The sequence below is a fragment of the Sphingomonas sp. Leaf32 genome, from assembly GCF_001421765.1.
In the GTDB taxonomy this organism is placed as follows: domain Bacteria; phylum Pseudomonadota; class Alphaproteobacteria; order Sphingomonadales; family Sphingomonadaceae; genus Sphingomonas.
The window spans coordinates 339,837-1,131,958 of the sequence record NZ_LMLA01000001.1 but is presented as its reverse complement, the minus strand read 5'-3'; the positions used below and the strand labels follow the sequence as shown (position 1 = coordinate 1,131,958).

Annotated in this window: 741 protein-coding genes, 17 tRNA genes, 1 other RNA gene, 7 pseudogenes and 1 riboswitch (1 of these 767 only partly in view); of the genes and pseudogenes, 340 read left to right on the top strand and 426 right to left on the bottom strand. The window is 66.8% G+C overall.

Translation table 11 applies throughout. The features are described from left to right. Window positions 1–18: 18 nt before the first annotated feature. The 8 genes from ASE83_RS05340 to ASE83_RS05315 all read right to left on the bottom strand — a co-directional run bounded on the left by ASE83_RS05340 (window position 19) and on the right by ASE83_RS05315 (window position 7,591). Window positions 19–1,184, bottom strand: a protein-coding gene (locus tag ASE83_RS05340; protein WP_156347626.1) for an IS3 family transposase whose coding sequence is annotated in 2 segments (ribosomal slippage) — window positions 19–932 and window positions 932–1,184 — 1,167 coding nt in all. Because the reading frame shifts where the segments join, the coding sequence is not laid out codon by codon here. A gap of 247 nt (window positions 1,185–1,431) precedes the next feature. Beyond that, on the bottom strand, window positions 1,432–2,520 hold the full coding sequence (locus ASE83_RS18400) for a hypothetical protein (protein WP_156352657.1): 1,089 nt from the start codon (window positions 2,518–2,520) through the stop codon (window positions 1,432–1,434). Window positions 2,521–2,703: 183 nt separating this feature from the next. Beyond that, window positions 2,704–3,627 carry a hypothetical protein gene (locus ASE83_RS05330; RefSeq protein WP_055784415.1) on the bottom strand — a complete coding sequence of 308 codons (924 nt, stop codon included), beginning with the start codon at window positions 3,625–3,627 and terminating at the stop codon, window positions 2,704–2,706. After that, a complete protein-coding gene (locus tag ASE83_RS19090; protein WP_443024306.1) occupies window positions 3,617–3,787 on the bottom strand; it encodes a helix-turn-helix domain-containing protein in 171 nt (56 codons plus the stop codon). Before ASE83_RS19090 ends, ASE83_RS05330 begins: the two co-directional genes overlap by 11 nt. 141 nt (window positions 3,788–3,928) lie before the next feature. Further along, complete coding sequence (locus ASE83_RS18870) at window positions 3,929–4,834, bottom strand: hypothetical protein (RefSeq protein ID WP_235513002.1); 906 nt, start codon at window positions 4,832–4,834, stop codon at window positions 3,929–3,931. Window positions 4,835–5,280: 446 nt separating this feature from the next. Further along, a complete protein-coding gene (locus ASE83_RS18385) occupies window positions 5,281–6,078 on the bottom strand; it encodes a hypothetical protein (RefSeq protein ID WP_156352651.1) in 798 nt (265 codons plus the stop codon). Window positions 6,079–6,111: 33 nt separating this feature from the next. Continuing rightward, the gene (locus tag ASE83_RS05320; RefSeq protein WP_055784413.1) at window positions 6,112–7,314 is read right to left on the bottom strand and encodes a tyrosine-type recombinase/integrase; all 1,203 of its coding nucleotides are present in this window, start codon (window positions 7,312–7,314) and stop codon (window positions 6,112–6,114) included. Window positions 7,315–7,501: 187 nt separating this feature from the next. Next, window positions 7,502–7,591 (bottom strand) — tRNA-Ser (locus ASE83_RS05315). A 114-nt stretch (window positions 7,592–7,705) separates the two neighbouring features. Between ASE83_RS05315 and ASE83_RS05310 the strand changes: the two genes are divergently transcribed. From ASE83_RS05310 to mazG, 10 genes are all read left to right on the top strand, one after another. Next, window positions 7,706–8,728 (top strand): lytic murein transglycosylase, encoded by a 1,023-nt coding sequence (locus ASE83_RS05310; protein ID WP_055784411.1) that lies wholly within the window; start codon window positions 7,706–7,708, stop codon window positions 8,726–8,728. Further along, window positions 8,725–9,510 (top strand): SPOR domain-containing protein, encoded by a 786-nt coding sequence (locus tag ASE83_RS05305; protein ID WP_156352649.1) that lies wholly within the window; start codon window positions 8,725–8,727, stop codon window positions 9,508–9,510. Before ASE83_RS05310 ends, ASE83_RS05305 begins: the two co-directional genes overlap by 4 nt. A 17-nt stretch (window positions 9,511–9,527) precedes the next feature. Then, window positions 9,528–10,694: a D-alanyl-D-alanine carboxypeptidase family protein gene (locus ASE83_RS05300; RefSeq protein ID WP_055784407.1), complete on the top strand. Its 1,167-nt coding sequence runs from the start codon at window positions 9,528–9,530 to the stop codon at window positions 10,692–10,694. Then, the gene (gene tmk / locus ASE83_RS05295) at window positions 10,691–11,323 is read left to right on the top strand and encodes a dTMP kinase (protein ID WP_055784405.1); all 633 of its coding nucleotides are present in this window, start codon (window positions 10,691–10,693) and stop codon (window positions 11,321–11,323) included. Before ASE83_RS05300 ends, tmk begins: the two co-directional genes overlap by 4 nt. After that, complete coding sequence (locus ASE83_RS05290; RefSeq protein WP_055784403.1) at window positions 11,314–12,300, top strand: AAA family ATPase; 987 nt, start codon at window positions 11,314–11,316, stop codon at window positions 12,298–12,300. The genes tmk and ASE83_RS05290 overlap by 10 nt, the downstream gene beginning before the upstream one ends. A gap of 11 nt (window positions 12,301–12,311) precedes the next feature. Further along, entirely contained in the window at window positions 12,312–13,859 is a 1,548-nt protein-coding gene (gene metG, locus ASE83_RS05285; protein ID WP_055784401.1) for a methionine--tRNA ligase, read from the top strand. Next, a complete protein-coding gene (locus ASE83_RS05280) occupies window positions 13,856–14,635 on the top strand; it encodes a TatD family hydrolase (RefSeq protein WP_055784399.1) in 780 nt (259 codons plus the stop codon). Before metG ends, ASE83_RS05280 begins: the two co-directional genes overlap by 4 nt. Then, complete coding sequence (locus tag ASE83_RS05275) at window positions 14,632–15,396, top strand: MBL fold metallo-hydrolase (protein WP_055784398.1); 765 nt, start codon at window positions 14,632–14,634, stop codon at window positions 15,394–15,396. Before ASE83_RS05280 ends, ASE83_RS05275 begins: the two co-directional genes overlap by 4 nt. Further along, entirely contained in the window at window positions 15,393–15,998 is a 606-nt protein-coding gene (locus ASE83_RS05270; protein WP_235513000.1) for a retropepsin-like aspartic protease family protein, read from the top strand. Before ASE83_RS05275 ends, ASE83_RS05270 begins: the two co-directional genes overlap by 4 nt. 107 nt (window positions 15,999–16,105) lie before the next feature. After that, a complete protein-coding gene (gene mazG / locus ASE83_RS05265) occupies window positions 16,106–16,849 on the top strand; it encodes a nucleoside triphosphate pyrophosphohydrolase (RefSeq protein WP_268794961.1) in 744 nt (247 codons plus the stop codon). A 186-nt stretch (window positions 16,850–17,035) separates the two neighbouring features. Here mazG and hflX read toward each other — a convergent pair whose 3' ends face one another. The 7 genes and pseudogenes from hflX to dusB all read right to left on the bottom strand — a co-directional run bounded on the left by hflX (window position 17,036) and on the right by dusB (window position 26,149). Beyond that, window positions 17,036–18,322, bottom strand: coding sequence for a GTPase HflX (gene hflX / locus ASE83_RS05260; RefSeq protein WP_055784396.1), 1,287 nt, complete (start codon window positions 18,320–18,322; stop codon window positions 17,036–17,038). Then, a pseudogene (gene hfq, locus ASE83_RS05255) lies at window positions 18,319–18,825 on the bottom strand (RNA chaperone Hfq); the annotation flags it as partial. The gene hflX and the pseudogene hfq, both read right to left, overlap by 4 nt. Window positions 18,826–18,941: 116 nt before the next feature. Then, window positions 18,942–20,324, bottom strand: a complete 1,383-nt coding sequence (ntrX, locus tag ASE83_RS05250; RefSeq protein WP_055784392.1) for a nitrogen assimilation response regulator NtrX — start codon at window positions 20,322–20,324, stop codon at window positions 18,942–18,944. Next, window positions 20,321–22,588, bottom strand: a complete 2,268-nt coding sequence (locus ASE83_RS05245; RefSeq protein WP_055784390.1) for a sensor histidine kinase — start codon at window positions 22,586–22,588, stop codon at window positions 20,321–20,323. Before ASE83_RS05245 ends, ntrX begins: the two co-directional genes overlap by 4 nt. Before the next feature lie 68 nt (window positions 22,589–22,656). Then, window positions 22,657–24,111 (bottom strand): nitrogen regulation protein NR(I), encoded by a 1,455-nt coding sequence (ntrC, locus tag ASE83_RS05240; RefSeq protein ID WP_055784388.1) that lies wholly within the window; start codon window positions 24,109–24,111, stop codon window positions 22,657–22,659. Then, on the bottom strand, window positions 24,108–25,139 hold the full coding sequence (locus ASE83_RS05235) for a two-component system sensor histidine kinase NtrB (protein ID WP_235512998.1): 1,032 nt from the start codon (window positions 25,137–25,139) through the stop codon (window positions 24,108–24,110). Before ASE83_RS05235 ends, ntrC begins: the two co-directional genes overlap by 4 nt. Before the next feature lie 14 nt (window positions 25,140–25,153). Continuing rightward, window positions 25,154–26,149: a tRNA dihydrouridine synthase DusB gene (gene dusB, locus ASE83_RS05230; protein WP_055784594.1), complete on the bottom strand. Its 996-nt coding sequence runs from the start codon at window positions 26,147–26,149 to the stop codon at window positions 25,154–25,156. A gap of 91 nt (window positions 26,150–26,240) precedes the next feature. Here dusB and ASE83_RS05225 point away from each other — a divergent pair, with 91 nt between their 5' ends. From ASE83_RS05225 to ASE83_RS05215, 3 genes are read left to right on the top strand one after another with little or no spacing between them, the layout of a single operon-like run. Continuing rightward, on the top strand, window positions 26,241–27,383 hold the full coding sequence (locus tag ASE83_RS05225; RefSeq protein WP_055784385.1) for a bifunctional 2-C-methyl-D-erythritol 4-phosphate cytidylyltransferase/2-C-methyl-D-erythritol 2,4-cyclodiphosphate synthase: 1,143 nt from the start codon (window positions 26,241–26,243) through the stop codon (window positions 27,381–27,383). After that, entirely contained in the window at window positions 27,380–27,895 is a 516-nt protein-coding gene (locus ASE83_RS05220; RefSeq protein WP_055784382.1) for a hypothetical protein, read from the top strand. The genes ASE83_RS05225 and ASE83_RS05220 overlap by 4 nt, the downstream gene beginning before the upstream one ends. A 4-nt stretch (window positions 27,896–27,899) precedes the next feature. Next, the gene (locus ASE83_RS05215) at window positions 27,900–28,439 is read left to right on the top strand and encodes a CinA family protein (protein WP_055784380.1); all 540 of its coding nucleotides are present in this window, start codon (window positions 27,900–27,902) and stop codon (window positions 28,437–28,439) included. On the opposite strand, the gene ASE83_RS05210 is transcribed toward ASE83_RS05215, so the two are convergent. Further along, a complete protein-coding gene (locus tag ASE83_RS05210; RefSeq protein WP_055784378.1) occupies window positions 28,361–28,861 on the bottom strand; it encodes a type II toxin-antitoxin system RatA family toxin in 501 nt (166 codons plus the stop codon). The genes ASE83_RS05215 and ASE83_RS05210 overlap by 79 nt on opposite strands. After that, window positions 28,861–29,787 carry a lipoyl synthase gene (gene lipA / locus ASE83_RS05205; protein ID WP_055784591.1) on the bottom strand — a complete coding sequence of 309 codons (927 nt, stop codon included), beginning with the start codon at window positions 29,785–29,787 and terminating at the stop codon, window positions 28,861–28,863. The genes ASE83_RS05210 and lipA overlap by 1 nt, the downstream gene beginning before the upstream one ends. Window positions 29,788–29,894: 107 nt before the next feature. Here lipA and ASE83_RS05200 point away from each other — a divergent pair, with 107 nt between their 5' ends. Next, a complete protein-coding gene (locus ASE83_RS05200) occupies window positions 29,895–30,521 on the top strand; it encodes a carbonic anhydrase (protein ID WP_156352647.1) in 627 nt (208 codons plus the stop codon). Between the two features lie 44 nt (window positions 30,522–30,565). Here the strand turns inward: ASE83_RS05200 and aspS are convergent, their stop codons facing one another. Next, the gene (aspS, locus tag ASE83_RS05195; RefSeq protein ID WP_055784588.1) at window positions 30,566–32,362 is read right to left on the bottom strand and encodes an aspartate--tRNA ligase; all 1,797 of its coding nucleotides are present in this window, start codon (window positions 32,360–32,362) and stop codon (window positions 30,566–30,568) included. Window positions 32,363–32,634: 272 nt separating this feature from the next. On the opposite strand from aspS, the gene rnd reads away from it, so the two are divergent. Beyond that, complete coding sequence (rnd, locus tag ASE83_RS05190; protein WP_055784586.1) at window positions 32,635–33,810, top strand: ribonuclease D; 1,176 nt, start codon at window positions 32,635–32,637, stop codon at window positions 33,808–33,810. After that, on the top strand, window positions 33,807–34,100 hold the full coding sequence (locus ASE83_RS05185; protein WP_055784373.1) for an I78 family peptidase inhibitor: 294 nt from the start codon (window positions 33,807–33,809) through the stop codon (window positions 34,098–34,100). Before rnd ends, ASE83_RS05185 begins: the two co-directional genes overlap by 4 nt. 208 nt (window positions 34,101–34,308) lie before the next feature. Here the strand turns inward: ASE83_RS05185 and ASE83_RS05180 are convergent, their stop codons facing one another. From ASE83_RS05180 to ASE83_RS05165, 4 genes are read right to left on the bottom strand one after another with little or no spacing between them, the layout of a single operon-like run. Then, window positions 34,309–35,805, bottom strand: coding sequence for a Ppx/GppA family phosphatase (locus ASE83_RS05180; protein WP_235512995.1), 1,497 nt, complete (start codon window positions 35,803–35,805; stop codon window positions 34,309–34,311). Then, the gene (locus ASE83_RS05175) at window positions 35,802–37,976 is read right to left on the bottom strand and encodes an RNA degradosome polyphosphate kinase (protein WP_055784371.1); all 2,175 of its coding nucleotides are present in this window, start codon (window positions 37,974–37,976) and stop codon (window positions 35,802–35,804) included. The genes ASE83_RS05180 and ASE83_RS05175 overlap by 4 nt, the downstream gene beginning before the upstream one ends. Continuing rightward, window positions 37,973–38,611, bottom strand: coding sequence for a hypothetical protein (locus tag ASE83_RS18380; RefSeq protein ID WP_055784368.1), 639 nt, complete (start codon window positions 38,609–38,611; stop codon window positions 37,973–37,975). The genes ASE83_RS05175 and ASE83_RS18380 overlap by 4 nt, the downstream gene beginning before the upstream one ends. Further along, entirely contained in the window at window positions 38,608–39,849 is a 1,242-nt protein-coding gene (locus ASE83_RS05165) for a hypothetical protein (RefSeq protein ID WP_055784366.1), read from the bottom strand. Before ASE83_RS05165 ends, ASE83_RS18380 begins: the two co-directional genes overlap by 4 nt. 59 nt (window positions 39,850–39,908) lie before the next feature. Between ASE83_RS05165 and purM the strand changes: the two genes are divergently transcribed. Genes purM through ASE83_RS05145 form a run of 4 tightly spaced genes read left to right on the top strand, consistent with a single transcriptional unit; the run spans window position 39,909 to window position 42,532 of the window. Beyond that, entirely contained in the window at window positions 39,909–41,015 is a 1,107-nt protein-coding gene (gene purM, locus ASE83_RS05160) for a phosphoribosylformylglycinamidine cyclo-ligase (RefSeq protein ID WP_055784364.1), read from the top strand. 40 nt (window positions 41,016–41,055) lie between these two features. Then, the gene (gene purN, locus ASE83_RS05155; RefSeq protein ID WP_055784363.1) at window positions 41,056–41,577 is read left to right on the top strand and encodes a phosphoribosylglycinamide formyltransferase; all 522 of its coding nucleotides are present in this window, start codon (window positions 41,056–41,058) and stop codon (window positions 41,575–41,577) included. Next, window positions 41,574–41,933 (top strand): MmcQ/YjbR family DNA-binding protein, encoded by a 360-nt coding sequence (locus tag ASE83_RS05150; protein ID WP_055784362.1) that lies wholly within the window; start codon window positions 41,574–41,576, stop codon window positions 41,931–41,933. The genes purN and ASE83_RS05150 overlap by 4 nt, the downstream gene beginning before the upstream one ends. Then, entirely contained in the window at window positions 41,930–42,532 is a 603-nt protein-coding gene (locus ASE83_RS05145; protein WP_055784360.1) for a hypothetical protein, read from the top strand. The genes ASE83_RS05150 and ASE83_RS05145 overlap by 4 nt, the downstream gene beginning before the upstream one ends. Before the next feature lie 270 nt (window positions 42,533–42,802). Here the strand turns inward: ASE83_RS05145 and ndk are convergent, their stop codons facing one another. The 3 genes from ndk to ASE83_RS05130 form a co-directional block, all read right to left on the bottom strand. Continuing rightward, on the bottom strand, window positions 42,803–43,225 hold the full coding sequence (gene ndk, locus ASE83_RS05140; protein WP_055784358.1) for a nucleoside-diphosphate kinase: 423 nt from the start codon (window positions 43,223–43,225) through the stop codon (window positions 42,803–42,805). Window positions 43,226–43,305: 80 nt separating this feature from the next. Beyond that, the gene (locus ASE83_RS05135) at window positions 43,306–43,743 is read right to left on the bottom strand and encodes a DNA polymerase III subunit chi (RefSeq protein ID WP_055784356.1); all 438 of its coding nucleotides are present in this window, start codon (window positions 43,741–43,743) and stop codon (window positions 43,306–43,308) included. A 115-nt stretch (window positions 43,744–43,858) separates the two neighbouring features. Then, complete coding sequence (locus ASE83_RS05130) at window positions 43,859–45,328, bottom strand: leucyl aminopeptidase (RefSeq protein WP_055784579.1); 1,470 nt, start codon at window positions 45,326–45,328, stop codon at window positions 43,859–43,861. Window positions 45,329–45,498: 170 nt separating this feature from the next. Here ASE83_RS05130 and ASE83_RS05125 point away from each other — a divergent pair, with 170 nt between their 5' ends. The 4 genes from ASE83_RS05125 to rsmA are packed head-to-tail and all read left to right on the top strand — an operon-like array spanning window position 45,499 to window position 51,029. Then, the gene (locus tag ASE83_RS05125; protein WP_055784355.1) at window positions 45,499–47,736 is read left to right on the top strand and encodes an LPS-assembly protein LptD; all 2,238 of its coding nucleotides are present in this window, start codon (window positions 45,499–45,501) and stop codon (window positions 47,734–47,736) included. Between the two features lie 41 nt (window positions 47,737–47,777). Further along, on the top strand, window positions 47,778–49,184 hold the full coding sequence (locus ASE83_RS05120; protein WP_235512993.1) for a peptidylprolyl isomerase: 1,407 nt from the start codon (window positions 47,778–47,780) through the stop codon (window positions 49,182–49,184). A gap of 13 nt (window positions 49,185–49,197) precedes the next feature. Further along, window positions 49,198–50,196 (top strand): 4-hydroxythreonine-4-phosphate dehydrogenase PdxA, encoded by a 999-nt coding sequence (gene pdxA / locus ASE83_RS05115; RefSeq protein WP_235512991.1) that lies wholly within the window; start codon window positions 49,198–49,200, stop codon window positions 50,194–50,196. After that, the gene (gene rsmA, locus ASE83_RS05110) at window positions 50,193–51,029 is read left to right on the top strand and encodes a 16S rRNA (adenine(1518)-N(6)/adenine(1519)-N(6))-dimethyltransferase RsmA (protein ID WP_235512990.1); all 837 of its coding nucleotides are present in this window, start codon (window positions 50,193–50,195) and stop codon (window positions 51,027–51,029) included. Before pdxA ends, rsmA begins: the two co-directional genes overlap by 4 nt. Before the next feature lie 255 nt (window positions 51,030–51,284). On the opposite strand, the gene ASE83_RS05105 is transcribed toward rsmA, so the two are convergent. The 5 genes from ASE83_RS05105 to ASE83_RS05085 all read right to left on the bottom strand — a co-directional run bounded on the left by ASE83_RS05105 (window position 51,285) and on the right by ASE83_RS05085 (window position 56,946). Further along, entirely contained in the window at window positions 51,285–51,806 is a 522-nt protein-coding gene (locus ASE83_RS05105; RefSeq protein WP_055784351.1) for a tetratricopeptide repeat protein, read from the bottom strand. A gap of 29 nt (window positions 51,807–51,835) precedes the next feature. Beyond that, window positions 51,836–53,017 (bottom strand): RsmB/NOP family class I SAM-dependent RNA methyltransferase, encoded by a 1,182-nt coding sequence (locus ASE83_RS05100; RefSeq protein ID WP_055784349.1) that lies wholly within the window; start codon window positions 53,015–53,017, stop codon window positions 51,836–51,838. Between the two features lie 163 nt (window positions 53,018–53,180). Continuing rightward, complete coding sequence (gene guaB / locus ASE83_RS05095; RefSeq protein WP_055784347.1) at window positions 53,181–54,638, bottom strand: IMP dehydrogenase; 1,458 nt, start codon at window positions 54,636–54,638, stop codon at window positions 53,181–53,183. Window positions 54,639–54,656: 18 nt separating this feature from the next. Next, the gene (locus ASE83_RS05090) at window positions 54,657–56,108 is read right to left on the bottom strand and encodes a M28 family peptidase (protein ID WP_055784346.1); all 1,452 of its coding nucleotides are present in this window, start codon (window positions 56,106–56,108) and stop codon (window positions 54,657–54,659) included. Between the two features lie 37 nt (window positions 56,109–56,145). Then, window positions 56,146–56,946, bottom strand: coding sequence for an HpcH/HpaI aldolase/citrate lyase family protein (locus ASE83_RS05085; RefSeq protein WP_055784344.1), 801 nt, complete (start codon window positions 56,944–56,946; stop codon window positions 56,146–56,148). A 52-nt stretch (window positions 56,947–56,998) separates the two neighbouring features. Between ASE83_RS05085 and ASE83_RS05080 the strand changes: the two genes are divergently transcribed. The 3 genes from ASE83_RS05080 to ASE83_RS05070 are packed head-to-tail and all read left to right on the top strand — an operon-like array spanning window position 56,999 to window position 60,284. Beyond that, window positions 56,999–57,976 (top strand): SPFH domain-containing protein, encoded by a 978-nt coding sequence (locus tag ASE83_RS05080; RefSeq protein WP_055784342.1) that lies wholly within the window; start codon window positions 56,999–57,001, stop codon window positions 57,974–57,976. Then, the gene (locus ASE83_RS05075) at window positions 57,973–58,407 is read left to right on the top strand and encodes an NfeD family protein (RefSeq protein WP_055784340.1); all 435 of its coding nucleotides are present in this window, start codon (window positions 57,973–57,975) and stop codon (window positions 58,405–58,407) included. The genes ASE83_RS05080 and ASE83_RS05075 overlap by 4 nt, the downstream gene beginning before the upstream one ends. A 56-nt stretch (window positions 58,408–58,463) precedes the next feature. Further along, on the top strand, window positions 58,464–60,284 hold the full coding sequence (locus ASE83_RS05070) for a DUF885 domain-containing protein (protein WP_055784339.1): 1,821 nt from the start codon (window positions 58,464–58,466) through the stop codon (window positions 60,282–60,284). 107 nt (window positions 60,285–60,391) lie between these two features. Here ASE83_RS05070 and ASE83_RS05065 read toward each other — a convergent pair whose 3' ends face one another. Beyond that, entirely contained in the window at window positions 60,392–61,468 is a 1,077-nt protein-coding gene (locus ASE83_RS05065) for a mechanosensitive ion channel family protein (RefSeq protein WP_055784573.1), read from the bottom strand. 128 nt (window positions 61,469–61,596) lie between these two features. On the opposite strand from ASE83_RS05065, the gene gyrA reads away from it, so the two are divergent. Then, on the top strand, window positions 61,597–64,380 hold the full coding sequence (gene gyrA / locus ASE83_RS05060; protein ID WP_055784337.1) for a DNA gyrase subunit A: 2,784 nt from the start codon (window positions 61,597–61,599) through the stop codon (window positions 64,378–64,380). Next, complete coding sequence (locus tag ASE83_RS05055; protein WP_055784336.1) at window positions 64,377–64,724, top strand: DUF952 domain-containing protein; 348 nt, start codon at window positions 64,377–64,379, stop codon at window positions 64,722–64,724. The genes gyrA and ASE83_RS05055 overlap by 4 nt, the downstream gene beginning before the upstream one ends. A gap of 25 nt (window positions 64,725–64,749) precedes the next feature. On the opposite strand, the gene ASE83_RS05050 is transcribed toward ASE83_RS05055, so the two are convergent. Then, complete coding sequence (locus tag ASE83_RS05050; RefSeq protein ID WP_055784335.1) at window positions 64,750–65,181, bottom strand: DUF488 domain-containing protein; 432 nt, start codon at window positions 65,179–65,181, stop codon at window positions 64,750–64,752. Between the two features lie 106 nt (window positions 65,182–65,287). Here ASE83_RS05050 and trmFO point away from each other — a divergent pair, with 106 nt between their 5' ends. Further along, complete coding sequence (gene trmFO, locus ASE83_RS05045) at window positions 65,288–66,607, top strand: methylenetetrahydrofolate--tRNA-(uracil(54)-C(5))-methyltransferase (FADH(2)-oxidizing) TrmFO (RefSeq protein ID WP_055784333.1); 1,320 nt, start codon at window positions 65,288–65,290, stop codon at window positions 66,605–66,607. On the opposite strand, the gene ASE83_RS05040 is transcribed toward trmFO, so the two are convergent. The 4 genes from ASE83_RS05040 to ASE83_RS05025 are packed head-to-tail and all read right to left on the bottom strand — an operon-like array spanning window position 66,604 to window position 70,971. Next, entirely contained in the window at window positions 66,604–66,855 is a 252-nt protein-coding gene (locus ASE83_RS05040) for a DUF3325 family protein (RefSeq protein ID WP_055784331.1), read from the bottom strand. The genes trmFO and ASE83_RS05040 overlap by 4 nt on opposite strands. Next, window positions 66,852–68,438 (bottom strand): PepSY-associated TM helix domain-containing protein, encoded by a 1,587-nt coding sequence (locus ASE83_RS05035; RefSeq protein WP_055784329.1) that lies wholly within the window; start codon window positions 68,436–68,438, stop codon window positions 66,852–66,854. The genes ASE83_RS05040 and ASE83_RS05035 overlap by 4 nt, the downstream gene beginning before the upstream one ends. Continuing rightward, window positions 68,435–68,749: a hypothetical protein gene (locus ASE83_RS05030; protein WP_055784328.1), complete on the bottom strand. Its 315-nt coding sequence runs from the start codon at window positions 68,747–68,749 to the stop codon at window positions 68,435–68,437. Before ASE83_RS05030 ends, ASE83_RS05035 begins: the two co-directional genes overlap by 4 nt. Beyond that, window positions 68,746–70,971 carry a TonB-dependent siderophore receptor gene (locus ASE83_RS05025; protein ID WP_235512987.1) on the bottom strand — a complete coding sequence of 742 codons (2,226 nt, stop codon included), beginning with the start codon at window positions 70,969–70,971 and terminating at the stop codon, window positions 68,746–68,748. Before ASE83_RS05025 ends, ASE83_RS05030 begins: the two co-directional genes overlap by 4 nt. 145 nt (window positions 70,972–71,116) lie before the next feature. Here ASE83_RS05025 and ASE83_RS05020 point away from each other — a divergent pair, with 145 nt between their 5' ends. Then, window positions 71,117–71,743 (top strand): hypothetical protein, encoded by a 627-nt coding sequence (locus ASE83_RS05020; RefSeq protein ID WP_055784327.1) that lies wholly within the window; start codon window positions 71,117–71,119, stop codon window positions 71,741–71,743. Window positions 71,744–71,782: 39 nt separating this feature from the next. On the opposite strand, the gene ASE83_RS05015 is transcribed toward ASE83_RS05020, so the two are convergent. After that, on the bottom strand, window positions 71,783–73,741 hold the full coding sequence (locus ASE83_RS05015; RefSeq protein ID WP_055784325.1) for a sialate O-acetylesterase: 1,959 nt from the start codon (window positions 73,739–73,741) through the stop codon (window positions 71,783–71,785). Between the two features lie 88 nt (window positions 73,742–73,829). After that, window positions 73,830–74,564, bottom strand: coding sequence for a FadR/GntR family transcriptional regulator (locus ASE83_RS05010; RefSeq protein WP_235513024.1), 735 nt, complete (start codon window positions 74,562–74,564; stop codon window positions 73,830–73,832). 329 nt (window positions 74,565–74,893) lie between these two features. On the opposite strand from ASE83_RS05010, the gene ASE83_RS05005 reads away from it, so the two are divergent. From ASE83_RS05005 to ASE83_RS04995, 3 genes are read left to right on the top strand one after another with little or no spacing between them, the layout of a single operon-like run. Continuing rightward, entirely contained in the window at window positions 74,894–76,486 is a 1,593-nt protein-coding gene (locus tag ASE83_RS05005) for a glycoside hydrolase family 43 protein (RefSeq protein ID WP_055784323.1), read from the top strand. A 1-nt stretch (window position 76,487) separates the two neighbouring features. Further along, window positions 76,488–77,834 (top strand): glycoside hydrolase family 27 protein, encoded by a 1,347-nt coding sequence (locus tag ASE83_RS05000; protein WP_055784321.1) that lies wholly within the window; start codon window positions 76,488–76,490, stop codon window positions 77,832–77,834. A gap of 32 nt (window positions 77,835–77,866) precedes the next feature. Next, complete coding sequence (locus tag ASE83_RS04995) at window positions 77,867–79,612, top strand: glycoside hydrolase family 43 protein (RefSeq protein ID WP_082443091.1); 1,746 nt, start codon at window positions 77,867–77,869, stop codon at window positions 79,610–79,612. Here the strand turns inward: ASE83_RS04995 and ASE83_RS04990 are convergent. Both ASE83_RS04990 and ASE83_RS04985 read right to left on the bottom strand, forming a co-directional pair. Next, window positions 79,568–79,644 (bottom strand) — tRNA-Arg (locus ASE83_RS04990). The genes ASE83_RS04995 and ASE83_RS04990 overlap by 45 nt on opposite strands. A gap of 135 nt (window positions 79,645–79,779) precedes the next feature. Beyond that, window positions 79,780–79,856: transfer RNA gene (locus ASE83_RS04985), tRNA-Arg, on the bottom strand. A gap of 83 nt (window positions 79,857–79,939) precedes the next feature. Between ASE83_RS04985 and ASE83_RS04980 the strand changes: the two genes are divergently transcribed. Next, window positions 79,940–80,434, top strand: a complete 495-nt coding sequence (locus ASE83_RS04980; protein WP_055784320.1) for a hypothetical protein — start codon at window positions 79,940–79,942, stop codon at window positions 80,432–80,434. Between the two features lie 3 nt (window positions 80,435–80,437). Here the strand turns inward: ASE83_RS04980 and ASE83_RS04975 are convergent, their stop codons facing one another. The 3 genes from ASE83_RS04975 to hemB are packed head-to-tail and all read right to left on the bottom strand — an operon-like array spanning window position 80,438 to window position 84,143. Further along, window positions 80,438–82,633, bottom strand: a complete 2,196-nt coding sequence (locus ASE83_RS04975) for a spermidine synthase (protein ID WP_235512986.1) — start codon at window positions 82,631–82,633, stop codon at window positions 80,438–80,440. Beyond that, a complete protein-coding gene (locus tag ASE83_RS04970; protein WP_055784316.1) occupies window positions 82,630–83,160 on the bottom strand; it encodes a GNAT family N-acetyltransferase in 531 nt (176 codons plus the stop codon). Before ASE83_RS04970 ends, ASE83_RS04975 begins: the two co-directional genes overlap by 4 nt. Then, complete coding sequence (gene hemB, locus ASE83_RS04965; RefSeq protein WP_055784314.1) at window positions 83,157–84,143, bottom strand: porphobilinogen synthase; 987 nt, start codon at window positions 84,141–84,143, stop codon at window positions 83,157–83,159. The genes ASE83_RS04970 and hemB overlap by 4 nt, the downstream gene beginning before the upstream one ends. An 83-nt stretch (window positions 84,144–84,226) precedes the next feature. Here hemB and ASE83_RS04960 point away from each other — a divergent pair, with 83 nt between their 5' ends. Beyond that, a complete protein-coding gene (locus tag ASE83_RS04960) occupies window positions 84,227–85,111 on the top strand; it encodes a diacylglycerol/lipid kinase family protein (RefSeq protein WP_055784312.1) in 885 nt (294 codons plus the stop codon). A gap of 23 nt (window positions 85,112–85,134) precedes the next feature. Here ASE83_RS04960 and ASE83_RS04955 read toward each other — a convergent pair whose 3' ends face one another. Together ASE83_RS04955 and ASE83_RS04950 are read right to left on the bottom strand one after the other, a co-directional pair. Next, complete coding sequence (locus ASE83_RS04955) at window positions 85,135–86,184, bottom strand: Glu/Leu/Phe/Val family dehydrogenase (RefSeq protein WP_055784310.1); 1,050 nt, start codon at window positions 86,182–86,184, stop codon at window positions 85,135–85,137. Window positions 86,185–86,210: 26 nt separating this feature from the next. Continuing rightward, window positions 86,211–86,287: transfer RNA gene (locus ASE83_RS04950), tRNA-His, on the bottom strand. A gap of 156 nt (window positions 86,288–86,443) precedes the next feature. On the opposite strand from ASE83_RS04950, the gene ASE83_RS04945 reads away from it, so the two are divergent. Then, complete coding sequence (locus ASE83_RS04945; RefSeq protein WP_162236586.1) at window positions 86,444–87,040, top strand: prolyl hydroxylase family protein; 597 nt, start codon at window positions 86,444–86,446, stop codon at window positions 87,038–87,040. A gap of 54 nt (window positions 87,041–87,094) precedes the next feature. Here the strand turns inward: ASE83_RS04945 and ASE83_RS04940 are convergent, their stop codons facing one another. The 5 genes from ASE83_RS04940 to lon form a co-directional block, all read right to left on the bottom strand. Then, a complete protein-coding gene (locus tag ASE83_RS04940; RefSeq protein WP_055784306.1) occupies window positions 87,095–89,902 on the bottom strand; it encodes a TonB-dependent receptor domain-containing protein in 2,808 nt (935 codons plus the stop codon). A gap of 103 nt (window positions 89,903–90,005) precedes the next feature. Then, window positions 90,006–91,637: a hypothetical protein gene (locus tag ASE83_RS04935; RefSeq protein WP_055784304.1), complete on the bottom strand. Its 1,632-nt coding sequence runs from the start codon at window positions 91,635–91,637 to the stop codon at window positions 90,006–90,008. A 264-nt stretch (window positions 91,638–91,901) separates the two neighbouring features. After that, a tRNA-Val gene (locus ASE83_RS04930) sits at window positions 91,902–91,976 on the bottom strand. Window positions 91,977–92,027: 51 nt separating this feature from the next. Beyond that, window positions 92,028–92,300 (bottom strand): HU family DNA-binding protein, encoded by a 273-nt coding sequence (locus tag ASE83_RS04925; protein WP_055756411.1) that lies wholly within the window; start codon window positions 92,298–92,300, stop codon window positions 92,028–92,030. Between the two features lie 183 nt (window positions 92,301–92,483). After that, window positions 92,484–94,967, bottom strand: coding sequence for an endopeptidase La (lon, locus tag ASE83_RS04920; protein WP_055784302.1), 2,484 nt, complete (start codon window positions 94,965–94,967; stop codon window positions 92,484–92,486). A 94-nt stretch (window positions 94,968–95,061) separates the two neighbouring features. Between lon and ASE83_RS04915 the strand changes: the two genes are divergently transcribed. Together ASE83_RS04915 and ASE83_RS04910 are read left to right on the top strand one after the other, a co-directional pair. Further along, window positions 95,062–96,741 carry a M1 family metallopeptidase gene (locus tag ASE83_RS04915; protein ID WP_055784299.1) on the top strand — a complete coding sequence of 560 codons (1,680 nt, stop codon included), beginning with the start codon at window positions 95,062–95,064 and terminating at the stop codon, window positions 96,739–96,741. Beyond that, window positions 96,738–96,980, top strand: a complete 243-nt coding sequence (locus ASE83_RS04910; protein WP_055784297.1) for a hypothetical protein — start codon at window positions 96,738–96,740, stop codon at window positions 96,978–96,980. Before ASE83_RS04915 ends, ASE83_RS04910 begins: the two co-directional genes overlap by 4 nt. Here the strand turns inward: ASE83_RS04910 and ASE83_RS04905 are convergent. From ASE83_RS04905 to ASE83_RS04875, 7 genes are all read right to left on the bottom strand, one after another. Continuing rightward, the gene (locus tag ASE83_RS04905; protein WP_235512985.1) at window positions 96,964–98,130 is read right to left on the bottom strand and encodes a calcium:proton antiporter; all 1,167 of its coding nucleotides are present in this window, start codon (window positions 98,128–98,130) and stop codon (window positions 96,964–96,966) included. The two genes, ASE83_RS04910 and ASE83_RS04905, sit on opposite strands and share 17 nt — an antisense overlap. A gap of 267 nt (window positions 98,131–98,397) precedes the next feature. Beyond that, a complete protein-coding gene (locus ASE83_RS04900) occupies window positions 98,398–99,096 on the bottom strand; it encodes an HAD family hydrolase (protein WP_055784296.1) in 699 nt (232 codons plus the stop codon). Window positions 99,097–99,320: 224 nt separating this feature from the next. Next, entirely contained in the window at window positions 99,321–100,586 is a 1,266-nt protein-coding gene (gene clpX, locus ASE83_RS04895) for an ATP-dependent Clp protease ATP-binding subunit ClpX (protein WP_055784293.1), read from the bottom strand. Window positions 100,587–100,713: 127 nt separating this feature from the next. After that, entirely contained in the window at window positions 100,714–101,343 is a 630-nt protein-coding gene (locus tag ASE83_RS04890) for an ATP-dependent Clp protease proteolytic subunit (RefSeq protein ID WP_055784292.1), read from the bottom strand. A gap of 94 nt (window positions 101,344–101,437) precedes the next feature. After that, on the bottom strand, window positions 101,438–102,376 hold the full coding sequence (locus ASE83_RS04885; RefSeq protein WP_055784290.1) for a glycosyltransferase family 2 protein: 939 nt from the start codon (window positions 102,374–102,376) through the stop codon (window positions 101,438–101,440). Between the two features lie 106 nt (window positions 102,377–102,482). After that, window positions 102,483–104,084 (bottom strand): trigger factor, encoded by a 1,602-nt coding sequence (tig, locus tag ASE83_RS04880; RefSeq protein ID WP_055784288.1) that lies wholly within the window; start codon window positions 104,082–104,084, stop codon window positions 102,483–102,485. 67 nt (window positions 104,085–104,151) lie between these two features. Then, window positions 104,152–104,236 (bottom strand) — tRNA-Leu (locus ASE83_RS04875). A 137-nt stretch (window positions 104,237–104,373) separates the two neighbouring features. Between ASE83_RS04875 and ASE83_RS04870 the strand changes: the two genes are divergently transcribed. Continuing rightward, window positions 104,374–104,604, top strand: a complete 231-nt coding sequence (locus tag ASE83_RS04870; protein ID WP_055784286.1) for a hypothetical protein — start codon at window positions 104,374–104,376, stop codon at window positions 104,602–104,604. A 1-nt stretch (window position 104,605) separates the two neighbouring features. Further along, complete coding sequence (locus ASE83_RS04865; RefSeq protein ID WP_055784284.1) at window positions 104,606–104,824, top strand: hypothetical protein; 219 nt, start codon at window positions 104,606–104,608, stop codon at window positions 104,822–104,824. A gap of 145 nt (window positions 104,825–104,969) precedes the next feature. Here ASE83_RS04865 and ASE83_RS04860 read toward each other — a convergent pair whose 3' ends face one another. Genes ASE83_RS04860 through gatC form a run of 5 tightly spaced genes read right to left on the bottom strand, consistent with a single transcriptional unit; the run spans window position 104,970 to window position 109,020 of the window. Next, entirely contained in the window at window positions 104,970–105,596 is a 627-nt protein-coding gene (locus ASE83_RS04860) for a peptidylprolyl isomerase (RefSeq protein ID WP_156352718.1), read from the bottom strand. Further along, a complete protein-coding gene (gatB, locus tag ASE83_RS04855; RefSeq protein ID WP_055784282.1) occupies window positions 105,596–107,080 on the bottom strand; it encodes an Asp-tRNA(Asn)/Glu-tRNA(Gln) amidotransferase subunit GatB in 1,485 nt (494 codons plus the stop codon). Before gatB ends, ASE83_RS04860 begins: the two co-directional genes overlap by 1 nt. Next, window positions 107,073–107,255 carry a hypothetical protein gene (locus tag ASE83_RS18375; RefSeq protein WP_156352643.1) on the bottom strand — a complete coding sequence of 61 codons (183 nt, stop codon included), beginning with the start codon at window positions 107,253–107,255 and terminating at the stop codon, window positions 107,073–107,075. The genes gatB and ASE83_RS18375 overlap by 8 nt, the downstream gene beginning before the upstream one ends. After that, window positions 107,252–108,733, bottom strand: a complete 1,482-nt coding sequence (gatA, locus tag ASE83_RS04850; RefSeq protein ID WP_055784280.1) for an Asp-tRNA(Asn)/Glu-tRNA(Gln) amidotransferase subunit GatA — start codon at window positions 108,731–108,733, stop codon at window positions 107,252–107,254. Before gatA ends, ASE83_RS18375 begins: the two co-directional genes overlap by 4 nt. Beyond that, window positions 108,733–109,020 (bottom strand): Asp-tRNA(Asn)/Glu-tRNA(Gln) amidotransferase subunit GatC, encoded by a 288-nt coding sequence (gatC, locus tag ASE83_RS04845; protein WP_055784278.1) that lies wholly within the window; start codon window positions 109,018–109,020, stop codon window positions 108,733–108,735. The genes gatA and gatC overlap by 1 nt, the downstream gene beginning before the upstream one ends. A 108-nt stretch (window positions 109,021–109,128) precedes the next feature. Between gatC and ASE83_RS04840 the strand changes: the two genes are divergently transcribed. The 4 genes from ASE83_RS04840 to ASE83_RS04825 are packed head-to-tail and all read left to right on the top strand — an operon-like array spanning window position 109,129 to window position 112,934. Continuing rightward, a complete protein-coding gene (locus ASE83_RS04840) occupies window positions 109,129–110,238 on the top strand; it encodes a DUF3089 domain-containing protein (RefSeq protein ID WP_055784275.1) in 1,110 nt (369 codons plus the stop codon). Then, window positions 110,235–110,705: a Holliday junction resolvase RuvX gene (ruvX, locus tag ASE83_RS04835; RefSeq protein WP_055784273.1), complete on the top strand. Its 471-nt coding sequence runs from the start codon at window positions 110,235–110,237 to the stop codon at window positions 110,703–110,705. Before ASE83_RS04840 ends, ruvX begins: the two co-directional genes overlap by 4 nt. A 40-nt stretch (window positions 110,706–110,745) precedes the next feature. Further along, a complete protein-coding gene (locus tag ASE83_RS04830) occupies window positions 110,746–111,735 on the top strand; it encodes an aspartate carbamoyltransferase catalytic subunit (RefSeq protein ID WP_055784271.1) in 990 nt (329 codons plus the stop codon). Further along, the gene (locus ASE83_RS04825; protein ID WP_055784269.1) at window positions 111,732–112,934 is read left to right on the top strand and encodes a dihydroorotase; all 1,203 of its coding nucleotides are present in this window, start codon (window positions 111,732–111,734) and stop codon (window positions 112,932–112,934) included. The genes ASE83_RS04830 and ASE83_RS04825 overlap by 4 nt, the downstream gene beginning before the upstream one ends. A 42-nt stretch (window positions 112,935–112,976) precedes the next feature. On the opposite strand, the gene ASE83_RS04820 is transcribed toward ASE83_RS04825, so the two are convergent. From ASE83_RS04820 to ASE83_RS04810, 3 genes are read right to left on the bottom strand one after another with little or no spacing between them, the layout of a single operon-like run. After that, window positions 112,977–114,284: an SPOR domain-containing protein gene (locus ASE83_RS04820; protein WP_055784267.1), complete on the bottom strand. Its 1,308-nt coding sequence runs from the start codon at window positions 114,282–114,284 to the stop codon at window positions 112,977–112,979. Then, entirely contained in the window at window positions 114,281–114,676 is a 396-nt protein-coding gene (locus tag ASE83_RS04815) for a hypothetical protein (protein WP_055784266.1), read from the bottom strand. Before ASE83_RS04815 ends, ASE83_RS04820 begins: the two co-directional genes overlap by 4 nt. Window positions 114,677–114,680: 4 nt before the next feature. Further along, on the bottom strand, window positions 114,681–115,388 hold the full coding sequence (locus ASE83_RS04810; RefSeq protein ID WP_055784265.1) for a ParA family protein: 708 nt from the start codon (window positions 115,386–115,388) through the stop codon (window positions 114,681–114,683). 154 nt (window positions 115,389–115,542) lie between these two features. On the opposite strand from ASE83_RS04810, the gene ASE83_RS04805 reads away from it, so the two are divergent. Beyond that, window positions 115,543–116,472 carry an SPOR domain-containing protein gene (locus tag ASE83_RS04805; RefSeq protein WP_055784263.1) on the top strand — a complete coding sequence of 310 codons (930 nt, stop codon included), beginning with the start codon at window positions 115,543–115,545 and terminating at the stop codon, window positions 116,470–116,472. 4 nt (window positions 116,473–116,476) lie between these two features. Here ASE83_RS04805 and serB read toward each other — a convergent pair whose 3' ends face one another. Then, complete coding sequence (gene serB / locus ASE83_RS04800; RefSeq protein ID WP_055784261.1) at window positions 116,477–117,358, bottom strand: phosphoserine phosphatase SerB; 882 nt, start codon at window positions 117,356–117,358, stop codon at window positions 116,477–116,479. On the opposite strand from serB, the gene miaA reads away from it, so the two are divergent. The 5 genes from miaA (at window position 117,357) to ASE83_RS04775 (ending at window position 122,811) form a co-directional block, all read left to right on the top strand. Continuing rightward, on the top strand, window positions 117,357–118,289 hold the full coding sequence (miaA, locus tag ASE83_RS04795; RefSeq protein WP_156352641.1) for a tRNA (adenosine(37)-N6)-dimethylallyltransferase MiaA: 933 nt from the start codon (window positions 117,357–117,359) through the stop codon (window positions 118,287–118,289). The genes serB and miaA overlap by 2 nt on opposite strands. Before the next feature lie 85 nt (window positions 118,290–118,374). Then, window positions 118,375–120,120, top strand: coding sequence for an acetolactate synthase 3 large subunit (locus ASE83_RS04790; protein WP_055784258.1), 1,746 nt, complete (start codon window positions 118,375–118,377; stop codon window positions 120,118–120,120). A gap of 141 nt (window positions 120,121–120,261) precedes the next feature. Beyond that, window positions 120,262–120,777, top strand: coding sequence for an acetolactate synthase small subunit (gene ilvN, locus ASE83_RS04785; protein ID WP_055784255.1), 516 nt, complete (start codon window positions 120,262–120,264; stop codon window positions 120,775–120,777). A 56-nt stretch (window positions 120,778–120,833) separates the two neighbouring features. After that, window positions 120,834–121,853, top strand: a complete 1,020-nt coding sequence (ilvC, locus tag ASE83_RS04780; protein ID WP_055784254.1) for a ketol-acid reductoisomerase — start codon at window positions 120,834–120,836, stop codon at window positions 121,851–121,853. A gap of 352 nt (window positions 121,854–122,205) precedes the next feature. Then, window positions 122,206–122,811 (top strand): YceI family protein, encoded by a 606-nt coding sequence (locus ASE83_RS04775; protein ID WP_055784252.1) that lies wholly within the window; start codon window positions 122,206–122,208, stop codon window positions 122,809–122,811. 17 nt (window positions 122,812–122,828) lie between these two features. Here the strand turns inward: ASE83_RS04775 and ASE83_RS04770 are convergent, their stop codons facing one another. Next, window positions 122,829–123,323 carry a BLUF domain-containing protein gene (locus ASE83_RS04770; RefSeq protein ID WP_235512981.1) on the bottom strand — a complete coding sequence of 165 codons (495 nt, stop codon included), beginning with the start codon at window positions 123,321–123,323 and terminating at the stop codon, window positions 122,829–122,831. A 151-nt stretch (window positions 123,324–123,474) separates the two neighbouring features. Between ASE83_RS04770 and leuA the strand changes: the two genes are divergently transcribed. Continuing rightward, the gene (gene leuA / locus ASE83_RS04765) at window positions 123,475–125,151 is read left to right on the top strand and encodes a 2-isopropylmalate synthase (protein ID WP_055784250.1); all 1,677 of its coding nucleotides are present in this window, start codon (window positions 123,475–123,477) and stop codon (window positions 125,149–125,151) included. 232 nt (window positions 125,152–125,383) lie between these two features. On the opposite strand, the gene ASE83_RS04760 is transcribed toward leuA, so the two are convergent. Genes ASE83_RS04760 through ASE83_RS04745 form a run of 4 tightly spaced genes read right to left on the bottom strand, consistent with a single transcriptional unit; the run spans window position 125,384 to window position 130,900 of the window. Beyond that, complete coding sequence (locus ASE83_RS04760; RefSeq protein ID WP_055784248.1) at window positions 125,384–128,029, bottom strand: valine--tRNA ligase; 2,646 nt, start codon at window positions 128,027–128,029, stop codon at window positions 125,384–125,386. Between the two features lie 60 nt (window positions 128,030–128,089). Next, complete coding sequence (locus ASE83_RS04755) at window positions 128,090–128,617, bottom strand: DUF2497 domain-containing protein (RefSeq protein WP_082443072.1); 528 nt, start codon at window positions 128,615–128,617, stop codon at window positions 128,090–128,092. 32 nt (window positions 128,618–128,649) lie between these two features. Continuing rightward, window positions 128,650–130,221, bottom strand: coding sequence for a TolC family outer membrane protein (locus ASE83_RS04750; RefSeq protein ID WP_055784550.1), 1,572 nt, complete (start codon window positions 130,219–130,221; stop codon window positions 128,650–128,652). Window positions 130,222–130,228: 7 nt separating this feature from the next. Then, window positions 130,229–130,900, bottom strand: coding sequence for a protein-L-isoaspartate O-methyltransferase family protein (locus ASE83_RS04745; RefSeq protein WP_055784246.1), 672 nt, complete (start codon window positions 130,898–130,900; stop codon window positions 130,229–130,231). Window positions 130,901–131,069: 169 nt separating this feature from the next. Between ASE83_RS04745 and ASE83_RS04740 the strand changes: the two genes are divergently transcribed. Beyond that, window positions 131,070–131,143 (top strand) — tRNA-Cys (locus ASE83_RS04740). A gap of 86 nt (window positions 131,144–131,229) precedes the next feature. Here ASE83_RS04740 and ASE83_RS04735 read toward each other — a convergent pair. Then, entirely contained in the window at window positions 131,230–132,825 is a 1,596-nt protein-coding gene (locus tag ASE83_RS04735; protein WP_055784243.1) for an isocitrate lyase, read from the bottom strand. A 126-nt stretch (window positions 132,826–132,951) separates the two neighbouring features. Beyond that, window positions 132,952–133,107: a hypothetical protein gene (locus ASE83_RS18765; protein ID WP_200921811.1), complete on the bottom strand. Its 156-nt coding sequence runs from the start codon at window positions 133,105–133,107 to the stop codon at window positions 132,952–132,954. 253 nt (window positions 133,108–133,360) lie between these two features. Here ASE83_RS18765 and cysS point away from each other — a divergent pair, with 253 nt between their 5' ends. The 3 genes from cysS (at window position 133,361) to ASE83_RS04720 (ending at window position 136,904) form a co-directional block, all read left to right on the top strand. Further along, a complete protein-coding gene (gene cysS, locus ASE83_RS04730) occupies window positions 133,361–134,800 on the top strand; it encodes a cysteine--tRNA ligase (protein WP_055784241.1) in 1,440 nt (479 codons plus the stop codon). Window positions 134,801–134,991: 191 nt separating this feature from the next. Further along, entirely contained in the window at window positions 134,992–135,432 is a 441-nt protein-coding gene (locus ASE83_RS04725) for a TM2 domain-containing protein (protein WP_055784240.1), read from the top strand. Between the two features lie 98 nt (window positions 135,433–135,530). Then, window positions 135,531–136,904 (top strand): class II 3-deoxy-7-phosphoheptulonate synthase, encoded by a 1,374-nt coding sequence (locus ASE83_RS04720; RefSeq protein WP_055784547.1) that lies wholly within the window; start codon window positions 135,531–135,533, stop codon window positions 136,902–136,904. A 34-nt stretch (window positions 136,905–136,938) separates the two neighbouring features. Here the strand turns inward: ASE83_RS04720 and ASE83_RS18370 are convergent, their stop codons facing one another. The 3 genes from ASE83_RS18370 to mutL are packed head-to-tail and all read right to left on the bottom strand — an operon-like array spanning window position 136,939 to window position 141,098. Next, window positions 136,939–137,106 carry a hypothetical protein gene (locus ASE83_RS18370; RefSeq protein WP_156352639.1) on the bottom strand — a complete coding sequence of 56 codons (168 nt, stop codon included), beginning with the start codon at window positions 137,104–137,106 and terminating at the stop codon, window positions 136,939–136,941. A gap of 26 nt (window positions 137,107–137,132) precedes the next feature. Then, a complete protein-coding gene (locus ASE83_RS04715; RefSeq protein ID WP_055784237.1) occupies window positions 137,133–139,310 on the bottom strand; it encodes a xanthine dehydrogenase family protein molybdopterin-binding subunit in 2,178 nt (725 codons plus the stop codon). A gap of 12 nt (window positions 139,311–139,322) precedes the next feature. Then, entirely contained in the window at window positions 139,323–141,098 is a 1,776-nt protein-coding gene (gene mutL / locus ASE83_RS04710) for a DNA mismatch repair endonuclease MutL (RefSeq protein ID WP_055784236.1), read from the bottom strand. A 140-nt stretch (window positions 141,099–141,238) separates the two neighbouring features. Between mutL and ASE83_RS04705 the strand changes: the two genes are divergently transcribed. From ASE83_RS04705 to ASE83_RS04675, 7 genes are all read left to right on the top strand, one after another. Continuing rightward, entirely contained in the window at window positions 141,239–142,279 is a 1,041-nt protein-coding gene (locus tag ASE83_RS04705) for a rod shape-determining protein (protein ID WP_055756338.1), read from the top strand. A 286-nt stretch (window positions 142,280–142,565) separates the two neighbouring features. Next, on the top strand, window positions 142,566–143,465 hold the full coding sequence (gene mreC / locus ASE83_RS04700) for a rod shape-determining protein MreC (protein WP_055784233.1): 900 nt from the start codon (window positions 142,566–142,568) through the stop codon (window positions 143,463–143,465). Continuing rightward, window positions 143,462–143,962 carry a rod shape-determining protein MreD gene (gene mreD / locus ASE83_RS04695; protein WP_055784231.1) on the top strand — a complete coding sequence of 167 codons (501 nt, stop codon included), beginning with the start codon at window positions 143,462–143,464 and terminating at the stop codon, window positions 143,960–143,962. The genes mreC and mreD overlap by 4 nt, the downstream gene beginning before the upstream one ends. Then, the gene (gene mrdA, locus ASE83_RS04690) at window positions 143,959–145,995 is read left to right on the top strand and encodes a penicillin-binding protein 2 (RefSeq protein ID WP_055784229.1); all 2,037 of its coding nucleotides are present in this window, start codon (window positions 143,959–143,961) and stop codon (window positions 145,993–145,995) included. The genes mreD and mrdA overlap by 4 nt, the downstream gene beginning before the upstream one ends. After that, on the top strand, window positions 145,992–147,128 hold the full coding sequence (rodA, locus tag ASE83_RS04685; RefSeq protein ID WP_055784228.1) for a rod shape-determining protein RodA: 1,137 nt from the start codon (window positions 145,992–145,994) through the stop codon (window positions 147,126–147,128). Before mrdA ends, rodA begins: the two co-directional genes overlap by 4 nt. 113 nt (window positions 147,129–147,241) lie before the next feature. Next, a tRNA-Lys gene (locus ASE83_RS04680) sits at window positions 147,242–147,317 on the top strand. Window positions 147,318–147,331: 14 nt separating this feature from the next. Further along, window positions 147,332–147,407 (top strand) — tRNA-Lys (locus tag ASE83_RS04675). 162 nt (window positions 147,408–147,569) lie between these two features. Here ASE83_RS04675 and ASE83_RS04670 read toward each other — a convergent pair. Next, window positions 147,570–150,899 (bottom strand): autotransporter domain-containing protein, encoded by a 3,330-nt coding sequence (locus ASE83_RS04670; protein WP_235513023.1) that lies wholly within the window; start codon window positions 150,897–150,899, stop codon window positions 147,570–147,572. 329 nt (window positions 150,900–151,228) lie between these two features. Here ASE83_RS04670 and ASE83_RS04665 point away from each other — a divergent pair, with 329 nt between their 5' ends. Then, window positions 151,229–154,528: a glycosyltransferase gene (locus tag ASE83_RS04665; protein WP_055784226.1), complete on the top strand. Its 3,300-nt coding sequence runs from the start codon at window positions 151,229–151,231 to the stop codon at window positions 154,526–154,528. 29 nt (window positions 154,529–154,557) lie between these two features. Here the strand turns inward: ASE83_RS04665 and ASE83_RS04660 are convergent, their stop codons facing one another. Genes ASE83_RS04660 through ASE83_RS18365 form a run of 4 tightly spaced genes read right to left on the bottom strand, consistent with a single transcriptional unit; the run spans window position 154,558 to window position 157,338 of the window. Then, a complete protein-coding gene (locus ASE83_RS04660) occupies window positions 154,558–154,911 on the bottom strand; it encodes a hypothetical protein (RefSeq protein WP_055784224.1) in 354 nt (117 codons plus the stop codon). A 9-nt stretch (window positions 154,912–154,920) separates the two neighbouring features. After that, on the bottom strand, window positions 154,921–156,255 hold the full coding sequence (locus ASE83_RS04655; RefSeq protein ID WP_235512977.1) for a sensor histidine kinase: 1,335 nt from the start codon (window positions 156,253–156,255) through the stop codon (window positions 154,921–154,923). 23 nt (window positions 156,256–156,278) lie between these two features. Further along, window positions 156,279–156,962, bottom strand: a complete 684-nt coding sequence (locus tag ASE83_RS04650; RefSeq protein ID WP_055784222.1) for a response regulator transcription factor — start codon at window positions 156,960–156,962, stop codon at window positions 156,279–156,281. Beyond that, entirely contained in the window at window positions 156,934–157,338 is a 405-nt protein-coding gene (locus ASE83_RS18365) for a PDZ domain-containing protein (RefSeq protein ID WP_156352637.1), read from the bottom strand. Before ASE83_RS18365 ends, ASE83_RS04650 begins: the two co-directional genes overlap by 29 nt. 128 nt (window positions 157,339–157,466) lie before the next feature. Between ASE83_RS18365 and ASE83_RS04640 the strand changes: the two genes are divergently transcribed. The 5 genes from ASE83_RS04640 (at window position 157,467) to ASE83_RS04620 (ending at window position 163,152) form a co-directional block, all read left to right on the top strand. Next, window positions 157,467–158,510 (top strand): LacI family DNA-binding transcriptional regulator, encoded by a 1,044-nt coding sequence (locus tag ASE83_RS04640; RefSeq protein WP_082443069.1) that lies wholly within the window; start codon window positions 157,467–157,469, stop codon window positions 158,508–158,510. 133 nt (window positions 158,511–158,643) lie between these two features. Then, window positions 158,644–159,651, top strand: a complete 1,008-nt coding sequence (locus ASE83_RS04635) for a ferritin-like domain-containing protein (protein WP_055784218.1) — start codon at window positions 158,644–158,646, stop codon at window positions 159,649–159,651. Window positions 159,652–159,671: 20 nt separating this feature from the next. Further along, a complete protein-coding gene (locus ASE83_RS04630) occupies window positions 159,672–160,679 on the top strand; it encodes a ferritin-like domain-containing protein (RefSeq protein ID WP_055784216.1) in 1,008 nt (335 codons plus the stop codon). A 25-nt stretch (window positions 160,680–160,704) separates the two neighbouring features. Then, on the top strand, window positions 160,705–162,033 hold the full coding sequence (locus ASE83_RS04625; RefSeq protein WP_055784214.1) for an Nramp family divalent metal transporter: 1,329 nt from the start codon (window positions 160,705–160,707) through the stop codon (window positions 162,031–162,033). 171 nt (window positions 162,034–162,204) lie between these two features. Further along, complete coding sequence (locus ASE83_RS04620; protein WP_055784212.1) at window positions 162,205–163,152, top strand: NAD(P)H-dependent flavin oxidoreductase; 948 nt, start codon at window positions 162,205–162,207, stop codon at window positions 163,150–163,152. Between the two features lie 9 nt (window positions 163,153–163,161). Here ASE83_RS04620 and ASE83_RS04615 read toward each other — a convergent pair whose 3' ends face one another. Next, window positions 163,162–163,620, bottom strand: a complete 459-nt coding sequence (locus ASE83_RS04615; RefSeq protein ID WP_055784210.1) for a DUF1465 family protein — start codon at window positions 163,618–163,620, stop codon at window positions 163,162–163,164. Window positions 163,621–163,702: 82 nt separating this feature from the next. Beyond that, a complete protein-coding gene (locus ASE83_RS04610; RefSeq protein ID WP_055784209.1) occupies window positions 163,703–163,900 on the bottom strand; it encodes a DUF465 domain-containing protein in 198 nt (65 codons plus the stop codon). A 20-nt stretch (window positions 163,901–163,920) separates the two neighbouring features. Here ASE83_RS04610 and ASE83_RS19055 point away from each other — a divergent pair, with 20 nt between their 5' ends. Then, window positions 163,921–164,208, top strand: a complete 288-nt coding sequence (locus ASE83_RS19055; protein ID WP_055899496.1) for a YdcH family protein — start codon at window positions 163,921–163,923, stop codon at window positions 164,206–164,208. A 46-nt stretch (window positions 164,209–164,254) separates the two neighbouring features. On the opposite strand, the gene dksA is transcribed toward ASE83_RS19055, so the two are convergent. The 3 genes from dksA to ASE83_RS04590 all read right to left on the bottom strand — a co-directional run bounded on the left by dksA (window position 164,255) and on the right by ASE83_RS04590 (window position 166,478). Further along, a complete protein-coding gene (dksA, locus tag ASE83_RS04600) occupies window positions 164,255–164,722 on the bottom strand; it encodes an RNA polymerase-binding protein DksA (protein ID WP_055784205.1) in 468 nt (155 codons plus the stop codon). A gap of 67 nt (window positions 164,723–164,789) precedes the next feature. Beyond that, on the bottom strand, window positions 164,790–165,944 hold the full coding sequence (locus tag ASE83_RS18865; RefSeq protein ID WP_055784203.1) for a hypothetical protein: 1,155 nt from the start codon (window positions 165,942–165,944) through the stop codon (window positions 164,790–164,792). Between the two features lie 102 nt (window positions 165,945–166,046). Then, window positions 166,047–166,478 (bottom strand): host attachment family protein, encoded by a 432-nt coding sequence (locus ASE83_RS04590; RefSeq protein WP_055784201.1) that lies wholly within the window; start codon window positions 166,476–166,478, stop codon window positions 166,047–166,049. A gap of 97 nt (window positions 166,479–166,575) precedes the next feature. Between ASE83_RS04590 and serS the strand changes: the two genes are divergently transcribed. The 5 genes from serS (at window position 166,576) to ASE83_RS04565 (ending at window position 172,998) form a co-directional block, all read left to right on the top strand. Beyond that, entirely contained in the window at window positions 166,576–167,853 is a 1,278-nt protein-coding gene (gene serS, locus ASE83_RS04585) for a serine--tRNA ligase (protein ID WP_055784200.1), read from the top strand. Window positions 167,854–167,917: 64 nt separating this feature from the next. Beyond that, window positions 167,918–168,994: a M23 family metallopeptidase gene (locus ASE83_RS04580; protein WP_055784536.1), complete on the top strand. Its 1,077-nt coding sequence runs from the start codon at window positions 167,918–167,920 to the stop codon at window positions 168,992–168,994. Beyond that, on the top strand, window positions 168,991–170,001 hold the full coding sequence (locus tag ASE83_RS04575) for a potassium channel family protein (protein ID WP_055784198.1): 1,011 nt from the start codon (window positions 168,991–168,993) through the stop codon (window positions 169,999–170,001). The genes ASE83_RS04580 and ASE83_RS04575 overlap by 4 nt, the downstream gene beginning before the upstream one ends. Before the next feature lie 107 nt (window positions 170,002–170,108). After that, a complete protein-coding gene (gene rimO, locus ASE83_RS04570) occupies window positions 170,109–171,440 on the top strand; it encodes a 30S ribosomal protein S12 methylthiotransferase RimO (protein ID WP_055784533.1) in 1,332 nt (443 codons plus the stop codon). A gap of 175 nt (window positions 171,441–171,615) precedes the next feature. Then, complete coding sequence (locus ASE83_RS04565) at window positions 171,616–172,998, top strand: leucyl aminopeptidase family protein (RefSeq protein WP_055784196.1); 1,383 nt, start codon at window positions 171,616–171,618, stop codon at window positions 172,996–172,998. 143 nt (window positions 172,999–173,141) lie between these two features. On the opposite strand, the gene ASE83_RS04560 is transcribed toward ASE83_RS04565, so the two are convergent. Then, window positions 173,142–174,593, bottom strand: a complete 1,452-nt coding sequence (locus tag ASE83_RS04560; protein ID WP_055784194.1) for an ATP-binding protein — start codon at window positions 174,591–174,593, stop codon at window positions 173,142–173,144. Between the two features lie 93 nt (window positions 174,594–174,686). Here ASE83_RS04560 and ASE83_RS04555 point away from each other — a divergent pair, with 93 nt between their 5' ends. After that, a complete protein-coding gene (locus ASE83_RS04555) occupies window positions 174,687–175,112 on the top strand; it encodes a ribosomal maturation YjgA family protein (protein ID WP_082443085.1) in 426 nt (141 codons plus the stop codon). Here ASE83_RS04555 and ASE83_RS04550 read toward each other — a convergent pair. Genes ASE83_RS04550 through ASE83_RS04540 form a run of 3 tightly spaced genes read right to left on the bottom strand, consistent with a single transcriptional unit; the run spans window position 175,037 to window position 177,425 of the window. Then, window positions 175,037–175,363, bottom strand: coding sequence for a 2Fe-2S iron-sulfur cluster-binding protein (locus ASE83_RS04550; RefSeq protein WP_055784192.1), 327 nt, complete (start codon window positions 175,361–175,363; stop codon window positions 175,037–175,039). The two genes, ASE83_RS04555 and ASE83_RS04550, sit on opposite strands and share 76 nt — an antisense overlap. Continuing rightward, complete coding sequence (locus ASE83_RS04545) at window positions 175,360–176,466, bottom strand: cysteine desulfurase family protein (protein ID WP_055784530.1); 1,107 nt, start codon at window positions 176,464–176,466, stop codon at window positions 175,360–175,362. The genes ASE83_RS04550 and ASE83_RS04545 overlap by 4 nt, the downstream gene beginning before the upstream one ends. Then, a complete protein-coding gene (locus ASE83_RS04540; protein WP_055784527.1) occupies window positions 176,463–177,425 on the bottom strand; it encodes a cysteine desulfurase family protein in 963 nt (320 codons plus the stop codon). The genes ASE83_RS04545 and ASE83_RS04540 overlap by 4 nt, the downstream gene beginning before the upstream one ends. Window positions 177,426–177,553: 128 nt before the next feature. Between ASE83_RS04540 and ASE83_RS04535 the strand changes: the two genes are divergently transcribed. Continuing rightward, a complete protein-coding gene (locus tag ASE83_RS04535) occupies window positions 177,554–178,210 on the top strand; it encodes an alpha/beta hydrolase (protein WP_055784189.1) in 657 nt (218 codons plus the stop codon). 178 nt (window positions 178,211–178,388) lie between these two features. Then, window positions 178,389–178,637, top strand: coding sequence for a hypothetical protein (locus tag ASE83_RS04530; RefSeq protein ID WP_055784187.1), 249 nt, complete (start codon window positions 178,389–178,391; stop codon window positions 178,635–178,637). Window positions 178,638–178,941: 304 nt separating this feature from the next. On the opposite strand, the gene ASE83_RS04525 is transcribed toward ASE83_RS04530, so the two are convergent. Genes ASE83_RS04525 through ASE83_RS04520 form a run of 3 tightly spaced genes read right to left on the bottom strand, consistent with a single transcriptional unit; the run spans window position 178,942 to window position 180,307 of the window. After that, window positions 178,942–179,175: a hypothetical protein gene (locus ASE83_RS04525; protein WP_235512976.1), complete on the bottom strand. Its 234-nt coding sequence runs from the start codon at window positions 179,173–179,175 to the stop codon at window positions 178,942–178,944. Between the two features lie 5 nt (window positions 179,176–179,180). Then, window positions 179,181–179,348: a hypothetical protein gene (locus ASE83_RS18760; RefSeq protein ID WP_200921809.1), complete on the bottom strand. Its 168-nt coding sequence runs from the start codon at window positions 179,346–179,348 to the stop codon at window positions 179,181–179,183. After that, window positions 179,345–180,307, bottom strand: a complete 963-nt coding sequence (locus tag ASE83_RS04520) for a threonine ammonia-lyase (RefSeq protein WP_200921808.1) — start codon at window positions 180,305–180,307, stop codon at window positions 179,345–179,347. The genes ASE83_RS18760 and ASE83_RS04520 overlap by 4 nt, the downstream gene beginning before the upstream one ends. A gap of 139 nt (window positions 180,308–180,446) precedes the next feature. Here ASE83_RS04520 and ASE83_RS04515 point away from each other — a divergent pair, with 139 nt between their 5' ends. Next, window positions 180,447–181,688, top strand: a complete 1,242-nt coding sequence (locus tag ASE83_RS04515) for a type III PLP-dependent enzyme (RefSeq protein WP_082443068.1) — start codon at window positions 180,447–180,449, stop codon at window positions 181,686–181,688. A 185-nt stretch (window positions 181,689–181,873) separates the two neighbouring features. Then, a complete protein-coding gene (locus ASE83_RS04510; protein WP_055756247.1) occupies window positions 181,874–182,926 on the top strand; it encodes a 1,9-bis(guanidino)-5-aza-nonane synthase in 1,053 nt (350 codons plus the stop codon). Window positions 182,927–183,122: 196 nt separating this feature from the next. Here ASE83_RS04510 and ASE83_RS04505 read toward each other — a convergent pair whose 3' ends face one another. Then, window positions 183,123–185,930: a DUF3857 domain-containing protein gene (locus tag ASE83_RS04505; protein WP_235512973.1), complete on the bottom strand. Its 2,808-nt coding sequence runs from the start codon at window positions 185,928–185,930 to the stop codon at window positions 183,123–183,125. Window positions 185,931–186,079: 149 nt separating this feature from the next. Between ASE83_RS04505 and ASE83_RS04500 the strand changes: the two genes are divergently transcribed. Next, window positions 186,080–187,048, top strand: coding sequence for an alpha/beta hydrolase (locus ASE83_RS04500; RefSeq protein WP_055784182.1), 969 nt, complete (start codon window positions 186,080–186,082; stop codon window positions 187,046–187,048). A 162-nt stretch (window positions 187,049–187,210) separates the two neighbouring features. Here the strand turns inward: ASE83_RS04500 and ASE83_RS04495 are convergent, their stop codons facing one another. From ASE83_RS04495 to ASE83_RS04440, 12 genes are all read right to left on the bottom strand, one after another. Beyond that, window positions 187,211–189,097, bottom strand: a complete 1,887-nt coding sequence (locus ASE83_RS04495; RefSeq protein WP_055784181.1) for an XrtA/PEP-CTERM system amidotransferase — start codon at window positions 189,095–189,097, stop codon at window positions 187,211–187,213. Window position 189,098: 1 nt separating this feature from the next. Further along, window positions 189,099–190,619: an exosortase A gene (gene xrtA, locus ASE83_RS04490; RefSeq protein ID WP_055784179.1), complete on the bottom strand. Its 1,521-nt coding sequence runs from the start codon at window positions 190,617–190,619 to the stop codon at window positions 189,099–189,101. Continuing rightward, complete coding sequence (locus tag ASE83_RS04485; protein ID WP_055784177.1) at window positions 190,616–191,773, bottom strand: TIGR03087 family PEP-CTERM/XrtA system glycosyltransferase; 1,158 nt, start codon at window positions 191,771–191,773, stop codon at window positions 190,616–190,618. The genes xrtA and ASE83_RS04485 overlap by 4 nt, the downstream gene beginning before the upstream one ends. Next, the gene (locus ASE83_RS04480) at window positions 191,770–192,819 is read right to left on the bottom strand and encodes a FemAB family XrtA/PEP-CTERM system-associated protein (RefSeq protein ID WP_055784175.1); all 1,050 of its coding nucleotides are present in this window, start codon (window positions 192,817–192,819) and stop codon (window positions 191,770–191,772) included. The genes ASE83_RS04485 and ASE83_RS04480 overlap by 4 nt, the downstream gene beginning before the upstream one ends. Then, complete coding sequence (locus tag ASE83_RS04475) at window positions 192,816–193,655, bottom strand: XrtA system polysaccharide deacetylase (RefSeq protein WP_082443066.1); 840 nt, start codon at window positions 193,653–193,655, stop codon at window positions 192,816–192,818. Before ASE83_RS04475 ends, ASE83_RS04480 begins: the two co-directional genes overlap by 4 nt. Window positions 193,656–193,674: 19 nt before the next feature. Then, a complete protein-coding gene (locus tag ASE83_RS04470) occupies window positions 193,675–194,853 on the bottom strand; it encodes an ExeA family protein (RefSeq protein ID WP_055784171.1) in 1,179 nt (392 codons plus the stop codon). Window positions 194,854–194,993: 140 nt separating this feature from the next. After that, the gene (locus ASE83_RS04465) at window positions 194,994–196,601 is read right to left on the bottom strand and encodes a hypothetical protein (protein ID WP_055784169.1); all 1,608 of its coding nucleotides are present in this window, start codon (window positions 196,599–196,601) and stop codon (window positions 194,994–194,996) included. Next, a complete protein-coding gene (locus ASE83_RS04460) occupies window positions 196,598–197,491 on the bottom strand; it encodes an AAA family ATPase (protein ID WP_055784167.1) in 894 nt (297 codons plus the stop codon). Before ASE83_RS04460 ends, ASE83_RS04465 begins: the two co-directional genes overlap by 4 nt. A gap of 38 nt (window positions 197,492–197,529) precedes the next feature. Then, complete coding sequence (locus ASE83_RS04455; protein ID WP_055784164.1) at window positions 197,530–199,053, bottom strand: XrtA system polysaccharide chain length determinant; 1,524 nt, start codon at window positions 199,051–199,053, stop codon at window positions 197,530–197,532. 1 nt (window position 199,054) lies between these two features. Next, a complete protein-coding gene (locus tag ASE83_RS04450) occupies window positions 199,055–199,690 on the bottom strand; it encodes an XrtA/PEP-CTERM system exopolysaccharide export protein (RefSeq protein ID WP_055784162.1) in 636 nt (211 codons plus the stop codon). Between the two features lie 138 nt (window positions 199,691–199,828). Next, window positions 199,829–201,061 (bottom strand): pyridoxal-dependent decarboxylase, exosortase A system-associated, encoded by a 1,233-nt coding sequence (locus ASE83_RS04445; protein WP_055784161.1) that lies wholly within the window; start codon window positions 201,059–201,061, stop codon window positions 199,829–199,831. Next, window positions 201,058–202,560, bottom strand: a complete 1,503-nt coding sequence (locus ASE83_RS04440; RefSeq protein ID WP_055784159.1) for an acyl-CoA ligase (AMP-forming), exosortase A system-associated — start codon at window positions 202,558–202,560, stop codon at window positions 201,058–201,060. Before ASE83_RS04440 ends, ASE83_RS04445 begins: the two co-directional genes overlap by 4 nt. Before the next feature lie 182 nt (window positions 202,561–202,742). Here ASE83_RS04440 and ASE83_RS04435 point away from each other — a divergent pair, with 182 nt between their 5' ends. Genes ASE83_RS04435 through ASE83_RS04425 form a run of 3 tightly spaced genes read left to right on the top strand, consistent with a single transcriptional unit; the run spans window position 202,743 to window position 204,438 of the window. Then, on the top strand, window positions 202,743–203,015 hold the full coding sequence (locus ASE83_RS04435) for an acyl carrier protein (RefSeq protein ID WP_055784158.1): 273 nt from the start codon (window positions 202,743–202,745) through the stop codon (window positions 203,013–203,015). Beyond that, window positions 203,012–203,683: an alpha/beta hydrolase gene (locus tag ASE83_RS04430; RefSeq protein WP_055784156.1), complete on the top strand. Its 672-nt coding sequence runs from the start codon at window positions 203,012–203,014 to the stop codon at window positions 203,681–203,683. Before ASE83_RS04435 ends, ASE83_RS04430 begins: the two co-directional genes overlap by 4 nt. Continuing rightward, complete coding sequence (locus ASE83_RS04425) at window positions 203,668–204,438, top strand: hydrolase 1, exosortase A system-associated (RefSeq protein ID WP_055784518.1); 771 nt, start codon at window positions 203,668–203,670, stop codon at window positions 204,436–204,438. Before ASE83_RS04430 ends, ASE83_RS04425 begins: the two co-directional genes overlap by 16 nt. On the opposite strand, the gene metH is transcribed toward ASE83_RS04425, so the two are convergent. From metH to ASE83_RS04405, 4 genes are all read right to left on the bottom strand, one after another. Further along, a complete protein-coding gene (gene metH, locus ASE83_RS04420) occupies window positions 204,425–207,115 on the bottom strand; it encodes a methionine synthase (protein WP_055784154.1) in 2,691 nt (896 codons plus the stop codon). The genes ASE83_RS04425 and metH overlap by 14 nt on opposite strands. A gap of 163 nt (window positions 207,116–207,278) precedes the next feature. Further along, entirely contained in the window at window positions 207,279–208,328 is a 1,050-nt protein-coding gene (locus ASE83_RS04415; protein WP_156352633.1) for a homocysteine S-methyltransferase family protein, read from the bottom strand. 11 nt (window positions 208,329–208,339) lie between these two features. Then, the gene (gene metF / locus ASE83_RS04410) at window positions 208,340–209,281 is read right to left on the bottom strand and encodes a methylenetetrahydrofolate reductase [NAD(P)H] (RefSeq protein ID WP_055784150.1); all 942 of its coding nucleotides are present in this window, start codon (window positions 209,279–209,281) and stop codon (window positions 208,340–208,342) included. Continuing rightward, window positions 209,278–210,231 carry an ArsR/SmtB family transcription factor gene (locus ASE83_RS04405; protein WP_055784148.1) on the bottom strand — a complete coding sequence of 318 codons (954 nt, stop codon included), beginning with the start codon at window positions 210,229–210,231 and terminating at the stop codon, window positions 209,278–209,280. Before ASE83_RS04405 ends, metF begins: the two co-directional genes overlap by 4 nt. Before the next feature lie 129 nt (window positions 210,232–210,360). Here ASE83_RS04405 and ASE83_RS04400 point away from each other — a divergent pair, with 129 nt between their 5' ends. The 3 genes from ASE83_RS04400 (at window position 210,361) to ASE83_RS04395 (ending at window position 211,910) form a co-directional block, all read left to right on the top strand. Further along, on the top strand, window positions 210,361–210,702 hold the full coding sequence (locus ASE83_RS04400) for a hypothetical protein (protein WP_082443065.1): 342 nt from the start codon (window positions 210,361–210,363) through the stop codon (window positions 210,700–210,702). A 72-nt stretch (window positions 210,703–210,774) separates the two neighbouring features. Then, window positions 210,775–210,957: a hypothetical protein gene (locus ASE83_RS18040; RefSeq protein ID WP_082443064.1), complete on the top strand. Its 183-nt coding sequence runs from the start codon at window positions 210,775–210,777 to the stop codon at window positions 210,955–210,957. Beyond that, window positions 210,954–211,910 carry an aldo/keto reductase gene (locus tag ASE83_RS04395; RefSeq protein ID WP_055784146.1) on the top strand — a complete coding sequence of 319 codons (957 nt, stop codon included), beginning with the start codon at window positions 210,954–210,956 and terminating at the stop codon, window positions 211,908–211,910. Before ASE83_RS18040 ends, ASE83_RS04395 begins: the two co-directional genes overlap by 4 nt. A gap of 33 nt (window positions 211,911–211,943) precedes the next feature. Here ASE83_RS04395 and trxB read toward each other — a convergent pair whose 3' ends face one another. The 5 genes from trxB to alaS form a co-directional block, all read right to left on the bottom strand. After that, on the bottom strand, window positions 211,944–212,915 hold the full coding sequence (gene trxB, locus ASE83_RS04390; protein WP_235512971.1) for a thioredoxin-disulfide reductase: 972 nt from the start codon (window positions 212,913–212,915) through the stop codon (window positions 211,944–211,946). Between the two features lie 380 nt (window positions 212,916–213,295). After that, window positions 213,296–213,372, bottom strand: a tRNA-Met gene (locus ASE83_RS04385). 53 nt (window positions 213,373–213,425) lie between these two features. Continuing rightward, window positions 213,426–213,941: a 2'-5' RNA ligase family protein gene (locus tag ASE83_RS04380; RefSeq protein WP_055784142.1), complete on the bottom strand. Its 516-nt coding sequence runs from the start codon at window positions 213,939–213,941 to the stop codon at window positions 213,426–213,428. Then, complete coding sequence (locus ASE83_RS04375) at window positions 213,938–215,863, bottom strand: potassium transporter Kup (protein ID WP_443024305.1); 1,926 nt, start codon at window positions 215,861–215,863, stop codon at window positions 213,938–213,940. The genes ASE83_RS04380 and ASE83_RS04375 overlap by 4 nt, the downstream gene beginning before the upstream one ends. A 599-nt stretch (window positions 215,864–216,462) precedes the next feature. Continuing rightward, the gene (gene alaS / locus ASE83_RS04370) at window positions 216,463–219,108 is read right to left on the bottom strand and encodes an alanine--tRNA ligase (protein WP_055784140.1); all 2,646 of its coding nucleotides are present in this window, start codon (window positions 219,106–219,108) and stop codon (window positions 216,463–216,465) included. Window positions 219,109–219,219: 111 nt separating this feature from the next. On the opposite strand from alaS, the gene ASE83_RS04365 reads away from it, so the two are divergent. From ASE83_RS04365 to ASE83_RS04350, 4 genes are read left to right on the top strand one after another with little or no spacing between them, the layout of a single operon-like run. Further along, complete coding sequence (locus tag ASE83_RS04365; protein ID WP_055784138.1) at window positions 219,220–220,554, top strand: dicarboxylate/amino acid:cation symporter; 1,335 nt, start codon at window positions 219,220–219,222, stop codon at window positions 220,552–220,554. After that, entirely contained in the window at window positions 220,554–221,378 is an 825-nt protein-coding gene (locus ASE83_RS04360; protein ID WP_055784136.1) for a tryptophan 2,3-dioxygenase, read from the top strand. Before ASE83_RS04365 ends, ASE83_RS04360 begins: the two co-directional genes overlap by 1 nt. A gap of 5 nt (window positions 221,379–221,383) precedes the next feature. After that, window positions 221,384–222,607, top strand: coding sequence for a kynureninase (gene kynU, locus ASE83_RS04355; RefSeq protein ID WP_055784510.1), 1,224 nt, complete (start codon window positions 221,384–221,386; stop codon window positions 222,605–222,607). Window positions 222,608–222,657: 50 nt separating this feature from the next. Then, on the top strand, window positions 222,658–222,876 hold the full coding sequence (locus ASE83_RS04350; protein ID WP_055784134.1) for a DUF3072 domain-containing protein: 219 nt from the start codon (window positions 222,658–222,660) through the stop codon (window positions 222,874–222,876). Window positions 222,877–222,907: 31 nt separating this feature from the next. Here the strand turns inward: ASE83_RS04350 and ASE83_RS04345 are convergent, their stop codons facing one another. The 7 genes from ASE83_RS04345 to ccmC are packed head-to-tail and all read right to left on the bottom strand — an operon-like array spanning window position 222,908 to window position 227,644. After that, window positions 222,908–223,552, bottom strand: coding sequence for a hypothetical protein (locus tag ASE83_RS04345; RefSeq protein WP_055784132.1), 645 nt, complete (start codon window positions 223,550–223,552; stop codon window positions 222,908–222,910). Next, window positions 223,549–223,953 carry a cytochrome c-type biogenesis protein gene (locus ASE83_RS04340; RefSeq protein ID WP_055784129.1) on the bottom strand — a complete coding sequence of 135 codons (405 nt, stop codon included), beginning with the start codon at window positions 223,951–223,953 and terminating at the stop codon, window positions 223,549–223,551. The genes ASE83_RS04345 and ASE83_RS04340 overlap by 4 nt, the downstream gene beginning before the upstream one ends. Continuing rightward, window positions 223,950–224,477 carry a DsbE family thiol:disulfide interchange protein gene (locus ASE83_RS04335; RefSeq protein ID WP_055784128.1) on the bottom strand — a complete coding sequence of 176 codons (528 nt, stop codon included), beginning with the start codon at window positions 224,475–224,477 and terminating at the stop codon, window positions 223,950–223,952. The genes ASE83_RS04340 and ASE83_RS04335 overlap by 4 nt, the downstream gene beginning before the upstream one ends. Continuing rightward, on the bottom strand, window positions 224,474–226,393 hold the full coding sequence (locus ASE83_RS04330) for a heme lyase CcmF/NrfE family subunit (protein WP_055784126.1): 1,920 nt from the start codon (window positions 226,391–226,393) through the stop codon (window positions 224,474–224,476). Before ASE83_RS04330 ends, ASE83_RS04335 begins: the two co-directional genes overlap by 4 nt. Then, complete coding sequence (ccmE, locus tag ASE83_RS04325) at window positions 226,390–226,818, bottom strand: cytochrome c maturation protein CcmE (RefSeq protein ID WP_055784124.1); 429 nt, start codon at window positions 226,816–226,818, stop codon at window positions 226,390–226,392. Before ccmE ends, ASE83_RS04330 begins: the two co-directional genes overlap by 4 nt. Beyond that, window positions 226,815–226,922: a heme exporter protein CcmD gene (gene ccmD, locus ASE83_RS18360; protein WP_156352631.1), complete on the bottom strand. Its 108-nt coding sequence runs from the start codon at window positions 226,920–226,922 to the stop codon at window positions 226,815–226,817. The genes ccmE and ccmD overlap by 4 nt, the downstream gene beginning before the upstream one ends. Continuing rightward, entirely contained in the window at window positions 226,919–227,644 is a 726-nt protein-coding gene (gene ccmC / locus ASE83_RS04320; protein WP_055784123.1) for a heme ABC transporter permease CcmC, read from the bottom strand. Before ccmC ends, ccmD begins: the two co-directional genes overlap by 4 nt. A gap of 128 nt (window positions 227,645–227,772) precedes the next feature. Between ccmC and ASE83_RS04315 the strand changes: the two genes are divergently transcribed. After that, the gene (locus tag ASE83_RS04315; RefSeq protein WP_162236585.1) at window positions 227,773–228,528 is read left to right on the top strand and encodes a Crp/Fnr family transcriptional regulator; all 756 of its coding nucleotides are present in this window, start codon (window positions 227,773–227,775) and stop codon (window positions 228,526–228,528) included. A 41-nt stretch (window positions 228,529–228,569) separates the two neighbouring features. On the opposite strand, the gene ASE83_RS04310 is transcribed toward ASE83_RS04315, so the two are convergent. Together ASE83_RS04310 and ASE83_RS04305 are read right to left on the bottom strand one after the other, a co-directional pair. Further along, entirely contained in the window at window positions 228,570–229,574 is a 1,005-nt protein-coding gene (locus tag ASE83_RS04310) for a ferritin-like domain-containing protein (RefSeq protein WP_055784119.1), read from the bottom strand. A gap of 17 nt (window positions 229,575–229,591) precedes the next feature. Beyond that, window positions 229,592–230,557, bottom strand: a complete 966-nt coding sequence (locus ASE83_RS04305; protein WP_055784117.1) for a ferritin-like domain-containing protein — start codon at window positions 230,555–230,557, stop codon at window positions 229,592–229,594. A gap of 141 nt (window positions 230,558–230,698) precedes the next feature. On the opposite strand from ASE83_RS04305, the gene ASE83_RS04300 reads away from it, so the two are divergent. Further along, a complete protein-coding gene (locus ASE83_RS04300; RefSeq protein WP_055784115.1) occupies window positions 230,699–231,424 on the top strand; it encodes a Crp/Fnr family transcriptional regulator in 726 nt (241 codons plus the stop codon). Window positions 231,425–231,431: 7 nt separating this feature from the next. Here the strand turns inward: ASE83_RS04300 and ASE83_RS04295 are convergent, their stop codons facing one another. Together ASE83_RS04295 and ASE83_RS04290 are read right to left on the bottom strand one after the other, a co-directional pair. Continuing rightward, entirely contained in the window at window positions 231,432–232,733 is a 1,302-nt protein-coding gene (locus tag ASE83_RS04295) for a sigma-54-dependent transcriptional regulator (protein ID WP_055784113.1), read from the bottom strand. Next, entirely contained in the window at window positions 232,730–234,448 is a 1,719-nt protein-coding gene (locus tag ASE83_RS04290) for a sensor histidine kinase (RefSeq protein WP_055934290.1), read from the bottom strand. The genes ASE83_RS04295 and ASE83_RS04290 overlap by 4 nt, the downstream gene beginning before the upstream one ends. A 237-nt stretch (window positions 234,449–234,685) precedes the next feature. Here ASE83_RS04290 and ASE83_RS04285 point away from each other — a divergent pair, with 237 nt between their 5' ends. The 4 genes from ASE83_RS04285 to ASE83_RS18755 all read left to right on the top strand — a co-directional run bounded on the left by ASE83_RS04285 (window position 234,686) and on the right by ASE83_RS18755 (window position 239,800). Beyond that, window positions 234,686–236,026 carry a dicarboxylate/amino acid:cation symporter gene (locus ASE83_RS04285; RefSeq protein ID WP_055784109.1) on the top strand — a complete coding sequence of 447 codons (1,341 nt, stop codon included), beginning with the start codon at window positions 234,686–234,688 and terminating at the stop codon, window positions 236,024–236,026. Between the two features lie 77 nt (window positions 236,027–236,103). Beyond that, entirely contained in the window at window positions 236,104–237,591 is a 1,488-nt protein-coding gene (locus ASE83_RS04280) for an alginate export family protein (protein WP_055784107.1), read from the top strand. 74 nt (window positions 237,592–237,665) lie between these two features. Further along, entirely contained in the window at window positions 237,666–239,279 is a 1,614-nt protein-coding gene (locus ASE83_RS04275) for an NAD-dependent malic enzyme (RefSeq protein ID WP_082443061.1), read from the top strand. A 116-nt stretch (window positions 239,280–239,395) separates the two neighbouring features. After that, complete coding sequence (locus tag ASE83_RS18755; RefSeq protein ID WP_055784103.1) at window positions 239,396–239,800, top strand: hypothetical protein; 405 nt, start codon at window positions 239,396–239,398, stop codon at window positions 239,798–239,800. A 37-nt stretch (window positions 239,801–239,837) separates the two neighbouring features. Here the strand turns inward: ASE83_RS18755 and ASE83_RS04265 are convergent, their stop codons facing one another. Both ASE83_RS04265 and ASE83_RS04260 read right to left on the bottom strand, forming a co-directional pair. Next, window positions 239,838–240,038, bottom strand: coding sequence for a hypothetical protein (locus ASE83_RS04265; RefSeq protein WP_082443060.1), 201 nt, complete (start codon window positions 240,036–240,038; stop codon window positions 239,838–239,840). A gap of 43 nt (window positions 240,039–240,081) precedes the next feature. Continuing rightward, complete coding sequence (locus ASE83_RS04260; RefSeq protein ID WP_055784100.1) at window positions 240,082–242,289, bottom strand: TonB-dependent receptor; 2,208 nt, start codon at window positions 242,287–242,289, stop codon at window positions 240,082–240,084. An 88-nt stretch (window positions 242,290–242,377) separates the two neighbouring features. On the opposite strand from ASE83_RS04260, the gene ASE83_RS04255 reads away from it, so the two are divergent. Beyond that, window positions 242,378–244,828, top strand: a complete 2,451-nt coding sequence (locus ASE83_RS04255; RefSeq protein ID WP_055784098.1) for a PepSY domain-containing protein — start codon at window positions 242,378–242,380, stop codon at window positions 244,826–244,828. A gap of 13 nt (window positions 244,829–244,841) precedes the next feature. Here ASE83_RS04255 and hspQ read toward each other — a convergent pair whose 3' ends face one another. Then, on the bottom strand, window positions 244,842–245,216 hold the full coding sequence (gene hspQ / locus ASE83_RS04250; protein ID WP_055784096.1) for a heat shock protein HspQ: 375 nt from the start codon (window positions 245,214–245,216) through the stop codon (window positions 244,842–244,844). Window positions 245,217–245,348: 132 nt separating this feature from the next. Here hspQ and ASE83_RS04245 point away from each other — a divergent pair. Next, a tRNA-Ser gene (locus ASE83_RS04245) sits at window positions 245,349–245,438 on the top strand. 80 nt (window positions 245,439–245,518) lie between these two features. After that, window positions 245,519–245,971, top strand: a complete 453-nt coding sequence (locus ASE83_RS04240; protein ID WP_055784094.1) for a tRNA (cytidine(34)-2'-O)-methyltransferase — start codon at window positions 245,519–245,521, stop codon at window positions 245,969–245,971. A 38-nt stretch (window positions 245,972–246,009) separates the two neighbouring features. Here the strand turns inward: ASE83_RS04240 and ASE83_RS04235 are convergent, their stop codons facing one another. Continuing rightward, complete coding sequence (locus tag ASE83_RS04235; protein WP_055784093.1) at window positions 246,010–246,864, bottom strand: fumarylacetoacetate hydrolase family protein; 855 nt, start codon at window positions 246,862–246,864, stop codon at window positions 246,010–246,012. Between the two features lie 160 nt (window positions 246,865–247,024). Between ASE83_RS04235 and ASE83_RS04230 the strand changes: the two genes are divergently transcribed. From ASE83_RS04230 to glgX, 6 genes are all read left to right on the top strand, one after another. Beyond that, window positions 247,025–247,987, top strand: a complete 963-nt coding sequence (locus ASE83_RS04230; protein ID WP_055784507.1) for an alpha/beta hydrolase — start codon at window positions 247,025–247,027, stop codon at window positions 247,985–247,987. Window positions 247,988–248,091: 104 nt separating this feature from the next. Continuing rightward, entirely contained in the window at window positions 248,092–250,521 is a 2,430-nt protein-coding gene (locus ASE83_RS04225; protein WP_055784091.1) for a glycogen/starch/alpha-glucan phosphorylase, read from the top strand. After that, complete coding sequence (glgB, locus tag ASE83_RS04220) at window positions 250,518–252,668, top strand: 1,4-alpha-glucan branching protein GlgB (protein WP_055784089.1); 2,151 nt, start codon at window positions 250,518–250,520, stop codon at window positions 252,666–252,668. The genes ASE83_RS04225 and glgB overlap by 4 nt, the downstream gene beginning before the upstream one ends. A gap of 56 nt (window positions 252,669–252,724) precedes the next feature. After that, window positions 252,725–253,948: a glucose-1-phosphate adenylyltransferase gene (gene glgC / locus ASE83_RS04215; RefSeq protein WP_055784087.1), complete on the top strand. Its 1,224-nt coding sequence runs from the start codon at window positions 252,725–252,727 to the stop codon at window positions 253,946–253,948. Then, a complete protein-coding gene (glgA, locus tag ASE83_RS04210) occupies window positions 253,948–255,363 on the top strand; it encodes a glycogen synthase GlgA (RefSeq protein ID WP_055784085.1) in 1,416 nt (471 codons plus the stop codon). Before glgC ends, glgA begins: the two co-directional genes overlap by 1 nt. Continuing rightward, window positions 255,360–257,129: a glycogen debranching protein GlgX gene (gene glgX / locus ASE83_RS04205; protein WP_055784083.1), complete on the top strand. Its 1,770-nt coding sequence runs from the start codon at window positions 255,360–255,362 to the stop codon at window positions 257,127–257,129. The genes glgA and glgX overlap by 4 nt, the downstream gene beginning before the upstream one ends. Here the strand turns inward: glgX and ASE83_RS04200 are convergent. The 6 genes from ASE83_RS04200 to ASE83_RS04175 all read right to left on the bottom strand — a co-directional run bounded on the left by ASE83_RS04200 (window position 257,116) and on the right by ASE83_RS04175 (window position 268,567). Continuing rightward, entirely contained in the window at window positions 257,116–258,615 is a 1,500-nt protein-coding gene (locus ASE83_RS04200) for an MFS transporter (RefSeq protein WP_055784081.1), read from the bottom strand. The genes glgX and ASE83_RS04200 overlap by 14 nt on opposite strands. A 145-nt stretch (window positions 258,616–258,760) precedes the next feature. After that, a complete protein-coding gene (locus tag ASE83_RS04195) occupies window positions 258,761–260,803 on the bottom strand; it encodes a glycoside hydrolase family 97 protein (RefSeq protein ID WP_055784079.1) in 2,043 nt (680 codons plus the stop codon). A 28-nt stretch (window positions 260,804–260,831) separates the two neighbouring features. Further along, window positions 260,832–262,454: an alpha-glucosidase family protein gene (locus tag ASE83_RS04190; RefSeq protein WP_055784077.1), complete on the bottom strand. Its 1,623-nt coding sequence runs from the start codon at window positions 262,452–262,454 to the stop codon at window positions 260,832–260,834. Further along, window positions 262,454–264,244, bottom strand: coding sequence for an alpha-amylase family glycosyl hydrolase (locus ASE83_RS04185; protein WP_055784075.1), 1,791 nt, complete (start codon window positions 264,242–264,244; stop codon window positions 262,454–262,456). The genes ASE83_RS04190 and ASE83_RS04185 overlap by 1 nt, the downstream gene beginning before the upstream one ends. Then, entirely contained in the window at window positions 264,241–265,761 is a 1,521-nt protein-coding gene (locus ASE83_RS04180; RefSeq protein WP_055784505.1) for a tryptophan halogenase family protein, read from the bottom strand. Before ASE83_RS04180 ends, ASE83_RS04185 begins: the two co-directional genes overlap by 4 nt. Before the next feature lie 58 nt (window positions 265,762–265,819). Then, window positions 265,820–268,567 carry a TonB-dependent receptor gene (locus ASE83_RS04175; protein WP_235512969.1) on the bottom strand — a complete coding sequence of 916 codons (2,748 nt, stop codon included), beginning with the start codon at window positions 268,565–268,567 and terminating at the stop codon, window positions 265,820–265,822. A 188-nt stretch (window positions 268,568–268,755) separates the two neighbouring features. Between ASE83_RS04175 and ASE83_RS04170 the strand changes: the two genes are divergently transcribed. Beyond that, complete coding sequence (locus tag ASE83_RS04170; protein WP_055784070.1) at window positions 268,756–269,778, top strand: LacI family DNA-binding transcriptional regulator; 1,023 nt, start codon at window positions 268,756–268,758, stop codon at window positions 269,776–269,778. Window positions 269,779–270,065: 287 nt separating this feature from the next. Here ASE83_RS04170 and ASE83_RS04165 read toward each other — a convergent pair whose 3' ends face one another. The 6 genes from ASE83_RS04165 to ASE83_RS04140 form a co-directional block, all read right to left on the bottom strand. Then, window positions 270,066–270,956 carry an SMP-30/gluconolactonase/LRE family protein gene (locus ASE83_RS04165; RefSeq protein WP_055784068.1) on the bottom strand — a complete coding sequence of 297 codons (891 nt, stop codon included), beginning with the start codon at window positions 270,954–270,956 and terminating at the stop codon, window positions 270,066–270,068. Between the two features lies 1 nt (window position 270,957). Further along, window positions 270,958–271,752, bottom strand: a complete 795-nt coding sequence (locus tag ASE83_RS04160; protein WP_055784066.1) for an SDR family NAD(P)-dependent oxidoreductase — start codon at window positions 271,750–271,752, stop codon at window positions 270,958–270,960. 21 nt (window positions 271,753–271,773) lie between these two features. After that, window positions 271,774–272,913 carry a fumarylacetoacetate hydrolase family protein gene (locus tag ASE83_RS04155; protein WP_055784064.1) on the bottom strand — a complete coding sequence of 380 codons (1,140 nt, stop codon included), beginning with the start codon at window positions 272,911–272,913 and terminating at the stop codon, window positions 271,774–271,776. A 12-nt stretch (window positions 272,914–272,925) separates the two neighbouring features. Next, window positions 272,926–274,707, bottom strand: coding sequence for an IlvD/Edd family dehydratase (locus ASE83_RS04150; protein WP_268794957.1), 1,782 nt, complete (start codon window positions 274,705–274,707; stop codon window positions 272,926–272,928). A 57-nt stretch (window positions 274,708–274,764) separates the two neighbouring features. Then, a complete protein-coding gene (locus tag ASE83_RS04145; protein ID WP_082443057.1) occupies window positions 274,765–276,174 on the bottom strand; it encodes a sugar porter family MFS transporter in 1,410 nt (469 codons plus the stop codon). A 775-nt stretch (window positions 276,175–276,949) separates the two neighbouring features. Beyond that, on the bottom strand, window positions 276,950–278,005 hold the full coding sequence (locus tag ASE83_RS04140; protein WP_055784060.1) for a LacI family DNA-binding transcriptional regulator: 1,056 nt from the start codon (window positions 278,003–278,005) through the stop codon (window positions 276,950–276,952). A 270-nt stretch (window positions 278,006–278,275) separates the two neighbouring features. On the opposite strand from ASE83_RS04140, the gene ASE83_RS04135 reads away from it, so the two are divergent. Beyond that, a complete protein-coding gene (locus tag ASE83_RS04135) occupies window positions 278,276–280,570 on the top strand; it encodes a glycoside hydrolase family 3 N-terminal domain-containing protein (RefSeq protein WP_082443083.1) in 2,295 nt (764 codons plus the stop codon). A 140-nt stretch (window positions 280,571–280,710) separates the two neighbouring features. Here ASE83_RS04135 and ASE83_RS04130 read toward each other — a convergent pair. From ASE83_RS04130 to ASE83_RS04105, 6 genes and pseudogenes are all read right to left on the bottom strand, one after another. Further along, window positions 280,711–281,705: pseudogene (locus tag ASE83_RS04130) on the bottom strand (IS3 family transposase); the annotation flags it as partial. A 231-nt stretch (window positions 281,706–281,936) separates the two neighbouring features. Then, the gene (locus ASE83_RS04125) at window positions 281,937–282,308 is read right to left on the bottom strand and encodes a tetratricopeptide repeat protein (protein WP_235512968.1); all 372 of its coding nucleotides are present in this window, start codon (window positions 282,306–282,308) and stop codon (window positions 281,937–281,939) included. Between the two features lie 151 nt (window positions 282,309–282,459). After that, entirely contained in the window at window positions 282,460–282,888 is a 429-nt protein-coding gene (locus tag ASE83_RS04120; protein ID WP_055784058.1) for an ExbD/TolR family protein, read from the bottom strand. A gap of 12 nt (window positions 282,889–282,900) precedes the next feature. Next, window positions 282,901–283,386 carry an ExbD/TolR family protein gene (locus ASE83_RS04115; RefSeq protein WP_055784057.1) on the bottom strand — a complete coding sequence of 162 codons (486 nt, stop codon included), beginning with the start codon at window positions 283,384–283,386 and terminating at the stop codon, window positions 282,901–282,903. A gap of 75 nt (window positions 283,387–283,461) precedes the next feature. After that, window positions 283,462–284,259 carry a MotA/TolQ/ExbB proton channel family protein gene (locus ASE83_RS04110; RefSeq protein ID WP_055784055.1) on the bottom strand — a complete coding sequence of 266 codons (798 nt, stop codon included), beginning with the start codon at window positions 284,257–284,259 and terminating at the stop codon, window positions 283,462–283,464. An 86-nt stretch (window positions 284,260–284,345) separates the two neighbouring features. Further along, window positions 284,346–285,038, bottom strand: coding sequence for a TonB family protein (locus ASE83_RS04105; protein WP_055784053.1), 693 nt, complete (start codon window positions 285,036–285,038; stop codon window positions 284,346–284,348). A gap of 223 nt (window positions 285,039–285,261) precedes the next feature. Here ASE83_RS04105 and ASE83_RS04100 point away from each other — a divergent pair, with 223 nt between their 5' ends. Beyond that, on the top strand, window positions 285,262–286,122 hold the full coding sequence (locus tag ASE83_RS04100; protein ID WP_055784051.1) for a hypothetical protein: 861 nt from the start codon (window positions 285,262–285,264) through the stop codon (window positions 286,120–286,122). A gap of 167 nt (window positions 286,123–286,289) precedes the next feature. Here ASE83_RS04100 and ASE83_RS04095 read toward each other — a convergent pair whose 3' ends face one another. Both ASE83_RS04095 and ASE83_RS04090 read right to left on the bottom strand, forming a co-directional pair. Continuing rightward, window positions 286,290–287,039, bottom strand: coding sequence for an SDR family oxidoreductase (locus tag ASE83_RS04095; RefSeq protein ID WP_055784049.1), 750 nt, complete (start codon window positions 287,037–287,039; stop codon window positions 286,290–286,292). Further along, on the bottom strand, window positions 287,036–287,407 hold the full coding sequence (locus ASE83_RS04090; protein ID WP_055784047.1) for a dihydroneopterin aldolase: 372 nt from the start codon (window positions 287,405–287,407) through the stop codon (window positions 287,036–287,038). The genes ASE83_RS04095 and ASE83_RS04090 overlap by 4 nt, the downstream gene beginning before the upstream one ends. 139 nt (window positions 287,408–287,546) lie before the next feature. Here ASE83_RS04090 and ASE83_RS04085 point away from each other — a divergent pair, with 139 nt between their 5' ends. Genes ASE83_RS04085 through ASE83_RS04070 form a run of 4 tightly spaced genes read left to right on the top strand, consistent with a single transcriptional unit; the run spans window position 287,547 to window position 290,434 of the window. Next, window positions 287,547–288,044 carry a GNAT family N-acetyltransferase gene (locus ASE83_RS04085; RefSeq protein ID WP_055784045.1) on the top strand — a complete coding sequence of 166 codons (498 nt, stop codon included), beginning with the start codon at window positions 287,547–287,549 and terminating at the stop codon, window positions 288,042–288,044. Between the two features lie 40 nt (window positions 288,045–288,084). After that, on the top strand, window positions 288,085–288,648 hold the full coding sequence (locus ASE83_RS04080) for a DUF1285 domain-containing protein (RefSeq protein ID WP_055784043.1): 564 nt from the start codon (window positions 288,085–288,087) through the stop codon (window positions 288,646–288,648). Continuing rightward, window positions 288,645–289,235, top strand: a complete 591-nt coding sequence (locus ASE83_RS04075; RefSeq protein WP_055784041.1) for a CoA pyrophosphatase — start codon at window positions 288,645–288,647, stop codon at window positions 289,233–289,235. Before ASE83_RS04080 ends, ASE83_RS04075 begins: the two co-directional genes overlap by 4 nt. Before the next feature lie 32 nt (window positions 289,236–289,267). Continuing rightward, window positions 289,268–290,434, top strand: coding sequence for a CCA tRNA nucleotidyltransferase (locus tag ASE83_RS04070; protein ID WP_235513018.1), 1,167 nt, complete (start codon window positions 289,268–289,270; stop codon window positions 290,432–290,434). Here the strand turns inward: ASE83_RS04070 and ASE83_RS04065 are convergent. The 3 genes from ASE83_RS04065 to ASE83_RS04055 all read right to left on the bottom strand — a co-directional run bounded on the left by ASE83_RS04065 (window position 290,404) and on the right by ASE83_RS04055 (window position 295,103). Then, window positions 290,404–292,056 (bottom strand): putative bifunctional diguanylate cyclase/phosphodiesterase, encoded by a 1,653-nt coding sequence (locus tag ASE83_RS04065; protein WP_235515970.1) that lies wholly within the window; start codon window positions 292,054–292,056, stop codon window positions 290,404–290,406. The two genes, ASE83_RS04070 and ASE83_RS04065, sit on opposite strands and share 31 nt — an antisense overlap. A 152-nt stretch (window positions 292,057–292,208) precedes the next feature. Next, complete coding sequence (gene parC, locus ASE83_RS04060) at window positions 292,209–294,461, bottom strand: DNA topoisomerase IV subunit A (RefSeq protein ID WP_055784037.1); 2,253 nt, start codon at window positions 294,459–294,461, stop codon at window positions 292,209–292,211. A gap of 60 nt (window positions 294,462–294,521) precedes the next feature. Further along, the gene (locus ASE83_RS04055) at window positions 294,522–295,103 is read right to left on the bottom strand and encodes a TetR/AcrR family transcriptional regulator (RefSeq protein ID WP_082443053.1); all 582 of its coding nucleotides are present in this window, start codon (window positions 295,101–295,103) and stop codon (window positions 294,522–294,524) included. Window positions 295,104–295,286: 183 nt separating this feature from the next. On the opposite strand from ASE83_RS04055, the gene ASE83_RS04050 reads away from it, so the two are divergent. The 3 genes from ASE83_RS04050 (at window position 295,287) to purC (ending at window position 297,860) form a co-directional block, all read left to right on the top strand. Further along, window positions 295,287–296,111, top strand: a complete 825-nt coding sequence (locus ASE83_RS04050) for an alpha/beta hydrolase family protein (protein ID WP_055784033.1) — start codon at window positions 295,287–295,289, stop codon at window positions 296,109–296,111. A 68-nt stretch (window positions 296,112–296,179) separates the two neighbouring features. Then, window positions 296,180–296,986, top strand: a complete 807-nt coding sequence (locus ASE83_RS04045) for a hypothetical protein (protein WP_055784031.1) — start codon at window positions 296,180–296,182, stop codon at window positions 296,984–296,986. Between the two features lie 94 nt (window positions 296,987–297,080). Next, a complete protein-coding gene (gene purC / locus ASE83_RS04040) occupies window positions 297,081–297,860 on the top strand; it encodes a phosphoribosylaminoimidazolesuccinocarboxamide synthase (protein WP_055784029.1) in 780 nt (259 codons plus the stop codon). 270 nt (window positions 297,861–298,130) lie between these two features. Here the strand turns inward: purC and ASE83_RS04035 are convergent, their stop codons facing one another. From ASE83_RS04035 to ASE83_RS04020, 4 genes are read right to left on the bottom strand one after another with little or no spacing between them, the layout of a single operon-like run. Beyond that, window positions 298,131–299,933, bottom strand: coding sequence for an acyl-CoA dehydrogenase C-terminal domain-containing protein (locus tag ASE83_RS04035; RefSeq protein WP_055784027.1), 1,803 nt, complete (start codon window positions 299,931–299,933; stop codon window positions 298,131–298,133). A gap of 4 nt (window positions 299,934–299,937) precedes the next feature. After that, window positions 299,938–300,381, bottom strand: a complete 444-nt coding sequence (locus tag ASE83_RS04030; RefSeq protein WP_055784025.1) for a MerR family transcriptional regulator — start codon at window positions 300,379–300,381, stop codon at window positions 299,938–299,940. 32 nt (window positions 300,382–300,413) lie between these two features. After that, window positions 300,414–300,878: an EF-hand domain-containing protein gene (locus ASE83_RS04025; RefSeq protein ID WP_055784023.1), complete on the bottom strand. Its 465-nt coding sequence runs from the start codon at window positions 300,876–300,878 to the stop codon at window positions 300,414–300,416. A 38-nt stretch (window positions 300,879–300,916) separates the two neighbouring features. Then, window positions 300,917–301,555 (bottom strand): squalene/phytoene synthase family protein, encoded by a 639-nt coding sequence (locus tag ASE83_RS04020; RefSeq protein ID WP_055784021.1) that lies wholly within the window; start codon window positions 301,553–301,555, stop codon window positions 300,917–300,919. 109 nt (window positions 301,556–301,664) lie between these two features. Here ASE83_RS04020 and ASE83_RS04015 point away from each other — a divergent pair, with 109 nt between their 5' ends. From ASE83_RS04015 to ASE83_RS04005, 3 genes are all read left to right on the top strand, one after another. Further along, the gene (locus tag ASE83_RS04015) at window positions 301,665–303,638 is read left to right on the top strand and encodes a TadE/TadG family type IV pilus assembly protein (RefSeq protein WP_162236583.1); all 1,974 of its coding nucleotides are present in this window, start codon (window positions 301,665–301,667) and stop codon (window positions 303,636–303,638) included. Further along, entirely contained in the window at window positions 303,635–304,219 is a 585-nt protein-coding gene (locus tag ASE83_RS04010) for a TadE/TadG family type IV pilus assembly protein (protein WP_055784017.1), read from the top strand. The genes ASE83_RS04015 and ASE83_RS04010 overlap by 4 nt, the downstream gene beginning before the upstream one ends. Before the next feature lie 71 nt (window positions 304,220–304,290). After that, on the top strand, window positions 304,291–304,908 hold the full coding sequence (locus tag ASE83_RS04005) for a hypothetical protein (protein ID WP_055784014.1): 618 nt from the start codon (window positions 304,291–304,293) through the stop codon (window positions 304,906–304,908). A 45-nt stretch (window positions 304,909–304,953) separates the two neighbouring features. On the opposite strand, the gene ASE83_RS04000 is transcribed toward ASE83_RS04005, so the two are convergent. The 3 genes from ASE83_RS04000 to ASE83_RS03990 all read right to left on the bottom strand — a co-directional run bounded on the left by ASE83_RS04000 (window position 304,954) and on the right by ASE83_RS03990 (window position 307,903). Then, the gene (locus ASE83_RS04000; RefSeq protein ID WP_055784013.1) at window positions 304,954–306,393 is read right to left on the bottom strand and encodes a pyruvate dehydrogenase complex E1 component subunit beta; all 1,440 of its coding nucleotides are present in this window, start codon (window positions 306,391–306,393) and stop codon (window positions 304,954–304,956) included. A gap of 1 nt (window position 306,394) precedes the next feature. Continuing rightward, entirely contained in the window at window positions 306,395–307,444 is a 1,050-nt protein-coding gene (gene pdhA, locus ASE83_RS03995) for a pyruvate dehydrogenase (acetyl-transferring) E1 component subunit alpha (RefSeq protein ID WP_055784011.1), read from the bottom strand. Window positions 307,445–307,546: 102 nt separating this feature from the next. Beyond that, window positions 307,547–307,903: an FtsB family cell division protein gene (locus ASE83_RS03990; RefSeq protein ID WP_055784009.1), complete on the bottom strand. Its 357-nt coding sequence runs from the start codon at window positions 307,901–307,903 to the stop codon at window positions 307,547–307,549. A 62-nt stretch (window positions 307,904–307,965) separates the two neighbouring features. Between ASE83_RS03990 and ASE83_RS03985 the strand changes: the two genes are divergently transcribed. Further along, a complete protein-coding gene (locus ASE83_RS03985) occupies window positions 307,966–308,334 on the top strand; it encodes a tRNA-binding protein (protein WP_055784007.1) in 369 nt (122 codons plus the stop codon). Here ASE83_RS03985 and ASE83_RS03980 read toward each other — a convergent pair. After that, window positions 308,326–309,609: a hypothetical protein gene (locus ASE83_RS03980; protein WP_055784005.1), complete on the bottom strand. Its 1,284-nt coding sequence runs from the start codon at window positions 309,607–309,609 to the stop codon at window positions 308,326–308,328. The two genes, ASE83_RS03985 and ASE83_RS03980, sit on opposite strands and share 9 nt — an antisense overlap. A gap of 191 nt (window positions 309,610–309,800) precedes the next feature. On the opposite strand from ASE83_RS03980, the gene ASE83_RS03975 reads away from it, so the two are divergent. Beyond that, the gene (locus ASE83_RS03975; protein WP_156352625.1) at window positions 309,801–310,526 is read left to right on the top strand and encodes a hypothetical protein; all 726 of its coding nucleotides are present in this window, start codon (window positions 309,801–309,803) and stop codon (window positions 310,524–310,526) included. Between the two features lie 73 nt (window positions 310,527–310,599). Here the strand turns inward: ASE83_RS03975 and eno are convergent, their stop codons facing one another. Further along, entirely contained in the window at window positions 310,600–311,874 is a 1,275-nt protein-coding gene (eno, locus tag ASE83_RS03970) for a phosphopyruvate hydratase (protein WP_055784001.1), read from the bottom strand. 144 nt (window positions 311,875–312,018) lie between these two features. Between eno and ASE83_RS03965 the strand changes: the two genes are divergently transcribed. From ASE83_RS03965 to ASE83_RS03945, 5 genes are all read left to right on the top strand, one after another. Continuing rightward, complete coding sequence (locus tag ASE83_RS03965; RefSeq protein ID WP_156352623.1) at window positions 312,019–312,519, top strand: hypothetical protein; 501 nt, start codon at window positions 312,019–312,021, stop codon at window positions 312,517–312,519. Between the two features lie 8 nt (window positions 312,520–312,527). Then, window positions 312,528–312,863, top strand: coding sequence for a phage holin family protein (locus tag ASE83_RS03960; protein WP_055783998.1), 336 nt, complete (start codon window positions 312,528–312,530; stop codon window positions 312,861–312,863). Continuing rightward, window positions 312,860–313,153, top strand: coding sequence for a hypothetical protein (locus ASE83_RS03955; RefSeq protein WP_156352621.1), 294 nt, complete (start codon window positions 312,860–312,862; stop codon window positions 313,151–313,153). Before ASE83_RS03960 ends, ASE83_RS03955 begins: the two co-directional genes overlap by 4 nt. Window positions 313,154–313,157: 4 nt before the next feature. After that, window positions 313,158–313,607 carry a DUF883 family protein gene (locus ASE83_RS03950; RefSeq protein WP_055783994.1) on the top strand — a complete coding sequence of 150 codons (450 nt, stop codon included), beginning with the start codon at window positions 313,158–313,160 and terminating at the stop codon, window positions 313,605–313,607. A gap of 91 nt (window positions 313,608–313,698) precedes the next feature. Further along, entirely contained in the window at window positions 313,699–313,920 is a 222-nt protein-coding gene (locus ASE83_RS03945) for a DUF4170 domain-containing protein (protein ID WP_055783992.1), read from the top strand. Between the two features lie 140 nt (window positions 313,921–314,060). Here the strand turns inward: ASE83_RS03945 and ASE83_RS03940 are convergent, their stop codons facing one another. The 5 genes from ASE83_RS03940 to carA all read right to left on the bottom strand — a co-directional run bounded on the left by ASE83_RS03940 (window position 314,061) and on the right by carA (window position 320,306). Then, entirely contained in the window at window positions 314,061–314,735 is a 675-nt protein-coding gene (locus ASE83_RS03940; RefSeq protein WP_055783990.1) for a rhomboid family intramembrane serine protease, read from the bottom strand. 6 nt (window positions 314,736–314,741) lie between these two features. Continuing rightward, window positions 314,742–315,218: a transcription elongation factor GreA gene (greA, locus tag ASE83_RS03935; RefSeq protein WP_055783989.1), complete on the bottom strand. Its 477-nt coding sequence runs from the start codon at window positions 315,216–315,218 to the stop codon at window positions 314,742–314,744. A gap of 89 nt (window positions 315,219–315,307) precedes the next feature. Further along, on the bottom strand, window positions 315,308–318,640 hold the full coding sequence (carB, locus tag ASE83_RS03930) for a carbamoyl-phosphate synthase large subunit (protein WP_055783986.1): 3,333 nt from the start codon (window positions 318,638–318,640) through the stop codon (window positions 315,308–315,310). Continuing rightward, window positions 318,640–319,116: a hypothetical protein gene (locus tag ASE83_RS03925; RefSeq protein WP_055783984.1), complete on the bottom strand. Its 477-nt coding sequence runs from the start codon at window positions 319,114–319,116 to the stop codon at window positions 318,640–318,642. The genes carB and ASE83_RS03925 overlap by 1 nt, the downstream gene beginning before the upstream one ends. Then, window positions 319,113–320,306, bottom strand: coding sequence for a glutamine-hydrolyzing carbamoyl-phosphate synthase small subunit (gene carA, locus ASE83_RS03920; protein WP_055783982.1), 1,194 nt, complete (start codon window positions 320,304–320,306; stop codon window positions 319,113–319,115). The genes ASE83_RS03925 and carA overlap by 4 nt, the downstream gene beginning before the upstream one ends. 145 nt (window positions 320,307–320,451) lie before the next feature. Here carA and ASE83_RS03915 point away from each other — a divergent pair, with 145 nt between their 5' ends. From ASE83_RS03915 to ASE83_RS03880, 8 genes are all read left to right on the top strand, one after another. Next, window positions 320,452–320,904, top strand: a complete 453-nt coding sequence (locus tag ASE83_RS03915) for a GatB/YqeY domain-containing protein (protein ID WP_055784487.1) — start codon at window positions 320,452–320,454, stop codon at window positions 320,902–320,904. A 39-nt stretch (window positions 320,905–320,943) separates the two neighbouring features. Next, window positions 320,944–322,749 carry a DNA primase gene (dnaG, locus tag ASE83_RS03910; protein WP_055783980.1) on the top strand — a complete coding sequence of 602 codons (1,806 nt, stop codon included), beginning with the start codon at window positions 320,944–320,946 and terminating at the stop codon, window positions 322,747–322,749. A gap of 164 nt (window positions 322,750–322,913) precedes the next feature. Beyond that, a complete protein-coding gene (gene rpoD / locus ASE83_RS03905) occupies window positions 322,914–324,953 on the top strand; it encodes an RNA polymerase sigma factor RpoD (protein ID WP_055783979.1) in 2,040 nt (679 codons plus the stop codon). Between the two features lie 174 nt (window positions 324,954–325,127). Further along, complete coding sequence (locus ASE83_RS03900; protein WP_235512966.1) at window positions 325,128–325,778, top strand: DUF6975 family protein; 651 nt, start codon at window positions 325,128–325,130, stop codon at window positions 325,776–325,778. A 48-nt stretch (window positions 325,779–325,826) separates the two neighbouring features. Further along, window positions 325,827–326,672 carry an AAA family ATPase gene (locus tag ASE83_RS03895; protein ID WP_055784484.1) on the top strand — a complete coding sequence of 282 codons (846 nt, stop codon included), beginning with the start codon at window positions 325,827–325,829 and terminating at the stop codon, window positions 326,670–326,672. 103 nt (window positions 326,673–326,775) lie between these two features. Continuing rightward, complete coding sequence (locus tag ASE83_RS03890) at window positions 326,776–327,318, top strand: CHAP domain-containing protein (RefSeq protein ID WP_055783975.1); 543 nt, start codon at window positions 326,776–326,778, stop codon at window positions 327,316–327,318. Window positions 327,319–327,359: 41 nt separating this feature from the next. Next, window positions 327,360–328,727 (top strand): hypothetical protein, encoded by a 1,368-nt coding sequence (locus ASE83_RS03885; RefSeq protein ID WP_055783973.1) that lies wholly within the window; start codon window positions 327,360–327,362, stop codon window positions 328,725–328,727. A gap of 9 nt (window positions 328,728–328,736) precedes the next feature. After that, entirely contained in the window at window positions 328,737–329,915 is a 1,179-nt protein-coding gene (locus ASE83_RS03880) for a vWA domain-containing protein (protein ID WP_055783971.1), read from the top strand. A gap of 137 nt (window positions 329,916–330,052) precedes the next feature. Here ASE83_RS03880 and ASE83_RS03875 read toward each other — a convergent pair whose 3' ends face one another. Next, entirely contained in the window at window positions 330,053–330,343 is a 291-nt protein-coding gene (locus ASE83_RS03875; RefSeq protein WP_055783969.1) for an Hpt domain-containing protein, read from the bottom strand. A gap of 80 nt (window positions 330,344–330,423) precedes the next feature. Between ASE83_RS03875 and ASE83_RS03870 the strand changes: the two genes are divergently transcribed. Beyond that, the gene (locus ASE83_RS03870; protein ID WP_156352619.1) at window positions 330,424–332,709 is read left to right on the top strand and encodes a hypothetical protein; all 2,286 of its coding nucleotides are present in this window, start codon (window positions 330,424–330,426) and stop codon (window positions 332,707–332,709) included. A gap of 15 nt (window positions 332,710–332,724) precedes the next feature. Beyond that, the gene (locus ASE83_RS03865) at window positions 332,725–333,483 is read left to right on the top strand and encodes an AAA family ATPase (RefSeq protein ID WP_055783967.1); all 759 of its coding nucleotides are present in this window, start codon (window positions 332,725–332,727) and stop codon (window positions 333,481–333,483) included. 2 nt (window positions 333,484–333,485) lie between these two features. On the opposite strand, the gene ASE83_RS03860 is transcribed toward ASE83_RS03865, so the two are convergent. From ASE83_RS03860 to ndhC, 20 genes are all read right to left on the bottom strand, one after another. Then, the gene (locus tag ASE83_RS03860; RefSeq protein ID WP_055783965.1) at window positions 333,486–333,746 is read right to left on the bottom strand and encodes a DUF1467 family protein; all 261 of its coding nucleotides are present in this window, start codon (window positions 333,744–333,746) and stop codon (window positions 333,486–333,488) included. Window positions 333,747–333,751: 5 nt separating this feature from the next. Continuing rightward, the gene (locus ASE83_RS03855; protein WP_055783963.1) at window positions 333,752–335,392 is read right to left on the bottom strand and encodes a ribonuclease J; all 1,641 of its coding nucleotides are present in this window, start codon (window positions 335,390–335,392) and stop codon (window positions 333,752–333,754) included. Window positions 335,393–335,440: 48 nt separating this feature from the next. Beyond that, the gene (locus ASE83_RS03850) at window positions 335,441–336,229 is read right to left on the bottom strand and encodes a type III pantothenate kinase (RefSeq protein WP_055783961.1); all 789 of its coding nucleotides are present in this window, start codon (window positions 336,227–336,229) and stop codon (window positions 335,441–335,443) included. A 111-nt stretch (window positions 336,230–336,340) separates the two neighbouring features. Further along, complete coding sequence (locus ASE83_RS03845; protein ID WP_327196407.1) at window positions 336,341–337,072, bottom strand: biotin--[acetyl-CoA-carboxylase] ligase; 732 nt, start codon at window positions 337,070–337,072, stop codon at window positions 336,341–336,343. Next, on the bottom strand, window positions 337,039–338,484 hold the full coding sequence (gene nuoN / locus ASE83_RS03840; RefSeq protein WP_055783959.1) for an NADH-quinone oxidoreductase subunit NuoN: 1,446 nt from the start codon (window positions 338,482–338,484) through the stop codon (window positions 337,039–337,041). The genes ASE83_RS03845 and nuoN overlap by 34 nt, the downstream gene beginning before the upstream one ends. Further along, window positions 338,484–340,049, bottom strand: coding sequence for an NADH-quinone oxidoreductase subunit M (locus ASE83_RS03835; RefSeq protein WP_055783957.1), 1,566 nt, complete (start codon window positions 340,047–340,049; stop codon window positions 338,484–338,486). Before ASE83_RS03835 ends, nuoN begins: the two co-directional genes overlap by 1 nt. 37 nt (window positions 340,050–340,086) lie before the next feature. Further along, window positions 340,087–342,174 (bottom strand): NADH-quinone oxidoreductase subunit L, encoded by a 2,088-nt coding sequence (nuoL, locus tag ASE83_RS03830; protein WP_055783955.1) that lies wholly within the window; start codon window positions 342,172–342,174, stop codon window positions 340,087–340,089. A 34-nt stretch (window positions 342,175–342,208) separates the two neighbouring features. After that, the gene (gene nuoK / locus ASE83_RS03825; RefSeq protein ID WP_055755914.1) at window positions 342,209–342,514 is read right to left on the bottom strand and encodes an NADH-quinone oxidoreductase subunit NuoK; all 306 of its coding nucleotides are present in this window, start codon (window positions 342,512–342,514) and stop codon (window positions 342,209–342,211) included. Further along, complete coding sequence (locus ASE83_RS03820) at window positions 342,511–343,122, bottom strand: NADH-quinone oxidoreductase subunit J (protein WP_055783953.1); 612 nt, start codon at window positions 343,120–343,122, stop codon at window positions 342,511–342,513. Before ASE83_RS03820 ends, nuoK begins: the two co-directional genes overlap by 4 nt. Window positions 343,123–343,234: 112 nt before the next feature. Then, window positions 343,235–343,720 (bottom strand): NADH-quinone oxidoreductase subunit NuoI, encoded by a 486-nt coding sequence (gene nuoI, locus ASE83_RS03815; RefSeq protein ID WP_055783951.1) that lies wholly within the window; start codon window positions 343,718–343,720, stop codon window positions 343,235–343,237. Continuing rightward, window positions 343,717–344,772, bottom strand: coding sequence for an NADH-quinone oxidoreductase subunit NuoH (gene nuoH / locus ASE83_RS03810; protein ID WP_055783949.1), 1,056 nt, complete (start codon window positions 344,770–344,772; stop codon window positions 343,717–343,719). Before nuoH ends, nuoI begins: the two co-directional genes overlap by 4 nt. Next, window positions 344,769–346,784 carry an NADH-quinone oxidoreductase subunit NuoG gene (gene nuoG, locus ASE83_RS03805; protein WP_055783947.1) on the bottom strand — a complete coding sequence of 672 codons (2,016 nt, stop codon included), beginning with the start codon at window positions 346,782–346,784 and terminating at the stop codon, window positions 344,769–344,771. The genes nuoH and nuoG overlap by 4 nt, the downstream gene beginning before the upstream one ends. Then, window positions 346,784–348,088: an NADH-quinone oxidoreductase subunit NuoF gene (gene nuoF / locus ASE83_RS03800; protein WP_055783945.1), complete on the bottom strand. Its 1,305-nt coding sequence runs from the start codon at window positions 348,086–348,088 to the stop codon at window positions 346,784–346,786. Before nuoF ends, nuoG begins: the two co-directional genes overlap by 1 nt. Before the next feature lie 2 nt (window positions 348,089–348,090). Further along, entirely contained in the window at window positions 348,091–348,261 is a 171-nt protein-coding gene (locus tag ASE83_RS03795) for a hypothetical protein (protein ID WP_156352617.1), read from the bottom strand. After that, on the bottom strand, window positions 348,258–348,938 hold the full coding sequence (locus ASE83_RS03790) for a complex I 24 kDa subunit family protein (protein WP_055783941.1): 681 nt from the start codon (window positions 348,936–348,938) through the stop codon (window positions 348,258–348,260). The genes ASE83_RS03795 and ASE83_RS03790 overlap by 4 nt, the downstream gene beginning before the upstream one ends. Further along, the gene (locus ASE83_RS03785) at window positions 348,938–349,243 is read right to left on the bottom strand and encodes a nuclear transport factor 2 family protein (RefSeq protein WP_055784475.1); all 306 of its coding nucleotides are present in this window, start codon (window positions 349,241–349,243) and stop codon (window positions 348,938–348,940) included. The genes ASE83_RS03790 and ASE83_RS03785 overlap by 1 nt, the downstream gene beginning before the upstream one ends. A gap of 23 nt (window positions 349,244–349,266) precedes the next feature. Continuing rightward, entirely contained in the window at window positions 349,267–350,490 is a 1,224-nt protein-coding gene (locus ASE83_RS03780) for an NADH-quinone oxidoreductase subunit D (protein WP_055783939.1), read from the bottom strand. Beyond that, window positions 350,490–351,347: an NADH-quinone oxidoreductase subunit C gene (locus ASE83_RS03775; protein WP_055783936.1), complete on the bottom strand. Its 858-nt coding sequence runs from the start codon at window positions 351,345–351,347 to the stop codon at window positions 350,490–350,492. The genes ASE83_RS03780 and ASE83_RS03775 overlap by 1 nt, the downstream gene beginning before the upstream one ends. Continuing rightward, window positions 351,344–351,913 carry a NuoB/complex I 20 kDa subunit family protein gene (locus ASE83_RS03770; RefSeq protein ID WP_055755925.1) on the bottom strand — a complete coding sequence of 190 codons (570 nt, stop codon included), beginning with the start codon at window positions 351,911–351,913 and terminating at the stop codon, window positions 351,344–351,346. Before ASE83_RS03770 ends, ASE83_RS03775 begins: the two co-directional genes overlap by 4 nt. Beyond that, complete coding sequence (gene ndhC, locus ASE83_RS03765; RefSeq protein ID WP_055755895.1) at window positions 351,904–352,278, bottom strand: NADH-quinone oxidoreductase subunit A; 375 nt, start codon at window positions 352,276–352,278, stop codon at window positions 351,904–351,906. The genes ASE83_RS03770 and ndhC overlap by 10 nt, the downstream gene beginning before the upstream one ends. Window positions 352,279–352,451: 173 nt before the next feature. Between ndhC and ASE83_RS03760 the strand changes: the two genes are divergently transcribed. Continuing rightward, complete coding sequence (locus ASE83_RS03760; protein WP_156352615.1) at window positions 352,452–352,919, top strand: YbjN domain-containing protein; 468 nt, start codon at window positions 352,452–352,454, stop codon at window positions 352,917–352,919. A gap of 39 nt (window positions 352,920–352,958) precedes the next feature. Here the strand turns inward: ASE83_RS03760 and ASE83_RS03755 are convergent, their stop codons facing one another. The 12 genes from ASE83_RS03755 to tkt form a co-directional block, all read right to left on the bottom strand. Then, window positions 352,959–353,774: an inositol monophosphatase family protein gene (locus ASE83_RS03755; protein ID WP_055783933.1), complete on the bottom strand. Its 816-nt coding sequence runs from the start codon at window positions 353,772–353,774 to the stop codon at window positions 352,959–352,961. 128 nt (window positions 353,775–353,902) lie between these two features. Then, window positions 353,903–354,466, bottom strand: coding sequence for an elongation factor P (gene efp / locus ASE83_RS03750; RefSeq protein WP_055783931.1), 564 nt, complete (start codon window positions 354,464–354,466; stop codon window positions 353,903–353,905). Between the two features lie 38 nt (window positions 354,467–354,504). After that, window positions 354,505–355,098 carry a peptidoglycan DD-metalloendopeptidase family protein gene (locus ASE83_RS18860; RefSeq protein ID WP_055783929.1) on the bottom strand — a complete coding sequence of 198 codons (594 nt, stop codon included), beginning with the start codon at window positions 355,096–355,098 and terminating at the stop codon, window positions 354,505–354,507. Between the two features lie 10 nt (window positions 355,099–355,108). After that, window positions 355,109–356,101, bottom strand: a complete 993-nt coding sequence (locus ASE83_RS03740; protein ID WP_055784471.1) for a L,D-transpeptidase family protein — start codon at window positions 356,099–356,101, stop codon at window positions 355,109–355,111. Between the two features lie 55 nt (window positions 356,102–356,156). Next, window positions 356,157–356,843: a thiamine phosphate synthase gene (thiE, locus tag ASE83_RS03735; protein WP_055783927.1), complete on the bottom strand. Its 687-nt coding sequence runs from the start codon at window positions 356,841–356,843 to the stop codon at window positions 356,157–356,159. 288 nt (window positions 356,844–357,131) lie between these two features. Further along, the gene (locus tag ASE83_RS03730) at window positions 357,132–358,037 is read right to left on the bottom strand and encodes a fructose bisphosphate aldolase (RefSeq protein WP_055783926.1); all 906 of its coding nucleotides are present in this window, start codon (window positions 358,035–358,037) and stop codon (window positions 357,132–357,134) included. A gap of 30 nt (window positions 358,038–358,067) precedes the next feature. Further along, entirely contained in the window at window positions 358,068–358,382 is a 315-nt protein-coding gene (locus ASE83_RS03725; RefSeq protein WP_055783924.1) for a type II toxin-antitoxin system PemK/MazF family toxin, read from the bottom strand. A gap of 8 nt (window positions 358,383–358,390) precedes the next feature. Next, complete coding sequence (locus tag ASE83_RS03720) at window positions 358,391–358,627, bottom strand: ribbon-helix-helix protein, CopG family (protein ID WP_055755878.1); 237 nt, start codon at window positions 358,625–358,627, stop codon at window positions 358,391–358,393. A 193-nt stretch (window positions 358,628–358,820) separates the two neighbouring features. Continuing rightward, window positions 358,821–360,011 carry a phosphoglycerate kinase gene (locus ASE83_RS03715; protein WP_055783922.1) on the bottom strand — a complete coding sequence of 397 codons (1,191 nt, stop codon included), beginning with the start codon at window positions 360,009–360,011 and terminating at the stop codon, window positions 358,821–358,823. A gap of 103 nt (window positions 360,012–360,114) precedes the next feature. After that, on the bottom strand, window positions 360,115–360,588 hold the full coding sequence (locus tag ASE83_RS03710; RefSeq protein WP_055783920.1) for an MOSC domain-containing protein: 474 nt from the start codon (window positions 360,586–360,588) through the stop codon (window positions 360,115–360,117). Window positions 360,589–360,593: 5 nt separating this feature from the next. Then, on the bottom strand, window positions 360,594–361,601 hold the full coding sequence (gene gap, locus ASE83_RS03705; protein ID WP_055783919.1) for a type I glyceraldehyde-3-phosphate dehydrogenase: 1,008 nt from the start codon (window positions 361,599–361,601) through the stop codon (window positions 360,594–360,596). A 13-nt stretch (window positions 361,602–361,614) separates the two neighbouring features. Beyond that, on the bottom strand, window positions 361,615–363,594 hold the full coding sequence (gene tkt, locus ASE83_RS03700; RefSeq protein WP_055784469.1) for a transketolase: 1,980 nt from the start codon (window positions 363,592–363,594) through the stop codon (window positions 361,615–361,617). A 116-nt stretch (window positions 363,595–363,710) separates the two neighbouring features. Between tkt and ASE83_RS03695 the strand changes: the two genes are divergently transcribed. From ASE83_RS03695 to ASE83_RS03680, 4 genes are all read left to right on the top strand, one after another. Then, window positions 363,711–363,902, top strand: a complete 192-nt coding sequence (locus ASE83_RS03695) for a hypothetical protein (RefSeq protein WP_055783918.1) — start codon at window positions 363,711–363,713, stop codon at window positions 363,900–363,902. Next, window positions 363,902–364,201 carry a cell division protein ZapA gene (locus tag ASE83_RS03690; RefSeq protein WP_055783917.1) on the top strand — a complete coding sequence of 100 codons (300 nt, stop codon included), beginning with the start codon at window positions 363,902–363,904 and terminating at the stop codon, window positions 364,199–364,201. Before ASE83_RS03695 ends, ASE83_RS03690 begins: the two co-directional genes overlap by 1 nt. A gap of 180 nt (window positions 364,202–364,381) precedes the next feature. Next, window positions 364,382–364,927 (top strand): 5-formyltetrahydrofolate cyclo-ligase, encoded by a 546-nt coding sequence (locus tag ASE83_RS03685; protein WP_055783916.1) that lies wholly within the window; start codon window positions 364,382–364,384, stop codon window positions 364,925–364,927. After that, complete coding sequence (locus tag ASE83_RS03680; RefSeq protein ID WP_235512964.1) at window positions 364,924–365,139, top strand: DUF2842 domain-containing protein; 216 nt, start codon at window positions 364,924–364,926, stop codon at window positions 365,137–365,139. The genes ASE83_RS03685 and ASE83_RS03680 overlap by 4 nt, the downstream gene beginning before the upstream one ends. Before the next feature lie 17 nt (window positions 365,140–365,156). On the opposite strand, the gene ASE83_RS03675 is transcribed toward ASE83_RS03680, so the two are convergent. The 4 genes from ASE83_RS03675 to ASE83_RS03660 form a co-directional block, all read right to left on the bottom strand. Continuing rightward, window positions 365,157–365,233, bottom strand: a tRNA-Asp gene (locus tag ASE83_RS03675). Between the two features lie 283 nt (window positions 365,234–365,516). Next, on the bottom strand, window positions 365,517–366,842 hold the full coding sequence (locus tag ASE83_RS03670) for an NAD(P)/FAD-dependent oxidoreductase (RefSeq protein WP_055783915.1): 1,326 nt from the start codon (window positions 366,840–366,842) through the stop codon (window positions 365,517–365,519). A gap of 29 nt (window positions 366,843–366,871) precedes the next feature. Beyond that, window positions 366,872–368,314 (bottom strand): aldehyde dehydrogenase family protein, encoded by a 1,443-nt coding sequence (locus ASE83_RS03665; RefSeq protein ID WP_082443051.1) that lies wholly within the window; start codon window positions 368,312–368,314, stop codon window positions 366,872–366,874. 127 nt (window positions 368,315–368,441) lie between these two features. Beyond that, entirely contained in the window at window positions 368,442–369,725 is a 1,284-nt protein-coding gene (locus ASE83_RS03660) for a carbohydrate porin (protein WP_055783914.1), read from the bottom strand. Between the two features lie 232 nt (window positions 369,726–369,957). Here ASE83_RS03660 and ASE83_RS03655 point away from each other — a divergent pair, with 232 nt between their 5' ends. From ASE83_RS03655 to ASE83_RS03645, 3 genes are all read left to right on the top strand, one after another. Further along, a complete protein-coding gene (locus ASE83_RS03655; RefSeq protein ID WP_055783913.1) occupies window positions 369,958–371,124 on the top strand; it encodes an amidohydrolase in 1,167 nt (388 codons plus the stop codon). A gap of 129 nt (window positions 371,125–371,253) precedes the next feature. Then, the gene (locus ASE83_RS03650; RefSeq protein ID WP_055783912.1) at window positions 371,254–371,922 is read left to right on the top strand and encodes a haloacid dehalogenase type II; all 669 of its coding nucleotides are present in this window, start codon (window positions 371,254–371,256) and stop codon (window positions 371,920–371,922) included. Window positions 371,923–371,924: 2 nt separating this feature from the next. Further along, window positions 371,925–372,650: a cupin domain-containing protein gene (locus ASE83_RS03645; protein ID WP_055783911.1), complete on the top strand. Its 726-nt coding sequence runs from the start codon at window positions 371,925–371,927 to the stop codon at window positions 372,648–372,650. A gap of 66 nt (window positions 372,651–372,716) precedes the next feature. On the opposite strand, the gene ASE83_RS03640 is transcribed toward ASE83_RS03645, so the two are convergent. Then, entirely contained in the window at window positions 372,717–373,916 is a 1,200-nt protein-coding gene (locus ASE83_RS03640; protein ID WP_055783910.1) for a DUF1624 domain-containing protein, read from the bottom strand. Between the two features lie 363 nt (window positions 373,917–374,279). Here ASE83_RS03640 and ASE83_RS03635 point away from each other — a divergent pair, with 363 nt between their 5' ends. From ASE83_RS03635 to ASE83_RS03610, 6 genes are all read left to right on the top strand, one after another. Next, complete coding sequence (locus ASE83_RS03635) at window positions 374,280–375,101, top strand: GNAT family N-acetyltransferase (protein ID WP_235515969.1); 822 nt, start codon at window positions 374,280–374,282, stop codon at window positions 375,099–375,101. Continuing rightward, window positions 375,101–376,570, top strand: coding sequence for an NAD-dependent succinate-semialdehyde dehydrogenase (locus ASE83_RS03630; RefSeq protein WP_055783908.1), 1,470 nt, complete (start codon window positions 375,101–375,103; stop codon window positions 376,568–376,570). Before ASE83_RS03635 ends, ASE83_RS03630 begins: the two co-directional genes overlap by 1 nt. Window positions 376,571–376,590: 20 nt before the next feature. Further along, a complete protein-coding gene (locus tag ASE83_RS03625; protein ID WP_055784463.1) occupies window positions 376,591–377,667 on the top strand; it encodes a tartrate dehydrogenase in 1,077 nt (358 codons plus the stop codon). Window positions 377,668–377,808: 141 nt separating this feature from the next. Further along, window positions 377,809–379,188 (top strand): aminotransferase class III-fold pyridoxal phosphate-dependent enzyme, encoded by a 1,380-nt coding sequence (locus ASE83_RS03620; protein ID WP_055784461.1) that lies wholly within the window; start codon window positions 377,809–377,811, stop codon window positions 379,186–379,188. 26 nt (window positions 379,189–379,214) lie between these two features. Next, complete coding sequence (locus ASE83_RS03615; RefSeq protein WP_055783907.1) at window positions 379,215–379,712, top strand: Lrp/AsnC family transcriptional regulator; 498 nt, start codon at window positions 379,215–379,217, stop codon at window positions 379,710–379,712. Then, window positions 379,712–380,638 carry a 2-hydroxyacid dehydrogenase gene (locus tag ASE83_RS03610; RefSeq protein WP_055783906.1) on the top strand — a complete coding sequence of 309 codons (927 nt, stop codon included), beginning with the start codon at window positions 379,712–379,714 and terminating at the stop codon, window positions 380,636–380,638. The genes ASE83_RS03615 and ASE83_RS03610 overlap by 1 nt, the downstream gene beginning before the upstream one ends. Before the next feature lie 392 nt (window positions 380,639–381,030). On the opposite strand, the gene ASE83_RS03605 is transcribed toward ASE83_RS03610, so the two are convergent. The 9 genes from ASE83_RS03605 to ASE83_RS03565 all read right to left on the bottom strand — a co-directional run bounded on the left by ASE83_RS03605 (window position 381,031) and on the right by ASE83_RS03565 (window position 392,438). Continuing rightward, a complete protein-coding gene (locus ASE83_RS03605; RefSeq protein WP_055783905.1) occupies window positions 381,031–381,777 on the bottom strand; it encodes a DUF4198 domain-containing protein in 747 nt (248 codons plus the stop codon). A gap of 52 nt (window positions 381,778–381,829) precedes the next feature. After that, window positions 381,830–384,082 (bottom strand): TonB-dependent siderophore receptor, encoded by a 2,253-nt coding sequence (locus ASE83_RS03600; RefSeq protein WP_055783904.1) that lies wholly within the window; start codon window positions 384,080–384,082, stop codon window positions 381,830–381,832. Window positions 384,083–384,330: 248 nt separating this feature from the next. After that, window positions 384,331–386,130 (bottom strand): ABC transporter ATP-binding protein, encoded by a 1,800-nt coding sequence (locus ASE83_RS03595; protein ID WP_055783903.1) that lies wholly within the window; start codon window positions 386,128–386,130, stop codon window positions 384,331–384,333. After that, window positions 386,127–386,954, bottom strand: a complete 828-nt coding sequence (locus tag ASE83_RS03590) for an ABC transporter permease (protein WP_055783902.1) — start codon at window positions 386,952–386,954, stop codon at window positions 386,127–386,129. The genes ASE83_RS03595 and ASE83_RS03590 overlap by 4 nt, the downstream gene beginning before the upstream one ends. Continuing rightward, window positions 386,951–387,934 carry an ABC transporter permease gene (locus tag ASE83_RS03585; RefSeq protein WP_200921805.1) on the bottom strand — a complete coding sequence of 328 codons (984 nt, stop codon included), beginning with the start codon at window positions 387,932–387,934 and terminating at the stop codon, window positions 386,951–386,953. Before ASE83_RS03585 ends, ASE83_RS03590 begins: the two co-directional genes overlap by 4 nt. Then, on the bottom strand, window positions 387,931–389,520 hold the full coding sequence (locus ASE83_RS03580; protein WP_327196406.1) for an ABC transporter substrate-binding protein: 1,590 nt from the start codon (window positions 389,518–389,520) through the stop codon (window positions 387,931–387,933). The genes ASE83_RS03585 and ASE83_RS03580 overlap by 4 nt, the downstream gene beginning before the upstream one ends. A gap of 110 nt (window positions 389,521–389,630) precedes the next feature. Next, window positions 389,631–390,908, bottom strand: a complete 1,278-nt coding sequence (locus tag ASE83_RS03575; RefSeq protein ID WP_055783900.1) for an NAD(P)/FAD-dependent oxidoreductase — start codon at window positions 390,906–390,908, stop codon at window positions 389,631–389,633. Window positions 390,909–391,074: 166 nt separating this feature from the next. Then, a tRNA-Asp gene (locus ASE83_RS03570) sits at window positions 391,075–391,151 on the bottom strand. Window positions 391,152–391,172: 21 nt separating this feature from the next. Further along, complete coding sequence (locus tag ASE83_RS03565) at window positions 391,173–392,438, bottom strand: AI-2E family transporter (protein ID WP_082443050.1); 1,266 nt, start codon at window positions 392,436–392,438, stop codon at window positions 391,173–391,175. Between the two features lie 125 nt (window positions 392,439–392,563). Between ASE83_RS03565 and ASE83_RS03560 the strand changes: the two genes are divergently transcribed. The 3 genes from ASE83_RS03560 to ASE83_RS03550 are packed head-to-tail and all read left to right on the top strand — an operon-like array spanning window position 392,564 to window position 395,576. Further along, a complete protein-coding gene (locus ASE83_RS03560; RefSeq protein WP_055783899.1) occupies window positions 392,564–393,718 on the top strand; it encodes an 8-amino-7-oxononanoate synthase in 1,155 nt (384 codons plus the stop codon). Next, entirely contained in the window at window positions 393,715–394,338 is a 624-nt protein-coding gene (bioD, locus tag ASE83_RS03555) for a dethiobiotin synthase (RefSeq protein ID WP_055783898.1), read from the top strand. Before ASE83_RS03560 ends, bioD begins: the two co-directional genes overlap by 4 nt. Then, entirely contained in the window at window positions 394,335–395,576 is a 1,242-nt protein-coding gene (locus tag ASE83_RS03550) for an adenosylmethionine--8-amino-7-oxononanoate transaminase (RefSeq protein ID WP_055783897.1), read from the top strand. The genes bioD and ASE83_RS03550 overlap by 4 nt, the downstream gene beginning before the upstream one ends. Here the strand turns inward: ASE83_RS03550 and ASE83_RS03545 are convergent, their stop codons facing one another. The 10 genes from ASE83_RS03545 to ASE83_RS03500 all read right to left on the bottom strand — a co-directional run bounded on the left by ASE83_RS03545 (window position 395,577) and on the right by ASE83_RS03500 (window position 406,754). Continuing rightward, a complete protein-coding gene (locus tag ASE83_RS03545; protein WP_055783896.1) occupies window positions 395,577–395,867 on the bottom strand; it encodes a hypothetical protein in 291 nt (96 codons plus the stop codon). A gap of 56 nt (window positions 395,868–395,923) precedes the next feature. After that, window positions 395,924–396,934: a glycosyltransferase family 4 protein gene (locus ASE83_RS03540; RefSeq protein WP_055783895.1), complete on the bottom strand. Its 1,011-nt coding sequence runs from the start codon at window positions 396,932–396,934 to the stop codon at window positions 395,924–395,926. Next, entirely contained in the window at window positions 396,934–398,490 is a 1,557-nt protein-coding gene (locus ASE83_RS03535) for an alpha-amylase family glycosyl hydrolase (RefSeq protein WP_235512962.1), read from the bottom strand. Before ASE83_RS03535 ends, ASE83_RS03540 begins: the two co-directional genes overlap by 1 nt. Window positions 398,491–398,525: 35 nt before the next feature. Beyond that, entirely contained in the window at window positions 398,526–400,589 is a 2,064-nt protein-coding gene (locus ASE83_RS03530) for an acetyl-CoA carboxylase biotin carboxylase subunit (RefSeq protein ID WP_055783894.1), read from the bottom strand. A gap of 39 nt (window positions 400,590–400,628) precedes the next feature. Next, window positions 400,629–401,015, bottom strand: a complete 387-nt coding sequence (locus ASE83_RS03525; protein ID WP_055783893.1) for a lysozyme inhibitor LprI family protein — start codon at window positions 401,013–401,015, stop codon at window positions 400,629–400,631. Next, the gene (gene bioB / locus ASE83_RS03520) at window positions 401,006–402,046 is read right to left on the bottom strand and encodes a biotin synthase BioB (protein ID WP_055783892.1); all 1,041 of its coding nucleotides are present in this window, start codon (window positions 402,044–402,046) and stop codon (window positions 401,006–401,008) included. The genes ASE83_RS03525 and bioB overlap by 10 nt, the downstream gene beginning before the upstream one ends. After that, window positions 402,043–404,172, bottom strand: a complete 2,130-nt coding sequence (gene scpA, locus ASE83_RS03515) for a methylmalonyl-CoA mutase (protein WP_055783891.1) — start codon at window positions 404,170–404,172, stop codon at window positions 402,043–402,045. The genes bioB and scpA overlap by 4 nt, the downstream gene beginning before the upstream one ends. Before the next feature lie 48 nt (window positions 404,173–404,220). Then, the gene (locus ASE83_RS03510; protein WP_055784452.1) at window positions 404,221–404,997 is read right to left on the bottom strand and encodes an enoyl-CoA hydratase-related protein; all 777 of its coding nucleotides are present in this window, start codon (window positions 404,995–404,997) and stop codon (window positions 404,221–404,223) included. Between the two features lie 118 nt (window positions 404,998–405,115). Continuing rightward, a complete protein-coding gene (locus tag ASE83_RS03505; protein WP_055783890.1) occupies window positions 405,116–406,105 on the bottom strand; it encodes an RcnB family protein in 990 nt (329 codons plus the stop codon). A gap of 106 nt (window positions 406,106–406,211) precedes the next feature. Continuing rightward, window positions 406,212–406,754: a (2Fe-2S)-binding protein gene (locus ASE83_RS03500; RefSeq protein WP_055784450.1), complete on the bottom strand. Its 543-nt coding sequence runs from the start codon at window positions 406,752–406,754 to the stop codon at window positions 406,212–406,214. 103 nt (window positions 406,755–406,857) lie between these two features. Between ASE83_RS03500 and ASE83_RS03495 the strand changes: the two genes are divergently transcribed. From ASE83_RS03495 to ASE83_RS03480, 4 genes are all read left to right on the top strand, one after another. Next, a complete protein-coding gene (locus ASE83_RS03495) occupies window positions 406,858–407,655 on the top strand; it encodes a DODA-type extradiol aromatic ring-opening family dioxygenase (protein WP_055783889.1) in 798 nt (265 codons plus the stop codon). A 76-nt stretch (window positions 407,656–407,731) separates the two neighbouring features. Then, window positions 407,732–409,258: an acyl-CoA carboxylase subunit beta gene (locus ASE83_RS03490; RefSeq protein WP_055783888.1), complete on the top strand. Its 1,527-nt coding sequence runs from the start codon at window positions 407,732–407,734 to the stop codon at window positions 409,256–409,258. Between the two features lie 135 nt (window positions 409,259–409,393). Beyond that, entirely contained in the window at window positions 409,394–409,807 is a 414-nt protein-coding gene (gene mce, locus ASE83_RS03485) for a methylmalonyl-CoA epimerase (protein WP_055783887.1), read from the top strand. A 147-nt stretch (window positions 409,808–409,954) separates the two neighbouring features. Beyond that, window positions 409,955–410,647: a prolyl hydroxylase family protein gene (locus ASE83_RS03480; protein WP_055783886.1), complete on the top strand. Its 693-nt coding sequence runs from the start codon at window positions 409,955–409,957 to the stop codon at window positions 410,645–410,647. A gap of 174 nt (window positions 410,648–410,821) precedes the next feature. On the opposite strand, the gene ASE83_RS03475 is transcribed toward ASE83_RS03480, so the two are convergent. The 3 genes from ASE83_RS03475 to purF form a co-directional block, all read right to left on the bottom strand. Further along, window positions 410,822–411,202, bottom strand: coding sequence for a hypothetical protein (locus tag ASE83_RS03475; protein WP_200921804.1), 381 nt, complete (start codon window positions 411,200–411,202; stop codon window positions 410,822–410,824). Between the two features lie 256 nt (window positions 411,203–411,458). Further along, window positions 411,459–412,166 (bottom strand): SDR family NAD(P)-dependent oxidoreductase, encoded by a 708-nt coding sequence (locus ASE83_RS03470; RefSeq protein ID WP_055783885.1) that lies wholly within the window; start codon window positions 412,164–412,166, stop codon window positions 411,459–411,461. Continuing rightward, window positions 412,163–413,620 (bottom strand): amidophosphoribosyltransferase, encoded by a 1,458-nt coding sequence (purF, locus tag ASE83_RS03465; RefSeq protein ID WP_055783884.1) that lies wholly within the window; start codon window positions 413,618–413,620, stop codon window positions 412,163–412,165. Before purF ends, ASE83_RS03470 begins: the two co-directional genes overlap by 4 nt. Window positions 413,621–413,734: 114 nt before the next feature. Between purF and hisI the strand changes: the two genes are divergently transcribed. Both hisI and ASE83_RS03455 read left to right on the top strand, forming a co-directional pair. Next, the gene (gene hisI / locus ASE83_RS03460; protein WP_055783883.1) at window positions 413,735–414,094 is read left to right on the top strand and encodes a phosphoribosyl-AMP cyclohydrolase; all 360 of its coding nucleotides are present in this window, start codon (window positions 413,735–413,737) and stop codon (window positions 414,092–414,094) included. Beyond that, complete coding sequence (locus ASE83_RS03455) at window positions 414,091–414,564, top strand: hypothetical protein (RefSeq protein ID WP_055783882.1); 474 nt, start codon at window positions 414,091–414,093, stop codon at window positions 414,562–414,564. Before hisI ends, ASE83_RS03455 begins: the two co-directional genes overlap by 4 nt. 55 nt (window positions 414,565–414,619) lie before the next feature. Here the strand turns inward: ASE83_RS03455 and ASE83_RS03450 are convergent, their stop codons facing one another. Together ASE83_RS03450 and ASE83_RS03445 are read right to left on the bottom strand one after the other, a co-directional pair. Next, window positions 414,620–415,984 (bottom strand): cryptochrome/photolyase family protein, encoded by a 1,365-nt coding sequence (locus tag ASE83_RS03450; RefSeq protein ID WP_055783881.1) that lies wholly within the window; start codon window positions 415,982–415,984, stop codon window positions 414,620–414,622. Window positions 415,985–415,993: 9 nt separating this feature from the next. Further along, window positions 415,994–416,902, bottom strand: coding sequence for a histone deacetylase family protein (locus tag ASE83_RS03445; protein ID WP_055783880.1), 909 nt, complete (start codon window positions 416,900–416,902; stop codon window positions 415,994–415,996). A gap of 62 nt (window positions 416,903–416,964) precedes the next feature. Here ASE83_RS03445 and ASE83_RS03440 point away from each other — a divergent pair, with 62 nt between their 5' ends. The 8 genes from ASE83_RS03440 (at window position 416,965) to ASE83_RS03405 (ending at window position 424,181) form a co-directional block, all read left to right on the top strand. Further along, window positions 416,965–417,444: an RNA pyrophosphohydrolase gene (locus tag ASE83_RS03440; RefSeq protein WP_055783879.1), complete on the top strand. Its 480-nt coding sequence runs from the start codon at window positions 416,965–416,967 to the stop codon at window positions 417,442–417,444. Between the two features lie 64 nt (window positions 417,445–417,508). Beyond that, the gene (locus ASE83_RS03435; protein ID WP_055783878.1) at window positions 417,509–418,405 is read left to right on the top strand and encodes a DUF481 domain-containing protein; all 897 of its coding nucleotides are present in this window, start codon (window positions 417,509–417,511) and stop codon (window positions 418,403–418,405) included. 232 nt (window positions 418,406–418,637) lie between these two features. Further along, entirely contained in the window at window positions 418,638–419,846 is a 1,209-nt protein-coding gene (locus ASE83_RS03430; RefSeq protein WP_200921803.1) for a hydrolase, read from the top strand. After that, window positions 419,843–420,853 carry an arginine N-succinyltransferase gene (locus tag ASE83_RS03425; RefSeq protein ID WP_055783876.1) on the top strand — a complete coding sequence of 337 codons (1,011 nt, stop codon included), beginning with the start codon at window positions 419,843–419,845 and terminating at the stop codon, window positions 420,851–420,853. Before ASE83_RS03430 ends, ASE83_RS03425 begins: the two co-directional genes overlap by 4 nt. Continuing rightward, on the top strand, window positions 420,850–422,109 hold the full coding sequence (locus ASE83_RS03420; protein ID WP_055783875.1) for an N-succinylarginine dihydrolase: 1,260 nt from the start codon (window positions 420,850–420,852) through the stop codon (window positions 422,107–422,109). The genes ASE83_RS03425 and ASE83_RS03420 overlap by 4 nt, the downstream gene beginning before the upstream one ends. A gap of 66 nt (window positions 422,110–422,175) precedes the next feature. Next, window positions 422,176–422,397, top strand: a complete 222-nt coding sequence (locus ASE83_RS03415; protein ID WP_055783874.1) for a hypothetical protein — start codon at window positions 422,176–422,178, stop codon at window positions 422,395–422,397. A gap of 8 nt (window positions 422,398–422,405) precedes the next feature. Further along, window positions 422,406–423,203, top strand: coding sequence for a TrmH family RNA methyltransferase (locus tag ASE83_RS03410; protein ID WP_055783873.1), 798 nt, complete (start codon window positions 422,406–422,408; stop codon window positions 423,201–423,203). A 30-nt stretch (window positions 423,204–423,233) separates the two neighbouring features. Beyond that, the gene (locus ASE83_RS03405) at window positions 423,234–424,181 is read left to right on the top strand and encodes an arginase family protein (protein ID WP_055783872.1); all 948 of its coding nucleotides are present in this window, start codon (window positions 423,234–423,236) and stop codon (window positions 424,179–424,181) included. Window positions 424,182–424,638: 457 nt separating this feature from the next. Here ASE83_RS03405 and rmuC read toward each other — a convergent pair whose 3' ends face one another. The 3 genes from rmuC to recR form a co-directional block, all read right to left on the bottom strand. Next, a complete protein-coding gene (rmuC, locus tag ASE83_RS03400; RefSeq protein ID WP_055783871.1) occupies window positions 424,639–426,069 on the bottom strand; it encodes a DNA recombination protein RmuC in 1,431 nt (476 codons plus the stop codon). Between the two features lie 79 nt (window positions 426,070–426,148). After that, window positions 426,149–426,673 carry a peptide deformylase gene (gene def / locus ASE83_RS03395; protein WP_055783870.1) on the bottom strand — a complete coding sequence of 175 codons (525 nt, stop codon included), beginning with the start codon at window positions 426,671–426,673 and terminating at the stop codon, window positions 426,149–426,151. 31 nt (window positions 426,674–426,704) lie between these two features. Then, window positions 426,705–427,301, bottom strand: coding sequence for a recombination mediator RecR (gene recR, locus ASE83_RS03390; protein WP_055783869.1), 597 nt, complete (start codon window positions 427,299–427,301; stop codon window positions 426,705–426,707). A gap of 53 nt (window positions 427,302–427,354) precedes the next feature. Here recR and fmt point away from each other — a divergent pair, with 53 nt between their 5' ends. Beyond that, window positions 427,355–428,266: a methionyl-tRNA formyltransferase gene (gene fmt / locus ASE83_RS03385; protein ID WP_055783868.1), complete on the top strand. Its 912-nt coding sequence runs from the start codon at window positions 427,355–427,357 to the stop codon at window positions 428,264–428,266. Then, a complete protein-coding gene (gene truA / locus ASE83_RS03380) occupies window positions 428,263–429,009 on the top strand; it encodes a tRNA pseudouridine(38-40) synthase TruA (RefSeq protein WP_055783867.1) in 747 nt (248 codons plus the stop codon). Before fmt ends, truA begins: the two co-directional genes overlap by 4 nt. A gap of 26 nt (window positions 429,010–429,035) precedes the next feature. On the opposite strand, the gene ASE83_RS03375 is transcribed toward truA, so the two are convergent. The 9 genes from ASE83_RS03375 to ASE83_RS03335 form a co-directional block, all read right to left on the bottom strand. Continuing rightward, window positions 429,036–430,247, bottom strand: a complete 1,212-nt coding sequence (locus ASE83_RS03375) for a class I SAM-dependent RNA methyltransferase (RefSeq protein WP_055783866.1) — start codon at window positions 430,245–430,247, stop codon at window positions 429,036–429,038. Then, window positions 430,238–431,632: an NAD(P)H-hydrate dehydratase gene (locus tag ASE83_RS03370; RefSeq protein WP_082443049.1), complete on the bottom strand. Its 1,395-nt coding sequence runs from the start codon at window positions 431,630–431,632 to the stop codon at window positions 430,238–430,240. Before ASE83_RS03370 ends, ASE83_RS03375 begins: the two co-directional genes overlap by 10 nt. Continuing rightward, entirely contained in the window at window positions 431,629–432,027 is a 399-nt protein-coding gene (locus ASE83_RS03365) for a hypothetical protein (protein ID WP_055784445.1), read from the bottom strand. Before ASE83_RS03365 ends, ASE83_RS03370 begins: the two co-directional genes overlap by 4 nt. A gap of 78 nt (window positions 432,028–432,105) precedes the next feature. Next, on the bottom strand, window positions 432,106–433,827 hold the full coding sequence (gene ilvD / locus ASE83_RS03360; protein WP_055783865.1) for a dihydroxy-acid dehydratase: 1,722 nt from the start codon (window positions 433,825–433,827) through the stop codon (window positions 432,106–432,108). Between the two features lie 9 nt (window positions 433,828–433,836). Further along, complete coding sequence (locus ASE83_RS03355; protein ID WP_055783864.1) at window positions 433,837–434,562, bottom strand: N-formylglutamate amidohydrolase; 726 nt, start codon at window positions 434,560–434,562, stop codon at window positions 433,837–433,839. Then, on the bottom strand, window positions 434,563–435,294 hold the full coding sequence (locus ASE83_RS03350) for an enoyl-CoA hydratase/isomerase family protein (RefSeq protein ID WP_055783863.1): 732 nt from the start codon (window positions 435,292–435,294) through the stop codon (window positions 434,563–434,565). It lies immediately after the preceding gene. A 149-nt stretch (window positions 435,295–435,443) separates the two neighbouring features. Then, window positions 435,444–436,271: a 4-(cytidine 5'-diphospho)-2-C-methyl-D-erythritol kinase gene (locus ASE83_RS03345; RefSeq protein ID WP_055783862.1), complete on the bottom strand. Its 828-nt coding sequence runs from the start codon at window positions 436,269–436,271 to the stop codon at window positions 435,444–435,446. 5 nt (window positions 436,272–436,276) lie between these two features. Further along, entirely contained in the window at window positions 436,277–437,845 is a 1,569-nt protein-coding gene (locus ASE83_RS03340) for a tetratricopeptide repeat protein (protein WP_235512959.1), read from the bottom strand. A gap of 13 nt (window positions 437,846–437,858) precedes the next feature. Further along, on the bottom strand, window positions 437,859–439,520 hold the full coding sequence (locus tag ASE83_RS03335; RefSeq protein WP_055784442.1) for an electron transfer flavoprotein-ubiquinone oxidoreductase: 1,662 nt from the start codon (window positions 439,518–439,520) through the stop codon (window positions 437,859–437,861). 115 nt (window positions 439,521–439,635) lie between these two features. On the opposite strand from ASE83_RS03335, the gene ASE83_RS03330 reads away from it, so the two are divergent. The 3 genes from ASE83_RS03330 to moaB are packed head-to-tail and all read left to right on the top strand — an operon-like array spanning window position 439,636 to window position 442,641. Continuing rightward, window positions 439,636–440,352, top strand: coding sequence for a uracil-DNA glycosylase family protein (locus ASE83_RS03330; protein ID WP_055783861.1), 717 nt, complete (start codon window positions 439,636–439,638; stop codon window positions 440,350–440,352). A gap of 32 nt (window positions 440,353–440,384) precedes the next feature. After that, the gene (locus ASE83_RS03325) at window positions 440,385–442,124 is read left to right on the top strand and encodes a lytic transglycosylase domain-containing protein (protein ID WP_156352702.1); all 1,740 of its coding nucleotides are present in this window, start codon (window positions 440,385–440,387) and stop codon (window positions 442,122–442,124) included. Then, on the top strand, window positions 442,114–442,641 hold the full coding sequence (gene moaB, locus ASE83_RS03320) for a molybdenum cofactor biosynthesis protein B (RefSeq protein ID WP_055783859.1): 528 nt from the start codon (window positions 442,114–442,116) through the stop codon (window positions 442,639–442,641). The genes ASE83_RS03325 and moaB overlap by 11 nt, the downstream gene beginning before the upstream one ends. Before the next feature lie 9 nt (window positions 442,642–442,650). Here moaB and ASE83_RS03315 read toward each other — a convergent pair whose 3' ends face one another. Further along, the gene (locus ASE83_RS03315; RefSeq protein WP_055783858.1) at window positions 442,651–443,136 is read right to left on the bottom strand and encodes a YbjN domain-containing protein; all 486 of its coding nucleotides are present in this window, start codon (window positions 443,134–443,136) and stop codon (window positions 442,651–442,653) included. A 61-nt stretch (window positions 443,137–443,197) separates the two neighbouring features. Then, a complete protein-coding gene (locus tag ASE83_RS03310) occupies window positions 443,198–443,527 on the bottom strand; it encodes a VOC family protein (protein WP_055783857.1) in 330 nt (109 codons plus the stop codon). 50 nt (window positions 443,528–443,577) lie between these two features. Between ASE83_RS03310 and ASE83_RS03305 the strand changes: the two genes are divergently transcribed. Genes ASE83_RS03305 through ASE83_RS03290 form a run of 4 tightly spaced genes read left to right on the top strand, consistent with a single transcriptional unit; the run spans window position 443,578 to window position 447,833 of the window. After that, window positions 443,578–444,648 (top strand): PA0069 family radical SAM protein, encoded by a 1,071-nt coding sequence (locus tag ASE83_RS03305; protein WP_055783856.1) that lies wholly within the window; start codon window positions 443,578–443,580, stop codon window positions 444,646–444,648. A 36-nt stretch (window positions 444,649–444,684) separates the two neighbouring features. Then, window positions 444,685–446,130: a M48 family metalloprotease gene (locus ASE83_RS03300; protein WP_235512956.1), complete on the top strand. Its 1,446-nt coding sequence runs from the start codon at window positions 444,685–444,687 to the stop codon at window positions 446,128–446,130. Window positions 446,131–446,169: 39 nt separating this feature from the next. Next, window positions 446,170–447,348, top strand: coding sequence for an NAD(P)/FAD-dependent oxidoreductase (locus ASE83_RS03295; RefSeq protein ID WP_055783855.1), 1,179 nt, complete (start codon window positions 446,170–446,172; stop codon window positions 447,346–447,348). Then, entirely contained in the window at window positions 447,345–447,833 is a 489-nt protein-coding gene (locus tag ASE83_RS03290; RefSeq protein ID WP_268794956.1) for a DNA-deoxyinosine glycosylase, read from the top strand. Before ASE83_RS03295 ends, ASE83_RS03290 begins: the two co-directional genes overlap by 4 nt. Window positions 447,834–447,887: 54 nt before the next feature. Here the strand turns inward: ASE83_RS03290 and ASE83_RS03285 are convergent, their stop codons facing one another. Continuing rightward, window positions 447,888–448,343 (bottom strand): hypothetical protein, encoded by a 456-nt coding sequence (locus ASE83_RS03285; RefSeq protein WP_055783853.1) that lies wholly within the window; start codon window positions 448,341–448,343, stop codon window positions 447,888–447,890. Between the two features lie 190 nt (window positions 448,344–448,533). Here ASE83_RS03285 and ASE83_RS03280 point away from each other — a divergent pair, with 190 nt between their 5' ends. The 3 genes from ASE83_RS03280 to coaD are packed head-to-tail and all read left to right on the top strand — an operon-like array spanning window position 448,534 to window position 450,178. Further along, window positions 448,534–448,776: an exodeoxyribonuclease VII small subunit gene (locus ASE83_RS03280; RefSeq protein ID WP_055755721.1), complete on the top strand. Its 243-nt coding sequence runs from the start codon at window positions 448,534–448,536 to the stop codon at window positions 448,774–448,776. After that, window positions 448,776–449,681, top strand: coding sequence for a polyprenyl synthetase family protein (locus ASE83_RS03275; RefSeq protein WP_055783852.1), 906 nt, complete (start codon window positions 448,776–448,778; stop codon window positions 449,679–449,681). The genes ASE83_RS03280 and ASE83_RS03275 overlap by 1 nt, the downstream gene beginning before the upstream one ends. Then, window positions 449,678–450,178: a pantetheine-phosphate adenylyltransferase gene (gene coaD, locus ASE83_RS03270; protein WP_082443047.1), complete on the top strand. Its 501-nt coding sequence runs from the start codon at window positions 449,678–449,680 to the stop codon at window positions 450,176–450,178. The genes ASE83_RS03275 and coaD overlap by 4 nt, the downstream gene beginning before the upstream one ends. Before the next feature lie 128 nt (window positions 450,179–450,306). On the opposite strand, the gene ASE83_RS03265 is transcribed toward coaD, so the two are convergent. Then, window positions 450,307–450,861 carry a DedA family protein gene (locus ASE83_RS03265; protein WP_055783851.1) on the bottom strand — a complete coding sequence of 185 codons (555 nt, stop codon included), beginning with the start codon at window positions 450,859–450,861 and terminating at the stop codon, window positions 450,307–450,309. A 100-nt stretch (window positions 450,862–450,961) separates the two neighbouring features. On the opposite strand from ASE83_RS03265, the gene ASE83_RS03260 reads away from it, so the two are divergent. From ASE83_RS03260 to ASE83_RS03240, 5 genes are all read left to right on the top strand, one after another. Beyond that, complete coding sequence (locus ASE83_RS03260) at window positions 450,962–451,990, top strand: COX15/CtaA family protein (protein ID WP_055783850.1); 1,029 nt, start codon at window positions 450,962–450,964, stop codon at window positions 451,988–451,990. Then, window positions 451,960–452,778, top strand: a complete 819-nt coding sequence (locus ASE83_RS03255) for a hypothetical protein (RefSeq protein ID WP_055783849.1) — start codon at window positions 451,960–451,962, stop codon at window positions 452,776–452,778. Before ASE83_RS03260 ends, ASE83_RS03255 begins: the two co-directional genes overlap by 31 nt. 128 nt (window positions 452,779–452,906) lie before the next feature. Next, window positions 452,907–453,386, top strand: coding sequence for a 50S ribosomal protein L13 (gene rplM, locus ASE83_RS03250; protein ID WP_055783848.1), 480 nt, complete (start codon window positions 452,907–452,909; stop codon window positions 453,384–453,386). Next, window positions 453,386–453,946: a 30S ribosomal protein S9 gene (gene rpsI, locus ASE83_RS03245; RefSeq protein WP_055899487.1), complete on the top strand. Its 561-nt coding sequence runs from the start codon at window positions 453,386–453,388 to the stop codon at window positions 453,944–453,946. Before rplM ends, rpsI begins: the two co-directional genes overlap by 1 nt. Before the next feature lie 278 nt (window positions 453,947–454,224). Continuing rightward, window positions 454,225–454,974 (top strand): class I SAM-dependent methyltransferase, encoded by a 750-nt coding sequence (locus ASE83_RS03240; RefSeq protein WP_055783847.1) that lies wholly within the window; start codon window positions 454,225–454,227, stop codon window positions 454,972–454,974. A gap of 140 nt (window positions 454,975–455,114) precedes the next feature. On the opposite strand, the gene ASE83_RS03235 is transcribed toward ASE83_RS03240, so the two are convergent. The 6 genes from ASE83_RS03235 to kduI are packed head-to-tail and all read right to left on the bottom strand — an operon-like array spanning window position 455,115 to window position 462,363. Next, complete coding sequence (locus ASE83_RS03235; protein WP_055783846.1) at window positions 455,115–455,873, bottom strand: metallophosphoesterase family protein; 759 nt, start codon at window positions 455,871–455,873, stop codon at window positions 455,115–455,117. A 47-nt stretch (window positions 455,874–455,920) separates the two neighbouring features. Beyond that, entirely contained in the window at window positions 455,921–457,081 is a 1,161-nt protein-coding gene (locus ASE83_RS03230) for an MFS transporter (protein WP_156352609.1), read from the bottom strand. Window positions 457,082–457,113: 32 nt separating this feature from the next. Then, entirely contained in the window at window positions 457,114–459,702 is a 2,589-nt protein-coding gene (locus ASE83_RS03225) for a PAS domain-containing protein (protein WP_055783844.1), read from the bottom strand. Window positions 459,703–459,756: 54 nt separating this feature from the next. Continuing rightward, a complete protein-coding gene (locus ASE83_RS03220) occupies window positions 459,757–460,758 on the bottom strand; it encodes a sugar kinase (RefSeq protein WP_055783843.1) in 1,002 nt (333 codons plus the stop codon). Then, a complete protein-coding gene (gene kduD, locus ASE83_RS03215; RefSeq protein WP_055783842.1) occupies window positions 460,755–461,510 on the bottom strand; it encodes a 2-dehydro-3-deoxy-D-gluconate 5-dehydrogenase KduD in 756 nt (251 codons plus the stop codon). Before kduD ends, ASE83_RS03220 begins: the two co-directional genes overlap by 4 nt. 13 nt (window positions 461,511–461,523) lie before the next feature. Further along, window positions 461,524–462,363, bottom strand: coding sequence for a 5-dehydro-4-deoxy-D-glucuronate isomerase (gene kduI / locus ASE83_RS03210; RefSeq protein WP_055783841.1), 840 nt, complete (start codon window positions 462,361–462,363; stop codon window positions 461,524–461,526). Window positions 462,364–462,545: 182 nt separating this feature from the next. Here kduI and hemF point away from each other — a divergent pair, with 182 nt between their 5' ends. Next, window positions 462,546–463,388: an oxygen-dependent coproporphyrinogen oxidase gene (gene hemF, locus ASE83_RS03205; RefSeq protein ID WP_055783840.1), complete on the top strand. Its 843-nt coding sequence runs from the start codon at window positions 462,546–462,548 to the stop codon at window positions 463,386–463,388. A gap of 4 nt (window positions 463,389–463,392) precedes the next feature. Next, window positions 463,393–463,986, top strand: a complete 594-nt coding sequence (locus ASE83_RS03200) for a GNAT family N-acetyltransferase (RefSeq protein WP_055783839.1) — start codon at window positions 463,393–463,395, stop codon at window positions 463,984–463,986. Here the strand turns inward: ASE83_RS03200 and ASE83_RS03195 are convergent. Together ASE83_RS03195 and ASE83_RS03190 are read right to left on the bottom strand one after the other, a co-directional pair. Then, window positions 463,959–464,693, bottom strand: coding sequence for a hypothetical protein (locus ASE83_RS03195; protein WP_055783838.1), 735 nt, complete (start codon window positions 464,691–464,693; stop codon window positions 463,959–463,961). The genes ASE83_RS03200 and ASE83_RS03195 overlap by 28 nt on opposite strands. Continuing rightward, window positions 464,690–465,526 carry a hypothetical protein gene (locus ASE83_RS03190; RefSeq protein ID WP_055783837.1) on the bottom strand — a complete coding sequence of 279 codons (837 nt, stop codon included), beginning with the start codon at window positions 465,524–465,526 and terminating at the stop codon, window positions 464,690–464,692. The genes ASE83_RS03195 and ASE83_RS03190 overlap by 4 nt, the downstream gene beginning before the upstream one ends. A gap of 60 nt (window positions 465,527–465,586) precedes the next feature. On the opposite strand from ASE83_RS03190, the gene lipB reads away from it, so the two are divergent. The 4 genes from lipB (at window position 465,587) to ASE83_RS03170 (ending at window position 467,951) form a co-directional block, all read left to right on the top strand. Next, entirely contained in the window at window positions 465,587–466,273 is a 687-nt protein-coding gene (gene lipB / locus ASE83_RS03185; protein ID WP_055783836.1) for a lipoyl(octanoyl) transferase LipB, read from the top strand. Window positions 466,274–466,361: 88 nt separating this feature from the next. Next, window positions 466,362–466,631: a hypothetical protein gene (locus ASE83_RS03180; RefSeq protein WP_055783835.1), complete on the top strand. Its 270-nt coding sequence runs from the start codon at window positions 466,362–466,364 to the stop codon at window positions 466,629–466,631. 205 nt (window positions 466,632–466,836) lie between these two features. Next, a complete protein-coding gene (locus ASE83_RS03175; RefSeq protein ID WP_055783834.1) occupies window positions 466,837–467,508 on the top strand; it encodes a hypothetical protein in 672 nt (223 codons plus the stop codon). 308 nt (window positions 467,509–467,816) lie between these two features. Next, window positions 467,817–467,951 (top strand): entericidin A/B family lipoprotein, encoded by a 135-nt coding sequence (locus ASE83_RS03170; RefSeq protein ID WP_055784436.1) that lies wholly within the window; start codon window positions 467,817–467,819, stop codon window positions 467,949–467,951. A gap of 291 nt (window positions 467,952–468,242) precedes the next feature. Here ASE83_RS03170 and tatC read toward each other — a convergent pair whose 3' ends face one another. The 36 genes from tatC to ASE83_RS02990 all read right to left on the bottom strand — a co-directional run bounded on the left by tatC (window position 468,243) and on the right by ASE83_RS02990 (window position 504,608). Further along, window positions 468,243–469,031 carry a twin-arginine translocase subunit TatC gene (gene tatC / locus ASE83_RS03165; RefSeq protein WP_055783833.1) on the bottom strand — a complete coding sequence of 263 codons (789 nt, stop codon included), beginning with the start codon at window positions 469,029–469,031 and terminating at the stop codon, window positions 468,243–468,245. Further along, window positions 469,028–469,471, bottom strand: a complete 444-nt coding sequence (gene tatB, locus ASE83_RS03160; protein WP_055783832.1) for a Sec-independent protein translocase protein TatB — start codon at window positions 469,469–469,471, stop codon at window positions 469,028–469,030. The genes tatC and tatB overlap by 4 nt, the downstream gene beginning before the upstream one ends. A 47-nt stretch (window positions 469,472–469,518) precedes the next feature. Continuing rightward, the gene (locus ASE83_RS03155) at window positions 469,519–469,800 is read right to left on the bottom strand and encodes a twin-arginine translocase TatA/TatE family subunit (protein WP_055783831.1); all 282 of its coding nucleotides are present in this window, start codon (window positions 469,798–469,800) and stop codon (window positions 469,519–469,521) included. A gap of 37 nt (window positions 469,801–469,837) precedes the next feature. Beyond that, window positions 469,838–470,404 (bottom strand): SMC-Scp complex subunit ScpB, encoded by a 567-nt coding sequence (scpB, locus tag ASE83_RS03150; protein WP_055783830.1) that lies wholly within the window; start codon window positions 470,402–470,404, stop codon window positions 469,838–469,840. Next, window positions 470,401–471,132 carry a segregation and condensation protein A gene (locus tag ASE83_RS03145; protein WP_055783829.1) on the bottom strand — a complete coding sequence of 244 codons (732 nt, stop codon included), beginning with the start codon at window positions 471,130–471,132 and terminating at the stop codon, window positions 470,401–470,403. The genes scpB and ASE83_RS03145 overlap by 4 nt, the downstream gene beginning before the upstream one ends. A 32-nt stretch (window positions 471,133–471,164) precedes the next feature. Beyond that, entirely contained in the window at window positions 471,165–471,599 is a 435-nt protein-coding gene (locus tag ASE83_RS03140; protein ID WP_055783828.1) for a hypothetical protein, read from the bottom strand. Window positions 471,600–471,661: 62 nt separating this feature from the next. Continuing rightward, window positions 471,662–472,666 (bottom strand): beta-N-acetylhexosaminidase, encoded by a 1,005-nt coding sequence (gene nagZ / locus ASE83_RS03135; RefSeq protein WP_055783827.1) that lies wholly within the window; start codon window positions 472,664–472,666, stop codon window positions 471,662–471,664. Window positions 472,667–472,723: 57 nt separating this feature from the next. Then, entirely contained in the window at window positions 472,724–473,455 is a 732-nt protein-coding gene (locus ASE83_RS03130) for an SPOR domain-containing protein (protein ID WP_235512950.1), read from the bottom strand. Continuing rightward, window positions 473,455–475,182, bottom strand: a complete 1,728-nt coding sequence (gene argS, locus ASE83_RS03125) for an arginine--tRNA ligase (RefSeq protein ID WP_055784432.1) — start codon at window positions 475,180–475,182, stop codon at window positions 473,455–473,457. Before argS ends, ASE83_RS03130 begins: the two co-directional genes overlap by 1 nt. Window positions 475,183–475,244: 62 nt before the next feature. Beyond that, entirely contained in the window at window positions 475,245–476,390 is a 1,146-nt protein-coding gene (locus tag ASE83_RS03120) for a DUF1501 domain-containing protein (RefSeq protein WP_055783826.1), read from the bottom strand. A gap of 3 nt (window positions 476,391–476,393) precedes the next feature. Then, complete coding sequence (locus ASE83_RS03115; protein ID WP_327196405.1) at window positions 476,394–477,833, bottom strand: DUF1800 domain-containing protein; 1,440 nt, start codon at window positions 477,831–477,833, stop codon at window positions 476,394–476,396. Window positions 477,834–477,889: 56 nt separating this feature from the next. Further along, window positions 477,890–479,050, bottom strand: coding sequence for a deoxyguanosinetriphosphate triphosphohydrolase (locus ASE83_RS03110; protein ID WP_055783825.1), 1,161 nt, complete (start codon window positions 479,048–479,050; stop codon window positions 477,890–477,892). After that, entirely contained in the window at window positions 479,047–480,987 is a 1,941-nt protein-coding gene (locus ASE83_RS18855; protein WP_055783824.1) for a tetratricopeptide repeat protein, read from the bottom strand. The genes ASE83_RS03110 and ASE83_RS18855 overlap by 4 nt, the downstream gene beginning before the upstream one ends. 276 nt (window positions 480,988–481,263) lie before the next feature. Beyond that, entirely contained in the window at window positions 481,264–481,668 is a 405-nt protein-coding gene (locus ASE83_RS03100; RefSeq protein ID WP_055783823.1) for a hypothetical protein, read from the bottom strand. Window positions 481,669–481,680: 12 nt separating this feature from the next. Next, window positions 481,681–483,180, bottom strand: coding sequence for a cell division protein FtsZ (gene ftsZ / locus ASE83_RS03095; protein ID WP_055783822.1), 1,500 nt, complete (start codon window positions 483,178–483,180; stop codon window positions 481,681–481,683). 109 nt (window positions 483,181–483,289) lie between these two features. After that, entirely contained in the window at window positions 483,290–484,549 is a 1,260-nt protein-coding gene (ftsA, locus tag ASE83_RS03090; protein WP_055783821.1) for a cell division protein FtsA, read from the bottom strand. Between the two features lie 14 nt (window positions 484,550–484,563). Continuing rightward, on the bottom strand, window positions 484,564–485,502 hold the full coding sequence (locus tag ASE83_RS03085) for a cell division protein FtsQ/DivIB (protein ID WP_055783820.1): 939 nt from the start codon (window positions 485,500–485,502) through the stop codon (window positions 484,564–484,566). Beyond that, window positions 485,499–486,422 carry a D-alanine--D-alanine ligase gene (locus ASE83_RS03080; protein WP_235512948.1) on the bottom strand — a complete coding sequence of 308 codons (924 nt, stop codon included), beginning with the start codon at window positions 486,420–486,422 and terminating at the stop codon, window positions 485,499–485,501. Before ASE83_RS03080 ends, ASE83_RS03085 begins: the two co-directional genes overlap by 4 nt. A 160-nt stretch (window positions 486,423–486,582) precedes the next feature. Beyond that, window positions 486,583–487,458 carry a UDP-N-acetylmuramate dehydrogenase gene (gene murB, locus ASE83_RS03075; RefSeq protein WP_055784426.1) on the bottom strand — a complete coding sequence of 292 codons (876 nt, stop codon included), beginning with the start codon at window positions 487,456–487,458 and terminating at the stop codon, window positions 486,583–486,585. Between the two features lie 2 nt (window positions 487,459–487,460). Further along, the gene (locus tag ASE83_RS03070; protein WP_055783819.1) at window positions 487,461–487,655 is read right to left on the bottom strand and encodes a hypothetical protein; all 195 of its coding nucleotides are present in this window, start codon (window positions 487,653–487,655) and stop codon (window positions 487,461–487,463) included. Further along, window positions 487,652–489,058, bottom strand: a complete 1,407-nt coding sequence (murC, locus tag ASE83_RS03065) for a UDP-N-acetylmuramate--L-alanine ligase (RefSeq protein WP_055783818.1) — start codon at window positions 489,056–489,058, stop codon at window positions 487,652–487,654. Before murC ends, ASE83_RS03070 begins: the two co-directional genes overlap by 4 nt. Next, window positions 489,055–490,200, bottom strand: a complete 1,146-nt coding sequence (gene murG / locus ASE83_RS03060; RefSeq protein WP_055783817.1) for an undecaprenyldiphospho-muramoylpentapeptide beta-N-acetylglucosaminyltransferase — start codon at window positions 490,198–490,200, stop codon at window positions 489,055–489,057. Before murG ends, murC begins: the two co-directional genes overlap by 4 nt. Continuing rightward, window positions 490,197–491,420, bottom strand: coding sequence for an FtsW/RodA/SpoVE family cell cycle protein (locus tag ASE83_RS03055; protein WP_156352691.1), 1,224 nt, complete (start codon window positions 491,418–491,420; stop codon window positions 490,197–490,199). Before ASE83_RS03055 ends, murG begins: the two co-directional genes overlap by 4 nt. A 5-nt stretch (window positions 491,421–491,425) precedes the next feature. Next, window positions 491,426–492,703: a UDP-N-acetylmuramoyl-L-alanine--D-glutamate ligase gene (murD, locus tag ASE83_RS03050; RefSeq protein ID WP_055783815.1), complete on the bottom strand. Its 1,278-nt coding sequence runs from the start codon at window positions 492,701–492,703 to the stop codon at window positions 491,426–491,428. Then, a complete protein-coding gene (gene mraY / locus ASE83_RS03045; protein WP_055784425.1) occupies window positions 492,700–493,770 on the bottom strand; it encodes a phospho-N-acetylmuramoyl-pentapeptide-transferase in 1,071 nt (356 codons plus the stop codon). The genes murD and mraY overlap by 4 nt, the downstream gene beginning before the upstream one ends. Beyond that, window positions 493,770–495,158, bottom strand: coding sequence for a UDP-N-acetylmuramoyl-tripeptide--D-alanyl-D-alanine ligase (locus tag ASE83_RS03040; protein ID WP_443024304.1), 1,389 nt, complete (start codon window positions 495,156–495,158; stop codon window positions 493,770–493,772). The genes mraY and ASE83_RS03040 overlap by 1 nt, the downstream gene beginning before the upstream one ends. Next, the gene (locus tag ASE83_RS03035; protein WP_055783813.1) at window positions 495,142–496,557 is read right to left on the bottom strand and encodes a UDP-N-acetylmuramoyl-L-alanyl-D-glutamate--2,6-diaminopimelate ligase; all 1,416 of its coding nucleotides are present in this window, start codon (window positions 496,555–496,557) and stop codon (window positions 495,142–495,144) included. Before ASE83_RS03035 ends, ASE83_RS03040 begins: the two co-directional genes overlap by 17 nt. Further along, window positions 496,554–498,269: a peptidoglycan D,D-transpeptidase FtsI family protein gene (locus ASE83_RS03030; protein ID WP_055783812.1), complete on the bottom strand. Its 1,716-nt coding sequence runs from the start codon at window positions 498,267–498,269 to the stop codon at window positions 496,554–496,556. Before ASE83_RS03030 ends, ASE83_RS03035 begins: the two co-directional genes overlap by 4 nt. Then, on the bottom strand, window positions 498,266–498,841 hold the full coding sequence (locus ASE83_RS03025) for a hypothetical protein (RefSeq protein ID WP_055783811.1): 576 nt from the start codon (window positions 498,839–498,841) through the stop codon (window positions 498,266–498,268). The genes ASE83_RS03030 and ASE83_RS03025 overlap by 4 nt, the downstream gene beginning before the upstream one ends. Further along, complete coding sequence (gene rsmH, locus ASE83_RS03020; protein ID WP_055783810.1) at window positions 498,841–499,791, bottom strand: 16S rRNA (cytosine(1402)-N(4))-methyltransferase RsmH; 951 nt, start codon at window positions 499,789–499,791, stop codon at window positions 498,841–498,843. The genes ASE83_RS03025 and rsmH overlap by 1 nt, the downstream gene beginning before the upstream one ends. Continuing rightward, on the bottom strand, window positions 499,788–500,192 hold the full coding sequence (locus ASE83_RS03015) for a division/cell wall cluster transcriptional repressor MraZ (RefSeq protein WP_162236581.1): 405 nt from the start codon (window positions 500,190–500,192) through the stop codon (window positions 499,788–499,790). Before ASE83_RS03015 ends, rsmH begins: the two co-directional genes overlap by 4 nt. Window positions 500,193–500,844: 652 nt before the next feature. Beyond that, a complete protein-coding gene (locus tag ASE83_RS03010) occupies window positions 500,845–501,096 on the bottom strand; it encodes a hypothetical protein (protein ID WP_055783808.1) in 252 nt (83 codons plus the stop codon). Between the two features lie 42 nt (window positions 501,097–501,138). Then, window positions 501,139–502,131 (bottom strand): cysteine synthase A, encoded by a 993-nt coding sequence (locus ASE83_RS03005; RefSeq protein ID WP_055783807.1) that lies wholly within the window; start codon window positions 502,129–502,131, stop codon window positions 501,139–501,141. 85 nt (window positions 502,132–502,216) lie between these two features. Then, complete coding sequence (locus ASE83_RS03000; protein ID WP_055783806.1) at window positions 502,217–503,008, bottom strand: LysR family transcriptional regulator; 792 nt, start codon at window positions 503,006–503,008, stop codon at window positions 502,217–502,219. After that, the gene (gene apaG, locus ASE83_RS02995) at window positions 503,005–503,403 is read right to left on the bottom strand and encodes a Co2+/Mg2+ efflux protein ApaG (protein ID WP_055783805.1); all 399 of its coding nucleotides are present in this window, start codon (window positions 503,401–503,403) and stop codon (window positions 503,005–503,007) included. Before apaG ends, ASE83_RS03000 begins: the two co-directional genes overlap by 4 nt. Further along, entirely contained in the window at window positions 503,400–504,608 is a 1,209-nt protein-coding gene (locus ASE83_RS02990) for a trans-sulfuration enzyme family protein (RefSeq protein WP_055783804.1), read from the bottom strand. Before ASE83_RS02990 ends, apaG begins: the two co-directional genes overlap by 4 nt. An 88-nt stretch (window positions 504,609–504,696) precedes the next feature. Here ASE83_RS02990 and recJ point away from each other — a divergent pair, with 88 nt between their 5' ends. Both recJ and ASE83_RS02980 read left to right on the top strand, forming a co-directional pair. After that, window positions 504,697–506,460, top strand: a complete 1,764-nt coding sequence (recJ, locus tag ASE83_RS02985) for a single-stranded-DNA-specific exonuclease RecJ (RefSeq protein WP_055784422.1) — start codon at window positions 504,697–504,699, stop codon at window positions 506,458–506,460. 66 nt (window positions 506,461–506,526) lie between these two features. Then, window positions 506,527–506,601, top strand: a tRNA-Glu gene (locus tag ASE83_RS02980). Between the two features lie 351 nt (window positions 506,602–506,952). Here the strand turns inward: ASE83_RS02980 and ASE83_RS02975 are convergent. The 12 genes from ASE83_RS02975 to ASE83_RS02920 all read right to left on the bottom strand — a co-directional run bounded on the left by ASE83_RS02975 (window position 506,953) and on the right by ASE83_RS02920 (window position 522,459). After that, a complete protein-coding gene (locus tag ASE83_RS02975; RefSeq protein WP_055783803.1) occupies window positions 506,953–508,017 on the bottom strand; it encodes a LacI family DNA-binding transcriptional regulator in 1,065 nt (354 codons plus the stop codon). Further along, window positions 508,017–509,498, bottom strand: coding sequence for a tryptophan halogenase family protein (locus ASE83_RS02970; protein WP_055783802.1), 1,482 nt, complete (start codon window positions 509,496–509,498; stop codon window positions 508,017–508,019). The genes ASE83_RS02975 and ASE83_RS02970 overlap by 1 nt, the downstream gene beginning before the upstream one ends. Continuing rightward, window positions 509,495–510,502: a cupin-like domain-containing protein gene (locus tag ASE83_RS02965; protein WP_055783801.1), complete on the bottom strand. Its 1,008-nt coding sequence runs from the start codon at window positions 510,500–510,502 to the stop codon at window positions 509,495–509,497. Before ASE83_RS02965 ends, ASE83_RS02970 begins: the two co-directional genes overlap by 4 nt. After that, window positions 510,495–511,202, bottom strand: coding sequence for a SapC family protein (locus ASE83_RS02960; protein ID WP_055783800.1), 708 nt, complete (start codon window positions 511,200–511,202; stop codon window positions 510,495–510,497). Before ASE83_RS02960 ends, ASE83_RS02965 begins: the two co-directional genes overlap by 8 nt. Further along, the gene (locus ASE83_RS02955) at window positions 511,195–512,730 is read right to left on the bottom strand and encodes a tryptophan halogenase family protein (RefSeq protein WP_055783799.1); all 1,536 of its coding nucleotides are present in this window, start codon (window positions 512,728–512,730) and stop codon (window positions 511,195–511,197) included. Before ASE83_RS02955 ends, ASE83_RS02960 begins: the two co-directional genes overlap by 8 nt. Before the next feature lie 64 nt (window positions 512,731–512,794). Then, the gene (locus ASE83_RS02950) at window positions 512,795–515,800 is read right to left on the bottom strand and encodes a TonB-dependent receptor (RefSeq protein ID WP_055783798.1); all 3,006 of its coding nucleotides are present in this window, start codon (window positions 515,798–515,800) and stop codon (window positions 512,795–512,797) included. Window positions 515,801–516,306: 506 nt separating this feature from the next. Continuing rightward, window positions 516,307–517,158 (bottom strand): archaetidylserine decarboxylase, encoded by an 852-nt coding sequence (gene asd / locus ASE83_RS02945; RefSeq protein WP_055783797.1) that lies wholly within the window; start codon window positions 517,156–517,158, stop codon window positions 516,307–516,309. Between the two features lie 67 nt (window positions 517,159–517,225). Beyond that, window positions 517,226–517,888, bottom strand: coding sequence for an alpha/beta fold hydrolase (locus ASE83_RS02940; protein WP_082443038.1), 663 nt, complete (start codon window positions 517,886–517,888; stop codon window positions 517,226–517,228). Window positions 517,889–517,918: 30 nt separating this feature from the next. Continuing rightward, window positions 517,919–518,566 (bottom strand): YjbE family putative metal transport protein, encoded by a 648-nt coding sequence (locus tag ASE83_RS02935; RefSeq protein WP_055783795.1) that lies wholly within the window; start codon window positions 518,564–518,566, stop codon window positions 517,919–517,921. Between the two features lie 4 nt (window positions 518,567–518,570). Beyond that, window positions 518,571–519,872, bottom strand: a complete 1,302-nt coding sequence (locus ASE83_RS02930) for a CitMHS family transporter (RefSeq protein ID WP_055783794.1) — start codon at window positions 519,870–519,872, stop codon at window positions 518,571–518,573. A 26-nt stretch (window positions 519,873–519,898) separates the two neighbouring features. After that, complete coding sequence (locus ASE83_RS02925; RefSeq protein WP_235512946.1) at window positions 519,899–521,389, bottom strand: OprO/OprP family phosphate-selective porin; 1,491 nt, start codon at window positions 521,387–521,389, stop codon at window positions 519,899–519,901. Further along, the gene (locus ASE83_RS02920; RefSeq protein ID WP_055783793.1) at window positions 521,386–522,459 is read right to left on the bottom strand and encodes an ABC transporter substrate-binding protein; all 1,074 of its coding nucleotides are present in this window, start codon (window positions 522,457–522,459) and stop codon (window positions 521,386–521,388) included. The genes ASE83_RS02925 and ASE83_RS02920 overlap by 4 nt, the downstream gene beginning before the upstream one ends. Before the next feature lie 96 nt (window positions 522,460–522,555). Here ASE83_RS02920 and ASE83_RS02915 point away from each other — a divergent pair, with 96 nt between their 5' ends. Beyond that, the gene (locus tag ASE83_RS02915) at window positions 522,556–523,221 is read left to right on the top strand and encodes a response regulator (RefSeq protein WP_055783792.1); all 666 of its coding nucleotides are present in this window, start codon (window positions 522,556–522,558) and stop codon (window positions 523,219–523,221) included. After that, on the top strand, window positions 523,211–524,587 hold the full coding sequence (locus ASE83_RS02910) for a sensor histidine kinase (protein WP_055783791.1): 1,377 nt from the start codon (window positions 523,211–523,213) through the stop codon (window positions 524,585–524,587). Before ASE83_RS02915 ends, ASE83_RS02910 begins: the two co-directional genes overlap by 11 nt. Before the next feature lie 6 nt (window positions 524,588–524,593). Here ASE83_RS02910 and ASE83_RS02905 read toward each other — a convergent pair whose 3' ends face one another. The 10 genes and pseudogenes from ASE83_RS02905 to ASE83_RS02860 form a co-directional block, all read right to left on the bottom strand. Next, window positions 524,594–525,013 carry a hypothetical protein gene (locus tag ASE83_RS02905; protein WP_055783790.1) on the bottom strand — a complete coding sequence of 140 codons (420 nt, stop codon included), beginning with the start codon at window positions 525,011–525,013 and terminating at the stop codon, window positions 524,594–524,596. 327 nt (window positions 525,014–525,340) lie between these two features. Next, the gene (locus ASE83_RS02900) at window positions 525,341–525,952 is read right to left on the bottom strand and encodes a TetR/AcrR family transcriptional regulator (protein ID WP_055783789.1); all 612 of its coding nucleotides are present in this window, start codon (window positions 525,950–525,952) and stop codon (window positions 525,341–525,343) included. 44 nt (window positions 525,953–525,996) lie between these two features. Beyond that, window positions 525,997–526,760 (bottom strand): annotated as a pseudogene (locus ASE83_RS18750) (glycoside hydrolase family 125 protein); the annotation flags it as partial. A 1-nt stretch (window position 526,761) separates the two neighbouring features. Beyond that, a pseudogene (locus tag ASE83_RS18020) lies at window positions 526,762–527,473 on the bottom strand (glycoside hydrolase family 125 protein); the annotation flags it as partial. Window positions 527,474–527,777: 304 nt separating this feature from the next. Then, window positions 527,778–529,286: a tryptophan halogenase family protein gene (locus ASE83_RS02885; protein WP_055785341.1), complete on the bottom strand. Its 1,509-nt coding sequence runs from the start codon at window positions 529,284–529,286 to the stop codon at window positions 527,778–527,780. A gap of 111 nt (window positions 529,287–529,397) precedes the next feature. Beyond that, window positions 529,398–532,460 (bottom strand): TonB-dependent receptor, encoded by a 3,063-nt coding sequence (locus ASE83_RS02880; protein WP_055785344.1) that lies wholly within the window; start codon window positions 532,458–532,460, stop codon window positions 529,398–529,400. A gap of 142 nt (window positions 532,461–532,602) precedes the next feature. Then, complete coding sequence (locus tag ASE83_RS02875; protein ID WP_055785347.1) at window positions 532,603–534,240, bottom strand: endo-beta-N-acetylglucosaminidase; 1,638 nt, start codon at window positions 534,238–534,240, stop codon at window positions 532,603–532,605. Then, window positions 534,237–536,642 carry a beta-mannosidase gene (locus ASE83_RS02870; RefSeq protein ID WP_055785350.1) on the bottom strand — a complete coding sequence of 802 codons (2,406 nt, stop codon included), beginning with the start codon at window positions 536,640–536,642 and terminating at the stop codon, window positions 534,237–534,239. The genes ASE83_RS02875 and ASE83_RS02870 overlap by 4 nt, the downstream gene beginning before the upstream one ends. After that, window positions 536,639–539,638: a GH92 family glycosyl hydrolase gene (locus ASE83_RS02865; RefSeq protein WP_082443036.1), complete on the bottom strand. Its 3,000-nt coding sequence runs from the start codon at window positions 539,636–539,638 to the stop codon at window positions 536,639–536,641. Before ASE83_RS02865 ends, ASE83_RS02870 begins: the two co-directional genes overlap by 4 nt. After that, window positions 539,635–541,521, bottom strand: coding sequence for a sodium:solute symporter family protein (locus ASE83_RS02860; protein ID WP_055785355.1), 1,887 nt, complete (start codon window positions 541,519–541,521; stop codon window positions 539,635–539,637). Before ASE83_RS02860 ends, ASE83_RS02865 begins: the two co-directional genes overlap by 4 nt. A gap of 200 nt (window positions 541,522–541,721) precedes the next feature. Between ASE83_RS02860 and ASE83_RS02855 the strand changes: the two genes are divergently transcribed. From ASE83_RS02855 to ASE83_RS02845, 3 genes are all read left to right on the top strand, one after another. Beyond that, window positions 541,722–542,714 carry a LacI family DNA-binding transcriptional regulator gene (locus ASE83_RS02855; RefSeq protein ID WP_055785358.1) on the top strand — a complete coding sequence of 331 codons (993 nt, stop codon included), beginning with the start codon at window positions 541,722–541,724 and terminating at the stop codon, window positions 542,712–542,714. A 79-nt stretch (window positions 542,715–542,793) separates the two neighbouring features. After that, complete coding sequence (locus ASE83_RS02850; protein WP_055785361.1) at window positions 542,794–543,708, top strand: ROK family protein; 915 nt, start codon at window positions 542,794–542,796, stop codon at window positions 543,706–543,708. Between the two features lie 17 nt (window positions 543,709–543,725). Further along, the gene (locus ASE83_RS02845; RefSeq protein ID WP_055785363.1) at window positions 543,726–546,059 is read left to right on the top strand and encodes a GH92 family glycosyl hydrolase; all 2,334 of its coding nucleotides are present in this window, start codon (window positions 543,726–543,728) and stop codon (window positions 546,057–546,059) included. Between the two features lie 10 nt (window positions 546,060–546,069). Here ASE83_RS02845 and ASE83_RS02840 read toward each other — a convergent pair whose 3' ends face one another. From ASE83_RS02840 to glmM, 7 genes and pseudogenes are all read right to left on the bottom strand, one after another. Next, the gene (locus ASE83_RS02840; RefSeq protein ID WP_055785366.1) at window positions 546,070–548,409 is read right to left on the bottom strand and encodes a hypothetical protein; all 2,340 of its coding nucleotides are present in this window, start codon (window positions 548,407–548,409) and stop codon (window positions 546,070–546,072) included. A 253-nt stretch (window positions 548,410–548,662) separates the two neighbouring features. Beyond that, window positions 548,663–549,739 (bottom strand): dihydropteroate synthase, encoded by a 1,077-nt coding sequence (gene folP / locus ASE83_RS02835; protein ID WP_055785368.1) that lies wholly within the window; start codon window positions 549,737–549,739, stop codon window positions 548,663–548,665. Next, window positions 549,739–550,869 (bottom strand): site-specific DNA-methyltransferase, encoded by a 1,131-nt coding sequence (locus ASE83_RS02830; protein WP_055785371.1) that lies wholly within the window; start codon window positions 550,867–550,869, stop codon window positions 549,739–549,741. Before ASE83_RS02830 ends, folP begins: the two co-directional genes overlap by 1 nt. 185 nt (window positions 550,870–551,054) lie before the next feature. Continuing rightward, complete coding sequence (locus ASE83_RS02825; RefSeq protein WP_055785373.1) at window positions 551,055–551,651, bottom strand: ribonuclease HII; 597 nt, start codon at window positions 551,649–551,651, stop codon at window positions 551,055–551,057. Next, on the bottom strand, window positions 551,644–552,798 hold the full coding sequence (gene thiD, locus ASE83_RS02820) for a bifunctional hydroxymethylpyrimidine kinase/phosphomethylpyrimidine kinase (protein ID WP_055785377.1): 1,155 nt from the start codon (window positions 552,796–552,798) through the stop codon (window positions 551,644–551,646). The genes ASE83_RS02825 and thiD overlap by 8 nt, the downstream gene beginning before the upstream one ends. A 124-nt stretch (window positions 552,799–552,922) precedes the next feature. Further along, window positions 552,923–553,090: pseudogene (locus tag ASE83_RS18015) on the bottom strand (DUF1272 domain-containing protein); the annotation flags it as partial. Between the two features lie 25 nt (window positions 553,091–553,115). After that, window positions 553,116–554,456, bottom strand: coding sequence for a phosphoglucosamine mutase (glmM, locus tag ASE83_RS02815; RefSeq protein WP_055785380.1), 1,341 nt, complete (start codon window positions 554,454–554,456; stop codon window positions 553,116–553,118). A gap of 71 nt (window positions 554,457–554,527) precedes the next feature. On the opposite strand from glmM, the gene ASE83_RS02810 reads away from it, so the two are divergent. After that, window positions 554,528–555,793, top strand: coding sequence for a dicarboxylate/amino acid:cation symporter (locus tag ASE83_RS02810; protein ID WP_055785383.1), 1,266 nt, complete (start codon window positions 554,528–554,530; stop codon window positions 555,791–555,793). Between the two features lie 147 nt (window positions 555,794–555,940). Here the strand turns inward: ASE83_RS02810 and gorA are convergent, their stop codons facing one another. Continuing rightward, entirely contained in the window at window positions 555,941–557,290 is a 1,350-nt protein-coding gene (gene gorA, locus ASE83_RS02805; RefSeq protein ID WP_055785385.1) for a glutathione-disulfide reductase, read from the bottom strand. Further along, the gene (pgi, locus tag ASE83_RS02800) at window positions 557,287–558,798 is read right to left on the bottom strand and encodes a glucose-6-phosphate isomerase (protein ID WP_443024303.1); all 1,512 of its coding nucleotides are present in this window, start codon (window positions 558,796–558,798) and stop codon (window positions 557,287–557,289) included. Before pgi ends, gorA begins: the two co-directional genes overlap by 4 nt. Before the next feature lie 111 nt (window positions 558,799–558,909). Here pgi and lepB point away from each other — a divergent pair, with 111 nt between their 5' ends. From lepB to ASE83_RS02785, 3 genes are all read left to right on the top strand, one after another. After that, the gene (gene lepB / locus ASE83_RS02795; RefSeq protein ID WP_156352605.1) at window positions 558,910–559,749 is read left to right on the top strand and encodes a signal peptidase I; all 840 of its coding nucleotides are present in this window, start codon (window positions 558,910–558,912) and stop codon (window positions 559,747–559,749) included. Then, window positions 559,746–560,414, top strand: a complete 669-nt coding sequence (gene rnc, locus ASE83_RS02790) for a ribonuclease III (RefSeq protein WP_055785644.1) — start codon at window positions 559,746–559,748, stop codon at window positions 560,412–560,414. The genes lepB and rnc overlap by 4 nt, the downstream gene beginning before the upstream one ends. 121 nt (window positions 560,415–560,535) lie before the next feature. Next, window positions 560,536–561,090, top strand: a complete 555-nt coding sequence (locus ASE83_RS02785; RefSeq protein ID WP_055785390.1) for a DUF922 domain-containing protein — start codon at window positions 560,536–560,538, stop codon at window positions 561,088–561,090. Window positions 561,091–561,236: 146 nt separating this feature from the next. On the opposite strand, the gene ASE83_RS02780 is transcribed toward ASE83_RS02785, so the two are convergent. Together ASE83_RS02780 and ASE83_RS02775 are read right to left on the bottom strand one after the other, a co-directional pair. After that, the gene (locus ASE83_RS02780; protein WP_055785393.1) at window positions 561,237–561,662 is read right to left on the bottom strand and encodes a hypothetical protein; all 426 of its coding nucleotides are present in this window, start codon (window positions 561,660–561,662) and stop codon (window positions 561,237–561,239) included. 98 nt (window positions 561,663–561,760) lie between these two features. Further along, window positions 561,761–562,444, bottom strand: coding sequence for a phosphatase PAP2 family protein (locus ASE83_RS02775; protein WP_055785394.1), 684 nt, complete (start codon window positions 562,442–562,444; stop codon window positions 561,761–561,763). A 64-nt stretch (window positions 562,445–562,508) separates the two neighbouring features. Here ASE83_RS02775 and ASE83_RS02770 point away from each other — a divergent pair, with 64 nt between their 5' ends. Beyond that, on the top strand, window positions 562,509–563,042 hold the full coding sequence (locus tag ASE83_RS02770; RefSeq protein ID WP_055899481.1) for a DUF3617 domain-containing protein: 534 nt from the start codon (window positions 562,509–562,511) through the stop codon (window positions 563,040–563,042). 34 nt (window positions 563,043–563,076) lie between these two features. Here the strand turns inward: ASE83_RS02770 and ASE83_RS02765 are convergent. Then, window positions 563,077–563,152 (bottom strand) — tRNA-Lys (locus ASE83_RS02765). 14 nt (window positions 563,153–563,166) lie between these two features. Beyond that, window positions 563,167–563,643: a 2-amino-4-hydroxy-6-hydroxymethyldihydropteridine diphosphokinase gene (folK, locus tag ASE83_RS02760; RefSeq protein WP_055785400.1), complete on the bottom strand. Its 477-nt coding sequence runs from the start codon at window positions 563,641–563,643 to the stop codon at window positions 563,167–563,169. Between the two features lie 22 nt (window positions 563,644–563,665). Here folK and ASE83_RS02755 point away from each other — a divergent pair, with 22 nt between their 5' ends. Further along, complete coding sequence (locus ASE83_RS02755; RefSeq protein WP_055785404.1) at window positions 563,666–564,328, top strand: uracil-DNA glycosylase; 663 nt, start codon at window positions 563,666–563,668, stop codon at window positions 564,326–564,328. Window positions 564,329–564,392: 64 nt separating this feature from the next. Continuing rightward, window positions 564,393–566,162 (top strand): DUF885 domain-containing protein, encoded by a 1,770-nt coding sequence (locus ASE83_RS02750; protein ID WP_055785406.1) that lies wholly within the window; start codon window positions 564,393–564,395, stop codon window positions 566,160–566,162. Between the two features lie 141 nt (window positions 566,163–566,303). On the opposite strand, the gene ASE83_RS02745 is transcribed toward ASE83_RS02750, so the two are convergent. The 5 genes from ASE83_RS02745 to ASE83_RS18345 all read right to left on the bottom strand — a co-directional run bounded on the left by ASE83_RS02745 (window position 566,304) and on the right by ASE83_RS18345 (window position 571,042). Continuing rightward, on the bottom strand, window positions 566,304–567,008 hold the full coding sequence (locus ASE83_RS02745) for a DUF4163 domain-containing protein (RefSeq protein ID WP_055785409.1): 705 nt from the start codon (window positions 567,006–567,008) through the stop codon (window positions 566,304–566,306). Window positions 567,009–567,052: 44 nt separating this feature from the next. Next, on the bottom strand, window positions 567,053–568,375 hold the full coding sequence (locus ASE83_RS02740; protein ID WP_055785413.1) for a dihydrolipoamide acetyltransferase family protein: 1,323 nt from the start codon (window positions 568,373–568,375) through the stop codon (window positions 567,053–567,055). Window positions 568,376–568,381: 6 nt separating this feature from the next. Then, the gene (locus tag ASE83_RS02735) at window positions 568,382–569,386 is read right to left on the bottom strand and encodes an alpha-ketoacid dehydrogenase subunit beta (RefSeq protein ID WP_055785647.1); all 1,005 of its coding nucleotides are present in this window, start codon (window positions 569,384–569,386) and stop codon (window positions 568,382–568,384) included. Window positions 569,387–569,396: 10 nt separating this feature from the next. Further along, window positions 569,397–570,689: a 3-methyl-2-oxobutanoate dehydrogenase (2-methylpropanoyl-transferring) subunit alpha gene (locus ASE83_RS02730; RefSeq protein ID WP_055785416.1), complete on the bottom strand. Its 1,293-nt coding sequence runs from the start codon at window positions 570,687–570,689 to the stop codon at window positions 569,397–569,399. A gap of 179 nt (window positions 570,690–570,868) precedes the next feature. Then, a complete protein-coding gene (locus ASE83_RS18345) occupies window positions 570,869–571,042 on the bottom strand; it encodes a hypothetical protein (protein ID WP_200921829.1) in 174 nt (57 codons plus the stop codon). A 271-nt stretch (window positions 571,043–571,313) separates the two neighbouring features. Between ASE83_RS18345 and ASE83_RS02725 the strand changes: the two genes are divergently transcribed. Beyond that, window positions 571,314–571,775, top strand: a complete 462-nt coding sequence (locus ASE83_RS02725) for a hypothetical protein (RefSeq protein WP_055785419.1) — start codon at window positions 571,314–571,316, stop codon at window positions 571,773–571,775. A 271-nt stretch (window positions 571,776–572,046) separates the two neighbouring features. On the opposite strand, the gene ASE83_RS02720 is transcribed toward ASE83_RS02725, so the two are convergent. The 3 genes from ASE83_RS02720 to ASE83_RS02710 are packed head-to-tail and all read right to left on the bottom strand — an operon-like array spanning window position 572,047 to window position 574,651. Further along, on the bottom strand, window positions 572,047–572,724 hold the full coding sequence (locus ASE83_RS02720) for a DUF4893 domain-containing protein (RefSeq protein ID WP_235515968.1): 678 nt from the start codon (window positions 572,722–572,724) through the stop codon (window positions 572,047–572,049). Beyond that, a complete protein-coding gene (locus ASE83_RS02715; RefSeq protein ID WP_055785421.1) occupies window positions 572,702–573,487 on the bottom strand; it encodes a 3-hydroxybutyrate dehydrogenase in 786 nt (261 codons plus the stop codon). The genes ASE83_RS02720 and ASE83_RS02715 overlap by 23 nt, the downstream gene beginning before the upstream one ends. A gap of 3 nt (window positions 573,488–573,490) precedes the next feature. Then, window positions 573,491–574,651 (bottom strand): DUF3734 domain-containing protein, encoded by a 1,161-nt coding sequence (locus tag ASE83_RS02710; RefSeq protein ID WP_055785423.1) that lies wholly within the window; start codon window positions 574,649–574,651, stop codon window positions 573,491–573,493. Between the two features lie 128 nt (window positions 574,652–574,779). Between ASE83_RS02710 and ypfJ the strand changes: the two genes are divergently transcribed. Genes ypfJ through ASE83_RS02690 form a run of 4 tightly spaced genes read left to right on the top strand, consistent with a single transcriptional unit; the run spans window position 574,780 to window position 576,764 of the window. After that, a complete protein-coding gene (gene ypfJ, locus ASE83_RS02705; protein ID WP_055785426.1) occupies window positions 574,780–575,658 on the top strand; it encodes a KPN_02809 family neutral zinc metallopeptidase in 879 nt (292 codons plus the stop codon). Continuing rightward, a complete protein-coding gene (locus tag ASE83_RS02700) occupies window positions 575,658–576,125 on the top strand; it encodes a GreA/GreB family elongation factor (RefSeq protein ID WP_055785429.1) in 468 nt (155 codons plus the stop codon). The genes ypfJ and ASE83_RS02700 overlap by 1 nt, the downstream gene beginning before the upstream one ends. Beyond that, window positions 576,122–576,574 (top strand): YaiI/YqxD family protein, encoded by a 453-nt coding sequence (locus ASE83_RS02695; protein WP_055785434.1) that lies wholly within the window; start codon window positions 576,122–576,124, stop codon window positions 576,572–576,574. Before ASE83_RS02700 ends, ASE83_RS02695 begins: the two co-directional genes overlap by 4 nt. Before the next feature lie 10 nt (window positions 576,575–576,584). Then, a complete protein-coding gene (locus ASE83_RS02690; protein WP_055785436.1) occupies window positions 576,585–576,764 on the top strand; it encodes a hypothetical protein in 180 nt (59 codons plus the stop codon). 144 nt (window positions 576,765–576,908) lie between these two features. On the opposite strand, the gene ASE83_RS02685 is transcribed toward ASE83_RS02690, so the two are convergent. Next, on the bottom strand, window positions 576,909–577,898 hold the full coding sequence (locus tag ASE83_RS02685; RefSeq protein WP_082443033.1) for an NADP-dependent oxidoreductase: 990 nt from the start codon (window positions 577,896–577,898) through the stop codon (window positions 576,909–576,911). Between the two features lie 107 nt (window positions 577,899–578,005). Next, the gene (locus ASE83_RS02680; protein WP_055785442.1) at window positions 578,006–579,166 is read right to left on the bottom strand and encodes a DUF2171 domain-containing protein; all 1,161 of its coding nucleotides are present in this window, start codon (window positions 579,164–579,166) and stop codon (window positions 578,006–578,008) included. A 217-nt stretch (window positions 579,167–579,383) separates the two neighbouring features. Between ASE83_RS02680 and ASE83_RS02675 the strand changes: the two genes are divergently transcribed. The 15 genes from ASE83_RS02675 to ASE83_RS02605 all read left to right on the top strand — a co-directional run bounded on the left by ASE83_RS02675 (window position 579,384) and on the right by ASE83_RS02605 (window position 593,260). After that, window positions 579,384–579,459: transfer RNA gene (locus ASE83_RS02675), tRNA-Ala, on the top strand. Between the two features lie 177 nt (window positions 579,460–579,636). After that, a complete protein-coding gene (locus tag ASE83_RS02670; RefSeq protein WP_156352603.1) occupies window positions 579,637–579,885 on the top strand; it encodes a hypothetical protein in 249 nt (82 codons plus the stop codon). A gap of 112 nt (window positions 579,886–579,997) precedes the next feature. Further along, window positions 579,998–580,915, top strand: a complete 918-nt coding sequence (epsC, locus tag ASE83_RS02665; RefSeq protein WP_055785445.1) for a serine O-acetyltransferase EpsC — start codon at window positions 579,998–580,000, stop codon at window positions 580,913–580,915. A gap of 66 nt (window positions 580,916–580,981) precedes the next feature. Then, window positions 580,982–581,677 (top strand): endonuclease/exonuclease/phosphatase family protein, encoded by a 696-nt coding sequence (locus ASE83_RS02660; RefSeq protein ID WP_055785448.1) that lies wholly within the window; start codon window positions 580,982–580,984, stop codon window positions 581,675–581,677. Further along, window positions 581,674–583,968: a patatin-like protein gene (locus ASE83_RS02655; RefSeq protein ID WP_055785451.1), complete on the top strand. Its 2,295-nt coding sequence runs from the start codon at window positions 581,674–581,676 to the stop codon at window positions 583,966–583,968. The genes ASE83_RS02660 and ASE83_RS02655 overlap by 4 nt, the downstream gene beginning before the upstream one ends. 426 nt (window positions 583,969–584,394) lie before the next feature. Next, complete coding sequence (locus ASE83_RS02650) at window positions 584,395–584,715, top strand: LapA family protein (protein ID WP_055785455.1); 321 nt, start codon at window positions 584,395–584,397, stop codon at window positions 584,713–584,715. Further along, a complete protein-coding gene (pyrF, locus tag ASE83_RS02645) occupies window positions 584,712–585,389 on the top strand; it encodes an orotidine-5'-phosphate decarboxylase (RefSeq protein WP_055785457.1) in 678 nt (225 codons plus the stop codon). The genes ASE83_RS02650 and pyrF overlap by 4 nt, the downstream gene beginning before the upstream one ends. Before the next feature lie 512 nt (window positions 585,390–585,901). Continuing rightward, on the top strand, window positions 585,902–586,669 hold the full coding sequence (locus ASE83_RS02640) for an SDR family oxidoreductase (RefSeq protein WP_055785459.1): 768 nt from the start codon (window positions 585,902–585,904) through the stop codon (window positions 586,667–586,669). Further along, complete coding sequence (locus tag ASE83_RS02635; protein ID WP_156352601.1) at window positions 586,666–587,622, top strand: glycosidase; 957 nt, start codon at window positions 586,666–586,668, stop codon at window positions 587,620–587,622. Before ASE83_RS02640 ends, ASE83_RS02635 begins: the two co-directional genes overlap by 4 nt. Window positions 587,623–587,776: 154 nt before the next feature. Then, window positions 587,777–588,412, top strand: coding sequence for a phosphoribosylanthranilate isomerase (locus ASE83_RS02630; RefSeq protein WP_055785462.1), 636 nt, complete (start codon window positions 587,777–587,779; stop codon window positions 588,410–588,412). Between the two features lie 40 nt (window positions 588,413–588,452). Continuing rightward, window positions 588,453–589,682 (top strand): tryptophan synthase subunit beta, encoded by a 1,230-nt coding sequence (trpB, locus tag ASE83_RS02625; RefSeq protein WP_055785464.1) that lies wholly within the window; start codon window positions 588,453–588,455, stop codon window positions 589,680–589,682. A gap of 42 nt (window positions 589,683–589,724) precedes the next feature. Further along, window positions 589,725–590,105 (top strand): endonuclease domain-containing protein, encoded by a 381-nt coding sequence (locus ASE83_RS02620; RefSeq protein ID WP_055785466.1) that lies wholly within the window; start codon window positions 589,725–589,727, stop codon window positions 590,103–590,105. Beyond that, on the top strand, window positions 590,102–590,902 hold the full coding sequence (gene trpA / locus ASE83_RS02615; RefSeq protein WP_055785469.1) for a tryptophan synthase subunit alpha: 801 nt from the start codon (window positions 590,102–590,104) through the stop codon (window positions 590,900–590,902). Before ASE83_RS02620 ends, trpA begins: the two co-directional genes overlap by 4 nt. Continuing rightward, a complete protein-coding gene (gene accD / locus ASE83_RS02610; protein WP_055785472.1) occupies window positions 590,899–591,750 on the top strand; it encodes an acetyl-CoA carboxylase, carboxyltransferase subunit beta in 852 nt (283 codons plus the stop codon). Before trpA ends, accD begins: the two co-directional genes overlap by 4 nt. A gap of 205 nt (window positions 591,751–591,955) precedes the next feature. Continuing rightward, window positions 591,956–593,260: a bifunctional folylpolyglutamate synthase/dihydrofolate synthase gene (locus ASE83_RS02605; protein WP_055785475.1), complete on the top strand. Its 1,305-nt coding sequence runs from the start codon at window positions 591,956–591,958 to the stop codon at window positions 593,258–593,260. A gap of 228 nt (window positions 593,261–593,488) precedes the next feature. Here ASE83_RS02605 and ASE83_RS02600 read toward each other — a convergent pair whose 3' ends face one another. Next, entirely contained in the window at window positions 593,489–595,132 is a 1,644-nt protein-coding gene (locus tag ASE83_RS02600) for an AmpG family muropeptide MFS transporter (RefSeq protein WP_055785478.1), read from the bottom strand. A gap of 368 nt (window positions 595,133–595,500) precedes the next feature. Then, a complete protein-coding gene (locus ASE83_RS02595; protein ID WP_055785481.1) occupies window positions 595,501–595,935 on the bottom strand; it encodes a response regulator in 435 nt (144 codons plus the stop codon). A 185-nt stretch (window positions 595,936–596,120) separates the two neighbouring features. Between ASE83_RS02595 and ASE83_RS18745 the strand changes: the two genes are divergently transcribed. From ASE83_RS18745 to ASE83_RS02580, 3 genes are all read left to right on the top strand, one after another. Beyond that, window positions 596,121–597,815 (top strand): pseudouridine synthase, encoded by a 1,695-nt coding sequence (locus tag ASE83_RS18745; protein ID WP_235512943.1) that lies wholly within the window; start codon window positions 596,121–596,123, stop codon window positions 597,813–597,815. Then, on the top strand, window positions 597,815–598,354 hold the full coding sequence (rsmD, locus tag ASE83_RS02585) for a 16S rRNA (guanine(966)-N(2))-methyltransferase RsmD (RefSeq protein ID WP_055785484.1): 540 nt from the start codon (window positions 597,815–597,817) through the stop codon (window positions 598,352–598,354). The genes ASE83_RS18745 and rsmD overlap by 1 nt, the downstream gene beginning before the upstream one ends. Window positions 598,355–598,436: 82 nt before the next feature. After that, complete coding sequence (locus tag ASE83_RS02580) at window positions 598,437–599,618, top strand: GGDEF domain-containing protein (protein WP_055785486.1); 1,182 nt, start codon at window positions 598,437–598,439, stop codon at window positions 599,616–599,618. A 199-nt stretch (window positions 599,619–599,817) separates the two neighbouring features. On the opposite strand, the gene ASE83_RS02575 is transcribed toward ASE83_RS02580, so the two are convergent. Both ASE83_RS02575 and ASE83_RS02570 read right to left on the bottom strand, forming a co-directional pair. Then, window positions 599,818–601,083, bottom strand: coding sequence for an MFS transporter (locus ASE83_RS02575; protein WP_200921830.1), 1,266 nt, complete (start codon window positions 601,081–601,083; stop codon window positions 599,818–599,820). 218 nt (window positions 601,084–601,301) lie between these two features. Further along, window positions 601,302–601,604, bottom strand: coding sequence for a UrcA family protein (locus ASE83_RS02570; RefSeq protein ID WP_055785490.1), 303 nt, complete (start codon window positions 601,602–601,604; stop codon window positions 601,302–601,304). 187 nt (window positions 601,605–601,791) lie between these two features. Here ASE83_RS02570 and ASE83_RS02565 point away from each other — a divergent pair, with 187 nt between their 5' ends. Then, window positions 601,792–604,080 carry an ATP-dependent helicase gene (locus ASE83_RS02565; protein ID WP_055785492.1) on the top strand — a complete coding sequence of 763 codons (2,289 nt, stop codon included), beginning with the start codon at window positions 601,792–601,794 and terminating at the stop codon, window positions 604,078–604,080. 97 nt (window positions 604,081–604,177) lie between these two features. Beyond that, complete coding sequence (locus ASE83_RS02560) at window positions 604,178–604,363, top strand: hypothetical protein (protein ID WP_156352600.1); 186 nt, start codon at window positions 604,178–604,180, stop codon at window positions 604,361–604,363. 45 nt (window positions 604,364–604,408) lie between these two features. On the opposite strand, the gene ASE83_RS02555 is transcribed toward ASE83_RS02560, so the two are convergent. Next, the gene (locus ASE83_RS02555; RefSeq protein WP_082443031.1) at window positions 604,409–606,490 is read right to left on the bottom strand and encodes a LamG-like jellyroll fold domain-containing protein; all 2,082 of its coding nucleotides are present in this window, start codon (window positions 606,488–606,490) and stop codon (window positions 604,409–604,411) included. A 188-nt stretch (window positions 606,491–606,678) separates the two neighbouring features. Here ASE83_RS02555 and ASE83_RS02550 point away from each other — a divergent pair, with 188 nt between their 5' ends. From ASE83_RS02550 to ASE83_RS02535, 4 genes are all read left to right on the top strand, one after another. Further along, entirely contained in the window at window positions 606,679–607,503 is an 825-nt protein-coding gene (locus ASE83_RS02550) for an alpha/beta fold hydrolase (protein WP_055785498.1), read from the top strand. A 187-nt stretch (window positions 607,504–607,690) separates the two neighbouring features. Then, complete coding sequence (locus ASE83_RS02545) at window positions 607,691–609,019, top strand: MFS transporter (protein ID WP_055785499.1); 1,329 nt, start codon at window positions 607,691–607,693, stop codon at window positions 609,017–609,019. Next, entirely contained in the window at window positions 609,016–609,936 is a 921-nt protein-coding gene (gene cysK / locus ASE83_RS02540) for a cysteine synthase A (protein WP_055785501.1), read from the top strand. Before ASE83_RS02545 ends, cysK begins: the two co-directional genes overlap by 4 nt. Before the next feature lie 153 nt (window positions 609,937–610,089). Next, complete coding sequence (locus ASE83_RS02535; RefSeq protein ID WP_200921831.1) at window positions 610,090–611,400, top strand: cell wall hydrolase; 1,311 nt, start codon at window positions 610,090–610,092, stop codon at window positions 611,398–611,400. Window positions 611,401–611,571: 171 nt separating this feature from the next. On the opposite strand, the gene ASE83_RS02530 is transcribed toward ASE83_RS02535, so the two are convergent. Together ASE83_RS02530 and ASE83_RS02525 are read right to left on the bottom strand one after the other, a co-directional pair. Then, entirely contained in the window at window positions 611,572–613,047 is a 1,476-nt protein-coding gene (locus ASE83_RS02530) for a PH domain-containing protein (protein WP_055785503.1), read from the bottom strand. Then, window positions 613,041–613,517 carry a PH domain-containing protein gene (locus ASE83_RS02525; protein ID WP_055785505.1) on the bottom strand — a complete coding sequence of 159 codons (477 nt, stop codon included), beginning with the start codon at window positions 613,515–613,517 and terminating at the stop codon, window positions 613,041–613,043. The genes ASE83_RS02530 and ASE83_RS02525 overlap by 7 nt, the downstream gene beginning before the upstream one ends. 128 nt (window positions 613,518–613,645) lie before the next feature. Between ASE83_RS02525 and purS the strand changes: the two genes are divergently transcribed. Both purS and purQ read left to right on the top strand, forming a co-directional pair. Continuing rightward, entirely contained in the window at window positions 613,646–613,876 is a 231-nt protein-coding gene (purS, locus tag ASE83_RS02520; RefSeq protein ID WP_055785507.1) for a phosphoribosylformylglycinamidine synthase subunit PurS, read from the top strand. Beyond that, entirely contained in the window at window positions 613,873–614,541 is a 669-nt protein-coding gene (purQ, locus tag ASE83_RS02515; RefSeq protein WP_055785509.1) for a phosphoribosylformylglycinamidine synthase subunit PurQ, read from the top strand. Before purS ends, purQ begins: the two co-directional genes overlap by 4 nt. Window positions 614,542–614,547: 6 nt before the next feature. Here the strand turns inward: purQ and ASE83_RS02510 are convergent, their stop codons facing one another. After that, the gene (locus tag ASE83_RS02510) at window positions 614,548–615,297 is read right to left on the bottom strand and encodes a queuosine precursor transporter (protein ID WP_055785512.1); all 750 of its coding nucleotides are present in this window, start codon (window positions 615,295–615,297) and stop codon (window positions 614,548–614,550) included. A 56-nt stretch (window positions 615,298–615,353) separates the two neighbouring features. On the opposite strand from ASE83_RS02510, the gene ASE83_RS02505 reads away from it, so the two are divergent. Next, window positions 615,354–615,430: transfer RNA gene (locus tag ASE83_RS02505), tRNA-Arg, on the top strand. 141 nt (window positions 615,431–615,571) lie between these two features. Next, window positions 615,572–617,683 (top strand): TonB-dependent siderophore receptor, encoded by a 2,112-nt coding sequence (locus ASE83_RS02500; protein WP_055785515.1) that lies wholly within the window; start codon window positions 615,572–615,574, stop codon window positions 617,681–617,683. Window positions 617,684–617,717: 34 nt separating this feature from the next. Here ASE83_RS02500 and ASE83_RS02495 read toward each other — a convergent pair whose 3' ends face one another. The 3 genes from ASE83_RS02495 to ASE83_RS02485 are packed head-to-tail and all read right to left on the bottom strand — an operon-like array spanning window position 617,718 to window position 622,093. Beyond that, window positions 617,718–618,104 (bottom strand): response regulator, encoded by a 387-nt coding sequence (locus ASE83_RS02495; RefSeq protein WP_055785517.1) that lies wholly within the window; start codon window positions 618,102–618,104, stop codon window positions 617,718–617,720. Continuing rightward, window positions 618,097–621,543: a CheR family methyltransferase gene (locus tag ASE83_RS02490; protein ID WP_055785520.1), complete on the bottom strand. Its 3,447-nt coding sequence runs from the start codon at window positions 621,541–621,543 to the stop codon at window positions 618,097–618,099. Before ASE83_RS02490 ends, ASE83_RS02495 begins: the two co-directional genes overlap by 8 nt. After that, entirely contained in the window at window positions 621,536–622,093 is a 558-nt protein-coding gene (locus ASE83_RS02485; protein ID WP_055785522.1) for a PAS domain-containing protein, read from the bottom strand. The genes ASE83_RS02490 and ASE83_RS02485 overlap by 8 nt, the downstream gene beginning before the upstream one ends. A gap of 359 nt (window positions 622,094–622,452) precedes the next feature. Between ASE83_RS02485 and ASE83_RS02480 the strand changes: the two genes are divergently transcribed. Then, entirely contained in the window at window positions 622,453–625,035 is a 2,583-nt protein-coding gene (locus ASE83_RS02480; RefSeq protein ID WP_055785657.1) for a GAF domain-containing hybrid sensor histidine kinase/response regulator, read from the top strand. On the opposite strand, the gene ASE83_RS02475 is transcribed toward ASE83_RS02480, so the two are convergent. After that, entirely contained in the window at window positions 625,002–625,403 is a 402-nt protein-coding gene (locus ASE83_RS02475) for a YbaN family protein (protein ID WP_055785526.1), read from the bottom strand. The genes ASE83_RS02480 and ASE83_RS02475 overlap by 34 nt on opposite strands. A gap of 215 nt (window positions 625,404–625,618) precedes the next feature. Here ASE83_RS02475 and ASE83_RS02470 point away from each other — a divergent pair, with 215 nt between their 5' ends. Then, complete coding sequence (locus ASE83_RS02470) at window positions 625,619–626,119, top strand: GNAT family N-acetyltransferase (protein ID WP_055785529.1); 501 nt, start codon at window positions 625,619–625,621, stop codon at window positions 626,117–626,119. Here ASE83_RS02470 and bla read toward each other — a convergent pair. Beyond that, window positions 626,116–626,976, bottom strand: a complete 861-nt coding sequence (bla, locus tag ASE83_RS02465; protein WP_055785532.1) for a subclass B3 metallo-beta-lactamase — start codon at window positions 626,974–626,976, stop codon at window positions 626,116–626,118. The two genes, ASE83_RS02470 and bla, sit on opposite strands and share 4 nt — an antisense overlap. 106 nt (window positions 626,977–627,082) lie before the next feature. Between bla and ASE83_RS02460 the strand changes: the two genes are divergently transcribed. Both ASE83_RS02460 and ASE83_RS02455 read left to right on the top strand, forming a co-directional pair. Continuing rightward, window positions 627,083–627,973, top strand: coding sequence for a LysR substrate-binding domain-containing protein (locus tag ASE83_RS02460; RefSeq protein WP_055785536.1), 891 nt, complete (start codon window positions 627,083–627,085; stop codon window positions 627,971–627,973). 337 nt (window positions 627,974–628,310) lie between these two features. Beyond that, window positions 628,311–628,901, top strand: coding sequence for a cell wall hydrolase (locus tag ASE83_RS02455; protein ID WP_082443030.1), 591 nt, complete (start codon window positions 628,311–628,313; stop codon window positions 628,899–628,901). A gap of 230 nt (window positions 628,902–629,131) precedes the next feature. Here ASE83_RS02455 and ASE83_RS02450 read toward each other — a convergent pair whose 3' ends face one another. From ASE83_RS02450 to ASE83_RS02435, 4 genes are read right to left on the bottom strand one after another with little or no spacing between them, the layout of a single operon-like run. Then, entirely contained in the window at window positions 629,132–629,476 is a 345-nt protein-coding gene (locus tag ASE83_RS02450) for a hypothetical protein (RefSeq protein ID WP_055785541.1), read from the bottom strand. A 13-nt stretch (window positions 629,477–629,489) separates the two neighbouring features. Continuing rightward, the gene (locus tag ASE83_RS02445) at window positions 629,490–630,896 is read right to left on the bottom strand and encodes an MBOAT family O-acyltransferase (protein ID WP_055785545.1); all 1,407 of its coding nucleotides are present in this window, start codon (window positions 630,894–630,896) and stop codon (window positions 629,490–629,492) included. Next, window positions 630,897–632,165, bottom strand: coding sequence for a GDSL-type esterase/lipase family protein (locus tag ASE83_RS02440; protein WP_055785548.1), 1,269 nt, complete (start codon window positions 632,163–632,165; stop codon window positions 630,897–630,899). Next, window positions 632,165–633,145, bottom strand: coding sequence for an SGNH/GDSL hydrolase family protein (locus ASE83_RS02435; protein ID WP_235515967.1), 981 nt, complete (start codon window positions 633,143–633,145; stop codon window positions 632,165–632,167). The genes ASE83_RS02440 and ASE83_RS02435 overlap by 1 nt, the downstream gene beginning before the upstream one ends. 455 nt (window positions 633,146–633,600) lie before the next feature. Here ASE83_RS02435 and ASE83_RS02430 point away from each other — a divergent pair, with 455 nt between their 5' ends. Next, window positions 633,601–633,969 carry a TadE/TadG family type IV pilus assembly protein gene (locus ASE83_RS02430; protein WP_162236580.1) on the top strand — a complete coding sequence of 123 codons (369 nt, stop codon included), beginning with the start codon at window positions 633,601–633,603 and terminating at the stop codon, window positions 633,967–633,969. 2 nt (window positions 633,970–633,971) lie between these two features. Further along, window positions 633,972–635,612 (top strand): pilus assembly protein TadG-related protein, encoded by a 1,641-nt coding sequence (locus ASE83_RS02425; RefSeq protein WP_055785558.1) that lies wholly within the window; start codon window positions 633,972–633,974, stop codon window positions 635,610–635,612. Between the two features lie 4 nt (window positions 635,613–635,616). Here ASE83_RS02425 and ASE83_RS02420 read toward each other — a convergent pair whose 3' ends face one another. Beyond that, a complete protein-coding gene (locus ASE83_RS02420; RefSeq protein WP_055785561.1) occupies window positions 635,617–636,504 on the bottom strand; it encodes a PAS domain-containing protein in 888 nt (295 codons plus the stop codon). A 237-nt stretch (window positions 636,505–636,741) separates the two neighbouring features. Here ASE83_RS02420 and ASE83_RS02415 point away from each other — a divergent pair, with 237 nt between their 5' ends. The 5 genes from ASE83_RS02415 to ASE83_RS02395 all read left to right on the top strand — a co-directional run bounded on the left by ASE83_RS02415 (window position 636,742) and on the right by ASE83_RS02395 (window position 641,467). Beyond that, complete coding sequence (locus ASE83_RS02415; RefSeq protein ID WP_055785564.1) at window positions 636,742–637,968, top strand: SGNH/GDSL hydrolase family protein; 1,227 nt, start codon at window positions 636,742–636,744, stop codon at window positions 637,966–637,968. Between the two features lie 62 nt (window positions 637,969–638,030). After that, window positions 638,031–638,723 carry a glutathione binding-like protein gene (locus ASE83_RS02410; RefSeq protein ID WP_055785567.1) on the top strand — a complete coding sequence of 231 codons (693 nt, stop codon included), beginning with the start codon at window positions 638,031–638,033 and terminating at the stop codon, window positions 638,721–638,723. Between the two features lie 112 nt (window positions 638,724–638,835). Next, window positions 638,836–639,291 carry an EF-hand domain-containing protein gene (locus tag ASE83_RS02405; RefSeq protein WP_055785570.1) on the top strand — a complete coding sequence of 152 codons (456 nt, stop codon included), beginning with the start codon at window positions 638,836–638,838 and terminating at the stop codon, window positions 639,289–639,291. Window positions 639,292–639,363: 72 nt separating this feature from the next. Beyond that, window positions 639,364–640,083, top strand: coding sequence for a response regulator (locus ASE83_RS02400; protein ID WP_055785573.1), 720 nt, complete (start codon window positions 639,364–639,366; stop codon window positions 640,081–640,083). A 25-nt stretch (window positions 640,084–640,108) separates the two neighbouring features. Next, window positions 640,109–641,467: a sensor histidine kinase gene (locus ASE83_RS02395; protein ID WP_055785576.1), complete on the top strand. Its 1,359-nt coding sequence runs from the start codon at window positions 640,109–640,111 to the stop codon at window positions 641,465–641,467. 956 nt (window positions 641,468–642,423) lie between these two features. On the opposite strand, the gene ASE83_RS02390 is transcribed toward ASE83_RS02395, so the two are convergent. The 8 genes from ASE83_RS02390 to ASE83_RS18005 form a co-directional block, all read right to left on the bottom strand. Then, complete coding sequence (locus ASE83_RS02390) at window positions 642,424–643,503, bottom strand: helix-turn-helix domain-containing protein (RefSeq protein WP_055785579.1); 1,080 nt, start codon at window positions 643,501–643,503, stop codon at window positions 642,424–642,426. An 8-nt stretch (window positions 643,504–643,511) separates the two neighbouring features. Then, window positions 643,512–643,703 carry a hypothetical protein gene (locus ASE83_RS18335; RefSeq protein ID WP_156352597.1) on the bottom strand — a complete coding sequence of 64 codons (192 nt, stop codon included), beginning with the start codon at window positions 643,701–643,703 and terminating at the stop codon, window positions 643,512–643,514. A gap of 482 nt (window positions 643,704–644,185) precedes the next feature. Then, the gene (locus tag ASE83_RS02375; protein WP_055785588.1) at window positions 644,186–645,178 is read right to left on the bottom strand and encodes a hypothetical protein; all 993 of its coding nucleotides are present in this window, start codon (window positions 645,176–645,178) and stop codon (window positions 644,186–644,188) included. A 56-nt stretch (window positions 645,179–645,234) separates the two neighbouring features. Continuing rightward, the gene (locus ASE83_RS02370) at window positions 645,235–646,191 is read right to left on the bottom strand and encodes a UvrD-helicase domain-containing protein (RefSeq protein ID WP_055785591.1); all 957 of its coding nucleotides are present in this window, start codon (window positions 646,189–646,191) and stop codon (window positions 645,235–645,237) included. 4 nt (window positions 646,192–646,195) lie between these two features. After that, window positions 646,196–648,154, bottom strand: a complete 1,959-nt coding sequence (locus ASE83_RS02365) for an ATP-dependent nuclease (protein ID WP_055785594.1) — start codon at window positions 648,152–648,154, stop codon at window positions 646,196–646,198. Window positions 648,155–648,177: 23 nt separating this feature from the next. Then, the gene (locus ASE83_RS02360; protein WP_055785597.1) at window positions 648,178–649,194 is read right to left on the bottom strand and encodes a nucleotidyl transferase AbiEii/AbiGii toxin family protein; all 1,017 of its coding nucleotides are present in this window, start codon (window positions 649,192–649,194) and stop codon (window positions 648,178–648,180) included. Beyond that, window positions 649,187–649,780: a DUF6088 family protein gene (locus ASE83_RS02355; RefSeq protein ID WP_055785660.1), complete on the bottom strand. Its 594-nt coding sequence runs from the start codon at window positions 649,778–649,780 to the stop codon at window positions 649,187–649,189. Before ASE83_RS02355 ends, ASE83_RS02360 begins: the two co-directional genes overlap by 8 nt. Window positions 649,781–649,850: 70 nt before the next feature. Next, window positions 649,851–650,144 (bottom strand): hypothetical protein, encoded by a 294-nt coding sequence (locus ASE83_RS18005; RefSeq protein ID WP_200921835.1) that lies wholly within the window; start codon window positions 650,142–650,144, stop codon window positions 649,851–649,853. Here ASE83_RS18005 and ASE83_RS02350 point away from each other — a divergent pair. The 7 genes and pseudogenes from ASE83_RS02350 to ASE83_RS02320 form a co-directional block, all read left to right on the top strand. Next, window positions 650,119–650,457, top strand: a pseudogene (locus ASE83_RS02350) (P-type conjugative transfer protein TrbJ); the annotation flags it as partial. The gene ASE83_RS18005 and the pseudogene ASE83_RS02350 sit on opposite strands and share 26 nt — an antisense overlap. 10 nt (window positions 650,458–650,467) lie before the next feature. Beyond that, window positions 650,468–650,830 (top strand): putative entry exclusion protein TrbK-alt, encoded by a 363-nt coding sequence (gene trbK-alt, locus ASE83_RS02345; protein ID WP_055785600.1) that lies wholly within the window; start codon window positions 650,468–650,470, stop codon window positions 650,828–650,830. 4 nt (window positions 650,831–650,834) lie between these two features. After that, window positions 650,835–652,193 carry a P-type conjugative transfer protein TrbL gene (gene trbL / locus ASE83_RS02340; RefSeq protein ID WP_055785603.1) on the top strand — a complete coding sequence of 453 codons (1,359 nt, stop codon included), beginning with the start codon at window positions 650,835–650,837 and terminating at the stop codon, window positions 652,191–652,193. Next, window positions 652,193–652,876 carry a conjugal transfer protein TrbF gene (trbF, locus tag ASE83_RS02335; protein ID WP_055785606.1) on the top strand — a complete coding sequence of 228 codons (684 nt, stop codon included), beginning with the start codon at window positions 652,193–652,195 and terminating at the stop codon, window positions 652,874–652,876. The genes trbL and trbF overlap by 1 nt, the downstream gene beginning before the upstream one ends. Continuing rightward, the gene (gene trbG / locus ASE83_RS02330; RefSeq protein ID WP_055785608.1) at window positions 652,873–653,922 is read left to right on the top strand and encodes a P-type conjugative transfer protein TrbG; all 1,050 of its coding nucleotides are present in this window, start codon (window positions 652,873–652,875) and stop codon (window positions 653,920–653,922) included. Before trbF ends, trbG begins: the two co-directional genes overlap by 4 nt. Window positions 653,923–654,002: 80 nt before the next feature. Then, complete coding sequence (locus ASE83_RS02325; protein WP_200921834.1) at window positions 654,003–655,145, top strand: TrbI/VirB10 family protein; 1,143 nt, start codon at window positions 654,003–654,005, stop codon at window positions 655,143–655,145. Next, complete coding sequence (locus ASE83_RS02320) at window positions 655,145–655,360, top strand: DUF2274 domain-containing protein (RefSeq protein ID WP_055785614.1); 216 nt, start codon at window positions 655,145–655,147, stop codon at window positions 655,358–655,360. The genes ASE83_RS02325 and ASE83_RS02320 overlap by 1 nt, the downstream gene beginning before the upstream one ends. 87 nt (window positions 655,361–655,447) lie before the next feature. Here the strand turns inward: ASE83_RS02320 and ASE83_RS02315 are convergent, their stop codons facing one another. Next, window positions 655,448–655,840, bottom strand: a complete 393-nt coding sequence (locus ASE83_RS02315; protein ID WP_055785616.1) for a winged helix-turn-helix transcriptional regulator — start codon at window positions 655,838–655,840, stop codon at window positions 655,448–655,450. A gap of 122 nt (window positions 655,841–655,962) precedes the next feature. Between ASE83_RS02315 and ASE83_RS02310 the strand changes: the two genes are divergently transcribed. Both ASE83_RS02310 and ASE83_RS02305 read left to right on the top strand, forming a co-directional pair. Continuing rightward, on the top strand, window positions 655,963–656,820 hold the full coding sequence (locus ASE83_RS02310; RefSeq protein WP_055785619.1) for an NAD(P)H-binding protein: 858 nt from the start codon (window positions 655,963–655,965) through the stop codon (window positions 656,818–656,820). Window positions 656,821–656,852: 32 nt separating this feature from the next. Beyond that, window positions 656,853–657,257 (top strand): DoxX family protein, encoded by a 405-nt coding sequence (locus ASE83_RS02305; RefSeq protein ID WP_055785622.1) that lies wholly within the window; start codon window positions 656,853–656,855, stop codon window positions 657,255–657,257. A gap of 6 nt (window positions 657,258–657,263) precedes the next feature. On the opposite strand, the gene ASE83_RS02300 is transcribed toward ASE83_RS02305, so the two are convergent. Further along, window positions 657,264–657,674 (bottom strand): winged helix-turn-helix transcriptional regulator, encoded by a 411-nt coding sequence (locus ASE83_RS02300; RefSeq protein WP_055785624.1) that lies wholly within the window; start codon window positions 657,672–657,674, stop codon window positions 657,264–657,266. 163 nt (window positions 657,675–657,837) lie between these two features. Between ASE83_RS02300 and ASE83_RS02295 the strand changes: the two genes are divergently transcribed. From ASE83_RS02295 to ASE83_RS02275, 5 genes are all read left to right on the top strand, one after another. Then, window positions 657,838–658,257 carry a DoxX family protein gene (locus tag ASE83_RS02295; protein ID WP_055785627.1) on the top strand — a complete coding sequence of 140 codons (420 nt, stop codon included), beginning with the start codon at window positions 657,838–657,840 and terminating at the stop codon, window positions 658,255–658,257. 2 nt (window positions 658,258–658,259) lie between these two features. Further along, a complete protein-coding gene (locus ASE83_RS02290) occupies window positions 658,260–659,006 on the top strand; it encodes an SDR family NAD(P)-dependent oxidoreductase (RefSeq protein ID WP_055785630.1) in 747 nt (248 codons plus the stop codon). A gap of 123 nt (window positions 659,007–659,129) precedes the next feature. Continuing rightward, on the top strand, window positions 659,130–659,468 hold the full coding sequence (locus ASE83_RS02285; RefSeq protein ID WP_055785633.1) for a VOC family protein: 339 nt from the start codon (window positions 659,130–659,132) through the stop codon (window positions 659,466–659,468). Between the two features lie 127 nt (window positions 659,469–659,595). Further along, window positions 659,596–659,976 carry an MAPEG family protein gene (locus ASE83_RS02280; RefSeq protein ID WP_082443023.1) on the top strand — a complete coding sequence of 127 codons (381 nt, stop codon included), beginning with the start codon at window positions 659,596–659,598 and terminating at the stop codon, window positions 659,974–659,976. An 18-nt stretch (window positions 659,977–659,994) separates the two neighbouring features. Then, the gene (locus ASE83_RS02275) at window positions 659,995–660,822 is read left to right on the top strand and encodes a LysR family transcriptional regulator (RefSeq protein WP_055785638.1); all 828 of its coding nucleotides are present in this window, start codon (window positions 659,995–659,997) and stop codon (window positions 660,820–660,822) included. On the opposite strand, the pseudogene ASE83_RS18000 reads toward ASE83_RS02275, so the two are convergent. After that, window positions 660,748–661,528, bottom strand: a pseudogene (locus ASE83_RS18000) (IS5 family transposase). The gene ASE83_RS02275 and the pseudogene ASE83_RS18000 overlap by 75 nt on opposite strands. 330 nt (window positions 661,529–661,858) lie before the next feature. Between ASE83_RS18000 and tnpA the strand changes: the two are divergent. From tnpA to ASE83_RS18330, 5 genes are all read left to right on the top strand, one after another. Next, entirely contained in the window at window positions 661,859–662,191 is a 333-nt protein-coding gene (gene tnpA / locus ASE83_RS02260; protein WP_055786531.1) for an IS66-like element accessory protein TnpA, read from the top strand. Next, on the top strand, window positions 662,188–662,535 hold the full coding sequence (gene tnpB, locus ASE83_RS02255; protein ID WP_055786534.1) for an IS66 family insertion sequence element accessory protein TnpB: 348 nt from the start codon (window positions 662,188–662,190) through the stop codon (window positions 662,533–662,535). Before tnpA ends, tnpB begins: the two co-directional genes overlap by 4 nt. A 59-nt stretch (window positions 662,536–662,594) precedes the next feature. Further along, a complete protein-coding gene (gene tnpC, locus ASE83_RS02250) occupies window positions 662,595–664,208 on the top strand; it encodes an IS66 family transposase (RefSeq protein WP_055786537.1) in 1,614 nt (537 codons plus the stop codon). Then, window positions 664,208–664,453, top strand: a complete 246-nt coding sequence (locus ASE83_RS02245) for a hypothetical protein (RefSeq protein WP_055786539.1) — start codon at window positions 664,208–664,210, stop codon at window positions 664,451–664,453. Before tnpC ends, ASE83_RS02245 begins: the two co-directional genes overlap by 1 nt. A gap of 399 nt (window positions 664,454–664,852) precedes the next feature. Further along, a complete protein-coding gene (locus ASE83_RS18330) occupies window positions 664,853–665,182 on the top strand; it encodes a DUF7668 domain-containing protein (RefSeq protein ID WP_443024307.1) in 330 nt (109 codons plus the stop codon). Between the two features lie 137 nt (window positions 665,183–665,319). On the opposite strand, the gene ASE83_RS02240 is transcribed toward ASE83_RS18330, so the two are convergent. From ASE83_RS02240 to ASE83_RS02190, 11 genes are all read right to left on the bottom strand, one after another. Then, the gene (locus ASE83_RS02240; protein ID WP_055786542.1) at window positions 665,320–665,817 is read right to left on the bottom strand and encodes an MmcB family DNA repair protein; all 498 of its coding nucleotides are present in this window, start codon (window positions 665,815–665,817) and stop codon (window positions 665,320–665,322) included. Window positions 665,818–665,863: 46 nt separating this feature from the next. Further along, window positions 665,864–666,481 (bottom strand): cell wall hydrolase, encoded by a 618-nt coding sequence (locus ASE83_RS02235; protein WP_235513158.1) that lies wholly within the window; start codon window positions 666,479–666,481, stop codon window positions 665,864–665,866. Between the two features lie 170 nt (window positions 666,482–666,651). Continuing rightward, entirely contained in the window at window positions 666,652–666,987 is a 336-nt protein-coding gene (locus ASE83_RS02230; RefSeq protein ID WP_055786548.1) for a DUF1491 family protein, read from the bottom strand. Continuing rightward, window positions 666,984–667,475 carry a PaaI family thioesterase gene (locus tag ASE83_RS02225; RefSeq protein WP_055786549.1) on the bottom strand — a complete coding sequence of 164 codons (492 nt, stop codon included), beginning with the start codon at window positions 667,473–667,475 and terminating at the stop codon, window positions 666,984–666,986. Before ASE83_RS02225 ends, ASE83_RS02230 begins: the two co-directional genes overlap by 4 nt. Then, window positions 667,435–667,902, bottom strand: coding sequence for a PTS sugar transporter subunit IIA (locus ASE83_RS02220; protein WP_055786552.1), 468 nt, complete (start codon window positions 667,900–667,902; stop codon window positions 667,435–667,437). Before ASE83_RS02220 ends, ASE83_RS02225 begins: the two co-directional genes overlap by 41 nt. A gap of 1 nt (window position 667,903) precedes the next feature. Then, window positions 667,904–668,503 carry a ribosome hibernation-promoting factor, HPF/YfiA family gene (hpf, locus tag ASE83_RS02215; protein WP_055787677.1) on the bottom strand — a complete coding sequence of 200 codons (600 nt, stop codon included), beginning with the start codon at window positions 668,501–668,503 and terminating at the stop codon, window positions 667,904–667,906. Window positions 668,504–668,561: 58 nt separating this feature from the next. Beyond that, a complete protein-coding gene (gene dnaQ / locus ASE83_RS02210; protein ID WP_055786554.1) occupies window positions 668,562–669,248 on the bottom strand; it encodes a DNA polymerase III subunit epsilon in 687 nt (228 codons plus the stop codon). Window positions 669,249–669,255: 7 nt separating this feature from the next. Continuing rightward, window positions 669,256–669,852: a dephospho-CoA kinase gene (gene coaE / locus ASE83_RS02205; RefSeq protein ID WP_055786557.1), complete on the bottom strand. Its 597-nt coding sequence runs from the start codon at window positions 669,850–669,852 to the stop codon at window positions 669,256–669,258. Between the two features lie 139 nt (window positions 669,853–669,991). Then, window positions 669,992–670,801 carry a shikimate dehydrogenase family protein gene (locus ASE83_RS02200; protein WP_055786559.1) on the bottom strand — a complete coding sequence of 270 codons (810 nt, stop codon included), beginning with the start codon at window positions 670,799–670,801 and terminating at the stop codon, window positions 669,992–669,994. After that, window positions 670,798–671,394 (bottom strand): Maf family protein, encoded by a 597-nt coding sequence (locus tag ASE83_RS02195; RefSeq protein WP_082443206.1) that lies wholly within the window; start codon window positions 671,392–671,394, stop codon window positions 670,798–670,800. The genes ASE83_RS02200 and ASE83_RS02195 overlap by 4 nt, the downstream gene beginning before the upstream one ends. Then, window positions 671,391–672,209 carry a pyruvate, water dikinase regulatory protein gene (locus tag ASE83_RS02190; protein WP_055786562.1) on the bottom strand — a complete coding sequence of 273 codons (819 nt, stop codon included), beginning with the start codon at window positions 672,207–672,209 and terminating at the stop codon, window positions 671,391–671,393. Before ASE83_RS02190 ends, ASE83_RS02195 begins: the two co-directional genes overlap by 4 nt. A 311-nt stretch (window positions 672,210–672,520) precedes the next feature. On the opposite strand from ASE83_RS02190, the gene hemE reads away from it, so the two are divergent. The 11 genes from hemE (at window position 672,521) to ASE83_RS02135 (ending at window position 683,378) form a co-directional block, all read left to right on the top strand. Then, window positions 672,521–673,555, top strand: a complete 1,035-nt coding sequence (hemE, locus tag ASE83_RS02185) for a uroporphyrinogen decarboxylase (protein WP_055786565.1) — start codon at window positions 672,521–672,523, stop codon at window positions 673,553–673,555. Further along, window positions 673,552–674,007: a CopD family protein gene (locus ASE83_RS02180; RefSeq protein ID WP_055786569.1), complete on the top strand. Its 456-nt coding sequence runs from the start codon at window positions 673,552–673,554 to the stop codon at window positions 674,005–674,007. Before hemE ends, ASE83_RS02180 begins: the two co-directional genes overlap by 4 nt. A 14-nt stretch (window positions 674,008–674,021) precedes the next feature. Continuing rightward, the gene (locus tag ASE83_RS02175) at window positions 674,022–674,360 is read left to right on the top strand and encodes a hypothetical protein (RefSeq protein ID WP_055786571.1); all 339 of its coding nucleotides are present in this window, start codon (window positions 674,022–674,024) and stop codon (window positions 674,358–674,360) included. A 144-nt stretch (window positions 674,361–674,504) separates the two neighbouring features. Continuing rightward, on the top strand, window positions 674,505–675,761 hold the full coding sequence (rho, locus tag ASE83_RS02170; protein ID WP_055786574.1) for a transcription termination factor Rho: 1,257 nt from the start codon (window positions 674,505–674,507) through the stop codon (window positions 675,759–675,761). Window positions 675,762–676,025: 264 nt separating this feature from the next. Further along, window positions 676,026–676,256, top strand: a complete 231-nt coding sequence (locus tag ASE83_RS02165) for a DUF6489 family protein (RefSeq protein WP_055786577.1) — start codon at window positions 676,026–676,028, stop codon at window positions 676,254–676,256. Then, on the top strand, window positions 676,246–677,535 hold the full coding sequence (gene mnmE / locus ASE83_RS02160; RefSeq protein WP_055786579.1) for a tRNA uridine-5-carboxymethylaminomethyl(34) synthesis GTPase MnmE: 1,290 nt from the start codon (window positions 676,246–676,248) through the stop codon (window positions 677,533–677,535). The genes ASE83_RS02165 and mnmE overlap by 11 nt, the downstream gene beginning before the upstream one ends. A 25-nt stretch (window positions 677,536–677,560) precedes the next feature. Next, complete coding sequence (gene mnmG / locus ASE83_RS02155; protein ID WP_055786582.1) at window positions 677,561–679,387, top strand: tRNA uridine-5-carboxymethylaminomethyl(34) synthesis enzyme MnmG; 1,827 nt, start codon at window positions 677,561–677,563, stop codon at window positions 679,385–679,387. Then, window positions 679,384–680,004 (top strand): 16S rRNA (guanine(527)-N(7))-methyltransferase RsmG, encoded by a 621-nt coding sequence (rsmG, locus tag ASE83_RS02150; RefSeq protein WP_055786585.1) that lies wholly within the window; start codon window positions 679,384–679,386, stop codon window positions 680,002–680,004. Before mnmG ends, rsmG begins: the two co-directional genes overlap by 4 nt. Next, window positions 680,001–680,780, top strand: coding sequence for a ParA family protein (locus tag ASE83_RS02145; protein WP_055786588.1), 780 nt, complete (start codon window positions 680,001–680,003; stop codon window positions 680,778–680,780). Before rsmG ends, ASE83_RS02145 begins: the two co-directional genes overlap by 4 nt. Next, window positions 680,777–681,703 carry a ParB/RepB/Spo0J family partition protein gene (locus tag ASE83_RS02140; protein ID WP_055786591.1) on the top strand — a complete coding sequence of 309 codons (927 nt, stop codon included), beginning with the start codon at window positions 680,777–680,779 and terminating at the stop codon, window positions 681,701–681,703. The genes ASE83_RS02145 and ASE83_RS02140 overlap by 4 nt, the downstream gene beginning before the upstream one ends. 43 nt (window positions 681,704–681,746) lie before the next feature. Then, window positions 681,747–683,378: an ATP-binding protein gene (locus tag ASE83_RS02135; RefSeq protein ID WP_082443234.1), complete on the top strand. Its 1,632-nt coding sequence runs from the start codon at window positions 681,747–681,749 to the stop codon at window positions 683,376–683,378. Window positions 683,379–683,438: 60 nt separating this feature from the next. Here the strand turns inward: ASE83_RS02135 and ASE83_RS02130 are convergent, their stop codons facing one another. Beyond that, window positions 683,439–684,896, bottom strand: coding sequence for a M23 family metallopeptidase (locus ASE83_RS02130; RefSeq protein WP_055786594.1), 1,458 nt, complete (start codon window positions 684,894–684,896; stop codon window positions 683,439–683,441). Window positions 684,897–685,093: 197 nt separating this feature from the next. On the opposite strand from ASE83_RS02130, the gene ASE83_RS02125 reads away from it, so the two are divergent. The 6 genes from ASE83_RS02125 (at window position 685,094) to ASE83_RS02100 (ending at window position 690,638) form a co-directional block, all read left to right on the top strand. Continuing rightward, window positions 685,094–687,601 (top strand): helicase-related protein, encoded by a 2,508-nt coding sequence (locus ASE83_RS02125; protein ID WP_055786597.1) that lies wholly within the window; start codon window positions 685,094–685,096, stop codon window positions 687,599–687,601. Further along, a complete protein-coding gene (locus tag ASE83_RS02120) occupies window positions 687,601–687,924 on the top strand; it encodes an RNA-binding S4 domain-containing protein (protein ID WP_055786600.1) in 324 nt (107 codons plus the stop codon). The genes ASE83_RS02125 and ASE83_RS02120 overlap by 1 nt, the downstream gene beginning before the upstream one ends. A gap of 39 nt (window positions 687,925–687,963) precedes the next feature. Then, window positions 687,964–688,302: a ferredoxin FdxA gene (gene fdxA, locus ASE83_RS02115; protein ID WP_055757295.1), complete on the top strand. Its 339-nt coding sequence runs from the start codon at window positions 687,964–687,966 to the stop codon at window positions 688,300–688,302. 238 nt (window positions 688,303–688,540) lie between these two features. Continuing rightward, window positions 688,541–689,074 (top strand): CarD family transcriptional regulator, encoded by a 534-nt coding sequence (locus ASE83_RS02110; protein ID WP_055757298.1) that lies wholly within the window; start codon window positions 688,541–688,543, stop codon window positions 689,072–689,074. Window positions 689,075–689,194: 120 nt separating this feature from the next. Beyond that, on the top strand, window positions 689,195–689,899 hold the full coding sequence (locus ASE83_RS02105; RefSeq protein ID WP_162236600.1) for a head GIN domain-containing protein: 705 nt from the start codon (window positions 689,195–689,197) through the stop codon (window positions 689,897–689,899). A gap of 40 nt (window positions 689,900–689,939) precedes the next feature. After that, window positions 689,940–690,638 (top strand): GIN domain-containing protein, encoded by a 699-nt coding sequence (locus ASE83_RS02100; RefSeq protein ID WP_055786606.1) that lies wholly within the window; start codon window positions 689,940–689,942, stop codon window positions 690,636–690,638. A gap of 27 nt (window positions 690,639–690,665) precedes the next feature. Here the strand turns inward: ASE83_RS02100 and ASE83_RS02095 are convergent, their stop codons facing one another. Then, window positions 690,666–691,754, bottom strand: coding sequence for an alkene reductase (locus tag ASE83_RS02095; protein ID WP_055786610.1), 1,089 nt, complete (start codon window positions 691,752–691,754; stop codon window positions 690,666–690,668). 97 nt (window positions 691,755–691,851) lie between these two features. On the opposite strand from ASE83_RS02095, the gene ASE83_RS02090 reads away from it, so the two are divergent. Next, window positions 691,852–692,724: a DMT family transporter gene (locus tag ASE83_RS02090; RefSeq protein ID WP_200921846.1), complete on the top strand. Its 873-nt coding sequence runs from the start codon at window positions 691,852–691,854 to the stop codon at window positions 692,722–692,724. A gap of 3 nt (window positions 692,725–692,727) precedes the next feature. Here the strand turns inward: ASE83_RS02090 and ASE83_RS02085 are convergent, their stop codons facing one another. Both ASE83_RS02085 and ASE83_RS02080 read right to left on the bottom strand, forming a co-directional pair. After that, entirely contained in the window at window positions 692,728–693,918 is a 1,191-nt protein-coding gene (locus tag ASE83_RS02085) for an amino acid aminotransferase (RefSeq protein WP_055786616.1), read from the bottom strand. 110 nt (window positions 693,919–694,028) lie between these two features. Continuing rightward, complete coding sequence (locus tag ASE83_RS02080) at window positions 694,029–694,277, bottom strand: glutaredoxin domain-containing protein (RefSeq protein WP_055786619.1); 249 nt, start codon at window positions 694,275–694,277, stop codon at window positions 694,029–694,031. Between the two features lie 98 nt (window positions 694,278–694,375). Here ASE83_RS02080 and ASE83_RS02075 point away from each other — a divergent pair, with 98 nt between their 5' ends. From ASE83_RS02075 to feoB, 3 genes are all read left to right on the top strand, one after another. Continuing rightward, window positions 694,376–695,062 carry a COQ9 family protein gene (locus ASE83_RS02075; protein WP_055786622.1) on the top strand — a complete coding sequence of 229 codons (687 nt, stop codon included), beginning with the start codon at window positions 694,376–694,378 and terminating at the stop codon, window positions 695,060–695,062. Window positions 695,063–695,434: 372 nt separating this feature from the next. Continuing rightward, the gene (locus ASE83_RS02070) at window positions 695,435–695,692 is read left to right on the top strand and encodes a FeoA family protein (protein ID WP_055786625.1); all 258 of its coding nucleotides are present in this window, start codon (window positions 695,435–695,437) and stop codon (window positions 695,690–695,692) included. Between the two features lie 12 nt (window positions 695,693–695,704). After that, entirely contained in the window at window positions 695,705–697,558 is a 1,854-nt protein-coding gene (gene feoB, locus ASE83_RS02065) for a ferrous iron transporter B (protein WP_055786628.1), read from the top strand. Here the strand turns inward: feoB and ASE83_RS02060 are convergent. Both ASE83_RS02060 and ASE83_RS02055 read right to left on the bottom strand, forming a co-directional pair. Further along, window positions 697,525–698,469, bottom strand: coding sequence for a Gfo/Idh/MocA family protein (locus ASE83_RS02060; protein WP_082443236.1), 945 nt, complete (start codon window positions 698,467–698,469; stop codon window positions 697,525–697,527). The genes feoB and ASE83_RS02060 overlap by 34 nt on opposite strands. Window positions 698,470–698,536: 67 nt before the next feature. After that, entirely contained in the window at window positions 698,537–698,872 is a 336-nt protein-coding gene (locus ASE83_RS02055) for a hypothetical protein (RefSeq protein WP_055786631.1), read from the bottom strand. A gap of 110 nt (window positions 698,873–698,982) precedes the next feature. On the opposite strand from ASE83_RS02055, the gene ASE83_RS02050 reads away from it, so the two are divergent. Beyond that, on the top strand, window positions 698,983–699,342 hold the full coding sequence (locus ASE83_RS02050) for a hypothetical protein (RefSeq protein WP_200921847.1): 360 nt from the start codon (window positions 698,983–698,985) through the stop codon (window positions 699,340–699,342). 83 nt (window positions 699,343–699,425) lie between these two features. Here the strand turns inward: ASE83_RS02050 and ASE83_RS02045 are convergent, their stop codons facing one another. Then, window positions 699,426–699,617: a DUF4169 family protein gene (locus ASE83_RS02045; protein ID WP_055899589.1), complete on the bottom strand. Its 192-nt coding sequence runs from the start codon at window positions 699,615–699,617 to the stop codon at window positions 699,426–699,428. 102 nt (window positions 699,618–699,719) lie between these two features. On the opposite strand from ASE83_RS02045, the gene ssb reads away from it, so the two are divergent. Further along, window positions 699,720–700,295: a single-stranded DNA-binding protein gene (gene ssb, locus ASE83_RS02040; protein ID WP_055786634.1), complete on the top strand. Its 576-nt coding sequence runs from the start codon at window positions 699,720–699,722 to the stop codon at window positions 700,293–700,295. A 129-nt stretch (window positions 700,296–700,424) separates the two neighbouring features. On the opposite strand, the gene ASE83_RS02035 is transcribed toward ssb, so the two are convergent. Next, window positions 700,425–701,021, bottom strand: coding sequence for an ankyrin repeat domain-containing protein (locus tag ASE83_RS02035; RefSeq protein ID WP_055786636.1), 597 nt, complete (start codon window positions 701,019–701,021; stop codon window positions 700,425–700,427). A gap of 54 nt (window positions 701,022–701,075) precedes the next feature. Between ASE83_RS02035 and ASE83_RS02030 the strand changes: the two genes are divergently transcribed. From ASE83_RS02030 to ASE83_RS02020, 3 genes are read left to right on the top strand one after another with little or no spacing between them, the layout of a single operon-like run. Then, window positions 701,076–701,684, top strand: coding sequence for an SCO family protein (locus ASE83_RS02030; RefSeq protein WP_055787688.1), 609 nt, complete (start codon window positions 701,076–701,078; stop codon window positions 701,682–701,684). Then, a complete protein-coding gene (locus ASE83_RS02025) occupies window positions 701,681–702,115 on the top strand; it encodes a YcgN family cysteine cluster protein (RefSeq protein WP_443024302.1) in 435 nt (144 codons plus the stop codon). The genes ASE83_RS02030 and ASE83_RS02025 overlap by 4 nt, the downstream gene beginning before the upstream one ends. Further along, window positions 702,112–702,906, top strand: a complete 795-nt coding sequence (locus ASE83_RS02020; RefSeq protein ID WP_055786642.1) for a M48 family metallopeptidase — start codon at window positions 702,112–702,114, stop codon at window positions 702,904–702,906. Before ASE83_RS02025 ends, ASE83_RS02020 begins: the two co-directional genes overlap by 4 nt. On the opposite strand, the gene ASE83_RS02015 is transcribed toward ASE83_RS02020, so the two are convergent. From ASE83_RS02015 to ASE83_RS01990, 6 genes are all read right to left on the bottom strand, one after another. Then, entirely contained in the window at window positions 702,873–705,026 is a 2,154-nt protein-coding gene (locus tag ASE83_RS02015; RefSeq protein ID WP_082443208.1) for a transglycosylase domain-containing protein, read from the bottom strand. The two genes, ASE83_RS02020 and ASE83_RS02015, sit on opposite strands and share 34 nt — an antisense overlap. A gap of 76 nt (window positions 705,027–705,102) precedes the next feature. Further along, entirely contained in the window at window positions 705,103–706,218 is a 1,116-nt protein-coding gene (locus tag ASE83_RS02010) for an NAD(P)/FAD-dependent oxidoreductase (RefSeq protein WP_055786644.1), read from the bottom strand. Beyond that, a complete protein-coding gene (locus ASE83_RS02005) occupies window positions 706,197–706,883 on the bottom strand; it encodes a methyltransferase domain-containing protein (protein ID WP_055786647.1) in 687 nt (228 codons plus the stop codon). The genes ASE83_RS02010 and ASE83_RS02005 overlap by 22 nt, the downstream gene beginning before the upstream one ends. Further along, window positions 706,880–707,959, bottom strand: coding sequence for a type III polyketide synthase (locus ASE83_RS02000; protein WP_055786650.1), 1,080 nt, complete (start codon window positions 707,957–707,959; stop codon window positions 706,880–706,882). Before ASE83_RS02000 ends, ASE83_RS02005 begins: the two co-directional genes overlap by 4 nt. A gap of 38 nt (window positions 707,960–707,997) precedes the next feature. Beyond that, on the bottom strand, window positions 707,998–708,606 hold the full coding sequence (locus tag ASE83_RS01995) for a class I SAM-dependent methyltransferase (protein WP_055786653.1): 609 nt from the start codon (window positions 708,604–708,606) through the stop codon (window positions 707,998–708,000). 198 nt (window positions 708,607–708,804) lie between these two features. Next, window positions 708,805–711,093 (bottom strand): CDC48 family AAA ATPase, encoded by a 2,289-nt coding sequence (locus ASE83_RS01990; protein WP_055786656.1) that lies wholly within the window; start codon window positions 711,091–711,093, stop codon window positions 708,805–708,807. A gap of 278 nt (window positions 711,094–711,371) precedes the next feature. On the opposite strand from ASE83_RS01990, the gene ASE83_RS01985 reads away from it, so the two are divergent. Then, on the top strand, window positions 711,372–712,259 hold the full coding sequence (locus ASE83_RS01985) for a LysR substrate-binding domain-containing protein (RefSeq protein WP_055786659.1): 888 nt from the start codon (window positions 711,372–711,374) through the stop codon (window positions 712,257–712,259). Between the two features lie 177 nt (window positions 712,260–712,436). Here ASE83_RS01985 and ASE83_RS01980 read toward each other — a convergent pair whose 3' ends face one another. Then, on the bottom strand, window positions 712,437–712,898 hold the full coding sequence (locus tag ASE83_RS01980; protein WP_055786662.1) for a peptidylprolyl isomerase: 462 nt from the start codon (window positions 712,896–712,898) through the stop codon (window positions 712,437–712,439). A gap of 126 nt (window positions 712,899–713,024) precedes the next feature. Between ASE83_RS01980 and mgtE the strand changes: the two genes are divergently transcribed. Further along, a complete protein-coding gene (gene mgtE, locus ASE83_RS01975; RefSeq protein WP_055786667.1) occupies window positions 713,025–714,416 on the top strand; it encodes a magnesium transporter in 1,392 nt (463 codons plus the stop codon). A gap of 45 nt (window positions 714,417–714,461) precedes the next feature. After that, window positions 714,462–714,860: a DUF1489 family protein gene (locus tag ASE83_RS01970; RefSeq protein WP_055786670.1), complete on the top strand. Its 399-nt coding sequence runs from the start codon at window positions 714,462–714,464 to the stop codon at window positions 714,858–714,860. Between the two features lie 186 nt (window positions 714,861–715,046). Here the strand turns inward: ASE83_RS01970 and msrA are convergent, their stop codons facing one another. The 5 genes from msrA to pabB form a co-directional block, all read right to left on the bottom strand. Further along, on the bottom strand, window positions 715,047–715,700 hold the full coding sequence (gene msrA, locus ASE83_RS01965) for a peptide-methionine (S)-S-oxide reductase MsrA (protein WP_055786672.1): 654 nt from the start codon (window positions 715,698–715,700) through the stop codon (window positions 715,047–715,049). Between the two features lie 61 nt (window positions 715,701–715,761). Further along, on the bottom strand, window positions 715,762–715,908 hold the full coding sequence (locus tag ASE83_RS18325; protein ID WP_156352589.1) for a hypothetical protein: 147 nt from the start codon (window positions 715,906–715,908) through the stop codon (window positions 715,762–715,764). Between the two features lie 150 nt (window positions 715,909–716,058). Next, a complete protein-coding gene (locus ASE83_RS01960; RefSeq protein ID WP_055786675.1) occupies window positions 716,059–717,240 on the bottom strand; it encodes a GGDEF domain-containing protein in 1,182 nt (393 codons plus the stop codon). A 66-nt stretch (window positions 717,241–717,306) separates the two neighbouring features. Further along, window positions 717,307–718,506: a pyridoxal phosphate-dependent aminotransferase gene (locus ASE83_RS01955; RefSeq protein WP_055786678.1), complete on the bottom strand. Its 1,200-nt coding sequence runs from the start codon at window positions 718,504–718,506 to the stop codon at window positions 717,307–717,309. A 44-nt stretch (window positions 718,507–718,550) separates the two neighbouring features. Continuing rightward, complete coding sequence (gene pabB, locus ASE83_RS01950; RefSeq protein WP_055786680.1) at window positions 718,551–720,299, bottom strand: aminodeoxychorismate synthase component I; 1,749 nt, start codon at window positions 720,297–720,299, stop codon at window positions 718,551–718,553. 85 nt (window positions 720,300–720,384) lie between these two features. Here pabB and ASE83_RS01945 point away from each other — a divergent pair, with 85 nt between their 5' ends. From ASE83_RS01945 to ASE83_RS01905, 9 genes are all read left to right on the top strand, one after another. Continuing rightward, window positions 720,385–721,044 carry an MBL fold metallo-hydrolase gene (locus tag ASE83_RS01945; RefSeq protein ID WP_055787694.1) on the top strand — a complete coding sequence of 220 codons (660 nt, stop codon included), beginning with the start codon at window positions 720,385–720,387 and terminating at the stop codon, window positions 721,042–721,044. 323 nt (window positions 721,045–721,367) lie between these two features. Next, window positions 721,368–721,547 (top strand): 50S ribosomal protein L32, encoded by a 180-nt coding sequence (gene rpmF, locus ASE83_RS01940; protein WP_055757350.1) that lies wholly within the window; start codon window positions 721,368–721,370, stop codon window positions 721,545–721,547. A 27-nt stretch (window positions 721,548–721,574) separates the two neighbouring features. Further along, complete coding sequence (gene plsX / locus ASE83_RS01935; protein WP_055786684.1) at window positions 721,575–722,606, top strand: phosphate acyltransferase PlsX; 1,032 nt, start codon at window positions 721,575–721,577, stop codon at window positions 722,604–722,606. Further along, the gene (locus ASE83_RS01930; protein WP_055786687.1) at window positions 722,603–723,574 is read left to right on the top strand and encodes a beta-ketoacyl-ACP synthase III; all 972 of its coding nucleotides are present in this window, start codon (window positions 722,603–722,605) and stop codon (window positions 723,572–723,574) included. The genes plsX and ASE83_RS01930 overlap by 4 nt, the downstream gene beginning before the upstream one ends. A gap of 73 nt (window positions 723,575–723,647) precedes the next feature. Beyond that, entirely contained in the window at window positions 723,648–723,947 is a 300-nt protein-coding gene (locus tag ASE83_RS01925) for an integration host factor subunit alpha (RefSeq protein WP_055786690.1), read from the top strand. A 10-nt stretch (window positions 723,948–723,957) separates the two neighbouring features. Then, window positions 723,958–724,314, top strand: a complete 357-nt coding sequence (locus ASE83_RS01920) for a MerR family transcriptional regulator (RefSeq protein WP_055786693.1) — start codon at window positions 723,958–723,960, stop codon at window positions 724,312–724,314. A gap of 265 nt (window positions 724,315–724,579) precedes the next feature. Continuing rightward, a complete protein-coding gene (locus ASE83_RS01915; protein WP_055786696.1) occupies window positions 724,580–727,099 on the top strand; it encodes a penicillin-binding protein 1A in 2,520 nt (839 codons plus the stop codon). Between the two features lie 262 nt (window positions 727,100–727,361). Beyond that, complete coding sequence (prfB, locus tag ASE83_RS01910) at window positions 727,362–728,489, top strand: peptide chain release factor 2 (protein ID WP_055786698.1); 1,128 nt, start codon at window positions 727,362–727,364, stop codon at window positions 728,487–728,489. Between the two features lies 1 nt (window position 728,490). Further along, window positions 728,491–729,237, top strand: a complete 747-nt coding sequence (locus tag ASE83_RS01905) for a class I SAM-dependent methyltransferase (protein WP_082443209.1) — start codon at window positions 728,491–728,493, stop codon at window positions 729,235–729,237. A gap of 274 nt (window positions 729,238–729,511) precedes the next feature. On the opposite strand, the gene ASE83_RS01900 is transcribed toward ASE83_RS01905, so the two are convergent. The 4 genes from ASE83_RS01900 to ASE83_RS01885 are packed head-to-tail and all read right to left on the bottom strand — an operon-like array spanning window position 729,512 to window position 732,182. Next, on the bottom strand, window positions 729,512–730,006 hold the full coding sequence (locus ASE83_RS01900) for an NUDIX hydrolase (RefSeq protein ID WP_055787697.1): 495 nt from the start codon (window positions 730,004–730,006) through the stop codon (window positions 729,512–729,514). 26 nt (window positions 730,007–730,032) lie between these two features. Further along, entirely contained in the window at window positions 730,033–730,701 is a 669-nt protein-coding gene (locus ASE83_RS01895) for a TPM domain-containing protein (protein WP_055786704.1), read from the bottom strand. After that, window positions 730,701–731,540, bottom strand: coding sequence for a TPM domain-containing protein (locus ASE83_RS01890; RefSeq protein WP_082443210.1), 840 nt, complete (start codon window positions 731,538–731,540; stop codon window positions 730,701–730,703). Before ASE83_RS01890 ends, ASE83_RS01895 begins: the two co-directional genes overlap by 1 nt. 51 nt (window positions 731,541–731,591) lie before the next feature. Then, window positions 731,592–732,182, bottom strand: coding sequence for a LemA family protein (locus tag ASE83_RS01885; protein WP_055786710.1), 591 nt, complete (start codon window positions 732,180–732,182; stop codon window positions 731,592–731,594). An 81-nt stretch (window positions 732,183–732,263) separates the two neighbouring features. Between ASE83_RS01885 and mscL the strand changes: the two genes are divergently transcribed. Then, window positions 732,264–732,728, top strand: a complete 465-nt coding sequence (gene mscL / locus ASE83_RS01880) for a large conductance mechanosensitive channel protein MscL (RefSeq protein WP_055786713.1) — start codon at window positions 732,264–732,266, stop codon at window positions 732,726–732,728. A gap of 117 nt (window positions 732,729–732,845) precedes the next feature. Here mscL and ASE83_RS01875 read toward each other — a convergent pair whose 3' ends face one another. Next, window positions 732,846–733,277 (bottom strand): RrF2 family transcriptional regulator, encoded by a 432-nt coding sequence (locus ASE83_RS01875; RefSeq protein WP_055759141.1) that lies wholly within the window; start codon window positions 733,275–733,277, stop codon window positions 732,846–732,848. A gap of 44 nt (window positions 733,278–733,321) precedes the next feature. On the opposite strand from ASE83_RS01875, the gene ssrA reads away from it, so the two are divergent. Continuing rightward, window positions 733,322–733,668: a transfer-messenger RNA gene (gene ssrA / locus ASE83_RS17990) on the top strand. A gap of 225 nt (window positions 733,669–733,893) precedes the next feature. Further along, window positions 733,894–734,667, top strand: coding sequence for a TSUP family transporter (locus ASE83_RS01870; protein WP_055786716.1), 774 nt, complete (start codon window positions 733,894–733,896; stop codon window positions 734,665–734,667). Between the two features lie 211 nt (window positions 734,668–734,878). Here ASE83_RS01870 and ASE83_RS01865 read toward each other — a convergent pair whose 3' ends face one another. After that, window positions 734,879–735,988 (bottom strand): glycosidase, encoded by a 1,110-nt coding sequence (locus tag ASE83_RS01865; protein ID WP_055786717.1) that lies wholly within the window; start codon window positions 735,986–735,988, stop codon window positions 734,879–734,881. Further along, entirely contained in the window at window positions 735,985–736,278 is a 294-nt protein-coding gene (locus ASE83_RS01860) for a chorismate mutase (protein WP_055786720.1), read from the bottom strand. Before ASE83_RS01860 ends, ASE83_RS01865 begins: the two co-directional genes overlap by 4 nt. Before the next feature lie 133 nt (window positions 736,279–736,411). Here ASE83_RS01860 and ASE83_RS01855 point away from each other — a divergent pair, with 133 nt between their 5' ends. Beyond that, window positions 736,412–737,425 carry a polyprenyl synthetase family protein gene (locus tag ASE83_RS01855; RefSeq protein WP_055757384.1) on the top strand — a complete coding sequence of 338 codons (1,014 nt, stop codon included), beginning with the start codon at window positions 736,412–736,414 and terminating at the stop codon, window positions 737,423–737,425. A gap of 95 nt (window positions 737,426–737,520) precedes the next feature. Beyond that, window positions 737,521–737,913 carry a hypothetical protein gene (locus ASE83_RS01850; protein ID WP_055786723.1) on the top strand — a complete coding sequence of 131 codons (393 nt, stop codon included), beginning with the start codon at window positions 737,521–737,523 and terminating at the stop codon, window positions 737,911–737,913. Between the two features lie 539 nt (window positions 737,914–738,452). On the opposite strand, the gene ASE83_RS01845 is transcribed toward ASE83_RS01850, so the two are convergent. Further along, window positions 738,453–739,481, bottom strand: a complete 1,029-nt coding sequence (locus ASE83_RS01845) for an NAD(P)H-dependent flavin oxidoreductase (protein WP_055786726.1) — start codon at window positions 739,479–739,481, stop codon at window positions 738,453–738,455. Between the two features lie 47 nt (window positions 739,482–739,528). On the opposite strand from ASE83_RS01845, the gene ASE83_RS01840 reads away from it, so the two are divergent. Continuing rightward, complete coding sequence (locus ASE83_RS01840; RefSeq protein WP_055787701.1) at window positions 739,529–739,945, top strand: secondary thiamine-phosphate synthase enzyme YjbQ; 417 nt, start codon at window positions 739,529–739,531, stop codon at window positions 739,943–739,945. Between the two features lie 141 nt (window positions 739,946–740,086). Here the strand turns inward: ASE83_RS01840 and ASE83_RS01835 are convergent, their stop codons facing one another. Continuing rightward, the gene (locus tag ASE83_RS01835) at window positions 740,087–741,334 is read right to left on the bottom strand and encodes an aspartate kinase (protein WP_055786730.1); all 1,248 of its coding nucleotides are present in this window, start codon (window positions 741,332–741,334) and stop codon (window positions 740,087–740,089) included. A 53-nt stretch (window positions 741,335–741,387) separates the two neighbouring features. Between ASE83_RS01835 and ubiG the strand changes: the two genes are divergently transcribed. Continuing rightward, window positions 741,388–742,155: a bifunctional 2-polyprenyl-6-hydroxyphenol methylase/3-demethylubiquinol 3-O-methyltransferase UbiG gene (gene ubiG / locus ASE83_RS01830; RefSeq protein WP_082443211.1), complete on the top strand. Its 768-nt coding sequence runs from the start codon at window positions 741,388–741,390 to the stop codon at window positions 742,153–742,155. A gap of 204 nt (window positions 742,156–742,359) precedes the next feature. On the opposite strand, the gene ASE83_RS01825 is transcribed toward ubiG, so the two are convergent. Then, window positions 742,360–742,905: a hypothetical protein gene (locus ASE83_RS01825; protein ID WP_055786733.1), complete on the bottom strand. Its 546-nt coding sequence runs from the start codon at window positions 742,903–742,905 to the stop codon at window positions 742,360–742,362. A 113-nt stretch (window positions 742,906–743,018) separates the two neighbouring features. Between ASE83_RS01825 and ASE83_RS01820 the strand changes: the two genes are divergently transcribed. Further along, window positions 743,019–743,435 carry a DUF1810 domain-containing protein gene (locus ASE83_RS01820; protein ID WP_055786736.1) on the top strand — a complete coding sequence of 139 codons (417 nt, stop codon included), beginning with the start codon at window positions 743,019–743,021 and terminating at the stop codon, window positions 743,433–743,435. Between the two features lies 1 nt (window position 743,436). On the opposite strand, the gene ASE83_RS01815 is transcribed toward ASE83_RS01820, so the two are convergent. After that, window positions 743,437–744,597 (bottom strand): PQQ-dependent sugar dehydrogenase, encoded by a 1,161-nt coding sequence (locus ASE83_RS01815; protein WP_200921848.1) that lies wholly within the window; start codon window positions 744,595–744,597, stop codon window positions 743,437–743,439. Window positions 744,598–744,784: 187 nt separating this feature from the next. Here ASE83_RS01815 and rimP point away from each other — a divergent pair, with 187 nt between their 5' ends. The 11 genes from rimP to pnp all read left to right on the top strand — a co-directional run bounded on the left by rimP (window position 744,785) and on the right by pnp (window position 756,632). Next, window positions 744,785–745,345: a ribosome maturation protein RimP gene (rimP, locus tag ASE83_RS01810; RefSeq protein WP_055786739.1), complete on the top strand. Its 561-nt coding sequence runs from the start codon at window positions 744,785–744,787 to the stop codon at window positions 745,343–745,345. Between the two features lies 1 nt (window position 745,346). Then, window positions 745,347–746,969 carry a transcription termination factor NusA gene (nusA, locus tag ASE83_RS01805; RefSeq protein ID WP_055786742.1) on the top strand — a complete coding sequence of 541 codons (1,623 nt, stop codon included), beginning with the start codon at window positions 745,347–745,349 and terminating at the stop codon, window positions 746,967–746,969. After that, the gene (locus ASE83_RS01800; RefSeq protein ID WP_200921849.1) at window positions 746,914–747,705 is read left to right on the top strand and encodes a DUF448 domain-containing protein; all 792 of its coding nucleotides are present in this window, start codon (window positions 746,914–746,916) and stop codon (window positions 747,703–747,705) included. Before nusA ends, ASE83_RS01800 begins: the two co-directional genes overlap by 56 nt. A gap of 4 nt (window positions 747,706–747,709) precedes the next feature. Next, window positions 747,710–750,574, top strand: a complete 2,865-nt coding sequence (gene infB, locus ASE83_RS01795; RefSeq protein WP_055786743.1) for a translation initiation factor IF-2 — start codon at window positions 747,710–747,712, stop codon at window positions 750,572–750,574. A gap of 56 nt (window positions 750,575–750,630) precedes the next feature. After that, window positions 750,631–751,176, top strand: a complete 546-nt coding sequence (locus ASE83_RS01790) for a hypothetical protein (RefSeq protein ID WP_055786746.1) — start codon at window positions 750,631–750,633, stop codon at window positions 751,174–751,176. A gap of 3 nt (window positions 751,177–751,179) precedes the next feature. Next, window positions 751,180–751,593: a 30S ribosome-binding factor RbfA gene (gene rbfA, locus ASE83_RS01785; protein ID WP_055786748.1), complete on the top strand. Its 414-nt coding sequence runs from the start codon at window positions 751,180–751,182 to the stop codon at window positions 751,591–751,593. Beyond that, a complete protein-coding gene (locus ASE83_RS01780) occupies window positions 751,594–752,169 on the top strand; it encodes a thymidine kinase (RefSeq protein WP_055786752.1) in 576 nt (191 codons plus the stop codon). Further along, on the top strand, window positions 752,169–752,774 hold the full coding sequence (locus ASE83_RS01775; RefSeq protein ID WP_055786755.1) for a hypothetical protein: 606 nt from the start codon (window positions 752,169–752,171) through the stop codon (window positions 752,772–752,774). Before ASE83_RS01780 ends, ASE83_RS01775 begins: the two co-directional genes overlap by 1 nt. Further along, complete coding sequence (gene truB, locus ASE83_RS01770) at window positions 752,774–753,775, top strand: tRNA pseudouridine(55) synthase TruB (RefSeq protein ID WP_055786758.1); 1,002 nt, start codon at window positions 752,774–752,776, stop codon at window positions 753,773–753,775. Before ASE83_RS01775 ends, truB begins: the two co-directional genes overlap by 1 nt. An 11-nt stretch (window positions 753,776–753,786) precedes the next feature. After that, window positions 753,787–754,056: a 30S ribosomal protein S15 gene (gene rpsO / locus ASE83_RS01765; RefSeq protein ID WP_055786761.1), complete on the top strand. Its 270-nt coding sequence runs from the start codon at window positions 753,787–753,789 to the stop codon at window positions 754,054–754,056. 230 nt (window positions 754,057–754,286) lie between these two features. After that, complete coding sequence (gene pnp / locus ASE83_RS01760) at window positions 754,287–756,632, top strand: polyribonucleotide nucleotidyltransferase (protein WP_055786764.1); 2,346 nt, start codon at window positions 754,287–754,289, stop codon at window positions 756,630–756,632. A gap of 401 nt (window positions 756,633–757,033) precedes the next feature. Here the strand turns inward: pnp and ASE83_RS01755 are convergent, their stop codons facing one another. Together ASE83_RS01755 and ASE83_RS01750 are read right to left on the bottom strand one after the other, a co-directional pair. Further along, the gene (locus ASE83_RS01755; protein WP_055786766.1) at window positions 757,034–757,786 is read right to left on the bottom strand and encodes a molybdopterin-dependent oxidoreductase; all 753 of its coding nucleotides are present in this window, start codon (window positions 757,784–757,786) and stop codon (window positions 757,034–757,036) included. Beyond that, a complete protein-coding gene (locus ASE83_RS01750; RefSeq protein ID WP_055786769.1) occupies window positions 757,783–758,475 on the bottom strand; it encodes a cytochrome b/b6 domain-containing protein in 693 nt (230 codons plus the stop codon). Before ASE83_RS01750 ends, ASE83_RS01755 begins: the two co-directional genes overlap by 4 nt. A 78-nt stretch (window positions 758,476–758,553) precedes the next feature. On the opposite strand from ASE83_RS01750, the gene ASE83_RS01745 reads away from it, so the two are divergent. Continuing rightward, window positions 758,554–759,159, top strand: coding sequence for a flavin reductase family protein (locus tag ASE83_RS01745; protein WP_055786772.1), 606 nt, complete (start codon window positions 758,554–758,556; stop codon window positions 759,157–759,159). Here ASE83_RS01745 and ASE83_RS01740 read toward each other — a convergent pair. Beyond that, a complete protein-coding gene (locus tag ASE83_RS01740) occupies window positions 759,156–759,980 on the bottom strand; it encodes a sulfite exporter TauE/SafE family protein (RefSeq protein WP_235513159.1) in 825 nt (274 codons plus the stop codon). The genes ASE83_RS01745 and ASE83_RS01740 overlap by 4 nt on opposite strands. A gap of 13 nt (window positions 759,981–759,993) precedes the next feature. Here ASE83_RS01740 and ASE83_RS01735 point away from each other — a divergent pair, with 13 nt between their 5' ends. Next, complete coding sequence (locus ASE83_RS01735) at window positions 759,994–760,542, top strand: hypothetical protein (protein WP_055786778.1); 549 nt, start codon at window positions 759,994–759,996, stop codon at window positions 760,540–760,542. Window positions 760,543–760,599: 57 nt separating this feature from the next. Here ASE83_RS01735 and rlmN read toward each other — a convergent pair whose 3' ends face one another. From rlmN to ASE83_RS01720, 3 genes are all read right to left on the bottom strand, one after another. Then, entirely contained in the window at window positions 760,600–761,799 is a 1,200-nt protein-coding gene (gene rlmN, locus ASE83_RS01730; protein WP_055787713.1) for a 23S rRNA (adenine(2503)-C(2))-methyltransferase RlmN, read from the bottom strand. Window positions 761,800–761,959: 160 nt separating this feature from the next. Further along, entirely contained in the window at window positions 761,960–762,403 is a 444-nt protein-coding gene (locus ASE83_RS01725; protein ID WP_055786781.1) for a hypothetical protein, read from the bottom strand. Continuing rightward, window positions 762,400–763,065 carry a histidine phosphatase family protein gene (locus ASE83_RS01720; protein WP_055786785.1) on the bottom strand — a complete coding sequence of 222 codons (666 nt, stop codon included), beginning with the start codon at window positions 763,063–763,065 and terminating at the stop codon, window positions 762,400–762,402. Before ASE83_RS01720 ends, ASE83_RS01725 begins: the two co-directional genes overlap by 4 nt. A 136-nt stretch (window positions 763,066–763,201) precedes the next feature. Here ASE83_RS01720 and ASE83_RS01715 point away from each other — a divergent pair, with 136 nt between their 5' ends. The 4 genes from ASE83_RS01715 to ASE83_RS01700 all read left to right on the top strand — a co-directional run bounded on the left by ASE83_RS01715 (window position 763,202) and on the right by ASE83_RS01700 (window position 767,818). Next, a complete protein-coding gene (locus ASE83_RS01715) occupies window positions 763,202–763,858 on the top strand; it encodes an outer membrane protein (protein ID WP_055786787.1) in 657 nt (218 codons plus the stop codon). 173 nt (window positions 763,859–764,031) lie between these two features. Next, a complete protein-coding gene (gene dnaN / locus ASE83_RS01710; protein ID WP_055786788.1) occupies window positions 764,032–765,144 on the top strand; it encodes a DNA polymerase III subunit beta in 1,113 nt (370 codons plus the stop codon). 227 nt (window positions 765,145–765,371) lie between these two features. Then, window positions 765,372–767,258: a signal peptide peptidase SppA gene (gene sppA / locus ASE83_RS01705; protein ID WP_055786790.1), complete on the top strand. Its 1,887-nt coding sequence runs from the start codon at window positions 765,372–765,374 to the stop codon at window positions 767,256–767,258. Further along, window positions 767,255–767,818, top strand: coding sequence for a GNAT family N-acetyltransferase (locus ASE83_RS01700; RefSeq protein WP_055786792.1), 564 nt, complete (start codon window positions 767,255–767,257; stop codon window positions 767,816–767,818). The genes sppA and ASE83_RS01700 overlap by 4 nt, the downstream gene beginning before the upstream one ends. A 210-nt stretch (window positions 767,819–768,028) precedes the next feature. On the opposite strand, the gene ASE83_RS01695 is transcribed toward ASE83_RS01700, so the two are convergent. Then, window positions 768,029–768,658 (bottom strand): trimeric intracellular cation channel family protein, encoded by a 630-nt coding sequence (locus ASE83_RS01695; protein ID WP_055786794.1) that lies wholly within the window; start codon window positions 768,656–768,658, stop codon window positions 768,029–768,031. A gap of 79 nt (window positions 768,659–768,737) precedes the next feature. Here ASE83_RS01695 and ASE83_RS01690 point away from each other — a divergent pair, with 79 nt between their 5' ends. Then, entirely contained in the window at window positions 768,738–769,394 is a 657-nt protein-coding gene (locus ASE83_RS01690) for a YoaK family protein (RefSeq protein ID WP_055786798.1), read from the top strand. A 252-nt stretch (window positions 769,395–769,646) separates the two neighbouring features. Here ASE83_RS01690 and ASE83_RS01685 read toward each other — a convergent pair whose 3' ends face one another. Continuing rightward, entirely contained in the window at window positions 769,647–770,072 is a 426-nt protein-coding gene (locus tag ASE83_RS01685) for a response regulator (protein ID WP_082443213.1), read from the bottom strand. 42 nt (window positions 770,073–770,114) lie between these two features. On the opposite strand from ASE83_RS01685, the gene ASE83_RS01680 reads away from it, so the two are divergent. From ASE83_RS01680 to ASE83_RS01665, 4 genes are all read left to right on the top strand, one after another. Next, window positions 770,115–770,387, top strand: coding sequence for a DUF3572 domain-containing protein (locus tag ASE83_RS01680; protein ID WP_055786800.1), 273 nt, complete (start codon window positions 770,115–770,117; stop codon window positions 770,385–770,387). Beyond that, window positions 770,384–771,007, top strand: coding sequence for a hypothetical protein (locus ASE83_RS01675; RefSeq protein WP_055786803.1), 624 nt, complete (start codon window positions 770,384–770,386; stop codon window positions 771,005–771,007). The genes ASE83_RS01680 and ASE83_RS01675 overlap by 4 nt, the downstream gene beginning before the upstream one ends. 31 nt (window positions 771,008–771,038) lie before the next feature. After that, window positions 771,039–771,503 (top strand): RidA family protein, encoded by a 465-nt coding sequence (locus tag ASE83_RS01670; RefSeq protein WP_055786807.1) that lies wholly within the window; start codon window positions 771,039–771,041, stop codon window positions 771,501–771,503. Between the two features lie 209 nt (window positions 771,504–771,712). Beyond that, on the top strand, window positions 771,713–772,543 hold the full coding sequence (locus ASE83_RS01665) for a TorF family putative porin (protein WP_055786809.1): 831 nt from the start codon (window positions 771,713–771,715) through the stop codon (window positions 772,541–772,543). A 636-nt stretch (window positions 772,544–773,179) separates the two neighbouring features. On the opposite strand, the gene ASE83_RS01660 is transcribed toward ASE83_RS01665, so the two are convergent. The 11 genes from ASE83_RS01660 to tldD all read right to left on the bottom strand — a co-directional run bounded on the left by ASE83_RS01660 (window position 773,180) and on the right by tldD (window position 784,562). Next, complete coding sequence (locus tag ASE83_RS01660) at window positions 773,180–773,584, bottom strand: DUF3035 domain-containing protein (protein WP_055786813.1); 405 nt, start codon at window positions 773,582–773,584, stop codon at window positions 773,180–773,182. Further along, on the bottom strand, window positions 773,577–774,086 hold the full coding sequence (gene lspA, locus ASE83_RS01655; protein WP_055786816.1) for a signal peptidase II: 510 nt from the start codon (window positions 774,084–774,086) through the stop codon (window positions 773,577–773,579). The genes ASE83_RS01660 and lspA overlap by 8 nt, the downstream gene beginning before the upstream one ends. Next, the gene (ileS, locus tag ASE83_RS01650) at window positions 774,083–776,947 is read right to left on the bottom strand and encodes an isoleucine--tRNA ligase (protein WP_055786819.1); all 2,865 of its coding nucleotides are present in this window, start codon (window positions 776,945–776,947) and stop codon (window positions 774,083–774,085) included. The genes lspA and ileS overlap by 4 nt, the downstream gene beginning before the upstream one ends. A 278-nt stretch (window positions 776,948–777,225) precedes the next feature. Beyond that, window positions 777,226–778,152 (bottom strand): bifunctional riboflavin kinase/FAD synthetase, encoded by a 927-nt coding sequence (locus tag ASE83_RS01645; protein ID WP_055786821.1) that lies wholly within the window; start codon window positions 778,150–778,152, stop codon window positions 777,226–777,228. Between the two features lie 9 nt (window positions 778,153–778,161). Next, complete coding sequence (locus ASE83_RS01640) at window positions 778,162–779,421, bottom strand: dipeptidase (RefSeq protein ID WP_055786825.1); 1,260 nt, start codon at window positions 779,419–779,421, stop codon at window positions 778,162–778,164. Between the two features lie 42 nt (window positions 779,422–779,463). Continuing rightward, window positions 779,464–779,943: a dihydrofolate reductase gene (locus tag ASE83_RS01635; protein ID WP_055786828.1), complete on the bottom strand. Its 480-nt coding sequence runs from the start codon at window positions 779,941–779,943 to the stop codon at window positions 779,464–779,466. Then, the gene (locus tag ASE83_RS01630) at window positions 779,940–780,734 is read right to left on the bottom strand and encodes a thymidylate synthase (protein ID WP_055786829.1); all 795 of its coding nucleotides are present in this window, start codon (window positions 780,732–780,734) and stop codon (window positions 779,940–779,942) included. The genes ASE83_RS01635 and ASE83_RS01630 overlap by 4 nt, the downstream gene beginning before the upstream one ends. Window positions 780,735–781,066: 332 nt before the next feature. Beyond that, window positions 781,067–782,431: an ammonium transporter gene (locus ASE83_RS01625; RefSeq protein WP_055787716.1), complete on the bottom strand. Its 1,365-nt coding sequence runs from the start codon at window positions 782,429–782,431 to the stop codon at window positions 781,067–781,069. 11 nt (window positions 782,432–782,442) lie between these two features. Next, window positions 782,443–782,781, bottom strand: coding sequence for a P-II family nitrogen regulator (locus ASE83_RS01620; RefSeq protein WP_055787719.1), 339 nt, complete (start codon window positions 782,779–782,781; stop codon window positions 782,443–782,445). Between the two features lie 147 nt (window positions 782,782–782,928). Then, window positions 782,929–783,141, bottom strand: a complete 213-nt coding sequence (locus ASE83_RS01615; RefSeq protein ID WP_055786832.1) for a putative signal transducing protein — start codon at window positions 783,139–783,141, stop codon at window positions 782,929–782,931. Beyond that, window positions 783,141–784,562, bottom strand: coding sequence for a metalloprotease TldD (gene tldD / locus ASE83_RS01610; protein ID WP_055786835.1), 1,422 nt, complete (start codon window positions 784,560–784,562; stop codon window positions 783,141–783,143). The genes ASE83_RS01615 and tldD overlap by 1 nt, the downstream gene beginning before the upstream one ends. A gap of 177 nt (window positions 784,563–784,739) precedes the next feature. Between tldD and ASE83_RS01605 the strand changes: the two genes are divergently transcribed. Next, window positions 784,740–784,967, top strand: a complete 228-nt coding sequence (locus ASE83_RS01605) for a hypothetical protein (RefSeq protein WP_235513160.1) — start codon at window positions 784,740–784,742, stop codon at window positions 784,965–784,967. Between the two features lie 653 nt (window positions 784,968–785,620). Here the strand turns inward: ASE83_RS01605 and ASE83_RS01600 are convergent. Continuing rightward, window positions 785,621–785,812 carry a zinc-finger domain-containing protein gene (locus ASE83_RS01600; protein WP_055786842.1) on the bottom strand — a complete coding sequence of 64 codons (192 nt, stop codon included), beginning with the start codon at window positions 785,810–785,812 and terminating at the stop codon, window positions 785,621–785,623. 82 nt (window positions 785,813–785,894) lie between these two features. Here ASE83_RS01600 and ASE83_RS01595 point away from each other — a divergent pair, with 82 nt between their 5' ends. The 3 genes from ASE83_RS01595 to thiC all read left to right on the top strand — a co-directional run bounded on the left by ASE83_RS01595 (window position 785,895) and on the right by thiC (window position 790,470). Then, window positions 785,895–786,830 carry an ABC transporter ATP-binding protein gene (locus ASE83_RS01595; protein ID WP_055786846.1) on the top strand — a complete coding sequence of 312 codons (936 nt, stop codon included), beginning with the start codon at window positions 785,895–785,897 and terminating at the stop codon, window positions 786,828–786,830. A gap of 395 nt (window positions 786,831–787,225) precedes the next feature. Then, complete coding sequence (gene dinB / locus ASE83_RS01590; protein ID WP_055786850.1) at window positions 787,226–788,296, top strand: DNA polymerase IV; 1,071 nt, start codon at window positions 787,226–787,228, stop codon at window positions 788,294–788,296. Between the two features lie 145 nt (window positions 788,297–788,441). After that, a riboswitch (TPP riboswitch) is annotated at window positions 788,442–788,550 on the top strand. Between the two features lie 24 nt (window positions 788,551–788,574). Further along, entirely contained in the window at window positions 788,575–790,470 is a 1,896-nt protein-coding gene (gene thiC, locus ASE83_RS01585; protein WP_055786853.1) for a phosphomethylpyrimidine synthase ThiC, read from the top strand. Window positions 790,471–791,362: 892 nt separating this feature from the next. Here the strand turns inward: thiC and ASE83_RS18320 are convergent. Next, on the bottom strand, window positions 791,363–791,539 hold the full coding sequence (locus tag ASE83_RS18320) for a hypothetical protein (protein ID WP_156352585.1): 177 nt from the start codon (window positions 791,537–791,539) through the stop codon (window positions 791,363–791,365). Between the two features lie 89 nt (window positions 791,540–791,628). Here ASE83_RS18320 and ASE83_RS01580 point away from each other — a divergent pair, with 89 nt between their 5' ends. Beyond that, window positions 791,629–792,122 carry the 5' portion of a helix-turn-helix domain-containing protein gene (locus tag ASE83_RS01580; RefSeq protein WP_055786856.1) on the top strand. Its footprint extends 403 nt past the window's final position, so 494 of the gene's 897 nt are visible here — the first part of the coding sequence; it begins with the start codon at window positions 791,629–791,631; its stop codon lies off the right edge, out of view.

Genomic DNA, 792,122 nt, shown 5'->3' with positions numbered 1-792,122 from the left:
TGACGTGACCCCCGCCTTTCATCCAGCTGCGACCAGAGACCGACCGTTGTTGTCGCGCAGGAGCGCGGGTGAAGCAACGGTCAGGTTTAAACCCGACCGTTGCTTTTCGAGTTCTGCGGCGAAGGCGGCCGGTGTGGCGTAGCCGAGCGAGGAGTGTGGCCGCTCTGTGTTGTAGTCCTCGACCCAGCGGGCGAGGATCGTGCGCGCCTGGCGGACCGTAAAGAACAGCGTCTCATTGAGTAGCTCGTCGCGCATGCGACCGTTGAAGCTCTCGACGAACCCGTTCTGCGTCGGTTTGCCCGGAGCGATATAGTGCCACTCGACGTCGGCATCGCCCGACCACGCCAGCACCGCGTTTGAGGTCAACTCGGTGCCATTGTCGCTGACGATCATCTTGGGCGCGCCACGCTCGGCGATCAGGTCGCCCAGCTCGCGCACCACCCGCTTGCCCGAGATTGACGTGTCGAGCACCGCCCGCAAACACTCCCGGGTCACGTCGTCGACGATGTTGAGGATACGGAACCGCCGCCCCGTGGCCATCTGATCATGAACGAAGTCCAGGCTCCAGCGCTGGTTGGGTAGCGCCAGCACCGGCGCAGGTGCCCGCGCGCCGACGGCGCGCTTTCGTCCCTTCCGGCGACGGACTGTCAGACCTTCCTCGCGGTAAAGCCGCTGTGTCTTCTTGCGGTTGATCGTGATGCCCTCCCGCCGCAGCAGGATGTGCAACCGCCGATAGCCGAACCGTCGGCGCTGCTGCGCCAGCTCGCGCAGACGCGACCGAAGGTCGCCATCATCTGCCCGGCTTGAGCGATACCGCATGCTCGTGCGATCCGCCCCGACGACAGCACACGCCCGCCGCTCGCTCATCCCCAGCGCCGTCTGGAGATGCGCGACCGCTTCCCGCTTCGCGGCGGGCGTCACCATTTTTTTGCCAGCAGGTCCTTCAGACCTGCGTTGTCCAGCATCGTGTCCGCGAGCAGTCGCTTGAGCCGGGCGTTCTCCTCCTCGAGCGCCCGCAGCCGCTTCGCATCGGACACCTCCAAGCCGCCGAACTTGGCTTTCCAGGCGTAATAGGTCGCGCTCGACATCCCGTGCCGCCGGCACAGATCCGTCACCACCGCACCAGCCTCGGCCTCCTTCAGGATGCCGATGATCTGCTCTTCCGAAAACTGCTTCCGCTTCATCTGTCCGTCCCTTTCCGGGGTCGGACTCTAGCTCCAACTGGAGGAAAAAACGGGGGTCACGTCACTGATCTGCTCTTCCGAAAACTGCTTCCGCTTCATCTGTCCGTCCCTTTCCGGGGTCGGACTCTAGCTCCAACTGGAGGAAAAAACGGGGGTCACGTCAGTCACGTCAACCTTTCCCCGTTTATGTCATGGGGCCCAGCTTTAGCTTGTAGAAACCGGGCTCACACCCGGCTTCCAGTTTGCACTATTTGGCTGAAGCTACATTCGCCAACGTATGCCGTCGTTGACGAATGATGCACGGTGAGAGGCCCAGGTTTGCGTGTCTGATAAAGTACCTGATCCACGCTGCCTTCAATTCGCGTTCGTTGCAAGGCTCCCCGCTCTCGCGGTTGCGACGTTCCCATGCACGAATGCGCGCGCTGTAATCGGCCGTAACGAGGCTCGCCTCGGCACCAACACCGAACACCGCATCGAATGGAGAAATTTCTGAAAAAATCTCCGCAAAACGCAGCGCGATTTTGAACGTAAAGCGGCGCGCTTCGGGACGCATCCGCATGTTGCCGTCGCGGCCTTTGTAGCGGTTTTTGGAGACGGCAGTGTCTTTTGACATATATTGTGCGAGGTTCGCGATCGACAACGCGGTTTGATCACGGCGTGAACGATCGCGTGCGATGTTTGGGGAGGCCGTGACTGGTTTGGCACGAACGCGCTTCCGACACGCACGTTCGAACGCCGCAAACTGCGCAGCCGATTCAGCGCGGGAACGGAACTTGACGCTGGGTGCCCCAATCCGGTTGGGAAACGCTCGGCCCTCCCGCAGCTTCGCAGCCGTTGTATGAGGTTGAAAGGTCGGGTCGCGCGTCCAGCATAGCGCGTGCACATGCATATGAAGATGGCGAACTTCTTCGCCGTCGTTGGGCTTGCTAAACACATCGAGGTCAAAGGCGCAAACGGCATTCAATCCAAGCCGTTCTAGTTGGCGGCGCACCAAGCGCTCCATAGCTTCCATGTCCAGCACGGGTTCCGTGATGGGGGTCAACCCCGCATCCCATGCGAAGGTCACTAAGAAGGTCCGTACGCTACGGTCCTGATAAACCCGGGAATAATGCGCGAGTACCGCGTCGATCAGCGCGGTGGCTGCAGCGCGGCGCACACGCGCGTTTGCCAACGGCAAAAAACCGTACGGTGCGAGGGTGTCCCAAAACCACAGGGTTTCGGCATCACGGTGGTTTGGCGGGTAGTACGCCAATGCTTGGCGAAGTTTCAGATGGAACGCAGCCGATTTTGCGTGGGCGCTGCGGCGCGCTGCACGACGGGCTCTTGGGTATGACATGTGGTACGGGTTCCATGAGCTGTATCACGAACACAGCCGTGCAGTCGCCACCAACGCTTAGTTGATAGCCTGTTTGGGGCGTATTACTGTGATAGTAGGGGGGTTACAGGCCGACTGGCCTACTAGCCGTAATGATCGACATGGCGCTGTCGCCGGGCAGCAAGCCACCCGGCGACCCGGCCTTTACATGATGATCAGGGGCGGCTTCTTGCGACCGTTGTCCAGTGCGTCCGACCATACCAGGTGGAGCAGCTCATCACGCGTCATTGCATTTTCGCGGCGCTTGTTTTCGCGTGCGGCAGCAGCGGGCGCCGCCATTGCTATTTTCAGGATCGTATCGCCAATCCCTGCGCCGAGGAACGCCTTGACGAATGGAATGAGGGCATCGGCCTGAAGATGCATAAACCGCCGCGCAACCCACTCCTTTTTGAACGCCAACAAATTTGCATCCTTTGCCATTGCAACGGATGCGTCGCGCACGAAAGCCTGCGCACTCACGAATTCTCCGACAACTTTCTCCACGTCATCCACCGTCGGATTGTCGACGGAAATGGTCTTTAATGTGGGCCGCAGGCCAGATCCCGAAGCTGCTCCTTGCGGAATACGATGGGAGTTCGCCGGGGCGAGACCGGTAACGTTGTCGATCTTGAGGGCAAGCGTTACGACGTAGTTTGCCAACGCAAAGCTCTCGCCCTCAACCTCCGATCCCCCGCACGCCGTGACAATTTGGGAGATGCAGTGCGGCGATGCCTTCTTCGCGATGCCGTGAAATTTCGCCAACTGCTTCAAATCAATTTTGGGATGGGCCGAACGACTGTCGAACTTCGAATCGTAGCGAACTTCCATCGAGATATTATCCAAGCGTCCGTTTCGTACCAGTTCGCTGAGCCGGCTAACGATTTCCGATGCAACCATTTGGACGACGCGCCTGTCCCCAACGGGAACATGGGTGAGGCTCAGAACTTCACGCCCCTCCAGGCCGCGGCTGATCGCAGCTAGCGTAGGGCAAACGGCAAGAGCGTCCTGGAAAGCGTCGCGCTTGCTGGGCTTGTCAACCTGGACAGGACTGTCCTCACTCGGTGTAGGAATGTAGCGGTCAGTCATCATCGCCTCCGAACAAGGCTTCGAGTTCGGAAACGGCGAGATACGTTTTGCGGCCAACTTTGAACCGGCGCAGACGGTTCTGCGCAATCAACCCGTACATGGTCGTTTTGGATAGCTGCGTTGCAGCGCACGCATCCAGAAGTGGAATATACCTTCTTCGCATTACTCTCATCCCCATTTTGGTGATCGCTCGGCCCACTGTCGGTCGAGCTGGGGAGATTCATCTACGCAGATTCGCGGCCTCTAATAGCACCCCAAAAGTTGACCCCCAATTGGATATGCTGAGCTGGCCGCCAAATTGACCTCAAATGGTTTCGCCCTTGTGTAAGAATGAGGCATGTGACTGAGCATACGACCAAGCGTCACAATGACGGCGAGGTCCTATCCGGGGTTCGGCGCGAGAGGCGGTGGCCGCCGAGAGACGGTCGGTATCGTTGAGCAGAGGTACCTGCCGGGCAAGAGCGTGTCGTTGGTCGCCCGCCGCCGCGGCATCGGCGCTGGCCAGCTCTTCATCTGGCGGTGGTTGATGGCGCAGGGTACGCTGACTAAGACCGGTGCCGACGAGGCGGTGGTGCTCCCATCCGATGGCTGAGTGACAACGCCTGCACAGCAAAAAAACATGGAAGCCGAGATCCTGCGCCAGGCTGCTCCCTGGGCCGCACGCCAAAAAAACTGCTATTACGCTCGACATCGGCATCAGCCGCCAGCATCTGTACGCCATGCGCGACCGATCACCGCCCCGGCCACGCGGGCGATCACCGTTTCGCGACGCTACGGCCTGCCGCTCCAGCCCCATTGCGGCACGGGCGAGGAACGGCGTCATGACGGTCGCGTCGCCGTCGATCGGCGCAACACCCGCTGGTGCTCTGACGCGCTGTAGATTGCTTGCGACAACGGCGAGAAGGTACGCGTCGTCTTTGCACTTGAATGCTGCGACAGGGAGTCCACGGAGCACGTTGCTAACACCGGCGGCATCACTGCCGAAGATGTCTGCGACCTGATGATCGCCACCGTCAACCATTGCTTCGAACTCGTGAAGCGCCTCGCAGGGCCGATCGAGTGACTCACCGACAACTGCAGCCTTTATGCCGCTGGCGATACCAGGTGCTTCGCGCGCAACATCGGCCTCGTCCCGCGTGCCATACCGGTCAGCAGCCTGCAGTCGAACGGAACGGCTGAAGCCTTCGTCCGCACGCTCAAGCGCGACCATTCCCGCGTGAACCCTACGCCTGATACTCGCACCGTCTTCGAGCAGCTGCCAGGTTGGCTTAAGCACTACAAGGCAGAGAGCTATTGCCCGCCCCGTGAGTACGTCACCCAAACCCGCGACGCCCCGCCAGGCATTTAGTGGGCAACGACACACACCATGCCAGCTCACACCTCAGTCCAGCCGGGAGGCCAAAAATCACGAGCAAACATTGCGCCGTAACATTGCAAACAAACGCATAAAACGCAATGTACTTCTAAGAAAATATTTTCAAAGAAGCAATTTTACTCAATAATATATAGGCCAAATATCCATGATATTCCCCTAAAATAAGATCAATCTAATTCCAGCACATAAAATAACATTATTAACTCACATACACTATAATATTTTCTAGCTAATAATAAATGCGAACTTCAATAAGCCTGCATTACAAAACATCTTATATATTATCTTTTAATCTTAGACTGATTATACACCCTCGTAACTTTTAGAGCCTGCCTCAATAATTTTATTTCTTCAGTGACTGTATGGTCAGAAATATCAAGTACGCTACGGGAGGATATTATTGATGCTAAATCCTCATCAATTTTATCACGGTTTTCCTTCCAGAAATCCGACTCTGCTGCCATATCATTCCGTATTTTATCTATGACTTTTCCTTCTGAGGTAAGTGACGCTAGAGTTGACTGCGCTGCAAGTTCACCATCGTTAGTTGCCAGCATAAACATCTCATGCCAAAATATCCGCCATTGGTCGAGTTTTCTTAATTTTTCGAACGAACCCTTCACGAGTTTCAACGAGCCGGGCACCAATATCTTTTTTATATCGCCGCTATGAAACCTTGCATCGAAAAGCATTATGCGTTTCAAAGGGTTGAGAGAAACGGTAATGTACATCCGTCCTTGGCTGAAGTCCCAGCCAGCTACGTCGTCCAGCCAGCAGACAGACCGCCACCAAAACGATCTCTTGAGGTAATGCTTGTTTATATTTTGTAGATCTTTTGGATTTATTTCCGGTTTTGGGTTCGCTTTCCAGGATTCAAGTATAGACTCTTTGCTAGATACCCATTTCTTTGACACTCTACACCGCAATCGGCCTTCTCGAAGGCAAAGTGCTAATATTTGTCGCGTATGAACAGGTCCGCCGTTCATGCTGCCATACAGAGAAATAACACGTTTCGGGCGAAGCGCACGTGCAACTGATAAATTCTTTTTGTGTTTTTCTTCACTTCCCAATTCACTCATACCGTCCCCTCGCAAGTCATCGCTACATTCTACTTATTTATTGCGATCTTTATCCGAGCTAGCAAGATAGTTCGACCATTCTTCCATCAGCGTTCGTCGCCGATCTACGGCGGTCCCGCGTCGATAGGCACGTTCTGCTTTGTTTTGAATGGTATGCGCCAGCGCCTGCTCAACGATCTCGCGCGGGTAGCTGGTGGCATCACCTGCCCAGTCACGAAACGTGCTGCGGAAACCGTGGGTCGTTATGTGGCCGTAGTTCATTCGGCGCAACAGCATGGCCATCGCCATATTCGACCGCGCCGCACCGCCGATGCCAAACACCGGGGTTGTCGCGATGAACCTATCTGGCTTCACCTGGGCCAGTGCCGCCATGGCCGCATCAGACAGTGGCACAACGTGTTCGGCACCTGCCTTCATGCGCGCAGCAGGGACGGTCCATAGCTTTGCGTCAACGTCGATCTCGCCCCAGGTAGCGCCTAGCGCCTCACCGCTGCGGGCGGCCGTCAATATGACAAACTCCAGGCACCGAGCTGCCAACGCCGGACGCTGCTTTAGCTGCTGGAAGAACGCAGGCGCATCACGCCAAGGCAGTGCAGCATGATGACCACGTTCGACCTTTGACTGATTTGGCAGCAGCAGCGCCAGATGCCCGCGATACGTGGCCGGGTTCATGCTATCGCGTGCACGAAGACCGCGCGCCTTTGCCGCGTCGAGGATCTTCTCGATGCGCCCGCGCACCCGCTTTGCGGTCTCGGCCTTTGTTAGCCAGATTGGCTGCAATACTGCCAACACATCTTCGGTGCCGACGTCGGCGACAGGCACGTTCTGTATCGTCGCGGCGTGGTCGCGCAGACTGCTGCGCCATTGCTGCCGATGCACGGGGTTGCGCCAGCCGTCTTCGACGCTGGAGATGTACTGATCGGCAAAGGCCCCGAACGTCAGCACCGCAGGTTCTTCCACCGGCGTTTCGGTCCCCAAAATCCCACGCGGGTCCAGTCCGACCGCTACTGCCTCCCGCATTTCACCGGCGATGCGGCGTGCTGTGGCTAGGCTAACCGACGATGCGGGACCGATGCCAATCTCGGCCCGCTTGCCGTTCGACACGGTCATGAACACCCACGACCGTGCGCCTGCCGTCGTGATCCGCAGATACAGGCCACCGCCGTCCGCGTGCCGCCCGGGCACCTTCAACGCCGCGACTCCGCGGACCGTCAGCTTGTTCAGTGCACGCGCCATAAGCCTCTCGGGGGTTCGAATTCCACCGGTTTCATGCCCACTTTCATGCCCACTTTCAACTTGGCTTCAGGCGCATCTCGACGAACCGTCGCGAACACTCGGCAATGCTAGCGCCGAAATAAATGCAACATCTTCAGTACTCTAAGGATCTTCTGAGAACGATCGCGAACGTCGGCGAAATCAGCTCTGGCGGAAGAGGTGGGATTCGAACCCACGGAACGGTTGCCCGCTCGCCGGTTTTCAAGACCGGTTCCTTAAACCACTCGGACACTCTTCCTGCGCGATGCCGCGACTAGAGCGGGTGGGCCGCTTTGTGCAAGCCTTTGTCGCGCGGGGGGTTCATCCACGTGGCGCGCTGTGCCAATACCATAGGGTAGCGGGAGGCCGGTGTATGCGTTTGGCGAAGGCGGGGTTGGCGATCATGCTCAGCCTGATGGCAGGGGCTTCGGCGTCGGCCCAGGATGCGGAGGGGTTTCAGTCCTATCTGCGCGAGGTCGCGGTGCGGGCGAGGGCGCAGGGGGTCCAGCAATCGACCCTCAATGCCGTGCTGCCGACGCTGACCTACAATCCGCGTGTCGTCGAACTGGACCGGCAACAGCCCGGATCGTCGAACACGACGACCGTGTCGCGGTTCGCACCCTATCGGATGCGGCACGTCGATGCGGCCCGGATCAGCCGCGGGCGGACCGCCTATGCCGCACAGCGGTCGCGGCTGGTGTCGATCGAGCGACAGACCGGTGTTCCCGAGGAGATCATGGTCGCTATCTGGGGCCATGAAACCAACTATGGCAGCTATACTGGCGACTTCGACCTGCCGCGCAGCCTGGCCACGCTGGCGTATGAAGGCCGTCGCCGGTCGCTGTTCGAACCCGAATTCATCGCGACGCTCAAGATGATCGACCGGGGCGTACCGCGCGATCGGCTTAAGGGAAGCTGGGCCGGCGCCTTCGGCTATCCACAGTTCCTGCCGTCCATCTATCTACGACTGGCGCGCGACGGCGATGGTGACGGGGTCCCCAACATCTGGTCGAACGAAGCCGATACGCTGGCATCGATCGCCAATTACTTCGTCGATGCCGGGTGGCGGCCGGGGCAGCCATGGGGGTTCGCCGTCCGCGTGCCGGCCGGTTTCGACCGGTCGATCCTGACGCCCCGGTCGCTGTCGCCCCGTTGCCCGCGCGTGTTCGAACGGCACAGCCAGTGGCGCACGCTCGCCGAGTGGCAGGCGCTGGGCGTCGTGCCGAGCGACGGTCGGCAGCTGGACCCGACGATCCAAGCGACGCTGATCGAACCCGATGGTCCGGGCGAGACGGCCTATCTGCTGACCGGTAATTACCGGGTGATCCTCGATTATAATTGTTCGAACTATTATGCGCTGTCGGTCGGCCTGCTTGCCGATGCGGTCGCCCGGTGAGCGTGGGCCTGATCGTCCTGCTGCTCGCCGGGTTGGGGCAGGGCCGAGCGGACATGCCGCCGCCGGTCGCGCACGAACAGCGCCTTGACGACGTTGGACCGGTATCGATCGCGGGTTCGGCGTCCGTAGCCAGCATGACGGCATCGCACCGAGGCCTGGCGGCGGGCACCTTCGCAGAGGTTACCGACCTGGCGAGCGGCCGAACGATCATCGTGCTGGTCGAACCCGACAGGACGTCGCCCGGCAGCGTGACCGGCAGCATCTCCCCCGGCACCGCCGCCGCATTGGGGCTGACGGCCGGCACGGCGGCGGTCCGTATCCGACCCGCCGTTCCGTCGCCCGCAGAACAAGCGGCAGTGCGTGCCGGGACCGTGGTCAATCGCCTCGACGCTCCGGCACCATTGCTGGCCGCGCTACGTCGCAGGTTGCCGCAGGCTCCGCCGGTCCCCGTGGCTGTCGCGACAGCGTCGACTGCGGCGCCCTCGGTGAAGCCGACGCTTCGGCCGATCCCTGCCGCGCCCAAGCCCACACCCGCCAAGGCTGCGCCTGCCAAGCCAGCACCCGTCGCTGCCAGCGGACGGTGGGTCGTACAGGTCGCCGCGCTGTCCGACGCCGCGCGTGCCGCTGCGCTCGCAAAATCGGTCGACGGCGTTGTGCGTTCGGCGGGCAGGCTGTACCGGGTGCAGGCAGGCCCATTCGCCACCCGAGCCGCTGCCGAAACCGCCCGTGCGTCGATCGCCCGTCGCGGGTTCGGCGACGCCCGGATCATCGCCCAGGACTGAACGGAACCACGTGCCCCATGCGTAAGATCGCCCTTTCGAGCATCGCCGCCATCGCCATTGCCACCCCCGGCATCGCCGCCGCGCCGCCGTTCGAGACGCCGGCACCGGTCGCGTTCATGACAGACCTGTCGTCGGGCGCGACGCTCTTTGCCAAGGACGCCGACCGGCGGATGCCGCCGGCATCGATGGCGAAGATGATGACCGCCTATGTCGCGTTCGACCTGATTAAGAAGGGCGAACTGAAGCTCGGCGACACGGCGACCGTCTCGCCCGAGACGTGGAAGAAATGGCACGGCCCGCAGGCCGGTTCGACCATGTTCCTGTCGGTGAATGAAAACGTCAGCGTCGAGAACCTACTCTACGGCATCATCGTTCTGTCGGGGAACGATGCCTGCGTCGTGCTGGCCGAAAAGATCGCCGGGTCGGAAGAAGCCTTCACCAACCTGATGAACCAGCGGGCCAAGGAACTGGGCCTCAGCAACAGCCATTTCGGCACCTCGAACGGATGGCCGGACGAAGGGCGGACCTATGTGACCGCGCGCGATCTGGCGAAGCTGGCGAGCGCAACGATCCAGAATCATCCGCAGCTGTACAAGAAATTCTATTCGAAGACCGATTTTACCTGGGGCAAGACGCTGGGCGAAGGTGCCGCCATCACCCAGGCGAACCGCGACCCGCTGCTCGGCCGCGTTCGTGGGGCCGACGGGCTGAAGACCGGCCATACCGAGGAAGCGGGCTATGGCTTCACCGGATCGGCCGAACAGGATGGTCGCCGACTGGTGATGGTGCTGGCCGGGCTGACAAGCGCGAATCAGCGGATCGCGGAATCGGTCAAGTTCATGAACTGGGGCTTCGGTGCCTGGCGTGCACGTCCGATCGTCGCGGCGGGCAAGCGGGTCGAAACGGCTGAGGTGCAACTGGGCGATTCGGCCACGGTCGGACTGGTCGCGCCGCGCGCGCTGACCGTCACCATGCCGGCGGGGACCAACAGCCCTATCACGGCGAAGGTCGTCTATAACGGCCCGATCAAGGCGCCGATCGCCAAGGGCCAGCATATCGCCGACCTGGTGATCGCATCGCCCGATACCGGGGAACAGCGTATGCCGCTGGTCGCCGAAAATGACGTGGCCGAGGCCGGGTTCTTCGGTCGCGTCTGGGCAAGCCTGACCTCGCTGTTCGCTTGAGCGCCGGCCGGTTCCTGACGCTGGAGGGCGGGGAAGGGGTCGGCAAATCGACCCAGGCCCGTGCCCTCGTGGCAGCGCTGGAGGCGCGGGGCATCCATGCGGTGCTGACGCGGGAGCCGGGCGGTAGCGAGGGTGCGGAGGCGATCCGTGCCCTGCTGATGCAGGGCGACGTTCGCCGGTGGAGCGCCCATGCCGAGGCTTTGCTGTTCGCGGCGGCCCGGGCGGACCATGTCGAAAAGACGATCCGGCCGCTGGTCGATGCAGGCAGCTGGGTCATCTGCGACCGCTTCATCGACAGCACCCGCGCCTATCAGGGGGCGCAGGGGATCGACGATGCCGCGATCCTGGCGCTGCACGGTTTCGGGTCGCGCGGGTTGCTGCCTGATCGCACCCTGTTGCTGACCCTGCCCGACGGTGAGGGGAATGTGCGGGCACAGGCGCGGGACGGCGCGGCAGCGGATCGGTTCGCCGCGCGCGACGATGATTTCCACCGGTCGGTCGCCGCGACCTTCGATCGGATCGCGCAGGCCGAACCCGACCGGGTGCGGCGGATCGACGTCTCGGGTGCGGTCGGACAGGTGACCATGCGGTTGATCGACGCGATCGCCGACCTCCTGCCGTGCCCCTGATCGGCAACGACGCCGCGCGTGAAGCCTTTGTCGCGGCGGCGGAGAGTGTCGCGCTGCATCACGCATGGCTGCTGACCGGACCGGAAGGCATCGGCAAGGGCGGTTTCGCGCGGGAAATGGCGCAACGTCTGCTCGCAACCGCACTCGACGGTCGTAGCCGGATGCGCGGGGAGATCGGGGAAGATCACCGCGTCATGCAACTGATGGCGTCGGGCGCGCATCCCGACTATCGCGAACTGGTCCGCCTGCCCAAGGATCCGGACAAGCCCGACCAGGACATCGCGCGCAGCATCAAGATCGATCAGGTCCGGACCTTGCAGCCGATGTTCGCGACCAAGCCGGCGCTCTCCACCCGCCGGGTCGTGGTCATCGACGCGATCGACGATCTGGAACGGCCCGGCGCGAACGCCCTGCTGAAGAATCTGGAGGAGCCGCCGGTCGGAACGATCTTTCTGTTGGTCAGCCATTCGCCGGGCCGGCTGCTCCCGACGATCCGCTCGCGGTGCCGCCAGCTGCGCTTCGATCCGCTGCGGGACGAGGAAGTAGCGCGGGTCCTGCGGGACGCGCTGCCGGAACTGGACGGGTCGGACGTCGACGCGCTTGTCACGGCGGCCGAGGGCGCGCCGGGCCGGGCGCTGGCCTATGCCGGCCTGTCGGTCGCGGCACTCGACCGCGACCTGTCGGCGATCGCCGAAACCGGCGACGCCGACAACCGCATTCGTTCCCGTCTGGCAAAGGCGTTGGCCGGCAAGACCGCGCAGCCGCGCTATGCCGTGTTCCTCGACCGCGCACCGGCATTGATCGCCGCCGCGGCGCGGACGCGAAGCGGACCGCCGTTGCGCGACGCGCTGGATGCCTATGAGAAGGCGCGGGCGCTGGCCGCCATGGCGCCTGCGCTGTCGCTGGTCGCGGAGACGACAGTGTTCGAGATGGCGGGCCTTGTCGCGCGACTGGCGCCCGCGCGCGGGATCGCCTAGAGGCTCGGCCCATGTCCGATCCATTCTACATCACCACCGCGATCCATTACCCGAACGGCCGGCCGCATATCGGCCACGCCTATGAAATGATCGCCGCCGACGCGATCGCCCGCTTTCAGCGGCAGGCCGGGCGCGACGTCTTCTTCCAGACCGGCACCGACGAACACGGGCTGAAGATGGTCAAGACCGCGCGTGACCGGGGCGTAGAGGTGCGGGATCTAGCCGATGAAATGTCCGGCTATTTTAGAGACATGGCCAGCATTCTGAATATTTCGTGCGATCGGTTCATCCGTACCGTCGAGCCGCAGCATTATGCGGCGTCGCAGGCGATCTGGACCGCGATGCGCGATGCCGGCGACCTGTATCTCGATCGCTATGAGGGCTGGTATTCGGTCCGCGACGAAGCCTTCTACGAGGAAAAGGAACTGACCGATGGCGAGGGCGGGGTGCGCCTGTCGCCGCAGGGCACGCCGGTGGAATGGACTGCCGAGGAAACCTGGTTCTTCCGCCTCTCGAAATATCAGCAGCCCTTGCTCGATTTCTATGCCGCCAACCCGGACTTCATCCAGCCCGACAGCCGCCGCAACGAAGTGTTGCGCTTCGTCGAGGGCGGGCTGACCGACCTGTCGGTGTCGCGGACCAGCTTCGACTGGGGCGTGCCGGTGCCGGACAGCCCCGGCCATGTCATGTATGTCTGGGTCGATGCGCTGACGAACTATCTGACCGGTGCGGGTTATCCCGAAGCGCCGAACCGATACTGGCCGGCGGCGCTCCACCTCATCGGCAAGGACATCGTCCGGTTCCACGCCGTATATTGGCCAGCCTTCCTGATGTCGGCCAAGCTGCCGCTGCCGCAGAAGGTATTCGGCCACGGCTTCCTGCTCAATCGCGGGGAAAAGATGTCGAAGTCGACCGGCAACGTGGTCGATCCGATCAAGCTGGCCGAACTCTATGGTGTCGACGCCCTGCGCTATTTCCTGTTGCGCGACATCAGCTTCGGTCAGGACGGAACGTTTTCGGACGAAGCGATCGTCACCCGCGCGAACAGCGACCTTGCCAACAGCTTCGGTAATCTTGCGCAGCGGACATTGTCGTTCATTGCCAAGAACCTCGACGGCGTATTGCCCGACGATGGGCGAAGCGATCCGGCCGACGCCACGCTGCTGGCGGCGGTTGGCGAGGCGATCGAGGGCTATCGCATGGCGTTCGCCGACCTCTCGCTGGGGCAGGCGCTGGAGGCGTGGATGCGCGGCGTCTTCGCCTGCAACCAGTATATCGATGTCCAGGCCCCCTGGGCGCTGCGCAAGACCGATCCCGAACGGATGCACGCGGTGCTGGGAACCCTTGTCCGCGCCATTCGCGATCTTGCCATAGCGATCGAACCGGTCGTTCCGGCATCTGCCGCGACGTTGCTGGGGCAGTTGGGGCAGGCGGGGCAGGGCCATGATGCGCTCGGCGATGATGGCTGGTATGTCGAACAGCGTGGCGCAGGATTCCGGATCGCCCCGCCGACCCCGATCTTCCCGCGCCTGACCATCGCGGAGGTCGAACCCGCATGAGGCTGGCCGACAGTCACTGCCACCTGAACTACAAGGGCGTAGCCGAGGCATCGGACGCGGTGTTGTCGCGCGCCCGGGCGACGGGGGTCGTCGCGATGCTCAACATCTCGACCAGCGAAAGCGAATGGGACGCGGTGGTCGGCACCGCCGAACGCGAGGCCGATGTGTGGGCGACGGTCGGCATCCATCCGCACGAGGCGGATGAGCACGCCCATGTCGACACCGCACGCCTGATCGAAGCCGCAGCCCATCCTCGGGTCGTCGGCATCGGCGAAAGCGGCCTCGATTACTATTACGACCACAGCGACCGCGCCGCGCAGCAACGCAGCTTTCGCGCGCATCTGGCGGCGTGCCGGAAAACCGGGCTGCCAATCGTCGTGCACACACGCGATGCCGAGGACGATACCGCCGCGATCCTGCGCGACGAACTGGGGAAGGGGGCCTTTCCGGGCGTCCTGCACTGCTTCACCGGGTCGGCCGAACTGGCGCGGATCGCGCTCGATCTCGGATTCTACATCTCCATTTCGGGGATCGTGACGTTCAAGAGCGCGCAGAACTTACAGGCCGTCGCCCGCGACCTGCCGCTCGACCGGCTGCTGATCGAAACCGATGCGCCGTTCCTCGCGCCGGTCCCGCATCGCGGCAAACAGGGCGAACCGGCATTCGTCGCCGACACCTGCCGGTTCCTGGCGCAACTGCGCGGTGAAAACCCCGAAGCGCTGGCCGACGCCACGCACGAAAACTTTCACCGCCTGTTTACCAAGACGCTGGCATGAAGATCCGCATCCTCGGCTCGGGTACGTCGTCCGGCGTGCCGCGGATCGGAAATGACTGGGGTGCCTGCGACCCGGCCGAGCCGCGAAACCGGCGGACGCGGGTATCGGCGCTGATCGAATATGACGGAACGCGCATCCTGATCGATACCGGTCCGGACATGCGGGAGCAGTTGCTGGCCGCCGATGTCGCGACGGTCGATGCGGTGCTGTGGACCCACGATCATGCCGATCACTGCCACGGCATCGACGACCTGCGGCAGCTGTTCCATAATGCGCGGGTGCCGGTAGCCGGGTTCGCCCGTGCTGCAACGCTGAAGAGCCTCCAATCGCGGTTCGAATATGTGTTTGCAGGGCGGGCAGGGTATCGCGCGACCGTTTCCGGGGCGTTGCTGCCCGACAGCCTGACGATCGGCCCGGTCACGATCCGTTGCACCGATCAACCACATGGATCGATCGAGTCCGCCGGGTTGCGGTTCGACACCGAACGGGGCTCGATCGGCTACGCCACCGATTTCAGCGCGGTTACGCCCGGGATGCTCGACCTCTACAACGGCGTCGATATTCTGGTCGTCGACGCGCTGCGGGTCGCACCGCATCCGACGCATCCTTCGCTCGATGAAGCGATCGCATTCGCGCGGAACTGTCGGGCGGGTCGGACCGTCCTGATCCATATGGATCATTCGATGGACTATGCGACGCTGCGCGACAACCTGCCGGCGGGTATCGAACCCGGATATGACGGGATGGAACTGGGTCTGTGACCGACGACCGGGCGATCTACGTCCTGCTCGGGCTGTTGATGCTTGTGTTGCCGTTGTCTTCGCTCATCGCCCGGCGGCCGTCCGGCGGCAGCGTGATCCGGGCGTTGCTGGGTTGGGCGATCATCGTGGCGATCCTGTACGTCGCCTTCAGCAATCGTGGCCGGATCGGCGAAGTCGCTGGAGCGATTGGAGAACGATTGGGCGTAGCGGAACAGAGTGTCGAAGGCGATACCGTGCGCATCCGTCAGTCAGTCGACGGGCATTTTTGGGCAGTTGCGAAGCTGAATGGCATTGAGCGGCGGATGCTGATCGACAGTGGCGCGACGTCGACCGCGATTTCCGAAGCGACCGCTAAGGCGATCGGCGTCACGCCGCGTCGGGTTCCACCGGTGTTGCTTACGACGGCGAACGGAACGGTCGAAGCCGCACGCGGCCGGATCGAAACGGTGCGGATCGGATCGCTGGAGACGCGCGATCTGCCGGTCGTGATTTCGCCGGCGTTCGGTGAGATGGACGTGGTCGGCATGAACTTCCTGTCGCGGTTGGGAAGCTGGCGGGTGGAACGCGGCACGTTGGTTCTGCAAGCCGACAACGTGCCTTGATTTTACATAATGTTTATTATCGGAATATAAGCATGGCCCAAGATCAGGAGCTTCCCGGCGATCGTTTCCACGGCGTTGAGCACCGTTCGGCGACATCCTCCGGCAACATCGTCGGACGCATCGTCGCGATCATGGCGCGGTTGCGCGACCCGGCGGATGGCTGCGAATGGGATAGCGTCCAGACATTTGCGACGATCGCTCCGTACACGATCGAGGAAGCCTATGAAGTGGCCGATGCCATCGCGCGCGGTGATATGGCGGACCTCAAGGACGAACTGGGCGACCTGCTGCTGCAAGTCGTGTTCCACAGTCGGATCGCCGAAGAGGCCGGGCTGTTCGACCTGCACGACGTCGTCAATGCGATCAGCGATAAGATGGAACGGCGCCATCCGCACATCTTCGGGGATGCCGACGATGGCGGCCATCATCTGTGGGAACAGGTCAAGGCCGCCGAACGCCGTGCCAAGCCGGGGCAGACGGGCGCGCTCGCGGGCGTCGCGCTAGGGTTGCCGGCACTGGCGCGGGCGGAAAAATTGCAGAAGCGGGCCGCGCGGGTTGGATTCGACTGGCCGGACGCGACGGGGCCGAGGGCCAAGATCGACGAGGAACTGGGCGAAGTGGAAGCGGCGAGCGAGACGGAACGATTGGAGGAGGTCGGCGACCTGCTGTTCTCCGTCGTGAACTGGGCGCGGCACTTGGGCATCGATCCCGAAGCGGCACTCCGCGCGGCCAATGCCAAATTCGAACAACGATTTGCCACGATGGAAGCCGAAGACCCGAGCTTCGCCGACCGGTCGCTTGCCGACAAGGAAACCGCCTGGAGCCGAGCGAAGAACAGCCCCCTTCCCTGACGATTTTGTCAAGAATCTGCGAAAACCGTCCATGGAGTCGCTTGGGGACTCGCCGATAGCTAGCATCGGGAAAACGCCCGCGGAGTCCTAAGGGCCGTTTCCGGACTCTGGCGGACTCCTGCCCGTCCCGCCGGTGGTGGATCGGGATGCGCCGAGCGCCCCTCCCCAGCCCGGCCGGAATGGACTTCACCGGGTTAGGAATCGATCATAGTCGGCCGGCGCCATGCGGACATCGTAAAGCGCGCGATCGTCATCGATCCAGTGATCGGTGACCTCGCCATGGGCGTGGAGCCATGCCGCACTGGCGCCATCCTCCGGCGCCAATGCGATGCGATAGCGGCGATGCCCCTCCGTCAGCCGGTCGCCGATGGTGCGAATGAAGCGGTCGACCCCCTCCCCGGTCAGCGCGGACAAGGCGACGATATCCTCTCGGTGCGCCGCCTCCCCCAGCATCTCGATGCGGTCGTCATCACCCAACAGGTCGAGCTTGTTCCACGCCTCGATCCGCGGGGTCGTGTCGTCGACGCCGATTTCCTTCAGCACCGCTTCCACGTCGGACGCCTGCGCCGCCGTGTCGGGATGCGCGACGTCGCGGACATGGATCAGCAGGTCCGCCGACACCACTTCCTCCAGCGTCGCCTTGAACGCCGCCACCAGCTGCGTCGGCAGGTCGGAGACGAAGCCCACCGTGTCCGACAGGATCGCCTTGTCGATCCCCGGCAACGACACCTGCCGCAGCGTAGGGTCGAGAGTCGCGAACAGCAGGTTTTCGGCCATGACCTCCGCGCCGGTCAGGCGATTGAACAGCGTGGACTTGCCGGCATTGGTGTAGCCGACCAGCGCGACCACCGGCCATGGCGCACGCTGCCGCCGATCGCGGTGCAGCGTCCGCGTGCGCGATACGCCGTCCAGCTCGCGACGCAGGCGAGCCATGCGATCGCGGATCAAGCGGCGATCGGCCTCGATCTGCGTTTCACCGGGGCCGCCGAGAAAGCCGAAGCCGCCGCGCTGCCGTTCGAGATGGGTCCAGCTGCGCACCAGTCGACCGGCCTGATAGTCGAGGTGGGCGAGTTCGACCTGCAACCTACCCTCGGCCGTCCGCGCACGTTCGCCGAAGATTTCGAGGATAAGCCCGGTCCGGTCGATCACCTTGCAGCCAAGCGCGGTTTCGAGGTTGCGCTGCTGCACCGGCGTCAGTGCGGCATCGAACACCGCCAGTTGTAGGTCCTCGTCGCGCACCATCTGCACGAGCTGGTCCACCTGCCCGCTGCCGATCAGCGTGGCCGGCTTCGGTGTGCGTACGCGGAAGGGAATGCGATGCCGCACATCCACGCCGATCGCCAGCGCAAGGCCGGCGGTTTCCTCGAGCCGGGCATCGGCATCGCGCGCCGACCCGCCCATATCGGGCAGGACGACGATCGCGGATGCGCCGCGCGTGAATTCCTGCGCGTCGCGGTCGAAACCGGTGCTCAAGCCTCGTCCGCCCCCGACGCCTGTTCTTCGGCAAGGTTCAGCGGATTGGCCGGCTGAATGGTGGAAACCGCGTGCTTGTACACCAGCTGCGACATGCCTTCGCGCTGAAGCAACATGCAGAACAGGTCGAACGCGGCGATCTGCCCCTGCAGCATCACGCCGTTCACCAGAAACATGGTGACGTTTTCCTGCGCCTTGCGCACGGCGTTCAGGAAGATTTCCTGCAGCGGCGCGTGCTTCGAGGTATTTTCTGCAGCCGCCTCGATCACCGATGACAGGTCGGTCGGACCCGCCGGCATGATCGTCGAGATGGCGTGCTTGTAGATCAGCTGCGACTGTCCATCACGACGCAGCAGCACCGAAAAATTGTCGAACCATGTCACGATGCCCTGAAGCTTCACGCCCTTGACGAGGAACATCGTTACCGGCGTCTTCGACCGGCGCAACGAGTTGAGAAACAGGTCCTGAAGCGACCCCTGCCGTTCGGCCATGACTTGCCCTTGTTCTTGGCGGGAATTTCCCGCTGAGTGTCTTTAACCGTCACCCGGTTGCCGCGCCCCTGTGGCGCGGAACCGCCAATCTAGGTCCGACGCCGCGCTGCCGCAATGGTCCGTTCCGGCTATTCGTCGCCGCGCGTTTCGGTGATGCCCAGCAGCTTCAGTTTGCGGTGCAGCGCCGAGCGCTCCATTCCGATGAACGTCGCGGTACGCGAGATATTGCCGGAAAAACGCCGAATCTGGACACGCAGATACTCGCGTTCGAACGACTCGCGCGCCTCGCGCAGCGGCGATCCCATGATCGCGCTAGCGGTGGCACCCCCTGCCCCGTCGCCGGACGATCCCAGCACCTCGGGCGGGAGCAGGTCGATGTCGATCCGCGCGATCCGGTTGCCCGGTGCGAGAATGACGGTGCGTTCGACGACGTTGCGCAGCTGGCGGACATTGCCCGGCCATTCATAGCTTTGCAGCGCAATCATCGCATCGGGTGCAACCTCCGGCGTCTGGACCCGGCGTTCGTTGGCGTAGTGCGCGACGAAATGTTCGACCAGCGGCGGAATGTCCTCACGCCGTTCCGCCAGCGAAGGAATCTGTACCGGCACGACATTCAAGCGGTAATAGAGGTCCTCGCGGAAATGGCCGTCGATGATCTCCTGCTGCAGATCGCGCGCGGTCGCCGATACGACCCGGACATCGACCTTCACCACACGGGTACCACCGACGCGGGTAAAGCTCTGATCGGTCAGCACGCGCAGGATGCGCGCCTGCGTCGCGATCGGCATGTCGGCGATTTCGTCGAGAAACAACGTACCGCCATGCGCTTGTTCGAGCAGGCCGGGCCGGACGAGGTTGCCGCCCTCCTCCACGCCGAACAGTTCCTCATCGACCCGTTCTGGCGTCATGCGCGCAGCGCTGACGATGACGAACGGCGCCTGAGCACGCTGGCTCCAGCCATGCAGCAGGCGTGCCGCCACTTCCTTGCCGACGCCCGCGCCGCCGGTGATGAGGACACGGCTGCCGGTGCCGGCCACGCGCTTCAATGTCGCACGGACGCTGTTGATCGCGGTCGAGCTGCCGGTCAGGTCGTCCTCGCGTCCCGCCGAGGCGCGCAGCGACGCGACCTCGCGTCGAAGGCGTTCGGTTTCGGTCGCGCGCTGGACCAGGAACAGCAGCCGTTCCGCCTCGAACGGCTTTTCGATGAAATCGACCGCGCCCCGCCGAATGGCAGCAACGGCGGTGTCGATGTTGCCATGGCCGGAGATCACCAGCACCGGCAGCGACGGATCGCGTGCCTTCAGTTCATCGAGCAGTTCCAGCCCGTCGAGGCGAGATCCCTGCAACCAGACGTCGAGCAGCACCAGCGACGGCCGCCGTTGCGCGACCGCCTCGAGTGCGGCGTCACTATCGGCCGCGCCGCGCGTCTCGTATCCCTCGTCCTCCAGCACGCCGGCGACGAGTTCACGGATATCGGTTTCGTCGTCGACGACGAGAATATCGAGCTTCATGCGGGCGTTCCGGTCCGGGTAAGCATGGGGTGGCGCGTTGTAACCTCCTGTGAATCGTCATCTTCCGACGTCCCCGTTCCCGCCAGCGCGGCAAGGATGGAGGGATCGAAGATGATCGACACGATCGTCCCTCCTCCGGGACGGTCGGCGAACGATATGGTTCCGAAATGTTCCTCGACGATCTTGCGGACGATGGCGAGGCCAAGGCCGGTGCCGCCCTTGCGCGTGGTCATATAGGGTTCGGCGATGCGGTCACGTTCGACCGGCAGGCCGATGCCGTTGTCGCTGGTGTCGATATGCATCCGCCCCTGCGCATCGTAGCGGACGTCCATCTCGATCCGACCGCGCGGTGCACCCTCGGGGCGGGCGGCGACGGCCTCGGTCGCGTTCTTGACGATGTTGGTCAACGCCTGGCCCAGCTGGCGCCGGTCGCACACCAGCGGCGCGGCGCCGGCGGATTCCAGCACGAAGTCGATGTCGGGATGCGCGACTTCGTGCAGGAACAGGCTCTGTCGCCCCAGTTCGGCAAGCGATTCATGCCGGAACACGGGCTTGGGCATCCGCGCGAAAGAGGAAAACTCATCGACCATGCGGCGCAGGTCGCCGACTTGGCGAACGATCGTCTCGGTCAGGCGGGCGAAAGTGCCGTCGTCCTCGATCAGCTTGGTCCCATAGCGGCGCTGCAACCGCTCGGCGGCGAGCTGGATCGGGGTCAACGGATTCTTGATCTCGTGCGCAATGCGACGGGCGACGTCGGACCATGCCGCGCGACGCTGGTCGAGCAATTGCTGCGTGATGTCGTCGAAGGTCAGGATATGCTGGCCATCGTCACGCGTAATACGCACCGCCAGCGTCTTTGCCTCGCCCCCCGACGCCAGTTGGATGATCGCGTCCTGCGTCTCGCCGCCCAGCAGATCGTCCAGTTCCGGCGCGACATCGGCGAGCGGCCGCCCCACCAGCGGCGTACTGCCGGTCTTCAGCAGCGCGGTCGCCGAACTGTTGGCGAGCTGGATCGTACGGTCGCGCCCGACCGAGACGACGCCGGCGCTGACGCCCGACATCACCGCCTCGATCAGCGCGCGGCGGCTGTCGATCTGGGCGTTGGCGGCGACCAGTTCGCCGGTCTGTTCCTGCAATCGCTCGGTCATGCTGTTGAACGCGCTGGCGAGCGTGCCGATTTCGTCCTTCTGGCGTGTGCCGTTCGGTTCAGGAACCCTCGCCGACAGGTCGCCGCCAGCAACCCGGCGTGCCGCACCGACCAGCGCGCCGACCGGACGAACCAGACGGTCGGCGACCGCGAGCGCGACGAACACCGCGAGGCCGACGATGATGAGCGAGACGACGAACAGCGCTATGTTCAGTTGCAGCTGCACATTGCGCGAGCGTTTGAGCAGCGCAACATAATCAGACAGGATAGCCTGCGTGCGGTTGCGCCGTTCGGTGTACGTCGCCAGATCGATGTCACGCGCGGAATAGACGTAATAGGGCGTGTCGAGGACGCGGGTCACCGATTGCACTTGTCGGTCACGTACGCTGACGTAGCTGGGCTTACCCGCTCGCAAGGCAGCGATCGACTGCGGGTCGATGCTCCAGCGCAGCGGCCCTTCGTAGATCGATGCCGAGGCCAGAGACCGGGGACGGCCGTCCGGGGGAATGTCGAACACAACCGAATCACTCAAACCCCGGAACACGATGCTGTTCTGGTAAACCAGACGGAATTCGTCGCTCTCAAGGGAGTAGCGATTGTTGAGCAGCATCCGGCGGATATCCGATGCGACCGCAATATTCTGGCCATCCACGGTATTGAGGAATTCGTTATAGGATGACTGTGCCAGTACCTGCGCGTTTTCGAAGATGCCTCGCGCGCGATCCGAGGACCAGAATTCGACGCCATATTGAAACAGGAACGACGCGACGATCGTCACCAGCAACATCGGGACGCTGGCAAGGATCGAGAACAGCGCGACCAGCCGTACGTGCAACAGGCCGGAGCCACCGATTACCGACTGCGCCGCGCGTCGCTTTGCGATCCGCCGACCGATCAGAACCAGCAGCGCCATCGCGGGGATAAGATTGGCAACCAGCACCACCGCCATCAGCGACGGAGAAGGCAGTTGGCCTCGCGCGCTTTGCGATCGATCGAACAGCACGTAGCTGCCGACACCGATGGCGATCACCGCCAGCAGCACGACGACCTCGATCGCCGGAAACCATCGCGCCGGGATCGATGTGGCGCGCTTCGGTTCCGTTAACGCTGCAACCATAGTTGCCGTTTTACAACATTCCCGCCCCAACGCACGTCAAATCGCACCGCAATCGTCCGGTAACAGGATTAGCGTTCCTTTTCCGCATGATAGGCACGGACCGCCGGGTCGATCCCCAGTTCATCGAGCCGCTTGCGCAAGGTGTTGCGGTTCAGGCCCATCGCTTTTGCAGCACGCAACTGGTTGCTGGCGTGGCGATCGAGCATCGCTTCGATCAGCGGGCGTTCGACGTCGGAAATAAGACGGTCGTACAGGGTTCCATTCTCCAGCGTCGCCGGCTCCTCGCGGGCGACACGGCGCAGCCACGCCCGCACCGCATCGCCGAGATCGGCATCGGGCTGCACCGCAGGTCGTCCGCCGGTATCGCCCAATGCCCCGCGCAACTCGCTCGCCTCGATCGCGGTATCCCGGCCCAGCACGGCGACGCGGCGCATCAGGTTTTCGAGTTCGCGGACATTGCCGGGCCAGTCATGCCCCTCGAGCAGTTCCTGCGCGTCCGCCGTCAGCGTCTTGCGCGGCAGGCCATCGCGCACCGCCTGGTCGAGAAAGTGACGGGCGAGCAGCGCCACGTCCTGCCGACGTTCGCGCAAGGGGGGCAGCGCGATGGGGACGACGTTCAGGCGGTAGAACAGATCCTCGCGGAACTGGCCCGACTGGACCTGCGCGGCCAGCGTCTTGTTGGTCGCAGCGACGATGCGGACATCGGCGCGGATGAGGCGGGCGCCGCCGACGCTGGTGAACTCCCCCGACTGCAGCACGCGCAGCAGCCGGGTTTGCGCCTCCATCGGCATGTCGCCGATCTCGTCGAGGAACAGCGTGCCGCCCGCCGCCTGCTCGAACTTGCCGGCCGACCGCTGCGCCGCGCCGGTGAACGCCCCGCGTTCATGGCCGAACAGCTCCGCCTCGATCAGCTCGCGCGGGATCGCCGCCATGTTGAGCGCAATGAACGGCGCGCGGCTACGGCGGCCCAGGTCGTGGATCGCGCGGGCGACCAGTTCCTTGCCGGTGCCGGATTCGCCGGTGACCAGCACGGTCAGGTCGGTCGCGACGACCCGCGCGATCACGCGGTACACATCCTGCATCGCCGGCGACCGCCCGATCAGCGGCAGCGACGAATCGATCGCGTCGACCGGCTGCTCCTCCGCACCGCGCGACCGTCGCGCCAGCGCCCCGCGTACGGCCAGCGCCAGCGTGTCGAGGTCGAACGGCTTGGGAAGATAGTCGAACGCCCCGGCTTCGGTCGCCCGAACGGCGGTGGTCAGCGTGTTGCGCGCCGACAGGACGATGATCGGCAGGTCGGGAAATTCGGCGTTGAGGGTCGCCGCCATTTCCAGCCCATCGCCATCGGGCAGCACGACGTCGGTGACCAGTACCCCCGGCAGGCCGGCGCGCAGCTCCGCGCGCAATTGCCCCAGCGTGCCGACGCTGTGCACCTCATGCCCCTCCCGGCGCAGCGCCTGCGCCACGACGGTCCGGATCGCCGCGTCGTCATCGACCAGCAGGATGCGCGAGGAAGCCGTCATGCGCGCGGCAGGTGAAGGCGGAATACGGTCATCGGCGGATATCCTTCGCGGGCATAGCGGACGAAGCCATTCATCTCGCCGACCAGTTTCTCGACCATCGGCAGGCCGAAGCCCCGCCCCTCCCGCTTGCCCGAAACAAACGGTTCGAACAGGTGCCCGGCGATGTCGGCGGGCGCGCCGGGGCCATTGTCGGTCACGGTCAGTTCGATCGGCACCGCCCGGCGCTCGCCCCCGCCGATGCCGTGCGACATGCCGTGGCGATAGGCGGTGCCGAGGATGATGCGCGGCTGCTCGACCTCCTCCAGCGCCTCGGCGGCATTCTTCAGGAGGTTCACCAGCACCTGGACGAACGCATCGCGGTCGATCCGGACGGGTGGCAGCGAGGGGTCGAAGCGCTCCTCGATCACGATCCCCCGCGCGAAGCCGGCGGACGCCAGCTGCACCGCATGGGCGAGGACGGGGTAGATGTTCTGCACCTGCAACGCGCGCGGACGGTCGTCGGTGAATTCCTGCATCCGATCGATCAGCGCGGCGATGCGATCGACCTCTGCGATGATGAGGTCGGTCAGCACGCTGCGGTCGTCCACGTCGCCCGCCAGCAGCTGCGCCGCGCCGCGAATGCCGGACAAGGGGTTCTTGATCTCGTGCCCCAGCATCGCCGCCGCACCGATCGCGGCACGGGCACCCGCCGCACGCGACCCGATATGACCGTCGCGAATGCCATTGAGCATGACGACCCGCCACGCCGACCCGTGGGTCGCCGGGCTGTCGTGGAAGTCGACCCGCAGCCGCCCGCCGCGTCGCAACTGCAATTCGCAATCGTAGCTGACGAAGGTCCGCCCATCGCGCGGATCGCCATAGCCCGGCGGCAGCGAGACGATCTGTTCAAGCGACAGCCCGCGCATCGCCCGGTCCGACTGGTTCAGCAGCAGTTCCGCCGCCCCATTGGCATGGGCGATACAGCCAGCCTCGTCGAGCACCAGCGCCGCCACCGGCAGGCCGGTGAACAGCTCGGCGAACGAAGGCATCCCTTCGCCCGCGCTCACGCCGCCGCGCGCGTACACCATGGCGCATAGAAATCGGCGAGCATCGCCAGCACCGTGGCGGATTCCGGCTGCTGGTTCACCTTGTTGCGGAACTCGGCCGATCCGTGCAGCCCCTTGGTGTACCAACCGATATGCTTGCGCATCATGTTGACGCCGGTTTCCTCGCCATAATGGTCGAGCATCATGTGATAATGTTCGACGATCAGGCGATATTGTTCCTCGACCGACGGATCGGCGGGCGCGGTGCCGCCCGACAGCGCCGCCATGACCTGCGCGAGCAGCCACGGCCGGCCATAGGCACCACGACCGATCATCACGCCGTCGGCTCCCGACTGGTCGAGTGCGGTCCGCGCGTCATCGACCGAGCAGATATCGCCGTTGACGATCACCGGTACCCTCACCGCGTCCTTCACCCGGCGGACGAACGCCCAGTCGGCATGGTCGCGATACATCTGGTTCCGCGTACGGCCATGGACCGTCACCATCTGCGCGCCCAGATCCTCGGCGATATGGGCGAGTTCGGGGGCGTTGAGGCTGGCATGATCCCAGCCCATCCGCATCTTGACGGTCACCGGCACCTCCACCGCCTTCACCACCGCCGCGATCAGATCGGCGGCGAGCGGCAGGTCGCGCATCAGCGCCGACCCGGCGTCGCCGTTCGTCACCTTGCGCACCGGACAGCCCATGTTGATGTCGATGATCGCCGCGCCCTTGTCCTCGGCGAGCTTGGCGGCCTCCCCCATCTCGACCGGCGTGCAGCCGACGAGCTGCATCGACACCGGCTCTTCCGCCGGGTCCCACATCGCCTTCTGGATCGACTGGCGCGTCTCGCGGATCGCGGCCTGGCTGGCGATCATCTCGGTGACGTTCAGCCCCGACCCGTGCCGCCGCACCATCTTGCGGAACGGCAGGTCGGTGACACCGGTCATCGGCGCGAGGATAACCGGCATGTCGATGACGACATCGCCGATGCGAATGGGAGCTATGGTCATGGATTGTGCCTGAAAATCGGGCAGCATCTACGCCATCCGCCGGTCGAGGGCAAGGCTGGCGGGCGCGCACGGCTTACGCTAGGCGGGCGCCATGCAGACCGGTCCCACAGTCGCCCTGATCGTCGCCGCCGGAACCGGCGTCCGGTCGGGCAGCAGCCTGCCCAAGCAATTTGCCCCCGTCGCCGGACGGGCGATGATCGCCCATGCCCATGCCGCGCTGGCCGGCCATCCCGGCATCGACCGGGTGCTGGTGGTGATCGGCGCGGGACAGGACGCGCTGCTGCATTCGGCAGTCGGTGAGGTCGAGTTCGTGATCGGCGGAGCGACACGGCGCGAGAGCGTGGCCGCCGGGCTGGCCGCGATCGGCGATGCCGCACGGGTGCTGATCCATGACGCCGCGCGGCCGTTTCTGCCCGCCATCGCCATCGACCGCCTGCTCGCCGCGCTGGACCAAGCACCGGGCGCGGTACCGGTCCTGCCCGTGGCCGATACGCTGGCGTTCAGCGGTGCGGCGCTGGGCGATGTCGTACCGCGCGACCGGCTGGTCCGCGTACAGACGCCGCAGGCTTTTGCGGTCGACGCCATTCGCGACGCTCATGCCGCATGGGATGCGACCGCCGAGGCGACCGACGACGCGCAGATGCTGCGCGCGATCGGTCTGGACGTGGCAATGGTCGAAGGGGACGTCATGCTCGAAAAGATCACCTATCCGGCCGACTTCGCCGTCGCCGAGTCCCGCGCGCTGCCCGCGCTCGTGTCGCGCAGCGCTACCGGGTACGACGTCCACCGGCTGGAGGCGGGCGAGGAGTTGTGGCTGGGCGGCGTGCTGATCCCGCACGACCGGGGCCTGTCGGGGCATAGCGATGCCGACGTCGCGCTTCATGCCATCACCGATGCCCTGCTCGGCACAATCGGCGCGGGCGACATCGGCACCCATTTTCCTCCGAGCGATCCGCAATGGCGCGGCGCCGAATCGGGACAGTTCCTCCAACATGCCGCATCGCTGGTCCGCGCCGAGGGCGGCATCATCGATTTCGTCGACCTGACGCTGATCTGCGAGGCGCCCAAGATCGGCCCGCACCGCGCCGCGATGCGGAGCCGGATATCCGACCTGCTCGACATTGCCGAACGGCATGTGAGCATCAAGGCGACGACCAGCGAGCGTCTGGGCTTCACCGGCCGGCAGGAAGGTATCGCCGCACAGGCGATCGCGACGATCCGGGTGCCAGCATGAAGCGGCTGGCCGCACTGCTGGCGCTGGCTGCCTGTGCCAATGCCCCGGCGCAGGCAGCCCAGCCCTGCGTCACTCCGGCCGAAGCGGAGGCGCTGGTCCTGTTCGTCGCGCCCGAGCTGATCCGGCAGGCGGGCGCCCGCTGCGCCAATGCCCTACCGCCCACCGCGTTGCTGCGGCGGAGCGGCGGGCCGTTCCTGTCGCGCTACGAAGCCGAAACCGACGCGGCCTGGCCGCAGGCCAAGGCGGCCCTGTCGCGCCTGACCGCGCCGCAGGCGATCCAGCTCCTCGATTCGGCGTTTGCGGCACCGATCGTCGCGTCGCTCATCGCACCGATGGTCGTCGGCAATATCGATGCGGCCGATTGCCCCCGGATCGAACGCGCCGCGACCCTCGTCCAGGCGCTGCCGCCCCGCAACGTCGCCGGGCTGATCGTGCTCTTCGCGCAGGTCGATGCCGACCGCCCCAACCCCCAGATGCGGCTGCCGCTGTGCCGGCAGACCGCCCGGAATTGATGTGATGGACAGCATACTTCCCCCCGAACTGATCGAAGCCGCGCGCCGGGTGATCGACGCGAATCGTGCCGTCGGTCGCCGCATCGCGCTCGCGGAAAGCTGCACCGGCGGGCTGGTCGCCGCCGCGATCACCGAAATCCCCGGCTGTTCGGACGTGTTCGAAGCAGGCTTCGTGACCTATTCGAACGAGGCCAAGATCGGGCTGGTCAAGGTCAGCTCGGACGTGATCGAAACTTTCGGCGCGGTGTCGATCGCAACGGCATGGAGCATGGCGCAGGGCGCGCTGGAGGTGACGCAGGCCGATGTCGCGGTGGCGATCACCGGCGTCGCGGGGCCGGGCGGGGGTAGCGAGAAGAAGCCGGTCGGCACCGTCGTCTTCGCCCGCGCGGAAAAGGGTGGCGATCCGGCGAAGGTCGTCGCCGACCTGCGCCAGTTCGGCGATCTGGGGCGCGGGGCGATCCGCCTTCAGGCGGCGTTGTGCGCGCTCGAACTGCTGCTGCCGCCGGAAGCGGCGTCCGACGAACCCGTCGCCGAATCCCCGTAAAGCCGGGCGGCGCGATCCTCGAACGCGCCGATCATCTTGCGCAATGCCCGGTCGAATACCTGACCTGCGAGCATTTCGAACACGCGGTTCTTGAACTGGAAATCGACGCAGAACTCAACCAGCGTCCCGCCCTGCCCGTCCGGCTTGAACCGCCAGTCGTTGTTCAGATATTTCAGCGGCCCGTCGAGATAGTCGACGCGGATATGGCCGGGCCGTTCCTTCTGCACCTTCGACGTGAAGCTCTCGCGCAGGCCCTTGAAGCCGACGATCATGTCGGCGACCATCTCCGTCTCGCTGTTCGATCGCACCCGGATCGCGCTGACCCACGGCAGGAACTCGCCATAGCGACTGACATCGGCGACAAGGTCGAACATCTGCTCCGGCGTGTAGGGCAGATGACGGGTTTCGGTATGCTTCGGCATCAGGCGCGAACGACGCCCAGCTTGGCATCACGGTTCGCCCGCATCCGTTCGAAATCGTCGCCGGCGTGGTAGCTCGACCGGGTGAGCGGCGACGATGCGACCAGCAGGAACCCCTTGGCGCGGGCGATCGCGGCGAACCCGTCGAATGCCTTGGGCGTCACGAAATCGATGACCTTGGCGTGTTTCGGCGTCGGCTGCAGATACTGGCCCATCGTCAGGAAATCGATATCGGCCGAACGCATGTCGTCCATCACCTGATGCACCTCCAGTCGCTCCTCGCCCAGCCCCAGCATGATGCCGGACTTGGTGAAGATCGACGGGTCGAGCTTCTTGACGCTCTCCAGCAGGCGCAGCGACGCATAATAGCGCGCACCCGGACGGATCGTCGGGTAGAGCCGCGGCACGGTTTCGAGATTGTGGTTGTAGACATCGGGGCGCGCCGCCACGATCATCTCGACCGCCGCCTCGTGCTTGTTGCGGAAATCGGGCGTCAGGATCTCGATCGTCGTGGTCGGGTTCGCGGCGCGGATCGCCTCGATCACCTTCACGAACTGCTTCGCGCCACCATCGGGCAGGTCGTCGCGATCGACCGAGGTAATGACGATATGGTTCAGACCCATCGCCGCCGCCGCTTCGGCGACATGCTGCGGTTCCATCGGATCAACCGCGCGCGGCATACCCGTCTTTACGTTGCAGAACGCGCAGGCGCGGGTGCAGGTGTCGCCCAGGATCATGACGGTCGCGTGCTTTTTCGACCAGCATTCGCCGATATTCGGACAGGCCGCTTCCTCGCACACCGTCGTCAGGCTCTTCGACCGCATCAGCGCGCGGGTTTCGGCCACGACTTTTCCGGTCGGAGCCTTTACGCGAATCCAGTCGGGCTTGCGTTCGCGCTGCGGGCGGGGGAGCGGCGTCATTTCGTTCATGTCGCCCAGATAGCGATGCACGGGCAAACGAACAACCGCCTGCAACATTCCGTCGCGTCATGCGTCGTAGCGCGCGAGGGAAGAGCACAATTCATGATGGAGATTATTTGATGCACTTCAGCGACCTCAAGGAAGGTTATTACCGTTTCCGTGGCACCGAATGGCAGCAGGAACGCGAACGCTGGAGCGAACTGGCCACCGGGCAGAGTCCGAAGGTGATGGTGATCGCCTGTTCGGACAGCCGCGTCGATCCGGCGACCATCTTCGGTGCGCGGCCGGGTGAGATTTTCGTGGTGCGCAACGTCGCCAACCTCGTGCCGCCGTTCGAGGACGATGGCGGTCGCCACGGCGTGTCGGCGGCGCTGGAATTCGCCGTCACCAAGCTGGAAGTCGAGGAAGTTCTGGTCCTGGGCCACGGGGCCTGTGGCGGCGTGAACGCCAGCCTGACCCAGGCGCTGGCCAATACCAAGCCGGGCGAAGGCGGCTTCGTCGCCCACTGGATCGATCTGCTCGACGAAGCGCGTGAAAACGTCGCCGCCGAACACGGCACCGGGCCGGAAGGTCAGAAGGCACTGGAGCAGGAGGGCGTGAAGGTTTCACTCAGGAACCTGATGACCTTCCCGTTCGTCAAGGAACGGGTCGATGCCGGCACGCTTAAGCTCCACGGCGCGGTGTTCGCTATCGACGACGGGCGCTTGCGCGTACTCGAAGGCGAAACGTTCGAAAACGCGTAACCTGTCGGCGGGGGCGGGGTTGATCCCCCGCCCCGCAATACGAGTCAGCCTTCCTTCGGGCCGTCCACCGTCACGCGAATGTTCAGTTCCCGCAACTGCTTGGGCGTTGCGTAATTGGGCGCGCCCATCATCAGGTCCTCGGCCTTCTGCGTCATCGGGAAGGTGATGACCTCGCGGATGTTAGGCTCGTCGGCCAGCAGCATGACGATGCGGTCCACGCCCGGAGCCGAGCCGCCGTGCGGGGGGGCGCCGAACTTGAACGCGTTGATCATGCCCGCGAAGTTCGTGTCGACGTCGGCCTGCGAGTAGCCGGCGATCTCGAACGCCTTGTACATGATTTCCGGACGATGATTCCGGATCGCGCCCGACGACAACTCCACGCCGTTGCAGACGATGTCATACTGGTAGGCGAGGATGTCGAGCGGGTTCATCGTTTCCAGCGCCGCCATCTCCCCCTGCGGCATCGAGAAGGGGTTGTGGCTGAAGTCGACCTTCTTCGCGTCCTCGTCATATTCGAACATCGGGAAGTCGACGATCCAGCAGAACTCGAACCGCTTGTCGTCGATCAGGCCCAGCGTTTCCGCGACGCGGGTGCGAGCAAGGCCGGCGAGCTTGGCCGCCTGCGCTTCCTTGCCTGCGGCGAAGAACACGCCGTCGTCGGGACCGAGGCCGAGCGCTTCGGCGATCTTCGCCATGCCTTCGTCGCCATGGTTCTTGGCGATCGGGCCGCCCCATTCGCCGCCCTTGCGCGTGGCATAGCCGAGGCCGGCAAACCCTTCGCCTTGCGCCCAGGCGTTCATGTCGTCGAAGAACTTGCGGCTCTTGTCGGCGGTCTTGGGCGCCGCTACCGCGCGGACCACGTCGCCCGCCTCGACGATCGAGGCGAAGCGGCCGAAGCCCGAGCCGACGAACAGATCGGACACGTCGGTGATAATGAGCGGGTTGCGCAGGTCGGGCTTGTCGTTGCCGTATTTCAGCATCGATTCGCGATAGGGGATCCGCTGGAACGGCAGCGGGCTGACGGTGCGGCCCTTGCCCTGCCAGTTGGCATATTCCTCGAACACGCCGTGCAGGACGGGTTCGATCGCGGCGAACACGTCCTCCTGCGTGACGAAGCTCATTTCGAAATCGAGCTGGTAGAACTCGCCCGGCGAACGGTCGGCGCGGGCGTCTTCGTCGCGGAAACAGGGTGCGATCTGGAAATACCGATCGAAGCCCGCGACCATCAGCAGCTGCTTGAACATCTGCGGCGCCTGCGGCAGCGCATAGAACTTACCCGGATGCACGCGGCTGGGGACCAGATAGTCGCGGGCGCCCTCGGGCGACGACGCGGTCAGGATCGGCGTCTGGAATTCGGTGAAGCCCTGATCGATCATCCGGCGGCGCAGCGACGCGATGACGTTCGAGCGCAGCAGGATGTTCGCGTGCAGCCGTTCGCGACGCAGGTCGAGGAAGCGATAGCGCAGGCGAATGTCTTCGGGATATTCGGCCTCGCCCGCCACCGGCATTGGCAGTTCCTGCGCCGCCGACTGCATCGTCGCGGCGCGGGCGTAGATTTCGATCGCGCCGGTGGCGAGGTTCGGGTTCTTGGTTGCCTCACTGCGCAGCTTTACATTGCCGTCAATCGTCAGCACCGATTCGGTCCGGGCGGATTCGAGCAGCGCGAGGGCCGGCGAATCGCTGTCGGCGACGATCTGGGTGATGCCGTAATGGTCGCGCAGATCGATGAACAGCACGCCGCCATGGTCGCGCTTGCGATGTACCCAGCCCGACAGGCGGACGGTATCGCCGTCGTTCGCGTCCGTGAGCTGGCCGCAGTTATGGGTACGATAGGCGTGCATCATTCAAACCTTATTTGCCGCGTCGATCCCCGCAGGTGCGGGGGAGCGGGTGCTTGACCGCGCAGTACGCTATCCCAATAGGGTCGCAACGCGATGTGCGACAAAACGCCGAAGCGGTCCCCGCGGGTGCGGGGGAGACCTATTGGCGTTCCACGCCAAATCATTCTGCATCGCCCCCCGCGGGTGCGGGGATGACGGATTAATCCGTAGCCGCGCGCTTCCCCCTCCCACCCCCTTTTGTCAAGGCGCGGAACCCTTGCTATGCGGGCATGATGCACATCCATCCGTTGATCGAGGACAGCGCGACCCTCGCCGCCCTCTGTACCCGCCTCGCCCAGTCCGACTTCGTAGCCGTCGACACCGAGTTCATGCGCGAGAACAGCTATTGGCCCGAGCTGTGCCTCATCCAGATTGCCAATACCGAGGAAGCCGCCGCGATCGATCCGATGGCGCCGGGGATTGACCTCACCCCGCTGCTGAACCTGCTGACCGATAACGAGGACGTGCTGAAGGTCTTCCATGCCGGCGGGCAGGATATCGAGATCGTCTATAACCTGACCGGCAAGACCCCCTTTCCCCTGTTCGATACGCAGGTGGCGGCGATGGCGCTGGGGCAAGGCGAGCAGGTGGGATATTCCAACCTTGTCGACGCCTATCTGGGGATCACCGTCGACAAGGGCGCGCGGTTCACCGATTGGTCGCGGCGGCCACTGGACGACCGGCAGATCGATTACGCCATCGCCGATGTGACTCACCTGTCGGTGATCTTTCCCAAGATGCTGGGCAAGCTGCGCAAGACCGGGCGCGGGCTGTGGCTGGACGAGGAGATGGAACGGATCGCCGATCCGGCCAACTACTTCAACGATCCCGAAGAGGTCTGGCAGCGCATCCGCGTCAACAGCCGCAAGCCCGAGGCGCTGGGACGCCTGAAGGCGCTGGGCAAGTGGCGCGAGCTGGAGGCGCAGGGCAAGAACCTGCCGCGCGGACGGATCGTCAAGGATGAGACGATCGCCGATCTGGCGGGCAACCCGCCGCGCAAGCAGGGCGATCTGGCGAAGGTGCGCGGGCTGTCGGCGGCATGGGCGCATAACGACATCGGCGGACGGATGATGGACGCGCTGGCGAATGCCAAGCCACTGCCCGCCGACCAGATGCCGGGTCGCGACGAGCGCAAGCCGGCGCTGGGCAAGGAAGGCGCGTTGGTCGCCGACTTGCTGAAACTGTTGCTCAAGATCCGGGCGAACGAGATCAAGGTCGCATCGCGGTTGCTGGCACGGTCGGACGATCTGGAGGCATTGGCCGCCGGGCAACGCGAGGGGCTGTCGATCCTGAGCGGCTGGCGGTTCGAACAGTTCGGGCGGGATGCGCTGGCACTGGTCGAAGGTCAGCTGGGGTTCACCGTGCTGGGTGGAAAGCTGAAGATGACCCGAGCGGAGGTAGTCGAATGAAGCCCATGATCCTGATCGCCCTGGTGCTGGGCGCCTGTACGACCACGCATCAGGCCGGGGGCGAGCGGGTGCCCGCCCTTGCCGGCGACACGTGCAATTCCAGCAGTCTGGCATCGCTGGTCGGCAAGCCGTTCTCGGCCGCGCTCGAAGCCGAGGCGAAGAAGCAGTCGGGGCTGACGACCGTCCGCGTGATCCGGCCGGGCATGGCGGTCACGATGGATTTCCGTCCCGACCGGCTGAATATCGACCTCGACGAGAAGAATGTCGTGACCGGATTCCGCTGCGGCTGAACCCCAAAGTTCACTAAGTTCACACTTGCGCGCTGTTTGTGCGTTGTCGCTTCAGGCCCGGTATCTGTTCTCCAATAACCGTCGCCCCAGCGTAGGCTGGGGCCTCCAGCGGCTCCTGCGGCGCGTCATGACAGGGAGATCTGGGATGACGATCGCGGCGACGCGGATAAAACCGTACCGGCGGCTTCGGAATTAGGAAAGTACCGGCTTAGCGCGTGACCAGCGCCGCGCTCATGCCAAGTGCGGCCGCCAGCGCGCGGTGGCGCTTCTGCACCGCTTCGCCATATAGCCCGGCGTCGGCGGCAGGGACGACCAGTTCCACCTGCCCCCGCCTACGGCCGACATCGGTGCGTTGCAGCGGGGTAGCGACGCCGCCGCTCAACCGCTGACCCAGCCGCATGGCAAGGCCCCAGCGATGCGCCGCCTCCAGCGCGGCGATGGGGGCGAGGCGACCCAGCGGTGCCGGCGGACCATCCGCGCTGCCGCCGCCCAAACAGCTATGCAGCGCCTGCGCGACGATGGCGCGGCCGGCGGCGTCGATCGCCACCCAATTGCCGTGCAGCGCGATCTCCACGCCGCGTTCGGCGCGAAACTCCGGGTTCGCGTGCCAGCCCACATCCGCCAGCAGGCAGGCGGCATGGCGTAGGCGGACGGCGGCGGGGGCGTCGTCGGGAAAGAGGGGGGCGATCCATTTGTGGAGCAGATCACCATGTTCGACGAAACGCCCCTGCCGCGCCCCTTCGTCATGGGCGGCGACCAGCAACGGGTCCTGCTTGCGCACCGCCGGCGAGAGCGCGGCGTAGAGCAGCCCTTCGCGCAGGCCATAGGCGGAGATCATCGTCGTGGCACTGCCCAGTTGCCGCGCCATCGCCGCCAGTACCGCTGTCGCATTGTCTAGCGTCGGCACGCGCCCGCCCGAAAGATTCGGCACCGATTTCAGATCGGCGCGCGGCGTTTCGGCGATGATCCGCTCCAGCTCGGCGATACGGTCGAGCGACATGGTATAGCCGTGCGCGATCGGTAGCGGATAGTCGGTCAGGTGCATGTCGAAGCGCGCCAGCGCCCGCCACGACCCGCCGACCAGATAGAAGGGCAATCCCTTCCCCCGCCCGGTCCAGCCGGCATCGGCGACCAGCCGCTGGACGACGCGGTCGAGTTCGCCCGGACGGCGCTCCCGGATCGCCCCGATGCGCAGGACGCCGAGCGGGAACGACACGCGCTCACCGACCCTGCCGTTCTTGATCCGCACCAGTTCGAGGCTGCCGCCGCCCAGATCGCCGACGATCCCATCGGCATCGGGAATGGCGGAAAGCACGCCGTTGCCGGCGGCCTGTGCCTCCTCTTCGCCAGTCAGCGTCTCTACCGTCAGGCCGAGTGATTCGGCGAGCGTGACCAGTTCGTGACCATTGGCCGCGTCGCGTACGGCGGCGGTGGCGACGGTGCGCACCACCTCCACCTGCATCTCGCCGGTCAGCCACGCGAAGCGGCGCAGTGCCGTGGCGGCGAGCTTCATCGGCTCCGGTTCGATCGTACCCGTTTCGGCGAGCGAGCGGCCGAGACCGGCCAGGACCTTCTCGTTGAACAGCGTCGCCGGAATGCGGTCCGGCCCGCCATAGACGACCAGCCGGATCGAGTTCGAACCGATGTCGATAATCGCACTATGCGCCGGGCTGACCGGACGATTGATCCACGGCAGGCGGATCAAGACGCGCCGTCCCGGGCCGCCCGCCAGGCGCGCAGCGACAGCTTCTGCGGCACGGTCGCCGAACCGCTCTCGATCGCCGCACCCCGCCCAGACAGCGAGGGGTTGGTCATGAAATAGCGGTGGAGGTTGAACGGCCGGTCGCCCTTCGGCACGCGACGATAGCTGCCGTCCGGCCCCAGTTCCCAGGTCTGTTCGGTGTCGAGCAGGTTGGCGACCATGACCTGATCGAGCACCTGGTCGTGGACGGTCGGGTTGTTGATCGGCATCAGATATTCCACGCGGCGATCGAAGTTGCGCGGCATCCAGTCGGCCGAGGAGACATAGACCAGCGCATCGTCATTCGGCAGCGCCTGTCCGTTGCCGAAGCAATAGATACGGCTGTGTTCGAGGAAGCGACCGACGACCGATTTCACCCGGATGTTGTCGGACATGCCCGGCACGCCCGGCCGCAGACAGCAGATGCCCCGCACGATCAGGTCGATCTGCGCGCCCGCCGCCGATGCCTCGTAGAGCTTGTCGATCAGTGCCGGGTCGACCAGCGAGTTCATCTTCAGCCAGATCGAGCCTTCGCCACCCGACCGCGCGGTCTGGATCTCACCCTCGATCAGCGCCTCCAGCCGGTTGCGCAGGTCACGTGGCGAAATGGCGAGCTGTTGCAGCGACTGCGGTTCGACATAGCCGGTGATGTAGTTGAACACCTGCGCCGCATCGCGCCCGATCACCGGATCGGCGGTGAAGAAGCTGAGGTCGGTATAAATGCGCGCCGTTACGGGATGGTAGTTGCCAGTCCCGAAGTGGCAATAGGTGCGATAGCCCTGTTCCTCCCGCCGGACGACCATCGAGATTTTCGCATGGGTCTTCCACTCGATAAAGCCGTAGACGACCTGCACGCCGGCACGTTCGAGGACCGAGGCGAGGTTGAGGTTCTGCTCCTCGTCGAAACGGGCCTTGAGTTCGACGACGGCGGTCACCGACTTGCCGGCCTCCGCCGCTGCGACCAGCGCGGCGACGACGGCGGATTGCTTGCCGGCGCGGTACAGCGTTTGCTTGATCGCGACGACATCGGGATCGGCGGCGGCTTGCTTCAGGAAGGCCAGCACCACGTCGAAGGTTTCGTAGGGGTGATGGACGACGATGTCCTTCGCCCGGATCGCCGCGAAACAATCGCCGCCATATTCGCGGATGCGTTCGGGGAAGCGCGGGGAGAAGGGCGGGAACTTCAGGTCCGGCCGGTCTTCGGCGACCAGCATCGACAGGTCGCCGATGCCGAGGAACCCGCCGGTTTCGGTGATGAGCGCATCGCTGCCGCCCATTTCGTCGCGCAGCAGCTGGACCAGCTCGTCCGAAATGCCCGATTCGATTTCGAGGCGGATGATCCGGCCCCGCCGGCGACGCTTGATGGCGGTGCGGAAGTAGAGGACGAGGTCCTCGGCCTCTTCCTCCAGTTCGATGTCGCTGTCGCGGATTACGCGGAAGGCGGCCGACGCGCGCACGGTGTAGCCGGGGAAGAACAGGCCGGAGAAATGGCGCAGCACGGTCTCGATCGCGACATAGCGGGCGTTCTTGCCCGGCAGGCGGACGAAGCGCGGCATGGCCGGGGGTAGCAGCACCACTTCGCGCACCTCGACCTCGTCCGAGCGGCGGATCAGGTCGAACAGCATCGCCGAGCCGAGGTTCGGGATGAACGGGAACGGGTGCGCCGGGTCCAGTGCCTGCGGGGTCAGGACCGGAAAGACCTGTTCGCGGAAATGGCGTTCCAGCCACGTCTCCGTTTCGCCATGGATCGCATCGGCGCCCAGCACGAAGATGTCGGCCTGCGCCAGACTGGCGGCGATGTCGCGCCAGATGCGCTGCTGGCTGTCGACCAGCCCGGCGGCGTCGACGGTGATGGCGGCAAGCTGTTGCGATGGCGTGAGGCCATCGACCGATTCATGGCCGACGCCCTGGTTCTGCTGCCCCTTCAGCCCCGCCACGCGGACCATGAAGAATTCGTCGATGTTGGTCGCCGAGATCGACAGGAAACGCAGGCGTTCGAGCAGCGGGTGGTCGGGGTTGCACGCTTCGTCCAGCACGCGGCGGTTGAACGCCAGCCAGGACAGTTCGCGGTTGAAATAGCGGGCCTCGGGCGCGGCGGCGACCGTGGTGCGGGCGGAGGGGACCGGATCGTTCACAGCAGGCGGTCCAACAGCAACGGGCTGTCGGACAGCGCGGCGCGCGCGGTCGGGATCGTCAAACGGCGCGTCGAGCGCAACATCGCATCTTCCTCCAAAGCCTCGACGATCCGAAGCACCGCAAGGTGGCTCCGTTCGACCCGGCGGGCAAGCCAGCGCACGACATCCGGCGCGGCGACAAGCTCTTTCCTGTCGAACAGATATTGCAGCAATGTTTCGATCAGCAGTTCGTCGGGCGCTTCCAGCCGCAATACCGGCGTTGCCCCCATCCGCGAACGTAGGTCGGGCAGGCCGATACGCCAGATCGGCGGTGGTGCATCGGCGACGATCAGCAGCGGCTGCCCCTCGCTCTGCGCCCGGTTCCATGCGTGGAAGAGGTCCGTTTCGTTCCACCGTTCCGCATCGTCGGCGATATTGCCGCCGCTGCGCGCCACGAACGACCGGGCGAGCAGCGTCCGGCCCGATTTGCGCGGGCCGACCAGCAGCGCCGCCTTGACCGGCCACGTCTCCCAATGATCGAGGTGGTGGACGGCAGCTTCGTTCGATGGTCCCACGAGGAACAGGTCCTGCCGGGCGCCGGCGGGAAGTTCGAGGGAGAAGGAAAGCTGTGCCGAACCGCTACGCGACTGGGTCATCCCTGCGGCGTACTCGGCGGCGGGGGCGGGGCGGCGGCGGCACGGCGGCGAATGCGCAGTGCCCCCTCCCCCTGCTGCACCTGCCAGCCGCGCGCCTCCAGCGCGGCGGTGAGGATCGCGACGTCGCCGTCGAAGGTCACGCGCAGCACCGATACGCCGCCCAGCGCGAGGCTGGAGGTCGCGGCCGAGCGGACGCCGGGAACGGCACGCAGCGCCGCTTCGGTCGATTCGACGGCGGCGGCATTGGGGGTGTCGGCCTGGACCGACAAGGTGACGGCTTCGGTGGCGGGCGCGGGCGTCGGCGTGGCGGCCGGGTCGATCAGTGTCGGATCGGCGATCGCTTCGTCGTTCGGCGCGGCCGGCGTGCCCGGCGGCGGTGCGGCCAGCACTACGTCGGGGCGCAGCGTGCCGGCCTGCAACGCCTGCTGATATATCGTGTCGATCCGGCGGACGCCTTCGTCGAGGAGCGCGGGTACGGCGTCCCCCTGCTCCACGCGGAGCGAGAAGCTGCCGAGCAGGCGGTTGTCGGGGCCATAGCCGGCGGTGAAGGTGCCAATCACCGGGCCGCCCGGCCATTGGCGATAGAGCCGGACCTGCGGGATCAGCACATCGGATGCGCCATATTGGTTGAGGACGGTGCGCCACCAGCCGCGTCCGCGTCGCGTCACCTGGCCCGCGTTGAGCAACAGGCCATCGGCGCCGGTGCCGCTGGGGCGGACATAGTCCATGACGCTGCCCCCGGTGCGAAAGCGCGCCCACGCCGCCTGCCACGGGGTCGCGCGTTCGAAGACCGTGCCGGTGCCGCCGTCCCAGATCAGCGGCAGTACCAGCATCGCCGGGCTGCGCTCGGACACGCCGGCGATGCCGAGGATCGAGGCGGCACGCCCGCGATTGAACAGCACGCCGAGGCGGGCGATGTAGCGTTTCGGGCCGATCTGTTCGCTCTCGACGACGATGCCGCTGACCAGCGAATCGAGCGTGCCGTCGGGCAGCGAGCGGGCTTGCCCCGTCAGCCGCTGCGACAGCATCTGCCAGCCCTTGCGCTGTGCGATGCGCCATCCGGCGGTGCGCGCGGCGTCGGCGGAGGGACCGGCGACGTCGACGCGGACGCCGTTCACCTCGAAACTGCCCGAATTGTCGACCGCGGCGACACCGCCCTGTTGCGCCACGACCGCGCCCGTGGCGACGACGCCCAAGGCGACGGCGGCAAGGATGCGGCGGGGCTGATACAAAGTCATGGCCGCCTTTTGACGAAGCAGGCGTGGAAATCCAAGCGCGATGTGGCTAACCGGGCGACATGAGCAACGAAGCGGACCGCGGCGGCGGCTATACCTACGCACAGGCAGGCGTATCGATCGCGGCGGGCAATGCCCTGGTCCGTGCCATCGGGCCGTTGGCGAAATCGACGCGGCGTCCCGGTGCCGATGCGGAACTGGGCGGGTTCGGCGGGGTGTTCGATCCCAAGGCCGCCGGGTTCAAGGACCCGTTGCTGGTCGCGGCGAACGACGGCGTCGGCACCAAGCTGAAGCTGGCGATCGAGCATGACGCCCATGACGGGGTAGGCATCGACCTGGTCGCGATGTGCGCCAACGACCTGATCGTGCAGGGTGCGGAGCCGCTGTTCTTCCTCGATTACTATGCCAGCGGAAAGCTGGTCGCCGACACTGCCGAGCGGGTGGTCGCATCGATCGCGGAAGGGTGTCGTCAGGCCGGCTGCGCGCTGATCGGGGGCGAGACGGCGGAAATGCCGGGCATGTATGCCGATGGCGATTATGACCTTGCCGGTTTCTGCGTCGGTGCGGTCGAGCGCGAACAGTTGCTGACGGGCGACAAGGTTGCCGTGGGCGACGTGATCCTCGGCCTCGCATCTTCCGGGGTGCATTCGAACGGATTTTCGCTCGTTCGGCGGCTGGCGGCGGACAAGGGCTGGAAGCTCGACCGCCCTGCCCTGTTCGATCAGGACGTGCTGCTGATCGATGCGCTGATGGCACCCACCAAAATTTACGTGAAGTCGTTGCTGCCGCTGCTGCGCGAGGGGCGCATCCACGGGCTGGCGCATATCACCGGCGGTGGCTTGCTGGAGAATATCCCGCGCGTCCTGCCCGACGGTGCCCATGCCATGGTCGACGCCGATGCGTGGGAGCAGTCACGGCTGATGGCGTTCCTGCAAGGACAGGGCAATATCGAGCCGGAGGAAATGGCGCGCACCTTCAACTGCGGCATCGGCATGGCGGTGCTGGTCGCAGCCGACGATGCGGAGGCGGTTGCTGCGGCATTGGCGGAAGCGGGCGAGACGGTCGTTCGGATCGGTACGGTCGAGGCGGGCGACAAGGGCTGTACGGTGAAGGGCAACGCCGGCACGTGGAGCGCCCGTGCCGACTGGAGTGCGACGCATCTTGGCTAGGCACCGGGTCGGCGTCCTGATTTCGGGGCGGGGGTCGAACATGGCGGCGCTGGTCGCGGCGGCGAAGGCGGCGGACTGCCCCTACGAGGTCGTGCTGGTGGCGTCGGACAAGCCCGATGCAGCCGGCCTCGCCCATGCCGCCGAACAGGGGATCGCTACCTTCGCGCAATCGCCCAAGGGTATTCCCAAGGCGGAATATGAGGCGGCAATCGACGCGGCGCTGCGCCAGGCGGGCGTCGAGACGATCGCGCTGGCCGGCTATATGCGGCTGTTGTCGGGCGACTTCGTGGCGAAGTGGCGCGACCGGATCGTCAATATCCACCCGTCGCTGTTGCCCGCCTACAAGGGCCTCGACACCCATGCGCGGGCGATCGCGGCGGGCGATGCCGAGGCGGGCTGTTCGGTGCATGTCGTCACCGAAGAGTTGGACGCCGGGAGCGTATTAGCCCAGGCGCGCGTTCCGATCCTGCCCGACGATACCGCCGATACATTGGCGGCGCGGGTGCTGGTGGAGGAGCACCGCCTCTATCCGCAAACACTGGCGGAGTTTGTGACGCGATGACCGAGATGCTCGACCGTATCCGTGAAGCTGTGGGCATATTGCCCGATGTGGAGGAGCGGATCAGCCACGGACAGCCGACCTGGTTCGTGGGGGACAAGCAGTTCGCGCAGTTCCGTGACGATCATCATGGCGAAGGCCGAACGGTCGTCTGTGTCCGGACGGGCGGCGACGACGAACAGGCGATGCTGATCGAGGCGGCACCCGATGTGTATTCGCGACCGGCCTATCTGGCGTCGAAAGGCTGGGTCGCGATCATGCTGATCGGCGATATCGACTGGGTGCTGGTCGACGATCGCATTTCGCGCAGCTGGGAACTGGCCGCCCCGCGCGCGCTGCTGGAGGCCGGCGGGCGGTGAGCGACGCCGAAGACGCGCGGGCCGAACGGCGGCGCTGGATCACGCTGGCCGAGGGCGTGGCGGTGGCCGGGGTCGTGATCGGCGGGCTGACGCTATGGAACAACGTGTCCGAGCGGCGCAGCGCCGAGGCGGAACGGATCGCCGAGCGGGCGTCTTCGGCGAAGGCCAAGGCAGCACTGGCGATCGTAGCGACGCCGGAGAGTGATGGCGAACGGCTGGTACTAAGTGCATCCGACCGGCGGATCGAGCGGATCGAGGTCATATTTCCCCCGGTGCTGAAGGTCTCGCCCAAGTCGGCGGTCGGCGATGTGGCGATCGCGGCGGACTGGATACGCGCGCCGGTACTGGCGATCACCGATGGCGGGGCGGACGCGCTCGAAGGGCGCTTGCCGGTGGCGATCACCGCGACATGGTGGGACGGCGACAGGCAGCTGCGGTCAAGCGCGATCTACGACCTGGTTTTCACGACGCATGGCCGCCTGGTCGGCGGTCGGTCGCTGGGGCTGAAAGCGCTGGCGCGGCGGGAAGCGGCTACCGGCGGTATCGGGCGGCGGCTGGATACGTTGTGGGGGCAGGAATTGGGGCGGTTGGCGGGATAGCAAGGCTTTCCGTTCGTGCTGAGTAGGGGCTGAGCTTGCCGAAGACCCGTATCGAAGCATTCGACCCAGGCGTTCCTTCGATACGCCATTTCGACAGGCTCAATGGCTACTCAGGACAAACGAGGGGAGCATTTTGACGGACGCTCTCGACGGACGCTTCTCGATAAGCTCGAAGCTGCTCGAACCGAACGGAGTTGGAATGGCTTGAGAGCAAAAAGAAAGGCCCGCTTCCTCATCGGAAACGGGCCTTTCTCACATCGGGCTATTCGATCAGCCGACGATTTCTTCGGGCTTGAAGAAGAAGTCGATTTCGATCTTCGCATTCTCTTCCGAATCCGACCCGTGGACCGAATTCGCTTCGATCGATTCGGCCAGTTCCTTGCGGATCGTGCCGGCGTCGGCGTTCGCCGGGTTGGTCGCGCCCATGATGTCGCGGTTCTTCTGCACGGCGTCTTCGCCTTCCAGAACCTGCACGACCACCGGGCCGGAGATCATGAATTCGACCAGATCGTTGAAGAACGGACGCTCGCGGTGCACGCCGTAAAAGCCTTCGGCCTGTTCGCGGCTCATCTGGATGCGCTTCGAAGCGACGACGCGCAGGCCTGCTTCCTCCAGCATCTTGGTGACGGCACCGGTCAGGTTGCGGCGGGTCGCGTCGGGCTTGATGATCGAAAAGGTACGGGTAGCGGCCATGGCGGTCGCGGCTCCTGCGTTTTTGTTGTGGGAAGGGTTTCGCCGGTCCCCCTAGTCGGGTGGCGGGCGACAGGCAAGCGTTACGCCGCCTGTTCCCAGCCGCCATCGCCCTGCCGCCAGTATCGGCGTTCGACGCCCTCGCGCTCGGCCAGCCCCTTCCATGCCGCGCGGGCGGCGGCGATGTGATCCTCGCCGAAGAAGTGGAAGGCGCGGTCGAACGTCAGCGCCGCATCCCGCCAGCGGCCGTCGACGATCGCTACGTTGCGCGCGGCGTTGGCGTCGGTCGGTTCGGGCGCGATCAGCACCGCCTGCAACGTGTCGTCGCCAGCGCCCGCTTCGGCATGGGGCAGGAAGCTGTCCGGCGCGTAGGTCCAGAGCAGCATGTCGAGGTGACGGCGCTGGTCGGCATCATCGGACAACAGCAACAGCCGTTCACCATCGTCGTGCAGCCGCTGGGCGATGCGCGGCAGCACCCGGTCGAGCGGGCTGCGGGTCAGGTGGTAGAAGTCGACTTTCATGTGTTAGCTTCCGTCATTCCGGCGCAGGCCGGAATCCATGGATACAGATGTTATCGATGAAGCCGTAAACGCCCGTAACCATGGGTCCCGGCCTTCGCCGGGACGACGGCCAGCCTTACCCCTCGAAATTATCCGCCACGAACCGGTCGAGCAGGCGCACGCCAAAGCCGGTCGCGCCCTTGTCGTGATGGTTGCCCGGCTTGTCGGCCCATACCATCCCTGCGATGTCGAGATGTGCCCAGCGCACGCCATCGTCGATATAGCGCTTCAGGAACTGGGCGGCGGTGATCGATCCGGCGCCGCGCGGGCCGATATTTTTCATGTCGGCGATCGGGCTGTCGAGCAGCTTGTCATAGGCCGGCGACAACGGGAAGCGCCACAACAGGTCGCCCGATTCGCGCGAAGCGGCCAGCAATTCGTCGGCAAGCGAATCGTCGTTGGCAAACAGGCCGCCATGCTCGCTGCCGAGCGAGACAATCATCGCGCCGGTCAGCGTGGCGAGATCGACGATCGTCCTGGGGCTGTGCGTCTTCTGTACCCAAGTCAGCACGTCGCACAGGACGAGGCGGCCTTCGGCGTCGGTGTTCAGCACCTCGATCGTCTGGCCCGACATCGACGTAACGACGTCACCCGGGCGCTGCGCCTTGCCATCGGGCATGTTCTCGACCAGCCCGACCACGCCGACCACGTTGGCCTTCGCCTTGCGGGTGGCAAGTGCCTTCATTGCGCCGGCGACCGCGCCCGCGCCACCCATGTCCCACTTCATGTCCTCCATACCGGGTCCGGGCTTCAGCGAGATGCCGCCGGTGTCGAAGGTCACGCCCTTGCCGACCAAGGCCAGGTCGACATCGCCTTCACCCTTGCCGGTCCAGCGGATGGCAAGCAGGCGCGCCTCCTTTTCGGAGCCGAGGCTGACGCCCAGCAGCGCGCCCATGCCCAGTTCGGCCATCTGGCGTTCGTCGAGAATGGTCAGTTCGACGCCCAGCGCCTCAAGTTCGCGGCACTTCTCGACGAAGCTGACCGGATAGAGGATGTTGGGCGGATCGGTGACGAGGGTGCGGGTAAGGTCCAGCCCCTTGGTGATCGCATCGGCCGCGACGAAGGCGTCGTCGATCCCGTCAGGCGCGCCGACGATGGTCAGGCCGGTCAGGGTCGGCTTCGACTTTTCGGGCATCTTGGTACGATAGGCGTCCTGTCGCCAGCCGCGCTGTGCCGCCGTGGCAGCGAAGCGGGCAACACCCTTTGCAGAGGCGTCGGTGCCGGTGAAGTCGACGGTCAGGTCGGTCAGGCCCGACAGGAGGAAGCGACCGGTGAGCGCGCCGCCGGCCTTTTCCAGCGACGCCCCCTCGCCATCACCAATGCCGAGCAGTATGAGACGACCGGCGCTCTCGCCCTCACCGGGAACGAAGATTTCGGCCATCGATCCGGCCTCGCCATCGAAGCGTCCGGCGCGGGCGGCGCCGGCCACGAGGGTCGCGACCTGCGGCTCCAGACCCGCCGCGTCGATCCGGTCCAGTCCGCCGGTGGCGATGGGCAGGACGAGGGCGGTGGCGGTTCCCCGCTGGGAAGCGAACTGGATCGAAATCGACATGGGTTTCCTCTGGACAGTGGCGCACAGGGCGCGGGCACCTTCTAGGCCCCTCGCGATGCGGAGGTAAAGCGGGCCAAGGGCGATTGCGGTTCCGGCCGCACGATGCAATAGCGCGGAACGAACGTCCGCATGTCGGGCGGCAACGGTTTGGGGAAGCGAGACTAGTGAAGCGTTCGTTGGGGTCGCTTGCCCTTGGCCTGACGCTGGCGATCGCCGGCCCTGCGGTCGCACAGGACCTGCAGGATCGTAGCCTTCCGCCCCCGCCGCCCGAAAGCGCGCTGCCGACGCCGGCGAGCGAGGACCAGATCGATTTTTCGTCCGACCTGCTGCAATATGACAGCAACGCCGACGTCGTGACCGCGACCGGGGAAGTGCGGCTGTTGCGCGACGGCAACCGGCTGCGCGCCGACCGGGTGACGTGGAACCGCAAGACCGGACAGGTCGTCGCCGACGGCAACATCGCGATCACCAACCCGCAGGGCGACATCGCCTATGGCGACCGGATCGAACTGACCGACAGCCTGAAGGACGGGGCGGTCGACAATATGCTGGTCGTCCTCGACGAAGGCGGCCGGATCGCGGCGAAGCGCGGTACCCGGTCGGAAAATGGCGTCGTGACGGTGGAAAGCGCCGCCTATACGCCCTGTTCGGTGACCAACTCAGCCGGGTGTCCCAAGGAACCGTCGTGGAAGATCACCGCGCTGAAGGTCCGCTACGACCCGACGCGCAAGCGCATCCGCTATACCGGCGCGGGGCTGACCATCTTCGGCCTGCCGACGATCCCGCTGCCGTCCTTTTCGCATTCAATCGGTGACGGCAGCGATTCGGGGCTGCTGGCGCCGTCGATCCGGCTCGACCGGGTCAACGGGCTGGAAGTCGCGGTCCCCTATTATTTCAACCTCGCGCCCAACCGCGACCTGACGATCACCCCGCACGTCTTTACCGCCGTGCTGCCGATGCTGCAGGCCGACTATCGCTCGCTGACCACCAAGGGCGCATATCGCGTGCAGGGCTATGGCACGGTCAGCCGGCGCAGCGACGATCTGGTGCTGGGCGCATCGCCGACCGGGACCGAGCGGTCGTTCCGCGGCTATGTCGATGCGGTCGGACGGTTCCAGCTGGACCCGAACTGGGGCGTGTCGGGGTCGCTGCGCTACGCGACCGACCAGACCTTCCTGCGCCGCTATGACATTTCGCGCGACGACCGGCTGCGCAACAACGTGACGGTCGAGCGGATCGACCGCGATTCGATGCTGACGATTAGCGGCTGGGCGGTGCAGACTTTGCGGGTCGGCGACGATCAGGGGATGCAGCCGGTCGCGCTGCCCGAGATCGATTATCGCCGCCGCTTCAACGGGTTGCTGGGCGGCATCGCGCAGGTGCAGTTGAACACGCTGGCGATCAGCCGCAGCGAGGGGCAGGAGACGCAGCGCGCCTTTGCCGCCGCGCGCTGGGACCTGACGCGCTATACGCCGCTGGGGCAGGAGGTGACGTTCACCGCCTATGCCCGCGCCGATGCCTATAATGCGCGCGACACCATCGATACGGCGGTGCTGAGCTATCGCGGGGACGAAGGCTTCACCCCGCGCGGAATCGCGGCGGTGGCGGTCGACGTGCGGTGGCCGTTCATCGGCGCGATCGGCCGCGGCACCCAGCGGATCAGCCCGCGCGTGCAGCTGGTGGCGTCGCCGAAGATCGCCAACCTCGCCGTGCCGAACGAGGATGCCCGCGCGGTCGATCTGGAGGATTCGAACCTCTTCGCGCTCAACCGCTTCGCCGGATATGATCGGTTCGAGGATTCGTCGCGCGTCACCTATGGCCTCGACTATGCGCTCGACCTGCCAGGCGTCGCGGTGTCGGCTACGATCGGGCAAAGCTATCGCGCGAGCCAGCGGGCCAGCATCCTGCCGAGCGGGACGGGGCTGGACGATCGGTTTTCGGATTTCGTCGGGCGCACCGACATCCGCTTTCGCGAGCTTGTCACCTTCACCCACCGCTACCGGCTGGACAAGGACGGATTAAAAATCCGCCGAAACGAACTGGATGCCACAGTGGGCAGCCGACGGACCTATGTGCAGGTCGGCTATCTGCGCCTGAACCGCGACATTGACGAGCTGGAGGATTTGCAGGACCGCGAGGAAGTGCGCGTCGCCGGGCGCGCCGCGTTCGGGCCGTTCTGGTCCGCCTTTGCCTCCGCAACGATCGACCTGACCGACAAGTCGGAGGATTCGCTGTCGATTTCCGATGGCTTCGATCCGATCCGCCACCGCGTGGGTGTCCAGTATGAGGACGACTGCCTGCGGCTGGGCCTGACGTGGAAGCGGGACTATCAGCGGATCGGCGATGCGCGGAACGGTAGCAGCTATCTCGTAACGCTGGCATTGAAGAACCTGGGACGATAAGGCTCTGTTCAGGCGCGGCGGGTCATGAATTTGCCCGAATGATGCGGCACCGCCCTGACCATCCGCGCATGGGATATGACGACCAAGTGACCAAGAACATCGTGAATGCCGGCCGTATCGGCCGTTCGATCGCCGGTTTCGTCGCGATCGCCGCCGCCGCAACGCTGGCCGCCCAGACGGTCAGCGATGGTCAGGACGTGCCCGGCGCGAACCTGAACCTGCCTGGCAACCCGACGATCTTCGGCAAGCTGGACCCCAATATCCGCAAGCCGACCGCGATCGTGAACGACACCGTGCTGACCGGCACCGACGTCGACCAGCGGATGGCGCTGATCGTCGCGCTCAACGATTACAAGCTGAGCGCCGAGGATCGCGAAGTGCTGCGCGCGCAGGTCGTGCGCCAGCTGATCGACGAAACGCTGCAGATCCAGCAGGCCAAGGCCAAGGACATCACCGTCACGCCGGCGGAGCTGGAGCAGAGCTTCACGCGCCTGGCCAAGCAGCGCTTCAATCAGACGCCGGAGGGCCTGCGGACCTATCTGCGCACGGTCGGATCGTCGGACCGCTCGCTGCGTCGCCAGATCGAAGGCGAGCTGGCGTGGAGCCGGCTGCTGCGGCGGCAGGTCGAGCCGTTCGTGAACGTCGGCGAGGAGGAAGTCGCCGCCGTCATCAAACGCATGGAAGAATCGAAGGGTACCGAAGAGTATAGTCTTCGTGAAATCTACATGGCGGCAACGCCCGATCGCGCCGCCGAGGTGCAGGGCGCGATGCAGAAGATGATCGAGCAGATCCGCCAAGGCGCACCGTTCGAATATTTCGCGCGCAACTTCTCCGAAGCGTCGACCCGCGCGGTCGGCGGCGACCTGGGCTTCGTACGCCTCAACATGCTGCCCGACCAGTTGCAGCGCGCCGCCACGCAGATGCAGGTCGGCCAGATCGCCGGTCCGATCGAGGTGCCCGGCGGCTATTCGATCCTGTACCTTGCCGACAAGCGGCAGGTGCTGATGGCCGATCCGCGCGACGCGAAGCTGGCGCTGCGCCAGCTGTTCCTGCCCTTCCCCGCCGGCACGACCGAGGCGCAGGCGAGCGCGAAGGTCGCCGCCTTCACCACAGCGACGCAGGCGATCCGGGGCTGCGGCGACGCGACCAAGATCGCGCAGGCACAGAAGGCCGAAGTGGTCGACAACGATGCGGTCGTGCTGCGTAGCCTGCCGCCGGCATTGCAGGACATCATCCTGAAGCTGAACGTCGGACAGGCGACCCCGCCGTTCGGTTCGCCCAAGGACGGCGTGCGCGTGCTGATCCTGTGCGGTCGCGAAGACCCGCGCACCGCCGGCATTCCTTCTGCGGCGCAGATCCAGCAGGGGCTGGAGCAGGAGCGCGTCAACCTGCGCGCCCAGCGCATGATGCGCGATCTGCGGCGCGATGCGGTGATCGAGTATCGCTGAGGGAACGGGCCGGATGCCGATGGTCGCTCCGCTCGCCATTTCGATGGGCGACCCGGCCGGCATCGGTCCGGAGGTGATCGCCAAGGCATGGGCGCGCCGCGACAGCGAGGCGTTGCCCTGCTTCTTCGCGGTCGGTGACGTTCGCGCGATCTCCCAGGTCTGGGCGGGACCGGTCGAGCGGATCGACGATCCACTCGACGCGCCGGCAGTATTCCGTCGCGCGCTGCCCGTCGTGTCGGTAGTCGATGGCGGCTTCATCGTACCTGGTCGACCAGACGTCGAGGGTGCGCGGTGTGCGCTCCAGTCGCTCGAAATGGCGGCGGGACTGGCGCGATCGGACGCCGCGTCAGGGCTGGTGACCGCGCCCATTTCCAAGGCCGAACTGTACCGGATCGGCTTCAACTATCCCGGGCAGACCGAATTCGTCGCCGAACGTTGCGGCGTGGCGCGCGAGAATGCGGTGATGATGCTGGCCGGTCCGACGCTGCGGGTGGTGCCGATCACGATCCACGAACCGCTGGCCGCCGTGCCGACGGCGCTGACGGTCGAGCTGATCGTCGCGCGGGCACGGGCGACGGCACGCGGGCTGGTGCGCGATTTCGGGATCGAGAACCCCCGGCTGGCACTGGCGGGGTTGAATCCCCATGCCGGCGAGGGGGGCGCGATCGGTCGTGAGGAGATCGAGGTGATGCAGCCCGCCGTCGCCCGGCTGCAGGCCGAGGGGATCGACATCGTCGGGCCGCTGGCCGCAGACACGATGTTCCATCCGCGCGCGCGGGCCAGATACGATGCGGCCCTGTGCGCCTATCACGATCAGGCGCTGATCCCGATCAAGACGCTGCATTTCGACGATGGCGTGAACATCACGCTGGGCCTGCCGATCGTACGCACGTCACCCGACCATGGCACGGCGTTCGACATCGCCGGCCAGGACCGGGCCGAACCGGGTGCGATGATCGCCGCGATCCGCATGGCGGGCGAAGCCGCCGCCCGGCGCGCCGCCGCCCTGTGACCGTCGCACCGCTTACCACGCTGCCGCCGCTGCGCGACGTTATCCAGCGTCATGGCCTGTCGGCGAACAAGGCGCTGGGGCAGAATTTCCTGTTCGACCAGCAACTGCTCGACCGGATCGCGCGCGTGCCGGGCGACCTGCACGATCAGGAAGTGCTGGAGGTCGGCCCCGGTCCAGGGGGACTTACCCGTGCGCTGCTACTGGCCGGGGCCAGGGTCACCGCGATCGAGCGCGACCGTCGTTGTATTCCCGCGCTGGAGGAGTTGGGCGCAGCCTTTCCCGGCCGGTTGCGTGTGATCGAAGGCGACGCGCTGGAAGTCGATGCCCCGTCACTGTTCGAGGGGCGGCCGCATATCGCGTCGAACCTGCCCTATAATGTCGGCACCGCGCTGTTCGTGGGTTGGCTGTCGAGCGACTGGCGGCCCTGGTGGCAGAGCCTGACGCTGATGTTCCAGCGCGAGGTCGCCGACCGGATCGTGGCGAGCGCGAACAACGACGCCTATGGCCGGTTGGCCGTGCTGGCCCAGTGGCGCAGCACGGCGCGGATCGCGATGCCGGTCCATCGCAGCGCCTTCACGCCGCCGCCCAAGGTCATGTCGGCCGTGGTCCATGTCGTGCCGACCGATGCGCCGGAGGGCGTGTCATTGAGGGTGCTGGAACGACTGACGGCGGCGGCGTTCGGGCAGCGGCGCAAGATGCTGCGGCAGAGCCTGAAGGCGGTGCCGGGCGCGACCGAGGCGGCGGAAACGGTGGGGATCGATATTACGCGGCGGGCGGAAACGGTTTCGGTGGTCGAGTTCGTGACGTTGGCGCGGGTCTTATCCGGCTCGTAAGAAAGAAGTCTGGGGTTCACGCGGAGGCGCGGAGACGCGGAGGTGTTTCGTCCGCGACAATCGGCGCGCGAACGGGAGACCTTGCCGTTGGTGGTAGCGGATGATGAAGCCGCTGGCGCGGGAAACGGTCGCAGCAAACGCAACCCCTCCGCGTCTCCGCGCCTTCGCGTGAAACATTCTTTCTTGCTACGCGCCGGGTCGGCGAAGCGCCCCACAACCGCGAAACCCCAGCCTTCGCTGGGGTGACAACAGGGCTTATTGCGGCGTCGCAGGCACCGGGGCACCCGGAACAGCCGCCGGGGTCTGCTGCGCGGTCGCCGTAACCGGCGGTCCCTGGGCGATGACGGCGGCGAGTTCGTTCGCGGCGGGACAGGTTGCGCCGCAGACGGTCTTCAGCTTGGCCAGCGTGTCGCGCGCCTTGGTCACGGCGCCCTTCTGCACCAACGCCTCGCCCTCACCCTTCAGCGCGGCGACGTCGTTCGGCTCGAGGCTCAGCGCCTCGCGGTAGAGGCGGATCGACTTGCCCGGCAGCCCCTGCACCCGCGCGATGTCGGCGAGCGTGATGTAGGCGGCGCGATTGCGCGGATCGATCACCAGCGCGCTTTCGATCAGGCCGGTAGCGCCGCTGGTATCGCCCGCCGCCTGTGCCGCGCGCCCTTGTTGCAGCAGCGCCATCGATTGCGGATCGACCTGATTGTCGGGACGTTGACCGCTGAGCGACGCCGATGCGCATACCAGCACGAGCGCGCCGGCGACCGAAACCGAGGTGAACCGCATCAACATCTCCGACCGGGGGACTGGCACCCTCAGGCCCGGCCGAGCCGTGCGACGAAGAAGCCGTCGGTTGAATCGGATGCCGGGGTCAGGCGCATTCCCCGACCGTGGACGCGGCCGCGCGGCAATGCAAGCGGCAGCGCGTGCCAATCGGGGTGGCGCGACAGAAACGCATCGACCTGCCCCGCACCCTCGGCATCCAGCAGCGAGCAGACGACATAGGTGATCGTACCGGTGGGTGCGGTCAGCCCGGCGGCGACGTCGAGCAGCCGCGCCTGCGTCGCGACCACCCGGTCGAGCCGGTCGGGAGTCAGCCGCCAGCGTGCCTCCGGATTGCGCCGCCAAGTGCCGGTGCCCGAGCAGGGCGCATCGACCATCACCCAATCCGCCTGTCCGGCGACGTCGGACAGCATCACCGCCTCCTTGCCCGGATCGAGCAGTCGCGGTTCGGCGATGGTGACGCCGGCACGCGCCGCCCGCGGGGCAAGGCGCGACAGGCGTGCGCGGTCGGTATCGGTGGCGAGGATACGTCCCCGCCCCGCCATCTGCGCGGCGATGGCCAGTGTCTTGCCGCCGCCGCCGGCGCACAGGTCGATGGCGAAGCCGTCCGGCATCGCGCCGACCGCCAGCGAGACGATCTGGCTGCCGTAATCCTGCACTTCCGCCCGGCCGTCGTGCAGCGCCTCGCCTTGGTCGAGCGGGGTATCGGCCGGCAGCCGGATCGCGTCGGACAAATCCGCCGCCGGATCACCGCCCAATTCGGACAGGACCGCATCCCGATCCGCGCGCAGGCGATTCACGCGGATGTCGAGCGGCGCACGCTCCAGCAAGGCGGCAAGATCACTGTCGTCCAGCCCCGATGCCCGGAAGGCGTCGACCAGCCATGCCGGAGCGTAACCCGGTTCGGCGCGTGCTTCGTCGACGGCGATCAGCGACGGGCCATAGGATGATCCGTCGAACGTCGCCGCCAGATCGGCGTCGCTGTCGGCCATGGCGACGATGGCGGCGCGCGCGGTCACAGGAACCGCCCCGAAGCGACGGACGGCATCATAAGCGAGCGTCCGGATCGCGCGACGGTCCTTCGATCCGGCATAGCGCCGTGCAGCGAAGAACCGCTTGGTGATCTGATCTGCCGCCGCCCCGCCGCCGCGTGCCGCGTCGATGATCGCATCGACGAGATCGATCGCCGCCTGCGTACGCGCAGCGGGGTTCATGCGAGAAGGTCCTGAAATTCCATACCAACGGCTACCAAAATAACCTGGATCAATCCAGCAGGATACGCGGATCGATCCGTATCTCGACGTATCTCATATGCAAAACTGCGCCCGCCGGCATTGGCCGAGAGCGCAGTTTCACAGTCTGTCGGCGCGGGGACGATCAGCGCGTCGGGTAGTTCGGCGCCTCGCGGGTGATCGTCACGTCATGGACATGGCTTTCGCGCAGGCCGGCATTGGTGATCCGAACGAAGCGGGCGCGCCCCTGCAGTTCGGTGATGGTGTGCGATCCGGTATAGCCCATCGCCGCCTTCACGCCGCCGACGAGCTGGTGGATGACGTCCTTGGCCGGCCCCTTGAACGCGACCTGCCCCTCAATGCCTTCGGGCACGAGCTTCAACTGGTCCTTAATGTCCTGCTGGAAATAGCGGTCGGCCGAGCCCTTCGCCATGGCGCCCACGGACCCCATGCCGCGATAGCTCTTATAGGCCCGCCCCTGATACAGGAAGGTTTCGCCGGGTGCTTCCTCGGTCCCCGCCAGCAGCGAACCGATCATCACTGCCGATGCGCCGGCGGCAAGCGCCTTCGCCACGTCGCCCGAGGTGCGGATGCCGCCATCGGCGATGACCGGCACGCCGGTCCCCGCCGCCGCCTTGGCCGCGTCCATGACGGCGGTCAGCTGCGGGACGCCGACGCCAGCAACGACGCGGGTCGTGCAGATCGATCCGGGTCCGATGCCGACCTTGATGCCGTCCGCACCCGCATCGATCAGCGCGCGGGTGGCATCGCCGGTCGCGACGTTGCCGGCGATGACCTGCACATGGGGGGCGATCGCCTTCACGCGCTTTACCGCTTCGGCGACCTGACGGTTATGGCCGTGTGCGGTGTCGATGACGATCAGGTCGCACTCCGCGTCGATCAGCGCCTCGGTCCGTTCATAGCCCTTGTCGCCGACCGTGGTCGCAGCGGCCACGCGCAGACGGCCGGTCCCGTCCTTGGTCGCGTTCGGATAGGTCACCGCTTTTTCGATGTCCTTGACGGTGATGAGGCCGACGCAATGATAGGCATCGTCGACCACCAGCAGCTTTTCGATCCGGCGCTGGTGAAGCTGGCGACGCGCTTCCTCCTGGCTGACGCCGATGCGGACGGTCGACAGGTTTTCGTGCGTCATCAGCTCGGCGACGGGCTGGTTCGGGTTTTCGGCGAAGCGGACGTCGCGGTTGGTCAGGATGCCGACCAGCTTGCCCGATGCCTTGACCACCGGGATGCCACTGATCCGGTGGCGTTCCATCAGCGCGCGCGCGGCGGACAGCGGGGCGTCGGCGGTGATGGTGATCGGATTGACGACCATGCCGCTTTCGAAGCGCTTGACCGCGCGCACCGCCGCGCACTGTTCCTCGACAGTCAGGTTGCGGTGGAGCACGCCGATGCCGCCGAGCTGCGCCATGACGATCGCCATGTCCGCTTCGGTCACGGTGTCCATCGCCGACGACAGGAACGGGATGTTGAGTGCCAGGTTGCGGGCGACGCGGGTGCGCGGGTCGGCCTGGCTGGGCAGCACGTCCGATTCCTGCGGAACCAGCAGCACGTCGTCGAAGGTCAGGCCGAGGGTAATATCCATGGGAAGCGTCGTCTCGTATCAGTTGGCGGGGTAGCGGGCGGGATCGGCAAGGGCACGGGCAAGCGCCACGTGCAGGTCGGCATCCTCGGCGGCACCCGACAGGTCGATGTGCGCGAGGTCGTCGTTCGGTTTGTGGTACGGGCCGTCGAGATAGGCGAACAACCGCTTCATGTCGCTGACCGAGCCGGTTGCCATGACGGCGGGAATGCCGCGCTTGCCGAACGCCCAGCCGTCCTGCCGCTGCACCATGATGTTCGCTTCGGTGTCGGTATCGACCTTGCGGCCGATCGACCGGGCGGTGGCATCGACGATCGCATCGATCTTCGGATAATTGCCGCGCCCGACCATTGCCACCGGCATACTGGTCGGCACGATCGCGGCGGTATCGATATTCAGGTTCGCGACGACCTTCAGCGGGGTGTCGGCAATGGCGGCGGCATAGGCGTCGGCGCCGATCAGGCCCTTTTCCTCCGCGGTGGTCGCGACAAAATAAATGCTGCGAGCCGGGCGCGGTCCTTTGGCGAGGACCCTTGCCACTTCGATCAGGATCGCGGTGCCGCTGGCATTGTCGGCAGCGCCATTGCAGATTCGGTCGGCGACGCCTTCGGGACGGCAGATGCCGATGTGATCCCAATGCGCCGACAGCAGGACGGCTTCGTTGGGCATGACGGTGCCCGGGATCATGCCGACGATATTCGCGGTCGTGTAGCGACGCACGGTGCCGGTTGCAGCTATATCAATCGTCGCCTTCCCGCGAAACGGGCGGAAGTCCGGCGCGATCGCGGCCTTGCGCAGATCGGCAGCGGAACGGCCGAACAGGGTGTCGGAAAGGCTGGCCGGTACGACACCGCTGAAATCAGGGCGGTGCGGCGTACCGGCGATGGTCGCGGTCGAAAAACTATGCGCGACGTCGGTCCATGGTGCCTTCGGCGGCGCGATGAGGAGAACGCCGACCGCTCCGGCCGCCAGCAGCGCCGCATTCCGATCGGCGGTGGGCACTTGCGGGGCATCCGGCGCGGTCCCGCCCATGACGACCGCAACCGCCCCGGCCAGCTTCGCGCCCTTCATCTGGTCGGGCGCGCCGCGGCCGACAAAGACCAGCGGCGCGCGCCGGATCACGGTGGTCGGCGACAGGCCAAGGCCGGCAATCTGTTCGGTGGTCAGCGTCGTGCCGCGCGATCCCTGCCGCACGACGGCGCTGAGCGCCCCGGCCTGATGCTCGGCCATCGCGACTTCCTGCCGCCAGCGACCATCGGGTGCGCCGGGCTTCAGTCCGGCAGCGGCGAACGCCTGCAGCACATAGGCTTCGGCACGATCGCCGCCCGGCGTTCCGGGTTCGCGGCCCTCATAGGCATCGCCGGCAAGGACGGCGACATGGTCGCGCAGCATCTGCGGCGTGATCGACTGGGCAAGGACCGACGTCGTGCTGCACAGCAGGGCGGCGAGTCCGAGGATCGGGCGGAGCGTCATGCGCCCCACTATCGACCCGAACCGTTACGGGCAAGCGTCAACGCGCGCGTTGCAGCAGCCGGCGTGCCATTTCGACGTGCATGTCCTCGATCATACGATCCTGAAAGCGTTCGGCCCCGCCCCGTGCGGCAGCGACGATCGCATTCGCCTCGTCCAGTTCGGCCGTGCTGGGCGAAAAGGCGGTGTTGGCGATGGCGATCTGGTCGGGGTGGATCAGCGACTTGCCATCGAACCCGGTTGCGCGTCCTTCCGCGCATTCGCGGGCCAGTCCATCGGCGTCGTTCAAGGCATTGAACACGCCGTCGATCGCCCAGCCGTCAGCGGCGCGAGCAGCCAGGACGATCGCCTGCAACGCATGGGACAGCGGCGTGCGGCCGGCACCGGGCGGCAAGCGCAACGACGCGGCCAGATCGTTCGTGCCGACCATCAGTCCGACGACTCCGGGCGTCGCTGCAATCCGCGCCGCCGCCAGCACACCCTTCGGCGTCTCGATCATCGCCAATACCGGACGGCCATCAAGCGGGGTCAGGTCGTCGGGCGACTCAACTTTCGGCACGACGGTAAGCGCCACTCCGACCGAGCCGATCGCGGCCAGATCGTCGGCAAAACCGGCCGTATCGGGCGCGTTGATCCGCACGGCGGCGCTTCGCCCATGGAGCAGTTCGAGCGACACCGGCAGCGCCTCTCGCGCCGCCGCCTTGTCCCCGTCCCGCACCGAATCCTCCAGATCGAGGACGATCAGGTCGGCGGACAACCCCGCCGCCTTTGCGATCATGCTGGGCCGGACCGCAGGCACGAACAAAACGCTACGCGGCGCTAGGGTTATCGCTGGTTCCATGGTCGCGCCATGCTAGACAGCGTAGGACGAAACACAAGCAGGGTGAAGACCGATGCTCCTGGGCCTGATCGCAGCGATCGTATTGATGGTCGTGCTATACCTGTTCGCCAGCGTGAAGATCGTGACGCAGGGGCACCAATATACCATCGAGCATTTCGGTCGCTTCACCGCCGTCGCCAAGCCGGGGTTCAATTTCTACCCGGCGTTCTTCTATCGCGTCGGCCGGAAGGTGAACATGATGGAACAGGTGATCGACATTCCGGGGCAGGAGATCATCACCCGCGACAATGCGATGGTATCGACCGATGGCGTCGTGTTCTTTCAGGTGCTGGACCCGGCCAAGGCGGCCTATGAGGTGTCCGACCTGTACGTGGCGCTGCAACAGATCACGACGACGAACCTGCGCACTGTGATGGGGTCGATGGACCTCGACGAAACGCTGTCGAAGCGCGACGAGATCAATGCGCGCCTGCTGGGCGTGGTCGATCATGCGACGAACCCGTGGGGGGTGAAGATCACCCGCGTCGAGATCAAGGACATCCGCCCGCCCGCCGACATCGTCAACGCCATGGGCCGGCAGATGAAGGCGGAGCGCGAGAAGCGGGCCAACATCCTGGAGGCGGAAGGCACCCGCGCCTCCGAAATCCTGCGGGCCGAAGGGCAGAAACAGGCCCGCATCCTCGAAGCCGAAGGCCGGCGCGAGTCCGCTTTCCGCGACTCCGAGGCACGCGAACGCGCGGCGGAAGCGGAAGCCAAGGCAACACAGGTGGTCAGCGACGCGATCGAGGCCGGGGGCACGCAGGCGATCAACTATTTCATCGCGCAGAAATATGTCGAGGCGGTCGGCAAGTTTGCCACCAGCCCCAATGCCAAGACGATCCTGTTCCCGGTCGAGGCGACGCAGCTGATCGGGACGCTGGGCGGCATCGGCCAGCTGGCCAGGGAGGCGCTAAGCGAGAGCAAGGCGGCGGCCTCTTCCCCGCCGGCGCGCGAACGCCCGATCGGTCCGTTCGAGCCGCCCGCGCGATGATCGACAGCGGCTATGCCTGGCTGCTGCTGGCAGTCGCGCTGGGCGTAGCGGAGCTGGCGGTGCCGGGCGTATTCCTGGTGTTCATCGCGATCGCGGCGGGGATTACCGGACTGCTCGCGCTGCTGTTCCCGGCACTGACGCTTACCGCCGAGCTGGCAGTGTTCGGCGCGTGGAGCGTGGTGACGGTGCTGATCGGGCGGCGCTGGTATAGCGACTATCCGGTCGAGAGCGACGATCCGCTGCTCAACGACCGGGGGGCGCGACTGATCGGTCAGTCGGTGACCGTGGTCGAGGCGATTGCCGACGGCAGCGGGCGGGTGCGGGTCGGCGACAGCGAGTGGATCGCGCGCGGCCCCGATCAGGCCGTCGGCACGCGGGTACGCATCGTCGGCGTGTCCGGCGCGGTGTTAAGCGTCGTCGCCGACGATTGACGCGCCGGTCGCGGCGCGGGACACAGGGGCGACAACGCCGCTTCAAGGAAAGCCCCATGGACATCACCCGCCGCGACTGGATCGCCGGTGCCGCCGCCTCGACCCTGACCGTTGCACTGCCGGTCCGGGCGCAGGGTGGCGGGACGGCACCCGACAAGGCGGCGGAGGCGGCGTTGTCGAAAATCGCCGACGCGATGCTGCTCGACTCGCCGGAAACCGCAAGCAGCCTCGGCATCGATACGGGCGCGCGCGCCGCACTGAAGTCGCGGCTGGGCGATCGCTCGGCGGCGGGGCAGCGGAGGGTCGCCGATCACCTGCGGGCGCATGTCGCGACGCTGAAGCGGATCGACACCGCGCCGCTGTCTCCCGCGACGCGGACCGACATCGACGTGGTCAAGACCGCGTTCGAAACCGCGCTGGACGGCTTCGCCCTGCCCTATGGCGACGTCGCCGTCGGCGGGTGGCGCAACACGCCGTATGTCGTGATCCAGAATGTCGGCGCGTATCTCGACGTGCCGCGCTTCCTCGATAGCGATCACAGCATCTCCGAGCGCACCGATGCCGAAGCGTATCTCGCCCGGCTCGACAGCTATGCCCGCCAACTCGATGACGAGACGCAGCGGGTGCGCGCCGCATCCGCGCGCGGCGTGGTGCCGCCCGACTTCCTGCTGGACAAGACGATCCGCCAGTTGGAGCAATCGGTGTCGGGCGATCCGGCGGGATGGGACATCGTGACGTCGCTTGGTCGGCGTACCAGGGACATTCCCGGCGACTGGACCGCCAGTGCCACCGCCGTCGCCCGCGACCGGGTCAAGCCGGCGCTGGAACGACAATTGGCTGCCATCCGCGCCGATCGCGCGCGCGCGACGTCCGACGCGGGCATGTGGGCGCGGCCCGATGGCGATGCGTGGTATGCCTGGGGCCTGCGCGCCTCGACCACCACGACGATGACCCCGGACGAGGTCCATGCACGCGGCAAGGAGGAACTGGCCGCGTTGCAGGGGCAGATGGACGTCATCCTGAAGTCGCTTGGGCTTACCAAGGGCAGCGTGGGCGAACGGATGACGGCGCTGGGTAAGGACCCGCGCTACACCTTTCCCAATGACGATGCCGGGCGGGCGCAGATCATGGCGCTGGTCCAGAACCGCCTGACCGACATCCGCGCCCGGATGCCCCGCGCGTTCAACACGCTGGCGCCGGGCAATGTCGAGGTCCGCCGCATCCCGGTGGTCGAGGAAGCGGGCGCGCCGGGCGCCTATGGCGGTCCGGGGTCGATCGACGGCAAGGTGCCGGGCAAGATGTGGATCAACCTGCGCACGACCGAGCTATGGACCCGCTATTCGCTGCCGACTTTGGTCTATCACGAGGCGATCCCGGGCCATGTGTGGCAGGGCGAATATACGTTCCGCCTACCGCTGATCCGCTCGTTGTTGCAGTTCAACGCCTTTTCGGAGGGCTGGGCGCTCTATTCCGAACAGCTGGGCGACGAGCTGGGGGCGTATGACGGCGATCCGGTCGGGCGGCTCGGCTATCTCCAGTCGATCGCGTTCCGCGCCTGCCGGATGGTGGTCGATACCGGGCTGCACGCCAAACGCTGGACCCGCGAACAGGCGGTGCAGTGGTTCGCCAGCACCAACGGGTCGAGCGTCGAAGAGGTGTCGGGCGAGGTCGATCGCTATTGTTCGTGGCCGGGCCAGGCGTGCGGCTACAAGGTCGGCCACTCGGAGATCAACCGCCTGCGCGACCGGGCGAAGACGGCGCTCGGGCCGCGCTATGATTTCAAGGCGTTCAACGATGCCGTCGTGCAGGGTGGCGGGGTGCCGATGACGGTGCTGGGCCGCAACATTGATGCGTTTGTGGCTGGGCGTAACGCTTAGTACTGCCCCCGTCATTCCGGCGAAGGCCGGAATCCATGGTTACGAGGCATCTCGGAAGAAACGCAACGTTGCCCGTCCGTAGATTCCGGCCTTCGCCGGAATGACGCTTAACCGGGCGACAGCGGCTGCCCATCGACCGCGACCCGACGACGCGGCAGCGCCTCGGGCATCTCATCCCTGATATACGCCAACACCCCCTCGCGCAGCGAACAGCGCAGGTCGAAGGCCCGCGCCGCGTCGGACGCGGTGGCGAGGATACGGACCTCGATCGCATCGGGCTTGGTGTCGGTCACCTGCAGGACATAGGCGCGCCCGTCCCATAGCGGATCGGCCTTCACCAGTTCCTCGAACTTCTCGCGCAGCCGGGGGATGTTGGTGATCGGATCGAGCCAGAAGAACGCCGACCCCAGCAGGCCGCTGGTCGTGCGGGTCCAGTTCTGGAAGCTTGATTCGAGGAATTTCGATACCGGCACGACCAGACGGCGCTCGTCCCACAGCCGGACGACGACGTAGGTCAGGCGGATCTCCTCGATCCGGCCCCATTCATTCTCGATAATAACCACGTCGTCGATGCGGATCGGTTCGGTGAATGCCATCTGCACGCCGGCGATGATGTTCTTGAGCGCCGGCTGCGCCGCCGCGCCGACCGCGAGGCCGGCCAGCCCCGCGGACGCCATCAGGGTTACGCCGATCGAGCGGATGCTGGGGATCGACAACAGCATCAGACAGACCGTGACGAACCCGATCGCGATGATCGCGATACGGCCGAGGATCGCACTGCGCGTGCGGCGGCGGCGGGCGCGCAGATTGTCGGCGACGGTGATGTCGGTCGCGACCTCGATCGCCTTGACCGACGCGCGGATCATGGCGATGGCGAACCATCCCATCAACAGCGGCACTACCAGTCCTGCCATCTGGGTCCACAAATCGTCCCAGCGGTCCGGCAGGCGCAGGGGACGTCGGACGCTGGCCAATGCCATCGCGACCAGAATCCACCGCATCGGTCTCCAGGCATGGTCGACGTAGACATCGTCGACCGACCCCGGCGTCCGCGCGGCGAAGCGACGCAACACCCGGAACGTGGCGGCGTGTAGCAGCAGTGCGGCGAGAACCGACAGGGCCACAGTACCCACGTCGACCGCCGCCGGCGGCAGGGTGTTCAGGAAACGTTGCAGGTCGTGCATCACAAAGGCCAACACGCTGCGCCGCAGCATGTTCCGAAACGGGCGCGATACGGTCGCGAGACTTGGCTTTCGCCCCCCGACCGGCTAGTCTGCCACGCAACCGAAACATTCCCCGAAAGCATCGAACTTTGACAGACGCGACGCTGATCGCCGACCCATCCGACATCGCCCCCATCTCGATCGTGGACGAGATGCGGTCGAGCTATCTTGACTATGCCATGAGCGTCATCGTCTCCCGCGCGCTGCCCGACGTGCGCGACGGGTTGAAGCCGGTGCATCGCCGCATTCTCTATTCGGCGCAGGAAAGCGGCTTCGTACCGGGCAAGGCGTATCGCAAGTCGGCGCGCATCGTCGGCGACGTCATGGGTAAATATCACCCGCATGGCGACACCGCGATCTATGACGCGCTGGCGCGTATGGCGCAGCCATGGTCGATGCGGCTGCCGCTGATCGATGGTCAGGGGAACTTCGGGTCGATGGACCCCGATCCGCCCGCCGCGATGCGCTATACCGAGGCGCGGCTCGCCAAGTCGGCGATGGCGCTGCTCGACGATCTCGACAAGGATACCGTCGATTTCGTGCCGAACTATGACGGTTCGGAGCGCGAACCGGCGGTGCTGCCGGCACGCTTCCCGAACCTGCTGGTCAACGGCGCGGGCGGGATCGCGGTCGGCATGGCGACCAACGTGCCGCCGCACAATCTGGGCGAAGTGGTCGATGCCTGCCTCGCCACCATCGACCGCCGGGTCGAGGGCAGCGAGCCGCTGACCCACGAGGAACTGTGCGAGATCGTGCCCGGACCGGATTTTCCGACCGGCGCGCTGATGCTGGGCCGGGCCGGCGCGCGCGCCGCCTATGCCGGCGGGCGCGGGTCGATCATCCTGCGGTCGCGCCACATCGTAGAGGCGCGCGGTGAACGCCGCTCGATCGTGCTGACCGAAATCCCGTTTCAGGTCGGCAAATCGGGGCTGGTCGAAAAGATCGCCGAAGCCGCCAAGGACAAAAGGATCGAAGGCGTCAGCGACATTCGCGACGAATCGAACCGCGAAGGCGTGCGCATCGTTATCGACCTGAAGCGCGATGCGACGCCCGACGTGGTGCTCAACCAGCTGTGGCGGCACACCCCGGCGCAGTCGAGCTTCGCCGCCAACATGCTGGCGATCCGGGGCGGCCGCCCCGAACTGCTGAACCTGTCGCAGATCATCGACGCGTTCGTCGGCTTCCGCGAAGAGGTCATCACCCGCCGGTCGAAATACGAACTGGCGAAGGCGCGCGAGCGGGCGCATCTGTTGCTCGGCCTCGTCATCGCGGTCACCAATCTCGATGAGGTGGTGCGCATCATCCGCGGGTCGGAAAGCCCCGCCGCCGCCCGTGCCGCGCTGCTGGCGCGCGAATGGCCGATCGCCGAGATCGCGTCCTATCTCAAGCTGGTCGAGGCGGTTGAATCGGACACGACCGGCGATTTCTATCGCCTGTCCGACCTGCAGGTCCGCGCGATCCTCGACCTGCGCCTCCACCGCTTGACCGCGCTCGGCCGTGACGAGATCGGCGAGGAGCTGAAGGAACTGGCCGGATCAATCGGCCATCTGCTCGAAATCCTCGGCAACCGTGCCAAGCTCTACGCCGTGATGCGGCAGGAACTGGTCGATGTCCGCGCCGAATTCGCGACGCCGCGCCGGACCGAGATCGCCGGTGCCGCCGATGGCATCGACGACGAGGACCTGATCGAGCGCGAGGACATGGTCGTCACCGTGACGGTGCAGGGCTATATCAAGCGTACCCCGCTCGACGCGTTCCGCGCGCAGAAGCGCGGCGGCAAGGGCCGCGCCGGCATGGCGACCAAGGACGAAGATGCGATCACGAACCTGTTCGTGACCAGCACCCATACCCCGGTGCTGTTCTTCTCGACCGCCGGCAAGGTGTACCGCATGAAGGTGTGGCGCCTGCCCGAAGGCGGCCCGGCCACGCGCGGACGGCCGATGGTAAATCTGCTGCCGCTGGCCGCCGGAGAGACGATCTCGACAGTCCTGCCGCTGCCCGAGGACGAGGAACGCTGGAGCGACCTACACGTCATGTTCGCGACCGGCAACGGGACGGTGCGCCGCAATTCGATGGACGCCTTCGCCAATATCCCGACGGCGGGCAAGATCGCCATGCGGTTCGACGATGATAGCGACGATCGCCTGATCGGCGTCGCGCTGCTGACCGGAACCGACGACGTGCTGCTGGCGACCAAGGCGGGCAAGGCGATCCGCTTTGCCGCAACCGATGTGCGCGAGTTCCAGAGCCGTACGTCGACCGGGGTGCGCGGTATCTCGTTGGGGACGGGCGATGAGGTGATCTCGCTGTCGATCCTGGGCGGCTTCCAGGCGACGGCCGAGGAGCGCGAAGCGTACCTCAAGGCCGCGCCGTGGAAGGAAGGCGAGCGTGAGGTCACGCTGTCCCCCGACCGCATGGCGGAGTTCGAGGCGGCGGAGGAGTTCATCCTGACCGTCACCGCCAACGGCTTCGGCAAGCGCACCTCGGCCTATGAATATCGCCGCACCAATCGTGGTGGTCAGGGCATCACCAACATCGTCACCTCCGACCGCAACGGGCCGGTCGTGGCGAGCTTCCCGGCGCATAACGGCGAACAGCTGATGCTGGTCACCGATCAGGCGAAGCTGATCCGCACCACCGTCGGCGACATCCGCGTGGCGGGCCGCAATACGCAGGGGATCACGATCTTCCGCGTCGGCTTCGGCGAACAGGTCGTATCGGCCGCGAAGATCGACGAGGACGAGAACCCCGAAAACGATGCCGAGGCGATCGTCGCCGAGGAACGCGCGGCGACCCCGGCGTCCGACGGCGACATCGTGCTGGACGACGGCACCGGCCCCGACACGATCAGCGAATCGGACCCCGAGGAATGAGGCCCGCGACCGCCTTCAAGGTGCTGACCGGCGAACAGATGGCAGTGCTGGAACGCGATGGCAGCTTTGCCGGCGCGCCGGTGGACCTGGCCGATGGCTATGTCCATCTGTCGACGTTCGAGCAGTTGACCGAGACGGTCGACAAGCATTTCGCCGGGCAGGACGACCTGCACGTGGCGGAAGTCGACCTCGAAGCGCTCGGTGATGTGGTGAAGTGGGAAGAGTCGCGCGGCGGGCAGTTGTTTCCGCATATCTATGCGCCGTTGCCGCTGGACGCCGTGGTAGCGTACGGGCCGTTGCACCGCGACGAGGCTGGCCGGGTGAGGCGGCCGATTACGGGGTAACGGTCCTCCCCGTGCCGGGGAGGATTTAGGGGTACAGTTCCACCACCTCGGCGCCCTGCCCGACCGCTTCGAGTAACAGCGTTCGGTGGCAATGCTGCGGTTCCCGTTCGAAGCATAGCAATGCCGACGGCATCTCCGCCGCCAGCCCCAGCATGATCGCCGCCTGTGCCTGCGCCTCGGGCAGTTCGAGCTGTTCGTCATAGACCGCGCGGAGCGTCGCCACGTCCCCCTTCTTCGCGGCATCCCGCCCGCGCTTCGGTGTGCCCAGCGCCTTGAGATGGACATAGTCGATGCCGTGCCCTGCCAGTTCGGCGGCAAGCGATGTCTTAGAGAAGCCCGGCCGTCGCGACAGGGGCAGCGCGCGGACGTCGATCACCCGGCGGACCCCCGCCCGGGTCAGCGCCGCGACGAATTCCGCCATGGTTACCGCTTCATAGCCGATGGTGAAAATCTTCATCGTCCGCTTCCTCCCATCGTGATCGTCCCGCGCCCTGCCCGTTTTAAACGACGGTACGCGACGGACGTTCATTGCCCGTTTCGCTTCGCCGGCCTAGACGCCTGCCATGCAATACGACGTTCATATCATCGGCGGCGGCCTCGCCGGGTCCGAAGCAGCATGGCAATTGGCCGAGGCCGGCGCAAAGGTGCGCCTGTCCGAAATGCGCGGCGGTGGCGACACTACGCCGGCACATCAGGGCGACGATCTGGCGGAACTCGTCTGCTCGAACAGCTTCCGATCGGACGATGCCGAATCGAACGCGGTCGGGCTGCTCCATGCAGAGATGCGCGCGCTCGGATCGCTCATCATGACGAAAGGCGACGAACATAAGGTGCCGGCCGGATCGGCGCTGGCGGTCGATCGCGACGGCTTTTCAGCCGGGGTCACCGCCGCGCTGGAGGCGCACCCGAACATCACCATCGTCCGCGAACGGGTCGACGCGCTGCCCGACAGCGGCATGACGATCGTCGCCACCGGCCCGCTGACTGCGCCCGCGCTGGCCGGGGACATCGGGGGGGCGACGGGGGCCGAAGCGCTCGCCTTCTTCGACGCCATCGCCCCCATCGTCCATTTCGAGTCCATCGATATGGAGCAGGCATGGTTCCAGAGCCGCTGGAACAAGGGCGAGGGCAAGGATTACATCAACTGCGCGATGAACCGCGAACAGTATGAAGCCTTCCACGCCGGGCTGATGGCCGGCGAAAAGGCAGAGTTTCGCGAGTGGGAGAATGTCCCCTATTTCGAAGGCTGTATGCCGATCGAAGTAATGGCGGAACGCGGGCTGGACACGTTGCGCTTCGGGCCGATGAAGCCGGTCGGGCTGGACGATCCGCGCACCGGACGCTGGCCGCACGCCGTCGTGCAACTCCGACAGGACAACGCCACCGGCACGCTGTGGAACATCGTCGGATTCCAGACCAAGCTGAAACACGGCGAACAGGTTCGGCTGTTCCGCACCATTCCGGGGCTGGAGAATGCCGAGTTCGCGCGGCTGGGCGGGTTACATCGCAACACCTTCATCCGCTCGCCCGAACTGCTCGACCCCATGCTGCGGCTGAAGGCCCGGCCGCACCTGCGCTTCGCCGGGCAGATGACCGGATGCGAGGGCTATGTAGAGAGCGCGGCGGTCGGGTTGATGGCCGGACGCTTCGCCGCTGCTGAACTGGCAGGCAAGGAACTGGCCCCGCCGCCGGTCGAAACCGCGCTGGGGGCGCTGCTGCACCACATCACCGGGGCGGCCGTGGCGGAAACCTATCAGCCGATGAACGTCAATTTCGGACTGATGCCACCGATTCCGGGGCGGACCAAGAAGGCAGATCGCAAGAAGATGTACACCGCGCGCGCGCGCGACGCGTTCGGCGAATGGACGGCGGTGGCGCTTTAACGCTGGGTGAGGTTGAGGGCGAGGAAGCTGACCCCCGCCCCCAACATCAACAACCCAAGCGCACCGATCGCGCCATAGACCGGCCCCCAGGCCGCAAAGGCGGCGACGAAGGTCGAGACAACCAACGCCCATCCGCCGCGCCGCCGCCATGGAATGGCGACGCCGTTCCAGCGATGGCGATGCCGGTCGCTGGCAAGCGCCAATAGCCCGAATGCCCCTAGGGCGGTCAGGAGGGCGAACGCGATCATTCTGCTGGTGCCAGATTGGAGGGAACAGTCGAGGCACTGCGGGCGGACCGCCGTGCCTTCGGGCGGAAGCGATGGACCCGCCAAGCCGCGAAGCCGAACCCCGCTCCGAGCGCCAGAAAGGTCAGGTCGGCCCCCGCCAATACCCAGTCGCCTGCACCGATGGTCGAGAGCAATCCGCTGGGCAGCGCGACGATGTTGTACAGCGGCAGGGCGATCAGCAGCACCGCCTGTACGGTCAGCAACTCGACCCACGCCCGCGCCGGGCGACGGACGAGCGCATAGAGGAAGATCGCGGCCCAGCCGGCGAACATCGCGTTGACCTCGGCATCGGACCGCGCGACCAGCCCCGTTGGCAGCAGGCGATTGGCCCACAGATATACCGTCATCGCCAGGGGAAAGCCCGCGACGAACCCGACATTGAGCCGTTCGACCACGCGGAACCCGAAAGGCGGTCGTGCGGGGTCCGGCAGGCGCTCGCGCCGCTTGACGGTCCACAACACCAGCCCGCTGGCCACCATCAGCGACCCTGCGATGCCGCACAGGAAATAGAGCCAGCGCATCGAATAGTCGCCGAACCGCCCGGCGTGCAGCCCGACCATCACCCCCTGCGTTTCGACCGCGCCGCCCGGCGGCGGGGCCTGCCACAGCATCCGGCCCGTAACCCCGTCATAGGCGATGCTGGGGCTGCGGGCCGACAGCATCGACGTGCCCGACCGGGTGAGCGTGATCCGCGCCGCCGCATCACCGGGGTTGAAGACGGTGATATATCCGACCGTCCCGCCGATGCGGCGCTCCGCATCGTGGATGACCGCGACCAGATCGGTCAACGGCGCGGGGCGTTCGGTGCGCTCGACGACAGGCGCTTCGGGAAAGACGGCGGCGTACAGCTTCGATCCGTCGCTGTAATTGGCGACGATCGCCCATGGCATCAGCATCGCGATCAGCGTCACGAGGCCGGTATAGGTAATCATCAGGTGGAACGGCAGCGCCAGCACCGCGGTCGCATTATGCCCGTCGAGCCAGGATCGTTGTCCCTTGCCACGGCGCAGCGTGAAGAAGTCGCGAAAGATCTTCTTGTGCGTCACGATCCCGGTAAAGATCGCCACCAGCATGAACATCGCGGCGATGCCGACGATCCAGCGCGCCCAGAAGACGGGCATGTAATGCAGGTCGAAATGAAAGCGGTAGAAGAAGTCGCCGCCCCGTGTTTCGCGTGCCGTGCCCTCCTGTCCATCGCTGCCGATGAAGGCGCGGGTGTCGCGCCGCCCCCGTCGACCGCGCCGTTCCTCGCCGGGTTTGGCCTGTGGCACCCAGAAGAGGTCCGCCCCGGCGCTCTGCGTCGTCGGCACGGTGATGAACCAGCTCTGCGCATCGGGCGCCTTGCGCGAGAGGAACGCGACCGCCCCTTCGACGACGCGATCGGTGCTGTCGATCCGGGCCAGTTCGGGACGCGCCCAGCGGTTCAGCGCCTCGCGCCAATAGGCCGATGTGCCGGCGACGAACACCGCGAATAACAGCCAGCCGAGCAACAGGCCCGACCAGGTGTGCAGCGTCGATTGCGACTGGCGAAACCCCTTGCTCATAGCCGACCCCAAATCGCCACCGATCCCCAAGAGATACCGCCGGCAATCGCGCCCGCGACGACCAGTGTCCACAGCGCCCGCCAGCCGCTGCGCGCGGCATAGGCCCACATCGCGGCCGCAGCGCACAGGACCAGCGCGATCAGCGCGGCGGCGATCGTCGCCTGTACCCGGTCACCGGGCAGGATACGCGCCAGCGCCATCGACCACAGGCTGGCCACGGCATAGCCCACCGGCAACGCTGCGATCAGCCGCAGGGCATTGTCGCCGACGCGTCGCCACAGCACATGGCGCACCTGCCCGGTCGCAGTCATGGCAGGGTTGCCCGTATGCTGGCGAACACGGTGCGCGGCACCCCGTAATAATTGCCGCGACCAGTCGAGGAGAGGCGGGCGTAGTAGCTGCGGTCGAACAGGTTGTTGATGTTCAACGCCAGCGAGAGCCGATCGGACAGCCGGTATCCCGCGCGCAGGTCGGCCACGGCATAGGCGCCCTGCCGCACGATGGTCGAGCGGGTGCGCAGCGTGTCGTTGGCGTTGTAGAAGGCGGGGTTGCCGCTCCACGTCGCATCGAACCAGGTCACGCCCGCACCGATACTGGCACCCGCCAACGGTCCACCGACCGGTTCGTAGTTGGAGAAAAGCTTGACCATATGTTCCGGAATTGCCGGCAACAGGCTCAGCCCCTCCAGCACCGGATTGGCGTCGGCGAGATATTCGGTGCGGGTGAAGCTGTAGCCGCCATTGATCCGCCAGCCGGGCAAAATCTGGCCGCTCGCCTCCGCCTCGATACCGCGCGCGCGGACCTTGCCGGTCTGGAACACCAGGGTTGGGGTGTTGGGATCGTTGATGACCCGGTTGTTCTGCGTGATCTGATACACCGCCGCCGACAATAGCAGGCGTTTGTCCATCAGCGACAGCTTGCTGCCCGCCTCATACTGGTCGCCGATCAGCGGTTCGAGCGCGCGTCCGTCGGGACGGACCCGCCCCGGCGCTGATTGCGGCGTGAAGCTGTCGGCATAGCTGGCATAGACGTTCAGGTCGCCGGTCACGTCCCACACCAGCCCGGCATAGGGGGTGAAGCGCTCGTCGAAGCCATAGCGGGTCGGCAGCGGGATCGTGCCGCTGGCGACGCGGGTGGTGGTGACAGTCGTGTCCCACCACGTCATGCGCCCGCCCCCGACCAGCGTCACCCCGGCAAGCGGGCTGAGCCGAAGCTGGCCGTACAGGCCATATTGCTCGACCTCCGTCGCCGAGCCGCCATAGACCTGCGTCACCGGACCGTTCGGTCCCTGATAGGGCGGAAGCGGACCATAGGGGTTCAGCGGAGGCTCGGCAGGGGAGACGGGATTGAAGACGTCGATCTGGGCATAGTTGGACATGCGGGTGAAATCGGACGTCGCCGAACTCGCCTGATAATCCGCGCCCAGGATCAGCGTCTGTTCACGCCCGAAGGCAGGAAAGCTCCCTACCCCGTTGAAATCGAACGAACGGGTCTGCATCGCACTGTCGCCGCGGTAGGCGATATGGCTAGTGCGGCCGTTGGTCGGGGTGATCGGCTGGTTGCCGATATAGCTGTAGATGTCGATGCGATCGATGTCGGTCAACATGCCTGTCGCGCGCAGCGTCCAGCGATCGCTGATGCGGTGTGCCAGTTCGACAAACCCCGACCAGCTTTCCGAACGGAACCGGTTCCAGTCGGCACCGAGATAGGTCGAGCGCGCGACGTCGAGCAGTCGTCCGTCGCTGCCGTCCGCCCCGCCGATAAACCCGGGCAGGCCCGACTGGATCGCCGGTTTGAAGAGGTCGTAATTGCCGCCGACGGTCAGGGTCGTGTTGTCGCCGATCGCGGTATCCGCCACGCCGAACGCCGCGAAGCGATAGCGGTGCGCTACATCGAAGAACTGGTCCTGATCCTGCACCATCGCACCCAGCCGGACGCCCGAATGGTCGTCGAGTGGTGTCGACACGTCGACCTCGCCACGAACATTCTGGTAGCTGCCATAGCCGGCCAGTGCGCTGATACGGCGTTCGTCCAGCGGCCGCTTGCGGACCAAGTTGATGCTGCCGGCCGGGTTGCCGGCGCCGCTGAACAACCCCGCTGGCCCGCGCAGAACCTCCACCCGGTCGTACAGGAACAGGTCCGGCACCACGGCGGGAAAGGCGAAGGCAAAGGTCGGCACGCCGTCGACAAGGTAGTTGTTGATGGTGAAGCCGCGCGACAGATAGGACGGGTCCTCGCTGCCGATACCGGTGATCGTGACGCCGTTGGTGACGCTCAGCGCATCCTCCAGCGTGAACAGGTTGCGCTGTTGCAGCTGTTCCTGATCGATGACGGTGATAGTGTTGGGAACATCCTTGAGCGGGGTGACGGTCTTGCCGACCGCCTGGCCATAGCTCTTGCCGACGACGACGATTTCTTCGGCGCGCTGGTTCTCCGTCTCTTCTTCCGTCACCGGTTCGGCCATTGCCGGCATCGCGGGCAGGAACCATGCCGCCATACCGATCAGCGCCGTCGATCGTACCGAATGCTTCACTCCGCCCCCTTTTGCGAATCTGTATCAATACGTCCGCACCTATAACCACCTCGTCCAGAATGCAACGCTATTGCGACCTACTCTCATTATTACTATGCGGGATGGAGACAGATGGCGGAATGCGCCATCCAGCAGGAGAGTTTCGATGCGACGCTTGGCCATGATGATCGCGGTTGCAGTACCGGTGACCGCGAATGCGCATGAAGTGTGGGTGGAACGCGACGGCAACGGTCCGGCCCGCATCTATCTGGGCGAACCGGCGGAACCGATGCCGGTCGGTGGCGATCCGGAGTTCAAAAACCTGACGGCGCCGAATATCGTCGGACAGGCTGCGGTCCGCCAGGTTCGTCGATCGGGCTATATCGAAGCGCAGGTGGCACCCGGCGACGTCCGCGTGACCGACGATTCGGTGTTCAAGCCATGGGGTGAGGCCGGCGCGAAGGAAGGCGTCGTCTATTATGCCCGCGCCGGGCGCAGCGAGACGGGATCGCGCATGGCGTATGAGATCACGCCGCTGACCGCCGATGCCGACCGCTTTGCGTTGCGGTACAATGGCAAGCCGGTCGGGGGCGCGAAGGTGACGCTGGTCACGCCCGAGCGTCGCAGCATCGAACTGACGGCTGCAGCGGACGGTACGATCACCGTTCCGGCCGAGAGCAAGGGGCGGTATCTGTTGAGCGCGGCGCAGGTCGAAACCGGGCGTTTGCGCGTGGCCGGCGGTCCGGTCGAAAAGCTGCACCATATCGCCACCACGACCTTTACGGTGCGGTGACCGAACAGGCGGCGGGGCGCAAACCCCGCCGCCCGCGTATCAGCGAACCGGCAAGGTGAACGGCGCGGCGGGCAGATCGGCACCGTCGAACAGGTTCACGAACGGCGCGTCCGCCCAAGCGTAGCGGACCGTCGTCACCTCCGGCCGGTTGGCGCCGGGCAGGACGATCGTGTCCCCCTGCACCATCCCGTCGACGAAGCTGCACGTCGTGCCGGCGCAGCGTTCGAACCCGATCGCCGCTGCGCCGCCATAGCGTTGCAGCCCGCCCGTCACGTTGCGGAAGCGGACGACGATGTCGCTCCCCTGCCGCACCGCTTCTGCCACCTCCGGACCGCTGCGCAGTCCCGGCTGGCGATAGGCGACGACGCGCGCCAGCCGGGCGAGGCGTTCGCCGACGATCTTTTTCTGTGCCGGATGAATGTCGAACCGGTCGCCGACATCGATTGTGACGGCCAGGCCGGCGTTCGCATCGGCGGCGACCGCGTCTGCCTCCGCCTGCCGCAGCGCGGCCCAGCCCGAATCGGTCGGCACGGTCTGCGGCTTGCCATACGCGGTCAACTGTACGACGAAGAATGGCAGATCGGGCTGGGCGAAGGTCCGCCGCCAGTCCGCCATCAGGTTCGACAGCAGCCCGCGATAGGCGCCCGGTTCTCCGGTGTTCGATTCCCCCTGATACCATGCCGCCAGTTTCAGGCCGTAGCCCGACAGCGGTGCGATCATGCCGTTATAGAGCGTCACCAAGCTGTTCGGCACCTCCCACGGCGCAGGCGCGATCTGCGCATTCCTGATCGGGCTGCCGATCCGATAGCGCCATGGGCCGTTGAGCGCGACGGTGCCGCCGTCGCTCAGAGCGATCATGCGGTTGGCCGTGTTGGTGAAGGCCATCTGGCCCTTTGCACCGACCGCGCGAATGGCGATGACGTTACGCCCGGCGCGCAGCGTCCCGGCGAGCAAGTCATAGTTGCGCCACACCCAGTCGACGCTGCCACCGCCGACATAGCGGCCGTTGATGTAGGTTTCGTCGAACTTGCCGATCGGGCCAAGCTGGATGCGCCTGGCGGCAGTCGCCTGTTCCGCCGTCAAGTCGACGGTGGTGCGCAGCCACACCACCCCGTCCAGCCCGGTGCGATCGGCGGCGGGCAACTGCCCGTCGTCGGACGGCAGCGTCGCCCAGGTGCGATCGTCGAACGCCGCCTCGCGAAAGGCGCGCTCCTTGCTAGCCGCCGGATCGAACGCTTCCCATGCCTTCTCCCGCCGGGCACCTTCGCCAGCGATGGCGGCGGACGGGTTGGAGCCAAAGGTCGCAACGGTGGCCAGCCGGTCGGCAAAGCCCGGCAGCTTGCCGAGCGACGGCGCGCTGATCCAGCTTTCGATCCGGGTCCCGCCCCATTCGGACGCGATGAACCCCATCGGCACCTGCTCGGTCGACCGCAGCGAACGCGCCATGAAATAGCAGACCGCCGAGGCATCGCCGACCGTTTCGGGCGATACCGCCTTCCACTGGACCCGTGCCGGCAGATCGGCCGCCGGAGCAGGGACGCTGGTATCGGGGATGGTGACGAAACGAAGCTGCGCGTCGTTCGACGACGGTACGACCTCCAGCCCGGTCGCGCTGCGGACCCGGAACTCCATGTTCGACTGCCCGCCGCACAGGAACACATCGCCGACCAGCACGTCGGATACCTGCTGCGCAGGCGCACCCGACGCTCCGCCGACCGACAGCGTGTAGGGACCGCCCGCCGCCATCGTTGGCAGGATCGCCCGCCATTTGCCGTCGCGCCCCGCGACCGCCGTTACGCTGCGCTCGCCAAGCTTCACCGTTACCTTCTCGCCCGGTGCGGCGGTGCCCCAGACCGTGATCGGCCGGTCGCGCTGCAACACGGCATGATCCGCAAAGATATTGGCAAAACTGGGCGCGGTCGCCTGCGCCAAGGCCGGCGCGCTTCCCGCCAGCAGCGCAGCCGTCAGACCAGCCGCCCATCCCGTGAACGAACGCATACCCTCTCCCCGATTCGTTGTGAGCGATACCATGGCAAAGGCCGCGCAGCAGCGCCAGCCATGGTACGTCCGAACGGGGATCAGGCGATCAACCCATTGCCGAGCGGGTATCCTCCAGCGCCAGCGACACCAGGGCGTTCATCGCGTCCTCGGCACCGCGCGCGTCGCCCGCCACAACCGCATCGAACACGCGGGCATGGTCGGGCACCGGGTCCCGCGGCAGGGCGCGTTGCCGCTGCTTGAACTGGGTGGTCCAGTTGACCGCCGCGCCGATGCTGGCGCTGAGCGCGACGAAGGTTTCGTTATGCGTGGCGTAGATCAGCGCATCGTGGAAGTCGCGATCCGCCGACCGCCCCGCTTCGGTCGCCAGCGTATGCCGACGCATCCCCGCCAGCGCCGTCTTCAACGCCTTGATGTCTTCCTTGTCGCGTCGTTCGGCCGCCAGCCGCGCGACCGCCGGTTCGACCACCGACCGCAATTCGAACAGGCCGCGCACGAACGCGATATTCGGCTCCCCCTCGAACGCCCAGGCGAGAACCATCGGGTCGAGGAAGTTCCAGCGCCGACGCGGCAGGACACGGGTGCCGATCTTCGGACGGCTTTCGACCAGTCCCTTTGCGGTCAGCACCTGCACCGCTTCGCGATACGCGCTGCGCGATACGTCCAGCGCTTCGGCATTGGCGACTTCGCCCGTCAGCAGTTCGCCGGGCGCGATCCGTCCGGACACGATCGCCGTACCCAGAAAATGCGCCACCGCCCCGCGCAGGCGGCGGCCTGACCCCTTGCGCGAGGTGCCCGCCTGCTCGCCCAGCGCGCCGGCCACATCCGCTGAGGCACCATCGCCCAGTGCATCATCCGTATCCACGCGGTTTCCTTCGTCCTCGGCATCGATACAAATCGGCGGCGCGACGGTTCGCGGTCGATTTGTATAACTAATATACGCCCGTTATTCGCACGAACGGGATGATGAATACGCTAGGCACGGGAAAGGCCGCCGTCAAACCGTCGTGGACACACCAGCCGATACTGCGAAGGCAGCACCCGGTCCTACGGTCGACCAGCCGTATGGGCCCACAAAAGACGTTGACCGGCAATTGCCCACTCAATACCCAGACTAATAGCGGACGTCAGATACCGCGTTCGGGAGGGACGATGCGGGCATCGACGACGACAGGTGCGGCCATGCTGGCGATCGCGCTGCTGACCGGCAGCGCGGGATCGGCACAGATTTGGCAGTCGGACCAGGGGGACGGCACCTATCGCAATCCAGTGCTGTTCGCCGATTATCCCGACCCCGACATCATCTGCGTCGGCAGCGATTATTTCGTCACCACGACCTTCGCCAACGCCCCGGGACTGACCCTGCTGCATTCGAAGGACCTGGTGAACTGGCGCATTTTCAGCCATGTCGTGCCACATCTCGACGATCGGCCCGAGTATCGGCTGGCGGACGGCAAGGACGCTTATCGCCGGGGACTGTTCGCCGCCAGCCTGCGCTTCCATGACGGCATCTTCTATGTCGCCGTGACTCCGGTCGGCCGGAATACGCGCATCTATCGGTCGCGCGATCCGCGTGGCCCTTGGCAAATGAACGAGCTGGACCGGTCCGCGTTCGATCCGGGCCTGTTCATCGAACCCGACGGCAGCGCCTATATCGCGACATCGATCGGGTCCGACGGCACCATCCGCCTGCTGAAGCTCGATGCCGGATTGCGAAGGGTCGTCGACGACCGCAAGGTACATTATGTCGCCGGTGCGGAAGGGTCGAAGATCGTCCGACGGGGCGACTATCATTACCTGTTCAACGCGATTCCCCGGCGACTTGGCCTGACGGTCTCGCGGGCGCGCAGCCTGTACGGGCCATGGGAGACCCGCCCCCAGATCGACGACCGCAGCGGCGGGCATCAGGGCGCGCTGGTCGATACCGCCGACGGCACATGGGTCGGGTTCGTCATGCTCGATGCCGGGGCGATCGGCCGGACGACGAACCTCAGCCCGATCTTCTGGCAGGACGACTGGCCGGTCTGGGGCACGCCCGACATGCCGGGACGCGTGCCCGCGCGGGCGACGAAGCCGGTCACGGGCTTTCCGCTGGCCGAACCGGCGACGTCCGACGATTTTTCCGCGCGGCAACTGGGCCGGCAATGGCAATGGAATCATAATCCGGACGACAGCCGCTGGTCGCTGAGCGCACGGCCAGGCTTCCTCCGGCTGCACCCGACGCAGGCCGATGGGCTTTGGCACGCGCGCAACACGCTGACGCAAAAGGCGCAGGGGCCGCGCAGCCGGGCGGAAGTGAAGCTCGACATCCGCCACATCGCGTCCGGCGACCGCTGCGGCTTCTGCACGTTCGGCCAGTATAGCGCGACGCTCGCCGTCACGCGCGACAACAGGGGTGCGGCCAGCCTGGCGATGGATGTCATCGAGAGCACCGAAAAGGGGCCGGCAGTCGACACCCGGATGAAGGCGGCGCCCTTTACCGGAAACACCCTGTGGATCGGCCTCGACCTCGACTTCACCACCGATCGCGGCCGATTGTCGTACAGCCGGGACGGCGTGCGCTGGCAGGCGGCGGGCGGCGACTTTCCCCTCGCCTTCGCGTGGCGGACCGGCACGTTTCAAGGGCAGCAGATGGCGCTGTCCTGCTACAATCCGACGCCCGGCAAAGGCCATCTCGACGTCGACAGCTTCACGCTGCGCGCGCCTCGATCGACAACGCCGCCGCACACCGTACGGAGCAAATGACGTGACATTAGAGATTAGCCGACGCACCCTGATCGCCAGTGCCGCGATCGCCCCGGCCGTCACCGGCCCGACCGCCGCCGCTGCCAGAAAGCGTGCCCTCGCGCCGACGCCGCCGATGGGCTGGAACAGCTGGAACAGCTTTGCGACCACCATTACCGAGGCACAGGCGCTGGAGACGGCGACGATCATGCGCGACCGGTTGTTGCCGGCGGGCTATTCGATCTTCACCATCGACATTCAGTGGTATGAACCCGGCGCGACCGGCTATGCCTATCGCAGCGACGCGGTGCCCGTGCTGGACGAGTATGGCCGGCTGCAACCCGATCCGAAGCGCTTTCCCTCCGCCGCCGATGGCAAGGGCTTTCGCGCCATCGCCGACCGGGTCCACGCAATGGGACTGCAATTCGGCATCCACCTGATGCGCGGCATTCCCCGCGAAGCGGTACGCCGCAACCTGCCGATCCTGGGTACCCGGTATCGCGCGCAGGACATCGCGGATCGCGCAAGCATCTGTTCGTGGAACAGCGACATGTACGGCGTGGACATGCGCCACCCCGCCGCGCAGGCCTATTACGACAGCGTGTTCGCGCAATATGCCGACTGGGGCGTCGATCTGGTCAAGATGGACGATATGAGCCGCCCCTATGACGCCCATGCGCCGGAGATCGAGGCGGCGAGCAAGGCGATCGCCCGGTCGGGCCGTCCGATCCTGCTGAGCCTGTCGCCCGGCGAAACCCCGCTTTCCAGCGCCGACCATGTCCGGGCGCACGCGCAGATGTGGCGGATCAGCGACGATTTCTGGGACGAATGGCCACTGCTCGACGCGCAGTTCGTCCGGCTGGAAAACTGGCAGCGTTTCGCCGGTCCGGGCGGGTGGCCCGACGCCGATATGCTGCCGCTCGGCCGACTGGCGCTGGGCCAGCGCGATACGAAGTTCACGCCCGCCGAACAGCGGACGCTGATGACGCTCTGGTCGATCGCGCGGTCGCCGCTCATCATGGGTGGCGACCTGCGTCACCTCGATACGGCCACGCTCGATCTGCTGACCAATCCGGAGGTGATCGCGGTGAACCAGGCCAGCTCGGCCAACCGGCCCCTGCATGTGCAGGACGGGATGCGGGCATGGACCGCGCGCAGCCCGACCGGGTCGACCTATCTCGCGCTGTTCAATCCGGGTGACAAGCCGTCGCGCCCCGGCGTCGATCTGCGCTGGCTGAACCTGCATGGTCGGGTTCGGGTACGCGACCTGTGGGCGCGCCGCGACGTGGGGACCGCGGCCAGCCGGATCGAGGCCGATGTGCCGTCGCACGGTGCCGCGCTGTTCCGGCTGGACGGGACCAGCGCCTGACCTTGTTTGCGATTCAATCGAAAGACTTGCCGATGCTGCGGGCCCTGATGACCGGCCTGCTCCTGATTGCCAGCATGGGGGCGGCATCGGCCGAGCCTGCGCGGTTCAGCCGCTTCAACTATGACGGCCGCAGCGTCGAACGGGCGACGCCGGGTCCCGACCAGTATCGCAACCCGATCCTGTCGGGCTATTATCCCGATCCGTCGGTCGTCCGGGTCGGTCAGGACTATTACCTCGCTTTGTCGTCCTTCGCCCATTATCCGGGGCTGCCGATCTTTCATTCGCGCGATCTGGTGAACTGGACGCAGATCGCAAACGCGATCGACCGGCCCGAGCAGCTGGATTTCAGCGGCCGGCGCGTATCGGAGGCGGTATTCGCCCCCGACATCAGCTTTCATGACGGCACCTTCTACATCGTCAATACCTGCGTCCAGTGTCGCGGCAATTTCGTCATCACCGCGAAGGACCCCAAAGGCCCCTGGTCGAACCCGATCTGGTTGCCGTTCGAGGGGATCGACCCGTCGATCTATTGGGAGGGCAACCGGGCCTATATCGTCAACAACCGCGCGCCGGACGAACCGCCGCGCTATGACGGCCACCGCGCGATCTGGGTGCAGGAATATGACTGGCGCGCCGGCAAGATGGTCGGCGAATCGACCCAGCTCATCAACGGCGGCGTCGACCTTTCCAGGGAGCCGGTGTGGATCGAAGGGCCGCATATCTTCCGCAAGGACGGCTGGTATTATCTGACCGCCGCCGAAGGGGGCACCAGCGTCAACCATTCGCAGGTGGTGTTCCGGTCGAAGACATTGCGTGGTCCGTTCGTGCCGTGGGGCGGCAACCCGATCCTGACGCAGCGCGACCTGCCGAACGACCGGACCAATCCGGTATCGGCGGCGGGTCATGCCGAACTGGTGCAGACCCAGGATGGCGACTGGTGGGCGACGTTCCTGGCGGTCCGCCCCTATTGCGACGACTATTACAATATCGGGCGGGAGACGTTCCTGCTGCCGGTCACCTGGAAGGACGGCTGGCCGACGATCCTGCCCGCCGGACAGCGTGTGCCGTTCGTCGCAAACCGGCTCAGGCTGCCCCGGCAAGCGGCCGCGAAACTGCCGACCAGCGGCGACTTCGGCTATATCGACGAGTTTGACGGCACCAGGCTGGCGATGCAGTGGATCGGCGTTCGCACACCGCAAGCACCGGTCTATCGGTTGGCGAAGGGCGAACTGCTGATCGATGGCGGTGCCGCGATCGGCCACCAGACCGGCGTGCCGGGTTTTGTCGGGCGGCGGCAGCAGCATCAAATAGCGACCACGGGAACGACGGTCCGCTTCACTCCGCGTCAGGATGGCGACCGCGCCGGGCTGGTCGCGATGCAGAGCGACGAGAGCTATCTGTTCTTCGGCGTCACGCGCATCGCGGGCAAGCCGGTGGTCGCGCTTTATACCCGCGCGAAAGGCGCAGAGCAGTTGATCGCCAGCGCGCCGATCGATGGCAATGCCCCCGTCACGCTGACGCTACGGGCCGACCGGGGCACGATGGCGTTGGACTACGCCATCGGCGGCAGTCGCAGGACGCTGGCCAAGGATGTCGACATCCGCTTCCTCAGCACGCGGATGGCGGGTGGATTCACCGGCACCATCGTCGGCCCCTACGCCTATCAACGCCAGGCGGCGGAGCGCCAGGCAAAGAAAACCCCGCCGGGTCGATCGACCTGGCGGGGTTTTCCATGGCGCACCCGGAACGATTCGAACGTCCGACCCTCAGATTCGTAGTCTGATGCTCTATCCAGCTGAGCTACGGGTGCCCGGTGGAGGCCGCCTGTTAAAGAGGCTCTTCCGATCTGGCAAGTCGTTACGGCAGCAAATTTTGCTGGTCCGACCGCCCAATCATTCCGACAAAGAAAACCCCGCCAGATCGATTGACCTGGCGGGGCTTTCCATGGCGCACCCGGAGCGATTCGAACGCCCGACCCTCAGATTCGTAGTCTGATGCTCTATCCAGCTGAGCTACGGGTGCCCGGTGGAGGTCGCCTGCTACAGTCCACCCTTCCTGCTGGCAACCCCGTTGTATCAATTTTTTTGCATGGGTATCGGTGGGTCATGACCCGCTCCGCGATCCCGTTCGTCCTGCCCGCCGCCCTGTTGTCGGCCTGTGCCGCGCCGGCAGGGGATTATCCGTCGCTGCTGCCGCGGCCGATCGAAAAGATCAGCCTGGCCGAACCGGTGCGCCCGGTGCCGGTGGCTCCGGCCGATGCGGCGCTCGACGCCAGGATCGCGACGCTGTCCCGCGACGCAGCGGGAGCCAAGGCTGGATTCGACACCGCGGCTGCGCGCGCCGGAAAGACGGTCGGCGCGGCGGCAGGCAGCGGCGAAGGGAGCGAGCGCTGGCTGGGCGCGCAGGTGGCGCTCGCCGAACTCGACGTCGCGCGGACGGCGATCGATGTGCCACTGGCGGAACTCGAACGGCTTGCGGTCGATCGTGCGGCGGCGGGCGCACCGCCCTATCCGGCGCTCGACGCCGCGCTAGCAACGGCGAACGCCGCCGCGAGTGCGCAGCGCGCGACGATCGCGACCTTGGGCGCCCGGCTGAAATAGCCCTTATTGCAGCGCGCGCAGCACCGGCAGGATCGACGCATAATCGTCGGTCCACGGCGCAGTGTCGGTGACCGGCAGCGGCTCCCAGTGTCCGCCCGATGCCAGCAATTCGCCCAGCACTTCAGGATCGCGGGTCAGCGCGATCCACAGCGACCCGGTTTCCGCCGGATCGTTCGTCCTAGGTTGATAGGGGAGCTGCGCCGCCATCCATCCCCCCGCCGTCCGCGCCACGACCGGTCCCAGGTCGAGATACCGGTTCGACACATGCACCAGCAGCAGCCCGCGTCGTCCCAGCACCCGGCCATAGGTGTCGAACGCCTCGCGCGTCATCAGGTGCATCGGTACCGCATCCGACGAAAAGGCGTCGAGCGCGAGCAGGTCGAGACTGCCGGCAGGCTCGTTCGACAGCGTCAGCCGCGCATCGCCGACCGCGATCTGCGCATCGGGGGCACAGCGGCGCAGGAAGGTGAAGGCACCCGAATCGCGTGCGATCCGCACCACGACCGGATCGATTTCATAGAAGCGCCAATGCTGCCCCGGCCGGGCGTAGCAGGCGAGCGTCCCCGTCCCCAGCCCGACGATCCCGATCCGTGCCGACGGGCCGTAGAGCGACGGCGCGGCGCGCAACGCCTCTCCCACGCCCGAGTGCGGGACATAATAGGTCGTCGGCGTCCGCTCCCGCTCGGGCATGCCGGTTAGCTGGATGCCGTGCAGCGTCGTGCCGTGCTGCAGTTCGTTGACCCCCTGCCCCCGCATGATCGTGTATACGCCGAAATAGCTGCGCGTGCGGGCACCCGGTTCCAGCGACAGGCTGATCGCGCGATAGCCGCCGAACAGGAACAGCGCTGCGGCCAGCGCGAACACGAACGGCGCACGGGCACCGATCGCGATCAGGCCGACCGCGACGATACCGAAGAATGCGACGGCGTCGGGCTTCGCGCCGAGTATCCCGCCCGGATTGAGCATCCCGACAGCGACCAGCGCACCGATCGCCAGGATCGTCGCCAGCCGCAGCTTCACGCCGCCCGCCGTCCATAGCCGCTGCGTCGCGGGGAGCAGGAAGGGCAATGGCGCGAGCAGCCCGGCGGCAAGGATCAGCAGCGGATATTCATACGTCCAGTCGAACAGCACCGGCGCGATCAACCCCGCGAACGCACCGCCCAGCGCGCCGCCGACCGACATGGCCAGATAGAAGCCGGTCAGCCGCCCCGGCGCCGGACGCAGCGCATACATGCGCGCGTGCAGCGTGACCGACACCGCGAACAGCAGCATCAACGCCGCCAGCGCGCTCAGCAACGGGAAGTCGTGATTGCCGCCGATCATCATCCCGCCAAAGACGAGGATGGTGATCGGCGCATAGCGGGTGATCGCATCGGCGACCCCACGTCGCGCCGCGAATGCCACGGTGAAGCTCAGCAGATACAGCCCGAGCGGCAGCACCCACAGCAGCGGAACGGCGACGATGTCGGTCGTCAGGAAGGTCGACGTCGCGAGCATCAGCCCCGACGGCACCAGCGCCAGTACGATCCAGTGCAGCACCCGGCGCGTACCCGGCGCGCCGCCCTTCTCCAGCGGAACCGACTGTTCGCGACGATGCGGCAGCAGCCAGCCACAGCCGATGACCAGCACGAACAGCAGCGCGTAGCCGATGCTCCAGCCCCAGCTCTGCGCGCGCAGCGGCAGCAATGGTTCGACGAGCAGCGGATAGGCGAGCAGCCCGGCAAAGCTGCCGACGTTCGACGCCGCATAGAGCGCATAGGGATCGCGCCCCGGACAGATGAACGCGAACCAGCGCTGGAGCAGCGGCGCCTGCGCCGACACCGCAAAGAACAGCGGCCCGATCGATGCGGCGAGCAGCCAAGGGGTCCACAGCGCCGGCTCGGTCCCAACGGGGGTCGGCGTCGAATTGACCCCGATCGGCAACCACACCGCCGCGCACAGCAGCAACAGGATATGCACCGCCGCCTGCGCCTTCGGCATCAGCTTGCCCAGCAGATGGGCATAGGCATAGCCGCCCAGCAACAACGCCTGATACACCAGCATCGCCGAGTTCCACACCGCCGGCGCGCCGCCCAGTTGCGGCAATGCCATGCGAGCGACCATCGGCTGCACGAGGAACAGCAGGAACGATCCGGCGAGGATCGTCGTCACGAAGATCCAGCGGATCGGCCAGCCGGCAGTCCGATCGGACGCCGTCACGAACGCGTTGCCCAATAGGTGATGTGGCGCTTGAGCGGGCTATCGTCGGGAACGGCGGGATGATCGAAATCCTCCCCGGCCGATCGGATCATGCCGATCCGCTCCATCAACCCCCAGCTGCGGGTATTGGCAAGGACGGTGATCGCGCCGATCTGCTCGACCGGCAGGTTCGCAAAGCCCCATGCCAGCGAGGCCTCTGCCGCCTCGCGGGCGAACCCTTGCCCCCAATGCGCTTGGCCGAAGCGCCAGCCGATCTCGACCCCGCCCTCCAGCGGCGTACCCTCGGCACCGGGCTTCAATCCGCAAAATCCCAGCATCCGGCCGCTCGCGCGTTCCTCGGCGACCCAGAAGCAATAGCCATGCGTCGCCATATATCCGTCCTGCCGCGCGATCGCCGCGTCGACTTCGGCGGGCGTCATCAGCGCCGGAAAATAGCGCATCACCTGAGGATCGGCACAATGCGCGTAGAAGGTTTCGCGGTCGCGATCCTCCCACCGGCGCAGGATCAGCCGCTGCGTATCGATCATGCGCCGAGCAGCCGGGCCGCATGGGCGGCGTGATAGGTCAGCACGCCCGAACATCCCGCCCGCTTGAACGCCAGCAGCGTTTCCAGCACCATCGCATCGCGATCGGCCACGCCCGCCGCCACGCCCGCCTCGATCAGCGCATATTCGCCCGACACCTGATAGGCGAAGACCGGAACCTCGAACGCCGCCTTCACCCGGGTGATGATGTCGAGATACGGCATCCCCGGCTTGACCATCACACTGTCCGCACCCTCGGCGATGTCGAGCGCGACCTCGCGCAGTGCTTCCTCGCTATTGGCCGGGTCCATCTGATAGGTCTTCTTGTCGCCTTTCAGCAGCCCGTGCGTGCCGACCGCATCGCGGAACGGACCGTAGAAGGCGCTGGCGTATTTGGCGGCGTAGGCCATGATCTGCACGTTGGGATGGCCGCCGGTTTCCAGTGCGTCGCGGATCGCCGCGACCCGGCCGTCCATCATGTCCGAAGGGGCGACGATGTCGCTGCCCGCTTCCGCCTGCACCAATGCCTGCCGCACCAGCGCCTCCGACGTAACGTCGTTCAGCACATAGCCCGCCGCGTCGACGATGCCGTCATGCCCATGCGCGGTATAGGGGTCGAGCGCGACGTCGGTCAGCACGCCGATCTCGGGCACCGCATTCTTGATCGCGCGGATTGCGCGGCACATCAGATTGTCGGGATTGAACGCCTCTTCGCCGCCCTCGCTCCGCAATTCCCGCGGCGTATTGGGGAACAGCGCGACCACCGGAATGCCCAGGTCGCGTGCCTCGCGCGCGCGATCGACGATGCCAGCCAGATTCCAGCGCGATACGCCCGGCAACGCCTTGACCGGCTCTCCCTCCCCCTCGGTCACGAACAGCGGCCAGATCAGGTCGGCAGGGGTCAGGATGGTTTCGGCGTGGAGCCGGCGGCTCCAGGCGGTGGCGCGGGTACGGCGCAGACGCAGCGCGGGATAAGCAGCGGACATGGCGCGACTTGTGGGCCATGCGGTTCGGACGATCAACCGAAAGTCGCTTGCGTCGATTTTCGTTACGGGGCGTTACCGATGCCATGAACCGCATCCGCACCGCCGCCATGATCGTCAACGCTCGGTCGCGCAGCGGGCAGGACCAGTTCGCGCAGGCGTGCAGCGCATTGAAGGGCGCCTCGTTCACGGTCGACGCCCATGCCGTCGAGGACCCCGACCAACTGGTCCCGACGCTGAAGCGCGCGCTGGAACAACGGCCCGATCTGGTGATCCTGGGGGGTGGTGACGGGACGATCAGCAGCCTGGTCGACTATCTGCTCGGGCACGACGTCATCCTCGGCGTGCTGCCGTTCGGTACCGCCAACAGCTTCTGCCGGACGCTCGGCATTCCGCTCGACATTCCCGGTGCGATCGAGGTGTTGAAGACCGGACAGCCGCGTCGCATCGACCTCGGCATGATCGACGGCGATTATTTCGCGAATTGCGCCGCGATCGGCCTGTCGCCACAGATCGCCAAGACCGTGCCGCATGGCATCAAGAAGCTGTTCGGACGGGTCGGCTATCTCGCTTGGGCATCCATCCAGTTCGCGAAGTTCCACCCGTTCGAGCTGATCGTCGGACAGGGCAGCACCGCGAAGCGGATGATGGCGACCGAGGTCCGCATCTCGAACGGCCGCTTCCACGGCGGCACCGAACTTGTCGAGGAAGCGCGGCTCGATAGCGGCGAGATCATCGTTCAGGTCGTTGCCGGCAAGGGCAAGCGCAGCCTGGTCCGCAACTGGGCGGCGGGGTTCTTTCGCTTGGAATCGCGCCGCGTCGATACCGTGACATTCCACGGACAGGCGCTGCGGATCGAGACCAACCCGCCGCTGCCGATCTCGATCGATGGCGAGGTGCTGGCGAAGACGCCGGTCATGGCGAAGATCGCCGCCGGGATCATCGAAGTGATGGCCCCGGTCGAGCAGTGACCCTTACGACCCCGTAGGAACGGTTACCCGCGACCGATCAGGCGGCGGGCGATGGCGTCGGCGACGTCGGAATGCGGCTTGCCGCTGACATCGCTCTCATCCCATACCTGCACCAGCCGGTCAGGGATGCGGGCAATCCGCGCCTCGACCTCGGCACGATCGCCCTGGCCCAGATATTCGAGCGCCACGTTGATGATGCCACCGGCGTTGATGACGTAATCGGGGGCATAGAGGATGCCGCGATGCTGCAGCCGCGCACCGTCCGCCGCCGTCGCCAGCTGGTTGTTGGCACCACCGGCAACGGCCTTGCACTTCAGCGCCGCGATCGTCGCTTCGTCCAGCACCGCGCCCAGCGCATTGGGGCTGACGATGTCGGCCTCCAGCGTCAGCACCGATACCGGATCGGCGGTCGTCGCGCCCAGTTCGCTCGCCAGCGCTTCGGCGCGGGCTTCGTTGACATCGGCCAGCGTCAGGACCGCGCCGTCCTTCGCCAGCAGGCGGGCAAGGCCGCCGCCGACCGAACCGACGCCCTGCACCGCGACGCGCACGCCGCGCATGTCGTCGCTGCCCAGCGCCCGCTTCGCCGCCGCGCGGACGCCCAGATACACGCCCATCGCGGTGAACGGCCCCGGATCGCCGCCGGCATTGCCCGCCGCGACCGGCAGGCCCGACACATATCGGGTCGAACCGGAAATGGTAATCATGTCGGCTTCGGACATGCCGACATCTTCGGCGGTAACATAGCGGCCACCAAGCGATTCGACCGCGCGACCAAAGGCCGCCAGCAGTTCCGGCGCCTTGGCGCCACCCTCGGGAGCCAGCACGACGCCCTTGCCGCCGCCCATCGGCAGCCCTGCCATCGCGTTCTTGAAACTCATGCCGCGCGACAGGCGCAGCGCGTCGGTCACCGCCGCGTCGCTGGTCGCATAGCGCCAGAAACGAACACCACCGGCCGCCGGGCCGAGCGTGGTCGAATGCATCGCGATGACGCAGCGCAGGCCGGTCTGATGATCGGAAAAGAGGTGGATGCCCTCGTGATCGTCGAAGTCGGGATAACCCCAATCGGTCTGCACGGCGGCGGCTCCAGCGCTGTAAGGGATGGGGCGACCGACGGGACTTGAACCCGCAACTTCCGGCATCACAAGCCGGCGCTCTAACCAATTGAACTACGGTCGCCGTGGAGTGGCGCGCTTAGCGGTGCACCGCGCATCGGTCAAGCAGTGGCGTAACGATAATCGTTCTGGCAGGAAAATCGCCATGCAAACGCCAACTGCCCCCGCCCGCGCGACGCTTGGATCCGGTCATCCGTCGGAACCCGTCGTCGAACATATCATGGTTCAGCCCGGCGTCCAGCGCGTGCCGAGCGCGAAGCTGTCGCTGTTCATCCGCCGCGCGCTGATCCCCGCCGACCTCTGTACCGCCTTGATCGAGCGGATCGACGCGAAGCGACGCCCGTCGACCATCGCCGATGCCAACGGCGATCCCACCTTCCGCACCAGCGAAACCTGCGACCTCGATTCGAGCGATCCGGTAGTGGCAGCGGCAGAGACGCTGATCTTCGATTTCTGCGGCCTCGATCCCACGCATGGCGAGCCATTGCAGGGGCAGCGCTATGCCGTCGGGCAGGAGTTCAAGGCGCATACCGACTATTTCGATCCCCACGGCGGCGACTTCGCGAAATATTGTTCGGTGGCCGGCAACCGGACCTGGACGGTGATGCTGTACCTGAACGAGCCGGGCGCGGGCGGTGCGACCCGGTTCAAGGCGATCGACAAGATCGTGAAACCCGAAACCGGCAAGCTGCTCGCCTGGAACAACCTGCGCGCCGACGGCACCCCGAACCCTGCCACGCTGCACCATGGCATGAAGGTCCGCGACGGCACCAAATATGTGCTGACCAAATGGTTTCGCGAACGGCCGTGGGGATAAGCGAACGGGCCGCCGACATCGCTGCCGACGGCCCGTCCTTTCATCAGGTCCGGATCAGAACTGGGCGGTGACGCCCAGCGAGAACATCCGGCCCAGGTCGTAGCGGTTGATATAGACCGTGTTACGGCCGAAATCCTGACCTTCGGAGAAACGCGTGCCGGTCAGGTTGCGTGCCTCGGCCTTCACCTCCAGGTTCGCACCGGCCACTTCGAAGCCCTGCCGCGCGACGAGGTCGAGACGAATGCCCGGACGCTCGACGATATCGGGCTGGAACCCCTGCCCCGACAGGTTCGACGGACCGCGGTTGGTCACGCGGTCGCTGGCATAGTTGAACAGCAACGTGACCTGCGACAGGTTCGCCGTATCCTCCAGACCGACCTGCACGTTGACCAGATGGTCCGACTGGCCGGTCAGCGGTGCGCCGTCACGGAACAGCTGGTTCGCCCGGCCAAAGCCGTTACCGCACCCGCCGATCCCCTGCGAACCGAGTGCCGCCGCCGGGTTCGGCACGCAGCTATTGTCCGCCGTGATCGCCGACTGGGTGTAGGTATAGTTGGCGAGCAGCAGCAGGCGACGGGTCGCGAAGAAGTTACCCAGTCCTTCGAGCGGGACGTACTTCTGCGCCTCGACCTCGGCACCCCACAGCGTCGCCTTGGGCAGATAGGTGAAACCGGTCTGCAGCGTCGCGTCGGGGCTGGGGTAGAAGCCGGCCTGTTCGATCGGGCGATCGATCCGCTTGTAGAAGCCGGCGGCCGTCACCCGCTGATCGCGACCGAAGAACCATTCGTAGCGCGCCTCGAGGTTCCACAGCTCGCTGTCACGCAGGTTCGGGTTACCGAAGAACAGGCGATCCGAGTCGGGATCGCGGAACTGCTGCGGGGCCAGTTCGCGGAACTGCGGGCGCGAAATGGTCTTCGCACCGCTCAGCCGCAGCTGCATGTCGGAGGCGAAGTTCCACGTCAGCGTGCCGGCGGGCAGCCAGTAGCTGTTGTCGAGCACCGTAGCGTTGCTACGGATCGGCGTCACCTGTTCCTTGGCGGTTTCGAACCGGACACCGGCGACCGCGCGCAGACCGTCCGATACCTCCGCCTCGGCCTGGGCATAGCCGGCATGGATTTCCAGCGACGCATCATAGGCATAGTCGCCATTCTGGTTGCTGAACTGCATTTCGATCGTGCACAGATTCTGCCCGCGGAGCGGACAGGCGTTGAACAGCGAATCCGGTCCCAGCAGATAATCGGGCCGCAGCAGGTTGTTGGGGAAGCCTGGCGCGGTGCCCGCCCCGTCGTTCGTCTGGTAGTTGAACTGCAGCCGGCGCGAGGTACGATCGGTGTTCGAATAGAAATAGCCGGTCGACAGGGTAATCGGACGATCGGTCGGCAGCTTGTACGACAGATCGGCCTGCCCGGTGTAGAGGTCCTCGTTCAGTTCGCTGAACACGACGCTCGAAAAGGGCGAGAAGCGCTGGGTGACCTGATAGGCACCGTCGCAGTTGAAGCGGGTCGACACCGGCGCGCCGATAGTGGTGATCGGATAGCCGTTGGTCGTGCGGTTCGAGCAGAGGTAGTCGAACTGCCGTTCATAGGGTGCGTTGCGCTTCGAATTCGCGAAGGCGCCGCGTGCATCGAACTTCAGCGCGTCGGTCAGCTTGAATTCGCCGACCAGCTGCGTTTCGACCAGCTGGCGTTCGAACCAATTGGTGTTCTGCTGGACGCGCAGGCCGCTAAAATTGTTGTACTTGTCCGACGCGGCCAGACGACCCTGCTTCAGCGTGTCGTGGACATAGACGTTGGTCCAGCGGACGGTGTTATCGGCGAACTCATACCCCAGTCCGACCAGCGCGTTCGCGACAATGCGGTTGTCGGTCAGGATGGTCCGGAAATCGTTGCGGACCGTGCCGTCCTCGCTGACGGTATCCTGCTGGGTCGCGTCGCGGGTCCGGAACGTGTTCGACAGGCCGAGCGAGGCGATGACGCCCAGCCGGTCGCTGCCGATATCGAACACCGAACCGCCCGAGATTTCGCCGGACAGGTTGGCCGGCAGCTGGTTGTTGACCTGCAACAGCGTGGTGCGGGCATTGCTCAGCTGCGCGACCTGCGCCGCCGGAATGATGCCCGATCCCTTGTCGGCGTTGCGGATGAAGTCGGGGACGCCGCGCGTACCATCGTCATAGCCGAGCCAATCGGTCTTGCCGCCGGCATAGACATAGCCCAGCTCGCTGGTCGTCGCCGTGTCGGCGGCGATCGATCCGCCGATCGACAGGAAGTTCTTCTTCGGGATCGCCTTCGACGTCAGGTTGATGATGCCGCCGCCGAATTCACCGGGGAAGTTGACCGAATAGGTCTTCTGCACCAGCGCCGATCCGACGATCGAGGTCGGGAAGATGTCGAGCGGGACCGAGCGGCGCAGCGGTTCGGGGCTGGGCAGCGGCGATCCGTTGAGCAGCGACGACGAATAGCGGTCGCCAAGGCCGCGCACATAGACGAAGCCGCCGCCGACGACCGACAGGCCGGTCACGCGCGTCAGTGCACCGGCGATGTCGCCGTCGCCGGTGCGGGCGATGTCCGCTTCCGACAGGACCGACACGATCTGCGGCGTGGCACGCACGACGTTCGGGATGTTGCGTCCGACGACGACGATTTCCTCGCCCGCCGATTCGTCGAAACCGGGCGAGGAGACCTCGGCCGGCGCGTCGGTCGTCGTGCCGGCCTGCGGCGTTGTCGCCGTATCGGGCTGGGTCCCGGTCTGCACGACGGGCGGGGTTGCCGCCGTCGGCGCGGGTGCGGTCTGGGCCAGCACGGCCGGCGCGACCAGTTGCGATGTCAGAAGAAGGAGCGTTGCATAGGCGCGGCGGTGCTGCATGACCGGGGGTCCACCTGTTAAATCGTAAAGAGCGAATGCCGGGACGGGCGTATCGGCCCGCCCCGGCATCGGCGTGTCATCGCTTGGGTTGCGACGGGTCGGATCAGCGGCCGTTGCAGGCGAAGTAGACCGAGCTGAACACCGGCGGGCCGGCATCCTGCTTGCTGCTGTCCGCCGCGCGGATGGTCGAGCGGTCCGACGCGCTGGTTTCACCGGCGATCAGGTTGAGGCAGGTGACGCCCGACACCGACTTCACCACGCCGTTGACGTAGCGCATGTCCGAACCGCCACGCTGGCGGATGGTCGACGGTGCCAGCGCGGTCTGGATGAAGGTGAAGTTGGCATAGGTGCTGAAGGTGCGCGGCAGCAGGTCTTCGGCGTTGTTCGAGTCGATCTCGGTCGAGAAGGAGTCGGCGGTCGCGCCGATCGTACGCTGCGCCGCAATCATGAACTGCATGAAACCGCGATAGCCATTGTCGATGTCGAAGCCGTCGTCGTCGGCACCGGTGATGGCGACGTACTTCAGGTTGGTGGTGCCACCGAAGATCTCGATGCCGTCATCGGCCGAGTTGTGGCTCTGAATGTGATCCAGAACGGTGCCGCTGCCGGTGCCGCCCAGCGTCAGGCCCTGCAGTTCGTTGCCGTCGCTGATCGCGATGCCCGAATAACGGATCTGGACATAGGACATCTGGCCCGAGCTGTCGGCCGCGTTCGGGCCGCCGTAGAAGCGGCCGGTGACGCCTTCGATCGCCTGCTGGCAGGTGGTCGAAGTGCCGCCCGCCGTGTTCGGGCCGGTGCCGGTGGCGCAGACGGCGGTCGGCGCGCGACCGAGCAGGATGATGCCGCCCCACTGACCCTGGCTCGCATCCGACACGCCATTGTTCACGGTATTCTGCTGCGAGGTGAACACGATCGGCGCATCACGGGTGCCGATCGCCGAAATCTTCGAACCGCGGTTCACGATCAGCAGGTCGTTGGTCGCTTCGGTCGAATCGGCTGCGATGACGACACCCGCAGCGATGGTCAGCGTCGGGCCGGTGCCGCCGGTGGTGCCAAGGTCGGTGCCAACTTCAGTCTGGCCAGTCAGGCGGTACACAACGCCCGCGATCTTCGGCAGCGTCAGGTCGGTAGTGATATTCTGCGGCAGGCGGCAATAACGCAGCGTCGGGCTGCTCGAACTGTTGGTGCCGGCATCGGTCGTACCGGTCGGGCAGACCGAGGTCGCAGCGGCATAGGTACCGATCGACGGGACCGCGGTGCAACGCGCGCCCGAGCCGCCGAATTCGGCCGAGGTCGAGTTGCAGGTCCAGCCTTGGAACGCGGTGTCGGTCGGGCCGTTGAGCGCGCCGACATAGTTGGTGCTGGTGAAGAAGCTGTTGATCGTCGACGGATCGGTCGCGGTGGCCAGCGACGCGCTGCCGACCGGATACACGCCGTTCATCGTCGACCCGACGCCGCTCACATTGTTGTTGGTACCTGCATTCACGATGGCCAGCTGCTCGTCGGCCGTGATGGAAATGCCGTTGACCGTGGTCGAGGTCGCGAACTGCGCCGCTGTGATCGCGCTCGGCGTCGCCGAGGGGGTCGGGGTCGGCGTGGGGGCCGGCGCAGGGACCGTCACGTTGATCGTGCCGGCACCCGGCGAAGCAACGCCATCGGCACCGCTGCAACCGGCAAGGGCGGCACAGGCCGTCGACGCCATGAGAATAAAGCCGATGCGCTTGCTGCTGGCCATCACCGAAGAACTCCCGAACCTTGTTGTCGTTATGCGGGCGCGATGGCCCGGCGATCGTCCGGGGTTCCCCCCTTCGGCCGATCCACAGCCGCTCCGTTAGGCGCGCTGGATGACGGGAACGTGCGATTTCGGTGAAGTTTCGGAGACGTTATGGTTTCGTATTTGTGACACCCGTCAAAATGAAACGCCAAGCGCCGGAATCAAAAACGGCCGCCCGGCACCGCGCCTCTGGTCAGAGGTCGAGGTGCCGGACGGCCGTTGATCTGGTGGGCGCGACAGGGATTGAACCTGTGACCCCACCCGTGTGAAGGGTGTGCTCTACCGCTGAGCTACGCGCCCGGAAACCCGGAGGCCGGCTCCCTAGATGGGTCCGGCGATCCTGTCCAGAGGTTAATTCACCGAATCCTTCAGGCCCTTGCCGGCCTTGAACTTCGGCTGCGACGACGCCTTGATCGTCATCGGTTCGCCGGTGCGCGGGTTGCGGCCGGTCGATGCCTTGCGCTTCGACACCGAGAAGGTGCCGAACCCGACCAGGCGGACTTCGTCACCCTTCTTAAGCGCCGCCGAGATGACGTCGAATACCGCCTCGACCGCCTTCATCGCATCGCCGCGGGTGAGCCCCGAATGGTCGGCGACCTGCCCGATCAGCTCCTGCTTGTTCATCCCGTGGAACCCCCTTCATCCGTATGACAATATGGAAAACTCAAGCGCGGCACTAAGGCCGCGCGAACGCGCGCTGTCAAAGCAAATTGGTCGCGGCTGTGCAATCCAATGGTTTGCACTCCACCGTCTGCGTCAGTCGCCCTGACGAAAGACGGGACGGCGATCGGCCGCCCCGCCCCCGGATCAATGCGGTCGCGACTCGCCGATTCCCGGTACCGGCACCGGCGGTTGCGCCGCCAGATCGTCGGCCTCGGTCCAATCGATCGCGGTCAGCGGCTCGGTCAGCGCCAAGCGCAGCACTTCGTCGACGTGCGCGACCGGAATGATCTCCAGTCCCGACAGGATATTCGCCGGAATTTCCGCCAGATCCTTTTCGTTCTCGACCGGGATCAGCACCGTCTTGATCCCGCCGCGCAGCGCCGCGAGCAGCTTTTCCTTCAGGCCGCCGATCGGCAGCACTCGCCCGCGCAGCGTCACCTCACCGGTCATCGCCACCTCGCGCCGTACCGGCACCCCGGTCAGTGTGGAGACGATCGACGTCACCAGCCCGATGCCGGCCGACGGCCCATCCTTCGGCACCGCGCCTTCGGGCAGGTGGATATGGACGTCCTTGCGGTGGAACAGGCTGGGCTTGATGCCATAGCCGGGCGAGCGCGCCCGGACATAGCTCCACGCCGCCTCGACCGACTCCTTCATCACGTCGCCGAGCTTGCCGGTCGTCTTTACCGATCCCTTGCCCGGCACCGTCACGCTCTCGATCGTCAGCAATTCGCCTCCGACCTCGGTCCAGGCGAGGCCCGTCACCGCACCGATCTGATGCTCCTCCTCGCCCACGCCGAAGCGATATTTCCGCACCCCGGCGAACTCGGACAGGTTGTCCGGCGTCACGGTGACCGACGTCGCCTTGCCCTCCAATATGCGGCGCAGCGCCTTGCGAGCAAGCTTCGCGATCTCACGTTCGAGCGTCCGGACACCGGCTTCGCGGGTGTAGAAGCGGATCAGGTCGCGCAGGCCCGCCTGGGTCAGTTCGAACTCGCCGGGCTTCAGCCCATGCGCGTCGACCTGCTTGGCGACCAGATGCCGTTCGGCGATTTCGACCTTCTCGTCCTCGGTGTAACCCTCCAGCCGGATGATCTCCATCCGGTCGAGCAGAGGCTGCGGCAGGTTCAGCGTGTTCGCGGTGCAGACGAACATGACGTCCGACAGATCGATGTCGATCTCCAGATAGTGATCGTTGAACTTGGCATTCTGTTCGGGGTCGAGCACTTCCAGCAGCGCCGACGCCGGATCTCCGCGAAAATCCTGCCCCAGCTTATCGATTTCATCGAGCAGGAACAGCGGGTTCGATGCACCAGCCTTTTTCAGGTTGGTGACGATCTTGCCCGGCAGCGATCCAATATAGGTCCGGCGATGGCCGCGGATCTCGGCCTCGTCGCGCACGCCGCCCAGCGACTGACGGATGAACTCGCGCCCCGTCGCCTTCGCGATCGACTTGCCGAGGCTGGTCTTGCCGACGCCCGGCGGGCCGACAAGGCACAGGATCGGCCCCTTCAGCTTGTTGGTCCGCGCCTGCACCGCCAGATACTCGACGATCCGGTCCTTGACCTTCTCCAGCGCGTAATGGTCTTCATCGAGCACGCCCTGCGCGACGGCGATGTCCTTCTTGAGCTTCGACTTCTTGCCCCATGGCAGGCCCAGCAACACGTCGAGATAATTGCGCACGACGGTCGCCTCGGCGCTCATCGGCGCCATGGTCTTGAGCTTCTTCAGCTCCGACGTCGCCTTGGTCCGCGCTTCCTTGCTCAGCTTCAGCGTCGCGATCTTCTGCGTCAGCTCGGCGACCTCGTCGCCATCGCCATCCTCGCCCTCGTTGCCGAGTTCGCGCTGGATAGCCTTCAGCTGCTCGTTCAGATAATATTCGCGCTGCGTCTTTTCCATCTGACGCTTCACGCGGCTGCGGATCTTCTTCTCGACCTGCAACACGCCCAGCTCGCCCTCCATGAAGGCGAACACCATTTCCAGCCGCTTGTGCGGATCGGCCTCGACCAGCAGCGCCTGCTTGTCGGCGACCTTCACCGCGATATTGCCCGCGACCGCATCGGCGAGGCGCGAGGGATCGTCCAGTTCGGACAGTTGCACGGCAGTTTCGGCCGGCAGCTTCTTGTTGAGCTTGGCGTAATTCTCGAACTGATCGACGACCGAGCGCATCAGCGCCTTCAGCTCGGCGCTCGGCTGGGCGACGGCCGCAGCGACGCGCTCTTCCATGCCTTCGTCGGCGTCTTCCAACGTCGTATCATCGGCTTCCGACGGAGCCACCGTCGCGACCAGATAATTATCGACCGTTTCCAGGTCGGTCAGCGTCGCGCGCGCCTTGCCTGACACCAGTACCCGAACGGTGCCGTCCGGCAGCTTCAGCATCTGCATGACCTCGGCCGACACGCCGACATCGTACAGGTCGTCGCGCGCCGGATCGTCCTCACCCGGATCGAGCTGCGCCACGAGGAAGATTTCCTTCGATCCGGCCATCGCGGCTTCCAGTGCCGCGACCGACTTGTCGCGCCCGACGAACAGGGGCACGATCATGTGCGGAAACACGACAATATCGCGCAACGGCAATACCGGCAGCTTCAGCGGCTCGGACGAAACGGAATTGGTAATCTCGGACATGGACACTCCACGACCCGGCCGAACTGCCGGACCCACGACCTTATATGGTGGCAATTGCCGCGCCATCAATCTCCGTTCGACGGCACGCTGACCCATGATGGTATCCCTGGTGCTGGCCATGGCCGTCGCGATGCAGGCGTCGCCCGCCGTACCGCCCTCTCCGGTGCATCCGATGACCCTGCGGTCGGGCGGGCCGATCGCCGCCGATCGCGCGGCATTGCGGCTCGTCCATGCCGATCTCGCGATCGAGGTGCTGCCGGCGCGGCGGATGCTGTCGGCGCGCGCGACACTCACCTTGACCGCCCGTACAGCGACACCGCGCATTCCGATCGATCTGGACGATGCGCTGATGGTGCGGTCGATCCGGGTCGATGCAAAGCCGCTCGATCGCGCCGCCTGGCGGCAGGCGGACGGGCAGGTCGTCCTCGACATTCCACTCGCCGCCGGGCAGCGCGCAGCGGTGGAGATAATCTATGCGGGCAGCCCGCATGTCGCCAAGCGCGCGCCGTGGGACGACGGCTTCGTGTGGAGCGAATGGCAGGGCAAGCCGTGGTTCGGCACCACTGCGCAGGATAGCGGCTGCGACCTGTGGTGGCCGTGCCTCGACTTTCCCGCAGGCGAACCGGCATCGGTCGACCTGCACCTGACCGTACCGGCCGGACTGTCCGCACCCGCCAACGGCGTGCTGCGCGGCATCGACACCCTGCCCGACGGCCGCACGACCTGGCATTGGCGGGCCGGGTCTACCAACCCCTATGCGCTGGCCATCAGCGTCGGGCCGTATCGCGAGATCAAGGGCGAATATCGCAGCCGCTTCGGCAACGTCATTCCGCTGCGCTTCTGGCATCTGGAGGGGAAAGAGGCACAGGCGCAGCAGTTCTTCGCCGAATTTGCGCCCACGCTCGATTTTTTCGAATCAACCATCGGCCCCTACCCCTTCGGCAAGGAAAAGGTCGGCGTGGTCGAAACGCCGTACCTCGGCATGGAGCATCAGACGATCAACGCCTATGGCAATGGCTACAAGGCCGCGCCCGAAGGGTTCGACTGGCTGTTCCAGCACGAATTCAGCCACGAATGGTTCGGCAACCAGGTGACCGCCGCCGACTGGGACGATTTCTGGCTGCACGAAGCGTTCGCGTCGTACATGCAGCCGCTCTACGGCAAATGGCGGGAGGGCGACGCGCGCTACCTCTCGATGCTGCTGATCCAGCGGCAGCGGGTGGCGAACCGCGTGCCGGTCGTGTCGGACAAGTCGTTGACGACGCGCGAAGTGAATGGCGACACCGGCCCAGGCACCGATGTATACTTCAAGGGCGCATGGATGCTGCACAGCCTGCGCCACCTGATCGGCGACCGTGCGTTCTTCGCCGCGACCCGGCGACTGATCTACGGCCGGCCCGACCCGAAGCCGGGCAACTTCACGCCACGCTTCGCCACGACCCGCGATTTCGAGACGGCGGTGACGCAGGAGACGGGCAAGGATTTCGGCTGGTTCTTCGACGTCTATCTGCGACAGGCGGCGTTGCCCGACCTCATCGAACAGCGCAGCGATACCATGCTGACGCTTCGCTGGCAGGTTCCGGGCGACGGCCCCTTTCCGTTACCGGTCGAGGTCGAAATCGATGGCGTGCGCCAGACGCTGCCGATGACGGGTGGCACTGGCAGCCTCTTCGTCACTCGCGACACGCATGTCGTGATCGATCCGATGGCGTGGCTGCTACGCCGTTCGCCCGCGATCGAACGGATGCAGGCGCCGCGCGTTACGACGCCATGACCCTACTTTCCCGGCGCGCCGCCGAAATGGCGGCAACCTTCATGATCGGCGACGGGCTACTGGGCCTGCTTCAGCCCGGTCGCCACGTCGCGTTGTGGCAGGACCGCGCGGGAGGGGCGGAGTGGCTGGTCCGCCCCTTCGTCGATCGTCCGACGCTGCGCCGTGCCTATGCCGTCGCACAGATCGCCGCCGGGCTGGCGCTGGCCGCCCGGCAGCGTTCAATTACGGAACGACCGTGATGAACAGATAGGCGGCGAAGATCGTCAGGTGTACGATGCCTGACAACACCGTCGTCCGTCCATTGCCCAGCGTCAGCGTCGACACCAGCATCGACAATGCGAACAGCACCATCGACTTGGCATCGATCCCCAGCGAGAGCGGCCATTCCATCACCAGCGAAACGATCGCCACGCTCGGGATCGTCAGCCCGATCGTCGCCAGCGCCGATCCCATCGCGAGGTTCAGGCTGGTCTGGAGCCGATCCTTCCGCGCCGCCTTGACCGCCGCCAGGCTCTCGGGTGCCAGCACCAGACCGGCGATAAGAATACCGACCACCGCGAGCGGCAGCCCCGCCCCGCGCACCGCAGCCTCGATCGACGGCGACAAGTCCTTCGCCAGCAGCACGACACCCACCAGCGCAACCAGCAGCACACCGAACGCGATCCAGGCGGTTCCGGCACTTGGCGGCTCGGCATGGGCATCCTTCGGCAGCGAGCCGTCGACGGCCGGCAGAAAATAGTCGCGGTGCCGCACCGTCTGGACCATCACGAACGTCGCATAGAGAATGACCGAGATTATGGCGACGAAGGTCAGCTGCGACGACGACAATGTCGGCCCGGCGACCGTCGAGGTATAGTTCGGCAGGACCAGCGACAGCACCGCCATCGCGGCCAGTACCGACAGCGCGGCGCTGACCCCACGCAACACGAACCGCTGTTCGTGATGGCGGATGCCGCCGACCAGCAGACAGATGCCGACGATGAAGTTCAGGATAATCATGATCGCCGCGAACACCGTATCGCGCGCCAGTGTCGCGACGTCGCCCGATCCGGACAGCATCAGCGACACGATCAGCGAGACTTCGATCACCGTCACCGCGACCGCCAGCACCAGCGTCCCGAACGGTTCGCCGACCTTGTGCGCAACCACCTCGGCATGGTGGACCGCGGCGATTACGCAGCCGATCATCACCGCCGCCGCCAACCCGGCGCCCACGCCGCTCGCCTTCGCCAGATTGAGCAGGATCGCCACGACACCCAGCAGCGGTACGATCAACGACCACCATGGCAGCGCCGTACGGTCGAGCAATGCCCGTTTCGTTGCCGGAGTCACGACGGTTTCACCCTGTTCCGCCGCCATCATCGCTTCATGGTCCTGCGCCGCCGACATCTTCGCTCCCTGATCGTTACGCAAAGCCAATGCTTGGGGCCGGCGATGTTTCCGTCGTGATGGCGGATTTGCGAGGTTTCCGATGAGCAACGACACCGGAAGTAGCTGAATGTCGATCGGCCATGAGATCAGCGGCCAGCGCCGCTGTCGGGTCGGGGCAAACGGTGAAGAGGAAACGATTCCGAAGCATCGTGCCTGACGGACAACGCTGCCCGGTTTCGACATCACGCCGCCGCGACGACCCCCTCGACAGAGAGATGACCCTGATTAACGCCCGATCGTATCGATCCAGTCTGGCAACGCGGAGAGATCGGGCAATTGGCGAAACCGGGGATGGCCGACCGGCGCGTCGCCCGCCTCATGCGCCCAGGCCAGCGCCTGCGGGACATACGCAGCCCATGCCCCGGCGGCCAACGCGGGCAGGACGTCCGACCGCATCGAATCACCTGCCATCACCGCACGGTCGGGCGCGACGCCGTAGCGCTCGAACAACCGTGCGAAGGTCTCGGTCGTCTTGTCGCTGACGATCTCGATCCCCGCGAACCGATCGCCCAGCCCCGACGCGGCGAGCTTCGCCTCCTGATGCAGCAGGTCGCCCTTGGTCACCAGCACGAGCCGCCCGCGCTCGGCCAGCGCATCGAGCGTTTCCTCTATGCCGTGAAGCAGTTCGACCGGATGTGCCAGCAGGCGCCGACCGGCGGCCAGCAGGTCGGCGATCACTCCCTTCGGTAACCGTTCCCCGGCGAGTTCGAGCGCGGTCTCGATCATCGAGAGGGTGAACCCCTTGGCACCATAGCCGTAGAGCTTCAGATTGCGCGCCTCGCAGGCATCCAGTGTTTCCCGCGCGACGTCGGCGGCGGCAAAGGGCTGCAACATCGCGATGAACGCGTCATGTGCTTCCTCGAAATGGCGCATGTTGTGCCAGAGCGTGTCGTCGGCATCGAGGCAGATAAGATCGATCGGCATGGCCGCTGGATAGCGTGCGGCAACTGGCAACGAAAGCCACCGCCCCCTTCGTCATTCCGGAGAAAGCCGGAATCCATGGATGGGTGACGTCGCGTTTCTTTCGAGCCCATCCGACACAATGGATTCCGGCCTTCGCCGGAATGACGACCCTCGGCGAGAACCGGAACGCAGAACGGGCGCCGGTTACCCGACGCCCGTTCATTGTCCATCAGTGAAACCGCAGCTTACGCCGCGTCACCCGCCTTCTTCTTTTCGGCATAGACGCGGACCGGTTCCTTGCGGCCCTCGATCACGTCCTTGTCGACGACGACCTCGTCCACGCCGTCCATCGACGGCAGATCGAACATCGTGTCGAGCAGGATGCCTTCGAGGATCGAACGGAGTCCCCGCGCGCCGGTCTTGCGTTCGATCGCCCGCTTCGACACCGACACCAACGCCTCGTCGTTGAAGCCCAGCTTCACGCCCTCCATGTCGAACAGCTTCTGATACTGCTTGACCAGTGCGTTCTTCGGCTCCGTCAGGATCTTGATGAGCGCCGGGACATCGAGGTCCTCGAGCGTCGCGATCACCGGCAGACGACCGACGAATTCCGGAATCAGCCCGAACTTCAGCAGATCTTCCGGCTCGGTCTGGCGCAGCACCTCGCCGGTGCGGCGTTCCTCCGGCGCGGCGACATAGGCGCCGAAGCCGATCGACTTGCCCTGCAATCGGTCGGCGATGATCTTCTCCAGACCCGCGAACGCCCCGCCGCAGATGAACAGGATGTTCGTCGTGTCGACCTGCAGGAACTCCTGCTGCGGATGCTTGCGCCCGCCCTGCGGCGGCACCGACGCAGTCGTGCCTTCCATCAGCTTCAGCAGCGCCTGCTGCACGCCTTCCCCCGACACGTCGCGCGTAATCGACGGATTCTCGGCCTTGCGGCTGATCTTGTCGATTTCGTCGATATAGACGATCCCGCGCTGCGCGCGCTCGACATTGTAGTCCGATGCCTGGAGCAGCTTGAGGATGATGTTCTCGACATCCTCGCCGACATAGCCGGCTTCGGTCAGCGTCGTCGCATCGGCCATGGTGAACGGCACGTCGAGGATACGCGCCAGCGTCTGCGCCAGCAGCGTCTTGCCGCAACCGGTCGGGCCGACCAGCAGGATGTTCGACTTCGCCAGTTCGACGTCGGCACCCTTCTGCCCGTGGTTCAACCGCTTGTAATGGTTGTGCACCGCGACCGACAATACGCGCTTGGCCTGCTTCTGCCCGATGACATAATCGTCGAGGACATTGCAGATTTCCTGCGGCGTCGGGACCCCGCCGTCCTTCTTGGCGACCAGTGCCGACTTCGTTTCCTCACGGATGATGTCGTTGCACAGTTCGACGCATTCGTCGCAGATGAACACGGTCGGACCCGCGATCAGCTTGCGCACCTCATGCTGCGACTTGCCGCAGAACGAGCAGTACAGGGTGCTCTTGGAGTCGCCGCCGCTGAGCTTCGTCATTCAAATCATCTCCCGCGCCATCGTGGCGCGTCTTTCCGCCTGTCAGGATACACACAGGCTTGTATCCGGCAATCCATTAATAGTTTACCCGCCCGAACCGCCGGATGGGTGTCGGGCGGGCAACCGCTTATGCGGCCGACGTCGCCTCTTCCGGCGCGCCCGGACGCTTGTCGAACACCTGGTCGACCAGGCCGAACGCCTTGGCTTCGTCCGCCTCGAGGAAGGTGTCGCGGTCCATCGCGCGCTCGATCACGTCCAGCGGCTTGCCGGTATATTTCGCGTACAGGTCGTTCATCCGGCGACGGATGCGCAGGATTTCCTTGGCCTGGATTTCGATGTCCGATGCCATGCCCTGTGCGCCGCCCGAGGGCTGGTGGATCATGATGCGGGCGTTGGTCAGCGCCACGCGCATCCCCGGCTCGCCCGACGCCAGCAGGAAGCTGCCCATCGACGCCGCCTGCCCGATGCACACCGTGCCGACGCGCGGACGGATATACTGCATGGTATCGTGGATCGCCATGCCGGCCGTCACCACCCCGCCCGGCGAGTTGATGTACATCCAGATGTCCTTCTTCGGATTTTCCGATTCGAGGAACAGCAGCTGCGCGGTGATGAGCGAGGCCATATGGTCCTCGACGCCGCCGGTCACGAACACGATGCGTTCGCGCAGCAGGCGCGAATAGATGTCGAAGCTGCGCTCGCCGCGGCTCGACTGTTCGATGACGATGGGGACGAGGCCGTCGTGAATATCTAGCATTGGGTTCCCGCTGAGTAGGTTTCGCCGCCTTACATCGGCGCTCGCGACAAACCGCGCAAGGGGCCAGCGCATCGCTACGCCCCCGGAATGATGGTTATCGCCCGGTCGACGCGCGGCCCGGCGCCGGATAGGCGAGATAGGCCAGCCGCCGCACCTCGCGTCGCCCACGGACGACGGTGTCGAGGATCAGGCCGGAAAACAGGCAGAGCGACGCAAGGATGACCAGCCCCGTCGCCAGGATTGCGGTCGGAAACCGCGGCACCAGCCCGGTATGCAGGTAGGTGATGGCCAGCGGCACCGCGAGAATGAGCGCGATGAGCGCAAGCAGCAGGCCGATCGCGCCGAAGAACCACAGCGGTCGCTCGATCCGGTACAGGGTCGCGATGGTCCGCGCGATGCGGAAACCGTCGCCATAGGTCGACAGCTTCGACGTCGATCCTTCCGGCCGTGCGAAGTAGCGAGTCGTGACCTCCGCCACCGGCATCCGCAGTTCGAGGGCGTGGACGCTGATCTCGGTCTCGATCTCGAACCCGGCCGACAAGGAGGGAAAGCTCTTCACGAACCGCCGGGAAAACACCCGGTAACCCGACAGGATGTCGGAAAAGCTGCGTCCGAACAGCCGCGCCAACATGCCCGTCAACATGGCATTGCCGAAACGATGTCCCCGCCGATAGGCAAGTGCCGCGTCGCTCACCCGCTGCCCGACCACCATGTCGAGCTGTTCGTCGATCAACCGCGCGACCAGTTCGGGCGCGGCGGCGGCGTCATAGGTCGCGTCGCCATCGGCCATGATATAGATGTCGGCATCGACATCGGCGAACATACGCCGGACGACCGCGCCCTTGCCCTGGATGCGCTCGCTGCGCACCACGGCGCCGGCTGCCCGCGCGACCTCGATCGTGCGATCCGAAGAATTGTTGTCGTACACATAGATCGTCGCATCGGGCAGCGCCGCGCGAAACCCCGCGATGGTCGCGCCGATCGCGGCTTCTTCATTGTAGCAGGGCAGCAGGACAGCGACGGTCGTGGACATGGCTCCGCGTACAACACCGGATGCGACCGAAAGCAAGCGCCGGACATGCAAAGGCCGCCCGCTTCGCCAAGGAAGCGGACGGCCCTGTGCCATCGGGATCGAACGATCAGCCCTCGCTGGCTTCGGTCTCGACCTTCTTCTTGGCGCGCGGCTTCTTCGCAGGCGCCGGAGCAGCCTCACCCTCGGCGGCTTCCGCCGGAGCGGCCTCCGCCTTCTTGGCGGGTGCCTTGCGGGTGGCGGCCTTCTTCTTCGGCGCTTCGGCTTCGGCCGGGGCGTCGGCGGCGGCAGGCTCGACGTCCTTCGCGGTCACCGGCTTCGCGTCATGGCCATGGTCGTGATCGTGGTTGCAATCCGGACCATGAACGTGCGGCACGGCGCCTTCCTCGCTCTCGATCGCGGCTTCCAGTTCCTCGCGCGTCACTTCGCGGTCGGTGATCTCGGCCTTGCCGAACAGGAAGTCGACGACCTTGTCCTCATACAGCGGGGCACGTAGCTGCGCGGCCGCCATCGGCTCCTGCTGCACATACTGGATGAAGCGCTGGCGATCTTCCGGGCCGTACTGCTGCGCGGCCTGCATGATGAGGCGCTGCATTTCCTGCTGGCTGACCTCGATGCCGTTCTTCTGGCCGATTTCCGACAGAAGCAGGCCGAGGCGAACGCGGCGCACCGCGATCTGGCGATAGTCGTCACGCTCGGCTTCCAGCTCGGCACGCGCCGCTTCCGGATCGGCTTCGTGGCCCGCTTCGTGCTGCAGCTGCGCCCAGATCTGGTCGAACTCGGCCTCCACCATCGACGGCGGCACGTCGAAATCGTGACCGGCGGCCAGCTGGTCCAGCAGCTTGCGCTTCATATGGGTGCGGGTCAGGCCGTTCAGCTCCTGCTCGATCTGCCCCTTGATGAGACCGCGCAGCTGCTCGAGGCTCTCGAGCCCCAGCGACTTGGCGAACTCGTCGTCCGGACCGCCTTCGGCCGGAACCTTCACCTCGGTGATCTTCAGGTCGAAGGTCGCGGCCTTGCCCTTCAGGTTCTCGGCCTGATAATCATCGGGGAAGGTGACGTTGATCGTCTTCTCGTCGCCCTTCTTCACGCCGACCAGCTGGTCTTCGAAGCCGGGGATCAGACGGCCCGAGCCGATCTCGATCGCCATGCCCTCGCCGGTGCCGCCGTCGAACGCGACGTCATCGACCTTGCCGACGAAATCCATCACGACCAGATCGCCGGTGGCCGCTTCATGGCCTTCCTCGGCGTCGTCGTGGCGCTTGTTGTTGCTGGCGAGCTGATCGAGCTGCTGGTCGACGACCGCTTCGTCGGCGGGGACCGTCAGCCGCTCCAGCTTCAGATCGTCGATCGCCGGGGCGGGCACGTCCGGCAGCACTTCGAGCGACACGGTGACGGCCGCATCCTTGCCCGGCGCATAATCACCTTCCAGCGACACCTGCGGCGCGGTGGCCGGGCGCAGCTTCTGCTCGGCGATCAGCGTCTGGATGCCGTCCTGGATCGAGCTGTTCAGCGCGTCCTGCGACAGCGCTTCGCCGTGCATCTTGCGGATCAGGTTCGCGGGCACCTTGCCGGGGCGGAAGCCGGGCATCTTGATCGTCGGCGCAACCCGCTTCACTTCCGCATCGACCTTCGCGTCGACCTCGGCAGCGGTGATGGTCAGCGTGTAGGCGCGCTTCAGGCCCTCGTTCAACGTCTCGACAGTCTGCATTCTCACGGCTTTCGTCAAAAGAATCGAATGGAGCGGCTCCAGCTTCGACAGGCGCTGGCGGCGTCACTGGTGCGGGCGAAGGGAGTCGAACCCCCACATCTTTCGATACTGGAACCTAAATCCAGCGCGTCTACCAGTTCCGCCACGCCCGCCGAGCGGACGCCGCCGGCACGGGCGCGTCTATAGCAGTCATGTGCGCCGGGGCAAGTCGCCACGCTTCGCAGAGTTGCATCGCCGCCGCAACCCGTCCGCGCGGCGGACGTTGGGGAGCGGAAGGAGAGACTGAATCATGCCCGTCGAACCGCCAATCCCCGCCGAGACGCCCGCCCCCGATCCGGGCGTCGCCCCGACCACCCCGCCCCCGGAACATCCCGTGCCGCAGACCGAACCGGGCCAGCCGACCGCGCCCCCGCCGGAAATCGACGTACCCGGACCGGACATCGACATTCCCAGCCCGATGCCAGGCAGTGATCCGGGCGTGACGCCCGTACCCGGCCAGCCGGTGATGGAAGGAAACTGACATGAGCGACCGCGATCGCAGCGCGCATCCCGACAGCGCACCGCAGGACGACACCGAACGCCGCAGCGACATCGAAAAGGCCGTCGACGCGGTCAACGGCGATGTAGAGCGCGGCGGCACCGGTAACGGCGCGACGCCGCCGACCGAACCGACCGTTTCACCGGACACCGCCGGCGGTTCCGGCGGAGTCGTCCGCAATCAGGAGGCTGACGGACAGTAAGCTCGTACTGCAAGCCTATCCACGAACGTCATTCCAGTGCATGCTGGAATCTTCCGGTTGCAGGCCCCCCAGGAGCCGCAGGAGACCCCAGCCTTTGCTGAGGTGACGTGTATGGCGGGATTGAAGCGTCAGCGCTCTGGCCCTGTTATCCCCGTACCCGCCGCGCGGTGATGATCTTCACCGGCGCGGCGGGCATTTCGCCCTTGAATGCGCCGTTGCTCGCCTTGGCCGGATCGACCGGCGTATCGAGAATCTTCACCAGCACGTCGCGACCATCGACGATCCGGGCAAAGGCGGCATAGCCCTGCCCGTCCGCCGGCACGCCCGGCGCGGCATCCAGCGCCCGACGCTGATCCCCGACCGAAATCGTGAACTCGCCGCGGGCGGTACCCAGCCCCAACCGCGCGACCGACAGCGTGCCGTCAGTATGCGATAACCCCGTCTGGGTGGTCGGTTCATGCTTGATCGGCGCTAAGTTCCGCTTCGGATCGCCCTGCGGTCCGAACTGGACGAAGCCGAACTCCGGCCCGACCTTCACGATACGGTAGAAACTCGTGCCATCGAGCCGCTTCTGGTCGACATAGCGCAGGAAATTCGCGGCGGTGATCGGCGCGCGCTTCACCTCGACCTCGACGGTCAGGGTGCCGGCATTGGTGACGATCGCGACGCGCGGCAGCGGCGGTTCAGCGGCCGGTTGCGGTGCCGGGGCCTGCGCCCATGCCGGTCCGGCCAGTGCCAGCGCCACCAAGAGCGCGCGTCGCGTCGCCTTCATCATCCCAGCGCCTTCTTCAGCAGGTCGTTGACCACGCCCGGATTGGCCTTGCCGCCCATCGCCTTCATCGTCTGTCCGACGAAGAACCCGAACAGCTTGTCCTTGCCGCCGCGATAGTCGGCGACCTTGTCGGCATTCTTCTCCATGACCTCGGCGATCACCGCCTCGATCGCACCGGTGTCGCTGGTCTGCTTGAGGCCGCGCTCCTCGACGATGGCGTTCGCGCCCTGCCCGGTTTCGAGCATGATCTCGAACACCTGCTTCGACAACGTGCCCGACAGCGTGCCATCGGCGACGAGCTTGAGCAGTTCCGCGCCCTGCGCTGGCGATACCGGGCTATCGACGATACCCTTGCCCAATCGGTTGAGCGCACCATAGAGGTCGGAAATCAACCAGTTGGCGGCCGACTTTGCCGGCACGTCTGAACCGCATTCGGCCAGCAGCGCCTCGAACCAGCGGGCCGTCTCGACCTCGGCGGTCAGCACTGCGGCATTGTACGCCGACAGGCCCAGTTCGCCTTCATACCGCCGACGCTTGGCATCGGGCAGTTCCGGCAGGGACGCGCGGCATTCGTCGAGGAACGCGTCGTCCAGTTCGAGCGGGAGAAGATCCGGGTCGGGAAAGTACCGATAGTCGTGCGCGTCTTCCTTCGACCGCATCGACCGGGTCACGCCCTTGTCCGGATCGAACAGGCGGGTTTCCTGCACGATGCGCCCGCCATCTTCCAGCACCGCGACCTGCCGGTTCGCCTCATATTCGATCGCCGCCATCACGAAGCGGACCGAATTGACGTTCTTCGTCTCGGTCCGGGTCCCCAGCTCCTCGCCCGGGCGGCGGACCGAGACGTTGACGTCGGCGCGCATCGACCCCTGGTCCATGTTACCGTCGCACGACCCGACATAGCGAAGAATCGACCGCAGCTTCGACAGGTAAGCCCCTGCTTCGGCAGGCGAAGTCATGTCCGGTCGGCTGACGATTTCCATCAGCGCCACGCCCGATCGGTTGAGATCGACGTAGGAGCGCGTCGGATGCTGGTCGTGCATCAGCTTACCGGCATCCTGTTCGACATGGATGCGCTCGACCCCGATCGTCTTGGGGCGGCTGTTCGGGTCCTTCTCATCGAGAACGACCGTAACCGAACCCTCGCCGACCAGCGGGTGATAGAGCTGGCTGATCTGATAGCCCTGCGGCAGATCGGCATAGAAATAATTCTTACGGTCGAAGCGCGACCATTTGTTGATGACCGCGTCGATCGCCATGCCGGTGCGCACCGCCTGCCGAATGCACTCGCGGTTCGGCGTCGGTAACGTGCCCGGCATCGCGGCATCGACCAGCGATACTTGCGTATTCGGCTCGGCACCAAAGGCGGTCGCCGCGCCCGAGAATAGCTTGGCGTTCGACGTGACCTGCGCATGGACTTCGAGGCCGATCACGACCTCCCAGTCACCGGTCGCGCCACGGATGCGGTAGGTGGACTCAGTCATTCTCATTCAATCCACGTTCTGGGCGTCGGAACAGTCGATGCCGTTCGCGCCGTTCCGTTTTCGCCTGCCGATCGATCGCTCGTCGGCGGGCAGGACGATCATCCTTTCGCTTGCTCAACCAGTCGAAGATGCCGGGCACGTCGCCCAGTACCTCCAACCAGTCGAACAGGCTCACCACCACTTATCCGCGCGAGCGACGAACCCCGCGCGCTGCTCGATCGCCAGACCGGCATTCAGCACGCCCTGCTCGTCCAGCGGCTTGCCGATGATCTGAAGCCCCAGCGGCAGCCCGTCCTTGTCGACGCCGCCCGGCACGCTCATTGCCGGCAGGCCGGCCAGCGACGACGGCACGGTGAACACGTCGTTCAGGTACATTGCGATCGGATCGGCGCTCTTCTCGCCCAGCGCGAACGCCGCCGATGGCGCGGTCGGGGTCAGTAGCACGTCGCACTGTTCCCACGCCCGTTCGAAATCGCGCGCGATCAGCGTCCGCACCTTCTGTGCCTGCGTGTAATAGGCGTCGTAGAAGCCGGCCGAGAGCACATAGGTGCCGATCATGATCCGGCGCTTCACTTCGTCGCCGAAACCGGCGGCGCGGGTCGCGGCGTACATGTCCTGCAGGCCCGCGCCATCGGGCAGCACGCGCTGGCCAAAGCGCACGCCGTCATAGCGGGCGAGGTTCGACGACGCTTCGGCGGGTGCGATGATGTAATAGGCCGGCAGCGCATATTTGGTGTGCGGCAGCGAGACCTCGACGATCTCCGCGCCGGCATCCTTCAGCCACTCGATCCCCTGCTGCCACAGCGCCTCGATCTCGGCCGGCATCCCGTCGACGCGATATTCCTTGGGGATTCCGACGCGCTTGCCCGCCATGCTGGCGTTCAGCCCCGCTTCCCATGCCGGGACGGGCAGGTCGAGCGAGGTCGAATCCTTCGGATCGAACCCAGCCATCGCCTCCAGCATGATCGCGCAGTCGCGCACGTCGCGCGCCATCGGCCCCGCCTGGTCGAGTGAGGAGGCGAAGGCGACGACACCGTAGCGCGAGCAGCGGCCATAGGTCGGCTTGATGCCGGTGATGCCGACGAAGGCGGCCGGCTGGCGGATCGAACCGCCGGTGTCGGTGCCGGTCGCCGCCGGGCACAACCGCGCCGCGATCGCCGCCGACGATCCGCCCGACGACCCGCCCGGCGCCATCGGCGCGGTGTCGTTCGGACGCCGCCACGGCGAGATGACGTTGCCGAATGCGCTGGTTTCGTTGGACGAACCCATGGCGAACTGGTCGAGGTTCAGCTTGCCCAACATCCCCGCGCCGGCATTCCACAAATTGCCGGACACCGTAGACTCATACTGCGGCACGAACCCCTTCAGGATGCCGCTCGCCGCCGTCGTCTCGACGCCCTGCGTGCAGAATAGGTCCTTCATGCCGATCGGCACGCCGGCCAGCGGCTTGAGCGTCTCGCCCGCCGCCCGCGCATCGTCGGCGACCTTGGCGGCGGCCAACGCGTGGTCGGGCGTTTCGACCAGGAAGGCATTTAGCGGCTTCGCAGCGGCGACGGCGGTGATGAACGCATCCGCCACGTCGCGCGCCGAAAACGTACCGGCACGCACGCCGTCGCGGATCGCGGCGACGCCAAGATCGGTCAGGTTCGACACTATTCGATCACTTTCGGAACGGTGAAAAAGCCATGCTCGCCCTGCGGCGCATTGGCGAGCACCCGGTCGCGTACATCGCCATCGGTGACGACGTCCTCGCGCAGGCGCAGATGATTGGGGATGACGGCCGTCATCGGCTCGACGCCTTGGGTATCGACCTCTCCCAGCTGTTCGATCCAGCCAAGGATGTTGCCGAGTTCAGGTGCCAGCTTTTCGGCTTCGGCATCGGTGATCGCGATACGGGCAAGGCCGGCCACGCGCTTTACGGTTGCAGGTTCGACGGACATGGAAAGGGCGGCTAGCATCCTCGCCCGCCCCCCACAAGCACCCGCAAAGCGGTTGCGCGCGCCCGCGCCATCCCGCATCGAGTGGCCGCAACAGCGGTGGAGTTCCGATTGGCGCGCAAATTCCTGTATATCGTGGCGACGCTGATCGTCCTCGTCATCCTCGGCGCGGTCGCCTATCGTCTGTTCGGCAACGACCTGTTGCGCCGCGCGATGGTGCCGAGCGTCGCGTTCCGCACCGAAGCGACCATCCCGTCGCGGTTATATGCCGACAAGGCGATGTGGTTCGCGCGGCCGGGGCTGACGAACACACCGGTCGACTGGTTGCCGCCGGGCGTCGCGCCCACGCCCGCCGGTCGGGCCGAAATCTTCTTTGTCCACCCGACATCGTTCGTCGGCACCGACCGCTGGAACGCGGCGCTGGACGATGCCGAGACGAATGATCGTGCGCGCATCTTCCTGCGCGGACAGGCCAGCGCGTTCAGTGCGGCGGGACGGGTATGGGCACCGCACTATCGGCAGGCGACGTTCGGCGCATTCCTGACCAGCGAGGCCGCTGCGGGCCAGGCGCTGGACCTCGCCTATCACGACATCGAATCGGCATTCGATCGGTTCTTGCGTGAAGTCGACCCGAAGCGCCCGATCATCCTCGCCGGGCATAGCCAGGGGGCGCTGCACCTGACCCGGTTGCTGCGCGAGAAAGTCGCGGGCACGTCGCTCGCCCGGCGGGTCGTCGCCGCTTACGTCGTCGGATGGCCGGTATCGAAGGCGACCGACATTCCCGCACTCGGCCTGCCCGAATGCGCCACCCCCGATCAAGCAGGATGTTTGTTGTCGTGGCAGAGCTTCGCCGAACCCGCCGATCCTTCGCTGATCGTCGAACAATATGATGCATCCACCGGGTTCGACGGCCGTCCCCGTGCCAATACCCCAATGGTCTGCACCAATCCGCTGACCGGCACGCCCGGCGCTCAAGCCCCGGCGACCGCCAATCTCGGCACGCTGATCCCCGACAAGTCGCTGGAGAACGCGACGATGACGCCCGGGCTGGTTCCCGCCGCCTGCGGCCCGCGCGGCTTCCTGTCGATCGGTGACAACCCGCCCGACCTCGGCCCCTATGTGCTGCCGGGCAACAACTGGCACGTCTATGACTACAGCCTGTTCTGGGCGAATGTCCGCGCCGATGCGCTGCGTAGGCTGGCGACGTGGGAGAAACGATGATTACCGAAGACCGCGCCGTCTTTCGCGACGCGCTGCCCGAAGGCGGTCGGCTGATCGGCCTCGACGTCGGGACGAAGACGATCGGCACCGCGCTGTGCGATGCCGGGTGGAGCTTCGCCAGCCCCGCCCTGCTGGTCAACCGGACGAAGTTCACCGCCGACAAGGCGCAATTGGCAACGTTGATCCGCCAGCAATCGGTGCGTGGCATCGTCATCGGCCTGCCGCTCAACATGGACGGCACCGATTCGCCGCGAACCCAGTCGGTGCGTGCCTTTGCCCGCAACCTCGATGACCTGAACCTGCCCATCTTCCTGTGGGACGAACGCTGGTCGACGGTCGCGGTCGAGCGACAGATGATCGCCGAGGATCTGAGCCGCGCCAAACGCGCCGAACGCGTCGACAAGCTCGCCGCCGCCTATATCCTGCAAGGGGCGATCGACGCGTTGGTGAACGTCCCGCTCGCCTGAGCTTGCGCATGGGGCCGCTGCGGCCTAACCGGTCGCCTCGATGCCTATTTCAGACCACCGCCCCGCCGCCATGATCGATGGCGGCGCCGTTTTCCCGCATCGGCACCTGACCGGGATCGAGGGCTTGCAGCCCCACGAAATCCTGTTCCTGCTCGACGAGGCGGAACAATGGATCGACGCCAACCGCAGCCGGGCGCCCGGCGACCAGCGGCTGAAGGGCGTGACGCAGATCAACGCGTTCTTCGAAAACAGCACGCGCACGCTGCTGTCCTTCGAGATCGCCGGCAAGCGGCTGGGCGCGGACGTGGTCAACATGCACGCCGGCCAGTCAAGCGTGAAGAAAGGCGAGACGCTGATCGATACCGCCGTCACGCTGAACGCGATGCGCGCCGACGTGATCGTCATCCGTCACAGCTCGTCGGGCGCGGTGCAACTGATCGCGGACAAGGTCGACTGCCCCGTGCTGAACGCGGGCGATGGTTGGCACGAACACCCGACGCAGGCGCTGCTCGACGCCCTGACCATCCGTCGTAGGCTGGGAGGGATCGCCCACAAGCGGGTCGTGATCTGCGGCGACATCCTGCACAGCCGGGTGGCGCGGTCGAACATTCTGGCGCTCACCACGCTGGCCGCCGAGGTTCGCGTCGTCGCCCCGGCAACATTGACGCCGCACGCGATCGAATCGATGGGCGTGACGCCGTTCACCGACTTCGATGCCGCATTGGAAGGGGCCGACGTCGTGATGATGCTTAGGTTGCAGAACGAACGGATGAACGGCGGCTTCATCCCTTCCACCCGCGAATATCACCTGCGCTACGGACTGACTCGCGAACGGCTGAAGCGCGCCGAACCGCACGCGATCGTCATGCACCCCGGCCCGATGAATCGAGGGATCGAGATCACCAGCGACGTAGCGGACGATCCCGAACGCTCGACGATCACCGAACAGGTGGAAATGGGCGTGGCGGTTCGCATGGCCTGCCTCGACGTGCTGACCCGGCGCAGCCGCGGCGTGGAGGGCTGGGCATGAGCAAGCGGTTCACCGGCGGCACGCTGGTCTGTCCGGTCGGCGGCGTCGTTCCGCGCGACCTGTCGATTGATGGCGACGTCATCGCCGCCGATGTGGCGGAGGCCGAGACGATCGACGCCTCGGGCAAGCTGATCGCGCCGGCCATCGTCGATCTGGGCGTGTTCGGCATCGATGCCGCCGCCTGCCGCGCCGGCGGGATCGTCCGTGTCGGGCTGATGCCCGATCAGGCCCCGGTACTCGACGATCCGGGCATCGTCGCGCGGGCGGCGCATATGGGCAAGCCCGACATCTGGATTCACCCGATCGCCGCCGCGACGCAGGGGCTGCGCGGTACCGATCTCGCCGAAATGGCGATCAATGCCGAAGCGGGCGCGGCGGCGGTCTCGACCGGCCGGCGCTGGATCGCCGACAGCGGTGTTATGCGCAAGGTGCTGGCCTATGCCCGCGACTGCGGCCTGGTCGTCATCGCCCATGCCGAGGATGGCGGACTGGCCGGAGACGCGGTCGCAACGGCGGGCGAGACGGCAACCCGCCTCGGCCTGCCCGCCGCCCCGGCAATGGCCGAAGCGCTGGCGATCGCGCGCGACGTGATGCTGGCGGAGGACACCGGCGCGCGCCTTCATTTCCGGCAAGTGACGACCGCCGCCGGGTTCGACCTAATCCGCGCGGCAAAGCGGCGCGGGGTGCGCGTCACCTGCGGCATTACGCCGGCGCACCTCTATCTGTCGGACATCGCGATGAGCGATTTCCGCACCTTCGCCCATCTGTCGCCGCCCTTGCGCAATGAGAGCGACCGGCAGGCGGCACGGGCCGCAATCGCCGACGGAACGATCGACGTGCTGTGTTCGGGCCACGACCCGCGCGGTCCGGAGGCCAAGCGCCTGCCCTTCGCCGATTCGGAACCCGGCATGGCCGGTGCGGAGACGTTGTTGCCGCTGGGGCTGGGGCTGGTGCGCGACGGATTGATCGGCCTCGACCGGCTGTTCGCGCTGCTGTCGCGCAACCCGGCGATGCTGCTCGGCCTCGAATCGGGCACGCTCGACGTCGGTGCGCCGGCGGACCTGATCGTGATCGATCAGGACGCGCCGTGGCAGGTCCGCGCCGATGCGCTGGCGGGCAAGGCCGCGAACACCCCGTTCGACGGCCTGCCGGTACAAGGCCGCGCGGTGCGTGTAATGAAAGGCGGCGCGTTCCTGTAAGGGAACGCGCCGCCACCCCCTGGGAGAGGACCGGGTAAGGCGTTAGCGCGAAGCGAGACGGTCGGGACGGGCCCAGCTGGCGAGCTGCTCGCCGGCATGGGTACGCACGAAGCACCGGTCGCCCTTCGCACGAATACTGCCACACAGCGACGTCGCGTCGGTACGGGCGAGCCCTCCGACCGAGAGACGGTAGAAGCTGGCCCCGCGAACGCTGGCCTGCATTCCCTGCGGCGACAACGCGGCAAGACGGGGCACGGCGCGGCTCATACGCCGCCATGCGTTGCGCGCGACGCCGGCATTGTCGAACGCGCCGAGCTGCACATAATAATCGCCCTTCGCCGTCGTGACGGTGGCGATCCGCACGGGCTGCGCGGTCGGGCGGACGCGGGCCGCCATGCGGACCACCTGCTGCTCACGATAGTTGCCGGGCAGCGCCTGCACGATTTCGCGACGCGGGGCGAAGGTGATGGCCGGGCGTGCGACTGCCGCCAGTTCGACGGGCGCGGGCACGGCGGGAACGACCGGTGTATTGCCGACCGGCGCGACGGCGACGACTGCGGCCGGGACCTCCGGAACCGGATCGGCCCGCGCCAGTGCGACCGTCGCGCCGGTAACAGGCTCGACCAGTGCCAGCTGGACCGGCTGGCCGCGATCCGCCGCGGACGGCGTTACGCCCAGCAGCGCCGCGACCTGCTGCGCGGCATGTTCGGGGCGAGCGAACGACGCCCATTCCATCAATCGCTGATCGACCTGCGCCGGGGCCATGTCGACCGACGCGACCGTGCGCGCATCGACCCAGCGCCCGTCGAGCGCCAGCGCGAGCGCGAGGTTCTGACGTACCGTCGCGGTCGCCGCCGGATCGCGCGCGGCTTCGCTCAGCAGCGCAATGCCCCCCGCCGGATCACCGGCCAGCGCCAGCGCCAGCCCGCGATCCGCCGGCGAAATGCGGGCGGCATGGGCGGTCAGGGTCTCACGCGCCGCGACCCATTCGCCCGTGGCGGTCTGCGCCAGCGCGAGGTTGAGCGCGGCCCGCGCGTCCGCCGGGTTCAGCGCCAGGACGTCGGTGAATGCCTGCGCCGCCGATGCGAACCGACCGGCGGCCAGATAGGCCCGGCCGAGCAGCGTGCGATAGGCGGCATCGCGCGGCGACAGTGCGACTGCCTGTTCGGCCAGCATCACTGCCTCCGTCGCCCGCTGCTTCCCTAGGGCCTTGAGCGCCTTCGTCGCGAACTTGCGTGCCGCGCCGTCCTCGGCAGAGGCGACCGCCACGGTGCCGCTGCCCACCAGCACCAGCGAACCGCCCAGCATGGCGGTCGCAAGGCCGATCGATATGAGCAGGTGCGTCTTCATGATGTGCCCTTTGCTGCCCCATCGGGGTCAAGGCGCTGAACGAGCGCCGCGATGTCGGAAGCCGACGGGAGGGAGCGATCAAGCGCATCGCGCACAAAGGCTTCCGGGGTAAGGTTGCGGACCGTCGCTGCCAGCTTCAGCCGCAGCATCCGGTCCGGGTCGAGATCGAGGACGATCGATTCACCGGCCGACGACGGCGTGGCCGACACCGCCTGCAACTTCGCACGATCACGCAGGACGGCAGGCTTGCTATCGCCCAGATCGTTCCAGCCGAGATCGTCACCGTCGACGCTGTCGGGTCCGGTGCCGTGCGGGCGCATGGCGGGGCGTGCCTCGCCCTTGCGGGCCAGCAGGGCCGGATGGATCTGTGCCGGGGGGCGCGGCGTGGTCATGCCGTCACCCCTGCCCCCGGCGCCCGAACCCGCCTGCCGTCACGCGCATCGTGCTCGGCAGGGTCGGCACCGCAAAGACCGTCCGGCGGAAATTCTTCTCCATGCGATCCTGCAGATAGAGCCACAGCGCCTCGATCTCGGCACTCGACCGGGAGGTCGGATCGACTTCCATGACCGTCCGGCCATCGACCATCGACGATGCGAAGTCGACGCGGTGATGCACCGTCACCGGCGCAACCGTGCCGTGTTGAGACAAGGCCATCGTCGCCTCGGTCGTGATGCGCGCGCCGGGCGTGGCGGCGTTCACGACGAACACCAACGGCTTGCCTGCCCGGTCGCACAGATCAACGGTGGCGCCGACGGCACGCAGGTCGTGCGGGCTGGGCCGGGTCGGCACGACGATCAGCTCGGCGACCGCGATGACGCTCTGGATCGCCATGGTGATCGCCGGCGGGGTGTCGATCACCGCCAGCTTGAACCCGTGTGCCCGCAGGGTTTCGAGATCAGCGGCAAGGCGCGCGACCATCGTCTGCGCGAACGCCGGTTCATCGGTGACTCGTGCGTTCCACCATTCGGACAGCGACCCCTGCGGATCGATGTCGATCATCACGACCGGCCCGGCGCCCGCGCGTTCGGCCTGCACGGCCAGATGTCCGGACAAGGTCGTCTTGCCCGAACCACCCTTTTGCGAAGCCACCGCCAGAACGCGCATTGCGCCACCATCTCCTGTAATCTCCCCTCTCCGATGGCACGGGTCCGGATAAGAACCGGTTAACGGCGCGCTTCCCACGGCAGAGGCGCGAAAGGCTTTCCGAAGATGGTGAACCGCTGATAGGGAATGGCGTGAGGACGCAGAGGGGATCGTGATGCGCGTTTTGGTTGGACTGGCGTTGGCGGGCGCGATGTTGTCGACGGCGGCGGGGGCGGATGTGAAGGCCGGGGTCGACGCCTGGGCACGCGGCGACTGGGCGACCGCGGTCCGCGAATGGCAGCAACCCGGAGCCGCCGGCGATGCCGATGCGCAATTCAACCTGGGCCAGGCGTACAAGCTCGGGCGCGGCGTGCCGATGGACATGGCGCAGGCCGAACGCTGGTATGCGCTCGCGGCGCAGCAGGGCCATCGCCAGGCCGAGGATAATTATGGCCTGATCCTGTTCCAGAACGGCAAGCGTGCGGATGCGGTCAAATGGCTGGAAAAGTCGTCGCTGCGGGGCGAAGCGCGTAGTCAGTTCGTGCTGGGCACCATGTTGTTCAACGGCGATTCGGTGCCCAAGGACTGGCGGCGGGCCTATGCGCTGATGACGCGGGCATCGTCGGCGGGACTGCCGCAGGCATCGTCGACGCTGGCGGAGATGGATCGCTACGTCCCACTACCCGATCGGCAGGCGGCGCTGGTGATGGCCCGCGACCTTGAGCGGAACGCCGGGCGGCCGGTACTGGCCGCCGTCCCGCCCAAGGTGGCGACACCCCGCCCCGCCCCGGTTGCGACCGCTACGCCCAAAGCGACCCCCGCACCGCGCCCGACGCCGGTCGCCAAGGCCGCACCGTCCCCCGCCACAAAGCCCACGCCGGTCCGCGACGGCGGCTGGCGGGTACAACTCGGCGCGTTCAAGGATGGCGGCAACGCCCGCCGGTTGTGGAGCAGCGTCGCGGGCAAGTTCGCCGGCCGCCAGCCCTATTACGAGCAGGCCGGAGCCAATACCCGACTGCTGGTCGGCCCGTTCGCCAGCAGCCAGGAGGCAACCCGCGCCTGCGCCGCAATCCGCCCGACCCCCTGCGTGCCGATGAAGCGCTGACCGATCAGCCCGCCGTCCATTCGGCGGGCGCGATCCCCTGAATATAGAGCAGCGCGGTCAGGTCGTTGTGGTCGATCCGTACACCGGCTTCGGCGGCAACGATCGGCTTGGCGTGATAAGCGACGCCCAGCCCGGCGCGGCGGATCATCGGCAGGTCGTTGGCCCCGTCGCCGACCGCCAGCGTCGCCGCCGGATCGATGCGGAGTTCATCGATGGCTGCGAGCAAGGTGACTTCCTTCGTCGTCGCATCGACGATCGGCTTGCGCACCTTGCCGGTCAGCTTGCCATCCTCGATCAGCAGCCGGTTGGCGATCATGCGGTGGAAGCCCAGTTCGTGGCCGACCGGCTCCGCGAAGCGGGTAAAGCCGCCCGACACCAGGATCGTCGTCGCGCCCCGCGCCCGCATCGTCCGGATCAGCGTTTTGGCACCGGGCATCAGCTTGACGCGTTCGTCGAGGCAACGCTGGATCGCCGCTTCCTCCAGCCCCTCAAGCAGCGCCACCCGCGCGTCGAGTGCCGAGGCGAAGTCGAGTTCGCCGCGCATCGCTCGTTCGGTCACCTCGGCGATCTGCGGCTTGATCCCGGCATAGTCGGCCAGTTCGTCGATGCATTCGACGGTAATCATCGTCGAGTCCATGTCGGCTACCAGCAGCGCCTTTTCCCGGTTCGCCCCCGGCTGCACCGCAATATCGATGCGATCGAAGACGCCTTCCAATGCCGGTCGCGCCGCCGCGACGTCGCTGGCGAAGCGGATGTCGGCCGCCCGGCCTTCATCGATCCATGTCCAGCCCTCGACCTGGCACCCGGCAGTGTCGAGCCGGTCGGCAGCGGCGGAAATTTCGCCTGCGGTAATCGATTCGGCTGCTATCAGCGTGGCGATGAACATGGCGAATTCTCCTGACCGTCCAAGGGTCGCGCTCATCGCAGGCCCGACCGCCAGCGGCAAGTCCGCGCTGGCGATCGAGATCGCACGGCGTCACGACGGCGTGGTCATCAATGCCGATAGCGCACAGGTCTATCGCGACCTGCGTGTGCTGTCGGCCCGACCCTCGGCCGAGGATGAAGCGGGGGCACCCCACCGGCTGTTCGGCCACGTCGACGGGGCAGAGCAATATTCCGCCGCGCTGTGGGCGCAGCAGGCGAGCGCGGAGATCGACGCCGCCCATGCCGCGGGAAAGCTCCCGGTGCTGGTCGGCGGAACCGGCCTGTACCTGCGCACGCTGATCGACGGGATCGCACCGGTCCCCGAAATCGATCCGGACGTCCGTGCCGGCGTCCGCGCCCTTCCGCTGGAACAGGCAGTCGCCGAATTGGCAGCACTAGATCCGGACGCTGCCGCCCGGCTGCGTCCTACCGACACGACCCGGATCACGCGCGCATTGGAGGTCGTGACCGCGACCGGCCGTACCCTGACTGACTGGCAGCGCGACCGTACCGGCGGCATTGGTAACCGTATCGCGCTATCCGCCATGCTCCTGCTGCCCGACCGGGCATGGCTGACCGAACGCTGCGACCGCCGATTGGCGCAGATGTTCGACGGCGGGGCGATCGAGGAGGTCCGCGCGCTGCTCGACCGGGGCGACGTCGCGCCGGACGCGCCGGTTCGCCGCGCCATCGGCGTTTCGGAGATCGCGCGGTGGCAGCAAGGTCTGCTCACCCGTGACGAAGCCCTCGCCAATGCCCGTTTTGCGACGCGGCAATATGCAAAACGGCAGTATACTTGGTTCCGCAACCAGCCACCGGCCGATTGGCTTCGCACCAGCGAAACTGATAAATGCGCATTATCCGATCAATTGGAAACTTTATTACGCAATTGATGGTTGACACGCATGTTTCATGCGACTAGCGACGCCGCTCCAACGGTGCTATCGCGCCTGCGAAATATTGAAGGAGTGAAGACCCATGCCAGAGAAGAGCGGAGCCGCCATTTTGGTCGAGGCCCTCGTCGACCTCGGCGTGGAAGTCGTGTTCGGCTATCCCGGCGGCGCGGTCCTGCCGATCTACGATGCGCTGTTCGAACATAGCCGGATCAAGCACATTCTCGTCCGCCACGAACAGGCGGCAACCCATGCGGCCGAAGGCTATGCGCGTTCGACCGGCAAGTCGGGCGTCGTGCTGGTGACGTCCGGTCCGGGCGCGACCAACGCCATAACCGGTATCACCGACGCGCTGCTCGACTCGATTCCGATGGTCGTCATCACCGGACAGGTTCCGACCGCGCTGATCGGCACCGACGCGTTTCAGGAGGCCGACACGGTCGGCATCACGCGTCATTGCTGCAAGCACAATTATCTGGTGAAGGACCCGGCCAAGCTCGGTCATGTCATTCATGAGGCGTTTCATATCGCCACCGCCGGCCGCCCCGGCCCGGTCGTGGTCGACATTCCGAAGGACGTGCAGGTCGCGACCGCGCGCTACACCAAGCCCGGCCCGATCCAGCACAAGACCTATCGCCCCAAGGTGAAGGCCGACCGCGCCCAGATCGAGCAGGTCGTCGACATGCTGGCGGCGGCAGAACGTCCGGTGCTCTACACCGGCGGCGGCATCATCAATTCGGGTCCGGCCGCGTCGCAACTGTTGCGCGAACTGGCGCGGATCACCGGCGCGCCCGTGACTTCGACGCTGATGGGCCTTGGCACCCTGCCCGCTTCCAGCCCGCAATGGCTGGGGATGCTGGGGATGCACGGCACCTACGAAGCGAATCTGGCGATGAACGAGGCCGATCTGGTCGTCGCCATCGGCGCGCGCTTCGACGATCGCGTGACGGGGCGGCTCGACGCCTTCTCCCCGCGCAGCCGCAAGGTTCATATCGATATCGACCGGTCGAGCGTGAACAAGATCGTGCGCGTCGACCTCGGCATCATCGCCGATGCCGGCCACGCGATGGAAGACATGATCCGCGTCTGGAAATCGCGCCAGCACCCCAAGCCCGACCTGTCGGCGTGGTGGGTGAGGATCGACGGCTGGCGGGCCAAGCGCTGCCTCGATTTCCCGGAAAGCGGAACCGAGATCATGCCGCAACGTGCGATCCGTGCTCTGTACGAGGCGACCAAGCATCGCGCGCCGATCATCTCGACCGAGGTCGGTCAGCATCAGATGTGGGCCGCGCAGCATTTCGGGTTCGAAGCGCCGAACAAGTGGCTGACCAGCGGTGGCCTTGGCACGATGGGCTATGGCCTGCCCGCCGCGATCGGCGCGCAGCTCGGCAATCCGGGCGCGCTGTGCATCGACATCGCCGGCGAAGCGTCGATCCAGATGAATATTCAGGAACTGGCGACCGCGACCCAGTATCGCCTGCCGGTCAAAATCTTCATCCTGAACAATGAATATATGGGCATGGTCCGCCAGTGGCAGGAGCTGACCTATAGCTCACGCTACTCGAACAGCTATTCGGACTCGCTGCCCGACTTCGTGAAGCTGGGCGAAGCCTATGGCTGGAAGGGTATCCGCATCGAACATCCGGACGAACTGGATGCCGGGATTCAGGCGATGCTCGACCATGACGGCCCGGTGATCGTCGACTGCATGGTGGCAAAGCTCGCCAACTGCTTCCCGATGATCCCGAGCGGCGCGGCGCATACCGACATGATCCTGCAGGCCAACGAAGTCTCGGGCGAGATGGACGACGAGGCGAAGGCGCTGGTGTAACCGAACTATCCTCCCCGAAACGGGGAGGGGGACGGCTCGAAGAGTGGTGGAGGGGGATAGCCTCATACGTATCGCCGGTGGAGGTCCCCTCCACCAGCCTGCGGCTAGTCCCCCTCCCCGTGCCGGGGAGGAATTTTCAGAATGCACATCAAGACCGAACAGACCGAACGGCACACGCTCGCCGTCCTCGTCGACAACGAACCCGGCATCCTGGCGCGCATCGCCGGGCTGTTCTCGGGACGCGGCTATAATATCGAAAGCCTGACCGTGTCGGAGATCACGGTAGACAAGGCGGTCAGCCGGATCACCATCGTCACCAGCGCGTCGCCGTCGGTCATGGAGCAGATCATCGCCCAGCTCGACCGGCTGGTGCCGGTGCACAAGGTCGTCGACCTGACCGTGCAGGGCGCGCATGTCGAACGCGAGCTGGCGCTGGTGAAGGTCGCCGGCACCGGCGAGCAGCGGATCGAGGCGTTGCGCCTCGCCGAAGTCTATCGCGCGCGCGTGGTCGACGCGACCGTATCGAGTTTCGTGTTCGAAGTGACGGGATCGATCGAAAAGATCGACAAGTTCACCGAATTGATGGCCGAAGTGGGCCTGGTCGAGGTTGCTCGCACCGGCATCGCCGCCATCGCCCGCGGACGAGAGGCCGCCTGAACCATCCATCGCGTGCCGCCGCTGTCGGCCGCGCCAATTTTCGAAAGGGAATCCACATGCGTGTCTATTATGATCGCGACGCCGATCTGAACCTTATCAGCGACAAGAAGATCGCGATCCTCGGCTATGGGTCGCAGGGCCATGCCCATGCGCAGAACCTGCGCGATTCGGGCGTCAAGAACGTCGCCATCGCGCTGCGCCCCGGTTCGGCCAGCGCCGCCAAGGCCGAGGGCGCGGGTTTCAAGGTCATGCCTAATGCCGAAGCCGCCGCATGGGCCGACATCCTCATGATCCTCGCGCCTGACGAGCATCAGGCCGCGATCTATGCCGACGACATCCATGCGAACCTGCGTGCCGGTTCGGCGCTGGCGTTCGCACACGGCCTGAACGTCCATTTCGGCCTGATCGAGCCGCGCGCCGATGTCGATGTCATCATGATCGCGCCCAAGGGCCCGGGTCACACCGTCCGCAGCGAATATGTGAAGGGCGGCGGCGTGCCGTGCCTCGTCGCGATCCATCAGGACGCATCGGGCAATGCGCACGACATCGCGCTCGCCTATGCCAGCGGCGTTGGCGGCGGCCGGTCGGGCATCATCGAAACCAACTTCCGCGAGGAATGCGAAACCGACCTGTTCGGCGAGCAGGCCGTGCTGTGCGGCGGCGTGACCCACCTGATCCAGGCCGGGTTCGAAACGCTGGTCGAGGCCGGCTATGCCCCCGAAATGGCCTATTTCGAGTGCCTCCACGAAACCAAGCTGATCGTCGACCTGCTGTATGAGGGCGGTATCGCCAACATGCGCTATTCGATCTCGAACACTGCCGAATATGGCGACATCGTGACCGGCCCGCGCATCATCACCGAAGAGACGAAGAAGGAAATGAAGCGCGTGCTGGCCGACATTCAGTCGGGCCGCTTCGTGAAGAACTTCGTGCTCGACAACCGTGCAGGCCAGCCCGAACTGAAGGCGGCGCGCAAGCAGGCGGCGGCGCATCCGATCGAGAAGACCGGTGCGGAACTCCGCGCGATGATGCCTTGGATCGGCGCGAACAAGCTTGTGGATCAGTCCAAAAACTGACGGAGCGCAGTGGCCAAGCCGCTGCACTCGACAGCTTTTGGACCGGCCGGCGCGACAAAGCCCGCCCTTCGGGGCGCGGCTTTGTCGCGACCGACGGGCGGGCGGGCCGCACCTACCCCGTCATCCCGGCAAAGGCCGGGATCCACGGACACGGCACCGACGCGATTCCATCGATACCACCCGACACAATGGATCCCGGCCTTCGCCGGGATGACGGCAGCAAGCGTACCCTTAGCCAACACCACGGCACCGAAACCGAAACCGATCGTTTCGCATCCGGCATTTGACCCGAAGCGCGGCACCTCCGACAACGGCGGCATCCCGACTTCGCCCCAACCGGAGAGCTTTTCCCATGCGCACCCCCCTGATCCTCGCCGCCGCGCTGTTCGCGGTCGCTGCCCCGACCGTTGCCCAGATGCCGGGCACGGCCGACAAGGCGCGCGTCACCGCCGGCAACTACACGGTCGACACCGCCCACACCCAGGTGGCGTGGCAGGTAAATCATATGGGCTTCACCATGCTCGACGGCCTGTTCGGCGCGACCGGCGGCACCGCTACCTTCGATCCGAAGAACCCGGCCGCGACCAAGGTCGCGATCGACTTCGACATCGCCAAGTCGCTGACCGTCACCAGCCCGCAATTCGCGCAGCATCTCCAGTCGAAGGACTTCTTCGACGTGGCGAACCATCCGACCGCGAAGTTCGTGTCGACCCGGATACAGCCGATGGGCGATCACTGGATGCTGGCCGGCAACCTGACGATCAAGGGACAGACCAAGCCGGTGCAGCTCACCGTCCGTTTCATGGGCGCTGGTGAAAACCCGATGAACAAGAAGAAGAATGTCGGCTTCACCGCGACGGGCTCGATCAAGCGCAGCGACTTCGGTCTCGGCATGGCCGCGCCGGTCGTGTCGGACAAGGTCGACCTGACGATCAACGCGGCCTTCGTCGCCGCTTGATCCGGCCTGCGCGCGGTTCAGGCCGCGCGTATCGCCGCAAATCCTTCGAACGTGCCGCGCACCGCCGGGGCGGCATGTTGGACGAGCGCAGCGACCCGCGCCACCATGCCGGCCGGGTCGCTGCCATCGTCGACCGCCATCGACCAGTCGCCGAACTCCCGATCAACAACGTCGCGTCGGGACAGAATGACGATCGCAAAATGGCGTGGATCCGCTGCGATCCGCGCATAGGTCACCTCGACCCGATCGGCCGGCCCTTCCAACGCCTGCAGGAACCGCCGGCCCCGGTGATGCAACAGCCCTGTGATCGCATCGCGTCGATTGTTGCGCCGCGACCGGTCGAGAATATCGTCCAGATCGATGACTGCGCCGGGTCGGGACGTACTCACATAGATCAACTGCAACATCACGCCCTCATCGACGACATCATAAGTATCTGGCGATAAGGCGTAATGCATTACCGAACCGTATCGCCGGTCGGGACTATGGACTTTTGCGCCACTTTTCCCCACAGACGCGCCATGGACCGTGCGAACCTCCGCATCCTGCGACTTAGCCGCCCTTAGGGCAGGATCGCACGCGCGTGCGCCTTCCCTGAGGGAGTATCGAACCTTTCGGCAGATACCGGCGCACCAACCGCGCCCAGAACAGGCTAGAGACGACATGTTGCGCCATCCTTCGACTAAATACCGCCCCTTCCCGACCGTCGACTTGCAAGATCGGCAGTGGCCGTCACGCACGATCACTACGGCCCCCCGCTGGCTGTCGACCGATTTGCGGGACGGGAACCAGGCGCTGATCGACCCGATGGGCGCGGAAAAGAAGAACCGGTTCTTCGACCTGTTGCTGAAAGTCGGGCTGAAGGAAATCGAGGTCGGCTTTCCATCGGCCGGCGCGACCGAGTTCGACTTCATCTCGGGTCTCGTCCAACAGGACCGTATTCCCGACGATGTCTGGGTTCAGGTGCTGACCCAGTCGCGCCGCGACCTGATCGAACGCAGTTTCGAAAGCCTCGATGGCGCGAAACAGGCGATCGTGCACCTCTACAACGCGGTCAGCCCGGCATGGCGCCGGATCGTGTTCGGGATGGAACGCTCGGAAGTCCGCGAGATCGCAGTGAACGGCGCGAAGGTGCTGCGCGACGAAGCCGCCAAGCGGCCGAACACCGACTGGCGCTTCGAATACAGCCCGGAAACCTTCTCGACCGCCGAACTGGATTTCTCGGTCGATGTTTGCGCGGCGGTCATGGACGTGCTGCAACCCACGCCGGACAAGCCGCTGATCCTAAACCTGCCGGCCACGGTCGAGGCGGCGACGCCCAACGTCTATGCCGACCAGATCGAATGGTTCTGCCGCAACGTGCCGAACCGCGATAGCGTCGTCATCTCGCTGCACACGCATAACGACCGGGGCACCGGGGTCGCCGCCGCCGAACTGGGCCTGATGGCCGGGGCCGATCGGGTCGAAGGCTGCCTGCTTGGCAATGGCGAGCGGACCGGCAACTGCGATCTCGTGACCGTCGCGCTGAACCTCTACACGCAAGGCGTAGACCCGGAGCTTGACCTGTCAGACATCGACGAGGTCGTGAACACGGTCAATTACTGCACGCAACTGCCGGTCCATCCGCGCACGCCCTATGCCGGCGATCTGGTGTTCACCGCCTTTTCGGGCAGCCACCAGGACGCGATCAAGAAGGGCATGGCGGCGCAGGCAGTACGCAATGACGGGCTGTGGGAAGTCCCCTACCTCCCGATCGATCCCGCCGATCTTGGCCGCAGCTACGAAGCGGTCATCCGCGTCAATTCGCAGTCGGGCAAGGGTGGCGTCGCCTGGGTGCTGGAACAGGACAAGGGCCTGAAGCTGCCCAAGCGGTTGCAGGCCGATCTCAGCCGCCATGTGCAGGCGATGGCCGACCGGCTGGGTCGCGAACTGAACGCCGCCGACATTTGGTCGGCGTTCCACGATGCGTATCTGCCGCAGGGCAAGGACCGGTACGCGTTGATCGACTATGCCGAGACGCATGCGCCCGGCGGCGGCCCGCCGCGCACCTTCGTCGGCCGCGTCCGGCTGGACGGCGAGGAACGTTCGATCTCGGGCAAGGGTAACGGCTTGCTCTCGGGCCTGCTCGCGGCACTGCGCGAAGAAGGCGGCATCGACATGGACGTGGTCGATTATAGTGAGCACGCGATCGGCCACGGCGCCGATGCGCAGGCCGCTGCCTATCTCGAATGCAGCCTGCCCGATGGCCGACGGGTTTTCGGGGTGGGGATCGACGGTGACGTCGCCACGGCAACGGTGCGGGCTGCGCTCAGCGCCGCCAACGCGACCACGCGGGGCTGAAGAAGCGGAGCAGACGGCGCAATGTTTGCGCAGTCTGCTCGTCGCCCCTGCGGACTGCGGCTCTTGTCCTGCGCCATCGCGAGGAGATTCCAGCCGGCACTGAAATGCCGCAGCTTGGCGACCGAACTGCCCTGTTCGCGACGAAGACGATCTAAAAACCGACCGAAATGCATCGCCGAGCGACCGTCATCCCGACACAAGCCGGAATGACGGTGCGTTAAGCTGCCGGCCTTTAGCCCAACCGTCCCAGTGCCGCGTGTAGCCGTGCGGCTTCCGCCATCTTGTCGGCATGATCCGCTCGCGCCTTTTCGACCGCCTCGGGCTTGGCACGCTCGACGAAGCTCGCATTGCCCAGCCGCCCGGCCAGCGCATCGCGTTCTTTCTCCGCCGCCGCGATCGCCTTGGTCAGGCGGCTGCGTTCGGCGTCGAGGTCGATGACCTCGCCCAGCGGCAGGACGAACGTCGCTTCGTCCACGACGATCTGCAACGCGCCACCCGCCGGTGCATCGCCCGCTACCCGGTCGACCCGTGCCAAGCGCGCCAGCACCGCTTCCTGCCGCGCGAGGCGCTCGCCCGTTTCCACCGACGCGTCACGAACATGCAGCGGCAGTCGCGCGCCCGGCGGCACGTTCAATTCGGTGCGCGCCGCGCGGGTTTCGCTGACCAGACGGATCAGCCAGTCGATCTCCGTCCGCGCCGCCGGGTCGATCGCCCGCGCATCCGCCATCGGCCAGCGCGCGACGATCAGGTCGCTCTCTCGCTGCCCAAACGCGTGCCACAGTTCCTCGGTGATGAACGGCATGAACGGGTGGAGCATCACCAGAATCTGGTCGAGCACCCAGCCCGCGACCGCGCGCGTTTCGTCACCGCCCTCGGCCCCGCCCTGCAGCACCGGCTTGATGAGTTCGAGATACCAGTCGCAGAACCGGCTCCACGTAAACTGGTATATGGTGTTCGCCGCGCCGTCGAAGCGCAGATCGGCCAGCGCCAGATCGAGTGCCTGCACCGTCTCGATCGTCTCGGCGATGATCCAGCGGTTGACAGCCAGTTCGGCCTTGGGCGGCTCCAGCGTGGTCGACGCCTCGATGCCGTTGGCCTGCGCGAAGCGGGTCGCGTTCCACAGTTTGGTCGCGAAGTTGCGATAGCCCTCGACCCGCTTCTCATCCATCTTGATGTCGCGACCCTGGCTCTCCATCGCCGCCATGAAGAAGCGCAGCGCATCGGCGCCGTAGCGGTCGATCAGCCCCAGCGGATCGACGGTATTGCCCTTCGACTTCGACATCTTCGCACCATCGGCGGCGCGGACGAGGCCGTGGAGGTACAGCGTCTTGAACGGCACCTCCTTCATGAAGTGGATGCCCTGCATCAGCATCCGCGCGTCCCAGAAGAACAGGATGTCGAAGCCCGAAATCAGGACGTCGTTGCTGTAGCGCCCGCCGAGCGTCGGGTCGGTATCGTCCGGCCAGCCGAGCGTCGCGAACGGCCAGAGCGCCGAGGAGAACCACGTGTCGAGGACGTCTTCGTCCTGCTTCAACGCAACGTCCTCGCCCGCCTCGGCCTGTGCCTCTTCGTAGGTTTCGGCAACGAAGACACGGCCATCGTCCGCAAACCAAGCCGGGATGCGATGCCCCCACCACAGCTGGCGCGACACGCACCATGGCTGGATGTTTTCCATCCAGTTGAAGTACGTCTTTTCCCACGACTTCGGCACAATCTTTACCGTGCCTGAGCGTACCGCATCGATCGCCGGTCGGGCGAGCGTCGCGGCGTCGACATACCATTGGTCAGTCAACCACGGTTCGATCACCACGCCCGAACGGTCGCCATAGGGCGTCTGGATCGTGCGTGCCTCGACGCGCTCCAGCAGATCCTCCGCCTCCAGCGCGGCGACCACCGCCTTGCGCGCCTCGAACCGATCCAGGCCGAGGTAAGCGTCGGGGATCAGCCCATCCGCCGTCTGGCACACCCGCGCCTGCGCATCGAGCATGTTGAGCATGTCCGACGCCTTGAACCCGGCGCGCTTGCCGACCTCGAAGTCGTTGAAGTCGTGGCCCGGCGTGATCTTGACTGCACCCGACCCCAGTTCGGGATCGGCATGGTCGTCGGCGACGATCGGGATCAGGCGACCGGTGATCGGCAGGCGAACCTGCTTGCCGATCAGCGCGGTGTAGCGCTCGTCCGCACCGTTCACCGCCACCGCCATGTCGGCCAGCATCGTTTCCGGCCGCGTCGTCGCGACCTGGATGAAGCCGCTGCCATCGGCCAGCGGATAACGCAGGTGCCAGAAGCTGCCATTGATTTCCCGCGTCTCGACCTCAAGGTCGCTGATCGCGGTGCCGAGGCCCGGGTCCCAGTTCACCAGTCGCTTGTCGCGGTAGAGCAGCTTTTCACGATAGAGTTGCACGAACACCTTCAGCACGGCAGCCGAAAAGCCCTCGTCCATCGTGAAGCGTTCGTTGGCCCAGTCCATCGAACAGCCCAGCCGCCGGAGCTGGCCGGTGATCTGCCCGCCGCTTTCGGCCTTCCATTCCCAGACCTTGGCGACGAAGTCGTCGCGAGTGAAGTCGGTGCGCTTCTGCTGGTGCTGCGCCATCTGCCGTTCGACGACCATCTGCGTCGCGATGCCGGCATGATCGGTGCCGACGACCCAGCGCGCGTCCTTGCCCTGCAACCGGGCATGGCGGACGAGGATGTCCTGCAACGTATTGTCGAGCGCGTGGCCGATGTGCAGGCTGCCCGTCACATTGGGCGGCGGGTTGACGATGGTCCACGGCGTCGCGTTCGGCCGCTCCGGCCGGAACAGGCCGTCCTGTTCCCAATGGGCATACCAGCGCGCTTCGATGGCGGCGGGGTCGAAAGTCTTGGGCAGTTCGCTCATACACCGCCGCATGGCGCGGATGCGGCGGCGTTGCAAGAGAGTGGGGGCAAGAGAGCGGCGTTACTCGCGCCCGCTGATCCGCGCGATCTCGCGCGCGACCATCGATTCGACGATCCCGGGCAGCTGCGCATCGAGCCATTCGCGCAGCATTGGGCGGAGCAGTTCGCGCACCAGCCCTTCGAGCGAATCGGCACCCGGCGTTTCCGGCTTCACCAGCATCCGCGACAATTGGTCGAGCGCGCCCCGGCTGGCCTCGGCGGCACGGTCCGACACGATCGACGGATCGACCTTGGGAGCAGGCGCGGCGGCAACCGGTTCCGGTTCGGGCTGCGGTTCGGGCGCGCGCACCCGCTCGGCACGCGGCGGATCAGCGCGCGGCGCCTCGACCCGCGGCGGCGGGGGCGGCGCCGCGACGCTCTGGTTCAGTTCCAGCACCTCGTCGCGATCGTCGAGGTCGCGAACCTGCGCCGTACGAATCGATTTGCGTCCGCGCAACGCCTGGGCCGATCCCTCGCCCTCTTCGGCGATGATCCGCTTGATCGAGGACAGTATGTCCTCCATCGACGTTTCGTTGCTGATATCCCCCATCGCAACCCTCATCTTTATCGCCTCTCGAACGCTTAGCTGTCGGGGTTGGCGCGCGGCGTGTCAACGCCCTGCGTGGCGCGCGGGGCGCCGCCCTGCCGATTGGGAGCGTCGATGCCCTGTGTCGGGGTGTAGGGATTGGGGCTGCGTTGCAGCGACGGATCGAGTTCGCGGGTGACGACCGGGGTCTGCGCCGGGCTGTTCACCGTGCTGGGCGCGATCGGGACCGGTGCGGGATCGCCGCTCCAGTCCCAGATGTTGTTGCGCACGCGGCTGTAATTGACCGTCGGATCGTACAGCGCACCGCCGTCCAGCCCAAGATCGCGCGCCTCGGCCTTGCCCATCGCCGCCAGCAGCGCGAAGCCCGCGACATAGGCGTCGCGACGGGCCGACACCAACTGCACCTGCGAATTGAGCAGTTCCTGTTCGGCGTTCAGGATGTCGAGGATCGTGCGGGTGCCGACGCTGTTTTCGGCGCGGACGCCCTCCAGCGACAGACGGTTGGCCGCGACCTGCACTTCCGACGACTGGATCACGCGCAGCGCCGACTGCCATGCGGCGAAGGCGGAACGCGCATCGGACACGACCGAGCGTTCGACCTGCGTCACCTGCTCGATCGCGGCCCCTTCCAGCGCCTGTGCACGGCGGATCTGGGCGCTCGGGCGACCGCTCTGCCACAGCGGCAGGCTCATCTGCAGACCGACCTGCGCCTGCCCGCCATCCTGCTGCAACACGGTGCCGTTGACCGACTGCGCCGATCCGAGGAAGCTGGTATAACCACCGCTGCCGACCGCGCTGATCGTCGGCAGGCGGCTGGCGCGGGCGACACCGACGTCGAAACCGGCCGCGTCGCTGGTACGCCGTGCGGCGATCAGCGACGGATTGTTGGCCACCGCCACGCCCACCGCTGCGTTGGGATCGAGCGGCAGGTTCGGCAGCACCGGCGGCGTATCGAGCGTCGCGGCCGGCGCGCCGGTCGTCGCTACATAATTTTCGCGGCTGCGGATCAGCGAAGCCTCCGCGTTGCGCAGTTGTGCCTGCGCCGAGGCCAGCCGCGCTTCCGATTGGGCGACGTCGGTGCGGGTCAGGTCGCCGACCTGGAACCGGTCCTTCGAAGCCTGAAGGTTCACTTCGAGCACACGGACATTCTGCTGGTTCAGCCGCACGATCGCTTCGTCGCGGATGACGTCGTTATAGGCGGCGACGACCAGCGTGAAGACATTCGCCTCGGAGCTGCGCAGATTGGCGCGGCCGGCATCGACCCGCGCATCGGCGGCGCGGACATTGTTGCGCACCGCACCGCCGGCGTACAGCGACTGCGACACGCTCACCTGCACGCTGCCCTGGCGCGGTGCCTGGGTGAAACCACGGCTCGACGGGTTCAGGACGTTCTCGATCACCGAGCTTTGCGTCGTCACCTGCGGCAGGCCCTGCGACCGCGCCAGCGGCACGCCCTCATCGGTCGCGCGCTGGTTCGCGCGCGCGCCGGTCAGCTGCGGATTGGTGGCATAGGCTCGCGCCAGTGCCTCGCGCAGCGTCTCGGCACCGGCCGGTCCGGCCAGCAGCGCCAGCGCCGCCACACTCCCGATGAACTTCCCCCCCCGCATCATCTTCTTACCTTGCGAACTGGAATGTCTTGGGCTTGGCGAAGCCCGGCAGCTCGATGCAGCCGAGATCGGCGAACTCGACCAGTCCGAACCCGCCCTCGGTCCGGCGCCCCAGCGCCAGCCGGGTAACGCCGCGATCGACGATGCCGGTGGTCAGCCGCCCGCCGGGGGCCAGTTGCTCGACGATCGCGTCGGGCACCGATTCGACCGCGCCATCGATCACGATCACGTCATAGGGCGCGCCCTGCGCCCAGCCGGCGTTCAGCGGTCCTTCGACCAGTTCGACCGGCTCGTCAGCCAGCGCATCGCGCGCGGCAGTCGCCAGCGTGGCATCTTCCTCCAGAGCAACGACCGAATCGACCAGTCGCGACAGGACCGCCGCGCCATAGCCCATCGCGGCTCCTACCAGCAGCACGCGGTCGGTCGACTGCAATTCGGCAGCGGTAAGCAGGCGACCGGTAATCAGCGGCGGGTTGATCGCACGACCACCGGGCAGCGGCAGCGGCGCATCGCGATAGGCAATTTCGGCCTGTGCCGGCGGCACGAAGGCTTCACGCGGCACTCTGCCCATCGCAGCGACGACGGCCGGGTCGCTGACGGCGCTGGTGCGCAACTGGCTGACGACCATCGCATGGCGCATCGCATTGAGATCGGGACGGGTCGGGATCGAATCGGTCATGGTGCAATCCTGTCGCACAACTGTTTTAGCCGCGCAACACACATCGCGCGCCAGCCGCTGTCTATCGCGACGGATGCCCGCCGCCAAGGATGCCGACACGTATAATTTACGCGACCACAGTTGACACCGACGCGCGCGCCTCGCAAATGGCCGCCTCTCACCGTAGCGAGGCGCGATGGCGGAGTGGTGACGCAGAGGACTGCAAATCCTTGCACCCGGGTTCGATTCCCGGTCGCGCCTCCAACGGTAGAGATTTTCGCGACATCGCCGGAAAGCAGAACGGGGCCACGGCATCGCCGCAGCCCCGCGTCAGATGGACCACTGCCGGGTCAGGCGGCGAACTGGTTCATCGTATTGTGCGCGCCGCCGGCCTTCAGCGCCGCTTCGCCTGCGAAATATTCCTTATGGTCGTCGCCAATGTCCGACCCGCTCATATTCTGATGCTTCACACAGGCGATGCCCTGCCGGATCTCCTGCCGCTGGACGCCCTTCACATAGCCAAGCATCCCCGCATCACCGAAATATTCGCGCGCCAGATTGTCGGTGCTGAGCGCGGCGGTGTGGTAGGTCGGCAGGGTGATGAGGTGGTGGAAGATGCCCGCCCGCGCGCTGGCGTCGCGCTGGAACGTCCGGATGCGGTCGTCCGCTTCCCTGCCCAGTTCCGACGCATCATACTCGGCGCTCATCAGCTTCGCGCGGTCATAGGCCGACACGTCGCGCCCGTCCTCGACCCAGCGATCGAACACCTGCTGCCGAAAGTTCAGCGTCCAGTTGAAGCTGGGTGAATTGTTATAGACCAGCTTGGCATTGGGGACGACAGCACGGATACGATCGACCATCGATGCGATCTGTTCGATGTGCGGCTTTTCCGTCTCGATCCACAGCAGGTCGGCACCGTTCTGCAACGAGGTGATGCAGTCCAGCACGCAGCGGTCGGCACCGGTGCCTTCGCGAAACCGGAACAGGTTCGACGCCAGCCGCCTGGGCCGCATCAGCCGCCCGTCGCGTTCGATCACAACATCGCCGCGCAGCGCCGCAATGTCCTCCACCGCTTCGCAATCGAGGAAGGCGTTATACTGGTCGCCCAGATCGCCCCTGGCCGTCGAATAAGCGATCTGCTTGGTCAGCCCCGCGCCCAGCGAGTCGGTGCGCGTGACGATGATCCCGTCATCGACCCCCAGTTCGAGGAAGGCGTAGCGGCAGGCGCGCACCTTCGCGAGGAAGTCCTCGTGCGGCACGGTGACCTTGCCGTCCTGATGGCCGCACTGCTTTTCGTCGCTGACCTGATTCTCGATCTGGAGCGCGCAGGCACCGGCCTCGATCATCTTCTTCGCCAGCAGATAGGTCGCTTCGGCATTGCCGAACCCGGCATCGATGTCGGCGATGATCGGCACCACATGGGTTTCGAACGTATCGATCGCGTTGCTCAGCCGCTGCGCCTCCAGCGCGTTGCCGCCCGCCCGCGCCGCGTCCAGATCGCGGAAAAGCATTCCCAGTTCGCGGGCATCGGCTTGCTTCAGGAACGTGTAGAGTTCGGAGATCAGCGCAGGCACGCTCGTCTTCTCGTGCATCGACTGGTCGGGCAGCGGCCCGAACTCGCTGCGCAGGGCGGCGACCATCCAGCCGGACAGGTACAGATACCGTCCTTTGGTCGTACCGAAATGCTTCTTGATCGAGATGATCTTCTGCTGCCCGATGAACCCGTGCCAGCACCCCAGCGACTGAGTGTAGGCTGCGGGGTCGGCGTCATAGGCCGCCATGTCGCGGCGCATCACGGAGGCGGTATGGCGCGCAATGTCGATGCCGGTCAGGAAGCGGTTCTGCAGCCGCATCCGCGCCACCGCGTCCGCATCGATGCCATCCCAGGTGCCACGATGCTGCTGGATCAGGGACGCGGCACGGGCCGCCTGTTCTTGGTATGCCATGGTCGGTCCTTTGGGTGTCGGCGTCGAGCGGACGGCCGGAGGCGACCGCCGGCACGATGGGGAACCGCGCCGGCGATGTGCCGCTAATGCTGGTGGAAGATGCGCGGCTCGTTCCCGCGCGAGCCTTTAGCCGAGGCGGCCGAGGCGGTGGTACAGGTTCGAGAATTTCGACGAGCGCGGCTGCTCGGCGATCTGCCGGACATAGGCGCCGACGGCTTCCTTCAGCAGACCGAAATCTTCGGTGGAAAAAACGGCGCGGCTGCGTGGCGGCTCATTGGTCATGCTTCACACCCCTTCGCGAGTGGCGAACTATCCGCCACCGATGCAGTGGTATGAACATGACAGAACGGGCCAGGTAAACGTCTCAACTGCCCTGTGCAGTGTCGTGGCGTCGGCCCGCAGCCGATGATTGGTTGTCGTATTGTCATGAACTGACAAATAACTGGCCGCTTCCTCTGGCCAGGCGACCGGTCGTCGCAGCCGCGACCGACGCCCCGGATTTGCAGATGGACCACATCGCGCTACATGCCCCGCCATGCACGGCCTTCCCCTGACGCTCCACAATTCGCTGACGCGCAGCACGCAGCGTTTCGAACCGCTCGATCCGGCAAAGGGCGTCCGCGTCTATTCGTGCGGGCCGACGGTCTATAACTACGCCCATATCGGCAATCTGCGCGCCTATGTGTTCACCGACACGCTCAGCCGGGTGCTGCGGTGGAAGGGCTATCCGCTCACCCATGTCATCAACATCACCGATGTCGGCCACCTGACGTCCGATGCCGATGCCGGTGACGACAAGATGGAGGCTGCGGCCAAGGCACGCGCCCAGTCGATCTGGGACATCGCCGCGCATTATACGCAGGCGTTCAAGGGCAATCTGCGCGACCTGAACATCGACGATCCGACCCGCTGGTCGGTCGCGACCGACCACATTGCCGAAATGATCGCCTTCGCCGCACGCATCGCCCCGCAGCATTGCTACGAGATCGACAGCGGCCTCTATTTCGACAGCAGCACCGTGCCCCACTACGGCGCGCTGGCGGGTGGACAGGACGATGCCGGCGAAGGCCGCATCGATCCGGTGGCGGGCAAGCGCCATCCGCAGGACTTCGCGATCTGGCGCAAGACCCCGGCGGGCGAGAGCCGGCAGATGGAATGGGATTCTCCATGGGGCAAAGGCGCGCCCGGCTGGCACCTCGAATGCTCGGTGATGAGCATCAAGTATCTCGGCGCGCCGTTCGACATCCATACCGGCGGCATCGACCATCGCGAAATCCACCACCCGAACGAAATCGCCCAGAATCAGGCATATTGCGACTGCGCCGACAGCGGTGCCGCCTTCTGGATGCACAACAACTTCCTGGTCGAACGGTCGGGTAAGATGTCAAAGTCGAAGGGCGAATTCACCACGCTCCAGACGCTGATCGACGGTGGCGTGCACCCCCTCGCCTATCGCCTGATGTGCCTGTCGGCGCAGTACCGGTCCGAACTGGAGTTTTCGGCCGACAATCTGCTGGCGGCGCTGACCCGGCTGAAGCGGCTGGTGATGACCGTCGCGGGGTTGCGCGCACGTGCCAGCGGTGAAGGCGACGCGACGAAGGCCGCCGCCTATCGTGAACGCCTGGACGCTGCCGTGTCAGACGATCTGAACACGCCGCGCGCGCTGCCCGTGCTTGACGAACTGTTGGCCGACAAGAAGCTGACGCCGGCCGACCGGCTCGCCGCGCTGGCGGATTTCGACGCGGTGCTGGGCTTGCGGCTCGCTACCGTCGAGCGTGCCGACCTGCGCGTCCGCCCGGCGGATGCGACGATCGATGCGGTGACGGTCGACGCACGGCTGGCCGATCGCAAGGAAGCGCGCGCTGCCAAGGATTTCGCCGCCAGCGACGCGATCCGCGACGAACTGACCACGGCGGGCGTCGAGGTGATGGACGGCGATCCGCTCGGCTGGGACTGGCGCCCGACGCTGTCGTAATCGATCCGCTTAAACCACCGTCGCCAGGATCGTCATCCCGGCGCCGGCCGGAATCTCTCGGTAAAGGAGCGTCACGCCTCGCCGCCGGAGGCCCCAGCCTGCGCTGGGACGACGATCTTCCGGCGCCCTAACCCCTTGCTCCCGCCCCCGGTTCGCCTTCATACCCTGCCCGCGAATCATCGGGGGACGATATGCGAGGACAGGTGCTGGGCGTCGATCGGAACGGACGCGAGGGGCGGATCGCCGGCGACGATGGACAGCGTTACTGGTTCGAACCCGATGACTGGTCCGATCGGGTCGGCCCGGCAGTCGGCGCGCAGGTCGATTTCGAAGTGTCGAACGGCCGGGCGCTGCGCATCTATCACGTCCCCGGCACCGTCGCGCCGCGTCCCGCCGCCGATCCCGCCCGCCGCCGCCCGCGCAAGGACAAGGTTGCCGCCGCCCTCCTCGCCTTCTTCCTCGGCATTTTCGGCGTGCATCGCTTCTATCTGGGCAAGGTCGGCTCGGGTATCGCCATGCTTGCGCTCACCTGCACGCTGGTCGGCATCTTCGTCACCAGCATCTGGTCGCTGATCGATTTCATCCGCTACCTCGTCATGGACAATGAGGAGTTCCAGCACCGCTATGGCTGATCGAAGCGGTCGATCGGGGCGATGAACCTTTCCTTCATTGCGTGAACGGTCCGTTTCGCGCATGGGAATTGCCCTAACCGACTTGGATGGAACCTGACATGGCCGCAATCTGGGCCCCCGACAGCTGGAAGAAAGCCGAAGCGCGCCAGCTCCCGACCTATCCCGACGCGCAGGCGCTCGACGCAACCACCGCGCAGCTGGCCAGCTATCCGCCGCTCGTCTTTGCCGGCGAAGCGCGCAACCTGACCGCCGAACTGGCACAGGTCGCGGAGGGCAAGGCGTTCCTGTTGCAGGGTGGCGATTGCGCCGAGAGCTTTGCCGAGTTCCATCCCAACTATATCCGCGACACCTTCCGCGTCATCCTCCAGATGGCGGTCGTGCTGACCTTCGCGTCGAAGCTGCCGACAGTGAAGCTCGGGCGCATGGCCGGTCAGTTCGCCAAGCCCCGCTCGGCCGATACCGAGACGATCGATGGCGTCGAGCTGCCCAGCTATCGCGGCGACAACATCAACGACATCGCCTTCACCGCCGAGGGTCGCGTGCCCGATCCGCAGCGGATGATCCGCGCCTATTCGCAGGCGGCGGCGACGCTCAACCTGCTGCGCGCGTTCGCGACCGGTGGCTATGCGAACCTGCATCAGGTGCATCGCTGGACCCACGACTTCATGGGCCGCAGCCCGTGGGCGAAGAAATATGCCGACGTCGCCGACCGGATCGGCGAGGCGCTCGACTTCATGGCGGCCTGCGGCATCGACGCCGACAGCGTGCCGCAGTTGAAGGCGACCAGCTTCTACACCAGCCACGAAGCGTTGCTGCTCCCCTACGAGCAGGCGCTGACCCGGCAGGATTCACTGACCGGTGACTGGTACGACACCTCGGCCCATTTCCTGTGGATCGGCGACCGCACCCGCTTCGATGGGTCGGCGCATGTCGAGTTCCTGCGCGGCATCGGCAACCCGATCGGCATCAAATGCGGGCCGACGCTGGAACCCGACGCGCTGCTGCGGATGCTCGACACACTCAACCCGAACCGCGTCGCGGGTCGGATGACGCTCATCACCCGCTATGGTCATGACAAGATCGAGGCTGGCCTGCCCAAGCTGATCCGCGCGGTTCAGCGTGAGGGGCATCCGGTGGTGTGGTCGTGCGATCCGATGCACGGCAACACGGTGAAGGCGACGACCGGCTACAAGACCCGGCCGTTCGACCGCATCCTGGCCGAAGTGCGCGGCTTCTTCGCGGTCCATCGTGCCGAGGGCAGCCATGCCGGCGGCATCCATGCCGAAATGACCGGCCAGAACGTCACCGAATGCACCGGCGGCGCGATCGCGGTCACCGAACAGGCGCTAGCCGACCGCTATCACACCCATTGCGACCCGCGCCTGAACGCCGGGCAGAGCCTGGAACTGGCGTTCCTGCTGGCCGAGATGCTGAACACCGAGATGGCGGAGCGCCGCAGGATCGCAGCCTGACCACCGTCATCCCGGCGCAGGCCGGGATCCATGGTTACGGGACGATCGGCAAAAGCCGCCAGGTCGCCTGTACGTGAATCCCGGCCTGCGCCGGGATGACGGTCGAGGCCATCAGGGCCGATCGACATTCAGATACTGTTTCGTCACCCCGTACTTGTTCCGGGGTGACGAAAAGGCTGGCGGCGTCGATCAGGATCGACACCGGGAGTAGCCGAATGTCGATCGGCCCTAGATCAAACCGGCCAATATCTTGTCGAGCGTGATCGGATACTCCCGCACCCGCACCCCACAAGCATTATATAACGCGTTGGCGATTGCCGCGCCGACGCCGCAAATGCCCAATTCGCCGACGCCCTTCGCCTTCATCGGTGACGAATAGGGGTCTTCCTCGTCGAGGAAGACGACCTCCTGGTGCGGAATGTCGGCATGGGTCGGCACGTGATATTCGGCCAGGTCGTGGTTGATGAACCCGCCCAGGCGTGGATCGACCACCAGTTCCTCGGTCAGCGCCGCGCCGACGCCCATCGTCATCGCGCCCAATATCTGGCTGCGGGCGGCCTTCGGGTTCAGGATCCGCCCGGCGGCAAAGACGCCCAGCATCCGCCGGACGCGAACCTCGGCGGTATCGGCGTCGACACCGACCTCGACGAAATGCGCGCCGAACGTCGCCTGTACGAACTTCTTGGTCAGATCGCCGAACTCGATCCGGTCCTCGACCTCGATCCCGTCCGCGCCCGCCGCCTCGCCCAGGGCAACCGACTTGTTGCCCGACCATATCCGGCCGTCGGCAAAGCGTGCGGTCGCCGGATCGAACCCGACGGCCTGCGCCACCTTGTCGCGCAGGCCGACACAGGCGGCATAGACGCCTGCGGTCGAGCTGTTCGCGCCGAACTGCCCTCCCGATCCGGCGGACACGGGGAAGCCCGACTCGCCCAGCCGCACCGCCACCCGTCCCAGTTCGACGCCCAGCATCTCGGCCGCCGTCTGCGCCAAGATCGTGTAGCTGCCGGTGCCGATATCGGTCATGTCGGTCGTCACCGTCACCCGGCCATCACCGGCGATCCCGACCCGCGCGGCCGACTTCAGCACCATGTTGCCGCGATACGCCGCCGCCATCCCCATTCCGATACGCCAGCGCCCTTCGCGCCGCTGGCCGGGCATCGAGGCGCGGTCTCTCCAGCCGAAGCGTTCGGCGCCCTCGCGCAGGCACCCGATAAGGTCGCGATGCGAAAAGCGCCGTTCCGGCTTTTCCGGATCGACCTGCGTATCGTTCAGCACGCGGAGTTCGACCGGATCGATCTCCAGCTTCTCCGCCAGTTCGTCCATCGCCGCTTCGATCGCCATCATACCGACCGCTTCCCCCGGCGCACGCATGGCGCTGGATTCAGGCAGGTTCAGCTCGGCCAGCCATTCGACCACCCGCCGGTTGGATGCGGCATAGAGTTGGCGGGTCTGCGCGCCTGCCCCCTCGGGACTGCCGCCGGGCAGGTCGCCGGACCAGCTTTCATGCGCGATCGCCTGCAACCGCCCGTCGCTCGTCGCACCCAGCCGCAGCCGCTGGATCGTCGCCGACCGATGGGTCGTATTGTTGAAGATCTGGGCGCGGCTCAAAACGACTTTCACCGGCCGCCCGACCTGCCGCGCGGCGACGGCTGCCAGCACCGCATCGGCCCGGACCCACAGCTTCCCACCGAACCCGCCACCGACATGGTGCGCGACGATGCGCACCTTGTCCTTTGGCATGTTCAAGATCTTCGCCATGTCGCGCGCGGCCCAGTCGACCATCTGGTTCGCGGTCCACAGCGTCAGCGCGTCGCCTTCCCACGCGGCGATCGACGCGTAAGGCTCCATCATCGCATGGGCATGGTCGGGGGTCGTGTAGGTCGCGTCGATCCGCACCGGCGCGGCGGCAAAGGCGCGGTCGAAATCGCCATGTCCGTTCGATCGGAACGGCTTTTCCGTCCCGTGTTCGGCCGCCTTCGCCAGATCGAACGCCCCTTCCCCTGCGTCATAGGCGATCCGGATCAGACGCGCGGCTGCACGAGCCGTCTCGAAGGTCTCCGCGACGACCAGCGCCGCCGCCTGCCCCAATTGATCGACCTGCGGCCCGGCGAGCATCGGCACCTTGTGATCGTCGCCGATGCCCAGCGGCCCAGCATTCTCATGCGTCACCACCGCCAGCACCCCCGGCGCGGCCAACGCGTCCGCCACGTCGATCGCCACGATCCGCCCGGTGGCGATGGTCGTGCCGACGACGACGCCATGGACCTGCCCCGGCACGGCGAACTCGGCGGCGTAGGTCGCCTGTCCGCTGACCTTCAACGGTCCCTCGATCCGGTCCGTCGGATGGCCCAGCACGCGCAGCGCATCGGTCGGGTTGGCTCCGGCGGCTTCGGTGAACTTCATCGGACTACTTCCTCATTTCCGGCCGAACAGCTTTTCGATGTCGCCATGCGCCAGCTTGATCCAGGTCGGGCGGCCATGATTGCACTGGCCCGAATGCGGCGTCACTTCCATCTCGCGCAGCAGGGCGTTCATCTCGACGACCGACAACACCCGGCCGGCACGAACCGATCCATGGCAGGCCATGGTCGCGGCGACATGATCGATCCGTTCCTTCAGCGACAGCGCGGCGTCATGCGCACGGATTTCGTCAGCGAGGTCGGTGACCAGGCCGATGACGTCACCTTGCCCCAGCATCGCCGGCGTTGCGCGCACCAGCATCGCACGGGGGCCGAAGCGTTCGAGTTCCAGCCCGAACTCCGCCAGTTCCCCCGACTTGTCTTCCAGCGCGTCGCAGGCGACCTCGTCCAGCTCGACCACTTCGGGGATCAGCAACGCTTGCCGCGCCACCCCGCCGGTCGCCATCGCGGCCCGCATCCGTTCGAGCACCAGTCGTTCGTGCGCCGCGTGCTGATCCACCAGTACCAGCCCATCCTCCGCCTCCGCGACGATATAGGTCCGCGCGACCTGCCCTCGCGCGGCGCCCAGCGGAAACCGGGTGGAAGCGGGCGGCGGTTCGACCGCCACTTCGGCGCGCGCCTGCGGCGGCGGGGCGAAGAAGGTCGGTTGACGATCGTGGAAGGCAAAGCCCGGCGACACGGTCGGTTCGGCCAGCGGCGGCAGGGGCACGGCGGGACCCGCCACCGGCCCGACCGGCTCGGTCGTCCACGCCGCCATCGCATCGGCGGCGGGACGTTGCACGGCGCGAAAGCCCGCTTCGTCCAGCGCACGGCGCAGGCCCCCGACGATCAAACCGCGCGCCGCCGCCGGATCACGAAACCGCACCTCGGTCTTGGCCGGATGGACGTTGACGTCGATCAGATCGGGATCGACGTCGAGGAACAGCGCGACGACCGCATGACGATCGCGCGCGAGCATCTCGGCATAGGCCCCCCGCACCGCGCCCGACAGTAACCGGTCCCTCACCGGCCGGCCGTTGACGAACAGATATTGATGATCGGCCACCCCGCGATGGAAGGTCGGCAGCCCGGCGACTCCGCCAAGCCGCATTCCCTCACGCTCCCAGTCCAGCCCGACCGAGTTCATCGCCAGCGCCCGATCGGTCAACGCCGCGACTCGCTCCGGCCGCGACTCGCCCGCCTGTACCCCCAGCACGCGGCGGCCGTCATGTTCGAGGGTGAAGGCGATGTCCGGCCGCGCCATCGCCAGCCGCCGCACCTGGTCGACACAGGCGGCGAATTCCGACCGGGCCGAGCGCAGGAACTTCCGGCGTGCCGGGACGCGCGCGAACAGCCCCTCGACCCGGATGCGCGTACCCGGAGGCACCGCAGCCGGGCGATCCTCGACCACGTCGCCATTGTCGACGGTGCGCAGCCAGCCCTCGGCACCCGCCGGCCGGCTCTCGATCGACAGGCGCGCGACGCTGGCGATCGACGGCAACGCTTCGCCGCGAAATCCCAACGTCGTGACGGCTTCGATGCGGTCGTCGGGCAGCTTGGAGGTCGCATGGCGCTCCAGCGCCAACGCCATATCGGCCGGCCCCATGCCGCACCCGTCGTCGCTGACCTCGATCAAATCGATGCCACCGCCGGCCAGACGGACGAGCACGCGGGCGGCACCGGCGTCGATCGCGTTCTCGACCAGTTCTTTCAGCCCGGAAGCGGGGCGTTCCACCACTTCCCCCGCGGCGATGCGGTTGACTAGATGCTCGGGGAGACGGCGTATTGACATGGGGATCGCTCTAGCCCAAGCGGCCTCATCCCGCGACCTGGAACTGCCTTCGTGCAACCGATCGGATAGCCGACCGGACGGGTCGAGGTACAAGCTGCGAACCGCCGCGTCGGGACACGCGGACAAGGACGGAAGTATCGATGGCCTTCTCGCGTTTCTTCAAGTTCATGTCGCATGATATGGCGATCGACCTCGGCACCGCCAATACGGTGGTGTACCTGCGGGGGCGCGGTGTCGTGCTGAACGAACCGTCGGTCGTGGCCGTCGAAACGCTGAACGGCGTGAAGCGGGTCAAGGCGGTCGGCGACGACGCCAAGCTGATGATGGGCAAGACGCCCGGTTCGATCGAGGCGATTCGCCCGATGCGCGACGGGGTCATCGCCGACCTCGACGTCGCCGAACAGATGATAAAGCATTTCATCCAGAAGGTGCACGGCCAACGCCGTTTCATCCGCTGGCCGCAGATCGTGATCTGCGTGCCGTCGGGGTCGACCAGCGTCGAACGCCGCGCCATCCGCGATGCCGCATCCAATGCCGGTGCGTCGCAGGTGTGGCTGATCGAGGAGCCGATGGCCGCCGCGATCGGTGCCGACATGCCGGTCACCGAACCGATCGGCAGCATGGTCGTCGACATCGGCGGTGGCACGACCGAAGTCGCGGTGCTGTCGCTGCGCGGTCTCGCTTATTCGACGTCGGTCCGCGTCGGCGGCGACAAGATGGACGAAGCGATCGTCAGCTATGTCCGCCGCAACCACAATCTGCTGATCGGTGAAGCGACCGCCGAGCGGATCAAGCAGGAAGTCGGCACCGCCAAGCCGCCGGCCGACGGCATCGGCACGCTGATCTACGTCAAGGGTCGCGACCTCGTGAACGGGGTGCCGAAAGAAATCCAGATCAACCAGGGCCAGATCGCCGAGGCGCTGTCCGAGCCGGTCGCCGCCATCGTCGAGGGCGTACGCATCGCGCTGGAAAATACCGCGCCCGAACTGGCCGCCGACATCGTCGATCAGGGGATCGTGCTGACCGGCGGCGGCGCGCTGCTGCAGGGAATCGACGAAGTGCTGCGCGACGAAACCGGCCTGCCGGTGACCGTTGCCGAAGACCCGCTGACCTGCGTCGCGCTCGGCACCGGGCGCGCGCTGGAGGATCCGATCTACAAGGGCGTCCTGCTCGCCGTCTGACATAGAGCCTGATGACATGGTCTTGACCCATCGTGATTGCCCTGCGCCGTTTGCCGGTGAGGAGCGCCGCGCAGCGCGGGCGCATCGCCCGGGCAAGCGGGGCGACGATGTCCGGCGGGCGGCGCAGGGCAACCGCGAAGCGGCGGGCCGATGCAGGTCTGTGGCGGCGTCGTTCGTCCGTCACGGGGGGAAGGCCCCGTTCCGTCCTCTCTCCTATCCACAGACCCGCATCGGCTCCGTCCCGACGGGTCAAAACCATGTCATCAGGCTCTAGGGGTCCGGGGGCATGGCGCCGCCACGCAACCACCGTTCGGGATTTTCCCGGCGGGCGCAATATACGGTGTTCGCCGGCTATGTGCTGGCGGCGAGCGGCGCGCTTGTCGGTGCGATCCTGCTCCTCATCTCGATCATCGACCCCCGCGCCTTCGCCGCCCTGCGCGGCGCGGTCCGGGAGGCGACGACCCCTGTTTCGTCCGGTCTCGACTGGGCGTGGGACGGTGTCGCGTCGGTGCCGAGCGGTATCGGTGACTATTTCGGTGCGGTTTCGGAAAACCGCCGTTTGCGTGCGCGGGAGGAGGCGACCCGTCGTTACTTGATGCAGGCGCGGCTGCTGAACCGGGAAAACGCCCGGTTGCGCACGTTGCTGAACCTGCGCGACCGGTCCGCCGCCCCCGTCGTTACCGCCCGGCTGGTCAACAGCTCAGCCAGCAGCACCCGCCGCTTCGCCACGCTCAATGCCGGATCGGGACAAGGCGTGCTGCGCGGCCAGCCCGTGCGCGGACCCAACGGCCTGATCGGGCGGGTCATCGAAACCAGCCCCAACACCGCCAGCGTCCTGCTCATCATCGATCCCGAAAGCATCGTGCCGGTACGCCGCACCCGTGACGGGCTGTCGGCGATCGTCGTCGGCTTGGGCAACGGCATGGTCGAGGTCCGCGCCGCCGGGATCGCCAACGCCCCGCTGCTGGCGGGCGACGTGTTCGTCACGTCGGGCACCGGCGGCATCTACCCGCCGGGCGTGCCGGTGGCGCGGGTGTCGCGCAGCCAGCGCGACGTGGCGCCCGCGCGCGTCTTCGCCGAACCCGACGGGCTGGACTTCGCCTTGGTCGAGCGCGCCTTCCTGTCCGCACCGGTTCCCCGCCCGACCCCCAGCGCGACACCGACGCCCAAGCCCGCCGCCGAATGAAGCTGCTCGGTCCCGACGACGACCGGTCCGAGCGCATCGTTACGCGCAAGGCGGTCGCGAGCATCCTGGGTGGATCGCTGGTCACGCTGTTGCCGGTCGTGGCGACGGTGCCGTTCCTGCCGCCCTTCGGCCTGCTGATGTTCCTCGGCTGGCGCTTGCTTCGTCCCGGCGCGCTGCCCGTCTGGGCTGCGGCACCGCTTGGCCTGTTCGACGATCTGGTGAGCGGCCAACCGCTGGGCAGCGCGGTGCTGTTGTGGCAGCTTTGTTCGCTGATGCTCGATCTGGTCGATACCCGCCTCGTCACCCGCGATTTCTGGCAGGACTGGTTGCTCGCCGGCGGCTCGATCGCCGTTTGCCTGATCGTCGGGCGTGCCTTTGCCACCAGCCTTTCGGCGCATGTCGATACCGTGCTGTTATTTCAGATCATCGTATCGGTGGCGTTGTTCCCTGCTGCAACACGGCTATGTACGGCACTTGGTGGTAGCGAGGATGAATGAGCAGGATCGTCACCGAGGCGGCGCAGGCGTTCAGCTTTTCCCGGCGTGCGATGGTGCTGGGCGGGGCGCAGGTGGCGGTCGGCGTCGTGCTCGCCAGTCGCATGGCCTGGCTGTCGGTCGCGGAGAACGAGCGCTATAACGTCCTGTCCGAAAAAAACCGGGTCAACCAGACCAAGATTCCGCCACGGCGCGGCTGGATCATCGATCGGCACGGGGCGCCGATCGCCAACAATCGCACCGATTTCCGCGTCGACCTGATCCCGGACCGAATGGAAGACGGCGATCGGGTGCTGGGCGAACTGCGCAGCCTGCTGGCGCTGACGCCGGAGGATATGGCGCGCATCCAGACCGACCTGAAGCGCGCCGGCAAGTCGACGCCGGTCCAGGTCGCCGAAAATCTCGACTGGGAACGCTTCGCCGCGGTCAGTGTCCGCCTGCCCGAACTGCCCGGTGTCCAACCGACGCGCGGGTTTTCGCGCAGCTACCCACCGGGCGCCGCCGTCGCGCATCTGACCGGCTATGTCGGGCCGGCCACCGCCGAACAGTTCAAGGAAACCCGTGACCCGCTGATGGTCACGCCGGGCTTCAAGCTCGGCAAGGACGGCCTTGAGAAAAATCTCGAATCCGAATTGCGCGGTGTCGCCGGGGAAAAGCGGGTCGAGGTGACCGCACGTGGCCAGATCGTGCGCGAACTGGAAACCCGGCCCGACAAGCAGGGGCGCAACGTCCGCCTGACCATCGACCTCGGGCTGCAGGAATTTGCCGCCCGCCGCCTCGGTCCCAATTCCGGTTCGGCGGTGGTGATGGACGCGGTCACCGGCGACGTGCTGGCGATGGTGTCGATGCCTGCCTACGACCCGAACAGCTTTTCGGACGGCATCGGCCGGCTGGAATGGAAGATGCTGTCGGGCGACGACCACATCCCGCTGATGAACAAGACGCTGCAAGGGCTGTATCCGCCGGGATCGACGGTGAAGCCGATGCACGGCCTCGCCATCCTGAAGGCCGGCATCGACCCACATCGCCGGGTCAACTGCTCCGGCGTGCTGCAGGTCGGCACCGGCCGGTTCCACTGCCACAAGCGCGGCGGCCATGGGCCGCTCGACATGGTCGGGGCCGTGGCACAGAGCTGCGACATCTATTTCTACACCATGGCTCGCGAGCTGGGGTACGACGCGTTCGCGAAGACGGTGCGCGAGATGGGGCTGGGGCAGAAATTCGACCTTCCCTTCCAATCGCAGCGGTACGGCACCGTGCCGGATAGTGCATGGAAGCTACGGAAATACAAACAGAAATGGACCGTCGCGGATTCGGTCAACGCGTCGATCGGCCAGGGCTATGTCTTGACCAATCCGTTGCAGCTCGCGGTCATGGCCGCACGGCTGGCGCAGGGGCGCGCGGTGGTGCCGCGCCTCCTGCTCGACACCGCGCACACACCAGCGCCATCAATGGGCATCGATCCCGAGATGCTGGCGACCGTCCACAAGGCGACCTGGGCCGTGGTAAATGGCGGCGGCACCGGCGGGCGCTCGCGCTTTCAGGGGCTGCCGGCGGGCATCGAACTGGCCGGCAAGACCGGCACCGCGCAGGTTCGTCGCATCACCATGGCGGAGCGCCGAACCGGCGTGCTGGGCGACAGCGCGGTGCCGTTCCGGATGCGCGATCACTCGCTCTTCATCGGCTACGCCCCCGCCGCCGCGCCGCGCTATGCAGTGTCGGTCGTGCTGGAGCATTCCGGGCACATCTACACCGCCGCGCCGATCGCCAGCGACATCCTGTCGTGGCTGTTCGACCGCGACAAGGCGATGGCCCGCCTCGAACCGCTCGAACGCGAATGGGGCGGCGACGTCCAGACGCGCATGGCCGCGCAGTGGAAGGCGTTCGAGGCCGAACAGGCCGCACCCATCGCCACCGTACCCGCCACGCCCGCCGACGTCGAAGGCGCGACCAGCAACGTGGTGGACTCCGCCGCCAACCAGAGCGAACCCGACACGGCGGTCGCCCAATCCAACGTGACTGAACGCACCGAATGAAGCGCATCAACCAGACGACCTCGCACGGGCTAGGTTTCGTTCCGGCACCGCTGGCGAGGCTGCCGTGGCGCGTCCTGTTCCTGCTGATCGCGATCGGCGGGTTCGGGCTGGTGGTGCTGTTCTCCGCCGCCGGCGGCAGCGTGCAGCCCTGGGCCTCGCGACAGGGGCTGGCGTTCGCCATCTTCCTGCTCGCCGCCATCGGTATTTCGCGCATCCGCATGAGTTTCTGGCAGGGGATCGCCCTGCCCGCCTATGCCGTCATCACCGTCATGCTGGTGCTGGTCGAACTGGTCGGCGCGGTGAAGGGCGGGTCGCAGCGCTGGCTCGACCTCGGCTTCATCCGGGTACAGCCGTCCGAATTCATGAAGCCGGCGATCGTGCTGGCGCTGGCGCGCTTCTACGACCTGCTGCCAGCGGGCGAGATACGGCGTTTCGGCGCGGTGTGGCCGGCGGCGGCGATGCTGGGTGTGCCCGTCGCGCTGGTCATGCTGCAGCCCGACCTCGGCACCGCGCTGATGATTACCGCAGGCGGCCTGACGGTCATGTTCCTCGCGGGCCTTCCCCTGCGCCTGTTCATCGGTGGCGCGCTGGGCGTCGCCATCGCCGCGCCGCTCGCGTTCAACTTCGTGCTGCACGACTATCAGAAGAACCGCGTGCTGATCTTCCTCAACCCCGAAAGCGATCCGCTGGGCACCGGCTATCACATCAGCCAGTCGAAGATCGCGATCGGATCGGGCGGCATCTTTGGCAAGGGGTTCCTGAACGGCACGCAGAGCCATCTCGACTATCTGCCCGAGGGGCATACCGACTTCGTGTTCGCGACCATGGCGGAGGAATGGGGCCTGGTCGGCGGCGTGTTCCTGATTACCGCCTTCATCCTGCTCGTCCGCTGGGGCGTGGGGGTCGGCGTGCGGGCGGAAGGACGCTTCTCGAAGCTCGTGGCGGGCGGCCTTGCCACCACCATCTTCTTCTACGTCGCGATCAATCTCGCCATGGTCATGGGGCTGGCGCCGGTGGTGGGCATCCCCCTGCCGCTGGTCAGCTATGGCGGATCGGCGCAGATGACGGTGCTGGGCTGTATCGGCATCCTGATGGCGATCGACCGCGAAAACCGCGACCGGGTCCGGTTCTGACGCTGTTTTTTCGGAGATTTGAAAAATAGGGTTTGCGTGAGGGCAAAGGTTCGCTAAAGGCGCCGCTCCAACGGCGGATCGGCCAGCCCGGCCCGCCCCATCGCCCAGGCGACGGACGCATAGCTCAGTTGGTAGAGCAGCTGACTCTTAATCAGCGGGTCCTTGGTTCGAGCCCAAGTGCGTCCACCACCTGTCCAGCGCATGGACGCATAGCTCAGTTGGTAGAGCAGCTGACTCTTAATCAGCGGGTCCTTGGTTCGAGCCCAAGTGCGTCCACCATGCTGTTCACAGCGACATCGATAATCCGCCCGAACCGCGTCTACCGGCTCGGGTTTTGCGCGTCCGGCTGACAGGAAAAAGGCGGTGGCCCGGTTGGGGGCCACCGCCTTTTCGCATTTCACCGGATCGACCGGCGCGCCTGCCCGCGCCGGTCGGGTCGGATCAGAACCGCACCTTCACCGTGCCGCGATACGACTGGTTGCGGATGTCGCGTTCGATCGTGGTGTCGGCCGCGATCGAGAATTCCACCTTGTCGCTGCCGAACGCGAAGCCACCGCCGACTTCGCCCCATTCGTCGTCCCGGCTGGGCAGCGCGAAGGCGACGCTCGGTCCGATGCCGTTCGCGAAATTGGCGGTGAAGAACGCCGCGCGATCCTCGAACTCGCGGACATAATAGGCCGAGGCGAACGGGCGGAAGCCGCCGAACGCACCGTCCAGCACCGCGCCCGCGCGGCCCTGCAGGCTGGTGTAATTGTCGGCATCGTAGCGCAGGGCCGGGCCGCCACCGGTCTCGACCGTCGGCGTGAAGCCTAGCTGGCTGGCGCGGACCGCGACGCGCGGACCGATGTGCAACCGGTCGGTGCCGAACAGGTAGCCCGCGCCAACCTCTGCCGAGAGCGCAAGCGCATTGTCGCGGGCGCGCAGGGTGAACGGGGTGGTGCCCAGCGTCACGCTGCGGCTGGTGCGTGCCTGATACACGCCTGCGCCGAACTGTGCGTCGATGGTAGCGCCCATCGGTCCCTGCACCTTGCCGTACAGCGTGCCCTGGATCAACTCGCCGCGTGCGGTCTGGCCGAAGCGCTGCTGGCCATCTACATCGCTGTACGACAGGCCGAAACCGAGCACGGCGGTATCAGACAGCGCCTTTTCGACGCCGCCCGCGATGTAGAAGCCGTCGAATTCGTCGCGGCCACCCATCGGATTGGCGGTCGGCATCCCCGGCGCGCTGCCACGGATATAGCCACCCGCCAGAAACGCGCTGGCATCATCGGGCAGCACGCCTTCGCGGATCGACGTGACCGAGGCATCGGTCTGCGCCGCGACGCCCATGGTCGGCGCCATCACCGCCCCGACGACCACATCGCTCGGCCGACCCATGACGGCCAGGGTGCCGCCCAGCGGCTGTGCCGGATCGATCGCCGCCAGCCGCTCGCGATAGAAGCGGGCGACATTGTCCATCGCCGCCGTACCGATGGCGCGCTTGGTCGTCTCGGTACGCGGGGCCAGCCCTTCCAGCGATGCCTGGATACCGGCCTGCGTCTGCAGATCGAGAATGCCGTACGCTTCGGACAGCGCCGAATAATTGCCGCGATTCTGGTCGAGCAACTGGGCATAGGCGGTCTGGATCGGCGTCTGTGCGACGACATTGGCATAGCTGCCCGCATCGATCCGCGCGGTCACGCTGTTCGCGCTATAGCTCAGCACCGGCCGCAGGATGGCGCTCAGCGCGCCCGGCTGGGCAAAGCGGCCGCGGATTTCGCCGGCGGCGGTCAGGATCGTGTAGCTGTCGTTATAGCGGATGGTGCTGCCGGCGACCGGATTGAACAGAACCGAACCGCCGATGCTGGCCAGACCGTCGGTCGTGCCGTTGCGGACGACCGCGATCTTGTCCGACGCGCCACCGGTGCCGATGTCAATCGCCAGCTGGGTTCCCGATGCCAGGATCAGGTTGCCACCGACGGTCAGCGTGCCGATCGTCCCGATCGTGCCCGGCGCGACTGTACCGCTGACGCTGGTCAGGAAGCGCGAGTCGACCCGGCCCGACCCGCTGAGCAGGCCGCCCAGCAGGAAATAGTCGCCACCGGTGCGTACCCGCCCGTCGACGACCGTCTGGCCGTTCAGCTGGTTGATCTCGATCAGGCTGGTCAGCGAACCCGTGCTGGTGACGTTCAGTCGCGCCGCGCTGTTTGCGATCGACAGGCGGTCGATAGTGGCGGTGGTGTCGAGCGTCGTGGTTCCGGCGGCACCCAGCGTGACGTCGAAATAGCGCGCCACGATACCCGATGCCTTCACCGGATCGCTGTTGTTCGGCACGAAGTTCGACGCACCGGGCAGGCCATTGGCGAGCGTCGCGGCGGCACGCGCCACGGCGGCCGGGCCGGCGTCGACCGGATCGCGCGAAACCGCCACACCGTCCTGATAATAGATGCCGGTCGACAGGTCCTTGCAGATCGAGCTGGCCGCGCTTTCGAAGCACAATTGCCCGAAATCACCGCCCGATCCGGCCTCACCCTGCCCGGCGGTGGTCGGCACACCGTTCACTAGCTTGCCGTTCTGGAGTATCTGGTAGCTGGGGTCGAGTTCGGTCTGCCAATGGGTGGCGTCGGTCCACTTCGCGTCGCCCGCCTTCGCGCTGACATAGCGATAGGGGTTCGAGGCGACGATATAGTCCCAATAGAGATAGAGCGGCTGATAGAAGGACGTCGTGCCATAGGACGAGGACGGCTGTGCGTTATAGTAGCGCGTGCCGCCCGACAGCACGCCCAGCACGACCGGCTTGCCCAGCGCCTTGTCGAGGATCAGCGGACCACCCGAATCGCCGCCGGCGGTGATGCCTTCGTTGGGAAGCGCATTGTCTTTGAACAGGTTGAAGTCGAACCGGCTGGCCGACGCCGTACCGCGACGGGGGTCGTCGAGGTCGGTCATGTACAGGTTCTGGTTCAGCGTACGCGACGTGTCGCCATACAGGAACATGTCGACATCGCTGAGCGAGGTCAGCGCGCCGAGATAATTCTCCGCCACGCGACGACGATAATCGATGCCGCCGGTATCGCCGTTCAGCCCGGTGCCGTTACGGCCATAGCCGGTGATGACGACGTGATAGCCGGTGCCGGTCGCATTGTTGATCGACGACGGTGCCGGTAGTGCCGAGAACAGCAGCGCCCATGCCGGGATGCCGACCGCCGGGGTATCCAGCGTCGCGATGGCGACATCGGCCTGAAGGAACCCACGATTTTCAGGCTTCAGCGAGTCGGTCAGGTAGGACACCTGATTGACGTTGAACATGGCATTGGCCGGGGTCGACCGAAAGGCGGTGACACCGGTCGTCGCATTGCCGAACAGCCAATCACGCACGCCCTGCAGGTTATCGGCCTTGAACCCGAACGCCATCTGCTTGTTGCCGGTTTCGGTGCCATAGGCGCTGGCCGGGCTGGTGTTCATGCAGTGCGCGGCCAGGATGACCATGCGCGGATTGACCAGCGTGCCGGTGCATAGGCTCAGACTGCCGCCGCCCTGGTTGATGAACATCTGGCCGACGCCGGTGATGTCGTTCGGGTCGCGCGCGGTCGTCGGCGTGCCGGGCGGGTTGATGACCACCTGCGGCTCGTGCACCGACGATCCGCCCGGCATCACGCCACCCGGCGCGACACCGAAGGGCGCGACGCCGACCGGGGCGCTGCTGATCGGAGCGGTCGAGATCGTCCCGACATGCGGTGCGTCGAAGGACTCGACCGGACGCTCCTGTGCCTGTGCCTGCATCGCGAACGGCATCACCGATGTGAGCAACGCGCAACGAGCTACCCGACGAAAAGCCGCCGAACGACGCTGTACCATGTAACTTCCCCTGTACTTCGAACGGCCCGAAATCGCCGTTATCCCCGCATCCTATGCTTTGCCGGGGGGCTGTCAATTCGGGCGGCATAGTATCGATCATCAATAAACCGGGAAGTCCGCACCTGTTGCAAACCGGCATCACCGGCTGCGACGGCACGGGTGACCAAAAGTTCATGTGGCGCTCACCGCCCTGCCCGGTTCCATCTCCTAACGCGGCAGGACGGGGGCGCATCGTGCGCCCGGCACAGCCTTGAGGTCGTCGCTACGTGAGCAAGCCCATCTTCTTCGATCCCACCGGCCGGCGCGGCGTCTGGGCGCGGCGCGGGGTCGCGCTGCTGATCCTCGCGGTCGTGCTGGCGGCGATCGCCTTTGCCACGACGCTGGTGCTCACCCCGCGTACGCTGGGGATGCCGCTGCCGTTCACCCGCCGCCATGGCGAGACGTTCGCGCCGCGCGGCGACGGCCTTGCCAAACATGGCCGCTGGCTGCCGCGTGCCTCCGCCCCTTCGCCCGGATCGCCGCTGACCATCGGCTTCTACGTGCCGGACACCGCCGGCGGCCTGTCATCGTTGCAGCGGCACATGGCCGGGCTGGACTGGGTCGTTCCCGCCTTCGTATCGGTGGTCGGGCAACAGGTGCACGCGATCGACGATCCGCGTCTGGCCCAGCTGCTGGCCGGCGTGCGCCATGCGCCGAAGGTCCTGCCGATGGTGCAGAACCTGACCGATGCGGCATGGGACGGTGCCGGTGCCGACCGGATGCTCGCCGATCCGAAGGCCCGCGCCGCGCTGGTCGCGCAGCTTGCCGGCTATGTGCAGGCGCATCGCGCCGCCGGGCTGGTAATAGATTATGAAAGCCTGCCAGACGCCGCCGTCGCCCGCTATCCGGCGTTCCTGGCCCAGCTCCATGCGGCGCTGCCCAAGGGCGCGACCCTGGCCGTCACCGCCCCGGCGGGCGACCCCGACTGGCGGCTGGGCGACATCGCGCGCGCCACCGACCGGGTGATCCTGATGGCCTATGACGAACATTGGGAAAGCGGCACGCCGGGTCCGATCGCGTCGCAGCCCTGGTTCGTCGGACAGGTCGAACAGGCGATGCGCCAGGTCGGCCGCGACAAGCTGGTCGTGGCGCTGGGCAGCTATGCCTATGACTGGCACGACGGCGGCGCCGATGCGCTGTCGATCGAGGAAGCGTGGTTGGCCGCGCATGATTCGTCGGCACAAATCGGGTTCGACCGGTCGAGCGGCAATGCCGGCTTCACCTATGACGACGAACGCGGCAGCCGGCATCAGGTTTGGATGCTGGACGCCGCGACCAGCTGGAACGAACTGGCGGCGCTGCGCCGCATGGGCCTCGACGACGTGGCGCTGTGGCGACTGGGCAGCGAGGATGCCGGCATCTGGAACGATCTGGCCGCGTTCCGCACCGCCGACCGCGTTCCCCGGATCAACCAGTTGCAGAGCGCGGTGAATGTCGACGTCGAGGGGTCGGGCGAGGTGCTGCGGATCACCAACCGGCCGACCGACGGGCGGCGCGCGCTGCAATTCGATCGCGACGGCATGATCGCCGACGAACGCTATGCCGCGCTCCCCACGCCCTATGTCGTGCAGCGCACCGGCGCCGCCGATCCGAAGGCGATCGCGCTGACGTTCGATGACGGCCCTGACGCGACCTGGACGCCCCCGATCCTCAATGCGCTGGAAAAGGCCGGCGTGCCTGCGACCTTCTTCGTCGTCGGCGAGAATGCGCTGGAACATCCCGGCCTGTTGCAGCGGATGGTCCGCGACGGGGACGAGATCGGCAACCACAGCTATACCCACCCGAACCTCGCCACCACCGGCGAACGCACGACAAGGCTGGAGCTGAACGCCACGCAGCGGCTGATCCAGGCCTATACCGGACGGTCTACCACGCTGTTCCGCGCACCCTATTTCGGGGACGCCGAACCGACCACGATGGACGAAATCGCGCCGGCGCTGCTGGCGCAGGACCTGGGCTATACCGTCGTCGGGCTGCATGTCGATCCGAACGACTGGCAACGCCCCGGCACCGACGCCATCGTGCGCCAGGTCGTCGAACAGGTGGACGACGCCAGCGCCGACAGCTCGCGCAACATCGTGCTGCTGCACGATGGCGGCGGCGATCGACAGCAGACGGTCGAGGCACTGCCGCGCATCATCGCGATCCTGAAGGCCAAAGGCTATCATTTCGTCACCGCATCGCAGCTAGTCGGCGTCCCGCGCGCCGTCGCAATGCCTGCGGTCACCGGGCGCGATCTGATGGCAGTGCGCACCGACGTCGCGATCTTCATCGTGCTGGCGGCGATCTCCGTCGGCCTGGCGTGGCTGTTCTACCTCGCCATCGGCCTCGGCATGGCGCGCGCGGTGTTGATGGCGGCGCTGGCGTGGTTCCAGTCGCTGCGCAAGCGGCCGACCCCGCCCGACTATCACCCAAGCGTTTCGGTCATCATCCCGGCCTATAACGAAGAGCGCGTGATCGCCGATTCGGTCGCGCGGGTGCTGGCCAGCGACTATCCGGGGTTGCAGGTGATCGTCGCCGATGACGGGTCGAAGGATGCGACGAGCGCCGTCGTCCGCGACCGCTTCGCCGACGATCCGCGCGTCACGCTGCTGACGTTGGTCAATGGCGGCAAGGCGGCGGCGCTCAACCGCGCGCTGTTGCAGGCGGAGGGCGAGGTCATCATCGCGCTCGACGCCGATACGCAGTTCGAACCGACGACCATCGCCCGGCTGGCGCGCTGGTTCGCCGATCCGGCGCTGGGCGCGGTCGCGGGCGATGCGCGGGTCGGCAACCGGGTGAACCTCGTCACCCGCTGGCAGGCGGTCGAATATATCACCGCGCAGAACCTCGAACGCCGCGCGCTGGCCGGGTTCGATGCGATGACCGTCGTGCCGGGCGCGGTCGGCGCATGGCGACGCACGGCGCTGGACGCGGTGGGCGGCTATCCCGAGGATACGCTGGCCGAGGATCAGGACCTCACCATCGCCATCCAGCGCGCCGGCTGGCGCGTCACCTACGACCCGCGGGCGGTCGCATGGACCGAAGCGCCCGAGAGCTTCAAGGCGCTGGCCAAGCAGCGCTATCGCTGGGCATTCGGCACGCTGCAATGCCTGTGGAAGCATCGCCGCGTCCTGCTGACCGGCAAACCCGCCGGCCTCGCCCGGATCGGCCTGCCCCAGGCTTGGCTGTTCCAGATCTTCTTCGCCGCGATCTCGCCGTTGATCGACCTCGCGCTCATCCTGTCGATCGTCGGCACGGCGGTCCGCGTGGCGCAGCACGGCTGGGCGCAGACGAGTGGCGACGTGTCGCAGATGGGGCTGTATTGGCTGTGCTTCACCGCAATCGATGTCGCCTGCGGCTGGGTCGCGTACCGGCTGGATGGGAACAAGGCGCGTTACCCTGCGCACCTGCTGGTCGCGCAGCGGCTGGTGTACCGGCAGATCATGTACTGGGTCGTGCTGCGCGCCATCGCATCGGCGATCGGCGGGTTCGTCGTCGGCTGGGGCAAGCTGGAGCGCAGCGGCCGGGTCGACGCTGCGGCCTGACCATGGCGGGGGCGGTCGGCCGGCCGCCCCTATCCTGCCGCGCCGTCCTCCGCCGCCAACTGGTCGAGCCACGCCTGCGCCTGCCGGGGTTCGCCCATCGCCTGCGGACCGACCGGCCCGCGCGCCTTCAGGAATCGCTGGCGAAGGTCGAACGGCTCCAGCCCGAGTTGATCCCGCGCCTCGTCGATCGCCTCACCCAGTTCCTCCAGATGATCGATGACCGGCGCGATCGCGGCCCGTGTGCGGCGATCGGCCTGATGGTCGAACAGCCCCCACTTCCCCGACGCGGTGCGGCGAAGCGCCTCGATCAGCGCCGTACGATATTCCGCTTCCTGTTCCAGCCGGAGGTCGTCCAGCCGGGCGAGACGATCTGCCTTTGCCATAAGACCGCTTTAAGGCAGCGGGACCTGCCGCGCCACCGTCATCCGCACCGCCAGCCCCGGTGCATTGTCGCCAAGTTCCAGCGTGCCCCCATGCAGATGCGCGACGGCGGCGACCAGCGACAGGCCCAGCCCCGCCCCGCTTTTGGTGCGCGCCGCGTCCAGCCGGCCGAAACGACGCAGGGCATCGGCACGGCGGTCGGGCGGAATGCCGGGACCGTTATCGGCGACGGTGATCGTTACCGCATCCCCGGCTTCCGCAACGCCAAGCCGAATGACGCCTGCGCCGTATTTCAATGCGTTATCGACGAGATTTGCCACCGCCTGTCCGATCATCTCTCGATTGGCCGGCACGGTGATCGTATCGCCCTCCGCAACGACGATCGCCAGCCCGCGATCCTCTGCCACCGGTTCGAACATATCCGCCACATCGGCCACCAGCGCCGACAGGTCGACCGGCTGGAACGCCTCGCGCCCGATCCCCGCCTCGGCACGGGTGATGCGCAGCGCGGTGTCGAGCATACCGAGCAGCCGATCGCCCTCCTCCATCGCCCGCAGCACCGCGACGCGCCCTTCCTCGCTGTCCGCCGCCGCCAGCGCGCGTTCCAGCGTGGCGCGTAGCCGGGTAAGCGGCGAGCGCAGGTCGTGTGCCAGCCCGTCGGTCGCCAGCTTCAATTCGCCCACCAGCGTCGCGATCCGGTCGAGCATCGCATTGACCGATCGGCCCAGCGCCTCGAACGCGTCGTTGCCACCGTCCAGCGCGACCCGCCGGTCGAGGTCCCCCGCCGTCACCGCCGCCACCGTCTGCGCCGTCCGCCCCAGCCGCGCGGCGATCAGCCGGGCGGCCGCCCATCCGGCCAGCCCGGCGAGCAGCAGCGCGACGATCATCGCCGCGACCATCGCCACTTCCATCGCGCCCACGAACGCCAGTTCGCCCTCGATCACATGGCCGGTCAGCAGTCGCGTGCCATCGGGCAGGACGGTGCCGATCACCCGCATCGCTTCGGGTTGCGCGCGCGCCACGCGGAAGATCGCGATCGTCGTCGGCGGCCCGACGACGATATTGGGCGGCCACGCCGCGACGTTGCCGGCCAGCACCCGGCCGTCGCGACGCATCACCAGCACGACCGATTGCGGCCGGTCGCTGCGGTCCAGCCGCGCGTCCGCCGCGCGCACCACCCCATCGACGCCACCCGACGCCCAGCCGTCGAGCAGCAACGCCCGCAACCGGGTCGCGTGATCGGTGGCACTGGCGGTCAGCCGGTTCTCGGTGATCGTCCGGACGGTCAGCAGCACCACCGCCGACCCGGCGATCTGCAAGGCGAAGACCAGAACGGCGAAGCGCAACGTCGCCGACCGGCTCCACCGGATCAGGACTCGGTTCCCAGCTTGTAGCCCGATCCGCGTACCGTGTGCAGCAGGCGGCGCTCCTCGCCCTCGTCGATCTTGCGCCGCAACCGGCTGACATGCACGTCGGTCACGTTGCTGCCCGGGTCGAAATGATAGTCCCATACGCCTTCGAGCAGCATGGTGCGGGTCACCACCTGCCCGGAATGGCGGAGCAGATATTCGAGCAGCCGGAACTCGCGCGGTTGCAGGTCGATCGTCCGCTGACCGCGCCGCACCCGGCGGGCGAGCAGGTCCATTTCCAGGTCATCGCAGACCAGCTTCGTTTCAACCGCCGGACCGCCCGGCTGTTGCCGCCGCGTCAGCAGCCGGACGCGGGCCAGCAGTTCGGCGAAGACGAACGGCTTGGTCAGATAATCGTCGGCCCCTTGCGTCAACCCGGCCACCCGGTCGTCGGGCGATCCCATCGCCGACAGGATCAGGACGGGTGTCGCGATCCCGGCGGCGCGCATCGCCGCCACCGCCGCCATGCCGTCCATCTGCGGCAGCATCCGGTCCATGACGATGCAGTCGTACCCGCCATCGATGGCGTGGAACAGACCGTCGCGGCCATTGCCGGCGCGATCGACGTTGAAGCCGGCCTCGGTCAGTCCCTTCGCGATATAGCTCGCGGTTTGTTCATCGTCCTCGACGATCAGAATCTTCACCTTGGCCCTCCTGCGGACGCCGCAATAACAGCGTCCGGGCGGCGGCGTCACCCCTTGCCGCGACATGCAGCGTCGCGACATCGCCGGCCTCGGCGCGCAGCAGCACGGCGGGGGTCGGGGCGTCCCGTCCGTCGACCCGGTCGATCACGTCGCCGACCCGCAATCCGATCGCTTGCGATCGCCCGCCAGTCTCCAGGCTGGTGACGAGCAGTCCGTCAGGCGCATCGGTCATGGTCAGCGTAGCACCCCCTGCGGTGACGTCGACCGGATCGGCCTCGACCATCCCGAGGCCGGCCAGGGCGATGGCGCACGCGACGATGCCGGTGAGCGCGACGCCGCGCACGGGTATCCGGAATCCGCGCTGGCTCCTGTCCATCGGCCTGTCCTTTCGACGCCATCGTACCGGATGCCGCCGGTACGCAGCATGGGCGGCGGATGAAGACCGCGTCATGTTGGGCCAACGGACCGGTTGACATGTGCGCGGCGGCGTGGAGGAGATGCCCCATGAAGTCCCCCCGATCGCGTCCGTCGCGGCGCATCACCATCGTCGACGTCGCACGCCACGCGGCGGTATCGACAAAGACCGTTTCCCGCGTCCTGAACGGCGAACCGCATGTCACCGACGCGGTGCGCGACCGGGTGCGCGAGGCGGTCTCCGCGCTCGACTATCATCCGAACATCATGGCGCAGGGGCTCGCACGGCAGCGATCGTACCTGATCGGGCTGGTCTATGAAAATCCGTCGCCCAGCTACGGCGTCGACCTGCAGATGGGCGTGCTCGACCGGTTGCGCGGAGAACGCTACCGGCTGGTCGTGCTGCCGGTCCGGTCGGTCAACGACCATGCGGACGAGGTCGTCGGGCTGCTGCGCTCGGCGGCGATCGACGGGGTGGTGCTGGCGCCGCCGGCATCGGACAGCCGCCGCATCCTCGACGAACTGGTCGGGATCGGGATGCCCTTCGCGCGCATCTCGCCCACCCGCTTCGACGACATCGTGCCGGGGGTCGTGGTCGACGACGTCGTCGCCGCCGCCGAAGTCGCCGCTGCGGTACTGGCGCAGGGCCATCGCCGGATCGGCATCATCAAGGGCGACCCAACCCACGCCGCCAGTGCCGCGCGCATGACCGGATATGCCGATGCCTTTGCCGCCGCCGGAGTCGAAATCGATCCGGGGCGGGTGATCGACGGGCTGTTCACCTTCGATTCGGGCTTCGCCGCCGCGCGGAGGCTGCTCGACCGGTCCGACCGGCCGACCGCGATCCTGGCGCAGAACGACGACATGGCGGTCGGCGCGCTGATGGCCGCGCGCGAGGCCGGGATCGATGTGCCAGGCGAATTGTCGATCGTCGGGTTCGACGATTCGGAGATCGCCCGCATCACTTGGCCCCGCATCACCACCATGCGGCAACCGGTGTTCGACATGGCGGTCAGCGCGACGTCGCTGCTGCTCGACCAGCTGGCCGGTACGCCCGTTCCCGCCACCATCGCGCACGAACATCGCCTGATCCTGCGCGAATCGATCGCACCCGCGCCCGACCTTGGGGGGTAGCGTCGCGCCGCGACAGACAATACAGCACGCACAATCGGTATGCCGGTCGGCCTCGGCCGCGTACCACGGAGAGGTCCGGGTCGTTCCGCCATTCAGGGGGAGCGGGGCCGCCAGGGTTTAAGGGAACCGGTAGATGACCGACGAGACACAGATGGTTGCAGCCCTCGACACGCGGGCGCGCCGACGCGAGGAGCGCCGGGACTTCTTCCGCGCCTTCGGTGCGGTGGCGGCGGTTAGCGGTGGCCTCGCGCTGACCTCATGCGGCGGCGGGAACGGCACCTCGCTGACCCCGTCGCCGACGCCCACCCCGACGCCCACGCCGACAGCGACCAATTCCAGCGGGTTCACCGACCTCGACGTGCTGAACTTCGCGTTGAACCTCGAATATCTCGAAGCGCAATTCTATGCCTTCGCCGCCAACGGCACGGGGCTCGCCTCGACGCTGCTGACCGGCACGGGCACCGCCGGTGCGGTAACCGGCGGGCGCAAGGCCAATCTGAACGATCCGATCGTCGCCAACTACGCCCGCGAAATCGCGCAGGACGAACTGGCCCATGTCGAATTCCTGCGCAACGCGCTGGGTTCGGGGGCAGTCGCCATGCCCGCGCTGGACATCAGCGCGACCGCGACCAGCGCCTTTTCGAACGCCGCGCGTGCCGCCGGCCTGATCGGTCAGGGTGCCACGTTCGATCCGTACGAGAATGACGACAATTTCCTGCTCGCGGCGTTCCTGTTCGAAGACGTCGGCGTCACGGCCTATCGCGGCGCGATCGGCGGCCTGGCCAACGTGCTGATCCGCCAGACGGCGTCGGGCATCCTTGCCGCCGAAGCCTATCATGCGGCGATGATCCGCTCGGCACTGTACATGCGTGGCCTGACCACCCCGACGCTGATCGATTCGACGGAAGCGATCTCCACCGCCCGCGACGGGCTGGACGGCGCTGCCGACATCGACCAGGGCGTCCGCCCGATCGGGGATCAGTCGAACATCATGCCGTTCGATTCCACCACCGGCCTGCCCTATGGCCGCACCGCCGGACAGGTGCTCAACATCGCCTATCTGAACCGTAACGCGGTGACGGCGGGCGGGTTCTTCCCCGCCGGCGTCAACGGCGCCATCAAGTCCAGCGCGGCGAACTGAGCCTTTCGGGAGCGACCCAGATGACCAACGAATCGATCCTGTCGGTGCTCGACACCAACGATAGCCCCCGCGCACATCGCCGCGATTTCCTGCGCAACGCCGGCAGCGTGTCGGCCGTGGTGGCCGGTGCCTCGCTGCTGGCGGCCTGTGGCGGCAACAACAGCAACCCTGCGCCGACCCCCACGCCGACCGCGACGGCTTCGGCCACGCCGACGCCGACCGCCAGCCCGCTGACCGATGCCGATGTGCTGAACTTCGCGCTGAACCTCGCTTATATTGAAGCGCAGTATTTCAGCGTCGTCACCACCGGCGCAGGCCTGCCCGCCAACCTGCTGACCGGAACCGGCACTGCCGGTGCCGCCAGCGGGGGGCGCCAGCGGACCTTCGCCGATCCGGTGTTCGGCCAGTTCGCGCGCGAAATCGCCGCCGACACCCGCGCCCATGTCTCGCTGCTGCGCGGCGTGATCGGTTCGGCCGTCGTCGCCCAGCCTGCGATCGACCTGGGTGTCACCGCGACCAGCGCCTTTTCGAACCTCGCCCGCGCGGCGCAGCTCATTACCACCGCATCGGCGACCTATGACGTCTATGCCAGCGACGAACAGGTCATGCTCGGCGCGTTCGTGTTCGCCGACGTCGCCGTCACCGCCTATCGCGGGATCGCCGCGTCGGTGACCGGTGCCGCGTTCGTCGATGCGATCGCGGGCATGGTCGCCGCCAAATCCTATCATGCCGGCCTCATCCGCGCGGCGCTGTATCGCAAGGGGATCGCCACCGCGTCGATCATCGATGCGACCGAAGCGCTGTCGAACGCGCGCGACAGCCTCGATGGCGTTACCGACATCGATCAGGGGGTGAAGCCAGTCAACAACGCCTCGAACATCGTGCCGACCGACGGCAGCGGCCTGGCCTTTGCACGGTCGCCCGCGCAGGTGCTCAACATCCACTATCTTACCCGCGCCTCGGTCACCGCCGGCGGCTTCTTCCCGGCGGGCGTCAACGGCGCGCTGAAGACCAGCAACGCCTCTTAAGGCCTGACATTCGGGAGCGTATCGCATGGCCCCTCCGACCAGCGCCGACGCTCCCGAACGGCGCCCCAGCCTGCCGGGATCGTTCCGCACGATCCCGGTGCCGGCGGGTGCGGGGCAATTCTGGCGCAAGCTCGGCGCGTTCGCCGGTCCCGGCTATCTGGTCGCGGTCGGCTATATGGACCCCGGCAACTGGGCGACCGACATCGCCGGTGGATCGGCGTTCGGCTATACGCTGCTGTCTGTCATCCTGTTGTCGAACATGATGGCGATGGTGCTGCAATCGCTGTCGGCGAAGCTGGGCATCGTCACCGGCCTCGATCTCGCGCAGGCGTGCCGCGAATATTATCCGGCCCCCATCCGCTGGGTGCTATGGGTCCTGTGCGAACTGGCGATCATCGCCTGCGATCTGGCGGAGGTAATCGGCACCGCCATCGCCCTGCAACTCTTGTTCGGCATTCCGCTGGTCTGGGGCGTCTGCATCACCGCGGTCGACGTAATGCTGATCCTGCTGCTCCAGCAATATGGCTTTCGCAAGCTGGAAGCGTTCATCGTCGCCTTGCTGGTGGTGATCGCGGGCTGTTTCGCGGTCGAGCTGTTCCTGGCGCAGCCGTCGCTCGCCGCCATCGCCGGCGGGATGATCCCCACGACCGAGATCGTCACCAATCCGGCGATGCTCTACATCGCGATCGGCATCCTCGGCGCGACGGTGATGCCGCACAATCTCTACCTCCATTCCTCGATCGTGCAGACGCGCAGCTTCGATCGCAGCGTGGAGGGGCGGCGCGAAGCGGTGAAGCTCGCGACGATCGACAGTTCGATCGCGCTGATGCTCGCGCTGTTCATCAACGGATCGATCCTGATCCTTGCCGCCGCGACCTTCCACACCGCCGGGCGCACCGACGTCGCGGAGATTCAGGACGCCTATCAGCTGCTGACCCCGATGCTGGGTGCCGGGGCCGCCAGCATCCTGTTCGCGGTGGCGCTGCTCGCCTCCGGCCAGAACTCGACGATCACCGGCACGCTCGCCGGGCAGATCGTGATGGAAGGCTTCCTCAACATCCGTCTGCCCGCCTGGTTGCGCCGCATCGTCACCCGCCTGCTCGCCATCATCCCCGCCGTCGTCGTCGCCAGCCTGTATGGCGAGAGCGGGACCGCGCAGTTGCTGATCGCCAGCCAGGTCGTGCTGAGCCTCCAGCTGCCGTTCGCCGTCTATCCGCTCGTCCGCTTCACCGGCGACCGGGGAAAGATGGGCGACTTCGCCAACCGCCCGGTGCTGGCCTTGGCCGCCTGGACGATCTGTGCGGCGGTGATCGTGCTGAACTCGGTGCTGCTCTATCAGGTCGTCTCCGGATAAGCCGCTTGGTCGATCGGCCCGTCGCATGTGCAGCGGCCTGTCCGATGCGCCGAAGGTCGGCATCGTGCCCGATTGCTTCTAGGCATCGACGCCGGTGAACGGATCGATCCCGGCACGGCACCTGTCGGCCTGACCACTGGACAGCGAACATGGTTGCGCTATGAAACTCATATGGCGCTTCCTCCCTTGTTCGACAGGCTGACGATCCCGGTCATCGGGTCGCCGCTGTTCATCATCTCCGGTCCCGATCTGGTGATCGCGCAATGCAAGGCGGGGATCGTCGGCTCCTTTCCGGCGCTGAACGCGCGACCCCAGGCGCAGCTCGACGAATGGCTGCACCGGATTACCGAGGAACTGGCGGCGCACGACCGTGCCCATCCCGATCGTCCCGCCGCGCCCTTTGCCGTCAACCAGATCGTGCATCGCTCGAACGACCGACTGGAAGCGGACCTGACCACCTGCGCCAAATGGAAGGTGCCGATCGTCATCACCTCGCTCGGCGCGCGCGAGGATCTGAACACCGCCGTCCATGGCTGGGGCGGGATCACGCTGCACGATGTCATCGACGATCGCTTCGCACACAAGGCGGTGGAAAAGGGCGCCGACGGGCTGATCCTCGTCTGCACCGGTGCCGGCGGCCATGCCGGGCGGCTGAACCCGTTCGCCTTCACACAGGAGGTGCGCCAATGGTTCGACGGCCTGCTGGCCCTGTCGGGCGCGATCGCTAATGGCGGCGCGGTGCTGGCGGCGCAGGCGGCGGGGGCCGATCTGGCCTATATCGGCTCGCCCTTCATCGCTACCGCAGAAGCCAATGCGGTGAACGCGTACAAGCAGGCGGTGGTAGATGGCCGCGCAGGCGACATCGTCTACAGCAATTTGTTCACCGGAGTGCACGGCAATTATCTGCGCGCGTCGATCGTGGCGGCAGGGCTCGACCCAGATGCCCTGCCCGACAGCGACGCCTCCGCCATGAACTTCAGTTCGGGGGCCAAGGCGTGGAAGGACATCTGGGGTGCGGGCCAGGGGATCGGCGCGGTCGATGCCGTCGCCCCCGCCGCCGACCGGATCGCGCAACTGACCGAGGAATATCGCGCCACCCGCAGCCGACTGCTGGGATAAAGGCTACCGCTACAACTGCATCGCCAGACGTTCGAACATCGCCCGCGCCGGACTGGCCGGCGGCGGGCTGGTCTTCGACCGTTCGATCCGTTCGGCACGGCGATACAGGTCGATGCTGGCACGGATCAGCGCCTGCGTGGCCGACGGCATCGTCGCCAGCACCGCGTCCTCGGTCACCGGCGACGTCGCCAGCGCCCGCAGCGGATCGTCGTCCAGATCGGCGGCAAGCTCGCCCGCATCGATCGCACGCTGCGTCAGCAGCCAGGCGATGACATGCATCAACCGGGTGGTGATCTTCAGCGACTCGCACGACAGCACAACCCGCGCCATCGGGTCGAGCAGCGCCCGATCGCCCTGCCCCGCATCGTTGAAATAGGATCGCGCCTCGTCGGCCAGCAGCATGGCTTCGACATAGAGGGAGTCGATCAGTCGGCGATGAACGACCGCCCCGGTTCCGGATGCTTCCATAACCCCGTCGATGCCATGCGGGCCGGCGGGACGACAAGAGCGTGATCGCCGGCAACCGTCCCTGAACGCGACGGTTTGGACCTCACGCGATGATGTCGGGGATCAACTGGTCCTCGATCGCCGCGATCTCGTCGCGCAGGCGCAGCTTTCGCCGCTTCAGCCGGGCGAGTTGCAGCTGGTCGGCCTGCGCCGCCGTGGCCAACGCGGCGATGGCGTCGTCGAGGTCGCGATGCTCGATCCTGAGCAGCCCCAGTCGATGTTCGAGATCCGATTCGTCCATGGGCCGGCACTTTCGCTTGGGTGCAGGTCGCTGGCAACGGCCTGTCGGTCATTTTCGCACGTCGCGTCGAAAATGACCCAACGGGCATGGCGACAATCGGGGCCGGCTGTGTTCTATTCATTCCCCCAACAGCCAAGCAGGAGGATGCAACGATGCAGTCTGCCCACCTCAACGCCCTCGAAGCGAAACATGCGACGCTCGATCGTCAGATCGCAGCGGAAGCGCAGCGCCCCTCGCCCGACCAGTCGCTGCTGTCCTCGCTCAAGAAACGCAAGCTGATGGTTAAGCAGGAGATGACAGCAATCTGACGCTCCCCGCGCGCGGGGTCGGCGCCGGCCCCGCGCATCCCTATCCTCAATCTTCGCGCGAAACCTTTTCCTGCCGTTCGTGTCGGCTCTGCGCCTCGACCGTCATCGTCGCGATCGGACGTGCTTCCAGACGGCCCAGCGCGATCGGTTCGCCGGTCACTTCACAATAGCCATATTCGCCATCGTCGATCCGACGCAGCGCCGCCTCGATCTTCGCGATCAGCTTGCGCTGCCGATCGCGGGTGCGCAGTTCGATCGAGAAATCGGTTTCGCTCGACGCGCGGTCGGTCAGGTCGGCCTCACGCAGCGATTCATTCTGCAGATGCGACAGCGTATCCTGCGCCTCGCGGTGGATGGCGTCTTTCCAGGCAAGCAGCTTTGCGCGGAAGTAGGCCTGCTGCCGGGGGTTCATGAACGGTTCGTCCGCATGGGGACGATATCCGGTGCCATCGTCGTTCGCCGGCGGCGGTGGCATATCGAGAGGTTGTTTCGTGTCGCTCAAAACCGTGGCCATCCCCATGTCTCCGCCCGGGGGCATCCCTCTACGAAACCGTGGGGTCGCCCTCTCTAGTCCCGCGCGCCTATATCGAGCGGGGGGCGGCTCCACAAGCGCTGCGAAGCGAAGGACCATCCGTATGCCACGCAAATCGCAGCATTCGATCGATGGCAGTGTCGTCTCTCGTCCCTTTACGGCACGTTAACCGTATCGAACCGCTGGCGCGAAACGCGTTTCGGAAATATGACCCCGCTATTAGGGTCGTCATGGCGTGAACTTTACGGTTTCTTTCGCCTTGGTGATGCAGGACACACCGATACGTTGTCTTCGGATGCGCGTTCGGGGTCTTTTGGGAAGAGTGGTGCGGAATGTCGGTAAAGATGGCATTGGCGAAACTGTGCGCATGTGCCTGCGGCGGCGCCGTCATCGGCGGCGGGGCGGTCCATGTTGCCGAATCGTCGCATAACCGCGAAATCACCAAACGGGCGATCACCAAGCGCGCCATCACAAAGCGGGTCGCCGCCCGCCCGGCACCCAAGCGAGTCGTCAAGCGCATCGTCACCCGCACGAAGACGGTGTGCGCGCCGACGGTAGTGACCGTCGCCAGCCAGGCGGACCCCGTGCCGTTGCCCCCCGCCTTTATCGGTGCGGAAATGCCGCAACTGTCGGGTGGGGGCTTTGGTCCCGGCCCGGTGCTTGTCGGTGGTACCGGCGGTGGCGGCATCGGCGGCGGCTTCTTCGCCGGGGGTTTCTTCGGCGGGGGCGGCTCGGGCGGCGGGTCGAGCGGGATCGTCGTGTCGTCGACCTCCAGCACCAGCGGCTCCACCTCCACCTCGGCCGGCGGGTCGTCGACCAGCACCGGTGGCGTGTCGAGCACCAGCAGCACGTCCTCCGCATCGGGTGGCAGCAGCGGGAACGTCTCCACGTCGACCTCGGCGGGCGGCAGCAGCGGCAACGTCTCCAGCTCGTCCAGCGGCAATGTCTCGACCTCGTCGAGTGGCAACGTGTCGACGTCTACCTCGTCGAGCGGCAATGTCTCGACCTCGACCTCTTCGAGCGGCAACGTGTCGACCAGCACCTCGTCGGCTTCCTCGGCATCGACCAGTGCGTCCACGTCCTCGGCGTCGTCTTCCTCCACGTCGTCGTCGTCGAACGGCGATACACCTCCGGGTCCGCCGACGCCGGTGCCCGCACCACCGATGCTGCTGCTGTTCGGCGGGGCCGCCGCCGCGCTGGTCATGCGCAAGCGGTTCGCACGCAAGGCGACCGGCGAAGCCGCCTGATCCGATCCGACCGACACCAGAACGGACCGCGGGGAGACATCCCCGCGGTCCGTTCTCGTTCAGGCGTTCGCGATCAGCTTTTCGATCTGGTCGACCGGATGGCCGGTCAGGTCCTTGTCGAGTTCACCCGTCAGCTTGTCGCTGACAGCCTTGTGATAATGCTTGCGCATCTCGCCCAACGTCTTGGGCGGGGCGACGATGATGAGCGATTCGAACTCGTTGGCCAGCGCGCGCTTGCGTAGCAGGTCCGCTGCCTCCGCCGCGAACCGGTCCTCGGCCTGCTGGTGGAAATCGACCTCGCCCATGGTGCCGCCGGTGGTTGACGATGCCTGACCCGCCGCATCGGTCTTCTGGTGGCGATCCGCCGGGTTCGCCTGCAGCTTCTGATCCTCGACGATCAGGTTCGGGTTTTCCGCATCGCCTTCGTTACGGAAGAACAGCATCTTCCGACCGTCCGCGACCAATATGCAGGCGTCATGGGGAATCCGCATTGTCCATCTCCTTATGGCTTTGTGGGCGACTGAACGCGTCATTGGGCGCGGCGGTTGCGGGCTTGCATGGCTTCGCGTGCCTCGCCATAGCCCGGCCATGCACGATATCCGCCTGATCCGCGACGATCCCGCCGCCTTCGACGCCGCCCTCGCCCGCCGGGGCCTCGACCCGCAATCGACCGAGATCGTGGCACTGGACGAGCGCCGTCGCGCACTGCTGACCGAGGTGCAGGTGGCGCAGGCCCGCCGCAACGAAGCGTCGAAGGCGATCGGCGCGGCCAAGGCGAGCCGCGACGAAGCCACCGCCACCGCGCTGATGGCCGAGGTCGCCGCGCTCAAGGAACGGATGCCTGCGATCGAGGCAGAGGAAGCACAGCTGGGCGAGGAACTGAACGCCACGCTGGCGTCGATCCCCAACCTGCCGCTGGGCGACGTGCCGCAGGGCGCGGGCGAGGAGGAGAATGTCGTCGAAAAGACGGTAGGCGATCCGACCGCCTTCGGTTTCGATCCCGCCGAACACGACACGATCGGCCCCGCCATCGGCCTCGACTTCGAAACCGGGGTCAAGCTGTCGGGCGCGCGCTTCACGCTGGTCCGGGGGGCCGCCGCCAAGCTGCACCGGGCGCTCGGCCAGTTCATGCTCGACACGCTGACCGGCATCCATGGCTATGAGGAAGTGGTGCCGCCGGTGCTGGTGCGCGGCGACGCGCTGTACGGCACCGGACAGCTGCCGAAGTTCGCCGAAGACCTGTTCAGGACGACCGGCGACCATTGGCTGATCCCGACCGCCGAGGTGTCGCTGACGAACATCGTCGCAGGCGAAATCCTCGCCGAACGCGAACTGCCGCTGCGCTTCACGGCGCTGACCATGTGCTTCCGTTCCGAGGCGGGAGCGGCCGGGCGCGACACACGCGGCTTCATCCGCCAGCACCAGTTCGAAAAGGCGGAAATGGTGTCGATCACCACCCCCGACCAGTCGGACGCGGAGCATGAGCGCATGACGCAGGCGGCGGAGGATATTCTGAACCGCCTCGTCCTCCCCTTCCGTCGGATGAAGCTGTGCACCGGCGACATGGGCTTTTCGGCGGCGCGCACCTACGACCTCGAAGTATGGCTGCCGGGGCAGCAGCGCTATCGCGAGATCTCGAGCTGCTCGACCTGCACCGATTTCCAGGCGCGCCGCATGAACGCACGGTATCGACCGGAGGGGGAGAAGGCGACGCGCTTCGTCCATACCCTCAACGGATCGGGACTGGCGGTCGGACGGACGTTGGTCGCGGTGCTGGAAAACTATCAGCAGACCGACGGGTCGGTCGTCGTTCCCGACGTCCTGCGCCGCTATGTCGGGCAGGATGTGCTCACCCCCAGGGGCTGACGGCTTTTCCACGGCCGCCGGGATGATTAAGGTCGCGTTCGGGATGGGACGCAAGGGGGCGGCAATGGGGTTGAGAATCCGGGGCGCGGTGGCGCTGATCGTCATGGGCGCGGCTGGCGGGTGCATCCCCGCCTCGCCCGGCTACGACCCCGCCCCCGCCTTGCCGCAGGCACCACCCGTCGCCGCGCCCGGCACGCCGCCGGCGACCAAGCCGCAGGGGGATGGCGTCACCGCGCTCCCTTCCCCGCCGCCGGCATGGGAGGCGCGGCGCGTCAACGCCAACGCCCGCACCATTGCCGAAAGCGCCTATGTCGTGCGTCCGGGCGACACATTACGCGGCGTGGCCAATGCCACCGGTGCCGGATCGGAAGCGATCGCCCGCGCCAATCTCCTGCCCGCCCCCTTCACCATCCGCACCGGACAGCGGCTGACCATTCCCGGCGGCCGCTATCACACGGTGCATGAGGGCGAGACCGGGATCGCCATCGCCCGCGCCTACGGCGTCGACTGGTCGCGGATCGTCACCGCCAATGCGCTGAGCGAACCCTATATCCTGCGCACCGGGCAGCGTGTCCTGATCCCCGGCGACGCATCGCCGCGTTCGGCCGCCGAGCGGGCCGCCGCGTTCCGGCTCGACATCGACGACATCCTGACCGGCGGCGAACCCGCGATCCGGCCGAACGAGCGGCCGGCGGTCGCCGTCACTTCCCCGCGTCGGGTCCTGCCGTCGACCGCTGCCATCGCCGCGCCGACCACCACGCCCGGCACCTTCGCCTGGCCGGTCGACGGCCGCCTGTACAAGCGCTTCGGCGCCGGCGCGAGCGGGGAGCGGAACGACGGGATCAAGATCGCCGTACCGATGGACACGCCGATCGGCGCGGCGGCGGACGGCACCGTCGCCTATGTCGGGACCGGCGTACCGGGGCTGGGCGGCGTCGTCATCGTCCGCCATGGCGGCGGCCTTACCACCGTATACGGCCATGCCAGCCAGTTGCTGGTCCAGCGCGGGCAGGCGGTGAAGAAGGGGCAGAAGATCGCCCTGTCCGGCGATTCCGGCTTTGCCGACCGGCCGATGGTGCATTTCGAAATGCGATCGGGCCGCACCCCGATCGATCCGCTCGCCCGGCTGCCGCGGCGGTGAAGGCGCCCGCCCGGCGGGCGATTCTGCGCCAGTCGTCGCCCTTGCCGGTCTGGGCGTCGATCCTATGGCGGGTGGTCGCGGTGCTGGGGCTGGTCGGCATCGCGATCGGCGTGCACTGGTTCGACCGCGACGGGCTGCGCGACAATTATGACGGCGCGGTCAGCTTCATCGACGTCATCTATTTCACGATGATCTCGATCACCACGACCGGCTATGGCGATATCGCGCCGGTCACCGAACGCGCCCGGCTATTCGATGCGTTGATCGTTTCGCCGATCCGGGTGTTCGTCGTGCTGCTGTTCATCGGCACGACCTATCAATTCGTCCTTCGGCGCAGTTGGGAGCGTTGGCGCATGGCGTTGTTACAGGAAAAGCTGACCGGCCATATCGTCGTCGCCGGGTTCGGCAAGACCGGGTCGGAGGCGGTCGACGAACTGATCGCTCGGGGCGAGGATGCCCGCGCTATCGTCGTGATCGATCCGCTCGCCGCCAATATCGACGCCGCGCAGAAGCTCGGCTGCATCGTGCTGCAGGCCGACGCCACCCGCGACGCGACGCTGAACGATGTCTGCGTCACAAGGGCACGGGCGATGATCGTCGCGACCGGCCGCGACGATACGTCGATACTGGTGACGCTCACCGCCCGCCACCTCGCGCCCGACCTGACGATCAGCGTGATCGTGAAGGCGGAGGACAACGAATTTCCCGCCCGTGCCGCCGGGGCGACGACGGTCATCAACCCGGTCAGCTTTGCCGGCCTGTTGCTCGCCGGGTCGTGCAAGGGGCCGCACATCGCCGACTACCTGCTCGACCTCGCCTCGATCGGCGGACCGGTGGCCCTTGCCGAACGCCCGGTCGCCCCGCACGAGGTCGGCCAGCCGCTGTCGTCGATCACGACCGGGCTGGGGCTGCGCGTCTATCGCGGCGACGGCAAGCTGCGCTTCGACAGCCCCGAAGCGCAATGCCTCCAGCGCGGCGACATGATCGTGGAAGTGGTCACCCGCTGACAGGCGCGCGGGGTGCTACGCCGGCCATCGGCGCGGCGCGCCCGTAATCGCCACAAGGTCCGCTGCCCCTATCATTTTTCACTAAAATCGCTATGTCCGCCGCGATCATGGCAACTCGTCTTCCCTCGCCCCCCCGTGTCGGGATGGTTTCGCTCGGCTGTCCCAAGAACCTTGTCGACAGCGAACGCATCCTGACCAAGCTGCGCAGCGACGGCTATCAGATGTCGCCCGACTATGCCGGGGCCGATGTCGTGCTGGTCAACACCTGCGGCTTTCTCGATTCCGCCAAGGAGGAATCGCTGGAGGCGATTGGCGAGGCGATTGCCGAAAACGGCCGCGTCATCGTCACCGGCTGCATGGGGCAAGAGGCGGATACGATCCGCGCCCGCTTCCCGCAGGTACTGGCCGTCACCGGCGCGCATCAATACGAACAGGTGGTCGAGGCGGTCCACGAAGCCGCCCCGCCGATCCCCTCGCCGTTCGTCGATCTGGTCCCCGAAAGCGGGCTGAAGCTGACCCCACGCCACTACAGCTATCTGAAGATTTCCGAGGGCTGCAACCACCGCTGCTCCTTCTGCATCATCCCGTCGATCCGGGGCGACCTGATTAGCCGCCGCCCCGATGCAATCCTGCGCGAAGCGGAAAAGCTGGTCGCGGCGGGTACGAAGGAACTGCTGGTCATCAGCCAGGACACCTCGGCCTACGGCATCGACATCCGCCGCGAGCCTCGGACGTGGAAGGGGCGCGAGGTCGTGCCCCACATGACCGATCTGGCGCGCGAACTGGGCCGGATCGCGCCATGGGTGCGGCTGCACTATGTCTATCCCTACCCCCATGTCGACAGCGTCATCCCGCTGATGGCCGAGGGGCTGGTGCTGCCCTATCTCGACATTCCGTTCCAGCACGCCTCGCCCAATGTGCTGAAGGCGATGAAGCGCCCGGCGAACGACGCGAAGGTGCTGGAGCGCCTGCGCGGCTGGCGGGAAATCTGCCCGGACATCGCGATCCGCTCGTCCTTCGTCGTCGGTTTCCCGGGCGAGACCGAAGCCGATTTCCAGTATCTGCTCGACTGGCTCGACGAAGCGCAGCTCGACCGCGTCGGCGCGTTCCGCTTCGAACCTGTCGAAGGCGCCGCCGCCAACGCGCTGCCCGATCCGGTGCCGGAAGCGGTCAAGGAAGAGCGCTACGCGCGGATCATGGAAAAGACCGCCGCGATCTCCGCCGCCAAGCTCGCCGCGAAGATCGGGCGGACGATCGACGTCATCATCGACGAAGTGGGCGACGAAGGCGGCGCGACCGGCCGCAGCACCGCCGATGCGCCGGGGATCGACGGCGAAGTCTTCCTGCGCGATGCCGGCCATCTGGCCCAGGGCGACATCGTGAAGGTCGAGGTCGAGGACGCCGACGAACACGATTTGTACGGCGTGCCGCTGATCTAAAAATCCTCCCCGGCACGGGGAGGGGAACCAGCCGAAGGCTGGTGGAGGGGGGTGTCCCTGCAACGCAACCGTGGTGGATGCCGACACCCCCCTCCACCATCCGCTGCGCGGACGGTCCCCCTCCCCGTGCCGGGGAGGATTGCACTTCCCGATAGGACAGTCATACACCCACCCCATGACACCGACGATTACCGCCGACCGGGGGCAGGACGCCCACACCCTCCACCTGATCGACCCCGCCGGCTTCGACGGCTGGCTTACCCGGCAGCCGCCGCGCATCCGCGCCGCCGTCACGGCCCAGCGCCTGACCGCGAAGCCGGGCAAGACCGCGACCCTGCCCGGCGAACAACCCGATGACTGGTCGGTCATCACCATCGTCGCCGACACCGCTGCGTTGTCCCCCTGGTGCCTCGCCCATCTCCCGGCACAGCTTCCGCCCGGCAGCTACCGCCTCGCCGCCGGCACGCCGGGCGCGGCCAAGCTCGGCTGGGCGACCGCGCAATATCGCTTCACCCGCTATCGCAAGGCGGAGGACGACGCCCCGCGCATCCTGCTGTCGCGCGATCCGGCGCAGATCGACGAGGCGCTGCGCCAGGCGGCCGCCACCGCCCGGGTCCGCGATCTGGTCAACACCGCCGCCGCCGATCTCGGCCCCGCCGAACTCGCCGCCGAAGCGAAGGCGCTGGGCGAGGCGCATGGCGCAACCGTCACCGCCACCGCCGGTCGCGACCTCGAAACCGGCTATCCGATGATCCATGCGGTCGGAAAGGCCGCCGCCAAGGGTCGCGAACCGCGCCTGATCGAACTTGGCTGGGGCAACCCGGCGCACCCGAAGGTCGCGCTGGTCGGCAAGGGCGTCTGCTTCGACAGCGGCGGGCTGGACATCAAGCCGTCGGCGGGGATGCGGCTGATGAAGAAGGACATGGGCGGCGCGGCCCATGCCTTGGCGCTGGCCGGACTGGTGATGGAAACCCACCTGCCCGTCCGCCTCCACCTGCTGATCCCGGCGGTCGAGAACAGCGTGTCGGGCGACGCCTTTCGCCCCGGCGACGTGCTGAACAGCCGCAAGGGGCTGACCGTCGAGAACACCAATACCGATGCGGAAGGACGCCTGATCTTGGGCGATGCGCTGACCCGCGCCTGCGAGGAAGCGCCCGAACTGCTGATCGACTTCGCGACCCTGACCGGCGCCGCGCGCGTCGCGCTGGGACCCGACCTGCCTGCGACCTTCACCGATGACGAAGCGCTCGCCGCCGACCTGCTCCGGGCCGGAATGGCGGAAGGCGACCCGCTGTGGCGGATGCCGCTCTGGGACGGCTATGACGACATGCTCAAGTCCGACATCGCCGACATGGTCAACGCACCCGAGGGCGGCATGGCCGGCGCGGTCACCGCCGCGCTGTTCCTGCGCCGCTTCGTGACGCCCGGCACGGTCTGGGCGCATCTCGACACCTTCGCATGGCGGGCAAGCGCGAAGCCCGGCCGGGCGAAGGGCGGCGAGGCGTACGGGCTACGCGCGGCATGGCGGTTGCTGAAGGACCGATACACGCGGCCCTAAGCTCCTCCCCGCTGCGCGGGGAGGGGGACCAGCCGCAGGCTGGTGGAGGGGGCTGGCCACGCAACGCAACCGTCGTGGATGCCGACACCCCCCTCCACCACCGCTTCGCGGCGGTCCCCCTCCCCGTACCGGGGAGGACTTCGCTACGCCGCCTCCGCCGCCTCCGTCGTCCACCCCAGATGCGGCAGCGCGATCGACCGCTTGCCCGCCAGATCGATGCGACACACCATCAGGTCGCGCCCCTCGATATAGGCCAGCATCCGCTTCACCCGGCCGAGCGAGCTGGTGCCGTAGGTCCGCGCGATCTCCGCGTCGCTCGGGCACGGCCGTCCCTCCCGCGCCGCGCGCGCGATCAGCATGAACGCGCCCAGCATGTCGTCGGGCAGGACGTCGGCGATCGCCAGCGCCTGCGCCCATTCCGCGTCCGGCGCGTCATAGATCCCGGCGCGCGCGCAGGCCAGCCGCCGGGTGAACGCCGGCAGGTCCAGCGGCGGGCGGGCCAAGCCGACCATGCGGCAGCGCACGTCGAAATCCTGATACAGCACCGCCGCCGCGCGCTGCTGCTCGCCCTCATCCTCGACCAGCGCGCGCAGCACGTCGGCGACGATGCTGTCGGTTTCATCCGCCGACCGTTCGGGCAGGTCGGGCGCGACGTTGGGCCGCGGCGGCGCGGCGATCGCCGCCTCCACCGCCTCGGGCGGCGCGACGTGGCGGATCGGCGGTCCCAGCGGCAACATCGCCTCGACCGGGGCCAGCAACAGCCCTTTGATATCAGCGACCGGCGCGGTCGGCAGCGGGGTCAGCTTGGGACTGCCGCTGCGCGCCGACGTCTGCACCGGCCCGATCTTGATCGACAGCGGCCGCCGCGACACCGCCGGCCCCAGCGCGAGGAAATGGCCACGCTGCAGGTCGCGGATCGCCTCCGCCTGACGCCGCTCCATGCCCAGCAAGTCGGCGGCGCGCGCCATGTCGATGTCGAGGAAGGTGCGCCCCATCAGGAAGTTCGACGCTTCCGCCGCGACGTTCTTCGCGAGCTTCGCCAGCCGCTGCGTCGCGATCACGCCGGCAAGGCCGCGCTTGCGTCCGCGACACATCAGGTTGGTCATCGCCGACAGCGATGCGCGGCGCACTTCCTCGACCACCTCGCCGCCACCCGCCGGCGCGAACAACTGTGCCTCGTCGACCACGACCAGCGCCGGATACCAATGCTCGCGCGGCGCATCGAACAACGCGTTGAGGAACGACGCCGCGCATTTCATCTGCCCCTCGGCCTCCAGCCCCTCAAGGCTCAGCACCACCGACGCGCGATGTTCCCGCGCGCGGGTGGCGAACTTGGCCACTTCGCGCTCGCTATGGTCTGCCGCCTCGATCACCACATGGCCGTACGCGCCGGCCAGCGTCACGAAATCGCCCTCCGGATCGATCACCACCTGCTGCACATGGCCCGCGCTGCGCTCCAGCAACCGGCGCAGCAGATGCGACTTTCCCGACCCGGAATTACCCTGCACCAGCAGGCGGGTGGCCAATAATTCTTCGAGATCAAGGGGAACGGTCTTGCCCGCCGGGTCCGTCCCCATATCGACGTTCACGGTCATCGCGGGTCTTTAGGGCGTAGGGCCATGTCGGGGCAAGCGGTTGCATCGCGGCCCATCGCACGCCATGGCACGGTCGGGTTCGGGGGAAACACGATGCGGTTCGACACGCGCTATGCCGCGCTGACGCTGGCGCTGTTGCTGACGGAGATCGCCATCGCGCTGTTCGTCCGCGACGCGATCGTCCGCCCCTATGTCGGCGATGCGCTGGCGGTGGTGCTGGTCTATGCCGGGCTGCGCACCATCACCCGGCTGGACGTGCTCCCCGCCGTGCTGCTGGCGCTGGCCACCGCGATCGTGATCGAGTTCGGCCAGTATTTTCACCTGCTCGATCACATCGGCCTGGCGGGCAATCGCTGGGCGCGGATCATCCTCGGCAGCGGGTTCGACCGCCGTGACTTCGTCGCCTATGCCGCCGGGGCGCTGATCGTTCTGCTGGCCGAACGCTACCGCCGCGCATCCCGCGCCGCTGCGGGCACACGTACCGTCAGGTCGCCAAACGATTCGTCCAGCACGATCTGACACGCCAGCCGGCTGGTCGCGACCGCGCCCTCGGCGAAATCCAGCATGTCCTCTTCCTCCTCGCTGGCGGCGGGCAGCCGCGCGAAATCGGCCGGATCGACGATGATGTGACAGGTCGAGCACGCCATCTGCCCCCCGCATGTTCCCTCCAGCGGCAGATCATACGCCTGTGCCAGATCGAGCAGCCGGTCGCCCGCCGCCCCCCGTGCCTCCTCCACCCGGCCATCGGCACGCACGAAGCGGACGATCATCGCCGCTGCCCCCGCGCGGCCCGGTCGATCGCCTGCAATGCCTGCACCAGTTCCTCCTCGGTGGTATAGCGTCCAAAGCCGATCCGCACCGACGACCGCGCCTCGCGCTCGGTCAGGCCCAGCGCGCGCAGCACATGGCTGCTGCGTCCCGATCCGCTGGAACAGGCCGATCCGGCGGAAAAGGCGATGTCGCGGCATTCGCTCATCAACCGGGCGACATCCAGTCCATCCATCCGGACGTTCAGGTTGCCGTGCCAACGCCGATCCTCGCTTCCGTTCAGCACCCAGTCCGCACCCGACAGGATCGCCCGCGCCGCCGCCCACAGCCGCCCGGCCTGCGCGCGATCCTCCTCGCACAGCAGCGTTGCCGCCACCCCGAACCCAACGCACAACGCGGGGCTGAGCGTGCCGGATCGCAGGCCGCCCTCCTGCCCGCCGCCATGCAGGATCGCCGCTGGCTCGCGACCGTCGCGCACCCACAGCGCCCCGATCCCCTTGGGGCCATAGACCTTGTGCGCCGACACCGCGATCAGGTCGTAGGCATCGACCGGCAGGTCGACCCGCCCGAACCCCTGCACCGCGTCGCAGAACATGACCGCACCCGCCGCCCGCGCCAGCTCGCCCAGCCACGCGATCGGTTGCACCACGCCGATCTCGTTATTGACCAGCATCGCCGCGACGATCGCCGTGCGGCCGTCGATCGCGGCCATGGCGGCGTCCCGATCGACCAGCCCGTCGCGTGCCACCGGCAGGACCACCACCTCCGCCCCCCGCGCCGCCAGTGCCTGCACCGTGTCGAGGACGCAGGCATGTTCGGTGGCGATCGTCACCACCTTCGGCCGCTGTGCGCGCAGCCGCTCGAAGGTGCCGGCGATCGCCCAGTTCGCCGCCTCGGTCGCGCCGCTGGTGAAGAACAGCCGCCCGCCGGTCGCGCCCAGCGCCGCCGCCACCTGATCGCGCGCGACCTCGACCACCGCCTTGGCGCGCCGGCCCTCGCGATGCGGCGAATGGGGGTTGGCATGGCTGTCGCGCAGCCACGGCACCATCGCCTCGAACGCCTGGGGCGCAAGCGGGGTCGTCGCCTGATAGTCGAGATAGGTCACGCCATCGCCCTCCATGCGGCGGCGAAGGCGTCGACCTCTTCGGCCGTCGTGGTCCAGCCGAAACTGACCCGGATCACCTCGCTCGCCGCCTTGGTATCCATGCCCATGGCGGACAGCACATGGCTGGTCTTCAGCGTTCCCGACGAACACGCACTCCCCGCCGACACCGCGAAGCCCGCCGAATCGAGCCGCATCAATTGCGCCGCCGCCGACCGTCCGGGCAGGCGATAGGCGGCAATGGTCGCGATCCGGGGCGACGCATCGGCCACCACCTCGCCCCCGCCCGCACGGATCGCCGCATCGAGCCTTGCCCGCAACAGTGCCGCCGCCTCGAACCAGTCGCGCGGCGCCTCCAGTGCAGCGGCGAAGCCCAGCGCGCCGGGCAGGTTCTCCGTTCCGCCGCGATACCCCTGCTCCTGCCCCCCGGTCGGCGTCAGCAGCGCAAGGTCGCGCACCAGCAGCGCGCCGATCCCCGGCGGCCCGCCCAGCTTGTGCGCCGACACCACGATCAGGTCGGCGGACGGCAGCGGCAGTTTGCCCGCGCTCTGCGAACAATCGGCCACCAGCACACCCGCACACGCCGCCACCGCCGCAAGCGGTTGCATCACGCCGGTTTCGCTATTGGCCGATTGCACCGCCACGCGCCGCGCCGGAGGCAGCGCAGCAAGGTCGATCAATCCGTCCGCCCCCACCGGCACCCGCTGCTCGCCGGCGATGCGCAGCACCGCATCATGCTCGACGCTCGCCGCAGCCGCATCACGCCCGCGCAGCGCGATCGACAGCGCCTCGCTCGCCCCGCTGGTCAGGATCACCTCGCCGTCCCAGTCCAGTGCCGCCGCGATCCGCGCACGCGCATCCTCAAGCACCCGCCGCGCGGCGCGACCCTCGGCATGGGGGCTGGACGGATTGGCCCAGCGCGCCATGCCCTCGGCCATGGCGGCGATCGCTTCGGGCCGCATCGGGGTGGTCGCGGCATGGTCCAGATAGATGCGGGTCGTCAAAACACTTCCGTTCCGATTGCGTGCGCCTATATAGCCGCGAACGCCATTTGCGCCATCAGCGCGCCCAGATCATAGCAGGACGTCCCATGCCCGAAGTCATCTTCCCCGGTCCCGAAGGTCGACTGGAGGGCCGTTTCGCGCCCGCGCCGCGCCCGCGCGCGCCCGTCGCGATGATCCTGCACCCCCATCCGTCGTCGGGCGGCACGATGAACAACCGCATCGTGCAGGAACTCTACAAGACGTTCCAGCGTCGCGGTTTCGCCACGCTGCGCTTTAACTTCCGCGGCGTGGGCAAGAGCCAGGGGACGTTCGACAACGGCGTCGGCGAACTGTCGGACGCCGCCTCCGCGCTCGACTGGGTGCAGAGCTTCCACCCCGAAGCGCAGACGACCTGGATCGCGGGCGTCAGCTTCGGCGCGTGGATCGGGATGCAGTTGCTGATGCGCCGCCCGGAAATCCGCGGCTTCATCTCGATCGCGCCGCCCGCGAACATGTACGACTTCACCTTCCTCGCGCCCTGCCCGTCGTCGGGCATCATCATCCAGGGCGATGCGGACGAGGTGGTGACGCCTGCCGCTACCCAGAAGCTGGTCGACAAGCTGCGCACCCAGCGCCACATCACGATCCATCACGACACGATCCCCGGCGCCAACCACTTCTTCCAGAACGAAATGCCCGAACTGATGGGCAGCGTGGACAAATATCTGGACATGCGCCTGGACCCGAACTCGCCGATCAAGTGAGGCTGGCGCGAGCGGATCAGCAAGGCTAATCCGCGCCTCGCACGCCAGCCCGGCCGGCGGCGCAATCGCGCCGACCGACGACGCGGCTTCGCCGCGTCGCGCGAGCACAGAATAAGATGCTTGCCCTATTGCAAACCCGGCATAGACTGGCGGCATCTCCTCCATCCGGATGTCCACCATGCTGACCCTGTTCCTGCTCGCCGCCACGCTGCAAGCCCCCGCCCAGCCCGCCGCCGAAAAGCCCAAGCCCGAAAAGAAGATCTGCCGTCGCGATGCCGCGACCGGATCGATCATGACGATGCGCACCTGCCGCACCGCGGCCGATTGGGCGAAGGTCGACGCGGATGCGGCCGACGCCACCGCCGAGGCGCTGCGCCAGCGCTCGAACGCCGGAACGTCGATGAATTCTACCCGCGACGGTTCCTGATTAGCCTATCAATCTAGCGACATTCCACTGCCAGCGCGGATTGCGGCGCAGGCGACCAGCGCTTGTGTAATCTGCTTTATGACGGCTGGTAGAATCTCGGGCGCAACCAAGGGCGGACCGACATTCATCGGCCTATCGTCACCCCGGACTTGTTCCGGGGTACACCGAGTCCCAGTCGCGGACGATAGAGGCTCACACCGCACCTATTGCCGCGCCGTGGACCCCGGAACTAGTCCGGGGTGACGAAGGGGCTGTAGGCGTAGGTCAGGAACGACACCGGGAGTAGCTGCAAGGTCGATTGGCCTTAGCGCCCCGCCGAAAACGGCGGCCCATCCCCAACCACGATCCCGACCTTACTGCTCAGGTGCAGCGGGAGGGCCATGGCCAGCGCACCCAGTCGGTCACCCGGAAGCAGCGGAAAGACCAGCGCAGCATCGCCATCGCCATATTCGACCCTGCACGGCGCGAAACCCCGCTCGCCGAGCCACGCGATCGCAGCATCCACATCCGCCGCCGCAACACTGAACCGCGTTTCCATCGCCCCTAAACCGTCCATATCGCGACATTGCCCATCATCACGACGGCACACAACAGCATCAGGCTGCCATTGCGCCGCTCGCCCCGCGCGATCATCCGTACACCGAACACGATCAGCAGCACCGCGACCAGCATCAGGATCGCGAGCAAGGTGCCTGCCGGTCCCGCCGTCATGCCGCCACCACCCGGGCATAGTCGGCGGCATCGACATTGCCGCCGGACACCAGCACAAGCGTCCCCGGCACGATCGCCACGCGTTTCGACAGCATCGCCGCCAATGCGACCGCGCCGCCTGGCTCGACGACGGTGCGCAGATGCCGCATCGCCCAGCGCTGCGCATCCGCGATCTCCGCCTCGCTGACGGCCACCCCCGTCGCCCCGCGCCGCGACAGGACATCGAACGTCCGTTCGGCCACGCGCATCGTCTGGAGCGCGTCACAGGCGGTCGGGGGCGGTGCATCGCCCACCGGCTCGATCCACCCGGTCTCCAGGCTGCGGCGCATATCGTCCCAGCCTTCCGGTTCGACCGTCACTACCTCCGCATCGGGCAGCGCCAGCGCCAGTCCGGCGGCAAGGCCACCGCCGCCGCACGGGACCACGACCCGTGCCACGGCGGGCAATCCGGCCGCTGCCATCTGCGCTGCCGCCTCGATCCCGGCCGATCCCTGCCCCTCGATCACCCATGCGTCGTCGAAACTCGGCACCAATGTCGCGCCGCGCGCATGGGCCAGATGCGCCGCAATCTTCTCCCGACTCTCGGTCGCGCGGTCGTAGCGGACCACCTCCGCGCCCAGCGCCATCGTCGCCGCCAGCTTCGCCTGCGGGGCGTCGGCCGGCATCACGATCGTCGCCGCGATCCCCAGCCGCTTCGCCGCCCATGCGACCCCCTGCGCATGATTGCCGGACGAGAATGCCACGACGCCCCGCCCCCGCGATTCGTCGCAAAGGGCGGTCAAACGGTGCAACGCCCCGCGTAGTTTGAACGCACCGACAGGCTGCAACGCCTCCATCTTGAAAGCGACGGCCAAGCCATTGATTTCACGTATCATAAGCGGTGACGGCGGCAGGATTTCCGCCACCTTTGCCGCTGCATCGCGCACCCCGGCGCGGGTCGGTTGTCGCATAATCGTCATAAATTGCACTTTCCGCCGCACAAACACTTTACATCAAGGTTTGTGGGTCATAGATCGCGCCTCCGCTGCCCCATGGGACTTCCAACCGCAAGGCAGCTTTTGTCACCGTATGCCGAAAGGCAATTGGAGGTCCCTTGAATTGGCCAAGCACTATAGCGCGCTGGGGCTAGCTGCCCCCTTTATCGCCCGTAGCTCCTCCTTCGAGCGCGGGATCGACATTGCAGAGCGCCGACCGGTCGAACCGGTCACGCTCGTTCGCCCGCACGCCGCCGCGCGCGCCGCCCGATTCTTCGTGGAGAAGTTTCCGGGGCGCTCGATGTATGCGGTGAAGGCGAATCCGTCGCCCGACCTGCTGCATGTCCTGTGGGACAACGGCATCGTCCACTACGACACCGCGTCGATCGGCGAGGTTCGTCTGGTGAAGGCGACGCTGCCGGACGCGACCTGCCACTTCATGCACCCGATCAAGGCGCCGGAGGCGATTGCCGAAGCCTATTTCGAGCATGGCGTGCGTACCTTCTCGCTCGACAGCATGGACGAACTGCACAAGATCGTCGCCGCGACCGATGGCGCGACCGACCTGACGCTGTGTGTCCGGATGCGGGTGTCGTCGGAATATGCGAAGCTGTCGCTCGGATCGAAGTTCGGCGTGGGCCACGCGGACGCCAGGGAACTGCTGATGGCGACCCGCCAGGTCGCCGACGCGCTGGGCATCTGCTTCCATGTCGGCAGCCAGACCATGTCGCCCGACGCCTATAGCAATGCGATGGAGCGCGTCCGCGCCGCCATCGTCGACGCAGGCGTCACCGTCGACGTGATCGATGTCGGCGGCGGCTTCCCGTCGCGCTATCCCGGCATGACCCCGCCGCCGCTGGAGCGTTTCTTCGAAACCATCCACCGCGCGTTCGAAAGCCTGCCGGTCAGCTATTCGGCCGAACTGTGGGCGGAGCCGGGCCGGGCGTTGTGCGCCGAATATGCTTCGGTCGTCGTCCGCGTCGAGCATCGCCGCGGGGCCGAGCTGTTCATCAACGACGGTGCTTATGGCTCGCTGTTCGATGCGGCGCATATTGGCTGGAAATATCCGGTGCAGCTGCTGCGGCAGCCTGAGTCGGACGCCCGCGACATGGACTTCAGCTTCTGGGGTCCGACCTGCGACGATATCGACCAGATGAAGGGTCCGTTCCCGCTTCCGGCCGATACCCGCAGCGGCGATTATTTTGAAATCGGAATGCTCGGTGCCTATGGCTCGGCCATGCGCACCGCGTTCAACGGCTTCGGCAATGGCGAAACCGTGCTGACCGACGACGAACCGATGGAGTCGATGTACGTCGAACTCGATCCCGTTCCGGCGTTCGTGTCGAACAACGTCGTCAAGCTGTAACCAGCCTCCATTAACCGACCACCTCCCCCTTCCCGCAGCGATGCGGGAGGGGCCGGGGGTGGGCTTTGCATGGCTTTGCCGCTATGCGACCGCCATCGGCTCCTCCCGCACCTGTGGGCAGGAGGCCAAACCGGGTTTCCGCGTCCCCATAACGACGACGGCTTATCGATGATGATGGGACCATCATGACCGACACGACGATCAACGACACCCGCAAGGCCGAACTGCTTTCGACCACCGTCGAGCATGTCGACATCACCAAGTTCGACGCCCGCCCGATCATCGACGCCATGGGCAAGATGAGCTTCACCAGCCGCGACCTCGCGCGCGCCACCCGCATCTACAACCAGATGCTGGAGGACAAGGACTGCTCGATCTTCCTCGTGATCGCGGGTTCGACCTCGGCCGGCGGCTGCATGGACCTCTATGCCGAACTGCTGCGCTCGAACATGATCGACGGCGTGGTCGCGACCGGCGCGTCGATCGTCGACATGGATTTCTTCGAAGGGCTGGGCCACAAGCACTATCAGGCGCTGGAAATCCCCGACGACAACGTGCTGCGTTCGCTCTACATCGACCGCATCTACGACACCTATATCGACGAAGAACAGCTGCAGGATTGCGACCACACCATCGGTGAGATCGCCAATTCGCTCGAGCCGAAGGCCTATTCGTCGCGCGCCTTCATCCGCGAGATGGGCAAATATCTGTCGGAGCACGGCAAGAAGGAAAACAGCCTCGTCAAGCTGGCGTACGAGCATGACGTGCCGATCTTCTGCCCGGCGTTCGTCGACAGCTCGGCCGGCTTCGGTCTGGTCAAGCACCAGGTCGACCGCGCAAAGGAAGGCAAGCCTTACATGGTGCTCGACGCCATCGCCGACTTCCGCGAACTGACCGATATCAAGATCAAGGCGGGCACCACCGGCCTGCTGATGATCGGCGGCGGCGTGCCGAAGAACTTCATCCAGGACACCGTCGTCTGCGCCGAAATCCTCGGTCACGACGATGTCGAGATGCACAAATACGCCGTGCAGATCACCGTCGCCGACGTGCGTGACGGCGCCTGTTCGTCCTCGACGCTGAAGGAAGCGGCGAGCTGGGGCAAGGTCGACACCGCGCTCGAACAGATGGTCTTCGCCGAAGCCGGCTCGGTCATGCCGCTGCTGGCGTCGGACGCCTATCATCGCGGCGCGTGGAAGAACCGTGCGAAGCGCGCCTTCGGCAAGATGTTCGACTGATCGTCGGCACATCGTCGAAACAGGAAACGGCGGGGGAGCGATCCCCCGCCGTTTTGTCTGGGCAGGTCACCGGCCCCACCTTCCCTTCGGCCCGTCACCCCGGACCTGATCCGGGGTCCCGTTTCTTCTTCCGCCCGGAGCCACATCCGCCCCGTACCTCCGCGAAGGCCGGGGTACGGATCGTCGAACGCCGCCCCTACATCTTGAACCCATAGCGGGCATATTGCCGGTCGATCATCGGATAGATCCGCCGCGCCAGCGCGAGGTCGCTCGCCGCCTCCGGATCGCGCTTGGTTGCCTTGTAGATCGCCGCACGCAGATAGCGGCTGCCGGCCATGTCCGGATTGGCCGCCAGCACGGTGTCGAGATCGTCCAGCGCCTCGGGATAGCGGCCCATCCGGTACCAGACCATCGCCCGGCTATCGAGCGCGGCCAGCGTGTCGTCGCTCAGTTCGATCGCCTTGGTACAGTCCTTCAGCGCGGTATCGAGCATGACGTTGCGGGTCCCCTTCGCCCAGCAGCGCCCGTTGAGGAGCGTCGGCGACCCCGGCTTCTCACCGATCAGCGTGTCGAACAACGCCACCGATTGCGCCGGATCACCGAACTCGCCCAGCACGCTGGCCTTCATCTGGCGCAGCGAGGACCGGGTTTCCCCGCCCAGCGCGATCCGTTCATCGAGCAGCGTCATCGCACTCTTCAGATCGCCGGTTTCCGCCCGCGTCTGCACGACCTGCCCGATCGCGTTATACGCCGCCGGATCGAGCGCGCGTGCGCGTTCGGCATCGGCCAGCGCCTTTGCCGGATCGCCCAGATTGAACTGGGCGTAGGATCGCTGGAGATACAGGTCGACCGTCGGTTCCTTGGCGATGACCTTGTCCAGATCGACCAGCGCCGCCCGGTGGTCACCGATTCCCGCCTCGAACGCGGCGCGGCTTTGATAGCCGCTCATCTCGTCCGGATCGGCGGCGATCGCCTTGCCATAAATCGCACGGATCGCCTGCACCTGACTCGACTTGCCCAGGGTCACGGCGTCCAGCGTCCAGCGGCGCGGAGTGTCGACCGGAGCGACGACCCGCGGGACATTGGCCTTGGCCGTCGCCACCGCGTCGCGCTCGACCGCGATCCGCGCCGCCGGCACCTCCACGCCCGCCGCGTCGAAGCGTTCGTCCATGCTGAGCGTCCCGCCCGACAGCCGGGTCGTCCGCTTGACGACATGGCCGGCCAGGCGCTGGTCGGCGTCCGCCGTCCCCTCCATCGTGAAGCCGCGTCCGCCATCGGGCAGCTTCACCCGCACATGGCGCTCCACACCAAAGGGCGGGGGCGCGGCGACCGGGATCGCGCTCCAGTCCGGTCGGCTGCGGTCGGGAGAAAAGGTCCACTCGCCCAGCGCCCCGCCCAGCGACCGCTTGCGCCGCCGATCCTCCACGCTCCAGCTGGTGTTGACGACCCCTTTTGCGCGCACCACGACGTCGCCGGTCGCCGGATCGGGCGTGATCGTTCCATCGGCGAACTGCCCTTCCCCCACCGCCTGTTGCAGGATGGTGGAGATCAGCTCGCGCTGTTCCTTCGGGCCGATCTGGCTCTTCGCCGCGCGCAGCTGCGCCGCCATCTGGCCATGCGTCACCATCGTCACCTCGACCGGGCTGGGCAGGTCGACCGCGCCGCTCTCATCCGCCTCGACCGTCACGCTGGCGATCGCGCGGGCATTAGGATGCGTTTCGATCCGGATCGGCGCGGCACCCTCCGCCCGGATCGGCAGGACATAGCCGACGCCCGGCGTATCGCGAATGTCGGGCAGGCGCGCATTGCTGCCTGTCCCGTCCAGCCACAGCACCTGCCCATCGATCGTCGCGCGGACGAACACATGGTTGAACGCGGCCGCACTCGGCAAACGCTCGGGCACCGCATCGCCCAGCCCGACATTGGCGACGACCGGCTCGGCCTCGATCCCCATGGCGTGCAGCATCGCCAACAGCATCAACGTCTTCGCCTTGCAGTCGCCGTAACGAACTTCCCACGTCTTTGCAGGGGTTTGTGGCACATAGTTGCCACCATCCATCCCGACCGCGAGATAACGAATCTTGTCCTGCACCAGCTCCAGCGCGCGCTGCGCCCGACCGATCGGAGTCGCCTCCGCCTTTTGGATCGCCGCGACTTCGTTCGCCAGCGCACTGTTCGGCGCGATCAGGCCATCGGTCCCGTACAGCGGCACGAACGTCCGCGACACATCGGCCCAGTCGGTAAAGCTCGCCACCTCGATCAACGGCGGACGGCGATAGCGTGCCGGCGAATCGTCTGGCATGTCCTTGGGCTTGGGCGCGGGCAGCGCGAAGCTCAATTCGGTCATGTCGCCCTTGCGTACCGGCGTCGCTGCCACGCCATCGACCAGCAGCTTGTACTTGGGGGCGCTGTCGTTCGACCACAGATACCGCACCCGGCCGGCCCCGATGCGCAGCGGCAGCGCGGGCAGCGGGACGACATCCTGCACCCGCCCGCCCAGCGCCGGATCGCGCCCGGTGACCGAGAAGCGGAGGTCGAGCAGGTCGCCGACCTCCAGCCCCTCGACCGCCAGCGTCGCGGTCAGGATGCCGGTCAGCTCGCGCTGTTCCAGCGACTGTTCACGGCGCAGCACGGTGAACTTCTGCCCCTTGGCCAACAGATCGATCCGCTGATCGCCGCGCAGGATGGTCAGGCCATGGACGATCAGGTCACCCTTGTCCGGCGCCCAGGGCAGCGTCAGCGTCGCTGCCTGCGACAGCATCTCCGCACTCGCGATCCGGGTGCGCTGATGGACATAGGAGGTCAGGCGGTCACCATTGATGCGCTTCTGGAAATCGAGCAGCACCAGCGGCGGCAGTTCGTCGGCAGGACCGGCCGGTACGGCGGGCGGCGCAGTGACCCAGGCGGGGGCCGGTTGATAGAGCGGCGTTTCGCTCGCCCAGGCAAGCGCCGGCAACCCCGCCGCCGCCAACGCGACCGCTTTCACCACGACGAAACGCTTCACTCGAAATCCCCCTGTATCCGGTCGGCCCCCGCCGACATGGCCAAAGGTCTATCGCCCCGCCGGGGATTGTCGAGCGCTTTGGCCGATCGCCGGCTATCCCGAAGCGCGGCCGGACGTTAGGCTGACCGAAACAACAGGGAGTGGAGCGGATGATCGACCGGCGGACCATCTTGGGGGCGGCCATGGCATTGCCCGTGGCGACAAAGGCGGCGGCACAGCCTGCCCTGCCGGCACAGGACGGCGAACGACTCACCCCCTGGCCCCCGCGCGAACGTTTTCGCCTGTGGCCCGGCCGCGCCCCCGGTGCGCGCACGACGCTGCCGACCTATGCCCCGTCGATGAACGGACGGCCCGACCTGCGAGAATTGTGGCTGCGCGGCGTGTCCGATCCGGTGGTCGGCGTATTCCGCCCGGCAAAGCCCAACGGCACCGCCGTCCTGTCGATCCCTGGTGGCGGCTATGGCTTCGTATCGATCGAGAATGAAGGGATCGACGTCGCCAAGGCATTGAACCCCGCCGGGATCACCGTCTTCGCGCTCGCCTATCGCCTGCCCGGCGAAGGGTGGAACGACCGGCAGGATGTGCCGCTACAGGATGCCCAGCGGGCGATGCGGCTGATCCGCGCCAATGCCGCGCGCTACGGCATCGATCCGGCAAAGCTCGGCATTTGCGGCTTTTCCGCCGGCGGGCACCTCGCCGGGTCGCTGACCATCGCCCATGACGATCCGGTCTATCGACCGATCGATGCCGCCGACCGCCAGTCGGCCCGCCCGGCCTTCAGCGGTCTCGTCTATCCGGTCACGAACATCGCCGCGATGGACCGGGGTGGGCCCGGCCAGCCCGACGGCCCGATGACCGTCTATCGCCGCTACAACGTCCCGGCGCGGGTGACGCCGCAGACTCCGCCGGTCTTCCTTGCCCATTCGGTCGACGATCCGGTCGTTCCGCTCGATCAGTCGCTGGAGATGCTAGCTGCCTGCCGCCGGGCGAAGGTCCCGGTCGAGGCGCATCTGTTCGAAAAGGGCGGCCATGGCTGGGGGGCGCTGCACGCGCCGGTCGACAGCCCGCAACGCGTCTGGACCGACCTGTTCCGCCGATGGATCGGGGAGCGGGGATAGGGCTTTCCTACAGAACCCATATCCCATTACGTTACCCCGGCGAAGACTGGAGTCTCCTGCGGTTCTGGCACCGCCTCTTCGCCAGGGTAACGTTTTTTCTTTGAAGGGTGAGAACGCACGACACGCAAATAGCGCACGAGTGTGAACTTCGTGAACTTTGGCCTAGCCGAACAGCCGCCGGGCGCTACGCTCCAGCATCACCAGCTGCCACAAGGTCCGGCCATGCTCCGCCTTGCCCGACCGATGATCGGCCGCCAGCCGCTCGATTGCATGGGGGTCGAACCACGTCGCCAGCACCGGTGATCGCGCCAGTCCCGCCGCCTCGTCGGCCAGTGCCCCCCGGAACCATGCGCTGATCGGGGTCACGAACCCCATTTTCGGTCGATACAGAATTTCGCGCGGCAGCCACGGCTCCAGCGCCTTCTTCATCAGCCATTTGCCCTCGCCCCCGCGCAGGCGGAGCTTCGCCGGCAGGGTGGCGCAGAACTCGATCAGCCGGTGGTCGAGCAACGGCTCGCGCGCCTCCAGCGCCACCGCCATGCTCATCCGGTCGACCTTGGTCAGAATATCGCCCGGCAGCCAGTGGCGGAAATCGGCATATTGCGCCCGGTCCAGCGCATCGCGTCCCGGCGCCTGCCGCATTGCCGCGACATAGCGTTCCTCGCCGCGATAGCTCCCCAACTGCCGCGCCATCGCCTGCCCGTACAGCCCCTGCCGCACCGCCGGTGTCGTCACCCCCACCGCCTGCGCATAGGCCTCGTCACCATCCTGCGCGAGCGCCAGGAGCGTCGTCTTGGCGCGAAACGGGCGCGGTGCCCAGTCGGCTTTGGGATAGACATCGCCCAGCGCGCCGAACACCGGCTCCCGCAGCCCCGGCGGCAGCAGCGACCGCACCCGCTCCTCCGCCGCATGGAATTTGTACCGGCGATAGCCGGCCAGCGCTTCGTCCGCGCCATCGCCCGACAGCGCCACCGTCACCCGCTCGCGAGCCAGCGCGCACACCTGATAGGTCGCCAGCGCCGACGCATCGGCAAAGGGTTCGTCGAACGCCCCGACCAGCGTGTCGATCAGCCCAAAGTCGTCCGAGCGTACCGTCCGTACCGCATGGTCGGTCGCGAAGCGCTGCGCCACCAGCCCGGCGGGACCCCGCTCGTCATGGCCCGCTTCCTCGAACCCGATGGTGCAGGTCTGGACCGGCGACCGGCTCGCCTCCGCCATCAGTGCGACGACCGCCGACGAATCGACCCCGCCCGACAGGAACGCGCCCAGCGGCACGTCGGCGACCATCCGTGATCGCACGCCCTCGCGCATCCGCTCGACCAGCTCCGCCGCCAAGTCGCGCGTGCTGCCCTTCGCACGCTTCGAAAAGTCGATCTCCCACCACCGGACCGGCTGCGGCACGCCCCGCCCGCGCTCGATCAGCAGGAAATGGCCGGCGGGCAGCTTCTTCACCCCCGCGACGATACAGGCGTCGTCGGGTACATAGCCCAAAGCCATGTAATCCTCGATCGCCGCGACATCGGGCGTCCGCCGCACCAGCGGATGGGCGAGTAGCCCTTTCAGCTCCGACGCGAACGCCACCGCCCCGTCGCCCAGCTCGACATAGTGGAGCGGCTTCACCCCCATCCGGTCGCGGGCGAGGAACAACGCCTGCCGCCCCGCATCATGGATGGCGAAGGCGAACATGCCATTCAACCGCGCCAGCATGTCCGGCCCCCATGCCGCCCAGGCATGGAGCAGTACTTCGGTATCGCCCTGCGTCCGGAACGCCGCGCCCTTGGCCTGCAACTCGGCGCGCAGCTCCGCGAAATTGTAGATTTCGCCATTGAAGCTGATGACGACCTGTTCGCCCGGCAACGCCATCGGCTGCGGGCTGCCCGCCACGTCGATGATCGACAGCCGGCGATGCCCCAGCCCCACGCCCGGCGCGGTCCACACCCCCGATCCGTCAGGTCCGCGATGCGCCTGCGCATCGGTCATCGCCGCGATCCGCGCCGGATCGACCGGCTTGGGGCACGCGCTGTGATAGAGGCCGGCGATCCCGCACATCTCAGCGCATCCCCGCCGCATGGTCGGCGATCACATCGACCGGCCCCGCCGCCGCCACGAAATCGGCAATCGCCTGTCGCGGGTCCTGCCCGTCCCTGCGCGCCGACAGCAGCACCGCGACCCCACGCTGCGGCCCGCCCAGCAGCTTGGCCTTCAGCGTTTCCAGCTTCACGCGGTCGGCGCTGCCGGTGGTCACCGATCCGATGCGATACCAGGTCGCGACCTCGCGCTCGACCGGGCCGGGCGCGGCCATGCGCAGCGACGCGCTGCCCGCGATCGGCGCGGTATCGGCGATCCGTACCCAGCGGTCGTTCTCGCGGATCGCGCCTGTCCCGAACCCTACCAATTCATGCCCCTCGCCCTGCGAACCATAGACCGCGACGATCATGTCGACGCTGCGCCCCCGTGCATCCCCATAGCGTCCGATCAGGAAATGGTCAGCGCCCGGAAAGTTCGGGACCCACGGTTCGCCATCGACCGCCACACGCCGCCACCCCGGCACCTGCGGCAATTCGATATGCGCCGGCAATGGCTGCGCCCGCCGGTCGACGATCCAGCCCCATCCGGCAAAGCCGACTGCGACCGCCAGCACCGCCGCTGCGGCCAGCGTGCTGTCGGCGGCGCGCATGGGCATCTCCCGCACCGTCGCCACGTTGAACCACGCCGCATCGGGATCGCGGTCGAACCAGCGCCAGCCAATCGCCAGCACCCCGGCCATGGTCAATGCGAAAAAGACCCAGCCATAGACGATGTGGTCGAACCCGGTCGCCGCCTCGACCGAGGTCAGGTGCGCGGCATAGATCGTCCCCGCCGCGCGGATGCCATTGGCGATCACCGGCACCACCAGCGCCAGCACCATGAACGCCACCCGACGCCGCCATGCGACGTAGCAGACATTGGCGACCAGCGCGCCGTAGGCGACCATGGCGATGACGAACTTCGATCCCGAACACGCCTCCGCCACTTCGAAATAGCCGTTGGGGATGGTGATGAGCACGCCATCGACCGCCGCCGGCACGCCCAGCAGATGGAGGAGCGGCATCGTCAACGACACCGTCGCCGATTGCAGCCACGGTTCGAGGAAATCGCCGAACGGCACGAGGAAGACCATGTACGCCAGCGGAAAGGCAATGCCCCGTGCCACCCGCGCGCCCAGCAGGGTGACGACCGCCCCCTGCAACATCGCGACCAGTCCGACGTGACGGAACAGCGCGACCGCCGCCGCTTCGCCGACCAGCCACACCGCACCGCCGCCCGCGACGATGGCGATGCCCGGCCACCACCCTTCGGGTGCGAGTTGCGCCAGTTCCTGCCGCCGTTGCCACATCAGCCAGCCGATGATCGGCACCACGAACAGGCAATGGCCATAGGTGGTCGAGTTCCACCAGATATCGGCCATGCCCGCCGCATCGCGGTGAAAGATTGCCAGCAGCGCCGCCCAGATCGCGCCGAGCGCTGCCAGCGTCCGTCGCCACGCCGGGTCCGCCACCATCCCCAACCGGTCGAGCGCCATGCTGTTCATGCCAGTCCCAGCAGTCCGGCCAGCGGAGCCAGCCGGGCGTCCCATCCGTACCGCTCGATCGTCCGCGCGCGGGCCGCCTGTCCCAAGGCGCTCGCCGCCGCCGGATCGGCCAGAACTTCGCGGATTTCCTTGGCAAACCCCGCCGCATCGCCGGCAATGCCAATCGTCCCGTTGTGATCGATCCCCTCGGCAGCGGCGACCGAAGCAACCACCGGCCGCGCCATCGCCATCGCTTCCAGCACCTTGTTCTGGATGCCCCGCGCCAGCAGCAGCGGCGCGACGACCACCGCCGCCGCCGCGATCCAGCCGCGCACGTCGGCGACCTCGCCGGTCACGATCACCCGCTCGCTTTCCAGCGCGCGGACGGCGGGGGTCGGACTGCGCCCGACGATCGCGAAGCGCGCGTCGGGGATCAGCGGCAGCACCTCGCTCACGAACCAGCGGACGGCCTCGACATTGGGCCGATAATCCATCTGTCCGGTGAACACGATCAGCGGCCCGGCCTGCTCGACCGGCACCACCCCAGCGGGGTCGAAAAAGGCGGTGTCGATCCCGTTTTCGATGGCATGGACCCGCCCGGCGCCCGACATCCGCCGAAACAGATCGGCCTCCGCCTCGCTCACCAGCAGCGACGCCCGCGCCCGGCCCGCGACCACCGCCTCGAACGCGGCGAGCTTCGTAGCCTCGCGCCGCATCACCCAGCGCATCGGCCCGCGCGCATCCTCGGCATAAGCGGCGAACTTCGCCGAATCCATGTCGACGAAATCCATTACGAACGGCAGGTCGGCGGGCACATACTGCGCCATCTGCCCCGAATAGACATAGACCGCATCATAGCGCCGCTCGGCCAGCAGTTCGGCGACCGTAGCCCGCATGGCCGCACTGTCGAACGCCGCCTCCGACACCGTCCGCCCGCTTGCCAGCGCCTCGACTGCCGCCCGCGCATTGCCCTTGGTCCGGGGCAATACCTGCACGCTGGCGCACCACTGCCCCAACGCCCCCTCATGCCCCATGTCGCGTGGATCGTCGGCAAAGGTCGCCAGATGCACCCGCCCCAGCGTCGACAGGTGCCGCATCACATGGTGGCTGCGTACCTTGTCGCCACGGTCGGGGGGATAGGAAACGCGGTGGGCGAGGAACAGGATGTCGCTCACCCCAGCCCCTTCGCGATGAACGGCCCGACGCGGTTGGCGACCGCGACCGGCAGCTTCTGCCACGCCGCGATCTTCAGCCGGTATTTGGGGTTGAGCGGGCTGGCATCGCGCGGTGCCGCGCCATCCGCCGTCCAGGTCGGATAGCCGAGCGGCTCCCCGACGAAGCCCCAGTTCTTCTTGTATGCCGCAGGGCCGGTGCCGACCTTCGACCGACCGAAATCGAACGCGGTACAGCCTTTGGCGCGGGCATGGCGCATCAGTTCGAAATACATCCGCTCATTGGCGCGCAGCCCCCGCGCCGCCGCCGTGCCGCCGCCCCAATAGGGATAGACCGTGCCGCGCCAATAGACCGACAGCACGCTCGCCACCGCCTGGCCCCCATGGCGCACGGTCAGCACATCGGCATCCTCACCGAACCGCGCGATCACCTCGGCGAACAGCGCACGCGGAAAGACCGGTGTGCCGAGATTGCGCACCGATGTCCCATAGACCCGGAAATGTTCGGCCAGCGCCGCCCGGTCGCGCCCGATGGCGATCTCGAACGGCTCGGCCAGCGCCTTGCGCACGTCGGCGCGCTGCTTGCGCGGAATCGCCAGCAGTTCGGCATCGTCGTCGACCGCCAGAGGACGAACGAAGCCGACATAGCGGGTATCGTCCCATGTCCAGCCCTTACCTTCAATCGGAACGCCACCCCGCATCTCGATCGTCGGACAGCGCAGCTCCCGCGCCACCTCGACCGCCGCCACCGCCAGCGCCGCGCCCGCCGCCGGATCGGTCGCCAGCACGCCGCCGCCCACCCCAAACCCGGTCGACACCAACGCCGCCCCGAACAGGGGCGACCGAACATGAGTCAACGGGACGAGGCCCACCAATTCACCACCGGCCTCGGCCAGCAGCATCCGGAAATTCTGCCTGCACCCTGCTGCCGTGGCCTCGCCCCAGACGGGCAGGTGGAACGGCGTGCCGTCCGGGTGGGCGGCCACGAACGCTTCGATCCGCGCGCGTTCCGCCGCATCGGCCAGATCGGCCCGCCGGATGACGGTCACAACGCCGCCGCGCGCTCGGCGACGATCCGGTCGGCCCGGCCCCAGTCGTGGTTCGCCATCAGCCGTTCGAGCTTGCCCGCCATCGCCCCCAGCCGCGAATAATGCCGGACCTTCGATTTCAGCGGTGCATTACGCACCCGTGGCTGGCCGGGATCGATCTCCCACGGATGGAAATAGAACATCGCCGGGTGCGCGTCCTTGTCGTTGCTGCGCACCACCGCATCCTCGACCACCCGGTTCGGCAACAGGCGGAAGAACCCGCCCCCCGCCGACACTTCGCGCCCCAGCACCTTCGCCAAGGTGATCGGCCATTCGATCAGGTCCGACCCCGCCACCGGCCGGTGCAGGACGCGCGGCGCATCGGTCCAGCCATAATGGTCATGGACCACCGGCGCGACCGAAGAGGAATAGGCATAGCCTTCCTCCGCCAGCACTTCATGCGCCCACGGCGTCCGCCGATCGATCGAGAAACTGGGCGCACGGTATCCGGTCACCGCCTGCCCTCCAGCATCCTCCAGCGCCGCCTTCGCCCGCGCCAGATCAGCACGGAACGCTTCCGCGGTGAAGGTAAAGACGCGCTTGTGGTCCCAGCCATGGCTCGCCAGTTCATGCCCGCCGTCCACGATCCGCCGCATCAGGGCCGGAAAGCGATGCGCCACCCAACCCAGCGTAAAGAACGTAGCCTTGACGCCGCTCGCCGCGAACAGGTCGAGCACCGCGTCGGTATTCGCCTCCACCCGGCATTCGAGCGTATCCCAGTCGCCCCGGTCGATCACCGTCTCGAACGCGCCGACCTGGAACCAGTCCTCGACATCGACCGACATCGCGTTGCGCATGGGCAAGGGCATTGTTCGTTCAGCCGGCAGCGCGGATCGACGACAGGTCGGGGCGACGTTGCTCGCCCTCCACCCAGTCGACCAGCAGCGTCAGCACCCGACGCAACGCCGCATCCTGATCTTCCAGCCGTTCCTCCAGCGCTGCGATCCGCGCCACCAGCGCGTCCCGATCGGCGGTATCGACCGTCGCGGGTACGGGCGCACCGACGACCGGCGCGGTCCAGCTCGGCGCATCGACCACTGACAGATGGATCGGGCGCGGCGGCATAGGCGGCGGCGGCGGGGTCATCGGCAACGGATCGGCATCGACGATCGGCATCGCCTCGGCAACCGGAGCCGCCTCGACACGTGCCGGCGGGGAGGGTTCGGGCGCCGTGGTGCCCATGCCGTCGCCGTCCAGATCATCGATCACCTGCTCAACATCCAGCGACCCGAACTGCTCGATCCCCTCGATCGCGCCATACAGCAGCACGCGTCCGGCCAGCTGGTTCAGCCGGCGCGGCACACCGCCCGACCAGCGATGCAGCGCGGCCAGCGCATCCATGCTGAAGCTCGGGCTGCCGGTCCATCCGACCACGCCCAGGCGATGTTCCAGATACGGCCCTACCTCCTCGACGCCCATCGGGTCGAGATGGTGCATCGCGATCACCCGCTGGCGTAGCTGCTCCAACCGGTCCGAGCCGTGCAGCCGCTGGCGGAACTCGGGCTGGCCCAGCAGGAAGATCTGCAACAGCGCATATCCCCCCGCCTGGAAATTGGACAGCATCCGCAATTCTTCGATCGACGCCACCGGCAGCGACTGCGCTTCGTCGATCACCAGCAGCGTGCGCCGCCCCGACCGCGCTACATTGTGCAGCCCGCGCTCGATCCCCTCCAGCAACTGCGCCTTGGTCAGGCCGTGATGATCGACGTCGAGACCCGCCGCGACCAGCCGCAACAGGTCGTCCGCCTCGATCTGCGTCGTAACGATGCGAATGACGTTCAGCCGTTCCGGATCGATCGTCTGCATCAGGTGGCCGAGCAGCGTCGTCTTGCCCGTGCCCGGATCGCCGGTGATGACGATGAAGCCTTCGCCCTGGCTCAACCCATAGCCCAGATACGCCATCGCCTTGCGGTGCGTGGCGGTGTCGAACCAGAATGCCGGATCGGGCGTCAACTGGAACGGGCGACCGGTCAGGCCATAATGGTTGTCGTACATCATCGTCTCCAATGGAGGGCTTGTACCCGCCAATCGGTTGAATGTTCGTTTATATCAGCACGGGTTGTAATGCGAACCGTTCATGCCGGGCAGGGCTTGCACGACGCCACGCCGCCCTCGGCGGCGTGCGCTATCTTTCCCTAGAACCGGAACCCCACCGCCAGCAACGCCTGCGCGATCAGGTCCGACTGGCTGCGTTCGACGTCATAGCCGTACACCCCGGCGGTCAGGCTGCCATAGGCGCGGCCGAAGCTGCGATAATAGCCGCCCTGCGCGCCGCCGCCCCATGCGTCCAGCCCGCCCTCGATCCCGCTGGCGAAGTAGTTCGCATACAGGTCGGCGCTGATCGACGACCGGCTGTCGAGCGCCCATTGGCCGAAGCCCTGGACATAATAGCTTTCGTCGCGCGAGCGATAGATGACCGCTCCCGGCACCGGCGGAATATAATAGCGCCGGCTGGCATAGCCCGCGCCCAGCCCCAGCCGGGTCGGCCCGCGCGTGATCGAATAGACCGCGTCGATGCCCTGCGCCCGGAACGTCGCGGCGCTGACCGACTGAAATACGGGGGTCAGGCAGCCGCCGGCATTCGACGCGCCCTCCGGCGTCACGCCGCCGCCGAACACGCACCCGCCATAGCGCGCGCCGAACGGGTCCTCGCCGCCGATATAGTTGATCGGCAGCTGCGACAGCGATCCGGTAAGTTGCCGCCCGAACGTCGTCACGCTGTCATAGACGCCGACCTGCACCGCCGATGCCGGGCTGACCTGCCATTGCAGCGACCCGGTATAGCTCATCGACCCGTACCGCCGCCCCAGCCGCGCCTCCAGCGCGGTGCGTGGGGAAGGCCGCCACAACACGCCCGCGTCCCAGATGATGCCGTCGGTGTCATAGGCGATACGCGGCGCCGAAGCCGGATCGGTGACGAACCGCCCCGCGCCGTCGGTCACCGGGATATTCTGCGCATCGAGCAGCGGATCGCGCTGCGTCACCTCGATCTTTTCGTACCCGACGCCACCGACCGCCGCGAGGGTCGGCGTGATCGGCAGCACCGCATCGACCCGGCCGTACGCACCCTCGAACCGCTGGTCGAGCTGTCCGGCATCCTCACGAACCCACGCACCCGACACGGTGAACCCGATCGGCAGCAACGTGCCCGCGCGCGTGCCGGCGCTGCCCATCACCAGATGGCTGGTCGCCTCGTCATAATAGTCCAGCCGCCGCTGACCCGGTGCCAGGTCGACGACGCCCGGCGTCTCCGCCTTCACATAGCCGAACTGATAGGTGCCGTTGACCGCGAAGGGTCCCACCCGCGTATTGACGCTCGGCCCGGCATACAGGCCGTATACCTGCGCGGTGTTGACGTTGCTGGCATTGACCAGCGGCCCGAACCCGCCGCCCCGCGTGTCGCCCTGCGCCCGCGTGGCGATCGCGCCACCCTCCAGGTTCAGCCAGCGCGTGATCTGCACATTTGCGCGCGCCAGACCCGAATGCACCTCGCCATTGCCGAAGTCGTCGCCCCAGTCGATCAGGCGCTGATACTGGTAATTGGCCTGTACCTGCACCCGCTGGGTCGTGATCGTTGCGTCGACCCCGGCGGTCAGCTGGGTATAGGTCACGACATCGCCATCGTTCAGGTCGGCCAGCAGGACCTGTCCCGCCTCGACATAGGGCGATATTTCGATCCGCTGTGCCAGCGCCGGGCTTGCCGACGCCGCGACCGCTACCGGCAGGGCCAGCCAGCGCATCATTCCTGCTCCTGTCCGTAATAGCCGAACCGCGCACCCTCGGCGCGGTAGGTCGTGGCGTTCAGCAGCAGCTGGATGTCGTCGCATCCGTCCAGCAGCGCCACCGCTTCGCGCAGGTCCGATTCGCTGCTGCGGTCCGCGCGCACCACCAGCACCGTCTGCCCGACCAGCGACGCCAGCACCGCTGCCGGCGACGCAGCCAGCGCGGGTGGCGAATCGAAGATGACGATCCGGTCCGGATCGGCGGTCAGCAACCGCTGCATCACGTCCTGCGCATGGTCGCTGCGCAGCAATTCGGTGTCGGCATTGGTCCGCTTGCCCGCCGGCAGCACCGACAGCTGCGGCACGTCGGTCGGTATCACCAGTTCCTCGACATCGATCGCCGGATCACCCAGCGCGTCGAGCAGGCCCTTGCTTGCGGGCAGGCCCAGCCGGTCGAGAATGTCGGGCTTCGGGAAATCGGCATCGACCAGCAGGATCTGCAGGTCACGTTCGGCTGCGAGCGACAAGGCCAGGTTGATCGCGCAGAACGTCTTGCCGTCGCCCGGCTGCGCCGAACACACCAGGATCATGCGCGCGGCGTCGGGATCGCACTTTTCGATGTCGGCGGCGGTGGTCAGCAACTGGCGCTTCACCAGCCGGAACTCCTCGGCCAGCGCAGTCACCGGACCGCCGGGCACCAGCATCCCCGCCTCGGCCAGCATATCGCGATCGATCCGCGCCGGATCGACCGGACGGATGCGGGCCGACGGCATCTTGCGCGGGGGTGCCTTTGCATTCGACACGGCGATCGGCGGCGGGGGCGGCAGGTCGGGCATGGCGACCGGTGGCAAGTCGGGCTTTGGCCCCAGCTGCCAGCGATCCGCCGCGCGCTCCAGCAACGATGCGCGCATGGCCCGGTGCGATTGGTCGTTCACCTTGTCATCCCCACTCACGCCACCAGCCCGCGTTGGGCGAATTCCAGCCCCAGCAACAGCACGAATGCCGCCATCAGCGCGCCCGCACCACCGGCGAACAGCTTCAACCGCCGCTTGCGTTCGCTGCGGACTGCATCGGTCACGACCTCGCCGATCGATCCCAGCACCGGCATTCCGCTGATCTTCTCCAACTTCTGCGCGGTGGCAAAGCTCGTCTTCAATTTGCTCAGTGCGAACGCCAGCGCAACGCCCGCACCGATGCCGACGATCAGCACGCCCAGCAGCAACAGCGGCCGGTTGGGCGCGGTCGGCTTGCTCGGCTGGGTCGGAGGATCGATGACGTTGAACTTAACCGCATCGGTGTCGGTCTGCACGCTGCTGCGCAGCCGCACCTGTTCGCGATCCTGGAACAGCGAGTCATATTGCTGTTTCAGCGAGCCGATATCGCGGTCGAGCTGGGACTGCTGCGCCGCCGCCTGCGGATCGGCGGAAATCTTCGCCTGCAACCCGTTCAGCTGGCTTTCGATCTGGTTCTTGCGCTGCTGCAACTCGGCCACCCGCGCCTGCCGGTCGGCCTGCGTCGCGCGCAATTGCAGGTAGAACGGGTTGGCCGACGCAGCGGTCCCGCCGCTGACGCCCCCGCTCTCGCCCCGCGCCGCCGCGCGTGCCGACGCCAGCTGGCGATTGAGCGCCACCATGTCGGGATGCTGATCGGTCCAGCCACGGCTGCGTCCCTCGGCAATCTGCCCCTCGATCGCGTTCAGCCGCGCACGCGCCGGCCCGACCATCGCCGTGCCCGCCGATCCGGGCAGCGTCGCCGCCGTGCCCGCCATCTGCGCATTGGCGGCGCCCAAACTGGTCTGTGCCGCTGCCAGATCGCCGTCGATCTGCGCCAGTTCACTGCGGGCGTTCGACATCCGGTCGTCGAGCGAACCGGTGCCGGGCAGCATCGCCATATATTGCGCCTGAAACGCCTGTCGCCGCGCCTCGGCATCGGCCAGCTGTTTCTGCCGTTGCGAAAGCTGCTGGTCGAGGAAGCGCAGCGACTGCACCGTCGCGTCGCGGTCGCTGGCCAGATTGTCCTGCACGAAGATGTCGATCATCTTCTGCACGACCTCGCGCGCGACCTTCGGATTACCCGACGTCGCCGAAATCTCGAACAGATTGTCCTGCTGCTGCGTCAGCTTGATCGCGTTCTGGAGCGACGCGATCCGGTCCGCCACGTCACGGTCGTTCGCGACCGTTTCGTTGAGCGACGTGCCGCGCACGACCTTTTCCAGATTCACCGCCGAGGTCAGCGTCTGGCGGATGCGGTCAATATTCTTAGCCTGGTCGTTCTGTGCGACGGCCGCCTCGGCACCGGGCAGCACCTGCCGCATCTGCACCATGACCCGCGCGGTCGATTGATAGCTGTTCGGGATCTGGCTCACCGCCAGCCAGCCGCCCAGGCACACCACCCACGCGACGCCCAGCGCGATCCAGCGCCGCTGCCAGATCGCGTGGAGGATCAGCTTCAGTTCGTCATACAGCCCGTCCATTTCAGAACATGCTCTCTGGGATGATGATGACGTCGCCCGGCTGCAACTTCACGTTCGCACTGGAGTCGCCGTTCTTGAGCAGGCTGGAAATCCGCAACCCGAACTCCGACTGCTTGCCCGTCGCCCGATCGTACCGCACCAGCCGCGCACGGTTGCCCGACGCATATTGATTGAGGCCCCCGACCGCGATCATCGCGTCGAGCAGCGTCATGTTGGCGCGATACGGGATCGCCGCGGGCTTCTCCGTCGCGCCGACCACGCGCACCTGCTGGCTGAACGTGCCCGAGAAATTCTCGACGATCACCGAAACCAACGGGTCCTTCACATACTCGCCCAGCGCCAGCTTCAGGTCGTCGGCCAGCATCGCCGGCGTCTTGCCGGTGGCGGGCATGTCGTTGATGAGTGGCGTGGTGATCCGCCCGTCGGGGCGCACCTGGACCTTGGTGGATAGTTCGGGGTTGCGCCAGACGAAGATGTTCAACTGGTCGAGTGGCCCGATGACATAGGCCTCGCCCGGTGCTTCCTTCGCCTGCACGAACGCGGCGGGCGGCAGTTCGGGGCGCGTCGCCCCCCCGGCGCACCCGCCCAGCAAGGCCGTCAACGCCACACCCGTTCCCAAACCATGCCAGCGACGCATTACATTACCTCGTTCCGAACGAGCGCAGCCGCATCGGGACTGCGCAGGACTGCCCCTGCTATGCTGTCAAAGGGGTAAAGATAGGGTTGAGTATAGCCCCAATTCCCGTGCGGCGCACCATTACGGGATTCCCTGACGCTATTCACTGGCCGCGACGAAGACCTCGCGCGCCGGCGGATGGCCCAGAAACGCAGCGGGACTGGCTGTCGCGCCATATGCCCCCGCCTGAAACAGCACGATCGTGTCGCCGACGGCGACCTCGGGCAGCACCACCCGGTCGGCCAGCCGGTCGAGCGGGGTGCACAGGCACCCGACCACCGACGCGGTCATCGCCGGCGCGCCGTCCATCCGCTCCGCCACCGCCACCGGATAGTTGCGCCGCACGACCGTCCCGAAATTGCCGCTCGCCGCCAGTTGATGATGCAGCCCGCCGTCCACCACCACGAAGGTCTCGCCGCCGCTCTCCTTCACATCAATGACGCGGGTGCAGTACACCCCCGCCTCGCCGACCAGCCACCGGCCCAGTTCCACCGCGAAGCCGGTATCGGCCAGCACCGCGCCCCGCCGATCCAGCGCCTCGCCCAACGCCTGCCCGATCCGCTCGACGTCCACGGCCGCATCGCCAGCGAAATAGGGGATGCCGAACCCACCGCCCAGATTGACGAACGCCGGCACCGCACCCGCCTCCTCCGCCAGCCGTCCGGCCAGCGCCAGCGTCGCCGCCTGCGCGTCGATGATCGCCGCGCTGTCCAGCGTCTGCGAACCGGCGAAGATATGGAAACCATGCCAGTCCGCCCCGGTCGCGACCAGCCGTCGCACCAGCGCCGGCACCCGCACCGCATCGATGCCGAACGGCGAGGCGCGCCCGCCCATCCGCATCCCCGACCCGCGCAGTTCGAAATCGGGGTTCACCCGCACCGCGATGCTCGGGATCAGCCCCAGCCGATCGCCGATCGCCAGCGCCCGATCGGCCTCGCCCTCGGACTCCACATGCAGCGTCGCGCCGGCCGTGATCGCCGCCGACAGTTCGTCGTCGCGCTTGCCCGGCCCGGCAAAGCTGATCGCCGCCGCCGGTTTGACCGTCAGCGCCATCGCCAGTTCCCCGCCCGACGCCACGTCCAGCCCGTCGACCAGCCCTGCCATCGCCGACAGAAGCGGGGGGTAGGGATTGGCCTTGATCGCGTAATGTACCCGTACCTGCGGGGGGAGCGCCGCGCGCAACCGCGCTACCCGCACCGCCATCGCGCTGCCGTCATACAGGAACGCCGGGGTGTCGCCCGCCCGCTCCAGCAATTTGGCGAAGTCCACCCCGCCCACCGTCAACCGCGACTGTCCGGCAAAGCCCGCCGGGATCGGTCCGACCGGCTTCACGACCGCACCGCAGCTTCGGCCAGCGCGCGCACCGCCACCCGGTCCAGCTTGCCATTGGCATTGCGCGGCAGCGCGTCGACCCAGACATAATAAGACGGCTGCTGGAAACTCGGCAGTTCCCGCCGCAGCCGCGCGCGCACCAGCGCCTCCGCATCCGCGACCGACCCGCGCGCCACCACCGTGATCGCCTGCCCCTGCCGTTCGTCGGGCAGGCCGACCGCGACCGCCTCCGCCACTTCGCCGCCCGCCAGCACCGCTTCCTCCACCTCGGTCGGGCTGATGCGATTGCCCGCCACCTTCATCATCTCGTCATCGCGACCGACGAAGCGCAGCAGTCCGTCCTCACCCAGCGCCGCCGTATCGCCCGACCACACCGCCATGCCACCGCTCGCCATCCACATTGGGGCGGCACGAAACCGCGCCGCCGTCCGCTCGGCATCCCGCCAATAGCCCTGCGCGACCAGCGGCCCGGCATGGACCAGCTCGCCCGGTTCCCCGGCATCGGCGCGACTGCCATCGGCGCGCACTACCGCCACCTCGGCAAAGGGGATCGCCGACCCGATCGCGTCGGGGTTCGCATCGATCAGCGCGGGGTCGAGATAGGTCGACCGGAACGCCTCGGTCAGCCCGTACATCGCGTACAGGTCGGCCCCGGCGAAGCGTCCGCGCAAGCCCCGCACCATGCGCGGCGTCAGCGCCCCGCCCGAATTGGTCAGCCGCCGGAGCCGCGCCGCCGTCTCCGCCGGCCAGTCCGCCTCCAGCAACTGCGTCCACAGCGGCGGCAGCCCCGCCAGCGTCGTCACCTCGAACCGCTCGACCGCCTTCACCACGTCGCGCGCGGTCAGGTAATCGAGCGGGACCACCGCCCCGCCGGCCGCCCAGGTCGAGAAAAGCTGGTTCTGCCCGTAATCGAAGCTGAGCGGCAGCACCGCCAGCACCCGGTCTTCTGCCGACAGTTTCAGATAGCGCGCGACCGACACCGCCCCCAGCCACAGATTCGCATGGGACAGCATCACCCCCTTGGGCCGCCCGGTAGATCCGGAAGTGTAGAGGATCGCCGCCAGCGCGCTCGGATCGCGCTCGGTTGCCTCAGCCGCATCACCGTCCGGAGCCTCGGTCAGCACCCGACACCCGTCCGGCACATCGCCCGGCTCCAGCGCGGCCATCCGCGCGGTCTGCGTCACCAGCACCGCCGCGCCACTATCCGAAAGGATATGCGCGACCTGCGCGCGCTTCAGCGCCGGGTTGACCGGTACATGCACCAATCCGGCACGCGCCGCCGCCAGCGGCATCAGGCACGCGGCCCGCGTCTTGGGCAGCCACGTCGCCACCCGCGCACCCGGTTCGAGATCGAGCGCCAGCAATCCCCCCGCCATTCGCGCGACCGCCGACTCCAGCGCGGCGAAGGTCACGATGCCCTCCCGGTCGATCAGCGCCGGAGCATCGACCGCGCCCATCAAGGGCAGGTGATCGATTGTCCGGGCAGGCGGGATTTCCATTGCCGCGTCCTAGCGCCGATCGGGTGGCGGATACAGGGGGCACGCAGCGATCGGAGGATATATGAAGGCGTGCGGCTGATCCTACCCAACCCCGTCGCCCGGACTTGATCCGGGGTGACGAAGCGCGCTTGGCAGCATCCCGAACAACCCCTAAACCCCCGGCCAAACAGGGGAGTATCCAGGTGATCCAGGCAGGTTTGGGTTCGATCGAGGCAACGGTCCGCGCGGTGTTGCGCGACGTGCTCGGCCTGTCCGATGAACGCGCGGCGGCGTTCGATGACGCGACGCCGCTATTCGGCGCGCTGCCCGAACTCGATTCGATGGCGGTCGCCGGTGTCCTGACCGAGATGGAGGATCGCCTCGGCATCCTGATCGAAGATGATGACATCGACGGCGACACGATGGAGACGTTCGGTTCGCTGGTCGCCTTCGCCCGCGCCAAGGTTCCCGCTTGATCGACCGCTACGACTGGCCCGGCGGGCACGAGGCGCTATGGCGCTTCGGTCCCGATACCGGTCCGGTCGCGCTGCTGCTGCTGCTGCCCCCGTTCGAGGAGGCGAACCGCACCCGGACCTTCGCGGTCGGGCTGTTGCGCGCGCTGGCGATACGCGGGATCGCTTCGCTCCTGCCCGACCTGCCCGGGCAGGGGGAGAGCCTGCTGCCGACGGAAGCCGCGACGCTCGCCGACTGGCGCGCCGCCATCACCGCGCTGGTGGACGCGACCGATCGCCCGGTGATCGGAGCGTCGATCCGCGCCGGGGCGCTGTTCGACAGCGACGCCGACCTCGCCGGCCGGTGGCAGCTCGCCCCGCAAACCGGAGCCGCGCTGGTCCGCGAACTTTCCCGCATCGCCCGCCCGGCCAGGATCGACCGAAGCACGAAGGTCGTGGAGGTCGGCGGCAACCGCATCGCCACCGTACTGCTCGACGAACTCGACGGCGCGGTGCCCGCAGACACCCATCCCCGCCGCATCGTCCGCCTCGGCACCGATCCCGCGGATGCCGACCTGCGGATCGACGCCGCGCCATTATGGCGTCGCGCCGAGCCAGGCGACGATCCGGCGCTCGCCGAACAGCTTGCCGACGACCTCGCCGCATGGAGCCGCGCGTGCGTAGGCTGGTGACCTTTCCCTGCATGGGCGAGACGCTGGCGGGCACGCTAGACGCCGCGCCGGGGACGACCGGGCTGCTGATCGTTTCGGGCGGCAACGAATTGCGCATCGGCGCGCATCGCGGACAGGCACTGCTGGCGGCCGCCATCGCCGCCGCCGGTCATCCGGTGCTGCGCTTCGATCGGCGCGGCATCGGCGATTCGACCGGCACTAACGAAGGCTTCCGGTCCAGCGCGCCCGACATCGCCGCCGCCGCCGCCGCGCTGCGCGATCAGGCCGGCGTCACGCGGATCGTCGCCTTCGGCAATTGCGATGCCGCGACCGCGCTGGCGCTGTTCCATGGGCAGGCCGGCATCAATCGGCTGGTCCTTGCCAATCCGTGGATCGTCGAGCCGTCCGGAGACCTGCCCCCGCCGGCGGCGATCCGCGCGACCTATGCCGCGCGGCTGTCGTCACCCGCCGAATGGAAGCGGCTTGCGACCGGCGGCGTCAACCTCCGCCGTCTTGCACAGGGCTTGGTGACATTGGCCACCTCACGACGGGGCCAGTCCGGTCTGAGCGGAGCCTTCGCCGCCGCCTTTGGCGGAACCCCTGCCGATATCCTGCTGGCGACCGGCGACAACACCGCCATCGCCTTTCTCGACACATGGCACCCTCGCCAGCCTGCCACCGTGCATCGGCGCGACAGCGACAGCCACAGTTTTGCCCGCCCCGGCGACGCGGACTGGCTCCGCGATCGCCTGCTGGATGCGCTTAGTCGAGATTAGGCCGCAGCCAGCGTTCGGCCTGTTCGATGCTCACCCCGCGCCGCGTGGCATAGTCCTCCAGTTGATCCCGCCCGATCCGCGCCACGCCGAAATAGGCGCTGTCGGGATGACCGAAGTAGAAGCCCGATACCGCCGCCGTCGGCAGCATCGCGAAGCTGTCGGTCAGCGTGATGCCGGTGGCTTCCGTTGCGCCCAGCATGTCGAACAGGATCGGCTTCTGGCTGTGATCGGGACAGGCCGGATAGCCCGGCGCCGGGCGGATGCCACGATATTGTTCGCGGATCATCGCCTCGTTGGTCAGCTGCTCGTCCGGTGCATAGCCCCATAGGTCGGTGCGGACATGATGGTGCAGCCGTTCGGCGAACGCCTCGGCCAGCCGGTCGGCCAGCGCCTTCAGCAATATGTCTTGGTAATCGTCGTTCTCGACCTTGAACCGCGCGATATGCGGGTCGATGCCGTGGATGCCGACCGCGAAGCCGCCCATCCAGTCACCCGCCGGATCGACGAAGTCGGCGAGACACATGTTCGCGCGGCCTTCCCGCTTCTTCACCTGCTGGCGCAGGAACGGCATCCGGATCGCATGGGTGGCGTGGGTCGTCTGCATCGGCGTCGCGAAATCGTGCGGCACACCCGACAGCGGCGAGACCCGGCCCGCCTCCATCGCCGGTTCCAGCTGTTCGGCAGGCACATCGAGGATCACGTCGTCGCCATCGCGCCGGCAGTGCCACAGCGCCGCGACGCCGCGTGCCGTCAGCCACTTCTCGGCTATGATCCGGTCGAGCATCGCCTGCGCATCCTCGAACAGCGAGGTGGCGCTTTCGCCGACCACCGCGTCGGTCAGGATCGCGGGAAAATTGCCCGCCAGTTCCCACGCGCGGAAGAACGGCGTCCAGTCGATATAGTCGCGCAGGTCGGCCAGGTCCCAGTCTTCGAACACATGCCGTCCCGGCTTGGCGGGTGCAGCCGGCTTCTGCGCGAAATCGACCACGAAGGCATTGGCGCGTGCTTCGGCGATGGGGGCGAGGTCGCTTTGCCCCTTGCCCGCGCGGGCAACGCGCACCGCCTCATATTCTGCCGCGACCTGCTCGACATAGGCATCGCGGCCGGTATCGCTGACCAGCGTCGTCGCCACGCCCACCGCCCGGCTCGCGTCGAGGACATGGACGATCGGCCCGTCATAGGCGGGCGAGATGCGCAACGCGGTATGGACCTTCGACGTCGTCGCCCCGCCGATCAGCAGCGGCATGGTCATGCCCGCGCGCTTCATCTCCTCGGCGACGGTCACCATCTCGTCCAGCGACGGGGTGATAAGGCCCGACAGGCCGATCATGTCGGCGTCGTTCTCGTTCGCGGCCTCCAGAATCTTCGTCCACGGCACCATCACGCCCAGGTCGACCACGTCGAAGCCGTTGCATTGCAGGACGACGCCAACGATGTTCTTGCCGATGTCATGCACGTCGCCCTTGACGGTCGCCATGATGATCTTGCCCTTGCCCTTGGCGCCCGGCTCCTTTGCCGCCTCGATGAAGGGCAGCAGATGCGCGACCGCCTTCTTCATCACGCGCGCGGACTTGACCACCTGCGGCAGAAACATCTTGCCCGATCCGAACAGGTCGCCGACCACGTTCATCCCGTCCATCAGCGGGCCTTCGATCACCTCGATCGGGCGTGCAAATTGCTGGCGGCATTCCTCAGTATCGTCGACGACATGCGCGTCGATGCCCTTGACCAGCGCATATTCCAGCCGCTTGACGACGGGGAGCGAGCGCCATTCCGCCGCCGCTTTCTCGGCGACCGCGTCTGTGCCCTTGTACTTCTCGGCCAGCGCGATCAGCCGGTCGGTGGCTTGCGCGTCGCGGTTGAGGATCACATCCTCGCAGGCGGTGCGCAGTTCGGGATCGATCGTGTCATACACGTCGAGCTGCCCGGCATTGACGATTCCCATGTCCATCCCCGCCGGGATGGCGTGATAGAGGAAGATCGAGTGCATCGCCCGGCGGACCGGTTCGTTGCCGCGAAAGCTGAATGACAGGTTCGATAGCCCGCCGGAGATATGGCAATGCGGACAACGCGCCTTGATCTCCCGGCACGCCTCGATGAAGTCGACGCCATAGTTGTTATGCTCCTCGATCCCCGTCGCCACCGCGAAGATATTCGGGTCGAAGATGATGTCCTCGGGCGGAAAGCCGATGGTCATCAGCAGGTCGTAGGCGCGCGAGCAGATTTCGACCTTGCGCGCCTGCGTATCGGCCTGCCCGACTTCGTCGAACGCCATCACGACGACCGCCGCGCCATAGTTCATGCAGATGCGGGCGTGGTGCAGGAACGCTTCCTCGCCCTCCTTCATGCTGATCGAGTTCACGATCGGCTTGCCGCTGACGCACTTCAGCCCCGCCTCGATCACGTCCCATTTCGAGCTGTCGACCATCACCGGGATGCGGGCGATGTCGGGCTCGGCCTGGATCAGCTTCAGGAACGTCGTCATCGCGTGGTGCGCGTCGAGCAGCCCCTCGTCCATGTTGACGTCGAGGACCTGCGCCCCGCTTTCGACCTGCTGCAGCGCGACCTCGACCGCGGCGGCATAGTCGCCCGCCATCACCAGCTTCTTGAAGCGGGCCGATCCGGTCACGTTGGTGCGTTCGCCGATATTGACGAAATTGGTCGAGGCGTTGGTCATCTATATCTTCCGATCCTCCCCGGCACGGGGAGGGGGACCGCCGCCGACAGGCGGTGGTGGAGGGGGGTCTCCACAAATGAAACGATGGCGATGGTGGAGACCCCCCTCCACCATGCTGCGCATGGTCCCCCTCCCCGTGCCGGGGAGGATCTTTTCGCGGCCTTTACGCCGCCATCGTGAACGGTTCCAGCCCGGCAAGACGCGTCTGGACCGCCACGTCCGGCACCTTGCGCGGGGCGATCCCCCGCACCCGCTCTGCCATCGCCTTGATATGCGCCGGCGTGGAGCCGCAGCAGCCGCCCAGCACGTTCACCTGCCCATGGTCGGCCCAGTCGCCGACCAGTGCTGCGGTCGTCGCCGGCGCCTCGTCATAGGCGCCCAGTTCGTTGGGCAGCCCGGCATTGGGATAGACCATGATGAGCGTGTCGCAGATGTCGCTCAGCACCTTCACATGCGGGCGCAGCTGTTCCGCGCCGAACGAACAGTTCAGCCCGATCGTCACCGGCTTGGCATGGCGGATCGCGTGCCAGAACGCCTCGACGGTGTGACCCGACAGGTTGCGGCCCGACAGGTCGGTCAGCGTCATCGACAGCATGATCGGCAGGTCACGGCCCAGCGCCTGCCCCGCCTCGATCGCCGCCAGCACCCCGGCCTTGGCGTTGAGCGTATCGAACACCGTCTCAATCAACACGAAGTCGATACCGCCTGTGACCAGCGCATCGATCTGTTCGCGGTACACGCCCTTCAGGTAATCGAAATCGATTTCGCGATAGCCGGGATCGTTGACGTCCGGGCTGAGCGACAACGTCTTGTTGGTCGGCCCGATCGCGCCCGCCACGAAACGCGGGCGGCCGTCGCGCGCGGCATAGTCGTCGGCGAGGCGGCGGGCGATCTTCGCGCTCTCGATATTGATGTCGGCGACCAGCGCCTCGGCACCATAATCGGCCTGGCTGATAAGGTTCGCGCTGAACGTATTGGTCGACACGATGTCCGACCCGGCGTCGAGATAGGCGCGCGTAATCGTTTCCGGCACCTCCGGCTTCGTGATCGCCAATATGTCGTTATTGCCCTTCTGGTCATGGCCGAGGGTCAGGGCGCCGGCATAATCGGCCTCGGACAGCTTCCAGTTCTGGATTTCGGTGCCGAACGCGCCATCGGTGATGAGGACGCGCTTGGCAGCTTCGGCGTTCAGCCGTTGACGGGCATCAGACATATTCATTCCCCTCAGGCCGCAACCGCGACCGGCTTCGCTTTTGGCCGCAGCCCGAGCAGGTGGCAGATGGCATAGGACAGTTCGGCGCGGTTGAGCGTGTAGAAATGAAAGTCGCGCACCCCGCCGGCGTACAGCTTGCGGCACATCTCCGCCGCGACGGTCGCGGCGACCAGTGCGCGCGCGCCGGGATGATCGTCCAGCCCTTCGAACAGGCGATCCATCCATGCCGGGATCGACGCCCCGCAAAGCCCTGCGAACTTGCGCACCTGCGCGACGTTCGACACCGGCAGGATGCCGGGCACCAGATCGGCATGGATGCCGGCAGCGGCCGCCGCGTCGCGGAAGCGGAAGAACGCTTCGGGCGTGAAGAAGAATTGCGTGATCGCCCGGGTCGCGCCCGCATCGATCTTGCGCTTCAGATTGTCGAGGTCGGCGGCCTGATGCTCCGAATCCGGATGGCATTCGGGATAGGCCGCGACCGAAATCTCGAACGGGTGCAGCTTCTGCAACCCGGCCACCAGCGCCGCGGCATTCTCATAGCCTTCCGGATGGGCGACGAATTTCTGCCCCATCGTCGGCGGATCGCCGCGCAGCGCGACGATGTGGCGGACGCCGGCCGTCCAATATTCCTGCGCGACCTGATCGATCTCAGCGCGGCTCGCCTCGACACAGGTCAGATGGGCGGCGGCGGGCATCGACGTCTCACGCGCGATGCGGGCGACGGTCGCATGGGTGCGCTCCCGCGTCGAACCGCCCGCGCCATAGGTGACGCTGACGAACTTCGGTGCCAGCGGTTCGAGCGCGCGCACGGTTTCCCACAGCGCCGCTTCCATCTTCTCGGTTTTGGGCGGAAAGAATTCGAAACTGACCGCGCAGTCGCCCGCCAGATCGGCGAACAGCGGCGCGTCGAGCGCGCGGCGCGCCTCTTCGAGATCGGAAATGGTAGGAGTCATGCCGCCTTCACCTCTTGTACGTCGTAGGCGCGCCGCGCCATCCACAGCTTCACCGTCAGTTCGCCACCGCCCAGCGTCTCGATCGACACCGGCGCCAGTCCGGCATCCGCAAACCATCCGCGCATCTGATCGTCGGAAAAGCCGAGCCGCGCATGGGCGTCGCGTACCCGCAGTTCCTCGCGCTCGTGCGGCGCGAAGTCGCAGATCAGCAGGCGTCCGCCCGGTCGCAGCACCCGTGCCGCCTCGGCGATCGCCGCGCCCGGATGCTGGACGAAATGCAGCACATGATGCAGCACCGCCGCGTCCGCCGCACGATCCTCCAACGGCAACGCCTGAATATCGGCCTGACGCAGTTCGGCATGATCCAGCCCGCGCTCGGTGAGCTTCGCGCGCGCCAACCGGAGCATTTCCGACGAACGGTCGATCCCGATCGCCTGCTCCGACTGCGGCGCGAACAGCTCGAGCATCCGCCCGGTCCCGGTGCCGATGTCGACCAGCAGTCCGATCCGCGCCGTGCCCAACGCCGCCAGCATCGCCCGCTCGACCTGTTCCTCGGCAACGTGCAGCGACCGGATCGCATCCCATTCACCGGCATGTGCTTCGAACCACGCGGCAGCGGCGGTGGCGCGGTCGGCGCGTACCTCGGCCAGTCGCGCACTGTCGACGGCACGCCACGGATCGTCGGTCGCGACCCAGGCGTCAAGCGCGGCCAGCAACGGTCCGACGACTGCAGGCTGCCCAAGTGCGACGAACACCCAACTCCCTTCCTTGCGGCGGACCGTCAGCCCGGCGTCGCACAGGATTTTGATGTGGCGGCTGACCCGGGGCTGGCTCTGTTCGAGCACTTGCGCCAGTTCGCCGACCGACAATTCCATCGATCGAAGCAGCCCGATCACCCGCAGACGGGTGGCGTCGCTTGCCGCGCGGAATATATCGAGGGCCGGTGCCATGGTGACTGATATAAAGAAATCTTTATATGAGGTCAATCGATCATCTACTTCGGTGACGACGTTGCGCGTGATGCAACCGCGATTGCACTGGCGCGTTGTGCCGCCGATCATAACGGAAGGGAAACCGCCATGAAGAAGCTCATTCTGCTGCCGCTCGCCGCCGCCGCATTTTCGATCGGTGCCTGCAGCCAGAAGGCGCAGAACGAAACCGGTGAAGCGGCCGACGCCGTTGCCGCCGACGTGAATGCGACGATGGGTGAAGCGGTCAGCGATGTGAAGACCGCCGGCGACCGCGCTTTCGGTGCGGCGGAAAACGCCGCCGACCGTGCGGGCGACAAGATCGACAACGCCACCGATCGCGCCGGTGCAGCAATCGATCGCGGAGCTGCAAAGGCGGATGCAGCAGCCGACAACGCCCAGCGCGAAGCCGGTCAGGAACTGGAAAAGGCCGGTCGCGACATGCAACGCTGATCGCATTCGGTTAGGAAAGGAGGCCGTGTCCCGACGCAACGGGGCGCGGCCTTTTTCGTTTGGAGACCATTGATGCGCCCTGCCCTACTTCTTGCTGCCCTCTTCCTTGCCGGATGCAGCGGATCAGACGACCGATCGGCACCCGGCGGCGTGACGCAGGACGAGGCGGCGGCGCTGAACGACGCTGCGGCGATGCTCGACAATGCAGCGCTGGACGCGAACGCCATCGCCCCCGATCCGAAGGAACGACCATGACCGATACTCCCCGCCGCACGCTGGGCGCGACCGACCTCGAAACGCCGCCGATGATCCTGGGCGGCAATGTGTTCGGCTGGACCGTCGACAGGGATGCCAGTTTCCGCATCCTCGACGCCTTCGTCGATCTGGGCGGCACGATGATCGATACCGCCGACGTCTACTCCGCCTGGGTCGACGGGCACGGCGGCGGGGAGTCGGAAACGATCATCGGCGAATGGCTGCGCCAGTCCGGCAAGCGCGATCGGGTGTTGATCGCGACGAAGGTCGGGATGCTGCCCGGTGAGGGTGGCAAAAAGCTGGCGCCGGCCCGCATCGTCGCTGCGGCGGAAGCGTCGCTGCGTAGGCTCGGCACCGGCCATATCGACTTGTATTATGCGCATCAGGACGACGAGGATACTTCGCAGGCCGATTATCTGGCAGCGTTCGGACGGCTGATCGACGCCGGAAAGGTGCGGGTACTGGGTGCGTCGAACTTCCGGGCGATGCGTTTGAAATCTGCACTGGATTTGGCGACGTCGGATGGCCTGCCCCGCTTCCACGTCCTCCAACCCGAATATAATCTCGTCAGCCGCCACAAATATGAGGGCGAGTTGCAGAATTTGTGCGTCGAACACAATATCGGCGTTGCGCCCTATTACGGTCTCGCCGCCGGCTTCCTGACCGGCAAATATCGTTCGACCGCCGATCTGTCGAAAAGCGTGCGTGGCGGCGGAATGGCCGATCTGCTGGCTGGCAAGGGTGCTGTCGTCCTGTCTGCGATGGACGCAGTCGCCGCCGAAACCGGCGCGACCCTGCCCCAGATCGCGCTGGCATGGCTGGCGGCACAGGAGGGCGTCGTGGCCCCGATCGCCAGCGCGACCAGCGTCGAGCAGTTGCAAGAGCTGGTCGGCGCGTGGCAGCTATCGCTCACCACCGAACAGCTAACCCGCCTGACCGACGCGGGCGTATAAGGCGGTTGGCCGGGCGCCATGCCCGGCCAACCGCTACTCGGCTGCTTCAGCCACCTCGGCAAACTCCACCGCCTGCAAAAAGCGTTCGGCATCCAACGCCGCCATGCAGCCGGTCCCGGCCGCCGTCACCGCCTGCCGATAAACCTTGTCCATCACGTCGCCGCACGCGAAGACACCGGGCACGCTGGTCCGCGTCGAACCGGTTTCGACCGCGATGTAGCCGTCCTCATCGAGCGCGAGATGCCCGCGGAACAGCTCGGTTGCCGGGTGGTGCCCGATCGCCACGAACCCGCCATCGACCTCCAGCATCGACAATTCGCCGGTAACCGTGTCCTTCAGCTCGATCCCGATCAGCCCATGAGGATCGCCACCGCCGACGAAGCGCTCGACTTGCTTGTTCCACAGCACGCTGATCTTGTCGCTGGCGAACAGCCGCTGCTGAAGTATGCGTTCGGCGCGAAAGCTGTCGCGGCGGTGGATGATGGTCACGTCGTCGCTGTGGTTGGTCAGGTACAGCGCCTCTTCGACCGCGGTATTGCCGCCGCCGATCACCGCGACCTTCTTGCCGCGATAGAAGAACCCGTCGCAGGTCGCGCAGGCCGACACGCCCTTGCCCTTCAGCAATTCCTCGCTGTCGAGGCCCAGCCAGCGCGCCTGCGCGCCGGTGGCGATCACCAGGACCTCACCCTCATACACATCACCACTATCGCCGGTCAGGCGGAACGGGCGGCGGCTGACATCGACGTCGACGATCGTGTCCCACATCATCCGGGTGCCGACATGCTCGGCCTGCGCCTGCATCTCCCCCATCAACCATGGACCCTGCACCACTTCGCGAAAGCCGGGATAATTCTCGACGTCGGTCGTGGTCATCAACTGGCCGCCGGGCTGGATACCCTGCACCACGATCGGCTCCATGCCCGCCCGTGCGCCATAGATCGCGGCGGAAAGGCCCGCCGGTCCCGAACCGAGGACGAGCATACGGGTGTGGTGCGTAACAGCCATGACATCATATTCCGTTCGAAGCGAGCGGCACGTCTATGCCGGTCGCGGGGTCGAACGCAACATGGGGAAGGTCAGGTACTTCGCAACCGGTCCGGGCTGGCCTTCGTGCCCCTACAGCACGACAGCGAGGATCGCGGCCCATAACGGGATCGCGAGCAGCAATCCGTACAACAGCCCCGCCATACGCGGCGGGCGGTCCTGATCGGCCGGAATCATGACGGGACGGTTTTGGGCAACGACTGGCATGGCGGCTATCCTCTCTCGCTGATGTCGTTAACCATCAACGAACGAAGCGCGCATCGGTTCGATCTATCTGAACGCTGCCTGAATATTTGGCGAGCCGAGCGGGCATGTCCGAGAGGCGATCACGCCATGGCGGGTGGTAGCGAAGGAGGGATTTGAACCCCCGACCCCAGGATTATGATTCCCGTGCTCTAACCAACTGAGCTACTTCGCCCCGCCGCATCCCCATCGGGGAGGGCGGCCCTATACGAACGCGAATCGCTTCGGTCAAGCGAACATGTGTCGGGAAAATACTTCCCACGGTCCGCCACGATACCACCAGCTTGCCAGACCCGCGATTTTCAGCGGACGCGGGCTGAATCCGACTAACAATTCCGCCAGCAACGCCTTGGCTGCGGACGGCTCGACCTTGTTCTGGATCGTGACATGCGGGCGCCAACCCGCGCGGTCCTGCGGGGTCAGCATCGCCCCGAACGCATCGGCGAGGTCGGCGCGCACCGATTCGAGATCGGGCGACTCAATGCGATAGGCGACGCCCCGGCCGAGGTTCATCAGGCCGCCGACCCGCGCGACCGGCGCCGGCACGCCACGCGTCAACGCGCTCAGCCGCTGCTTGAGTTCAGCGGCCAGTTCGGGGGCCAGATGGTGGAACATCGTGCAGTGCGCCGCCAGCACGTTGCGTTCGGGCGGGAAATAGGCGCGACGCTGCCGATCGAACCACGCCTGATCCTCATGACCGAACAACGCGGTGATGATGATCGGGGCGGGTTCGGGCGGCGTCAAATCTCCACCTGGCTGCCCAGTTCGACGACGCGGTTGGTCGGCAGGCGGAAGAATTCCATCGCGCTTTCCGAATTCTGAAGCATCCACGCGAACAGCTTTTCGCGCCAGATCATCATCCCCGGTCGCGACGACGGCAACAGGGTCTGCCGCGCGAGGAAGAAGCTGGTGTCCATCATCCGGAAGTCGCCGCCACAGCACCCCACCGCCTTCAGCGCGCCCGGCACGTCGGGGTCCTGCATGAACCCGAATTTCAGGATCATGCGGTGGAAGCCCTGCCCCAGATCCTCGTTCTTCGTGCGAAGCTCCGGATCGACATAGGGCGTGTCGGCGATCTTCACCGTCAGCAGGATGACCCGCTCGTGCAGCACCTTGTTGTGCTTCAGGTTGTGAAGCAGCGCGTGCGGCACCCCTTCCGGCGTCGACGTCATGAAGACGGCGGTGCCGGGCACGCGCGTCGCGCTGCTGGCGGCCGACTGGATGAAGACCTTGATCGGCATCGCGGCCTCGCGCATCCGCTCGATCATCAGCTTGCGCCCCTTGGCCCAGGTCGTCAGCAGGACGAAGACGACGATGCCGACCAGCAGCGGGAACCACCCACCATCGGGGACCTTTGTCAGGTTCGACGCGAAATAGGCACCGTCGATGCACAGGAAGATCGCCATGAACGCGGCGACCGCCGCCGCCGGCCAGTTCCACACCCGCTTGACCAGCACCGCGATCATGCAGGTGCTGATGAACATCGTCCCCGTCACCGCGATGCCGTAGGCGGCGGCAAGGTTCGACGATTCCTGAAAGCCGAAGATCAGCAGCAGGACCATGACCAGCAGCGCCCAGTTGACCGCCGGGATGTAGATCTGTCCCGCCGCATCGGCGCTGGTATGTTCGATGCGGAGCCGGGGCATCAGGCCCAACTGCACCGCCTGCTGCACGACCGAGAAGGCCCCGGTGATGACCGCCTGGCTGGCGATGATCGTCGCCAGCGTGGCGAGGATGACCAGCGGCAGGCGGAAATCCTCCGACGCCATGAAGAAGAACGGGTTGGACGCCGCATCGGGGTTTTCGAGCAGCAGCGCTCCCTGCCCCAGATAGTTGAGCATCAGCGCGGGGAAGACGACGTACAGCCACGCCACCGAAATCGGCCGCCGCCCAAAATGGCCCATATCGGCGTAGAGCGCCTCTGCACCGGTCACCGCCAGCACGACCGACCCGAGCGCGAGGAACGCCATGATGCCGTCCTGCGCGAAGAATCGGACTGCCCAGATCGGGTTCAGCGCCTGAAGAATATCCGGACGTTCGAGGATGTTGATGACGCCGAGGAACACCAGCGTCGCGAAATAGGCGATCATGATCGGACCGAACAGCCGACCCACGCTGGCCGTGCCGACCGCCTGCAGCCAGAACAGCGCGATCATGATGACAACCGCGATCGGGATCACGAACGGATCGAACCCGGCATTGACCGTCGCCAGCCCCTCGACCGCCGACAGCACCGACACGGCGGGCGTAATCATGCAGTCGCCGAAGAACAGCGCCGTCGCCAGCACGCCCAGTATGACGAGGCTGGCCGTCCAGCGCCCACCCCCGCTCTTGCGCTGGATCAGCGCCAGCAGCGCCAGGCTGCCGCCCTCGCCATTATTGTCGGCGCGCATGATGATGAAGACGTATTTCAACGTCACGATCAGCATCAGCGACCAGAAGACGAGGCTGACCACGCCGAAGATGTTCAATTGGTCGACCGGCAGCCGGTGATGGCCGACGAACGTCTCCTTCATCGCATAGAGCGGCGAAGTGCCGATGTCGCCATACACGATACCGAGCGCACCCAGCGAGAGCTTGGCGAGCGACTGACGCGGTCCATGATGGCCCGCGCCCGTGTCGGGCAGGTCGGTGGCTTCCGACGAAGCCTCTCGGGAGAAGATCACAGGCGCGGGAACCGCGCCAAGCAGGCAACGAGTTTGGTCATGTCGACCGCGTCCCAGTGGTTCAAGGCCGGGCCGTTAGCACGCGCAATATGGCTGCGCAATCGTCCGCTATGCGTGGCGGGGCCTGCATGAAAGATGAACGGGCGGAACCAAAGGGCCATCTGACGCAAAACGCGCGGTGCTAGGGTCGATCGACATTCACCGGTCCATCCTCACCCCGGACTTGTTCCAGGGTCCACCAAGCCGCGATCGCGGTCGCTAGAGGCTCACGCCGCGCCGATTGCCTCGCCGTGGACCCCGGAACAAGTCCGGGGTGACGGAGAGGCTGGAGTCGGCGATCAGGAACGACACCGGGTGTAGCTGAAGGTCGATTCCCGCTAGCAATGTCGCCTTTGGCGGCAGAACGTTAGCGGCGGCGACGTGCTACCGGTGTCGGCACGACGCATCCGATGGGAAACGTAGCGTTCTTGGGTGTGGCAGGGGTACTTCTTTAGATCCAACGTCACCCCAGCACTGCACCGGAGCCCTGCTTTCGCCAACAAAAGCAAAATGCGGGACCCCGGATCAGACACGGGGTGATGGAAAGATTTCAGACTAGGTCAGCCTGCCAGCAATGCGCGAATCGCGGCCAGGGCCTCGTCGCCCTTGGCGCCGTCGGGACCGCCGCCCTGCGCCATGTCCGGGCGACCACCGCCGCCCTGCCCGCCCAATGCCGCGACCGCCGCCTTGACCAGATCGACCGCGCTGACGCGACCGGTAAGGTCGCTCGACACGCCGACGCCGACCGAGGCGCGGCCGTCATTGACCGCGACCAGCGCCACGACGCCCGACGGCACCCGCGCACGCGCTTCGTCGATCGTGCCGCGCAGCGCCTTGGCGTCGAGGCCGTCGATGACCTGCCCCAGAAACGCGATGCCGCCGACCTGCTCGGGACCCGCCGGGGCTGCCCCCGCGCCGCCACCCATGGCTAATGCCTTTTTGGTGTCGGCCAGTTCACGCTCCAGCCGGCGACGATCCTCGACCAGTTGCGCCACACGTGCGGGCACTTCGTCGGGCGTTGCCTTCAGTGCCGCCGCCGCCTCACGCAGCTTGGCGTCGCGATTGCCCAGCCATTGGCGTGCGGCCTCGCCGGTCAGCGCCTCGACGCGGCGGACGCCTGACGACACCGCACCTTCCGATACGATCTTGAACAGGCCGATCTCGCCCAGCGCGCTGACGTGAGTCCCGCCGCACAGCTCGATCGAATAGGTGCCATCTGCATCCTGCCCCATCGACACGACGCGGACCTCGTCGCCATATTTCTCGCCGAACAGCGCCATCGCGCCCATGGCGATCGCGTCGTCGGGGGTCATCAGCCGCGTGGTGACGCTGCCGTTGCCGCGCACCTGCGCGTTGACGTCGGCCTCGACCAACGCCAGCGCGTCCGTGGCGATCGGCGTCGGCTGCGAAAAGTCGAACCGCAGGCGTTCGGGGGCGACCATCGACCCCTTCTGCGCGACATGGGTGCCAAGCCGTTCGCGCAGCGCCTCGTGCAGCAGGTGGGTCGCCGAATGGTTGGCGCGAATCTGCGCACGGCGCGCGGTATCGATCGTCAGCGCGACGCTGTCGCCGACCTTGAGCGTGCCCGTATCGATCGTCACGACATGGGCGTGGAGTTTGCCGAGCTGCTTGGCGGTATCGGTGACGGTAGCCTTCAGCCCCGCCTCGGTCGCCATGGTGCCGGCATCGCCGACCTGCCCGCCGCTTTCGGCATAGAAGGGCGTCTGGTTGGTCAGTACCAGCACGTCGTCGCCGGCTTGCGCCGACTCGACGCGCCCACCGTCCTTGATGATCGCAACGACCTGCCCCTCGCCCGCCTCGACCGAATAGCCGATGAACTCGGTGGGACCGGCAGTTTCGAGGACGTCGAACCAGACATCGTCCGACGCCTTGGCCCCCGAACCTTTCCACGCGGCACGCGCGGCGCGCTTCTGTTCGGCCATCGCCGTGTCGAACCCGGCGCGATCGACGCCATAGCCCTGCGCCCGCAGCGCGTCTTCGGTCAGGTCGTAGGGAAAGCCAAAGGTGTCGTAGAGCTTGAACGCGGTTTCGCCCGACAGCGTGGCGCCATCGGCCAGATCGGCGGTCGCTTCGTCGAGGAGCTTCAGCCCCTTTTCGAGCGTGCGGCGGAACTGCGTTTCCTCCTGCGCCAGCGTCGCCTCGATCAGCGGCTGCGCGCGGACCAGTTCGGGATAGGCGGCGCCCATTTCGGACACCAGCGATCCGACCAGCCGGTGCATCAACGGCTCCTTGGCGCCCAGCAGGTGCGCGTGGCGCATCGCGCGGCGCATGATGCGGCGGAGCACATAGCCACGGCCATCGGCAGCGGGCAGAACGCCGTCTGCGATCAGGAATCCCGACGCGCGCAGGTGGTCAGCGATGACGCGGTGGCTGGCCTGCATCTCGCCTTCCGCCCGCGTGCCGGTCAGTTCGGACGATGCGGCGATCAGCGCCTTGAAGGTATCGGTGTCGTAATTGTCCGACATGCCCTGCATCACCGCAGCGATCCGCTCCAGCCCCATGCCGGTGTCGATCGACTTCTTGGGCAGTTCGCCGACGATCTCGTTCGCGTCCTGCTCGAACTGCATGAACACGAGGTTCCAGATCTCGACGAAACGGTCGCCATCCTCGTCCGGGCTGCCGGGAGGGCCGCCGGGGATATGGTCGCCATGGTCGTAGAAGATTTCCGAACACGGACCACATGGGCCGCTGTCGCCCATCGCCCAGAAATTATCCTTGGTCGGGATGCGGATGATCCGGTGATCGGGCAGCCCGGCGATCTTCTTCCACAGGGCGAACGCTTCGTCGTCGGTATGATAGACGGTCGCGGTCAGCTTTTCCGCCGGCAGGCCCCATTCACGGGTCAGCAGCGTCCAGGCATTCAGGATCGCCTGTTCCTTGAAATAATCGCCGAACGAGAAATTGCCGAGCATCTCGAAGAAGGTGTGATGCCGCGCGGTATAGCCGACATTGTCGAGATCGTTGTGCTTGCCCCCGGCGCGCACGCATTTCTGCGACGACGTGGCCGTCACGTACGGCCGCGTTTCGAGGCCGGTGAACACGTTCTTGAACGGCACCATCCCCGCATTGACGAACATCAGCGTCGGGTCGTTCTGCGGAACGAGCGGCGCGGAGGCGACGCGGGCATGGCCGGCCTTCTCGAAAAAGTCGAGGAACGAGCGGCGGACGTCATTGGTCGAGGTCATTCCGGCTCGATACGCAGCGGCGCGCCACTTGCCAAGATGCACGAATGCACCGGGGGTTGACCCGGACGAAACATTCCCCTCCCTTTGCGCCCAAACTTTCAGGGACGACGCATGGCCAAGCGGCTTACGACTTTCATTCTCATCGCGCTGGTGGCGGGCCTTGTGCTCGGCTGGGCGCTGAACGCCGGGCTGGACGATGGCGGCGGATCGGGCAGTGCGATGCTCAAGAGCATCGCCTATTACCTGTCGGCCGTGACGACCGTGTTCCTGCGGCTCATCAAGATGATTATCGCGCCGCTGGTCTTCTCGACGCTGGTCGTCGGGATCGCGCATATGGGCGACAGTTCGTCGCTGGGCCGTGTCGGGCTGCGCTCGTTCGGCTGGTTCGTCATGGCGAGCTTCATCTCGCTGATGCTCGGCCTGCTGCTGGTGAACCTGTTGCAGCCCGGCGTCGGCCTCGGCCTGCCCGTGCCGCCGGTCACGGCCGACAGCGGCGTGGTGAAGCCCGCGTTCGATTTCGTGAAGTTCGTCGGCCACATCTTCCCCGCCTCGGGCATCGAGGCGATGGCGACCAACGAAATCCTGCAGATCGTCATCTTCTCGCTGTTCATCGGCGTCGCGCTGACCGCGGTCGGCGAGAAGGGCGCGCCGATCGTCCGCGCGCTCGAAGGGCTGGTCGCGGTCATGTTGCAGGTTACGGATTACGTCATGCGCTTCGCCCCGTTCGCGGTGTTCGCGGCGGTGACGGCGACGCTGGCCGAACGGGGTCCGGGGATCATCGGCGACCTCGCCTATTTCATGGGCAGCTTCTACCTCGGCCTCGCGACGCTGTGGACAGTGCTGATCGGCATCGCATTCCTCATCATCGGTCCGCGGGTGAAGATGCTGCTGCGCTATCTGCGCGATCCGATCCTGCTCGGCTTTTCGACCGCATCGTCGGAGGCCGCCTATCCGCGTACCCTTGAGGCGCTCGACCGGTTCGGCGTGCCGCCGCGCATCGCCAGCTTTGTGCTGCCGCTCGGCTATTCGTTCAACCTCGACGGGTCGATGATGTACATGACGTTCGCGTCGATCTTCATCGCGCAGGCCTATGGCATCGATCTCAGTTGGGGTCAGATGATCCTGATGCTGCTGGTGCTGATGGTCACGTCGAAGGGGATCGCCGGCGTGCCGCGCGCCAGCCTGGTCGTGATCGCCGCGACGCTGGGCATGTTCAACATTCCCGAAGCCGGGCTGTTGCTTATCCTCGCCATCGATCACTTCCTCGACATGGGCCGCACCGCGACCAACGTCGTCGGCAACGCCATCGCCGCCAGTGTCATCGCCAAATGGGAGGGCGGGTTCGACACGCCGGAATCGCCGGTGATCGAGCCGCTACCGACACCCTCCGGTCATCCGCGCGAGGATGCGCCGGACAGCTTCCGCGACATGGGCGGGCCGCGATAATGGAAAGCCGCGAGGCGGATCGGCCGGCCCCGCCGACCAGCGGGCCGACCTATACCAGCTATCTGCGGCTCGACACCCTGCTGGCCTGTCAGACGCCGCTGTCCGACACGCATGACGAATTGCTGTTCATCGTCATCCACCAGGCGTCCGAGCTGTGGATCAAGCTGTGCCTCCACGAACTGGAAGCGGTGCGGCAGGCGCTGATCGCAGATCGGTTGGGCAGCGCTTTCAAGATGATGGCGCGCGTCGCCCGAGTGCAGCAGCAACTGATCCAGAGCTGGGAGGTGCTGGCGACGATCACCCCGGCCGACTACTCCGCGATGCGGGGGCAATTGGGCGGCAGTTCGGGGTTCCAGTCGGTGCAATACCGGCTGCTCGAATATATGCTGGGCGCGAAGAAGGCCGGGATGCTGGCCGCGCATGACGGCGACGCGCCAGCGCAGGCCGTGCTGACCGACGCGCTCACGCGCACCAGCCTGTATGACGAGGCGCTGCGGCTGCTCGCCCGGCGCGGGTTCGACATTCCCGCCGACCGGCTGGAGCGCGACTTCACCCAACCTTATGCCGCATCGCCCGCCGTCGAGGCGGCGTGGAAGGCGGTGTATGAAGACCCCGACCGCTGGTGGGACCTGTACGAACTGGCCGAAAAGCTGGTCGACCTCGAATATCGCGTCCAGCTGTGGCGGTTCGGGCATCTGAAGACGATCGAACGCATCATCGGCTTCAAGCGCGGGACCGGCGGCACCGCGGGCGTCCCCTATCTGGCGAAGGTGATCGACGAAGTGTTCTTTCCCGAATTGCTGGCCGTGCGGGTCGCGCTGTGACCGCGATGACGCTGGCCGAGGCGCAGGCGCGCGATGCCGCCGATCCGCTGCGCGAGTTTCGCGAGCGGTTCGCGCTGCCCGATGGTGTCGTCTATCTCGACGGCAATTCGCTCGGCGCCCTGCCCCGCAGCACGCCGGCGCGGTTGCAGGCGGTCGCGACCGAGCAATGGGGCGAAGGACTGATCCGCAGCTGGAACGCACATGACTGGATCGGCGCAGCGCGGCGGATCGGGGCGAGGATCGCGCCGTTCATCGGTGCACGGCCGCATGAGGTGGTCGTCGCCGATTCGACCTCGGCCAATCTCTACAAGCTGCTGGTTGCCGCGTTGAAGGCGCGGCCCGGCCGCACCACGATCCTGTCCGAACCGGGCAATTTCCCGACCGACCTGTACATGGCCGACGGCGCGGCATGGAGCGTCGGCCACGCGCGGGTAAGGACCGCACCGGCCGCCGACATCGTCCCGGCGATCAACGACGATGTCGCCGTGCTGCTGCTGACCCATGTCCATTACAAGAGCGGCGCGATGCTCGACATGGCCGGCATCACCGCCGCCGCGCAGGCGAAGGGCGCGCTGGTGCTATGGGACCTCAGCCACAGCGTCGGCGCGGTGCCGGTCGACCTGAATGGCTGCAACGCTGATCTGGCGGTCGGCTGCGGCTATAAATATCTGAACGGTGGCCCCGGTGCGCCGGCGTTCCTGTACGTCGCCGAACGGCAGCAGGCGGAGTTGCGATCCCCGCTATCGGGATGGCTGGGCCATGCCGCGCCGTTCGACTTCGACGACGATTACGCCCCGGCCGCCGACATTTCGCGGTTCCAGTGCGGGACGCCACCGATCCTCGCGCTCGCCGCGCTGGAGGAAGGGGTCGCGCAGTTCGACGGCGTGGACCGGGATGCGCTGTTCGCCAAATCGCGGGCGCTGGGCGACGCCTGTATCGCGCTGGTCGAGGCGCATTGCCCCGACCTGACGCTCATCAGCCCGCGCGACGCGATGCAGCGCGGCAGCCATGTGTCGTTCCGCCACCCACAGGCCCATGCGTTGTGCCAGGCGCTGATCGATCACGGCGTCATCGGCGATTTCCGCGCGCCCGACGCGCTGCGGCTGGGTTTCGCGCCGCTCTATGTCGGCTTTGCCGATCTGTGGCGCGCGATCGATACGCTGCGGCAGTTGCTGACCGACGGCGGCTGGGACGACCCGAAATATCACGCCCGCAATGCTGTGACCTGACGGAACGAATTGGGAACGACCGGGTTGGTGGCGGGGAAAGGAACCTGCCCATGACCGACCACCCCAATCCCAAGAGCGAACCCTTCTCCAACGCGGAAAAAGACCCGGACGACTGGACGACCGGCGACGAAGCGATGACTGGCGCGCAGGCATCCTATCTGAAGACGCTGAGCGAGGAAGCCGGCGAACCCTTCGACGATTCGCTGACCAAGGCCGACGCATCGAAGGCGATCGACGCCTTGCAAGCCAAGACCGGGCGCGGCGCATAAACCATTGCGCGGTGGGGCGGGCGCCGCCGTCCTACCGCGCTGGCGCTGCCGGTCGGATCGCCATCAGCCGGTCGAGCAGGACTAGCCGCATGGCGAAATCCTCGCGGTAGGATGCGCTACGCGGCGCACGGGCCAGCGCCGCCAGCCACGCCCGTTTCGCTCCGGCCAGGTTTCCGGTCTGGATCAGCGCCATGCCGTAATAGAAATACGGTCCGGGATGATCGGGCGCGGCGGCGATGCCGCGTGCGAAGGCGGTGCGGGCAGCAGGTGACAGGACCTGCCCGCCGTCATGTGCGAGGATCGCCGTTCCCAACCGGGTCCAGAGCCTCCCGCTTTCCGGCGCACGCTGCAATCCGCCCAGCACCGCATTCGCCGCCGCCTGTGTCGCGCCTGCGCGGGCAAGGCCGTCGGCGGCTACCGCATAGGCATAGTCGTAGGTGAACCGACCCCATATCGCGTCGCGCAGGTCGTCGGCGGCGATGTCGGGGGCCTGTATGGTGCGCTGGGCCGCGCGCGGTTCGCCGGGCAATGCCGGTCGCCCCTGCCACGCATAGCCTGCCGCACCCAGCATCAGCGCCGCGCCGACGAAGCCCCATAGCGGCTTCGACACCCGCATCGCGACCAGCAAGGCGAAGATGGCGAGCAGCAACAGCGCGAGGATCAACCAGCCGTTCATCGCCGCCGCCCCTTCAGGCTGCGCCGCGCCAGCCAGCCGCCGATCACCAACAGCACGATCGGCGCCAGCCACAGCGGACCGGTCGCGCCCGACAGCGGCGGATCGTAGCTGACATAATCGCCATAGCGCTCGATCAACCAGTCGCGCACCGCCACCGGACGTTCCCCGGCGGCGATTCGTTGCCGCACCAGCGCGCGCATGTCGGCGGCCATGTCGGCATCGCTGTCGGCGATCGACTGCCCCTGACAGACGAGGCAGCGCAGCGTTTCCATCAACGCCTTGGCGCTCTGCTCCTGCGCCGGATCGGGAAGCTGCGTATCGGCCAGTACCGGCGGCGGCACGCGCGATTGGCCGAATGCCGGCGCGGCGATCAACAGGGCGAGCGCAAGCAACGACTTCATCGCGCCGCTGCCAGTTTTTCGAGCAGCACCGGCACGTCCTCGTCGCGGATCGCGCCGATATGCTGGTGCGCGATGCGGCCCCGCCCGTCGATGACGAAGGTTTCCGGCACACCCGACGATCCCAGCGCCAGTTGCACGCTGCTGTTGCGGTCGTCGCCGATCGCGGCGAACGGATCGCCATTGGCCGACAGGAACCGCGCGACATCGGCCGGCGTATCGCGGATCGCGATGGCGTCGATCACCGCTCCGGCCTTCGCCAGTCTGGCGAGTTGCGGTGCTTCGGCGGCGCAGGGCACGCACCAGCTGCCGAAGACGTTGAGCAGCCGGGGCTTGCCGGTCTGAAAGACGGCCGTCGCAAGGCCCGGCTTGCCCGGCGCGGCCGGCGGCAGGGCGAACGCCGGCAACGGCTTTCCGATCAGGCGGGACCGGACCTGTCGGTCGCTGTGCTGCGACAGCATCCACGCGAACAGTCCGGCAATCGCGACGAAGGCCAGCAACGGCATCCAGAGCAGACGGCGGTTCATCGCGCCCTCCGCCGACGCACCCGCCCGACCAAGGCGATCGCGCCACCCAATGCGATCAGCCCGCCGCCCGCCCAGATCAGCGTCACGAACGGCTTCCACCACAGGCGCAACTGCCGCCGTCCCCCGACATCGTCCCGGCCGAGCACGGCGTATAACTGCCCGTCCCAATAGGTCGCGAGCGCGGCTTCGCTCGTTTCGGTCGGGGGGTTGGCGAAAAACCGCTGTTCCGGCCGCATCACGAACGGAACGGCGGCACCCCGCGTCACGGTCAGATGCCCCTGCACCGCCGACCAGTTGTCCCCTACGACCGGCTTGATCCCGTCGAAGCGGACGTCGAACCGCCCGACCGTGTGATGCTCGCCCGGCGCTGCGGCAACCAGACGCTCCTGCGTGAAGGCGCTGTCGCTGGCCATGCCGGCCAGGCTGACCGCGATCCCCAGATGGGCGACGACCATCCCCCAGATCGGCAGCGGCGTCCGCCACGGACTGCGCCCGACCAGCGGCAGGACGCTGGCGGACGCCAGCCCGGCGGCCAGCGCCAGCCCGAATTTCGGCAGCCAGCCACTGTCGACCCACAGCATCGCGGCGAGGAACACCGCAATCGTGATGCCACCGGGCGCCGCGACCCGCCGCAATACCGCGATACCCCGATCGCGCCGCCACCGCAGCAACGGCCCGACGGCCATCCCGGCGACCAGCAGCAACGCGATCGGCCCCGCCGCACGATTGAAAAACGGCGGTCCGACCGACAACTGCACCCCGAACGCCTCCGCCACCAACGGATAGAGCGTCCCGATCAGGACGATGCCGAGGATGACCGAGAGCAGCAGATTGTTGAGCACCAGCCCGCCTTCGCGGCTGACCGGCTCGAACAGCGCGCCCTGTCGTACCGTCCCCACCCGGAACGCGAACAGCGCCAGCGCGCCGCCGATATAGAGGATCAGCAGCGCGAGGATGAACCCGCCGCGCGTCGGATCGACCGCAAAGGCATGGACGCTGGTGAGAATGCCGGACCGGACCAGAAAGGTGCCGACCATCGACATCGAAAAGGCGACGACCGACAACATGATCGTCCAGGCGCGAAGCCCGTCGCGGGTCGCCAGCACCGTCACCGAATGCAGCAGCGCCGTCGCCGCCAGCCACGGCATCAGCGACGCATTCTCGACCGGATCCCAGAACCACCAGCCACCCCAGCCTAGCTCGTAATAGGCCCAATAGCTGCCGGCGGTGATCCCGATCGTCAGGAAAATCCACGCCCCCAGCACCCAAGGCCGCATCGCGCGGGCGAAATCGCGCCCGACGTCGCGCGTGACCAACGCCCCGACCGCGAACGAGAAGGCGACCGACAAGCCGACATAGCCGAGGTAGAGCGTCGGCGGATGGAAGGCGAGGCCGGGGTCCTGCAACAGCGGGTTGAGGCCCAGGCCATCCCGCGGCGCGGGCGACAGGCGGGCAAAGGGGTTGGAGGCGAACAGCAGAAAGGCATAGAATCCGGCCGCGATCGCCGCCTGCGCCGCCAGCGTCGCTACATGGGTGCGCGTCGCGAGTAGCCGTTCGAACAGCGCGATTCCTGCCCCCGCCAGCGCCAGCACCGTGACCCACAGCAGCATCGACCCTTCGTGATTGCCCCAGGTCGCGGCGATCTTGTACAGCATCGGCTTGGCCGAATGGCTGTTTTCCGCGACCAGCAGCACGGACAGGTCGGTCCGCGCGAACACCGTGACGAGCGCCGCGAACGCCCCTGCCGCCAGCAGTCCCTGTGCCACCGCGACCGGCCGCACCGCCGCCAGCAGGTCGCGGACGATTGCCGGCGGCTCGGCCACACGCGACGACAGCGCGAGCGCCGCCAGTGCCAGCTGCAACAGCGCCATCGCCGCCGCCAGCCAGAGCGCCGCAAGGCCCGCTTCCGCGATCACTTGGCGATACTCTCGCTCTTGTGCATTTTCCCCGCGACCTGCGGCGGCATGTAGCGCTCGTCATGCTTGGCCAGCAGATTGTCGGCGACGAAGCCTCCCCCCGGCACGAACCGTCCCTCAGCCACCACGCCGGAGCCTTCGCGGAACAGGTCGGGCACGATGCCCGCGAAGCGTACCGGCACGCTTGCCTTGCCATCGGTCACGGTGAAGCGGATCGTGACGCCATCGGGTGCGCGGCGGACCGACCCGGCGGCGACCATGCCGCCGAGGCGCACCGGCTTGCCGGTCGGCGCCGACGCCGCATCGGCGGGGGCGTAGAAGAACGCCGCCTCATCGCCCAGCGCCGACATGGCGAGCAGCACCGCGCCGACGATCGCGACCACCGCCAGCAGCGCCAGCGTCATGCGTTGCCGTTTCGGACTCATCCCCGCTCCGCGCGCCGCATCGCCACCCACGATGCGATGGTGATCGCGACGATCCCGCAGATCGTTACGCCGTAAGCGGCCGTGATGAACGCCCAATGGTTCATGCCGCCGCCCGCCGACGCATCCGCGCCGTCGCCTTGATCCGTGCCAGATCGGTCCGCATCCGCATCAGCACGATGCCGCCGAACAACAGGCTGGCCCCGCCGGCGGTAAGGAACAGCGGCCACAGGATCGCCGGATCGATGGTCGATTTGGTCAGGGTGATGCTCGGCCCCTGGTGCAGCGTCCGCCACCACAGCACCGAATAGCGGATGACCGGCAGCAGCGCCGTCCCGGCGATCCCGAACAGCGCCGGAATCCGCCCGTCGCCATCCCGATCGGCGTCGGCCCGCGCCAGCGCCAGATAGGCGAGGTAGACGAAGAACAGCAGCAGCATCGACGTCAGCCGCCCGTCCCATTGCCACCACGTCCCCCAGGTCGGCCGGCCCCAGATCGATCCGGTCACAAGGCAGAGTGCGGTGAACAGCGCGCCGGGCAATGCGATCGCCCGCGCGGCGACGGCGGCCAACGGATGCCGCCATACCAGATAGACGATGCTGGCGATGGCGAGGCTCGACCAGCCGCCCATGCCCAGCCACGCGGCCGGCACATGGACGTACAGGATGCGAACGCTCTGCCCTTGCAGATAATCGGCGGGAGTCTGTGTCAGCCCGGCCCAGCAGCCCAAGCCGAACAGCACCAGCCCCGCCCACACCAATATCGGCGTCAGCGGACGGGCGATCGCAAGGAATCGGCGTGGATTGGCAAGGGTGTGAAGGCTGGGCACGGTCGCGCCCTGTCTATGCAAGGCTCGGGCAAACGGCAATGCGGATCGCAAATCCGACGACGACGAGAGGGATAGAAGGACGACGGTTCGCGTTTGCCTTGTCACCAATGGCGTGGAAAATGTCGAGCATGATGACCCTATCGAACGACGTTGCCAGCCATTCTCATGACAACAACACCCGGACTGGCGAGAACCGGCTGCTTGCCGCGCTGTCGACGTCCGATCGCGCGTTGCTGGAACCGGGGCTGGAACGGGTCCGGCTCGCGGTCGGCGATACCCTGCTGCGCGTCGATCAACCGATCGAGCATGTCTATTTCCTCGAAGGGGGGATCGCCGCCGTGCTGGAGGTGATCGAGGGCGAGCGACAACATGCCGTCGGTTTGCTGGGCGCGGACGGCTATGTCGGCTGGCCGATCCTGCTGGGCGACGACCGTTCGCCGCATGACGTGGTGTTGCGCGCCGAACCCGGCACCGCGCTGCGCATCCCGGCGGCGCGTTTGCTGGAGGCGGTCGAACGCAGCGACACGCTGCGCGCGCCATTGCTGCGCTTCATCCAGGTATTTCTGATCCAGATGGGCCGAACCGTGGTGTCGGCGCTGTCGCACCCGGTCGAACGCCGGCTCGCGCGGTGGATTCTCCTCTACCACGATCGGGTAAGCGGTGACGAAATCTCGATGACGCACGAGGAATTTCGCCTGATGCTTGCGGTTCGGCGCAGCAGCATCACAGATGCGCTGCACCGGCTGGAAGAGACCCGCGCCATTCGGTCGGTACGCGGCCGGGTGATCGTGCGGGACCGCGACAAGCTGCTGGAAATGGCGGCGATGACCTATGGCCCGCCCGAAGAGGCGTATGCGCGGCTGGTCGGCACACCCACGGTTTGACGGAAAGGCGGCGCGCCTGACTATGGCGCGCCGCCCACCGGTCAGTTCGCCGCGCTCGAGCGGATCGTGCCGTTGACGCCGTTCGGGAAGAACCCACCCGCCGTCTTTGCCGTCCGGTCGAGATAGACGATGTTCAGCACCTGCCCCGGCGTCCGGCTAAATGCGATACCGCTGCCATCGGTCGGAACGATGTTCGACGCGGTCGCGCTACCGCTGCCGGTCGCGCGGATACCCTGATCGAGATCGCTGCTACCGTCGAGGCTGTCGCGCGCGGTCGAGATCGCTTCGGTCGCATCGATCAGCGCAGGCGTGGCCACGCCCTTGCGATACAGCACGGTGCGCACCAGCCCGGCATGATAGGCTTCCGCCGCGTGAATGCCGGCTGCCGCCTCGAGGAAGGTCTTGTTGCTGATAAAGCCGACCGCGCCCTTGTACGCCGTGACGCCGACATCTTCGAAGATGAACGCACCCAGCAGGAAGTTCTCGTCGGTGGCATAGACGTCGAACGCCGCGCCCGTGCCGATCAGCCCGGCGGCCCGCGCCGCGTTCGAAAAGGCGCTGGTCGCCGTCACGCCGATGTCGATCGCCGGCTGTGCGACCGCCGCCGATCCCAGCGCACTGCGCAGGAAATTGACGTGCGCGATCTCGTCCGCCGCGATTTCGCGGGCATAGCGGGCGACGAGCGGATCGGTGAACGTGACCTGCCGCCCGCCGGTGACGGCCCCTTGCGTCCCCGTGCCGGTCAGGCTGCTGTTGGGCAGGCCCGCGCCGGTCGCGGCGAACGAATAGAATTGCGCCTCGAGATATTCGAGGTTCAGCGCGAAGTTGAGGACGTCGGCATCGGACAATGCCGTGGTAGCGGTCGGCGTAGGCGTCGGTGTCGGTCCGGGGGTGATGAAGCCGCCGCCGCTGTCGCTGCACGCAGACAATACCGTCGCGCCCGCCGTGGCGATCGCCGCGCCGCCGGCATAGCGCATGAAGTCGCGGCGCGCATTGCGCCGCTGGTCGCAGGCTTCGAGAACCTGCAGGATCGGATCGTTATGCATGATGTCTTTCCTCAGGTTCAGTTGGCGGCGCTGGCGCGGATGGTGCCGTTCACCCCGTTGGGGAAGAATCCGCCGCCATTCACCTGGGCATTGTTGAGATAGACAATGTTCAGCGTCTGCCCGGCCGAGCGGCTGTACGCGAGGCCGTTGGTGTCGAGCGGCACGATGTTGCTGGCGTTCGGATTGCTCGCCAGCGGGGTCAGCCCCTGGTCGAGATCGGTGCTGCCATCGAGGCTGTCGCGCGCGTTCGAGATCGCGTCCGTCGCCTGGATCAACTGCGCCGACGGCGTTGCGATTCCCTTGGCATAGAGCGTCGTGCGCACGATCGCGGCGTGATACGCCTCGACCGCGAGGATGCCGGCGGCGGCTTCAAGGAAGGTCTTGCTGGTCAACAGCGGTGCCGCGCCCTTGTAGGCGGTGACTCCGACATCCTCGAAGATGAAGGCGCCCAGCAGGAAATTCTCGTCGCTGGCATAGGGATCGAACGTCGCGCCCGCACCGATCAGCCCCGCCGCGCGTGCGGCCGAGGAGAATGCACCGGTCGCGGTCGCGCCGATGTCGATCGCCGGTTGCGCGACCGCCGCGCTGCCCAGTGCCGTGCGCAGGAATTCGACATGGGCGCGTTCGTCGGCCGCGATTTCGCGTGCGTATTGCGCGACCAGTGGGTCGGAAAAGCTGACCTGTCGGCCGCCGCTGACCGCGCCCTGCGTGCCCGTACCCGTCAGGATCGAATTGGGAAGTCCGCTACCGAACGCCGCGAAATAATAGAATTGCGCTTCCAAATATTCGAGGTTGAGCGCGAAGTTCAGAATGTCTGCATCGGTAGGTGCGCTCTGCGCCTGTGCCTCATCCGACTGTGCCATAACAAAAGCGGCGCCGCCTACTGCTGCCGCGCCGCCAAGCATCTTGAAGAAATCGCGTCGTTCTTCACGCCGCTTCGCACGCGCATCGAACGCGTGCGTCACCGTCATCTGCTCGTCCATGACACCATCTCCCTGGGTCGTTGCTAAGACCGAACGAACCGGCCTCGACGAACGATGCAAAAAGCGGGATGGACGTACGGTTCCGTACAGGGTGCATTGGGTGACTGGATTGCACCAAATCTTGCAGGCACAAGGTGCGAAATGGCTTTCGCAATTAATATCGATCGCGTGGGCGAACCGTGTACTACCCTGCCCACGACGGATAACAGGCTGTTGGGTGCCATGCGCCCCGACACGCGGCGCAAACTGGCCATGGTCGCCAGTCGTGTCGCGCTGCAACCCGGCGAAATCCTGACGCGTAGCGGCGAATCGATCGACAAGCTGGTGTTCCCAGAGGGCGCCCCGGCCATGCTGTCGCTGTCGACCGGGGGGTCGTCGCAGGATGTCGGGATGATCGGTCGCGACGGCGTCGTCGGCTGGTCGCGACTGTTCAGCGATCAACCGACCCCGTTCACCGCCCGCGCGCACATCCAGCCGGGCAGCGCCATCGTCATCCCGGCGACCGCCGTCGTCGAGGCCGCGAACGAGGACCATGCGCTGCTGAAGGCCATCCTGACCTTCGCTCAGCGATTCTCGATGCAAATGGCGCGGACGCTCGCGTCGGCGCTGCGCGATGTGCCCGAGCGCCGCATCGCCCGGCTGCTGCTGATGATCGACGACCGGATCGACGGCGACACGATGTCGGTCACCCATGCCTCGATCGCGGCCACGCTGAACCTGCGGCGCGCGACCGTCACCGATTGCCTCCATATTCTGGAAGGCGAACATATGGTGCGGTGTTCGCGCGGACGGATTGTGATGCGCGACCGTGCCGCCCTGGAAGCGCGCGCCGGCCTCGCCTATGTCTCCGACGACGGGTTGAACTGATCGCGGATTACTGGCCGCGCAGGCTTTTCAGATCGATCCCCAGCCGCTGAACCTTGTAGTAGAACGTCTTGCGCGGGATACCGAGGCGTTCGATCGCTGCGCCGATCTCTCCGCCGGTCGCGGCGATCGCCGACAGGATCGCCTCTCGCTCGAACGCGGCGATCCGTTCGGGCAGCGGGCGGGTCGCATCGGTGCCGCCCTCCCCCGCACCCGTTCCCTCCAGCCCCAGCACGAACCGGTCGGCGAAATGCGCCAGCTCGCGGACATTGCCCGGCCAGTCGTGCCGCGCCAGCAGGTCGCGGGCGGCGTGCGTCAACGCCGGCACGTCGCGCCGCAGCCGCTTCGCCGACAGGTCGACCAGATGGGCGAACAGTAGCGGCACATCGTCGCGGCGTTCGCGCAGCGGCGGGATGCGCAGCCGGACGGCGGCCAGCCGATACAGCAACGCCGGCGCGATGGCGTCGGTGCCGCGCTGCGCCTCTTCCGCCGCAGTGGCGATGACGCGGACGTCGACCGGCACGACGTCGCGCGGGCCGCGGATCGCGCGATCCTCGATCACCTGCGTCAGCCGCCCCTGCAGCCCGCGCGACGCCTGGTCGATGTCGTCGAGGAACAACGTCCCGCGTTGCGCGCCGACGATGCCGCGATCGCCGACCGTCGCGAACAGCTCGTCCTCGATCGCCGGCCCCGGCAGCGCGGCGCAGGCGATGGTGACGAAGCGATGCCGCGCCCGTCGTCCGGCACGGTGGATCGCGCGGGCGAGCAGTTCCTTGCCGGTCCCCGTCTCCCCCTCGATCAGCAGGTCGATGTCGGCATCGGCGAGGACGGGGATCATCTCGCGCAGCCGCGCGATCGCCGGCGTTCGTCCGACCAGCGCCGTCTCCTCGCCGCTCGCCGCCTCCGCCCGCAGTCGCCGGTTGTCGAGCGCCAGCGACCGGGCCGCCATCGCGCGGGTGGCGGCGGCGATCAGGGCGTCGGGATCGAACGGCTTGGACAGGAAGTCCCATGCACCGCCCTTGATCGCATCCACGGCGGTCTCGACATCGGCATGGCCGGTCACCAGCACGACCGGCAGCGTCGGATCGCGTTCGCGCAGGGTCCGGAACAGCTCGATCCCCGACATGTGCGGCATCCGCACGTCGGTGACGACGATCCCGTCGAAATCGGCATCGATCGCCAGCAAGGCGGGCGGGGCGGCCGGAAAGGCGACGACATCGAACCCGGCCAGCGTCAGCAACTGCGCCGTCGATACGCGCAGATCCTCGTCATCCTCGACCAGCGCGACCCGGCCGATCCCCGCCCCGCTCATGGCACGCGGCGCAGCGTAACTTCGAACCGCGCCCCCTGTTCGGCGGGCAACAGCCGCAACGTGCCGCCCAGATCGGTCATGATGTCCTGCGCGATCACCAGCCCCAGCCCCAGCCCGGTCGCGCGACTGGTGACGAAGGGGGTGAACATCCGCTCGGCCACCGTCGGATCGATGCCCGGTCCGTTATCGGCGACGATCAGCGATATGGTCTGCGGCTCGATCCCCAGCTCGATGGCGATGCGCGGATCGGGCGTCGTGCCCAGCGCCTCGATCGCGTTCTGCAACAGGTTGACCAGCACCTGTTCCAACCGGACCCGCCCGGCGACGACGATCAGGTCGTCGGGGATCGGCGGCACCACGAAGGAGACGTCGGACAGCCGTTCCTTCAGGATCAGCCGCGCGCCATCGATCACATCGGCCAGGCGGATCGGCCCGATGGTGCCACTGCCTTTTCGCGCAAAGCCGCGCAGTTCGGCGGTCACCAGTCCGATCCGGTCGGTCAGCCGGGCGATCGCGCCCAGATTATCGTCGACCGCCGCCGTATCGCCACGCGTCAGCAACTGGCGCGCGGCCGCGACATAGTTGCGGATCGCGGCCACCGGCCGGGCGGTTTCATGCGCCACGCTGGCGGTGATCTGCCCCAGCGCGGCGAGCCGGTTGGCCTGTCGCAACCCCTCGCGCAATTCAGCGGCGCGGGCTTCGGCGGCGATCCGCTCCTCGATTTCGTCACGCAGTTCGCGGGTCCGGTCGGCGACCGCCGCTTCCAGCTCCACGGTGCGCAGCGCCCGACGACGCGACCGTTCCGACAGGCCCCAGAGCGCGCCGACCATCGCCAGCATGACCGCCGCCGCCGCCAGCGCACTCGTCCGGACGGCGCTGCCGATCGTCGGCGGCAATGGCATCGCCAGATGGACCTGCCACCCCTCGTCCCCCGGCGCCGTCACCGCATGTTGCAGCGTGCTGCGCTGCCCGTTGAGACGCAGCGCGTCGCCGAGAATGGCGAAGGGCGGTGATCGCAGCACCGCCGCGCCACTGTCCGCGCGGACGGCGGCCGCGACCGACGGATCGATCCGCCTGGTGGTCGCAAACCGCCAGCGCGTATCGCTCGAAATCAGGACGACGCCGGCCGCATCGGTGACGAAGGTCAGTCCGCCCGCCGCACGCCATTCGCTCTCGATCCGGTCGAATTCGAGCTTCACGACGACCACGCCGCCCTCCGGCGTACGGCGGCTGAGATAGAGCCCGGGACGATGGCTGACCGTGCCGAGGGCGAACTGCGTGCCCGCACCGGTTCGCACCGCATCCCGGTAATAGCGCCGGAACGCGTAGCTCTTGCCGACGAAGCTCTGCGGTTCCGCCCAGTTGCTCGCCGCGATCGCCAGACCGTCGCGCCCGACGACGTAGATGACACTGGCTGAGGTCGATCTGGCGAGGGCAGTCAGCTTGCGATCGAGCGCGCGCCGCGCGACGTCGCCGCCGCGTACCGCCGCAGCCACGTCGCGGTCGTCGGCCAGCGCCAGGGGCAACAAACGAAAGCGGGCGATCTCGCTGGTCAGCAGCACCTGCCGCAACCGTGCATCGCTCTCGATCTTGGCGAGCGACTCGGCCTGCGCACGACGCTCAACCAGCTGCCCGACCAGCGCGGCTGCGGCAACGCTGAGCAGCAGCCCGCCCAGGATCCACCCGATCCACCATGTCCGCCCGGCATTTCGCATCCATGCGGTGTAAATGGGTCAACGACCATGTGCAACTATTTGCACCTTTGCCGCGAAAGCTGGCGAAAATCTGGCCAACTCACAAGACCCTTCGATATTTTATCATTACTTATCAGTAGGATAGATAATACGAATGCGTTTAGGACAAGTCGGGTTGCAGCGGGGTAAACCGTTCCTGTCGCGCCGACCGCCGCCAAGAGCAGGACCGGGCGCTAACAGAGGATGAAAGGTCGCCGCATGATCCTTGCCACCGACACCGCCCACCCGCCCGTACCCCCGGCCGCAAAGCCCTGGTACCGGCATCTCTATGCCCAGGTCCTGATCGCGATCATCGCGGGTGTCCTGCTCGGCCACTTCTACCCGTCGACCGGCGAAGCGCTGAAGCCGATCGGCGATGCCTTCATCAAGCTGGTGAAGATGATCATCGCGCCGGTCATCTTCCTGACGATCGTCACCGGTATCGCCGGGATGCGCGACCTCGCCAGCGTCGGTCGTGTCGCGGGCAAGGCGTTCGCCTATTTCCTCACCTTCTCGACCCTCGCGCTCATCATCGGCATGATTGTCGGCAACGTCATCCAGCCGGGCGCGGGGCTGAACATCGATCCCGCGACGCTCGATACGTCGAAGGTTACCGAATATGCCGCCAAGGCGCATGACACGACGATCACCGGCTTCCTGACCGGGATCATCCCCGACACCTTCCTGTCGGCGCTGACCGAGGGCAACATCCTCCAGACGCTGTTCGTCGCGATCCTGTTCGGCATCGGCCTCGCCATGATCGGCGACAAGGGCGAGCGCGTGCTCGATGCGCTGAACGACATCTCGATCGCCTTCTTCAAGGTCGTCGCGATCGTCATGAAGGCGGCGCCGATCGGTGCGTTCGGTGCGATGGCGTTCACCATTGGCAAATACGGCATCGGCACGCTGTTCAGCCTCGCCGCGCTGGTCGGCACCTTCTACCTCACCGCCTTCCTGTTCGTGACGGTGGTGCTGGGGGCGGTCGCGCATTTCTGCGGCTTCTCGATCTTCAAGCTGATCTCGTACCTGAAGGCCGAATTGCTGCTGGTGCTGGGCACGTCCTCGTCGGAAAGCGCCCTGCCCTCGCTGATCGAAAAGATGGAGCGCGCCGGCATTCCGAAGTCGATCGTCGGCCTGGTCGTGCCGACCGGCTATTCGTTCAACCTCGACGGCACCAACATCTACATGACCATGGCCGCGCTGTTCATCGCCCAGGCGTGCAACGTGGAACTGACGCTCAGCCAGCAGATCCTGCTGCTCGCCGTCGCGATGCTGTCGTCGAAGGGGGCAGCGGGCGTTACCGGTGCGGGCTTCATCACGCTGGCCGCCACGTTGTCGATCGTACCCTCGGTCCCGGTCGCGGGCATGGCGCTGATCCTCGGCGTCGACCGGTTCATGAGCGAGTGCCGCAGCCTCACGAACTTCATCGGTAACGCGGTAGCAACCGTTGTCGTCGCAAAATGGGAAGGCAAGCTCGACAAGCACCAGTTCGACGAGGCTCTGGCCGGTCGCAGCGTGCGCGTCGATCAGATGCCCGAAGGCGCTGTCGCCGCCGAGTAATTCCCATCTGCCGGCCCGGTCGAACCCGGGCCGGCATCGACGTTATCGCCCACCGGGGCGAACAAAGGTATGCCGAGATGAAGACGCTGCTGCGGCTGTGCGCCGCCACCGCCCTGACTGCCCCCGCCGCCGCCTGGGCCACGGAACCCGCCGCCCCGGCCACGACGCAAGTCGCCGATCGCGGCAATGCCCGCCCCGCCGCGCAGGAATATCCGACCGCCGGCGTGGGCGACGGCATCACCGCCGGCGGCTACAACCAGTCGCGCTGGGCCGAGGACTGGACCAAATATCGCGATCCCAAGAAACGCGACGATGTGCTCGACCGGCTGAAGTATATCCCGATCGCTGGCGACGACGTCTATCTGACGCTGTCGGGCGAGTTCCGCTACCGGGTCAACCTGACCACCAACCCGAACCTGCGCGACCGTGAGGCACAGCGGCAGGACATCAACCGGATCGTCGGCGGTGCCGACCTGCATCTGGGCGACCATGTCCGTTTGTATGGCGAACTGGCCCATGCCGGCATGTCGGGCCGCAATCTGGGCGTGAAGGCGGGACAGCTGCACAACGACCTTGTCGTGCAGCAGAGCTTCGTCGACGTGACCGGCACGGTCGCCGGCGTCGATCTCGGCGTGCGCTATGGGCGGCAGACCTTTGCCGACGGCCCGAACCTGATGACCGTGCCGCGCGACAACAACACGATCTTCTTCGTTTACAACGGCGTGCGTGCCTGGGCCAAGGGCGACAAGATCCGCGGCGACGTGTTCGATTTCAAGACGACGCGGCTGGGCGTCGGCGGCACCGGCGACGACATCGTCGACGACAATCGTCGTTTCTCGGGCGGGACCGCCGGCTTCGTCCTGCCCAAGACGCTGCTGGGCGGATCGAACCTCTATTTTGACCCCTTCTTCTGGCGGCTGCGCAACAGCAATGCGACCTGGGGCACGCGCACGACCGAAGAAGTCCGCAAGTTCTACGGCCTGCACCTTTACGGCGATACCGGCCCGGTCAATCTCGACTGGACCGTCAACTATCAGGGTGGCGAGTTCGACAACCGCCCGATCTCGGCTTGGCTGGTCCTGCTGCAACAGACCTACAAGGTCGGCAAGTCGAAGACCGCGCCGCGCGTCGGCTTCCACTTTGACTATGCCAGCGGCGGCGGGGCCTATGGCAACGGTACGCTGAAGACCTCGCTCGCCCCGTTCGGCAACAACATCTACTACAGCTATCAGTTGTACGCGACGCCGACCAACCTGATCGCCTTCGCGCCAAGCGCCCAGTTCCAGCCGACGCCGAAGCTGCGCATCGCGACCGAATATCAGCTGTCGTGGCGCGACAGCCTGAACGACGCGGTGTACCGCGCCAACGGGCAGGCGTTCGCCGGCACGCAACTGGGCAATGCGCGCAAGATCGCCGACACGATCCGGTTGCAGGCGATCTATGCGGTCAGCCCGCGCGTCAGCCTGACGGCACGCTACGAGCATCTCATCGCCGGTCCGGCACTGACCGATGCGAATTACAAAAGCTCGGACTTCCTCGCGGGCTGGATCAGCTTCCGCTTCTAGTTCCTTGAGCAAACTCACGCCCCGGCGGAGACCGCCGGGGCGTTTCTTTTATTACAAGACCGAAGGGCCAGACCATGTCTCCCGCTGCCCATGCCGCCGCCCGCGCGCTGCTTGCCGATCCGCTGACCAACAAGGGCACGGCCTTTACCGAAGCGGAGCGCGACCAATGGGGGCTGCACGGGTTGCTGCCGCCGCATGTCGGGACGCTCGACAGCCAGATCGAACGCCGGCAGCGCGCGCTCGCCCGGATGCCCGATGATTTCCACCGCTATTCCTTCCTGCGCGAGCTTCAGGATTCGAACGAAATCCTCTTCCACGCGATGGTCCAGCGCGACCTGCCCGCCATGTTGCCGCTGGTCTATACCCCGACCGTGGGCGAAGGGTGCGAGCGGTTCAGCGAAATCTGGCGGCGGCCGCGCGGGCTGTTTCTGTCGTGGCCCAACCGACATCGCATCGCCGAAATGCTCGGTGATCCTGCGCTCGACCGGGTGAAGGTGATCGTCGTCAGCGACGGCGAGCGCATTCTGGGCTTGGGCGATCAGGGCGCCGGCGGCATGGGTATTCCGATCGGCAAGCTGGCGCTCTACACCGCCTGCGCCGGCATCCACCCGTCCGAGGTGCTGCCGATCCTGCTCGACGTCGGGACCGACAACGCCGCCCGGCGCGAGGACCCGCTCTATGTCGGCTGGCGCCACCCACGCATTCGCGGCCCCGAATATGACGCCTTTGTCGAGGATTTCGTCGGCGCGGTCGCGCAGCGCTTCCCCGGCGTGCTGCTGCAATGGGAGGATTTCGCCGGTCACAACGCCTACAAGCTGCTGGATCGGTATCGCGACCGGCTGCTGAGTTTCAACGACGATATTCAGGGTACCGCCGCGACGGCGGTGGGCACGCTGCTTTCCGCCATCGGGCGGACCGGCGCGCCGCTGGCCGATCAGCGTATCCTGCTATTCGGTGCCGGTGCCGCCGGGTGCGGCATCGCGGACATGCTGGTGCAGGCATTACAGGCCGACGGCCTGACCGCCGATCAGGCGCGGGCGCGTATCTGGGCGGTCGATCGCGACGGGCTGATCCTGTCCGATATGGGCGAACTGTCGACCGGACAGCGTGCCTATGCCCGCGATTCCGCAGAGGTGCAGGACTGGACCCGCACGTCGCACGGCGGGATCGACCTGTTCGACACCGTCGCCAACGTCCGCCCCACCGTCCTGATCGGCGCATCGGGACAGCATGGCGCGTTCGGCGAGGCGGTGGTCCGCACCATGGCCCAGTCGGTCGACCGACCGGTGATCTTTCCGCTGTCCAATCCGGTGTCGCGCGCGGAGGCGCATCCGCTCGACCTCGCCCGCTGGAGCGCCGGGCGTGCGGTGATCGGTACTGGCAGCCCGTTCGGCATTGCGGACGTCACCCAGGTCAACAACGTCTATATCTTTCCCGGCGTTGGCCTTGGCGCGTTGGCGGCGCAGGCGCGGACGATCACCGACACGATGTTCATGGCCGCCGCCCGCGCGCTGGGCGCGATGGGGGGCGATGCGACGCTGCTGCCCCCGATCGAACGGCTGCGCGACGTGGCGCTCGACATCGCCGTCGTGGTCGCCGCGCAGGCGGTGGCCGACGGAGTCGCCGCCCCCGACGTGGCGATCGACCGCGACACGATCGCGGCGCAGATGTGGCAGCCCGCTTACTGACCCCCTGCCCGAATCGGGAACCATCGACGCGCACGAAGTCTTTCCAACTGCTGTCAATCCTGTCCAGCGGGGGTTCACACGAATCCTTGCAGGACAGCGGCAGAGAGGAAGCGAACATGAAGCAGTTGATGAGCATTTTCGCCGGTATCGGTCTGACCCTGGCCGGACTGACCGCCGTTCCCGCCGTTGCCGACGCACAGCCCGGCCGTCACGGATACCGCGACCATGGCCCACGGGCGCATCACGACGATCGACGCTGGGACGATCGACGCTGGAACGACCGTCGTCACCGGGACGATCGTCGCGCGTGGAATGACCGGCGCGGTTATGACGGCCGGCGCGGTTATGACGACCGTCGCCGCTGGGATGAGCGCCGGCGCTGGGACGCACGTCGCGACCGCTACGGCTATCGCGGGGAACGCGTCGTTCCCGGCTGGTCGCGCGAAGCCGCGGCAATGGGCGTCGATTATCGTGGCCCCTGCCACTACGTGATCCGGGGCGGCCGCCGCGTCTGCGACTAAGCGTTTCGCCCCCTTCCGGCTCCCGCCGGGAGGGGGTTTATTTCCTGGGCGTGACCCATACCGAAACCGGCACCACCACCTTGCCCGGCGCAGGCTTCCCAACATCCACCCGGTCCGCCGTGACCAGTTCGCCGGTTTCGAGATTGAACGAGGCCCAGGGCTTCGGCATCCGGCCGAAGGTCATCTTCTGGATCGGCTGGCCGGTGGTCGAATTCATGATGGTGGCAGTGACAGGCATGGGTGGCGACTAGCCGCCACCCCGCCTTGCTGTCCAGCCCGACTCAGAACCGCATGTCCCAACCGAGGGTGAAGGTCCGTCCGCGACCGGCGAAGAACGCGAAATTGTCGTTCGGCAGGCGGGTGTCGCTGCTATAGTCGATATAGAAGCGATCGAAGATATTCTGTGCGCTGAGCGACAGCCCGCCGAATTTCGTCTGATACCGAACCGACGCGTCGGTCACGTCATAGCCGCCGAAATTATTGTCCGGGCTGGGGTTCGCCTTCCCCCGGAAATTGCGCGAGAGATAATATTGCGTCTGCACCCTGGCGGTGATCGGCCCGGTCGCCAGATCGGCGGCGAGGTTCAGCCGATCGGGTGAGATGTTGGTCCCGTCGAGATCGGTATCGACCACGCCGTCCGCCGGGGTGCGGTCGCTGTCGTAGCGGCCGAGGATGTGGGCATAGCCGGTCGACACGCGCAGCCCCGGCACCGGGGTGCGCACCGCCAGGTTCACCTCCAGCCCCTCGATCTCGACCCGCTGGCGCTGCACCTCGAAAATGCCGTTGCCCTGTGCGACCAGCAATTGCCCCCGGTCGCTCGACGACCAGAAATAGGTCGCGCTTGCGTCCAGCGGACCGCGCTTCGCCTCGATGCCGACCTCGCGGTTGTTCGACACGACCGGCTGGATGTCGAGGAAGCTGTCCAGCCGCACGCCCGGGGTAGCGATGGCGCGGGTGATGCGCCCGACATCGGCCATGGTGAAGCCCTGCGCGTAGCTGGCATAGGCCCGCACCCCGGTCAGCGGTTCGACGATCACGCCGCCGTTGAACAGCACGTCGCTGAACTTCGGCTTGCCACCGGTCACCGCCACGCCACCGAAGGTCGCCGGGTTCCGTCCGTTATAGGTGGTCGACGCCAGCGTGCGGAAATCGTCGATGCGGACCTGCACATTCTCCCACCGTGCACCGCCCGCCACGCGCACCAGCCCGTCCGCGAGCTTCAGATTGCCCTGGACGAACGGCGCGAGGCTGCGGAAATCGGCGGGCGGAACCCAGACGCGATTGGTCGCGATCAGCCGCTGTTCGGTCTTGTCGAACAACGCGTCGAAGCCGATCGTCGCGACCAGCGCCTCGAACCCTGGCACGGCGCGTTCATAGCTGGCCTTCGCCCCCAGCTTGCGCGAACGATTCTCCGACTGGTCGAACAACGTGCCGACCGGAGCGATCGCGGGGTCCTGGAACGTCGCCTGGATCGCGACCTCGCCCCCGAAGGTATCGTGGGTCCGGTTGAAGAACAGCTGCGTGACGAGGTTCCCGCCCAGCAGGTCGGTATCGGTATAGGACAGGGACAACGCCTCCGCCCGGTTGGCGGCGGGCTTGCCCGGCGGGTTCCCCCGCACCGCACTGGTCGGCATCCCGGTCCGGCGATTGCCGGCGGTCGCGAGGTAATCGCCGTCGCCCTGCAATTCGAACCGGTTGGCGATCAGGTCCAGCCGCCCGGTCGCGCCGACCTCCATCCCCAGCCGCGCGAAGAAATCGGTCGCGCGCGAATCCTGCGTCTCCCCTTGCGTCAGGTTGATGCCGACCCGCCGGTCCCGCGCATCATAGAACGCGCCGCGCCGTTCGAAGCTGGCGCCGATCGTCGCATCGAACCGGCCGGATTTCGACTGGACCAGACCGGCGACCTTGCCGCCGAAACCATCGCCTTCGAACCCGTCGGACGCGGTGCCCTGCACCAGCGCACGGCCGCTCACGCCCTCCACGCGCGGCGCGCCGACGGTCACCTGGTTGACGATGCCGCCGGTGCCGCCGACGCCCTGCAAGGCGTTCGACCCGTAGATCAATTCCACCCGATCGATGAAGAATCCGTCGATGGTGAAACCGTCGCGGCTGCCGTCGCGCAGCGGCGTCGTCTGCGGGATGCCGTTGATGGCATAGAGCGGCGAGCGTCCGCGCAGCGTTTCCCCCGCCCCCGACAATTTGCCGCGCGTCGGCGAAAAGCTGGGCGTCAGCGTCGCGACCGCATCGGTGATACTGCCGGAAATCGCGATCTGCTGGTCGATCGCCTGCTTGTCGATGATATCGATGGTCAGCGGCAGTGCGTTGGGCGGCAGGATGGTGCGCGCGGCGGTGACGACGATTTCCGCGTCCGCCGACGCATCTTCGGCCTTGGGCGACGCCGGATCGGCGGTCTGCGCCAGGGCCGGTGTCGCCAGCAGCGCGAGACCCGCTACACTTGCCATCAGCGGCAGGCGCGTGTTCCAACCCATTGTCATTTCCCTTGCGTAATATTGACCCTGAACCGTCGCGCCGCTAACGCGATCCATTATCAATATCAAGTTACTTTGGGCGCACGACATGACCCGGAACATCCTGTTTCAAATCCACTGGTTCCTCGGCATCACCGCCGGGCTGGTGCTGGCGGTCATGGGCGTCACCGGCGCGGCGCTGAGCTTCGAACCGGAGATCCTGGCGGCATTGAACCGCGACCATCCGGCCGCCACGGCAACGCCACGCCTGTCGGGACTCCAGTTGATCGCGCAGGTGATGCGCCAGCGTCCCGAAGCGAAGATCTCTCGGGTCACGGTGGCGAATACGCCCGACGAGATGACCACCGTTTCCTATCAATCGGGCACGTCCAAAAAGCGCAAGGTCGAGCGCCTCGATCCCTATACCGGAACCCTGCTCGGCGAACCGCGCGGGACGGAAGTGCTGGAGGTCGTGGAGCATCTGCACCGCTGGCTGGCGCTGCCGGGGGAAGGCAACGGGATCGGTCGACAGATCACCGGCTTTTCCGCCATCGCGCTGATCTATTTCGCGCTGTCCGGCCTGTATCTGCGCTGGCCCAGACGCCCGCTCGACTGGCGCAACTGGTTCGTGCTCGATTTTCGCAAGACCGGGCGCAACCTCTACCGGATGCTTCACGCCGTCATCGGTGGCTGGGTGTTGGTCTTCTACCTCGTCAGCGGCTTCACCGGCCTGTGGTGGTCGTATGACTGGTATCGACAAGGCGTCCGCGCGCTGCTGGTCGCCGAAGCGCCGGCCGAGCGGCATAAGGGGCCGAAGGACGTCGCGGTCGATCTCCCGCGTGCCTGGGACGGTTTCGTCCGGGCAACCGGCGGGCGGACCTATGACCGCATCACGATCAACGTACGCGACTATGGCGAGGTCCAGTTCCGCGCGAAGCTGCCGGACGCGCGGCACGACCGGGTCAGCGACGAACTGACCATCGACGGCACGACCGGCGCGGTGATCGACGATCAGCCCTACGCCACCCGGCCGCTGGGCGAAGACATCGTGACCAGCATGTTCGAACTGCATCGCGGTGCCTATTTCGGGATGGTCGGGCGGATCGCGATGCTGCTGGCCAGCCTGACGATGCCGCTGTTCACCATCACCGGCTTCCTGCTGTATTTCGCGCGTCGACGGCGCAAGGCGGCATTGGCGGCGGTGGTCGCCGACGTCGGCGTCAGCCCCCCGACCGACAACGCCACCACGATCGTCGCCTATGCCAGCCAGACCGGATCGGCCGAACGCATCGCCCGGCTGACCGCCGACGCCCTGCCCGATGCCGCCGCGCTGCCCATAGCCGCGCTCGACCGCGATACGCTGTCGCGCGCCACCCGGCTGTTCGTCGTCGCCAGCACCTATGGCGAGGGCGAGCCGCCCGACAATGCGCGCGGCTTCGCCCGGACCATGGAGCGCGAAGCGCCCGACCTGTCGCATCTCGATTATGCGGTAATGGCGTTGGGCGACCGCGAATATGCCGAATTCTGTGCGTTCGGTCACCGGGTCGACCGCTGGCTGCACGACCAGGGCGCGACCCGTCTGTTCGACGCGGTGGAGGCGGACGGCAACGATGCCGATGCCCAGCGCCAGTGGCAGCACCAGCTCGCCGGCCTGGGCGCGCGGACCGACCAGCCCGACTGGGCGCCGGCCGCGATGGAGGACTGGCGACTGGTCGAGCGCCGCCTGCTCAACCCCGGCAGTTCCGGTGGCGAGGCGTGGCTGGTGACGCTGGAACCGGTTGCGGCTGCGGCCGACTGGATGCCGGGCGACATCGTCGAAATCCTGCCGCAACAGGATGTTCGACGGGTCGATGCCTATCTGGCGACGCCCGGCCTGCCCGAAGCGCTCGACCGGGCCGTACTGATGACCCACATCCTGCCGACCGGGGTAACCGATGTCGCGACACTGAAGCCGATCGGCCACCGCGAATATTCAATCGCGTCGATCCCGGCATCCGGCCGGGTCGAGCTGATCGTACGCCGCTGTACGGCGGCGGACGGCTTCGACGGGCTGGGGTCGGGCTGGCTATGCAACGGCGCGCCGATCGGCGGCATCGTGCAGGCGCGGGTCCGCTCGAATCCCGCCTTCCACCCGCCCGCCGACAATGCCGTGCCGCTGATCCTGATCGGCAACGGCACCGGCCTTGCGGGTCTGCTCGCCCATCTCCGCCATCGAGGGGCATCGGGCGGTGGTCCGGCCATGCTATATTGGGGCGAACGGCATCCGGCGCAGGACGACTTCCTCGCCGGGGAGCGGCAGGCATTGGTCGATACCGGCGTGCTTGCGGACCAGCGCATCGCCTGGTCGCGCCGGCCCGGCGGGCATCGCTATGTTCAGGACGCCGTCGCAGCGGATGCCGCGAGCATCCGGACAGCGGTCGACTCCGGCGCGGCGATCTATGTCTGCGGCAGCGTGCAGGGCATGGCGCCCGGCGTCCACGCCGCGCTGGCCACGATCCTCGGCGAATCGCTGCTGGAGGAGATGCTCGGCAGTGGTCGCTATCGCCGGGACATCTACTGACCGGCGACGCCGCTTAGTGGCGATGCTCGCGGCGCAACTGGTATCGTCCGTCGGCATAATCGTCGAACAGCCCCCGGATGGCGGGATGGTCGACCGGCTCCTCGCTGTCGTCGACGATCAGGTTCTGCTGGCTGACATAGGCGACATAGCTCGCCTCGGCATTTTCGGCGAGCAGGTGGTAGAATGGCTGGTCCTTGCGCGGACGGGCCTCGGCGGGGATCGATTCATACCATTCGTCGCTGTTCGCAAACACCGGGTCGATGTCGAACACGACCCCGCGAAAGTCGAACAGCCGGTGGCGCACGACCTCCCCGATCGAAAAGCGGGCATGGGCGATCGGCGGCAACGGCGTGCCGAGGTCGAGCAGCGGGGCGGAAAGGGCCTTCATGCGAAATAATCTAGGGTCGATGTGCGATTGCAGCAAGGATGCGCTTGCACATCCCGAATCCTTGGGCTAACCGACCGCCCTCGCTGACCAACGTGCCGCGTCAAACACGGCATATGAGCGGAAAACCTCTGCGGAGAGGTGGCAGAGTGGTCGATTGTACCGCACTCGAAATGCGGCGTGCCTTTACGGGTACCGAGGGTTCGAATCCCTCCCTCTCCGCCAGATACCCGACAAGCTGAACGAACAGGTCCGCCCGCTACGGGGCCGCTTGCGCATTGCGGCGACCCGCGCCAAGCAGCGTCATGCGTATCGCGCTTTACGAACCCGAAATCGCGGGCAATGTCGGGGCCGTCCTGCGGCTGGGGGCCTGTCTGGGCGTGGCGGTCGACCTGATCGAGCCGCTGGGCTTCGCATGGGACGATCGTCGCGTCCGGCGCACCGCCATGGACTATATCGACCATGTATCGGTGACCCGCCATGCCGACTTCGCCGCCTTCCGTGCGGCGCGTGCCGGCGCCCGGCTGATACTGTTCACCACCAAAGCGACGCGATCCGCCTACGACTTCCGCTTCGAGGCGGACGACATATTGCTGTTCGGCAAGGAGAGTGCGGGCGTGCCGCAACCGGTCGCCGATAGCTGCGATGTCGGCCTGCGCCTGCCGATCCGGGCGGAGGTGCGATCGATGAACCTCGCGACCGCCACCGCGCTGGCGCTGGGTGAGGCGCTGCGGCAGACCGGCGCGCTGCCGGGGTAGCGAAAGGGCGCCGATCCCTCGACCGGCGCCCCTGCCCTTTACCCGAGAACGGCGTCGCCCAGATGGCGCCATTCGACGACTTGCTGCGTCTGTTCGCCGAGGCCCGCGATGCCGAGCGTCATCGTGTCGCCGGCCTTCAGATAGATCGACTGCGGCTTCTTGCCCTCGCCCACGCCCGGCGGCGTACCGGTAATCATCAGGTCGCCGGGATACAGGGTAATATATTCGCTGACATAGGAAATAAGTTCGGCGACGTCGAAGATCATCGTCCGCGTGTTGCCGGTCTGCATCCGCGCGCCGTTGACGTCGAGGAACATGTCGAGGTTTTGCGGATCGGCCAGTTCGTCCGGCGTCACCAGCCACGGGCCGACCGGGCAGAAACTGTCATGCCCCTTGCCCTTCGACCATTGCGACCCGCGCTGCTTCTGGTTGAAGCGTTCCGACACGTCGTTGGCGATGGTGAAGCCCGCGACGTGGGACAGCGCGTCTTCCTTCGACACATAGCGGGCAGTCTTGCCGATCACGACCGCCAGCTCGACTTCCCAGTCGGTGTGGGTCGATCCCTTCGGCAACATCACCTCGTCGTTCGGGCCGGTCAGCGACGACAGCGCCTTCATGAACATCATCGGTTCGGCTGGCACCGGCAGGTTCGATTCGGCGGCATGGTCGGCATAGTTAAGGCCGATCGCCACGATCTTGCCGATGCCCTTTACCGGCACGCCGTACCGGGGCGTTCCTTCCACCACCGGCAGGCTGGCGACATCGACGGAAAGGTCACGGATCGTATCGACGGTGATGTCGTCGACCACGCCCGACAGGTCGCGGATATGGCCATCGGTGTCGACGATGCCCGGCTTCTCGGCGCCCCGGTGTCCAAAACGGCAGAATTTCACTCTACGTCTCCCCAAGCTTCGCAGCGACCGCATGGCGGCGGTCCGTTGCAGCCTCCTTGCCCCCCGCCCCCGACACGTCAAGCGATGACGGGTATCGACGGCGGATCGTTCGCCGGCCATGCTGTACCCCGACAAGACGGATCGCGGCGAGGGGCTGAACATGACGACCGGAACGGCCAATCTGTTGGGCCGCCGTGCCCTGATCGGCGGGAGCATAGCGACCGGGATCACCGCGACGCTGCCGGCACGGGCCGCCGAGGCTCTGCGCTTTCGCCCGATCTGGCCCGGTGGACCGCCGGGCAGCGCCGCGGTCCATGTGGTCGAACGCGAAGTACCACGGTCGGCGACGGGGCCGGCGGACGATACCGCGTTCGTCCACGTCCGTACGCCCGCACTCGTCCACGCGATTCCCGCCCGACCGAACGGCGCGGCGATGCTGCTGATCCCCGGCGGCGGGTATCGCCGGGTGGCGATCGGCCATGACGGCCGCGACATGCTGCGCTTCTTCGCCGAACGCGGCTACCACGTCTATCTGCTGAAATACCGGCTGCCGGGGGATGGCTGGGCGGCGGGGCCGGATACGCCGCTGCAGGATGCCCAGCGCGCCCTGCGGATCGTTCGCGCCGAAGCGGCGGCGAACGGGGTCGCGAAGGACCGGATCGGCGTCATGGGGTTTTCGGCGGGCGGGCATCTGGCGGCGATGCTCGCCTGTCGCAGCGATGCGACCTATCCCGCGACCGATGCGATCGATGCCCAACCCTTGGGCGTCCGCATCGCCGGACTGCTCTACCCGGTGGCGTTGATGGGTGTAGCGGGCACGCACCGGGCATCGCAGGAGCAACTCCTCGGCCCAGCCCCCTCACCGGAACGGGCCGCGCGATACCGCAGCGACGCGCGCATCACCGGGGCCAGTCCGCCCACCTTCCTGACCCACGCGCTCGACGATGCCATCGTAGGGGTCGATAACAGCCTTGCCCTGCTCGGCGCGCTCCGCCGGGCGAAGGTCGCGGCCGAAGCCTATTTGCCGGAACTGGGCGGGCACGGCTTCGGCGTGCTGCGCGACGGTCGGGCGGCACCCTGGACCGCACTGTTTCTCGATTGGGCGCGACGACATGGATTGTAAGGATTTGGCTGTCACCGGAACGACCCGGTTTGCGCATACGTATTGCGCGTGACAAGCGTTCGACATTCGATACTGTCGTTCGCGCTCCCTTTCGAGGAATCTGCGTGACCCAGCCTGCCCTAGCCGCCGTTGCCCCGACCACGCCGCCGCTCGCCGAAGCGATCCTCGAAACGCTGGTCCACCGGATCGGCAAGGATGCGCAGGCCGCGCTGCCGCACGACTGGCTGGCAGCGACGATCCTGACGGTGCGCAACGACATCATCGAACGCTGGATGGCGTCGAGCAAGCAGGCCCATGCCGCCGGTGCCAAGAAGGTCTATTATCTCAGCCTCGAATTCCTGATCGGCCGGCTGCTCCGCGATGCGATCGCCAACCTGTCGCGGACGGACGAGGTGCGCGAGGCGCTGGCGTCGCTGGGAGTGAACCTCGCCGATCTGGAGGGCGAGGAGCCGGATGCGGCGCTGGGCAATGGTGGCCTCGGCCGGCTGGCGGCGTGCTTCATGGAGAGCCTCGCCAGCCTCGACCTACCCGCCTATGGCTATGGCATCCGCTATGTGAACGGGATGTTCCGCCAGCGGATCGACAATGGCTGGCAGGTGGAACTGCCCGAAACCTGGCTGCGCCACGGCAATCCGTGGGAGTTCGAACGTCGCGAAAGCGCCTACCGCATTGGCTTCGGCGGAGAGGTCGTCGGCGACGAGAATGGCGACATCCACTGGATGCCGGGTGAGAGCGTCGAGGCGATCGCCGTCGATACGCCGGTGATCGGCTGGCGCGGCGCGCGGGTCAATACGCTGCGCCTGTGGACCGCGCGGGCGCGCGATCCGATCCGGCTCGACCGGTTCAATGCCGGCGACCACGAAGGCGCGCTGGCGGCGTCGGTGCGCGCCGACACGCTGGTCCGCGTCCTCTACCCGGCCGATTCGACTCCGGCGGGTCAGGAATTGCGGCTGCGGCAGGAATATTTCTTCTCCTCGGCATCGATTCAGGACATCGTGCGCCGGCACGTCCAGTATTTCGGCGACATCCGCACCCTGTCGGACAAGGCGGCGATCCAGCTGAACGATACCCATCCGGCGGTGTCGGTTGCCGAACTGATGCGTATCCTGATCGACGATCATGCGCTCGATTTCGACGGCGCGTGGGAAATCACCAAGGCGACGTTCGGCTATACCAACCACACGCTGCTGCCCGAGGCGCTGGAAAGCTGGCCACTGCCGCTGTTCGAACGGCTGCTGCCGCGCCACATGCAGATCGTCTATGCGATCAACGCGAAGGTGCTGCGCGAGGCACGGGCGCAGGGGCAGGACGATGGCGCGATCGCCGCGATCAGCCTGATCGACGAAGGCGGCGAACGGCGGGTGCGGATGGCGAACCTGGCGTTTACCGGCAGCCATAGCGTCAACGGCGTCGCGGCGCTCCACACCGACCTGATGAAGCAGACGGTGTTCGCCGACCTGCACCGCCTCTATCCCGACCGGATCAACAACAAGACCAACGGCATCACCCCGCGCCGCTGGCTGTTCGAGAGCAATCCGGGGCTGACCGCGCTGATTCGCGAGGCGATCGGCGACGGCTTTCTCGACGATGCGACGAAGCTGGCCGACCTCAAGCCCTTCGCCGCCGATGCGGCATTCCGCGAAAAATTCGAGCAGGTGAAGCGGGCGAACAAGGTCCGCCTGTCGCAGCATCTGCGCGAGGTGATGGGTGTCCGGCTCGATCCCGATGCGATGTTCGACGTGCAGGTGAAGCGCATCCACGAATATAAGCGCCAGCTGCTCAACATCCTCGAAACGGTCGCGCTCTACGACCAGATTCGCAGCCATCCCGACCGGGACTGGACACCCCGCGTGAAGCTGTTCGCGGGTAAGGCGGCGTCGAGCTATCACAACGCCAAGCTCATCATCAAACTGGCCAACGACGTCGCGCGACGGGTCAATGCCGATCCGGCGGTGCGCGGGCTGCTGCGCGTGGCGTTCGTGCCCAACTACAACGTGTCGCTGGCCGAACTCATCATGCCCGCCGCCGACCTATCCGAACAGATCAGCACGGCGGGAATGGAGGCATCGGGCACCGGCAACATGAAGCTGGCGCTGAACGGCGCACTGACCATCGGCACGCTCGACGGCGCGAACGTCGAAATCCGCGATCATGTCGGGGCCGACGACATCGTGATCTTCGGCCTGACCGCCGATGAAGTCACCGAAAAGCGCGCCAATGGTTACGACCCACGCGAGGTGATCGCCGCCTCACCCGAGCTGCAACAGGCGCTGTCCGCGATCAAGGGCGGGGTGTTCAGCCATGACGAACCGGGCCGCTATGCCGGGCTGATCGACGGGCTGGAAAACAGCGACTGGTTCCTGTGCTGCGCCGATTTCGACAGCTATGCGCAGGCGCAGCGGCAGGTGGATGCCCGCTGGAGCGACCGCGCCGGCTGGAACGCCAGCGCCATCCGCAATGTCGGCGGGGTCGGCTGGTTCTCGTCCGACCGTACTATCAGCGAATATGCCCGCGACATCTGGAAGGTGATGTGACCCCCGGCGACGACGCCATCGCCGCGCTGCTTGGCGGTCGTCACGCCGATCCTTTCTCGCTGCTAGGACCCCATGCCGGCCCGGCGGGTACGTTCGTCCGCGCGTGGCTGCCCGGTGCGCAGAAGGTGCTGGCGCACGACCTGTCGGGCAAGGTGCTGGGCGAGCTGCGCCCGGTCGGCGACGGTATTGTCGAGGGGACGATCGACGCCCCGCCCCAACCCTTATGGTATTATGCGCGCGGCGGCGGTGGCGAATGGTGGGTGAAGGACCCGTACAGTTTCGGCCCGGTCCTCGGCCCCACCGACGATTTCCTGCTGGCGGAGGGGACGCATCTGCGCCTGCACGACAAGCTGGGCGCGCATCCGATCCGGCACGAAGGCGCCGACGGGATGCACTTCGCGGTCTGGGCACCCAATGCGCAGGTCGTCAGCGTCGTCGGTGACTGGAATCTGTGGGACGCCAAGCGCCACCCGATGCGGCGGCGCGGCGATGTCGGCGTGTGGGAAATCTTCCTGCCCGATGTCGGGCCGGGACAGGCGTACAAGTTCGCGATCATCGGTCCGGACGGCGCGCGCTTGCCGCACAAGGCCGATCCCTTCGCGTTCGAAAGCGAACTGCGCCCCGCCACCGCGTCGCGCACCGCCGCGCCGCTCGACCATGACTGGCGCGATGCGGCGCACCGCGAACACTGGGCCTCGGTCGATCCGCGCCGGGTGCCGATCTCGATCTACGAAGTCCATGCCGGCAGCTGGCAGCGGGGCGATGATGGCTGGTTCCTCCCCTGGGACCAGCTGGCGGACCGGCTGATCCCCTATGTCGTCGACCTGGGCTTCACCCATATCGAGTTCCTGCCCGTCAGCGAGCATCCCTACGACCCGTCCTGGGGCTATCAGACGACCGGTCTCTATGCCCCGTCGGCCCGCTTCGGCGATCCGGCCGGCTTCGCCCGCTTCGTCGATGGCGCGCACAAGGCCGGGGTCGGCGTGCTGCTCGACTGGGTGCCCGCGCATTTTCCGACCGATGCGCACGGTCTGGCACGCTTCGACGGCACCGCGCTCTACGAACATGAAGATCCACGCTTGGGCTTCCACCCCGACTGGAACACCGCCATCTATAATTTCGGCCGGCGGGAGGTGTCGCAGTTTCTGGTGAACAACGCGCTGTTCTGGGCAGAGCGCTATCATGTCGACGGCTTGCGCGTCGATGCGGTCGCATCGATGCTGTATCGCGACTATTCGCGGCAAGCCGGCGAATGGATTCCCAACGCCGATGGCGGTCGCGAGAATTGGGAGGCGGTCGCGTTTCTGCGCGATACCAACCGCGCGGTATATCGCGAACATCCCGGCTTCTTCACCATTGCCGAGGAATCGACGTCATGGCCCGGCGTGTCGATGCCCGCGCATGAAGGCGGCCTGGGCTTCGGGTTCAAATGGAACATGGGCTTCATGCACGACACGCTCGCCTATATGGCGCGCGAACCGGTGCACCGGTCGCACCATCACGACGAAATCACCTTCGGCCTGACCTACGCCTTCAGCGAGAATTTCGTGCTGCCACTCAGCCATGACGAGGTGGTGCACGGCAAGGGATCGCTGCTGACCAAGATGGCGGGCGACGACTGGCAAAAATTCGCCAATCTGCGCGCCTATTATGCGCTGATGTGGGGCTATCCCGGCAAGAAGCTGCTGTTCATGGGGCAGGAGTTCGCCCAGCGCCGCGAATGGTCGGAGGAACGCGCGCTCGACTGGGAGTTGATGGATGCCCCCGCGCATCGCGGCGTCGCGGCGCTCGTTCGCGACCTGAACCGCCTCTACCGCGATACGCCCGCGCTCCATGCGCGCGACTGCGAGGGCGACGGGTTCCATTGGGCGGTGGTCGACGATGCTGCCAATTCGGTCTTCGCGTGGGAACGCCGCGCGCCGGGCGCGCCGCCGGTGCTGGTCGTCAGCAACCTGACCCCGGTCGTCCGCGAGGGCTACCGGGTGCCGGTATCGGCGAACGGCGTGTGGCGCGAAATGCTGAACAGCGATGCGCAACTCTATGGCGGCAGCGGCATCGGCAATCTGGGCGAAGTGACCGCCACCGATGGCGCGGTCGTGCTGACCCTGCCGCCGCTGGCGACGATGTGGTTCGAATATAAAGCATAAGTTTTGGGGGAGAGTGCTGCGTGGAGAGGCGAGGACAACCATTGGCGCGTGACGCCATGGCTTATGTATTGGCGGGCGGCCGCGGCAGCCGCCTGTTCGAGATGACCGACACCCGTGCCAAGCCGGCGGTCTATTTCGGTGGCAAGAGCCGGATCATCGACTTCGCGCTGTCGAACGCGATCAATTCGGGCATCCGCCGCATCGGCGTGGCGACCCAGTACAAGGCGCACAGCCTGATCCGCCACCTGCAGCGCGGCTGGAACTTCCTGCGCCCCGAACGCAACGAGAGTTTCGACATCCTGCCCGCCAGCCAGCGGATCAGCGAGTTCCAATGGTATGAAGGGACCGCCGACGCGGTGTTCCAGAATATCGACATCATCCAGAGCTATGGTCCCGAATATATGGTCATCCTTGCCGGGGATCATATCTACAAGATGGACTATGAGCTCATGCTCCAGCAGCATGTCGACACCGGCGCCGACGTGACCGTGGCGTGCATGGAAGTGCCACGGGCCGAAGCGGTCGGGTTCGGCGTCATGCATGTCGATGCCGATGACCGGATCATCGATTTCGTCGAAAAGCCGAAGGACCCGCCCGCCCTGCCCGGCAATCCCGACATGGCGCTCGCCAGCCTCGGCATCTACGTCTTTCGCACCGCTTTCCTGTTCGAACAGCTGCGTCGCGATGCGGATACCGAAGGGTCGAGCCGCGATTTCGGCAAGGACCTGATCCCGTATCTGGTCGAGCATGGCCACGCGCAGGCGCACCGCTTCTCCGCCTCCTGCGTCCGCAGCCCTGAGGAGCCGCGTGCCTATTGGCGCGATGTCGGCACGGTCGACGCCTATTGGGAAGCGAATATCGACCTGACCGACGTCGTGCCGCAACTGGACCTGTACGACCGTAGCTGGCCGCTGTGGACCTATTCGGAGATCACGCCGCCGGCCAAGTTCGTCCACGACATCGACGGCCGGCGCGGCAGCGCGGTGTCGAGCCTGGTCGCGGGCGACTGCATCGTGTCGGGATCGACCGTGCATCGCAGCCTGCTCAGCACCGGCGTTCGCGCGCACAGCTTCAGCAGCATCGATGAATCGGTGATCCTGCCGATGACGCGGATCGGGCGGAACGCGCGGCTGACGCGCTGCGTGGTCGATGCCGGCGTCACCATTCCCGACGGGCTGGTGATCGGTGAGGACCCGCTGCTCGACGGGCATCGCTTCCGCCGGACCGAACGCGGCATCTGCCTCATCACCCAGCCGATGATCGACCGGTTGGAGGCGTGATGCGCGTCCTGTCGGTCGCGTCCGAAGCCTATCCGCTGGTCAAGACCGGTGGCCTCGCCGACGTCGTCGGCGCCCTGCCCGCTGCCCTCTTGCCCCATGGGATCGAGATGACGACGCTGCTGCCGGGATACCCGTCGGTCGTGAAGTCGCTCGGTCGGGCGAAGGTGGCGCGGCGCTGGGACGACCTGCTTGGTGTACCGGCCCGCCTGCTGACAGGGCAGATCGATGGCCATCCGCTGCTGGTCCTCGACGCGCCCGAGCTGTTCGCGCGCGACGGCGGTCCGTATGGCGATGCGACCGGGCGCGACTGGGACGACAATTGGCGGCGCTTCGCCGCGCTGGGCCGGGCGGCGGCCGATCTGGCGACGCAATTCGATCTGGTCCACGCCCATGACTGGCAAGGCGCGATGGCCCCGGCCTATCTGCGCTATGACGACGCGCAGGTGCCGAGCATCCTGACGATCCACAATATCGCGTTTCAGGGCCGGTACGACGCCGCCGTATTCGCCGGTCTCGCCCTGCCCGACAGCGCCTTCGCCCTCGACGGCATCGAATATTATGGCGGGGTCGGGCTGCTGAAGGCCGGCCTCGCCTCAGCCGACGCCATCACCACCGTATCGCCCAGCTATGCCGAGGAAATCCGCCGTGCCGAGTTCGGCATGGGTCTGGAGGGGCTGATAGAGGCACGCCGCGACCGGGTGAGCGGCATCGTCAACGGCATAGACCCGGCGGTCTGGTCGCCCGAGAGCGACAGTGCCCTGCCCGCCCGCTATACCGCGCGCACCCTGCCTAGGCGGCGGACCAACAAGCGCGCGGTAGAGCAGGCGTTCGGCATCGAAACCGGCGACGGGCCGATCTTCGTGGTGGTCAGCCGGCTGACCTGGCAAAAGGGCATGGACGTGCTGGCCGGCGAACTCGACGCGCTGGTCGCGATGGGCGGTCGCCTCGCGCTGCTGGGATCGGGCGACGCCGCGCTCGAACAGGCGTTTGTCGCTGCCGCCAGCCGCCATGCCGGGCGCATCGGGGTACGGATCGGTTATGACGAAGGGCTGTCCCATCTGTTGCAGGGCGGCGGTGACGCGATCCTGATCCCGTCGCGGTTCGAACCCTGCGGCCTGACCCAGCTATACGGCCTCGCCTATGGCTGTGTACCCGTCGTCGCGCGGACCGGCGGCCTCGCCGACACAGTGATCGACGCGAACGAGGCAGCGGTGGCGGCCGGCGTTGCGACCGGTGTCCAGTTCGACGCGGTCACGCCCGCCGGCTTGTCGCAGGCGCTGCGCCGGACGATGGCGCTTTATGCCCGCCCCGATTGCTGGACGACGATCCAGAAACAGGGGATGCGCGCCGACTTCTCGTGGACGCGCAGCGGCGCGCGCTATGCCGGCCTGTATCGGAGCCTGCTCGCAGCATGACGCTCGGCACCTGCGCGATACCCGGCGGCACCCGCTTCAGCGTCCGCGCGCGGGACGCGGCGGCGATGTGGCTGTGCCTGTTCGACGGCGACGCCGAACGGCGCATCGCGATGACCCGGGACGGCGACGGTTTTGTCGTCGAGGTTCCGGGCGCCGGTCCGGGCCAACGCTACGGCTATCGCGCCGCAGGGGAATGGGCGCCGGCCGCCGGCCGCTGGTTCGACCCCGCCAAGCTGCTGGTCGACCCGTACGCCGTCGAACTAGACCGCCGTTTCGTCCATGATCCCGCCTTGTCGCAATTCGGCGCGGACACCGCCGCCATCGTGCCGCGCGCCATCGTGCCCGCATTATCCGCCCCGGCCCCGGTCGAGCGCCCCCGGATCGATCCGGCGCGACCGATCTACGAACTCAACGTCCGGGGCTTCACGATGCAGCACCCGGACATACCGGAGGAACAGCGCGGGACCATCGCCGCGCTCGCCCATCCATCGATCATCGCCCATCTGCAAGGGATCGGCGTTGGCACCGTAGAACTGATGCCGATCGTCGCTTGGATCGACGAACGCCACCTCCCTCCGCTGGGCCTGCGCAATGCGTGGGGCTATAATCCGGTCGTGCCGATGGCGATCGACCCCGGTCTCGCTCTCGGCGGCGTCGCCGAACTGCGCGAGACGATCGCCGCGCTGCACGCCGCCGGGATCGGCGTCATCCTCGATCTGGTGTTCAACCATAGCGGGGAAAGCGACCGCGACGGCCCGATCCTGTCGCTGCGCGGGCTGGACGATCGCAGCTACGCCCACGCGCCGGACGGCACCCTCATCAACGATACCGGTACCGGCAATACGCTGGACGCGGGCGATGCGGGGGTGCGCGACCTGATCCTCGCCACGCTCCGCCATTTCGCCGCGTTGGGCGTCGATGGCTTCCGCTTCGACCTTGCGCCGGTCATCGCCCGCTCGCCCGGTTTCGACCGCCACGCCCCGATCTTCGCCGCGATCGCCGCCGACCCGTTGCTGCGGCACAAGGTGATGATCGCCGAGCCATGGGACATCGGCCCCGGCGGCTATCAGCTGGGCAATTTCCCGCCCGACTGGCTGGAATGGAACGACCGGTATCGCGACGATGTGCGCCGCTTCTGGCGCGGCGACGGCGGCGTCGGGCAGCTGGCGACGCGGCTGATGGGATCGGCCGACATCTTCGGACCGGTCACCCGCAGCGTGAACTTCCTGGCGGCGCATGACGGCTTCACGCTCGCCGACCTAGTGTCGCATGTCGAACGCCACAACCATGCCAATGGCGAGGACAATCGCGACGGGCATGGCGACAACCTGTCGTGGAACCACGGGGTCGAGGGGCCGAGCGACGAACCCGCCGTCATCGCCGCGCGCACCGCCGACCTGCGCGCGCTGCTCGCCACGCTGTTCGCGACGCGCGGTTATATCCAGCTGACCGCCGGCGACGAATTCGGCCGGTCGCAGCGCGGCAACAACAACGCCTATGCGCAGGATAATGCGATCGGCTGGGTCGACTGGGACGCCCGCGACGTCGCGCTGGAGGAGCATGTCGCGACGCTCGCCGCGTGGCGTCGTGAACGCCCCACCGTATTCGACACCGATGTGCCGCAGCAGGCAACATGGCTGGCACTCGACGGCCAGCCGATGACGGCGGAACGGTGGGAAGCGCCCGACTGCCCCGGCTTCGAACTGCACCTGCCGGGCGCGACGATCCGGATCGATCGCCCCGCCCGGACGGTCACGCTGCGATAGGCTCGCGCACCCGCAGCATCGCCACCGCCGCCAGCGCCATCACCGCCGCCGCGACCAGCATCGTATAGGCCGGCTGGGTCGGGAACCACGTCTTGATGACACCGCCCATCACCGTCGCGACGATCAGCTGCGGCAGGACGATGAAGAAATTGAAGATGCCCATATACACGCCCAGCTTGCGCTGCGGCAGTGCGTTGGCAAGCAGCACATAGGGCATGGTCAGCACCGACGCCCACACGATGCCGATGCCGATCATCGGCACGATCATGCCCAGCCGGTCATGGGTCAGGTAGATACCGATATAGGCCGCCGCCCCGACGACCAGGCACAGCATATGCGTCCGCGCCGCGCCGAAGGACCGCGCCAGCACCGGCAGCGCGAACGCCGCCACCGCCGCCACGCCTGAATAGATCGCAAACAACACGCCGACCCAACTGCCCGCCTGGTTATACCCGTCCGACGCCGGATCGATCGTGCCCCATATCTGCTGCGCGATGACCGGGGTCGTATAGACCCACAGGAGGATGAGCGCGCCCCAGGTGAAGAACTGCACCAGCGCCAGCCGCCGCATCGTGTCGGGCATGGTCGCCAGATCGCCGATGATGTGGCTCAGCACATTGTCGCCCCGTCCGGCGCGCACCAGCGCCGCCGACACCATCTGCGCGACACCGTAGAGCGCGATGCCAGCGGCCACGAAATAGGCCTCGCGCCCGCTTTCCAGCGCACCGCTGGCCTCGGCCCAGGCGATCAGGGCGGCAACGATGCCACCGCCGACGATCCATAGCGGTCCGCGCGCCGGAATGACCGGCGGGGTCGTATCCGCCGGTTCCTCGGTCTCCTCGCCGAACGCCGCCAGCTCCGCCGGGCTGTATTCGCGCACGGTCAGCACGGTCCACAGCACCGCCACGAGCAGCATCACGCCACCGAAATAGAAACCGTAGCGCACGGCATCGGGCACCTGCCCCGCCGGGGCCGTATTGCTAACGCCGAAGACGTTTTCCAGCACATAGGGCGCGATGCTGGCGACGACCGCGCCCGCGCCGATGAACCACGTTTGGAACGCATAGCCCGCCGGTCGCTGTCGGGGCGCCAGCATGTCGCCGACGAACGCCCGGAACGGCTCCATCGACACGTTCAGCGACGCATCTAGGATCCACAAAGTGATCGCCGCCGCGAGGATGGTCGGCGAATTGGGCATGAAGAACAGCGCGCAGGTGCACAGGATCGCACCGATCAGAAAATAGGGCCGCCGGCGCCCTAGCCGCCCCCACGTCCGGTCGGAATAATGGCCGATCAGCGGCTGGACCAGCAGCCCGGTCAGCGGCGCCGCGATCCACATCAGCCCCAGCTGATCGATCGGCGTGCCCAGCGACTGGAAGATGCGGCTGGCATTCGCATTCTGCAGCGCGAAGCCGATCTGAATGCCAAAGAAACCGAACGAGATGTTCCAGAGCTGGCCGAAGCCGAGCGTCGGGCGGGTCTGCATCTATATCCTCCCCATATATGGGGAGGGGGACCGTCCGCAGGACGGTGGAGGGGGGTTGCCCCGCGCGCCATCGTTGCGTTCGGGGCTGTCCCCCTCCACCACCGCCTTTGGCGGCGGTCCCCCTCCCCGTTCCGGGGAGGATCGTTTAGCGCTTCTTCGGTCCCACGAACCGAATCGCCTCGCCACCGCCGGGTGCCAGCGCGATCGTCAGCGTGTCGCCCTTCTTCACCTGACGCTGTTCGATGGTGATCGAATGGCGGGCATCGGTGCGATAGTCCGCGCCGGGACCGTCGCGATAGATTTCGGCGGTATAGGTCTTGCCGGCATCGAGGAAATCGAGCTTCACCGTGCTGCTGCGCGCCTCTTCATCGCCGATCGCGCCGAGGAACCAGTCGCTGCTGCCCGCCGCCTTGCGCGCGATCGTCGCATAATCGCCGACCTCGCCGTTCAGCACGCGGGTGTCGGACCAGTCGGTCGGCACGTCGCGGATGAACTTGAACGCGGCGGGATAGCGCGCGTAGTTTTCCGGCGTATCGGCCGCCATGACGACCGGCGAATACAACGTGACATACAGCGCAAGCTGCTTGGCGATGGTCGACTTGATCGCGCTGCCATTGCTGCCGGTCAGGCTCAGCACGCCGGGCGTGAAGTCCATCGGTCCGCCCAAAAACTGGGTGAAGACCATGTTGGCCTCATGCTCGGGCGGATTCTTGCCGCCTTCCCACGCATTATACTCCATGCCGCGCCCGCCTTCACGGCTCAGCCAGTTGGGGTAGGTGCGACGCAGCCCGGTATCCTTGACCGGCTCGTGACTGTCGATCGACACCTTGTAGCGGGCAGCGGCATCCAGGACGCGCTGATGGTGGTTCACCATCCACTGCCCCTCATGCCACTCGCGATGCTTCGACCCATCGGCATCGACGCGTTCGATCTGGCCGGCATCGGTGACATAGCCCGTCTTGACGACGCGTTCGCCGTGATCGGCGGCCCATTTGAACGCGGTGTCGAGCTGCCGGTCGTAATTGCTGACCGACCCGCCGGTTTCGTGATGACCGATCAGGCGCACGCCCTTCGACTTCGCATAGGCCGCCAGGCCCGCCGCGTCGAAATCCTCGGTCGGCTGGCTGAAGTTCATGTCGTTGCCGTTGCCGAACCAGTCGCCGTCCCAGCCGACATTCCACCCCTCGACCAGCACGCCCTGAATGCCGTTGGCGGCGGCGAAGTCGATGTAGCGGCGGACATTCGCGGTGGTGGCGCCGTGCTTGGCCCCACGCGCCCAGCTCCAGTCGCCCTTTATCATGTTCCACCACACGCCGACGAACTTGCCCGGCTGAATCCAGCCCGACGTATCGCCCAGCTTGTTCGGCTCGTTCAGGTTCAGCCCGATGCGGCTGGCGTTGTAGAGGCCCGGCGCATCGTCGGCGATGGCGATGGTCCGCCACGGCGTGGAGAAGCCGGCAGCGCGCGACACCTTCGGCCCATTCGATCCTGGCGTCAGCACCGCACGGAAGGTCGTCCCCTCCGCCCGTGCGAGGTTCATCGCCGAATAGTCGCTGAGCGCCGCTTCATGGATCGCGACATGGCGACCGCTGGCGAGCTTTACCGTCATCACCGTCTGCGCGGTGCCGACCGCGTCGAGCGGCGTCTTGTTGTAGAGATATTCCTCGCGGTTCCACTCGAACGCCGGCTTCCACCATGCGGTGCCAGGCTCGGCGAAGGCGAACTGGGTCAGTTCGTCGGCGATGTTGGCCGTCGTCAGGTTCGCCTGTTTCGGCAGCGTGTAGCGAAAGCCGACACCATCGTCGAACAGGCGGAAGGTGACCGCCATCTCGCGCTTCAGGTTCTTCGCCTCGCGGAACGTCACCGTCAGTTCGGTGTGATTGTCGCGGATCGTCTTCCACTCGCCAAACGGCTGCGTCCAGGTCGTATCGGCCCGGTCGCGCTTCGTGCCGGCCAGCGTCAGGCCGCGCTCGATCTTCGGCGCGTCGGTGAACAGGAAGCCGAGCTTGCTGTCGTTCAGCACCGCCTTGCCGTCCTTCGCGACCGAGTAGCTCGGACGGCCCTCATTATCCAGGCTGACCGCCACCGTCAGCTTGCCATCGGGCGAGGCCGCCCGTGCCACGACTTCGGCAAAGGCGGGCGAGGCCATCGCAGTCACGCCGGCCAGCGCCAGCGCCCATTTCATCATCCTCATCGCCTTCTCCCTATTATCTTTGTCAGTCGCGAACCGCGACCTGCGCCGCGAACGGGCCGAACTGGTCCCCCTCCACGTCACCGATGGTTTCGATCGCGCGCGTGCCCGCGCCGCCCGCGAAGGTCGCCGGCGCATCGGACAGGTTGAACACGCAGAGCATGTGCTGCCCGTCCAGTTCACGCTCGAACGCGAAGATCGCGTCCGACGCCTCGACGATGGTCATGCTGCCCGATCGCAGCGCCGGATGCGCATTGCGCAGCGCCAGCACGTGCCGCGTGAAGTTCAGCAGCGACGCCGTGTCATGCACCTGCCGGTCGACCGCCAACGCGCGGTGCGCCTCGCCCGCCGGCAGCCACGGCTTGCCCGCCCCGAAGCCCAGATTTTCGGCATCGGCCGCCCATGGCATCGGCGTACGGGCACCGTCGCGCGACAGGGTCAGCGGCCAGTTGGCGATCGCCTCCGGGTCCTGCAGATCCTCGAACGCGATGTCGACCTGCGGCAGCCCCAGTTCCTCGCCATTATACAGGAAGATATTGCCGCGCAGGCAGGCGAGCAGCAGCATCTTGATCCGGCCGAACGCGCCGGCCTGCGCCGGATCGGTCAGCCAGCGCGAGACGGCACGCGGCGCGTCATGATTCTCGAACGCCCAGCTCGGCCACGGCGCGTCCTCGCCCCAATTGTCGAGCGCGTCGCGCAGGATGCGGGGCGACAGTTCGGGGGCGTAGAGGAAGTCGAAGCCATAGGCGGTGTTCAGCCGGCGATCGCCTTCGCAGAACAGCTTCATCTCGCGCGTGGCGTCGTCGCCGCCGATCTCCGCCACGGTGAAGCGGTCGCCATAGCCGTCGAGCAGCGCACGCACCCGTTCGAGGAACGCCGGAATGTCCGGATGCCCCTGATTGTAGAGCTTGCGCTGGAAATCGAACGGGCGGGTGCGGGTCTTGCCGTTGCTCGGCATCGGCGGATTGTCGCGCAGATCGGGGTCGTGCATCGCGAAGTTGATCGCGTCCAGCCGGAACCCGTCGACCCCGCGATCCAGCCAGAAGCGCGCGGTATCGAGCAGCGCCTGCTGCAAGTCCGGGTTGTGGCCGTGGAGCTGCGGCTGTTCCTTCAGGAAATTGTGCAGATAATATTGCCCGCGTCGGGCGTCCCACGTCCAGGCCGGGCCGCCGAACACCGACTGCCAGTTGCTGGGCGGCGAGCCGTCGGGCTTGGCATCGGCCCATACATACCAGTCGGCCTTGGGGTTGGTGCGGCTCGACCGGCTCTCGACGAACCACGGATGTTCGTCGCTGGTATGCGACCATACCTGATCGATGATGATGCGCAGGCCCAGCGAATGCGCTTTGGCGATCAACGTGTCGAAATCGGTGAGCGTGCCGAAGATCGGGTCGACATCGCAATAATCTGCAACGTCATAGCCGAAATCCTTCATCGGCGATGTGAAGAATGGTGACAGCCAGATGGCGTCCACGCCCAGCGCCGCGACATAGTCGAGATGCGCGGTAATACCGGGCAGATCGCCGATCCCGTCGCCATTGCTGTCGGCGAAACTGCGCGGATAAATCTGATAGATGGTCGCACCATGCCACCACGGGCGGGCGGCGGCGGGTTCGGGGGCGACGGCCCGGACGGCAGCTTCGGTCATTATCGGGTCTCCGCGGCGCACACCGCATAGCCAAGGGCGGGAAGGTCGACGCGGATCGCGCCGGGAGCGGTCACGGTGCCGCAGCGGCCGGTAAGCGCCCGGAACCGCGTCGATGCCGTCTCGACCTGCACGTTGCGCGTGATCGCCGCGTTCGCGGTGTTGAACAGCAGCAGGACTTCGGCATTGCTGGTCGGATCGAACCGCGAGATGGCGAGCAGGCCCGGCTTGTCCTCGCGTGCGCGCAGCAACTGCCGTCCGCGCGTGAGCGCCGGGGTCGACGTCCGGAGCTTCGCCAATTGCGCGATCTGCCGGTACAGCGGATGGGTAGGCGCGAAGTTCGCGGTCGCGGTGGTGGCGGTCGTGCCGACCAGCTTGTTGTCGTTGTACGACGCGACCTGCGACGCGAACATGTCTTCACGCGCGTCCTGGTCGTTGCCGTCGCCGGCAAAGCCCTGCTCGTCGCCCGAATAGATGGTCGGCACGCCGCGCAGGCTCAGCAGCATCGCGTTCGACAGCATTACCCGCGACAGGATTTCCGCGTCGCTCGCCTGAGGTCGCGCCTGACGCAGATAGAAGGCGAAACGGCCATTGTCGTGATTACCGGTGAACGTCGGCAACTGCCGCGCTGTCGCCTCACCGCCGGCATAGAGGACGTCGCCGTCGAACACCGTTTCGAACACGTCAGTGCCCTTGGTCCCGGCGACGCTCTGCAATACCGCCTCGCGGAACGAGAAGTCGAGCACGGCGGGAAACTTGCCCGTCTTGGTCCAGACGGCAAGGCCACCGGCATCGAGCGACGACAGCGCGACCTCGCCGAAGACATGGAAATTGGGAATGCCGCGCGCCTTCGCCCGCGCCTGCATCGCCGGCACGAACGCCGCCCAGAATTCCGGGTTCACATGCCGCGCGGTATCGATGCGATAGCCATCGATCCCGAACCGGTCGATCCACCCGCCGAAGATGTCGATCATCCCCGCCAACACGCGCGGGTTTTCGGTCATCAGGTCGTCCAGCCCGACGAAATCCCCCATCTGCGAGCTTTCGTTGCTGAACGTCGTGTTACCGCGATTATGGTAATAGATCGGATCGTTCAGCCAAGCCGGCGCCTTCACCGACCGCTCGGCCGCCGGTACGAACGGGGTATAGGCGAACGACGGATCGGTCAGCTTCGCGAAATTCTCCGCCGTCTGCACGCCGTCGCCGGCGAAACCCTTGTTTTTGCCCTTGGCAGCATAGGGATAGTCGGCCCGGCTGCGATAGGCGCATTCGCGCTTGCCCGCGCATTCGCGATACTGGATCACGTCGGCGGTGTGGTTGGCGATGATGTCCATATAGACCTTCATCCCCCGCGCGTGCGCCGCATCGACCAGCGCCTTGAAATCGGCATTGGTGCCCAGATGCGGATCGACCCGGGTGAAGTCCGTCACCCAATAGCCGTGATAGCCGGCCGACTCGTTGCCCGGACCGCCCTGAACGGCCTTGTTCCTGAAGATCGGCCCGACCCAGATCGCGGTCGCGCCCAGCGACTGGATATAGGGCAACCGCGCCATCAGCCCCTTCAGGTCGCCGCCATGATAGAAACCCTTAGCTGTCGGATCGAAGCCATGGGCCAGCCGGTCGCCGGTCATGCCGCCCCGGTCGTTCGCCTTGTCGCCATTTTCGAACCGGTCGGGCAGAACGAAGTAGATTACCTCGTCCTCCGGCGCGCGCGCACGAAAATCCTGCGCGGCGACAGCGGACGGCAGCGCACTGGCGCCGAGGGTCAGGGCGAGGAGCAGGGATCGGATCACGCGGCAACCTTTGTGGCAGGCGCCGGGCAATGGGCGCGCAGATATTGGTCATGGGTCGGCATCCGCGCGACCGTGGCGGCGACATGCCTCGCCGAAATGTCGAGAAACTGGTCGCGGCGCGCGGCGGGCAACGCGTCGGCCAGCGGATGATAGCCCCCGGCCACCACCCCCTGCCCGACGAAAAGCTGCAACCACGCCACCTCGGCGAACAGTTCGTGCTCGTCACGCACGATCCGGCCCGATTGTTGGAACAGCGCGATGCGTTCGCGCAAGGTATCGGGCAGCGGCGCCATGCGGCGTTCCTGCCAGAACGGCTCGTCCCGTCCGTTCAGCGCATAATGCGCGATCAGGAAGTCGCGGATGCACAGCCATTCGCGCGCCGACTGGCGGTTGAACTCGGCGATGTCGGCGGCGCGTGGGGTCGCGCTCGGCCATAGCGACAACAACCGTGCGATCCCCGACTGCACCAGATGGATCGACGTCGATTCCAGCGGCTCCATGAACCCGGCGGCCAGCCCCAGCGCGACGCAGTTGCCGATCCACGGCGCAGCCCGCCGCCCAGTCGTGAAACGCAGCGGCCGGGGATCGCCCAACGCTGCCCCGTCGAGATTGCCCAGCAACGTCGCAGCGGCCTCGTCGTCGGACAGATGCGCACTGGAATAGACCAGCCCGTTCCCGGTCCGCTCCTGCAACGGAATGCGCCATTGCCATCCGGCCGCGCGGGCTGTGGCGCGGGTATAGGGCGTAACCGGCGCGACGGCCGCGCACGGCACCGCCAGCGCCCGGTCGCACGGCAGAAGCGCCGACCAGTCATCCCAGCGATCGCCCGCCATCCGCCCGATCAGCAGCGCGGCGAAACCCGAACAGTCGACAAAGAAATCCGCCTCGATCCGCCGACCGTCGTCCAGCATGACGGCGGCAATCAGGCCGCTGTCGCCATGCTGCGCCACATCGACCACGCGTCCCTCGACGCGCACGACACCGCCCGCCTCGGCGCGTTCGCGCAGGTAGGCGGCATAGCGCGCGGCGTCGAAATGATAGGCCCAGGCGGTGCCCGCCGGAGCCTGCGGGTTGCCGGGATCGCGGTCGAACCGGTCCTGCGCCGCCGCTTGCGCACACGCGCTGTGCGACCACAGCGACTGCGGCCGCTCCCCGCCGCCCGCCGCCAGCCAGTAATGCTGGAACGGCACCAGCCCGACCGCGCGGCCGATGGTGCCGAAGGCGTGGAGGTAGCGGCTGTCCGCCCCGTTCCAGCCGGCGAACTCGATGCCCAGCTTGAAGCTGCCCCCGGTGCGCGCGACGAAATCATCCTCGTCGATGCCCAGATGCTGGTTGAACAGGCGCAGCTGGGGGATCGTCGCCTCGCCGACCCCGACCGTACCGATCGCGTCGGATTCGACCAGCACGACGTCGGTGCCGGCGGGCAGGAAGCGGGCGATTGCCGCCGCCGCCATCCATCCGGCCGATCCGCCCCCGATAATGGCGACCTGCCGGACCGGTTCCTGATCGATCGCCATCCACGCCTCCATCAGGTCAACCCGCCCGCCTCGTGCAAAGGCGGGCGGAGACAGTGCATCAGAACCGGAACGATGCCCCGGCAAGGAAGCGCCGGCCATAGCTTTGATAGTCGATTACGGCGAGGTCATATCCCGGATCGACGGTCGAGAAGCGCTCGTCGGTCAGGTTCTGGCCCTGCACGAAGATCGACAGTCCTTCGAGCGCGGTGCCCTTCTGGAACTCATAGCCGATCTGCGCATCGATGATCGTCTCGTCCAGCGCGCGGCGGCGCTGGCGATTGCCGCCGAAGCCCGACAATTCGCCGACGAAGGTCGAGCGGTACCGCGCCGATCCGCGAGCGCTGAAGCCCCACTTCTCGAAATACGCCGTGCCGTTGACGACCCACTTCGAATAGCCCGGAATGTCCTCCGCCGGTGCGTTCGGCGACGGCTTGATCTGCGTCTTGGTCCACGAACCGCCGCCCGTCACGCCGAACCCGTCGAGGAACGAAGCGAAGGTGCTGAGCGGCAGCGTCGCCGCCAGTTCGACGCCATAGATGCTGCCGCCCGCCCCGTTGATCGGCACGTCCGCGCGGCCCAGCGTCGTGGTGCCTGCCGGGGTGCCGGTCGGCGTCGGGAAGCCCGCATAGTCGAACGGGATCGTCTGGTTGTACACGAACGACTTCAGGTCCTTGTAGAAACCCTGCGCCGCGATGTAGCCCGACCGGCCGAAATATTTCTCCAGCGTCAGGTCGAACGAATTGGACCGGATCGGACGGAGATACGGGTTGCCACCGCTGCCGGTGATGATCCGTTCAGCGACGTTATAGCCATAGCCCTGCGACACGCGCATGTCGTCCAGTCGCGGCCGCTGCACTTGCCGTGCGGCGCCCGCACGGATCACCCAGTCGCCGGGCATACGCAGCGACAGGTTGAGGCTGGGCAGCAGGTCCCAATAATCGGCCCCACGGATGGTCGGCACCAGCGTCCCCGCCGCCGCGACCAGGCCCGACGACTTCTGCTCGGTATTGACCGCCTGCACGCCGATATTGCCGGTCAGGATCGAGCTGCCGATGTCCTGGTTGATGTCCGCCTGGACGTACATCGTCATCAGGTCTTCTTCGATGCGGAACGCCTTGGCCGGCACGTCGAGACTGGTGTTCGGGTTCAGCTGATAGACCCCGCCCGCCAGCAGGTCGCGCGGATCGTAGCTGAGCATCGGCCCCAGGCCCAGATAGCTGAGGCTGGTCGGCTCCTTCACATATTGGTCGGGGATGCGGAGCTGGCGCAGGCCGCCGGTCAACGCCAGCAGCGCCTCGTCCGGGGTCAGCGACTTGTCGCGGTCGGTATAGTTCAGCCCGACCTTCACCGCGCCGAAGAAGTTGTCCAGTTCCTTCTCGACCTCGAAGCGATACTGGGCGATCCGGTCCTTGACGATCCGGTCATTGAAATAACCGGCCTGAAGGTTCGTGCCGCCCCAGCCGAGCGGATCGGTCAGAAGGATCAGGTTCGGATCGGAATAGTTCAGCGTCGGCTTGAACGCGGTGCCGGTCCTGCCGCTGGTAAAGGAGATCGTGTCCTTCGCGCCGACATTCTGGCCGTATCCGGTACCGGCATAGCTTTCGAGGATGATTTCCTCACGATCGGTCTTCGAATAGCTGGCGTCCAGCGTCGCGTTCCAGCCGTCGTCGCCGCGCCATGCCATGTTGTAGCCGAACGAATACAGCTTCGCCTTGCGCTCGAACGCGTCGTTGCGGACCACGCCCTCGACATTGCCGAACGTGCCCGACGTGACGAACCCGTCGCTGTTGGCGGTCGTGCCGGTCAGCTTCACGCCATTGGGATTGGCGGCGTTGTTGAAATCCTGACCATAGCCCAGCGGCAGTTCGATACCGCGCTTGATCTGGTCGTCGTTGAAGTCCGAATAGAAGCCGTCGACGGTGACCGTCAGGTTCGGCACCGGCCGGTACTGCAACGTACCCGACAGGCCGAGGCGCTTCAGCCGGGTCGAGGTCACGTACGACTTCGACCCGCCAATCACGCCCTGCCCGTTGAAACCGGCATAGCCCCAGGCGTTGAATTCCTGAATCTGATACGGCTCGTCCAGATAATTGCCCGACAGCGCGATGCCGATCTTTTCGTCGGCGAACTGGTCGATATAGGTGCCCGAAACGCGGTAGCCCTTGTCGCGCGACCCGGCGTTCAGCTTGCCGAGATCGGCATAGGTGCCGCGCGCGCCGATCGAGATCGCCCGGCGGCCATATTCCAGCGGGCGGACGGTGCGCAGGTCGACCGTACCCGACAGGCCCTGTCCGACCAGGTTCGCTTGCCCGGTCTTGTACACCAGCACCTGGCTCATGATTTCGGCCGGATACTGGTCATATTCGACGGCGCGGTTGTCGCCGGTCGACGTCTGTTCGCGGCCGTTCAGCAGCGTGGTCGAGAAATCGGGTGCGAAACCGCGGATCGAGATCGAGTTCGAACGACCCGAGACGCGCTGCGAGGTCAGGCCCGGCAGGCGGGCGATCGATTCCGCGATCGACGCGTCGGGCAGCTTGCCGATGTCTTCGGCCGAGATCGATTCGACGACCTGATCGCGGTTCTTCTTTTCGGCGACAGCATTCTCCAGGCTGGCGCGGAAGCCGGTGACGACGATGTCGACGTCCTCTTCCGCCGCCGGGGTCGCGGTCGGATCGGTCGCGTCCGTCGGCGCAGTCTGCGCGAACGCGGTGCCGGCACCTGCCAGCAGCCCTGCGACCATCAATGCCGTGATGCTCGACCCTCGCGCCAACTTGGCGCACGTCGACGCTTGCGATGAATACCGCATGATCCAATCCTCCCCAACGATGGTTGATTCCCCGGCTCTTGCGTCCGGTTCGTCCGTACCCTCCTCTTGAAACGATTGCGGATTGTTGAGAAGCGAACAGCATACGTATTCAGTCGATACTTGCCGCGCCTGATGCGTCGCCGCTACACCGGGGCGAAACGCCCATGGCGGGCCACGGAAGGACAGCTATGGCGGTGGGCGACAAGCCGACCTCGTTCGATATCGCAGCGCTGGCGGGCGTGTCGCAACCGACGGTCAGCCGGGCGCTGCGCGGCGACCGTACGGTCAGCGCCGCCACCCGCCTGCGGATCGAGGCGATCGCGCGCCAGCTGAACTACAAGGTCGACAAGAACGCCTCCGCCCTGCGTCGCGGCAGCACCTCCACGCTCGCGCTGCTGTTCTTCGAAGACCCCGCCCCCGACGGATCGCGGATCAATCCCTTCTTCCTGTCGATGCTCGGATCGATCCTGCATACCTGCGGCGCGCGCGGCTATGACCTGCTGACCTCGTTCCAGCAGCTTTCCGCCGACTGGCACGTCGATTACGAGGACAGCCGCAAGGCCGATGGGCTGATCCTGCTGGGCTATGGCGATTTCGACGATTATTCGCGCCGGCTCGATCAGCTGGTGACACAGGGGACGCATTTCGTCCGCTGGGGATCGGCCGATCCGGCGCATCCCGGCACGGTCATCGGCTGCGACAATTTCGGCGGCGGGCGCGATGCCGGGCAGCATCTGATCGGGCGCGGCCGGCGAAGCATCGCCTTTCTGGGTGATGCGTCGAGCCATTATCCCGAATCGCGCGACCGCTATCGTGGCCTTGCTGCCGCGTTGCAGGCGGCGGGCCTGCCGATCGATCCGGGGTTACAGGTCGATGCGCTGTCGAGCGAGGCATCGGGCTATGACGCCGCCAGCCGCCTGCTGGCGCGGAATATCGCGTTCGACGGCATCTTCGCCGCGTCGGACATGATCGCGCTGGGGGCGATGCGCGCCCTGAGCGAAGCGGGCCGCAGCGTCCCCGGCGACGTCGCGATCGTCGGCTTCGACGACATCCCCGCCGCCTCGCTCGCCCAGCCGCCGCTGACGACGATCCGACAGGATTATGCGCGAGCGGGTGAATTGCTGGTCGACATGCTGATCCGCCGCATCGGCAGCCGCGAAACGGCCCCCGCCCTGCTTCCGCCCGAACTGGTGATGCGCAAGTCGAGCTGATCGGGGTTGCTACCTGCAACCGAACGTCATCCCGGCGATGGCACGGGACAAGAGCGGCCTAAGACCCCTGCTTCTGTAGGTGCGACGTTCCCTGCCTGACTGGATCGATATTCAGCCGATGCGGACGGAGCATCGGCGTTTCCAGTCGAACTATCCGTCCTTTCCGTCACCCCGGGCTTGACCCGGGGTCCCGCTTCTTACTGTCGTCGAGAGAAAACGGCACCCAGGGTCAGGCCCGGGGTGACGATACACCCGTAAATGTCGATCCGACCTTGCTAAACGACGCATCAAATCCCGACCGAAATCTCGGCCCCCGCCACCCCCGGCACCTCAACCTCGAACTGGAACAGATTGCCCGCCAGCGGCTGCGCTGCGGCCTGTTCCGCATCGTGATGCTTGTTGGCGGTCGTCGCGAACACCGTCCGCAGGTCCGGCCCGCCGAACGCGACCTTGGTGATCGCGTCGACCGGCATCCGCACCGTCTCCAGCAGTTCGCCCTTCGGCGAATAGCGGCGGATGCCCCAGCCGGCGTAGAGGCCGATCCACACGCAACCCTCGGCATCGACGGTCGGGCCGTCGGGATAGCCTTCGCTGCTGGGGATGCTCACGAACAGCCTGCGGTCTGTCAGCGATCCGTCCTGCGCCACTGTACAGGCATAGATATGCCCGCCCAGCGTATCGACATGATACAGCGTCCGCCCGTCGGGGCTGACCGCCGGGCCGTTGGTGATCGCGACCGGCGGCGCGGAGGCTACCGCGCGACCATCCGCGCCCAGCCGATAGATGGTGCCGGTCGCCGCGCTCTCGCCATCGTCCATCGTCCCGAGCCACAGCCGACCGCTCGGATCGACCGTCGCATCGTTCAGCCGGTTGCCCGGCAGATTCGGTTCGGGATCGACCAGCATTTCGAACCCGCCGGTGACGGGATCGAACCGGTGCAATCCGGTCTGCAGCCCGGCGATGAACTTGCCATCCGCCGACGGCAGCACGAACCCGCATTGCGCGGGTGCCGCCCAGCTGCGCCGCTCGCCGCTCGCCGGATCATAGCGGTGGACGCGCGGCGTCTTGATACAGCCGAACCACAATGCCTGGTCGCGGGCCACCCACACCGGCCCTTCGAGCAGCGGCGCCGACAAATCCCATATGCTGACCGGTTCCGAACGCTGTACCGTCGTCATCTTAGCGCCACCCTGCATCCACGAAGAAGCTGTGCCCGGTTACCAGTCTCGCATCGTCGGAGGCAAGGAACAGGATCATCGCCGCGATGTCGCCCGCGACCAGCCGACCGTTCAGGCATTGCGCCTTCACGATCTCCGCTTCGCCCTCCGGGGTGTACCATTTCAGCTGACGCGGGGTCCGGACATTGCCCGGAATGACGCAGACCGAACGGATGCCGTCACCGCCCAGCTCGCGTGCGAAGCTGCGGGTCAGCCCCTCGATCGCGGCCTTGGCGGTCTGGTACAGGGTCAGTTCCTCCAGCGCGAGGTGCCAGCTGATCGACCCCATGTTGACGATCACGCCCTTGCCCGCCGCCTTCATACCCGGAATGACCGCCTGCGCCGCGAAGAACAAGTGGCGCAAATTCACGCCCATCCGGTTGTCCCAATAGGCTTCGTCGACCTGCTCGATCGAATGGCGGTCGTCGCTGGCCGCGTTATTGACCAGAACGTCGAATTCGCCGCCCTCGGCGATCGCATCGGCAATGGCCGCCTTGAGCGCCGCAATATCGGTCAGGTCGACCCGCTTGAACACCGGCACCGGACCGGCGCCCGCCAGTTCCTCGATCAGCTTGCGCGAATCATCCTCGGCAATGTCGAAGAAGGTGACGTGTGCGCCCTGACGCACGAACCCTTCGACCACGCCCGCGCCGATCCCCGATCCCCCGCCGGTGATGAGCACGCGCTTGTTGCTGAGGGACGGATAGGATGCGCGCTGGTCGGGCGCGATCGGGTAGGCGAAATCGTCTGGCGACATGGCAGTTTCCGGCAAAGAGAATCAGGCGGCGATCAGGCCACGGCGCGCGAGATTGCGCATCAGGTCGCGGATGCCGAAGCCCCAAGGCTCGGCCGCCTTCGACGTGGTGACGGTATTCGCCAGCTCGCCCAGCGACGGTGTCGAGATGCGCACCACGTCCCCAGGCTTGTGGGTGAAGCCCCGGCCCGGTTCGTCGCGGTCCTGCACCGGCGCGAACAGCGTGCCGAGAAACAAGACGAAGCCGTCGGGATATTGATGTTCGGACAGCGCCTGCCGCACCAAATCCTCCGGATCGCGGCTGATCTCGCGCATCGTGCTGGTACCGGTCAGGACATAGCCTTCGGGACCGTCGATCCGCAGGTCGACCACGGCATCGCGCACCGTATCCATGGTGAAGTGATCGTCGAACAGGCGGATGAACGGGCCGATCCCGGTCGAGGCGTTGTTGTCCTTCGCCTTGCCCAGCAGCAGCGCCGAACGCCCTTCGAAGTCGCGCAGGTTGACGTCGTTGCCCAGCGTCGCGCCGACCGCCTTGCCGTCGCTGGTCGCGACGATCACGATTTCCGGTTCCGGGTTGTTCCACGACGAATCCGACCGGATGCCGACGTCTCCGCCCCAGCCGATAGTCGACAGCACCGGCGCCTTGGTGAACACCTCCGCATCAGGGCCGATCGCGACCTCCAGATATTGCGACCACATGCCCGCCTCGATCAGCGCGGCCTTCAGTTCGGCGGCTTCGGGCGAACCGGGCTTCACCGAACGGATGCCGCCGCCGATCCGCGCTTCCAGATCGCCGCGAATGCCCTGCGCCGCATCGGCGTCGCCCCGCGCACGCTCCTCGATCACCCGCTCCAGCGCGGAGACGGCGAAGGTGACGCCTGCTGCCTTCACGCATTGCAGGTCGATCGGCGACAGGATCGGCGGATGTTCGCCGTTCGGATCGGCCAGCGCAGCGACGTCGCAGACGACCGGGCCGTCGAGTGTCGCCACGTCGCTGCGCTCCAGCAGGTCGGCGACGGTCGCGGCATGGGCCGACACGTCGATGACATTGCCCCCCTTCAGCACGACCGGCGTCGGCCCTTCGGCCAGTTGCATCCGGCCGACCAGCAGCGCCTTGTCGTGATCCGCCGGCAGCATCCGCGCGGCATGTTCGGTCTTCATGTCCACCACCCCTTAGTGATTGTGGCGCGGCGTCGTTTCCGACGTCCGGCGATATTTGAGCGCGAGATCGAGGACGCCGCCGTCACCCAGTTGCCCCACCTTCTCGCGATAGATTTCTTCCCACGGCGTCTGGCTGGCCGGGACCGGAGGAACACCCTCACCCTTGCGCCGCGCAAGCTCCGCATCGTCGACCAGCATGTCGCAGCGACCATGGTTCAGGTCGATGCGGATGGTGTCGCCGGTGCGCAGCCACGCCAGCCCCCCGCCCACCGCGCTCTCGGGCGAGGCATTCAGGATCGACGGACTGTCCGACGTTCCCGACTGCCGCCCGTCGCCGATCGTCGGCAGGCTCTGGATACCGCGCTGGAGCAATGCCGCCGGCGGCTGCATGTTGGTGACCTCGGCCGATCCCGGCCAGCCGATCACGCCCGCGCCGCGAATGACGAGGATGCAATTCTCGTCGATCTCCAGCGCGGGATCATCGATGCGGTGGTGGTAATCGTCCGATCCGTCGAACACGATCGCGCGGCCTTCGAAACAGCCCTCATGGCCGGGCCGCGACAGATAGCGCGCGCGGAAATCGGGACCGATCACGCTGGTCTTCATGATCGCCACGTCGAACAGATTGCCCGACAGGACCAGGAAACCGGCCTGTTCCTTGAGCGGCTGATCGTATGGCCGGATGACCTCACGGTCGGTCGCGACGCGGTTGGCGACATTTTCGCCCAGCGTCCTGCCGGTAACGGTCGCGACGTTGCCGTCGACCTTGCCCACCGCGATCAGCTCGCTCAGCACCGCCGGCACCCCGCCCGCACGGTGGAATCGCTCGCCCAGGAACCGCCCGGCCGGCTGCACATCGACCAGCAACGGCAGGTCATAGCCGAACTCCATCCAGTCGGACGGATGCAGCTCGATATCGGCATGGCGCGCCATGGCGTGCAGGTGCGGATGCGCGTTCGACGACCCGCCGATGGCGGTGATGAGCGCGATGGCGTTCAGGAACGACTGGCGCGTCAGGATCTTCGACGGGCGCAGGTCGTCATAGGCCATCTCGACGATGCGCTTGCCGGTCTCGTAGGCGATCTGCCCGCGTTCGCGATACGGCGCGGGAATAGCCGCGCAGCCGGGCAGCGACATGCCCAGCCCTTCGGCGATGGCGTTCATCGTCGATGCCGTGCCCATGGTATTGCAATGCCCCGCCGACGGCGCGGAAGCGGTCGCGGCTTCGAGGAACTCCTCCTCGGTCATCTCGCCCGCCGCCAGCTTGCGCCGCGAGCGCCAGATGACCGTGCCCGATCCGACCAGCTCGCCGTCATGCCAACCGTCGAGCATCGGCCCGCCCGACAGGACGATCGCCGGAATGTCGACCGTCGACGCCGCCATGATCGCCGAGGGCGTGGTCTTGTCGCAACCGGTCGTCAGCACGACGGCATCGATCGGATAGCCGTTCAGGATTTCGACCAGCCCGAGATAGGCAAGATTGCGATCGATCGCCGCGGTCGGCCGCCGGCAATTCTCGAAGATCGGATGGGTCGGAAATTCCATCGGAATGCCGCCCGCCGCCTCGATCCCCGCCTTCACCCGCTTCACGGTTTCGAGATGGATGCGGTTGCACGGCGTCAGGTCCGATCCCGACTGCGCGATGCCGATGATCGGCCGCCCGCTGGTCAGTTCCTTCGGCGTGATGCCATAATTCATGAACCGTTCGAGATACAGCGCCGCCATGTCGAGACGGCCGGGCGCGGCGAACCATTCGCGCGAACGAAACGGGCGGGCGGGGGTGCGGGTCATCATGTCCACTCGGTCAGAAAGAAAAGCCCCCGCCCGTCGCGAAACGGGCGGGGAGCGAGGTCAGCCCTGCATGTCCTCCAGCTCCTTGCCCTTCGTCTCATGAATGAACTTCTGGACGAGGAAGAAGCTGATGACGGCACAGGCGCCGTAGAAGCTGTAGGTGATGGTCAGACCGAGTTTCGCCGCCATGATCGGGAAGCTCTGCGCGATCAGGTAATTGGCGAACCACTGGGCAAAGCCGCAGATCGCCAGCGCCGATCCGCGCATCTGGTTCGGGAACATCTCGCCCAGCATGACCCACATGATCGGGCCCCAGCTGACGTTGAAGAACACGACGTACAGGTTCGCCGCGATCAGCGCGACGGTGCCGAGATCGGCCGACAGTTGCAGCTTGCCGGCCGCGTCCAGCGTGCCGTTGTGGAAGCAATAGACCAGCGCCCACAGCGTCACCGCCATGCCCGCCGAACCGATCAGCAGCAGCGGCTTGCGCCCGATCTTGTCGACCAGCGCGATGGTGACGAAACACGCCGCGATCGACACGACGCCCGACAGGATGTTGATCTGCAGCGACTGGTCTTCGGTGAAGCCCGCAAGCTGCCACAGCGTCGCGCCATAATAGAAGATCACGTTAATGCCGACGAGCTGCTGGAACACCGCAAGCACCAGCCCGGCCCATACGATCGGGCGGATGCCGCCCTTCACGGGGTCGAGGATGTCGCGGAGCGCGGGCTTGTGATCCTTGCTGAACGACGCTTCGATGTCGCGGATCTTCGTCGCGGCGGCGGCTGGTCCGAACAGCCGCGTCAGCACGATGCGCGCTTCGTCCAGACGGCCCTTCTGCACCAGATAGCGCGGGCTTTCCGGAATGAAGAGCAGTGCGACGAGGAACACGGCGGCCGGGATGGCCTGCATCCAGTACATCCAGCGCCACGCTTCGTAACCGCCCCACCAGATCGAGGTGGACGCGCCCGCCGCGGCGGCCAGATAATAGTTCACGACGAACGCGGCGGTCAGGCCGGTAATAATCATGATCTGCTGGATGGTGGTCATCCGCCCGCGAATGTTCGCAGGCGCGACTTCGGAGATATAGGCAGGCGACAGCACCGATGCCGCACCGACCGCCATGCCACCCATGAAACGTGCGACGACGAACAGCAGCTGGACATGGCTGAACCCCTGGACCAGCGCGCCGATCAGGAACAGCACCGCCGCCAGCATCATCACCTTGCGACGACCCACCGCGTCCGCCAGCTTGCCCGCCAGGAACGCGCCGACGAAACAGCCGATCAACAACGAACCGACCGTGAAGCCCAGCCCCGCTTCGCTCAGCCCGAATGCGGTCTTCAACCCTTCCTGGGTCCCGTTCACCGCACCGCTGTCATATCCGAACAGCAAACCGCCGATCGTCGCCACCGCGACGATGGCGATGACAAGCGCGATGTTCACGCGCTCCCCGCTCGCCTCTGTCATCCCCATCCACTCCCAAGCTCACTGCCGCGCTTGACGGCGTGTTAGCGGTAACGGTGGCGAATAATCATGATAAATGCAAGCGCCGCCGAAACCACCCGGTGATTTTGCCGCGACCACGCCGATATCAGGGCCGATCGACATTCACATTCTATTTCGTCACCCCGGACGCGTTCCGGGGTCCACCGACCCGCGATCGCGATTGCTGGAGGCTCACGCCGCATCGATTGCCGCGCCGTGGCCCCCGGAACAAGTCCGGGGTCACGGCGAGGCCGGAGGCGGTGATCGGGAACGGCTCCAGGGCCGATCGACCTTCAATGTGCGAATGCGCGATGTTCGTGCGAAGCCGCGAAGCAAAGAAAGAAGATGGTTCGCGCGGAGGCGCGGAGGACGCGGAGGTGTCGCGCACGGCGGTGATCGCAGGGTCGATTACCGGTCGGCCCGAGATCGTTGCGTCGGCCACGAAGTACCGCTTTGCGTCAAGCGCCGTTCTCTGCGTCCTCCGCGCCTCCGCGCGAAAATCCGACTTCCGGGGGTTTTCGCCGTCGCCGCGTGATATCCCGCCCCGGCGTCTGATGTCGATCCGGCCTGTGACCGATCGACATTCCCATCTGTATCGTCACCCCGGACTTGTTCCGGGGTCCACCGAGCGGCAATCGGTGCGCTTTGAGGCTCTAACAACAGCATTTGCGGCCTGGTGGACCCCGGAACAAGTCCGGGGTGACGAAATGGATGCCCTCAAGCCTGTCTGAACCTGAATGTCGATCGGCTCCAGAACTCAGCGCGGCGCCGGCCCCGAGGATTCCCGCACGACCAGTTCATGGTCCAGCACCCGGTCCTCGCCTTCGTCATCGCGCACCCCGGACCGCCGGTCGCGAATCCGGGTCAGCAGCATCTCGACCGCCGCCTCCGCCATTGCCGCGATCGGCTGTCGGATGGTGGTAATCTCCGGCCAGGTCGTCGTGGCGAGCGAGGTATCGTCGAACCCCACGATGCTGACATCCTGCGGCACATGCAGACCGCGCCGATGCGCGACGTTGATCGCCGCCGCCGCCATGTCGTCGTTGCTGGCGAAGATCGCGGTCGGGCGGTCGGGGCGATCGATCAGCCCCTCTGCCGCATCGATGCCCGACCGATAGGTAAACAAACCCTGTTCGACCGGCATATCGGCCAGCGGCAAGCCGGCCTCCTCGATCGCCGCAGCGAAACCGCGCCAGCGCTCCCCGCTCGCCCCGTTGTTCGGATTGCCGCGCACGAAGCCGATCCGGCGATGGCCGAGGCCGATCAGATGCTCGGTCATCGCCTTCGCCGCCGCGAAATCATCGATGCGGACCGACGCGCGGTCCGCCTGCGCCACGCCGACCGCGACGGACACCGATGGCGTACCCGCCGCATCCAGTTCGTCCTGCACCAGCGGCGCATCGGACAACGGCGGCGGCAGGATCACGCCCTGCACCGGCGTCGACGCGAAACGCCGGGCGCCTTCGGCCTGCGCTTCCGGACTGTCCCCGTCACACGGCTCCAGCACCAGATGACATCCGACCTTGCGCGCGCCTTCCAGCGCGCCGATCAGGAAATGCGACAGATAGGCCATGGACGGGTTGGCATAGAGCAACCCGATCTGCGCCGCCTCCCCCGCCGCCAGGCTGCGTGCCGCGCTGTTCGGCGAATAGTTCAGCTGGTCGATCGCCGCCAGCACCGCCTCGCGCGTCGACGGACGGACATTGACGCCACCGTTCACGACTCGGGAGACGGTCATCGCCGACACCCCGGCGGTGCGCGCGACATCCTGAATCGTGACGCTGCCACCGCTGCGACGACTGGGCTTTTCCATGAATTGTGACGGCTCCTTCACCATGCTGATTATGGTGCGGCAACGCCGATTGCAAATCCACGATCGGTTGACGCATCGCGGCCGGATCGATAGCTGATAGCGCTACCAAATACGGTGACGGCACTGCCGTATGCCGAATATCATGGGAGAGAGATCGTGACCCTTGCGTCCAAGCCCGTTCGCCTTGCGCTCGCCTGCCTGCTGGCGACCGCCGCCACCGGTACCGTCATCGCGCAATCGCGCCCCGTCCGTCCGGCCGCAGCCGAAAAGATGCTGTACAAGGACGCGTCACAGCCCGTTTCGGCGCGCGTCGAGGACCTGCTGCGTCGCATGACGCTGGAGGAAAAAGTCGCCCAGATGATCGGCGTCTGGGAAAAGAAGGGTGATATTCAGGACGCGAAGGGCAATTTCTCGGCGGCGAAAGCCACCCGGGCCTTTCCCAACGGCCTCGGCCAGATCACCCGCCCCTCCGACAAGCGCGGCGTGACCATCAGCAACAATGCCGCCGGTGTCGCGGCGGATGCGGTCAACCGCACCGCGCAGGAAACCGCCGACTATATCAACGCCGCACAGCGCTGGGCGGTCGAACAGACCCGCCTCGGCATCCCGATGATAATGCACGAAGAGGCGCTGCACGGGTATGTCGCGCGCGGCGCAACCAGCTTTCCCCAGTCGATCGCCCTCGCATCGAGCTGGGACCCGGCGCTGGTCGAACGCGTCTTCAGCGTGGCCGCCCGCGAGATGCGCGCGCGCGGCGCGAACCTTGCCCTTGCTCCCGTGGTCGATGTCGCGCGCGACCCGCGCTGGGGCCGGATCGAGGAAACCTATGGCGAAGACCCGCATCTGGTCGGTGAAATGGGTCTTGCCGCGATTCGCGGATTCCAGGGGACGACCCTGCCGCTCGCCCCGACCAAGGTGATGGTCACGCTCAAGCACATGACCGGCCATGGCCAGCCCGAAAACGGCACCAATGTCGGCCCGGCGAATATCTCCGAGCGAACCCTGCGCGAGAATTTCTTCCCGCCGTTCGAACGCGCGGTGAAGGAACTGCCGGTGCAGGCGGTGATGGCATCGTATAACGAGATTGACGGCATCCCCAGCCACGCCAACAAATGGCTGCTCGACGACGTGCTGCGCCGCGAATGGGGTTACAAAGGCTCGGTCGTCAGCGACTATTTCGCGATTCGGGAACTGAACACCCGCCACAAGCTCTACGGCACCGACATGGCCGCCGCCGGTCGGCGCGCGCTCGATGCCGGGGTCGACATGGAACTGCCCGATGCGGAGGGCTGGTCGACGCTCGCCCAGATGGTGAAGTCGGGCCAGGTACCGATGGCGCAGGTCGACAATGCGGTGCGCCGTATCCTGGCGATGAAGTTCCAGATGGGGCTGTTCGAAAACCCCTATGCCGATGCCCGTACCGCCGAGGCGAAGACCGCGATGCCCGACGCGATCGCGCTGGCCCGTGAAGCCGCCGTCCGCTCGATGGTGTTGCTCAAGAACCAGAACAACCTGCTGCCGCTCGACCCGGCCAGGATCGGCAGGATGCTGGTCGTCGGCACCCATGCGCGCGACACCCCGATCGGCGGCTATTCGGACGTGCCCAAGCATGTCGTCAGCGTGCTGGAAGGGATGCAGCAGGCCGCACAGGGCCGCTTCAGCGTCGATTATGCCGAGGGGGTACGCCTGACGCGCAGCCGGCAATGGGCTGCCGACAAGGTCGAACTGGTCCCGGCGGCCGAAAACGCTCCCTTGATCGAGGAAGCGGTGCGCAAGGCCGCGCAGGCGGACACGATCCTGCTCGTGCTGGGCCAGAACGAGCAGTTGAGCCGCGAAGCCTGGGCCGACAATCATTTGGGCGACCGGCAGAAACTGGACCTGATCGGCGAGCAGAACGAACTGGCCCGCCGGCTGTTCGCCACCGGCAAGCCGGTGGTCGTCGTCCTGCTGAACGGCGGACCGCTGGCCGCGACCTATCTCGACGCGACGGCCCCCGCGATCCTCGAAGGCTGGTATCTGGGGCAGGAAACCGGCCATGCCGTCGCTGACGTCGTGCTGGGACGCGCCAATCCGGGCGGCAAGCTGCCGGTCTCGGTCCCTCGCAGTGAGGGGCAGTTGCCGATCTTCTACAACCACAAGCCGACGTCGCGGCGCGGCTACCTGTTCGACAGCACCGCCCCGCTCTATCCGTTCGGCTACGGCCTGTCCTACACCAGCTTCACCGTCGGCGCGCCGCGGCTGGCAAAGGCGACGATCGGCCGCGACGAAACCGTCCGTGTATCGGTCGACGTCGCGAACACCGGCCGCCGCGCCGGTGACGAGGTCGTCCAGCTCTATGTCCGCGACGACGAGGCGACGGTGACCCGCCCGGTCCTCGAACTGAAGCATTTCCAGCGGGTGACCCTGCGACCGGGCGAGCGCCGGACGGTGACCTTCGACCTGAAACCGAACGACCTCGCCTTCTGGAACGTCGACATGAAACATGTTGTCGAACCCGGAACTTTCACCCTATCCGCTGGCAACAGCTCGACCCAGTTGAAAACGGCGACACTGATCGTCCGCTGATTGGGGAGGATTTCATCATGCCGGTACGTCGTGCGTGCACGACGTACCGGCACCTCAGCATGGGTCGGTCCGAACAAAACTGTAGGGCGCTGGCAGCATTTTTCTTGTGCGAACCGAGCTACTGACATGCCCCCCGCCTTTCATCCAACGTTGACCTGCGACTGATCTGTGTTGTCGCGCATGAGCGCAAGTGAAGCAACGGTCAGGGTCAACCCCGACCGTTGCTGCTCGAGCCCAGCGGCGAACGCCGCAGAGGCGGCGTAGGCGAGCGAGGAGTGCGGTCACTTGGTGTTGTAGTCGTCAACCCGGCGCGCCAGGATCGAGAGGGCCTGGCCGATGGTGAAGAACAGCGTCTCGTTGACCAGCTCGTCGCGCATGCGACCATTTAAGCTCTCGACGAACCAGTTCTGAGTTGGCTTGCCAAGTGCGATGTAATGCCATTCGACGCCCAAGTCGCCGGACCAGGGGAGCACCGCGTTCGAGGTGGAGTTCGGCCCGTTGTCGCTGACGATCATCTTCGGGCTGCCACACTCGGCGACCAGATGGGTAAACTCGCGCACGACCCGCCGACCCGAGATCGACGTATCCGCCACCGCCCGGAGACATTCGCGCGTCACGTCGTCCACGGTGTTGAGCACACGGGTGACGAACTGGTCGTGGACGAAGTCCAGGCTCCAGCGCTGGTTGGGAAGTGGCAGCGCCGGCGCGGGCGCCCGCGCGCCGACGGAACGCTTTCGTCCCTTCCTGCGCCGACCGTGCAAACTCTTCTCACGGTCGAGCCGCTGGGTCTTCTTGCGGTTGATCGTGATGCCGTCCCGGCGAAGCAGGATGTGCAGCCTCTGATAGCCGAACCGCCAGCGCTGCTGCTCCAGTTCGCAGAGCCGCGACCGCAGGTCAACATCATCCGCCCGGCACGAGTGATACCGCATGTTCGTGCGGTCCGCCCCGACAACCATGCACGCCCGCCGCTCACTCATCCCCAGCGTCGCCTGAAAACGCGCGACCGCTTGCCGCTTCGCGGCGGGCGTTACCATTTTCTTGACAGCAGATCCTTCAGAACCGCGTTGTCGAGCATCGTATCTGCGAGCAGCCGCTCGGGCCGTGTGTTCTCTTCCTCGAGCGACCGCAGACGCTTCCAAGCCACCAAGCTTCGCAGCGAACATTCTGCTCAGGATACGCTATAAGTTCGTAGAATTCTACCCTGCTCGTCATACCTTACTATGTAAGGAAATAACAAACAACTTTCCAAAAAACCCCGGGCTTAGAGCTTTAAGACTGCTGATAAGACTAATCTTGTAGTTCTGCAAAACCCGACCACTTAATCGATCCAGCTCGCTGAACGGAGCCGGACCGATTAGAACATATGTCAGCGCGCCGTGAGTTGTACGGAGCTTGGTTGCTCCAGTAAACGCAGACCACGGCGAGCCACGTCGTGTGAACCGGCCACCTGCGAAGACGGCATCACAAGCGACGTATCCTTGGCATCAAGCACCCGCTGATACAAGTCGCGCGCCGCGGATGGGCGCTGCGTCATGGCATATACCGCAGCAAGATTCAGCAGTACCTCCGGCTCGCGACTCCCGGCGCGGGTTTCGCGCTCCAGTGTGCGTTCGGCGGAGGATAGGTGGCCGGCGGTGATTGCGGCATGTGCATATTCAACTTGCTGGGCGTTCGCGCTGGAGGCGATCCCCATCACCGCCAGCGCCGAGCCAAGCAGTGCCGCTGTTCCGATTCGCATGACATCATCTCCTGTTTGTTACATCGTGATGACATCAATGTTTCACTTTAAAGACGGTTGCGCAAGCGACCCGATTGGCTCCGGACACAAAAAAAGGGCGGCCCGAAGGCCGCCCCTGATCCGCCGTTCTACCGGCCGGGCAATCCGCGCGTCAGAAGTCGCCGCGATACTGCTCGTTTCCGACGAAGCCGAGCTTCGTCACGTTGGCGCGCTTGATGATGGCCAGCACCCCGTCGACCACTTCGTACCGCGCGGTCGCATCGGGCTGGAAGTGAAGTTCGGGCTGCGGGCTCATCGCGACGGTCTGATCCAGATACTGGGTCAGCGTGACCTCATCGACCGGCGTACCGTTCCAGAAGGTCTGGCCCTGCGCGTTGATCGAGATCTTGTTCTTCTGCGGGTCGATATTGTTCTGCGGCCGGTTGTCCGGCTGCGGAAGATCGACCTTCACCGCGTGGCTCTGGATCGGGATGGTGATGATGAACATGATCAGCAGCACGAGCAGCACGTCGATCAACGGCGTCGTGTTCATGTCCATCATCGGTTCGTCGTCGCTGCGACCGCCGCTACTCATTGCCATGTCAGGCTACTCCTATTGACGCGCGCGCGGCGTGGTGTTCGGGTCCGGTTCGGAAATGAACCCGACCTTGGTGAACCCGGCCGACTGCATCGTGTAGATCGTCCCACCGATGCAGCGGTACGGCGTGTTCACGTCACCGCGAATATGCACTTCCGGCAATTCGAGGTTCGGGTTGCCGACGCCACCCTGGCGAGCGATTTCGTCTTCCAGCTTCTTGACCGCACGAGCGCGCAGTTCGTCCGCCGTGACGCGGGTCAGGCCCCAGTACACGGCGCACTGGCCGTCGATACCCTGGACCGACAACGAGACGTTTTCCGGCTTGGTCGTCGTCGGTTCGAACACGACCTTCGGGACCTTGAGGCCGCTCACCTGCTGGACCACGACCGGAACCGCGATCAGGAAGATGATCAGCAGCACGAGCATGACGTCCACGAGCGGCGTGGTATTGATGTCCGAGAGAGGGGCGTCATCGCCGCCGTCGCCAACACTCATCGCCATGAGGCTATCCTATCCACTTCTACTCAATCGAACCGCCAGGCCCGATCACGGACCCGGCGGTATAGCGCCGTCGGATCAGACGCGCGGTGCGGTCGGCACGCCACCGGCCTGGCCGGCGGTGGTGCTGCCGACTGCCGGCTTGGCGACCGGGGCCGGGCCACGGGCGGCGGCGATGGTCGGACGAACCGCGCCGTTCGAGGCGAGGTAGCCGAGCACGTCGTTCGAGAAGGACGACAGGTCCTTCTGGATCGACTTGTTACGGCTCTGCAGCCAGTTGTAGGCGAGCACGGCGGGAACCGCGACGACCAGACCGATGGCGGTCATGATGAGCGCTTCACCGACCGGACCGGCGACGTCACCGATGGCGGCCTGACCGGCGGCACCGATCTTCACCAGCGCGCGGTAGATGCCGACCACGGTACCGAACAGACCGACGAACGGCGAGGTGGCACCGACGGTCGCGAGGAACGGCAGGCCGCTGCTCAGCTTCGAGTTGATCGCCGATTCCGAACGCGCGAGCGAGCCGTGCAGCCAGTCATGCGCTTCGACCGGATCGGTCAGCTTGCCATGCTGTTCCTGCGCGGCGAGGCCGTCGTCGACGATCTGGCGATAGGCCGAGTTCTTGTCGAGCTTGGCAGCGCCTTCGCGCAGCGAGTTCGACTGCCAGAACGTGGCGCGGACGCGCTTCGCCTGGTTCATGATCTTCTGCTGTTCGAACAGCTTGGTGAAGAGAATGTAGAACGAACCGACCGACATGATGACGAGAATGACCAGCGTGCTGATCGCGATCGCGCCGCCCTGCTGCAGTGCCTCGTAGAAGCCGAAGTTCGGAGCCCCGGCAGGCGCACCGGCGGCAAGGATGGGGGTGAGCATCGAATAGTTTCCTTAGAGCTGATATGTTCTGGAAGAATATTGCCCCGGACGGCCTCGCGACCCGTAAGGTCGCGAGGTACCCGGTCTTACCGATCGGCCGGCAGCTGCCAGCGGACGCGACGCGACGAACTCGACCGGATCGCATTGCCGGCCTGGTCCAGCGCCGGACTGTACCGGCCACGACGGGTGATCGCGGCGCAGGCGGCGCGATCGAGCGCGGCCGAACCCGACGATGCCGTCACGCGGCAGTTTTCGACACGACCCTGCGTGTTGATGTCCCAAGCGATCGCCGTCACACCTTCGTCGCCGCTGTTCAGCGCACTGGGCGGATAGTCGTCGTTGGTGATCCACTGCGCGGGATCGCCCTTGGCTCCTGCGGCCTTGCTGACCACGGGCGCCGGGGGCGCCGGAGGCGCAACCGGTGCCGGCGGCGCGGGCGGACCGGCAGTCGGAATCGGCGCATACACCTTGGGCGGCGTCGTCACCGACTGAATCGTCACCGGAGGCGGAGCCTGCGTCTGAACGATCGGCGGCGGCGTCACGACCGGCGGCGGCGATTGCGGCTGCGGCTGTTCGGGCGGCGGCGGGGGAGGAGGAATCTCCTCGGGCGGGGGCGGCGGTTCCTCGACGTCGAACGTCTCGGTATCTTCGACCGCCTTCTTCACATATTTGTAGGCAAGGCCGGAAATGAACGCATAACCGATCACCACGTGGAGCAACCCCACGATGATCAGTGCGACGATCCGGCCACTACCTGCTTTTTGGTCAGCGTAAGCCATTCAGCAACCAAACTCCTCTAGCCCGGTACATTGGGTCGGTCCGTCCGGCGGAAACCGGCACGCAACGACCGCGTGTCCGGGGCTACGCGGCATTCCGGACCGCGATTGTCTATCGCGGCCTTTTAAACGACGCAAACGCTTTGTCGGACGAAACATTCGTACAATCGCCCCATGACCGAAATAAGTCTGTAACCACGGTTTTCCGGGGGGTAAGAGCGATTGCATGAAACGCACTCCACTCGCTACCGCAGCGATATCGCTTTGCATAGTCGCATGTTCGCCGGTTTCGGCCAGTCAGGGTGGCCCCGTTTCTGTTACCGCTACCGCCGATTCGGCACCCGTCGCCTATGCCCGGCTGGCCCGGCTGGGGCTGGAAAGCGACATCGTGCTCGACGCCACGATTCGCTCGATCGCGCGGATCGCCCCGGATGAGGCACCCGGATTGGCGCCGGGGCATGTCCGGTTCTACGTCACCGCCGATGTCGGCGCGCTGATTCGCGCGAACGGCCCCCTGCCCGCGCGGATCGGCTATCTGGTCGATGTGCCGTTCGACCCGCGCGGTCGCGCGCCGAACCTGAAGCGGCAGCGGGTCATCGCCTTTGCCCGCGCGGTGGCGGGGCGTCCCGATCAGGTACAGTTGGTGACGCCCGACGCCCAGTTCGCCTGGGCGCCGGCGCTGGACCAGCGGGTGCGCGACGTGGTGCGCGAAGTCATCGCCCCCGATGCGCCGCCGGCAATCACCGGCATCGGTAACGCCTTCCACGTCCCCGGTACGCTACCGGGCGAAGGCGAGACGCAGATCTTCCTGCAGACGACCACCGGCGCGCCGGTATCGTTGCTGGTCCTGCGCCGTCCGGGCGAGGAGCGGCGCTGGGCCTTGTCGCTGGGCGACATCATCGACGAAGCGGGCGGTGCGCCCAAACCGGATACGCTCGCCTGGTATCGCCTTACCTGCGGCCTGCCTGCCGAACTGCCCGAACCCAGCCTGCAATCGCAAGAGGCAGGCAATGCGACGATCGCGCGCGAAGACTTTGCGTTCGTGCGCGAATCGCTCGGACGCTGCGACGACGGTCGGTCGGGTTGATTCAGGGCGCGATGACATCGGACCGAAGCGTTCGTCCCGAGGTGCCGCTGAGTTTGTCGAAGCGGCGTATCGAAGGACCGTGGTGGAGGTACTTCGAAACGGGCCTTCGACAAGCTGGGTCCCTACTCAGCACGATCGGCTTTACCTGATCCCATCGCGCTCTGGCGTCAGCGGGCGAGGTGGACGAAATCGCGTTCGAACCATACCAGCCCCGCGCCGCCATCGACGAACAGCACCTGCCCGGTCGACGCAGCCGCCCCAGCCAGGAACAGCACGGCGTCGGCCACCTGATCGACGGTCGGGAGGCGTCCGAGCGGCATGAGCGCGGCCAGCCGGTCGACCTGTTCCGCGCTGTAATCGTCGGTCGCGAGCGTCAGGCCGGGCGCGACGCCGTTGACCCTGACCCGTGGCGCGAGGGCCAGCGCGAGGGTGCGCGTCGCCTCGGCCAGCGCCTGTTTCGACAGGGTGTAGGCCAGCTGGTCACGATGCGGATGGGCGATGCGCTGATCGAGGATATTGACCACCGCGCTACCGCCCTGCTCCGCCAGCGCCGTCGCCAACACGAACGGTGCGGCGGCGTTCACCGCGAAATGCGCCGCGAGCGATCCGGGGGTGGGGTAGCCGGCATCGTCGGCGCGGAAGCAGGAGGCGTTGTTGACCAGCAGGTCGACCCGCCGACCGAACCGGTCCGATACCGTCGCGATCAGGCCGGCCGCGGCATCGCCATCGCCCAGATCGGCGGCGAAGACGTGATGCTCTGCGCCGGCCGCCGCGATGGCCGCCACGACTTCGGTGTCCGGATCGCCGGGATGCGACGCATGGAGGGCGACGTCATGGCCGGCCTGCGCCAGCCGCACGGCGATATGCCCGCCCAGCCGCCGGAAGCTGCCGGTGACGAGCGCCAGCGGGCGGCTCACCGCCGATGCCGGACCATGGTGACGCCGATCGATTCGCCCGCTTCGGCGATGGCCAGCTTGACGATACGGATCTTTACCCGCTGCACGCGCGGATCGGACAGGAACAGCGTGTCGACGATATGGTCGGCCACCCCCTCGATCAGCGTGAAATGTACGCCCTGCGGCAGCGACGTGGTCGCCGCTTCCTTCAGGTCCATATAGCTTTTCGACGCCGACAGCGGCGTGTCGGGCGTGAAGCGTTCGGGACAATCGAGGTCGACCGTCATCGAGATGCGCAGCGGTTGCGGCAGATGAGTTTCCTCGGAATAAATGCCGGTCAGGACATTCACTTCGACATCATGGACTTCTAGCTGAAGCGAATCGCGCAAGCGGCACCTGTCATCATCTGGGAATATGCGCGCGATAGCAGAAGGGCGCGGGGACGTAAGCCGCCGCTCGAATCTTCGCTTGTGCCCCGCCCGCGCGGCGGTACAGGCGCCAGAATCCCGTTTGTCGACTGGACCGAACTTGACCGACCTGTTGCCCCTTGCCGCCATTCCCGCCGCCCAGGTCGAGGCGTTGCTCGACGCCGCCTTCGGTCCCGACCGGCGCGGGCGTACGGCCTATCGCGTGCGGGCCGGGCTGTCGGTGATCGACGCGCTGAGCTTCGCGCAGGTCGAGGATGGGCGACTGGTCGGGTGTATCCAGTGCTGGCCGGTCCAGCTCGACGGCGACGATGGCGGCGTGCTGCCGCTGGTGATGGTCGGTCCGGTCGCGGTCGCGCCCGATTGGCAGGGCATGGGCATCGGCCATGTCCTGATGCACCGGGCGATCGCGGCGGCGGGGGATGACGCCCCGCTGATGCTGGTCGGTGACGCACCCTATTATCGCCGCTTCGGCTTCACGGCCGAGCGGACCGGCGGATGGCGGATGCCGGGGCCGTACGATCAGGCACGGCTGCTGGCGCGTGGCGACGTGCCGCTGCGCGCGGGCATTCTCGCCCCCCGGATCGCGCTGGCGGCGTGACCCCTTGTCGGGGGCGGGCAGAGCGAGCTAACGGATTTTCATGCCCATGCAGCCCCCCGCCGATTTCGCTTCGCTGTCGCTCGCCGAAGTGGCGCGCCTTGCCGCCGAGGCGAAGCTGCCGCCCGTCGAGCGCTGGAACCCCACGCATTGCGGGGACAGCGAGATGCGGATCGCGGCCGATGGCGGCTGGTTCCACCAGGGCAGCCCGATCACGCGGACGGAGATGGTGCGGCTGTTCGCGACGATCCTGCGACGCGAGAACGACGGCTCCCATGTACTGGTGACCCCGGTCGAAAAGCTGTCGATCGCGGTCGATGACGCGCCGTTCGTCGCGGTCGAGGCGAAGCTGTCGGGCGAAGGCGATCAGGGACGCATCGCGTTTCGCCTGAACACCGACGAGATCGCGGTGGCCGATGCCGATCACCCGATCCGGATCGAAGGGACGCCGGAGGCTCCCCGCCCCTATCTGCGCATTCGCGGCGGCATGGACGCGCTGATCGCCCGGGCCGTCTTCTACGAACTGGCCGAGCAGTTGGTCGCCGGGCCGGACGGACGGCGCGGATTGTGGAGCGAGGGCGCGTTCTTTCCGTTCGAGCCGGCATGACGCTGGCGGAGCGGCTGCGGGCGCGGCTCGCGGCGCCCGCCGAACCGCTGCTGGTGGGGGATTTGAACGGCGAGGCGCCGATGCCCGAGGGGGGATGGCGCGCCGCCGCCGTGCTGATCGCGGTGACCGACCGGGCGGAACCGGGGGTGCTGCTAACCCAGCGGACGGACGCCCTGCGCACCCATGCCGGACAGGTCGCGTTTCCGGGCGGCAGTGTCGATCCGGGCGATGCCGGTGCAATCGGCGCGGCGCTGCGCGAGGCGGCGGAGGAAATCGCGCTGCCGATCGGGGCGGCGGAGGTCATCGCGACGCTCGACCTTTATCATACGGTGACCGGGTTCGAAGTGACGCCGGTGCTGGCGACCATTCCCGCCGATCTGCCGCTCGTCCCCCATCCCCGCGAGGTCGATGCGATCTTCGAAGTCCCGCTCGCCTTCCTGCTCGACCCCGCCAACCATGGCCGTGGCAGCCGGTGGCATGACGGGCGGGAGCGGCATTATTACGAACTGATCTTCGGCGATCGGCGCATCTGGGGTGCGACCGCCGCCATGATCGTGAACCTGGCGCAAAGACTGACATGGCCGTGACCGAACCGACCACCCTGCCCCCCGCCGCCTGGATGACGCGGCCCGGCCTTGCCCGGCTGGCCACGGCACTCGGCGCGGACGAGGGCGCAGCGCGCTATGTCGGCGGGGCGGTACGCGATACGCTGCTCGGTCTGCCCGTCGCCGATATCGACGTCGCGACGATCCATCCGCCGCGGGAGGTCGTGCGCCGTCTCCAGGCGGCAAGGATCAAGGCCATTCCGACCGGCATCGCGCATGGCACCATCACCGCCGTCGCCGACGGCACGGTGGTCGAGGTGACGACGCTGCGCCGCGACGTCACCACCGACGGCCGCCACGCCGAGGTGGCGTTCACCGACGATTGGCAGGCCGATGCCGCGCGGCGCGATTTCACGATGAACGCACTCTATGCCGACATGGGCGACCATCGGCTGTACGATTATTTCGGCGGCATCGCCGATCTGCGCGATGGCCGCGTCCGCTTCATCGGCGATCCGCTGCGCCGCATCGCCGAGGATCACCTGCGCATCCTGCGCTTCTTCCGCTTTCTCGCGCGGTTCGGCGACGCACCCGATGCGCAAGGGCTGGCGGCGTGCATCGCACGGGCCAACGACCTGATGGCCCTGTCGCGCGAACGGATCGCCGACGAACTGCTCAAGCTGCTGGTAGCGCGCGACGCGGTCGGTGTCGTGCGGCTGATGGTCGATCGCGCCATCTGGCAACCGGTCCTGCCCGAATTCGACGCGGCAGCGGTCGAACGGCTGGCGGCTCTGGTCGACGCCGAGGCAAGCGCCGGGATGGCACCCGATCCGGTCCGTCGCCTCGCCGCGCTGCTGAATGCCGGCAATGCGGAGGGCGCCACCGCCCGGCTGAAACTGTCCAATGCGCAGCGCAAGCGGATTGCCGTGGCACTGGGAAGCATCACCGATGCCCCGCTGGCGCTCGGCTATCGGCTGGGCGTCGAGGGGGCGGTCGACCGGCTGTTGCTCGCCGGCGATCCGACCGCCGCGACTACCGTCGCCGCATGGACGCGTCCCACCCTGCCGCTGTCGGGCGGAGCACTGGTCGAACGCGGCCTGGCGCGCGGACCCGACGTGGCACGCGCGTTGCGGCAGGTCGAGGATCGGTGGATCGCGGAAGGCTTTCCCGACACGGAACGCACGGCAGCCATCGCGGACGCGGTCGTGGCTCAGGCGTTGCGGGCGAGCAGCAACGCATAGGCGGCATCGGCATCGACCGGCCGCGAGTAGAAATAGCCCTGACCGAAGGCGCAGCCGAGCGCGACCAGAGTGTGTTCCAGTTCCTGCGTCTCGATCCCCTCCGCCGTCGTGCGCAGGCCGAGCGCCTGCGCGAGGCTGAGGATCGCACGCACGATCGCCACCTTGTCGCGATCGGCCAGCATCCCGGTAATGAAGCTGCGGTCGATCTTCAGCTTGTCGATCGGCAGTTTCTGCAGATAGGCGAGGTTGGAATAGCCGGTCCCGAAATCGTCCATCGCGATCGACGCGCCCATCTCTTTCAGCGCCAGCATCGTGCACAGCGTCCGGTCGGGATCGACGATGAACGCGCTCTCGGTCAGCTCGATGGTGAAGCGGGCGCCCGGCAGCCGGTGCTGCGCCAGTACCTCGGCGAACATCGCCTCGACATTGTCGCGCTGCAACTGCACCGCCGACAGGTTCACCGCCATCCGTGCGCCGCAATCGCCGCCTGCCATCCGGTCCCACGCGGCCAGCGTCCGTGCCGCCTCGTCCATCGCCCACCGCCCGAGCGGCACGATCAGCCCCGACTCCTCGGCCACCGGGATGAAATCGACCGGGGAGATATTCTCGCCCTCCGTGGTCGTCCACCTTGCCAGCGCCTCGAAGCTGCTGATCCGGCCTTTGGACAAGTCGCAGATCGGCTGGAACGCCAGATGGAGCTGTCGATCCTCCAACGCGTGACGCAGCCGGGTCTCGATCGAGAACTGGCTGCGCACGATGTCGAACAGATGCGGGCGATAGACTTCCGTCTGGCCGGTGCGTTTCGATCGCTTGACCGCGAACTGCGCGTGGCGGATCACATCCTCCGCGTCGGCATCGGCATCCTCGCCCAAGGCGATGCCGATCGAACATTCGACTCGGATGCTGAAATCGGACAGTTGGAACGGCTGCACCAGCGCCTGCTGCAACCGCGATGCGGCCTGCAGCGCGTCGTCGGCACCTTCGCGCAGGCCCAACAGCACGGCGAACTCGTCCCCGCCGGTCCGGGCCAGCACGTCGCAGCTGCGCAAAACGCCCCGCAACCGGCGCGCGACCGAGATCAGCAGCTCGTCACCCGACAGCGATCCCATGCAGGCGTTGACCCGGCTGAACCGGTCGAGATTGATCGCCAGCACGGCATAGCGCGCACGGTCGCCATCCGCCACGCGTTCCTCGACCAGATCGCCGAACCCGGTGCGGTTCGGCAGGCCGGTGAGCGAATCGGTGCTCATTTCGCGACGCAGGCTGGTTTCGGTGCGCTGTTCGGGGGTTTGATCGACCAGCGACATCATGCAGCGCGCGATGCCCACCGATTCCGTCCGGCGCGCCAGCGTCACGTCATAATGGCGGCTGTCCACCGCATCGCCCAGCCGTAGCTGCATCCGCCGCCGGGTATCCTCCGATACCAGGAACGCCAGCACCTGATCGCCGATCTCGTGCAGCAGCGCCCCGCGCCCGACGATGCCGGTAAATCCGGCCGCACGAAAGGCGTTGTTGACCGCTTCGAAAACCAGCCGCCCGTTATTCGCCGCGACGATCGCGGTCGGCACCGGCAACAGATCGAGGATCAGCTCGCGGGGATCGACAGGCGGCGTATCCGGCACGACCGCGACATCGCCGACAGGCGCACACTCCGCCTGATCCGGAATCGGCGAAGCCTGCGACCTGAATGCCGAAAATATCTGCCTGCCGAACGCCATCGGAATCGATATGGCGGATGGAGGTTAAAAGCTTCTGAAACCGCAGGTCTTTCGATTCAAAAACGATTGTCGCGCGGGAAACCGTTGGGCGGCATCCGCCCGGCGGCACCGCGCGCGGCGCGCCAGGGCGACAGGTCGCTCTCGGTCCGCATCCGCCCGGTCTCGCCGCCCATGGTCCAGTGCAGCCCATCGGCAAAGCGCAACGTCCGCGCATCGGACAGGCCGCCATCGCGGAAGCGCTGCAACTGCACCCCCTGCCCGCGCGCCATTTCCGCCAGTTCGGCAAGCGGGAACAACACCAGCTTGCGGTTGTCGCCGATCGACGCGACGTAATCGTCCTCGGCAGCGATCGGGCGCACGACCTTCAGCTTCGCGCCGGGCCGGGGCGACATCACCTGTTTGCCCTTGCGCGTCTCGGCCAGCACATCGGCCACCCGCACCATGAAGCCGCGCCCATCGGTCGCCGCCAGCAACAGCCGTTCGGACGCCGCCGCGCGCGACAGGCCGACGATCCGCGCTTCACCGTCGAGGTCGATCATCGCCCGCACCGGTTCGCCGAACCCGCGTCCGCCGGGCAGCTTGTCGGCGCCCAGCGTGTAGAACCGGCCACCATCGGTCGCCAGCAGCAGCTTGTCGGTCGTATGCGCGTGGAAGGCAAAGGCCGGGCCGTCGCCTTCCTTGAACCGTGCGGTATCCGCCGACGCCAGGTCGACATGCCCCCTCAGCGCGCGGACCCAGCCGCGCTGCGACAGGATGACGGTCAGCGGCTCGCGCTCGATCATCGCCTCGGCCGGGATTTCGCGGGCCGGGGCCGCTTCCTCGATCGTGGTGCGACGGGCGCCCAGCACCGTGTCCTGCCCATAGCGGTCGCGCATCTTCGTCAGGTCGCGCTTCATCCGCGTTCGCTGCCGGGCCTCGCTGGACAGCAGCAGCGTCAGGTCGGCCTGCTCCTTCTCCAGCTTTGCCCGTTCGCCCCGGATTTCCATCTCCTCCAGCTTGCGCAAGCTGCGCAGCCGCATGTTGAGGATCGCCTCCGCCTGCCGGTCGGTCAGGTCGAACTCCGCGATCAGCACGGGCTTCGGCTCGTCCTCGGTCCGGATGATCGCGATCACCCGGTCGAGATTGAGATAGGCAGCGAGATAGCCATCGAGCAGTTCGATCCGGTCGGCGATCTTTGCCAGCCGGTGTTCGCTGCGCCTGCGCAGCACGACGAACTGGTGGTCGACCCACGCCTTCAGCGCCTCACGCAACGGCATGACGCGCGGGGTGCGATCCTTGTCCAGCACGTTGAGGTTCAACGGCACGCGCGTTTCGAGGTCGGTCAGGCGGAACAGCCCGTCCATCAGCACCTGGGGATCGACGGTGCGGCTGCGCGGTTCGAGGACGATGCGGATTTCGGCGTCCGATTCGTCGCGGACGTCGGTCAGGATCGGCAGCTTCTTGTCGTTGATGAGCGCGGCGATCTGCTCGATCAGCTTGCCCTTCTGCACGCCATACGGAATCTGGGTTACGACGATCTGCCAGCCGCCGCCCTTTTCCCGCTCGATCTCATGCCGCGCGCGGACGCGAAAGCCGCCGCGGCCGGTCGCATAGGATTCGCGGATCGCGGCGGGCGAATCGACGACGATGCCGCCGGTCGGGAAATCGGGTCCGCGAACATGCGCCAGCACCGCCGCATCGTCCGCTTCGGGCTGATCGACCAGGATGATGGCGGCGTCGAACAGTTCGGCGGCGTTGTGCGGCGGCACGCTGGTCGCCATGCCGACCGCGATGCCGCTGGCGCCATTGGCCAGCAGGTTGGGGAACATGCCGGGGAACAGTTCCGGTTCCTGCTCCTCACCGTTATAGGTCGGGCGGAAATCGGTGGCGTCTTCGTCGAGACCCGCCATCAGGTCGATCGCGACCTGGGTCAGCCGCGCCTCGGTATAGCGATAGGCGGCGGCGTTATCGCCGTCGATGTTGCCGAAATTGCCCTGCCCGTCGACCAATGGATAGCGCAGCGCGAAATCCTGAGCGAGGCGGACCATCGCGTCATAGACCGACTGGTCGCCATGCGGGTGATATTTGCCGATCACGTCGCCGACAACGCGGGCGCATTTCTTGTACCCCGATGCCGGGTCCAGCTTCAGCAGCCGCATCGCCCAGAGGAGGCGGCGATGCACCGGCTTCAGCCCGTCGCGCACGTCGGGCAGCGAGCGGGCGGTGATCGTCGACAGCGCATAGACGAGGTATCGTTCGGACAGCGCGCTGTCGAACGGCGCATCGAACACGCCGATCGGCGTCACGGGGTCGGTCAGATCACTTGCCATCGCACCTGCGATAGCAGGGGAATGCGCCCCCCGCGAGGGGCGAAATGGAACGAACCGGGATCAGGCGGCCTGTCGCCCCGACTCTTCCGCGCAACCCGGCAGTTTCCCGTCGCACAAGGCCCAGACATCGGCGACGATCGAGCGCCATTCGTCGCACTCCATCTCGATCAGCCCGAATAGCCGCATCAGGAACGCGCCCTCCAGCGCGACGAAGGCGAGCCGCAGCCAGCGTCCCTCGGCGGTCGAGACGTCGATCGCGTCCAGCCGGTTGCGATACCAGCGCCGTACCTGCACCATGTGCTGCGGCGAATTGAGCAGCGAGACCAGCAGCGTGGGAGCACCGCGCTTCGACCGGTCGTCATAATTCGCGCCATAGGCGATATGGGCGCGGATGCGGGACGCTTCATCGTCGGGAACGGCGCCCAGTTCGATCATGTGGTCGGCATATTCCTGCTGCCACCGCTCGAACATCGCCGCGATCAGCGATTCCTTGCTGCGGAAGCTGTACTGCACGCCGCCATTGGTGATGCCCATCCGTTCGGCCACCGCCGCGATGGTCAGGCCGGCCGGCCCCTTTTCCATCGTCACCGCTTCGGCGGCATCCAACAGCTTGTCACGCTCGATCGTACGAATTCTACCCACGATATACGCCCCCTGCCGCTATCCCCCGGATAGCGTTGCCTTTCCCCGGCGTCCCCTTAACCAACGATCCGCCGAGGTACAATTTTATTATACGATATTGCCTATCGATTGTCGTTTAATGTCACCTATCGGAGGATCGACCGTATGATACCGACAGGCAAGCGCGATTTACCCTGGATTCCGATGACCTGGCCCGACCTGACCGGACGGCCGCGGCCCGAGCCGGACCATCAATTGCGCTATGGCGACGACAGCCTGCAGGTCGTCGACCTGTGGGTGCCGGCCGGGCGGCCAGCGCGGCAGCACTGGCCGACGGTCGTGATGGTCCATGGCGGATGCTGGCAAAGCGCGATCGCCGACCGCCGCCTGATGGACTGGGCGGCGGCAGACCTGCGCGCGAACGGCTTCGCGGTATGGAACATCGACTATCGCGGGGTGGATCGCGACGGTGGCGGCTATCCCGGGACCTTTCGCGATGCTGCCGCCGCGACCGACCTGTTGCGGCTCCATGCCGACGCGCACGACCTCGACCTGTCGAGGATCGTCGCGCTTGGTCATTCGGCGGGCGGTCATCTCGCGCTGTGGCTCGCCGCGCGCCATCGCCTGCCGCCGGACAGCATCCTCGCCGGCGGTCGGCCGCTGCCGATCGCCCATGTCGTCAGCCTGGGCGGGCTGCCCGATCTCGCCGCAGTCGAAGCCAGCCCGGACAATGGCTGCGGCACCGACGTCATCGCCAGACTGGTGGGCGACCGGGCGGACCGCTTCGCCGACACGTCGGTCGCGTGCCTGCTGCCCATCGGTGTGCCGATCGATCTGGTCAACGGCCGCGACGACCGGATCGTCCCGGCCCGCATGGCTCCGGCCTTTGCCGAAATGGCCCGGCGGCAAGGTGACGACGTGACGCTTCACGAGGTCGCCGACACCGGTCATGTCGAGCTGATCGCTCCGGGAACCGCTGCCTGGGAGGCGGCCGTCACCCTCGTTCGACAGGCGACCAAGCCCTGCTGAACGCTCGCCGTTTGACTCTTTGCCGTATTTGTGACACATTTTTGCCTCAATTAAGGCAAAGGTGGCCCATGCGGTTTCGCACTTCCTTTCTGACGTTGCTGATCCTCGCCGGCTGCAGCCAGGCACCCGACCATGCTTCGGAGCAGGCCGCGCCCGGCGTCGATGTCACGGCCGCACCGGGTGTCGCGTTCAGCTACCGCTACGGCTTCCGCCTGCCGGCGGCGCGGATCGCGGCGGTACAGGAGGCACATGCGGCCGCCTGCGAACGGTTCGGCGTCGCCCGCTGCCGGATCACCGCGATGCGCTATACCCGCAGCGAGGATAACGACATTTCGGCGATGCTCGGCTTTTCGCTGGCCCCCGACCTGGCCCGCAGCTTCGGGCGCGACGGCATACGCGGGGTCGAAGCCGCCGAGGGTATGCTGCTCGATTCCGAGATCACCGGCGAGGATGCAGGCGCCAGGATCGACCAGCTGGCGCAGACGCGCGACGCCGCCGCTGCCGACCGCGCCGCGATCGACGGGCGCAGCGGCACCACCAGCCGCGAAGCCCGCGCGGAGCTGGAGCGGCAGCGCGCCGCCGCGACCGGATCGGAACGCGAAGCCGCCGCCGCGATCGCCGAACAGCGCGCCGCGCTGGCCGCGACGCCGGTGGTGTTCGAATATCGCGCCGGTCAGGCGATCCGCGGCTTCGATCCGGCGTCCCCCTTCACCCGCGCCGCCGATCTTTCGGTCGCTTCGGCCCGCTGGACGATCGGCACCGTGCTCGCGCTGCTGGGCCTGGCGCTGCCGCCCTTGCTGCTGGTCCTGTTCGGGCTGCTGCTCTGGCGCCGCGTCCGGCATCTGTTGCCGATGCGCGTACCGCACGCGGGCTGATTGCGCGGACGCGCCCCTTCCGCTATGCGGCGGCTTTCCGCAGGGGGCCGGACACGACTGCTCTGGCCCATGCCGTCTCGTTGAAGGGAATCGCATGGCTCGCCGCCGCCAGATCTACGAAGGCAAGGCAAAGATCCTCTATGAGGGTCCGGAGCCGGGTACGCTGATCCAGTATTTCAAGGACGATGCCACCGCCTTCAACGCCCAGAAAAAGGGTACGATCAGCGGCAAGGGCGTGCTGAACAACCGGATTTCCGAGCATGTCTTCACGCTGCTCGGCAATATCGGCGTGCCGACGCATTTCATCCGCCGCCTGAACATGCGCGAGCAGTTGATCCGGCAGGTCGAGATCGTGCCGATCGAGGTCGTCGTGCGCAACGTCGCGGCCGGATCGCTTTCGAAGCGGCTGGGGATCGAGGAAGGGCAGCAACTGCCCCGCACGATCGTCGAATATTATTACAAGGACGATGCACTCGGCGATCCGATGGTATCGGACGAACATATCCTGTGCTTCGGCTGGGCGGCGCAGGACGAACTGCACGAGATGGCCGACATGGCGATCCGCGTGAACGACTTCCTGTCGGGCATGTTTGCCGCGATCAACATCCGTCTGGTCGACTTCAAGCTCGAATTCGGCCGTATCTGGGACAATGACTTCAGCCGCATCATCCTGGCCGACGAGATCAGCCCGGACGGTTGCCGCCTGTGGGACATGACCACCAACGAGAAGCTCGACAAGGATCGCTTCCGTCGCGACCTGGGCGGCGAAGTCGAGGCGTATCAGGAAGTCGCGCGGCGGCTGGGCCTGCTGCCCGAAGGCGCGGATTCGGCGGTGCTCGACCTAGAGACGCATCGCAAGAAGCGCGAGAAGTAAGGGCCAATCCCGACAACGAGCGTCACCCCAGAGCAGGCTGTGGCCTTTCTCGGTCCGGCGTTGCGGTGCCCGCGAGAGAGACCCCAACCTGCGCTGGGGTGACGTCTTTGGCCGGTTTCGAAAGGTGCGAGGCTCGGCCATCGTACACCTGTCATCCCGGCGAAGGCCGGGATCCATGGACGGGGTGTCGCCGATGGCAGGAACTGCCGCGGGTGTCGCCTATCCATGGATCCCGGCCTTCGCCGGGATGACGGTTTTAGTGATGCCGCCTTACCCCCGCGCGAACAGCGCCGGATCGAGCGCCATGACCGCATCCGCCCCGCCCTCGATCTTGCGCCGCAATGCGCCGGTCTCGGGGATGATGCGCTCGGCATAGAAGCGCGCGGTCACCCGTTTGCCCTCGATGAACGCCGGATCGCCCTCGCCCGATGCCGCCAGCGCCTCGGCCGCCGTCAGCATCCGCAGCCACATCAGGCCGGTCGCGACGACGCCCATGATGTGCATATAGGAATGCGCGCCGGCCCCGACATGGTTCGGGTTCTGCATCCCGTTGGCCATGAACCACATCGTCGCCGCCTGCAGGTCCTTGAGGCCCCGCTCCAGCCGCTCGGCAAAATCGCGGGTCGCATCGGCATTCTTGGCGACGGCGATCTCTTCGCCGACGATGCGGAAGAAATGCTGGATCGCCCGACCGCCATTCTGCGCCAGCTTGCGCCCGACCAGGTCCATCGCCTGCACGCCGTTGGTGCCTTCATAGATCATCGCGATTCGGGCATCACGGACATATTGCTCCATGCCCCATTCGGCGATGTAGCCGTGCCCGCCATAGACCTGCTGCGCGTTGGTCGCGACGTCATAGCCCTTGTCGGTGCCATAGCCCTTGATGACCGGGGTCAGCAGCCCGACCAGATCGTCGGCCAGCTCGCGCGCCGCCGTATCCTCGCTCATATGCGCCAGGTCGACCTGCAACGCCCCCCACAGGCACAGCGCACGCAAGCCCTCCGTCAGCGCCTTGCCCTCCATCAGCATCCGGCGGACATCGGGATGAACGAACAGCGTGTCCGCCTTTTCCTGCGGCTGGGCCGGACCGGTCAGCGCCCGCCCCTGCCGCCGGTCGCCGGCGTAGATCACCGCGTTCTGGTACGCGGTCTCCGCCACGCCTAGCCCCTGCAACCCGACGCCCAGCCGCGCGGCGTTCATCATGATGAACATGGCGGCGAGGCCCTTCATTTCCTCGCCGACCAACCAGCCCTTTGCCCCGTCATAGTTCATGACGCAGGTCGAATTGGCATGAATGCCCATCTTGTGTTCGATCGACCCGCAGGTCACCGGGTTACGGTCGCCCAGCGATCCGTCGTCGTTCACCAGGAACTTCGGGACCACGAACAACGAAATCCCCTTCGAGCTTTCCGGCGCGCCCGGCGTTTTGGCGAGGACGAGGTGGATGATGTTGTCGGTCAGGTCATGCTCGCCCGACGAGATGAAGATCTTGGTCCCCGTGATCGCCCACGATCCGTCGTCGTTCGGCACCGCTCGGGTCTTGATGAGGCCCAGATCGGTGCCGCATTGCGGCTCGGTCAGGTTCATGGTGCCGCCCCATTCGCCCGACACCATTTTCGGCACGTACATCGCCTGCTGTTCCGGGCTGCCCTTCACCAGCAGCGCGGCGATCGCGCCATGGGTCAGCCCCGGATACATGGCGAACGCCATGTTGGCCGAGATCAGATATTCCTCGAACGCGGTCGCCACGACATGCGGCATCGCCTGTCCGCCGAACTGCTCGGGCGCCGACAACGTGCCCCAGCCCGATTCGACGAACTGGCGATAGGCGTCCTTGAACCCGTCCGGCGTCGTCACGCTGCCATCGGCATGGCGGGTGCAGCCCTGCTGGTCGCCCGATGCGTTCAGCGGGAACAGCACTTCGGCAACGAAGCGGCCGCCCTCTTCCAGCACTGCCTCGACCGTGTCGGGCGTCGCATTGGCGAAACCGGGCAGCGCGGCATGATCGCCGATCTTCAGCACATGATCGAGAATGAAGCGGGTATCGCGGACGGGCGGGGTATAGCTCGGCATGGGGTCAATCCTTCTCCGGGGAAGCGCCCTCTTGTGGGGCATTCTGATGGGGTAGCGCCTCGATCGTCGCGACGAATTCGCCCAGTTCGGCGATCGCGGCGTCGATGTCGCGGCGCTGGTTTTCGAGCAGCGCGATCCGGTCGCGGCACTTCTGCACCGTGACCTGCCGCTGCACGACCCGACCATCGCCGATGTCGTACAGGTCGATCATCTCGCGGATGTCGGCGAGGCTGAACCCGACGCGTTTGCCGCGCAAAATCCACGCCAGCCGGGCGCGGTCGCGCTGCGAATAAATGCGGGAAAGGCCACGCCGCTCCGGCGCGATCAGCCCTTCATCCTCGTAGAAACGCAACGCCCGCGCGGTGACGCCGAATTCGTTGCACAGATCGGTGATCGAGAAGCGGTCGGCTTCGGGCGATTCGACGGCGAGGGCGGTGGAAGCTGCCATGCCGTCGAAGCTAGTTTACGTTGACGTGAACGTCAACTATCGTCGGCGGTGGTGGTCGCCGGCGGACATTCCACCCGCCGCTTCGGCTTGCGCTTCACCGCGGTCGTCGCGAACTCGGCGGAGTCGAGCGCGCCGTCGCGCCCCTTGTCGGCCGTCGTGAACTTGGTCGCAGTCTTCGCCGCCCATTCGTCGAAGCTCAGCCGCCCGTCGCCATTGGTGTCGAGCTTCGTATAGGCCTTGCGCCGCGACGCCAGATACTCGTCGCGGGTGATGCGGCCATCGCGATCCTTGTCATAGCGGTCGAACCGCTTCTGCTCGCGCGTGCGCGCCGTCGCGGCGGGAGAGTCGTCGGGCAATGCCGCATCCGCTTCGGGCATGGCGGCAGCCATGGCCGGCGGCGGGGGCAGCTTCTCGGTCGCGGCATTGCTGCGAAACAGGAACAGCCCCGCCGCGACCAGCGCCAGCGCCGACCCAACCCCTGCCAAGAATCGCCACATCGCCCGCCCCCCGATTTCGACCCGTTACACGCGAACCGTCATCGCCCGGCAAGTCCGAACCACATCAGCCTCGCCGCACGCTTCGGCCCGCCCTGCGGCACACCCGCCAGTTCCAGCCGGGCCGACAGCGCCAGCATCCCGAGCGACCGGGCGACCCCGGCCAGCGATCCGGTCAATGCCGTTTGCGCCAGCGCATCCGCCCGTGCGGCGGTTGCGGGTTCACTTTGATGCCGGGCGAGGTCGAACAACGCCCAGCCCTGCCCCAACCGCCGCGCCACCGCTGCATCACCACCTAGAATCGCCGCTGCCAACGCGAACAGACGCCCGCCACGCTCCTCGGCGAAACGTTGCAACGCGGCATCATCAAGGGTCTCCTCTTCGATCAGCACATCCCAGCCGTCGACGATCCCCGATAGGTCGGTACCGCCCACTCCCAGCGGCAGGACATCGGCATAGAGTGCTTCTAGCACCGGCATCGCCGGTGGCGCTGCGCCGTCCAGCTTCGCCAGTTGCTCGCGCCACCATGCCAGCCGGATCTGCCCCAATGCCGGCTGGGTGGTCGATCGCACGACGTCCCCCAATGCCGTATCGAGCGCCAGCAGCGCGGACAGCGCGGCACGACGGCCGTTATCAGGGGCGTAGGCAAGCGCAAGGGCGCGTTCGGGATCATGGTGCATCGCGGCGATCAGCCTGCGTCTTAAACATCCGTCAACCCCGTTCAGGCATGAAAGCCTGTGATATGCGCAGGGTGCGACTCCTGCGCCAGGGCAGATGGACTGGGCGGGCATGATCGGATCGGCGGGCGAGCAGCATAAGGCAAAGGCCGGGGGCATCCTCAGCCGGCTGGCACGCGACCGGCGCGGCAATACGCTGGCGATGATGGCGGTCGCGCTGATCCCGCTGGTCGGCATTGCCGGGTCCGCGATCGACACCGCCCGCGTCTATTACGTGAAGGTGCGGCTGCAACAGGCGTGCGACGCGGGCGTGCTGGCGGGCCGCAAGTTCATGGACGGCACCGATTTCAACACGAATGCGCAGCAGCAGGCGCAGGCGTTCTTCGCGAACAATTTCAAGGCCGGGATGATGGGATCGGAGTCGCCATCCTTCGTTCCCGTACGGACGGTCGAGAACCAGGTGGCGGGAACCGCCAACGCAACGGTGCCGATGACGTTGATGCGGATGGCCGGCTTCGCGCCGGTGACCATCTCGGTCGCGTGCGAAGCCAAGCTCGAAATCCCCAATCTGGACGTCATGTTCGTGCTCGACACCACCGGGTCGATGGCCGACACCAATCCGGGGGACAGTGCGAACAAGATCACCGGGCTGCGCAAGGCCGTCATTAATTTCTACGACACGGTGGAATCCGCCAAGAAGACGGGGACGCAGGTCCGTTATGGCGCGGTCCCGTATTCGTCCAACGTCAATGTCGGGATGCTGCTGAAGCCCGAATGGGTCGCCGACAAATGGACCTATCAGTCGCGCATTCCCGATGGCACGACCACGTCGAATTCCACGACGACCGACAATGCCGACTATGTCTGGTATAAATGGAGTGGCTGGACACGACAGAGCGGGACCTCGGGCCAGCGCAACTGGCGGGGATCGAACGAAAACTGCGTGGCGCCGGCCAACACCTACGCGGAACAATGGAAAAGCGATCCGTGGCAGTCCGCGCCCAACAACGAATATACCCAGTACAGCACGGTACGCGCGAACGGCAGTACCTACTCGGCAAGCATTTCGAACGGTGTCTGCACCGTCTACGAAAACTGGTGGGACAATGTCGTCCAGACCCGCACCGACTATTACAAGCCGAACCCGAACAAGGGTAAGACCACGACGACTTCCAAGACGACGTACAACTGGCAGTATCGCCCGGTCGAATATGACGTACGGACGTTGAAGGGCACCGGATCGACGGTCAGCGGCGGTACGATCAGCCTTCAGGTCGGCGATAACCATGCGTTCCGTAACATTTCATGGAACGCCGCATCCGCGTGCATCGAAGAGCGGCAGACGGTCAAGCAGGACACCTATCCCACGATCCCTGCGGCGGCGTATGACCTCGACGTCGACATGATCCCGACATCCGACCCGGCGACACAGTGGAAGGTCTGGCTGCCGTACGTGGTCTACGCGCGGCACGCGATCAACAACTGGCAGACGCAGACGGTAAAGACGAGTTCGAACTACCAGAATATCGGCGACTATAATGTCAACGGCAACCGCCTCGCCTATTGCCCCAGCCCTGCGCAGAAACTGCAGGTTATCAACAAGGGCAATCTGGTAAGCTACGTCAACGGCCTGACCGTCGGCGGTGGCACGTATCACGATATTGGCTTTCTTTGGGGCCTGCGCCTCCTGTCGCCGACCGGCCTGTTCGCCAGCGAGAATACGGCCGCGCCGAACGGCAGCCAGATTTCGCGCCACCTGATCTTCATGACCGACGGTCAGACCGATACCAGCCGCCAGATCTACGATGCCTATGGCCTGCCCGCGCTCGACCAGCGCCGGACGAACGGGATGCCGACCGACACGCAGCAGAACGACATCGTCGCCAACCGCCTGTCTGCCCTGTGCGACGTCGCGCGCCGTAAGAACATCACCGTCTGGGTCATCGCCTTCGGCACGACGCTCAGCCCGATGCTCGAGCAATGCGCCGCCGGGGGCCGTGCATATCAGGCGGCGAACACCGCCCAGCTCAACACCGCGTTCAGCAACATCGCCGCGCAGATCGCCAAGCTGCGGGTATCGAAATGATCCGTCGCGTCATCGACGACCGACGCGGCGCGACGCTCGTCGAATTCGCGCTGATCGCGCCGGTGATGCTGCTGTTGCTGATGGGGCTGTTCGACCTGTGCTACCGATCCTATGCGCAGGCGATCCTGACCGGCGCGGTGCAGCAGGCAGCACGCCGCGGCACGCTGGAGGGCAATAGTGGCAACGACACGCTCGCTAGGATGGACGCCTCGGTCATTTCCCAGATGCGACCGGTCGCCAACAACCTGACGTGGCAGAGTAGTCGCAAATTCTATCGCGGCTTCGCCAGCATCGCGCCCGAAACCTTCGACGACGCCAACCACAACAACCGCTACGACCCCGGCGAATGTTTTTCCGACATCAACGGCAACAAGCGATGGGACACCGACCCCGGCAACGAAGGACAGGGCGGCGCGAACGACGTCACCGTCTATACGATGCGCGTCACCTATCCCCGGCTGTTCCCGCTGGCGGGTCTGATGGGCATGTCGCCGACCCAGGAAATCTCTTCCACGACCGCGCTGAAGAACCAGCCCTATGGCTCGCAAAGCGTCGATGCGCCGGAGACGATATGCAACTGACTTCTCGCGTCCCGGCCCTGCCCAACATCAGCCGCCTTCGTCGTTTGTGGCGGGATCGGCGAGGGGTGGCGATGCTGGAATTCGCATTGGCGCTGCCGGTCGTGCTGCCGATCGGGTTGTATGCGGTCGAATTATGCAACTTCGGCATTTCGCAGCTGCGTCTCAGCCAGTCGACCTTGGCGCTCGCCGACAATATTTCGCGCGTCGGCGTCGACACCACCATGGCGACGCAACAGCTGCGCGAAGCCGACATCAACGAGGTGATCGAGGGGCTGCGCCAACAGGCGAAGAACCTGTCGCTCACCGCCAACGGCCGCGTCACCATCTCCAGCCTGGAGAAGAAGAATGGCGCACAGTGGATCCACTGGCAGCGCTGCGTCGGCGTGAAATCCGGCCCCGGTTACGATTCGACCTTCGGCCGCGAAGGCGATGGCGGAACGTCGGGCAGCGGGTTTACCGGAATGGGTGCCGGGGGGACCAAGGTCGTCGCGCCCGACAATTCGGCGGTGATCTTCGTCGAAATCAATTACGACTATCAGCCGCTAATCTCGCGCTATTTTCTGGGGCAGCGCAAATTACAGCAGACGGCGTCGTTCATCGTGCGCGACAACCGGGAATTGACGACCGGGATCGTCAATCCCGCGCCGGTGGTGCAGGACCGCATGACCTGCGACCGCTACACCGAATAGAGCGGCCGCTGCGGATCGGATGTCCCGATCCGCAGCGCACCGGCCTTACTTGTAGGTGACCTTCTTCACCGCCGCGACGACCTTGTCGCTGGTGATGAGCGCCAGCTTTTCGAGGTTCGCGGCATAGGGCAGCGGCACGTCCTCGTTGGTGACGCGCAGCACCGGCGCGTCGAGGTCGTCGAAGCCCTGCTCCATGACCACCGCCGCGATTTCCGACGCGATCGAGCAGGTCGGCCAACCTTCCTCGACCACGACCAGGCGGTTGGTCTTCTTGAGCGACTTCAACACCGTCTTGGTGTCGAGCGGGCGCAGCGTGCGCAGGTCGATGACCTCCGCGTCGATGCCCTCGCCGGCCAGCTTTTCGGCGGCTTCGAGCGCGAGGCCGACGCCGATCGAATAGCTGACGATGGTCACGTCCTTGCCCGGCTTCATGATCCGCGCCTTGCCGATCGGCAGGACGAAATCATCGAGCTTGGGCACGTCGAACGACCGGCCGTACATCAGTTCGTTTTCGAGGAAGACGACCGGATCGGTCGAGCGGATCGCCGCCTTCAACAGGCCCTTGGCATCGGCCGCGTCATACGGCGCGATCACGATCAGGCCGGGGACCGAGGCATACCACGGGCCATAGTTCTGCGAGTGCTGTGCACCCACGCGGCTCGCCGCACCATTGGGACCACGGAACACGATCGGGCAGCGCATCTGGCCACCCGACATGTAGTTGGTCTTGGCGGCCGAATTGATGATGTGGTCGATCGCCTGCATGGCGAAGTTGAACGTCATGAACTCGATGACCGGGCGCAGGCCACCCATCGCCGCGCCGGTGCCGATGCCGGCAAAGCCATATTCGGTGATCGGCGTGTCGATGACGCGACGGTCGCCGAATTCGGCCAGCAGCCCCTGCGTCACCTTGTAAGCGCCCTGATATTCGGCGACTTCCTCGCCCATCACGAACACGCGGTCGTCGGCCCGCATTTCCTCGGCCATCGCGTCGCGCAGCGCGTCGCGGACCGTGGTCTTGACCATTTCGGTGCCGGCCGGGATCTCCGGGTCCGCTTCACCCTCCTGATCGGCGGCATCGAACAACTGGCGCGCGCCGGTTTCGGCATGCTGCGGTGCCGTGCCTTCGGGGGCGGGCGGTGCCTTGTCGTCGTTCTTCGTCTCGGCCTTCGGCTCGGCAGCGGCGGCCTCGCCGGCGCGCGCTTCGGTCGGCGGTGCCGACCTGGCGGCGTCGACATCCTCGCCCTCGGCGGCGATGATCGCGATGACCGCGCCGACCTTCACGTTATCGGTGCCCTCGGCGACCAGGATCTGGGCGATCGTGCCCTCGTCCACCGCCTCGAATTCCATCGTCGCCTTGTCGGTTTCGATCTCGGCCATGATGTCGCCCGACTTGACCGTGTCGCCTTCCTTGACGAGCCACTTGGCCAGCGTGCCTTCTTCCATCGTGGGCGACAGCGCCGGCATCTTCAGTTCGATCGGCATCTTAGTAGCTCTCCACCAGTACGTCGGTGTACAGTTCCTTGGCGTCCGGTTCCGGCGCGCTCTCGGCAAAGTCGGCGGCGGCGTTCACCACCTTGCGGATTTCGGCCTCGATCGCCTTCAGCTCGTCTTCCTGCACGCCGACGGCGTTCAGCTCACGCTTCAGCCCCTCGATCGGGTCCGAATTGTCGCGCATCGCCTGCACTTCGTCGCGGCTGCGATACTTGGCCGGATCGGACATCGAATGGCCGCGATAGCGATAGGTCTTCATCTCGAGGATGATCGGCCCCTTGCCCGCGCGTACCCATGCCAGCGCTTCCTCGGCCGCGCCGCGGCACGCCAGCACGTCCATGCCGTCGACCTGGATGCCCGGAATGCGGAAGCTCTCGCCGCGCTTGTACAGCTGATCCTCGGCCGAGGCGCGATTGACGCTGGTGCCCATGGCGTACTGGTTGTTCTCGATCACGAAGATGATCGGGAGCTTCCACAACTCGGCCATGTTGAACGATTCGTAGACCTGGCCCTGGTTCGCGGCACCGTCGCCGAAATAGGTCATGCAGACGCCGCCGTCGTTCGCATATTTGTGCCCGAACGCGAGACCCGCGCCCAGCGACACCTGCGCACCAACGATGCCGTGCCCGCCATAGAATTTATGCTCGGTCGAGAACATGTGCATCGACCCGCCCTTGCCGCGGCTGATGCCTGCTTCGCGCCCGGTCAACTCAGCCATGATGACCTTGGGATCGATGCCGTAGGCCAGCATGTGACCATGGTCACGATAGCCGGTGATGACCGAATCCTTGCCGGATTCCAGTGCCGACTGCAGCCCGACCGCGACCGCTTCCTGACCGATATACAGGTGGCAGAAGCCACCGATTAGGCCGAGGCCATACAACTGCCCCGCCTTCTCTTCGAAACGGCGGATCAGCAGCATTTCCTTGTAGAAGGAAAGCAGCTCTTCTTTCGACGCCTCGTACCGCTTTGGCTCCCCCGGCCGTTCGCGATTGGGAATGACGGGTTCGCTGGTGCGGCCTTGCGCCGGTGCTTTTGCCACGGTTCGGATGCCTCGTTCCTGAAAGGATTGGGTTAGGAGCGCCGCCTATGGCGTGATTTCCTTGCCCGCGCAACCGAGGCGCAGCGGCTTACGCTGCGGAAATCAGTCGTCCAGCCGGATTCCACACCGTGACCGCGCCGCCGCCTCGCCGGTAATCGGCACGATGAATTCGTCCGGATGCGCGACGTTCAGCTTTCGCCGGACCAGTTCGTCGACCATGTCGGGATCGGCGTGGCGCGGATCGAGCAGTTCGACCCGGTTGCGCAGGTCGGCGCGCACTTTTTCCAGACACGCATATTGCGCCTTTCGCATCGTCAGCTTGCGCTGATAATCGCGATACGCCAGCACCCCGTTCGGCCCCAGCACCGCGTGATAGGCGAAAAATCCCATGACGAGGATCACCAGCGCCGGCCATCCGGCGCGCTTGAGCATCTGGCGAAGGGGAGACGAACGCGGCATCGCGCGTATGTCGTGTATAGCCGGTTTCCACGCAAGCCGTCTGTGATGCTACCGGAGCCGATATGCACCTTCTCCACGACCCTGCGCAGCGGACCGAGGCGACCGATTTCGACACCTTTCTGAAGATCGACATCCGCGTCGGCACTGTCCTGTCCGCCGAACCCTATCCCGAGGCGCGCAAGCCCGCGATCAAGCTGCTGATCGATTTCGGCCCGGTGATCGGCCAGAAGCGATCGAGCGCGCAGATCACCGAACATTATGACTGCGCGGCGCTGGTCGGGCGGCAAGTCGCGGCGGTGGTCAATTTCCCACCGCGCCAGATCGGCAAGTTCGTGTCCGAAGTGCTGACGCTGGGCTTTCCCGACGCCGACGGCGCGGTGGTGCTGTTCGCACCGGATGAGCGGGTGCCCGACGGCGGGCGGCTATTCTGAAGCCGGTTGCCGCAGGGCCAGCGCGAACAATGCCATGCCGCCAGCGATGTCCCATGTCAGGATGCGGTCCATGAACCACGCATGTTCGGCACTATGCTGCCAGAACAGCACCAGCCACAGTGGCGGGACCAGCAGCGATGCCGCCAGCGCCGTCGCCCGAAACCGCTCCCCCGCATCTGCTGACACCCGCAACCGCCGGTAGCCCCATCCGCCCGCGACCAGCGCGATCGCCAGCGACCCGAGCACCAGAATGTGCATCCCCGATGCCATCCCCTCCAGCCCGGCCCAGAGGTGGGTGACGAACTCATAACCCCCGACCGCCGTATCGCGCCGCGCCGCCTGTTCCAGCCCGACCCGAAACAGCAATTGATGCTCGATCGTCGCCAGCGCTCCCGCTGGAAACATAATGGCGACCAGCAGCAGCTTCGCGATCATCGTCGCCCCCGCCGCGATGGAAAAGGCGATCACAGCGCGCAGCAAGGTCCGGCCGTTCCCCACGTCGACCGACAGCGCCAGCGGAACCGCACCGAGCACGACGGCCAAACCAAGCGGCAGCCCGCCCGTCAGGAATTCGAACTGCATGGTGAGCGCCCCAAACGCGGCCGCGGCGATGACCACCGCCCCCTCACCGAGTGGCCGCTCGGCCGACCCGCGCGCCAGGAACAACAGGAACGCCAGCACCACCAGGTCCGCCGGCCCATGCCCCAGCGACTGCCCGAACGATTCCAGCCCGAACCATCGCGCGAACACGACGACGATCGCCAGCCATGCACCCGCTTCGTGCGCCCTTCGCCCTCGCGCCAAACCCATCAGCGCATAGCCGATCCCCGCCAGCAGGAGCAGGGTCGCCAGCAGCTTGTACAGCCCGCGCAGTCCAGCAACGCCCAGCTGCGGTACCAGCCAGCGCGCCAATGTCGTGTGGGCATGAAGATATTGATGATAGAAGCGCGTCGGCGGCTGCACCTGCCCCGAGGCGAAGCCGTGCAAGGCGGCGCAGCTATTGTTGGTATCGACCGGCACCGACAACGGGCTGATGGCGCGCAACCGGGCGGGCGCGCGGTCGTCCATCGCTTGAAACAGGATCAGGCAATCGTTGTACTGGTGCGATCCGATCTCGGTATTGCCATGCATCCAGCTTGCCTCGACATCGAGCGCGCCACTGGCAAACGCAGCAGCGACCGGCCGCGCCAGCGCATCGCGGTCGATACGCAGGCTGGCGATGGCGAGCCCCCGAAACACGCCGAAGATCGCGAGCGCGACGGCGGCCCCGATCAACGCCGCACCAACCACGCTACGCCAATACCGGCGGGGCGGTTGCGAAGCCAGACGGTCGCGATCATTCGGTAGAAGTTTCACCCGTTCGCCCTATCGTCCTCATCGCTACGAACCGGTTAACCATTCGTCGTTCAGCCGGCAGCCAACTCGGCTCGCCGAGCAACACACACGGAAATAACTGGGAGATTACGATGCGGGTGGGAGTTGCGGCAGCGATGCTGTTGCTCGGCGGCTGTACGGTTGCGACGATGGACGGATTCGACGCGATCGCTCCTGCGGGGGAGCGGGTCGACATGACCGGCATTCCCGGCTGGCAGGACGGTGCCTTCCGGCTCGGCGGCGCGCAGGGTCATGTTCGTCGCCGCGCGGTCGGCGCGACCCGGGAATGGAATGACGATCCCTGGGTCCAGGTAACTAAGGCGGTGGTCGAACGCACCGGCACCCTGAGCTTCGACCTGTCGGGCACCGACGCCGGCGGCCGGATCGAGGGGCGCTGCCGTTATGGACGGGTAGAGGGACGGCAGCATATCGGCCCGCTGTCGATCAGCGAACCGGTCCGCCCGTTACGCCTTGCCTGCGCCTATCGCATCGACGGACAAGACGCGGGCGGCATGGACCTGTCCGGCATCCTGCCGACCGGGCCGACGCCGGCCGAACCACGACTGGGCGTAATCGACGTGCAAGGCACTGAACTGACGGTGACCTCGCGCCACGCCATGACCGGCAGCCGCCAGCCGCTCGCGGCGCCGATCGGGTACGTCCTTTCCGATCGCGATGGGCGCGTGGTCGGGGCGATCGAAACCAATGGCCTCGGCACGCGGCGGCTCGTTCTGCCCCGATCAGCAGCGGAGCGACATGCGGCGATAGCGGCGATGGTTACGCTCGCGCTTTTCTGGGACCCGGGCGACACCGATTAAGACGAGTCGCGGCGGCCCATGCGAAAGGGCGCCGGTTCACACCGACGCCCCCTTCCAATCGCAACGATAGCGATCAGCGCAGGATCGAACGCCCGGCATAGCGCGCCGCGCCGGCCAGCTCTTCCTCGATACGGATCAGCTGGTTGTACTTGGCGAGCCGGTCCGACCGCGCGAGCGAGCCGGTCTTGATCTGGCCGCAGTTGGTGGCGACTGCGAGATCGGCGATCGTCGAATCCTCGGTTTCGCCTGAACGGTGCGACATGACCGCGGTATAGCGGTTGCGCTGCGCCAAGTGCACCGCTTCCAGCGTCTCGCTCAGCGTACCGATCTGGTTGACCTTCACCAGCAGCGAGTTGGCAAGGCCCTGCTCCAGACCCATCGCCAGCCGCTTCGGGTTGGTGACGAACAGGTCGTCGCCGACCAGCTGCACCTTGTCGCCGATCTTGTCGGTCAACGCCTTCCAGCCCTCGAAATCGTCCTCGCCCATGCCGTCCTCGATCGACAGGATCGGATAGCGCGCGGCGAGGTCGGCCAGATAATCGGCCATTTCGTGCGGCGACAGCGACTTGCCTTCGCCGACCATTTCGTACCGGCCGTTCTTGAAGAATTCAGTCGCGGCGCAGTCGAGCGCCAGCATCACGTCCTCGCCCGGCTTGTAGCCCGCGCGCTCGATGCTCTGCATGATGAAGTCGAGCGCGTCGATCGTGCTGTTTAGCGCGGGGGCGAAGCCGCCTTCGTCACCAACCGAGGTCGACAGGCCCTTTTCCGACAGGCCCTTCTTCAGCGTGTGGAAGATTTCCGACCCGCACCGGACCGCTTCGGCGATGCTGTCGGCACCGACCGGCATCACCATGAATTCCTGAAAATCGATCGGGTTGTCGGCATGTTCGCCGCCGTTGATGATGTTCATCATCGGCACCGGCAGCAGATGCGCCGAAACCCCGCCGACATAGCGATACAACGGCAGGCCACGTGCATCCGCCGCCGCCTTGGCGACCGCCAAGCTGACGCCCAGGATCGCGTTCGCGCCCAGACGGCCCTTGTTCTCGGTCCCGTCGAGCTGGATCATCACCTCGTCGATGTCGCCCTGGTCCTCGGCGTCCATGCCTAACACGGCTTCGGCGATGTCGCCGTTCACCGCTTCGACCGCGGCCAGCACGCCCTTGCCCAAATAGACCGACTTGTCGCCATCGCGCTTTTCGACGGCTTCGTGCGCGCCGGTCGACGCGCCTGACGGAACCGCGGCACGGCCGAAGCTGCCGTCCTCCAGCAGTACATCAACCTCGACGGTCGGGTTGCCGCGGCTGTCGAGGATCTGGCGGCCATGCACCTGGATGATTGCGGTCACGTAACGACTCCTTCTATTGTCGCGCGAAGCGGCGTGGTCGCGGTCCCTCTATCCATTCGGCCCGCTACCCGCAAATCCTCTGCGCAGCACGGAACCGCCGCACTGCCACATGGTTTTCCTACCGAAACGACGAAAGGATTCGTTATGACCGACTTCAATCGGACCGGTATCTCGCCGACGACCAATGACAGCAGCAGCGTCGTGCTCGACACCGACCTGCCGCCCGTTACCGACACCGGCAGCACTGACACCATCGGCGGCGCCAAGCAGACGCTGAAGGACGAAGCATCGAAGCTGTCGGCCAAGGCGACCGAAAAGGCACGCGGCCTAGCCGACGAGGGCAAGGCGCGGGCAACCGGTGCACTCGATGAATTTTCGAAACTGATGGAAGACGCCGCCGGCACCGTCGACGAAAAGCTCGGCGAACAATATGGCCAATATGCCCGTTCGGCCGCCAAGGCGATTTCGGGCTTTTCGGACGGCCTGCGCGGCAAGGAGGTCGAGGACCTGCTTGCCGATGCCGGCGATTTCGTGCGCAAGAGTCCGGCAATCGCCATCGGCACCGCCGCCGCGCTCGGCTTCGTACTGGCGCGCATCGTGAAGGCCGGGGTCGATACGGACACCACTCCGTCGGCCAAGGGCTGATCCCGACCATGGGGGATGAGGGACTGGGAACGGTCGTTTCGCGCGTCGTCGACGATGCCAAGGCATATGCCCAGGCGGAGATGACATTGTGGAAGACGGTGGCGAGCACGCGCGGATCACAGGCCGGCATCGCGGCGGGCCTCGCGGTGGGTGCGATCGTCATCGCCCTGTCGGCGGTGACGGCGCTGCTGGTCGGTGCGATCCTGTCGCTGCGGCCGGTCATGGGTCCGGGCTGGGCCACGTTGCTGGTCGTCGTCGTGGCGCTTGCGATCGCGGGCCTTCTCGGAAAGATGGCATTGACCGGCTTCAAACGGGTCATGGCCCCGCTGGGAGAGCGGCATTGATCCCTCCCTCGCTCGCCGCCGCACAAGCGGATGTCCTCGTGAAGCGTGCCCGGCTGAAGGCGAGTCTCGCCGAGGCCAGGCATCGCCTGTCTCCTGCCACCATCGCGTCGGGCGTCGCCGACGACCTGCGTGACAAGGCGGAAGAAGGCGTCGCCGTCATGCGCGAACGGCCTGGCATCGCCGCCGGTATCGCCACTGGCATCGTTGCGCTCCTCGCCCGCAAGCGGATCGCCCGTCTGTTCCGCAAGCCACCCCCGCCCCTGCCCCCGACCGCCCCGAACAAGGAATAGCATCATGAGCGAACTCAAGACCGCCCCGACCGCAACCACCCCTGGCACGATCGATACGATCAAGGACAAGGCGGCAACCGCCGCCCATGCGACCAGCGACGCCGCCCATGACGCGGCGAAACGCGCGTCCGACGCCGCGCACGACGCGGCCGTTCGCGCGCAGGACACGATCGAAACCCATCCGCTCGCCGTTCTGGCCGGCGGCCTGGCCCTCGGTGCCGTAGTCGGTGCGCTGCTGCCGCGCACTGCCCAAGAAACCAAGACGCTCGCGCCGCTCGGCCGGAAACTGTCGGCTGCCGCCACCGCCGCTGCCGCGACCGCCCGCGATGTCGGCAAGGAACAGCTCACCGCCGCGCTGCCCAGCAAGGACGGCGCGAAGGAACAGCTGCGTTCGGTCTTCTCGAATGTCGTGCAGGCTGCGACCGACAGCGGGAAAAGCGCGATCAAGGGCTGATCCGCTCTACTGCACGCAAGTTATGGGTTGAAGGGTACGCTCCGTCCGCTATGCGACGGGGCGTATTCTTTTTTGCACTGCGGGAACGACCATGAGCAAACTGCACCTCGTCTTCGGCGGCCGCGTCTCCGATCCGCGCACGCTTGACTTCGCCGACCTGAAGGCGATCGACGTCGTCGGCGTCTTCGGCGACTATGCCAGCGCCGAAAAGGCATGGCGCGCTGCGGCGCAGCGGACCGTCGACGATGCCGAGATGAAATATGTAGTGGTGCACCTCCACCGCCTGCTCGAACCGGAACTGCCGGCGGCGTAACGGTTTCGATCAGATCAGGACACATCCGTTCGTCCTGAGTAGCCATTGAGCCTGTCGAAATGGCGTATCGAAGGACCGTTCGTGGCGAATGCTTCGATACGGGTCTTCGACAGGCTCAGCCCCTACTCAGCACAAACGGGTCAGCTTCCTGGCTCGCTGCCCGCCCCGCTTGTCTGCGAACCCCATCGCCACAGCAACAGCGGCCGCAGCAACACCATTCCGGCGACAAACCCGCCGACATGGGCAGCACCTGCGATTGGCATCCCGCTGCCCGCGCTCGACCAGCCGATGAACAGGTTCATCGCCGTCCAGAACACGCCCAGCCAAACCGCATGAACGACGTGCGCCGGAACCGGCCCGATCGGCTTGGCCTTCGCCCCGCCGAACAACAGCGCATAGGCCCCGATCAACGCCGAAATCGCGCCGCTCGCCCCGACCATCGCCACCGGGGATGCCGGATCGACCAGCCATTGTGCGCCCGCCGCCAGATAGGCACCGACGACAAGCAACACGGCCACTCCGCGCAGCCCGACTGCGCGTTGGGTCGGCGTACCCACGATCAGCAGCGACAATAGGTTGAAGCCAAGGTGCAGCCATCCATCATGGATGAACGCCGCCGTCAGCGGGGTCAGCCAGAACGGTACCAGCGTCGGTAGCCCCGACTGTGTCGACAGGTCCAGTTCGGCACGCACGGGCACGAACCCGCCGACAATCGCCGCCCAGTCGACTCGACCGGTCAGGATCAGGAACGCGCTGACCAGCGCGATCAGCCCGCCGATCGCCAAGATCGCCGGTGACGGACGCCGTTCGAACATGACGGTCTAGATGAACTCGATCTTCGAAATCTGGTAATATCGGTCGCCCGACGGCACCGTCACCTCGACATCGTCATCGACCTTGCGCCCGATCAACGCGCGGCCCATCGGCGAATTGTACGAGATACGACCCGACTTCGCGTCCGCCTCGGTCTGGCCGACGATCTGGTAGACGACCGTCTTGTCGTCCTCGTCGAGCATCGTCACGGTCGCGCCGAACACGACCTTGTCGCCCGACAGTTCCTTCGGATCGATGACCTGCGCGCGGGACAGCTTGTCCTCGATATCGGCGATCGACGCCTCGATCTGGCCCTGCCGTTCCTTCGCCGCGTGATATTCGGCGTTTTCAGACAGGTCGCCGTGCGCGCGCGCTTCCTCGATCGCGTCGATGACCAGCGGTCGCTCTACCTTCAGCTGCTTAAGGTGTACCGTCAGGCGGTCATAGCCCTCCTGCAACATCGGCATCTTTTCGACCGTCGCCATCGCGCGCGCGTCCCTTTTTCTGTCATTGCCCCCGCCACACGGACGGACCTGTCACGGCCCGTCCGCGCGCAACTTTTCGCTGATGGGGATCAGTTGTGCGATTGCGAATAATAGGACTGGAGCGGCCGCACTTCAAGGGACCGGGCGCCCAGCGCCTGAATGGCCTGTGCCACCGCGACGCTGGCCGGAGCCGTGGTGAAATACGGCACCTTCTGCGACTGGGCCGATGCGCGGATCGATTCCGAATCCTTCAGCGACTGCCACCCTTCGGTCGTGTTGAAGATCATCGCGATATCGCCGTCGAAAATCTTGTCGACGATGTGCGGACGCCCCTGCGCAACCTTGTTCACCCGTTCGACCGGCACGCCATGTTCGGCGAGATAGTCGGCGGTGCCGCTGGTCGCGACGATCCTGAAGCCCAGTTCGACGAGCAGGCGTACGCCCGGCAGGATCACCGGCTTGTCGCCATGCTTGACCGACACGAACACCGTGCCGCTCTTGGGCAGGACGATGCTTGCGCCCATCTGCGCCTTGGCAAAGGCGGTGGCGAAATCGCTGTCGATCCCCATGACTTCGCCGGTCGATTTCATTTCAGGCGACAGCACCGGATCGACGCCGGGGAAACGGCCCCAGGGGAACACCGCTTCCTTGACCGCGACATGGCTGATGTCGCGGTCGATCACCGGCAGGTTCGCCAGCTTCTCGCCCGCCATCACCCGTGCCGCGATCTTCGCGACCGGGGTGCCGATCGCCTTGGCGACGAAGGGCACGGTGCGGCTGGCGCGCGGATTGACCTCGATCAGGTAGACGTTGCCGTCCTTGACCGCGAACTGGATGTTCATGAGGCCCTTGACGTTCAGCGCCTTGGCCAGCGCCACCGTCTGCCGTTCGATCTCGGCGATGACTTCCGCCGACAGCGAATAGGGCGGCATCGAACAGGCGCTGTCGCCCGAATGGACGCCGGCTTCCTCGATATGCTGCAATACGCCAGCGACGACCACATCGTCGCCATCGGCGATCGCGTCGACATCGACCTCGATCGCATCGCGCAGATACTGGTCGATCAGGACCGGACTGTCGCCCGATACCTGCACCGCTGTCTGGATGTAATCGTCGAGCTGCTGGAGCGAATCGACGATCTCCATCGCCCGGCCGCCCAGCACATAGCTGGGGCGCATCAGCACCGGATAGCCGATCCGCTCGGCGATCACCGCCGCCTCGTCGCGGCTGCGCGCCAGACCATTGGCCGGCTGCAACAGCCCCAGCGACGTGACCAGATCAGCGAAGCGCTCGCGATCCTCGGCCAGATCGATCGAGTCCGGCGTGGTGCCGAGGATGGGGATACCGGCGGCTTCCAATGCTCGGGCGAGGTTCAGCGGCGTCTGTCCGCCGAACTGCACGATCACCCCGACCAGCTCGCCTTTCTGCTGTTCGACATGCAGGATTTCCAGCACGTCCTCGGCGGTCAGCGGTTCGAAGTACAGCCGGTCCGACGTGTCGTAATCGGTGCTGACCGTCTCCGGGTTGCAGTTGACCATGATGGTTTCATACCCGGCATCGCTCAGCGCGAAGCAGGCATGGCAGCAGCAATAGTCGAACTCGATCCCCTGCCCGATCCGGTTGGGACCACCGCCCAGGATCACGATCTTCCTGCGATCCGACGGGGCGCTTTCGTCCTCCGGCTCGCCGAAGGTCGGCGCTTCGTAGGTCGAATACATGTACGGCGTCTTCGCTTCGAACTCGGCGGCGCAGGTGTCGATGCGCTTGAACACCGGCCGCACGCCCAGCTTGTGGCGATGCGCGCGCACCTCGTCCTCGGTCACGCCGCCGGTCATCATCTTGACGACCTCGTGGATCAGGCCCGATCCGCGCTGGATGCCGCGTTCCATGCCGCGGAGGTTCGCCGATTGCAGCGCCAGCCAGGCGAGGCGTTTGTCTGAAAAGCCCATGGACTTCAGGCGGCGCATCCCCGCCGCGTCCTGCGGCAGACCGTTCGTGCAAACTTCGGTTTCTGCCGCGACGATTTCAGCCATGCGTTCGAGGAACCACGGATCGTACTTGGCGATGGCGTGCACTTCGGCGACGCTGAAGCCCTCGCGCAGCGCCTGAGCCGCGACCAGCAGCCGGTCGGGCGTGGCGACAGCCAGCGCTGCCTCGATCTCCGCGCGCGGCGCACCGGCCAGCCGGTCGACATTGTTGAAGCCCGACAGGCCGGTTTCCAAACCGCGCAGCGCTTTCTGCAGCGATTCATGGATGTTGCGGCCGATCGCCATCACTTCGCCGACCGACTTCATCGCGGTCGACAGCACCGCCTGCGATCCCTTGAACTTCTCGAAGGCGAAGCGCGGAATCTTGGTGACGACGTAATCGATGGTCGGTTCGAACGACGCCGGGGTGGCACCGGTGATGTCGTTGGTGATCTCGTCAAGGGTATAGCCCACCGCCAGCTTGGCGGCGACCTTCGCGATCGGGAAGCCAGTCGCCTTCGACGCCAGCGCCGACGAGCGCGACACGCGCGGGTTCATCTCGATGACGATCAGGCGGCCGTCCTTCGGATTGACCGCGAACTGTACGTTCGAACCGCCTGTTTCGACACCGATTTCCCGCAGGACCGCGATCGATGCGTTACGCATGATCTGGTATTCCTTGTCGGTCAGCGTCAGCGCCGGCGCGACGGTGATCGAGTCCCCGGTGTGGACGCCCATCGGATCGATATTCTCGATCGAACACACGATGATGGCATTGTCCGCACGATCGCGGACGACTTCCATCTCATATTCCTTCCAGCCGAGCAGCGATTCCTCGATCAGCACCTCGGTGGTCGGCGATGCGTCCAGCCCTTCGCGGACAATCTTGAGGAATTCGTCGCGGTTGTACGCGACGCCGCCACCGGTGCCGCCCAGCGTGAACGACGGACGGATGATCGCGGGCAGCCCGACATGCTCCAACCCGGCAAGCGCCTCGGCCTCGCTGTGCGCGATGTGGCTGCGCGCGGATTCGAGGCCGATCTTGTCCATCGCGACCTTGAACTTCTGGCGGTCCTCGGCCTTGTCGATCGCTTCGGCATCGGCACCGATCATCGTTACGCCGAACTTTTCGAGCGTCCCGTCATTGGCCAGCGCCAGCGCGGTGTTGAGCGCGGTCTGCCCGCCCATCGTCGGCAGCACCGCATCCGGGCGCTCCTTCTCGATGATCTTGGCGACGATCGCGGGCGTGATCGGCTCGACATAGGTCGCATCGGCCAAGTCCGGATCGGTCATGATCGTCGCGGGGTTGGAGTTGACGAGGACGATGCGATAGCCCTCCTCCTTCAACGCCTTGATCGCCTGCACGCCCGAATAATCGAACTCGCAAGCCTGCCCGATGACGATCGGCCCCGCGCCGATGACGAGGATGGACGAAATGTCGGTGCGTTTTGGCATTAGCGTTCATTCTTCGTGCTAGTGGTGGTTGCGGTGGCGCTCGCGCTCATGGTGGGGTTCACGCTTGTCAGTCGAATGGTGCGAAGTGTGCCGTAGCGTGGTTCGAGCGAGCATCCCTGCCTTACCGCGACGGTCGAGCTTTTCGCGGTAGCACCGACGCCAACAAAGGTCTTGCCCTCGGCCATCAGGATTGTCGGGCGCTTCTGGAAGTCGCGACGCTCGAAATCAGCGATCCTTTGACGACCATCGCCCACCACGACATCCAGTGCACCGGATGCCTTAACGAACTCCGGGTTTTTGCCGCGATCGCCGGCATCGAAGACGTAACTGGCGTCGATCGTCGACGTCAGGGCCGAAAAACGCTGGCCGATCTCCGCAAACCGTGTGGCACAGTCCGCAGTTTCGATGTTTGCAGAACAACTGCCCAGTGCAAAACCGCCTACAACAAGCAGTGAAAGTACCCGTCCGCTAATCACGCCTTCATCATCCCGACGAACCGCTCGAACAGATAAAAGCTGTCCTGCGGCCCCGGCGATGCCTCGGGGTGGTACTGCACGCTGAACGCACGCCCACCGTCCGTTTCGATCCCCGCGTTGGACCCGTCAAACAGCGACACATGCGTCTCGCGGACATTCGCCGGCAGGCTGTCGCGTTCGACCGCGAAGCCGTGGTTCATGCTGGTGATCTCGACCGCACCGTCCGACAGGCGCTTGACCGGGTGGTTCGCGCCGCGATGACCCTGATGCATCTTGGTCGTGGTCGCGCCCAGCGCCAACCCCAGCAGTTGGTGCCCCAGGCAGATACCGAACAGCGGCTTGCCGGTTTCCAGCAGCTTCCGGATTACCGGCACGGCATACTCACCGGTCGCCGCCGGATCGCCCGGACCGTTCGACAGGAAGATGCCGTCCGGGTTCGCCGCCATGACCTCTTCATAGGTGGCGGTTGCCGGCAGCACAGTGACTTCGGCACCCGCGTGAACAAGATTGCGGAAGATATTGCGCTTGCTGCCATAATCGATCGCGACGACATGTGGGCGCGATCCACTCTGCGCAACATCTTCGCCGTCTTGCGGCGCGGCGCTGTCGTCATAGCCCTTCCCCAGATGCCACGCACCGCCGGCCCAGCCGTAATGCGTCTCGCACGACACGGTCTTCGCTAGGTCCATGCCCTCCAGCCCCGGCCACGCCTGCGCCTTTGCCAGCAGCGCCGGAATGTCGAACTCGCCCGCCGCCGAATGGGCGATGACCCCGTTCGGCGCTCCGCCCTGCCGGATACGGCGGGTCAGCGCGCGGGTATCGATGCCGGCCAGCCCGATGCGGTTATGCCGCGCCATCCACGTATCGAGATGCTCGTTCGAGCGGAAGTTCGACGGGGCAGTCACGTCTTCGCGGACGATCATGCCCAGCGCGTGCGGGTCGTTAGCCTCTACGTCGTCGACGTTGGTGCCGACATTGCCGATATGCGGAAAGGTGAAGGTGATGATCTGCCCGGCGAAGGACGGGTCGGTCATGATCTCCTGATAGCCGGTCATGGCGGTGTGGAAGCACACCTCGCCCACCGCTGCGCCCTCGGCGCCGAAGCCACGGCCCCACAGCACGTCGCCATTGGCAAGGACGAGAACCCCGGTGGCTCCTTCGGGCATGGCGAATGGCTTGGCGTCGGCCATGATGGGCGGGCACTCCTGGGTAAATCTGATGATGTCGCTAAGCGGTGGCGGCTAGTCCCAACCCCGGCCCCCGTCAATCCTGTGATCGCATCGCGATTGCGGCTAAGGATGATCGCTTATCCGAATGAACGATACTGGAACCGCCATGATTCGCGACACCATCAAGGACGCGCTCGTCACCGCCATGAAGGGTGGAGACAAGGAGACGACCGGCACGATCCGCCTGATCCAGTCGGCGATCAAGAACCGCGACATCGAGGCGCGCACCGGCAAGGCGCCCGAGAGCGACGACGCGCTGGTCGTCGAGGTGCTGCAGAAAATGGTGAAGCAGCGGCGCGAATCGATCGAGATGTACGAAAAGGGCAACCGCCCCGAGCTGGCCGCCGCCGAGGCGCGCGAAGTGACGGTCGTCGAACGCTTCCTGCCCGCCCAGATGGACGATGCGCAGACCGCGGCGGCGATCGAGGCGATCAAGGCAGATCTGGGTGCTGCGGGCATGAAGGACATGGGCCGCGTCATGGCCGAGCTGAAATCGCGCCACGGCAGCGAGCTGGATATGAGCAAGGCCAGCGCGGCGGTGAAGGCCGCGCTCAGTTAATCGGTTGCCGTACCCGTTCCGTTCAGGGCATATGGACGCATGACTCTTTCGCCGCAGTTCCTCGATGAGTTGCGCACCCGCACGACCCTGTCGGCGCTGGTCGTGAAGTCGGTCAAGCTCCAGCGCTCGGGCAACGAGTTCAAGGCGTGCTGCCCGTTCCATACCGAGAAGACGCCGAGCTTCTGGGTCAACGACGACAAGGGCTTCTACCACTGCTTCGGCTGCGGCGCGCATGGCGACGCCATCCGCTGGATGACCGACCAGCGCGGCCTGCCCTTCATCGACGCGGTGAAGGAGCTGGCCGCGGCGGCGGGCATGGAGATGCCGGCTCAGGATGCGCGCACGGCACGGGCTGCGGAGCGGGCCAAGGGCCTGCACGAGCTGATGGCCGATGCGCAGACATGGTTTGCCGACCGGCTGGGCGACGAAGGCGGCATCGCCCGCGACGCATTGGAGAAACGTGGGATCAAGCCAGAGACGGCGCGCGCTTTCGGCATGGGCTATGCGCCCGACGCGCGAGGCCGGTTGAAGGTGGCGCTGGCATCCTATGGCGACCCGATGCTGGTCGAATCGGGGATGCTGATCTCGGTCGAGGGCAAGGAACCGTACGACCGGTTCCGGGGCCGGCTGATGATCCCGATCCGCGATGCGCGCGGCCGGACCATTGCGTTCGGCGGACGTATTCTGGGCGATGGCGAGCCGAAATATCTGAACTCGCCGGAAACCCCGCTCTTCGACAAGGGGCGGACCCTCTACAATATCGACCGGGCACAGGCCGCCGCGCGCAAGGCAAAGCGGGTGATCGCGGTCGAGGGCTATATGGACGTCATCGCGCTGGCGCAGGCCGGGTTCGATGAGGTCGTGGCGCCGCTCGGCACCGCGCTGACCGAGCATCAGCTCGAACGGCTGTGGCGGATGGCCGACTGCCCGATCCTGTGTTTCGACGGCGATGCGGCGGGGATCAAGGCGGCCAGGCGCGCGGCCGAACGCGCGCTGCCGCTGCTGCAACCGGGCAAGAGCATTTCGATCGTCACCATTCCCGATGGCATGGACCCCGACGATCTGGTCCGGGCGGAGGGCGCGCAGGCGTTCGAGGACCTGTTGGCGCGGCGCGAATCGCTGTCCGATTTCCTGTGGCGGCTGGAACTCGCCACGCTGCCGTCCGGTGCCGGGCCGGACGAGCGCGCCGCGTTCGAGCATGAGTTGGCGCGGCTGGCCGGCACGATCACGCATGAAGGTATTCGCCGCGAATATTTCCGTACCTTCAAGGATCAGTTCTTCGCGCTGTTCGGTGCGAAGGACCGCCGCCTGCGCATCGTCGCCAATGACATGGCAGCGGCGGCGGACGTGCAGAAGGTCGATCTGGTCTTCGCCTTTCAGCGCGCGGTGCTGATGGGGTTGATGCAGCATGTCGACGTGCTGACACGGCATTGCGAACTGATCGCGCAACTGCCGATCAAGAACGCGCAGTTGCAGCGGTGGCGCAACCACTTGATCGATCTGGCGATCTATCGCAGCGACCTGACCGAAAGCCTGTTGACCGACACCATCGCCGCCGACCGGCAATTGGTGGAGATGGCGCGCCGCAACAAGGAAACGAATCTCGCGTTCAGTTTCTGGCTGCGCGACACCGATCCGGCGGTCGCCGAAACCGACCTGCTGCGCGTGATCCAGATCCTTGTCGACGAACATGCCTGTCGCCGCGCAGAAAATGCCGCGGCCGAACGCTGTCGCCAGGACACGACCGAGCGGACCTTCGCCGATTATCAGCAGGCGCGGTCCGACCATGCGGCAGTGCAGGCGCGGATTCGCGACTGGATGGAGGAACTGGACGAGGCGGCTTGATCCCCCCGCCCCTGCCTCCCATATCGCCGTCGTAGAATTACCCTGAATCCGAGCCTGAAGCACCGGATTGCACGCTCATTGCTTGCAAATCGCGCTGGCTCGGACAAAGACGACGGGTAAAATAGCGCGAACACACGCGCTGCGTATTTTTCTGAGGGTTATTGATGGCCAAGGCGAATGGTGGCGGCGACGACACGATCGATACGGGCGACGCGCCGCTGATCGACCTGAACGAAGGGTCGATCAAGAAGCTGGTCGCCCGTGCCAAGAAGCGCGGCTACATCACCGTCGACCAGCTGAACGAAATGTTGCCGCAGGATCAGATGACCTCGGAGCAGATCGAGGACATCATGTCGGCGCTGAACGACATGGGCGTCAACGTCGTCGAGAATGAGGACGCGGGCGAGGACGGCGAGGGCGAAGAGCGCGCCAAGCAGGACGAGGACAGCGACGACGAGGCGTCGACCGATCAGGACGATGCCTCCGCTGCGTTTGAACCGGTCAAGAAGAAGGAAACCGTCGACCGGACCGACGATCCGGTCCGGATGTATCTGCGCGAGATGGGCGCGGTCGAACTGCTGAGCCGCGAGGGCGAAATCGCCATCGCGAAGCGGATCGAGGCCGGTCGCGACACGATGATCTTCGGCCTGTGCGAATCGCCGATCACGTTCAACGCGATCATCGGCTGGTCGACCGCGCTCAACGAAGGCACGATGCAGCTGCGCGAGATTCTCGATCTCGACGCGATGCTGTCGAAGGACCCGGCACCGGAATCGCTGTCCGACGACGAGGATGCCGACGACAATGGCGAGATTTCGTCGAAGAACGCCGGCCCGACCTTCAAGGAAGAGGAAGAGCCAGAGGAAGCATCGGTCGATGAGGACGAGGACGGCGAACGCCGCGCCCCGCGCCCGAGCGACGATGACGACGAGGACAACACCCTTAGCCTCGCGCAGATGGAAGAACAGCTGAAGCCGCAGGCTTTGGAAAAGTTCGCCAACATCACCGCCATCTTCAAGAAATTCTCGAAGATGCAGTCGCAGCGGCTGGACGCGATGGCGGCTGGTGACGGCCTGAGCACGGCGGAAGAGCGCAAGTACCAGAAGCTGCGCGAAGAGCTGACCGCTGAGGTCGAGAGCGTGCAGTTCCACCAGGCCAAGATCGAATATCTGGTCGACCAGCTCTATGCCTATAACCGACGCTTGACCGCGCTCGGCGGGCAGATGCTGCGTCTGGCCGAGCGTCACAAGGTGCCGCGCAAGGCGTTCCTTGACAGCTATGTCGACCATGAATTGGACGAGCAATGGCTGGCGTCGGTCGCGTCGATCGACAAGAAGTGGAAGGCGTTCGTAGAAAACGAAGGCGCCGCCGTCGACCGCATCCGCACCGAAATCGCGGAGATCGCGCAGCAGACCGGCATGGCGCTGAGCGAATTCCGTCGCATCGTGAACATGGTGCAGAAGGGCGAACGCGAGGCGCGGATCGCCAAGAAGGAGATGGTCGAGGCGAACCTGCGCCTCGTGATCTCCATCGCCAAGAAGTACACCAATCGCGGGCTGCAATTCCTCGACCTGATTCAGGAGGGGAATATCGGGCTGATGAAGGCGGTCGATAAGTTCGAATATCGCCGCGGGTACAAGTTCAGCACCTATGCGACGTGGTGGATCCGGCAGGCGATCACCCGTTCGATCGCCGATCAGGCGCGGACCATCCGCATCCCGGTCCACATGATCGAGACGATCAACAAGCTGGTTCGCACCAGCCGCCAGTTCCTGCACGAACAGGGCCGCGAACCGACGCCCGAGGAAATGGCCGAACGGCTGTCGATGCCGCTCGAAAAGGTTCGCAAGGTGATGAAGATCGCCAAGGAGCCGATCTCCCTTGAAACGCCGATCGGCGACGAGGAGGATTCGCATCTGGGCGACTTCATCGAGGACAAGAACGCGATCATCCCGGTTGATGCCGCGATCCAGGCGAACCTGAAGGAAACGGTCACCCGGGTTCTTGCCTCGCTGACCCCGCGCGAGGAACGCGTGCTGCGGATGCGTTTCGGCATCGGCATGAACACCGACCATACCCTCGAAGAGGTCGGCCAGCAGTTCAGCGTGACCCGCGAACGCATTCGCCAGATCGAGGCCAAGGCGTTGCGCAAGCTCAAGCATCCGAGCCGCAGTCGCAAGATGCGCTCCTTCCTCGACCAGTAACGTACCGCCCCGGCCCTTACCAAAGCGCCGGGGCGCTTCGTTTCGGGACAGTTCCGGTCCCGTTAATTGGCCGGACACCGCGGTTAAAATCGCGGCAACCGTATTCCTACGCGCTTGGGTTATCTATTGTCGCCATACCCGCCGTGACGAAGTCATGGGAGCCGGCGGTTGATAGTGGCGATTGCAAACAGGGATGGTTGCGACACGGCAGAACGGCTGTCGCGGATCGTTCTCGCCGATGGCAGCGCCGGGCATGACGCCCCCGAGCGGCTGGCAGGCGGCGACGCCCTGCTGCGCGATGTGGCCGACGCACTGCACCAGCTCTGTTCGCTGCATGGGCGCCACCCGGGTGTTGTCGACCATGCCGCGCGATCCAACCTGCACCCATCCGCCGGGCCGTGGCTGGAACAGGCGGCGGCGGGCTTTGCCGAAGAGCGCGCCTATCTGATCCGTGTATCCGCCGCGGTCGGTCCGCCGCCGGGCACGCCGGGACAGGCGGCGGCCGAAGCAGCGCTGGCGGCGCAACGCCATGCCATCGACCTGCTGGCGCGATCGGTCCGACCCGGCTGCGCGCTGGGCGCGGCGATCGCCGTCACGCTCGACTGGCCGGTGATCCGTCGCCCGCTGGACGCCACCGCGATCCGGATGGGGCTGGAGCCGGTTCCCGTCATCCTGCCCTCGACCGCGCAGACGCTGCGCCTGATCGATACCGTCACCGCCGAGGCGCCGGTCGAACGCGCGATGACGTTCGGCCTGCAGCAGCTGCTGGCCCAGCATCGGGGATTGTGGGACCTGCTGGTCGCGCGGGCGGAAAGCCGCGGGTAGCGCGCGTTCGCGGCGTCGCCTATCGCTGGTGCCATGACGATACCGCCGATGCGCTTCGAGGGAACCGAAGGATATGTCGCGACCGATGACCTGAAGGTCGCGGTCAACGCGGCGGTGACGCTGCGCCGTCCGCTGCTGGTCAAGGGCGAGCCGGGCACCGGCAAGACCGTACTGGCACAGGAGATCGCACGGGCGCTCGGCGCGCCGCTGATCGAATGGAACGTCAAGTCGACCACCCAGGCGCAACAGGGGCTGTACGAATATGACGCCGTGGCGCGGCTGCGCGACGGGCAACTCGGCGATCCGCGCGTCCACGACATCGCCAACTATATCCGCCGGGGCAAGCTGTGGGAGGCGTTCACCAGCCCGACCCTGCCGGTACTGCTGATCGACGAGGTCGACAAGGCGGACATCGAATTCCCCAACGACCTGCTGCACGAACTCGATCGGATGGCGTTCGATGTGTACGAAACCGGCGAACGGGTGACCGCGCGCGAGCGGCCGGTCGTGGTCATCACGTCGAACAACGAGAAGGAACTGCCCGACGCCTTCCTGCGCCGGTGCTTCTTCCATTATATCCGCTTCCCCGACCGGACGACGATGCAGGCGATCCTCGACGTGCATTTCCCAGGCATCCAAACGTTGCTGGTCAACCGCGCGCTCGACCTGTTCTTCGCGGTGCGCGAGACGCCGGGGCTGAAGAAGAAGCCGTCGACCAGCGAACTGATCGACTGGCTGAAACTGCTGCTGCACGACGACATGCCGCTGGAGGTGCTGGCGTCGCACGATCCGGCCAGAGCGATACCCCCGCTGCACGGTGCGCTGTTGAAGAACGAGGCCGACGTTATGTTGTTCGAGCGGCTTGCTTTCCTCCACCGACGCAAAGGCGGCTGAGCGCGACAAGGCGTTCCGCCCGAGCGGCGGCGCGTCGCTTCAACCTGTCGTTAACCATAAATCCCAACCGATTGGCGACCATCCTTCCCTCACAATCGACGCCATGTTCGGTTCGCTTGTCCGGGGCGTCTTGCTCCTAATCTTCGCCGGTGCCGCCAGCTTCCCGCTCGGGGCACGTTCGCTGCTCGACTATGTCGGACAGTGCGTGCCTTTCGCGCGGGCTGCATCCGGGGTCGAAATCTATGGTGATGCCTGGACGTGGTGGGATCAGGCGCAGGGCCGTTATCCGCGCGGCCACACCCCGCGCGTCGGCGCCGTGTTGACCTTCACAAAGACCGCGCGATTGCCATTGGGCCATGTCCTCGTCATCAGCCGGGTGGTCGAGCCGCGCGTGGCGATGGTGACCCACGCCAACTGGTCGCGGATCAACGGCGTGCGCGGTGCGGTCGAACAGGACGTCACCGTGTTCGACGTCTCGGCGAAGGGCGACTGGACGCGGGTGAAGGTGTGGTACCGCGATTCGCAGGGGCTGGGCAGTTCGGAATATCCGACCCACGGCTTCATCTACGGCCCCCGCCCCGCGACCGAACTAAGCAGCGCCACGCCCGACTATGTCGGTTCGCTGATCGACGCCTACGCCCGCTGAGGAGGTGACGGATACCGGCGGTATCGGTTAGACGCTCGGCCATGGGGACGGGCATCGGGCGGGCGCAATGGGTCTGGATCATCGGCGTTGCGCTGGTGGGGCTGGTGCTGCGGAGTCTGGCGGCACGCGGCGGGCTGTGGCTGGACGAGGCGTGGTCGGCGATCTTCGCTCAGGAGGTGGCGACGCCGGCCGGCGTGCTGTTCCAGATCAATCACGACAACAATCATCATCTGAACACGATCTGGCTGCAACTCGTCGGACCGGACGCGCCGCCGATACTCCAGCGCGCGCTGTCGATCGCCAGCAGTACCGCGACGATCGTCGTCGCCGCGCACATTGCCGCGCGGCGGGGGTCGGCACCCGCGATCCTTGCTGCCATCGCGTTCTGTCTCCCCCCCTTCCTGTTCACCTATGGCGCGGAAGCGCGCGGCTATGCACCGATGCTCCTAGCCTGGGTATGCGCCATCGGCATCGCCGATCGCTGGCTGGCCGATCCTGCGCGGACGAAGCCGTCGACCGCGTTGGCGATCGCCGCGTTGCTCGGCTGTCTGGCGCAGGCCACGATGGTCTTCGGCCTAGCGATCCTTGCGCTGTGGGTCCTGGTGGAGCGGGTTCGCCAGGCCGGCTGGCGGCGGGGTCTATTCGACGGCATCGCCCTGTTCGCGCCGGCGGCCATCGTTGCTTTCCTGCTGGTCGCGGTGGCGTGGATCGCGGCGACGGCGGGCGGGACGGGCTTCCACCTCGGCAATCGCGAAGCGCATGACTGGAGCAAATGGCTGGACGCGATGCGCCAGTTGGTGAACGGCACGGTCGGCTCCGTCCTCGTCCTGCTGCTGCTTGGCTATCTTGCAAGTCATGTGCACGACCGGATGGTGCGACTTGCGATCATCGCCTGCGCCCTCCCGCTGCTGGTGGCATTGCTCGCGCTGCCGAACAGCGGCGCATCGCGTTATTATGTCGTCGTGGTGCCGCCGCTGTTGCTGCTGGCGGCGATCGCCCTGCCGATCGCATGGAACCGACCGATCGGGCGATGGCTGGCGAGCGGGGTCGCGCTGGCGTTTCTGGTCAATGCCGCGTTCGCCGATGTCACGATGATCCGCAATCTGCGGGGCGATCCGGGCCGGGCGGTGGCGACCTTGGCGCGTATCGCACCGCACGGCGCGAAGGTATCGGTCGACTATCCGCGATCGAGCGCGATCCTGATCGCAGCCGCCTGGTCGCAGCATTATCCGCTGACCTTGGCCGACACCCCCTGCCCTCCCGCCCATTTCCACTTCGTCGAACGCGACGGCGAAGCGGCCTTTCCCGACGCCCCGCGCTGGTGTGGCCGGCCTTATCGCGAGATCGCACGCGGCGATCCGGCCGGGCTGTCCGGCACGCACTGGCGCCTGTACGCCGCGATGCGGTAGCCTGCCGCGATGTTCCATTCGTTCGTCGAAGCGCTCCGCCGTGTCGGCCTGTCGGTCGGCATCCGCGAACACCTCGTCCTGATCGACGCGATCGATCGCGGGGTGATCGAACCGACGCTCGACGCCCTTTATCATCTGGCCAGGGCGACCTTCGTAAAAGACGAAGCGTTGGTCGATCGCTTCGACCGGGTCTTCGGCGAGGTTTTCGGCGGCATCGCCGCGCCGGCCGGCGTCGATCCGGTCGCCATCCCAACCGAATGGCTTCGCGCCGTCGCCGAGCGCTATCTGACGCCCGAACAGATGCCCGCCATCGCCGCCACCGGCGACTGGGACGCGCTGATGGACACCCTGCGCCAGCGATTGGCGGAGCAGGACGAGGCGCATCATGGCGGGTCGAGATGGATCGGCACCGGCGGCACCAGTCCGTTCGGCCATGGCGGCTACAATCCGGAGGGCATCCGGATCGGCGGTGAGGGGCGGCACAAGCGCGCGGTCAAGGTGTGGGAGAAGCGGGAGTTCCGCAATCTCGACCAGGATCGCGAACTCGGCACCCGCAACCTGAAGGTCGCACTGCGCCGCCTGCGCCGGTTCGCGCGGGACGGGATTGCCGACGAACTCGACCTCGACACGACCATCGCCGACACCGCCCGGCGGGGCTGGCTGGACGTCGCGATGCGGCCGGCACGGCGCAATGCGGTGAAGCTGCTGCTGTTCCTCGATGTCGGCGGGTCGATGGACCCGTTCATCGCGCAGGTCGAAGAGCTGTTCTCGGCCGCCACCGCCGAGTTTCGCCACCTTGAATTCTTCTACTTCCACAACTGCATCTATGAAGGGGTATGGCGCGACAACCGCCGCCGCTTTGCCGAGCAGCTATCGACCGCTGACCTGCTGCGAACCTATGGCGCCGAATATCGGCTTGTCGTAGTCGGCGATGCGGCGATGAGTCCCTATGAGATCGTCCAGCCCGGCGGATCGGTCGAACATCATAACGAAGAGGCCGGCGCCGTCTGGCTGCAACGGCTGACCGCCCATTGGCGATCGGCGGCGTGGATCAATCCGGCATCGCAGGCGCATTGGGAATGGACCCAGTCGACTCGCCTGATCCGCGACCTGTTCGCCGACCGGATGTACCCGCTGACGATAAATGGTCTGGAGTCCGCGATGCGCGAACTTTCGCGCCGCCGTTAGGCCTTGATCCATCTGACCGGAAACGTCGCCCCAGCGCAGGCCGGGGCTTCGACCGGCTCCTGCCCCGCGCTGTAACCAGAAAATCCCGGCCTTCGCTGGGATGCCGTTCGGTGCAAACAGGGCGGATCGGATTCCCGTCAGAAGCGATCCACTGCCCGGTGCAGCCGGCGCAACGTCGCCTGGTCGCCGACCGGTGCCAGCGCCGCTTCCGCCGCCAGCGTCATCAGCCGGACCGCGCCGAAGCTCGCGGCAAGTCCTTTCAGCCGAAATGCCGCGCCTGCCCATTGCTCCCCGGTCGCCGTCTCCATCACGGCCAGCACCCGCCGGGCGCTGTCGATGAACGCCCCGCGCAGCTCGGCGATCAACAGCGGCTCGTCGCCCACTGCCGCCGCCAGCGTCGCATCGATCGCACCGGGATCATAAGCCATGGAATCGGAATAGGCCGAACGGGGTTAACGGATCGTTACCCCGCTGTCGCTGCCCGTTCGATCGTGTTAGACCGCCACGCATGAACGGGGGTTCGATCACCGGGCTGCATCAGCATCGCCACGACGCCGACCACGGGTTCATGGCGTCCGACGCCCTGCCCGACGACCAGCAACACTGGCTGGCCGAGGCATTTCCCGAAGCGGAACCGATCCGACGCAACTGGATCGGCCCCGGCCTTGCCGGGCTGGCCGTCGCGCTCTGGCTCGGTGGGATGCTGGCGTGGAGCGCCCCCTCCCTCCCCGCGCTCGGCCCTATCGGCGTGGCGACCTTCATCTCCGCGCTGTGTGTGCCGCCGATGCTGCTGGGCATCGCCTGGCTCCTGCTGCGGCGGAACAGCCGCGGCGAAGCGCGCCGCTTCGCGGCCACCGCCCAGTCGATGCGGGCAGAGGCGGTGGCGCTGGAGCAGGTGCTGGAATCGGTCCGTCGTACCCTTGCCGAATCGCGGGCCGAAGTAGTGGAGCAGAGCGCGTCGCTGCTGCTGCTGGGCGAAGCAGCCACCGACCGGCTGCGCGGGATCAGCGCCGATATGCGCGAACAGATCGCGGCGGTCGGGGAGACGACGGCGTCGCTCGACCGCATGAGCCTGACGACCGAGCAACGGCTCGCCACGGTCCTCGCCACCCTGCCGCGTGCCCATGCCGAAACGGCGGAGATGGCGGCGCTGCTGCAGACGACCGGGCTGACCGCCAGCGAACGGGTCGCCGCGCTCGATGCGCAGCTGGCCGCCGTGGCGCAGAGCGCGCGGGACGCGGACGACCTGGCCGGCGGCGCGGCGCAGCGTCTAGCGGCGCATATGAACCGGATGGAAGCCACCAGCGAGAGCGCGGGTGCCCGTCTGGAGAGTGTCATCGGCACCATGTCGGGCGCGATCGACGCGGTGCTCGACCGCGCGGCGGCAGCCATCGACGAATCGCGCAAGGCGATCACCGCGCAGGGCGATGCCACGATCGCGATGATCGAGGCGAACGGTTCGGCGATCGAACGCGCCGGGCGCGAGGGCGCGGAACTGCTCGCGACCCGCGTCGCCCAGATCGACGGATCGATCCGTAGCCTGGCCAGCCAACTCGACGATCGCCGCCGCGACAGCGAGGCGCTGCTGACGCTGCTGAACGACGGGCTGTCGGGCGTCGACGAGCGGTTCGACCGGCTGCGGACCACCGGGGTCGAACGGGCGCAGGCCGTGGCCGGTTCGGTCGGTGCGCTGACGCAGGTCGCCGATGCGCTGGCCGAGGCGCTGGCCAATGGCGACGACACCGCCCGCCGCGTCATCGCGACTGCCGAGGAGGTGTTGACCGCGCTCGACTCCGCCGCGCGCGAGATGGACGAAACGCTGCCGGGCGCGCTGGACCGGCTCGACGCGCGCATCGCCGACAGTCGTGCGGTCGTAGCCAGCTCCAAGCCCGAACTGCTGGCATTGGTCACCGCCGCAGAAAGCACCCACGAAGCGATCGAGGCGATTGCCGACGTCGTGGCGATGCAGCGCGACACGCTGTCGACCGTCCAGCAATCGCTGCTCGACACGCTCGACCGGGGGGCGGAGCGGATCGAGGGCGTGCGGACGATCGTCGACGACACCATCGCCACGACCATCCGCTTCGCCGAAGATGCCGCACCGCGTCTGTCGGAGGCCATGCTGCGCATCCGCGACACGGCCGAGGCGGCAAGCCAGCAGGCACGCGATACGCTGGCCAAGGTCCTGCCCGATGCCGCGCGCGATCTGGAGACGCAGGGCGCCCGTGCGCTGGCCAATGCCGTCGACAACGCCGTGACCTCGCAGGTCGCCGAACTGTCGACCATCGCGAACCATGCCGTCGCGTCGGCGATCGAGGCATCGGAGCGGCTGTCGCGGCAGATGCTCGACATTGCCGATACGAGCAAGCAGCTCGACGACCGGATGGCCGCTGCGCGGGCCGAACGGGAAGCGGCCGATAGCGACCAGTTCTCGCGCCGGGTGTCGTTGCTGATCGAGGCGATGAACTCCGCCGCGATCGACATCGCCCGGTCGCTCTCGACCGACGTGTCGGACACCGCTTGGGCCGCCTATCTGAAGGGCGACCGCGGTGTCTTCACCCGTCGCGCGGTCCGGCTGATCGACAGCGCGCAGGCGCGCGAGATCGCGACGCTCTACGACCAGGACGACGGCTTCCGCGATCAGGTGAACCGCTACATCCATGATTTCGAGGCGATGTTGCGCCACATCCTGACGTTGCGCGACGGGTCGCCGATGGGGGTCACGCTGTTGTCGTCGGACATGGGCAAGCTGTACGTCGTGCTTGCCCAGGCGATCGAACGACTGCGCAGCTAGGCGACGGCGGAGAACATGGCTCGCCGCTCCCGCACGACGTCGCTGCCGCCACCCTTTCTCAAGCGGGTGTGGCTGCCGTCCGAAACGATCGATGCACTATCCGTCGACGCCTATCCCTTCTCCCTGCCGATCGTGCAAGGCGGCGGAATCGACCTGACCTTTGAAAAGCCGATAACGATCATCGTCGGGGAGAATGGATCGGGCAAGTCGACCCTGCTCGAAGCGATCGCGACGATGGCCGGGTTCAGCGAATCGGGCGGCGCGCAAGGCATGGCCGCCGTGGAGCGGTCGACCTTTTCCGGGGACGATGCCGGACGCCTGGGTGACCGGCTGCGGGCGGCATGGCTGCCGCAAGTCCGCAACGGATGGTTCTTTCGGGCCGAGACGTTCTTTTCGGTCGCGCGCTATCTAGACGGCAGCGGCTCAAGCCGGGCCGGATACCTCCGCGCGTCGCACGGCGAAGGATTCCTCCACTTCTTCGAGGAACGGCTGTCGGAACAGGGGCTGTTCATTCTCGACGAACCGGAATCGGCACTGTCGCCGACGAAGCAGTTCGAATTTCTGAAGATTCTGCGCAACCTGCAACGCGCCGAGCGCTGCCAGGTCATCATGGCGACCCATTCGCCGATCCTGATGGCGTTGCCCGATGCCGATCTATGGCAGGTCGAACGCTTCGGCCTGCGCCCGACGACCCTTGAGGATACCGCCCATTTCCGGCTGTACCGGGAATTCATCCGCTATCCGCACGATCTGGTCGAAACGATGATCGACTGACTTCAGCGGTAGAAATCGAGCATGTCAGCCGTCACCCACCCGAACACGAAGTTCAGGTAGAATAGCGCGAACAGCGCGGTCGCGACGATCGTCGTCCGCCACGCCATCCGCCCGAAACTGAAGCCGGCCGGTGCGCTGTCGGCCTGTCCCGGCACCGGGGGTTCGCCCGCTTCCTGCGTCGTGCGAACCCCGAACGGCAGGACCAGGAACATGGCGAACACCCAGAACAACAGGTAGATCGCCAGCGCCGACTGCCACGCCATGTCGGTCAGGCCGGGATGATGAGAACGTCGACCACCGGCTTCTTGCCGGTCCAGCGGGTCGCGACGCGGCGCACCGCGAGCCGGATCGCCTCCGGCAGTTTGGAACGCTCCCGCCCCTTCGACGCCACGGCTTCCGCTGCCGCATCGACCGCTTCCTCGAGGAAGGGTTCGCGGTCTTCCTCGACCGGTACACCCTGCACGCGGATCTGCGGCTCGCCGATCAGCTGGCCGCGCCGGTCGACCGCGACCGCGACCGACATATGGCCATAGGCCGCCAGCTTGCGCCGTTCGTTGATCGTCGTTCCGTCCGCCGGCAGGATGACGTCGCCGTCCAGCGCAAGCCGCCCGACCGCCGCCTTGCCGACCTTGGTCGGATTGCCGGGTGCCAAGCGAACGATGTCGCCATTGGTCTGCACCAGCGTCTGCCTGATCCCCTGCGATAGGGCGAAACGGGCATGTTCCACCAGATGGCGCATCTCGCCATGGACCGGCATCAGTATCTTGGGGCGCAGCCAGCCATAGAGCTTGGCGAGTTCCGGCCGACCCGGATGGCCCGAGACGTGGACATGCGCCTGACGGTCGGTAATCATTTCGATCCCCGCCGCCGCCAGCTGGTTCTGGATCCGGCCGATCGCGACCTCGTTGCCCGGGATCTGCTTGGACGAGAAGATGACGCGGTCACCGGCCTCGAGGCTCAGTTGGTGCTCGCGATTGGCGATCCGCGCCAGCGCCGCGCGCTGTTCGCCCTGCCCGCCGGTCGCGATGATGAGCACCTGATCGCGCGGCAGGCGCATCGCGGTGTCGAAATCGACCGTTTGCGGGAAATTCTTCAGATAGCCGGTGGCCTTCGCGACCTTCAGGATGCGGTCGAGCGAACGCCCTGCCACGCAAACCTTGCGGTTGGTGTCGCGCGCAACCTCGCCCAGCGTATGCAGGCGCGCGGCATTCGACGCGAAGCTGGTGACCATCACCCGCCGACCTTCCGCCGACGCGATCTGCTCGAACAGCCCCTTGCGCACATCGGCTTCGGACCCCGACGCTTCGGTGTTGAAGACGTTGGTCGAATCGCACACCAGCGCGAGGATGCCGTCATCGCCGATCGCGGTCAGTTCCGCCGGCGTCGCCGGGGTCGCGACCATCGGCTGCGGATCGAGCTTCCAGTCGCCCGAATGGAACACGTTGCCATGCGGCGTCGCAATGACCAGCGAAGTCGATTCGGGGATCGAATGTGCCATCGGCACGAACGTCACGCCGAACGGGCCGACTGTCACGTTGCCGCCCAGCGGTACGATCTTGAGCTTCACGCGGTCGGCAATGCCTTCCTCGTCCAGCTTGCCGCGGATCAATCCGGCGGTGAACGGCGTCGCGTAGATCGGCACGCCCAGATCGGCGGCGAGGTAGGGCAGCGCCCCGATATGATCCTCATGCCCATGGGTAATGACGATGCCGAGCAGCTGGTCACCGCGTTCCTCGATGAACTGGAGGTCGGGGAGCATTACGTCGATGCCGGGATAGGCCGGGTCGGCAAAGGTCACGCCGCAATCGACCATCAGCCATTTGCCGGCGGTGCCGTACAGATTGACGTTCATGCCGATCTCGCCCGATCCGCCGAGCGCGACGAAGAGCAGTTCTTTCTTTGGTGTCACTCAATTTCTTTCAATGCCCGCGCCCATTCGCGGGTTCGGTTTCGTTCGTTACGTTGCTGTAGTGATATGGGTGCGGCGCCACAGCATCGCCAGTCCCGTGATGGTCAGGTCCTGTTCGACTTGGTCGAACACCTGCGTATGTTTCTCGAAGAGGATCGCCAGCCCGCCGGTGGCGATCACGCGAACCGGGCGGCCGATTTCCGCCTTCATCCGCGCGACCAGCCCCTCGATCATGGCGATATAGCCCCAATAGATGCCGATATGCATCTGGTCGGCAGTATTCCGGCCGATGACGCTGGTCGACAGCGGTGCCTCGATCGCGATGCGGGGCAGTTTCGCCGCCGCCGTCACCAGCGCGTCGAGCGACAGGTTGATCCCCGGCGCGATGATCCCGCCTTTGTACGCGCCCGAATAGTCGACGACATCGAACGTCGCAGCGGTTCCGAAGTCGACGACGATCAGGTCACCCGAATGCGCGGCGTGCGCGGCGATGGCGTTGAGCGCGCGATCGGCCCCTACGGTCTGCGGCTCCTCCACATCCAGTGCGATCCCGAACGCCGCCGCGCCGCGCCCGGCGACCGATGCCTCGACCCCGAAATATTTGATCGCCAACACTTCCAGATTGTGCAGCGCGCGCGGCACGACCGTGCCGATAATGACTCCGGTCACGACCGACCGATCACGCCCGTCGAGCGCCAACAACTGGCTGAGCCATACCGCATATTCGTCCGCCGTCCGGCGGGGATCGGTCGCGATCCGCCACCGCGCGACGATGGCGTCGCCATCAACCAGCGCGAATACAATATTGGTATTGCCGGCGTCGATCGCTAGCAGCATCGGAGTTCCCTGCGCTGCCGGAGCGGCGCGCTCTGCCCTGCGGTAAAGCCTGTAGCGACCGACCACAAGGACCGCGTGCGGCCGGCATGACGTGCGCGGATGGCGGAATGCTCAGGCAAAGACATCTCCGGCATGAACCAGCGTGACGGCTCCGTCCCGACCGATCAGCCGCAACGCCCCGCCCGCATCAAGTCCGCCGAAGTCCCCCGCCCGCTCGGTCCCATCCGGCAGCCGAACGCGTAGCGATGCGCCGATTGGATGGGCCATGCGCTCCCACGCCACGCGCAGGTCGTGGAGTTGGTTGCTCCGCCACCGTTCCAGCCAATCGGCGAACCTGTATATCAACTGCTCGAGCAACGTCGCGGGTGCGACCTCGACGCCATGATCAGAAAGGCTGGTCGTCGGCCGGTCGGGAAGCTGCGGATGGCTGGCCAGATTGACACCGAAGCCGACCACGACCGCATCGCCCGCTCCCCGCTCCAGCAGAATACCCGACAGCTTCGCCCCGTCGATCAACAGGTCGTTCGGCCATTTGATGATCGCCAGTCCCGGCGCGACGGCACCGACCGCCTCCGCCAGCGCTACCACCGCGACCAAGGTCAGCGTCGGTGCGGCTGGGTCGCCGGGGCGGAGGCGGACGATCGTACTGGCGAACAGATTGCCGCGCCCGTCCGCCCAGTTACGTCCCAATCGCCCGCGTCCGGCAAGCTGCCGATCCGTGCGGAGCCATAGGCCCTCTTCCGCCCCCGCTTCCGCTGCGGCGAGCAGGTCGGCGTTGGTCGACCCCGTCTCGCCTACGACGCGTATGGTCAGAACAGCGCCCGTGCAGCCGCCAGCGACCAAGCCGTCAGCGGCGCGATTAGGAACAGGCTGACCGGCGAGATGACGATGGCAGCGGCGAGCGTCAGTCCGCCTTCGACCAGCGCCGGTTCGCGGCCGAACGCCGGTGCCGGTTCGTCGAAGTACATCGTCTTGACGACGCGCAGATAATAGAACGCACCGATCGTCGACGCGGCGATACCGATCACTGCCAGCGACAATAGGCCCGCCTGCACCGCCGCTTCGAACACCGCATACTTGGCCCAGAAGCCGAACAGCGGCGGGATGCCGGCGAGCGAGAACATGAAGATCGCCAGCGCGAGCGCCAGCGCCGGCCGCGTCCGCGACAGGCCCGCGAGGCTGGCAACGGTTTCGACCGGCTGCCCATTCTCATCACGCATCTGTAGGACGATCAGGAACGATCCCAGCGTCATCACGACATAGACGGCGAGGTAGAACAGCACGCCCGCCACACCCTGCGCCGATCCGGCCGCCAGACCGATCAGCGCGAAGCCGACGTTGTTGATCGACGAATATGCCAGCAGGCGCTTGATGTTCTTCTGCCCGATCGCACCGACCGCACCGAGGATGATCGACGCGAGCGCCGCGAAGATGACGATCTGACGCCATTCGAGGACGGCCGGACCCATCGCCTCGACCGCGACGCGCAAAGCCATCGCCATTGCCGCGACCTTCGGCGCCGAGGCGAAGAAGGCCGTGACCGGCGTCGGCGCGCCTTCGTACACGTCGGGCGTCCACATGTGGAATGGCACCGCCGCGAGCTTGAACGCGAGACCGGCGAACACGAAAACCAGGCCGAACAGCAGGCCCATGTTGCGCGGGCCGGCATAGGCGATGGCGATGTCGCTGAAGAGTGTCGTGCCGGCAAAGCCGTACACCAGGCTGACACCATAGAGCAGGATGCCCGACGCCAGTGCGCCCAGCACGAAATACTTCAGGCCGGCCTCGGCCGAGCGCGTGTCGCGGCGCATGAAGCTGGCCAGCACATAGGCGGCGAGGCTCTGCAGCTCGAGGCCGACATAGAGCAGCAGCAGGTCGGATGCCGACACCATCATGCCCATACCGCACGCCGACAACAGGATCAGCACCGGATATTCGGGCTTCAGATCGTCGCCGCTGGTCCGCTGGAAGAAGCGCGGCGCGATGATGATCGCGACCGCCGACGCAAGGTAGATCAACACTTTGGCAAACGCCGCAAAGGCATCGGCACGATACATACCGTCGAATGCGGTGCCGCCCGACGATCCGTTACCGACCAAGGCTACACCAGCACCCGCGAGGATGAAGACCGCCGCAATGCTGACGCCGCGCGCCGCCGCCTGCTTGCCCCAAGCCGATACCAGCATCAGGACGATCGCCCCGACCGCCAGCACCAGTTCGGGCAGCGTCATCGAAAGTTGTTCGGCGTAGCTCATCAGTGCGTTTCCCCGTGCGCCGCAGCCGCACCCGTTCCATGTTCCGCGGCCTTGGCCGCTGCCGCCGCCGGGTTACCCGGAGTCGGTCGTGAGTCCGAAACCGGCGTCGCGCGCTCGATCCGGGCGACCAGCAGACCGACGTCCTTGCGCATCGGTGCCATGAAGCTTTCCGGATAGATGCCCATCCACAGCACCACCGCCGCGATCGGCGCCAGCAGCGCCAGTTCGCGCATCGACACGTCTGGCATCGCCTTCACATCGTCATGCACCAGATCGCCCAGCGCGATGCGACGATAGAGGTACAGCGAATAGGCCGCGCCGAGGATGATGCCCGTGGTGCAGATCAACGCCGCCCAGGTCGACACGCGATAGGTGCCGGCAAGGCTCAGGAATTCGCCGACGAAACCCGAGGTCCCCGGCAGACCGATCGACGCCATGGTGAACAGCAGGAAGAACACGGCGTAGCGCGGCATGTTGATGGCGAGGCCGCCGTAGCGCGCGATCTCGCGGGTGTGCAGCCGGTCGTAGATGATGCCGACGCACAGGAAGAGCGCACCCGACACTAGCCCGTGGCTGAGCATCACGATCATCGCGCCTTCGATGCCCTGCTGGTTGAAGGCGAACAGCCCGATCGTCACGATCGCCATGTGCGCGACCGACGAATAGGCGATCAGCTTCTTCATGTCCGACTGCACCAGCGCGACGAGCGAGGTGTAGACGACCGCCACCGCCGACAGCGTCAGGATCAGCCAGGTCAGCTGGCCCGACGCTTCGGGGAACATCGGGATCGAGAAGCGCAGGAAGCCGTAGCCGCCGAGTTTCAGCAATACGCCCGCCAGAATGACCGACCCGGCGGTCGGCGCCTGCACGTGCGCGTCCGGCAACCACGTGTGGACCGGCCACATCGGCATCTTGACCGCGAAGGAGGCGAAGAACGCCAGCCACAACCAGGTCTGCACATGCGCCGGGAAGTCGTACGCCATCAGCGTCGGGATATCCGACGTGCCTGCCGTCTGGATCATGTAGATCATCGCGATCAGCATGAGCAGCGAGCCGAGCAACGTGTACAGGAAGAACTTGTACGATGCGTAGATGCGGTTCGCCCCGCCCCAGATGCCGATGATGAGGTACATCGGGATCAAACCGGCTTCGAAAAAGACGTAGAACAGCAGCAGGTCCTGCGCCGCGAAGGTGCCGATCATCAGCACTTCGACAGTCAGGAACAACGCCATATATTCGGGCACGCGGTTGGTGACCGACTTCCACGATGCGCCAATGCAGATCGGCATCAGGAAGACGCTGAGCATGATGAGCATCAGCGCAAAGCCATCGATGCCCAGCGCGTAGCGGAACACGCCGAAGTTGCCCAATGCCGGAGCTTCGACGAACTGCCACTGCGCACCGCCGATGTCGTAGTTCGCCCAGAGCAGCACGCCCAGCGCAAGATTGACCAGCGTGGCGATCAGCGCCGTCAAACGCGCTCCATTCGCCGATACGAACAGGCACAGCATCGCCGCGACCGCCGGTACCAGCAGCATCACCGACAGGATCGGGAAGCCGTTCACGAGTTATTCCCCCGAACCAATTGCTTGAAACCGCGCATCACGACGCGATCGCCCAGGTAACCGCCGCCGTCAGGCCGATCAGCATGACGAAAGCATAGGTGTAGAGATAGCCGGTCTGCATCCGTACCGCGAGGCGGCTCGACAGGCCGACCAGCGCCGCTGATCCGTCCGGACCGAAGCGGTTGATCGTCTGTTCGTCGCCACGCTTCCAGAAGAAACGGCCGAGCGCGAAGGCCGGGCGGACGAACAACAGGTGATACAACTCGTCAAAATACCATTTGTTGAGCAGGAAGCGGTGCAGCACGCGGAACGTGTCCGCAATCGCTGCCGCCGTCCCCGGCCGCAGGATATAGACGTAGAGTGCGCTCACCAGCCCGATCAGCATCACGATCGTCGCGGCCAGCTTCACCAGCAACGGCACGTCGTGCATCGTGTGCATCAGATGCTCGTTGTAGAACAGGCTGCCCTTCCAGAACGCTTCGCCCGCATCGCCGCCGATGAACCAGTGGTTGAAGACATAGCCGGCCGCGACCGCGCCGACCGTCAGCACGATCAGCGGGATCAGCATCACGATCGGGCTTTCGTGCGGATGATAGCCCGCCGTCCCCTCGGTCACGTCGCTGGCGTGCGCATCGTGCGTCGACGGCGCATGGCCGGCATCTTCTGCCGCCGGATGCGCGTCGTGATGCGCATGATCGTCGTGACCATGATGTCCATGGGCATCATGCACCGCGTGCTGGATATGCTCCGATCCGGCCCAGCGCGGCGTGCCGAAGAAGGTCAGGAACATCAACCGCCACGAGTAGAAGCTGGTTAGCAAGGCTGCGAAGGTACCGACGTAGAAGGCGCCATAGCCACGCGGACCCGCCGCCCAGGCCGCCTCAAGGATCGCATCCTTCGAGTGGTAGCCGGCGAACCCGCCCACTTCGTAGATACCGACACCGGTAATGGCGAGCGTACCAGCCATCATTGCCCAGAAGGTCAGCGGGATATGTTTCCGCAGGCCGCCGTAATAACGCATGTCCTGCTCATGGTGCATCGCATGGATGACCGAGCCGGCGCCCAGGAACAGCAGCGCCTTGAAGAAGGCGTGGGTGAACAGGTGGAACATCGCCGCGCCATAGGCGCCGACACCCGCCGCGAAGAACATGTAGCCGAGCTGCGAACAGGTCGAATAGGCGATCACACGCTTGATGTCGGTCTGCACCAGCCCGATCGTCGCCGCAAACAGACAGGTCGCGGCACCGACCGCCGTCACCACCGCCAATGCGGTCGGCGAAGTTTCGAACATCGGCGACAGGCGGCACACCATGAACACGCCCGCGGTCACCATGGTTGCGGCATGGATCAGCGCCGACACCGGGGTCGGACCTTCCATCGCGTCCGGCAACCAGGTGTGGAGGCCGAGCTGCGCCGACTTCCCCATCGCGCCGACGAACAGCAGCAGGCAGAGCACGGTCATCGTGTCGGCACGGAACCACAGGAACCCGATGGTCGAACCAGCCATCGATGGTGCGGCTTCGAGGATCGCCGGGATCGAGATCGTGCCGAACACCAGATAGGTGCCGAAGATGCCGAGCATGAAGCCGAGGTCACCGACGCGATTGACGACGAACGCCTTGATCGCGGCGGCGTTGGCCGATGGCTTCCTGAACCAGAAACCGATCAGCAGGTACGACGCGAGACCGACGCCTTCCCAACCGAAGAACATCTGCACCAGATTGTTCGCCGTCACCAGCATCAGCATCGCGAAGGTGAACAGCGACAGATAGCTGAAGAAGCGCGGCTGATCGGGATCCTCGCTCATATAGCCCCAGCTATAGAGGTGGACGAGCGCCGACACGCTGGTGATGACGACCAGCATGACGGCGGTCAGCGCATCGACCCGCAATTCCCAGGCAATGTCCATGCCACCGGATAGTATCCAGGTTGACACGGGCAAGACATTCGCCTGCGCCGCACCGGTCAGGAACGGCACGAAAATCGACCAAGACAGCGCCGCTGCGACGAGCAGGCCGACGGTCGTGATGATTTTCGGCACCGCAATGCCGAACGCGCGGTTCGACAGCCCCGCGACGATCGACGCCAGCAGCGGCAGGAACACGACGATGTGGATGGCGCTCACGAAAGCACCCCCGAAACCCGAAAAGCCACCGGCATCACCCCTTCATCCGGTTGACGTCGTCGACCGCGATGGAACCGCGACCACGGAAATAGATGACCATGATGGCCAGCCCGATCGCGCTCTCACCGGCGGCAACCGCCAGTACGAACATCGCGAAAATCTGACCGACCAGGTCGCCGAGCTGCGCCGAGAAGGCGACGAAATTGATGTTCACCGCCAGCAGGATCAGCTCGATCGACATCAGGATGACGATCAGGTTCTTCCGGTTGAGAAAGATGCCGAGCACGCCGAGCGTGAACAGGATCGCCGCGACGACCAGATAATGGGTAAGACCGATCACAGCTCGACCCCCTGCCCGATGGGCTGATTGACGTTACGGATCGCATCCTTCGCGCGACGATTGATCTGGCGGTTAATGTTCTGCGCCTTCGCATCCGCCCGCTTGCGCTGCGTCAGCACGATCGCACCGATCATCGCGACCAGCAGCACCAGACCGACACCTTCGAAAACGTAGAGGTACCGCGTGTAGAGCAGCCGCCCGATCGCCTCGATATTCGGCACCGCGGCATCGGTAGGTGCGATGCGCTTGGCAAGGTCGATCCGCGCCGCCGTCCAGGCATAGGCCCCGACGACCAGCTCGACCGCGAGCAGGATCGCGAGCGCCAGGCCGGCGGGCAGATAGCGAACGAACCCGGCGCGCAGTTCGGTGAAGTCGATGTCGAGCATCATGACCACGAACAGGAACAGCACCGCGACCGCGCCGACATAGACGATGACCAGCAGCATCGCGATGAATTCGGCGCCGCACAGGACCATCAGGCCGGCGGCATTGAAGAAGGCGAGGATCAACCACAGCACCGAATGGACCGGATTGCGCGACGTGATCGTCAGCGCGGCCGATGCCACCACGATCGTGGCGAACAGATAGAAGGCGAGTGTCTGGATCACGAGCGCTGCTCTTCCCCCTGCCCGCCCCGCGCGGATGTGCGGGACGAAACGCTAATCGAATTGCCGGCGAAGCGGAGCGACAGCCCCCCGCCGGTACGGAACATGCGCGCCATTACCGGTAGGGCGCGTCGCTCGCAAGGTTCGCGGCGATGGCGCGTTCCCAGCGGTCGCCATTCGCGAGCAGCTTGTCCTTGTGATAGATCAGCTCTTCGCGCGTTTCGGTGGCGAATTCGAAATTCGGCCCTTCGACGATCGCATCGACCGGGCACGCTTCCTGGCACAGGCCGCAATAGATGCACTTGGTCATGTCGATGTCGTAACGCGTGGTGCGGCGGCTGCCGTCCTCGCGCGGTTCGGCCTCGATCGTGATCGCCAGCGCCGGGCACACCGCCTCGCACAGCTTGCACGCGATGCAGCGTTCTTCCCCATTGGGATAGCGACGCAGCGCATGTTCGCCGCGGAAACGCGGGCTCAGCGGGTTCTTTTCATACGGGTAGTTGATCGTCGCCTTGGCCTTGAAGAAGTACCGCAGCGTCAGCGCATGGGCCTTCACGAACTCCCACAGGGTGAACGATCGGATGGTCTGGGCGATACTCATGACGGCAATCCTACGCGGTCGATCATCAGATAACCGGAGATGAGGAAGACGAAGATCAGCGACAGCGGGAGGAAAATCTTCCAGCCCAGCCGCATCAGCTGGTCGTAGCGGTACCGGGGCACCGTCGCCTTGATCCAGCTGAACACGAAGAAGAAGAAGAAGGTCTTGGCGAGGAACCAGATGATCCCCGGCACGAAATACAGCGGTGCCCAGTCGACCGGCGGCAGCCACCCACCCCAGAACAGCAGCGCATTGAGCGCGCACATCAGAATGACGTTGGCATATTCACCCAGCCAGAACAGCGCAAACGCCATCGACGAATATTCGGTCTGATAGCCGGCGACCAGTTCCGATTCCGCCTCGGTCAGATCGAACGGCGCACGCGCGGTTTCGGCCAGCGACGAAATCAGGAAGACCACCGCCATCGGGAACAGCAGCGGATTGAAGCCGAAGCCGTTAATAAACCCGAAGATATGCGCGCGCTGTTCCAGCACGATCGTCGTCAGGTTGAACGACCCCGCCCACAATACGACGGAGATCAGGACAAAGCCAATCGCGACTTCGTAGGACACCATCTGCGCGGCCGCACGCAGCGCCGAATAGAAGGGATATTTCGAGTTGGACGCCCAACCCGAGATGATGACGCCATACACGCCCAGCGACGACGCCGCGAGGATGTAAAGCAGGCCGACATTGATGTCCGCGACCACGACACCGACATCGAACGGAATGACCGCCCAGACGATCAGCGCCACGGTGAAGGTGATGATCGGCGCGAGCAGGAACAGGCCGCGATTGGCCGACGACGGCACGATCGTTTCCTGCAGGAACACCTTCAGACCATCGGCGAACGATTGCAGCAGGCCCAGCGGGCCGACGACGTTCGGTCCCCGGCGCAGCGCCATCGCCGCCCAGATCTTGCGATCGGCATAGATAATCATGGCGACCGCCAGCATCAGCGGGAGCGCAATGACCAGGATGCCAATCAGCGTCGCGACGGTCCACGCCCAGCCATAGGGCAGACCGACGGTAGTTTCGAAGAACGAGGTCACTCGGCGGCCTCCGCGAAATCCTGGCCATGGACAAGTTCGGCCGAACAACGCTGCATCGTCGGGCTGGCCCGGCAGATCGCGTTGGTCAGGTAGAAGTCGGCGACCGGATAGGTCACCTTGCCCTCGCCCTTAGCGTCGAGTGCCGGTGGGTTCCAGTCGTAACGTACCAGACCTTCTTCACCCAGCGCCGGCACCGCCGCCGTCATCGCACGGCGCACGCCGGTAAAGTTGTCGAACGGCAGCGTCACGCCCAGCACTTCGCCCAGCGCACGGAAGATCGTCCAATCCTCACGCGCGTCGCCCGGTGGGAATACCGCGCGATCGCCGCGCTGCACGCGCCCTTCGAGGTTAACATAGGTGCCGGCCTTTTCGGCATAGCTGGCACCCGGCAATACGATGTCCGCCGCCGCGGCGCCCTTGTCACCATGATGACCGACATAGACCTTGGTCGCACTCGCAAACTGGCCGAAATCGACCTCGTCCGCGCCGACGAAGAAAACCAGCTTCGGGTTCGCCGCAACGATGTCGGCGATGCCGCCCGCCTGCGCATAGCCCAACATCAGCGCGCCCATCCGGGCGGCGGCGGTGTGGACCACGTTGAAGCCGTTCCAGCTCGAACCGTCTTCCAGCGTACGGACCAGATTGCCGTCGCGCGCCAGCTTCAGCGCGGCGCCATGGCCCGCCTTCAACGCGCCCGGTCCGACGATCACCGCCGGACGCTTCGCCGCATCGAGCGCTTCGGCCGCACGATCCGACAGGCCGTTCAGCAGGTTCAGGTCGTCGCCCAGCCATTCGACCTTGTAGGTCAGGTCGGTTTCCGGCCCGATGGCGAAGACGCGCGCACCCTTCTTGATCGCCTTGCGCACGCGGGTATTGATGAGCGGCGCTTCATGACGCAGGTCGCTGCCGACCAGCAGGATCGCATCGGCGTCCTCGATCCCCGCGATCGTCGTGTTGAACGCGACAGCGCCGAGATTGGTGACGTCATAGGCCATACCCGTCTGCCGCCCTTCGAGCAGCGTCGAGCCGAGCGCGTTCACCAGCGCCCTGGCCGCGAACATCGTCTCGCAATCGAGCAGATCGCCGGCGATCGCGGCGACCGACGAACCGGCATTGACGGCGGCGATCGCCGCGAACGCCTCGTCCCACTCCGCCGCGACCAGCTTGCCGTCCTTGCGGACGAACGGCTTGTCGAGGCGACGACGGACCAGACCGTCAACGGCGTGGCGCGTCTTGTCGTGCGCCCACTCCTCGTTCACGTCCTCGTTGATGCGCGGCACGCAACGCAGCACCTGCCGACCCCGGCTGTCGAGGCGGATGTTGGTGCCGACAGCGTCCATCACGTCGATGGCGAGCGTCTTCTTCAGCTCCCATGGACGCGCCTCGAACGCATAGGGCTTGGACGTCAGCGCACCGACCGGGCACAGGTCGACGACATTGCCCGACAGCTCGCTGGTCACCGCCTGTTCAAGATAGGACGTGATCTGCATGTTCTCGCCGCGATAGATCGCGCCGATTTCCTCCACGCCCGCGACTTCCTCCGCGAAACGGATGCAGCGCGTGCACTGGATGCAGCGGGTCATGACCGTCTTGACGATCGGACCCATATATTTCTCGGTGACCGCGCGCTTGTTCTCGTCATAGCGCGACTGGCCACGACCATAGGCGACCGACTGGTCCTGCAGGTCGCACTCGCCACCCTGATCGCAGATCGGGCAATCGAGCGGATGGTTGATGAGCAGGAATTCCATCACGCCTTCGCGCGCGGCCTTCACCATCGCGCTGTCGGTGCGGATTTCCTGATTGTCGGCGGCGGGCAGCGCGCACGATGCCTGTGGCTTGGGCGGTCCCGGCTTCACCTCGACCAGACACATCCGGCAATTGCCGGCGATCGACAGCCGCTCATGATAGCAGAAGCGCGGAATTTCCTTGCCCGCCGCTTCGCACGCCTGGAGGACGGTGGCACCCTGCGGCACCTCGACCTCGATCCCATCGACTTTGACCTTGGGCATTATTCGGCCGCTTCCATCATGGGCGACGCGCCGCCGCCACGCTTTTCGTTGATCCGCCGCTCGAGTTCGGGGCGGAAGTTCTTGATGAGGCCCTGGATCGGCCACGCCGCCGCATCGCCCAGCGCGCAGATGGTATGGCCTTCGACCTGCTTGGTCACCTGATGCAGCGTGTCGATTTCCGACAGATCGGCATCACCGGTGCGCAGCCGCTCCATCACGCGCCACATCCAGCCCGTACCTTCACGGCACGGCGTGCACTGACCGCAGCTCTCATGCTTGTAGAAGTACGACAGGCGACTGATCGCGCGGACGACGTCGGTCGACTTGTCCATCACGATGACTGCGGCGGTGCCAAGGCCCGATCCGACCGCTTTCAGTCCGTCGAAATCCATCGGCGCATCGATGATGTGCTCGGCCTTGACCAGTGGCACCGACGATCCGCCGGGGATGACGCACAGCAGATTGTCCCAGCCACCGCGGATGCCGCCGCAATGCTTTTCGATCAGCTCGCGGAACGGAATGCTCATCGCTTCCTCGACCACGCAGGGCCGGTTCACGTGCCCGCTGATCTGGAAGAGCTTGGTGCCCTTGTTGTTCTCGTTGCCGAAGCTCGCGAACCATTCCGGGCTGCGACGCAGGATCGTCGGCACGACCGCGATCGATTCGACATTGTTGACGGTCGTCGGGCAACCATAGAGGCCCGCACCCGCCGGGAACGGCGGCTTGAGGCGCGGCTGTCCCTTCTTGCCCTCGAGACTTTCGAGCATCGCGGTTTCTTCGCCGCAGATATAGGCACCGGCACCACGATGCGCGAACACGTCGAAGTCATAGCCCGATCCGCAGGCATTCTTGCCCAGCAGCCCCTTGGCATAGGCTTCGGCGATCGCCGCGAACAGGGTCTCGGCCTCGCGGATATATTCGCCACGGATGTAGATATACGCCGCGCGCGCGCGCATCGCGAAACCGGCGACCAGTGCGCCTTCGATCAGCTTGTGCGGATCGTGGCGGATGATCTCACGGTCCTTGCACGAACCCGGTTCGGATTCGTCGGCGTTGATGACCAGGAAGTTCGGCCGGTCGGGCTTCGGCGCCTTCGGCATGAACGACCATTTGGTGCCGGTCGGGAAGCCTGCCCCGCCGCGCCCGCGCAGACCCGACGCCTTGATCCGGTCGATGATCGTGTCGGGACCCAGTTGCAACAGCGCCTTGGTATTGTCCCAGTCGCCGCGCATCACGGCTGCATCGAGGTTCCACGGCTGGAACCCGTACACGTTGGTGAAGATGCGATCCTTGTCGGCCAGCATCCTTATCGTCCCTTCCCGATCGCCTTTTCGGCGATGAAATACACCGCGACCATCGCCGCGACCGCGATCAGCACGCCGACGACCTTCAACGCGCCGATGAAGAGCTTCAGCGCGATGACCATCACGACGAACCCGACGAGGACCGCCAGCAACAAGCTGCCGAGCGCCCTCACGACGCGTTGCCCCATTCCGGGCGATAGTCGTGATTTTCCTTCATCATCGCCGCGAGGTTCGTCGGTTCACCGACCGGTTCGACCGTGTGACGGCCCGGTTCCTGCGTGCCGGGCTTGGGCGTTTCGCCCTTGCCCAGCGCTTCGAGGATCACGGTCATGCGATCATAGTCCAGATCTTCGTAATTATCGTCGTTGATCTGGACCATCGGTGCCGAGGCGCAATTGCCCATGCACTCGACCTCGGTCAGCGTGAACAGGCCGTCGGGCGTGGTCTTGCCCTTCATCAGCCCGCGGTTCTTGCACGCCGCGAACACATCGTCCGACCCGCGCAACATGCACGGCGTCGTACCGCAGACCTGCACGTGGTAGCGACCGACGGGCGCCAGATTGAACATCGTGTAGAAGGTCGCGACCTCGTACACCCGCATATAGGCCATGCCCAGTTCGCGGGCGACGAACTCGATCACGGGCACCGGCAACCAGCCCTGCGTGTGCGTCTCGCTACCCACCTGACGCTGTGCCAGGTCGAGGAACGGGATCGTGCACGACTGCTGCCGGCCTTCGGGATAGCGTGCGACGATCTCGCGCGCCTTTTCGGCGTTCGCGGGGTTCCAAGTGAAATTGCCCCAGCGCGCGCGCACCTCGGCTTCGTCGGGGATATTGGGGGCGTCGGCCATCAGCGAATGAACTCCACGCGGCCGACCTTGTCGCCGCTGAACGAATAGACGGTCATCACGTCGAACGGTTCGGCATCGGGCGAACGGCGCACGCGCTCATGCAGCACGACCCGTTCGCCCAGTTCGAACGACTGCAGCACCTCGGCATGGTTCTGCGGAAACTCGGCGAAAACCGCCGCCATGCCGCTCTCCACGCCCGCGCGGCCGTCGCGCACGACGTCGCCGCGATACTGCGCCTCGCAGCCATCGTCGGCGAAGAACGCGGCATAGCCTGCCGCATCGCGCGCATTGTAGCGCTCCATCATCGCCGTCACGGTGTCGAGACGGCTCACCGGTCGCACTCCCCGAACACGATGTCCATCGCACCGAGGATGGCGGTGATGTCGGCGAGCATGTGCCCCTTCGACATGAAGTCCATCGCCTGAAGATGGCTGAACGCGGTCGGGCGGATCTTCACGCGGTACGGCTTGTTGCTGCCGTCCGACACCATGTAGATGCCGAATTCGCCCTTGGGGCTTTCGGTCGCGACATAGACTTCGCCGGCGGGGACGTGGAAGCCCTCGGTATACAGCTTGAAATGATGGATCAGCGCTTCCATCGACTGCTTCATCTCCGCCCGCTTGGGCGGAACAACCTTGCGATCCGACGACGCGATCGGCCCTTCGGGCATCTGTGCCAGGCACTGCTTCATGATACGCGCCGACTGCCACACTTCCTCGACGCGGACCATGAACCGGTCGTAGCAGTCGCCACGCGTGCCGACCGGCACGTCGAACTCAACCCGGTCATAGGCGTCGTAGGGCTGCGCCTTGCGAATGTCCCACGGGATGCCCGCGCCCCGGATCATCGGGCCGGAAAAGCCCCAGCGTACCGCGTCCTCGCGGCTGACGATCGCGATGTCGACATTGCGCTGCTTGAAGATGCGGTTCTCCGCGACCAGACTGATCGCATCGCCGAACAGACGCGGCAGGCGCGTGTCGAGCCATTCCGCGATGTCGGTCAACAGCTTCAGCGGCACGTCCTGATGAACGCCGCCCGGACGCAAGTAATTGTGGTGCATCCGTGCGCCCGACATGCGCTCGAAAAAGCCCATACAGTCTTCACGGACTTCGAACATCCACAGGTTCGGCGTCATCGCACCGACGTCCATCACGTGCGAACCGAGGTTCAGCATGTGATTGCAGATGCGCGTCAGCTCCGCGAAGAACACGCGTAGATATTGCGCACGCAGCGGCACTTCGATGTCGAGCAGCTTTTCGACCGCCAGCACATAGCTGTGCTCCATGCACAGCGGCGAGCAATAGTCGAGGCGGTCCATGTACGGCAGCGCCTGCTGATACGTCTTATATTCGATCAGCTTTTCGGTGCCACGATGGAGCAGGCCGACATGGGGGTCGATCCGCTCGATGATCTCGCCGTCCAGCTCGGTGACGAGACGCAACACCCCGTGCGCCGCAGGGTGCTGCGGACCGAAGTTGATCGTGTAGTTCTGGATTTCGACATCGCCGGGCGTCGGGTTGGCGGCATCGATCTGATGGTCGTAATCGGCCATTACTTGTCCTCCACCGGCGGCTTGCCCGCGTCGGGCGACGGCACGTCGGGATCGACCGGCTTCGCTTCGGGCTGGTTGCCCGGATGCGGCTTGCCCGCCCCGGTATCCGCCGTGCTGTCGGTGGTCTTGGGCTTGTCGACCTGCGGCGAAGCGGCCTTCACATTGTCGTCGGCGCGCTTCACCTGATCGGCAGTCACCGGCGTCGGCGCGCCCGGTGCCTGCCCGACCGCCGGCTTCGGCTCGGCTGCCTTTTCGTCGCCCGGCAGGACGTATTCGGCGCCTTCCCACGGACTCATGAAGTCGAACGTGCGGAAGTCCTGTGCCAGCTTCACCGGCTCGTACACCACGCGCTTGGCTTCTTCCGAATAGCGCATCTCGACATAGCCGGAGAGCGGGAAGTCCTTGCGCAGCGGATGGCCGCGGAAACCATAGTCGGTCAAGATGCGGCGCAGATCGGCATTGCCGGTGAACAGCACGCCGTACATGTCGTAGACTTCGCGTTCGAGCCAGCCGGCATTGTACCAGATGCCCGTCACCGACGGCACCGGCTTTTCCTCGTCGGTCGTCACCCGCACGCGAATGCGGTGGTTCCGCGTCATCGACAGCAGGTGATAGACGACATCGAATCGCTCGGGCCGCTCCGGGTAATCGACGCCGGCAATCTCGGCCAGCATCTCATATTTCAGGCCCGGCGTGTCGCGCAGCGTTTCCATCGCGATCACCAGGCGATCGCGATCGACGGTCAGCGAGACTTCGCCGACCTTGTCCTGCGCATCGAGCAGCATGTCACCGAGCGCAACGGTCGCCGCGTCGATGATGCCGTCGTTGGTCGCGTAGCGGGGTGCGGGCGCCTTCACCGTTCGATGCTCCCCGAACGACGGATCTTCCGCTGCAACTGCATCACGCCGTACAGCAGCGCTTCCGCGGTCGGAGGGCAACCGGGGACATAGATGTCGACCGGCACCACACGGTCGCAGCCGCGCACGACGCTGTAGCTGTAATGGTAATAGCCGCCGCCATTGGCGCAGCTACCCATCGAGATGACGTATTTGGGTTCCGACATCTGGTCGTACACGCGACGCAGCGCCGGGGCCATCTTGTTGCAGAGCGTGCCGGCCACGATCATCACGTCCGACTGGCGCGGAGACGCGCGCGGGGCGGCGCCGAAGCGCTCCATGTCATAGCGCGGCATGTTGACGTGGATCATCTCGACCGCGCAGCAGGCGAGTCCGAAGGTCATCCACCACAGCGAACCGGTCCGTGCCCAGGTAAAGAGATCCTCGGTCGAGGTGACCAGAAAGCCCTTGTCGGTCAGTTCGCCGTTCAGGTCGTTGAAGAAACCCTGATCGGGCGCCTGCGCGGGCACGCCAGCGGCGTTACCCGCGCCGAAGCCGTGCGGCGGCGTCGTGAGTTCTACTCCCATTCGAGAGCTCCCATTTTCCAGGCATATACGAGGCCGAGCGCCAGTTCGCCGATGAACACCATCATCGAAATCCACGCGGTCCAGCCGAGGTCGAACACCGTGACCGCCCAAGGGTACAGGAACGCCGCTTCGAGATCGAAGAGGATGAAGAGGATGGCGACCAGATAGAAGCGAACGTCATACTGGCTGCGCGAATCCTCGAACGCGGGGAAACCGCATTCGTACTCGGTCAGCTTTTCCGGCGTCGGCTTGTGTGCGCCGGTGAAACGCGATGCCACCATGGGCAACACGACGAAGGCCGTCGACAGCGCCAGGGCAATGCCCAGGAACATCAGGATCGGCAGATATTGCGACAGGTCGACCAAGGTGGGGTCTCTCGCGGTTGCGGTATGAATGGAGCCGGCTTTAGGACGATGGCGTTGGGGCATCAAGGGCGGAACAGGATGAGAATCACTCGCAATTCTCGCCTGCGCTCCGTTATCGTGCCACGACACCGCACATCCGTGGCCTTGGCGGGCGACGAACAGGAGGAACGCAAGTGAACGCATGGGTAAAGCTGGCCCTTGGGGCAGCCGCCATGATCGGCGGCGTGCCCGCCATGGCGCAGACGGTAGTGGCGACCAAACCCGAGACGGTCATGACCGCGTTACGCGATGCGGGTTATCGCGCCGTGCTGTCGAAGGACAATGTCGGCGATCCGGTCATCAAGAGCGGTGCAGCGGGCGTCGACTTCTCGGTCCTATTCTACAACTGCACCGAGCATAAGGACTGCAAGACGGTTCAATTCTATGCCGGGTTCGTGAAGAAGGGCCTGACGCTCGACACGATGAACAAATGGAACGCCAGCCATCGCTTCGCCCGCGTCTATCTCGACGACGAGAAGGACCCGCGAATCGAGATGGACCTCGACTTAGACGATGGCGGCATATCGACCGCGCTGTTCAAGGCGAACATCGCGACGTGGGAGTCGCTGCTGGGCGAATTCCAGACGGCGATCGATTTCTGATGCGCGGCGGTGGCGGCCCGGAGCCGCCACCCCGCCGGATCAGCGCAGTGCGCCGGCCACCAGCTTGTGCAGACGCGTCTGCATCTGTTCGTTGCTGGCCAGCACCTCGCCCTTCTCATAGGCGCGGTCGGCACCGCGATAGTCGGTGACGAAGCCGCCCGCTTCCTTCACCAACAGGATGCCGGCGGCGATGTCCCACTTCTTCAGCCCCGATTCCCAGAAGCCGTCGAAGCGACCCGCCGCGACATAGGCAAGGTCGAGCGCGGCCGAACCGAAGCGGCGGATGCCCGCGACTTCGGGGGCGACCGCGCCGAAGATGCGGGTCCATTCGGCGAAATTGCCATGGCCCAGGAACGGGATGCCGGTCGCGATCAGTGCTTCCGACAGGTCGCGCCGCGACGACACGCGCAGCCGCTGTCCCTGCAACCACGCCCCCCGACCTTTTTCGGCCCAGAAGCCTTCGTCGGTGATCGGGTTATAGACCATCGCCGTCGTGATCTCAGGCTTTCCGCCCGCACCGTTCGGCTCCTCGACCGCGACCGAGATCGAGAAATGCGGGATGCCGTGGAGGAAGTTGGTGGTGCCATCCAGCGGATCGACGATCCAGCGCGGCTTGGTCGGATCGCCGGCGATCTCGCCGCCTTCCTCCAGCAACATGCCCCAGTCGGGACGGGCCTTGCGCAATTCCTCGACCAGCGTTTCCTCGGCGCGCTTGTCGGCCATCGACACGAAGTCCGCCGGCCCCTTGCGGCTGACCTGGAGATGCTGGACCTCGCCGAAGTCGCGGCGCAGGCGCGGGCCGGTCTTGCGGACGGCGCGTTCGAGGACGGTGATGAGGCCGGACTGGGCGGACATTCTTGGACTTCCTATGACTTCATTGCAGCGACACGGGCAAAGCCCGTGCCGTCGGTCGCAGCTACGCGCGCCGGCCGGGCTTGCGGATCGGGGAAATAGCTACGCTATCTCCTCTCGTCCGCTACGCCTCAATCCGCCCGCCTGACATACGTCTGCTCATACACATCCACAACGATACGGGTCCCGGCAGCGATGTGCGGCGGGACCATCACGCGGACGCCGTTGTCGAGGACGGCGGGCTTGTAGGACGACGATGCCGTCTGCCCCTTCACCACCGCGTCCGCCTCGACGATCGTCGCCTCGATCGTGTCGGGCAACTGGACGCTGATCGCTTCCTCGTCATACATTTCCATGACGACGTCCATGCCGTCCTGCAGAAAGGCGGCGGCGTCGCCCAGCAGGTCGCGGGCCAACGTCACCTGATCGTAGGTGATCTTGTCCATGAAGACGAGCGTGTCGCCCTCGGGATACAGGAACTGGAAGTCCTTGGTATCGAGGCGGATGCGCTCCACCGTCTCGGCCGAACGGAAGCGGACATTGTTCTTGCGGCCGTCGCGCAGGTTCTTCATCTCGACCTGCATATAGGCGCCGCCCTTGCCCGGCTGCGTGTGCTGGATCTTCACCGCGCGCCAGATGCCGCCTTCATATTCGATGATGTTGCCGGGGCGAATGTCGACGCCGCTGATCTTCATGACGAACCATACCTGTTGGAAAGAGCGAAGCTGCGCCCTTACCGCTGCGACCGGCCGCGGGCAAGCAGCGGATAGGGGTTGATCGCGCGGCCCCGATACCACGGGTCGTCGGAGTTCAGCCGCTCGACGCCGAAATGCAGGTGGAAGTTGCCGGCGCCGGCGTTGCCGGTGTCGCCGACCGCGCCGATCGGATCGCCGGCCCGCACCGCCGCCCCTTCGCGCAGGGTCGGGGCATAGGCGGCGAGATGGGCATAATAGTAGCTCAGCCGCCGGTCGGGCGAGCGGACATAGGCGGTCACCCCGCCCCCGCCATGGCTGTAATAGAGCTTCTCGACCGTGCCCGACGCCGCCGCGACGACTGGCGCGCCGGCCGGTGCCATGATGTCGACGCCGGTATGGTGCCGCTCGCCACCGCCGCGTTCCTCACCGAAGCTGTCGCGGATACTCGACCAGCCGACGCCGCGCACCGGCAGGACCAGTTGGCCGGGCGGCGGCGGCTCGGCAAGGCCGGTCGGCGCATCGGCGAAGACCCGGGTTGACGGTGCGGAAGCGCGGCCGAAGTCGACCAGCAGCGCGAGCAGGCCGGCTGCCAGCACGAAGACGCCAAGGAACGCCCAGCCGATCCGGTTCACCGCGCGGCCCCTATGGCTGGAAGATCGCCGGGGTGCCGGGCTTGACCATCAGCGACAGTCGCGCGGCGTCCCAGTTGGTCAGGCGGATGCAGCCGTTGCTCTCGGTCTTTCCGATATTGTCAGGCTCCGGCGTGCCGTGGATACCGTAATGCTCTTTGGACAGGTCGATCCAGACGACGCCGACCGGATTGTTCGGGCCGGGCGGCACGATCTCCTTGCTGTCCGACTTGTCGGCGTGGCGCAGGATCGCCGGGTTGTACTGCCAGTCGGGGTTCGGGGCGACGCCCTGGATCTTCCATTCGCCGATCGGCAGCGGATCGTGGGACGACCCCATGGTCGCCGGGAACTGGGCGAGAATCCGGTCGCCGGCATAGGCGCGCAGCCAGCCTTCGGACTTGTCGACCACCACGCGATCGGCCTGCGGCTGGGCGGCGTCGACGTTCAGATTGGCGAGCGTCTGGCGATAATCGCCCGACCAGGTGTCCGCATAGCTGCGCGACGAGGGCAGGACGTTCGGGAAGACGACGCGGGTGCCTGGGCGCAGCATCGTCTCACGACTGTTGAGCGCGACCAGCGTGGCGGGGGTCGTGTGGAACATCTCGGCCAGCTTTTCGAGCGGCGAGCGATAGCCGATCGTCGTCAGCTTCGCCTGCTCGGCATAGTCCTTGGGGATCGGGTTGGTGTACGGTCCGGCCAGCGCACGTTCGGACAAAGTGAGCGTTACGGTCGCGGGCCGCAGGTTCGGGTTGAGCGCACGGGTGGTCGCGGCGTCGAGCCGACCGGTGACCGGCAGCCCGCGTGCGGTCTGGAACCCGCGCAGCGCCTGCTTGAACAGCACGCTGTCCTTTCCGTCAATCACGCCGGTCGTGAAGCCGTGCCGATCGAGCAGGACCTGCGCGTGCAGGATGCCCTGATCGATTGCGGGGGCTTGCGGCGTCGGCGCGGGCGCCTGCGCCACCGCCACGCCGCTCGCCAATAGTGCCGCCAAGGCAAACCGCTTCATCATCCGTCCCCAACATCGTTGAGGCTGGATAACGACCGTAACGGCAGACGTTTCCCTATTTGGCGAGCACGGCGGCGAAGGCGCGCATCGCGGCCGCCTCCTCGCCGTTCCACACCGCGCCCGACACGGCGAGGAAATCGGCACCCGCCGCGACCAGCGGCGCGGCATTGTCCGGCGTGATGCCGCCGATCGCGACGCACGGCAGTTCGAACACCGTCGACCACCACGACAGCAGCACCGGGTCAGCGACATGCGCGACCTGCTTGGTCGTCGTCGGGTAGAAGGCGCCGAAGGCAACGTAATCGGCCCCCGCCTCCCCCGCTTCCATCGCGAGGTGGCGGCTGTCATGGACGGTTACGCCGATCTGGACGTTGGGACCGAGGACGTCGCGGGCCTCGCGCGCATCGCCGTCGTCCTGCCCGAGATGGACGCCATCGGCGCCCAGCCGCTTGGTCAGGCTGATGCTGTCGTTGACGATGAACGCGACGTCTCGGTCGGCGCAGATTTTCTGGAGTGGTTCGGCGAGGCGCGCGGCGGCGTGCTGGTCGATGTCCTTCACCCGGAACTGGAACGCCGCGACCGGCCCGGCATCGAGCGCGCGGGCGAGGCGATCGGGAAAGGCGCCGGTCACGTCGAGCGGCGAGATCAAATAGAGCTGGCACGGCGGGCGGCGCAGATCGCGGACGAACTGCGTCGCGAAGTCGGCGGACAGCGGGCCGAGCGGGTCTTCGTTCAGGGTCATGGGACCTTCCCTGCCCCAGCGGGGCGGCGGGTGAAAGGGTTTCGGCGCGCCAAAGTTCACTAAGTTCACACTTGCGCGCGTTTCGTGCGCAGTGTTGCGAGTGAGTTGCATCTTATGCGACTTCGGACTTGATCCGGGGCCCGCTTTCTACCCGACGGAGAAGAAGCGGGACCCCGGATCAAGTCCGGGGTGACGTTGAGGGGATCGGTTCGGCCACAAGATCAAAGAGCACCGGACGCTGGAACGTCCGGTGCTCTTTTGTCACGGCCCACAGGCTGTAGGAAAGCGTTACGCCGCGACCAGCGCCTTCTGCGTCGAGGCGCAGTGGATTTCGTCGATCGCCTGCCCCAGCGCCGTGTCGAACTCGGCATCGGTCATCGGCTGGCGCAGATCGGACAGCAGCGCGCGGCTGAAACTGGCGATGATGCCGGGGTTCTTCGCCAGTTCGGCGCACGCCTCGGTCCGGGCGAAACCGCCCGACAGTGCCACGACGCGCAGCACGCGGGGATGGTCGACCAGCGGCTGGAACAGGCCGGGTTTCGCCGGCAGCGACAGCTTCAGCATGACCTTGTCGTTACCGGTCAGTTCGTCCAGCGCCTTCAGCGTCTCGTCGAGCAGGATCTGGTCGGCCTCGGCCCGTTCCGCGCTCTTGATGTTCACTTCCGGCTCGATGATCGGCATCAGGCCGTGCGCCAGCACTTGGTCGGCGATCTCGAACTGCTGCGCGACGACGGCGGCGATGCCGGCGTGGTTGGCGAGGTTGACGACCGAGCGTTCCTTGGTGCCGAAGATGCCGAGCTTCTTCGCGCGCGCCAGCAGCGTGTCGAGGTCGGGCATCGGCTTCATCAGCTGCACGCCGTCCGCCTCGTCCTCCAGCCCCTTGTCGATCTTCAGGAACGGGACGACGCCCTTGTCGGCCAACGCCTGCGGCACGGACTTGCCGCCCGCCTGCCCGTCCATGGTGCGTTCGAACAGGATGGCGCCGATCACCTTGTCACCGGTGAAGGCGTCCGACGTGATGATCCGGGCGCGCATGGCATGGATCAGGCCGAACATTTCCTCGTCGGTGCTCCATGCGCCGTCCTCGACGCCATAGCCCTTCAGCGCCTTCGGCGTCGAACCGCCGCTCTGGTCGAGCGCGGCGATGAACCCGTGTCCGTCGGCAATCTTCGCAGTCATGTCGGCGTTGTTCATGATCGACCCCTCAAGGTTTCGGTTATGGCGTCAGAGCGCGAGCCAGCGCCGCAGCGCCTGGTCCACCTGCTCCATCGATGTGGCATCCGCCTGCCCCAGCACCCGCACCACGCGGCTGCGGCGCAGCGTCTTGATCTTGTCCACCTGCGCTTCGCTCTCGACCGAGATGCCGGTCGTGTCGGACGCGGGGAACGGCACGCGGAACAGCGTCTCGCCACCGGTCAGGCTGGTCATCGGCACCAGCGTCACCGAGGCGTGCGCTTCGTTGAACAGGTCGGATTGCACGACCAGGAAGGGGCGGCGCTTCACCGCCAGGTCGCCCGGCCCTTCGACCAGGACGATCATGCCGCGCCTTATCTCCACCGGCCATCCTCCGCTTCCACCCGGTCGAAGAATGCCCAGTCGGCGCCATCGTCGCGCGCGGCGGCGCGTTCGGACTGGCGGCGGGCTTCGGCGCGAAAGGCTTCGTCGTGCAGTTCGACATAGCGGCGCACGGCATCGCGGGCGATGTCGCTCTTGGAACGCCCCTGCGACCGCGCGACATTGGCGAGCCGCTCTTCCAATTCGGTGTCGAGTCGTACCCCTAGCAACGCCCTACCCTTCGTTTAACGTGTTGAACGGGTAGCGGCGGTTGAAGGTGGGATCAAGCGGGTTGTTGGGTCTTCGGACGTTAAAACGCAGTACCCCCGCGCAGGCGGGGGTCCAGGGCCAGACAACGCAGCGTCGCGTTCGGCGCTCTGGACCCCCGCCTGTGCGGGGGTACGGTTGCGGACGGGTTGGGCCTCAGCGCGCCAGTGCGGCGACGCCGGGCAGTTCCTTGCCTTCCATCCATTCGAGGAACGCGCCGCCGGCGGTCGAGACGAAGCTGAACTGGTCGGCCACGCCCGCCTGGTTGAGCGCCGCGACGGTATCGCCGCCGCCCGCGACCGATACCAGCGATCCATCGGCGGTCAGTGCCGCCGCCGTCTTGGCCAGCGAAACGGTCGCGACGTCGAACGGCGGGGTTTCGAACGCGCCCATCGGCCCGTTCCACACCAGCGTGCGGCAGTTCTTCAGCACATCGCCCAGCGCCTCGGTCGCGGCGGGGCCGACGTCGAGGATCATCTCGTCGGCGGCGACTTCGTGAACGTTGACGGTGCGGGTCGCCGGGTTCGGCTTGAACTCCTTGGCGACCACCACGTCATAGGGCAGGTGGATGGTGCAGCCGGCCTTTTCCGCCGCCTCGAAAATCTCGTCGGCGGTGCCGGTCAGGTCGTGCTCGCACAGCGACTTGCCGACATCGACCCCGCGCGCGGCGAGGAAGGTGTTGGCCATGCCGCCGCCGATGATGAGGTGATCGACTTGGCCCACCAGATGCTTCAGCACGTCGAGCTTCGACGACACCTTGGCCCCGCCGACGACCGCCGCGACGGGGTGTTCGGGGTTGCCCAGTGCCTTGTCCAGCGCGTCGAGTTCGGCCTCCATCTGCCGCCCGGCAAAGGCGGGGAGCTTGTGCGCCAGCCCCTCAGTCGAGGCGTGGGCGCGGTGCGCGGCGGAAAAGGCGTCGTTGACATAATAGTCGCCGAGCGCGGCCATGGTTTCAACGAGTTGCGGGTCGTTCTTCTCTTCGCCCGCGAAGAAGCGGGTGTTCTCCAGCACGGCGATATCGCCCGGCTGCATGGTCCTCACCGCTTCGGCGGCACCGGTCCAGTCGACGAAGCGCACTTCCCGCCCGAGCACGTCGGACAGCGGCTTGGTGACGGGGGCCAGCGACATGGTCGGGTTCGGCTGCCCCTTCGGACGGCCGAAATGGGCGAGGATCAGCACGATCGCGCCGCGATCCGCCAGTTCGGTTACGGTGCCGATGGTGGCGCGCAGGCGGGTGTCGTCGCTGACCGCGCCATCGGCCATGGGCACGTTGAGGTCTTCGCGGACCAGCACGCGCTTGCCGGTGAGGTCGCCCATTTCGTCGAGCGTCTTGAAATTACGGCTCATTCTATGTCTCCTTCACCGTTCATGCTGAGTAGAGGCTGAGCGAAGGCGAAGGCTCGTATCGAAGCAACGATCCTTCGATACGCCGCTTCGACAAGCTCAGCGGCTACTCAGGATGAACGGCCGGTGTTTCGATTCGTATCGTGTCACCGACGCTGATCCGGCCGCCCTCGATCACCTGGGCGAGCGCGCCGCCGCGCCAGTCGGGGGTCAGGGCGGCGCGCAACCCTTCGGCGATGGTTTCCATGCGGCTGCACGGATCGCATTCCTTGGTGATTTCCAGCAGCACCTCGCCGACGCGCAGGCGGACGCCGGTCGTCTGCGGCAGGTCGAAATCCTCTACCAGCAGATTGGCGCGGCGTTCCCACCACGGCAGTTCGTGGCCGATCAGGCGCATCGCCTGTGCCCAGTCGCCGACTTCCATCAGCGACACCTGCCGCTTGTTGCGGCCGGGCTTGAGCGCGCCGCGGAAATCGCCGTCCAATCCGGTTTCGACGGTGACGCGCACCGTCTCCACCAATTCGATCGGCCCGCGCGAAAAGGCGTGGCGGGCGATGCCCTTCAGGATACCACCCGCCATCGGGCTTACCCCAGCTTCGCCATCGCGGTCGCGGTGTCGACCATGCGGTTCGAGAAGCCCCATTCATTGTCGTACCACGACACGACGCGGACCAGCTTGCCGTCGAGCACGGCGGTCTCCAGGCTGTCGACCGTCGACGATGCGGGGGTGTGGACGATATCGATCGAGACGAGCGGTTCGTCCGAGAACACCAGCACGCCCTTCAGCGGACCCGATTCCGACGCCGCCTTCAGGATCGCATTGACCTCGTCCTTCGTCGTGTCGCGCTTCGGCGTGAAGGTCAGGTCGACCAGGCTGCCGTCGGGCACCGGCACGCGGACCGCCGAACCGTCGAGACGGCCCTTCAGTTCGGGCAGCACTTCGCCGACCGCGCGGGCGGCGCCGGTGGTGGTCGGGATCATCGACATGGCGGCGGCACGGGCGCGGCGCAGATCGGGGTGGATCTGGTCGAGGATCTTCTGGTCGTTGGTATAGGCGTGGATCGTGGTCATCAGGCCACGTTCGATGCCGATCGAATCGTTCAGCACCTTGGCGACCGGGGCCAGGCAGTTGGTGGTGCACGACGCGTTCGACACGATGGTGTGACCGGCCTCCAGCTTGTCGTGGTTGACGCCGTACACGACGGTCAGGTCGACATTCTTGCCCGGTGCCGAGATCAGCACGCGCTTGGCACCCGCGTCGATATGCTTCTGGCACGACGTACGGTCGGTGAAGAAGCCGGTGCATTCCAGCACCAGTTCGACGCCCAGTTCCTTGTGCGGCAGGTTAGCGGGATCACGCTCGGCGGTGACGCGGATGCGCTTGCCGTCGATGACCAGATCGTCACCCTCGGCGGCAACCTCGCCCGGATACTTGCCGTGGACCGAATCGCGGCTGAACAGCCAGGCGTTCGACTTCGCGTCCGCCAAGTCGTTGATCGTCACCAGTTCCAGCCCGCTGTCGGGCCGTTCGAGGATCGCGCGCGCCACCAGACGGCCGATGCGCCCGAACCCGTTGATCGCTACCTTCGTCATGTCCTCGTCTCCCTCAATTCGCGAGCCGCGCCAGCACCTTTGCGGCGATGGCATCGGCGGTAAGGCCGAAATAGTCGTAGAGCTTGTCCGCCGGGGCCGATGCACCGAACCGGTCGATGCCGAAGCGCAGGCCGTCGACCATCGTGTAGCGTTCCCAGCCGATGGTCGTGCCCGCCTCGATCGAGACGCGCAGGATGTCGTCGGGACGGGCGTGCGGCAGGACGTCCTCGCGATAGGCGGCGTCCTGCGCATCGAACCGCGACCAGCATGGCATCGACACGACGTCGGCACCGATGCCCTGCGTTTCAAGCTGCTGCGCGACGCCGACGGCGATTTCGACCTCCGAACCGGTCGCGATCAGGATGACGCGGCGGGCGGCTTGGGCGGCCTTCAGGCGGTAGGCACCCCTGGTGCTGCGGTTTTCGCCGGTTTCGGTGCGGAGCTGCGGCAGGTTCTGGCGCGACAAAGCGAGCAGCGACGGACCGTCGCGGCGCTGTACCGCCAGTTCCCAGCATTCCGCCGTCTCGACCGCGTCGGCGGGGCGATAGACGTCGAGACCGGGGATGATGCGCAGGCTCATCACATGCTCGATCGGCTGATGGGTCGGTCCGTCCTCGCCCAGACCGATCGAGTCGTGGGTCATGACATAGACGACACCGGCATTCTGCAACGCCGACAGGCGGATCGCGGGTCGGGCATAGTCGGCGAACACCAGGAAGGTGCCGCCATAGGCCAGCACGCCGCCGTGCAGCGCCATGCCGTTCATCGCCGCCGACATGCCGAATTCGCGGATGCCGTAATGGATGTAGCGGCCCGAATAATCGTCGGCGGTCAGCGCGACCTGCGCCTTGGTCTGGGTATTGTTCGACGGCGTCAGGTCGGCCGAGCCGCCGATGGTTTCGGGCAGCGAGGCGTTGATCGCTTCGAGCGCCAGCGACGATGCGACGCGGGTCGCGATCTTCTTCGGCTCGGCGATCAAGCTGTTGATATGGTCCTTGAGCGACCAGCCGTCGGGCAGCTTGTTCGCCATCCGGCGTTCGAACTCGGCACGGTCGGCATGGGCCGCAAGGCGCGTATTCCAGTCGGCATGGACCGGGGCGCCGCGTGCGCCGATCGCCTTCCACGCATCGGTCAGCGGCTCGGGCAGGTGGAACGCGTCATGTTCCCACAGCAAGGCGGCGCGGGTGGCGAGGATTTCCTCGGCGCCCAGCGGCGACCCGTGAACCTTGTGGCTGCCACCCTTGTTCGGGGCGCCCTTGCCGATCACGGTGCGGCAGCGGACCAGCGACGGGCGCGAGTCGGCGGCGGCTTCGGCGAGCGCGCGTTCGATGTCGGCGAAGTCATGGCCGTCGCAGGCGACGACGTGCCAGCCGGTCGCTTCGTAGCGGGCCGACACGTCCTCGCTGGTCGACAGGTCGGTCGAACCGTCGATGGTGATGCGGTTGTCGTCCCACAGGACGTTCAGCCGGCCGAGCTTCAGATGCCCGGCAAGGCCGATCGCCTCGTGATTGATGCCTTCCATCAGGCAGCCGTCGCCGGCGATCACCCAGGTGCGGTGATCGACCAGATCGTCGCCGAACACGGTGTTCAGGTGCCGCTCCGCCGTCGCCATGCCGACCGCCATCGCAACCCCCTGCCCCAGCGGACCGGTGGTGCATTCGATGCCGGGCAGCTCGAAATTCTCCGGATGGCCCGCACAAGGGCTGCCCAGCTTGCGGAAGTTCGCAATGTCCTGAATGGTGGGCTTCGCGTAACCGGTCAGGTGGAGGAGCGAATAGATCAGCATCGATCCATGGCCCGCCGACAGGACGAAGCGATCGCGGTCGGCCCAATGTGGATCGGCGGGATCGAACTTCAGGAATTTCGACCAGAGGACGGTCGCGACATCGGCCATGCCCATCGGCATACCGGGGTGCCCCGAATTGGCGGCCTCCACCGCGTCCATCGACAAAACGCGGATGGCGTTGGCGAGTTCGAGCTGGGATATGGTCACGCGCACTCCTGTTGGGCGCTACTGGGGTCGCGCGAGCCTTTGGAACCGTCGCGCCGTTCAGTCAACCGCCAAACCGGACGTTTGTTTAACATGTTTAGCAAGGATCGATTTATCCGATGAGCGACGACCCCCATGCCGCCGCGATCGCACGGATCGACCGGGCGCTGGAACGGATCGAGCGCGCGGCACGAATCCGCAGCGACGCGACTCGCGCGCTGGCGTCGCGCCATGCCGCGCTGCGTACCCGGATCGGCGATGCGATCGGCGCGCTGGACGCGGTGATCGCGCGCGAAGCGGATGCCGACTGATGGGACAGATCACGTTGACCATCGCCGGCCGTAGCCATCAGGTCGGGTGCCGCGACGGCGAGGAGCCGAAACTGCGCGCGCTGGGAGCCATGCTGGAGCGGCACGCACCGGCCGCGCAGCACGCATCGGGCGGATCGTCGGACCGCACCCTGCTCTACATCGCGCTGATCCTCGCCGACCAGTTGGCCGAGCGCGAGGCGGGTCCGCAGGCGAAATCGGAGGCCGGCGTGCTGGAACGGATCGCCGAGCGGCTGGAAGCGGTCGCATCGGCCCTTGAGGAGCAGGGTCCGGACGCCTAAATAGGAGTCGGCGGGACTGCCCGGTGCGAGCCTTGCATAATCCCTGAGGCTATTTCTTCATCCATGGGGGTTGTCCCTGCGCAGATCCTGGTCTGACGTACATGATCCCCACCTGACGTACCGTGCGTCAGTGGATAACGCGGCAAACGGCCCATGGTGGTTCCGCCACACCCCCCTTCCATGACCGACAAGCACGCCTTGCGCGCCGCGCTGCGGGCGCGGCGGCGGATATTCGCTGCCAGCGGGCCGATGCCCCCTGCCCCGCCGGCGCTGTTCCTCGATGCGCTGCGGCCGGGTGTCATCGTCGCCAGCTATGTTCCGATCGGGGGTGAGGCCGATCCGGCGCGGTTCGACCGCGCGGCGCGGGCGGCGGGTGCATCGCTGGCGTGGCCGGTCGTCATCGACCGCGAATCGCCGATCAGCTTCCATGTCGACGACAGGATGCACGACGGGCCGTTCGGGTTGCGCCAGCCGGGGGCCGACTCCCCTCCGGTCGCTCCCGACATCATCCTGACACCGCTGGTCGGCTTCGACGCCGCCGGCAATCGGCTGGGCCAGGGGGCGGGCCATTATGACCGGGCGTTCGCACGCTGGCCGGACAGCTTACGAATCGGTATCGCGTGGTCGATGCAGCAGGTCGATGCCCTGCCGTGCGATCCGTGGGACGTGCCGCTCCACGCGATCGTCACCGAAACCGCCCTGTTCCTGACCGGAGAATTGCCTTGAACGAGCCGACATGGCGCAAACCGATCGGCGTATTGGCGATCCTCGTCCTGCTGACGCTGTGGGCGATCGCGGTCGCGATGCTGTCGCCGGTCGTCGGCGGCTGGCACTGGATCGTGCAGCTCGCCTTCTACGTCGCGGCGGGTATCGCATGGTTGTGGGTACTGCCGATGCGGCGGATGCTGTTCTGGATGGAAACAGGCCGCTGGCGGTAGCGCCATCCGATGAAGGATGGCGCGAGTGACGGGGCTCGAACCCGCGACCTCCGGCGTGACAGGCCGGCGCTCTAACCAACTGAGCTACACCCGCTCTCTAGCGAGGAGGCGGCGTGTAGGATAGCGAATCGCCGGTGTAAAGCGGGTATTTCGCGGGTTGCCGGGAAAAGCTGCAAGGTGGTGTCGGTCGCGACGGAGCGGTTCGAATAATCTCCGGACAACAATACGGGCGGGAGTTCCGAGCGCCTCTCGAACCCGCCCCTTTGCCCGGAAACGTCGCCCCAGCGAAGGCTGGAGCCTCAGGCTGCTCCTGCTGCGCGCTAGAATCGGGAGATCCCAGCCTTCGCTGACATACCCTTTGGCGCGACCGCGATCCCTCAGAAATCGGCGACCTTGCCCCAGGCCGATTCGCGGAACCGGTCTGGGTGATAGGGTCTGGGATCGACGATCGGCTCGGCACCGGTCAGCATGTCGGCGAGCAGATGCCCGACACCCGGCCCGATACCGAAGCCATGCCCGCTGAAGCCCGAGGCGATGACGAAGCCGGGGATCGTCTCGACCTCCCCGATGCCGGGCACGCCGTCCGGGGTGCTGTCGACATAGCCGGCCCAGCGCGCGGTGACCGGCCGATCCTTCAGCGCGGGCATCAGTGCGACGGCGCGTTTGTGCGTCATGCGGATCGCCGCCGGATCGGGCCTGGGATCGAGGATGCGCGTCCTTTCCATCGGTGTCGGGCGGTCGAGCCGCCACTTGGCTAGCGTCTCATGCCCCGCCTGCGCGCCCTGCACCCCGCCGGGGCGCAGCTTGCGCCAGCGCCGCAGAAACATGGGCACGAATTGCGGCGAGAAGCGCAGCAGCTGCGGCGTCGGGTCGACCCGGCCGAACCCGCTGATCGCCAGCGTATAGCTGCCATCGACGCGGCGGGTGGCCGATACTTCGCTGGTGTGGAGCGCGGGCGGCAGGTCGCCCGCCCCCGGACCGATCGACAAGGCCGCCTGGCGGATCGTCGCCTGGGGGAAGCGGATGCCATATTGGTGGCAGAAGGACGACGCCCACGCGCCGGCGCTGAGGATCGCGGTCGTCGTGCGGATCGTGCCGCGTTCGGTGACCACCGCCGACAGCCGCCCGCCGCTGGTTTCCAGGCCGCGTACGGCGCAGTCCTGCAACACGGTCGCGCCCAGCCGCTGCGCGGCGCGCGCGGCGGCTGGGGCGGCGCGCGACGGATCGGCGGTGCCGTCGGTCGGCGACCACACGCCCCCCTTCCACGCGCCGTTGATGCCGTGGCTGCGCTCGGCGGTCTGCGCTGCGGTCAGCATATGCGTTTCGACGTTCACGCCCTGCGCGAACTTGCCCCATCGCGCCCAGGTCGCGATCTCCGCCTCGTCCCGGCTGAGATACAACAGGCCGCAGCGGCGAAAACCCGCATCCTCGCCGGTTTCGGCCTGGAACTGTTCCCACAGGTCGAGCGACCTGGTCGCCATCGGCAGCTCGCGCGCGTCGCGGTTCTGCTGGCGGCACCAGCCCCAGTTGCGGCTGGACTGTTCCGCGCCGATCCGCCCCTTTTCCAGCAGCACGACCGACAGGCCACGCTTTGCGAGATAATAAGCGGCGAAAGCGCCGATGATGCCACCGCCGATGACGACGACATCCGCCTGCGCCGGAAAATCGGCCGAGGATTCGACGAGGGTGAGCGGTACGCGCATCGAAAGGCTCCTGCGAGAGACGGCCCGGCTCAGTAGCCGAGCATCGCCTTCGTCTCCAAAAATTCGTCGAGGCCGTGGACGCCATATTCGCGGCCGTTGCCCGACTGGCGATAGCCGCCGAAGGGCGCGTGGGCGGTCCATGGCGGATAGTTGATATGGACCTGTCCGGCACGGATGCGGCGCGCCACCGCGCGGGCGCGGGCGAGGTCCGCCGACTGGACGTGCGCGCCTAGGCCATAGACGGTGTCGTTGGCGATGCGGATCGCGTCTTCCTCGTCCGTATAGGGCTGGATGCACAGAACGGGGCCGAAGATTTCCTCCTGCGCGATCCGCATGGCGGGCGTCACGTCGGAAAAGACCGTCGGGCGGACATAATAGCCGCGATTGAGGCCGTTGGGGCGGCCGGGACCGCCGCAGACCAGCCGCGCGCCCTCCGCCATGCCAGTCGCGATCATCGCCTGTACGCGGTCATGCTGCGCGCGGTTGGCGATCGGTCCCATGCGGGTTGCCGTATCGGTCGGGTCACCGACCACGATCGCCGCCGCCGCCGCCTTTGCCAGTGCCTCGACCTCCGCCAAGCGATGGGCGGGCACGACCATGCGGGTCGGCGCGCTGCACGACTGGCCGACATTGCGCATCGCCGACAGCACGCCCTTGCCCACCGCCGTGTCGAAATCGGCATCGTCGAGGAAGACGTTGGGCGACTTGCCGCCCAGTTCCTGCACGACGCGCTTGATGGTCGGGGCCGCGCCCTGCGCCACCAGCATCCCCGCACGCGCCGATCCGGTGATCGACACCATGTCGACCTCCGGGTGCGACGACAGGGCGGCGCCGACGCTTTCGCCCGCGCCGTTGACCAGATTGAAGACACCGGGCGGTGTACCGGCATCCTGCATCACCTCCGCGAACAGCAGCGCGCTGAACGGCGACAATTCGCTGGGCTTGAGGACGACGGTGCAGCCGGCGGCGAGCGCCGGAGCGACCTTTGCCGTGATCTGGTACAGCGGCCAGTTCCACGGCGTGATGAGCGCGGCGACGCCGATCGGTTCGCGGGCGAGCGCGAAGCCCGCCTCTTCCCGCAGGAAGCGATAGCTGCCCAGCACCTCGATCTGGGCGCGGACATGGGCGATGCCGGCGGGCACCTGCGACACGCGGGCGAAGTCGATCGCCGATCCCATTTCGGTGGAAATCGCCTGCGCAAAGGCTTCGGCGCGTTCCTCCAGCAGATCGGCGATGCGGGTCAGCAGCGCGATACGGTCGGCCGCCGGCGTTTCGCTGTAGGTCGCGAAGGCGCGCCGCGCGGCGGCGACGGCCAGATCGACGTCGCGCGCATCGCCCATGGCGATGTCGGCGATGACGGCTTCGGTCGCGGGATCGACGACGGCGCAGCGCGGTGCGTCGCTGCGGTCGAGCCAGTGCCCGTCGATCAGAAAGCTGGTGGCGCGGGACGTGCCCGGAATGTCGTTGGCCATGGGCGTTACCTTAGCGCCGACGGCGAGCGGATCGTGCCAAAAACGGGCAAGCGGCGGTGCTTTGTGCCGCACGGCAGATGCTGCCGCGTGCGACATGCCACAGGTCACCGATCGAGCGTCGGCCCGATCATTCGGCGAAGGTGGCGGTCAACCGCACCCCCAGGACGACGGCATTGCCGACCGTCGGGTTCAGCCCCGGCGCAACGATATACTGGACATGCGGCTGCACCCCCAACCAGTCGGCGACGGCGAAGCGATGGTTCAGCTCGATCACCGCCTCGCCCCGTGGCGGCGGCGGGATGAATTCGGCGCGGATGATCGCCCGGCCCGCGCTGCCGGCACCGGCATAGGCGATCGCGATGCCGCTATCGTCCTGCGGGCGCGCCGGGACCAGCCCGTGCCAGACCAGCCCCAGCGACGAAAAGCCACCGAAGATGTTGGCGCGGTCGCTGGCGACGCCCAGCCGGAAGAAGCCGCGCATCCCGCGCGTACGATCGCCGGCCAGTTGCGCCTCGCCGCGAAGATACAGGCCCTCGCTGCGGACCTGCCGGATGGTCGCCGCGCCGATGGCGGCGTCGTAGCGGTCGTCGCTGCGCGCGGTATAGCTCCATCCGCCGGCGAGCAGCCTCACGCGACCCAGTTCGGCATCCGCCTCCGCGATCAGCAGCGCGCCGTCGCCGCCGCCGATCCCGATCCAGATGCGGCGCGGATGCGCGGGGTCGTTCGGCACCCCGTCCGCCGCGGCGGCGCGCAGCGTCAACCGGTCGCCGACCTTCACCTGCCCGCGCACCGCCAAGCTGGTGCTGGGAAAGGTCGACGGACCGTTGCGACCCGAACCGGCCAGTTCGGTGCCCATGCCGAACGCACTGTTGACGAACAGCAGCGACGTCTGAAGCGCGTCGAACTCGCTGTTCACGTCGTACAGCCCGCCCTTGATCGACCAGCGGTCGTCGACGCCGCGATGCTCGGCCCATGCCTCCAGCACATGGAACAACGGCACCCCGGTCTCGATGCTCGACACGACCTGCCCGTCGCCGACCAATTCGCCGCTGAAGCTGGCGCCGTTATTGTAGAAGCCGTGGACGAGCGCTGTCGTGCGCGGCACCCCGGCCAACGCATCCAGATCGGCCGACGCGATCGCGCTGACATTGTTGATCCAGCGGGTGCCCCGTCGCCTGCCCCCCGCCACCGACGACAGGATGTCGCCGGTATAGGCGAGTTGCAACACCAGCGGATCGCGCGCCTCGATTTCCGGAAGCTCGACATTGCCCGGCGCGCGTTCGACGCTGGGAGCCTCGACCTGCGCCGCCGCCGGGGCGGCACCGATCACCGCCAGCGACGCCGCCACGATCCCCCCGCCCCACGTCCTTCGCATATCGTCCGGTCCCGCTGCCTTCTCGACGGTCGCCATGATGCGATCATCGTTACAATCATGTTGCCGTATCGCGCAGCCCCGACAGTAAATCTCGCCGTAGAGCGGCGCGTTTCGCATAGCTTGTGCCGCCAGGCACGCAATGGCTGCGGCAGGATATGCCGCCCCGGTCCCGCAGCACGGCCGCGTCGCACCGAACTCTCCCCCCGGCACGGGGTTGACCCGACATCGGCGGAGGAGACATTCTGCGCCCCTTGCCCGGGGGACTGCCATGTATCAGCGCTTTGCCGACATCATCGACGCCGTGACCGCGATCCGGCACGACATCCATGCCCATCCCGAACTGGCCTTTGCCGAACACCGCACTGCCGCGCTGGTCGCCGAGCAGCTGGCCGCCGCCGGATTGCAGGTGACGACCGGTATCGGCGGAACCGGGGTCGTCGGCACGCTGACCCATGGCCGGCCGGGAGCGACGCTGGGGCTGCGCGCCGACATGGATGCGCTGCCGTTTCAGGAACAGGGCGCACCGGCCTATGCCAGCACCGCGCCCGGCGTGTTCCACGGTTGCGGACATGACGGCCATACCGCGATCCTGATCGGTGCCGCCCGCCACCTCGCCTCGCTGCCGCCGTTCGACGGCACGATCCACTTCTTCTTTCAGCCCGCCGAAGAGGGACAGGCCGGCGCGCGCGAGATGATCCGCGACGGGCTGTTCGAACGCTTTCCGTGCGATTACGTCTTCGCGCTGCACAACTGGCCGGACCTGCCCGCCGGCGAATTGCAGACCCGCCCCGGCCCGATCATGGCGGCCGCTGACAAGTTCGAGATCGCGATCCATGGCAAGGGCGGCCACGCCGCGCAGCCGCATACCACGCCCGACGCCGTGCTGGCCGCCGCGCAACTGGTGACGCAACTCAACACCATCGTCGCCCGCCGCGTGCCGCCCACCCGGTCGGCGGTGCTGTCGGTCACCCAGATCGCGGGTGGGCAGACCCACAACGTCATCCCGGCGGAGGTGCGGCTGGTCGGCACGGTCCGCACGTTCGACGGGCAAGTACAGGACATCGTCGAGGCGGCGGTGCGGTCGATGGCGCAGGGCATCGGCATCGCCACCGATACGCGGGTCGAGGTGACCTATACCCGCTATTACCCCGCGACGATCAACGATGCCGGCGCGGCGGAGATCGCACTGGCAGCGGCGGCGGATGCCGGACTGGCCCATGCCGAGGCACCCGACCCAGCCTTCACGTCCGAGGACTTCTCGTTCATGCTGCAGGCCTGTCCCGGTGCCTATGTCTGGATGGGTCAGGCGCGCGAGGGGGACGAGAATGCCGCGCTGCATCATCCGCGCTACGACTTCAACGATGCGATCATCGGTCCGGGCATCGCATGGATCACGGCGCTGGCCGGCCGGGTGGTGGGCGTAACCCAAGCATAATATGCCGCACCCCCTGCCGAGCCATTGCGTGCAATCGGCAGGATATTGCTTGGGGACCGGGGAAACGACAGCGCAGCACGGAATGCCGGCGGTATCGTTCCAACCATACCTCGAACCAGGAGTGGGGAAATGGCCGGTCTTCGTCCGAAATATATCAGCTTCGATTGCTACGGCACGCTCATCAACTTCGAAATGGCGCCGGTTGCGCGCGCCCTGTACGCCGACCGGGTAGCGGCCGAAGCGATGGACCGGTTCACCGCCGATTTCTCCGCCTATCGCCTCGACGAAGTGCTGGGCGCGTGGAAGCCGTATCGCGACGTGGTGGAGGGCGCACTGCGCCGCACCTGCGCCAAAAACGGCGTCGCGTATCGCGACAGCGACGCCGACACCGTATATGCCGCCGTCCCGACCTGGCGACCCCATGCCGATGTCGTCGAACCGCTCAAGCGCGTGGCGGCCGAATATCCGCTCGTGATCCTGTCCAATTCGATGGTCGACCTGATCCCGCACAGCGTCGAGAAGCTGGAGGCACCGTTCCACGCGGTCTACACCGCCGAGGAAGCGCAGGCGTACAAGCCGCGGATGCAGGCGTTCGAATATATGCTCGACCAGCTGGGCTGCAATCCGGAGGACATGCTCCACGTCTCGTCCAGCTTCCGCTACGACCAGATGACCGCCTATGACATGGGCATCAGGATGAAGGCGTTCGTCGATCGCGGGCACGAACCGCTCAACGCCTATTACGACGTGAACGTCATTCCGAGCATTGCCGGCCTGCCGGGGCTGGTCGGACTGTGAGCATGGTCGCGGAACGGCCGGTGGCGGTACTGCCGCAGGATTGCATCGACCTGCGCGCGTTCGTCGCCGATCCGGAAGCGGGCGTGCGGTCGACCGAAGCCGGCGATCCATGGTTTTCCGCCCGGCGCATGGTGACCGCACCGGGCGGGCCGGTCGCGATCGGCGCGCTGGCGCTGTCGGGCAGCGGACAGGTCGACACGCTGCCGGGCGACGAGTTCGTCTTCGTGGTCGACGGCACGCTGACCATCGGCGACCTGACGCTGGGGCGCGATCGGAGCGCGATGCTGCCCGGCGGGATTTCCTTCGCATGGGCAGCGGCGGCGGATACGCAGGTCGTCGTCATGCGGGTCACCGGCGGGATGCCGGGGGCTTCCGCGCCGGTCGCGATCGACCTGTCGCCGACGCGCGTCCCGTCGAACCCGCCGGCGGCCGAGCTGCTGCTGTCGGACGCGCCGCAATGCCATAACCACACTGACTACAAGTCATCGAGCGGCAAGTTTTCGGCAGGCACCTGGGCATCGACGCCCTATCACCGGCGCAACAACCTGTATCCGCATTGCGAGCTGATGCACCTGATGGAAGGATCGGTGACGTTCGAGGATGCGGCCGGCACCGCCCATCGCTTCGTCGCCGACGATCTGTTCGTCGTCCTGCGCGGCGCGCGCTGTTCGTGGCTGTCGGAAGAAGATGTCGTAAAGGTCTGGGCGATCTACCGCCCGGTCGAATAGCCGATCGAAAAGGGCCGCCCGGCCGGGGATCATCCCCCGGCCGGGCGGCCCTTTTTCATGTCCGGCCTACAGATATTTCAGCCACCAGATGTCCTTGCGCCGCTGCTTCACCCCGGCGAACCAGCGCGTCGGGAAATACAGCGCCACGATCAGCCCGGCATACCATGCCCAGATCCAGCCGAGATTGCCCAGCGCGAACACCGTGCCATGCGTCGGTCCCCAGATCGCGAAGGCAACAAGGTACATCGCGCGCAGGATGTACAGGTGGACCAGATAGTAGAACATCGGCGCCCCGCCGAACGTCGCCAGCGGCGGGATCAGCCGCGACGACTGGAACCGTTCGAACGCCGCCAGCAGCAGCGCGCCGATCCCGACCGTCGGCATCAGGAACAGCAGCGACGCCGGATATTTGGTGAGCGCAAGGAAGCTGATCGTCGTGCGCAGCGGGGTGCCGGCATCATACCAAGGCCGGTCGCCATAGACGTTGAGCCAGCGCAGCACGACGAAGCCGAGGATCAGCCCGATGCCCAGCAGTACCAGCCGCCGCTGCCGCACCGCAGGCGCCGTACCCTTCGCGAACCACGGGCCGATGCCGTAGCCGAGCAGGATCAGCCCGATCCACGGCAGGACGGGATAGGTCGTCTTCCACGTGATCCCCAGAAACTCGAACGCCGCGCGCTGATGCAACAGCGCCCACGGCACGAAAAAGGTATCGCCGGGCGCCAGCACGATGCCGTCGAGCAGATTATGCCCGCATACGATCGCCAGCCCCAGCGCGACGATGACCGTGCGCGAGAAATGGACCGCGCCGGCAAGGCAGATCATGCTGAAGCCGATCGCCCAGATCACCTGCAGCCACAACGTCTGCGGTGGAAACTTGGCCGACCATGCGAAGGAGACGAAACTGATTTCGAGGAACAACAGGAACGCGCCCCGCCGCAGCAGGAAGTCGGAGACTTCGGCACGCGAATGCTTCTGGCCATAGAGATAGGCCGACAGCCCGGTCAGCGCGACGAACACCGGCGCGCAGATCGTGCTCAGCAGCCGGGTGAAGAACAGCGCCGGCATCACCGTGCGCGCATCGACCGGATCGCCGACCTGAAGGTGCAGGAAGAACGTCTCGCGCACGTGATCGAGCAGCATGACGACCATCACGAACCCGCGTAGCGCGTCGATCGACTGCAACCGCGTCGTCGCGATCGCCTTCGGTATCGCCGCCAGTCCGCCGTGCGGTCGCCCGTCGCCGTCAAAGGCCGCCGTCGCCATAGTCGCCTCCCATATTCACCACGCCCAATTCTGGCATAGTCCACCTACAGGGTGATACTATATCACCGTTTTCGGGCCATGGCGCGGTCGATGCGGTCGTTGCGACCGCGCTTTGCCGCCGATCCTGCCGCGCCCGCCCGACGGGCGGTCGGCAACGGTCGCACGATCACGGCATATTATTGCAAAACCGGCGAAAGATCGGACGCTTCGCCTGTCGATTGGTGCGATACATTATGCCGCTGCCCGGCGGCGGGCGGTAATTCTGCACCATGACGCCGGCACCCGACCCGGCGCAGGGATGCATTGGCTGGGAAGGATGGCATAGTGGCGACAGCGCCGGAAATACGCCTCGATCTGCGAACGATGACAGCGGACGACCTGCCCGCCGCGCAAGCCCTGTCGAAAGGGGAGCGCTGGCCGCACCGGGTCGAGGATTGGCAGATGATGCTGTCGGTCGGCGAAGGCGTGGTGGCGGAGATCGATGGCGCGATCGTCGGCACGATCATGTGGTTCCCCACCGGCAACGACACGGCGACGATCGGCATGGTCATCGTCTCGCCCGACCATCGCGGCAAGGGGCTGGGCCGGATGCTGATGGACCATGCGATCGACGCCGCCGATTGCAGCCGCCTGCTGCTGAACGGCACCGCGGTCGCCGTCCCGCTGTATCGCACGATGGGGTTCGAAGAAGTCGGTCGCATTACCCAGCATCAGGGCACGTCGTTCCAGATTCCGCTGGCCGCACCCGAACCCGGCGAACGGCTGCGGCCGATCGGCGAGAGCGACTATGTCCGTATCCAGGCGATGGTCGGGGATGGCACCGGCCTGCCGCGCAAGGCGACGATGACCGCAGTGCTGGACGCCGCGCAGGTGGTGGTGCTCGACCGCGACGGCGATCTGGTCGGCGTGGCGTGTTTCCGGCGGTTCGGGCGGGGCTATGCGATCGGTCCGGTCATCGCGCCGTCGATACGCGAGGCGAAATTGCTGATCTCGCACTGGCTCGGCTCGCGCGCCGGAGACTTCACCCGCATCGATGTGCTGGCCGATAGCGGCCTGTCGCCGTGGCTGGACGAACTCGGCCTGTTGCAGGTGGACGGCGTGGTCACGATGCGGCGCGGAGATCCGTTGCCCGCGCCGGTCGGCGTGGCGCGGCCGTTCGCGATTCTCAGCCAGGCGCTCGGCTGATGGCCCGCCCCCTCACCCTTTCCGAACCGTCGCTGTTCGTCGATGCGATGCTGATCGACGGCGCATGGGTCGCGGCCGACAGCGGCGCGACGATCGACGTCATCGATCCCGCTACGGGCAAGCAGGTCGGCACGGTGCCGGATGCCGGAACCGGCGACACCGAACGCGCCATCGCCGCCGCCGAACGCGCGCTGCCGGCGTGGAAGCGCAAGACAGCGGGCGAGCGTGCCGAGATCCTCGAACGCTGGTATGCGCTGATTCTGGCGCATGTCGACGATCTGGCGCGGATCATGACGACCGAGCAGGGCAAGCCACTGGGCGAGGCCGCAGGCGAGATCCGATATGCCGCCAGCTTCGTCAAATGGTTCGCCGAGGAAGGCCGCCGGGTGCGCGGCCATGACATTCCGGGGCCGACCGCCGACCGCCGCATCCTGGCGCTGCGCGAACCGGTCGGGGTGTGCGCCGCGATCACGCCATGGAATTTCCCGGCGGCGATGATTACCCGCAAATGCGCGCCGGCACTGGCGGCGGGCTGCACCGTGATCGTGAAGCCGTCGGACCTGACGCCCTATACCGCGCTGGCCATCGCCAGGCTGGCGGTCGATGCGGGCGTACCGGCCGGGGTCATCAACGTCGTGACGGGAATGCCGCAGGCGATCGGCGCTGCGCTGACGTCCAGCCCGGTCGTGCGCAAGCTGTCCTTCACCGGATCGACGCGGGTCGGATCGCTGCTGATGCAGCAGTCGGCCGACACGCTGAAGCGGTTGAGCCTGGAACTGGGCGGGAACGCGCCGTTCATCGTGTTCGACGATGCCGATGTCGATCTAGCGGTGGCCGGCGCGATCGCCAGCAAGTTCCGCAATGCCGGGCAGACCTGCGTCTGCGCCAACCGCATCTTCGTGCAGGACGGCATCCACGACGCCTTCGTCGCGAAACTGGGCGATGCGGTGCGGGCGATGAAGGTCGGCGACGGACGCGACGCGGCGACCACCATCGGCCCGCTCATCAACGCGGCGGCGACGCAGAAGGTCGCGGCGCATCTGGACGATGCCTTGTCCCACGGCGCGGTCGCAGCGGCGCGGGCGGACGGGTTCGGCGATCCGACGCGCTTTGCCACTCCGGTGCTGCTGACCGGGGCAACGCTCGACATGCGTCTGGCGAGCGAAGAAACCTTCGGACCGCTGGCCCCCGTGTTCCGCTTCACCCATGAGGCGGAGGCAATCGAGCAGGCCAATGCCACGCCGTTCGGTCTGGCCAGCTATTTCTACACCGACGATCTGCACCGCGCGTGGCGCGTGGCCGAAGCGCTGGAGTTCGGGATGGTCGGCCTCAACACCGGTGGTCTCGCGATGGAGATGGCCCCGTTCGGCGGGATCAAGGCATCGGGCATGGGCCGGGAAGGCGGGGTCGAGGGCATCGACGAATATCTGGAAACCAAGGCGTTCCACTGGGGCGGCCTGAAGCTGTGATCGCGGGGACGGAGACGATGATGAACGGTTCGCGCAACTATCGCGTGGCGGTGATTCCGGGCGACGGGATCGGCAAGGAAGTCGTGCCCGCCGGCGTCCGGGCGCTGGAGGCGGCGGCCGCCGTCCATGGTTTTACCGTCGAGCAGGAATGGCATGATTTCGCCAGCTGCGACTATTATGCCCGCCACGGCACGATGATGCCGGAGGATTGGAAGGACCGGATCGGCGCGGTCGATGCGATCTTCTTCGGCGCGGTCGGCTGGCCCGATACGGTGCCCGATCACGTGTCGCTCTGGGGATCGCTGATCCAGTTCCGGCGGGAATATGACCAGTATGTCAACCTGCGCCCGGCGCGGTTGATGCCGGGCGTCCCGTGCCCGCTGGCTGGGCGCGGTCCGGGCGACATCGACATGATGATCGTGCGCGAAAATACCGAAGGCGAATATTCGGCGGTCGGCGGCATCAGCTTTCCCGGCACCGCGCGCGAGATCGTGCATCAGGAAACGGTCATGACCCGCTACGGCGTCGACCGCATCCTGCGCTATGCCTATGACCTTGCCCAGTCGCGGCCGAAAAAGCACCTGACCTCGGCTACCAAGTCGAACGGCATCGCCATCACCATGCCGTGGTGGGACGGCCGGGTCGAGGAAATGGCCAAGGCATATCCCGACGTCCGCACCGACAAATATCATATCGACATCCTTGCCGCACAGTTCGTGATGAACCCCGACCGGTTCGACGTGGTGGTCGCCTCCAACCTGTTCGGCGACATCCTGTCCGATCTGGGTCCGGCCTGCACCGGCACGATCGGCGTCGCGCCGTGCGGCAACATCAACCCCGACCGGTCGGTGCCGTCCACCTTCGAACCGGTGCATGGCTCCGCGCCCGACATTGCGGGACAGGGTGTCGCCAATCCGGTCGGCCAGATCTGGACCGCGGCGATGATGCTCGACCATTTCGGCGAGCACGACGCCGCCGCCGGTATCGTCGCCGCGATCGAGCGCGTGCTGGCCAGCCCGGCCGGACGCACCCGCGACCTGGGCGGACGTGCCTCGACCGAGGACTGCGCGAAGGCGATCGCCGCCGAAATAGGCTGATCCGACCCGCAGCAGGATATGCCGCGCCGCCGGTCGATTCGGCAGCGCGGCCCGGCCGGCGCGGGCATTTCGACAACTGCCAAGGCGATGTGCGGCCTAGCTTTCCGGTGTCCCGACTGGAACGCCCGAAAGGCCGAAAGCATGAAGAACGAACTGCTGATCGCGATGGACCGCGACCATCTGGTCCACCCGGTAACCGCATGGCGCGCGCATGAGGCAAGGGGCGCGACGGTGCTGGAAAGCGGTCAGGGGCTGTTCCTGACCGACCGCAATGGACGGCAGTTGCTCGACGCCTTTGCCGGGCTGTGGTGCGTCAATATCGGCTATGGCCAGGAAAGCGTGGTCGAGGCGGCGATGGCGCAGATGCGTCGCCTGCCCTACGCCACCGGCTATTTCGGCTATACCAGCGAACCGACCATCCGGCTGGCGGATCAGCTCGCCACCCTGTCGCCCGAGGGGCTGACGCGGGTGTTCTTCACGCTGGGCGGGTCGGACGCGGTGGATTCGGCGATCCGCTTCATCACCCATTACTGGAACGCGCGCGGCGAGCGCGGGCGCAAGCACATGATCGCCCTCGACAAGGGCTATCACGGGTCGTCCTCGACCTCGGCCGGACTGACCGGCCTGCCCGCGTTCCACCGCCAGTTCGACCTGCCGCTTGCCTGGCAGCATCATATTCCGGCACCCTATGCCTATCGCGATCCGGAAGGGCGCAGCGGCGATGCGCTGGTCGAGGCATCGGTGGCGCGGTTGCGCGCGAAGATCGAGAAACTGGGCGCCGAGAACGTCGCCGCCTTCTTCGCCGAACCGGTGCAGGGATCGGGCGGCGTGATCGTCCCGCCGGTCGGCTGGCTGAAGGCGATGGAGCGCACCTGCCGCGAGCTGGGCATCCTGTTCGTCGTCGACGAAGTGATTACCGGGTTCGGCCGCACCGGGCCGCTGTTCGCGTGCGAGCATGAGGGCGTGACCCCCGACCTGATGACGATCGCCAAGGGGCTGACCGCCGGTTACGCGCCGATGGGCGCGGTGCTGATGGCCGAGGATGTCCATGCCGTCATCGCCGATGGCCCGGACAATCATCTGCCGATCGGCCACGGCCTGACCTATTCGGGGCATCCGGTCAGCGCCGCCGTCGCGCTGGAGGTGCTGCGGCTGTACCGGGAGGGCGGCATCCTGGCGAACGGACAGGCGCAGGGGCCGAAGCTCGCCGCGCGGCTCGACGCGCTGACCGCGCATCCGCTGGTCGGCGAGGTGCGGTACAAGGGGATGCTGGCCGCGATCGAACTGGTCGCGGACAAGGGCAGCAAGGCGCGGTTCGATCCGTCGCTCGGCCTTGCCGACCGGCTGAGCGCCGCCGGTTACCAGCGCGGCATCATCTTCCGCGCGTTCGCCGATGGCACGATCGGCCTCGCCCCCGCGCTGACCGCGACGGAGCACGAGGTCGATGCGATCGCCGACCGGCTGACCGCCGCGCTGGACGATGTGCTTGACCAGCCGGAGATCCGTGCTGCACTGAACTAGGCCGGGGATAGCGTGGGGGTTGACCGATGAGCCTTGGACCGAAACTGGACCGGCTGGACTTCAAGATCCTGGCCCGGCTTCAGGAAAATGGCCGCATGACCAATGTCGACCTGGCCGATGCGGTCGGCCTGTCGCCCAGCCCGTGCCTGTCGCGGGTCAAGCGGCTGGAGAAACATGGCTATATCTCGGGCTATGGCGCGACGATCAATCTGGCGAAGCTGGGGAGTTCGCTGACGGTCTTCACCGAAGTGACGCTCAGCGACCATCGGACCGGCGATTTCAGCCGGTTCGAACAGCGGGCGCGCACCGTACCGGAAATCGTCGAGGCGCATCTGGTGTCGGGCGGCTATGATTACATGCTGAAGTTCGTGACCCGCAGCGTCGCCCATTATCAGGAAGTGATCGAGAGTATGCTGGAACGCGATTTCGGCATCGAGAAATATTTCAGCTACATCGTCATCAAATCGGCGGTGATCCGGCGCAACCCGCCGATCGACCTGCTGTTCGACGGCCGCAGCGAATAATGGCGCTGCTCTATACCGCCGCCGCCGCGCGAGGGCAGGTCTGGGCGAGGATGATCGCGGAGGCCATTCCGTCGCTGGAGGTGCGGCTGTCGCCCGACATCGGCGATCCGGCGGACGTCCGCTATCTCGCCGCCTGGACGCTGCCCGACGGGCTGATCGCGACGCTGCCGAACCTCGAGGTACTTTTTTCGATCGGTGCGGGCGTCGATCAGCTCGATCTCAGCCAGGTTCCGGCGCACGTCACGGTCGTGCGGCTGGTGGAACCGAACCTTGCCGCCGCGATGGCCGAATATGTCGTGATGACGGTGCTGGCGCTGCACCGCGACCTGTACGCCTATGCCGACCAGCAGCGCGATGCCGTGTGGCACGCGCTGCCGCAGGTCGCGGCGGGCGATCGGCGGGTCGGGATCGCCGGGCTGGGACAGATGGGATCGGCCGCGCTCGACGCGCTGGCGCCGTTCGGGTTCCAGTTGTCGGGATGGAGCCGAAGCCCGCGCGACGTACCGGGCGTCACCTGCTTCCATGGCGATGACGGACTGCGGGCATTCGCCGCGCAAACCGACATTCTGGTCAACCTCCTGCCGTTGACGCCGGAGACGCGGGGCATTCTGGGCCGCGACCTGTTCGCGCGGATGCCGCAAGGGGCGGCGGTGGTCAGCGCCGGGCGTGGCGGACATCTCGACGCGCAGGCGCTGATCGCGGCGCTGGACGGCGGGCATCTGTCGCGGGCGATCCTCGACGTGACGCCGATCGAGCCGTTGCCGGCGGGCGACCCGCTCTGGACGCACCGTCGCGTCGTCGTGACGCCACACGTCGCCGCCGCCACCGACACCGAAGGATCGGGCAAGGCGCTGATTGCCAATTTGCGACGCCATATCACCGGGGAACCGATGATCGGCGTGGTCGCGCGCGATCGGGGATATTGACCGGGCGAGCGAGCCGTAGCGGAAGTGTCGGTGGACAGTCCGTTGCCCTCTCTCGAACAGGAATTGGTTCCGCTCCGCGCAAACGTCGCCCCAGCGAAGGCTGATGCATCCCGCGACTCCCGCTATGCGCTATCACGAGGAAATCCCAGCATTCGCTGGGATGACGTCAGAGTTGAACTGGCACCGATCGACATGCAATTTTTCGTCACCCCGGACTTGTTCCGGGGTCCACCGAGCCGCAATCGCAGTCGACGGATGCTCATACCGCACCGATTGTCGCGCCGTGGACCCCGGAACAAGTCCGGGGTGACGATAGGCTGGCGGCGCCGGTCAGGAACGACACGGCAAGTAGCCGAAGGTCGATCGGCACCAGGTTGAACCAGCCGCTCGACCTATTCCTCCGGTGCGTGCGGCAGGGTGAAGGCCAGCGTCGCGGTATGTTCGTACCGGTCGAATTGCGCCGGCCGATCACTCGGCCGGGTTAGCACCGCGCGGATCACGTTCAGCCCCTGATTGCGGACCGGCAGGGTGACCAAACCGTCGGTCCTGGTCACGCGCGGCGTCGCGTCGGGGTCGTTGACCATGTCGTTCACGACCTCCGCCCCCGCCACCGGCTTTCCCCGGAACGTGATGCGATAGGTCAGCGGCTGCCCGAGCTTCGCCGGAATCGCGCCGACCGGCACGATCTGCAGCAGTTGCGCCGGGATCAGCGGGACGCGCGGCACGCCGGCCCCTTGCAGCGTCACGGCATATTTGATGGTGGTCTCGGCGAACTTCGCACCGGGTACCTCGTCCTTGCCCTTCTTGACGAATTCGCCGTCGGGCAGCTTCGTCCAAGTGCCGTTGGGCAGCACCGCGCTGACCAGCGCGGGCTTCGCATCAATATCCACCACCACTACCGGGCCATCGGTGCGCAGGCGCGCCGCGACCGGCCGGAGCGCGGCGTCCCAGGCCTGGATGCTTTCCAGCATCGGCTGACGCTTCACCGCTTCCAGATCGTCGGCACCGACGCCGTAGATGATCGCAAGCTGCTTGGCACGCTGGGCGAACCAGATGCCATGGGCATCGGCCGCCACAGACGGCAGCAGCACTGCACCGCCCAGCACCAGCGCACTGCCGATCGCATGAATCCTCGCCATAGTTATCTCCTGTAAAACGAGGCGGGCGACCATCAGGCCGCCCGCAAGAGGTTCAGAAGCGGAAGGTGCCGCGCACCGACCAGCTACGCGGCGCACCGGGGAAGGTCCACAACCGGGCATAGGAGCTGGGGAACCAGGTTTCGTTGAACAGGTTGCTGACCTCCGCCGACACCGTCAGGTTCCGCGCAAGGTCGACCGAGCCGAACAGCCGGACCAGCGCATAGTCAGGCAGCATGTAGGTCGTGCCCGTCTCGCCCAGCCGCTTGTCGACGAACTTGATGTCGCCGCCCAGCGTCAGCACCTTGTCGCCGAAGGTGAAGTCCTGCGCCGCCAGCACCGAGATGCTGTTGCGCGGGATATTGATGAGCGGATCGCCGGCACGGATGGTGCGACCGAAATCGGGGTCGAGAATATCCTCGGCGATCTCCGCATCGACATAGGCATAGGACACGGTAACGCGCGGTCCGCGCGGAATGCGCGCGTTCAGGTCGATTTCGAAGCCCTTGCTCTTCGCCTTGCCGACGTCGAGCGAGAAGCCGGCATTGACCGGATCGGCGGTCAGCACGTTCGTCTTGTCCATGCGGAAGAAGGCGACCGTGCCCGACAGCGTATCGTCGATGACGTCGAACTTCATTCCGCCTTCGTACGACGTCGTCGTTTCGGGGCGGAAGGCTTCGTTGCGGACGTTCACACCAGTATTGGCGCGGAACCCCTGCGCATAGCTGGCGTAGAGCGTCAGCTGCTCGGTCGCCTTGACGCTGACGCCGGCCGACGGGCTGAACTTGGTGAACTCCTGCTGCGTCTGGACGCCGTTCAGCCGATTGTTCACAGTCTGGCGATAATCGTCATAGCGCAAGCCCGCCTGGAGCGAGAGCCAGTCGGTCAGCTCGATCCGGTCGCGGACATAGACGCCGGCCGCCTTGGCGACTTCGGTGCGGCTCTGGAACGCGCTGACCGGAATGCGGGCCAGTTCCTCGGCGGTAAAATAGACCGGGTTGTTCACGCTGATCGCATTGGTCGCGATCAGCGTCGCCCGCGACGGATTGCCCGACGCGAAATCCGCGCGCTGTGCGGCGGTCAGGTTGCCGGGGCGGAAGCGGGTGGTCAGAATGTCCAGCTTGAACCATTCGTAATCCGCACCGACCAGCAGGTTGTGCTTGATCCCGCCGGTCATCAGGCTGCCCGACAGTTCGACGCGCGGAATGAAATCCTTGCCGGCAAAGTCGCGATAGACCCGGCGACGCGAGGTGAAGGCACCGGCGATCGCCCCGTTCACGAACAACGGATTGCGACCTGCGCCGAATTCGGGGTCTTCCCCGAACCCGGTCAGTTCGGTGTAGCGATAGGCGACGCCCAGCAACGCGCGCCAATCCTTCCCCAGCTTGTACTGCACCTGCAATTGCGGGCCGAGGTTCAGCGCGCGGTTCGGCCCGTCGGCCGGCTCGCCCAGGAAGCGCGAGCGGGGCAGCGTGGCAGGATTGTCGCCATAGGCGATGACGCCGCGATCGAACGGCACTTTCTGCCGGCTATATTCGAACTCGAGATTCGCGGTCAGGTTGCCGGTCTGGAGCAGCAGGCTGGGCGTGATCGCGTGCTTCGATGTTTCGATCGTGTCGCGATAGCTGTTGCCCTGTTCATAGGCCCCGGTCACGCGCAACGCGAGGATGTCGTTGACCGGCAGATTGTAGTCCAGCTCGCCGCGATAGGTTTCGAACCGGCCGACGCTGCCCATGACATAGCCGCCCGCCTGATCCAGCGTCGGTTTCTTGGTCACGATGTTGACTGTGCCGCCCGGCTCGCCCCGCCCGAACAAGGCCGATGTGGGGCCGCGCAGGATTTCGATCGCCTGCACGCTGGACGTATCGCGCGGGCCGCCATAGCCGCGCGCGCCGCTGAACCCGTTGACGAGGAAGCCCGAGGGCGTGTTGGGATCGCCGACGAAGCCGCGGATCGCGAAGGAATCGAACAGGCCGCCGAACGCGTTCTGGCGCGACACACTGGCCGACAGGTCGAGCGCGGCGTCGAGCCGGGTGATGTTCAGCTGCTGCAGCGTTTCGACCGACAGGACCTGCGTCGCCTGCGGCAACTGCTTGAGCGTCGTGTTGCCACGAAACGCCTGCAACGTGCCGGTGACGAGGATTTCGGAGCCGGTTTCGTCCTGCGTTCCGTCATCGACCGGCGCATCGGCGAGGGCCGTCGCCGTGACCGGCGGCGTATCGTTCGGTTCAGCCGCATAGGCCGGTGCGGCGATGACAAGACATGCCGCGCCGGCAAGCATCAGGTTTCGGGTCGAGCGCTTCGCCATGGAAAGATCCCTTTGAAAGTTGCCGCGTCGGTTGGCCCCTGCTGTCCCGGACACGTCTGTCGCGTGTCTCCGTGCGCCTTCGCTGAACCGGAGTATGAGAATTGCCCCATGGCATTTGCATCCGTGTGCATGGGCATCCCCGTCCGTTTATGTCGAATAGATGACGTTCAGCGCACGATCTGCTTACACGGTCCGCTGCCGTTCGGAACCATTTTGCGCGGGCCGCATTTGTGCCGCTGGCCCGATAGTCAGCAGACCAGTTCGGCTTCGTTGCGATGGCACAGGATGTGGCTGCCCCCCGACAGATGCTGCAGCGGCGGCAATTGCGTGTCGCAACGCCCGGTGATCGCCACCGGGCAACGCGGCAGGAACCGGCACAGCCCGGACGTTTCGGCGCGATACGCAAACGGTGGCGTAACACGCGCAGGCGCGTCCGCCAGCCAGTCCGCACGCATTTCCGGCACCGATCCGATCAGCAGATCGGTATAGGGATGCCATGGCGCGCGCGCATAGCTGTCCGCCGGCCCGGTTTCGACGCGCGTCCCCTTGTAGAGCACGACGATATCGTCGCACAGCGCCCGCACCGTGGCGATGTCGTGGCTGATGAACAGATAGGCGAGGCCCAGTTCCCGGCGCAGTTCGGCCAACAGGTCGAGGATGGCACCACGCACCACGGTATCGAGCGCCGAGGTCACTTCGTCGCACAGGATCACGTCGGGATCGGCGGCAAGCGCGCGGGCGAGGTTCACGCGCTGTTTCTGCCCGCCCGACAATTCGTCGCAACGCCGGTCGATCGCTGCGGCGGGCAACTGCGTCAGGTCGAGCAGGCGCTGCACCCGTCGCCGCGCCTCCACCCCGGTCGCGCCGTGATAGAAGCGGATCACGCGACCGAGAATATCGCCGACGCTGTGCGCGGGATTGAGCGCGGTGTCGGCATTCTGGAACACGATCTGGATACGGCGCAGGTCGTCCCGGCTGCGCGCCGACAGGCCGGGCGCAAGCGGCCTGCCATCGAGCGTCACCTGCCCGGCGGTCGGGGCGAGCAACCCGGCGACGACGCGCGCGACCGTCGACTTGCCCGATCCGGATTCGCCGATCACGCCGACGGCACCGCCGTGCGGAATGGCGATCGACACGTCGGACAAGACGGGATTGGCCGGCCGCCCATCCGCGCCGATCGGCCCATAGCCGGCGGATACCCCTTCGATCGACAACAACGGCGTCGGCGCGGCGGATCGGGCAGGCTTGCCGGCGGCGATGACCGGGTGGGCCGCGCCCATCAGCATCCGGGTATAGGCGTCGGCCGGATCGGCCAGCAGCGGCGCGGCGCGATTCTGCTCGCGCACCCGTCCGCCGTTCAGCACGAGGATATGGTCCGCCATCTGCGCCACGACGGCCAGATCGTGCGAGACATAGATGCCGGTCGCCCGCTCCTGTCGGAACACCCGGCGAAATGCCTGCAACACCTCCACCTGCGTCGTCACGTCGAGGGCGGTCGTCGGTTCGTCGAAGATCACGAGATCGGGTTTGGTGATGAGCGCCATCGCCGCCATCAACCGCTGGAGCTGCCCCCCCGACAATTCATGCGGGTAGCGTTCGCCGATCGTCTCCGGGGTCGGCAGCGCCAGCGCGCGGAACAGCATCACCGCCCGCTCGCGCGCGGCCACCCTGTCGGCGGTGCGATGGATCAACGCGGGTTCGATCACCTGGTCGATGATCCGCCGCGACGGATTGAACGCGGCGGCGGCACTCTGCGCGACATAGGTGATGCGGTGACCGCGCTGCGCGGCGAGGGAGGCGTCGCCCGTGCCGTTCAGGCTGGCATCGCCGACGCGGATCGATCCGCCCAGCATCGCCCCGCCCCGCGCATAGCCCATCAGCGACAGCGCGATGGTCGTCTTGCCCGACCCCGATTCACCGATCAGCGCCAGCACCTCGCCCCGCGGAACCGCGAAGGATACGTCGTCGACGATGCGCAGCAGCGATCCATCGGCACGGCGGACGGTAACGGTCAGGCCCGACACCTCGACATGCGGCACGGCGCTCACTTGCCCCGCCCCCGCGACGCGGCATCGATCAGCAGGTTGACGCTGACCGTCAGGCTGGCGATCGCGATCGACGGCACGATCACCGCCAGCGCCCCCTCGCCCAGCCCGGTCACATTCTCGCGTACCAGCGATCCCAGATCGGCATCGGGCGGTTGCAGGCCCAGCCCGAGGAAGCTCAGGCCCGACAGCAGCAGCACGATGAACACGAACCGCATCCCGACATCGGCCAGCAGCGGGCGGATCATGTTCGGCAGGATCTCGACCAGCGCGAGGTGGATGCGCCCCTCGCCCCGCGCCCGCGCGACCTCGACATAATCGAGCCGGGCGAGGTTCACCGCCAGCGCCCGGGCGATGCGGAAATTGCCGGGGATATAGGTGAAGGCGACGATCAGCGTCAGGAGGACCAGCGACGAGCCGAACACCGCGACCAGGACCAGCGCGAGGATCTTGGACGGGATCGAGATCAGCGTATCCATCGCCCGCGAGAGCAGTTCGTCCAGCCAGCGCGGCGCGACGGCGGCGGTCAGCGCCAGCCCGGTGCCGACCGTGCAGGCGATGCACACCGCCGCCGCCGCCAGCAGCACGGTGAAACGCGCCCCGGTCAGCAACCGGCTGAAGACATCGCGTCCCAGATAGTCGCTGCCCAGCCAGAAATCGCGGCCGGCCCCGGCGAACACATCCTCGCTGACAAAGGCACCCTCGGGATAGGGTGCGAGCCACGGCCCGATCAAGGCAACGATGATCCAGAACAGCACGACCGCCAGGCCGAACCGCCCCGCCGGCGACAACGCCCGGACCCGGCGCAGCATCCCGCCGCTGCTCATCCGTGGCGCAGTCGCGGATTGGCGAGGATCGCGATCACGTCGGCGATCAGCATCAGCAGCAGGTAGGTGGCGCAGAAGATCATCGCGCATGCCTGCAGCAGCGGCATGTCGCGGGACGTCACGGCATTGACCATCAGACTGGCAAGTCCCGGATAATTGAAGATGGTTTCGACGATGATCGCGCCGCCCAGCAGGTAGGACAGGCTGAGCGCCATGGCATTCACGATCGGCCCGATCGCGTTGGGCAGGACATGGACGAAGATCAGCCGGACCGACCCCACCCCCTTCAGCCGCGCCATTTCGATATACGGACGGTCGAGTTCGGCGATGATCGCCGCGCGGGTCATCCGCGCCATCTGGGCAATGACGACCACCGCCAGCGACAGGACCGGCAGCGCGTAGCTGCGCAGGAAATCGGGCCAACTCTGATCCGGGCGGATCAGCGTGATCGACGGCAGCCAGCGCAGTTCGACGGCGAACACCAGCACCGCGATCGTCGCGACCAGGAATTCGGGCAGCGCGACCATCGCCAGCATCGTCAGGTTCAGCCCGGTATCGAGCCGCCGCCCCCGCGCAACCGCGCTCGCCATGCCGATGGCAAAGGCGACCGGCACCGCGATCAGCGCCGTCAGCCACGCCAGGGTCAGCGTGTTGGGCAACCGTTCGGCGATGATCTCCCCCACCGGCTTGTGCGCGATCATCGACTGGCCGGGATCGCCTACCAGCAGCCCGCCCAGCCAGTTGGCATATCGGACGGGACCGGAGCGATCGAGCCCCATTTCCTGCCGCAGCGCTTCCACCTGCGCCTGGGTCGCACCCTGCCCCAACGCCTCCTCGGCGGCGTCGCCGGGCAGCATCGCGCTCAATGCGAAGATGACGACGGAGACCAGCAGCAGCGTGACCAGCGCCATGCCGGTCCGTTTCGCGATCAGCCGCAGCGGCACCGCCCAGCCGGATCGCGGCGTCGCGGCGGCGCTCATGCGTCCCACCAGACATGTTCGGCAAAGGCATAGCCCATCAGACCGCCGAGCGGGATCGGCCGCATCCCCTTCAGCCGCCGGTCGATGCCGTCGAGCAGCGTGATGAACGCCGGAATGACCAGACTGCCGTGGCGGTTGATGACGGTCTGCATATCACCGTACAGCATCTTGCGCCGCGCCGGATCGACGCTCGCCCGCGCTTCCGCCAGCAACCGGTCGAACGGCGCGCTGTGCCACCCCGCCTCGTTCATCGGCGAACTGGACGCGAAGGACAGGCTGAAGGTCAGGTCGGCGGTCGGTCGCGGGTTGATGTTGCCGAAGGTCAGCGGGTGCTTCATCCAGTGCGTCGACCAGTATCCGTCGCTCGGCACCCGGTTGATCGCGAGGTTCAGCCCGACCTGCGCGGCATGTTCCTGCAGGATCGATCCCATGTCGACCGACTGGTTGGCGGCGGGCGAGACATAGACCGGCATCCGCGCGCCGATCAGCCCCGCCTTGCGCAGATGAAAGCGCGCACGGTCGAGGTCGAAATGCCGCTGCGGCACGGTCGGGTTGAACATCGGGTGGAAGGGCGGCAGCGGCTGATCGTTGGCGATGGTCGCGAACCCACGGAACAGCGCGCGCTTGATGAGTTCGCGGTCGAACAGATGCTTCATCGCGAGGATGAAGTCCGCGCCGGCGGTCGTCGGATTGTCGCGCCGCATGACCAGATCGGTGTAGAGGCCCGACGGGGTTTCGAGAACGTCGTGGCTGCCGGTCGCGCGCACGCGCTTGACCGATCCCGGGCTGACCGCGATCACCGCCTGGACATCGCCCGACAGCAGCGCGTTGACCCGCGAAATCTCGTCCGGAATGGCGATCAGTTCGATCCGGTCGAGATAGGGGCGCCCCGGCTTCCAATAGTTCGGGTTGCGCTGGACGATGGTGCGGATGCCCGGCTGGAACGCGGCCAGCGTGTAGGGGCCGGTCCCGTTGGCGGTCGCGAAGCTGCGTGCGTCGGCATCGACGATCAGGAAATGCGACTGGGCGAGAATCGCGGGCAGTTCGGGATTGGGTCCGGTCAGGCGCAGATGGACATCGAGCGGTCCGGTGGCGCGGGCGCCGTGGAACTGTTCGACGATCGTCGCGACCTTCGATCCCGTTGCCGGGTCCTTGTGCCGCAGCAGCGAGTGCACCACGTCGCGCGCGGCCAGCGTCTTGCCGTTGTGAAAGGTGACGCCGCGCCGCAGCCGGATATGCCAATCGATATTGTCGCGCGTCTCGATCCGTTCGGCCAGGGCCGGGCGCGCCCGCAACTGCCCGTCGAACTGGGTCAGCCCGCTATAGAGCATATAATGCCGCATATAGTCGGTCGACAGCCCGCCCTTGGCCGGGTCCAGCGTATCGGCGGTCGAGCTGGCGATGCTGGCCACCCGGATCGATCCGCCGCGCCGGGGCGTGGGCGGCACGGCGGCGTCGAGCGTGGCGGGCAGCAGCCCGGCAGCCATGCCCCCCAGCAGCATACGGCGCGACAGGTCGAACGCCGCGTCGCTCATCGCGCTGTCCGTCCCGATCCTGTGCCGCATCGCGCCATGCCGATCCCCCATGTTGGTCGCAGCAGAATAAGCGAAGCGGGCTGCAAGCCATGCCGAATTTGCACTGACGACACGTACCGGCACCGTTCGGCACGTATTCGCCCGGCAGAATATGCCGCCCCTCAGCCCCGCATGTCTTTCCATTTATACCACGCGCCGACCAGCGGCAGGAACCATGGCTTGCCGAAATGGCCGGGAATGGCGGGCCATGCCAGATCGGCCAGCGGGTTCAGCCCCGCCTCGCCCAGAATCGTGCGCGCCATGCGTTCGCCCATCGCCACCGACATCTGGGTGCCATGGCCGCTATAGCCCGTTGCGTAATGAATCCCGTCGCGCACCCCGGCGCGGGGCAGGCGGTCGGCGGTCATGTCGACGATCCCGCCCCAGGTATAGGCGATCGGCACATCCTTCGCCGCCGGCAGCAGACGGGCGAGTGCCTGCACCAGCACCTCTCCGCTTCTGGCATCGCTGCTCGGCGACGACAGCGCGAACCGGGCGCGCCCGCCGAAGATCAGCCGGTCATCCGCCGTCAGCCGGAAATAATTGCCGATGTTGCGCATCGTCGTCACATTCCGCCGCCCCTGCATCACCCGCCGCACCAGATCGGGGGCCATCGGCTCGGTCGCGACGATGAAGCTGCCGATCGGCACGATCCGCCGCCGCAGCCAGCCGAACGGTCCGTCCATCGACGCGCCGGTCGCCAGCAGGACATGATCGGCAGCGATCGTGCCGAGCGGCGTCGTCACCCGCATGCCCCCGCCCTGCCCCGGTTCGATCGCGGTGACTCGCGCCCCTTCGACGACACGCGCGCCTTGACGGGCGGCGGCTTCGGCCAGCCCGACGACGAAGCGGCCGACATGGAGCGACGCGCTGCGCGGAAAGATCAGCCCGCCATAGGCGTCGGGCGATCCGATCTCCGCCGCCAGCGCATCGCCGGTGACATGGCGGATGTCCGGTTCGACCGTGCTCGCCAGATAATCGGCAAGCGGGGCGAGCTTGGCGGCGTGTTCGGGCTTGTCGGCCAGCTTCAGCTTGCCGTTGCGCACAAAATCGCAATCGATCCCTTCCTCGGCGACGATCGCCTCGACCCGGTCGACGCCTTCGTCGAATACGCGATAGAGTTGCGCCGCCGCCTCGAAACCGATGCGATCGGCCAGCGCGCGCAGGTCACCGGCAAGGCCGTTGTTGCACTGTCCGCCGTTGCGACCCGACGCTTCTCCCCCGATCCGCCCGGCTTCCAGCACCACCACATCGGTGCCGTGCATCGCCAGCGTGCGCGCGGCGGAAAGGCCGGTCAGGCCACCGCCGATCACGACGACGCTTGCCCGCGACGGCAACGGTGCTTCGACCGATCCGGAAAAGCGCGGGCTGGTTTCCAGCCAATAGGATGCGAGTTTCATGGTCCTGCCTTCACCACCGCCGATTCGACACGCCTAGCATGGCGGCAACGGCAGGATGTCATGGAAGGCGGGTCGGACGCGCGGTTCGGATCAACGACGGAAGCATCGCTCCGGCATAAAATTCCGCGATGTCGATGGCGCTGGATGGGCATCCGATGATGCGCCATGGCGCGAGTGACGGGGCTCGAACCCGCGACCTCCGGCGTGACAGGCCGGCGCTCTAACCAACTGAGCTACACCCGCTCTCTAGCGAGGAGGCGGCCTTTACGGAGCCGCGCCGGGGCTGTCAACGCCGCTATTGGCATTTCCCGCATTTCGCCCCGGCGGCGGCACGTCCTGAACCAGCGTGCCGTGTTCGAACAGGAAGCCGGCGATGTCGGGTTTGCCGGCCCCCTTCAGCACCGTCTGGATGATGATGAGCAACGGCACGGCGAGCAACGCGCCGGGCGTGCCCCAGACCCAGCCCCAGAAGCTCAGTGTGATGAGGATCATCAACGGATTGATCGTCAGGCGGTGGCCGACGACCAGCGGGGTGATGACGTTCGCTTCCACAAGATGCGCGCCGACCATGATCGCAGCGGGCAGCAGTGCCCACCATATGTCGGTGAAGGTCATCAATCCGCCCAGCGCCAGCAGCAGCGCGGCGAAGATCGGTCCCAGATACGGGACGTAATTCAGCAGCGCGACGATCCCGCCCCACATCAGCGGCGTCGGCATCCCGATATACCACAGCGCGCCTGCGACGACGACGCCCAGCATCAGGTTGATGAGGGTGATGGTGCCGAGATAGGCCGAGGTATCGTCAACCACGTTCTGGATCACCCGCGCCGTCGCCATCGCGCCGCCGAAGCTGCTGCGCCCGGTGATCGCCGCGCGGCGCAAATTGGTCCAGCCGGCAAGGAAGAAGTAGATCACGAGGATCGCGAAGAACATCTCCAGCAATGCCGATGGCGCCGAGGTCGTGACGAGATCGAGCAGCGACTGCGGCGGGGCGACGCTGCTGGCGGTCTGCTTGGCGGGCGCGGTCGCGACATTGGCGATCAGGCCGTTCACGAACTTTTCCAGACTGGCATAGAAATCGATCAGCGGCGCGACATTGTGCTGCACGCGGTCGATGCGGTCGGGCAGTATCTGTGCCCAGCCCCATGCCGGCACGACGATCGATGCCAGCGCCCCGTTGGCCACGATCAGGAACAACATCACGCAAAAGAAGGCGGCCAGCGGCGCGGGAACGCGGTGGCGTTCCTGCCATTCGAGCAGCGGGACCAGCGCGATGGCGATGACGATCGCGGCGGTCAGCGGCAGGAAGAAGCGCGCGCCCGCCTGCAACGCAAAGGGCAGCGCCAGCACCAGCCCGATCCCGGCGATGAGCGTCAGCGCGGCCAGCAACCGGTCCCGGCGCAGCTCCTCGGTCGGGGCGTCGATCACCGCGTCGACCGGATCGGCCGGCGGCGTGGCGGCCGTACCGGTCGCCCCCGCGCGGTCGACCGGCGGACGGGAAGCGATGGAGTCGGGTGCGGAATCTGCCATGAAATCTTTCTAATCGCTCGCGGCGACCCGCGCCATCGGCGGCGTAACGCACGGGCGCCGGATTTGCGCCATTGCGGGCCGACGGATATGGGCATCGCCCGGCATGGGGCCGGCGGACTGGAGTAATGACGGACGACCAACGGGCGCCTGCCCCCCTCCCCCCGGCATTGCGCGCCGTCGTCGACGATCTGCACCGGCTGTCGGCGATCGACCGGCGACGTCGGCTGATCCCCATCGCCGGGCGCGATTTCGCATCGAACGACTATCTGGGGCTGGCCGGATCGCCCGCACTGCGTTGCGCCGTCGAGGACGCCGTGGCGCGCGGGGTGCCGGTCGGATCGGGTGGATCGCGGCTGCTGCGCGGCAACCATGCCGAACATGAAGCGCTGGAGGCGGAAGCAGCGACATTCTTCGGCAGCGAAAGCGCCTTGTGGTTCGGCAGCGGCTTTTCCGCCAATGCCGCGCTGCTGGCGACGTTGCCGCAGCGCGGCGACCTGATCGTCCACGACACGCTGATCCATGCCAGCGCCCATGACGGGATTCGGATGGCGCGCGCGCCGTCGGTCGCGGCCGGCCATAACGACCCGGACGCGATCGAGGATGCGATCCGGGCGTGGCGGCGACAGGGCGGCACCGGCAGCCCGTGGATCGCGGTCGAGAGCCTGTACAGCATGGACGGCGACCGCGCGCCGTTGTCGGCGCTGGCAACTGTCGCGGCGCGGCACGATGCGATGCTGCTGATCGACGAAGCCCATGCGACCGGCGTGTTCGGTCCCGATGGCCGGGGCCTCGCCGCCGACCTGGAGGGGCAGCCGAACGTCGTGACGCTGCGGACCTGCGGCAAGGCGCTGGGCAGCGAGGGGGCGTTGATCTGCGGGCCGGTGGTCGTCACCGATTTCCTGGTCAACCGCGCGCGTGGATTTATCTTCTCGACCGCCCCCTCCCCGGTGATGGCGGCGGCGGTGCGGGCGGGGCTACGTATCCTGCGTAACGAACCGGAGCGGCGGGCAATACTGGCCGAACGGGTCAGGCTGGCGGGCGAACGGCTGGGGCCGCTGGGGGCGAGCGTCAGCGGGTCGCAGATCCTGCCGCTGATCGTCGGCGAAGATGGCCGGGCGATGGCGCTGGCCGAGGCGTTGCAGCGGCGCGGGTTCGACATTCGCGGCATCCGCCCGCCGACCGTCCCCGCCGGGACCGCGCGGCTGCGCATCTCGCTGACGCTCAACATCGATGCGGGCGACATCGCCGCGCTGGGCGACGCACTGGAGGAAATGGCATGACCGTGATCGTCGTCACCGGCACCGGTACCGATGTCGGCAAGACGGTGTTCGCCGCCGCGCTGACGGCGGCGCTGGGCGCATCCTATTGGAAGCCGGTGCAGGCCGGGACCGACGACGGGACCGACCGCCAACGCGTCGCCCGGCTCGCGGGCATCGCGGCCGACCGCATCCTGCCCGAAGCCTATGCGCTCGCCACCCCCTGTTCGCCGCATCGCGCGGCGGCGATCGACGGGGTGACGATCGACCTCGACCGGCTCGCGCTGCCGCAGGTGACGGGGCCGCTGGTCGTCGAGGGGGCGGGCGGCGTGCTGGTCCCGATCGTCGGTACCACGACCTTTGCCGACCTGTTCGCGCGCTGGTGGCAACCGGTGGTCCTGGTGGCCCGCACCGCGCTGGGCACGATCAACCACAGCCTGTTGTCGATCGAGGCATTGCGCGCGCGGGGCGTGCCGATCCGGGGCATCGCCTTCATCGGCGATGCGGTGCCCGACAGCGAGGAGACCATCGCGCGGCTGGGCGACACGAAGCGGCTGGGGCGGCTGCCCTTCGTCGAGCAACTGACTCCCGACGCATTGGCCCGCGCCTTTGCCGCCGGATTCGACGTGGAGGATTTCCGGTGAGCGCGGTGTGGCATCCCTTCACCCAGCACGGGCTGCGCGAACCGATCCCGCGGATCGTGCGCGGCGACGGCGCGGCGCTGTGGAGTGCCGACGGGCGGCGGATCGTCGATGCGATCTCGTCATGGTGGGTGACGACGCATGGTCACAACAACCCGCGCATCGCCGCCGCCATCGCCGAACAGGCCAGTCGGCTCGACCAGATCATCTTTGCGGGGCACACCCATGAACCGGCCGAGACGCTGGCGGCGGGGCTGTGCGCGATGCTGCCCGATGCGCTGACCCGCGTGTTCTTTTCGGACTCCGGGTCGACCAGCGTCGAGGTCGCGCTGAAGATGGCGCTGGGATATTGGCGCAACCGGGGCGAGGGCCGGCACCGCATCCTGGTGCTGGAGCATGGCTATCACGGCGATACAATCGGCGCGATGTCGGTCGGCGCGCGCGGCGTGTTCAACCAAGCCTATGCCCCGCTGCTGTTCGATGTCGGATCGATCCCCTTCCCCGATCCGGGCCGGGAACAGGCGACCTATGACGCGCTGGCGGCGGCGTGTCGGGGCGGCGCGGCGGCGTTCATCGTCGAGCCGCTGGTGCTGGGCGCGGGGGGGATGCGAATGTATCCGCCCGCCGTGCTGGCGGAGATGCACCGTATCTGCCGAGTGCACGACGTGCTGTTCATCGCCGACGAGGTGATGACGGCATGGGGCCGCACCGGCACGCTGACCGCGTGCGAACAGGCCGGGGTCGTGCCGGACATATTGTGCCTGTCGAAAGGGTTGACCGGCGGTGCCATCCCGCTAGCGGTGACGATGGCGAGCGAGGCGGTATATCAGGCGCATTACGGGCCGGACCGGGCGACGATGTTCTTCCATTCGTCGAGCTACACCGCCAATCCGATCGCCTGCGCCGCCGCCAACGCCAATCTGGCGATCTGGCTCGAGGAACCGGTGGCGGAGCGGATCGCGACACTGGGCGACCGGCAGGCGGTGCGGCTGGCGACGCTGGCCACGCACCCCCGCGTGTCGGGCGCGCGGCGGCTGGGGACGATCGCCGCGTTCGAGCTGGACAGCGACGAGGGCTATCTGTCGGATCGCGCGCCGCGTTTGATGGCGCGGTTCCGTGAGGCCGGGCTGCTGCTGCGCCCGCTGGGCACGACGCTGTACGTCATGCCGCCCTATTGCATCGAGGAGGACGATCTGGATGCGATCTATGCGGCGCTGGGCGAGGCGTGCGACGCGGGGTGATCAGGTCGCGGCGTTCCTGCGCCGCGTTTCCCAGCCCTTGCGTGCGGCGGCGGAGCGGTCGGCGGCAGGACGCTTGGCCGCCTTGCCGCCGCGACGGGCCGATCCGTGGCTTTCGGGCTTGCCGCGACCGGAACCGGACTTGTTGCCGCCGCCCGAATCCTTGTTCACAGTCGCCCAGGCGCGGGCTTCCGCTTCCTTTTCGGGCAGCCCCCGCTCCGCATAGCCTTCCGCGATATGCTGTGCCTTGCGCTTCTGCTTGTCGGTATAGCTGCTCTTGTCACCGCTCGGCATGTCCGACCTCCATCACAACAGACGACGGTCCGAACGATTCACGGTTCAGGCCGGTTTCAAGCCGAAAGGATCGAGGCATATAACGCGTGATAGCGTTCGGCCATCGCCTCCACCGAGAAGCGTTCGGCGACGATGCGGCGGCAGTCCGCGCGGTCGATCTCGCCGACCCGCTCGATCGCGGCGATCGCTTCGTCGAGCGTGTCGACGAGGAAGCCGTTGACGCCATGCTCGATCAGTTCGGGCATCGATCCGCGGTTATAGGCGATGACCGGCGTGCCGCACGCCATCGCCTCCACCACCGACAGGCCGAACGGTTCGTCGAAGCCGATCAGGTGGAGCAGCGCCCTCGCACCGCCCAACAGGTCGGTCCGCGCCTTGCCGCCCACGGCGCCGTGATAGACGACGCGATCACCGTCGACATGCGACTCGACATCCTCGCGCCAATAGCGGTCGTCCTGCACGATGCCTGCCATGTGCAGGCGGCGGCCGCTGGCGTGCGCGGCGGCGATCGCGGCGGCCGCACCCTTGTCCGGGTGCATTCGGCCGAAGAACAGCAGGTCGTCGCTGCCGGTCGCGTCGAACGGGAAGTCGTCCAGCGGAATGCCGTGATGGATCGTCGCGGCATAGCGCAGCGACGGGTGCCGGTCGGCATCGCTGATCGCGACATATTGCACCCGGTCCTGATAGGGCGCGTACATCGGCAGGATGCGGTCGGACGAAAAGCCGTGGATGGTCGTCACCATCGGCGTGTCGACCAGCCCGGAAAAGGCGTGGGCCGGGAAATCGGCCTGGTTGTGGATCAGGTCGAACTCCCCCGCGCGCTCGAACACATGGGCGAGGTGCGCGAACTCCCATACTTTCGCGTCGATCGACGGGTCTTCACTATAGGGTGCGGGCACGACACCAGCGAGCGTCGCGGCGGTGATACTGTCCTGCGTGGCGAACAGCGTCACGTCGACGCCGCGCGCAACCAGCGCCTCGGTCAGCAGGCTGGTGACCAGTTCCCATGGGCCATAGTGGCGCGGCGGCGTGCGCCACGCGATCGGGGCAATCATCGCGATGCGCATCAGTCGACTTTCAGGATCAGCCCCTCGGCGGGGCGCAGATGGTGGAGATCGGCGACATCGCCATGGGTCGAGAGGACGATCCGTCCCGGTTCGATCGTGATCGTGGCGGGATGGTCGCCAAGATTCAGGGCGATGCGATAGCCACCCCGGCGATAGGTCAGGGCGTTGCCGACCGCGCGGACGTCGTCGATCGGGCCGGTCGCCAGCGCGGGCGTAGCGCGACGCAGCGCCAGCAGGCGGCGATAGAGGCTGAGCATCGACGCGGGGTCTTCCGCCTGCGCGGCGGCGTTGAGCGGCAGGTGCGCAGGGTCGATCGGCAGCCAGGGATCGCCGGTAGTGAAGCCGCCGCTCGCGTCCCACGGCAGCGGGGTCCGCACCGGATCGCGGCCCAACCCCAGACCCGGCTCGCGCAACTCGCGCGGGTCCTGTACCTTGTCCTGCGGCACCTGCGCATCGGTCAGGCCGAGTTCGTCGCCCTGATACAGCGTCGGCGTACCGCGCAGCGTCAGCAACAGCATCGCCGCCACCCGCGCCTGTGCGTTGCCGATGCGGGTGGCGATGCGCGGGCGGTCGTGGTTGCCCAACACCCAGTTGGGCCAGCCGCCGTCGGGCAGCGCCGCCTCATAGTCGACGATGCGCGCGGCGAGTTCGGCGGCGTCCCATTTCGCCTCGATCAGCTGGAAATTGAACGGCAGGTGGACGCCGGGCGCTTCTTCCGTGCCGTAATAGGTCATCAGCTTGGGGATCGGCAGATAGATCTCGCCGACCAGCACCGCGTCATATTCGTCCGCCTGTTTGCGCATCGCGGTGGCGATGGCGTGGACCTCGGGCTGATCGGTCGAATGCAGTTGCAACACGCGGTGCATGTCGCCCATGCCTTCGTGGAAATCGGGGTTGGGCGGATTGTCGGGGAAGTTGGCGTGCTTGACCATGTGCCACTGCACATCGATGCGGAACCCGTCGACGCCGCGTTCGAACCAGAAGCGCATCGCCGCGAGCATCGCCGCCTGCACGTCCGGATTGCGCCAGTTCAGGTCCGGCTGTTCGGGCAGGAAGGCGCGCGAATAATATTGGCCGGTCGCCGGGTCTAGCGTCCATGCCGGCCCGCCGAAATCGCTGATCCAGTTGTTGGGCGGTCCGCCATCGGCGGCGGGATCGCGCCAGATATACCAGTCGCGTTTCGGATTGTCGCGCGACGACCGGCTTTCGACGAACCACGGATGCCGATCCGAACTATGGTTCGGCACGAAGTCGAGCAACACGCGGATGCCGGCGGCGTGCGCCTTTGCCAGCAGCGCGTCGAAATCAGCGAGCGTGCCGAAGCGTGGATCGATGCCGGTATAGTCCGCCACGTCATAGCCGAAATCGGCCATCGGCGAGGGATAGATCGGGGAAATCCAGATGGCATCCACCCCCAGGTCGACCAGATAATCGAGACGGTCGGCGATGCCGTTCAGGTCACCGATGCCGTCCCCGTCGCTGTCGGCGAAGGAGCGTGGATAGATCTGGTAGATGGTGGCGGCCTGCCACCATGGTTGCGCGGATGAAACGATCACCCGCGGACAAGCCGCCAGCGGGCAAATCGTTCCGCCTATTCGAACTCCATGATGACCGCATCGACCGCAAGGCTGTTGCCGGCGGCGTGCGCGATACGCGCGACGGTGCCGGGACGTTCGGCGCGGAGGATGTTTTCCATCTTCATGGCCTCGACCACCGCCAGCGGCTGTCCGGCCTCGACCTTCTGCCCTTCGGCCACCTCGACGCGGGTCAGCAGGCCCGGCATCGGGCACAGCAGGAAGCGCGAGAGGTCGGGCGGGACCTTTTCAATCATGTGCCGGGTCAGCGCGGCGACGTGCGGCGGCAGGACGCGGACGATGTGCGACGCACCGCGCGCGGTCAGCTTCCACCCGCCGATGGTGCGCGCCACCCGCACGGCAAGCTCGCTGTCGTCGATCCGCGCGACGACAAGACGCTGCGACGGACGCCAGTGCGTCACCACGTCGAGCGGCACATCGCCGTCGATATTGACCAGCAGTCCGCCTTCATAGCCGTCGACACAGATGTCGAAGCGATGGTCGCCGATAGTGACGATGCGTTCGGTCGACGGCGCAGGGCGCGTGCCGAGCTGCCCGTCGATCGACCGGGAGCGGTACGATTGCTCGAGATCGACCAACACCGCGACCGCCGCCAGTTGCTTTAAAAGCGCCATATCGGCCGGCGCGCCGTGGAAGCCGTCCGGATATTCCTCGGCAATGAACCCCGTGGTCAGTGCGCCTGCGCGGAAACGGGGATGCTGCATGATCGCCGACAGGAAATCGATATTGTTGCCGACCCCGGCCAGTTCGAACCGGTCGAGCGCCACGACCTGCGCATCGATCGCTGCCTCGCGCGTCGGTGCCCAGGTGATGAGCTTGGCGATCATCGGGTCGTAGAACATGCTGACCTCGCCGCCCTCGACGACGCCGTCGTCGACGCGGGTGCGGGGTACCGCGTTATCGAGCGACGTCGTTCGTGGAGCCCCCCCTCCACCATGCTTCGCATGGTCCCCCTCCCCGTTCCGGGGAGGATCATATCGTACCAGCCGCCCGGTGCTGGGCAGGAAGCCGCGATAGGGGTCTTCGGCATAGACGCGGTTCTCGATCGCCCAGCCGGTCAGCTTCACGTCATCCTGCGTGAAGGCGAGCGGTTCGCCCGCCGCGACGCGCAGCATCTGTTCGACCAGGTCGAGACCGGTGATCTCTTCGGTCACCGGATGTTCGACCTGCAGCCGGGTGTTCATTTCGAGGAAGTAGAAACTCTCCCCCGTCACGTCCGCGCCGGAGACGATCAGTTCGACGGTACCGGCCGAATAATAGCCGACCGCGCGGGCAAGGGCCACCGCCTGTTCGCCCATTGCCTTGCGCATCGCCGGCGTGACGAAGGGCGACGGCGCTTCCTCGACGACCTTCTGGTGGCGGCGCTGGATCGAGCATTCGCGCTCGCCGAGATAGACGATGTTGCCGTGCTGGTCGCCCAGCACCTGGATTTCGATGTGGCGCGGGCTTTCGATGAACTTCTCGATGAACACGCGGTCGTCGCCGAAGCTCGCCAGCCCCTCGCGCTTCGTCGCCTCGAAGCCCTCGCGGACGTCCTGCTCGCTCCAGGCAAGGCGCATCCCCTTGCCGCCGCCGCCGGCCGAGGCCTTCATCATCACCGGATAGCCGATGTCGGTCGCGATCCGCACCGCCTGCTCGGTATCGGCGATCTCACCCAGGAACCCGGGGACGACGTTGACGCCGGCCGCCTGCGCCAGCTTCTTGGATTCGATCTTGTCTCCCATCGCGGCGATCGCGTTCGGCGGCGGACCGACAAAGGCGACGCCCGCATCGGCACAGGCCCGCGCGAAGCTCTCGCGCTCCGACAGGAAGCCGTAGCCGGGATGGATGCAGTCGGCGCCGGTCGCCTTGGCCGCCATCAGGATCAATTCCGGATCGAGATAGCTCTGCGCAGCGGGTGCCGGCCCCAGCCGGACGCTCTCATCCGCCATCGTCACATGCGGCGCGCGCGCGTCGGCGTCGGAATAGACCGCGACGGTCGCGATCCCCATCCGCTTGGCGGTCCGCATCACGCGGCAGGCAATTTCCCCGCGATTGGCGACCAGAATCTTCTTGAACAAATCGCTCTCCTTGTCTGCCCCGTGTTTTCGGGGTCAGCGTCAACCGCCGCGCAAGTGGCGCAATGCCTGTGTCCGCGCGATCGTCATACGTTCCATGCACGCAAAGCGCACCAATGACCGGGCGTCGCCGCCATCGGCGTTGCGGCCATTGACACCGCCTTCGAGTACGCATTGCGTATCGCGAAATTTCAGCCACGCCCGCTGGCTCTCCAGCAACGCGGCGGCATAGCCGAAACCGCCGCCGCGGGTCGGATCGCGGGCGTCGCGCGCCTGCATCGCCGACCGCGCTACCCGCCATTCGCGGCTCATGTCCCGGTCGGCGACCTGCCAGCCCGATTCGGCACAACGGTCCGCCGCGACCTGGGTCGGGGCCTTGGCGCAATTACCGCCCACCGCATCGGCCAGGAGCAGCAGGCTCAGCAGCATCCGCTCTTCCGCATCGGTTCTTCCCCAACCATTGGCGTCATGCCCAGCTTCGCCAGCAGCGCCGCGTCGGCGTCGTCGCCGGCATTGCCGGCGGTCAGCAGCCGGTCGCCGGTGAAGATCGAATTGGCGCCCGCCATGAAGCACATCGCCTGCGTCGCATCCGACATGCTTTCGCGACCGGCGGACAGGCGGACCATGCTCAGCGGCATGGTGATGCGCGCTACGGCGACGGTGCGGACGAATTCGATGTCGTCGATCTTGGCCAGCGGGGTGTCGGCCAGTATGTTGCCCAGCACCGTGCCCTTGACCGGAACCAGCGCATTCACCGGCACGCTTTCCGGGTGGCGCGGCAGCGTGGCGAGCGCGTGGACAAAGCCGACGCGGTCGCCGCGCGTCTCGCCCATGCCGACGATACCGCCGCAGCACACGTTGATACCCGCTTCACGGACATGCGACAGCGTATCGAGGCGGTCGTCGAAGCTGCGCGTCGTGATGACGTTGGCGTAGTTTTCGGGCGAAGTGTCGATATTGTGATTGTAATAATCGAGGCCCGCGTTGCCCAGCCGCTGCGCCTGATCCGGCGTCAACATGCCCAGCGTCATGCAGGTTTCCATGCCCATCGCGGCCACGCCCTCGACCATCGCCACGATCCTGTCCATGTCGCGGTCCTTGGGGTTGCGCCACGCAGCACCCATGCAGAAGCGCTGCGATCCGGCGGCCTTCGCCTCGGCCGCACTCGCCAGCACGGCGTCGACGTCCATCAGCTTTTCGGCCTTGAGCTGCGTATCGGCGCTGGCCGACTGCGAGCAATAGCCGCAATCCTCCGGACAGCCGCCAGTTTTGATCGAGAGCAAAGTGCAGAGCTGGACCTGGCCGACCGCATGGTGCGCGCGGTGGACGGTCTGGGCGCGGTACATCAGTTCGTTGAACGGCAGGTCGAACAGGTCGGCGATCTCCGCGCGGGTCCAATCGGTGCGGACCTCGCCCGTTCCGATTGCCGGGGCAGCTTCGACAGACGCAATCACATTCATTCCACAGTCTCTCCAACCGGCGGCAGGTTGTGGCCAAGCAGTTTCAGCACCTCCGCCGCCGCATGGACCAGGTTGGTGCCCGGTCCGAAAATCGCCGCCACCCCGGCATCGCGGAGCAGCGCATAATCCTGCGGCGGGATCACCCCGCCGGCAATCACGCGAATATCACCACGGCCAGCGTCGCCCAAGCGCGCGATGAGTTCGGGGATCAGCGTATTGTGGCCGGCGGCAAGGCTGGAGGCGCCGACCACATCGACCCCTTCGGCGATCGCCAGTTGCGCGGTTTCCTCAGGCGTCTGGAACAGCGGGCCGGATACGATGTCGAAGCCGAGATCGGCAAAGGCGCTGGCGACGACGTTCGCGCCGCGATCATGGCCGTCCTGCCCCATCTTGGCGACCAGCATCCGGGGCTTGCGCCCCATGCGACGTTCGACGGCCGCGACGCCCTCTCCAGCGCGCAGCCAGCCGTCATCATCGGCATGGGCCGGGCCGTAGATACCCTTGACCGGCGTCACCGACACGGCGTGGCGACCGAAGGCGACCTCCATCGCCGCCGACATCTCGCCCAGCGTCGCACGGGCGCGGGCGGCAGCGACGCATAATGCCAGCAGGTTGCCCTGCCCCCGCGCGCCATCCTGCAACGTGGTCAGCGCCGCCTGTGCCACGGCCTCGTCCCGCTCGGCCTTGACCCGTTCGATGCGGCGGATCTGGTCGGCGCGGACCTTGGCATTGTCGATCGAGAGGATGTCGATCGGGTCTTCCTCCGCCAGCCGGTATTTGTTGACGCCGACGATGACGTCCTCGGCACGGTCGACCCGCGCCTGCCGGGCGGCGGCGGCGCGTTCGATATGCTCCTTGGGCAGTCCCGAGTTCACGGCGTCGATCATGCCGCCCGCTGCCTCGACCTCCTCGATCAGCGCCCATGCCTTGTCAGCCAGTTCCTTCGTCAGCGCCTCGACATAATAGCTGCCGCCCAGCGGATCGACGACATGGGTCATGCCCGTCTCTTCCTGCAGGATCAGCTGCGTATTGCGCGCGATCCGGGCGGAGAAGTCGGTCGGCAGGGCGACGGCTTCGTCGAGCGAGTTGGTGTGGAGCGACTGGGTGCCGCCGAAGGTCGCGGCCATCGCCTCCACGGTCGTGCGGACGACGTTGTTGTACGGGTCCTGCTCGGTCAGCGACACGCCGCTGGTCTGGCAATGGGTGCGCAGCATCTGGCTGCGGGCGTTGCCGCCGAAATCGGCGATGATCCGGCTCCACAACGTGCGCGCGGCGCGCAGCTTCGCAATCTCCATGAAGAAGTTCATGCCGATGCCGAAGAAGAAGGACAGCCTCCCGGCGAACGCGTCGATGTCCAGCCCCCGCTCCAGCGCCGCGCGGACATAGGCCATGCCGTCGGCCAGCGTGAACGCCAGTTCCTGCACCGCCGTCGCCCCGGCCTCGTGCATGTGATAGCCGCTGATCGAGATGCTATTGAAGCGCGGCATATGCTCGGCGGTATAGGCGATGATGTCCGACACGATCCGCATCGATGGCTCGGGCGGATAGATGTACGTGTTGCGGACCATGAACTCCTTGAGGATGTCGTTCTGGATCGTGCCGGACAGCTTCTCCGGGCCGACGCCCTGCTCCTCCGCCGCGACGATGTAGAAGGCGAGGCACGGCAGCACCGCGCCGTTCATCGTCATGCTGACCGACATGGTGTCGAGCGGGATGCCGTCGAACAGGATCTTCATGTCGTCGATCGTGTCGATCGCGACCCCGGCCTTGCCCACATCGCCGGCCACGCGCGGATGGTCGCTGTCGTACCCGCGATGGGTGGCGAGGTCGAAGGCGACCGACAGTCCCTTCTGCCCGGCCGCGAGGTTGCGGCGGTAGAAGGCGTTCGATTCCTCGGCGGTCGAGAAGCCGGCATATTGGCGGATGGTCCAGGGACGCCCGGCATACATCGACGCCTTCACCCCGCGCGTGAACGGCGCGAAGCCCGGCAGGCCCGGATCGGGTGCGTCGGCGGCGGTGTAGAGCGGCTTGACCGCAATCCCCTCCGGCGTGTTCCAGGTCAGGTCGGCGTCCTTCACCTCGCGCGCGGCGAGCTTCTGCCAATCGTCGAGGGTCGGGCCGGTCATCGCATGGTCCCTATCGCCGGACGGGGGGTCAAGTCGAGGCGGGTCATGTCAGGCTCCGGAGAAACGCGGTGTACGCTTGGTGAGGAAGGCGGTGCCGCCTTCGACCGCATCGCCGGTCGCGCGGGCGGTGCGCTGCGCCGCCGCCTCCTGCACCAGCGCGGCGGGATAATCGTGGTCGAGGGCGTAGGCGAGGTTGCGACGCATCAGGCCGAGCGCAACGGTCGGCCCCGCCGCCAGCCGCCGGGCGAGCGCCATCGCCTCGTCCTCCAGCGCGGTACCATCGACGACGGCGTGGATCATGCCCCAATCGAGCGCGGTGGCGGCGGCCACGCGTTCGCCGAGCATCATCATCCGGGCGGCACGCGCGCGGCCGATCAGGCGCGGCAGCATCCAGCTCGCCCCGCCATCGGGGACGAGGCCGATATTGACGAAGGCCTGCAGGAAATAGGCATCGTCGGCCGCGACACAGAAATCGGCGGCAAGCGCGAGGCTGCACCCGATCCCCGCCGCCGCGCCACGCACCGCGCTGACGACGGGCACGGGCAGGTCGGCGATCGCCTGCAGCGTGGGGTTATAGTGGTTGGTGAGCGCCGCATGGGTCATGGCGGGGGCGTCATCGCCGCCGAGCGCCGCCATGACGTCCGCGCCCGAGCAGAAGGCGCGCCCTGCCCCGGTCAGCAACACCGCCCGCGCGCCGTCGAGACGGGCAAGCGCATCGCGGATCGCATCGAACATCGCCGGCGGCGCGGCATTCAGCCGGTCGGGCCGGTCGAGCGTGATGCGCAGCACGTCGCCGTCGCGCGCCACCCGGATATCGCCTGCCATCGAATCGCTCTCCCGTATCTTTTGATACGGTTTGCGGAAGCTGGCCGGCGATTGCCAGCGCAAACGAAAGCGCGGCGGAGTTGCCCCCGCCGCGCACACCCAGGCCGTAACGGCAGGCTTACCAGAAAATGTCGTACTCGACGTCGACCACCTGGCCCGAACGGACATCCACCAGCAGCGCATCGTTGTAATAGCGCACCCAGCGATATGGCCCCCACACTTCCGGCAGGCGATAATAGAAGGGGTCGTTGATCCAGTAGTTCGATCCGAACAGGAACGAATTCAGCGTCACGCCCACGCCGAACCGGCGATAGCCATAGCCCCAGCCCGACGGCGCATAGTAGCGCGGCAGGCGGTAAAGGCCGCGATTCTGCTGACGGTACCGGCTCCAGTCGTAGCGGTCGTCACGACGCCAGCCGCGATCCCACTGTCCGCCACGCTCCCACCGGTTGCCCCGGTTCCAGTCACGGTCGCCCCGGTTCCAGTCGTCGCGACCCCAGTCGCGGTCGCGGGTATTGCGATCCCAGCCGCCATTCTGCTGCTCGCGACGCCATTGCTCCCGACGCCACTGCTCCCGGCGGTCACGATCGAGCTGGCCCCGGCCATCGGTGCGCGGCCAGTCGCGGCGCAGCGCCTCGCGATCGATCTGTCCCTGTGCATCGCGCGGCGGGGTGCGGTAACCGCGGTCGGGGCGCGGCGCGGGCGACGGCTCCGGCCGCCAACCGCGATCGCCACGATTGCCCTGCTGCCAGTCGCGGCGCAGCGCTTCGCGGTCGACCTGCCCGTCGGCGTCCCGCACCGGACGCGGCCGGTCGAAACCGCCACGGTCACCGCGGTCACCGCGCTCCTGCCAGCGGGGTGCGTCGCCGCCGCGCTGCGGCTCGTTGCGCTGCTGCTCCATGCGCGGACGTTCGGGGCGCGGCTGCGGCGCTTCGACGCGGATGTCGCTGCGGAATTCGGCACGGGCACCGGGCATCTCGCCACCGGGCGAACGTTCGATCCGCTCGCGACCGCGCGGCCCGCGCAACTCCGGCTCGGCCTGTGCCATGGCCGCCGTCGGGACCAGCGCCGACACGCTCAACAGGGCCAGCAAGAAACGGCTCTTCATTGTCTGCCTCCACCGCCGGATGTCGCCGGCTACGATGGATGCGGTTTATTACGGTCGCGATCAACCGTGGCTGAATGGCGGTGACAGCCAATTGAAAGAATATCGGCTACTTCGTCGGCGGCGTCAGCGCGGGCGTCTCGCGCGCGGCCTCTGCGCGGTCGATGCCCGGGCGCGGCGGGGGTGCCAGCGTCGCATCGCCGCGCGCGGCGGCGGCCGCCTGTCGCACCGCATCGATCAGCCGGGGATAGATGCCGCAGCGGCACAGATGGTTGAGCGCGGCGGCGATCTCCGCTTCGCTTGGGTTCCGATTCTGCCGCAGCAGCGCGACCGTCGCCATGACGAAGCCGGGAATGCAGAAGCCGCATTGCACGACCTGCGCCGCCAGGAACGCGGCCTGTACCGGATGGCTGCGGTCGCGGGCCAGCCCCTCAATCGTGGTGACGAAGGTGCCTTCGAGGCTGCCGATCGTCACCTGGCACGACTTCACCGCGCGGCCGTCGACATCGACGGTACACGCCCCGCAATGCCCGGTGCCGCAACCATATTTGGTGCCGGTCAGGTTCGACACGTCGCGCAGCGCCCACAGCAGCGGCGTTTCCGGGTCGAGCCGATATTCCTGCGGCAGGTTGTTGACGGTGAAGCGGCTCATGCGGGCGACCTTGTAGGGGGCATCGCCGTAGGACGCCAAGCCGAAACGCGTCGTTTCCATGCACGGCCTTGAGTCCGGCGGGTCGAGGCGCGACCTATCGGCCATGACGCTCCCCACCCTGTTCGTGCCGCATGGCGGCGGTCCCTGCTTCTTCATGAACCCCGGCGCGGCGCCCGACCCGCTGTGGCGGCCGATGCAGGCCTATCTGGCCGGGCTGATCGATTCGCTGCCGGAGCGGCCGCGGGCGATCCTGATGGTGTCCGGCCATTGGGAGGCGGATCGGTCGACCGTCCATGTCGGTGAGCGACCGTCGTTGCTGTTCGACTATTACGGCTTCCCCGAACACACTTACCACTTGCGCTGGGACGCGGCCGGGGCGCCGGACGTGGCGCGGCGGGCGGCGACGCTGCTGGAGGAGGCAGGATTCGCGACCGGCGAAGAGGCAGAGCGCGGCTGGGACCACGGCGTCTTCATTCCGATGATGGTCGCGATGCCCGATGCCGACATCCCGCTGGTGCAATTGTCCCTCGAGCGCTCGCTCGATCCGGCTGCGCACATCGCGATGGGACGCGCGCTGGCGCCGCTGCGCGACGAAGGCGTGCTGATCGTCGGGTCGGGCATGAGCTTCCACAATCTGCGCGCACGGGGGCCTTCGGTCACGCCGATCGCGGAGGAATGGGATGCGGCGCTGACGGCCGCCGCGACCGATCCCGACCCGACCGCGCGGGCCAAGCGGGTCGCAAGCTGGGAAAGCTTCCCCCACGCCCGCTTCGCGCATCCGGAGGCCGAGCATCTGTTGCCGTTGATGGTGGCATTGGGAGCAGGCGGCGAGGATGAAGCCGTCCGCGACTATCGCGATGTCGTCATGGGGTGGGTCGTGTCGGGCTATCGCTTCGGGTGACGCAAGAATATTGCGCTTCGCCCCTTCCTGCTGGCACAAGGGCGGAAACGCCCGACCAACGGGCCAAGGAGAGACGATGCTCGAAGCACTCGAAGCGCTGGAACAGCGTCGCGCGGCGGCCCGTGCCGGTGGCGGCGAAAAGCGGGTCGCGGCGCAACATGCCAAGGGCAAGCTGACCGCGCGCGAACGGCTGGACGTGTTGCTCGACGAAGGGTCGTTCGAGGAATACGACATGTATGTCGAACATAACTGCGTCGATTTCGGAATGCCGGATCAGGTGTTCCCCGGCGACGGGGTGGTCACCGGATCGGGCACGGTCAACGGCCGGCTGGTCTATGTCTTCAGCCAGGACTTCACCGTGTTCGGCGGGTCGCTGTCGGAACGGCACGCGCAGAAGATCTGCAAGATCATGGACATGGCGATGAAGGTCGGCGCGCCGGTCATCGGGCTGAACGATTCGGGCGGTGCGCGCATCCAGGAGGGCGTCGCGTCGCTTGGCGGCTATGCCGAGGTGTTCCAGCGCAACGTGCTGGCCAGCGGCGTGGTCCCGCAATTGTCGCTCATCATGGGACCGTGCGCGGGCGGCGCGGTCTATAGCCCGGCGATGACCGACTTCATCTTCATGGTGAAGGACTCGTCGTACATGTTCGTGACCGGTCCCGATGTGGTGAAGACGGTGACGAACGAGGTCGTGACCCAGGAGGAACTGGGCGGCGCGGTCACCCACACCACCAAGTCGTCGGTCGCAGACTGCGCGTTCGAGAATGATATCGAGGCGCTGCTGGCGGCGCGCGACTTCGTCGACTTCCTGCCCGCCAGCAACCGGACCGGGGTGCCGACCCGGCCGAGCGACGATCCGTGGGACCGCATAGAACCCAGCCTCGACACGCTGATCCCGCCCAGCGCCAACCAGCCCTATGACATGCACGAGCTGATCGTGCGGACGCTGGACGATGGCGACTTCTTCGAGCTTCAGCCGTCCCATGCCGGCAACATCATCATCGGTTTCGGCCGGATCGAGGGGCGCACGGTTGGCGTCGTCGCCAACCAGCCGATGGTGTTGGCCGGGTGCCTCGACATCAATTCGTCCAAGAAGGCCGCGCGGTTCGTGCGCTTCTGCGACGCGTTCGAGATTCCGATCGTGACGTTCGTCGACGTGCCGGGCTTCCTGCCGGGCGTGGGGCAGGAGCATTCGGGCATCATCAAGCATGGCGCCAAGCTGTTGTTCGCCTATGCCGAGGCGACGGTGCCCAAGATCACGGTCATCACCCGCAAGGCCTATGGTGGCGCCTATGACGTGATGGCGTCGAAGCATCTGCGCGGCGACCTGAACTATGCATGGCCCACCGCCGAGATCGCGGTGATGGGCGCGAAGGGCGCGGTGGAGATCATCTTCCGCTCGAAGGACCCGGCCGAGGTGGCCGCGCGCACGGCGGAATATGAGGCGCGCTTCGCCAACCCGTTCGTCGCGGCGAGCAAGGGGTTCATCGACGAGGTGATCCTGCCGCATTCCACCCGGCGGCGGGTGGCGCTGGGGCTAAGGAAGCTTCGGAACAAGCAACTCGAAAACCCGTGGAAGAAGCATGACAATATTCCGCTGTGAGATCCTCCCCGGCACGGGGAGGGGGACCGTCCGCAGGATGGTGGAGGGGGGCGTCCTGCTCCACCACGGTTGCACGGCGGGGTGCACCCCCTCCACCAGCTTCGCTGGTCCCCCTCCCCGTACCGAGGAGGATGTATGACCATTGGCCGATTGAACCATGTGGGGGTCGCCACCCCGTCGATCGCGGCGTCGATCGCGATGTATCGCGAGTTGCTCGGCGCAACAGCGATCGGCGAACCGTTCGACCTGCCCGCGCAGGGGGTGAAGGTCTGTTTCATCGACGCGCCCAATACGCAGATCGAGCTGATCGAGCCGTATGACGACCGCTCGCCGATCACCGGGTTTCTGGCGAAGAACCCGGCGGGCGGGCAGCATCATCTGTGCTTCGAGGTGGCGGACATCCACGCCGCCGTCGCCGGGCTGGTCGCCAAGGGCGCGCGGGTGTTGGGGGAACCGCGGATCGGGGCGCATGGGACGCCGATCATCTTCGTCCATCCGCGCGACATGGGCGGCGTGCTGGTCGAGTTGATGGAGACGCCGGAGCATTGATCCACCGTCATCCCGGCGAAGGCCGGGATCCATGGTCGCGGACGGTTTCGATGGAGCCGATGACATCCGACACAATGGATTCCGGCCTTCGCCGGAATGACGGGTGCCCCCTCGACACTCCTCCCCCTATCTGGTTGAACGCGCGCCATGAATACGCCTGTCCGTAAAGCACCCGGTGGTCCCTCCCCCGTCCGGGCCGAGTGGGGCCGGTCGGTCGAAGCGACCTTGAGCGCCGTCCCCGGCATCCGCCGCGCCAAGACGGAGGGTGCGGTGCTGTTCGCGCTGACCGGGTTCCTGTCGGACGACGAGTGCGACATGCTGATGGCGACAATCGATGCCGGTCGCCGCAAATCGACCTTGCTGACCACGACCGACGATCCCAATTTCCGGACCAGCGACAGCTGCGACCTCGACCGCTGGCATCCGTTGCTGCAACCGATCGACGAGAAGATCGCCCACCTGCTGGGCATTCCGCCGGAGCATGGCGAGACGATGCAGGGCCAGCGCTATGCGCCGGGGCAGCAGTTCCGGGCGCATAACGACTATTTCAACGAGAACGAACCCTATTGGGCGTCAATGGCGGTGCAGGGCGGGCAGCGGACATGGACCGCGATGGTCTATCTGAACGAGGTCGAACAGGGCGGCGCGACGTGGTTTCCGCAGGCCGGGGTGCGGTTCAATCCGCGGCCGGGGATGCTGATCGCGTGGAACAACATGAACCCCGATGGCAGCCCCAACCTCGCCACGCTGCACGAGGGCATGGCGGTGGTCGAAGGGACCAAATACATCATTACCAAGTGGTTTCGCGAGCGGCCATGGACCCCGACCATCGAGCCGTGATGGCGGCCAAAGTTCACTAAGTTCACACTTGCCACGGTTTCGTGTCGCTACGTTACCTCCCCATACACCATGTCACTCCGGGTCAAACCCAGGGTGACGGTTTTGGCTGGCGGGGTGGTTGTAGGAAAGTGGAAAGGCGGCAGGCCGTCCGGAGACTGCCTGCCGCCCTGCCGGTTACGCCTTCTTGCGCGCCCGCTTCGGGGCGGCGGCGGCTTCGGTGTCATCGTCCTCGTCGGGGGATTCCTCGCCCGCTTCGGTCAGCGCCTCGCCAAGGGCGCGCAGCTTGTCCTGCGACTTTTCCGACTTCTCGGCGATCCTAGTGGTCGCGGCGCCCAGACGGTGGAGCAGGTCATGGACCCGGTCGCTGTCCGGCGCGTCCTTTTCCAGTTGCTTGCGCAGCGAGGCGAGGTCGCGCAGGATTCCCTTGGCACCCGGTACGTCGGTGTCGGCCAGCGCGGCTTCCCAATCCTCGATCATCGTCGCACCCTTGGCGGGCTTGGTCTCGTCCAGTCCACGATTGATCGCGTTCATCGTTCCGGCGAATTTAACGGCCATGTGAAGGCTCCTCGAACGGCTCGCTGCGGATGCAGCGGCCGGACAACGAGCGAGGTCAGAGCCGGCCCCGGCCGAACCCAACTATTTGTTTTTGTTGAGGTCAGGAACCTTGCGCGAACGGTGCCGTAATGGGCAATCGACAGGGGCGTCACCTTAGCGAAGGCTGGGGTCTCGTGCTGGTCCTGCTGTACGCTGTCACCGGGAGACCCCAGCCTTCGCTGGGGTGACGTTTGATTTTAGCGATATCGAACCGCCATCAGTCGACGCGGATGCGGGTTCCGCTGTCGAAACCGTCCGCCATCAGGCGAAGGATCGCGTCGGCCACCCGCTCCGGCGGCTTCACCGATTGCGGGTCCTCGCCGGGATAGGCGCGCTCGCGCATCTTCGTGCGGGTCGCACCCGGATCGACGATGGCGGTGCGGACGGGCGAGATGTTCGCCATCTCCAGCCCATAGCTGGCGATGATGTTGTCGAACGCGGCCTTCGACGCGCCGTACATGCCCCAATAGGCACGCGGGGCGGCCCCGACCGACGAGGTGACGCCGATCACGCGGCCGCTGCGCGCGAGGCGCAGCATTGGCGAAAAGGCGGCGATCAGCGCGGCGTTGGCGGTGACGTTCAGCGCTATCACCTTGTCGAACTCCTTCAGGTCGAACGACGGCACCGGTCCCAACGTGCCGAGCGCACCGGCGTTCAGCACCAGCATGTCGAGCGCGCGCCAGCGTTCGGCGATGGCCGACACCAGCTGCGGAACGGCGGTCAGGTCGTACAGGTCGATCGGCGCGATGGTGGCCGAACCGCCCGCCGCGTAGATCGCATCCTCGACCTCTTCCAGCCCGCCGGTCGTCCGCCCGGTCAGGATGACATGCGCGCCCTCCGCCGCCAGCGCGACGGCGGTGGCGGCACCGATCCCCCGGCTGGCGCCCGTGACGAGCGCCAGCTGCCCCTTCAACCGCTCGCTCATCCGACCCGTTCGGCCAGAACCGCGAACTGGTCGACCGAGCTGGTTTCATCCTGATCGGTCAGCGGCGTGGGATAATCGCCGGTGAAGCACGCGTCGCAATATTTCGGGCGGACCGCGGTCCGGTTGGCTTCGCCGAGCGCGCGGTACAAGCCGTCGATCGAGATGAAGGCAAGGCTGTCGGCCTGGATATAGTCGGTCATCCCGGCCAGATCATATTTCGCCGCCAGCAGCTTCGCGCGTTCGGGCGTGTCAACGCCGTAGAAGCACGAATGGCGCGTGGGCGGCGATGCGATGCGCATGTGCACTTCGGCCGCGCCGGCATCGCGCATCATCTGCACGATCTTCAGGCTGGTGGTCCCGCGCACGATCGAATCGTCGACCAGCACGATGCGCTTGCCCTCGATCAGCTTGCGGTTGGCATTGTGCTTCAGCTTCACGCCCAGATGGCGGACCTTGTCGCCCGGCTGGATGAAGGTGCGGCCGACATAGTGCGAGCGGATGATGCCCAGTTCGAACGGAATGCCCGATGCCTGCGCATAGCCGATCGCGGCGGGAACCCCCGAATCGGGCACGGGGATGACCAGATCGGCCTCGACCGCATTTTCCTGCGCCAGTTCGGCACCGATCGCCTTGCGCACCGAATAGATCGACCGGTCTTCGCTGATCGAATCAGGGCGCGAGAAATACACCCATTCGAAGATGCACGGACGTGGGCTGAGCGGCGCGAACGGCCGGATCGAGCGGAGTTCGCCGTTGGAAATGATGACCAGCTCGCCCGGTTCGACCTCGCGGACGAACTCGGCCCCCACCACGTCGAGCGCGACGGTTTCCGACGCGAAGATATAGGCGTCGCCGAGCTTGCCCATCACCAGCGGACGGATGCCGAGCGGATCGCGACAGGCGATCATCCCCTCGGGCGTCATGCAGATCAGCGAATAGGCGCCCTCGACCTGCTTCAGCGCATCGATGAACCGGTCGAGCAGCGTCCGGTAGTTGGACGTGGCGACCAGGTGGATGATGACTTCGGTGTCGCTGGTCGACTGAAAGATCGATCCGGTGCGCACCAGATCCTTGCGCAGCCGCATGGCGTTGGAAAGGTTGCCGTTATGCGCCACCGCGAACCCGCCCGACGCCAGTTCGGCATAGAGCGGCTGGATGTTGCGGTTCGACGTTTCGCCGGTGGTCGAATAGCGGACATGGCCGCAGGCGGTCGCGCCGGGCAGTGATTCGATCACCTCCGGCCGGTCGAAATTGCCCGCGACATGGCCCTGCGCACGCTGGGTATGGAACATCGCCCCGTCCCAGCTGCAGATGCCGGCCGCTTCCTGGCCCCGGTGTTGCAGCGCGTGGAGGCCGAGGGCCACGAGCGCCGCAGCGCCGTCCGCGCCGGAAACACCGAAGATGCCGCACTCCTCGCGCAGCTTGTCGTCGTCGAATGGGTGGGTGGTGAACATAGGCCCTTCCGGGGATAAGCGTGTCACGCGGCTGCCATATAGGTAGGCTGAATCGATTTGTCGCCCTTTGATCGTCGATTGCGGCGGAACCATGATCGGCGATAGGGGTTGCGCATGACTTCGCGCGATACCGGCCTGACCCTGAACCCCAAATATGACGCCGACGGACTGCTGACGGCGGTGTGCGTCGATGCCGATACGGCCGCGCCGTTGATGGTGGCGCATATGAATGCCGAGGCGCTGCGGCTGACGATCGAGACGGGAGAAGCGACCTTCTGGTCGCGGAGTCGGCAGGCGATCTGGAAGAAGGGCGAGACGTCGGGGAACGTCCTGCGCGTGGTCGAGGTGCGGATCGATTGCGATCAGGACGCGCTGTGGGTCCGCTGCGTCCCCGCCGGGCCGGCGTGCCATACCGGGGCGGACAGTTGCTTCTTTCGCCGGATCGAGGGCGATCGGCTGGTGCCGGTGGCATGAGGGGCTGGGCGGCGGCGCTGCTGTTGCTGGCGGGCTGTTCGCAAGGGGATGCGCCTTCGCCCGAGCCGGAAGGGGCCGCGCTGGAACAGGCGGCGATCGCACGCGGCGTGGTACGCGATGCGGCGACGGCCCAGCCGGTCGGGCTGTATGCGCGGGAGGGCGACCGGCTGTGCGTGACGGCGCGAAGGATCGGCGCGTTCGTCGACTATGGCGAGGCCAATGGATGCAGCGCGCGCGGACGCTATACCCGCGACGGCGAGCGGATGCGGGTCGAACTGGGCAAGGACTGCGCGTTCGAAACGGCATTCGATGGCGATGCGATTCGCTTCCCCGGGGCGTTGCCGGCAGGGTGCGAGGCGGCGTGCCGGGGGCGGGCGTCACTCTCCGGGTTGCGGTTCGACCGGTTGAGCGAGAGCGCGTCGGAAGCGGCGGCGCTGCGCGATCCGGCCGGGCGGGGATTGTGCGGGTAACGCCTTTCCGAAAAGAGCATATCCCCGCGCAGGCGGAGATACGGATAGTGAGCGATCAGATTCCCCGTGCCGCCGCCAGCGCGCGTTCGCGTGCCTCGCGGTGGTCGATGATCTTTTCCGGATAGTTTTTCGGCCGGCACCCGGCGGCATCGGGATCGTGGATGGCGCTGTCGGACAGCTTCGCCAGTTCGGGAACCCAGCGGCGGATATAGTCGGCGGCGTCGAATTTTTCGGACTGGGTCAGCGGCGCCATGATCCGGCCGAACATGTTCGAATCGACGCCGGTGCCGGCGACCCATTGCCAGTTGACCGCATTGTTGCCGAGATCGGCATCGACCAGACAGTCCCAATACCAGCGCTCGCCCTCGCGCCAGTCGATCAGCAGATGCTTGATGAGGAACGACGCGGCGATCATCCGCACGCGATTGTGCATCCAGCCGACCTGCCACAGCTGGCGCATTCCGGCATCGACGATGGGATAGCCGGTGCGCCCCTGCTGCCATGCCTTCAGGTCGCGCTTCGCCGCCGCATCGCTACGCCATTTGAGCTTGTCGTAGCGCGGGCGGCCGTTCGCGTCGGCATAGTCGGGCATCGACAGGATGACGCCGCTGGCGAAGTCGCGCCACGCCAGTTCCTTGCGATAGGTGGTGAGGCTGTCCCCCTGCCCGTCGAGCGCAGCCCAGATTTGTCGCGGCGAAATCTCGCCATGGTGGAGGTGCGGCGACAGGTTGGAGCTGCCGTCGATCGAGGGCAGGTTGCGGGCGGTGTCATAGTCGTCGACGCGGGTTGTGAAGGATTTCAGCGCTTTGTGCGCGCCGTCCTCGCCCGGTTGCCATGCCTTGCCGAAGGCGGTCGACCAGTCGGGCTTGGTCGGCAACAAGTCCCAGTCAGCGAGCTTGTCGGATTTCGGCCATTTGGCCGGCGACGGGATCGTGCGCGGCATTGGTGACGGGGCCTCGGGCGGCAGCATCTGGTTCAGCGCCTTCCAGAAGGACGAATAGATTTTGAACATGCCGCCGGAACCGGTGCGGACGCTTTCGGGCGGGCGCAGGTGGTTGCCGTCATGCAGGCAGAGCGTGTCGCCCAGCGCCTCCTGCGCCTTCACCCACCAGGGTTCGTAATGGCGCATGGCATGGATGTGCTTCGCCCCGGTTTCCTCGCATAGCTTGTGGAGTTCGGCAACGGACTCGCCCCGGCGCAGGATCAGGCGCGAGTCCTTGGCGCGCAGCGATTCGTCGAACGACGCCAAGCTGTGGTGCAGCCACCAGCGTTGCGCACCGCCGATCGCCCAGTCGCCGGGGCCTTGGTTATCGAGGATATAGACCGGGATCACTGCCCCGTCGTCGATCGCGGCAAGGAGGGCGGGCTGGTCGCGCAGGCGGAGGTCCTGGCGGAGCCAGAGTAGGACGGGTTCGCTCATCGCGTGACGTTACGCTTGCGCGACGATGCCGGTTCCCTCCGCCACGGCGACGATCGATGCGACATGGCGATGCGACACTTCGAGCAGGTCGCCATAGCCGCCGCCGAGCGCGCTGGCGATCGGCAGGCCGCGCGTGCGGGCCATTCGGCCGATCCAGCGGTCGCGCTCGATCAGCCCGGCCTGCGTCAATGCCAGCCGCCCCAGCCGGTCGTCGGCGAACGGATCTACCCCGGCCTGATAGAGCAGCAGCGTCGGACCGAAGCTGTCGATCAGCGGCACGAGGGTCGCTTCGAGCGTCGCCAGATATTCGTCGTCGCCGACCCCGTCGGGCAGGCCGACATCGAGGGTCGACACCGCCTTTCGCGCCGGGAAGTTCTTTTCGGCGTGGATCGAATAAGTGGCGAGGTTGGTGCGCCCGGCGAGCAGCGAGGCGGTGCCGTCGCCCTGATGCACGTCGACATCGACCACCAGCACGCGCTCGCACGTCCCTTCGTCAACCAGCCGGTTGGCGGCGATGGCAAGATCGTTGAACACGCAATAGCCTGCCCCGGTATCGGCCAGCGCATGGTGGCTGCCGCCGGCGGTGTTGGCGGCATAGCCCCGCTCCATCGCGACCAGCGCGGCGGCATAGGTGCCGCCGGGCACCGCCTGCGCGCGCAGGGCCATCGGCGGGGTGACGGCGAAGCCGATGCGGCGTTCCTTGTGCGGGGGCACCCGCGCCTCGATCACCTCGGCAACATAGGTGTCGTCGTGCACCGCCTCCAGCCATTGGCGCGGCATCGCCTGACAGCCGTGCCAGTCGATGGTATCGCCCATGTCGAGCAGCAGGTCGCGAACGAGGCCGTTCTTGCCCCAGCGATAGCGGCTGCCGGGCGGGCTTTCGGCGACATAGTCGGGATGGTGGACGACGGGGATCACTCGGGGCAGATAAGATGCCGATGCGCCTCGCAAAAGCCCGAGGCGCACGGTAGGAAGCGGCGATGGACAAGACCCACCTCCCCTATCGCCCCTGTGCCGGCGTCATGCTGCTGAACCGCGAGCGTTTGGTGTTCGTCGGCCAGCGGCTCGATTCGACGCTGGAGGCGTGGCAGATGCCGCAGGGCGGGATCGACGACGGCGAGGCGCCGATCGACGCCGCGATCCGCGAGCTGCGCGAGGAAACGGGCGTGGCGGCGGACAAGGTGCGGCTGATCGCGGAAAACCCCGACGAACTGCTCTACGACCTGCCCGACGACATGATCGGGAAAATCTGGAAGGGGAAATGGCGCGGGCAGCGGCAGCGCTGGTTCCTGTTCGGCTTCGACGGGACCGACGCCGATATCGACATCCGGACGCCCGAGCCGGAGTTCCGGGCATGGCGCTGGGCCGACCCCGCCGACCTGCCGGCGATGATCGTGCCGTTCAAGAAGGCGTTGTACGAACAGGTGCTGGCCGGGTTCGCCGCGCACTTGCATCGGTGAGCTGCTCCGGACACGCGATGAACCGTTCAGCCTATATGCATTCCATGGGCTATAGCGGGCAGTGATGCCGAACCCCGCGCTCCTCCTGCCCTTGGGCCTGTATTTCGCGGAGCCGCCACCCGAGCCGGACCTGCCGATCGAAATCCGGACGATGCTGGAAGAGGCGATGGCGTCGGGCAACGACAACGACGTGGCGACGATCGTGCGCTATGCGCGCAAGGCCGCGCCGAAACATTCGCAGAAGATCGCCGAGCTGGCGTCGCACTATACGTTCGAGCGGACCGAGAAGACCGAGAAAAGGCTGCGCACGGCGTCGTTCGGCGCACTGGTGAAAGGCCGTGCCGAGGTCGGCGGGTGGATCAACAGCGGCAATTCGGACAGTCTGGGCGTGACCGCCGTGCTCGACCTGTCGCGCGAGGGCTATCGCTGGCGGCACAAGCTGAAATTGCAGGCGGATTATCAGGAAAACAACAATATCCCGACGCGCGAACATTATCTCGCCGCGTTCGAACCGAACTACAAGGTCGATGACCGGCTCTACGTCTATGGCGCGGCGCAGTATGAGTCGGACAAGTTCTTCGGCTACTACGATCGTTATTCGGCATCGACCGGGGCGGGCTATACCGTCGTCGCCAAGGGGCCGGTGACGCTCGACCTCGAACTGGGTCCGGCGTTTCGCTATACGTCGTTCACGACGGATACGGTCGAGCGGAACCTGGCGGCGCGCGGGTCCGTCGATTTCGGTTGGCGGATGACGCCGGCGCTGACGCTGCGGCAGAATACCTCGGCCTATTTGCAGGACGCCAACAGCACCATTACCAGCCTGACCGCGGTCGATGCCAAGGTGCTGGGGCCGCTATCGGCGCGGCTGTCGTACAACATCCAGTTCGAAAGCCGCCCGCCGGTGGGGCGGGTCAATGCCGATACGACCGGACGGGCTTCGCTGGTCTACGCGTTTTAATACAGGACACCATGCGGCAGGACCGTTCATCCTGAGTAGCCGCTGAGCTTGTCGAAGCGGCGTATCGAAGGACCGCCAAGGGTGCTTCGATACGGGCCTTCGACAAGCTCAGTCCCTACTCAGCACGAACGGTTGCGTTTGACATTACTCTCACTTGCTCCGGGGTGACGGGATAACCAGCGTTCCGCCACAAGAGGTTCCGTTTGATACCGCATCGCTCTACAACCGGGCGATGGACAGGATGAATGTGGACGAACGCCGGGCGATCGATGCGATCGACCAGACGGAAATGCTGGCGCAGGTCGAACGATGGGTCGCGGTGAACAGCGGGACGCGCAACGTCGCGGGGCTGGATGCGGTCGCCGGAATGCTGGCCGACAGCTTCGCCGCGCTGCCGGGCGAGATCGCGCTGATCGATCCCGATCCGGTGGAGACGGTCGAGGCCGATGGGGCCGTCCGCACGATCGACCATGGACGGCACCTGCTGGTCAGCGTTCGCCCGGAGGCGCCGGTGCGGATGCTGTTCACCGGCCATATGGACACGGTGTATGGCGAAACCCACGCGTTCCAGTCGATGCGCTATACCGATCCGAACATGCTGAACGGGCCAGGCGCCGCCGACATGAAGGGCGGGCTGGCGGTGATGCTCGCCGCGCTGAAGGCGGTCGAGGCGGGCGGGATCGGCGATCGCTTCGGCTATGACGTGATGATCAATTCGGACGAGGAGACCGGGAGCTTTTCGTCGGCGCGGCTGATCGACCGGGTGGCGCGGGGCAAAGTTGCTGCCTTCACCTATGAACCCGCCCTGCCCGACGGTACGCTGGCCGGCGCGCGCGGGGGCACCGGCAATTTCTCGATCGTCGTCACCGGGCGCAGCGCCCATGCCGGGCGCAACCCGGAGGAAGGGCGCAACGCCATCGTCGCCGCCGCCGACATCGCCCTCAGGCTGAACGCGGTGCGGGGGCCACGACTGGCGGTCAATCCGGCGCGGATCGATGGCGGCGGGCCGAACAATGTGGTGCCCGACCATGCCGTGCTGCGCGTCAATTTCCGGCCGCATGGCGCGGAAGAGATCGAGCGCGCCCGGGCGCAGATCGACGCGGCGGTGGCGATGGTCGCGGCGGATCATGCGGTCGAGATCGCGGTCCATGGCAGCTTCAACCGGCCGCCCAAGCCGATCGACGCCGGCGCGGCGAAGCTGTTCGCACTGGTGAAGCAGGCCGGTGCCGACCTGTCGATCCCGATCGCGTGGCGTGACACCGGCGGGGTATGCGACGGCAACAACATCGCGGCGGCCGGCGTACCGGTGATCGACACGATGGGCGTGCGCGGTGGCGCGATCCATTCCGTACAAGAATATATGATCGTCGACAGCCTGGCCGAACGCGCCCGGCTGTCGGCGCTCGCCATTGCTCGCATCGCGGGCCGGGGGGGACTGTGACGTTTCGAATCCGTGCGGCGCGCGAAAGCGACCTGAAATATCTGTACGAAATGGCGAAGCTGACCGGTGGCGGCTTCACCAACCTGCCCCCGGACCGCAGTGCGCTGATGACCCGGCTGGAACGCAGCGCCATCGCGTTCAGCCATGACGAGGACGCCCCGCGCGACGAGGTGTTCGTGCTGGTACTGGAAAATGTCGACACCGGCGAGGTGCGCGGGACGTGCCAGATCTTCACCAAGGTCGGGCAGCGCTGGCCCTTCTATTCCTATCGCGTCGCGACGCTGACCAAGCATAGCGAGGCGCTGGGCCGCACCTTCCGCGCGGACATCCTGAACCTCGTCAACGATCTGGAGGGGTCGAGCGAGGTCGGCGGGCTGTTCCTGCATCCGGGCGAGCGGGCCGGCGGGCTGGGGCTGTTGCTCGCCCGGTCGCGCTATCTGTTCATCGCGCGGCATCGCGGGCGCTTCGCCGACCGGGTGCTGGCGGAGCTGCGCGGGATCATCGACGAAGCGGGTGGATCGCCCTTTTGGGACGGGGTGGCCGGGCGCTTCTTCGGCATGAGTTTTCAGGATGCCGACCAATTCAACGCGATCCACGGCAATCAGTTCATCGCCGACCTGATGCCGCGCCACCCGGTCTATATCGCGATGCTGCCCGAAGCGGCGCGCGGCGTCATCGGCCTGCCCCACCCGACCGGGCGCGCGGCGATGCGGATGCTGGAGAATGAAGGCTTTGCCTATGAGAATTACGTCGACATCTTCGACGGCGGCCCGACCATGACCGCCCGTACCGACCAGATCGCGACGATCCGCGACCGGCGCGAGCGGCAGGTGGTCGCGATCGGCGACGGCGGCAGCCCCTCGCTGCTGGCGACCGGGCGGCTGGCCGAGTTTCGTGCGTGCCTGGGCGACGTGACCGTCACCGACGACGGGATCGTCATCGATGCGGACGCCGCCCGCGCGCTGAACGTCGCGGTCGGCGACACGGTGTCGCAGGTGGCGCGATGAGCGTGCGCGAGATCAATTTCGACGGGATCATCGGTCCCAGCCATAATTATGCCGGGCTAAGCCACGGCAATCTGGCGGCGACGCGCAATGCGGGCGGGACGTCGCGTCCGCGCGCGGCGGCATTGCAGGGGATCGCCAAGATGCGCGCGAACCTGGCGCTGGGGCTGACGCAGGGCATCCTGTTGCCGCATCCGCGCCCCGACCATGGCTGGCTGGCGTCGCTATCGACCGATTATGCCGCCGCCGCACCGCATCTGAAGGCGCAGGCGCTGTCGGCATCGGCGATGTGGGCGGCCAATGCCGCGACGGTTTCGCCGGCCAGCGACTGCGACGACGGGCGCTGCCACCTGACCGTCGCAAACCTCGTGACGATGCCGCATCGCAGTCACGAATGGCCGGCGACGCTCAGCCAGTTGCGGACGGCCTTTGCCGCTGATGCCTTCGTCGTCCACGGCCCCGTCCCCGCGCCATTCGGCGACGAAGGGGCGGCGAACCATATGCGATTGTGCGAGACGCATGATGCGGCGGGCGTCGAGATATTCGTCTATGGCGTGAGCGGCGGTCCCTTCCCCGCCCGACAGCATCGCGAGGCGTCCGAAGCGATCGCGCGGGCGCATGGGCTGGACCCGGCACGGACGCTGATGGTCCGGCAGTCGGACGCGGCGATCGCGGCCGGCGCGTTCCACAACGACGTGGTGGCGGTCGCCAACGAACGCGTCCTGTTCGCGCATGAACAGGCATTCGAGGATCGCGACGCCTTCTTCGCCGACCTGCGCGCGGCGATGCCGTCGGTCGAGATCGTCGAGGTGCCGGCCGACCGGGTGAGCCTGGCCGATGCGATCACTTCCTATCTGTTCAACGCGCAGTTGGTGACCTTGCCCGCAGGCGGCGGCATGGCGCTGATCCTGCCTAGCGAAGCGCGCGAGAATGAGCGGGTGTGGGGCTGGTTGCAGGAACTGGTGGCGGGCAACGGCGCGATCCGCTGGCTGGAGGTGGTCGATGTGCGCGAATCGATGGCCAATGGTGGCGGGCCGGCTTGTCTGCGGCTGCGCGTGGTCGCCGATCCGGCGACGATCGATCCGCGGTTCCTGGTCGACGATGCGAAGCTCGACCGGATCGCGGCGGTGGTCGAGGCGCACTGGCCGGAGCAGATCGCGCCCGCCGCTATCGGCGATCCGGCGCTGATCGACGCGATCGAGGCGGCGCACCGGGCGCTGCTGGAATCGCTCGACCTTGTCGGGTTAATTGACAGTTAACCATAAGTCGGGCGGCAGGATTGGCGAAAAACCGCCAATGGTACGTATTTTGCGTGATTTGCGATCATGCTGACCCGGCTCAAAAACCTGTTCACGATCAAATCGAAGTTCGAGGCGTTTCTGGTCATCTATGGCTTGGGCGTCGGCGCGGTCGAGCGTGGCTTTCATTACATGGCGCAATATCCGGGCATCGGCGGCAAGCTGTTGTTCGTCGTCTGCCCGATCGCGGTGTTCATGGCCGGCACGCGCATTCTCGATTCCATCGACGCGGAGCGCGAGGCAGGCTAGGCAGCGCCATGCCACGCGAAATTACCGCCTTTTCGAACCCGATGGTGAAGTCCGCGCGCAACCTGCGCGAAAAGCGCCATCGCCGCGACCAGCGCCGCTTCCTGGCCGAAGGGTTGCGCATCCTGACCGAAGCGCGCGAGGCGGGGTGGCTGCCGGCGGAACTCTATTTCGCCAGCGGCGAGCAGCATCCGTTGCTGGAAACGCTGATCGAGGAGACCGAGGCGTCGGGCGGCATCGCCATTTCCACGACGGTCGACATCCTGTCGAAGCTGTCCGGCAAGGACAATCCGGGGTCGGTCGTCGGCGTCTATGACGAATTCTCGACCGAGCTTGCAGGCATCGACCGACGCAATGCGTCGCTGTGGCTGGTCGCGGAACGGCTGCGCGATCCGGGCAATCTCGGCACCATCCTACGCACGGCGGACGCGACCGGCGCGGGCGGGCTGATCCTGATCGACGAATGCGTCGACCCGTTCTCGGTCGAGGCGGTGCGGGCGAGCATGGGGGCGATCTTCACCGTCGCCGTGGCGCGGGCCGATTGGGCGACGTTCAAGGACTGGCTGCGGGGCGGCCCCGGAACGCTGGTGGGGCTGAGCCTCGACACGACCCATGATTATCGCGCGGCGACCTATCCCGATCCGACCTTCCTGCTGACCGGGAACGAGGCGCAGGGGATGCCGGACCATATGGCCGCCGAATGCGACCTGCTGGTCAAGATCCCGATGCTGGGCAAGGCCGACAGCCTCAACGCGGCGGTCGCGACGGCGGTGATGGCGTACACCGTGCTGGGGCAGCACCGGCCCTGAACCTTCCGGGTCGCGAGGGATTGAGCGGGGATGACCCACCCGACCTTCGCCGCCCTGCCCGCCGCCGACATCGCGGCGCTGGACAGCCCCAGCATCGTCCTGTTCGGGGCGAGCGAGGCCACGCCCTATGACGATGGCGCGCCAAGCCATTCGGCCGACGCGCCCGCCGCGATCCGCGCCGCGTCGCTGGGGTTCGCGCGGCAATTGTCGCAGATCGATTTCGACCTGGGCTTCACCCCCTTTCCCGATCCCAAAGATACGCGTGGGGTGGTGGACATCGGCGATGTCGATACCCGGCCGGAGGATGCAGCGGGCAATCGTCAGCGGATCGAGGCGACGACGCGTGCGGTGCTGGATGCCGGCGCGATACCGATCCTCCTGGGCGGCGACGATTCGGTGCCGATCCCGTTCGCGGCGGCCTTTGCCGGGCGCGGGCCGCTGACCGTCGTGCAGATCGATGCGCATGTCGACTGGGGCGACGACATTCGTGGGGAGCCGCTGGGCTATGGATCGCCGATGCGGCGGCTGGCGGAGATGCCGCACGTCACGGGCATGGTGCAGGTCGGGGTGCGCGGACTGGGCAGCGGCGGCGCGTGGCAGATCGAGGATGCGCGCGGCTGGGGCAGCCGGATCGTCACCGCCTATAACCTGATCCGAGGCGGGATCGATGCTGCCATCGCGCAGGTACCGGCGGGCGGGCGCTACCTCGTCTCGATCGATTGCGACGGGATCGACCCGGCGGTGTTTCCGGCGGTGGCGATGCCCACGCCGGGCGGATTGCGGTATGAGGAGGTCGTGCTGCTGTTGACCGCGCTGGCGGACGAGGGCGCGATCGCCGGGCTGGTGCTGGCGGAATATGTGCCGGCGCGCGACGATCCGCATCGGTTGTGCGCAGGGATCGCGGCACGGATCGTCGCGGTGACGATGGGGTTGGTACTAGGCGATGATGGGCAGGTGCCGCCCCGGCCTCAAGGGTAGCACTTCCTTCCCGCACCACCATACCCCGCCGCAGGCCGGGGTCTAGTTGCGGCGTCGGTCGCGTTTCCAGTACAGGCACTACCCAACTGGACCCCGACCTGCGCCGGACTACCTCCAGCGCCGATCGACATTCAGCTGCTCCTGGGGTCGTTCCTGATCGCCCCTTCCAGCCTCTCCGTCACCCCGGACTTGTTCCGGAGTCAAAGGCGCGGCAATCGGTGCGGTGTAATCCTCTATCGACCGCGACTGCGGCTCGGTGGACCCCGGAACAAGTCCGGGGTGACGAAATAGAGTGTGAATGTCGATCCGGCCTAGGACTTGGGAAAAGGCGAGTCCGATCATGGTAACATCGTGGCGCAATGCTCCCGCGGGCCAAGGACGCTCATCATGAGAACGCGCGCTGGCGGGACGAGACCCCAGCCTGCGCTGGGGTGACGTGATACGGGGTGTAGCGCTTCTATTCCGCCCCCGCCCCCGCCCCTTCCGCTTCCGCCCGCTCCTCGGCCGCATCCTCCGCCTGAGCGATGGCGACCGCCAGCTTGGTCAGCGGGCGCGGCGACTGTTCGACCACCGGCAGCGGGTCGATCGTCTTGCCGCCGGTGTCGATGTTGAGCGTTTCGAACCGCTTGGCTGAGGTCATCACCTGCGATTCGAGGCTGCCGACGAACGCATTATAGGCGGTGTTCGCCCCTTCCAGATTCTTGCCGAGCTTGGCGACATGGTCGCCCATCTTGGCGAGGCGGGCGTGGAGTTCGCGGCCGAGCTGGCCGATCTGGCGCGCTTCACCCGCCAGCTTTTCCTGCCGCCACACCGCCGCGACGGTGCGGGCGATGGCGATCAGGTTGGTCGGCGTCGCGATCAGCACGCGGCGGTCGAACGCATAGTCCCACAGCGCCGGATCATGTTCGAGCGCGGCGGCGAGGAAATGTTCGCCCGGCACGAACATCACCACGTAATCGGGCGTATCCTCGAACTGCGACTGGTAGCTCTTGGCCCCCAGCGCGTTCACATGGTTCTTCATCGATGCGACATGCGCAGTCATGAAGGCGGCACGCTCCGCCTCGTCCACCGCGCCGTGCGCGTCCTGATAGGCGTTCAAGGACACCTTGGCATCGATCACCAGGCTCTTGCCGCCGGGCACCTTCACGATGGCGTCGGGACGCAGGCGACCGTCGCCATGGTCGACCGACACCTCCATCTGGAAATCGGTATGTTCGGCAAGGCCGCAGGTTTCGAGCACGTTGCGCAGCTGCTGCTCGCCCCAGCGACCGCGCGCCTTGGGGGCGGAGCGCAGCGCGTTGACCAGCTTCGCCGCCTCGCTCTTCACCGATTCCTGCCCGATGCGCATCGCGTCCATCAGGCCCTTGAGCGTACCATAGGCTTCCTGCCGCTCGCCCTCGACCTTGGTCATGCTGGCTTCGTAGCGTTTCAGCGTCGCCTCGACCGGGGCCAGCAGCGCCTTCAGCTTCATCTCATTGGTGTCGCCCGCCTGCGCGAAGCGTTCGTTGGCGCGTTGCAGGAACGCCTTTTGCGCGCCGTCGAGCATGATTTGCGCGGTTTCGCGGAACTGGCCGGCCATCGCCTCGCGCGCGTCCTTGAACTCGGTCAGCCGTTCCTCGAACGCCGCCGCATTCGCCTTGAGCGCGGCGTGATCGAGCAGCAGCGCGTCGCGATCGGCACGGATTTCGGCCAGTTCCTCGCGCAATGCCGGTACTTCCTTTGCGCGTTCGCTGGCGAGCGCGAGGTCGGAGATCGCCTGCTTGAAATCATCCTCGCGCTTGTCGCGTTCCTCGCGCAGCGATTGGACCTGTCGGCTGCCCATCAGCCAGCCGATCGCCAATCCGGCAAGCAGGACGGCGGCGACGATGACGATGACAAACGGGTCCATGCGATACTCCGGGGGAACGGACCCGGAACTTACCCCCGCCCCGCCCGCCCGACAAGGCGAACGGGGTTCGGTTCGTCGCTTAGGCGGCCTTGCGCGCCTTGTTCAGTTTCTTGATGACCATGTCGCGCTTCAGCCGCGAGAGGTGATCGATGAACAGCACGCCGTTCAGATGATCCATCTCGTGCTGGAGGCAGGTCGCCATCAGCCCGTCGAGCCATTCGTCATGGGCCTCGCCCTGCTCGTCCAGCCACGTCACGCGGCAGCGCGCCGGGCGGACGACATCGGCATATTGTTCGGGGATCGACAGGCAGCCTTCCTGATAGGACGACAGCTCTTCCGACACTTCCTCGATCACCGGATTGACGAAGGCGTGCGGTGCCTTGACCGGCTTGCCCTCCTCATCCTCCTCGTCCTGCAGGTCGATGACCAGCACGCGCTTGGGTACGGCGACCTGGATCGCGGCGAGGCCGATGCCGGGGGCGTCGTACATCGTTTCGAACATGTCGGCGATGAGGGTTCTCACCTCGTCGGTCACGCCCTCCACGGGTTCGGAGACGAGGCGGAGGCGGGGATCGGGGATTTCGATGATCGGAAGAATAGCCATAGCGGTTCGGTAGGTAGCATATTTTCGCCGGTCAAGCGACCGGGCGCCGCGCGCGCAGCGCCTGGGCCAGCGTGCCTTCATCGAGATAGTCCAGTTCGCCGCCGACGGGCAGGCCATGCGCCAGCTGGGTCAGGCGAACCGGATATTTCTCGATCCGTTCGGCAATGTAATGGGCGGTCGTCTGCCCCTCCAGCGTGGCGTTCATCGCCAGCACGACTTCATCGATGCCGCCCGCCGCGACGCGGGCGACGAGCGAATCGATCGCGAGGTCGTCGGGCCGCACCCCCTCCAGCGCCGACAGCCGCCCGCCCAGCACATGGAAGCGGCCGGGGAACAGCCGGGCGCGATCGAGCGCCCACAGGTCGGCCACCTCCTCGACCACGCACAGCGACCGGTCGTCGCGGCGCGGATCGGTGCAGACGGCGCACGGATCGGTCGTGTCGACATTGCCGCAGGTCGAACAGGTGGCGAGATTGCGCGCCACCCGGTCGAGCGCGATCAGCAGCGGGTCGAGCGCCGTTTCGCGCTTCTTCACCAGATGCAGCACCGCCCGCCTGGCCGAACGGGGGCCGAGACCGGGAAGCCGGGAGAGCGCCTGCGTCAGCGCGTCGATTTCGGGAGAGGCCATCGGACCCAAGATAGGGGGTTGCGCGTGTCGACGCCACGGTGTCGAGAGGGGTCATGCGGATCATCTTCATGGGCACGCCCGAATTTGCGGTGCCAATCCTTCAGGCGCTGGTCGATGCGGGCCACGACGTCATCGCCGCCTATAGCCAGCCGCCGCGTCGCGCGGGGCGGGGCAAGGCGCTGACCCCCTCCCCGATCCACCGGCTGGCCGAGCCGCTGGGCATCGCGGTGCGGGTGCCGGAGACGTTGCGCGATCCGGCGGTGCGGGCGGACTTCGCGGCGCTGGACGCCGATGTAGCGGTGGTCGCGGCCTATGGCCTGTTGTTGCCGCGCGCCGTGCTGGACACGCCGCGTCTCGGCTGCCTGAACGTCCATGGCTCGCTGCTGCCGCGCTGGCGGGGGGCCGCGCCTATCCAGCGGGCGATCCTCGCGGGCGATAAAGAGACCGGCGTCGGCATCATGCAGATGGCGGCGGGGATGGATACCGGGCCGGTGCGGCTGGAGGGTCGCACGCCGGTTGCGGGCAAGACGGCGGGCGAGCTGGCCGGCGAGCTGAGCGCGATGGGTGCGCGACTGATGCTGGAGGTGTTGGCCGACCCGGACGCCTATCCGCCGGTCGAGCAGGCGAGCGTGGGCGTGACCCATGCCGCGAAGATCGACAAGGCGGAGGCGCGGCTGCGCTTCGACGGCAGCGCGGTCGATGCCGAGCGGCAGGTGCGCGCGTTCAACCCGGCACCGGGCGCGTTCATCGAGGTGAATGGCGAACGGATCAAGGTGCTGGCGGCACGGGTCGATCCGGACGCCGGCGGCGTGGAACCGGGCACGGTGATCGGAGACGCGCTGGAGATCGCCTGCGCGGAGGGGGTGCTGGTCCCGCTACAGGTGCAGCGCGCCGGTCGCGGTGCGACCTCGACCGGAGAGATGTTGCGCGGCTTCGCTGTCCCGAAGGGCGCGCGCATCGCATGACCCGCTTTGCCCTGACGGTCGAATATGACGGTCGCCCGTTCGTCGGCTGGCAGCGCCAGTCGGAGGGGGCAAGCGTGCAGGGAGCGATCGAACGCGCGTTGTTCGAGATTACCGGCGAACAGGCCGCCGTCCACGCCGCCGGCCGCACCGATGCCGGGGTCCATGCGACCGGGATGCGCGCGCATGTCGATGTGGCGAAGACGATCGACCCGTTCCGGTTGATGGAGGCGCTGAACGCCCGGCTGCGGCCCGATCCGGTCGCGATCCTCGATTGCGAAGTCGTGCCGGACGACTGGCACGCGCGCTTTTCCTGCCTGGGCCGTGCCTATGTCTATCGCATCGTGTGTCGCCGCGCGCCGTTGACGCACGAACGGGGGCTGGCGTGGCGCGTGCCGCAGCCGCTGGATGCGGATGCCATGGCGGAGGCCGCGACGCGGCTGGTCGGGCGGCACGACTTCACCACCTTCCGCTCGGCGCATTGCCAGGCCGACAGCCCGCTGCGCACGCTGGACCGGCTGACGGTGGCGCGCGACGGCGACCGGATCGACATCCATGCCGCCGCGCGGTCGTTCCTGCATCATCAGGTGCGATCGATGGTCGGGTGCCTTGCGACCGTCGGGCAGGGCAAGCGGACGCCCGACGAGATGGCCGACATTCTCGCGGCGCGGGACCGCTCGGCATTGTGGCTGAATGCTCCGCCGGACGGACTGTATTTTACCGACGCAACCTACCCCGCATTCTGATGTCCCCCGCCTACGCGGGAATACGGTCAGGCATTGTGCCGCACCAGTCGTGCGACCAGTTCGACATGAGTCGACCAGCGGAACTGGCCGACCGGCTGCACCCAGTCGATGCGGTATCCCGCCTGCACCAGCGTCTTAGCATCGCGGGTGAAGCTGCTGGGATTGCACGAAACATAGGCGATGACCGGTGCCTTGCTCGCGGCGAGGGCCGCCGCCTGTTCGCGCGCGCCCGCGCGCGGCGGGTCGAGGATCACCGCGTCGAACCGGTCAAGTTCGGCCGCCGTTAGCGGGCGGCGGAACAGGTCGCGATGGTCGGCGACGACCGACCGCCCGGCCCGCGCGGCGGCGAGTTTAAGCGCCATGATCGCCTCGCGCCCTGCCTCCCCTGCATAGGTCCGCACGCCCGCGCCCCGCGACAGGGTGAAGGTGCCCAGCCCCGCGAACAGGTCGGCGACGATCCCCGCTCCACCAACCGCTTCATCGACCGCTGCGATCAGCGCCGCTTCGCCATCGCCGGTCGCCTGCAGGAAGCTGCCCGGCGGGAACGGCACCGGCACGCCACCCAGCGTCACGGTGACCGGTTCCGGTTCCCACCTTGCCTCTGCCCCCATGCCGTCGTCGATCGACAGCCGGGCAAGCCGCTGTTCCTGCGCAAAGGTCGTCAGGGCTTCGGCGGCGGCAAGGCCCTCGGCGATCTGGCCGATGATGAGGACATCGACGCCCTGATCGACCCGCGCCAGATGCACGTCGGCGCGCGACCGGTCCTTCAGCGCGGTCGCCAGCAGCCAGCGCAGCGGCGCGACCGCTGCGAAGAGTTCGGGCAGCAGGACATGGCATTCGCTCAAGGGGACGATGCGGTGGCTGCCGCTCTCGGTAAAGCCCAGCGTCACCTGCTTGCCGCGCCGGTCGGCGTGGAGCGTCGCGCGACGGCGGGTGTAGGGCGCGGACAGGATCGCCGGGCGGACGACGGCATCGAGCGATTGCGACGCCAGCGCCCCGCGCACCCGGTCGGCGACGAAATCGGCTTCGCTGGGCCGGTCGAGATGCTGGAGCTGGCACCCGCCACACTCCGGAAAATGGCGGCAGGGCGGTTCGGCATGGTGCGGGCCATGCGCGACTGTGCCGTCGGGCAACAACCGGTCGCCCGGCGCGGCGAAGGGGACATGGCAGCCATCGCCGGTCACGCCTTCGCCGCGTGCCGCGACGCGGACGATCAGGTCATCGTCGTTCAGCGGCATTCGGCGATCGCCTGTCCCAGATGGTCGATCAGCCGGTCCGCGACGAAGGCCGGGCCGGCCAGCCGCGCGGCGCGGCCGTGCAGCCACACCGCCTGCGCCGCCGCTTCCTTCCCACCGGGCCGCAGCCGCGCGGCAAGGATACCGGCGAGCACGTCGCCGGTGCCGGCGGTCGACAGCCAGGAGGGCGCATCGGGAGAAACGATGACGGTGCCGTCGGGGGAAGCGATCACGGTATCGGGGCCTTTATGAACGATAGTCGCGCGCGCCTGTAGCGCAGCCCGGGCCGTCCGGTCGATCTTGTTACCGCCGTCCGACCCGAACATGCGGTCGAATTCACCGCTATGCGGTGTCAGGAACGTCGGTGCCGTGCGCGCGGCGATCTGCCCGACGCCTGCCTGCCCCAGTACGGACAGGGCGTCGCCATCGATCACCAGCGGCGCGGCACAGGCCAGCGCGGCGTCGATCAGCCGGCCGGCAGCCGCATCGCGACCAAGGCCCGGCCCGACCAGCACCGCCGCCAGCCGATCGCCCGCCAGCAAGGCCGGCGGATCGTCGAGCGGCCGGCGGACCAGCGCATCGGGGCCGCCATGCCCGGCATCGTCGCCCGCCAGAATGACGTAGCCCGCCCCCGCCAACAGTGCCGCCGTGGCGGCCAGACGCGCCGCACCGGGCATCGTGCCGGCAAGGACGGTAATCATGCCACGGCTATACTTATGGGCATCCCGCTCGGGCAAGGCGATCACCGGACGCGCGATGGTGCGTGGCACAGGTGGCAAGTCGATGGCGAGATCGGCGAGCAGGACATGGCCCATGCGCGCAGCAGATGCTCCGACGACATGGGCGGGCTTCAGCGCGCCCAATGCGATGGTGACGTCGGCCCGGCCCCCGCCGGCGAACTGCCGTTCGGCATCGGCGTCGATCCCGCTCGGCAGGTCGATCGCGACGACGAACGCGTCGCGGGTCAGTCGTGCCAGCGGGTCGGCGATCCCGGTCGCCAGCGGGCGCGACAGGCCGATGCCGAACAGGCCATCGACCACCACCGGACGCGGCTCGGCGTCTTCCAGCGTCGATACCGTACCGGTCCATGCCGCCCGCATCCGTGCCGCCGCGCCGGACGCGTGGCGAGGCAGCGCCGCCACGGCGACATCGCCACCCCATTCGCGCAAATACCGTGCGCAAACAAAGGCATCACCGCCATTGTTTCCAGACCCTGCGAGGACAAGGATGGGGCGTCCGAGGGCAAGGCGGCGTACTTCCCGCGTGACCGCCAGCCCGGCGCGCTCCATCAAGGTATCTTGCGGGACACCGACGGCGAAGGCGTTCTCCTCCGCCGCGCGCATCTCCGCGCCGCGCAGGATCGGCGCATTCGCCGGAAACAGCCTCATCGCGCGACCGGGCCGACCGTCGCGGGCAGGCGATAGCGCGCGCCGCCGATGGCGACCTCGATCCGGTCGTCGCCGACGACGGTGACCTTCGCCGCTTCCGATCCATCGGCCGCGACCACGCCACGGCCATCGCGGGCAATGCGCAATCGATGGAATCCGCCATCGGGCTGACGCAGGGTCAGCAGGGTGCCGTCGTTATCGACCGTGCGTTCGATGGTACAATCGGCCGCGAGGGGGCGAGCGGCTTCGGCAGCGCATTCGATGCGGCCGGCATCGTCGGCGGCGGCGCGCTGATCCGCTTCGATATTGGCAAGGACGGCGGGGTCTGCGGTCCGGTCACACCCCGCGAGCAACAGGACGGCAATCAGGGCGAGGCGTCGTTCGAATCCGGTCATGGCCGATCGATACCACATTGATCGCATGACAGTATCCCCGCGCTGGCGGGGATACGTCACTACCGGTAACCGCGGACGTCAGATGTCGGCGTAGACGTGCCGCTCGGCCTTGGCCCCCGGATGGGTCACCGCGCCCTGCCAGGCGGGGCCGACCGTGGTCGAATAGCGCCACAGCGCGCCTGCCTGATAATCGTTTACGCGCGGCTGCCACCTGGCGCGACGCTCCGCCAGCACATCGGCTGCGACGTCGAGGTCGATCGTGCCGGCATCGGCGTCGATGGTGATGATGTCGCCATCCTCGACCAGCGCGATCGGACCGCCTTCCGCCGCTTCGGGACCGACATGGCCGATGCAGAAACCGCGCGTCGCGCCGGAAAACCGGCCATCGGTGATGAGCGCGACGCTCTCACCCATGCCGAGGCCATAGAGCGCGGCGGTGGTCGACAACATCTCGCGCATCCCCGGACCGCCCTTCGGCCCTTCATAGCGGATGACGACGACCGAGCCTTCGGTGATGCTACGCTGTTCAACGGCGGCGAAGGCGTCTTCCTCGCAATCGAACACGCGCGCGGTGCCGGTGAATTGCAGCCGCTTCATGCCCGCAACCTTCACGATCGCGCCATCGGGGGCGAGCGTACCACGCAGGCCGACGACGCCGCCGGTCGGGGTGATCGGCGTCTTGACGTCATAGATAACCTTCTGGTCCGGGTTCCACGTCACCTCGTCGATATTCTCGCCCAGCGTCCTGCCGGTGACGGTCATGCAGTTGCCGTCGAGCAGGTCGTTCGCCAGCATCGTCTTCATTAGCATGTAGACACCGCCGGCCTCGTACATGTCCTTCGCGACATACTTGCCGCCGGGCTTGAGGTCTGCGACGTAAGGCGTTGACTTGAAAGCCTCCGCTACGTCGAACAGGTCGAAGTCGATCCCCGCCTCGCTCGCCATCGCCGGCAGATGTAGCGCGGCATTGGTCGAGCCGCCGGTCGCCGCGACAACGCGTGCGGCGTTGATGAAGGCGGCGCGGGTGGCAATGTCGCGCGGACGCAGGTTCAGGCGCACCAGCTCCATGACCTGCCTGCCCGCCGCGATCGCGATCTCTTCCCGGCTGCGATAGGGGGCGGGCACCATGTTCGAATTGGGCAGCGACAGGCCGATCGCCTCCCCGACGCACGCCATGGTGTTGGCGGTGAACTGGCCCCCGCAGGCGCCGTGGCCCGGACAGGCGACCTTTTCCAGCGCGGTCAGGTCATGCAGCGGACAGGTGCCGGCGGCGTAGCGGCCGACCGCCTCGAACACGTCAACCACAGTCACATCGCGGTCCTCGAACCGGCCGGGCAGGATCGACCCGCCATAGACGAAGATCGAGGGGACGTTCAGGCGCAGCATCGCCATCATCATGCCCGGCAGCGACTTGTCGCACCCGGCAAAGCCGACCAGCGCGTCATAGCAATGGCCGCGCACCGACAGTTCGACCGAATCCGCGATGACTTCACGGCTGACCAGCGAGGACTTCATCCCCTGATGCCCCATGGCGATGCCGTCGGTCACGGTGATGGTGTTGAAGCGGCGCGGCATCCCGCCGCCCGCCACCACGCCTTCGCGCGCGGCGTCGGCCTGGAAATCCAGCGTCGTGTTGCACGGCGCGCTGTCGTTGCCGGCCGAGGCGAGCGCCACGAACGGCTTGGCGATGTCTTCCTCGGCGATGCCCATCGCGTAATAATAGCTGCGATGCGGCGCGCGTTCGGGGCCGACGGAAACGTGGCGGCTGGGCAGCCGCGATTTGTCGAAAGGCTGGGTCATGGCGACAGCCTATTGCGCAGGGAGACGCTCCAGCGCAAGTCCGTTGCGCACTGCGACGATCATGTCGGCCAGGATCGCGCACCAGCGGGCGACGTCGGCGGGGTCGGCGATCAGGTCGTTGCGGACCTCGACCGACAGTGACGCTATGCCCTGCCCTTCGGCATGGCGGTTCAGCGTCGCGTTCAGGATACGGCCGGAATAGGGTTGCTGATCGCCGGTCGGGATACCCTGCGCGCGAAGAAAGTCGATCGCGATGCGGGCGGCGCGGTCGTCACGGCCGTAGAGGATGCCGGCTTCCCATGGACGCAGTGCGTCGCTGGTTTCGAGGCGGGGCGTGAAGCTGTGGATCGCGACGATCAGGCGCGGGCGGTTGCGACGCACCTGCGAACGGATCGCGCGATGATAGGGCGCGTGAAAGCGGGCGATGCGATCCGCGCGATTGGCGCCGATATTGGCGGGGATGGCGTGGCCGTCGGAGACTTCGGGGATCAGGCCGGGATGATCGCTCTGCCGATGCAGGTCGATCACCAGCCGCGACACCGTGCCGAGGATCGCGGGCGCATCGAGCCGGGCCGACAGCGCATGGGTGAGCGGTCCAGCGCCGATGTCGACGCCGACATGGAGCGACAACAGCTGCTCGGCCATGGCAATGTCGTCTGGCACCCAGGCGGACGCATGGTCGCACAGCAGCAACAAGCCGGTTTCGGTTCCGGGCAGATGGTCGGCAGCGTGCATTCAGAACTCCGGCGGTCGGCGGTCGTGGAAAGCGGCGAGGCCCTCGACCAGTTCGGCGTCTCCGAAGGCGGCGTCGAACCGGGCTTCGCCGCCGGGCACGCCGTCGATGGCGAGCTTCAGTCCCCGCACCGCGCCGGGAGCATTGGCGGCGATACGTGCGGCGAGGGCCTGCGCGGCTGCCAGCGCGCTGTCGCTGCGGCGGTGGGCGAGGCCGATGGCGACCGCTTCGTCCGCATCGATCGCGTCGCCGGTATAGAGCAGCCGCGCCGCCTGCCCCCGCCCGACCGCCGCGACCAGGCGCGCGACATCGGCGGGAGGATAGAGGATGCCCAGCCGCGCCGGGGGGATGGCGAACCGGGCGCCCTTCCCAGCGACGATCAGGTCGCACGCCAGCGCCAGCGCGACGGCCGCGCCGAAGCAGCCGCCATCGACCGCCGCGATCACCGGCATCGGCAGGCGCGCCACTCCCTCGATCGCGGCGGACAGGGTTTCGCGAAAGATCGCGCGTCTGGCGGGATCATCGCGCAGATCGGCAAACTCGGCGATGTCGGCACCGGCCGAGAAGATACCTGGTTCACGCGACGCGATCAGGACGGCACGGACATCGGACGCGGCCAGTTCGGCCACCCGCTCCGCCAATGCCCGCCAGCCGGCGATCGGCAGGGCGTTGCGCGCACCGCCCCGCGCCAGCCACAGCGTCGCGATCCCGCCATCGCGGGTAACGTCGATCATGGGCAGGAAATGGGCGGCGTCCGAAGAGACCGCCCACGGACGATCCGCTCCCGGCGTGTGATCCGTTGCCGAACCTTTGCAAGCACCGCGCCAGTCGCTCGCCCCCTCCGGCGAAGCGCCCGACTGTGCCGGATCAGGACGATCGACTGTCACGCCAGTGCCGTTTCGAGACACCACCATGCGGGGCAGGCCGCTTGGATCGTGGTGGCCGCCGCCGCGCGATCCTCCGCCCGGTCGAACAGGGCGAAGCAGGTCGCGCCCGACCCCGACATGCGCGCCAGTCGCACGCCATCGGCCGCCGCCAGCATCGCCAGCACCGTGTCGATCGCCGGGGCCAGCGCGCGGGCCGGCGGTTCGAGGTCGTTGCGCCCCGCCAGCGCGATGGTGAGGGCATCCCCCTGCGGCAATGGTCCGCGATCGGTCCGGTCCCATGCGGCAAAGACGGCGGCGGTCGACACCCCCACGCCCGGATTGACCAGCAGCACTGGCAGCGGCGGCACATCGATCGGGGTCAGCCGCTCGCCGCGTCCGCGCCCGATCATCGTCCGCCCGGCGAGGCAGGCGGGCACGTCCGATCCCAGTTCCGCCGCGATGGCCATCAGCGCAGGATCGTCGCGCGACACCCCGGCGAGCTTCGCCATGCCGCGCAACGTCGCGGCGGCGTCGGCCGATCCGCCGCCGATACCCGATGCCACCGGCAGATGCTTGTCGAGGACGATCGACAGCGGCTCGCTTACCCCAAACGCGGCACGAAATGCGTCGCGGGCGCGGGTGACCAGGTTGTTGCCCTCCCCGCTCAGGCCACCGGCGAACGGGCCGACGATCGCGAAGCCGTCGCGGTCGGCAGGGGTCAGGCGGACCGTGTCGCCGTCACGGACGAATACGAACAGCGTCTCCAGTTCGTGATAGCCATCGTCACGCCGGGCGCGGACGTGCAGGGCGAGGTTGAGCTTGGCGGGCGCGGGTTCGACGATCATCGCGCTCAGCGATGCGACGAAGCCGGCCCGTTCGCAAGCTTCGTCGCCAGCCGGGCCGCGTCGGGACCGTTGGCGGACACCGCCGCCGCGTTCCAGGCATAGCGTGCCTCGACCCGGCGGCCGGCCGCCCAATAGAGGTCGCCGAGATGCTCGTTGATCTCCAGATCGTCGGGCGCCTGCCGCACCGCGCCCTCGATCAACGGCAGCGCGGCGGCGAGATTGCCGGCACGAAACCGCGCCCAGCCGAGCGAGTCGGCGATGGCAGGGTCCTTCGGCGCGAGGGCATGTGCACGCTCCAACATCCGCGTCGCCTCCGCGACATTTTCACCACGATCGACCTGCGCATAGCCGAGATAGTTGAGCGCGGCCGGTTCCTGCGGGGCCAGCTCGACTGCACGGCGCAGCATCGGCAGTGCCCCAGCCCAGTCGCCCATCCGGTCGAGCGCCGCGCCGCGTTGGAGGTACAATGTCCAGTCCGCCGTCGGCCCCGCCTGTGCCAGCGTGCGTTCGTAGATGCGCGCCGCTTCGGCCGGCTGGTTCGATTCGAGCAGCAGGTCGCCATAGCGGCGCAGGCTGGCGGTCGCCGCCCCCCGCCGTTCCGCCTGTTCGCGCGCGAGTGCCAGCGCACCGGGCAGGTCGCCCGCCCGCTGAAGGATGACGACACCCAGCGCATTGGCGCTGCCGGCAAAGGGATCGCCCGGCGGGATTTGCGCCAGCGTCGCGCGGGCCTCCGCCACCGCATCGTCGCGGGCGAGCGCGTCGGCCAGTGCGATGCGGGCGCGGGAATAGCCGGGATCGAGCAGCAGCGCCGAACGGCTGAGCATGATCGCCAGCGCCTCGGTCCCTTCCGCCGACAGGTCGCCCGCCATCCGCGCGAACAGGCGCGACACGCCGAAGCGCGCATCGCCCTTGCTGCCACGGCCCAGCGTCTCGGCGGCGCGGGCGAGCACCGGGTCGTCGCCCGCTAGCAGCGCCCGGGCGGTATCGCGTTCCCCGGCGCGGGCGATGAGCTGGGCCACGTTCAGGCGGAAATCCGCATCACCACCGGTCGCCGACAGGAGCGCTCGGGTAGCAGCGATCCCCGCTGCCGTCTGCCCGGTCGCGAGCAGCCGCAGCGCGGCGTTCTCGGCGGCATAACGACGCGGGATCGCGCCGCCGTCGCCGGCGATCTCCGGGGCGGGCAGGTCGACCCAGCCGGCGAGCATGGGAACGAGAAAGCCGAGCGGCGATCCGGCCAACCGGTCGAGCGCGGCGCGCTGCCCCTTCGCATCGCGGGCGATCACCGCATCGCTGAAGACGAGCAGGTCGAGATCGGGCGGCGCGACGTCGGCGGTGCGCAGCACGGCACCGGCGCGGCGGGCAAGCGGCAGATCACCGGCCGCCAGCGCCTGTCGCACCGCACGAACCGCGATGACCGGATCGGAAGGCTGCGCGGCGAGTGCCAGCGCATAGCCCTGCGCGGCGACGGTCACCTGCCCCTCCGCATCAGCGGCGCGGGCGTGGACATAGGCTGTCAGGGGTGCGGCAGGCAGAGTAGGCGCCGCCGACGCCGGTGCCGCCACCAGCGTCGCCACGATCAGTCCGATGCTACATGTTCGGATAATTCGGTCCTCCGCCGCCTTCCGGCACGACCCAGTTGATGTTCTGCGTCGGGTCCTTGATGTCGCACGTCTTGCAGTGGACGCAGTTCTGCGCGTTGATGACGAACTTCGGCGCGTCGGTCTCTGCCCCCACGATCTCATATACGCCCGCCGGGCAATAACGTTGCGCGGGTTCGTCATAGAGCGGCAGGTCGTATTCGACCGGCACGTCGGGGTCCTTCAGCGTCAGGTGGACCGGCTGGTCTTCCTCATGATTGGTGTTCGACAGGAACACCGACGAGAGGCGATCGAAGCTCAGTACGCCGTCAGGCTTGGGATAGGCGATCGGCTTGACCTGATCCTTGCGCCACAGGCTTTCGTGATCGGGATGATGGCCGAGCGTGAAGGGCATCCGCAGCCCCCAATGCTCCGCCCACATCGTCGCGTTGGCGATGCCCGACCCGACGAAATCGCCATATTTCTTGACCAGCGGCACCACGTTGCGGACGGTGCGCAGTTCCTCATAGACCCAGCTCGCTTCATAGGCGGCGGTATAGGCGGTCAATTCGTCACCGGTCCGCCCGTCGCGCACGGCCGCGAAAGCGGCCTCTGCGGCCATCATGCCGGACTTCATCGCGGTGTGGATGCCCTTGATCCGCGGCACGTTCAGGAATCCCGCCGAACAACCGACCAGCACCCCGCCGGGAAAGGTGAGCTTGGGCACCGACTGCCACCCGCCATCGTTGATCGCGCGCGCGCCATAGGACACGCGCTTGCCGCCCTTCAGGATCGCGGCGATCGCCGGATGGGTCTTCCACCGCTGCATTTCCTGGAACGGCGAGAGATACGGGTTGGAATAGTTGAGCCACGTGACGAAGCCGAGCGCCACCTGCCCGTTCGCCTGATGATACAGGAAGCCGCCGCCGTTCGACCCGCGCGTTTCGCTGAGCGGCCAGCCCTGCGTATGGATCACCCGGCCCGGGACGTGGTTTTCCGCCGGAATGTCCCACAATTCCTTGATGCCCAGACCATAGACCTGCGGCTGGCTGTCCTTCGCCAGATCGAAGGTGCGGATGATCTGTTTCGACAGATGGCCGCGCACGCCTTCTGCGAAGAAGGTGTATTTGGCGTGGAGTTCGAGGCCCGGCTGCCAGTCGGGCTTGCGCGTGCCGTCGCGGGCGATCCCCATGTCACCGGTCGCGACGCCCTTAACCGAACCATCGTCGTTGTAGAGGATTTCGGCAGCGGCGAAGCCGGGGAAGATTTCGACGCCCAGACCTTCGGCCTGTTCCGCCAGCCAGCGGCACATATTGCCCAGCGACCCGGTATAGGTGCCCTTGTTCTGCATGAACGGCGGCAGGATGCGGTGCGACACCTCGCTCCTGCCCGTTTCGGAGAGCAGCCAGTGGTGGTTCTCGGTCACCGGCACCTCGGCCATCGGGCAACCCATGGTCCGCCATTCGGGCAGCAATTCGTCCATAGCGCGCGGATCGAACACCGCGCCCGACAGGATATGGGCGCCGACCTCCGACCCCTTTTCCAGCACGCACACGGCCAGTTCGTTACCCGTGTCCGCCGCCATCTGCTTCAGCCGGATCGCCGCGGACAGGCCGGCAGGCCCCGCGCCGACGATCACGACGTCATAGGGCATCGATTCCCGTTCGCTCATCATTCCATCCTCTGGCGGCCAGCCGCCCCATGTCGTCGCGTGAGGGCCACGCCCTGTCCTTGCCAACGATTTGGGCAGATTGACGGGGAGGTCAACCCAGTGCCTTAAGGGCGTCATGGGGGCGGACCAGCAGATTCAGTGGCATGAGGCGGCGGCCAGCGCGCTCGAATGGTGGAGCGACGCCGGCGTCGACACGCTGGTCGAGGATGAACTGCGCGACTGGTTCGCGGCCCCTGCCCCCCCGGTCCGCCCGCTTGCCGTAACGTCTGCCCCCGCCGCCGACCTGCCGCCCGACACGCTGGACGCCTTTGTCGCGTGGCGGATGGGCGATGCCGTGCCGGAGGCCGGGTGGAACGCGGCGCGCGTGCCGGTCGCCGCACAAAAAAATCCGTCGCTGATGATCCTGACCGACCTGCCCGAACCCGATGATTCGGCCGAGAGCGGCTGGATGACCGGCCCGGTCGGTGCGCTACTCGACCGGATGCTGGCCGCGATCGGTGAAGTCCGCGAACAGGTCGTCATCGCCGGGATCGCCCATGCCCGCCCACTGACCGGCCGGATGCCCGCCGACGCGCAGGCGACGCTGGACGAACTCGCACGGACGCTCGTCACGCTGGTCGCGCCGAAGAAGCTGCTGCTGTTCGGCGCGGAGCCGTGCCGCGCGTTGCTCGGTCCCGACGGCCAGCGTGGCGGTTTACGCGCCCTTAACCATGACGGCATAGCCTGTCCCACGATCGCCACGTTCCACCCGCGCTTCCTGTTGGAGCGGCCTTTGGCCAAGGCGGAAACATGGCGGCACCTGCAGTTGCTTATCAGGGAACCGACCGCGTGAAACTCAATCCACTCGTGTTCGCGGCGCTGCTGATGCCCGCCCTTCCCACCCTTGCCCATGCCGATGAAACGCCGACGCGCGGCGCGGCCATTGCCGTTGCCGAAGCGCGCATTCCCCCGCAATTGTCGCCCGAGGATCGCGACGCCTATACCCAGGTCTTCGCCGCGATCCGGGGCGGGCGCTGGGCCGATGCACAGCTGCGGCTCGACGCAATGAAGCCGGGACCGCTCCACGCCGTCGCCCGCGCCGAACTCTATACCGCCAAGGGGTCGCCCAAGGTCGAATTGCCGCAGTTGATGGCGGTGCTCACCGAAGCGCCCGACCTGCCCCATGCCCCCGACCTCGCCCGCATCGCGAAGCTGCGCGGCGCGACCGCCCTTCCCGAGCTGCCGACGCCGCAGCGGCTGGTGTGGTTCGACGCCGCGCCGGTCCGCGTCCGCGCCAAGGCCGCCCGCAGCGATGCCGCCGCCGCGCAGTTGCTCGATGCGATGAAGCCGTTCGTGAAGGCCGATGACGGTGCCGCCGCCGAAGCATTGATCGCCACGCGCGCTGCCGACCTGACGCCCGACGCGCTGACCGAAATGCGCGGGCGCGTGGCATGGATCTATTTCGTTGCGGGCGACGACGCCAATGCCCGCCGCCTTGCCGCCGTGGCGCAGCAAGGACAGGGCGACTGGACCGCACAGGCCGACTGGACGCAGGGTCTAGCCGCGTGGCGGCAACAGGATTGCGCCGCCGCGCAGGCCGCCTTTGCCAGCGTCGCGCAGCGGGCCGGCGATACCGAACTGCGCTCGGCCGGCCTCTATTGGGCGACACGCGCCGACATCGCCTGTGGCCGACCCGATCTGGTGCAGGCGCGGCTCCAGACTGCTGCGCAATATGGCGAAACCTATTACGGGCTGCTCGCGCGGCAGGCATTGGGCCTGATCGAAGGGGCCGATGCCGGCGCTCGCGCGCCGGCGACCGACGACTGGCGCGCGCTGGAACGGCGATCGAACGTCAAGGTCGCCGCCGCACTGACCGAAATCGGCGAAGGCGCGCTGGCCGACAAGCTGTTGCGCCATCAGGCGCGGATCGGCGGCGCGGGGGATTATACCGCGCTCACCCGGCTGTGCGGTTCGCTGAACCTGCCCGCGACGCAGTTGTGGCTGTCGCATAACGGTCCGCAGGGTGCACGGCCGCTGGTCGAGGCTCGGTATCCCGCACCGGACTGGACGCCGGAGGGTGGCTGGCGCGTCGACAAGGCTTTGGTGTTCGCGCACACGCTGCAGGAATCGCGCTTCGATGCCGGTGTGGTCAGCCCGGCGGGTGCGACCGGGCTGATGCAGGTCCGCCCCGGCGCGCTGGCCGACTATGCGCGGGCGCACGGCCTCAGCCTCGAAAAATCGGCGCTGTCGAAGCCGCAGGTCAACATGGCGGTCGGGCAAAGCTATCTGGAACAGCTGCGCGACCGGCCGTTCACCGGCGGGCTGCTGCCCAAGGTCATCGCCGCCTATAATGCCGGGCCGACGCCGGTCGAGGCGTGGAACGTGCAGCTGAAGGACGGCGGCGATCCGCTGCTCTATATCGAATCGATCCCCTATTGGGAAACGCGCGGCTACGTCATGACCGTGCTGCGCAACTACTGGATGTACGAAAAGCAGGCCGGCAAGCCGTCGGCCAGCCGTGCCGCGCTGGCACAGGGGATGTGGCCGAAGTTTCCGGGCCTGCCCGGTGCCGCCGCCGTGCGCGTGAAGGGCGCGGGCCAGACGCGGGTGGCCGATGCCAATTGACGAAAGCCGGCCGTTCGTGCCGGTGCGGATCGCGGTGCTGACGGTATCGGACACGCGCGGGCTGGCGGAGGATCGTTCGGGCGACACGCTGGTCGGGCGGATCGAGGGCGCCGGCCATGTCGTCGCCGACCGGGCGATCGTGCGCGACCACATCGACACGATCGTCGCGCGGCTGCACGGCTGGATCGACGACGACGGCATCGACTGCGTCATCACTACCGGCGGCACCGGCGTCACCGGGCGCGACGTGACCCCCGAAGCGGTCGAACGGGTCGCGACCAAATTGATCCCCGGCTTCGGCGAACTGTTCCGCTGGCAGAGCTATGCCAAGATCGGCACCTCGACGATCCAGTCGCGCGCCACCGCCTGCGTCGCGCGCGGCACCTATATCTTTGCCCTGCCCGGATCGACCGGCGCGGTGAAGGACGGGTGGGACGGCATCCTGCGCGAACAGCTCGACATCCGCCACCGCCCCTGCAACTTCGTCGAGCTTATGCCGCGCCTGCTGGAGCGATAGGGCCGGACGTCACTTCGCCGGCCTGACCTTTGCCGCGTCGCGCTTTTCCTTCAGGAACCGCCCGAACAGCCCGTCCATGTCGGAATACCATCCGACCAGATCGGTGAACTGCGCCTGGGTCATGCCACCCACCGCCGTCGCGTCCAGAAACTCCCGAAGGTCGCCGTCCGAATCGACCGCGACCTTCAGAAACCGGTTCCTGGCATTCCATTCGTTGGTCATCGTCGCGGTGAAGACCGGCTCGGCCTTATACCACGACGCGAACTGGAACGACTTGCAATCCTTCAACCCGTCACAGCCATAGAATTCGACGGTGAAGGATTCGCCGTTGGTCGCACTGAGGATGTATGGCTCACCCTGCTTGTTGATCTTCAGTTCGGCCTTGTACCCCGCCGCCTGCAACGCGGTGACGACATTGCCCGGCTGGCGCAGGTCGAGCAGCGCTCCGTCGGGAGCGGCCAATGCCGCCGCCGCCCAGATCATCGTTCCGAACATCGACAAGTCCCCCGTTCTACCCGACCCGCTTCCTATCGGTTCACGGATCGGTCGGACAAGGTCATTCCGCGACCATCGCCGCCAGCACATGACCGTCGGGATCGCGGAAATGAAACCGCCGTCCACCGGGGAAGGCAAAGATCGGCTGGACGACCGCCCCGCCCGCCGCCTCGACCGCCGCCAGCGTCGCCTCCAGGTCGTCGACCTCGATCACCGGCAGCAACGTGGTGAGCGACGTGTCGGCGTCCAGCCCCAGATCGGTATCGCCGCTGGTCGTCGCGGCATAATCGGGACCATAGTCGGTGAACTGCCACCCCATCACGGCGGTGTAGAAGGCCTTGGCCGGTGCCGTAGCGGTGACCGGTAGTTCGAGATAGTTCAGCCGCGCCATAATCCCTCCTTGTTCTTGCTTCGTTCTAGTCGATCGGATAGCGTCGTGCAATGCGCAACCGTCCCGCCCGAGGAGCGACGAACAATGCCACCAGCGCCCGCTTCGCCCTGCCCGCGCAGGAGGCGGACGGCGACTGGCTCGACTGGCGGGAAACGGTCGATGGCGCGGAGCCGGTGCTGCGCACCACCATAGCGATCGAGCGCCCTCGCACCATCCTGTCGCGCAACACGTCGCCCGACATCCCCTTCGACCGGAGCATCAACCCGTATCGCGGCTGCGAACATGGCTGCATCTATTGTTTCGCCCGCCCGACCCATGCGTATCACGACCTGTCGCCGGGGCTGGATTTCGAGACCAAGCTGTTCGCCAAGCCTGATGCCGCCGCGCTGCTACGGACAGAACTGGCGAAGCCCGGCTATGTCACAAGGCCGATCGCGATGGGGACGAATACCGATCCCTACCAGCCGATCGAGCGGGACTGGCGGATCACGCGCGACTGCATCGCGGTGCTGGCGGAGACGAACCATCCGCTGACCATCACCACCAAATCCGACCGCGTGCTGCGCGACATCGACCTGCTGGCACCGATGGCCGCGAAGGGTCTGGTCAGCGTCACCCTGTCGGTGACGTCGCTCGATCCGATGATCGCGCGCACGCTGGAGCCGCGCGCACCCCATCCGGAAAAGCGGCTGGCAGCGGTAGCGGCACTGGCGGCGGCGGGGGTGCCGGTATTCGTGTCGATCTCCCCGGTCATTCCAGCCATCACCGATCACGAGGTCGAAAATCTGATCGAACGTGCAGCGCAGTCGGGGGCTAGGGGTGCCTATTTCCTGCCGGTGCGCCTGCCGCATGAGGTCGCGCCGTTATTTCGCGCCTGGCTGGAGACGCATTTCCCGGACCGCGCAGGCAAGGTGATGGCGATCGTTCAGTCGCTGCGCGGCGGACGCGACAACGACCCGGCGTTCCATTCGCGGATGCGCGGGCAAGGCGTGTGGGGCCAGCTACTCGCTACCCGCTTCGCCATTGCCTGTCGCCGTCACGCGCTGACCGGCGGCCATCCCCGGCTGCGCTGCGATCTTTTTCGCCGGCCGGTGGGCGCGCAGGGCGAGTTGTTCAGCTGAACGACGGAACCGTTGTCGTATCGCAACGTATTCCGGATGAGGAATAACGGGGACGATACGACGATGACGACACGCTTCTGGACCGCCGCGATGCTGACCGCCGCGACGATCACCGCGCCGGTCCATGCCCAGACGCGGGCGATATCGCAGAGCGACCGGACGCAGGGCGCGCAGGCCAATCCGCAATTGCTGGCGCAATTCGGCGGCAAATATTCGGGACCGCAGGCCGCCTATGTCGAGCGCGTCGGCAAGAAGGTCGCGGTCCAGTCCGGACTGTCCAATGCCAGCGGCGACTTCACCGTCACCCTGCTCAATTCGCCGGTCGAGAACGCCTTCGCCATCCCCGGCGGCTATGTCTACATCACCCGGCAGTTGCTGGCTCTGATGAACAGCGAGGCGGAACTGGCGGCGGTGATGGGCCATGAGGTCGGCCATGTCGCCGCACGGCACAGCAATTCGCGCAACACCCGCTCGACGATCGGGTCGATCGGCGCCGCGTTGCTGGGCGCGGTGACCGGCAGCGATCTGGTCGGGCGGATCGCCGGGGCCGGGTCGCAGCTCTATACCCTGTCCTACAGTCGCAATCAGGAATATCAGGCGGACCAGTTCGGCGTGCGCTATGCCACTGCCGCCGGCTATGCCCCGTCGGGCATGGCCGATGCGCTGGTCCAGCTGAACGACGCGCAGTCGCTGGCCGCGCAGACCAGCGGGCGCGGCGGCAATAGCGTGCCGACATGGATGAGCACCCATCCCAACGGCGCCGACCGCGTGAAGCGCGCCCGCGCACTAGCGCAGCAGGCGGGCGGTGCCACGACCCAGCCGGTGCAGGACACCAATTATCTGCGGATGCTCGACGGCCTGCGCTATGACGACGATCCCGCGCAGGGCGTGATCGAGGGAACGACCTTCAAGCATCCCGGCCTGCGCATCCGCTTCACCGCGCCCAGCGGCTATGCGCTGCAGAACGGCACCGACGCGGTGACCATCGCGGGCCAGGGCGGTCAGGCCGAGTTCCGCATGGGGCCGGCGGGCGATCCGGCCAGCGTCGTGCGGCAGCGGCTGGCGGCGCTCGGGGCGCAGAACCCGCCGGAGCCGCAGTCGACGCGGATCAACGGCACCGACGCGGCGACCGCGACGGTCCGCGCCAACGCCAACAACCAGGCGGTCGACGTCACCATCGTCGCCTATCGCTACCCTGCCGCCACCTATTATTTCCAGATCGTCACGCCCGCCGGGCGCGGCGTGGGGCCGTTCGAATCGCTGCTCGACAGCTTCGGCACGCTGACCCAGGCGGAGGCGAACGCGATCACCGGCAAGCGCATCCGCATCGTCACGGTCAAGGCCAGCGACACGGTGGATTCGCTGGCCCGGCAGATGACCTATCCCGATTTCCAGCGCGATCGCTTCCTGACGCTGAACGGGCTGGAGGACGATGCGCGGCTGGTGCCGGGACAGCTGGTGAAGCTGGTCGTGCGCGGCTGACCCCTTTCCGCCGCCCGGTTGCCATGCGAAGGGCGGCGGATGGCCAGTCATGACGTCATCATCCTGGGCGCGGGTGGCGCGGGTCTGTTCTGCGCCGGTATCGCCGCACGGCGGGGCAAGCGAGTTATCGTGGTCGATCATGCGCCGGAGCCGGCGCGCAAGATCGTCATCTCGGGCGGTGGGCGCTGCAACTTCACCAATGTCGGGACGAGCTGGGACCGCTATGTCTCGGCCAACCCGAAATTCGCGCGCTCGGCGCTCGGCCGCTACACCGTGCAGGACTTCATCGCGCTGGTCGATGCCCATGGCATCGCATGGCATGAAAAGACGCTCGGCCAGTTGTTCTGCGACGGATCGGCGCGACAGATCGTCGCGATGCTGCTGGCCGAAGCGGAAGGCGCCGACATCGCGCTGGGCCAGCCGGTCCGCGACGTGACCCATGCCGATGGTACCTTCACCGTGGTCCATGGCGACCGGACGCTGACCGCGCCGTCATTGGTGATCGCGACCGGCGGGCCGTCGATCCCGAAGCTCGGCGCGACCGGTTTCGCCTATGACCTTGCCAAGCGGTTCGGGCTGAAACTGATCGAACCGCGCCCGGCGCTGGTGCCGCTGACGCTGCCGCCGGACGACGCGCTGTTCCGCGAATTGTCCGGCGTCGCGACCGAGGTCGTGGCGGGCGCGGGCGCGGGCGCGGGCAAGGCCAAGTTTCGCGAGGCGGCTTTGTTCACCCATCGCGGCCTGTCGGGACCGGCGATATTGCAGGCATCCTCCTATTGGCGGCACCGCGAAGCGGTGACGATCGATTTCGTCCCCGACCGCGCGCCCGGCTGGCTTACCGACCTGAAGCGCAACCGCCCGCGCATCGGCCTGCGCTCGGCGCTCGGCTCGGCGCTGCCCGACCGGCTGGCCGAGGCACTGGCGGCAAAGCTCGACTGCCCCGGCGAACTGGGCAACCAGCGCGACGCGGTGCTGACCGAGGTCGAACGGCGGCTGAGCGGCTGGCAATTCCATCCCAACGGCACAGAAGGCTTCGCCAAGGCCGAAGTGACGGTCGGCGGCATCGCGACCGATGGGCTGAACCAGAAGACGATGGCGGCCAAGCACCTGCCGGGACTGCATGTGATCGGCGAGGCGGTCGACGTCACCGGCTGGCTGGGCGGCTATAATTTCCAATGGGCGTGGTCGAGCGGCTGGGCAGCGGGCCAGGCGGTGTGAGCCGCAAGACGTCCTTTTCGCCGGTCGTCGACATGTCGACACGGGTATTGATCCTCGGCAGCCTGCCGGGCGACGCATCGCTGGCGGCCGGGCGCTATTATGCCCATCCGCAGAACCAGTTCTGGCGGTTGCTGTCGCCGGTGGTCGGGGTGGACCTGCCGGCGCTGGAGTATGTCGACCGGTTGGCGGCGCTACAGGCGGCGGGCATCGGGCTGTGGGACGTGGTGGCGAGCGCTACCCGCCCCGGCAGCAGCGACGCCGCGATTCGCGACGCGACCGCTAACGACGTAGCGGCGTTGATAGCGACCCTGCCGGCGTTGCGGCTGGTGGCGTTCAACGGCGGAACCGCGTGGAAGGCCGGGCGGGCGCTGGTGCAAGGGATCGAAACGCTGGCCCTGCCATCGAGCAGCCCGTTGCACACGGTCGGGGCGGCGGCGAAGCAGCCGGCGTGGGACGCGATCGGAACGCATCTGCGGTCCGCGTGAGCGCCCGCCCCCATTCTCGGCAAGCAGGTCTCCGTTCGCAGAATTATCCTGCTACTAACCCTTCAGCGCTCCCGCATCTTGAACGAGCACACGCGCGAAGTCTTCGCGGCCATAGGTGTCGCCCTGGGGTTCAAAACCAAACCCGCCAAAACAGACAATCAGTGCCGAAATCACATAGCTAGTGGCGCGCATTTCATTCGGGGTGGCGATCCGAATGCTCATGATCGCGTCCGTTCCACGAATCCGTTCGGAAGCGGAGACGCCCGTCAGGCGGCCATTCACGTCCTGTACTTCTTCTGGCATCAGTGCAGCCGGGGCAAGTTCCCCCTCCAGATACGCGTCCTTGCCATCGATCGCTACCAGCACTCCGTCTCGCACGACGCTTGCGCTGTCCAATATCGGAAAATGTTTGATCGCAACCGGAAAGCCTCGGTCCGTCATGCACTGGCGTACCGCAGCAGCGGTCGGCCAATTGGCGGCGGGCACCGCGACGTAGAAATCGACACTCATCCGGCACCTCCAGACAGCTACGCAGTCGGCGCTATTGCTATCGGTGAAACGTTACAATTGAACAGCGAACACCGTTGGGCATTATCAGGCAAGCCGCTCCCACGATCCAAGGTCGATCGCACTCTTAATCCACGAGACCCGGCACACGCCCGGTTGCAATCGCCCCGCCCCCTGCCGCATAGCATCGCCCATGTCCGACGAACGTGATGTTTCCACCCTGTCCTTCGAAGACGCGCTGCGCGAACTCGAAACCATCGTCAGCCGGCTGGAAACGGGTCAGGAAGACCTGCAGACCGCGATCGACCTATATGCGCGCGGCGACCTGCTGCGCGCGCAATGCGCCGCCCGGCTCGATGCGGCGCAGGCCCGGATCGAGGCGATCCGCGTCGATGCCGAAGGGCGCGCCACCACCCAGCCGTTCGACGCGCAATAATGGCGACCGTCGCGCCGTCGGTGTCCTTGAACGCCGCCCTTCGCGAAATCTCCGCAGAGATGGATCGCCAGTTCGACGCGCTGCTGCCGGTGCCGGGCGATCCGCGCGCGAACCTGTACCGCGCGATGCGGCACGCCGCGATCGGCGGAGGCAAGCGGCTGCGGCCGTTGCTGGTGTTCGCCACCGCACGGCTGTTCAACGTCGAGCGGGTGCGCGCCGCCCGCGCCTCGCTCGCGATCGAATGCATCCATGTCTACAGCCTGATCCATGACGACCTGCCCGCCATGGACGACGACGACATGCGCCGCGGCAAGCCGACGGTACACAAGGCGTATGACGAAGCGACCGCGATCCTGGCGGGCGATTGCCTGCACGCGCTGGCGTTCGAGATTTTGGCGCACGAGGCGACCCATCCCGATCCGCATGTCCGCATCGAACTGATCGCCGACCTTGCCCACGCTTCCGGCCCGTCGGGCATGGCGGGCGGACAGGCGATGGACCTAGAGGCGGAGGACACCAGCTTCGACCTGAACACCGTCACCCGGTTGCAGGCGATGAAGACCGGCGCGCTGATCGCCTGTTCGGTGGAAGCCGGCGCGATCCTCGGCCGCGTTTCGGCCGATCAGCGCACGTCGCTGCGCGGCTATGCCCGCGACATCGGCCTCGCCTTCCAGATCGCCGACGACATCCTCGATGTCGAGGGCGACGAGGCGGCGGTGGGCAAGGCGCTGCGCAAGGATGGCGAGGCAGGCAAGGAAACCTTCCTCTCGCTGCTCGGCCTCGACCGTGCGCGCGAACAGGCGCGGCGACTGGTCGACCAGTCGATCGAACATCTGCGCGACTTCGGCCATGAAGCCGACCTGCTGCGCGCGATCGCCCGCTACGTGCTGGAGCGCGACCGGTGAGGATCGGCGTCTATCCCGGCACGTTCGATCCCGTGACGCGCGGGCATATGGATATCATCCGGCGGGGCGCGAAGCTGGTCGACCGGCTGGTGATCGGGGTCACGACCAATCCGTCCAAGTCGCCGATGTTCTCGCTCGACGAACGCCTCGCCATGGTCGAGCGGGAGGTGGCGGGGGTCGAGGGCGACATCGAGGTCGTCGCCTTCGATGCGCTGTTGATGACCTTCGCCGAACGACAGGGGGCGAGCGTCATCGTCCGCGGCCTGCGCGCCGTTGCCGATTTCGAATATGAATATCAGATGGCGGGCATGAACCAGCAGCTGAACGACCGGATCGAAACGGTCTTCCTGATGGCCGATGTCTCGCTGCAACCGATCGCGTCGCGGCTAGTCAAGGAAATCGCGATGTATGGCGGGTCGATCGCGAAGTTCGTATCGCCGGCGGTGTGCGAGGAAGTGATCGAGCGGGTCGAGAAGCTCGGCCGCAAGGGGGACTGACTCCTCCCCGGCACGGCTAGGAAAACCGCCGCGTAAGCGGTAGTGGGAGGAGGGCTTCCACCAGCGGACCGGTTGCGCCCCCCTCCACCAGCCTGCGGCTGCCCCCCTCCCCGAGCCGGGAAGGATTTTCAGGTTCGGCGTTTTACCAGCCACGTAACCCCTGCCAGCAGCACGATCGCGATCCCCCCGCCGGCCAGCACCTGCCATGACGGCAGCCAGCGGCCGATGACCTCGCTCAACCCGTGGCCGAACCAATAGCCGATCGACACGAAGATCGCCGCCCACAGCAACGCTGCAGCGCCGTTAAGAAGCATGAACCGCGCCAGTGGCAACTGCGTCGTACCGATCGCGACCGGGCTGACGGTGCGCAGGCCGTACAGGAAGCGAAAGGCGAAAACGAACAGCGTCGGATGCCGCTCGAACGTCGTCAGCGCGCGGGCGAAGGCGGGTTTGGCGCTCCAGCGGCGAACCCGGGGATGGTCGCGAAACCGCCGCCCCGCCGCGAAGAACAACTGGTCGGCGACGAACGACCCGATCGCGGCGGCGAGGATCGCGCCGACATAGGGCAGCGCCCCGCGCTGGACCATGATCCCGCCAAGGACCACGACCGTTTCCCCCTCGACCCCGGCACCGATCAGCAGCGCGCCTAGGCCGTAACGGGCGACCAGCGCCTCGATCGTCATGGATGAGCATTCCGCATCGCACCATCGTACAGGCAAGCGACCGCCGGTAAAGCCACGCGAGACCCTTTCTCGGGGAGCGCCGCCACGCTAGACACCGACGATGCTCGCTCCCCCCCTTCCCTCGCGCGCCCGTCCCGGCGCTGTCGCACGCTGGCTATGGTGGGTCGCCGCGCTGGTCGTGGCGATGGTGGTGGTCGGCGGGATCACCCGGCTGACCGAATCCGGCCTGTCGATCACCGAGTGGAAGCCGCTGTCAGGCACGTTCCCACCGCTGAACGCAGCGCAGTGGGAGGCGGAGTTCGCCAATTACCGGAAAATTCCTGAATATCAGCTACTCAACCAGGGCATGACGCTGGCCCAGTTCAAGGGCATCTTCTTCTGGGAATATTTTCATCGCCTGCTGGCCCGACTGGTGGGGGTCGCCTTTGCCGTGCCGCTGGCGTGGTTCTGGATTCGCGGGGCGATCCCGAGGGGTTACAAGGGCCGGCTGCTGGCCGTACTGGCGCTCGGCGGATTGCAGGGTGCGATCGGCTGGTGGATGGTCGCGTCGGGCCTGTCGGTGCGAACCGACGTGTCGCACATCCGGCTGTCGGTACATCTGCTCAACGCCCTGCTGATCCTTGCCGGGACGGTGTGGACGGCGCTCGACCTGCGCGAACTAGCGGCAAATCCCTATTCCAAGCCCGCCAGATTGACCCCGGTCGGACTCGTCGCACTGCCGGTGCTGTTCGTGCAGTTGTTATTCGGTGCGTGGGTCGCCGGCCTGAACGCTGGCCTCGTCACCGATCAATGGCCACTGATGAACGGCCGTTTCTTTCCGGTGGACGAATGGGCAGCGCGTGCGCCGCTCGATGCGATCGTCAACGATCCGTATGTCGTCCATTTCATCCATCGCTGGTGGGCATGGGTCGCGGTCGGCGCGCTCATTTTCCTCGCGCGCGACGCCAAGCGCGCGGGCCACCCCAGGGTCGCCCGCGCGATCCACATCACCTTCGGCGTGCAGATATTGCTCGGGATCAGTACGGTGATGACCGGGGTCCGGATCGAAGTGGCGGCGCTGCACCAATTGGTCGGCGCGCTGTTGGTCGTCGCCGCGACATGGGGCGCGCACGCTACCGGTCGTCGATGATCGACCTGCCTCCTCCCGCGATCGAGGCGGCTACGGCGACCGGCTTTGCGCCGGCGCTCGACACTGCCTATCGCTATCACATCGAACAGGAGCGCGACGAGGCCGGCGTCGTCCGCCGCTATGCCACCGATCGGACCGTCCGCTTCCGCCGCACGCCGACCGGCCTGGTTGCCGAGATGACGATCGAGTCGGTCGCGGGCGGCCTGTCCGATGGTCCCGGCGCGATGTTCGAACGCGCCTTCGCCACGCTGCGCGGTCGGCCGATCCTCTATCGCCTGTCGGACCAGGGCGAGGTGATCGGCGTGGTAGAGCGCGAAGCGTTGTGGGCAACGCTGCTCGACGCGATCACCGCGCAAGGTGGTGGCGACCCGGCGCGGACGGCGATGTTGCAGAAGCTCACCACCCCCTTGCGTGCCCTGCCGGAGCGTCAGCAGGTGGCGATGCTCGGATCGATGCTGGCGACGTTGCTCGCCCCCGACATCGTTCGCCGCGGAGTCGTGCCGCAGCATGACGTACGGCAGCGCGCCACACCACCGTTCGACGGCGGGTCCGACGTGACCGGCACCGAACGCGTCCATGCCGAGGGCAGCGTCCTTGTCGAGGAGCAGCGCCTGTCGGGCGACGTCGTGGCGCGCGGCGGACAGGCCAGCGGGCGACGCACCAGCACCATCACGCGACGGGTCGATGCCCGGACCGGATTGATCCTGGCCCAGCAGACCATCGTCCGCATCGAAAGCGGTGCGGCAACGTCGATCGCGACCACCCGGATCAGCCAGCGCCAGCCATAGGGTATCCCAATACCCGTCAGCAAAGCCGCGCTTTGCTTGACTTTCCGCCCGTCCTTCGGCAATTGGCCGGCGTTCGCACCACTCCGGTTCGGGGTGGACGCGTCATATATCCGAAAGGTCCAACGCCCATGAAGGCGCTCATGAAGACCACCAAGTCGGCCAAGCCGCACGAGGTGGAGAAGAAGTGGCATATCGTCGATGCCGACGGCCTGGTGGTCGGTCGCGCTGCGTCGATCATCGCCAACGTCCTGCGCGGCAAGCACAAGACGTCGTTCACCCCGCACGTCGATTGCGGTGACAACGTCGTCGTCATCAATGCCGACAAGATTCGCTTCACCTCGAACAAGGCGAAGACGAAGACCTATTACAAGCACACCGGCTATGCCGGCGGCATCAAGGCGGTCACCGCCGAGAAGGTCCTCGAAGGCCGTTTCCCCGAGCGCGTGCTGGAAAAGGCCGTCGAGCGGATGATCCCGCGCGGGCCGCTGGGTCGTGACCAGATGCGCAACCTGCGCATCTTCAAGGGTGCCGAGCATCCGCATGAAGCGCAGAACCCGCAGGTTCTCGACATCGCGAGCATGAATCGCAAGAACAAGGTGGGCGCATAATGTCCGACAACCGCCAGTCCCTTTCCGACCTCGCGAACCTGACCGGTCAGCAGGCCCCGGTTGCTGCCGCGCCGCAGGCGCCGGCTCCGCAGGTCGACGGCGCCGAAGCACCTGTCGCTCCGGTCGAACCGCCCCGCCCGACGATGCCGCTGCGCGCGCAGGAAATCGACGCCTATGGCCGCGCCTACGCCACCGGCCGCCGCAAGGATGCCGTTGCGCGCGTCTGGATCAAGCCGGGTTCGGGCAAGATCACGATCAACGGTCGTGACCAGGAAGTGTATTTCGCCCGTCCGACGCTGCGCCTCGTCATCAACCAGCCGTTCGGTGTCGCCGATCGCAATGGTCAGTATGACGTGATCTGCACGGTCAAGGGCGGTGGCCTGTCGGGTCAGGCCGGCGCGGTCAAGCATGGCATCAGCCAGGCACTGACCCGCTACGAGCCGATCCTACGCGCGCCGGTGAAGGCCGCCGGGTTCCTGACCCGCGACAGCCGCGCCGTCGAGCGTAAGAAGTACGGCAAGGCGAAGGCCCGCCGCAGCTTCCAGTTCTCGAAGCGCTAAGACCCGTTTGGAAACGCGCCCAACGGACGCGTTTCGCGGTACCGGCCCGCTCCCCCACCCGGCCACCCAATCAGGATACGCTGTGGGTGGCCGGGTGGGGGAGCGGGCCGGTACCGCCTTAAGGCAAGGTTGCCACGCACGGGAGCCGAAAGGGTTCCCGTTTGCGGCCAATCGCGGTCGAATTAGGGCGGTCCGGTATCGGGCCGCCCTTTTCGTTTGGCGCGTAACCGTATAGCGAGAGCCGTCCGCACGCTGGCGGAGTTACTGCAAGAGACGCCATGACCTCGCGTGCCAAGACTTCGCTGCTGCCGCTCGCCGATTCGGACCTGTGGCCCGACGAACTTCGCCGCAGCCTTTCGGACAAATTGTTCACCATCGCGTTCGGCGCGATCCAGTGGCCGTGGCTCCTGCGCAGCCTGTCGGGCGGCAAGAAGGCCGACAAGGCGCGGTTGATGGCCGATCTGGGCCTTGCCCCCGACGCCCTGCCGAACCTCGGCAGCTGGAAGGCGGATACCGGCTATCTCTCGCTGATTGTCGAGCGCATCGCCGCCAGCCGCCCGCAGACCGTCGTGGAACTGGGCACCGGCGCATCGAGCCTGGTGACCGGCGCAGCGCTGGCCAAGCATGGCGGCGGACAACTCATCAGCTTCGACCAACATGCCGGCTTCGTCGATGCGACGCGCGACTGGCTGGCCGAACATGGCATCGCGGCCGACCTGCGCGCCGCCCCGCTGGTCGCGGCGCCGGGGGACTGGCCGGGCGTGTGGTATGACATCGACGCCCTGCCCGATCAGGTCGATCTGCTGCTGATCGACGGGCCGCCATGGACGATCCATCCCTATGTGCGCGGCGCGGCGGAAACGCTGTTCGACCGGTTGCCGGTCGGCGGCGTCGTCATGCTGGACGACGGCGCGCGGCCCGGCGAACGGGTCGTCGCGCAGCGCTGGCGCCGGCGCTGGCCGAACTTCCGCTTCGAACTGGTCAATCGCGGGACCAAGGGTACGCTGATCGGGCAGCGGCTGTCGTAGACTCCGATCGCCGCCATCCGCCGCAGACGTCATCCCAGCGAAGGCTCGGATATTCCGGTGATTGCATACGGCAGGAGCCGTACGATGCCCCAGCCTTCGCTGGGGACGTGTGCGGCCAAACGAACCAGAAATCCGGTTCCTCAAGCCGTCGCCGTCACCGCCTCGTCCGCGACACCCATTTTGCGCGCGATCGTCTCGAACCGGCCATTCTCGATCCGTATCTCGTTGAACGACGGAGGATCGTCGCGGGTGCGGGTCGATAGCGTGCCAGCCCCGACCATCCGCAACTGTCCGCCGGCGGTTTGATAGGGAATGTCGAACGGGTCGTGGACATGGCCCGACAGCACCGCATGAGCACCCGCCGCAACCACGGCGTCCAGCGCGACCGCACCGCCGCGCGTCTCTCCGCTGGATTTCGTTCCGACATCAATCAGCGGATGGTGCGCGGCGATGAAGATCAGGTTGTTCTTCGGCACGCGTTGAATCAACCGCAGCGTCCGCGCCAGCGCGCCGTCGCTGACATAGCCCTTCGACCAGTCCCAGCGGAACTGGAACCGCGCGGTGGTCTTCAATGGGACGATCGCTACGCCGTCGATTTCCAGCGGGCGCTCGATCATGCGCTCCAGCCGCTTGTACCGCTTGTACGGCCGCACGAACCGGGCGAAGAGATTGTACAGCGGCAGATCGTGGTTGCCGACCTCGACCGTCACCGGGCGGCCCAGGTTCTCCAGCCAGATCGCCGCCGCCTCGAACTCGGCGGTGCGCGCCCGCATGGTCAGGTCGCCGGTCATGATGATCGCGTCGGGCTGTTCGCGCCGCACCGCTTCACCGAACCACGCAAGCGCCGCTTTGTCCTCCGCGCCGAAATGGACGTCGCTGACGTGGAACAGACGGATCATCAGGCACTCCCTGCTATGGACGTAGCCCAAGCAACGCACGAAGCCGGTCAGCGCTCCGAACGGATCGCCAGCGCCGTGCCGCCGCCCACCGCCGAGACCAGCGCGAGCGCGAGAAACACCGCCCCCAGCCCCGCCCCCGCCGGCACCAGCGCGGCCAACAGCGGCGGAACGCAGGCCGGCAGGGTGTTGGTCAGGTTCAATACGGCCAAGTCACGGCCGCGCGTTTCGGGCGAGGGCAGCATCTGCATCGCCAACGCCGAATGCAGCGCGAGGAACACCGACAGCCCGGTCTGCGCGACGCCATAGCCGATCACCGCGCCGACAAAGCCCGGTGCCGTCGCCATTCCGATCAGTCCGGCGATCACCAGCAGCGTCGCGCCGCCAAGGAACGGCTTGCGGCCGCCCATCCGGTCCGACCATCGTCCGGCGACGATCGTCGCGACCACGACGACGCCGGTGACGATGGCCATCGCCTGCGCCACCGGGCCGGCGGGATCGCCCGTTCCGTGCCAGCGGTCGGCGAAATGGAAAAAGGCATAGGCGGTCAGCCCGTTGCCCGCGACCTGCATCGCCAGCCGGGCGACCCATGCCCGCATCAGATCGCCGCGCACCACCGCCACCGGGACCGTATCGACCGCCGCCGATCCACCGCCCGCCCCGCGCTCGCGGGCCAGCAGCAGGAACGGCACGATCATCACGGCGGCCAGCGCGACATTCGCCGCGAATCGCAGCCCCTCGGTCGGGAAGATCGGCGCGGTGACGGCGGCAGCCGACAACACGCCGATCGGGTGCGAAATGCCGAGCAGCCCTGACACCCGCCCCTTGTGCATGTCCGGCACTTCGTCGGCCATCACCGCGACCATCGGCGCGAACATCAGGTTCAACGCGACCTGCCAGAAGGCGATGGCGAGCAACAGCGCGGTCCGGTCCCCGGCGCGGTGGATGGCGGCAAAGGCCAACGCCAGCAGGATCAGGCCGATCGCGATCGGCAGCCGCCGGCTGCGCGTGCGGCGCCAGCGATGGTCGCTCAGCCAGCCGGCGACGATATTCGCCACGCTGGCGACGACCGCGCCGCCCAGTACCGCCCACCCCAGCAACGCGACCCGGTTCGCCGGATCGATCGCCGCGACCTTCACCTGCAACAGGATCGACACGAACGGCATGAACGCGACGAACAGCCCGCAATAGGCCAGCGTATAGAGAGCCACGAAACCGCGCGCGGGCGCGGCGGCGGGCGGGGTCAACGCCCCGCGACCCGGCGCAGCGCGACGATCAACTGGCCGATCGTATAGGGCTTGTGCAGCAGTTCGAACCCCATCGTGCCATGGCGGACGATCACGTCACTATAGCCGCTGGTCAGCAACACCGGCAGTCCGGGATAGAGGTCCCGCAGCCGCGCAGCCAGCTCGACGCCGTCGATCCCCGGCATCATCACATCGGAGAACACGATGTCGAACCCGTCGGGCCGTTCGGCCAGCAGCGCCAGCGCCGCCTGTCCATCGACGACATGGACCGGTGCGAAGCCCTGCGCCTCCAACGCCTGCGTCGTCGTGGTGCCGACCGCGACATTATCCTCGACCACCAACACCCGCAGCCCGTCGCCGGCCAGCGGTTCCGGTGCCTCGCGCGCCGGGGCGGTCGTCCGGTCCGGGGTAGTGACTTGCGGCAGATAAAGCGCGAATTCGGTATTGCCCGGCACGCTGCGCGCGCGAACCTCCCCACCCGACTGCTTGGCGAAGCCGAACACCTGGCTCAGCCCCAAGCCGGTGCCCTTGCCCAGCTCCTTGGTCGTGAAGAAGGGTTCGAAGATGCGGGTCAGCGTCTCTTCATCGATGCCGCTGCCGGTATCGCCGACGGTGATGACGACGAATTCGCCCGGCTGCGCGGCGCTGCCGGGACCGGTGGGAATACCGTCGACCCGGTCCACCGACAGGGTCAGGCGGCCCTCCCCCTGCATCGCGTCGCGCGCATTGGCGGCGAAATTGACGATGGCGGTATCGAACTGGTTGGGATCGGCATCGACGAAGACCGGCATATCGCAGGGGCGGATCGCCACCGCGATCCGCGACCCGGCCAGCGTCCGCACGATGTCGCCCAGCGCGCCGACCGCCTCGTTCACATCGAACACCGCCGGCTGCAACGCGGATCGGCGGGCAAAGGCCAGCAACTGCCCGGTCAGCTTCGCCGCGCGGTCGACTGTGTCGCTGATCGCCGCCAGATAGCGTTCGCGCCGTTCGTCGGTCAGCGTCGGCTGGCGCAGCAGGTCGACGGAGGAACGGACGATCGTCAGCAAATTGTTGAAATCATGCGCGACCCCGCCGGTCAGCTGGCCGATCGCCTCCATCTTCTGGCTCTGGCGCAGCGCGTCCTGCGCGGTCACCAATGCCTTGGTCCGGTCGACGACCTGTTCCTCCAGCGATTCGGCCAGCGCCGCCAGTTCGCGTTCGGCCCGGCGGCGCTCAGTCGCGGCGCGGGTGCGTTCAGCGACTTCGCGCACGAACGCGATCTCGTCATCGCGCCATGCCCTGGGTTCGCCATGGTTGGTGTAGATCAGCGCGACCAGGCCCCCCAGTTCGGTCAGCGGCATGTTGATGAACGACCGCGCGTTGATCGATTCCAGCTGGGCGGCGGTGTCGGCGGTACGCGGGTCGGTGCGCGCATCCTCGACGATCGCCGTTTCGCCGCGCTTCAACTCGTCGATATAGCTGCCATAATCGCGGAAGTTCAGCACCCCCGCGATGGTCGCGACCCCCGGTGCGTTCCAGTCGCGTTCGATCGTGATCGTTTCGGCCGCACGATCGACCAGGCCGTACCCGACCCGGTCGACGCACAGCGCTTCGCCGATGATCCGCGCCGCTTCCACGCCCATGTCGACCGGATCGTCGAGCAGGCGCAGCGTGTCGTTCAGCTCGGCCATCGCCGCGCGCATCCCCTCCAGCCGCTTGTAGACCGTGACGTCGATCGACACGCCGGTCAGGCGGATGACGTCGCCATCGGCGTTAAGCGTCGGTTGTCCTCGGGTGGCGATCCAGCGGACCTCCCCGTCACCAGGGCGGATGCGGACCTCGATCTCCAATGGTTCGCCGGCGAAGCTGGCCTCGATCGCCGCGCGCGCCGCCGCCCGGTCGTCCGGATGCAGAATCGCCGTGACCTCGGCGGTCGACGGCGGGTAATCGGCGTCGAACCCGAAATTGGTCCGGCAGATCGCCGACATGGTGATCTGCCGCGTCGCCCGGTCGAACGACCATGTACCGAACCGTCCGGCCTCCAGCGCGAACAACATTTCGCGTTCGCGCTCTTCCTGTTCCCGAAACCGCCCGGCCAGTTCGGCCAGCAACGCGGCGTTGCTCGATTCCAGCCCCTCCAGCCGGGTGCGTTCCAGCGTGACGTCAAGCTGGCTGGCAAAGAAATAGACCAGCTTGCCATCGGCATCATGGACCGGGGCCAGTAGCAGCCGGTTCCAGAACGGCGTGCCGTCGGCCTGATAATTCCGGATATCGATTTCGATCGACCGCACCGCCGCCACGGCATCGCGAATCTGCGCGACCGTTGCCGGATCGGTATCCTCGCCCTGCAGGAAGCGACAGTTGCGGCCGATGATCGCGTCGCGGCGATAGCCGGTCAGGCGGCAAAAGGCGTCGTTGGCGAACACCACCGGATTGTCGGGCAGACGCGGGTTGGTGATAATCATCGGCATCCGCGTCGCGCGGACGGCCGCGACGAACGGATCGGTCCCGCCGTCCGCGCCGGCGATTTCCAACGCGATACGGCGGTCGTCGCTGGCCGCCCGTCCGCTCGTGTCGCCGCCCTGATTCACGTCGCCTCGCATCCATGACGGAACGTGGCGCCCCCGCGGCCGTTCCCCCGTCCCGCTATGCTAGGATCAGCGTCGGACGTCCAGCCCGCCGGCAAGGAAAGCATCGATATCCGATTGACGAAACAGGCTGAAATCGCCGGGTAGCGAATGTTTGAGCGCCGCGACGGCAAGGCCCCAGTTCGCCGCCGTCGCCTCGTCCTTGCCCGACATCAAGCCGTGGAGCACGCCGCTGGCAAAGGCATCACCGCCGCCGATCCGGTCGACGATGCCCGAAATGGCGACTTCGGCGGTCTGCACCGCGCCTGACGGCGTATCGATCCGCGCCGACAGGCGGTGGCGGTCGGCGTCGTCGACATGGCGGGCGGTGCTGGCGATGTGCCGAAGGTTCGGAAAGGCCGCGAACGCCGCCTCCGCCGCCTCGCGCCGGCGCTGTTCGCCATCGCCCGAAAACTCCGCGCCCAGCAGCAGCGACACGTCGCGGTGGTTGCCGAACAACAGGTCAGCCAGCCCGACCAGCCGGGTCAGCACGCCGCGCGGATCGCTGTCCCATGCCTCCCACAGCCGCGCACGATAATTGCCGTCGAACGAGATGATCAGCCCCCGCGCCCGCGCCGCCTCCGCCGCTGCGATCGCTGCCCGGGCGGTCTCGTCGCCCAGTGCCGGGGTGATGCCCGACAGGTGCAGCCGGGTGCAGCCGACCAGCAAGGCGTCCCAATCCCACGCCTCGGCCGGGGCCGTCGCGAAACTCGATCCCGCGCGGTCATAGACGATGTCCGACGCGCGCAGCCCCGCACCGGGACTGAGGAAATACAGCCCCATCCGCCCGTCGCGGGTCGTGATGCGCGAACAATCGACCCCCTGCGCCCGGATCGCCGCCACCGCGCCGCGCCCCAGCGGATTGTCGGGCACCACGCTGACCATCGCCGCGCCATGGCCGAGATTGGCGAGGCCGACCGCGACATTCGCCTCCGCCCCGCCGACATGCACGTCGAACCGGCCGCTCTGCATCACCAACTCGCGGCCCGGCGCGCTCAGGCGCAGCAGCAGTTCGCCGAAGCACAGGATCATCGCGCCAGCCACCCGCCATCGACCGCCAGGACATGGCCGTTGACATAATCGGAGGCCGCCGACGCCAGGAACACCGCCGCCCCGCCGAGATCGCTCGCCTCACCCCAGCGCCCGGCCGGAATCCGCTCGACGATCTGGCGGTTGCGGGTTTCGTCCGCCTGCAGCGCGGCGGTGTTGTTGGTCGCGATATATCCCGGTGCGATCGCGTTGACGTTGACGCCCTTCGCCGCCCATTCGTTCGCCAGCAACTTGGTCAGGCCGCCGATCCCCGATTTCGACGCGGTATAGCTCGGCACGCGGACCCCGCCCTGAAAGGTCAGCATCGACGCGATGTTGACGATCTTGCCGCGACCCTTGGCGACCATGTGCCGCCCGGCCGCCTGGCACAGAAAGAACACTGATTTCAGATTGGTGTCGATCACCGCGTCCCAGTCCGCCTCGGTAAAGTCGAGGCTGTCGGCGCGGCGGATGATCCCGGCATTGTTGACGAGGATGTCGATCCCGCCCAGCGTCTCGACGACCTGCGCCACGACCCCGTCGACCGGGACGATGGTCGACAGGTCGGCCGACACGATCTCGGCCTGCCGGCCCAGCGCGCGGACCTGTTCCGCCGTGTCGGTGGCGGGGGTGCGCCCGATCAGCGCGACATCGGCCCCGGCGGCGGCCAGCGCCAGCGCGATCGCCTGCCCGATGCCGGTATTGGCCCCGGTGACGGCCGCGACCCGGCCGGCAAGGTCGAAGGGGTTGCTCATCGCCACCGCCCCCTCACGCCAGCTGGCAGATGTCGAGGACGTTCATGTCGGTATAGTCCTGGTTCTCGCCCGCCATCGCCCAGATAAAGGCATAGGCGCGCGTGCCCGACCCCATGTGCACCGACCAGGGCGGCGAGATGACCGCTTCCTCGTTGCCCATGACGATGTGGCGCATCGCATCGCCCTCGCCCATGTAATGGAACACCTTGTCGTTGTCGGTCGGCAGTTCGAAGTAGAAATAGATTTCGCTGCGCCGTTCGTGGATGTGCGGCGGCATGGTGTTCCACACGCTGCCGGGCTTCAGGACGGTCAGCCCCATGACCAGCTGCGCCGAATCGCACACCCCGGGAATGACGAGCTGGTAGATCGTCCGCTCGTTCGATTCCTCGAGGCTGCCGCGCTCCAGCGCGTTGGCGTCGGCGATGCCGAGCTTGCGGGTCTGGAACCCCTTATGCGCCGGGCACGACGCGATGTAGAAGCGCGCGCCCTGTCCGCCGAACTCGACGTCCTTCGCGCCCATCGTGACGTAGACGCAGTCCTTGTTACCCAGCGTGAAGACTTCGCCATCGACGGTCACCGTGCCTTCGGCATCGCCGACATTCACCACCGCCATCTCGCGGCGTTCGAGGAACGGATGGCCCTCGGCCGACTTCGGTTCGGTCTGTACCGGCAGCTTCACCGGCGCATCGCCCACCGCCACGCCGCCGATCACGAACCGGTCGGCATGGGTGTAGTTCAGCACGCACTCCCCCTCGCGGAACAGCCCGTCGATGAGATACCGGTCGCGCAGCTCCTCGTTCGACACGCATTCCATCATGCCCGGATGCGTCGCGTAATAGGTCCGGTCGAACATCACTCTCTCCTGATGGTAACCGGTATCAGCTGGTTAGCACTCTACACCGGCTCTTCTTTTCATCGCCGCGCCCTTGGTAAAGGGGTTCACGGTGGCCGTCGACCCTCTTTTTGACACCGGTTTCTCTGGTATCGAAGCATGGGACTTTGCGACGAAGGGTGTTCCGGCCTAAGTCGCGTACCATGCAACCGCTCGACCATCAGCAACAATCCGCCCGTACCTGGTTCGAATCGCTCCGCGACCGGATCTGTGCGTCGTTCGAGGCGATCGAACGCGACGCCGGGTCGGATGCCGCGTTCGACTATACCTCGTGGGACCGGACCGACCCGTCGGGTGCACCCGGTGGCGGTGGCGTGCGCGGCGTGATGAAGGGGCGCGTGTTCGAAAAGGTCGGCGTGAACGTCTCTACCGTCGGCGGCACGTTCGAGGGCGAGTTCGCCAAGTCGATCCACGGCGCGGCAGAGGACCCGCGCTTCTTCGCGACCGGCATCAGCCTGGTCGCGCACATGGCCAACCCGCACGTGCCCGCCGTGCACATGAACACCCGTTTCCTGGTGACGACGAAGCGCTGGTTCGGCGGCGGCGCGGACCTCAACCCGCCTATCCCCTATCCCCGGGATACCGCCGATTTCCATGCCACGATGCAGGCGGCGTGCGACGCGCATGATCCGGCCCACTATCCCCGGTTCAAACAATGGGCCGATGACTATTTCTACATCCCCCATCGCGGCGTGCATCGCGGGGTGGGCGGCATCTTCTACGATCATCTCGGCAACGACTGGGACGCCGACTTCGCCTTCACCCGCGACGTGGGCGAGGCATTCCTGTCGATCTATCCCGAACTGGTCCGTCGCCGCATGGCGCAACCGTTCGACGATGCCGACCGCGCGCGGCAGCTGGAATGGCGCGGGCGCTATGCCGAATTCAACCTCGTCTATGATCGCGGCACGCTGTTCGGCCTCAAGACCGGCGGCAATATCGATGCGATCCTGATGAGCCTGCCCCCGCTCGCGACGTGGAGCTGATCGCATGGGGCTGATCCCGGTCAAACCCGGTGAAGTCGCGACGATCGTCACCTCGCTGGAGATGCTGGAGCGGCCCCGCCCCGCCCCGCTGCCCCCGTCGCCGCTGCGACTGGTCCGCTGGGAGCGGCCAGGCGTCGAGCGGTATCGCGCGCTGTTCCGCCGCGTCGGGGGGCCGTGGCTATGGTTTTCCCGGCTGGTGATGGACGACGCCCGGCTGACCGCGATCCTCGAGGACGATGCCGTCCGCATCTGGGCCGTGGTCGACCGGGCGGGGATCGAGGTCGGGATGCTCGAACTCGATTTCCGCACGGCACACGAATGCGAGCTATCCTATGTCGGACTGATCCCCGAACTGGCCGGTCAGGGCCATGGTCGCTGGCTGATGGCGCACGCGCTGGCGATGGCGTGGGGCAAGGATGTGCGACGGGTGTGGGTGCATACCTGCACCCTCGACCATCCCGGCGCGCTCGGCTTTTATCGCCGGTCGGGCTTCGTGCCCTATCAGCGCACCATCGAAACCTTTGCCGATCCGCGCGTCGCCGGGGTCCTGCCCGACGACTGCGGCGCCCATTATCCGTTGCTGGCGAGCCGGCGATAGATGGCGGCGCGCACCAGCGTATAGGCGATGGCGGTCGCCATCGACACGGCCGACGTCGCGACCGCCACCATCCCCAACGTGACCGGGTTGCTGCCCCCCGACGATGCGGCGCGCGCCAGGCCCTGCAACAGCGTCTGCACGAAATAGGCGCCGATGAAGATCAGCGCCCAGAGCGAGAGGAGCTGGATCACCCGCCCCCGCGTCAGATCGAGCGCGCGGCCGATCGCATCGCCGAAGCGCCGCTCCGGCTCGCCGATCAGCACCGGCAGCACCAGCGCGGCCCGTCCGATGACATACAGCCCCGGCACGATGAACAGGGCCATGCCACAGACCAGCGCGATGTTGATGAGCATCGTGACGGCGACCAGCACCGGCAACCGCCGTGCGACGATGCGCAGCGCTTCCCCGACCGTCGGCCGCGCCGGATCGAGCAACAGCGTCAGCAGCACCGCGACCCCGACCAGTTCGGCGACCATCTGGAACGCCAGCAACGGCGCATTGTCGACAAGGAAGGATTGCATCGACGCCAGCAGCGCCTGATCGTCCTGCGTATCGCCGCCCACCGTCACGCTGGTCGCACGCATGAACAGCGACAGCGCCAGATTGGGCAGGAAGAAGAATACGCCACCGACCGCGGCGATCACGTCGCGGTCGCGTTTCCAGATATGCGATGCCTCGGCACAGGCCGCAGCGATACTCAGCCTCATGCGAAGACGGCCGCGTCATCCTGCTGGCCGACGACCTCGCGGTACAACTTGCCGACGAACGCGCTCTGGTACAGCGCCAGCGCCGCGCTGACCGCCGCCACCGCGAACGACGACACGATGATCGTCGGCGAAAACGCACCGCTGTTGCCGATCAACAGGCCAAGGATGCCGCCGACCACGAACTGCGCGGCGGACACCGCGACCCCGGCGACGATGGCATAGAGGATCAGCACGCCGATCAGCTTCAGCGTCATGCCGCGCGTCAGTTCGAACGCGCGCCGGATCGCGCCCACGCCGCGCCGCTCCATCGCGACGACGGCGTTGATCGGCAGCAATCGTGCCGACGCCCACAGGATGACCAGCACCAGCACGAAGAAATACAGCAGCGCCGTCCCCAGCTTGGCGAACTCCGCCGGCTGTGGCGGGACGCCGTTCATCACCGAGGTAAAATCGAACCCGCTGGCGACCGCCAGGATGATGCCGGGAACCGCCAGAATGGTCAGGATCACGATCATGACGATGCTGATGCCGATCATCGGCAGGAAGCGCGTCTTGGCCAACGACAAGGCGACACGCTTCTGTTCCTGTCCGTCAGGTTGCGCGGCAAAGGCGATCAGGTAGAGCGCGCCCCACAGCGAGACCAGCGCGACGAGGGCCGACAACAGGCCCAATGCCGCCGCCGTTCCGCCACTGGCCTCCGCACGCAGCCCGTTCAGGCTGCCGCTGACCGCCGGTACCGCGAACTGCGTCACCAGCAGCACCGGCATCACCTCGCCCAGATGGTCGCGCACGAAATCCACGGCGCGGTCCCAGATCGTCCCGATCTTTGCCATCGTTGCACTTGCTCCCCTTTTATCCGATGGACGCTGTACCCATCCTGACCCTGAATGAAAATGGCCCCTGATCCCATTGCCCCGCCCATCGCGATCGCGCAGCAGATCGAATGGCGCCCCGAAACCGGACAGATCGACTACGCCCAGGCGCTGGCGACGATGGAAGCACGTGCCACCGCCGTCGCTGATGGCAAGGCGAACGAGATGATCTGGCTGCTGGAACACCCGCCGCTCTATACCGCGGGTACCAGCGCCGACCCGGCCGAACTGCTCGACCCACGCTTTCCGGTCCATGCCGCCGGGCGTGGCGGACGCTACACCTATCACGGGCCGGGGCAGCGCATCGGCTATCTGATGCTTGACCTTACCCGGCGCGGGCGCGACGTCCGCCGCTTCGTCCATGCGGTCGAGGCGTGGGTGATCGGTGCGCTGGCGACCTTCGACATTCACGCCTATGCCGTGCCCGACCGGATCGGCATCTGGACGGCGGACGGCGGCGCAGAGGCAAAGATCGGCGCGATCGGCGTCCGCGTCCGCCGCTGGGCGACATTGCACGGCTTTTCGGTGAATCTGGCCCCAGATTTGTCACATTTCGGGGGCATCGTACCGTGTGGGATCGCCGAGTTTCCCGTGACTAGCGCCGCAGCGCTGGGGAAATCGGTCGACCCCGCGATGTTCGACGAAGCGCTCGCCGCCGGCCTGCCGGCCTTTCTGGACGGGCTGTACCCTCCTGCGAAAGAGGCTTGAGGGGAAGCACCCCTTCGACTAATGTCCAGCGCGGATTGGGTATTAACGGCAAAGAAACGCCGCCTATCCATAGCTTAGGGAGCTTACCATGCGTGCATTCTCGAAGATTCTGACCGGTTCGATCATCGCCGGCGCGGCGCTGGCGCTGTCGGCTTGCGGTGGCAAGACCGAAACCACTGCCGACAACGCGACCATCACCGACCTGAACTCGACCGACATGATGGACGGCACGATGTCGGACAACATGACCGCCGTCGACGGCGCCATGGGCAACGACACCATGATGATGTCGAACGACAGCATGATGTCGAACGACACCATGATGTCGAACGAAGCCGGCATGACCAACGCCATGTAATCAGCCGTTTTCGGCTATTCTGGCGAAGGGCCGTCCGGGCGACCGGGCGGCCCTTTTCGTTTGCGGCCCCCTTCGCACGGATCGTTACGCCCCTGTGCGGCGAAACGTGGCGACATGATGCAAGTTGGGGCTTGGGTCGTCACGAAAAACGCCTTAACCATCGCTGCCTGCCCTGGCGCCGATGCCCGCGCCGTGAAAGGAAGAGATGAGCGTAGTGCGTACCCTGGTCCTGGCCGCTGCCGCCGCCCTGACCGTCGCGGCATCCCCCGCGTCGGCCCAATTTTTCTTCAAACCCTATGACATGAACGGACCGCGCGTAACCGGGGAGGAACCGGGTATCACGACGCAGGCACTGCCGGGTGCGACCCCGGCCGAACTGCGCGCCGCCGTGCTGTGGAACCTGCGCTCGGCGCTCAACGTCGCGGCGCTGCAATGTCAGTTCGAACCGACGATGCTGACGCTCAACAACTACAATGCCATGCTGTTCAACCATGCCGATGAGTTGAAGCAGAGCTATGCCGCGCTCGACAAATATTTCGACCGGACGACCGGGTCGCTGAAGGCCGGCCAGACCGCGCTCGACCAGTTCGGCACGCGCGTCTATTCCAGCTTCTCGACGGTGTCGGCCCAGCTTGGCTTCTGCCAGGCGGCGAATGAAATCGGGCAGGAAGCGCTGTTCGTGCCGCGCGGCTATCTGGGCGAGTTTGCCGAGCTGCGGATGCGCAAGCTGCGCAACTCGCTGGTGGCGTATGGCGAACAGCAGTTCACGCGCCAGATTCCCTATATGCGCCCGGCCCGGCTGTATCAGTTCGAAAACCCGAAATGCTGGCGCAAGGGACTGTGGCAGACCAAGCGGTGCGGGGCGTTCCCGAGCTGACATTTCGTTGCAAAAAAAGACGGGCGGGGCGGGAACCATGGATAGCGCTTGCCGTTATCACCTTCGGATAGCGATCTTATGCCCCCCCGCTCTCGCTATCCGCTAAAAGGGCCCGGTCGGTGCAAACCCTCCCCCCCCCCCGGTAGTGCCACCGGGCCCATATACTGGTTTCAACTAAGCGACCCGTCGGTTTCAAACCGGCGGGTCGCTTTTTTGGTGGCCATCCCATTGTCGTACCGGAACGAATATTTTCGTCAGACATTCCTGTTCTCGCAAGCGGGCAATGCTCGCGAAAACCGGAGATGAACATGCGTAAGATTCTGAGCCTCGCCGTGGTTGCCGGTGCCCTTGCCGTCAGCGCCTGCAATACCGTCGAAGGCGTCGGCAAGGACGTGTCGTCGGCTGGCAATGCCGTCGCGGGCGCCGCGAAGGACACCAAGTAACCGCGCTCGCGGATTACGCGGTAACGAAGAGGGCGGCCCGGACCATGTCCGCGCCGCCCTTTTTTGCTGCCGATCGACATCGGCTACGCGCGATGTCGTTCCTGATCGCCGCCTCCGGACTCTGAATCACCCCGGACGTGTACCGGGGTCCACCGAGCCGCAATCGCGGTCAATAGAAGCTGATGCCGTACCGATTGCGGCACCGTGGAACCCGAACACGTCCGGGGTGATTCAGAGTCCGGTGATGTCGATCCGACCCAGCGCCAGGTGGATAGGATGGCTCGCGACGGTTCAGGTGGCCTCGCGTTCCGTTTCCTCGGCGTCGGCAGCCGCCGGGTCCCGCTTGGCGCGACGCTTCTCCGTGAACCAGATGGCGATCAGCGCCAGTTCGTAGAGCAGGATCAATGGCACCGCGAGCAGGAACTGTGACCCGATGTCGGGCGGCGTGGCCACCGCCGCGATCGCGAAGGCGCCGACGATGGCGTACCGCCGCGCGCCGACCAACTGCTTGCGCGTAACGATACCGGCCAGTTCCAGCAGCATCAGCAGCACCGGCAACAAGAACGCCAGGCCGAACGCGAACAGGAACTGCATCACGAACGACAGATACGCCTCGACCGACGGCAGCGCCTCCTGCTGCACGCCGCCCAGATTGCCCTGATAGCCAAGCAGGAAGTGCAGCGCGACCGGGATGGTGACGTAATAGGCCAGCGCGGCGCCAGCGATGAACAATACCGGCGTCGCCAGCAGGAAGGGGAACAACGCACGCTTTTCGTTGCGATACAGCCCCGGCGCGACGAACTGCCACAGCTGGTTGGCGATCACCGGAAAGGACAGCATCATCGCCGCGAAGAACGCGACCTTGATCTGGACGAAGAACGCCTCGAAAATCTGCGTGAAGATCAGCTTCTTCTGCCCCGCCGCCAGCAGTGGCTTGACGAGGAACGTCAGGATCTGGTGCGAGAAATAGAAGCACACCGCAAAACAGGCGGCGACCGCGACGGCGGAAAAGAGCAGGCGGCGGCGCAGTTCGATCAGGTGATCGAGCAGCGGGGCTTGGCTATCGTCGATTTCGTTCATGACGGTGCCTTGCCATCGGCGGCGGGGGGATGGTCGCCGGATGCTTCACGCAGTTCCGGACGTTCGACCATTACCGGCGCGGGATCATCCTCCGGTGGAACCGATACCGCCAAAGGTTGATCCGCCGGCGGAACCGGCGCCGGATCATGCACGGGCGGCGGCGGCGAAGGCGCGTCGGCCGGATGTACCGCGCCCGGCGCATCGGTCGGATGCTCGCGCATGATCCGGGCGTTTTCCTCCGCCCACTTCTTTTCCATCTCCGCCAACTCGGCCTCGCGCACCATCGTGTCGAAACCGGAGCGGAACTGACGCGCCACGCCACGCGCCTTGCCGACCCACAGGCCGACGATGCGCATGGCTTTTGGCAGATCCTTGGGACCGATGACGACCAGCGCGACCAGCGCGACGACCATCAATTCGGTGGGAGCGATATCGAACATCGGCGCTCGGGGTCAGGCGGGTACGAAGCTCGCCGGGAACAGAAAGATCAGCGGTCGCCGTGTGGGCGGTCGGCATCGCGAACGGGGTCGCGGTGCACCGGATCGCGCGGGGCGAGATCGTGATCGTAACCGGTATCGAGCGGACGCTGCTCCAGCCGTTCACGCGGACGTGCCGGCGGCGGCACCTCGTCGTCCTCGGCCATGCCCTTCTTGAAGCTCTTCAGCCCCTTGGCAACGTCACCCATCATGTCGGAAAACCGACCCTTGCCAAACAGCAGCAGAATGGCGACGCCGACGATAAGCCAGTGCCAAATGCTAAGACCACCCATCGTCCACACTCCAAGCGAAACAGATCGTGGGGTTCACTTAGTCGCTATCGCCGCCGCTTTCCAGCACGCTTGCAAACGCATCGTCGATTGGTTCGAGCAGGCCGGTAGCGCGCAGATCGTCGATTCCTGGCAGGTCGCGGCGACTATTCAACCCGAAATGATCGAGAAACGCCTGGGTGGTAGCGTACGTCAGCGGACGCCCCGGCACCTCGCGCCGTCCCGCCGGGCGGACCCAACCCGCCGCCAGCAGCACGTCGATCGTTCCCTTCGATATCTGGACGCCGCGGATCGATTCGATGTCCGCACGGGTCGCCGGCTCGTGATAGGCGATGATCGCCAGCGTCTCGATCGCGGCACGCGACAGGCGGCGCGATTCGTCGCGGTCCCGGCGGAGGAAATGGGCGAGGTCCGGCGCGGTCTCGAAATGCCAATGCTCGCCGCGCCGCACGAGGCCGAAGCCGCGTCCGGCATGGTTCGCCTCGATCGTGGCAAGCGCAGCGCGGACGTCGCCGTCCCCGACATACGCCGCGATCATCGCGGCGGTCAGCGGCGTCTCGCTGGCGAACAGCACCGCCTCCACCGCGCGGACGAACGGGTCGGTCATGCGATGCGCCGCACGTCGATCGGCCCGAACGGCGCGTCCTGCCGGATCGCCAAGCGCCCCTGTCGCGCCAGTTCGAGCGTCGCAAGAAAGGTCGAGGCGAGTGCCGAGCGGCGATAGCGCTCCTCCGCCTGTTCCGGCAGGAACGTGGCGATCGATGTCCAGTCGATGCGGGTGCCGAGCATCGTCTCGACCCGTTCGATCGCGACCTCCAGCGTCATCACCGGCCGCGTGGCGACGACGTGCAGCACCGGACGGGTGCGCGCGCTGATCCGGCCATAGGCCTCGATCACATCGTACAGCCCGGCATCCCAGCGTGCCTTGCGCACGATGTTCAGCCCCTCCGGATCGCCCCGCAGGAACACATCGCGCCCGATCCGGTCGCGCGCCATCAACCGGGCACCCGCTTCGCGCATCGCGTCGAGCCGTTCGAGCCGCAGTTGCAGGCGCAGCGCCAGTTCCTCCGGATCGGGGTCCATTTCGGGTTCGCGCGGCAGCAGCAGGGCCGATTTGAGATAGGCGAGCCACGCCGCCATCACCAGCCAGTCGGCGGCCAGTTCGAGCCGCAACGCGGCCGCCCGATCGATCCAGCGCAGATATTGCTCGACCAGCGCGAGGATCGAGATGCCGCGCAGATCGACCTTCTGCGTCCGGGCCAGCGCCAGCAACAGGTCGAGCGGCCCTTCCCACCCATCCAGTTCGATCGTCAGTACCGGGCTGTCGGCATCCATTCCGCGATCCTAACGATCCGCGTAGCCGTCCGTCACCGATATTCGTGCGTCACATCCTGATGCAGCCCGCTCAGTCGTACCGAACGTCCGCCCTCGATCTCCGGTACGGCGACGATCCGAATCCAGCGCGGGGGCTGGCCGGGGGCGTCGACCTCGGTATCGATCGTGAAACCCCGCCGGTGGCGGATGGCGTGGGTCCGCAGCCGCTCCAGCGCCGAGCGTGATTCGGTGCGGTACATCGGAAGGACGACGTCACGGACTGGCGTGGTTCCGGCCGGCAGCCCGAACAGGGCAAAGGTCGAAGCAGACCATGACAGGGTGTTCGCGCCAAGATCGCAGGAAAACGGACAATCATCGGTCAGGCCGTGACTATAGCCGGCTTCGAGCACCCCCTGCGGAAGGCGCACACCGCGTTCGATGATCGGCCAGCTATGATGGAGTTGCAGCGGCTCTGTCGGCAGCATCATCCGGTCCTTACGCGCCAAGCGGTCCGACCATGGACCCGGCGCATTAAGGAGCGGTTACCGCGTCAGGCGATCGCCAGCAGGCGGTCACGCGTGGCGATCAGCTCGGCGATCGGCACCGTGCCCACTCTACCGATCCCCGCCATTGCCCGATCGAGCCGTCCACGCGACGCCGGGGCAATCACGTCCAGTCGATCGGCGATCGCCGCCATCTCGTCCAGCCGCGCCCAACAGTCGAGTACGACGTCGCAGCCTGCGGCGATCGCCGCCGCCGCCTTGTCCGCCGGCGCGCCGGTCAGCGCCTTCATGTCGATGTCGTCGGTCATCAGCAGCCCGTCGAAGCCGATCCTTCCCCGGATGACGTCGCCGATCACGGTCGGCGACAGCGTGGCCGGGTTCTGCGCGTCCCATGCCTCGAACACGACGTGCGCAGTCATCGCCATCGGTGCGGACGACAGCGTCGCGAACGGCGCGATGTCCTGTTCGAGCGCGTCGGCGGGTGCGGACACGCGCGGCAGTTCGAGGTGACTGTCGACGGTCGCGCGGCCATGGCCCGGCATATGCTTGACGATGCCGACGACGCCCGCCGCCGCCAGCCCGTCGAGCGTCGCACGACCCAGCGCAGCGACCTGCATCGGGTCCGCGCCGAAGCTGCGGTCGCCGATCGCGCCGGTCATGTCGGGCTGCGCCACGTCGAGCAGCGGGGTGGCGTCGACGGTCACGCCGACCTCCGCCAGCATCACGCCCAGCGCCTGCCCATTGGTCTTGGCCGCAGCGATGGCCGACGATGGCGCGCGGTCATACAGCGCGGCAAAGGCCGAAGGTGCCGGGAAGGCCGGCCAGACCGGTGGCTTCATCCGCGCGACGCGTCCACCCTCCTGATCGATCAGGATCGGCAGGTCCGCCCGGCCCGACAGGTCGCGCAGGGCGTCGGTCAGCTCCCGCATCTGGTCGCGATCGACGCAGTTGCGCCCCATCAGGATATAGCCGAGCGGATCGGCTTGGCGGAACAGCGCGATTTCCTGCGCGGTCAGGGTCGGGCCGGACAGGCCGAAGATCACGGGCTTCATGCGCCAGGGGCTACCGCAGACGCGGACGGGCGACAACCGTCGCCGCGTCCGCGCGCATCATCGTGCGACGAAGCAATTCTCGCCGGCCAGCTTCAGCTTGCCGCACAGGTCCGACGCCTGGTTCGCGCTGCCGGCATTGACGCGCAGGCGATATACGGTCTTGCCCTTCACCTCCGCGACCTGCACCGATTTGCCGAGCGGCGCGAGATAGGCGAAGCGACGCGACAACTGGTTCCACGCGGTGTTCGCGACGCCTTCGCTGGGGAAGGAGCCGAGCTGGACGACCGAGCCGCCCGCCCCTGTCGCCGTTTCGGCCGGCGCGGCCGCCGCCGGGGCGCGGGCCTCCAGCCTGGTCGTCGTGGCGGGGACGGCGGTCGCCACCCGTCCCGTTCCGCTGCTGGTCGGGCCGGCGGTGGGTGCGGCGGCACGACCCTGGATCGGGGCTTCGGGCACGGCGCCCAGGTTCACCGACGAATTCCCGCCGGTCGCCCCCTCGCTGGTGGCGATCGCGGTGTCGCTGTCGCCGGTCACGCGCATCCCGTCGGCTTCTTGCGGGCGGGTCTTGTACGGCCCCTCCGGCGCGGCGATCACGTCGCCGGTGCCGCTGGCGGTCGGCGCCCCGCGCTGACGCAGCAGCGCGAAGGCGATCGTCCCGACCATCAGCAACCCGATCAGCACGAGCAGCACCGTGCGCCAGATCGGACGCGCGGGTTCCGGTTCCGGATCGGCGCTTTCCAGCCACGGAAGGCGTTCGTGATCGGGATCGCCGGATGCGATCATGTCCGCCATTACTTCATCTCCTCGACCGCCTCGACACCCATGATGGCCAAGCCGTTGCGGATAATCTGCCCGATCGCGCGGGCAAGGAAAAGCCGTGCCTGCGTCAGCGCCGCATCGTCGGCCTGAAGGTAGCGACGGGACGGATCGTCGTTGCCGAGGTTCCACGCGGCATGGAACTCCGCCGCCAAGTCGTAGAGATAAAAGGCGATCCGATGCGGTTCGCGCGCTGCCGCCGCACTTTCGACGACGCGCGGGAACTGCGCCGCGCGCTTCACCAGCGCCAGCTCGACCGTATCGAGACGGGACAGATCGGCCTGTTTGTCCTCGGCAATGCCCGCCTCCGCCGCGCGGCGGACCAGCGAATGGACACGGGCATGGGCGTACTGGACGTAGAAGACGGGATTGTCCTTCGACGCCTCCACCACCTTGGCGAAGTCGAAGTCCATCTGCGCATCGGCCTTGCGGGTCAGCATGGTGAAGCGAACGACGTCCTTGCCGACCTCGTTCACGACATCGGCGAGCGTCACGAAATTGCCGGCGCGCTTCGACATCTTGACCGGTTCGCCACCGCGCAGCAGGCGCACCATCTGCACCAGCTTCACGTCGAAGCGGGTCTTGCCCTCGGTCAGTGCCTGCACCGCCGCGACGATCCGCTTGACCGTGCCGGCATGGTCCGCGCCCCAGATGTCGATCAGCTGGTCGGCGCCCTCGGCCTTCTGGAAATGATAGGCGAGGTCCGCACCGAAATAGGTCCAGCTGCCGTCCGACTTCCTGATCGGGCGATCCTGATCGTCGCCGAACTTCGTCGAGCGGAACAGCGGCAGTTCGACCGGTTCCCAATCCTCGGGCGTCTCGCCCTTGGGCGCTTCGAGCACGCCGTCATAGATCAGGTCGCGGGCGCGCAGCCACGCCTCGGCCGCCTCGGGCTTGCCGGCCGCCTGCAATTCGGCTTCCGACGAGAAGACATCGTGATGGATGCCGAGCAGTTGCAAGTCGGCGCGGATCATCTCCAGCATCGCCGCAACCGTCTTGGTGCGGAACAGCGCCAGCCATTCCTCTTCCGGCGCGCTCACATAGCGGTCGCTATATTCGGCGGCGAGCGCCTGCCCGACCGGGACCAGATAGTCGCCGGGATACAGCCCCTCGGGAATGGCGATCGTCTCGCCCAGCGCCTCGCGGTAGCGCAGATGCGCCGAGCGGGCGAGCACGGCGACCTGCCCGCCGGCATCGTTGACATAATATTCGCGGATGACGCGCGCACCATTCCATTCGAGCAGGCTTGCCAGCGCGTCGCCGACCACCGCGCCCCGGCAATGGCCCATGTGCATCGGGCCGGTCGGATTGGCCGAGACATATTCGATGTTCACCACCTGCCCCGCGCCGGTCGTCGAACGGCCATAGGCGTCGCCGGCATCGGCAATCGCGGTCAATTCGCCGCGCCAGGTGTCGTCGGTCAGCGTCAGGTTGATGAAGCCCGGCCCGGCGACCGACGCGCTGGCCACTTCGCTCAGCCCCGCCAGTTCGGCGACCAGCAATTCGGCCAGCGCGCGCGGGTTGGTCTTGGCGGGCTTGGCCAGCACCATCGCGGCATTGGTCGACAGGTCGCCATGGGTCGTGTCGCGCGGCGGTTCGACCGTGATCGCGCGTCGCTCCAGCCCCGCCGGCAGGTCGCCACGGGCGACGAGCGTGTCGAGCGCGCGGTCGAGATGGGCGAAGAAACGGGGGTACAGCGTCATGGCGGTTCCGGTCGGTTGATCCAAACGCGCCGCTTAGCCGATACCGCCGCCCCTGCAAAGGATCACACCCGGATCAGTCCCGCAACCGAACGGCGGCCGATGCTGCCGGGGAACAGCGTCGTCATCGCGCGCGCCGGATCAATGCCGAAATGCCCCGCGACCGCCCCGGCGATCAGCGCGTCGAGATCGGTCGTCGGGGTCAGGTCGCGATCCTCATAGAGCTTCGCCAAGCCCGGCCAGTCGGCGACGACCCGCCTGCCCAGCACGGTGCCGCCCAGCAGCATCGTCGCGGCCGCGGTGCCATGGTCGGTGCCGCCGGTACCGTTGATCCGCGCGGTACGACCGAATTCGGTCGCGACCAGCACCAGCGTCCGGTCCCATGCCGGGCCGAGGCCGGTCTTGAGCGCACCCACCATCCCGTCGAGTGCCTTCAGCTGGGTATTCAGCCGCCCGCGCTGGCCGGCATGGGTGTCCCAGCCGCCGGTTTCGATCATCGCGATCCGCGCGCCGTCCGCCGGCGCCAGCAGCCGTGCCGCCAGTGCGCCGGTCGCCGCCGCATCGCGGCCGGCGTTGCCGCCTGCCTCCTGCGCCAGTTGCCGGGTCTGCATCGCCTGCGCCCATAGCGCGTGGAGTTGCGGGTCGTCGGCATAGAGCTGGGTCACGCGGGCCATGAGATCGCCCGACGCATCGGGCAGCGCGGAGGGGGCATAGGAGGCGACGTCGCGGGCACCACGTAGCGCCAGCGGCACTGTCGCAGCGACGGCGATGGCGCGGGCCTCCTCGCGCGGCAACAGCATGAGCAGGCGATTGAGCCAGCCATCGCGCACGGCATAGGCAGCCGCCCCGCCCGTCTCCAGCACGTTCTGCCCGTCGAAATGCGACCGGTCGCGATAGGGCAAGGCGACGGCATGGGCGAACAATGCCTGCCCGCTGTCGTACAGTCCGGCCATGCCGGTGAGCGCCGGGTGCAGCGCGAACATGCCGTCCAGCTTGCGCGCCGCCGCCGCATCCTCGGCCCATGCTCCTCGGAGAGAGGCGAAAGCGGGATCGCCGGTCGGGATGACCATGGCGAGGCCGTCCGCCGCGCCGCGCTGGATGATGAACACGAAGCGCCGGTCAGTCGCGGCGCGGGCATAGGCAAGGCGTGGCGCGAAGGCGGCGGACAGGACCGCCGCGCCGCCGATGAGGAAATTCCGCCGGTCGGTCATGGCTTATCTCCGCAGGAACTGGGGGGCGACGAACAGCAGCGCGAGGCCCTGTGCCGGGCTTTCGGCGCGGGCGATGGTGGTCGCAGTGGCGGGAGCGAGGCTGTCGGGGAACAGTCGCGCCGCCAGCGCACGCGGATCGGGCGGCTCACGCAATCGTCCGGCAAGCCGCTCCGCCGCCTCGATCCGACGCATCAGCGCGTCGGGTCCGGCCCAACTGGCGGCGATGTCGTCGAAGCCGATCGGCTGGCCCGGCCGCCAGATCGGCTGGCCCAGTTGCCCGAACAGGTTGACCAGCCCCCGACCCTCCGTCGCCGGTGCATCGATCGCGCGCAGAGCGGCGACGGTCCAGTCCCATGGGGTACGGAACTTGGGGGTACCCGGCGCCCATGCCTCCGGCGCGGCGATCAGCGCGCGATAGACCGTGGGCAGGTCGCCGCGCGACGACAGGAACGCGCGTTCGACCCGCGCCACCGCCGCCGGGGGCGGATCGTCGGCGATGAAGTGGCGGACCAGCTTGATCGCGACATGCTTGGCCGTTGCCGGATGCACCGCAAGATCGGCCAGCACCGCCGCCGACTGGCCGGCACCGCCCTCGGCATAGTCCTTGCCCATGATGCGGCGGCCGCCCGGCTGATGCAGCGCGGGCGCGAACACCGCCTCGCCCGGCTGGCCCGGCACGACCCGCGCACCGCCCCGCCCCAGCCCCGCGACCGTCCAGCCGGTCAGCGCCTGGGCCAGTTCGGTGACGTCGCCCTGGGCATAGCCGGTGCGGACGCCCAGCGTGTGCAACTCCAGAATCTCGCGCGCCAGATTCTCGTTCAGCCCGGCACGGCCGCCCATGCGGCGTTGGCCGAACGGGCTGTCGGGACCGACCGACTGCGCCTGATCGAGATAGAGCAGCATCGCCGGATGATGTTCGACCGCGAGAAGCAGGTCGTGGAACCGGCCCAGCACATGCGGGCGGATCGCATCGAATTCGAACGCGGCGGCTAGGCCGGTCACCTCCAGCTTGTCGGCCGACACCGCGAAATGGTTCGACCAGAAATGGGTTAGCCGCTCGACGAAGGGCGTGTCGCTGGCCACCGCCGCCGCCGTGCGCGCGGCCACGCCATCGAGGTAGAATTGGCGGACGCCACGCCGGATCTGCGCCGCGCGATTGTCTGGCGGGTCGGCCGCCATCGGCATCGCGTCGGGCGTTGCCGTCGCCTGGGTCGTGCGGCGTTCCTTGCGGACCATGCGCAGTTCGGCCTGCGCCTGCGCCACCGCCTGTCCCGCGGCGCCCGTCGTCGCGACCCCGACCAGCGCAGGCGGGCGCGGCGTCCAGCGATCGAACTGGTCGGTCAGCCAGCGTTTCGGGTCCGCCGGCGGCTGCGCATCACCGCGCGCGCCCAGCCCGAACCGGTTCCATGCAATCTCCGCCAGCGCCATCGCCTGCGACTCCACTGCCAATCCCGACAGCGATCAGGCGCGCCGATTGTCGCAGAGTTATGGCAATGGCATCAGAACCCGTCGGGCAGGTCGATCGGTCCGACGACCTGCCCATAACAGCGCACCGCGAACCGATCGGTCATCCCGGCGATATAGTCGGCGATGTGGCGGCTGCGCTCGGGTTCCGCCTCGGGCAGTGTCTCGCGCCAGCCGTCGTGCATCGCCGCCGGATCGGCATGATAGGCGGCGAACAGGCCGGCGACGACCGTCTCCGCCATCGCCGCCGCCGCCAGCTGACGCGGATGATGGTAGAGATTGGCATACATGAAGCGCTTCAGCGTTCGCTCCGCCTCCGCCATCTCGGGCGAGAAATGGGAGAGACATTGGCCCGCCGCGCGGACGTCGGCGACCGTCTCGACACCCGCCGCCGCCACGCGGCGCTGGGTCTCGGCGATCAGGTCGTTGACCATCGACCCGATCTGCGACCGGGTGAGTTCGCCGACCAGCCGATCGGCCGGCACATCGGGAAAGCGCGCGCGAACCGCGTCCCAGCCTGCGGCGACGAAGGGCACTTCCAGCAGCTGATCGAGCGTCAGCAGCCCGGCGCGCAGGCCATCGTCGATGTCGTGATTGTCATAGGCGATGTCGTCGGCGATCGCCGCGACCTGCGCCTCCAGCGACGGCCATTCGTTCAGGCGCAGGCCGTGCGCGGCATCCGCCGCCGCCAATGCCCAGCCCGGCGTCGGGATCGGGCCATTATGCTTGGCCAGCCCCTCCAGCGTATCCCACGTCAGGTTCAGGCCCCGCCAGCGCGGATAGGGGCTGTCGAGCCAGGTCAGCGTGCGCAGCGTCTGGCCATTATGGTCGAAGCCGCCATGCGCCGCCATCGCCGCCTCCAGCGCATCCTCCCCCGCATGACCGAACGGCGGGTGGCCGATGTCATGGGCAAGGCACAACGCCTCGGTCAGATCCTCGTTCAGGCCCAGCGTGCGGGCGACAGCGCGACCGATCTGCGCGACCTCCAGGCTGTGGGTCAGCCGGACGCGGAAATGGTCGCCGTCGGGCGCCATGAACACCTGCGTCTTGTGACGCAGCCGCCGGAAGCTGATCGAATGGATGATCCGGTCGCGGTCGCGCTGGAACGCGTCGCGGGGTCCCCGCGTCGCGTCGCCCGGTTCGGCGTGGAGCCGCCCGCCATGCGCCAGCGGATCGGCGGCATAGGGGGCCTTCACTTGACCGGGACCCGAGCGACCTTCTGCCCCGCCTCGCTGGTGAAGGCGAAGGCCTGCACCCCCGACTTGCGCAGCGTGTTGACGAAGTCCTGCGCCTCGGCATCGCTCTTGAACGGGCCGGTCAGCAGGCGGTTGGTGGCACGCAGTGGCGTGGTCCATGCCTGCCGGCCTTTGAGCGCCGGGGCCTTGCCCGCCATGATGCCCCATGCGGCGGGAAGTCCCGCGACGTTCGCGCCGCCCGCGATCTGGACCCAGTGGCGTTCGGGGTCGGCGCGCTTGATCTGGGCAAGGCGCGCGGCCTCGGCGGCCTCGGCCTTCTTCTCATCGGCGATCCGCTTGGCTTCGGCGGCCTTCTTCGCGGTGGAGGCGCGGGTGGCGGCGAGCTTCTTCACCTCGGCGGCTTCGGTGGCGCGGGCGGTCGCTTCCCGCGCCTCCGCCGCACGACGGGCGGCTTCCGCCTGCGCGGCCAGTGCGGTGCTGCTGGCCGGCGCGGCGACCGGGGTCGGCGGCGGACCGACGCCCAGTTCGGATGCGGGGATGTCGAGGTTGCGGATGATGCGGGCGAGCACGTCGTCGTTCGACGGCGCGCGGGCGGCGACGGTCGCCGCGGCGCTGGAGACGGCGGGCGTCGCGGGCGGCGTGTTGACCGGTGCGGCGCTGGCCACCTCGACCGGGATGGCAGGCGCGGGTGCAGGCTCTGCCGGTCGATCGACGATCGTCACGGGCACGGGTGCGGAGGCGACCTGTACCGGTGCGCGCGCTGCCTGTTCGGAACGGTCGCGGGCGGCAAGCGCTTCTGCGGCGACGCGGCGTTCCTCGGCCTGACGCGCGGCGACGCGCTCGGCCTCGACCCGGGTCGCCTCGGCGATGCGCGCCTGTTCAGCTTGCTGCGCGGCGAGCTGCTGCCGTTGGGCCAGCGCGGCGCGGCGGGCGGTTTCGTCGGCCCTGGCCTGCGCCAGTTGCTGCGCCTGGGCATCGGCGGCGCGGCGGGCGGCTTCGGCCTGGGCGAGCTGCGCCGCCTGTGCCTGCCGCTGCCGCTCGGCACGGCGTTCGGCCATCGTCGGTGTGCGACTGGCGGTGCGGGTCGTCGCGACAGGCGTGACCGGTGCGGCGGACGCCAGCGCGACCGGCGGCGCGGTACGGACCGGGGCGGGCAGCGGCGGGGCGAGCCGGGCGTCGGCCAGCCGCTCCGGGCTGGGCGCGAGGCGGCCGTAATGGACGGCGAACGCGCGATCCGCCCCGGCCAGTTGCGGCAGGCGGCGGAAGAAGGGCGAGAGGCTGGCCGAGAAACCGGGCAACATGCTGGCGGTGATCTTGTCCGCGCCGGCGGCGTCGCCCGACATGGCGAGGACGAAGGCGCGCACCCGCCATGCCGCCCGGTCGCCCTTCTGCAACAGCGGGTTCAGCACCGCCGTCGATTCGGTCACATTGCCGTCGATGCCCAGCGACAGCGCGAGGCGGCGCGTCACCTCGTCATCCTCCCCCGCCCGCAGCGCCTGACGGTAATCCGCCTGCGCCAGCGATCCACGTCCGAGTAGGTCGTAGGCGAGGCCGCGTTCGGCGAGATAGGGCGTCATCGCCACCCCGGCCCGCTCGGCGGAGGCGAACAGCGCCAGCGCCTCGCCCGGCCGCTCCATCGCCACCAGCGCGACGCCGCGCGCGGCCCGGATGCGCGGGTCGTTGGGTGATGCCTTCTCGGCGCGCGCGAGGAACTGCATCGCCGCGTCGGTATCCCCCAGCTTGCCCGACAGCCGCCCCGCCTCCACCAGCGCCGACACGTCGTTCGGACTGCGACCGAGGATGCGCATCTGTTCCGACAGGCGGTCGGCATTCGGGGTCAGCGGCTGGACGATCGCGCCGGGCTGCGCCAAGGCGGGCAAGGGCGAAGCAGTGGCGAGCAGCAGCGCGGCGGCGCGGAGCGTTTTAAGCTGGGTCATGGGCTTGTCCGCTTAACCATGGGACGGCTGAACGGGGAATGTTCCGGGGCGTCGGCGGCGGTGAAGCGAGCGATGGTGGCGATGAAGCGAGCCGTCAGGGCCAAAGTTCACTAAGTTCACACTTGTGCGCGTTTTGCACGGCGCTCGCTCCGCTCCGACAGGATGGCGTTCACCACGCGGAAACGAGCGCGCGGAAATTGGCGGTGTCAAAGAGCGTCGAGCGGAGGATGACATGGTCGGACGCTGTAGGAAATAGCAGGCCCGATGGCGGTAACATCAGTCCGCAGCGGCGGGACGCTTCGTCGCGGACCACAGAAATCCGATCGATCCGAGGACAAAGCCGAGGAACGCCGACTGCCAGAGCAACGCCACGCCGAAATCGGAAAAACCGGCCAATCGGGTCGCAAGGATGTTGATGGCCACATCGCTGACCATGATCGCGACGCCCAGCAGCAAGCCGGGACGTATGCGCCCCGACGCGAGCAATACCACTACGGCCAGATCGAGAAAAAGCAGTGCCGACCAGTAGAGCTCGAACGCCGGCAACGGCGCCCAGCGATACGGTCGCCAGCCGAAGCGAAGGAAATCAAGACCATGGTTGAACGCGCCGGCCGAAAAGCCGAGCGTCTGAACGGTCAGTGCGATGCGTGCCGCCCCGTAGCGTGAAGCACGGGGCGGCATCGCAAACGCCGCTTACTGGTTGTTCTGCCGATGCAGGAAGCGCGGGATGTCGAGCGGTTCCTTCGCATCGTCGGTGCCGCGTGCAGGCGCGCGGCCGGCATTGGCCATGCGTTCGAACAGCGTGCCGCCGGGCTTGCGCGCCGGGGCCGCTTCCTCACGCGGTGCTTCGGCGGCGGCGTCCGGGGTCAGCCAGCGGCGGCGGCCGTCGTTCGACGATGCGCCGAAATCGCTGGCCGGGGTCGGCGCGGGCATCGGCGCGGCGGCCTGCTCGGCACCCAGCACCAGTTCGTCCTCGTCCTGTGCCGCCGTTGCGGGCGCGTCATAGGTCGAATGCGGCACGATGCGTTCGGACACCGACGGCTGGCTCGCGCCCTGCGGAAACCGGTCCATCGGCTGGGGCGCGGGGGCCTCTTCCAGATGCTCGGCAGCGGCACCGCTCGGCGCGACCGGGGCGGCGGCAGGCGCGGCAGGGCGGCGCGGCGCGTTGAACGAGAAGGCACGGGTCGGCTCGGCCTGGGCCGGCTGCGGTGCGGCCTGCGACGGGGCTTCGTCCTCGATACCGGTCGCGACGACCGAGACGCGGATCTTGCCTTCCAGCTCGCTGTTGAACGCCGAACCCCAGATGATGTTGGCGTCGTCGTCGACCAGTTCGCGGATGTGGTTCGCGGCTTCGTCGACTTCGAGCAGGCGCATGTCGTCGCCGCCGGTGATCGACACGATCACACCCTTTGCGCCGTTCAACGACACGCCGTCGAGCAGCGGGTTGGCGATCGCCTGCTGCGCGGCTTCGATGGCGCGGTTATCGCCCTCGGCCTCGCCGGTGCCCATCATCGCCTTGCCCATTTCCTGCATCACCGACCGCACGTCGGCGAAGTCGAGGTTGATGAGGCCGGGCATGACCATCAGGTCGGTGATGCCGCGCACGCCCTGCTGCAACACTTCATCCGCCATTTCAAAGGCTTGCTTGAAGGTCGTGTTGGCGTTCGCGATCAGGAACAGATTCTGGTTCGGAATGACGATCAGCGTGTCGACGTACTTCTGCAGTTCCTCGATGCCGGCCTCGGCCGACTTCGCGCGGCGCTTGCCCTCGAACGCGAAGGGACGGGTCACGACGCCGACGGTCAGGATGCCCATCTCGCGCGCGGCCTTGGCGATGACCGGTGCCGCACCGGTGCCGGTACCGCCGCCCATGCCGGCGGCGATGAAGCACATATGCGCGCCTTCAAGGCTCTTCTGCACCGCCTCGATCGTTTCCTCGGCCGCCGCGCGACCGATTTCGGGGCGGCTGCCGGCACCCAGACCCTGCGTGATCTTCGCACCCAGCTGGATACGCTGCGGCGCGGACGACTGCTTGAGTGCCTGCGCGTCGGTGTTGGCGACGAGGAACTCGACCCCCTGCACCTCGGCACGGATCATGTTCGCGATCGCGTTGCCGCCGGCCCCGCCGACCCCGATCACGGTGATGCGCGGGGTCAGTTCGTCGACGTCGGGTGCCAGAAATTCGATGCTCATACTCGGTCTCCCTGTCCCGGCCGGCACCGGGCACGTAATTCGATAGGCGGTTGTGCATCAAGCCGAAGGACGATCCTAGCCCCCCACCCGGCCTGATGGTAATAAATCGTCAATAGTTTGCGCGGAATGCGGTCAACAGACGCTGGAACAGTGCACCCGTGCTGGGGCGCGACACCATCTGCTGCGTCGGCTGCAACGCGCGCAGGTCGACCGGGTTCGATGCGGCGAACATCGCCAACCCGGCAAGCGTCGCGAATCCCGGTCCGGAATGCGCATCGGGCAGTGCGATCAGCCCACGCGCGCGGCCGACGCGGACCGGCCGGCCCAGCGCCTGCTGCGCATAATCGGCGATGCCCTTCAACTCCGCCCCGCCGCCGGTCAGCACGACCTGTCGCCCAACGGGATCGTCGAAGTTCAACCGACGCAGTTCCTTGGAGATTTCCGCGACCAGCCGATCGAGCCGCTGGCGGATGACAGAGATGAGCTGTGCACGGGTGATGCGCGTGCCCTCCGCATCCTCGTCCGCGCGGACGGGCGCAACGTCGATCATGTCGTGATTGTCGCGCGGGGACATATTGGCCGAGCCGTAAAAGCATTTCAGCCGTTCGGCCTGCGCGCGATTGGTGCCGAAGGCGGAGGCGACGTCGTCGGTGATGTCGCTGGCCCCCATCGCGATCGAGGCGAGACCGGTCAGCACGCCGTTCGCGAACACCGAGACGTTCGTGATGCCCGCACCGATTTCGACCAAAGCGACGCCCAGTTCGCGCTCCTCCTCCGACAGACAGGCAAGCCCGGTGGCGACCGGCGCGGCGACGATCGATTTCGTCTCCAGATGCGCCGAACGGACGCACAGATCGAGGTTGCGGACCGGCGAGCCTTCGGTCGCGACGACGTGGATTTCGACGCCGAGGCGGTCGGCGTGCAGCCCCTTCGGCTCCTTCACCCCGCCAAGGCCGTCGAGCGTGTAGCGCATCGGTTGGGCGTGCAGCACCATGCGCTGGCCCGGATCGATCGCGTTGCGACCGGCCTTCAGCAGCGCATCGATATCCGACTGTTCGACGCGGTGGCCGCCCAGATCGACCTCGAGCTTGACGATGTCGGACACCAGCCCGCCGGCCGAGAAGCTGACCCACACATCCTCGATATTGAAGCCGGCGATGCGTTCGGCCTGTTCGACCGCTTCGCGCACCGCCGTCTCGGTCGCCTTCATGTCGGCGATATAGCCGCGCTTGACGCCCCGACTCTCCCGCTGGCCGGTGCCGAGCACGGTCAGTTCGCCGCCCTCGCCCGGCTTCGCGATCAGCGCCGACACCTTCGACGTGCCGATGTCGAGTGCGGTGATGATGCCTTCCGGTGCTACCTTCGCCATGTCCCTGCCCCCTGTCAGTCGCCCTCGACCGGTTTCGCGGTCGTGGCGACATTGCCCTGTTCGCCGTCGCTGCCGTCGTCGCCATTGTCCGGCGTTGCATGTTTCATCCGCACGACCAGCTTGGTCGGATCGCGCAGGTCGAACCGGTCATAGCCCTTGCCCAGCAGGCCGAGCGTCCCGTCGAGCTGCGCGAACTTGACCAGCGCGCGGGCCGAGTCGGTATCGCCTTCGGGCAGGACCAGCCGCTCGCCGGTCTGGAACAATATGTCCCAGCGGCGATTGCCGACCCACACCGCCGCCTTCACCACCGGTTTCAGCGCAGGCGCGGCGGCCATCAGCTTGCGATAGGCCGGTTCCTGCGCATTGGCGCCGTCGCCGATCACCAGCGGCAGGCGCGGCATCCGGTTGGGCTGCACACCATCGAGGAGCACGCCGCCCTCATCGATCAGCATCAGTTGGCCCTTGTTCTGCCAGACGGCGGCCGGATCGCGCTCGACAACGTCGACGACCAGCGTGTCGGGCAGCCGGCGCGAGACGCGGGCGTCGGCGATCCAGCCATAGTCGAGCAGCTTCTGCCGCGTCGCGTCGAGATCGACCAGCGGCATCGCGCGCGAACGCTGGTCGAGCGCAACGGCATAGACCGAGGTGGCGTCCATCCGCTTGAGGCCGGTCACCTCGATCTGTTCAACGCGGAAGCCCGCCGCGCCAACCGCTTCGGCCGCCGCCACGCCGATCGCGCCGAACAGGCCAAACCAGTTGGCGAGCGCCAGCGCGATCGCCCCGGCACCGGCGGTCAGGCTCCAGCCGACGATGCGGCGCGCGGTCGCGGCCCCGCCGGGGAGCGCGGCCACCGCCTGATCGAGGACCGAGGCGCGAACCGGGCGCTTGGCCTGGACGCGGCGCTTGGGCTTGACGGTGCGGGTCTGGACGACGCGCTTGCCGGTCTGGGTCATCGCATCGCCTCTTCCACGATCCAGCCGACAAGGGCTTCGTAGCTCATGCCGACATGGCGCGCCTGTTCGGGAACGAGGCTGAGCGGCGTCATACCGGGCTGGGTATTGGTTTCGAGGACGAACAGCCCGGCGATGCCGCGGTCGTCGTCCCAGCGGAAGTCGGTGCGCGACGCGCCCTTGCAGCCCAGCACGCGGTGGGCGGTGACGGCATAGGCCATGCACGCCTGCGCGATGTCGTCGGGGATGTCGGCGGGGCAGACATGCTCGGTCAGGCCGTCGGTATATTTGCTGTCGTAATCGTAGAAGCCGCTCTTGGGCTTGAGTTCGGTGACGCCCAGTGCGCGGTCGCCGAGGACGGCGGTGGTCAGTTCGCGGCCCCGGATGAAGGGTTCGGCGAGGAGTTCGTCGAATTCCTGCCACGGACCCTTGGCGTGCCTCGCGATCGGGTTGCTGTAGTTGCTGTCGTCAGTGACGATCGCGACGCCGACCGACGATCCTTCGCTCACCGGCTTCAAGACGTACGGGCGCGGCAGCGGATCGCGTTCGAACAGTTCGGCGGTCTTGACGATGCGGCCGCCGGGCATTGGCACGCCTGCGGGGACCAGGGCGTGCTTGGTCAGTACCTTGTCGATCGCGATGACGGAGGTGGCGAGGCCGCTATGCGTGTAGCGCAGACCCATCAGGTCCATCATGCCCTGCACAGTGCCGTCCTCGCCGGGCGATCCATGGAGCGCGTTGAAGACGAGGTCGGGCTTCGCTTCGGTCAGGCGCGCAGCAATGTTGCGGTCCATGTCGATGCGGGTGACGCGGTGGCCGAGTGATTCGAGCGCGGTCGCGACGCCTGCGCCCGACATCAGCGAGACTTCGCGTTCCGACGACCAGCCGCCCATGAGGACGACGATGTGCAGGGGGTCGGTCACGCGGTCGGTTCCTCGTCTGTGTCGATCGGGTTGCCAAAAACAGGCGTCATCCCGGCGCAGGCCGGGATCCATGGAGAGTTGACGTCGGCGGCTCCATCGAACCGGCCCGTATCCATGGATTCCGGCTTTCGCCGGAATGACGGATGATGAGAATTGTTCATCACGCCACCCCCACACGCTGAATTTCCCATTCCAGCGTCACGCCCGATGCGGCAAGCACCTTCGCGCGGACGTCCTCGCCCAGCGCTTCGATATCCGCGCTGGTAGCGTTGCCGGTGTTCAGCAGGAAATTGCAATGTTTCTCCGACACCTGAGCGCCGCCGCGCGCCAAGCCCCGGCAGCCGGCAGCGTCGACCAGCGCCCATGCCTTGTGCCCGTCGGGGTTCTTGAAGGTCGAGCCGCCGGTCTTGCTGCGCAGCGGTTGCGAGGCTTCGCGGGCGGCGGCGATGCGGTCCATTTCGGCCTGGATGGCGGACGGTTCGCCATGTTCGCCAAGGAAGGTCGCGGACACGACGATCGCGCCGTCGGGCAGGTCGCTGTGGCGGTAGCGATAGTGCAGATCGGCTTGTCGTAGCGTCGTCAGCGTACCGTCGCGGGTGACGACCTGTGCCTCGACCAGCACATCGGCCACTTCGCGGCCATAGGCGCCGCCGTTCATCCGCACGAAGCCGCCGACCGTGCCGGGGATCGAGCGGAGGAACTCGACGCCGGCGATGCCCGCATCGCGCGCGGTCGAGGAGACGAGGATACCGCTCGCCCCGCCGCCGCAGGTCAGGGTCAGGCCATCCGCCGCGACCTTGGCAAAGGGCTTGCCGAGGCGCACGACAACGCCCGGCACGCCGCCGTCGCGGACGATCAGGTTCGACCCCAGCCCCAGCCCCATCACCGGGATCGCGGGGTCGAGCGCGTGGAGGAAGTCGCAGAGGTCGTCCGTGTCGGCCGGCTCGAACAGCCACTGCGCCGCGCCGCCCGCCTTGAACCAGACGAGGGGGGCGAGCGGAGCATTCGGGGTCAGCCGGCCGCGGACCGGCGGCATCGTCATTTTCCTGCGCCCCAGAAGCGCGCCCATGCGGTCCATGCTTCTGCCTGCGCATCGACGACCTGTCTGCCAACTTGCGTCAGGTCGCGCTGTTCGGCGGTGTCGAGCAACTTCTGCGCGGCGTCGAGCTGCGCCTGTTGCGCGCGCAGGATTTCGCGCTGCATCTCGATCGCGGTGGAGAACCAGTCGCTCATGCCAGCTTCGCCTGAATCGCGGCGGGCAGGCCGGCGGCGATCTTGGTGATGTCGCCGGCACCCAGGCAGACGATCAGGTCGCCGTCCTGCCCTTCGGCCGCCAATGCCGACGCCAGCATGTCCTTGTCCGTTGCGACCTGGGCCGAACGGTGGCCGCGCAGGCGGACGCCGTCGACCAGCGCCTCGGCGCTCACCCCTTCGACCGGGGCTTCGCCAGCGGCATAGACCGGCAGGACATGCACCGCATCGGCGTCGTTGAACGCCTGTGCGAACTCGTCCATCAGCGCGCCCAATCGCGAATAGCGGTGCGGCTGCACGACCGCGATGACGCGGCCGCCGGTCGCCTCGCGCGCCGCCGACAGGACGGCGCGGATTTCGACCGGGTGGTGGCCGTAATCGTCGATCACGGTCATGCCGGCGACCTCGCCGACGCGGGTGAAGCGGCGCTTGACCCCGCCGAACTTGGCGAACCCTTGCGCGATCGTCGCGTCGTCCAGCCCCAGTTCGACCGCGACCGCGATCGCCGCCAGCGCGTTCTGGACGTTGTGGCGGCCGGCCATCGGCAGGTGGATGCCCTCGATCGTGCGTGTCGCACCATCGCGGTCGCGCACGACGCAGTCGAAGCGGTTGCCGTCGCGACCCGCCGTCACCTCGACACCGCGAATGTCGGACTGGGCGGAAAAGCCATAGGTGACGATGCGGCGGTCGCGGATGCGCGGGATCAGCGCCTGCACCTCCGGATGGTCGAGGCACAGCACCGCCGCGCCGTAGAAGGGCACGTTCTCGATAAACTCGACATAGGCGTCCTTCGCCCGGTCGAAGCTGCCATAATGGTCGAGATGTTCGGGGTCGATGTTGGTGACGACCGCGATGGTGCCGTCCAATCGCAGGAAGCTGCCGTCGCTCTCGTCCGCCTCGACCACCATCCAGTCGGATGCGCCGAGCCGCGCGTTCGAGCCGTAGCTGTTGATGATGCCGCCGTTGATGACGGTCGGGTCGACACCGCCGGCATCGAGCAGCGCGGCGATCAGCGAGGTCGTCGTCGTCTTGCCATGCGTGCCGGCTACCGCGACGGTCGATTTCAGCCGCATCAGTTCGGCGAGCATCTCCGCGCGGCGCACCACCGGGATGCGTTTGGCGAGCGCATGGTCGCGTTCGGGATTGCCGGGCTTGATCGCGGTGGAGGTGACGACCACCGCCACGCCCTCCACATTCTCCGCCCGGTGGCCGATGTGGACGTCGATGCCGCGCGCGCGCAGGCCGTCAACGACATAGCCCTCGGCCACGTCCGACCCCTGCACCTTATAGCCTAGATTGTGCATCACCTCGGCAATGCCCGACATGCCGATGCCGCCGATGCCGACGAAATGGATCGTGCCGATATCGGTCGCGACGCCCTTCACGCAAATGCTTCCTTCTGTCGTTTGGCGGGGGTGATCTTGCCCACCTTTGCCTTGGGTGCGTCGATGCTCTCGACCAGATCGGCCAGGTCGCGAACCGCGAACGGTCGCCCGCAACTGCGCGCACGGGCGGCGGCGTTGGCGAGGGCGGCGGGGTCGAGGCCGAGTTTCTGGATCTGCTTGGCCAGTTCGGACGCGGTGAACTGCGCCTGCTGGATCGCGCGGCCGCCGCCTGCCGCCACGATTTCCCGGCAGTTCGCGGTCTGGTGATCGTCGGTGGCGGAGGGCAGTGGCACGAGGATCGCCGGACGCCCGGCGGCGGTCAGTTCGGCGATGGTCGAGGCACCGGCGCGGGCGATGACGACATGGCTCCATGCCAGCCGGTCGGGCAGGTCGGGCAGATAGGTCGCGATCTCCGCCGGGATGCCGTGTTCGGCATATTTGGCGCGCACGGTATCGATGTCCTCGATCCGCGCCTGATGCGTCACCTGCATCCGGCGGCGAAAGGCGACGGGGAGCAGCGCGAGGCCGTCGGGTACGACCTGGCTGAGGATGCTCGCGCCCTGGCTGCCGCCGGTGACCAGCACGCGGAACAGACCGTCCTCGTCCAGCGCGGGATAGGGCCGTTCGCGCAGCGCCAGCACCGCCTCGCGCACCGGATTGCCGACCAGATGCGTCTTGGGGACGTGCTTGTCCTTCAACCGGTCGACCCGTTCGTAGCTGGTGGCGATGCCGTGGACGCTGCCCGCGACCAGTCGGTTGACCCGGCCCAACACCGCATTCTGTTCGTGGATGATCGTCGGCACCTTCTGCGCGAAGGCCGCCAGCAGCGCCGGGAGCGCGGGATAGCCGCCGAAGCCGATCACGGCGGAGGGACGGAAGGTCTTGTACAGCTCGATCGCCATCGACCGGCCGGCCAGCATCTGGCGTGCGGCCTTCGCCCAGCCGATCGGACCACCCGACAGGCGCCCGGCGGGCAGGACATGGGTCTGGATGCCGTCGAACAGGTCGGGAAAGCGCACGCCGCGGTCGTCGCTGACCAGGGCGACGCGGTGGCCCCGCCTCGTCAGTTCGGTCGCAAGGGCGGCGGCGGGGACCATATGCCCCCCGGTGCCCCCGGCGGCGAGGACATAGTGCTTGCTCATTTCGCTCCGCTCCAGCGCTGTGGGCCGTAAGGTGAGCGGCTCAGATACGGGTTCCGGCGGGTGAAAGCGAGCAGCAGTCCCATGCCGATCGACAGCGCGATCATCGACGACCCGCCGTAGGAGATGAATGGCAGCGTCATCCCCTTCGACGGGGCGATGCCGACATTGACCGCCATGTTGATAAGCGCCTGCGCCCCGAACTGCACCGCCAGGCCGGCGGCGGCGAGCAGTTTGAACGCGTCCTCCTCGTCCAGCAGGCGGACGAAGACGCGCACGACGATGGCGAGGAAAATCAGCGCGATGATGGCGCAAGCGATCAGGCCGAACTCCTCACCCACCACCGCAAAGATATAGTCGGTATGCGCCTCGGGCAGCTTGAACTTCACGCGGCCGCCGCCGGGACCGGTGCCGACCACGCCGCCCGCCGTCAGCACGGCGTGCGCCATGTCGACCTGATAGCTGTCGGTCGCGGCGCTGGCGGGATCGGGGAACAGGAAGCCGTCGATGCGGACGCGTGCCGTGCCGTAGAAGGTATAGGCGGCGGCGACCATGCCGACGCCCGCCGCACCGAGCAGCGCCATGGTCCGCACGGGGATGCCGGCGATGACCAGCAACGCCGCCCAGACACCGCAGAAGATCACCGTCTGCCCGAAATCGGGCTGGAGCATCAGGCACCCGGCGATCACCGCCGTCAGCGCGCCGGTGACCCACAGCATCGGCAGCTGCGGGTCCTTCGCGCGCAGCGACAGCAGCCATGCGGTCGTGACGATGAACATGGGTTTCAGGAATTCGGACGGCTGGAACTGCCCGACGCCGAGGTTGATCCAGCGCCGCGCGCCGTTCGCCTCCACGCCGACGAACGGCGTGACCATCAGCGCCAGGACCAGTACGCCTGCGCCCAGCAGGCTCAGCCGACGGGCGAGCGTCACCGGCAGCATCGACACGACGATCATCACGGGAAAGGAGAGCGCGATCCATCCCGCCTGTCGCCAGAAATACATCATCGGCGGCACGGTGACGTCGCCGCCCGAATAGCGCACGGCGGAGGCGGGCGACGCCGCGGCGACCGCCACGAGGCCGATGGCGATCAATACCATCGCGATCAGCAGCAGCACCCGGTCGACTTCGCGAAACCAAGCGCCGACCGGCGAGCGCGCGCTGCGGCCCTGCAGCGTCTCCACCCGCTGACGCAGCGCCCGGACGTCGCGCCCGCGACCCATATCGGTCATTTCAGTGCCCCCACCGCCGCCGCAAAGGCGCGTCCCCGCGCTTCGAAATCGCTATACTGGTCGAACGACGCGCACGCCGGCGACAGTAACACGGTATCGCCCGGCTGCGCCGCTGTCGCGGCCAATTTTACCGCTTCGTCCAATGTGTTGGCGATGGTCACCGGCAGGTCGGGCTTAAGCAGTTCGGCGAAGCGTTCGGCGGCGGTGCCGATGGTATAGGCGTGGACGACGTTGCCGAAACCGGGGCGGCAGGCGTCGAGGTCGTCGGACTTGGCAAGGCCGCCGACGATCCAGTGGATGCGACCGAACGCGTTGAGCGCGGGCGCGGTGGAATCGGGGTTCGTCGCCTTGCTGTCGTCGACATAGGCGACGCCGGCCACATCGGCGACATGCGCCATGCGGTGCGGGAGCGCGCGATAGCTCTGAAGGCCGGCGAGGATAGTGTCGGCGGACAGGCCGAGCGCTTCGCAGACGGCGATGGCGGCCAGCGCGTTCTGCGCATTGTGCGGACCGGCGAGCGCAGGGCCGTAGGCCGGTGCGTTGTCGGACACGGCGATGCGGATCGCGTGCGGCATGGTTTCGGCGATGGCGGTCGATGCAGCGTCGCCGGTGCCGACGATCGCGACGCGACCGGGCGACTGCATCGCGAACAGGCGGGCCTTCGACGCGGCATAGGCATCGAACCCGGCATATCGGTCGAGATGGTCGGGCGTGATGTTGAGCAGCACCGCGACATTGCAGTCGAGGCTGGTGGTCAGGTCGATCTGGTAGCTCGACAGTTCGAGGACATAGACGCCGCCAGCGGGCAGCGGGTCCTGTGCGAGGATCGGCAGGCCGATATTGCCGCCCATCCGCGCGGGGAAGCCCGCCTGTTCGAGGATGTGGTGGATCAACGCGGTGGTGGTCGACTTACCATTGGTGCCGGTGATGCCGACGACCTTGTGCGGCGGCAGGTCGTCGCGGGCCTGTGCGAAGAGTTCGATGTCGCCGATGATGGGCCTATCGCCGGCGTGTTGGGCGATCGGGTGGCGGTTCAGTGGAACGCCGGGGGATACGATGACGCCATCGAAGCCGGTGAGGTCGATCGAGAGCGGGTCGGCCAGGATCAAATCCTCCCCGCGAGCGGGGAGGATTTGGCGGCGCTTCGCCTCGTCGCCGTCCCACGCCACGACCCGCGCGCCACCGGCCAGCAGTGCACGCACCGTCGCCGCACCGGAACGGGCAAGCCCCAGCACCGCGAACCGCTTCCCCGCCCAGGCGGTGGCGACAATCACCGCAGCTTCAGCGTCGAGAGGCCGGCGAGTGCCAGTACGAAGGCGATGATCCAGAAGCGGATCACGACGGTCGCCTCGGCCCAGCCAAGCTGTTCGAAATGATGGTGGATCGGCGCCATGCGGAAGATGCGCTTGCCGGTGCGCTTGTACCAGAACACCTGGATGATGACCGACAATGCCTCGACGACGAACAGCCCGCCGATGATCGCCAGCACGATTTCGTGGTGCGACGAGACCGCGATCGCGCCCAATGCGCCGCCCAGCGCGAGGCTGCCGGTATCGCCCATGAACACCGCCGCCGGGGGCGCGTTGTACCACAGGAACGCCAGCCCCGCCCCGACGATCGCGCCGCAGAACAGCGCTAGGTCGCCCGCGCCCAGCACGTGCGGGATGCCGAGATAGGCGGCGAACTTCGCGTTGCCGACCATGTAGACGATCAGCATCAGCGCGACCGAGGCGATGATGACCGGCATCGTCGCGAGGCCGTCCAGCCCGTCGGTCAGGTTCACCGCATTGCCGAACGCAACGATCGTGAAGGCGGCGAACACGATATAGAACGGTCCCAGATCGATCGCGACACCCGAGAAGAAGGGCACATACAGCATCGTGCCGGTCTGGCGGATGATGATCCAGCTGGCGATGCCGGCGATCAGGAACTCCAGCAGCAGCCGTACCCGACCCGATACGCCCGCCGTGCTGGCCTTACGCACCTTGTCATAATCGTCGAGGAAGCCGATCGCCGCGAAGCCCAATGTCACGAACAGGCAGGCCCAGACGAACGGATTGGCGAGGTCCATCCACAGCAATACCGAGGTCGCGAGCGCGGTGAGGATCATCAGCCCGCCCATCGTCGGCGTACCGCGCTTGGCAAGGTGGGTCTGCGGCCCGTCGAGGCGGATCGGCTGCCCCTTGCCCTGACGCACGCGCAACCAGCCGATAAAGCGCGGACCGATCACCAGCCCGATGAACAGCGCCGTCGCCGTCGCCGCGCCGGTGCGGAACGACAGGTAGCGGAACAGGTTCAGCACACCGGGAAAGCCGAGATATTCGGCGATTTCGTACAACATCAGCCCTGGCCCCACAGGTCGGCGACGACCCGCGCCAGCCCCACCCCGTTCGATCCCTTTACGAGTACCGCATCACCCGGCGCGATCAGGTCGGACAGGACCCGTGCGGCGGCGGCGGCGTCGGGGACATGGACGGTTTCGATGCGCCCCTCAAGCGCCTTGGCGAGGGGAAGCATCCCCTGCCCCACCAATATGGCGCGCGAAACACCCGCTTCGTCGATGGGGACGGCAAGGGCCGCGTGATAGGCGTCCGACGACTCGCCCAGCTCGCGCATTTCACCCAGCACCGCGACACGGCGATCGGCGCGTTCGGCGGCCAGCACCTTCAACGTGGCGCGCATCGAGGCGGGGTTGGCGTTATAGCTCTCGTCGATTAGCAGCGCCTCGCCACCGGCCAGAGTCAGCTTGCGCCGCGCGCCGCGACCGGCAAGGCCGGCAAGGTCGGCCAGGGCAAGGCCGGCGACCCCCAAGTCGCCGCCAATCGCATCAACCGCCGCCATGACGGCCAGCGAATTGGCGACCCAATGTTCGCCCGGCGGGGCCAGCGTATAGCTGACCTCGCGCGATCCCAGCCGCGCGGTGACGAAGCTGTCGCCGCCCGACATGCGGACATGCTCGATCGCGCGGACATCGGCACCGTCGCGCAGACCAAAGGTCACGATCTTCGCGGCGTACGGTCGGGCGGCGGCGATCAGCGTGTCGCGGTGCGGGCTGTCGAACGGGACGATGGCAGTGCCGCCTTCGACCAGCCCTTCGAAGATTTCGCCCTTGGCGCGAGCGATGGCGTCCTCGCCGGTGAAGAACTCGGTATGCGCCGGCGCGATGGTAGTAACGATGGCGACTTCGGGACGGACCAGCCGGGTCAGTTGCGACAGCTCGCCCGCATGGTTCATGCCCATCTCGAATACAGCCGCCTGCGTGTCCGCCGGCATCCGGGCGAGGCTCAGCGGTACGCCGGTGTGGTTGTTGTAGCTCTTGACCGAACGATGCGCGTGACCGTGGGTGATCCGGTCGAGCGCGGCGAACAGCGCTTCCTTCGTGCCCGTCTTGCCGACCGATCCGGTGACGCCGACGATCCGCGACGCGGTGTGCGCGCGCGATGCGGTGGCGAGCAGGTTCAGCGCGACGGTGGTGTCGTCGACCAGGACGTGCGGGCCATCGACCTGCCGCGATACGATCGCGCCCGCCGCCCCTTGCGCCAACGCCTGGGCGACGAAGCGGTGGCCATCGGTCGCCTCCCCCGACAACGCGACGAACAGATCGCCCTGCCCGACCTCGCGGCTGTCGAAGGCGACGCCATTGGCGGCGAAGTTGGTGGAGGCGGTGCCCCCGGTCGCGGCGGCGATGGCGGCGGCGGTCCAGAGCGGCCGGTCAGCCCGCACAGTCACGCGCCACCTGTACGTCGTCAAACGGCAGGAACCTGTCGCCGACGATCTGGCCCTGTTCATGCCCCTTGCCGGCGATCAGCACGATGTCGCCCGGCTGCGCCATGTCGCACGCGGCGCGGATCGCGGCACGACGGTCGCCGATCTCGGTCGCGTTCGGTGCGCCCGCCAACACCTGCGCGCGAATCTGCGCCGCGTCCTCGGTCCGGGGATTGTCGTCGGTGACGATCGCGACATCGGCCTGCGCCGCGACGACTTCGCCCATCGGCGCGCGCTTGCCGTTATCGCGGTCACCGCCCGCACCGAACACAACGATCAGCCGCGCCTCGGCATGGGGACGCAGCGCGGCGATCGCCGCTTCGAGCGCGTCGGGCGTATGGGCATAGTCGACATAGACCGGCGCGCCATTGGCCAGGATCACCGCACGTTCCAGCCGCCCGCGCACCGGCTGCAACCGGGCCAGCCCGGCGAGCGTCGCGGCGAGCGACCCGCCGGTCGCCAGCACGAGGCCGGCGGCGGTCAGCGCGTTCGCCGCCTGGTACGCGCCGATCAGCGGCAACTGAATCTTGTGCGTCGCGCCCTCCGCCTCGATCGTCAGCCCCTGTCCCAGCAGGCTCGGCTCGCGACCGGTCAGGCGCAGCGTCTCGCCATGTTCGCCGACGGTGATGAGGCGATTGCCGCGCACCCGCGCCAGATCCATCACCCGGTCGGCATGGGGATCGTCGATCCACACCACCGCCGTACCGTCATCGGCCAGCACTTCGGAAAACAGGCGCAGCTTGGCAGTCAGATAGCTCGCCATGTCGCCATGATAGTCGAGGTGATCGCGGCTGAGATTGGTGAAGGCGGCCGCGCGGACCGGCAGCCCTTCGGTGCGATATTGCGACAGGCCGTGGCTCGACGCCTCGAACGCGACATGGGTCACGCCCTCGCGCGCCAACCCGGCGACGTTCGACAGGAAGGTGACGATGTCGGGCGTGGTCAACCCGGTCACCACGCGTTCGTCGGCGGTGGTGACGCCCAGCGTGCCGATCGACGCGGCGTGATGCCCCTGCATCCGCCACAATTGCCGCACCATTTCGACGGTGCTGGTCTTGCCGTTGGTGCCGGTCACCGCGATGCAGGTCGGCGGGAACGGCGCGAAGAATTGCGCGGCGGCGCGGGCGAATGCCTCGCGCGGGTCGCGCGCGGCGATGTGGACCGCGCCCTCGACCACCGCTTCGGGTCGGGCGACGACGGCGATCGCCCCGGCGGCGATGGCGGCGGGGATATAGTCCTCGCCATTCACCCGCGCGCCCTCGAATGCGCCGAAAATGGTGCCGGGTGCGACCTTGCGATGATCGATCGCGAAGCCGGTCACCGTCTGCGGTTCGTCACCGCCCGTGATCGTTCCTAATTTCATTCGACGTTCGCCAGCTTCTTCGCATCCCCCGGCGCACGCCACAGCAGCGAGCGCAGTCCGGCGAGGTCAATATCGGCATTGGCGTCCGGAATCACCCCCAGCAACGGCCCGGTGCGCGAAATCACCCGGCTGACCACCGGCGCGGCGGTCCACGCGGCGCTGGTGAAGCCGAAGGTTTCCTTCGTCCCCTTCGGACTGTCGAGCATCGCGATCACGACATAGCGCGGGCGATCCATCGGAAAGACGGCGGCAAAGGTCGAGACGTTGACCTTCTTCGAATAGCCGCCGCCCGCGCCGACCGTCTCGGCGGTGCCGGTCTTGCCACCGACGCGGAAGCCGGGCGCCTCCGCCTTGCGGCCGGTGCCGTCGGTAACCACCAGGCGCAGCAGGCCGCGCATCTTGGCGCTGGTCGCTTCGGTGAAGACGCGGGCGCCGGCCGGTGCCTGGCCGGGCTTCAGCTTCAGCATGGTCGCCGGCCGCCAGATGCCGCCATTGACCAGCGCGGCATAGGCGCTGGCAAGGTGCAGCGGCGTGACGGCAATGCCGTGGCCATAGGCGGTCGTCATCGTGGTCGTCCGGCCCCAGTAATGCGGCCAGATGGTGCGCGACTTTTCCAGTTCGATATCGGGCGCGCTGTCGAAATGCAGCGCGCGGAACAGCTTTTCCATCCGCGCCTGCCCCATTTCGTCGGCGATGCGCGCGGTCGCGATGTTCGACGAATGGACCAGCGTTTCCGGCACGTTCAGCCACCGCTTCTGCGCATGGTCGTCGCGGATGCGGAAGCCGCCGACGGCCAACGGCTGGGTCGCGTCATAGCGCTTCGACAGCGACGGCACGACCCCGCTGTCGAGCGCGGCGGCCATGGTCAGCGGCTTGAACGCCGATCCCAGTTCGTACACGCCCTGCGTCACCGTGTTCATCTGTCCGGTGTTCGCGGTCACGGCGTTGGGGTTGAACGTTGGCAGCGAGGTCATGGCGATCACCTCGCCGGTGTCGCTGTCCAGCACGATGCCGCCCGCGCCGCGCGCCTGGAACACCGCCATCGCATTGGCCAGTTCGCTCTCCAGCGCGGCCTGTACGCGCAGGTCGAGACTGAGCGCGACCGGCCGCCCGCGTTCGGCCGGATCGACCAGCCGGGCGTTCAGGAACTTCTCCATGCCGCGCACGCCGCGCCCGTCCATGTCGAGATAGCCCAGCGCATGGGCGGCCATCGCGCTTTGCGGGTAGAGGCGTTCGGGTTCACGGCCGAGCGCAATGCCCGGCTCGCCCAGCGCATTCACTGCCTGCACCAGTTCGGGCAAGGCGCGGCGGCGCAGATAGACGAAGCCGCGGTCGAGGTTCAGCTGCGCATAATAATAGCCGACGTCATGCTCCGGCATCAGCGCGGCGAGCTGCTGCGCCAACTGCTTCTTGTCGCCGATGACCTTGTCCGGGCGGACCGCGATCGACCAGGCGTCGATGGTCCGGGCGAGCGGCGCGCCGTTGCGATCGACCAGATCGCCGCGCAGCGGCACCAGCGCCGCCTCCGCCGCGATCGCCGAGCGCGGCTCGGCGGCGACCGCCAGCAGCATCAGCCGCGCGAGAATGACCGTGACGCCCGCCGCGAACAGCAGCATCAGCACCATCAACCGATAATGGGCGATGTTGACCAGCGTGTGCCGGGCACCGTCAGATCGTTGCTGGTTGAGGGGTGGCGCCACGACGACGATCACGGCCGCGCGGCTTCCTTGCGCGCCGAACGGGCGAGGTCGGCGATTGTGGCGTCGCTCAGCAGCGTACGGTCGAGCATCGCCACCGCCCGCGCCTTGGCCGGGATCACCGCCGCCGTGCGGATCGCACCGACCGGCTTGACCGCCGCCTTCGCCTTGTCCGCCTTGACGGGACTTGCGGCGGGGGCGGTCGCTTCGGCGAGCGTGGGTTCGGGCGCGGCGGCGGCCATTTCCATCGGGGCGCTGGGCACGACATAGGCGAGCGCGACATTGCCACCCTCGGTCCGGCCGGGGAGCGACGCCAGCTGATGCTCGCCCCCGACATATTGTTCGGCGCGCGGCGCGGCGAGCGCCAGCACGTCCCCGTTCCAGCGTTCGAGCTGCGCCATGTTCGCGCGGGTGTCGAATTCGGTTTCCAGCGCGCGGATGTCCTTGCGCGCCTGCACGATCGAGCGTTCCACCGCCTCGACCCGGCCGCGTTCGGCCGCGCCCTGCGAGATGACGAGATAGAAGGCCGGCGCCATCACGCCGACCGCCACCAACTTGCCCAAGGTCCCGAACCCGAACGTACCCATCACATCGCACTCCCGTTCGAACCCCACGGCGCGGACGCCGTGCGAATAGCCGCGCGCAGCGTCGCCGAGCGTGCGCGCGGGTTCATCGATATTTCTTCGTCACCTGGCCGGACCGCCTTGGCGATCCCGGCAAAACTGGGGGCCGGCCCCTGCACCACGACCGGACGGTGGCGCGACCCGGCGGGCATCGCCCCGCCCCGTTCCCGCAGGAACCGCTTCACGATCCGGTCCTCCAGGCTGTGAAAGCTGACGACCGACAGCCGCCCGCCGGCGCGCAACACCCGCTCCGCCGCGTCGAGACCGGCGGTCAGTTCACCCAGTTCGTCGTTCAGGTGGATACGGATCGCCTGGAACGCGCGGGTCGCAGGGTCCTTCTTTTCATGCGGACGATGGCCCAGCGCGCGGCGCACCACGGCGGCCAGTTCGCCGGTGCGCGACAGCGGCCGCGCGCCGACGATGAAGTTCGCGACGCGACGGTGGCGCGGCTCCTCGCCATAGCGGTCGAGCACGTCCGAAATCTCGGCCTCGGCGGCGGTGTTCAGCCATTCGGCGGCGGTGATGCCTTCCCGGCTCATCCGCATGTCGAGCGGACCGTCATACTGGAACGAAAAGCCGCGATCGGCCTGATCGAGCTGCATCGACGACACACCGATGTCCATGACGACGCCATCGACCTCATTGATGTCGCGCGCGGCCAGTTCGCTCGCCATCGCTGAAAACGGCGCCCGGATCAGCATCAGCCGCTCGCCCGCTTCCTCCAGCAACGGCGCGGCGGCGTCGTGCGCGGTCGGATCGCGGTCGAACGCGATGACGCGCGCGCCGGCCGCCAGCATCGCGCGGGTATAGCCGCCCGCGCCGAAGGTCGCGTCGACATGGGTCTCGCCCGGCTGGATGCCGAGCGCTGCGATCGCTTCGGTCATCAGGACGGGGATGTGCGGCGCGTCGGTCACGACAGGCCCTTTTCTTCCATCAGGAATTCGCACAGCTCGCGCGTGTCGGGGTCGATCTCCAGATCGGCGATCAACGTGTGCGGGTCCCAGATGTTGAACGTGTCGCCGCGCCCGTGAAAGAACGCCCATTTGTCGATCTTCGCGCGGCGGCGGTAGAAGGTCGGCAGGACGAACCTCCCGGCGCTGTCGAACGGTGCGGTCTCCAGGTTACCGAACGCCTTGCCCGCGACGTTGTAGTCGGTGTCGGCATCCTCGTCGCTGCCTTGGGGTTTGCGCGAATAGAGGATCTTCGGCCAGGCGGCATCGAAGGCGCTCAGGCAGACATGCCTAGCGTGGCGCTTGAGCAGGAGTTCGCGGGCGTCGGCGTTCTTCTCCAGCACCGAGCGCAGCTTGGCAGGCACTGCGACGCGACCCTTCGCGTCGACCGCCTGTAGCCCGTAGCTCAGGTAGAGTTCCCTCTCCAACACAGCCCCTGTTCGGTCACGCAGGAGAAGCGTCGCCCGCCGGCAAATACGCGCCGGGCGGTGTGTAGCGACGATCCCAGGACCTGCCCCCTGTGACGTTTCGAGACGTACCAAATGCTATCATGGGTCACAATGGGAGAAGTTGGGTGAGAGTGGGAAAAAGCACCACTAGATCGGCGGATTTTGGGATGTACGTTGTTTGTTCTCACCGCTTTGCATCGGATTTTTGGTATGGGTTTGGGAGTGCCCGCCTCCGGCGGTGGGTGGGTGCGATGACGAGCAGGTTTTAGGCGCGGAACGCGCGAATCTCGCTGCGCCACCCGTCGGACAGAGGGTATGCCGAACCGCGCACCGGGAACGTCACTCCAGCGCAGTCTGGGGTGACGAAACCAGGGCCGATCTACATTCACATTCTATTTCGTCACCCCGGACTTGTTCCGGGGTCCACCGCGCGGCGATCGGTGCAGCCAGCGCTTCCGAGGACAGTATTGACAGCGAATTGGACCCCGGAACATGTCCGGGGTGACGATAGACCGGTGAATGTCGATTCTACCTAGTCAGGCGACAATGACCCCCGACGAAGGCCCGCTTAGCGCGCTTCGGGCACTACCGCATTCGCGCCGGGCGCGGCGCCGGGGGAGATGCCCAGTTCGGCCAGCGGCTCGTCGGGATTGCCCGGCGTCACCAGATTCGCCATCGCGATATTGGCCTGCTCCTCGACCGTCGCGGTATCCTCCCCGATCGGGGCTTCGTCGATAGCCGAGCGGAACAGGGCACTGGCGAGCACGATCAGCAGCACGACCAGAACCAGTCCGGTCGCGCCGACGCGCAGGCGTTGCAATAGTTGGGATTGATCCGATCGCGGCGTCATCTGGGCGCGGTGTTACGCCGAAGTCGTCCCGCTGTCGACCGCCAACCCCTTCGCCGCCAGCCATTCGGGATCGTACAGCGTGGACAGGTAGCGAAAGCCGGTGTCGCACAGGATCGTCGCGACCCGGCTGCCCGGCCCCAATTGCCGCGCCAGCAGCACCGCGCCGGCCACGTTGATGCCCGACGACAGGCCGAGGCACAGTCCCTCTTCCGCCAGCAACCGGCGGACCCAGACCATGCCCTCTTCGTCCGACACGCGGAACTGGGTGTCGATCGGCGCACCGTCGAGATTGGCGGTGATCCGCCCCTGCCCGATCCCCTCGGCAACCGACGATCCTTCCGACCGCAGCTCACCATGGGCATAATAGTCGTAGAGCGCCGCGCCATGCGGGTCGGTCAGCGCGATGACGACCGATTCGTCCTTTTCCTTCAGGCCCAGACCGACGCCGGCCAGCGTGCCCCCGGTGCCCGCCGCACAGGTGAAGCCGTCGATGCGCCCGTCCATCTGCTCCCAGATTTCGGCGGCCGTGCCGGTGATGTGCGCGCGACGGTTGGCGATATTGTCGAACTGGTTGGCCCAGATCGCGTTCGGCGTTTCCTCGGCGATGCGCCTGCTGGTGTGCACGAAATGGCCGGGGTTCGAATAGGGCGCGGCCGGCACCAGCACCAGTTCGGCCCCCAGCGCGCGCAGCGTGTCCATCTTCTCGCGGCTCTGCGTCTCGGGCATGACGATGATCGTCTTGTAACCCTTGGCATTGGCGACCAGCGCCAGGCCGATGCCGGTATTGCCCGCCGTCCCCTCGACGATGGTGCCGCCGGGCTGGATCAGGCCCCGCGCCTCCGCATCCTCGACGATCGACAGCGCGGCGCGATCCTTCACGCTGGCGCCGGGATTGGCGAATTCGCACTTGGCGAAGATCTCCGCGCCGGCCGCCGCACTCGGCCCCTTCAGCCGGACGAGCGGGGTGTTACCGATCAGGGCGAGGGTATCGAGGGCAGTGTGCATGTTCTCCAGATGGCGCGGACGACGCAGCGGGGCAAGACGGGGGCGCGGTAGAATGGGTTGCGACCGCGCAATGGTGGCTATGCCCCTACCCCGCCAGCGAGTCGACCAGCGCCTTCACCTTCGCCTGCCGCCACTGCGGCAACGGCGCGACCAGCCAGTAGCCGAGCCGCCCCGACGACGGTTCGCCGACCACGACGACCCGCCCGGCGGCAAGGTCGTCGCGGGCGAGCAGTTCGGGCACGGTCGCCCGCCCCAGCCCCGCCGCCGCCGCATCGATCGCCAGACCGGCATCGGCGACGCGGACCAGCGCGCTCGCATCCTCGGGGTTGCAGCCGGGCCAGCCGATCCGCGTTTCGGCGCCACCGCCGGCACGCTCGACGGTGACCATGCCGTCCGATTCGAGCGCCTCGCCCTCATGCGCGCCCGGTCCCTCGCCCCAGCGGATCGCGAGGTCGAGATTGGCCTCGGTGAAGTCGAGCGCGTCGTCCGTCGCGACCAGCACGAAGCGGAGTTCCGGATCGGACGCGGCGATGCGCGACAGCCTTGGCAGCAACCATTTCTGCGTGACGTCGCGCGGTGCGGCGATGGTGAGCGACTTGGACGACTGCCCGGCCTGCATCGCGCGGACCGCTTCCTCGAACTGGAGGAAGCCGCCGCGCAACGCCGCCAACCCGGCCTCGCCCTCGGGCGTCAGTTCAAGCCCGCGGGTCGTGCGGCGGAACAGCACGACGCCCAGCGTATCCTCCAGCGCGCGGACCTGCTGGCCCACGGCGGCGGGCGTTACCGCCAGTTCGTCGGCGGCGCGGGTGAACGACAAATGCCGCGCGGCGGCGTCCAGCACGCGCAGGCCGTTCAGGGGGAGATGCGTCCGCTTCATGCGCCAACCGCCGGTGCTAGCAGCGAAAAGCGCGGGATGGCGACGTCGAACGTCTCCCCATCGTCGGCCAGCATGTGATAGCTGCCCTGCATCGCCCCGCTGGACGTCGACAGCGGACAGCCGGACACATAGTCGAAGCTGCCGCCTGGTTCGATCACGGGCAGTTCGCCGATCACGCCTTCGCCTTCCACGCTATGCCGTTCACCGCGCCCGTCAGTGATGATCCAATGGCGGGTGAGCAGCTGCACCGTCCGGTCCGAATCATTCTCGATCCGGATGTGATAGGCCCAGAACCAGCGCCCCTGCTGCGGTTGCGACTGTTCGGGCAAATAGGTCGCCGACACCCGCACCACGATACCGCCGGTCGTCGCCTCGTGCGGGAACAGCGCCTTCATAGGGCGACCGCCCGCAACGCCTGATCCAGATCGGCGATCAGGTCTTCCGGATCTTCCAGCCCCACATTGATGCGGATCATGCCTTCGGAAATGCCCATCTCGATGCGCTTGTCCTCGGCCACGCCCGAATGGGTGGTGGAGGCGGGATGCGTCATCAGCGAGCGCGAATCACCGATATTGTTCGAGATGTCGATCAGTTGCAGCGCATCGAGCAGCCCGTGCGCCTGGGCACGGCCACCGTCCAGCTCGAACGAGAAGATCGGCCCGGCCATCTTCATCTGGCGCATACACAATTCGTGCTGCGGATGGCTGGGCAGGCCCGGCGCGTTGATCTTCGGCACGCGACCTTCGAGGAAGCTCGCGACCTTCAGCGCATTTTCCGACTGGCGCATCACGCGCAGGTCGAGCGTCTCCAGCCCCTTCAGCACGACCCAGGCGTTGAACGCGCTGAGCGTCGGTCCGGTATTGCGGGTGAAGGGCAGCAGCACGTCGTCGATGAACGCCTTCGTCCCGCACACCGCCCCGGCCAGCACGCGCCCCTGCCCCTCCATCAGCTTCGTCGCGCTATACGCCACCACGTCCGCGCCGAACTCCATCGGGCGTTGCAGCGCCGGGCTGGCAAAGGCATTGTCGACCACGGTGACGATGCCGCGCTCGCGCGCCGCCGCGCAGATCGCGGTCAGGTCGGCGACGTCCATCGTCGGGTTGGCCGGGGTTTCGAAGAACCAGACCTTCGTGTTCGGACGGCTGGCATCGATGAACGCCTGCGTATCGCGGGCATCGACGACCGTCGTCTCGATCCCGAATTTCGGCAGCAGCGTATCGGTGAGCCAGCGGCACGATCCGAACGCCGCGCGCCCGCCGACCAGATGATCGCCCGCCGACAACTGGCATAGCAGCGAGGCGGTCATCGCCGCCATGCCGCTGGCCATGGTGCGACAGCCCTCCGCACCTTCGAGCAGGGCGATGCGTTCCTCCAGCATTTCCACGGTCGGGTTCTGGAGCCGCGAATAGGTCATGCCGGCCTGTTCGCCCGCGAACCGCGCGGCGGCGTCGCCCGCGCAGTCATAGGCATAGCCCGAGGTGAGGAACAACGCCTCCGACGTCTCGCCATATTCGCTGCGGGCGGTGCCCCCGCGCACGGCCTGCGTTGCGGGACGCCAGGTGGCGGTGATCGTGCGGTCTTGTCCGGTCTTGCGCTTCATGGGCACGGTCTTTGCGCGCTTGGCCCTCAAATTTCCAGTGCAGATGCGCCCGCTGGACCGGCCCGGCCCCAAGGGGTACAGCGCGGCGATGCGTTCCGTACTCAATGTGCATCGCTCGATCCTTGGCCAGCCCTGGCGCTGGCGCGGGCTGGAGGGCGATGTGTGCGACGACGGGTTCGTCGCCGACGACCTCGTCACCCGTATCCTGCTGGCCCGTGGTTGCCCGCGCGAAGGGCTGGCCGCGCACAAGGCGCCCAGCATCCGCGAATTCATGCCCGATCCGTCGATCTTCCGCGACATGGACCGCGCCGCAGACCGGCTGGCCGATGCTGTCATGGCGGGAGAATCGGTGGCGATCTTCGGCGATTACGATGTCGATGGCGCGACGTCGGCAGCGCTGCTCGTCCGGTTGCTGCGCGACCTCGGCCTGGCCGCCCGCCCCTATATCCCCGATCGCCAGCGCGAGGGCTATGGCCCCAATGCCCCTGCAATGTTGCGGCTGGCGGGCGAAGGCGCGACGCTGATCGTCACGGTCGATTGCGGGGCGCAGGCGTTCGAGGCGCTGGCCGCGACGCGCGATGCCGGGGTCGATGTGCTGGTGGTCGACCATCACCAATGTACGACGCAGCTTCCCCCTGCGCTCGCGGTCGTGAACCCCAACCGGCTCGATGAAGGCGAAGGCGCGGCACACGGGCATCTGGCGGCGGTCGGGGTCGCGTTCCTGCTGGCGGCGGCGCTGGTGCGGACGCTGCGCGCGCGCGGTTTCTTCGCGGGCCGGGCGGAACCGAAGCTGCTCGACCTGCTCGACCTCGTGGCACTCGGCACCGTGGCCGATGTGGCGCAGTTGCGCGGGCTGAACCGGGCGTTCGTGGCGCAGGGGCTGAAGGTCATGGCCGGGCGCCGGAACATCGGCATCGCCGCGCTGGTCGAGGCATCGCGCCTGACCCGCGCGCCGACCGCCACCGATCTGGGCTTTGCGCTGGGGCCGCGGATCAATGCCGGGGGCCGGGTCGGCAAATCGGACCTCGGCGTCCGCCTGCTGACCACGCAGGACCCGGAAGAGGCGCGTGCGCTGGCGATGGAACTCGACCGGCTGAACGAGGAACGTCGCGCGATCGAGGGCGATGTACAGGTATCGGCCGACCTGTCGGCGCGCGCGCAGGAATCGCGCGGCTGCGTCGTGGTATCGGGACGGGGCTGGCACCCCGGCGTCATCGGCATCGTCGCCGGACGACTGAAGGAAAAACTGGGCCGCCCGGTGCTGGTGATCGCCGTTGACGATCATGGCGTGGGCAAGGGATCGGGCCGGTCGATCCCCGGCGTCGACATGGGCGCGACGATCCTCGCCGCCAGGGAACTGGGGCTGGTCAGCGCCGGCGGCGGCCATGCCGCGGCGGCGGGCGTCACCGTGGCCGAGGATTCGATTCCTGCGCTGGCCGACTTCCTGCACACGCGCATGGCCGAACCGGTCGAACGCGCGCGGGAGGATCGCGCGCTGCTGGTCGATGCGGTCCTCGCCCCCGGCGGGGTCAGCCCGCTGCTGATCGAGGCGCTGGAGGCCGGCGGGCCGTACGGCATGGGCTGGCCCGCCCCGCGCGTGGCGGCGGGGCCGGTGCGGATCGTCAAGGCCGATATCGTCGGCAACGGCCATGTCCGCGCGATCCTGACCGGTGACGATGGCCGCCGGTTCAAGGGCGTGGCGTTCCGCCAGGCGGAAACCGATCTCGGCATGGCGCTGCTCGGCGCGCCGCCGCACCGCAAGCTGTGGCTGGCCGGCCGCGCAAAGCTCGACGACTGGGGCAGCCGCCCCGCCGCCGAACTGCACATCGACGACATGGCGTGGGCCGATTGACGAAAAACTGCAAATTGCTGTTGACCGATCGCCGACCCTCTTCTAACAGCCCGTCCACGCCTTCACGGCCCCTTCGTCTAGCGGTTAGGACGCGGCCCTTTCACGGCTGAAACACGGGTTCGATTCCCGTAGGGGTCACCATTTCTTGCTAGGCAGCGAGAGTTGGCGATCAGCGAAATCGTTGGAAATCTCGGGTCACCTGATCGTCCGCGTGATGTCGCTTGCCGGTCAGTTCCAGTTCCGCCTTTGGTGTTTCGCACCTGTTCGCTATGCCGAGAGCGATAGCAGAACGCATCCCAGCGCAGGCCGGAGTTTCCTCCGTGTTGGCGCGCCGCAGAAACCGCTTCCGGTTCCAGCCTTCGCCGGAGCGACGCTCCCCGGCAGTTCGATAAGCTCTGGCGCCATGTCGTACGCGGGATCAGGCCCAGACGCCTCCAGCGACAGGGCGAGCGTTGCCCTTGCGATCCGTACAAGCCCGATCCCAGACCGGCCTCAGCCCCTGCCCCGCTCCGGCGGCGGCGGTGCGGTGGATGCTCGCACCGTCAGTTCCGCATCGACCGACACCGGGTCGTGCGGCAGGTCGCCCTGCGCCTGTTCGGCGATGATCCGTTCGACCGCCAGCGCAGCCACCGCCGCGATCGGTTGCGTGATCGCCGTCAGGGGCGGCGTCGCGAAGCGGACGATCGGGGTGTCGTCGAAGCTGATGATCGACAGGTCGTCGGGCACCGCCAATCCCCGTTCACGTGCGCGGTCGAGCGTGGCGATCGCCATCTGGTCGCTGCTGGCGATGATCGCGGTCGGCGGATCGCCGGCCGCCAGCAGCTCGCCCGCCGCGTCCCAACCCGAGGCATAGTCGAAACTGCCCGGCACCAGCAGATCGGCCGCCAGCCCGGCCTGCGCCATCGCTGCACGCCAGCCGGTCACCCGCCACGCGCTGAGTTCATAGTCGCTCGCCCCCGCGATGAAACCGATCCGGCGATGCCCCAGTTCGATCAGATGCTCGGTCGCCCTGCGTGCGGCACCTTCGTCGCCCATGACGAGCGAGAAGCCCGGCCCCGGCGTCCGCGACCCGATCCGCGCGATGCTGATGCCTTGCCGTTCGAGCAGGTCGAGGATCACCGGGTCCTGCGAATGCGGCGGCGTCAGGATCACGCCGTCGGGTCGCAGCGCCCCGATCGCGCCCAGCAGCTCGCGCTCGATATGGTCGCTGTGCGTGTCGACCAGTTCTAGGATGAGGCGATAGCCATGGCGGCTGCACGTCAGCATCCCCCCCAGCAGCATCTGGTCGACCCAGTCGGTGCCTTCGCGGTTCTGCCAGCCCGAAATCGTGCGGTCGCGGTCGTTGATCGACAGGATCAGCCGCGATTTCGACCCGCCCATACGCTGTGCCGCGATCAGCGGGACATAGCCCAGCCGACTGATCGATCCGCGCACCCGCTCCGCCATTTCCGGGCGGACATTGGGTTCGTTGTTGATGACCCGGCTGACCGTCTGCAACGATACGCCGGCATCCGCCGCGACATGCTTGATCGTCACCGCCTGACGCCGACGCGGCATCAGGGGCGGTCCGCCGGGCAGTAGCGCGCGACATAGTCGCCGTGCGGTGGCATCGTCGCGACGGTATCGGCGACCTGCCGCCGGATCATCGACAACAGACGGTCGAGTTCGCCGTCGCCCAGCTTGTCGGCGATCGGATGATGCCCGTCCGGTACGATCCCCTGCCCCATCATCACCTGCACCCAGCTGTTCTCGCCGAACAATTCCTCGTTGCGGCGGAATACCCGTCCGCTCTGGCGGAACAAGTCGATTTTCTGTTGCAGCGACACAGGGACGTCCATCGCGGCGCATTGCCACCAGAACGGCGAATCGCGGCGGTCGGTGACCTTATAGTGGAGGATCAGGAAGTCGCGGATCTGCTCCATGTCCTGCAATTGCTGGTCGTTGAACTCGGCGATGTCGGCGGGCCGGACGCCCCCTTGCGGGAACAGCCGGAGCAGTCGCAGCACCGCCCGCTGGATCAGGTGGATGCTGGTCGATTCCAGCGGCTCCATGAACCCGCCCGACAGGCCGATGGCGACGCAGTTGCGATGCCATTGCCGCCTCCGGGCGCCGGTGGTGAAACGCAGGAAATTGGGTTCGGTCCGAATCGCCCCCTCGACATTGCCGAGCAACCGGTCGAGCGCGGCGTCACGCTCCAGATAGCGGCTGCAATAGACGATGCCGTTGCCGACCCGGTGTTGCAGCGGGATGCGCCACTGCCACCCGGCGTCGTGCGCCATCGCGCGGGTATAGGGGAGCGGCGGCCCGACGCTTTCGGTCTGCACCGCGATCGCCGCGTCGCACGGCAGCCAATGGGTCCAGTCGTCATAGCCGGCATGGAGCGCCCCTTCGATCAGGAGCGCGCGAAAGCCGGTGCAGTCGAGGAACAGATCGCCCTCCACCCGCCGGTCGCCGTCGAGCAGTAGCGCGGCGATGTCGCCGGTCTCGCCGTCCAGTTCGACGCGGGCGATACGCCCCTCGATCCGCCGCGTGCCGTCGCGCTCCGCCATGGTGCGCAGGAACTGCGCATAGCGGCCGGAATCGAGTTGATAGGCATAGTTGGTCGCATCGCCCGGTAGATGCGCGAACCTGCCCTGCAATGCCGCGACCAGTTCGGTGCAATAGTCGTCATAGGGCTGGTCGTGCCCGCGCGTGCGTCCGTTCAGCCAGTAATGCTGGAACCCCGCCGCCCAATGATCGCGCCCGGTGGTGCCGAACGAGTGGAAATAGCGGCTGTCGGCGGTCCGCCAGCCGTCGAACAGGATGCCGAGCTTGAAGGTCGCGGCGGTCGCGGCCATGAACTCGGCCTCGTTGATGCCGAGCAGCCGATTGTAGGTGACGAGCGGCGGGATGGTCGATTCCCCGACGCCGACCGTGCCGATCGCTTCGGATTCGACCAACGTCACCTCGACCATGCGGCCCATGGTGCGGGCGATGGCGGCGGCGGCCATCCATCCGGCGGTGCCGCCGCCGGCGATCACGACGCGGGTGACGCTCATTTCGCCAGTTGCCGCAGCAGGAAGTTGCGCAACCGCCCGGCGCTCTCGGCGGTCAGCGGATCGAGCACGCCGCGCCCGCCCGCCGGGATATGCGCGGTCACCGCGTCGTCGTTCGCAAAGACATAATGGTCGAACACCGCGCGCCAATGCGCCTTCTGATCGTCGGGCAGGTCGCGCAGGGCGAGGATCGCATGGTGCAGCGCGTCCTGCGGCTGACCGAACCAGCGCGGACTGTCGCGCCACCAGTAATTCACGAGGATGTTGAACGGGGCCAGCCCCTCGACATGATGCCACCACAGCGCCGGAATGTGGATCGCATCGCCGGGGTCCAGTTCCGCCACCTGCGCATGGGCCAGCGCCTCGGCGAAGCGTGGATGCCGGTCGCGGTCGGGCGCGCTGAAATCGACCATCGACACCGCCCGCCCGGCCGGCGTGTTGTCGAGCGGTCCCAGATGGAGGTTGGCGAACTGGTCGGGCGGGAACAGCGTGAACCGCCGCCGCCCCGCCGCCACGCACGCCAGGTTGTCGGGCACGTCGTTATGCGCGGCGATCCGGGTGCGCGTCCCGATCCAGATACTGGCCAGCGGATCGCGTGTCCCCAGATCGACGCGGTTCGCCTCCTCCAGCCCGTCGAAAAAGCCGCGCAGGTCGATCGATGCCAGATAGATCGGCCGGGCATCGGCGGCGTCCTCCACGCGCGCGATCTGCGCGAGGATCTCGGGCAGTTTCGCGCGTACCGTCGCGAAGTTCATCGCCATCGCGTCGTCGTAGAACAGCCGATCGTCGCCGCCGGGACGCCCGACCGATACCGTGAACGGAATATCGCGATGATGGGCGACCAGATAATCGCGCGCCGCCTGCGACGACTGCCGCGCCGCCCGGACCAAAGGCCAGTCGGCGACCAGCCCGCGCACCACGAACGGCGCGGTCGCCTCCCGCAACAGACGGTCGAGCGTGGCCGCGTCGGGCGCCTCCACCTCGGCGATGCGCGGCAGGTCACCCATGCCGGTTCTTGCGCGCGATCAGTGCCGGCAGATTGGCGAGCGAGGCGATCGCCATGTAGATCGGCAGCAGATGCCCGTCGGCGTTGAGCCGCCCGAGCGTCGCGGCGTCCAGCTCGGCCACCCGCTCCTCGGCGATGCAGTGGAATCCGACCAGCCGGTTGGTCGACCCGTCGTCCAGCGTCACCTCCAGCGTGAAGGGTTCGAGCAGGCCATAGCGGTCGAGCGCCTCCATGAACGCCGCCGATCCGCGATAGCCCCTGTCGAGCGCGCCGAGCCGTTCGAGGATGATGTCCAGATAGGGCGAAGGCCGCCCTTCCCGATCGAAGATGCGCACGCCGTCGTCCGTCGCGATGCGCGGACTGGCAAGGTCGATGACCGCCCTGGGCGTCGCATCGCCATCGTGCGCGCCGCCGATCAGGAACGGCTGGATGTCGATCGACAGCGGCAGATAGGGCGCATCCCAGCGACCATCGGTCAGGAACAGGTTCTCGCCCGCGTCGAACCCGAACAGCGCGAGCGGCACGAAGGCGTCACGCTCGCGGTTCTGGCGGAACAGGATGGGATAGCTCGCCTGCACCCGACGAAATTCGTCCGGCACGACCAGCGCGGTCATCACCCCGTCGCCCAGCTCGACGCCGCGTTCGCGCCGGATGCGCAGGTCGCGATGCGCGGCGGCGTTCAGCAGTTGATGGTCAGACATGGGCAATTCCGGCAGGAGGAGCGAGCGCGCGAAGATACGCGCGGTTGGTCGGCAGGCTGGCGCCCAGCGTGCGGGCGCGTTGCCGCACCTGATGCAAGGCGGCGGCGGCACCGGGATCGGCACGCAGGGGGCCGGGCGGCGGCGGGGTCATCCCCATGCCGTACAGCACATATTGGTGGCTGGCCGCCGGGAAAATCTCGTTCGCCTGCGCGAAGTCGGCGGGCGACGGCGGCTGTGTCCGCCACAGTTCCAGCTGGTCGTGCAGCGATCCGGTCCAGCTCCCCGGATCGCGGTGCGCACGCCAATAGGGCGTGTCACGCTCGCTCAGGACATAATGAACTTTAAGGAAATCGACGATCCGATCCCAGCGATAGCGGAACAGCGCGTTGAACCTTCGGGCGAGCAGAGGCATCGCCCCGCGCTCCGCCGGGAACCCGTCCAGCAGCGCATCGATCGACAGTTCGATCAACACGATGGCGGAGGCTTCGAGCGGTTCGAGAAAGCCGGCAGACAGGCCGATGGCGACGCAATTCCCCTGCCAGAACCGCTCGCGATGGGCCGAGCGGAAGCGGAGCTGCCGGAACGAGAGGCTGTCGGGATCGACACCCGGTGCGGTGCGCGACAGATAATCGCGCAGGGCCGCCGCCGCCGCATCGTCGCTCAGGAAATCGGACGCATAAACGCAGCCGATGCCCCGCCTGCTCGGCAGGCCGATGTCCCAGATCCAGCCGGCGTCATGGGCCGTCGCATTGGTCTGCGATGCGATCGGGCTGTCGGACGCGACCGGCACCTGCACCGCCAGCGCGCGGTCGTTGAACAGGATGGGCGTGCGGTCGATCGTCTCGACGCCGTAATGGCCGCCGATCAGCAGCGCGGCATGGCCGGTGCAGTCGAGGAACAGGTCACCCGCGATCCGCCCCGCCTGTCGCGTGACGACGGCGGCGATGTCGCCATTCTCCGCCGCCTCGACCGCCGTCACATGGTCGCGGACATGGGTAACGCCCAGCCGGTTGCAGGCGGTGGCTCGCAGCAGCGCGGCGAACTTCCCCGCGTCGAGGTGATAGCCATAGTTGAGCGCCCCGGCATAGGGCGGCATCGCCGGTTGCCGGGGGGCAAGGTCCTCGGCGCAAACGGCCGGCTGGGCGCAGACCTGCTCGGCAAAGCGCCCGTCCTGCCACGCACGGACAAGATCGGCGGCGGGCAGGTCGGCGGGCGCGGTGAAGGGGTGATAGTAGCGGTCGTCGGGCGCACCGCTGCGCCATCCGTCGAAGCGCGATCCCTGTTTGAACGACGCGTCTGCCGCGCGCAGGAAGGTCGCCTCGTCGATGCCGATCCGCGCCAGCGTGCCGCGCATCGTCGGCCATGTCCCCTCGCCCACGCCGATCGTCGCGACGTCCGGGGATTCGACCAGCGTGACCGACAGCGGCGTGTCCGCGTTCGGGTCGGCCGCCGCCGCGATGCGGCACGCCGCCAGCCATCCGGCGGTGCCCCCGCCGACGACCACGATCCGTCTCACCCGCTGCGTCACGCGATACTGGTCCCGTCATTCGGTCACCGGGCGGCACGCGGCCGCCCGGTGACGCTTCGTGCGATCAGAAGCTGAAGCGCACGCCGCCGGTATAGCGCGCGAAGCCCGGCTGCGCGAACGTCACGAAGTTTTCGTTGCGGCGGTGCCCGCGACGCCCTTCGCCGGTCAGGTTGATCGCTTCGGCGAACAGCGTCAGCCCCTTGCGGAACTGGTAGCTGACGCTGGCATCGATCTGGCCATAGGCTTCGACATAGGTCGGGTTCGGGTTGCCCCCGGCGTAGAATTTGTCGCGCCAGTTATACGCGACACGCCCCTGCAACCCGGCCTTGTCGTAGAACAGCACCGCGTTGGCGCTGTCGCTCAACCCGGCCAGCGCGAACTGGCCGACATTGGGGTCGAGCGCGTTGTTGAATTTCGCGTCGCCCCGCACGATCGTATAGTTCAGGATCGTGCCGAAGCCGGTGTCCCAGAAGCTGTGCTGGATCGCGAATTCGAACCCGTCGAGCGTTGCGGTCTGGTCCGAATTGAACGGCGTGCCAACGCGGAAGTCGACCAGGCCATCTTCCGGCAGGCCAAGGATCCGGCCGGTATAATAGCCGTTGACGTCGAGGATCGGCGCCCCCGCTGCATTGCGCGCGACCTCCACGCCCTGCGTGAAGTTGCGCAGGATATAGTCGCGGATGCGGCCCGTATCGGTGGTGCCGCCCAGCGCCGCCTGTGCCGCGCGGAAACGGGGACCATCGGCGGGATCGCGCAGGTCGAACGCCGAACGCTGCACCTCCTGCGAATTGATGAAGTTGCTCACCTTCTTGCGGAAATAACCGGCCGACACATAGCTGGTCGGGGCGTAATACCATTCCGCCGACACATCGATATTCTTCGACAGGAACGGGATCAGGTTCGGATTGCCCTGCAATCCGCCGCCGCCGGCGATGCCGAACTGGCGGTTGAGCGTCAGGCCGCCCTGCAGGCTGTTATAGTCGGCGCGGGTGATGGTGTGGCTGTACGATCCGCGCAGCTTGACATTGTCCAGCACCTCGATGTCGAAATCGACCGCCGGCAACCAGTTGTCGTAGCTGCCCTTGTTGGTCAGGAAATCGCTCTGCGCCGAATAGACGATGTTGAACTCGCCCTGCGCGACCCATGCCGTGCCGACCGGGATGGGCGTGAGCGAGGCGGAACTGATCGTCGTCTGGTCATAGCGCACGCCCGCGATCAGGTGCGAACGACGGCCCAGCAGGTCGAACGTGTTGTTGACCTGGATGAAGGGCGAGATCGTCTTTTCGGTGATGCGGCGATCGGCCTCGAACGGGGCAAGGCAGTTGCCGTCGCCGCCGCAGATGCCGAACTTCTGGTCGAGCAGGCCGACCATCCGTTCGAAATCGAACCGGTAATAGGCCGGGATGATCCCGTCTTTCGCCCCGTCGACGCCCCGGAACTTGTCGGGCAGCGAAACGCGGGTGAACAGGTCGTCGGGCAGGTCCGCCGGAGTGCCCACGCCGCCCCAGGTATCGTTCTGGACGAAGCCGTAGGCAGAACGCACCTTGTTGTTGACGTAGGAGAAGCCGAAATCGATCGAATCGAGGAAGTCGCCGTCATGGTCGTAGCGACCGCTCAGCTGCACCTGATTGATCTCGTCGCGGAAATACGCGTTGCGGAACGAATTGCCGGTCGCGTTGATGAGCGCCGGGTTCAGCGCGTCGATGCCCGGCCGCATCACATAGGAGATGACCGGCAGGTCCTTGGTGAAATCGACCGTCTGCGACGCGACGCCGAAGATCGCCGAACCGACCGAGGTGCTGGAGCCGAAGCGATTGGTCGGTTTCGATTCCGCGGTCGAATGATGCGCGTCGAGCGTCACTGTGACACCGCCCGGCGCCTGCCACTTCAGATTGCCGCCCAGCGACTTGTTCTCGCTGACATTGGCCGTCAGTGACCCGCTGTACGACAGGTCCTTACCCGGACCGAACCGCTCGGTGTAGAATACCGGGCCGGCGGCGGGGCCATCGGTCCATTCGGTCGAGGTATCGCCGAAGTTGAACCAGATGCCGACGCTGCTGTCGCGTGCCTCCACCTTGTTGCGCGAATAGGTGAAGTCGACCGTGGCGGTCAGCGATTCCACCGGGCGATATTGCAGCACCACCTGCCCGTTGATCCGCTCGCGGCGAATGTCGGTCAGGTTGTACGCCGCGCTCTGCGGCACTTCGTAAACATCGGTCGGACCCGGACGGTTGATGACGTTCGGGCCTTCGGCGCCCAGCGTTCCCCAGTCATTCTCGGTCCCGAGAAAGGAGTTGCCGAACCCGACCGATCCGGTGTTCACGCTGGCGTTGCGCTTCTGGTAGCTGCCCGACACCAGGAAGCCGAACTGGTCCTCGCCACCGAAGGTCGTGCTGAACACGCCCGACAGTTCCGGCGTGATCTGATCCTTGCCGTTCTGCGAGGTGTCGATCATGCCCTTGGCCGCGACCGATCCCCGGATGCCGGGACGGTCGAGCGGGCGCGGCGTCTTGATGTTGATCGTCGAACCGATGCCGCCCGACGGCACGGCGGCGCGGCCGGTCTTATAGACCTCCACGCCGGCAATGCCTTCGGACGCGATATTGGCGAAGTCGTACGAGCGCGAGGCCGGCGCGCTGGCACCGTCGCCCAGCGTCGAGGTCGGCAGCTGGCGACCGTTCAGCACGACGAGGTTATATTCGGGACCGAAGCCGCGCACGGTGACGGTCGAGCCTTCGCCATTCGCCCGGTCGATCGACACGCCGGTAATGCGCTGGAGCGATTCGGCGAGGTTGGTGTCGGGGAACTTGCCGATGTCCTCGGCGCTGATCGCGTCGACCACGCCCTGCGCGTTGCGCTTGATGTTCAGCGCATCGCGAAGGCTGGCGCGGATGCCGGTGACGAGGATTTCGTCGCCTTCCGCTTCGGCGACCGGCGCTTCCTGAACGTCCGACGCAGCGGAGGTCGCGATTGCGTCCTGCGCAAACGCGGGCGCCGATACGGCAACCAGCGCGCCGGCCGATACCCCGATCATCCAACGCGAAGCGGTGCGAGTGGCGGTGCCACGCATGTCAGTCCTCCCCTTTTTCATGCGCATCCTATTGTGCGCTTATTGAGAACGTTCACTTCAACAGGGGAAGGTACGAGTCAAGCCGCGCGTAGTGCCTATGTGAACATTCTCAGATTAGTGATGCTAGAAGGCCACGTTGACCGCGCTGTCAGGTGGATAGTGCATCGTGGCTGTATGGGACCGACGCAGATACACGCCGAAAGCCGTCATCCCAGCGAAGGCCGGGATCGCTCTTGGACAGTACGCGGCAGAATCCGCATAGGGCCGATGGACATTCGGCTAATACCGGTGTCGTTCCTGATCGTCGCCTCCAGCCTCTCTGTCACCCTGGACTTGTTCCGGGGTCCACGGCGCGGCAATCGGTGCGGCGTGAGCCTCTAGCAACCGCGATCGCGGCTCGGTGGACCCTGGAACAAGTCCGAGGTGACGAATGGAATGCGAAGGTCGATCCGACCTGGGCTTCGGCCTGCGCTGGCGCCGCATCCAGATGGACAGTATCGCCGATGTCAGGCCGGATGATCGCCCATCCGCTCACCCAGCCGCACGGTGCGCTCGGGCACCCAGTCCGCCGCGAACGCGATCCGGTCACGCTCGAACAGCATCACGACCGTGGAGCCGAGCAGGAAACGGCCCATCTCCTCGCCCTTGGCCAGTGTGATGTCGCGGTCGGCATAGCTCCATTCGGATGACTTGCCGGTGCGCCGTGCATTGACGCCCCCGTGCCACGGGGTCGCGATGCTGCCGACGATGGTCGCACCGACCAGCACCATCACGAACATGCCGTGGTCGGCGGACTCGAACACGCACACCACCCGTTCGTTGCGCGCGAACAGGTTCGGCACGCCACGCGCGGTGACCGGGTTCACCGAAAAAAGCGCGCCAGGCACATGGATCATCCGCACCAGCCGCCCGTCGCAGGGCATGTGCAGCCGGTGATAGTCCCTGGGCGACAGATACAGGTTGGCGAAGCTGCCATGCCGGAACCGCCCGGCCAGCGCGGCATCGCCGCCGACCAGGTCAGTCGTGGTGAAGCGATGCCCCTTCGCCTGCACCATATGCTGGTCATCGATCGGCCCCAGCTGGCTGATCGCACCATCGACCGGGCAAACGAACTCTGCCGCCGCGATCGGGCGGGCGCCGGGTTTCAGCGGGCGGGTGAAGAAGTCGTTGAAGCTGGCATAGCTGGCGATGTCCGGGTTCGCCGCCTCGCCCATGTCGACGCCGTATTTCGCGACGAACCAGCGGATCAGCCGCGTGGTCATCGCCCCGCCCCGCGCACCGGCGATCCGGCCGGCAAGGATCGTAAGCCCCTGTTTGGGCAGCACGTGCTGGAGCATCACCTTCAGGGTATCGGACATCAGGCTCTCAACGACGATCGGGAAACGCCCTTGTAGGGGGTTTATCCGCTACGTCGATCCTTCGCCGTCACCCGCCGCCCGTAAGCCACGCGCGCAACAGCATCGTGACCTCGCCCGAACGCTCCATCGGCGACAGGTGGCCGCAGTTGCGAAGGACGTGGAAGCGTGCGCCGGGGATGCGATCGGCCAGCGCCTGAGCATCCTCCACCCGACAGATGCGGTCGCGGTCGCCGACCGCGACCAGCGTCGGCACCCGCACCGCGGCGATGGCGGCGTCGAGGTCGGGCCGGGCCAGCAGCGCGCGCTGCTGCCGCTCGAACACCTCCGCCCCCACCCGCTCGGCCATCGCCTGCACCGGGCCGCTGATGATCGGGGTCAGCATCGGGTCGGCATGGGGCGCGGTGGCGAGCAGCCCCTGTTCGCCGACCGTCCGGGCGCGCATCTCCATGGAGGCCCGCGTCCCGAACAGCGCGACGCGCTGCACCCGGTCGGGCGCCTGCCGGATCATCTCCAGCGCGACATAGCCGCCGAGACTCACCCCGGCGACGGCGAAGCACGGCGGGGCATGGGCCAAGACCCGCGCCGCCATCGCCGACAGGCTGTCGTCGACGGTCAGGTCGCCGAGTTCGGGATGCGCGACATCGCCAAGGTCGACGACCTGCCGCGCCCAGAGCTGACCGTCGCAACCCATGGCGGGAAGCAGAACGAGCGGTATCGATGGCTGGATCATGGATGCTTCCTGCAAGAAAGGATGGGTGCGTCAGGCGAACAGGGTCAGGACGCCGCGCGACGGATCGGTCAGCCCTTCGACGATCATCCGGCACGCGACATAGAGAATGACGGCAAGGCCGACATAGGCGACCCAGCGATACCGCTCGATCACGCGCGCCAGCACGTTCGCCGCTACGCCCATCAGCGCGACCGACAGGATCAGGCCGATGGCGAGGATGCCCGGATGATCGCGCGCCGCGCCGGCGACGGCCAGCACATTGTCGAGGCTCATGCTGACATCGGCAATCGCCACCGCCCATGCCGCGCTGGCGAAGCTGCGCGGCGCGACCTGCACGACCGCATCCTCGCCATCGTCGCCGCCGCGCAGCTCGCGCCACATCTTCCCCGCGACCCACACCAGCAGCAACCCGCCGGCAAACACCAGCCCGGTCACCTGCAACAGCTGCGTGACCAGCAACGCGAAAATGACCCGTAGCAGCAGCGCAGCGCCGACGCCGATCAGGATGACCTTGCGCCGCATGTCGGCCGGCAGGCCGGCGGCCAGCGCGCCGACGACGATCGCGTTGTCGGCCGCCAGCATCACGTCGATCAACACCACCTGTCCGAACGCCGCCAGCGCGGACGGCGAACCGATATTGGCGAAGTCGGCGACGATCTGGTTCCAGAGTTCGGTCATGCGCTCAGCTGACGAACGGAAAGGCGAGCACGACCATGCCGACGATAGTCATCACCGCGCAGACGATGGTCGCCGGGATCAGCGTGAACCGCTGATGATCGGCCAGGTCGATGCCCGCCAGGCTGACGAGCAGATAGGTCGAGGGCACCAGCGGGCTGAGCAGATGCACCGGCTGCCCCATCAGCGACGCACGCGCGATGGCGATCGGCTCGACCCCGTAATGCGATCCGGCCTCCGCCAGAATCGGGAGCATCCCGAAATAGAAGGCGTCGTTGGAGATGAAGAAGGTGAACGGCAGGCTGAGCAATGCGGTGATCGGCGCCATGTACGGCCCCAGGGCCGGCGGGATGAAGCCGACGACCTCCTTGCTCATCGCCTCCACCATGCCGGTGCCCGACAGGATGCCAGTGAAGATGCCGGCGGCGAAGATCAGCGACACGACCGACAGCACGTTGCCGGCGTGCGCGGCGATGCGTTCCTTCTGTTCGGCGACCTGCGGATAGTTGACGATCATCGCGATGGCGAAGGCGAGCATCATCAGCACCGACAGCGGCAGGATGCCCAGCACCAGCCCGGCGATCAGCGCGACGGTCAGCGCGCCGTTGAACCAGCGCAGGTGATAGCGGCGGGCCTCCGGAAACTGCGACACCGCCATGCCGGTAAAGGCGGTCGGGCCGTTGGCCTTCACATGGCCGATGCGGCGGCGTTCCTTGCGCCCGAACCAGATGGCGAGGCCGATCAGGAAGGCGAGGCCGGCGATCATGCCGGGGACCAGCGGCAGGAACAGCGTGGCGGGATCGAGCTTCAGCGCGCTGGCGGCACGCGCCGTCGGGCCGCCCCAGGGCGTCAGGTTCATGACCCCGCTGGTGCTCATCAACAGGCAGCACAGGTACAGCCGGTTCATGTCGTAGCGCTTGTAGAGCGGCAGCAGCGCGGCGATGGTGATGATGTAGGTCGTGGAGCCGTCGCCATCGAGGCTGACGATCGCGCACAGCACGACCGTACCGATCAGGATCAGCAGCGGATCGCCATGCACGACCTTCAGCAGCCGGTTGACCAGCGGGTCGAACAGGCCGGTATCGGTCATGATCGAAAAGAACAGGATCGCAAACAACAGCATCACGCCGGTCGGCGCGAGGTTCTTGATCCCGTCGATCATCATGTCGCCCAGCCCGCTGGCGAAGCCGGCGAACAGGGCAAAGGCGGTGGGGACGGTAATCAGCGCGACCAGCGGGGTCATCCGCTTGGTCATGATGAGCGTCATGAAGGTGGCGACCATCAGGAAGCCGAGCAGAGCGAGATTCATGGGCGTGATGCTCCCGAAAGGGGGGATCAGAAGGTGACGGCGATGCGGGTCATGACGGTCTGGCCGTCATCGGGGCCGACATAGGCGCCGGCGCGATTGTCGGTGTTCCAGTGGACCAGATTGGCCTGGAAGCGGGTGAAGCTGTTGAGATACCAGTTGGCGCCGATCGTCGCCGCCCAGCCCTGCCCGCCGGTCAGCAAATCGGAATAGTCGAGATTTTCGTAGCGCGCGGTCAGCTCGATCGCGCCGGGGCCGCCTTCGAAGATCGGGCGCAGCACGCGCGGCTGTCCGAAGCTGCCGAGACGCGGGTTGTAGGGCGGCAGGTCGCCGGTGACGAACCACCCGCCCGACAGGCTCCACGCCTTGCTGACGAAATCGGGGCGACCGGCGTCGAGGCGCGCATGACGCTGCCCCGCCTCGCCCATCAGCCACACCGGGCCGACATAGCCGCCGAGTTCGAGGCCGTAGCCGGTGGTGCCGGTCCCGCCGGTCAGCGCGCCGGACGATACGCGCAGCGCACCGTTGAAGCGTCCGCCGATCACGGTGTTGCGGGTCAGCGTCGTGGCGCCGGCCGCCAGCCCCTCGTCGAACCCCCATGCGCCCAGATGCAGCACGCTGTTGCCGGTCTTGATCGGGTTCCAGTGCGCGCGCGCCAGCACGGTGCGGCTGTCGTTGCCCGACTGGTTCCCGTCGATCCGGTCGCCGGTGACCGTCAGCGACGCGTGACCCGTCTTCCAGAACAGGCGCGGCATCAGCCCCACGCCATAGAATCCGCGCTGCGGGATGATCGCGGTCGAAACGACCGTGCGCTCCATGAACGGCGTCGAATCCGAGCCCGTCGACCCTTCGAACCCGCGATCGTTGAACAGGTGGCCGGCGCGGACGTCGTAGTCGAGGCCCGGCGCGATCCGGTTGCGCCAGCCGATGAACGCGGTGACGATGTCGACCTCGTTTTCCGAAAAATCGCTCTCGAACTGGTAGAAGAAATGCGTGCCGACCCCGCCTTCGAGACCGAGGCGCAGCGCGCGCATCCCCGTCGTCGTGATGTTGCGCGCGGCATAGTCCGACCCGAAGGTCGAGCTGACATCGGTCAGGATGCGACCGCGCGGCTTGAAGGTGTAGATGCCATCCGCCGAATGGAACACCGGCAGGCCCGCGCCCCATTCGGTGGTGACACCTGCCGCATTCGCCTGCCGCGCCTGTGCCACGTCGCGTTCCGCCGGGCCGGGCGGCACGAGCTGCGGCGCGAACGGGCTGGTGACGTTGCCGCCGGCCTGCGACCGGGACTGCGAGGATGCCTGCGCCACGACGACCGGTGCGGTCGCGGAGACCGGCGCTGCCTGGACAGCGGCGGCCTGTGCGCCCTCCAGCCGGTCGAGCCGCGTCCGAAGCGCCGCGATCTCAGCGGCCTGCGCCTTGACCAGCGCGGCCAGTTCCTCCTGGGTCGGCGTCTGGGCGAGCGCGGGCGTGGCGCAGATCAGCGCCGCGATGGCGCAGCCGCTACGAAACAACATCATGGCTTGGTTCCCTGGGTCAGGATCGCGCGCCATTCGGCGAGGAACCGCCGACGCTTGATCGAATCGAGATTGACAAGAAGGCCGGGGCCGACACGGATCGGGCGCTGCTGTTCGGCCGACAGGCGCGGTGCGCGCACGTCGCCACGCACCGGCAGCAGCCACTGCTTCGCCAGCAGCGTCTGCCCGATGCGCGACAGCAGGAAATCGAGGAACAGCCTGGCCGCCGCCGGGCGCCGGGCGTCGCGCGCGATGAAGGCGACGCGCGAGGCGACCAGCGTATAGTCGCGCGGGAACACCACGCCGATCCGGGGATCGCGCCTTGCCGCCGCCAGCGCATAGGGGCCGACGACATTATAGGCGATGGCGATCCGCCCGTCGGCGACCGCGTCGAGCATCGGCTCGGTCGTCGGCGACAGCCAGGGCCGCGTCGCCGCCATCGCCTGCACCAGCGAACGCGTGTCGCGAGTGATCGCGTAATCCTCGGTCAGATAGAGATAGCCGACGTTGGAGCGCGCCGGGTCGTAGGTCGCGACCTTGCCCGTCAGCGGCACCCGGCCGGCGCGCAACAGCGCCTCGAACGCCTCATGCGTGCGCGGGACGCGATTCCCCGGGATCAGCCGGCGGTTATAGACGAAGGCGACCGGCTCGGCCGTGACGCCGTACCCCATGTTCTTCCACACGGCGTTGGTCGGCAGCGCGGGCTTTTCGGGGCTTTGATAGGCCTGCGCATAGCCGTCGTTGATGAGCTTCGCCTGCAAGGCCATGCCCGACGACCAGACCAGATCGGCACCGGGCCGACGGCCACGCGCTTCGGTCACGACCCGGCGATAGATGTCCTGCGACTCGAGGTCTTCGTAGCGGACGGTGACGCCGGGATAGATACGCTGGAACACTGCGATCAGCGGTGCCATCGCCGCGGCATCGGCATTGCCATAGACGCGCACGCCCCGCTCCGCCCGCGCGGCATCGACCAGCGCGTCGTAGGAGCGCGGATAGCTTGCCGGTCGCTGCGCCAAGGCCGGCACCGCGAAACCGAACAGGAGCGCCAACAGGATCGTAAGAGCTTTCATTCAGGTCCTCTCGCTTCCCGCATCTGGGTTCGGGTAAGCTCGCAGCATGTCGTACGAACCGAACCTGTCATCCGCCTTTCACCGTGGCCGGTCCCGATGCGAATATTGATCGTCGAGGATGACGCGCCGCTGGCGCGCAGCATCGTCGCGTTGCTGCGCGGTGCCGGTCATGCGGTCGACCATGTGAGCGGGGGCGAAGATGCGCTGATGGTACTGGCGACCGAACCCTATGCGCTGGTCGTGCTCGATGTAGGCCTACCCGACATGGACGGGTTCGCGGTGCTGCAGGCGTTGCGCAAACGCGGCGACCGGGTGCCGGTGCTGATGCTGACCGCCCGCGACGCGCTGGACGATCGGGTGCGCGGGTTGGACCTCGGCGCCGACGATTATCTGCGCAAACCCTTCGCGCCCGAGGAGCTGGAGGCGCGCATCCGGGCGCTCGGCCGGCGGCGCGGCGGCGACCCGGTGCCCGAACTGGTCATCGGCACGCTGTCGCTGAACCGCTCCACCGGACAGGCGCAGGTGGGCGGGCGGACGCTGGACCTGCGGCGGCGCGAATGGGCGGTGCTCGATGCGCTGGCCACGCGCGCCGGGCAGATCGTGCCGCGCGAGACGCTGCAATCCGAAGTGTTCGGCTATGACGACCCGGTCGGCCCGAACGCGATCGAGGTGAACATCACCCGGCTGCGGGGCAAGCTCGCCCCGGATGGGCCGGCGATCCGGACGGTGCGCGGCGTCGGCTATCTGCTCGATGCCGGTTGACCCGGGGCCAAGCCGCGCCCCGGCGCTGCGCACCCGCCTGCTCGCCGCGATGCTGGCGCCGATGCTCGCCATCGCGGTCCTGCTGGGGATCGCGGGCGCGGCGCTGATCGCCGATGTCGTGCGGCGGACCAACGACCGGGTACTGGGCGGCGCATTGGGCGCGATCGCCGAGACGGTGCAGGTGGAGTCGGGCGAGGTCACGATGGACCTGCCCCCCGCCGCCTTCGGGATGCTGGAGAATAGCGAGCGGGACAATGTCTATTACCGGATCGCGGTCGGCGACCGTCTGCTGACCGGCTATGCCGACCTGTCCGCGCCGCGCATCGCCGACCTGTCGATCGACACGCCCCGGTTCCGCGACGCGACCTATCGCGACCAGCCGATCCGCATCGCCGAGGTCCGCCGGTCGCTGCCGCGCATCGGCCAGCCGGTGATCGTGCAGGTCGCCGAAACGCTGGAGGGACGCCATGCCCTGCAGCGTCGGCTGCTGATGGCGTTGATCGTCGGGGAAATCGCGCTGGTCGGCGTGGCGATGCTGCTGATCCGTCCTGCCTTGGGATGGAGCCTCAGGCCCCTCTCCCGCCTGCGCGGCGTGGTCGCGGCGCGCGATACCCGCGCCACGCCCGACCTGTCGCCGCTCGCCACCGGTCCACTGCCGGTCGAGCTGCGACCGCTGGCGCAGGCGTTCGACCACCTTCTCGCCCGGCTGGACAGCGCGACCGCCGGGATGCGCCGCTTCACCGCCGATGCCTCGCACCAGATGCGGACCCCGCTGGCGGTGCTGAAATTGCAGGTGACGCTGGCCCGGCGCGGCGATCCGGCGGCGCTCGGCGAAATCGCCGACGCCGCCGACCGGCTGGAACATCTGGTCAAGCAATTGTTGGCCCTCGCGCGGGCCGAGGAGGCCGGGACCGCCCCGCCATTCGAACCCGTCGACCTGCGCGAACTGGCCATCGCCGTCCTCAACCGCCGCATCGCCCAGGCGATCGAGGCCGGCGTCGAGGTCGACCTCGACGCCGACGACGCGCCCGGCGTGCAGAGCCACCGCACCCTGTTGTTCGAAATCCTGTCAAACCTGCTCGACAATGCCATCCGCTACAACCGGCGCGGCGGCCGGGTGATGATCGCGGTCGCCACCACCGCACAGGGGGTGGCGGTCACCGTTGCCGATGACGGGCCGGGCCTGCCCGCGACCGATCTGGAGCAACTGGGCAAACGCTTCACCCGGCTGTCGAGCAGTCAGGGGAGCGAGGGCAGCGGGCTGGGCTTCGCCATCGTCCGCTCGGCCGCGCAGCGGCTGGGGCTGTCGATCGCGATCGCCGACAACCGCCCCGGCCTGCGCGTCACATTGCTGTTCGCCCGATAGGCGCGATCAGTGGTGCCGGTGGCGCTTCGCCTGGGTATCGGATGCCGCCGCACCGATGCTGGCCACCATCGTTTCATATTGCTCGGTGGTGAAACCGGCCCGCAGGAACGCGGTCAGTTCGTGCGTCGGCACCGCGAAGCCGCGATGCCAGCTGAACACCGCCATGCGCCGCAACGCCTCCAGCCGGGGATCGGCAAGGTTCTGCGACCGACCGCCGCGCCCGAACACCCGGCCCAGCGCGATCGACAGCGGCGACGGCTCGCGCAACGACGACAGCCGATCGCCCTGCGCCAATGCGACGACCGACCATTCGAGTGCGGTCAGTCCGGTCGCGGCAGCCTTCTTGGGCGTTGCGGCAGGCGGTACGACGCTGGCGCCGACATAGGGCGACAGCACGGGGTCGGTGGAAAAGTGAAGATAGGCCATGAAGTTCCTCCCTGTCTGCGGCAGCGCCCCTCACCCGGCGGACACGATCGTGCCGCCGCCAAAGCCTCTGCGCGTGACGCCGAATTAAAGACGCGGACCATTCCGTCCCCCGACGCGGTCGCCGGGCGGATGGCAGGTCTGCCGATGATGATAGGTTGGTGGCGCGTGCCGCCGGGTTACCGGGGTGACGCGCGGAAAGCGGGTTCGGGCATAGCGGCATCCTTGCGAAGGCCGGAGGCGGTCGGGTTGGCCGCCCCTTCTATACTGGCCGGTATATTAACTCCGAAACGAGTCGTCAACGACTTTTGTACCGACCGGTATTTTATACTATCGGCCCGGCCACATCGTCAGGCTGGTCGCGACCACGCGCTCCAGATCGGCACGGGTGGCGCCCGATCCGGCCTGCACCGCCATCCCCTGCAAGATGGCATAGAGATACCCGGCGAGACCCGGAATATCGACACGGTCCGGCAGGTCGCCATCGCGCTTCGCCTGTTCGAACCGCTCGAACAATGCCGCCTGCGCCGATGCACGGCGCTGCATGACGTCGGCCCTGATCGATTCGGCCTCGGCACCGCAGGCGATGGTGCTGATGACGCCCAGGCAGCCCTTCGGATCGCAACTGCTGGTCTGCGCATCGATCGCACCGTGCAGGATATGTTCGGCGACCGCGCGCGCCGTCGGCTGCTGCAACGCCTTGCGCATATATTCCAGCTTCTCGGCCTCGTAGAGGTCGAGCGCCTTGTGGAACAGCGCCTCCTTGTTGCCGAACGCCGCGTACAGGCTGGGCTTGGTGATCCCCATCGCGTCGGTCAGGTCGGCCATCGACGCGCCTTCATAGCCCTTCGACCAGAAGACGCCGAGCGCCGCCGCCAGCGCCCGGTCGGTGCAGAATTCGCGTGGCCGGCCCTTGGCGGCAACCGTGACGATCTTTTCCATAACGGGTGGTACATATTCCTTTCGGGCGTTTCCACAAGGCCCGATCAGAGCCCCACGCGGTCGAGGGGTGCCTGGAGGAGCTTCGGGCGGGTGGCGGCGAGGTGGAGGATGAACTCGCCGAACAGGCCGTTGGCCCAGGCGAACCAGTCGCGGGTGAACTTCGCCGGATCGTCCTTCTCGAACGCCTCGTGGATGAAGCCGGTGCCGGCATGGGTGCGCTTCAGCGTCGCGAGGCACTGGAGGATCGTCGCATCGTCGGTGGCGGTGAGGCCGCGCACGATCAGCGACATCGGCCAGATATAGTCCATCCCCTGGTGCGGGCCGCCGATGCCTTCGCCCGCCTTCCCCTTGAAGAACCACGGGTTCGCCTCGCTCCACGCCGCCCTCGCCGTTCGCTGCCACCGCGCATCGCCGGGGGCCACGCAGCCGAGCCAGGCGAGGCTGGAGAGCGAGGGCACGTTGGCGTCGTCCATGAAGATCGCATTGCCAAAACCATCGACCTCGTACGCCCAGACCTCGCTGCCATCGGCCAGTTTCATCGTGCCATGCTGCGCCACGGCGGCGGCGACCTCGTTCGCCAGCGCGGTCGCGTCATTGGCCAGCGCCGTGTCCTGGCGCGTGGCGTTCGCGACCTCGGCCATTTCGCGCAATGTCGTCACCGCGAACAGGTTGGCCGGCACGAACAGCGGATATTGGCAGGCATCGTCCGACGGACGGAAGCCCGAATGGATCATGCCGTTCTTGCGCGTCGGCGCGCCGTAGCCGGCCAGCAGCGTCTCGGTCGGCTTGGCAAGCGGCGACCAGGCAANTTTCGCGCAATGTCGTCACCGCGAACAGGTTGGCCGGCACGAACAGCGGATATTGGCAGGCATCGTCCGACGGACGGAAGCCCGAATGGATCATGCCGTTCTTGCGCGTCGGCGCGCCGTAGCCGGCCAGCAGCGTCTCGGTCGGCTGGCGGCTGGCGCGCTGGAACTTGTAGGGGCCGGGGCCTTGCTTACGCTGCTGTTCGCGGAAGGTGCGGACGATCGCGCGCATCGCCGCTGCCCAGGTCGCATCGAACGGCGCGGCATCGCGCGTCGCGGTCCAGTAGCCATGGCTGAGCCGCATCGAATAGCATAGCGAATCGATCTCCCATTTCCGCTCGGCGACGCCGGGCTTCATCCCGGTCTCGTCCGTCTTCGCCCAGTCGAGATTGGTCTTCGCGGTCGGGTCCTCCATGAAGGCGTTGGCGTAGGGATCGATCAGCACCGAGCGGGCGTGGCGCGCGATCAGGCCGCGGAACAGCTCGCGCAGCTTCGCGTCCTGTTTCGCCAGATGCAGGTACGACTTCACCTGCGCCGCCGAATCGCGCAGCCACAGGCAGGGGATGTCGCCGGTGATGACGAAGCTGTCGGGCTTCCTCCCGACCGTTCCCATCCTGACCGTGGTGTCGAGCGTGTTGGGATAGGCGTTGGCGAACAGCCAGGCGAGTTCGGGATCGGCGATCATCCGCCCGACCCGCGCGATTTCCTGCTCGACNCCCATCCTGACCGTGGTGTCGAGCGTGTTGGGATAGGCGTTGGCGAACAGCCAGGCGAGTTCGGGATCGGCGATCATCCGCCCGACCCGCGCGATTTCCTGCTCGACGGCCTGGCTCACGAAGCGGCGATCGGCGGGGGCGGGACGCCTGCTCGGATACGCCACCCCCTTCCCCTGCGCCATCGCCAGCGGCGCGACACCGCCCACCGCCAGCCCCGCGCCCAGCAAGGCACCCTGCGTCATCAACGTGCGGCGGTCGGTCGGCATCGGGCGGTCTCCGTTGGCAGATAGGGTCGGCGGCAGGTCACGCGACGAGCGCCTTGCAATGATGATCGATGAACTGGTGGTGCGGCGGCATGGTGGCGACCGTGGATGCGATCTCCCCCCGGACCCGCGCCAGATACTGGTCGAGATGCCCCTCGGGCATGGCGTCGACGATCGGGTGATAATCGGCGGGCATGATCCCCTGCCCGATCATCACCTGCACCCAACTGGGCAACGCGAAGAAGTCCTCGCCGTTACGGAAATAGCGGCCATCGGTCCGGAACAGCTCGATCGCCTCGCGGAGCGGATCGGGCACGTCCATCGTCCGGCAATAGCGCCAGAACGGCGTGTCGTCGCGGGTCGTCGCCTTGTAATGCAGCACCAGGAAGTCGCGGGTGCGTTCATATTCGAACGCCGTCTCGCGATTGAAGCGATCGGCCAGCGCGGGGTCGAAATCGCGGCCGGGAAACAGCCCCAGCAACCGGCGAATGCCCGCCTGCGCCAGATAGATGCCGGTCGATTCCAGCGGTTCGAGGAACCCGGCGGCCAGGCCCAGCGCCACGACATTACCGTTCCACGCCTTCGCCCGTCGCCCGGCGGTGAAGCGCAACTGGCGCGGCACGTCGAGTGCCTGCCCGTCGAGCGTACCCAGCAGCGTCGCGATCGCCTGTTCATCGCTTTCATGGGCGCTGGAATAGACATGGCCGTTGCCGACCCGGTGTTGCAGCGGAATGCGCCACTGCCAACCCGACCCCCTCGCCGCCGCCTCCGTATATGGCATCGGCGGTCCGACCGTTGCCGATGGCACTGCGAACGCCCGGTCGCACGGCAGCCAGTGCCGCCAGTCGAGATAGCCGGTCTTCAGCGTCTGTTCGATCAGAACCCCGCGAAAACCGGAGCAGTCGAGGAAGAACTCGCCCTCGACCCGGCGACCATCGGCCAGCGTGATCGCGGCGACATGGCCGCTCTCCGCCCGTTGCTCAACGTCGACGACCTTGCCCTCGATCCGCTCCACGCCGCGCCGTTCGGCCAGTTCGCGCAGGAAGCGGGCATAGAGCACGGCGTCGAGGTGATAGGCATAGGCGATGTCGGACAGCGGCGTGCCGGGCGGGCCGTCCCACTGGAACCGGCCGGCGGGCGCCGCCACCGTCTGCAACGAATAGTCGCCCAATGGCGCGGCCTGTCCGGCGAGGAACCGGCGCAGCCAGAGCTGGTGGAACGGAAGCGGTCCCAGCCCCTGCCCGATCGTGCCGAAGCCGTGGATATAGCTGTCGCCGATCCGCCCCCAGTCGGTGAAGCGGATGCCGAGCTTGAAGGTGCTGTTGGTGCGCATCACGAATTCGCGTTCGTCGATGCCCAGCGTCTCGCTGTTGAACGTCTTCATATGGGGGACGCTGGATTCGCCCACCCCGACGATGCCGACCTCTTCGGATTCGACCAGCCGTACCGATACGCCACGCCCGAGATACGTGGCCAGTGCCGCCGCCGCCATCCATCCCGCGCTGCCACCGCCCAGCACGACGATGGATCGGATGCGGTTGTCGGTCATCTGTCTTCTCCGTCCGCGTCCGATCCTTGCACGCCGGACGATCCCCCCGTTCCTATCAGCGGCACCGGTCCGACGCACGCCCCTGGGCTGCGTCGGACCGGTAGCGTGCCATCAGAACTTGAAGGTCGCGCCGGCGAACGCAATCCGACCCGAATAGCCATTGGTCCAGAACCGGGCCTTGGTATCGTTGCCCAGATGCTGGCGCAGCTCGGACTTGGTCAGGTTCAGCACCGATGCCGTCAGCACCAGCTGCGGCGTGATGTTGAACGCGACGTTCACGTCCACCTGCTCATACGGCTCGGTATAGATGGTCAGCTGGTTGTGGGTGCCGTTCACCACCTCGCCGCGCCGGTTGTACGACGCACGCGCCAGGAACCGGTCGTTCTCGTAGAACAGCGTGAAGTTCGCCTGGTTCTCGGCACTGCCGACCAGCGGCGATTCCGCGATCTCGCGCCCGCCCAGCACGACGGCGGCAGTGTTGGTGTCGTTGAACGTCAGGTTGGCCTGATAGCCCACGCCGAAGTCGAACGTATGCTGGGCATAGAATTCGATGCCCTGCGACACGCCGTTCTGCCCGTTGGCCTGGGTCGAGAAGTTGCGGACCGTGACCGTCTCGCCACCAATCGTCACCGCCTGATCCTGCGACACCGGCACGACGAAGTTCTTCACGTCCTTGCGGAACAGGCCGACACCGATCACCGACCCGCGATGATAATACCATTCCAGGCCGAGATCGTACTGCCACGCCTGGAACGCTTCCAGGTCCTTGTTCGAACCGCTGCCAGTCCAGCCGGGCTGGCTGGTGCCGCCACCGGCCACGCGGTCGCTGCTATATTCCTCCGACACGAAGTTCAGCGCGCCGGGGAAGGCGAGGTTGGTGAACGCCGGCCGCGCGATCACCTTCGCCACCGCGCCGCGCGCGACGAGGCTGGGGGTGACGTCGAACGCGACGTTCAGGCTGGGCAGGACGTCGGTATAGGTCTTGTCGAGCGTGTTCAGCTCGAACGTCTTCTCGCGCACCTCGGCCCGCACGAATCCGCTTTCGCAGATCTGGTTCGCGGCGCCCGGCGTACAGGCACGCGGACGGCCATCGGGACCATCGGCGAAATAGTCGAGGAAGCGTTCGACCGCGTCGGTCGATTCCGCGTGCTGCTTGGTGTGGACCACGCGCACGCCCCAGTTACCGCGCAGGCGATCGGTCTTGAAGTTCGCCTGGACGTATCCCGACCAGATCTTCTCGCCGACATTGTAGATGAAGTCCGGCTCCTCGAACCGCACCGACCCACCATAGCGATCGTCGAGGAAGCCCAGATAGTTGGTGAAGTTGATGCCCGGGAACACGTTGGCGTTGAAGCCGCCGGGGATGTTGGTGATCGGTTCCGACAGGAAGAATTCGGGCCGTGCGGTGCTCGCGGTCGTGTCGCACTGCTGGTAGCGGGTGGTCGTCCCCGGACAGTTCCAGATGGTGTTGCCGGTGTTGCGATGGACCGATCCGTCGCGATACTTCACGCCGAACTGCAGCGAATCGAACGCGCCGTTCGATACCAGCCACGTGCCGTCGGCCTGGCCGTAATATTGCGAGACGCGGGTGTTGATCCACGACGAATCCGTCGACCCGACATCGACCTCGGCGAAACCGCCCAGGATGCGATCCTGCAGGTCAGGCGAGAACGTCATGGTCGGGGTGCCGGTCAGGTCCCATGCGCTGAAGCGGTTGCCCGCCTGATAGGCGCCGTTCACCGCCACGCGCGGCTTGGCAGACATGCGGAAGTTGATCGACGGTCCGCCTTGCGACCACGTCCGGCCAAGCTTCACCGCGCCGACGAAATTGTCGCTCTTGTATTCCGCCTCGAAATCGGCGGTCTGCGACAGCGCTTCCTCGCGGCTGTAGCCGCCGGTCAGCTGCGGCGTCGGCACGGTGCAATCGTCGGGACCCCAGCCACCGGGGCGCTGGCCGCCAGCCGCCGCCTGTGCCTCGCTGCAATAATATTGCTTGCCGCCCACCAGGCTGAACTGCGCGCCGGTCACGATCGTCCCGCTGGGATCAAAGGCCAGCTTGTCGAGCAGGCGCCCGCCCGCCCAGTTGCCGTCGCCGTTGAAGCGGGCGATGTTCCATTCCGGAATCTTCAGCGAATTGTTGACGTAGTCGCCGGTCAGGTTGAACCGGAAATAATTGGCGGTCAGCGTCAGCGCATCGGTCGGACGCCACTGCGCGGTCGCCTGGACGCCCAGCCGCTCGCGATTTTCGTCGCGGATGCCGAAGTTGACGGCGGTCGGCATGAAAAAGCCCGAATAGCGCCGGCCATTCTGGTCGTTGAACCCCGACTGGCCCCACCATTCGCTCGGCTGCGGCGAAAACGGCGTACCGTTGACGTCGACGCCGCTGCGGGCCGGGTTCTGGTCGTACCACAGCCAGTCCTCGGTCGTGGCGCTCATCGTGCGCGTCTGGCGCTTCTGCCATGTGGCGCTGACCAGCACGCCGAACGTCTCGTCCTTGTTCTTCCACGACAGCTGGCCGGAAATCTGCGGGTCGACGCCCTTGGTCGTGTCAGCATAGGTGCCCTCGGCCGTCACGAAGCCCGACCACGCCGGCAGGTCGAGCGGGCGGCGGGTGTGCAGGATCACCGTGCCGCCGATGCCGCCTTCGTCGATGCGCGCTTCCGAAGACTTGAACAGCTCCGCCTTGCCCAGCAGGTTGGACGGCATCAGCAGGAAGTTGAACGAGCGGGTCGCCTCGCTGTTCGTCTCCGACGACGCGATGTAATTGCCGTTGAGCAGCGTCAGCGTCAGGTCGGGTTGCAGGCCGCGTACGCTGACCGTGCGCCCTTCGCCGCCGTCGCGGGTGATGACCACGCCCGGCACGCGCTGCAGCGCGTCGGCGACGTTGCGGTCGGGGAACTTGCTGATGTCCTCGGCGGTGATGACCTCGACCACGGCCGCGGCGTTGCGCTTGTCACGCAGGTTGCGGTCGATCGACGAACGGTATCCGGTGACTAGGATTTCGCCGTCGCCCTGCCCTTCGTCGGTCGTCGTCGCCGGCGCATCGGTCGCGACCGGATCGGCACCGACCGTCGCCTGCGCCTGTGCGACACCGGCGAAGCCGATCATGCCGGCAACCGCGACACCGGTCATCAGACCCGCACGAACGCGGCCGCCAAGTCGAAAATTCTTCATCCCGTCCTCCCCTTTGTCGAATAGCGGCACCGTGACCGCCCGCCTCACCCTGCGCGCTCCTTCGGTCTCCTGCCGACTCGAAGCGTCCTGATGATGTAATCGATTACATGCAATTTGCAGGGCAATTATGTCAAGAGTCTTTCTAATCCCGGCAACCGGCCTCGATCGATAGCCGGCCGATATGCAGCGCCGTCCGGGCGGCGGGTCGAACAATGATCGACAGGCGCGTTTCCCCCGCGCGCGGTCGTACGCACCAGCTCGTCCGTTGCCAGCCCACGCTGGCCGGCAGCGGTCGCGTCGTGCTTCCGACCCGCAGGGCATAGCCCGCCGCCCCGCCCCGCGTGACCGCCGTCACCGTGACCGGTCGATCCAGCCGTAGTGCATAGAGCGACACGTCCGCCCGTCCCCCCGCAGCCTGCGGCACGATGCGAAGCGACGACCCACCGTCGAACGGCGCGTCGAAGTCGTAATCGACCGCAACCCGCCGCTCGCCGTGAACCGCGAACTGCCACGTCGGCAGCGCATCCTGTCGCGCCATGTCGTGCCATGGGCCACCGACGACGGCGCCCTCGCGTGCGTCGACCCGGCCATGCCCGGTGTTGAAGCTGGTGGTGAATGGCAGCGCCGGCACCAGCCCCCTGGTCGGGGCCAGTGACGCAACGCCCGGCCAGCCCGCCCCGACCGCACCGGCCGGATTACGCCCGTCCCCTGCAAACAGGCGACGCTCGGCATCATGGAAGCGCGTGACGTCGCCCGCGTCCCGGTCGAAATTGCTGAAGCGCGGCGTGCGGGTATCGCCCGGCCAGCTATAGCCGAAGTGCGGGGCGAACAACGCCACCGACCCGAACGCTTTCCCGCCGGGCCGCTCGCGCAGCGCGTCCAGCCAGCCGGCATTGCGAAACGCCGGCTGGGCATCGCGCGCCGGCCACAGATCGGCCCCGACGAACACGTCGTAGCGACTGCGCCCCAGCCGCCGCGCCAGCGCCGCGCCCTCGGCCAGCCCCTGCCGCGTCCAGTCGTAATTCAGGAACATCGCATCGGCAGTGCGCCGCTTGCCGTCCTGCAGGAACCGGGCATTGGCGGGGGTCAGCGCATTCTGCCACCGGACGCGGCCATCGGGCAGCAGCGCGTCATACCAGTGGATCGTCATGCCTGCCGGCGCGACCGCGCGCAGCTCCGCCATGAAATCGATCATCGCCGCCCCATCGGCACCGGCCGTCTCGGCATTCACGAACCAGCCGTCGAAGCCATAATGTCGCGCGATCCGCACCAGTTGCCGCGCCGCCGGAAAATGCCCCTGCGCATCGCGCCGCAGAAAGGACGCGACGGTCTTCGGCGATCCGCCCCACGCGACCGGCGCGAAGAACACCGTCCCGATCACCTCGACCCCGTTGCGATGCGCCGCCTCCACCCAGCCGCGCGACGGCAGGTTGATGCCGCGATCCGCCGTGCCCGCAAACCACGCGAAAACGTCGATCTGCGCCCAGTGGGTGAAAACATAGCCGTTGAAGCGCGGCTGCCGCGTCCGCGCCCCGCCCAGATCGTTCATCCCGTCCGGCGCGTAGAGGACCCGGACCTGCGGATCGATCGCCGCATCCCGCCGCAGCGGCCGGGCGATGAACCGCCGCGCCACCGGCACCCGTGCGACATTGCCGGGATCGGCGGTCGGCCCTTCCGGCGTCCAGCGCAGCATTTCGTCGATGGTCAGCGACAACGGCGCCCCCTGCGCCACCGCCGGAGCGGAAGCCAGCAGCGCGACGGCAGCGGCGACGCCCCTCATGCGATCCAGTCGACCAGGCTGGCGACCGCAACCGGCGCATCATCCGCCAACCGCCCGTCGCGCAGCGTCACCCGCCGTTCCTCACCCGGCAGCAGGTCGAAATAATTGTCGGTCAGGTTGCCGCCATCGACCACAATCCGCACCGCCCGCGCAAAAAGTTCGGCCCGTACCACGACGGCCCCATCCACCACCCGCGCAGACAACCCCGGATCGGGCAGGCGACAGGCGGTGGCATCACGCACCATCCTGACGTCGCGGGCCAGTTCGCCCTTCACGCCGACGATCCGGCTGACCAGCACCGCCCCCTCCGACGCCGGCACCTGCGCCACCACCCCCGCGGCATTCGGGGCGATCGTGACCGGCGCGCACAGGCTCCAGCGCACCGTGCCGTCGAAGTCGATCAGTTCGACCGCCACCTCCGCCTCTACGGAATCGAGCAGGTCCGACACGACATGAATCGCGAAGCCCCCCTCGACCGGTTCCGCCGACAGGATCAGCGGCGCGAACGACCGTGCCGCCTGATAATGCAGCGCCTTCCATCGGCCGTAATAGTCGATGCTCGACCACGAGATCGCCGGGAAACAGTCGTTGAACTGCCAGTAGAGCGACCCCATGCAGCGCGGCATTGCCCGGCGATGGGCCTCGAACGCGATGCGCAAGGCATCGGCTTGGGTAAGCTGGCTGAGCGTGCAGAATGCCGCGAAATCGCGCGGTTCGCCATAATGGTGGCGCAGGAACCGGCCGATGATCGCGTCGCCGCGCGGATGTTTCTGATGCAGCGCCAGCACCGCCGATCCCACCACCCGGTCGTCAGGATCGGTGAAGCGCTCGACCGAGGCGATGTCGGGATAGGACTGGAAGCCATATTCGCTCATGAAGCGCGGGACCCGCTCGGCATAGGCGCTCAGCGGCTCCTCGCCATGCCACACGCCCCAATAATGATTGTCGCCGCGCGCATCGTCGGCGGGATCGTTCCAGAAACCGATCGGCGACGACGGCAGGTAGAAGCGTTCCTGGTCATGCTCCGCGACCAGATCGGGCAGCAGCCGCTCGAACAGGTCGCGATTGGCCGCGACCAGCCGCTCGAACAACTCCGGCGGATAGCCGAAGGTCGTCGGCCAGTTCCAGTGCGCGATGCCCAGCGACACCTCGTTATTGCCACACCACAAGGCGAGCGAGGGGTGCCGCCGCAGCCGCCGGATCTGCTCCCGCGCTTCCTCCGCCACATTCGCCAGAAAGGCCGGGTCGGACGGATACAGCGTGCAGCTGAACATGAAATCCTGCCAGATCAGGATGCCATGTTCGTCGGCCAGGTCGTGGAACAGGTCGCTCTCATACGTCCCCCCGCCCCACACGCGCAGCATGTTCATGTTGGCGTCGACCGCGTCACGGAAGACCTGCCGGCAGCGTTCCGGCGTCACCCGTTCGAGGAAGCTGTCGGACGGGATATAGTTCGCGCCCTTCATGAAGGTCCGCCGCCCGTTCACCTCAATCTCGAAACACTCGCCGATCGCGTCCGGTTCGTTGCGCACGCGGATGGTCCGCAGCCCGACGCGCGTGCTCACCCGGTCGATGACGCCGGCATCGTCATGCAGCGTCGCGGTGAAGCGATACAGGAACGCCTCGCCCAGCCCGTTCGGCCACCAAAGGCGTGGGTTGTCGATCACGACCCGCGCCGTCGCGCCCCGCACCGGCGCGACGCCGGCCACGTCGCACGCGATCTCGACCGCGCCGGTGCCTTCGACCTCGACGTCGAACGCCACCACCGCCTGCGCATCGTCGAGCGCCTCGATGCGATACTGCACGTCGACGATCCGCCCGCGCCGCACCACGTCCAGCCACACCGGCCGCCACACGCCCGAGGTCACGTATTTCGGCCCCCAGTCCCAGCCGAAATGATAGGGTGCCTTGCGCACATGGACGCTGGCATGGGCGTCGGTCTTGTCGTTCTCCGCCGGATAGGTGAAGCCGTCCGCCGCCTGTCGCGCCTCGCCATACAAGACCGGCGATCGGAAATGCAGCGCCAGTTCGTTCGTGCCGATCCGCAGCCGGTCCTTCACTTCGACCCGGTGGCTGCGGAACATATTGTCGCTCGACAACAGGGCCGCGCCGTTCAGCCGCACATCGCACAGCGTGTCGAGGCCATCGAACACCAGCGCGACGCTGTCGCCCGCCAGTTCCTCCAGCGTCACGTCGAAGGTGCAGCGATATTCCCAGTCCACCCGCTCGATCCATTGCAGGCGCGGTTCGGCATCGCGGTGATACGGGTCCTCGATCAGCCCCGCGCGCCACAGGTCGGTGAAGTTCGACCCGGGCACCTGCGCCGGCAGCCATTCCGCTTCCCCGAACTGTCGAAAGGTCCAGCCGCTGTCGATTGCGCGGCGGGTCGTGGCAGGCATCATTGCAGGTTGATCTCGTCGAGGAACAGCCAGGCCGGCTTGCCCGGCGGCTTGAGGGAAGCGGGCATGTCGCCCCATGCGACCGCGCGGATGCGGTAATGGCGATAGGGCCGACCGGGCAGCGGGATGCCGATCCGCTCGACCCGCTGCGTCACGCCGCGCCACGGAGCGACGTCGCGCGTGGCGATCGGCGTCAGTCGGGCGGGATCGTCGCCGGCCAGCACTTCGAACCGGCGTGGCGGCATGATGCCGTTCATCGCATCGTCCAGATAGCCGATGGTGATCGTCCGCGCCGGCTTCGCGCTGCCCAGGTCGATGGTCGCGGTGATGTCGCCGACCCGCCCGGTCCAGCGTTTGTCGCCATAGGCCGGACCGCCGACGACGCCGTCGATCAGCATCGCGCCGTCCTTCCCGCCATAGCCGATGCCGTCCTCCGCCACGGCGATGCGCGGAAAGCCGGGGGCGAGGCCCTTCAGCAGGCTGCGAACATAATGTCGCTCCAGCGTCACACTCTGCCCCAGCGCCGGATCGAACGCGGCGGCGCGCAGCACCGTGTCGCGATCGATGCGGATCGGCTTGGCATAGCGCGTCGACCGCTGCGTCGGCTCACCCGCATTGCGGGTATAGCGGATCGTCCCGCCCGCCGCGCGCAGGCTGACGTCGCGCGTCACCGCGAAGCGCGGATCGTCGACCGGATCATAGGGTGCCCATGGCGCCCGTTGCGTCACCGCGACCGGCGCCTTGTCGTCGAACGCGCCAAGGCTGCTGTCCTCGGGCCGACTGCCCCAGCGCGACGGCCGCGCGCCCATCACGAAGCGCAGCGTGCCGCCGGCCCGCAACTGCGCGTGCGTCAGATAGCTCTGCGTCAGCGGCCGCCCGTCCAGCGTCGCCGACTGGACATGGATGTTCCGCGCCGACAGCCCCTCCGCCTCGATAATGAAGCGCCGCCCGCCCGGCAGCGTCACCGTCGCCCGCCGGTGATAGGGCGCGCCGATCTGATAGGTCAGGTCGCCCGGCGTCACCGGATAGAAGCCCAGCGCGCTGAACACATACCAGGCCGACATCTGCCCCAGATCGTCATTATTGACGAGGCCGCCGGGCCGATCCGAATACATCTCACGCAGGACGCGGTTCACATAATATTGCGTCCGCCCCGGCTGTCCCGCGAGGTTGAACAGATAGGGCATCTGGTGCCCCGGCTCATCGCCATGGCCATAGCGCCCGACGAACCCCGACAGGTCGACATGCTGCTCGCCGCCGATCGGGGTGGTATCGCGAAAGATCCGGTCGAGCCAGTCGCCATAGGCCGCCCGTCCGCCATGCAGCCGGATCGCCGCCGCCATGTCATGCGGGGTGTACGCCGAATAGGCCCAGATATTGCCCGACACATAATGGCGATTCAGGTCGCCCCAATCGTCGCATCGCATCGGTGCCCAGCGCCCGTCGGCCAGTCGCGGCAACAGCCACCCGCTGGTCCGATCGTACAATTGCCGCCACCCGGTCGCGCGCGTCGCGAACAGCGCGGCGTCGTCCTCGCGGCCGAGCTTCGCCGCGACCTGCCCGATGGTCCAGTCCTCGTAATTCTGCTCGGTCGTCTTCGACACCGAACTGGCGACATCGGCGGGCACAAAGCCATAGCGCAGATAACCGTCCATGCCGTTCAGGTCATAGACGTTGCTGTGCTTGGTCCGGTCGAACGCGCTCGCCCGGATCGCGGCATAGGCGGCCTGCGGATCGACGCCCGGCAACCCCTTGATGACCGCATCGGCGACGATCGACACGATCGGATAGCCGATCATCACCCGGTTGTCGTGACCGGCTGCTTCCCAGCTCGGCAGGATCAGCCCGGCATCGCGGTGGCGCGACACCATGCTGGCGACGATCCCGCCCGCCTGCGCCGGATCGACGATCGTCAGCAACGGATGCACCGCGCGATACGTGTCCCAGTTCGAAAAATTGCTGAACTGCGGGATGGTGGACCGCAGCACCCTGCCTGCGACGCGATAGTCGCCGGTCACGTCGGACACGAGGTTCGGCGCGATCGCCGCATGATAGCTGGCGGTGTAGAAGATGCGCTTCTTTGCGCGGTCCGGTTCGTCGATGCGGATCGCCGACAGCCGCCGCCCCCAAGCCGCCTGCGCCGCGCGGCGCACCGCGTCGAAGCTCTGCCCCTCCGCCTCCGCCCGAAAATTGGCGAGCGCTCCTTGTGCCGACGCGTGCGAGATCGCCACCGCGACCTCGACCTGCCCGACATCCTTCGCGAACCGGACCCAGGCCCGCCGGGCCGCGCCCGTGCCCTGCCGTCCCGCGACCGGACGGTCGGCCTCGGTCAACCGGGCCGCATCGAACGGCTGCGAGAAGCGCGCCACAAAATACACGGTACGCGCGCCCGCCGACGACCCGATCGTCCGCCGCCAGCCGCGAATCTCACGATCCGACACGACCTCGACCCCGCTTTCCAGCGCATGATCGTCGCCGACCGCATGGATCGGATCGATCACGACATAGCGATCCCCCGCACCGTTGAAGCGATACCGGTGGAAGCCGGTACGCAACGTCGTCGTCAGTTCGACATCGACATCGGCATCGTCGAGGTGGACGCGGTAATAACCCGCCTCCGCCTTTTCCCGGTCATGTGAGAAGCGCGAGCGATAGCCGCTGCCCGGCCGGTCGAGCGCGCCCATCGCCGTGCCCGCCACCCGCGTCGGCATCAGCAATATGTCGCCCAGCGCGCCCAGCCCCGCACCGCTGATGTGAGTATGCGCGAACCCGTCGATCACGGTGTCGCTGTAGTGATAGCCCGACGTCCATTTCCACCCGTCGCGACTGTTCGACGGGCTGAGTTGCACCATCCCGAACGGCAGCGTTGCACCGGGAAAGACATGGCCGTCGCCATCGGTGCCGATCATCGGATCGACCCATTGCACCGGATCGTCCGCCTCCTGCGCGGCTGCCGGAAACGCCAGCGCCAGCAGCATCGCGCCCGCCAGCATCCTCATGTTCCCTGCTCCGCCGGACCGTCGCCCATATCCTCGGGCCAGTCGGCCAGCCGCCGATACCAGGTCCGCCACAATATCCCTCCACACAGCGTCACCACGCCCAGACACGCGGCCATCGCGGTAAAATTCTTGACCACCAGAAACACCGGCGTCGCGACCAGCGCGGTCTGCATCAGCGTGCCGACCACGATGTTGAATGCGTTGCGCGGCAGTTCGCGATTGGGCTGCGCCGCCGGGTTCTCCGCCTGCAACAGCGCCTGTACCGGCCCCCAGAAGCCCCACGGCCGCACCTGCCGATAGAAGCCCAACAGTACCGCCGGATCGGTCGGCTTCGTCATCAGGCTGGCCCCGATCGCCACCGCGCCCGACACCAGGATGATGAGCGGGAACAGGTACAGCGGCAGGATCGCTCCCGCCCCCGGCAACAACGGCCCGAACACGAACGGGAAGCTGAGCGAACAGCCGATCCCCGCCACCATACCCGCGAAATAGCCCTCGCCGTTGAAGCGCCACCAATACCATTTGATGACGTTCGACACGGTGTATCCACCCCACAGCCCCGACACGATCCATTGCAACGCATCGTTGATCGACTGGACGAACAGCCCGATCGCCATCGCCAGCAGCACGACGGCGACCGACACGGCATAGCTCAACCGCACCAGCAGCCGCTGCGACGCGTCCGGGTTCACGTAGCGGCGATACACGTCGTTGACGATATAGAGCGGCGCGGCATTCAGGCTGGACGCAAAGGTCGCCATGAACGCCGCCAGCAGGCCGGTGATGATGACCCCGCGCACGCCGGCGGGCATGAACGCCTGGATCGCGGCGGGCAGCAGATTCTCGAAATCCACCTTGCCGCCCGACGCCAGGTCGAGCCGGTCGACGAACACCAGCGCCAGCACGGTGAACCCGGCGATCATCAGGTAGCGGATCGGCATCAGCACCACCGACACGAACCCGGTCACCTTCGCCGCATCGCGCGGGGAGCGCGTCGCCAGCACGCGCTGCATGTCGTAACTGGGCGCCGGCCCGGCCGCGCTCTTGAGGATGCCCGAAAACAGCATCATCATCATCAGCGCGGTGAACAGTTCGTAGCCGTCACCGGCGATCTTGGCCGCCGCCTCCGGCCGGATCGCGCGCCAGTCCAGCCCCAGATGCCATCCGAACCCCGGACTCATCCACCCCTCTGGCGTCGCCGCGGCGATCTGCGCCGGGGTCACCATGGTCATCGCCATGCCGGCGACGAAGAAGGCGGCAAGCGTCATGATCGCAAATTGCAGCACGTCGGTCCACACGATGCCCGGCAGCCCGCCCAGCACGACATAGACCGTGACCAGCGTGGTGAAGAACACCGCATAGGCCACCGGCACCTGCGCGGGCGACAGGCTCAGCCCCAGCGCCGGGCCGATCGATTCCCACGGCAGGAACAATTCCATGAACTTGCCGATGCCGACGAACGCATAGACGAGGAACCCGACGACGCAGATGACCGAGAACAGCACGACCGACAAATGCGACAACCGGCTGCCGCGATTGTCGCCGAAGCGGAACAATATCCACTCCGCCCCCGACCGCACGTTCGACCGCCGCAGCCAGACGGCGAGATACGCCATCAGGAACACCTGATTGAACACCGGCCACAGCCACGGCAGCCAGATGCTCTTCATCCCGTACAGGAACAGCAGCGTCGACAGCCACATCGTGCCCGAAATATCGAACATCCCCGATGCGTCGGACAGGCACAGCAGATACCACGGCATCCGCTTGTTCCCGAGATAATAGCTGTCGATGCTCTCGGCAGCACGGGCGCGCACCTTCAGCGCGATCGCCAGCGTCGCCACGAGATATGCGAGCACGATCAGCCCGTCGATCGGCGCCACGCCGCCCTCCCATCTGTCCGGTCCGCCCCGGAACCGTTTCGTTGGGACACAGCCTAGGCAGCGATGCCCCGTACCGCAAGGCAATAATGTAATGGATTACATGAAGCTACCGGGGTATCGGCGGTCGCTCTCCATTCCGGCGGCGGCCCGCTTGACTTGGCGCCGATGCTCGGCAGAACCTTTGGCGGGGGAACGTGAACATGAGCAGTATCATCGATGTCGCGAACGCGGCTGGTCTGTCGACCGCCACCGTGTCGCGTGCGCTGCGCACCCCGGAAAAGGTGACCGAGGCCACCCGCGCCCGCGTCATGGCGGCGGTGGCGGAGGTCGATTACCGGCCCAACCTGCTGGCGCGCAACCTGCGCTCCGACCGGTCCTTTTCGGTGCTGGTGCTGGTGCCGGGCATCGCTAACCCGTTCTTCGCCAACGTGACCGCCGGCATCGAATCGATCGCATGGCGGCGCGGCTATTCGGTGTTCCTGGGCGACACGCGCGATTCCCGCGACCGCGAAGCCCATTACGAGCAGCTGGTCGAAACCCGGCTGGCCGATGGCGTGATCCAACTCAGCCCCGATTACGGCTTCAACGCGCGGCAGCGCGCGGCGAGCTATCCCATCGTCCATGCCTGTGGCTGCGAACTGACCCAGGCGCCCTCAGTCCGGATCGACAATGCCGGCGCCGCCCGCGAAATGGCCGATCATCTGATCGCCGCCGGCCATCGCCGTATCGCGACCATCAGCGGCCCGGCCGCCAACCCGCACGCCGTCGACCGCATGAAGGGGTATCGCGCCGCGCTCGACGCTGCTGGAATCGCGTTCGATCCGGCGCTGGTCCGCTTCGGCGACTGGTCGATGGGATCGGGCCTTGCAGCCGCCAACGAATTTCTCGGCCTGCCCGACCGCCCGACCGCGATCTTCAGCATGAACGACGAAATGGCGATCGGCGCGATCCAGTCGGCAACCGCGCGGGGCCTGCGGGTTCCCCACGACCTGGCCATCACCGGGTTCGACGACATCAGCTTCGCCGCCCATTCCACCCCGTCGCTCACCACCATCGCCCAGCCGGCCGAGGCGATGGGCGCAAAGGCATGCGAAATCCTGATCGACCGGATCGAGGGTAAGGGCGCCGACGACACCGTGCATATCCTGCCCCACGAATTGATCGTCCGGCAAAGCAGCGCATCGACGAATTAGGCTTGGTTTCTGGCGATGTAATGGATTACATGATTCCTGCAGGCGATGACGAACCCGTCGCGCCGGACAGGGAGAACGGATGCCGATGATCGTCGGGGTCGACATTGGGGGGCATCACGTCGCGGCGGCGGCCATCGCGCGGGACGCGCCGGGCGCGCTGGTTCCCGACAGCTATCATCACGTCGCCTGCACGCCCGACGACGATCGCGGCACGCTTATCGCGGCATGGGCCGGGGCGATCGATGTGGTGATCGAACGCGTCGGTCCCGACCGCGTGCACGGCATCGGCATCGCGATGCCCGGTCCGTTCGACTATGCCGCGGGCATCGGCTATTTCGCGGGTAATGCGAAATTCGCCGCGCTGTACGGCGTCGATGTCGCGCGGGCGGTGTCCGAAGCGCTGCGTCATCCGCGCCCCGTCCGCTTCCTGAACGACGCCACCGCCTTTGCCGTCGGCTGCGTCGCGATCGGCGCGGCTCCGGCGCAGGGCAATGTCGTCGGCGTGACGCTCGGCACCGGGCTGGGATCGGCGTTCCTGCGCGGTGGCATTCCGGCGATCGACGGTGACGACGTGCCGCCGCACGGATCGCTGTGGCACCTGCCGTTCGAGGGCGGCATCGCCGACGATCATGTCTCCGCCCGCTGGCTGACCGCCCGCATCCGCGAACGGCTGACCGGCATCGACACGGTGATCACCGCCGCCGATGCCGCGCGCGGCGGCGACGCGCGGGCCGCCGCGATCTTTGCCGGCTATGGCGACAACCTCGGCACGATCCTGTCGCCCTGGGTCGACCGTTTCGACGCGGAGACGGTCATGCTCGGCGGGCGCATCTGCGGTGCGTTCGACCTGTTCGGCCCCGCGCTCGGGCAGCGGCTGCCGACCACCCGCATCGCGGTCCATGCCGATACGGAGGACGCCGCGATCCTCGGCGCCGCCCGGACCTTCGACGCGGCCTTCTGGGACCGCGCCCGTCACCACCTGCCGACCCGTTGAGAAAGAGGACCGTCGCCATGGCCCTGCCCCGCCTGACCGCAACCGCCACCGCGCTGGCGCTGATCCTCACGCCGCTCACCCCCGGCATCGCGCAGGAAAAGCGCGCCGACCCGGTCGATCTGGTCAACCCGCTGATGGGCACCGATTCGACCTACGAACTGTCCTACGGCAACACCTATCCGGCGATCGCGCTGCCCTGGGGCATGAACTTCTGGACGCCGACCACCAACAAGGCCGGCGACGGATGGGCCTATCGTTACCGCGATACGAAGCTGTGGGGGTTCAAGCAGACCCACCAGCCCAGTCCGTGGATGAACGACTATGGCGCCTTCTCGCTGATGGCGATGACCGGCGCGCCGAAGCTGGCCGAAGCCGACCGCGCGTCATGGTACTCGCACAAGGCCGAAACCGCCCGCCCCTATCATTACAGCGCCTACCTCGCCGATTACGACACCACGGTCGAAATCGCCCCGACCGAGCGCGCCGCGCAGTTCCGCTTCACCTTCCCCGACAGCGACCAGAGCTGGGTCCTGCTCGATGCGTTCGACAAGGGGTCGGCGGTCACCATCCTGCCGAAGCAGCGGCGCATCATCGGCCATGCCAGCAACAACAGCGGCGGCGTGCCGGCCAATTTCAAGAATTACTTCGTGCTGGAGTTCGACCACGATTTCACCGTCGCCGACACCATCGGCGATGGCTTCAAGCGCCAGTCGGGGGTCACGACGGCCGAGGGCAAGCGCGTCGGCGCGCTGGTCGGGTTCAGGACGCGCAAGGGCGAACAGGTGAACGTCCGCGTCGCCTCCTCCTTCATCAGCGCCGAACAGGCCCAGTTGAACCTAGACCGCGAACTGGGTCGCGACAGTTTCGACACGACGAAGGCGAAGGCACGCGCCGCCTGGTCCGCGCTGATGAACCGCTACAAGGTCGACGATCCCGACCTCGACAATGTCCGCACCTTCTATTCGGCGCTCTACCGCACGCAGCTCTTTCCCCGCCGTTTCCACGAATATGACCGCGCCGGGAAAATGGTGCACTACAGCCCGTATAACGGGCAGGTGCTGCCCGGGCCGATGTTCACCGACAACGGCTTCTGGGACACGTTCCGCGCCGTGTTTCCCCTGTTCACGATCATGGAGCGCAAGCTCGATGGCGAGATCATGGGCGGCCTTGCCAACACCTATCGCGAATCCGGCTGGCTGCCCGAATGGGCCAGCCCCGGCCACCGCGACGTGATGATCGGGTCGAACTCGGCGGTGAACATCGCCGATGCCTATCTGAAGGGCATTCGCGGCTACGACATCGAAACGCTGTACGCCGCGATCAAGAAGAACGCGACGACCAGCGTCGGTCGCCCGAAATCGGACGATGGCAAGACGATCAGCGCGGTCGGGCGCGAGGGCGTCGAATATTACAACCGCCTCGGCTACGTTCCCTATGACGTGGGCATCAAGGAAAATGCCGCCCGCAGCCTCGAATATGCCTATGCCGACTTCACCATCGCCCGCCTCGCCGAAGCGCTGGGCAAGAAGGACGACGCGGCGATGTTCCGTGCCCGCGCGCAGAACTATCGCAAGCTGTTCGATCCCACAGTCGGCTGGATGCGCGGCCGCAATCAGGACGGGACGTTCCAGACGCCGTTCAACCCGCTGAAATGGGGCGACGCCTTCACCGAAGGCAATGCGATGCACTATAGCTGGTCGGTGTTTCAGGACGTGCGCGGCCTGATCGACCTGATGGGCGGCGACCGCGCCTTCGTCGCGAAGATCGACCAGGTGTTCGACAGCCCGCCCAGGTTCGACGCCAGCTACTATGGTTCGGTCATCCACGAAATCCGCGAGATGCAGATCGTCGGGATGGGCAATTACGCCCATGGCAATCAGCCGATCCAGCACATGATCTATCTCTACGACTATGCCGGCGCGCCGTGGAAGGCGCAGTTCCGGGTGCGCGACGTCATGCGCCGCCTCTATGCCGCGCAGCCCGACGGCTATCCGGGTGACGAGGATAACGGCCAGACCTCGGCATGGTATGTCTTCAGCGCGCTGGGTTTCTATCCTGTCACCCCCGGCGCGAACCAGTATGTCATCGGCTCGCCGCTGTTCCGCCGCTCCGAACTGGCGCTGGAGAACAGCAAGCGCTTCGTGGTCGAGGCACCGGGCAACAGCGCAGCCAACGTCTATATCCAGTCGGCGACGCTGAACGGCCGGAAGCTCGATCGCACCTGGATCTCGCAGGACGAGATCATGGCCGGCGGCACGCTGCGCTTCGTCATGGGGCCGACCCCGAACAAGGCATGGGCCACCGGCCCCGAGGCGGCGCCCTATTCGATGAGCCAGCGCGTGACCCGCTGATCCGCAGGCATCACTTCACGCGCAGCACCGCGTCGCCGGCGTCGTGGAGCTTCAGGTACAGCGCCCCGTCGCCCCCGCGCGGGATCGATACCGACGTTCCGACGAACCCGCCGGGCAGCGTCACCGCACCCGCCATGTCCGGCGACGTCCCGATCGCCGCGATCAGGAACAGGTCGCGGCCGGTGACGGTGCACGCCTCGCGGCACTCGATCCCGGTGAGCACCGGCAGCCGCACCAACGTCGCCAGCGGTTGCCAGTCCCCCGCCGCGCCGCCGCGCCATGCCCGGACGCGCAGCGCGCCCGACACCGCCGGACCGAAGGCCGCTTGCGGCGCGATGGTCGTCACCACCACATCGTCGCCGACCCGCTGCACCGCGCCGGACGCGATCGTCAGCCGCTTGCTCGCATCGCCGCCCGCAATCTCTATCCCGTCGTCCTGCCCGGTCAGCCCGCCCGCGATCCGCGCCGAAAAGGTCAGCGTGGCGGTGGTCGGGACCAACCCCGCCGGCAGATCGATCGATCGCGCCCCGGCCGGCGGATCGAACGCCACCCGCCGGTCGAGCAATTGCAGCGCCGCCCGCGCCGGCGCGACCGTCACGGCCACGCTGGCGCTGCGTCCGTCGCGCAGTTGCACGCTGGCCGCCGTGTCGGCCACGTCGCCCAGCGGCGCTTCGGCGGTCAGCACCAACCGGTCGCCCTCACCCACCCGCGTCAGCGCGCCCGCCGCAAAGCGTGTACCGCCAATCGTCAGCCCCGCCACCTGATCCAGCCGCGCGCCCTCCAGCACCCCCGCCTTGTCCCCGCGATGGACGGTGAACCGGTCGAGCCGGCTCGGCTCCGCGCGGCCGGTCAGCGCGATCTGGTCGGGCGCGACCGCGCCGTGGCGCACGACGGTCAGCGTCAGCGGCCCCGGCCGGGTCTTGCCCAGCGGCAACGTCGCCTCGATCGTATCGGCCCCCGCGGCCTTCCAGCCGAGCGACCGGCTCAGCCCGCCCGCATCGCGCAGCGTCAGGCCCGACACACAGGCTGCGGCCCCGCCGCGCAGCACCAGCGGATGATCGCGCCCGACGATGACGTTCGCATCGGGCTGTGGCGTCCATGCCCCCGGCCCGTCGATCTGCGCCGGCACGCGCGGGCCGCTGAAGCGGTCGAACCCCCAGCTTCCCTGCACCACCGCATCGCCGATCGGCCCGGCAACGGCCGCACCGCCCGTCAATACCAGCCCGCCGCGCTCGGCATCGGGCGTCAGCTTCAGCAGCGACACCGTGCCGTCCGCCGCCGTCACCTTCAACGTCAGGTCGCGCGCGTAATCGGTCGCGAACAGCAGCGCCGCATCGTCGAGCGGCAGCACGAGGTCCGGCCTGGCAAGGCACAGCGCCCCCTGCGCGCCCGACCGCCATAGCGGCGGCGGCGCGTCGCCGATCGGCGGCAGCGGCGCGACCAGCACCGATCGCGGATTCTGGAACGACGGCGCGCTGTTCAGTTGCAGGTGGATCGCATCGCCCTGCCCCAGCGCCAACGCCGGCAGATACTGATATTGCGCGCTGCGGAACGCGCCGAACAGCCGCGCCAGATCGCGCGCCAGCCCGATATAGGGACTGTAATAGCCCGCCCCGCCCTCGCGCGTCGCCGCCACGCGATACGCGATGTCGACCGGGGCACCGGTCAGCGTCTCGGTCAACGTCGCCCCGCGCTGCGCCTGCAACACCAGCGCGTCGCGCTGCTGGGTCAGGCACGCGGCCTGCAATGCGCGCTGCTTGAGCAGGCAGTCGGCGTTCAGCTTGATCCGCAGCGCCTCGGCCAGCACCGGTGCGGCGGTGGCCAGCCGTTCGGGGGCGGCATCGCCGATCCGCCCGATCGCCCCGACGAACGCATCCAGCCGCTGCCGGTCGAGCGATGCCTGGTACAAATCCTGCGCCGCCCGCACGAACACGCCCGGCCGTCCGCGCACCGCGCCGCGCACCGCCGAAAAGCCGCCCCCGGCCTCCGGCGCCAGGAACAGGATCGCCTGTTCGGCCCCGTCCGGCACGGTGACGGTCAGCACGTCCTTCTTCGGCTTCCACGTCTCGACCGAAAAAAACCAGTCCTTGGGCGGCGGATTGGTCGCCCCGCGCAGAAAGGCGACGACCAGCAGGTAGCGTGCCGACTGATCCTTCGGCAGCAGCGCGCGGGCGGTGATCCTGTCCCCACCGCGCAGCGCCGGCACCGCCGCCACCGGCAACTCGACCGCGCCCCGCCGGACGCTGACCGCGACCTCCGGCCCGTCGAGGTCGAACCCGTTCTGCTGGGCATGGGCCGTATCGGCGAACAGCGCCGACAGCGCGGCGAGCAACAGGAATACGCGAACCATGTGGCGCGCTATAGCGGACGGGAGGCGGGTTGATCCACTGCGCTTGGCGGTACTCACCAGAACAAGAAATGAGCGTACCCCCGCGCCGGCGGGGTCCAGGGCGTCAGGCGCAAACGTCAGCGCCTCTGGCTCTGTATCCCCACCTGCGCGGGGATACGTGATAGCTTAGCTTCCGCCGCCAGCCTTACGGCAGGATCGATACGTCAGTGTTTACAGACTCATGCCTGCGCGGGAATGACGAAGATTGCCGAGCTTACCGCGCCACCAGCGCCGCATCGCGCAGGCCCCGCCACACCCGGATCGCCTGCACCGTGTCCGCCACGTCATGCACCCGCATGATCTGCGCGCCGCGCTCGATCCCGGCCATCGCCAGCGCGACCGACCCGCCCAGCCGCTGGTCGGCCGGTGCCTCGTTCGACAGCGCGCCGATGATCCGCTTGCGACTGGCCCCCAGCAGCACCGGGCAGCCCAGCCCATGAAATAGCGCCAGCCCGTTCACCAGCGCCAGATTGTCCGACAGCGCCTTGCCGAAACCGATGCCCGGATCGACGATGATCTTCGCCCGGTCGACACCGCCCGCGACCACCGCCTCGACCCGCGCCTCCAGCCAGTCGAACACGTCGAGCAGCGGGTCGCCATAGCCCGCGCCGCCATGCGGCCCCTGCGCAGGCGCGGGCGAGTGCATCAGCACCACCGGACAGCCGCTCGCCGCGACGACGCCCGGCGCCCGCGGGTCATAGGCCAGCGCGGCGACATCGTTGACGATATGCGCCCCCGCCGCCAGCGCGGCCTCCATCACCGCCGCCTTGCGCGTATCGACCGACACCGCGACCCCCGCCGCCGCCAGCCGCTCGGCGACCGGCACGACGCGGGCGATCTCATCGCCTTCCCACACGGTCGCGGCACCGGGCCTGGTGGATTCCCCGCCCAGATCGATCAGCGCCGCGCCGGCAGCCGCCATCGCGACCCCCGCCGCCGCCGCACCCGCCGGATCGCCGACATGCGCCCCGCCATCCGAGAAACTGTCGGGCGTGACGTTGAGTATCCCCATCACCTGCGGCTGGTCGAACCGCAACACCCGCTCCCCCAACGCCAGCGGCGGACGCGCGCTGGTGATCCGCCGATGCAGCAGCCGTGCCCGTTCGGCCTTTTCCACCGGAAGGGTCGCGGTCCACGCCTCGAACCGCTCGACCGGCACCGTGATCCGCAACCCCGCCCGGTCGCGCACCTCATAGGCCGCGAACCACAGCATTCCCCCGGCCAGCCGTGCGACGCACCCGTCGGGCAGCCCGACCGGCGTATCGACGAAGCGGACCGGGCGCAGATACATCAGGGCTGGGTCGCGAGCAGCCATTGCTGGCGCAGCGCATCGATCGCCACCAGCCCCTTGGCCCCTTCGGTGTGCCAGAAGGTCCAGCCATTGCACGACGGCGCGTTCTGCAGCGTCGACCCCAGCTTGTGGATCGACCCCGCCGCGCCGCAATCCGACAGCAGCGATCCATCCGCCAGCACCGTCGCACGGAAACGGCGCTTGGTATCCGTCACCATCGATCCCGGCGGCAACAGGCCGTTTTCGACCAGCACGCCGAACGCCACGCGCGGCGGCTTGGACGGCGCACGCATCGCGCGGATCGCCGATTCATCCAGCGGCAGTGCCGCCTCGATCCGCGCCGTCGCCGCCTCGACATAGGTCGCGTCGCGCTCGATCCCGATGAAGTGCCGCCCCAGCCGCTTGGCGACCGCGCCGGTCGTGCCGGTGCCGAAGAACGGGTCGAGCACCACGTCGCCCGGCTTGGTCGAGGCGAGGAGCACGCGGTACAGCAGCGCCTCGGGCTTCTGGGTCGGGTGGACCTTGGTCCCGTCCTTGCGCAACCGCTCCTGCCCGCCGCAGATCGGGAATTCCCAGTCCGAGCGCATCTGCAATTCGTCGTTCAGCGTCTTCATCTGGCGATAGTTGAAGGTGTAGCGCGCCTTCTCCCCCATCGATGCCCAGATCATCGTCTCGTGCGCGTTGGTGAAGCGCGTGCCCTTGAAATTGGGCATCGGGTTCGACTTGCGCCACACGATATCGTTCAGGATCCAGAAGCCCTGGTCCTGCACGATCGACCCGACGCGGTAGATATTGTGGTAGCTGCCGATCACCCAGATCGTGCCATCGGGCTTCAGGATACGGCGCGCCTCGGCCAGCCACGCTTTTGTGAACTTGTCATAGGTCGCGAAGCTGTCGAACTTGTCCCAATCGTCATCGACCGCGTCGACCTGGCTGCCATCGGGACGCAGCAGGTCACCGCCCAGTTGCAGGTTGTACGGCGGATCGGCGAAGATGCAGTCGATCGACCTGGCCGGCAGCGACCGCATCGCTTCGATGCAATCATCCATCAGGATCCGGTCGAGCGGCAGCGCGACCGTCGTCGTCGGCGCCTTCTTCTTCCGGGTTTTCACTGCCACCATTGTCGTCATTCCCCTTGCGTCGCCGCCATCTCGCGGAATCCACGAGTCGCGGTCAAGAGGTAATGCTTGACTCTGCGGATCGGACAGAGTCGTTGCGGCGACGAATCGAGTCGCTGCGGGGCATATCTAGAGTCTGCACAGCCGGCACAGGCTCCATATCTGGTATCACTCGGTTCGTCGCAAATACGCGCAAATCAGAGCGACAGGCACACCTGCGCGACCGGTGCGAAGCTCCGCCGGTGCAGCGGCGTGGGGCCGAGCGTCCGCAGCGCCTTCAGATGCACCTTTGCGCCATAGCCCTTGTTCGACGCCCAGCCATAGCCGGGGTGCAGCACGTCCGCCTCGACCATCATCGCATCGCGGGTCTGTTTCGCGACGATCGAGGCGGCGGCGATCGACAGGCTGATCGCGTCGCCGCCGACCACCGCGACACTCGGATGGCCCCAGTTCGGACAGCGATTGCCGTCGACCAGCACCATGCCGCACGCGATCCCCAGCGCATCGACCGCGCGTTCCATCGCCAGCATCGTTGCCCACAGGATGTTCAACCGGTCGATCTCCTCGACGCTGGCGATCCCTACCCCGACCGTTGCGCATTCCAGCAGCCGGGCGTGCAGCACCGCGCGACGTTTCGCGCTCAACTGCTTGGAATCGTTCAACCCGTCCGGCACGCAATCGCGGTCGAGGATGACGGCGGCGGCGACCACCGGCCCGGCCAGCGGTCCGCGCCCGGCTTCGTCCACCCCCGCCACTGGTCCCACATGGCAGGCCTCGTGGAAGAAATCAGGCATCGGCGATGCGCCACGGCGGAAAGCGCCGCATCTCGCCCGCCTGGTACAGGCACACCTCGTTGCCCGCCGGATCGAACAGCCGTGCCTCGCGCCAGCCCCAGGGGCGATCGATCGGCTCCTGCGCGAAGGACAGCCCCTGTCCCTTCAGATAATGGACCACGACGTTCAGGTCGCCGACCTCGAAATACACCGCCGGCACCTTGCGATCATCGGTCATTTCGATCGAGAAGGTCGCTCCGCCCTCGCTCTCGAACCGGGCGTAGCGGCGGCTGGAGCGGACGATCGTCTTGAGGCCGAGCAGGCGGTAGAAATGCTCGCTGGCCGGCACGTCGCTGGCCGGCACCGTCACCTGGTTCAGCATCGGCGACCAGCGCGACTGGTTGAGGTCCAGCCGCACCCCCTGCTGCGCCATCGGCCCCGCCCCGCGCCCCAGTTCGTCGGCGTCCAGCATCGCGATCCGCACGAAGCTGCGCGCGCGACCGATCGCCTCGACCAGCGTCCATTCCTTCGCCAGCTCGCACGCGATCGCCGTCGAGAGGGTACAGCCGGTGCCGTGCGTCGCCATGCCGTCGATGCGGGGGCTGGACCATTCAATCAGCGGCGCAGCGCCGCTTCCCCGCTGATGTAGCCGGTCGACCAGCACCTCGCCCTCGCCATGGCCGCCCTTTTCCAGCACCGCACAGCCGCGCGACAACACCTCGCCCACGCCGCCCAGTGCCGCCAGTTCGGGCAGGTTCGGCGTCGCCACCGTGGCGACCGCCATCAGCCGTTCGAACGCCGCGACCGTCGCCTCATCGGCCAGCCGCGCACCGCTGGTCGAGATCATCACCGGATCGAACACCACCGGCACGCCCGGCAGGTCGCGCAACCGGTCGGCGAGCGCGTGCGCCGTACGCGCCGATCCGATCATGCCGATCTTTATCGCATCGACGCCGATGTCGCGCACCACCGCGTCGATCTGCGCCATGACCATGTCGGTCGGGATCGGGTGGACCGCGTCGACGCCCAGCGTGTTCTGCGCCGTGACCGCCGTGATCGCGGTCATCGCGTGCGCGCCCAGCATCGTCGCGGTCTTGATGTCGGCCTGGATACCGGCGCCCCCGCCGGAATCGGAACCGGCGACGATCAGGATACGGGGTGTGGTCATGGGGTGGGGTTAGCAGTCCCAGCGGAACGTTCAAGCTCCTCCCCGGCACGGGGAGGGGGACCATGCGAAGCATGGTGGAGGGGGGTGTCGGCGCAACGCAACGGTTCCGTATGCGGCCAATGCGTCTGGTCGGCCGATCCACCAACTCGCCCCGGCAGTTCGGACAAACCTCGTCCAGCTCGTCCGCACAATCCGCGCAGAACGTATCCTCACGCGAACAGATGAACGCCCCATGCGCCGCCGCCGGCAGCGGCGCGTCGCACCGCTCGCACGCCGGTTTCATTTCAAGCATCAGGCTTGCGCCTTTCGAGCCAGCATCAGCCCGCCGCCTGCCGCACCGCGTCGCAGATGCGGTCGACGACCTGTTCGACATGGCCCGCGTCCTCGCCCTCGGCCATCACCCGGATCACCGGCTCGGTCCCCGACGCCCGCAGCACCAGCCGCCCGCGCCCGGCCAGTTCCGCCTCGACGCCCGCGACGACCTCCTTGACGCGCGGATCGTCCAGCGGCTTGCCGCCGGCGAAGCGGACATTCTTGAGCAGCTGCGGCAGCGGATCGAATCGGTGCAGCACCTCGCTCGCCGGTGCCCCGGCGCGCTGGATTTCGGCCAGCACCTGCAACGCCGCGACCAGGCCGTCGCCGGTCGTCGCATAGTCGGACAGGATGATATGCCCCGACTGTTCGCCGCCGACATTATATCCGGCGGTCCGCATCTTTTCGAGGACATGGCGGTCGCCCACGGAGGTCCGCACCAGCCCCAGCCCCTGCGCCGCCAGATGCCGCTCCAGCCCCAGGTTCGACATGACGGTGGCGACCAGCCCCCCGCCCTTCAGCCGCCCGGCGCGCGCCCAGCTGGCGGCGATCGTCGCCATCAGCTGGTCGCCGTCGATCACCTTGCCGGCTTCGTCTACCACGATCAGCCGGTCGGCATCGCCGTCCAGCGCGATCCCGACCGCCGCGCCGGAGGCCACGACCGTTTCCGACAGCGTCTGCGGCGCGGTCGATCCCACGCGGTCGTTGATGTTCTTGCCATTGGGCGTCACCCCGATCGCGATGACCTCCGCGCCCAGTTCCCACAAGGCCGACGGCGCGACATTGTACGCCGCACCATTCGCACAATCGACGACCAGCTTCATCCCGTCGAGCCGGAGGTTTTCGGGGAAGGTCGACTTGGCGAAGTGGATGTAGCGCCCGCGCGCATCCTCGATCCGGTTGGCGCGGCCGATGTCGCCCGGTGCCGCCAGTTCGACCTCGCTGTCGATCAGCGCCTCGATCGCCAGTTCGTCGGCGTCCGACAGCTTGTAGCCGTCCGGACCGAACAGCTTGATGCCATTGTCCTGATACGGATTGTGGCTGGCGGAGATCATCACGCCCATGTCGGCGCGCATCGAATGGGTCAGCATCGCGACCGCCGGGGTCGGCAACGGGCCGACCAGCACCACGTCCATGCCGACCGAGGTGAAGCCCGCGACCATCGCGTTTTCCAGCATATAGCCCGACAGCCGGGTGTCCTTGCCGATCACCACGCGGTGTCGGTGATCGCCCCGGCGGAAGTGCGCGCCCGCCGCCATGCCGATCCGCATCGCCATCTCGGCGGTCATCGGCTTGGTGTTGGTCAGCCCGCGAATCCCGTCGGTACCGAAATATTTCCTTGCCATCGTCACATACGCCTTCAGGTTGAGCGTTCGGTTGGGCGGGGTATTACCGCCACTTTTGCAAAAGGGCGAGCATGTCGCAGGCGACACGAATATTGGCGGGACTGGGTGCGGGGCTGGCGCTGGGCGTTTTCCTGGCGGGACAGTCGCCGGACACCGCCCTGTCGGGCATCGCCATCGCCGAACCGATCGGCACCGCGTGGCTGAACGCCTTGCGCATGACCATCGTCCCGCTGGTCGTGTCCCTCCTCATCACCGGCATCGCCCAGACGGCGGAGGCGGCGCGCGCCGGGCGGATCGCCACCCGATCGCTGCTGTTGTTCATCGTCATCCTGTGGACGTCCTCGGCGCTGGGCGCGTTGTTCACGCTGACGCTGCTCGACCTGTTCCCGCTGGGCAATACGGCGGCGGAGGCATTGCGCGCGACCTTCGGCACCGCTGCCCCTGCCGCGCAGGTCCCGCCCTTCACCGACTTCCTCGTCGCGATCGTGCCGACCAACCCGGTATCGGCCGCCGCCAACGACCAGTTCCTGCCGCTGATCCTGTTCACGTTGGTGTTCGGTTTCGCGCTCACCCGATTGCCGCAGGATAATCGCGGCGTGCTGGTCCGGTTGTTTCAGGCGATTGCCGACACGATGCTGATCGTCATCAACTGGGTTTTGTGGCTGGGACCGGTCGGCGTCTTCGCACTGGGCTATGTCGTGGGTGCCAGGGCCGGCACGGCGGCGTTCGGGGCGCTGATCCATTATGTGCTGGTGTTGATGAGCGTGGGCCTCGGCATCTGGCTGCTCGCCTATCCGCTGGCGCGCTTCGGCGGGCGGGTGCCGATCGGCCGCTTTTTGAAGGCGACGGCGCCGGCACAGGCGGTCGCGATCTCTACGCAAAGCTCGCTCGCCTCGCTGCCCGCGATGCTGAAGGGCGCGGGTGATGTCGGCGTGCCGGTCGCGACCTCGGGTGTGGTGCTGCCGATGGCGGTGGCGCTGTTCCGCGCGACGGGTCCGGCGATGAACCTTGGCGTCGCGCTCTACGTCGCGCATGTGTTCGGCGTGCCGTTGGGCGCCGGACAGATCGCGGCGGGTATCGCCGCCGGTGCGATCACCACGATGGGCGCGGCGAGTTTGCCGGGGCAGATCAGCTTCGTATCGTCGATCGCCCCGATCGCGGTGGCGATGGGCGTGCCGGTGGAGCCGCTGGCGCTGCTGGTGGCGGTCGAAACCCTGCCCGACATCGTGCGGACGCTTGGCAACGTCACGATGAACGTCGCGGTGACCGCGACCATCGGCGAACGGGTCGGCGGATCGGCGGTCACCGAGGCGGACGCGATTTTGGCGGAAGGCTGAAAGCTCCTCCCCGGCACGGGGAGGGGGAGGGGGACCAGCAAAGCTGGTGGAGGGGGGTGTCCGCATACGGAACCGTTGCGTTGCAAGGCCCGCCCCCTCCACTATGCTTCGCATGGTCCCCCTCCCCGTGCCGGGGAGGATTTGGAACTACTTCATCAGCACCAGTTCTTCCGCCATCGTCGGATGCAGCGCGACCGTCTGGTCGAACGCTTCCTTCGTAAGCCCGGCCTTCACCGCGATCGCCGCCGCCTGCAATATCTCCGGCGCATCCGGCCCGATCATGTGCAAGCCAACGATCCGTCCGGTCGTCTCCTCGCAGATCATCTTGTACAGCGCGCGTTCGTTGCGGCCGGCCAGCACGTTCTTCATCGGGCGGAAATCGGACAGATAGACCTTGACCGACCCCAGCTTGCTCTTGGCCTCGCCCTCGGTCATGCCGACACCCGCCATCGGCGGATGGCTGAACACCGCCGCCGGGATGTTTTCGTAATCGAGCGTCACGTCCTTGCCGCCATAGGTGCGGTCGGCGAATGCCTGGCCTTCGCGGATCGCGACCGGGGTCAGCTGCACGCGGTTGGTCACGTCGCCGACCGCATAGATGGACGGGCAGGACGACTGCGCCTGCTCGTTGACCTTGACCGCCCCCTTGTCGTCCAGCGCGATACCGGCGCTCTCCAGCCCCAGCCCCTCGGTATTGGGCGTGCGTCCGGTCGCGAACATCACCATGTCGACGGTGACCGGTTCATGCCCCGACATCCTGACGGTCAGGCAACCGTCGTCGCCCTTCTCGATCCCCTCGAACTCGGCATGGAAGCGGAACTCGATGCCCTTGGTCATCGAAATCTGCAGCAGCCGGTCGCGGATCGATTCATCATAGCCGCGCAGGATCACGTCGGTGCGGTTGATGAGGATGACGTGCGCCCCGAACTGGTGGAACACGCCCGCGAACTCGTTGGCGATATAGCCCGCACCCGCGATCAGGATGCGCTTCGGGATCGCGTCGAGGTGGAACGCCTCGTTCGAGGTGATGCCATGCTCCGCACCCGGGCACGACGGCACCGCCGGCGTGGCACCGACCGCGATCAGGATGCGCTCGGCCGTCACCTCGCGCCCGCTCGCCAGCTTCACCGAATGCGGTCCGGTGACGGTTGCGCGTTCGTGGATGATCTCGACGCCGTGGTTTTCCAGCGTCGATGTGTACGCGCCGTTGATCCGGTCGACCTCGCTCAGCACATTGTCGCGCAGCCGCTGCCAGCTGAAATCACACTGCGCCGGCACGTCCCAGCCGAACGCGTTCGCATCGCGCAAATCCTCGGCGAAGTGCGCGCCATACACCAGCAGCTTCTTCGGCACGCAGCCCCGGATGACGCAGGTACCGCCGACACGATATTCCTCCGCCACCGCTACCTTCGCGCCGTACGCCGCCGAGACGCGGGCGGCGCGGGTGCCGCCCGATCCCGCGCCGATGACGAACAGGTCGTAATCGTAATCGCTCATGCAAGTCCCGCCCGTGCCAGAAGATCGTTGGTCGACGCATCGAACGTCTGACCACCCGCATCGGCTGCCTTCGCCATTTCCTTGCCCAGCTCGACGCCGAACTGGTCGAACGGATTGATGCCCAGCAGCGCCGCGTTCACGAACACCCGCGCCTCGTAGAACGCGATCAGCGCGCCCAGCGTCCGCGCGTCGAGATCCTGCAACAGGATCGTCGACGACGGCCGGTCGCCGGCATAGGCGCGCGCCGGATCGGCATTGGCCTTCCCCGCCATCAGCGCGGCCCCCTGCGCGAACGCATTGAGCAGCAACTGCCGGTGATGCGCCGGGTCGAGCGTATCGCCCGCCTCCACCACCGCGACGAACTCCAGCGGCACGATCCGCGTCCCCTGGTGCAGCAACTGGAACACCGCATGTTGCGCATCGGTGCCCACGCCACCCCAGGTGATCGCCGCTGAATTGCGCCCCAAAGGTTCGCCCGCCGCCGTCACCGACTTGCCGTTCGATTCCATCTCCAACTGCTGGAGATAGGACGGCAGCAGCCGCAACCGCTCGTCATAGGCAAAGGTCGCCCGCGTTTCGCACCCGCGCACCTGCGAATAATAGAGGTCGGCAAAAGCGGCCAGCACCGGCGCGTTCCTCGCCGGTTCGGTCAGGCGGAAATGCCGGTCCATCTCGGCCGCACCCTCCAGCAGTTCCTCATAGGCCGCAAAGCCCAGCGCCAGCGCGAACGGAAAGCCCAGGGTCGACCACAACGAATAGCGCCCGCCGACCGACTCGGCGAAGGGCAGCACGCGGGTTTCGTCGACGCCCCATTCCACCGCGCGCTCGGGCGAAGCGGTCAGCGCGATCACGCGCCCGAACGGGTCCTCGACGCCGCCCTCGCGCATCCACGCCATCGCGGACTCGGCATTCAGCATCGTCTCGGTCGTGGTGAAGGTCTTGGACGCGACCACCAGCAGCGTGGCGGCGGGGTCGAAGCCCTTGACCGCCTCCTCCATCGCCACCCCGTCGACGTTCGACACGATCGCGACGTCATACTTGTCCTCGTCCCGCCCCAGCGCGTCGAAGATCAGGTCGGGGCCGAGCGCCGACCCGCCGATGCCGACATGCAGGATATGGCGCACCGGGCCGAACGCCTCCGCCTCGATCGCGTCGATGACTTGCCGCATCCGCGACTGGAACGCGCGTGCCTGCGCCACGTCGTCGGGATTGCCCTCGCCGCGCTCGGCGGTGTGGGTCGCGGCGCGGCCTTCGGTCACGTTGACGACCTGTCCGCTGAACAGCGCGTCGCGCTTGGCGGCCAGTTCCATCGTCGCGGCCAGCCCGGTGAACGCCTCGATCGCGGCATCGTCGAGATGCGTCTTGGCGAAATCGAAATGCAGCCCGCCGACATCGACGGTCAGCCTGGCCAGCCGGTCGGGATCGTTTGCGAACAATTCGGTGAGCTTCGTGCTGCCAAGCCCCTCGATCGCGGACCAGTCCTGCATCGCCATATCGTCCCTCGTCATGTCGTCGGTTAGGATGGCGCTGCCCTAGAGCGGAGGACGGGGGCAGGTCCAGAGGAGATAGCCGCCCCAACCCGCTTGACGCCCCGCCCCCGCCCAAGCATGGCAGAATCCATGGCTCTCGACCCCGCCCCGGCCGCTCCCACGCCGACTCCGCCCGCGCCCGCCACCAAACCGAAGCGTTCGGAAGGGGCGGACCTGATGGTCTTCCTGCTGAAGCTGGCGATCGTGGTGTTCATCATCCGGTCGTTCCTGTTCTCGCCCTTCTCGATTCCCTCCGGGTCGATGCAGCCGCGCCTGATGATCGGCGACTATCTGTTCATCACCAAATGGAACTACGGCTATTCGCGCTATTCGCTGCCATGGGGTATCCCGCTGATCCCCGGCCGCATCCTGCCGCGCACGCCCGCACGCGGTGACGTGGTGGTGTTCAAGGCGCCGCCGACCGCCAAGCAGGATTATATCAAGCGCGTGATCGGCATTCCGGGCGACACGATCCAGATGCGCGGCGGACAATTGTTCTTGAACGGCAAGGCGATCCCGAAGCAGCGCATCGCCGACTGGGTCGCGCCGGTATCGCCCAACACCGACTGCGACTATGCCTTCCAGAAGGTCGTCGCGAACCAGCCGGTCTGCGCCTATCCGCAGTTCCGCGAGACGCTGCCGAACGGCAAGAGCTACAACGTCCTCGACCTCGGCACGACCGAGGCGGACGATACCGGCGTGTTCACCGTCCCCGCCGGTCATGCCTTCCTGATGGGCGACAATCGCGACGACAGCGCCGACAGCCGTTTCCCGGCCCGCGAAGGCGGTGGCATCGGGATCGTCCCGTTGGAGAATATCGAGGGCAAGGCCGTCGTGAACTTCTTCTCGACCGATGGCTCGGCCCAGTGGCTGCTGCCCTGGACGTGGTTCTCGGCCGCGCGCTGGCACCGGATCGGGGAAGGCTTCTGAGCGACGCCCTGCACGGCTGGGTCGGCCAGGCGCTGGGCCGCGCGCCGACCCGGATCGACGATTATGCCCGCGCGCTGACCCATGGCAGCACCGCACGCGCAACCTATGAGCGGCTCGAATTCCTCGGCGACCGCGTGCTGGGCCTCGCTGTCGCCGAATGGCTCTACGATCGTTTCCCGGCGGAGAGCGAAGGCGCGCTGTCGAAGCGGTTCAACGCGCTGGTGACCGGCGCCGTCTGTGCGGAGATCGCGCGCGGCATCGGCGTCGTGCCCCATCTCAAGCTCGGCAAGCAGGCACGCGATGACGGCGCCGGCGACAGTGACAATGTGCTGGGCGACGTGATGGAGGCGCTGATCGGCGCTTTCTACCTCGACCACGGCCATGACGCCGCGCGCGCGCTGGTGCGTGATCTGTGGGGTTCGCGGATCGATGCGCAGTTGCGCGTGCCGCGCCATCCGAAATCGGCGTTGCAGGAATGGGCCGCCGCCAACAACCGCCGCCCGCCCGAATATGCGATCGTCGACAAGAGCGGCCCCGGCCATGCCCCACGCTTCACCGTGCGCGTGACCATCGGCAAGCTGGCGGCGGCGGAGGCCACCGGCACGTCGAAACAGGAGGCCGAGACGCTGGCGGCGAAGACGCTGCTCGCGCAGTTGGGTGGGTAGAGAGCGTCTCGGGATTACCAACGCTCCCGTCGGCATCCTCCAGCCACCCGCAGGAACAAAGCGACCATGTTCCTCCATCCGCCGACTTGCGTTCGGGCGGACGGCGGTTAGGCTCCCCGCCATGCAGACCGCCCTCGCCGCCCCCGCCCTGCTTGCCGCCCTCCTCGCGCTGCAAGGATCGACGACCCCGTTCGATGGCATTCCCGACGTCCGGATCGAGGAATATGCCGTGGGCGGCCGCAGCGTCGCCGCGATCCGCCGCGCCATCGACGCCGCGCGCCCGACCGATCCCAATGACGGCAAGCGCGTCGACGGCCTGAGCCGCTGGAACATCAACTGGCGCTGGCGTCGCGATCCGCAGGGCGTGTGCAGCACGTCGCTCGACAATATCAGCTTTTCCGCCGTCGTCACCGTGCCCCGCCTCGCCGATCCCGACGTGCCGGCCAGGGTCCGTGCGCAGTTCGACCGGTTCCGCGCCACGCTGTTGGCGCATGAGGACGGCCATGTCCGCTATGCGTGGGACCATCGCGGCGACGTGGTCACGGCGATGAACGCCGCCGGCTGCGCCGGGATCAAGGACGCCGGGATGGCGGCGGTGCGCAAGATCGGCGAACATGACGTCGCCTATGACAAGGCGACCCGGCACGGCGCGGACGTCATTACGCCGTTCCGCTGATTGCCATACCCCGAGCGGGTGCGGCTCGCACGCCAGGGATGCCTTCGCGTTACCGTGCGCACGCGCAATCGTGTCGGCTACGACCTACACACGGATGCGGGGTTGCGACGACACCGTTTGCCGTCGCCGCTCCCGGCCTTTGCGACCTACCGGGTGCCGGTGCCCGTCTGTTGCTCGAACTCGGCCTTGGTGACGTTCAGCACCAGCTTGCCCCGGCTGACGCCGAACACGTCCGACGGCACCATCGCCCGCGAACTGCCGGCCAGCAATTGCACGCCCTCGGCCTTCACCGCCTCGATCGTGCCCAGCGTCACCCCGGCCTTGTCGAACACCAATGCCCCGACCTTCAGGTCGGACGGGGTTGCCGCCACGATCCGCTTGGCGTCACGGCGCGATGCGCGCGGGTCGATCGTCGTGCCCGCCTCGTCCCGAATCTTGTCGAGCGCGAACTGCTGGTCACGGTCGTTGTTGACGCTGTGCGTCGTATCTTCGGAGTTCGGGGAGGACGTCGGTGCGCCGCCAGCGGGGGCGATCTGCGCCTGCGCGCTGCCGGCACCCAATGCCAAGGCCATTATCGCTAGAGCATATCTCGCCGTCATCCATCCCTCCGTCATATCTTTGTTTGCGCTAACGTAACCGGCACTACGGAGGACCGCAAAGGTTTCCGGCGTTACCGCCCGCCCAGCACCCGCAGTTCGATCCGCCACCATCCGATCGCCCACAATGCGCCGAACAGCCACCCGGCCAGCACGTCGCTTGGCCAGTGCACGCCCAGATAGACCCGGCTGATCCCGATCGCGACGACCAGCGACGCGGCGGCGGCCATCGCGAACGCCCGCGCCGCCGGTTGGCGCAGCAGCGGCCAGGCCAGCGTCGCCAGCGTCAGGTAGACGATGGCCGAATTGGCGGCATGGCCGCTCGGGAAACTGTTCGACGTCTCGGTCATCAGATGCGGAACCAGATCGGGTCGCGTGCGGGAAACCGCCTGCTTGAACAACGCATTGGCCCAGCTGCCACTGGCGCAGGCCGCCGCCACCAGCACGCCGGTCCGCCACCGCCCGGTGCTGGCCAGCAGCAACGCGACGAAGGCGACGACCAGCGTCAGCACCGTCGTGCTGCCCAGCGCCGTGATGTCGCGCACCATCGACGTGAACTTTTCCGATGCGACCGGCGCGCCGTCGGTCCCGCGCAGCGCCAGCAACAACCGTCGGTCGAACGCGAAGCTGCTCCCCTGCACCACCCGGTCGGCAAGGACGAACAGCAGCAGCAGGACGAAACCCGCACCGGCGATGCCGACGATGCTCCACGGGACACGGCGGGACGGGCGGGGTTCGGGACGAAGAGTTTCGCTCATGCACGTCGCAACGCAGAAGGGGCTGAAGTGTTACCTCCGAAACGATAGCAACAGGAGAGCGTGCGTGCAGAAACTGATCCCATTGGTGGCGCTGGGTGCGCTGGCGCTGTCGGCGTGCGGCGACCAGAAGACCGGCTCGACCACCCTGACCAGCAACGCGGCGACCGGCGAGGTCGTGTCGTCCGAAACCGGATCGGGCGCGGAAACGCCGAAGCTCGACGCCGGCAAATGGGAGGTGCGCACGCAGGTCAGCGACCTGAAGATGGCGAACATGCCCGCCGGACTGCCCGCCAACCCGCCCGCCCAGACCACCAGCGTCTGCATCACGCCCGAACAGGCGGCAAAGGGTCCGGCGGAGATGCTCAAGCAGTCGGGGGCGGACTGCACCGTCACCAGCAACAGCTTCGCCGGCGGCCGGATCGAGAGCCAGATGCGTTGCAAGCTGCCCGGCGACACGCAGATGACCGGCAAGACGACCGGCACCTTCACCCCGACCAGCTTCACGACCGATCAGCAGATGGAAATGACCGGCCGGACGACGATGTCGCAAAAGGTACATGTCGAGGGCAAACGCATCGGCGACTGCGACGCCAAGTAACGGCGAACGCTCGACAAATCCCGGCGGCGCGACGTGGTGAGCCCGTCGGGATTCGAACCCGAGACCTACAGATTAAAAGTCCGTTGCTCTACCAACTGAGCTACGGGCCCACGAAACCCCGCCCCTAATCCCGCGCGCGGGCGCGGTCAACCAGTTGGTGCAGCTGGCGGATCGTGCGTCCGGTGACCGGATCGCGCCAGCGGGGAACGAGGTGGCGCAGCGGTCCCAGCACGAAGGATCGTTCGCGAAAGGCGACATGCGGCACGCACAGGCCGGGGCTGTGCCAGCTCCCCTCCGACCACAAGATGATGTCGAGGTCGATGACCCGCGATCCCCAGCGCCGCCCGCGCCGCCGGCCGAAACCGCGCTCGATCGATTTCAGCAGCGCCAGCAGATCGGGCGGCGACAACGCGCTGTCGAGCAGCAGGACGGCATTCGCGTACCGCCGGATGGACGGCCCGAGCGGCGCACTGGCGATGATCGGCGCAACGGCGCGCACACCGTCGAGCGCAGCGATGGCCGCCTGCACCTCGGCCACCGGGCCACCATGCCGGCCGGGCCGGTTCGAACCGATCGCAATCGCATAGGTTGAGGTCACCATCGGCTGCGCCTATCGGCTGGGGATGGAAATCGCTACCCCTACCCTCCCCGCCGCCGAACCGGCGCGCGACTGTCCGCTGTGCCCGCGCCTTGCCGAACTTCGCGAAAGCCTGCGCGTCGAACATCCGAACTGGTGGAACGCGCCGGTCGCGCCGCTGGCCGATGCCGATCCGTGGCTGGCGATCATCGGCCTTGCCCCCGGCCTGCAGGGCGCGAACCGGACCGGACGCCCGTTCACCGGCGACCGATCGGGTCCGCTATTCTGGAACACGCTGATCGAAGCCGGGCTTGCCGAGGGTGCCTATACCGGCAAGGTCGACGATGCGCCGGTTCCGAAGGGGATCACGATCGTCAATGCGGTCCGCTGCCTGCCGCCCGAAAACAAGCCCACGCCCGACGAAATCCGGACCTGCCGCCCGTTCCTCGATGCCGATCTGGGCGCCATGCCGTCGCTGCGGGTCGTCGTCGCCCTAGGTGCGATCGCTCATCAGTCAGCGGTGAAGGTGCTGGGCGGACGCCTGCCGAAAGCGCGGTTCGCGCATCTGGCCGAACACGCGATGCCGCGCGGCATCACCCTGATCGATAGCTATCACTGCTCGCGCTACAACCAGAACACCGGACGGCTGACGCCCGAGATGTTCGCGGCGGTGTTCGCCCGCGCCAACGAACTGCGCGAAGCCGGCTGAATCCGCTTGTACCGCGCAGAACGCGCGATAGCCTGCACCTTGGGTTCTTGGGGGAATATTTGAAATGTATCGTCGCCATTTCGTTGCGCTGATGGCGCTCGCGCCGCTCGCCGGCAGTTTTCCGGCATTGGCGCAGAGCGGGCCGGCGGGCGATTTCGCGCGGCTGTCGAAGCGGTATCTGGACGGAATGGCGCGGCTGCATCCGGGCTACGCCACCGCGCTCGGCAACCATGCCTATGACGATCAGGTCGAGGATCTGTCCGCCGCAGGTCGCGAGCGCGACGCCGCGTTCCTCCGCACGACGCTGAACGAACTCGACGCCATTCCCCGCACATCGCTGTCACGCGACGATCAGGTCGATGCCGCGCTGCTCGACAACGAACTACGCTATCAACTGTGGACGCTGGAGGTGTTGCAACCCTTCGCCTGGGACCCGCAGGGGGCGGCGGGGACCATCTCGGGCGGGCTATATGCGCTGGCCGCCCGCGACTTCGCGCCGTGGCCGCAACGGTTGCGCTCCGCGACGAAGCGGATGGAACAGGTGCCGGCGATGTTCGCGCAGATGCGGGAAAGCATCGTACCCGCGCGGGTGCCGGCCATCTATGCGACCACCGTCGCCAAACAGAATGCCGGCGTGCTCCAGATCGTCGACACGATGCTGGCCCCGCACCGGGCGACGCTCGGCCGATCCGATCGCGCCCGGTTCGATCGCGCGGTGGCGACGTTGAAGACGGCGACCGCCGAACATCAGCGCTGGCTCGACACGGTGCTGGTCCCGGCCGCCAGGGGGGATTTCCGCCTGTCGCCCGAACTGTACGATCAGAAGGTGAAGTTCGCCCTCCTCTCTCCGCTGTCGCGGACGGAGATCAAGGCGCGCGCCGTGAAGGCCGCCGCCGATACGCGGGCGCAGATGTACGATCTCGCCCGCCTCGTCCTGCGCGGTCGGCCCAAGGCGCCGCCGACGCCGGCCAAGCCGACCCCGGCGCAGCAACAGAAGGCGATCGAGGCCGCGCTGGAAATGACCTACGCCCGGCGTCCGACCCGGTCGCAGGTGATGAGCAAAGCGCGCGCGACGCTGGAAACCGCAACGGCGTTCGTACGTGAGAAGAAGCTGGTCCGCGTGCCGACCACCCCGGTCCAGATCATCGAAATGCCCAAGTTCCAGCAGGGTGTGTCGGTCGCCTATTGCGACAGCCCGGGACCGCTCGAAAAGAATCTCGGCACCTTCTATGCGGTGTCCCCGATCCCGGCGGATTGGACCGAAGCGCAGACGACCTCGTTCCTGCGCGAATATAACGACTATATGATCCACGACCTGTCGATCCACGAGGCGATGCCGGGCCATTACCTCCAGATCGCGCATAGCAACGAGAACAAGTCGGTCCTGCGCGCCGTGCTGTCGTCGGGACCGTTCGTCGAAGGCTGGGCGGTCTATGCCGAGGGGATGATGGCCGATGCCGATTATCTGGACGGCGACCCTCTGTTCAAGCTGACCGTGCTGAAGATGCGGATGCGGTCGATCACCAACACGCTGCTCGACATCGGCATCCATACCGAGGGTTTGACCGAGGCACAGGCGATGAAGCTGATGATGGAAGGCGCGTTTCAGCAGGAGCGCGAGGCGGCAGGCAAATGGACCCGCGCCCGGCTGGGATCGACCCAATTGCTCAGCTATTTCGTCGGGTATAGCGAGCATATGGACATGCGCCGCGAGGCCCAGCGCCGGGCGGGGGCGAAGTTCGACCTGATGCGCTACAACGACGCCGCGATCTCGCACGGGTCGCCGCCGGTGCGGTTCGTCCGGGCGCTGATGTTCGGCGAGGCCATCGCGTGATGCAGGTCCTCCCCGGCACGGGGAGGGGGACCGCCGCGAAGCGGTGGTGGAGGGGGTTCGCCGCGAACGCAACGGCATCGTAGGTCGACACCCCCCTCCGCCATGCTGCGCATGGTCCCCCTCCTCGTGCCGGGGAGGATTCTACCGCACCGCAAACGCCGTGCGGTATTCCGGCTTCACCGCGCGCAGCACCGCTGCCGTAACCGGCAGCGTGTGCTCATACGGACCCTCGGCATAGGAGCCGACGACATACTGGTCGGCGATAACGCCGATCCGGTCGAAGCTGCGCCCGTTCGACGATCCGAGCAGTACCGTCACGTCCTTGACCGGCGGGCATTGGCCGAAGACCGTATCGCCCGCGTCCACGCCCACGCGGCGGGTCCGCTCGGCACGCATCCAGCGGCACCATGGCGTCATCACCGCCGACCGGAACGCAGCGGTCGAGACGAACAACGCCGTGGCGGTCATCCGCCGCCCCGCCCGCTTGTCCCATACCAGCCCGCCCGACGACCCGTTGCCATGCGCACCGCCGGTATCGCTGTAGCTGGCGGACGACAGGCTCAGGAATCGCGGCGTATCGGCCACGACCTCCCACCCGGTCTGCATGTCATATGCCCGAAACGGCGCGCCTGCCGTCTTCGCCTCCCGGCGCGCATTGGCTGCGGTACGGGCGAGCCACGCACGCCGCCTCGCCTTTTCCGCCTCCAGCCATGCCTTGAGCGGCGCGATGCGGGCAGCCTGGACCGGATAGGTGTATTCGAACGCATAGTCGGCCGCCTTTTGCGCGACCGCCGACGGCGTGATCGCCGCCAACAGCACCATCCCGATCGTCAACTTTGTCCTCATGCCCAACTCCTCCGCACCCGAACGGGACCGGCCGCCGACCCGGATCAGTCGGCGAACAGCAGCACCGGCGTTTCGATCAGCCGCTTCAATGCCTGGACATAGCTCGCGGCGTCATGGCCGTCGACGACGCGGTGATCGCAGCTGATCGACAGGTTCATCAGCTTGGCCTTCACGATCTCCTCGCCACCACCCACCCGCGCGCGGAACACGGGCCGCTCGACGATGCGGTTGGGGCCGATGATGGCAACTTCGGGCCGGTTGATGACCGGCGTCGTCGCGATCCCGCCCAGCGGCCCGAGCGAGGTGATGGTGATCGTGCCGCCCGACAACTCCTCGGACTTCGCCTTGCCGGTGCGCGCCGCTTCGGCAAGGCGGGTGATCTCCCCTGCCAACTGCCACGGGTTCATGTCCTGCGCGTCGCGGATGACCGGCACCATCAGCCCGGCATCGGTCTGCGCGGCCATGCCCAGATGCACCCGGCCGAAGCGCGTCACCACACCCGCTTCGTCGTCATAGCGCGCGTTGAGCATCGGGAAGTCGGGCAGCGTGCGGCAGATCGCGACGATCAGCAGCGGCAACATCGTCAACTTGGCCCGCTGGCCGCGTGCCGCGTTCAGGTCGGCGCGCATCGCCTCCAGCGCGGTGACGTCGATCTCCTCGACATAGGTGAAATGCGGGATATGGCGCTTCGCCGCCGCCATGTTTTCGGCGATGCGACGGCGCATCCCGATGACCTTGACGGTTTCGTCGGGGCGTGCGCGGCTGGCGTTGGGGGTGTGATAGCCCTGCGCGCCGCCGTAGCGGAGATAGGCGTCGAGATCGGCATGGCGGATATGGTGGCCATCGTGGTGGACGGCGGACAGGTCGATGCCAAGGTCGGCCGCGCGGGCACGGACGGCGGGCGACGCCAAAGCTCCTCCCCGCTCGCGGGGAGGGGGACCGTCCGCAGGACGGTGGAGGGGGGCTGCCGCCTGCGGGACAACCGCGGACGGAGCGTCCAGCGGCGCTCCCCCTCCACCAGCCTGCGGCTGGTCCCCCTCCCCGTGCCGGGGAGGATTTACTGCCTCTTCGACCCCCGGATTCTCGGCCTCGACACGCTCGGGCGCCGCCGGCTGGACCACCTCACCCTCGGTCTCGATCACGACCAGCGTCGCGCCGATCGCCACCTGATCGCCCGGCTCGCCGGCCAGTTCGACGACGGTCCCCGCGACGGGACTTTCCATCTCGACCGTCGCCTTGTCGGTCATCATGTCGGCCAGGCGACCATCTTCCTCGACACGGTCGCCGATGGCAACGTGCCACGCGACGATCTCGGCCTCGGAAATGCCTTCGCCGATGTCGGGCAGGCGGAAAGAGAAACGTGCCATGGCGGTTCAGTCCTGCATGATCTTCTTGAGCGCCTGTCCGATGCGGACCGGCCCCGGGAAATACGCCCATTCGAGGCTGTGCGGATACGGCGTGTCGAAGCCGGTCACGCGCTCGATCGGCGCTTCGAGATGGTGGAAGCAACGTTCCTGCACCAGCGCCGACAATTCGGCGCCGAAGCCGCCCGTCCGGGTCGCCTCGTGCACGATCATGCAGCGCCCGGTCTTCTTCACCGATGCCTCGATCGCGTCGATGTCGAGCGGCACCAGCGTGCGCAGGTCGAGGATTTCGGCATCGATCCCCGCCGTCTCCACAGTCGCCTGTGCGACATGGACCATCGTGCCGTATGCGAGGATCGTCAGGTCGCTGCCTTCGCGCACGACCTTCGCCTTGCCCAGCTCGATGCGGTAATAGCCCTCGGGCACTTCACCGCCGGGATGCTTCGACCAGTTCTGCGCCGGCTTGTCCCAATTGCCGTCGAAGGGACCGTTATAGATGCGCTTCGGTTCGAAAAAGAGGACCGGATCATTGTCCTCGATCGCGGCGATCAGCAGCCCCTTGGCATCATAGGGCGTCGACGGGATCACCGTCTTGATTCCGCTGACATGGGTGAAGATGCCCTCGGGCGACTGGCTGTGCGTCTGGCCGCCGAAGATGCCGCCGCCGAAGGGCGAGCGCACCGTGATCGGCGCGGTGAAGTCACCCGCCGAGCGATAGCGCAGCCGCGCCGCCTCGCTGACCAGCTGGTCGAGCGCGGGATAGATGTAATCGGCGAACTGGATTTCGGGTACCGGACGCAGGCCGTAGGCGCCCATGCCGACCGCGACGCCGATGATGCCGCATTCGGTGATCGGCGTGTCGAACACGCGGGTCTTGCCGTATTTGTTCTGCAAGCCCGCCGTCGCACGGAACACGCCGCCGAAATAGCCGACATCCTCGCCCATCACGATGACGTTCGGATCGCGGTCCATCACCACGTCCATCGCGGAATTGATCGCCTGGATCATGTTCATCCGCGCCATGTCAGTGGCCCTCCTTGCGCGCCCAGGGGCGGCCGGAGGCTTCCTCCTCGGCCATCATCTGCGCCTGTTGTTCGCGCAGGTGCCAGGGCATTTCCTCGAACACGCCATCGAACAACGTGTCGAGCGGCTGGTGCAGGCCATGGCCCAGGATACCGTTGGCCTCCGCCGCCTTCTGCGCGGCACGCACCTGTTCGGCTACCTCCCGATCCATGGCGGCGTGGGAGTCGTCGTCCCATTCGCCGATGGCGACCAGATGCGCCTTCAACCGCGCGACCGGATCGCCCAGCGGCCAAGCCGTCGGCTCGCCCGCCGAACGATATTGCGACGGGTCGTCGGAGGTCGAATGGCCCTCCGCGCGATAGGTGAAATGCTCGATCAGCGTCGGCCCCTGATTGGTCCGCGCCCGCTCGGCCGCCCAGGCGGTCGCCGCATAGACCGCCAGCGCGTCGTTGCCATCGACCCGCAGCCCGGCGATGCCATAGCCGATCGCTCGCGCGGCGAAGGTCGTCGCCTCTGCCCCCGCGAAGCCGGAAAAGCTGCTGATCGCCCACTGGTTGTTGACGACGTTGAAGATGACCGGCGCGCGATAGACGGTGGCGAAGGTCAGCGCCGAGTGGAAGTCGCCCTCGGCCGTACTCCCCTCCCCGCACCATGTCGCGGCGATCCGGGTATCGCCCTTCGACGCCGACGCCATCGCCCAGCCCACCGCCTGCGGATATTGCGTGGTCAGGTTGCCGGAGATCGAGAAGAAGCCGAAGTCCTTCGACGAATACATGATCGGCAACTGCTTGCCCTGCAGCTTGTCGGCAGTATTCGAATAGATCTGGTTCATCATCTCGACCAGCGGATAGTCGCGCGTAATCAGGATGCCCTGCTGCCGATAGCTAGGAAAGGTCATGTCGTCGCGGTCGAGCGCCATGGTGCCCGCCACCGCGATCGCCTCCTCGCCGGTGCATTTCATGTAGAAGCTGGTCTTGCCCTGCCGCTGGGCGCGGAACATGCGTTCGTCGAATGCGCGGACCGTCGCCATCTTCAACAGCATCCGGCGCAGCATGTCGGGGTCGAGCCGCGGGTTCCACGGGCCGACCGCCTGCCCCTGCTCGTCGAGCACGCGGACGAGCGTGTAGCTGAGGTCGTGAAAGCTGTCGGGCGCGGCGGACGTATCCGGGCGGGCCTGCGCACCGGCCGGCGGCACAGCGACGTCGGCAAAGTCCACCGCGTCGCCGGGACGGAATTTGGGTTCGGGCACGTGCAGCGTCAGGCGCGGCAGATTCGTGCGGCTATCGCCGGTCATGCACTCTCCATGTCCGCTGCGTCGCCCGTTGGCGGGTGCGCAGACTCGTTACAAACGCGTGTTATATAATTTCAACGCACTTGGCGAGAGGCTGGTCCCATCTGATACGAGTTTCCTCCGGCGCTGACCGGGGCAAACCGGTCAGTTCGTCGGAAAACCGCGCCGTTTGAACAGCGCGGTCACATCCGGACGCGATCCCGGAACACGCGACACACTTCCTTTCGGTCGGTCTCGTTGCCGGTCGACAGCAGGGTGTTACGGAAACGATCCGCCGTCGCCTTGTCCCACGCATTCCCCGTCGCTTCGGACGCGGCCCAGGCGTCGGCGTCCACCGGGAACGCGACCGGGAACATCGCTGGTGTCACCTTTTCCCATGGCGGCCCCCACCTGATACGGTCCGGGCCATCTGGCAGTCAGCGGGGTGGCGTCGACGGCGGCGGCCGGGGTCTGCGGCATCGCAGCGGCGTGGACGGGCAGGACGAACAGGGTAGTGGCGAGCAACGTGCCGATGCGCAGGATCATGCAGCTACCCGTTTTCCGGGCGAAATCGTAACGAGCGCAACGACGGGGAGCCGCTTGGCCAGAACAGCGTTGATGCGGCAACGAAACGACACGGGGCTTTTCATGAAGATCACTTCGCTGACCGAACTCGACCGCGTGCGCGACGAAGCGCGCAAACTGGTGACCAAGCGTGCGCTGGTATCGGCCGGTGCCTCCGCCGTTCCGGTGCCGGGCGCGGACCTGATCGTCGATGCGAATATCCTGACGAAGCTGCTGCCCGAGATCAGCAACCGGTTCGGGCTGGACGAAAAACAGGTGAACGCGCTCGAACCCGATCGTGCGAAGCAGGTGCTGCTGATCGCCGCCAACCTGGGCAACGGCGTCATCGGCCGGTCGATCACCCGGCGGATCGTCACGATGCTGATCCGCAAGGTCGGCGCGCGCTATGCCAGCAAGTCGCTGCTGCGCTTCGTACCGTTCGCCGGGCAAATCGCCGCGGCCGGCATCAGCTTCGGCGCGATGAAGCTGGTGGGTAATTCGCATATCGACGATTGCTATGAGACGGTGCGGCGGACGTTGGTGTAGACTTCGAATTCTTCCCCACGCACGTCACTCCGGCGCAGGCCGGGATGACGTGCGTGATACGATAGTCATCCCCATATGCTCTTCGTCACCCCGGACTTGTTCCGGGGTCCACCGAGCCGCAGTCGCGGTCGATCGAGGGCTCATGCCGCACCGATTGCCGCACCGTGGCCCCCGGAACAAGTCCGGGGTGACGGAGAGGTAGGAGGCGGCGATCAGGAACGACACCGGAAGTAGCTGAATGTCGATCGGTCCTAAGGAGGATTGGCTCCTCCTACTCCGCCGGCACCAGTTCGACCACATCCAGCAGGGATTCGAACCGGGGATAGGGCAGCACGAGCCGCCAGCGGCGCTCCCCTATCCGCTCCAATACGCCCGCCATGTCGCGGTCGCGGTCCTGGCCATATTGCAGCGCGGCCCGTTCGTCGCCCAGCAGCAGCGTGCCGAGGAACACCGTGCGGTCGCCATCGGGGAACAGCAGCCCGACCGGTCGCTGCGATCCGCTTTCCTTGTAGAAGCTGCGGACGCTGCCTTCGTCGGTGATGCGGCAGTCGAACGCCGGATAGGCGGTGAAGTCGCGCATCGCGCTGCCCTTCCCGCCCAGCTTGAACACGCGGCAACGATACCGGCCGGCGGGGGCCGCCGGGCCGGCGAGCGCACCGTCGGGAGCGAACAGCGCGCCCTGCGCCGCGATGGCCGCCGGGTCGGCCGCCCGCGCCTTCGGAAGTGCCGCCATCCACGCGTCGCGCCATCGCCGCAACCGGTCGCGATCGGCCGACGTCGCCACCCGTCGCCAATCGTCGGAGCCAGACGCCGTGGTCGTGGCCGGCGCCTTCGATCCGGCGGACGCGACACTCGCGCCGCCACAGGCGGTCGTCGCGCACCCGGCCAGGACCGTCGCCAGCGAAGCGAGGCGGATCATGCCGCGATCACGCAGCGGTCCAGCCGCCATCGATCGACAGGTTGGTACCCGTGATCGCCTTCGCCTCGTCCCGGCACAGATAGAGCGCCAGGCTGGCGACCTGTTCGGCGGTGACGAACTCCTTGGTCGGCTGCGCTGCCAGCAGCACGTCGTTCATCACCTGCTCGCGGGTCAGGCCGCGCGATGCCATCGTATCTGGGATTTGCTGCTCGACCAGCGGGGTCCACACATAGCCCGGCGAGATGCAGTTGGCGGTGATGCCGCAGGTCGCGACTTCCAGCGCGACGGTCTTGGTCAGGCCGGCAAGGCCGTGCTTGGCGGTGACATAGGCCGACTTGTTCGGGCTGGCGACCAAGCTGTGCGCCGATGCGGTGTTGATGATCCGGCCCCAGCCCGCCTTCTTCATGTGCGGCACGGCGGCGCGGATCATGTGGAAGGCCGATGACAGGTTGATCGCGATGATCGCATCCCATTTGTCGACCGGAAATTCCTCGATCTTCGCGACATGCTGGATGCCGGCATTGTTCACGACGATGTCGACCGATCCGAACTCGGCCGCCGCCTTGTCGACCATCGCCGCGATCTGCTCGGGCTTGGTCATGTCGGCGGGGTCATAGCGTGCCTCGGCCCCGCTCGCCTGCGCCAGCGCGGCGCGCTCCTTCTCGATCGCGGCTTCGTCGCCGAAGCCGTTGATGACCACCGTCGCGCCCTCGGCCGCGAACGCCTTTGCATAGGCGAGGCCGATGCCGGACGTGGAGCCGGTGACGATCGCAGTCTTGCCCTTCAGGAACATCGATTATCCTTGGCGTTTGTGAAGCGGATGGGTGAGGTCGAACGCGGCGGTGCGCCCGTCGAGAATGTTTTCAGCGACGACACGGGCATTGGCCATCGTCTCGGCAATGGCGGCGCGACCTGCAGCCCAGTGTTCCTGCATCGCACGCGTCGAAAATTCATAGTCGCGTGCGCCGCCTTCCCAACGGTTCGCGCGGTAAATCAGATGGACGAGGCTGAGCGGATGTTCGTCGGCCATCGCCTCCAGCGCGCGGACATCGGCATCGTCGCGCAGTTCGTCCGGCAGCTTGTTCACCAGCCGCCGGATCAGCTCGCGCTCCTGCCGCAAACGCAACCGTTCGGCGGTCACCTGCCGCGTGCGACTGGAAAAGCGTATCTCCTTTTCCCGCGCCACCACGTCGCCGATCGTGCGCGGCAGGTCGGCCTCAGCGGAAAACAGATCGACCTGAAACACCAGCATCGGATCGCGCTGATGGTCGAGGATGTGGGTCAGCGGGGTGTTGCTGACCAAGCCGCCGTCCCAATACCAGCGCCCGTCAATCTCGACCGGCGGCAGGCCCGGCGGCAATGCGCCCGATGCCATGATATGCCGCGCATCGATCCGTTCGCGGGCGCTGTCGAAATAGGCGAAGTTGCCGCTTTCGATGTCCACCGCGCCGACCGACAACCGCACCGGGCCGTCATTGGCGAGGTCCCAGTCGACCAGCGTGTCCAACGTCTCGCGCAAAGGGGCAGTGTCGTAATAGCTGAGCGCCCCCGGCGATCCCGGCGTGGCAAATTGCGGCGCTATCCCGCGTGGGCAGAAAAAGCCGGGCACTCCGGTCGCCAGTACGACGCCAGCCGACCATTCATGCACCCATTCGCGCACGCGGTCGTCGGGCAGGATCGGGAACCAGGGCAGCACGCCCGCCGCCGTTTCCCAGAACTGCCGCAGCCGTTCGATCCGCCGCTCGGGCGGGTTGCCGGCGAAGATCGCGGCATTGATCGCGCCGATCGAGATGCCGGCGACCCAGTCGATCTCGATCTGCGATTCGCCCAGCCGTTCGATCACCCCGGCCTGGTAGCTGCCCAGCGCACCGCCACCCTGCAACACCAGCGCCACGCAGTCGGGCAAGGGCAGTCCGGTGGGAGATTTTCGGCGCAAACGGGGATCAGCTTCAGCCATCGAGGGTACTTTGCGCATTATACGAACGGGGTTCAACGCCCCTTCAACCGATTTCATGGCCGGTGGTTGCAACATCGTGACCGTTTCGCGCATTTCAGTACGCAGCTTCAACGACCGGACTGCCGCCCATGCGCCTCGACGATCTCGATCCATCCAGCAATGTCGACGATCTCGGCCGAGGCGGCGGCGGCATGGGCGGCGGCGGGTTCAACCTGCTGGGCCTGCTCCCGCTGCTGCTCGGACGCGGACTTGGCTGCGGCACGATCGGCATCATCGCCATTATCGGCGTCGCCTTTCTGATGTTTTCGGGCGGCGGTGGTCTGATCGGCGGAGGGTCGCAGGCGCCGACCGCGCAGCAGGGGTCGGCGCAGAACAACGTGCCGTGCGATACGGCGGAGGAATTGTTCGCCTGCCGCGTGCTGAAATCAACCGAGCAGGTCTGGGGCCAGATTTATGCCGAGCAGGGCGCACGCTACACCCCGCCCCGCCTGCGCTTCTATCAGGATAATGGAAAGTCGGGATGCGGCGCGGCGCAATCGGCGATGGGGCCTTTCTATTGCCCGCCCGATCGCGGCGTATATCTCGACACCGGCTTCTTCCGCGAATTGTCGCAGCGCTTCGGCGCGGGCGGCGACTTCGCGCAAGCCTATGTCGTCGCACACGAGGTCGGCCACCATATCCAGAACCTGACCGGACAGGCCGAAGCCGTCAGCCGCGCGCAGCAGACGCTGCCGACGGCGCAGGGCAATGCCCAGTCGGTGCGGCTGGAATTGCAGGCAGACTGCTATGCCGGCGTCTGGGCAAAGCGCAGCGGACGGATGGAGCCGGGCGACATCGAGGAAGGGCTGCGCGCCGCCGAAGCGATCGGCGACGACCGGTTGCAGGGCAATCGCGCGTCTCCGGAAACTTTTACCCATGGCACATCGGCCCAGCGCGCCTATTGGCTCAAGCGCGGCTATGAGACGGGCGATCCCGCCCGGTGCGACACGTTTTCAGGGACGATTTAATGAGCGTTGCGTTTCGGCGAGAGGATGATGACGAGCATAAGGAGCCGCGGTTCGAACTTCCCCTGCCGCCCGGACCCAATCTGGTGACCCGACGCGGACTGGCGGCGATGGCGGCGCAGGTTACGCGGCTGGAAGGTGAACTGGACGCGGCCGGCAATGATGCCGAGCGGGCGACCGCCATCAAGCGCGACCTGCGCTATTGGCGGACGCGCCATTCGACGGCGCAGATCGCCCCTGCCCCGACGGACGAAGTCGCGTTCGGGGCGCGGGTCACCTATGCGCTGAACGGACAACGCAAGACGATCGAACTGGTGGGTAGCGACGAGGCCGATCCGGCGGCGGGACGCATTCCGTTCACCGCGCCGCTGGCGCTGGCGATGACCGGATTGATGGCGGGCGAAACCGCCGATTTCGGTGGGCGGAGCGACGCGATCGAGGTGATCGAGACCGGCCCCATCGAGCCATGACGCGCATCCTGGTCGATGCCGATGCCTGTCCGGTGAAGGACGAGGTGTACCGCGTCGCCGAACGCCATGGCGTCCGGGTCTCGATCGTCAGCAACAGCCATTTCCGGGTGCCGGTGCTGCCATGGGTCGAACGGATCGTGGTGTCCGACGGCTTCGACGCCGCCGACGACTGGATCGCGGAAACCGCCGGCGCGGATTGCGTCGTCGTAACCGCCGACATCCTGCTCGCCGATCGCTGCCTGAAGGTCGGTGCGACGGTGCTGGCGCCCAATGGCAAGGCGTTCACCGGTGCGTCGATCGGCGGTGCGATCGCCACCCGCGCGATCATGGCCGATTTGCGCGCGGGCGGCGAGCAGCTTGGCGGACCGCCGCCCTTCGGCAAGACCGACCGGTCGCGGTTCCTGCAAGCGCTCGACACGGCGCTGGTCCGCCTCGCCCGCAATCGATAGGAGAAGCGCCATGGCCGAAAAATTCGAACGTCACCGCCAACCCTGGCGCCCCGATGAAATCCAGAAGCTGCACCAGCTTGCCGCCAAGGGCATGGCGTTGAAGGCGCTCGCCAAGGCGCTGACCCGCAGCGAGGAGTCGATCAAGGACCGCGCAACGGAAGACGGGCTAAAGATCGCGAAACTGCGGTGAGTTGATGTCCTCCCCGGCACGGGCAGGGGAACTGTCCGAAGGACGGTGGAGGGGGTTTCCCGCGTGCGAAACGGTTGTGCGTGCCGACGCCCCCCTCCACCAGCTTCGCTGGTCCCCCTCCCCGTGCCGGGGAGGATTTTTACGTCATAGCTTCACCAGCATCTTGCCGCGATTCTGCCCGCTGAACAGGCCCAGGAACGCGCCGGGCATCTGCTCCAGCCCTTCGACGACGGTTTCCTCGCGCTGGAAATTGCCGCTGGCGACGATCTCGCCCATGCCCTGCTGGAACTCGCCGATGCGACCGAGGAAGTCGCTGACGATGAAGCCCTGGATGCGGATGCGGGCGGCGATGACGCGCATAAGGTAGCGCAGGGCAATCGGCTGCGACGCGTTATAGCCGTCGATCATGCCGCAGATCGCAAACCGCGCATTCTGTTTCGAGTGGGCCAGCGCGGCGTCGAGATGGTCGCCGCCGACATTGTCGAAATACACGTCGATCCCGTCCGGCGCGGCCAAACCCAGCGCCTTCGCCAGCGGCACATCACCTTTGTAATCTATAACGTGATCGGCGCCGAGCGAGCGGACCCATTCGACCTTTTCCGCACCGCCAGCCGATCCGATGACGGTCATGCCCTTGGCCTTGGCGATCTGCACCACGACCGAACCGACCGCTCCGGCCGCCGCCGACACGAACACCGTTTCGCCGGGCTTCGCCTCGGCCACCGCCAGCAGGCCGAACCATGCGGTCATGCCGGTCAGGCCGAGTGCACCGAGGAACGCCTGTTCGGGCAGGTCGATGTCGGGCAGCTTCTGCACGCCCTTCGCCGGAACGATGGCTTCGTCGCGCCAGCCCGCCATATGCTGCACGCGGGTACCGACCGGCAGGTCGGCGGCACGGCTCTCGATCACCTCGCCGACCGCGCCGCCCTCCATCGGGGCGTCCAGCTGGAACGGTGGAACATAGCTTTTCACGTCGTTCATGCGGCCGCGCATATAGGGGTCGACCGATAGCCAGCGATTGGCGATGCGCACCTCGCCCTCGGCCAGATCGCGCCGCGGCAGGTCGCGGAACGCGAAGTCGTCCATCACCGGCATTCCCTGTGGTCGCCGTACCAGATGCCACGCCTTGGCCATGTTCGATGCTCCATATCAGTTTCTGACCGCAACCTAGTGCGCGGCCCAATAAAAACAAAGGGGCGCGGTTTCCCGCGCCCCTCCGTCCGTCGCCGCTCGGGAACCGCTCAATAGGTTCCGGGGAAGCTGCGGTTGAGGTTGGTGCCGGTATCGCCACCGGTCGTCGTGCCGGTCACGCCGGTTCCCGCCGTGGTCGAGTTACCCGCGCCAAGCGCCTGTCCGGTCGTCGTCGACGTACCATAGCGATTGGCCTCGCGCGTACGGTCGTCGTCACGGTTCTGGCTGCCGAACCGATCGCTGCCATAGCCCTGCTGCGACGGGTTGCCGAACATGGCTTGCTGCTGCTCTTCGTCCCGCCATGCCTGCTTGGCTTCGGCGGCGGTCTTGCGCAGCTTCACCTTGCCTTCGACCGCGGACACCCAGCGCGACGGGATCGAATGGTGATGGCCACCGGCGTCTGGATCGCTCTTCGTCAGGATGATGCGGTCGCCGCGCACCTTGTCCACGGTGCCGACATGTTCGTCATCCGATCCGACGACTTCCATATGCTCGGTCACGCGGGTCAGGCTGTCGCGCTGCGTCTGGCGTTCGGTGCGGAATGCGTTGAACTCATTCTGGAACCGCGCCGAATTCTCCTGACGATATTCGTCATAGTCGCGGTCGAACGCGCTGACCTGCGTATCGCGCCACGACCGATAGGCATGGTCACCGTGACGGTCGTCATAGCGTGCCATCTGCTCGTCATAGCGCTGGTCTCGCTCACGACGACGCTCGGCTTCTTCGTCGCCGAACCACGAACGGACCTCGTCGCCGGCACGGGCGAGGAATCCACGATCCGACGTATCATAGTCGAGATCGTCGCGCTGACGATCGCCACGGAACCGGTCGCCGCCGTACCGGGCATCGCGTTCGCCCTGGTCGCCGAAGCGCTGGCGGTCGCCGCCATAGCTGCCACCCTGCGTGCCGTAGCTGCGCGATCCGCGATCGGCATAGTCGAAGTCGCGGTTGCCATGGCCCCGGTCACGATCCGCGCCATAGCTCGATCCGTAGGAGGACCGTCCGCCATAATGGTCGCGACTGCCGCGATCATCGCGCTGCTGCGATCCGCTGCCGAAGCCCTGGCTGCCATAACCCTGTGCGCCGTAACCGCCGCGTCCGCGATCGTCCCGGTCGCGCCACCGATTGTCGTCGTTGCGGGTGTTCCGCGACCAGTCGTCGTCGCGGGGATAGCGATCATAGCCCATGAAAATCTCCTGCAGATGGTTCATGTTATCGCGGCGCAGCAGCGTCGTGCGCTGCCATGTCGTATCCAGAGAAGCACCGACCCGGCGGATGGTTCCAGCCTGTCCGAACGCGCACGACGAAGGGGTTCGCCGCAGCGACCGGATGCTGGCCTGTGATTTTGATCCGGAAAAGCGCGAGACCCGTTGCATCCGCATTTTGGGGCCGCTAAGGGAACGGCCCCGGCGATGTCCGGGACGGGGCGGGGCTGTAGCTCAGATGGGAGAGCGCTGCAATCGCACTGCAGAGGTCAGGGGTTCGATTCCCCTCAGCTCCACCACCCCGCCATTCTCCGCACATCGCCGATCTCTCCGCGCTGCCGGCGGCTGTTAGCGGTTCGTTGATAGCGGAACAATACCCCACTAAAGTAATGGGATTATTCCCCGCCCCGACCGACCCCTTACAACGGGGTTCGACATCGCCGACACCGGCGGTCCTGAAACGGGGAGACATGGGTTTGAAGCTATATTTTGCACCGTTCGCGGCTGTCGCGCTGCTGGGCCTCGCGGCGTGTTCGGGTAACACCGCCGCCGAGAATGCCGCTGCCGACAACGCCGTGGTCGAGACGAACCTGACGTCGCTCGACGAACCGCTGGCGAACGACACGGCGTTCGGCAACGACATCGCCCTGCCCGGTGATAATGTCGTGCTGAACGAGGCGGCGGTGAATGCCGCCGATCCGGTGGCGAACGCCGCGGGCCTTTGAGTTTTCGCCGCGCTCCGGCGTGGCCTTCCGCATCGCTTTGGTTAGCTCCCTAAGCGCAACTCGGGCCGGACGGCAGCTGCCGCCCGGCCCCTTTCATATCCGAGTCCGTCCGATGACCCAGAGCGATGACGAACGACGCCGCGCGGTCGACCACGCCACCCGTGCCCTGTCGAGCGCGCGCATGGCTTGGCGACAGGCGCAGCCCAGCCGGCGACAGCCGGGCGACTTTCCGCGCCGCGCGCCGCTCGCCCGCGCGGTCGAATTGTTGGCGGCGGCGCTGTTCCCGGCGCGGATCGGCGGCTTTTGCGGGGAGGCGAAGGCGGAGGACGCGTTCGTCGCCGACCGGCTGATCGAGGCGTTCGCGCTGCTGGAAACGGCGATCGTCGCCGAATTCGCCTATTGGCGCGACGCGGCGGGGATCGAGGCCGCGGCGGACCGCCCGGCGGAGATCGTCCGGCTGTTCGCCGGTACGCTGTCGCGGGTACGTGCACTGCTCGATACCGATGTCGCGGCGATCTTTCGCGGCGATCCCGCCGCACGCAGCGTCGACGAGATTCTGATCTGCTATCCGGGCGCGACCGCGATCCTGCACCACCGCCTTGCCCACGAACTGGACTCGCTGGGCGCGCCCATCGTGGCGCGGATCATGTCGGAGATCGCCAATGAGCGCACCGGCATCGACATCCATCCCGGCGCGACCATCGGCCCCGGCTTCTTCATCGACCATGGCACCGGCGTGGTCATCGGCGAGACCGCCGTCATCGGCGCGCGCGTGCGGCTGTACCAGCATGTGACGCTGGGCGCACGGACGCCGCGCCGGTCGGAACTACGCGAGGCGACCGGCCCCTTTGCCGAACGCATTCCCCGCCACCCGATCGTCGGCGACGATGTGGTCATCTATGCCGGGGCGACGATCCTTGGCCGGGTGCGGATCGGCGACCGGGCGGTGATCGGCGGGAACGTATGGCTGCTGAAGGACGTCGAACCGCGCAGCGTCATCGTCCAGCCCGAGGCCGTCGTCGCTTCCTGAGCTTTCGGCGCCCTTCGACCCCGGAGGCGAAACGAAATCGGTCGCCCTGACGTTGAGCGGTGAACGATGATAAAGGTAGCCAGCTATAACATGCGCAAGGCGATCGGGACCGATCGCCGCCGTATGCCCGAACGCACACTCGAAGTGCTGCGCGAGGTCGATGCCGACATCATCGCGCTGCAGGAATGCGACCGCCGGCTGGGTGAGCGCGCCGGGGTCATCCCGCTGCACATGCTGGACGACCATAGCCCGTGGAAGGCGGTGCCGATCGCGATCCGGGCGCAGTCGATGGGCTGGCACGGCAATGCGCTGCTGGTGCGCAAGGAAGCGACGATCAGCGCCCCGCGCCGGATCGAGATCCCCGCGCTGGAGCCGCGCGGGGCGGTGCGGGCCGATGTGACGCTGAACGGCATGACGCTGCGGGTGGTGGGGATGCATCTCGACCTGTCCGGGCTGTGGCGACGCAAGCAGGCCCATGCGATCCTGCACGACGTCGATGGCTGTCAGCCGCCGCTGCCCAGCGTGCTGATGGGCGACCTGAACGAATGGACGCCGCAATCGGGGTGCCTGCGCGATTTCGGGCGCAATCATTGCTTCGCCGAAACCGGGCCGAGCTTTCATGCCCGCCATCCCGTCGGGCGGCTCGACCGGATCATGGTGTCGGGCGAACTGCGCGTCGTCGATTCGGGCACCCATCACAGCGCCGCTGCACGCAAGGCATCGGATCATCTGCCGATCTGGGCTACGCTCGACGCCGCATGAGCGACACCCCGCCCCCGCTGCACGACCGTGAATTGCGCTTGGCTTTGGTCTGCTACGGCGGGATCAGCCTGGCGGTGTATATGCACGGGCTGGTCAAGGAAGTGTGGCATATTGCCCGCGCCAGCCGGGCGATGCAGGACGATGGCGAGGCCCTGACCGGAAGCGCCGGCATGTACCGGACGATGCTGCATGAACTGGCGGACCTCAGCGGCATCCGGCTTCGCGTGCTGGTCGACATCGTCGCCGGGGCGAGCGCGGGCGGCATCAACGGCGTGTTCCTGGCCCATGCGGTCGCGACCGGCCAGTCGCTCGACCCGCTGACCGAGCTGTGGCTGGAAGGCGCGGACATCGAGGCGCTGATCGACCCGGCCCAGGCACCCGCCAGCGCGCTGTCGCGGCCATGGGCGCGGCCGATCGCGTGGATGGCGCTGGGCCGTGAAGGCGAGGACGTATCGAGCGTCGACATCGCCGCGCGCGACGAACTGCGCGCCAAGCTCGACCGGTTCGTCCGAGCGCGCTGGTTCGAGCCGCCCTTTGGCGGGCGGGCGATGGTCGACATGCTGCTGGATGCGTTCGAGGCGATGGCGGCGGGACCGGTCGGTCCCCGGCTGCTGCCGCCGGGCCAGCCGCTCGACCTGTTCGTCACCGTCACCGACTTTGCCGGCCATCCCGAACTGCTGCGGCTCAATTCGCCCAGGGAAGTGGTCGAGACCGAGCATCGCATCGTCATCGGCTTTTCCGATCATGGCGACGGGCCGCTGGCCGATCCAGCGGAACTGGTGTTCGCGGCGCGCGCGACGTCGAGCTTTCCGGGCGCCTTTCCGCCGTTCCGCGTCGGCGAACTGGATGCTGCGCTGAAGGATCGGGGAACCGAGTGGCCGGGGCGCGACGCCTTCTTGCGCCGGGTGCTGCCGCGACAGGCGGCGGTGGGGATGGTCGAGCAGGCGGCGCTGATCGACGGGTCGGTGCTGGCCAACGCGCCGTTCCGCCCGGCGATCGACGCGCTGCGCGAACGCCCGGCCCGGCGGCAGATCGACCGGCGCTTCGTCTATCTCGACCCCGCGCCCAACCACAAGTTCGGGATCGGCACCGAGACGAAGGGGCCGCCGACCTTCTTCCAGACGATCCTGGGTGCGCTGTCCGAACTACCGCGCAAACAGCCGATCCGCGACAATCTGGACGCGATCCAACGCCGGTCGGAGCGGATCGAGCGGATGCTGGCCATTGTCGAGAAGCTGCGCGGCGGCGTCGAGGCGGAGGTCGAGCAACTGTTCGGCTATACCCTGTTCCTCGACTGGCCGACGCCCGCGCGCCTGGCGGGATGGCGGCAGCGGGCGCAGGTGCAGGCGGCCAAGCGCGCCGGCTATGGCCATGCCGCCTATGGGCTGCTGAAGATCGATCAGGTGCTCGACCGGCTGGCCGAGCGGGTCGCGACGTTGGCCGACGACCCCGCCCCCGACCGGCGGCGATTGCGCGCGGCGTTCCACTGCATCGTCGTGGAGCGCGGCGCGGACCGGTTCGACGGCGACGGCGCGTCGGCGGCGGCGATCGACTTCCTGCGCGCCCATGACCTCGCCTTTCGCATCCGGCGGCTGCGGCTGCTGGTCCGTACCGTATCGGCGATGGAGCCGGAACAGGATGCGGCGGCGCTGGCCGCGGTGCGCGAGGCGATCTTCGCCAGCCTGACGCCGTACCTGGCGTGCGAACATGCCGATCATTTCGCCGCCGTTCGGGCGCTGGTGGCCGACAAGCGCGCCGACCCGGCCGAGCTGCTGGCGGCGATGGCGGCGGCGATGGATCTGACGACTCTCGATGCGCAGGCGGAGGCGCAGCTGTCTGCCGCACTTTCGGCGGCGCCGCGCGACATTCGCCGGCCGGTGCTGCTCGCCTATCTCGGCTTCCCGTTCTTCGACATCGCGACCCTGCCGCTGCTGGGCGGCGAAGGGCTGGACGAGTTCGATCCCGTACGGGTCGACCGGATCGCGCCCGACGATGCCCCATCGATCCGGGCGGGCGGGGCAGAGGCGACGTTGAAGGGCATCCGTTTCAACAATTTCGGGGCGTTCTTCAGCCGGTCGTACCGGGAGAACGACTATCTGTGGGGCCGCCTGCACGGGGCGGAGCGCATGATCGACATCGCGCTGTCGACGCTGCCGGGCGAGGTCCGTCTGCCGCCCGGCTGGATCACGCGCCACAAGCGCGCCGCGTTCCTCGCCATCCTCGACGAGGAACAGCCGCGGCTGACCATGATCCAGCCGCTGTTCGACGAACTGCGCGCCCAGATCGGCTGAGCCGGCGGCCTGGGTAGGATCGCCATTCAGATTCTATTTCGTCCTATTTCGTCACCCCGGACTTGTTCCGGGGTCCACCGAGCCGCAATCGCGGTCGATAGAGGCTCAAAACGCACCGATTGCCGCGCCGTGGACCCCGGAACAAGTCCGGGGTGACGGAGAGGCTTGAGGCGGCGATCAGGAACGACGTCAGTAGAAGCTGAAGGTCGATCGGTCCTGGCCGGGCGAGTCCACTCCCCTCCCTGACAAGGGAGAGGTTTGGGGGGTGGGTCCGGCTGTTGTTGGAGGTAGCGTTCCCTCGCAAGCCTACCCACCCCCGGCCCCTCCCTTGTCAGGGAGGGGAGGTTCCAATGGCGCTATTGGATTCTGCCCGCCGACCGGCGTAAGGATGAGCCCAAGCGAGCATAACGACGAAGGCGCACATCCATGCAGTTCCTGAAAACCCTCTTCTGGGCCTTGCTGGTCGGGGTCATGGTCGCCTTTGCGCTCAACAATATGACGATGGTCCCGTTGAAGCTGTGGGGTTCGCTCTACGCCGATGTGAACCTGCCGCTGCTGCTGGTCGTGACGTTCCTCGCCGGGTTCCTGCCGACCTTCGTCGCGCTGCACCTGACGCGGTGGCGGCTGCGACAGCGGATCGCGGCGACCGACCGGACGCTGGCCGACCTGCACCGCGTCGACCCCGTATCGGTCCCGGCCGACCCCGCCCCGATCCCCGCGCAAGTGACGTCGGGAGGTGTACTGTGAGCCGCTCGCCCATCTATGTCGCGCTCGATACGCCCGACCTCGACCGGGCGAAGACGCTGGCGCAGCAGGTGCGCGGGCATGTCGGCGGGCTGAAGCTCGGCCTCGAATTCTTCATGGCCAATGGCCGGGCTGGGGTACGGACGATGGCGGAACTGGGCCTCCCAATCTTCCTCGACCTGAAGTTCCACGACATCCCCAATACGGTGGCGAAGGCGATCCAGGCGCTGGGGCCGATGAACCCGGCGATCCTGACCGTCCATGCCGCCGGGGGCCGGGCGATGCTGGAGGATGCGAAGGCGGCGGCGCCGGCGGGCACGAAGGTGGTCGCGGTCACGATGCTGACCAGCCTCGACGCGCACGACCTGTCGTCGATCGGCCTGTCGCCCGATCCGCACGAGCAGGTCGTGCGGCTGACCGAACTGGCCAGGAGCGCCGGGATCGACGGCGTGGTGTGTTCGGGGGCCGAGGTCGCCGCCGCCAAAAAGGCATGGCCGCAGGGGTTCTTCGTGGTGCCCGGCGTCCGGCCGGCGGACGGGCCGGTCGGCGACCAGAAGCGGGTGGTGACCCCGCGCGCCGCACTGGATGCCGGCGCGTCGGTGCTGGTGATCGGGCGGCCGATCACGCAGGCGGAGGACCCGGATCAGGCGGCACGAGCGATCGAGGCGACGCTGTAGGACGCGCCGGGCAAGGTCGAGCGAAGCTCGACCAAGCCGCACGAGGCGCGTCCGGCCGGCGGAGCGAGCAGCGCCGTCCGACGACGCGGGCTTTGCCCGCGGCGGGCCTCTGTGCCTGGGACAGGAATAACCCGTCATCCTGAGTAGCCGCTGAGCGAAGTCGAAGCGGCGTATCGAAGGATCGGCGAAGGTGCTTCGATACGCGCCTTCGACAAGCTCAGTCTCTACTCAGCACGAGCGGGTTTGGTTGGCGGCCAATTCAATAATCCTAAGTATTTGTAATTATTGCGTATATCTTACAGCGCCGATCCAAAGTTCACGAAGTTCACACTCGCAACGTTTTCGCGCGCACGCCGTACCGCCCCTGTTCCGCCCCCGTCAAAGAACCCATCGCCCGGTCACGCGACGATCCCGGCCACCCTGCCCCTTCCTCCCTTTGTAGGAAAGACGTTCCGCCCCTGAACCAACGCCCCTGCCCGACGTTGCTCGAAACAACATCGGTGGAGGGACGAATGGACAGGCGAGCAATCTTCGTGACCGGCGGGGAATCGGGCATCGGCGCGGCATGTGCGGCGGCGTTCGGGGCGCTCGGCGACCGGGTGGCGATCGGCTATCATTCGGACACCCAGGCCGCCGATGCCAGCGCCGATGCGGTGCGGCGGGCCGGGGGCGAGGCGATGACGGTGCAGGCCGATGTCGCCGACGAAGCGTCGGTCGACGCCGCCTTTGTCGCGGTCGAGCGGGCATGGGGTCCGGTCGCGGTACTGGTCAATTCCGCCGGGCTGAACATGTCGGGCGTGACGGTGCGCGACATGACGCTGGAACAGTGGCGGCGGCTGATCGACACCGACCTGACCGGCGCGTTCCTAACCTCGCGCCGGTTCCTGACCGGGCGCGGGATGGAACCGGCCGATGCGGCGATCCTGCATATCTCGTCGATCCACGCCTATGCGGTGCGCGCCGGCGGCGCGGACTATTGCGCGGCCAAGGGCGGCCTCTCCAATCTGGTCGAGACGCTGGCGATCGAGGAAGCGCCGCGCCGCATCCGGGTGAACGCGATCGAGCCGGGCATGATCCTGACGCCAATGAACGCCAAGGCGAGCGCCGATGCGACCTATCGCGCGACGCTGGAGCGCAACATTCCGCTCGGCCGGGCGGGCGAGGCGGCGGAGGTCGCCGACCTGGCGGTGTTCCTCGCGTCGGACAAGGCGCGCTATATCACCGGCGCGCGGATCGTGATCGATGGCGGGCTGTCGCTGATGCAGGCGCTGGGCGCATGACGGACCCGCAATCGCCCGTCGCCGACCCGCATCGCAAGGAAGCGGTGGCGGACAGCCCGATCGCGCTCGACTTCAACGTGAAGGCTATCGAGGACGTCACGATCGAGGGGCCGCCCGCGCTGATGGCCCGCGACCTGATGAGTCCGTTCGTCTGGCGCGAGTCGGACGGGCGCTATGCGATGATGGTGCGCGCGGTCGTGCCGCCGGGGCAGCCACTGACCGATACCGGCGTGATCTGGACCGGGTGGAGCGACGACGGGCGGCATTTCCGGATGCTGGACCAGCCGTCGATCGTGCCGGGGCCGGGCGACCATGATGCGGGCGGCGTGGAGGACCCGACGGTCGTGCGCACCGATGCGGGCTATGTCGTCTATTATTCGGGCGTGCTGTCGGATCATTCGCATGGCGAGCTGTCCTATGCCACCGGACCGACGCTGGACGCGCTGACCAAGAGCGGGGTGGCGCTGGCGTCGTCCAAGTCGGAGGGGAATACCAAGGAGGCTACGGTCGATCGCACGCCCGATGGCGGCTGGCGGCTGTTCTACGAATATGCCGCCGACGAAGCCTCGCGCATCGGGCTGGCGGTCGGGAACGACGTGGCCGGGCCGTGGGACGAGCAGCCGACGCCGTTCACCCCGCGCACGGACAGCTGGGACGATTGGCATCTGTCTACCGGGCCGCTGCTGACCGACGATCCGACAAGGCCGGTCATGTTCTACAACGGCGCAACGCGCGATGCGCGGTGGCGGATCGGGTGGGTGGCGTTCGACGCCGATTACACCCGCGTCGTGGCGCGCGGCATCCAGCCGCTGGTGACGCCGCCGCCGGTCGACGACCGCAGCGCGACGGACATCGCGTTCGCCGCGTCGGTGGTGGTCGTTGAGGGGGCGATCTGGCTGTATTATTCGCTGGAGGACCGGCGGCTGGCGCGGGCGTCGATCCGGCGGAGTTGATCTTTCGTCACTCCCGCGCAGGCGGGAGTCCATAGACGCTGACGCTGCGAATTGAGCCGAGACGTTGCGTCTATGGATTCCCGCCTGCGCGGGAATGACGATTGTGCGGAAGGTGCGGTTCTCATTCCCCCTGCAACCCTCTAAGCCCCGCCCCATGACGCTCATCAAGATCTGCGGCCTGTCGACGCCCGACACCCTGTCCGCCGCGCTGTCGGCGGGGGCGAGCCATGTCGGGTTCGTGTTCTTCGCCCCCTCCCCGCGCAATGTCGGGTTCGACGTGGCGGCGGGACTGGCACAGGCCGTGCCGGGGCAGGTCGCGAAGGTCGGGGTGTTCGTCGATCCCGACGATGCCCTGATCGATGCGGCGGTGGCGGCGGCGCGGCTGGACGTGGTGCAGTTGCACAAGACCGCGCCGGATCGGATCGCCGCGATCCGCGCGCGGACCGGGCGCGAGACCTGGGGCGCGGTGGCAGTCAAGACGCGCGCCGATCTGGACGGTGCACGGGCGCTGGCCGGGGCCGCCGACCGGGTGCTGTACGATGCCAAGACCCCGCCGGGCGCGGCATTGCCCGGCGGGATGGGGCTGCGGTTCGACTGGGGGTTGCTCGACGGGTTTCGCCATCCGCTCCCCTGGGCGCTGTCGGGCGGGCTGGACGCGGGCAATGTGTCGGAGGCGATCCGGGTGACGCGCGCGCCGCTGGTCGACGTGTCGTCCGGCGTCGAAAGCGCGCCCGGTAGCAAGGATGCGGGCCGCATCCTGGCCTTTTGTGCAAGCGTGCGCGGCGCCTGATCGATAGACATAGGCGCCCACGCGGCGTATCGGGCGGGGCATGAACGCCCCCAACAGCTATCGCGCCCAGCCTGACGAGCGTGGGCATTTCGGCGATTTCGGCGGCCGCTATGTCGCGGAAACGCTGATGCCGCTGATCCTCGACCTCGACCGCGAGTACAAGGCGGCGAAGGTCGACCCCGCCTTCGCGGCGCAGTTCGACGACCTGATGACCCATTATGTCGGCCGGCCCAGCCCGCTCTATCATGCCGAACGGCTGAGCGAGACGCTGCGGGCGTCGGCTGAGCCGGGCATGGGGGCGCAGGTGTGGTTCAAGCGCGACGAGCTGAACCATACCGGCGCGCACAAGATCAACAACTGCATCGGGCAGATTCTGCTGGCGATCCGCATGGGCAAGACGCGGATCATCGCCGAGACGGGCGCGGGCCAGCATGGCGTGGCGACGGCGGCCGTCTGCGCGCGCTTCGGCCTGCCCTGCGTCATCTATATGGGGGCCAAGGACGTCGAACGGCAGCAGCCGAACGTGTTCCGCATGAAGCTGCTGGGGGCCGAGGTGCGTCCGGTCACGTCGGGCGCGGCGACGCTGTCGGATGCGATGAACGAGGGCCTGCGCGACTGGGTCGCGAACGTGCACGACACCTTCTACATCATCGGCACCGCCGCCGGGCCGCATCCCTATCCGGAGCTGGTGCGCGATTTCCAGAGCATCATCGGGCGCGAGGCGCGCGCGCAGATGCTGGAGCGGACCGGCCGCCTGCCCGACCTGCTGGTCGCGGCGATCGGCGGCGGGTCGAACGCGATCGGGCTGTTCCACCCGTTCCTCGACGATGCCGACGTGGCGATGCTGGGCGTCGAAGCAGCGGGGCATGGGCTGGACAAGGACCATGCCGCGTCGCTGGCGGGCGGGTTCCCCGGCATCCTGCACGGCAACAAGACCTATCTGTTGCAGGACGAGGACGGGCAGATCGCCGAGGGGCATTCGATCTCGGCGGGGTTGGACTATCCGGGGATCGGTCCGGAACATGCGTGGCTGCGCGACATCGGACGGGTCGAATATGACAGCGCGACCGATGTCGAGGCACTGGATGCGTTCCAGCTGTTGTGCCGGACCGAGGGGATCATCCCCGCGCTGGAACCCGCGCACGCGATCGCGACGGTGGCGCGGCGGGCCAGGACCATGCGGTCGGATCAGGTGATCCTGGCGAATCTGTGCGGTCGGGGGGACAAGGATATTTTCACCGTGGCGTCGGCGCTGGGGGTGGAAATCTGAAAAGCCCTCTCCCCTGAAGGGGAGAGGGTTGGGAGAGGGGCAGTGCGCGACGCTGGTTTGATCGAGCGGGCCAAGGCGGCGCGAAAGGCCCCGACCCCGGCCGAACAGAAGCTGTGGTTGGCGTTGCGCGCCGAGCGGTTTGCTGGCGTTAAGTTTCGCCGGCAGAAGGTGATCGGGCCGTATATCGCCGACTTTGCCAGCAACGTGCCGAAGCTGGTGATCGAATTGGACGGGCATCTCCACGGCGATACCGCTGAGTATGACGCCGCTCGTACGACCTATTTGACCCGGCTCGGCTATCGGGTAGTGCGGTTCACTAACGCTGACGTGATGCATAATTTGGAAGGCGTGTTGCGCTTGTTGGAAAGTCTCGTGACCCATCCCCTCTCCCAACCCTCTCCCCTGAAGGGGAGAGGGCTTTGACCCGCCTTGCCGCTGCCTTCGCGAAGGGCCGTCCGGCGCTGGTGTGCTTCGTGACGGCCGGCGATCCGACGCCGGGTGCCACGCCCGCCATCCTCGACGCGCTGGTCGCGGGCGGGGCGGATGTGATCGAGCTGGGGATGCCGTTCACCGATCCGATGGCGGATGGCCCGGCGATCCAGTCGGCCAATATCCGCAGCCTGAACGCCGGCACACGCACCGCCGATGTGCTGCGGATCGCCACCGGCTTTCGCGAACGCCACCCGGACGTACCGCTGGTGCTGATGGGCTATGCCAATCCGATGGTGCGGCGCGGGGCCGACTGGTTCGCGCAAGGCTGCGCGGCGGCCGGGGTCGACGGGGTGATCTGCGTCGACATTCCGCCCGAAGAGGATGATGCGCTGGGCGTGCAATTGCGCGAACAGGGGGTCGCCGCGATCCGGCTGGCGACGCCGACGACCGATGCGGCGCGGTTGCCGCAGGTGCTTGAGGGGGCCGGCGGCTTCCTCTATTACGTCTCGGTCGCCGGGATCACCGGCAAGCAGCAGGCGGTGCAGGCTTCGATCGACGACGCCGTCGCCCGGCTGAAGGCCGCGACCGACCTGCCGATCGCGGTCGGGTTCGGGGTGCGCACGCCCGAACAGGCCGCCAACATCGCCCGCGTGGCCGATGGCGTCGTGGTCGGATCGGCGATCGTCGAGATCGTCGCCGAACATGGTGCGAATGCCGCCGAACCCGTCCGTCGCTATATCGAAAGTCTCGCCGCCGCGATCCGGACGGCGACCAAGGAACCCGCATGAGCTGGCTCAACCGCGTCCGTAACGCCCTCCCCTTCGTCGCGCGCAAGGAAACGCCCGACCATCTCTGGCACAAGTGCAAGGGATGCGGGCAGATGATCTTCACCAAGGAATGGGAAGAGAATCTGCACGTCTGCCCGAAATGCGACCATCACGGCCGCATCGGGCCGAAGGAGCGTTTCGTGCAGCTGTTCGACGAAGGCAGCGTCGAAATCCTGCCCAATCCGAAGGTCGCCGAGGACCCGCTGAAGTTCCGCGACAGCAAGCGCTATGTCGACCGGCTGAAAACCGCGCGGACCGACACCGGCGAGCAGGACGCCTATCGCAACGCCTATGGCACGATCGACGGCAAGGGCTGCGTAATCGGGGTCCAGAACTTCGCGTTCATGGGCGGGTCGATGGGCCAGTATGTAGGCGAGGCGTTCATCGCCGGTGTCGAGGCGGCGATCGCGCGCGGCGTGCCGTACATCGTGTTCACCGCCAGCGGCGGCGCGCGGATGCAGGAAGGCATCCTGAGCCTGATGCAGATGCCGCGCACGACGGTGGCGATCGAGATGCTGCACGATGCCGGCCTGCCCTATCTGGTGGTGCTGACCGATCCGACCTCGGGCGGGGTCATGGCGGCCTATGCGATGCTGGGCGACGTGCAGATCGCCGAGCCGAAGGCGACGCTGGCGTTCACCGGGCGGCGCGTGATCGAGAGCACGATCCGCGAAAAGCTGCCCGACGACTTCCAGACCAGCGAATATTATCGCGACCATGGCCTGATCGACCGCGTGACCCATCGCCGCGACCTGCCGGGCGAGCTGGCGCAGTTGATCGAGTTTCTGGGGCGCAAGGAAGCGGCTTAGTTACATCCTCCCCGATACGGGGAGGGGGACCACCGCGTAGCGGTGGTGGAGGGGGATCGCTTCGAAACGCAACCGTTGTGGAGGCGGCCACCCCCCTCCACCATACTGCGCATGGTCCCCAGCATCAGGTTGACCATGCCCCGCATGGTCAAGGATCGTCCTGGGGACGATCCGACCTGATGCTCCGTGCCGGGAAGGAACTGCAATGCCCGATTTCGCGATTTCCGCCGATCCTGCGGTGCAGGCGCAGCTCGACCGGCTGGTCACGCTGTCGCCCGGCGCCGATGTGCTGGGGCTGGAACGGATCACGCGGCTGCTGGCGCGGCTGGGCGCTCCGCACCTGCGCCTGCCGCCGGTGTTCCATGTCGCCGGCACCAACGGCAAGGGGTCGACCTGCGCGTATCTGCGCGCCGCGCTGGAGGCGGCGGGCCTGCGCGTGCATGTCTATGCCAGCCCGCATCTGGTGCGCTTCAACGAACGTATCCGGCTGGCCGGCACGTTGATCGACGATGCGGCGCTGGCCGGACTGCTGGCGGAAGTGCTGGACGTGGCGGAGGGGATCGGCGCCAGCTTCTTCGAGATCACGACCGCCGCCGCGTTCCTCGCGTTCGCGCGGACACCGGCCGATGCGTGCGTGGTCGAGGTGGGTCTGGGCGGGCGGCTGGACGCGACCAACGTCCTGCCCGCGCCGGCCGTGTGCGGGATCGCGGCGCTAGGGGTGGACCACGAGGCGTTCCTGGGGTCGTCGCTGGTCGGGATCGCGGGCGAGAAGGCGGGGATCGCCAAGCCGGGCGTGCCGGTCGTCACACTCGCCTATCCCGACGATCTGGCGGCGCGCGTGGCGGAGACGGTCGCGGCAGCGGGCGGCGTGCTGGTCGCGCGGGGTACGGCGTGGGATGCGGTGGATGGCCGCTACCGCGATGAACGCGGCACGATCGGCCTGCCCGAACCGGCGCTGGCCGGACGGCATCAGCGCGACAATCTGGCGCTGGCCACCGCGATGCTGCGGCATCAGTCGGCGGTGAGCGTGCCCGATGCGGCGATCGTCGTGGGCGCGCGGGACGTGCGCTGGCCGGCGCGGATGCAGCGGTTGCGCAGCGGAGGCCCGCTGACCGGGCGGATCGATCCGCGCCATGGCGTGTGGCTGGACGGGGCGCACAATGAATCGGCGGCGATCGAGGTCGCGCAGGCATGGCCCCGGATCAGTCGGGGCGAACGCTCCGCGCTGGTGCTGGGGATGCTGGCCAACAAGGATGCGGGCGCGGTGCTGCGCCATCTGGCCGAGGTGGTCGACCATGTCGTCGCGGTGCCGGTGCCGGGTCATGCGCACCATGCACCGGCCGATCTGGCGAAGATCGCACGGGGGCTGGGGCTGACGGCCGATGTCGCGACCGATCCGGCGGCGGCGCTGGACCTGCTGGCGCGGTCGGAGCCGGAGGCGGTGCTGATCGCGGGGTCGTTGTATCTGGCGGGGACCGTGCTGGCGGCGAATGACGAGGTGCCGGTTTAGTTTTTTCACGCGAAGGCGCGGAGGCACGAAGTTCAGGAAGAAAGTGGTTCGCGCAGAGACGCGGAGGCGCGGAGAGGTTGTGGAACGGGCGGGCGTTGCCTTTCCGGCGAAGCCTTTCTCCTTAAGGCAGGCCGTGAAGGGAGAGCCGCTATCGCGGCAAACGCAACCTCTCCGCGCCTCCGCGTCTCTGCGCGAAATCTATCTTTTTTCTCCGCGTCTCCGCGTGAATCAATCCGGCCTGACCGCCCGCGCCAGCTCCTGCCGCCACCGCACCCATTCGAGCAGCACGAACACCACCGCGACCAGCCCCAGCGCGGCGGTGAAGCGGAAGACCGGCGCATAGCCCATCTGCTCGACCGCCTCGCCCAGCCCGGCGCGGCCCAGCGAGCCGACCAGCAGCGTCAGCGACGACAGCAGCGCATATTGCACCGCGCTATATTCCTTGCTGGCGATCGAGGAGAGATAGGCGACGAACGCCGCGCCGGCCAAACCGCCCGCGATATTCTCGCCCGAGATCGCAACCATCAGCCGCACCATGCGCGCGTCGACACCGAACCCGTGCAGGCCGAGCGTCCCCGCCACCGCGTCGATCACCGGCGCGCCCGCCGCCAGGTCGGCGTAGAGCAGGTTGCTGGCCGCCGCGACGATCGCGCCGATCAGCAGGGTCGGCATCCGCCCGAGCAACGCGAACGATACCCCGCCCAGCGACACGCCGATGATCGTCATGCCGACGCCGAAGATCTTCGACGCGAAGGCGACCTCGTCGTTGGTGTACTTCAGTTCCTCCAGGTAGAACGGATAGGCGAACGGTCCCCAGATCGAATCGCACAGCCGGTAGCTGAGGATCAGCCCCAGCACGATCACCACGCCGAACCCCAGCCGCCCGACCAGTTCGGCCATCGGCAGGATCAGCGCGCGATAGCCATGTTCGACGAAGCCGGTCGCGGGCGCGGCGTCGCCTTCAGCCCAGCCGAAATATTGCGCGTTGAGCGCGCGGCGGTTGAGCCACGCGGCGACCAGTGCCGGCACCACCACGGTCGCGATCACGATCCACGGTCCGGTCAGCCGGGTGAAGTCGCCGACGCTGGGTGGCGTCTCCCCCACCGGCGTGCTCAGCACCCGCGCCATGAACGCGCCAATGGTCAGGATCGCCCAGCCCCAGCACAGGCCGACGATGATGAGGCCGGTGCGCTTGTCGCGCGGGCTGGGACCCGGGAGGACGACATCCTCCTGTTGCACCGCCGGACGCGGCGTATCGGGGGCGAGCAGCGTGACGAGCAGCAGCACGAGCATGAGGCCGCCCATCACCGCATAAACCATCTGCCACCCGATCCGCGCGGCCAGCACCAGCGCCAGCGCGCCACCAATCAGCGTCGCGAGCCGATAGCCGAGCTGATAGGTGGATGACAGGATGCCGAGCGTCGCACGTTCGTCGGCGACGTCGATCCGCCATGCATCGATCACCACGTCCTGCGTCGCCGCCGCGAACGCGCCGATCACCGCGACCAGCGCGAACCAGCCGATCGCGACCGCCGGGTCGCTGATCGCGAGCAGCAGGAAGGTCGCGGCCAGCACCCCCTGACACAGCAACAACCACGACCGCCGCCGCCCGAACCGTTCGAGGACCGGCAGGCGCAGCCGATCGACCAGCGGCGACCACAGGAACTTGAAGGCATAGACCAGACCGATCCACGACAGCAGGCCGATGGTGGCGAGGTTGATCTTCGCCTCGCCCAGCCACGCGTTCAACGTGCCGAGCAGCAGCGTAAAGGGCAGCCCGGCGGCAAGGCCGAACGCGAACATCGCGCCGGTCTTGCGGTTGTTCAGCCCCATGCGGATCAGCGCCAGCCCCTTGGGCGCGGCTTCGGTCATTCAAGTCCTCCCGGAAGGGGCGGGACCGTAGAAGGGGTTGGGGATGGCGGCAAGGTGGGGGTCTGTAGAAGCAGGATTCGGTTTCACGCGAAGGCGCGAAGGCGCGGAGAAGAAGTTCAGTTTTCGCGCGGAGACGCGGAGGTGCAGAGAGGTTGCGGACCGGACGGATGTCACCTGTCCGGCGAAGCCTCCCTTTAACGGCCAGCCGTGAGGGGAGAGCCGCTTCGCGGAGGGTACGTCCTCTCCGCGCCTTCGCGCCTTCGCGTGAAACCGAAGCTGCTTCTCTTACCCCTACCATGCGTTCTCAACGGACGCTTCTCGACAGGCTTAAAGCTGCTCGAACCGAACGGGGTGTGGAAGGGGTAAGCCTACGCTGCCGTGCGGAACAGGTTGAATCCGCTCGGTAACCGGCGCGGGAGTTTGACCCCGGCCACCACCGCGTCGATCGCATCGATCGCGCTCAGCAGGTCCTTTTGCGGATAGGGTTTGGACAGGCACCCCGCCGCGAAATCCTGGGCGCCCTTCGGACAGCTGCCGGTCACCAGCAGCACCGGCACGCCACGTTCGTGCGCACAGCGCGCGACGTCCAGTCCGGTGCCGTCCGACAGGTTGATGTCGACCAGCACCAGATCGATCTCCTCGCCCGCCTCGATCGCGGCACAGGCGGCGGCGACGGTATCGACGGTCGCGCGGATCTCGAATCCCGCGCTGCCCAGGAAATGTTCGGTGTCGAACGCGACCAGCGGCTCGTCCTCGACGACCAGTATCCGGTTGATGTGCCGCTTCTTGCGCCCGAACAACATATCCCCACTCGCTTTCCACCGGGATGCAACCAGCTTATACGAAGCCTCAAACTCGCGAAGGCGACGAAGGAACCGCTTCGGCTGAAACTTTCGTCACATCGCCGCAAACGGATACGCACATCATCGTTACGCCCCCTGAATCCCCGACCGAATCCCCCCGCGACGGCCAGCGCATCGCCAAGCTGATGGCGCGCGCCGGCGTGGCGTCGCGCCGCGACGTCGAACGCATGATTACCGCCGGTCGCGTCGCGCTGAACGGCGTCGTCATCGAGACGCCGGCCACCATCCTGCCCAACCTGAAGGGCGTGACGGTCGACGGTGCGCCGGTCGCCGCGCCCGAACCGACCCGGCTGTTCCGGTTCCACAAGCCCGCCGGCACGCTGACCGCCGAGCGCGACGGCGCGGGGCGGGAAACGATCTACGACCGGTTGCCTGCCGGCCTGCCGCGGCTGATCCCGGTCGGACGGCTCGACCTGAATACCGAGGGGTTGTTGCTGATGACGACCGACGGCGAACTGAAGCGCCGTCTGGAACTGCCCGCGACCGGGGTCGAGCGGACGTATCGCGCGCGGGCTTACGGCGAGATCAGCCAGCAGCAGCTCGAGGACCTGATGATGGGGATCGAGATCGAGGGCGTGCGCTACGGCTCGATCAACGCGAACCTCGAACGGCGCACCGGCACCAATACCTGGATCGAGATGACGCTGACCGAGGGCAAGAACCGCGAGGTTCGCCGCGTCCTCGAACATCTGGGGCTGAAGGTGTCGCGCCTGATCCGCACCCGCTATGGCCCGTTCAACCTGCTCGACCTGGCTGAAGGCGAGGTGGAGGAAATCCGCCAGCACGAACTGGTCGCGTTCCGCAAGACGCTGGCCAACAAGCCGACCAGCAAGGCAGCACCCGAGGGGGCGGACCCTGCCGCGCTGAAGGCGTGGAAGCGCGCGACGCCGCTGCCGCGTCCCGAACCGGTGGCGACGGGCGAGCGCTTCGGCGAGGAGCGCCGCCCGCGCACCGAACGCGACGGACAGCGTTCGGGGTTCAGCGGACGCCGCCCCGACCGGGACGGCCGTGCGCCGGATGGCGGCGATCGCCGCAGCTTCGGCGATCGGCCGCAGGGTGGCGAGCGTTCCGGTTTTGGCGCGCGATCGCAGGGCAGTGAGCGCTCAGGCTTCGGCGCGCGGCCCCAAGGTGGCGAGCTTTCGGGTTTCGGCGCGCGGCCGCAGGGTGGCGAGCGTTCCGGTTTCGGCGCGCGGCCGCAGGGTGGCGAGCGTTCCGGCTTCGGCGCGCGGCCGCAGGGTGGCGAGCGTTCCGGCTTCGGCGCGCGGCCGCAGGGCGGCGAGCGTTCCGGCTTCGGCGCGCGGCCGCAGGGCGGCGAGCGCTCCGGCTTCGGCGCGCGACCGCAGGGCGATGCACGGCGGACAGGACCGCGCACCCATGCGACCGAACGGCCGGTCGAACCGCGCGACGGCTTCGATCCGCTGGCGCAGGCGGGGCAGACGCCGGCCGAACGACGGCAGCCGGGGCTGGGCGACCGGCGGGCCTATGGCGATCGGCCGGCGGACAACCCCCGCGCCCGTCGCGCGGCGGCCCATGCCGAACGGCCGGGCTATGACGGCGTGGCGCGCGTGCCCCGCAAGCCGCGCGAACCGGCGGCGGACGACCAACGCCGCGTGCGGACCGACGACGTCCGCGCGCCACGCGGCCCGGTGGACAAGCGCATGACCCAGGCGGAAGCGGCCGATGCCGACCGGGCGAGCTTCGTCGACCGGCCCAGGCGCAAGCCGAGCGGCTGGGCAAAGGCGGCCCCCTCCCCCCGTGTCGTGAAGGGCAAGCCCAAGGGCGGACGCCCCGGCGGCAAGCCCGGTGGAGGGAAGCGCTGATGCGGGTGATTTCCGGACAATGGCGCGGACGCCCGATCGTCGCGCCCAAGGGCGATGCGACCCGCCCCACCGCCGACCGCACGCGCGAGGCGCTGTTTTCGATGCTGAACAGTCGCGTCGGCAGCTTCGACGAACTGGCGGTCGCCGACCTGTTCGCCGGGTCGGGCGCGCTGGGGATCGAGGCGCTGTCGCGCGGCGCGTCCACCTGCCTGTTTGTCGAACAGGACAAGGCGGCGCTGGACGCGCTGCGCGCCAATCTGGCCAAGCTGGACGTGGCGGGGGCCGATGTCCGCGCGACGTCGGTACTGGCGCTGGGGCCGGCGCCGCGCCCGCTCGACATCGTGATGATGGACCCGCCCTATGGCAGCGGTGCCGGTGCGGTGGCGGCGGACAAGCTGGCGCGGCTGGGCTGGATCGGTCCCGCGACGTGGGTCAGTGTCGAAACCGCGAAGGCCGAGGTGCTGGATTTGCCGCAGTTCACCGTCGATGCCGAGCGTACCTATGGCAAGGCGCGATTAACGCTTCTGCGTTTGATTTGATCCACAAAAAAATTCGGCCATTAACATTTCCAGTCAGAAAAGCTGATATGGCCACTGGATCGATGGGACGGCGGGATCGGGAATGGACAGCGCGGTATATGCCCTGATCGTCAATGCCTGCATCGCCGGCCTGTTCGCCACGGCCTTTGCGATCGTTCGGGTATCCTATCCCGAACAGCGTTACGTCAGCTGGTTCGTGCTGGCCTATATCGTCGGTGGGCTGACCCCGCTCAGCGAACTGGGCGTGCGGCTGACCGACCTTACCGCGCCGTTCGTGATCGCGAGCTATGGATCGTTCCTGCTGAGCATCGTCATGCTTCAGGCGGGCCTTGCCGGGCTGGCCGGGCGCGCGACGCCGCGCGGGCTGCTGATCGCGCTGCTGGTCTTCGGGGTGGCGGTTCGCGCTGCGATCTGGGACGGGCCGCGCAATGCCCTGTGGTATGAGCTGGTCTATCAGGCGCCGTTCATGCTGGGTGCCGGACTCTCGACCCTCATCGCGGTCGACGCCGTGCGCCGTCGACGCGGGGGATTGTGGCTGGCGCTGGCGATCGCATCGGCGATGATGACCGCGCATTTCCTGGTCAAACCGTTCTTCGCCGCGACCTTCGGCTCGGGATCGACCGCCAAATCCTATGCCAGCAGCAGCTATGCCCTGTTCTCGCAGGCGACCGGCGGCGTGCTGATCGTCACGGCCGGGCTGTTGACGCTGTTGCTGGTGGTGCAGGCGGCGATGGGGCGGTCGATTTCCGAATCGGAGACCGATCCGTTGACCGGCGTGGCGAACCGGCGCGGGTTCGAACGGCGCTCGATCCCGCTCGTCGTCGCCGCGCGCGAGAAGAGCCAGCCGCTGGCGGCGATCCTGTTCGACATCGACCATTTCAAACGGGTCAACGACAGCTATGGCCATGCGACCGGCGATGCGGTGCTGCACGCCTTTGCCACAATGCTGACCGAGCGGCTGCCGGCATCCGCCGTCATCGCCCGGCTGGGCGGCGAGGAGTTCGTCGCGGTGCTGGATCGCACGACGCTGCGCGGCGCGTGGCTGGCGGCGCAGTCGGTGCGCGCGACCATCCCCGCCATCGGCGCCCATCTGCCGCCGATCACGGTCAGCGCCGGGCTGGCGATACTGGAGCCGGGCGACACGCTGAACAGCCTGATCGATCGTGCCGATCGCTGGGCCTATGATGCGAAGCGCTCCGGGCGCAATCGCATCTGCCCGGTACCCGAACCCGTGGTCGACGCGCAGAGCCTGCGCACCGCCTGAGTGCTTTAGGGCGGATTCACATTCACCGGCCTATCGTCACCCCGGACTTGTTCCAGGGTCCGCGGTGCGGCGATCGGCGAAGCCTGCTTTTCTCAGGACAGCGCTAGCGGCGAAGTGGACCCCGGAACAAGTCCGGGGTGACGAAGGGATCGTACGACGCTCGGCAATCACCCTCGAATTGGCTGAATGTCGATCGCTCCTAGCGCTGTCGGGGGACCAGCAGCAGCCCGACGATGCTGGCCACCCCGGCCGCGCCCAGCACCGCGCCGACCGCCGACAGGCCATGCGACACCGATAGCGCCTGCGCGATGCTGGGCGTCAGCCCGCCGCCGATGACGCCGCCGACATTGAAGCCCATCGACGCGCCGGTATAGCGCACCCGCGCCGGGAACAGCGCAGGCAGCCACGCGCCGAGCGGCCCGTAGACTAAGCCCATCATCAGCAGCGCGAACGACAGCCACGCGCCAATCACGAACAGCGACCCGCCGCCGACCATCGGCGCCAGCAGCACGCCGGCCAGCACCACGCCGATACAACCGCCCGCCAGCACCCGCGCCGGGGTCGAACGGTCCGACAGCCACCCGGCCAGCGCGATGCCCGCCGCCATGAACAGGATCGCGACCAGCTGCGTCTGCAGGAACGCACTGCGGCTATAACCCAGCGTCGTAGTGCCGTAGCCGAGCACGAAGGTCGTCGCGATATAATAGAGCGCGAAGCAGGCGACGACGCCGAACGTGCCGGCCAGAGTCGCGCGCAGATGCGCGCCGGCCAGCTCGGCGATCGGAACCGCCGCCGGTGCTTCCTGCGCCAGCGCGCGGGCGAAGGCCGGCGTTTCGTGCAGCTTCACCCGGACCCACAGCCCCAACCCCACCAGCGCGACACTGAACAGGAACGGCAGGCGCCACCCCCATGCGGCGAAGTCCGCCTCCGACAGCATCAGGCCCAGCAGCAGGAACAGCCCGTTGGCGGCGATGAACCCGACCGGGGCGCCCAGTTGCGGCACCATACCGAACCGCCCGCGCCAGCCCGGCGGCGCATTCTCCACCGCCAGCAGCGCCGCGCCGCCCCATTCGCCGCCCAGCCCCAGCCCCTGCGCGAACCGCAGGGTGCACAGCAGCAGCGGCGCGACCCAGCCGACCATGGCGTAGGTCGGCAGGAACGCGATCAGCAATGTCGATCCGCCCATCAGCATCAGCGATGCAACCAGCGTCGACTTGCGACCCAGCCGGTCGCCGAAATGCCCGAACACGACCGCGCCGAGCGGCCGGGCGATGAAGGCGAGGCCGATCGACAGATAGCTCGCCATCAGCTGCGCCGATGCGCTGTCCGATGGAAAGAACAGCGGGCCGAAGACGAGGGTCGCGGCGGTCGCGTAGATATAGAAGTCGTAGAATTCGACCGACGTACCGATCAGGCTGGCGATCAGGATGCGGCGATGGACGCGCATGGGATGCGGTTGGGTCATGCGCCCGCGTACCGAACTGAACGGACAGCGCAAGAAGGTTTCACGTTAAGCGCGCATGGCGCAACTATTACTGCCGACCCTTTTTCGTCATTCCCGCGCAGGCGGGAATCCATAGGCGCTGACGTTTCGGCATGATCCGCGACGCCGGCGCATATGGACTCCCGCCTGCGCGGGAGTGACGACAACAGAGTGGCCTCCGCACACGCGCGGCGGAAAGGTCAGCGCGCGCTGGCGACCTTCACCGGCGTCAACTGCGCGACCCGGACTTCGGCATCGCGGTGCATTTCCTTGCGGCAACGCTGTTCGTCGGCGATGCGGCGCAGGCCGCTCATCTGCGACTGGCACATCCGCATCGCTGCACGGTCGATGCGCGCGTCGAGGGTGCGGCGACCTTCGGCCGAAGCGAGGTTCAGCCCGGCGATCGACACGCGGGCCGTGACCGGCTCGCGGACTTCGGCATGGGCGACGGAGGACAGGCAAGCGGCGGCGGTCGCCGCGAGGGCGATGAGACGGATGGTCATGGGGTAGCTCCTGCGAAAGCGTGCCCGTCGCGGCAGCGGTCGTCCGAAGTGACGCCGCCGTCCACCGGCACCGCCCCGATACGTCCGAGATATTGCACCGCAGCGAAGACTCGATGGCAATATGATGACGGTTCTGAAACGATTTCCTTGCTTGTCGCTTTACGGTTCGTTCCCTACCTGTTCGACGATGTCCGCACTTGCCCCCCCTGCCCCGACCCCGGCCGATGCCCCCTATCTGCGGGGCCTGAACGAACCGCAGCGCGATGCGGTGCTGACCACCGATGGCCCGGTGCTGGTGCTGGCGGGTGCCGGCACGGGCAAGACGGCGGCGCTGACCGCGCGGCTGGCGCACCTGCTGTATACGCGCAAGGCGTATCCGTCCGAAATCCTGTCGGTGACCTTCACCAACAAGGCGGCGAAGGAGATGCGCGAGCGCGTCGGGCGGCTGGTCGGCGATCTGGTGGAGGGGATGCCGTGGCTCGGCACCTTCCACGCGATCGGCGCGAAGATGCTGCGGCGGCACGCGGAACTGGTCGGGTTGCAGTCGAACTTCACCATTCTCGACACCGACGATCAGTTGCGGCTGCTGAAGCAATTGATCGTCGCCGCCAATCTCGACGAGAAGCGCTGGCCGGCGCGCAGCCTCGCCGGGCTGATCGACGGATGGAAGAACAAGGGGATGACCCCCGCCGATGTCGATGCCGGGGAAAGCGAACGCTTCGCCAACGGGCGCGGCGGAGAACTGTACCAGCAATATCAGGACCGCTTAAAGGCAGTGAACGCCTGCGACTTCGGCGATTTGCTGCTACACGTGCTGATCATCCTGCGCACCGACCGCGACGTGCTGGCACAGTATCAGCAGCGCTTCCGCTACATCATGGTCGACGAATATCAGGACACCAACAGCGTCCAGTATCTGTGGCTGCGGTTGCTGGCGCAGGAGCGGCGCAATCTGTGCTGCGTCGGCGACGACGACCAGTCGATCTATTCGTGGCGCGGTGCGCAGGTCGAGAATATCCTGCGGTTCGAACGCGATTTTCCCGGCGCGAAGATCATCAAGCTCGAACAGAATTACCGATCGACGCCGCATATCCTGGGCGCGGCATCGGGCGTCATCGCGCATAATGGCGGGCGGCTGGGCAAGACGCTGTGGACCGAAACCGATGTGGGCGAAAAGGTCCGGGTCATCGGCGTTTGGGACGGTCCGGAGGAAGCACGCCGCGTCGGCGAGATGGTCGAGCGCGGCCAGCGCGACGGCAGGAACCTCGACAATTTCGCCATCCTGGTGCGCGCGCAGCACCAGACGCGCGAGTTTGAGGAACGCTTCATCGGCATCGGGATGCCGTACCGGATCGTCGGCGGTTTCCGCTTCTACGAACGCGCCGAAATCCGCGATGCGCTGGCCTATCTGCGCGTCGTCAATCAGCCGGCCGACGATCTGGCGTTCGAACGCATCGTCAACGTGCCCAAGCGGGGCCTGGGCGACAAGGCGGTGCAGACGATCCATCGCTTCGCCCGCGCGACCGGCAGCTCGCTGATGACCGCCGCCGCGCGCATCCTCGATACCGACGAACTGACCGGGGCGGCGCGCAAGTCGCTGGGGCGGCTGGTCGGCGATTTCGCGCGGTGGCGCGACATGGCCCGCGACCTGCCGCACGCCGAACTGGCGCGGCAGTTGCTGGACGAAAGCGGCTATACCGCCATGTACCAGGCGGAAAAGACGGCGGAGGCCGCCGGGCGACTGGAGAACCTGACCGAACTGGTCCGCGCGATGGAGGAATATGAGTCGCTCGGCGCGTTCCTCGAGCATGTCAGTCTCGTGATGGATAACGAGGCTTCGGCGGAGGAGCCGAAGGTCACGATCATGACCATCCATGCCGCCAAGGGGCTGGAATTCGACACGGTGTTCTGCGTCGGATGGGAGGAAGGGCTGTTCCCGTCGCAGCGGTCGCTGGACGAAGGCGGCACCGCGTCCTTGGAGGAGGAGCGCCGCCTCGCCTATGTCGCGATCACGCGCGCGCGGCGGCTGGCGGTGGTGTTCCATGCCGCCAATCGCCGCATCTATGGCCAGTGGAATTCGTCGCTGCCCTCGCGCTTCGTCGGCGAACTGCCGCCCGAGCATATCGAGGCGGAAACGACCATGTCGGGCGGCGAAAGCCTGTGGCGGGCGAACTGGAGCGAACGGGCCGATCCCTTCGCCGATGTCGCGCGCGGCACCGGACGTGGGCCGGGGTGGCAGCGGGCGGCGTCGCAGGGGTCCGGCTTCACCCCGACCCCGTCGCGGGTGGTCGAGGCACGCGCCAGTGCGATCAGCCTGGGCAATAAAGGTCGCAGCGATCTGTCGACCGGACAGCGCGTCTTCCACCAGAAATTCGGTTACGGCACGATCGAGACGATCGAGGGCAACAAACTGGAAGTGTTGTTCGAGACGGCAGGCCAGAAGCGGGTGCTCGACACTTTCGTCACGCCAGGATGAAGCTGAATCAGTCCTGAACCGATGCTTGATGTGGATCAGCGACGGACGGGACGGATCGGCCTATGCTCTACCAAGTATCTGGTACGAGGAGGCCATGATGCCGACCGACAACATCGCCTATTATCGCCGCCGACTGGCCGAGTCGCGGCACCGCGCGGACGCGGCGAGCCTGCCCGAGGTGCGGCGGGTCCATGCCCAGATGGCGGAACGCTATTCGGCGATCCTGCGCGATGCCGAACGCGGCGTGGTGCGCCCGGTGCTGGGCATCGTCCCGCACGACTGACGACGGGGCGGGCGCGTACTGCGCACCGCCCCGCCGCCCGCTGCCTTAGGCGCGGCGGGCAGTCAGCCACTGGGCCGGCACCAGCGGCTTGGTCACCAGCCGCACTTCGCCGACGCTGCCGAAATAGCCGTCGTCGCGATCGCCGTCCCACCACGACGCCCCCAGCACCCATGGCATGTCGGCGGCCAGCGCCGCGATGCCGACCGTGCCCGACGTGTTGCGCAGCACCGGCGCGCCATCGACGTACAGGATGGTTTCCTTCGTCGTCGGATCGTTGACGATCGCCACGTGATACCAGGTGTCGAGCATGATCTCACCCGACCAGTTCGACTTCGCGCCGGTGGTAGCGCTGGCGGGAACGATCTCCCACTGCACTTCCTTGAGCGACGAGATGGCGAACAGCACCGGCGGCGCTTCGGGATCGCCGCCGGCAAAGCCGGGCAGCTTGCCGCGATTGCCGTCGCGGGTCAGGATATTGCCCCAGCGATGCTTGGCGACGGTCCAGTTCGCATCGACCTTGATGAAGGCTTCGACGGTATAGCCCGCGGAGAACGCCTGTGCATTCACCGGCGCGGTCTTCTGCGTGGTGAAATAGCTGTTCCGGCCGACGGTCTTGTCGGTGTTGAGGAAGCGGACGCTGCCCGGCGCCGACGACAGGCGGTGCTTGTCGGTGGTCCATACCACGTCGCCTTCCTGCGCGGTGCCGGTCAGCGTGCCGCGCACCATCGGATTGGCACCGGTGGCGTCGGACAGCGTTTCGCCCACGCGCACGACCTGGCCGTTGACGATGCCGCTGGCGACGCGCCAGTGCGCGGCGGTTTCGGCGATCAGCGGATAATCGGTCGCGTCGCGCGGCAGCACCTCCACCGGCGCGGCGGGTTCGGTATAGCCCGCCAGCAGCGTGTCGCGCACGCGCGGCAGGATCGACGTCGCCCCGGCGACCGCGGCGGCGGGGGCGAAGGTCGGCGCGAAGCGGGCGAAGCGCTTGCTGAAGTCCATCGCGATGCTGAAGCGTTCATTGGCGGTGGTCAGCACGGCGCGGTCGAACTGGTTCAGCGTCGCCTTGGGCTTCTGCACCACCCATGGCGAGAAGGACATCACGTCGATCTTCTTGTTGGTGAAGTCGAATTCGTACAGCCGCATCAACGCGTTGCCGCCCTGATACGCCATCTGGTAGTCGACCACCATTTCCTCGACCGGATTGCCGAAATTGTTCGTCTTGGTCAGGCGCGCGGCACCGTGGTGATGGCCGTTGAGCGTCATGAAAATCTGATCGTTGTCGCGGATCAGCTTTTCCCACAGCATCTTGCCATATTCGGTTTCGAGCGGGCTGGTGCCGTCCTTGTCGATGTTGAGCAACTGATGGTTCGACAGGATCGCCGGCAGTGTTGGATTGGCGGCGAGGATGCCGCGCGCCCATGCGATGCCGGCGTCCGAAATCCGCCATGACAGCGACAGGACGAGGAATTTGACGCCCTGCGCCTCGAACACATGCGCTTCGTGGAAGCCACTGGGATCGCGGGCAAGGAAGGTGGACTGGGCGCGCGCGCGGTTGGTGGGGAACCACGACAGATAGGGTTCGGCCGACAGATTGCGCTGCGCATCCGTGCCGCTCGCCTGGCTGGTGGCGTCGCGATAGTCGAGGTCGCTCAGCACGTCGTGATTGCCCGCGAGGATCGAATAGGGGACGCGCGCTGCCTCCAGCTGGCGCATCGCGGCGTCGGCGACCTTCCACTGGTCGGGCTTGCGCACCTGATCGACCACGTCGCCCAGATGGATCACGAACGGGATCGAATAGCGCGCGGCATTCTCGGCGATCCAGCGCGTCTGCGCGGCGAAGGGTTCGCTGTTGTACTTGCGCGAGAATTGGAGATTTTCCTCCAACGTCGCATAGCGCGAATAGAATTGCGTGTCGGGCAGCACGGCGATGCTGAAGCTGGCGACGGCCGTGGGGGTCGGCGTGGGCGTCGGGGTCGGCGTGGGCACGGCAACCGCACCGCTTCCCTTGTCGTCGCAGGCCGCGAGCAACGGCATACCGACCGATGCGACCGAAAGCTGCGCGGCACGGCGCAGGAACAGGCGGCGGGTTTCGCTGCGATCGACGGGCGGCGTAGGGGTATCTGACATGGTGACTGGCATTCCTGGTATACGATAGCGGGACTAGAAATGCGGTACGGTGTGGACATTACGGCCGGACGGCGGATCGATGACCTATTGGTTACATCCGAATAATACCAAAATAGGACCATATTGATATGGGAACGCTGCGTTTGGCGGGCCGTTGACGCTGCGATCCGAACGAAAAGGAATCCCCCATGCCGTATGTGAAGACCCGTGACGGAACGAGCCTGTTCGTGAAGGACTGGGGACAGGGCCGCCCGGTCGTGTTGATCCATGGCTGGCCGCTGTCGGCCGATAGCTGGGACCCGCAGGCGATGGCGCTGGCCGATGCCGGATACCGTGTGATCGCCTATGACCGGCGGGGCTTCGGCCGGTCGGATCAGCCCTGGTCGGGCTATGACTATGATACGCTGTCGGACGATCTGGCCGATGTGCTGAAGGAAACCGGCGTCACCGACGACATCGCACTGGTCGGCTTCTCGATGGGCGGTGGCGAGGTCGCGCGGTACATGTCGCGCCATCACGGCAAGGGCGTGACCCGCGCCGGCTTCATCGGGTCGGTCGTGCCGTACATGCTCCAGACCGACGACAATCCCGACGGCGTGCCGCAGGACCAGCTTCAGGAGATCGCCGACAATATCAAGGCGGATCGCCCGAAGTTCTTCCGCACCTTCTTCGACCAATTCTATGGCGTGGGCTTCATCACCAGCCCGGTGAGCGAGGAAGTGCTGGACCTGTCGTGGAACACGGCGATGCTTGCCGGCCTGAAGCCGACGCTGGCTTGCGCGGAATCGTTCGGGACCACCGATTTCCGTCCCGACATTCCCTCGATCACCGTACCGACGCTCGTCATCCACGGGACGGCGGACCAGACGGTGCCGATCGACGCGACCGGACGGGCGCTGGCCAAGGCGCTGCCGAATGCGACGCTCATCGAATATGATGGCGCGCCGCATGGGCTGTTCGCGACGGAGAGCGACCGATTGACCGAGGATTTGCTGACGTTCCTCGGGCGGTAACACCGTCCGTCACCCCGACGCAGGCCGGGGTCCATGGATACGAGGCGTCGCCATAGAGCCGATACCGTCCGTATCCATGGATTCCGGCCTTCGCCGGAATGACGATGGTGGTCGCCCAAGCCCCGCCCCAACACCCCCCAAGCCGATCTGCATTGCCCCGGCCCGCCACCGGACCTAAACCCTGCCTATGTCCGCGTCCCCGCACCCGCTGTCGATCGCGCCGTTCCGCGCCTATTTCCTCGCGCGCCTGTCGAATACGCTGGCACAGATCGCGATGGTCGTGGTGATCGGGTGGCAGGTGTACGACATCGCGCGCGAGACGATGACGATCAAGCAATCGGCGTTCCAGCTCGGCCTGATCGGCGTCGCGCAGTTCCTGCCGTTGCTGGTGCTGTCGCTGGTCGCGGGGTGGGTGGCCGACCGGGTCGACCGGCGCTGGATCGCGCGCGGGTCGGTCGCGCTGGAAGGGGGCTGCGCGCTGTTGCTGGCGTGGCTGACCTATAGCGGCGGCATCACCCTCCCCTGGCTGTTCTTCGTCGCCGCGCTGCTGGGCGTCGCCCGCGCCTTTGCCGGGCCGGCGTTGCAGGCGCTGGCCCCCAACCTCGTGCCGCCCGCCGTGCTGCCCACCGCGATCGCGATGAGTTCGATCGCGTGGCAGGGCGGGTCGGTGCTGGGGCCGGCGATGGGCGGCTATCTTTACGCCTTTGGCCATTACCTGCCCTACGCCGTGTCGGCGGGCCTGTTCCTGTTCGGGCTGGTCATGCTGTTCCTGATCCCGCCGATCCCGCGCGCGGCGATCACCGGCAACCTGAATCCGTGGCGGCAGATGCTCGACGGCCTGTCCTATGTCCGGCGCAACCGGTTGGTGTTCGGGGCGATTTCGCTCGACCTGTTCGCGGTGCTGCTGGGCGGAGCGACGGCGATGCTGCCGATCTATGCCCGCGACATCCTGCAGATCGGTGCGGACGGCCTGGGCCATCTGCGCGCCGCACCGGCGTTGGGCGCGGTGGCGGTCGCGGCGGTGTTCGCGATCAAGCCCCTGTCGAAGGATGTCGGCGCCAAGATGCTGCTGTCGGTGATGGGCTTCGGCGCGGCGACGGCGCTGTTCGGCCTGTCCGCGCCGCTGCTGATCCCGGTGTTCGGGCAGGCGGCGATCGGCAGCGACTTCGCGCCCGCCGCGATCCTCGCGCTCGCGTCGCTGTTCGTCGTCGGCGCGACCGACATGGTGTCGGTCTATGTCCGCCAGTCGCTGATCCAGCTGCACACCCCCGATGCGATGCGCGGTCGGGTCGGCGCGGTATCGACGCTGTTCGTGTCGGGATCGAACGAACTGGGCGAGGCGCGGTCCGGCTTCCTCGCGGCACTGGTCGGCCCGGTCGTCGCGGTTGCGGGCGGCGGGGTGCTGGCGATCGGCGTTACGATGCTGTGGTCGCGCCTGTTCCCCGAATTGCGTGCCGCACGGAGCTTTACGCCGCCGCAAGATTTGGAAGTCCTTCCCAAGGAGACACAGCCATGAAGGCCGATACCATCCTGCAAACGATCGGGAATACCCCGCACGTCCGCGTCCGCCGGCTGTTCGGCGATGCCGAGGTGTGGATCAAGTCCGAACGCTCCAACCCCGGCGGGTCGATTAAGGACCGCATTGCGCTGGCCATGATCGAGGCGGCCGAAGCGTCGGGCGACCTGAAGCCCGGCGGCACGATCATCGAACCGACCAGCGGCAATACCGGCGTCGGGCTGGCAATGGTCGCCGCGGTCAAGGGCTACAGGCTGATCCTGGTCATGCCGGAGAGCATGAGCATCGAGCGGCGTCGCCTGATGCTGGCCTATGGCGCCAGCTTCGACCTGACGCCGCGTGAAAAGGGGATGAAGGGCGCGATCGAGCGTGCGCACGAATTGGCGGCGGAGACGCCCGATGCGTGGATTCCGCAACAGTTCGAAAATCCGGCGAACATCGACGTCCATGTCCGCACGACCGCACAGGAAATCCTGCGCGACTTCGCCGACAGCCCCATCGACGTCATCATCACCGGCGTCGGCACCGGCGGCCACATCACCGGCGTCGCCGAGGCGCTGAAAGAGAAGTGGCCGAACCTGAAGGTGTTCGCGGTCGAACCCGAACTGTCGCCGGTCATCTCCGGCGGGCAACCGGGACCGCACCCGATCCAGGGCATCGGCGCGGGCTTCGTCCCCGCCAACCTCCACACCCGCGCGATTGATGGCGTCATCAAGGTCGATGCGGCGGTGGCGAAGGACATGGCCCGGCGCTCGGCGCGCGAGGAAGGGATGCTGGTCGGCATCTCGTCCGGCGCGACGCTGGCTGCGATCCTGCAGAAACTGCCCGACCTGCCCGAAGGGGTGCGCGTGCTGGGCTTCAACTATGATACCGGCGAACGATATCTGTCGGTGCCAGACTTCCTGCCCGAACAGTAACTATATCCCACCATCTCCTCCGTTCGCTTCGAGCGGAGGATCGAGCTTGTCGAGATCCGTAGTCGAGAAGGCGCCACCGGCGTGACGTTCTCGACAGACGCTTCTCGACAAGCTCGAAAGCTGCTCGAACCGAACGGAAGATTTTTGGCGAACATGCCACTGGACGTAACACCGACGCGAAACGGCATCCGCACCGGATCCACCGCGATCGACGGCGTGCTGGTCGCACTGTCGATCGCCGCCGCCGTCGTGCCGGCGGCGATCGTCGAGCACGCGCCGCCGGTCCGGGTCGAGCCTCGGGTCGCGGGCGCCCAACGCGGCGCTGCCGGTCCCGCTACCGGACCGACCATCCCCCCGCCCCCGGTCGAGCCGGCCGAGTTTCGCAACCTGCCGCCCGACGAAGCGCGGGCGTTCAATGCGACCGTGCCGTTCTTCGACGGTCCCAACCCGACGGCGCGTCCGTTCCGCTTTGCCGGCGATGCGGAAAACCGGACGCGGGCGACCGATTGCCTCGCCGCCGCCGTGCTGTACGAAGCGGGCGACGATGCGAAGGGCCAGCGCGCCGTGGCGCAGGTCGTGCTGAACCGCGTGCGCCATCCCGCCTTTCCCGCCAGCGTGTGCGGCGTGGTGTTCCAGGGATCGGAGCGCCGCACCGGCTGCCAGTTCACCTTCACCTGCGACGGCGCGCTCGCCCGCGCCTATCCGGACGCCTTCTGGGAACGGGCGCGCCAGGTCGCGGCGGCGGCACTGGCGGGCAGCGTCTATGCCCCCGTCGGCTATGCCACCCATTACCACACCGACTGGGTCGTCCCCTATTGGCAGTCGAGCCTGTCGAAGATCGCGGCGGTCGACACCCATTTGTTCTTCCGCTGGGCCGGCTGGTGGGGCACGCCGGGCGCGTTCCGGCAGCCGGCGCTGGGCATCGAGCCGCGCATCCTGCAACTCGGCCCCTATTCGCCGGCGCACAAGCTGCCCGAAGTGCTGGCGGTCGAACAGGAAGCCGGGATGCTGGCCGGGCACTTCGCGGGCGGATCGATACCGCGCGCCAGCAGCGACGATCCCGACACCTTCCTCGTCACGCTCGACAGTGCGGGACCGCCCGATGGGTGGCCTGCCCTTGCCGCTGCCGCCTGTGGCGACCGGGCGCGGTGCAAGTTCCTGGGCTGGCGCGACCGGTCGGCGGTGCCGGCGCAGGCGGCGGCGGCCAATGAACCGGCGGCGGTCGAGGCGATGTCGTTCGGCTATTTCCGCGACCGGGGCCAGTCGCTCGAACGCCGGCTGTGGAACTGCCAGCAGGTGCCGCGTGCCGCCGCGGAGTGTATGCGCCGTGCCGCGCCGCCACCCCCGCCCCCGGCCGCTGCGCCCGCCATTATCCGGTCGGACCCGATTCAGCCCGGCGCACCGCTGACCGGCGTGCGGCGGCGGAGCGATCCGGCGCCGGCGCCTACTCCAGTCGCGCCATAGGTCGCGCCATAGGACGAGGGCGGAGCGACAGCCCCGCCGCTTCGTCACTCCGGACTTGTTCCGGGGTCCGCGGTGCGGCGATCGGTGCGACCAGAGTTTCCATCGGCGGCGTTCGAGGCACGGTGGACCCCGGAACAAGTCCGGGGTGACGGGAAGGATCTTTCGAACAGATCAAACACCGGCAATTGCCTTGCTACCTTGCCACGACCCGGCGCCACCAACCCCCAGCAGCGCCCGTGCCAACGGCCAGGCATCCTCGACCGCTAGATCGGAAATGTCCGGCCGCCCGATCCCCTTCGCGCCCGCCGTGTCCACCCGCACCGTCGCGACGCCGAGCAGCCGTTGCAGTGGTGATCGGGTGACCGACACGCTCTGGATATTGGCCAGCGGGACGATCCACGCCTGTTTCGCCAGCACGCCGCGCATGACCTGCAACGTGTCGCCGACGACCGCATAACGATGCCGCCGTCGCGCCAGCAGCGCGCTCACAACCGGGATCGCCACCAGCGGCAGCGCAAGGCCGGCGAGCGGCAGGAACCAGCAGGCGACCGCGATGCCGACCAGCGGCACCCCGCCGCGCACGATCGCCGCGCGCACGACATGCCCGAAGGCGACGGGACGCAGCGGCAACGGATCGAAGGCCGGATAGTCCGCCGCCGCCAGCACGCCCGTCACTTCTTCGTCGCGGGCGAACGGCGCGACCTGTTGCCGTCCGCCGACATCGTCGCTGCCGCCCAGCGTCTGCAACCGCAGGCTCGACCAGCCGAGCCGCCCGCTGACCATGCCGCGTTCGATCAGCGCCAGCTGAATCCGCCGCAGGCTTACGACCACTTCGGTCCGGGTCGTCAGCCCGCGCAACCGGCGCAGGCGGCCGCCCTCGCGCTCCAACCGGAAACCATGGTCGATGAAGAAGGTCCGCGCGACCCCGCTGATCGCGCCGACCGCCAGTGCGACGATGGCGGCCAGCAGCGCGAACAGCGGCGTGGCGAGCGCCAGCGCCTCCCGGCGGGCAACACCCGCCCAGTCGCGCCAACCGTCCCAGTCGAGACCGAACAGATCGCCGACCTGATTGATCGCGGCGAACAGCACGCCGACCCATACCAGCGAAAAGCCGAACAGGCCCATGGTCAGCACGCGGCGCGTATCCATCGCGAACACGACGTCGCGCGACGGAATTTGCCCTGTCGTCGCCGCGACCGGTGTTTCCCGACCCCGCAGCACCGCGCGCAGCCGGGCAGCTTCGCCCAGCGACACGCTGTCGAGCGACGCCTCGTCCGCTTCCCCGCCGCCGGTTTCGATCCGGACGCGCGCCAGTCCGAAGATGCGCGCCAGCAGCTTCTGGTCGATCGACACGTCCTGGATGCGTTCGAACGGGATCGAGCGGCGGTTACGGTGCAGGATGCCGTCGGCGATCACCAGTTCGCCGTCCGCGATGCGATAGGTAAACGACCGCCATCGCAGCCACGTTACCAGCCCCGCGCCGACCAGCACCAGCGCGGCGACCCCGGCCATCACCAGCCATCCGCCCCGCGATGCGGCGGCGGACAGCGCGACGAGACCCGCGACATTCTGCGGCGCCTTTACGACGATCCGGAGCGCGATGGTGCCCGGATGCAGCCGTCGCGCCGCATCGGGCGCGCTCACCATGGCGAGGCGCCGATGGCCGCGCGGATGCGGTCGCGCACCCCTTCGGCCGTTTCGCGCGACAGGCCGGGGACGGTGACCCGGCTATGGTCGGTGCCGGCGGTATGCAGCACGACCGTCGCGACGCCGCAGGCGCGTTCGATCGGCCCTTGCGACAGGTCGATATGCTGCACCCGCCCGATCGGCACGATGGTATGCACGCGCATCAGCCAGCCATGGGCGACCTGCAGTTCCCGGTCGTCGAGCGCGAAGCCCCAATGCGCGAACCTGCGCGCCGGCGCGACGAAGGTCAGCCATGCCCCGATGGCGAGCGCCGGCACGGCGGCCAGACCGTTCATCGGTCCCTGATCGGCAAGGATCAGTTCGCCGATCCCGGCCACCGCCAGCAGGATCAGGGCCTTCACCGCACCGCGCCAGCGCAGGACGTTCAGGAACCGGCGGTCGAGGGAGCCAAGCGTGGGGGTATCATCCATGGCCGGTGTGATAGGGACGCAACACGCCCTGCTCAAGTGAATCCGGCGGGTCCTGCCCAATGCTCTTGTGCGCGGACGCCGGCGGGGCCATAGCGCGCGCAAATATTCTGTGCAGTCGAGGGCTATCCATGAAACTCCGCATCGTCGTGACGCTCAAGAACGGCGTACTCGATCCGCAGGGCAAGGCGATTGAACATGCGCTTGCCTCGCTCGGCTTTGCGGGCGTGGGCGAGGCGCGCGTCGGCAAGCTGATCGAACTGGACGTCGCCGACGACACCGACGACGCGACGATCGACGCGATGTGCCGCAAGCTGCTGGCCAACACCGTCATCGAAAACTACCGGGTCGAACGCGCATGAAGACCGCCGTCATCGTCTTTCCGGGGTCGAACTGCGACCGCGACATCGCCGTCGCGCTGGAATCGGTCACCGGCACCGCCCCGACGATGGTGTGGCACCGCGACACCACATTGCCCGACGACGTCGGCCTGGTCGCCGTGCCCGGCGGCTTTTCCTATGGCGACTATCTGCGTTCCGGCGCGATCGCGGCGCGATCCCCGGTGATGCGCGCAGTGGTCGACGCGGCGGGCAAGGGCCTGCCGGTGCTCGGCATCTGCAACGGCTTCCAGATCCTGACCGAAGCCGGCCTGCTGCCGGGCGCGCTGATGCGCAATCGCGGGCTGTCGTTCGTGTGCCGCGACGTCGCGCTGACCGTCGGCGATACCCGCTCCGCCTTCACCAGCGGCTATCGCGCGGGCGACACGATCAAGGTGCCGGTGGCGCATCACGACGGCAATTACACCGCCGACGAAGCGACCCTCGACCGGATCGAGGGTGAGGGCCAGGTGGCGTTCCGCTATGCCGAGCCGGTCAACGGGTCCGCCCGCGACATTGCCGGGCTGGTCAACGACGGCGGCAACGTGCTGGGCATGATGCCACACCCAGAACGCCGGATTGGGGCCGCCCATGGCGGTCGCGACGGGCGCGCACTGTTCGAAGGGCTGCTGGCGAAGATCGGGGCGTAAGCCGCCTCATCGCGACCGGCGTTCTCCCGAAAAGGGCGAGAAGTCGGTCGCGACATCGAACACCTCGACGCCCTCGCGCCGCTTCAGCCAGCCGACCACGGCATAGGTGACCGGCGTCAGCACCACTTCCCACGCGACCTTCATCGCCCAGTTGGTGAGCATGACCGTCACCACCTGCTGCGTCGGCCACAGGTACAGGAACGCCAGCGGATAGAAAATCGCGCTGTCGACCGCCTGCCCCACCACCGTCGACCCGATCGTCCGCGTCCACAGCGCCTTGCCATCGGTCCACACCTTCATCCGGGCGAGGACATAGGCGTTGACGAACTCCCCGGCCCAGAAGGCGGCGATCGACGCGAAGACGATGCGCGGCACCTGCCCGAACACCGCTTCATACGCGCCCTGCCCGGTCCAGCTCGGCGCAGGCGGCATCGCGACCACGGCCCATGCCATGAACGCCATGAACAGCAGCGCCGCGAACCCGACCCAGATGCAGCGCCGCGCCCGGGCATAGCCATACACTTCCGTCAGCACGTCGCCCAGGACATAGGACACCGGAAAGAACAGGATGCCCGCCCCGAACACGAACGGCGTGCCGCCGATGTCGAGCGCAGCGACCTTGCCCGCGCCGATGATGTTGGACAGCAGCAGGATAGTGACGAACGCCGCCATCACCAGGTCGAAATGGCGAAACCCGCGCGCCGGAACGGCGCCGGCTTCGATACGGTGCAGAGGGCGATCGGACGGTTCGTGCATGGATGCGTTATGATAGCGGTTCCGCTTCGCCGCAATGCGCGCTAACGAGGCGCCGGGCACCCGTAGCTCAGCTGGATAGAGCAAGGAGCTTCTACCTCCTTGGTCGGGGGTTCGAATCCCTCCGGGTGCGCCATAAGCTGTCGATCGACGCGCAGGTTGGAGACCGGGCGCGCGATCCGAGCATAGATGGCCAGTTCGCGGTCGGCGCCGATCATGCCGGATGGTTGACAGGCCGTTCGAACCACCGCAAGGCAATGTTACAACGTAACAGGGAATGATCGTGTCTTATCAAGTCCGGGTAGCAGTGTTGCTGCTGCCATTGCTGTCCTGCGCCCTCCCCGCCTTTGCCCGCTCCAGCGACGAGCCGCCCGCCAGCGAAACCGCCCCAGAGAGCGACGACGATAAGGATGAGATCGTCGTGCTGGGGACGCGGCGAACCGGGCAGGACCGGACGCTGTCGTCCGATGCGGCGACACAGATCATGTCGCAATCGAGCCGGTCGGTGGAACGCGACCTGCTGACCGCCGCCGGGGCCTATCGCCTGTCGGATGCGCTGGAACTGGTCAGCGGGGTGAGCAACCAGAATAACCGTGGCGGCGTGATGGACAATTTCGCCATTCGCGGTTTTCTCGGCACGCCGGATGGTGGTGCGGAATATTATGTCGACGGCTTCCTCGCCAATCGCGGCATGGCCCCGCCACGCGATCCCGCGACGACCGAGCGCGTCGAACTATTGAAAGGACCGGCCGGCGCGCTGTTCGGCGACATCGATCCGGCGGGCCGGGTCAACCTGGTCAGCAAGACGCCGGGCTTCACCCCTGCCGCCCATGCGACCTTTACCTATGGATCGTTCGACACCCGCCGGGTCGAGGTCGACGCCACCGGCCCGATCAGCGGCACGCTGGCCGGGCGGATCGTGGTCGCGGCCGAGGATTCGGATGGCTGGCGCGACTTCGTGCGGCTGGAGCGGCAGGTGGTGGCGCCGTCGCTTACCTGGCGTCCGTCGGACGCGGTGCGGCTGACCTATGTCGGGGAGATCACCCGGTTCAACACGCTGTTCGATCGCGGCATTCCCGCGATCCGCGGCGATGCCAATGCAGTGCGCCGATCCGCCTATTTCGGGGAGCCGAACGACGGCCTGACCCATTTCCGCAACCAGCGCCATCAACTGACCGGGCTGTTCGACCTAGGCGACGACTGGGCGATCAATGGCGGGGTCGCGTGGCGGACGGGCTCACTGAAGGGCCTGTCGTCGGACCAGTCGCGCCTGGTCAACGACCGCACGCTGTGGCGGCAGCGCCGTTCGCGCGACTTCCTGGTGGACGACCTGTCCGCCCGGATCGAGCTGTCGGGCCGGGTCGGCAACCATCGCCCGAGCATCGGAATGAAGGGCTATGTCCTCGACTATGCCGAACGCTGGATGCGTCGCAACCCAGGCAATCCGGCGACCGGCGGCAATCCGTACGCCATCGACGTCTTCGACCCCGTCTATGGGCAGACGCCGCCCACGCTGCTCCCCTTCACCAACAATCGCGAAAAGCGCTGGGCCGGCACCGTGTACGCGCAGGACCTGTGGGAAGCGACCGACCGGCTGACGCTGGGCGGCGGGGTGCGGTTCGATGCCTATCGCCAGCGCATTCGCAACAACCGCACCGGGCAGGTCGGCCGCACCGTCGACCAACCGTTCCATTTCCGGCTGGACGCGAAATATCAGGCGACCGATGCCATCGCGGTCCATGCCAATTGGGGCGAGAATTTCGTGCTCAATTCAGGCACCGACCGCTTCGGTCAGGGATTCGCGCCGGAAAGTGGCAAAGGGTACGAGGTCGGCATGGCCGGACGCTGGCCGGGGATCGACCTTGCCGCGACATGGTTCGACATCCGCAAGCAGGGCATTCTGACCAACGATCCGGTCGATTCCAATTTCCTCGCCCCGGTCGGCAGCCTGCGCAGCCGCGGGATCGAGTTCGACGGGTCGGTGCGGCTGGCGCAGCAATGGCAGATCGTCGCCAATTATGCGTGGAGCCATGCGCGGGTCGACGATTCCGCATTTCCGACCGATCGCGCGCTCAACGTTCCCGATCACAACGGGACGATCTTTGCGCTCGGCCGCTTTATCGACCCGTCGGGACGCGGCATTTCGGTCAGCGCGGGCGTGAGCTATGTCGGCGATCGTGCCGGATCGATCGAGCGCGATTATGTCGTGCTGCCGGCCTATGTGAAGGCCAAGGCAGCAGTCGAAGTCGCGCTGTCGCCACGCCTGACCGTCCGGGCGGAGGCGGACAATCTGTTCGACGAACGCTATGCGCAAAGCTCGTACAGCCGGGTGTGGATTTTCCCCGGACAGCCCCGGATGGTACGGCTGTCGGTGCGGGTAGCGTCGTAACGGCGCACCCCCGCCCGGTTGGCGGCGGTGGGGGTCAGCCCGCCGCCTGCTGCTCCCCGCCGTTCAGCGCGGCGCAACGGCGGATCGCCTCCGACAGCGCCTCCGGCGCGCTGGGCTTCGGGCAGACCATCGCGCGCGGATAGCGCTGGCGCAGGTCGGCATCGTCGGCGTGGCCCGAATGGAAGATCAACGGGACACCGGCGGCATGGAGCCGGTCCGCCGCCGGAAACACCGTTCCATCGGCCAGCCGCACGTCGAGCACGGCCGCGGCGAAGGCCGCGCCATGGCGTTCGACCGCCTCCTGCGCTTCGACCAAGGTCATGCACGGCCCTTCGACCGCGAAGCCTGCCGCTTCGATCGTGGCCTGCACGTCCAGCGCGATGAACAACTCGTCCTCGACGAGCAGGACCGGGTCAGTCACGCCGCATCACGCCCGCGGGTAACCGCATCTCCAGCCGGAAGCGATCGTCGTGCGTGCCGGCCGTCATCGTACCCCGCAACTGCCGGACGCTGGTTTCGACCAGCACCGACCCGAACCCGCGCTTGCCGGGCTGGTGATCGCCCGTGTCCTTCGTATCCTCGGTCCATGCCAGTACGATCCCATCATCCCCGACCCGCCACTGCACCCGCAGGCCCCGTTCCCCGTCGCTGCCCAGCGCACCATATTTGATCGAGTTGGTCGCCCATTCGTGCAGAATGAGCGCCAGCGGCGACAGACAGCTTCTGTCGAGTGCAACGACCGGGCCGTCGATTTCGATCCGTGCATGATCGCGATACGGGGCGAGGGTCGTGGCAACGATGTCGTCCAGCCCGACGGCATGGGGCTGGCCGGCAGGCGATGCGAGCGAATGCGCCGATCCGAGGGCCGCGATACGGCGACGCAGATCGTCGGCAAAGGTGCGCAGATCGTCGTGCGAACGCGCGGCGATGGTTATCATGCCCGCGATCACCGCGAACAGGTTCTTCACCCGGTGGTTCATCTCGCGCAGCATCAGTTCACGCGTTTCGGCCAGCGCATATTCCGGCGTCACGTCGATCGACACACCGACCAGCCGCCGCGGCGCGCTGCCGCCGACGACGCGGCCGAAGCCCTTTACCCAGCGCATCTGCCCGTCGCCTTGACGCACGCGGAACGTCGCTTCGTAATCGCCGCTGCGTTCGATCGCGCGGCGCAGTGCGGCCTCGACCTTCGGCAGATCGTCCGGATCGATCCGGCCCAGCAGCATGTCGATCCCGACCTCCGCGTCCGGTGCCACCTCGAACAGTTGCCGTTCCGCCGGATCGAGCACCAGTTCACCGTTTTCGGGGCAATATTCCCAGACGCCGATCCCCGCCGCCTTGATCGCCAGGTCGAGCCGCTCGCGCTCGGCCGCCAATTGCCGTTCCAGCGCCAGGGCGTCGGTGATCTCGGTCAGGACCAGTGTCGCGCCGTCGATCTCCCCGGTCTGGGTGCGATAGGGCAGCACCCGCAACGAAAAGATATGCTCGCCATCGGCGGTGCGCACCCGGCGCTGGACCGGCGAGGCGCCGGTCGCGACGGCACGCGCGTCTTCCAGATGCGCCGCGTCCTGCAACCGGTTGGCGACATCGGTCAGCGGGCGGCCGCGATCGGCCGGCTTCAGAGGGAAGATGCGAGTGGCCGCATCGGTATAGCTGCGCACCTTTAGGTCGGCATCCAGCACCACGACCGCAAGTTCGGTCGATTCATAGAAGTTGCGCAGGTCGGAATTGGCGACGGTCAGCTGGTCGACCTTGGTCTTCAGCTCGTCATTGACGGTCGACAGCTCCTCGTTGGTCGATTGAAGCTCCTCGTTCATCGACATCATCTCTTCGTTGGAGCTTTTCAGCTCCTCGTTCGCCGTCTCCAACTCCTCGATCGCCGCGCGCAACCGGTGACGGGTCAGGCGCAGTTCGTCCTCCAGCTCCTCCAGATGGTCGTCGCTGGGTTCGAGGTCCTGCAGTTCGCCCTGATCGGACGGCACGAACGGGCCGGTGTCGCGGAACACGAACAGCAGCGTCCCGTCGCCCAGCGGATCGCAGATGATCTCGACCGGCTGCGTACCATAGTCGGTTTCCACCGCGACATCGCGGGCGATCACCCGGCGACGTTCGTCGCGCGCCTGCCGCAGCAGCGGGCCGATGACGTTGCGCAGCCCCGGTCGGGCAAGGTTCACCGCGCTGCTGCCGCCGGTGCGCGTCACCGGAAATTCGAAATAGCGGCTGAGCTTGCCATAGGCGGAGATGATCCCGCCGTCCTGGTCGACGATCAGGCTGGGCGGCGCATAGCGTTCGACCATCCGCCGCGTCGCCAGCGCCTCGCTGCCGAGTGATGCGGTATCGCCACGCGTATCGCGCTCGCGCCGGGGAACGGGCGGGCGCTGACTGCCGGGCAGGTCGATCGGGTAGCTGGGTGCGCCGGGGCCGCGTTCGAACAGGCGGGCCGGCTGGTCGACCGGCTGAAACAGATGCTCGAACCGCCCGACGCTTTCCGATGGCCCCAGGAACAGGAAGCCGCCGGGCCGCAGTGCATAATGGAACAGCGGCAGGACCGCCTGCTGCAACCGGTCGTCGAAATAGATCAGCAGGTTGCGGCACGACACCAGGTCGATCCGCGAAAAGGGCGGGTCCTTGACGACGCTGTGGCTGGAAAAGCGGATCATGTCGCGGATCGGGGCCGCGATGGTGAAGCGCTCCGCATGGGGCACGGTATAACGTTCACGCAAGTGCGCGGGCACATCGGCCATCGCGGCGGCCGGATAGCTGCCCTCGCGCGCGATTCCCAGCATCTGTTCGTCGATGTCGGTCGCGAAAATCTGCACCGCCAGCGGCGATCCCGATGTGCGCGCCGCTTCGGCGAACAGCATCGCGATGGTATAGGCCTCTTCGCCGCTGGAGCAGCCGGGCACCCAGACGCGGACGTCCTCATCCGATGCGCGGTCGGCCATCAGCGGCGCGATCACGCGGGTGCGCAGCGTTTCGAACGCATCGGCGTCGCGGAAGAAGCGGGTGACGTTGATGAGCAGGTCGCGGAACAGCGCCTCGCATTCGGTCGCATCGCTGCGAATGCGGGCGAGATAGGCGCGGCCGGTATCGATGCCCAGCACATGCATCCGCCGTTCCACCCGGCGCACCAGCGTCGACCGCTTATAACCCGAAAAGTCGTGGCCGATGGCGCTGCGCAGGATGCGGCACATCTCGTCGACATGATCGGCGACGACATTCGCCTCCGGTTCCAGCGGTTCGGAGCCACGACGCTGGAAGAATGCCTGCAGACAGTGCAGGATTTCGCCCGGCGGCTTCACGAAATCGATCATGCCGGTGCCGACCGCCGACAGCGGCATCCCGTCATAGCGCGCGCTTTCGGGCTGCTGCACGACGCAGACGCCGCCATTTTCCTTGATCGCCCGCAGGCCGGTGGTGCCGTCCGCGCCGGTGCCCGACAGGATGACGCAGGCAGCGTTCGACTGCTGGTCGCCCGCCAGCGACAGAAAGAAATCGTCGATCGGCCGGCGCAGCCCGCGCGGCTGCTGGAAATCGGTCAGCTCCAGCACGCCGTCGCGAATGGCGAGGCCGCGGCCGGGGGGAATGATGTAGACGGTGTCCGGCTCGATCCGCTCCCCGCCCGAACTTTGCAGCACCGCCAGCGCGGTATTGCGGTCAAGCAGCTGCGCCAACATGCTTTCGTGGTTGGGGTCGAGATGCTGGACGACGACAAAGGCCAGGCCGGTCGGTCGCTTGGCGGGCGCCAGCATCTCGCGCAACGCCTCCAGCCCGCCGGCCGAGGCGCCGATCCCGACCACGGGGACACCGACCGGCGACGCGCCATCGCTCCCGGCGTGGGCGGCAACCTTGTCATGCATCGGGCGTGGACTCGAGATCGGCGAGCATCATCTTGGCCTGTGCCACGATCGCGGCACTGTTGGCGATGGTCATCAACGTACCTTCGATCACGATCCCCGCATCGCCGGCGATCGGCACCAGTCGACCAAGCGTGGCGGTCAGCTGTTCGTCATAGTCGGCCAGCATGTCGGGCTGCGACCGGCTGACATCGAACTGCGATGCGAAGATGTACCGCGTCCGGCCATCGATCGCGTTCAGCCGGGACATGTAGAGCAGGTTGACGAACGGCGTCCCGTCCTTGCGAAAATTGACGATCGGCGTCCGCACATTGGCCTGGGTCGGCCGCGCCAGGAATTCGCGCAACCGGGCGCGGGGTTCGACATTGGCGGCATCGCGTTGCAGCAACCGGCAATTACGACCGACGACATCGTCGGGTTCGAACCCGGTCAGGCGGCTGAACGGCGGATTGACCAGGACCAGATGGTTGTCATCTTCCGCCGATGCCAGCGCGAGCGCGACCCGCGACTGTTCAAAATATTCGACGAGCGCTCTGGGCAGGTCCGACGGCACGCAAATTCCGATCTGTAAATCGACGATCCGATTACCCGGAAAATCGGCAGGATAACAACCCGCCCGCCCCGATAAGTTGGCTCCTGTATCGTCGGCGTGCGGAGGCAGCTGTGCCACGCCAAGACAGGTGCCGAGCCGATCGTACGAACGTCGGCCGGACTATTCGTGAAGCGCGGCCACGTCGCGCAAACTCTCTTCCCGTGAAATTTTCGCGGCCCCGGGAACGGCCTTCTTGCGTTATCCATGGCTGACGGTTTCTTCCGAAGGTCGATTGCGCTACCATGACGTTACACGCCTATGGAAACTCTGGCCCGACCGGTATGTCCGGGCTGGCGTTGTTGCAGGATGTATCGTTTCCCATGCCGGACCTACGCCTCGTCGAAACCATGCCTACCGCGCGCCGATATGCCTTCCTTGCAGGTGGCGGGGAATGTGCGGCGCTGATCGCGGCGCTCGACTGGGCGACGACCCCGCTGGGTCCGATCGCAGACTGGCCGCAGAGCCTGAAAACCGCGACCGCGCTGATGCTGCGGTCGCCGGTGCCGATGGTGATGTTGTGGGGCGGTGACGGGGTGATGTTGTACAACGACGCCTATTCGGCCTTTGCCGGCGGGCGGCATCCGCAGTTGCTGGGATCGAGGGTGCGCGAGGGGTGGCCGGAGGTCGCCGCGTTCAACGACCATGTCATGCGCGTCGGGCTGGCCGGGGGTACGCTGCGCTATCAGGATCAGGAACTGACCCTGTATCGCCACGGCCGGCCGGAACAGGTGTGGATGGACCTCGACTATTCGCCGGTGCTGGACGAACGAGGCGAGCCGGCGGGCGTCATCTGTATCCTGGCCGAAACCACCGACCGCGTTGCCAGCGTGCGGCGGACCCAGTTCCTGCTGTCGTTGGCAGATGCACTGCGGCCGCTGGGCACCCGCAACGAAATCATGACGCTGGCTGCCGAGCGACTGGGCCAGTGGCTGAATGTGAGCCGCGTGTTCTATGCCGAGATCAGCAGCGATCTGGTGATGACGGTCGACTATGATTACTGCCGCGACGTGCAGTCGCTGGTCGGCGCGCATTCGCTGGCGTCGTTCGGGCCGGGACTGATGGACGCCTATCGTTCCGGCGCGCCTCTCGTCATGCCCGACGTGCCGGGCAACGCGCAATTGAGCGACATCGCGCACGCGGGCCTTGCCGAACGCCGCGTCGGCGCGTTCATCGACGTGCTGCTGTTCGACGAAACCGAATGGGTCGGGGTACTGGCCGTCCAGAACGCAACGCCCCGTGCCTGGACCGCCGCCGAAGAGAGCTTGGTGCAGGAAGTCGGCGAGCGGGTGAAGAGCGCGGTCGAACGTGCCCGCGCCGAGGAGGAACTGCGCCAGCTGAACGAAACGCTGGAGGAGCAGGTCGCGATCCGGTCGGCCGAGCGGGACCGGCTGTGGACGCTGTCGCAGGACATGCTGGCCCGCGCCGGCTATGACGGGATGATGTCGGCGGTCAGCCCGGCATGGTCGCGGGTATTGGGGTGGAGCGAGAGCGAGCTGCTGACGCGCGGCTATGCCCGGTTCATGCATCCCGAGGACGAACCGCATACGCTGGCGGCGATCGCGCAGATGGCTGAAACCCGCCGCCCGACCCGGTTCGAAAACCGGATCGCAACGCAGGCGGGCGGGTGGAAGCATATCGAGTGGACCGTTGCGCCCGAGGCGGACGGGGCGAACTTCGTCGCGGTCGGACGCGACCTGAGTGAGGCGAAGGAGCGCGAGGCCGATCTGGAAGTCGCGCGCGACGCGTTGCGCCAGAGCCAGAAGATGGAGGCCATGGGCAGCCTGACCGGCGGCGTCGCGCATGACTTCAACAATCTGCTGACCCCGATCATCGGATCGCTCGACATGCTGGTGCGCAAGAGCGTCGGCACCGAACGCGAACGCCGGCTGATCGAAGGCGCGCTGCAATCCGCCGAGCGCGCCAAGATGCTGGTGCAACGGTTGCTGGCCTTTGCCCGACGCCAGCCGTTGCAGCCGACCGGCGTCGATGTGGCCAAGGTCATCGACAGCATGACCGGGCTGATCGAATCCACCATCGGCCCGACCATCACGGTCGCGGTCGAACTGGACGACCTGCCGCCGGCCCATGCCGACCTCAACCAGCTGGAAATGGCGCTGCTGAACCTGGCGGTGAATGCGCGCGACGCGATGCCGGAGGGCGGCACGCTGACCATCGCCGCCTGCCGGCGCAGCGTGCGGAGCGGCGACGTCGCCGGACTGGCGCGCGGCCATTATATCCGCCTGAGCGTCAGCGACACCGGCTGCGGCATGGACGAGGCCACGCTGCGCCGCGCGATCGAGCCGTTTTTCTCCACCAAGGGCGTGGGCAAGGGCACCGGTCTTGGCCTGTCGATGGTTCACGGACTGACCGCGCAATTGGGCGGCGGGCTGACGATCGACAGCACGCCCGGCAGCGGCACGACGATATGCCTTTGGCTGCCGGTCAGCACGATCGTGCCGTGCGACGAGGAGCGCGCGGCGGAAGGGCAATCGCTTCCGACCCGATTGGGCACCGCGTTGTTGATCGACGACGAGGATCTGGTGCGGATGAGCACCGCGCATATGCTGGCCGACCTCAGCTACCGCGTGGTCGAAGCTGCATCGGCGGAGGAAGCGTTGCGGCTGATCGAGGGTGGACTGTCGCCCGACGTGCTGATTACCGACCATCTGATGCCCGGCATGAGCGGTGCCGACCTGGCACGCCGGCTGAAGCGCAGCCATCCGGCACTGCCGGTGCTGATCGTTTCGGGCTATGCCGATGAGGACGGCATCGACGCCGACATTCCGCGCCTGACCAAGCCGTTCCGCAATGCCGAGCTGGAAATCAGCCTGAGCACGCTGACCGCGCCGCTGCTGACGCTCGATATGGCTCAGGCAGGGGGCGTCGGCCGGGTCACGATATAGGCGGCGCATCCGGTCATCAGCGCCGCGACCGCCAGCGCGAGGCCTATACCGGGGCGAGCGCCGAGCAGGAACAGGGCATAGCCGACCGCGATCCCGCTGCACGCCAGGACTTTCGCCCGGCGGCCGATCGCGCCGTCGCGACGCCACGCCGTCAGCGTGGGACCGAAGCGGGGATGGTCGAGCAGCCATCGCTCCAGTCGCGGCGATCCGCGCGCGAAACAGCCGGCGGCCAGGATCAGGAAGATCGTCGTCGGCATCACCGGCAGTATCGCACCGATGAACCCCAATGCGACGCACAGCCAGCCGAGCATGATCCAGCCCCATCGCGACAGGCGGTTACGAACCGGAACGGGTGGAAGCGGCGGCATCGACGGCACCCTATCGCGGCTGTCGCGAAACCGACAGCTTCTTGGGCGATCGCGACGCGTTATCGGCGGGGCGGCTAGATCATCTGCGTTGAGCCGGACGCGATCGGTGAATCGGCGGCTCTGGAGCGGCGGCAGCACTGAATGTCGATCGGACTTGGCCGATAGCGCCCTGTCCCGCTCTTGCATGTCGCCTCCGCCCCATCGAAGATGACGGCATGACCGACCTGCTCGTCCGCCTGTACGATCTGCCCACCATTGCACCTCGCCCGATCCTTGCCGAGCGGGGCATCGTGATCCGGCGGGCGATGGCGGCGGAGCGGCATATCGTGATGGCATGGGTCGCTGCGGAATTCGGTCACGCGTGGCGGAGCGAAACCGCGCGCGCCTTTACCCGGCCGATCACGACGCTGTGGATTGCGGTGCAGGGCGAGGCGGTGATCGGCTTTGCCGCCTATGACTGTTCGATGCGCGGCTTCTTCGGTCCGACCGGGGTCGATCCCGGCGCACGGGGACTGGGTGTGGGCGAAGCGTTGCTGTTCGCGACGCTGCACGACATGCGCGCCATGGAATATGGCTGTGCGATCATCGGCGGCGTCGGACCGGAAGCCTTTTACCGCCGATGGCTGGACGTCATCGCCATTCCGGGGTCGGAACGCAGCATCTATAGCGGGATGCTCCATTCCGCGGGCGACGCGCCGCCCAGTGACGTGGCTTAGCGCGGTTTCGCCTGCGCCAGTTCGGCCTCGAACGCCGCGCGCTGTTCGGTAACCATCCGGGGCAACAGGGCCGGATCGACAAAGGCATCCGCCTGCCCCGCCCTGCGCCGCCGGCCCCGTTCTATCACGTCGGCGGCCTCGGGATGGCCGGGCAGCACGATGTCGGCGCGCATTGCCGCCAGCCTGGCGAAGGTCCGGCGGAAATCGGCGACGATGCCCGGATAGCCGCGATTGCCGATCAGCCGGTTGCCGGCAACGGTGATGCTGCACGGAAACAACACGCGCCGCAGCTTGCCCGCATCGCGCGCGACCATCGACCAGCTGGTGCAGCCGGGCGTGTGGCCGGGGGTCAGATGCGCGGTCAACGCGACCTCGCCCAGCCGCACCACTTCACCGTCGCCGACGATCCTGTCGACCTTGACCGGCGGATAAGATCGCGGGCGGTAGGTCACGTCGCTCTGGCTCGTTCCGTGTTCCAGCGCCCAGCGGTCGGCGACGCTGGCAAGGAAGCGCGCGCCGGTATCGCGCTTGATCCGGGCGATGGCGCCGACATGATCGTCATGCGCGTGATTGCTGACGATCAGCCGAACCCGGTTCAACGGTACGCCGACCCGCCGGATATTGCGTTCGATCAGTGCCGCGTTGCGATCCAGCGTCCCGTCAAGCAGGATCGCGCCGTCGCGCGATACGATCAGATAGGCCGACAGCCCCTGCGTGCCGACATAATAAAGATTGTCGGCGATGCGGAACGGTTCGGCCGGCATCGACCATTCGGGCGGATCGGCGGCAAAGGCGGGGGCGGTCGCCAGCATCGCCGCCAGCGTCAGCCATCCCCGGACAAATTCGCGATACGCCATGTCGTTCGTCCTTCAGCCTTGCTTGGGTAGCGCAGGAATTGACGGAAAAACGTCCAAGCGACAAAGGATCATATCTCGGTTCGATCCTTAGGAAATCTGGGCATCCATGGCACGTGCACCGGTTCCGTTGAATGCCCTGCGCGCGTTCGAGGCATCCGCCCGCCACCTGTCGTTCACGCGCGCCGCCGACGAACTGTGCGTGACGCAGGCGGCGGTCAGCCACCAGATCAAGGCGCTGGAGGCGCGGCTGGGCGTCACGCTGTTCCGCCGATCCAATCGCGGGCTGCTGCTGACCGATGAGGGGATGGCGCTGGCACCGACGCTGGTCGAATCGTTCGGCGCAATCGACCGGTTGTTCGACCGGTTCGACACCGGTGGCGTGCAGGAGGTGCTGACCATCAGCGCGGTCGGAACCTTTGCGGTCGGCGCGCTGCTCGAACGGCTGCCTGCCTTTCGTGCCGCGTCTCCGGGCATCGACCTGCGGCTGCTGACCAACAACAACCAGGTCGATCTGGTCGCCGAGGGGCTGGACGGGGCGATCCGCTTCGGCGACGGCGCGTGGCATGGCGTGGAGGCCGATGCGATCTGCCCCGCGCCGCTGACGCCGCTCTGCGCGCCCGGGGTCGCGCGGACGTTGCGCGGTCCGGCCGACCTGCTGCGGATGCCGCTGCTGCGATCCTATCGCGCGCAGGACTGGCCCGCATGGTTCGCGGCGGCCGGTGTGGAGGTCGGCGCGCTGCACGGGCCGCTGTTCGATTCGTCGCTGGTAATGGTGCAGGCGGCAATGCTGGGCGAAGGGATCGCCCTGGCCCCGGCCACGATGTTCCGGCGGGAGATCGACGGCGGCCGCATCGTCCGCCCGTTCGCGATCGAGGCGTCAGGCGACGGCTATTGGCTGACGCGACTGAAATCACGGCCCGTCGGGTGGGCGATGCAGCAGTTTACCCACTGGCTGCTCGACAGTTTTGCGGCGGAACGGAGTGTATCCCCGCAATAGATCGAATGAGTCGTGACTGGACGACGGTAAAGACGATTCGCGACAAGGTTGCGACAGGAACATGGTTTCTGCGCGTTTACGTTCCATCCTTTTATCGTTTCGGCCGTGGATTGATCGGATGCCACGAACGGTTCGTCGCCGATGAACGGCGGTCACGTTGACAGTTTGCCGCACCGAGGCGAAGGGACGTCGCAGTTTTTAGCCAGTCCGGCGATCCGCCCTCTACCAAGAAGCGGAAGTTGGACGGCGAGACGTGGGGGATCCCGACGGCCGCTTCTTTTTGTCCGCGTTTCTGCGGCCGATGGCGGGCACCCTTGCGCATTAGCGACGAGTAAGAATGAACAAGCGTTGGTCCGTATTGGTGTTGTGGAGCCTGACGGCGGCAAGTGGCGTAGCAAGCGCCCATGTCGCGATGAACACGGACCCCGAACTCCCGGCCGCACAGCAGCCGGCACCGATCGCCCCCGCGCCTGTTACGTTCGCATCGCCGACCCCGGTGGTGCAGTCGCTCCCCGCCGAAACCCCGGAAGCCGACGACACGACCGCCGTTGCGGATGCGGACGTCGCCGATCTCGACAAGTCGGAAATCGAATGCGTCGCGAAGGTCGTGGTGCATGAAGCCGGCAACCAGCCGCACAAGGGCCAGATGGCCGTTGCCCAGGTCATCCGCGCCCGCATGAAGAGCGGCCGCTTCGCCAGCAGCGCGTGCGGCGTGGTCAAGCAGCGCGGCCAGTTCTTCAACGTCGACGCTTATGACCCCCCGCGCAACAATGGCCGCTGGAACACCGCCGTCGACATCGCCAAGCGCACGCTGGCCGGCAAGGGCGAAGATGTCGCCCCGGGTGCGTTGTTCTTCCATTCGGCCGGTGCCTCGTTCCCGAAGCGCACCCGCGTCGCGCAGATCGCCGACCACACCTTCTACCGCTGATCGCTTCCGGCTTCGGCCAAGAACCCCGCAACGCCCGCGCCGAGCCATGCTCGCGCGGCGTTGCCGTTTGTGACTCTACTTCCTTCCGTTCGGTTCGAGCAGCTTCGAGCCTGTCGAGAAGCGTCAGTCGAGAACGGTTCGCTTAGGACACCCACTTCTCGACTACGGTTCTCGACAGGCTCGAACCTGCGCTCGAAGCGAACGGATTTTCAGGGGTTGTAAGGCGAAGGCTATCGCGCGGCGTCTTCGCCCGGCTGTTCGTCGCCGAATCGTGCCGCCTGCGCCGCTTCCCACCGGCTGCGCACCGCCGCACGCGGTGTGTCCAGCCCCAGCCGCGCGGTCGTCGCCGCCCAGGCCGCGATCGGCGCGCGGAGCGGTTCGGTATAGGGCGATGGCGGCAGTTCGTCGAACCACGCGGCGATTGCATGGGCGTTGAACAGGCCGAGGAACAGCGTCGCGGTAGCGATGATCGTCGTCATCCAGCCCCAGGGCCGCACGCTGTCGACCGGATCGGCAGGCACCAGCACCGGCGATCCGACCTCGACGATCTCCCCCTGTTCGGCACCCGTGGTCATCGGCGGCTCCCGCTCAGAACTGGTAATAGATGAACGGTGCGACCCCTTCGGGCCGCATCGCGTCGACGATCAGGATCAGCACGCCCAGCGAGAGGCCGATGACCGGTGCGGCATGATGGCGCACCCGCGCTGCCAGCCGCTGCAAAATGCCGGCCGGCACCGCATGGATGGCGAGGCCCGCCACGACCAGCGCCAGCGACAATGGCGTCACCAGCGTGTTACGCCAGTCCCCGGCGAACAGCCGTCCCAGATAAGCGAACGCCTCCCCCTCGCCCTGCGCCCGGAAGAAGATCCAGCCGAGCACGACGACGTGGAAGGTCAGCAGGATGCCGGCCCAGCGTGGCGCGCGGGGCAGGCCGGCGGGGCGGTGCCGCGCCCAGAAGCGCTCGATCGCCAGCCAGCCGCCGTGCAGCGCGCCCCAGATCACGAACGCCCAGCTGGCCCCGTGCCACAACCCGCCCAGCAGCATCGTCAGGAACAGGTTAACGTATGTGCGCACCGGCCCCTTCCGACTGCCCCCCAGCGGGATGTAGAGATAGTCTCGCAGCCAGCTAGACAGGCTGATGTGCCAGCGCCGCCAGAAATCCTGAAGCGAGGCGGCGCGGTAGGGTTGATCGAAATTGCGCGGAAAGGTGTAGCCGAGCAGCGCCGCCAGCCCGATCGCCATGTCGGAATAGGCGGAAAAGTCGCAATAGATCTGAACGGCATAGCCATAGGCGCCGATCAGCAGGTCGAAGCTCGACCGGTTGGCGGGATCGAAGAACGCCGGATCGACCAGCGCGCCGGCGAGCTGCGACGCGATCACCGCCTTCTTGAACAGGCCCCACAGGATCAGCAGCAGCGCAGCGGCGACCGTTCCGCGATCGACCACGGGCACGCGGCGGAACTGCGGCAGCAGGTCGGCACCACGCACGATCGGTCCGGCGACCAAGTGCGGGAAGAACGACATCAGCAGCGTCAGGTCGAGCAGGTTCGCCGCCGGAATGCGGCGACGATGGACATCGACCAGATAGGAGATCGCCTGAAAGGTGAAGAAGGATACGCCGACCGGCAGCACGACCTGCAACAACGGCAGGTCACGCCCGAAGCCGAGCGGGGTCAGCAGGCCGGCAAGTTGTTCGAGGAAGAAACCGGCATATTTGAAATAGCCGAGCACCCCCAGATTGGCGACGACGCCGACCGTCACCAGCGCGCGACCGGTGCGGTCGTCGTCATTGCGCACGATCGCCTGCGCCAGCGCCCAGTTGACGAACGCCGACACGAACAGAAGTGCCACGAACCGCGCATCCCACGCGCCGTAGAAGAACCAGCTGGCAAGCAGCAGCGCGATCTTGCGCCATTCGTTCGACCGGCCGAGCGACCAGGTCACGCCATAGACGACGAGGAAGAACAGCCCGAAGCTGAGCGTGGGGAACAGCATTCAGCGCGCCGTCGTCGCAGGGGCGGTGGTCGTATCGGCGGGCCGGTCCGGATCGACGAGCTGGGTCATCGCCGTGTCCAGATCGGCCTGGAGCAGCCGTGCGATCTCCGCGCCGCCGCGGCTGGTGAAATGAACGTGGTCGCCACGCATCATCGGCGTGGCCCCCTGCGTCCAGCCATCGGCGACGCAGCGGCCCCCCATGCGCTGCGCCCAGTCCCAATAGGCGATGCCGAACGCCTTGGCCTGTCGCCGCTGGATCGCCTGGACCGATGCCAGCGCGGCGGTCGGCCGCCATTCGCCATTGCCGGTGCACGGGCTGCTGGTGCCGCTTTCGCCGGTTTGCAAACCGGGCAGCTTCGTCGCGGAGTCGGGCGCACCGATCAGCAGCATCGGCACGCCCGGCGCCAGCCGCCGCAGCCGCGTCAGGTCGGACCGCAACGCGACCTCGTACACACTGGCCGAGAAACCCGGCCGGAACGCTTCGTTAGTGCCATAGGCGACGACGATCAGGTCGGGGCGATAGGCCGCCAGTTCGGTCGCAACGACGCGGTCGTCGGTCCGGCCGAAATGCAGGAACTGCGCGCCGACCGTACCCAGGTTGGACAGCACCACGCCGCCGCGCAGCCGCCGTTCGGTGCTCCATGACGTGATCGTCACCGGTCCGCCGATCACGGTCGCCGACGCGATGGTCGCTTCGCCATTGCCGTCGAGCGTGCGGCATCGGCTGCCGGCTTCCGCCCCGGCCAGCGACCATGCGACGACCGCCGCCCCCAGGCTCAGTTGCAGGCTCCCCTGCCCGGGTCCGCTGAGCGCACAGACGGTCAGCCGGTCGAAGGTGCGACCACTGTCGGCGCTGAGCGTCACGGTCGCGCCCGGCTGTTCGCTGGTCAGGCTATAGCCGCTCAGGCCCAGGCGGATATTGCTGTTCGCCGAATAGGCCGCACCGAAGATGCCGTTGACGCTCCACCCGATCGACTGGCCGGCGGTGATGTCACGCGTCAGATAGCCGGCATAGGGACGGCCGGGGGGCAGTGCGCCGCGTCCCGCCCGGCCATAGCGCGCCTGCAATGCCGTGCGCCAGCTGCCGGTGATCTGGTCGCCAGCGGTGTGGCTGTCCCCGATCTGGAGAATGCGGACCGGTTCGGGGGCGCTTTTCGCGCTCTCCAGCTTTTCGAGGAACGGCCGTAGCCGTTCCGCATCGCACAGCCCGCCGATACAGGTCTGCGCGGTCGCGGCCTGCGCCAGCGCGAGTGCGAACAACGCCGACATCAGCGTGTTTCCTCGGCCGGCGTCGGCATGGGCAACGGCCGCCCCGCCTCGCGCCGGGCGCGCTCGGCATATCGGCGCAGGTCGTCGGCGGCCTTGGCGGTCAGGCGTTGGTATCCGATACCGATCATGTGCAGCCCGTCACCGGTACGCATCAACACCGGCTTGCCGGTCTTCAGGTCGGGCAGATAGGCGTTGTACTTGCCCTCCGCATCCAGCGTCAGCGGACGGGAATCGAGGAACGGCACGCCCAGCCGGCGCATATGGTCGGCATAGAAGGCGTCCATCGCCTGCATATCGGCGTCGAGCTTAGGATCGCGCATCACCGGCAACCCGATCCAATAGACGACGGCCCCGGTCGACCGCACCGCCGCGACGAAGGAGTCGATGCGGTCGCCGATCACCTGTTTCCACCCGTCGCTCATCAGCGGGTGGAGATGACCATCGGCGAACACCGCCTGCGCGTCGTTCGCGCCGAAGCTGATGACGGCGGCATCGACCGGCTGAGACGACAGTTGTTCGCGCGCGCGCTTTTCGAGGTCGAGGACCCGGTAGCGGGTGAAGCCGGTCGCCTCCTTGGCGAACTTCAGCACCTCGAACCCGTCGTCCTTCGGCAATTGGCGATAGAGCGCGTCCCATACGCCGTTGCCGAAGCTGTCGCCAAACACGCCGACGCGCAGGACGCCGTCACGCTTCATCCGGGCGATCACCTGTGGGTCGATCGGCCCGTCGACGGTACGCGCGGCGACCGCCGGTGCGGTCGGAGCCGAAGGCGCCACGTCGGTGACGGTGGACGATGCGCCCGGCGCGATCGGCGGCACGGGCGCGGCGACCGGGGCCGGCGATCCCGGCAGCGCGATCCGGCCGTCACCGGTAAAGGACAGACCGACAACGAATCCGGCGATCAGGCCGAGGACCAGCACCGCCATCCGGTCCCCCAGCCACCACAGCCTGGATTCCGTCGCTCGATTGGCAGCAGTCACTTGGTCATACCCGTTCACATGTGGGACGGCCCGCGTGTCGCGGGCGGATGATGCAGCGGGTAACGGTTCGCGCGAACCTCGGCAAGACGCCCGCCCCGCTCCCCGCGCCATAATGCCGTATCGCCATGACGGACCGCTGGGAACCGGGCAGTACCGGCATCCGGAGCATCGCGGTATACCGTCACCGAAATCCAATTCCGCCACGTAAAATGCGCTATATTGCAGACGGTTAATTACAACAGGCCGGTCACCCGCCCCCGTTATTCTGTCATCGGGAGGAGTGCCGTATGATCGCCACCATCTGCTGCCGCGTATCGGGTAACAGCATCGCCACAGCCACGGAGGAGGGCCGAAACAACCGCGGTGGCGATTGGTCCATCCCCCTGCAAAGGTTACGTAAATTCCGCATCGGCCAGTCCTGGCGGTGTGTGGCGGCGGACCGGCGGGGAACGGCGGTGATCGAACTGGCGCTCGCCCTGCCGATCCTGACCATCTTCCTGTTCGGGATCGTCAGCGGCGGCAGCTGGCTGGCGATGTCGCACATCGTGCAGGAGAGCGCGAACGAGGGCGCCCGCGCCGCGCTGGCCGGGATCAGCACATCGGAACGTGCTTCGCTCGCCAGCCAGGCGGCCCTGCAGACCTTGTCGCGCAGCTACGGCATCCGCCAGGAAGAGATCGCGCTGAAGGTCGACGACGACGGGCGGCAATTGACCGTCAAGGTCGCATATGACGGATCGGCCAACCCGCTGCTGAAGCTGCCGATCATGCCCGCCGCGACGACGACGATCCGGCGACAGGCCAGCGTCGTGCTGGCGGGATTTTGACGATGCTGGGACGGGCGATAGGGCGGCTGGCGGCCGCGCGCGATGGCAATGTCGCGATGATCCTGGCCGGCGGGCTGACGATGTTGACGGGAACAGCGGTGCTGGGGGTCGATACCGCCACGCTGTATCTGGAGAAGCGACGGTTGCAGGGCGCGGCCGATGCCGCCGCGCTGGCGGCGGCGGCCGACCTCGACAATGCGGGCACCCGGGCGCAGGCGGCGGTGGCGCTGTCGCCGGACAATGCGACGCGGCTGGTGACGATGACGCCCGGCCGCTTCACCCGCGATGCGCGGCTGTCGGTCGATGCCCGTTTCCTGGCCAACGGCACGCCGGGCAATGCGGCGCAGGTCGCCCTGCAAAGCCGGATACAGCCGGTATTCGCCCGTGTGTTCGGCTATCGCGACGTCACCATCGACGCCCGTGCCACGGCGGCGCAAATCGATCTGGCCGGATTCTCGATCGGCACGCGACTGGCGTCGGTCCAGGGCGGGTTGCCCGGCGCGTTGCTGTCGCAGCTGGCGGGTAGCGAATTGTCGCTGTCGGTAATGGACTATAACGCGCTGGTGTCGGCGCAGGTCGACCTGCTGAAGACCGCCGAACTGTTGCGGACCGGCGCTGGCGTGCAGGTGGCCAGTTTTGACGAAGTACTGGCGACAGACATCACACTGCCGCAACTGGTGACGGCGATGGCCGGGGCGACCACCAGCAGCGCCGCGGCGCACGTGCTGCGGTCGGTTGCGGGCAAGCTGCCTAACCGCAATGTCCGGCTGGACACGATCATCGACCTGGGACCGCTCGGCAGTCGCAGCGCCGCCGACCCGCAGCGTCCGGTGAACACCGACGCCTATGCGTTCCTGCGCGAAACGCTGCAGATATCCAGCGGTACGCGACAGGTGCAGAGTGAGGTCGATCTGGGCATTCCCGGCATCGGCCAGACGCAATTATGGTTGCAGATCGGCGAGCGCCCGGCGAGCAGCCGCTGGCTGTCCATCGGCGAGGCGGGACAGACCATCGTGCGCAGCGCGCAGACGCGGCTGTGGATCGACATCAGGCTGCTGAACGCGCCGCTGAGCCTCGGGTCGGTGCGGGTGCCGATCTATGTCGAGCTGGCCTCCGCGGAGGCGCGGCTGGCGCAGGTCGGCTGTCGCGGCGGACCGGGCAACGCCACCGCCGCGCTGGACGTCACGCCATCGGTCGGACGGGCGGCCATCGCCGATCTCGATCCCGCCTCGCTCCCCTATTTCCAGCAGGCGATGACGCTGCGCCCGGCCCGCCTCGTCACCTTGCCATTGGTGTCGCTGACCGGTCAGGCCGATGTCCAGCTGGGCGGCGTGCATACGCAGCGGGTCAATTTCTCGACCGCGGAGATCGATGGCAATGTCGTGAAGTCGGTGTCGACCAACGACATTGCCGCCGGCGTGGCCAGCAGCCTGCTGCGCAATGTCGACATTCGCGCCAATGTGCTGGGGCTGGGGCTGTCGACCGGCCTGCTGACGCATACGCTGGGCAACACGTTGAGCGCGGTCGCGCCCGCGCTGGACCTGGTGGTGGGACAGGTCAGCGCGCTGGCCGGCGTGCATGTGGGCCAGGCGGACGTGCGGATCGACGGCGTGCGCTGCGGCACGCCGGTCCTGGTCGGTTGACGCGCTACTGCCGGGTGAGCAGGACGATCGCGCCTTCGTTGCCATAGACGCCGCGCAGTTCGGCGATGGTCACGCGGACCGCCACCGCCGCGCCGTCGTTCGACAGCAGCGCGCTGTCGATGGTACGCGCGCCCTTCCCGGTCAGTACCTGATCCAGCGCCTCGCGAAACGCCACGCGGTGGCTGATGGGGACCAGGTCGGCCATGGCGACGTGTTGCAGCCGTTCCTCCGACAGGCGGACCATGTCGCAAAAGGTCGGTTCGACCCGGTCAATATGCCCCCGAATGTTAACGCAGGCATAGCCGATGCCGTCATGCACCGCGATCGCCTCGCGCAGCGACTGGCGCGCATCGGCCAGGCGGTGTCGCTTCATGTCCTCGGTAATATCGTGGACCAGGATGGTCAGGTGATGGGCAAAGGGGTGGATATCGACCCGAATCCAGTTGTCGGCACGGAACAGCGACGGCAGCTCGGCCGAACAGGGTTCCCGGCTGGTCACCGCACGGCGGACATAGGTTTCGATCAGCGACCCCTGGAGCAATGGTATCGCCGAGAACAGGCGCTGCCCGACCAGGTCGTCCTTAGTCCGATCAACCTGCGCCTGCGCGACATGGTTGATTGCAAGGACACGCAGATCGAAGTCGATCAGCACGACGCCGATCGTCAGGCAATCGGCGAAATCGGTCAGGCTGGGCGACGCCGCGCCATCGACAGGCCGTTCCGAACCGCCCTCCTGCAACGCGGTGTAATGGCGCACCGTCGTCAGGACATGGGTCGCCCGGCCGTGATGGGTGACAAAGATCGCCTCATCATCCTGCATCTGGCGCAGTTGGCCGAACCGCCGGGCAAAGTCAGCCGACGATACGGTCGGTCGATCGGCATCGTTGCGCATAATCACGTCGCCGCCTTGCCCTGGCATAAGTTGTTCTCCCCGTTACCGAATATGCACGCCATTCCCTGATATCGGCCATAACGCGGCCGACGCTTCAACCATGTCTTAAATACAGCCATAGCGGATCGGTTTCGTGTGAGACAATTGGAACATGCTTTAAAAACAATGTTATACACTTGTGATAGCGGTACCGGACCGATAGCCTCTGACATCGACAGAGGGGGGACGGCGTTGCGCATGTTTTCGACTATTATCGCGGTGACGATGCTGGGCCTTTCGGCGCCCGCGACCCCGACCGATGCCGCACCATGGGTTGCGAGCTGGACGACCTCACCGATCCCGACCAATGCGGAACAACGGCTGCCCCAGATCGGGGGTAGCAATACGACGGTGCGGCAGATCGTCCGGCTGACGCTGGGTGGGCGGATGCTGCGGGTGCGCTTCACCAATCGGTTCGGCACGACGCCGCTCCGGATCGCGGGCGCGCATATCGCCATCGCGTCCGGTCCGGCCGCCGCCGCGATCGACGAGGCGAGCGATCGCGCCCTGACCTTCGGCGGCAACACCGGGGTGGAGGTTCCGCCCGGTGCGGATTTCTGGTCCGATCCGGTTTCGGTTGCCGTGAAGCCGCTGTCCGATCTGGCGATCTCCACGCACTTTGCCGCGCTGCCCGACCAGCAGACCGGCCATCCCGGCGCGCGGACCCGCAGCTGGATCGTGGCCGGGGATCGGCTGTCCGATGCGACGCTTGCCGATGCCAAGCCGGTCGAGCGCTGGTTTCAGATCGCGGCGGTGGAAGTGACCGCCGTCCCGGCGGCCCGTGCCATCGTGGCCCTCGGCGATTCGATCACCGACGGCTATGGCGTGACGGAGGGGCGACATCTGCGCTGGACCGACGGCCTTGCCCGCCGGCTGTCTGCCGGGCGGCGCACCGCCGGGGTCGCGGTGCTCAACCATGGCATCGGCGGCAATTGCCTGCTCGCCGAATGCAGCGGCCCCAATGCGCTCGCCCGGTTCGACAGCGACGTGGCAAGCCAGCCGGGCGCGTGCTATGTCATCCTGCTCGAAGGGGTCAACGACCTCGGCCGGGCGGGGCGCGAACGGACGCCGACGGCGGAGGAACGCCGCGCGCAGGTGCAGCAGATGATCGCCGGCTACCGGCAGATCGCCGCGCGGGCGCGGGCGCTGAAGCTGACCGTGATCGGCGGCACGATCACGCCGTTCGTCGGCAATGACTATTACCACCCCGACGCCGCCGGGGAGGCCGCGCGGCAGGCGATCAACAGCTGGATCAGGACGCCCGGCCATTTCGACGCAGTGATCGATTTCGATGCGGTCGTGCGCGACCCGGCGCGGCCCGACCGGCTGCTGCCCGCTTATGACTCCGGCGACCATCTCCACCCGTCGATGGCGGGCTATCGCGCGATGGCCGATGCGGTGCCGTTGGCATTGTTCGCGCGCTGACGTCTTGGTCGGGACGCTGGCGCTCCCCATGTGGCGTCGGTCACCCGTATCGGAGCTGTCCCATGATCGACCTGCATTACTGGCCCACGCCCAATGGCCACAAGATCACGCTCTTCCTCGAAGAAGCCGGCCTGCCCTACACCATCCATCCGGTCGACATCGGCAAGGGCGAGCAGTTCCGCCCTGAATTCCTCGCCATCGCGCCGAACAACCGGATGCCGGCGATCGTCGATCACGAACCGCTGGGCGGTGGCGAACCGCTGTCGATCTTCGAATCGGGCGCGATCCTGCTGTATCTGGCGGAAAAGACCGGACGGTTCCTGCCCGCCGACATCACCGGACGCTATGACGCGATCCAGTGGCTGATGTGGCAGATGGGCGGCCTGGGTCCGATGGCCGGACAGAACCATCACTTCAATATCTATGCGCCCGAGAAAATCCCGTACGCGCAGGATCGCTATATCCGCGAAACCGCGCGGCTGTATGGCGTGCTCGACAAGCGGCTGGCCGACCGCGACTTCATCGCCGGCGATTACTCGATCGCCGACATGGCGGCCTATCCGTGGATCGTGCCGCATGAGGCGCAGGGGCAGAAGCTGGAGGATTTCCCGAACCTCAAGCGCTGGTTCGACGCCATCGCCGCGCGGCCCGCAACCGTCGCCGCCTATGCCAAGGGCAAGGCGGTGAGCGACGGCAGCAAGCCGATGACCGAGGAACAGCGCCGCAACCTGTTCGGGACGCCGACGAAAGGCTGATCTGCGACAAACTGCGACAAAGCAGTCGCCGTCCGACAAAGGCTGGCGACAAATGGCGGCGACAAGGGGCGCATTCTCCACTGGGGTGCGCCCCTGTTCGAAAGGTCCGTCCATGCGTTCGTTGATCGCCGCCGCCTCGCTCGCCGGTATCGCCCTGCCCGCCATCGTCACCGCCCAGACCCCGCCGCCCGCGCCCAAGCCAATGGCCGATGGCGTCCTGACCCGCGAGGAAGCGGTGACGCGTGCCGACCGCCGCTTCGACGCGCTCGACACCGACCGCGATGGCAAGATCAGTGCCGCCGAACGTGCGGCGCTGCCCGAGCGACCGCGCGGCACGGTCGATGGCCAGACGCCGATGCCGGGGCGCAGCCGGCATATGGGCGACCGGATGCTGGAGCGCGCCGATGCGAACAAGGACGGCGTGGTGACGCGCGAGGAATTCCGCGCGGTGGCGACGCGGATGTTCGACCGGCAGGACGTGAACCATGACGGCCGGATCGACGCGGCCGAGCGCAAGCAGTGGCGCGATCAGCGGATGGCGCGGCGCGGCGGCGAAACCGCTGAATGACAAGGCAGCCGGGCGGCCCCGCAGGTTGCCCGACATTTCCCTTCTGTCGACGGGCCGCGTAGCATGTCCGACATGGCCGATATTCCCCACCTGTTGCTGGTCGACGACGAGCGATCGATCCGCGAACCGCTTGCCCAATATCTGACGAAGCAGGGATTTCGCGTCACCCAGGCGGGCGATGCGGAGGGCGCGCGGGCGCGGCTGAACGCCTATGCCATCGACCTCGCGATCCTCGACATCATGATGCCGGGCGAAGACGGGCTGTCGCTGTGCCGCCATATCCGCGAGACGAGCGAGACGCCCGTGATCCTGCTAACCGCGCGGACCGAGGAAACCGACCGGATCGTCGGGCTGGAAATGGGCGCCGACGATTATGTCGTGAAGCCCTTTTCCCCGCGCGAACTGGCGGCGCGGGTCAAGGTCGTGCTGCGACGGACGGCGGGCGGCGCGGTGCGGCAACATGCGCCGGAAGCGGGGTCGTTCGCCTTTGCCGGATGGGTGCTGAAGACCGGCGAGCGCGCGCTGGTCGATCGCGAGGGCGTGTCGGTGCCACTCTCGACCGGCGAATATAACCTGCTGCACGCGCTGGTCATCCGCCCGCGCCAGGTGCTGACCCGCGACCAGTTGCTCGACCTGACCCAAGGGCGCGAGGCGGCGGCGTTCGATCGCGCGATCGACAATCAGGTCAGCCGGTTGCGCAAGAAGATCGAAACCGATGTCCGCAACCCGGAGATCATCAAGACCGTGTGGGGCGGCGGCTATACGCTGGCGACCGAGGTGACGCGGCTGTGAAGCGGTCCGAAGAGAGAACCCGCCCGTGAGGCGGCTGGGGCCGACCAGCCTGCCGGGACAGATCGCGCTGCTGGTCGCGGTCGCGCTGTTCGTCGCGCAGGCGCTGAACTTCGGCCTGTTGCTGCGCGAACGCCGAGCCTTTCGCTTTGCCGAGATTACCCTGCCCGCCGTCACCCGGCTGATCGATGCCGCCGAACGCCGCATCGCGCCGAGGCCGGGACAGCCGGTTGCCACCCCGCGCGACCGGATGCGCGGCGTCCGGCTGGTGACCGACCGCGCCCCGACGATGCGCGGCGAACCGGAACGCGATGTCGAGGAAGCGATCCGGTCGGGCTTTGCCGATGCCGGTATCCGCGTCGGGTCGATCGCCGCGCATATCCGCCCGATCGATCACGAGGAAATCGCCGCGCGTGGCATCGAGGGGCGCCGCGCGGAGCGGCTGCGGCGGATGGGTGCGGTGCTGGACGTGGCGGTCGAATTGCCGGGGCGCGGCTGGCTGGTGTCGCATACCCCCTGGCCGATGGCGGAGCGCGGGCTGTTGTGGCAGCTGCTGGCGCAGACCTTCATCCTCTATGTCATCGTGCTGTTGCCCGTGCTGTGGATCGGGCGACGCATCGCCAAGCCGCTGCGCCTGCTGGCCGGAGCGGCGCGCGCCTTTCACCCCGCCCGCCCGCTGCCCGCGATCGAGCCGTCAGGACCGCAGGATGTGCGCCTGCTCATCTCCGCCTTCATCGATTTGGGGCGGCGGGTGAATGCGATGGTCGACGAGAAGGACCGGATGCTGGGCGCGATCGGCCACGACCTGCGCACGCCGCTGGCCGCGCTGAGGGTGCGGGTCGAATCGGTCGAGGACGATACCGACCGTGCGCGGATGGTCGAGACGATAGACGAGATGAACGCGACACTGGACGACATATTGTCGCTGGCGCGGCTGGGCCGGCCGAGCGAGGCGGCGACCGATGTCGATGTCGCGGCGCTGGTCGATGCGGTGGTCGACGATTTCCGCGATCTGGGACACGATGTCGCCTTCGAGGAAGCCGCGCGGGTGCCGCTGCATCTGCGGCCCAATCTGATGCGGCGCGCGGTCCGCAACCTGATCGAGAATGCGATCAAATATGCCGGTGCGGTCGAGGTGCGGGTGGAAACGAGTGCGCAGGCGGTGGCGATCGTCGTGGCGGACCGCGGTCCGGGTATCCCGCCCGACCGGATGGAGGCGGTGTTCGATCCCTTCACCCGACTGGAGACGTCACGCAATCGCGGGACCGGCGGGATCGGGCTGGGCCTTGCGCTGGCAAGGGCGATCGTGCGCGATGCGGGTGGCGAGATCGCGCTGGCGAACCGCGATGGCGGCGGGTTGAACGCGACGATCCGGTTGCCGCGTTAGGCGCGCGCGCTGTGCCAATGTGCCAAGGTTGGCCGGCGCTGATCCCTAAATTACGACCGTCACCCCAGCGAAGGCTGGGGTCTCACGCGGCCCTTGTCCCGCGCCATAACTGGGAGATCCCAGCCTTCGCTGGGATGACGTTTGAGGCGAACGATATGGGTTCGTATATCAACGCCAACCGAATGACCGGGCGAAATCGTCCGGGTCCGCACCCCGCTTGCGCGGGGCGAATGCCACGGCACAAATCGTCCCCCGGACGATTTGAGTCCGTGTCATTCCCACTCGATTGTTTACGAGACTTTTAAGTAATTGATTTATCTCGCTAAAATTATTTCAGCTCGACGCCATACCGTCAGCCAATCCGTCAAAAAACATCGCTTATGAAAACATTGGCTTTTTTTGCCCATTTCTCGAAAGCTACCTTCCGCCATCTATTGGCACGCAAGCCTAAACCTTTATCCGGTGCTGGCCCATTGCCAGCGTTGCTCAGGCCTTGTGCTCGACCAGGCGACATGCGAGCGCCTGATCTCCCCAGGAGGTGGCGAAGGTGTCGGACACGACTTTCCACTGTCCTGCCGGGCTATGCATGCCATGGTGCTCCCCCATACAAGAACACTGACATTCATCGCCAGTCGCATTCCAACAGGCGGGCGCGCACTTCTCCTGCTCCCGATACGGCTGGATTATATAAACCTTGCCGTACTTCTCCAGACATTGCGCGACGAGAGCATTGAACCATGCTTGTGGAATTTCCCAAAAGCGCCGCTGCTGGTCCCACTCCGGGTTAGATCGTCGCTCGTGGCGTATCCAGGCTCTGTTCCCAGGATCAAATGGCAACCGCATACGAAGTCGGTGACCCGCTCCCCGCCTCAGGAGGACGGGAATTTCCTTCTGATTCCAGATTTGCCTCAGCCGTTCGGGAGTGCCTTCATCCACGCCGAGCCTTTCGTATTATCCTATGCCTTGACCAACCTAATGTCCGTGCCGCGATTTTCCGGGCCACGACGCGCCACACCATCAACAAGGCGAAACAGAATACCTTCGAGTTCATGCGTGGGGAGATGTAGTGCCACCGCAATATGATCACGCGTGGTGCGCTCGTTCCATAGGGCGCCTAACACCTGAGGCCAGACGACAGAGCACTCAGGCTTCAGACCCTCAGGTTCGCGCGACCGATATCCTCGCCGAGAAATCTCGATATTAAACGTCCGATTTTGCCATTCGCTGACGATACCCATCTTGTTCAGTCGATAGGTCAGGGCAGCTACCGACACGCCCCATCGCTTCTTTGCATGTATGAGTTCCTCTAACCCCGTGACGTAACGAATTCGGCTCGCGACGTCGTCTTGCGGCATGAGAAAGTGTGATGCGAATTGGTCCGCCTCGTTCTCGGCCTGTCTGCTGTCCTGCTGCTCGCCGTGCCGGTGCATGACCAAATGTCCAAGCTCGTGGGCGGCGTCAAACCGACTTCGCTCGGTCGATTTGAAGGTGTTCAGGAAAACGAACGGCTGCGAATTCCTCCAGCATGAGAAGGCATCGACGGTTTTGGTATCCTCGCAAAGCGAGAAGACGCGCACACCCTTGGCCTCCAGCAGTTTCACCATGCTGGGAATAGGTTGCTGACCCAAGCCCCAATATTCGCGGACAGCCTGCGCTGCCGCCTCCGGCGTGGCGTCGGCGCGAAGATCGGGTACATCTGCCGCAGGCAGATTAAAACGCTCCTCGATCCAGTCGTCAAAGAGGAACGCTATAGTGCCAGCTGACAACGCCGCGTCGCGTTCCCGGGCGGTCATCGAGGTCAGGCTCCGAAAACTCGCCGACTGGACCGGCAGGTCGTCGAAATCGCCCGCCGAAAAGAACTCGCGCGGGAAATCCAACACCCGTGAAAGCGCGTTGAGCGTTTCTTCCTCAGGTTCGTGCACGCCATTCTCGAGCCGCGAAACCGTGATCGGCGAGACGCCCACGGCGGTGGCGAGCGCACGCGCGGTCATCTTTCGCCGCTTCCGGCCGAGTATGAGCCTACGATGATTGAACATAGCAACGGTCAAATCTTACGCGAGACATTCACCTCAAAATCGACCGGCGGAGCATCATCCGCCAGCGGGTCAGGGCTATCCCAGTCTCCCTTTTGCACGAGCAGAATACGCTCATGAAATTGATCGAACTGCTCATCATTGATCGCCATCGGGCAGGAAAGTTCAGCACGAACGTCCGGGCCATCGGCGTAGACGAACAAGTACCACGTCGCCGCCGTGATCTCGGCAACTTCAAGTTCGCGGACTTCTGGGAAAAGATCGTACTGGCCGAGTTCGACAGCGCGTGCTGCGCCAGCGCCCTTTTTTGAAACCGCGACGGGGTCGGAAATGGGATCCCCCGCTCGCTCGGCATTCTGATAAACGATCTTGATGCCGATCGCCGTATGGAAGATCGATTCGATATTGTCGCGACGACAGATTTCCCAGCCCTACGGCACGAACACTCGGCGCAGATGCTCGGTTCCTGCAAGGTAGGCGAGCAGCCCACCCGCGCTAAGCGGGTGAAAGGGCGTGGCGTTCCGACGGGCACCGACCGCAGCGCGGACGACCTAGAGAAGCTCGGCCTTAGTTGTGCCGAGTTGCTCAAGACGAGGTGCGACTTAAAATTCTTCCGCGAGGACCGCCATTCAAACCTGCCCTGTTAACTTTTCGGCCCTCATTTGAGCAGAAAAAAGTTAGCGTGTCAATCGTCCTCAGGTAGCGACGCTGGGAGACCGACCCGCTCCGCGGCCCTCGCCACCAGGTCGACTAGCTTCCACCCTTGAGCCCGAGCGGGTTCCATCAGCATCACTGCTTCGGACTTACGCAGCGCGACACCGAGCAACTCACGCGGCCTGGTCACGCCGACAAAGACGTTTGTCGCGGCAGTGAGCCCTACCCCTGTGAATGGCTCGTCGGTAACGCCGAATGCACGTGGAAGCACCGTGGTTAGGTCAATGCACTGCTCGTCTGCACCACTGCCTTTCCATACCTCGCTTTCTACGACGAGAATTCCGTCTACGCTCTTGCCCTTGACCGAATGGATCGATCCCAGCCGCAATGTGAAATCGTCGAATTGCATCTGCTTAGTGGAGCGGCGCTCAGGGTCTGCGAGATCGGCCTTTTGATCCGCAACGAAGCTGCACAAATCCGCAATTTCGGCCTCAGCGCCCTGAGGATGCGGACTGAAAAGTGGCAGCAGCTGTGCCATGAACGCCAGCCATGCCTCCTGCTCCCATACCGCATCACCGGTAAGCACATGGTCCCGGAGCAGTCGACGTACAGCGCGCGGCAACGCAAGGTCGCGATGCGACAGAACCGGCCAGACATTATGCGCAGTAATCGGACGATTATTCGCCGCTTTCCAGCCATGCGCGCGCGCCAGCCCGGAAACTCCGACGGCGAGCATCTCGCTGACCTCCGCGGGAGGTCGCCCCGCGGCGTGGTGTACCACCGCCTTCTGAAGCTGCCGGCAAAGGAGGTTGGCCTTCGATCGAGACCCGCCCTCGCTACGATATGCGGGATGATAGTCGACAAGGCTCTTCGGCTGCCACGCCCCTTTCTTACCGGGCAGATTGTGACGCGACGCGACCGCCCAGACGTCGCGCCTACTGCAATCGCCGCCCCACAGCGCGCGTGCCTCTTCAGCGAAGGCTCCGAGAACGCCGCCGATCGTGGCTTCATCGAACAGAAACATTACCCGCGACGCAGGCCGTGCGCCCAGGCCCACAATGGTCTGAGCTTGTCGCGCAGTCAGCCGACTTGCAAAACCTGCGATCTCCCCGCCAAACCTGCGGCTCGTATCGAGAGGTATGCAACCGGGGCCTGGCGTCCAATAGGCTGGTGCAGCTCCATCGTTTGATTGCTGTCCCCGAGGCGCTGGAACGCCGCTCCGTCTTGCTTGAAGACGTGCTCCAGCAGCCGGAGCTGGTCGCCATGGGTATCCTGCGCCTCATCAAGGATGACGAGCGGAAAGCGGTCGCGAAGCCGCTCGGCGAGAGCCGGGTTTTCACGAAGCGCGCGCCACGCGAGCGCCGTCATGTCGGCGTAGCGATAGAGCCCGCTCTTGACCATCGAGGCCTTGAGGGATTCGAGCGCCTTCCCGCAATCGGTGTGGGCGCCCCATTGCCCTTTGCGGCAGCGCACCGCCAGCGCCCGGGGCTCTGCATCTGTGTCCGTGAAACCCGGGTCCAGATCGAGGAGCGAAATCCACTCTTCGAGCCTGCGCTTCAGCTTGAGCTTCTTGTTCTTGGCGAGGTTGTCGAGGACACCCCAACCCGGATACCGCCGCATCGCCTCAGCCGCGAAGGCGTCGTCGTCAATCTGGCGCACGTGCCAGCCCAGGCCTCGAAGATAGGGCAAGGCAAGGTACTGGTTGATGAACGCTGTGACCGTGCCTGTGAAATGAGGATAGGCCATCAGCCGCGCTGCGGTCGGGTGACGGGCGATCAAATCTTCGACCTCCGTCCGCGCGGCATTGGTGTGCGAGATGACACAGACGCCCCGCCTGCGGGTCGACCAGTTACGCGAAAGCAGCGCGAGCTTTGCGGCCAGCAGCGTCGTCTTGCCGTTGCCGGGTGCCGCCTGGACGTCACAGGGGGTGGCCTTCGCCAGGAAATCGGTCTGGCTCGGATCGGTGAAATCGCAGCCGCCCAGCTCGTCGCCAAGTTCGGCAAGCAGTTCGGGTGTGAGCGGCAGGATCTCGAACATGGTGCTACGCCTCCACCGCCGCCGCGCCTTCCATCCCGGCGCCCCCGATCTCTTCGTCTTCGGCTTCCGGCTCGGGCACGATCGCTGGCGCCCCGGGGACATAGCCACCCGTCACGTAGTCGATCGCGCGCACCAGGTAGGGCGGAAGCCGATCGCGCATCTGCTCCGGCGTATCGGCGCGTTTACGCAGCATGGCGGCGAGTTGCTCAGCGACCTCGGCCTTGGAGGCCTCCTTGTCGTGGACGGGCTGGTAGATCTTGACGGCGATCTCGGTCGTGGAGAGCCCGGCATCCTTCCAGCCTGCGTAGGTTTCACTGGCCTTCTTCACGATCTTCGCAAGCCGCTCGGGTTTGCGACTGCTGGTCTTGGCGAGCTGGACCGCCTGGTGAACGCTCTCGGCAAGCTGGGGCCGCAGCGCGAGATCGAACTCGAGCGTCCAACTGTCGGCGATGAAAGCGTCGACGGGGTCCCCGACGTCGCGCCGCAGCGTCTTCAGCCGTGCGGCGACCTCGTCCTGCGTCAGCTCGTTCTCGGTCTTCCGATCACCGACGAGGTCTTTCGCCTCGGCGGGAGGGATATCCCTGTCAGGGATCAGCGCCACGGGCACGGGGATCGCGTTCCCGGTCTTGCGTTGCAGGATCCGGCTGTACCGGAACAAGCCGCGGTGACCGACATTGACGAGCGAGACGCCATACCGGCTGAGCGGACGTCCGAGCTTCTCGGCGATCGCGGGCAGCAACAGGTGCTCGCCGTCGCCCTCCACGACGATCAGTGCGCGGGCGAAGAACAGGTTGGCCTTGGTCGCGTCGAGGAACCGGCGCAGGAACTCATAGTCGTCGGCTTCGAGCCGGGTATGCGCCGCGCCCAACGGAAAGGCGCGGTGACCGACGATGATCGTCATGGTCTCAAGCTCAGCGCCGGCCACGAGTTGCGGGCTGTGGGTGGTGAGCAGGACCTGGACCTGCTGATGGGTTTCGCCCTTCTCGGGATCCGGTTTGGCGGCGCGGGCTGCGAGCACTTCCATGAACAGCGTCTGGTGCTGGGGATGCAGGTGCGCTTCCGGCTCCTCGATCAGCAAAAACGGGACCTGATCGGGATGCGACTGAAGCAACAGCAGCTCGGCCGCCATGAACAGCAGGTTGTTGTAGCCCAACCCGCGCTGCACGCGCTCGCTACCTGCCTTAGCGTTCAGATAGAGCTCGAATCGTTCGAGGATCTGATCGAACGACCCGCCCGCGCCAAGGTCCAGCGTCGCGACGAGGCGATCATCCACAAACGACAGCTTATCGAGAAAATCTGTATTCACGCTGCTGGCGACGCCCCCTACGGCAGCGTTACCCCGGACCGCCGCGTCAGCAGCGACAAGCGTGTCGTGAAGCGTAGCGTTGGCACCCGGCGCGGCGGGCTTGCTCTGGGGGCCCATCGTGGGCATCGCGCCGAGAATGCGCGACAGACGCGACCGGCGTCCTGTTCGCATCTCGCGCTCGGCGTCCCGCAAAGGCTTGAGATAGGTGGTCTTTAGATACTCGCGCAGTTCTCCGTCGAGCGGCAGGCCTTCGCCTTCGGCGCCAGCGCGGTGCTGGCTGGAGATGATGCTGCCGCCGCCAGGAGAAACCCGCCGCGCGCCCCGCATGCAGACGTGCAGACGAAGCTCCCCCTTTTCGTTGGTGCACCATTCCAGAAAACGGGCTTCCTCATCCGCGCTGAGATCGTCGAAAGTGCATCGCACGACGAAGTCGCAACCCCGCGTGCCGTCGACGCCGACGTGGAAGTCGTGTTCGTCTGGGCGGATATAGTCGTCGCCACGTGTCCAGAGGACGTAGCGGGCAGCGTCGATGATCGCGCTCTTCCCGGCGTCGTTCGGCCCCACGAGAATATTCAGACCGGAAGAGAGCTTCAGTTGCAACGGCGCGGCCGGATCGAAGCACCGGAAGCCGCTCGCGTAGATTTCGGAAATGTACACCGTCGCCTCCCAGCCCGTTTTTCTTATCCTACCGCGCTATTGGCTCGTGCGGCGATCTCTGCGCAGCGCTCCATGAGCGTCTCGAAGGGCTCGGCGTCCTCCAGAAGGAGGCCGTCCTCAACCATGCGGACGTAATCTTCCTCCAAGGCCTTCGCCCCATCGCCGGCCGGAACGAGCTGCAGACCTCCGTTGACAGCGGCCGCGTAGTCGATCGGCGATCGGTCCGCTGCCTTTTCCGCGAAGAACATCGCCTTGTGACGGGCGACGGCGTTCGCAAGCTCGCGATCCGCGAAAGCAGCCGCCGCGAAGCCCGCTTCGTCCAATCGAGCGACATCATGCCAGTGCCGGGCGAACCGGTCGCCGCGCAGACGCTCCTGCAGGCAGAAGACGTGGATGGCCGTCGCCTTCTCCCAGAAGGTCCGCTCCGCATGCATCACGCGCGGCCGGGCCATCGGGAAGACGACGCCTTCCACCAAACCGGCAGCATCGCAAATCACGTCGCGCACGCTCGCCGGCTCGCCCGTTGATCGCGCCCCAAATTCGAGCATCAAGCTCGGGGCGACATAGCCGGAGCCAGCCGTCGCGGCCTCGTAATCGATGAACAGCTTCTCGCCTTCGACGCGGATAGTGGCCGCCAGAGCTTCAGCCGCGAGCGCCTCTGCGATGATCGGCTGAACACTTCCTTCAACCCACTCGGGCAAGCGCTTGCGCACCTCGCTGGACCAGCGTTTTTCCTCGCTACGGGTCTTCGGCAACCCTTCGCCGTTTTCGCCCACCAGATCAAGTGCAATCGCCCGGATGTCGTAAGTCAGGTCGACATCCTCAGAAAACCGCCGGATGACCTGATAGGCTTTGGATAACGACGTCCCGCCTTTGAACACCAGATGTTCGCCGAGCGCCGAGCCGTAAAGGGTCCCGAGCGCCCAGACCACCCAGACGTCCTTCTCGAGAAGGTGCGCGGGTCGTCCCGACTGATCGGCCGCGACGCTCAACGCCTCGCGGCGGTCGGCGACCGGAAGGTGGAGAAAGGCGTCAGCCATGGGCCACCTTTCCCACGCTGCGCGCCAACCAGGTCGGAAGCTGCGGCGCTGCCGCGACCAGTTCGCTGAAAGTGGATGGCGGGAGCTTCCGCTTCAATGTTTTCAGGGCGGCTTCCGCCTTCTCCGGTCCAAGCCAGGCCAGCGCGCGCACTGCCTCGCCAGCCGGCTTGTGAGCTAGGGCGAGTTGCCAGCGTGGAGCGTGGCGAAGTTCGACGACCTGCTTGCCGAGGTTCATCGTCCGGCTGCGGCCGGAGGTTAGATAGACCGATCGGACCGGCACCTGTGTCGTGAGGCCAAGCGTGTTGGCCGCCGCCGCCCCGCTCGGGACGATGACCTCGCCGCGCTGGTTGGCGAGCGCCTCGACTGCCTGTTGGACGGAGGGAGCCCTCGTACCGAACCGGCTCGTGATGGGACGCAGATAAACACCGCGACCGGCCCGAATGAGTTGGCCCCGCTCGGTCAGACGCGACAAGGCCTGATCCACCGCGGCGCGATTACCGAGATGGAGCAAGCTCTTAGCCGCCACGGGCGTGCCTTCCGGCAACCCTCCGGCATGCACAAGAATCTGTTCGGTTAACCGTCGCATGGCCATTCTCCTGTCAGAAATATACGCAGTTTTCTGACAGTTTGCAACCGACGGCTTGGCGGGTCAGCGCCTAGATCAGCGGCGCGCCTTTATCGAGCAGGCTGTCCAGAAAATCCTCGCGCGACGAGATCTGTCCCGATTGCGTCGCCAAGATCAGCGCTTCTACGACCTGACGAGCCAGCGAACGGGCCATCACCTGCTCTTGGGTCGAGATGTCCGTCATGGCGCGGCCGTGCAGGAAGGCGCTTCTGATGTCGAAAAGCCGCTCATACTGGTCAGCATGGCTACGGTCACCGAGCAGGCCGGTGAGACGCCCTCGCATCCGGTTCGTCGCGCGCACCGTCGGCGGGCTGCAGGACGCCATGCGCGTGCAGGCCGGTGTCGTCGGCAACATCGACACCAACCGGTCCGAGATGTCGTCTCTGATCGGCCGCAGCCAAGGCGCGACCGGCGCGCTGCAGGCGACGCAGGCCGGCAACCAGCTCCTCGCGCTTCAGGCACAGCAGCTCGCCGACCTCACGGCCGTCGTCGCCGCCAACGGGCGGGCGCAGGCGCTGTCCGAGGCAGAGCGCGCCGCAGCCGCCGAACAGGGCCGCGAGCAGCGCCGCCGCTTCCTCACGCCGGGCTCCGGCTACCAGGCGGGTAATGCCCGCATGTTCCCGAACACCGGCAACTGAGGGCTAGGCCATGGACGGCAAGATGCTCGCCCGACTTGGCGCGGTGGTGTTCGTCGCGGTGGCCGTCACTGCGACGGCGATCGAGTTAAGCCGGGATGAGGAGCCGGCGGAGAGCTGGGCTTCGTCGCGACCGAGCGCGGCCCCGTCCGACCCGTTGCGCGAGGAGCTGTTCCGGTGCCAGGCACTTGGCGAAGCTGGCCCGCGTGACGCGGCCTGCCTGCGCGCCTGGGCGGAGAACCGGAATCGCTTCCTTGCGCCCGGGGCTCGCCCTGCCGAGCGGCTGCCAGAAGCGGCGCCCGCTCCGCACCCGCCAGCGGACGCGGCTATCCCGAACCAACCGGCGCCGGTGTCGCCGCCAGCCCAGACGCGGTAGCGTCATGGGCAACACCGGCGTCATCGACCACTTCCTAGAAGTCTTCACCCGCTACATCGATTCAGGTTTCGGCCTGCTGAGCGCTGAAGTGGCCTTCATCGCCACCACCCTGATCGTGATCGACGTCACGCTGGCCGCGCTGTTCTGGTCCTGGGGCGGCGACGACGACATCTTCGCCCGGCTCGTGAAGAAGACGCTGTTCGTCGGCGTGTTCGCCTACATCATCGGCAACTGGAACAACCTCGCGCGCATCGTCTTCGAGAGCTTCGCCGGCCTGGGCCTGAAGGCCAGCGGCACGGGCTTTACGACCGCCGATCTTCTCCGCCCCGGCAAGGTGGCACAAACCGGCCTCGATGCCGGCCGACCACTGCTGGAATCGATCTCCGGGCTGATGGGCTACTGGTCGTTCTTTGAGAACTTCATCCAGATCGCCTGCATGTTCCTCGCCTGGGCGCTGGTGTTGCTCGCCTTTTTCATCCTCGCCATCCAGCTCTTCGTCACGCTGATCGAATTCAAGCTGACGACGCTCGCCGGCTTCGTCCTCATCCCGTTCGGCCTGTTCGGCAAGTCCGCCTTCATGGCCGAACGAGTGCTCGGCAACGTCATCTCGTCCGGCATCAAGGTATTGGTGCTCGCCGTCATCATCGGCATCGGCTCGACACTGTTTTCCGAATTCACCGCCGGCTTCGGCGGCGCCACGCCTTCGATCGACGAAGCCATGGCCATCGTCCTGGCCGCTCTGTCGCTCCTCGGCCTCGGCATCTTCGGTCCCGGTATCGCCAGCGGCATCGTCTCCGGCGGCCCGCAGCTCAGCGCGGGCGCCGCGGTCGGAACGGGTATGGCGGCGGGTGGCATGATCGCCGCCGGAGCCGGCGCGGTCGGCGCCGTCGCATCCGGCGGCGCGGCACTTGCCGGAGGCGCAGCAGCCGCGGCCCGGGGCGGAGCCGCGATGGCGGGTGGCGCATCCACCGCCTACAGCCTCGGCGCAGCCGGCCAGTCAGGCGCCAGCGGCGTCGCGTCAGGCCTCGGCGCCGTCGCCCAGGCCGGCGGCAGCGCGGCGGTCTCGCCACTGCGCCGTGCCGCCTCACGCGCCGCCGAGAGCATGCGTTCGAGCTTCAATGCCGGCAAGGCCGCGTTTGAGGCCACCGGCGGCTCCTCGACAATGGGATCGGGCGGCGGCGACACAGCCGGCGATGGCGGCTCGGCCGCTCCGGCAGCCGCGGGCGGACCGCCCGCATGGGCACAGCGCATGCGCCGCTCCCAACGCATGACCCACGCCGTCCAGGCGACCGCCCACGCTGTGCGCTCCGGCGACGCCCATGGCGGCGGCTCTTCCGTCAATCTTTCCGAAGGCGACCGCTGATGTTCAAACGACCCTCCAGCCACTACGGCAAAGCCCCCGAACCCGAGACGCCCTATCAGCGCGCCGCACAGGTCTGGGACGAGCGGATCGGCTCGTCGCGGGTCCAGGCGAGGAACTGGCGACTGATGGCGTTCGGTTCGCTGATCCTCTCGGCCGGCTTCGCCACCGCGCTGGTCTGGCAATCGGCGCGCGGCACGATCGTACCCTGGGTGGTGCAGGTCGACCGGCTCGGCCTGGCGCAGGCCGTGGCGCCTGCCGTCGCCGATTATCGTCCGACCGACCCGCAGATCGCCTTCCACCTGGCGCGCTTCATCGAGCAGGTCCGCTCGATTCCGGCCGACGCCATCATCGTGCGACAGAACTGGCTGCGCGCCTACGACTTCACGACCGACCGCGGCGCGGCGGCGCTCAACGACTATGCGCGGGCCAATGACCCTTTCACCAAGGTCGGCCGCCAGCAGATGGCGGTCGAGGTCTCGAGCGTCATACGCGCCTCACCGGACAGCTTCCGGGTCGCCTGGGTCGAGCGCCGTTACGAGAACGGTCAGCTCGCCACGACCGAGCGCTGGACCGCCATCCTGACGATTGTCGTGCAGGTCCCCCGCAACGCCGACCGGCTCAGGGCGAACCCGCTCGGCATTTACGTCAACGCCATCAACTGGTCACGGGAGCTTGGTCAATGAAGCCGTCTTTCCGTAAAGCCGGAAACCCGGCTTCACACAATTCCGTAATCCCGGCTCTGCGCCGAGGCGCATTGCCGGTTCTGCTGCTGGCGACGTCCGCGCTTGCCGGCTGCGCCACCAGCACGCCGCCGCCCGAAATCACCTACGACGCCGCAGCGCCCGCTGTGCAGACCGTTGACCCACCGGCGCCGGTCACCGTGGTCGAAATCCCGCGACCGCTTCCGCTGCCCGGGCAGATGCAGCGCGTCGAACCGTCTCGAACCACACCGGAGCCGACCGATCCGACAGCCCGAGTCAGCCAGGCCAACGCCGCCGCGCGCATTCAGCCGATGCGCAACGGCTTCATCAATTCGATGCAGGTCTACCCCTTCACGCAAGGGGCGCTCTATCAAGTATACACCGCCGTCGGGCAGATCACGGACATCGCATTGCAGCCGGGCGAGCAGTTAGTCGGATCAGGGCCGGTCGCCGCCGGCGATACAGTGCGCTGGATCATTGGCGACACGCAGAGCGGCGCCGGGCCGACGCTTAAGGTCCATATCCTGGTGAAACCCACCCGACCGGACCTGATGACCAACCTCGTCATTAACACCAACCTGCGCACCTATCACGTGGAGCTGCGCTCGACCGAACGGACCTATATGGCCTCGGTCTCCTGGCAGTATCCGCAGGACCAGCTCATCGCGCTGCGCCGCCAGAACCAACAGGCTGAGGCCGCGCAGCCGGTCGCATCCGGCGTCGATCTCGCCAACGTCAACTTCCGCTACGCGATCGATGGCGATCGTGCGCCGTGGCGGCCACTGCGCGCATTCGACGACGGCCACCAGGTCTTCATCGAATTCCCGCGCGGCATCGGCCAGGGCGAGATGCCGCCGCTGTTCGTGGTCGGTCCCGAGGGCAACACCTCGGAGCTCGTGAACTACCGCGTGCGCGGCCATCACATGATCGTCGATCGGCTCTTCGCCGCCGCCGAGCTGCGCTACGGCTCCGGCGATCGCCAGAAGCGCGTCCGCATCGTGCGTACCGATGGGAGGCCGGCGTCGTGAGCGAGACGGAGCCCCGGAAAGAGGCAGGGCCGGACGAGGAGCCTCGGCCGTTGACCGGCGAGCCCGTCGGTCCCGCGCTGATGCGGCTGCGCGCCGAACCGCCGCGCGTCACCCGCCTCTCCCGCAAGGTGCTGGCCGGGCTCGGCCTGGTCGCCAGCGTCGGGATCGGCGGTGCGCTCATCTATGCGCTGCAAACCCGCGATGGAGGTCGGCCGAACGAGCAACTTTACTCGACCGAGAACCGATCGACAGCCGACGGCATCGCCGGTTTGCCACGCGACTATAGCGGCGTGCCTCAGCTGGGCCCGCCGCTTCCGGGTGACCTCGGACGCCCCATCCTTGGCGCACAGAATCGTGGCCAGCCCGTACCGACGCCCGGCGTCGCCACGCCCAACCCGGGTCTCAGTCCGGAAGAGCAGCGACGCATTCAGGAGCTTGAATCGGCACGCACGGCACGATTGTTCACCGCTACCGAAACGCGGACGGCGGCTGCAACATCGTCCCAGGCGACGCCCAGCGCGCAGCCGATCCCCGATCTCACCAGCCTCGGCCTCGCCCTGCCGCCGACAACGCCTACGGCGCAGGATCGACAGAACGCGTTCCTCAATGCGGCCGCCGATCGGCGCACCGTCGTCGCGGATCGAGTCGCCGCGCCGCTCTCGCCAAACGTGCTGCAGGCCGGCGCCGTGATCTCCGCCGCGTTAATCACCGGCATCAGGTCCGATCTGCCTGGACAGATCACAGCACAGGTAACCGAGAACATCTACGACACCCCAACGGGTCGCATTCTCCTCGTTCCGCAGGGAACGCGCGTCATCAGCCAGTACGACAACAACGTCCAGTTCGGACAAAGCCGCGTGCTGTTGGTGTGGAATAGACTGATCTTCCCGAACGGCCGATCGATCGTGCTCGAGCGCCAGCCGGGCGCCGACGCCGAGGGATATGCCGGCCTGCAAGACGGCGTCGATTATCACTGGTGGGATCTCGCGAAGGCGGCCGGGCTCTCGACGCTGCTCAGCGTCGGAGCCGAACTCGCGGCCGACGATGATGACCGTCTGATTCAGGCGATCCGCAACGGGGGCCAGGACACCATCAACGATGCCGGCCAACAGATCGTCCGACGCCAACTCAACGTTGCGCCGACGCTGACAATCCGACCGGGTTTCCCTGTCAGGGTCATCGTCACGCGAGATCTGGTGCTTGAACCCTATGGAGGATCCTGATGGCGAAGTTGAAACTTGGACCAATCGTCGATGAGAGACCGGTGAAAGTCACACTGGAACTGCCTGCGGCGCTGCACCGCGATCTCGTTGCTTATGCTGAAATTCTGGCCAGCGAAACGGGCCAGCCCGTCACTGAACCCGCGCGCCTGATTGTGCCTATGCTGGAACGCTTCATCGCGACGGATCGCGGGTTCGCGAAGTCTCGGCGACGCTGAGGCGTGGATCAGCTTTTAGCAACGGTTCACCGTCTCATCAGCGGACGAGTTCGATCTGCCTGCATCATCTCTTATGCCGGGTGAGCATCATTGTGGGCGCTCGCGATCGAATATCTTGCGTGCAGCTTCAATCTCATCGGTGTGCCTTTCGCCCCAATCCAGCAGGGTTGCGAGCGGTTCGGTCAGCGAGCGACCGAGTGGCGTTAGCTCATATTCGACCTTCGGCGGGATCGTGGGATAAGCCGTCCTGCGGACCATGCCGTCGCGCTCCAAACCGCGCAGCGTCAAGGTGAGCATACGGTGCGATACCCCGCCGATGCGGCGCATGATCGCGTTGAAACGCATAGGCCCGTCGGAAAGCGCGCCCACCGCCATAATCGTCCACTTATCACCGACGCGATCCAAAATCTGGCCCAGCAGCCTGCACTTTTCATGCTCCCGATCTTCACTGCAGATCACCTCGATCGGCTTCGCCGCCATACTCATCTCCCACGAACATTGAGGTGCGTGACGCACCTTTTTGTCCATTCTTACGCACCGCTGCGCGAACATATAAAACGTAACGAACAAAATGTTCTCTTAATCGTGCCGCGAGGTAAAGAATGAATATCGGGGTGAGTGGCGCAAATGGCCATCTCGGCAAGTCTGTGGTCACAGAGTTGCTTCAGAGAGGCGCGGGACATGACGTAGTCGCGATTTCGCGGACACCTGAAACCATCACGGCGACGGCGCAACCGCGCTTTGGAAACTACGACAAGCCGGACAGTTTGGTAGAAGCCTATGCAGGCCTTGATCGTCTGCTGATTATTCCCACGGTCGATCTGGAGGCAGGCCGCCGTGCGACGCAATTGACGGCAGCGATCGACGCGGCGGCTCGGGCCGGAGTGAAGCACCTTGTCCTCATGTCCGCCACTGGCACACAGCGGGCCGAAGAACCGGAGCTGGGGGCGTCCTACTGGAAGGGCGAGCAGCACCTGATCGCGACTGCGCCGGTCTGGACAATCCTTCGCATGGGCTACTACGCCGAGGCGCTGGCAGACGAAGCGCGTGCCTCCCTCGACAACGGCGTGCTCGTGGGTCTTGCCGAGAATCGTGCGAGCTTCGTCGCGCGTGATGACGTGGCTGCAGCCGCTGCAGGCATCCTGATCGGCGAGGGACACAAGGGCGCGATCTACCACGCGACCGGTGATGAGCGGATATCGGGCGCGGAGCGCGCCGCTCTCATAGCTGAAATCACAGGGCGTTCACTATCGTTCCTTGTCCTGCCCGAAGAGCAACTGCGGGCCGGACTGATGCAGGCCGGTCTGCCCGATACGGTCGTCAACGCCGTGGCAAGCATCCAGAAGAGCTTCGCGGCCGGCGCCTTCGATATCGTGACCGGTGACGTGGAGCGCCTCGCCGGTCGGCCGCCCCAGCGGCTGCGCGACCTACTCGCGGCGATTCTCTCTTCAGCGGCCTGACGCCGGACCACCCACGAACAAGGACCTCATAAATGAAGCGCAAGTGGATCTATTGGATCGCCACTGTTCTAGTCGCCCTCATGTATCTCGCGGGCGGTGCGTATTACCTCTCCGACATCGCTGGGGTTCAACGCATCTTTCCAACGCTCGGATACCCGCCCTATCTCGTGCCGATCCTGGCGGTTCTAAAACCGCTCGCCGCCGTTACGATCCTCTGGCGTTTCAGCGTCAAGCTCTCAGATCTCGCCTACGCCGGCATGCTCTTTCACCTGCTGCTTGCCATAAGCGCGCATCTCAATGCAGGTGACTACGGGTTCGGTCCGGCGCTGGTCGGATTGCTCGCGCTGGTGGTGTCGTTTCTTACTCAGAACGCTGCACGCCGGAAGCCGTCGCCCTATCCGCCCCAGTTGGTCGCGAGCGAGAGCGGCGTGCGTTAAATCGCGCTATCGGCGCGGCCGTCCCACGGGCGGCGCACCGTCGGACAGTGGGGACGCATCGCGAGGTTTGCGTCCCCGCATGCTCGGCTTTGCCGGCACGGTTTTTCCATATTCTTCCCACCAGGCCGTCAGCGCCTGCATCGTGGGCCCGAGGCCGCGTGCCTTTGTCGTGATCTCATACTCGACGCGCGGCGGCACCTCCGCGAAGACGGTTCGCGTTACGAGCCCGTCCGCTTCCAGCTCCCGAAGGCTCGCGGTCAGCATGTGCTGCGTGATGCCGGGGATCGCCTTTCGCAGCTCGCCGAAGCGATAAATCCGCTGGTTCAGCAGCCACATGATCTCGAGCTTCCATTTGCCCGAGAGCATCGCGAAGGCGCGGCGCATTTCGTCCTGCATCGTGAAATCGTCGCCAGCCATTAGTCATGTTTTCCATACTTAGTGTTGATAATTCATCCTACTTGCGTGGATTCGTCCAGCGCGTAAATTCTTATACGTGCTCCAGGCGGCAACGCCAATGAGAGAATGAAACGCAAAATCGACCCAGCAGTCTCGACGAGGCGCTGCTCGATCAGGAAGAGTTATGACAACAGCCGCACTATATTGGATCAGCACAGGACTTCTGTCGCTGCTCTATCTGAGCTCCGCATTCTTATACCTGACCAAGGGAGCTTGGGTTCGGCAGACTCTTGCTGAGCTGAACTATCCAGCGCCCTACCTTGTACCGTTCATGGTCGTGGTGAAGGTTCTCGGGCCGATCGCGATCCTGTCGCGTGTCAGCATGCCACTGAGCGATCTGGCCTACGCCGGCATCTTCTTTCACTTAGTGCTGTCCGCATCGGCCCACCTCGGTGTGCACAAGCCCAAGGGGGCTTTGCCAGCCATCATCGGCCTCGCGCTGCTGGCCACGTCCTTCGCCACGCAAAACGCCGCTCGCGAAACACCGTCGCCCTACGCCCCGGCCGCGGCAGAGCAGCACATCTCTACTACGGAAAGGAACTAATCATGGGTCGTCTAAACGGCAAAGTCGCCATTGTCACCGGAGCGGGTCGTGGCATCGGACGCGCCACCGCGAAGCTCTTCGCGGCCGAAGGCGCGAAGGTTGCGGTCGTTTCGCTGACGCAGGCGAACATCGATGCCGTCGTTGCCGATATCGAGGCCGCCGGTGGCACCGCACTTGGCATATCCTGCGACGTTAGCGACGCCGAGCAGATCAAATCGACCGTGGACAAGGTGGCCGCCACCTTCGGCGGGATCGACATCCTGGTGAACAATGCCTTCGATCCGTCGGCAGTGATGTCCTCGGTGATCGATCTTTCGGTCGAGCAGCTTCAGCGTAACTTCGACATGGGTCCAATCGCCTACCTGCGCATGATGCAGGCCTGCTATCCCCACCTGAAGGCCAGCGGAGAGGGCCGCGTCATCAATTTCGGCTCCGCCGCCGGCATCATCGCCATATTGCCTTACGCCCCCTACGGCATGGCCAAGGAAGCGGTGCGCGCGCTGACCCGGATGGCCGCACGCGAATGGGGCTCGGACAATATCACCGTGAACAATATGCTCCCGGTCGCTGATACCTGGGGCGCTGCCGCCGCAGATTTGCCGCCTCCCACTGTGCCACTCGGACGCTATGGCTCGCCGGAGGACGATATCGCGCCAGTCGTTCTGTTTTTGGCGAGCAAGGATTCGCAGTTCATCACCGGCTCCAGCCTGACGCCCGATGGCGGACTGATCATCGACAGCGCCCGCTGAAACAGACGGCGGGCTGCTTCACCCGACCCTCGTTGCCGCGGCGGTCGTCGTGCCCACTTCGCACCGCCGCGCAAGCAACCACGCCGCCCGCACGCACGCCTGTACCTACAAAGGAAGTTAAGCATGAAGATACACGCCATCACCATCGACACCGCGAGCCCCCAAAAGCTCGCCGCCTGGTGGTCCGAAGCCCTCGGTGTTGCGATCAGCAATGACTATGGCCAGATCGTCCAGCTGGCCCCGTCGCCGGCCTTTCCGCCCTTCCAGTTTCAGAAGATCGAGGACGCGCCCACGCAGCGGAACCGCGTGCATGTCGATCTCAAGACGTCCGATTTGGACAAGGAGACCAAACGCCTGGTCGCGCTCGGCGCCACGGTCCTGCAGAAATTCGAACTACCGCAAATTCGCTACACGAGCCTGGCCGATCCAGATGGGAACAAGTTCGATCTTATTGCGGAATAAGAAGACACAATCATCCGCCTGATCTCCGATCGGCGGCCATAGCGCAATAACAACAAACATCTGTCGATGATTGCCGTTCAGACCCCGGCAAATACAGAGCAGATGTCCGCGCACAGAAGAAAGAGCCATGGCAATTCTTCCTGTTACATCATTTCTCACGGCAGCTTTTGCCATTGCCCTCATCGCCCTCTCATTTCCTATCTCTTTGCGGCGCCTCAAAGTGGGAGAAATGGTCGGCGACAGCAGCGATGACTCGCTGAGGCGGCGCATCCGCGCCCAAGGCAACTTTATCGAATATGTGCCGCTTGGCCTGATTGGCCTTGGTCTCGTCGAGGCTCACACTGCACCCGCATGGCTGGTGGTGGTCATTGGTGGAGCCCTTGCGTTCGGGCGGCTACTGCACGCCATCGGGATGTTCCGAACTTCCCAGTCGCTCCGCGGCATTGGCATGGTCTTGACCTACCTGGCGCTACTGCTTGCAGCTGGGCGCCTTTTGGTCAGTCTTTGATCGCGACCGTCGAGCGCTATGCCGGATCCGACGCTCGATCTCCGAAATCTTCGCTACGTCATCCTCGCTGCGGAACGCGGTAGCTTCCGCCGCGTCGCGGCAGAGCTCGGCGTCGACCAATCGACCGTCAGTAGGCGCATTCAACTCGTTGAAAGGCGGCTTGGGGTCCCGATTTTCGAGCGATATTCCGGAGGGGTGTGCCTGACACCCGCCGGCGAGATGTTCCTGCGCGATGCGACAATCGGCGCCCATCACCTTCGACGCGCCGTTCAAGCTGTGACCTGCTTGAAGCGTGGCGGCCAAGGCGTGTTGCGCATCGGACTGTTCGTCTCGTTGGCCGGCGGCTTCCTGGGCGAGTCGGTTGAGCGATATCAGGAACAATATGAAGGGATCGATCTCCAGTTCGAGGAAAATACAGCCGAGCGCAATCTTAGTCGGCTGATCGGCGGCGAGCTTGATGTCGCCTTTGTGACTGGGATGCCGGTCCCCGCTGGTTGTGAGGCCTTGCAGCTTTGGGAAGAGCGGATCTTCGTCGCCGTCCCATCCAGCCATTCGCTGTCCGGTCAGACGGAAGTCTCTTGGGGCGATATCGCGAAGGAGCGCTTCATCCTCAGCGCTGGCGGCCCTGGTCCGGAGATCCACGATTACCTGATCAAGCGCTTGTCGGCACCGGGTTTTCGGCTGGACATACGCATTCACCGCGTTGGGCGGGAAAACCTCATGAATATGGTAGCCAGAGGCTTCGGCCTGACCCTTACCACGGCTTCAACGCTAGGCAGCGTGGACAAATTTGAGCCAGTATCTTGCGGTGGCGAGGTGGACCATGCCCAGAAAGCTGGTGGCTAGCTGGTCGTAGCGAGTGGCGATGGCGCGGTTGATCTTGAGATGGCCGAACATGCGCTCGATGCGGTTGCGCTGCTTGTATAGCACGCGGTSGTATTCGATCTTCGCGGCGGTTGGATCGGCCGGGAATGACGGGATCGATGTTCCGCTTCGCCAGGTCGGCACGGATCGCGTCGGCATCGTAACCCTTGTCAGCGAGCAAGGCATCCGGGGATCGATGTTCCGCTTCGCCAGGTCGGCACGGATCGCGTCGGCATCGTAACCCTTGTCAGCGAGCAAGGCATCCGGCGTGCGTTCCGGCAGGACGATCAGGGCGTCATACGCCTTGCAGTCTGCCGCCTCACCGTTTGTCAGATGGAAGGCAAGAGGCCTGCCGAGGGCGTCAGCCAAGCAGTGAAGCTTACTGGTGAACCCGCCCCGCGAGCGGCCAAGAGCGCGTCGATGAGCCCCCCTTTTCCGCCCGCTGCCGAGACGTGGGCACGAACGGTGGTGCTGTCGATGCTGTAGTGGCCGGTGTCCGCCATGATCTCGGCCAGCGTCACCGCCACGATCTCCACCACGGCGCACCGCACCGAAGCCGCCAGAGTATGCCGTTGATGATGGAGCGGTTCTGTTCGGGAGGCCTGCCTCGGCCCCGGTTCTTGCGCTCGATCGGCAGCAGGCCTTTCAGGATGCGCCATTCCGCCTCGGTGAGATCGCCCCGGCTCAAGCCTGCCTCCAAAAGGCAGCCTTGAATCAACCATATCGCAGCGCGTCAACGTCTGTATGCCGTTGATGATGGAGCGGTTCTGTTCGGGAGGCCTGCCTCGGCCCCGGTTCTTGCGCTCGATCGGCAGCAGGGCTTTCAGGATGCGCCATTCCGCCTCGGTGAGATCGCCCCGGCTCAAGCCTGCCTCCAAAAGGCAGCCTTGAATCAACCATATCGCAGCGCGTCAACGTCGTACCCCTCCGGTGAAGGCCGCATTGCCTGAAGCTGACGGGTTCTGGAGGTAGCACTGGTGCAAGCGCCGGTGTTTGCACTGGTGTTAGCGACGGTGCGATGGCCCAAGTGACGGTAATTACAGGCGCGGAGCGGCGCCGGATGTGGACGGCGGAGCAGAAGCGCGCGCTGGTACTGGCGGCGTGCGAGCCGGGGGCGAGCGTTGCGGAGATCGCGCGACGGGCGGATTTGCGTGCGAGCCAGATCTACCGGTGGCGCCGGGAGATGAGCCGCCCGGTGTCCGGCTTCGCCGCCGTGACGGTGACGCCGGAATCGCAAGGCAGGGCTGAGCCGTGCGATGCGGTGGTGGTCGAGTTGGGCGGTGCGGTGGTGCGCATCGCGGCGGGTACATCGCCGGCGCTGGTGAGCGCGGTGATGCGGTCGTTGCGATGATCCCCATTCCCGGCGGTGCGCGGATCTGGATGGCGACCGGGCACACCGACATGCGTCGCGGCATGCATGGTCTGGCGCTGCAGATTCAGCAGGGGCTGCGGCGCGATCCACATGCCGGCGACCTCTACCTCTTCCGAGGCCGGCGCGGCGACCTGGTCAAGATTCTGTGGCACGACGGCGTGGGCCTGTCGCTGTACGCCAAACGGCTCGACCGCGGCCGGTTCATCTGGCCTGCGGCGGTGGATGGCGTGGTGGCCATCACGCCGTCGCAGATGGCGTGTTTGCTGGAGGCGATAGACTGGCGCAATCCGCGCATGACGTGGCGACCGGCCGCAGCGGGATAATCAGCCGGAAACGGCGAAAAACCGTGGCTTGATGCCGGTCTTCTGCTATCCTGCCGGGCATGGCGGCGGTGCCTTCCGATGATGTCGCGACCTTGCGCGCAGCCCTTGCCCGGGCCGAGGCGGACGCCGCGCGGACGAAGGCAGTCAACGCCGATCTGGCGGCCCGGATCGCCTTGCTGGAGTTGCAGAACGAGAAGATGCGCCGGGCATTGTTCGGCCGCAGCGCCGAGCGTGGACGCCTGCTCGTCGACCAGCTCGAACTCGGCTTCGAGGAGCTGGAGACGGCCGCCGGCGAGGACGAGGCGCTGGCTGCGAAGGCGGCAGCCGGCACCAGCGTCGTGCCATTCACCAGAGCGCGCCCGTCACGCAAGCCGCTGCCTGCTCATCTGCCGCGCGAGCGCGTCGTCGTGGCCGCGCCCGCCCATTGTCCCTGCTGCGGGTCCGACCGGCTGTCGAAGCTGGGCGAGGACGTGACAGAAACACTTGAGGTCGTGCCGCGCCGCTGGAAGGTGGTGCAGACGGTGCGCGAACGCTTCGCCTGTCGCGTCTGCGAGCGCGTGACCCAACCGCCCGCGCCGTTCCACGTCACGCCGCGCGGCCTGTTCGGAGCGCAGTTCCTCGCGCAGCTGCTGTTCGAGAAGTTCGGCCAGCATCAACCGCTCAACCGGCAGGCCGGGCGTTATGCCCGCGAGAGCGTGGACATCAGCCTGTCGACGCTGGCCGATCAGGTCGGTGCCTGCGCCGCGGCCCTGGCGCCGCTGTATCGTCTCATCGCGGGCCATGTACTCGGGGCCGGGCGGCTGCACGGCGACGACACCGCGGTGCCGGTGCTCGCCAAGGGCAAGACCGATACCGGACGGCTGTGGACCTATGTTCGCGACGACCGCCCGCATGGCGGGCCGGCACCACCGGCGACGCTGTTCCACTATTCGCGCGACCGGCGCGCCGAACATCCGGCCCGGCATCTGGAAGACTATGCCGGTATCCTGCAGGCCGACGCCTATGCCGGGTATAATGCGCTGTTCCGCTGCGACCGTATGCCGGCGCCGATGGTTCGGGCGTTATGCTGGGCGCATGCGCGTCGCAAGTTCTTCGAACTGGCCGATGTCGCCGGCCAGGTGCGGCGCAGACGTGGTGCGCCGGTCATCTCGCCCATCGCGGCCGAAGCGGTGCGACGGATCGACGCGCTGTTCGACATCGAGCGCGCCATCCTCGGCAAGCCTGCGGCCGAGCGCCACGCCGTGCGTCAGGAACTGAGCCTGCCGCTGGTCACGGACCTCGGCACATGGTTGCGTGGTCAGCGTGCCGCCATGGCGCGTCACAACCCGGTCGCGGCCGCGTGCGACTATCTGCTGAAGGACTGGCCCGCCTTCACGGCCTTCCTGAAGGACGGGCGCATTTGCCTGACGAACAATGCCGCGGAGCGTGCCCTGCGCGGCGTGGCCCTCGGCAGGAAAGCATGGTTGTTCGCGGGCTCCGACCGGGGCGGCGACCGCGCGGCGTTCATGTACACCCTCATCGTCACTGCCAAGCTCAACGACATCGACCCGCAGGCCTGGCTCGCCGACGTCCTCGCCCGTATCGCCGACATGCCCCAAGGCCGACTTGGTGAACTGCTCCCCTGGAACTGGCAGCCGACCGGCGCCACGCCGGCACTTGCCCAGGCAGCCTGATGGCGAGTCCTGCCTTCGCCTGGACCGCACGCTTCGTGGCCGAACAGTTCGGCGTCGAGGAAGACCTCGTAGAGGAGATCGCCAGCATGGCGATGCAACCTGAAGATGGGCGCATCTTCATCATCGACAGCAACGACGACAACTCGCCGTCCGTCACCGCCTTCACCCGTGACGGCATCGATTACCTCAGGGAAACCCTCGGCGACCCTTCATCCTGCTACTACAGGCTCAGCCCGCGGCCCTGACCGGATGGTTACTCAACGTCTGCGGCGTCTCCCGCCGGATCAGGCCGCTTGCCGAGCCTGCTCCTATTGTTTCAGAAGAGCCCACAGGTGGGCAGGGCGAGTATCTATGCTGCTACGAGACGACGATGAGCACGAAGGCGTCGAACGCCTCGCGCGCCGGTCAACGTCTGCGGCGTCTCCCGCCGGATCAGGCCGCTTGCCGAGCCTGCTCCTATTGTTTCAGAAGAGCCCACAGGTGGGCAGGGCGAGTATCTATGCTGCTACGAGACGACGATGAGCACGAAGTACCACTGGAATGGCGCGCCATTTTTGAACAGATCGTCGAGGCTTTCCTGCGCAATGACCTTGGACTTTCGAATTACCCGGTAAGCCACGTGGAATCTATCCACCGAAGTACCACTGGAATGGCGCGCCATTTTTGAACAGATCGTCGAGGCTTTCCTGCGCAATGACCTTGGACTTTCGAATTACCCGGTAAGCCACGTGGAATCTATCCACCCCAAAACGGCAGAAGGCCTCGCCAACAACATCAACGCGTATGGCGCTCCTCTGGCATCATTGAACACCGCAACGTGGGAGCGGTCTGTTTATCGCTGGATGGACGGCTATTGGCTGTTCCTMGTCGACCTCACGACCGTCGATGAAGAAGTCAGCGATTTGACCCTCCACGCCCAATTGCGGGACGCGCCAGAGGCACGCCTCGAGGTCCAGTCGGTGCACGTCCCGTAGAAACAGGCGTGCTGATTTTGTCCACGCCGCCTAGCCCTCCACGCCCAATTGCGGGACGCGCCAGAGGCACGCCTCGAGGTCCAGTCGGTGCACGTCCCGTAGAAACAGGCGTGCTGATTTTGTCCACGCCGCCTAGTCTAGAAGCCCTGGATGGCTTCCGGATCGGTCGCGCCGATCAGGCGGCGGGCGGCGCGGCGGGCGAAGGCCAGCGTACCGCGTTTGCGGACATGGGCGGGCAGGGGCGTGGTCGCCGCTTCGCGCAGGATCGTTGCTTCGTAGCGGTCGGCGACGATGATCCCGGTCCGCTCGGGCAGGAACGCCTCCCCCGATAGCGGCGTGACGTCGAATCCGGCCGGCACCGCCCAGAAATAACGGTCGCAGGCCGCGAGATAATCGGTCCACTTGCCGTCGCCGAGCAGATCGGCGCGCGATACCTTGATCTCGACGATCACGATCTGCCCACGCGCGTCGAGCGCCATCAGGTCGGCCCGTCGTCCGCCGTCGAGCGGGACTTCGGCCATCGCGGTCAGGTCATGCGCCAGCAACATGCGGGTGACCCCGCGCGCAACCTCCGCCGCGATCAGGGGATGGGTGTCGGGCGCAAGCGGTTTGGTGCCGAGGGCGATACTGGCCATCGGCGCACTATAAGAACATTACACGAACAAGGGAAGAGGCGGTGGCTCAGCGATAGAAGATATGATTGCCGAGCGAGGCGACCCGGGTCTTGCCCCAGTTCGGGCTGACACGGCGGGCATGGAAGAACAGCGCGCCCTTTGCCGGGCTTTTCCACAGGTCGTCCCGCGCGATCCGGGCAATGGCGACGGCGGTCTTCCATGCCGGGCGGCTGGTATCGACATCGGGCAGGCGACCGCCCTTCACGAACGAAAACTGGCCGCGTTGGGTCAGGACACCGCAGGCCGATGTCGGAAAGCGGCCCGATCCGGTGCGGTTGAGGATCACGTCGGCAACGGCAAGCTGGCCAGTGAGCGGTTCGCCTTTCGATTCGTAATAGACCCCAATGGCGATGCAGTTGAGTTCGTCGTCATCGATGGTGGCGGGCTGGGCCGCGACGGCAGCGGCAAGGGTGGCATAGTCGGCGTCGCTGTCCGCATCGACCACTGCTTCAGTCACCGCCACGGGCTTGGCGGCAACGTCCTGAACGATTTCCTGCGATGGGGCGAACCGGACCGGAACCTTTACCGTGGCGGGCAGGTTGGTAACAGAACCGGGCGAGGCCTCCTCGGCCGATACGGCGGCCGGCAGTCCGGCGAACAGGGCCATGGCGGCAAGTACGGCCATGGGGAAGCGTAGCTTCATCCGACATCACAATACATGCGGTCGACCCGCGCCCCGACACGTTCCACGTGGAACCTTGGCGCCTGCCCCCCGACTGCGCAACCGACCCCAACCCGATCGATACAGCGCTATCTATCCGACAAACGGCGCTTAACGGTGCGCGAGTCGCGCGGTCAATCGGCCCATAGCGTTTCAGCGGCGAGCGGTTCGGCTGTTGCGACGATCGCCTCTACTACCCACAGGTCGGGATCGCGCTCGCGTCTTTCACACCAATAGGCGGTGAGGTCCGCTTCGACCGCCAGATCGGGTTTACGCCGCACGATCCGGCTGCGACCGTCAAGGTCGCGTTCGCGCTCCAGCAGGCGGGCATTGCCATTGCGATCGATCGCCAGCAGTAGGACGATGCCTGAATCCCGGTCGCCTCGCGCCAGCACCATCGCGCTACCGCCCGCCGCCTCCACCGCGCGCGTGAAGGCGTTGACGCGCAGCGCCGTCGGCCAATCGCTCACCGGTTGGAATAGCCGGGCAGGGTCGCGAGCGCGATTCGGCTCTTCATGAAGGTGCCGGTACCGCGTGCCGCTTCCTCGCCCTCTACATCGATCAGATGGGCATCGGCGATGAACACGCGTCGCTTGCCCGATACCCAGCGCCCCTCGGCGATTACCCGGCCCGGCCCCAACGGCCGCTGGAGCAGCAGGTTGAACGCGGTGGTCAACAGGAAACGATCGGTGACGAGGCTGTTGGCGGCGTAGAAGGCCGCGTCGTCGAGCATCTTGAAATAGGTCGTACCATGCGCCGCGCCCGCCGCGTGGAAATGCCGTTCGTCGATGGTGAAATGGATGCGCGCCACCCCGGCCTCGACGATCTCCAGCCGCGAATCGAACAAACGGTTGATCGGGGCAGCCGCGTACAGCGCCTCCAATGCCCGGAAATGTGCCGCTTCGCCGGCCGGTACCTCAGGCTGCGTCACGCGCCTCGACACCCGACAGCAACGCATAGAGCGCGTCGGCGGAGCCGGCCCCGCGCAGTTTCGCCCGGAACGCCGCATCGCGCAGCGCGCGCGAGACGCGGGCCAGCGCCTTCAGATGATCGCTGCCGGCATCGGGCGGCGACAGCAGCGCGAAGATCAGGTCGACCGGCAATTCGTCGATCGCCCCGAAATCGATCGGGCGGTCCAGCCGGACGAAGATACCGAAGACGCCCCGCGAACTGTCGATGCGCGCATGGGGTATGGCGATGCCGCCGCCGAACGCGGTGGTCCCGAGCTTCTCGCGGTCGGCCATGCGGTCGGCGACCAGCTTCGGATCGACCCCCGCCGCGCCGTGCGCGACGGAGGCGATATGCGCGAACAATGCCTTGCGCGTGCTGGCGGAAACCTCCGCCAGCACCGTTTCAGACGTCACGAGATCGTGGAAGTCGTACAAGTCAGGCCGCGCGATTGGGTTCGACCCAGCCGATCGTGCCGTCATGGCGACGATAGACCATGTTGAACGATCCGGTACCGCTGTTCATGAACAACAGCGCATTGGTGTTGCGCAGGTCGAGCATCATGACCGCGTCGGACACGCTGGCGTCGGGCACATCGACCCGGGTTTCGGCGATGATGAGGGGAGCGTCGGCGACCTCTTCCTCTTCCGGTTCGCCACCGCCGAACACGGTGTAGCCGGCATTGTCGAAGCCATTGTCGTAACCGCCGGCTTCGTTGAATGCCGCCGCCTTGGCCGCGTTACGGTCCTTCAACCGGCGGGTATAGCGGCGCAGCTGCTTTTCGATCTTGTCGGCGGCGCCGGCGAACGCACCCTGCGCATCCTGCCCCTCATTATGCCCCTTCAGGACAAGGCCCTGCATGACATGACAGACGATGTCGCAGACGAAGCCATTGTCATGCGGCCCCTTGCCGAAGGTCGCGGTCGCCGAGATCGCGCGCTGGAAATATTTGTCGGCGATGCCCTGGAGTCGCTCCTGGACCATCTCCTTCAGCGCGTCCCCGGTGTCGACCTGGTGCCCCGAAACCCGGATGTCCATGTAATCCTCCGTCATTGTGAAACCGTGTGAGCCGCTCAAAGCGGGTGTTGTCAACGCCTCAGGTCGGCGACTGGCCCCATAACGGGTCCTTCAACGTGCCGACGAACGCGGCGTGGACGGCGAGTTCGGCTTCGCTGGCCGAAAACTGGCGCGGCGGGCGGACGCGTGAGGGGGCGACGGTGTCCACTGCCTCGGCCACCAGCGTCGGGGTGGCATCCAGCCCGAAGCCGATCTGGCGACCGCCCATCAGCTCGACATAGACCTGCGCCAGCAACTGCGCGTCGAGCAGCGCGCCGTGCAGCACGCGGCGGCTGCGGTCGATGCCGAACCGGACGCACAGTGCGTCCAGCGTATGCTTGGCGCCGGGATGACGGCTGCGCGCGATGGCCAGTGTATCGACCATGCGCGACAGGCAGATCGCATCGCGTCGGCACGCACCCAGTTCGCCGTTCAGGAAGCTGAAATCGAAATTGGCGTTGTGCGCGATCAGCGGGCTGTCGCCCAGGAACGCCAGCAGGTCGTCGATCGCGGTGTGGAAGGCGGGCTTGTCGGCGAGGAACGCGTCGGACAGGCCATGCACCGCCTCCGCTTCCTTCGGCATCGATCGGCCGGGATTGAAATAGGCGTGGAAGGTGCGGCCGGTTTCGACCCGGTTCACCAGCTCGACACAACCGATTTCGACCAGCCGGTCGCCTTCCGAAAATTTGAAGCCGGTGGTTTCGGTATCGAACACGATTTCACGCATTCCCACCTTATCCGCCTTCGTGTGGCACCATGCAAGCGACCAGCGCGGCGACCCGGGCACGGGTCGCGGCGAGTGTCGTGTCGGTGTGGATAAGGTGTTGGGCGCGCGCACGTTTTTCCGCGTCGGGCAGTTGCGTGGCGAGGATCGCGGCGAAGGCAGACTCGGTCATGCCGGGCCGGGCCAGCACGCGCGCGCGCTGCACCTCCGCCGCAGCGGTCACGACCGCCACGGAATCGCACCGCGAGTCGCCACCGGTTTCGAAAAGCAGGGGCACGTCGAGCACGACGAGCGGCGCGGTGGCATAGGTGTCGAGGAAGCGCTGGCGTTCGGTCGCAACCGCCGGGTGGACGATCGCTTCGAGCCAGCGACGCGCGTCAGGGTCGGCAAAAATCCGCGCGCGCAGGGCAGGGCGGTCGACGCCGGCTGGGCCGGTGGTGCCGGGGAAGGCGGCTTCGATCGCGGGCAGCAATATGCCGTTCGGACCTTGCAGGGTGTGAACGGTCGCATCGGCATCGAACACCGGCACCCCGAGGTCGCGGAACATCTGTGCGACGGTCGACTTGCCCATGCCGATCGATCCGGTGAGGCCGAGGATGTGGGTCATTGATCCAGTCCACTCCACCGGTTTGGTACCCCCGCGAAGGCCGGGGTGCAGTTGGGGAACGGCTGTGGATAACCCGTTACGCTCTGTAGCTGGCCCCCGGCCTTCGCCGGGGTACGGGTCGTGTGGGGGGCGGCACTACTCATGCCAGCAATCGCGCGCGCAGTTCGTCGTCGCGGTCGCGCGGCGGAGCCACCCCGAAAAACAGTTCGAACGCCAGCGCTGCCTGACCGACCAGCATTTCGAGGCCGTCGACGGTATCGAGGCCGCGTTCATGCGCCTGTGCCAGCAGCAGCGTTTCGATCGGGGCATAGACCGCGTCGTAAACGACGGCATCGTCGGGCAGCGGCGACAGGTCGATGCTGAGCGACGGCTGTCCGGTCATGCCGAGCGTGCTGGCATTCACCAGCAGCTTAGCCGCAGGCAACGGCGCGGTGAGGGGCAGCGCGTCACCCTTCAGCCCGAAGGTCGACAACAAAGCTGCGGCCTTCAGCGGATTGCGGTTGAGGACGGTCACGCGCCCAACCGCCAGCTTGGACAGCGCGAACAGGATCGCGCGCGCCGCGCCACCGGCACCGATCACCGCCACCGGCTGCTTCGTCAGGTCGAGTCCGGCGATCGGCGCATGAAAACCGGCGGCATCGGTGTTAGTACCGATCCACATGCCGCCTTCGTCACGGAACACGGTGTTGATTGCCCCGATCGATCCACGCACGTCGCCCGGATCGGCGACGTGATCGAGCGCCGCCAGCTTGTGCGGGACGGTAACGTTGCACCCCCGCCAGTTCGGGTCGCCGCGACGGCTGTTGAAATAGGCCGCCAGATCATCAGGTTTCACGTGGAACCTGCGATACTCGGCGTCCAACCCCAGCTGATCCAGCCAGAAGCTGTGGATAAGCGGTGACTTGCTATGGGCGATCGGGTCACCGATCACCTCTGCATAGGGTTTCATGCGGGCAGTTTTCCCCGTTGGCGCAGGTAGCGCGCGATTTCGAGCAAGGGCATCCCCAGGATCGTCCAATGATCGCCGTCGATCCGGTCGAACAACTGCACGCCCGGCCCCTCGATCCGGAAACAGCCGACGCAGCCAGCGATCGCCGGCCACTCGGCATCGAGATAGGTTTCGATGAACGCGTCGGACAGCGGGCGGACGGTCAGTTTCGCATGGCCGACATGGCGCCAGACCGGCCGGCCACCTTCGACGAACACCGCTGCGCTGAACAGGTCGTGCCGCCCGCCGGACAGCGCGCGCAGGTGCGCGGCGGCGGCGGCGCGGTCGACCGGCTTGTCGAGGACGGTGCCATCGGCCAGCGCGACGACGGAATCGCCGCCCAGCACCATCGCGCCGCCGACACGGGTCGCGGCGCGCATCGCCTTCATTTCGGCCAGCGCGTCGGCGAGGTCGCGGGGTTTCAGGTTTTCCACGGCCAGCGCCGCCTTGGCCGCTTCTTCGTCCAGACCGCTAGACATGGCGTCGTGGGGAATGCCAGCGGCGTCGAGCATCGCCCGGCGGGTGGCGCTCATTGAGGCAAGGACGAAGCTCATGCGCGCGCCTCCAGCTTGCGATCGTTGCACAGGGTGATGATCGCTGCCGCCGTTTCCTCGATCGACCGGCGGGTGACATCGATCACCGGCCAGCCATTGTCGGCGAACATCCGCCGGGCGAACGACAATTCCTTCACCACCGCATCCTGTTCGACATAATCGGTGTCGGGCATCTGGTTGAGCGACAGCAGCCGGTTGCGGCGGATCGCGATCAGCCGGTCGGCGCTAGTGGTCAGGCCCACGACCAGCGGATTCTTCAGCCCGAACAGGATCGGCGGCGGTGGGCTTTCGACCACGATGGGGATGTTCGCGGTTTTGTACCCGCGATTGGCGAGATAGATCGAGGTCGGCGTCTTGGATGATCGCGACACGCCGGCCAGCACGATGTCGGCCTCCTCCCAATCCTCCGACGCGATGCCGTCGTCATGCGCGATGGTCCACTGGATCGCGTCGACCCGGGCGAAATAGGCGGCGTCCAGGCTGTGCTGGCGGCCCGGCCGTGCCTTTGCCTCCTGTCCCAGCAGATTGGACAGCGCGTTGCTGACCGCGTCCATCGGGGCGACGATCGGCAGGCCCAATGCGGCGCAGCGCGCCTCCAGCATCCGCCGGATCGCCGGGTTCACCAGCGTGTAGAGGACGAGGCCGGGGTTGACGGTAATCTCCGCCAGGATGCGTTCGAGATGGGTTTCGGAACGGACCATCGGCCAGAAATGGCGCATCGTGTCGACATCGTCGAACTGCGCCAGCGCCGCCTTCGCGATATTCTCCAGCGTTTCGCCGGTGGAGTCGGACAGGAGGTGGAGGTGCAGCCGCATGGACGGCCCTTTCTGCACAAGGCTGTGGATAAGTCGGGGGCAGGGGCTAGCGTAAGTCGGCCGTCCCGCCAAGCTGTGGGAAAGCCCGGTTTCATGCCCAAACTATCCACAATCCCGACACAGGCAGCGATTCAACCCACAGGCTGTGGATAGTGTGGACGGGCAGACGGGAATCGATGGATTCAAGCGAGTCCGCAGGGGTCAATCTGTTGGCATTTCGGGTAATCCACCATAAGCCCCGCTATCCACCGCCCAACTGCTTTCAACCACCTATTTAGATTCTACTTTAATAGTAGAAGGGAGCGACGACGCTGACCGGTTCTCCTGATCCCAAACCACTCCTCCGGGTGCTTTCCGGTGAGAAGCCTGTCGTCCCGCCGCTTTGGCTCATGCGACAGGCGGGACGCTATCTTCCCGAGTATCGCGCGCTCCGGGCAGAGAAGGGGGGCTTCCTCGATCTGGTCAACGATCCCGCCGCCGCGGCGGAAGTCACGTTGCAACCGCTGCGCCGCTTTGCGTTCGACGGGGCGATCCTGTTCAGCGACATATTGATGGTCCCCAACGCCCTGGGACAGCGGCTGTGGTTCGAAGCGGGCGAGGGGCCTCGCCTGGCACCCGAACTGCGCACGCGGGCCGCTATCGATGCTCTGCGGCCGGATATAACGATCCTCGATCCGGTCTATGCGACGGTGCGCGGGGTGGCGGCGGCATTGCCGGGTCGGACGACGTTCCTGGGCTTCGCCGGATCGCCCTGGACGGTCGCCACCTATATGATCGCGGGCAAGGGCAGCCGCGAGCAGGCCGAGGCGCGCCGCATGGCTTATGGTGATCCGGCAGCGGTGCAGGAACTGATCGACCGCATCGTCGCGATGACGATCGATTATCTGGCGGGACAGGTCGCCGCCGGGGTCGAGGCGGTGCAGCTGTTCGACAGCTGGTCGGGCAGCCTGGCCCCGGCCGAGTTCGAACGCTGGGTGATCGCGCCGACGGTAGCGATCGTCGAGGGGCTGCGCGCGCGCTGCGATGTGCCGATCATCGGTTTTCCCAAGGGCGCGGGCGGCAAGCTCGCCGCCTATGCCCGCGAAACGCGCGTTGATGCGATCGGATTGGACGAAACGGTCGATCCCGTGTGGGCGAACGCGCAGTTACCCACAGGCTTGCCGGTGCAGGGCAATCTCGACCCGCTGCTGCTGATCGCCGGGGGAGGAGCGCTGGACGCTGGAGTCGATCGGGTGCTGGCCGCCTTTGCCGACCGTCCGCATATCTTCAACCTCGGTCACGGCATTCAGCAGGACACGCCAATCGCGCATGTCGAGCAGCTCGTCGCACGGGTTCGTCGGGCATGAGCGGGTTTCTGGGCAGCGCCTATCTGTGGATAAAGGCGGCGCATATCGTGTTCGTCATCTTCTGGATGGCCGGACTGTTCATGCTGCCGCGCTATCTGGTCCATCATCAGGAGGGGCTGTCCGATCCTGCCGAACCGCCCCGCTGGATCAAGCGCGAGGCGTTGCTGCGACGGATGATCCTGACCCCGGCGATGATGGTCGTCTGGGTACTGGGATTGTTGCTGGCGGCAAATGTCGGGCTGTTCGACGGCGGCGCGGGGTTGGGCTGGCTGCACGCGAAGCTGTTGGTCGTGGTGCTGCTAAGCGGCTATCATAGCTGGTCGGTGGGCTACGCCCGCAAGCTGGCGGCGGGGCGGCCGACGCTGACGGCGAAGCAGTTGCGGCTGGCCAACGAACTGCCGGCGCTGGCGGCGATTGCGGCGGTCGTGCTGGCGGTGGTCAAGCCGTTCTGAGGGAGGCAGGGTAGATGCTGGCGATCTGGTTGGCGGTACAGGCCGCAACGGTACCGGCCGTAAATGTCTGGGATGATCTGCGCTGCATCGCCAGCATTTCCCAATCGTTCGAAACCGCGGCACCCAGCCAACGGGCGATTCTGACCGCCGGCATGGTCTATTTCATTGGGCGCGTCGAAGGGGCATCACCGGCGACCGACATCGCGGCGTCGGTACAGCGCATCCGGCGCGCGCCTGGGGCGAAGGCGGCACTCGACGCGGCGGCATTGCCCTGTGCGAAGCGGATATCGGCCAGAATGACCCTGTTCGCGAAGCTCGATCCCGGCGTGACCAAGGTCGAACCCGCGCGCTGACCATCGCCGGCTGCTTGACTTGGAGCAGGTCGCCACCTAGGTCATCAACAGCGGTGCCCGGTCCTCGGTGCGCCCGTCCCAGCCGCTTGTGTCCGCCTTGTTCGCCGACCTTGCCTCTATCTCGCTGATCTGGACCACCCCCCGATGCATCTCAAAGACTTAAAGAAACATGCGCCCGCCGAACTGGTCTCGATGGCCGAAGAGCTGGGCGTCGAAGGCGCGTCGACGATGCGCAAGCAGGACCTGATGTTCGCGATTCTCAAGGCGCGTGCCGAGAATGGCGAGCAGATCATGGGCGTCGGCACGATCGAAGTGCTGCAGGACGGCTTCGGTTTCCTGCGCAGCCCGGAGGCGAATTATCTCGCCGGCCCGGACGACATCTATGTATCGCCGAACCAGGTGCGCAAGCACGGCCTGCGCACCGGTGACACGGTCGAGGGTGAAGTCCGCGCGCCCAAGGATGGCGAGCGGTATTTCGCGCTCAGCAAGCTGGTGTCGGTCAATTTCGACGATCCCGATGCGGTCCGCCACCGGGTCAATTTCGATAACCTGACGCCGCTCTATCCCGAATCCAAGCTGACGCTCGACCAGCTCGACCCGACGGTCAAGGACAAGTCGGCGCGGGTGATCGACATCGTCAGCCCGCAGGGCAAGGGCCAGCGCACGCTGATCGTCGCCCCGCCGCGCGTCGGCAAGACCGTCATGTTGCAGAACATGGCCAAGGCGATCACCGATAATCATCCCGAAGTGTTCCTGATCGTCCTGCTGATCGACGAGCGCCCGGAAGAAGTGACCGACATGCAGCGCAGCGTGAAGGGCGAGGTCGTCTCCTCCACCTTCGACGAACCCGCGCAGCGCCACGTCCAGGTTGCCGAAATGGTGATCGAGAAGGCCAAGCGGCTGGTCGAGCACAAGAAGGACGTCGTGATCCTGCTCGACAGCATCACGCGTCTCGGCCGGGCCTACAACACCGTGGTCCCGTCGTCGGGCAAGGTGCTGACCGGTGGTGTAGATGCGAACGCCTTGCAGCGGCCGAAGCGCTTCTTCGGCGCCGCGCGCAACATCGAGGAAGGTGGCTCGCTGTCGATCATCGCGACGGCCCTGATCGATACCGGCAGCCGCATGGACGAGGTGATCTTCGAAGAGTTCAAGGGCACCGGCAATTCCGAAATCGTCCTCGATCGCAAGGTTGCCGACAAGCGCATCTTCCCGGCGCTGGACGTGGGCAAGTCGGGTACCCGCAAGGAAGAGCTGCTGGTCGACAAGACCAAGCTCAGCAAGATGTGGGTCCTGCGCCGCATCCTGATGCAGATGGGCACCATCGACGCGATGGAGTTCTTGCTCGACAAGATGAAGAATTCGAAGACCAACGAGGACTTTTTTGATAGCATGAACCAATAGCGTTTGGACCGCGCCATGCTGGCGCGGATCACAAACGCGGCCGGCCGGCGGGGCAACGCCCCGACCGACGACGCGGGCTTTGCCCGCGTCCGCCCCAAGAAACGCCCGTCTTTTCCACAGGGAAAGGCGGGCGTCGTCATATCCACCCTGTTCAAAAGGCTGTGGATAACTATCGCAAAGTTCCTCGCAGCGACGCTCCACCAACCGATATCGCCATCGACCGCGTTTCCGCCTATCATGCGGGCGAACCACAGGGAAACACCCATGAAGATCAACGTCGAAGTCGATTGCACGCCCGAAGAAGCGCGCCGTGCCATGGGCCTGCCCGACTTCACGCCGGTCCATGAACGCTATGTCGCGATGCTGACCGATACGATGGAGAAGGGTGCCAGTCCCGAACTGCTCGACCAGATGATGAAGAGCTGGGCGCCGATGGGCGAGGCGGGCATGACCTTCTGGCGCAAGATGTTCGAGACGGCGGGTCGTGGCGGCTGACACCATTTTCGCGGTGTCGAGCGGACGACCGCCCGCCGCCATCGCCGTATTGCGGGTGTCGGGGGCTGGCTCGTTGGACGCCGCCGCTCGACTGGCGGGACGCCTGCCGCCGCCCCGGCACGCTGCCGTCCGCGCGCTGCGCGATCCTGTGGATAACCGGTTGCTCGATCGGGCGTTGGTACTGGTCTTTCCAGGCCCCACGACCGCGACGGGCGAGGATCTGGTCGAACTGCATCTACATGGCGGGCGAGCCGTGGTGGCAAGCGTCGAGCGGGCGCTGGCCGGCCTGCCGGGCCTGCGCGCCGCCGAACCTGGAGAGTTTACCCGGCGTGCGCTGGCCCATGGACGGATCGATCTGACCGAAGCGGAAGGGCTGGGCGACCTGCTGTCGGCCGAAACCGAGGCGCAGCGGCAGATGGCGCTGGCGAACAGCGACGGTCGGCTGCGACGGGCGGTCGCCGACTGGACGGCGACGGCAACCCGGTTGTCGGCGATGATCGAAGCGGTGCTGGATCATGCCGACGAGGACGATGTCGATACCGGCAGCGATGTGGTCGTGACCATTCGCGGGCAGGCCCGAGCATTGTCGGAAACCATCGGCACGGTACTGGCCGTGCCGCCGGTCGAACGGTTGCGCGACGGTATTCGCGTGGTGCTGGCCGGACCGCCCAATGCCGGCAAATCGACCTTGCTCAACGCGCTGGTCGGACGCGAGGCGGCGATCGTGTCGCCGGTCGCCGGGACGACCCGCGACGTCATCGAGATACCGGTGACGCGCGAAGGGGTGGCGTGGCTGTTTCTCGACACGGCCGGGCTGCGTGAGGACAGCGACGATCCGATCGAGCGGATCGGGATCGAGCGGGCGACCGGGTTGATCGCTGGCGCGGATGTCGTGCTGTGGCTGGGTGACGATGCACCACCGACTGAAGGTCGGGTGATCGCACTCTATCCCCGCGCGGATATTCGTGAAGCGGCGGTGGAGGAGCGTATCGCGGTTTCGGCAGCGACCGGCGACGGGATCGACGCGGTCTGGACAGCGCTGACCAAGGAGGCTGCATCCTTGCTGCCCAAGGTCGATGAACTGGCGCTCAACCGGCGGCAAGCGCATCACGCGACATCGGCGGCGGCAGCGCTGGGACGTGCTGCGGTGCAGGACGACCCGCTGTTGCTGGCCGAGGAATTGCGCTATGCGGTGCAGGCATTCGCGGCGTTGACCGGGATGCGCGCGACCGAGGCGGTTCTCGACGATCTGTTCGGTCGCTTCTGTATCGGCAAATAATGTTCCACGTGGAACCACGAGCAGCATGACCTATGATGTAGTGATCGTCGGTGGCGGCCATGCCGGCACCGAAGCAGCGGCGGCAGCGGCCCGGCGCGGTGCAACCACGCTGCTGATTGATTTCGCACCTGAACGGATCGGCGCGATGTCCTGCAACCCGGCGATCGGGGGGCTGGGTAAGGGGCATATCGTTCGCGAGATCGACGCGCTCGACGGACTGATGGCGCGGGCGGCGGATGCGGCGGCGATTCATCACCGGATGCTCAACCGATCGAAGGGGTCGGCGGTGCAGGGGCCGCGGGTCCAGGCCGATCGCGTGCGCTATGCCGCGGCGGTGCGGTCGCTCCTGGCCCATCCCAGGCTGACCGTGCTGGGCGGTGATACGGTCGCGCTGACCACCCAGGGCGACCGGGTGACGGGTGTCGAGCTGGCCGATGGCAGCCGGATCGGTGCGCGGACGGTGGTGCTGGCGACGGGCACGTTCCTGGGTGGTACGATGTTCCGGGGTGAGGAGCGTGCGGTCGGCGGGCGTGTCGGCGAGCGTGCCGCGACGCGCCTGGGACAGCAGTTGCGCGACCTGTCGCTGCCGATCGCGCGGCTGAAGACCGGCACGCCGCCGCGTCTCGACGGACGGACGATCGATTGGGCCAGGCTCCCCGAACAGCCGTCGGATGCAGACATCTGGACGATGTCGCCATTGTCCGATCCGGCCAGGCGCTTGCCGCAGCTCGCCTGCGCCATCGCGCGGACGACCGCCGAAACGCACGACATCATTCGCGCCGCGCTGGACCGATCGCCGCTGTTCGGGGGATCAATCGAGGGGCGGGGGCCGCGCTATTGCCCGTCGATCGAGGACAAGGTGCATCGCTTCGGCGATCGCGACGGGCACCAGATATTTCTCGAACCCGAAGGGCTGGACACGCATCTGGTCTATCCCAACGGCGTGTCGACCTCGCTGCCGACCGATGTGCAGCAGGCGATGTTGCGCAGCGTCGTCGGGCTGGAGCGGGTGGAGATCGTGACGCCGGGCTACGCCGTCGAATATGACTATATCGACCCGCGCGCACTGTCGGCCACACTTGGGCTGCGGGCCTTGGGCGGGTTGTATTTTGCCGGTCAGATCAACGGCACCACCGGCTATGAAGAGGCCGGTGGACAGGGGCTGGTCGCCGGTGCCAATGCGGCGGGCGAGGCGCTGGGGCTTGACCCCCTGATCCTGTCGCGCGAGTCGAGCTATATCGGCGTGATGATCGACGACCTGGTGTTGCAGGGCGTCTCGGAGCCGTACCGCATGATGACCGCGCGGGCCGAATATCGGCTGCGGCTGCGGTCGGACAACGCCGCTACCCGGCTCGGTTCCACCGGCGCTGCGGCAGGTTTGCTGTCGGCGGACCGCATCGCGTTTCATGCTGCGCGCGAGGAGAAGCGGGCGGCGCTGTCGATGGCACTGTCCGTGCGGCATGTCGCCAACGCCCTCGCGACGAAGGGTGCTCCGGTCGCCGGCACCGATACCCGCAGCGGCGGGGAATGGCTGTTGGTGCCGGGCGTCACGGCGCAGCATCTGGGGATCGATGTGCAGGACGAGCTTTTGGGCGAGTTGATCGAGGATGCGCGCTACGCGCCGTATCTGGAACGGCAGGCGGCCGAACTGGCGGCGGCGCGGGTCGACCATGTCGCATTGCCCGCAAACTTTACTTATGGCGCGGTGCCCGGCCTGTCGAACGAGATGGTCGAACGGCTGACGTCCGCCGCGCCCGAGACCCTCGCCGCCGCCGGACGTATCCAGGGGGTTACGCCGGCGGCGCTGGTCGCGATCCTGTTGCATCATCGTGGGGGCAAGCTGGCGGCATGACCGAACAGGACGCCCGTCGCTGGATCGAGGCGCGCTTCGGGGTGGAGCGTACCAACCGACTGGCGCAATTCGCCGACCGGATCGTCGCCGAAACCGCCAACCAGAATCTGATCGCGGCCTCGACGATCGAGCATATCTGGGAACGGCATCTCCTCGACTCCGCGCAACTGGTGCCGCTGGCCGAACCTGCCGGGGCGGGGGACTGGATCGACATCGGATCAGGGGCGGGATTCCCCGGCATCGTCGCCGCGATCCTGACCGATCGCCGCATCGTGCTGGTCGAACCGCGGGCGCGGCGGGCGGCGTTGCTGGGCGAGGTGGCCGCAGACCTGAAGCTGTCCAATGTCGTCGTGCATCAGGCCAAAATCGAGAAATTGCCGGCGGACCGCCCGGCAGCGATCATCACCGCGCGTGCGGTGGCACGACTGGCCGCGTTATTTGCGATCGGCCATCGGCATAGCGATACCGATACGATATGGGTGTTGCCGAAGGGACGTTCCGCCGCCGAAGAACTGGTCGAGGCCAAGGCCGACTGGCGCGGGATGTTTCACGTGGAACATAGCATTACCGATCCGACATCGTCGATCGTGGTCGCCAAGGGAGTGCGCCAAGCATGATTTGCATTGCCATCGCGAACCAGAAGGGGGGCGTCGGCAAGACCACCACGGCGATCAACGTCGGTACCGCCTTGGCGGCGACTGGGCTGGAGGTGTTGATCCTCGACCTCGATCCGCAGGGCAATGCGTCGACGGGTCTCGGCATCGGCCGCAACGATCGCGAGCATTCGACCTATGACCTGCTGGTCGGCGACCTGATGCTGAACGAGGCGGCGATCCCGACCAAGGTGCCACGCCTGTCGATCGTACCCGCCACCGTCGATCTGTCGGGTGCCGAAATCGAGCTGATCGAGTTCGAGGTGCGCACCCACCGGCTGGACCGGGTGGTCGAGGCCAGCGGCGGGAAGTGGGATGTTATCCTGATCGACTGTCCGCCGTCGCTCGGCCTGCTGACCATTAACGCGATGGTAGCGAGCCATGCGCTGTTGGTGCCGCTCCAGTGCGAGTTCTTTGCTCTGGAGGGACTCAGCCAGCTGCTGAGCACCGTCGAGCGGATTCGCGGCCGGTTCAATCCCGGTCTGTCGATCCTGGGCGTAGTGTTGACGATGTACGACCGGCGCAACCGGCTGACCGATCAGGTGTCGGACGATGTGCGCGCGGTGTTGGGGAAAGTGGTGTTCGATACGGTAATCCCGCGCAATGTGCGCCTGTCCGAAGCGCCCAGCCATGGCGTGCCCGCGCTGATCTATGATTATCGCTGTGCCGGGTCGGAAGCCTATATCGCGCTGGCGCGTGAAGTGATCGCCCGCCTGCCGCAACTGGCGGAGGCGGCATGAGCGAGCCGGCAACGCCGCGCCGTCCACGCATGGGAGGGCTTGGCCGGGGGTTGAGTTCGCTGCTGGGCGAACCCGATGGCGAGGTTTCGACGGCGCGCGGATCGACCCCGCCCACCGGCGTACGGCAATTGCCGGTTACCGCGCTGGCGCCGCTGCCCGGTCAGCCGCGTCGCTTCTTCGACGAAACCGCGCTCGACGAGCTGGCGGAATCGATCTCGGCGCGCGGGGTAATCCAGCCGATCGTGGTTCGGCCGCACGGCAAGGGCTATCAGATCGTCGCCGGCGAGCGTCGCTGGCGTGCGGCGCAACGGGCGCGGTTGCACGAGGTACCGGTGGTCGTGCGCGACTTTACCGATGCCGAGACGATGGAAATCGCGCTGGTCGAGAATATCCAGCGCCGCGACCTGACCGCGATCGAAGAGGCCGAGGGCTATCGCCGGCTGATCGACGAGTTCGGCCATACTCAGGAGGTGCTGGCCAATCTGGTTGCCAAGTCGCGCAGCCACGTCACCAATCTGCTCCGCCTGCTCGAACTGCCCAAGCCGATCCAGGACATGGTCGGCGACCAGCGGTTGAGCATGGGCCATGCCCGTGCGCTGATCCATGTGCCCGGTGCCGAGGCGATCGCCGAAAAGGTGGTGACCAAGGGCCTGTCGGTACGCGATGTCGAACGGATGGCGCGGCAGGCACGCGATCCCGACCCGAAGCGCGTACGATCGCCACGCGATCCGGCGATGAGCGGTGGCGGGGGGGACGGCGCGACCGATGCCGATCTGCGCGCGCTGGAACGGCAATTGGGCGACGTGCTGGGGTTGAAGATCCAGATCAGCCATGGCGAGAAGGGCGGATCCATCACCATCGGCTATTCGACGATCGGTCAGCTCGACATGGTTTGCCAGCGGTTAAGCGGCGAGCGGATCTGATACGCAAAATTTACGGGTAGGCGGGCATGGTATGGATATGAACATGCCGATTCGCCCGCCGCTGGCCGAACCGACCAAAAGCGTGCCTGCGATCGGTGTGCTGCTGGACATATCCGGCGCGTCGAGCCGGCTGCTGCTCGATATGCACGCGCTGTCGGACTACACTTCGCAACACGGGAACGAACAGGAACCTGCCGGGCAGGTGGGGTCGCTGGTCAAGTTGCAGATCGGGCGGACATGGGTCGTGGCCAGTATCCGGTCGACCCGACTGGCCGATGACGGGTCGAACCTGGTCGCCGAAGTCGATCTGATGGGGGAGGGGTATGAACCCGAACCCGGACAGGGAATGCGGGGATTTCGGCGCGGCGTGACGCGATACCCGTTGCCGGGGACGGCGGTGCATCCTGTGTCCCGCGATGCGCTGCGGCGAATCTATGCGATGCAGGATCGGCCGCATATCACGATCGGTACGGTACATATGGCGCCGGACCTGCGCGCGGCGCTGTATGTCGATCCACTGCTCGGCAAGCATTTCGCACTGGTCGGATCGACCGGTACCGGGAAATCGACCTCGGCCGCGTTGATCCTGCACCGCATCTGCGATTTCAGCCCCCATGGACATATCGTCGTGATCGATCCCCACGGCGAATATGCGACAGCCTTCGCCGACAGGGGGGAGTTGCTCGATGCGTCGAACCTGCAGCTTCCCTATTGGCTGCTCAACTTTCACGAACATTGCGACATCCTGCTGACGTCGGAAGGCTCGGCGCGGCAGGTCGAGGCAGACATCCTTGCCCGGTGCATCCTGGCGGCAAAGGCCAAGAGCCGGATGGCGCAGGAGATTGCGCGCCTCACCGTCGACGCGCCGATCCCGTATCTGCTGTCCGACCTGATGACGATCCTGCAGGCGGAAATGACGCGTATGGACCGGGGCAGCGACAATGCCCCCTATCTGCGCCTGAAGGCCCGGCTGGAAGAGGTTCGCGCCGATCCGCGCTATGCGTTCATGTTTTCGGGTATGCTGGTGGCCGATACGATGGCCAGCTTCCTGAAGCGCGTGTTCCGCCTGCCGGCGCAGGGGAAACCGATCTCGATCGTCGACGTGTCGGCGGTACCGTCGGAAATCACGTCGGTCGTCGTGGCGGTATTGTCGCGGCTGGTGTTCGATTTCGCGATCTGGTCGCGGGGCGAAACGCCCAAGCCGGTGCTGCTGGTGTGCGAGGAAGCGCATCGCTACGTGCCCAACGAACGGGCCGGAGCGGGATCGTCGGCGGCGGGAATCCTCAGCCGGATCGCGAAGGAGGGGCGCAAATACGGCGTCTCGCTGGGCCTGATTACCCAGCGGCCCTCCGACCTTGCCGAGGGCGTCCTGTCGCAATGCGGCACGATCCTCACGATGCGGCTGAACAACGAACGCGATCAGGCATTTGTCCGCGCGGCGATGCCGGAGGATGCGCGCGGGTTCCTCGATGCCATTCCGGCATTGCGCAATCGCGAATGCATCATCGTCGGCGAAGGCGTTGCGACGCCGATCCGGGTGTCGTTCGACATGCTCGAACCGTCCCGCTGCCCGGCCTCCGCTTCCCCCTCGTTCACCGAGATGTGGCAGCAGGAAGGTGGCGAGGATGCGATGCTGGATCGCACCATCCGGCGCTGGCGGACGCAGGGGCGCTAAGCCGGTCGGGTTCGATCTAAGATTTGAGCGCAAAGTTTTGGTCGGCGTTTGCGCGCCGGCTTACCGGGCGGCGACGCTCATCAACTGCCCGACATGCTGGCGGAAGCGGGTCAGTTCGTTGCCCTGCAATTGCTGCACCGTCGCAAAGGCGACCGAGCGCGGATTGACCGGCACGCCGTTCTTCCACAGCTCGTAATGCAGATGGGGACCGGTCGACAGGCCGGTCGAGCCGACATAGCCGATCACCTGCCCCTGCGACACATGAGTGCCGGCACCGACGATGATCCGACTCATATGGCCGTAGCCGGTGGCGAGACCGCCGCCATGATCGAGCTTCACGAAATTGCCATAGCCGCCATGCCATCCGGCGCTGGCGACACGGCCATCGGTGGTGGCGCGGATCGGGCTGCCATAGGCGGCGGCGAAGTCCATGCCCTTGTGCAAGCGGCGGAAGCCCAGCACCGGATGCATCCGCCAGCCGAAATTGGAAGAGATGCGCGCCGCGACCGGCCACATCATCGTGCCCTTGCGCTCGCCCACGCCCTTGGGATCAAGCCATTCGATGCGACTGCCATCCTGCCAGCGGACCAAGCGGACGTCGCGGCGGCCGGTCAGCCCGGCATAGAGCAGCTGGCCGAGCTGGACTTCGCCGGTCGCGGCCCGTGCCTGTTCGACGATCAGGTCGAAGGCGTCGTCCTGTCCGACCTGCCCCATCGGCACGAGGCCGGAGACGGTGCGGATATAGGTTTCGACCGCCTTGGCCGGCGCACCGGCGGCGCGCGCGGCGCGGTAGAGGCTGGCACCGACCCGGCCACGGATGCGCAGCGGGGTATGATCGATGGCGATCGGCCTGGCGTCGAGGCGCAGCGTTCCGCCTTCGCGCACGATGTCGAGTGCGAGATCGAACTTAGCGCGAAAGGCGAGGCGTTCGAGCGGACGTGGCTGCGACAGGCTGTCGCGACGGCCGAGCGTAATGTCCAGACGCGTGCCGGGTGTCAGTTCCGCCGGATCGACCCGGCCGGCGACGAGGGCCGCGACCTGCCGTGCCTCGCCCGCACCGACGCCGGCACGCTCCAGCGCGCCGGCAATCCCGCTGCCCAGCGTCGCCGTCGCCTCGACGATCGGCCGTTCGGGCGTGTTGGCGAGCGGGACGACGCGCGCGGTGGCGGCGAGCCGCATCCCACTGGTGCCGCCCAGTGCGCTCGCGCCGAACGACAGGCTGCGCGCTTCGTCGAGCGCGGTACCGTCGAGCGGGGCAGGGACCGCGCCCAGGATCGGTCGGTCCCATGCGGGCGACAATGCCCAGACGCCGGCGCAGAGCGCGGTGCAGGTGGCGAGGCCCCGCCACCAATCGCGCGATCCGATCGCGGCGCCCAGGTCTGGGGTCCAGTCGAACGATTCGATGCGGCTGCGAAGCGCGGCGGTGCGGGCCGGGGCGGACAGGATCGGGGCACGACCGAAGCGCAACGCGCTGGTGCCGCCCGCCAGTTCCAGTCCATGATCGGTCCGCAGGAACACGCCCAGCCCCCAATGGCGGCCGCCCGACCCGGCCCAGTCCTCTCCCCCTGTGAAGCCAAATATTTAAAGTCAAATGAACCACGCGACGGGTGGATCGCCGTGCGACGGACCGTGGGATCGCCGCGACCGGGCGAAACCTTGCCGGGAACCCGTGAAACCCGTTGCACCGGGCCGCGACAGCCCCGATGTTGTGCGGGATGAGCCAGTTCGCGCGTAGCCCGGTCACGGCAGTGCTGGGACCGACAAATACCGGCAAGACCTATCTCGCGATCGAGCGGATGTGCGGTCATGCCTCGGGAATGATCGGCTTTCCCCTTAGATTGCTCGCGCGCGAGAATTATGACCGCGTCGTCGCGATGAAGGGCGTGGAGAATGTCGCGCTGGTGACCGGCGAGGAACGTATCGTCCCGCCAAAGGCGCGCTGGTTCCTGTGTACCGCCGAATCGATGCCGCTGGAGCGCGAAACGGCGTTCGTCGCGCTGGACGAGGCGCAGCTGGGGGCCGATCCCGAACGTGGCCATGTCTTCACCGACCGGCTGCTGCGTGCGCGAGGACGCGAGGAGACGATGATCCTCGGCTCGGACTCGCTCAAACCGATGATCCGCGCGCTGGTGAAGGATGCCGAGATCATCTCGCGTCCGCGCTTCTCGACGCTCAGCTATGCCGGTGCGCGCAAGCTGTCGCGCCTGCCGCGACGCTCGGCGATCGTCGCTTTCTCTTCGGAGGAGGTCTACGCCGTGGCAGAGGCGATCCGCCGGATGCGCGGCGGGGCGGCGGTGGTGATGGGCGCGCTGTCCCCGCGTACCCGCAACGCGCAGGTCGCGATGTTCCAGTCGGGCGAGGTCGATTATCTGGTCGCGACCGATGCGATCGGCATGGGGCTGAACCTCGACGTCGCGCATGTCGCCTTCGCGTCGCTGCGCAAGTTCGATGGCCGGCGGCAGCGGCGGCTGACCGTCGCCGAAATGGCCCAGATCGCCGGGCGCGCCGGGCGGCACCACCGCGACGGCACCTTCGGGTCGCTGGTGGAGGAAGGACCGAACGCCTTCACGCCCGAGGAAGTGCTTGCGATCGAAGGGCATCATGTCCCACCGCTCGAACGCCTCTACTGGCGCAGCGGCGAGCCGGACTTCTCCAGTATCGACGCGCTGATCGAGAGTCTGGAACGGCGGCCGAACCACCCGGTGCTGACCGCCGCACCCGAAGCGATCGACCTGATCGTGCTCAAGCGGCTGGCCGAGGAGGATTGGGTCCGCACCCGCACCCGGTCGTCGGCGATGGTCCGGCGGCTCTGGTCGGCGTGCGGCCTGCCCGATTTCCGTAAACTGGGTCCCGATCCGCACAGCCGCTTCGTCGGGCGGATCTTCGGCCATTTGAGCGAGGGGGCGGGGCACATCCCGCACCAATGGTTCGCCGATGAATTGCAGCGGCTGGACCAGATGAACGGTGATGTCCAAACCATCGCCGGCCGGATCGCGGCGGCGCGCAGCTGGGCCTATATCGCCCACCGTGCCGACTGGCTGCTCGATCCCGACCATTGGGCGGCGCGGACGCGCGGCGTCGAGGAAAAGCTGTCCGACGCGCTGCACGACCGGTTGCGGCAGCGGTTCGTCGATCAGCGGACGACGGTGCTTCTGCGGCGGATCGGCGCCGGCGCGGCGGACCTGCCGGTCGATGTCGCCGTCGATGGTGCGGTCAGCGTCGACGGCCATGCGCTGGGCAGGCTGACCGGGTTCCGGTTCGAGGTATCGCCGGACACGCGGGTCGCCGACAAGCGGCTGCTGATCGCCGCGGCGGAAAAGGGCCTGGCGAGCGAGCTGCGCAAACGGGGCGCGGAATTGATCGCGGCCGCCGATACCGAACTGGCCTTGGCGGCCGAACCGGGTGCGATGCCGGAAATCACGTGGAACGGGCTGACCGTCGCAACGCTGACCGGGGGCACGACGCTCGACCGGCCGGTAGTGATGCTCGATCGCAGCCTGCAGGTCCTCGATCGTACGGCGCAGGGCGAGGTGCGCGAGCGGCTGGCGGGGTGGGTGCAATCGGAGGTTGTCCGCCGGGCGCCGACGCTGGGCGCGCTGGCGGCGCTGGCACGCGATCCGGCGGCGAGCGGATCGCTGCGGGCGGTGGCGGCGGCACTGACCGAGGTCGGCGGGATCGCCCCGCGCGACGGGTTCGACGCGATGCTCGCGCCGCTCGACGGTGCTGACCGACGGCGGCTGCGCAAGGCGGGGGTGGTGATCGGCGCGCTCGACCTGTTCGATGCGCGGTTGTTCCGTCCGGCGGCGGCGCGGTGGCGGGCGGCGTTGCTGGCGGCACGCGACGGTCATCCGGTCGAAACGCTGGCACCGACGGGCGCAACGGTGATGCCGGTCGGGCAGGGAGCATGGGGCTTCCGCCGCTTCGGTCCCCAAGCGGTGCGCGTCGACCTGATCGAACGGCTGGCGCAGGCGGCGCATGATGCGCGCAAGGGCCATGCCCCGTTCGCGCCCGATCCGGCGCTGGCGGTGTCGATGGGACTGAAGCCGGAAACGATCGCGCGGCTGATGGCAGGGCTGGGATTTCGCCCGAGCGCGCCCGTGGGTGAGGTGCCGCAATGGCGCTGGGCGCCTGCCCGACGGCGTGCACCAGCTCCGACGCAGCGCCCGATTGCACGTCCGGGCAATGCCTTTGCCGCGCTGGCGGATCTGGGGTTCGATCGCTGATGGCGGCGCGTGCGCCGGAACCGGTGCCGCACCTGCGGCTCGACCTGTTCCTGTGGTATGCGCGCTTCGCCAGGACCCGCAGCGCGGCGCAGGCGATCGCCGAGAAAGGCACGCTGCGCCTGGACGGTCGCCGGATCGACCGCGCCCATTGCCCGGTCCGCATCGGCATGGTCATCGCCTTTCCCCAGGGGACCCGCGTGCATATCCTGCGGGTCGAGGCGCTGCCGGCCCGCCGGGGGTCGCCCGCCGAAGCGCAGGCGTTCTACACGCTGCTGGAACCGAGTGGGTCCGGCCCCGTTGACGGGGGCAACGACCCGGCATAACGCGGGGGCGATACGTTTTCTCGGAGTTTGGACGGACCCATGACCTACGTCGTCACCGACGCCTGCATCCGCTGCAAATATATGGACTGCGTCGAGGTGTGTCCGGTCGATTGCTTCTATGAAGGCGAGAACATGCTCGTCATCAATCCCAGCGAGTGCATCGACTGCGGCGTGTGCGAGCCGGAATGTCCCGCCGAAGCGATCCTGCCCGACACCGAAAGCGGGCTGGAACAGTGGCTTGAGCTAAACAACACCTATTCGGCGCAATGGCCCAACGTCACCCGCAACGCCAACCAGACCCCGCCCGATGCCGACAAGTGGAAGGGCGTCGAGAACAAGATCGAGCATTTCTCGGCCGAGCCCGGCGCGGGCGACTGAACCCGACGATCATGTTCCACGTGAAACGATGGCCGGGCCGCAGCAGCGGTTCCGGCCGTTTGGCTTTGCGCTGGTAATTTTGTTGCAACGTTGCTATAATCCCACGTGACGGCGGCAGTTTCATGCCCCGCCCGGAGACCACCTTTAGCAACGTCCCACGTCGTCCAACCTGCCGCCGCCGGAATCAGCGATGGCAGGAATCGATGCTTTCGGGACGACGACCACGGAAAGGTTACCAATGGCTGCCAAGGCATTGTCCTTCGATGTCGGCGATTATGTCGTGTACCCCAAGCACGGCGTTGGCCGTGTGATCGAACTCCAGCGTAGTGAGATCGCTGGAATGCAACTCGAACTCTATGTGCTGCGCTTCGAAAAGGAACGCATGACGCTGCGCGTTCCGACCAACAAGGCGGAAAGCGTCGGGATGCGCAAGCTGTCGTCGGACAAGACGATGCGCGAAGCGATGGAAACGCTGAAGGGCAAGCCCAAGGTCAAGCGCACCATGTGGTCGCGCCGCGCGCAGGAATATGAAGCGAAGATCAATTCGGGCGACCTGGTGTCGATTGCCGAAGTGGTCCGCGACCTGTTCCGTGCCGACGACCAGCCCGAGCAGAGCTATTCCGAACGGCAAATCTTCGAAGCGGCGGCCAGCCGCCTGGCCCGCGAACTGGCGGCGATGGAGCAGGTCGACGAACCCAAGGCGCTGGAGCGGATCATCGAGATCCTGCGCGACGCCGCGGCGATCTATAACAAGGAAAAGACCGCGGCCTGATTGGGCAGCGATCCGAACCGAACCAAAAGGGCGGCCGGCGACGGTCGCCCTTTTTATTGTCGCGGGACTGGCGAATCGCGCCTTCATGGTGTATTAATACAGCAATACATGGAGGTGGCGATGCGTTGGTGGATCGTCGTAGCGGGATGGGGGCTGACGGCGTGTAGCGGCAGTCCGCCGGCTCCTGCCAATGCCGTCGAACCATCCCTGACGGGGCTTCGCGATTTCGATGCCATCACGCTGGACAGCGGTGATTCGGTCGAGGTGCGCCAGGGAGCGGATTATGCCGTCCGCATCGAAGGGCCGATCGAGGCCCGGAACCGAATGTCGATCCGCCGCGACGGTAACACGCTGAGGATCGGTCGCCGGGAGCATGGCCTGTGGACCGTCGATCGCGGTGCCGTGCGCATCGTGGTGATGATGCCGGTGATCCGCGCCGCGACCCTCGCCGGATCGGGCGACGTCACGATCGATCAGGCAAGCGACCCGTTCGTCGCAACGCTCAGCGGATCGGGCGACATGACCATCGGGCAGTTGCAGGGCGACCGGACGACGCTGACCGTTTCCGGCACCGGCACGATCGCTGCCGCCGGGTCGGTTCGCGCGATGACGTTGACGGTGACAGTGACAGGATCGGGCGACATCGACGCCCGACAAGTGCAGGCGACGGAGGCGGTAGTGTCGGTCACCGGCAGCGGCGATGTCGCCGCCACGATCAACGGTGTGGCGCGGGTGTCGCTGGTCGGCAGCGGATCGGCGACACTGGGTCCCGGCGCGCGCTGTGTCGTCCAGCGGGTCGGCACCGGCGAGGCGCATTGCGGCTGAGCGACTTGCCAAGCCGGGCAGGACGCGGGATGCAGGTGCCATGATTGCCCCGCTCCTTGTCGCCGTCCTGCTGGCACCGGCTGCCGCCGCGCCCGTCCCTCCGCCGCAGGACGCCGAGCGCCGGCTGATGCTCACCGGATTCGACCGGGTGCAGGTCGATGGGCCGTTTACCGTCCGGGTATCGGCAGGGACGGCGATCGGCGGACGGATCGTCGGTGCGCCACGCGCACTGGATGCGGTGGACGTTCGGGTCGAGGGGCAAACGCTGATCGTTGCCCCGGCTCGCGACGATGGCGGGCGTCCCGATGCCGCTTCGGCCGAACCGCTGGTGGTCGAGCTGACCAACGACCGACTGGCCGGAGTCGCGGTACGAGGCCCGGCGAAGGTCCGGGTCGAGCGGATGGCCGGGGCGCAGCTCGATCTGTCGCTGACTGGTGATGGATCGATCGAGGTCGGAACGATCGATGCCGGGCGGATCGATGCGATGCTCATCGGGTCGGGCCGGCTGACGCTGGCGGGGCATGGTGGCGAAGCGCAGTTCCTCGTCAACGGTCCCGGTACGATCGATGCGGGCGGCCTGTCGATCGACGCGCTGCTGGTGCAAAGCCAGGGGACCGGCACCGGCCGCTATCGCGCACGCTATACCGCCGACATCAACGCGCAGGGGTCGGGCATGGTCACGGTCGACGGAACGCCGCGCTGCCGGACGCAAGGCAGCGCGACGATCCGCTGCGGATAGCCGGGGCCGCCGGCTATCCGCCCGCGATCAGGCGGGTTCGCGCGCCAGCGTCGGGTAATCGGTGTACCCCTCCGCTCCGTGCGAATACCACGTTGGCATATCGTCCTTGTTGAGCGGCGCACCGCGCTCCAGCCGTAGCGGCAGGTCGGGATTGGCGAGGAACGGCCGACCAAAGGCAATGGCATCGGCAACTCCGCCGTCCAGCTCGGCCTGCGCCTTGTCGCCGTCATAGTCCTGGTTGAGCACCAGTGGGCCGGCAAAGACCTTGCGGATTTCGGGCGAGACGCGTGGCTGGGTCGCGCTGCCGAACGTGCCGTCGGGGCCGGGTTCGCGCAGTTCGAGGAAGGCGATGCCCTTGTCCGACAGCAGCCTGGCTGCCGGCACGAACACCGACGCCGGATCGCTGTCGATCACGCCCTGCGTATCGCCATTGGGTGAGAAGCGGACGGCGGTGCGCCCGGCGCCCACTTCGGCGATCAACCGGTCGACCACTTCGCCCAGCAGGCGGATGCGGTTTTCCGGGCTGCCACCATAGGCATCGTCGCGCTGGTTCGCGCCGTCGCGCAGGAACTGGTCGATCAGATAGCCATTGGCGGCGTGGAGCTGTACCCCGTCAAAGCCGGCGGCCTTCGCATTGCGCGCCGAACGCGAATAATCGTCGAGGACTCGGGCGATGTCGTCCAGCGTCGCGGCGCGCGCCTGCGCATAGGGCTTCTTGCCGTCATAGGTATGCGCCTTGCCCGGCGCGGTGGTCGCCGCTGCCGACAGCGGTGCCGCGCCACCAAGGAAATCGGGATGGACCACCCGGCCCATATGCCACAACTGGGTAAAGATCCTTCCGCCGGCGGCGTGGACGGCGTCGGTGATCGGCTTCCACCCCTCCACCTGTTCGTCGGTCCACAGGCCCGGCGCGAATGGCCAGCCAAGGCCCTCGCGACTGATGCCGGTCCCTTCCGAAATCAGCAACCCGGCCGAGGCGCGCTGCGCGTAATAGTCCGCCATGATCGCGGTCGGCACATGCTCGCGCGTGCCGCGCCCGCGGGTCAGCGGCGCCATCAGCACGCGGTTGGGTGCCTGAATATCCCCCAGGGTAATGGGGTCGAACAGACTGGGCATAAACGAAAACTCCTGTGCCTCACGGAAATGCAGGCGACGTCGGAAAGATAGGGCGGTAGGGGACGCCATGCAGCCGGTGTCGTCTGAAACAAATATTATGCCGCCCCCAAGAACGCCGCGCGGTGCGATCGTTGCCGTGGTGTTCGCCAATATCGCGCTGGCATTCGGACCATGGTTCGTACGGCTGGCCGATACCGGACCGGTGGCTGCCGGTTTCTGGCGGATCGCACTGGCGCTGCCGATATTGCTGGCGGCGGCGGCGTGGACCGACCGGCGGGCGATGGTACCGACGCGTAGCCTGTGGCTGCCATTGCTGATCGGTGGCCTCGCCTTTGCCGTCGATCTGGGATCGTGGCATATCGGCATCCGTCGGACGACGCTGGCCAATGCCACCCTGTTCGGCAACTGCGCGGTGCTGATCTTTCCGCTGTACGGCTTCATCGCGATGCGTCGCTGGCCGACCCGGGCGCAGGGGCTGGCGTTGCTGCTGGCGGCGGTCGGCGGGATGCTGCTGCTCGGCCGGTCCGCCGAATTGTCGTCGCGGCATCTGGCCGGCGATCTGTTCTGCCTGCTCGCCGGTGTCCTCTACGCGGTCTATTTCATCGCGATGCGCGGCGTACGACGGACGATGGCACCGCTCCCCGCGCTCGCGCTGTCGAGTGTCGCCGGGGTGCTGCCGCTGCTGCTGTTCGCGCTGGCGCTGGGCGAAACCGTCCTGCCGGAGCGGTGGGGGCCGTTGTTCGCGCTGGCGCTGGTCAGCCAGATCGCCGGACAGGGGCTGATGATCTATGCGCTGGGGCATCTCAGCCCGCTGGTCGTCGGCCTTGCGCTGCTGGTGCAACCGCTGGTCGGCGCGACGATCGGCTGGCTGGCCTATGGCGAACGGCTGGGACCGATGGACGCGGTCGGCGCGGTGCTGGTGGCGGCGGCGCTGGTGATCGTCAGCGCGCGCCGCTCCCCGGACAAATAGCGGTCAGGCGATCCCGGCGCGGCCCAGATCGACCAGCGCCTCGCCGAAGCGGGCGATGTCGCCGGGCGCGAAGCCGGCGATGTTGATCCGGCCCGACCCGGCCATGTAGATGCCGTGCGTCGCCCGCAGCCATTCGATCTGCGCGGGGGTCAGCGGCAACGTCGCGAACATGCCCTTGCCATGGGCCAGCGGGGCGAGGTCGACCGATCCCGCCTGTCCCAGCGCTGCCAGTTCGCCGCGCAGCCCCTGCAACCGGGTGCGCAGTGCGTCCAGTTCACCGCGCCAGTCGGCGGCGAGTTGTTCGTTTTCCAGCACGATCCGCACCGCCGCCGCACCATGATCCGGCGGCATCGACCAGTTGGCGCGGGCCAGCGCCAGCAGGTTGGACAGGACGATGTCGCGCGCGTTCCCGTCCGGCGTGGTCGCCCACAATGCACCGGTGCGTTCGCGGTACAGACCGAAATTCTTGTCGCACGAATAGGCGACGATCGCGAACGGCACCGCGTCCAGCAGCTTGCGCGTGCCGGCGGCGTCGGCCTCCATGCCGTCGCCCAGCCCCTGATAGGCGAGGTCGATGAACGGGATCAGCCGGCTGTCGGCGACGGCCTCGGCGATCACCTGCCACTCCTTATCCGTGGGGTCGATGCCGGTCGGGTTGTGGCAGCAGCCGTGCAGCAGGATCGCGTCGCCAGCCTCCGCCTGACCGATCGCCGCGCGGATCGCGGGCAGGTCGATCGTCTGCGCCGCCATGTCGAACATGGCGTGCGGCACCACGACGATCCCGGCAGCGGCAAAGACCGGTGCATGGTTGGCCCAGCTCGGCTGGCCGACCAGGATGCGGCGCACGCCGGCCTTCGCCAGCAGTTCGGCCCCCAGCCGCAGCGCGCCGGTGCCGCCCGGCGTCTGCAGCCCGCAGCGGCGTTCGGCCGGAAAGCCGCGCCCGAACACCAAAGGTTCGAGCAGCGCGACAAAGCCCTTGTCGCCCTCCGGACCCAGATACGCCTTGCTGTCCTGCGTCGCGATCAGGCGCATTTCCGCCTGCTTCACCGCCTGCATCACCGGGGTATGGCCGTGATCGTCGCGAAAGACGCCGACGCCCAGATCGATCTTGTGTGCCCGGGCATCGGCGCGGAACGCCCCGATCAGGCGGAGCAGCGAGTCGGCGGGCTGGGCGACCAGCGAACGGAACGGCATGAAAACTCCCGGAGACGGCGTGAATGCCCGCCTATAGGCCGATCCATGCGGCGAATGGCAGGCAAAACCCTATCTCCGGACACGGAATAGCGCCGGGCGTGGCGCTTCGATCACAGGTTGGCGAGATATTGTTCGAGATCGTCGCTGCCGCCGATGCGTTCGCCATCGATGAACACCTGCGGCGTGGTGTCGACGCCCTGGTCCGCCTTGAAGGCGTCCACCTCCTCCCGGCTGCGCAGGATCTGGTCGTCGACGGTGAAGCCGGCGGATTGCAGCAGCTGTTTCGCCTTCACGCCGAACGGGCAGGTGTGATCGGGCAGGACCATGCGATACAGCGTGGCTTCGCGGGTGTCGGACATCGTGGTTCCTCAGGCTGCGGTTTCAGCCGGCATAGCGTGTCGGACCGGCGCAGGTTCCGCCGTTGCCGTTTGACCCCATGCGCCCTAGCTAGGGAAGCATGATGGAGGATGCGATGGCCCCGCTGGCACCTGCCGACCTGACGCTCGACGAACTGCGCGCCGCGCTGGCGCCGCTGGTCGCCGCCAATGCCGCGTTCGACGGCTGGAACGACAAGGCGGTGGAGGCGGCCGCCCGCACCTTCGGTGCCGATGCCGACGTCGCACGGCTCGCCTTTTCGGGCGGCGCGGTCGAGATGATCGACGCGTGGTTCGCCGAGGTCGACCGCCGGATGGTCGAGGCGGTCCGCGCCGACGCGCTTGCCGCGATGAAGATTCGCGAGCGTATCACCGCGCTGGTCGAGGCGCGGCTGGCGGCGGTCGCGGGCGAGCGGGAAGCGCTGCGCCGCGCGCTGGCAATCCTCGCCATGCCGCAGAATGTCGCGCGCGCGACGCGGCTGGGATGGCGGACGGTCGACCTGATGTGGCGGCTGGCCGGCGATACCGCGACCGATTACAACCATTATACCAAGCGCGCGATGCTGGGCGCGGTCTATGGCGCGACGATCGCGGTGTTCCTCGACGACGAGAGCGGGGGCCATGCCGACACTCGGGCGTTCCTCGCGCGGCGGATCGACGGCATCATGCGCTTCGAAAAGATGAAGGGCCGCATCCTGGCGTCGCGCGATCCCGAACGACGGCTCAGCCTGTCGCGCTTCATCGGGCGACTGCGCTATCCTGCGGTCTGAGGCCCACCCATCGTTGCTCCTGCGCAGGTGGTATTCCGTATGCGCCAGCCTTCGGGGCAGGATCGAATCGGCACCGTCGATGGATTCCCGTCGTTTCGGGAATGGAAAATGTTCTGTGGTGACATTCAGCTACTCCCGGTATCCTTCCTGATCGCTGCCTCCAGCCTATCGTCACCCCGGACTCGTTCCGGGGTCTACGGCGTAGCCATCGGTGTGGTGTGAGCCTTTATCGACCGCGATTGCGGCTCGGTGGACCCCGGAACGAGTCCGGGGTGACGAAATGGAGTATGAAGATCGATCGGACCTGAATCGCCACGGCGAGGGCCAAAGAATCCGCTTCCCTTGCCCGGCGCTTATTGCTAATCAGTCGCAATGTTGTCGCCCAATCTGCACCTCACCCAGCTGCCCCGTACCTGCCGGGCGACGGTCGCGTCGGTCGATTGGGAGGGCATGTCGCCCGGCGAAGCGCGTCGCCTGCGCGAATTCGGCCTCGACGAAGGGGTCGACATCGAATTGCTGCACCGCGCGATGCTGTCGGGCGGGCCGCTGGCCTGCCGCATCGGGCGGATGACGGTGGCGCTTCGGGCGCATGTCGCGGGCGCGATCCGCGTCGCGCCGCTGGCGGGCTGACGGCACGCTCACGTGAACGCTGCACCTCTGGTCGCGCTGGTCGGCAATCCCAATGCCGGCAAGACGGCGCTGTTCAACGCATTGACCGGCGCGCGGCAGAAGGTCGGCAATTATCCGGGCGTCACCGTGGAACGCCATTCGGGCCGCCTCGCGCTCGATGACGGCCGCCCGATCGAACTGGTCGACCTGCCCGGCACCTACAGTCTCGACCCCTCCAGCCCGGACGAAGCGGTCACGCGCGACGTCGTGCTGGGGCGGCAGGCGGGGGAGCGGGTGCCCGACGCGCTGATCGTCGTCGCCGACGCCACCAATCTCGACAATCACCTGCGCTTCGTCCTGCAATTGAAGTCGCTCGGCCGGCCGATGGTGCTGGCGCTCAACATGATCGACATGGCGGCGCGCGATGGGCTGAAGATCGACCTCGCCGGGCTGTCCTCTGAACTCGGCCTGCCGGTCGTGGCGACCGTCGCGGTGCGCAAGCGCGGCCTCGACGAATTGCGCGCCGCCCTGGCCGGGATTCTGGCGGCCGCACCGCGCACCGCGCCGGTCGAATCGGTCGAATCCGACATCCGCCATTTCCAGCGCGAGGCGCGCCGCATCGCCCATGCCGCGACCATTGAACAGCCGCGGATGCGCGCCGTGACCCGCGGTATCGATCGCGTCGCGCTGCATCCGGTCGTCGGTCCGATCCTGCTGCTCGCCATCCTGTTCGTCATGTTCCAGGCGGTGTTCAGCTGGTCCGAAGCGCCGATCGGCTGGATCGAGGGATTGCAGGGCTGGCTGGCCGACAGCGCCACCGCCGCGCTGCCCGCCGGCTTCCTGCGCGACCTGCTGGTGCAAGGGGTCATCAACGGCGTCGGATCGGTGGTGGTGTTCCTGCCGCAGATCCTGATCCTGTTCCTGTTCATCCTGCTGCTCGAAGCATCGGGATATATGGTGCGCGCCGCGTTCCTGATGGACCGGTTGATGAGCGGGGTCGGCCTGTCGGGCCGCGCCTTCATCCCGCTGCTGTCGTCGTTCGCCTGCGCGATTCCCGGCATCATGGCCACCCGGTCGATCGACGATCCCCGGGAACGGCTGACCACGATCCTGATCGCGCCGCTGATGACCTGTTCGGCGCGGTTGCCGGTCTATGCCGTCATCATCGGCGCGTTCATCCCGGCGCGGGCAGTGCTGCCGGGCGTCGGCCTGCAGGGGCTGGTGCTGCTGGTGCTGTACCTGACCGGTATCCTCGGCGCGGTGATCGCGGCGTTCGTGCTGCGCCGGACCGCGACCAAGGGCGTGGGCGGCGGGTTCCTGATGGAAATGCCGCGCTATCAGCTGCCCTCGATCCGCGACATCGCGATCGGGTTGTGGCAGCGTGCCTATGTCTTCCTGCGTCGCGCGGGCACGATCATCCTGCAGGTGACGGTCGCGCTCTGGCTACTGACCTCCTATCCGGTCGCGCCGGCGGGGGTGAAGCAGTCGGAATATTCGATCGCCGGACGGATCGCGTCGGGGCTGGAGGTCGTGCTGCGGCCGATCGGGTTCAACCACGAAATGTCGCTGGCGGTGATCCCGGCGATGGCCGCGCGCGAGGTCGCGGTGTCGGCGCTCCAGACTGTCTATGCGATCGACGCGGCGGACGAGGAACAGGGCGCGCAGGAACTGGGCGGGCGGCTGCGCAGCCGCTGGAGCCTTGCCACCGCGCTCGCCTTCCTCGCCTGGTTCGTGTTCGCGCCGCAGTGCCTGTCGACGATCGCAGTCGCGCGGCGGGAGACCAATGGCTGGAAATGGCCGCTGGTGATGATTGGCTATCTTTTTGCCCTCGCCTATATCGCGGCGGGTGCGACCTATTGGACGGCGGTCGCCTTCGGGCTGGGGTAGGGCAAGGGGGCATGTCCGTCGCCTTCCGCGTGGCGGACGATGGCTTCGCAGATGTCATGCGTCGCCACGATGGCGGCGGCATCGACCGGCCTGCGCTCCCGCGCGGCGAGCAGGAAGTCGTCGCACATCGCTTCGAAGCCGCGCTGCCGTTCGACCGGGGTCCAGTCGGATCGACGGTGCAGGCCTTGCGCCCCGCGCGTTTCAATCCGATCGGCGAGGTTCAGCACGGTATGGCGCGCCCCGCCGCCGATGACATCCAGCCGTTCCTCGTCCAGCCCGCTGTCACGATGCATCGTCCCGATGGCGGTAAAGCCGTCGCCGGCCAGCGTGAGGGTGACGCTGTGCAACATGCCGTCCACGACATGGGTTTCGATCATGCGTCGGCGCACCGGTGCCGGGGCAAGGGACAGCAGCGTGTCGACGACATGGATGAAATCGTCGAAGACGACCCGCCGGGCGATGTCGGGTTGCCGGCAGCGGTGCTTTTCCATGACGATCAGGCTGGCATCGATGCCGCGCAGGGCGACATAATCCGGCGCAAATCGCCGGTTGAAGCCAAGGAAGAGCGGCGTGGCACGCGCCGTCGCCAGCGCCACGAGCGCCTCGACCTCTTCGAGCGTATCCGCGAGCGGCTTGTCGACGAAGGTGGGAATACCCCGCTCGAGCAACAGCCTGACCAGTTCGCCATGCGCCGGCGTCGCCGCGTGGACGAAGGCCGCGTCGAACGATGTCGCCGCAAGCGCGTCGGCGGCGCTGGCGTGCCGGTGCGCGATGCGGAACGCGCGGCCAACCTCGTCCAGCACGGCTTCGTTGCGGGTCGCGAGGTGCAGGTCGAGATCGGCTCGCCTGGACAATAGCGGCAGATACGCCTTGCGGGCGATGTCGCCCAAGCCGATCAGCAGCACGCGCATATCTTGCATCCTCGGGCCGGCGGGGTCGCCATGGTCGGCTACGCGATGGCCAGTGCCTGCCATTCGTTCAGCGCTGCTTCTTCGTGATGGTCGCAGTGAAATCAGGGTCCTTCTTCGCGACCCAATCCACGAACTTGCGCACATTCGGATGATCGAGCAGGCCGGCCACCGCCATGCCATGCCGCTCCAGTTCGGAATTGGTGAAATTCGCGATCACGGTCTGCTGGCAGATGAAGTGCATCGGCACGACATCACGACCACCACGGCTCTTGGGCACGGGATGGTGCCAGACGATGATCTTGCCGGTCGGCCGGCCGCAGAGCCAGCACGGCACCGGCGGGGGCGGTGCGTCGTCTTCCCGGGGAAGATGATCGTAAGGGTCCTGCTTTGAACGTCTGGCCATGGGTCGATCCAACTGCGTCGAATGCCCTTGCCTGTAGCGAAGCCATCCGCCGCATCCTATGGAAAGCTGCCAACAGGGTCCCGTCACCACGGACCGATCGGGAAAGAACGATGACGGAGCCACGGAAATCCTGGGATGCGGCGCTGGTCCGCACATGGCTGGAACGCCGTTATGAGGCATCGCGGCTGGATCAGGCGGCGGCGGACCGGCGCGGCTACGATGCCCGCGACGATTTCGACAAGGCCGCGGCGGAGGAATGGGCGTGCCGCGCGCTGAAACATGCTGACTGCACGAACGAGCAGGCGACGTTCGCCGCCCGGCTGAAGGAACTGATCGGCCAAGACGACTATGCCGCGACGGGCATGAACGACGACATCCGGTTCGAACGGCATGTTCGAACCTATCTGCGGAAGCTGGCCAAGATGACGAAGGCGAATGAAGGCTTCGACAAGACCCTTCGCTATCAGTGAGGGGTGCGTTTGCCCGGTGACCTGAGGTTACCCCCGCTTTGAACGGCGGTTTCCGTCGGTGGCACAGGCCGGGGCAAACCGCTTCAGTCCTCGCGCTTCGCCCCGTCGAGCAGCGCGGCGCGGCGGGCTTCCTCCTGCTCCTCGACCGCCTTCGCTGCCCTGGTCCGGCCGAACTTGCGGCGGTTGGCATCGGCTTCCTGCGATTTTGCGGCCTTTTCGCGGGCCTTGCGGAATCGGTTGAGGTTGATGACGTCGCCCATATACGGCTCCTCCATAACCGGGCATCTTGAACCTGGGCTGGTTGCACGGCAAGCACTGGCATCCCGCCGTCCGGTGGCATAGGAAGCCGGACTATATCTTTCTCGGAGAACTGCGCCATGGCTGGCAGCGTCAATAAAGTCATCCTCGTGGGCAATCTGGGCCGCGACCCGGAATCGCGGTCGTTCCAGAATGGCGGCAAGGTCGTGAACCTGCGCATCGCGACGTCGGAATCGTGGAAGGACCGCAACAGCGGCGAGAAGAAGGAAAAGACCGAATGGCATTCGGTCGCGATCTTCAACGAAGGGCTGGCCAACGTCGCCGAGCGGTTCCTGCGCAAGGGATCGAAAGTCTACATCGAGGGTCAGCTGCAGACGCGGAAGTGGCAGGACCAGCAGGGCCAGGACAAGTACAGCACCGAAATCGTGCTGCAGGGCTTCAACAGCGTGCTGACGATGCTCGACGGTCCCGGCGGCGCACAGGGCGGCGGCGGCAGCCGTGGCGGTGGCGACTTTGCCGGCGGCGATGATTTCGGCGGCGGTTCGGGCGGCGGCTATGGCGGCGGATCGTCGGGCGGTGCGCGCGCCGGCGGCAGCGGCGGCGGGTTCAACTCGGGCGGTAACAAGGGCGGCAATTTCGGCGGTGGCAGCGGCGGTGGCTTCGGCGACGATCTGGACGACGACGTGCCGTTCTGATCGTGCCGATCGCCACGGCGAAACGAAACCGGCCCGCTTTCCTGTTGGGGGAAGGCGGGCCGGTTTCGTTTCATCGGCGGTGTCGGCCGTCCGAAGCCTGTGGATAAGTCTGTGGACGGCGCCGCAATATCAGAGCCGTGGCCCCGCGACCGCCGTCTTGGGCTTGGCCGTCGGCGCTTCGTCGAGCAGCTTCAGCAGCGCGGGCGTGCGCGTATCGCGCTTGGCATAGTCGCGCGCCGACAGGCCGGCGATCACGTCGGCCTGGTCGGGATTAGCACCGGCGGCGACCAGCGCGCGCACCATGTCGAGGTTACGCAACTGCACCGCGCGGATCAGCGGGGTTTCTCCGCTGCCGTTGCCCAGGTTCAGGTTCGCCTTGCGCCCTGCCAGCGCGTTGATCGCCTCGACCGATCCCGATTCCACCGCCAGCAGCGCGGGCGTGTTGCCGCGATTGTCTTGCAGATTGGGGTTCGCGCCCTTGGCCAGCAGGAAACGCAGATAGGTCAGGTTGCCGCTCTTGGCGACGATGTGCAGCGCGCCTTCGCCCGTCGTGCGGTCCTTGGTGTTGATGATCGTCTGGCCCGGCTGGCCGAGAATGTCGTTGACCTTGTTCCCGTCCTCGTCGCGGATCGCCTTCAGGAACAGATAGCCCGGCGACATCTGCTGCGCCCCCGCGGCGGCGGGCAGCATCAGCGCGGCGGCGAGGACGAGGCGGAGGACGGGCATGGGGACAGGCTCCAAAGGACGTTACGCGGCTTGCAAGGCGTCGCCTATCAGATCATGGCTGGCAACACCATGAACAGCATCCTGCGACCTCTTGCCCCGGCGCTCGCGCTGGCCCTTGCCGCCTGCGGGAGCGCGCCCGAACCGGCCCCGACCGCGCCGCTGGCCGGTGCGCGGATCGGCGGGCCGTTCGTGCTGACCGACGGGCAGGGGCGGGTGGTGCGCGATACCGACTTCGCCGGCAAATGGCGGATCATGTATTTCGGTTATACCTATTGCCCCGATGTCTGCCCGGTCGATGTCCAGAATATCGCGGCCGGGGTGAAGGCGTTCGAGGCGGAAGAGCCGGAACTGGGCGCGAAGGTCGTGCCGATCTTCATCACGGTCGATCCCGAACGCGACACGCCGGCGGTGGTCGGCAAGTTCGTATCGGCCTTTCACCCGCGCATGGTCGGGCTGACCGGCAGTGCGCAGGCGATCGCCGACGCCGCGCGGGCGTACGGCGTGACCTATGCCAAGCAGCAGTCGCCCGGTGCCACCGAATATCTGATGGACCATAGCCGCACCGCGATCCTGATGAATCCCAGGGGGCAGCCGGTCGCGTTGCTGCCGCAGGAGGAAAGCGGCGAGGCGGTCGCCGCCGAACTGAAGAAGTGGGTCCGGTGAGCGGGCGCTTCTGGGAGGACCTGCCGCTCGCCGCGCTCGACCGTGCGCAGTGGGAGGCGCTGTGCGACGGCTGCGGCAAATGCTGCCTGCACAAGCTGGAGGACGAGGATACCGGCGAGATCCATGCGACCAACGTCGCGTGCAAGCTGCTCGACCGGCGCATGGGCCAGTGCAGCGACTATCGCCACCGCCATGCCTATGTCCCCGAATGCGTCCGGCTGAACGCGCGCAATGTCGGCGACATCGAATGGCTGCCCTCGACCTGCGCCTATCGGCTGCGGAACGAGGGCAAGAAGCTGCCCGACTGGCATTATCTCAACAGCGGCGACCGGGAGAGTGTCCACACCGCCGGCCAGTCGACGCGTGGCTGGACGGTGTCGGAGAATGACGTCGGCGACCTCGAACATCACCTGACCGACCGGACGCTGTGATCGACGGGCTGGAGGTCGTCCGCCACCCCCGCGCCCGCGTCGCGCGGCTGTCGGTCGATCCGGCCACAGGCCGCGTGCGGCTGACCGTGCCGAAGCGGATGGCGCTGGCCAAGGCGGTGGCGTGGGCCGGCGAAAAGGCCGACTGGATCGCGGCGCAGCGCGCGAAGTTGCCGCAGGGGCGGCCGTTCGTCGACGGCGCGGTGGTGCCGGTGGCGGATCGTGCGGTGCGGCTGGTGTGGCGGGAGGGGGCGTCGAGGATTGTCACCCTGACGTCCCATCAAACGCCACGTCACCCCGGCGAAGGCCGGGGTCCATGGTCACGGGACGACGCGACTCCTTCGATGCCGCCCGTATCCGTCGATCCCGGCCTGCGCCGGGATGACGAATGGGTTTTGACGTGCGGCGGCCCGGCCGACCAATTCCCCATCCGCATCGAACGCTGGCTGAAGCGCGAGGCGCTGCGCCAGTTGACCGAAGACACCGCGCACTATGCGGCTAAGGCCGGCGTCACCGTCACGACCGTCGCGATCGGCGATCCCAAGGCGCGCTGGGGCAGTTGCAGCGGCGACGGCACGATCCGCTATAGCTGGCGGCTGTTGCTCGCCCCCGGCTTCGTCCGCCGCGCGACCGTCGCGCATGAGGTCGCGCACCGCGTCCACATGCACCACGGCCCCGATTTCCACGCGCTGGTCGCCGACCTGTTCGAAGGCGACCCGGACGATGCCCGCCGCTGGCTGCGGGCGGACGGGGCCGCGCTTCACTGGTTCGGGCGGGCGTCCTCTTCCGGATAACGATCCGCCGGTGGCGGCTGGCGGCGGTCGGGGGCCGGGCGACGCTGTACCGGCGCCGGCTGGTCGGGACGCTGACCCCGGCCGAGCGCGCGGTCGATCCATTCCTGATCGAGCTGTTCGTCGGGCGCGCGCTGCTGCGGCGGGATCGCCGCGTCGCCGTCGTCGGTCGGGGCGTCGGGCGGGGTTGCGCCGGGCTGTTCGACCGGATTGCCGTCGGGATCGACATAGACCCGGTCGTCGGGCGCGCCGTAATAGCTCTCCGCGTCCGGCTCCTCCTGCCATTCGGGCAGCGTCACCTTGGTATTGAACTCCTCGACCGGGCGGTTGGCCACCGCCTGTCGCATGAACGCGGCGAAGGCGCGGGCCGGCGCGGTGCCGCCCTGCAACCCGCCGACCGGCTTCGCATCGTCGCGGCCCATCCACACGCCGGTCGTGATCCCCGACGAAAAGCCCATGAACCAGCCGTCCTTGTAGGAACTGGTGGTGCCGGTCTTGCCCGCGACCGGGCGGCCGATCTGCGCGGCGCGTCCAGTGCCGGTGTTGACCGCCGTCTGGAGCAGGTCGGTCATCTGCTGCGCGACATAGGGGGCGACCAGCACGCGCGAGCTGTCGACCTGATGCTGGTAGATGAGCTGTCCGTTGGCGGTGACGCGGGTGATGCCATAGGGCACGACCGCCGTGCCCCCGCTCGCGACCGAGGCATAGGCGCGGGTCAGGTCGAGCAAACGCACGTCCGACGTACCCAGCACCATCGCCGGCCGGGTGTTGACCGGGGTGGTGATGCCGAAGCGCCGCGCCATGTCGGCGACGGTCGCGAAGCCGACCTCCTGCCCCAGCCGCGCCGACACGGTGTTGAGCGAATAGGCAAAGGCGGTGCGCAGCGACACCTGCCCGCTATAGCGGCGCGAGCTGTTGCGCGGGCTCCAGCCGTCGATGGTGACCGGAGCATCGTTGACCTGGCTGTCGGGATTCATCCCGGCTTCGAGCGCGGCCAGATAGACGAACAGCTTCCACGCCGACCCCGGCTGGCGGGTCGCCTGCGTCGCGCGGTTGTAGATCGACGACACATAATCCTTGCCCCCGACCATCGACCGCACCGCACCGTCGCGATCGAGCGCGACCAGCGCGCCCTGCACCCCGGCGGGGGCATTGGCGCGGATCGCGGTGTCGGCGCTCTTCTGCATCGCCGGATCGAGCGTGGTCCACACGTCGAGCGGCGCTTCGGTTTCGTCGATCAGCGTTTCGAGCTGCGGCAGCGCCCAGTCGGTGAAATAGCGCACGCTGTTCTGCTGCGGTTCGGGGGCCAGCTTGATCGCCTGCGGATCGGCATCCATCGCCTGGCTGGCGGTGATCGCGCCGGTTTCCTGCATCAGCTTCAGCACGACGCCCGCGCGGCCCACGGCCGCCTCGGCATCGGCGGTCGGCGAATAGCGCGACGGCGCCTTGACCAGCCCGGCGACGACGGCGGCTTCGGACAGCGACAGGCTGGTCGCGGGATGGTTGAAGAACCGCCGCGACGCCGCGTCGATGCCGTATGCGCCGCCGCCGAAATACACCTTGTTCAGATACAGTTCGAGGATCTGGTTCTTGGTGAATTTCCGCTCCAGCGCCAGCGCGAGGATGATCTCGCGGAACTTGCGCCCGACCGTGTAGCTGTTCGACAGGAAGATGGTGCGCGCGACCTGTTGCGTGATGGTCGACGCGCCCTGCAGCCGGCGGCCGGTGCCGCGCGTCTGGATCGCGAACTTGGTAATACGCGCCAGCGCCACCGGATCGACGCCCCAGTGCGATCGAAAGCGGCGATCCTCGACCGATACCATCGCGTCGCGCATCGCCGCCGGTATCTGCGCATAGGGTATCCATTCCCCATAGCTCGGCCCCAATGACACTAGGATCGACCCGTCGGCCGCGCGTACCCGGATCATCTGTCCGTTGGGCGAGGATTTAAGCTGGTTGAAGCTCGGCAGGTTCGACTTGGCGTTATAGACCGCGACGACCAGCGCGATCGCGGCGAGTGCTGCAAGGCCGAAACCGATCCCCAGCACCCAACGCAGGATGCGCCACCAGCGGGATGGGGCGGCGGCGGGCCGCTTCTGCGGGCTTTGGGGAGTGCGTGCCATGGGAATGCGCCGGATACCGCGCCCGCCCCCGGCGGCACAAGCCCCGGACGCATGGGCGCATTGGGAATGGCGCGCGCTAGGCCGAGAACGATGAACGGCGGCTGACGGAATCGATCCGGGTCCAGCGCGCCGCCGCGCCGACCAGCGCCGGTATCCGCCCGCCGGCCAGCAGCAATCCGTGGCCCGCCGGGTGTTCGGCCAGCGTCCGCAGCCATCCGGCCAGCGCGATCGGGCGGTGCAGGCGCTGGCGCAACGACCGTTGGAACTCCGGTGCGCCCACCGGGCCGTGTGCCTGCCAATGGCGTGCGGCGCGGATCGCGCTGGCGATGGCGATGCCCATGCCTTCACCGGCCAGCGACGGGATCACCCCGGCCTGGTCGCCCAGCCGATAGACGCCGGGCACCGTACCCCGCGCCCGCCAGCCATAGGGAACGTTGGCGATGGCATCGATCGCGGCCACACCGCGCATATGCGCGAGTCGCTCCCCCAGCACGGGCATGGCGTCGCCCAGCACCCGCAGCAGCCCGGGCAGGTCGCCCGCCGCGCGCAGCCGCGACCGCCGCAACGCCATGCACAGGTTCGCGCTGCCGTCCTCCTGGAGCACCAGCCCGCCATAGCCCCCGGCAAAGGCGTGCAGTTCGATCGCATCGCCGACCAGCCGGGTGAGCGTCGGATGCGGCGCCAGCCGAACCCGCACCCCCATCGCCGGATCGTCGCCGACTACCGCATCGCGCATCGCCCCGCGCAAATCGTGCTTGCCGGTGGCGAGGAACAGCGTGTCGCCGGTGACCGTCGCGCCGTCGCCGGTGTGCAGCATCGTCCCCTCGGCGGAGCGGATCGTGACGCCCCGCTCGACCCCCGCGCCGGCCCGCCGCGCCGCATCGAGCAGCAGCGCATCCAGCCGCAGCCGCGACAGGCCGATAGCGGGGGCGGGCAGGGGCGATTCGGCGCGGCCCTTGCCCGTGAACAGCACGACGCGGCGCACGACATGGCCGCCCAGCATCGCCGGATCGATTCCTGCGCCCGCCAGCGATTCGAGCGTCCGCCACGACAGGAACCCGCCGCACAGCGCATCCTGCGGCTCGCGCGACCGTTCCAGCACCAGTGGCGATGCGCCGCCCTGTGCGAGCAGCAACGCGGCGACCGACCCCGCCGGGCCGCCGCCCGCGATCAGCGCCGACGTTCGACGCATAGCCGGAACGGAAAGCGCCGCCGGACTTCGGCCCCGTCGATCCCCGCGTCGGCAAGGATCGGAGGCCATTCGGCGGGGCGATAGGAACGGGCGATCGACAGCGTGCCGTCGGCGCGGACGATGCGGTGCCAGCGCATGAACGTCGCCAGCAAAGGATAGCCCTGATGCGCGAAACGATGGCGATGCAGGTCGTTGACGAACCAGCCGCGCGCGGCCTCGCCTTCCATGAAGCGCAGGAACGCGACCAGTTGGGGCCGGGTCATGTGGTGCGCGACCAGGCTGGAGACGATGACGTCCCAGCCTTCGCCCGCCAGATCGGCATAGTCGCCGGTGCGATAGGCAATGGGCAGATCGGGCGGCGTATCGGCACGGGCGATGGCCTCGCTGTGCGGGTTCAGGTCGATGCCGACCAGTTCCGCCTGCACGCCGCGCTTTGTCGCCCAGCGCGCGATCCGGCGCAGCATGTCGCCGTCGCCATAGCCGACGTCCAGCAGCTTCAACCGATCGCCCCGCCGCACGACACTGTCGAGGAACGCCAGCGTCGGTCGCGCCGCCATCGTCACCACATTGACCTGCGCCAGATCGCGCAGCACCGCTGCATAGATGGCGGGATCGAGCGCGGGGTCGTCCATCGCCTCTTCGGCATGGGAACGGGGAAAGCTCATGCAGCGCTCCGAAAGCCGAAACCCTCGGCGGCAAGGCCGGGGCCGAAGGCCAGCGCGATGCCGTTCGACACTGGCGGGCCATCCAGCATCACCGCCAGCGCGAACATCAGCGTCGCCGACGACATGTTGCCATTGGCCGCCAGCACCGCACGCGACGCCGCCAATGCGTCCGGCGAGAGCGACAGGCTGCGCTCCACCGCGTCGAGGATCGATCGCCCGCCGGCATGGACCGCCCAGCCATCGACGCTCGACAAGGCGCGCCCGCCGGTCGCGGCGCTCGCGAAATCGGGATCGGTCAGCGCCTGGGCGATGCGCGCCGGCACCTCGCCCGACAAGTGCATCGCAAAGCCGGCATCGGTGATGTCCCAGCGGATCAATGCCGCCGAATCGGGCAGGGTCGCTGCAAACGGCGCCTCGATCGCGAAGCCCTTTGCGTCCGCCGTGACCAGCGCGGCGGCGGCTCCGTCGCCGAATTGCAGCATCGCCAGCAACGGCTCCAGAGTGGTCGCCGGTTGCAGGTGCAGCGTCGACAGCTCGACCGTCACCACCAGCACGCGCGCTTTGGGCTGCGACCGGACGATGTGGCGCGCGCTGCGCAGTGCGGCGACGGCGGCATAGCAGCCCATGAACCCGACCAGCAGCCGCTCGACCCGAGGCGACAGGCCGATGCGCGCGGCGATGATCTGGTCGATGCCCGGCGCGACGAAACCGGTGCAGCTCGCCACCACCAGATGGGTGATCCCGTCCAGCGCCACCCGCCGCGCCAGCGCGTCGATCGCATCGATTGCCAGCGTCGGTGCGGCATCGGCATAGATCGTCATCCGCGCGGCGGTGCCGGGCATGGCATCGGCATAGAAACCGCCCGGCGCGACCGGCGAACCGCCATCGGCGCCGATCGGCAGCACCGACCAGCGATGGCCGATCCCGGCCCGCTCGACCATCCGGTCGAACAGCCTTGCCTCCCGCCCGGGCAAACGATTTCGCGCCCAGCCGATAAAGGCGTGGTGAATATCGTGCGAGGGGGTCGCGGTCGCGACGGCGTTCAGCCAAGCGACGGGCGCGGGGGCGGTGGTCATCCGGCGCTCAACGCGCGGAAAGCCGATATGCTACCCGATCAATCCTTCCACGCCCACCACAATTGGGCGGGGGGGACATTCCACCATTCCATGTCATGGTCGATCCGCGCGAATTGTCGGTCGAGGAAGTCGCGGACACGCGGGTTGAACTGGTAGACGAGGAACGCGCCGCCCGGCCGCAACACCGCCTGCGTCGCGGCGGCGATACGGTCACCGATGCCCGGCGGCAGCGTGGAGAAGGGCAGGCCAGACAGGACGTAATCGGCATGGGCATGGCCATGATCCGCCACGATCCGTTCGACGTCCGCCGCCGACCCGTGCACCGCCGAGAACCGCGAATCGAGGATCGTCGCGTTCAGATAGTCGATGAAATCGGGATTGGTATCGATCACGATCAGCTGCGCATCGGGCGCGAGGCGCTGCAGGATCGGGCGGCAAAAGGTGCCGACGCCCGGGCCATATTCCACCACGACCTTCGCATTGGCCCAGTCGATCGGGCCCAGCATCTTGCGGATCAGCTTGTTCGACGACGGGATGACCGATCCGACCATCACCGGATGCTTCACGAACCCGCGCAGGAAAATGCCGGCTGGCGATGGTACGCCGCGCGGCTTCCGTCGGGTCGCGGCGTTTGAACTCGTCGTCATGCAAATCCTCGAACGGATGGCGCATCAGGCCATGGTCAGGGCGTCGTCGCAAAAGCGCAACGAACTTGCAAGCTGAACAGTTGCGCGACCCGTCGCATGTACACGGTGCACATGGCCGCGGCCGTTTCCCGGCTGCCCCCTTATCGTCGCCCCGGAACAAGTCCGGGGTGACGAAAGAAGCACGAATGTCGATTGGCGCTACCCCTTCGGCCCACGCCCTTCGACCATGCCGGGGGCGATGAAGCCGATCGGCTGGATCGCGACCGCATCCTGTTTCAGCCGGGCGGACATGGCGCGATATTCCTCCTCCATTTCCGCCGTCACCGATGCGCGCGACTCCAGCAGTGCCGCCTCGAAATGGGCCATGGTCACCTCGCGGGTGTCGAGCGAGGCGCGCAGCGCGAACAGGCCGGCACGGCGCACGACATCCTCCAGATCGGCCCCGGTGAAGCGATCGGTCCGCGTGGCGACGGCGTCCAGGTCGACATCGGCGGCCAGCGGCATCTTCTGTGTCTGGATACCCAGAATACGCGCGCGCCCCGCCTGATCGGGCACGCCGACATAGATCAGCTCGTCGAACCGCCCCGGCCGCAACAGTGCCGGATCGACCATGTTCGGGCGGTTGGTCGCCCCGATCACCACGACCGATTGCAACTCCTCCAGCCCGTCCATCTCGGCGAGGATGGTGTTGACCACCCGCTCGGTGACTTGCGGTTCGCCGAGACCCCCACCGCGCGCAGGGACCAGCGAATCGAGTTCGTCGATGAAGATGACGGTCGGTGCAACCTGTCGCGCACGCGCGAACAGCCGCGCGATCTGCTGCTCGCTCTCGCCATACCATTTGGACAGCAGGTCGCTCGACTTGGTGGCGATGAAGTTCGCCTCCGCCTCGCGCGCGACCGCCTTGGCCAGCAACGTCTTGCCGGTGCCGGGCGGGCCATAGAGCAGGAAGCCCTTGGCCGGGCGGATGCCGAGGCGGCGGAAGGATTCGGGGCTTTTGAGCGGCAGCTCTACGCCTTCCTTCAGCCGCATCTGCGCATCGTCCAGCCCACCGACATCGTCCCAGCGGACGGTCGGGGCCTGCACCATCACTTCGCGCATGGCGCTTGGCTGCACGCGCTTCAGCGCCTCGACGAAATCGTCGCGGGTCACCGACAGGCTGTCGAGCACGTCCTGCGGGATGGTCCCGGCGGACAGGTCGATGCGCGGCATGATCCGCCGCACCGAATCGATCGCTGCCTCCCGCGTCAGCGCCGCCAGATCCGCGCCGACAAAACCATAGGTGGTGCGCGACAACTCACCCAGATCGACATTGTCGTCGAGCGGCATACCACGGGTGTGGATGCCGAGGATCTCGCGCCGTCCGCGTTCGTCCGGCACGCCGACCACGATCTCGCGGTCGAAGCGGCCGGGCCGACGCAGCGCCTCGTCGATCGCCTCGGGTCGGTTGGTCGCTGCGATGACGACGATGTTGGCGCGCGATTCCAGCCCGTCCATCAGCGTCAGCAACTGCGCGACCAGCCGCTTTTCCGCCTCGCCCGATACCTGCCCGCGCTTGGGCGCGATCGAATCGATCTCGTCGATGAAGACGATCGACGGGGATGCCTTGGTCGCTTCCTCGAACACCTCGCGCAGGCGCTTTTCCGACTCGCCATAGGCCGATCCCATGATCTCGGGACCGTTGATGAGAAAGAACTCCGCATCCGATTCGTTCGCGACCGCGCGGGCTAGGCGGGTCTTGCCGGTGCCGGGCGGCCCATGCAACAGCACGCCCTTGGGCGGATCGACGCCGAGGCGCTGGAACAGTTCGGGATAGCGTAGCGGCAGTTCGACCATCTCACGCAACTGGTCGATGGTCTGGCCCATGCCGCCGATGTCGTCATAGGTGACGTCGGCGCGGCGCGTCTCGCGCGGCTCCTCATATTCGGGGCGCAGTTCGATCTCGGTCGATTCGTCGATATGCACGACGCCCTTGGGCGTCGCCGAAACGACGGCGAGGCGGATTTCCTGCAACGAAAAGGCCGGGGCGTTCACATAGCGGCGGACATTGGGCGACAGATTGTCGACGCGCTGGTGCCCGGTGGTCGCGACGATGTCGCCCTGGCACAAGGGGCGCCCGAAGAAGGTGCGCTTGAGCGCGTTGGCTGATCCCTGCAGCCGCAGATTCTGTTGCGCGGGTGCGAAGACGACGCGGGTTGCGGGACGCGATTCGGCCTTGCGCACCTCGACCTGATCGCCCGACCCGACACCGGCATTGGCGCGCTGCAACCCGTCGATGCGGACGATGTCGAGGCCCTCATCCTCGGGATAGGGGGCGATGGCGCGCGCCGGCGTCGTCTTCTTGCCGATGATCTCGACGATATCGCCCTCGTTGATGCCCAGCAGCGCCATCACCGACCGGGGGAGATGGGCGATCCCGCGCCCGCTATCCTCGGGCCGGGCATTCGCCACCTGCAACCGCCGTCCGCCTGTTTCGCTGTCCGCCATCAACTTCCGTCCTGCCTCAACGCACAAGGAACGGCGGATATGGGCGGTGGGTTGCCGGCAACAAGGCGAAAAAAAAGGCCGATCGAAACGACCGGCCGGAAAGTTTTTAGGAGAGGATGCCTGAAAGGCACCCCCTATGTGCGGCGCAGCGCGATTTTGTGCAAGTGCGAACAAATCAATTCATGTTGCATAAAATGCAACCTAATCCCGGAGTATGGTTGCACGCCGGACAATCGGGGTGCAGCGTGTACCGCACCGCAACCAAGTTAGGGTATCGGATGCGCCGCCTGCCACCTCTCACCGCGATCGAAGCGTTCGTGCACGTCGCACGGCTCGGTTCGGTCAAGCTCGCCGCCGACGAACTGGCGCTGTCGTCGCCCGCGCTGAGCCGCCGGGTCCAGGCGCTCGAACGCTTCATCGGCAAGCCGCTGTTCGAACGGCGGCATCAGGCGCTGCGGCTGAACGACGATGGCGAACGGCTGCTCGCGCTGTTGTCCGGCGCGCTCGACACGCTGTCGGACGCGGTCGAACAGATGTCGGGGGCGGTGGAGGTGCTGCGGCTGCGGTTGGGCGTGCTGCCGCTGTTCGCGATCCAGCGGCTGATGCCGCGCATGGGCGACCTGCACGACCAGCATCCCGAACTGCACCTCGATTTCGATACCGCGCATCATGGGCTGGGTCGGCTGGGGGAAGGGATCGACGTCGCGATCGTGCTGGACCATGCGATCGATCCGGCGCTCTATGCGCGGCGGCTCGATCGCAACCGGGTCTATGCGATCGCCGGGCGGGCGCTGATCGACCGCACGCCGATCACCGATCCGTCGCAGCTGGCGCAGCACACCGCGCTGATCCACCGCGACATGCCCGATACTTTCGCCGACTGGATGCACGCCGCAGGGTTGCCCGACCTCGAGCCTGCCGCGATCGACCGCTTCGATTCGGGGACGCTGATGCTGGAGGCGGCGGCGCAGGGGCTGGGTGTCGCCTTCATGCTGGAATCGCATTTCGAAACCGCGCGCGACGACCGGCTGGTGCCGCTGTTCGATATGGCGGTCGATTCGACCTACAGCCACTGGTTCGTGTGCCGCCCGCGCCTGTTGCAGCAGCGGCCGGTGAAGCTGTTCCACGACTGGCTGGTCACCGCGCTGAACGCGCCGGCGGAGTAGGGGGCGCCGCTCCGTCCTTCCGGGTCGGAATGGCAACTGCATCTGACTGCAAACCCCGTCATTCCGGCGAAGGCCGGAATCCATTGTGTCGGGCGCTGTCGATGGATCGCAGCCGTCCCCCCATCCATGGATCCCGGCCTGCGCCGGGATGACGGATGAGGGGGTGATGCGGTTGCCTTACGCTTCCGAGCGCGCGGTCACGATCTTGCCGGGGTTGCGCGGCGGCTCGCCCTTGGGCAGCGCGTCGACGGCGTCCATGCCGCTCTCGACCACGCCCCACACCGTGTACTGCTTGTCGAGGAAGGTCGCATCGTCGAGGCAGATGAAGAACTGGCTGTTGGCCGAGTTCGGGTCCTGCGTCCGCGCCATCGAGCACACGCCACGAACGTGCGGTTCGGCGTTGAATTCTTGGCGGAGGTTCGGTTCCTTCGACCCGCCGGTGCCGTCGCGACGACCGCCGTCACCGCCCTGCGCCATGAAGCCGTCGATCACGCGGTGGAACGGCACGCCGTCGTAAAAGCCCGAATCGGCCAGCTTGACGATCTGGGCGACGTGGTTGGGGGCAAGGTCGGGGCGCAGCTTGATGCGGACTTCGCCGGTATCGAGCGTCATCACGAGCGTGCTGGGGGTATCGGCCATTGAAAGCTCCTTGAAAGTCGGGGACTAGCTAGGGGTTCGGACGGCCAAGGACAACCGCACAGGCGTTGGCACGGCGGTGCAGCATGGCTACAGCGGGCGAAACCGCACGGCAGGAGGGTTGCGACCATGACCGAACTCGACCTTCCCGACACGACGAGCGAACTGGACGAGGACGACCGGCTGAAGCCCGAATTCGTCCGGGCCGTGTGCGAAGCGGTCGACCGCGGCGACGACGAGGCCGCGCGCGAGCTGGTCGAACCGCTCCACCCCGCCGATCTTGCCGACCTGTTCGAGCTGGTGCCCGGCGAACAGCGCGCGGCGCTGGCCGCCGCCATCGCCGAACGGCTGAACGGTGACGTGCTGGCGGAGATGAACGACTGGGTCCGCGACGCGGTGATCGAGGCGTTGACCGCGACCCAGGTCGCCGATCTGGCGGCCCAGCTCGACACCGACGACGCGGTCGCGATCATCGAGGATCTCGACGATGCCGAGCAGCGTGCGGTGTTGCGCGCGCTCGATCCCGACGATCGCGCCGCGATCGAAGAGGCGCTGTCCTACCCGGAGGAATCAGCCGGCCGCCTGATGCAGCGCGAGCTGGTCGCGGTGCCGGAGCATTGGACCGTCGGCGATGCGCTCGACTATCTGCGCGCCGACGAGGTGCTGACGACCGATTTCTGGGAAATCTTCGTGGTCGATCCGGCGCACAAGCCGGTCGGCACCTGCCAGCTGTCATGGATATTGCGCACGCCGCGCTCGGTGGCGATCGCGGACGTGATGGCGCGCGAACAGACGCTGATCCCGGTCGACATGGACCAGGAAGAGGTGGCGCTGCGTTTCCAGAAATACGCGCTGATCTCGGCCGCCGTGGTCGATGGCGGCGGGCGGCTGGTCGGCATGATTACCGTCGACGACGTGGTCCACATCATCCAGGCGGAAGCGGGCGAGGACGCGCTGCTGCTGTCGGGGGCCGGCGAAGGCGACATCAACGAACCGATCCGCGATTCGTACAAGGCGCGGGTGCGCTGGCTCATCACCAACCTCATCACCGCGCTGCTGCCCGCGACGATCATCGGGTCGTTCGGGGCGACGATCGACCGGATGGTGACGCTGGCCGCGCTGATGCCGATCGTCGCCGGCCTTGGCGGCAATGCGGGCACGCAGACGATGGCGGTGACCGTCCGCGCGCTGGCGACCAATCAGCTCACCCAGTCGAACACCGTCCGCGCGATCCGGCGCGAGATGATCATCGCGCTGATGAACGGCGCGACCGTCGCCGCGCTGATCGGGACCGGCGTGACGTTGTGGTTCGGCAATCCGCAGCTGGGCGCGGTCATCGGCACGGCGATGCTGCTCAACGTCGTCATCGCCGGATTCGCCGGGGTGTTCGTGCCGCTGACGCTCGACCGGTTCAACGCCGACCCGGCGGTCGCCTCGTCGATCTTCGTGACGATGACCACCGATTCGATGGGGTTCCTCGTCTTTCTGGGCCTGGCGACCGTCAGCGGGCTTACCGGTTGAGATTGGCGGGTTGAGGCTGGCGCGGGCGCTTCCCATCTGGGGGACGTGCCGCTGCATCTCACCAAAGTCGCCTTCGCCATCGAATCGGTCGAACAACTCGCCGAACGGCTGGCCACGCGCCACGCCGAGGGCGGGTTCCTGACCACCCGCTACCTGCCGAAACGCGTGGGCGAGATCGAGGGCGGGTCGCTGTTCTGGATTCTCAAGCACCGGCTGGTCGCCCGCTCGCCGATCCTCGGCTTCGGCGAGGCGGAGGGGGGACGCGTCGCGATCCATCTCGGGCCGAAGCTGGTGCTGGTCGAGGGGCGGCCCAAGCGCGCGCATCAGGGCTGGCGCTATCTGGAGGATGCCGATGCGCCGGCCGATCTGGGCGGGGAGGGTACGGATACGGACGCACTGCCGCCGCGCCTGATCGGCGAACTGATGGCCCTTGGGTTGCTGTAGGCAGGAAGTAAGGTCGGTTTCACGCGAAGGCGCGGAGACGCCGAGGAGGTTGCGTTTGCCGCCGCCTGATCGCGCAGCAATCTACCGTCTCGGCGCATGGCCGCAAGGATGACGGTTCCGCTGATGCGGAACGGCAGGGAAGCCGCACCCCCTCCGCGCCTCCGCGTGAAAACGACTCTTCTTCTGCTAAACGACCAACCCCGGATACGCCGCCTTTGCCGCCGCGACCTTCGGTTTGTCCCACCGCACGATATAGGGATGCGACGGGTTCCGACGGGCGAAGTCCTGATGATAGCCCTCTGCCGGATAGAAGGCGCCGGTCTCGACCCTGGTCGCGATCGGCTTGGGAAACGCCTTCGCCCGGGTGAGCTGCACGATATAGCGCCGCGCGGTCAAAGCCTGCGACGGGGTCTGCGGGAAGATGGCGGAGCGATAGCTCGGCCCCGAATCGGGATATTGTCCATCGACCTGCGTCGGATCGTGCGCCACCGAGAAATAGACCCGCAACAGCGTGCCATAGCTGACGACGCGCGGGTCGTAGGTGATGCGGATCGCCTCGGCATGGCCGGTACGTTCGGTCGATACCTGGTCGTAGGTCGCGCTCTGGCGCGTGCCGCCGGCATATCCGCTGACGACCGACTTCACGCCCTTCACCCGCTCGAACACCGCTTCCATGCCCCAGAAACAGCCGCCGGCCAAGACGGCGGTGGCAAGGCCGGGGGTGGGGGGCACGTCACTGGCGACGGTCGGGATCGGCACTGCGCGCTCGGCGGTAGCCGGGGGGATCGACAGGGCAGCCACGCCGATGACGGCGATGGCGACGGGCAGCAGGACTTTCATGGGAAGGTTCCTCGGGGGATGCCGAGAACCGAGATGGGGTGCGCGATGGCGCACCGCCAGATCAGCCGATGCGTTCGACGACCGCCGGTGCGGAATGGACCGACTTCGCATCGCTGCGATCCGCCACCTGCACCGCGACCAGCGCGGCGGCACCCAGCGCGAAACCGCTGAGGAAATGGCGAAGGAAACCGGTGCGCTTGGCTGTCATCTGTCTCGTCCTCTTGCCCGGCCGCTCGCCCGGATGGTTCGCGGCATCGGGCGGACCCCGCAAAAGCAGAGGACCGCCCGTTCTACGGTGCAAGATATAGGTTGCGGGGCTGAACCGGCGCTGGCGCGCCCGTTCATGTTGCGCACAGCCTCAACCATGTTGCGACTGCGAAATCAAGGGGCCGGGGGGTGATGGTTCGGCAACGCTGCGTTGCGAAAACGACGCGGGTCGCCAGTCGCCGCGCTTGTGGGCATACATATGGTCGTCGGCCTGCACGATCAGCGTGTCGAGCATCGCGAACGACCCGGTGGTCCAGCCGACGCTGAGGTCCGCCGTCTCGTTCGGGCCGAGCAGGGCGGCGGTACCCTGGGTAAAGCGGGTCGCGATCGCTTCCGCGATGCCCTGTGCCGCCATGCCGTCGACGCCGGGCAGGACGCAGACGAACTCGTCACCGCCCCAGCGGAACACCCGACCCGACATGGGAATGGCGCCGACCGCCGCACGAGTCGCGATCCGGAGCGCGGCGTCGCCCGCGGCGTGACCATGGCGATCGTTCAGCGCCTTGAATCGGTTCAGGTCGATCATCAGCACCGCACCCTCGCCCCGCCAGCCCGCGCGTGCCCGGTCGAAGGCGATACGATTGCCCGCTCCGGTCAGCCCGTCGCGTTCGGCCAGCATCGCCAGCTGCTGCTCGCATCGCTCGGCATCCATCGTCAGCAGCGAAAAGCCGCGGAACATGATGAAGGCGATCGCCGCCGCCGCCATCCACGCGGCAGGGCCGCCATGCATCCCGGTCGGTTCCGATCCCAATTGCCCGGTGAGGGCGAACCATGCGCGACCAAGGAACATCGGCACGGTCATCGTGAACATGACCGCCACGATCCATCCGGTGCGCAGCGCATCCTGCCGGGCGATGCGGATCGCCAGCACCACCGTCGCCATGTCGAACAGCGAGCGGATGACGTTCAGATAGGCGATCCGCTGCCCCATGGCGGCGGGATCGGACGAGAAGACGAGCGGCAGCGCCACGATGCCGGCGAGCGCGATCCAGGGCCGCACCGGTGCGGCGGGGTCAGCGAAGCGCCGCATCCCGATATAGATCACGCCATAGCTGATCGCCGCGATCGCATTGCCGACCGGCAGCAGTCCCGGAATGTGCAGGACGCGCAGCAGCGGCACGATCGCGCTGATGCCCAGCAGCAGGTGCCCGCATCCCCACCAGTTCGCCCACGAATCGAATCGTCCCCCCGCAGCCGCCGTCAGGTGCACGATCCCCGCAACGATCGAACACAGCGCAACCATGACGTACAGGGTAGAAATATCGAGCAGCATGAAATCCCTAACGCAACTGGCGTCACGATATGGAACAGCCCCTAATACTCCGTTTCGCTTGCAGAATTACTTCAGCGCGTCACTTGCGGTACGGATGCGTACGCACGCCTCGCGCAGTAATTCGTCCGACGTGGCATAGCTGATCCGCATCGCGGGGGAGAGGCCGAACGCCGCGCCCTGCACCGCCGCCACGCGGGCGTCCTCCAGCAGATAGCCGACATAATCCTCGTCGGTGTCGATCCGCTTGCCCGCCGGGGTCGCCTTGCCGATCAACCCGGAAATGTCCGGATAGACGTAGAAGGCGCCTTCGGGCGTGGGGCAGGTCACGCCGTCGATGGCATTCAGTTCGGCGACGACCAGGTCGCGGCGACGCTGGAACGCGGCGTTGCGCTCCGCCAGGAACGACTGGTCGCCGTTCAGCGCGGCGACGGCGGCAGCCTGCGCGATCGAGCACGGATTGCTGGTCGATTGCGACTGGAGCTTGGCCATCGCCTTGATGAGCCACGCCGCGCCGCCGGCATAGCCGATCCGCCAGCCGGTCATCGCATAGGCCTTCGAACAGCCGTTCACGGTCAGCGTGCGGTCGTACAGCGTCGGGTTCACCTCGGCGATCGTCGCGAATTCGAAGCCCGGATAGACGATGTGTTCGTACATATCGTCGGCAAAGATCCAGACATGCGGATGCCGTTCCAGCACCTTGCCCAGTTCGCGCAGCTCGGCGCGGGTATAGCCCGCGCCGGTCGGGTTCGACGGCGAATTGAGGATGACCCACTTGGTCCGCTCGGTGATCGCGGCGTCAAGCTGTTCGGGGGTGATCTTGTAGTTTTGCGCGGCACCGGCGGCGATGAACACCGGGGTGCCGCCGGCGAACTGCACGACGTCGGGGTAGCTGACCCAATAGGGCGCGGGCACGATCACCTCGTCGCCGGCATCGACCGTCGCCACCAGCGCGTTGAACAGCGTGTGCTTGCCCCCGACGTTCACGCAGATCTGGTTCGCGGCATAGGTCAGGCCGTTGTCGCGCTTGAACTTGGCGGCGATCGCGTCCTTCAGTTCGGCGGTGCCGTCGACGTTGGTGTATTTCGTCTTGCCCGCGCGAATCGCCTCGATCGCCGCTTCCTTGACGAAATCGGGCGTATCGAAATCGGGTTCGCCCGCGCCCAGGCCGATGACGTCGACGCCCTGCCGCTTCAGTTCGAGGACCTTCGACGTGATGGCGAGGGTCGGCGACGGATTGATGCGGTCGAGCGCGGCGGAGGGCTTCATGGGACGTCCGATGCTGGGAAGGAACAGATGGCGGGCCTCTAGCCCTACCGGTCCGGTTCCGCAACCAATCGCGCACGAATCAATCCGCGAACCGCGTTGCCGATGTAAAATCCTTGCGCGAGATCGGCCGGGGTCAACGGCATTTCGACCGCCTCGCCCCGCGCGATCAACTCGGCGCGCAGCACGCCCGGCAACAGTCCCCGGTCGAGCGGCGGGGTCAGCAACTGCGCGCCGCCGCCGACGAAGATCGAGGTGAAGCTGCCTTCGGTCAGTTCGCCGTCCGCACCCACGAAGATCGTTTCGAAGCAGCCGGGCGGCGGTGCGGGCCAGAAGCGGCGGTCGCTGGTCTTGTGCGCTAGGCGCAGGTCGCGGGCATCGAGCGGCAGGGGGGCGACCGCGACATCGACCGGCCCGGCGATGGCGACGGGCAGCGGCGTGACATCGACCGCGATCGCGCCGCTGCGCGACAGCAGTAGCCGCACGCGCGAGGGGATGCGCAGGCGAAAGGTCGCCGCCTGCAATTCGTTGCGCGTCGCGTGCCGGTCGAACGCGAAGCCCAGCGCGCGCGCACTGGCGGTAATCCGCGCCAGATGCCGCTCCAGCAGCGGCAGGCCGGTATGCGGATCGAACGCCATGGTTTCGATCAGGTCGAACCGCGGCGGCGCGATGTCGAGGAAGCGCGCTTTCGCCAGGCATTCGTGCCATTCGGCCCCGGCCATCGAATCGGCGACGATCCCCGATCCCAGCCCCAGCGTCGCTTGTGCCGCGCTGGCGGGCAGGTGCAGCGTGCGGATCGCGACGTTGAACGACGCATCGCCCGCGCCGTCGATCCAGCCGATCGCCCCGGTATAGATGCCGCGCGCCCGTTCTTCGACCGCATCGATCGCCTGCATCGCCCGCCGCTTGGGCGCGCCGGTGATCGATCCGCACGGGAACAGCGCCGCCAGCGCATCGACCGCGCCCGTGTCCGGCAACAGCTCGGCGGTCACCGACGAGATCATCTGATGGATGCTGGGATAGGTTTCGACCACGAATCGCTCGGGCACCCGAACGCTGCCCGGCCTGGCCACGCGCGACAGGTCGTTGCGCATCAGGTCGACGATCATCAGGTTTTCGGCGCGCTGCTTCGGATCGTTCGCCAGCGCATCGGCGGCGGCCCGGTCGCGTGCCGGATCGGGATCGCGCGTCGCGGTGCCTTTCATCGGCCGCGCGGTGATCCGCCCGCCCTCGACCGCGAAGAACAGCTCGGGCGAAAAGGACAGCAGCCAGTCACTACCGGTCCACACCACCGCACCGTGCCCGGCGGCGGCGCGCGGCCGGATCGCGGCATAGAGCGCCAGCGGATCGCCGACGACCGGGGCGGTCGCGCCGAAGGTCAGGTTCGCCTGATAGATGTCGCCCGCCGCGATCAGCTCGAGAATGCGGGCACAACGCCCGGCATGGTCCGGCGCGGCGATGTCCGGCTCGACCGGTCCGATCCAGGCCCCGGCCGGATCGGGCAGCGCGGCGGCGACATCCACGGTTTCGGCCCGGTCGAACACCCCGAACCACAGCAGCGGTCCGTCGCCGGCGCGCACTGGCGCTCCGGGCACCAGCGCCGCCCCGGCCTCATAGGTCAGATAGCCGGCGACACTCTCGCCTCTCGCCGTCGCGGTCCGCAACGCTGCCAGCGCATCGGCCACATCCTCGACGCGATCGGCGCGGATCAGGCGTGTCGGTGCACGGTACAGCCGTGCGGTTCCGCCCGGCCGGGCATCGTCGAACAGCACGAAGGGCCGGGTCGTGTCGAACATCCGCCCACGCTTGCCGGTTGCGCGCGCGCGGGGCAAGCATCGTGACGCCTTTGTGTACGCCGCATTAAGCGATATGGCGCGGAGCATGACCCCATCCCCGATCCGTGCGGCGATCATTCCGGTGACCCCGCTCCAGCAGAATTGCACCCTGCTCTGGTGTACGAAGACGATGCGCGGCGCGTTCGTCGACCCCGGCGGCGACCTGCCGCGCCTGCTCGCCGCCGCGCAGCAGCAGGGGGTGGCCATCGAAAAGATCATCCTGACCCATGGCCATATCGACCATTGCGGCGAGGCCAAGCCGCTGGCCGACCAGCTGGGCGTCCCGATCGAGGGGCCGCACGAAGCGGACCGGTTCTGGATCGCGCGGCTGGACGAGGACGGCAAGCGCTGGGGCCTGCGCGGCGTGCCGTTCGAGCCGGACCGCTGGCTGGTCGAGGGCGACGTTGTGACCGTGGGCGAGGCGAGCTTCGCGGTGTACGAGACGCCGGGCCACACGCCGGGCCATGTGATCTTCTTCCACGCGGAATCGCGATTCGCGCTGGTCGGCGACGTGCTGTTCCAGGGATCGGTCGGCCGCACCGACTTTCCGCTGTCGGACCATCAGGCGCTGCTCACATCGGTCGTGACGAAGCTGTGGCCGCTGGGCGACGACGTCGCCTTCGTGCCCGGCCATGGTCCGGGCAGCACCTTCGGCCATGAACGCGCGACGAATCCGTTCGTGGGGGACAAGGTTCTGGACGGGTAACCAGTCCCGACCGCCAAGGACGTCACCCCAGCGCAGGCTGGGGTATCTTGCGGCTCCTGCCCCGTGCTATCATCTGGAAACCCCAGTCTGCGCTGGGGTGACGGGCGCTGGCTGGTTCGGGCGGTGCCGCATCCGCGTGAGCATATCGAACCCAATGCTTGCAACCGCGCACGAAAACGCTATAGGCGCGGTTCGCTTCGCGACCAGCCTGTCTGCCGGTCCGGCGGGTCGCCGGTCGCGGGAATAGCGGTCCGGCACTTGCCTGGGCCGCGTCGTCAGTTGGTAGCGAAACCAACTGATACCCAAGTGATAAAGGTGCCGAAATGGCAGTTCCCAAGAGAAAGACCTCGCCCTCGAAGCGCGGTATGCGTCGCAGCCACGACTCGCTGAGCATCGAGTCGTTCCAGGAATGCCCGAACTGTGGCGAACTGAAGCGTCCGCACAACCTGTGCACCGCTTGCGGCCACTATAACGGTCGCGAAGTCGTCTCGGTCGAAGCGTAATCCGCTCAACCGGACAGGAAAGCACGCATGGCTGACGGGTCCTGGATCGCCATCGACGCGATGGGCGGTGACGAAGGGCTTGCCACCATGCTCGCTGGCGTCGCCCATGCCCGGCGACGCCACGAATCGATGCGCTTCCTGCTGGTCGGCGACGAGACGGCGATTCGTGCCGGTCTCGAATCGCACCCCAACCTCAGTGCCGCGTCGGAGATCGTCCACGCGCCTGAGGTCGTCGGCTCTTCGGACAAGCCCAGCCAGGCGATTCGCCGGGCGAAGGTCACGTCGATGGGCATTGCCATCAACTTGGTGAAGCAGGGGCGCGCCGCCGCCGCGGTGTCGTCGGGCAATACCGGCGCGCTGATGGCGATGGCGAAGCTCGCGCTGCGCACCATGCCGGGGATCGACCGGCCGGCGCTGGCGGCGTTGCTGCCCAGCCTCGGCGACAATGATCTCGTCATGCTCGACCTCGGCGCCAATGCCGAGTGCGATGCGCGCAACCTCGTCCAGTTCGCGGTGATGGGGGCGGCCTATGCCCGCACCGCGCTCGACCTCGAAAGCCCCCGCGTCGCGCTGCTGAACATCGGCACCGAGGAGCTGAAGGGCATCGACAGCGTGCGGGAGGCGGCGGCTACGCTGCGTGCGTCGTCCCATCTGCCGATGACGTTCACCGGCTATATCGAGGGGGATCGCCTGTCGCGCGGACAGGTCGATGTTGTCGTCTGCGACGGTTTTTCGGGTAACATCGCGCTCAAGACCGCCGAAGGCACGGCGCGCTTCGTCGGCGACCTGCTCAAGCGGGCGTTCCGTTCGTCGGTCCGCTCCAAGATCGGGTTCCTGATCTCGAAGCCGGCGACCGACCTGCTGCGCCATCATCTCGACCCCAACAACCATAATGGCGCGGTCTTCCTCGGCCTCAACGGGCTGGTGGTGAAGAGCCATGGCAGCGCCAATGCGATCGGCGTGTCGAACGCGATCCAGGTCGCGGCGAAGATGGTCCGCGACGACCTGACCCGCAGCATCGCCAGTGATCTGGCCGGTATCGAGGCACAGGCAGCATGATTCGCGCAGTCGTCACCGGCACCGGATCGGCGTTGCCCGCCAACCGCGTGTCCAACGCCGAACTAGCCGAGCGGGTCGATACCTCTGACGAGTGGATCGTCGAGCGGACCGGCATCCGCTTCCGCCACATCGCTGCCGAGCATGAGACGACCTCGACGCTCGCGACCGATGCCGCGCGCGCCGCGATCGTCGCCGCCGGGCTGGAACCCAAGCAGATCGACCTGATCGTGCTGGCGACCGCCACCCCGGACCAGACCTTTCCCGCGACCGCGACCAAGGTGCAGGCGGCGCTCGGCATCGACGATTGCGTCGCGTTCGACGTGGCGGCGGTCTGCTCGGGCTTTCTCTACGCGGTGCAGGTCGCCGATTCGATGCTGCGCGCCGGGGTCCACCGCCGCGCACTGGTGATCGGCGCCGAAACCTTCAGCCGCATCCTCGACTGGGAGGATCGCACGACCTGCGTCCTGTTCGGCGACGGGGCGGGGGCGATCGTGCTGGAGGCGCAGGACGACGAAGCCGCCGAACGCCCACGCGGCATCCTGTCGACCCGGCTCCATGCCGATGGCCGCCATAACCAGCTCCTCTATGTCGATGGCGGTCCGTCGACTACCGGCACCGTCGGCAAGCTCCGGATGAAGGGCAAGGAAGTGTTCCGCCACGCCGTGGTGAACCTTGCCGCCGTGATGGGCGAATCGCTCGACCTTGCCGGTCTCACCCCGGCCGATGTCGACTGGGTCGTGCCGCATCAGGCGAATGCCCGCATCCTCGATGCGACCGCGCGCAAGCTGAACCTCGCACCGGAAAAGGTCGTGGTCACGGTCGATCGCCACGCCAACACGTCCGCCGCTTCGGTGCCTCTGGCGCTCGACGTCGCGGTCAAGGACGGGCGGATCAAGCGCGGCGATATCGTCGTGCTGGAGGCGATGGGGGGTGGCTTTACCTGGGGCGCCGCCGTAGTGCGTTGGTAATCCTTTCGTATTTTTGAATCTTCGTATACGCCGTGCTAACGGTTCGGTGTAGTTCGAAGGGGGACAAGAACCGATGGCATCCGATGGCACGCTGACCCGCGCGGACCTCGCCGAAGAAATGCACCGCGAAATCGGCCTGTCGCGCGCCGATTCCGCCCGGGTGGTCGAACAGATCCTGGGCGCGATGTGCGAAGCGCTGTCCAACGGCGAGAACGTCAAGGTTTCCGGCTTCGGCAGCTTCGTCCTGCGCGACAAGGGCGAACGCGTCGGCCGCAATCCCAAGACCGGCATCGAAGTGCCGATCGCGCCGCGCCGCGTGCTGACCTTCCGCGCCAGCCAGATGATGCGCGACCGCATCGTCGCGGCGAGCTGATCGGGCAGGATTGGCGCCCCCCGTCGACAAATCGGCCGGCGCCTATCGCTCGATCGGCGAGGTTGCGCGCGAACTGGGGGTGCCGCAGCACCGGTTGCGTTATTGGGAAGGGCGCTTCCCGCAAATCCGTCCGCTGACCCGCGCGGGCGATCGCCGCCATTACCGGCCGGAGGATGTCGCCCTGCTGCGCCGCATCCATGGCCTGCTCGGCGAACAGGGCTATACCGTGCGCGGCGTGCAGCAGTTGCTGGCGCAGGAGGCGAAGGCCCCGCTGCCGGTCGCACCCGCCCCCCGCCGCGCCGCCCGCATCACCGAACTCCGCGCCATCCGCGCGCTGCTGTCGGACGCGTTGGCGGCGGATCGATAGCCCATCTTCCTGTTTACTCCGTTGGTCCTGAGTAGCCGCTGAGCTTGTCGAAGCGGCGTATCGAAGGACTGCCCGGTGCTTCGATAAGGATCATGTCGGATCGTCCCCCGGACGATCCTGAACCATGCGGGGCATGGTGCACATTATCCTCCTCGACAAGCTCAGCCCCTACTCAGCATGAACGGTTCCATCTGGCGGGGCGTGGTGCGCCGTCGCATGGCGTCTCCCTTTCCCCTGCGGCCAAACCTGCTAAACCGCGCGGGCGATGAGCGTATCCGACACCGAAGCCACCCCCGACGCCGCCCGAGCGGGCCGGCGCGCCCGTTTCGCCCGTATCCGGCGGCGGTGGTGGTTCCGTCTGCCTGCGGTCGCCTTGCTGCTGGCCGGCATCGGCGTGTTCCTCATCTGGCTGCTGCTGTGGCGCACGCTGCCGTCGGTCGATTCGCTGCGGGCGTACGAACCGCCGCTGCCGACCAATGTGCGCGGGATCGAGGGCGATCCGATCCACAGCTATGCCCGCGAACGCCGCGTGCAGCTGTCCTATGCCGAATATCCGCCTTTGCTGGTGCGCGCGTTCCTGGCGGCCGAGGATCGCACCTTCTTCGAACATCACGGCGTCGACTATCCCGGCATCGCGGCGGCGATGCTCACCAACCTGCGCCGCGATGGCCGCCCGATCGGCGCGTCGACCATCACGCAACAGGTGGCGAAGAACCTGCTGCTGACCAACGAGGTCAGCTATGTCCGCAAAGCAAAGGAGGCGCTGCTCGCCTATCGCATCGAAAACGCGCTGACCAAGCAGCAGATCCTCGAACTCTATCTCAACCAGATTGCGCTCGGCCGGAACGCGTTCGGCGTGGAGGCGGCGTCCCATGCCTATTTCGGCAAGGACCTGCGCGAACTGACGCTGCCGCAAATGGCCTATCTGGCGATTTTGCCGAAGGGGCCGTCTAACTATACGCCCGAGCGCGGCTATGACCGCGCGATCGGCCGGCGCAACTGGGTGCTGGGCGAGATGGAGCGCAACGGCTTCATCACGCCGGCCCAGCGCGCAGGCGCCGTCGCCCAGCCGCTTGGCACCATCCCGCGCCAGACCCCGCGGCAGGAAACCGCCGGCGGCTATTTCATCGAGGAAGTCCGCCGCCAGCTGATGAACCAGTTCGGCGAGAATGCGAAGGACGGGCCGTACAGCGTCTATGCCGGCGGTTTGTGGGTGCGCACCTCGCTCGACCCGAAGCTGCAGGTGGATGCACAGGACGCGCTGCGTGCCGGGTTGATCCGCTTCGATTCGGGGCGGGGCTGGTCGGGGCCGCTCAACAAGCCGCGGCTCGAGGTCGACGAGGATAATTGGCAGTCGGCGCTGCTCAACACCAATATCGCCATCGATTACCAGGACTGGCAGGCGGCGATCGTCATCGCCAAGGACGGTGGCGAGGCGCGGATTGGCTTTGCCGACGGGCGCACCGGCGTCCTGCCGCGCGGCAATGCGGTGATGCCGGTGCGTGGGGTCGGCGGCACCGCCTTTGCCGCGATCCAGCCGGGCGACATCCTCGCGGTGGCACCCGCCGGCAGCCAGTGGTCGCTGCGCTCGGTCCCGCGCGTGTCGGGCGGCATGGTGGTGGAGGACCCACGCACCGGCCGCATCCTTGCGATGCAGGGTGGCTTCGACAGCCGCATCCAGTCGTTCAACCGCGCGACCCAGGCGATGCGCCAGCCGGGATCGACGATCAAGCCGATCGTCTATGCCGCCGCGCTGGAGGCGGGGATGACCCCGGCCTCGATCATCGTCGATGGTCCGTTCTGCGTGAACCAGGGCGGGCGGCTGGGCCAGAAATGCTTCCGCAACTTCGGCGGCGGCGGCGCCGGCCCGCACACGATGCGCTGGGGCGTCGAACAGTCGCGCAACCTGATGACCGTGCGCGCGGCGGCGCAGACCGGCATGGACAAGGTCAACGACCTGATCCAGCGCGTCGGCGTCAGCGATACCAAGTTTCCGCCCTATCTCTCCTATGCGCTGGGCGCGGGTGAGACGACCGTGATGCGCATGGTCAATGCGTACTCGATCCTCGCCAACCAGGGGCGCGAGCTGGAACCGACCGTCATCGATTTCGTGCAGGACCGGCGCGGCAAGGTGATCCTGCCCGAAAACTGGCGTGCCTGCGACCGATGCAACGCGCCCGACTGGGACGGCAAGCCGATGCCCCGTCCGCAGATCAAGGCGCGGCAGGTGCTGGACGCGATGAGCGCGTATCAGATGGTGCACATCATGGAGGGAGTGATCCAGCGCGGCACCGCCACGACGCTGCGCGACCTGAACCGTCCGATCATGGGCAAGACCGGCACCTCGACCGGCCCGACCGACGTGTGGTTCGTCGGCGGCACCCCGCAGATGATCGCCGGCCTGTATCTGGGCTTCGATTCGCCGCGCAACCTGGGCGGCTATGCGCAGGGGGGGACGATCGCCGCGCCGATCTACAAGGCGTTCGCGGTCAAGGCGTATAAGGATATGGAGGTGCTGCCATTCCGCGCGCCGGCCGGCATCCGCATGGTCCGCATCGACCGCGCGAGCGGCCGCCCGGTTTATGGCGGCTGGCCGACGCCCGATCCCAAGGCGGCGATCATCTGGGAAGCGTTCAAACCCGAGACCGAGGCGCGCCGCGCCGCCGGCCGGCTGGGCGAGGCGCGTGCGCCCGTCGTCCGCGATCCGACCCGCGCCGCCCGCCCCGCGCAACAGGCGCAACCGCGCGACAGCGACTTCTTGCAACGCGAAGGGGGAATCTACTAGATTGCGTATCGGTCAGCGCCCGAAACCGTCTGTCCTGAGTAGCCATTGCGCCTGTCGAAATGGCGTATCGAAGGATCGTTTGAGGCGGGTGCTTCGATAATGATCGGGTGAACCATGCCCCACATGGTTCAGGATCGTCCGGGGGACGATCCGACCCAATCATCCTCGACTGCGCTCAGCCCCTACTCAGCACGAACGGTTCAGCTTAAGGTGCGTTTCTGCGGCGTGCCGTTCAATTACGCTTATTCCCGGAGTTTTCCCCATGCGCGCCGAAGCGCAAGCCCATGTAGACAAGATCAACGATGCCCTCGCGCTGCTGCGCCGCTTCCTCGACTGGGACCGCGCGCTGCGCCGGCTGGACGAGCTGAACGCGCGCGTCGAGGACCAGGCATTGTGGAACGATCCCAAGGCCGCGCAGGAAGTGATGCGCGAACGCCGCCGGCTGGACGAGGCGATCACCGCCACCCGCACCATCGAACGCGACCTGTCCGACACCGTCGAGCTGATCGAGATGGCCGATGCCGAGGGCGATACCGAAATGGCCGAGGAGGGCGTCGCGAACCTCGCCGAACTGGCCAAGCGTGCCGACCATGACAAGGTGCAGGCGCTGCTTTCGGGCGAGGCCGATGGCAACGACACCTATATCGAGATCAACGCCGGCGCCGGCGGGACCGAGAGCCAGGACTGGGCGGGGATGCTGCAACGCATGTACACCCGCTGGGCCGAACGCCGCGGCATGAAGGTCGAACTGGTCGACCAGCATTCGGGCGAACAGGCCGGCATCAAGTCGGCGACGCTGCTCATCAAGGGCGAGAATGCGTACGGCTTCGCCAAGACCGAGGGCGGGGTCCACCGCCTCGTCCGCATCAGCCCCTATGACAGCGCGGCGCGCCGCCACACCTCGTTCGCGTCGATCTGGGTCTATCCGGTGATCGATGACAATATCGAGGTCGAATATAACGAAAGCGACCTGCGCATCGACACCTACCGTGCGTCGGGTGCCGGGGGGCAGCACATCAACACGACCGATTCGGCGGTGCGCATCACCCACATCCCGACCGGCATCGTGGTGCAGTGTCAGAACCAGCGGTCGCAGCACAAGAACAAGGCCGAGGCCTATAACCAGCTGCGCGCCCGCCTGTACGAGCGCGAGCTGGCGATCCGCGAGGCGGAGGCCAATGCCGAGAATGCGACCAAGACCGACATCGGCTGGGGCCACCAGATCCGCTCTTATGTCCTGCAACCGTACCAGATGGTGAAGGACCTGCGCACCGGCGTCGTCTCGACCGCGCCGGGCGACGTGCTCGACGGTGCGCTCGACCCGTTCATGGCCGCCGCCCTGTCGCAGCGGGTGACCGGCGAAGCGGTCGAAGTCGAGGATGTCGACTGACATGCGCCATGCCCTTGCGCTCGCACTGATGTTGCTGGCCGGCTGCGACGCGACGCAGCCGACCCCGGCCGCCAATGCGCAGCGGGAGGACAAGCCGGATTTCCCCAGGGCCGACCGGCCGGTGGCGACGATCGTGTCGGCACGCTGGTCGACCGAGGAAGCGCGCGACCGGTTGAACGAAGCCGAACTGGTGATGGACAAGGCCGGCATCGCGCCCGGCATGACCGTCGCCGACATCGGCGCGGGCGAGGGCTATTACACCATCCGCATGGCGCAGCGCGTCGGGCCGGACGGTCGCGTGCTGGCCGAGGACATCATCCCGCAGATTCGCGATGCGCTGGCGCAGCGCGTGGCGCGCGAGCGGCTGGACAATGTCAGCGTGCGGCTGGGCGAACCGGACGATGCGAAGCTGCCGACGGGCAGCTTCGACCGCGTGCTGATGGTGCACATGTATCACGAGATCGCCGAGCCGTACGCGTTCCTGTGGAACCTGCGCCCGTCGCTGCGTCCCGGCGGGCGGGTGGTGGTGGTCGATGCCGACCGCGCTACCCGGAACCACGGCACCCCGCCCGCGCTGCTGAAATGCGAGTTCGAGGCGGTCGGCTACAAGCTGGTCGAATTGCAGAAGATGCCCTCGGCCGGCGGCTATATCGCGATGTTCACGCCCGACGGGCACCGACCCGATCCGAAGACCATCGTGCCGTGCCGCGTGCCGGCGCCCACGCCGAGTGCCAGTTCCAAGGGCTGACACCCTTTGCCCGAAACCCACCGTTTGGTTCGAACAGCTTCGAGCCTGTCGAGAAGCGTCTGTCGAGAACTTGCTCGCTTGGGTCACCCCCTCGACAGGCTCGAACCTCCAAAGCAAACGGGGCTGTGGCTCGAGAAAAGCAAACTACATCCCGCTTGTCCTGAGTAGCCACTGAGCTTGTCGAAGGGGCGTATCGAAGGACCGCCAGCCGTACTTCGATACGGGTCTTCGACAAGCTCAGCCCCTACTCAGCACAAATGGCATGCTGGCAAGCTCACCCCAACAACACCGGCGCCAACAACAGCAACAGCTTCACATCCACCGCCTTGCCCGCCGCGCGCTGTCCGGCCACGAACCCGGCGATTCCGTCCAGCGGCACGCGGTGGACGGTGATATTCTCCCCCGGTACCCCGCCACCGTCGCCGACCTTCGTCAACGCGCCTGCGCGGAACAGCGTGAAGCTCTCCGACACCATCCCCGGCGACGAATGATATTCGCCCAGCGACACCATCGATCCCGCGCGATAGCCGGTTTCCTCCTCCAGCTCGCGCGTGGCCGCCACCGCCGCCGCCTCGCCCGCGCTGTCGTCGCCAACCAGTCCGGCCGGCAGCTCGATGCAGTTTCGCCCTAGCGGCACGCGATATTGCTCGACCAGCAGGACATGGCCGTCGTCGATCGCGACGATCACCGCCGCGCCGATGCCGTTCGCGCGCCCGACATATTCCCAGCGGCCACGTTTCTTCGCGGTGATGAAGCGGCCCGCCCACATCACCTCTTCGGGGGCATCGGCGTCGATCACAGTTCGATCAACCGGTCGGGGAGTTCGTTCATGTCCTTGGCTCCTATCGGAAAATGCTCGGCTAGCACCGCGCCGATCGCGCCCACCGCCGCGACGATGCCGTCGGCGGGGCGATCCTGCCCGAGGGCCACCAGCAACGCCGCCAGCGCATCGCCCCACACCGCCTGATCGACCCGGTCGTGGATCGCGGCTTCGGCGATCAGCTCGGCACGATGTTCGTCGAGCGACAGGTACAGCAGCACGCCGGTCGCCGCTACCGTCCGCCGTTCGGTGGCGGCGCGGAACAGCAGCAGCGCGCGGGCATGGACCCGCCGCGCCTTGGTCGCCGCGGGGGTCAGCGCCATGCGCAGCGGCGTCCATGCGCACGCATAACGTACGATCAGGAACACCGCGCCCTGCACCCAGCCAAGCGTCGTCAGCAGGAACAGCGGGGTAGGGGCATCGCCCCATGGTTCGGCCCAGCCATGGAACGCCAGCAGCCAGCCGGGCCATAATGCGGTGCCAGCCAGCACCAGCAGCATCGCCAGCACCGCCATATGCAGGCCGACATCGTGATAGGCATCGGACCGCCGGGCGAGCACGACGACGATCTCGCCATCGGTCGCGGCCTCTGCGGTGGTCACAGCGCTGCGGATGCGGGTGCGGTCGGCTTGCGTCAGTTGCATCACCAATTCCCCGACGCGCCGCCGCCACCGAACGATCCGCCACCGCCGCCGGTAAAGCCGCCCCCGCTCCAGCCACCGCCCGAGCTGCCCGACGATCCGCCGCCCCGGCTGCCGCCGCCGCGCATTGCGCCCCGCGCCAGTTCGTCGGCGATCGACCACAGGACGACCTGCGCGACATCGCCCGCCGTGCTGCTGCGGTGCCGCTGGCCCCACGGCCCCGCGCGCCGCCGCCGGCTGGACACGGCGAAAATACCGAAGATCAACAGCCCGACGCCGATGAAGAAGACGATGCCGATCACCGCCCCGGCATCCGACCCCGACGACCGGCGACGTTGCCCCCGGTCGAACGCGGCGGCCGCCGCGTCGATGCGTGCCTGTGCTTCTTCGGGGCTGAGCCGCAATTGCGCGATCACCGCGTCGGCGCCCGCCGTCATCGCACCGGGAATATCCCCGGCCTTCAGCATCGGCATCATCTGCTGCTGGATGATCGCGCTCGACATCGCGTCGGTCAGAATGGGTTCGAGGCCGTAGCCGACCTCCAGCCGTGGCCCGCGCTGTCCGGCCGGATTGTTCGGCGCAATGAACAGGATCGCGCCGTTATCCACATCCTTCAGCCCGACGCCCCATGCCCGGCCCAACCGGTAGCCATAGTCCTCCAGCGGAAACCCTTGCGTGTCGCCGATCGTCGCGACGACGAACTGCCGCTTGGTATCTCGCTGTAATGCCTGTAGTTTTTCAGTCAGGTCGGCGCGGGTTTCGGCCGGCAGGACGTTCGCGTCGTCGACGACCAGCCCGGTGAACTTGGGAAATGTCTGCGCAGCCGCAGGCCATGCGCACATTGCCCACAAAGTTATCCACAGGGCGATCAAGAGGCGGCGCACCCGCGCGCCTCAGTTCGCGTTGCCGAAATTGACCTGCGGCGCGACCTCGGCCCCGGCCTGCGCCTGGAAGCTCTGCTTGGGCTTGGCACCATAGAAGACCCGCGCCCCGATCGCGTCGGGGAAGGTGCGGATGCGGGTATTATAGGCCTGTACCGCCTCGTTATAATCGCGCCGGGCGATGGCGATGCGGTTCTCGGTCCCTTCCAGCTGCGATTGCAGCGACAGGAAATTCTGGTTGCTGGTCAGCTGCGGATACGCCTCGACCACCGTGCGCAACTGGCCCAGTGCCTGGGTCAGCTGGTTCTGTGCCGCCTGGAACCGCTGGAACGTCGCCGGGTCGGACAGGTCGTCGGTGGTGACGTTGATCGACGTCGCCTGTGCACGGGCCTGCGTGACTTGGGTCAGTACGCGTTCTTCCTGTCCGGCAAAGCCTTTCACCGTCGCGACAAGGTTGGGGATCAGGTCGGCGCGGCGCTGATACTGGTTCTGCACCTCGCCCCATTTGGCGTTCACATTCTCCTCGGCGGTCGGCACGCTGTTCACGCCGCACGCCGCCAGCGGCACCGCCGCCATCACCACCATCGTCCGCCGCATGTCCATGTCGTCCCACCCGATGCTTGCCTAACCCCACCGTATCGAAGCAGTATGACGCCCTCAAGCGGCGAAGACAGGGAGGGAATCATGTCGATGCTCAAGGAGTTCCGCACGTTCGTCGCGCGCGGCAACGTGCTCGACCTCGCGGTCGGGGTCATCATCGGTGCGGCGTTCGGGACCATCACCAAATCGCTGACCGACGACATGATCATGCCGGTCATCGGCTGGCTGTTCGGCGGGTTCGATTTTTCCAGCTATTTCGTGACGCTGGGACCGATCCCGGCGACGTATAAGGGCAGCCCCGACAACTATACCGCGCTGAAGGAAGCCGGCGTACCGCTGTTCGGCTATGGGCAGTTCATCAGCGTGGTCATCAACTTCGTGATCCTCGCCTTCATCGTGTTCCTGCTGGTGAAGTTCGTGAACCGCGCGATCGCGACGGTGCATCAGGAACAGAAGACCGGTGACGTCCCGCCCGCTGCCGACCCGCCCGAAGTGGCGCTGCTGCGCGAGATCCGCGACGAATTGCGGGCGGGGAAGGCCAAGGAATGACTTTCTCCCCTCCCTGAAAGGGAGGGGCCGGGGGTGGGTAGGGTCGTGGCAGGCACTATCGGTCCCTCGCAGGCCGACCCACCCCAACCCCTCCCTGCCAGGGAGGGGCAGTGGCGCCTATGCCGCCGCCAGTTCCTGCGCCGCCGCCGCGGCGAGGCTGGTGCCGTCGAGGATGCGCGCGGTTTCGTCCCGCACCCGCGCCATCGCGTGGCGGATCGCACAGCTCGCCTCGTCCTTGCAGTCGCCGCACGGGCGGTACGCGGTACGGCTGACGCAGGGGACCAGTGCTAGCGGCCCTTCGATCACGCGGATGATTTCACCCAGCGAGATCAGGTGCGCAGGGCGCGCGAGGTGGTATCCGCCCGCCTTGCCGCGCGTCGACGACAGGAACCCCGCCTCGCGCAGGTCGGCCAGGATCAGTTCGAGGAACTTGCGCGGCACGTTCGCGGCGGTGGCGATGCGGTGCATCGGCATCGGCGCCTCGCCGGCGGGTTGTTCGGCCAGGAACAGCATCGCGCGAAGCGCATAGCGGGAACGCTGGGTCAGCATGATCCCACCGCCCATGCCACCGCATCGCATCCAAGGGAAGTCCGCTTCTTTTCAAAGCGCGAACAAGCGCCTATATCCCCGGTTGCCGGCTTCCAGCCGGCTATGACGATAAATTGCGGCGTGCAATAGATGCAGCGGACCCGGGGGCAGTACCCGGCGGCTCCACCATAAGGTGGTGTTTCTGGACACCGTTTCTGACGGGGCCGAACCAGGATCGACGTGTGTTGAAAAGCGCTGTTTTCGTTCGGAATGGGACCACCGCAACGGCCCATACACACAAGTGCCAACGATAACGAAGCACTCGCGATTGCGGCGTAACTAAGGGCCTCACGGCCTGAAGTTACTCTAAAATAGCGCGGTTGGACCGAACCGGGCAACAGAATCGGATTCCAGCGGTACGGGGAGCACCGGGCAACAGAAGCTCCCCACCTTTTCCTAAAACCCTGTCGTCATTCCCGCGAAGGCGGGAATCCATACCCCAGGCCGTTGCGGCTCTATCGTCAGCGTTGGCGTCAATGGATTCCCGCCTTCGCGGGAATGACGATGGGCAATGGATTAGGCAGGTACCGCGAAGCCGCCTTCCGCGATCACCGTCCCGCCGCTAAGCCGGCGTCCCATGGAACTCGACCTCATCGCCCTGCTCATGCTGGTCGCCTTCTGCGCCGGCACCATCGACGCGATGGCGGGCGGCGGGGGGCTTATCACCATTCCCGCCCTGCTCGCCGCCGGGGTGCCGCCGGTCATGGCGCTTGGCACCAACAAGCTGCAAAGCGCGTTCGGCACCGCCGGCGCGACCTTCGCCTTCTGGCGCAAGGGGCATATCGACCTGCGCCGGTCGTGGTGGCTGGCGCTTGCCTCGTTCGGCGGGGCAGGGGTGGGGGCCGCGCTGGTGCAGATGATCGACCCGCGGTTTCTTGCCGGGCTGCTGCCGATCCTGCTGGTGGCGATGGCGCTGTACTTCCTGTTCGGGCCGCGCCTGTCCGATGTCGATACCCATGTCCGCCTGGCCCCCGCCGGGCTGCTGCTCGCGGTGGCCGGCATCGGCACCTATGACGGCTTCTTCGGTCCGGGCACCGGGTCCTTCTTCACGCTGCTGCTCGTCACCGCCGCCGGCATGGGCGCGACGCGGGCGGTGGCGCATACCAAGCTGCTGAACCTCGCCAGCAACCTGGCCGGCCTGGCGGTGCTGGTCGCGGGCGGCCATGTGTGGTGGGTACTCGGGCTGTCGATGGCGGTCGCGAGCGTGGCGGGCGGACAGCTCGGCGCGGCGCTCGCCATCCGCTTCGGCGGCCGCGCGATCCGCCCGCTGCTGGTCGTCGTGTCGCTCGCGCTGACGGTGAAGCTGGTGGCGGACCCGGCCAATCCGCTCAGGGTCTGGCTGGGGGTGTAGAACAACTTCCGCCGACGCCGTTCGTCCTGAGTAGCCATTGAGCAAAGTCGAAATGGCGTATCGAAGGACCGCTTGAGGCATGTGCTTCGATACGAGCCTTCGACTTCGGTGCGTAGCACAGAAGCCTGTCCTGAGCGCCTGCCGCAGGCAGGCAGTAGAAGGGCTCAGTCTCTACTCAGCACGAACGGTTTTTGCTCAAAACGGATAGCAGTCAGTCCAGCCGCGCGCCTGCCACCCGCGTCAACCGGCACGCCAGGTCCGCCTCGCCCGACGCCACGATCCAGTCGTCGCCGTCGGCCACGATGCCGGTCGTGAACACCACCGGCTGCGGCAGATACGCCTGGTGCGCGATCGGCGCGATCAGCGCGGAGGCCGCCTCCAGCACCGGCCGCGTCTCATCGCGCTCCAGCACCCAGGCGGCATCGGCATCGATCAGCGCGCGATAGGTGCGATACACCCCCACCGCGCCCTGCTTCTCGACGCCGTGATACAGCATCATCCACCCGCGCTTCGTCCGCACTGGCGGGGTGCCGCCACCCAGCTTGTAGGCGGCCGCACCCTTCAACGGCCGCAGCGTCGGTTCCGCCAGCGGCCGCCAGTGCAGCATGTCGGGTGAGGTCGCAAGGTTGATGCTCGGCCCGCTGCCCTCTGCCGCATCGGGCGCCGCGACGAACCACGCATCCGACAGCGGCCGTGTCAGCGACACATAGCGGTCGCCGACCCGCCCCTCGAACGGCACCATGTCCTTGTTGCCATGGTCCAGCACGATTCCCTGCGATCGCCAGTCATACCCGTCCGACGACCGGTACATCACGGTACATAGCCGCCCGCCCGACACGCCGCACACCGTCATCCAGTACACGCCGTCGATCGCCACGATGCGCGGGTCCTCAATGCCGTACTGGGCGTAAGGCCCCGACGGCTCCACCGCGCGGTCGTAATGCACCGCCACCACCCGCTGCCCGTCCGCCGACAGCTCGACCGGCAGCAGCCATGACAGAGAGGTGAGGCCGAGGAACGGATAGGACCCGCCCTTCAACGAAAAGAAGCGCGGATCGCTGACATCCGCCGCGTCCGCCGGAAACGCATCGAGCACATAGCCGCCGGCCGTCCAGCGGATCGACCGCACATGGCCGTCGCGCACCGGTTCGCGCAGCGCCTCGGCCACCCGCACCAGCAGCAGCAGGTTGCCGTTCGGCAACCGCGTCAGCGCCGGATTGAACGCGCCCAGCACATAGGTCGGCTCGGCGATGTCGCGCCTGAGCGGTGATCGCGCCAGATCGACATCGTCGGGGGCGAAGACGATCCGGTCGTCGCTCACCGCGCCGCCCCGTCGTCCTGCAGCGACTGGTGATGGCGAATCACCTCGTCGATGATGAAGCGCAGGAACTTCTCGGAGAACTCCGGGTCGAGGTCGGCATCGCGCGCCAGCGCGCGCAGCCGCGCGATCTGCGCGTCCTCGCGGCCCGGATCGGCGGGGGGCAGGCCGTTCTCCGCCTTGTAATGCCCGACCGCCTGGGTGACCTTGAACCGCTCGGCGAGCAGGAAGACCAGCGCCGCATCGATATTGTCGATGCTCTGGCGGAACCGTTGCAGCGTCGCGTCGGGCATGGCGTCCTCTTTTCTTGCAACCGCGCGCACGGCGGAAAGTGCGTGCGGTCCGCCCCTTTCGCGCGACGGGACGGGCGGCGCAACCCCGCCTTTCCCTTGCGTTCGGCCGTCCGAACCGCCACATCGCTGGGACATGACGGCTACCCTGCACCGCCTCGACAAGCGGACCGACCCCTCCCTCGATCCGCTGATGGCGTTGGTCGCCGACGACATGAACCGTGTGAACGCGGTCATCCTCGACCGGATGCAGTCGAAGATTCCGCTGATCCCCGAACTGGCCGGTCACCTGATCGCCGGCGGGGGCAAGCGGATGCGCCCGATGCTGACGCTCGCGAGCGCCCGGCTGATCGGTTACGGCGGCACCCGCCATCACCTGTTATCGGCGGCGGTCGAGTTCATCCATACCGCGACGCTGCTGCACGACGATGTGGTCGACGGGTCCGACCTGCGCCGGGGCAAGCGTACCGCCAACATCATCTGGGGCAATCCCGCCAGCGTGCTGGTCGGCGACTTCCTGTTTTCCAAGAGCTTCGAACTGATGGTCGAGGCGGAAAGCCTGAAGGCGCTGCGCGTCCTGTCGGGCGCGTCGGCGGTGATCGCCGAAGGGGAAGTGAACCAGCTGACCGCGATCCGCCGGATCGACACGCCCGAGGATCGCTATCTCGACATCATCGGGGCCAAGACCGCCGCGCTGTTCGCCGCCGCGTGCCGCATCGCCGCGATCGTCGCCGACCGGTCGGACGCCGACGAAGCCGCGCTCGACGCCTATGGCCGCAACCTCGGCATCGCGTTCCAGCTGGTCGACGATGCGATCGATTACGTGTCCGATGCGGATACCATGGGCAAGGATGCCGGCGACGATTTCCGCGAGGGCAAGATGACCCTGCCGGTCATCCTCGCCTATGCGCGCGGTGACGAGGAATCACGTGCCTTCTGGCGCGACGCGGTATCGGGCAAGCGCGCGAGCGACGCCGATCTGGCGCACGCCATCACCCTGATCCGATCGACCCGCGCGGTCGACGACACGCTGGCACGTGCCCGTCATTATGGCCAGCGGGCGATCGATGCGATCGGGCGCTTCCCGAACGGTCCGGCGAAGGATGCGATGATCGAAGCGGTCGAGTTCGCGATCCGTCGGGCCTACTGATCGGATACGATTCGGCAGGAAACGCTTTATAAACAATATCCTGTGACACTTTATGCCGCGCACGACGCTGTGCGCCGCCATTTCACAGGACGCCCATGCGCATCGCCGACGATCCCGCCTTTCGCGGAGTCATCACCTCCGCACCGTGGATGCTCGATTTCGCCCTGCTCGGCCATTGGGACCTCGGCACCGTCCAGCGCTTCGGCGCGGCGCTGCGTGAGGCGGTGACCCGGTTGCCGGGGCTGGGCGTGCGTCCGGGGGAGCAGGTCGCGCTGTTCGACATCACCGGCTTCGCGGTCCAGTCGCCCGACGTTCTGGCCGCCATCGGCGAGATCGCCGACCGGTCGCGTACGACCTCGCGCAAGATCGCACTGATCCGTAACAGCGCCTTGCTGTCGATGCAGGTGAAACGTGCGCTCCCGCACCTGCCGATGTTCGATTCCCGTGAGGAAGCACTGGTGTGGCTGCGCGAGGAAGAAGCGGCCTGAGCCGGATCGGCGTTCAACCGCGGAAGCACCAGAAATTGGAATTTCACGCGGAGGCGCGGAGGTGTCGTGCACGGGCTGACCGCAGGACTGACTACCGACCGTGCCAACATCTTCGCGTCGACGCAGCGCGTACCGCTTTACGTCACGCGTCGGTCCCCGCGTCCTCCGCGCGAACCTTCTTCGTTCTTCGCTTCGCGGCGTCGCGCGGACATTGAATGTCGATCGGTTCCAAGTCCCTCCCCGTCACCCCGGACTTGATCCGGGGTCCCGCTTCTTCCTTGGCGGCGGTCGAAGCGGCAAGGATTCCCCCGCCTCGCACGTCATCCCGGCGTAGGCCGGGATCTCCCGGTGACGGCACGCGGCAGGAGCCGCAAGAAGCCCCAGTCTGCGCCGGGGTGACGTCAAGCGGCGAACCACTTTCCTACATGCCGCCACCCTGCCAACCTACGGCCACGCTCTTTCGCATCGTGACCGCACCCGGCATAGAAACACCCGCGCCACGAAACCGCGGCAAGTGTGAACTTAGTGAACTTTGGGCTTCACGCCGCCCGCTTTTCCAGCGCCTGCGCGGCTTCCGCCATCAGCGTGGCGATGATCTCGGCCGCCGGTTCTTCCTTCGTGACCATGCCGACCGACTGCCCGGCCATCAGGCTGCCATGCTCGACATCGCCATCAATCACCGCACGGCGCAGCGCGCCCGCCCAATAATGTTCGATCTGCAACTGCGCCTCGGCCATCGCCACGCTGCCTTCGTCCAGCAACTGCGCGACTTCGCGCTGCTTGGCGGTGAATTGCTCGCCGCCGGCATTCTTCAGCGCGCGCACCGGGATGACCGGCAGGCGCGGGTCGATCTGCACGCTCGCCACCGCGTCGCGGGCGGAGGCACGCAGAAACGCCTTCTTGAACGCCGGATGCGCGATCGATTCGGTCGCGCAGACGAACCGGGTGCCGAGCTGCACGCCCGCCGCGCCCATATCCAGATAGCCGGCGATCGCCTCGCCCCGGCCGATTCCGCCCGCGACGAACACCGGCACCTGCGCCGCGACCTCGGGCAGCATTTCCTGCGCCAGCACGCTGGTGGAGACGGGGCCGATATGGCCGCCGGCCTCCATCCCCTCGATCACCAGCGCGTCGGCACCGCTGCGGATCAGCTTCTTGGCGAGCGCCAGCGCGGGGGCGAAGGCGATGACCTTGGCCCCGGTCGCCTTGATCGCCTCCAGCGACCCCTTGGGCGGCAGGCCGCCGGCCAGCACGACATGGGTAACGCCGTGGCGCCCACACACCTCGATCAGGTCGAACAGCGCCGGGTGCATGGTGATGAGGTTCACGCCGAACGGCTTGTCCGTCAGCGCCTTCGTCCCCGCGATCTCGGCATCCAGCAGCTCGGGCGTCATCGCCCCGCAGGCGATCACGCCGAACCCGCCGGCGTTGGAGATGGCGGCGACGAGGTTGCGCTCGCTCACCCACGACATCGCGCCGCACAGGATCGCGGTCTCGCTGCCCAGAAAGTCACGGCCGCGCGCCATGCGGCGCTCCAGGCGCTCGGCGCCGATCGATGCGTTGGTCATGGCTCCGCCTAGCGCGGGGCGACCGCTTCGGGCAAGCAGGGACGATGATGCGACAGGAACATGGCGAACTGGTGGTCGTCACCAACGGGCAGGGGCTGGTCCTCATCACCGGACAGGTGCGGCACTGGGTCGAATCGACCGGCATCGCCGACGGGTTGCTCACCCTGTTCTGCCGCCACACCTCGGCATCGCTGCTGGTGCAGGAAAATACCAGCGAGACGGCGCGCGACGACCTCGAACGCTATTTCCGCCACATCGCCCCCGAAAGTGATCGCTACGCCCATGACGAGGAGGGGGCGGACGACATGCCGGCGCATCTGCGCACCGCACTGACCGGCGTATCGCTGTCGATTCCCGTGGTCGGCCACCGCCCGGTGCTGGGCATCTGGCAGGGCATCTACCTGTTCGAACACCGCCGCGCCGCGCATCGGCGACGAGTAGCGGTACACCTGATGGGGGAGTAAATCCTCCCCGGCACGGGGAAGGGGACCAGCGCAGCTGGTGGAGGGGGGCGTCGGCGTCCACACCGGTCGCGTTGCGCGGCCAACCCCCTCCACCACCGCTGCGCGGCGGTCCCCCTCCCCGTGCCGGGGAGGATCTGAAAGTCAGCCCTCGGCGTCCAGCCCGTAGGCGGTGTGCAGCACGCGCACCGCCAGTTCGGTATAATCCTCCTCGATCAGCACGCTGACCTTTATCTCCGACGTGGTGATCGCCTGGATATTGATGCCGCGATCGGCCAGCGCGGTGAACATGGTGGAGGCGACGCCGGCATGGCTGCGCATCCCCACGCCCACCACCGATACCTTGGCGACGCGGGTATCGTGCAGCACCTTCTGGAACCCGATGTCGGTCTTCGCCTTTTCCAGCGTGTCGAGCGCACGGGCTAGTTCGGCCGCCGGCACGGTGAAGGTGACGTCGGTCGATCCGGTCGAATGGGCGATGTTCTGCACGATCATGTCGACGTTGATGCCGGTGCCCGCCAGCGGCGCGAAGATCGATGCCACCGCGCCGGGGCGGTCGGGCACCGCGACCAGCGTGATCTTCGCCTCGTTCTTGTCGTGGGCGATACCGGTGATGAGCTGCCGTTCCATGTCCGTCACTTCCTCTTCGCCGACGATCAGCGTTCCACGATAGCCGTCCTCGTCGCGGGTATCGTCGAACGACGACAGCACGCGCACGCGGACCTTTTCCTTCATTGCCAGCCCGACCGAGCGGGTCTGGAGTACCTTTGCCCCGACCGAGGCGAGTTCGAGCATTTCCTCGTACGTCACCCGCGCCAGCTTGCGCGCGCGCGGCACGATGCGCGGGTCGGTGGTATAGACGCCGTCGACATCGGTGTAGATGTCGCAGCGATCGGCCTGCATCGCCGCCGCCATTGCCACCGCCGACGTGTCCGACCCGCCACGCCCCAGCGTGGTGATGCGGTTGGCGTCGGTCACGCCCTGGAACCCGGGGATCACCGCCACCTCGCCGCGCGCCAGCGATTCGTCGAGCGCGGTGGTGTCGATCGATTCGATCCGGGCGGTCGCGTGCGCGTCGCTGGTGCGGATCGGCAATTGCCAGCCCAGCCACGAACGCGCCGGCACGCCGATCGCCTGCAATGCGATCGCCAGCAGCCCGCTGGTCACCTGTTCGCCCGACGCCACCACCGCATCATATTCGCGTGGGTCGTACAGCGCCGATGCCTCGCGACAGAAGCCAACCAGCCGGTCGGTGTCGCCGGCCATCGCCGACACGACCACCGCGACCTGGTTGCCGGCCTCGACCTCGCGCTTCACGCGGGCGGCGACGCTGCGAATACGTTCGATCCCCGCCATCGAGGTGCCACCGAACTTCATCACGATCCGCGCCATGCGTTTTGCCATTCATCCTTGGGGGGAATGGCGGCGGCTGATAGGAGAGCGCCATGACGAACGCAAGCAACGCAATCTTTATGTCCGAAAAAGACGTGGCCGCGCAATCAAGCGTCGTGGCACGCGAAGCCGCCCATTTCGGCGAGATGGCCGCCGACTGGTGGAACCCCAAGGGCAGCTCGGCGATGCTCCACCGGCTGAACCCGGTGCGCCTGTCGTTCGTGCGCGCGGCGATCGATTCGCACTGGGACGGCGATGCGGCGGGCTTCACCCCCCTGGCCGGAAAGACCGTGCTGGACGTCGGCTGCGGTGCGGGGCTGCTCGCCGAGCCGCTCGCCCGGCTGGGCGGACAGGTGACCGGTGTCGACGCCGCGCCGGAAAATATCGGTGCCGCCGCCGCCCATGCCGCGCAGGGCGGTCTCTCGATCGAGTATCTGGCGGGCGGCGTGGAAGCGATCGCCGGGCGGCAGTTCGACCTCGTGACATCTCTGGAGGTGATCGAGCATGTCGCCGACCCTGCCGCCTTTGCGCGCGGGCTGGCCGATGCGGTGGCACCCGGCGGGCTGCTGGTCGTGTCGACCCCCAACCGCACCGCGCTGTCGCGACTCGCGATGATCGCGGTGGCGGAGGGGCTGGGCATGATCCCGCGCGGCACCCATGACTGGGACCGCTTCCTGACCCCCGACGAATTGACCGCTCATCTGCGCGCGGCGGGCATGACGGTATCGCCGCCCAGCGGCCTGTCCTTTTCGGCGGCGCGCGGCTTCACCCTGTCGGACGATCTATCGCTCGACTATTTCCTGGCGGCGACGCGGGGCTAGGCGTTTGCCATTCCCGCCCCCGTTCGTGCTGAGTAGGGGCTGAGTCCTTCGACTGCCTGTCTGCGGCAGGCGCTCAGGACAGGCTTCGGTCCTACGCACCGAAGTCGAAGACCCGTATCGAAGTACCATGGCCCAGGTCCTTCGATACGCCCCTTCGACTTCGCTCAGTGGCTACTCAGGACGAACGGTCGCGCATTTTTCGCCTCACTTCTTGTCGAGGTTGATGATGAACAGCGGACCGAATTCGAAGGTCTGCTTGCCCGTCGCCAGCTGCAGTGACGCCGACAGATCACCTGCGGCATAGTCGCGATCCGCGCGACCCGCGACCTGCAGGAACTCGAACTGGTCGCCGACCTCGACCGGCTGGCCGAGGATGCCGGTATAGGGGGCCTTGGCCAACTGGATCGACGCGTTGGCGATCTTCGCCTTCGTTCCCGGCGCCATGCCCGTCGCCCGTGCGTGGAAGGCGAGGACGAGGCGGTCGCCCTTCGCCACCGGCTGGGTCGTCGGCGACGACAGCGATATCTTCCACGGGTCCTTGTCCGCCGCCGGTATCGCGACGCGCAGCGCCTTGCCGCCGTCGACCCCCTTCACCCGCACGACCGGCGGCGGCGTCGGCAGGCCGAACACGCTCAGGCTGGCGGGCAGCGGTGCGTTGATGACCTTCGCAGCGAAATCCTCGGCGCTCTGTGCGACCACCGGCGCGGCAACCACGGCGACCAATGCGGCCACCATCCAGCTTTTGTGCATAACCCCTCCCAAGGCTTTTTTGTGCGGACGATGCTAATCGCATCTGCCCAGTCCGATCAACCGTCAACGTTGTCAGAATTTGCAGTTCGCGCCGGCCATCCCATGTCGGTGGCATGACCGATCCGCTCCGCCGCTTCGTCGATGCCCAGCGCGACAGCTACGCCACGGCGCTCGCCGAACTGCGCGCCGGGGCCAAGCGTGGCCATTGGATGTGGTTCATCTTTCCGCAGATCGCCGGACTGGGGTCGAGCGCGATGGCGCGGCAGTACGCCATCGCCGACCGGGGCGAGGCGATGGCCTATCTGGCGCATCCGTTGCTGGCCGCGCGGCTGGTCGAATCGGCCGAGGCGCTGTTGACCCACCCTGGCCGGGACATCGTGTCGATCCTCGGGGCGATCGACGCGATGAAGCTGCGATCGTCGATGACCCTGTTCGAAGCGGCGTTGGATGGCGGCGAACCGGTCTTCGCCGCCATCCTCGATACCTTTTATGCCGGGGAGCGCGACCCGGCGACGCTCGCTCGCCTGTAGGTCAACTCTGCGGCGTGAGCTTCAGCAGCTTCGCACCCGCCCCGTCCTGGAGCACCCAGATCGCACCGTCCGGCCCTTCCTCGACCTCGCGGATGCGGGCGTTCATCGGCCACTGGTCGCCCTTGGCGGCATTGGTGCCGTTGACGTCGACCCGGACCAGTGCCTCGCTCGACAGCCCGCCGATGAACAGGTCGCCGGCATATTGCGGGAACAGCTTGCCCGAATAGACGATCAGCCCGCCCGGCGAGATCACCGGGTTCCATGCGACCTTGGGCGCTTCCAGGTCGGGGCGGGTGCTGTGGCGCGGGATCGGCCGGCCGTCATAATGATCGCCCTCCGACACCAGAGGATAGCCATAGTTGCGCCCGGCGACGATCAGATTGACCTCGTCGCCGCCCTTCGGCCCCATCTCCTGCTCCCACAAATTGCCCTGCCGGTCGAAGGCGATGCCCAGCAGGTTGCGATGGCCGTACGACCACACCGCCGGGTGGAACCCCTTCGCGGTCAGCCCCGGATCGCCCGCCGGCTTGCCGTCCAGTGTCAGGCGCAGCACCTTGCCCAATGTCGCCTTGGGGTCCTGCGCCGGATCGAATTTCTGCCGCTCGCCATTGGTGAAGAACAGGTGCTGGCCATCGGGGGCAAAGGCGATGCGGCCCGAATAATGGCCGTCGCCGCTGACGAACGGGGTTGCGCGGAACAGCTCGCTGATCCCGGTCACCCGGTTGCCGTCGAGCACGCCGCGCGCCAACACCACGCCCTTGCCCCCGTCGCCCGCGACCGAATAGCTCAGATACACGCGTCGGCTGCTCGTGAAATCGGGCGCGAGGACCACGTCCATCAACCCGCCTTGCCCGGCCGAGTCGACGGGGATCGTGGCGGCGGTCGTCTTCTGGCTGCCATCGGCGCTGACCAGCAGCAGCGTGCCGCCCTTTTCGGTCACCAGCATCCGCCCGTCGGGCAGGAAGGTCATCGCCCATGGCGCATTCAACGTTGCCATCTCACGGGTCGCGAACGGCACGCCGCCGGTCGGGGTGGTGGCGGTCGGTGTGGGCGTCGGGGTGGCGGTCGGCGCGGGGGACACCGTGCCCGGCGCGTCGCTACCGCCGCCATTGCACGCGACCAGCAGCATCGCGGCGGGAATCAGCGCATGGATCGGCAACATCGGGGAAATCCTCTCGAAAGCATCGTTCTTGCCTACGGCAACGCGCCGCGGGGCAGGACCGATCCGGCGCCCCTTGCCGGGACATGGTTTTTTACATATATGAGCGTTGCTTCCTCGACATCGCCAACGTGCCGAGGCCGGTTCCGACAGGGACCGGCAACGAAGCGGCGCATCTGATGGAGACGGCATGGCGGATATCGCCGAACTGACGCGACTGATCGAACCCGAGGCCAAGGCGCTCGGGTTCGCGCTGGTGCGCGTGAAGATGATCGGCGGCAAGTCGGACCCGACGTTGCAGGTGATGGCCGAACGGCCCGACACGCGCCAGCTGACCATCGACGACTGCGCCGAACTGTCGCGCCGCATCTCCGACCTGATGGACGAGAAGGATCCGATCGAGGAGGCATATCGGCTGGAGGTATCGTCGCCCGGCATCGACCGGCCGCTGACGCGCCTCGCCGATTACGACGACTGGAAGGGGTTCGAGGCGCGCGTGACGCTCGACGCGCCGATCGACAATCGCAAGCAGCTGACCGGCATCCTGCTCGGTACGGACGGCGAGCAGGTCAGCATCGACGTGCGCAAGCATAAGGCGATGACCGTACCCTTCGCCGCGGTCGTCGATGCGAAGCTCCTCATTACCGATGCCTTGCTGAAGGCGACCGCGCCCCTCTCCGCCGAGGGTGCCGATGAATTTGAAGACGAACCTGCCGACGACGAACCGGCTGACGCAGAAGGACTGAACTGACATGGCCACCGCCGTCACCGCCAACCGAGCGGAACTGATCGCGATCGCGAATGCGGTCGCATCGGAAAAAATGATCGACAAGGCCATCGTGATCGAGGCGATGGAAGACGCGATCCAGCGCGCCGCCAAGACGCGCTACGGGTCGGAAAACGACATCCGTGCCAAGCTCGATCCGAACACCGGCGACCTGCGCCTGTGGCGCGTGCTCGAAGTCACCGAGCTGGTCGACGACCATTTCAAGCATATCGGTGAGAAGGACGCGCAGCGGCTGCAGAAGGGCGCCGTCGTCGGCGACTATATCGTCGATCCGCTGCCCCCGATCGAATTCGGCCGCATCCAGGCGCAGGCATCGAAGCAGGTCATCCTGCAAAAGGTCCGCGACGCCGAGCGCGAGCGCCAGTTCGAGGAGTTCAAGGACCGCCAGGGTGAGATCATCACCGGCGTCGTCAAGCGTGTCGAGTTCGGTCATGTCGTGGTCGATCTCGGCCGGGCCGAAGGCGTCATCCGCCGCGACCAGCAGATTCCGCGCGAAGCGGTGCGTGTCGGCGACCGCGTCCGCTCGCTGATCCTAAACGTCCGCCGCGAAAACCGCGGGCCGCAGATCTTCCTCAGCCGCGCGCACCCCGACTTCATGAAGAAGCTGTTCGCGCAGGAAGTGCCCGAAATCTACGACGGCATCATCGAGATCAAGGCAGCGGCCCGCGACCCCGGTTCGCGCGCCAAGATCGGCGTCATCTCGCATGACGGCTCGATCGATCCGGTCGGCGCCTGCGTCGGCATGAAGGGCAGCCGCGTGCAGGCCGTCGTGCAGGAAATGCAGGGCGAAAAGATCGACATCATCCCGTGGTCGCCCGACACGGCGACCTTCGTCGTCAACGCGCTCCAGCCGGCGAACGTCGCCCGCGTCGTTCTTGACGAGGAAGAGGACCGGATCGAGGTCGTCGTGCCCGACGATCAGCTCAGCCTCGCCATCGGTCGTCGCGGCCAGAATGTCCGTCTCGCCAGCCAGCTGACCGGCAAGGCGATCGACATCCTGACCGAAGCCGATGCGTCGGAGAAGCGTCAGAAGGAATTCATCGAACGCTCCGGCATGTTCGAGAAGGAACTGGACGTCGACGAGACGCTGGCGCAGCTGCTGGTCGCCGAAGGCTTTGGCGAGCTGGAAGAGGTCGCCTATGTCGAGATCGAGGAACTGGCCGGCATCGAGGGCTTCGACGAAGACCTGGCGCAGGAGCTGCAAAGCCGTGCGCAGGAAGCGATGGAGCGTCGCGAACAGGCTGCCCGCGAAGAGCGTGCCGCGCTCGGCGTCGAGGATGCGCTGGCCGAGCTGCCCTATCTGACCGAAGCGATGCTGGTCACGCTCGGCAAGGCGGGCATAAAGACGCTCGACGACCTCGCCGACTTGGCGACCGATGAACTGGTCGAAAAGAAGAAGGCCGAACCCCGCCGTCGCGGCGACGACGCCCCGAAGCGCGAAGCGCCCAAGGGCGGCATCTTGGCCGAATATGGCTTGAGCGACGAACAGGGGAACGAGATCATCATGGCCGCCCGCGCCCATTGGTTCGCCGATGAAGACGCGGCGACCGAGACTTCGGAGGACGCCGTTGCGGAATCCGAACAATGACACCGCGCGGCTGACCGAAGGCCCGGAGCGCAGCTGCATCCTGTCGCGTGAGCATGGCTCGCGCGACGGGCTGGTGCGGCTTGCCCTGTCCCCGGATGGGGACATCCTCCCCGATGTACGCGCCAAGGCTCCCGGCCGTGGCGCGTGGATCGGCGTGACCCGGGCCGAGCTGGAAACGGCGATGGCGAAGGGGCGGCTAAAGGGCGCGTTGGCGAGGGCGTTCAAGGGCGCCGTGCTGACGATCCCTGCCGACCTGCCGCAGTTGATCGCGGAGGCGCTACGGCGTCACGCGCTCGACCGGCTGGGGCTGGAGGCGAAGTCCGGCTATGTCGTCATCGGCGGCACGGCGATCGAGAAATCGGCACGCGGTGGCAAGCTGTACGCGCTGTACCATGCGTCCGACGCTGCCGCCGATGGTGCCGGCAAACTGGCGCAGGCATGGCGCGTCGGGACCGATGACGAAGGTTCCGGGCGCAGGGGATTGGCATTGCCGGTCCCACGCACCATATTGTCATTGGCGCTTGGGCGCGAAAATGTGGTACATGTCGGCCTGACCGACGCACGGGCGGCACAGCGAGCCAATGACGCGCTGTCCCGCTGGCTGCACTTTATCGGACCCGAACCTATCCCTGCGGCTTGCGAAACACCTTCGCAGGGCGCATCGACCGCGCAATTTTCCGGCATGGACGATGCCGGTCACCTGGGCGTCGACCAATTGAAGCAGGACTCTGAGTAACCGGATGAGCGACATCGACAACGACAAGCCGAAGCTGGGCACCCGCGCGCCGCTCGGCCTCAAGCGCACCGTGGAGACCGGCAAGGTGAAGCAGAGCTTCAGCCATGGCCGCTCCAATACGGTGGTCGTGGAGGTGAAGCGCCGCCGCGTGCTCGGCCGTCCCGGCGAGGAACAGCAGGGCACCGAGCAGCAGGCAGCGCCCGAGGCGGCGGCACCCGCCCCGCAGCGTGCGCCCACGCCCGCCCCGGCAGCCCCCGCGCCGCGTGCCGCCGCCAGCAACAATGCCGGCCTGTCGCGGCTCGAGCTGCAGGCCAAGCTGCTGCGCGAGGCCGAAGAGGCCCGCATGAACGCGGCCGAGGAACATCGTCGTCGCGACGAACGGATCGCGCGCGAAGTCGCCGAGGCCGAACGGACCCGCGTCGAGGAAAAGGCCCGTGCCGCCGCAGAGCCTGCGACTCCGGCCCCCGCTCCCGAGCCGGCCCCGGTTGCGGAAACGCCTGTGCGCGCGCCGAAGCCGGTGGAGGCCGCACCGACGCCCGCGCCGGAGCCGACGCCTGCTCCCGCACCGGTCGAGGCGAAGCCTGCGCCGGAACCGGTCGCGGAAACGCCGGCCCCTGCGCCGACGCCCGCACCTGCTCCGGTCGAGACGAAGCCTGCCCCGGCACCGGTGCGCGCCGCGCCGCGTCCGGCCCCCGCGCCGGCACCGCAGCCGATCGTCCTGACCGCCGACCCCAACCGGCCGGCGCCGCGTCGCTTCACGCCCGTGCAGCGTCCGGAAATTCCCAAGCCGCAACCCAAGCCCGAGCCGGCCCCCGCGCCTGCCGCTGCTGCCGCCACTACGACGGCGGCTGCCCGTCCGGCCGCTGGTGGCCAGGCCGCGCGTCCGACGCCGTCGGGCACCGGTCAGGCGACGCCGCGTCGCAACGAACCGGCGCGCGGTGCCGCACCATCGCGCGACCGCAAGGGCGACGATCGTCGCCAGTCGGGCAAGCTGACCGTCACCCGTGCGCTGGGGGATGACGGGGCGCGTTCGCGCAGCCTCGCCGCGCTCAAGCGGGCGCGCGAAAAGGAAAAGCGTGGCTTTGGCGGCCCGCGCGAACCGCAGATCAAGCAGGTCCGCGACGTGCAGGTGCCGGAAACGATCACCGTGCAGGAACTCGCCAACCGCATGGCGGAAAAGGGCGCGGACCTGGTAAAGACGCTGTTCAAGATGGGTTCGCCCGTCACGATGACGCAGACGATCGATCAGGACACCGCCGAACTGCTGGTGACCGAATTCGGCCACAACATCGTCCGCGTCAGCGACTCGGACATCGATCTGGCACTGGATACGGAGGAGGATGCGGTCGAGGCACTGCGTCCGCGTCCGCCGGTCGTCACGATCATGGGTCACGTCGACCACGGCAAGACCTCGCTGCTCGACGCGCTGCGTGGGACCGATGTCGTGCGGGGTGAGGCCGGTGGCATCACCCAGCATATCGGCGCCTATCAGGTGACGATGAAGGACAAGTCGAAGATCACCTTCCTCGACACGCCCGGCCACGAAGCGTTCAGCGAGATGCGCGCGCGTGGTGCCGACGTGACCGACATCGTGATCCTCGCGGTTGCGGCTGATGACGGGCTGATGCCGCAGACGATCGAGGCGATCCATCACACCCGTGCCGCCGGCAAGCCGATGATCGTCGCGATCAACAAGGTCGACAAGCACGAGGCGAACCCGCAGCGTATCCGCGAACGCCTGCTCGAACATGACGTGCAGGTCGAGGAAATGGGCGGCGAAACCCAGGACGTCGAGGTGTCGGCGCTCAAGAAGACCGGCCTTGAGGAACTGATCGAAAAGATCCAGCTCCAGGCCGAACTGCTCGAGCTGCAGGCTAACCCCGATCGCGCCGCCGAAGGCAGCGTGATCGAGGCGAAGCTCGACAAGGGCCGTGGTCCGGTCGCGACCGTGCTGGTCCGTCGCGGTACGCTGAAGGTCGGCGACGTGTTCGTCGTCGGCGCGGAAAGCGGCAAGGTCCGTGCGCTGATCGACGACAAGGGGCGTCAGGTGAAGGAAGCCGGTCCGTCGACTCCGGTCGAGGTGCTCGGCCTGTCGGGCGTGCCGATGGCGGGCGATCCGCTGCAGGTCGTCGAGAGCGAGGCACGTGCCCGCGAGGTCGCCGAATATCGTCAGGGCGTGCTGCTCCAGAAGCGCACGACCCAGGCACCGGCCAGCCTCGAGAGCATGTTCTCGGCGCTCAAGTCGAAGCAGGCGATCGAATATCCGCTGGTGGTCAAGGCCGATACGCAAGGGTCGGTCGAGGCCATTGTCGGGTCGCTCAACAAGATTTCGACCGACGATATCCGGGTGCGCATCCTGCATTCGGGCGTCGGCGGCATCACCGAGAGCGACGTGACGCTGGCGGCCGCCTCGGGCGCGCCGATCATCGGCTTCAACACCCGCCCGAATGCCAAGGCGCGCGAGATCGCCGAGCGGAACAAGGTGGCGTTGAAATATTACGACGTCATCTACACGCTGACCGACGATATTCGTGCGGGCATGGCCGGTACCTTGGGGCCGGAAGCGTTCGAAACGGTCGTCGGCCGTGCCGAAATCCGCGAGGTCTTCTCGGCGGGCAAGCATGGCCGCGCCGCCGGTCTGCTGGTCGTCGAAGGGATCATCCGCAAGGCGCTCAAGGCACGCATCACGCGCAACGACGTCATCATCTATCAGGGTGAGATCGCGTCGCTGCGTCGCTTCAAGGACGATGTCCCCGAAGTGCGGGCGGGGCTGGAATGCGGTGTCACGTTCACGCAGAACTTCACCGACATCAAGGCGGGCGACTTCCTTGAAACCTACGAAGTCGAACTGCGCGATCGCACGCTGTGAGTAACGGGCGGCAGGGGGCAACCCTTGCCGCCACGCTCCGGCCCCGGCTGCGCTTAGTGGCGGCATGGGTGGTCGGCGGGGCGGCGGCGCTGTTCGTCGCCAACCTCCTTTCCTATTGGGCGATTCCCGTCGTCGCGGCCGTGCTGGCGCTATGCTGGCTGGCGCTGCTGATCGACGGTTTGGTGCGAAGCTGGCGATTGCGCGCGGCGGGAATACCGGCGTTGTTGCCGGTTTTCGTGCCGATCAACGCGCTGCCTTTCGCCGCGTTCCTGGCAAGCCATGCGCTCTATTGGTCGCATGTCGCGCCGTCATGGTGGCTGCTGCGATCGGAGCGTAGCGCGTTCGACCGGGCGCTGACCGGCGGCCCCGCGCCCATCGGTGTCGCTATCGTCGAACAGGCAGGCCCACGCCGGGCCTTCACGACCGTGATCGATCCGCTCGGAAGCTGGGCGGCGATCGTCCACGATCCCATCGACCGCATGGCCTCCGCGCGCGGCTGGAACGGCGGGCCGGTCGCCGCCGACATTGCGAACGTGTTCGGTAACAACACCATCTGGTGCCAGCGACTCGACAGCCACTGGTTCCACTGTCAATTCGGTTAGATCATGTCAGACACCACGCCCGAAACCCGCTCCGTCCGCCTGCTGCGCGTCGGCGAACAGGTCCGCCACATCCTGTCCGAAATCCTCGCGCGCGGCGACGTGCATGACGAGGTGCTGGAAAAGCATCTTGTCTCGGTCACCGAAGTCCGCATGTCGCCCGACCTGCGCCATGCGACGGTGTTCGTGAAGCCGTTCCTCGGCAAGGACGAGCAGGTCGTGGTGAAGGCGCTGCGCACCAACACCGCCTATCTCCAGTCGGAGGTCGCGCGGCGGGTGAACCTGAAATATGCCGCGAAGCTCAAATTCCTGATCGACGAGAGCTTCGACGAAGGCACTCGCATCGACCAACTGCTGCGCGATCCCAAGGTCGCGCGCGATCTGGAGCTGGGCGATGGCGAGGGCGGGGCCGACGACTGAGTGGCCAAGCTCTATTTCTATTATGCTTCGATGAACGCGGGCAAATCGACGACGCTGCTGCAGGCCGATTTCAACTATCGCGAGCGCGGGCTGACCACGATGCTGTTCACCGCCGCGATCGACACGCGCGAGGGGGCGGGGACGATCGGCTCGCGCATCGGCCTGTCGGCACCCGCGACGCCGTTCGACGCCGATACCGACCTGCTCGAAACCGTCGCCGCGCAACACTGCCAGCACGCGGTCGGCTGCGTGCTGGTCGATGAGGCGCAATTCCTGTCGAGCGTGCAGGTGGATCAACTGGCGAAGGTCGCCGACGATCTGGGCGTGCCGGTGCTCGCCTATGGCCTACGTACCGATTTCCGGGGCGCGCTTTTCCCCGGATCGGCGCGGCTGCTGGCGATCGCCGATGCGCTGATCGAGTTGAAATCGGTCTGCACCTGCGGGCGCAAGGCGACGATGAACCTGCGGGTGGATAGCGAGGGGCGCGCCGTGCGCGATGGGCAGCAGACCGAAATCGGCGGCAACGACCGCTATGTCGCGCTGTGCCGACGCCATTTCTGCGACGCCATGCGTTGATGCGCGCTTTTGCGATCCTGCCGATGCTGGCCCTGTTGTCGGCGGCCCCGTTGCCGTCCGACGATGCGGAGGTCCTCCGCGCGACGTTGCGAAAGATCGGCGGCGATGGAGCGGCGCCCCGCTGCATCACGCCGACGCTGCTCGACCGGACGTTCGCGGAGATGCGCGCCAACATGGCCGAAGCGCCCGACATCCTTGCCCTGACGCCCGACCAGCGCCGAAAGGTCGCGGGCCAATGGATCGCGCAGGCGCGCTGGACCGGCGCCGACGACAAGCCGCTGATCGGGTGGCGGCGACAGGAACTGAACGACGCGGTCGTCGCGCTGTTGCTGGCCGATCCCTTCCCGCCGCCGCCGCGCAGCACGGGGGCAGGGTCCGATGGTCCGGCGATTGCCCTCGACCTGCTGCAACCCGGACAGGCATTGCAGCCCACGGTGGGTTGCGTGTCGGTCACGCTTTCGAACGTCGCGCATCATGGCGACTGGGCGTTCGTCGAGGTCGGCATCGTCGCGGGGCCACGCTCGGGCGTCGGCGATCAATGGGCGTTTCGTCGCGAGGGCGGCAAGTGGCGATGGATCGCCGGTAACCGAATCTGGATTTCCTGATGCACGGCTGGATCATCATCGACAAACCGCTCGGCCCCGGATCGACGCAGATCGTCTCGGCAGTGAAGCGCGCGCTGCGCGAGGGCGGCTATGGCAAGCACAAGGTCGGCCATGGCGGCACGCTCGACCCGCTGGCGACCGGCGTGCTGCCGGTCGCGATCGGGGAGGCTACCAAGCTTGCCGGGCGGATGCTCGACGCTTCGAAACGCTACGACTTCACCATCCGCTTCGGCACGCAGACCGATACGCTCGACCTGGAGGGCAAGGTGATCGCCGAGTCGCCGGTGCGGCCGACGCTGGCGGCGGTTGGGGCGGTCTTGGCGCGCTTTACCGGGCCGATCGAGCAGGTTCCGCCGGCATACTCCGCGCTGAAGGTCGATGGCGAACGTGCCTATGACCTGGCGCGCAAGGGGGAAGAGGTAGTCCTCGCGACTCGGAAGGTGACGGTTTACGCGCTCCAAATCCTCCCCGGCACGGGGAGGGGGACCATGCGCAGCATGGTGGAGGGGGGCGTCCACGAACGCTCCGCTGCTGGAAGCCCCCCTCCACCCCCGGCTGCGCCTGCGGTCCCCTTGCCCGCGAGCGGGGAGGATTTGCAGGAAATCACCCTGTCCGCCTTCGTGTCGAAGGGCACCTATATCCGCAGCCTCGCCCGCGACATCGCCTTCGCGCTCGGCACGGTCGGCCACGTCACCATGCTCCGCCGCACCAAAGCCGGCCCGTTCACCCTCGAATCGGCCATTTCGCTGGACAAACTGGCGGAATTGGGTAAGGGGCACGCGCTTGAAGAAACGCTCCTGCCACTGGGGGCGGGGCTGGACGACATCCCGGCTCTGTCCCTGAACCCCGATCAGGCAGGGCGGCTCCGCAAGGGGCTTCGACTGATCGGGTTTGCAGCGGACGACGGTCTGGGCTTCGCGACGCTGGGGAATGTCCCGGTGGCGCTGGTCGAGACACTCGACGGGGAAACCCGTGTCGTGCGCGGCTTCAACCTCGAATAGAAAGGACGACGATGTCGATCACTCCCGAAAACCGTCAGGCACTGATCCAGGAACATGCCCGCGCCGAAGGCGACACCGGCAGCCCTGAAGTACAGGTCGCCATCCTGACCACCCGCATCCAGAACCTGACCGAGCACTTCAAGACCCATGCGAAGGACAATCACTCGCGTCGCGGTCTGCTGATGCTGGTCAACAAGCGGCGTTCGCTGCTCGACTATCTGAAGAAGAAGGACGCGGAGCGTTACACGACGCTGATCGCGAAGCTCGGCCTTCGGAAGTAAGGGAAAGGGCGGTCCGACGGGCCGCCCTTTTTCCATGTGGGGCGGCACAAACTCCGTCACCCAATTCCCCGCAAAACGGGGTATAGGCTTTGCGACCGGACATCCGGCCAAGCCGTCCCGCCGCAATCCGGCGATGCGGGACACCGGGCCGAAACGGCCTGATTCAAGGGGTGGACCTCCACCCAAGCTGCCCCGGCGCGCATAGGGCCGCCGGACGCGAAGGAAACGACATGTTCGATATCAAGAAAAGCACCATGGACCTGGGCGGCAAGACGCTGACCCTCGAAACGGGCCGTGTCGCACGGCAAGCCGACGGCGCGGTCATCGCGACGTTGGGGGAAACCGTGGTGCTGTGCGCGGTCACCGCCGCACGCTCGGTCAAGGAAGGGCAGGATTTCTTCCCGCTGACTGTCCACTATCAGGAGAAGTATTCGGCCGCGGGCCGCATCCCCGGCGGCTTCTTCAAGCGCGAACGCGGTGCGACCGAAAAGGAAACACTGGTCAGCCGCCTGATCGACCGTCCGATCCGCCCGCTGTTCCCCGAAGGTTTCTACAACGAAATCAACGTCATCGCCCAGGTGCTGAGCTATGACGGCGAGAACGAGCCGGACATCGTCGCGATGATCGCCGCGTCGGCGGCACTGACGATTTCGGGCGTGCCGTTCATGGGTCCGATCGGCGCGGCGCGCGTCGGCTATGTCGATGGCGAATATGTCCTGAACCCGACGCTGGATCAGGTGAAGGAAGGCGAACTCGACCTCGTCGTCGCCGCCACCGGCGATGCGGTGATGATGGTCGAATCCGAAGCCAAGGAGCTGTCGGAAGAGGTCATGCTGGGCGCCGTCGTCTTCGCGCACGATGCGTCGAAGAAGATCGTCGACTGCATCATCGACCTAGCGGAACAGGCCGCCAAGGACCCGTGGGAACTGGCACCCGTCGCCGACCAGTCGGCCGCGAAGAAGAAGCTCAAGACGCTGATCGGCAAGGACCTGACGGCAGCCTACAAGCTGACCGACAAGCAGGCGCGCCAGAACGCGATCAACGACGCCCGCACCAAGGCGCGCGAAGCGCTGGCCGACCTCAAGGAAAGCGATCCGGCGCAGTATCTCGGCACGCTCAAGCTCGTGAAGAAGCTGGAAGCCGAGATCGTCCGTACCGCCATCCTGAAGGACGGCCGCCGCATCGACGGCCGCGATACGAAGACGGTCCGCCCGATCGAGGCGATGGTCCACTTCCTGCCGCGCGCGCATGGTTCGGCGCTGTTCACTCGCGGCGAGACACAGGCGATCTGCACCACGACGCTTGGCACCAAGGACGCGGAGCAGATGATCGACGGGCTGAACGGCCTGCACTACGAACGCTTCATGCTGCACTATAACTTCCCGCCTTATTCGGTCGGTGAAGTCGGTCGCTTCGGTGCGCCGGGGCGTCGAGAAGTCGGCCACGGCAAGCTCGCGTGGCGCGCGCTCAACCCGGTCCTGCCGACCAAGGACGAGTTCCCGTACACGATCCGCGTCCTGTCGGACATCACCGAGTCGAACGGCTCGTCGTCGATGGCGACGGTGTGCGGCGGTTCGCTGTCGATGATGGACGCGGGCGTGCCGCTCAAGCGTCCGGTGTCGGGCATCGCCATGGGATTGATCCTCGAAGGCAAGGATTTCGCGGTCATCAGCGACATCCTCGGCGACGAGGATCATCTGGGCGACATGGACTTCAAGGTCGCCGGCACCAGCGAAGGCATCACCAGCCTGCAGATGGACATCAAGATCGCCGGTATCACCGAAGAGATCATGAAGGTCGCACTCGCGCAGGCCAATGAAGGCCGCGCGCACATCCTCGGCGAAATGGCTAAGGCACTGGGCGAAACCCGTGGCGAGCTGTCGGCGCACGCCCCGCGCATCGAAACCTTCACGATCGACAAGTCGAAGATTCGTGAAGTCATCGGCACCGGCGGCAAGGTGATCCGCGAGATCGTCGCCACCACCGGCGCGAAGGTCGACATCGACGACGAGGGCGTCATCAAGGTGTCGTCGTCCGATCCGGCGCAGATCGAAGCCGCGATCAATTGGATCAAGGGCCTGGTCGAAGAGGCCGAGGTCGGCAAGATCTACAACGGCAAGGTCGTCAACCTCGTCGATTTCGGTGCGTTCGTGAACTTCATGGGCGGCAAGGACGGTCTCGTCCACGTTTCGGAAATCCGCAACGAGCGGGTCGAGAAGGTCGCCGACGTTCTGTCCGAGGGACAGGAAGTGAAGGTCAAGGTCCTCGAAGTCGATCCGCGCGGCAAGGTGCGCCTGTCGATGCGCGTCGTCGACCAGGAAACCGGTGCCGAGCTGGAGGACACCCGTCCTGCACGCGAACCGCGCGAAGGCGGCGACCGTGGCCCGCGTGGTCCCCGTCGTGACGGTGGCGATCGTGGTGATCGTGGTCCGCGCGGCGAAGGCGGCGATCGCGGCCCGCGTCGCGACGGCGGCGACCGTGGCCCCCGCCGCGACCGTGGCGACCGTCCGCGTCGCGAAGAGGCGAAGGAAGACGGTGGCAATGCCGGCCTGCCGTCGTTCATCACCGACAACTGATCGGCACGCTTCGGCGTGAAGGAAAGGGGGCTCGCGGCGACGCGGGCCCCTTTTTCGTGCGGCTTTCCTGCCTTCCTTATCCCCGCGCAGGCGGGAATCCAGAGCCACACGTGGCTGCCCTGCCGCACCACCGCCCGCCTCGAACGTCACCCCAGCGCAAGCTGGGGTCTCGCTCGGTCGAAGAAGATAGGGTTGGTTCACGCGAAGGCGCGGAGACGCGGAGAAGAAGAAAAGTGGTTCGCGCAGAGGCGCGGAGGCGCAGAGAGGTCGGGTACGAGGCGATGCTGCCGCGATCGGTAGACCATCCCGCCCGCTGTAAAGGTCGATAAAGCCGCTTACGCGGGCGTCGTCGCGCCGGACGCAACCCCTCCGCGCCTTCGCGTGAACCGACTTCTTCCTACCTAAATCCCGGCATACCAGTCATACCCGGCGACATCTTCCCAGAAGCCGCCCTTGCCCCCGGCGATACCGCCCAGCGACGCGACCGCCTCGATCCGCTCGACATATTTGGCGTGCTTGTACCCCAGTTGCCGCTCGACCCGCAGGCGCAGCGGCGCACCGTTCGGCACACCCAGCAGCCGGTCGTTCAGCGCCCACGCCAATATCGTCTGCGGGTGGAAGGCATCGACCAGATCGATCGATTCGTAATAGCGCCGCCCGCCGATCGCATCGGCGCAGTGGAACACCAGATAGCGCGCGTCCGGCCGCAACCCCGCCAGTTCGAGCAGCCGCGACAATCGCGGCCCGGTCCATTTGCCGATCGCGCTCCACCCCTCGACGCAGTCGTGCCGCGTGATCTGCTGTCGCGACGGTATCGACCGGATCTGGTCGAGCCGCAGCGACAGCGGTCGCGCGACCAGCCCGTCGATCGTCACCCGCCAATCGGCGAAGCGGTTCGCGACATGGGCGTTGTAATCGGGCGTATTCGGATTGTTGGTGCCGTTGGCACGAAAGATCGGGGAACGCTGTTCGGGGCGATATTCGACCGCCAGCGCGTCGCGGGCGGTGATTGCGCGTTGCAGGCCGCGATGGACATCCTCCGTGCCGCCCAGCAGTGCCTGTGCGGCGGGCAGTTGCGCCACCCGGTCGCACGCCGTGACCAGTCCGCCGGCCCCCACCACCAGCGCCGACCGACGCGAGATCAGCCGGCTCATTCGGGCACCCGCCAGCGACCGGTAACCATCGAACGTACCTCGTTGAGCGCGCCGGCGAGGATAACCAGCACCAGATGGACGATCACGAACAGGGTGATGCCGCTCGCGGCCAGGAAATGGATCGACCGCGCCGATTGCCGCCCGCCCAGAATTTCCAGCAGCCATGGAAACGCCGCGTTCAGCCCCGGCGACAGGGTGATGCCGGTCGCGATCACCAGCGGCAGCAGCCCGAAGATCACCAGGACATAGCTCAGCTTCTGCAATATGTTGTAATCGCCGGGTGCCTCAGGATCATGGAAGCGGAAGGCGAGATGCGCGCGAATATCCGCCAGCAGATGCCGCCGCGACAATTCCCGCCGACGCAGCGCCAGATCGCGCTGGAAATGCCGATTGACCAGACTCGCGATCATGTACGCCAGCAAACCGAACCCCAGCACCAGCGCGAAGGTCAGATGCCAGTTGCGGGCGAGCGCCAGGTTGTAGGTCTGCGGGATCGTCACCCATCCCGGGAACCGGTCGAACGTCAGCCACGCATGGTCGAAATTGGCGCCGTACCGCCCCCAATAGAGCCGGGGATGGGCGTTCAGGATCATCAGCCCGCTGCCGATCAGGATGATGACCGCGACCGCATTGACCCAGTGCCACAACCGGGTGGCAAGGGCATGGCGCTTGATCGTTCGCGTCGTCATGCCGTCATCCTACGGCGCGAACCGGGCGGTGCGAAGGGGCGTTGCACCCGGCGTCCATATCGTGCGTTGGGGACGACCATGACCGACTTCCATTCCTATGCCCCGGCCGACGGCCATCGCCTGCCCCATGATCCGTTCAACGCGATCGTCGCGCCGCGCCCGATCGGCTGGATTTCCAGCCTGTCGGGCGAGGGGAAACGAAATCTCGCGCCCTACAGTTTCTTCAACGCCTTCAACTATCGTCCGCCGATCATCGGCTTCGCCTCGACCGCGGCCAAGGATACGCTGGCCAATGCCCGGGCGACCGGGGAGTTCGTCTGGAACCTCGCGACGCGGCCACAGGCGGAGGCGATGAACGCGACCTCGGCGATGACCGATGCCGATGAATTCGCCCTTGCCGGCCTCGACACCTTGCCCTCGACGCTGGTCGCGCCGCCCCGCGTCGCCGGGTCGCCGGTCCAGTTCGAATGCCGCACGACGCAGATCATCCGCCTGACCGATCATCGGGGCGGCGACATCGATACCTGGCTGGTGCTGGGGGAAGTGGTGCAGGTCCATATCGATCCGGCGCAGCTCGACGACGGCGTCTATCGCACCGAACGCGCCCGTCCGATCCTGCGCGGCGGCGGGGCGGGGGATTATTTCGAACCCGGCGAACGCTTCGACATGCGGCGGCCGGGTTAGCGGTAGGCGCGCACGAAGAACGCAACGGTCACGCCGAACGTCACCACCAGCGTCCACGCGCGAATCTGCCCCGGCGTCAGCCGCGCACCCAGCTTCGCGCCCAGCCATCCGCCGAGAATGCTGCCCAGGATCATCGGGATACACGCCGCCCATGCGACCATGCCGGTGGCCACGAACACGATCGCCGCCGCGCTGTTGGCGGTGGCCAGCATCAGCGTGCGCGGTGCCGCCATCGACTTGACGCTCTGCCCGACCAGCAGGCCATAGGTCGCGGTGACCATCATCCCCACGCCACCGCCGAAATAGCCGCCATAGATGCCCAGCAGCACCTGGGCCACGACCAGCGCCGCCGGACCGATCGTCACCCGGTCGTGCAGCCAGCGCGCCGCGCTCCGCCCGAACGCGATGGCGAGGAACGCGACCAGCAACAGCCACGGCACGATCACGTCGAACAGGGTGCTGGGCGTCCACACCAGCAACAGGCTGCCGAGCAGGCCGGAGACGAAGGTGATGGCGGCCAGCAACCGGATCGGCAATCCGCCCAGCGGCCCCAGCCCCCGGCGATAGGCCCAGGCGCTGGCGATGGCCCCCGGCTGCAGCGCGACGTTGGAGGTCGCATTGGCGATCGATCCGGGCAGCCCCAGCGCGATCAGCGCGGGCATCGTCGCAAAGGTCCCGCCCCCGGCCAGCGCGTTCATCGCACCGCCGAGCACGCCGGCACCAGCGGCAAGGGCAAGGGAGGAGGCGTCGAGCATCGCCGCGCTAGATACCATCGCCGGAGCGCTGTCGAGGGGGACGTGACAGCGCGGCGGGGGTGGCATAGCCTGTCCTTCGATGCCCACCGCACCGCGCTATGTCACGCCCCGTCCGCCCCGCCACCGCGTCGTCGTCGACGGTGCCGGCGAAGTCATCGTCCTGACCGCCCGTCGCAACTGGTTCGCCTTGCCGTTTCTGAGTGTGTGGCTGACGATGTGGACGTTTGGCGGCATCACGGCGATTGGCGAGGTAATGCGCGAGTTCCAATGGTTCCTGTGCATCTGGCTGGTCGGCTGGGCAGCCGGATGGACTTTCGCAGCCGCCACGATCCTGTGGCAATTGGTCGGGCGGGAGGTAATCGCGGTGCGCGCCGGCGACCTTTCGCTACAGCTGCGCGCCGGTCCGTTCGCGCGGACGCGGGTGTATCGCGGCGGCGAGGTGCGCAATCTGCGTGCGCCGGCCCAGTCCTTCGTCGAGAAGAGTCAGGCGGGGTTCGCTCCGTTCATCAACCGGATGGGCGCGGTGCAGTTCGATCATGGTGCGCGGACGATCGGCTTCGCCGGCGGCGTGGACGAGGCCGAAGCGGCGATGCTGCGCGATTGGGCGGCGGCGCGGCTGACGAAGTAGGAAGGCAGGTTCACGCTAGGGGTGCAGAGGCCCCGCCGCATCAAAGTGCCTTCGTCCTCACGCCGCCGCTTCCGCTTCCGCCCGATCACGCTCCGCCCGGCTCTTCTTTTCCGCCGCCGTCTTCAACTGACCGCACGCCGCGCCGATGTCCTGCCCGCGCGTACGGCGGACGGGGGCGGAGATGCCGCCTTCGAACACGATGTCGCTGAACGCACGGATGCGTTCCGGCGTGGAGCATTCGTACACGGTGCCCGGCCACGGGTTGAACGGGATCAGGTTCACCTTCGCCGGCAACTGGTATTTGCGCAGCAGTCGCACCAGTTCGCGCGCATCGTCGTCGCTGTCGTTCTTGTCCTTCAGCATCACATATTCGAACGTGATGCGCCGGGCATTGTTCGCGCCGGGATAGTCGGCGCACGCCTGCAACAATTCCTCGATGCCGTATTTGCGGTTGAGCGGCACGATCTCGTCGCGCACTTCCTTGGTTACCGCGTGCAGCGACACCGCGAGGTTCACGCCGATCTCCTCGCCCGCGCGCGCCATCATCGGCACCACGCCCGACGTGCTGAGCGTGATCCGCCGCTTCGACAGGGCCAGCCCGTCACCGTCCATGACGACGCCCAGCGCGTCGCGCACCGAATCGAAGTTATAGAGCGGTTCGCCCATGCCCATCATCACGATGTTGGTGAGCATCCGCCCCTCGGGCTGGCTCGGCCACTCGCCCAGCGAATCGCGCGCCAGCATCACCTGTCCGACGATTTCCCCGGCGGTCAGGTTGCGCACCAGCCGCATCGTGCCGGTGTGGCAGAAGGTGCAGTTGAGCGTGCAGCCGACCTGGCTCGACACGCACAGCGTCCCCCGATCGGCGTCGGGGATGAACACCATCTCGTAATCCTGCCCGTCGGGCGAGGTCAGCAGCCATTTGCGCGTGCCGTCGGTCGACACATGCGCTTCCTTCACATCGGGCCGGCCGATGACGAAGTGCCGCTCCAGCACCGGATGCTGCGCCTTGGCGATGTCGGTCATGCCTGCGAACTCGGTCGCACCGCGATTGTAGATCCAGTGCCACAGCTGCTTCGCGCGCAGCTTCGCCTGGCGCGCATCGAAACCGGCCGCCTCCAGCGCGGCGCGAATCTCCGGCTTGGACAGTCCGACCAGATCGGTCCGCCCATCGGGACGCGGGGCAAGGCCGCGCGGCACGGGCACGGTATCGACATGGCCGGGAATCGGCATGGGCGGCGTCGAGACTGTAAGCATCGGTGGGATATAGCCGATTTCGGGCGGGATTTCCACTCTCCCCCGACCGCATCCGACTCGTCATCCCCGCGAAGGCGGGGATCCATACGCGCAGCGGCAGTGATTCCTGCCGGAACGTCGGCGGCAATGGATTCCCGCCTGCGCGGGAATGACGACGCTGCTACAAACACCCCAACGCCGCCGTATCGATCGCGGTCGCCGCGCCCGACAGCGCATAGACGTCGACGAAGGCCGCCCCGTTCGCCGCGACGCTCTCGATACTCATCGACCGCCCGCCGCGCATCGCCGCGACGATCGCGCGATCGGTGGCGGCATCTGGACTCCATGCGTCGATCCGCCCGGCGGTCAGGTCGAACCGCCGCTCCCCGATCGCCAGCACGACGCCCGCGCGCGGAGCTTTCGGTCGGCTGAGCCGCACATGCAGTTGCCCGCGCGCACCGGCTCCCGGCCAGGTCGCTACGCTGGCAAAGGGCGTTCCGGTATCGCCCCGCACCGGACGGCTGATCGCATAGCAGCGCGTCGGCCCCTCGTCGCGAAACGCGCCCCAGCGCTGGTGAATACCGATCGCCTGCGGTGCCGCCACCGCCAGCAGCAGCGCGATCAAGCCGGCGCGGCGAGCGAGGCCCGCCCCCGGCCGACATGCGGCACGCTTTCGCGCGCCCCCTCGATCAGCGCGATCGACCCCTGCGGCAGATCGTCGGCGACCGGCGCGTCGAACCGCGGATCGATGGCTGCACCGGTCAGAAGCCCACGCAGCACCCGGCTGGACATGCCGTGCATGATGACCAGCCGGTCGCCGGGATCGCCCGCCGTGTCGACCGCCCAGCTACCCACCCGCGCGGCGATGGCGTCATACCATTCGCCGCCGGGGGCGGGGCGGCGGTACAGCCGCGCCTCGACGTCGAGGAAATCGGCGTCCGCCCCGGTCAGCTCGCGATAATAGCGGCCCGACCAGTCGCCCATGCCGATCTCGACCAGCCGGTCGTCGCGGCGCGCGGCGTGCCAGTCCAACTCCAGATGCTCGGCGATGATCGCCAGCGTCTGCAGCGCGCGCCCCGCGCTCGACGCCCACAGCGTCAATTCCGGCTTTGCGCCCAGCATCTCGCGCAGCGCCGCACCCATTGCATCGGCCTGCGCGAAACCCGCGCGGGTCAGCGGCGTGTGCAGGTGGTCGCCCTGCATCCGCTGCGCGAGATTATAGACCGTCTCGCCATGGCGGGCGATGAAGTCGCGGCCTTTTCGGCGTTTTGGTGGCTGGGTCGTCATGGTCCTGCTTTCAAGCCGGTGTTGCGCAATTGCAACGGATTTCGCTGTTTAGGTGAGGTTCATGCAACGCCCGGCCAAAACGTCCATTGAACCCCCGCGCCCTGTGAACGCGGGCGGTGACAATGGAGTTTCTAGTATGCGTACCCTCATCCTTGGCCTTGCCGCTGCCGGCACGATGCTGGCGACCCCTGCGCTGGCGCAGGACGTGAACCCCGCCTTCACCGGCTTCCGCGTCGGCGCGCTGGCCGGCTATGACGGCATCCGTCCGGGCAGCACCCAGGACAGCGACCTCGACGGCGATAACCAGACCGTGAACGGCATGGTGTACGGCGGCGACGTCGGTTACGACTTCGCGGTCAGCAACTTCCTGATCGGGGTCGAGGGCGAATATACCGGATCGACCGGCAAGGTCGAAACCGCGCGCACCGATCCGAACTTCTTCGGCTTCGGCAGCGTGAAGACCGGCCGCGACCTCTATGTCGGCGCCCGCGCCGGCCTGCTCGTCGCGCCGACCACGCTCGCCTATGTGAAGGGCGGCTACACCAATGCCCGCCTGAACGTCGTCGCCAGCGACGGCAGCGTCGGCAGCCGAGAGAATTTCGAACTGAACGGCTACCGCCTCGGCGCCGGTGTCGAACAGGCGATCGGCTCGCGTGCCTATGCCAAGCTCGAATATCGCTATTCGAACTACAACAACGCCGATTTGCAGTTCCGTGACGGCAGCACGACGTCGCAGTTCGACATCGACACCGACCGGCATCAGGTCGTCGCGGGCGTCGGCATCCGGTTCTGATGAAGCGAGTCAGGCTGGCGCATTAACCATGTGCTAACCACTTGGACGCGAGGAAGGTCGGAGCAGCTTGCTCCGGCCTTTCTTTGCGTTAGACAGGCTGCATTGGATTCTATTTAGGGGCCGGCCGAGTCTGTCGGACCTCAAGTGCGAGCGCATCCGCGCGGGGGAACATCATGAAGGCGACGATCGAACGCGCGACCCTGTTGAAGGGCCTCAGCCATGTCCAGTCGGTGGTCGAGCGGCGCAATACCATCCCGATCCTGTCCAACGTCCTGATCGAAGCGGGCGAATCGAGCATCCGCCTGATGGCGACCGATCTCGACCTGCAGATCGACGAAACCATCGCCGCGGCGATCGACCAGCCGGGCGCGATCACCGTGTCGGCCCACACCCTGTTCGACATCGCGCGCAAGCTGCCCGACGGATCGCAGGTCCAGCTCTCCGCCGCCGAAGGGCGGTTGACCATCGTCGCCGGGCGCGCGCGCTTCAACCTGTCGACGTTGCCGCGCGACGATTTCCCGGTGATCGCCGAAGGGGAACTGCCGACCCAGTTCGAACTGCCCGCGACCACGCTGAAGGCGATCATCGACAAGACCCGCTTCGCGATCTCGACCGAAGAGACGCGCTATTACCTCAACGGCATCTTCCTGCATGTCGCCGAGGATAATGGTAAGCCGGTGCTGAAGGCCGCCGCCACCGATGGCCATCGCCTCGCAAGGATGACCGTCGAGCGGCCCGAGGGCGCGGACAAGATGCCCGACGTCATCGTGCCGCGCAAATGCGTCGCCGAACTGCGCAAGCTGCTGGACGAGGTCGACGGTTCGGTCGGCGTGTCGCTGTCGGGCAGCAAGATCCGCTTCGATCTGGGACAGGCGATCCTGACCAGCAAGCTGATCGACGGCACCTTCCCCGATTATTCGCGCGTCATCCCGACCGCGAACGACAAGCTGCTGAAGCTCGATCCAAAGAGCTTCATGGCAGGCGTCGATCGTGTGTCGACCATCGCCACCGAAAAGACCCGCGCGGTGAAGATGGCACTCGACCGCGACAAGATCACCCTGTCGGTCACCAGCCCCGAAAACGGCGCGGCGGCGGAGGAAGTGCCCGGCGAATATACCGCGCTCCCGTTCGAGATCGGCTTCAACAGCCGCTATCTGCTCGACATTCTCGGGCAGATCGACAGCGACCTGTGCGAAGTCCATCTGTCGGACGCCGCCGCGCCGACGCTGATCCGCGAGAACGACGCTTCGCCCGCGCTCTATGTGCTGATGCCGATGCGGGTGTGAGTCCGTTGGCCCCGCTCCGCATCGTCACCCCGGACTTGTTCCGGGGTCCACGGGGCGACGGGCGGTGTGGTCCGACAATCCTGCGACGGCGTACGCGGCACAATGGACACCGAACACGTCCGGGGTGACGGAGGGAATCGCAACGATGCGCAGTGTACGGACTCCGCTTTACTCCACCCTATCCTTGCCGCTATTTATCGCTAGACGATAAACTCGAAGGAATTGCCGTGAAACTGGTCCGGGGTGCGTGGAAGCTGCTGGTCGGGATCAAGGACGGCCTCGTGCTGCTCCTGATGCTGTTGTTCTTCGGCAGCCTGTTCGCCGCATTGTCCAGCCGCCCCAACACCCGCATCACCGATGGTGCGCTGGTGCTCGACCTGTCGGGATCGATCGTCGAGCAACCGGCCGAGGCCGATCCGGTGGCGCTGCTCAGCGGCCAGTCGGTGGCGCAGGAACTGCGCCTGCGCGACGTGGTCCGCGCGCTCGACGCCGCGAAGGACGATAGCCGGGTCAAGGCGGTGGTCCTCGACATGGACAAGTTCGCCGGCGGCTATCCCGCCGCGCTGTCCGAAGTCGGCGATGCCGTCGCCCGCGTCCGTGCCAGCGGCAAGCCGGTGCTGGCCTATGCCACGCTCTATACCGACGGCGCGTATCGCATCGCGTCGAATGCCAGCGAGGTGTGGGAAAACCCGTTCGGCGGCACGATGTTTCGCGGACCCGGCGGGCCGCAGCTTTACTATAAGGGGCTGATCGACAAGCTGGGCGTCAACGCGCACGTCTATCGTGTCGGCCAGTTCAAGTCGGCGGTCGAACCCTTCACCCGCGCCGACCAGTCCGAACCGGCCCGCGCCGCCAACCAGGCGCTGTACGGCGCGATCTTCGATCAATGGCGCTCGGCGGTGCAGAAGGCACGGCCCAAGGCGCAGCTCGACGCCTTTCTGACCCGTCCCGAAGCGGTGATCCAGGCGGCGGGCGGCGACGTGGCGCAGGCCAATCTGCGCGGCGGCATCGTCGACCAGCTCGGCGACCGGATCGCGTTCGGCAAGCGCGTCGCGGCATTGGCCGGTGAGGACAAGGGCAAGGCCGCGGGCAGCTTCCGCACCATCAAATATGCCAGCTGGCTGGCGGCGAACCCGGTCGCGACCTCGGGCGATGCGGTCGGCGTCATCACCGTCGCCGGCACGATCGTCGACGGCGAGGCGAAGCCCGGCACCGCCGGCGGCGACACCATCGCCAAGCTGCTGCTCGACGGACTCGCCACCAAGAATCTGAAGGCGCTGGTCGTCCGCGTCGACTCGCCCGGCGGGTCGGTGCTGGCGTCCGAACGCATCCGCCAGGCGATCCTGCAGGCGAAGAACGTCGCCAAAATCCCGGTCGTCGTGTCGATGGGCGGCCTCGCCGCATCGGGCGGCTACTGGGTGTCGACGCCGGGCGACGTGATCTTCGCCGAACCGAACACCATCACCGGGTCGATCGGCGTGTTCGGCGTCATCCCGACGTTCGAGAATACGCTGTCGAAGATCGGCGTGTCGGCCGATGGCGTCGGCACCACGCCCCTGAGCGGCCAGCCCGATGTGCTGCGCGGCACCAACGGGGCGTTCGACGCGATCATGCAGAGCGGGGTCGAGCATATCTATGCCCGCTTCACCGGCCTCGTCGCCGAATCGCGCAAGCTCCCCCAGGCGCGGGTCGATGCAATCGGTCAGGGCCGGGTGTGGGACGGCGGCACCGCGCGTCAGCTCAAGCTGGTCGATCGCTTCGGCAATCTGGGCGACGCGGTCGCCGAAGCCGCGCGCCGCGCCAGGCTCGACCCGGCCAAGGTGCAGACCGTCTATCTCGAAAAGGAACCCTCGGCGCTCGAAAAGGCGCTCAAGGGCTTTGCCGACCGCGAACGTGGCGACGCGCCGGATCAGGCGGCGACCGATCTGCTCGGCCAAGCCGCGATCGAACAGCGTAGCGTACTGGCACAGGCGCTGGGCGATGCCCGGCGGATGCTGACCGCACCGACCGGTGTGCAGGCGCGCTGCCTCGAATGCGCCGGGCTGGGGCCGGTCGCCGCATCGGCCGATGACGCCTCGCTGTTCGACCTGATCGTGGCACGGCTGGGCCTGTGATCGCGATCCGCCCCGCGCGGAGCGAGGACGCCGCCGCCATCGCCGCGATCTACGCCCCCTATGTGCTGGGCGGCACGGTGTCGTTCGAAACCGAGGCGCCCGACGCCCGCGCGATCCGCACGCGGATGGCGCATAGCGACGGCTATTATCCGTGGCTGGTGGCAACGACCGGCGCGGCGGACGGCGATGCGGTGCTGGGCTATGCCTATGCCACCCGCTTCCGCGACCGCCCGGCCTATCGCTATGTCGTCGAAACCTCGATCTACATGGCGGGCGGCGCCCAGCAGAAGGGCACCGGCCGGCTGCTGTACGAGGCGCTGGTCGATACCCTTCGCGCGCAAGGTTTCACGCAGGCGATCGGCGTGCTGTCGCTGCCCAACGACGCATCGATCACGCTGCACGAAGCGGTCGGCTTCCGCCGCGCGGGCGTCTATCGTGAGATCGGCTTCAAGCAGGGCCGCTGGATCGATGTCGGCTTCTGGCAATGCCAGCTGAACGACAGCGCGGTGTCGCCACGCGAGCCGAAGCCGTTCAGCGAGACGGGGGTGGTTCGGGGGTAATTCGGAATTTGTTCGGTTCGAGCAGCTTCGAGCTTGTCGAGAAGCGTCCGTCGAGAACAGGCCAACATCCTGACCGTTCGTGCTGAGTAGGGACTGAGCCCGTCAAAGGCCCGTATCGAAGCACCGTTGTCGGTCCTTCGATACGCCGGTTCGACAAGCTCAGCGGCTACTCAGGACAAACGGCGTAGGTAGGATCCGCAGGGCTAGCCCCTACCGCTTCCCCCGATACGCCGGCAACGCGATCCGGAACCGGATCGCCGCCCCCCGCAGCACGAACCCCGCCGCCGCCGCCGGCAGCGCCGCGACGAACGGCGGCAGCCCGCACGCCACCAGCACGACATGCAGCCCTGCCGCCAGCGCCGCCGCCGTGACATACAGCTCCGGCCGCATCAGGATCGACGGCACGCCCGCCAGCACGTCGCGGATGATCCCGCCGACGCACGCGGTCAGCACGCCCATCATCCCTGCCTGCAACGGCGGCACGCCGAAGCTCAATGCCTTGGCCGCACCGAACACCGCATAGGCGGCAAGGCCGGCGGCATCGAGCCAGTCGAGCGCCTTGTCGCGCCACCAATGCTGCGGCGTGATCCACACCAGCCCCGCGACCCCGACACAGATCGCCGCGACGGGCGATCCGTGCACCCAGAAGACCGGCGCCCCGATCAGCAGGTCGCGCACCGTCCCCCCGCCGACTCCGGTGATGAGCGCGAAGAAGGCGGCGGTGACGAAGGTCTGCGCCGCCCGCGTCGCCGCCAGCGCGCCCGACGCGGCGAACACCGCGATACCGATCATGTCGAGCGCGCCGAGCATCTGCCCCAGCGCTTGCGGAGAGGGAACCATCGGCCTTCGCTATCGTACCCATGGGCGATAGGCGAGGGGGCATTGCCCCGCCCCCCGCCGATCGGGCAATAGGAGCATCATGCGTCGTCTGACCCCCGCCGCCACCCTGGTCACCGTCCTGCTCGCCGCGCTGGCGGGTATCGTCGACGCGCTGGCGTTCAGCGCGCTGGGTGGATTCTTCGCGTCGTTCATGTCGGGCAACTCGACCCGCTTCGGCGTCGGCCTCGCCCATGGCTGGAACGGCGCCGCGGCGACCGCCGCTGCGCTGGTGCTGTCGTTCGTCGCCGGTGCGATGTTCGGCACCATCGCCGGCGCGGCAGCGACCGAGCGGCTGGGGCAGGGGCGGCGGGCCGAAGCGGTGATGGGCCTGGTCACGATCCTGCTGGCATTGGGCGCGGCGCTGTCGACCTTCGCGCCGCTCACCCTCGCCATGCTGCTGCTCGCCGCCGCGATGGGCGCGCAGAACGGCGTCGTGGCGCCCGATGGCGAGGTGCGGGTCGGCCTGACCTACATGACCGGCACGCTGGTCCGCATCGGCCAGCGGCTGGCCCGGCGCCTGATGGGCGATCGCACTGCACCGGGTCCGAGCCGCGACCTGTTGCTGTGGCTGGGTTTCGTCGCCGGGGTGACGATCGGCGCGGTCGGCTGGAACTGGCTGGGCCTCGCGGCGCTGTGGGTCGTCGCGGCGCTGGCGGCAGCACTGACGATGCTGGTCGCGCGGGTGGCGTGGGAGTGAAGGGGCAAGGGCCGTTCCTGCCACAAACTCCCCGACCACGATCGGTCCCCCGCCACAAACGTCATCCCAGCGCAGGCTGGGATATCCCGGTAAGGAAGCGGACGCCAGGTTGCGGGAAACCCCAGCTTGGGCTGGGGTGACGCCCTTGATTCGTCACTCCCGCGCAGGCGGGAGTCCATATGCGTTACGGTCGCGAATCCAGCTGAGCCTGCAGCGGCTAATGGATTCCCGCCTGCGCGGGAATGACGAAGATCATCCGTCTCGCACCGGCCCATCCGCCGACTCGCCCGCTATCTCCCCCCGAGCCTCCTCGACCGGCAGCAACGCCCGCACTTCGCCCACGAAGCGCACCACCGAAATCGGCTTGGTGACATAGGCATTGGCCCCGGCGGCACGCACCCGGTCCTCGTCGTCGCGCCCGGAATAGGCGGTGACCGCCATGATCGGCACGCTGCGCAGGCGCGGATCGGCCTTCAGCATCTGGATCAGCTCCAGCCCGGTCATGTGTGGCAGCTGGATGTCGGTGATGATGAGGTCGGGCAGGAACGCCCGCGCACGGCCCACCGCCTCGCGCCCGTCGCGGACCGGTTCGGTTTCGAAGCCATGCGCGCGCAACAGGTCGCAGAACAGCTTCAGGTTCAGTTCGTTGTCCTCGACAACGAGTACCCTTTTTGCCACGCGCGTTGCATCCCGTTGGAAGTTCGAAAGGCTGTCTAGGCGATGCGCAGGCCGGAAACAAACGAAGACGCGGCGACACTGGGCCTGAACGCGCTGGTCTGGGTGATCGGCGACGACACCCGGCGCGACCGCTTCCTGTCGCTGACCGGTATCGACCCCGCCGAACTGCGCGCGCGGGCGGGCGACCCCGCCTTCCTCGCGCAACTGCTCGGTCATCTCGAAGGTTACGAACCCGACCTCATCGCCTGTGCCGATGCGCTGGCCGTGACCCCGACCGCACTGGTCCGTGCGCGGGCCGAACTGGAGACTGCATGAAACCCCTGCTCATCACCGATTGCGACGAAGTCCTGCTGCACATGGTCCGCCATTTTGGCACATGGCTGGGCGAGGAACATGCCATCGCCTTCGACATGGCCGGGGGCGACTTCGCGAACTCCATGACCCGGGCCGACGGCACCGTGCTGGCACGCGAAGAGATGTGGGGGATGCTCGACGGCTTCTTCCCCGATCAGATGGGCCGCCAGACGCTGGTGCCGCACGCGCGCGAGGCGCTGGCGGCGCTGGCGGAGCAGGCCGACATCGTCGTGCTGACCAACTTGCAGGATCATTGCCGCACCCACCGCATCGACCAGCTGGCCGAACACGGCATCGTCCACCGCGTCGAATGCAACCAGGGGGGCAAGGGGCCGCCGGTCGCTCGGCTGCTGGCGGAATACAGCCCCAGCGTGGCGGTATTCGTCGACGACCTCGAGGTCCATCACGAATCGGTCGCGGAGAGCGCGCCCGGCGTCCATCGGCTGCACATGATCTCCGAACCCGACCTCGCCGTTCACGTGCCCCCGGCGCCCGCCGCCCATGCCCGCATCGACGACTGGGGCGCGGCACGGGCATGGATCGAGGCACGCTTCGCCGAAGGCCGGCCGGCCAGGGCTTGACCCCATCCGCAACCCACGAAAGAACCATCCCATGGCTTATGATATTTCCGCAAAGCTGGCCGAACGCGGCCTGTCGCTCCCCGTCGCCGCCGCCCCGGTCGCGGCCTATGTCCCGGCGGTAGAGGCCGGCGGCCTGCTGCACCTGTCGGGCCAGCTGCCGTTCGAGGACGGCAACCTGATGACCGGTCGCGCCGGCGAGGACCGCGACCTCGCCTATGCCACCTCGGCGGCGCAAAAGTGCGCGCTGATGATTCTGGCACAGGCCGAAAATGCGCTGGGCAGCCTCGACCGGATCGAACGCGTCGTGAAGCTCGGTGTGTTCGTCAACTCGGCCGGCAGCTTCACCGATCAGCCGAAGGTCGCGAACGGCGCGTCGGAGCTGATGGTCGAGCTGTTCGGCGATGCAGGCCGTCACGCGCGCAGCGCGGTCGGCGTACCGGTCCTGCCGCTGGGCGCCGTGGTCGAGATCGACGCGATCCTCGCCATCCGCGCCTGATTTCCGTTCCGGTTCAACCACACCCGCTGTTGCCCCGGTGCAACAGCGGGTGTGCCGTATCTGGCTGACACGCAATTTCCATTGTGCGGCGCGGCACGCTTCGACATATTCGGTCGCAGAGGGTCAGACCGCCCGGGCCAACAGGTTCATCTAATCGCGGCGACTTTCAAACGCAGGAGAATCACCACGGAACCTAGAAAGGGTTTACGATGCGATTCTCGACCATTCTCCCGGCCGCGATCCTCGCCGCCACCACCGCGATGCCGGCCTTTGCGCAGGACACCGCCCCGCCACCGCCCGTCACCATCAGCGGCAGCGCGTCCGTCACCTCCGACTATCGCTTCCGCGGCGTCTCGCAGAGCGACAAGAACGTCGCGGTGCAGGGCGGCATCACCATCGCCCACGAAAGCGGCCTCTATATCGGCACCTGGGGTTCGAACCTCGCCGGCTGGGGTACGTTCGGCGGCGCGAACCTCGAACTCGACCTGATCGCCGGGTACAAGAAGACCTTCGGCACCGCGACGGTCGATGCCGGTGTCACCTGGTACACCTATCCGGGCGGCGCGGATGAAACCGATGTCGTCGAATTCTACGGCAAGCTGTCGGGCACCGCCGGTCCCGCGACGCTGACCGCCGGCGCCTTCTATGCGCCCAAGCAGACCTCGCTCAGCCGCGCCTTCGCCTCGGCGACGCCGCTGGTCGTGGGCAGCGGCAAGCGCGACGACAATATCTATCTGTCGGGCGATGCCGCCGGCGCCGTGCCGAACACCCCGCTGACGCTGAAGGCGCATATCGGCTATTCGGACGGCAATCCCGGCCTCGGCCCGAACGGCACCAGCCTGTCGCCCACCGGCAGCTATTGGGACTGGTCGGTCGGCACCGACTTCACCTACAAGAACCTGACGCTGGGTGTCGCCTATGTCGACACCGACATTTCGAACAGCGAAGCGGCCTATATCACGCCGAACTTCAGCAAGACCACCAACGGCAGCCCGATCGCGGCCAGCACCGTCGTCGTGTCGCTCACCGCGGCATTCTGACGCCGAAGCGGGGGCGGGCGATTATGTCCGCCCCCGCCTAGCCTGACACCTTGCTACACCCGTCACCCGAGCGCAGGCTGGGGTTTCCCGTTGCTAGCACGCAGCAGGAACCGCGAGAGACTCTAGTCTGCGATGTGGTGACGTAAGTGGTGAGGGAAATGGGCAGGGGGCCATGTCCTGCCGCCCGCTCCTGCTTCCTTTCGGTGCGCCCCACTCCAATCTACTAGGGCCGATCGACATTCATCGGTCTATCGTCACCCCGGACTTGTTCCGGGGTCCACGGCGCGGCGAGCGGTGCAGCCAGCGCTTCTGAGGACAGCGTAAGCGGCAAAGTGGACCCCGGAACAAGTCCGGGGTGACGAAGGGATTGGTTGTACGTCAATCAGCGATCACCCTTGGATTCGCTGAATGTCGACCGGTCGTAGCTACCCCGTTCGGTTCGAGCAGCTTCGAGCCTGTCGAGAAGCGTCTGTCGAGAACGCCATCGCTTGGGGTAAACCTACGGGTCTCGACAAGCTCGATCCTCCGCTCGAAGCAAGCGGATAAACAGCCAAGGGCGAGAGGGAAGGCGCACAAGAAAAAGGCCGGTCGCCCGACAGGGCAACCGGCCTTTCCCTATCCACAAACCGCAACCCCTTACGGCGTGGTCGTCTTCGCCGTCTGTCCGTCACCTGCCGGCGCGGCGATGATGTCGCGCGTCGTCGTGCCCTTGTCGACGACATTGGTGCCCGGATCGGCCACGCCCGAACGGATGCCGGCATCGGCCGCGCCGCTGCCGCCGGCCTGTTCCAGCGTCAGCCGCTCGGTCGCGCTGCGCTGTGCCGGGCCACCGAACAGCGCCTGCATCGCCTGGGCCGACGCCGCCGTGTCCTGCGGACGTGCCGCGCCCGGCTGCGGGGGCACCAGCGAATAATCAGGCGGGATCACCAGCGGCGCCTGACGCGCGACGGCGAATTCGTCGGGGCGCTGGCGGTTCAGGGCGTTGCCCTGACACCCGGCAAGGATCAGGCCGAGGCTGCTGATGACGACAAACTTACGCATTGGCCTTCTCCACAGGAACGTCGTGCTTCGGCTTCGGCGTGAACAGCGCGCGGACGAGCAGGATCACGACACCGATCGAAATCGCCGCATCGGCGATGTTGAATACCAGAAACGGGCTGTACCCGAAAATATGGAAGTCGGCATAGTCGACGACATAGCCGAAGCGCACCCGGTCGATGATATTGCCCAGCGCCCCGCCCAGCACCAGCCCCAGGCCGATCAGCTCGGGCTTCTGCGTCTCGCGCCGGATCCATACCGCCACGCCGGTGGCGATGATCGCGGTCATCCCGACCAGCGCCCAGCGCGCCGTCCCGCTCCCGGCCTGCAACAGCCCCAGCGACACGCCGAAATTCTGGACGAAGCGCAGGGTGAACACCGGCAGCAGGTTCAGCTCGGCACCGGGATAATCGATCCCCATCGGGCCGGTGACCCAGTATTTGACGAACTGGTCGACGATCAGCACCGTGATCGCGAGCAGGATCGCCAGTCTCCGCAAGCTCATGCCACCACCTCCGCACAGCGGCCGCACAGGTCGCCATCGACCGCCACATCGGGCAGGTGCCGCCAGCAGCGCCCGCACTTGGCGTGCCCCGTCCGCGTCACCGTGATCGGCCCATCGGCCTGGGCGACTTTCGCGACGATGAACAGCTCGGCCAGTTCGTCGGCGGGCAGCGGCAGCGACGGCACGGTGACTTCGGCTTCCAGGCTCGATCGCACCGTCTTGGCACGGCGCAGCGGCTCGATCGCCTCGGTCACCTGTTGGCGCAGCACGCGCACATCGGCCCATTCGGTGCCCAGCGGCTGGTCGGCGGGCAGATGCGGCAATTCGGGCCATTCGAGCAGGTGGACCGACCCGTCCTCGCTCGGGAAGCGGCCCTGCCACACTTCCTCGGCGGTGAACGCCAGGATCGGCGCGGCATAGCGCACCAGCGCGTGGAACAGCACGTCCAGCACGGTGCGATACGCCCGCCGCCGCATGTCGTCGGCGGCGTCGCAGTACAGCGAATCCTTGCGAATATCGAAGAAGAACGCCGACAAATCCTCGTTGGCGAAATCGGTCAGCGCGCGGGCATAGCGGTTGAACTCATACGCCTCCGCCGCGCTGCGCAGTTCGGTATCCAACTTGCCCAGCAGATGCAGGACATAGCGTTCCAGCCCCGGCATCTCCGCCACCGGCACCCGCTCGTCCTCGCTGAACCCGTCCAGCGCGCCCAGCAGATAGCGGAACGTATTGCGCAGCTTGCGATAGGCATCGCCGGTGCCGGCCAGCACTTCCTTACCGATCCGCACATCCTCGAAATAATCGGTCTGCGCGACCCACAGCCGCAGGATGTCCGCACCCGACTCGCCGATCACCTTCAACGGATCGACGACATTGCCAAGCGACTTCGACATTTTCCGACCATTGCCGTCGAGCGCGAAGCCGTGGGTCAGCACCGCATCATAAGGCGCCTGTCCCCGCGTGCCGCAGCTTTCCAGCAGCGACGACTGGAACCAGCCGCGATGCTGGTCCGACCCTTCGAGATACAGGTTCGCGCGGGTGCCCGCGCCGAAGCGCTTCTCGATGGTGAAGACATGGGTGCAGCCCGAATCGAACCAGACGTCGAGAATGTCGGTCACGACCTCATAGTCGGCGAGGTTGTAGTCCGGCCCCAGCAGCGCCTGATGGTCCGCCGCATACCACGCGTCGGCCCCGCCCTCGCGAAAGGCGGTCAGGATGCGCGCGTTGACCGCTTCGTCGCGCAGGTAATCGCCGGTCGTGCGGTTGACGTACAGGGCGATCGGCACGCCCCATGCGCGCTGGCGGCTGATGACCCAGTCGGGCCGCCCCGACACCATCGCTCCGATCCGGTTGCGACCCTTCTCGGGCACGAACCGCGTCCGTTCGATCGCATCCATCGCGATTTCGCGGAGCGTTGCGCCGTTCCCCGACGGCAGCGCATCGGCGCCCAGCATGTCGCCCGGTACCGGTGGCACCGACGCCTCGACCTTGGCGCTCCGGTCCATCGGAATGAACCACTGCGGCGTGGCGCGGAAAATGACCTTCGCCTTCGACCGCCAGCTATGCGGATAGCTGTGCGCGAAGTCGTCCGACGCCGCCAGCAACGCGCCCGCTTCCCGCAGGTCGCGACAGATCGGCCCTTCCTCCAGCTTGCCGCCACGCCCGGCGGCGACGAACTTCGGGTTGATGACGCTGCCTTCGCCGCCCAGCCACGCCCAGTCGTCGCGATACCGCCCATCGCCCTGCACCGCGAACACCGGTTCGATGCCATGCGCCTTGCACAGTTCGAAATCGTCCTCGCCATGGTCAGGGGCCATATGGACCAGACCGGTACCGGCATCGGTCGTCACGAAGTCGCCCGGCAGCAGCGGACGCGGCTTGGCAAAGAACCCGCCGCGCGCGTGCATCGGGTGGCGGGCGGTCGCGTCAGCGAGGTCGGAACCCTTGCCCCGCCAGAATACGGTGCCTCGGTGGTTCCCGTCACCGCCTGCCTGGTCCACTCGATCCCAGAACTTATGAACAAGCTCGTCGGCGATTAGATAGCGACGATTGTCTTCCTCAACGCCGACATACTCAATCTCCGGTCCATAGGCCAAAGCCTGATTGACCGGGATCGTCCACGGCGTCGTCGTCCAGATCACTGCATGGGCGCCGACCAGTTCCGGCGCATTCGGCGCATCGACAATCTCGAACGCCACGTCGATCTGCGTCGACACGACGTCCTCATATTCGACCTCGGCCTCGGCCAGCGCGGTCTTTTCGACCGGCGACCACATCACCGGTTTCGCGCCGCGATAAAGCTGGCCGCTCATCGCGAACTTCAGCAACTCCTCGGCGATGGTCGCCTCGGCGTCGAACTTCATGGTCAGATACGGGTCTTCCCAGTCGCCCAGGATACCCAGCCGTTGGAACTGGCCCTTCTGCACGTCGACCCATTTGGCGGCATAGGCGCGGCATTCGGCGCGGAACTCGGCCGGCGGCACCTCGTCCTTGTTCCGCTTCTTGGCGCGATACGCTTCCTCGATCTTCCATTCGATCGGCAGGCCGTGACAGTCCCAGCCCGGAATGTACGGCGCGTCCTTGCCCATCAGCGACTGGGTGCGGACGACGATGTCCTTCAGCACCTTGTTCATCGCATGGCCCATATGGATGTCGCCATTGGCATAGGGCGGGCCGTCGTGCAGCAGGAAGCGTGTCCGTCCCGCACGCTCGGCGCGCAGGCGATCGTACAGCCCGATCGCCGCCCAGCGATCGAGGATCGCCGGTTCCTTGGCGGCAAGGCCCGCCTTCATCGGGAAGTCGGTCTTCGGCAGGAAGACGGTGTCGCGCCAGTCGCGCTGCGGTTCGGACGGTTCGGTCATAGGAATGCCCGCGATTAGCCGATGCGTGGCTCCACGCAAACCGCTTTCCTGCAGCGGTCGACTGCTGCCGGATTAAAGAAGAAATTGGTTCGCGCGGAGGCGCGGAGACGCGGAGGAGGTCTGGAAGTGGAACCCGTACCCGCGCCAGCGGCCTCTATTCTCGTTGCCACCCGGCGAAACGTCTCCCGGTCGCGCGGCGTTTGCCCGGATCGCAACCTCCTCCGCGTCTCCGCGTCTCCGCGCCTCCGCGCGAACCACTTGTCTTCTTCTCTTCTGCGCTACCTCAACACCGTCCGCGCGCGCTCGCAGTCCGCCGCCATCTGCACTTTCAGCGCATCGAGCGACTCGAACCTGGCCTCAGCCCGCAGATACTCGATCAACGCGACCTCGATCGTCTGGCCATAGAGATCGCCATCGAAATCGAAGAAATAGGGTTCGAGCAGCTCGACCGGTTCGCCCTCGATCGTCGGCCGGATGCCCAGATTCGCCGCCCCCTGCAACACCCGCCCATCGGGCAACCGCCCGGTCACCGCATAGATGCCGTAAGCGGGGCGCAGATAGCCGCCCATCCGCAGATTGGCGGTCGGATAGCCCAGTTGCCGGCCGAGCTTCGCGCCATGTTCCACTGCGCCCTCGATCGCGAAGGGTCGGGTCATCAGCGCCGTCGCCTCGCGCGGCCGGCCTTCGCGTAGGCACTCGCGGATGCGCGACGACGACACCACCGCCTGTCCGTCGCCGACCGGCGCGACCGTCTCGGCGGTGAAGCCATGGGCGTCGCCCAGTGCCTTCAGCGTCGCGACATCGCCGCTGCGCGCCCGGCCAAAGGTGAAGTCGGTGCCGGTCACGACCCCGCCGGCACCGATCATGCCGACCAGCCGCTCGGTCGCGAACGCCTCCGCCGACAGCCCGGCCAGGCCTGCGTTGAAGCCGAACACCAGCATCGCATCCACCCCGGCGGCGGCGAACAGCCGCTCGCGCTGGTCGAGGCTGGTGAGGCGCAGCGGCGGCAGGCCCGGCTGGAAATAGCGGCGGGGATGCGGATCGAACGTCGCGACGATCGCCGGCCGCCCCTCGGCGCGCGCCCGCTCGACCGCGCGTCCGACCACCGCCTGGTGCCCGACATGGAATCCATCGAAATTGCCCAGCGCGACGATGCCCCCGCGCAATTGCGCCGGAACCGCCACGCCACCGTCCAGACGCTGCATCGCCGCCCCTTAGCGGGCGGGGGCGGGCGGCGAAAGGGGCTGCATCCCGCCCCGCAGCACGCGGATGGCATTGCCACCCATCACCTTGTCCAGTTCGTCCTGCGTCAGCCCGGCATCGTGCAGCGCCTCGGTCACGACCCACAGCCAGCCGGCGTCGAACGCGGTCGTCACCGCCCCGTCGAAATCGGACCCGAGCGCGACATGGTCGATCCCGGCCACGTCGCGGACATGGACGATGGCCTTCGCGATCGCCTTGGGATCGGTCGAACATACCGCGCCCGCCCAATATCCGATGCCGACCACCCCGCCGGTCCGCGCGATCCCGCGCACCTCGTCATCGGTCAGGTTGCGGTTGACCTTGCACGTCGCCTGCACCCCGCCATGGCTCGACACCACCGGCCGCCGGGCGAGTTTCAGCACGTCGGCGATGCCAGCATGGCTCAGATGGGCGACATCGACGATCATGCCCTTGTCCTCCATCCGCGCGACCACCCGTCGCCCGAACGGGGTGAGGCCTCCTTTCGCCCGGCCGTGCATCGATCCGGCGACCTCGTTGTCATAGAAATGGGTCAGGCCCGCCATGCGGAACCCGCTGCGGTACAGCCGGTCGAGATTGTTCAGACTTCCCTCCAGCCCGTTCAGCCCCTCGATCGACAGCAGCGCCCCGGTCGGCGCGATACAGTCATGGGGCTGCGGCCCGTCGATCCGGCAGCGCGGCGTGTTCGCGCGCGCCGCCAGCAGCGCGTCCAGCTCGCGCGGGGTCGTTATCAGCCGCAACTCGCCGTTCGATGCCCGCGCCTCGCGCCGCAGCTTCGTCGCGTGCCACAGCGACCGGTTGAGCAGCGATCCCCAGGTCCGGACCGGCTGCAACTGCGCGATCACCAGCGGGGTGATATTGTCGCTGTCGTCGCCGTTCGAATCGTAATTCTGCCCGCGCGGCGTCTTGGTCACCGACGAAAACACCTGCAGCGCGACATTGCCTTGCTGCAAGCGCGGCAGGTCGACTTGTCCCCGGCCGCTGCGCGTCAGCAAACTGCGCGACCAGAGCAACGTGTCGGCGTGCAGGTCGACGATCGGGCCGGTCACGATCGTGTCGGACACGTCCGGCATCGGCCGGGCGACATCGATGTCGGTCGACTGGTGGCGGGCGATGGCCTCGGTCGGCTCGACCTTGTTCATCGACCGCTCGACGATGCCCGGAGCCAGCACGAAGAACGCAGCCACCAGAATCGCCAGCGCCGCCACGCCCCACCAGATCGCCCTGCGCATCCGCTCCGTCCCCCGCGCGCCGCTCCCCGGCGCTGCCGCCCTTTACGCGGTCGCAGGTCCACGGAGCAATGTGACGAAGCTGTAGGCCGGGCGTTCTCCCTCGGCACTGTGCTCCTCGCGCCACGCCTCGACCCAGCCGGTGAAGGGCGGGACGATCGCGTCACCCGCTGGGTTGGCATGGACTTCGGTCAGTTCGACCCGCTCGATCCGGGGCAGCAGCAGCGCGAAGATTTCCGCGCCGCCGATCACCGCCGCGTCGGGTCCGGCCAGCGCCAATGCTGCGTCCGGGTCGTGCGCCACTTCGGCACCTGCCGCTGCCCATGCCGTATCGCGGGTCAGCACGATGTGCCGTCGACCGGGCAGGGGGCTGGGAAAGCTCTCAAACGTCTTGCGCCCCATGACCATCGCCCGGCCCATGGTCAGCGCCTTGAACCGCTTCAGGTCGGCGGGCAGATGCCAGGGTAAGCTGCCATCGACCCCGATCACGCCATTGTCGGCCCGCGCGAGGATCGCGTCGATCATATCGCCACCGCCGCCTTGATATGCGGCTGTGCGACATAATCGTGCAGCACGAAATCCTCTAGGCGGTAGCCCTCGATCGCGTCGGGCTTCCGAACGATCTCCAGCCGGGGGAGCGGGCCGGGCGTGCGGGACAATTGCTCGCGCGCTTGGCTGAGATGATTCTCGTACAAATGGCAATCGCCGCCGGTCCAGATGAACTCGCCCACCTCCAGGTCGCATTGCTGCGCCAGCATATGCGTCAGCAGCGCATAGCTCGCGATATTGAACGGCACGCCGAGGAAGATGTCGGCGCTGCGCTGGTACAGCTGCAACGACAGCTTGCCGTTCGCGACATACGTCTGGAACAGGCAGTGGCACGGCGACAGCGCCATCGCGTGTAGCTCGCCCGGATTCCACGCGGTCACGATCTGGCGGCGCGACGCGGGGTTGGTGCGGATCGTGGCGATCAGCTCGGCGATCTGATCGATATGCCGCCCGTCCGCCGCCACCCAGTCGCGCCATTGCTTGCCGTACACCGGGCCGAGGTCGCCGTTCTCATCGGCCCATTCGTCCCAGATGCTGACCCGCTGCTCCTGCAACCACCGCACATTGGTGTCCCCGCGCAGGAACCACAGCAGTTCGATGATGATCGATCGCAGATGCAGCTTCTTGGTCGTCAGCACCGGAAAGCCGGCCGACAGGTCGAAACGCATCTGGTGCCCGAACACCGACCGCGTGCCGACCCCGGTGCGGTCGTCGGTCGGAACGCCGTCGGTCAGGGCGCGCTGCATGAGGTCGAGATAGGGGGTCATTGCGCCGTCTTAGGCGGCGGGTTCTTTGCTGGAAAGAAGGAAGAGGTTCGCGCGGAGGCGCGGAGACGCGGAGGGGGTGTGCGTGCCGGTCCGTTACCCGCGCCAGCGGCCTCATCCTCGCTGCAAGCGGACGAACCGACAGCGCTGACGCGCAGCCCCTCCCCGAACGCACCCCCTCCGCGTCTCCGCGCGAACCCCTCTCTTCTTATTCCCCGTTGGCCAAAAGATCAAAAAAAGGGCCGATGCGTCGCCGCACCGGCCCAGGGGTTTTCCGCAGGAGGAAACTGTGGGTCCGGGCGGCAGGGGACTAGGCCGCCGCCCGGTAAGGAAACTCAGTAATTGTAGGCGCGCTCGCCATGCTCGCCGAGGTCGAGGCCTTCCAGCTCGACTTCCTTCGAGACTCGGCCACCGGTCAGCGCCTTGGCGACGAACCATGCGACGGTCGTGCCGATCGATGCCCAGACGATGGTGACCAGCACCGCGAACACCTGCACGCCGAGCTTTGCGCCCATGTCGTAGTCGGCCGCACCCGGACCGCCCAGCGACGGGGCATAGACCACCGCCGTGCCGATCGCGCCGATGATGCCGCCGACGCCGTGGATGCCGAACGCGTCGAGCGAGTCGTCATAGCCGAGCTTGGGCTTGAGGACGGTCACCGCGAAGAAGCAGACGATCGAGGCGATGGCGCCCAGCACGATCGCACCGAACGGACCCGAGTTACCGGCGGCCGGCGTCACCGCGACGAGGCCCGCGATGATGCCCGAGCAGAAGCCCAGCGCCGAACCCTTGTGCCCCGAAAACTTCTCGGCGAGCATCCAGAACAGGCCGGCCGAAGCGGTGGCGACGAAGGTGTTGATCATCGCCAGGCCGGCGGTGCCGTTCGCTTCCAGCGCCGAGCCGGCGTTGAACCCGAACCAGCCCACCCACAGCAGCCCGGTGCCGACCATGGTCAGCGTCAGCGAATGCGGCGCCATGCGCTCGGTCGGGAAGCCGATCCGCTTACCCAGCAGGATGGCCAGCACCAGTGCCGAGACACCGGCGTTGATATGGACCACCGTGCCGCCGGCGAAGTCGAGCGCGCCTGCCTTGAAGAAATAGCCGCTGGTCGCCCACACCATGTGCGCGATCGGGAAATAGGTGATCGTCAGCCACACGATGGCGAAGACCATCACGGCTGCGAACTTGATGCGTTCGATCACCGACCCCAGCACCAGCGCGATGGTGATCGCGGCAAAGGTCATCTGGAAACAGATGAAGACATATTCGGGGATTTCGACGCCCGGCGTGAAGGTCGCCGCCTGCGACGCGGCGGTAACGCCGGCCAGGAACGCCTTGCCCGGGCTGGCGATGAAGCCCGACAGCGTCGCGTTGGCGACATCGGGGCCGAAGGCGAGCGAATAGCCGTACATTACCCAGATCAGCATCGCGAGCGAGGCGACCGCGCCGATCTGCGTCATCACCGACAGCATGTTCTTGGTCCGGGTCAGGCCGCCATAGAACAGCGCGAGGCCCGGCACGATCATCATCAGCACGAGGACGGTCGACACCATCATCCAGGCGGTATCGCCCTTGTTTACGGTAGCCACCGGTGCGGCAGCGGCGGCGGGCGCCTGCAGCGCGGCGTCCTGCGCCCATGCCGGCAGCGCGGTAAACAGGCCAAGCGCGGCGCCGGCCATCAGTTTCTTCGGATGTTGCATGATGCCCCCCATCACAGCGCGGTCAGATCGGTTTCGCCGGTGCGGATGCGCACGGCCTGGCCCACATCGAGGACGAAGATCTTGCCGTCGCCGATCGCACCGGTGTTCGCCGCGGCCTGTACCGCTTCGACCACACGGCCTGCGATGTCGCTGTCGCACACCACCTCGATCTTGATCTTGGGCACCATGTTGGTGCTGTATTCGGCCCCGCGATAGATTTCGGTCTGGCCCTTCTGCCGCCCGAATCCCTTTACTTCGCTCACCGTCATGCCGGCGACGCCGATCTCGGTCAGTGCTTCGCGTACCTCATCCAGCTTGAACGGCTTGATGATGGCGATGACTAATTTCATGTCGCCCCCCGTGTCGCATGATTGCTCGGGGAACAGCGTTGCAACCGCCATGCCAAACCGCGGCCTGAGGGATTTGCGGGCGTTAACCGCCCCGCCGCCGGATTAACAAGCGGTTAATTTGTGCAGCGCGTCACGACTGCCCGTTTTTCAGGCAGATCGGTCGGCCGCGTCGACGATCGCACGCGCCGTGTCGAGGTCTTCTTCATCGACCATTACCCGCACCGGGATCAGCAGCCAGCTACCGTCGCCGATGCTCGCCTCGCCATCGAAGGCGACCGCCGGCACGCCCTCGCTCTCCAGCCGCCCGACGATGATCTGCGCCTCGACCCGTGGAAAGCGCCCCAGTTCGGCCAGCGACATCAGGCGGTGCCGCCGACGCTCAGGCCATCGATCAGCAGCGTCGGCTGCCCGACCCCGGCGGGCACCGATTGCCCCGCCTTGCCGCACATGCCGATCCCTTCGTCCAGCGCGAAGTCGTTGCCGATGCCCCGCACCTGCTTGAGCACTTCCGGCCCGTCGCCGATCAGCGTCGCGCCCTTGATCGGTGCGCCGATCCGGCCATTCTCGACGCGATAGGCTTCGGTGCAGGAAAAGACGAACTTGCCCGACACGATGTCGACCTGCCCGCCGCCGAACGACTTGGCGAAGATGCCGTTCTTCACCCGCGACAGCAGCTCGGTCGGATCGTCCCTGCCGCCGGTCATGAAGGTGTTGGTCATGCGCGGCATCGGTGCGTGCGAAAAGTCCTGACGCCGCCCGTTGCCGGTCGGCGCGACACCCATCAGCCGCGCGTTCAGCCGGTCATGGATATAGCCCTTCAGGATGCCGTCCTCGATCAGGATATTCTCCTGGGTCGGCGTGCCCTCATCATCGATCGACAGCGACCCGCGCCGGTCGGCGATCGATCCGTCGTCGATCACCGTCACGCCGGGCGCTGCGACCCGCTCGCCGATCCGCCCCGAAAAGGCGCTGGTGCCCTTGCGGTTGAAATCGCCTTCCAAGCCGTGGCCGATCGCCTCGTGCAGCAGGATGCCCGGCCAGCCCGCGCCCAGCAGCACGGTCATCTCGCCGGCGGGCGCGTCGACCGCCTCCAGATTGACCAGCGCCTGCCCCAGTGCGACGTCGATCGCCCGGTTCCACGTCGCGTCCGCGAATAAAGAATCGTACAGGTACCGCCCGCCGATCCCGAAGCTGCCGGTCTCGCGCCGGCCGTTCGATTCGACCACGATCGACACGTTCAGCCGCACCAGCGGGCGGACATCGGTGGCGAGGAAGCCGTCGGGCCGCACGATCTCGACCACGGTCCACGACCCCATCAGGCTGGCCGACACCTGCACGACGCGCGGGTCGCGGGCGCGCGCCGTCGCGTCGATCGACTGGCACAACGCCACCTTGTCGGCGAACGGGATCAGGTCGAGCGGATCGGCGGCGGTATACAGATGCCGGTTGTTCCCGCGCGGCGGCGGTGCCTTCGCCCCCTTCGCCGGATCGATCAGCGCCATCGTCTCGCCCGCGCGCCGGATCGCCGCCTCGGACAGTTCGTTGGCATGGGCAAAGGCGGTCGTCTCCCCCGACACCGCGCGCAGGCCGAAGCCGGCATGGGTGTCGTAGGACGCGGTCTTCAGCCGGCCATCATCGAACCCGAACGCTTCGGACCGGCGATACTGGAGATAGAGTTCGCCATCCTCGGCATTGGCAAGCGTCGCCTGCGTAGCGCGCAGGGCTGCGGCGGGGTCGAGGTCGCCGGAATAGAGGTACGAGCGGGGATCGGTCGGGGTCATCCGCTAGATATAGGGCGGCGGTGGCGTGGGGGAATGGGGTGTTGCGTACCGCAGCGTATCCGCCGAAATGCCAACGTGAAGAACATCCAGATCATCGATGGCGCATCGAACGCCACTTTCAGCATCTTTCAGGCGACGGACGCAGAATTTGCGTCGATCTTCCCCGATGGCACGGACATGGAATTGATCGAAGACCTTGCCGCCCGGCTGGGTCAGGCGGAAGCGGGCAGGTGCCTCGGACCATTATGGCAGCGCCCGATCCTCAAACGCGACGCGCAGGGTATCCACGGAACGCTGTTCTACGATAATGCGGATCGGGAGATTCCGGCCACGAAGCGCGAGGTCGATTGGGACCCGTCCTCGCTCAACCCGGCACAGCGGGCATTGTTCGCGCAACACGAATAACGGCAGTTCGCGTCGGTATCGTCACATGCGCAAATCTGTTCGAGCGGCGGTCGCGTCAAACTATCGAGGCGACCTTCGTGCCCCAGAACCGTCGCCCCAGCGAAGGCTGAGGCCTCTGTCGGCAGATGTGTCGCGCCAGGTCGGAACGACATTCAAATTCTATCTCGTCACCCCGGACTTGTTCCGGGGTCCACCGAGCCGCGATCGCAGTCGATAGAGGCTCACGCGACGCCGGTGCGAGATGTCCACGCGGCAACCGCAAAAACCCCAGGAAGTCGGATTTTCGCGCGGAGGCGCGGAGGACACGGAGGTGTCGCGCACGGGGCCGGTCGCATGGCCGATTACCGGTCGGCCCGACATCGTTGCGTCGGTGAGGAAAGTACCGCTTTGCGTCAGGCGCCGTTCTCTGCGTCCTCCGCGCGAACCATCTTCTCTCTTCGCTTCGCGGCTTCGCACGGACATCGCGCACCGGTACACTGAATGTAGCTCCGCGCTAATACCGGGAGATTCCAGCCTCCGCCGGGACGACGTTGGTGGTTAGGAAGGGCCGTAATAACCGCCGCGGCAAAGCCGCGTTGTCGGTCGGTGGGCAAGGACGAGCTTGCCCGCCACCGTCCGGCCGGGCGCCTGTTTCGCTCGACCTGCGGTCGATCTTAGCGTCCTGCCCCATCCGCCGGCCCGCCGATCAGCACGAAACGCCGGTCGCAATAACCGCAGTCGACATAGCCCGTCTCGTCGATCTGCAACCACACGCGCGGGTGGCCGAGCGCAGGGGCGATGTCGCCGGCACCGTCGCAGGCGACGCGGGGGGTGGTGACGCGGAGGAGTTCGGGCGGAGGCAGCATGGCGCAAGCGAATAGCAATCGCCACCGCCCTCGACAAGTCGATGCTTCCCTTGGGGCTGCCACGGGCGTATCGGCTGGCCGCATGGAAACCCAAGCCGCCATTTCGATCCGCGACCTGTGCAAGACCTATGCGGCGGGAAAGGGCGGGGCGCCGGCCAAGGTCGCGCTCGACGGCGTGTCGTTCGACGTACCACGCGGCCAGATTTTCGGCCTCCTCGGCCCCAACGGCGCGGGCAAGTCGACGCTTATCAACACGCTCGCCGGCCTCGTCAACAAGACCAGCGGATCGGCGTCGATCTGGGGCTTCGACATCGACCAGCATCCGCGCAATGCGAAGGCGTCGATCGGCATCGTCAATCAGGAAATCCTGTTCGACCCGTTCTTCACCCCCGCCGAGACGCTGGAGATCCAGGCCGGGCTGTACGGCGTGCCCAAGGCGAAACGCCGCACCATGGACCTGCTGCGCGCGGTGCATCTGGAGGACAAGGCCAACGCCTATGCCCGCACCCTTTCGGGCGGCATGAAGCGGCGGCTGATGGTGGCGAAGGCGATGGTCCATTCGCCGCCCGTCCTCGTCCTCGACGAACCGACCGCCGGCGTCGACATCCAGCTGCGCCAGCAATTGTGGGACTATGTCCGCGAACTCAACGCCGACGGGGTGACGGTGGTGCTGACCACCCATTATCTCGAGGAAGCCGAGCAACTCTGCGACCGCATCGCCATCATCAACCATGGCCGCGTCGTCGCCAACCAGCCGACCCGCGAACTGCTCGGCATGGCGCAGGAAAAGGCGGTCGAACTGACCCTCGACCGCGACCTGACCGACCTGCCCGACGCGCAGTGTTTCGAAAAGGTCGAGCGCAAGGGCGACCGGCTGCTCGCCATCACCTATCGCAAGGACGTGGCCAATGCGGGTGAGGTATTGGCGGCCGTCGCGGCGCAGGGCTACGGCATCGTCGACGTGGTGACGCGCGAGGCCGATCTGGAAGATGTGTTCCTCAACCTGACGAACAGCTGACCTTCACCCCAGGCATTTGCGTACCCCCGCGCAGGTGGGGTTCCAGAGCCAGGCAGGCTGACCTTCGCGCTCGTGACCCTGGACCCCCGCCTGCGCGGGGTAGATTGGGGACCTTGGTCGGATCGACGTCCACATTCAATTTCGTCACCCCGGACTGGTTCCGGGGTCTACGGCGCGGCAATCGGTGCGGCGTAATCCTCTATCGACCGCGATTGCGGCTCGGTGGACCCCGGAACCAGTCCGGGGTGACAAAGATGCTGTAGGCGTCGATGAGGAACGACACCGGGCGTAGCTGAAGGTCGATCGTCCCGGCGCGGCGATCCATTCGCCTTTTGTTCTTGCGCGACTCCCCGCTACCGGGCAAACCCGTCCGCAGGCCATTGAATTCGCGCACGATGTCGGACCAGACCCGCAAGATCATCCATGTCGACATGGACGCCTTTTTCGCGTCGGTCGAACAGCGCGACGCGCCCGAGCTGAAGGGCAAGCCGGTCGCGGTCGGCGGGGCGAGCGGGCGCGGCGTGGTCGCCGCCGCTTCCTACGAAGCGCGCGTGTTCGGCGTGCGCTCCGCCATGCCCTCGGTCACTGCCATCCGCCGCTGCCCGGACCTGATCTTCGTCCGCCCCCGCTTCGACGTGTACAAGGCGGTCAGCGGACAGATCCGCGCCATCTTCCTCGACTATACCGATCTGGTCGAACCGCTCTCGCTTGACGAAGCCTATCTCGACGTCACCGCCAACCGGCGCGGCCTGCCCAGCGCGACCGCGACGGCGCAGGAAATCCGCGCGCGCATCCTCGAAACCACCGGCCTCACCGCCTCGGCCGGCATCAGCTACAACAAGTTCCTCGCCAAGCTCGCCTCCGACATGAACAAGCCCAACGGCCAGTTCGTCATTCCCGTAAAGGCCGGCCCGCGCGTCGTCGCCGCGCTCCCGGTCGGCAAGTTCCACGGGATCGGCCCCAGAACGGTCGAACGGATGGAGGCGCTGGGCATCCGCACCGGCGCCGACCTCGCGGCTTGGGAGCTGTCCGACCTGCAACGCACCTTCGGCAAGGCGGGCGGCTGGTATCACGGCATCGCCCGTGCGCAGGACGACCGCCCGGTCCGCCCCAACCGCGTGCGCAAGTCGTCGGGGTCGGAAACCACCTTCCACAACGACCTGACCGACCCGGCGGCGATCGAGGAACGCGTGCTGGCGATGGCCGACGATGTCTGGGACTGGGTGGAAAAGACCGGGCAGCACGGCCGCACCGTCACCGTGAAAGCCAAATACGCCGATTTCCGCATCGTCACCCGCAGCCGCACGTTGACCCACCCGGTCCGCGACCGCGCGACGCTCCACGCCACCGCGCGCAGCCTGATCGCGACGCTCTACCCCTTGCGCATGGGGTTGCGGCTGGTGGGGGTGACGATGGCCGGCTTCGGCGCGGACGAGGCGCCGAGCGGGCAGCTCGACCTGTTGTGAGCGGGTCTGCCCCATCGTCACCCCGGACTCGATCCGGGGTCCCGCTTCTTCTTCTTCGACGATCGGTAAGAAGCGGGACCCCGGGTCAAGCCCGGGGTGACGGTCGATCGGGATGGACGCCCACCCCCAACCCGCCTACAACCGCGAAAGTCCCCGGGGGAGCGTTTTGTCACGCTTGAGAGGAAGGCCGCAGCCTTCGACCCGCTGAACCTGATCCGGCTGACACCGGCGTAGGGAGGGAGCGGCCACCGTCCCGCCCCCTCCGCATGGAGTGGAATATGGCAGACATCCCCGCACGCACCGAAATCGGCGTAACCACCGGCCCGATCCGTGGCAGCCGCAAGATTCACGTCGGTCCCCTGAACGTCGCGATGCGCGCGATCGACCTCGACCCGTCGTCGGGCGAACCGCCGCTCAACGTCTATGACACGTCGGGGCCGTACACCGACCCGAATGCCCGCATCGACATCATGGCCGGTCTGCCGCAACTGCGCCGCGACTGGATCATGGCCCGCGGCGACGTCGAATCCTACGACGCGCGCGAACTGCGCCCCGAGGATAACGGCCAGCTCGGCCCCGATCGCTCCGGCGGGGTCCAGCCCTTCCCCAACGTCGTCAAGCGTCCCCTGCGTGCCAAGGCGGGCGCGAACGTCAGCCAGATGCACTATGCCCGGCGCGGCATCATCACCCCCGAGATGGAATATGTCGCGACCCGCGAGAATCTCGGCCGCGAGATGCTGCGCGAATATGTCCGCGACGGCGAGAGCTTCGGCGCGGCGATCCCCGATTTCGTGACCCCCGAATTCGTCCGCGACGAAGTGGCGCGCGGCCGGGCGATCATCCCCAACAACATCAACCACCCCGAAACCGAGCCGATGGCGATCGGCCGCAATTTCCTGGTCAAGATCAACGCCAATATCGGCAATTCGGCGGTCGCGTCGAACGTGGCCGCCGAAGTCGACAAGCTGGTCTGGTCGATCCGCTGGGGCGCCGACACGGTCATGGACCTGTCGACCGGCCGCAACATCCATGACACCCGCGAATGGATCCTGCGCAACTCGCCGGTGCCGATCGGCACGGTGCCGATCTATCAGGCGCTGGAGAAGGTCGGCGGCATCGCCGAGGAACTGACGTGGGACATCTTCCGCGACACGCTGATCGAACAGGCCGAACAGGGCGTGGACTATTTCACCATCCACGCCGGCGTCCGCCTGCCCTATATCCCGATGACCGCCAAGCGCGTGACCGGCATCGTGTCGCGCGGCGGGTCGATCATGGCGAAATGGTGCCTGGCGCATCACCGCGAATCGTTCCTCTACGAACATTTCGACGAGATCACCGAGATCATGAAGGCGTATGACATCGCCTATTCGCTCGGCGACGGCCTGCGCCCCGGCAGCATCGCCGATGCGAACGACGAAGCGCAGTTCAGCGAACTCTTCACGCTCGGCGAACTGACCCACCGCGCCTGGGCGCAGGACGTGCAGGTCATGATCGAAGGCCCCGGCCACGTGCCGATGCACAAGATCAAGGAGAATATGGAAAAGCAGCTGCAGGTCTGCGGCGAAGCGCCCTTCTATACGCTGGGACCCCTCACCACCGACATCGCGCCCGGCTACGACCATATCACCAGCGGCATCGGCGCGGCGATGATCGGCTGGTACGGCACGGCGATGCTCTGCTACGTCACGCCCAAGGAGCATCTGGGCCTGCCCGACCGCGACGATGTGAAGGTCGGCGTGGTGACCTACAAGCTCGCCGCCCATGCCGCCGATCTGGCCAAGGGCCACCCGGCCGCGCAGATGCGCGACGACGCCCTGTCGCGCGCCCGCTTCGACTTCCGCTGGCGCGACCAGTTCAACCTGTCGCTCGACCCCGACACGGCGGAATCCTACCACGACCAGACGCTGCCGGCCGAAGGCGCCAAGACCGCCCATTTCTGTTCGATGTGCGGCCCGAAATTCTGCTCGATGAAGATCACGGCCGAAGTCCGCGAATTCGCCGCCAAGCAGAACGCCCCGGCCGACACCTTTATCGCCGCCGACAAGGCGGACGCGGACCGCGCGCTGTTCGCGAACGGCCCCGCATCGGTGGCAGCGGCCGAGGCCGGCATGGCGGAAATGAGCGAGAAGTTCCGCGAGAAGGGCAGCGAGGTTTACCTGCCGGCGGAGTGAATTGGCGAGCGGGTGGGACGTCACCCCACCCGCCGTTCGTCCTGAGTAGTCGCTGAGCTTGTCGAAGCGACATATCGAAGGACCGTACGAGGCAGGTGCTTCGGTAATGATGGGGTGAACCATGCCCCGCTTGGGTATCAGGATCGTCCGGGGGATGATCCGACCCCATCATCCTCGACTTCGCTCAGCCCCTACTCAGCACGAACGGATCTGTTGAAATGTTCGAACCCAAAAGATCCTCCCCGCTGTGCGGGGAGGGGGACCATGCGTAGCATGGTGGAGGGGCGTGGCCGCGAGCGGGACTTAAAAAAGGCCGGCGGGGTTTCCGCCGGCCTTCCGTTTATGCGTGCTGAACGAGAGTCCAGATCGTTGCCATTCCGTTGTACGGCGGCATCCGATTGTTCTTGGCAATCGGTGCCGTCGTGGTCCCGCTGTGAGGCTTCCAAACGCCCGATTCCGGGCAGGTTTCACCCGTGCGAGCGGTGGTGCCGATGGGCTTACGCATTCTCATTCTCCGTCTAGTCTGTTGACATAAGACGGAGGACAGCTACACCAAACCTGCCGTACCAAGGCACAGGTAGGACAGCCGTCCTCCGGTCCTGCCGCCACTCAAAGTGGCGGCAGCGACACTGTTTAGCTGCCGATTTCGCGCTAGTGCTGCGCTGAATCGGCTCTAATTTCAGCCCCCGCCAATGCGGGGAATACGCAGCACAATGCGTCACGGAAATTCCGCAACGTGGACTAGCCCCACTAAATCTGCGGGGAAGCAGTACAGTAATGCTATCCGCGATTCGTCTAGATCGTCAATAGCTAATATGGGCTAAAGGGGTAGTGCTACGCACTGCGTAGGGATATTACACAACGGTTAGATATCGAACGCCGCGCAGCGACATCATACCACGGCCTTGTTGAACATGTCGGCTGCAATTGCGGTCCATGCCTGCGCCGGAATTAGGATGACCCCCTCAACGCTCGCACCGTCAATCGGCACGGGAACCTGATCGGTAACGACCCGATCCATCGACGCTTCGAAATCGGCAACCGCTTCGGCCAAGCTGATCGATTCCACACTGCTATTCTTCCGATCTCGCCTGTCCAGACCGACCGTCCCCCAAAAACCACTGTCCTACAAGTTCCCAATATGTTCCCCTCCCGCCCATGCGCAACAACCCCCAGCTCCCGGAGCATTCGCCCGCGCCCGCACCGGCGCTCGACCCCTCGAACCTGACCGTTCCGTCCGAGACGCCGTATCTCGACGCCAACGGCTATGACCCGGCCGATTACCAATGGGTCCCCGTCCGCCGCAAACCGCGTGCCGATGGCTGGTCCGACGCCAGACAGCGCGACTTCATCGAGGCGCTCGCCGATGGCGGGTCGGTCGCCGAAGCGGCGCGGGCGGTCGGCATGTCGGCCAGCAGCGCCTATCGCCTGCGCCGCTCGCCCGGTGGAGAGGCTTTTGCGCGCGCATGGGATGCCGCCGTCGCGCAAGCCGTGGGGATGCTGGTCGATGTCGCCTTCGACCGGGCGATCAACGGCACCATCGAACCGGTGCTCGACGCCGAGGGACGCCGCATCGGGTCGCGCCATCGCCCCGGCGACCGGATGCTGATGTTCCTCCTCGCCGCCCATTATCCCGACCGCTACGGCAAACA

Bases quoted from the DNA above. Each gene is read 5' to 3' on its own strand.
- ASE83_RS03455 (WP_055783882.1), top strand. From the start codon at position 414,091: ATGAGGGGCTGGGCGGCGGCGCTGCTGTTGCTGGCGGGCTGTTCGCAA.
- ASE83_RS04075 (WP_055784041.1), top strand. From the start codon at position 288,645: ATGACGCTGGCGGAGCGGCTGCGGGCGCGGCTCGCGGCGCCCGCCGAA.
- ASE83_RS03295 (WP_055783855.1), top strand. From the start codon at position 446,170: ATGGCCAGTCATGACGTCATCATCCTGGGCGCGGGTGGCGCGGGTCTG.
- ASE83_RS04905 (WP_235512985.1), bottom strand. From the start codon at position 98,130: ATGTCGGCGGCGCAGGACCATGAAGCGATGATGGCGGCGGAACAGGGT.
- ASE83_RS04735 (WP_055784243.1), bottom strand. From the start codon at position 132,825: ATGGCATACCAAGAACAGGCGGCCCGTGCCGCGTCCCTGATCCAGCAG.
- gorA (WP_055785385.1), bottom strand. From the start codon at position 557,290: ATGAGCGATTACGATTACGACCTGTTCGTCATCGGCGCGGGATCGGGC.
- recR (WP_055783869.1), bottom strand. From the start codon at position 427,301: ATGGCCTCTCCCGAAATCGACGCGCTGACGCAGGCGCTCTCCCGGCTT.
- rnd (WP_055784586.1), top strand. From the start codon at position 32,635: ATGCACATCCATCCGTTGATCGAGGACAGCGCGACCCTCGCCGCCCTC.
- bioD (WP_055783898.1), top strand. From the start codon at position 393,715: ATGACCGTGATCGTCGTCACCGGCACCGGTACCGATGTCGGCAAGACG.
- purF (WP_055783884.1), bottom strand. From the start codon at position 413,620: ATGTTCACCACCCACCCATTCGACGACGACAAGCTGCGCGAGGAGTGC.
- ASE83_RS05065 (WP_055784573.1), bottom strand. From the start codon at position 61,468: ATGCACGACCTGCAACGTTTCCTGAACACCCTGCCGCCGGCGGCGGTC.
- ASE83_RS03715 (WP_055783922.1), bottom strand. From the start codon at position 360,011: ATGAGCCGTAATTTCAAGACGCTCGACGAAATGGGCGACCTCACCGGC.
- ASE83_RS02700 (WP_055785429.1), top strand. From the start codon at position 575,658: ATGAGCGTTGCGTTTCGGCGAGAGGATGATGACGAGCATAAGGAGCCG.
- ASE83_RS02370 (WP_055785591.1), bottom strand. From the start codon at position 646,191: ATGTTCGAGATCCTGCCGCTCACACCCGAACTGCTTGCCGAACTTGGC.
- ASE83_RS01680 (WP_055786800.1), top strand. From the start codon at position 770,115: ATGCGCAGGCCGGAAACAAACGAAGACGCGGCGACACTGGGCCTGAAC.
- hemF (WP_055783840.1), top strand. From the start codon at position 462,546: ATGCAACCGCTCGACCATCAGCAACAATCCGCCCGTACCTGGTTCGAA.
- hspQ (WP_055784096.1), bottom strand. From the start codon at position 245,216: ATGAAGGCCCTTTCCGCCCCGCTGCTCGACCTCGGCACGCCGTTGCCG.
- ASE83_RS02555 (WP_082443031.1), bottom strand. From the start codon at position 606,490: ATGTCAGATACCCCTACGCCGCCCGTCGATCGCAGCGAAACCCGCCGC.
- ASE83_RS04295 (WP_055784113.1), bottom strand. From the start codon at position 232,733: ATGAGCGGGGCGGGGATCGGCCGGGTCGCGCTGGTCGAGGATGACGAG.
- ASE83_RS05135 (WP_055784356.1), bottom strand. From the start codon at position 43,743: ATGAAAGTCGACTTCTACCACCTGACCCGCAGCCCGCTCGACCGGGTG.
- ASE83_RS02755 (WP_055785404.1), top strand. From the start codon at position 563,666: ATGGAAATCGCTACCCCTACCCTCCCCGCCGCCGAACCGGCGCGCGAC.
- ASE83_RS02910 (WP_055783791.1), top strand. From the start codon at position 523,211: ATGCCGGTTGACCCGGGGCCAAGCCGCGCCCCGGCGCTGCGCACCCGC.
- ASE83_RS01595 (WP_055786846.1), top strand. From the start codon at position 785,895: ATGGAAACCCAAGCCGCCATTTCGATCCGCGACCTGTGCAAGACCTAT.
- ASE83_RS01825 (WP_055786733.1), bottom strand. From the start codon at position 742,905: ATGCACAAAAGCTGGATGGTGGCCGCATTGGTCGCCGTGGTTGCCGCG.
- ASE83_RS04760 (WP_055784248.1), bottom strand. From the start codon at position 128,029: ATGAGCGAACTGCCCAAGACTTTCGACCCCGCCGCCATCGAAGCGCGC.
- lipA (WP_055784591.1), bottom strand. From the start codon at position 29,787: ATGAACGAAATGACGCCGCTCCCCCGCCCGCAGCGCGAACGCAAGCCC.
- ASE83_RS01745 (WP_055786772.1), top strand. From the start codon at position 758,554: ATGACCGACTTCCATTCCTATGCCCCGGCCGACGGCCATCGCCTGCCC.
- mgtE (WP_055786667.1), top strand. From the start codon at position 713,025: ATGACCGAACTCGACCTTCCCGACACGACGAGCGAACTGGACGAGGAC.
- ASE83_RS02165 (WP_055786577.1), top strand. From the start codon at position 676,026: ATGAAGATCAACGTCGAAGTCGATTGCACGCCCGAAGAAGCGCGCCGT.
- ASE83_RS18865 (WP_055784203.1), bottom strand. From the start codon at position 165,944: ATGACCAGCGCGGCGGCGGCCCCGCCGAACAGCAGCAGCATCGGTGGT.
- ASE83_RS02750 (WP_055785406.1), top strand. From the start codon at position 564,393: ATGTATCGTCGCCATTTCGTTGCGCTGATGGCGCTCGCGCCGCTCGCC.
- bioB (WP_055783892.1), bottom strand. From the start codon at position 402,046: ATGAATGTGATTGCGTCTGTCGAAGCTGCCCCGGCAATCGGAACGGGC.
- ASE83_RS02900 (WP_055783789.1), bottom strand. From the start codon at position 525,952: ATGGAAAAGATCGTCACGGTTGCCGCCAAGGGCCGGCCACGCGAATTC.
- ASE83_RS04620 (WP_055784212.1), top strand. From the start codon at position 162,205: ATGGCGCTTCCTCCCTTGTTCGACAGGCTGACGATCCCGGTCATCGGG.
- folP (WP_055785368.1), bottom strand. From the start codon at position 549,739: ATGTATCTGCGCCCGGTCCGCTTCGTCGATACGCCGGTCGGGCTGCCC.
- ASE83_RS01845 (WP_055786726.1), bottom strand. From the start codon at position 739,481: ATGACCAACGCATCGATCGGCGCCGAGCGCCTGGAGCGCCGCATGGCG.
- ASE83_RS03695 (WP_055783918.1), top strand. From the start codon at position 363,711: ATGAGCGACGACCCCCATGCCGCCGCGATCGCACGGATCGACCGGGCG.
- ASE83_RS02605 (WP_055785475.1), top strand. From the start codon at position 591,956: ATGCCCGATTTCGCGATTTCCGCCGATCCTGCGGTGCAGGCGCAGCTC.
- ASE83_RS03645 (WP_055783911.1), top strand. From the start codon at position 371,925: ATGGTCGCGGAACGGCCGGTGGCGGTACTGCCGCAGGATTGCATCGAC.
- moaB (WP_055783859.1), top strand. From the start codon at position 442,114: ATGCCAATTGACGAAAGCCGGCCGTTCGTGCCGGTGCGGATCGCGGTG.
- nagZ (WP_055783827.1), bottom strand. From the start codon at position 472,666: ATGAAGCCCGTGATCTTCGGCCTGTCCGGCCCGACCCTGACCGCGCAG.
- ASE83_RS02460 (WP_055785536.1), top strand. From the start codon at position 627,083: ATGGCACGTGCACCGGTTCCGTTGAATGCCCTGCGCGCGTTCGAGGCA.
- argS (WP_055784432.1), bottom strand. From the start codon at position 475,182: ATGACGCTGTACCCCCGTTTCTTCGCCCATCTCGACCGCGCGCTCGAC.
- mscL (WP_055786713.1), top strand. From the start codon at position 732,264: ATGTCGATGCTCAAGGAGTTCCGCACGTTCGTCGCGCGCGGCAACGTG.
- dinB (WP_055786850.1), top strand. From the start codon at position 787,226: ATGTCGGACCAGACCCGCAAGATCATCCATGTCGACATGGACGCCTTT.
- scpA (WP_055783891.1), bottom strand. From the start codon at position 404,172: ATGACCGGCCCGACCCTCGACGATTGGCAGAAGCTCGCCGCGCGCGAG.
- nuoN (WP_055783959.1), bottom strand. From the start codon at position 338,484: ATGAGCTACGCCGAACAACTTTCGATGACGCTGCCCGAACTGGTGCTG.
- ASE83_RS05330 (WP_055784415.1), bottom strand. From the start codon at position 3,627: ATGATGACTGACCGCTACATTCCTACACCGAGTGAGGACAGTCCTGTC.
- ASE83_RS01840 (WP_055787701.1), top strand. From the start codon at position 739,529: ATGCGACAGGAACATGGCGAACTGGTGGTCGTCACCAACGGGCAGGGG.
- ASE83_RS03540 (WP_055783895.1), bottom strand. From the start codon at position 396,934: ATGCGCATCGCGATGATTGCCCCGATCGCGTGGCGCACGCCGCCGCGC.
- metH (WP_055784154.1), bottom strand. From the start codon at position 207,115: ATGACCAACGCCTCGACCAATTTCGTCAATATCGGCGAACGCACCAAC.
- ASE83_RS02055 (WP_055786631.1), bottom strand. From the start codon at position 698,872: ATGGCCAGACGTTCAAAGCAGGACCCTTACGATCATCTTCCCCGGGAA.
- ileS (WP_055786819.1), bottom strand. From the start codon at position 776,947: ATGACCGAACCGTCCGAACCGCAGCGCGACTGGCGCGACACCGTCTTC.
- ASE83_RS02935 (WP_055783795.1), bottom strand. From the start codon at position 518,566: ATGACCGAACTCTGGAACCAGATCGTCGCCGACTTCGCCAATATCGGT.
- ASE83_RS02410 (WP_055785567.1), top strand. From the start codon at position 638,031: ATGATCGACCTGCATTACTGGCCCACGCCCAATGGCCACAAGATCACG.
- ASE83_RS05100 (WP_055784349.1), bottom strand. From the start codon at position 53,017: ATGAACCCCGCTGCGCGTACGCAGGCGGCGATCGATCTCGTCGATGCG.
- ASE83_RS03665 (WP_082443051.1), bottom strand. From the start codon at position 368,314: ATGGCCAACGACATTCCGGGCACGTCCCGCGCCACCAGCTTTCTGATC.
- ASE83_RS04230 (WP_055784507.1), top strand. From the start codon at position 247,025: ATGACGACCGGAACGGCCAATCTGTTGGGCCGCCGTGCCCTGATCGGC.
- ASE83_RS03365 (WP_055784445.1), bottom strand. From the start codon at position 432,027: ATGACCGGATTCGAACGACGCCTCGCCCTGATTGCCGTCCTGTTGCTC.
- truB (WP_055786758.1), top strand. From the start codon at position 752,774: ATGCACGGCTGGATCATCATCGACAAACCGCTCGGCCCCGGATCGACG.
- ASE83_RS03490 (WP_055783888.1), top strand. From the start codon at position 407,732: ATGCTCGAAGCACTCGAAGCGCTGGAACAGCGTCGCGCGGCGGCCCGT.
- ASE83_RS01900 (WP_055787697.1), bottom strand. From the start codon at position 730,006: ATGTGGGCGGGCCGCTTCATCACCGCGAAGAAACGTGGCCGCTGGGAA.
- tatC (WP_055783833.1), bottom strand. From the start codon at position 469,031: ATGAACGAAATCGACGATAGCCAAGCCCCGCTGCTCGATCACCTGATC.
- ASE83_RS04960 (WP_055784312.1), top strand. From the start codon at position 84,227: ATGAACCGCATCCGCACCGCCGCCATGATCGTCAACGCTCGGTCGCGC.
- trmFO (WP_055784333.1), top strand. From the start codon at position 65,288: ATGCAATACGACGTTCATATCATCGGCGGCGGCCTCGCCGGGTCCGAA.
- ASE83_RS04080 (WP_055784043.1), top strand. From the start codon at position 288,085: ATGCCCATGCAGCCCCCCGCCGATTTCGCTTCGCTGTCGCTCGCCGAA.
- rimO (WP_055784533.1), top strand. From the start codon at position 170,109: ATGGCAACTCGTCTTCCCTCGCCCCCCCGTGTCGGGATGGTTTCGCTC.
- coaE (WP_055786557.1), bottom strand. From the start codon at position 669,852: ATGACCCACATCCTCGGCCTCACCGGATCGATCGGCATGGGCAAGTCG.
- recJ (WP_055784422.1), top strand. From the start codon at position 504,697: ATGCGTTCCGTACTCAATGTGCATCGCTCGATCCTTGGCCAGCCCTGG.
- ASE83_RS01740 (WP_235513159.1), bottom strand. From the start codon at position 759,980: ATGCCACCCCCGCCGCGCTGTCACGTCCCCCTCGACAGCGCTCCGGCG.
- ASE83_RS05015 (WP_055784325.1), bottom strand. From the start codon at position 73,741: ATGCGTTCGTTCACGGGATGGGCGGCTGGTCTGACGGCTGCGCTGCTG.
- bla (WP_055785532.1), bottom strand. From the start codon at position 626,976: ATGGCGTATCGCGAATTTGTCCGGGGATGGCTGACGCTGGCGGCGATG.
- ASE83_RS02785 (WP_055785390.1), top strand. From the start codon at position 560,536: ATGCAGACCGCCCTCGCCGCCCCCGCCCTGCTTGCCGCCCTCCTCGCG.
- ASE83_RS03755 (WP_055783933.1), bottom strand. From the start codon at position 353,774: ATGTCCGCCCAGTCCGGCCTCATCACCGTCCTCGAACGCGCCGTCCGC.
- ASE83_RS05300 (WP_055784407.1), top strand. From the start codon at position 9,528: ATGCGTAAGATCGCCCTTTCGAGCATCGCCGCCATCGCCATTGCCACC.
- ASE83_RS02070 (WP_055786625.1), top strand. From the start codon at position 695,435: ATGTTGTCGCCCAATCTGCACCTCACCCAGCTGCCCCGTACCTGCCGG.
- ASE83_RS04555 (WP_082443085.1), top strand. From the start codon at position 174,687: ATGCGGTTCGACACGCGCTATGCCGCGCTGACGCTGGCGCTGTTGCTG.
- ASE83_RS01625 (WP_055787716.1), bottom strand. From the start codon at position 782,431: ATGCAACATCCGAAGAAACTGATGGCCGGCGCCGCGCTTGGCCTGTTT.
- ASE83_RS02005 (WP_055786647.1), bottom strand. From the start codon at position 706,883: ATGAGCTTTCCCCGTTCCCATGCCGAAGAGGCGATGGACGACCCCGCG.
- prfB (WP_055786698.1), top strand. From the start codon at position 727,362: ATGCGCGCCGAAGCGCAAGCCCATGTAGACAAGATCAACGATGCCCTC.
- ASE83_RS02110 (WP_055757298.1), top strand. From the start codon at position 688,541: ATGGCTGCCAAGGCATTGTCCTTCGATGTCGGCGATTATGTCGTGTAC.
- ASE83_RS03990 (WP_055784009.1), bottom strand. From the start codon at position 307,903: ATGCCGCGTTCGTCTCCCCTTCGCCAGATGCTCAAGCGCGCCGGATGG.
- ASE83_RS02390 (WP_055785579.1), bottom strand. From the start codon at position 643,503: ATGTTCAATCATCGTAGGCTCATACTCGGCCGGAAGCGGCGAAAGATG.
- ASE83_RS03410 (WP_055783873.1), top strand. From the start codon at position 422,406: ATGCCACGCGAAATTACCGCCTTTTCGAACCCGATGGTGAAGTCCGCG.
- nusA (WP_055786742.1), top strand. From the start codon at position 745,347: ATGGCCACCGCCGTCACCGCCAACCGAGCGGAACTGATCGCGATCGCG.
- ASE83_RS03915 (WP_055784487.1), top strand. From the start codon at position 320,452: ATGATTCGCGACACCATCAAGGACGCGCTCGTCACCGCCATGAAGGGT.
- ASE83_RS02730 (WP_055785416.1), bottom strand. From the start codon at position 570,689: ATGACCGGCGATAGCCGCACGAATCTGCCGCGCCTGACGCTGCACGTG.
- ASE83_RS04315 (WP_162236585.1), top strand. From the start codon at position 227,773: ATGATGACCCTATCGAACGACGTTGCCAGCCATTCTCATGACAACAAC.
- ASE83_RS04340 (WP_055784129.1), bottom strand. From the start codon at position 223,953: ATGAAGTCGTTGCTTGCGCTCGCCCTGTTGATCGCCGCGCCGGCATTC.
- apaG (WP_055783805.1), bottom strand. From the start codon at position 503,403: ATGAAGGCGCTGTTCCCGCACGAGGCGACGACCGGCGGTATCGTGGTG.
- ASE83_RS01925 (WP_055786690.1), top strand. From the start codon at position 723,648: ATGGCATCCGATGGCACGCTGACCCGCGCGGACCTCGCCGAAGAAATG.
- ASE83_RS01715 (WP_055786787.1), top strand. From the start codon at position 763,202: ATGCGTACCCTCATCCTTGGCCTTGCCGCTGCCGGCACGATGCTGGCG.
- ASE83_RS03200 (WP_055783839.1), top strand. From the start codon at position 463,393: ATGGGGCTGATCCCGGTCAAACCCGGTGAAGTCGCGACGATCGTCACC.
- ASE83_RS01630 (WP_055786829.1), bottom strand. From the start codon at position 780,734: ATGACCCCCTATCTCGACCTCATGCAGCGCGCCCTGACCGACGGCGTT.
- alaS (WP_055784140.1), bottom strand. From the start codon at position 219,108: ATGACCTCGACCAATGACGTCCGCCGCTCGTTCCTCGACTTTTTCGAG.
- ASE83_RS03860 (WP_055783965.1), bottom strand. From the start codon at position 333,746: ATGGCGTGGCAGTCGGCGCTGGCGATCTACCTGTTGTTCTGGGTGTTC.
- ASE83_RS05055 (WP_055784336.1), top strand. From the start codon at position 64,377: ATGAGGCCCGCGACCGCCTTCAAGGTGCTGACCGGCGAACAGATGGCA.
- ASE83_RS04265 (WP_082443060.1), bottom strand. From the start codon at position 240,038: ATGCCTGTCACTGCCACCATCATGAATTCGACCACCGGCCAGCCGATC.
- ASE83_RS02780 (WP_055785393.1), bottom strand. From the start codon at position 561,662: ATGGCCTTGGCATTGGGTGCCGGCAGCGCGCAGGCGCAGATCGCCCCC.
- ASE83_RS03265 (WP_055783851.1), bottom strand. From the start codon at position 450,861: ATGACGATCGAGGCGCTGGTCGCCCGTTACGGCCTAGGCGCGCTGCTG.
- ASE83_RS04175 (WP_235512969.1), bottom strand. From the start codon at position 268,567: ATGCGGTATTCATCGCAAGCGTCGACGTGCGCCAAGTTGGCGCGAGGG.
- ASE83_RS03510 (WP_055784452.1), bottom strand. From the start codon at position 404,997: ATGGCAGGCGATATCCGGGTGGCGCGCGACGGCGACGTGCTGCGCATC.
- ASE83_RS02290 (WP_055785630.1), top strand. From the start codon at position 658,260: ATGGGTCGTCTAAACGGCAAAGTCGCCATTGTCACCGGAGCGGGTCGT.
- ASE83_RS02740 (WP_055785413.1), bottom strand. From the start codon at position 568,375: ATGGCACGTTTCTCTTTCCGCCTGCCCGACATCGGCGAAGGCATTTCC.
- msrA (WP_055786672.1), bottom strand. From the start codon at position 715,700: ATGAAAGTCCTGCTGCCCGTCGCCATCGCCGTCATCGGCGTGGCTGCC.
- ASE83_RS04010 (WP_055784017.1), top strand. From the start codon at position 303,635: ATGATCCGTCGCGTCATCGACGACCGACGCGGCGCGACGCTCGTCGAA.
- ASE83_RS04630 (WP_055784216.1), top strand. From the start codon at position 159,672: ATGACCAACGAATCGATCCTGTCGGTGCTCGACACCAACGATAGCCCC.
- ASE83_RS03275 (WP_055783852.1), top strand. From the start codon at position 448,776: ATGGCGACCGTCGCGCCGTCGGTGTCCTTGAACGCCGCCCTTCGCGAA.
- mce (WP_055783887.1), top strand. From the start codon at position 409,394: ATGACCATTGGCCGATTGAACCATGTGGGGGTCGCCACCCCGTCGATC.
- ASE83_RS05235 (WP_235512998.1), bottom strand. From the start codon at position 25,139: ATGCCTTCGTTCGCCGAGCTGTTCACCGGCCTGCCGGTGGCGGCGCTG.
- ASE83_RS04180 (WP_055784505.1), bottom strand. From the start codon at position 265,761: ATGGCGATCGATCAGGAACCGGTCCGGCAGGTCGCCATTATCGGGGGC.
- ASE83_RS18040 (WP_082443064.1), top strand. From the start codon at position 210,775: ATGCGCCCTGCCCTACTTCTTGCTGCCCTCTTCCTTGCCGGATGCAGC.
- ASE83_RS02420 (WP_055785561.1), bottom strand. From the start codon at position 636,504: ATGCGCAACGATGCCGATCGACCGACCGTATCGTCGGCTGACTTTGCC.
- ASE83_RS04640 (WP_082443069.1), top strand. From the start codon at position 157,467: ATGAAGTCCCCCCGATCGCGTCCGTCGCGGCGCATCACCATCGTCGAC.
- ASE83_RS01775 (WP_055786755.1), top strand. From the start codon at position 752,169: ATGCGCGCTTTTGCGATCCTGCCGATGCTGGCCCTGTTGTCGGCGGCC.
- ASE83_RS01640 (WP_055786825.1), bottom strand. From the start codon at position 779,421: ATGCGCAGGGCGATCTGGTGGGGCGTGGCGGCGCTGGCGATTCTGGTG.
- rsmD (WP_055785484.1), top strand. From the start codon at position 597,815: ATGCGGGTGATTTCCGGACAATGGCGCGGACGCCCGATCGTCGCGCCC.
- ASE83_RS02850 (WP_055785361.1), top strand. From the start codon at position 542,794: ATGCCGATGATCGTCGGGGTCGACATTGGGGGGCATCACGTCGCGGCG.
- ASE83_RS03280 (WP_055755721.1), top strand. From the start codon at position 448,534: ATGTCCGACGAACGTGATGTTTCCACCCTGTCCTTCGAAGACGCGCTG.
- ASE83_RS02145 (WP_055786588.1), top strand. From the start codon at position 680,001: ATGATTTGCATTGCCATCGCGAACCAGAAGGGGGGCGTCGGCAAGACC.
- ASE83_RS04105 (WP_055784053.1), bottom strand. From the start codon at position 285,038: ATGGCTTACGCTGACCAAAAAGCAGGTAGTGGCCGGATCGTCGCACTG.
- ASE83_RS03495 (WP_055783889.1), top strand. From the start codon at position 406,858: ATGACGCTCCCCACCCTGTTCGTGCCGCATGGCGGCGGTCCCTGCTTC.
- mraY (WP_055784425.1), bottom strand. From the start codon at position 493,770: ATGTTGTACGAAATCGCCGAATATCTCGGCTTTCCCGGTGTGCTGAAC.
- ASE83_RS05005 (WP_055784323.1), top strand. From the start codon at position 74,894: ATGCGGGCATCGACGACGACAGGTGCGGCCATGCTGGCGATCGCGCTG.
- ASE83_RS03035 (WP_055783813.1), bottom strand. From the start codon at position 496,557: ATGAAATTAGGAACGATCACGGGCGGTGACGAACCGCAGACGGTGACC.
- ASE83_RS02560 (WP_156352600.1), top strand. From the start codon at position 604,178: ATGCCGACCGACAACATCGCCTATTATCGCCGCCGACTGGCCGAGTCG.
- ASE83_RS03500 (WP_055784450.1), bottom strand. From the start codon at position 406,754: ATGAGCCGCTTCACCGTCAACAACCTGCCGCAGGAATATCGGCTCGAC.
- ASE83_RS04125 (WP_235512968.1), bottom strand. From the start codon at position 282,308: ATGCGAATCGGAACAGCGGCACTGCTTGGCTCGGCGCTGGCGGTGATG.
- ASE83_RS02885 (WP_055785341.1), bottom strand. From the start codon at position 529,286: ATGACCGACAACCGCATCCGATCCATCGTCGTGCTGGGCGGTGGCAGC.
- ASE83_RS04290 (WP_055934290.1), bottom strand. From the start codon at position 234,448: ATGCGAAATGCCGGGCGGACATGGTGGATCGGGTGGATCCTGGGCGGG.
- ASE83_RS02015 (WP_082443208.1), bottom strand. From the start codon at position 705,026: ATGGCACGCACTCCCCAAAGCCCGCAGAAGCGGCCCGCCGCCGCCCCA.
- ntrX (WP_055784392.1), bottom strand. From the start codon at position 20,324: ATGAAGCTCGATATTCTCGTCGTCGACGACGAAACCGATATCCGTGAA.
- ASE83_RS03600 (WP_055783904.1), bottom strand. From the start codon at position 384,082: ATGGCGAAGCGCTCGACCCGAAACCTGATGCTTGCCGGCGCGGCATGT.
- rodA (WP_055784228.1), top strand. From the start codon at position 145,992: ATGAAGCGCATCAACCAGACGACCTCGCACGGGCTAGGTTTCGTTCCG.
- ASE83_RS03975 (WP_156352625.1), top strand. From the start codon at position 309,801: ATGCGGGTGGGAGTTGCGGCAGCGATGCTGTTGCTCGGCGGCTGTACG.
- ASE83_RS02355 (WP_055785660.1), bottom strand. From the start codon at position 649,780: ATGCGACGGTTAACCGAACAGATTCTTGTGCATGCCGGAGGGTTGCCG.
- glgX (WP_055784083.1), top strand. From the start codon at position 255,360: ATGACGCTCGGCACCTGCGCGATACCCGGCGGCACCCGCTTCAGCGTC.
- ASE83_RS04925 (WP_055756411.1), bottom strand. From the start codon at position 92,300: ATGAACAAGCAGGAGCTGATCGGGCAGGTCGCCGACCATTCGGGGCTC.
- ASE83_RS03880 (WP_055783971.1), top strand. From the start codon at position 328,737: ATGTTCCATTCGTTCGTCGAAGCGCTCCGCCGTGTCGGCCTGTCGGTC.
- pnp (WP_055786764.1), top strand. From the start codon at position 754,287: ATGTTCGATATCAAGAAAAGCACCATGGACCTGGGCGGCAAGACGCTG.
- ASE83_RS02745 (WP_055785409.1), bottom strand. From the start codon at position 567,008: ATGAGGACAAAGTTGACGATCGGGATGGTGCTGTTGGCGGCGATCACG.
- ASE83_RS04305 (WP_055784117.1), bottom strand. From the start codon at position 230,557: ATGGACGAGCAGATGACGGTGACGCACGCGTTCGATGCGCGTGCGAAG.
- ASE83_RS03850 (WP_055783961.1), bottom strand. From the start codon at position 336,229: ATGCTGCTAGCGATCGACGCCGGCAATACCAATATTGTATTCGCGCTG.
- ASE83_RS02925 (WP_235512946.1), bottom strand. From the start codon at position 521,389: ATGATGTTGTTTCGTAGCGGCTGCGCCATCGCGGCGCTGATCTGCGCC.
- ASE83_RS01800 (WP_200921849.1), top strand. From the start codon at position 746,914: ATGAAGACGCGGCGACCGAGACTTCGGAGGACGCCGTTGCGGAATCCG.
- ubiG (WP_082443211.1), top strand. From the start codon at position 741,388: ATGACGAACGCAAGCAACGCAATCTTTATGTCCGAAAAAGACGTGGCC.
- metG (WP_055784401.1), top strand. From the start codon at position 12,312: ATGTCCGATCCATTCTACATCACCACCGCGATCCATTACCCGAACGGC.
- ASE83_RS05035 (WP_055784329.1), bottom strand. From the start codon at position 68,438: ATGAGCAAGGGGTTTCGCCAGTCGCAATCGACGCTGCACACCTGGTCG.
- ASE83_RS02035 (WP_055786636.1), bottom strand. From the start codon at position 701,021: ATGCCCGTCCTCCGCCTCGTCCTCGCCGCCGCGCTGATGCTGCCCGCC.
- ndk (WP_055784358.1), bottom strand. From the start codon at position 43,225: ATGGCCGCTACCCGTACCTTTTCGATCATCAAGCCCGACGCGACCCGC.
- ASE83_RS04005 (WP_055784014.1), top strand. From the start codon at position 304,291: ATGCTGGAATTCGCATTGGCGCTGCCGGTCGTGCTGCCGATCGGGTTG.
- tig (WP_055784288.1), bottom strand. From the start codon at position 104,084: ATGCAGACTGTCGAGACGTTGAACGAGGGCCTGAAGCGCGCCTACACG.
- ASE83_RS02580 (WP_055785486.1), top strand. From the start codon at position 598,437: ATGGACAGCGCGGTATATGCCCTGATCGTCAATGCCTGCATCGCCGGC.
- ASE83_RS04120 (WP_055784058.1), bottom strand. From the start codon at position 282,888: ATGGCAATGAGTAGCGGCGGTCGCAGCGACGACGAACCGATGATGGAC.
- ASE83_RS04790 (WP_055784258.1), top strand. From the start codon at position 118,375: ATGCCAGAGAAGAGCGGAGCCGCCATTTTGGTCGAGGCCCTCGTCGAC.
- ASE83_RS02000 (WP_055786650.1), bottom strand. From the start codon at position 707,959: ATGACCACCGCCCCCGCGCCCGTCGCTTGGCTGAACGCCGTCGCGACC.
- def (WP_055783870.1), bottom strand. From the start codon at position 426,673: ATGGCTATTCTTCCGATCATCGAAATCCCCGATCCCCGCCTCCGCCTC.
- carB (WP_055783986.1), bottom strand. From the start codon at position 318,640: ATGCCAAAACGCACCGACATTTCGTCCATCCTCGTCATCGGCGCGGGG.
- ASE83_RS03085 (WP_055783820.1), bottom strand. From the start codon at position 485,502: ATGACCCAGACCGGCAAGCGCGTCGTCCAGACCCGCACCGTCAAGCCC.
- ASE83_RS18325 (WP_156352589.1), bottom strand. From the start codon at position 715,908: ATGACAGCCAAGCGCACCGGTTTCCTTCGCCATTTCCTCAGCGGTTTC.
- ASE83_RS01985 (WP_055786659.1), top strand. From the start codon at position 711,372: ATGCGCCGCCTGCCACCTCTCACCGCGATCGAAGCGTTCGTGCACGTC.
- trbG (WP_055785608.1), top strand. From the start codon at position 652,873: ATGAAGCCGTCTTTCCGTAAAGCCGGAAACCCGGCTTCACACAATTCC.
- ASE83_RS05080 (WP_055784342.1), top strand. From the start codon at position 56,999: ATGCTCCTGGGCCTGATCGCAGCGATCGTATTGATGGTCGTGCTATAC.
- ASE83_RS03895 (WP_055784484.1), top strand. From the start codon at position 325,827: ATGCGCTTCGAGGGAACCGAAGGATATGTCGCGACCGATGACCTGAAG.
- ASE83_RS03630 (WP_055783908.1), top strand. From the start codon at position 375,101: ATGGCCCGCCCCCTCACCCTTTCCGAACCGTCGCTGTTCGTCGATGCG.
- ASE83_RS03225 (WP_055783844.1), bottom strand. From the start codon at position 459,702: ATGCGAGGCGACGTGAATCAGGGCGGCGACACGAGCGGACGGGCGGCC.
- dnaN (WP_055786788.1), top strand. From the start codon at position 764,032: ATGAAGGCGACGATCGAACGCGCGACCCTGTTGAAGGGCCTCAGCCAT.
- ASE83_RS02405 (WP_055785570.1), top strand. From the start codon at position 638,836: ATGCGTTCGTTGATCGCCGCCGCCTCGCTCGCCGGTATCGCCCTGCCC.
- rmuC (WP_055783871.1), bottom strand. From the start codon at position 426,069: ATGGACCCGTTTGTCATCGTCATCGTCGCCGCCGTCCTGCTTGCCGGA.
- ASE83_RS18380 (WP_055784368.1), bottom strand. From the start codon at position 38,611: ATGACCCAGTCGCGTAGCGGTTCGGCACAGCTTTCCTTCTCCCTCGAA.
- ASE83_RS02095 (WP_055786610.1), bottom strand. From the start codon at position 691,754: ATGCCCAGTCTGTTCGACCCCATTACCCTGGGGGATATTCAGGCACCC.
- ntrC (WP_055784388.1), bottom strand. From the start codon at position 24,111: ATGACGGCTTCCTCGCGCATCCTGCTGGTCGATGACGACGCGGCGATC.
- ASE83_RS04560 (WP_055784194.1), bottom strand. From the start codon at position 174,593: ATGACCGTGAACGTCGATATGGGGACGGACCCGGCGGGCAAGACCGTT.
- ASE83_RS04750 (WP_055784550.1), bottom strand. From the start codon at position 130,221: ATGCGGGGGGGGAAGTTCATCGGGAGTGTGGCGGCGCTGGCGCTGCTG.
- ASE83_RS02135 (WP_082443234.1), top strand. From the start codon at position 681,747: ATGCCGATTCGCCCGCCGCTGGCCGAACCGACCAAAAGCGTGCCTGCG.
- ASE83_RS04500 (WP_055784182.1), top strand. From the start codon at position 186,080: ATGATCGACCGGCGGACCATCTTGGGGGCGGCCATGGCATTGCCCGTG.
- ASE83_RS04705 (WP_055756338.1), top strand. From the start codon at position 141,239: ATGGCCTTCTCGCGTTTCTTCAAGTTCATGTCGCATGATATGGCGATC.
- ASE83_RS05150 (WP_055784362.1), top strand. From the start codon at position 41,574: ATGACCGAGATGCTCGACCGTATCCGTGAAGCTGTGGGCATATTGCCC.
- ASE83_RS03965 (WP_156352623.1), top strand. From the start codon at position 312,019: ATGACCGACTTCAATCGGACCGGTATCTCGCCGACGACCAATGACAGC.
- ASE83_RS04450 (WP_055784162.1), bottom strand. From the start codon at position 199,690: ATGCGTCGCTGGCATGGTTTGGGAACGGGTGTGGCGTTGACGGCCTTG.
- ASE83_RS02975 (WP_055783803.1), bottom strand. From the start codon at position 508,017: ATGCCGCGTCGGCGTCAGGCGGTGACGATCAAGCATGTCGCGGCGGAT.
- ASE83_RS01885 (WP_055786710.1), bottom strand. From the start codon at position 732,182: ATGGACATGCGGCGGACGATGGTGGTGATGGCGGCGGTGCCGCTGGCG.
- ASE83_RS03945 (WP_055783992.1), top strand. From the start codon at position 313,699: ATGAGCAAACTGCACCTCGTCTTCGGCGGCCGCGTCTCCGATCCGCGC.
- ilvD (WP_055783865.1), bottom strand. From the start codon at position 433,827: ATGACCCAGCCTTTCGACAAATCGCGGCTGCCCAGCCGCCACGTTTCC.
- ASE83_RS03005 (WP_055783807.1), bottom strand. From the start codon at position 502,131: ATGCACACTGCCCTCGATACCCTCGCCCTGATCGGTAACACCCCGCTC.
- ASE83_RS04910 (WP_055784297.1), top strand. From the start codon at position 96,738: ATGACCCTACTTTCCCGGCGCGCCGCCGAAATGGCGGCAACCTTCATG.
- ASE83_RS05040 (WP_055784331.1), bottom strand. From the start codon at position 66,855: ATGATCGCGTTCGCCCTCCTGACCGCCCTAGGGGCATTCGGGCTATTG.
- murG (WP_055783817.1), bottom strand. From the start codon at position 490,200: ATGAGCAAGCACTATGTCCTCGCCGCCGGGGGCACCGGGGGGCATATG.
- thiD (WP_055785377.1), bottom strand. From the start codon at position 552,798: ATGACCACACCCCGTATCCTGATCGTCGCCGGTTCCGATTCCGGCGGG.
- ASE83_RS02455 (WP_082443030.1), top strand. From the start codon at position 628,311: ATGAACAAGCGTTGGTCCGTATTGGTGTTGTGGAGCCTGACGGCGGCA.
- ASE83_RS03415 (WP_055783874.1), top strand. From the start codon at position 422,176: ATGCTGACCCGGCTCAAAAACCTGTTCACGATCAAATCGAAGTTCGAG.
- ASE83_RS02450 (WP_055785541.1), bottom strand. From the start codon at position 629,476: ATGACCACGGGTGCCGAACAGGGGGAGATCGTCGAGGTCGGATCGCCG.
- ASE83_RS04000 (WP_055784013.1), bottom strand. From the start codon at position 306,393: ATGCCGATCGAACTGAAGATGCCGGCGCTGTCGCCCACGATGGAAGAA.
- kduI (WP_055783841.1), bottom strand. From the start codon at position 462,363: ATGTTCGACCGGACCTATTACGCGACGCATCCGGGCATGATGGAATGC.
- ASE83_RS18870 (WP_235513002.1), bottom strand. From the start codon at position 4,834: ATGGTCGCGCTTGAGCGTGCGGACGAAGGCTTCAGCCGTTCCGTTCGA.
- ASE83_RS05165 (WP_055784366.1), bottom strand. From the start codon at position 39,849: ATGACTTTGTATCAGCCCCGCCGCATCCTTGCCGCCGTCGCCTTGGGC.
- ASE83_RS03585 (WP_200921805.1), bottom strand. From the start codon at position 387,934: ATGAGCGCCGCCGCGACGCCGCGATCCGGCTGGGCGGTGCCGCTGCGG.
- ASE83_RS03305 (WP_055783856.1), top strand. From the start codon at position 443,578: ATGCGCAACCGTCCCGCCCGAGGAGCGACGAACAATGCCACCAGCGCC.
- ASE83_RS04100 (WP_055784051.1), top strand. From the start codon at position 285,262: ATGAAACGCACTCCACTCGCTACCGCAGCGATATCGCTTTGCATAGTC.
- fmt (WP_055783868.1), top strand. From the start codon at position 427,355: ATGCGGATCATCTTCATGGGCACGCCCGAATTTGCGGTGCCAATCCTT.
- ASE83_RS03985 (WP_055784007.1), top strand. From the start codon at position 307,966: ATGCACCTTCTCCACGACCCTGCGCAGCGGACCGAGGCGACCGATTTC.
- ASE83_RS04015 (WP_162236583.1), top strand. From the start codon at position 301,665: ATGATCGGATCGGCGGGCGAGCAGCATAAGGCAAAGGCCGGGGGCATC.
- guaB (WP_055784347.1), bottom strand. From the start codon at position 54,638: ATGGATATTACCCTCGGCCTGACCTTCGACGACGTGCTGCTGGTTCCG.
- ASE83_RS04280 (WP_055784107.1), top strand. From the start codon at position 236,104: ATGAAGACGCTGCTGCGGCTGTGCGCCGCCACCGCCCTGACTGCCCCC.
- mrdA (WP_055784229.1), top strand. From the start codon at position 143,959: ATGAGCAGGATCGTCACCGAGGCGGCGCAGGCGTTCAGCTTTTCCCGG.
- ASE83_RS02100 (WP_055786606.1), top strand. From the start codon at position 689,940: ATGATTGCCCCGCTCCTTGTCGCCGTCCTGCTGGCACCGGCTGCCGCC.
- ASE83_RS18365 (WP_156352637.1), bottom strand. From the start codon at position 157,338: ATGGACAGGAGCCAGCGCGGATTCCGGATACCCGTGCGCGGCGTCGCG.
- ASE83_RS04720 (WP_055784547.1), top strand. From the start codon at position 135,531: ATGGCCGCAATCTGGGCCCCCGACAGCTGGAAGAAAGCCGAAGCGCGC.
- rimP (WP_055786739.1), top strand. From the start codon at position 744,785: ATGGCGGATATCGCCGAACTGACGCGACTGATCGAACCCGAGGCCAAG.
- ASE83_RS04195 (WP_055784079.1), bottom strand. From the start codon at position 260,803: ATGATGAAATGGGCGCTGGCGCTGGCCGGCGTGACTGCGATGGCCTCG.
- ASE83_RS04335 (WP_055784128.1), bottom strand. From the start codon at position 224,477: ATGAACCGCCGTCTGCTCTGGATGCCGTTGCTGGCCTTCGTCGCGATT.
- ASE83_RS04670 (WP_235513023.1), bottom strand. From the start codon at position 150,899: ATGCCGTTCGCGATGCAGGCACAGGCACAGGAGCGTCCGGTCGAGTCC.
- ASE83_RS03525 (WP_055783893.1), bottom strand. From the start codon at position 401,015: ATGCTGCTGAGCCTGCTGCTCCTGGCCGATGCGGTGGGCGGTAATTGC.
- ASE83_RS18400 (WP_156352657.1), bottom strand. From the start codon at position 2,520: ATGTCATACCCAAGAGCCCGTCGTGCAGCGCGCCGCAGCGCCCACGCA.
- ASE83_RS04160 (WP_055784066.1), bottom strand. From the start codon at position 271,752: ATGTCGCCAGACGATTTCGCCTACCCGATCGCGCCCGACCAGCGCGCA.
- purS (WP_055785507.1), top strand. From the start codon at position 613,646: ATGAAACTCCGCATCGTCGTGACGCTCAAGAACGGCGTACTCGATCCG.
- ASE83_RS01875 (WP_055759141.1), bottom strand. From the start codon at position 733,277: ATGCTGACCCAGCGTTCCCGCTATGCGCTTCGCGCGATGCTGTTCCTG.
- ASE83_RS03785 (WP_055784475.1), bottom strand. From the start codon at position 349,243: ATGATGGAGCGCTACAATGCGCGCGATGCGGCAGGCTATGCCGCGTTC.
- ASE83_RS03430 (WP_200921803.1), top strand. From the start codon at position 418,638: ATGGACAGGATGAATGTGGACGAACGCCGGGCGATCGATGCGATCGAC.
- rpoD (WP_055783979.1), top strand. From the start codon at position 322,914: ATGGCCAAGGCGAATGGTGGCGGCGACGACACGATCGATACGGGCGAC.
- ASE83_RS03175 (WP_055783834.1), top strand. From the start codon at position 466,837: ATGAGCGTAGTGCGTACCCTGGTCCTGGCCGCTGCCGCCGCCCTGACC.
- ASE83_RS04755 (WP_082443072.1), bottom strand. From the start codon at position 128,617: ATGGGGGATATCAGCAACGAAACGTCGATGGAGGACATACTGTCCTCG.
- ASE83_RS18005 (WP_200921835.1), bottom strand. From the start codon at position 650,144: ATGGCGTCCTGCAGCCCGCCGACGGTGCGCGCGACGAACCGGATGCGA.
- ASE83_RS02720 (WP_235515968.1), bottom strand. From the start codon at position 572,724: ATGGCGGCTGGACCGCTGCGTGATCGCGGCATGATCCGCCTCGCTTCG.
- ASE83_RS05020 (WP_055784327.1), top strand. From the start codon at position 71,117: ATGCGACGCTTGGCCATGATGATCGCGGTTGCAGTACCGGTGACCGCG.
- ASE83_RS01990 (WP_055786656.1), bottom strand. From the start codon at position 711,093: ATGGCGGACAGCGAAACAGGCGGACGGCGGTTGCAGGTGGCGAATGCC.
- ASE83_RS02875 (WP_055785347.1), bottom strand. From the start codon at position 534,240: ATGAGGGGCGTCGCCGCTGCCGTCGCGCTGCTGGCTTCCGCTCCGGCG.
- ASE83_RS04345 (WP_055784132.1), bottom strand. From the start codon at position 223,552: ATGAACGGCTGGTTGATCCTCGCGCTGTTGCTGCTCGCCATCTTCGCC.
- dksA (WP_055784205.1), bottom strand. From the start codon at position 164,722: ATGGCCACGGTTTTGAGCGACACGAAACAACCTCTCGATATGCCACCG.
- ASE83_RS04285 (WP_055784109.1), top strand. From the start codon at position 234,686: ATGATCCTTGCCACCGACACCGCCCACCCGCCCGTACCCCCGGCCGCA.
- ASE83_RS04200 (WP_055784081.1), bottom strand. From the start codon at position 258,615: ATGCAGACCCGCCCGACGCTCGGCTTCGGCCAGCTCTGGAACATCTCG.
- kduD (WP_055783842.1), bottom strand. From the start codon at position 461,510: ATGAGCAACCCCTTCGACCTTGCCGGCCGGGTCGCGGCCGTCACCGGG.
- ASE83_RS02865 (WP_082443036.1), bottom strand. From the start codon at position 539,638: ATGAGGATGCTGGCGGGCGCGATGCTGCTGGCGCTGGCGTTTCCGGCA.
- ASE83_RS02030 (WP_055787688.1), top strand. From the start codon at position 701,076: ATGGCTGGCAACACCATGAACAGCATCCTGCGACCTCTTGCCCCGGCG.
- ASE83_RS04625 (WP_055784214.1), top strand. From the start codon at position 160,705: ATGGCCCCTCCGACCAGCGCCGACGCTCCCGAACGGCGCCCCAGCCTG.
- ASE83_RS01670 (WP_055786807.1), top strand. From the start codon at position 771,039: ATGGCTTATGATATTTCCGCAAAGCTGGCCGAACGCGGCCTGTCGCTC.
- ASE83_RS02695 (WP_055785434.1), top strand. From the start codon at position 576,122: ATGACGCGCATCCTGGTCGATGCCGATGCCTGTCCGGTGAAGGACGAG.
- ASE83_RS04815 (WP_055784266.1), bottom strand. From the start codon at position 114,676: ATGACCACGCCGCGCCCCCCGGCACAGATCCATCCGGCCCTGCTGGCC.
- ASE83_RS02635 (WP_156352601.1), top strand. From the start codon at position 586,666: ATGACGGACCCGCAATCGCCCGTCGCCGACCCGCATCGCAAGGAAGCG.
- mreD (WP_055784231.1), top strand. From the start codon at position 143,462: ATGAAGCTGCTCGGTCCCGACGACGACCGGTCCGAGCGCATCGTTACG.
- ASE83_RS03660 (WP_055783914.1), bottom strand. From the start codon at position 369,725: ATGGCGACCGTCGAGAAGGCAGCGGGACCGGACGATATGCGAAGGACG.
- ASE83_RS02940 (WP_082443038.1), bottom strand. From the start codon at position 517,888: ATGATCCAGCCATCGATACCGCTCGTTCTGCTTCCCGCCATGGGTTGC.
- rpsO (WP_055786761.1), top strand. From the start codon at position 753,787: ATGTCGATCACTCCCGAAAACCGTCAGGCACTGATCCAGGAACATGCC.
- ASE83_RS03255 (WP_055783849.1), top strand. From the start codon at position 451,960: ATGGGGCGCGCACGCTACCGGTCGTCGATGATCGACCTGCCTCCTCCC.
- ASE83_RS03610 (WP_055783906.1), top strand. From the start codon at position 379,712: ATGGCGCTGCTCTATACCGCCGCCGCCGCGCGAGGGCAGGTCTGGGCG.
- ASE83_RS04565 (WP_055784196.1), top strand. From the start codon at position 171,616: ATGACACCGACGATTACCGCCGACCGGGGGCAGGACGCCCACACCCTC.
- ASE83_RS03180 (WP_055783835.1), top strand. From the start codon at position 466,362: ATGCGTGCATTCTCGAAGATTCTGACCGGTTCGATCATCGCCGGCGCG.
- ASE83_RS02140 (WP_055786591.1), top strand. From the start codon at position 680,777: ATGAGCGAGCCGGCAACGCCGCGCCGTCCACGCATGGGAGGGCTTGGC.
- ASE83_RS04615 (WP_055784210.1), bottom strand. From the start codon at position 163,620: ATGGAAGCATCCGGAACCGGGGCGGTCGTTCATCGCCGACTGATCGAC.
- ASE83_RS04465 (WP_055784169.1), bottom strand. From the start codon at position 196,601: ATGATGCGCTGGCTGGCCCTGCCGGTAGCGGTCGCGGCGTCGGCAAGC.
- ASE83_RS02225 (WP_055786549.1), bottom strand. From the start codon at position 667,475: ATGCGTTGCTGTCGGGTGTCGAGGCGCGTGACGCAGCCTGAGGTACCG.
- ASE83_RS03350 (WP_055783863.1), bottom strand. From the start codon at position 435,294: ATGATCGACGTTACCCGCGATGGCGGGATCGCGACGCTGTGGCTGGCG.
- ASE83_RS04415 (WP_156352633.1), bottom strand. From the start codon at position 208,328: ATGTCTGATGCCCGTCAACGGCTGAACGCCGAAGCTGCCAAGCGCGTC.
- ASE83_RS02510 (WP_055785512.1), bottom strand. From the start codon at position 615,297: ATGCACGAACCGTCCGATCGCCCTCTGCACCGTATCGAAGCCGGCGCC.
- ASE83_RS03315 (WP_055783858.1), bottom strand. From the start codon at position 443,136: ATGTTCGGAACGATGATCTGGGCGGCGGCGGCATTGGCCGCTCCCGAC.
- ASE83_RS04610 (WP_055784209.1), bottom strand. From the start codon at position 163,900: ATGGACGAATCGGATCTCGAACATCGACTGGGGCTGCTCAGGATCGAG.
- ASE83_RS04995 (WP_082443091.1), top strand. From the start codon at position 77,867: ATGCTGCGGGCCCTGATGACCGGCCTGCTCCTGATTGCCAGCATGGGG.
- ASE83_RS03620 (WP_055784461.1), top strand. From the start codon at position 377,809: ATGAAGAACGAACTGCTGATCGCGATGGACCGCGACCATCTGGTCCAC.
- ASE83_RS02240 (WP_055786542.1), bottom strand. From the start codon at position 665,817: ATGGCCAGTATCGCCCTCGGCACCAAACCGCTTGCGCCCGACACCCAT.
- ASE83_RS02920 (WP_055783793.1), bottom strand. From the start codon at position 522,459: ATGAAAGCTCTTACGATCCTGTTGGCGCTCCTGTTCGGTTTCGCGGTG.
- ASE83_RS04745 (WP_055784246.1), bottom strand. From the start codon at position 130,900: ATGACCGATTCGATCCCGACCCGTCCCGATCTCAATGCGATGCGCCAT.
- ASE83_RS02325 (WP_200921834.1), top strand. From the start codon at position 654,003: ATGCGGCTGCGCGCCGAACCGCCGCGCGTCACCCGCCTCTCCCGCAAG.
- ASE83_RS05215 (WP_055784380.1), top strand. From the start codon at position 27,900: ATGGACAGCATACTTCCCCCCGAACTGATCGAAGCCGCGCGCCGGGTG.
- ASE83_RS03140 (WP_055783828.1), bottom strand. From the start codon at position 471,599: ATGATGCTGCCGACAGAGCCGCTGCAACTCCATCATAGCTGGCCGATC.
- tnpB (WP_055786534.1), top strand. From the start codon at position 662,188: ATGATCCCCATTCCCGGCGGTGCGCGGATCTGGATGGCGACCGGGCAC.
- ASE83_RS04945 (WP_162236586.1), top strand. From the start codon at position 86,444: ATGGTTCAGCCCGGCGTCCAGCGCGTGCCGAGCGCGAAGCTGTCGCTG.
- ASE83_RS02825 (WP_055785373.1), bottom strand. From the start codon at position 551,651: ATGCCTGATTTCTTCCACGAGGCCTGCCATGTGGGACCAGTGGCGGGG.
- ASE83_RS02315 (WP_055785616.1), bottom strand. From the start codon at position 655,840: ATGGCGGCGAAGCCGATCGAGGTGATCTGCAGTGAAGATCGGGAGCAT.
- ASE83_RS02685 (WP_082443033.1), bottom strand. From the start codon at position 577,898: ATGGCCAAGGCGTGGCATCTGGTACGGCGACCACAGGGAATGCCGGTG.
- ASE83_RS18385 (WP_156352651.1), bottom strand. From the start codon at position 6,078: ATGAGTGAATTGGGAAGTGAAGAAAAACACAAAAAGAATTTATCAGTT.
- ASE83_RS02475 (WP_055785526.1), bottom strand. From the start codon at position 625,403: ATGCCGCCGCTTCCACCCGTTCCGGTTCGTAACCGCCTGTCGCGATGG.
- ASE83_RS02120 (WP_055786600.1), top strand. From the start codon at position 687,601: ATGGCGGCGCGTGCGCCGGAACCGGTGCCGCACCTGCGGCTCGACCTG.
- greA (WP_055783989.1), bottom strand. From the start codon at position 315,218: ATGGCGACGGTCGAAAAGATGCCGATGTTGCAGGAGGGCTATGACCGC.
- ASE83_RS04365 (WP_055784138.1), top strand. From the start codon at position 219,220: ATGGCCAAGCGGCTTACGACTTTCATTCTCATCGCGCTGGTGGCGGGC.
- trpB (WP_055785464.1), top strand. From the start codon at position 588,453: ATGAACGCCCCCAACAGCTATCGCGCCCAGCCTGACGAGCGTGGGCAT.
- ASE83_RS02710 (WP_055785423.1), bottom strand. From the start codon at position 574,651: ATGGCTGAAGCTGATCCCCGTTTGCGCCGAAAATCTCCCACCGGACTG.
- miaA (WP_156352641.1), top strand. From the start codon at position 117,357: ATGGCGAATTCTCCTGACCGTCCAAGGGTCGCGCTCATCGCAGGCCCG.
- ASE83_RS02200 (WP_055786559.1), bottom strand. From the start codon at position 670,801: ATGAAACCCTATGCAGAGGTGATCGGTGACCCGATCGCCCATAGCAAG.
- ASE83_RS03780 (WP_055783939.1), bottom strand. From the start codon at position 350,490: ATGGCCGATTACGACCATCAGATCGATGCCGCCAACCCGACGCCCGGC.
- ASE83_RS03960 (WP_055783998.1), top strand. From the start codon at position 312,528: ATGGGGGATGAGGGACTGGGAACGGTCGTTTCGCGCGTCGTCGACGAT.
- ASE83_RS03730 (WP_055783926.1), bottom strand. From the start codon at position 358,037: ATGAACAACGCCGACATGACTGCGAAGATTGCCGACGGACACGGGTTC.
- truA (WP_055783867.1), top strand. From the start codon at position 428,263: ATGACCCGCTTTGCCCTGACGGTCGAATATGACGGTCGCCCGTTCGTC.
- ASE83_RS02415 (WP_055785564.1), top strand. From the start codon at position 636,742: ATGTTTTCGACTATTATCGCGGTGACGATGCTGGGCCTTTCGGCGCCC.
- ASE83_RS04825 (WP_055784269.1), top strand. From the start codon at position 111,732: ATGAGCAAGCGGTTCACCGGCGGCACGCTGGTCTGTCCGGTCGGCGGC.
- ASE83_RS01820 (WP_055786736.1), top strand. From the start codon at position 743,019: ATGACCGATCCGCTCCGCCGCTTCGTCGATGCCCAGCGCGACAGCTAC.
- ASE83_RS02285 (WP_055785633.1), top strand. From the start codon at position 659,130: ATGAAGATACACGCCATCACCATCGACACCGCGAGCCCCCAAAAGCTC.
- ASE83_RS04115 (WP_055784057.1), bottom strand. From the start codon at position 283,386: ATGGCGATGAGTGTTGGCGACGGCGGCGATGACGCCCCTCTCTCGGAC.
- dnaQ (WP_055786554.1), bottom strand. From the start codon at position 669,248: ATGCGTGAAATCGTGTTCGATACCGAAACCACCGGCTTCAAATTTTCG.
- ASE83_RS18855 (WP_055783824.1), bottom strand. From the start codon at position 480,987: ATGACCCAGCTTAAAACGCTCCGCGCCGCCGCGCTGCTGCTCGCCACT.
- ftsZ (WP_055783822.1), bottom strand. From the start codon at position 483,180: ATGAGCATCGAATTTCTGGCACCCGACGTCGACGAACTGACCCCGCGC.
- ASE83_RS03575 (WP_055783900.1), bottom strand. From the start codon at position 390,908: ATGAAACTCGCATCCTATTGGCTGGAAACCAGCCCGCGCTTTTCCGGA.
- ASE83_RS18755 (WP_055784103.1), top strand. From the start codon at position 239,396: ATGAAGCAGTTGATGAGCATTTTCGCCGGTATCGGTCTGACCCTGGCC.
- ASE83_RS02530 (WP_055785503.1), bottom strand. From the start codon at position 613,047: ATGGTGAGCGCGCCCGATGCGGCGCGACGGCTGCATCCGGGCACCATC.
- ASE83_RS03170 (WP_055784436.1), top strand. From the start codon at position 467,817: ATGCGTAAGATTCTGAGCCTCGCCGTGGTTGCCGGTGCCCTTGCCGTC.
- ASE83_RS04860 (WP_156352718.1), bottom strand. From the start codon at position 105,596: ATGAAGGCGACGCGACGCGCGCTCTTGGTGGCGCTGGCACTGGCCGGA.
- ASE83_RS02655 (WP_055785451.1), top strand. From the start codon at position 581,674: ATGAGCGACACCCCGCCCCCGCTGCACGACCGTGAATTGCGCTTGGCT.
- ASE83_RS02545 (WP_055785499.1), top strand. From the start codon at position 607,691: ATGTCCGCGTCCCCGCACCCGCTGTCGATCGCGCCGTTCCGCGCCTAT.
- ASE83_RS05085 (WP_055784344.1), bottom strand. From the start codon at position 56,946: ATGGAACCAGCGATAACCCTAGCGCCGCGTAGCGTTTTGTTCGTGCCT.
- ASE83_RS03740 (WP_055784471.1), bottom strand. From the start codon at position 356,101: ATGAAGCGGTTTGCCTTGGCGGCACTATTGGCGAGCGGCGTGGCGGTG.
- lepB (WP_156352605.1), top strand. From the start codon at position 558,910: ATGGCTCTCGACCCCGCCCCGGCCGCTCCCACGCCGACTCCGCCCGCG.
- ASE83_RS01955 (WP_055786678.1), bottom strand. From the start codon at position 718,506: ATGAAGCCCTCCGCCGCGCTCGACCGCATCAATCCGTCGCCGACCCTC.
- ASE83_RS01605 (WP_235513160.1), top strand. From the start codon at position 784,740: ATGGAATTGATCGAAGACCTTGCCGCCCGGCTGGGTCAGGCGGAAGCG.
- scpB (WP_055783830.1), bottom strand. From the start codon at position 470,404: ATGACCGACCCGTTCGTCCGCGCGGTGGAGGCGGTGCTGTTCGCCAGC.
- hpf (WP_055787677.1), bottom strand. From the start codon at position 668,503: ATGGACATCCGGGTTTCGGGGCACCAGGTCGACACCGGGGACGCGCTG.
- pabB (WP_055786680.1), bottom strand. From the start codon at position 720,299: ATGTTCGACACGACCCGGCCCTTCGTGCTGTTCGACGATGCCCGGCCG.
- ASE83_RS03025 (WP_055783811.1), bottom strand. From the start codon at position 498,841: ATGGGTACGTTCGGGTTCGGGACCTTGGGCAAGTTGGTGGCGGTCGGC.
- ASE83_RS02880 (WP_055785344.1), bottom strand. From the start codon at position 532,460: ATGAAGAATTTTCGACTTGGCGGCCGCGTTCGTGCGGGTCTGATGACC.
- ASE83_RS02295 (WP_055785627.1), top strand. From the start codon at position 657,838: ATGACAACAGCCGCACTATATTGGATCAGCACAGGACTTCTGTCGCTG.
- ccmE (WP_055784124.1), bottom strand. From the start codon at position 226,818: ATGAGTCCGAAACGGCAACGCATGACGCTGGCGCTGCTGGCGGTGGTC.
- ASE83_RS01675 (WP_055786803.1), top strand. From the start codon at position 770,384: ATGAAACCCCTGCTCATCACCGATTGCGACGAAGTCCTGCTGCACATG.
- ASE83_RS04530 (WP_055784187.1), top strand. From the start codon at position 178,389: ATGCTGACCCTGTTCCTGCTCGCCGCCACGCTGCAAGCCCCCGCCCAG.
- ASE83_RS03335 (WP_055784442.1), bottom strand. From the start codon at position 439,520: ATGAGCGAACGGGAATCGATGCCCTATGACGTCGTGATCGTCGGCGCG.
- efp (WP_055783931.1), bottom strand. From the start codon at position 354,466: ATGAAGATCAGCGGCGTCGACATTCGCCCCGGCAACATCATCGAATAT.
- aspS (WP_055784588.1), bottom strand. From the start codon at position 32,362: ATGCACGCCTATCGTACCCATAACTGCGGCCAGCTCACGGACGCGAAC.
- ASE83_RS04810 (WP_055784265.1), bottom strand. From the start codon at position 115,388: ATGCGCGTTCTGGCGGTGGCTTCGCAAAAGGGTGGTTCGGGCAAGACG.
- ASE83_RS02960 (WP_055783800.1), bottom strand. From the start codon at position 511,202: ATGTCTGACCATCAACTGCTGAACGCCGCCGCGCATCGCGACCTGCGC.
- ASE83_RS02305 (WP_055785622.1), top strand. From the start codon at position 656,853: ATGAAGCGCAAGTGGATCTATTGGATCGCCACTGTTCTAGTCGCCCTC.
- ruvX (WP_055784273.1), top strand. From the start codon at position 110,235: ATGATTACCGAAGACCGCGCCGTCTTTCGCGACGCGCTGCCCGAAGGC.
- rpsI (WP_055899487.1), top strand. From the start codon at position 453,386: ATGTCCGACAACCGCCAGTCCCTTTCCGACCTCGCGAACCTGACCGGT.
- ASE83_RS04900 (WP_055784296.1), bottom strand. From the start codon at position 99,096: ATGCCGATCGATCTTATCTGCCTCGATGCCGACGACACGCTCTGGCAC.
- ASE83_RS03865 (WP_055783967.1), top strand. From the start codon at position 332,725: ATGGCTCGCCGCTCCCGCACGACGTCGCTGCCGCCACCCTTTCTCAAG.
- ASE83_RS04510 (WP_055756247.1), top strand. From the start codon at position 181,874: ATGACCGACACGACGATCAACGACACCCGCAAGGCCGAACTGCTTTCG.
- purM (WP_055784364.1), top strand. From the start codon at position 39,909: ATGAGCAACGAAGCGGACCGCGGCGGCGGCTATACCTACGCACAGGCA.
- dusB (WP_055784594.1), bottom strand. From the start codon at position 26,149: ATGACCATAGCTCCCATTCGCATCGGCGATGTCGTCATCGACATGCCG.
- ASE83_RS03950 (WP_055783994.1), top strand. From the start codon at position 313,158: ATGAGCGAACTCAAGACCGCCCCGACCGCAACCACCCCTGGCACGATC.
- ASE83_RS02080 (WP_055786619.1), bottom strand. From the start codon at position 694,277: ATGTCCGACACCCGCGAAGCCACGCTGTATCGCATGGTCCTGCCCGAT.
- ASE83_RS03310 (WP_055783857.1), bottom strand. From the start codon at position 443,527: ATGGCGCGGCTGAACTATCTCGAACTACCGGTCACCGCTACGGCACCG.
- ASE83_RS03725 (WP_055783924.1), bottom strand. From the start codon at position 358,382: ATGATCGTCCTGGTCGAAGGGCCGGGCGACCTGGCGGTGAAGCGCCGC.
- ASE83_RS02600 (WP_055785478.1), bottom strand. From the start codon at position 595,132: ATGACCGAAGCCGCGCCCAAGGGGCTGGCGCTGATCCGCATGGGGCTG.
- ASE83_RS03130 (WP_235512950.1), bottom strand. From the start codon at position 473,455: ATGGCGGACATGATCGCATCCGGCGATCCCGATCACGAACGCCTTCCG.
- ASE83_RS03875 (WP_055783969.1), bottom strand. From the start codon at position 330,343: ATGGCTTATGATCCCGGTGCGATCGATGCGACGCTGGCGGCGGCAGTG.
- ASE83_RS04150 (WP_268794957.1), bottom strand. From the start codon at position 274,707: ATGATGACCCGCACCCCCGCCCGCCCGTTTCGTTCGCGCGAATGGTTC.
- ASE83_RS05105 (WP_055784351.1), bottom strand. From the start codon at position 51,806: ATGCGGTTCACCTCGGTTTCGGTCGCCGGCGCGCTCGTGCTGGTATGC.
- ASE83_RS04540 (WP_055784527.1), bottom strand. From the start codon at position 177,425: ATGCGGCCCGAAGCGATCGCCGCCATGGCCGAGGGCATGGCGCGCTGG.
- ASE83_RS02810 (WP_055785383.1), top strand. From the start codon at position 554,528: ATGTCGCAGGCGACACGAATATTGGCGGGACTGGGTGCGGGGCTGGCG.
- pgi (WP_443024303.1), bottom strand. From the start codon at position 558,798: ATGACGAGGGACGATATGGCGATGCAGGACTGGTCCGCGATCGAGGGG.
- ASE83_RS04495 (WP_055784181.1), bottom strand. From the start codon at position 189,097: ATGTGCGGGATCGCCGGCCTCTATCACAGCGCGTGCCCCAAGCCGGTC.
- ASE83_RS02245 (WP_055786539.1), top strand. From the start codon at position 664,208: ATGGCGAGTCCTGCCTTCGCCTGGACCGCACGCTTCGTGGCCGAACAG.
- ilvN (WP_055784255.1), top strand. From the start codon at position 120,262: ATGCACATCAAGACCGAACAGACCGAACGGCACACGCTCGCCGTCCTC.
- ASE83_RS05245 (WP_055784390.1), bottom strand. From the start codon at position 22,588: ATGGTTGCAGCGTTAACGGAACCGAAGCGCGCCACATCGATCCCGGCG.
- ASE83_RS03345 (WP_055783862.1), bottom strand. From the start codon at position 436,271: ATGATCGTCGAACCCGCGCCCGCCAAGCTCAACCTCGCCCTGCACGTC.
- purQ (WP_055785509.1), top strand. From the start codon at position 613,873: ATGAAGACCGCCGTCATCGTCTTTCCGGGGTCGAACTGCGACCGCGAC.
- ASE83_RS01905 (WP_082443209.1), top strand. From the start codon at position 728,491: ATGCGCCATGCCCTTGCGCTCGCACTGATGTTGCTGGCCGGCTGCGAC.
- ASE83_RS04660 (WP_055784224.1), bottom strand. From the start codon at position 154,911: ATGGCAAAGGCAGATCGTCTCGCCCGGCTGGACGACCTCCGGCTGGAA.
- thiE (WP_055783927.1), bottom strand. From the start codon at position 356,843: ATGACCCTGAACGAAGACCCGCTCGGCCCGCTGTCCGCCGACTTCGCG.
- ASE83_RS01690 (WP_055786798.1), top strand. From the start codon at position 768,738: ATGCGTCGTCTGACCCCCGCCGCCACCCTGGTCACCGTCCTGCTCGCC.
- ASE83_RS01895 (WP_055786704.1), bottom strand. From the start codon at position 730,701: ATGCAACTGACGCAAGCCGACCGCACCCGCATCCGCAGCGCTGTGACC.
- purC (WP_055784029.1), top strand. From the start codon at position 297,081: ATGGCTCGCCGCCGCCAGATCTACGAAGGCAAGGCAAAGATCCTCTAT.
- rsmG (WP_055786585.1), top strand. From the start codon at position 679,384: ATGACCGAACAGGACGCCCGTCGCTGGATCGAGGCGCGCTTCGGGGTG.
- ASE83_RS03885 (WP_055783973.1), top strand. From the start codon at position 327,360: ATGGGGACGGGCATCGGGCGGGCGCAATGGGTCTGGATCATCGGCGTT.
- kynU (WP_055784510.1), top strand. From the start codon at position 221,384: ATGACGCTGGCCGAGGCGCAGGCGCGCGATGCCGCCGATCCGCTGCGC.
- ASE83_RS02060 (WP_082443236.1), bottom strand. From the start codon at position 698,469: ATGCGCGTGCTGCTGATCGGCTTGGGCGACATCGCCCGCAAGGCGTAT.
- ASE83_RS03055 (WP_156352691.1), bottom strand. From the start codon at position 491,420: ATGGGTCGCGGGCGCGACGTCCGGGCGCTGCGTCAGCGGGTGGAGACG.
- ASE83_RS04940 (WP_055784306.1), bottom strand. From the start codon at position 89,902: ATGCAGCACCGCCGCGCCTATGCAACGCTCCTTCTTCTGACATCGCAA.
- ASE83_RS02190 (WP_055786562.1), bottom strand. From the start codon at position 672,209: ATGCGGCTGCACCTCCACCTCCTGTCCGACTCCACCGGCGAAACGCTG.
- glgA (WP_055784085.1), top strand. From the start codon at position 253,948: ATGCGCGTCCTGTCGGTCGCGTCCGAAGCCTATCCGCTGGTCAAGACC.
- ASE83_RS03870 (WP_156352619.1), top strand. From the start codon at position 330,424: ATGAACGGGGGTTCGATCACCGGGCTGCATCAGCATCGCCACGACGCC.
- lspA (WP_055786816.1), bottom strand. From the start codon at position 774,086: ATGAGCTTGCGGAGACTGGCGATCCTGCTCGCGATCACGGTGCTGATC.
- ASE83_RS03235 (WP_055783846.1), bottom strand. From the start codon at position 455,873: ATGATCCGTCTGTTCCACGTCAGCGACGTCCATTTCGGCGCGGAGGAC.
- ASE83_RS01755 (WP_055786766.1), bottom strand. From the start codon at position 757,786: ATGAGCCGGCTGATCTCGCGTCGGTCGGCGCTGGTGGTGGGGGCCGGC.
- thiC (WP_055786853.1), top strand. From the start codon at position 788,575: ATGGCAGACATCCCCGCACGCACCGAAATCGGCGTAACCACCGGCCCG.
- ASE83_RS05310 (WP_055784411.1), top strand. From the start codon at position 7,706: ATGCGTTTGGCGAAGGCGGGGTTGGCGATCATGCTCAGCCTGATGGCA.
- ASE83_RS04395 (WP_055784146.1), top strand. From the start codon at position 210,954: ATGACCGATACTCCCCGCCGCACGCTGGGCGCGACCGACCTCGAAACG.
- rbfA (WP_055786748.1), top strand. From the start codon at position 751,180: ATGTCAGACACCACGCCCGAAACCCGCTCCGTCCGCCTGCTGCGCGTC.
- ASE83_RS02300 (WP_055785624.1), bottom strand. From the start codon at position 657,674: ATGGCTGGCGACGATTTCACGATGCAGGACGAAATGCGCCGCGCCTTC.
- ilvC (WP_055784254.1), top strand. From the start codon at position 120,834: ATGCGTGTCTATTATGATCGCGACGCCGATCTGAACCTTATCAGCGAC.
- ASE83_RS01665 (WP_055786809.1), top strand. From the start codon at position 771,713: ATGCGATTCTCGACCATTCTCCCGGCCGCGATCCTCGCCGCCACCACC.
- asd (WP_055783797.1), bottom strand. From the start codon at position 517,158: ATGTCCGATACCCTGAAGGTGATGCTCCAGCACGTGCTGCCCAAACAG.
- ASE83_RS04820 (WP_055784267.1), bottom strand. From the start codon at position 114,284: ATGAAGACGCACCTGCTCATATCGATCGGCCTTGCGACCGCCATGCTG.
- ASE83_RS02840 (WP_055785366.1), bottom strand. From the start codon at position 548,409: ATGGTTCGCGTATTCCTGTTGCTCGCCGCGCTGTCGGCGCTGTTCGCC.
- fdxA (WP_055757295.1), top strand. From the start codon at position 687,964: ATGACCTACGTCGTCACCGACGCCTGCATCCGCTGCAAATATATGGAC.
- nuoG (WP_055783947.1), bottom strand. From the start codon at position 346,784: ATGCCCAAGGTCAAAGTCGATGGGATCGAGGTCGAGGTGCCGCAGGGT.
- hemB (WP_055784314.1), bottom strand. From the start codon at position 84,143: ATGTCCGCTGCTTATCCCGCGCTGCGTCTGCGCCGTACCCGCGCCACC.
- ASE83_RS03640 (WP_055783910.1), bottom strand. From the start codon at position 373,916: ATGGCGACGGCGGCCTTTGACGGCGACGGGCGACCGCACGGCGGACTG.
- ASE83_RS02570 (WP_055785490.1), bottom strand. From the start codon at position 601,604: ATGACCATCCGTCTCATCGCCCTCGCGGCGACCGCCGCCGCTTGCCTG.
- ASE83_RS03440 (WP_055783879.1), top strand. From the start codon at position 416,965: ATGGACAAGACCCACCTCCCCTATCGCCCCTGTGCCGGCGTCATGCTG.
- ASE83_RS02690 (WP_055785436.1), top strand. From the start codon at position 576,585: ATGGCCGAAAAATTCGAACGTCACCGCCAACCCTGGCGCCCCGATGAA.
- ssb (WP_055786634.1), top strand. From the start codon at position 699,720: ATGGCTGGCAGCGTCAATAAAGTCATCCTCGTGGGCAATCTGGGCCGC.
- ftsA (WP_055783821.1), bottom strand. From the start codon at position 484,549: ATGGCGAAGGTAGCACCGGAAGGCATCATCACCGCACTCGACATCGGC.
- rplM (WP_055783848.1), top strand. From the start codon at position 452,907: ATGAAGGCGCTCATGAAGACCACCAAGTCGGCCAAGCCGCACGAGGTG.
- ASE83_RS03325 (WP_156352702.1), top strand. From the start codon at position 440,385: ATGCCCGCCCTTCCCACCCTTGCCCATGCCGATGAAACGCCGACGCGC.
- ASE83_RS18345 (WP_200921829.1), bottom strand. From the start codon at position 571,042: ATGTTCCCGGTCGCGTTCCCGGTGGACGCCGACGCCTGGGCCGCGTCC.
- trxB (WP_235512971.1), bottom strand. From the start codon at position 212,915: ATGGCTGTTACGCACCACACCCGTATGCTCGTCCTCGGTTCGGGACCG.
- ASE83_RS02425 (WP_055785558.1), top strand. From the start codon at position 633,972: ATGCTGGGACGGGCGATAGGGCGGCTGGCGGCCGCGCGCGATGGCAAT.
- rho (WP_055786574.1), top strand. From the start codon at position 674,505: ATGCATCTCAAAGACTTAAAGAAACATGCGCCCGCCGAACTGGTCTCG.
- ASE83_RS04635 (WP_055784218.1), top strand. From the start codon at position 158,644: ATGACCGACGAGACACAGATGGTTGCAGCCCTCGACACGCGGGCGCGC.
- ASE83_RS04715 (WP_055784237.1), bottom strand. From the start codon at position 139,310: ATGAAGTTCACCGAAGCCGCCGGAGCCAACCCGACCGATGCGCTGCGC.
- glmM (WP_055785380.1), bottom strand. From the start codon at position 554,456: ATGGCAAGGAAATATTTCGGTACCGACGGGATTCGCGGGCTGACCAAC.
- ASE83_RS05030 (WP_055784328.1), bottom strand. From the start codon at position 68,749: ATGACTGCGACCGGGCAGGTGCGCCATGTGCTGTGGCGACGCGTCGGC.
- trbF (WP_055785606.1), top strand. From the start codon at position 652,193: ATGTTCAAACGACCCTCCAGCCACTACGGCAAAGCCCCCGAACCCGAG.
- ASE83_RS02650 (WP_055785455.1), top strand. From the start codon at position 584,395: ATGCAGTTCCTGAAAACCCTCTTCTGGGCCTTGCTGGTCGGGGTCATG.
- ASE83_RS01645 (WP_055786821.1), bottom strand. From the start codon at position 778,152: ATGCAGCGTCTGGACGGTGGCGTGGCGGTTCCGGCGCAATTGCGCGGG.
- ASE83_RS04865 (WP_055784284.1), top strand. From the start codon at position 104,606: ATGAGCGACCGCGATCGCAGCGCGCATCCCGACAGCGCACCGCAGGAC.
- ASE83_RS04915 (WP_055784299.1), top strand. From the start codon at position 95,062: ATGATGGTATCCCTGGTGCTGGCCATGGCCGTCGCGATGCAGGCGTCG.
- ASE83_RS04455 (WP_055784164.1), bottom strand. From the start codon at position 199,053: ATGGACGGGCTGTATGACGAACTGAAGCTGATCCTCCACGCGATCTGG.
- ASE83_RS04805 (WP_055784263.1), top strand. From the start codon at position 115,543: ATGCGCGTTTTGGTTGGACTGGCGTTGGCGGGCGCGATGTTGTCGACG.
- ASE83_RS05075 (WP_055784340.1), top strand. From the start codon at position 57,973: ATGATCGACAGCGGCTATGCCTGGCTGCTGCTGGCAGTCGCGCTGGGC.
- serB (WP_055784261.1), bottom strand. From the start codon at position 117,358: ATGTTCATCGCCACGCTGATAGCAGCCGAATCGATTACCGCAGGCGAA.
- ASE83_RS01635 (WP_055786828.1), bottom strand. From the start codon at position 779,943: ATGATCGACGCGATCCTCGCGCGGGCCGACAATGGCGTGATCGGGGTC.
- ASE83_RS02855 (WP_055785358.1), top strand. From the start codon at position 541,722: ATGAGCAGTATCATCGATGTCGCGAACGCGGCTGGTCTGTCGACCGCC.
- ASE83_RS03120 (WP_055783826.1), bottom strand. From the start codon at position 476,390: ATGACCGACCGGCGGAATTTCCTCATCGGCGGCGCGGCGGTCCTGTCC.
- ASE83_RS04045 (WP_055784031.1), top strand. From the start codon at position 296,180: ATGCGGTTTCGCACTTCCTTTCTGACGTTGCTGATCCTCGCCGGCTGC.
- ASE83_RS02990 (WP_055783804.1), bottom strand. From the start codon at position 504,608: ATGAAGCGCAAGACCGGACAAGACCGCACGATCACCGCCACCTGGCGT.
- ASE83_RS02640 (WP_055785459.1), top strand. From the start codon at position 585,902: ATGGACAGGCGAGCAATCTTCGTGACCGGCGGGGAATCGGGCATCGGC.
- gatC (WP_055784278.1), bottom strand. From the start codon at position 109,020: ATGTCCGTCGAACCTGCAACCGTAAAGCGCGTGGCCGGCCTTGCCCGT.
- ASE83_RS02970 (WP_055783802.1), bottom strand. From the start codon at position 509,498: ATGAGCGTCACCCGCGTCGTGATCGCCGGCGGCGGCACCGCCGGATGG.
- ASE83_RS02045 (WP_055899589.1), bottom strand. From the start codon at position 699,617: ATGGAGGAGCCGTATATGGGCGACGTCATCAACCTCAACCGATTCCGC.
- ASE83_RS03195 (WP_055783838.1), bottom strand. From the start codon at position 464,693: ATGAGGCTGAGTATCGCTGCGGCCTGTGCCGAGGCATCGCATATCTGG.
- ASE83_RS04440 (WP_055784159.1), bottom strand. From the start codon at position 202,560: ATGGAAATCCCGCCTGCCCGGACAATCGATCACCTGCCCTTGATGGGC.
- ASE83_RS03475 (WP_200921804.1), bottom strand. From the start codon at position 411,202: ATGGCCGTTAAATTCGCCGGAACGATGAACGCGATCAATCGTGGACTG.
- rpmF (WP_055757350.1), top strand. From the start codon at position 721,368: ATGGCAGTTCCCAAGAGAAAGACCTCGCCCTCGAAGCGCGGTATGCGT.
- ASE83_RS04525 (WP_235512976.1), bottom strand. From the start codon at position 179,175: ATGGAAACGCGGTTCAGTGTTGCGGCGGCGGATGTGGATGCTGCGATC.
- ASE83_RS01750 (WP_055786769.1), bottom strand. From the start codon at position 758,475: ATGACGACGCGAACGATCAAGCGCCATGCCCTTGCCACCCGGTTGTGG.
- ASE83_RS05050 (WP_055784335.1), bottom strand. From the start codon at position 65,181: ATGAAGATTTTCACCATCGGCTATGAAGCGGTAACCATGGCGGAATTC.
- lipB (WP_055783836.1), top strand. From the start codon at position 465,587: ATGGCCCCTGATCCCATTGCCCCGCCCATCGCGATCGCGCAGCAGATC.
- ASE83_RS04165 (WP_055784068.1), bottom strand. From the start codon at position 270,956: ATGACGACGGTACAGCGTTCGGAACCGGTCAGCATATGGGATTTGTCG.
- ASE83_RS04050 (WP_055784033.1), top strand. From the start codon at position 295,287: ATGACCTGGCCCGACCTGACCGGACGGCCGCGGCCCGAGCCGGACCAT.
- ASE83_RS02630 (WP_055785462.1), top strand. From the start codon at position 587,777: ATGACGCTCATCAAGATCTGCGGCCTGTCGACGCCCGACACCCTGTCC.
- ASE83_RS05280 (WP_055784399.1), top strand. From the start codon at position 13,856: ATGAGGCTGGCCGACAGTCACTGCCACCTGAACTACAAGGGCGTAGCC.
- ASE83_RS04725 (WP_055784240.1), top strand. From the start codon at position 134,992: ATGCGAGGACAGGTGCTGGGCGTCGATCGGAACGGACGCGAGGGGCGG.
- ASE83_RS03070 (WP_055783819.1), bottom strand. From the start codon at position 487,655: ATGAGCGACTGGTTCTCCACCGCGATCGAGATGCAGCGCGAAATCCTG.
- ASE83_RS03650 (WP_055783912.1), top strand. From the start codon at position 371,254: ATGGCCGGTCTTCGTCCGAAATATATCAGCTTCGATTGCTACGGCACG.
- ASE83_RS04145 (WP_082443057.1), bottom strand. From the start codon at position 276,174: ATGACAGAGGCGAGCGGGGAGCGCGTGAACATCGCGCTTGTCATCGCC.
- ASE83_RS04260 (WP_055784100.1), bottom strand. From the start codon at position 242,289: ATGGGTTGGAACACGCGCCTGCCGCTGATGGCAAGTGTAGCGGGTCTC.
- ASE83_RS02535 (WP_200921831.1), top strand. From the start codon at position 610,090: ATGCCACTGGACGTAACACCGACGCGAAACGGCATCCGCACCGGATCC.
- ASE83_RS02310 (WP_055785619.1), top strand. From the start codon at position 655,963: ATGAATATCGGGGTGAGTGGCGCAAATGGCCATCTCGGCAAGTCTGTG.
- ASE83_RS04775 (WP_055784252.1), top strand. From the start codon at position 122,206: ATGCGCACCCCCCTGATCCTCGCCGCCGCGCTGTTCGCGGTCGCTGCC.
- ASE83_RS03470 (WP_055783885.1), bottom strand. From the start codon at position 412,166: ATGAGCGAGCGGTTGAAGGGGCAGCTGGCGCTCGTCACGGGCGCCAGC.
- ASE83_RS03590 (WP_055783902.1), bottom strand. From the start codon at position 386,954: ATGAGCAGCGGCGGGATGCTGCGCCGGGTCCGGGCGTTGTCGCCGGCG.
- ASE83_RS01615 (WP_055786832.1), bottom strand. From the start codon at position 783,141: ATGTCGCTGGCCGAACTGGGGCGCTTTCCACGGGTCGAGGCGCAGATC.
- ASE83_RS05275 (WP_055784398.1), top strand. From the start codon at position 14,632: ATGAAGATCCGCATCCTCGGCTCGGGTACGTCGTCCGGCGTGCCGCGG.
- dnaG (WP_055783980.1), top strand. From the start codon at position 320,944: ATGACTCTTTCGCCGCAGTTCCTCGATGAGTTGCGCACCCGCACGACC.
- ASE83_RS01860 (WP_055786720.1), bottom strand. From the start codon at position 736,278: ATGCCCGACGCGACGCTGCAACGGTTCCGCCAGAGCATCGACAATATC.
- accD (WP_055785472.1), top strand. From the start codon at position 590,899: ATGAGCTGGCTCAACCGCGTCCGTAACGCCCTCCCCTTCGTCGCGCGC.
- ASE83_RS02280 (WP_082443023.1), top strand. From the start codon at position 659,596: ATGGCAATTCTTCCTGTTACATCATTTCTCACGGCAGCTTTTGCCATT.
- ASE83_RS02320 (WP_055785614.1), top strand. From the start codon at position 655,145: ATGGCGAAGTTGAAACTTGGACCAATCGTCGATGAGAGACCGGTGAAA.
- parC (WP_055784037.1), bottom strand. From the start codon at position 294,461: ATGGCAAGTGATCTGACCGACCCCGTGACGCCGATCGGCGTGTTCGAT.
- ASE83_RS01890 (WP_082443210.1), bottom strand. From the start codon at position 731,540: ATGTGCGCATGGCCTGCGGCTGCGCAGACATTTCCCAAGTTCACCGGG.
- ASE83_RS05185 (WP_055784373.1), top strand. From the start codon at position 33,807: ATGAAGCCCATGATCCTGATCGCCCTGGTGCTGGGCGCCTGTACGACC.
- ASE83_RS02180 (WP_055786569.1), top strand. From the start codon at position 673,552: ATGAGCGGGTTTCTGGGCAGCGCCTATCTGTGGATAAAGGCGGCGCAT.
- ASE83_RS04460 (WP_055784167.1), bottom strand. From the start codon at position 197,491: ATGCGCGCATCGTTGCTGGAGCGCGCGGCGGATCGCTGGCAGCTGGGG.
- ASE83_RS02870 (WP_055785350.1), bottom strand. From the start codon at position 536,642: ATGATGCCTGCCACGACCCGCCGCGCAATCGACAGCGGCTGGACCTTT.
- nuoI (WP_055783951.1), bottom strand. From the start codon at position 343,720: ATGAGTATCGCCCAGACCATCCGATCGTTCACCCTGTGGGAGTTCGTG.
- trbL (WP_055785603.1), top strand. From the start codon at position 650,835: ATGGGCAACACCGGCGTCATCGACCACTTCCTAGAAGTCTTCACCCGC.
- mreC (WP_055784233.1), top strand. From the start codon at position 142,566: ATGGCGCCGCCACGCAACCACCGTTCGGGATTTTCCCGGCGGGCGCAA.
- ASE83_RS04350 (WP_055784134.1), top strand. From the start codon at position 222,658: ATGACCGACCACCCCAATCCCAAGAGCGAACCCTTCTCCAACGCGGAA.
- ASE83_RS02565 (WP_055785492.1), top strand. From the start codon at position 601,792: ATGTCCGCACTTGCCCCCCCTGCCCCGACCCCGGCCGATGCCCCCTAT.
- ASE83_RS01870 (WP_055786716.1), top strand. From the start codon at position 733,894: ATGGAACTCGACCTCATCGCCCTGCTCATGCTGGTCGCCTTCTGCGCC.
- ASE83_RS02195 (WP_082443206.1), bottom strand. From the start codon at position 671,394: ATGAGCTTCGTCCTTGCCTCAATGAGCGCCACCCGCCGGGCGATGCTC.
- ASE83_RS04240 (WP_055784094.1), top strand. From the start codon at position 245,519: ATGCGTATCGCGCTTTACGAACCCGAAATCGCGGGCAATGTCGGGGCC.
- ASE83_RS02050 (WP_200921847.1), top strand. From the start codon at position 698,983: ATGACGGAGCCACGGAAATCCTGGGATGCGGCGCTGGTCCGCACATGG.
- ASE83_RS03580 (WP_327196406.1), bottom strand. From the start codon at position 389,520: ATGGGGGATCGGCATGGCGCGATGCGGCACAGGATCGGGACGGACAGC.
- ASE83_RS05225 (WP_055784385.1), top strand. From the start codon at position 26,241: ATGCAGACCGGTCCCACAGTCGCCCTGATCGTCGCCGCCGGAACCGGC.
- ASE83_RS05210 (WP_055784378.1), bottom strand. From the start codon at position 28,861: ATGCCGAAGCATACCGAAACCCGTCATCTGCCCTACACGCCGGAGCAG.
- ASE83_RS03625 (WP_055784463.1), top strand. From the start codon at position 376,591: ATGAACGGTTCGCGCAACTATCGCGTGGCGGTGATTCCGGGCGACGGG.
- ASE83_RS03300 (WP_235512956.1), top strand. From the start codon at position 444,685: ATGAGGAATAACGGGGACGATACGACGATGACGACACGCTTCTGGACC.
- ASE83_RS04830 (WP_055784271.1), top strand. From the start codon at position 110,746: ATGCCTATTTCAGACCACCGCCCCGCCGCCATGATCGATGGCGGCGCC.
- ASE83_RS04475 (WP_082443066.1), bottom strand. From the start codon at position 193,655: ATGCGCAACGCGATGTCGGTCGATGTCGAGGACTGGTTCCAGGTCGGC.
- ASE83_RS01600 (WP_055786842.1), bottom strand. From the start codon at position 785,812: ATGCTGCCTCCGCCCGAACTCCTCCGCGTCACCACCCCCCGCGTCGCC.
- ASE83_RS02595 (WP_055785481.1), bottom strand. From the start codon at position 595,935: ATGTTGTTCGGGCGCAAGAAGCGGCACATCAACCGGATACTGGTCGTC.
- trbK-alt (WP_055785600.1), top strand. From the start codon at position 650,468: ATGGACGGCAAGATGCTCGCCCGACTTGGCGCGGTGGTGTTCGTCGCG.
- ASE83_RS05120 (WP_235512993.1), top strand. From the start codon at position 47,778: ATGCGGCACCGCCCTGACCATCCGCGCATGGGATATGACGACCAAGTG.
- ASE83_RS03420 (WP_055783875.1), top strand. From the start codon at position 420,850: ATGAGCGTGCGCGAGATCAATTTCGACGGGATCATCGGTCCCAGCCAT.
- ASE83_RS02845 (WP_055785363.1), top strand. From the start codon at position 543,726: ATGGCCCTGCCCCGCCTGACCGCAACCGCCACCGCGCTGGCGCTGATC.
- ASE83_RS04520 (WP_200921808.1), bottom strand. From the start codon at position 180,307: ATGACGATTATGCGACAACCGACCCGCGCCGGGGTGCGCGATGCAGCG.
- nuoF (WP_055783945.1), bottom strand. From the start codon at position 348,088: ATGCTGGCCGACAAGGATCGCATCTTCACCAACGTGTACGGGTTCCAG.
- ASE83_RS02090 (WP_200921846.1), top strand. From the start codon at position 691,852: ATGCCGCCCCCAAGAACGCCGCGCGGTGCGATCGTTGCCGTGGTGTTC.
- ASE83_RS02735 (WP_055785647.1), bottom strand. From the start codon at position 569,386: ATGAACATGATCCAGGCGATCAATTCCGCGATGGACGTGGTGATGGAC.
- ASE83_RS04025 (WP_055784023.1), bottom strand. From the start codon at position 300,878: ATGTGGCGATTCTTGGCAGGGGTTGGGTCGGCGCTGGCGCTGGTCGCG.
- clpX (WP_055784293.1), bottom strand. From the start codon at position 100,586: ATGACGAAGCTCAGCGGCGGCGACTCCAAGAGCACCCTGTACTGCTCG.
- ASE83_RS03940 (WP_055783990.1), bottom strand. From the start codon at position 314,735: ATGTTCGAACGGCGTCCGTCACCGGCGATCTTGGCGATCGGCGGGCTG.
- ASE83_RS02915 (WP_055783792.1), top strand. From the start codon at position 522,556: ATGCGAATATTGATCGTCGAGGATGACGCGCCGCTGGCGCGCAGCATC.
- ASE83_RS04110 (WP_055784055.1), bottom strand. From the start codon at position 284,259: ATGCTCACCCCCATCCTTGCCGCCGGTGCGCCTGCCGGGGCTCCGAAC.
- ASE83_RS03190 (WP_055783837.1), bottom strand. From the start codon at position 465,526: ATGGCAAAGATCGGGACGATCTGGGACCGCGCCGTGGATTTCGTGCGC.
- ASE83_RS04140 (WP_055784060.1), bottom strand. From the start codon at position 278,005: ATGGAAAAGCCCAGTCGTCGCAGCGGTGGCAGCGTCACGATTCAGGAT.
- ASE83_RS04030 (WP_055784025.1), bottom strand. From the start codon at position 300,381: ATGGCAGCTTCCACCGCCCTCGCCGTCGAATCGCCCGAAGCCGACCGC.
- tatB (WP_055783832.1), bottom strand. From the start codon at position 469,471: ATGTTCGATATCGCTCCCACCGAATTGATGGTCGTCGCGCTGGTCGCG.
- ASE83_RS04980 (WP_055784320.1), top strand. From the start codon at position 79,940: ATGACCCGCTCCGCGATCCCGTTCGTCCTGCCCGCCGCCCTGTTGTCG.
- ASE83_RS02125 (WP_055786597.1), top strand. From the start codon at position 685,094: ATGAGCCAGTTCGCGCGTAGCCCGGTCACGGCAGTGCTGGGACCGACA.
- ASE83_RS03770 (WP_055755925.1), bottom strand. From the start codon at position 351,913: ATGGGAGTAGAACTCACGACGCCGCCGCACGGCTTCGGCGCGGGTAAC.
- ASE83_RS02775 (WP_055785394.1), bottom strand. From the start codon at position 562,444: ATGAGCGAAACTCTTCGTCCCGAACCCCGCCCGTCCCGCCGTGTCCCG.
- ASE83_RS05090 (WP_055784346.1), bottom strand. From the start codon at position 56,108: ATGACGCTCCGCCCGATCCTCGGACTCGCCGCCCTGCTGTGCAGCACG.
- ASE83_RS02235 (WP_235513158.1), bottom strand. From the start codon at position 666,481: ATGGCCGTACTTGCCGCCATGGCCCTGTTCGCCGGACTGCCGGCCGCC.
- ASE83_RS03405 (WP_055783872.1), top strand. From the start codon at position 423,234: ATGACCCACCCGACCTTCGCCGCCCTGCCCGCCGCCGACATCGCGGCG.
- ASE83_RS02360 (WP_055785597.1), bottom strand. From the start codon at position 649,194: ATGGCTGACGCCTTTCTCCACCTTCCGGTCGCCGACCGCCGCGAGGCG.
- ASE83_RS01945 (WP_055787694.1), top strand. From the start codon at position 720,385: ATGACCCCATCCCCGATCCGTGCGGCGATCATTCCGGTGACCCCGCTC.
- ASE83_RS01850 (WP_055786723.1), top strand. From the start codon at position 737,521: ATGCGCATCGCCGACGATCCCGCCTTTCGCGGAGTCATCACCTCCGCA.
- ccmD (WP_156352631.1), bottom strand. From the start codon at position 226,922: ATGAACCATTGGGCGTTCATCACGGCCGCTTACGGCGTAACGATCTGC.
- ASE83_RS01620 (WP_055787719.1), bottom strand. From the start codon at position 782,781: ATGAAATTAGTCATCGCCATCATCAAGCCGTTCAAGCTGGATGAGGTA.
- hisI (WP_055783883.1), top strand. From the start codon at position 413,735: ATGACTTCGCGCGATACCGGCCTGACCCTGAACCCCAAATATGACGCC.
- ASE83_RS04310 (WP_055784119.1), bottom strand. From the start codon at position 229,574: ATGCATAACGATCCGATCCTGCAGGTTCTCGAAGCCTGCGACCAGCGG.
- metF (WP_055784150.1), bottom strand. From the start codon at position 209,281: ATGACTCCTACCATTTCCGATCTCGAAGAGGCGCGCCGCGCGCTCGAC.
- ASE83_RS18760 (WP_200921809.1), bottom strand. From the start codon at position 179,348: ATGACGGCGGGACCGGCAGGCACCTTGCTCGCGATCCTGATGCTGGTC.
- ASE83_RS01695 (WP_055786794.1), bottom strand. From the start codon at position 768,658: ATGGTTCCCTCTCCGCAAGCGCTGGGGCAGATGCTCGGCGCGCTCGAC.
- ASE83_RS01915 (WP_055786696.1), top strand. From the start codon at position 724,580: ATGAGCGTATCCGACACCGAAGCCACCCCCGACGCCGCCCGAGCGGGC.
- ASE83_RS02470 (WP_055785529.1), top strand. From the start codon at position 625,619: ATGACCGACCTGCTCGTCCGCCTGTACGATCTGCCCACCATTGCACCT.
- ASE83_RS04170 (WP_055784070.1), top strand. From the start codon at position 268,756: ATGGCGGTGGGCGACAAGCCGACCTCGTTCGATATCGCAGCGCTGGCG.
- ASE83_RS01855 (WP_055757384.1), top strand. From the start codon at position 736,412: ATGACGGCTACCCTGCACCGCCTCGACAAGCGGACCGACCCCTCCCTC.
- ASE83_RS03615 (WP_055783907.1), top strand. From the start codon at position 379,215: ATGAGCCTTGGACCGAAACTGGACCGGCTGGACTTCAAGATCCTGGCC.
- ASE83_RS04470 (WP_055784171.1), bottom strand. From the start codon at position 194,853: ATGTACGACAACCATTATGGCCTGACCGGTCGCCCGTTCCAGTTGACG.
- ASE83_RS01720 (WP_055786785.1), bottom strand. From the start codon at position 763,065: ATGACGACCCAGCCACCAAAACGCCGAAAAGGCCGCGACTTCATCGCC.
- ASE83_RS03690 (WP_055783917.1), top strand. From the start codon at position 363,902: ATGGGACAGATCACGTTGACCATCGCCGGCCGTAGCCATCAGGTCGGG.
- ASE83_RS02950 (WP_055783798.1), bottom strand. From the start codon at position 515,800: ATGCGTGGCACCGCCACTCGCACCGCTTCGCGTTGGATGATCGGGGTA.
- ASE83_RS02440 (WP_055785548.1), bottom strand. From the start codon at position 632,165: ATGTCGGCGTTGTTCGCACTCGCGCTGGCGCAGGCCGCGACCGCGCAG.
- ASE83_RS02175 (WP_055786571.1), top strand. From the start codon at position 674,022: ATGCTGGCGATCTGGTTGGCGGTACAGGCCGCAACGGTACCGGCCGTA.
- ASE83_RS02830 (WP_055785371.1), bottom strand. From the start codon at position 550,869: ATGACGACAATGGTGGCAGTGAAAACCCGGAAGAAGAAGGCGCCGACG.
- ASE83_RS03790 (WP_055783941.1), bottom strand. From the start codon at position 348,938: ATGGCCGACGCCCCCAATATCCCCGACGAAGCCGAGGTGCGCGCGCGC.
- ASE83_RS04020 (WP_055784021.1), bottom strand. From the start codon at position 301,555: ATGCACCATGATCCCGAACGCGCCCTTGCGCTTGCCTACGCCCCTGAT.
- ASE83_RS02085 (WP_055786616.1), bottom strand. From the start codon at position 693,918: ATGCCGTTCCGTTCGCTGGTCGCCCAGCCCGCCGACTCGCTGCTCCGC.
- ASE83_RS02575 (WP_200921830.1), bottom strand. From the start codon at position 601,083: ATGACCCAACCGCATCCCATGCGCGTCCATCGCCGCATCCTGATCGCC.
- ASE83_RS03560 (WP_055783899.1), top strand. From the start codon at position 392,564: ATGACGGACGACCAACGGGCGCCTGCCCCCCTCCCCCCGGCATTGCGC.
- ASE83_RS02400 (WP_055785573.1), top strand. From the start codon at position 639,364: ATGGCCGATATTCCCCACCTGTTGCTGGTCGACGACGAGCGATCGATC.
- ASE83_RS03100 (WP_055783823.1), bottom strand. From the start codon at position 481,668: ATGCCGCCCCGTGCTTCACGCTACGGGGCGGCACGCATCGCACTGACC.
- ASE83_RS02490 (WP_055785520.1), bottom strand. From the start codon at position 621,543: ATGCATGACAAGGTTGCCGCCCACGCCGGGAGCGATGGCGCGTCGCCG.
- ASE83_RS04300 (WP_055784115.1), top strand. From the start codon at position 230,699: ATGGCTTTCGCAATTAATATCGATCGCGTGGGCGAACCGTGTACTACC.
- ASE83_RS02375 (WP_055785588.1), bottom strand. From the start codon at position 645,178: ATGTTTCTGTTCGATGAAGCCACGATCGGCGGCGTTCTCGGAGCCTTC.
- ASE83_RS02660 (WP_055785448.1), top strand. From the start codon at position 580,982: ATGATAAAGGTAGCCAGCTATAACATGCGCAAGGCGATCGGGACCGAT.
- ASE83_RS03605 (WP_055783905.1), bottom strand. From the start codon at position 381,777: ATGGCGAGGATTCATGCGATCGGCAGTGCGCTGGTGCTGGGCGGTGCA.
- ASE83_RS04405 (WP_055784148.1), bottom strand. From the start codon at position 210,231: ATGGCACCGGCCCTCGATATATTCCGCGCGGCAAGCGACGCCACCCGT.
- ASE83_RS03435 (WP_055783878.1), top strand. From the start codon at position 417,509: ATGCCGAACCCCGCGCTCCTCCTGCCCTTGGGCCTGTATTTCGCGGAG.
- ASE83_RS02930 (WP_055783794.1), bottom strand. From the start codon at position 519,872: ATGAATCTCGCTCTGCTCGGCTTCCTGATGGTCGCCACCTTCATGACG.
- ASE83_RS01980 (WP_055786662.1), bottom strand. From the start codon at position 712,898: ATGGCCGATACCCCCAGCACGCTCGTGATGACGCTCGATACCGGCGAA.
- ASE83_RS04535 (WP_055784189.1), top strand. From the start codon at position 177,554: ATGCCCGAAGTCATCTTCCCCGGTCCCGAAGGTCGACTGGAGGGCCGT.
- ASE83_RS01960 (WP_055786675.1), bottom strand. From the start codon at position 717,240: ATGCTGCTCGATATTTCTACCCTGTACGTCATGGTTGCGCTGTGTTCG.
- tnpC (WP_055786537.1), top strand. From the start codon at position 662,595: ATGGCGGCGGTGCCTTCCGATGATGTCGCGACCTTGCGCGCAGCCCTT.
- tldD (WP_055786835.1), bottom strand. From the start codon at position 784,562: ATGACCCCGACCGATCCCCGCTCGTACCTCTATTCCGGCGACCTCGAC.
- ASE83_RS02525 (WP_055785505.1), bottom strand. From the start codon at position 613,517: ATGGATGATACCCCCACGCTTGGCTCCCTCGACCGCCGGTTCCTGAAC.
- ypfJ (WP_055785426.1), top strand. From the start codon at position 574,780: ATGCGCCTCGACGATCTCGATCCATCCAGCAATGTCGACGATCTCGGC.
- cysK (WP_055785501.1), top strand. From the start codon at position 609,016: ATGAAGGCCGATACCATCCTGCAAACGATCGGGAATACCCCGCACGTC.
- ASE83_RS03330 (WP_055783861.1), top strand. From the start codon at position 439,636: ATGGGGGCGGACCAGCAGATTCAGTGGCATGAGGCGGCGGCCAGCGCG.
- ASE83_RS02275 (WP_055785638.1), top strand. From the start codon at position 659,995: ATGCCGGATCCGACGCTCGATCTCCGAAATCTTCGCTACGTCATCCTC.
- ASE83_RS02500 (WP_055785515.1), top strand. From the start codon at position 615,572: ATGATCGTGTCTTATCAAGTCCGGGTAGCAGTGTTGCTGCTGCCATTG.
- ASE83_RS03545 (WP_055783896.1), bottom strand. From the start codon at position 395,867: ATGCCGAGCGGTGACAAGAGCAGCTATACCGACAAGCAGAAGCGCAAG.
- ASE83_RS04885 (WP_055784290.1), bottom strand. From the start codon at position 102,376: ATGTCCACGACCGTCGCTGTCCTGCTGCCCTGCTACAATGAAGAAGCC.
- epsC (WP_055785445.1), top strand. From the start codon at position 579,998: ATGACCCAGAGCGATGACGAACGACGCCGCGCGGTCGACCACGCCACC.
- ASE83_RS04400 (WP_082443065.1), top strand. From the start codon at position 210,361: ATGAAGAAGCTCATTCTGCTGCCGCTCGCCGCCGCCGCATTTTCGATC.
- ASE83_RS03710 (WP_055783920.1), bottom strand. From the start codon at position 360,588: ATGGCGGGTGGTATCCTGAAGGGCATCGCCCGCCACGCCTTTTCGCGC.
- ASE83_RS03685 (WP_055783916.1), top strand. From the start codon at position 364,382: ATGACCGACAAGCACGCCTTGCGCGCCGCGCTGCGGGCGCGGCGGCGG.
- ASE83_RS05220 (WP_055784382.1), top strand. From the start codon at position 27,380: ATGAAGCGGCTGGCCGCACTGCTGGCGCTGGCTGCCTGTGCCAATGCC.
- ASE83_RS03375 (WP_055783866.1), bottom strand. From the start codon at position 430,247: ATGCCGCTGAACGACGATGACCTGATCGTCCGCGTCGCGGCACGCGGC.
- ASE83_RS03505 (WP_055783890.1), bottom strand. From the start codon at position 406,105: ATGAAGAGCCGTTTCTTGCTGGCCCTGTTGAGCGTGTCGGCGCTGGTC.
- mnmG (WP_055786582.1), top strand. From the start codon at position 677,561: ATGACCTATGATGTAGTGATCGTCGGTGGCGGCCATGCCGGCACCGAA.
- ASE83_RS18745 (WP_235512943.1), top strand. From the start codon at position 596,121: ATGGCGCGCGCCGGCGTGGCGTCGCGCCGCGACGTCGAACGCATGATT.
- ASE83_RS05070 (WP_055784339.1), top strand. From the start codon at position 58,464: ATGGACATCACCCGCCGCGACTGGATCGCCGGTGCCGCCGCCTCGACC.
- ASE83_RS02550 (WP_055785498.1), top strand. From the start codon at position 606,679: ATGCCGTATGTGAAGACCCGTGACGGAACGAGCCTGTTCGTGAAGGAC.
- ASE83_RS03565 (WP_082443050.1), bottom strand. From the start codon at position 392,438: ATGGCAGATTCCGCACCCGACTCCATCGCTTCCCGTCCGCCGGTCGAC.
- ASE83_RS04155 (WP_055784064.1), bottom strand. From the start codon at position 272,913: ATGAAGACCGAACATGCCGCGCGGATGCTGCCGGCGGATCACGACAAG.
- gap (WP_055783919.1), bottom strand. From the start codon at position 361,601: ATGACGAAGGTAGCGATCAACGGGTTCGGGCGCATCGGCCGTCTGGTG.
- leuA (WP_055784250.1), top strand. From the start codon at position 123,475: ATGTTGCGCCATCCTTCGACTAAATACCGCCCCTTCCCGACCGTCGAC.
- ASE83_RS04275 (WP_082443061.1), top strand. From the start codon at position 237,666: ATGTCTCCCGCTGCCCATGCCGCCGCCCGCGCGCTGCTTGCCGATCCG.
- pdxA (WP_235512991.1), top strand. From the start codon at position 49,198: ATGCCGATGGTCGCTCCGCTCGCCATTTCGATGGGCGACCCGGCCGGC.
- ASE83_RS02075 (WP_055786622.1), top strand. From the start codon at position 694,376: ATGATGGAGGATGCGATGGCCCCGCTGGCACCTGCCGACCTGACGCTC.
- ASE83_RS01930 (WP_055786687.1), top strand. From the start codon at position 722,603: ATGATTCGCGCAGTCGTCACCGGCACCGGATCGGCGTTGCCCGCCAAC.
- ASE83_RS04360 (WP_055784136.1), top strand. From the start codon at position 220,554: ATGGAAAGCCGCGAGGCGGATCGGCCGGCCCCGCCGACCAGCGGGCCG.
- folK (WP_055785400.1), bottom strand. From the start codon at position 563,643: ATGGTGACCTCAACCTATGCGATTGCGATCGGTTCGAACCGGCCCGGC.
- ASE83_RS03240 (WP_055783847.1), top strand. From the start codon at position 454,225: ATGACCTCGCGTGCCAAGACTTCGCTGCTGCCGCTCGCCGATTCGGAC.
- ASE83_RS04970 (WP_055784316.1), bottom strand. From the start codon at position 83,160: ATGATCGATACGCAGCGGCTGATCCTGCGCCGGTGGGAGGATCGCGAC.
- ASE83_RS03370 (WP_082443049.1), bottom strand. From the start codon at position 431,632: ATGAGGCTGTTTCCGGCGAATGCGCCGATCCTGCGCGGCGCGGAGATG.
- murB (WP_055784426.1), bottom strand. From the start codon at position 487,458: ATGCCGCCGGTCCGCGGCCGGCTGACCCCGAATGCTCCGCTCGCCCCC.
- ASE83_RS18765 (WP_200921811.1), bottom strand. From the start codon at position 133,107: ATGACCAATGAGCCGCCACGCAGCCGCGCCGTTTTTTCCACCGAAGAT.
- ASE83_RS01660 (WP_055786813.1), bottom strand. From the start codon at position 773,584: ATGCGTAAGTTTGTCGTCATCAGCAGCCTCGGCCTGATCCTTGCCGGG.
- ASE83_RS03890 (WP_055783975.1), top strand. From the start codon at position 326,776: ATGTTCGGTTCGCTTGTCCGGGGCGTCTTGCTCCTAATCTTCGCCGGT.
- ASE83_RS03670 (WP_055783915.1), bottom strand. From the start codon at position 366,842: ATGCGCGTACCGCTCACCCTCGTCGAATCCTCGGCCGATTTTCCGGCG.
- ASE83_RS19090 (WP_443024306.1), bottom strand. From the start codon at position 3,787: ATGCGAAGAAGGTATATTCCACTTCTGGATGCGTGCGCTGCAACGCAG.
- ASE83_RS03220 (WP_055783843.1), bottom strand. From the start codon at position 460,758: ATGATCCTGTGCTTCGGCGAACTGCTGCTGCGCCTGAGCGCGCCGGGC.
- tnpA (WP_055786531.1), top strand. From the start codon at position 661,859: ATGGCCCAAGTGACGGTAATTACAGGCGCGGAGCGGCGCCGGATGTGG.
- ASE83_RS04255 (WP_055784098.1), top strand. From the start codon at position 242,378: ATGACCCGGAACATCCTGTTTCAAATCCACTGGTTCCTCGGCATCACC.
- ASE83_RS02965 (WP_055783801.1), bottom strand. From the start codon at position 510,502: ATGGGTGACCTGCCGCGCATCGCCGAGGTGGAGGCGCCCGACGCGGCC.
- ASE83_RS03155 (WP_055783831.1), bottom strand. From the start codon at position 469,800: ATGGGTGGTCTTAGCATTTGGCACTGGCTTATCGTCGGCGTCGCCATT.
- ASE83_RS04870 (WP_055784286.1), top strand. From the start codon at position 104,374: ATGCCCGTCGAACCGCCAATCCCCGCCGAGACGCCCGCCCCCGATCCG.
- ASE83_RS03635 (WP_235515969.1), top strand. From the start codon at position 374,280: ATGACAGCGGACGACCTGCCCGCCGCGCAAGCCCTGTCGAAAGGGGAG.
- ASE83_RS04590 (WP_055784201.1), bottom strand. From the start codon at position 166,478: ATGCGGATTCCCCATGACGCCTGCATATTGGTCGCGGACGGTCGGAAG.
- ASE83_RS02445 (WP_055785545.1), bottom strand. From the start codon at position 630,896: ATGCTGTTCCCCACGCTCAGCTTCGGGCTGTTCTTCCTCGTCGTCTAT.
- ASE83_RS03000 (WP_055783806.1), bottom strand. From the start codon at position 503,008: ATGAAGCGGACGCATCTCCCCCTGAACGGCCTGCGCGTGCTGGACGCC.
- ASE83_RS02725 (WP_055785419.1), top strand. From the start codon at position 571,314: ATGAAGATCACTTCGCTGACCGAACTCGACCGCGTGCGCGACGAAGCG.
- ASE83_RS03655 (WP_055783913.1), top strand. From the start codon at position 369,958: ATGTATCAGCGCTTTGCCGACATCATCGACGCCGTGACCGCGATCCGG.
- gatB (WP_055784282.1), bottom strand. From the start codon at position 107,080: ATGACTGAGTCCACCTACCGCATCCGTGGCGCGACCGGTGACTGGGAG.
- xrtA (WP_055784179.1), bottom strand. From the start codon at position 190,619: ATGAACAGCATGGCGCTCGACCGGTTGGGGATGGTGGCGGACCCGGCG.
- ASE83_RS05320 (WP_055784413.1), bottom strand. From the start codon at position 7,314: ATGGCGCGTGCACTGAACAAGCTGACGGTCCGCGGAGTCGCGGCGTTG.
- ASE83_RS02105 (WP_162236600.1), top strand. From the start codon at position 689,195: ATGCGTTGGTGGATCGTCGTAGCGGGATGGGGGCTGACGGCGTGTAGC.
- glgC (WP_055784087.1), top strand. From the start codon at position 252,725: ATGGCTTATGTATTGGCGGGCGGCCGCGGCAGCCGCCTGTTCGAGATG.
- ASE83_RS04935 (WP_055784304.1), bottom strand. From the start codon at position 91,637: ATGGCCAGCAGCAAGCGCATCGGCTTTATTCTCATGGCGTCGACGGCC.
- ASE83_RS01815 (WP_200921848.1), bottom strand. From the start codon at position 744,597: ATGTTGCCGATCCATGCGCTGATTCCCGCCGCGATGCTGCTGGTCGCG.
- ASE83_RS04190 (WP_055784077.1), bottom strand. From the start codon at position 262,454: ATGACCGAAGCTGCCGTCCGGGCCGTCGCCCCCGAACCCGCCGCCGCC.
- rlmN (WP_055787713.1), bottom strand. From the start codon at position 761,799: ATGCTTACAGTCTCGACGCCGCCCATGCCGATTCCCGGCCATGTCGAT.
- lon (WP_055784302.1), bottom strand. From the start codon at position 94,967: ATGTCCGAGATTACCAATTCCGTTTCGTCCGAGCCGCTGAAGCTGCCG.
- ASE83_RS04890 (WP_055784292.1), bottom strand. From the start codon at position 101,343: ATGCTAGATATTCACGACGGCCTCGTCCCCATCGTCATCGAACAGTCG.
- mutL (WP_055784236.1), bottom strand. From the start codon at position 141,098: ATGTCAATACGCCGTCTCCCCGAGCATCTAGTCAACCGCATCGCCGCG.
- ASE83_RS04135 (WP_082443083.1), top strand. From the start codon at position 278,276: ATGCTGTACAAGGACGCGTCACAGCCCGTTTCGGCGCGCGTCGAGGAC.
- carA (WP_055783982.1), bottom strand. From the start codon at position 320,306: ATGGCCGACGCCAAGCCATTCGCCATGCCCGAAGGAGCCACCGGGGTT.
- ASE83_RS04550 (WP_055784192.1), bottom strand. From the start codon at position 175,363: ATGATCGTCCGCTTCGTGCGTGCCGATGGCCGGGTGGAGGAGGCACGG.
- serS (WP_055784200.1), top strand. From the start codon at position 166,576: ATGCACGATATCCGCCTGATCCGCGACGATCCCGCCGCCTTCGACGCC.
- ASE83_RS01735 (WP_055786778.1), top strand. From the start codon at position 759,994: ATGCCCACCGCACCGCGCTATGTCACGCCCCGTCCGCCCCGCCACCGC.
- ASE83_RS04035 (WP_055784027.1), bottom strand. From the start codon at position 299,933: ATGCCGAGCTATACCCCGCCCGTCCGCGATACCCGCTTCATTCTCGAT.
- ASE83_RS03145 (WP_055783829.1), bottom strand. From the start codon at position 471,132: ATGGATGCCGACAGCCCGGTACTGACGATCGAACTGGATGGGTGGGAA.
- ASE83_RS04580 (WP_055784536.1), top strand. From the start codon at position 167,918: ATGGGGTTGAGAATCCGGGGCGCGGTGGCGCTGATCGTCATGGGCGCG.
- infB (WP_055786743.1), top strand. From the start codon at position 747,710: ATGAGCGACATCGACAACGACAAGCCGAAGCTGGGCACCCGCGCGCCG.
- ASE83_RS01995 (WP_055786653.1), bottom strand. From the start codon at position 708,606: ATGACGACGAGTTCAAACGCCGCGACCCGACGGAAGCCGCGCGGCGTA.
- ASE83_RS03480 (WP_055783886.1), top strand. From the start codon at position 409,955: ATGAATACGCCTGTCCGTAAAGCACCCGGTGGTCCCTCCCCCGTCCGG.
- ASE83_RS03355 (WP_055783864.1), bottom strand. From the start codon at position 434,562: ATGCACGCTGCCGACCATCTGCCCGGAACCGAAACCGGCTTGTTGCTG.
- purN (WP_055784363.1), top strand. From the start codon at position 41,056: ATGGCGGCGCTGGTCGCGGCGGCGAAGGCGGCGGACTGCCCCTACGAG.
- ASE83_RS03260 (WP_055783850.1), top strand. From the start codon at position 450,962: ATGCTCGCTCCCCCCCTTCCCTCGCGCGCCCGTCCCGGCGCTGTCGCA.
- ASE83_RS04070 (WP_235513018.1), top strand. From the start codon at position 289,268: ATGACGCGGCCCGGCCTTGCCCGGCTGGCCACGGCACTCGGCGCGGAC.
- cysS (WP_055784241.1), top strand. From the start codon at position 133,361: ATGCACGGCCTTCCCCTGACGCTCCACAATTCGCTGACGCGCAGCACG.
- ASE83_RS03285 (WP_055783853.1), bottom strand. From the start codon at position 448,343: ATGAGTGTCGATTTCTACGTCGCGGTGCCCGCCGCCAATTGGCCGACC.
- ASE83_RS02715 (WP_055785421.1), bottom strand. From the start codon at position 573,487: ATGTTCCTGAAGGGCAAGACTGCGATCGTCACCGGCTCCACGTCCGGC.
- ASE83_RS02680 (WP_055785442.1), bottom strand. From the start codon at position 579,166: ATGAACCATCTGCAGGAGATTTTCATGGGCTATGATCGCTATCCCCGC.
- ASE83_RS02905 (WP_055783790.1), bottom strand. From the start codon at position 525,013: ATGGCCTATCTTCACTTTTCCACCGACCCCGTGCTGTCGCCCTATGTC.
- ASE83_RS01835 (WP_055786730.1), bottom strand. From the start codon at position 741,334: ATGGCGCGGATCGTGATGAAGTTCGGTGGCACCTCGATGGCGGGGATC.
- plsX (WP_055786684.1), top strand. From the start codon at position 721,575: ATGGCTGACGGGTCCTGGATCGCCATCGACGCGATGGGCGGTGACGAA.
- ASE83_RS03450 (WP_055783881.1), bottom strand. From the start codon at position 415,984: ATGAGCGAACCCGTCCTACTCTGGCTCCGCCAGGACCTCCGCCTGCGC.
- ASE83_RS02010 (WP_055786644.1), bottom strand. From the start codon at position 706,218: ATGCGTCGAACGTCGGCGCTGATCGCGGGCGGCGGCCCGGCGGGGTCG.
- ASE83_RS02480 (WP_055785657.1), top strand. From the start codon at position 622,453: ATGCCGGACCTACGCCTCGTCGAAACCATGCCTACCGCGCGCCGATAT.